General features: G+C 69.5%; 888 protein-coding genes, 13 tRNA genes, 1 other RNA gene, 5 pseudogenes, 3 riboswitches and 1 other annotated feature (2 of these 911 cut by a window edge). Of the genes and pseudogenes, 331 read left to right on the forward strand and 576 right to left on the reverse strand.

The genetic code is table 11. The annotated features are described in order from the left end of the window. A protein-coding gene (locus JOF40_RS14795) for an MBL fold metallo-hydrolase (protein WP_188111841.1) crosses the window boundary here: on the reverse strand, window positions 1-45 show its start. Its footprint begins 609 nt before the window's first position; only the first 45 of its 654 coding nucleotides appear in the window; its start codon is at window positions 43-45; its stop codon lies off the left edge, out of view. A gap of 55 nt (window positions 46-100) precedes the next feature. Between JOF40_RS14795 and JOF40_RS14800 the strand changes: the two genes are divergently transcribed. Both JOF40_RS14800 and JOF40_RS14805 read left to right on the forward strand, forming a co-directional pair. Further along, window positions 101-985, forward strand: a complete 885-nt coding sequence (locus JOF40_RS14800) for an alpha/beta hydrolase (RefSeq protein ID WP_188111840.1) — start codon at window positions 101-103, stop codon at window positions 983-985. A 77-nt stretch (window positions 986-1,062) separates the two neighbouring features. After that, window positions 1,063-1,350, forward strand: a complete 288-nt coding sequence (locus tag JOF40_RS14805; protein WP_129184147.1) for a hypothetical protein — start codon at window positions 1,063-1,065, stop codon at window positions 1,348-1,350. 8 nt (window positions 1,351-1,358) lie between these two features. Here JOF40_RS14805 and JOF40_RS14810 read toward each other — a convergent pair whose 3' ends face one another. Next, window positions 1,359-1,745 carry a low affinity iron permease family protein gene (locus JOF40_RS14810; RefSeq protein WP_129184145.1) on the reverse strand — a complete coding sequence of 129 codons (387 nt, stop codon included), beginning with the start codon at window positions 1,743-1,745 and terminating at the stop codon, window positions 1,359-1,361. An 86-nt stretch (window positions 1,746-1,831) separates the two neighbouring features. Between JOF40_RS14810 and JOF40_RS14815 the strand changes: the two genes are divergently transcribed. The 8 genes from JOF40_RS14815 (at window position 1,832) to JOF40_RS14855 (ending at window position 9,379) form a co-directional block, all read left to right on the forward strand. Then, window positions 1,832-2,080, forward strand: a complete 249-nt coding sequence (locus JOF40_RS14815) for a DUF3072 domain-containing protein (protein WP_129184143.1) — start codon at window positions 1,832-1,834, stop codon at window positions 2,078-2,080. A 252-nt stretch (window positions 2,081-2,332) separates the two neighbouring features. Further along, window positions 2,333-2,806 (forward strand): type 2 periplasmic-binding domain-containing protein, encoded by a 474-nt coding sequence (locus JOF40_RS14825; RefSeq protein WP_307800774.1) that lies wholly within the window; start codon window positions 2,333-2,335, stop codon window positions 2,804-2,806. A gap of 311 nt (window positions 2,807-3,117) precedes the next feature. Beyond that, window positions 3,118-4,380, forward strand: a complete 1,263-nt coding sequence (locus tag JOF40_RS14830) for a DUF418 domain-containing protein (RefSeq protein WP_129184139.1) — start codon at window positions 3,118-3,120, stop codon at window positions 4,378-4,380. 236 nt (window positions 4,381-4,616) lie between these two features. After that, complete coding sequence (locus JOF40_RS14835) at window positions 4,617-5,480, forward strand: SGNH hydrolase domain-containing protein (RefSeq protein ID WP_129184137.1); 864 nt, start codon at window positions 4,617-4,619, stop codon at window positions 5,478-5,480. A 32-nt stretch (window positions 5,481-5,512) separates the two neighbouring features. Beyond that, window positions 5,513-6,691, forward strand: a complete 1,179-nt coding sequence (locus tag JOF40_RS14840) for an acyltransferase family protein (RefSeq protein WP_188111837.1) — start codon at window positions 5,513-5,515, stop codon at window positions 6,689-6,691. Next, window positions 6,688-7,248: a GerMN domain-containing protein gene (locus JOF40_RS14845; RefSeq protein ID WP_209674628.1), complete on the forward strand. Its 561-nt coding sequence runs from the start codon at window positions 6,688-6,690 to the stop codon at window positions 7,246-7,248. The genes JOF40_RS14840 and JOF40_RS14845 overlap by 4 nt, the downstream gene beginning before the upstream one ends. Beyond that, the gene (locus JOF40_RS14850; RefSeq protein WP_129184131.1) at window positions 7,245-7,934 is read left to right on the forward strand and encodes a response regulator transcription factor; all 690 of its coding nucleotides are present in this window, start codon (window positions 7,245-7,247) and stop codon (window positions 7,932-7,934) included. Before JOF40_RS14845 ends, JOF40_RS14850 begins: the two co-directional genes overlap by 4 nt. Then, window positions 7,931-9,379: a sensor histidine kinase gene (locus JOF40_RS14855; protein WP_129184129.1), complete on the forward strand. Its 1,449-nt coding sequence runs from the start codon at window positions 7,931-7,933 to the stop codon at window positions 9,377-9,379. The genes JOF40_RS14850 and JOF40_RS14855 overlap by 4 nt, the downstream gene beginning before the upstream one ends. Before the next feature lie 33 nt (window positions 9,380-9,412). Here JOF40_RS14855 and JOF40_RS14860 read toward each other — a convergent pair whose 3' ends face one another. Continuing rightward, window positions 9,413-10,684, reverse strand: coding sequence for a carboxypeptidase regulatory-like domain-containing protein (locus tag JOF40_RS14860; RefSeq protein ID WP_129184127.1), 1,272 nt, complete (start codon window positions 10,682-10,684; stop codon window positions 9,413-9,415). Between the two features lie 168 nt (window positions 10,685-10,852). Here JOF40_RS14860 and JOF40_RS14865 point away from each other — a divergent pair, with 168 nt between their 5' ends. Genes JOF40_RS14865 through JOF40_RS14875 form a run of 3 tightly spaced genes read left to right on the forward strand, consistent with a single transcriptional unit; the run spans window position 10,853 to window position 12,061 of the window. Continuing rightward, the gene (locus tag JOF40_RS14865; protein WP_129184125.1) at window positions 10,853-11,179 is read left to right on the forward strand and encodes a hypothetical protein; all 327 of its coding nucleotides are present in this window, start codon (window positions 10,853-10,855) and stop codon (window positions 11,177-11,179) included. A 23-nt stretch (window positions 11,180-11,202) separates the two neighbouring features. After that, on the forward strand, window positions 11,203-11,649 hold the full coding sequence (locus tag JOF40_RS14870; RefSeq protein WP_188111836.1) for a GNAT family N-acetyltransferase: 447 nt from the start codon (window positions 11,203-11,205) through the stop codon (window positions 11,647-11,649). A gap of 49 nt (window positions 11,650-11,698) precedes the next feature. Beyond that, a complete protein-coding gene (locus JOF40_RS14875; protein ID WP_188111835.1) occupies window positions 11,699-12,061 on the forward strand; it encodes a VOC family protein in 363 nt (120 codons plus the stop codon). A gap of 12 nt (window positions 12,062-12,073) precedes the next feature. On the opposite strand, the gene JOF40_RS14880 is transcribed toward JOF40_RS14875, so the two are convergent. The 4 genes from JOF40_RS14880 to JOF40_RS14895 form a co-directional block, all read right to left on the reverse strand. After that, window positions 12,074-12,646 (reverse strand): nitroreductase family protein, encoded by a 573-nt coding sequence (locus JOF40_RS14880; RefSeq protein WP_129184121.1) that lies wholly within the window; start codon window positions 12,644-12,646, stop codon window positions 12,074-12,076. After that, the gene (locus tag JOF40_RS14885) at window positions 12,639-13,322 is read right to left on the reverse strand and encodes a hypothetical protein (protein ID WP_129184119.1); all 684 of its coding nucleotides are present in this window, start codon (window positions 13,320-13,322) and stop codon (window positions 12,639-12,641) included. The genes JOF40_RS14880 and JOF40_RS14885 overlap by 8 nt, the downstream gene beginning before the upstream one ends. Window positions 13,323-13,541: 219 nt before the next feature. Then, entirely contained in the window at window positions 13,542-14,303 is a 762-nt protein-coding gene (locus JOF40_RS14890; RefSeq protein ID WP_129184117.1) for an EAL domain-containing protein, read from the reverse strand. 37 nt (window positions 14,304-14,340) lie between these two features. Next, window positions 14,341-14,811 carry a GNAT family N-acetyltransferase gene (locus JOF40_RS14895; protein ID WP_129184115.1) on the reverse strand — a complete coding sequence of 157 codons (471 nt, stop codon included), beginning with the start codon at window positions 14,809-14,811 and terminating at the stop codon, window positions 14,341-14,343. Between the two features lie 54 nt (window positions 14,812-14,865). Here JOF40_RS14895 and JOF40_RS14900 point away from each other — a divergent pair, with 54 nt between their 5' ends. Genes JOF40_RS14900 through JOF40_RS14915 form a run of 4 tightly spaced genes read left to right on the forward strand, consistent with a single transcriptional unit; the run spans window position 14,866 to window position 18,151 of the window. Continuing rightward, the gene (locus JOF40_RS14900; protein WP_129184113.1) at window positions 14,866-15,486 is read left to right on the forward strand and encodes a DnaJ family domain-containing protein; all 621 of its coding nucleotides are present in this window, start codon (window positions 14,866-14,868) and stop codon (window positions 15,484-15,486) included. Window positions 15,487-15,536: 50 nt separating this feature from the next. Next, complete coding sequence (locus tag JOF40_RS14905) at window positions 15,537-16,406, forward strand: DNA-3-methyladenine glycosylase family protein (RefSeq protein ID WP_245343143.1); 870 nt, start codon at window positions 15,537-15,539, stop codon at window positions 16,404-16,406. Window positions 16,407-16,448: 42 nt separating this feature from the next. Further along, window positions 16,449-16,991 carry a GNAT family N-acetyltransferase gene (locus JOF40_RS14910; protein ID WP_188111834.1) on the forward strand — a complete coding sequence of 181 codons (543 nt, stop codon included), beginning with the start codon at window positions 16,449-16,451 and terminating at the stop codon, window positions 16,989-16,991. Then, on the forward strand, window positions 16,988-18,151 hold the full coding sequence (locus JOF40_RS14915; protein WP_129184107.1) for an MFS transporter: 1,164 nt from the start codon (window positions 16,988-16,990) through the stop codon (window positions 18,149-18,151). The genes JOF40_RS14910 and JOF40_RS14915 overlap by 4 nt, the downstream gene beginning before the upstream one ends. On the opposite strand, the gene JOF40_RS14920 is transcribed toward JOF40_RS14915, so the two are convergent. Then, on the reverse strand, window positions 18,135-18,758 hold the full coding sequence (locus JOF40_RS14920; RefSeq protein ID WP_129184105.1) for an L-threonylcarbamoyladenylate synthase: 624 nt from the start codon (window positions 18,756-18,758) through the stop codon (window positions 18,135-18,137). The genes JOF40_RS14915 and JOF40_RS14920 overlap by 17 nt on opposite strands. Before the next feature lie 71 nt (window positions 18,759-18,829). Further along, a complete protein-coding gene (locus JOF40_RS14925) occupies window positions 18,830-18,973 on the reverse strand; it encodes a GPGG-motif small membrane protein (RefSeq protein WP_188111833.1) in 144 nt (47 codons plus the stop codon). 208 nt (window positions 18,974-19,181) lie between these two features. Here JOF40_RS14925 and JOF40_RS14930 point away from each other — a divergent pair, with 208 nt between their 5' ends. From JOF40_RS14930 to JOF40_RS14950, 5 genes are all read left to right on the forward strand, one after another. Continuing rightward, window positions 19,182-19,979 carry a phosphoadenylyl-sulfate reductase gene (locus JOF40_RS14930; RefSeq protein ID WP_129184103.1) on the forward strand — a complete coding sequence of 266 codons (798 nt, stop codon included), beginning with the start codon at window positions 19,182-19,184 and terminating at the stop codon, window positions 19,977-19,979. A 49-nt stretch (window positions 19,980-20,028) separates the two neighbouring features. Then, entirely contained in the window at window positions 20,029-20,940 is a 912-nt protein-coding gene (gene cysD, locus JOF40_RS14935; RefSeq protein ID WP_129184101.1) for a sulfate adenylyltransferase subunit CysD, read from the forward strand. After that, on the forward strand, window positions 20,940-22,241 hold the full coding sequence (locus JOF40_RS14940) for a sulfate adenylyltransferase subunit 1 (protein WP_129184099.1): 1,302 nt from the start codon (window positions 20,940-20,942) through the stop codon (window positions 22,239-22,241). The genes cysD and JOF40_RS14940 overlap by 1 nt, the downstream gene beginning before the upstream one ends. After that, window positions 22,238-23,431 (forward strand): uroporphyrinogen-III C-methyltransferase, encoded by a 1,194-nt coding sequence (gene cobA, locus JOF40_RS14945; RefSeq protein WP_129184097.1) that lies wholly within the window; start codon window positions 22,238-22,240, stop codon window positions 23,429-23,431. Before JOF40_RS14940 ends, cobA begins: the two co-directional genes overlap by 4 nt. A 68-nt stretch (window positions 23,432-23,499) precedes the next feature. Beyond that, window positions 23,500-23,832 (forward strand): hypothetical protein, encoded by a 333-nt coding sequence (locus JOF40_RS14950; RefSeq protein WP_129184095.1) that lies wholly within the window; start codon window positions 23,500-23,502, stop codon window positions 23,830-23,832. A 102-nt stretch (window positions 23,833-23,934) separates the two neighbouring features. Here the strand turns inward: JOF40_RS14950 and JOF40_RS14955 are convergent, their stop codons facing one another. Then, the gene (locus tag JOF40_RS14955) at window positions 23,935-25,230 is read right to left on the reverse strand and encodes an HNH endonuclease signature motif containing protein (protein ID WP_188111832.1); all 1,296 of its coding nucleotides are present in this window, start codon (window positions 25,228-25,230) and stop codon (window positions 23,935-23,937) included. 207 nt (window positions 25,231-25,437) lie between these two features. Between JOF40_RS14955 and JOF40_RS14960 the strand changes: the two genes are divergently transcribed. Further along, a complete protein-coding gene (locus JOF40_RS14960; RefSeq protein ID WP_129184091.1) occupies window positions 25,438-25,806 on the forward strand; it encodes a hypothetical protein in 369 nt (122 codons plus the stop codon). A gap of 36 nt (window positions 25,807-25,842) precedes the next feature. On the opposite strand, the gene JOF40_RS14965 is transcribed toward JOF40_RS14960, so the two are convergent. Continuing rightward, window positions 25,843-26,124: a hypothetical protein gene (locus tag JOF40_RS14965; RefSeq protein WP_129184089.1), complete on the reverse strand. Its 282-nt coding sequence runs from the start codon at window positions 26,122-26,124 to the stop codon at window positions 25,843-25,845. A 98-nt stretch (window positions 26,125-26,222) separates the two neighbouring features. Between JOF40_RS14965 and JOF40_RS14970 the strand changes: the two genes are divergently transcribed. Further along, a complete protein-coding gene (locus JOF40_RS14970; RefSeq protein WP_129184087.1) occupies window positions 26,223-27,095 on the forward strand; it encodes a hypothetical protein in 873 nt (290 codons plus the stop codon). On the opposite strand, the gene JOF40_RS14975 is transcribed toward JOF40_RS14970, so the two are convergent. From JOF40_RS14975 to JOF40_RS14985, 3 genes are all read right to left on the reverse strand, one after another. Beyond that, window positions 27,082-28,254, reverse strand: coding sequence for an RtcB family protein (locus tag JOF40_RS14975; protein WP_129184085.1), 1,173 nt, complete (start codon window positions 28,252-28,254; stop codon window positions 27,082-27,084). The two genes, JOF40_RS14970 and JOF40_RS14975, sit on opposite strands and share 14 nt — an antisense overlap. Before the next feature lie 266 nt (window positions 28,255-28,520). Continuing rightward, window positions 28,521-28,925 carry a hypothetical protein gene (locus tag JOF40_RS14980; protein WP_129184083.1) on the reverse strand — a complete coding sequence of 135 codons (405 nt, stop codon included), beginning with the start codon at window positions 28,923-28,925 and terminating at the stop codon, window positions 28,521-28,523. After that, the gene (locus JOF40_RS14985) at window positions 28,918-29,283 is read right to left on the reverse strand and encodes a hypothetical protein (protein WP_129184081.1); all 366 of its coding nucleotides are present in this window, start codon (window positions 29,281-29,283) and stop codon (window positions 28,918-28,920) included. The genes JOF40_RS14980 and JOF40_RS14985 overlap by 8 nt, the downstream gene beginning before the upstream one ends. Before the next feature lie 221 nt (window positions 29,284-29,504). Here JOF40_RS14985 and sigK point away from each other — a divergent pair, with 221 nt between their 5' ends. Further along, window positions 29,505-30,101: an ECF RNA polymerase sigma factor SigK gene (gene sigK / locus JOF40_RS14990; RefSeq protein WP_129184079.1), complete on the forward strand. Its 597-nt coding sequence runs from the start codon at window positions 29,505-29,507 to the stop codon at window positions 30,099-30,101. Beyond that, window positions 30,098-30,799: an anti-sigma factor gene (locus JOF40_RS14995; protein WP_129184077.1), complete on the forward strand. Its 702-nt coding sequence runs from the start codon at window positions 30,098-30,100 to the stop codon at window positions 30,797-30,799. Before sigK ends, JOF40_RS14995 begins: the two co-directional genes overlap by 4 nt. A gap of 19 nt (window positions 30,800-30,818) precedes the next feature. Here JOF40_RS14995 and JOF40_RS15000 read toward each other — a convergent pair whose 3' ends face one another. Next, window positions 30,819-31,745 carry an IS3 family transposase gene (locus JOF40_RS15000; RefSeq protein WP_129184075.1) on the reverse strand — a complete coding sequence of 309 codons (927 nt, stop codon included), beginning with the start codon at window positions 31,743-31,745 and terminating at the stop codon, window positions 30,819-30,821. Further along, window positions 31,661-31,786 (reverse strand) — a sequence feature (AL1L pseudoknot). Its footprint overlaps the gene before it by 85 nt. Then, on the reverse strand, window positions 31,742-31,873 hold the full coding sequence (locus JOF40_RS20035; RefSeq protein ID WP_281064706.1) for a hypothetical protein: 132 nt from the start codon (window positions 31,871-31,873) through the stop codon (window positions 31,742-31,744). It overlaps the preceding feature by 45 nt. Before JOF40_RS20035 ends, JOF40_RS15000 begins: the two co-directional genes overlap by 4 nt. A gap of 86 nt (window positions 31,874-31,959) precedes the next feature. On the opposite strand from JOF40_RS20035, the gene JOF40_RS15005 reads away from it, so the two are divergent. Beyond that, window positions 31,960-33,236 (forward strand): IS3 family transposase gene (locus JOF40_RS15005; RefSeq protein ID WP_129184073.1). Its coding sequence is split into 2 segments (ribosomal slippage): window positions 31,960-32,233 and window positions 32,233-33,236, totalling 1,278 coding nucleotides; the frame shifts between segments, so codons are not numbered across the junction. Between the two features lie 258 nt (window positions 33,237-33,494). After that, the gene (locus tag JOF40_RS20385) at window positions 33,495-33,707 is read left to right on the forward strand and encodes an integrase core domain-containing protein (protein WP_188111831.1); all 213 of its coding nucleotides are present in this window, start codon (window positions 33,495-33,497) and stop codon (window positions 33,705-33,707) included. A 10-nt stretch (window positions 33,708-33,717) separates the two neighbouring features. Here the strand turns inward: JOF40_RS20385 and JOF40_RS15015 are convergent, their stop codons facing one another. Further along, the gene (locus JOF40_RS15015) at window positions 33,718-34,134 is read right to left on the reverse strand and encodes a hypothetical protein (RefSeq protein WP_129184071.1); all 417 of its coding nucleotides are present in this window, start codon (window positions 34,132-34,134) and stop codon (window positions 33,718-33,720) included. A 126-nt stretch (window positions 34,135-34,260) separates the two neighbouring features. Between JOF40_RS15015 and JOF40_RS15020 the strand changes: the two genes are divergently transcribed. After that, window positions 34,261-35,010, forward strand: coding sequence for a serine aminopeptidase domain-containing protein (locus JOF40_RS15020; RefSeq protein WP_129184069.1), 750 nt, complete (start codon window positions 34,261-34,263; stop codon window positions 35,008-35,010). A 1-nt stretch (window position 35,011) separates the two neighbouring features. Here the strand turns inward: JOF40_RS15020 and gcvP are convergent, their stop codons facing one another. The 10 genes from gcvP to clsA form a co-directional block, all read right to left on the reverse strand. Further along, window positions 35,012-37,852, reverse strand: a complete 2,841-nt coding sequence (gene gcvP / locus JOF40_RS15025) for an aminomethyl-transferring glycine dehydrogenase (protein ID WP_129184067.1) — start codon at window positions 37,850-37,852, stop codon at window positions 35,012-35,014. A gap of 83 nt (window positions 37,853-37,935) precedes the next feature. Next, window positions 37,936-38,024: riboswitch (glycine riboswitch) on the reverse strand. 42 nt (window positions 38,025-38,066) lie between these two features. Continuing rightward, window positions 38,067-38,654 (reverse strand): MerR family transcriptional regulator, encoded by a 588-nt coding sequence (locus JOF40_RS15030; RefSeq protein ID WP_129184065.1) that lies wholly within the window; start codon window positions 38,652-38,654, stop codon window positions 38,067-38,069. Between the two features lie 163 nt (window positions 38,655-38,817). Beyond that, the gene (locus tag JOF40_RS15035; RefSeq protein WP_129184061.1) at window positions 38,818-39,294 is read right to left on the reverse strand and encodes a bifunctional nuclease family protein; all 477 of its coding nucleotides are present in this window, start codon (window positions 39,292-39,294) and stop codon (window positions 38,818-38,820) included. 4 nt (window positions 39,295-39,298) lie between these two features. Beyond that, the gene (gene ftsR, locus JOF40_RS15040; RefSeq protein WP_129184060.1) at window positions 39,299-40,018 is read right to left on the reverse strand and encodes a transcriptional regulator FtsR; all 720 of its coding nucleotides are present in this window, start codon (window positions 40,016-40,018) and stop codon (window positions 39,299-39,301) included. After that, entirely contained in the window at window positions 40,015-40,512 is a 498-nt protein-coding gene (locus JOF40_RS15045) for an FHA domain-containing protein (protein WP_129184058.1), read from the reverse strand. The genes ftsR and JOF40_RS15045 overlap by 4 nt, the downstream gene beginning before the upstream one ends. 117 nt (window positions 40,513-40,629) lie before the next feature. Continuing rightward, window positions 40,630-41,007, reverse strand: coding sequence for a glycine cleavage system protein GcvH (gcvH, locus tag JOF40_RS15050; protein WP_129184056.1), 378 nt, complete (start codon window positions 41,005-41,007; stop codon window positions 40,630-40,632). A 35-nt stretch (window positions 41,008-41,042) separates the two neighbouring features. After that, a complete protein-coding gene (locus tag JOF40_RS15055; RefSeq protein ID WP_129184054.1) occupies window positions 41,043-41,777 on the reverse strand; it encodes a DUF881 domain-containing protein in 735 nt (244 codons plus the stop codon). Continuing rightward, a complete protein-coding gene (locus JOF40_RS15060; RefSeq protein ID WP_129184052.1) occupies window positions 41,770-42,102 on the reverse strand; it encodes a small basic family protein in 333 nt (110 codons plus the stop codon). The genes JOF40_RS15055 and JOF40_RS15060 overlap by 8 nt, the downstream gene beginning before the upstream one ends. Next, the gene (locus tag JOF40_RS15065; RefSeq protein WP_129184050.1) at window positions 42,099-42,893 is read right to left on the reverse strand and encodes a DUF881 domain-containing protein; all 795 of its coding nucleotides are present in this window, start codon (window positions 42,891-42,893) and stop codon (window positions 42,099-42,101) included. Before JOF40_RS15065 ends, JOF40_RS15060 begins: the two co-directional genes overlap by 4 nt. Before the next feature lie 2 nt (window positions 42,894-42,895). Continuing rightward, window positions 42,896-43,528: a cardiolipin synthase ClsA gene (gene clsA / locus JOF40_RS15070; protein ID WP_281064829.1), complete on the reverse strand. Its 633-nt coding sequence runs from the start codon at window positions 43,526-43,528 to the stop codon at window positions 42,896-42,898. A 163-nt stretch (window positions 43,529-43,691) separates the two neighbouring features. Between clsA and JOF40_RS15075 the strand changes: the two genes are divergently transcribed. Then, window positions 43,692-44,309 (forward strand): superoxide dismutase, encoded by a 618-nt coding sequence (locus tag JOF40_RS15075; RefSeq protein ID WP_188111829.1) that lies wholly within the window; start codon window positions 43,692-43,694, stop codon window positions 44,307-44,309. Window positions 44,310-44,340: 31 nt separating this feature from the next. Here JOF40_RS15075 and JOF40_RS15080 read toward each other — a convergent pair whose 3' ends face one another. From JOF40_RS15080 to JOF40_RS15095, 4 genes are read right to left on the reverse strand one after another with little or no spacing between them, the layout of a single operon-like run. Further along, window positions 44,341-46,308: a bifunctional copper resistance protein CopD/cytochrome c oxidase assembly protein gene (locus tag JOF40_RS15080; protein ID WP_129184046.1), complete on the reverse strand. Its 1,968-nt coding sequence runs from the start codon at window positions 46,306-46,308 to the stop codon at window positions 44,341-44,343. After that, complete coding sequence (locus tag JOF40_RS15085) at window positions 46,289-46,804, reverse strand: copper resistance CopC family protein (RefSeq protein WP_188111828.1); 516 nt, start codon at window positions 46,802-46,804, stop codon at window positions 46,289-46,291. Before JOF40_RS15085 ends, JOF40_RS15080 begins: the two co-directional genes overlap by 20 nt. Continuing rightward, window positions 46,797-47,486: a YcnI family copper-binding membrane protein gene (locus JOF40_RS15090; RefSeq protein WP_129184041.1), complete on the reverse strand. Its 690-nt coding sequence runs from the start codon at window positions 47,484-47,486 to the stop codon at window positions 46,797-46,799. Before JOF40_RS15090 ends, JOF40_RS15085 begins: the two co-directional genes overlap by 8 nt. A 35-nt stretch (window positions 47,487-47,521) precedes the next feature. Then, window positions 47,522-48,052, reverse strand: coding sequence for a hypothetical protein (locus JOF40_RS15095; RefSeq protein WP_129184039.1), 531 nt, complete (start codon window positions 48,050-48,052; stop codon window positions 47,522-47,524). 36 nt (window positions 48,053-48,088) lie between these two features. On the opposite strand from JOF40_RS15095, the gene rocD reads away from it, so the two are divergent. Beyond that, window positions 48,089-49,294, forward strand: coding sequence for an ornithine--oxo-acid transaminase (rocD, locus tag JOF40_RS15100; protein WP_129184037.1), 1,206 nt, complete (start codon window positions 48,089-48,091; stop codon window positions 49,292-49,294). Between the two features lie 136 nt (window positions 49,295-49,430). Here rocD and JOF40_RS15105 read toward each other — a convergent pair whose 3' ends face one another. Next, the gene (locus tag JOF40_RS15105) at window positions 49,431-50,252 is read right to left on the reverse strand and encodes a spermidine synthase (protein WP_307800775.1); all 822 of its coding nucleotides are present in this window, start codon (window positions 50,250-50,252) and stop codon (window positions 49,431-49,433) included. Window positions 50,253-50,333: 81 nt separating this feature from the next. Between JOF40_RS15105 and JOF40_RS15110 the strand changes: the two genes are divergently transcribed. Beyond that, window positions 50,334-50,735, forward strand: coding sequence for a hypothetical protein (locus JOF40_RS15110; RefSeq protein ID WP_129184035.1), 402 nt, complete (start codon window positions 50,334-50,336; stop codon window positions 50,733-50,735). Between the two features lie 12 nt (window positions 50,736-50,747). Here the strand turns inward: JOF40_RS15110 and JOF40_RS15115 are convergent, their stop codons facing one another. The 4 genes from JOF40_RS15115 to JOF40_RS15130 are packed head-to-tail and all read right to left on the reverse strand — an operon-like array spanning window position 50,748 to window position 54,185. Then, window positions 50,748-51,158 carry a universal stress protein gene (locus JOF40_RS15115; protein ID WP_129184033.1) on the reverse strand — a complete coding sequence of 137 codons (411 nt, stop codon included), beginning with the start codon at window positions 51,156-51,158 and terminating at the stop codon, window positions 50,748-50,750. Next, window positions 51,155-52,669 carry a tripartite tricarboxylate transporter permease gene (locus tag JOF40_RS15120; RefSeq protein WP_129184031.1) on the reverse strand — a complete coding sequence of 505 codons (1,515 nt, stop codon included), beginning with the start codon at window positions 52,667-52,669 and terminating at the stop codon, window positions 51,155-51,157. Before JOF40_RS15120 ends, JOF40_RS15115 begins: the two co-directional genes overlap by 4 nt. Beyond that, a complete protein-coding gene (locus JOF40_RS15125) occupies window positions 52,669-53,196 on the reverse strand; it encodes a tripartite tricarboxylate transporter TctB family protein (protein ID WP_129184029.1) in 528 nt (175 codons plus the stop codon). Before JOF40_RS15125 ends, JOF40_RS15120 begins: the two co-directional genes overlap by 1 nt. Continuing rightward, a complete protein-coding gene (locus JOF40_RS15130; protein ID WP_129184027.1) occupies window positions 53,193-54,185 on the reverse strand; it encodes a Bug family tripartite tricarboxylate transporter substrate binding protein in 993 nt (330 codons plus the stop codon). Before JOF40_RS15130 ends, JOF40_RS15125 begins: the two co-directional genes overlap by 4 nt. Window positions 54,186-54,267: 82 nt before the next feature. Here JOF40_RS15130 and JOF40_RS15135 point away from each other — a divergent pair, with 82 nt between their 5' ends. Together JOF40_RS15135 and JOF40_RS15140 are read left to right on the forward strand one after the other, a co-directional pair. After that, window positions 54,268-55,851 (forward strand): sensor histidine kinase, encoded by a 1,584-nt coding sequence (locus tag JOF40_RS15135; RefSeq protein ID WP_209674630.1) that lies wholly within the window; start codon window positions 54,268-54,270, stop codon window positions 55,849-55,851. Window positions 55,852-55,862: 11 nt separating this feature from the next. Then, window positions 55,863-56,525 carry a response regulator gene (locus tag JOF40_RS15140; RefSeq protein ID WP_129184822.1) on the forward strand — a complete coding sequence of 221 codons (663 nt, stop codon included), beginning with the start codon at window positions 55,863-55,865 and terminating at the stop codon, window positions 56,523-56,525. Here JOF40_RS15140 and JOF40_RS15145 read toward each other — a convergent pair. Genes JOF40_RS15145 through argG form a run of 10 tightly spaced genes read right to left on the reverse strand, consistent with a single transcriptional unit; the run spans window position 56,507 to window position 66,527 of the window. Further along, window positions 56,507-57,106, reverse strand: coding sequence for a DNA-3-methyladenine glycosylase (locus JOF40_RS15145; RefSeq protein WP_129184023.1), 600 nt, complete (start codon window positions 57,104-57,106; stop codon window positions 56,507-56,509). The two genes, JOF40_RS15140 and JOF40_RS15145, sit on opposite strands and share 19 nt — an antisense overlap. A 4-nt stretch (window positions 57,107-57,110) precedes the next feature. After that, on the reverse strand, window positions 57,111-57,797 hold the full coding sequence (locus JOF40_RS15150; protein WP_129184021.1) for a peptidylprolyl isomerase: 687 nt from the start codon (window positions 57,795-57,797) through the stop codon (window positions 57,111-57,113). Between the two features lie 56 nt (window positions 57,798-57,853). Continuing rightward, complete coding sequence (gene argH, locus JOF40_RS15155) at window positions 57,854-59,293, reverse strand: argininosuccinate lyase (RefSeq protein WP_129184019.1); 1,440 nt, start codon at window positions 59,291-59,293, stop codon at window positions 57,854-57,856. After that, window positions 59,290-59,805 carry an arginine repressor gene (locus JOF40_RS15160; RefSeq protein WP_129184017.1) on the reverse strand — a complete coding sequence of 172 codons (516 nt, stop codon included), beginning with the start codon at window positions 59,803-59,805 and terminating at the stop codon, window positions 59,290-59,292. The genes argH and JOF40_RS15160 overlap by 4 nt, the downstream gene beginning before the upstream one ends. Window positions 59,806-59,818: 13 nt before the next feature. Beyond that, window positions 59,819-60,757 (reverse strand): ornithine carbamoyltransferase, encoded by a 939-nt coding sequence (gene argF / locus JOF40_RS15165; protein WP_129184015.1) that lies wholly within the window; start codon window positions 60,755-60,757, stop codon window positions 59,819-59,821. Beyond that, window positions 60,754-61,923, reverse strand: coding sequence for an acetylornithine transaminase (locus JOF40_RS15170; RefSeq protein ID WP_129184013.1), 1,170 nt, complete (start codon window positions 61,921-61,923; stop codon window positions 60,754-60,756). Before JOF40_RS15170 ends, argF begins: the two co-directional genes overlap by 4 nt. Beyond that, window positions 61,920-62,885: an acetylglutamate kinase gene (gene argB / locus JOF40_RS15175; protein WP_129184820.1), complete on the reverse strand. Its 966-nt coding sequence runs from the start codon at window positions 62,883-62,885 to the stop codon at window positions 61,920-61,922. Before argB ends, JOF40_RS15170 begins: the two co-directional genes overlap by 4 nt. 11 nt (window positions 62,886-62,896) lie before the next feature. Then, the gene (gene argJ, locus JOF40_RS15180) at window positions 62,897-64,048 is read right to left on the reverse strand and encodes a bifunctional glutamate N-acetyltransferase/amino-acid acetyltransferase ArgJ (protein WP_129184011.1); all 1,152 of its coding nucleotides are present in this window, start codon (window positions 64,046-64,048) and stop codon (window positions 62,897-62,899) included. Beyond that, a complete protein-coding gene (argC, locus tag JOF40_RS15185; RefSeq protein WP_129184009.1) occupies window positions 64,045-65,097 on the reverse strand; it encodes an N-acetyl-gamma-glutamyl-phosphate reductase in 1,053 nt (350 codons plus the stop codon). The genes argJ and argC overlap by 4 nt, the downstream gene beginning before the upstream one ends. Then, window positions 65,097-66,527, reverse strand: a complete 1,431-nt coding sequence (gene argG, locus JOF40_RS15190) for an argininosuccinate synthase (RefSeq protein ID WP_129184007.1) — start codon at window positions 66,525-66,527, stop codon at window positions 65,097-65,099. The genes argC and argG overlap by 1 nt, the downstream gene beginning before the upstream one ends. 93 nt (window positions 66,528-66,620) lie before the next feature. On the opposite strand from argG, the gene JOF40_RS15195 reads away from it, so the two are divergent. Then, a complete protein-coding gene (locus tag JOF40_RS15195; protein WP_129184005.1) occupies window positions 66,621-68,435 on the forward strand; it encodes a DUF2207 domain-containing protein in 1,815 nt (604 codons plus the stop codon). Window positions 68,436-68,506: 71 nt separating this feature from the next. Then, window positions 68,507-69,067, forward strand: a complete 561-nt coding sequence (locus JOF40_RS15200) for a LemA family protein (RefSeq protein WP_129184003.1) — start codon at window positions 68,507-68,509, stop codon at window positions 69,065-69,067. A gap of 85 nt (window positions 69,068-69,152) precedes the next feature. Here JOF40_RS15200 and pheT read toward each other — a convergent pair whose 3' ends face one another. From pheT to infC, 7 genes are all read right to left on the reverse strand, one after another. Beyond that, the gene (gene pheT / locus JOF40_RS15205; protein WP_129184001.1) at window positions 69,153-71,672 is read right to left on the reverse strand and encodes a phenylalanine--tRNA ligase subunit beta; all 2,520 of its coding nucleotides are present in this window, start codon (window positions 71,670-71,672) and stop codon (window positions 69,153-69,155) included. After that, window positions 71,669-72,772 (reverse strand): phenylalanine--tRNA ligase subunit alpha, encoded by a 1,104-nt coding sequence (gene pheS / locus JOF40_RS15210; RefSeq protein ID WP_129183999.1) that lies wholly within the window; start codon window positions 72,770-72,772, stop codon window positions 71,669-71,671. Before pheS ends, pheT begins: the two co-directional genes overlap by 4 nt. Window positions 72,773-72,826: 54 nt before the next feature. Beyond that, a complete protein-coding gene (locus JOF40_RS15215) occupies window positions 72,827-73,885 on the reverse strand; it encodes a sensor histidine kinase (protein ID WP_129183997.1) in 1,059 nt (352 codons plus the stop codon). Between the two features lie 25 nt (window positions 73,886-73,910). Beyond that, entirely contained in the window at window positions 73,911-74,678 is a 768-nt protein-coding gene (locus tag JOF40_RS15220) for a TrmH family RNA methyltransferase (protein WP_188111827.1), read from the reverse strand. Between the two features lie 88 nt (window positions 74,679-74,766). Next, complete coding sequence (gene rplT, locus JOF40_RS15225; RefSeq protein ID WP_056214223.1) at window positions 74,767-75,159, reverse strand: 50S ribosomal protein L20; 393 nt, start codon at window positions 75,157-75,159, stop codon at window positions 74,767-74,769. Between the two features lie 76 nt (window positions 75,160-75,235). Next, window positions 75,236-75,430, reverse strand: coding sequence for a 50S ribosomal protein L35 (gene rpmI, locus JOF40_RS15230; RefSeq protein ID WP_129183993.1), 195 nt, complete (start codon window positions 75,428-75,430; stop codon window positions 75,236-75,238). Continuing rightward, window positions 75,431-76,207 carry a translation initiation factor IF-3 gene (infC, locus tag JOF40_RS15235; RefSeq protein WP_223148476.1) on the reverse strand — a complete coding sequence of 259 codons (777 nt, stop codon included), beginning with the start codon at window positions 76,205-76,207 and terminating at the stop codon, window positions 75,431-75,433. A gap of 226 nt (window positions 76,208-76,433) precedes the next feature. On the opposite strand from infC, the gene JOF40_RS15240 reads away from it, so the two are divergent. Beyond that, the gene (locus tag JOF40_RS15240) at window positions 76,434-77,438 is read left to right on the forward strand and encodes a GNAT family N-acetyltransferase (protein ID WP_129183990.1); all 1,005 of its coding nucleotides are present in this window, start codon (window positions 76,434-76,436) and stop codon (window positions 77,436-77,438) included. A 3-nt stretch (window positions 77,439-77,441) separates the two neighbouring features. On the opposite strand, the gene JOF40_RS15245 is transcribed toward JOF40_RS15240, so the two are convergent. The 43 genes from JOF40_RS15245 to JOF40_RS15455 all read right to left on the reverse strand — a co-directional run bounded on the left by JOF40_RS15245 (window position 77,442) and on the right by JOF40_RS15455 (window position 119,331). Continuing rightward, a complete protein-coding gene (locus JOF40_RS15245; RefSeq protein WP_129183988.1) occupies window positions 77,442-77,915 on the reverse strand; it encodes an SseB family protein in 474 nt (157 codons plus the stop codon). Beyond that, entirely contained in the window at window positions 77,915-78,328 is a 414-nt protein-coding gene (locus JOF40_RS15250) for a PH domain-containing protein (protein ID WP_129183986.1), read from the reverse strand. Before JOF40_RS15250 ends, JOF40_RS15245 begins: the two co-directional genes overlap by 1 nt. Before the next feature lie 7 nt (window positions 78,329-78,335). Next, the gene (gene hisG / locus JOF40_RS15255; RefSeq protein ID WP_129183984.1) at window positions 78,336-79,181 is read right to left on the reverse strand and encodes an ATP phosphoribosyltransferase; all 846 of its coding nucleotides are present in this window, start codon (window positions 79,179-79,181) and stop codon (window positions 78,336-78,338) included. Window positions 79,182-79,227: 46 nt separating this feature from the next. Further along, complete coding sequence (locus JOF40_RS15260; protein ID WP_129183982.1) at window positions 79,228-79,491, reverse strand: phosphoribosyl-ATP diphosphatase; 264 nt, start codon at window positions 79,489-79,491, stop codon at window positions 79,228-79,230. A 22-nt stretch (window positions 79,492-79,513) separates the two neighbouring features. Beyond that, entirely contained in the window at window positions 79,514-79,984 is a 471-nt protein-coding gene (gene ribH / locus JOF40_RS15265) for a 6,7-dimethyl-8-ribityllumazine synthase (RefSeq protein ID WP_129183980.1), read from the reverse strand. Beyond that, window positions 79,984-81,216, reverse strand: a complete 1,233-nt coding sequence (locus JOF40_RS15270; RefSeq protein WP_129183978.1) for a bifunctional 3,4-dihydroxy-2-butanone-4-phosphate synthase/GTP cyclohydrolase II — start codon at window positions 81,214-81,216, stop codon at window positions 79,984-79,986. Before JOF40_RS15270 ends, ribH begins: the two co-directional genes overlap by 1 nt. After that, complete coding sequence (locus JOF40_RS15275; RefSeq protein WP_129183976.1) at window positions 81,213-81,872, reverse strand: riboflavin synthase; 660 nt, start codon at window positions 81,870-81,872, stop codon at window positions 81,213-81,215. Before JOF40_RS15275 ends, JOF40_RS15270 begins: the two co-directional genes overlap by 4 nt. Continuing rightward, window positions 81,872-82,909 (reverse strand): bifunctional diaminohydroxyphosphoribosylaminopyrimidine deaminase/5-amino-6-(5-phosphoribosylamino)uracil reductase RibD, encoded by a 1,038-nt coding sequence (gene ribD / locus JOF40_RS15280; protein WP_129183974.1) that lies wholly within the window; start codon window positions 82,907-82,909, stop codon window positions 81,872-81,874. Before ribD ends, JOF40_RS15275 begins: the two co-directional genes overlap by 1 nt. A gap of 92 nt (window positions 82,910-83,001) precedes the next feature. Beyond that, window positions 83,002-83,135: riboswitch (FMN riboswitch) on the reverse strand. A 43-nt stretch (window positions 83,136-83,178) separates the two neighbouring features. Next, on the reverse strand, window positions 83,179-83,865 hold the full coding sequence (gene rpe / locus JOF40_RS15285) for a ribulose-phosphate 3-epimerase (protein WP_129183972.1): 687 nt from the start codon (window positions 83,863-83,865) through the stop codon (window positions 83,179-83,181). A 25-nt stretch (window positions 83,866-83,890) separates the two neighbouring features. Further along, on the reverse strand, window positions 83,891-85,174 hold the full coding sequence (locus tag JOF40_RS15290; protein ID WP_129183970.1) for an RsmB/NOP family class I SAM-dependent RNA methyltransferase: 1,284 nt from the start codon (window positions 85,172-85,174) through the stop codon (window positions 83,891-83,893). Next, the gene (fmt, locus tag JOF40_RS15295) at window positions 85,171-86,094 is read right to left on the reverse strand and encodes a methionyl-tRNA formyltransferase (RefSeq protein WP_129183968.1); all 924 of its coding nucleotides are present in this window, start codon (window positions 86,092-86,094) and stop codon (window positions 85,171-85,173) included. The genes JOF40_RS15290 and fmt overlap by 4 nt, the downstream gene beginning before the upstream one ends. A 107-nt stretch (window positions 86,095-86,201) precedes the next feature. After that, window positions 86,202-88,205 carry a primosomal protein N' gene (locus JOF40_RS15300; RefSeq protein ID WP_209674632.1) on the reverse strand — a complete coding sequence of 668 codons (2,004 nt, stop codon included), beginning with the start codon at window positions 88,203-88,205 and terminating at the stop codon, window positions 86,202-86,204. A gap of 31 nt (window positions 88,206-88,236) precedes the next feature. Beyond that, the gene (gene metK, locus JOF40_RS15305) at window positions 88,237-89,430 is read right to left on the reverse strand and encodes a methionine adenosyltransferase (protein WP_129183966.1); all 1,194 of its coding nucleotides are present in this window, start codon (window positions 89,428-89,430) and stop codon (window positions 88,237-88,239) included. Between the two features lie 61 nt (window positions 89,431-89,491). Then, window positions 89,492-90,694 carry a bifunctional phosphopantothenoylcysteine decarboxylase/phosphopantothenate--cysteine ligase CoaBC gene (gene coaBC / locus JOF40_RS15310; protein WP_129183964.1) on the reverse strand — a complete coding sequence of 401 codons (1,203 nt, stop codon included), beginning with the start codon at window positions 90,692-90,694 and terminating at the stop codon, window positions 89,492-89,494. Between the two features lie 10 nt (window positions 90,695-90,704). Next, a complete protein-coding gene (gene rpoZ, locus JOF40_RS15315) occupies window positions 90,705-91,010 on the reverse strand; it encodes a DNA-directed RNA polymerase subunit omega (RefSeq protein WP_056608212.1) in 306 nt (101 codons plus the stop codon). A 48-nt stretch (window positions 91,011-91,058) separates the two neighbouring features. Then, window positions 91,059-91,652, reverse strand: coding sequence for a guanylate kinase (gene gmk, locus JOF40_RS15320; protein ID WP_129183962.1), 594 nt, complete (start codon window positions 91,650-91,652; stop codon window positions 91,059-91,061). Next, entirely contained in the window at window positions 91,645-91,965 is a 321-nt protein-coding gene (gene mihF, locus JOF40_RS15325; RefSeq protein ID WP_129183960.1) for an integration host factor, actinobacterial type, read from the reverse strand. The genes gmk and mihF overlap by 8 nt, the downstream gene beginning before the upstream one ends. A 34-nt stretch (window positions 91,966-91,999) precedes the next feature. Further along, window positions 92,000-92,431, reverse strand: a complete 432-nt coding sequence (locus JOF40_RS15330) for a hypothetical protein (RefSeq protein ID WP_129183958.1) — start codon at window positions 92,429-92,431, stop codon at window positions 92,000-92,002. Between the two features lie 3 nt (window positions 92,432-92,434). Then, on the reverse strand, window positions 92,435-93,265 hold the full coding sequence (gene pyrF / locus JOF40_RS15335) for an orotidine-5'-phosphate decarboxylase (protein ID WP_129183956.1): 831 nt from the start codon (window positions 93,263-93,265) through the stop codon (window positions 92,435-92,437). Further along, on the reverse strand, window positions 93,262-96,603 hold the full coding sequence (gene carB, locus JOF40_RS15340; RefSeq protein WP_129183954.1) for a carbamoyl-phosphate synthase large subunit: 3,342 nt from the start codon (window positions 96,601-96,603) through the stop codon (window positions 93,262-93,264). The genes pyrF and carB overlap by 4 nt, the downstream gene beginning before the upstream one ends. Then, entirely contained in the window at window positions 96,603-97,751 is a 1,149-nt protein-coding gene (carA, locus tag JOF40_RS15345; RefSeq protein WP_129183952.1) for a glutamine-hydrolyzing carbamoyl-phosphate synthase small subunit, read from the reverse strand. The genes carB and carA overlap by 1 nt, the downstream gene beginning before the upstream one ends. After that, entirely contained in the window at window positions 97,748-99,058 is a 1,311-nt protein-coding gene (locus JOF40_RS15350) for a dihydroorotase (RefSeq protein ID WP_129183950.1), read from the reverse strand. Before JOF40_RS15350 ends, carA begins: the two co-directional genes overlap by 4 nt. Then, window positions 99,055-100,023: an aspartate carbamoyltransferase catalytic subunit gene (locus tag JOF40_RS15355; RefSeq protein ID WP_129183948.1), complete on the reverse strand. Its 969-nt coding sequence runs from the start codon at window positions 100,021-100,023 to the stop codon at window positions 99,055-99,057. The genes JOF40_RS15350 and JOF40_RS15355 overlap by 4 nt, the downstream gene beginning before the upstream one ends. Further along, entirely contained in the window at window positions 100,020-100,628 is a 609-nt protein-coding gene (gene pyrR / locus JOF40_RS15360) for a bifunctional pyr operon transcriptional regulator/uracil phosphoribosyltransferase PyrR (protein ID WP_129183946.1), read from the reverse strand. The genes JOF40_RS15355 and pyrR overlap by 4 nt, the downstream gene beginning before the upstream one ends. 285 nt (window positions 100,629-100,913) lie before the next feature. Continuing rightward, window positions 100,914-101,543: a hypothetical protein gene (locus JOF40_RS15365; protein WP_129183944.1), complete on the reverse strand. Its 630-nt coding sequence runs from the start codon at window positions 101,541-101,543 to the stop codon at window positions 100,914-100,916. Between the two features lie 72 nt (window positions 101,544-101,615). After that, a complete protein-coding gene (locus JOF40_RS15370; protein WP_188111825.1) occupies window positions 101,616-102,395 on the reverse strand; it encodes a WecB/TagA/CpsF family glycosyltransferase in 780 nt (259 codons plus the stop codon). Between the two features lie 117 nt (window positions 102,396-102,512). Continuing rightward, the gene (nusB, locus tag JOF40_RS15375; RefSeq protein WP_129183940.1) at window positions 102,513-102,923 is read right to left on the reverse strand and encodes a transcription antitermination factor NusB; all 411 of its coding nucleotides are present in this window, start codon (window positions 102,921-102,923) and stop codon (window positions 102,513-102,515) included. Then, on the reverse strand, window positions 102,923-103,489 hold the full coding sequence (gene efp / locus JOF40_RS15380) for an elongation factor P (protein WP_188111864.1): 567 nt from the start codon (window positions 103,487-103,489) through the stop codon (window positions 102,923-102,925). Before efp ends, nusB begins: the two co-directional genes overlap by 1 nt. Continuing rightward, window positions 103,486-104,553, reverse strand: a complete 1,068-nt coding sequence (locus tag JOF40_RS15385) for a M24 family metallopeptidase (protein ID WP_129183936.1) — start codon at window positions 104,551-104,553, stop codon at window positions 103,486-103,488. The genes efp and JOF40_RS15385 overlap by 4 nt, the downstream gene beginning before the upstream one ends. Further along, a complete protein-coding gene (gene aroB, locus JOF40_RS15390; RefSeq protein ID WP_129183934.1) occupies window positions 104,550-105,653 on the reverse strand; it encodes a 3-dehydroquinate synthase in 1,104 nt (367 codons plus the stop codon). Before aroB ends, JOF40_RS15385 begins: the two co-directional genes overlap by 4 nt. Beyond that, the gene (locus tag JOF40_RS15395; protein ID WP_129183932.1) at window positions 105,650-106,159 is read right to left on the reverse strand and encodes a shikimate kinase; all 510 of its coding nucleotides are present in this window, start codon (window positions 106,157-106,159) and stop codon (window positions 105,650-105,652) included. The genes aroB and JOF40_RS15395 overlap by 4 nt, the downstream gene beginning before the upstream one ends. Further along, window positions 106,156-107,334 (reverse strand): chorismate synthase, encoded by a 1,179-nt coding sequence (gene aroC / locus JOF40_RS15400; protein ID WP_129183930.1) that lies wholly within the window; start codon window positions 107,332-107,334, stop codon window positions 106,156-106,158. The genes JOF40_RS15395 and aroC overlap by 4 nt, the downstream gene beginning before the upstream one ends. Before the next feature lie 68 nt (window positions 107,335-107,402). Next, the gene (locus JOF40_RS15405) at window positions 107,403-108,086 is read right to left on the reverse strand and encodes a prepilin peptidase (RefSeq protein ID WP_129183928.1); all 684 of its coding nucleotides are present in this window, start codon (window positions 108,084-108,086) and stop codon (window positions 107,403-107,405) included. Window positions 108,087-108,095: 9 nt separating this feature from the next. Further along, complete coding sequence (locus JOF40_RS15410; protein ID WP_188111824.1) at window positions 108,096-108,899, reverse strand: shikimate dehydrogenase; 804 nt, start codon at window positions 108,897-108,899, stop codon at window positions 108,096-108,098. 13 nt (window positions 108,900-108,912) lie between these two features. After that, on the reverse strand, window positions 108,913-110,070 hold the full coding sequence (mltG, locus tag JOF40_RS15415) for an endolytic transglycosylase MltG (protein WP_129183924.1): 1,158 nt from the start codon (window positions 110,068-110,070) through the stop codon (window positions 108,913-108,915). Beyond that, window positions 110,067-110,528 (reverse strand): Holliday junction resolvase RuvX, encoded by a 462-nt coding sequence (gene ruvX / locus JOF40_RS15420; RefSeq protein ID WP_129183922.1) that lies wholly within the window; start codon window positions 110,526-110,528, stop codon window positions 110,067-110,069. The genes mltG and ruvX overlap by 4 nt, the downstream gene beginning before the upstream one ends. Beyond that, complete coding sequence (alaS, locus tag JOF40_RS15425; protein ID WP_129183920.1) at window positions 110,525-113,182, reverse strand: alanine--tRNA ligase; 2,658 nt, start codon at window positions 113,180-113,182, stop codon at window positions 110,525-110,527. Before alaS ends, ruvX begins: the two co-directional genes overlap by 4 nt. Then, window positions 113,182-113,469, reverse strand: coding sequence for a DUF6167 family protein (locus tag JOF40_RS15430; protein ID WP_129183918.1), 288 nt, complete (start codon window positions 113,467-113,469; stop codon window positions 113,182-113,184). Before JOF40_RS15430 ends, alaS begins: the two co-directional genes overlap by 1 nt. Further along, entirely contained in the window at window positions 113,466-113,936 is a 471-nt protein-coding gene (locus tag JOF40_RS15435; RefSeq protein ID WP_129183916.1) for a hypothetical protein, read from the reverse strand. Before JOF40_RS15435 ends, JOF40_RS15430 begins: the two co-directional genes overlap by 4 nt. 51 nt (window positions 113,937-113,987) lie before the next feature. After that, window positions 113,988-115,352, reverse strand: coding sequence for a replication-associated recombination protein A (locus JOF40_RS15440; RefSeq protein ID WP_129183914.1), 1,365 nt, complete (start codon window positions 115,350-115,352; stop codon window positions 113,988-113,990). A 180-nt stretch (window positions 115,353-115,532) separates the two neighbouring features. Beyond that, window positions 115,533-117,341: an aspartate--tRNA ligase gene (gene aspS / locus JOF40_RS15445; RefSeq protein ID WP_129183912.1), complete on the reverse strand. Its 1,809-nt coding sequence runs from the start codon at window positions 117,339-117,341 to the stop codon at window positions 115,533-115,535. Continuing rightward, window positions 117,338-118,639, reverse strand: coding sequence for a histidine--tRNA ligase (gene hisS, locus JOF40_RS15450; protein ID WP_129183910.1), 1,302 nt, complete (start codon window positions 118,637-118,639; stop codon window positions 117,338-117,340). The genes aspS and hisS overlap by 4 nt, the downstream gene beginning before the upstream one ends. Beyond that, window positions 118,636-119,331 carry an MBL fold metallo-hydrolase gene (locus JOF40_RS15455; RefSeq protein WP_129183908.1) on the reverse strand — a complete coding sequence of 232 codons (696 nt, stop codon included), beginning with the start codon at window positions 119,329-119,331 and terminating at the stop codon, window positions 118,636-118,638. Before JOF40_RS15455 ends, hisS begins: the two co-directional genes overlap by 4 nt. A gap of 64 nt (window positions 119,332-119,395) precedes the next feature. Between JOF40_RS15455 and JOF40_RS15460 the strand changes: the two genes are divergently transcribed. Both JOF40_RS15460 and JOF40_RS15465 read left to right on the forward strand, forming a co-directional pair. Beyond that, entirely contained in the window at window positions 119,396-120,631 is a 1,236-nt protein-coding gene (locus JOF40_RS15460) for a DUF349 domain-containing protein (RefSeq protein ID WP_129183907.1), read from the forward strand. Window positions 120,632-120,741: 110 nt separating this feature from the next. Then, the gene (locus JOF40_RS15465; RefSeq protein WP_129183905.1) at window positions 120,742-121,668 is read left to right on the forward strand and encodes a type IV toxin-antitoxin system AbiEi family antitoxin; all 927 of its coding nucleotides are present in this window, start codon (window positions 120,742-120,744) and stop codon (window positions 121,666-121,668) included. 408 nt (window positions 121,669-122,076) lie between these two features. Here the strand turns inward: JOF40_RS15465 and JOF40_RS15470 are convergent, their stop codons facing one another. Further along, window positions 122,077-122,952, reverse strand: coding sequence for a GlxA family transcriptional regulator (locus JOF40_RS15470; protein WP_425458193.1), 876 nt, complete (start codon window positions 122,950-122,952; stop codon window positions 122,077-122,079). 173 nt (window positions 122,953-123,125) lie between these two features. On the opposite strand from JOF40_RS15470, the gene JOF40_RS15475 reads away from it, so the two are divergent. Together JOF40_RS15475 and JOF40_RS15480 are read left to right on the forward strand one after the other, a co-directional pair. Then, window positions 123,126-123,437, forward strand: a complete 312-nt coding sequence (locus JOF40_RS15475) for a putative quinol monooxygenase (protein ID WP_006247389.1) — start codon at window positions 123,126-123,128, stop codon at window positions 123,435-123,437. 981 nt (window positions 123,438-124,418) lie between these two features. Next, window positions 124,419-125,675: a transposase gene (locus JOF40_RS15480; RefSeq protein WP_129183901.1), complete on the forward strand. Its 1,257-nt coding sequence runs from the start codon at window positions 124,419-124,421 to the stop codon at window positions 125,673-125,675. Window positions 125,676-125,763: 88 nt separating this feature from the next. Here JOF40_RS15480 and JOF40_RS15485 read toward each other — a convergent pair whose 3' ends face one another. The 17 genes from JOF40_RS15485 to thrS form a co-directional block, all read right to left on the reverse strand. Beyond that, a complete protein-coding gene (locus tag JOF40_RS15485; RefSeq protein WP_188111863.1) occupies window positions 125,764-127,998 on the reverse strand; it encodes a RelA/SpoT family protein in 2,235 nt (744 codons plus the stop codon). Between the two features lie 267 nt (window positions 127,999-128,265). Next, the gene (locus JOF40_RS15490) at window positions 128,266-128,796 is read right to left on the reverse strand and encodes an adenine phosphoribosyltransferase (RefSeq protein WP_129183899.1); all 531 of its coding nucleotides are present in this window, start codon (window positions 128,794-128,796) and stop codon (window positions 128,266-128,268) included. 50 nt (window positions 128,797-128,846) lie between these two features. Further along, window positions 128,847-129,311: a hypothetical protein gene (locus JOF40_RS15495; protein WP_129183897.1), complete on the reverse strand. Its 465-nt coding sequence runs from the start codon at window positions 129,309-129,311 to the stop codon at window positions 128,847-128,849. 90 nt (window positions 129,312-129,401) lie between these two features. After that, window positions 129,402-130,502: a protein translocase subunit SecF gene (gene secF / locus JOF40_RS15500; RefSeq protein ID WP_188111823.1), complete on the reverse strand. Its 1,101-nt coding sequence runs from the start codon at window positions 130,500-130,502 to the stop codon at window positions 129,402-129,404. Then, the gene (secD, locus tag JOF40_RS15505; protein WP_188111822.1) at window positions 130,502-132,142 is read right to left on the reverse strand and encodes a protein translocase subunit SecD; all 1,641 of its coding nucleotides are present in this window, start codon (window positions 132,140-132,142) and stop codon (window positions 130,502-130,504) included. The genes secF and secD (JOF40_RS15505) overlap by 1 nt, the downstream gene beginning before the upstream one ends. Next, on the reverse strand, window positions 132,142-132,429 hold the full coding sequence (gene yajC / locus JOF40_RS15510) for a preprotein translocase subunit YajC (protein ID WP_188111821.1): 288 nt from the start codon (window positions 132,427-132,429) through the stop codon (window positions 132,142-132,144). Before yajC ends, secD (JOF40_RS15505) begins: the two co-directional genes overlap by 1 nt. A gap of 117 nt (window positions 132,430-132,546) precedes the next feature. Beyond that, on the reverse strand, window positions 132,547-133,587 hold the full coding sequence (gene ruvB / locus JOF40_RS15515; protein WP_245343144.1) for a Holliday junction branch migration DNA helicase RuvB: 1,041 nt from the start codon (window positions 133,585-133,587) through the stop codon (window positions 132,547-132,549). Then, window positions 133,587-134,177, reverse strand: coding sequence for a Holliday junction branch migration protein RuvA (gene ruvA / locus JOF40_RS15520; protein ID WP_129183891.1), 591 nt, complete (start codon window positions 134,175-134,177; stop codon window positions 133,587-133,589). Before ruvA ends, ruvB begins: the two co-directional genes overlap by 1 nt. Further along, on the reverse strand, window positions 134,174-134,671 hold the full coding sequence (locus JOF40_RS15525; protein ID WP_245343726.1) for a crossover junction endodeoxyribonuclease RuvC: 498 nt from the start codon (window positions 134,669-134,671) through the stop codon (window positions 134,174-134,176). Before JOF40_RS15525 ends, ruvA begins: the two co-directional genes overlap by 4 nt. 140 nt (window positions 134,672-134,811) lie before the next feature. After that, window positions 134,812-135,573: a YebC/PmpR family DNA-binding transcriptional regulator gene (locus tag JOF40_RS15530; RefSeq protein WP_129183887.1), complete on the reverse strand. Its 762-nt coding sequence runs from the start codon at window positions 135,571-135,573 to the stop codon at window positions 134,812-134,814. Window positions 135,574-135,631: 58 nt separating this feature from the next. Then, complete coding sequence (pdxT, locus tag JOF40_RS15535; protein WP_281286517.1) at window positions 135,632-136,261, reverse strand: pyridoxal 5'-phosphate synthase glutaminase subunit PdxT; 630 nt, start codon at window positions 136,259-136,261, stop codon at window positions 135,632-135,634. Between the two features lie 398 nt (window positions 136,262-136,659). Beyond that, window positions 136,660-137,571 carry a pyridoxal 5'-phosphate synthase lyase subunit PdxS gene (gene pdxS, locus JOF40_RS15540; RefSeq protein WP_129183885.1) on the reverse strand — a complete coding sequence of 304 codons (912 nt, stop codon included), beginning with the start codon at window positions 137,569-137,571 and terminating at the stop codon, window positions 136,660-136,662. 91 nt (window positions 137,572-137,662) lie between these two features. Further along, a complete protein-coding gene (locus tag JOF40_RS15545) occupies window positions 137,663-139,336 on the reverse strand; it encodes a 4Fe-4S binding protein (protein WP_129183883.1) in 1,674 nt (557 codons plus the stop codon). A 3-nt stretch (window positions 139,337-139,339) separates the two neighbouring features. Next, window positions 139,340-140,398, reverse strand: coding sequence for an AurF N-oxygenase family protein (locus JOF40_RS15550; protein ID WP_129183881.1), 1,059 nt, complete (start codon window positions 140,396-140,398; stop codon window positions 139,340-139,342). Between the two features lie 110 nt (window positions 140,399-140,508). Then, a complete protein-coding gene (gene pgsA, locus JOF40_RS15555) occupies window positions 140,509-141,141 on the reverse strand; it encodes a phosphatidylinositol phosphate synthase (protein ID WP_129183879.1) in 633 nt (210 codons plus the stop codon). A gap of 22 nt (window positions 141,142-141,163) precedes the next feature. Then, window positions 141,164-141,709: an HIT family protein gene (locus JOF40_RS15560; RefSeq protein WP_129183877.1), complete on the reverse strand. Its 546-nt coding sequence runs from the start codon at window positions 141,707-141,709 to the stop codon at window positions 141,164-141,166. After that, complete coding sequence (gene thrS / locus JOF40_RS15565; protein ID WP_129183875.1) at window positions 141,706-143,682, reverse strand: threonine--tRNA ligase; 1,977 nt, start codon at window positions 143,680-143,682, stop codon at window positions 141,706-141,708. Before thrS ends, JOF40_RS15560 begins: the two co-directional genes overlap by 4 nt. Window positions 143,683-143,878: 196 nt before the next feature. Here thrS and JOF40_RS15570 point away from each other — a divergent pair, with 196 nt between their 5' ends. Next, window positions 143,879-144,511: a hypothetical protein gene (locus tag JOF40_RS15570; RefSeq protein ID WP_129183873.1), complete on the forward strand. Its 633-nt coding sequence runs from the start codon at window positions 143,879-143,881 to the stop codon at window positions 144,509-144,511. Window positions 144,512-144,557: 46 nt separating this feature from the next. Further along, window positions 144,558-145,319 carry a thermonuclease family protein gene (locus JOF40_RS15575; RefSeq protein ID WP_209674634.1) on the forward strand — a complete coding sequence of 254 codons (762 nt, stop codon included), beginning with the start codon at window positions 144,558-144,560 and terminating at the stop codon, window positions 145,317-145,319. 6 nt (window positions 145,320-145,325) lie between these two features. Here JOF40_RS15575 and JOF40_RS15580 read toward each other — a convergent pair whose 3' ends face one another. Continuing rightward, window positions 145,326-147,086, reverse strand: coding sequence for an FAD-dependent oxidoreductase (locus JOF40_RS15580; protein ID WP_129183871.1), 1,761 nt, complete (start codon window positions 147,084-147,086; stop codon window positions 145,326-145,328). A gap of 55 nt (window positions 147,087-147,141) precedes the next feature. On the opposite strand from JOF40_RS15580, the gene JOF40_RS15585 reads away from it, so the two are divergent. The 5 genes from JOF40_RS15585 to JOF40_RS15605 all read left to right on the forward strand — a co-directional run bounded on the left by JOF40_RS15585 (window position 147,142) and on the right by JOF40_RS15605 (window position 152,176). After that, entirely contained in the window at window positions 147,142-147,741 is a 600-nt protein-coding gene (locus JOF40_RS15585; RefSeq protein WP_188111820.1) for a TetR/AcrR family transcriptional regulator, read from the forward strand. Continuing rightward, window positions 147,738-149,180 (forward strand): flavin-containing monooxygenase, encoded by a 1,443-nt coding sequence (locus tag JOF40_RS15590; protein WP_129183867.1) that lies wholly within the window; start codon window positions 147,738-147,740, stop codon window positions 149,178-149,180. Before JOF40_RS15585 ends, JOF40_RS15590 begins: the two co-directional genes overlap by 4 nt. Continuing rightward, a complete protein-coding gene (locus JOF40_RS15595; RefSeq protein ID WP_129183865.1) occupies window positions 149,177-149,806 on the forward strand; it encodes an acetoacetate decarboxylase family protein in 630 nt (209 codons plus the stop codon). The genes JOF40_RS15590 and JOF40_RS15595 overlap by 4 nt, the downstream gene beginning before the upstream one ends. Window positions 149,807-149,928: 122 nt before the next feature. Next, a complete protein-coding gene (locus tag JOF40_RS15600; RefSeq protein ID WP_188111819.1) occupies window positions 149,929-150,708 on the forward strand; it encodes a DsbA family protein in 780 nt (259 codons plus the stop codon). 136 nt (window positions 150,709-150,844) lie between these two features. After that, window positions 150,845-152,176 (forward strand): carboxypeptidase-like regulatory domain-containing protein, encoded by a 1,332-nt coding sequence (locus JOF40_RS15605; protein ID WP_188111818.1) that lies wholly within the window; start codon window positions 150,845-150,847, stop codon window positions 152,174-152,176. 83 nt (window positions 152,177-152,259) lie between these two features. Here JOF40_RS15605 and JOF40_RS15610 read toward each other — a convergent pair whose 3' ends face one another. From JOF40_RS15610 to JOF40_RS15620, 3 genes are all read right to left on the reverse strand, one after another. Then, entirely contained in the window at window positions 152,260-152,880 is a 621-nt protein-coding gene (locus tag JOF40_RS15610; RefSeq protein ID WP_129183859.1) for a hypothetical protein, read from the reverse strand. A 562-nt stretch (window positions 152,881-153,442) separates the two neighbouring features. Next, a complete protein-coding gene (locus JOF40_RS15615) occupies window positions 153,443-153,781 on the reverse strand; it encodes a hypothetical protein (RefSeq protein ID WP_129185992.1) in 339 nt (112 codons plus the stop codon). Continuing rightward, the gene (locus tag JOF40_RS15620) at window positions 153,781-154,662 is read right to left on the reverse strand and encodes a phage major capsid protein (protein ID WP_129183855.1); all 882 of its coding nucleotides are present in this window, start codon (window positions 154,660-154,662) and stop codon (window positions 153,781-153,783) included. The genes JOF40_RS15615 and JOF40_RS15620 overlap by 1 nt, the downstream gene beginning before the upstream one ends. A 135-nt stretch (window positions 154,663-154,797) precedes the next feature. On the opposite strand from JOF40_RS15620, the gene JOF40_RS15625 reads away from it, so the two are divergent. Next, a complete protein-coding gene (locus tag JOF40_RS15625; protein ID WP_129183853.1) occupies window positions 154,798-155,454 on the forward strand; it encodes a hypothetical protein in 657 nt (218 codons plus the stop codon). Here the strand turns inward: JOF40_RS15625 and JOF40_RS15630 are convergent. From JOF40_RS15630 to JOF40_RS15675, 10 genes are all read right to left on the reverse strand, one after another. Next, a complete protein-coding gene (locus tag JOF40_RS15630) occupies window positions 155,451-155,891 on the reverse strand; it encodes a hypothetical protein (RefSeq protein ID WP_129183851.1) in 441 nt (146 codons plus the stop codon). The two genes, JOF40_RS15625 and JOF40_RS15630, sit on opposite strands and share 4 nt — an antisense overlap. Window positions 155,892-156,526: 635 nt before the next feature. Further along, the gene (locus tag JOF40_RS15635) at window positions 156,527-156,955 is read right to left on the reverse strand and encodes a hypothetical protein (RefSeq protein ID WP_129183849.1); all 429 of its coding nucleotides are present in this window, start codon (window positions 156,953-156,955) and stop codon (window positions 156,527-156,529) included. Continuing rightward, a complete protein-coding gene (locus JOF40_RS15640) occupies window positions 156,939-157,610 on the reverse strand; it encodes a putative phage head morphogenesis protein (RefSeq protein WP_129183847.1) in 672 nt (223 codons plus the stop codon). Before JOF40_RS15640 ends, JOF40_RS15635 begins: the two co-directional genes overlap by 17 nt. Then, a complete protein-coding gene (locus tag JOF40_RS15645; RefSeq protein ID WP_129183845.1) occupies window positions 157,607-159,004 on the reverse strand; it encodes a phage portal protein in 1,398 nt (465 codons plus the stop codon). The genes JOF40_RS15640 and JOF40_RS15645 overlap by 4 nt, the downstream gene beginning before the upstream one ends. Then, a complete protein-coding gene (locus JOF40_RS15650; RefSeq protein ID WP_129183843.1) occupies window positions 158,905-160,365 on the reverse strand; it encodes a terminase large subunit domain-containing protein in 1,461 nt (486 codons plus the stop codon). The genes JOF40_RS15645 and JOF40_RS15650 overlap by 100 nt, the downstream gene beginning before the upstream one ends. A 78-nt stretch (window positions 160,366-160,443) precedes the next feature. Beyond that, a complete protein-coding gene (locus JOF40_RS15655) occupies window positions 160,444-160,809 on the reverse strand; it encodes a hypothetical protein (RefSeq protein ID WP_129183841.1) in 366 nt (121 codons plus the stop codon). 403 nt (window positions 160,810-161,212) lie between these two features. Beyond that, the gene (locus JOF40_RS15660; RefSeq protein ID WP_129183839.1) at window positions 161,213-161,473 is read right to left on the reverse strand and encodes a hypothetical protein; all 261 of its coding nucleotides are present in this window, start codon (window positions 161,471-161,473) and stop codon (window positions 161,213-161,215) included. After that, window positions 161,470-161,880, reverse strand: a complete 411-nt coding sequence (locus JOF40_RS15665; RefSeq protein WP_129183838.1) for a hypothetical protein — start codon at window positions 161,878-161,880, stop codon at window positions 161,470-161,472. The genes JOF40_RS15660 and JOF40_RS15665 overlap by 4 nt, the downstream gene beginning before the upstream one ends. A gap of 1 nt (window position 161,881) precedes the next feature. Further along, on the reverse strand, window positions 161,882-162,220 hold the full coding sequence (locus JOF40_RS15670; protein ID WP_129183836.1) for a hypothetical protein: 339 nt from the start codon (window positions 162,218-162,220) through the stop codon (window positions 161,882-161,884). A gap of 28 nt (window positions 162,221-162,248) precedes the next feature. Next, window positions 162,249-162,995: a hypothetical protein gene (locus JOF40_RS15675; RefSeq protein ID WP_129183834.1), complete on the reverse strand. Its 747-nt coding sequence runs from the start codon at window positions 162,993-162,995 to the stop codon at window positions 162,249-162,251. 61 nt (window positions 162,996-163,056) lie between these two features. Between JOF40_RS15675 and JOF40_RS15680 the strand changes: the two genes are divergently transcribed. Together JOF40_RS15680 and JOF40_RS15685 are read left to right on the forward strand one after the other, a co-directional pair. After that, on the forward strand, window positions 163,057-163,254 hold the full coding sequence (locus tag JOF40_RS15680) for a helix-turn-helix transcriptional regulator (RefSeq protein ID WP_129183832.1): 198 nt from the start codon (window positions 163,057-163,059) through the stop codon (window positions 163,252-163,254). A gap of 44 nt (window positions 163,255-163,298) precedes the next feature. Further along, complete coding sequence (locus JOF40_RS15685; protein ID WP_129183830.1) at window positions 163,299-164,450, forward strand: tyrosine-type recombinase/integrase; 1,152 nt, start codon at window positions 163,299-163,301, stop codon at window positions 164,448-164,450. A gap of 98 nt (window positions 164,451-164,548) precedes the next feature. Here JOF40_RS15685 and JOF40_RS15690 read toward each other — a convergent pair. Beyond that, window positions 164,549-164,620, reverse strand: a tRNA-Val gene (locus tag JOF40_RS15690). A gap of 56 nt (window positions 164,621-164,676) precedes the next feature. Next, window positions 164,677-165,510 (reverse strand): aminotransferase class IV, encoded by an 834-nt coding sequence (locus JOF40_RS15695; protein ID WP_129183828.1) that lies wholly within the window; start codon window positions 165,508-165,510, stop codon window positions 164,677-164,679. Window positions 165,511-165,593: 83 nt separating this feature from the next. Between JOF40_RS15695 and JOF40_RS15700 the strand changes: the two genes are divergently transcribed. From JOF40_RS15700 to JOF40_RS15715, 4 genes are all read left to right on the forward strand, one after another. Next, a tRNA-Gly gene (locus tag JOF40_RS15700) sits at window positions 165,594-165,665 on the forward strand. Window positions 165,666-165,692: 27 nt separating this feature from the next. Beyond that, window positions 165,693-165,763, forward strand: a tRNA-Cys gene (locus JOF40_RS15705). A gap of 42 nt (window positions 165,764-165,805) precedes the next feature. Then, a tRNA-Val gene (locus JOF40_RS15710) sits at window positions 165,806-165,877 on the forward strand. Between the two features lies 1 nt (window position 165,878). Beyond that, on the forward strand, window positions 165,879-166,715 hold the full coding sequence (locus tag JOF40_RS15715) for an exonuclease/endonuclease/phosphatase family protein (RefSeq protein ID WP_129183826.1): 837 nt from the start codon (window positions 165,879-165,881) through the stop codon (window positions 166,713-166,715). A 132-nt stretch (window positions 166,716-166,847) separates the two neighbouring features. On the opposite strand, the gene JOF40_RS15720 is transcribed toward JOF40_RS15715, so the two are convergent. After that, window positions 166,848-167,753 (reverse strand): YihY/virulence factor BrkB family protein, encoded by a 906-nt coding sequence (locus tag JOF40_RS15720; RefSeq protein ID WP_129183824.1) that lies wholly within the window; start codon window positions 167,751-167,753, stop codon window positions 166,848-166,850. Between the two features lie 79 nt (window positions 167,754-167,832). On the opposite strand from JOF40_RS15720, the gene JOF40_RS15725 reads away from it, so the two are divergent. The 4 genes from JOF40_RS15725 (at window position 167,833) to JOF40_RS15740 (ending at window position 171,516) form a co-directional block, all read left to right on the forward strand. After that, entirely contained in the window at window positions 167,833-168,459 is a 627-nt protein-coding gene (locus JOF40_RS15725; RefSeq protein WP_129183822.1) for a hypothetical protein, read from the forward strand. Between the two features lie 322 nt (window positions 168,460-168,781). Beyond that, window positions 168,782-170,467: a nitrite/sulfite reductase gene (locus JOF40_RS15730; protein WP_129183820.1), complete on the forward strand. Its 1,686-nt coding sequence runs from the start codon at window positions 168,782-168,784 to the stop codon at window positions 170,465-170,467. Between the two features lie 85 nt (window positions 170,468-170,552). Then, the gene (locus JOF40_RS15735) at window positions 170,553-170,714 is read left to right on the forward strand and encodes a hypothetical protein (RefSeq protein WP_188111816.1); all 162 of its coding nucleotides are present in this window, start codon (window positions 170,553-170,555) and stop codon (window positions 170,712-170,714) included. A 43-nt stretch (window positions 170,715-170,757) separates the two neighbouring features. Then, entirely contained in the window at window positions 170,758-171,516 is a 759-nt protein-coding gene (locus JOF40_RS15740) for a sirohydrochlorin chelatase (protein ID WP_129183818.1), read from the forward strand. 71 nt (window positions 171,517-171,587) lie between these two features. Here the strand turns inward: JOF40_RS15740 and JOF40_RS15745 are convergent, their stop codons facing one another. After that, window positions 171,588-172,049, reverse strand: coding sequence for a 6,7-dimethyl-8-ribityllumazine synthase (locus JOF40_RS15745; RefSeq protein WP_129183816.1), 462 nt, complete (start codon window positions 172,047-172,049; stop codon window positions 171,588-171,590). A gap of 120 nt (window positions 172,050-172,169) precedes the next feature. Between JOF40_RS15745 and JOF40_RS15750 the strand changes: the two genes are divergently transcribed. Continuing rightward, the gene (locus JOF40_RS15750; protein WP_209674637.1) at window positions 172,170-173,234 is read left to right on the forward strand and encodes an AbrB family transcriptional regulator; all 1,065 of its coding nucleotides are present in this window, start codon (window positions 172,170-172,172) and stop codon (window positions 173,232-173,234) included. 19 nt (window positions 173,235-173,253) lie between these two features. Here JOF40_RS15750 and JOF40_RS15755 read toward each other — a convergent pair whose 3' ends face one another. Further along, complete coding sequence (locus JOF40_RS15755; protein ID WP_129183814.1) at window positions 173,254-174,108, reverse strand: PPK2 family polyphosphate kinase; 855 nt, start codon at window positions 174,106-174,108, stop codon at window positions 173,254-173,256. Window positions 174,109-174,149: 41 nt separating this feature from the next. Between JOF40_RS15755 and JOF40_RS15760 the strand changes: the two genes are divergently transcribed. From JOF40_RS15760 to msrB, 3 genes are read left to right on the forward strand one after another with little or no spacing between them, the layout of a single operon-like run. Continuing rightward, complete coding sequence (locus JOF40_RS15760) at window positions 174,150-174,800, forward strand: dihydrofolate reductase family protein (RefSeq protein WP_188111815.1); 651 nt, start codon at window positions 174,150-174,152, stop codon at window positions 174,798-174,800. Between the two features lie 26 nt (window positions 174,801-174,826). Beyond that, entirely contained in the window at window positions 174,827-175,315 is a 489-nt protein-coding gene (locus JOF40_RS15765) for a putative universal stress family protein (protein ID WP_129183810.1), read from the forward strand. A 37-nt stretch (window positions 175,316-175,352) separates the two neighbouring features. Beyond that, window positions 175,353-175,775, forward strand: coding sequence for a peptide-methionine (R)-S-oxide reductase MsrB (msrB, locus tag JOF40_RS15770; RefSeq protein WP_129183808.1), 423 nt, complete (start codon window positions 175,353-175,355; stop codon window positions 175,773-175,775). 72 nt (window positions 175,776-175,847) lie between these two features. Here msrB and hemQ read toward each other — a convergent pair whose 3' ends face one another. From hemQ to hemE, 3 genes are read right to left on the reverse strand one after another with little or no spacing between them, the layout of a single operon-like run. Next, complete coding sequence (gene hemQ / locus JOF40_RS15775; protein WP_129183806.1) at window positions 175,848-176,573, reverse strand: hydrogen peroxide-dependent heme synthase; 726 nt, start codon at window positions 176,571-176,573, stop codon at window positions 175,848-175,850. Beyond that, window positions 176,570-177,901 carry a protoporphyrinogen oxidase gene (gene hemG, locus JOF40_RS15780; protein WP_129183805.1) on the reverse strand — a complete coding sequence of 444 codons (1,332 nt, stop codon included), beginning with the start codon at window positions 177,899-177,901 and terminating at the stop codon, window positions 176,570-176,572. The genes hemQ and hemG overlap by 4 nt, the downstream gene beginning before the upstream one ends. Next, complete coding sequence (gene hemE, locus JOF40_RS15785) at window positions 177,898-178,941, reverse strand: uroporphyrinogen decarboxylase (RefSeq protein ID WP_129183803.1); 1,044 nt, start codon at window positions 178,939-178,941, stop codon at window positions 177,898-177,900. Before hemE ends, hemG begins: the two co-directional genes overlap by 4 nt. A gap of 70 nt (window positions 178,942-179,011) precedes the next feature. Between hemE and JOF40_RS15790 the strand changes: the two genes are divergently transcribed. The 5 genes from JOF40_RS15790 (at window position 179,012) to JOF40_RS15810 (ending at window position 183,637) form a co-directional block, all read left to right on the forward strand. Further along, the gene (locus JOF40_RS15790; RefSeq protein ID WP_129183801.1) at window positions 179,012-179,611 is read left to right on the forward strand and encodes a DUF3000 domain-containing protein; all 600 of its coding nucleotides are present in this window, start codon (window positions 179,012-179,014) and stop codon (window positions 179,609-179,611) included. Further along, a complete protein-coding gene (locus tag JOF40_RS15795) occupies window positions 179,608-180,879 on the forward strand; it encodes an HRDC domain-containing protein (protein ID WP_245343145.1) in 1,272 nt (423 codons plus the stop codon). Before JOF40_RS15790 ends, JOF40_RS15795 begins: the two co-directional genes overlap by 4 nt. A gap of 82 nt (window positions 180,880-180,961) precedes the next feature. After that, entirely contained in the window at window positions 180,962-181,843 is an 882-nt protein-coding gene (gene efeU / locus JOF40_RS15800) for an iron uptake transporter permease EfeU (RefSeq protein ID WP_129183799.1), read from the forward strand. A gap of 26 nt (window positions 181,844-181,869) precedes the next feature. After that, entirely contained in the window at window positions 181,870-183,033 is a 1,164-nt protein-coding gene (locus JOF40_RS15805; protein ID WP_129183797.1) for a serine hydrolase domain-containing protein, read from the forward strand. A gap of 13 nt (window positions 183,034-183,046) precedes the next feature. After that, window positions 183,047-183,637, forward strand: coding sequence for a hypothetical protein (locus tag JOF40_RS15810; protein ID WP_129183795.1), 591 nt, complete (start codon window positions 183,047-183,049; stop codon window positions 183,635-183,637). Between the two features lie 363 nt (window positions 183,638-184,000). Here the strand turns inward: JOF40_RS15810 and JOF40_RS15815 are convergent, their stop codons facing one another. Continuing rightward, window positions 184,001-184,969 (reverse strand): aldo/keto reductase, encoded by a 969-nt coding sequence (locus tag JOF40_RS15815; RefSeq protein ID WP_129183793.1) that lies wholly within the window; start codon window positions 184,967-184,969, stop codon window positions 184,001-184,003. Window positions 184,970-185,037: 68 nt separating this feature from the next. Here JOF40_RS15815 and JOF40_RS15820 point away from each other — a divergent pair, with 68 nt between their 5' ends. The 7 genes from JOF40_RS15820 to JOF40_RS15850 all read left to right on the forward strand — a co-directional run bounded on the left by JOF40_RS15820 (window position 185,038) and on the right by JOF40_RS15850 (window position 192,405). Next, window positions 185,038-185,379, forward strand: a complete 342-nt coding sequence (locus JOF40_RS15820; protein ID WP_129183791.1) for a hypothetical protein — start codon at window positions 185,038-185,040, stop codon at window positions 185,377-185,379. A 53-nt stretch (window positions 185,380-185,432) separates the two neighbouring features. Next, a complete protein-coding gene (gene secD / locus JOF40_RS15825; RefSeq protein ID WP_129183789.1) occupies window positions 185,433-187,733 on the forward strand; it encodes a protein translocase subunit SecD in 2,301 nt (766 codons plus the stop codon). A 39-nt stretch (window positions 187,734-187,772) separates the two neighbouring features. Next, window positions 187,773-188,459, forward strand: a complete 687-nt coding sequence (locus JOF40_RS15830; RefSeq protein WP_209674639.1) for a DUF6318 family protein — start codon at window positions 187,773-187,775, stop codon at window positions 188,457-188,459. A 317-nt stretch (window positions 188,460-188,776) separates the two neighbouring features. Further along, the gene (locus JOF40_RS15835; protein WP_129183785.1) at window positions 188,777-189,199 is read left to right on the forward strand and encodes a hypothetical protein; all 423 of its coding nucleotides are present in this window, start codon (window positions 188,777-188,779) and stop codon (window positions 189,197-189,199) included. Window positions 189,200-189,215: 16 nt separating this feature from the next. Then, on the forward strand, window positions 189,216-190,589 hold the full coding sequence (locus JOF40_RS15840; RefSeq protein ID WP_129183783.1) for a cystathionine beta-synthase: 1,374 nt from the start codon (window positions 189,216-189,218) through the stop codon (window positions 190,587-190,589). Beyond that, a complete protein-coding gene (locus JOF40_RS15845) occupies window positions 190,586-191,746 on the forward strand; it encodes a cystathionine gamma-synthase (protein WP_129183781.1) in 1,161 nt (386 codons plus the stop codon). The genes JOF40_RS15840 and JOF40_RS15845 overlap by 4 nt, the downstream gene beginning before the upstream one ends. 65 nt (window positions 191,747-191,811) lie before the next feature. After that, entirely contained in the window at window positions 191,812-192,405 is a 594-nt protein-coding gene (locus JOF40_RS15850; RefSeq protein WP_188111814.1) for a DUF998 domain-containing protein, read from the forward strand. Here JOF40_RS15850 and JOF40_RS15855 read toward each other — a convergent pair. Together JOF40_RS15855 and JOF40_RS15860 are read right to left on the reverse strand one after the other, a co-directional pair. Next, window positions 192,355-192,771 (reverse strand): universal stress protein, encoded by a 417-nt coding sequence (locus JOF40_RS15855; RefSeq protein ID WP_129183779.1) that lies wholly within the window; start codon window positions 192,769-192,771, stop codon window positions 192,355-192,357. The two genes, JOF40_RS15850 and JOF40_RS15855, sit on opposite strands and share 51 nt — an antisense overlap. A 1-nt stretch (window position 192,772) precedes the next feature. After that, entirely contained in the window at window positions 192,773-194,272 is a 1,500-nt protein-coding gene (locus tag JOF40_RS15860) for an APC family permease (protein ID WP_209674641.1), read from the reverse strand. A 173-nt stretch (window positions 194,273-194,445) separates the two neighbouring features. Between JOF40_RS15860 and JOF40_RS15865 the strand changes: the two genes are divergently transcribed. From JOF40_RS15865 to tgt, 7 genes are all read left to right on the forward strand, one after another. After that, a complete protein-coding gene (locus JOF40_RS15865; RefSeq protein WP_129183776.1) occupies window positions 194,446-195,609 on the forward strand; it encodes an exonuclease SbcCD subunit D in 1,164 nt (387 codons plus the stop codon). Then, window positions 195,606-198,584: an AAA family ATPase gene (locus JOF40_RS20270; protein ID WP_129183774.1), complete on the forward strand. Its 2,979-nt coding sequence runs from the start codon at window positions 195,606-195,608 to the stop codon at window positions 198,582-198,584. Before JOF40_RS15865 ends, JOF40_RS20270 begins: the two co-directional genes overlap by 4 nt. Before the next feature lie 40 nt (window positions 198,585-198,624). Then, window positions 198,625-199,245 carry an NAD(P)H-dependent oxidoreductase gene (locus tag JOF40_RS15875; RefSeq protein WP_129183772.1) on the forward strand — a complete coding sequence of 207 codons (621 nt, stop codon included), beginning with the start codon at window positions 198,625-198,627 and terminating at the stop codon, window positions 199,243-199,245. Window positions 199,246-199,255: 10 nt separating this feature from the next. Further along, a complete protein-coding gene (locus tag JOF40_RS15880) occupies window positions 199,256-199,999 on the forward strand; it encodes a hypothetical protein (RefSeq protein ID WP_188111813.1) in 744 nt (247 codons plus the stop codon). A gap of 64 nt (window positions 200,000-200,063) precedes the next feature. After that, window positions 200,064-200,468, forward strand: coding sequence for a tetratricopeptide repeat protein (locus tag JOF40_RS15885; RefSeq protein ID WP_209674643.1), 405 nt, complete (start codon window positions 200,064-200,066; stop codon window positions 200,466-200,468). A gap of 3 nt (window positions 200,469-200,471) precedes the next feature. Continuing rightward, window positions 200,472-201,152: a M50 family metallopeptidase gene (locus tag JOF40_RS15890; protein ID WP_129183770.1), complete on the forward strand. Its 681-nt coding sequence runs from the start codon at window positions 200,472-200,474 to the stop codon at window positions 201,150-201,152. Window positions 201,153-201,165: 13 nt separating this feature from the next. Then, on the forward strand, window positions 201,166-202,356 hold the full coding sequence (tgt, locus tag JOF40_RS15895; RefSeq protein ID WP_209674845.1) for a tRNA guanosine(34) transglycosylase Tgt: 1,191 nt from the start codon (window positions 201,166-201,168) through the stop codon (window positions 202,354-202,356). Between the two features lie 20 nt (window positions 202,357-202,376). Here the strand turns inward: tgt and JOF40_RS15900 are convergent, their stop codons facing one another. Next, entirely contained in the window at window positions 202,377-203,105 is a 729-nt protein-coding gene (locus tag JOF40_RS15900) for a queuosine precursor transporter (protein ID WP_129183766.1), read from the reverse strand. A 60-nt stretch (window positions 203,106-203,165) separates the two neighbouring features. On the opposite strand from JOF40_RS15900, the gene JOF40_RS15905 reads away from it, so the two are divergent. Further along, a complete protein-coding gene (locus JOF40_RS15905) occupies window positions 203,166-204,419 on the forward strand; it encodes a geranylgeranyl reductase family protein (protein ID WP_129183764.1) in 1,254 nt (417 codons plus the stop codon). 85 nt (window positions 204,420-204,504) lie between these two features. Here the strand turns inward: JOF40_RS15905 and JOF40_RS15910 are convergent, their stop codons facing one another. After that, window positions 204,505-205,197, reverse strand: a complete 693-nt coding sequence (locus JOF40_RS15910) for a hypothetical protein (protein ID WP_188111812.1) — start codon at window positions 205,195-205,197, stop codon at window positions 204,505-204,507. 146 nt (window positions 205,198-205,343) lie between these two features. Between JOF40_RS15910 and JOF40_RS15915 the strand changes: the two genes are divergently transcribed. From JOF40_RS15915 to JOF40_RS15940, 6 genes are read left to right on the forward strand one after another with little or no spacing between them, the layout of a single operon-like run. Further along, window positions 205,344-206,996, forward strand: coding sequence for an FAD-binding dehydrogenase (locus JOF40_RS15915; protein ID WP_129183762.1), 1,653 nt, complete (start codon window positions 205,344-205,346; stop codon window positions 206,994-206,996). A gap of 17 nt (window positions 206,997-207,013) precedes the next feature. Beyond that, complete coding sequence (locus JOF40_RS15920; protein WP_129183760.1) at window positions 207,014-207,409, forward strand: DUF1304 domain-containing protein; 396 nt, start codon at window positions 207,014-207,016, stop codon at window positions 207,407-207,409. A gap of 30 nt (window positions 207,410-207,439) precedes the next feature. After that, window positions 207,440-208,255, forward strand: a complete 816-nt coding sequence (locus JOF40_RS15925) for an exodeoxyribonuclease III (RefSeq protein WP_209674645.1) — start codon at window positions 207,440-207,442, stop codon at window positions 208,253-208,255. A 2-nt stretch (window positions 208,256-208,257) separates the two neighbouring features. After that, window positions 208,258-209,475, forward strand: a complete 1,218-nt coding sequence (locus JOF40_RS15930) for an APC family permease (protein WP_129183756.1) — start codon at window positions 208,258-208,260, stop codon at window positions 209,473-209,475. A gap of 21 nt (window positions 209,476-209,496) precedes the next feature. Next, the gene (locus tag JOF40_RS15935) at window positions 209,497-209,919 is read left to right on the forward strand and encodes a MarR family winged helix-turn-helix transcriptional regulator (RefSeq protein WP_129183754.1); all 423 of its coding nucleotides are present in this window, start codon (window positions 209,497-209,499) and stop codon (window positions 209,917-209,919) included. Further along, window positions 209,912-211,213, forward strand: coding sequence for an MFS transporter (locus JOF40_RS15940; RefSeq protein ID WP_129183752.1), 1,302 nt, complete (start codon window positions 209,912-209,914; stop codon window positions 211,211-211,213). Before JOF40_RS15935 ends, JOF40_RS15940 begins: the two co-directional genes overlap by 8 nt. A gap of 114 nt (window positions 211,214-211,327) precedes the next feature. Here the strand turns inward: JOF40_RS15940 and JOF40_RS15945 are convergent, their stop codons facing one another. After that, a complete protein-coding gene (locus JOF40_RS15945; protein ID WP_129183750.1) occupies window positions 211,328-213,733 on the reverse strand; it encodes an immune inhibitor A domain-containing protein in 2,406 nt (801 codons plus the stop codon). Between the two features lie 245 nt (window positions 213,734-213,978). Here JOF40_RS15945 and JOF40_RS15950 point away from each other — a divergent pair, with 245 nt between their 5' ends. Beyond that, window positions 213,979-214,443 carry a CAP domain-containing protein gene (locus JOF40_RS15950; protein ID WP_129183748.1) on the forward strand — a complete coding sequence of 155 codons (465 nt, stop codon included), beginning with the start codon at window positions 213,979-213,981 and terminating at the stop codon, window positions 214,441-214,443. A gap of 231 nt (window positions 214,444-214,674) precedes the next feature. Then, on the forward strand, window positions 214,675-214,878 hold the full coding sequence (gene cspE, locus JOF40_RS15955; RefSeq protein WP_129183746.1) for a transcription antiterminator/RNA stability regulator CspE: 204 nt from the start codon (window positions 214,675-214,677) through the stop codon (window positions 214,876-214,878). 111 nt (window positions 214,879-214,989) lie between these two features. Here the strand turns inward: cspE and JOF40_RS15960 are convergent, their stop codons facing one another. From JOF40_RS15960 to JOF40_RS15970, 3 genes are all read right to left on the reverse strand, one after another. Further along, complete coding sequence (locus tag JOF40_RS15960) at window positions 214,990-215,166, reverse strand: hypothetical protein (protein ID WP_188111811.1); 177 nt, start codon at window positions 215,164-215,166, stop codon at window positions 214,990-214,992. An 85-nt stretch (window positions 215,167-215,251) separates the two neighbouring features. Further along, entirely contained in the window at window positions 215,252-216,376 is a 1,125-nt protein-coding gene (locus tag JOF40_RS15965) for a PQQ-dependent sugar dehydrogenase (protein WP_245343147.1), read from the reverse strand. A gap of 34 nt (window positions 216,377-216,410) precedes the next feature. Next, window positions 216,411-217,958 (reverse strand): DUF7669 domain-containing protein, encoded by a 1,548-nt coding sequence (locus JOF40_RS15970; RefSeq protein ID WP_129183742.1) that lies wholly within the window; start codon window positions 217,956-217,958, stop codon window positions 216,411-216,413. Window positions 217,959-218,170: 212 nt separating this feature from the next. On the opposite strand from JOF40_RS15970, the gene trxA reads away from it, so the two are divergent. After that, the gene (gene trxA / locus JOF40_RS15975) at window positions 218,171-218,551 is read left to right on the forward strand and encodes a thioredoxin (protein ID WP_129183740.1); all 381 of its coding nucleotides are present in this window, start codon (window positions 218,171-218,173) and stop codon (window positions 218,549-218,551) included. Window positions 218,552-218,570: 19 nt separating this feature from the next. Here the strand turns inward: trxA and bluB are convergent, their stop codons facing one another. The 7 genes from bluB to JOF40_RS16010 all read right to left on the reverse strand — a co-directional run bounded on the left by bluB (window position 218,571) and on the right by JOF40_RS16010 (window position 223,250). Beyond that, complete coding sequence (gene bluB, locus JOF40_RS15980) at window positions 218,571-219,212, reverse strand: 5,6-dimethylbenzimidazole synthase (protein ID WP_129183738.1); 642 nt, start codon at window positions 219,210-219,212, stop codon at window positions 218,571-218,573. Between the two features lie 12 nt (window positions 219,213-219,224). Continuing rightward, window positions 219,225-219,908, reverse strand: coding sequence for a lytic murein transglycosylase (locus tag JOF40_RS15985; RefSeq protein WP_209674647.1), 684 nt, complete (start codon window positions 219,906-219,908; stop codon window positions 219,225-219,227). Between the two features lie 43 nt (window positions 219,909-219,951). Continuing rightward, window positions 219,952-220,221, reverse strand: a complete 270-nt coding sequence (locus JOF40_RS15990; RefSeq protein ID WP_129183736.1) for an excalibur calcium-binding domain-containing protein — start codon at window positions 220,219-220,221, stop codon at window positions 219,952-219,954. Between the two features lie 101 nt (window positions 220,222-220,322). After that, window positions 220,323-221,141, reverse strand: coding sequence for a dioxygenase family protein (locus tag JOF40_RS15995; RefSeq protein ID WP_188111810.1), 819 nt, complete (start codon window positions 221,139-221,141; stop codon window positions 220,323-220,325). A gap of 34 nt (window positions 221,142-221,175) precedes the next feature. Next, window positions 221,176-221,679: a hypothetical protein gene (locus JOF40_RS16000; RefSeq protein WP_129183732.1), complete on the reverse strand. Its 504-nt coding sequence runs from the start codon at window positions 221,677-221,679 to the stop codon at window positions 221,176-221,178. A 42-nt stretch (window positions 221,680-221,721) separates the two neighbouring features. Then, entirely contained in the window at window positions 221,722-222,879 is a 1,158-nt protein-coding gene (locus tag JOF40_RS16005; protein WP_129183730.1) for a serine hydrolase domain-containing protein, read from the reverse strand. Next, window positions 222,876-223,250 carry a DUF2256 and DUF3253 domain-containing protein gene (locus JOF40_RS16010; RefSeq protein WP_129183728.1) on the reverse strand — a complete coding sequence of 125 codons (375 nt, stop codon included), beginning with the start codon at window positions 223,248-223,250 and terminating at the stop codon, window positions 222,876-222,878. The genes JOF40_RS16005 and JOF40_RS16010 overlap by 4 nt, the downstream gene beginning before the upstream one ends. 86 nt (window positions 223,251-223,336) lie before the next feature. Between JOF40_RS16010 and JOF40_RS16015 the strand changes: the two genes are divergently transcribed. Then, a complete protein-coding gene (locus JOF40_RS16015; RefSeq protein ID WP_129183726.1) occupies window positions 223,337-225,925 on the forward strand; it encodes a DEAD/DEAH box helicase in 2,589 nt (862 codons plus the stop codon). A gap of 26 nt (window positions 225,926-225,951) precedes the next feature. Here the strand turns inward: JOF40_RS16015 and JOF40_RS16020 are convergent, their stop codons facing one another. Both JOF40_RS16020 and JOF40_RS16025 read right to left on the reverse strand, forming a co-directional pair. Continuing rightward, the gene (locus JOF40_RS16020) at window positions 225,952-227,217 is read right to left on the reverse strand and encodes a histidine-type phosphatase (protein WP_129183724.1); all 1,266 of its coding nucleotides are present in this window, start codon (window positions 227,215-227,217) and stop codon (window positions 225,952-225,954) included. A gap of 25 nt (window positions 227,218-227,242) precedes the next feature. Next, a complete protein-coding gene (locus JOF40_RS16025; RefSeq protein ID WP_129183722.1) occupies window positions 227,243-228,490 on the reverse strand; it encodes a histidine-type phosphatase in 1,248 nt (415 codons plus the stop codon). Between the two features lie 120 nt (window positions 228,491-228,610). Between JOF40_RS16025 and JOF40_RS16030 the strand changes: the two genes are divergently transcribed. Continuing rightward, complete coding sequence (locus tag JOF40_RS16030; RefSeq protein ID WP_188111809.1) at window positions 228,611-229,567, forward strand: glycoside hydrolase family 6 protein; 957 nt, start codon at window positions 228,611-228,613, stop codon at window positions 229,565-229,567. An 8-nt stretch (window positions 229,568-229,575) separates the two neighbouring features. Beyond that, complete coding sequence (locus JOF40_RS16035) at window positions 229,576-230,169, forward strand: DUF2238 domain-containing protein (protein WP_129183718.1); 594 nt, start codon at window positions 229,576-229,578, stop codon at window positions 230,167-230,169. On the opposite strand, the gene JOF40_RS16040 is transcribed toward JOF40_RS16035, so the two are convergent. Genes JOF40_RS16040 through JOF40_RS16050 form a run of 3 tightly spaced genes read right to left on the reverse strand, consistent with a single transcriptional unit; the run spans window position 230,132 to window position 232,286 of the window. Further along, window positions 230,132-231,037, reverse strand: a complete 906-nt coding sequence (locus JOF40_RS16040) for a hypothetical protein (protein ID WP_209674649.1) — start codon at window positions 231,035-231,037, stop codon at window positions 230,132-230,134. The two genes, JOF40_RS16035 and JOF40_RS16040, sit on opposite strands and share 38 nt — an antisense overlap. A 5-nt stretch (window positions 231,038-231,042) precedes the next feature. Further along, window positions 231,043-231,675, reverse strand: coding sequence for a hypothetical protein (locus tag JOF40_RS16045; RefSeq protein ID WP_129185991.1), 633 nt, complete (start codon window positions 231,673-231,675; stop codon window positions 231,043-231,045). A gap of 56 nt (window positions 231,676-231,731) precedes the next feature. Further along, window positions 231,732-232,286, reverse strand: a complete 555-nt coding sequence (locus JOF40_RS16050) for an RNA polymerase sigma factor (RefSeq protein ID WP_129183712.1) — start codon at window positions 232,284-232,286, stop codon at window positions 231,732-231,734. 44 nt (window positions 232,287-232,330) lie between these two features. On the opposite strand from JOF40_RS16050, the gene JOF40_RS16055 reads away from it, so the two are divergent. Continuing rightward, a complete protein-coding gene (locus tag JOF40_RS16055; protein ID WP_129183711.1) occupies window positions 232,331-233,257 on the forward strand; it encodes a serine/threonine-protein kinase in 927 nt (308 codons plus the stop codon). A gap of 3 nt (window positions 233,258-233,260) precedes the next feature. Here the strand turns inward: JOF40_RS16055 and JOF40_RS16060 are convergent, their stop codons facing one another. From JOF40_RS16060 to JOF40_RS16075, 4 genes are all read right to left on the reverse strand, one after another. Next, window positions 233,261-234,160, reverse strand: a complete 900-nt coding sequence (locus tag JOF40_RS16060) for an SMP-30/gluconolactonase/LRE family protein (protein WP_129183709.1) — start codon at window positions 234,158-234,160, stop codon at window positions 233,261-233,263. Between the two features lie 83 nt (window positions 234,161-234,243). After that, window positions 234,244-234,609 carry a hypothetical protein gene (locus JOF40_RS16065; RefSeq protein WP_129183707.1) on the reverse strand — a complete coding sequence of 122 codons (366 nt, stop codon included), beginning with the start codon at window positions 234,607-234,609 and terminating at the stop codon, window positions 234,244-234,246. A 162-nt stretch (window positions 234,610-234,771) separates the two neighbouring features. Continuing rightward, complete coding sequence (locus tag JOF40_RS16070) at window positions 234,772-236,337, reverse strand: serine/threonine-protein kinase (RefSeq protein WP_188111808.1); 1,566 nt, start codon at window positions 236,335-236,337, stop codon at window positions 234,772-234,774. Window positions 236,338-236,404: 67 nt separating this feature from the next. Further along, entirely contained in the window at window positions 236,405-237,364 is a 960-nt protein-coding gene (locus JOF40_RS16075) for an FhaA domain-containing protein (protein ID WP_188111807.1), read from the reverse strand. A 101-nt stretch (window positions 237,365-237,465) separates the two neighbouring features. Between JOF40_RS16075 and JOF40_RS16080 the strand changes: the two genes are divergently transcribed. The 3 genes from JOF40_RS16080 (at window position 237,466) to JOF40_RS16090 (ending at window position 239,399) form a co-directional block, all read left to right on the forward strand. Next, window positions 237,466-238,200 carry a hypothetical protein gene (locus tag JOF40_RS16080; protein ID WP_129183700.1) on the forward strand — a complete coding sequence of 245 codons (735 nt, stop codon included), beginning with the start codon at window positions 237,466-237,468 and terminating at the stop codon, window positions 238,198-238,200. A 12-nt stretch (window positions 238,201-238,212) separates the two neighbouring features. Further along, on the forward strand, window positions 238,213-238,785 hold the full coding sequence (locus JOF40_RS16085) for a hypothetical protein (protein ID WP_129183698.1): 573 nt from the start codon (window positions 238,213-238,215) through the stop codon (window positions 238,783-238,785). 98 nt (window positions 238,786-238,883) lie between these two features. Then, window positions 238,884-239,399: an MmyB family transcriptional regulator gene (locus JOF40_RS16090; protein ID WP_209674651.1), complete on the forward strand. Its 516-nt coding sequence runs from the start codon at window positions 238,884-238,886 to the stop codon at window positions 239,397-239,399. A 24-nt stretch (window positions 239,400-239,423) separates the two neighbouring features. On the opposite strand, the gene JOF40_RS16095 is transcribed toward JOF40_RS16090, so the two are convergent. From JOF40_RS16095 to JOF40_RS16110, 4 genes are all read right to left on the reverse strand, one after another. After that, window positions 239,424-240,347, reverse strand: a complete 924-nt coding sequence (locus JOF40_RS16095) for an NADP-dependent oxidoreductase (protein ID WP_129183694.1) — start codon at window positions 240,345-240,347, stop codon at window positions 239,424-239,426. Then, complete coding sequence (locus tag JOF40_RS16100) at window positions 240,347-241,033, reverse strand: hypothetical protein (RefSeq protein WP_188111805.1); 687 nt, start codon at window positions 241,031-241,033, stop codon at window positions 240,347-240,349. The genes JOF40_RS16095 and JOF40_RS16100 overlap by 1 nt, the downstream gene beginning before the upstream one ends. Before the next feature lie 106 nt (window positions 241,034-241,139). After that, window positions 241,140-242,873: an alkaline phosphatase gene (locus tag JOF40_RS16105; RefSeq protein ID WP_129183692.1), complete on the reverse strand. Its 1,734-nt coding sequence runs from the start codon at window positions 242,871-242,873 to the stop codon at window positions 241,140-241,142. A 100-nt stretch (window positions 242,874-242,973) separates the two neighbouring features. Beyond that, entirely contained in the window at window positions 242,974-246,279 is a 3,306-nt protein-coding gene (locus JOF40_RS16110) for a DEAD/DEAH box helicase (RefSeq protein ID WP_188111804.1), read from the reverse strand. A 131-nt stretch (window positions 246,280-246,410) separates the two neighbouring features. Here JOF40_RS16110 and JOF40_RS16115 point away from each other — a divergent pair, with 131 nt between their 5' ends. Next, window positions 246,411-247,160: a ZIP family metal transporter gene (locus tag JOF40_RS16115; RefSeq protein WP_129183688.1), complete on the forward strand. Its 750-nt coding sequence runs from the start codon at window positions 246,411-246,413 to the stop codon at window positions 247,158-247,160. Window positions 247,161-247,187: 27 nt separating this feature from the next. On the opposite strand, the gene JOF40_RS16120 is transcribed toward JOF40_RS16115, so the two are convergent. Then, on the reverse strand, window positions 247,188-247,565 hold the full coding sequence (locus JOF40_RS16120; protein ID WP_209674653.1) for a DUF805 domain-containing protein: 378 nt from the start codon (window positions 247,563-247,565) through the stop codon (window positions 247,188-247,190). A gap of 129 nt (window positions 247,566-247,694) precedes the next feature. Here JOF40_RS16120 and JOF40_RS16125 point away from each other — a divergent pair, with 129 nt between their 5' ends. Then, on the forward strand, window positions 247,695-248,276 hold the full coding sequence (locus JOF40_RS16125; protein WP_129183684.1) for a hypothetical protein: 582 nt from the start codon (window positions 247,695-247,697) through the stop codon (window positions 248,274-248,276). Window positions 248,277-248,281: 5 nt separating this feature from the next. On the opposite strand, the gene JOF40_RS16130 is transcribed toward JOF40_RS16125, so the two are convergent. From JOF40_RS16130 to JOF40_RS16185, 12 genes are all read right to left on the reverse strand, one after another. Beyond that, window positions 248,282-249,529, reverse strand: a complete 1,248-nt coding sequence (locus tag JOF40_RS16130; protein ID WP_129183682.1) for a DUF222 domain-containing protein — start codon at window positions 249,527-249,529, stop codon at window positions 248,282-248,284. A gap of 122 nt (window positions 249,530-249,651) precedes the next feature. Continuing rightward, window positions 249,652-250,440, reverse strand: coding sequence for a lytic transglycosylase domain-containing protein (locus JOF40_RS16135; RefSeq protein WP_129183680.1), 789 nt, complete (start codon window positions 250,438-250,440; stop codon window positions 249,652-249,654). After that, window positions 250,433-251,281: a phosphate ABC transporter ATP-binding protein gene (locus JOF40_RS16140; protein ID WP_129183678.1), complete on the reverse strand. Its 849-nt coding sequence runs from the start codon at window positions 251,279-251,281 to the stop codon at window positions 250,433-250,435. The genes JOF40_RS16135 and JOF40_RS16140 overlap by 8 nt, the downstream gene beginning before the upstream one ends. A 122-nt stretch (window positions 251,282-251,403) precedes the next feature. Further along, the gene (locus tag JOF40_RS16145) at window positions 251,404-253,236 is read right to left on the reverse strand and encodes an Ig-like domain repeat protein (protein WP_209674655.1); all 1,833 of its coding nucleotides are present in this window, start codon (window positions 253,234-253,236) and stop codon (window positions 251,404-251,406) included. 169 nt (window positions 253,237-253,405) lie between these two features. Further along, on the reverse strand, window positions 253,406-254,332 hold the full coding sequence (locus tag JOF40_RS16150; protein ID WP_129183674.1) for a sortase domain-containing protein: 927 nt from the start codon (window positions 254,330-254,332) through the stop codon (window positions 253,406-253,408). Further along, window positions 254,329-256,968 (reverse strand): hypothetical protein, encoded by a 2,640-nt coding sequence (locus JOF40_RS16155; RefSeq protein ID WP_129183672.1) that lies wholly within the window; start codon window positions 256,966-256,968, stop codon window positions 254,329-254,331. Before JOF40_RS16155 ends, JOF40_RS16150 begins: the two co-directional genes overlap by 4 nt. Then, window positions 256,965-258,620 (reverse strand): substrate-binding domain-containing protein, encoded by a 1,656-nt coding sequence (locus tag JOF40_RS16160; protein WP_245343148.1) that lies wholly within the window; start codon window positions 258,618-258,620, stop codon window positions 256,965-256,967. The genes JOF40_RS16155 and JOF40_RS16160 overlap by 4 nt, the downstream gene beginning before the upstream one ends. After that, window positions 258,617-259,756 (reverse strand): phosphate ABC transporter permease PstA, encoded by a 1,140-nt coding sequence (pstA, locus tag JOF40_RS16165; protein WP_129183670.1) that lies wholly within the window; start codon window positions 259,754-259,756, stop codon window positions 258,617-258,619. The genes JOF40_RS16160 and pstA overlap by 4 nt, the downstream gene beginning before the upstream one ends. Continuing rightward, entirely contained in the window at window positions 259,756-260,769 is a 1,014-nt protein-coding gene (pstC, locus tag JOF40_RS16170) for a phosphate ABC transporter permease subunit PstC (RefSeq protein ID WP_246152851.1), read from the reverse strand. The genes pstA and pstC overlap by 1 nt, the downstream gene beginning before the upstream one ends. A gap of 179 nt (window positions 260,770-260,948) precedes the next feature. Next, on the reverse strand, window positions 260,949-262,052 hold the full coding sequence (locus JOF40_RS16175) for an SPFH domain-containing protein (RefSeq protein ID WP_129183668.1): 1,104 nt from the start codon (window positions 262,050-262,052) through the stop codon (window positions 260,949-260,951). After that, complete coding sequence (locus JOF40_RS16180; protein WP_129183666.1) at window positions 262,052-262,525, reverse strand: NfeD family protein; 474 nt, start codon at window positions 262,523-262,525, stop codon at window positions 262,052-262,054. Before JOF40_RS16180 ends, JOF40_RS16175 begins: the two co-directional genes overlap by 1 nt. Further along, the gene (locus JOF40_RS16185) at window positions 262,522-263,352 is read right to left on the reverse strand and encodes an ABC transporter ATP-binding protein (RefSeq protein WP_129183664.1); all 831 of its coding nucleotides are present in this window, start codon (window positions 263,350-263,352) and stop codon (window positions 262,522-262,524) included. The genes JOF40_RS16180 and JOF40_RS16185 overlap by 4 nt, the downstream gene beginning before the upstream one ends. 91 nt (window positions 263,353-263,443) lie before the next feature. Between JOF40_RS16185 and serB the strand changes: the two genes are divergently transcribed. Further along, complete coding sequence (serB, locus tag JOF40_RS16190; RefSeq protein WP_129183662.1) at window positions 263,444-264,661, forward strand: phosphoserine phosphatase SerB; 1,218 nt, start codon at window positions 263,444-263,446, stop codon at window positions 264,659-264,661. Here the strand turns inward: serB and JOF40_RS16195 are convergent. Beyond that, the gene (locus JOF40_RS16195; protein WP_129183660.1) at window positions 264,658-264,972 is read right to left on the reverse strand and encodes an ArsR/SmtB family transcription factor; all 315 of its coding nucleotides are present in this window, start codon (window positions 264,970-264,972) and stop codon (window positions 264,658-264,660) included. The two genes, serB and JOF40_RS16195, sit on opposite strands and share 4 nt — an antisense overlap. 92 nt (window positions 264,973-265,064) lie before the next feature. On the opposite strand from JOF40_RS16195, the gene JOF40_RS16200 reads away from it, so the two are divergent. Next, the gene (locus JOF40_RS16200) at window positions 265,065-266,270 is read left to right on the forward strand and encodes an MFS transporter (RefSeq protein ID WP_129183658.1); all 1,206 of its coding nucleotides are present in this window, start codon (window positions 265,065-265,067) and stop codon (window positions 266,268-266,270) included. Window positions 266,271-266,280: 10 nt separating this feature from the next. Here JOF40_RS16200 and JOF40_RS16205 read toward each other — a convergent pair whose 3' ends face one another. Next, the gene (locus tag JOF40_RS16205) at window positions 266,281-266,496 is read right to left on the reverse strand and encodes a dodecin (RefSeq protein ID WP_129183656.1); all 216 of its coding nucleotides are present in this window, start codon (window positions 266,494-266,496) and stop codon (window positions 266,281-266,283) included. Window positions 266,497-266,539: 43 nt separating this feature from the next. Here JOF40_RS16205 and JOF40_RS16210 point away from each other — a divergent pair, with 43 nt between their 5' ends. Beyond that, entirely contained in the window at window positions 266,540-266,878 is a 339-nt protein-coding gene (locus JOF40_RS16210) for a DUF3099 domain-containing protein (protein WP_209674657.1), read from the forward strand. Further along, window positions 266,871-267,077, forward strand: a complete 207-nt coding sequence (locus JOF40_RS16215; protein WP_129183652.1) for an acetone carboxylase — start codon at window positions 266,871-266,873, stop codon at window positions 267,075-267,077. The genes JOF40_RS16210 and JOF40_RS16215 overlap by 8 nt, the downstream gene beginning before the upstream one ends. A 4-nt stretch (window positions 267,078-267,081) precedes the next feature. Here the strand turns inward: JOF40_RS16215 and moaA are convergent, their stop codons facing one another. Next, on the reverse strand, window positions 267,082-268,068 hold the full coding sequence (gene moaA, locus JOF40_RS16220; protein WP_129183651.1) for a GTP 3',8-cyclase MoaA: 987 nt from the start codon (window positions 268,066-268,068) through the stop codon (window positions 267,082-267,084). Window positions 268,069-268,137: 69 nt separating this feature from the next. On the opposite strand from moaA, the gene JOF40_RS16225 reads away from it, so the two are divergent. Continuing rightward, complete coding sequence (locus tag JOF40_RS16225; protein WP_129183649.1) at window positions 268,138-268,938, forward strand: SURF1 family cytochrome oxidase biogenesis protein; 801 nt, start codon at window positions 268,138-268,140, stop codon at window positions 268,936-268,938. Window positions 268,939-268,951: 13 nt separating this feature from the next. Here the strand turns inward: JOF40_RS16225 and JOF40_RS16230 are convergent, their stop codons facing one another. From JOF40_RS16230 to JOF40_RS16280, 11 genes are all read right to left on the reverse strand, one after another. Continuing rightward, entirely contained in the window at window positions 268,952-270,550 is a 1,599-nt protein-coding gene (locus JOF40_RS16230; protein WP_129183647.1) for an ABC-F family ATP-binding cassette domain-containing protein, read from the reverse strand. Between the two features lie 159 nt (window positions 270,551-270,709). Then, window positions 270,710-271,504 (reverse strand): hypothetical protein, encoded by a 795-nt coding sequence (locus JOF40_RS16235; protein WP_129183645.1) that lies wholly within the window; start codon window positions 271,502-271,504, stop codon window positions 270,710-270,712. A 39-nt stretch (window positions 271,505-271,543) separates the two neighbouring features. Further along, entirely contained in the window at window positions 271,544-271,906 is a 363-nt protein-coding gene (locus JOF40_RS16240) for a metal-sulfur cluster assembly factor (protein WP_056608951.1), read from the reverse strand. Then, window positions 271,903-272,400, reverse strand: coding sequence for a Fe-S cluster assembly sulfur transfer protein SufU (gene sufU / locus JOF40_RS16245; protein ID WP_129183644.1), 498 nt, complete (start codon window positions 272,398-272,400; stop codon window positions 271,903-271,905). Before sufU ends, JOF40_RS16240 begins: the two co-directional genes overlap by 4 nt. A 25-nt stretch (window positions 272,401-272,425) precedes the next feature. Beyond that, window positions 272,426-273,691, reverse strand: coding sequence for a cysteine desulfurase (locus JOF40_RS16250; protein ID WP_129183642.1), 1,266 nt, complete (start codon window positions 273,689-273,691; stop codon window positions 272,426-272,428). Further along, the gene (gene sufC / locus JOF40_RS16255) at window positions 273,688-274,467 is read right to left on the reverse strand and encodes a Fe-S cluster assembly ATPase SufC (RefSeq protein ID WP_129183640.1); all 780 of its coding nucleotides are present in this window, start codon (window positions 274,465-274,467) and stop codon (window positions 273,688-273,690) included. Before sufC ends, JOF40_RS16250 begins: the two co-directional genes overlap by 4 nt. Window positions 274,468-274,469: 2 nt before the next feature. Beyond that, a complete protein-coding gene (locus tag JOF40_RS16260) occupies window positions 274,470-274,790 on the reverse strand; it encodes a non-heme iron oxygenase ferredoxin subunit (protein WP_129183638.1) in 321 nt (106 codons plus the stop codon). After that, entirely contained in the window at window positions 274,787-275,968 is a 1,182-nt protein-coding gene (gene sufD, locus JOF40_RS16265; RefSeq protein ID WP_129183636.1) for a Fe-S cluster assembly protein SufD, read from the reverse strand. Before sufD ends, JOF40_RS16260 begins: the two co-directional genes overlap by 4 nt. After that, window positions 275,965-277,413, reverse strand: a complete 1,449-nt coding sequence (gene sufB, locus JOF40_RS16270) for a Fe-S cluster assembly protein SufB (RefSeq protein ID WP_129183634.1) — start codon at window positions 277,411-277,413, stop codon at window positions 275,965-275,967. The genes sufD and sufB overlap by 4 nt, the downstream gene beginning before the upstream one ends. Continuing rightward, window positions 277,410-278,105 carry a helix-turn-helix transcriptional regulator gene (locus tag JOF40_RS16275; protein ID WP_246152870.1) on the reverse strand — a complete coding sequence of 232 codons (696 nt, stop codon included), beginning with the start codon at window positions 278,103-278,105 and terminating at the stop codon, window positions 277,410-277,412. Before JOF40_RS16275 ends, sufB begins: the two co-directional genes overlap by 4 nt. Before the next feature lie 87 nt (window positions 278,106-278,192). Beyond that, window positions 278,193-279,491, reverse strand: a complete 1,299-nt coding sequence (locus JOF40_RS16280; protein ID WP_129183632.1) for a DUF2786 domain-containing protein — start codon at window positions 279,489-279,491, stop codon at window positions 278,193-278,195. A gap of 76 nt (window positions 279,492-279,567) precedes the next feature. Here JOF40_RS16280 and JOF40_RS16285 point away from each other — a divergent pair, with 76 nt between their 5' ends. Continuing rightward, window positions 279,568-280,611, forward strand: a complete 1,044-nt coding sequence (locus tag JOF40_RS16285; RefSeq protein ID WP_129183630.1) for a DNA polymerase domain-containing protein — start codon at window positions 279,568-279,570, stop codon at window positions 280,609-280,611. Window positions 280,612-280,774: 163 nt separating this feature from the next. Here the strand turns inward: JOF40_RS16285 and JOF40_RS16290 are convergent, their stop codons facing one another. The 3 genes from JOF40_RS16290 to JOF40_RS16300 form a co-directional block, all read right to left on the reverse strand. Then, window positions 280,775-281,242, reverse strand: coding sequence for a hypothetical protein (locus JOF40_RS16290; protein WP_129183628.1), 468 nt, complete (start codon window positions 281,240-281,242; stop codon window positions 280,775-280,777). Window positions 281,243-281,365: 123 nt separating this feature from the next. Beyond that, a complete protein-coding gene (locus JOF40_RS16295) occupies window positions 281,366-281,527 on the reverse strand; it encodes a hypothetical protein (RefSeq protein WP_188111803.1) in 162 nt (53 codons plus the stop codon). Between the two features lie 53 nt (window positions 281,528-281,580). Next, window positions 281,581-281,802, reverse strand: coding sequence for a hypothetical protein (locus tag JOF40_RS16300; RefSeq protein WP_129183626.1), 222 nt, complete (start codon window positions 281,800-281,802; stop codon window positions 281,581-281,583). 70 nt (window positions 281,803-281,872) lie between these two features. On the opposite strand from JOF40_RS16300, the gene JOF40_RS16305 reads away from it, so the two are divergent. Beyond that, window positions 281,873-282,652, forward strand: a complete 780-nt coding sequence (locus tag JOF40_RS16305; RefSeq protein WP_246152850.1) for a GTP pyrophosphokinase — start codon at window positions 281,873-281,875, stop codon at window positions 282,650-282,652. A gap of 21 nt (window positions 282,653-282,673) precedes the next feature. On the opposite strand, the gene JOF40_RS16310 is transcribed toward JOF40_RS16305, so the two are convergent. Further along, window positions 282,674-283,759, reverse strand: a complete 1,086-nt coding sequence (locus tag JOF40_RS16310; RefSeq protein WP_129183622.1) for an ATP-dependent DNA ligase — start codon at window positions 283,757-283,759, stop codon at window positions 282,674-282,676. A gap of 50 nt (window positions 283,760-283,809) precedes the next feature. Between JOF40_RS16310 and JOF40_RS16315 the strand changes: the two genes are divergently transcribed. From JOF40_RS16315 to JOF40_RS16335, 5 genes are all read left to right on the forward strand, one after another. Then, a complete protein-coding gene (locus tag JOF40_RS16315; RefSeq protein ID WP_246152849.1) occupies window positions 283,810-284,745 on the forward strand; it encodes an ABC transporter ATP-binding protein in 936 nt (311 codons plus the stop codon). Further along, complete coding sequence (locus JOF40_RS16320) at window positions 284,742-285,533, forward strand: ABC transporter permease (protein WP_245343149.1); 792 nt, start codon at window positions 284,742-284,744, stop codon at window positions 285,531-285,533. The genes JOF40_RS16315 and JOF40_RS16320 overlap by 4 nt, the downstream gene beginning before the upstream one ends. Continuing rightward, a complete protein-coding gene (locus tag JOF40_RS16325; protein WP_246152848.1) occupies window positions 285,524-286,456 on the forward strand; it encodes a COX15/CtaA family protein in 933 nt (310 codons plus the stop codon). The genes JOF40_RS16320 and JOF40_RS16325 overlap by 10 nt, the downstream gene beginning before the upstream one ends. Window positions 286,457-286,487: 31 nt before the next feature. Then, window positions 286,488-287,189, forward strand: coding sequence for a DUF6989 domain-containing protein (locus tag JOF40_RS16330; protein ID WP_129183620.1), 702 nt, complete (start codon window positions 286,488-286,490; stop codon window positions 287,187-287,189). A gap of 142 nt (window positions 287,190-287,331) precedes the next feature. Continuing rightward, window positions 287,332-288,120 carry an inositol monophosphatase family protein gene (locus tag JOF40_RS16335; RefSeq protein WP_129183618.1) on the forward strand — a complete coding sequence of 263 codons (789 nt, stop codon included), beginning with the start codon at window positions 287,332-287,334 and terminating at the stop codon, window positions 288,118-288,120. A 42-nt stretch (window positions 288,121-288,162) separates the two neighbouring features. On the opposite strand, the gene JOF40_RS16340 is transcribed toward JOF40_RS16335, so the two are convergent. Then, a complete protein-coding gene (locus JOF40_RS16340; protein WP_129184788.1) occupies window positions 288,163-289,092 on the reverse strand; it encodes a heme o synthase in 930 nt (309 codons plus the stop codon). 102 nt (window positions 289,093-289,194) lie between these two features. Here JOF40_RS16340 and tkt point away from each other — a divergent pair, with 102 nt between their 5' ends. From tkt to JOF40_RS16375, 7 genes are read left to right on the forward strand one after another with little or no spacing between them, the layout of a single operon-like run. Next, on the forward strand, window positions 289,195-291,369 hold the full coding sequence (tkt, locus tag JOF40_RS16345; protein WP_129183616.1) for a transketolase: 2,175 nt from the start codon (window positions 289,195-289,197) through the stop codon (window positions 291,367-291,369). 44 nt (window positions 291,370-291,413) lie between these two features. Next, window positions 291,414-292,502, forward strand: coding sequence for a transaldolase (gene tal, locus JOF40_RS16350; RefSeq protein ID WP_129183614.1), 1,089 nt, complete (start codon window positions 291,414-291,416; stop codon window positions 292,500-292,502). A 3-nt stretch (window positions 292,503-292,505) separates the two neighbouring features. Next, complete coding sequence (locus tag JOF40_RS16355) at window positions 292,506-294,197, forward strand: phosphoglucose isomerase-related protein (protein WP_129183612.1); 1,692 nt, start codon at window positions 292,506-292,508, stop codon at window positions 294,195-294,197. Next, window positions 294,194-295,720 (forward strand): glucose-6-phosphate dehydrogenase, encoded by a 1,527-nt coding sequence (gene zwf, locus JOF40_RS16360; protein WP_129183610.1) that lies wholly within the window; start codon window positions 294,194-294,196, stop codon window positions 295,718-295,720. Before JOF40_RS16355 ends, zwf begins: the two co-directional genes overlap by 4 nt. 2 nt (window positions 295,721-295,722) lie before the next feature. Then, the gene (locus tag JOF40_RS16365) at window positions 295,723-296,628 is read left to right on the forward strand and encodes a glucose-6-phosphate dehydrogenase assembly protein OpcA (protein ID WP_129183608.1); all 906 of its coding nucleotides are present in this window, start codon (window positions 295,723-295,725) and stop codon (window positions 296,626-296,628) included. Then, entirely contained in the window at window positions 296,625-297,332 is a 708-nt protein-coding gene (pgl, locus tag JOF40_RS16370) for a 6-phosphogluconolactonase (RefSeq protein ID WP_129183607.1), read from the forward strand. Before JOF40_RS16365 ends, pgl begins: the two co-directional genes overlap by 4 nt. Beyond that, window positions 297,329-298,171 carry an alpha/beta fold hydrolase gene (locus JOF40_RS16375; protein ID WP_129183605.1) on the forward strand — a complete coding sequence of 281 codons (843 nt, stop codon included), beginning with the start codon at window positions 297,329-297,331 and terminating at the stop codon, window positions 298,169-298,171. The genes pgl and JOF40_RS16375 overlap by 4 nt, the downstream gene beginning before the upstream one ends. Before the next feature lie 2 nt (window positions 298,172-298,173). Here the strand turns inward: JOF40_RS16375 and JOF40_RS16380 are convergent, their stop codons facing one another. From JOF40_RS16380 to uvrA, 10 genes are all read right to left on the reverse strand, one after another. Beyond that, on the reverse strand, window positions 298,174-298,527 hold the full coding sequence (locus tag JOF40_RS16380) for an RNA polymerase-binding protein RbpA (RefSeq protein WP_129183603.1): 354 nt from the start codon (window positions 298,525-298,527) through the stop codon (window positions 298,174-298,176). Next, the gene (gene secG, locus JOF40_RS16385; RefSeq protein ID WP_129183601.1) at window positions 298,527-298,763 is read right to left on the reverse strand and encodes a preprotein translocase subunit SecG; all 237 of its coding nucleotides are present in this window, start codon (window positions 298,761-298,763) and stop codon (window positions 298,527-298,529) included. Before secG ends, JOF40_RS16380 begins: the two co-directional genes overlap by 1 nt. 66 nt (window positions 298,764-298,829) lie before the next feature. Further along, window positions 298,830-299,627 (reverse strand): triose-phosphate isomerase, encoded by a 798-nt coding sequence (gene tpiA / locus JOF40_RS16390; protein WP_129183599.1) that lies wholly within the window; start codon window positions 299,625-299,627, stop codon window positions 298,830-298,832. A 3-nt stretch (window positions 299,628-299,630) separates the two neighbouring features. Then, on the reverse strand, window positions 299,631-300,821 hold the full coding sequence (locus tag JOF40_RS16395; protein ID WP_129183597.1) for a phosphoglycerate kinase: 1,191 nt from the start codon (window positions 300,819-300,821) through the stop codon (window positions 299,631-299,633). 4 nt (window positions 300,822-300,825) lie between these two features. Next, a complete protein-coding gene (gene gap, locus JOF40_RS16400; protein WP_129183595.1) occupies window positions 300,826-301,830 on the reverse strand; it encodes a type I glyceraldehyde-3-phosphate dehydrogenase in 1,005 nt (334 codons plus the stop codon). Window positions 301,831-301,937: 107 nt separating this feature from the next. Continuing rightward, window positions 301,938-302,921, reverse strand: a complete 984-nt coding sequence (whiA, locus tag JOF40_RS16405) for a DNA-binding protein WhiA (protein ID WP_129183593.1) — start codon at window positions 302,919-302,921, stop codon at window positions 301,938-301,940. 75 nt (window positions 302,922-302,996) lie between these two features. After that, window positions 302,997-303,977, reverse strand: coding sequence for a gluconeogenesis factor YvcK family protein (locus JOF40_RS16410; protein WP_129183591.1), 981 nt, complete (start codon window positions 303,975-303,977; stop codon window positions 302,997-302,999). Continuing rightward, window positions 303,974-304,798, reverse strand: a complete 825-nt coding sequence (gene rapZ, locus JOF40_RS16415) for an RNase adapter RapZ (RefSeq protein ID WP_245343755.1) — start codon at window positions 304,796-304,798, stop codon at window positions 303,974-303,976. Before rapZ ends, JOF40_RS16410 begins: the two co-directional genes overlap by 4 nt. Before the next feature lie 36 nt (window positions 304,799-304,834). Further along, entirely contained in the window at window positions 304,835-306,787 is a 1,953-nt protein-coding gene (gene uvrC / locus JOF40_RS16420) for an excinuclease ABC subunit UvrC (protein ID WP_129183587.1), read from the reverse strand. 9 nt (window positions 306,788-306,796) lie between these two features. Beyond that, a complete protein-coding gene (gene uvrA, locus JOF40_RS16425) occupies window positions 306,797-309,676 on the reverse strand; it encodes an excinuclease ABC subunit UvrA (protein WP_129183585.1) in 2,880 nt (959 codons plus the stop codon). A 158-nt stretch (window positions 309,677-309,834) separates the two neighbouring features. Between uvrA and JOF40_RS16430 the strand changes: the two genes are divergently transcribed. Then, window positions 309,835-310,488: an MBL fold metallo-hydrolase gene (locus JOF40_RS16430; RefSeq protein ID WP_129183583.1), complete on the forward strand. Its 654-nt coding sequence runs from the start codon at window positions 309,835-309,837 to the stop codon at window positions 310,486-310,488. 161 nt (window positions 310,489-310,649) lie between these two features. Here JOF40_RS16430 and JOF40_RS16435 read toward each other — a convergent pair whose 3' ends face one another. From JOF40_RS16435 to JOF40_RS16455, 5 genes are all read right to left on the reverse strand, one after another. Beyond that, entirely contained in the window at window positions 310,650-311,432 is a 783-nt protein-coding gene (locus JOF40_RS16435; RefSeq protein ID WP_129183581.1) for an abortive infection family protein, read from the reverse strand. Between the two features lie 402 nt (window positions 311,433-311,834). Then, window positions 311,835-312,344: a hypothetical protein gene (locus JOF40_RS16440; RefSeq protein ID WP_129183579.1), complete on the reverse strand. Its 510-nt coding sequence runs from the start codon at window positions 312,342-312,344 to the stop codon at window positions 311,835-311,837. A 346-nt stretch (window positions 312,345-312,690) separates the two neighbouring features. Further along, the gene (locus JOF40_RS20390; RefSeq protein WP_188111802.1) at window positions 312,691-313,395 is read right to left on the reverse strand and encodes a restriction endonuclease; all 705 of its coding nucleotides are present in this window, start codon (window positions 313,393-313,395) and stop codon (window positions 312,691-312,693) included. A gap of 109 nt (window positions 313,396-313,504) precedes the next feature. Next, window positions 313,505-314,203 (reverse strand): restriction endonuclease, encoded by a 699-nt coding sequence (locus tag JOF40_RS16450; RefSeq protein ID WP_129183575.1) that lies wholly within the window; start codon window positions 314,201-314,203, stop codon window positions 313,505-313,507. A 206-nt stretch (window positions 314,204-314,409) separates the two neighbouring features. Then, window positions 314,410-314,565 carry a hypothetical protein gene (locus tag JOF40_RS16455; protein ID WP_188111801.1) on the reverse strand — a complete coding sequence of 52 codons (156 nt, stop codon included), beginning with the start codon at window positions 314,563-314,565 and terminating at the stop codon, window positions 314,410-314,412. A gap of 597 nt (window positions 314,566-315,162) precedes the next feature. Here JOF40_RS16455 and JOF40_RS16460 point away from each other — a divergent pair. Further along, window positions 315,163-316,137 (forward strand): hypothetical protein, encoded by a 975-nt coding sequence (locus JOF40_RS16460; RefSeq protein ID WP_129183573.1) that lies wholly within the window; start codon window positions 315,163-315,165, stop codon window positions 316,135-316,137. 144 nt (window positions 316,138-316,281) lie between these two features. Here JOF40_RS16460 and JOF40_RS16465 read toward each other — a convergent pair whose 3' ends face one another. From JOF40_RS16465 to JOF40_RS16510, 10 genes are all read right to left on the reverse strand, one after another. After that, window positions 316,282-317,670, reverse strand: coding sequence for a Fic family protein (locus tag JOF40_RS16465; RefSeq protein WP_188111800.1), 1,389 nt, complete (start codon window positions 317,668-317,670; stop codon window positions 316,282-316,284). Window positions 317,671-317,709: 39 nt separating this feature from the next. After that, window positions 317,710-320,784, reverse strand: a complete 3,075-nt coding sequence (locus tag JOF40_RS16470) for a type I restriction endonuclease subunit R (RefSeq protein ID WP_129183569.1) — start codon at window positions 320,782-320,784, stop codon at window positions 317,710-317,712. Beyond that, window positions 320,784-321,995 carry a restriction endonuclease subunit S gene (locus JOF40_RS16475; RefSeq protein ID WP_129183567.1) on the reverse strand — a complete coding sequence of 404 codons (1,212 nt, stop codon included), beginning with the start codon at window positions 321,993-321,995 and terminating at the stop codon, window positions 320,784-320,786. Before JOF40_RS16475 ends, JOF40_RS16470 begins: the two co-directional genes overlap by 1 nt. Further along, on the reverse strand, window positions 321,992-323,503 hold the full coding sequence (locus JOF40_RS16480; protein ID WP_188111862.1) for a type I restriction-modification system subunit M: 1,512 nt from the start codon (window positions 323,501-323,503) through the stop codon (window positions 321,992-321,994). The genes JOF40_RS16475 and JOF40_RS16480 overlap by 4 nt, the downstream gene beginning before the upstream one ends. A 421-nt stretch (window positions 323,504-323,924) precedes the next feature. Then, window positions 323,925-324,575 carry a hypothetical protein gene (locus tag JOF40_RS16485; protein ID WP_129183565.1) on the reverse strand — a complete coding sequence of 217 codons (651 nt, stop codon included), beginning with the start codon at window positions 324,573-324,575 and terminating at the stop codon, window positions 323,925-323,927. 87 nt (window positions 324,576-324,662) lie between these two features. After that, the gene (locus JOF40_RS16490; protein ID WP_129183563.1) at window positions 324,663-325,013 is read right to left on the reverse strand and encodes a hypothetical protein; all 351 of its coding nucleotides are present in this window, start codon (window positions 325,011-325,013) and stop codon (window positions 324,663-324,665) included. Then, the gene (locus tag JOF40_RS16495; protein ID WP_129183561.1) at window positions 325,010-326,467 is read right to left on the reverse strand and encodes a DUF433 domain-containing protein; all 1,458 of its coding nucleotides are present in this window, start codon (window positions 326,465-326,467) and stop codon (window positions 325,010-325,012) included. Before JOF40_RS16495 ends, JOF40_RS16490 begins: the two co-directional genes overlap by 4 nt. 20 nt (window positions 326,468-326,487) lie before the next feature. Continuing rightward, window positions 326,488-327,141 (reverse strand): hypothetical protein, encoded by a 654-nt coding sequence (locus JOF40_RS16500; RefSeq protein WP_129183559.1) that lies wholly within the window; start codon window positions 327,139-327,141, stop codon window positions 326,488-326,490. A gap of 87 nt (window positions 327,142-327,228) precedes the next feature. Continuing rightward, window positions 327,229-328,590, reverse strand: coding sequence for a hypothetical protein (locus tag JOF40_RS16505; protein ID WP_129183557.1), 1,362 nt, complete (start codon window positions 328,588-328,590; stop codon window positions 327,229-327,231). Between the two features lie 180 nt (window positions 328,591-328,770). Then, on the reverse strand, window positions 328,771-330,342 hold the full coding sequence (locus JOF40_RS16510; protein WP_129183555.1) for a recombinase family protein: 1,572 nt from the start codon (window positions 330,340-330,342) through the stop codon (window positions 328,771-328,773). 173 nt (window positions 330,343-330,515) lie between these two features. Between JOF40_RS16510 and JOF40_RS16515 the strand changes: the two genes are divergently transcribed. Then, the gene (locus JOF40_RS16515) at window positions 330,516-330,932 is read left to right on the forward strand and encodes a YkvA family protein (RefSeq protein ID WP_188111869.1); all 417 of its coding nucleotides are present in this window, start codon (window positions 330,516-330,518) and stop codon (window positions 330,930-330,932) included. A 75-nt stretch (window positions 330,933-331,007) separates the two neighbouring features. Here JOF40_RS16515 and JOF40_RS16520 read toward each other — a convergent pair whose 3' ends face one another. Both JOF40_RS16520 and JOF40_RS16525 read right to left on the reverse strand, forming a co-directional pair. Next, the gene (locus tag JOF40_RS16520; RefSeq protein WP_129183551.1) at window positions 331,008-331,289 is read right to left on the reverse strand and encodes a hypothetical protein; all 282 of its coding nucleotides are present in this window, start codon (window positions 331,287-331,289) and stop codon (window positions 331,008-331,010) included. Window positions 331,290-331,321: 32 nt separating this feature from the next. Further along, a complete protein-coding gene (locus JOF40_RS16525; RefSeq protein WP_129183549.1) occupies window positions 331,322-331,624 on the reverse strand; it encodes a hypothetical protein in 303 nt (100 codons plus the stop codon). A gap of 74 nt (window positions 331,625-331,698) precedes the next feature. Between JOF40_RS16525 and JOF40_RS16530 the strand changes: the two genes are divergently transcribed. Further along, window positions 331,699-332,115 (forward strand): hypothetical protein, encoded by a 417-nt coding sequence (locus JOF40_RS16530; protein WP_129183547.1) that lies wholly within the window; start codon window positions 331,699-331,701, stop codon window positions 332,113-332,115. 3 nt (window positions 332,116-332,118) lie between these two features. On the opposite strand, the gene JOF40_RS16535 is transcribed toward JOF40_RS16530, so the two are convergent. After that, window positions 332,119-333,105, reverse strand: coding sequence for a hypothetical protein (locus tag JOF40_RS16535; protein WP_129183545.1), 987 nt, complete (start codon window positions 333,103-333,105; stop codon window positions 332,119-332,121). A gap of 2 nt (window positions 333,106-333,107) precedes the next feature. After that, window positions 333,108-334,346: a cytochrome P450 gene (locus JOF40_RS16540; protein ID WP_188111861.1), complete on the reverse strand. Its 1,239-nt coding sequence runs from the start codon at window positions 334,344-334,346 to the stop codon at window positions 333,108-333,110. Between the two features lie 138 nt (window positions 334,347-334,484). Between JOF40_RS16540 and JOF40_RS16545 the strand changes: the two genes are divergently transcribed. After that, window positions 334,485-335,936, forward strand: a complete 1,452-nt coding sequence (locus JOF40_RS16545; RefSeq protein ID WP_129183541.1) for an APC family permease — start codon at window positions 334,485-334,487, stop codon at window positions 335,934-335,936. A gap of 117 nt (window positions 335,937-336,053) precedes the next feature. On the opposite strand, the gene JOF40_RS16550 is transcribed toward JOF40_RS16545, so the two are convergent. The 3 genes from JOF40_RS16550 to uvrB form a co-directional block, all read right to left on the reverse strand. Beyond that, window positions 336,054-337,097 carry a TerC family protein gene (locus JOF40_RS16550; protein ID WP_129183539.1) on the reverse strand — a complete coding sequence of 348 codons (1,044 nt, stop codon included), beginning with the start codon at window positions 337,095-337,097 and terminating at the stop codon, window positions 336,054-336,056. Between the two features lie 251 nt (window positions 337,098-337,348). Further along, on the reverse strand, window positions 337,349-337,915 hold the full coding sequence (locus JOF40_RS16555; protein ID WP_129183537.1) for a pyridoxamine 5'-phosphate oxidase family protein: 567 nt from the start codon (window positions 337,913-337,915) through the stop codon (window positions 337,349-337,351). An 18-nt stretch (window positions 337,916-337,933) separates the two neighbouring features. Then, window positions 337,934-340,018 carry an excinuclease ABC subunit UvrB gene (uvrB, locus tag JOF40_RS16560; protein ID WP_129183535.1) on the reverse strand — a complete coding sequence of 695 codons (2,085 nt, stop codon included), beginning with the start codon at window positions 340,016-340,018 and terminating at the stop codon, window positions 337,934-337,936. Window positions 340,019-340,068: 50 nt separating this feature from the next. Here uvrB and JOF40_RS16565 point away from each other — a divergent pair, with 50 nt between their 5' ends. Continuing rightward, complete coding sequence (locus JOF40_RS16565; protein ID WP_129183533.1) at window positions 340,069-340,725, forward strand: TetR/AcrR family transcriptional regulator; 657 nt, start codon at window positions 340,069-340,071, stop codon at window positions 340,723-340,725. Window positions 340,726-340,730: 5 nt separating this feature from the next. After that, window positions 340,731-341,393, forward strand: a complete 663-nt coding sequence (locus tag JOF40_RS16570) for an SDR family oxidoreductase (RefSeq protein WP_129183531.1) — start codon at window positions 340,731-340,733, stop codon at window positions 341,391-341,393. 15 nt (window positions 341,394-341,408) lie between these two features. Here the strand turns inward: JOF40_RS16570 and JOF40_RS16575 are convergent, their stop codons facing one another. Together JOF40_RS16575 and JOF40_RS16580 are read right to left on the reverse strand one after the other, a co-directional pair. After that, window positions 341,409-342,368, reverse strand: coding sequence for an SDR family NAD(P)-dependent oxidoreductase (locus tag JOF40_RS16575; protein WP_129183529.1), 960 nt, complete (start codon window positions 342,366-342,368; stop codon window positions 341,409-341,411). A 172-nt stretch (window positions 342,369-342,540) separates the two neighbouring features. Continuing rightward, entirely contained in the window at window positions 342,541-343,899 is a 1,359-nt protein-coding gene (locus JOF40_RS16580) for an acetyl-CoA C-acetyltransferase (RefSeq protein WP_209674660.1), read from the reverse strand. Between the two features lie 152 nt (window positions 343,900-344,051). Here JOF40_RS16580 and JOF40_RS16585 point away from each other — a divergent pair, with 152 nt between their 5' ends. After that, on the forward strand, window positions 344,052-345,401 hold the full coding sequence (locus JOF40_RS16585) for a 3-oxoacyl-ACP reductase (RefSeq protein WP_129183525.1): 1,350 nt from the start codon (window positions 344,052-344,054) through the stop codon (window positions 345,399-345,401). A gap of 1 nt (window position 345,402) precedes the next feature. Further along, window positions 345,403-346,284 carry a MaoC family dehydratase gene (locus tag JOF40_RS20275; RefSeq protein WP_209674669.1) on the forward strand — a complete coding sequence of 294 codons (882 nt, stop codon included), beginning with the start codon at window positions 345,403-345,405 and terminating at the stop codon, window positions 346,282-346,284. 100 nt (window positions 346,285-346,384) lie between these two features. Here JOF40_RS20275 and JOF40_RS16595 read toward each other — a convergent pair whose 3' ends face one another. The 7 genes from JOF40_RS16595 to JOF40_RS16625 all read right to left on the reverse strand — a co-directional run bounded on the left by JOF40_RS16595 (window position 346,385) and on the right by JOF40_RS16625 (window position 354,023). Next, window positions 346,385-347,257, reverse strand: a complete 873-nt coding sequence (locus JOF40_RS16595) for an acyl-CoA thioesterase (protein ID WP_129183523.1) — start codon at window positions 347,255-347,257, stop codon at window positions 346,385-346,387. A 51-nt stretch (window positions 347,258-347,308) separates the two neighbouring features. After that, a complete protein-coding gene (locus JOF40_RS16600) occupies window positions 347,309-347,824 on the reverse strand; it encodes a hypothetical protein (protein ID WP_129183521.1) in 516 nt (171 codons plus the stop codon). 83 nt (window positions 347,825-347,907) lie between these two features. Continuing rightward, complete coding sequence (locus JOF40_RS16605; RefSeq protein WP_246152847.1) at window positions 347,908-348,810, reverse strand: PAC2 family protein; 903 nt, start codon at window positions 348,808-348,810, stop codon at window positions 347,908-347,910. Between the two features lie 15 nt (window positions 348,811-348,825). After that, window positions 348,826-350,733: a 1-deoxy-D-xylulose-5-phosphate synthase gene (gene dxs / locus JOF40_RS16610; protein ID WP_209674670.1), complete on the reverse strand. Its 1,908-nt coding sequence runs from the start codon at window positions 350,731-350,733 to the stop codon at window positions 348,826-348,828. 84 nt (window positions 350,734-350,817) lie between these two features. Further along, the gene (locus JOF40_RS16615) at window positions 350,818-351,804 is read right to left on the reverse strand and encodes an SMP-30/gluconolactonase/LRE family protein (RefSeq protein ID WP_129183519.1); all 987 of its coding nucleotides are present in this window, start codon (window positions 351,802-351,804) and stop codon (window positions 350,818-350,820) included. Between the two features lie 9 nt (window positions 351,805-351,813). Beyond that, window positions 351,814-352,332, reverse strand: coding sequence for a flavin reductase family protein (locus JOF40_RS16620; RefSeq protein ID WP_129183517.1), 519 nt, complete (start codon window positions 352,330-352,332; stop codon window positions 351,814-351,816). Window positions 352,333-352,361: 29 nt separating this feature from the next. Beyond that, window positions 352,362-354,023 carry an alkaline phosphatase D family protein gene (locus tag JOF40_RS16625; RefSeq protein WP_129183515.1) on the reverse strand — a complete coding sequence of 554 codons (1,662 nt, stop codon included), beginning with the start codon at window positions 354,021-354,023 and terminating at the stop codon, window positions 352,362-352,364. Window positions 354,024-354,130: 107 nt separating this feature from the next. On the opposite strand from JOF40_RS16625, the gene xylB reads away from it, so the two are divergent. From xylB to JOF40_RS16640, 3 genes are all read left to right on the forward strand, one after another. After that, a complete protein-coding gene (gene xylB, locus JOF40_RS16630) occupies window positions 354,131-355,516 on the forward strand; it encodes a xylulokinase (RefSeq protein ID WP_129183513.1) in 1,386 nt (461 codons plus the stop codon). 43 nt (window positions 355,517-355,559) lie between these two features. Further along, complete coding sequence (gene xylA / locus JOF40_RS16635; RefSeq protein ID WP_129183511.1) at window positions 355,560-356,720, forward strand: xylose isomerase; 1,161 nt, start codon at window positions 355,560-355,562, stop codon at window positions 356,718-356,720. Window positions 356,721-356,782: 62 nt separating this feature from the next. Continuing rightward, window positions 356,783-357,946 (forward strand): ROK family transcriptional regulator, encoded by a 1,164-nt coding sequence (locus tag JOF40_RS16640; protein ID WP_188111799.1) that lies wholly within the window; start codon window positions 356,783-356,785, stop codon window positions 357,944-357,946. 16 nt (window positions 357,947-357,962) lie between these two features. Here JOF40_RS16640 and JOF40_RS16645 read toward each other — a convergent pair whose 3' ends face one another. The 12 genes from JOF40_RS16645 to JOF40_RS16700 form a co-directional block, all read right to left on the reverse strand. Beyond that, window positions 357,963-358,802, reverse strand: a complete 840-nt coding sequence (locus JOF40_RS16645; RefSeq protein WP_245343151.1) for an MBL fold metallo-hydrolase — start codon at window positions 358,800-358,802, stop codon at window positions 357,963-357,965. Between the two features lie 36 nt (window positions 358,803-358,838). After that, the gene (locus JOF40_RS16650) at window positions 358,839-359,393 is read right to left on the reverse strand and encodes an AAA family ATPase (RefSeq protein ID WP_129183507.1); all 555 of its coding nucleotides are present in this window, start codon (window positions 359,391-359,393) and stop codon (window positions 358,839-358,841) included. After that, window positions 359,383-360,009, reverse strand: coding sequence for a methyltransferase domain-containing protein (locus JOF40_RS16655; RefSeq protein WP_209674672.1), 627 nt, complete (start codon window positions 360,007-360,009; stop codon window positions 359,383-359,385). The genes JOF40_RS16650 and JOF40_RS16655 overlap by 11 nt, the downstream gene beginning before the upstream one ends. Continuing rightward, a complete protein-coding gene (locus JOF40_RS20280) occupies window positions 360,002-361,114 on the reverse strand; it encodes a phosphotransferase (protein ID WP_129183503.1) in 1,113 nt (370 codons plus the stop codon). Before JOF40_RS20280 ends, JOF40_RS16655 begins: the two co-directional genes overlap by 8 nt. Next, a complete protein-coding gene (locus JOF40_RS16665; RefSeq protein WP_129183501.1) occupies window positions 361,111-362,502 on the reverse strand; it encodes a ribonucleotide reductase barrel domain-containing protein in 1,392 nt (463 codons plus the stop codon). Before JOF40_RS16665 ends, JOF40_RS20280 begins: the two co-directional genes overlap by 4 nt. A gap of 41 nt (window positions 362,503-362,543) precedes the next feature. Next, window positions 362,544-363,767, reverse strand: a complete 1,224-nt coding sequence (locus JOF40_RS16670; RefSeq protein WP_129183499.1) for an ROK family transcriptional regulator — start codon at window positions 363,765-363,767, stop codon at window positions 362,544-362,546. A 2-nt stretch (window positions 363,768-363,769) separates the two neighbouring features. Next, window positions 363,770-365,032: a sugar ABC transporter permease gene (locus JOF40_RS16675; protein ID WP_129183497.1), complete on the reverse strand. Its 1,263-nt coding sequence runs from the start codon at window positions 365,030-365,032 to the stop codon at window positions 363,770-363,772. A gap of 16 nt (window positions 365,033-365,048) precedes the next feature. Beyond that, a complete protein-coding gene (locus JOF40_RS16680; RefSeq protein ID WP_129183495.1) occupies window positions 365,049-365,828 on the reverse strand; it encodes an ATP-binding cassette domain-containing protein in 780 nt (259 codons plus the stop codon). A gap of 136 nt (window positions 365,829-365,964) precedes the next feature. Beyond that, window positions 365,965-367,074, reverse strand: coding sequence for a sugar ABC transporter substrate-binding protein (locus JOF40_RS16685; protein WP_129183493.1), 1,110 nt, complete (start codon window positions 367,072-367,074; stop codon window positions 365,965-365,967). A 233-nt stretch (window positions 367,075-367,307) separates the two neighbouring features. Next, complete coding sequence (gene acnA, locus JOF40_RS16690; RefSeq protein WP_129183491.1) at window positions 367,308-369,986, reverse strand: aconitate hydratase AcnA; 2,679 nt, start codon at window positions 369,984-369,986, stop codon at window positions 367,308-367,310. Between the two features lie 141 nt (window positions 369,987-370,127). Then, window positions 370,128-370,835, reverse strand: a complete 708-nt coding sequence (locus tag JOF40_RS16695; RefSeq protein WP_129183489.1) for a hypothetical protein — start codon at window positions 370,833-370,835, stop codon at window positions 370,128-370,130. A gap of 9 nt (window positions 370,836-370,844) precedes the next feature. After that, on the reverse strand, window positions 370,845-373,490 hold the full coding sequence (locus JOF40_RS16700) for an SCO7613 C-terminal domain-containing membrane protein (RefSeq protein WP_129183487.1): 2,646 nt from the start codon (window positions 373,488-373,490) through the stop codon (window positions 370,845-370,847). 75 nt (window positions 373,491-373,565) lie between these two features. On the opposite strand from JOF40_RS16700, the gene JOF40_RS16705 reads away from it, so the two are divergent. Together JOF40_RS16705 and JOF40_RS16710 are read left to right on the forward strand one after the other, a co-directional pair. After that, on the forward strand, window positions 373,566-374,213 hold the full coding sequence (locus JOF40_RS16705; protein WP_129183485.1) for an ABC transporter ATP-binding protein: 648 nt from the start codon (window positions 373,566-373,568) through the stop codon (window positions 374,211-374,213). Continuing rightward, window positions 374,210-375,721 carry a DUF6297 family protein gene (locus JOF40_RS16710; protein ID WP_129183483.1) on the forward strand — a complete coding sequence of 504 codons (1,512 nt, stop codon included), beginning with the start codon at window positions 374,210-374,212 and terminating at the stop codon, window positions 375,719-375,721. The genes JOF40_RS16705 and JOF40_RS16710 overlap by 4 nt, the downstream gene beginning before the upstream one ends. 36 nt (window positions 375,722-375,757) lie before the next feature. On the opposite strand, the gene JOF40_RS16715 is transcribed toward JOF40_RS16710, so the two are convergent. The 5 genes and pseudogenes from JOF40_RS16715 to JOF40_RS16730 form a co-directional block, all read right to left on the reverse strand. Continuing rightward, window positions 375,758-376,486 carry a hypothetical protein gene (locus JOF40_RS16715; RefSeq protein ID WP_129183481.1) on the reverse strand — a complete coding sequence of 243 codons (729 nt, stop codon included), beginning with the start codon at window positions 376,484-376,486 and terminating at the stop codon, window positions 375,758-375,760. A 2-nt stretch (window positions 376,487-376,488) separates the two neighbouring features. Further along, entirely contained in the window at window positions 376,489-376,881 is a 393-nt protein-coding gene (locus tag JOF40_RS19795; protein WP_245343152.1) for a hypothetical protein, read from the reverse strand. Window positions 376,882-377,076: 195 nt separating this feature from the next. Next, window positions 377,077-377,211 (reverse strand): annotated as a pseudogene (locus JOF40_RS20395) (helix-turn-helix domain-containing protein); the annotation flags it as partial. Between the two features lie 110 nt (window positions 377,212-377,321). Further along, entirely contained in the window at window positions 377,322-378,581 is a 1,260-nt protein-coding gene (locus tag JOF40_RS16725; protein ID WP_245343153.1) for a class I SAM-dependent RNA methyltransferase, read from the reverse strand. Further along, on the reverse strand, window positions 378,581-380,596 hold the full coding sequence (locus tag JOF40_RS16730) for an APC family permease (protein WP_246152846.1): 2,016 nt from the start codon (window positions 380,594-380,596) through the stop codon (window positions 378,581-378,583). Before JOF40_RS16730 ends, JOF40_RS16725 begins: the two co-directional genes overlap by 1 nt. A 70-nt stretch (window positions 380,597-380,666) precedes the next feature. On the opposite strand from JOF40_RS16730, the gene JOF40_RS16735 reads away from it, so the two are divergent. Together JOF40_RS16735 and JOF40_RS16740 are read left to right on the forward strand one after the other, a co-directional pair. Then, window positions 380,667-381,329 carry a potassium channel family protein gene (locus JOF40_RS16735; RefSeq protein WP_129183477.1) on the forward strand — a complete coding sequence of 221 codons (663 nt, stop codon included), beginning with the start codon at window positions 380,667-380,669 and terminating at the stop codon, window positions 381,327-381,329. Further along, window positions 381,329-382,000, forward strand: coding sequence for a potassium channel family protein (locus JOF40_RS16740; protein WP_129183475.1), 672 nt, complete (start codon window positions 381,329-381,331; stop codon window positions 381,998-382,000). Before JOF40_RS16735 ends, JOF40_RS16740 begins: the two co-directional genes overlap by 1 nt. Before the next feature lie 76 nt (window positions 382,001-382,076). Here the strand turns inward: JOF40_RS16740 and JOF40_RS16745 are convergent, their stop codons facing one another. The 4 genes from JOF40_RS16745 to dut are packed head-to-tail and all read right to left on the reverse strand — an operon-like array spanning window position 382,077 to window position 384,213. After that, on the reverse strand, window positions 382,077-382,748 hold the full coding sequence (locus tag JOF40_RS16745; protein ID WP_129183473.1) for a DUF3159 domain-containing protein: 672 nt from the start codon (window positions 382,746-382,748) through the stop codon (window positions 382,077-382,079). Window positions 382,749-382,752: 4 nt separating this feature from the next. Continuing rightward, the gene (locus tag JOF40_RS16750; protein ID WP_129183471.1) at window positions 382,753-383,103 is read right to left on the reverse strand and encodes an OB-fold nucleic acid binding domain-containing protein; all 351 of its coding nucleotides are present in this window, start codon (window positions 383,101-383,103) and stop codon (window positions 382,753-382,755) included. A 10-nt stretch (window positions 383,104-383,113) separates the two neighbouring features. Continuing rightward, window positions 383,114-383,746 (reverse strand): DUF3710 domain-containing protein, encoded by a 633-nt coding sequence (locus JOF40_RS16755; protein WP_129183469.1) that lies wholly within the window; start codon window positions 383,744-383,746, stop codon window positions 383,114-383,116. After that, entirely contained in the window at window positions 383,746-384,213 is a 468-nt protein-coding gene (gene dut / locus JOF40_RS16760; protein ID WP_129183467.1) for a dUTP diphosphatase, read from the reverse strand. The genes JOF40_RS16755 and dut overlap by 1 nt, the downstream gene beginning before the upstream one ends. 64 nt (window positions 384,214-384,277) lie before the next feature. Here dut and JOF40_RS16765 point away from each other — a divergent pair, with 64 nt between their 5' ends. Next, on the forward strand, window positions 384,278-384,775 hold the full coding sequence (locus JOF40_RS16765) for a DUF3093 domain-containing protein (RefSeq protein ID WP_129183465.1): 498 nt from the start codon (window positions 384,278-384,280) through the stop codon (window positions 384,773-384,775). Then, window positions 384,759-385,244 carry a DUF4235 domain-containing protein gene (locus JOF40_RS16770; RefSeq protein WP_129183463.1) on the forward strand — a complete coding sequence of 162 codons (486 nt, stop codon included), beginning with the start codon at window positions 384,759-384,761 and terminating at the stop codon, window positions 385,242-385,244. Before JOF40_RS16765 ends, JOF40_RS16770 begins: the two co-directional genes overlap by 17 nt. On the opposite strand, the gene JOF40_RS16775 is transcribed toward JOF40_RS16770, so the two are convergent. The 3 genes from JOF40_RS16775 to JOF40_RS16785 all read right to left on the reverse strand — a co-directional run bounded on the left by JOF40_RS16775 (window position 385,219) and on the right by JOF40_RS16785 (window position 387,443). Further along, window positions 385,219-385,518, reverse strand: coding sequence for a DUF4193 domain-containing protein (locus tag JOF40_RS16775; protein ID WP_129183462.1), 300 nt, complete (start codon window positions 385,516-385,518; stop codon window positions 385,219-385,221). The genes JOF40_RS16770 and JOF40_RS16775 overlap by 26 nt on opposite strands. 63 nt (window positions 385,519-385,581) lie before the next feature. Then, complete coding sequence (locus JOF40_RS16780; protein ID WP_129183460.1) at window positions 385,582-386,388, reverse strand: inositol monophosphatase family protein; 807 nt, start codon at window positions 386,386-386,388, stop codon at window positions 385,582-385,584. Next, the gene (locus tag JOF40_RS16785; protein WP_129183458.1) at window positions 386,385-387,443 is read right to left on the reverse strand and encodes a ferrochelatase; all 1,059 of its coding nucleotides are present in this window, start codon (window positions 387,441-387,443) and stop codon (window positions 386,385-386,387) included. The genes JOF40_RS16780 and JOF40_RS16785 overlap by 4 nt, the downstream gene beginning before the upstream one ends. A gap of 64 nt (window positions 387,444-387,507) precedes the next feature. Here JOF40_RS16785 and JOF40_RS16790 point away from each other — a divergent pair, with 64 nt between their 5' ends. The 6 genes from JOF40_RS16790 to JOF40_RS16815 all read left to right on the forward strand — a co-directional run bounded on the left by JOF40_RS16790 (window position 387,508) and on the right by JOF40_RS16815 (window position 396,413). Further along, window positions 387,508-388,716 carry an MFS transporter gene (locus JOF40_RS16790; protein WP_129183456.1) on the forward strand — a complete coding sequence of 403 codons (1,209 nt, stop codon included), beginning with the start codon at window positions 387,508-387,510 and terminating at the stop codon, window positions 388,714-388,716. A 12-nt stretch (window positions 388,717-388,728) separates the two neighbouring features. Continuing rightward, window positions 388,729-392,118: a bifunctional proline dehydrogenase/L-glutamate gamma-semialdehyde dehydrogenase gene (locus JOF40_RS16795; protein WP_129183454.1), complete on the forward strand. Its 3,390-nt coding sequence runs from the start codon at window positions 388,729-388,731 to the stop codon at window positions 392,116-392,118. A gap of 111 nt (window positions 392,119-392,229) precedes the next feature. After that, window positions 392,230-393,225, forward strand: a complete 996-nt coding sequence (gene sepH / locus JOF40_RS16800) for a septation protein SepH (RefSeq protein ID WP_129183452.1) — start codon at window positions 392,230-392,232, stop codon at window positions 393,223-393,225. 135 nt (window positions 393,226-393,360) lie between these two features. Continuing rightward, the gene (locus tag JOF40_RS16805) at window positions 393,361-394,026 is read left to right on the forward strand and encodes a thymidine kinase (protein WP_129183450.1); all 666 of its coding nucleotides are present in this window, start codon (window positions 393,361-393,363) and stop codon (window positions 394,024-394,026) included. A gap of 185 nt (window positions 394,027-394,211) precedes the next feature. Then, complete coding sequence (locus JOF40_RS16810; protein WP_129185988.1) at window positions 394,212-395,507, forward strand: HNH endonuclease signature motif containing protein; 1,296 nt, start codon at window positions 394,212-394,214, stop codon at window positions 395,505-395,507. A 33-nt stretch (window positions 395,508-395,540) separates the two neighbouring features. After that, entirely contained in the window at window positions 395,541-396,413 is an 873-nt protein-coding gene (locus tag JOF40_RS16815) for a hypothetical protein (RefSeq protein ID WP_129182014.1), read from the forward strand. 20 nt (window positions 396,414-396,433) lie between these two features. On the opposite strand, the gene JOF40_RS16820 is transcribed toward JOF40_RS16815, so the two are convergent. From JOF40_RS16820 to JOF40_RS16830, 3 genes are read right to left on the reverse strand one after another with little or no spacing between them, the layout of a single operon-like run. Continuing rightward, window positions 396,434-397,549, reverse strand: coding sequence for an alkaline phosphatase family protein (locus tag JOF40_RS16820; RefSeq protein WP_246152844.1), 1,116 nt, complete (start codon window positions 397,547-397,549; stop codon window positions 396,434-396,436). After that, window positions 397,546-398,109, reverse strand: coding sequence for a DUF5998 family protein (locus tag JOF40_RS16825; protein WP_129182016.1), 564 nt, complete (start codon window positions 398,107-398,109; stop codon window positions 397,546-397,548). Before JOF40_RS16825 ends, JOF40_RS16820 begins: the two co-directional genes overlap by 4 nt. Further along, window positions 398,109-400,802: a bifunctional acetate--CoA ligase family protein/GNAT family N-acetyltransferase gene (locus JOF40_RS16830; protein ID WP_129182018.1), complete on the reverse strand. Its 2,694-nt coding sequence runs from the start codon at window positions 400,800-400,802 to the stop codon at window positions 398,109-398,111. Before JOF40_RS16830 ends, JOF40_RS16825 begins: the two co-directional genes overlap by 1 nt. Window positions 400,803-400,912: 110 nt before the next feature. Here JOF40_RS16830 and JOF40_RS16835 point away from each other — a divergent pair, with 110 nt between their 5' ends. Genes JOF40_RS16835 through JOF40_RS16855 form a run of 5 tightly spaced genes read left to right on the forward strand, consistent with a single transcriptional unit; the run spans window position 400,913 to window position 408,567 of the window. Continuing rightward, the gene (locus tag JOF40_RS16835; protein WP_129182020.1) at window positions 400,913-403,393 is read left to right on the forward strand and encodes a DNA gyrase/topoisomerase IV subunit A; all 2,481 of its coding nucleotides are present in this window, start codon (window positions 400,913-400,915) and stop codon (window positions 403,391-403,393) included. A gap of 4 nt (window positions 403,394-403,397) precedes the next feature. Then, window positions 403,398-404,114, forward strand: coding sequence for an LppX_LprAFG lipoprotein (locus JOF40_RS16840; RefSeq protein WP_129182022.1), 717 nt, complete (start codon window positions 403,398-403,400; stop codon window positions 404,112-404,114). 7 nt (window positions 404,115-404,121) lie between these two features. Beyond that, window positions 404,122-405,906 carry an MFS transporter gene (locus JOF40_RS16845; RefSeq protein ID WP_188111793.1) on the forward strand — a complete coding sequence of 595 codons (1,785 nt, stop codon included), beginning with the start codon at window positions 404,122-404,124 and terminating at the stop codon, window positions 405,904-405,906. A gap of 31 nt (window positions 405,907-405,937) precedes the next feature. Further along, window positions 405,938-406,432 carry a beta-class carbonic anhydrase gene (locus tag JOF40_RS16850; protein ID WP_129182024.1) on the forward strand — a complete coding sequence of 165 codons (495 nt, stop codon included), beginning with the start codon at window positions 405,938-405,940 and terminating at the stop codon, window positions 406,430-406,432. Next, window positions 406,432-408,567, forward strand: coding sequence for an acyltransferase family protein (locus tag JOF40_RS16855; protein ID WP_129182026.1), 2,136 nt, complete (start codon window positions 406,432-406,434; stop codon window positions 408,565-408,567). Before JOF40_RS16850 ends, JOF40_RS16855 begins: the two co-directional genes overlap by 1 nt. 89 nt (window positions 408,568-408,656) lie before the next feature. Here the strand turns inward: JOF40_RS16855 and JOF40_RS16860 are convergent, their stop codons facing one another. The 5 genes from JOF40_RS16860 to JOF40_RS16880 form a co-directional block, all read right to left on the reverse strand. Next, complete coding sequence (locus JOF40_RS16860; RefSeq protein WP_129182028.1) at window positions 408,657-409,409, reverse strand: hypothetical protein; 753 nt, start codon at window positions 409,407-409,409, stop codon at window positions 408,657-408,659. 43 nt (window positions 409,410-409,452) lie between these two features. Continuing rightward, entirely contained in the window at window positions 409,453-410,058 is a 606-nt protein-coding gene (locus JOF40_RS16865; RefSeq protein WP_129182030.1) for a hypothetical protein, read from the reverse strand. Window positions 410,059-410,123: 65 nt separating this feature from the next. Then, on the reverse strand, window positions 410,124-410,774 hold the full coding sequence (locus JOF40_RS16870) for a hypothetical protein (protein WP_129182032.1): 651 nt from the start codon (window positions 410,772-410,774) through the stop codon (window positions 410,124-410,126). Window positions 410,775-410,922: 148 nt separating this feature from the next. Further along, window positions 410,923-411,630, reverse strand: a complete 708-nt coding sequence (locus tag JOF40_RS16875; RefSeq protein ID WP_129182034.1) for a hypothetical protein — start codon at window positions 411,628-411,630, stop codon at window positions 410,923-410,925. 3 nt (window positions 411,631-411,633) lie between these two features. After that, window positions 411,634-413,715 carry a DNA gyrase/topoisomerase IV subunit B gene (locus tag JOF40_RS16880; protein WP_129182036.1) on the reverse strand — a complete coding sequence of 694 codons (2,082 nt, stop codon included), beginning with the start codon at window positions 413,713-413,715 and terminating at the stop codon, window positions 411,634-411,636. Window positions 413,716-413,853: 138 nt separating this feature from the next. Between JOF40_RS16880 and JOF40_RS16885 the strand changes: the two genes are divergently transcribed. Continuing rightward, a complete protein-coding gene (locus tag JOF40_RS16885; protein WP_129182038.1) occupies window positions 413,854-414,132 on the forward strand; it encodes a DUF7455 domain-containing protein in 279 nt (92 codons plus the stop codon). A gap of 106 nt (window positions 414,133-414,238) precedes the next feature. On the opposite strand, the gene JOF40_RS16890 is transcribed toward JOF40_RS16885, so the two are convergent. From JOF40_RS16890 to JOF40_RS16905, 4 genes are all read right to left on the reverse strand, one after another. Then, window positions 414,239-415,705: a phospholipase D-like domain-containing protein gene (locus tag JOF40_RS16890; RefSeq protein ID WP_129182040.1), complete on the reverse strand. Its 1,467-nt coding sequence runs from the start codon at window positions 415,703-415,705 to the stop codon at window positions 414,239-414,241. A 173-nt stretch (window positions 415,706-415,878) separates the two neighbouring features. Then, complete coding sequence (locus tag JOF40_RS16895) at window positions 415,879-417,264, reverse strand: RNA polymerase sigma factor (protein WP_372440761.1); 1,386 nt, start codon at window positions 417,262-417,264, stop codon at window positions 415,879-415,881. A 102-nt stretch (window positions 417,265-417,366) separates the two neighbouring features. Next, the gene (locus JOF40_RS16900) at window positions 417,367-418,845 is read right to left on the reverse strand and encodes a glutamate-cysteine ligase family protein (protein ID WP_129182043.1); all 1,479 of its coding nucleotides are present in this window, start codon (window positions 418,843-418,845) and stop codon (window positions 417,367-417,369) included. Between the two features lie 63 nt (window positions 418,846-418,908). After that, on the reverse strand, window positions 418,909-419,913 hold the full coding sequence (locus tag JOF40_RS16905) for a DUF4192 domain-containing protein (RefSeq protein ID WP_129182044.1): 1,005 nt from the start codon (window positions 419,911-419,913) through the stop codon (window positions 418,909-418,911). Window positions 419,914-420,047: 134 nt separating this feature from the next. Here JOF40_RS16905 and JOF40_RS16910 point away from each other — a divergent pair, with 134 nt between their 5' ends. Further along, window positions 420,048-421,370: a DNA polymerase IV gene (locus JOF40_RS16910; RefSeq protein ID WP_129182045.1), complete on the forward strand. Its 1,323-nt coding sequence runs from the start codon at window positions 420,048-420,050 to the stop codon at window positions 421,368-421,370. Next, window positions 421,367-423,532, forward strand: a complete 2,166-nt coding sequence (locus JOF40_RS16915; protein ID WP_129182046.1) for a S9 family peptidase — start codon at window positions 421,367-421,369, stop codon at window positions 423,530-423,532. The genes JOF40_RS16910 and JOF40_RS16915 overlap by 4 nt, the downstream gene beginning before the upstream one ends. A gap of 30 nt (window positions 423,533-423,562) precedes the next feature. Here the strand turns inward: JOF40_RS16915 and JOF40_RS16920 are convergent, their stop codons facing one another. Beyond that, a complete protein-coding gene (locus JOF40_RS16920) occupies window positions 423,563-423,982 on the reverse strand; it encodes a DUF6578 domain-containing protein (RefSeq protein ID WP_129182047.1) in 420 nt (139 codons plus the stop codon). Further along, on the reverse strand, window positions 423,979-424,182 hold the full coding sequence (locus tag JOF40_RS16925) for a hypothetical protein (RefSeq protein WP_129182048.1): 204 nt from the start codon (window positions 424,180-424,182) through the stop codon (window positions 423,979-423,981). Before JOF40_RS16925 ends, JOF40_RS16920 begins: the two co-directional genes overlap by 4 nt. A 53-nt stretch (window positions 424,183-424,235) precedes the next feature. Between JOF40_RS16925 and JOF40_RS16930 the strand changes: the two genes are divergently transcribed. Next, window positions 424,236-425,969, forward strand: coding sequence for a pyridoxal phosphate-dependent aminotransferase (locus JOF40_RS16930; protein ID WP_209674678.1), 1,734 nt, complete (start codon window positions 424,236-424,238; stop codon window positions 425,967-425,969). 125 nt (window positions 425,970-426,094) lie between these two features. Then, window positions 426,095-426,991, forward strand: coding sequence for a sigma-70 family RNA polymerase sigma factor (locus JOF40_RS16935; RefSeq protein ID WP_129183341.1), 897 nt, complete (start codon window positions 426,095-426,097; stop codon window positions 426,989-426,991). Between the two features lies 1 nt (window position 426,992). Here the strand turns inward: JOF40_RS16935 and coaE are convergent, their stop codons facing one another. Both coaE and JOF40_RS16945 read right to left on the reverse strand, forming a co-directional pair. Next, complete coding sequence (gene coaE / locus JOF40_RS16940) at window positions 426,993-427,613, reverse strand: dephospho-CoA kinase (RefSeq protein WP_129182049.1); 621 nt, start codon at window positions 427,611-427,613, stop codon at window positions 426,993-426,995. An 8-nt stretch (window positions 427,614-427,621) separates the two neighbouring features. Next, window positions 427,622-428,476 (reverse strand): SH3 domain-containing protein, encoded by an 855-nt coding sequence (locus tag JOF40_RS16945; RefSeq protein ID WP_129182050.1) that lies wholly within the window; start codon window positions 428,474-428,476, stop codon window positions 427,622-427,624. A gap of 134 nt (window positions 428,477-428,610) precedes the next feature. Between JOF40_RS16945 and JOF40_RS16950 the strand changes: the two genes are divergently transcribed. Then, window positions 428,611-429,924: a class I adenylate-forming enzyme family protein gene (locus tag JOF40_RS16950; protein ID WP_246152842.1), complete on the forward strand. Its 1,314-nt coding sequence runs from the start codon at window positions 428,611-428,613 to the stop codon at window positions 429,922-429,924. A gap of 73 nt (window positions 429,925-429,997) precedes the next feature. Here the strand turns inward: JOF40_RS16950 and rpsA are convergent, their stop codons facing one another. From rpsA to JOF40_RS16975, 5 genes are all read right to left on the reverse strand, one after another. Next, complete coding sequence (gene rpsA, locus JOF40_RS16955; protein ID WP_129182052.1) at window positions 429,998-431,461, reverse strand: 30S ribosomal protein S1; 1,464 nt, start codon at window positions 431,459-431,461, stop codon at window positions 429,998-430,000. A 201-nt stretch (window positions 431,462-431,662) separates the two neighbouring features. Next, window positions 431,663-432,913, reverse strand: a complete 1,251-nt coding sequence (locus JOF40_RS16960) for a M18 family aminopeptidase (protein ID WP_129182053.1) — start codon at window positions 432,911-432,913, stop codon at window positions 431,663-431,665. Between the two features lie 30 nt (window positions 432,914-432,943). Next, window positions 432,944-433,837: a cell envelope lipid trafficking protein PgfA gene (gene pgfA / locus JOF40_RS16965; protein ID WP_129182054.1), complete on the reverse strand. Its 894-nt coding sequence runs from the start codon at window positions 433,835-433,837 to the stop codon at window positions 432,944-432,946. A 65-nt stretch (window positions 433,838-433,902) separates the two neighbouring features. After that, window positions 433,903-435,057, reverse strand: coding sequence for a hypothetical protein (locus JOF40_RS16970; RefSeq protein ID WP_129182055.1), 1,155 nt, complete (start codon window positions 435,055-435,057; stop codon window positions 433,903-433,905). Then, window positions 435,054-436,205 (reverse strand): acyltransferase family protein, encoded by a 1,152-nt coding sequence (locus JOF40_RS16975; protein WP_129182056.1) that lies wholly within the window; start codon window positions 436,203-436,205, stop codon window positions 435,054-435,056. Before JOF40_RS16975 ends, JOF40_RS16970 begins: the two co-directional genes overlap by 4 nt. Window positions 436,206-436,307: 102 nt before the next feature. On the opposite strand from JOF40_RS16975, the gene JOF40_RS16980 reads away from it, so the two are divergent. Then, window positions 436,308-437,480: an acyltransferase family protein gene (locus tag JOF40_RS16980; RefSeq protein WP_188111790.1), complete on the forward strand. Its 1,173-nt coding sequence runs from the start codon at window positions 436,308-436,310 to the stop codon at window positions 437,478-437,480. A 51-nt stretch (window positions 437,481-437,531) separates the two neighbouring features. Here the strand turns inward: JOF40_RS16980 and JOF40_RS16985 are convergent, their stop codons facing one another. After that, the gene (locus tag JOF40_RS16985) at window positions 437,532-438,374 is read right to left on the reverse strand and encodes a 2OG-Fe(II) oxygenase (protein ID WP_188111789.1); all 843 of its coding nucleotides are present in this window, start codon (window positions 438,372-438,374) and stop codon (window positions 437,532-437,534) included. A 136-nt stretch (window positions 438,375-438,510) separates the two neighbouring features. Between JOF40_RS16985 and JOF40_RS16990 the strand changes: the two genes are divergently transcribed. The 3 genes from JOF40_RS16990 to JOF40_RS17000 are packed head-to-tail and all read left to right on the forward strand — an operon-like array spanning window position 438,511 to window position 443,050. After that, the gene (locus JOF40_RS16990) at window positions 438,511-439,947 is read left to right on the forward strand and encodes a bifunctional glycosyltransferase/class I SAM-dependent methyltransferase (RefSeq protein ID WP_209674682.1); all 1,437 of its coding nucleotides are present in this window, start codon (window positions 438,511-438,513) and stop codon (window positions 439,945-439,947) included. Next, entirely contained in the window at window positions 439,944-441,968 is a 2,025-nt protein-coding gene (locus JOF40_RS16995; protein WP_129182059.1) for a hypothetical protein, read from the forward strand. The genes JOF40_RS16990 and JOF40_RS16995 overlap by 4 nt, the downstream gene beginning before the upstream one ends. Next, window positions 441,968-443,050 (forward strand): glycosyltransferase family 4 protein, encoded by a 1,083-nt coding sequence (locus JOF40_RS17000; RefSeq protein ID WP_129185987.1) that lies wholly within the window; start codon window positions 441,968-441,970, stop codon window positions 443,048-443,050. Before JOF40_RS16995 ends, JOF40_RS17000 begins: the two co-directional genes overlap by 1 nt. Here JOF40_RS17000 and JOF40_RS17005 read toward each other — a convergent pair. Together JOF40_RS17005 and JOF40_RS17010 are read right to left on the reverse strand one after the other, a co-directional pair. Then, on the reverse strand, window positions 443,035-443,217 hold the full coding sequence (locus JOF40_RS17005) for a hypothetical protein (protein ID WP_129182063.1): 183 nt from the start codon (window positions 443,215-443,217) through the stop codon (window positions 443,035-443,037). The two genes, JOF40_RS17000 and JOF40_RS17005, sit on opposite strands and share 16 nt — an antisense overlap. A 25-nt stretch (window positions 443,218-443,242) precedes the next feature. Next, window positions 443,243-444,997 (reverse strand): MmpA family trehalose lipid delivery protein, encoded by a 1,755-nt coding sequence (locus tag JOF40_RS17010; RefSeq protein ID WP_129182065.1) that lies wholly within the window; start codon window positions 444,995-444,997, stop codon window positions 443,243-443,245. Here JOF40_RS17010 and JOF40_RS17015 point away from each other — a divergent pair. Both JOF40_RS17015 and JOF40_RS17020 read left to right on the forward strand, forming a co-directional pair. Continuing rightward, a complete protein-coding gene (locus tag JOF40_RS17015) occupies window positions 444,996-445,718 on the forward strand; it encodes a class I SAM-dependent methyltransferase (RefSeq protein WP_129182067.1) in 723 nt (240 codons plus the stop codon). The genes JOF40_RS17010 and JOF40_RS17015 overlap by 2 nt on opposite strands. 38 nt (window positions 445,719-445,756) lie before the next feature. After that, a complete protein-coding gene (locus tag JOF40_RS17020) occupies window positions 445,757-446,971 on the forward strand; it encodes an MATE family efflux transporter (protein ID WP_129182069.1) in 1,215 nt (404 codons plus the stop codon). Here JOF40_RS17020 and polA read toward each other — a convergent pair. Beyond that, window positions 446,965-449,634, reverse strand: a complete 2,670-nt coding sequence (gene polA / locus JOF40_RS17025; RefSeq protein WP_129182071.1) for a DNA polymerase I — start codon at window positions 449,632-449,634, stop codon at window positions 446,965-446,967. The two genes, JOF40_RS17020 and polA, sit on opposite strands and share 7 nt — an antisense overlap. A gap of 56 nt (window positions 449,635-449,690) precedes the next feature. Further along, the gene (locus tag JOF40_RS17030; RefSeq protein ID WP_188111788.1) at window positions 449,691-450,308 is read right to left on the reverse strand and encodes a GNAT family N-acetyltransferase; all 618 of its coding nucleotides are present in this window, start codon (window positions 450,306-450,308) and stop codon (window positions 449,691-449,693) included. A 119-nt stretch (window positions 450,309-450,427) separates the two neighbouring features. Here JOF40_RS17030 and JOF40_RS17035 point away from each other — a divergent pair, with 119 nt between their 5' ends. From JOF40_RS17035 to JOF40_RS17055, 5 genes are all read left to right on the forward strand, one after another. Then, window positions 450,428-451,171 (forward strand): DUF554 domain-containing protein, encoded by a 744-nt coding sequence (locus JOF40_RS17035; RefSeq protein WP_129182075.1) that lies wholly within the window; start codon window positions 450,428-450,430, stop codon window positions 451,169-451,171. A 180-nt stretch (window positions 451,172-451,351) separates the two neighbouring features. Continuing rightward, a complete protein-coding gene (locus JOF40_RS17040; protein ID WP_209674684.1) occupies window positions 451,352-452,653 on the forward strand; it encodes a branched-chain amino acid ABC transporter permease in 1,302 nt (433 codons plus the stop codon). Between the two features lie 10 nt (window positions 452,654-452,663). After that, complete coding sequence (locus tag JOF40_RS17045; protein ID WP_129182079.1) at window positions 452,664-453,659, forward strand: branched-chain amino acid ABC transporter permease; 996 nt, start codon at window positions 452,664-452,666, stop codon at window positions 453,657-453,659. Further along, a complete protein-coding gene (locus JOF40_RS17050) occupies window positions 453,649-454,566 on the forward strand; it encodes an ABC transporter ATP-binding protein (protein ID WP_129182080.1) in 918 nt (305 codons plus the stop codon). The genes JOF40_RS17045 and JOF40_RS17050 overlap by 11 nt, the downstream gene beginning before the upstream one ends. Next, the gene (locus JOF40_RS17055) at window positions 454,563-455,345 is read left to right on the forward strand and encodes an ABC transporter ATP-binding protein (protein WP_129182081.1); all 783 of its coding nucleotides are present in this window, start codon (window positions 454,563-454,565) and stop codon (window positions 455,343-455,345) included. Before JOF40_RS17050 ends, JOF40_RS17055 begins: the two co-directional genes overlap by 4 nt. A 459-nt stretch (window positions 455,346-455,804) precedes the next feature. Here the strand turns inward: JOF40_RS17055 and JOF40_RS17060 are convergent, their stop codons facing one another. Together JOF40_RS17060 and JOF40_RS17065 are read right to left on the reverse strand one after the other, a co-directional pair. Next, window positions 455,805-457,064, reverse strand: coding sequence for an ABC transporter substrate-binding protein (locus JOF40_RS17060; RefSeq protein WP_246152840.1), 1,260 nt, complete (start codon window positions 457,062-457,064; stop codon window positions 455,805-455,807). 195 nt (window positions 457,065-457,259) lie between these two features. Further along, the gene (locus JOF40_RS17065; protein WP_246152839.1) at window positions 457,260-457,883 is read right to left on the reverse strand and encodes an ANTAR domain-containing response regulator; all 624 of its coding nucleotides are present in this window, start codon (window positions 457,881-457,883) and stop codon (window positions 457,260-457,262) included. A gap of 32 nt (window positions 457,884-457,915) precedes the next feature. Here JOF40_RS17065 and JOF40_RS17070 point away from each other — a divergent pair. Together JOF40_RS17070 and JOF40_RS17075 are read left to right on the forward strand one after the other, a co-directional pair. Next, window positions 457,916-457,998: transfer RNA gene (locus JOF40_RS17070), tRNA-Leu, on the forward strand. A 181-nt stretch (window positions 457,999-458,179) separates the two neighbouring features. Further along, window positions 458,180-458,485 (forward strand): hypothetical protein, encoded by a 306-nt coding sequence (locus tag JOF40_RS17075; protein WP_129182083.1) that lies wholly within the window; start codon window positions 458,180-458,182, stop codon window positions 458,483-458,485. Between the two features lie 6 nt (window positions 458,486-458,491). On the opposite strand, the gene pyk is transcribed toward JOF40_RS17075, so the two are convergent. From pyk to JOF40_RS17105, 6 genes are all read right to left on the reverse strand, one after another. Continuing rightward, window positions 458,492-459,946: a pyruvate kinase gene (gene pyk, locus JOF40_RS17080; protein WP_129182084.1), complete on the reverse strand. Its 1,455-nt coding sequence runs from the start codon at window positions 459,944-459,946 to the stop codon at window positions 458,492-458,494. 175 nt (window positions 459,947-460,121) lie between these two features. Then, on the reverse strand, window positions 460,122-461,600 hold the full coding sequence (locus tag JOF40_RS17085) for a glutamate synthase subunit beta (protein ID WP_129182085.1): 1,479 nt from the start codon (window positions 461,598-461,600) through the stop codon (window positions 460,122-460,124). Beyond that, on the reverse strand, window positions 461,593-466,149 hold the full coding sequence (gene gltB, locus JOF40_RS17090) for a glutamate synthase large subunit (RefSeq protein WP_129183345.1): 4,557 nt from the start codon (window positions 466,147-466,149) through the stop codon (window positions 461,593-461,595). Before gltB ends, JOF40_RS17085 begins: the two co-directional genes overlap by 8 nt. A 223-nt stretch (window positions 466,150-466,372) precedes the next feature. Beyond that, entirely contained in the window at window positions 466,373-466,807 is a 435-nt protein-coding gene (locus tag JOF40_RS17095) for a universal stress protein (protein WP_129182086.1), read from the reverse strand. 46 nt (window positions 466,808-466,853) lie between these two features. Further along, window positions 466,854-467,288 (reverse strand): universal stress protein, encoded by a 435-nt coding sequence (locus tag JOF40_RS17100; protein ID WP_129182088.1) that lies wholly within the window; start codon window positions 467,286-467,288, stop codon window positions 466,854-466,856. 74 nt (window positions 467,289-467,362) lie between these two features. Further along, window positions 467,363-468,094, reverse strand: a complete 732-nt coding sequence (locus tag JOF40_RS17105) for a VIT1/CCC1 transporter family protein (protein WP_129182090.1) — start codon at window positions 468,092-468,094, stop codon at window positions 467,363-467,365. Window positions 468,095-468,180: 86 nt separating this feature from the next. On the opposite strand from JOF40_RS17105, the gene JOF40_RS17110 reads away from it, so the two are divergent. Continuing rightward, a complete protein-coding gene (locus JOF40_RS17110; RefSeq protein ID WP_129182092.1) occupies window positions 468,181-469,242 on the forward strand; it encodes a threonine aldolase family protein in 1,062 nt (353 codons plus the stop codon). Between the two features lie 19 nt (window positions 469,243-469,261). On the opposite strand, the gene lgt is transcribed toward JOF40_RS17110, so the two are convergent. The 4 genes from lgt to trpC all read right to left on the reverse strand — a co-directional run bounded on the left by lgt (window position 469,262) and on the right by trpC (window position 473,135). Beyond that, window positions 469,262-470,191: a prolipoprotein diacylglyceryl transferase gene (gene lgt / locus JOF40_RS17115; RefSeq protein WP_129182094.1), complete on the reverse strand. Its 930-nt coding sequence runs from the start codon at window positions 470,189-470,191 to the stop codon at window positions 469,262-469,264. A 2-nt stretch (window positions 470,192-470,193) separates the two neighbouring features. Beyond that, on the reverse strand, window positions 470,194-471,009 hold the full coding sequence (gene trpA, locus JOF40_RS17120; protein WP_129182096.1) for a tryptophan synthase subunit alpha: 816 nt from the start codon (window positions 471,007-471,009) through the stop codon (window positions 470,194-470,196). Further along, window positions 471,006-472,247 carry a tryptophan synthase subunit beta gene (gene trpB, locus JOF40_RS17125; protein ID WP_129182098.1) on the reverse strand — a complete coding sequence of 414 codons (1,242 nt, stop codon included), beginning with the start codon at window positions 472,245-472,247 and terminating at the stop codon, window positions 471,006-471,008. The genes trpA and trpB overlap by 4 nt, the downstream gene beginning before the upstream one ends. An 81-nt stretch (window positions 472,248-472,328) precedes the next feature. Next, entirely contained in the window at window positions 472,329-473,135 is an 807-nt protein-coding gene (gene trpC / locus JOF40_RS17130) for an indole-3-glycerol phosphate synthase TrpC (RefSeq protein WP_129182100.1), read from the reverse strand. A gap of 100 nt (window positions 473,136-473,235) precedes the next feature. Here trpC and JOF40_RS17135 point away from each other — a divergent pair, with 100 nt between their 5' ends. Further along, window positions 473,236-473,535: a hypothetical protein gene (locus tag JOF40_RS17135; RefSeq protein ID WP_129182102.1), complete on the forward strand. Its 300-nt coding sequence runs from the start codon at window positions 473,236-473,238 to the stop codon at window positions 473,533-473,535. 30 nt (window positions 473,536-473,565) lie between these two features. Here the strand turns inward: JOF40_RS17135 and JOF40_RS19800 are convergent, their stop codons facing one another. From JOF40_RS19800 to priA, 13 genes and pseudogenes are all read right to left on the reverse strand, one after another. Beyond that, a complete protein-coding gene (locus JOF40_RS19800) occupies window positions 473,566-473,994 on the reverse strand; it encodes a DUF2752 domain-containing protein (protein WP_129182104.1) in 429 nt (142 codons plus the stop codon). Next, window positions 473,991-474,524, reverse strand: coding sequence for a DUF4190 domain-containing protein (locus tag JOF40_RS20285; protein ID WP_129182106.1), 534 nt, complete (start codon window positions 474,522-474,524; stop codon window positions 473,991-473,993). Before JOF40_RS20285 ends, JOF40_RS19800 begins: the two co-directional genes overlap by 4 nt. Window positions 474,525-474,534: 10 nt before the next feature. Beyond that, window positions 474,535-474,729, reverse strand: a complete 195-nt coding sequence (locus JOF40_RS17150) for an HGxxPAAW family protein (protein ID WP_129182108.1) — start codon at window positions 474,727-474,729, stop codon at window positions 474,535-474,537. 92 nt (window positions 474,730-474,821) lie between these two features. Further along, the gene (locus JOF40_RS17155) at window positions 474,822-475,547 is read right to left on the reverse strand and encodes a sugar transferase (protein WP_129182110.1); all 726 of its coding nucleotides are present in this window, start codon (window positions 475,545-475,547) and stop codon (window positions 474,822-474,824) included. Next, complete coding sequence (locus JOF40_RS17160; RefSeq protein WP_129182112.1) at window positions 475,544-476,263, reverse strand: hypothetical protein; 720 nt, start codon at window positions 476,261-476,263, stop codon at window positions 475,544-475,546. The genes JOF40_RS17155 and JOF40_RS17160 overlap by 4 nt, the downstream gene beginning before the upstream one ends. Next, window positions 476,260-477,459 carry a glycosyltransferase family 4 protein gene (locus JOF40_RS17165; RefSeq protein WP_129182114.1) on the reverse strand — a complete coding sequence of 400 codons (1,200 nt, stop codon included), beginning with the start codon at window positions 477,457-477,459 and terminating at the stop codon, window positions 476,260-476,262. The genes JOF40_RS17160 and JOF40_RS17165 overlap by 4 nt, the downstream gene beginning before the upstream one ends. Window positions 477,460-477,601: 142 nt before the next feature. After that, window positions 477,602-478,183, reverse strand: a complete 582-nt coding sequence (locus JOF40_RS17170; protein WP_129182116.1) for a Trp biosynthesis-associated membrane protein — start codon at window positions 478,181-478,183, stop codon at window positions 477,602-477,604. Next, window positions 478,180-478,539 (reverse strand): phosphoribosyl-AMP cyclohydrolase, encoded by a 360-nt coding sequence (hisI, locus tag JOF40_RS17175; protein WP_129182118.1) that lies wholly within the window; start codon window positions 478,537-478,539, stop codon window positions 478,180-478,182. Before hisI ends, JOF40_RS17170 begins: the two co-directional genes overlap by 4 nt. Further along, the gene (locus JOF40_RS17180) at window positions 478,532-480,394 is read right to left on the reverse strand and encodes an ABC transporter ATP-binding protein (protein ID WP_129182120.1); all 1,863 of its coding nucleotides are present in this window, start codon (window positions 480,392-480,394) and stop codon (window positions 478,532-478,534) included. Before JOF40_RS17180 ends, hisI begins: the two co-directional genes overlap by 8 nt. Next, window positions 480,391-481,176 (reverse strand): ABC transporter ATP-binding protein, encoded by a 786-nt coding sequence (locus JOF40_RS20400; RefSeq protein ID WP_372440775.1) that lies wholly within the window; start codon window positions 481,174-481,176, stop codon window positions 480,391-480,393. The genes JOF40_RS17180 and JOF40_RS20400 overlap by 4 nt, the downstream gene beginning before the upstream one ends. A gap of 150 nt (window positions 481,177-481,326) precedes the next feature. Further along, window positions 481,327-482,055 (reverse strand): annotated as a pseudogene (locus tag JOF40_RS20405) (ABC transporter transmembrane domain-containing protein); the annotation flags it as partial. 121 nt (window positions 482,056-482,176) lie between these two features. Then, a complete protein-coding gene (gene hisF, locus JOF40_RS17190; RefSeq protein ID WP_129182124.1) occupies window positions 482,177-482,938 on the reverse strand; it encodes an imidazole glycerol phosphate synthase subunit HisF in 762 nt (253 codons plus the stop codon). Between the two features lie 115 nt (window positions 482,939-483,053). Then, window positions 483,054-483,779: a bifunctional 1-(5-phosphoribosyl)-5-((5-phosphoribosylamino)methylideneamino)imidazole-4-carboxamide isomerase/phosphoribosylanthranilate isomerase PriA gene (gene priA, locus JOF40_RS17195; protein WP_129182127.1), complete on the reverse strand. Its 726-nt coding sequence runs from the start codon at window positions 483,777-483,779 to the stop codon at window positions 483,054-483,056. 138 nt (window positions 483,780-483,917) lie between these two features. On the opposite strand from priA, the gene JOF40_RS17200 reads away from it, so the two are divergent. Further along, on the forward strand, window positions 483,918-484,499 hold the full coding sequence (locus JOF40_RS17200) for a hypothetical protein (protein WP_129182129.1): 582 nt from the start codon (window positions 483,918-483,920) through the stop codon (window positions 484,497-484,499). Next, window positions 484,496-485,089, forward strand: a complete 594-nt coding sequence (locus tag JOF40_RS17205; protein WP_129182131.1) for a hypothetical protein — start codon at window positions 484,496-484,498, stop codon at window positions 485,087-485,089. The genes JOF40_RS17200 and JOF40_RS17205 overlap by 4 nt, the downstream gene beginning before the upstream one ends. 86 nt (window positions 485,090-485,175) lie before the next feature. Here the strand turns inward: JOF40_RS17205 and hisH are convergent, their stop codons facing one another. The 4 genes from hisH to hisD are packed head-to-tail and all read right to left on the reverse strand — an operon-like array spanning window position 485,176 to window position 488,817. Continuing rightward, window positions 485,176-485,817 carry an imidazole glycerol phosphate synthase subunit HisH gene (gene hisH / locus JOF40_RS17210; protein ID WP_129182133.1) on the reverse strand — a complete coding sequence of 214 codons (642 nt, stop codon included), beginning with the start codon at window positions 485,815-485,817 and terminating at the stop codon, window positions 485,176-485,178. Beyond that, window positions 485,814-486,413 (reverse strand): imidazoleglycerol-phosphate dehydratase HisB, encoded by a 600-nt coding sequence (hisB, locus tag JOF40_RS17215; RefSeq protein WP_129182135.1) that lies wholly within the window; start codon window positions 486,411-486,413, stop codon window positions 485,814-485,816. The genes hisH and hisB overlap by 4 nt, the downstream gene beginning before the upstream one ends. Beyond that, a complete protein-coding gene (locus JOF40_RS17220; protein ID WP_129182137.1) occupies window positions 486,410-487,486 on the reverse strand; it encodes a histidinol-phosphate transaminase in 1,077 nt (358 codons plus the stop codon). The genes hisB and JOF40_RS17220 overlap by 4 nt, the downstream gene beginning before the upstream one ends. Beyond that, the gene (gene hisD / locus JOF40_RS17225; protein WP_307800777.1) at window positions 487,486-488,817 is read right to left on the reverse strand and encodes a histidinol dehydrogenase; all 1,332 of its coding nucleotides are present in this window, start codon (window positions 488,815-488,817) and stop codon (window positions 487,486-487,488) included. Before hisD ends, JOF40_RS17220 begins: the two co-directional genes overlap by 1 nt. Window positions 488,818-488,851: 34 nt before the next feature. On the opposite strand from hisD, the gene ybaK reads away from it, so the two are divergent. Beyond that, window positions 488,852-489,343, forward strand: a complete 492-nt coding sequence (gene ybaK / locus JOF40_RS17230) for a Cys-tRNA(Pro) deacylase (RefSeq protein ID WP_129182139.1) — start codon at window positions 488,852-488,854, stop codon at window positions 489,341-489,343. Here the strand turns inward: ybaK and JOF40_RS17235 are convergent, their stop codons facing one another. Further along, on the reverse strand, window positions 489,344-489,865 hold the full coding sequence (locus tag JOF40_RS17235; protein WP_129182141.1) for a hypothetical protein: 522 nt from the start codon (window positions 489,863-489,865) through the stop codon (window positions 489,344-489,346). Continuing rightward, a complete protein-coding gene (dnaE, locus tag JOF40_RS17240) occupies window positions 489,853-493,386 on the reverse strand; it encodes a DNA polymerase III subunit alpha (protein WP_129182143.1) in 3,534 nt (1,177 codons plus the stop codon). Before dnaE ends, JOF40_RS17235 begins: the two co-directional genes overlap by 13 nt. Window positions 493,387-493,574: 188 nt before the next feature. Between dnaE and JOF40_RS17245 the strand changes: the two genes are divergently transcribed. Further along, window positions 493,575-493,982, forward strand: coding sequence for an iron chaperone (locus tag JOF40_RS17245; protein WP_129182145.1), 408 nt, complete (start codon window positions 493,575-493,577; stop codon window positions 493,980-493,982). Between the two features lie 3 nt (window positions 493,983-493,985). Here JOF40_RS17245 and JOF40_RS17250 read toward each other — a convergent pair whose 3' ends face one another. From JOF40_RS17250 to JOF40_RS17285, 8 genes are all read right to left on the reverse strand, one after another. Further along, window positions 493,986-494,792, reverse strand: coding sequence for an ABC transporter permease (locus JOF40_RS17250; RefSeq protein WP_129182147.1), 807 nt, complete (start codon window positions 494,790-494,792; stop codon window positions 493,986-493,988). Then, window positions 494,789-495,775, reverse strand: a complete 987-nt coding sequence (locus tag JOF40_RS17255; protein WP_129182149.1) for an ATP-binding cassette domain-containing protein — start codon at window positions 495,773-495,775, stop codon at window positions 494,789-494,791. Before JOF40_RS17255 ends, JOF40_RS17250 begins: the two co-directional genes overlap by 4 nt. 93 nt (window positions 495,776-495,868) lie before the next feature. Then, a complete protein-coding gene (locus tag JOF40_RS17260; RefSeq protein ID WP_129182151.1) occupies window positions 495,869-497,200 on the reverse strand; it encodes a hypothetical protein in 1,332 nt (443 codons plus the stop codon). A 9-nt stretch (window positions 497,201-497,209) separates the two neighbouring features. Further along, entirely contained in the window at window positions 497,210-498,721 is a 1,512-nt protein-coding gene (locus JOF40_RS17265) for a YncE family protein (protein WP_188111786.1), read from the reverse strand. A gap of 60 nt (window positions 498,722-498,781) precedes the next feature. Continuing rightward, window positions 498,782-500,005: a pyridoxal phosphate-dependent aminotransferase gene (locus JOF40_RS17270; RefSeq protein ID WP_129182155.1), complete on the reverse strand. Its 1,224-nt coding sequence runs from the start codon at window positions 500,003-500,005 to the stop codon at window positions 498,782-498,784. Window positions 500,006-500,134: 129 nt separating this feature from the next. Beyond that, window positions 500,135-501,106, reverse strand: a complete 972-nt coding sequence (locus tag JOF40_RS17275; protein ID WP_129182157.1) for an RluA family pseudouridine synthase — start codon at window positions 501,104-501,106, stop codon at window positions 500,135-500,137. Beyond that, window positions 501,103-501,642 carry a signal peptidase II gene (locus JOF40_RS17280; protein ID WP_129182159.1) on the reverse strand — a complete coding sequence of 180 codons (540 nt, stop codon included), beginning with the start codon at window positions 501,640-501,642 and terminating at the stop codon, window positions 501,103-501,105. The genes JOF40_RS17275 and JOF40_RS17280 overlap by 4 nt, the downstream gene beginning before the upstream one ends. After that, window positions 501,615-502,016 carry a TraR/DksA family transcriptional regulator gene (locus JOF40_RS17285; protein WP_129182161.1) on the reverse strand — a complete coding sequence of 134 codons (402 nt, stop codon included), beginning with the start codon at window positions 502,014-502,016 and terminating at the stop codon, window positions 501,615-501,617. Before JOF40_RS17285 ends, JOF40_RS17280 begins: the two co-directional genes overlap by 28 nt. 92 nt (window positions 502,017-502,108) lie before the next feature. On the opposite strand from JOF40_RS17285, the gene ileS reads away from it, so the two are divergent. Continuing rightward, a complete protein-coding gene (ileS, locus tag JOF40_RS17290) occupies window positions 502,109-505,288 on the forward strand; it encodes an isoleucine--tRNA ligase (RefSeq protein ID WP_129182163.1) in 3,180 nt (1,059 codons plus the stop codon). A gap of 204 nt (window positions 505,289-505,492) precedes the next feature. On the opposite strand, the gene JOF40_RS17295 is transcribed toward ileS, so the two are convergent. The 22 genes and pseudogenes from JOF40_RS17295 to JOF40_RS17395 all read right to left on the reverse strand — a co-directional run bounded on the left by JOF40_RS17295 (window position 505,493) and on the right by JOF40_RS17395 (window position 526,793). After that, window positions 505,493-506,293, reverse strand: coding sequence for a DivIVA domain-containing protein (locus tag JOF40_RS17295; protein WP_129182165.1), 801 nt, complete (start codon window positions 506,291-506,293; stop codon window positions 505,493-505,495). Window positions 506,294-506,391: 98 nt separating this feature from the next. Beyond that, complete coding sequence (locus JOF40_RS17300; RefSeq protein ID WP_129182167.1) at window positions 506,392-506,682, reverse strand: YggT family protein; 291 nt, start codon at window positions 506,680-506,682, stop codon at window positions 506,392-506,394. A 5-nt stretch (window positions 506,683-506,687) separates the two neighbouring features. Further along, window positions 506,688-507,194, reverse strand: a complete 507-nt coding sequence (locus tag JOF40_RS17305; RefSeq protein WP_129182169.1) for a cell division protein SepF — start codon at window positions 507,192-507,194, stop codon at window positions 506,688-506,690. Between the two features lie 39 nt (window positions 507,195-507,233). Continuing rightward, window positions 507,234-507,938 carry a YggS family pyridoxal phosphate-dependent enzyme gene (locus JOF40_RS17310; RefSeq protein ID WP_129182171.1) on the reverse strand — a complete coding sequence of 235 codons (705 nt, stop codon included), beginning with the start codon at window positions 507,936-507,938 and terminating at the stop codon, window positions 507,234-507,236. Further along, window positions 507,935-508,654: a purine nucleoside phosphorylase YfiH/LACC1 family protein gene (locus JOF40_RS17315; protein ID WP_129182173.1), complete on the reverse strand. Its 720-nt coding sequence runs from the start codon at window positions 508,652-508,654 to the stop codon at window positions 507,935-507,937. The genes JOF40_RS17310 and JOF40_RS17315 overlap by 4 nt, the downstream gene beginning before the upstream one ends. A gap of 248 nt (window positions 508,655-508,902) precedes the next feature. Continuing rightward, window positions 508,903-509,844 (reverse strand): annotated as a pseudogene (gene ftsZ, locus JOF40_RS17320) (cell division protein FtsZ); the annotation flags it as partial. Window positions 509,845-510,013: 169 nt separating this feature from the next. Continuing rightward, on the reverse strand, window positions 510,014-510,739 hold the full coding sequence (locus JOF40_RS17325; RefSeq protein ID WP_129182177.1) for a cell division protein FtsQ/DivIB: 726 nt from the start codon (window positions 510,737-510,739) through the stop codon (window positions 510,014-510,016). Further along, window positions 510,736-512,130: a UDP-N-acetylmuramate--L-alanine ligase gene (murC, locus tag JOF40_RS17330; protein ID WP_129182179.1), complete on the reverse strand. Its 1,395-nt coding sequence runs from the start codon at window positions 512,128-512,130 to the stop codon at window positions 510,736-510,738. Before murC ends, JOF40_RS17325 begins: the two co-directional genes overlap by 4 nt. Next, window positions 512,127-513,212, reverse strand: coding sequence for an undecaprenyldiphospho-muramoylpentapeptide beta-N-acetylglucosaminyltransferase (gene murG, locus JOF40_RS17335; protein WP_129182181.1), 1,086 nt, complete (start codon window positions 513,210-513,212; stop codon window positions 512,127-512,129). Before murG ends, murC begins: the two co-directional genes overlap by 4 nt. Before the next feature lie 3 nt (window positions 513,213-513,215). Then, entirely contained in the window at window positions 513,216-514,427 is a 1,212-nt protein-coding gene (ftsW, locus tag JOF40_RS17340) for a putative lipid II flippase FtsW (protein ID WP_245343155.1), read from the reverse strand. A gap of 35 nt (window positions 514,428-514,462) precedes the next feature. Then, window positions 514,463-515,947 carry a UDP-N-acetylmuramoyl-L-alanine--D-glutamate ligase gene (gene murD / locus JOF40_RS17345; RefSeq protein ID WP_129182185.1) on the reverse strand — a complete coding sequence of 495 codons (1,485 nt, stop codon included), beginning with the start codon at window positions 515,945-515,947 and terminating at the stop codon, window positions 514,463-514,465. Window positions 515,948-516,026: 79 nt separating this feature from the next. Continuing rightward, window positions 516,027-517,115 (reverse strand): phospho-N-acetylmuramoyl-pentapeptide-transferase, encoded by a 1,089-nt coding sequence (gene mraY / locus JOF40_RS17350; RefSeq protein ID WP_129182187.1) that lies wholly within the window; start codon window positions 517,113-517,115, stop codon window positions 516,027-516,029. A gap of 72 nt (window positions 517,116-517,187) precedes the next feature. Then, complete coding sequence (locus tag JOF40_RS17355) at window positions 517,188-518,534, reverse strand: UDP-N-acetylmuramoyl-tripeptide--D-alanyl-D-alanine ligase (protein ID WP_129182189.1); 1,347 nt, start codon at window positions 518,532-518,534, stop codon at window positions 517,188-517,190. Beyond that, window positions 518,531-520,024 carry a UDP-N-acetylmuramoyl-L-alanyl-D-glutamate--2,6-diaminopimelate ligase gene (locus tag JOF40_RS17360; RefSeq protein ID WP_246152838.1) on the reverse strand — a complete coding sequence of 498 codons (1,494 nt, stop codon included), beginning with the start codon at window positions 520,022-520,024 and terminating at the stop codon, window positions 518,531-518,533. Before JOF40_RS17360 ends, JOF40_RS17355 begins: the two co-directional genes overlap by 4 nt. 88 nt (window positions 520,025-520,112) lie before the next feature. Further along, window positions 520,113-521,330 (reverse strand): endonuclease/exonuclease/phosphatase family protein, encoded by a 1,218-nt coding sequence (locus JOF40_RS17365; protein WP_129182191.1) that lies wholly within the window; start codon window positions 521,328-521,330, stop codon window positions 520,113-520,115. A 209-nt stretch (window positions 521,331-521,539) separates the two neighbouring features. Further along, a complete protein-coding gene (locus JOF40_RS17370; RefSeq protein ID WP_129182193.1) occupies window positions 521,540-523,288 on the reverse strand; it encodes a peptidoglycan D,D-transpeptidase FtsI family protein in 1,749 nt (582 codons plus the stop codon). Further along, window positions 523,285-523,710 (reverse strand): cell division protein FtsL, encoded by a 426-nt coding sequence (gene ftsL, locus JOF40_RS17375; protein WP_129182195.1) that lies wholly within the window; start codon window positions 523,708-523,710, stop codon window positions 523,285-523,287. Before ftsL ends, JOF40_RS17370 begins: the two co-directional genes overlap by 4 nt. 13 nt (window positions 523,711-523,723) lie before the next feature. Beyond that, the gene (gene rsmH / locus JOF40_RS17380) at window positions 523,724-524,686 is read right to left on the reverse strand and encodes a 16S rRNA (cytosine(1402)-N(4))-methyltransferase RsmH (protein WP_246152837.1); all 963 of its coding nucleotides are present in this window, start codon (window positions 524,684-524,686) and stop codon (window positions 523,724-523,726) included. Next, window positions 524,683-524,811 carry a hypothetical protein gene (locus JOF40_RS20055; protein WP_281064708.1) on the reverse strand — a complete coding sequence of 43 codons (129 nt, stop codon included), beginning with the start codon at window positions 524,809-524,811 and terminating at the stop codon, window positions 524,683-524,685. Before JOF40_RS20055 ends, rsmH begins: the two co-directional genes overlap by 4 nt. A 143-nt stretch (window positions 524,812-524,954) precedes the next feature. Further along, the gene (mraZ, locus tag JOF40_RS17385) at window positions 524,955-525,404 is read right to left on the reverse strand and encodes a division/cell wall cluster transcriptional repressor MraZ (RefSeq protein ID WP_129182199.1); all 450 of its coding nucleotides are present in this window, start codon (window positions 525,402-525,404) and stop codon (window positions 524,955-524,957) included. Between the two features lie 236 nt (window positions 525,405-525,640). Further along, window positions 525,641-526,036, reverse strand: a complete 396-nt coding sequence (locus tag JOF40_RS17390; RefSeq protein ID WP_188111784.1) for an SCO2097 family morphological protein — start codon at window positions 526,034-526,036, stop codon at window positions 525,641-525,643. Further along, window positions 526,023-526,793 (reverse strand): class I SAM-dependent methyltransferase, encoded by a 771-nt coding sequence (locus JOF40_RS17395; RefSeq protein ID WP_129182203.1) that lies wholly within the window; start codon window positions 526,791-526,793, stop codon window positions 526,023-526,025. The genes JOF40_RS17390 and JOF40_RS17395 overlap by 14 nt, the downstream gene beginning before the upstream one ends. 69 nt (window positions 526,794-526,862) lie before the next feature. On the opposite strand from JOF40_RS17395, the gene JOF40_RS17400 reads away from it, so the two are divergent. After that, on the forward strand, window positions 526,863-528,119 hold the full coding sequence (locus JOF40_RS17400; protein ID WP_129182205.1) for a phytoene desaturase family protein: 1,257 nt from the start codon (window positions 526,863-526,865) through the stop codon (window positions 528,117-528,119). Window positions 528,120-528,136: 17 nt separating this feature from the next. On the opposite strand, the gene metF is transcribed toward JOF40_RS17400, so the two are convergent. After that, complete coding sequence (gene metF, locus JOF40_RS17405) at window positions 528,137-529,030, reverse strand: methylenetetrahydrofolate reductase [NAD(P)H] (RefSeq protein ID WP_129182207.1); 894 nt, start codon at window positions 529,028-529,030, stop codon at window positions 528,137-528,139. Between the two features lie 23 nt (window positions 529,031-529,053). Between metF and JOF40_RS17410 the strand changes: the two genes are divergently transcribed. The 3 genes from JOF40_RS17410 to JOF40_RS17420 all read left to right on the forward strand — a co-directional run bounded on the left by JOF40_RS17410 (window position 529,054) and on the right by JOF40_RS17420 (window position 532,833). Then, window positions 529,054-530,097: a polyprenyl synthetase family protein gene (locus JOF40_RS17410; RefSeq protein WP_246152836.1), complete on the forward strand. Its 1,044-nt coding sequence runs from the start codon at window positions 529,054-529,056 to the stop codon at window positions 530,095-530,097. Window positions 530,098-530,233: 136 nt separating this feature from the next. Further along, window positions 530,234-532,273, forward strand: coding sequence for a Stk1 family PASTA domain-containing Ser/Thr kinase (pknB, locus tag JOF40_RS17415; RefSeq protein WP_246152835.1), 2,040 nt, complete (start codon window positions 530,234-530,236; stop codon window positions 532,271-532,273). Between the two features lie 32 nt (window positions 532,274-532,305). After that, on the forward strand, window positions 532,306-532,833 hold the full coding sequence (locus JOF40_RS17420) for a carboxymuconolactone decarboxylase family protein (protein ID WP_129182209.1): 528 nt from the start codon (window positions 532,306-532,308) through the stop codon (window positions 532,831-532,833). Window positions 532,834-532,921: 88 nt separating this feature from the next. Here JOF40_RS17420 and JOF40_RS17425 read toward each other — a convergent pair. From JOF40_RS17425 to JOF40_RS17445, 5 genes and pseudogenes are all read right to left on the reverse strand, one after another. Further along, window positions 532,922-533,326, reverse strand: a pseudogene (locus tag JOF40_RS17425) (DUF1990 domain-containing protein); the annotation flags it as partial. A gap of 3 nt (window positions 533,327-533,329) precedes the next feature. Then, window positions 533,330-534,667 (reverse strand): class II 3-deoxy-7-phosphoheptulonate synthase, encoded by a 1,338-nt coding sequence (locus JOF40_RS17430; RefSeq protein WP_129182213.1) that lies wholly within the window; start codon window positions 534,665-534,667, stop codon window positions 533,330-533,332. A gap of 191 nt (window positions 534,668-534,858) precedes the next feature. After that, entirely contained in the window at window positions 534,859-535,338 is a 480-nt protein-coding gene (locus tag JOF40_RS17435) for a DUF427 domain-containing protein (protein ID WP_129182215.1), read from the reverse strand. A 166-nt stretch (window positions 535,339-535,504) separates the two neighbouring features. Further along, entirely contained in the window at window positions 535,505-536,533 is a 1,029-nt protein-coding gene (locus JOF40_RS17440) for a 6-phosphofructokinase (RefSeq protein WP_129182217.1), read from the reverse strand. Window positions 536,534-536,592: 59 nt separating this feature from the next. Further along, entirely contained in the window at window positions 536,593-537,345 is a 753-nt protein-coding gene (locus JOF40_RS17445) for a lysophospholipid acyltransferase family protein (protein ID WP_129182219.1), read from the reverse strand. Window positions 537,346-537,435: 90 nt separating this feature from the next. Between JOF40_RS17445 and JOF40_RS17450 the strand changes: the two genes are divergently transcribed. Further along, the gene (locus JOF40_RS17450) at window positions 537,436-538,197 is read left to right on the forward strand and encodes an alpha/beta hydrolase (protein WP_129182221.1); all 762 of its coding nucleotides are present in this window, start codon (window positions 537,436-537,438) and stop codon (window positions 538,195-538,197) included. Beyond that, on the forward strand, window positions 538,194-538,577 hold the full coding sequence (locus tag JOF40_RS17455; protein WP_129182223.1) for a hypothetical protein: 384 nt from the start codon (window positions 538,194-538,196) through the stop codon (window positions 538,575-538,577). Before JOF40_RS17450 ends, JOF40_RS17455 begins: the two co-directional genes overlap by 4 nt. Here the strand turns inward: JOF40_RS17455 and JOF40_RS17460 are convergent. From JOF40_RS17460 to JOF40_RS17475, 4 genes are read right to left on the reverse strand one after another with little or no spacing between them, the layout of a single operon-like run. Beyond that, entirely contained in the window at window positions 538,483-539,520 is a 1,038-nt protein-coding gene (locus tag JOF40_RS17460; RefSeq protein ID WP_129182225.1) for an ROK family glucokinase, read from the reverse strand. The two genes, JOF40_RS17455 and JOF40_RS17460, sit on opposite strands and share 95 nt — an antisense overlap. Next, a complete protein-coding gene (locus tag JOF40_RS17465) occupies window positions 539,520-540,485 on the reverse strand; it encodes an ROK family glucokinase (protein WP_129182227.1) in 966 nt (321 codons plus the stop codon). Before JOF40_RS17465 ends, JOF40_RS17460 begins: the two co-directional genes overlap by 1 nt. After that, window positions 540,482-540,832, reverse strand: a complete 351-nt coding sequence (locus tag JOF40_RS17470) for a hypothetical protein (protein WP_129182229.1) — start codon at window positions 540,830-540,832, stop codon at window positions 540,482-540,484. The genes JOF40_RS17465 and JOF40_RS17470 overlap by 4 nt, the downstream gene beginning before the upstream one ends. Further along, entirely contained in the window at window positions 540,829-541,266 is a 438-nt protein-coding gene (locus tag JOF40_RS17475) for an SRPBCC family protein (protein ID WP_209674686.1), read from the reverse strand. The genes JOF40_RS17470 and JOF40_RS17475 overlap by 4 nt, the downstream gene beginning before the upstream one ends. A 104-nt stretch (window positions 541,267-541,370) precedes the next feature. Between JOF40_RS17475 and JOF40_RS17480 the strand changes: the two genes are divergently transcribed. Next, window positions 541,371-543,110 carry an AMP-dependent synthetase/ligase gene (locus JOF40_RS17480; protein ID WP_129182233.1) on the forward strand — a complete coding sequence of 580 codons (1,740 nt, stop codon included), beginning with the start codon at window positions 541,371-541,373 and terminating at the stop codon, window positions 543,108-543,110. Here the strand turns inward: JOF40_RS17480 and JOF40_RS17485 are convergent. The 3 genes from JOF40_RS17485 to JOF40_RS17495 form a co-directional block, all read right to left on the reverse strand. Beyond that, a complete protein-coding gene (locus JOF40_RS17485; RefSeq protein WP_129182235.1) occupies window positions 543,077-544,327 on the reverse strand; it encodes a hypothetical protein in 1,251 nt (416 codons plus the stop codon). The two genes, JOF40_RS17480 and JOF40_RS17485, sit on opposite strands and share 34 nt — an antisense overlap. Continuing rightward, window positions 544,320-545,273 (reverse strand): C40 family peptidase, encoded by a 954-nt coding sequence (locus JOF40_RS17490; protein WP_129183354.1) that lies wholly within the window; start codon window positions 545,271-545,273, stop codon window positions 544,320-544,322. The genes JOF40_RS17485 and JOF40_RS17490 overlap by 8 nt, the downstream gene beginning before the upstream one ends. 21 nt (window positions 545,274-545,294) lie before the next feature. After that, window positions 545,295-545,447, reverse strand: a riboswitch (cyclic di-AMP (ydaO/yuaA leader). A gap of 119 nt (window positions 545,448-545,566) precedes the next feature. Beyond that, entirely contained in the window at window positions 545,567-545,836 is a 270-nt protein-coding gene (locus tag JOF40_RS17495) for a hypothetical protein (RefSeq protein WP_245343156.1), read from the reverse strand. 142 nt (window positions 545,837-545,978) lie between these two features. On the opposite strand from JOF40_RS17495, the gene JOF40_RS17500 reads away from it, so the two are divergent. Beyond that, window positions 545,979-547,682 (forward strand): DEDD exonuclease domain-containing protein, encoded by a 1,704-nt coding sequence (locus tag JOF40_RS17500; protein WP_246152834.1) that lies wholly within the window; start codon window positions 545,979-545,981, stop codon window positions 547,680-547,682. A 39-nt stretch (window positions 547,683-547,721) separates the two neighbouring features. Further along, a complete protein-coding gene (locus JOF40_RS17505; protein WP_129182237.1) occupies window positions 547,722-547,997 on the forward strand; it encodes an Lrp/AsnC family transcriptional regulator in 276 nt (91 codons plus the stop codon). 122 nt (window positions 547,998-548,119) lie between these two features. On the opposite strand, the gene trpD is transcribed toward JOF40_RS17505, so the two are convergent. Together trpD and JOF40_RS17515 are read right to left on the reverse strand one after the other, a co-directional pair. Beyond that, on the reverse strand, window positions 548,120-549,157 hold the full coding sequence (gene trpD / locus JOF40_RS17510) for an anthranilate phosphoribosyltransferase (protein ID WP_129182238.1): 1,038 nt from the start codon (window positions 549,155-549,157) through the stop codon (window positions 548,120-548,122). A gap of 10 nt (window positions 549,158-549,167) precedes the next feature. Further along, the gene (locus JOF40_RS17515; RefSeq protein ID WP_129182240.1) at window positions 549,168-549,572 is read right to left on the reverse strand and encodes an Rv3143 family two-component system response regulator; all 405 of its coding nucleotides are present in this window, start codon (window positions 549,570-549,572) and stop codon (window positions 549,168-549,170) included. 39 nt (window positions 549,573-549,611) lie between these two features. Here JOF40_RS17515 and ctaE point away from each other — a divergent pair, with 39 nt between their 5' ends. The 4 genes from ctaE (at window position 549,612) to qcrB (ending at window position 553,908) form a co-directional block, all read left to right on the forward strand. Beyond that, window positions 549,612-550,235: an aa3-type cytochrome oxidase subunit III gene (gene ctaE, locus JOF40_RS17520; protein WP_443597893.1), complete on the forward strand. Its 624-nt coding sequence runs from the start codon at window positions 549,612-549,614 to the stop codon at window positions 550,233-550,235. 93 nt (window positions 550,236-550,328) lie between these two features. After that, window positions 550,329-551,159, forward strand: a complete 831-nt coding sequence (gene qcrC / locus JOF40_RS17525; protein ID WP_129182242.1) for a cytochrome bc1 complex diheme cytochrome c subunit — start codon at window positions 550,329-550,331, stop codon at window positions 551,157-551,159. Beyond that, on the forward strand, window positions 551,156-552,205 hold the full coding sequence (qcrA, locus tag JOF40_RS17530) for a cytochrome bc1 complex Rieske iron-sulfur subunit (RefSeq protein WP_129182244.1): 1,050 nt from the start codon (window positions 551,156-551,158) through the stop codon (window positions 552,203-552,205). Before qcrC ends, qcrA begins: the two co-directional genes overlap by 4 nt. Further along, a complete protein-coding gene (qcrB, locus tag JOF40_RS17535) occupies window positions 552,202-553,908 on the forward strand; it encodes a cytochrome bc1 complex cytochrome b subunit (RefSeq protein ID WP_129182246.1) in 1,707 nt (568 codons plus the stop codon). Before qcrA ends, qcrB begins: the two co-directional genes overlap by 4 nt. A gap of 249 nt (window positions 553,909-554,157) precedes the next feature. On the opposite strand, the gene JOF40_RS17540 is transcribed toward qcrB, so the two are convergent. The 11 genes from JOF40_RS17540 to JOF40_RS17590 all read right to left on the reverse strand — a co-directional run bounded on the left by JOF40_RS17540 (window position 554,158) and on the right by JOF40_RS17590 (window position 564,860). Beyond that, window positions 554,158-555,384 (reverse strand): L,D-transpeptidase, encoded by a 1,227-nt coding sequence (locus JOF40_RS17540; protein WP_129182248.1) that lies wholly within the window; start codon window positions 555,382-555,384, stop codon window positions 554,158-554,160. A gap of 113 nt (window positions 555,385-555,497) precedes the next feature. Continuing rightward, a complete protein-coding gene (locus tag JOF40_RS17545; protein WP_129182250.1) occupies window positions 555,498-555,893 on the reverse strand; it encodes a cytochrome c oxidase subunit 4 in 396 nt (131 codons plus the stop codon). A 3-nt stretch (window positions 555,894-555,896) separates the two neighbouring features. After that, window positions 555,897-557,651, reverse strand: coding sequence for an aa3-type cytochrome oxidase subunit I (gene ctaD / locus JOF40_RS17550; RefSeq protein ID WP_129182252.1), 1,755 nt, complete (start codon window positions 557,649-557,651; stop codon window positions 555,897-555,899). Then, window positions 557,651-558,508, reverse strand: a complete 858-nt coding sequence (gene ctaC, locus JOF40_RS17555) for an aa3-type cytochrome oxidase subunit II (protein ID WP_129182254.1) — start codon at window positions 558,506-558,508, stop codon at window positions 557,651-557,653. The genes ctaD and ctaC overlap by 1 nt, the downstream gene beginning before the upstream one ends. 150 nt (window positions 558,509-558,658) lie before the next feature. Further along, window positions 558,659-559,633 (reverse strand): carbohydrate kinase family protein, encoded by a 975-nt coding sequence (locus tag JOF40_RS17560; protein ID WP_129182256.1) that lies wholly within the window; start codon window positions 559,631-559,633, stop codon window positions 558,659-558,661. 155 nt (window positions 559,634-559,788) lie between these two features. Next, the gene (locus tag JOF40_RS17565) at window positions 559,789-560,148 is read right to left on the reverse strand and encodes a HesB/IscA family protein (RefSeq protein WP_129182258.1); all 360 of its coding nucleotides are present in this window, start codon (window positions 560,146-560,148) and stop codon (window positions 559,789-559,791) included. A 78-nt stretch (window positions 560,149-560,226) separates the two neighbouring features. Next, a complete protein-coding gene (locus JOF40_RS17570) occupies window positions 560,227-561,342 on the reverse strand; it encodes a glycerate kinase family protein (protein WP_129182260.1) in 1,116 nt (371 codons plus the stop codon). An 11-nt stretch (window positions 561,343-561,353) separates the two neighbouring features. Continuing rightward, the gene (locus tag JOF40_RS17575; protein WP_129182262.1) at window positions 561,354-562,625 is read right to left on the reverse strand and encodes an aspartate aminotransferase type Ic; all 1,272 of its coding nucleotides are present in this window, start codon (window positions 562,623-562,625) and stop codon (window positions 561,354-561,356) included. 37 nt (window positions 562,626-562,662) lie between these two features. Beyond that, window positions 562,663-563,232: a PspA-associated protein PspAB gene (gene pspAB, locus JOF40_RS17580; RefSeq protein WP_129182264.1), complete on the reverse strand. Its 570-nt coding sequence runs from the start codon at window positions 563,230-563,232 to the stop codon at window positions 562,663-562,665. Between the two features lie 7 nt (window positions 563,233-563,239). Next, window positions 563,240-564,148 (reverse strand): zinc metalloprotease HtpX, encoded by a 909-nt coding sequence (gene htpX / locus JOF40_RS17585; protein WP_129182266.1) that lies wholly within the window; start codon window positions 564,146-564,148, stop codon window positions 563,240-563,242. Next, window positions 564,129-564,860 carry a PspA/IM30 family protein gene (locus JOF40_RS17590; protein ID WP_129182269.1) on the reverse strand — a complete coding sequence of 244 codons (732 nt, stop codon included), beginning with the start codon at window positions 564,858-564,860 and terminating at the stop codon, window positions 564,129-564,131. Before JOF40_RS17590 ends, htpX begins: the two co-directional genes overlap by 20 nt. Before the next feature lie 30 nt (window positions 564,861-564,890). Here JOF40_RS17590 and JOF40_RS17595 point away from each other — a divergent pair, with 30 nt between their 5' ends. Then, window positions 564,891-565,448 carry a DUF3043 domain-containing protein gene (locus JOF40_RS17595; RefSeq protein WP_246152833.1) on the forward strand — a complete coding sequence of 186 codons (558 nt, stop codon included), beginning with the start codon at window positions 564,891-564,893 and terminating at the stop codon, window positions 565,446-565,448. Between the two features lie 112 nt (window positions 565,449-565,560). On the opposite strand, the gene JOF40_RS17600 is transcribed toward JOF40_RS17595, so the two are convergent. Both JOF40_RS17600 and gcvT read right to left on the reverse strand, forming a co-directional pair. Beyond that, window positions 565,561-565,758, reverse strand: coding sequence for a hypothetical protein (locus JOF40_RS17600; protein ID WP_209674690.1), 198 nt, complete (start codon window positions 565,756-565,758; stop codon window positions 565,561-565,563). Window positions 565,759-565,760: 2 nt separating this feature from the next. Next, window positions 565,761-566,861, reverse strand: a complete 1,101-nt coding sequence (gcvT, locus tag JOF40_RS17605) for a glycine cleavage system aminomethyltransferase GcvT (RefSeq protein ID WP_245343157.1) — start codon at window positions 566,859-566,861, stop codon at window positions 565,761-565,763. A gap of 58 nt (window positions 566,862-566,919) precedes the next feature. On the opposite strand from gcvT, the gene JOF40_RS17610 reads away from it, so the two are divergent. Beyond that, complete coding sequence (locus tag JOF40_RS17610) at window positions 566,920-568,383, forward strand: leucyl aminopeptidase (RefSeq protein ID WP_129182277.1); 1,464 nt, start codon at window positions 566,920-566,922, stop codon at window positions 568,381-568,383. Then, the gene (locus tag JOF40_RS17615; RefSeq protein ID WP_129182278.1) at window positions 568,380-569,732 is read left to right on the forward strand and encodes a serine hydrolase domain-containing protein; all 1,353 of its coding nucleotides are present in this window, start codon (window positions 568,380-568,382) and stop codon (window positions 569,730-569,732) included. Before JOF40_RS17610 ends, JOF40_RS17615 begins: the two co-directional genes overlap by 4 nt. 61 nt (window positions 569,733-569,793) lie before the next feature. Here the strand turns inward: JOF40_RS17615 and JOF40_RS17620 are convergent, their stop codons facing one another. Then, complete coding sequence (locus JOF40_RS17620) at window positions 569,794-570,420, reverse strand: hypothetical protein (protein ID WP_188111781.1); 627 nt, start codon at window positions 570,418-570,420, stop codon at window positions 569,794-569,796. Between the two features lie 105 nt (window positions 570,421-570,525). Between JOF40_RS17620 and lpdA the strand changes: the two genes are divergently transcribed. From lpdA to JOF40_RS17655, 7 genes are all read left to right on the forward strand, one after another. After that, window positions 570,526-571,908, forward strand: coding sequence for a dihydrolipoyl dehydrogenase (lpdA, locus tag JOF40_RS17625; protein ID WP_209674692.1), 1,383 nt, complete (start codon window positions 570,526-570,528; stop codon window positions 571,906-571,908). A gap of 14 nt (window positions 571,909-571,922) precedes the next feature. After that, complete coding sequence (gene sucB, locus JOF40_RS17630) at window positions 571,923-573,749, forward strand: 2-oxoglutarate dehydrogenase, E2 component, dihydrolipoamide succinyltransferase (RefSeq protein ID WP_129182282.1); 1,827 nt, start codon at window positions 571,923-571,925, stop codon at window positions 573,747-573,749. 2 nt (window positions 573,750-573,751) lie between these two features. After that, window positions 573,752-574,642, forward strand: a complete 891-nt coding sequence (locus JOF40_RS17635; protein WP_129182284.1) for a TIGR01777 family oxidoreductase — start codon at window positions 573,752-573,754, stop codon at window positions 574,640-574,642. Between the two features lie 85 nt (window positions 574,643-574,727). Next, a complete protein-coding gene (locus JOF40_RS17640; RefSeq protein WP_129182286.1) occupies window positions 574,728-575,507 on the forward strand; it encodes a prolipoprotein diacylglyceryl transferase in 780 nt (259 codons plus the stop codon). Further along, a complete protein-coding gene (locus JOF40_RS17645; protein WP_129182288.1) occupies window positions 575,504-575,848 on the forward strand; it encodes a hypothetical protein in 345 nt (114 codons plus the stop codon). Before JOF40_RS17640 ends, JOF40_RS17645 begins: the two co-directional genes overlap by 4 nt. After that, window positions 575,845-577,422 (forward strand): radical SAM protein, encoded by a 1,578-nt coding sequence (locus JOF40_RS17650; RefSeq protein WP_209674694.1) that lies wholly within the window; start codon window positions 575,845-575,847, stop codon window positions 577,420-577,422. The genes JOF40_RS17645 and JOF40_RS17650 overlap by 4 nt, the downstream gene beginning before the upstream one ends. Next, window positions 577,419-577,679, forward strand: coding sequence for a hypothetical protein (locus tag JOF40_RS17655; protein ID WP_129182291.1), 261 nt, complete (start codon window positions 577,419-577,421; stop codon window positions 577,677-577,679). The genes JOF40_RS17650 and JOF40_RS17655 overlap by 4 nt, the downstream gene beginning before the upstream one ends. Here JOF40_RS17655 and JOF40_RS17660 read toward each other — a convergent pair. Continuing rightward, window positions 577,672-578,103: a hypothetical protein gene (locus JOF40_RS17660; protein ID WP_129182293.1), complete on the reverse strand. Its 432-nt coding sequence runs from the start codon at window positions 578,101-578,103 to the stop codon at window positions 577,672-577,674. The two genes, JOF40_RS17655 and JOF40_RS17660, sit on opposite strands and share 8 nt — an antisense overlap. Before the next feature lie 82 nt (window positions 578,104-578,185). Between JOF40_RS17660 and lipB the strand changes: the two genes are divergently transcribed. Next, a complete protein-coding gene (gene lipB, locus JOF40_RS17665; protein ID WP_246152832.1) occupies window positions 578,186-578,908 on the forward strand; it encodes a lipoyl(octanoyl) transferase LipB in 723 nt (240 codons plus the stop codon). A 23-nt stretch (window positions 578,909-578,931) separates the two neighbouring features. On the opposite strand, the gene JOF40_RS17670 is transcribed toward lipB, so the two are convergent. The 4 genes from JOF40_RS17670 to JOF40_RS17685 form a co-directional block, all read right to left on the reverse strand. After that, entirely contained in the window at window positions 578,932-580,152 is a 1,221-nt protein-coding gene (locus tag JOF40_RS17670) for an ABC transporter permease (RefSeq protein ID WP_129182298.1), read from the reverse strand. After that, window positions 580,149-581,027, reverse strand: a complete 879-nt coding sequence (locus JOF40_RS17675) for an ABC transporter ATP-binding protein (protein ID WP_129182300.1) — start codon at window positions 581,025-581,027, stop codon at window positions 580,149-580,151. The genes JOF40_RS17670 and JOF40_RS17675 overlap by 4 nt, the downstream gene beginning before the upstream one ends. Before the next feature lie 87 nt (window positions 581,028-581,114). Further along, on the reverse strand, window positions 581,115-581,777 hold the full coding sequence (locus JOF40_RS17680; RefSeq protein ID WP_129182302.1) for a response regulator transcription factor: 663 nt from the start codon (window positions 581,775-581,777) through the stop codon (window positions 581,115-581,117). Further along, window positions 581,774-583,036, reverse strand: coding sequence for a sensor histidine kinase (locus tag JOF40_RS17685; protein WP_129182304.1), 1,263 nt, complete (start codon window positions 583,034-583,036; stop codon window positions 581,774-581,776). The genes JOF40_RS17680 and JOF40_RS17685 overlap by 4 nt, the downstream gene beginning before the upstream one ends. A 73-nt stretch (window positions 583,037-583,109) precedes the next feature. Here JOF40_RS17685 and lipA point away from each other — a divergent pair, with 73 nt between their 5' ends. Together lipA and JOF40_RS17695 are read left to right on the forward strand one after the other, a co-directional pair. Further along, window positions 583,110-584,033: a lipoyl synthase gene (gene lipA / locus JOF40_RS17690; protein ID WP_209674857.1), complete on the forward strand. Its 924-nt coding sequence runs from the start codon at window positions 583,110-583,112 to the stop codon at window positions 584,031-584,033. Between the two features lie 10 nt (window positions 584,034-584,043). After that, window positions 584,044-584,751, forward strand: a complete 708-nt coding sequence (locus tag JOF40_RS17695) for a DUF4191 domain-containing protein (RefSeq protein WP_129182308.1) — start codon at window positions 584,044-584,046, stop codon at window positions 584,749-584,751. A gap of 99 nt (window positions 584,752-584,850) precedes the next feature. On the opposite strand, the gene JOF40_RS17700 is transcribed toward JOF40_RS17695, so the two are convergent. Further along, complete coding sequence (locus JOF40_RS17700; RefSeq protein WP_129182310.1) at window positions 584,851-585,222, reverse strand: RDD family protein; 372 nt, start codon at window positions 585,220-585,222, stop codon at window positions 584,851-584,853. 176 nt (window positions 585,223-585,398) lie between these two features. Between JOF40_RS17700 and glnA (JOF40_RS17705) the strand changes: the two genes are divergently transcribed. From glnA (JOF40_RS17705) to JOF40_RS17730, 6 genes are all read left to right on the forward strand, one after another. Beyond that, window positions 585,399-586,820 (forward strand): type I glutamate--ammonia ligase, encoded by a 1,422-nt coding sequence (gene glnA / locus JOF40_RS17705; protein ID WP_129182312.1) that lies wholly within the window; start codon window positions 585,399-585,401, stop codon window positions 586,818-586,820. Window positions 586,821-587,081: 261 nt separating this feature from the next. Continuing rightward, entirely contained in the window at window positions 587,082-587,564 is a 483-nt protein-coding gene (locus tag JOF40_RS17710) for a DUF2231 domain-containing protein (RefSeq protein WP_129182315.1), read from the forward strand. Between the two features lie 19 nt (window positions 587,565-587,583). Continuing rightward, complete coding sequence (locus JOF40_RS17715) at window positions 587,584-588,255, forward strand: response regulator transcription factor (protein ID WP_245343158.1); 672 nt, start codon at window positions 587,584-587,586, stop codon at window positions 588,253-588,255. A 65-nt stretch (window positions 588,256-588,320) separates the two neighbouring features. After that, window positions 588,321-589,574, forward strand: coding sequence for a sensor histidine kinase (locus JOF40_RS17720; protein ID WP_209674696.1), 1,254 nt, complete (start codon window positions 588,321-588,323; stop codon window positions 589,572-589,574). Window positions 589,575-589,619: 45 nt separating this feature from the next. Then, window positions 589,620-590,462, forward strand: coding sequence for a COG4705 family protein (locus JOF40_RS17725; protein WP_129182321.1), 843 nt, complete (start codon window positions 589,620-589,622; stop codon window positions 590,460-590,462). 20 nt (window positions 590,463-590,482) lie between these two features. Next, the gene (locus JOF40_RS17730) at window positions 590,483-591,313 is read left to right on the forward strand and encodes a COG4705 family protein (protein WP_188111779.1); all 831 of its coding nucleotides are present in this window, start codon (window positions 590,483-590,485) and stop codon (window positions 591,311-591,313) included. On the opposite strand, the gene JOF40_RS17735 is transcribed toward JOF40_RS17730, so the two are convergent. Then, on the reverse strand, window positions 591,306-591,896 hold the full coding sequence (locus JOF40_RS17735; RefSeq protein ID WP_129182325.1) for a hypothetical protein: 591 nt from the start codon (window positions 591,894-591,896) through the stop codon (window positions 591,306-591,308). The genes JOF40_RS17730 and JOF40_RS17735 overlap by 8 nt on opposite strands. Before the next feature lie 102 nt (window positions 591,897-591,998). Between JOF40_RS17735 and JOF40_RS17740 the strand changes: the two genes are divergently transcribed. The 7 genes from JOF40_RS17740 to JOF40_RS17770 all read left to right on the forward strand — a co-directional run bounded on the left by JOF40_RS17740 (window position 591,999) and on the right by JOF40_RS17770 (window position 598,858). Then, a complete protein-coding gene (locus tag JOF40_RS17740; RefSeq protein WP_129182327.1) occupies window positions 591,999-592,643 on the forward strand; it encodes a TetR/AcrR family transcriptional regulator in 645 nt (214 codons plus the stop codon). A 75-nt stretch (window positions 592,644-592,718) separates the two neighbouring features. Next, on the forward strand, window positions 592,719-593,861 hold the full coding sequence (locus tag JOF40_RS17745) for a VOC family protein (protein ID WP_129182329.1): 1,143 nt from the start codon (window positions 592,719-592,721) through the stop codon (window positions 593,859-593,861). Further along, window positions 593,858-594,796, forward strand: a complete 939-nt coding sequence (locus JOF40_RS17750; RefSeq protein ID WP_129182331.1) for a fumarylacetoacetate hydrolase family protein — start codon at window positions 593,858-593,860, stop codon at window positions 594,794-594,796. The genes JOF40_RS17745 and JOF40_RS17750 overlap by 4 nt, the downstream gene beginning before the upstream one ends. A 4-nt stretch (window positions 594,797-594,800) precedes the next feature. After that, on the forward strand, window positions 594,801-596,354 hold the full coding sequence (gene mhpA / locus JOF40_RS17755; protein ID WP_129182333.1) for a bifunctional 3-(3-hydroxy-phenyl)propionate/3-hydroxycinnamic acid hydroxylase MhpA: 1,554 nt from the start codon (window positions 594,801-594,803) through the stop codon (window positions 596,352-596,354). Beyond that, on the forward strand, window positions 596,351-597,532 hold the full coding sequence (locus tag JOF40_RS17760) for a cytochrome P450 (RefSeq protein WP_129182335.1): 1,182 nt from the start codon (window positions 596,351-596,353) through the stop codon (window positions 597,530-597,532). The genes mhpA and JOF40_RS17760 overlap by 4 nt, the downstream gene beginning before the upstream one ends. Window positions 597,533-597,545: 13 nt before the next feature. After that, window positions 597,546-597,740, forward strand: a complete 195-nt coding sequence (locus tag JOF40_RS17765; protein ID WP_129182337.1) for a ferredoxin — start codon at window positions 597,546-597,548, stop codon at window positions 597,738-597,740. 2 nt (window positions 597,741-597,742) lie between these two features. Next, window positions 597,743-598,858, forward strand: a complete 1,116-nt coding sequence (locus JOF40_RS17770) for an NAD(P)/FAD-dependent oxidoreductase (protein WP_209674697.1) — start codon at window positions 597,743-597,745, stop codon at window positions 598,856-598,858. Between the two features lie 10 nt (window positions 598,859-598,868). Here JOF40_RS17770 and JOF40_RS17775 read toward each other — a convergent pair whose 3' ends face one another. Beyond that, window positions 598,869-600,032, reverse strand: coding sequence for a PQQ-dependent sugar dehydrogenase (locus JOF40_RS17775; RefSeq protein WP_129182339.1), 1,164 nt, complete (start codon window positions 600,030-600,032; stop codon window positions 598,869-598,871). 144 nt (window positions 600,033-600,176) lie between these two features. On the opposite strand from JOF40_RS17775, the gene JOF40_RS17780 reads away from it, so the two are divergent. The 3 genes from JOF40_RS17780 to JOF40_RS17790 are packed head-to-tail and all read left to right on the forward strand — an operon-like array spanning window position 600,177 to window position 603,256. After that, complete coding sequence (locus JOF40_RS17780; protein WP_129182341.1) at window positions 600,177-600,635, forward strand: NUDIX domain-containing protein; 459 nt, start codon at window positions 600,177-600,179, stop codon at window positions 600,633-600,635. A gap of 32 nt (window positions 600,636-600,667) precedes the next feature. Beyond that, window positions 600,668-601,681, forward strand: a complete 1,014-nt coding sequence (locus JOF40_RS17785) for a 5'-3' exonuclease (protein ID WP_245343159.1) — start codon at window positions 600,668-600,670, stop codon at window positions 601,679-601,681. A 9-nt stretch (window positions 601,682-601,690) separates the two neighbouring features. Next, a complete protein-coding gene (locus JOF40_RS17790; RefSeq protein WP_129182343.1) occupies window positions 601,691-603,256 on the forward strand; it encodes a peptide chain release factor 3 in 1,566 nt (521 codons plus the stop codon). Between the two features lie 16 nt (window positions 603,257-603,272). Here the strand turns inward: JOF40_RS17790 and JOF40_RS20290 are convergent, their stop codons facing one another. Next, window positions 603,273-604,193, reverse strand: coding sequence for an AEC family transporter (locus JOF40_RS20290; RefSeq protein ID WP_129182345.1), 921 nt, complete (start codon window positions 604,191-604,193; stop codon window positions 603,273-603,275). A 52-nt stretch (window positions 604,194-604,245) separates the two neighbouring features. Here JOF40_RS20290 and JOF40_RS17800 point away from each other — a divergent pair, with 52 nt between their 5' ends. Together JOF40_RS17800 and JOF40_RS17805 are read left to right on the forward strand one after the other, a co-directional pair. Continuing rightward, window positions 604,246-604,395, forward strand: coding sequence for a hypothetical protein (locus JOF40_RS17800; RefSeq protein WP_188111778.1), 150 nt, complete (start codon window positions 604,246-604,248; stop codon window positions 604,393-604,395). A 58-nt stretch (window positions 604,396-604,453) separates the two neighbouring features. Continuing rightward, a complete protein-coding gene (locus tag JOF40_RS17805) occupies window positions 604,454-605,698 on the forward strand; it encodes a lyase family protein (RefSeq protein WP_129182347.1) in 1,245 nt (414 codons plus the stop codon). A gap of 7 nt (window positions 605,699-605,705) precedes the next feature. Here the strand turns inward: JOF40_RS17805 and JOF40_RS17810 are convergent, their stop codons facing one another. The 3 genes from JOF40_RS17810 to JOF40_RS17820 form a co-directional block, all read right to left on the reverse strand. Further along, window positions 605,706-606,467, reverse strand: coding sequence for an RNA polymerase sigma factor (locus JOF40_RS17810; protein ID WP_129182349.1), 762 nt, complete (start codon window positions 606,465-606,467; stop codon window positions 605,706-605,708). Between the two features lie 113 nt (window positions 606,468-606,580). After that, window positions 606,581-607,228: an NADPH-dependent F420 reductase gene (locus tag JOF40_RS17815; RefSeq protein WP_129182352.1), complete on the reverse strand. Its 648-nt coding sequence runs from the start codon at window positions 607,226-607,228 to the stop codon at window positions 606,581-606,583. A 185-nt stretch (window positions 607,229-607,413) separates the two neighbouring features. Beyond that, a complete protein-coding gene (locus JOF40_RS17820; RefSeq protein WP_129182354.1) occupies window positions 607,414-607,776 on the reverse strand; it encodes an STAS domain-containing protein in 363 nt (120 codons plus the stop codon). A 113-nt stretch (window positions 607,777-607,889) separates the two neighbouring features. Here JOF40_RS17820 and JOF40_RS17825 point away from each other — a divergent pair, with 113 nt between their 5' ends. Further along, the gene (locus JOF40_RS17825) at window positions 607,890-608,534 is read left to right on the forward strand and encodes a GNAT family N-acetyltransferase (RefSeq protein WP_129182356.1); all 645 of its coding nucleotides are present in this window, start codon (window positions 607,890-607,892) and stop codon (window positions 608,532-608,534) included. A 9-nt stretch (window positions 608,535-608,543) separates the two neighbouring features. Here JOF40_RS17825 and JOF40_RS17830 read toward each other — a convergent pair whose 3' ends face one another. Beyond that, complete coding sequence (locus tag JOF40_RS17830; protein WP_129182358.1) at window positions 608,544-609,464, reverse strand: NAD-dependent epimerase/dehydratase family protein; 921 nt, start codon at window positions 609,462-609,464, stop codon at window positions 608,544-608,546. 123 nt (window positions 609,465-609,587) lie between these two features. On the opposite strand from JOF40_RS17830, the gene JOF40_RS17835 reads away from it, so the two are divergent. Further along, on the forward strand, window positions 609,588-610,307 hold the full coding sequence (locus JOF40_RS17835) for a TetR/AcrR family transcriptional regulator (protein WP_129182360.1): 720 nt from the start codon (window positions 609,588-609,590) through the stop codon (window positions 610,305-610,307). 102 nt (window positions 610,308-610,409) lie between these two features. Then, window positions 610,410-610,826 carry an SRPBCC family protein gene (locus tag JOF40_RS17840; protein ID WP_129182361.1) on the forward strand — a complete coding sequence of 139 codons (417 nt, stop codon included), beginning with the start codon at window positions 610,410-610,412 and terminating at the stop codon, window positions 610,824-610,826. A 39-nt stretch (window positions 610,827-610,865) separates the two neighbouring features. Here the strand turns inward: JOF40_RS17840 and JOF40_RS17845 are convergent, their stop codons facing one another. After that, a complete protein-coding gene (locus tag JOF40_RS17845; RefSeq protein WP_129182363.1) occupies window positions 610,866-611,498 on the reverse strand; it encodes a TetR family transcriptional regulator in 633 nt (210 codons plus the stop codon). Between the two features lie 100 nt (window positions 611,499-611,598). On the opposite strand from JOF40_RS17845, the gene JOF40_RS17850 reads away from it, so the two are divergent. From JOF40_RS17850 to JOF40_RS17870, 5 genes are read left to right on the forward strand one after another with little or no spacing between them, the layout of a single operon-like run. Then, a complete protein-coding gene (locus JOF40_RS17850; RefSeq protein WP_129182365.1) occupies window positions 611,599-611,814 on the forward strand; it encodes a hypothetical protein in 216 nt (71 codons plus the stop codon). A 15-nt stretch (window positions 611,815-611,829) separates the two neighbouring features. Next, complete coding sequence (locus tag JOF40_RS17855; protein WP_129182367.1) at window positions 611,830-613,128, forward strand: NAD(P)/FAD-dependent oxidoreductase; 1,299 nt, start codon at window positions 611,830-611,832, stop codon at window positions 613,126-613,128. Next, window positions 613,125-613,868 (forward strand): DUF1365 domain-containing protein, encoded by a 744-nt coding sequence (locus JOF40_RS17860; RefSeq protein WP_246152831.1) that lies wholly within the window; start codon window positions 613,125-613,127, stop codon window positions 613,866-613,868. The genes JOF40_RS17855 and JOF40_RS17860 overlap by 4 nt, the downstream gene beginning before the upstream one ends. Beyond that, window positions 613,865-615,109: an SAM-dependent methyltransferase gene (locus JOF40_RS17865; RefSeq protein ID WP_129182371.1), complete on the forward strand. Its 1,245-nt coding sequence runs from the start codon at window positions 613,865-613,867 to the stop codon at window positions 615,107-615,109. Before JOF40_RS17860 ends, JOF40_RS17865 begins: the two co-directional genes overlap by 4 nt. A gap of 2 nt (window positions 615,110-615,111) precedes the next feature. Then, complete coding sequence (locus JOF40_RS17870) at window positions 615,112-615,390, forward strand: WhiB family transcriptional regulator (protein WP_129182373.1); 279 nt, start codon at window positions 615,112-615,114, stop codon at window positions 615,388-615,390. 24 nt (window positions 615,391-615,414) lie between these two features. On the opposite strand, the gene JOF40_RS20295 is transcribed toward JOF40_RS17870, so the two are convergent. From JOF40_RS20295 to glnA (JOF40_RS17885), 3 genes are read right to left on the reverse strand one after another with little or no spacing between them, the layout of a single operon-like run. Next, window positions 615,415-616,626 carry a DUF3152 domain-containing protein gene (locus JOF40_RS20295; RefSeq protein WP_129182375.1) on the reverse strand — a complete coding sequence of 404 codons (1,212 nt, stop codon included), beginning with the start codon at window positions 616,624-616,626 and terminating at the stop codon, window positions 615,415-615,417. 1 nt (window position 616,627) lies between these two features. Beyond that, a complete protein-coding gene (locus JOF40_RS17880) occupies window positions 616,628-619,549 on the reverse strand; it encodes a bifunctional [glutamine synthetase] adenylyltransferase/[glutamine synthetase]-adenylyl-L-tyrosine phosphorylase (protein WP_129182377.1) in 2,922 nt (973 codons plus the stop codon). Between the two features lie 39 nt (window positions 619,550-619,588). Further along, window positions 619,589-620,926, reverse strand: a complete 1,338-nt coding sequence (gene glnA / locus JOF40_RS17885) for a type I glutamate--ammonia ligase (protein ID WP_129182379.1) — start codon at window positions 620,924-620,926, stop codon at window positions 619,589-619,591. A 77-nt stretch (window positions 620,927-621,003) separates the two neighbouring features. Between glnA (JOF40_RS17885) and JOF40_RS17890 the strand changes: the two genes are divergently transcribed. Continuing rightward, window positions 621,004-622,755 (forward strand): NAD+ synthase, encoded by a 1,752-nt coding sequence (locus JOF40_RS17890; protein ID WP_129182381.1) that lies wholly within the window; start codon window positions 621,004-621,006, stop codon window positions 622,753-622,755. Here JOF40_RS17890 and JOF40_RS17895 read toward each other — a convergent pair. After that, window positions 622,752-623,324: a helix-turn-helix domain-containing protein gene (locus JOF40_RS17895; RefSeq protein WP_129182383.1), complete on the reverse strand. Its 573-nt coding sequence runs from the start codon at window positions 623,322-623,324 to the stop codon at window positions 622,752-622,754. The two genes, JOF40_RS17890 and JOF40_RS17895, sit on opposite strands and share 4 nt — an antisense overlap. A gap of 47 nt (window positions 623,325-623,371) precedes the next feature. Between JOF40_RS17895 and JOF40_RS17900 the strand changes: the two genes are divergently transcribed. Next, window positions 623,372-624,205, forward strand: a complete 834-nt coding sequence (locus JOF40_RS17900; RefSeq protein WP_129182385.1) for a class I SAM-dependent methyltransferase — start codon at window positions 623,372-623,374, stop codon at window positions 624,203-624,205. A 114-nt stretch (window positions 624,206-624,319) separates the two neighbouring features. Continuing rightward, entirely contained in the window at window positions 624,320-625,186 is an 867-nt protein-coding gene (gene panB / locus JOF40_RS17905; protein WP_129182387.1) for a 3-methyl-2-oxobutanoate hydroxymethyltransferase, read from the forward strand. 86 nt (window positions 625,187-625,272) lie between these two features. Here the strand turns inward: panB and JOF40_RS17910 are convergent, their stop codons facing one another. Together JOF40_RS17910 and JOF40_RS17915 are read right to left on the reverse strand one after the other, a co-directional pair. Then, entirely contained in the window at window positions 625,273-625,581 is a 309-nt protein-coding gene (locus tag JOF40_RS17910; RefSeq protein ID WP_129182389.1) for a hypothetical protein, read from the reverse strand. Further along, window positions 625,578-625,772, reverse strand: coding sequence for a hypothetical protein (locus JOF40_RS17915; RefSeq protein WP_209674698.1), 195 nt, complete (start codon window positions 625,770-625,772; stop codon window positions 625,578-625,580). Before JOF40_RS17915 ends, JOF40_RS17910 begins: the two co-directional genes overlap by 4 nt. Before the next feature lie 52 nt (window positions 625,773-625,824). Here JOF40_RS17915 and map point away from each other — a divergent pair, with 52 nt between their 5' ends. Next, entirely contained in the window at window positions 625,825-626,676 is an 852-nt protein-coding gene (gene map, locus JOF40_RS17920) for a type I methionyl aminopeptidase (RefSeq protein WP_129182393.1), read from the forward strand. Window positions 626,677-626,691: 15 nt separating this feature from the next. On the opposite strand, the gene JOF40_RS17925 is transcribed toward map, so the two are convergent. Next, window positions 626,692-627,528 (reverse strand): aldo/keto reductase, encoded by an 837-nt coding sequence (locus JOF40_RS17925; RefSeq protein ID WP_129182395.1) that lies wholly within the window; start codon window positions 627,526-627,528, stop codon window positions 626,692-626,694. A gap of 417 nt (window positions 627,529-627,945) precedes the next feature. On the opposite strand from JOF40_RS17925, the gene JOF40_RS17930 reads away from it, so the two are divergent. The 10 genes and pseudogenes from JOF40_RS17930 to JOF40_RS17975 all read left to right on the forward strand — a co-directional run bounded on the left by JOF40_RS17930 (window position 627,946) and on the right by JOF40_RS17975 (window position 634,302). Beyond that, a complete protein-coding gene (locus JOF40_RS17930; protein ID WP_129182397.1) occupies window positions 627,946-628,536 on the forward strand; it encodes a sigma-70 family RNA polymerase sigma factor in 591 nt (196 codons plus the stop codon). A gap of 4 nt (window positions 628,537-628,540) precedes the next feature. Next, window positions 628,541-629,221, forward strand: a complete 681-nt coding sequence (locus tag JOF40_RS17935; protein ID WP_129182398.1) for a hypothetical protein — start codon at window positions 628,541-628,543, stop codon at window positions 629,219-629,221. Between the two features lie 10 nt (window positions 629,222-629,231). After that, window positions 629,232-630,245: an ImmA/IrrE family metallo-endopeptidase gene (locus JOF40_RS17940; protein ID WP_188111777.1), complete on the forward strand. Its 1,014-nt coding sequence runs from the start codon at window positions 629,232-629,234 to the stop codon at window positions 630,243-630,245. 82 nt (window positions 630,246-630,327) lie between these two features. Further along, the gene (locus JOF40_RS17945) at window positions 630,328-630,483 is read left to right on the forward strand and encodes a hypothetical protein (RefSeq protein WP_188111776.1); all 156 of its coding nucleotides are present in this window, start codon (window positions 630,328-630,330) and stop codon (window positions 630,481-630,483) included. A 77-nt stretch (window positions 630,484-630,560) separates the two neighbouring features. Then, window positions 630,561-630,770 carry a KTSC domain-containing protein gene (locus JOF40_RS17950; RefSeq protein ID WP_188111775.1) on the forward strand — a complete coding sequence of 70 codons (210 nt, stop codon included), beginning with the start codon at window positions 630,561-630,563 and terminating at the stop codon, window positions 630,768-630,770. 175 nt (window positions 630,771-630,945) lie between these two features. Beyond that, window positions 630,946-631,176, forward strand: coding sequence for a DUF2188 domain-containing protein (locus tag JOF40_RS17955; RefSeq protein WP_129182404.1), 231 nt, complete (start codon window positions 630,946-630,948; stop codon window positions 631,174-631,176). Window positions 631,177-631,182: 6 nt separating this feature from the next. Beyond that, window positions 631,183-631,395 (forward strand): hypothetical protein, encoded by a 213-nt coding sequence (locus JOF40_RS17960; RefSeq protein WP_129182406.1) that lies wholly within the window; start codon window positions 631,183-631,185, stop codon window positions 631,393-631,395. A 38-nt stretch (window positions 631,396-631,433) separates the two neighbouring features. Next, window positions 631,434-632,620, forward strand: a pseudogene (locus tag JOF40_RS17965) (IS3 family transposase). 95 nt (window positions 632,621-632,715) lie between these two features. Continuing rightward, window positions 632,716-633,831 carry an HNH endonuclease signature motif containing protein gene (locus JOF40_RS17970; protein WP_129182408.1) on the forward strand — a complete coding sequence of 372 codons (1,116 nt, stop codon included), beginning with the start codon at window positions 632,716-632,718 and terminating at the stop codon, window positions 633,829-633,831. Between the two features lie 30 nt (window positions 633,832-633,861). After that, window positions 633,862-634,302, forward strand: a complete 441-nt coding sequence (locus JOF40_RS17975; RefSeq protein ID WP_129182410.1) for a VOC family protein — start codon at window positions 633,862-633,864, stop codon at window positions 634,300-634,302. Here JOF40_RS17975 and rnpB read toward each other — a convergent pair. Beyond that, an RNA gene (gene rnpB / locus JOF40_RS17980) (RNase P RNA component class A) lies at window positions 634,296-634,692 on the reverse strand. The two genes, JOF40_RS17975 and rnpB, sit on opposite strands and share 7 nt — an antisense overlap. Window positions 634,693-634,738: 46 nt before the next feature. Here rnpB and JOF40_RS17985 point away from each other — a divergent pair. Beyond that, the gene (locus JOF40_RS17985) at window positions 634,739-635,800 is read left to right on the forward strand and encodes an SLC13 family permease (RefSeq protein WP_129182412.1); all 1,062 of its coding nucleotides are present in this window, start codon (window positions 634,739-634,741) and stop codon (window positions 635,798-635,800) included. A 25-nt stretch (window positions 635,801-635,825) separates the two neighbouring features. After that, window positions 635,826-636,599 carry a YaaA family protein gene (locus JOF40_RS17990; RefSeq protein WP_129182414.1) on the forward strand — a complete coding sequence of 258 codons (774 nt, stop codon included), beginning with the start codon at window positions 635,826-635,828 and terminating at the stop codon, window positions 636,597-636,599. Window positions 636,600-636,609: 10 nt separating this feature from the next. Here the strand turns inward: JOF40_RS17990 and JOF40_RS17995 are convergent, their stop codons facing one another. The 8 genes from JOF40_RS17995 to JOF40_RS18030 form a co-directional block, all read right to left on the reverse strand. Beyond that, complete coding sequence (locus JOF40_RS17995; RefSeq protein WP_129182416.1) at window positions 636,610-637,722, reverse strand: bifunctional RNase H/acid phosphatase; 1,113 nt, start codon at window positions 637,720-637,722, stop codon at window positions 636,610-636,612. Then, the gene (locus JOF40_RS18000) at window positions 637,719-638,459 is read right to left on the reverse strand and encodes a zinc ribbon domain-containing protein (RefSeq protein WP_129182418.1); all 741 of its coding nucleotides are present in this window, start codon (window positions 638,457-638,459) and stop codon (window positions 637,719-637,721) included. The genes JOF40_RS17995 and JOF40_RS18000 overlap by 4 nt, the downstream gene beginning before the upstream one ends. Further along, window positions 638,456-639,274 carry a Nif3-like dinuclear metal center hexameric protein gene (locus JOF40_RS18005; protein ID WP_129182420.1) on the reverse strand — a complete coding sequence of 273 codons (819 nt, stop codon included), beginning with the start codon at window positions 639,272-639,274 and terminating at the stop codon, window positions 638,456-638,458. Before JOF40_RS18005 ends, JOF40_RS18000 begins: the two co-directional genes overlap by 4 nt. Beyond that, window positions 639,271-640,281, reverse strand: a complete 1,011-nt coding sequence (locus JOF40_RS18010) for an aldo/keto reductase family protein (protein ID WP_129182422.1) — start codon at window positions 640,279-640,281, stop codon at window positions 639,271-639,273. Before JOF40_RS18010 ends, JOF40_RS18005 begins: the two co-directional genes overlap by 4 nt. Before the next feature lie 18 nt (window positions 640,282-640,299). Next, window positions 640,300-642,411, reverse strand: a complete 2,112-nt coding sequence (locus JOF40_RS18015) for a RecQ family ATP-dependent DNA helicase (RefSeq protein ID WP_129182424.1) — start codon at window positions 642,409-642,411, stop codon at window positions 640,300-640,302. A 12-nt stretch (window positions 642,412-642,423) separates the two neighbouring features. Next, complete coding sequence (locus tag JOF40_RS18020) at window positions 642,424-643,191, reverse strand: putative protein N(5)-glutamine methyltransferase (RefSeq protein WP_129182426.1); 768 nt, start codon at window positions 643,189-643,191, stop codon at window positions 642,424-642,426. 8 nt (window positions 643,192-643,199) lie between these two features. Next, window positions 643,200-644,519 (reverse strand): carboxypeptidase regulatory-like domain-containing protein, encoded by a 1,320-nt coding sequence (locus tag JOF40_RS18025; protein WP_129182428.1) that lies wholly within the window; start codon window positions 644,517-644,519, stop codon window positions 643,200-643,202. Window positions 644,520-644,621: 102 nt separating this feature from the next. After that, on the reverse strand, window positions 644,622-645,932 hold the full coding sequence (locus JOF40_RS18030; RefSeq protein WP_188111774.1) for a carboxypeptidase regulatory-like domain-containing protein: 1,311 nt from the start codon (window positions 645,930-645,932) through the stop codon (window positions 644,622-644,624). Window positions 645,933-646,053: 121 nt separating this feature from the next. On the opposite strand from JOF40_RS18030, the gene JOF40_RS18035 reads away from it, so the two are divergent. Then, window positions 646,054-646,530, forward strand: coding sequence for a hypothetical protein (locus tag JOF40_RS18035; RefSeq protein WP_129182432.1), 477 nt, complete (start codon window positions 646,054-646,056; stop codon window positions 646,528-646,530). A 617-nt stretch (window positions 646,531-647,147) separates the two neighbouring features. Here the strand turns inward: JOF40_RS18035 and JOF40_RS18040 are convergent. The 3 genes from JOF40_RS18040 to JOF40_RS18050 all read right to left on the reverse strand — a co-directional run bounded on the left by JOF40_RS18040 (window position 647,148) and on the right by JOF40_RS18050 (window position 648,404). After that, window positions 647,148-647,534, reverse strand: a complete 387-nt coding sequence (locus tag JOF40_RS18040) for a hypothetical protein (protein ID WP_129182434.1) — start codon at window positions 647,532-647,534, stop codon at window positions 647,148-647,150. 74 nt (window positions 647,535-647,608) lie between these two features. Then, window positions 647,609-648,067 carry a hypothetical protein gene (locus tag JOF40_RS18045; RefSeq protein ID WP_129182436.1) on the reverse strand — a complete coding sequence of 153 codons (459 nt, stop codon included), beginning with the start codon at window positions 648,065-648,067 and terminating at the stop codon, window positions 647,609-647,611. 1 nt (window position 648,068) lies between these two features. Beyond that, window positions 648,069-648,404 carry a hypothetical protein gene (locus JOF40_RS18050; RefSeq protein WP_129182438.1) on the reverse strand — a complete coding sequence of 112 codons (336 nt, stop codon included), beginning with the start codon at window positions 648,402-648,404 and terminating at the stop codon, window positions 648,069-648,071. A gap of 421 nt (window positions 648,405-648,825) precedes the next feature. Between JOF40_RS18050 and JOF40_RS18060 the strand changes: the two genes are divergently transcribed. The 6 genes from JOF40_RS18060 (at window position 648,826) to JOF40_RS18085 (ending at window position 653,326) form a co-directional block, all read left to right on the forward strand. Next, entirely contained in the window at window positions 648,826-649,026 is a 201-nt protein-coding gene (locus JOF40_RS18060; RefSeq protein WP_129182442.1) for a hypothetical protein, read from the forward strand. A gap of 701 nt (window positions 649,027-649,727) precedes the next feature. Beyond that, entirely contained in the window at window positions 649,728-650,126 is a 399-nt protein-coding gene (locus tag JOF40_RS18065) for a hypothetical protein (RefSeq protein ID WP_129182444.1), read from the forward strand. 87 nt (window positions 650,127-650,213) lie between these two features. Next, the gene (locus JOF40_RS18070) at window positions 650,214-650,567 is read left to right on the forward strand and encodes an ArsR/SmtB family transcription factor (RefSeq protein WP_129183369.1); all 354 of its coding nucleotides are present in this window, start codon (window positions 650,214-650,216) and stop codon (window positions 650,565-650,567) included. Next, entirely contained in the window at window positions 650,564-651,238 is a 675-nt protein-coding gene (locus JOF40_RS18075; RefSeq protein WP_129182446.1) for a cation diffusion facilitator family transporter, read from the forward strand. Before JOF40_RS18070 ends, JOF40_RS18075 begins: the two co-directional genes overlap by 4 nt. 299 nt (window positions 651,239-651,537) lie before the next feature. Beyond that, window positions 651,538-652,410, forward strand: coding sequence for a hypothetical protein (locus tag JOF40_RS18080; RefSeq protein ID WP_129182448.1), 873 nt, complete (start codon window positions 651,538-651,540; stop codon window positions 652,408-652,410). Continuing rightward, the gene (locus tag JOF40_RS18085) at window positions 652,388-653,326 is read left to right on the forward strand and encodes a hypothetical protein (protein WP_129182450.1); all 939 of its coding nucleotides are present in this window, start codon (window positions 652,388-652,390) and stop codon (window positions 653,324-653,326) included. The genes JOF40_RS18080 and JOF40_RS18085 overlap by 23 nt, the downstream gene beginning before the upstream one ends. Here JOF40_RS18085 and JOF40_RS18090 read toward each other — a convergent pair. The 7 genes from JOF40_RS18090 to JOF40_RS18120 all read right to left on the reverse strand — a co-directional run bounded on the left by JOF40_RS18090 (window position 653,323) and on the right by JOF40_RS18120 (window position 659,669). Continuing rightward, window positions 653,323-654,531, reverse strand: a complete 1,209-nt coding sequence (locus JOF40_RS18090) for a tyrosine-type recombinase/integrase (protein WP_129182452.1) — start codon at window positions 654,529-654,531, stop codon at window positions 653,323-653,325. The genes JOF40_RS18085 and JOF40_RS18090 overlap by 4 nt on opposite strands. Before the next feature lie 301 nt (window positions 654,532-654,832). Continuing rightward, a complete protein-coding gene (locus JOF40_RS18095) occupies window positions 654,833-655,345 on the reverse strand; it encodes an HGGxSTG domain-containing protein (protein WP_129182454.1) in 513 nt (170 codons plus the stop codon). Window positions 655,346-655,612: 267 nt separating this feature from the next. Beyond that, complete coding sequence (locus tag JOF40_RS18100) at window positions 655,613-657,814, reverse strand: DUF3854 domain-containing protein (protein ID WP_129182456.1); 2,202 nt, start codon at window positions 657,812-657,814, stop codon at window positions 655,613-655,615. Between the two features lie 32 nt (window positions 657,815-657,846). After that, window positions 657,847-658,038 (reverse strand): excisionase family DNA-binding protein, encoded by a 192-nt coding sequence (locus JOF40_RS20415; protein ID WP_129182458.1) that lies wholly within the window; start codon window positions 658,036-658,038, stop codon window positions 657,847-657,849. Between the two features lie 409 nt (window positions 658,039-658,447). Then, window positions 658,448-658,521 (reverse strand) — tRNA-Val (locus JOF40_RS18110). Between the two features lie 177 nt (window positions 658,522-658,698). Beyond that, on the reverse strand, window positions 658,699-659,160 hold the full coding sequence (locus JOF40_RS18115) for a peroxiredoxin (protein WP_129182460.1): 462 nt from the start codon (window positions 659,158-659,160) through the stop codon (window positions 658,699-658,701). A gap of 122 nt (window positions 659,161-659,282) precedes the next feature. Then, on the reverse strand, window positions 659,283-659,669 hold the full coding sequence (locus JOF40_RS18120; RefSeq protein WP_129182462.1) for a DUF3052 domain-containing protein: 387 nt from the start codon (window positions 659,667-659,669) through the stop codon (window positions 659,283-659,285). 127 nt (window positions 659,670-659,796) lie between these two features. Between JOF40_RS18120 and aceE the strand changes: the two genes are divergently transcribed. Continuing rightward, window positions 659,797-662,553, forward strand: a complete 2,757-nt coding sequence (gene aceE, locus JOF40_RS18125) for a pyruvate dehydrogenase (acetyl-transferring), homodimeric type (protein ID WP_129182464.1) — start codon at window positions 659,797-659,799, stop codon at window positions 662,551-662,553. Between the two features lie 48 nt (window positions 662,554-662,601). Continuing rightward, the gene (locus JOF40_RS18130) at window positions 662,602-663,648 is read left to right on the forward strand and encodes a phosphatase PAP2 family protein (protein ID WP_188111772.1); all 1,047 of its coding nucleotides are present in this window, start codon (window positions 662,602-662,604) and stop codon (window positions 663,646-663,648) included. Here JOF40_RS18130 and JOF40_RS18135 read toward each other — a convergent pair. Then, window positions 663,641-664,606, reverse strand: a complete 966-nt coding sequence (locus tag JOF40_RS18135) for an alpha/beta fold hydrolase (protein WP_129182468.1) — start codon at window positions 664,604-664,606, stop codon at window positions 663,641-663,643. The genes JOF40_RS18130 and JOF40_RS18135 overlap by 8 nt on opposite strands. Before the next feature lie 49 nt (window positions 664,607-664,655). Between JOF40_RS18135 and JOF40_RS18140 the strand changes: the two genes are divergently transcribed. Next, window positions 664,656-665,480 carry an acyl carrier protein gene (locus tag JOF40_RS18140; protein ID WP_129182470.1) on the forward strand — a complete coding sequence of 275 codons (825 nt, stop codon included), beginning with the start codon at window positions 664,656-664,658 and terminating at the stop codon, window positions 665,478-665,480. A 3-nt stretch (window positions 665,481-665,483) separates the two neighbouring features. On the opposite strand, the gene JOF40_RS18145 is transcribed toward JOF40_RS18140, so the two are convergent. Continuing rightward, window positions 665,484-666,014, reverse strand: a complete 531-nt coding sequence (locus JOF40_RS18145; RefSeq protein WP_245343160.1) for a DUF3145 domain-containing protein — start codon at window positions 666,012-666,014, stop codon at window positions 665,484-665,486. A 104-nt stretch (window positions 666,015-666,118) separates the two neighbouring features. Here JOF40_RS18145 and JOF40_RS18150 point away from each other — a divergent pair, with 104 nt between their 5' ends. Further along, the gene (locus JOF40_RS18150) at window positions 666,119-666,427 is read left to right on the forward strand and encodes a GNAT family N-acetyltransferase (protein ID WP_129182472.1); all 309 of its coding nucleotides are present in this window, start codon (window positions 666,119-666,121) and stop codon (window positions 666,425-666,427) included. A gap of 1 nt (window position 666,428) precedes the next feature. On the opposite strand, the gene JOF40_RS18155 is transcribed toward JOF40_RS18150, so the two are convergent. The 5 genes from JOF40_RS18155 to JOF40_RS18175 form a co-directional block, all read right to left on the reverse strand. After that, window positions 666,429-666,857, reverse strand: coding sequence for a phosphatase domain-containing protein (locus JOF40_RS18155; RefSeq protein ID WP_129182474.1), 429 nt, complete (start codon window positions 666,855-666,857; stop codon window positions 666,429-666,431). Between the two features lie 32 nt (window positions 666,858-666,889). Beyond that, window positions 666,890-666,963: transfer RNA gene (locus JOF40_RS18160), tRNA-Met, on the reverse strand. 22 nt (window positions 666,964-666,985) lie between these two features. Continuing rightward, window positions 666,986-667,405, reverse strand: a complete 420-nt coding sequence (locus JOF40_RS18165; protein ID WP_129182476.1) for a hypothetical protein — start codon at window positions 667,403-667,405, stop codon at window positions 666,986-666,988. Beyond that, window positions 667,398-667,802 carry a hypothetical protein gene (locus JOF40_RS18170; protein ID WP_129185983.1) on the reverse strand — a complete coding sequence of 135 codons (405 nt, stop codon included), beginning with the start codon at window positions 667,800-667,802 and terminating at the stop codon, window positions 667,398-667,400. Before JOF40_RS18170 ends, JOF40_RS18165 begins: the two co-directional genes overlap by 8 nt. Further along, window positions 667,775-668,041: a hypothetical protein gene (locus tag JOF40_RS18175; RefSeq protein ID WP_129182480.1), complete on the reverse strand. Its 267-nt coding sequence runs from the start codon at window positions 668,039-668,041 to the stop codon at window positions 667,775-667,777. Before JOF40_RS18175 ends, JOF40_RS18170 begins: the two co-directional genes overlap by 28 nt. Before the next feature lie 136 nt (window positions 668,042-668,177). Between JOF40_RS18175 and JOF40_RS18180 the strand changes: the two genes are divergently transcribed. Continuing rightward, entirely contained in the window at window positions 668,178-668,318 is a 141-nt protein-coding gene (locus JOF40_RS18180) for a hypothetical protein (protein ID WP_209674699.1), read from the forward strand. 110 nt (window positions 668,319-668,428) lie between these two features. Here the strand turns inward: JOF40_RS18180 and JOF40_RS18185 are convergent, their stop codons facing one another. Genes JOF40_RS18185 through JOF40_RS18200 form a run of 4 tightly spaced genes read right to left on the reverse strand, consistent with a single transcriptional unit; the run spans window position 668,429 to window position 671,886 of the window. Continuing rightward, window positions 668,429-669,049 (reverse strand): TetR/AcrR family transcriptional regulator, encoded by a 621-nt coding sequence (locus JOF40_RS18185; protein ID WP_129182484.1) that lies wholly within the window; start codon window positions 669,047-669,049, stop codon window positions 668,429-668,431. A 37-nt stretch (window positions 669,050-669,086) separates the two neighbouring features. Next, window positions 669,087-670,313 carry an NAD(P)/FAD-dependent oxidoreductase gene (locus tag JOF40_RS18190; RefSeq protein WP_188111771.1) on the reverse strand — a complete coding sequence of 409 codons (1,227 nt, stop codon included), beginning with the start codon at window positions 670,311-670,313 and terminating at the stop codon, window positions 669,087-669,089. Continuing rightward, window positions 670,310-670,633: a 2Fe-2S iron-sulfur cluster-binding protein gene (locus JOF40_RS18195; protein ID WP_129182488.1), complete on the reverse strand. Its 324-nt coding sequence runs from the start codon at window positions 670,631-670,633 to the stop codon at window positions 670,310-670,312. Before JOF40_RS18195 ends, JOF40_RS18190 begins: the two co-directional genes overlap by 4 nt. After that, entirely contained in the window at window positions 670,630-671,886 is a 1,257-nt protein-coding gene (locus tag JOF40_RS18200) for an alpha/beta fold hydrolase (RefSeq protein WP_129182490.1), read from the reverse strand. The genes JOF40_RS18195 and JOF40_RS18200 overlap by 4 nt, the downstream gene beginning before the upstream one ends. 129 nt (window positions 671,887-672,015) lie before the next feature. On the opposite strand from JOF40_RS18200, the gene JOF40_RS18205 reads away from it, so the two are divergent. From JOF40_RS18205 to JOF40_RS18215, 3 genes are read left to right on the forward strand one after another with little or no spacing between them, the layout of a single operon-like run. Next, entirely contained in the window at window positions 672,016-673,104 is a 1,089-nt protein-coding gene (locus JOF40_RS18205) for a hypothetical protein (protein WP_129182492.1), read from the forward strand. After that, complete coding sequence (locus JOF40_RS18210; RefSeq protein ID WP_129182494.1) at window positions 673,101-674,441, forward strand: cytochrome P450; 1,341 nt, start codon at window positions 673,101-673,103, stop codon at window positions 674,439-674,441. The genes JOF40_RS18205 and JOF40_RS18210 overlap by 4 nt, the downstream gene beginning before the upstream one ends. Then, window positions 674,438-675,274, forward strand: coding sequence for an SDR family oxidoreductase (locus JOF40_RS18215; protein WP_129182496.1), 837 nt, complete (start codon window positions 674,438-674,440; stop codon window positions 675,272-675,274). Before JOF40_RS18210 ends, JOF40_RS18215 begins: the two co-directional genes overlap by 4 nt. A 124-nt stretch (window positions 675,275-675,398) precedes the next feature. On the opposite strand, the gene JOF40_RS18220 is transcribed toward JOF40_RS18215, so the two are convergent. From JOF40_RS18220 to JOF40_RS18265, 10 genes are all read right to left on the reverse strand, one after another. Beyond that, on the reverse strand, window positions 675,399-675,740 hold the full coding sequence (locus JOF40_RS18220) for a hypothetical protein (protein ID WP_209674700.1): 342 nt from the start codon (window positions 675,738-675,740) through the stop codon (window positions 675,399-675,401). A 283-nt stretch (window positions 675,741-676,023) separates the two neighbouring features. Continuing rightward, window positions 676,024-676,096: transfer RNA gene (locus tag JOF40_RS18225), tRNA-Asn, on the reverse strand. Between the two features lie 8 nt (window positions 676,097-676,104). Then, window positions 676,105-676,689: a sigma factor gene (locus JOF40_RS18230; protein WP_129182501.1), complete on the reverse strand. Its 585-nt coding sequence runs from the start codon at window positions 676,687-676,689 to the stop codon at window positions 676,105-676,107. Window positions 676,690-676,776: 87 nt separating this feature from the next. After that, on the reverse strand, window positions 676,777-678,690 hold the full coding sequence (dnaG, locus tag JOF40_RS18235) for a DNA primase (RefSeq protein ID WP_129182503.1): 1,914 nt from the start codon (window positions 678,688-678,690) through the stop codon (window positions 676,777-676,779). Window positions 678,691-678,858: 168 nt separating this feature from the next. Beyond that, the gene (locus JOF40_RS18240; protein ID WP_129182505.1) at window positions 678,859-680,088 is read right to left on the reverse strand and encodes a deoxyguanosinetriphosphate triphosphohydrolase; all 1,230 of its coding nucleotides are present in this window, start codon (window positions 680,086-680,088) and stop codon (window positions 678,859-678,861) included. Next, on the reverse strand, window positions 680,085-680,555 hold the full coding sequence (locus tag JOF40_RS18245; RefSeq protein ID WP_129182507.1) for a GNAT family N-acetyltransferase: 471 nt from the start codon (window positions 680,553-680,555) through the stop codon (window positions 680,085-680,087). Before JOF40_RS18245 ends, JOF40_RS18240 begins: the two co-directional genes overlap by 4 nt. A 19-nt stretch (window positions 680,556-680,574) precedes the next feature. Next, window positions 680,575-681,426, reverse strand: a complete 852-nt coding sequence (gene mutM, locus JOF40_RS18250) for a bifunctional DNA-formamidopyrimidine glycosylase/DNA-(apurinic or apyrimidinic site) lyase (RefSeq protein WP_129182509.1) — start codon at window positions 681,424-681,426, stop codon at window positions 680,575-680,577. Window positions 681,427-681,428: 2 nt separating this feature from the next. Continuing rightward, on the reverse strand, window positions 681,429-682,193 hold the full coding sequence (rnc, locus tag JOF40_RS18255) for a ribonuclease III (RefSeq protein WP_378018771.1): 765 nt from the start codon (window positions 682,191-682,193) through the stop codon (window positions 681,429-681,431). After that, window positions 682,139-682,324: a 50S ribosomal protein L32 gene (rpmF, locus tag JOF40_RS18260; protein ID WP_129182513.1), complete on the reverse strand. Its 186-nt coding sequence runs from the start codon at window positions 682,322-682,324 to the stop codon at window positions 682,139-682,141. Before rpmF ends, rnc begins: the two co-directional genes overlap by 55 nt. A 3-nt stretch (window positions 682,325-682,327) precedes the next feature. Beyond that, window positions 682,328-682,918 carry a YceD family protein gene (locus JOF40_RS18265; RefSeq protein ID WP_307800778.1) on the reverse strand — a complete coding sequence of 197 codons (591 nt, stop codon included), beginning with the start codon at window positions 682,916-682,918 and terminating at the stop codon, window positions 682,328-682,330. Between the two features lie 149 nt (window positions 682,919-683,067). Between JOF40_RS18265 and dinB the strand changes: the two genes are divergently transcribed. After that, window positions 683,068-684,252 (forward strand): DNA polymerase IV, encoded by a 1,185-nt coding sequence (gene dinB, locus JOF40_RS18270; RefSeq protein ID WP_129182515.1) that lies wholly within the window; start codon window positions 683,068-683,070, stop codon window positions 684,250-684,252. A 17-nt stretch (window positions 684,253-684,269) separates the two neighbouring features. Here dinB and coaD read toward each other — a convergent pair whose 3' ends face one another. The 4 genes from coaD to JOF40_RS18290 are packed head-to-tail and all read right to left on the reverse strand — an operon-like array spanning window position 684,270 to window position 689,030. Then, complete coding sequence (coaD, locus tag JOF40_RS18275) at window positions 684,270-684,743, reverse strand: pantetheine-phosphate adenylyltransferase (RefSeq protein WP_129182517.1); 474 nt, start codon at window positions 684,741-684,743, stop codon at window positions 684,270-684,272. Further along, window positions 684,740-685,306: a 16S rRNA (guanine(966)-N(2))-methyltransferase RsmD gene (rsmD, locus tag JOF40_RS18280; RefSeq protein WP_129182519.1), complete on the reverse strand. Its 567-nt coding sequence runs from the start codon at window positions 685,304-685,306 to the stop codon at window positions 684,740-684,742. The genes coaD and rsmD overlap by 4 nt, the downstream gene beginning before the upstream one ends. Continuing rightward, the gene (gene recG, locus JOF40_RS18285) at window positions 685,303-687,444 is read right to left on the reverse strand and encodes an ATP-dependent DNA helicase RecG (RefSeq protein WP_129182521.1); all 2,142 of its coding nucleotides are present in this window, start codon (window positions 687,442-687,444) and stop codon (window positions 685,303-685,305) included. Before recG ends, rsmD begins: the two co-directional genes overlap by 4 nt. Continuing rightward, window positions 687,444-689,030, reverse strand: a complete 1,587-nt coding sequence (locus JOF40_RS18290; RefSeq protein WP_129182523.1) for a DAK2 domain-containing protein — start codon at window positions 689,028-689,030, stop codon at window positions 687,444-687,446. Before JOF40_RS18290 ends, recG begins: the two co-directional genes overlap by 1 nt. 171 nt (window positions 689,031-689,201) lie before the next feature. On the opposite strand from JOF40_RS18290, the gene rpmB reads away from it, so the two are divergent. Genes rpmB through JOF40_RS18305 form a run of 3 tightly spaced genes read left to right on the forward strand, consistent with a single transcriptional unit; the run spans window position 689,202 to window position 691,369 of the window. Continuing rightward, a complete protein-coding gene (gene rpmB / locus JOF40_RS18295; RefSeq protein WP_056607517.1) occupies window positions 689,202-689,387 on the forward strand; it encodes a 50S ribosomal protein L28 in 186 nt (61 codons plus the stop codon). Window positions 689,388-689,431: 44 nt separating this feature from the next. Continuing rightward, window positions 689,432-690,856 carry an amidase gene (locus JOF40_RS18300; protein WP_246152830.1) on the forward strand — a complete coding sequence of 475 codons (1,425 nt, stop codon included), beginning with the start codon at window positions 689,432-689,434 and terminating at the stop codon, window positions 690,854-690,856. 9 nt (window positions 690,857-690,865) lie between these two features. Beyond that, complete coding sequence (locus tag JOF40_RS18305; protein WP_209674701.1) at window positions 690,866-691,369, forward strand: GNAT family N-acetyltransferase; 504 nt, start codon at window positions 690,866-690,868, stop codon at window positions 691,367-691,369. A gap of 27 nt (window positions 691,370-691,396) precedes the next feature. On the opposite strand, the gene JOF40_RS18310 is transcribed toward JOF40_RS18305, so the two are convergent. Next, the gene (locus tag JOF40_RS18310) at window positions 691,397-692,353 is read right to left on the reverse strand and encodes a thiamine-phosphate kinase (protein ID WP_129182525.1); all 957 of its coding nucleotides are present in this window, start codon (window positions 692,351-692,353) and stop codon (window positions 691,397-691,399) included. 89 nt (window positions 692,354-692,442) lie between these two features. On the opposite strand from JOF40_RS18310, the gene JOF40_RS18315 reads away from it, so the two are divergent. Further along, window positions 692,443-692,679: an Lrp/AsnC ligand binding domain-containing protein gene (locus JOF40_RS18315; RefSeq protein WP_129182527.1), complete on the forward strand. Its 237-nt coding sequence runs from the start codon at window positions 692,443-692,445 to the stop codon at window positions 692,677-692,679. 13 nt (window positions 692,680-692,692) lie between these two features. Beyond that, window positions 692,693-693,133: a DUF3515 family protein gene (locus JOF40_RS18320; protein WP_129182529.1), complete on the forward strand. Its 441-nt coding sequence runs from the start codon at window positions 692,693-692,695 to the stop codon at window positions 693,131-693,133. Window positions 693,134-693,148: 15 nt separating this feature from the next. Here JOF40_RS18320 and JOF40_RS18325 read toward each other — a convergent pair whose 3' ends face one another. After that, window positions 693,149-694,216 (reverse strand): D-alanine--D-alanine ligase family protein, encoded by a 1,068-nt coding sequence (locus JOF40_RS18325; protein WP_129182531.1) that lies wholly within the window; start codon window positions 694,214-694,216, stop codon window positions 693,149-693,151. Between the two features lie 36 nt (window positions 694,217-694,252). Here JOF40_RS18325 and JOF40_RS18330 point away from each other — a divergent pair, with 36 nt between their 5' ends. Beyond that, a complete protein-coding gene (locus JOF40_RS18330) occupies window positions 694,253-695,320 on the forward strand; it encodes a trans-sulfuration enzyme family protein (protein ID WP_129182533.1) in 1,068 nt (355 codons plus the stop codon). A 122-nt stretch (window positions 695,321-695,442) separates the two neighbouring features. On the opposite strand, the gene JOF40_RS18335 is transcribed toward JOF40_RS18330, so the two are convergent. Together JOF40_RS18335 and JOF40_RS18340 are read right to left on the reverse strand one after the other, a co-directional pair. Further along, complete coding sequence (locus JOF40_RS18335; RefSeq protein ID WP_129182535.1) at window positions 695,443-696,444, reverse strand: NAD(P)H-dependent glycerol-3-phosphate dehydrogenase; 1,002 nt, start codon at window positions 696,442-696,444, stop codon at window positions 695,443-695,445. Between the two features lie 61 nt (window positions 696,445-696,505). After that, window positions 696,506-697,234, reverse strand: coding sequence for a lysophospholipid acyltransferase family protein (locus tag JOF40_RS18340; RefSeq protein WP_129182537.1), 729 nt, complete (start codon window positions 697,232-697,234; stop codon window positions 696,506-696,508). Window positions 697,235-697,278: 44 nt separating this feature from the next. Here JOF40_RS18340 and JOF40_RS18345 point away from each other — a divergent pair, with 44 nt between their 5' ends. Beyond that, window positions 697,279-697,476, forward strand: a complete 198-nt coding sequence (locus tag JOF40_RS18345) for a cold-shock protein (protein ID WP_129182539.1) — start codon at window positions 697,279-697,281, stop codon at window positions 697,474-697,476. 166 nt (window positions 697,477-697,642) lie between these two features. Here the strand turns inward: JOF40_RS18345 and leuD are convergent, their stop codons facing one another. Together leuD and leuC are read right to left on the reverse strand one after the other, a co-directional pair. Further along, on the reverse strand, window positions 697,643-698,242 hold the full coding sequence (gene leuD, locus JOF40_RS18350) for a 3-isopropylmalate dehydratase small subunit (protein ID WP_129182541.1): 600 nt from the start codon (window positions 698,240-698,242) through the stop codon (window positions 697,643-697,645). Window positions 698,243-698,333: 91 nt separating this feature from the next. Beyond that, window positions 698,334-699,755 (reverse strand): 3-isopropylmalate dehydratase large subunit, encoded by a 1,422-nt coding sequence (gene leuC / locus JOF40_RS18355; protein ID WP_129182543.1) that lies wholly within the window; start codon window positions 699,753-699,755, stop codon window positions 698,334-698,336. Between the two features lie 79 nt (window positions 699,756-699,834). Here leuC and JOF40_RS18360 point away from each other — a divergent pair, with 79 nt between their 5' ends. Continuing rightward, entirely contained in the window at window positions 699,835-700,551 is a 717-nt protein-coding gene (locus tag JOF40_RS18360) for an IclR family transcriptional regulator (protein WP_056607493.1), read from the forward strand. Between the two features lie 16 nt (window positions 700,552-700,567). Here JOF40_RS18360 and JOF40_RS18365 read toward each other — a convergent pair whose 3' ends face one another. From JOF40_RS18365 to JOF40_RS18385, 5 genes are all read right to left on the reverse strand, one after another. After that, the gene (locus tag JOF40_RS18365) at window positions 700,568-701,011 is read right to left on the reverse strand and encodes a hypothetical protein (protein WP_129182545.1); all 444 of its coding nucleotides are present in this window, start codon (window positions 701,009-701,011) and stop codon (window positions 700,568-700,570) included. Window positions 701,012-701,120: 109 nt separating this feature from the next. Next, window positions 701,121-701,702 carry a Rho termination factor N-terminal domain-containing protein gene (locus JOF40_RS18370; protein ID WP_129182547.1) on the reverse strand — a complete coding sequence of 194 codons (582 nt, stop codon included), beginning with the start codon at window positions 701,700-701,702 and terminating at the stop codon, window positions 701,121-701,123. A gap of 60 nt (window positions 701,703-701,762) precedes the next feature. Further along, window positions 701,763-702,218, reverse strand: coding sequence for a hypothetical protein (locus tag JOF40_RS18375; protein ID WP_129182549.1), 456 nt, complete (start codon window positions 702,216-702,218; stop codon window positions 701,763-701,765). An 82-nt stretch (window positions 702,219-702,300) separates the two neighbouring features. Then, window positions 702,301-702,765: a methylated-DNA--[protein]-cysteine S-methyltransferase gene (locus JOF40_RS18380; RefSeq protein ID WP_129182551.1), complete on the reverse strand. Its 465-nt coding sequence runs from the start codon at window positions 702,763-702,765 to the stop codon at window positions 702,301-702,303. Next, window positions 702,762-704,207, reverse strand: coding sequence for an AlkA N-terminal domain-containing protein (locus tag JOF40_RS18385; protein WP_129182553.1), 1,446 nt, complete (start codon window positions 704,205-704,207; stop codon window positions 702,762-702,764). The genes JOF40_RS18380 and JOF40_RS18385 overlap by 4 nt, the downstream gene beginning before the upstream one ends. Before the next feature lie 93 nt (window positions 704,208-704,300). On the opposite strand from JOF40_RS18385, the gene JOF40_RS18390 reads away from it, so the two are divergent. Next, a complete protein-coding gene (locus JOF40_RS18390) occupies window positions 704,301-704,789 on the forward strand; it encodes a 4'-phosphopantetheinyl transferase family protein (RefSeq protein ID WP_129182555.1) in 489 nt (162 codons plus the stop codon). Here JOF40_RS18390 and JOF40_RS18395 read toward each other — a convergent pair. Together JOF40_RS18395 and JOF40_RS18400 are read right to left on the reverse strand one after the other, a co-directional pair. Further along, window positions 704,776-706,098: a M1 family metallopeptidase gene (locus tag JOF40_RS18395; RefSeq protein ID WP_246152829.1), complete on the reverse strand. Its 1,323-nt coding sequence runs from the start codon at window positions 706,096-706,098 to the stop codon at window positions 704,776-704,778. The two genes, JOF40_RS18390 and JOF40_RS18395, sit on opposite strands and share 14 nt — an antisense overlap. Continuing rightward, a complete protein-coding gene (locus tag JOF40_RS18400) occupies window positions 706,095-710,009 on the reverse strand; it encodes a Pls/PosA family non-ribosomal peptide synthetase (RefSeq protein WP_129182559.1) in 3,915 nt (1,304 codons plus the stop codon). The genes JOF40_RS18395 and JOF40_RS18400 overlap by 4 nt, the downstream gene beginning before the upstream one ends. A 166-nt stretch (window positions 710,010-710,175) precedes the next feature. Between JOF40_RS18400 and arr the strand changes: the two genes are divergently transcribed. Further along, on the forward strand, window positions 710,176-710,610 hold the full coding sequence (gene arr / locus JOF40_RS18405; protein ID WP_129182561.1) for an NAD(+)--rifampin ADP-ribosyltransferase: 435 nt from the start codon (window positions 710,176-710,178) through the stop codon (window positions 710,608-710,610). 17 nt (window positions 710,611-710,627) lie between these two features. Here arr and JOF40_RS18410 read toward each other — a convergent pair whose 3' ends face one another. Beyond that, a complete protein-coding gene (locus JOF40_RS18410; protein WP_129182563.1) occupies window positions 710,628-713,096 on the reverse strand; it encodes a M1 family metallopeptidase in 2,469 nt (822 codons plus the stop codon). Window positions 713,097-713,436: 340 nt separating this feature from the next. Between JOF40_RS18410 and JOF40_RS18415 the strand changes: the two genes are divergently transcribed. After that, the gene (locus tag JOF40_RS18415) at window positions 713,437-716,694 is read left to right on the forward strand and encodes a M14 family metallopeptidase (protein WP_129185982.1); all 3,258 of its coding nucleotides are present in this window, start codon (window positions 713,437-713,439) and stop codon (window positions 716,692-716,694) included. 123 nt (window positions 716,695-716,817) lie between these two features. Here the strand turns inward: JOF40_RS18415 and JOF40_RS18420 are convergent. The 5 genes from JOF40_RS18420 to JOF40_RS18440 all read right to left on the reverse strand — a co-directional run bounded on the left by JOF40_RS18420 (window position 716,818) and on the right by JOF40_RS18440 (window position 720,342). Continuing rightward, window positions 716,818-716,893 (reverse strand) — tRNA-Glu (locus JOF40_RS18420). Window positions 716,894-716,959: 66 nt separating this feature from the next. Then, window positions 716,960-717,031, reverse strand: a tRNA-Gln gene (locus JOF40_RS18425). A gap of 68 nt (window positions 717,032-717,099) precedes the next feature. Then, on the reverse strand, window positions 717,100-718,641 hold the full coding sequence (gene gltX / locus JOF40_RS18430) for a glutamate--tRNA ligase (RefSeq protein ID WP_129182564.1): 1,542 nt from the start codon (window positions 718,639-718,641) through the stop codon (window positions 717,100-717,102). After that, window positions 718,634-719,416: a fumarylacetoacetate hydrolase family protein gene (locus JOF40_RS18435; protein WP_129182566.1), complete on the reverse strand. Its 783-nt coding sequence runs from the start codon at window positions 719,414-719,416 to the stop codon at window positions 718,634-718,636. Before JOF40_RS18435 ends, gltX begins: the two co-directional genes overlap by 8 nt. 41 nt (window positions 719,417-719,457) lie before the next feature. Continuing rightward, window positions 719,458-720,342 carry an NAD(P)/FAD-dependent oxidoreductase gene (locus JOF40_RS18440; protein WP_129182568.1) on the reverse strand — a complete coding sequence of 295 codons (885 nt, stop codon included), beginning with the start codon at window positions 720,340-720,342 and terminating at the stop codon, window positions 719,458-719,460. Window positions 720,343-720,395: 53 nt separating this feature from the next. On the opposite strand from JOF40_RS18440, the gene JOF40_RS18445 reads away from it, so the two are divergent. Beyond that, entirely contained in the window at window positions 720,396-720,830 is a 435-nt protein-coding gene (locus tag JOF40_RS18445; protein ID WP_129182570.1) for a MerR family transcriptional regulator, read from the forward strand. Between the two features lie 210 nt (window positions 720,831-721,040). Here JOF40_RS18445 and JOF40_RS18450 read toward each other — a convergent pair whose 3' ends face one another. The 4 genes from JOF40_RS18450 to JOF40_RS18465 are packed head-to-tail and all read right to left on the reverse strand — an operon-like array spanning window position 721,041 to window position 723,443. After that, entirely contained in the window at window positions 721,041-721,805 is a 765-nt protein-coding gene (locus JOF40_RS18450; RefSeq protein WP_129182573.1) for an isoprenyl transferase, read from the reverse strand. A 27-nt stretch (window positions 721,806-721,832) separates the two neighbouring features. Then, a complete protein-coding gene (recO, locus tag JOF40_RS18455) occupies window positions 721,833-722,561 on the reverse strand; it encodes a DNA repair protein RecO (protein WP_129182575.1) in 729 nt (242 codons plus the stop codon). A 54-nt stretch (window positions 722,562-722,615) separates the two neighbouring features. After that, window positions 722,616-722,987, reverse strand: a complete 372-nt coding sequence (locus tag JOF40_RS18460) for a hypothetical protein (RefSeq protein ID WP_129182576.1) — start codon at window positions 722,985-722,987, stop codon at window positions 722,616-722,618. Window positions 722,988-723,011: 24 nt separating this feature from the next. Beyond that, entirely contained in the window at window positions 723,012-723,443 is a 432-nt protein-coding gene (locus JOF40_RS18465) for a VOC family protein (RefSeq protein WP_129182578.1), read from the reverse strand. 69 nt (window positions 723,444-723,512) lie between these two features. Between JOF40_RS18465 and JOF40_RS18470 the strand changes: the two genes are divergently transcribed. Beyond that, the gene (locus JOF40_RS18470; RefSeq protein WP_188111770.1) at window positions 723,513-724,178 is read left to right on the forward strand and encodes a DUF429 domain-containing protein; all 666 of its coding nucleotides are present in this window, start codon (window positions 723,513-723,515) and stop codon (window positions 724,176-724,178) included. A gap of 107 nt (window positions 724,179-724,285) precedes the next feature. Here JOF40_RS18470 and JOF40_RS18475 read toward each other — a convergent pair whose 3' ends face one another. Continuing rightward, window positions 724,286-725,368 (reverse strand): saccharopine dehydrogenase family protein, encoded by a 1,083-nt coding sequence (locus JOF40_RS18475; protein WP_129182582.1) that lies wholly within the window; start codon window positions 725,366-725,368, stop codon window positions 724,286-724,288. A gap of 220 nt (window positions 725,369-725,588) precedes the next feature. Here JOF40_RS18475 and JOF40_RS18480 point away from each other — a divergent pair, with 220 nt between their 5' ends. Further along, a complete protein-coding gene (locus JOF40_RS18480; RefSeq protein ID WP_129182584.1) occupies window positions 725,589-726,770 on the forward strand; it encodes an MFS transporter in 1,182 nt (393 codons plus the stop codon). Window positions 726,771-726,797: 27 nt separating this feature from the next. On the opposite strand, the gene JOF40_RS18485 is transcribed toward JOF40_RS18480, so the two are convergent. Continuing rightward, entirely contained in the window at window positions 726,798-728,378 is a 1,581-nt protein-coding gene (locus JOF40_RS18485) for a PucR family transcriptional regulator (protein ID WP_129182586.1), read from the reverse strand. Window positions 728,379-728,482: 104 nt separating this feature from the next. Here JOF40_RS18485 and JOF40_RS18490 point away from each other — a divergent pair, with 104 nt between their 5' ends. From JOF40_RS18490 to JOF40_RS18525, 8 genes are read left to right on the forward strand one after another with little or no spacing between them, the layout of a single operon-like run. Beyond that, on the forward strand, window positions 728,483-729,229 hold the full coding sequence (locus JOF40_RS18490; RefSeq protein ID WP_129182588.1) for a hypothetical protein: 747 nt from the start codon (window positions 728,483-728,485) through the stop codon (window positions 729,227-729,229). Next, window positions 729,226-730,341 carry an o-succinylbenzoate synthase gene (gene menC / locus JOF40_RS18495; protein ID WP_129182590.1) on the forward strand — a complete coding sequence of 372 codons (1,116 nt, stop codon included), beginning with the start codon at window positions 729,226-729,228 and terminating at the stop codon, window positions 730,339-730,341. Before JOF40_RS18490 ends, menC begins: the two co-directional genes overlap by 4 nt. Next, window positions 730,338-731,921 (forward strand): N-acyl-D-amino-acid deacylase family protein, encoded by a 1,584-nt coding sequence (locus JOF40_RS18500; protein ID WP_129182591.1) that lies wholly within the window; start codon window positions 730,338-730,340, stop codon window positions 731,919-731,921. Before menC ends, JOF40_RS18500 begins: the two co-directional genes overlap by 4 nt. A 38-nt stretch (window positions 731,922-731,959) precedes the next feature. Next, window positions 731,960-732,847: an ABC transporter substrate-binding protein gene (locus JOF40_RS18505; RefSeq protein ID WP_129182593.1), complete on the forward strand. Its 888-nt coding sequence runs from the start codon at window positions 731,960-731,962 to the stop codon at window positions 732,845-732,847. After that, the gene (locus tag JOF40_RS18510) at window positions 732,828-733,763 is read left to right on the forward strand and encodes an amino acid ABC transporter permease (protein WP_129182595.1); all 936 of its coding nucleotides are present in this window, start codon (window positions 732,828-732,830) and stop codon (window positions 733,761-733,763) included. The genes JOF40_RS18505 and JOF40_RS18510 overlap by 20 nt, the downstream gene beginning before the upstream one ends. Then, window positions 733,760-734,557 (forward strand): amino acid ABC transporter ATP-binding protein, encoded by a 798-nt coding sequence (locus JOF40_RS18515; protein WP_129182597.1) that lies wholly within the window; start codon window positions 733,760-733,762, stop codon window positions 734,555-734,557. The genes JOF40_RS18510 and JOF40_RS18515 overlap by 4 nt, the downstream gene beginning before the upstream one ends. A 5-nt stretch (window positions 734,558-734,562) precedes the next feature. After that, window positions 734,563-735,885 carry a M20/M25/M40 family metallo-hydrolase gene (locus JOF40_RS18520; RefSeq protein ID WP_129182599.1) on the forward strand — a complete coding sequence of 441 codons (1,323 nt, stop codon included), beginning with the start codon at window positions 734,563-734,565 and terminating at the stop codon, window positions 735,883-735,885. Between the two features lie 16 nt (window positions 735,886-735,901). Continuing rightward, window positions 735,902-736,819 carry a LysR family transcriptional regulator gene (locus tag JOF40_RS18525; protein WP_129182601.1) on the forward strand — a complete coding sequence of 306 codons (918 nt, stop codon included), beginning with the start codon at window positions 735,902-735,904 and terminating at the stop codon, window positions 736,817-736,819. Window positions 736,820-736,828: 9 nt separating this feature from the next. On the opposite strand, the gene JOF40_RS18530 is transcribed toward JOF40_RS18525, so the two are convergent. Continuing rightward, complete coding sequence (locus JOF40_RS18530) at window positions 736,829-737,998, reverse strand: Glu/Leu/Phe/Val family dehydrogenase (protein ID WP_129182603.1); 1,170 nt, start codon at window positions 737,996-737,998, stop codon at window positions 736,829-736,831. Window positions 737,999-738,081: 83 nt separating this feature from the next. Continuing rightward, complete coding sequence (locus JOF40_RS18535) at window positions 738,082-738,768, reverse strand: TetR/AcrR family transcriptional regulator (RefSeq protein WP_129182604.1); 687 nt, start codon at window positions 738,766-738,768, stop codon at window positions 738,082-738,084. A 93-nt stretch (window positions 738,769-738,861) separates the two neighbouring features. Here JOF40_RS18535 and JOF40_RS18540 point away from each other — a divergent pair, with 93 nt between their 5' ends. Together JOF40_RS18540 and JOF40_RS18545 are read left to right on the forward strand one after the other, a co-directional pair. After that, window positions 738,862-740,427: a M28 family peptidase gene (locus tag JOF40_RS18540; protein WP_209674703.1), complete on the forward strand. Its 1,566-nt coding sequence runs from the start codon at window positions 738,862-738,864 to the stop codon at window positions 740,425-740,427. After that, window positions 740,424-741,617, forward strand: a complete 1,194-nt coding sequence (locus tag JOF40_RS18545) for a lipase family protein (protein WP_149712868.1) — start codon at window positions 740,424-740,426, stop codon at window positions 741,615-741,617. Before JOF40_RS18540 ends, JOF40_RS18545 begins: the two co-directional genes overlap by 4 nt. 120 nt (window positions 741,618-741,737) lie before the next feature. On the opposite strand, the gene leuA is transcribed toward JOF40_RS18545, so the two are convergent. Next, a complete protein-coding gene (leuA, locus tag JOF40_RS18550) occupies window positions 741,738-743,468 on the reverse strand; it encodes a 2-isopropylmalate synthase (protein ID WP_129182608.1) in 1,731 nt (576 codons plus the stop codon). 137 nt (window positions 743,469-743,605) lie between these two features. On the opposite strand from leuA, the gene JOF40_RS18555 reads away from it, so the two are divergent. After that, entirely contained in the window at window positions 743,606-744,631 is a 1,026-nt protein-coding gene (locus JOF40_RS18555) for a glutathione S-transferase C-terminal domain-containing protein (RefSeq protein ID WP_129182610.1), read from the forward strand. An 85-nt stretch (window positions 744,632-744,716) separates the two neighbouring features. On the opposite strand, the gene JOF40_RS18560 is transcribed toward JOF40_RS18555, so the two are convergent. The 4 genes from JOF40_RS18560 to JOF40_RS18575 are packed head-to-tail and all read right to left on the reverse strand — an operon-like array spanning window position 744,717 to window position 749,682. Then, a complete protein-coding gene (locus tag JOF40_RS18560; protein ID WP_129182612.1) occupies window positions 744,717-745,271 on the reverse strand; it encodes a GrpB family protein in 555 nt (184 codons plus the stop codon). Next, the gene (locus tag JOF40_RS18565) at window positions 745,268-747,496 is read right to left on the reverse strand and encodes a transglutaminase TgpA family protein (RefSeq protein WP_129182614.1); all 2,229 of its coding nucleotides are present in this window, start codon (window positions 747,494-747,496) and stop codon (window positions 745,268-745,270) included. The genes JOF40_RS18560 and JOF40_RS18565 overlap by 4 nt, the downstream gene beginning before the upstream one ends. Further along, a complete protein-coding gene (locus tag JOF40_RS18570; RefSeq protein WP_129182616.1) occupies window positions 747,483-748,742 on the reverse strand; it encodes a DUF58 domain-containing protein in 1,260 nt (419 codons plus the stop codon). Before JOF40_RS18570 ends, JOF40_RS18565 begins: the two co-directional genes overlap by 14 nt. Window position 748,743: 1 nt before the next feature. After that, window positions 748,744-749,682 (reverse strand): AAA family ATPase, encoded by a 939-nt coding sequence (locus JOF40_RS18575; protein ID WP_129182617.1) that lies wholly within the window; start codon window positions 749,680-749,682, stop codon window positions 748,744-748,746. A gap of 101 nt (window positions 749,683-749,783) precedes the next feature. Between JOF40_RS18575 and JOF40_RS18580 the strand changes: the two genes are divergently transcribed. From JOF40_RS18580 to JOF40_RS18595, 4 genes are read left to right on the forward strand one after another with little or no spacing between them, the layout of a single operon-like run. Then, window positions 749,784-750,236 carry a flavodoxin family protein gene (locus tag JOF40_RS18580; protein ID WP_129182619.1) on the forward strand — a complete coding sequence of 151 codons (453 nt, stop codon included), beginning with the start codon at window positions 749,784-749,786 and terminating at the stop codon, window positions 750,234-750,236. A gap of 21 nt (window positions 750,237-750,257) precedes the next feature. Further along, the gene (locus JOF40_RS18585) at window positions 750,258-750,647 is read left to right on the forward strand and encodes an Imm51 family immunity protein (protein ID WP_129182621.1); all 390 of its coding nucleotides are present in this window, start codon (window positions 750,258-750,260) and stop codon (window positions 750,645-750,647) included. Next, the gene (locus JOF40_RS18590) at window positions 750,640-751,098 is read left to right on the forward strand and encodes a hypothetical protein (protein WP_129182623.1); all 459 of its coding nucleotides are present in this window, start codon (window positions 750,640-750,642) and stop codon (window positions 751,096-751,098) included. The genes JOF40_RS18585 and JOF40_RS18590 overlap by 8 nt, the downstream gene beginning before the upstream one ends. A gap of 22 nt (window positions 751,099-751,120) precedes the next feature. Continuing rightward, on the forward strand, window positions 751,121-751,837 hold the full coding sequence (locus JOF40_RS18595; protein ID WP_129182625.1) for a hypothetical protein: 717 nt from the start codon (window positions 751,121-751,123) through the stop codon (window positions 751,835-751,837). Window positions 751,838-751,846: 9 nt separating this feature from the next. Here the strand turns inward: JOF40_RS18595 and JOF40_RS18600 are convergent, their stop codons facing one another. Then, window positions 751,847-752,875, reverse strand: coding sequence for a PHP domain-containing protein (locus JOF40_RS18600; protein ID WP_129182627.1), 1,029 nt, complete (start codon window positions 752,873-752,875; stop codon window positions 751,847-751,849). 9 nt (window positions 752,876-752,884) lie between these two features. After that, window positions 752,885-753,691 (reverse strand): pentapeptide repeat-containing protein, encoded by an 807-nt coding sequence (locus JOF40_RS18605; protein WP_129182629.1) that lies wholly within the window; start codon window positions 753,689-753,691, stop codon window positions 752,885-752,887. A gap of 25 nt (window positions 753,692-753,716) precedes the next feature. Between JOF40_RS18605 and JOF40_RS18610 the strand changes: the two genes are divergently transcribed. After that, window positions 753,717-753,983 (forward strand): acylphosphatase, encoded by a 267-nt coding sequence (locus JOF40_RS18610; protein ID WP_129182631.1) that lies wholly within the window; start codon window positions 753,717-753,719, stop codon window positions 753,981-753,983. A 131-nt stretch (window positions 753,984-754,114) separates the two neighbouring features. After that, entirely contained in the window at window positions 754,115-755,410 is a 1,296-nt protein-coding gene (locus JOF40_RS18615; protein WP_129182633.1) for an HNH endonuclease signature motif containing protein, read from the forward strand. 42 nt (window positions 755,411-755,452) lie between these two features. On the opposite strand, the gene JOF40_RS18620 is transcribed toward JOF40_RS18615, so the two are convergent. From JOF40_RS18620 to hrcA, 9 genes are all read right to left on the reverse strand, one after another. Beyond that, the gene (locus tag JOF40_RS18620) at window positions 755,453-755,974 is read right to left on the reverse strand and encodes a GNAT family N-acetyltransferase (protein ID WP_129182635.1); all 522 of its coding nucleotides are present in this window, start codon (window positions 755,972-755,974) and stop codon (window positions 755,453-755,455) included. Window positions 755,975-755,986: 12 nt separating this feature from the next. Continuing rightward, window positions 755,987-756,937 (reverse strand): GTPase Era, encoded by a 951-nt coding sequence (gene era / locus JOF40_RS18625; protein WP_129182637.1) that lies wholly within the window; start codon window positions 756,935-756,937, stop codon window positions 755,987-755,989. Then, entirely contained in the window at window positions 756,934-757,272 is a 339-nt protein-coding gene (locus JOF40_RS18630) for a cytidine deaminase-like protein (protein ID WP_129182639.1), read from the reverse strand. Before JOF40_RS18630 ends, era begins: the two co-directional genes overlap by 4 nt. Next, window positions 757,256-758,593 carry a hemolysin family protein gene (locus JOF40_RS18635; protein ID WP_129182641.1) on the reverse strand — a complete coding sequence of 446 codons (1,338 nt, stop codon included), beginning with the start codon at window positions 758,591-758,593 and terminating at the stop codon, window positions 757,256-757,258. The genes JOF40_RS18630 and JOF40_RS18635 overlap by 17 nt, the downstream gene beginning before the upstream one ends. Before the next feature lie 10 nt (window positions 758,594-758,603). Then, window positions 758,604-759,080: an rRNA maturation RNase YbeY gene (ybeY, locus tag JOF40_RS18640; RefSeq protein WP_129182643.1), complete on the reverse strand. Its 477-nt coding sequence runs from the start codon at window positions 759,078-759,080 to the stop codon at window positions 758,604-758,606. Continuing rightward, complete coding sequence (locus JOF40_RS18645) at window positions 759,058-760,068, reverse strand: PhoH family protein (RefSeq protein ID WP_129182645.1); 1,011 nt, start codon at window positions 760,066-760,068, stop codon at window positions 759,058-759,060. The genes ybeY and JOF40_RS18645 overlap by 23 nt, the downstream gene beginning before the upstream one ends. 65 nt (window positions 760,069-760,133) lie before the next feature. Then, window positions 760,134-760,499 (reverse strand): HIT domain-containing protein, encoded by a 366-nt coding sequence (locus JOF40_RS18650; RefSeq protein WP_246152828.1) that lies wholly within the window; start codon window positions 760,497-760,499, stop codon window positions 760,134-760,136. A 28-nt stretch (window positions 760,500-760,527) separates the two neighbouring features. Continuing rightward, window positions 760,528-761,685 carry a molecular chaperone DnaJ gene (gene dnaJ, locus JOF40_RS18655; RefSeq protein ID WP_129182649.1) on the reverse strand — a complete coding sequence of 386 codons (1,158 nt, stop codon included), beginning with the start codon at window positions 761,683-761,685 and terminating at the stop codon, window positions 760,528-760,530. Between the two features lie 36 nt (window positions 761,686-761,721). After that, window positions 761,722-762,738 (reverse strand): heat-inducible transcriptional repressor HrcA, encoded by a 1,017-nt coding sequence (hrcA, locus tag JOF40_RS18660; protein ID WP_129182651.1) that lies wholly within the window; start codon window positions 762,736-762,738, stop codon window positions 761,722-761,724. A 92-nt stretch (window positions 762,739-762,830) separates the two neighbouring features. Between hrcA and JOF40_RS18665 the strand changes: the two genes are divergently transcribed. Both JOF40_RS18665 and JOF40_RS18670 read left to right on the forward strand, forming a co-directional pair. Continuing rightward, window positions 762,831-763,292 carry a hypothetical protein gene (locus tag JOF40_RS18665; protein WP_188111769.1) on the forward strand — a complete coding sequence of 154 codons (462 nt, stop codon included), beginning with the start codon at window positions 762,831-762,833 and terminating at the stop codon, window positions 763,290-763,292. Continuing rightward, the gene (locus JOF40_RS18670; RefSeq protein WP_129182655.1) at window positions 763,285-764,139 is read left to right on the forward strand and encodes a DUF3097 domain-containing protein; all 855 of its coding nucleotides are present in this window, start codon (window positions 763,285-763,287) and stop codon (window positions 764,137-764,139) included. Before JOF40_RS18665 ends, JOF40_RS18670 begins: the two co-directional genes overlap by 8 nt. 25 nt (window positions 764,140-764,164) lie before the next feature. Here JOF40_RS18670 and JOF40_RS18675 read toward each other — a convergent pair whose 3' ends face one another. From JOF40_RS18675 to JOF40_RS18705, 7 genes are all read right to left on the reverse strand, one after another. Continuing rightward, on the reverse strand, window positions 764,165-765,016 hold the full coding sequence (locus JOF40_RS18675; RefSeq protein WP_129185981.1) for a CHAP domain-containing protein: 852 nt from the start codon (window positions 765,014-765,016) through the stop codon (window positions 764,165-764,167). Between the two features lie 96 nt (window positions 765,017-765,112). Next, complete coding sequence (hemW, locus tag JOF40_RS18680; protein ID WP_129182659.1) at window positions 765,113-766,276, reverse strand: radical SAM family heme chaperone HemW; 1,164 nt, start codon at window positions 766,274-766,276, stop codon at window positions 765,113-765,115. Window positions 766,277-766,279: 3 nt separating this feature from the next. Continuing rightward, on the reverse strand, window positions 766,280-768,115 hold the full coding sequence (locus JOF40_RS18685; protein WP_129182661.1) for an AMP-dependent synthetase/ligase: 1,836 nt from the start codon (window positions 768,113-768,115) through the stop codon (window positions 766,280-766,282). 65 nt (window positions 768,116-768,180) lie between these two features. Further along, window positions 768,181-768,819 carry an MOSC domain-containing protein gene (locus JOF40_RS18690; RefSeq protein WP_129182663.1) on the reverse strand — a complete coding sequence of 213 codons (639 nt, stop codon included), beginning with the start codon at window positions 768,817-768,819 and terminating at the stop codon, window positions 768,181-768,183. A 204-nt stretch (window positions 768,820-769,023) separates the two neighbouring features. Next, complete coding sequence (locus JOF40_RS18695) at window positions 769,024-771,615, reverse strand: FtsX-like permease family protein (protein ID WP_188111768.1); 2,592 nt, start codon at window positions 771,613-771,615, stop codon at window positions 769,024-769,026. Then, a complete protein-coding gene (locus tag JOF40_RS18700) occupies window positions 771,612-772,310 on the reverse strand; it encodes an ABC transporter ATP-binding protein (RefSeq protein ID WP_129182667.1) in 699 nt (232 codons plus the stop codon). The genes JOF40_RS18695 and JOF40_RS18700 overlap by 4 nt, the downstream gene beginning before the upstream one ends. Further along, the gene (locus tag JOF40_RS18705; RefSeq protein ID WP_129182669.1) at window positions 772,307-772,855 is read right to left on the reverse strand and encodes a PadR family transcriptional regulator; all 549 of its coding nucleotides are present in this window, start codon (window positions 772,853-772,855) and stop codon (window positions 772,307-772,309) included. The genes JOF40_RS18700 and JOF40_RS18705 overlap by 4 nt, the downstream gene beginning before the upstream one ends. Window positions 772,856-772,983: 128 nt before the next feature. Between JOF40_RS18705 and JOF40_RS18710 the strand changes: the two genes are divergently transcribed. Continuing rightward, window positions 772,984-774,222, forward strand: coding sequence for an NAD(P)/FAD-dependent oxidoreductase (locus JOF40_RS18710; protein ID WP_129182671.1), 1,239 nt, complete (start codon window positions 772,984-772,986; stop codon window positions 774,220-774,222). Window positions 774,223-774,308: 86 nt separating this feature from the next. On the opposite strand, the gene lepA is transcribed toward JOF40_RS18710, so the two are convergent. Then, window positions 774,309-776,165 carry a translation elongation factor 4 gene (lepA, locus tag JOF40_RS18715; RefSeq protein WP_129182673.1) on the reverse strand — a complete coding sequence of 619 codons (1,857 nt, stop codon included), beginning with the start codon at window positions 776,163-776,165 and terminating at the stop codon, window positions 774,309-774,311. Between the two features lie 178 nt (window positions 776,166-776,343). On the opposite strand from lepA, the gene rpsT reads away from it, so the two are divergent. Then, window positions 776,344-776,604 carry a 30S ribosomal protein S20 gene (rpsT, locus tag JOF40_RS18720; protein ID WP_129182675.1) on the forward strand — a complete coding sequence of 87 codons (261 nt, stop codon included), beginning with the start codon at window positions 776,344-776,346 and terminating at the stop codon, window positions 776,602-776,604. A 44-nt stretch (window positions 776,605-776,648) separates the two neighbouring features. Here the strand turns inward: rpsT and JOF40_RS18725 are convergent, their stop codons facing one another. The 8 genes from JOF40_RS18725 to JOF40_RS18760 form a co-directional block, all read right to left on the reverse strand. Beyond that, window positions 776,649-777,830: a heparan-alpha-glucosaminide N-acetyltransferase domain-containing protein gene (locus tag JOF40_RS18725; protein WP_129182677.1), complete on the reverse strand. Its 1,182-nt coding sequence runs from the start codon at window positions 777,828-777,830 to the stop codon at window positions 776,649-776,651. Next, on the reverse strand, window positions 777,831-778,802 hold the full coding sequence (gene holA / locus JOF40_RS18730; RefSeq protein ID WP_129182679.1) for a DNA polymerase III subunit delta: 972 nt from the start codon (window positions 778,800-778,802) through the stop codon (window positions 777,831-777,833). 73 nt (window positions 778,803-778,875) lie between these two features. After that, window positions 778,876-781,074 (reverse strand): ComEC/Rec2 family competence protein, encoded by a 2,199-nt coding sequence (locus JOF40_RS18735; RefSeq protein WP_209674704.1) that lies wholly within the window; start codon window positions 781,072-781,074, stop codon window positions 778,876-778,878. Window positions 781,075-781,088: 14 nt separating this feature from the next. After that, entirely contained in the window at window positions 781,089-781,841 is a 753-nt protein-coding gene (locus tag JOF40_RS18740) for a ComEA family DNA-binding protein (RefSeq protein ID WP_129182683.1), read from the reverse strand. A gap of 170 nt (window positions 781,842-782,011) precedes the next feature. Beyond that, window positions 782,012-782,851, reverse strand: a complete 840-nt coding sequence (locus tag JOF40_RS18745) for a DegV family protein (protein WP_129182685.1) — start codon at window positions 782,849-782,851, stop codon at window positions 782,012-782,014. A gap of 65 nt (window positions 782,852-782,916) precedes the next feature. Further along, window positions 782,917-785,772, reverse strand: coding sequence for a leucine--tRNA ligase (gene leuS / locus JOF40_RS18750; RefSeq protein WP_209674706.1), 2,856 nt, complete (start codon window positions 785,770-785,772; stop codon window positions 782,917-782,919). 26 nt (window positions 785,773-785,798) lie between these two features. After that, complete coding sequence (locus JOF40_RS18755; protein ID WP_129182687.1) at window positions 785,799-786,047, reverse strand: hypothetical protein; 249 nt, start codon at window positions 786,045-786,047, stop codon at window positions 785,799-785,801. 9 nt (window positions 786,048-786,056) lie between these two features. After that, a complete protein-coding gene (locus tag JOF40_RS18760) occupies window positions 786,057-787,754 on the reverse strand; it encodes a sodium:solute symporter family protein (protein ID WP_129182689.1) in 1,698 nt (565 codons plus the stop codon). 128 nt (window positions 787,755-787,882) lie between these two features. On the opposite strand from JOF40_RS18760, the gene JOF40_RS18765 reads away from it, so the two are divergent. After that, the gene (locus tag JOF40_RS18765; protein WP_129182691.1) at window positions 787,883-788,950 is read left to right on the forward strand and encodes a M4 family metallopeptidase; all 1,068 of its coding nucleotides are present in this window, start codon (window positions 787,883-787,885) and stop codon (window positions 788,948-788,950) included. A gap of 22 nt (window positions 788,951-788,972) precedes the next feature. Further along, a complete protein-coding gene (locus JOF40_RS18770) occupies window positions 788,973-789,257 on the forward strand; it encodes a protealysin inhibitor emfourin (protein WP_129182694.1) in 285 nt (94 codons plus the stop codon). A 15-nt stretch (window positions 789,258-789,272) separates the two neighbouring features. On the opposite strand, the gene JOF40_RS18775 is transcribed toward JOF40_RS18770, so the two are convergent. The 4 genes from JOF40_RS18775 to JOF40_RS18790 form a co-directional block, all read right to left on the reverse strand. Next, window positions 789,273-789,632: an SIP domain-containing protein gene (locus JOF40_RS18775; RefSeq protein WP_129182695.1), complete on the reverse strand. Its 360-nt coding sequence runs from the start codon at window positions 789,630-789,632 to the stop codon at window positions 789,273-789,275. A 208-nt stretch (window positions 789,633-789,840) separates the two neighbouring features. Further along, entirely contained in the window at window positions 789,841-790,332 is a 492-nt protein-coding gene (locus JOF40_RS18780; protein WP_129182697.1) for a Dps family protein, read from the reverse strand. Between the two features lie 92 nt (window positions 790,333-790,424). Continuing rightward, the gene (locus JOF40_RS18785) at window positions 790,425-791,099 is read right to left on the reverse strand and encodes a potassium channel family protein (RefSeq protein WP_245343161.1); all 675 of its coding nucleotides are present in this window, start codon (window positions 791,097-791,099) and stop codon (window positions 790,425-790,427) included. Continuing rightward, window positions 791,092-792,447, reverse strand: a complete 1,356-nt coding sequence (locus JOF40_RS18790) for a TrkH family potassium uptake protein (RefSeq protein WP_246152827.1) — start codon at window positions 792,445-792,447, stop codon at window positions 791,092-791,094. The genes JOF40_RS18785 and JOF40_RS18790 overlap by 8 nt, the downstream gene beginning before the upstream one ends. Before the next feature lie 53 nt (window positions 792,448-792,500). Here JOF40_RS18790 and JOF40_RS18795 point away from each other — a divergent pair, with 53 nt between their 5' ends. Genes JOF40_RS18795 through JOF40_RS18820 form a run of 6 tightly spaced genes read left to right on the forward strand, consistent with a single transcriptional unit; the run spans window position 792,501 to window position 800,203 of the window. Next, entirely contained in the window at window positions 792,501-794,321 is a 1,821-nt protein-coding gene (locus JOF40_RS18795) for a CDP-glycerol glycerophosphotransferase family protein (RefSeq protein ID WP_129182699.1), read from the forward strand. A 55-nt stretch (window positions 794,322-794,376) separates the two neighbouring features. Continuing rightward, the gene (locus tag JOF40_RS18800) at window positions 794,377-795,375 is read left to right on the forward strand and encodes a glycosyltransferase (RefSeq protein WP_129182701.1); all 999 of its coding nucleotides are present in this window, start codon (window positions 794,377-794,379) and stop codon (window positions 795,373-795,375) included. Next, the gene (gene glf / locus JOF40_RS18805; RefSeq protein ID WP_129182703.1) at window positions 795,372-796,580 is read left to right on the forward strand and encodes a UDP-galactopyranose mutase; all 1,209 of its coding nucleotides are present in this window, start codon (window positions 795,372-795,374) and stop codon (window positions 796,578-796,580) included. The genes JOF40_RS18800 and glf overlap by 4 nt, the downstream gene beginning before the upstream one ends. Then, window positions 796,570-797,778 carry a CDP-glycerol glycerophosphotransferase family protein gene (locus JOF40_RS18810; RefSeq protein ID WP_129182705.1) on the forward strand — a complete coding sequence of 403 codons (1,209 nt, stop codon included), beginning with the start codon at window positions 796,570-796,572 and terminating at the stop codon, window positions 797,776-797,778. The genes glf and JOF40_RS18810 overlap by 11 nt, the downstream gene beginning before the upstream one ends. Then, window positions 797,778-799,247, forward strand: a complete 1,470-nt coding sequence (locus JOF40_RS18815) for an ArnT family glycosyltransferase (protein ID WP_129182707.1) — start codon at window positions 797,778-797,780, stop codon at window positions 799,245-799,247. Before JOF40_RS18810 ends, JOF40_RS18815 begins: the two co-directional genes overlap by 1 nt. After that, entirely contained in the window at window positions 799,244-800,203 is a 960-nt protein-coding gene (locus JOF40_RS18820; RefSeq protein WP_129182709.1) for a phosphatase PAP2 family protein, read from the forward strand. The genes JOF40_RS18815 and JOF40_RS18820 overlap by 4 nt, the downstream gene beginning before the upstream one ends. On the opposite strand, the gene JOF40_RS18825 is transcribed toward JOF40_RS18820, so the two are convergent. Genes JOF40_RS18825 through JOF40_RS18835 form a run of 3 tightly spaced genes read right to left on the reverse strand, consistent with a single transcriptional unit; the run spans window position 800,127 to window position 803,624 of the window. Continuing rightward, window positions 800,127-801,446 (reverse strand): DUF6716 putative glycosyltransferase, encoded by a 1,320-nt coding sequence (locus JOF40_RS18825; protein WP_129182711.1) that lies wholly within the window; start codon window positions 801,444-801,446, stop codon window positions 800,127-800,129. The genes JOF40_RS18820 and JOF40_RS18825 overlap by 77 nt on opposite strands. Before the next feature lie 29 nt (window positions 801,447-801,475). Next, complete coding sequence (locus JOF40_RS18830; RefSeq protein ID WP_129182713.1) at window positions 801,476-802,366, reverse strand: N-acetylneuraminate synthase family protein; 891 nt, start codon at window positions 802,364-802,366, stop codon at window positions 801,476-801,478. Beyond that, complete coding sequence (locus JOF40_RS18835; RefSeq protein ID WP_129182715.1) at window positions 802,359-803,624, reverse strand: acylneuraminate cytidylyltransferase; 1,266 nt, start codon at window positions 803,622-803,624, stop codon at window positions 802,359-802,361. The genes JOF40_RS18830 and JOF40_RS18835 overlap by 8 nt, the downstream gene beginning before the upstream one ends. A 263-nt stretch (window positions 803,625-803,887) precedes the next feature. Between JOF40_RS18835 and JOF40_RS18840 the strand changes: the two genes are divergently transcribed. Together JOF40_RS18840 and JOF40_RS18845 are read left to right on the forward strand one after the other, a co-directional pair. Next, window positions 803,888-805,201 carry a DUF6716 putative glycosyltransferase gene (locus JOF40_RS18840; RefSeq protein WP_209674708.1) on the forward strand — a complete coding sequence of 438 codons (1,314 nt, stop codon included), beginning with the start codon at window positions 803,888-803,890 and terminating at the stop codon, window positions 805,199-805,201. Between the two features lie 76 nt (window positions 805,202-805,277). After that, window positions 805,278-806,426: a variant leucine-rich repeat-containing protein gene (locus JOF40_RS18845; RefSeq protein ID WP_188111767.1), complete on the forward strand. Its 1,149-nt coding sequence runs from the start codon at window positions 805,278-805,280 to the stop codon at window positions 806,424-806,426. 46 nt (window positions 806,427-806,472) lie between these two features. On the opposite strand, the gene JOF40_RS18850 is transcribed toward JOF40_RS18845, so the two are convergent. Beyond that, a complete protein-coding gene (locus JOF40_RS18850; protein ID WP_129182719.1) occupies window positions 806,473-806,868 on the reverse strand; it encodes a hypothetical protein in 396 nt (131 codons plus the stop codon). An 84-nt stretch (window positions 806,869-806,952) separates the two neighbouring features. Here JOF40_RS18850 and JOF40_RS18855 point away from each other — a divergent pair, with 84 nt between their 5' ends. Next, the gene (locus JOF40_RS18855) at window positions 806,953-807,375 is read left to right on the forward strand and encodes a LapA family protein (RefSeq protein ID WP_209674710.1); all 423 of its coding nucleotides are present in this window, start codon (window positions 806,953-806,955) and stop codon (window positions 807,373-807,375) included. Between the two features lie 4 nt (window positions 807,376-807,379). Here JOF40_RS18855 and JOF40_RS18860 read toward each other — a convergent pair whose 3' ends face one another. Then, window positions 807,380-808,801: a bifunctional cytidylyltransferase/SDR family oxidoreductase gene (locus JOF40_RS18860; protein WP_129182721.1), complete on the reverse strand. Its 1,422-nt coding sequence runs from the start codon at window positions 808,799-808,801 to the stop codon at window positions 807,380-807,382. 148 nt (window positions 808,802-808,949) lie between these two features. After that, window positions 808,950-809,789: a siderophore-interacting protein gene (locus JOF40_RS18865; RefSeq protein ID WP_129182723.1), complete on the reverse strand. Its 840-nt coding sequence runs from the start codon at window positions 809,787-809,789 to the stop codon at window positions 808,950-808,952. A 49-nt stretch (window positions 809,790-809,838) separates the two neighbouring features. On the opposite strand from JOF40_RS18865, the gene JOF40_RS18870 reads away from it, so the two are divergent. After that, window positions 809,839-811,767, forward strand: coding sequence for a M13 family metallopeptidase (locus JOF40_RS18870; RefSeq protein WP_129183390.1), 1,929 nt, complete (start codon window positions 809,839-809,841; stop codon window positions 811,765-811,767). Between the two features lie 144 nt (window positions 811,768-811,911). Beyond that, entirely contained in the window at window positions 811,912-813,090 is a 1,179-nt protein-coding gene (locus JOF40_RS18875; protein ID WP_246152826.1) for an MFS transporter, read from the forward strand. Here the strand turns inward: JOF40_RS18875 and JOF40_RS18880 are convergent. From JOF40_RS18880 to JOF40_RS18900, 5 genes are all read right to left on the reverse strand, one after another. Beyond that, window positions 813,087-814,175, reverse strand: a complete 1,089-nt coding sequence (locus JOF40_RS18880) for an HTTM domain-containing protein (protein ID WP_188111766.1) — start codon at window positions 814,173-814,175, stop codon at window positions 813,087-813,089. The genes JOF40_RS18875 and JOF40_RS18880 overlap by 4 nt on opposite strands. A gap of 2 nt (window positions 814,176-814,177) precedes the next feature. Continuing rightward, the gene (locus JOF40_RS18885) at window positions 814,178-814,933 is read right to left on the reverse strand and encodes a DUF5819 family protein (protein ID WP_129182729.1); all 756 of its coding nucleotides are present in this window, start codon (window positions 814,931-814,933) and stop codon (window positions 814,178-814,180) included. A gap of 88 nt (window positions 814,934-815,021) precedes the next feature. Then, complete coding sequence (locus tag JOF40_RS18890; protein ID WP_188111765.1) at window positions 815,022-816,776, reverse strand: choice-of-anchor G family protein; 1,755 nt, start codon at window positions 816,774-816,776, stop codon at window positions 815,022-815,024. 191 nt (window positions 816,777-816,967) lie between these two features. Beyond that, window positions 816,968-818,002 carry an HTTM domain-containing protein gene (locus tag JOF40_RS18895; RefSeq protein WP_129182732.1) on the reverse strand — a complete coding sequence of 345 codons (1,035 nt, stop codon included), beginning with the start codon at window positions 818,000-818,002 and terminating at the stop codon, window positions 816,968-816,970. Then, window positions 817,999-818,745: a DUF5819 family protein gene (locus JOF40_RS18900; protein ID WP_129182734.1), complete on the reverse strand. Its 747-nt coding sequence runs from the start codon at window positions 818,743-818,745 to the stop codon at window positions 817,999-818,001. Before JOF40_RS18900 ends, JOF40_RS18895 begins: the two co-directional genes overlap by 4 nt. Before the next feature lie 122 nt (window positions 818,746-818,867). Here JOF40_RS18900 and JOF40_RS18905 point away from each other — a divergent pair, with 122 nt between their 5' ends. Next, a complete protein-coding gene (locus JOF40_RS18905) occupies window positions 818,868-820,235 on the forward strand; it encodes a GntP family permease (protein ID WP_129182736.1) in 1,368 nt (455 codons plus the stop codon). 71 nt (window positions 820,236-820,306) lie between these two features. Here the strand turns inward: JOF40_RS18905 and JOF40_RS18910 are convergent. The 13 genes from JOF40_RS18910 to JOF40_RS18970 all read right to left on the reverse strand — a co-directional run bounded on the left by JOF40_RS18910 (window position 820,307) and on the right by JOF40_RS18970 (window position 832,427). Further along, window positions 820,307-820,379 (reverse strand) — tRNA-Ala (locus tag JOF40_RS18910). 65 nt (window positions 820,380-820,444) lie between these two features. Continuing rightward, on the reverse strand, window positions 820,445-821,104 hold the full coding sequence (locus tag JOF40_RS18915) for a histidine phosphatase family protein (RefSeq protein ID WP_129182738.1): 660 nt from the start codon (window positions 821,102-821,104) through the stop codon (window positions 820,445-820,447). Beyond that, window positions 821,101-821,454: a ribosome silencing factor gene (rsfS, locus tag JOF40_RS18920; RefSeq protein WP_129182740.1), complete on the reverse strand. Its 354-nt coding sequence runs from the start codon at window positions 821,452-821,454 to the stop codon at window positions 821,101-821,103. Before rsfS ends, JOF40_RS18915 begins: the two co-directional genes overlap by 4 nt. Beyond that, window positions 821,451-822,095, reverse strand: coding sequence for a nicotinate-nucleotide adenylyltransferase (gene nadD / locus JOF40_RS18925; protein WP_281286509.1), 645 nt, complete (start codon window positions 822,093-822,095; stop codon window positions 821,451-821,453). The genes rsfS and nadD overlap by 4 nt, the downstream gene beginning before the upstream one ends. 5 nt (window positions 822,096-822,100) lie before the next feature. Beyond that, window positions 822,101-822,253 (reverse strand): hypothetical protein, encoded by a 153-nt coding sequence (locus JOF40_RS18930; protein WP_188111764.1) that lies wholly within the window; start codon window positions 822,251-822,253, stop codon window positions 822,101-822,103. Between the two features lie 126 nt (window positions 822,254-822,379). Further along, window positions 822,380-823,627, reverse strand: coding sequence for a glutamate-5-semialdehyde dehydrogenase (locus tag JOF40_RS18935; RefSeq protein WP_129182744.1), 1,248 nt, complete (start codon window positions 823,625-823,627; stop codon window positions 822,380-822,382). Window positions 823,628-823,646: 19 nt separating this feature from the next. Beyond that, the gene (locus JOF40_RS18940; protein WP_129182746.1) at window positions 823,647-825,236 is read right to left on the reverse strand and encodes a helix-turn-helix transcriptional regulator; all 1,590 of its coding nucleotides are present in this window, start codon (window positions 825,234-825,236) and stop codon (window positions 823,647-823,649) included. Window positions 825,237-825,289: 53 nt separating this feature from the next. Next, window positions 825,290-826,378 carry a glutamate 5-kinase gene (proB, locus tag JOF40_RS18945; RefSeq protein ID WP_129182748.1) on the reverse strand — a complete coding sequence of 363 codons (1,089 nt, stop codon included), beginning with the start codon at window positions 826,376-826,378 and terminating at the stop codon, window positions 825,290-825,292. Further along, on the reverse strand, window positions 826,378-827,940 hold the full coding sequence (gene obgE / locus JOF40_RS18950) for a GTPase ObgE (protein ID WP_129182750.1): 1,563 nt from the start codon (window positions 827,938-827,940) through the stop codon (window positions 826,378-826,380). Before obgE ends, proB begins: the two co-directional genes overlap by 1 nt. A gap of 161 nt (window positions 827,941-828,101) precedes the next feature. Next, window positions 828,102-828,365 (reverse strand): 50S ribosomal protein L27, encoded by a 264-nt coding sequence (gene rpmA / locus JOF40_RS18955; RefSeq protein WP_129182752.1) that lies wholly within the window; start codon window positions 828,363-828,365, stop codon window positions 828,102-828,104. A gap of 12 nt (window positions 828,366-828,377) precedes the next feature. After that, on the reverse strand, window positions 828,378-828,686 hold the full coding sequence (gene rplU / locus JOF40_RS18960; protein WP_129182754.1) for a 50S ribosomal protein L21: 309 nt from the start codon (window positions 828,684-828,686) through the stop codon (window positions 828,378-828,380). Window positions 828,687-828,778: 92 nt separating this feature from the next. Then, window positions 828,779-831,496 (reverse strand): Rne/Rng family ribonuclease, encoded by a 2,718-nt coding sequence (locus JOF40_RS18965; protein ID WP_129182756.1) that lies wholly within the window; start codon window positions 831,494-831,496, stop codon window positions 828,779-828,781. 166 nt (window positions 831,497-831,662) lie between these two features. Continuing rightward, complete coding sequence (locus JOF40_RS18970; RefSeq protein WP_209674712.1) at window positions 831,663-832,427, reverse strand: TIGR03936 family radical SAM-associated protein; 765 nt, start codon at window positions 832,425-832,427, stop codon at window positions 831,663-831,665. Between the two features lie 41 nt (window positions 832,428-832,468). Between JOF40_RS18970 and JOF40_RS18975 the strand changes: the two genes are divergently transcribed. Then, window positions 832,469-833,695 (forward strand): MFS transporter, encoded by a 1,227-nt coding sequence (locus JOF40_RS18975; protein ID WP_188111763.1) that lies wholly within the window; start codon window positions 832,469-832,471, stop codon window positions 833,693-833,695. Between the two features lie 12 nt (window positions 833,696-833,707). Here JOF40_RS18975 and JOF40_RS18980 read toward each other — a convergent pair whose 3' ends face one another. Both JOF40_RS18980 and JOF40_RS18985 read right to left on the reverse strand, forming a co-directional pair. Then, window positions 833,708-833,908, reverse strand: a complete 201-nt coding sequence (locus JOF40_RS18980) for a hypothetical protein (protein WP_129182760.1) — start codon at window positions 833,906-833,908, stop codon at window positions 833,708-833,710. Between the two features lie 225 nt (window positions 833,909-834,133). Next, window positions 834,134-836,065, reverse strand: a complete 1,932-nt coding sequence (locus tag JOF40_RS18985; protein ID WP_129182762.1) for a TIGR03960 family B12-binding radical SAM protein — start codon at window positions 836,063-836,065, stop codon at window positions 834,134-834,136. A gap of 71 nt (window positions 836,066-836,136) precedes the next feature. Here JOF40_RS18985 and JOF40_RS18990 point away from each other — a divergent pair, with 71 nt between their 5' ends. Then, on the forward strand, window positions 836,137-836,763 hold the full coding sequence (locus JOF40_RS18990; protein WP_129182764.1) for a hypothetical protein: 627 nt from the start codon (window positions 836,137-836,139) through the stop codon (window positions 836,761-836,763). A gap of 227 nt (window positions 836,764-836,990) precedes the next feature. Continuing rightward, the gene (locus tag JOF40_RS18995) at window positions 836,991-837,932 is read left to right on the forward strand and encodes a hypothetical protein (RefSeq protein ID WP_129182765.1); all 942 of its coding nucleotides are present in this window, start codon (window positions 836,991-836,993) and stop codon (window positions 837,930-837,932) included. A 57-nt stretch (window positions 837,933-837,989) separates the two neighbouring features. On the opposite strand, the gene ndk is transcribed toward JOF40_RS18995, so the two are convergent. Further along, window positions 837,990-838,397, reverse strand: a complete 408-nt coding sequence (gene ndk, locus JOF40_RS19000) for a nucleoside-diphosphate kinase (protein ID WP_129182767.1) — start codon at window positions 838,395-838,397, stop codon at window positions 837,990-837,992. Between the two features lie 25 nt (window positions 838,398-838,422). On the opposite strand from ndk, the gene JOF40_RS19005 reads away from it, so the two are divergent. From JOF40_RS19005 to JOF40_RS19025, 5 genes are all read left to right on the forward strand, one after another. Then, window positions 838,423-840,087: a glycoside hydrolase family 13 protein gene (locus JOF40_RS19005; RefSeq protein WP_129182769.1), complete on the forward strand. Its 1,665-nt coding sequence runs from the start codon at window positions 838,423-838,425 to the stop codon at window positions 840,085-840,087. Window positions 840,088-840,186: 99 nt separating this feature from the next. Next, complete coding sequence (locus JOF40_RS19010; RefSeq protein ID WP_129182771.1) at window positions 840,187-841,500, forward strand: extracellular solute-binding protein; 1,314 nt, start codon at window positions 840,187-840,189, stop codon at window positions 841,498-841,500. Continuing rightward, window positions 841,497-842,438 (forward strand): carbohydrate ABC transporter permease, encoded by a 942-nt coding sequence (locus tag JOF40_RS19015; RefSeq protein WP_129182773.1) that lies wholly within the window; start codon window positions 841,497-841,499, stop codon window positions 842,436-842,438. Before JOF40_RS19010 ends, JOF40_RS19015 begins: the two co-directional genes overlap by 4 nt. A gap of 1 nt (window position 842,439) precedes the next feature. Further along, on the forward strand, window positions 842,440-843,285 hold the full coding sequence (locus JOF40_RS19020; RefSeq protein WP_129182775.1) for a carbohydrate ABC transporter permease: 846 nt from the start codon (window positions 842,440-842,442) through the stop codon (window positions 843,283-843,285). 4 nt (window positions 843,286-843,289) lie between these two features. Continuing rightward, window positions 843,290-844,453, forward strand: a complete 1,164-nt coding sequence (locus JOF40_RS19025; protein WP_129182777.1) for an ABC transporter ATP-binding protein — start codon at window positions 843,290-843,292, stop codon at window positions 844,451-844,453. Window positions 844,454-844,526: 73 nt separating this feature from the next. Here the strand turns inward: JOF40_RS19025 and JOF40_RS19030 are convergent, their stop codons facing one another. From JOF40_RS19030 to JOF40_RS19045, 4 genes are read right to left on the reverse strand one after another with little or no spacing between them, the layout of a single operon-like run. Then, on the reverse strand, window positions 844,527-845,378 hold the full coding sequence (locus tag JOF40_RS19030) for a ParB N-terminal domain-containing protein (RefSeq protein WP_129182779.1): 852 nt from the start codon (window positions 845,376-845,378) through the stop codon (window positions 844,527-844,529). Window position 845,379: 1 nt separating this feature from the next. After that, a complete protein-coding gene (locus JOF40_RS19035; protein WP_129182781.1) occupies window positions 845,380-846,009 on the reverse strand; it encodes a metallophosphoesterase family protein in 630 nt (209 codons plus the stop codon). A 47-nt stretch (window positions 846,010-846,056) separates the two neighbouring features. Beyond that, window positions 846,057-846,437, reverse strand: coding sequence for a DUF4233 domain-containing protein (locus JOF40_RS19040; protein WP_245343163.1), 381 nt, complete (start codon window positions 846,435-846,437; stop codon window positions 846,057-846,059). Continuing rightward, window positions 846,434-847,771, reverse strand: coding sequence for a bifunctional folylpolyglutamate synthase/dihydrofolate synthase (locus tag JOF40_RS19045; protein WP_129182783.1), 1,338 nt, complete (start codon window positions 847,769-847,771; stop codon window positions 846,434-846,436). The genes JOF40_RS19040 and JOF40_RS19045 overlap by 4 nt, the downstream gene beginning before the upstream one ends. A 111-nt stretch (window positions 847,772-847,882) precedes the next feature. On the opposite strand from JOF40_RS19045, the gene JOF40_RS19050 reads away from it, so the two are divergent. Together JOF40_RS19050 and valS are read left to right on the forward strand one after the other, a co-directional pair. Next, window positions 847,883-850,024, forward strand: coding sequence for an MMPL family transporter (locus JOF40_RS19050; RefSeq protein ID WP_129182785.1), 2,142 nt, complete (start codon window positions 847,883-847,885; stop codon window positions 850,022-850,024). Between the two features lie 55 nt (window positions 850,025-850,079). Continuing rightward, window positions 850,080-852,668: a valine--tRNA ligase gene (gene valS / locus JOF40_RS19055; protein WP_129182787.1), complete on the forward strand. Its 2,589-nt coding sequence runs from the start codon at window positions 850,080-850,082 to the stop codon at window positions 852,666-852,668. 114 nt (window positions 852,669-852,782) lie between these two features. Here the strand turns inward: valS and JOF40_RS19060 are convergent, their stop codons facing one another. The 6 genes from JOF40_RS19060 to JOF40_RS19085 form a co-directional block, all read right to left on the reverse strand. After that, window positions 852,783-853,937 carry a saccharopine dehydrogenase family protein gene (locus JOF40_RS19060; protein ID WP_129182789.1) on the reverse strand — a complete coding sequence of 385 codons (1,155 nt, stop codon included), beginning with the start codon at window positions 853,935-853,937 and terminating at the stop codon, window positions 852,783-852,785. A 47-nt stretch (window positions 853,938-853,984) separates the two neighbouring features. Continuing rightward, a complete protein-coding gene (gene clpX / locus JOF40_RS19065) occupies window positions 853,985-855,256 on the reverse strand; it encodes an ATP-dependent Clp protease ATP-binding subunit ClpX (RefSeq protein ID WP_129182791.1) in 1,272 nt (423 codons plus the stop codon). Between the two features lie 153 nt (window positions 855,257-855,409). Beyond that, window positions 855,410-856,012 carry an ATP-dependent Clp protease proteolytic subunit gene (locus JOF40_RS19070; protein WP_129182793.1) on the reverse strand — a complete coding sequence of 201 codons (603 nt, stop codon included), beginning with the start codon at window positions 856,010-856,012 and terminating at the stop codon, window positions 855,410-855,412. A 79-nt stretch (window positions 856,013-856,091) separates the two neighbouring features. Next, on the reverse strand, window positions 856,092-856,670 hold the full coding sequence (locus JOF40_RS19075) for an ATP-dependent Clp protease proteolytic subunit (protein ID WP_129183396.1): 579 nt from the start codon (window positions 856,668-856,670) through the stop codon (window positions 856,092-856,094). Between the two features lie 124 nt (window positions 856,671-856,794). Next, window positions 856,795-857,568, reverse strand: coding sequence for an SDR family oxidoreductase (locus JOF40_RS19080; protein ID WP_129182795.1), 774 nt, complete (start codon window positions 857,566-857,568; stop codon window positions 856,795-856,797). Then, window positions 857,561-858,754 (reverse strand): phytanoyl-CoA dioxygenase family protein, encoded by a 1,194-nt coding sequence (locus JOF40_RS19085; protein WP_129182797.1) that lies wholly within the window; start codon window positions 858,752-858,754, stop codon window positions 857,561-857,563. Before JOF40_RS19085 ends, JOF40_RS19080 begins: the two co-directional genes overlap by 8 nt. Before the next feature lie 102 nt (window positions 858,755-858,856). On the opposite strand from JOF40_RS19085, the gene JOF40_RS19090 reads away from it, so the two are divergent. Next, window positions 858,857-859,900, forward strand: a complete 1,044-nt coding sequence (locus JOF40_RS19090; RefSeq protein WP_129182800.1) for a LacI family DNA-binding transcriptional regulator — start codon at window positions 858,857-858,859, stop codon at window positions 859,898-859,900. 75 nt (window positions 859,901-859,975) lie between these two features. Here the strand turns inward: JOF40_RS19090 and JOF40_RS19095 are convergent, their stop codons facing one another. Both JOF40_RS19095 and JOF40_RS19100 read right to left on the reverse strand, forming a co-directional pair. Beyond that, the gene (locus JOF40_RS19095) at window positions 859,976-860,791 is read right to left on the reverse strand and encodes a TIM barrel protein (RefSeq protein ID WP_129182802.1); all 816 of its coding nucleotides are present in this window, start codon (window positions 860,789-860,791) and stop codon (window positions 859,976-859,978) included. Then, complete coding sequence (locus tag JOF40_RS19100) at window positions 860,788-861,795, reverse strand: Gfo/Idh/MocA family oxidoreductase (protein ID WP_129182804.1); 1,008 nt, start codon at window positions 861,793-861,795, stop codon at window positions 860,788-860,790. The genes JOF40_RS19095 and JOF40_RS19100 overlap by 4 nt, the downstream gene beginning before the upstream one ends. Window positions 861,796-861,897: 102 nt before the next feature. Here JOF40_RS19100 and JOF40_RS19105 point away from each other — a divergent pair, with 102 nt between their 5' ends. After that, complete coding sequence (locus JOF40_RS19105; RefSeq protein WP_209674714.1) at window positions 861,898-862,905, forward strand: LacI family DNA-binding transcriptional regulator; 1,008 nt, start codon at window positions 861,898-861,900, stop codon at window positions 862,903-862,905. A 30-nt stretch (window positions 862,906-862,935) separates the two neighbouring features. Here the strand turns inward: JOF40_RS19105 and JOF40_RS20300 are convergent, their stop codons facing one another. The 11 genes from JOF40_RS20300 to JOF40_RS19160 all read right to left on the reverse strand — a co-directional run bounded on the left by JOF40_RS20300 (window position 862,936) and on the right by JOF40_RS19160 (window position 875,208). Beyond that, entirely contained in the window at window positions 862,936-863,925 is a 990-nt protein-coding gene (locus JOF40_RS20300) for a Gfo/Idh/MocA family oxidoreductase (protein ID WP_129182806.1), read from the reverse strand. Next, the gene (locus JOF40_RS20305) at window positions 863,922-865,109 is read right to left on the reverse strand and encodes a Gfo/Idh/MocA family protein (protein ID WP_246152825.1); all 1,188 of its coding nucleotides are present in this window, start codon (window positions 865,107-865,109) and stop codon (window positions 863,922-863,924) included. Before JOF40_RS20305 ends, JOF40_RS20300 begins: the two co-directional genes overlap by 4 nt. Further along, window positions 865,106-865,981: an ATP-binding cassette domain-containing protein gene (locus JOF40_RS19120; protein ID WP_129182808.1), complete on the reverse strand. Its 876-nt coding sequence runs from the start codon at window positions 865,979-865,981 to the stop codon at window positions 865,106-865,108. The genes JOF40_RS20305 and JOF40_RS19120 overlap by 4 nt, the downstream gene beginning before the upstream one ends. Beyond that, the gene (locus tag JOF40_RS19125) at window positions 865,978-867,012 is read right to left on the reverse strand and encodes an ABC transporter permease (RefSeq protein ID WP_129182810.1); all 1,035 of its coding nucleotides are present in this window, start codon (window positions 867,010-867,012) and stop codon (window positions 865,978-865,980) included. Before JOF40_RS19125 ends, JOF40_RS19120 begins: the two co-directional genes overlap by 4 nt. A gap of 128 nt (window positions 867,013-867,140) precedes the next feature. Continuing rightward, complete coding sequence (locus JOF40_RS19130; RefSeq protein ID WP_129182812.1) at window positions 867,141-868,103, reverse strand: sugar ABC transporter substrate-binding protein; 963 nt, start codon at window positions 868,101-868,103, stop codon at window positions 867,141-867,143. A gap of 48 nt (window positions 868,104-868,151) precedes the next feature. Next, window positions 868,152-869,648 carry a CoA-acylating methylmalonate-semialdehyde dehydrogenase gene (locus JOF40_RS19135; protein WP_129182814.1) on the reverse strand — a complete coding sequence of 499 codons (1,497 nt, stop codon included), beginning with the start codon at window positions 869,646-869,648 and terminating at the stop codon, window positions 868,152-868,154. Next, on the reverse strand, window positions 869,645-871,600 hold the full coding sequence (iolD, locus tag JOF40_RS19140) for a 3D-(3,5/4)-trihydroxycyclohexane-1,2-dione acylhydrolase (decyclizing) (protein WP_129182816.1): 1,956 nt from the start codon (window positions 871,598-871,600) through the stop codon (window positions 869,645-869,647). Before iolD ends, JOF40_RS19135 begins: the two co-directional genes overlap by 4 nt. Further along, a complete protein-coding gene (iolB, locus tag JOF40_RS19145) occupies window positions 871,597-872,466 on the reverse strand; it encodes a 5-deoxy-glucuronate isomerase (RefSeq protein ID WP_129182818.1) in 870 nt (289 codons plus the stop codon). The genes iolD and iolB overlap by 4 nt, the downstream gene beginning before the upstream one ends. Continuing rightward, entirely contained in the window at window positions 872,463-873,356 is an 894-nt protein-coding gene (locus tag JOF40_RS19150) for a Cgl0159 family (beta/alpha)8-fold protein (protein WP_129182820.1), read from the reverse strand. The genes iolB and JOF40_RS19150 overlap by 4 nt, the downstream gene beginning before the upstream one ends. Beyond that, complete coding sequence (gene iolC / locus JOF40_RS19155) at window positions 873,356-874,279, reverse strand: 5-dehydro-2-deoxygluconokinase (protein ID WP_129183400.1); 924 nt, start codon at window positions 874,277-874,279, stop codon at window positions 873,356-873,358. The genes JOF40_RS19150 and iolC overlap by 1 nt, the downstream gene beginning before the upstream one ends. Before the next feature lie 20 nt (window positions 874,280-874,299). Continuing rightward, on the reverse strand, window positions 874,300-875,208 hold the full coding sequence (locus JOF40_RS19160) for a TIM barrel protein (protein ID WP_246152824.1): 909 nt from the start codon (window positions 875,206-875,208) through the stop codon (window positions 874,300-874,302). A 139-nt stretch (window positions 875,209-875,347) separates the two neighbouring features. Between JOF40_RS19160 and JOF40_RS19165 the strand changes: the two genes are divergently transcribed. Then, window positions 875,348-876,085 carry a GntR family transcriptional regulator gene (locus JOF40_RS19165; RefSeq protein WP_129182822.1) on the forward strand — a complete coding sequence of 246 codons (738 nt, stop codon included), beginning with the start codon at window positions 875,348-875,350 and terminating at the stop codon, window positions 876,083-876,085. Between the two features lie 46 nt (window positions 876,086-876,131). On the opposite strand, the gene JOF40_RS19170 is transcribed toward JOF40_RS19165, so the two are convergent. From JOF40_RS19170 to JOF40_RS19195, 6 genes are all read right to left on the reverse strand, one after another. Then, complete coding sequence (locus tag JOF40_RS19170; RefSeq protein WP_129182824.1) at window positions 876,132-876,605, reverse strand: SRPBCC family protein; 474 nt, start codon at window positions 876,603-876,605, stop codon at window positions 876,132-876,134. Beyond that, a complete protein-coding gene (locus JOF40_RS19175; RefSeq protein ID WP_129182826.1) occupies window positions 876,605-877,066 on the reverse strand; it encodes an SRPBCC family protein in 462 nt (153 codons plus the stop codon). Before JOF40_RS19175 ends, JOF40_RS19170 begins: the two co-directional genes overlap by 1 nt. A 51-nt stretch (window positions 877,067-877,117) precedes the next feature. Further along, the gene (locus tag JOF40_RS19180; RefSeq protein ID WP_129182828.1) at window positions 877,118-878,374 is read right to left on the reverse strand and encodes an esterase/lipase family protein; all 1,257 of its coding nucleotides are present in this window, start codon (window positions 878,372-878,374) and stop codon (window positions 877,118-877,120) included. 78 nt (window positions 878,375-878,452) lie between these two features. Then, a complete protein-coding gene (gene tig / locus JOF40_RS19185; RefSeq protein WP_129182830.1) occupies window positions 878,453-879,829 on the reverse strand; it encodes a trigger factor in 1,377 nt (458 codons plus the stop codon). Between the two features lie 85 nt (window positions 879,830-879,914). Continuing rightward, on the reverse strand, window positions 879,915-881,390 hold the full coding sequence (locus tag JOF40_RS19190) for a HAMP domain-containing sensor histidine kinase (RefSeq protein WP_129182832.1): 1,476 nt from the start codon (window positions 881,388-881,390) through the stop codon (window positions 879,915-879,917). After that, window positions 881,387-882,061, reverse strand: a complete 675-nt coding sequence (locus tag JOF40_RS19195; RefSeq protein WP_129182834.1) for a response regulator transcription factor — start codon at window positions 882,059-882,061, stop codon at window positions 881,387-881,389. The genes JOF40_RS19190 and JOF40_RS19195 overlap by 4 nt, the downstream gene beginning before the upstream one ends. A 134-nt stretch (window positions 882,062-882,195) precedes the next feature. Here JOF40_RS19195 and JOF40_RS19200 point away from each other — a divergent pair, with 134 nt between their 5' ends. Continuing rightward, complete coding sequence (locus JOF40_RS19200; protein ID WP_129182836.1) at window positions 882,196-882,759, forward strand: hypothetical protein; 564 nt, start codon at window positions 882,196-882,198, stop codon at window positions 882,757-882,759. Between the two features lie 37 nt (window positions 882,760-882,796). Here the strand turns inward: JOF40_RS19200 and JOF40_RS19205 are convergent, their stop codons facing one another. The 3 genes from JOF40_RS19205 to JOF40_RS19215 form a co-directional block, all read right to left on the reverse strand. Further along, window positions 882,797-884,419: an alkaline phosphatase D family protein gene (locus JOF40_RS19205; protein WP_129183404.1), complete on the reverse strand. Its 1,623-nt coding sequence runs from the start codon at window positions 884,417-884,419 to the stop codon at window positions 882,797-882,799. A 164-nt stretch (window positions 884,420-884,583) separates the two neighbouring features. Continuing rightward, the gene (locus JOF40_RS19210) at window positions 884,584-885,258 is read right to left on the reverse strand and encodes a methyltransferase domain-containing protein (protein WP_188111762.1); all 675 of its coding nucleotides are present in this window, start codon (window positions 885,256-885,258) and stop codon (window positions 884,584-884,586) included. A 179-nt stretch (window positions 885,259-885,437) separates the two neighbouring features. Continuing rightward, window positions 885,438-885,511: transfer RNA gene (locus tag JOF40_RS19215), tRNA-Pro, on the reverse strand. 31 nt (window positions 885,512-885,542) lie between these two features. On the opposite strand from JOF40_RS19215, the gene JOF40_RS19220 reads away from it, so the two are divergent. The 3 genes from JOF40_RS19220 (at window position 885,543) to JOF40_RS19230 (ending at window position 887,600) form a co-directional block, all read left to right on the forward strand. Further along, the gene (locus tag JOF40_RS19220; RefSeq protein WP_129182840.1) at window positions 885,543-886,082 is read left to right on the forward strand and encodes a nucleoside/nucleotide kinase family protein; all 540 of its coding nucleotides are present in this window, start codon (window positions 885,543-885,545) and stop codon (window positions 886,080-886,082) included. Window positions 886,083-886,291: 209 nt separating this feature from the next. Next, window positions 886,292-886,365: transfer RNA gene (locus JOF40_RS19225), tRNA-Gly, on the forward strand. Window positions 886,366-886,601: 236 nt separating this feature from the next. After that, window positions 886,602-887,600, forward strand: coding sequence for a hypothetical protein (locus tag JOF40_RS19230; RefSeq protein ID WP_129182842.1), 999 nt, complete (start codon window positions 886,602-886,604; stop codon window positions 887,598-887,600). Between the two features lie 25 nt (window positions 887,601-887,625). Here JOF40_RS19230 and JOF40_RS20310 read toward each other — a convergent pair whose 3' ends face one another. The 7 genes from JOF40_RS20310 to JOF40_RS19265 are packed head-to-tail and all read right to left on the reverse strand — an operon-like array spanning window position 887,626 to window position 894,402. Further along, complete coding sequence (locus tag JOF40_RS20310; RefSeq protein ID WP_129182844.1) at window positions 887,626-888,819, reverse strand: PP2C family protein-serine/threonine phosphatase; 1,194 nt, start codon at window positions 888,817-888,819, stop codon at window positions 887,626-887,628. Between the two features lie 10 nt (window positions 888,820-888,829). Beyond that, the gene (locus JOF40_RS19240; RefSeq protein ID WP_129182846.1) at window positions 888,830-889,636 is read right to left on the reverse strand and encodes an Fpg/Nei family DNA glycosylase; all 807 of its coding nucleotides are present in this window, start codon (window positions 889,634-889,636) and stop codon (window positions 888,830-888,832) included. After that, the gene (locus JOF40_RS19245) at window positions 889,629-890,087 is read right to left on the reverse strand and encodes a ribose-5-phosphate isomerase (protein WP_129182848.1); all 459 of its coding nucleotides are present in this window, start codon (window positions 890,085-890,087) and stop codon (window positions 889,629-889,631) included. The genes JOF40_RS19240 and JOF40_RS19245 overlap by 8 nt, the downstream gene beginning before the upstream one ends. Window positions 890,088-890,112: 25 nt before the next feature. Next, window positions 890,113-891,705, reverse strand: a complete 1,593-nt coding sequence (locus JOF40_RS20315; RefSeq protein WP_129182850.1) for a CDP-glycerol glycerophosphotransferase family protein — start codon at window positions 891,703-891,705, stop codon at window positions 890,113-890,115. Between the two features lie 16 nt (window positions 891,706-891,721). Continuing rightward, the gene (locus JOF40_RS19255; protein ID WP_129182852.1) at window positions 891,722-892,612 is read right to left on the reverse strand and encodes an alpha/beta hydrolase; all 891 of its coding nucleotides are present in this window, start codon (window positions 892,610-892,612) and stop codon (window positions 891,722-891,724) included. Between the two features lie 30 nt (window positions 892,613-892,642). Next, window positions 892,643-893,254, reverse strand: coding sequence for a mycothiol-dependent nitroreductase Rv2466c family protein (locus tag JOF40_RS19260; protein ID WP_129182854.1), 612 nt, complete (start codon window positions 893,252-893,254; stop codon window positions 892,643-892,645). Then, window positions 893,251-894,402: a glutamate--cysteine ligase gene (locus JOF40_RS19265; RefSeq protein WP_129182856.1), complete on the reverse strand. Its 1,152-nt coding sequence runs from the start codon at window positions 894,400-894,402 to the stop codon at window positions 893,251-893,253. Before JOF40_RS19265 ends, JOF40_RS19260 begins: the two co-directional genes overlap by 4 nt. Window positions 894,403-894,475: 73 nt before the next feature. On the opposite strand from JOF40_RS19265, the gene pepN reads away from it, so the two are divergent. After that, a complete protein-coding gene (gene pepN, locus JOF40_RS19270) occupies window positions 894,476-896,995 on the forward strand; it encodes an aminopeptidase N (RefSeq protein ID WP_129182858.1) in 2,520 nt (839 codons plus the stop codon). A 54-nt stretch (window positions 896,996-897,049) separates the two neighbouring features. Here pepN and JOF40_RS19275 read toward each other — a convergent pair whose 3' ends face one another. Then, on the reverse strand, window positions 897,050-898,450 hold the full coding sequence (locus JOF40_RS19275; RefSeq protein ID WP_246152822.1) for a lipase family protein: 1,401 nt from the start codon (window positions 898,448-898,450) through the stop codon (window positions 897,050-897,052). A 330-nt stretch (window positions 898,451-898,780) separates the two neighbouring features. On the opposite strand from JOF40_RS19275, the gene folP reads away from it, so the two are divergent. Together folP and JOF40_RS19285 are read left to right on the forward strand one after the other, a co-directional pair. Further along, window positions 898,781-899,650 (forward strand): dihydropteroate synthase, encoded by an 870-nt coding sequence (folP, locus tag JOF40_RS19280; protein ID WP_129182860.1) that lies wholly within the window; start codon window positions 898,781-898,783, stop codon window positions 899,648-899,650. After that, window positions 899,643-900,590, forward strand: coding sequence for a glucosyl-3-phosphoglycerate synthase (locus JOF40_RS19285; protein WP_129182862.1), 948 nt, complete (start codon window positions 899,643-899,645; stop codon window positions 900,588-900,590). Before folP ends, JOF40_RS19285 begins: the two co-directional genes overlap by 8 nt. A gap of 166 nt (window positions 900,591-900,756) precedes the next feature. Here JOF40_RS19285 and JOF40_RS19290 read toward each other — a convergent pair whose 3' ends face one another. Both JOF40_RS19290 and JOF40_RS19295 read right to left on the reverse strand, forming a co-directional pair. Further along, window positions 900,757-901,731, reverse strand: coding sequence for an NAD(P)H-dependent flavin oxidoreductase (locus JOF40_RS19290; RefSeq protein ID WP_129182864.1), 975 nt, complete (start codon window positions 901,729-901,731; stop codon window positions 900,757-900,759). A 27-nt stretch (window positions 901,732-901,758) separates the two neighbouring features. Further along, complete coding sequence (locus JOF40_RS19295) at window positions 901,759-902,334, reverse strand: TetR/AcrR family transcriptional regulator (RefSeq protein ID WP_129182866.1); 576 nt, start codon at window positions 902,332-902,334, stop codon at window positions 901,759-901,761. A gap of 63 nt (window positions 902,335-902,397) precedes the next feature. Between JOF40_RS19295 and JOF40_RS19300 the strand changes: the two genes are divergently transcribed. After that, on the forward strand, window positions 902,398-903,540 hold the full coding sequence (locus tag JOF40_RS19300; protein WP_129182869.1) for an acyl-CoA dehydrogenase family protein: 1,143 nt from the start codon (window positions 902,398-902,400) through the stop codon (window positions 903,538-903,540). Between the two features lie 41 nt (window positions 903,541-903,581). Continuing rightward, entirely contained in the window at window positions 903,582-904,337 is a 756-nt protein-coding gene (locus tag JOF40_RS19305) for an SDR family NAD(P)-dependent oxidoreductase (protein WP_129182871.1), read from the forward strand. Window positions 904,338-904,429: 92 nt separating this feature from the next. Here JOF40_RS19305 and JOF40_RS19310 read toward each other — a convergent pair whose 3' ends face one another. Beyond that, window positions 904,430-904,714 carry a hypothetical protein gene (locus tag JOF40_RS19310; protein ID WP_129182873.1) on the reverse strand — a complete coding sequence of 95 codons (285 nt, stop codon included), beginning with the start codon at window positions 904,712-904,714 and terminating at the stop codon, window positions 904,430-904,432. A gap of 32 nt (window positions 904,715-904,746) precedes the next feature. On the opposite strand from JOF40_RS19310, the gene JOF40_RS19315 reads away from it, so the two are divergent. Continuing rightward, window positions 904,747-905,250, forward strand: the 5' portion of a protein-coding gene (locus tag JOF40_RS19315) for a mechanosensitive ion channel family protein (RefSeq protein ID WP_129182875.1). The gene runs 420 nt beyond the window's last position; the window shows 504 of its 924 coding nt (coding positions 1-504); it begins with the start codon at window positions 904,747-904,749; its stop codon lies off the right edge, out of view.

The raw sequence follows: 905,250 nt of genomic DNA on the forward strand, positions 1-905,250 counted from the left end.
GACCTCCACCAGCACGGCGGCGTGGCCGAATCGCGTGATGTCCATGCCCCCATCGTGCACCAGCAGCCAACCGGCGGCCCCGCTGCTACGAACACCGTGCATGGGACTGATCCACGACGCGTACGCGCTGATGTCCGGTGTGCTGGCCCCCGTGACGGTGAACTATGGCCGATCGCTGCAGTTCGCGGGCCGTGATCTTCCGCGTCCGGTCGGGCGCCGGGTGCTCACCCGGCACGGGCGCGTCAAGGTCGACGTCTACCTGCCGCCCGGGGTGACGTCACCGCCTGTGTACGTGCACTTCCACGGCGGCGCGTTCATCATGCGGTACCCGAAGATGGATGACTTCTTCTGCCGGTTCCTGGTGGCGGAGGCGGGTGTCGCCGTGGTGAACGTCGACTACCTGGTCGCTCCGCGCGTGCGGTACCCCGTGGCGCACGAGCAGGCGCACGACGTCCTCGCCTGGCTCGGCGAGCACGCAGGGGAGTGGGGTCTGGACGCCCGACGCATCACGGTGGGGGGCTTCAGCGGTGGCGGCAACCTCGCGGCGTCGGCCTGCCTGCAGGCCCGCGATCTCGGGACGGTCACGCCGCTGCTGCAGCTGCTCGCCGTCCCGTCGCTCGACGTCGCCGGCGACGTCCACGCCAAGCCGTCGACCATCGCGCACCCGATGATCGGTCCGGAGCTGCTGACGCTCGTGCGTGCGACGTACTTCAAGGACGCCGCGCGGCGCGCCGAGCCGTATGCGTCGCCGTTGCTGGCCGAGTCCGTGGCAGGGCTGCCACCTGCGGTCGTCTTCACGGCCGCCCACGACTCACTCCGGGCAGAGGGCGATGCGTATGCGGCACGCCTCGCGTCCGAAGGGCTGCTGGTCGAGCACCGGGTCGTCCCGGGGCGCGATCACTACTTCTTGGACGGCGACGACCCCGTGCAGGCTCGTGGGCTGCTCACCGACCTCGCGGCTCACGTGCGAGCGGCGACGTCCTGACGGCGCGCATTTGCCATCGAGCGCCGTGTCGGCAAGTGTGGATGTTTGGCCACGACACCGAAGAATGGGAGAACGACATGCTCACCCTGACCGACACAGCAGCCGACATCGTCAAGCAGATCGCTGACCAGGTGCCCGACGCGGACGCCTCCGGACTGCGGATCAGCACAACCGAGCAGGGGGCCGAGACCGGCCTCACGTTGACAGCCGCCGCTGTCCCCGAACCGGGTGACCAGGTGCTCGACGAGCACGGAGCACGGGTGTTCCTCGACGAGACCGCCGCGGCGATCCTCGACGACAAGGTGCTCGACGCCCAGGTGCAGCCCGACGGTGCCGTCGCCTTCGACGTCGCCCAGCAGAGTTGACGACCGCGTCAGTGACGCTCCTCCAGGCCGACGGCCTCGCGCAGCTTGCGCGCGGCCTCGGCCAGGTCGGGATCGTTCCGACCGCCTGAGACCATCAGGTCCGACAGGGCCTCGGCGATGACGTTGAGCTTCTCCTGCGAGGCCTCCTCGGCTCGCCTGCTGGCGTTCTCGAGCAGCACGAGCAGGAGCAGGGAGATGACCGAGGCAACCGTGTGGATCGCGACCTGCCACGCCTTCAGGTCGGGCCACAGCGGCACACTGACGAACCAGATGATGACGATGCCGGCGCACAGCCCGAAGAACGGCGCACGGCTGACCCGCTGGTAGGCGGCCTCGACGAACCGGTCGAACGGCGAGCGGTCGTCGCCGCGGGTCTGCACCTCGTGCGTCTTCATGGCGTGAAACCTAGTGCTGAACCGGGGCGTCCGCGAGTGATGAGCTCGAGATGCATCCGTCGGTCGTCCGACGTAGCGTGGGCGACATGACTGAATCGAACATGCATTCGACCAATGACAATGACGTGCTGGGAGCCGGAGAGCCGAGCTCGACCGAGAAGGATCCCGATGACTGGGTCACCGGCGACGAGCCGATGACCGGTGCTCAGCGCAGCTACCTCGACACGCTGGCTCGCGAGGCCGGCGAGACGCTCGACGCCGATCTCACCAAGGCGCAGGCGTCCGAGCACATCGAGCGACTGCAGGGCGTGACGGGCCGCGGCGCAGACAGCTGAATCGGCACGGCAGCACCCGCCCTTCAGGCTGATCACAGTTGTCCGATAATGCACATTATGTTAACTAACGGCACGTGTCACCGAAGTGATGAGGTGTCGGCCAGGCGGCCGAGCCGACGAATACATGACGTTGACCACGAGTAGGCCTGTGGCGCATCAACTGAGTCATCCGCGAGAATCGGGCCGTGAGATTTGCGTGGATTGATGAGCGTCCGTTCAACTACCTCGACGACGACGGCGTGCTGAATGGCTGTGACGTCTCGCTCGCCCGTGCAGCATTCGCCCGTCTCGGGGTTCATTTCGAGGCTGCCTGCTCGTCATGCGGAGACGATTGACGGCTACCGATCGTTCGCGGCCGCTGGCCTCACACTTGCTGTGCTGCGAGACCAGGTGCAGGCAGAGAATGCCGTGCGGAACGGCCTGCCCCGCGATCAACTGATCTACTTCGACGAGTACGACGATGCTCTTTCAGCCGTGCTCGACGGGCGCGCTGGAGGCTATGCGAGCGTCGCGCTCGCGCACCGGGAACACCTCGCCACCGATCCGTCCCTCGCCGACCTCGCGGTGGTCACCGTGCCCGACCAGGAGGTTCCGCCCGCCACAGGTGCTTTCGCGTGCGCCTCGCCCGCCACCCGTGACGCCCTCAACATCGCTCTGAACGACCTGCTCGGCGAAGCAACGCCCGACGAACCTTCACCCGACTCTGCCTCCTGGCCGAGTGCATAGTCCAGACGAATACGTCTGAGGATGGCGCGGCGGGGCGATGGCGACGAGCTCGAAGCCAGCCGAATGCAGACCGATCCAGAACGTGGTCCCGCTCCCCCGTGGATCACCCCCACCGACGTCATCGAGACCAGGCGCCTCAGATGAGCCGACTGTGCCGAGACGGCTGCATTTCGATGACAGCGGTGTGACAGCGGGGTCCTGGCGTCAGTTCGGCTGGTGGCATGGACGCGTCGCGGCGTGCGCGGTCGGTTCCGAGGTTTCGGTGAAGCACGTCGTGGCATCCGTCGTCCACCAGTAAGGAACGCACTGCCATGGCTCAACCAGCCGAGACATCAACGATCCAGAGATCGAACACTCCCCGCGGCCGCCTGCTCGGCATCGACGTGCTGCGGGCCCTGGCCATCATGGGCATGGTGTGGTCCCACTTCACCATCGGGTCGTGGGCACCCGTGCCGGCCAACGCCCCTGCGCCCGACATGTCGGCGGCCGGCGCGTTCGACACGACCGCGTGGCAATGGATCACCATCGTGCTCGGACTCCGGCCGCGAGACATCTTCTTCGTCCTCGCCGGACTCACCGTCGCCCTGGGAACCGGCGGCTTCCGTCGTTACCGCGGACGTGAGCTCTTCGGGAGCTGGCGCAAGCTCGGCATCAGGGCCGTCTTCCTGTTCGTCGTGGGTCTGTCGCTCGGGCAAGCAGGGTTCGGCGGCGTCGAGATCCTGACCTACTACACCCTGTGGATCATCATCCTCATGCCGTTCACAGTCCTCGGCGCTCGACCGCTGCTGTGGTGCGCGGGCGTCTTCAGCGTCGTCACCCCCGTCGTCAAGATCCTGCTGAACAACGCCGGCATGTTCGACCCCTCGATGCACGACATGCGGCTCATGGACGACGTGTCCGGGTTCGCTCTCCTGGTCCACCCGGAGGCGTGGGGACCCTTCTTCAAGGCTCTTGTCTTCGGCAGCGGCGGCGTCACGCAGGACACCATCGCGATCCTGCCGTTCCTCTTCCTGGGACTGGCTCTCGGCCGGCTCGACCTGAGGGACCACGCCACACGCGTGCGCATGGCGGTGTGGGGCGCAGCCGTCGGCGTCGGTGCTCTCGTGGTCGGCCTGGTGTCGCCCGCGCTCATCGGCTCAGACAAGGCCTTCGCCGCGAGCGAGAAGTCGGCCAGCCCCGACGTGCCCTGGCAGTCGCTCCTGTCGCACGCGGCTCCCGGACCGACCACCCCCTACTTCAGCATCGTGGACTGCGTCATGGTCGCCGGACTGATCACCGCGCTGCTCGGCGCCTTCCTGATGCTCATGGAGCGGACAGGCGCGAAGCGGTTCCTGTGGCCTGTCGCCGCCTTCGGCAGCATGTCGCTGACCTGGTACTGCGTGCACTTCCTCGTCACCGGCAACGGCACTCCCCTGGGGTTCATCCCCACCGGCAACGCGCGGAACTACCTCCTGTTCATCGCCGGCGCGCTCATCGTCTCCGTCGTGTGGAGACGATTCTTCACGAGAGGTCCGCTCGAATGGCTGCAGCACGTCGCCGTCACCCGCCTGTCTGGCCGGGTGGCGGCTCCGTGACGAGCTGTCGAATCGCTCAGGAGCGCTGCCTGCTCCGAGGGTGATCCATCGACCACGACACGGCCGATGGGAGTGGCGAATGCCGCGGGTGAGCCTGACTCACCCGCGGCATCCTGCGTTGCTCAGGCTCGTCGTGACAGCCCGACGCGCACCGGGATGTCGCAGTTTCGTGCGAGCTCTGTGACAGGTCTGTGACAAGCCCGGATTGGGCCTCGGGCCGCTGGTCTCCTAGAAGCATGACAACCACCTACACCCACCTGACCACCCCGCGCTCCTCCTCCGCGGCACGCCGCAGGCGACGCATCGGAGCCATGGTGGGCATGGCGACCATCTCCGCTGCCGTCCTCGGCGGCTGCAGCGCACAGGACAAGACCGACTCATCCCCCGCAGCGGCCGACGTCAAGACCCAGCCGAGCGCGACGACGACCAGCGCCCGCATCCTCTTCGCCGGCGACTCGATCGCCAAGGCGGAGGCACCCGCTCTCGAAGCCGCGTTCACGAGCGCCGGTGCCTCGTTCCGCAGCATCGCCACGCCCGGCGGTGGCAACGTCGTCGCCGCCGGCGATGACGACGACTCCAAGAAAATCGCAGAGGAGAGCCTGGCCGACGTCGCCAAGGCGGCCAAGGACATGAAGGCGACCACGATCGTCTACCAGATCACGGTCTACGACTGGGGCACCGAGGAGCAGCAGAAGCAGAGCTACGCCAAGCTCGCCACGGCGGCCGAGTCCGCCGGCGCGAAGCTCGTCATGGTCTCGGCTCCGCCGGTCGTCGACGGCGGCTTCTTCGGCAAGCACGCCAAGCAGATGGCGACCGCTCCGGTCGTGGCCAAGGACATCGCCGAGTCGAGCAAGGGCACGGTCACGTTCGTCGACTCGTCACAGCTCTGGGGCACCGACCCGAAGGCCGTTCAGGCGCTTCGCAGCGCCGATGGCACCCACAACTGCCAGCAGGGGGCCGCAGCGTTCGCGGCCTGGTTCACGCAGCAGGCCAAGAAAGCCACCGGCGTGGCACCCGCCGCTCCGGCGACCTGGGCGACCGGCGACTGGACCGACGCCAAGGAATTCGCCACGAACAAGTGCTCGACACCGGGTCGATGACACCACTCCCCTCTGCTCCGCGGACCCAGCCGGTGTCGGAGCTCGTCTCCGGCATCGGCAGGCTGCGCCAGCTCGACGGCCTGCGGGGCGTCGCGGTCGTCGCGGTCGTCTTGTTCCACACCGGTGTGCTCCGCGGCGGATTCTTCGGCGTCGACCTGTTCTTCGTGCTGTCGGGCTTCGTCATCACACGTGCGTTGATCAGCGAGGCCCGGCACAGCGGTCGTGTCGACCTGATGGCCTTCCTCGGACGCCGTGCCCGCCGTCTTCAGCCGGCGTTCCTCGTGCTCGTCCCCGTCGTGCTCGTCGCGACGTGGCTGGCTGGCACCGCGGACGTCCGCTTCTTCGCGATCGACGACTCGCCCTGGGCCATGGCCCAGCTGACGAACTGGTACTTCATCAGCGACCACATCGACTATGCAGGCAGCGACGGCCGCGTCTTCGCCCACCTGTGGAGCATCGCAGTCGAGTGGCAGTTCTACCTCGTCTGGCCCGTCGTGGTCATGGTGCTCTTCCGGCGTCGTCGCCAGGAAGCGGTGGCACTGGCCGCAATCGTCGCGATGGCCGCCGCCTCAGCCGCCGCGATGGTCCACTGGGGCACCCTCGACCAGACCCGTGCGTACGAGGGCACCGACACCCGCGCCTTCGCGCTGCTGCTCGGGGCTGCGGTCGCCACGCGGCCCGTCCAGCAGGTGGCCGCCTCCGTCGGCCGTCGCACCGCCGAGGCGCTGACCGTCCTGCTGGCCGCCGCGATGCTCGCGCTGTGGATCGCCGTGCCCGGCACCGATGCGGCGTGGCTCTACCGGGGCGGCCTGCTGATGCACTCGGCGCTCGCCGCGGGCCTCATCGCGATCCTCAGCACCCGAGCCGACACCGTTGTCGGACGTGCCGCCGGCACCCGCGTCCCGCGCGTGATCGGTGACGCCTCGTACAGTATCTACCTATGGCACTGGCCGATCGTCGTCCTGATGCCGGGCTCGCTGAAGACCGGCAGCCACTGGATCGAGGCGTTGTTGGTGATGTTCGCATCGGTCGCGGTCGGGTTGTTGTCGACCCGCTTCATCGAGGACCCGATCCGCTCGCGAGCACGGTGGGCTCGCGGACCGGCCGGCGCAGCAGCCCTGGTCGCCGCGATCGCCGCGATCACCCTGCTCTGGCTGGGCCTGCCCCAGCCCGACCTCGGCACCGGCACCGTCGACGTGAGCAGGCTGTGACGTCGATGCGCGGCCTCGTGGTGGTTGCCTCCGCGCTGCTCGCGGCATCGTGCGGCGTCGGCCTCGGCGCCAGCGACCCGGGACCGGGCGGATCGCCGGCCACCGTGGCCACGTCCCCCGCATCCTCTGCCAGAGGGACGAGCATCTACCTGACCACATCCCGGGGGCTGTGGACGGTGTGGAGGCAGCGCGTGCCCGCATCCGACGTGCAGACGTCGCTGGATCTCCTGCTCGAGGGACCGACCGGTGCCGAGCGCTCGCGGGGCATCACGACCGCCATTCCCCCAGACTTCGGCAGCCTGACCGCGACGGCACGAACCGGCCGCGTCGATGTCGCCCTGCCGTCGACGTTCTCCCGCATCGACTCCCAGGCCATCCTCCAGATCGCGTGCACGGTGGCGGCCTCCCCCGGCGTCCCCGGCAATGTCGCCCCCGACCAGGTCGTGGTCGACATGCACGAACCCGGCGACACGCAGGGCGCGCAGATGCGCTGCAACGACACCGGTGACGTCACGATGGTCGACCGCCCGTCCGACACCTCTGGAGGTTCGCAGTGAGCCGCGTGCTGCTGGTCGAGGACGACCTCGCCGTCAGGCGGGCCGTGACGATGGGGCTCAAGCGCCTGGGCCACGACGTCGAGGCGGTCGCCGACGGGCGAGACGCCCTCGACTCGATCATCGCGTCGCCGCCCGACATCGTCGTGCTGGACCTCATGATCCCCGGCATCAACGGCATCGAGGTCTGCAAGCTGATCCGCGCACGCGGGACGGTGCCGGTCGTCATCTTGTCGGCACGCGACCACGACATCGACATCGTCGCCGGCTTCGACGCCGGAGCCGACGACTACTGCGTCAAGCCGGCCAGCGCCGAGGTCATCGACGCGCGCATCCGTGCCGTGCTCCGCCGCTCCACCGGGCCGACGACGCTCGACCACGACGCCCATCCTGCCGAGGTCTTCGGCGACCTCGCCGTCGACCGCGCATCCTTGCGGGTCCGCAAGGGCGGCGCGGAGGTGTCGCTGACTCCCACCGAGCTCCGTCTGCTCCTGTTCCTGTCCTCACAGCTGGACCACGCCTTCAGCCGCCAGCAGCTGCTCGAGCACGTGTGGGAGCAGAGCTACTACGGCGAGGTGCGCATGGTCGACGCCTGCGTCACCCGTCTGCGGGCCAAGATCGAGACCGATCCGCGTCACCCCGTCCACCTGCAGACCGTGCGCGGCTTCGGCTATCGCTTCTCGGCATGAGGATCCGCCCACCCGCGACGACGCTGCGGGGCCGACTCCTGCTCTCGTTCGCACTCGTCTCGGTGCTCGCCGTCGCTGCCGCAACCGGCGTGACGACGCTCCAGGCGCGCGACGTCGTGCTGCGCGAGTCGCAGCAGGCAGCCGTCTCGGGGTTGAGGGCGTCGGTCCAGGCGGTCGGGCCTGACCTGAGGCTTCCGCTCGACAGAGCCGGGCTGCGACTGCTGGTCAGCCAGCTGGGGCCATCGGCCGGCGCAGAATCCTCGTCGTCGCAGGCGACCTACGCGGCGTCGTTCGGCGACGAGCTCGTCGCCCCGTCACGTGGGCCGTCGGTGCCGACATCGATCCGCCGGGAAGCCCGGACGGCCACCAGCACCCTGGTGCAGCGCGTCCGTGTGGACGGATCGACCTACCTCGCCGTCGCGGTGCCGGTCGTGACACGGACGGACGACTCGGCGACCGGCGTGGTCGTGTACTCCATGACGTCCCTGCGCTCCCAGGACACGGTGCTCGACGGGATCGTGAAGGCCTCGGCGACCGCTGCCGTCCCTGTCGTCGTCGCCGCGATGATCCTTGCGCTGCTCGTCTCGACGGGCCTGCTGCGCCCGGTTCGCAGGCTGCACGCCGCGGTCGAGGAGATGTCAAACGGCCGCCTGGGCATCCAGGTTCCTGCAGTCGACCGCGGCGAGCTGGGCGACCTCGCCCGCTCGTTCAACCAGATGTCGCGCGACCTGCACGACGAGCGAGAGACGCTGCGGCAGATGGAGGCGAAGGCCAGGCGGTTCGCCGCGGACGTGTCGCACGAGCTCCGCACCCCCCTGTCAGCCATGACGGCGGTCGCGGGGCTGCTGGCCGACGAGGCCGATCTGCTGCCCGACGACATCGCCGAGGCCGCCACGCTGGTCGCCGAGGAGACCCACCACCTCACACGCCTCGTCGAGGAGCTCATCGAGATCTCCCGCTTCGACGCCGGCACCGCAGTACTGCGACTGGACGAGATCAACCTCTCCGAGCTGGTCGGACGCTCTTTGACAGCCCGTGACTGGACGGCGCGGGTCGACCTCGACGTCCCCCACGAGCTGCGCATCTCGGTCGACCCCCGACGTATCGACGTCATCGTGGCCAACCTCGTCGGCAACGCGGTGCGCCACGCCGGCGAGGCAGCCACGATCCGGCTGAGTGCCCGGGCAACGGGGGCCGACCTCGTCATCGACGTCGTCGACGACGGTCCGGGCATCCCATCCGACGTGCGTCCATACATCTTCGACCGGTTCGTCAAGGGCGACCCGGCACGCGGCGGACGCAGCGAAGGCAGCGGGCTGGGCCTGTCGATCGCCCGCGAGAACGCCGAGCTCCACGGCGGCAGCCTCGACCTCGACGAGCACCACGATGGCGGGACGCGCTTCGTGCTGGGCCTCCCCGACGTCGTGGTCGTCCACGACGACTGACGTCGGCCGACGAGCTCGACGCCACCTTCCCGCCTACTTCACCGCGGCGCGGAACGTCTTGCTGGTCGCCGCGGTGGAGCTCGTGCCGGCGTAGGACACGGTGATCGTGCGTGTGCCCTTCGGCAGGCCCGACAGCTTGACCGTGGCCCTGCCCTTGACGACGTTGACCGTCTTCGCGACTGAGCCCCATCGGATGGTGACCTTGCCACCGGGCTTACTGCCGGTCGCCGAACGGGTGATGCCGGCGACGACCGTGACCGAGCCCTTGCCGGGAGTGAGCGTCGCCTTGATGCTCGCCCTGGACTTGAGCCTGATGGCGACGCCGCTGACGTCCACGCCCTTCACGTCGATCGCCGAGCTCACTGACTGCGGTGCCCATGGGCGGTGCGGAGCCACCGCGAGGCGGTAGCTCCCGTCGACGACAGGGCCGATCGTGAACGCACCGGACTTGGCCGAGTCGGCGGTCAGCTGGCCGGGCTGGCTGACTCCAGCTGCACTGACGCTGGCACCCCTGATCGGGCGTCCCGAGGTGTCGGTGACCGTGCCGGAGATCCGACGACCCTTCGTGGACATCGTCTGCGGCTTCACGGTGACCGTCTGCCCCGCACCGACGGTGATCTTGGTGCCGACGGGCTCTTCGTCGTCCGTGAAGGTGCCGTCGCACTCGGTTGTCGCGGCAGGCAGGCTGTCGTAGCACTGGGGGAAGTACGTCTTGCCGTCGTCGACGAACTGCAGGTAGTAGTCGCCGGCCGGCAGTCCCCCGAGCCTGAACGAGCCGTCCCTGGCAGCCTTCGCGCTCGGGTCGTAGGACATCGGCTCGTCACGGTCGTGGTCGATCGGGTCGCTCGGACCGAACACGTCGACCCGGAGCCGACTCGTGAGGATGCCATCGCCACGCGTCACCGAACCGACGATCGAGGCACCGGGCTTGACGCTGGCGTTGCGGGTGACCGTCCGGCCGGGGCGGTCCTTGAATCGGCGCGACGTGTTGACGATCCGCCCGGAAGGATCCTTGATGAGGATGGTGTGGCCCGTGTACTCAGGATCGGCGGTCGAGAACCTGAACGAGTAGGCACCCTTGCTGTTGGTGGTGTCGACGTCGAGCGTCTTGTAGTCGAACCCATCGTCGCCGGTGCGGTGGAGCTCGATGGTCACACCCTTCAGCGGCTTGCCGTCGAGCTTCACGACGCCCTTGACAGCGCCTGTCTTCGCGGCCGCCTGGGCCGGCGAGGTCAGCCCTGCGAGGACGAGGGCGGCCACCCCCAGGAGCAGCGACGGTGTGCGGACAGTACGTGCGACGTTCATGGATCCCCCCGAGGATTGTTCCTGACCCCTGTCACGGCCGAGGTCGACTCATCGACGTTCGCACGAGATGTCGTGCGATGTCCAGCGGCGGCCGAACACGTTCCACGACCGTGACCGCGGGGTTCCCGTCGAGTTCAGTTGCCCGCTGGCCACCCACATAATGAGTGCATGTCCCTACCGCGCCGCGTCGTTGTCGCCGTCATCCTGGTCGCGATCGCGGTGTGTGGCCTCGTCGTGGTCGCGAGCCAGATCGCCGTGACCTACTACCTGCCGCCCGGTGAGTCTGGCGTGGCAACGAAGCACGTATCCGCGTTCAAGCCGGCCATCGCTGGGACGGTCATCGCCTCACTCGCCGCGATCGCGCTGTTGGCGCACCTCGTCGTCGTTCTCCGGGGCCGGACAGCACGTTGGATGTGGTTCGTCGCGACTGCCTGCGCGCTCGTGTCTGTCGGCACGCCCATCATCGTCGCCACGATGGACCGACCGGTCTACTGATGTCGTCCGTGCGCCTCGCACCCATGTCAGCGGACCAGTACCGGGCCTACCGCGCCATCGCTGAACGAAGCTACGCGGACAACATGGTGAAGTCGGGGACGATGCCCGAGCCCGAGGCACTGCACAAGGCGGCAGAAGACTTCGAGAGGCTGCTCCCCCACGGCGTCGACACCGCCGGCCACGAGTTCTGGACGGCGTTCGACGACGGCGAGGAGGTTGGCATGCTCTGGCTCGGCTTCACCGAGAAATCTGACGGTCTGCACGCGTTCGGATACGACTTCCTCGTCACCTCAGAGCTGCGCCGTCAGGGCTACGGCCGAGCCATCATGGCGGCCGCTGAACACATGTGTCGCGAACGCGGAGTGGTCGAGGTCGGCCTGTCGGTCTTCGGATTCAACTCAGGCGCGCAGTCGCTGTACGAGCAGATGGGCTTCGAGGTCACCACCGTCCAGATGCGCAAGCGGGTGTGAGGCACGGGTCCGCGGTTCGTGCTGGGCGAACCCATGGCACGGTGAGCAGATGACCGCCTCACTGCGTGTCGAGATCTTTCCGTCTGATCTCGACAGGACGATTCGCGTCTACATGGGTCTGGGGTTCAGGGTCACCGGCCGCAGCGAAGGTCCGCCTGCGTACGCCTCGCAGAGACTGAGTGACGTGCGGATCGGTGCGTGCGAGGCCGGAGCGGTCGAGCCGGGGCTCCGAGCGATACCCGCCGGGACCGAGCTCGTCGTCGAAGTCGACGACATTCGCTCATTCCGTGACGATGCCGTGGAGGCACGAATCGTCTTGGATGAGGACCTCACGAGGCGCCCGTGGGGGCTGATCGATTTCCGGGTCTCTGATCCCGACGGATACTACCTGCGGTTCACGGCGCGACGATGACATTCAGCCCCGTCATGCCCGCAGCCAGGTGATCTCGGCGCGAGTGGCTCGCTCCCTGCTCGTCCCCGGGCAGGAAGTGTCATCCGAGACGTGCGCAGCGACACCGAAGGCGGTCATCGAAGTCACTTCCCAGTGCGGCGGCACGAAGAACTCGGTGGCCACGGCATCGCGGTCGAAGGCTCGGAACTGGTGGGCATCCAGACCCATGTGCAGACCCTGGATCGTCATGTGCGCGACCGCCTGACCAAGGTCGTAGCGCGAGAACTCGGAGTATGCCCACCTGTCCGTGCCCTCGACATAGACGTGAGCGAGATTGACCACGAGCAGCGAGGCAGCGCCAGCCCACATCGACGAACTCGTGGCGAGATGGCGCACGACACGCTCGTGGATGGCGTCGCCGCGCCGTCCGACGACGAACATCCACGGCTGGGAGTTCCCCGCCGAAGGGGCCATGCGCGCGGCCTCCAGCAGCGCGTCGATCTGTTCGGGCGTGACCGAGACGTCAGGGTCGAATGACATAGGACTGAACCGGCTCGCCAGTGCCGGGTGCATTTCAGGCCGATCTCGCACGTCGCCGTCAGACATGTCTGCAGTCTCCGCCCCAGGACTGAGGTTCGGCCGTCCTGCCTCGAACGGTCCAACCCGGCTCCCACCTGACGGTGCCGGCCTCGACAGCCTCTCCGAGAAGGCGGGCATGGGTGCGAACATCCCGATCGCCCGCGGGCGATGGCTGCAGGAGCACGTCGGCGGATGGAAATGCGGTGCCGTACTCGAGAGAACTGGCTTCGAGGAGCACCTGCCATGGCGGCCGGTCCGGAAGCTCCTGCGGGCTGACGAGCCCTGCCACGAACGCGCCGGCTCGATCGCGGGCGCGCTCGTCGTGACCCTTGGCTGCTTCGATCGCCTCCAGCGCCGCGTCCAGGTCTCCTTCGTGATCGCGAAGACGCGATCGGGCCTCGCCGATGCCCAGATCGGCGACAGCCCTCAGGCGGCGGATCTTGTCGATCTCCGTCATCTCCGCGCCTCCGGCACCGGGCGCGGTGGTCGGAGCGGGTTCGGGTGCTGGCCCGTCGAGGGCGTCGAGCGCCTCTGCGAGGGCTCGTGCCCAGGCGCGTGGATCGGGGTGCTCCCCCGCGATCTCGCCCACGTCGATCGTCACCCGAGCCGAGTCCAGAGCAGATCGCGACGCCGACACATGGGCGGCGATGGTGCCGGCCAGCAGGCTCGCGTGGTGCGAGACGTCGCCGTACGCGGCGAACATGTACCGAAGGTTCTGCAGATCGTTCAGTCGCCGGACAGCCGAATCAGCGCTCGTGGTGAACCTCGCTGTCCGGGCCGAGGTCAGGTCGGCGGACCGGAACATCGCCAGCCACGTCAGCGGCACCGCGGAGACGCAGCTGCCCAACGGTCGATGCCTCCGACCGTCGAACAGGCTCAATCGGGACTCGTTCGCCACACGACCACGGTGACATCCTGTCCACTACGGGTCAACCCCCGTGCAAGTACCGAACCGCAGCTCGGGTAGCGCCTCGAAGGCCGGACGGGCGAACCAGTAGCCCTGGAAGAGCCCGATGCCGAGTGCCTCGAGCGCGCGGTACTCCCCCTCGGTCTCGATGCCCTCGGCGAGCACACGGATGTCGAGGGCTGCCGCGATGTGCACGATGCCGGCGACGACCGCCTGCCTGGCGGGGTCGGTATCGATGCCTCGAACGATCAGCATGTCGATCTTGATGAGGTCGGGCTGGAACTCGGCCAGCAGGCTCAGCCCGGCGTGTCCGGCCCCGAAGTCGTCGATCGCCGTCGTGAACCCGCGTCTGCGGTACTCGGCGATGATGCCCGTCAGGTGTTCCGTGTCGGCGACCTTCTCGTCCTCGGTGAACTCGAAGACGATCGACGTCAACGGAAAGCCGTGCTGGTCGGCGGCGCGGAGCGTCGCTCGCAGGCATGCCGCCGGCTCGTAGACCGCGTTGGGCATGAAGTTGATCGACAGCTTGAGCGACTCCGACGGCGGGAACAACCGGGACGCCAGCTCGATGGCCTTGACCCGGCACTCCTGGTCGAAGCGGTAGCGCTGCTCGGGCTGCACCTGGGCGAGGATCGAGGCGGCTCCCTCGCCGTCCACTCCCCTGACCAGCGCCTCGTAGCCCCAGACGCCGTCGGCGACGGAGTCGTAGATCGGCTGGAATGCCATGCTGATGTCGACATCGAGCTCCGTGCCCGACGCGCAGCCGGTGCAGGTCATGACACCACCGTAGACGGGGCACACGCTGCCCGCCCGACTACGTGAACGTGTGTCGCATCAGGACTCCCTGTCCCCCGTCGAACGTCACGCCGTGGATCGAGGTGGCGCGGGCCACCTCGGTGAAGCCCAGCTTCTCGTGCAGTCGCAGAGACGCGTCGTTGGTGGCGTTGACGAAGCACCAGGCTGCGTCTGCGCGTTCGCGGATCCAGTCGAGCCGCGGGTGTGTCAGCTCCTGGGCCAGCCCCTGGCGCCTGTACGGGGGGAGCACCGTGACTCCTGTCAGGTAGTAGCCCTCCTGGCCGTGGTCGCCGTCGGAGTCGAGACGATGCGCCTGGCCGAAGCCGGCGATCACGCCATCGACGACGGCGACGTGCAACACACGGGAACCTTCTTCGCACAGCTGGATGGCGCGGAGCCAGTCGTCGGCGGTCCTGACCACCACCGTCATGCCGAAAGCCAGCAGCCCATCGACGTCCTCGACACGGGCCGGTCGCACGCAAAGCTCCACCTGTCGAACCTAGCCGTCGCTCGTAGACTGGACGACCAGGGAGGTGCGACACGGATGGGCGCGAGCGATCGCAAGCGGTTCGAGTACCGCCAGCGACTGGAGGCGGAGGCCGAGGCGGCCGCGGCCGAGGGTCAGGACGACCGGGCCGAGGCACCCGACGACGCCGCCCAGCGCGCCCTCCGCATCGAGCACCAGGCGCTGTGGGTCGACATGCAGATCCAGCAGGCGATGCGACGGGGCGAGTTCGACGACCTCCCCGGTGCCGGCAAGCCGATCCCGGGCATCGATCGTCCCCACGACCCCGACTGGTGGGTCAAGCGCCTCATCGAGCGTGAACGCATCACCGGAGCGCTCCCACCCGCCCTCGCGCTGCGCAAGGAGGACGCCGAGATGGACACGACGCTCGACCGCATCGCGACACCCGATGGCGTCCGCAGCGCCGTCGACGACTTCAACGCCCGCATCGTCGAGGCCCGCCGGCAGCTGCAGGGCGGCCCGCCCGTCATCACTCCCCTGCGCGATCCCGACGAGGAGGTCGAGGCGTGGTCGCAGCGTCGCACCCAGCGTGTGGCGGAGCAGAAGGCTCGGCTCGCCGAGCTGCGGGCAGCCGAGCTCGCCGCCACTCCCCTCCCCTGGTGGCGGCGACGCCTGCGTGGCGCGCGGCGGCAGGGGTGAGCGGGACCCTCGTCCGTGAGGTCGAGTCCCCCACAGTCGTCAATGTTGCGTTGACGTTGGCGTTGCTGCGGCGGGGCCCCGGCGACCCCACGTTCCGGCGAGCCGGTGCTCTGACCTGGCGCACGAGCCGCCAGGAGTCCGGACCTGTCACCTACGCGATCGAGCAGCTCACGCCGCACCGCGTCCGCGCGACGGCATGGGGTCCCGGCGGTCCTGAGCTGCTCGAGGGGCTCACCGCACTCGTGGGCATCGACGACGATCCGTCCGGCTTCGTGCCGTCACACCCCGTGCTGACCGATGGCGTCCGGCGCTTCCCGGGGCTGCGCGTGCCACGCACGGGACGGGTGCTGGAGGCGCTCGTCCCCGCCATCATCGAGCAGAAGGTGCTGGGCGTCGACGCCTTCGCAGCCCAGCGCCGTCTGCTGCACCGGTTCGGCGAGCCCGCACCCGGCCCGGCGCCCGACGGGATGCGGGTCTTCCCCACGGCAGAGCAGTGGGCGGCGATCCCGTCGTGGGAGTGGCACGTGGCCGGCGTCGACCCGAGCCGGGCGAGAGCGGCCCAGGCGGCAGCCCGCCTCGGGACGCAGCTCGAACGACTCGCCGTCCGTCACGCGTCCGATCCCACCTCGGTCTACCGGGGGCTCCGCAGCATCCCGGGAATCGGCGTGTGGACTGCCGCCGAGGTCGGGAGCCGCGCCCTCGGCGATGCGGATGCGGTGCCGTTCGGCGACTTCCATGTGGCCAAGGACGTCGGCATCGCCCTGCTGGGACGGCGCATCGACGACGCCGAGCTCGCCGAGCTGCTCGAGCCGTGGAGGGGTCACCGCTACCGCGTCGTGAGGCTGGTGCACCTGAGCCCGCTGGCACGCACCGAGCGGCGCGGACCCCGCATGGCACGAGTAGATCACCGACGAATCTGAGCCGGCGGGATGATTCGGGCCTGCCCTACGCTTGTGTCTGACATGACGACGACCGTGGAGACGCTCGGACCCCGCCAGATCGACGAGACGACGCGCGACGCCTTGGCTGCGGTCTACCTCGCCGCCTACGGCGACCCCGACCTGCCGGAGAGCCGTCTGGACGCCGACAACTTCGTCGACTCGACGCTGACCCGCCACGCGGGTCGGGCCGGCTTCAAGCTCGTCGTCGCCTCGACCGATGGCACGGTGTCGGGGTACGGCTACGGATTCACGGGCCGACGTGGACAGTTCTGGAGCGACTGGCTGGCCACGACCGTCCCGGCCGACATCGTCGAGACCTGGGTCGGCGACCACTTCGAGCTGGTCGACCTGGTCGTCGACCCGGCGCGGCGCGGCAACGGGATCGCTGGTGCTCTCCATGACCATCTGGTCGACGGACTCCCCCACGAGCGTGCCCTGCTGGCCACGGTGCCGAACGGCGGTCCTGCTCCGCGTCTCTACGAGGGGCGCGGCTGGCAGGTCGTCGCCGCGGCGATCGACGGCGACAAGGCCCTGTACGGCCTCGACCTGCGTACCGCTCGGTGAGCTCGCGCCTGCCGTCGTGGTTCCGCGTCGCGGCGGCGATGTTCGCCGTGGGCTGGGGTGCCAACCAGTTCGCCGCGATGCTGCTGGTCTACCGCGGTGAGGACGACTTCTCGTCCGAGGCCGTGACGGGCCTGTTCGGGGCGTACGCGCTGGGGCTCATCCCGGCCCTCCTGATCGTCGGACCGATCTCCGACCGTGTGGGACGTCGTCGCGTCATGCGGCCCGTGCTCGTGCTGTCGATCGTCGCCACCGTGATCCTCATCGCGGGCGGGCACAGCCTGGCCGTGCTGCTGATCGGACGCCTGTTGGCCGGCGTCGCGTCCGGTGCCGCCTTCGCGCCGGGCTCGGCCTGGATCAAGGAGCTGTCCGCTGATCGTCCCTCGGGGACGGGTGCCCGACGGGCGGCGCTGGCGCTGTCGGCGGGTTTCGGCTCCGGACCCCTCGTGGCCGGCATCTTCGCCGAGTGGCTCCCGGCACCGACCGTGCTGCCCTACGTGCCGCACCTCGTGCTCATGGTGTTCGTCGTCGCGATCGCCTGGTCGGCCCCCGAGCCCGTCGCCGCACCCCCCGATCGCGACCGCCATGGCCGCGAGGTCTGGAACGTCGTGCGCAGCCGGCCGTTCCTGCTCGGCATCCTGCTGACCGCGCCGTGGGTGTTCGGTGCGGCATCGACGAGCTTCGCGACGATCCCCGGCTTTGTCACGATCAGCCACGCACCTGTCGCGGTGACCGGGGCTCTGTGCGGCCTGACCCTCTGGACCGGCGTCCTGGTGCAGCCCTTCGGCAAGCGGCTGGGAGACGCGCGGCTGATCATCGCGGCGGGCCTTCTCGCTGCCGTGGCGGGGCTCCTGGCAGGCGTCGTCGTGGCGCACTCCGACCAGGCGCTGCTGCTCCCGTTCGTCGCCGTGCTGCTCGGCACCGGGTACGGGCTCGTGCTGGTCGGTGGGCTCACGACGATCGAGCAGATCGCTCACCGTGACGACCTCGCCACGCTCAACGCGGTCTTCTACAGCCTGACCTACCTCGGCTTCGCGGCTCCGCTGCTCAGCACGCTGGCCCTGCGCACGCTGTCGCCGACGGGTCTGATGTCGGTGGGCGCGGTCGTCGCGCTGCTGACGATCCCGCTGGTGCTGGCGTCGCGGGTCACTCGAACGGCGTAGGGTCGCCCGCGCCAACGCGCACGATCTCGGGGCTGCCATCGGAGAAGTCGATGACCGTCGTGGGCTCGGGGATGACGTCTACTCCCGACTCGATGACGGCCTCGATGCGACCGTCGAGCTCCTCGGCGATCTCCCAAGCGGTCGTCATCGCCTCGGTGCTGCCCGGCAGGATCAGCGTCGTCGACAGGATCGGCTCACCGAGTGTCGCCAGCAACGCCTGGACGACCTTGCTGTCGGGGATGCGCACCCCGACGGTCTTCTTCTTGTCGTGCAGCAGCCGGCGCGGCACCTCGCGCGTCGCGGGCAGGATGAACGTGTACGGCCCGGGGGTCGCGTTCTTGACGGCCCGGAAGATCGCATTGTCGACGTGCACGAACTGGCCGAGCTGGGAGAAGTCCTTGCACACCAGGGTGAAGTGGTGCTTGGCATCCAGTGCCCGGATCGACCGGATGCGGTCGAGGGCGTCCTTGTTGCCGATCTGGGCACCAAGGGCGTAGCCCGAGTCGGTCGGATACGCGATCAGGCCACCGTCGGCGATGATCGCGGTCGCCTGGTCGACGGCACGCTGCTGCGGGTTCTCGGGGTGGATGTCGATGAAACGGACCATGGGCCGAGACTACGCCCGGACATGACGAGGGGCCGCGCCCTCCCTCTCGTGGCACGGCCCCTCGTCACAGGTCACTTGAAGATGCTGTATCCGCCCGGTCCGACGGCTGCCGCGACGACCAGCAGGATGATGCCGATCAGGATGTCTCCGCGCACGAGGCGCAGGATGCCGTAGATCGCGATGGCGACGGCAATGATCCACAGGATGAAGGCCATGGTTGTTCCTCTCTCTCGGGCGACGGTGGCCGCCTCCGAGCCGCCGTACCCTGCGGGTCGGGCCCCAAACACGGCGAGTCATCCACGTTGTGACGCCCGTCACCTGTTTGCGTTCCGCCATCCGGACGCCGGTCCGAGGTCGGCCACTACGGAGGATCGGCGGCATACCCTGAGAGACGAAGAACTGGGCCCGGAAAGGTGTGACGACATGACCGAAGCCGTCCTGACGCTCGCCGAACGCCGGCAGCAGCAGATCGCGCACGACCAGGAGCGCACTGTGCACCTCGCGGAGCGTGAGGCATTGCTCGCGCCACGTCGCAGCAACGACGAGCTGCGGGCCATCGCCGAGGCCGCCCAGCTGCGTCTGGCCGACACCGACTGCGACACCGTCCTGGCCTGGGTGGCCGAGGAGTTCGGCTACCGCACGGCCGTGGCGTGCTCCATGGCGGACGCCGTCCTGCCCGATGTCGTCGCCAAGCACCTGCCCTGGGTCGACACGCTCTTCCTCGAGACGGGCTACCACTTCGCCGAGACGATCGGCACCCGCGACGCCGTCGAGGCGTCCATGAAGCTGTCCATCGTCGACGTCACGCCGCAGCGCACCGTGGCCGAGCAGGACGCTGAGTTCGGCGAGAACCTCTACGAGCGCGATCCGGCGCTGTGCTGCGAGATGCGCAAGGTCGAGCCCCTGCACCGCACGCTGCAGGGATACGAGGCGTGGATCACCGGCGTCCGCCGCGACGAGGGCCCCACCCGCGCGGACACGCCGTTCATCACGTGGGACGCCAAGAACGGCCTGGTCAAGATCAACCCACTGGCGGCCTGGACGTTCGACGAGCTGCTGGCCTACGCCGACGACCACGGCGTGATCGTCAACCCCCTGGTCAACGACGGCTACCCGTCGATCGGTTGCGCGACCTGCACCCGCCGCGTCGCCCCCGGCGAGGACCCCCGCGCCGGGCGCTGGGCCGGCCTCGACAAGACCGAGTGTGGCCTCCACACCTGATGACCGACGCCCCCACGACCCACGACCCACGAACGACGACAAGGCAGCGATGACCCTGACCGACGAACGCCGTCTCACCCAGCTGCAGTGGCTGGAGTCCGAGGCGATCCACATCATCCGCGAGGTCGCGGCCGAGTTCGAGCGCCCCGTGCTGTTGTTCTCGGGCGGCAAGGACTCGGTCGTCATGCTGCACCTGGCCACCAAGGCGTTCTGGCCCGCCCCCGTGCCGTTCCCGGTCATGCACGTCGACACGGGGCACAACTTCCCCGAGGTGCTGGCGTTCCGCGACGCCACGGTCGAGCGCCTGGGACTGCGGATCGAGATCGTCGAGGTCCAGGACTACATCGACGACGGACGTCTGCGTGAGCGCAGCGACGGCACCCGCAACCAGCTGCAGACGCAGCCCCTGCTCGACGGCATCACCGACAACAAGTTCGACGCGGTCTTCGGCGGCGGACGCCGTGACGAGGAGAAGGCCCGCGCCAAGGAGCGCGTCTTCAGCCTGCGCGACGAGTTCGGGCAGTGGGACCCGCGCAACCAGCGTCCCGAGCTGTGGAACCTCTACAACGGCCGGCACCGTCCGGGCGAGCACGTGCGGGTCTTCCCGCTCAGCAACTGGACCGAGCTCGACGTCTGGCAGTACATCGCCGCCGAGCAGATCGCCCTCCCCGAGCTGTACTACGCACACCAACGCGAGGTGTTCGAGCGCGACGGGATGCTGATCAGCGTCAGCGACGTCTCGCAGCCCCGCGACGGCGAGGTCGTCGAGAAGCGACAGGTGCGCTACCGGACGGTCGGCGACATGTCGTGCACCGGTGCCGTCGAGAGCGACGCCGTCACGGTCGACGACGTCGTCGTCGAGGTCGCGGCGACCCGCATCACCGAGCGTGGTGCCACCCGCGCCGACGACCGAGCCTCCGAGGCCGCCATGGAAGATCGCAAGAAAGAGGGCTACTTCTGATGCGGACGCTCCTTCGCCTCGCCACCGCCGGCTCGGTCGACGACGGCAAGTCGACCCTCGTCGGCCGGCTGCTGTACGACTCCAAGTCGGTTCTGGCCGACCAGTTCGACGCCGTCGAGCGCGTCAGCCGTGACCGCGGTCTGGCCTCGGCCGACCTGGCGCTGCTGACCGACGGCCTGCGGTCGGAGCGTGAGCAGGGCATCACGATCGACGTCGCCTACCGCTACTTCGCCACCGCGGAGCGCTCGTTCATCCTCGCCGACTGCCCCGGCCACGTGCAGTACACCCGCAACACCGTGACGGGCGCCAGCACGGCCGATGTCGTCGTGCTGCTGGTCGACGTGCGGCACGGCATCCAGGAGCAGACCCGCCGGCACCTTGCCGTCGCCTCGCTGCTGCGCGTGCCCCACGTCGTCGTGGTCGTCAACAAGATCGACCTGGTCGACTTCGACGAGGCCACCTACACCCGCGTCTCCGACGAGGTGCTCGCCTCGGCACGCAGCCTCGGGCTGTTCGACGTCGCGACGATTCCGGTCTCGGCGCTCGCCGGCGACAACGTGGTCGAGCGCTCCGAGCGGACGCCCTGGTACGACGGGCCGAGCCTGCTGTCGTTCCTCGAGCAGCTGTCACCGGTCGGCAGCCCGCACTCCGAGCCCCTGCGGTTCCCCGTGCAGCTGGTCATCCGTCCCCAGCAGGCCGCCGGTGACGAGTTCCGCGACTACCGCGGATACGCCGGCCAGATCACGTCCGGACTCGTCCGGGTGGGTGACTCCGTCACGGTGCAGCCGAGCGGCCGGTCGAGCACCGTCACTGGCATCGACTTCGCGGGCATCTCGCTCAACGAGGCGTTCGCGCCGCAGTCTGTGACGATCCGCCTCGCCGACGACATCGACATCTCGCGCGGCGACCTCATCGCGACGTCGCGCAGCGTCCCCGCGGTCACCCAGGACATCGACGGCACGATCGCCTGGCTCGCCGACCACACGCTCGTCCCCGGCACCAAGGTGCTGCTCAAGCACGGCACCAAGACGGTGCAGGCGATGGTCAAGGCGATCGGTGGCAAGCTCGACCTCGAGGACGCCCGACTGCTGCCGGCCGACTCCCTGGGGCTCAACGACATCGGCCACGTGACCCTCCGTCTGGCCTCGCCGATCCCCGCCGAGGAGTACCTGCACTCGCGCGACACCGGTGCGTTCCTGCTGGTCGACGCCCAGGACGGCGGCACGCTCGCGGCCGGCATGGTCGGTGACGCACTGCTCGACACCGTGGCCGAGGTCGGCGCCGTCACCGCTCCGGCATGACCACAGGAGGCAGCCTCCCTCTGACCCTGCGGGTAGCCGGCCGCAAGGTCGTGGTCGTCGGCGGAGGGCACGTCGCCACGCGCCGGACGCTGTCGCTCGTCGACGCCGGAGCGCGGGTCGTCGTGGTCTCCCCCGCCGTGTCCGACTCGCTCGCCTCGTCGATCGGGCGCGGAGACGTCGAGTGGGTGCGCCGCACGTATGCCTCCGGTGACCTCGCCGGTGCGTGGCTCGTGCAGACGGCGACCGACTCCCCCGTCGACGACCTGGTCGCCGCCGATGCGGAGTCGGCACAGATCTGGTGCCTCAAGGGGGGCGACCCCGACCACGCCACCGCGTGGGCCCCGGCCGTGGCCCAGGTCGACGACGTCATGGTCGCCGTCAGCGGAGGCGGCGACGCGGGCCGCGCGTCGGCGCTGCGCGACGGGGTGGCAGCCGCCCTGCAGGCCGGTGAGCTGCCGATGCGTCACCGCACCCACCATCCCGACGGATTCGTCGCTCTCGTCGGCGGCGGCCCGGGCGATCCGGGACTGCTGACCACCCGTGGACGCCGACTGCTCGCCGAGGCAGATGTCGTCGTCGTCGACCGCCTGGCCCCCCATGCCCTGCTGGCCGAGCTCGACGCCGACGTCGAGGTCATCGACGTCGGCAAGATGCCCGACCACCACCCGATCCCCCAGCACGAGATCAATGCGATCCTGGTCGACCGGGCACGCCAGGGCAAGATCGTCGTCCGGCTCAAGGGTGGCGACCCGTACGTGTTCGGCCGCGGCGGCGAAGAGCTCATCGCCTGCCGTGACGCCGGCATCCCGGTCGAGGTCGTGCCCGGTGTCACCAGCGCGATCGCCGTCGCCGCGGCGGCGGGCATCCCCGTGACCCACCGCGGCGTGTCTCGCGGCTTCACCGTCGTCACCGGGCACGAGGACATCGGCCAGGTGCCCCACACGGGCGCCCACACCCTGGTGATGCTGATGGGCGTCAAGCGGCTGGGCCAGACCTGCGACGAGCTGATCGCCGGAGGGCACACCCCGACGACGCCGGCGGCGATCATCGAGCGTGGGTGCACCCCCACGCAACGGGTGACCGTCGCGACGCTCGCCACCTTGGCCGAGGTCGCCACAGCAGTCGGTGCCGAGTCGCCGGCGATCACGGTGATCGGCGACGTCGTGACGCTCTCACCGGCCTGGGGCTAGCGGAGTCGTCCGTCATGGCAAGCCGCGTCCTCGTCGACGCGGAAGCGATCTCCACCTAGCATCGACCCATGCGTGAGCGGATCATGTATGTCCAGCAGAAGTCCGGCTACAACACCGACCAGGGACCGGCCTGGATCGCGAGAGTCAGATTCTCGAAGACTTGGCGCACCGCCTACGTCCACGGTCGAACCCTTCACCGCCTGACCGGAACCGCCTACGCCAACTTCGACTCCAACTTCTACGACCACGCGACAGGCGAGGAGTTCTGGATCTCCGGACCGAAGCGTGATCGAACAGACGCGCGCTACAGCAACTGCCAACCCTCCGTTGACGACGACGCGGCAGATGCCTACCACGCTTTCCTCCACGGTGCCCCCCTACCCGGCAGGGAGCAGGGGTAGACGTCGGAGCAGTGATTCGACTGCAGGTGGAACTCGACCTCGATTTCTCCAACCCAATCGCGGGCGGCACGAGCAGACTGGATGTCCCCGGAAGCGTTCTACTCAGCCGGCTCGGGGTTGCGGTGATGCGAAGCGGGAGTGGCGTTGTGGTCGTTGCTCGGGGTCGACATGCTTCGGGGGGATGATCTCGACGATCCCGTCGTCTCCCATGCGGGCCGCCCACTGCCCCTCGTGGACGAGGTGGTGGTGGTAGTGGCAGAGCAGGGCGGCGTTGTCGAGGTCGGTAGGGCCGTTCTCGGACCAGAAGTTCAGGTGGTGTGCTTCGCACCAGGAGGGTGGGCGGTCGCACGTGGGGAAGACGCAACCACGGTCGCGGGTGGCGAGGACGAGTCGTTGGTGGCGGTCGTAGAGGCGGCGGGTGGTGCCCAGATCGATGACGCGTTTGTCGCTGTCGAGGTACATCGCGACGAGGTTGGCGTTGCACGCCAGCCGTTGTGCTTTGGTCGCGGACATCGTGGTGCCCGAGGTGGTGGTCGCGGTGCCTTGCCCGGTGCGGAGGTCGTCGACGTCGACCATGACGGCGACGGTCGCGGCGAGCCCTCCGGCCACGGGCAGGGCGTCGGTCGGCAGGTGGTTGATGAGCTCGGCGAAGGCGTGGCCCATCTTCTGGTCGCGGGGCAGGCCGGCCCAGTCGTCGGCTCCCATGCCGAACGATTCGGCAGCCAACTGGTTGCGGCGTGGGGCGATGATCCCCTCGATCGCTGCTCTGAGGGTGTCGGCGTCGGTGTCGGGCACGACGAAGGACCCGTGGGTGGTGCCGTCACCACGCCGGCCCATCTGGAACCTGGTGCGGGCACGGGCGCGTTCTTCCTGCGCGCGGAGTTTTTCGCCGAGGTGCTCGTCGAATCCGTCGGGGTCGATGACCTCGAGCACCCGGTTCGCCAGACGCTGCAACCCATCCAGGTCATGCTCGGCGGCCAGGGCGATGAGGTGGGCTTCGGCGTCGCCACGCTCGGTGTCGCCGCACCAGTCGGGCAGGGCGGCGATGGCTTTCATGATGATCGAGGCCTGCTCGGTCGACAGGGCCCCGGTCGCCCACGCGGCACGGGTCGCCTCGGTGCGCTCGCCGGTGACCTTCGCCATGCCGACCAGCTTGGACGCGGCACCCTTGGTGATGTTCGCCGAGCTCGCCAGCCAGGCCGTCGTCGACGTCGCACCGTCGTCCTTCGGCAACCCCATGTCGTCCGCGCACCCGGCCAGTCGTGACATGACCGCGTCCAACGCGGTGCGAGTCGTCTGCACCGCCGCGATGACCTCACGAACCTCGGCCCCGGTCAGGGTCCATGGTTCGAGCGCAGCGACCTCATCAGTCAGGCTGGACAACTGCTCGATCAACATGCGACAAACCCCGGATGGACGACTAGAACGTATGTTCAACTCTACGCAAGAGTAGCGGCACATCCAAGGGACGAAGGTCCCGAATTCTCTGGCATTGCAGGGAACGATGACCTCAAGCCCCGACAGCGCCATGATGTCTCAGGACATCGGTGACGGTTCCGCCGCGTGGGCATCTGCCGCTCACACGGCCGCTAGTCTGAGGGCACCATGGAGTCGACCAGAGTTCTCGCCACGAGCTCGCGCGCCAAGCGATTCCGCAGATTCTGGCCAGAACTCACGCTGTTGGCGGGCGTGGTCCTCGCCGTCACTGCTCAAGCGCTCGGCAGAGCCATCGACGGACGGAACGTCACGGTCGGTTCGATGGACGCGGCTGTCATCGTGGTCGCCATGGCAGTTGCGGCTGTCTGGTGTCTTGCCGCGTTCGTCGTGGGCCAGCTCGCCAGGATCATGCGAGGCAGACGCGGCGAGGGATTCGTGATGTTGATGGCCGTGACCATCACGGCGCTTGGTGCGCTGCCTGTGTCGCTGTTCGTCGGCTGGGCGATCGGACTCTCGACAGCGTCCGCTCCGTTCTAGTCCCGACCCCGTCGTCGGCACGCAACGACACGACAGCTACGACACGGGTCGCGCGCTCTTCGTCGCCAACCGGCGAGCCTCGTCGATCAGCGCATTCATCGGCAGGTCGTGCACGTCGTTGCCCGTGATCGAGTGGTCACCGCTCGGGCGCACCGCGATCTCGAGAACGTCCCACTTGCGGTAGGAGTCACGCTGGTGGAGCCGCATGCCGACGTTGAAGTCGTCGGCGAGCCGCATCGTCACGAGCCGCTCACCCTCGCCCGCGACGTGCACGGCGGAGGGCTCGACGACGCTGTCCATGAGCTCTGCGAGATCCATGTCGACTCCACGGTGACGGGGAAATCGACCGTAGCACCGGGGCACGCCTGTTGTACTGGGTTCTCGGGCTCCACCGATCGCAGCACCATACTGTTCGCATGGCTTCATTCCGCCGCGCCGACCGCACGCGAGCAGCGCTCGGTGCGATCACGCTGGTGGCCCTCGCGGCGTGTCAGGGCACCGACGACCCGGATCCGGTCGAGGCACCCGTGCCGGACGGCGTCGTGATGCACGTCGACCAGTCACGGATGGAGCGCAAGGGACGCGAGGCGTTCGTGCGCATCGACAACGGCACCGACCGCAGCATGACGGTCGAGTCCCTGCGGTTGACCTCCCCTCGCCTGCCCGACGTCACGTGGAAAGGCCGCGAGGTCGTGGGCGCGACCTACCAGGGCGATGTCGAGATCGACCTGCCTCGAGGACGGTGCGGTACCGACGTCGACGCGACCGTGACCCTGCACTACCGCCTCGGCGACGGTCCCCTCACCGTCTCCACCGGCCCGGCCGACGACATCTACGGCGCGATCGGGCTGATCGCCGACCGCGACTGCGCCGAGACGACCCTGACGACGGCGGCCGACGTGACGGTGGGCGAGCCGACCGTCGACGGCGAGGGACTCGACTCCGTGCTCCGACTTCCGGTGACGATGTCACCGACCGGCCGGAGCACCGGGGTCGAGTTCGGGGGCTTCGAGTCGACGGTCCTGTTCCGCCAGACCGCCGACTCCCCCGCCGACGTCTCCGTGCCTCTCGGAGCCGGCGATCCGACGACGACCCAGGTGCTGTCGGTCGTCCCCACCCGGTGCGACCCGCACGCCCTCGCCGAGGACAAGGTCGGGACGCTGTTCGGCGTCCACGTGCGGGGCACCGGGCTCGGCGAGGACGCCGACTACTACCTGCCGTTGACGCGCAAGCAGCGGTCGGCGTTCCTCGCCTTCTTCGGCACCCACTGCGGGTTCAGTCGCCCTTGACGTTGACGATCTGCCGCAGCGTGTGCCGCACCTCGACGAGATCAGCAGCGTCCTGCATGATCACGTCGATGTCCTTGTACGCCGCCGGGATCTCGTCGACGAATGCCGCGGTGTCGCGGTACTCGATGTCACCCATCGCGACCCGGAGGTCGTCCTGGGTGAAGGCCTTCCGGGCCTTCGAGCGGCTGTACTCACGTCCTGCCCCGTGCGGGGAGGAGTTGAGCGAGACCGGGTTGCCCTTGCCGACCACGACGTACGACCGCGTGCCCATCGACCCCGGGATGAGGCCCATGGTGCCCTCGGACGCATCGATCGCGCCCTTGCGGGACAGCCACACGTCCTTGCCGAAGTGCCGCTCCTTGGTCGTGTAGTTGTGGTGGCAGTTGATCTCGACGACCCGCTCCACGGCGTCCACGCCCATCCAGTCGGCGAAGCACGTCACGACCCGGTCCATCATCTCGGCACGGTTGAGCAGCGCGTACTTCTGCGCCCACCGCAGCTCGCGGATGTAGGAGTCGAACTCCGGCGTGCCCTCCACCAGGTAGGCGAGGTCACGATCGGGAAGACCGATCCACCACTTCTCGCACAGTCGCTGCGCCACCGCGATGTGCCGCTGGGCGATCTTGTTGCCGACGCCCCGCGACCCCGAGTGCAGGAACAGCCACACCCGGTCCTCCTCGTCGAGGCTGACCTCGATGAAGTGGTTGCCCGAGCCGAGGGTGCCCAGCTGCAGCTCCCACCGGGACGCCCGGTCGGCCGGGTCGAAACCGGCCTTCTCGGCATCGGCCCGCAGCTCGTCGACGCGCTCCTGGGTGTGCCGGCGCGTGATGGCCTTGTTGGCCACACCCGCCGACAGCGGGATCGCCCGCTCGATCGCGACCCGCAGGGCGCGCCGGTCGGACGGCAGGTCCGTCACGACGTACGGCGTCTGCACCGCGATCATGCCGCAGCCGATGTCGACGCCGACCGCGGCCGGGATGATCGCCCCCAGCGTGGGGATGACCGAGCCGACCGTCGCCCCCTTGCCGAGGTGCGCATCGGGCATCAGCGCGAGGTGTGGGTAGATGAACGGCATCGTGCTCGCCGTCCGTGCCTGGTCGCGTGCGTTCTCGTCCAGGATGGAAGCCCAGCTGAACAGCCGCTGGGAGATCTTCTCCATGGGTCTCACCTTTCCGTGAGTGATGTGGTGGATACAGCAAAAAGCCCCGACCGCGGGTGCGGTCGAGGCTCGGTGTGCCGGAGCAGGTGGCGGGTCAGCCAGGCCTGGTTCCGGGGTTGAGCGCATCGACCGATGCCAGCTCTTCATTGCGGCTGGGCTGCTGCGACGAGGGCACGACGAGGTACGAACGGAACGATGCGTTGATCATCATCGGCGTCCTCTCGTCGTGGTCTGGTTGCGGTGTCGGTGCGATGCGTCGCAGGACGTTACAGCACTGAGGTGCGTCGAAGCCACCACAGCCCGACGAACGGCAGCACCAGGGGGATGAACACGTAGCCCATGCCGAAGTCGGACCACACGGTCTGGTCGGGGAACAGGCCCTGGTCGAGGAGGGACAGGATGCCGACGGTCAGGACGCCCGCGAGCTCGATCGCGATCGTCACGACCGCGAGGCGTCGGTGGTTGCGGGCCAGCGCGTACGTCGCTATGACGTAGACGATGCCGGCGAAGGCCGACAGCGCGTACGGCACGAGGGTGTCCGACTCGACCTCGGTGAGCAGCTGCACGATCGAGCGCGCGGACGCGGCCAGCGCGAACACGGCGTAGACGGCGACCAGCACCCGGCCGAAGCCGTGCGACGTGTCGGGGCGTGCGGAACCGGTGTCAGGCATAGGTGCCCTTCCAGATGCCGAGGAGACGGACGGAGAGTGCTGCCGTCGTGAGCATGGCGACCACGAGGACACCGGTGCCCCACCGGGACTTCTCGGCGATCCCCCACAGGACGGCGGCCGGCGGGATGACGACCATCGTCACGAGGTACGAGACGAACAGGACGCCATCGACGTCGCGGGACGTCCGACCGAGCGCGACCGAGCCAGCGACCAGCAGCACGACGAGGACGATCTCGAGCACGCACACCGCGTAGAAGAGCGGGTTGCCGACCTGTCTGTCGCGGAGCATGTGCCAGCCGGCGAACGCGGCGACGCCAAGGGCGAGGAACGCGATGCCGTAGGCGACGGGATCGGTCACGCGGTGCCTTTGCTCAGGGCCTCCTCGCGGGAGGAGGCGTCGTCGAAGTCCGACAGAGAGTGTCCCACGGTCGGGCTCGTCCGGTCAGCGCAGGCACCGGGGTCTTGCCAGACGGAATAGGCTGACGTCGAGACTCACCGGAAATTCTGGTGATGTTCACCCATCCTGACCGGAGGCTACGTCGAATGGCTCGTAGGAAGCTTCTCGGAAAGGAGAGTCACATGTCAGCATCCGCTGCGCAGCTCAAGCTCGCCGCCATGCCCGAGCACGATGCTGCACCTGACCTCAACGAGCTCCTGGTGCGCGTTGGCCGGGGCGACGAGAACGCGTTCGCCGAGGTGTACGACGCGCTCGGATCGGCGGTCTTCGGACTCGCCCGGCGCGTCATCCGCGATCCGGCCCGTGCCGAGGAGGTCGCCCAGGAGGTCTTCATCCAGGTGTGGCAGTCCGCGGCGCGCTTCGACCCGGCTCGCGGCAACGCCAAGAGCTGGTGCCTGACGCTGGCCCATCGCCGCGCCGTCGACGCCGTCCGCCACGACCAGGCGGCCACGAACCGCGAGAACAAGTACGACTGGTCGAGCGGGCCCGACTTCGACGAGGTCGAGGAGACCGTGACCATCACGCTCGAGCACGAGCAGGTCAAGCGCTGCCTGGACGGTCTGACCGAGCTGCAGCGCGAAGCAGTCAACCTGGCCTACTACCAGGGCTACACCTACGCCGAGGTCGCTGCCGCGCTCGACGCCAACACCGCCACGATCAAGACGCGCATGCGCGACGGGATCGTCCGCCTCCGAGACTGCATGGGAGTGACCGCATGAGCATCGACCTGCACTCACTGATGGCACCGTACGCCCTGGACGCCCTCGACCCCGATGAGCGCGATCGGTTCGAGGCGCACCTCGACCAGTGCGTCGACTGCCAGGTCGAGATCGCCGGGTTCATGGCCACGGCCGTCCGCCTCGGCGACGCCGTCAGCCACACCCCGCCCCCGGCACTGCGCGACCGACTGCTGGCCGAGATCAGCACGACGCCGCAGCAGCGCCCGATCGTGTCGTCGCTGGCCGAGCGCCGTTCGCTGCGCCGCACCCTGCCGCGCCTCGCCGTGGCAGCCGCCTTCCTGATCGGTGCCGTCGGTGCCGGTGGATATGTTGTCGAGCGCCAGAACGCCACGCAGGAGCACGACCAGAATGTCGCGATCTCGTCGGTGCTGTCGGCCGACGACGTCTCGACGCAGGCCAAGTCGTTCGACACCGGCGGCAGCGTCAAGCTCTACTCGTCCGCCACTGCCGACTCGGCCGTCATCATCGCCAAGGGTCTGCACTCGCCCGGTGCCGGCAAGGTCTACCAGGTCTGGATGATCGACAAGTCTGGTCCGACCTCACAGGGGACGTTCCACACCAACGGCCAGATGATCATGAAGGGCGTGGCCGGAGCCGACCGCGTCGCCGTCACTGTCGAGCCCGCGGGCGGATCGAAGCAGCCCACCTCGGCACCGGTCGCGACCATCGCGGTCTGATTCGGCCTGGGTTTAGTTCCTAGGTGGTTTCCTGTCCGGCGGTCGCCGGCAGGATCGGTTCTTGGGCAGCGTAGTACTCGGTCTCGACCTCGAACGGAGTGCGCATGCCGAGCTCGCCGTGGAGGCGGGCGTTGTTCCACCACCAGACGTATTCGAGGGTGGCGAGCTCGACCTGCTCAACGCTCCGCCAAGGCCCGCGTTGGCGGATCAGCTCGGTCTTGTAGAGCCCGTTGACGGCCTCGGCGAGGGCGTTGTCGTAGCTGTCACCGACGGTCCCGGTCGAGGGTTTCGCGCCGAGCTCAGCGATCCGATCGGTATAGACGACCGCCAGGTAGTTCGAGCCGTGGTCGGCGTGATGGACCAGCCGATCCAGGTCGCCGTCGGCTGCCCAGGCGGCCATGTTGAGCGCCTGCAGCGGCAGGATGTCGGCCCGCAAGGTCGCCGCGACGTTCCAGCCCACGATCCGCCGCGAGTAGACGTCGGTGACGAACGCGACGTAGGCGAACCCGGACCAGGTCGCGACGTAGGTGATGTCGGCGACCCAGAGCCGCCGTGGGGCGTCGGCGGTGAACCTGCGCTGGACCAGATCGGCCGGCAAGGGTGTTGCCGGGTCGCGCTTGGATGTGAAAGTCCTCTTCGACCGCTTCACACCGCGAACACCGGCGGCCCGCATCAGACGCTCGGTCTGATCGCGACCGATGTCCCAGCCTTGGCGACGCATCAGTGCGTGCATCTTGCGACGCCCGTAGACGCCGTAGTTCTCCGCATGAAGCCTCGCGACTTCGGGCACGAGCAGGTCATCGGACAACCGTCGCGCCGAGGGCGGCCTGGTCTTCGCGGCTCGGTAGCCACGGGAGGTGATGAAGCCACGCACCGCCGGACGCAAGGCCCGGCAGATGAGCTCGACCCCGAACTGATCACGGTGTTCGTCGATGAACCGGATCATCTCGTCGTGGGCCGGTCGAGCTCCTTGGCGAAAAATATGCTCGCAGCTTTGAGGACCTCGTTGGCCTTGCGCAGCTCGGCGACCTGCCGCCTCAACTGCCGGTTCTCCTCGATCACGTCGGTCTTCACGCCCGGCGTTCGGCCTTGATCAACCTCGATCCGGTGAAGCGCCCCAGGTTTGATGCCGCATCCTTTTGAGTTGAAAGGATGAGCACATGCCCAAGAAGATTGATCCCGAGGTTCAGGCCAGAGCCGTGCGGCTGGTCAGTGATCATCTCGGCGAGTATCCGTCGCTGACGGCGGCGTCAGCCGCGGTCGCTAAGCAGGTCGGTGTCGGCCGCGAGACCGTCCGCAGGTGGGTCGTGCAGGCCCAGATCGACGGCGGTCAGCGCGGCGGTGTCACGTCCGAAGAGCTGGCCGAGATCAAGAGGCTGAAGGCCGAGAATCGGCGGCTGCGTGAAGACGTCGCGATCCTGAAAGCAGCGACGTCTTTCTTCGCGGGGGGACTCGACCCCCGCAACCGATGATGGCCGGATTCATCGACACGATGAGGTCCGAAGGTCACGCGGTCGAGTCGATCTGCCGGGTCCTGCGTGAGCAGGGCTGCCAGATCGCCGCGAGAACCTATCGGTCGTGGTGCGTCAGCGGCCCGTCAGACCGCACTGTCAGCGACGCCCGTGTCGTCGACGCCGTCCGTGCTGCTGCGTGGAGCATCGACGTCCACGGCCGACGCAAACTGGCTCCCGAAGGTCTGTATGGGCGGCGCAAGATGACCGCCCATCTGCGCCGGACCACCGCTCCCGGTGCGAGCGCTGGGTCGGTCGATCGGGCGATGCGGACCCTGGGTTTGTCCGGTGTTCGCAGGGACAAAGGGATCCGGACCACGATCCCGTCCAAGGACGGCAAATGGGCTGGCGACCTGCTGGACCGTGACTTCACCGCGCCGGCCCCGAACCGCGTCTGGGTCACAGGCTTCACCTACTGCCGCACCTGGGCTGGGTGGGTCTATGTCGCGTTCATCGTGGACGTCTTCGCCCAACGGATCGTGGCGTGGCATGCCTCGACGTCCAAGGAGACCGAGCTGGTCATGGTTCCGCTGCGGATGGCGCTGTGGGAACGAGGCCGCGAAGGGCGACCAGCCGTCGCCGGCGAGTTGATTCACCACTCGGACGCCGGGTCGCAATACACATCGATTCTGCTGACCGAGCACCTCGCCCTGGAGGGCATCAGCCCCTCGATCGGGTCTGTCGGCGACGCATACGACAACGCCCTCATGGAGACCATCAACGGCCTCTACAAAGCCGAATGCATCCGCACCACGGTCTTCCACGAGGGCCCGTATCGGACGATCGGAGACGTCGAATTCGCGACCGCCGGCTGGGTCGACTGGTACAACAACCGACGCCTGCACAGCACCCTCGGTAACGTTCCACCCATCGAGTTCGAGCAAGCCCACTACGCGACCCTCAACCGAGAGCCGCAACCCGCATAGGAGCGGCAGAGAAGCTGGGGCGCTTCAATCCGGCGAGCCCAGGTCCGCAACGTCTCCGGGCTCATCCCCAACAGCCCAGCGACATGACGGACAGCCGCTGACTTGTTCTTGTGCTCCGGCATCGCCTCGGCAAGCATCCGCAACGCGCGCTCGCGCATCTCGGGTTCAAATTTCTTCGGCATCGTGGTCCCATCCTGACTTAAAAGTCGGAACTAAACCCAGGCCGAATCACTCGGAGCAATTCTCGCTCCAACGTTGGTGTCCGGGAAAGCCGGGGCAGGTCACGGCAAGATCGAACGGTTCAACCGCACGCTCGCTGCCCGCTGCGTCTTCAACCGTCACTGCAACAGCGAGTTAGCCAGCCGAGCAGCCCTGCCAGCCTGGATTCGTCGCTACGATGGCCGCCGGGTCCACACTGCGAAAGCCGCAGACATCAGCCGCTCAACCTGCCTGCGGCTGCAATACACCTAGTCAGGCAGGTTTAGCATTGGAAGATTTTACAGCCATTGGCATCCGAATCGTAGTAGGCCCTCACGACCTGCCTAAGAGCCTTGATCATGTAGTCGAGCTCAGCAATACCATCCGACCACCGCTGTCCAGAGTAGTAACTGTTGAATCGTTGCTGAGACGACCGGATAGCAGTTGCTCCGCCTCCAACGAAGCAATTTGCGACGTAGTAGGCCGAGTTGACTTCGGGCAAGTAGCGCTTCCAGCTGTAGGTGCTGCGGTGCGAACTCATGTAAGTGCGCGAGCGCTGAAAGTAGTTGGCATAGTCATCAACCGCACTGATCCGACAAGACAAGTCGCCCCCAGAGGCGACGGCCGACGTCGGTGTGGTCGCGACCACACCGAGCGAAACTAGCAATGCGGCAATAGCCGTGGTCAATTTGAGACGCATGTAAGACTCCTTTAGGTGTTCGCAGATGTCGACTGATGCTATTGCAACAGAAGCCGTTCACGGTAGGCGATGCGTCTGCCTGCGCCCCCGTCATGTCGATGATCGTAGTGGCGCCATGATGTCCGCATGGCCGAACCCGTCGTACTGATCGCGGCTGCGATGGCCGTCCCGTCGGGGTTCTATCGGCCCCTCGTCGCCGAGATCGAGTCGCGAGGCTGGCAGGCACGTGCCCTGCCCACCCGCGGCTTCGAGCGGGGCAAGCCGATCGCGTCACGCTCGGCCGACTGGAGCTACGGCTCCGAGATCCAGGCGATCGCGGACGCCGTCGCGGCCGCGCGCGCCGAGCAGCCCGACCGCCCCGTCATCCTGCTCGGCCACAGCCTCGGAGCCCAGCTCGTCGCGGGTCACCAGATCCACCACCCGCCGGCCGACGGGTTCATCACGGTCGGTGCGTCGGTGCCGCACTTCAGGTCGTACCCCTACGGCGGGCTGGGGGTGTTGGCCATGGGGGTGAGCGTCCCCGTCGTCACACGGCTGCGCGGCTACCTGCCGAAGCCGTTCTTCGGGGCACCGGGCGCGCAGACCCTGATGCGCGAGTGGGCCCGTTTCGTCCGGTCCGGACGTCCGCCGTTCGACGTGCCCCACCGCATCACGTCGCCGACGCTCGTCGTGCAGCTGCAGGGCGACGCCTACGCCGTGTCGGCCTCCAACAAGGTTTTCACCGAGATGATGATCGACCCTGCGGCGGTCACCCGGTGGGTCTACACCAGGGACGCAGCACCCGAGGGCGGCACGACCCACCACGTCCGGTGGGTCAAGACCCCCGGGCCCGTGGTGGATCGCATCGTCGAGTGGTGGGCCACCGCCGCGAGCTGAGTTATTCCGCGAACGCCTCGATCGGCGGGCACGAGCAGGACAGGTTGCGGTCGCCGTACGCCTGGTCGATGCGTCCGACCGGCGGCCAGTACTTGTCGTCGGTCGTGCCGGCGGGGAACGCGCCGGTGCCGATGTCGTAGGCGTGCTGCCAGTCGAGCAGGGTGCGCATCGTGTGGGGAGCGTGGACGAGAGGGTTGTCGCCGTCGGGCCACTCCCCTGCGACGACCTGGTCGATCTCGGAGCGGATCGCCAGCATCGCGTCGCAGAACCGGTCGAGCTCGGCGAGGTCCTCGGACTCCGTCGGCTCGACCATCAGCGTGCCCGGCACGGGGAAGCTCATAGTCGGGGCGTGGAAGCCGTAGTCGATGAGCCGCTTGGCGACGTCGTCGATGCTCAGCCCAGCGGCCTTGGTCAGCGGCCGCAGGTCGAGGATGCACTCGTGGGCCACGAGCTCGCCCTCGCCGCTGTAGAGCACGGGGAACGCGCTCTCGAGCCGCTTGGCGATGTAGTTGGCCGACAGGACGGCCACCGACGTGGCGTCGGTCAGTCCCTCGGCACCCATCATCGCGACGTACGCGTACGGGATGGGCAGGATGCCGGCCGATCCGTAGGGTGCTGCGCTGATCGCGCCGACGCCCTCGCGCTTGCTCTCGACGGGGTGTAGCGGGTGGGTCGGCAGGAACGGCACGAGGTGCTCGGCGACCGCGACCGGGCCGACGCCGGGTCCGCCACCGCCGTGCGGGATGCAGAACGTCTTGTGCAGGTTGAGGTGCGACACGTCGCCACCGAAGACGCCGGGCTGGGCGTGGCCCAGCAGGGCGTTGAGGTTGGCACCGTCGACGTACACCTGGCCGCCGTGCGCGTGCACGATGTCGCACAGCTCGGTGATGCCGTGCTCGTAGACGCCGTGCGTCGACGGGTACGTCACCATGATGGCGGCGAGGTCGTCGGCGTGCGCCTCGCACTGGGCGCGCAGGTCGTCGAGGTCGACCTCGCCCTGGTCGGTCGACGTGACGATGACGACCCGCATGCCGGCCATGACCGCTGAGGCGGCGTTCGTGCCGTGCGCCGAGCTGGGGATCAGGCACACCGTGCGGTGCTCGTCGCCGCGGCTGCGGTGGTAGCCGCGGATCGCCAGCAGTCCGGCGAACTCGCCCTGCGAGCCGGCATTCGGCTGGATCGAGACGCCGGCGTAGCCGGTCACCTCGGCGAGCCACCCCTCCAGCGTCTCGACGAGCTCGATCATGCCCGCGGCGTCGTCGGCCGGCACGAAGGGGTGCAGGTCGGCGAATCCGGGCCAGCTGATGGGCTCCATCTCGGCGGTCGCGTTGAGCTTCATGGTGCACGAGCCCAGCGGGATCATGCCCCGGTCGAGCGCGTAGTCGCGGTCGCTCAGCTTCTTGAGGTAGCGCAGCATCTGCGTCTCGCTGCGGTGCTCGTGGAACACCGGGTGCGTCAGGATCTCGCCGGAGCGCAGCAGGTCGGCCGGCAGCGACGTGTCGTCAGCCGTCCAGTCGGGGTCTGCGGCGTCGAACGCGCCCAGCACGGCCTCGACGTGCTCGGCCGTCGTGGCCTCGTTGGTCGAGACACCGACGTGGTCGGCGTCGACGAGACGCAGGTGGATGCCGATCTCCCGCGCCTTCGAGACGATGTCGACGGCGCGACCGGGGACGACGGCCACCAGAGTGTCGAAGAACGAGTCGGAGACCAGCTCGATGCCGGCACCGCGCAGCCCACCGGCCAGGGCGACGGCCTTGCGGTGCACGTCACCGGCGATGCCGCGCAGACCTGCCGGGCCGTGGTAGACCGCGTACATCGACGCCGCGACGGCCAGCAGCACCTGTGCCGTGCAGATGTTGGACGTCGCCTTCTCACGACGGATGTGCTGCTCGCGGGTCTGGAGCGCGAGCCGGTAGGCGGGACGTCCCGCGCTGTCGACCGAGACGCCCACGAGGCGTCCGGGCAGGTGACGCTCGAGGCCCGCGCGCACGGCCATGAAGCCAGCATGGGGTCCACCGTAGAACATCGGCACGCCGAACCGCTGGCTCGAGCCGACGACCACGTCGGCACCCAACGACCCGGGCGACTCCAGCAGTACCAGCGCGAGCGGATCGGCCACGACGACCGCGAGCCCACCGGCCGCGTGGGCCGCCTCGATGGCCGGACGCGGGTCGACGATGCCCCCGTCGGCGCGGGGGTAGGCCACGATGATGCCCGCAGCCTCGACGTCGGGGACGCCACCGGCCAGGTCGACCTCGAGCAGCTCGATGCCGAGCGCCTCGGCGCGCGTGTGCGTCACCGCCAGCGTCTGCGGAAGGAGCCCCGCGTCGATGACGATCGGCAGCGCGTCCTTGCCCTTGGTGGCGCGCCGGATCAGCGTCATGGCCTCGGCGACGGCAGTGCCCTCGTCGAGCAGCGACGAGTTGGCGGTCGGCAGGCCCGTCAGGTCGGAGATCAGCGTCTGGAAGTTGATCAGCGCCTCGAGGCGTCCTTGCGAGATCTCCGGCTGGTAGGGCGTGTAGGCCGTGTACCAGGAAGGGTCCTCCAGCACGTTGCGGCGGATCACCGCGGGCGTGACGGTCGGGTGGTAGCCGAGACCGATCATGGCCACACCGGGGTTGTTGCGATCGGCCAGGGCCCGCAGCGTCGCGAGCGCCTCGGTCTCGGTGCGAGCAGCCGGAAGGTTAAGGGGTGAGGTGCTGCGGATGCTCGAGGGCACGGCCGCCTGCATGAGTGCGTCGAGCGATTCGTAGCCGACCCGGCGCACCATGGCGTCCTGGTCGGACGCGGTCGGGCCGATGTGGCGGCCGACGAAAGCATGAGGCGCGGTCTGATCAGGCACGGGGAGCTCCGAGGGTAGAGGCGTGGTGGACGACGCCTCCCCTTCTGTCACGCGCCCGGTGAGGGACGGAGCTCCAGAATTGCCTCGAACGCGTGGTCCTTGGTGCCTGAGAGGTTCCGGGGAGGAATTGCCCCTTCGGCGTCGCCTGGGCGAGCTCTCCCACGCGCGATCGACAGCGACGTCAGCCTACCAAGGCCGACCGACGATCGTGCGGTCAGGACGACATGCGGGCGCGGCGGCGAGCGGCGAGCTCGTCGTCGGCCGTGGAGATCTCGACGGCACGCTCGCTGGGCAGCTCGTGCAGCGAGCCCTCGATCTCCTTCCAGACACCGCCGATGGCGATGCCGAAGACACCTTGGCCGCCCTGCAGCAGGTCGATGACCTCGTCGGCCGAGCGGCACTCGTAGACGCTGGCACCGTCGCTCATCAGCGTGACCTGGGTCAGGTCGTCGGTGCCCCGCACGCGCAGGTGGTCGATCGCGACACGGATCTGCTGCAGCGAGACGCCCGCGTCGAGCAGTCGCTTGATGATCTTGAGGAGCAGGATGTCCTTGAACGAGTACAGGCGCTGGGTGCCGGAGCCGGTGGCCGAGCGGACGGTCGGCTCGACGAGCTTGGTGCGTGCCCAGTAGTCGAGCTGGCGGTACGTGATGCCGGCGGCGCTGCACGCCGTGGGGCCGCGGAAGCCCTCGTCGACGGGGAGCGGCGACACGTCGTCGTTGAAGAGCAGACCCTGGTCACTCGCCTCGGCGGCTGCCTCGTGCCGGGTGGCGGTGGTGTCGTTGTCGTGCGACTCGATCATCCGGGATGCCTTCCAAAGCTGGTGTGGGGGAAGACTACCGCCACGGAACTACATCCGTGTACCTTCGGCAGCACTCTCAAGGTAGAGATGAGAGTTGGGCCGGTCAACGACCGAGGGCGTGTCGCGACGGACGGATTCTCAACCTTGACGTGAGGGTTGAGGGTTACTGGTCGAACTGCTCCGGCGTGACCTCGTCGAGGAACTCGCGGAACTTCTCGATCTCGTCGTCCTCGTCGGCAGTGTCGTCGTCGGACGAGACGATGCCCGCCTCGTCGAGCACGTCCTCGGCGCACACGATGCGCGCGCCCGACCGCAGCGCCAGGGCGATCGAGTCGGACGGCCGCGCCGAGACCTCGGCACCGGAGGCGAACACGAGCACGGCGTAGAACGTGCCCTCCTGCACGTCGACGATGCGCACCTCGTCGAGCTCGTCGCCGAGCGACTCGATGACGTGCTGCATCAGCTCGTGCGTCAACGGCCGCACCGTCGGGGTGCCCTGCTGCGCGTAGGCGATGGCGGACGCCTCGACCGCGCCGATCCAGATCGGCAGGTACCGGACGCCCTCGGCCTCGCGGAGCAGGACGAGCGGCTGGTTGGTCGGCTGCTCGACGCGGACGCCCACGACCTCGACCTCGCGCATGCGGTCAGCCGCGCAATCGACTTCTGACCAGGACCGACTGGAACCGCACCGACAGGGCGGCGAGGCTGGCGACGGTGCGCTCGGCGGCCTCCTTGTCGAGCTGACGCGACCGCGGCGAGACGACCTGGTCGAACAGCGCGACCTCGCGGTCGGCGGCCGCCCCGAACTGGCGCAGGTGGCGCGGCTCGAGACCCAGGTGGGAGAACTCCCCCACGATCGACGCGATCTGCAGCGCCGTCGCGTCGTAGTACGTCTGCGTGGGCCGGCGCGGGATCAGCCCGAACTCCTCGATCGCGTCGAGCGTGGCACCGTCGATGCCGGCCGCCTCGAGCAGCTCGGCACGCGACAGGCGCAGGGTGCCCGACTTCTCGAGGAACGTCTCGGCCGTCGGCAGCCCGTCGTCGGCCAGGCTCAGGTGCGGTACCCGCGCCGTCGGCCCCTGCGTGGTGTCGGGGACGACGCCACGGTCCATGTCGTCGAGCACCTGGCGGATGTGGCTGAGCGGCCAGAACTTGTCGCGCTGCTGCCGCAGGATGAACCGTAGACGCTCGACGTCGTCGAACGAGAACTTGCGGTAGCCCGACGGGGTGCGCTCGGGCTCGAGCAGGCCCTCGGACTCCAGGTAGCGGATCTTGGTGATCGTCAGGTCGGGGAACTCCGGCAGGAGCTCGTCGAGCACCTTGCCGATACCGAGCCGCGAGAGCTCCGGGAGCGGCTGGGTCATTCGGCGGCTTTCAGTGCTCCGGCGAAGTAGATCAGCCGGTACTTGCCGATCTGCACCTCGTCGCCACCCGACAGGGTGATCTCGCTGTCGATGCGGTCGCGATTGACGTACGTGCCGTTGAGGCTGCCGAGGTCGGTCACGGTGTAACCGCCCGCGCCGGCGGAGCTGCGGGTGAACGTGCCGTGGCGCCGCGAGACGCTGATGTCGTCGAGGAAGATGTCGCTGTCGGGATGACGACCCACCGAGACGCTGTCGCTGTCGAGCAGGAAGCGGGCACCCGAGTCAGGCCCGCGCTGCACCAGGAGCATCGCGCTTCCGGCCGGCAGGTTCTCGACCGCCGAGACGTCGGACGCCGTCATCTCCTCGGTGTCGGCGTCGAGGATCGGGATGTGGGTCGTGTGGTCGGAGACGGCATCGGTCTGATGAACGGGAGCGGACTCGGTCGTGCGCGGTTCGGACGGAACGGCGTCGGGCTCGTGGTCCGGCGTTGACATCGGCGTCACTCCTGTGTGCGGTCGACCTCGGTGGGGGCGGTACGTGATGTCCAACCTAGCACCCGGGCAGGGTCCGCCACCGAGGGTTTGCGGACCCTGCCCGGGGTCGGGAGACGATCAGCTGGACGTCAGCGCGGCGTAGGCCTCGGCCTCGAGCAGCGATGCGGCGGGATCGTCCTCGGAGGGGCGCAGCTTGATCAGCCAACCCTCGCCGTAGGGATCGGAGTTGATGACCTCGGGGCCGCCGTCGAGCGCGTCGTTGCGGGCCACGACCTCGCCGCTGAGCGGCGAGAAGATGTCGCTGACCGACTTGGTCGACTCGAGCTCGCCGACGACCGATCCGGCCTCGACGCGGTCGCCGACGGCGGGCAGCTCGACGTAGACGATGTCGCCGAGCTGGTCCTGCGCGAAGTCGGTGATGCCGACGGTGGCGATGTCGTCGTCGAGACGCACCCACTCGTGCTCTTCGCTGTAGTACAGGTCCTCAGGAATCACCGTGTGCTCCTCAGCAGTCACGAAAACGGGGCGGGTCAGGATGTTGGTCGAGCGTACTCGGGGCTCTTGACGTCGGCCAACGCGGTGATCGTGACCTTCTTCTGCTTGGTCACCGTGGCGGATCCACCGCGGGTGGCGACCCTGTCGACGAGTCCGCCGCGAAAGCCTACCGCCTCCGCGAGACCGTCGGCGTCGCCGATCGCCTCGATGCGGTAGGGCCGCTTGATCTCGCGTCCGCCCACCCGTACCTGGCCGTCGTCGTCGAGGAAGTAGGTCTGCGCCACGACGCGGGCGACGCCGTTGATCGCGATGGCCTCGGCCCCGGCGTCGCGCAGCTCCTCGATCGCGTCGAGCAGCGCAGGAGCGTCGATGTTCTTGTCGGGGTCACGGATGACCAGCTCGATGCCGGGGCCCGTGGCACCGGCCGTCCCGGCCAGGATCGCCAGCTGCTCGGCGCGGACCTTGGCCTGCGCCTCGGCCCGTTCCGAGCGGCGTGTGCTGCTGAGCAGGCCGTCGCGGGTCGTGGTGAGGTCGTCGATCTGCGCGCTGAGCCGCTCGTTGGCGACATCGAGCGACTTGAGCAGCTCGACCAGCTCGTCGCCGCGGACGCCTGCGTAGTCGTCGCTGTCGTCGTCGTTGACCTGCACCGTGATCGCGAACGCGAGGGCTCCGATCAGCACGGCCACGACGAGCTGCGTCGCTCGCGGGCGCAGCAGGTCGCGCCATCCCTGGGGGTGCTCGAGCGGGTCGGGGGCGTCGGTCTCAGGCATGGAAGATCCTGCGACGGATGGCGGCGGCGTTGGCGAAGATGCGGATGCCCAGGACGACCACGACACCGGTGGACAGCTGCGATCCGACGCCCAGCTGGTCGCCCAGGTAGACCATGAAGGCGGCGATCAGGACGTTGGAGATGAACGACACCACGAAGACGCGGTCGTTGAACCGTCGTTCGCCCAGCGCCCGCAGGGCACCCACGACGGCGTCGAGCGCCGCGACGATCGCGATCGGCAGGTAGGGCTGCAGCGCGGTCGGCACGGTCGGCTGCAGCAGCAGGCCAGCGGCGATGCCGACCACGAGGCCGATGACCGGGATCATGCGTCCCCCTCCTCGATCGCGGTGGCGTGCTTGATGGCGAGCCGTGCCTTCGGCGTGGCCTCGACCGTCAGGTCGTCCGATCCTGTCACGTCGAACAGCACGCCGGAGTTCTTCTCGCGCGTGAGCCAGTCGCGCCGCACGCCGGTCTGCTCGAACCGCTCCTCGAGGGCGTCGGAGTCACCCAGGACGACCAGCTCGAACGGTGGGCCGATCGGCTGGTAGTTGACCTTGATGACGCCGCCCGCCTCGTGGACGGAGGTCAGCGACCCGATGCGCTTGCCGTTGACCGAGACGGCCTCCGCCCCGGCGTACCAGAAGGTATTCACCAGGACCTGCAGGTCGCTGTCGGTCACGTCGCCCCGTGGGCCCGGACCGGGGCTCACCGTGACCCGCAGGCCCGGTCCCGTCGCCGGCCGGGCAGAGGCCAGCAGCCGCATCTCCTCGTACTCCGCGTCGAACCCCACGACGGACGACGTCAGCTCGTCGACCTGGGTGCGCAGTCGCGCGGCCGCGGACTCGCGGCCGGCCAGCAGCGCCTTGCGGGCGTCGATGTCGCTGATGAGCGTCGCCCGTTCGCGCTCCGTCGCGGGGCGGTCCGTGCGGGTCTGGATCGCGGCGATCGCCACGAGCAGCGCGAACACCGCCAGCACGACGCCCGTCAGCACGGTGTTGAACTCGCGCGACTGTTCGTACGGGCCCGACCGGACGACGTAGTAGTCGTCGTCGAGCGCGGTGTCGGCGATCTTCTCGAGCAGCCCGTCGACCTGCTCGGGCACCTGCGGTGCGGCCATCGTCAGGCCCGGACCACTCGGGGCGTCGTGGCGAGCAGGCGCCTGACCTGGAAGGCGTACAGGATGCCGCCCCACCAGTAGAGCGCGACGCCCCAGATCGTGAAGGCCCAGCCGAACACGTTCGCGAGGTCGGCCACGGTGCCGGTCGAGTCGCCGAGCAGCAGCAGCGGGAACGCGTAGAGCAGGCTCGCGGTGGCCGCCTTGCCCAGGAAGTGGACCGGCAGCGAGCTGTAGCCGCGCGTGCGCAGGAACGGCACGAGGCTGAACAGGAAGACGTCGCGCAGGGGCAGGACGACCGCGAGCCACCACGGGATGATGTCGCGGAAGCCCAGGCCGATGACGACCGCGAGGATGTAGAAGCGGTCGGCCACGGGATCGAGGATCGCGCCGATCTTGGACGCCTGGTTGAGCGAGCGGGCGAGCTTGCCGTCGAGGTAGTCGGTGACGCCGGAGATCATGAGGACGAGGAGTGCCAGGCCGTCCTTCTCGGGACCGAGCACGAGCCACAGGAACACGGGGACCAGCAGGAGACGGACGAAGCTGAGCGCGTTCGGCACGGTGAGGATGCGCTCGTCCACTCGCCGGTCTCCTCTCCGCTGTCGTCGGGAAGGTCGTCCCCGGTTGTCCACAGACAGCGTAGGACATCGGACCGGACCGGACGCTGGCGGACACGGCCGCGGTGACCACGGGCTGGGCACCGCCGTTGCACGAGGGAACAGGACTGACAGACTGAGAGTTGAAACTGACGACACAACCCATCACCCGGGGCACGACGTGCCCCACATCCCGAGGAGGATCGTGGCTGTCTACACACTTCCGGATCTGCCGTACGACTACGGCGCACTGGACCCGCACATCTCCGGCAAGATCATGGAGCTCCACCACTCGAAGCACCACGCCGCCTACGTGGCCGGCATCAACCAGGCCCTCGAGCAGCTCGAGGAGGCCCGCGACAAGAACTCCTTCGGCAACATCAACCTGCTGGAGAAGAACCTCGCGTTCCACCTCGGCGGTCACATCAACCACTCGATCTTCTGGAAGAACCTGTCGCCCGAGGGCGGCGACAAGCCGACCGGCGAGCTCGCCGCGGCGATCGACCAGGACTTCGGCTCGTTCGACGCCTTCCGCGCGCAGTTCGAGGCCACGGCGCTCGGTCTGCAGGGCTCCGGCTGGGCGATCCTGACCTGGGACACCCTGGGCCAGAAGCTCGTCGTCGTGCAGCTGTTCGACCAGCAGAACAACATCCCGGCGACGCTGATCCCGATCACGCAGCTCGACATGTGGGAGCACGCGTTCTACCTCGACTACCTCAACGTCAAGGGCGACTACGTCAAGGCGTGGTGGAACATCGTCAACTGGGCCGACGCCCAGGAGCGCTTCACCGCAGCGACCTCCGGCGGCCAGATCATCTTCTGATCCGGTCCACCGGCGACGGCGGGATCTCGACCTACTGGTCGGGGTCCCGCCGTTTTCCGTGAGCGGCCAGATCGCGCAGCCGTGCGTTGTAGGCCTCGAGGGCGGCGTCGTCGCTGCGGTCCTCGGCACGGTCGAACCGCTTGGCCTCGCGGGCGTCCGACCGGAACCACTGGAACAGGATCGCCACCATGACCAGCACGAGCGGGATCTCCCCCATCGCCCAGGCCATGCCGCCGCCGAGGTACTGGTCGGCCAGCAGGTCGGTGCGGTACGGACGGTCGAGCGACTTCCAGTAGTCGAGCGCGAAGACCGTGTTGGACGACATCACGGCGATCGCGAAGAAGGCGTGGAACGGCACCGTCACGAGCAGCGTGCCGAAGCGGGCGATCGGCGCGAGCGCGTGCGGCGACGGGTCGATGCCGATCAGCACGTAGTAGAACAGCAGGCCCACCGCGAGGAAGTGGATCTCCATGATCGCGTGGCCCCAGTGGCTGCCCATCAGCGCTTCGAAGATGCCCGTGAAGTACAGACCGTAGAGGCTGCCCACGAACAGGACAGGTCCGACGACGGGGTGCGTGACGATGCGCGAGAACCGCGACTGGAGGAACCCCAGCAGCATCGCTCGAGGTGAGACCTCGCCGGGCTGGCGTGGCCCCGGCAGGGTGCGCAGCGCGAGGGTCATCGGGGCGCCGAGGGCCAGGAAGATCGGCGCGACCATCGACAGCAGCATGTGCGACGCCATGTGGGCGCTGAACAGGACGTGCGAGTACTCCCCCAGGCCCCCGAACGTCGCCCAGGCGACCACGAGCATGCCGGCGAGCCACGACACCGTGCGACCGACGGGCCAGGCGTCACCGCGTCGTCGCATCGCCCAGACTCCGCGCAGGTAGAACGCGGTGCCGAGGGCGACGATGGCCAGGCCCACGCCGTTGCCCGACCAGCCCCAGAGCAGGCGCAGCACCGTCGGCGCGGCCGGCAGCGGCCCGCCCAGCAGCTCCTCGACGGGCGTGCGCAGCACCTCGTCACCGACAGGGGTCGGCGTGCGGGACAGTGCGACCGCCAGCCCGACGGCCGCGGCCATGACGAACACCTCGGTCGTGGCCAGGCGCAGGAATCCGCTGCCGGCCGCGACGATCCGGCGGCGCTGGGCCACGCCGAAGCAGCCGAGGGCCACCAGAGCCGTCAGCTTGGCGATCACGAGCAGGCCGTACGCGGTGCCGAAGACGTCGCTGAACGAGCGGAGTCTCACGGCGGCGTTGACCGCTCCCGACACCCCGACCACGACGAAGCCCCACAGGGCCAACGTCGAGTAGCGCGCCACGGCGGCGTCGAGACGCTTGCTGCCGCGCGTCGCGACCCAGGCCAGCGCCGTCAGGCCGCCCACCCACAGCGACACCCCGAGGATGTGCAGGTAGAGGCTCGTCGTGGCGAGGTCGTGCGAGCCCGACGACGCCGAGTGGCCCGTGAGGGCGATGGGTCCGAGCGTCGCCAGCGCGAGTCCCAGCGTCGCCGCGACGGACCGGGTGCTCAGCGTCAGGCGCGTCGCCACGGCGATGACCGCGGCACCCGCGGCCTGCAGCAGGATCGCCCGACCCTCCGCGAAGCCGAGGAATCCCGTGATGTCGGCCCAGGCCAGCTGGGTCAGCGGCTTGCCGAAGATGTCGCCCGCGACCTTGAGGAAGAAGTACGCGACGCTGGCGACGGCCCACACCGTCGCCCAGCGCGAGGCGAGGCGCACGGCCTGGACCGAGAGACCCTGCACCTCGGCCTGCGGCGACGGCAGCAGGAAGGCTGCGGCGACCAGGAAGCCGATGACGAGGACGGCCGAGAGGTCGTTGAGCAGCTTGGTGAACGGCAGCGCCCAGCCCACGAAGGCCCCGGGGTCGGCGATGCCGATGGGCGCCCGCTCGTACGATCCGCCGCCGAGCACCAGGAAGGCCGCGAGCGCGAGGCCCGCGACGATGAAGCCGACGAGGGTGTCACGCAGCGTCTGGGTCATTCCGCCTCCTCAGGGGTGCGAGCAGCAGGACGATCGCGACCACGGCTGCCAGGATGCCCCAGAACAGGTGTGAGCTGTGGCGGTGGATGAAGTCCTCCTGCTTCGGACCGGCGACCTGGGTCACGGTCCGTCCGGCGGAGACGTCGTAGGCGATGGTGCCCGTCACGGGGTGCCCGTCGGCGGACACGACCCGGTACGACGCGCTGTAGGTGCCACGCTGGCCGACGTCGGCGAGCTTCGCACTGACCGTGTTGTCGAGACCACGCACGCCCGTGACCTTGACCTGGCTGCCGTCGGGGGCGGCGACGGCCACCTGCGCTCGCCGCGACACGTTCTCGTTGAACGTGAAGGTGATCGAGGAGGGGGCCGCCGCCAGGGTCGACCCGTCCTCGGGGTCGGTGCCGACCAGCGCCGCGTGGGCGCTGGCCGGTCCGGCCCCGAGGACAAGTGCGGCCGTGACGAGCACGATGCCGCGCAGGAGCAGGTTGTTACGCACGACGCCGAGTCTGTCGCAGCGCCACAACCAGTGCCGCCAGCGCGACGACGAGGGCACCGCCACCGAGCCAGGTGCCGATGCGGTCCGTGCCGCTGTCCGTGGCGGACTCCGTGTCGGCCGAGGCCTTCGTCGTCGCTCCGTGGTCGTCGCCCGTGGGCTCACCGAGGGTCAGCGTCGGTGCCGGGTGCTCCGGCTCCTCGGCACCCTTGGCCTGCTTCTGGTCCCAGTCGACGACCTCGCCGTCGGCGTAGGTCTGCTGGGCGCTGAACGAGATCGAGTCGGCGTCGGGGAATGGGCCGCCCGAGATCGCGAACTCGTCGAACTGGCCGACGGGGATGCCGTCGCCCTCGGCCGTCCAGGTGATGGTGCTGACGGCCTCGGTCAGGTCGTAGTCGCCGACCGTCGTGGGCTTGGCGAGCGGCTTCTTGACCACGTCGACCTTCCAGCCGGGCTTGGTGCCCGCCGAGACGAAGGCGAACGGCGTGTCGGACGGCAGCGTGACGACCAGCTTGGTCGTCGCGGCGGTGTCGGACTCGTTGGGGACGCGGAACACGGCCTTGCCGAATCCCTCCTTGGCGGCGTCGGGCGACGAGACGCCGACGTGGGCCGAGGCCGGGCCTGCGATCGCCACGAGGGCGACCGTCGTGAGCGCAGCGGCGAGCCGCGCGGTGGTGCGTGTCATGAGAGTTCTTCCTGGTCGAGAGATGTGGGTGCGGGTCAGACGAGGCTGACCGGCGGCCCTCTCAACCAGAGCGAGTGCGCGAGACGGACGTCGTGGCGCGCGCGGAGTGCGACGACCGCGACCGGACGTGGACGGGTCGGTGGCACGAGCACGACGCGCAGGAGCGGGGTGACCCGCAGCGCGAGTCGCTCGGCGAGCTGCCAGACGAATGCCTCACCGCGCGACAAAACCAGCACGCTGGCGGCGGTCGCGGCGAGGTGGGCGCCGACCATGCCCGGGCCCATCGTCATCTCGTGGGCGGACGCCCCGAGGTGCACGACGACCTGGCACAGCACCAGCAGACCCAACAGCTGCGAGGACGTCACGCGCCGCGCCGACAGGAGCCACGCGACCGCGGCCGAGCCGACGAAGGCGGACACGACCGTGACGGCGGGCATCGTCCCACCGGCCGACACGTGACCGACGGCGGCGGCCGTCACGCAGGCGAGCGCTGCCGCGAGCGAGCGCGCGAGCCGCAACGGACGATCGGCCGGACGCCAGGCATCGGGACGGTCGGTGTGGCTCACCGTCCCACGATATCGGGGGGCCGTTACGGTGGGCACATGAGCCTCGACACCGCGTCCTACATCACGCTCGACGAGCAGTTCGGCGCCCACAACTACCACCCGCTGCCGGTCGTCATCGCCGAGGCGGAGGGGGCGTGGGTCACCGATGTCGAGGGCAAGCGCTACCTCGACTTCCTGTCGGGCTACTCCGCCCTCAACTTCGGTCACCGCCACCCGGCCCTCGTCGGTGCAGCGCGCGACCAGCTCGACCGCCTCACGCTGACGTCGAGGGCGTTCCACAACGACCAGTACGGCGCGTTCTGCCGCGAGCTGGCCGCTCTGACGCAGACCGAGATGGTCCTGACCATGAACACGGGCGCCGAGGCCGTCGAGTCGGCGATCAAGGTGGCCCGCAAATGGGCCTACGAGGTCAAGGGCGTCGCGTTCAACGGCGCGGAGATCATCGTGGCCTCGGGCAACTTCCACGGTCGCACCACGACGATCGTCTCGTTCTCCGACGATCCCGCGGCGCACGACAACTACGGCCCGTTCACGCCCGGTTTCGTCACGGTGCCGTACGGCGACCTCGCCGCGATCGAGGCGGCCATCACCCCCAACACCGCGGCGATCCTGCTCGAGCCCATCCAGGGCGAGGCCGGTGTTGTGGTCCCGCCGTCCGGCTACTTCCCGGGCATCCGGCGGCTCTGCGACGAGAACGACGTGCTGATGATCGCTGACGAGATCCAGTCGGGCCTGGCGCGCACGGGCCGGCTGTTCGCGCTCGACCACGACGACGTGCGCGCCGACCTCTACACGCTCGGCAAGGCACTCGGCGGCGGCATCATCCCCGTCTCGGCCGTCGTCGGACGGGCCGACGTGCTCGGGGTGCTCAAGCCCGGGCAGCACGGCTCGACGTTCGGCGGCTACCCCGTCGCGTGCGCGGTCGGGCGAGCCGTGGTGGGGCTGCTCGAGACGGGCGAGTTCCAGGCCAGGTCGCTCGAGCTGGGCCGCTACCTGCACGGGCGACTCGACGAGCTCGTCGGCAAGGGCGTCGCGACGGTGCGCGGACGCGGACTGTGGGCCGGCGTCGACATCGACCCGCTGGCCAAGACGGGCCGCGAGGTCTCGATGGCCCTGCGCGACCGCGGCGTGCTGTGCAAGGAGACGCACGAGCGCACGCTGCGCATCGCTCCCCCGCTGGTCATCACCAAGGACGAGATCGACCACGCGGTCGGCGCGCTGGCCGAGGCACTCGAGGCCTGAACCGCCACCCCGATCCGCTGGGGGCACCTCCCGCTTGGGGGCCAGTGGTGCGGTCTGGACATATCGGGACGGCGTGTCTGTCCACACCGCACCACCCGAGACTCCGAACGCACCACTCGGGGAGCGGGCCGGGGCCTCAGACGAAGTACGTGGTGTCGCCCGATCGTGACGGCGAGCGCTCGGAGTCGGCGTCGGTGAACGGCTCCTTGGCGGCGAACGTCGTGACGACCTCGCGGTACGGGATCACCCGGTAGGGGAACGGCGAGCTAGCGGCCTTGCGGGCCAGCGACTGCCACGGCAGCTGGGCCGGTGACGCCATGACGAGCACGTTGCCGAAGCGGCGACCCTTCAGCGTCGCGGGCTCGGCGCTGATCATGACCTGTGCGAAGGCGTCGCACACGCCGCGGACGGCCCGCCGCAGGTACGGGAACGGCGCGCGGTCGGCGAGGTTGAGCAGCACCAGCCCGTCAGGGGTCGTGACCCTCGCGAGATCGGCGTAGAACTCCCGCGTCGTGAGGTCGGCCGGCACTCGGTCGCCGTCGAAGGCGTCGACCACGACGACGTCCGCGAAGTCGTCGCGCATCGCCGCGACGCCCGAGCGTCCGTCGACGGGGCGGACCTTGATGCCGCTGTGGCGCGGCAGGGGCATCTGCTCACGCACCAGCGCCGTGACCTCCTCGTCGGGCTCCAGGACGATCTGCGGCGACCGCGGACGGGTGACGGCGACGTAGCGCGGCAACGTCATGCCCGCTCCCCCGACGTGCACGCACCGCAGCGGCTCGCCCTCGAGACCGTGTCCGTCGATCGCATCGGCCATGCGCTGCACGTAGTCGAACTCGAGCCGCATCGGGTCATCGAGGTCGACGTACGACTGGTCGGTCCCGTCGACCTTCAGCATGAACGCCGACGGGCGGTCGCGATCGGTCACGACCTGGATCTCGCGGCGGGGCTCGGTCACGCGCTCACTCTAGGCGGCTCGGTTCGCCGTCGGCCCCGGCGCTCGGTACCGTCATGACTCGACGTCTCGGAAAGGACGCACATGCTCCGGCGGCTCCTGCAGCTCGTGGCGCTGGCCGCGGCCGTCGCCGCCGCGATCGCCGTGGGCACGGCCGTGCGCCAGCACCGCGCCGGACCCGGTCCGGTCGCCGTCGCGAGGGAGGCGACGACCGCCTACGCGGCGGGCGACTGCCAGGCGCTGCGGAAGGTGTCGTTCGACCCCGGCCTCGTCGACTGCCGTGACGTGACGGGAGTGCGCGACGCGTACCGCTCGGAGGGACTGCGCCCCGACACCTTCCGGTACGAGCTCGTCGCCCGTGACGACCTCGTGGCGTCGGTGCGCATCGCCTACCGCCGCGACGGCGAGCGGGCCGAGGAGATCGTCCGACTGCAACGGCGTGACGACGACTGGTTGGTCGTCGCCACGCCGATCGGTGCGTCCTAGCCCTGCTGGCCCCTAGGCCAGCAGGTCCTCCGAGCCGTCCGGCTTGACCGAGAGCACGGGGCACTCGGCGTCGAGGATCAGCCGCTGCGCCACGCTGCCGAGCAACAGCTTGCCCACGGGCGTGCGTGGCCGGATGCCGACGACGATGAGCGATGCGCCCGTCGACGACGCCGCGTGCAGCACCGCCCCGGCGATGTCCGGGACGATGTCGTGCAGGATCTCCGACTCCACGTCGAGCCGGTCGAGCATCGCCCGGAGCTTCGTGAGCTCGTCGTCGCCGGCGAACTTGGCGTCGACGTAGGAATCGCCCTTGGTGGGGTTGACCACGACCAGCCGCTCCTCGCGGCGAGCCGCCTCGGTGGCACCGTAGGACAGCGCCGCCCGTCCGAACTCGTCGGGGCTGTACATCACGACGACCGTCATGCGTTGACCTCTTCCTTGTCGTTGACGGGTGACTCGGGCTTGGGCTTGCGCAGACCCGAGGCGACGATGGCGGCGAGCGCCAGCGCGATGAAGGCGTACACGATGACCGCGACGGGCTCGCTCCACAGGGTGCTGACGTCGCCCGACGAGATCTGCAGCGACGTCGTGAGCTGCTCCTCCAGCTTGGGGCCGAGGATCACGCCGATGATGAGCGGCAGGACCGGCAGGCCGAAGCGTCGCATCGCCAGGCCCAGGATGCCGATGACCAGCAGGATCGCCAGGTCGAAGGGCTGGAAGCTGACGCTGTACGCGCCGAGCGAGGCGAAGAACAGGATGCCCGCGTAGAGGTAGGGCCGCGGGATCTGCAGCAGCTTGGCCCACAGGGGTGCGAGCGGCAGGTTGAGCAGGAGCAGCAGCGTGTTGCCGATGAACAGGCTCGCGAGAAGTGCCCACACGAGGTCGGGCTCGGTGTCGAACAGCTGCGGACCCGTCTCGATGCCGTAGCTCTGGATGGCCAGCAGCATGATCGCGGCGGTCGCGGTCGTGGGCAGGCCGATCGCCAGCAGCGGCACCAGGGTGCCGGCCGCAGACGCGTTGTTGGCCGCCTCCGGTCCGGCGACACCCTCGATGGCGCCCTTGCCGAACTCCTCGGGGTGCTTGGAGAGCTTGCGCTCGGTGATGTACGACAGGAACGTCGGGATCTCGGCGCCGCCGGCCGGCAGGGCGCCGAACGGGAAGCCGAAGGCCGTGCCACGCAGCCACGGCTTCCAGGAGCGTCCCCAGTCGTCGCGGCTCATCCAGGGCTGGCCGACCGGGATGATGTCGAGCGGACGGCGGCGCAGGTGCGCCGCGACCCACAGGGCCTCGCCGATCGCGAAGATCGCGACCGCCACGACGACGATGTCGATGCCGTCGGCCAGCAGCGGACTGCCGAACGTCAGGCGTGCCTGACCCGTCTGACCGCCCACCAGGCCGATGGACAGGCCGAGGAACAGCGCGATGAAGCCGCGCAGCCGCGAGGTGCCGAGCACCGCCGTGACCGCGAACAGGGCCAGCAGGATCAGGGCGAAGTACGACGGGTTGCCGAGCTTGACGACCTGTCCGGCGATGGACGGCGCGAACAGGACCAGCAGCAGCGTGCCGATCGTGCCGGCGACGAACGAGCCGATCGCCGCGGTGGCCAGGGCCTGGGCGGCCCTGCCCTTCTTGGCCATCTTGTTGCCCTCGATCGCGGTGACGACCGATGACGACTCCCCCGGGGTGTTCAGCAGGATCGACGTCGTCGAGCCGCCGTACATGCCGCCGTAGTAGATGCCGGCGAACATGATGAGCGCGCTGTCGGGGCCGACGCTGTAGGTGATCGGCAGCAGGAGCGCCAGCGTCATGGCGGGCCCGATGCCGGGAAGCACGCCGACCGCGGTGCCGAGGAAGACGCCGAGCACGGCGTAGAAGAGGTTCTGGACGGTCAGCGCCTGGGCGAATCCGTCCATCAACAGGTTGAGGGTGTCCATCAGAGCACCCCGTCCAGGATGCCGGCCGGGATCGCGAGACCCAGGCCGGAGTAGAAGCCGTACCAGGTGCCGACCGACAGCGCGACGCCGACGGCGACGTCGCGGACCAGGGTGCGGCTGCCGAGCACGTAGGCCGTGCCGACGAACAGGATCGCGCCGGTGATGGCCCAGCCCAGCCAGTCGACCAGCAGGATGTTGGCCAGGAACACGACCAGCAGCTTGGCGACCGTGGCCCAGTCGCTGGGCTGCGTCAGGTCGACGTCCTCGCCCTCCTCGGCCTGCGGCACGTCGCCGCGCGCCGTCGCCAGCGCCAGCAGCGCCGCCAGGACGATCAGCACGCCACCGATGACGTACGGGAAGGCGTAGGGCTGCACCGGCTGATCGGCGAAGCCGTCGGAGAGCGTCGTCGCGTCGTACACGACGTACGCGCCGACGACGGCCAGGAACGCGGCCAGTCCGTACTGCGCCTTGTCGACGACCGTCGAGCCCGCACGGGTCTCGGTCGGGGTGTCTTCTCGGGTGCTCATACCAGCCCCAGCTCCTTCAGGGTCGTCTCGACCCGCTTGTCCTGCTCGAGCAGGAACGTCCTGAACTCCTCGCCGGTGGCGAACGAGTCGATCCAGCCGTTGCGCTTGACGGCGTCCTTCCATCCCTTCGTCTGGTGCATCTTGGTGAACATCGCCACGAGCCGGTCGCGCGACTCGTCCGAGATGCCGGGGGGCGCGAGGATGCCGCGCCAGTTGACGAACGTCATGTCGATGCCGGACTCCTTGAGCGTCGGCGCGTCGACGGTGTCGAGGCGCTCCTCGCCCGAGACGGCCAGCACCCGCAGGGAGCCGTCCTTCAGCTGGCCCTCGAACTCGCTGGGGCCGGACGTGCCGACGTCGATCTTCTTGCCGAGCAGCGCGCTCGTGAGCGGCCCGCCGCCGTCGTAGACGATGTACTTGACCTGCTTGGGCTCGATGCCGACGGTCTTGGCCAGCTGCATCGGGAACAGGAAGTCGGGTCCGCCGGGCGACGAGCCGCCGCCGATCGTCACGCTGGACGGATCGGCCTTCCACGCGTCGACGAGGTCCTGGACGGTCTTGAACGGCGAGTCCTTCGGGACGATCAGCGCCTCCTGATCCTCGATCAGGCGCGCGATGGGCGTCGCCTGCGAGACCCGGGCCTTCGAGTCGTTGGTGTAGGTCGCACCCACGACGCCGAGCCCCATCGACATGACCAGGTCGTCGACGCCCTTCTCGTTGAGCAGTCGCTGCATCGCGACGGTGCCGCCGGCACCGATGACGTTGGTGACCTCGAACCGTCCGGACAGGTCGGCGTCCTCGAGCACGCGGGCGGCAGCGCGACCCGTGAGGTCGTAGCCTCCGCCCGGGCTGTTGGGGATGTACATGCTGAGTCGACGGTTGGCCTCGCCCTCGCCGCCGCGGGTGACGCCGCAGGCCGAGAGGAGCAGGGCTGCGGCCACGACGACTAGGGTCGCGGTGAACCGGTGTGATCGCCTGGTCGGCGTCATGGGACCTCCTGTGATCGACCCCGATCATGACCCGTCACTGTGCTGTGGGTCACCATTGCGGAACCAAAGGAGGTTGTGGACGTTGTGGTCACGACGCAGACGGCTGACGCTGGCGGGGCAGTTCCTGGTGCTGCAGCTCGTCGTCGTGGCCGTCGTGCTGGTCATCGTCGGTGCCTTCTCGGTGCAGCAGGCGACGGCGTCGTTCGCCGACGACCGCGGCACGCAGATGCGGTCGGTCGCCGAGGACCTCGCCAACACCGCGGTCGTGCGCGACCGCATCGGCGAGCCGGACGCTGCCCAGTCGCTGGCGAGCCCCATCAACAGTGCCGTCAACCTCTCGGGTGCCACGGAGGCGATGATCGCCGACCCGACCGGGCGCATCCTGTCGTCGTCCGACCCCCGTGTGATCGGCACGCGGGCCGCCCTCGGCGACTCCGGCGTCCGTGAGGGACGGGCCTGGAAGGGCGACGTGCGCACCCGGAACGGCCACTTCGTCGCGGGGCATGCGCCGATCATCGACGACAACGGCGAGCTCGTGGGCCTCGCGATCGCCGAGGAGCGCTACCCGGCACTCTCGACCCGGCTGACCGAGTCGGCCGACGAGCTCGTGCTCTACCTCGGCTTCGGCGCCGGGCTCGGTGCCGCGGGGTCGTGGCTGCTCGCCCGGCTGGTCAAGCGCCGCACCCGCGGCCTCGAGCCCCACGAGTTCGCGATGCTCGCCGACCACCGCGAGGCTCTGCTCCACAGCATCCGCGAGGGCATCATCGCGGTCGACACCGATGCCCGCGTGACGATGGTCAACGACGGTGCCCGGACCCTGCTCGACCTCGACGGCGACGTCGTCGGCAGGCGCATCGGCGACCTGGGGCTCGATCCGCAGGTCGTCGACGTCATCGCCGCAGGAGGCGACAGCCAGGACGTCGTGCTGCTCGTCGGCGAGCGCGCCATCGTGTTCAACCAGCGCTCGGCGTCGAGCCACGGACGCGGCATCGGTGCGGTCACGACGATGCGCGATCGCACCGACCTCGTCGCGATGCAGGGCCAGCTCAGCTCGAATCTGTCGATCACCGACACCCTGCGCGCCCAGACCCACGAGTTCGCCAACCAGCTGCACACGATCTCGGGGCTCGTCCAGCTCGGCGAGTACGACGAGGTCACGTCGCTGGTGGGGGTGCTCACGCGGCGTCGCGCCGAGATCACCGACGCCGTCACGCAGCGCGTCGCCGATCCGGCGGTCGCGGCGCTGCTGATCGCGAAGACCAGCGGGGCCGCGGAGGCAGGAGTCACGCTCACGTTGAGCGACGGATCGCGCCTCGCCCCGACGACGCCCCGCACCTCGGCCGACCTGGCGACCGTGATCGGCAACCTGGTCGACAACGCCGTCGATGCGTGCAAGGGCGAGACCTCACCGGCTGTCACGGTCGAGCTGACAGAGACCGCCGACGAGATCGTGCTCGAGGTGCGCGACAACGGCCCGGGCGTGCCCGAGCAGCTGCGCGACGCGGTCTTCACCCGCGGCTTCTCGACCAAGCCCGACGTGCCGGGTGGGCGGGGCATCGGCCTGCCACTGGTGCGGCTGATCTGCACGCAGCGGGGCGGTACCGTGACGGTCGCGCACGACGGTGGAGCCGTCTTCGCGGTCCATCTGCCGAAGGCGTCCGCATGACAGGAGGCAGCATGATCACGGTCCTGGTCGTCGACGACGACTTCATGGTCGCGAGCATCCACGGCCGGTTCGTCGAGCGCACCCCCGGCTTCGCGGTCGCCGGCACCGCCCGCACGGGAGCCGAGGCGCTGCAGCTGCACGACGACCTCTCCCCCGACCTGTTGCTGCTCGACGTGCACCTGCCCGACATGAGTGGGCTCGAGGTCCTCCAGCAGCTGCGAACCAGGGGAAGCGCGGTCGGCGTCGTCATGGTGACGGCCGAGCGCGACGCGGAGGCGGTGCGCACGGCCCTGCACGGCGGCGCGCTGCAGTACCTCGTCAAGCCCTTCGAGTACGCCGACTTCGCGGCGCGCATGCAGCGCGTCCGCGAGGCGCTCGAGACCCTCGCCGACGGTGCTCCCGACCAGGCAGCGATCGACCGTGCCTTCGGCGCGCCGCCCGCAGCCGTGACGGCCCTGCCCAAGGGGCTCAGCGCCGAGTCTGCGCAGATCGTGGCCGAGGCGCTGGCGCGCGGCAGCGAGCTGTCGGCCGCCGACTGCGGCGAGCTCGTCGGACTGTCCCGGGTCAGCGCCCGGCGCTACCTGGAGCACTTCGTCGACAACGGCACGGCCGTCGTCCGGCTCAACTACGGCAATGCCGGTCGTCCGGAGCGCCGCTACCGCTCGGCACGCTGACCCGGTTCGGCGGACGGTGCCCGGGGGCTGCGGCGGTACGCCGAGACGGTCGGGTCACCGGCGACCCAGAACCGCCACGGCACGTCTGGGGCCTTCGAGACGCCGACCCGGGGCCCTGCGGTGATCTCGGGTGTCTGGCTCGGCGACGGCCCCAGACGCACGCCCTCACTCGCGAGCAGCTCGGTGCCGAGGTCGTCGAGGCTCAGACCGAGTGCCCGGGCGAGGTTGCCGGGGCCACGGGCCAGGGCGACGTCCTCGACGCCGACCCGCCGTGCACGTGCCGTCTCGAGCCCCTCGACGACCTCGCCTGCGCGCACCAGAACGGCCGCCGCGATCTCGCTCGGCCCCGTGACGACGTTGGCGCAGAAGTGCATCCCGTACGACCGGTAGACGTACAGCCGCCACGGCGGGCCGTACATGATCTCGCTGCGCGGCGTGCGCGTGAAGGCGTGCGAGGCCGGGTCGTGGATGCCGCCGTACGCCTCGACCTCGGTGATCCGCGCGACGACGCCGTGCCCGTGCAGCACGCGGCCCAGCAGGCCGCGCGCCCGGGCGACGACGTCGTCGGCGTCCGCCGTCATGCGGTCAGCTGACCGACTCGATGACGACGTCCTTGGCCGGTGCGACGCCGTCGGCCGCGTTGCCGTCGGCCTCGATCTTCTGGGCGACCTTCAGGCCGGCTGCGTCGACGCTGCCGAACACCGTGTAGTCGGGCGTGAGGTTGCCGCTGGCGTCGGCCAGGACGATGAAGAACTGCGATCCGTTGGTGTCGGGCCCGGCGTTGGCCATCGCCAGCGTGCCGGCCGGGTACTGCTCGGAGCCGCTGAGCTCGTCGGCGAAGCTGTAGCCGGGGCCGCCCGAGCCGCTCGCGGTCGGGTCGCCGCACTGCAGCACGAAGCCCGGCACCAGGCGGTGGCACTTGGTGCCGTCGAAGAAGCCCTGCTCGGCGAGCGACACGAACGAGTTGACGGTGCACGGCGCCGTGTCGGGCGTGAGCGCCAGCTTGATGTCACCGCGGTTGGTCTTGATCGTGAGGCTGTCGACGCTCTTGGGCTCCGACGGCGGCAGCGTGGCCTTCTTGCCGGCCTCGTCCTTCTTCTCGTACGTGCACGTGCCGTCGGCGGCCGGTGCCGACGCGCTCGACCCGGCGGTGCTGGACGCGTCCGCGGACGGCGTGGCGTCAGCGGACGGTGAGTCGTCCGAGCCACCGCAGGCGGCGAGGAAGGTGATCAGGACCGTGGACGCCGTGGCGGCGAGGAGGCGAGAACGCATGGGGCGAGCCTAGCGAGGGCTACTGAGCAATCAACGCAAGCCGTCAGCGCGGACCGTCAGCGCAGGCGGTCGCGCAGCTCAGCCAGCTGCTCGGCCACCCGCACCTGGGCCGTGCCGCCGCGGGAGTCACGTGAGGCGAGCGAGCCCTCGACCGTCAGCACGTCGCGGACGCGCGGGGTCAGCGCCGGCGAGATCGCCGCGAAGTCGTCGTCGCTGAGGTCCCAGAGCTCGATGCCGCGCTGCTCGCACACCTGCACGCAGGCGCCCGACAGCTCGTGGGCGACGCGGAACGGGACGCCCTCGCGCACGAGCCACTCCGCGATGTCGGTCGCGAGCGCGAAGCCCTGCGGCGCGAGCGCCTGCATCCGCTCAGTGTGGAACGTCAGTGTCGCGACCATGCCCGTGAAGGCCGGCAGCAGCACCTCGAGCGTGTCGATCGAGTCGAAGACCGGCTCCTTGTCCTCCTGGAGGTCGCGGTTGTAGGCCAGCGGCAGGCCCTTGAGCGTCGCCAGCAGACCCGTCAGGTTGCCGATGAGTCGCCCCGACTTGCCGCGCGCGAGCTCGGCGATGTCGGGGTTCTTCTTCTGCGGCATGATGCTCGACCCCGTCGAGTAGCCGTCGTGCAGCGTGACGAAGTCGAACTCCTTGGTGTTCCAGATGATGATCTCCTCGGCGAGCCGCGACACGTCGACGCCGATCTGGGCCGTCACGAAGGCGAACTCGGCCACGAAGTCGCGGGCCGCGGTGCCGTCGATCGAGTTGGCGGTCGACCCCGTGAATCCGAGGTCCGCGGCGACCTTCTCGGGATCGAGCCCGAGCGACGAACCGGCCAGAGCACCCGATCCGTAGGGCGAGTCGGCGGACACGCGGGCGTCCCAGTCGGCGAGGCGGTCGAGGTCGCGCACGAGCGGCCACGCGTGGGCCAGCAGGTGGTGCGACAGGAGCACGGGCTGCGCGTGCTGCAGGTGCGTGCGGCCCGGCATCGCCACGCCGAGGTGAGTCTCGGCCTGGGCCGCGAGGGCCTCGACGAGCTCGGTGACGAGCACCGAGATGCGTCGGCCGTGGTCGCGCAGGTACATCTTGAACAACGTCGCGATCTGGTCGTTGCGGGAGCGCCCGGCGCGCAGGCGTCCGCCGAGGTCCGCGCCGAGCCGCTCCAGCAGGCCGCGCTCGAGGGCGGTGTGGACGTCCTCGTCGTCGGGCTGGGCCGCGAACGCTCCCGAGGCGACCTCGGCCTCGAGCGCGTCGATGCCCGCGATCAGCGTCGTCAGGTCGTCGCGGCTCAGCAGACCGGCCGCCTGCAGCACGACGGCGTGCGCGCGCGAACCCGCGAGGTCGTAGGGCGCGAGTCGCCAGTCGAAGTGCGTCGACCGCGACAGCTCGACGAGCTCGGGCGAGGGCCCGGACGCGAAGCGTCCGCCCCAGAGGGCTGCACTGGTGGACCCTTCGACAGGCTCAGGGGGCGTGGCGACGGGCTCGGGGGGCGATGTGTTCACGGAGTCTCCTTGGTGGGCGGACCGGCGAGGTCCATGAAGCGGGCGGCGACGGCCTGCCCGCCGGCGGGGTCGCGGCAGATCATCATGACGGTGTCGTCGCCGGCGATCGTGCCGATCACATCAGTGGGTGCCGAGTGGTCGATCGCCGACGCGAGGTACTGCGCGGCGCCCGGCGGCGTGCGCAGGACGACGAGATTGGCCGAGGCCTCGGCCGTGACCAGCACCTCGCGGGCCACGCGTGTCAGGCGCGACTGTCCGGCCGAGCTGCCCGTCGCGGGACGCGGCGTGCGATCGCCGCCCTCAGCCGGCACGGCGTACACGAGTCCGCTGCCGGCGTGACGCACGCGGACGGCGTCGAGCTCGACGAGGTCGCGCGAGACGGTCGACGGGGTCGCGTTGACGCCCTGGTCGTGCAGCAGGTCGACGAGCTCCTGCTGCGAGCGAACGGGGTGCCGGGTCAGCAGGTCGATGATGAGCTGCTGCCGCGCGGTCTTGGTGTCGGCGGTGCTCATCGCCGTGCCGCCCTCACGATGAGCCCCGTTCCAGCAGCCACACCAGCAGAGCTTTCTGGGCGTGCAGGCGGTTCTCGGCCTCGTCCCACACGACGCTCTGCGGTCCGTCGAGCACCTCCGACGAGATCTCGAGCCCGCGATAGGCCGGCAGGCAGTGCAGCACGATCGCGTCGGGCGCGGCCAGGGCCAGGGTCTCGGCCGTGATGGAGTAGTCGCCGAAAAGGGCGAGCCGCGCCTTCTTCTCGGCCTCCTGGCCCATCGAGACCCACGTGTCGGTGATGACGACGTCGGCCCCGGCGAGGGCAGTCGCAGGATCGTCGGTGACGCTGACCGATCCCCCGGTCGTCGCCGCGATCTCCGCGGCCCGCGCCACGATCTGCTCGTCCGGCTGGTAGCCGACCGGCGACCCGATGCGCACGTGCAAGCCGGCCGTCGCTCCACCCAGCAGGTACGAGTGCCCCATGTTGTTGGCGCCGTCGCCGAGGTAGGCCACCGTGAGCCCCGCCAGGGTGCCCTTGTGCTCGATGACGGTCTGCCAGTCGGCCAGGATCTGGCACGGGTGGAACTCGTCGCTCAGGGCGTTGACGATCGGCACGCCCGCGTGGGCCGCCATCTCCTCCAGGCCGGACTGCGCGTAGGTGCGCCACACGATGGCGCTGGTCATCCGCCCCAGCACCTTGGCGGTGTCGGCCGGCGACTCGCCCCGGCCGCCCTGGGTGCCCGCCGTCTCGAGGATCAGCGGGTTGCCGCCCAGGTCGGCGATGCCGACGCCGAACGAGACGCGCGTGCGCGTGGAGGCCTTGTCGAAGATGACCGCCACGGTCTGCGGACCCGCCAGCGGCTTGCGGGCGTACGGATCGGCCTTGATCTCGGCAGCGAGCGCCAGCACCTCGGCCTGCTCGGCCGGGCTCAGGTCGTCGTCGCGCAGGAAGTGCCTGACGGTGCCGGTCATGCCGACACCTCGTCGAGGACGTCCCGCAGCACCGTCACGGCGTGAGCCGCCTCGGACTCGCTCAGGATCAGCGGGGGGGCCAGGCGAAGACGCTCGGGCGTCGCGTTGTTGAGGATCAGTCCGGCCGCCATCGCGGCCTTCTGCGCCTCGGCGGCGAGCGGCTGGTGCAGCACGACACCCACCAGCAGGCCGCGACCGGTGACGTCGGCGACCAAGGGGTGGTCGGCGAGTCCGCGGCGCAGCTGGTCGCCGATCGTCGTGACGTGGTCGAGCAGCTGCTGCGACTCGATCGTGGCGATGACCGCCAGCGCGGCGGCCGTCGCGACGGCGTTGCCGCCGAACGTCGTGCCGTGGTTGCCCGGCTGCAGCAGCGTGCCGGCGCCACCGATGGCCACGCAGGCACCGATCGGGATGCCACCGCCGAGGCCCTTGGCCAGCGTCACGAGGTCGGGCACGACGCCCGACTCCTCGTATGCGAACCACGCGCCCGTGCGGCCCATGCCCGTCTGCACCTCGTCGAGCCACAGCAGGGCACCGTGCCGCGTCGTGATCTCGCGTGCCGCGGGCAGGTAGTCTGCGGGGGGAACGACGACGCCGGCCTCGCCCTGGATCGGCTCGATCAGCACTGCCGCGACGGTGTCGTCGACCGCGGCCTCCAGGGCCGCGACGTCTCCGTACGGCACCCAGGTGACGTCGCCCGGCAACGGCTCGAACGGTGCCCGGTAGGCCTCCTTCGACGTCAGCGCGAGCGCGCCCATCGTGCGTCCGTGGAACGAGCCCTCGGCGACGACGATGCGGGTACGGCCCGTGCGACGGGTGGCCTTGAACGCCGCCTCGTTGGCCTCGGTGCCCGAGTTGGTGAAGAACACCCGGGCGTCGTGCCCGACGAGCTCGACGAGCTTCTCGGCGAGGCGCACCTGTGGCTCGGTCGCGAAGAAGTTGGACGTGTGGCCCAACGTCGTGAGCTGCGTCGTGACGGCCTCGACGATCGCGGGGTGCGCGTGCCCGAGGGCATTCACCGCGATGCCGGCCAGCAGGTCGAGGTACTGCTTGCCGTCGGCGTCCCACACGTGCGAGCCCTCGCCGCGCACCAGCACGGTCTGCGGCGGACCGAAGGTGTTCATGACAGCACCCTGGTAGCGCTCGGTCCACTCGGCGGTCGTCATGACGTCGCCCCCTTCTCGACGCTCGTCGAATACAGCGCCGTGCGGATGCGCGTCGCGGCTCCCGGCACTACCTGCGTGCCGACGCCCTCGTCGGTGAAGATCTCGAGCAGCACGGCGTGGGGCTCGCGGCCGTCGATCACGGTCGAGCGCTTGACGCCCTCCTGCACGGCCTTCAGGCAGGCCGTCATCTTGGGGATCATGCCCGTCGAAAGGGTCGGGATGAGCTCGGCGAGCGACTCGGGGCTGATCTCGCCGATCACGTCGGAGCTGTTGGGCCAGTCGGCGTACAACCCCTCCACGTCGGTGAGCACGAGCAGCTTCTCGGCACCCAGGGCAACGGCCAGCGCAGCGGCAGCCGTGTCGGCGTTGACGTTGTGCACCTGGCCGGACGCATCGGGCGCGACAGTCGAGACGACCGGGATGCGGCCGGCCTCGATGAGGTCCTGCACCGCCTCGGGGCGCACGCCGACGACCTCGCCGACCAGGCCGATGTCGGTCTCGACGCCGTCGATGACCGGCATGGTCTTCTGCGCCGTGAAGAGGCCGCCGTCCTCGCCGGAGAGGCCGACCGCGAGGTCGCCGTGCTGGTTGAGCAGACCCACCAGCTCACGTCCGACCTGGCCCGTCAGCACCATGCGGACGACCTCCATCGTCTCGGGCGTCGTGACGCGCAGCCCGCCGCGGAACTCCGACTCGATGCCGAGCCGGTCGAGCATCGAGCTGATCTGCGGCCCGCCGCCGTGGACGACGACGGGCTTGAAGCCGGCCAGCCGCAGGAACACGATGTCCTCGGCGAACGCCCGCTTGAGCGTCTCGTCGGTCATCGCGTTGCCGCCGTACTTCACGACGATGACCTTGCCGTGGTACTTCTTCAGCCACGGCAGGGCGTGCGCGAGCGTGGCGGCCTTGTCGGTCGCCTTCTTCCAGTCGGCCGGGTCCCAGTCGGTGATGCCGTCGGTCATGTCGTCCTCGCTCATGAGCTGTACGCCGAGTTCTCGTGCACGTAGGCCTGCGTCAGGTCGTTGGTCCAGATGGTGCCCGACGCGTCGCCGGACTTGAGGTCGATCGTCACCGTCACGGCGCGGTCGTCGAGGTCGATCGAGTCGGGCGACTCCCCCGGTCCGCTCGTGCGGCACACCCAGACGCCGTTGAGAGCCACGTCGAGGTCGGCCGGGTCGAACGCTGCCTGCGTCGTGCCCACCGAGGCCAGGATGCGTCCCCAGTTGGGGTCCTTGCCGAAGATCGCGCACTTGAACAGGTTGCTGCGGGCGACGGAGCGTCCGACCTCGAGGGCGTCGTCGACCGATGCGGCGTTCACGACCTCGATCGCGATCTCGTGGTCGGCGCCCTCGGCGTCGGCCAGCAGCTGCATCGCGAGATCGCGGCAGACCTCGGTCACGGCCGCCGTGAAGGCCTCGACGTCAGGCGTCGTGCCGGCGGCGCCGGAGGCCATCAGCAGCACCGTGTCGTTGGTCGACTGGCAGCCGTCGGAGTCGAGCCGGTCGAAGGTCTGCGCCGTGGCCGTCCGCAGCGCCCGGTCGGCGGTCGCGGCGTCGACGTCGGCGTCGGTCGTGATGACGACCAGCATCGTGGCCAGCGCAGGTGCCAGCATGCCGGCGCCCTTGGCCATGCCGCCGACCGTGAAGCCCTCGCCGTGCGCCACGGCCTCCTTGGCGACGGTGTCGGTCGTCATGATCGCGGTGGCCGCGGTGTGGCCGCCGTCGGCGCTCTGTCCCTCGACGGCCGCACGCACGCCCGACAGCAGGGCGTCACGGTCGTTGAGCAGGCCGATCAGGCCCGTCGAGGCCACCTGCACGTCGATCGCGCCGATGCCGAGCAGCTCGGCGACGGTCTCGGCCGTGCGGTGGGTCGTCGTGAAGCCCTCGGAGCCCGTGTAGCAGTTGGCCCCGCCGGAGTTGATCGCCACGGCAACGGCCGAGCCGGTCTTGATCGCCTCCTCGCTCCAGAGGACGGGATTGGCCTTGCAGCGGTTGCTCGTGAACACCGCAGCGGCTGCCGTGGACGGGCCATGGTTGACGACCACGGCGACATCGGGCGCTCCAGTCGACTTGAGGCCGGCGGCGACGCCGTGGGCGGTGAATCCCTGTGCTGCGGTGACGCTCATGGAGAGACTCCCACTGTCGAGAGGCCCGTGGTCTCCGGGAGACCCAGGGCGAGGTTCATGGACTGGATGGCACCGCCGGCGGTGCCCTTGACGAGGTTGTCGATCGCCGAGACGACGACCAGGCGTCGGGCGCGCTCGTCGACCGCGACCTGCAGCTGCGCGGTGTTGGCGCCGAGGGTCGCGGCCGTGGTGGGCCACTGGCCCTCGGGCAGCAGGTGGATGAACGGCTCGTCGTCGTAGGCGACCTCGTAGGCGGCGCGGACGATCGCGAGGTCGACGCCGTCAGCCAGCCGTGCCGTCGTGGTGGCGAGGATGCCGCGGGCCATCGGCACGAGCGTCGGGGTGAACGACACCGTGACCTCGGCGGCACCCGCGTGGCGCAGGTTCTGCATGATCTCGGGCACGTGGCGATGGGTGCCGCCGACGCCGTACGGCGACGCCGATCCGAGGGCCTCCGACGCGATGAGGTGCGCCTTGGGTGCCTTGCCGGCCCCGGAGTAGCCGTTGGCCAGCACCGCGACGATGTCGGTCGACTCGACGAGCTGGGCGGCGACGGCGGGCTGGATGCCGAGCGTGACCGCCGTGACGTTGCAGCCGGGCACCGCGATGCGCTTGACGCCGGCCAGGGCGTCGCGCTGCCGCGCCTCGCCCACGATCAGCTCGGGCATGCCGTACGGCCACGTGCCGGCATGGTCGCCGCCGTAGAACTCGAGCCAGTCGCCGGCGGACTCGAGCCGGAAGTCGGCACCGAGGTCGATCACGAGCGTGTCGTCGCCGAGCTGCGCTGCGACGGCACCCGACTCGCCGTGGGGCAGGCCCAGGAAGACGACGTCGTGGCCCGACAGCGTCTCGGTGGTCGTCGGCTGCAGCACGCGACCCGCCAGCGGGACGAGGTGCGGGTGGTGGGCACCCAGCGCGGTGCCGGCGCTCGACGCCGCGGTCAGCGCACCGATCTCGACATCGGGGTGCGACAGCAGCAGCCGCAGCACCTCGCCGCCGGCGTATCCGCTCGCGCCGGCGACGGCGACCGTGACCTTGTGCCCGGCCATCAGTCGGTGCCCAGCTCCATGGCCGCGGCGTCGAGGGCGTGCTCGTCCTCGGTGGCGGCTGCGGGATTGGCCTCGATGCGGGTCGCACCGCCGGCCGGGAGGGCCCCGAACAGCGTGCCGTTCTCGACGAGCACCTGGCCCTGGTCGAGCGGCTGCGCCGCGTACTGCTCGAGCTTGGCGCGCGAGTCGGCGATGTCGAGGTTGCGCATCGTGAGCTGGCCGATCCGGTCGGTGGGACCGAACACGGCGTTGTCGGTGCGCTCCATCGACAACTTGTCGGGGTGGTACGAGAAGTGCTCGCCCTGCGTGTCGAGGATCGAGTAGTCCTCGCCGCGCCGCAGCCGGATCGTGACGCTGCCCGTCACGAGCGAGGCGATCCAGCGCTCGATCGACTCACGCAGCATCATCGCCTGCGGGTCGAGCCAGCGTCCCTCGTACATCAGCCGGCCGAGACGACGTCCGTGCGCGTGGTAGTTGGCGATCGTGTCCTCGTTGTGCACCGCGTTGAGCAGCCGCTCGTACGCGATGTGCAGCAGCGCCATCGCGGGCGCCTCGTAGATGCCCCGGCTCTTGGCCTCGATGATGCGGTTCTCGATCTGGTCGGACATGCCGAGCCCGTGCCGTCCGCCGATGACGTTGGCCTCGTGCACCAGCGCGACCGGATCGTCGAACGTCGTGCCGTTGATCGCGACGGGACGGCCCTCGGCGAAGGTGATCGTGACGTCCTCGGTGTCGATGTCGACCGACGCGTCCCAGAACTTGACGCCCATGATCGGCTCGACGGTCTCGAGCGACACGTCGAGGTGCTCGAGGGTCTTGGCCTCGTGGGTCGCGCCCCAGATGTTGGCGTCGGTCGAGTAGGCCTTCTCCTGGCTGTCGCGGTACGGGAGCTCGTGCTCGACGAGCCACTGGCTCATCTCGGTGCGGCCGCCCAGCTCGGCGACGAAGGCGGCGTCGAGCCACGGCTTGTAGATGCGCAGCTCGGGGTTGGCCAGCAGGCCGTACCGGTAGAACCGCTCGATGTCGTTGCCCTTGAAGGTCGAGCCGTCGCCCCAGATGTTGACGTCGTCCTCCTTCATGGCGCGCACCAGCAGCGTGCCGGTCACGGCCCGGCCGAGCGGTGTCGTGTTGAAGTAGGTCTTGCCGGCCGAGCGGATGTGGAACGCGCCGCACGCCAGGGCGGCCAGGCCCTCGTCGACGAGCGGCCGCTTGCAGTCGATCATCCGTGCCAGCTCGGCGCCGTAGGCCATCGCGCGTCCGGGGACGCCGGCGATGTCGGGCTCGTCGTACTGGCCGATGTCGGCGGTGTAGGTGCACGGCACGGCACCCTTGTCGCGCATCCAGGCGACGGCAACGGAGGTGTCGAGCCCTCCGGAGAAGGCGATGCCGACACGTTCGCCGGACGGAAGACTGGTGAGGACCTTGGACATGCCTCACATTCTTGCACACCTCTGCAAGACCTTGCAGTAGGGGTCGAGGGCAAACGACCTCGGACGGTGTCGCCCGACCCCTAGGATGCAGCCATGAAGCGGATCCTGCTGCGCCTGGTCGTGCTCGTCGTCGCCGCGGTGATCCTGCTGCTCCCCCTGCTGGCGGCCATCGCGCCCGACACGACGGCGTCCGGGCCCGATCCCGTCCGCATCTCCGACTACCAGGCCGACTACGTCGTCACGGCCGACGGGACGCTCGTCGCCAAGGAGACGCTGACGACGGAGTTCCCGGTCGGCCGCCACGGCATCTTCAGGTTCTGGGACCTCTCCGACCCCAGCGACGACCACGTGCGGCTCGACCCGCAGCAGATCGACGTCGAGCTCGACGGGCGGTCGGTGCCGGTCGAGCTGTCGTGGCAGAAGGGGCGACAGCTGCGGGTCGCCAAGATCGGCGACCCCGACTCGACGGTCTCCCCCGGCACGCACACCTACACGGTCAGCTATCGCATCGACGGCGCGCTCTCGCCGACGACGGTCGGCAACGACTCCGCCTCGTCGTCGAGCTGGGCCGACGACCGTCCGTCCGAGTCGGTCTTCTACTGGAACGTCGTCGCCCAGGGCTGGCAGATGGACATCGACCAGGCCACGATCCGCATGACGCTGCCCGCGGCGGCCGGCCAGGTGCAGTGCACGACGGGCTTCGGGGACGCGGGGCTCGGCCCGTGCACGGTCGCCGGAGACGGCACCGACACCGTGACCGTCACGACGGGTGCCCTGCCGGCGCGCACACCCGTGACGGTGCGCATCGCCCTGCCCGTGCCAGCGCCCGACCGGGTCACGGCACCGTGGGGCATCGAGGCGGACGGGACTCTTGGCCAGTCCCGTACCGCCCTGGTCGTCGTCCTGTTCGTCGCGGTGGTCCTGGCCGGACTCGGGTACGTCCTCGACCGCAGGTCCCGCGAGGACGAGCCGGGACTCCCGGTGACGTACGAGCCGCCGACGGGGCTCGGGCCGGTGCAGACGGCGTACTTGACGACCGAGGAGGTGCCCGAGCGAGCCCTCGTGGCGACCCTGCTCCACCAGGCCGAGCGTGGCCTGACGACCCTGTCGCACGACGACGGGGCGTGGACCATCACGGGCATGGGCGACGCCGAGGCATGGGCTGGCACCGACGACGTGACCCGCCACGTGGGCGAGTCGCTCGGCGTGACGCAGCCGGGCAAGACGTTCAGGGCCGGCAAGAAGACCGTCAAGGCCGGCGAGAAGCTGCAGTCGACGCGGGACGAGCTGCCCGCTGTCGTCGATCGCTGGGCCGAGGGCATCGGCGCGCAGACGGCTGCCCCGGCCGAGATCGCGGCCCGCGTCGCGGTCGTGATGTCGTTCATCGCCATGGTCGTCGTCGGGATCGTGGCGTTCGTCAGCCCGGTGCCTGCGGTCTACGCGCTCCCGTTCGCGGGCTTCGCACTCGGTGGTGCCGGGCTGCTCACGGCCGGCGTCGGCAAGCGTCGCACGGCACTCGGCCGCGACCTGTGGTCGCGATCGGGTGGCTTCGAGCGGATGCTGTCGACCAGCTCGGCCAAGGACCGCTTCGACTTCAGCGGCAAGCAGGAGCTCTACACCGCCTTCATCCCCTACGCCGTCGCCTTCGACTGCGCCGACCGGTGGGCCCGCAAGTACGAGACCACCACGGGCGCGCCGGCACCGTCACCCGTGTGGCTCGCCGGCGGCACCGGCTCGGTCGGCGGAGGCTTCGGCGGAGGCGGTGACTTCTCGGGCTTCGAGAGCTCGCTCGCCGGTGCCATCAGCGCCTACTCCGCCACGCAGTCGTCGTCCTCGTCGGGCGGCGGAGGCGGGGGCGGCTTCAGCGGCGGTGGCGGAGGCGGGGGCGGCGGAGGCGGCTCCTGGTAGACCCGCACGGCGACTCCCCCGTCCACGCACCAACTGCTTCCCGTCCTTCTGAACCGCACCTGGAGACATCCATGACCGTCCTGCTCACCATCATCGCCATCCTCGTCGTCGTGGGGCTGTTCGCGGCCTACGCCTTCAACAAGCTGCGCCGCCTCGACATCGGCGCGCAGGAGGCCCTCGGCGGCATCGACGTCCAGCTGACCCGCCGCGCCGACCTGATCCCCAACCTCGTCAACACCGTCAAGGGATACGCCCAGCACGAGAAGGGCGTCTTCGAGGAGGTCACCCGCGCCCGCACCGCGGCCAAGGCCGCGGCCAGCGACGGCACCGTGGCCGAGAAGTCGGCCGCCAACGCCCAGCTGGACAAGGCGATCGTCGACGTCCTCGCAGTCGCCGAGGCCTACCCCGACCTGAAGGCGTCGACCAACTTCCTGGAGCTGCAGAAGGAGCTCTCGGACACCGAGAACAAGATCTCGTTCGCCCGCCAGTACTACAACGACGCCGTCGCGAGCCTCAACAACATCGTCAAGACGATTCCGTGGCTGCTGTTCACCGGCATCGCCGGCGTCCAGGCCCGCGAGTTCTACAACGCCCCCGACGGCCAGGACACCGCCCCCTCCGTCACCTTCTGACGCTGACGCGTGGGTTGCGCACCGCTGACGCGTGGGTTGCGCAACCCGCGCCTCACGGGGTCGCAACCCACGCGTCAACAGCGGGCTAGGTGCGGAGGGTGGCTCCTGCGGCCCGGTTCGCTGCGCTCACCGCGGCCTCGCGGGCTCCGCGGATGTCGTCGTCGGTGAGGGTGCGGTCGGGGGCCCTCAACCGCAGGGCGTAGGCCAGCGACTTCTTGCCCTCGGGCACTTGGTCTCCCGTGTACGCGTCGAACAGCCGCGCCGACTCGATGAGTGGGCTGGCCGCCGCGAGGGCCTGGCCGAGCGGTCCGGCCGCCACCGAGGCGTCGACCACGAGGGCCAGATCCTCCTTGGCGACGGGGTACGACGAGAACTCCGGGCGCGGGCCGATCGCCGGCGACGCCGCGATCAGCGCGTCGAGGTCGATCTCGGCCGCCACCACGCGAGGCGGCAGGCCGTACGCCTTGAGCACCCGCGGGTGCAGCTCACCGGCGTGGCCGACGACCTCGCCATCGACCAGCACCGCCGCACAGCGTCCGGGATGCCACGGCGCGAGCGACGCCGCCTCGACCGTCACCTCGACGTGCAGCGACGCCGCCAGGTGCTGGACGACCGCCACGGCATCGGCCCACGTCGCGGCCCGGCCTGGACCGGCCCAGCCCGACCGCACGCGCTCGCCGCTCATGACGAGTCCGACGTGGAAGGGCTGGTCGGGCAGCGCGGACGTCAACGCCGCCAGCTCGTCGGCCGTCGGGCGACGAGCGACGCCGTAGATGGGTGCCTCGGCGGCACCGGGGCGCGGCAGGAAGACCCGCCCCGTCTCGGTGATGTGAACATCGGCGTGACCGCGCCCGATGTTGAGCACGAGGCTGCGCAGCAGACCCGACAGCAGCGTCGTCGTCATGCCGGGATCTTCGGCCGACAGCGGGTTCTCGAGCAGCACCTGCCGGCGACGGATGTCGTCGGCGTCGAGCCCCATGCGGTCCCAGTCGGCGGGTCCGGCGAAGGGGAACGTCTTGACCTCGACGAGCCCCTCGCCGGCCAGCACGGTGCCGACACGGCGGCGCAGCTTCTGGGCGACGGTCAGACCACGACCAGCGGGGGCCACGGGGATGACGGACGGCACCTGGTCGTAGCCGACGACGCGCAGCACGTCCTCGACGATGTCGTAGGGGTCGGTCAGGTCGGGCCGCCACGGCGGCGGGGTCACGGTCAGCCACTCGTGGTCGACCTCGACCGTGCAGCCATTGGCCTCGAGGGCCTCGACCGCCGTGACGGTGTCGATGTCGACCCCCGTGATGCGGGCCGGCAGCGACGTCGACAGCTCGATCGATGCCATCGCGGGCGACTCGCCGACAACCGTCATGACCTCGGCCACGGCCCCCCCGCCGAGCTCGACCATCAGCTCGGCGACACGCGACGCGGCACGCGCTTGGAGCGTCGAGTCGATGCCCCGCTCGTTGCGCTTGGACGCCTCGGAGCCGATGCGGTGGCGGCGCGCCGACCGGAAGATCGTCGCGGGGTCGAAGTACGCCGACTCGATCACGATGTCGGTCGTGGAGTCGTCGATCTCGACGGACGCCGCACCCATGACGCCCGCGATGCCCACGGGGCCGCGGTCGTCGGTGATCACCAGGTCGTCGACGTCGAGCTCACGCACGACGTCGTCGAGGGTCGTGATCTTCTCGCCGACGGTGGCCCGGCGCACGACGATGTCGCCCTGCAGCTTGGCGCGGTCGTACGCGTGATTCGGCTGGCCGAGCTCGAGCATGACGTAGTTGCTGATGTCGACGGCCAGCGAGATCGAGCGCATGCCGCACTGCTCGAGTCGCTGCGCCATCCAGGCCGGGGACGGCCGGGTCGGGTCGAAGCCGGTGACCTCGAGCGCTACGAAGACGGGGGCCGCGGCAGGGTCATCGACCCGGACCGGCCAGCCGTCGCCGGCGGGCGGTGACTGGACGTCCGCCGGGTCGTGGAAGGACACGCCGAAGGCGATCGCCGCGTCGCGGGCCACGCCACGCAGTGACAGGGCGTAGGCACGGTCGGGGTTGACCTCGAGGTCGAGGACCTCCTCCCCCAGGCCGAGCAGCGCGATCGCGTCGTCTCCGGGCTGCGCCGAGCCGGGCTCGAGCACGATGATGCCGCTGGCGTCGCCGGGCAGGTCGAGCTCGGCCGACGAGCAGATCATCCCGTCGGACACGTGGCCGTAGGTCTTGCGCGCGCTGATCTCACCACCCGGGATGAAATTGGCGAGAGCCGGCAGCACCGTGCCAGGCAGCGAGACGACGACCAGGTCGCCCTCGACGAAGTTGTGCGCACCGCAGATGATGCCGCGGGACGGCACGTCGTCGCCCGGGGCGTCCGGCACCGACGGATCGTTGTGCGCGCCGACGTCGACGCGGCACCAGTTGATCGTCTTGCCGTTCTTCTGCTCCTCCTTGACGAGGCACAGCACGCGTCCGACCACCAGCGGGCCGCTGATGCCCGACGACACGATCTCCTCGAGCTTGAGGTCGAAGGCGGTCAGACGCGCGGCGAGGGCCTCGGTGGTCAGCTCGTCGGGCAGGTCGACGTAGTCGCGCAGCCAGCTGACAGGAACCTTCACAGCTCTACTCCGAACGGCTCGGTGAAACGGATGTCGCCGTCGAACAGATCGCGCAGGTCGGCGATGTCGTAGCGCGACGTGATGGTGCGGTCGATGCCGATGCCGAAGGCGAATCCCGAGTACACCTCGGGATCGACGCCGCAGGCGACCAGCACGCGGGGGTTGACGACCCCGCATCCGCCCCACTCGACCCAGCCCTCGCCCTTGCAGGTGCGGCACGCCGCGACGGCGTCGGGCTCGTTGTGGCACACGTAGCAGAGCAGGTCCATCTCGGCGCTCGGCTCGGTGAACGGGAAGTAGGACGGACGGAAGCGCGTCGTCATGCCGTCGCCGTAGATCGCCTGCGCGAAGTGGTCGAGCGTGCCCTTGAGGTGCGCCATCGACAGGCCCTTGTCGATCGCGAGCCCCTCGACCTGGTGGAACACCGGCGAGTGGGTCGCGTCGAGCTCGTCGGTGCGGAAGACCCGTCCGGGGCACGCGACGTAGATGGGGGGTTCGCGCGTCAGCATCGTGCGCGCCTGCACCGGCGACGTGTGCGTGCGCAGCACCATCGCGGCCTTCTCGGGCGTGACCCAGAAGGTGTCCTGCATCGTGCGGGCCGGGTGGTCGGGGCCCAGGTTGAGCGCGTCGAAGTTGAGCCACTCGGCCTCGACCTCGGGCCCCTCGGCGATCTCCCAGCCCATTGCGACGAAGATGTCGGCGATGTGCTCGGACAGCGTCGTGACGGGGTGACGGGCTCCGACGGGCGCGACGTCCCACGGCAGCGTCACGTCGACCGCCTCGGCCACCAACGCGGTCTCCTCCTCGGCCGCCTCGAGCTCGGCCGTGCGGGCGGCCAGTGCCTGGTTGACGGCGCCGCGGGCCTGGCCGATGCGCTGACCGGCCTCCTTGCGGGCCTGCGGCTGCAGCGCCCCGATCTCGCGGTTCGCCAGCGCGATCGGCGAGCGGTCACCGGCGTGGTCGATGCGGACCTGCTTGAGGTCGTCGAGCGAGGTGGCGGCGGCGACGGCGGCCAAGGCCTCGTCGCGCATGCGCTCGACCTCGTCGGATCGCAGAGGGGTGACCTCGACCGGGTCGTACGAGGAGTTGGGCGCGGACACTGCGGACCTGACTTTCGCGGAGACGACGAACGATCCCGCCCAGTCTAGTGACCGTCAGTCGGACATCGACTCGGGCTCGTTGATCGGGAACCACACGCGGATCTGGGCCCCGCCGCCCTCCGCGTCCTGGATGTCGATGGCTCCACCGTGCTCCTCCACGATGCCGCGCACGATGTACATGCCGAGGCCGCTGCCCGCGCCGGGGCCGGAGCGCCAGAACCGGCTGAACACGCGCTGGCGCATCTCGACGGGGATGCCCGGGCCGTTGTCGTGCACCTGCAGCGACACACCGCCCAGGTAGTCGGGGTGCACGGTGTTCTGCACGACGATCTCGCGCAGGCCGAAGCCGTGACGCATCGCGTTCTCGACCAGGTTGGTGACGACCTGGTGGATGCGGTCGCTGTCGCCCCAGATGAGGTCGAGGTCGTCGCCGATGCTGATCTCGAACGGGTCGGTGGCCCCACCTGAGACATTGGTCAGCACATGGCGCACGACCTCGTCGAGCTTGACCGGACCGCGCTTGAGGGTCAGCCGGCCCGCGTCGATGCGCGCCGCGTCGAGCAGCTCGGTGATGAGCCGGCTCAGCCGGTCGGCGTCGGAGTCGACGGTCTCGAGCATCAGCTGGCGCTGCTGCTCGGAGAACTTGTCCCACTTGGTCAGCAGGGTCGAGGTGAATCCCTTGATGCCGGTCAGCGGCGAGCGCAGCTCGTGCGCCACCGTCGCGACCAGGTCGGACCGCTCACGGTCGGCCTGGTTGCGGATGCGGGCGTTGCGGACGCTCACGACGACCCGCTGCACGGGACCGCCCCGGCGCTCGCGGACCAGTGTGGCCGTGATGAGGTACTCGCTGCCCTTGGGCGACCACCACGACGACTCCGAGATGCGGGAGCGGATGTTGAGACCGTCGTACGGCCGGGTGCTGTCGTACCAGGAGTTGCCGTTGAGGTCGTCGAACGGGACGGCGACCGACAGGTGCATGCCCAGCATCTCGTCGCCCTGGGCCCGCGCCATCGCGACGATGCGCGGATTGACGTACTCGACCAGGCCCTCGGGGCCGGCGATGATCACGCCGTCCGGGTAGTGGTCGAAGTCTGAGCGGTGGGCGGACTCCATGACGGGTGAATCTAGTACCAAAGGACTAGTTGTGCCGAACGCGCGCCGTCGCGTAGAGGCACACGGCTGCCGCGGTGGCGAGGTTGAGGCTCTCGGCGCGGCCGAAGATCGGCACCGCGACGACGTGGTCGGCCAGTGCGCGGACGTCGTCCGGCAGGCCCCACGCCTCGTTGCCCATGAGCCAGGCCACGGGCACCGACAGGTCGAGGTCGGCGTCGAAGAGCCCGACGTCGCCGTTGCCGTCGGCGGCCAGCACCGTGAGTCCTGCGGACTGCAACGACGCGAGCGACGTCTCGACGTCGCGCTCGATCGCGATGGGCAGGTGGAAGATGCTGCCGACCGTCGCCCGGACCGACTTGGGGTTGTACGGGTCGACGCTGTCGCCCACGAAGACGACGCCGTCGGCCCCGGCCGCGTCGGCGCACCGGATGACGGCACCGGCGTTGCCGGGGTCGCGGATGTCGGCGCACACCACGACGAATCCGGGCGAGCGGTCGAGCATTGCCGCGAGCGGACGATCGAGCATCGCGCAGCGTGCGACGACGCCCTGCGGCTGCACCGTGTCGGCGATCGCCTCGACGACGTCGTCGGTGACGACGTGCCACGCGATCTCAGCACGACGGGCGGCCTCGACGAGGTCGACGTGCTGCTCGGTGGCAGCCACCGTCGCGAACACCTCGAGCGTCGCGTGCTCGGTGGCCAGTGCCTCGCGCACCGCCTGCGGGCCCTCTGCGACGAACTCTCGCTGATCGGCCCTGAACGCACGAGTGGCGAGCCTCCTGGTGTGCTTCACACGTCCGGATCGGACGGTGAGCTCACTCGGCCCGGGACCGGGTGGAGGACTCGCCACTGCGTAGGTGCTGCTGGGAGGGCAACCGCGGTCAGGCCGCGGCGCCGTCCTTCGGAGCGTTGACGTCGGCCGGAAGGTTGTCCTTCGCGGTCTGCACGAGTGCCGAGAACGCTGCGGGCTCGTGGACGGCCAGCTCGGCCAGGATCTTGCGGTCGACCTCGACACCCGCGGCCTTGAGGCCCTGGATGAAGCGGTTGTAGGTCATGCCCTCGGCGCGGACCGCAGCGTTGATGCGCTGGATCCAGAGACGACGGAAGTCGCCCTTCTTGGCCTTCCGGTCGCGGTAGCTGTAGACCAGGGAGTGGGTGACCTGCTCCTTGGCCTTGCGGTACAGGCGCGAGCGCTGACCGCGGTAGCCCGCAGCCCGCTCGAGTGTCTGACGACGCTTCTTCTGTGCATTGACTGAGCGCTTGACGCGTGCCATCTCAGTTCTCCTTCAAATCAGTGGACTCGCTGGTCCTGGGACCAGCCGGTCCGGGAAAGGGTGGGGTGGAACGCGGTCAGAGACCGAGCATCTTCTTCACGCGGGGGACGTCGTTCTTCGAGACGGCCGTGGAGCCCTCGAGACGACGCTTGCGTGCCGACGACTTGACCTCGAGCAGGTGACGACGGTTGGTCTGCTCACGACGGAGCTTTCCGCTGCCGGTGACCTTGACGCGCTTCTTCATCCCCGAGTGGGGCTTGAACTTCGGCATTTATGCCTCCATGTCTGGGTCGAGGTTCTCTGAACGACGACGTGGCTTCTTGGGTGTGGCGACCGCCTGGGCGGCCTCGCGATACGCCTTGACCTCGGCCTCTTCGGCTTCCTTCTCGGCGGCCTTCGCGTCCATGCTCTTGACCTTCTCGGCCTTGACCTCGGCCTGCGCCTCGGACTTCTTCTTGTGCGGACCGAGGACCATCGTCATGTTGCGACCGTCCTGGCGGGCGTTCGACTCGATGAACCCGAGGTCCTCGACGTCGGCAGCCAGACGCTGCAGCAGCCGGTATCCCAGCTCGGGACGGTGCTGCTCACGACCACGGAACATGATCGTGATCTTGACCTTGTCGCCGGCCTTCAGGAATCGGACGACGTGACCCTTCTTGGTGTCGTAGTCGTGCTGGTCGATCTTGGGGCGCAGCTTCATCTCTTTGATGATGGTGTTCGTCTGGTTGCGACGGGACTCGCGAGCCTTCTGTGCGGTCTCGTACTTGAACTTGCCGTAGTCCATGAGACGGCAGACGGGCGGACGAGCTGTGGGCGCCACCTCGACGAGATCGAGATCGGCTTCCGCCGCCAGTCGCAGGGCATCTTCGATACGAACGATGCCGACCTGTTCACCGCCAGGACCGACGAGGCGTACTTCGGGCACTCGGATTCGGTCGTTGACGCGCAGCTCTGTGGTGATGGATCCTCCTGGGGTCGTGTGGAGGGCCACGGACTGAGAAACAAAAAAAGTGGCCCCCGTGTGAAACGGACGCCACCGACCACGCATTCCCGCCTAGGCAGGGATGTACGTAACCACAGTCCTCTTGAACCAGGTCTGCACCGCAGACAAAAGAACTGCCAAACCTCGTGATCAGGAACCACGTAGGTGGGAGGTGACCTCCACTTCAGCGTCCAGACTATCAGCGGGACACCGATATCGACAAAACCGACACGTTCCCTGCACGAAACATCGTGGAATCGGTTCCGCAAACTGCTCGCTGCACGATGATCGCATGCTGTGGCGCGTACGGACGACTCTTGCGGACAGGCCGGGGATCCTGGCCGAGATCGCGCTGGCGTGCGGGCGCGCCGGCGTCAACATCCTGGGGCTCCAGGTCTTCCCGACGACGCCGCTCGTCACCGACGAGCTGGTCGTGAGCGGCCCGGACGGGTGGACCGACGTCATGATCGCCGCGCTGTTCGCCGACGCCGGAGGCTCGGACGTCTCGGCGACTCGGGTCAGCGACGCCTCTCTGACCGACGCGCCGACCCGCTACCTGCGCGGCGTGCACGAGGTGCTCGAGGAGGGACGCGACGTCGTCGAGGTGCTGCACGAGCTGCTCGAGACGGAGCCGCCCGACGTCGCCGACTATGCCGGGCACGACGTGCTCGCGCTGACCCGCCGCGACGGGTCGGAGCTGACGGTGAGTCGCGCGGTCCCCTTCACGGCGGTCGAGCGCGCCCGCGCGCAGGCGCTGCTCTCGCTCGTGAGCGACGCCGGCGTCGACGTTCCGCTGATCACGCCCTCGACGCGCGGGGCGGTGCCGGTCGTCCGCGAGGCGGGCCTCGCCGACATCGAGGCCGTGTCCGCGCTGCACGAGCGCTGCAGCGTCGACACGCTGTACGACCGTTACCAGGTGCCGCTCAAGATGCCGATGACGACGCGCATGGCGCGACGCCTGGTCGTGCCCGACCACGGGATGGCCCTCGTGGTGCAGGTCGGCACCGACGTCGTCGGGCACGGCGTGCTCGAGCTCGTCGACGACGCGTGGACGTTCCAGCTCATCGTCGAGGACGCGTGGCAGCAGCAGGGCCTCGGCACCCGGCTCATGAGGTATGCCGCGGGGCGCGCCAAGCAGGCCGGCGCCGCCCGCCTGACGTTCGTGACCGCCGGGTCCAACGACCGGCTGCTGCGTGCTGTCGGCCGTGCCGGCTTCGTCGCCCGCGTCGAGCGTCACGACGGCAACGTGCACATCACGGTGCCGCTACGCGACGTCCGGGCCGTCGCGGCCGGCTGAACGCTACGGGCCCGTGCCGCTGACCCAGGCCGCGCCGACCTCGCTGAGCACCAAGCGGTGGCCGGCGGCGAGGTGCTGCACGTCGTCGTGCTCGACGACCGAGAACGACGGGCTCCCGAGGTCGAGCAGGATCGCCGTCGCTCCCTCGTCGAGCGCTGCCAGCGCGGCGTCACGGCCGAGCACCGGCACCGGTCGGGCCTGCGCGTCCCATGCCGCCATCGTCGCGATGCTGCTGAACGCGAGCAGTGCCTGGCGGCCGTCGGCACCCGTCATGAGCACGGCCGCCATGTCGGCGTTCTTGTCGCCCTCGACGGGCGCGTCGCCCAGCAGCGGGACGATCGGCACGAACACCCGCACACCGGGCAGGGCCTGCAGCACCGCGATGTCGTCGCCCAGCGCCTCGGCCAGGACGGGAGCGACGCTGCCGTCGTCGCCCGGGAACTGCGGGCTGGCCAGGGACCTCTCGTGTCCTGCCATCAGCCGACCCTGCCGCGCAGGTAGGCCAGCGCCTCGCGGGCGTACGCACCGCCGTCGCTGCCCTGGATCGCGAACAGCATGATGCGTTCGTCGTCCTTGGTCACGAGCGTCGGCCACGGGGCGCCGTTGCTCATCCCGAACCCCTCGATCTCGTGCCACGACACGTCGTGCCGGCGGTAGCCGTTGACGACCTCGATGCCCTCGTCGCCCGCGCGCACGACGCTGCGCCCGATGCCGTGCAGCAGCGCCAGCACCGCGACGATGATGATCCACAGCGTGATCGTCTCGGCCGTCGTGAAGTAGATCTCGTCGGGCAGCGCGAAGGCGATGACGCCCGTCAGCACGAGCATGATGACGGCGACGGCGTACGCGACGATGCGCGCACCCGCGGGCCGGAACGTCCTCAGATCCACGGCGTCCTCAGATCCGACAGGCGAGGATGTCCGTCACGAGGATGCCCCGTGCGCCGAGGCCGTACAGCTCGTCCATGATCTTCTGGGCGGCGTCCCGGGGCACCATGGAGCGCACCGCTACCCACCCCTCGCGATGCAGGGGCGACACCGTCGGCGACTCGATGCCGGGTGTCAGCTCGACGGCCCGCTCGACCTGGTCGACGCTGATGTCGTAGTCCATCATGATGTAGGTGCGCGCCACGATGACGCTGTCGAGCCGTCGCTTGAACACCTCGAAGCCGGCCGACTCCTCGGCGTTCGCCGAGGTGATCATGACCGCCTCCGACGACAGGATCGGCTCGCCGAACACCTCGAGATCAGCCTGCCGCAGCGTGCTGCCGGTCTCGACGACGTCGGCGATCGCGTCGGCGACGCCCAAGCGGATCGACGACTCGACGGCACCGTCGAGCCGCACGACGTCGGCGGTGATGCCGCGCTCGGCCAGGTAGCCGCCGACGATCCCCTCGTACGAGGTCGCGATGCGCAGGCCCTGCAGGTCGTCGACGGTCTTCAGGGCACCGATCGGCCCGGCGAACCGGAAGGTCGACGCCCCGAAGCCCAGCGTCATGCTCTCGGCGGCGTCGGCACCGGAGTCGAGCAGCAGGTCGCGGCCCGTGATGCCGACGTCGAGGGTGCCCTCCCCCACGTAGATCGCGATGTCGCGGGGACGCAGGTAGAAGAACTCGACGTCGTTCTCGGGATCGAGGATCACGAGGTCCTTGGAGTTGCGGCGCTGGCGGTAGCCGGCCTCGGTCAGCATCAGCGACGCCGCCTCGGCGAGCGCGCCCTTGTTGGGCACGGCGATCTTGAGCATGGTGTCTCTCTTCAGGGGTGCTGTGACAGGCGATGGAGGCGCTGCGTCACAGATACGCGTAGACGTCGTCGAGCGAGATGCCGGCGGCGATCATCATGACCTGCGCGTGGTAGAGCAGCTGGCTGATCTCCTCGGCCGTGCGCTCGGGGCCCTCGTGCTCGGCGGCCATCCACGACTCGGCGGCCTCCTCGACCAGCTTCTTGCCGATCGAGTGCACGCCGGAATCGAGCTCGGCGACGGTGCGCGAGCCCTCGGGGCGCCGGGCTGCCTTGTCGGTCAGCTCGGCGAAGAGGTCGTCGAAGGTCTTCATCGCAGATGAGTCTATCGGTGCGTCAGCCGAGGGTGCGCAGCACGTTCCAGGTCGACAGCGCCGCCTCGACCGCCTCGCGTCCCTTGTCCTCAGGGCTGTCGGCCAGACCTGCCCGGTCGAGGGCCTGCTGCTCGTCGTCGGTGGTCAGCAGCCCGAAGCCGACCGGCACGCCGGTGTCGAGCGCGACGCGGCTCAGCCCGTCGGTCGCGGCCGCCGAGACGTACTCGAAGTGCGGGGTGCTGCCGCGGATGATGACGCCCAGCGCGATGACGGCGTCGTACCCCTGCCGGGCGTAGGCCTGGCAGATGATCGGCAGCTCGAACGAGCCCGGTGCCCGCACGACCGTCACGTCGGTGACCTTGGCCTCGGCCAGCGCGGCCTGCGCACCGGCGATCAGTCCATCCATGACCTCGGTGTGCCAGCGCGACGCCACGATGACGACGCGTGCGCCCTCGCCGTCGACGAAGATCGTGGGTGCTCCCTGTCCTGACATCAGTTGCTCTCCTCGAGTCCGGGAAGGTCGTGGCCCATGCGCTCGGCCTTGGTCTGCAGGTATCGGATGCTGTCCTCGGTCGGCGCGATGAGCAGCGGGAGGCGCTCGCTGACCTTGACGCCGTACGCCTCGAGCGCCGTCGTCTTGTCGGGGTTGTTGGTCAGCAGGCGGGTGGACGTCACCCCGAGGTCGCGCAGGATCTGCGCTCCGGCGGCGTAGTCGCGCTCGTCCTCGCCGAAGCCGAGCTGGACGTTGGCGTCGACGGTGTCGCTGCCGGTGTCCTGCAGCGCATAGGCCTGCAGCTTGTGCAGCAGCCCGATGCCGCGGCCCTCGTGGCCCCGCAGGTAGACGACGATGCCGGCACCGGCCGCCGTGATCTCGGTCATCGACAGCTCGAGCTGGGGGCCGCAGTCGCACCGTCGCGAGCCGAACACGTCCCCCGTGAGGCACTCGGAGTGGATGCGGACCAGGACGTCCTCGGTGCCGGGGTCGCCGTGCACCAGCGCGACGTGCTCCGAGCCCTCGATGCGGTCGCGGTAGCCGTGCGCCGTGAACTCACCGAACTCGGTGGGCAGCCGGGTCGTGGCGAGGCGGTCGACCTGCGACTCGTGCAGTCGCAGGTGCACCTGGAGGTCCTCGATCGAGACCAGCGCGATGCCGTGCTCGTCGGCGAACGCGCGCAGCTCGGGGGCGCGCATCAGGGTGCCGTCGTCATTCAGCACCTCGCCGATGACCCCGGCGGGCGTCAGGCCCGCGAGCCGGGCGAGATCGACGGCTGCCTCGGTGTGGCCGGCCCGCTCGAGCACTCCCCCGGGCTTGGCCCGCAGCGGGATGATGTGGCCCGGCTGGTTGAGCTCGAACGGCTCGGTCGCGGAGTCGGCCAGTACCCGGCAGGTGCGCGCGCGGTCGGCGGCCGAGATGCCGGTCGTGATGCCGTCGCGCGCGTCGATCGAGACGGTGTACGCCGTGCGCATCTTCTCGCGGTTGTGGGGCGTCATGAGCGGGATCGCGAGCCGGTCGAGGATCTCGCCCGTGATGGGGGCGCACACCAACCCGCTGGAGTAGCGCACCAGGAACGCCATGAGCTCGGGCGTCGCCTTGCTCGCGGCGAAGATGATGTCGCCCTCGTTCTCGCGGCCCTCGTCGTCGACGACGACGATCGCCTTGCCCTCGCGGAAGTCCGCGATGGCGCGCTCGATGCTGTCGAGCCTCACTCCGGCGTGCTCGGTCATGCCTGGCCCTCCTGGGCGGGATCGTGCGGGTTCTGGGTGCCGAGCAGCCGCTCGACGTACTTGGCGAGGATGTCGACCTCGAGGTTGACCCGGTCGCCGGGACCCTTCGTGCCGAGGGTCGTGTCGGCCAGGGTCGTGGGGATCAGGGAGACCGAGAACCACGGGCCGTCGGGCCCGTCGTCGACGACCTCGACGACGGTCAGCGACGTGCCGTCGACCGTGACGGAGCCCTTGTCGACCAGGTAGCGCGCCAGCTCGGCCGGCAGCGCGACCCGCACGACCTCCCAGACCACGACGCCACCGTGCTCGCTGGGCGTGCGGTCGAGGATGCGTCCGGTGCCGTCGACGTGACCCTGGACGATGTGACCGCCCAGGCGCGCACCGGCCTGCGTGGCTCGCTCCAGGTTGACCTCGGAGCCGACCGTGAGGTCGCCGAGCGAGGTCTTGTCGAGCGACTCCTGCATGACGTCGGCACCGAACGTGTCATCGTGCTGGTCGAGTGTCATGACCGTCAGGCAGCAACCGTTGACGGCGATCGAGTCGCCGTGGCCGGCGTCGGAGGTCACGACTGGGCCACGGATCGTCAGGCGCACGGAGTCGCCGAGCTGCTCGACGGCGGTGATCGTGCCCTTCTCCTCCACGAGTCCGGTGAACATCAGTCGAAGTCCTCTCGTTGCATGCGGCCGGGGGTGCCGATGATGCGGATGTCGGGACCGATCATCGTCAGGTCCTCGATCTGGATGGGCCGCAGGTCGGCCAACGTGGTCGCCTCGCCCTCGAGCGCGGCGCGGCCCGAACCGAGCATCGCGGGTGCCATGTAGCCGATGATGCGGTCGATCACGCCGGCGTTCCAGAACGCCCCCGCCAGTCGCGGTCCGCCCTCCAGCCAGATGTGGCGCACCCCGTTGTCGACGAGCTTGGCCAGGACGGTCGCGGGATCGCGCGACTGGATCAGCAAGGTCGGGGCGACGCGGTCGAAGACGCGGAAGTAGTTGGGGATCGTCGTCTCGCCGACCACGACCCGCAGGGGTTGACGGTCGAACGGCAGCGGCATGTCGCGCTCGTCCCTCACCGTCAGGCGGGGGTCGTCGGCCAGCACGGCACCCGTGCCCGCGACGATCGCATCGGCCTCGGCGCGGAACCGCTGGACGTCGCGACGGGCCTCCTCGCTCGTGATCCACTTGCTGGTTCCGTCGGGCGCGGCGCTCAGGCCGTCGAGGGTCGCCGCGTACTTCCAGGTGACGAACGGACGTCCGGCGGTCACCGCGAACGTCCACTCGACGTTGAGGTCGGTGGCCTCCTCGGCCATGACACCGGCCTCGACGTCGACGCCGGCGGCACGCAGGGTCGATGCCCCGCCCGACGCCGTGCGGTCGGGGTCGATCTGCGCGAACACGACGCGGGCCACGCCGGCCTCGATCAGCGCCTGGGCGCACGGACCGGTGCGTCCGGTGTGGTTGCACGGCTCGAGGGTCACGACCGCGGTGGCACCGCGGGCCGCCTCACCTGCCTGGGTCAAGGCGTCGACCTCGGCGTGCGCTGTGCCCGCGCCGTGGTGCGCACCGACGGCGATCTCGGAGCCGTCAGGGGCGAGCAGGACGCAACCGACCCGGGGGTTGGGCAGGGTGCGCCGGGTCGCCGCGGCGGCGTCGAGCGCGCGTCGCATCGCCGCGACTTCGACGTCTGATGCCATGTGGTCCTCCGGGTCGTGGTGTCGTCTCCACACGCCCGGGGTCATCGTGGCGAGCAGGTGCCCTCCACGGTCGAGAGGGTTCACCCCTCGACTCAATGCTCCTCCTATCCGGACTTTGACCGTCGGTGCCGGAATTCCACCGGCTCAACCGGGCCCCACCGAGATGGGACCGCGGGTCGCGGACTGTGACCGCCGGCTCGGAATTTCACCGACCCCGGAGCATGCGAGCAAGCTTCTGCTCACCGAGAACTCTAGCGCGGCCGATCCAGTCAGTGGACGTGACGTCCGGCATGTGAGCCCGCCGCCGCCGAACCCAGCGCACGCAGCTGCTCGACCATGTCGGCGGGGTCGTCGGCACCGAACACGGCCGAGCCGGCCACGAACGTGTCGGCACCGGCCTCGGCGCACCGCTCGATCGTCTCGACCGACACGCCGCCGTCGACCTGCAACCAGATGTCGCCGCCGTGCTTGTCGACCAGCGCTCGGGCACGGCGGATCTTGGGCAGGCACAGATCGAGGAACTTCTGACCGCCGAAGCCGGGCTCGACCGTCATGATCAGCACCATGTCGAGCTCGGGCAGCAGGTCCTCGTACGGCTCGATCGGGGTGGCGGGCTTGAGCGCCATCGACGCCCGCGCACCTTGCGCCCGGATCTCGCGTGCGAGACGCACCGGGGCTGCCGCGGCCTCGACGTGGAACGTGATGCTGCCGGCGCCTGCCTCGGCGTACGCCGGGGCCCAGCGGTCGGGGTCGGCGATCATGAGGTGGGCGTCGATGGGCTGCTGGGCGACCTTCGAGAGCGCCTCGATGACGGGCATGCCGAGCGTCAGGTTGGGCACGAAGTGGTTGTCCATGACGTCCATGTGCAGCCAGTCGGCGTTGCTGATGCGCGCGGCCTCCGACTCGAGGTTGGCGAAGTCGGCCGACAGCATGCTCGGGGTGATCTGGATGCCCATGTGGGCGACCCTATCGGCGTCGGACTCAGCGCCGACGGATCAGGGCACAGAACATCGCATCGGTGCCGTCGATGTGCGGCCACCACTGGTGCGTCGACTCCAGATCGAGATCGTCGCGCGAAGCCAGCACCGCGTCGACGACGCCCCGCGTCTCGCGCACGTGGGGCGAGCAGGTCGCGTAGACCACGACTCCTCCGGGCCGGACGAGCTCGAGCGCCCGGGTCAGCAGCGCCTCCTGCAGGGGCACGAGGCCGTCGAGATCGGATGGCGTCCTTCGCCAGCGCGACTCCGGGCGTCGACGCAGCGCACCGAGACCCGTGCACGGCGCGTCGACGAGCACGCGGTCGAACGATCCGTCCGCCCAGGGTCCCTCTCGTCCGTCGTGCACCGTGACCTCGACGTTGCGCAGGCGGCGCACGCCATGACGCACGAGCTCGGCCCGGTGCTCCTGCAGCTCGTTGGCGACGAGCGACGCACCCGTGCCGGCGGCCAGCGCACCCAGCAGGGCGGCCTTGCCACCGGGTCCGGCGCACAGGTCGAGCCAGCGGTCGTCCTGCCCCTCGACGACGGCATCGGCCAGGGCGATCGCGACGAGCTGCGAGCCCTCGTCCTGCACGCCGGCCCGGCCGTCGCGCACCTCGGCGATCTCGCCGGGGTCACCGCCCTCGTCGAGGATGCGGGCGTACGGCGAGAGCTTGCCGGGAGTGCCCGGCAGGCTCTCGGGCGCACTCAGGCCCGGACGGGCCACCAGCGTGACGCGCGGCGGGACGTTGTCGGCCGCGAGCAGCTTGTCGATCTGTGCGCCGTGCCCGCCCAGTGCCTGGTGCAGGGCCTGCACGATCCACAGCGGGTGGGACGTGCGCACGGACCGGGCGGCGTGCCCCTCGAGCCCCTCGGTCACGATCGTGAGCCAGCCGGCCAGGTCCTTCTGGCCGATCTTGCGCAGCAGCGCGTTGGCGAAGTGGACGGGCTTGTGGCCGATCTCGCGGCGCACGACGTCGACCGTGGTCGACACGGCTGCGTGGGCCGGCACCCGCATGCTCAGCAGCTGGTGCGACCCGAGACGCAGGGCGTCCAGGACCGGGGCGTCGATCGACCCGATGCCCTTGCTGGCGACGTGGTCGATGATCGCGTCGTAGGTGCCGCGGCGGCGCAGCGTGCCGTGCACGAGCTCGGTGGCGAACGCGGCGTCGCGGCCCTCGATGTGGAACTCGTCGAGCATCGCGGGCAGCACGAGGTTGACGTAGGCGTCGTCTTGGCTGACCTTGCGCAGTGCGTGGAAGGCGACGGAGCGCACGGGATCGGTCATGCGAAGGTGGCCCCGTCCTCGAACGTCGTGCCCCGGCCCCAGTCGGCGGCGGCCATGCGCTTCTTGCCGACCGCCTGCACCTCACCGAGCACCAGGTCGGTCGTCGCGGTGCCGACGCGCACCTCGCGCTTGCCGACCTCGATGCGTCCGGGCGCGAGCGTGCTGTCGTCGGCGATCGTCGCGGGCCCGATCTTGACCCGCTCGCCGGCGAGGGTCGTCCACGCCCCGGGCGCCGGCGTGCAGCCGCGGATGTGCCGGTCGATCGCGAAGGCCGGCCGGTCCCAGTCGATGCGGGCCTCGTCGGTCGAGAGCTTGGGGGCGAACGAGATGTTGTCGGCGGGCTGCGGCACGGCGGCGATGTCGCCGTCCTCGATGTGGTCGACGACGTCGACGAGCAGCTTGCTGCCCCAGTCGGCGAGGCGTTCGAGCAGCTCGGCCGTCGTGTCGTCGGCGCGGATGAGCTCGGTGATGGTGCCCAGCACGGGGCCGGCGTCGAGCTCCTCGACGAGGCTGAACACCGTCGCCCCGGTGACCTCGTCGCCGGCCATGATGGCCCGCTGCACGGGAGCGGCACCGCGCCACGCAGGCAGCACCGAGAAGTGCAGGTTGATCCAGCCGTACGGGGGGATGTCGAGCGCCTCGCGCCTGATCAGCGCGCCGTAGGCGACGATCGGGACGCAGTCGGGTGCCAGCTCACGCAGCCGCGCCATGAAGTCGGGGTCGGACGGCTTGGCCGGCTTGAGCACCTCGATGCCGTGCGCCTCGGCGGCCAGCGCGACGGGCGACGGCGTGAGGGTGCGGCCGCGGCCGGCCGGGGCGTCGGGGCGCGTGACCACGGCGACCACGTCGTGGCGACTGGCGACGAGCGCCTGAAAGGACGGGAGCGCCGTCTCGGGGGTTCCTGCGAAGACGATTCTCACCCCCCGAGTCTAGGGCGCTGGCGTCCTGTCCCGATCCCGGGCGGTGCGCTGGCGTCCACCCGGGCCGGCCCCCTGGACGCCAGCGCACCGCCACATGGGCACGTGATCTAGAAGGTGAGGGGGTCGATCTGGATGCGGAGACCGGGCAGCTTGGCGGCGCTGCGCTCGGCGGCGACGGCTGCCAGCAGGGTCGCGAGCTCGGCACCCTCGCGGCGGGGGGTGCGCAGGATGAGACGCTGCGCCGCGTCGGGTGCGCGCTGGTCGACGGGCACTGGGCCCAGCACCTCGGTGTGGGCGGTCCACGCGCGGCCGGCGAGGTCGGCGAGCACGTCGTCGGGTCCGTCGACCGTCGCGAGTCGCGCGGTCGGCGGCAGATGAGTCTCGGCGCGCGCGGCGAGCTCGCGGGCGGCGAACCCTGCCGGATCGGCTCGGACGACGGCCTGCAGCGTCTGCGCGTCGCCCACCGCGACGGCCTTGCCGCCGGGTCGTGCCAGGGCGAGGGCGTTGAACCAACGCCGGTGCGACTCCTCGTCGACCCGCACGTCCTCTCGTCCCAGCATCAGCCAGGTGTCGAGCAGGATCACGGCGTCGTAGCCGCCGTCGACGTGCGGCTCGGCCCCCGGGGTGGCCAGCACGATGCGTCGTCCGGCCGGCAGGTCGTCGAGCACCGTCGAGCCGCCTGACGTCACGACCTCACGGTCGGGGAAGGCCCGGCCGAACTCCTCGGCCGTCCTCAGCGCTCCCACCACCGGCGACCTCAGCGTCGTGCCGTGGCAGTGCGGGCACGACCACGGCACGGCCTCCTGCCCGCACCAGCGGCACGCGACCGGCGCCGAGGCCGACGGCTGTCCCAGCGGACCCTGGCACGCCTGGCAGCGAGCCGGTTCGCGGCACGTCTGGCACGTCAGCGAGTCGCGGTAGCCGCGCCGCGGCACCTGGATGAGCACGGAGCCCTCGGAGGCGCGGATGGCCCGGAACGCCTGCTGCGGCAGCCTGACGGGTGCCGCGCCGGCGATCGAGCCGTCGGTGACCTCGACCTGCGGCCACGCCCGCCGACGCGTGCGCTGCTCGGCCGCGAGCTCGATGCACCAGCCGCTCTCGATCAGCGACTGGCCCTCGGCGGTGCGGGCGTAGCCGCCGACCAGCAGGGCCGTGTCGTGGCGCGCGGCACGCAGCAGCAGCACCTCCCGCGCGTGTGGATAGGGAGCCCGGGGCTCGGCGAACAGGTCGTCGCCGTCGTCCCACATCGCCACGAGGCCGAGGTCTGGGATCGGCGCGAAGGCTGCCGCGCGCGTGCCCAGCACGACCTGCACGTCGCCCCGCGCTGCGGCCAGGAACGACCGGTAGCGCCGCTCGGCCGGCTGGGCAGCAGTCAGCGCGACGTGACGGCCCTCCCCCAGCACCTGCGTGAACACCGCGTCCCACCGGGCCACGTCGCGCGCATCGGGGACGCACACGACCGCACCCCTGCCGGAGGAGAGCGTCGCCAGGACCGCCTCGGCGACCAGCTGGGCCGGATCGTGCCCGGGGACCGCGGTCCACCAGGCCCGTGGCCGCTCGCCCGCCTGCAGCGAGGTCACGAAGCCCAGCCCGTGCACGTAGGTCTGCCACCCCTCGAGGCTCTGGACGGCTGGGGCCCCCTTCGGTGCCTCCGTGCGAGGGGCCTTCTCGGCGCGCGCGTGCCGTGGGGGGATCGCGAGACGCAGGACGTCACCGAGCACGCCCGCGTATCGGTCGGCGACGACCCGGGCCAGGCTCAGCACCTCCGGCGTGAGCACGACCTCGGACGACACGACCTTGGCCAGGAAGGCGAGGTGTCCCCCGTGCTCGCTGTGCTCGACGCGTTCGACGACGAACCCGTCGACCAGCCGGCCGGCGAAGCGCACCTTGACGCGGCAGCCCGGCACCGCCGCGAGCTCGAGGTCGGCGGGCACGAGGTAGTCGAACGGACGGTCGAGATGGGCCAGTCCGGAGTCGACGACGACTCGGGCGACGGGCCGTGCCGCCGCAGCTGTCGGCATCGGCTTCGACGACGGCTTCTGCGGTGGCGGAGACGCCGCTGACGACGAAGGGACCAGAGCGAGCTGCTCTGGTCCCTTCTCGTTGGTCACGGTGCTGTTCTACCAGCCCGTGCCGACACGACTACTTCGACGCGGCAGCCTTGAGCGCCTCGGCGCGGTCGGTGGTCTCCCACACGACGCCCGGCAGCTCACGACCGAAGTGGCCGTAGGCGGCCGTCTGGGCGTAGATCGGCTTGAGCAGGTCGAGATCGCGGATGATCGCGGCCGGACGCAGGTCGAAGACCTCGAGGACGGCCTCGCGGATCGTGTCGACCGGCACGGTCTCGGTGCCGAAGGCCTCGACGTAGAAGCCCACGGGGTGCGCCTTGCCGATCGCGTAGGCGACCTGCACCTCGACCTTGCTGGCCAGGCCGGCAGCCACGATGTTCTTGGCGACCCAGCGCATCGCGTAGGCGGCCGAGCGGTCGACCTTGCTCGGGTCCTTGCCGGAGAAGGCACCGCCGCCGTGACGGGCGTAGCCGCCGTAGGTGTCGACGATGATCTTGCGACCCGTCAGGCCGACGTCGCCCATGGGTCCGCCGATGACGAACTTGCCGGTCGGGTTGACCAGCAGGCGGTAGTCGGAGGTGTCGACGTCGAAGTTCGCCAGGACGACGTCGACGACGTGCTTCTTGATGTCGACCGCGAGGGTGGCGTCGAGGTCGATGCCGTCCTCGTGCTGCGTCGACAGCACGACGGTGTCGACGCGGACGGGCTTGTCGTCGTCGTCGTACTCGACCGTGACCTGGGTCTTGCCGTCGGGACGCAGGTACGGCAGCGTGCCGTCCTTGCGCACGGCGGTCAGCTGCTCGGCCAGACGGTGCGCGATCGTGATCGGCAGCGGCATCAGCTCGGGCGTCTCGTCGCACGCGAAGCCGAACATGAGGCCCTGGTCGCCGGCACCCTGCAGGTCGAGCGGATCGGCCGAGCCCTCCGTGCGGCCCTCGAACGCCGTGTCGACGCCCTGCGCGATGTCGGGCGACTGGGCGTCGAGGGTGATCTGCACGCCGCAGGAGCCGCCGTCGAAGCCCTTGACCGACGAGTCGTAGCCGATCTCGAGCACCCGGTCGCGGGCGATCTTGGCGATGTCGGCGTAGGCCTCGGTGGTGACCTCACCACCGACCACGATGAGTCCCGTGGTGATGAACGTCTCGCACGCCACCCGGCTCTTGGGGTCCTGGGCAAGCAGCGCGTCCAGGACGCTGTCGCTGATCTGGTCGGCGATCTTGTCCGGGTGACCTTCGGTCACGGACTCGGACGTGAAGAAGCGGCTCACATTTTCTCCTGGGTTGAGGTCTGTTCGACAGTCTAACGAGCGAGGTGCTCGGGAGTCTCGGTCAGTCCAGGCGCTGGACGACGGCGTCCCACACGGCGTGCGCGAGGGCGGTCTTCGGCCCGAGCGGGACCTCGACGACGCTGCCGTCGGCTCCCAGCAGCACGGCCTCGTTGTCGTCGCGCCCGAACGCCTTGCCATCGCTGACGTCGTTGACGACCAGCAGGTCGCAGCCCTTGCGGGCGAGCTTGGCCCGCGCGTGCTCGATGACCGTCGCCGTGGCGTCACCGGTCTCGGCCGCGAATCCGACGATGACGGGTGCCGCACCCGCACGGGCACCGACCAACTCGACGAGGATGTCGGGGTTCTCGACCAGGCGGATCTCGGGCGTCGCGCCGTCAGGGGTCTTCTTGATCTTGGCGTCGACGAACTGGGCGGGACGGAAGTCGGCGGGTGCCGCGGCCATGACGACGGCGTCGGCACCCTCAGCGGCCAGCAGCACCTGCTGGCGCAGCTGCTCGGTGCTGACGACGCGGACGACGTCGACCCCGGCCGGGGCCGGCAGCTCGACATTGGCGGCCACAACCGTGACGCGCGCTCCGCGGGCCACCGCCGCCGCGGCCAGCGCGAAGCCCTGGCGGCCCGACGAGCGGTTGCCGAGAAAACGCACGGGGTCGAGGAACTCCCTCGTGCCGCCCGCGGAGACCACGACGTGGCGCCCCGCGAGGTCGAGGGGACGGCCCTCGAGGACGTCGAGCGCCGCACGGAAGATGTCGGCCGGGTCGGGCAGACGTCCCTTGCCGGTGTCGGCACCGGTCAGGCGTCCGACCGCAGGCTCGAGCACGACGTGCCCGCGAGAGCGGAGCGTCGCGACATTGGCCTGCGTGGCGGAGTTCTCCCACATCTCGGTGTGCATCGCCGGGGCGAACATCACGGGGCACGTGGCCGTCAGCAGCGTGTTGGTCAGCAGGTCGTCGGCCAGGCCGTGCGCGGCCTTGGCCAGGAGGTTGGCGGTGGCGGGTGCCACGAGCACCAGGTCGGCGCTGCGTCCGATGCGCACGTGCGCGACCTCGTCGACGTGCTCGAACACGCCGACCTGCACCGGCTTGCCGCTCAGCGCCTCCCACGTGGCAGTCCCCACGAAGTTCAGGGACGACTCCGTGGGGACGACGCGGACGCTGTGGCCCGACTCGGTGAACAGTCGCAGCAGCTCGGCGGCCTTGTAGGACGCGATGCCGCCGGCGACACCGAGGACGACCTCAGTCATCGCGGGTGATTCAGGCCTTCTCGGCGGCGGCCGCCGCTGCGGCAGCCTCGGCCTCGGGGTCGATGTCCTCGACGGTCAGCAGGTCGGCGTTGATCTCGCGCAGCGCGATCGACAGAGGCTTCTCCTGCACGCCCGTCTCGAGCAGCGGACCGACGTACTCGAGCAGGCCCTCGCCGAGCTGGGAGTAGTACGCGTTGATCTGCCGGGCGCGCTTGGCGCTGTAGAGGACGAGCTTGTACTTGCTGTCGGCCTTCTCGAGCAGGTCGTCGAGCGGCGGGTTGGTGATGCCGATGGCAGTCGAACGTGTCGTGGACACAGAGCCTCACAGAAAGGAAACGAAGGTGGGAAGGCTGACGAAGATGGGTCAGCCCGGGGGCCGGCTGATGCCGGACCGGAACAAGTCTACCAATTCCTCGCAGGCGGTCTCGACATCGGTGTTCACGATCGTCACGTCGAACTCCGACTCGGCCGCCAGCTCAGTGCGGGCCGTGCGCAGTCTGCGCTCCCGCTCCTCGGGCCCTTCGGTGCCGCGGCCGACCAGACGACGCTCGAGCTCCTCGAAGCTCGGCGGCTTCAGGAAGCACATGAGCGCGTCCGGCATGCTCTGGCGCACCTGACGGGCACCCTGCAGGTCGATCTCCAGCAGCGCGGGGGTGCCGGCCGCGAGACGCTCCTCGACCTGGGCCCGCGGCGTGCCGTAGCGCGCCGCGCTGTGCACGACGGCCCACTCGAGCAGGCCGTCCGCGGCGACGAGGCGGTCGAACTCCGCGTCGGAGATGAAGTGGTAGTGCACGCCGTCGATCTCGCCGGGCCGCGCCGGGCGTGTCGTGACCGAGACGGAGATCCAGATGTCGGGGTGCTGCTCGCGCACGCACGCCGCGACCGTCCCCTTGCCGACCGCGGTCGGGCCGGCCAGCACCACGAGACGCGACCGCTGCGGGCCCCCGCCGTCAGCCACGGTCTGCGAACTCGGCGAGGAGCGCCGACACCTGCTTGGCGCCCAGGCCACGGAGCCGCCGGCTGTCGGCGATGCCGATGCGCTGCATGATCTCCTGCGCGCGCACCTTGCCGACGCCGGGCATGGCCTGGAGCAGGTCGACGACCCGCAGCTTGGCGACGACCTCGTTGACCTTCGACTCCTGGATGACCTCGGCGAGGCTCGCGCTCGACGACTTGAGACGCACCTTGATGTCGGCGCGTACCTGCCGGGCGGCGGCCGCCTTCTCGAGCGCGGCTCTGCGCTGCTCGGGGGTGAGAATCGGGAGTGCCACTCGTGTCACCTCTCGGATGGGTGCGGTCGGTCGGTCATTTCAGGGTGATGTCGCACGTGGTCTTGACGTCCTTGACGACGGCTGTCCGCTGCTTGACCGTGTCGTTGAAAGCGGAGTAGGCCTTGTCGACCGTCTCGACGTCGTCTGCGTCGGCCGCGGCCCGCTTCTCGGGATCGGCGAGCTCGGCGAAGGTCAGGCCGGTCTTCTTCTGGGCGGCCTGCACGCCCCGCATCGCCCGGTCGATCGCGGTCCAGTCCTTGACGACGTTCTCGGGCTTGGTCGCGGCGATCGCGCGCACGGCCCTGGCCTCCTTGGTGAAGGCGGCATCGGTCGCGGCCTTGCCGAACGAGCCCAGGGTCGACTGGTTCTCCTTGACCGCGGCGCAGTACGGGCTGTCGCCCCCGCACCCGGCGAGCACGGACCCCGACACCGCGAGGGTGACCAGCGTGACGGCGATCCTGTTCATGGTCTACGACCCTACAAGTTCGGCGTTGACGCGCGCGGCCGCATCGCGGAGCGCCGACACGTCGGGCCCGGCCGAGAGCACGCCTCGCGACGTCGACGGGATGACCAGGTCCATGACGTCGCCGAACACACGGCGGATGTCGTCGACCGTGCCGCCCTGCGCGCCGAAGCCCGGCACGAGCAGCGGACCGTTGATCGCCAGGCCCGCACCCGACAGCGACGCCGCGGCGTCACCGATCGTCGCGCCGACGACGGCCCCGAACGATCCCATCGGGGTGGCACCGGCGTTGAGCTCTGCCAGCTGGGACAGCACGGTGTCGGCGACGGTGCGACCGTCCTTGACGGCGTGCTGCACCTCGGGACCCTCGGGGTTGGAGGTCAGCGCGAGCACGAAGACCCCCGCATCGTTGTTCTGCGCCACCTCGAAGAACGGTGCGAGCGAGCCGAAGCCGAGGTACGGGCTCACCGTGATCGCGTCGGCGGCCATCGGCGCGTCGTCGTCGAGGTAGGCGTCGGCGTAGGCCTGCGCGGTCGAGCCGATGTCGCCACGCTTGACGTCCAGCACGACGAGCGAGCCGGTGTGCCGCAGGTCCTCGATCGTCCGCTCGAGCACCACGACTCCCCTGGCCCCGAACCGCTCGAAGAACGCCGACTGCGGCTTGACGAACGCGACCTGGCCGGCGAACGCCTCGACACATGTCGACGCGAACCGGTCGAGCCCCTCGATGTCGTCCTCCAGACCCCACTGCTCGAGCAGCGACGGGTGCGGGTCGATGCCGATGCAGGCCGGGCCGTAGGCCTGCATCGCGACGTGAGCGCGACTCCCGAAGCTCATGCGCGCGACTCAGTGACGAGCTTGCCCCAGTCCTGCAGCGACGTGACGCCGATGCTGCCCTCGATCAGCGCCTCGATGCCCTGGACCGCGGCGGCCAGGCCCTGCACCGTCGTGATGCACGGGATGCCCTCGGCGACCGCCGCGGTCCGGATCTCGTACCCGTCGATGCGGGGGCTGCCGCCGGACGTCACGCCGTGCGGCGTGTTGATGATCAGCTGGACGTCCTGGTCGTGGATCTTCTCCACGATCGTGCTGCGCGCCTGGCCATCGAGCGGCTCCTCGTTGAGCTTGCGGATGACGGTGGCCTTGACGCCGTTGCGGGCCAGGACGACCGCCGTGCCGCTCGTGGCGAGGATCTCGAAGCCGAGGTCGGCGAGGCGCTTGACCGGGAAGATCATGTGCCGCTTGTCGCGGTTGGCGACCGACACGAAGACCTTGCCCGAGGTCGGCAGACCGTTCTGGGCACCGGCCTGCGACTTGGCGAACGCCTGGCCGAACCCGGCGTCGAAGCCCATGACCTCGCCCGTCGAGCGCATCTCGGGGCCCAGCAGCGTGTCGACGTAGGTGCCCTCGTACGTGCGGAAGCGGTTGAACGGCATGACCGCCTCCTTGACCGCGATCGGCGCATTGTCGGGCAGGCGTCCGCCGTCGCCGGTCGCCGGCAGCGCCCCGGCCGTGCGCAGCTCGGCGATCGACTCGCCCAGCATGAGCCGGGCGGCGGCCTTGGCGAGCTGCGTCGCCGTGGCCTTGGAGACGAACGGGACGGTCCGCGACGCCCGGGGGTTGGCCTCGATGACGTAGAGGATGTCGGACGACAGGGCGAACTGGATGTTGACCAGGCCGCGCACGCCGACACCCTTCGCGATGGCCTCGGTGGCCTCCCGGATGCGCTGGATCTCGAGGTCGCCCAGCGTGATGGGCGGCAGGGCGCACGCCGAGTCACCGGAGTGCACGCCGGCCTCCTCGATGTGCTCCATGACGCCGCCGAGGAACAGCTCATGTCCGTCGTAGAGGGCGTCGACGTCGATCTCGATCGCGTCGTCGAGGAAGCGGTCGACCAGCACGGGCCGATCGGGCGAGATCTCGGTCGCGCGACCGATGTAGTCGCCGAGCGTCTCCTCGTCGTACACGATCTCCATGCCGCGGCCGCCCAGGACGTACGAGGGACGCACGAGCACCGGGTAGCCGATCTCGTCGGCGATCTCCTTGGCGTTCGCGAACGTCGTGGCCATGCCGTTCTTGGGTGCCACGAGCCCGGCGTCGGCCAGCACGCGCGCGAACGCGCCCCGCTCCTCGGCCAGCTCGATCGCGGCGGGCTGGGTGCCGACGATCGTCACCCCGGCCGCCTCGAGGCCTGCGGCGAGGCCCAGGGGCGTCTGGCCGCCCAGCTGGACGATGACGCCCGCGACGGGGCCGGCCTGCTCCTCGGCGTGCACGATCTCGAGCACGTCCTCGAGCGTCAGCGGCTCGAAGTACAGCCGGTCAGCGGTGTCGTAGTCGGTCGAGACGGTCTCGGGGTTGCAGTTGACCATGATCGTCTCGTAGCCGACCTCGGACAGCGCCATCGCCGCGTGCACGCACGAGTAGTCGAACTCGATGCCCTGGCCGATGCGGTTGGGTCCGCTTCCGAGGATCAGGACTGCTGGCTTGGTGCGCGGCACGACCTCGGTCTCCTCGTCGTACGACGAGTAGTGATACGGCGTGACGGCGGCGAACTCGGCGGCGCACGTGTCGACGGTCTTGTAGACCGGCCGCACGCCCAGCGCGTGGCGGACGCCGCGCACGACGTCCTCGGTCAGGCCGCGGATGCGCCCGAGCTGGACGTCCGAGAAGCCGTGCCGCTTGGCGCGACGCAGCAGCGCCGGCGACAGCTCGGGGGCCTCGATGAGGTCGACCGCGATCTCATTGATCAGCGCGAGCTGGTCGAGGAACCACGGGTCGATCTTGGTCGCCGCGAACACCTCGTCGGGGGTCGCGCCGGCGCGGATCGCGTCCATGACCTTCTTGATGCGGCCGTCGTGCGGGGTCGCGATCTGCTCGAGCAGGACGTCCTTGTCGAGCTCGACCCATTTCTTGCTCCAGTCGAACACCGCCTCGGGACGTTCGAGCGAGCGGAGCGCCTTCTGCAGCGCCTCGGTGAAGTTGCGGCCGATCGCCATGGCCTCTCCGACCGACTTCATGTGCGTGGTCAGCGTGGGATCGGCCGCCGGGAACTTCTCGAACGCGAACCGCGGCACCTTCACGACGACGTAGTCGAGCGTCGGCTCGAACGCGGCCGGTGTGCCGAAGCCGCCGGGCACCGTCGTGATGTCGTTGGGGATCTCGTCGAGCGTGTAGCCGATCGCGACCTTCGCGGCGATCTTGGCGATCGGGAAGCCCGTCGCCTTCGAGGCCAGGGCCGACGAGCGCGACACCCGCGGGTTCATCTCGATGACGACGATGCGGCCGTCCTCGGGGTTGACCGCGAACTGGATGTTGCAGCCGCCCGTGTCGACGCCGACCTCGCGGATGATGCCGATCGAGATGTCGCGCAGCCGCTGGTACTCCACGTCGGTCAACGTCATCGCCGGCGCGACCGTGATGGAGTCGCCCGTGTGGACGCCCATGGGATCGAAGTTCTCGATCGAGCAGACGATCACGACGTTGTCGGCCGTGTCGCGCATGACCTCGAGCTCGTACTCCTTCCAGCCGAGGATCGACTCCTCGAGGAGCACCTCGGTGGTGGGGCTCAGCGCGAGTCCCGAGCCGGCGATGCGGTGCAGGTCCTTCTCGTCGTACGCGAGGCCGGAGCCCGAGCCGCCCATCGTGAAGCTGGGACGGACGACGACGGGATAGCCGCCGAGTCCCTCGACGCCGTCGAGGCACTCCTGCATCGTGTGGCAGATGACCGAGTTGGCCGACTCCGCGCCCCACTCGGGAGGCAGCGTCGCCACGACCTCCTTGAAGGTCTCGCGGTTCTCGCCCTTCTGGATCGCGTCGATCGAGGCGCCGATGAGCTCGACGCCGTACTTCTCCAGCACCCCCGCGTCGTGCATCTGGATGGCCGCGTTCAGGGCCGTCTGACCGCCCAGCGTCGCGAGCAGGGCGTCGGGGCGCTCCTTGGCGATGACCTTCTCGACGAACTCCGGCGTGATCGGCTCGATGTAGGTCGCATCGGCGAACTCCGGATCGGTCATGATCGTGGCCGGGTTGGAGTTGATCAGGATGACGCGGATGCCCTCCTCCTGGAGGACGCGGCAGGCCTGGGTGCCCGAGTAGTCGAACTCGCACGCCTGACCGATCACGATCGGGCCGGAGCCGATGACCAGGACGCTCTTGATGTCAGTGCGCTTCGGCATCAGGCACCTCCGCCGGTTGAGCCTGTCGAAACCTCTGAGCCGGTCTGGTCTGTCTGCATGAGCTCCACGAATCTGTCGAAGAGGTAGGCCGCGTCGTGCGGGCCGGCCGCGGCCTCGGGGTGGTACTGGACGCTGAACGCGGGCTGGTCGAGCAGCGCGAGCCCCTCGACGACGTCGTCGTTGAGGCACACGTGGGTGACGCGTCCGGGTCCGAAGGGCGTCGCGAACTCGCCCTCCAGCGGCGCGTCGACCGCGAAGCCGTGGTTGTGCGCGGTGATCTCGACCTTGCCGGTCGTGAGGTCCTGCACGGGCTGGTTGATGCCGCGGTGGCCGTAGACCAGCTTGTAGGTGCCGCGGTCGAGCGCGCGGCCGAAGATCTGGTTGCCCAGGCAGATGCCGAAGTAGGGGATCTTGGCCGACAGCACCTGCTTGAGCACCGAGACGGCGTGCTCGGCGGCCGCCGGGTCGCCGGGACCGTTCGACATGAAGACCCCGTCGGCGCCGACCGCGGCGATCTCGTCGAACGTTGACGTCGCCGGCATGACGTGCACCTCGATGCCGCGCTCGGCCATGCGGCGCGGGGTCATGCCCTTGATGCCGAGGTCGATCGCGGCCACCGTGAAGCGCTTCTCGCCGACCGCCGGCACGACGTAGACCTCGTCGGTCGTGACATCGGCCAGGAAGTTGGCACCCTTCATCGACGGCGCCGCCGTGACACGCGCCAGCAGCGAATCGACATCGGTCGTGACCGAGCTGATGGCCCCGCGCATCGCGCCGCGCTCGCGCAGGTGACGGGTCAGGGCGCGGGTGTCGATGCCGGAGATGCCGACGACGCCCTGAGCTGCCAGCTCGTCGGCGAGCGACCGGTTGGACCGCCAGCTGCTCCGCACCCGGGCGGGGTCGCGGACGACGTAGCCGTCGACCCAGATGCGACGGGACTCGAAGTCCTCGTCGTTGACTCCCGTGTTGCCGATGTGCGGGGCCGTCATCGTCACGATCTGACCCTTGTAGGACGGATCGGTGAGCGTCTCCTGGTATCCGGTCATGCCGGTGGAGAACACGATCTCGCCGATCGTCTCGCCGACCGCTCCGTACGCCTCGCCGCGGAACACGCGGCCGTCCTCCAGGACGAGAACTGCTTCGGTCATGCGCTGGCACCTTCTGTAGACAAGGGAGTGACGAGGACGCGGTCACGGACGGTCGGTCTGCCGCGCAGGAAGGTCGCGACGACCTCACCGGGCAGCGTCAGGCCTGCATACGGGTTGTTGCGCGACAGCGAGGCCGTGTCGCGGGCGTCGATCGTGCGCGTCGCGGCGGGGTCGACCAGCACGATGTTGGCGGGCTCACCGACTGCGAGCGGACGTCCCTGGTTCGCGACGCGCCCGATCTCCGCCGGGGTGGCCGACATCTTCTGGGCGACCTGCTCCCACGTGAGGCGGCCGGTGTCGACCATGGTCTGCTGCACGACCGAGAGCGCGGTCTCGAGACCCAGCATGCCGAAGGCCGCGGCGGACCACTCGCACTCCTTGTCCTCCATGGGGTGCGGGGCGTGATCGGTCGCGACGATGTCGATCGTCCCGTCGGCCAGCCCGTCGCGCACGGCCTCGACGTCGTCGTTGGAGCGCAGTGGTGGGTTGACCTTGTAGATGGGGTCGTAGCTGCGCACGAGGTCGTCGCTCAGCAGCAGGTGGTGGGGGGTGACCTCGGCGGTGACGTCGATGCCCCGGCTCTTGGCCCAGCGGATGATCTCGACCGATCCGCGGGTCGAGAGGTGGCAGACGTGCAGGCGCGAGCCCACGTGCTCGGCCAGCAGCACGTCGCGGGCGATGATCGCCTCCTCGGCGACGGCCGGCCAGCCGACCAGCCCGAGCTCGCCGGAGAGCGGCCCCTCGTTCATCTGGGCACCCTCGGTCAGTCGCGGCTCCTGCGCGTGCTGCGCGATGACGCCGTCGAACGCCTTGACGTACTCCAGCGCGCGGCGCATCAGCACCGCGTCCGAGACGCACTTGCCGTCGTCGGAGAACACCTTGACGCCCGCGGCGGAGTCGGCCATCGCGCCGAGCTCGGCCAGCTGGGTGCCCTGCAGGCCCACCGTGACCGCGCCGACGGGCTGCACATCGCAGTAGCCGCCCTCGCGGCCGAGTCGCCACACCTGCTCGACAACGCCGGCGGTGTCGGCGACCGGCGACGTGTTGGCCATCGCGTGCACGCAGGTGAAGCCTCCGCGGGCGGCGGCCTGCGAGCCGGTGAGCACCGTCTCGGCGTCCTCGCGACCCGGCTCGCGCACGTGGGTGTGCAGGTCGACCAGGCCGGGCAGGGTCACGAGACCGGTGCCGTCGATGACCTCGTCCCCATCGAGACCCGTGCCGATCCCCGTGATGACACCGTCGGCGAAGGCGATGTCGACCGGATCGTTGCCGAGGAGCCGTGCTCCCCGGATGACGTAGCTGCTCATGACAGTCCTTCTTCGCTGGCTTCGGTCTCGCCGGCCGCGCCGCCGAGGAGGAGGTAGAGCACGGCCATGCGCACCGCGACGCCGTTGGTGACCTGCTCGACGATGACCGACCGGACGTGGTCGGCGACGTCGGCGGTGATCTCCATGCCGCGGTTCATGGGTCCGGGATGCATCACGATCGCGTGGTCGGGCAGCCGGTTCAGGCGTGCCGTGTCGAGCCCGTAGCGGCGCGAGTATTCGCGGGCGCTCGGGAAGTACGACGCGTTCATCCGCTCGGCCTGCACGCGCAGCATCATGACGGCGTCAGCGTCCTCGAGCGAGGCGTCGAGGTCGTACGACGTCTCGACGGGCCAGTGGTCGACTCCCACCGGCAGCAGCGTCGGCGGAGCGACGAGCGTGACGTGCGCGCCGAGCGTGTGCAGCAGCAGGGCGTTGGACCGTGCGACGCGGCTGTGCAGCACGTCGCCGACGATCGTGATCTTCTTGCCTGCCAGGTCCGAGCCCGTCGAGCCGACGAGGTGCCGGCGCATCGTGAACGCGTCGAGCAGGGCCTGCGTGGGGTGCTCGTGCGTGCCGTCGCCGGCGTTGATGACGGCACCCTTGGTCCAGCGCGCCTGGGCGAGTCGGTGCGGGGCGCCGGACGAGTGGTGCCGGATGATCACGGCGTCGGCGCCCATGGCCTGCAGCGTCAGCGCGGTGTCCTTGAGGCTCTCGCCCTTGGAGACGCTCGAGCCCTTGGCCGAGAAGTTGATGACGTCGGCGCTGAGCCGCTTGGCCGCGGCCTCGAACGAGATGCGCGTGCGGGTGGAGTCCTCGAAGAACAGGTTGACGACGGTGCGACCGCGCAGCGTCGGGAGCTTCTTGATGGGCCGGCTGGCGACGCCCAGCAGCTCCTCGGCGGTGTCGAGGATGCGGATCGCGTCGGTGCGGTCGAGGTCGCCGGCACTCAGGAGGTTCTTGATCATGCGCCGGCTCCTCCCGTCGAGGCAGGACCCGTGATCGAGACCGAGTCGATCTCGTCGGACTCGGTGAGCCGGACCTTGACCTTCTCGACCAGCGAGGTCGGCAGGTTCTTGCCCACGAAGTCGGCACGGATCGGCAGCTCGCGGTGGCCGCGGTCGATCAGCACCGCGAGCTGGACGGCCTTGGGGCGTCCCAGCTCGGTCAGCGCGTCGAGGGCCGCGCGGATCGTGCGGCCGGAGAACAGCACGTCGTCGATCAGCACGACGACCTTGCCGTCGATGTCGTCGGGGATCTCGGTGTGCTCGAGCGCCCGCGCCGGCTTGAGGCGCAGGTCGTCGCGGTACATCGTGATGTCGAGGGCACCGGCGGTGATGGTGCGCTGCTCGACCTCCGACATCCGCTGCGCGATGCGACGGGCCAGATGCACGCCACGGGTCGGGATGCCCAGCAGGACAAGGCCCGCGGAGTCGCGGTTGCGCTCGAGGATCTCGTGGGTGATGCGGGTCAGTGCACGAGAGATGTCGTGCTGGTCGAGCACGGTGCGACCGTCGTCGGGGGCCTGGTGGTGGGCAGTGCCAGCACGCTCGGCGTCATCGGACGCAGACATGTCTGACCTCCTTCTCCGCCTCTCGGGACGGCCGTTAAAGGATGTCGATCTAACGGGTCCGAGAGTACCAGCGGCACGCGGCTCATCCGGACGCGGTTGGGCCCACCGCCGGCGGATCCGGACGAACGATGAGGGTTCCGGGTAGTCGCAGCTGCCGAAAACCCTCATCGTCCGTCCCCGCCCGGACTCATCAGGACGGAGAATGAGGGCTATCGGTAGCCGCCGCTGCCCGAAACCCTCATCGCCGGTCCCCGAGGCGGCGTCACCGCCGGCGGGTCCCGGGACCTACCCGACGAGGACGACCTTCGAGGTGTCACCCGAGATGCTGATCGTCCGCGGCCCCATCAGCACTGCCCGGTCCTCGCCGTCAGAGCCCTCCAGCCCGACTCGCACGTCGTACGACCCGCGGGCAGGCACGTCCATGACGATCCGCGCCTCGCAGGCTCCGTCGGGCGACCGCAGCGCGCGGACGGGAATCGACGTGGAGACCGTCTCCTCGCCGCCCGGAGCCTCCGCCTCGATCCATCCGGCACTGCCGCGCGGCGAGATCACGCACCGCGCGACGTGGTCCGTGGGGCTGGGCACGTAGACGTCCAACGGCATCTCGTCCCGGACCGTGACGATCAGGCGCACGGATCCCGGTGCCAGAGGATCGACTGGCACCGCTGTGGGACCGAACGATCCTTCACGGGCCTCGATCTCATCGGCCAGGCGCGCTTGTTGCTCGGCGTCGGCCCGCGCCTGCTCATCGGCGCTCAGCCTCGCTGTCACCGTCGCCGCTGGGCTCGGTGCCGTCGGTGCCGTCGTCGGGTCAGGGCTCACGTCGCCGGTGAACCGTTGTCCGACCTGCACGATCGCGAACAGGCCCACCACCAGCGCTGCCACGATGAGGTACCTGCTCGGCGACCTGTTCATGGCCGGAATCCTGTCAGGCCGATGACACCCCGAACACACCTGTACCGGGCTGACTGGTGGTTCAGTCGTGCGTCAACGCCCCTGATGGACGACTGTCGCACCGCCGATGCGGGGCTGCGTGCGAGAGCGCGACCGCTGCCAGTAGTGCGGGAGGATGTACTTCACGAAGACCGGCAGGCACTCGATGATGTAGCGGCGGAACAGCCGGGTGGGCTCCTGCGCGAGGCGGTAGAACCACTCGATCTTGGCCGCCCGCACCCATCCCGGAGCCATCGTCGCGTTGCCGGTCACCATGTTGACGGCACCGCCGACGTTGACGACGACACCGCGGAAGCCCGCTTTGCGGACCTCCTCGCCGATCATGTCGCCGAAGGGCGGGGTGACCGCGACGATCAGCAGGTCGACGCCGTACTTCTGCAGCTTCTTGGCGACGCGCTTGGGCTTCCAGTCGCGACGGTTGCCGTGATCCCTGAACACGACCTCGAGGCCGGAGCCGTGCAGCTGGCCGCGGAAGTCGAAGCCCGCAGCGCGGTCGGCACCCAGGATGGCGGCCTTGGTGCCCTGGAACTGACGGCCTGCGAGCATCCGCTCGAGGAACTCCGATCCGGTGACCCTGGCCGGATCGATGCCGCGCGACCGCATGAGCGACACGATGGGCCAGCCGTCGGCGGTGATGAAGTCGGCGCGGTCGATCGTGCGGGCGAACTCGTCGGAGCGCGCGGCCAGGGCCAGGTGGTGCAGGTTGACGGTCTGGATGCGCTTGGAGCCGTGATCGAGCACGACGGCGTCGAAGTCCTCGTCGTTGAGGAGGCACTTCTGTGCCATCCGGTCGATCAGCTCTTCGGTGATCACTGCGCAGCCCGCTCTCTCGTCCAGGAAACCTCGCGGCCTCATGGATGGAGAGTGGCTGGGTGCGTCATCATGACGCGGCTACGTGCACCCTCCCGGACGTCGGGAGGGTCACACGGGTCAGACGCTCAGCGACGGCTTGAGCTCGACGATGCGGCTGAGCAGCCCGTTGACGAACGACGGCGACTCGTCGGTCGACAGATCGCTGGCCAGGCCGACCGCCTCGCTGACCGCGACGGCGTCGGGGACGTCGTCGACGTACAGGATCTCGAAGGCCCCGATGCGCAGCAGGTTGCGATCGACCGCCGGCATGCGGTCGAGCGTCCAGTCGTTGGCGTTCTCGGCGATGATCTCGTCGAGCCGGTCACGGTGCGCGACGACGCCCTCGATCAGGAGCACGGCGTACTCGTTGACGGGGTAGTCGCCCTCGGCCTGCCGATCGGCGAGCGTTCCGCCGGTCGGCAGGCTCTGCGCCTCGGACTCGAAGAGGATGTCGAGCGCGCGCTTGCGTGACTTGGTGCGGGCTGACATCAGGACGACACGCGACCGAGGTAGCTGCCGTCGCGCGTGTCGACCTTGATCTTCTCGCCGTTGACGATGAAGAGCGGGACCTGGATCTCCTTGCCGGTCTCGAGACGCGCGGGCTTGGTGCCACCGCTCGAGCGGTCGCCCTGCAGGCCCGGCTCGGTGTACTCGACCAGCAGCTCGACCGAGGCCGGCAGCTCGATGTAGAGCGGCACACCCTCGTGCAGGGCGAGCATCGCGTCCTGGTTGTCGAGCATGTAGTCCTTGGCGTCGCCGACGACGGCCTCCGACACGTTGAGCTGGTCGTACGTCGACTTGTCCATGAAGACGTACGAGTCGCCGTCGTGGTACAGGTACTGGAAGTCGCGCTTGTCGACGTTGGCGGTCTCGATCTTGAGGCCCGCGTTGAACGTCTTGTCGACGGTCTTGCCGCTCATGATGTTCTTGAGCGTGGTCTTGACCATCGCGCCGCCCTTGCCGGGCTTGTGGTGCTGGAACCAGACCACGGACCAGAGCTGCCCGTCGAGGTCGAGGACCATGCCGTTCTTGATGTCGTTCGTGGTGGCCATCAGCCGATCTCCAGGAGGTCTTTGGTCATCGTGGTGAGCACCTCGGGGGCACCCGCGGTCACGAGGACGGTGTCTTCGATGCGCACTCCCCCACGACCCGGCACGTAGATGCCCGGTTCCATCGTGAGGACGGTGCGACTGGACAGTTTACCTGCGTGCGAGGACGCGATGAACGGGTCCTCGTGTATCTCGAGCCCGACGCCGTGCCCGAGGCCCGTCGTGAAGGCGTCGAGCCACCCGGATGCCTCGAGCGACGCCCGTGCCGCGGCGTCGGACGCGCTGACGTCGACGCCGTCGCGGAGCAGGTCGAGGCCTGCCGCCTGGGACGCACGCACCGCGGCGTGCACCTCGCGCTGCCAGTCGTCGGCGCGACCGAGGACGACCGTGCGGGTGCAGTCGGCGTGGTAGCCGTCGACCCGCGCGCCGAAGTCGATCTTGAGCAGGTCGCCGGTCGCGAGCACCCGGTCGGTCGGGTGGTGGTGCGGGACGGCCGTGTGGTCGCCGGTCGCCAGGATCGTCTCGAACGCGATCGCCTCGGCACCCAGCGCGAACATGCGGTTCTCGAGATCGCGCGCGACGTCGCGCTCGGTGCGCCCGACGAGCGGGCCCTCCAGCAGCTGCTCGAGCGCCCGGGTCGAGATGTCGCAGGCGCGGGTCAGCGCGTCGATCTCGTCGGCGTCCTTGACCTCACGGAGACGCTCGACGAGTCGGTCGGTGCCCATCAGGTCGACGTCACCGACCTTGTCGGCGAGCTGGTCGTACCCGTCAACGCTCAGGGTGTGGGTCTCGAGGCCCCAGGCACCGGACGTCATGCGGGTGGCCGCCGTACCGATGAGGTCGCGGCCGATGAGGTGGTCGACGTCGGGCAGCTCGGCGGCGGCCTGGTCGCGGTAGCGGCCGTCGGTCAGGAACACCGGATCGCCCTCGACCGGGACGACCAGTGCGCCGTTGGAGCCCGTGAACCCCGTCAGGTAGCGGACGTTGACGAGGGTCGTGACGAACAGCCCCTCGAGCCCCTCCGCGACGAGGGCCTCGACCAGCGCGGCACGCCGCGTCGCGGCGGTCATGCCGACACGGCCCGGTACGCGTCGTGCAGCAGCGACTCGTCGGGACCCGCCATGATCACGGGCTGCGCGAGCGACTCGAGCACCACGAACCGCAGCTGGTCGCCGCGGGTCTTCTTGTCGAGGCGCATCGTGGTGGCCAGCGCCTCCCACACGCCCGGACGCACGTAGGCGGTCGGCAGGCCCACGAGCTGCAGGATCGAGCGGTGCCGGTCGAGCAGGTCGCGGTCGATCATGCCCGTGCGGTGCGCGAGCTCGGCGACGAAGACCATGCCGACGGAGATCGCCTCGCCGTGACGCACGCGGTAGTGCTCGAAGCGCTCGATCGCGTGGCCGAAGGTGTGGCCGTAGTTGAGCGCCTCGCGGCCGATCGACCCATCGGCTCCCGAGCCGCCCTCGCGCAGGTCGCCGGCGACGGTGCGGGCCTTGACCGCGATGCCCTTGGTGATGAGCTCGGCGACGATCGATGACGTGGGGTCGGCGATCGCCGCCGGAGCGGCCTCGACGAGGTCGAGGATCGACGGATCGGCGATGAACCCGCACTTGACGACCTCGGCCATGCCGCTGCGCAGCTCGCGGGCGGGCAGGCCCTGCAGCACGTCGAGGTCGCACAGCACGCCGACCGGCTCGTGGAACGCGCCGACGAGGTTCTTGCCCTCGGCGGTGTTGATGCCGGTCTTGCCGCCGACGGCCGCGTCGACCATGCCGAGCACCGTGGTGGGCACGTTGACGAACCGCACGCCGCGCAGCCAGCTCGCGGCGACGAAGCCGGCCAGGTCGGTCGTCGCTCCCCCGCCGAGCCCCACGATGACGTCCGACCGCGTGAAGCCCGCCTCGCCCAGGATCTTCCAGCAGAACGTCAGCACGTCGGCGGTCTTGGCCTGCTCGCTGTCGGGCACCTCGATCAGGTGCACCTCGAGGTGGTCCGAGACCAGGGGCTCGCGCAGCCGTGCCGCCTGGGCGGCCATGGACGGCGCGTGGATGATCGCCACTCGCATGACACCCATCCCGAAGCCGACGAGGCCGCGCAGCTGCTCGTGCACGCCGTTGCCGATCACGACGTCGTACGGGCGGTCGGTCGGGACGGTCAGGCGGGTGGTCATGCGGGGTCCTTGATCAGCTGGGCCGCTCGATCGGCCACGGCGGAGGCGTCGAGCGCATCGGTGAGGATCGTGTACGTGGCGACCTCCTCGTAGAGGGGACGTCGCTGGTCCATCAGGATCTTCATGCGGCCGCGGATGTTGCCGAGGAGCAGGGGGCGGTTGCCGTTGACGCCGGCGCGCTGCACGCCTGCGGCGAGACCCACGTCGAGGAACAGCACGCGGTGGTCGGCCAGCAGGGCACGCGTGCGCTCGCTCATGACGGCGCCGCCGCCGACCGCCAGCACCCCGTCGTGCTCGGAGAGGGCCGCGGCGACGGCCTTCTCCTCGAGCTCGCGGAAGTGCGGCTCGCCATGGTCGACGAACAGCTCCTGGATCGTGACGCCCTTGGCCTTCTCGATGTCCTGGTCGGTGTCGCGGAAGTCGACGCCCCAGCGCTCCGCCAGCTCGAGGGCGACGGTCGTCTTGCCAGCGCCCGGCGGCCCGACCAGGACGACGACAGGACTCAACGCAGCCTCAGGTTGGCGAGGTAGGTCTCGACGTTGCGACGGGTCTCCTCGACCGAGTCGCCGCCGAACTTCTCGACCAGGCTGTCGGCCACGACGAGCGCGACCATGGCCTCGGCGACGATGCCGGCGGCCGGCACCGCGCAGACGTCGGAGCGCTGGTGGTGGGCACGCGCCTCCTCACCGGTCTGGACGTCGATCGTGCGCAGGGCACGCGGCACGGTGGCGATGGGCTTCATGGCTGCGCGGACGCGCAGGATCTCGCCGGTCGTCATGCCGCCCTCGGTGCCACCGGCACGGCCGGAGACGCGACGGATGCCGTCGGCGGTCGGCACGATCTCGTCGTGGGCCAGCGACCCACGGGTGCGGGCCAGCTCGAAGCCGTCGCCGATCTCGACGCCCTTGATGGCCTGGATGCCCATCAGCGCCTGTGCGAGGCGGCCGTCGAGGCGCTTGTCCCAGTGCGTGTAGGAGCCGAGGCCCGGCGGCAGGCCCTCGACGACGACCTCGACGACCCCGCCGAGCGTGTCGCCGTCCTTGTGCGCGAGGTCGATCTCGGCGACCATCGCGGCGCTCGTGTCGGCGTCGAAGCAGCGGACCGGATCGGCGTCGAGCGCCTCGACGTCGCCGTGCGACGGGATGACACCGGCCGGCGCGCGGACCGTGCCGAGCTCGACGACGTGCGACACGATCGTCGCGCCCGTGACCTGCTCGATGAACTGCGCCGCGATCTCGCCGAGCGCGACCCGGGCCGCGGTCTCGCGGGCGCTGGCGCGCTCGAGCACCGGGCGTGCCTCCTCGAAGCCGTACTTCTGCATGCCCGCGAGGTCGGCGTGACCCGGACGGGGACGCGTGAGGGGCGCGTTGCGCTTGAGGCCGTCGAGGATCTCGGGGTCGACGGGGTCGGCCGCCATGACCTGGTCCCACTTGGGCCACTCGCTGTTGCCGATGCGCAGGGCGATGGGGCTGCCCATCGTCGTGCCGTGACGCAGCCCGCCCACGATCTCGAGCTCATCGGCCTCGAAGGCCATGCGGGCACCGCGCCCGTAGCCGAGGCGACGCCGCGCGAGGGCCGCCTGGATCTCCTTGCTGGTCACCTGCACGCCAGCCGGCAGCCCTTCGAGGACGGCTACGAGAGCGGGGCCATGGGACTCACCAGCGGTCAACCAACGAAGCATGGGGACGATTCTCCCATGCCACTGCGCTCACGCCGTCACGCGTCCGGGCAGCGCACCCCGGGTGCCGGTCAGCCGTAGAGCGACGGCCCGAACGCAGCCCCGATGACGGCCCCGACGACCATGTAGGGACCGAAGGCGTAGCCGCCGGCGTCGACGATCCTCAACCTCGACAGCACGACGCCGAACACCGCCCCGAGGATGAACCCGCCGTACATCCCGACGAACACCTCGCTCGGCCCGAGCGCGCCCAGCGCGAGGGCCAGGACGCCCGAGAGGCGCACGTCGCCGTAGCCGAACGCGCCGCCGAAGAAGCGGTGGCCGACCCAGTACACGAGCCGGAACACCCCGTAGACCACGACATTGGCGATCAGTGCGCGCCACACCACGCCGACGTCGTCGAGGAGCAGCGCACCCAGCGCCACCAGGACGAGCGTGACGACGTACAGCGGCGCGACGATCCGGTACGGCAGCAGGCGCGTGTGCCAGTCGACGAAGGCCAGCCACGACCCGACACCGGCGAGCACGACCCAGACCGGCACCAGCTCGACGTCGTCGACGCGCCACGCGACGAGACCGGCCATCGCGGCTGCGGCCAGGGCCAGCCCCGCGCGCACGAACCTGAGCTCGGCCAGCACCGCATAGGGCAGCTTGTCGGGATCGGCCATGGGCGGCTCGGGCACCCGCCGCAGCGCCTCGGGGCCGAGGGCACCGACGAGCGCAGCGAGGACAGCGGCGGCGATGACGATGGTCACGGGCCGACCCTAGCGAGTCGGGAGGGCACCGAGGGCCGCGTCGCGCAGCAGCTGTGGAGAGACCTGCTGGCCCGTCATGAGCTCGACCTGCAGCGCCGCCTGGTGGGCGAGGAGGTCGAGCCCCGACACGACCGGCACCCCTGCCTCCTCGGCGGCGTGGCCCAGCGGCGTCGGCCAGGGGTCGTAGACGACGTCGAACACGGCCCGCGCGGCGTCGACCAGCTCGTACGACCTGGCTCCGACTGCGTCGCCCGGCACGGTCGACACGAGCAGGTCGACCCGGTCGATCAGCGGCTCGTCGAACAGGCGGATCGTCACGCCGATGCCCCGGCCCCGCACGACGGCCTCCGCCTCGGCCGCCCGAGTGGCGTCGCGGACGATGAACTCGATCTGCTCGGCGCCCGCCCGAGCGAGGGTCAACGCCATCGAGGCCGCCGTCGCGCCGCCACCCAGGATGCGTGCCGTCACGGGACTGCCGACACCTCGCTCGTGGAGCGCCGCCTCGCCGCCCGGCACGTCGGTGTTGTGGGCAGAGATCATCCCGTCCTCGACGATCAGGGTGTTGGCGACGCCGAGCGTCTCGACGTCGCCGCTGCGCTGGTGGGCGACCGACGCGGCCTCCCGCTTGAGCGGCGCCGTGACCGACAGCCCGCGCACGTCGTCGCCGAGGGCACCGACGAACTGCGCCAGCTCGCCGGCCCGCACCTCGACGGGCTCGTACGACCAGTCGAGCCCCAGGTGCGCGTAGGCGGCGCGGTGCATCGCCGGCGACAAGGAGTGGCTGATCGGAGAGCCGAGGACCGCGCAGATCATCGGCGGGACCGGTTCATCCGCAGACACCATCCGGCGCGGTCTTGCAATACTCCTGCAGCTGGGCGACCGCGCGGTTGTGCTCGGCGAACGTGTCGGAGAAGACCGTCTTGCCCGTCTCGAGGTTGACCGCGACGAAGTAGAGCCAACTGCCGTCGGCCGGGTTGAGCGCCGCCTCGATCGTCTTCTCGCCCGGCGACCCGATCGGACCCGGAGGCAGGCCCTGGTTCTGGTACGTGTTGTACGCCGACTCGGCGTTGCGCTCCTCGGGCGTCGTGAACACGTCGCCCTTGCGGCCGCTGACGTACGACACGGTCGAGTCGAGCTGCAGCGGCATGCCGGCGTCGAGGCGGTTGTAGAGCACGCGGGCGACCTTCGGGTAGTCGTCGTCGTTGTTGGCCTCGTACTCGAGGATGCTGGCCACCGTGAGGATCTGCTCGCCCGTGTAGCCCAGCGCCTTGGCACGGGTGCTGATGTCGAGATCGGTCGCGACGGCGACGGTCTTGGCCGTCATCTGCTGGAGCAGCTGGACCGCCGTCGTGCCCGGCGGCACCTCGTAGGTCGCCGGGAACAGATAGCCCTCCGGGTTGCCCTGTGCCACGGCGGGCAGGTCGAGCTCGGCGGGATCCTTGAGCACCGCCTCCAGGTCGGCCTTGGAGATCTCGGTGTTGGCGGCGATGATGTCGACGACCTGGTCGACGCGCGCCCCCTCGGGGATCGTGACCTTGCCCTCGACGCGATTGCCCTTGTCGATCAACGCCCCGAGCGCCGCGTCGGACGACATCTCCTTGCGCAGCGAGAAGTAGCCGGCCTGGACGCTCATGAAGCGGTTGTCGCTGAGGCTCAGCTGGTAGAAGGCCTCGGCACTCTTGACGACACCGGCCTCCTTCAGGATGGTGGCGATCTGCTGGCCACCGGCGCCGTCGGGGATCTGCACCGTGACCGAGCCGGAGCCCTGGCCCGCGTAGTCCTCGGCGGTCGAGAAGAACCGGTCCTTGACCTTTCCGCCCACCCACACGACGGCGAGCACCAGCACCACCACGACGACCAGGGCCACGATGCGGCGTCCCCACGGCTTGCGCGGCGGCGTCTCGGCGCGTCGACGTCCCGGCCCGGTGGGGCCTGCAGGTTCGTCGGGGCCACCTGTCACCAGGTCGAGTCCGCTGTTGCTCATGCGTTCGTCCCCTCCATGCTTTCGCCGGGGGCTGACCCGCGCGTTCGTTCGGCGTCCAGTGCCGTCTGCAGGATCACGGTAGCGGCAGCCTGGTCGATGATGCTGCGTTTGCCCCGCGCGGAGCGCCCGCTGTGTCGGAGCATCGAGTCGGCCGTGATGGTCGACATGCGCTCGTCGAACAGCCGGATCGGCACGGGATCGATCGCGGTCAGCAGCTCGGCGCAGAACGCGCGGACCTTGCCGGCGGCCGGTCCCTCGCGTCCCGAGAGCCCCATCGGCAGGCCCACGACGCACTCGATCGCCTCGTGCTCCCGCACCAGGTCGGCGAGCCGGGCGATGGCCCTCGGCCCCGCCGGGACGGTCTCGACCGGGGTGGCCAGGATGCCGTCGGGGTCGCTGACCGCGACCCCGATGCGGGCATCGCCGACGTCGACGCCGAGCCGTCGCCCGCGCCTCATCCGGCCAGGACCGCCTCGACGGCCGCGAGAGCCGCGGGAATGCCCGCCACGTCGGTGCCGCCGCCCTGGGCGACATCGGCCTTGCCGCCGCCCTTGCCGCCGATCTGCGCACCGACGACCTTGATCAGGTCGTTGGCCGACAGGCCGCGGTCCTGCGCGGCCTCGTTGAGCGCCACGACGGCGGCCGGCTTGTCGCCGGCGTCTCCGATCACGACCACGACGGCCGGCCGGTCGGCCAGGCGCTTGCGGATGTCGAGCGCGATCGTGCGCACGTCTCCCCCGCCGGCACCCGCCGCGTGGTGGCCGACGTACGCGATGCCGCCGATGTCCTTGGCACTGTTGGCGACGTCTCCTGCCGCACCCAGCAGCTGGGAGGCCTTGATCTTCTCGGCCGCCTTCTCGGCGGCCTTCAGCCGCTCCATCAGGTCGTTGACGCGCGCAGGCACGTCCTCGGGCTGGGTCTTCAGCAGATCGGTCAGCTGGCGGACGACGTCGCGCTCCTTGGCGAGGTACTGGAAGCCCTCGATGCCGACGAGCGCCTCGACGCGGCGGTTGCCGGCGCCGACCGAGCCGTCCGACGTGATGACGACCGTGCCGATCTGGGACGACCGGTCGACGTGCGTGCCGCCGCACAGCTCGCGCGACCAGGGGCCGCCGATCTCGACGACGCGCACGTCCTCGCCATACGTCTCGCCGAACAGCGCCAGCGCACCCCACTCGCGTGCCTCCGCGAGCGACATGGTCTGGGCCGTGACGGGCAGGTCGGCGCGCAGGGCGCGGTTGGACGCCTCCTCGACCCCGTGCAGCTGGTCGGGCGACAGTCCGCCGCTCCAGCCGTAGTCGAGCCGCAGGTAGCCCGGACGGTTGTAGGAGCCGGCCTGCAGGGCCGTGGGTCCGAGCACCTCGCGCAGCGCAGCGTGGACGACGTGCGTGCCCGAGTGCGCCTGGCGGGCACCGAGGCGCCACTCGGGATCGACGGCAGCCTCGACGGTCTCGTCGAGAGTCAGCTCGCCGTCGAGCACGCGCACCTGGTGGACGACCAGCCCACGCACGGGGCGCTGGACGTCGAGCACCTCGGCCCGGCCGCCGTCCCAGACCAGGTGGCCGGCATCGGCGTTCTGACCGCCCGACTCGGCGTAGAACGGCGTGCGGTCGAGCACGACCTCGCCGATCGAGCCGGCCGCAATGGTCGGGACGGCTCCGCCGCCGCCGATCAGCGCGAGCACGCGGGACTCGGTCGTCAGGGTCGTGTAGGCCTGCCAGTCGGTCGGGCCATTGGCGTCGAGCGCCGCACGGTAGACCGTCGTGTCGGCGTGGTTGCCCTTCTTGGACTTGGCGTCCGCCTTGGCGCGCGAGCGCTGCTCGGCCATGAGAGCCCGGAACCCGTCCTCGTCGACGCTGAGCCCCTGCTCGGCCGCCATCTCGAGGGTGATGTCGATCGGGAAGCCGTACGTGTCGTGCAGGGTGAAGGCGGCCTCGCCCGACAGGCCCGAACCGCCCTGCTCCTTGACCTTGACCGCGGCGCTCTCGAAGATCTGCGTGCCCTTGCCGAGGGTCTGGCGGAACGCCTCCTCCTCGGCGTAGGCGATCTGCTCGATCCGCGGGAAGTCGGCCTCGAGCTCGGGGTAGGACGCCTTCATGCGCTCGAGGCTGACCGGCAGCAGCAGCGGCAGCGCCGGGTCGTCGAAGCCCAGCAGTCGCATCGACCGCACGGCACGGCGCAGCAGGCGGCGCAGGACGTAGCCGCGGGCCTCGTTGCCCGGCGTGACGCCGTCGCCCATCAGCATCAGGCCGCTGCGGACGTGGTCGGCGATGACGCGGAACCGCACGTCGTCGGTGTGGTCCTTGCCGTAGACGCGGCCCGAGACCTCGGACGCCTTCTCGATGACCGGGAAGACCTCGTCGATCTCGTAGAGGTTGCCCTTGCCCTGCAGCAGGTACGCGACGCGCTCGAGGCCCATACCGGTGTCGATGTTCTTGTTCGGCAGCTCGCCGATGACGTCGAACTGGTCCTTGGCGCGGACGTTGGCGATCTCCTCCTGCATGAACACGAGGTTCCAGATCTCCAGGAAGCGGTCCTCGTCGACGACCGGGCCGCCGTCGGGGCCGAACTCGGGGCCGCGGTCGACGTAGATCTCGCTGCAGGGGCCGCCTGGGCCCGGCACGCCCATGTGCCAGTAGTTGTCGAGCAGTCCGCGGTCCTGGATGCGCTCGTCGGGCAGGCCCGCGACGCGCTTCCAGATCGCGCGTGACTCCTGGTCGCTGTGCAGCACCGTGACCCAGATCTTGTCGGCGTCGATGCCGAGGCCGCCGTCAGCGACCGAGCCCGTGATGAGCGACCAGGCGTGGCTGATCGCGCCTTCCTTGAAGTAGTCGCCGAACGAGAAGTTGCCGTTCATCTGGAAGAACGTGCCGTGCCGCGTGGTCTTGCCGACCTCCTCGATGTCGAGGGTGCGCACACACTTCTGGACGCTCGTCGCGGTGTGCCACGGCGGCGTCTCCTGGCCGAGGAAGTAGGGCTTGAACGGCACCATGCCGGCGTTGACGAACAACAGGTTGGGATCGTCGAACAGCAGCGGTGCCGAAGGCACCACGGTGTGGCCCGCCTGCTCGAAGTGGTCGAGGAATCGGCGGCGGATCTCCGCAGTGTGCATCAGTGGTCCCTCATGTCAGGTGGTGTCAGCTCTGGTGGATCGGTGTGGTCGGTGAGGTCGAGGTGGGCCGGGCCGGCGTCGGACACGAGCCTGCGGGCGATCTCGCGCTCGCGGGTCTGCATGCCGTCGCGGATCTCGGCGTTGAGCTCGCGCCAGCCGACGCCGAGGGCCGAGGCCTGGTCGACGACGCCCGGTGCGGACAGACGGTAGGCCGCCCGGCGTGCCTTGACGGTCGTGTAGACACCCGCCGCCGAGCCGGCGACGAACCAGACGATGCGCGACCTCACGAGCCCAGCCACTGGTCGGACGGTGCGGTGGGCCTGGCGGCGCGCACCGCTCGACGTCCGGCCTGCAGCCGCTCGCGGCGACGGCGACGGTACTCGCGCCGCATCAGCGCGGAGATGCGGTCGCGGCTCTCGGCGCGCAGCGCGTGGGCCACGCCGTGGGCGACGATCGACAGACGGACTCCCGGACGCCCGAGCACGGTCTGGACGACCTGCTGCTGGGTGGGAGGGACGACGAGACGTCCCTCGACGACCCGCGGCTCGAGCTCGGGTGGCATCGGGCGCGGCGCGGGTGCCGCGTCGCGCAGCACGACGTCGGCACGGGGACGCGGATCGGCCGACGCGATCGCCGTGTCGTCCTGCTCCTGCCGCGGGAGGCGGCGCACGGCGCTGACGGCGACGACGGCAGCACCGATGGCCACCACGGCCAGCACCGCGGTCGCCACGAGCATCCAGACCTCCGCCGACATGACGTCGAGCCTATCGCGGCGACGGGCACGGGGACCGGTTGGCCGGGCGGCTCAGCGGTCGCGCAGGATCGAGCGGATCATCGCCAGTCGCTCACCGACGCGCGCCTCGAAGCCGTGCTCGCTCGGCTCGTAGTAGATCGTGCCGTCGACGTCGTCAGGCGCGTACTGCTGGCCCACGACGCCGCGGACGTCATTGTGCGGGTAGCGGTAGTCGTGCCCGTGACCGAGCTTCTTGGCACCCGCGTAGTGGGCGTCGCGCAGGGCCGGCGGCACCGTGCCGACCTTGCCGGCCCGCACATCGGCCATCGCGGCGTCGATCGCGGTGATGACCGCGTTCGACTTGGGCGCGGCCGCGAGGTGGATGACGGCCTGCGCCAGCGGGATGCGCGCCTCGGGGAACCCGATCATCGCGACCGCCTGGGCCGTCGCGGTGGCCAGCGGCAGCGCCGTCGGATCGGCCATGCCGATGTCCTCGCTCGCGTGGATCATGAGGCGGCGGGCAATGAAGCGGGGGTCCTCCCCCGCCTCGATCATCCGGGCCAGGTAGTGCAGGGCCGCGTCGACGTCCGATCCGCGGATCGACTTGATGAAGGCGCTGATGACGTCGTAGTGCTGGTCGCCCTGCCGGTCGTAGCGGACGGCGGCCTTGTCGACGGCCAGCGCGGCGTCCTCGACGTCGATCTCGGCCTTGCCCTGCGTCGTCGCCGCGCCCGCGGCGGCCTCGAGATAGGTCAGCACCCGACGTCCGTCGCCCCCGGCGAGCCGCACGAGGTGGCTCCTGGCCTCGTCCGTCAGCGTGACGACGCCTGCGAGACCGCGCTCGTCGGTGAGCGCCCGGTCGACCAGCACGCCGATGTCGTCATCGGTGAGGCTCTCGAGCGTCAGGAGCAGGCTGCGGCTCAGCAACGGGGAGATCACGCTGAAGTGAGGGTTCTCGGTGGTCGCCGCGACCAGCGAGACCCACCGGTTCTCGACGCCGGGCAGCAGGGCGTCCTGCTGCGACTTGCTGAACCGGTGCACCTCGTCGACGAACAGGACCGTCTCGACGCCCGTCTGGGCCAGCGCGCGCCGCGCACCCGCGATGGTCTCGCGGACCTCCTTGACGCCGGCCGACACCGCGGACACCTCGACGAAGCGGCGATCGGTGTGCGAGCTCAGCAGGCTCGCGATCGTGGTCTTGCCGGTGCCCGGCGGACCCCACAGCAGGATCGTCAGGGGCTGGTTGCCGTCGATCATCTGCCGCAGGGGCGAGCCCGGGGCCAGCAGGTGCTGCTGGCCGACGAGCTCGTCGAGGCTGCGCGGACGCATCCGCACCGCCAGGGGTGCCGACGAATGCGTGTTTCCGCTGAGGCTGCCCGACCCCGATCCGGTCGACGCGACGGGATCGGGGATGTCGAACAACCCGTCAGAGCTCATGCCCCGACCCTATCCGTCCCGCCCTCCGCGGTTTCCCAGGTGAACCCCGGAAGCTTCCGGGGTTCGGGCGCCGTTTTCGGGGTGACGCAGAAAACTGGCACCGCACCCCGGATGCAACCGGGGTGCGGTGCCAGTTCCCCAGGTTCACCTGGGAACCCGCGGGCGGCGGACCGACGGCACTCAGCCGTCGGCGCTGACGCTCCCGTCCGGCGACTCGACCGTCGCGGGCTTCGGCTTGGCGTCGACGCCCGCGTCGCGGCGCTGCTCGGGCGTGATCGGCGCGGGCGCGGCCGTCAGCGGGTCGTAGCCGCCGCCCGACTTCGGGAACGCGATGACCTCGCGGATCGAGTCGGCACCTGCGAGCATCGCGCAGATGCGGTCCATGCCGACAGCGATGCCGCCGTGCGGGGGCGCGCCGAACGTGAAGGCGTCGAGCAGGAAGCCGAACTTCTCCTGCGCCTCCTCCTCGCCGATGCCCATCAACGCGAACACGCGCTTCTGCACGTCCTCGCGGTGGATACGGATCGACCCGCCGCCGAGCTCGCTGCCGTTGCAGACGATGTCGTACGCCCACGCCAAGGCGTTGCCGGGATCGGCGTCGAAGCCGTCGATGTCCTGGGGCGAGGTGAACGCGTGGTGCACGGCCGTCCAGGCACCGGCACCGACAGCCACGTCACCGGAGGCCACGGCGTCGCCGGACGGCTCGAGCAACGGTGCGTCGACGACCCACACGAACTCCCAGGCGTCCTGGTCGATCAGACCGCAGCGCTCGCCGATCTCGAGGCGGGCGGCACCCAGCAGGCCACGGGTCGACTTGGTCGCGCCGGCACCGAAGAAGATGCAGTCGCCGGGCTTGGCGCCGACGTGGTCGGCCAGGCCCTCACGCTCGGCGTCGGTGAGGTTCTTGGCGACAGGACCGCCGAGCTCGCCGTCGTCGCTGATCGTGACGTACGCCAGGCCCTTCGCACCGCGCTGCTTGGCCCACTCCTGCCACGCGTCGAACTGGCGACGCGGCTGCGACGCCCCACCGGGCATGACCACGGCACCGACGTACTCGGCCTGGAAGACCCGGAACGTCGTGTCCTTGAAGTAGTCGGTGCACTCGACGAGCTCCTGGCCCATCCGCAGGTCGGGCTTGTCGGACCCGAACCGGCGCATCGCCTCGGCGTACGTCATGTGCGGGATCGGCGTCGGGATGTCGTAGCCGACGAGGGCCCACATCCGCTTCAGGATGTCCTCCATCAGCGCGAGCACGTCGGCCTGGTCGACGAAGCTCATCTCGATGTCGAGCTGCGTGAACTCGGGCTGGCGGTCGGCGCGGAAGTCTTCGTCGCGGTAGCAGCGCGCGATCTGGTAGTACCGCTCCATGCCACCGACCATCAAGAGCTGCTTGAACAGCTGGGGGCTCTGGGGCAGGGCGTACCAGCTGCCCGGACGCAGGCGCGCCGGCACCAGGAAGTCACGGGCGCCCTCGGGCGTCGAGCGGGTCAGCGTCGGCGTCTCGATCTCGACGAAGTCGCGGTCCTCCAGCACCGAGCGGGCCGCGGCGTTGACCTTGCTGCGCAGGCGGATCGCGGCGGCGGGACCGCTGCGACGCAGGTCGAGGTAGCGGTACTTGAGGCGGGCCTCCTCGCCGACGGAGCCGGCCGAGGACGAACCGGCGTCGTCGATGGGGAACGGCAGCGGAGCCGCGGCGCTGAGGATCTCGACGTCGTCCGCGACGACCTCGATGTCGCCCGTGGGGATGCCGGCGTTCTCGTTGCCGGCGGGACGCTGCTGCACCGTGCCGACGATCTTGAGGCAGTACTCGGCACGCAGCTGGTGGGCCACGTCCTCGCGCACGACGACCTGGACGACACCGGAGGCCTCGCGCAGGTCGATGAAGGCGACGCCACCGTGGTCTCGACGGCGCGCGACCCATCCGGCGAGCGTCACCTGCTGACCGATGTGCTCGGTGCGCAGGCTTCCGGCGTCATGGGTGCGGATCACGAGAGTTGCTCCTTGGGGAGGATCGTCGGGGTGAGGTCGGAGGTGGGAGGCGACCACGTGTCGGGGCTGGCCTCGACCTGGTCGCCGGAGCGGATGTCCTTGACCGAGGTCGGCGGGAACCAGACGTACGGTATGCCACGCTTCTCGGCGTACTGGATCTGCTTGCCGAAGCGGTCGGCCTTGGCGGCGACCTCGGTGGGGATGCCGCGGGCGCGCAGCTGCTGGGCGATCGCGGTGCTGTCGGCGCGGGAGTCCTCGTCGTCGACCGCGACCAGCACGGCGGACGGCACCGACCGGGACGCTGACAGGGCCAGCGGGACGAGCAGGCGCGAGACGCCCAGCGAGATGCCGACGCCGGGATACGTCGAGCGACGGTCCTTGGCCAGCTCGTCGTAGCGTCCGCCCGAGCAGATCGAGCCGAGGTGCTCCCAGCCCTCGAGGCGAGTCTCGAACACCGTGCCGGTGTAGTAGTCGAGCCCGCGCGCGATGCGCAGGTCGGCGGTGACGACGACGCCGTCGACGCCCGAGGCACCATCGACGACCTGGGCGAGCTCGGCAACGCCCTCTGCCAGCAGCTCGTGCTCGACGCCCAGTGCCTCGACGCGCCCGACGAACGACGTGTCGGTCGTGACGATCTCGGCCAGGGCGAGGACGCGGTCGGCCTGCGAGGCGTCGAGACCCTGCTCGACCAGCAGCTCGTGGATGCGCTCGGCCGGCACCTTGTCGAGCTTGTCGACGACCTGCATGACCGCGACCGGATCGGTGATGCCGAGACCCAGGTAGAAGCCCTCGAGGATCTTGCGGTTGCTGATCTGCAGCGTCGCCGTGGGGATCGGCAGGCCGGCCAGCGCCTCGGCCATGACCCGGGCGACCTCGACGTCGAAGTGGAAGGGCAGGACGTCGCGGGCCACGATGTCGATGTCGGCCTGCGTGAACTCGCGGAACCGTCCCTGCTGGGGACGTTCGCCGCGCCACACCTTCTGGATCTGCCAGCGGCGGAACGGGAAGTCGAGCTTGCCGGCGTTCTCGAGCACGTAGCGGGCGAACGGGACCGTCAGGTCGTAGTGCAGCGCCAGCTCGGCCGGCTCGTCGTCCGCGGCGGCCAGCCGCTTGACGGCGTAGACCTCCTTGTCGATCTCGCCCTTGCGCAGCAGGACGTCCAGCGGCTCGACGGCCCGCGTCTCGATGTTGGCGAAGCCGTGCAGCTCGAACGTGCGGCGCAGGTGGTCGAGCACCTGCTGCTCGACGATGCGCTCGCTCGGGAGGAACTCCGGGAACCCGGAGAGCTTCTTGCTCATGACGCGACCTCGGCCAGGAACGGGTTGGTCGCGCGCTCGCGGCCGATCGACGTCTGGCCGCCGTGTCCGGGCAGCACCACGACGTCGTCGGCGAGCGGGAGGACGCGATCGCGCAGGCTCTGCTGCATCTCGGCGTGGGAGCCGCCCGTGAGGTCGGTGCGGCCGATCGAGCCGGCGAACAGGAAGTCGCCCGAGAACATGACCTGCGAGACGTCCTCGGGTCCGTCGTAGTCGACGCGATAGAACACGGTGCCGGGCGTGTGTCCGGGCACGTGGTCGACCGTGAACGTCAGGCCGTCGACCTCGATCTCGGCCCCGTCGACGGCGTCGCGCACGTCGGCGGGCTCGGTGAAGTCGGGCAGGTCGGTCATGCCGAGCTGGGAGCGCAGCATCGCGGCCGACTGGCCGGAGATCGCCGCCATCGGATCGCTCAGCAGGTGACGGTCGGCGGGGTGGATCCAGACGGGGCACCCGAACTCGGCTGCGACGTCCTGCGCGTTCCACATGTGGTCGAAGTGGCCGTGGGTGATGAGCACCGCGACGGGCCGCAGGTTGTGCTCGGCGACGACCTGTCGGATGCCCTCGATCGAGTCCATCCCGGGGTCGACGATCGCGCATCCGGCACCCGGGCCGCGTGACACGAAATAGCAGTTCGCCTGCAGCGGACCGGCCGGAAAAGACGTGAGAAGCACGTCCGACAGGGTACGCGAGGCGGGCGGGCGCACTCCACGCAGTCGTCGCCCTAGACTGTCGCCCATGAGTTCTGCGCCCACGAACCCCTGGGGTCGTGTAGATGACGACGGCAACGTCTACGTCAAGACCACCGACGGCGAACGACTGATAGGCCAGTGGCCCGGGGGCGACCCCGCCGAGGCGATGGCGTTGTACGTACGTCGCTTCGAGGGTCTCGAGACCGAGGTGGGGCTGCTCGAGGCGCGGCTCAAGGGCGGCACGGTCTCCCCCGACGACGCCGCGAAGGCCATGACGAAGGTACGCGCCCAGCTCGTCGACGCCCAGGCGATGGGCGATCTCGACTCGCTGGTCACGCGACTCGACGCTCTGCAGCCCGCGATCGACGAGCAGCGCGAGCAGCGCAAGATCGAGCGCGCGGCCAAGGTTGCCGAGGCACAGACCGAGAAGACCCGCATCGCCGGCGAGGCCGAGAAGATCGCCGCCGGATCCGACTGGAAGAGCGGCGCCGACAAGCTGCGCGCCCTGCTCGACGAGTGGAAGGCGCTGCCGCGGCTCAGCAAGTCGGCCGACGACGAGCTGTGGCACCGGTTCAGCTCGGCGCGCACGACGTACACCCGTCGCCGCAAGAGCCACTTCGGTGAGCAGTCGACGCTCCGTGACGCCGCGAAGGTCGTCAAGGAGAAGCTCATCGCCGAGGCCGAGGCGCTCTCGACGTCCACCGAGTGGGGTCCGACGGCCGGCAAGTACCGCGATCTCATGACGGAGTGGAAGAAGGCCGGCTCGGCCCCCCGCAACGTCGAGGACAAGCTCTGGAAGCGGTTCCGCGCCGCGCAGGACGTGTTCTTCGAGGCGCGCGACGAGGCCAACACGGCTCTCGACGCCGAGTACGAGGTCAACGCCGACAAGAAGCTCGAGATCCTGGCCGACGCCGAGAAGCTCCTGCCGATCACGAACGTCGACGCCGCCCGCAAGGCGTGGCTCGACATCGCCGACCGCTGGGAGGCTGCCGGCAAGGTGCCCCGGGCCAAGATCGCCGAGTTCGAGGCGCGCATCCGCAAGGTCGAGCAGGCCGTCAAGGACGCGACCGACAGCGTCTGGAAGAAGACCGACCCCGAGAAGTCGGCCCGCGCCGACGACATGATCGGCAAGCTCCAGCGCGCGATCGACGAGGTGCAGGCCAAGCTCACCGCCGCCGAGGCCAAGGGCGACGCCAAGAAGGCCAAGGACCTGCAGAAGGACCTCGAGTCCAAGCAAGCCTTCCTGGAGATGGCCAAGAAGGCCCAAGCCGACTTCTCCTGACGCTGACGCGTGGGTTCCGCCCCGCTGACGCGTGGGTTGCGCCCCGCTGACGCGTGGCCTGTGGACGGACGGTTCGACGCCGGCTCCGGGCAGGCACTTGGATCGGTGGCGTGACTGAGCTCGTCAACGACGGATATCCGTTCACCGTGCCGCAGGGTCGCGATCTCGGGCTCGACCCGAAGCGCCTGCGATCCATGTACGCGCTCGGCACCCTCCGCCGAGAGTTTCGCGGCGTGTACGTCGACGCGCGCGTCCCCGACTCCCGCCGGGGCCGCATGCGCGCCTTGCGCCTCGTGACTCCCGCGAACGCGGTCGTCTGCGACGAGACCGCCGCGTGGGTCATGGGCCTGGACGTCTTCGCGCCCGGCGACCGCCACGACTTCACCCCCGCCATGGTGCTCCAGCACGGCGGCTCGCGCATCGTCCGACCTGGGAGCCGCGGCAGGCAGGCCATCCTGCGCTCCGAGGACGTCGACTTCGTCGAAGGCATCCACCTGACCACGCCGCTGCGGACGGTCTCGGACCTTCTCCGCTCGATGTACCGACCGTACGCACTCGCCGCGGCGGACGCCTTCGCCGCGGCCGGGCTCGTTCGCCCGCCCGAGGTCGTCGACTACGTCGCCCGTCTCAACGGATATCGCGGCATCGTGCAGGCCCGGAGCCTGGCGGCTGTCATCGAGCCCAAGACCCAGTCCCCCGGCGAGTCGTGGCAGCGGCTTCGGATGATCGACGCGGGCTTCCCCCTGCCCGAGGCGCAGCACGAGGTGGTCGACGACTTCGGGCGAACCTTCTTCATCGACCTGTCGTACCCGGAGCGCCTCATCGGCAGCGAGTTCGACGGTCGGGAGTTCCACACCGATGCCGGCCACCGGCAGCACGACGACGACCGGCGCGGGTACCTCACCGACGTGTACGGATGGCGATGGATCAATGGCACGCGAAGTCGGATCTTCGGAACAGACACCTCGTTCGAGGACGAGCTGGGCACGGCGCTCGGCATGACGCCCTTGGCCCGCCGCTGGGGACATCGCGGCTGAGCGGGGCGCAAACAGGCTCTTCCCAGATGAGGGTGTAGGTCGGCCGGGCGCGTCGGTCCGCAGATAGACGTCGAGGTCTCCCGACGATGGAGGTTCCTACGCCATCCATCCGAAAGACCTCGACGTGACCGACGCTACCCCGCCGGCCGGCCTCGGCCGCCCTGACCTGACCGCCTTCGCGTCTCATCCCAATCGACCCTGATCGGGTCTGCTGACCCCCTCGACGAGAACGCAGCGACATCACAGCCACCCAACCCCGACCGGCCGGGAAGCCGGGGCACGTCACATGCCCTGTGCTGCGGGCGTGTCGAGTGGGTCGTCCAGGGGCGACGCAGGAGCGTCGACGCGACGTGCTGAGAGGTGGTTCCAACCGGGCGCTAGGACACCGGCTACAGGCATGGCGATAGGTCAGGAACGGCGTCGCTCCCTGCGCAGGAGGGAGCGCAGGGTCTCGGCGTTCGCGTAGCCGACCCGTAGCGCGATCTCGGCGGAGGTGAGGTCCGTGGTTGCTGAGAGGTGCCGAGCTCGTTCGATGCGAAGCCGTTGGACGAAGCCGAGCGGAGTGAGGTTGAGCGCCGCACGGACTCGTCGTTCGAGGGTGCGCCGGCTGGTGCCGAGCGACTGCGCGACGAAGGCGACGTTGAACGGTTCGTCCAGGCGGGCGCGCACGAAGCGTTCGAACTCGACGACGATCGGGTCCTCGTGCCGGAGATGTTCGTAGGCGACGAAGGCCGCCTGCGACGGACGCTCGTCGATGATGAGGAGCTTGGCGACATGTTGGGCCAGGTCGGGGCTGATCGATCGCACGAGTGAGAGCGCGAGGTCGATGTGGGCGAACGCGGCGCCGGCGGTGACGAGGTTCCCGTCCACGACGACCATGGTGTCGAGATCGAGGGCGACGGTCGGATAGCGCTTCAGGAACTCCGGCCCCAGGAACCAGCTGGTCGTCGCCCGCCGATGATGCATCCGTCCGGTCTCGGCGACGGCGAACACGCCGGTGCACGCCGCGGCGATCCGGGTGGTCGCGTCGTCGAGGCGCCCGAGCGAGGCGATGACCGAACGAGCATCTCGGCTCTGGAGGGCGTCGTTGGTAGCGGCGGCCGTGAGGGTTCCAAGCGCAGGGACGACGACCACGTCGAACTCTCCGGACTCCGACAGCGGGTGGTCAACCGACAGGGTCATCGATGCCGTCGTGGTCACTCGCCGTTTCGGTCCGAGGATGGCGAGTTCGATCGGGTCGATCCGCGGGTCGATATCGCCGCGGGCTCCGTCGGCCACCCGCACGATGTCGATGACCGACGCGACAGCCGAACCGAAGCAGCCGTCGATCGCGATCAGTCCGATACGCATGGCGCGAACAATAGCAATACTGTCGTATACGCCACTCCCCATCGGCCCTCGCTCGTCATACGCTGAACTCGCCCCACGAAGAACCCCGACTTCAAGGAGAACCCCTCATGTCCACACCCGCATCACTTCCGTATGCCTTCGTCGCCAAGATCGTCGCGGCCGATGGACAGCACGACGCGCTCGCCGATCTGCTCGCCGGCGCTGTCGCACTCGCCAACGAAGAAGTGGGAACGATTGTCTGGTTCGCGGCTAGAACCCACGCCGACACCTTTTGGATCTTCGATGCATTCCCCGACGAGGCCGCTCGCGACGCCCACGCCAACGGCGCCATCGTCGCAGCCCTGATGGCCAACCAGCACCTCCTCGGCGCAGCACCCGAGATCCTGGCGGCCGACGTCCTCGCGTCCAAGCTCCCGTAGTCCGCCAACGCACGAGACGATCGCGCCCCGCCGAGCCGTCGGACCCGACCGCCTCGACACCCGCACCACGTTGACGATCCCCGACGGGCCGATCACGAGGGGGCCAGGCAACACCAGGCGCAAGCCTGGAGCGGCACTGGTTCACCGGTGGTCATCGAGAGAGCCAGCGCGGTTCCGTGGCAGCGCAACTGTGTCAACTTGCCCTCCGTCCCGCTAGGCGCCGTGGGCGGGTCTTGGTTGCGATCCGTTGCCGTGACGGGAGACGCGTTGCGCGTCGCAGCGATGACGGGTCGTTGGCGTTGCGTTCGTGCGCGTCGCCCGTGCGGCATGGAACATCTCGCTGCGCACACACCGGTCGCTGCGCCGACGCACCGTTGACACCTCGCACGTCCAGGTCGCGACACAACGCCACGCCGCGTTGCCGAGCGGAGCGAGGCCTATCAGCACACGGACAGGATGCCGGCCGCGAGCGCTCAGCCGGCGAGGGGTCCGTCGCAGAGGAGAGCGACGTCGGTGTCGGGCAGAGCCGTGAGGCCAGCGCATCGCGCGACCACCAGAACCGAACCGCCCCTGCCCTGCGTTTCCGGAGGTCAGGGGCTGTTCGCCAGAGCCGCCTGCCGGAATCGAACCGACGACCTAATCACGTCGGCTTTGCGTCTATCGCTTGATGCGCCCACTGGGCGAACGAGCCGCTGACCTGCGCACACGCCGAGAGTGGGGGGCGCTGCCATCCGGCGGTGACCGACGACGACCGACCAGTACCGACCGTTTCACCGGAGCTTGCGGCGGCGGCGAAGCCGAGCAAGCTCCATTCTTTTAGCTCACCGCGCCCTCCTCCTAGCCGGTCCCGTCGTCGTCGAAGACGTTTCAGGGGTCTTCCCAGATGACGGTGTAGGTCGGCCGGGCGCGTCGGTCCGCAGATAGACGTCGAGGTCTCCCGACGACGGAGGTTCCTACGCCATCCATCCGAAAGACCTCGACGTGTCCGACGCTACCCCGCCGGCCGGCCTCGGCCGCCCTGACCTGACCGCCTTCGCTCGACTCGACGGCCTCGGTCTGAGCGTGACCGGGCAACGACTTGAACCGGATCGTGCGGTCCTCGCGTGCCGCGTGGTGGAACCAGATCACTGGTGCCGACGGTGCGGCAGCGAAGGCGCTGCTCGTGACACCGTGATCCGGCGGTTGGCCCACGAGCCGCTGGGCTGGCGACCGACCGTGCTGGAAGTTGTAGTGCGCCGCTACCGCTGTGCCGACTGCGGACACGTGTGGCGCCAAGACACCAGCGCCGCGGCGGAGCCACGCGCGAAGCTCTCGCGCACCGGGCTGCGGTGGGCGCTGGAAGGGATCGTGGTCGCACACCTCACCGTCGCCCGTGTCGCCGAGGGACTCGGGGTCGCGTGGGACACCGCCAACAACGCGGTCCTGGCCGAAGGCAAGCGGCTGCTGATCAACGACCCCACGCGGTTCGAGGGCGTGAAGGTCATTGGCGTCGATGAGCACGTCTGGCGCCACACCAGGCGTGGCGACAAGTACGTCACCGTGATCATCGACCTCACCCCGGTCCGCGATGGCGCCGGCCCAGCAAGGCTGCTGGACATGGTCGAGGGCCGGTCGAAGGCGGCGTTCAAGACCTGGCTCGCCGACCGCGACGACGCCTTCCGTGACGCGGTCACGGTGATGGATCCCTTCCACGTCGTGCGCTTGGCCGGTGACGCCCTCGACAGGTGCCGGCGCCGGGTCCAACTCGCGATCCACGGGCACCGTGGGTTCAGGGACGACCCGCTCTACAAGTCGCGGCGCACGCTGCACACCGGCGCGGACCTGCTCACCGACAAGCAGAGCGACAGGCTACGCGCGCTGTTCGTTGATGACGCTCACGTCGAGGTCGAGGCGAACTGGGGTGTCTACCAGCGCATGATCGCCGCCTATCGCCACGAGGACCGGCAACGTGGCCGCGAGCTCGTGGAGAAGCTGAGCACCGACCTCAGCGCCGGCGTCCCCAAGGTGCTCACCGAGCTCACCACCCTGGGCCGGACCCTGAAGAAGCGAGCCGCTGACGTGCTCGCCTACTTCGAACGACCCGGCACCAGCAACGGGCCGACCGAGGCGCTCAACGGACGGCTCGAACACCTGCGCGGCTCCGCACTCGGGTTTCGCAACCTGACCAACTACATCGCCCGAAGCCTGCTCGAGACCGGCGGCTTCAGACCCCAACTTCTACACCCCCGATTGGGATGAGCCCGCAAACCACGTGTCAGCGGGGCGCAAACCACGCGTCAGCGGGGCGGAACCCACGCGTCAGCGGGGCGGAACCCACGCGTCAGCGTTATTGGGTGAGGCGGTAGACGTCGAAGACGCCCTCGACGGTGCGGACGGCCGACAGCACGTGGCCCAGGTGCTTGGGATCGGCCATCTCGAAGGTGAACTTCGACTTGGCGACGCGGTCGCGTCCGGTCGACAGCGACGCCGACAGGATGTTGACGTGCTGGTCGGAGATGACCCGGGTGATGTCGCTGAGCAGCCGCGGACGATCGAGGCCCTCGACCTGCACCGCCACCAGGAACGTGCTCTTGCCGGTCGGTGCCCACCGCACCTGCACGAGGCGCTCCGGCTGACTCCGCAGGGCGAGCAGGTTGACGCAGTCGGTGCGGTGCACCGAGACCCCGGCACCGCGCGTGACGAAGCCCTCGATGTCATCGCCCGGCACCGGGGTGCAGCATCGCGCGAGCTTGATCATGACGTCGCCGTCGAGGCCCTCGACGATGACGCCGGCGTCGCGGTTCTCGGAGCGGGGACGCTGCCGGCCGATGCCCGGGAGCGTCGTGGCCTCGGCGAGGTCCTCCTGCGCGCCCTCACGTCCGCCTGCGAGGTCGATGACGCGCTCGACGACGCTCTGGGGCCCGACGTTGCCCTCGCCGACGGCCGCGTACAGCATCGAGACGTCGGGCAGGTGCAGCTCCTGCGCGACGGTGGACAGCGTCTCGTGCTTGAAGAGCCGGTGCAGCGGCAGGCCCTCCTTACGCATCTGCTTGGCGATGAGGTCCTTGCCTCGCTCGATGGCCTCCTCGCGCCGCTCCTTGGTGAACCACTGGCGGATCTTGTTGCGTGCCCGGGGGCTGGCGACGAACTCGAGCCAGTCGCGGCTCGGGCCGGCGTCGGCAGACTTGGAGGTGAACACCTCGACGACGTCGCCGCTCTCGAGCGTCGACTCCAGCGAGACCAGGCGCCCGTTGACGCGGGCCCCGATGCACGCGTGGCCCACCTCGGTGTGCACGGCGTAGGCGAAGTCGACGGGCGTCGCGTCGGCCGGCAGCTGGATGAGGTCGCCGCGAGGCGTGTAGGCGTAGACGCCCGCGTTGTTGATCTCGAAGCGCAGAGAGTCGAGGAAGTCGACCGAGTCCTCGGTCTCGGACTGCCAGTCGAGCACCTCGCGCAGCCACAGCATGTCGTTGCCGTCGGAGCTCTGGCCGTCCTTCGCGCCGGCGGACGCGTCCTCCTTGTACTTCCAGTGCGCCGCGACACCGTACTCGGCACGACGGTGCATCGCGTACGTGCGGATCTGCAGCTCGACGGGCTTGCCCTGCGGGCCTATGACTGTCGTGTGCAACGACTGGTACATGTTGAACTTCGGGACGGAGATGTAGTCCTTGAAGCGTCCGGGGATCGGGTTCCAGCGGGCGTGCAGGACGCCCAGGACGCCATAGCAGTCGGCCACCGAGTCGACGAGGATGCGCACGCCGACCAGGTCGAAGATCTCGGAGAACTCTCGGCCCCCGAGCAGCATCTTCTGGTAGATCGAGTAGTAGTGCTTGGGACGACTCGACACCGTGGCCTTGAGCTTGACGTGCCGCAAGTCGGACTCGACCTCGCTCGTGACGCGCTCGAGGAACTGCCCCCGCGACGGCGCGCGATCGGCCACGAGTCGCACGATCTCGTCGTAGACCTTGGGGTGCAGGGTCGCGAACGCGAGATCCTCGAGCTCCCACTTGATCGTGTTCATGCCCAAGCGGTGGGCCAGTGGCGCGAAGATCTCGATGGTCTCGCGCGCGATGCGCTCCTGCTTGTCCTGCCGCAGGTAGCGCAGGGTGCGCATGTTGTGGAGGCGGTCGGCGAGCTTGATCACGAGGACGCGGATGTCGCGGCTCATCGCCACGACCATCTTGCGGATCGTCTCGGACTGGGCCGAGTCGCCGTACTTGACCTTGTCGAGCTTGGTCACGCCGTCGACGAGGTGCCTGACCTCGTCGCCGAAGTCGGCCGTCAGCTGATCGAGCGTGTAGGACGTGTCCTCGACGGTGTCGTGCAGCAGCGCCGCGCACAGCGTCGGCGTGGTCATCCCGAGCTCGGCCAGGATCGTGGCCACGGCGAGCGGGTGCGTGATGTACGGGTCGCCGCTCTTGCGCTTCTGACCGTCGTGCATCCGCTCGGCGATCTCGTAGGCCTTCTGGATCGCGGCGATCTCACCCTTGGGGTGGGTCGCGCGGTAGACCTTGATCAGCGGGTCGAGGACGTCGACGCTGCCAGCCCGGCTCCCGCCGATGCGGGCCAGGCGGTTGCGCACGCGCGCGGAAGCGGGCACCGAGTCGGTGTTCTTCGACTCGATCGACGGGGTCTCGATGCGATCAGCCACGCGCTCTCCTCACTGTGTGTCCAGTCTAGTCGGCAGGGGGTCGCCCGCCGGCCGGGTCAGGCGAGCTGGCCGAGCAGGGTCGCCGCCGTGCCGAGCACGAGGATCGCCACGAGCACGAGAGCGACGATGCGGACCTGTCGGGGATTCATGGGGTCTCCGTTCGTTCGGGGTGTTCGGGGTGGTGTGGCAGCTGGGCCGTCAGTACGTGCGCAGGGTGCCGCAACCAGTGTCGCCGAGGCGAGCGCGCCCGCCGAGGGCGAGCAGCTCGATCAGCACGAGGTTGCCGGCCACCGTCGCGCCGGCCTGCGACACCAGGTCGGCCGCCGCCAGCAGGGTGCCCCCGGTGGCCAGCACGTCGTCGACGACGAGCACCCGTGAACCGGCGGTCACGGCGTCGACGTGCATCTCCATCGTCGCCGAGCCGTACTCGAGGTCGTAGGACGTCGACAGCGACTCCGACGGCAGCTTGCCGGCCTTGCGGACGGGCACGAAGCCCACGCCGAGGCGCAGCGCGATCGACGGCCCGAACAAGAAGCCGCGTGCCTCGATGCCGAGCACCGCGTCGACGGGTCCCGCCGCCTGCGCGAGCGTGACGAGGCCGTCGATCACGGCGTCGTAGGCAACCGGATCGCCCAGCAGCGGGGTGATGTCGCGGAACGTCACCCCCGGCTCGGGCCAGTCGGCGATGGGGCGCACCAGTCGGTCGATGATGGGGTCGAGCTCGGTCACGAAGGTCCTTCGGGGTGAGGTGGTGGGCCGGATCGAGCTGTCGGCACGGGTCAGCTGGTACCGAGGTCGACCTTGCACGTGTCCTTCGCCTGCTGGGCGATGTCGGCACGCGCGTCGGTGAACTTCTTGCTGTTGAGCTTCTGCAGGTCGGCCGCGAACGACGTCACCTTGGTCAGGTCGACGCCCTCGGGCACCTGACCGGCCTGGATCTTCGGCAGGTCGTCGAACGACAACCCGGCGTCCTTCAGGGCGTCCTCGACCGACGATGCTGCGTCGTCGAGGACCTTCCACTGGTCCTTGAGGTCGTCGGGTGCCGCGTCGGCCAGCCGGTGGAACGTGGCAAAGCCCTTCTCGAGCTCGCTCAGGTCACCGGCCGACAACGTGTCGAACGTGGTCTTGGCCGACTTCAGCTCGTCGCAGTAGCTGCCGCTCGCACCGTCTGCCCCGTCGCCGCCGCTGCACGCGGTGAGGGACGCCGCCAGGACGGCACCGGCCAGTGCCAGGGTGATCTTCACGTGTGCTCCTCCTCGCGACAGGTGCAGGACCGTCCCGCGCCGCTGATCAGGTGTGGTCAGCATGATGGCACGAGACGGTGACACCGTCGGTCAGGAACCCCCCTTACCGCGCTGCGAGCGGGGCTTGCGGGAGGGCTGGGCACGCTTGGCCGCGCCGGACGACTGCACGGCACGTGCCGGGGACGCCGCGGCGACCGCGACGGGAGCGGACTCCTCCTTGGCGCGTCGTGCGAGCACCCGTGCCGCCTGCGCCTTCATCGCGGGCTCGTGCTCCTTGAGCTGCGCCACGAGCGGCGTGGCGATGAAGATCGACGAGTAGGTGCCGGCAGCCATGCCGACGAACAGCGCGAGAGCCAGGTCCTTGAGCGGACCTGTGCCCAGGACGCCAGCGCCCACGATGAGCAGCGCCGCGACCGGGAGCAGCGCCGTGATGGAGGTGTTGATCGAGCGCACCAACGTCTGGTTGACGGCGAGGTTGGCCTGCTCGGAGTACGTCTTGGTCGTCGACGTCAGGATGCCCTTGGTGTTCTCGCGCACCTTGTCGAACACGACGACGGTGTCGTACAACGAGTAGCCGAGGATCGTCAGCAGGCCCGTCACGGTCGCCGGCGTCACCTCGAAGCCCGACAGCGCGTAGACACCACCGGTGATCACGAGGTCGTGCGCCAGGGCCACGATGCCGGCGACCGACATCCGCCACTCGCGGAAGTAGCCCCAGATGAAGATCACGATGATCACCAAGAACACGATCAGGCCGGTCAGCGCCTTGGTGGCGACCTGCTTGCCGTACGTGGGGCCGATCAGGTTCTGGCTGACCTCGGTGGCACCGGCCTTCTCGAGCGAGGCCGAGACCTGCGTCGCCTGGTCCTGGGTCAGGGCCCGGGTCTGGATGCGGATCGTGTCGGCACCTGCGGTCTGCACCGTCGGGTCACCGGCCTCCGGCACTCCCGAGTCCTCGACCGCCGCGACCATGTCGTCGGCGGTGGCGGAGTTGGCGACCTTGACCTGCGCAGTGAACTCGACGCCGCCCTTGAACTCGACCCCGTAGTTGAAGCCGCGCACCATGAACGCCAGGGCCGCCAGGACGACGATGGCCGCCGAGATGGAGTACCAGAGCTTGCGCCGTCCGACGAAGTCGAAGGAGACGCGGCCCTCGTAGAGGTGCTGTCCGAACGTGCTGATGCGACCCATCAGGAGACCTTTCCAGCGGTGCCGGCGGGGCGTGAGGTGCGGGCGATCTCGGAGACCTTGCGGCCCTTGATGCCCAAGTGGGACGCGTCGAGGCCGGAGAGCTTGTGCCCCTGGCCGAAGAACTTCGTGCGGGCCAGCAGCGACACCAGCGGCTTGGTGAAGAAGAACACGACGAACACGTCGATCAGCGTCGTCAGGCCGAGCGCGAAGGCGAACCCTCGCACGACGCCGATCGCGAAGATGAACAGCGTCAGCGCCGCGATGATCGACACCGCGTCGGCCGCCAGGATCGTGCCACGGGCACGCACCCAGCCGGCCTCGACCGCGAGCCTCAACGACTTGCCGTCGCGCACCTCGTCGCGGATGCGTTCGAAGAACACGATGAACGAGTCGGCCGTGATGCCGATCGCGACGATGAGTCCGGCGATGCCCGGCAGGGTCAGCGTGAAGCCCACGCCCTTGCCGAGCAGCAGCACCATGACGTAGGTCAGGGCGGCGGCGACCAGCAGCGAGCCGATGATCACCAGTCCGAGACCGCGGTAGTAGAACAGGCAGTAGACGATGACGAGCAGCAGCCCGATGGCACCGGCCACGAGCCCGGCCTTGAGCTGCGTGCCGGCCAGCGAGGGTCCGATCTCCTCGCTGCCGTTGACGCTGAACGTCAGGGGCAGCGCGCCGAACTTGAGCTGGTTGGACAGCTCCTTGGCGGTCGTCGCCGTGAAGCCGCCCGTGATCGAGGAGACTCCGTTGGTGATCGCGGCCTGCGATGCGGGGGCGGTGATGACCTCGCCGTCGAGCACCACGGCGAACGGGCTCTGCGCGGGGGTCAGGGCCGTCGTGATGGTCTTGAACACGACCTTGCTCTCACCCTTGAGCTTGAGCTGGACGCTCCACTCGGCGCGCTGCGAGTCGTACATCGGCTCGGCACTCGAGATGTCGGAGCCCGGGATGACCGTGGGGCTGAGGATCAGCACCTGGCCCGTCGAGGCGTCGCACGTCACGAGGGGCTTGCCGGCCGTGTCGTCGACCTCGACGCCGTTGGGGTCGCAGACGAATCCGGCGGCTTCCTGCTGCAGCGCCGTGATGGCCGGCTGCACGTCGGCCGGCAGGGACGTGACGCCCTGGGTCTCGGCGGCGATCATCTGGTCGAGCGTCAGCTTCGACCAGTCGACCTTGTCGATGACGGCCTGCTGGGCCGTGACGTCGGCGGGGGCCGTCGCGCTGGGCAGACCGCCGGCCCACACGAGCCGGAAGCGCAGCTGTGCGGTCTTGCCGACCTCGTCGACGATGTTGGCGCGCTTCTCGCCCGGGATCTCGACGATGATCTGGTCGCCGCCCTGGGTCGTGACCTCGGCCTCGGCGACGCCCGAGGCGTTGACGCGCTGGTCGATGATGTTGCGCGCCTGCTCGAGCTTCTCGGTGTCGACCTTGCCGCTGTCGGCCTTGGCCTCGAACGTGATGCGGGTGCCGCCCTCGAGGTCGAGACCGAGCTTGGGGTGCCACGCGCTGTCGTCGCCCTTCGAGGCCGTGGCACCGATGAGGGCGACCAGGCCGTAGAGGGCGATGATCGTCGCGAGGAACACGATGAGCGTGCGATGCGGACGAGCGCGGTTGGCGCTGCGCTGGGGCTTGGTGGCCATCAGATGTCGGTGCCTGTCTGGTCAGGTGCGGGCTCCACGACGCGGGACACCGCGTGACGGTTGACGGTCACGACGGTCTCGGGCGCGATGCGCAGCTGGACGGTCTCGTCGTCGATGCCGTCGATCCGGCCGAAGATGCCGCTCGCGATCATGACCTGCTGGCCGACGGTGAGCTGGCTCTGCAGCTGCTGGAACTGGCGACGGTTCGCGCGTGCGGGTCGGATGACCAGCAGCAGGAACGCGACGACCAGGATGACGAGGGGGAGAACAGACGCCCAGTCGTTCACGGTGGAGACTCCGTTGTGCGTGTGAGGAGACCCGCGCAGCGCGGGCCATGGCCGGTGGGCCGCCGGTTAGTTTAACCCGGCAACCGTCCCATGGTGCTCCCCCGCACGGCGTGGCGGTCAGCCAGGGTCGTCGGGCAGGGCCAGCTGCTCGGTCGAGGCGGGCACTGCCATGCCCAAGTGTCGCCACGCTGCGGCTGTCGCGACGCGCCCCCGGGGCGTGCGCGCCAGGAAGCCCAGCCGGACGAGGAACGGCTCGGCCAGCTCCTCGACCGTCTCGCGCTCCTCGGCCACGGCGACCGCGAGCGTGGAGATGCCGACCGGTCCCCCGCCGAAGCTGCGGCACAGGGCGGTCAGCACGGCACGGTCGAGTCGGTCGAGGCCCAGCTCGTCGACCTCGTAGAGCGCCAACGCCTTGCGGGACACCTCGTGGTCGACGACTCCCCCGGCTCGCACCTCGGCGTAGTCGCGCACGCGACGCAGCAGCCGATTGGCGATGCGCGGCGTTCCTCGCGAGCGCGACGCGATCTCGCGTCCACCGTCGTCGGAGACCTCGAGGTTGAGCAGACCCGCCGACCGGACGACGATGCGGTGCAGCTCGGCGGCGTCGTAGTAGTCGAGCTGCGCCGTGAACCCGAACCGGTCGCGCAGCGGGCTCGGCAGCAGACCTGCCCGCGTCGTCGCGCCCACGACCGTGAACGGCGGGATCTCGAGCGGGATGGCCGTGGCACCGGGACCCTTGCCGACGATGACGTCGACCCGGAAGTCCTCCATCGCCATGTAGAGCAGCTCTTCGGCAGGGCGTGACATGCGGTGGATCTCGTCGATGAACAGCACGTCGCCCTCGTTGACGCCCGACAGGATCGCTGCGAGGTCGCCCGCGTGCTGGATCGCCGGACCGCTGGTGATGCGCAGCGGGGCACCGAGCTGGTTGGCGATGATCATGGCGAGCGTCGTCTTTCCGAGACCGGGAGGACCCGAGAGCAGGACGTGATCGGGCGTGCGGCCGCGAGCCACGGCCGCCTCGAGCACCAGTGACAGCTGCTCGCGGACGCGCTCCTGGCCGACGAGCTCGTCGAGCGTGCGGGGACGCAGCGCGGCTTCGAAGGCGCGGTCCTCGGGGCCGGCCTCGGCCACGATCGCCTCGAAGCCGTCGTCCATCATCGGGTCTTCGCCAGCGAGCGCAGGGCGTCACGCAGGATCGTGGACACGTCGGGCGTCTCGCCGGGTGACAGGTCTGCGGCGACGGCGTCGAGCGCGGCGTCGGCATCGCGAGTGGACCAGCCGAGGCCGAGCAGCGCCTCGTGCACCTGCCCGCGCCACGAAGTCGCCCCCGCGGCTACGGTCGTCGTGACGCCGACCCGGTCCTTGAGCTCGACCACGATGCGCTCGGCGCCCTTGCGTCCGATGCCGGGAACGGTCGTGAGCGTCGCCAGATCGCCTTGGCCGATCGCCTGTCGGAGCCGGTCCGGATCGAGCACCGCGAGCATCGCCTGGGCGACCTTGGGACCGACACCGCTGGCCGTCTGGACGAGCTCGAACATGTCGCGCTCGTCGGGGGTCGCGAAGCCGAAGATCGTCAGCGAGTCCTCGCGCACGACCATCGAGGTCGACAGCTGCACCTCACGGCCGATGCGCAGCGTCGCGATCGTGCCCGGCGTGCACATGACCTGCAGGCCGACGCCGCCGACGTCGAGCACGGCGGAGGTGAGCGTGACGGCGGCGACGGGGCCGCGGACGTGGGCGATCATCGGACGGCTGCCTTTCGGGTGGCCTGCTCGGCCTTGGCGATGGCCTCCTGCAGGCGGTTCTGCGCTCCCCCGCGCCAGATGTGGCAGATCGCGAGGGCCAGCGCGTCGGCGGCGTCGGCCGGCCTGGGTGCCTCGGTGAGGCGCAGCAGCCGCGTGACCATGGCGGTGACCTGGGCCTTGTCGGCTCGTCCGCTGCCGGTGACGGCGGCCTTGACCTCGCTGGGCGTGTGGAGGTGGACGGGGATGCCGTGGCGTGCGGCGACGAGCATCGCGATGCCGCTGGCCTGGGCCGTGCCCATCACGGTGCTGACGTTGTGCTGGCTGAACACGCGCTCGACCGCGACGACGTCGGGGCGGTGCGCCACCACGCTGGCCTCGATCTGCTGCTCGAGCTGGTGGAGGCGACGGGCGGTGTCGAGCTCCGCAGGTGTGCGGAACACCCCCACGTCGACCATCGTCAGCGTGCGGCCCACCGTGCCGTCGACGACGCCCATGCCGCAGCGGGTGAGGCCGGGGTCGATGCCGAGCACCCTCACGCGGGTGCCACGCAGGTAGAACGCATGTTCGACAGCGTAGTCGGCGCGACTGCCGCCTGTCCCCCGACGCGCCGAGGCGTCGCCGGCGGGCCGGGCAGCTACTGCACCTGGGCCATGACCTCGTCTGAGGCGTCGAAGTTGGCGAAGACGTTCTGCACGTCGTCGCTGTCCTCGAGGGCGTCGATGAGCCGCATGATCTTGGTGGCAGCGTCGACGTCGACGTCGACGGTCATGGTGGGCACGAACGACGCATCGGCGGAGTCGTAGTCGAGCCCGGCATCCTGCAGCGCGGTGCGGACGGCCACCAGGTCGGTGGCCTCGCAGACGATCTCGAAGGTGCCGTCGAGGTCGTTGACCTCCTCGGCACCGGCGTCGAGGACGGCCATCAGCACGTCGTCCTCGTTGGTCGGGCCGCCCTCCTGCTCCTGCGGCACCATGATGACGCCCTTGCGGTGGAACATGTACGACACCGAGCCGGGATCGGCCATCGTGCCGTTGTTGCGGGTCATCGCGGTGCGAACCTCCATCGCGGCCCGGTTCTTGTTGTCGGTCAGGCACTCGACCAGCAGCGCGACGCCGCCGGGGGCGTAGCCCTCGTACATGATCGTCGTGTAGTCGACGGCGTCCGCGCCGACACCGCCGCCGCGCTTGACGGCGCGGTCGATGTGGTCCTTCGGCACGGACGACTTGCGGGCCTTCTGGATCGCGTCGTAGAGCGTCGGGTTGCCGTCGGGGTCGGGGCCGCCGATGCGGGCCGCGACCTCGATGTTCTTGACCATCTTGGCGAACATCTTGCCGCGCTTGGCGTCGACGATGGCCTTCTTGTGCTTCGTGGTCGCCCACTTGGAATGGCCTGACATGGCGCTGCTCCTGACTCTGACGGTCCAGCCTGACGACTGGGTGGTCGTGACGACCGGTCTACGACTGCTTCACGAGGTCGACGAAGTAGCGGTGAATGCGATCGTCGTCGCCCACTTCGGGGTGGAACGAGGTCGCCATCAGGCTGCCCTGTCGGACCGCGACGATTCTACCGGCTGCCTCGCCGGCGGGGATGGTGGCAAGCACCTCGACCGACTCGCCGACCTGCTCGACCCATGGCGCGCGGATGAACACGGCGTGCACGGGGTCACCCAGACCCGCGACGTCGATGTCGCCCTCGAACGAGTCGACCTGGCGGCCGAACGCGTTGCGGCGCACCGTGATGTCGAGGCCGCCGAGCGTCTCCTGGCCGTCGATGCCGTCCTCGATGCGGTCGGCCAGCATGATCATGCCCGCGCACGTGCCGAAGGTCGGCATGCCGCCACGGATGCGCTCCACCAATGGCTCGAACAGGTCGAACGTGCGGGCCAGCTTGTACATCGTGGTCGACTCGCCGCCCGGGAGCACCAGCGCGTCGCACCGTGCCAGCTCGTCGGGACGTCGCACCGTGAAGGCGTCGACACCGAGGCGCTGGAGGGTGTGCACGTGCTCGCGGACGTCACCCTGCAGGGCGAAGACGCCGATGGAGGGCACGGAGTCGGACGAGGCGTTGACGGACGGCACGGGCACCGCATCACCCTACTGAAGGGCACCGGACATGAGACGACGGCGGTGGCGTGAGAGGACCGAGGTCCTCCAGGGGATACGCCACCGCCGTCGAGCCCTCCAGATGTCCCTCCAGAGGGGTACCTCACAAGGGAGTAGTCGTCGTCCGGCGCAAGCGCCAGACGGGCTGTGCTCCCTCTTGCCGGTCCGCGATGTGAGGCACTCCCATACCTCGCACGGACCAGTAGCCGAAGCATACCCACCCCGCCCCCACCCCGGATACCACCGTGGCGCAGCGACCGAACGCCAGGCCGGTACGTCACCATGGCGCGGAGCGAGCGCAGCGAGCGAACGCCAGGCGGCCGCGACGAAGTCGCGGAGAGCGCCGACGAAGGAGGCGCGAGACGGCGAAGCCGTCCCGCCTACCAACCGCGCTCGGCCAACCGGTGGGGCTCGGGGATCTCGTCGACGTTGATGCCGACCATGGCCTCGCCGAGTCCACGCGAGACCTTGGCGATGACGTCGGGGTCGTCGAAGAACGTCGTGGCCTTGACGACCGCGGCGGCCCGCTCGGCGGGGTTGCCCGACTTGAAGATGCCGGAGCCGACGAACACGCCCTCGGCACCCAGCTGCATCATCATCGCGGCGTCAGCGGGCGTGGCGATGCCGCCGGCGGTGAACAGCACGACGGGCAGCTTGCCGGCCTGGGCGACTTCCTTGACCAGGTCGAACGGCGCCTGCAGCTCCTTGGCCGCGACGTACAGCTCGTCCTCGCTCAGCGACTGCAGGCGGCGGATCTCGCCGCCGATCTTGCGCATGTGCATCGTGGCGTTGGAGACGTCGCCCGTGCCGGCCTCGCCCTTGGAGCGGATCATCGCCGCACCCTCGGTGATGCGCCGCAGCGCCTCTCCGAGGTTGGTCGCGCCGCACACGAACGGGACGGTGTAGTTCCACTTGTCGATGTGGTTGGCGTAGTCGGCCGGGGTCAGCACCTCGGACTCGTCGATGTAGTCGACGCCGAGGCTCTGCAGCACCTGCGCCTCGACGAAGTGACCGATGCGCGCCTTGGCCATGACGGGGATCGAGACCTGCTCGATGATGCCGTCGATCAGGTCGGGGTCGCTCATGCGCGCGACGCCACCCTGCGAGCGGATGTCGGCCGGCACGCGCTCGAGGGCCATGACCGCGACGGCACCGGCGTCCTCGGCGATCTTGGCCTGTTCGGCGTTGACCACGTCCATGATCACGCCACCCTTCAGCATCTCAGCCATGCCGCGCTTGACCCGCACGGTGCCGCTGACTGCTGGACCGACCGACGTTGCTTCGTTGCTCACTGAGGTGTCCTTTGTTGTGCTGGAGTTCGTCACTCCATTCTACTCCCGGAACGGCGGGCACCTTCAGGCGGACACATCGCGGACCGGCCGCTCAGCGGCGGACGCGGCGGCGTCCCCGGCCACGGGCCGGAGGCTCCGGCACGGCGGCATCCAGCAGGGCCTCGCGGCTCACGAGCTTGCGTCGTGGACGGCCGTCGTCGCGGCCGAGCTGCCGCTCGCGCCGGTCGATCGCGCGCCAGCCCCGGAGGTCGATCGCGTCGGCGACGCGCGCCGCCACGAGATCGGTGAACGCCCGGGACGATCCGATGGGGCTCGCCAGCATCCCTGCGTTGGCGTCGGCGACGAGCAGGTCGACGGTCTCCTGCGCGCACGACCGGTTGGTGCCGATGAACCCGTTGGGCCCCCGCTTGATCCACCCGGCGACGTAGGCACCGGGGCGACCGACGACCCGGCCGCTCTCGTGGGGCACCGTGGCCGTGACGTCGTCGAACGGCAGACCGTAGACAGGCAGGCCGCGGTAGCCGATCGACCGCAGCACGACGCCCGTGGGCAGCACCTCGACGTCGGCGGTGGGGACGGCCCGCACCACCCCGGACTCGTCGGCGACGAGGTCGTTGCGGCACACCCGCACGCCGTCGACCCGGTCGGTGCCGATGATCTCGAGCGGCGACGCGGCGAAGCGGAACACGATCGTCCGGGTGCCCGGACGGCGCGGCCGGTAGGCGGCCTCCCGCAGCACGTCGAGCTTGAGGTCGGCCATCGCGTCGGTTCCGGACGGCAGCAGGTCGTCGCCCTCCACACGGATGTCGATGTCGCCGCGCTGCACCAGACCGACGAGCTCGGGCAGCGTGAACGCCGCATGGGCCGCACCGCGCCTGCCGACCAGGACGATCTCCCGGACGGCGCTGTCGCGCAGTGCCGAGAGCGCGTGGTCGGCGATGTCGGTCGTCGCCAGGCGATCGGGGTCGGTCGCGAGGATGCGGGCGACGTCGAGGGCGACGTTGCCGTTGCCGATGATGACGGTGCGCTCGGTGGAGAGGTCGAACGTCCGACCCGCGTGGTCGGGGTGGCCGTTGTACCAGGCCACGAACGCGGTCGCGGTCTCACTGCCGGCGAGGTCCTCGCCTGCGATGCCGAGGCGACGGTCCTGCGACGCACCCGTCGCGTAGAGCACCGCGTGGTGGTGGGCCAGAAGCTCGTCGTGGGACACATCGGCGTCCACACCCACGTCGACGCCGAGCAGGTACGAGAACCCGTCCTGGTCCTCGATCTGGCCGAAGAGGCCTTCGACGGTCTTGGTCGTGGGGTGGTCGGGGGCGACGCCCGCCCGCACCAGTCCGTGCGGGGTCGGCAGCCGGTCGATCACGGTGACGCTCACGCGGGGCCTCTTGAGCAGCTCGTCGGCGGCGAACAGTGCCGCCGGTCCGGCGCCGACGATCGCGACGCGCAGCTCGTCGCGCGACGACCGCGCCGTCACCGGCGAGACCGGGGCCTGCGGCGGGTACGACCGCTGCGGCGAGTGGAACATCGCGTTGACCTCGACGAACGGCAGCTGCGCGTCGGTCAGCTTGTCGTGGGCGCTGATCGCCCCGACGGGGCACGCCGTCACGCACGCCCCGCAGTCGACGCACGAGACGGGGTCGATGTAGAGCATCTCGGCCAGGCCGAAGTCGGCCTCGTCGGGCGTCGGGTGGATCGCGTTGACGGGACAGGCGAAGACGCACGAGGCGTCGCCGCAGCACGCCTGGGTGACGACGTGGGGCACGGATCAGTCCTGTGCGGCGGAGGCAGGGGCGGACGCGAACGCGACGGGCGGCTCGCTGCGGTAGCGCGACGGGCGACCGTCGATGCGGCACAGCCGCCACATGAAACGTGCGGCCCGGCTCTGCCGCAGACCCGCCTGGTCGGCGAGCATCCGCACGTCGCCGAACAGCTCCTGGAGGCGCTCGCGCGACTCGGGGGCACGCCAGTAGATCTCCTTCATGACCGACTTCGGGATGTCGAACTCCTTGCGGAACGACTTCGACGGCACCATGATGACGTCGCACAGCACCCGCATGATGACGGGGAACAGCATCGAGATGACGATCTTCTCGACGCGACCCAGGCGCGGCGCGTTGCGCCGGATGTAGTGGTGCGCGAAGGAGATGTGCCGCGCCTCCTCGGCCACATGGATCTCCATGATCCGCGAGAGCACAGGCGGCAGGTCCTTGCCGCTGCGCAAGATGGCCTTCTGCGTGTGGTCGACGGGCTCCTCCCCCGCCAGCACGCCGATGAAGAAGCCGTACCGGAACCGGGAGGCGGCCAGCGGCACCAGCCACGCCAGGCGGCGGACGAGCCACGGCATGCCCTCGACCGGCAGCCCGATGCGGTTGACGGTCTCCTGGAACATCTGCGTGTGGTGGCACTCCTCGGTCGCCTCGTGCGTGAGGTAGCGGTACTCCGCCGAGCCATTCGGCAGCGTGAAGACGTACTGCATGATGCCGCGGATCAGCATGTTCTCGAACTGGAGCCCGACCTTCAGGATGTTGGCCTGGCGCCACTGGCCGATCGCGATCTGACGCTCGAGCGACTGCGCCTGGTACCAGGGGTGAGCGCCCAGCGGGTCGACGTCGGCGGGCAGCACCCACCGCGGGTCGTCGGCGCGGACCTGGAAGTCGGGGTGGTCCCACGGCACGTCGACGAAGGCGTCGAAGTGACGGTCGACCGAGGCCTGCGACAGCGCGCGCAGGATGTCGGCGTACTGCTCGGGCGTGACGTCGACGGGGATGTCGGGAAGGTCGACGGTGTCGTTCTCGGCGGTGCGGTGGTCCAGGGTCTGCGACATGTGACGCTCCTCGGGGTGGCGGTCTTCACAGCATGTGGGATACCGAAGGTATGTGTCAATGCCAATGTCACATAGGTTCTGTTACATCGTCGCTGTCACGACTGTTCGAGCTACAGTGCCGGGTCGTCGACGGTCTGCAGGTAGACGATGCGCATGCGCTGGAAGACCGTGATCAGGCTCGCGAGCGCGAGCGCCCACAGCGTGATCTCGCGCAGGAAGGGCAGGTCGAGCAGGCCCGCGAACCCCGTCATCACCAGGATCGCGACGAGACGGTCCGACCGCTCGGCGATGCCACCCTTGGCCGTCATGCCGAGGCTCTCGGCCCGCGCCCGGGCGTACGACGTCAGGTTGCCGAGCACGAGGCACGCGAGGCTGAGGTACAGGTAGATCCGCGGGTCACCGAGATCGGCCTGCGCGTCGGACGTCGTGTAGTAGAGCATGATGCCGCCGAAGACCGCGGCATCGCCGACCCGGTCGAGCGTCGAGTCGAGGAACGCTCCCCACTTGGACGCCTTGCCGAGCTTGCGGGCCATGTAGCCGTCGATCAGGTCGCTGAACACGAAGGCCGTCACGACCATGACACCGATGAAGAACTGTCCGCGCGGGAAGAACCACAGGGCACCGGCGCTGACGCCCAACGTGCCGACCACGGTCACCTGGTTGGGCGTGATGCCCAGCTTCAGGAACAGGTCGCCGAGCGGTGCCCAGATCTTGGTCCAGAACTGGCGGAAGCGTTCGAGCACGGGTTGGTTCCTTCGGTTGAGGTCAGTCCTGGGGCCAGGCGGCCGCGAGCATCTCGCGGGTGTCGCCCAGCAGCTGCGGCATGGTCTTGGTCTGCCCGATGACGGGCAGGAAGTTGGCGTCGCCACCCCACCGCGGCACGACGTGCTGGTGCAGGTGCGCGGCGATGCCGGCCCCGGCCACACCGCCCTGGTTCATGCCCAGGTTGAAGCCGTGGGGGCTCGTCACGGTGCGCATGACCCGCATCGCGGTCTTGGTCATGGCCGCGACCTCGACCGTCTCGTCGTCGTCGAGCTCGGTGTAGTCGGCGACGTGCCGGTACGGGCAGACGAGCAGGTGCCCCGCGTTGTACGGGTAGAGGTTGAGCACGGCGTACGCGTACGTGCCGCGGTGGACGATCAGGCCCTCGGCGTCGTCCATCGAAGGGATGCGGCAGAACGGGCAGTCGACCGCGTCAGACGTCGACGGCTTGCCCTCCCCCTTGATGTAGAGGATGCGATGGGGGGCCCACAGGCGCTCGAAGGCGTCGGGCTCCCCCACACCGTCCTGCTCGTCCCGCCCGTCGCTCATACCTGCACCCGCGAGCGGATCGCCTCGACGATCCGCTCGACGGCGTCGTCGACGGGCACGCCGTTCTCCTGCTCACCGCTGCGGTAGCGGAACGAGACGGCATCGCCCTCGATGTCGTTGTCGCCGGCGATGAGCATGAACGGCACCTTCTGCAGCTGCGCGTTGCGGATCTTCTTCTGCATGCGTTCGTCGGAGTCGTCGACCTCGACGCGGATGCCCATGCCCTTGAGCCGGCGGGCCAGCTCGTACAGGTAGTCGGCGTGCCGCTCGGCGACCGGGATGCCGACGACCTGCACGGGGGCGAGCCACGGGGGGAACGCCCCGGCGTAGTGCTCGACCAGGACGCCCATGAACCGCTCGATCGAGCCGAACTTGGCCGAGTGGATCATGACCGGCTTCTGGCGCGACCCGTCGGCGGCCACGTACTCGAGGTCGAACCGCTCGGCCGACGGCATGTTGAAGTCGTACTGGATCGTCGACATCTGCCAGGTGCGACCGATCGCGTCGCGGGCCTGCACCGACACCTTGGGACCGTAGTACGCGGCGCCGCCCGGATCGGGCACGAGCTCCAGGCCGGTCTCGAGGCACACGTCCTCGAGCACCTTGGTGGCCACGGCCCAGTCGTCGTCCGAGCCGATGAACTTGTCGGGCTTGGAGTCGTCGCGGGTCGACAGCTCGAGGTAGAAGTCGTCCATGCCGAAGTCGCGCAGCAGGCTCAGGACGAACTTGAGCAGGTGGCGGATCTCGTCGGGTGCCTGCTCGGGCGTGACGTACGAGTGCGAGTCGTCCTGCGCGAAGCCGCGCACACGGGTCAGGCCGTGGATCACGCCCGACTTCTCGTTGCGGTACACGTGCCCGAACTCGAACAGGCGCAAGGGCAGCTCGCGGTAGGAGCGCTGACGCGACCGGAAGATCAGGTTGTGCATGGGGCAGTTCATCGCCTTGAGGCGGTAAGGCTGCCCGTCGAGATCGAGCGCCGGGAACATTCCCTCGCCGTAGTACGGCAGGTGTCCCGAGGTGTAGAACAGCTCTTCGCGCGAGATGTGCGGGGTGCCGACGTACTCGAAGCCTTCCTCGATGTGGCGACGACGGACGTAGTCCTCCATCTCGCGCTTGATGACGCCACCCTTGGGGTGGAACACCGGCAGGCCCGACCCGATCTCGTCGGGGAAGCTGTAGAGGTCGAGCTCGGTGCCGAGGCGACGGTGGTCGCGCCGCTGCGCCTCCTCGATGCGATGCAGGTGGGCGTCCAACGCCTCCTTGGTCTCCCAGGCGGTGCCGTAGATGCGCTGGAGCTGCTTGTTCTTCTCGTCGCCGCGCCAGTAGGCCGCTGCGCTGCGCATCAGCGTGAACGCCGGGATGCGCTTGGTCGTCGGCAGGTGCGGGCCACGGCAGAGGTCGCCCCAGGCGACCGAGCCGTCGCGCTTGAGGTTGTCGTAGATCGTCAGGCCGCCCTCGCCGACCTCGACGCTCGCTCCTTCAGCTGCGTCTCCGGCCGTCGACTTGAGGCCGATGAGCTCGAGCTTGTACGGCTCGTCGGCCAGCTCGGCGCGGGCCGCGTCGTCGCTGATCTCGCGACGGTCGAACTTCTGGCCCTCCTTGATGATCTTCTTCATCCGCGACTCGATCTTGACCAGGTCGTCGGGCACGAAGGGCTCAGGCACGTCGAAGTCGTAGTAGAAGCCGTCGGTGATCGGCGGACCGATACCGAGCTTCGCCTCGGGGAACAGCTCCTGCACGGCCTGCGCCATGACGTGGGCCGTCGAGTGGCGCAGGATGTCGCGCCCGTCATTCGAGTCGATCGCCACGCCCTCGACGACATCGCCGTCGGCCAGCTCGCGCGCGAGATCCCTCAGCTCACCGCCGATGCGTGCGGCGATGATCTCGGGCGACTCGGCGAACAGCTGCCAGGCCTTCGTGCCCGCCTCGACCGTCCTGGACTCTGAGTCGACGGTGATCTGGATGTCGGACACGGTGGAGCTCCTCGTTCGATGTGACGCGCCCTACGGATGGCGCGTGCTGCTTGGCACCACCCTAGTGCCCTGTCGGCGGCCCGGGTCGACCCCTCGTCGGCGGCCGGCCCGCCCGGACAACCGGGATACAGTGACGCGACGCCGAAGAGGGGGGTGGCCGATGTACCTGCGCCGCGCTGCGACGACAGGCTTGACCATGGCACTGATGCTGACGATCGGCGCGTGCGGGGGCGGCGGCGACGAGGACGATCAGGCGACCACGCCGACACGGACCAGCTCGCCGACACCGACCGTCGACCCGGCTCCCGAGTCCTCCACGGTGCCCGACGAGGTCGACCCGGACGAGCTGGGCGGGATCGTCGCCGGCGCACCCACGGACGTCACGTGGCGCGTCCCGACCGTGCCGCCGTCGTGGAAGAAGCTGAAGACCGAGTCCGGCGTGCTGCAGTGGCAGATCGACGACACCCCGTGCGCCGTCACCCTGTCGCAGCCGGCCGGTCTCGGCACGGCTACCGCCCCGACGCAGGACCAGGTGCTCGACGAGTTCGCCACCCGCACGGGCAAGGCCGCCGGATCGACGCTGGACGTGGGCTCGCGCGGCACCACGATGCTCCCGCTGATCACCGGCTCCACCGGCATGACGGCGTCGACGAAGGTGTCGCGAGCGACGCTGGCCGGAGGCGACGTGCAGGGTGTCATCTACGCCTACCGCAGCGGCGACTTCGCTCTCGTCATGACCGCGGTCTGCGGCAAGGGCGCGTACGACGGCGTCGAGACGTCCGACATCCAGCCGTTCGTCCGCCAGCTCGCCGTCAAGGCCGAGTACTAGGCGCGATCACCGGACAGACCGCCTGGTGCGCCCCTATCCTCCAGGAATGCTGAGACGCGGCGACGCAGGTCGCACCCTCCCCCGCTGGTCCGTCGTGACGGTGCTGACCGGTGCCGTGACGGTCGCCGTGACGATCGCACTCGGCACGGTCCCGGCCGACGCCGGCCCGGGGCTCGGCCCGTCGTACCGCGTCACGGGCGTGTCGGACGGAGACACCGTCAAGGTCATGGTCAAGGGCCGCATCGAGCGGGTGCGACTGATCGGCATCGACACCCCCGAGCTGGGCCGCGACGGTGCCGCCGACCAGTGCCACGCCCGCGAGGCCACCCGTCAGATGAGTCGGCTCGTGAAGGGCAGCCGCGTGCAGCTCCAGCGCGACCGCACGCAGGCCAACCGGGACGCGTACGGGCGACTCCTGCGATACGTCTACGCGGGCGGCAACCGACGCGACGTGGGCAGGACACTCGTCGCGAACGGACATGGTCGCGAGTACACGTTCAAGGGACGCGCCTACAGGCACCGCTCAGCACATCTGAAGGCACAGCGATCGGCGCAGAAGGCCCGCCGGGGTCTCTGGGGCGGGTGCGCCGCACCCACCGCGCCCCCACCGGTGCCGGCTCCCCCCGCTCCCGTGGGACAGGACGGCTGCCTCATCAAGGGGAACATCGCCAGCGACGGCGAGAAGATCTACCACGTGCCCGGTCAGCAGAACTACGACGAGACGAGGATCGACACGGCCAGGGGTGAACGCTGGTTCTGCACGGAGGACGACGCGGTCGCGGCAGGCTGGCGCAGGGCCGCGCGGTAGCGGTTGCTACGTCAGCTCGGGCTCCGGCACCCGTGCCGCAGCGCGCGGCGGCACCTCGGGGACGGGGATCAGCAGCGCCGCAGGAGCGCCCTCGGGCACGGCCGGGGCGACGGGGGGCACGACCGGCACGCGGACGTACGGCTCCCCCAACGGCGGGCGGGCGTCCGTCTCACCCTTGTTGGGCCACAGGGCCACGGCGCGCTCGGCCTGCGCCGTGATGGTCAACGACGGGTTGACGCCGAGGTTGGCGGTGATGGCCGAGCCGTCGGTGATGTGCAGGCCCTCATGCCCGAAGACCCGCTGGTAGGGGTCGATGACACCCGTGGCCGGTGTGTCGCCGATGACGCAGCCACCGATGAAGTGCGCCGTCATGGGGATGCCGGCCAGGTCGGCCGTCGAGCTGCCCGCGTTGCCGCCGACCTCCTTGGCCAGGTCTCGTGCGACCCTGTTGGCCATCGGGATCCACTTCGGGTTGGGATCGCCGACGCCCTGCTTGCTCGTCATGCGCCGACCGAACAGCCCCTTCTTGACGTAGGTCGTGATCGAGTTGTCGAGCGTCTGCATCACGAGAACGACGATCGACTGCTCGGCCCACCGCTTGGGGTTGTGGATCGCCAGCGCTCGTCGCAGTCCCAGCAGGCGGTAGGCCTTGACGACGGCTCCGAGCTGCGAGCCGCCGTGGCCGCCGTCGACCAACGGCGCGTTGATGAGCCCCAGGGCGCTGGAGCCGACGCCGTACCGGCAGACCTCGACATGGGTGTGCTCGTCGGGGTGGAACGACGACGTGATCGCGACGCCCGGCGTGTAGTCAGCTTCCTTGCGCATCGACCGGGCCGTGAGGACGGCCTCGGAGTTGGTGCGACTCAGCTCGCCGATGCGCGGCGACAGGTGCGGCAAGGACGTCTCCTTGAGCTGGTGCAGCAGGCGCTGCGTGCTCAGCGCGTTGCCGGCGAACACGACCTGCTCGGCCGTGAACGTCCGGCGGCGCAGCGGGTTGCCCGTACGCCGGGTCCTCACGGCATACCCGCCTGTCTTCCCGCCCCTTGAGCCTGTCGAAAGGGGCTTGACGTCCACGACCGTCGTCATCGGGTGCACCTCGGCTCCCGCTCCCTCGGCCAGGTGCAGATAGTTCTTGACCAAGGTGTTCTTGGCGTTGTGACGGCAGCCCGTCATGCACGCACCGCAGTCGATGCACGCCTTGCGGGTGGGGCCGGCGCCGCCGAAGAACGGATCGGCGACGGTCTCGCCGGGCTCCACGCCGTGATCGGCCCCGAACAGCACGCCGACGTCGGTCGCGTGGAAGGTGTCCTCGACGCCGTAGTCCTTCGCGAGGGCACGCAGGTGCTCGTCGGCGGGGCTGCTGCCGGGATACGTCGTGACGCCGAGCATCTTCTTGGCCTGGACGTAGTGGGGTGCCAGCTCGTCCTTCCAGTCGGCGAGGTGCGCCCACTGGCGGTCACGGTAGAACGCGTCGAGCGGTTCGTACAGCGTGTTGGCGTACACCAGCGAACCGCCGCCGACCCCGGTGCCACTGGCGATCAGCACGTCGCGCAGCAAGGTGATGCGCATGATGCCGAAGCACCGCGCCCACGGCGCCCACAGATAGCTCGGCGCGCTCCAGCTGGTCTTCGGCAGCTCTTCGTCGGCGAAGCGCCGCCCGGCCTCCATGACGCCGACGCGGTAGCCCTTCTCGGTCAGCCGCAGCGCAGCGACGCTGCCTCCGAAGCCGGAACCCACCACCAGGACGTCGTAGTCGAACTCGCTCATGCACCGAGCATACGGTCTTGTTGACACTCTGCCAATAGGAGGCGAAACTGAGCGCATGGCCACCCCCCGACTCCGGCTCGCACCGGCCGAGCGACGTCGACAGATCGTCGACGCGGCACGGACGCTGTACTCGGACCGTCCGTACGACGCGGTGTCGACGGCCGAGCTTGCCGAGGCCGCCGGCGTGGCGCGCGGCCTGATCAACCACTACTTCGGCGACAAGCGCGAGCTGTTCCTCGTCGTCATGCGCGAGTCGATCATGATGCCCGAGCAGGCGCTGCCCGATCTCGAGGGCCGGACCCTCGACGAGCGGGCGCGCCTGACGATGGACTGGATCCTCGAGGCGGCCGAGACGTACGGGCAGGCTTGGGTCGCCGCGAGCGGCGCCGCCAACCTGCACGGCAGCTCCGACATCCAGGCCGTCGTCGACGAGGCCGACGACCGCGCGGCCCGGCTCGTGCTCGACGCCCTCGGCCTGCCCGACACCCCCCGTCTGCGGGCGCGTCTGCGGCCCACCGCCTCTCTGGTCAAGGCCGTGTGCCGAGAGTGGCTGCAACGCGGCACGTACACCCGTGACGCGGCCCTCGACCTGCTGACCGACAACCTCCTGCTCTTCGTCCGATACGACCACCACACGACAGGTGACGACTCATGACCTCCATCGGCATCATCGGATCCGGCTTCGGCGCACTCGCCGTCGCGATCGAGCTGCAACGGGCCGGCCATACCGACCTGCGCCTCTGGGAGAGATCGGACGCCATCGGCGGCGTGTGGCGCGACAACACCTACCCGGGTGCCGCCTGCGACGTCCCGTCGCCGCTCTACTCGTTCTCGTTCGAGCCCTCGGCCGACTGGCGGTCGCGGTACGGCGGGCAGCCGGAGATCCTGACGTACATCCGGGCGACCGCCGACAAGTACGGCATCACGCCGCTCGTCCAGCTCGGCACCGAGGTCGTGGGGGCGGCCTACGACGAAGAGGCGGCGGCGTGGACCGTCCGGTTCGGCGACGGCTCGCAGCAGACCGTCGACGTCCTCGTGACGGCCGTCGGTCAGCTCTCGCAACCCGTCCTCCCCCGCATCCCCGGCGTCGACACGTTCGAGGGCACGGCGTTCCACTCGGCGCGCTGGGACCACGACGTCGATCTGCGCGGCAAGAAGGTCGCGGTGGTCGGCACCGGTGCGAGCGCGATCCAGTTCATCCCGCACGTCGCCGAGCAGGCGTCCGAGCTCGTGGTGTTCCAGCGCACGCCGTCATACATCCTGCCCAAGCCCGACCAGCGGTTCGGGCCGGTCTACCGGCGCATGCTCAAGCACGCCCCGGGAGCGCTGAAGGCCGAGCGTGCCGGGTCGTGGGGGCTGGCCGAGCAGTTCTCGCGCGGCCTCGACGACGACTCGCTGGTGGGCAAGGGCATCAGCGCCCTCGCCCACCAGCACCTGCGAGCGCGCATCAAGGACCCGCTGCTGCGCGCCAAGCTGACCCCCGACTACCCCGTCGGGTGCAAGCGCATCCTGTTCGCCAACAGCTACTACCCGGCGATCGCGCAGGCGCACGTCGACCTCGTCACCGAGCCGATCAGCGAGATCACGCCCACCGGGGTCGTCACGGGCGACGGCACGACCCACGACGTCGACGTCATCATCTACGCGACCGGCTTCGACGCGCAGGAGTTCCTCGAGTCGATCGACATCACGGGACCCGGTGGGCAGAAGCTCGCGGCCCAGTGGGCCGATGGCGCGCGGGCCTATCTCGGCATCTACGTGCCGAACTTCCCGAACCTGCTGGTCACCTACGGGCCCAACACCAACCTCGGCGGCGGGTCGATCATCTACATGCTCGAGGCGCAGGCGCGACACATGCGCCAGGCGGTCGACCGGCTCGTGGCCGGCTCCTACCGCTCCGTCGAGGTCACCGCGGAGGCCGACGAGGCCTACGACCGCGACGTCCAGCAGAGGCTCTCGCACTCCGTGTGGGCGCACTGCGACAGCTGGTACCGGCACGCCTCGGGGCGCATCACGTCCAACTGGCCCGGCTCGACCCATCCGTACGCCCAGCGCACCAAGGTGCTCGACCCGAAAGCGTTCCACTGGTCATGACGTCCTCTTCTGCACAGCCCTCTTCTTCGCACTCCTACCCCCCTGAGCCGTGGGACCTCCACGGGCACGCGTACGTCGCGGCGTGGCTCGTCCCGGTGGCCGACCTCCCCGCTCCGCACTCCCCCGCTACGAAGGCCATTACGCTGTTCGGTCGCGGCATCGTCGGCACGGCGTTCTTCGTCTACGAAGAGCCGAGCCCATTGACGTACGACGAGATCATGTCGACGGTGCTCGTGCGCGACGGCTGGCGCATCCGCGTGTCGATCACGCACATCTGGGTCAACAGCGAGGCCTCCCGTGACGGTGGACGCGACCTGTGGGCCATCCCCAAGCAGCTGGCCGACTTCGACGTCACGCCGCACGTCTCGTACAGCGCGCACGGCATCGGATCGTTGGTGCTGCGTCGCGTGCGCCGGCTGCCCCGCATGCTTCCTGCGGGTTTCAGGATCGCCCAGGACCAGGGCGGGCACCTGCTGGTGTCGCCCGTGACCGGGCGGATGCGGTTCGGCACCGCCTCCGGGCGTTGGACGTTCGACGCGGACGGCCAGCTGGGCTTCCTGCACGGACGCAAGCCGTTGCTGACGTTGGCCGCCAGCCCGTTCCGGCTCCTGTTCGGCCGCCGCTGAGCGAGCCGGGCTCGGGTGAGAATTGCCCGAGAACATCGCGTCGACCTGTCTCGTAAGCCCCGGCGCGCCCTATGTTGGGCGAACCCGTCGGCCACCGTGGCCGGCAGTCGTCAGGAGCCGCAGTGAGCAACGACCGCCAGCAACGAGCCGCCCGTGCCGAGCAGATGCGCCGCGACCGCGAGAAGGCCGACCGCAGGCAGCGCAACGTCATCACTGTCGCGATCGTCGCGGTGGTCGCCGTCCTGATCGGCGTCGGCAGCTACGCGGTCACGTCCGCGTCCGGCGGCAAGAGCTCGCCCGTCGTTCAGCCTGCGAACGCCACGAAGGACCACGGGATCGTCTACGACGCCGCGGCGGCGGGTGCGACTCCCCCGGCCGGCGCCAAGCCCGTCACAGTGGAGATCTACGAGGACTTCCAGTGCCCCGTCTGCAAGTCCTTCGAGGCCGCCACCGGCGACTTCCTGGACGCCCAGGTGGCGTCGGGGGCCGTCACGATCGCCTACAAGCCGTTCTCGTTCCTCGACGACAACGGCGGCAGCCCCAATCGCTACTCCCACCGCGCCACCAACGCCGCCCTGTGCGTGCTCGCCGATGGCGGAGCGTCCGCGTACAAGAAGATGCACGACGCCCTCTACGCGAACCAGCCCGAGGAGCGCACGGACGGGCCAGAGGACGACGAGCTCATCGACCGCGCGAAGCAGATCGGTGTCACCGGCATCGACTCGTGCATCCGCGACGAGAAGTACGAGGGCTGGATCGACGAGGCACGTGCGGCCGGCGAGAAGGCCGGCGTCGATCAGACCCCGACCGTCGTCGTCGACGGCAAGGCCGTGTCGAACTCAGCTGGCGGCGCACCGGGCGTCGAGGACCTGCAGGCCGCGATCGCCGCGGCTCAGGCCTGAGCCGCGGGGCCGCGCGCATGTGCGGTCCGCGATGTCATGCAGTGCCGCCGCGCATGTCGTTGCCTTCACTTCAGCCCCAGAGGTAACGTGCCGAGACGAGGTGTCGCACTGGCGCGCCAACGCACGAGGGAACCCCATGACCACGAGAAGTACCCGCCGCACGTGGGCGGCCGCCCTGCTCACCGCCTCGGCGATGCTGACTGCCGGACTCGCCTCGCCCGCAACAGCAGCGACGAGCACCGGCGCATCGAAGGGTGCCGTGACGCTCGACGGCCGGCCCGTGGTCGCCGCGAAGGTCCAGATCTACCGTCTCGTCTACCAGGAGACCAACCAAGAGCTCGAGGTCGCGGACAACCCCCTGAAGACCGACTACACCGACAGCAAGGGGCGCTACTCGTTCGCCGGCCTGTCCGCGAAGTCCGCCACCAGCAACAGGTACGTCGTGCTCGTCACCGACCGCACGGGGCGGATCGTCAAGACCTTCCGCACCATCGTTGCGAAGAAGGGCAAGACGGTCACGAAGAACATCCATGCGCGGGCGGCGGCCTCTCTCACCGGCACGCTGGCAACGAGTGACGGCCGCTCGCCGGCGGGACTGAGGGTCGGGCCCGACCACGGGCTGTACAACGATCAAGGGCCGTCGTACGACAAGCTGTACCCCGACTGGGACACGGTCGTGAAGGCCGATGGAACGTTCTCGCTGCGCGGCATCCCCGCCGACAACTACAGCGGCGTCGTGGTCTCCGACGGTCGGTACGGCTCGCAGTGCTACGACTTCACGCGCGTCGCGCTGGTCGACTGCGCCACCGGGACCGACAGCGCCGCATACGCCCCCCAGGGCATCTCGCTGACCGCCGGAGAGCAGCGAACCCTCCCCACCGTGACGATGACGAAGTTCGGCCCGGCTTCCACCAAGCTGGCCGGCACCGCCACGGACGCCTCTGGCAAGCCACTGAAGGGCATCGAGGTCACCGTGTCGAGCAGCGCGGCGGCGGGCACGAAGGGTGCGACTCGATCCAGCGGGCGTTTCACCGTCCAGGACCGCCTCCCGGCGGGCCCCTACACGGTCAGGTTCGACGACCCGAAGAAGGTGTGGGCGTCGCAGTACCTCGGTGGTGGGCCGGACAAGTCGGCACGGCAGGTAGTCACGATCACCCCGGGGCAGCCCATCAGCGGACTGGACACCGCCCTGAAGTCGAGGTCGTCGGCCAAGTTCGCCACCAAGGTCACCGGCCGCACGGCCAAGGTCGCCGTCAGCATCAAGCGCACTGCGACGGGCAGCGCCCCAGGCGGGACGTTCTGGCTGTCATTCAACGGCCTCAGCACCGCGGCAGACCAGGTCAAGAAGGGGAAGGCGAGTGTCACCTTCATCGGCCTCCCGAAGGGCACGCTCTCGCTCGTCGCCCACTACTCGGGCACCAGCAGCACGGCCGAGTTCTCGAAGGTCGTCAAGGTCACGGTCGAGTAGCCAGGAGCAGCAGATCGGGGCAGCCCTCGTCATCCCGGCGGGGGCTGCTTCATGCGCGGCAGACATCAAGGCGTGACGCGCCGTCAGGGCAACAGCACATTCGCTTCCGTGCCGTCGTGCAGCCGGTACGTCAGGCGCAGGCGGCCGTCCGCACCTGTCACCACCCGGTAGGAGTCCGTGGACTTCGCTCGAACGTCCGGCGCGGATAGAAGCGTGTCGACCCGCTCGAAGACGACTCCGTTGCCTCGATACAGAGTCAGGGTCGTCTCACCGAAGGTGAAAGGTACGAGGATGTAGCCGGGCGACCCCTCCGGCACGTCCAGGCGGACTTGCGGGGACTCCCCGACGGCGAGAAGAAGTAAGAAGTTCGCGAAGACCGTCGCGGCAAGCGCAGCCAGCACAGTCGCTGGCACCAGGACAGCCAGATGCAGAAACTCAGCGACTCGCCCTGTCGCGGCCGACGCCGTCGCGCCCATGAAGGATGCCGCTACACACCAGATGGATGCGGTGGCGAGCAGCGCAGCGATCCACACGGCATCGAGCGGACCTACCCGAACGATCCGTTCCATCAGAAAGAGGACCGAGCCGTATGAGGCACCTGCTGACAGCAGACCGGCCAGGAACACAGGAAGGGGCCAGCGACGACCACCAGCCGTCGCATGGGGCTCTGAAGCTTCGATCGCTTCCATCTCGCTCGTGTCCACGGTGCGACGACGCTAACACCCTGTCTCGCCCGGACAACTGCTGATCTGCTGAACAGGTGGCGGGGCGACACGTGTAGACAATGAAGAACGCCCTCCAGATGGAGGGCGTCCTCAGTGTGGGCGATACTGGGTTCGAACCAGTGACCTCTTCGGTGTGAACCATGTGATGCACGTTTCTCGCTGTTTCACACTGCACAGTTCTAGCCGGGATTGCAGCGAATGTGTACCAACTGAAACAGCGGGAAACCGAGGGAAATCTGACCCAATGGCTGTCAGGTTGGCTGTCAAAATGTGAAGGCCCCCGCACCCCACGAGCGAGGGCCTTCGGTCCCCCGGAGCGAACCGACTAAGGAAACTCCGGAAGTCAGGGCTTGAGGGACGACGAGCGAGAGGCCAGTCTCAGCGCCGTCCCTCCCAGCGGAGACAAGTCGATCCGCCGTTGCCTGCCCCGGCTCGTGGCCGGGGAGTTGGTCCCTCGGTGAGGGGTGAAACGTAGCGCACGGAAACCGACCCCATGTTGCTAGTGGGTTGGACCCTCACCGAGGAAGTTCGATAGTTCGATCTAGCCCGCCCGTCGCCGGTAGTTGTTCAGCACGAGCGTCTCGACGAGCGAGAACGACCACGGTGAGCCGGGGCTCTCCTTGAACGCTCCAGCCTCGATCTCACGGGCGCTCGTCGGGTTGCTAAGGCTGCGAGCGCCGTAGGTGACGATCACCCCGGCGATGCCGTCGGAGACGGTCACGGTGCCGTCTGACGCGGTCTGGAAGCCCTTCCCACGGGTGTACTCACGGACGAGCAGCACGGCTCCAGCAGCGTGCTCGTCAGCTTGCGCCGTGAGGGTCTCGTCAGCGGCCCAGCCTAGGTAGCCGAGCAGTGTCGAGCCCGTGGGAAGGGCAGCCATCATGCAGCCGGGATCGTGATGCCGGTGATCTTGACCACGGCGCTCGGGTTCACAGGCGCGACGTCGTAACGGGCCTGCACGCGGATGCCGACCTCGCCGGTTCCTGCGTACAGCTCGTTGAGAATCTTCACCGAGGGCGCGAGGTCGCGGGCGACCGCCACCTGCGAGAAGTCCACCAGCGCGGCCCGCCCCGTCGGCGTGCCTCCGGTCGTGTCGGGGATGCGCGGCGTCACCACGATCGGGATGCCGAACGCCCGGTACACACTGTCCAGCGTGGGGTCCGGCTGCGCGAGGTAGCGCCCGTCCCCGTCCTTCAGGCCCTTGAGGGTGACGAACTCGCGCGGGGTCACGACGAACTTGAGCGAGCCCATGTTGACGTTGGCGCTGAGGGCCTTGCTCCACGCTGCGAGCAGCACGTCATACGTCAGCCCACCGGCGGCGGCGACCGTCTGCGTCCCGAGCCACGAGAAGAGGCCACGAGGCGTCTCCACGCCGTCTCCGGAGGCTCCGAAGAACTGCGTGTCGATTTTGCTCGCGACGTCGGTCACGAGGCGCTGACGGACGGCGGTCTCCAGCGACACCACGGCCTGTCGGACGATCTCCTCCGACATCTTCGTGATGACCTTGACGCTCTTCATCGTCGAGGGCAGCAGCGAGACGTCGCCGAAGTCGACATCACGAGTCGGAATCGTCTCGCCTTCGCCGGTCCAGCCGGGATCGGTGATCGGGCCACCGAGGCTCGGGAGCCGAAGCGGTCCGGCGGTGTCGTAGATGACCGGGCCGGATGCGAGGAAGACGCTCTGCGCCTCCAGCGGCTTCGTCAGGACCTTGGCGACCTGCGTCTGCAGCAGCTCGGTGGCGTTGCCGGTGTTGATTGCCATGAGGGTTCTCCGAAAGTAGGAATCGAGTGATTCGCTTTCGGGCCTCTAGCCCTCATGCCTTACATCGGTCGGGCCTCTAGCCCTTCCGGTGCGTCTGCCGTAAGTATCGGCAGCTCGTGCGCCAGACTGTCCGGCATGTCAGTCCCCGTCGCCTTCTACGAGGCCGCTGCTCAAGTCATCCCGGTCTTGCTGCTCACTGAGGGCGTGCGGGCTGGCCTTCTACTGCGTGACATCCGAGACGTCCGCAGGATTGAGGACGAGAACGACGCTGCCAACAACGCACTGACTGAGTTGGAAGAGGAACTCGCGGAGCTTGAGTCCCAGAAGGCGGAGATGGTTCTAGAGGCTGCAGTTTCATCGATACCCGACAGCCAAAGGGACCACCTCAAGCGCATCTTGGAGAAGTCCGATGCGGTGATAGCGAAGGCGAAGAAGACGCGAGAGGCGCGCGACAAAGACGACGCGCGGGCGCGTCGCATCGCGAACCAAGCACGGGCTCTAGAAACCTCGACAGTGGCTCTTATCGGCCTGACGGTCCTTGCCGAGGTACTCGGGATTGCCGTCGCGATGTCCGTCATCGCGAGCCCAAGCCTGCGCGGCGACGGCACGTTCCTTCTCGTGTATGCAGCAATCTGTTTCGGCGTCGCTGGCGTCATGCAGCAGTTGTTTCACCCGCTGACCATCGACAAGCCGAAAGGTCGAGCCCAAAAGGCAGTCAACTTCGCTTTGCGCTGGTCTCCGTTCCTCCCTCAAGCGGTCCTAGTGGCGGGCGGCGTTTGGGTGGTGAACTAGTCCGCTGGCTGTTCTCGCAGCACCCGGCTGACAGCCTTCCACCCGCCCGCGACGTGCTCGCCGTCCACCCGCCAAAAGTAGCGGCTTGAGTGCTGCAGGTGCCCGCCGTTGGTCCACAGCCGGTGCGGCAGGTCGATCGTCCGCCACTTCTCCCGCGCGGCCCAGAGGTATCGCGCCGCTCCCGGCGCATGACCCACCCGCCGGACCTCGGCGACTGCTCCGAAGCCTGCCCGCTGCGCTACGTCACTCAGCACGTGCTCGGGTGGGATCGAGCCGTGCGCCAGCGCATGAACGTGGTGCGCGTGCCGTCCGTCTCGGCGCTCGTTGCACTCCACGACCCACGCCCACTCCAGCGGGAAGCCTCGGCGCTGCAGGTTGCGCCTGACGTTCCGCATCCACGCTGCCGTCTCGGCGATGCCCTCAGGTGCTCGCGTCATGGTCAGCATGGCCTCGGGGTCCGATGCGCCTACGGCGCGGGCGACCGCTCGCCTTTTACCCCGGACGCAGTACGTGCACGTCAGCGCTCCACACCCATGCGGGCTCAGCTCGCCGGTCTCTCTGTTGATCGCCTCTCCCGGCTCGTCCAGTCTGTTCATGCAGTGGGGAGGGAGATACTGCTGCAGGAACGGTGTCGAGAGATGTTGGTCAAAAAGGGTCGCCCCTAGAACAAGAGGGAGGGCCCTCGTTTCAGGCGCTATTAGAGTGGTGTCCATCGGAACTCGCATTTCCGGTCATGATCCCGAGCGCTGGCAGGCGCTGCGGGATCGTTACTTTCCTCGTCGAAGTCGTCGGCGCGACGCCCTCGCTTGTAGACACTCGCGAACCTCAGGTATGCGACCTCGCTGAGCCTCTTGAGGGGCTACGGTTCGGTAATGAGTGCATGGATGAATCAAATCTTCGCCGCAGGACAAGCGAACCGAGGCAATGTCGTTCGACGCGCACGGCGCGATGTTGACCAGTACGTCGGTATGAGTGCCCTCATCGCTGAGTGTCAGCGTCGCGGCTTCCATGTGGTTGAGTCTGGTGAGCAGGTCATCATCCTGTGCAACACCGGAGGCGTTGACATCCGCTGTTAACCCTGCAGCAGGCCGACCAGGCTGACCTCTTCGGCGTCTGACTCGTTGCCCCTGAAGCCCTGCTGCGTCGGTCCCCCGACCTTGCTGAGGTGCGGCTTCTCCTTGGCGAGTGAGTCGGCTGCAGCTCGGATGAGCTCGGGGCTCGGCATCCCGCTCTCGGGGTCGTTGAACTCGTCGGACCACGGCAGGTTGCTCGCGTCCTGCAGGACCCGGCCTGCGGTGTGCTCGATTGCTGCGGACTGCAGCGCTGCGAGGTAGTCGTCTGCCTTCTTGGCCTTCAGCCGGTTCTCGGCGCTCTCGGCTCGGAGGGTCTCCACGTACTCGCGGCTGAACGTCTCCGGCTCCGTACGGGCATCCTCGGGCGGCTCTGTGCTCTCCGGGGGTGTCTCCACGGACTCGGGCGGGGTCTCAAGCGGCTGTGTCATGTCGGTTCTCCTCCTTGGTGGCAGCGATGCGCCGTTTGCGCAGGCTGGTCTCGATCTCTTGGGGTGTCGCGGGCTCCAGCGAGCACTCGCACTGCGGGTGATCCCGGAACTTCACGTCGATGGCGTAGACGCGTCCGTGCCTCTTGCGGCACTCGTCGCACGCGTCCGGTTGGGCGACCCACCGCCAGTGCGTCACCCCTGCGCGCTCCATGCGGTCCTGAGTCGTCTCCTTGCCGCTCTCGCGAGCTGCGTCGGCTGCCACGCGCTCGCTGCGCTGGACGATCTCCACACCGGAGCCGAACGCCACAGCTCCTCGGCTGATCTCGCTGATAGTTCGAGCTTGGAACTCGTCGGCGTCGAGCCCCGGCTGCGCTCCCTCGTCCTCGGCGATGGTCTCCACGGCCTCCCGGAGCGAGTCCATGACGTCCGGGTCCGGCACGATCCCGAGCGGCTCGATGGGTTCCGGCCAGCTCGTCAAGCTCCAGCGCCACAGAGCCACCTCAGCGATGCGCGCTGCGCTCACCTTGGCTGCGTAGACCACGAGCGCGAACGACTCCACGAACGCCTCGCGGGTGAGCACACCGGCGGCGTACATGGCTGCCAGCGTGCCGACCTTGCTCGCGACGGTCTCGGCGTTTTGCTGTTGATCGGTCACAGCCCAGCCGCCATCCGCAGCGCCTGCTCACGCATCCGCAGTAAGCGGTCGTCCTCGATCTGCTCGGGACTCCAGCCCATCCGGCTGAGAGCGGCCTCGGTCGAGATGAGGCCCTCGGCGTGCATCTTCGTGTAGCCGTCGGCGTCCTGAGCGATGGTGCGCGTTGCCGGGTCGGCCCACACGGTCTCGGCGTTGATGCTGCGCACGGGGCGCTGATCCCGGATGGCGACCATGAGGCGCGCGACGTCGGCGAACGGGCGCGAGAACGTCGTGATGCGGCTCTCGGCCTTCGCGGTGAGGCTCGTCTCCTTGGCCTTCACCTCTTCGCCGCTCGTGGGCGCTGAGTCCGGGAACACGTAGTGAGCGGGAAGACTGCCTAGCGATGCGATCTGGCTTAGCAGCGTGCGGCTGAGGGTGTCGTACGCGGCGAGATCGGACGTCGGGAACTGGCCGAACTTGGCTTCGATGGCCTCGGCGAGCCACGTCCGGTCGGAGTTCGCGAACGGGTCGATGGCGACCTCTTCGCCGTCGTCGTTGGTCTCGGTCTCCACTTCGATGCCGGTGCCCCATCGGCGCGGGCGAGCGTAGTACTCGCTGGTCACCATCGCGTCGATCATGACTTTGGTGAGCGCGTCCACGAGGTCCCGGACAGCGTCCATCTCGGAGATGCCGAACACGTCAGCGGTGCGGCCTCGGTTCGTCAGTTGGACGAGAGGCGGGATGCCCAGCGGGTGCGGTCGCGAGTCCACGAGGTTCCACCCGTCAGACGGCAGGCTCGCGCCTTCAGCGGCTCCGGCGGTGCTCGTGTAGTAGTCCACGCTCCACGGTCGGTAGACGGTCGCGTGACCCTTGCCAGCGTCGATCCACCGGCGCATCCCGATGGTGATCTCGCGGGTGATCGGGTCCCGCAGCGCGATGCACTGGCCGGGGTCCTCCGGGGTCACGGTCGGCTGTCCGTCGTCGCCCCACACGCTGATGAATCCGCGCCCGGTCGCGAGCGCGTCAGTGATGGCCTGCACGGCCCCGTCCTGCATCGACTGAGCCCGCCAGCGCTCCCACAGCGCGTCGTCGTGCTTGCCGTCGATCATGAAGCCCACGACCTTGAGTCGCTCGGCGAGAGCATCCACGACGAGCCGCGAATAGTTCACGCTGAGCACCTTCAACTGCTGGTCGAGAGCGTCGCGAGCCTTCGGGCTCAGGAACGCGATAGGGACCTCGCCCCGGTAGCGCTGTTCGTGTGCGCGGACCTTGCTCTCCTGCACGTCGAGCAACTTGCTGAGTTCTGCGATCTCGCTCACCTGAACGACACCACCTTTCGTCGTTTGGGCTTCGTCGTCGCGTGGGTCCGGGCTCGCGAGTGCGCCATGATCGAGCAGACGCTGAGGTCGATCCACTGGCGTGACGAGCGGCTGACCTTGTGCACCCGGACGCCTCGGCTGTCCTCGGTCACGCGGCAGTTGGTCATGTGTTCGGCGAGCGCCGGGTGCCCGCTCTGGGTCACCTGCTGGTTGGCGATGGCCTCGCCGAGACTCTGGGTCGCGGGGGTCATGCGCTGCGCGCTCTGCGGGTGCTCCAAGACCGTGATGCCCTCGCGGTCGAGCACCTGAAGCGAGCGCTGCCAGCGGTACGGGTCGGCCACGACCTCGCGCACCCTCCAGCGCCTGCAGGCGGCTCGCACAGCGTCTTCCACGTCGAGGATGTCCACCCGCCACTCGTCGTCGCCGGGGTTGCTCCAGTAGCCCGCCACGTCGAGATGCGGGCGGGTGCCGATGCTGCAGACCACGAGCCCGGTCGAGTCGCCGGAGAACGATCCGTCGAGCCCGAGGATGACGTCTGAGCCGTCCGGAACTCCGCCGGGCTGCTCGATGGCCTTCCACTGACCGGGCTGCAGCCACGAGTTGTCGGCCCCCTCGATCCACTGCCCCAGCCGGGCACGTCGGAACGTCGCCTCTCGCGTCTTGGGAGGCAGCAGCGCGCGCATGGCGTCGGGCCACAAAAAGTCGTTCAACGCCGGATTTGCGACCGCCCACGCCTCCTCGTCGTCGATCTCGCAGCCCAGCGGAGCGGCGTACTCCTTGAAGTAGAACGACGCGTCTTCGGGGTGCTCCAGCCCCCACTTCCGGAGTTCGTACATGACGCTGTCAGCGCCCTCAGGGCTCGGCGTGCCGATGCACAGCGTCAACGACGTCTCACGCTTGCCGGAGGCCAGCGCCGCCACTTCGTAGGTGCGCCGGTCGGTCACCCCGATCTCGTCGATGAGCATGAGGCTGGGGTCCAGCCCTTCGAGGTTCGCAGGGGTCGCCGAGAGCACTTGGAAGAGCGAGCCCGTACGCGGGTACGCGATGCGGTTCTGGAACATCTGCACGCGCTTGCTCAGCGACTCGTTGAGTTCGACCATGCGCACCGCAGCCTCGAACGTGAGACGCGCCTGACGCTCGTCCACGGCCACGACGTAGATGCGTGCGCCCTCCTCGCCACTGAAGAGCGCGTAGAGGCCCAGCGCGGCGCACAGCGTCGTCTTGCCCTGACCTCTCGGCAGGCTCCACAGCGCCAGACGTGGACGAGTCTCAGCGAACGCCCCACGGATGAGTTCGCGCTGCCACTCCCGCAGGATCATCGGGCCTCGTGCGCCCGTTCCCTTCGGCGTGCGGATGAACTTCTCGATCCACGCGATGATCCGCTCGGGACCGCTCTCCGGGAGGTCGCCCTCCACCAGCCCACGGGCGCTCGGCGCTGCCTTCGGCCCGGCCTTCATCGGGTCACCCAGAGGTGTGTAACGGGCTCTCCTTCAGAACACACCGGAGCGACCTCTTCGGGTGTGCCCGAGACCCCCCTACCCATGACGGATGATCTGGTCGATGGCGTCGGCGTAGCGGCCCTCTTGTGCGTGGAACGCGGGGTCGTCGTCGAACGGGTGGTGACCTTCTCGGCTGAACTCCCACTGACTCCAATAGGCCTCGGCTCCGCCGTACTGGATGTGTCCTGTCCACGTGCGCTCGTGCTCGAACGACCGCACTCGACCGGAGGCCTTGAGCCGTCCTGTCTTGACGTGCACGAACGCCTGCGTCACTGCGAACGATCCACCGAGGACACTGTCCAGTTCGGCGATGGCTCGCTCGGTCGGGAGGTCGGCGAACCTGTCGAGCTCGTCGAGCAGCGGCTGCAGGTTCCACGTGCTGCGCACACGGATGCCGGTCATGCGGGCACGCTCTGCTCTGCGAGCCATGCCTCATAGCGAGGTGAGCCCGGTCGTGCACTGCCTCGTCGCACGTTGCAGCGACCGCAGACGACATCGACCATCGCCAGCGTGATGAACCTGCGCAGCACGAGGCGGGTGTGCCATGCCTCGGGGGTGTGGTCTGTCTCTAGCTTGCTCGGGTCCGTCTCGCCGCAATCCGAGCAGTACGCCTGCATCCGGCGAGCCCTGACACTGAGGCGCTTCCACGCCCCGTCGAGCCCTCGCTCCTTCGTGCTGGCCCGCACGCGGGTGCGCTCGTTCGCTGCCTTCATTCGAGCTGTCACCTCGGCCTCGTGCTCATCGCAGCGTGAAGCGTTGCGGGTCGGCACTCCGCACGTCAGGCATGGCTTCAGTAGTCCGTGACTCATCGGTCCACCGGGCTCTCAGCGAGGATGCGCGAGCGCCAGTGCTGCGCCTGCAGCAGAGCGTTCTCGCCCATCGTGTGGTGCATGAGCTGGCAGAGGGACTCCACGAGCGCGGGCAGTACGCCGGGCTGGTCCTTCGCGTCGCTGAAGAGCACGCTGAGGGCTTCGGCGTCGCTGCGCAGCCCAGCCTCGACGAGTGCCATCGCGAGCAGTGAGCCGTCGATCTCGGCTGCTGTCAGTCCCTGCGGCTGGTCGCTCATACGGACACCTCGTATCGGCCTGAGAGCAGCACGGAGTACTCCGCGCCGGGGATGTCGATCTCGCTCGGCTCGTCGCTGCGCAAGCTGCTGCACACTGCGATCCATCCGTGATTCAGGTCGTGCAGCTCGCGGTCGATGCCCGCCCACGCGGCCCACGCGCGCACGGCTGCGTCGTCCTCCGCCGGGTGGTTGAACTCGTCACGCTCACAGTCGGCGTACAGGTCCACCCGCACGACGCGCTTGAGCCGCGTGTGGTGCTGGCTCGTGCCCCACGGTCCGGCGTCCTTGACCACGACGTACAGCCCGCCGGTGCCGTCGATCTTGTGCGGCTCCTTGCGGGCGTAGACGGGCATCCCCACGAGTTCGGAGGCCTGCAGCCGCTCGACTGTCATCGTGACGATGTCCATGTCATCGCTCCTGCTTCACGAGGAACTCGCGGTGACTGAGCCCGTGGAACGTCGAGCGCTCATCGGGGTCAGGCTGGACGACGTAGGTGCCGACGGCTCCGCGCGTCATCGTGATGCGGTCCCCCGGCAGGATGTCGGCGCGAGGTCCGGTCAACAGTTGGCCCTTGCGGTCGGCCCGCTCGAACTCCACCGGCTGGCCCTCGTCGGGCTTGTGCGCGTCGAGCAGACACGGCAGGTCGGTGCTGACCTCGGCCCACTCGAATGAGGCCCTGCCGTCGCTGAAGCTGCGGAACGAACGGGAGACCGTTGCCCGGTGCTGGAGTGCCGAGAAGATAGCCATTTCGACTGAAGTATCGGCAGGTCCGATTTCAGCCGGTTTCAGCTCGCCGGTGCCTCTGAGCGTTGAGCACGTGGGAGCGCGTGACCCCGAGCCGAGCCATGATCTCGGCGGGCTTCAGGCCCTCGTCGAGCAACGGCAAGATGGCAGCCGTTCGGGCCTTCGACGCGTCTGCAGTGTTGTACTCAAGGCCCTGTCGAATCCATGAGGTCCGCACTTTGGTCTGACTGCACTCCAGCCGACTTGAGGCCTCTCGCAAGCTGAGCCCGGTCAGCGCACGGGTGAGGCTGTCGAACCTGTCGCGCTCTTCATCTCGACGGTGGACGGATGCTTGCGCTTCGGCTGCTCGCTCCTCAGCCAACAGTTCGGCTTGAGCGACACGCGCTGCCTTCTCACGGGCTCGCCTCCTCGCAGCCGTCCGCCTGTTGCTCTCGCGCTTGCGTGCGAGACGCTCCTCAGCGTCGCTCGCAGTCGGCACCGGCTTGGGACGGTCGGAGACTCGCAGGCCCATCTGCGCCCATCGGTAATGAACTGCTCCAGCCGAGAGCCCCACGACCTCGCCCGCCTCACGGAGGCTGAGCCCGTCCTCGAACGCCTGACGTAGTGCTGAGCGCTGCTGAGCGCGCTCCTGCACGCCCGGCGCGGTGGCTGACTCGGCGACGTCCACGAGCAGCCACGGGTCGCGCTTGAACGCCTCTACGCCCTGCCGCAGCAGCGGTCCGAATCGGTGCCGAATCTCCTCGGCTGAGAGTTCATGGTCCGCTGTAGGCATCCGCACGGAGGAAGTATCGGACGGTCGCTAAATACCGGGTTTCGGCTCCAGACCCGTACTCCTATACATGGACATTCAGAAACCAGAGGAAACAACCCTCGTCACTCAGGCTGAAGCAGCACGGCTGCTCAGCATCTCGCGCACGACCCTGCACCGACTCGTCAAGGCCGGAGAACTCCAACAGGTCCACCTAGGGCGGCGGGCGCTCGTGGTGCGCACAAGCATCGACGCGCTCATCGCTCGAAAGTCCGCAGTGACCTCTTAAGTACGGCAGACTCCTCCTAAGGCTAATAGTAAAGAGGTCATGGCATGGCAGCACGGATGACGAAGCGGGCGGATGGTCGCTACCAATACGCGATCCGCTACACCGACCCGGTGACGGGCGAGAAGAGGCGTCAGTACTTCACCGGCAAGACTCAGGCAGAGGTCCGAGCCAAGGTGAAGGCAGCCCAAGAGCGGCTAGACGCGGGCGCTCCCGTTAGAGACTCTTCACGCACGCTCGCCGAGTGGTCCACGCAATGGCGAGCAACGTCGTTAGAGGCGTCCGACCGACGACCCACGAGCAAGGCCACGTGCGTCTCCTTGCTGACGAACCACGTCGAGACGGAGACCATCGGAACCGTGCGTCTCGACCGTCTCGGATTGGCTGACGTCGAGCGGCTCATCGTCGATCTGCGTGCCAAGACGACGAAGCGTGGGGCCCGGCAACTCAGCGAGTCCTCCATCTCACGCGTGCTGCAGGTTCTCAAGGTCGCGCTGGATGACGCTGTGGCCCACGGGCTCATTGTCAAGAATCCGGTGAGCGCCCTCAAGCGCAAGCCCAAGGCGGACGGGGAGGAACAGCGGTTCCTCTCACTCGCTGAGGTCGCCCAGCTCATCCGAGCTGCGGAGGGCACCCGATACCACCGACCCCTCCAGTTCATCGCGGCCACGGGCCTGCGCAAGGGCGAGTTGATCGGACTCCGGTGGTCAGACTTCGACCTCGAATCGGACACCCCCCGATTCACGGTCAATCGCACGATCTCGCGCCTGAACGGCTCACTGAACGTCGGGCCGGTGAAGACGGGTGCGGGGCACCGGACCCTCGACCTCTCAGCCGGTCTCGTTGGGGTGCTGAAGGCCCAGCGAAAGGCTCAGGTGGCTGAGCGCCTCAGGGCAGGATCGGCGTGGACGGAGGGCGACTACGTGTTCACCACTGAGACCGGCCAGCCGATGGACCCACGCAACGTCCTGCGGGCTGTCACCACCGCCGGGAAGAAGGCGGGCGTGGCCGACGTGGACGTGCACGCCCTGCGCCACAGCGCCGCGACAGCGATGCTCGATCTTGGCGAGAACTTGAAGACCGTGAGCGTCATGCTCGGGCACTCCAACATCGCGACGACAGCGAAAATCTACGCTCACGTGTCCGACCACACGGCACGATCCGCGATGGCCTCGCTCAGCGCTGCGATGGGCATCTGACTCAGGTGGCTGTCACCGTGGCTGTCATCTGCCGTTCTCGGCTCTGATCCACTCCGGCAGAAACAAGAAATGCCCTCCGATTGGAGGGCAATCTCGGGTGGGCGATACTGGGTTCGAACCAGTGACCTCTTCGGTGTGAACGAAGCGCGCTACCACTGCGCCAATCGCCCGCTGACGTGCGACAGAAACACTAACCTACGCCGCCGGGGTCATGACAGCGAGGTCGTCACGGGTCGATGCCACGGGCGGCCTCACGGGCCCAGATCTGCTGCGCGAGCTGCGTGACAGGGCCGGGTGCCTCGATCTCGCGATCGTCCACGCGGCTGATGGCCTGCACGTCACGCGTGGTGCCCACGAGGATGACCTCGTCGGCGGTCTGCAGCACCTCGATCGGCGCGTCCTGCTCGACGACGTCGATCTCGCCGGCGCACCACTCGAGCACCAGCGCCCTGGTGACGCCGGCGAGGGGCCCGGCCTCGAGCGTCGGCGTGATGAGCCTGCCGTCGACGACGTACATGATGTTGGAACCCGTGCCCTCGCACAGCTGGCCGCGGGTGTTGGGCAGGATCGCCTCCGAGGCTCCCCGCGCCGTGGCGTGCTCGATCATGAGCGCGTTCTCGGCGTAGGACGTCGTCTTGAGCCCTGAGAGCGCGCCACGCTCATTGCGGGGCCACGGGACCGTGACGACCTGCGCGACGGACGGAGGACGCTTCGAGGGCTCCGAGACGACGGTGTGCGTCATCGCCCCGCTCCCCCGCGGCGAGCCCAGCGGACCGGGGCCCGACGTGACGGTCACCCGAATGCGACCGAACGAGATCTGCTGGCCGTCCATCGTCGCCGCGATGCCCTCGCGGATCGCGCCGACGTCGGGCGTGCCGATGCCGAGGCCGGTCGCCGACCGCACCAGCCGATCGAGGTGACGGGTCAGCGCGAACGGCCGATCGTTGCTGATCTGGACCGTCTCGAAGACCCCGTCGCCCACGATCATCCCGTGATCGAGGGCGCTGATCGACAGTTCGTCCGGTGATTGCAGGAGACGTCCGTTCACCCATGCGCGCATGCCCCCACGCTACGCCGACCCCGGTTTGGGACTCACGAGAAGCATCCGCTAATGTTTCATCTCGGCCCGGTAACCGGGCCGGTGCGGACATAGCTCAGTGGTAGAGCATCACCTTGCCAAGGTGAGGGTCGCGAGTTCGAATCTCGTTGTCCGCTCGGAGAGGGTCTCCATACCCATCCAGCGGTGGGTTGGCCGAGAGGCGAGGCAACGGACTGCAAATCCGTTTACACGGGTTCAAATCCCGTACCCACCTCGACACAACACCAGTAAAGTCACAAGTGAATAACCACCCATTGGGCGATTGGCGCAGCGGTAGCGCGCTTCCCTGACACGGAAGAGGTCACTGGTTCAAACCCAGTATCGCCCACATGTTGAAGCCCCCGAGACCTCACGAGGTTGCGGGGGCTTCGTCGTCGGACGGCCCGAAGGTCCCGACGCCGCTCGTGCGTCCTGTCGACGTGGTCTCGCACACCGAGTGGAACCTCGCAGGGTTCGACGTCGTGGGCGGAGGTGCCGACACGTTCGCCGACCGGATCGGTGCCATCACGGCCGAGATCGCCGACATCGGCTCGGACGTCCTGAGCCTGCTCGAGGTGCCGAAGCGCCATCTCGCGGCATTCGAGAAGGCGTTGGCGGAGGCCGGGTACTCGATCGGCAGGCACGGACGAGGTCGCGCCGTGGTGGTCCGCACGGGCATGCGGACGAGGCGGTGGGCGGTCTACAAGCTGCCGACGCGGGGACCGTCGAAGGACGCCCGGCACGTGGTCTACTCCGAGGTCTACGTGGGCACCGAGCGCTGGCTGTTCACGGCGGGGCACTTCGAGCACCGCATCGGTTCGGCGTACGACCGGACGCGCGTGCAGCAGGCCACGGAAGCCTTCGCGAAGGGCGATCGTCTGCGGTCCAACTGGGGCATCGACGTCAGCTGCGTGTCGTTCGCCGACGACGAGAACTCGCGCGTGGCCGTCCTGGAGCAGGTGTACGAGCCGCACGGCTACTTCGACGTGTTCGAGGGCGCGTGGCAGGCCGACAACGAGTCCGTGGCCACCCTCAGCGGCTGGTCGGGCACGATCCGCGACGGCGAGCGCATCGACAAGATCAAGGCGCACCGGTCGCGTCCCCGTCGACGGGCGCACGTCCGCAAGACCGCGGCCGGCATCAGCGACCACCTGCCGACGACCGTCGTCTACGGCGCGCCGGCCTGACGTCGGAGACACGCGAGATCGAGACGGTCCGGGACCTCGCGCGGCAGCTTGTCTTCCCCGTACCCTGAGTACGCCGTCCCTGCCTCCCTCCCCTGGAGGGCAGGGGCGGCCCCGCGTCCCGGTGGTGCCGACTCAGTCCGACAGCGGCGCAGTCGGTGCGTCGTGTCCCCATCGGGCGTCCTCGATGCACTGCTCGACCGCTGCATTGATCGCGGCTCCGATGAGCACCGAGATCGACAGGACGTACAACCACAGCAGCACCGCGATGGGTGCAGCGAGCGGACCGTAGATCGACATGCCGCCGGTCGAGAACCCGAGCGCCCAGCGCACGAAGTAGCTGCCGACGATCCACAGCAGCAGCGTGAAGGCCGCGCCCGGCAGGCCTGCGCGCCACGGCTTCCGCGCCGGGACGGCCAGGTGGTACAGCGTCGTCAGGAAGCCGATCGACAGCACCAGCACGGCCGGCCAGTAGAACATCCGCAGGAAGGACCACCGGTCGGACAGGATGTCGGCGGCCAGCTCGGGGCCCGTCAGCACGAGCGGCACGAGCACGATGCCGACCATCAGCGCGACGATGTAGAGCGTGAACGACAGCGCGCGGGTCTTGACGATGCCCCGGTGCCCGCCCATGCCGTAGATGATCGAGATCGTGTCGAGGAAGACGTTGAGCGCCCGCGACCCCGACCACAGCGCCAGCACGAAGCCGATCGAGATGACGTCGATGCGCCCTGACCCCAGCACCTCGTCGAGCGTCGGGGCGATGACCTTGTCGACCGTGCTGTCGGTCAGCGCCTGGGACGCCAGCTCGATGATGCGGTCCTTCAGCACGTCGACCTGGGCGACGTCGTAGCGCTCGGCGATGAACCCGATCGTGCCGGCGAGCCCGAACACCAGAGGTGGCAGCGACAGGATCGCGAAGAAGGCCGCCTCGGCCGCCAGGCCCGTCACGCGGTAGCGGAAGCAGCTGGCGACCGTGCGGGCGACGAGCCTGCTCATCGCCTCGGGCACGGCCGGTCGGCCTACCGGTTGCGCCACCATGGCTCTACCGTAGCGACATGCATCCCCTCCAGCCGGCACCTCACGACCGGGCGCGCACGACACCTCCCCGCGAGTCCTGATGGGACGCCAGCTGACCGCCGCCACCTTGATGTCGGCAGTGACGACCTTGGTGGCCGCGATGGCGCTGCGCGCAGCCGATGCGACCCTGGCCATCGCCGCCGTCGCAGCGCTTGCGGTGCTGCTCGGCTGGTATGCCCAGCTGCACTCGTCGGACGAGCAGTCGGGGCTCGGTCTGGCCAACCCTGCGGCCGTGGCGACCCTGGCCGTCGTCGGCCGCCGCCCGTGGTCCACCGTGCTGCCGGTCGTCGCCGCACATGTGGTCGGTGCCGTGCTGGCCGGTCTCGCCGCCCTCGCTCTGGAGGACCGACTCGGCGACACGCTGGTCTTCGGCACGCCCGGCCTCGTGCTGGCCGGCCTGGGAGCCGCCCTGGTGGGTCTCGTCGGAGCCTGGGCGACGCTCGCGACCGACGCAGGCGGGTCCGAGGCACTCACCGGGGTACCGGTGCTGGTGGGTGGCGCGCTGCTGCCCCTGGGTCTGCTCGTCGCCTTCCAGCCCGCCGCCGTGCTGGGCCTGGCGACCGCCGGCATCCTGCCGTGGGACGTCGCCCTGACAGCTGCCGGTGGCACCGTGCTGGGGTCCATGGTGGGGGCTTTCGCCGTGTCGGTGCTCGTCTCGAACGAGTGACACGGCCCACAACTCGTACATGTTTTCGCCGGTATCCCCGACCGCGCGTTCACTATGTGGACGGACGTCCCACATGGCAAGACGGATGCTTGTCGCGAGACGTCCCCGTCAGCAGACTGTTCACATGCTTTCGGCGCAGACCCTCTGGCTCGTGGGACGACTCCACGTGGACCTCGGTCGCGCCCGCAACATGATGTGTCGCTGATTCACGCGCGACCTCTGCACCGATCACCGACATCTCCTGTCGAATCACCGTAGGCGCGCGGCGACCACCGTGACGAACCTGTCGGGATTGCCGTGTGCCCTGCTCCAAGGGAATCTCATGGCATCAGCACCCGGCACCGACACACCCAGCCGTCGACCGCGCCCCAAGCGCGGCGAGGGTCAGTGGGCGCTGGGCTACCGCGAGCCGCTGAACGCGAACGAGCAGTCCAAGAAGGACGACAACCCGCTCAACGTCCGCGCCCGCATCGAGAACATCTACGCGCACCGCGGATTCGAGTCGATCGACGGCGGCGACCTGCGCGGCCGCTTCCGCTGGTGGGGCCTCTACACGCAGCGCAAGGCGGGCATCGACGGCGGCAAGACCGCGACCCTCGAGCCCGAGGAGCTGGACGCCGACCGGTTCATGATGCGCGTGCGCATCGACGGCGGCCAGCTCAACCTCGAGCAGCTGCGCGCCGTCGCCGACGTCTCGGTCGACTTCGCCCGCGACACCGCCGACCTGACCGACCGCCAGAACGTCCAGTACCACTGGATCGACGTGCGCGACGTCCCGACGATCTGGGACCGCCTCGAGTCGGTCGGCCTGTCGACGCAGGAGGCGTGCGGCGACTGCCCCCGCATCATCCTCGGCTCCCCCGTTGCCGGCGTCTCCCACGACGAGATCATCGACGGCACGTCGGCGATCGAGGCGATCGAGCGCCAGTTCATCGGCGACCGCGAGTTCAGCAACCTGCCCCGCAAGTTCAAGTCGGCGATCAGCGGGCACCCGGGGCACGACGTCGTGCCGCAGATCAACGACATCGCGTTCATCGGGGCCGTCCACCCCGAGCACGGCCCCGGCTTCGACCTGTGGGTCGGCGGCGGGCTCTCGACCAACCCGATGCTGGCCCAGCGCCTCGGCACCTGGGTGTCCCTCGAGGACGTCCCGGACGTGTGGAAGGGCGTCGTCAGCATCTTCCGCGACTACGGCTACCGCCGCCTGCGGACGCGCGCCCGGCTGAAGTTCCTCGTCGCCGACTGGGGCGTCGAGAAGTTTCGCGAGGTGCTCGAGACCGAGTACCTCGGACGCACGCTGGCCGATCTCGACGCCCCCGAGGTGCCGGAGACGCCGCTCGACCACGTCGGCGTGTTCCCGCAGAAGGACGGCCGGTTCTACGTCGGCGTCGCCGCGACCGTCGGGCGCATCTCCGGCACGCTGCTCAACCAGGTCGCCGACATCGTCGAGGCCCACGGCAGCGACCGCGTCCGCACGACCCCGATGCAGAAGCTCGTCGTGCTCGACGTCGCCGAGGACCGGGTCGAGTCGCTCGTCGCGGCCCTCGACGAGATCGGGCTGCACGCCCGTCCCTCGCAGTGGCGCCGCAACACCATGGCGTGCACGGGCATCGAGTACTGCAAGCTCGCGATCGTCAACACCAAGGACACCGCGCGCACGCTGATCGACGAGCTCGAGCAGCGCGTGCCGGAGCTCGACACGCCGATCACGGTCAACGTCAACGGCTGCCCCAACTCGTGCGCACGCATCCAGACCGCCGACATCGGGCTCAAGGGCATGCTCGTGCTCGACGAGAACGGCGAGACGGTCGAGGGCTTCCAGGTGCACCTCGGCGGTGCGCTCGGGCTGGAGGCCGGCTTCGGTCGCAAGCTGCGCCAGCACAAGGTCACCGGCGAGCAGCTGCCCGAGTACGTCGAGAAGCTCTCCAAGACCTACCTGAAGGAGCGCGACGGCGACGAGTCGTTCGCCCGCTGGGTCGCCCGCGCCGACGAGGCGGTCCTTCGATGAAGGACCCGCAGTCCAAGACCGTTCTTGCCGGCGTGCACAGCCTGATGGTGCCTTCGCCCCGGTCACGACGAGGCAGAGTGGCGTCATGAGTGGGCGCGCCGTCCCTTTCCACTGCCCCTACTGCGCCGACGACTCCCTCCGACCCCACGGGGAGAAGCACGGCGAGTGGGAGTGTCGCTCGTGCCTCCGGGCCTTCCGGCTCGGCTTCATCGGTCAGCTCTCCCCCGGCGACCTGACCACCCACTGATCCCCACCCATCACAGCACCGCCCCTGGAAGGAGGCACGCATCATGACCGCACCAGCACTCATCGCTCTTGCGCACGGCAGCACGGATCCCCGTTCCGCCGCCACCATCACAGCCCTCACGGAGATGGTCGCGTGCATGCGTCCCGACCTCCGGGTGGCTCCGGCGTTCCTCGACCACGTCGGGCCGACGTTCGACGAGACCGTCGACCAGCTGGTCGCCGAGGGACACCAGGAAATCGTCGTCGTCCCGCTGCTGCTGAGCGAGGCGTACCACGCCAACGTCGACGTCCCGCACGTCGTGGCCGCAGCCGTCCAGCGCCACGACGGCATCAAGGTGCACGCGACCGGGGTCCTCGGCATCGAGGCCGCGTTCTTCCACGTGCTCGACAAGCGACTGCGCGAGGCGCTCTCGAAGCACCGCGTGCGCGAGCTCGACGCGCTCGTGCTGGCCGGGGCCGGCTCGTCCGACCCCATCGCCAACGCGGCGATCTCCCGGGCGGCCCGCGCCTGGGGTGCCCACCACAAGCTGCCGACGATCGCGGCGTTCGCGTCGAGCGTCCCGCCGGCGGCCGGTGAGGCCGTCCGTCAGCACCGCGCCGACGGACGTCGTCACATCGCGGTCGGCCAGCTGTTCCTCGCGCCGGGCGTCCTGCCCGACCGCGTGGCCGAGCTGGCGTACGAGGCCGGCGCAGTCGCCGTCGCCGAGCCCCTGGGTGTCGACGTCGAGGTGGCGCGGGTCGTCCTGGCCCGCTACGCCGTCGGAGCTGTCGACCTGGTGCCGCTCGAGGCGCTGTTCGCCTGACCCCACCGCCTGACCGTCCCGCCCGAGCCCATCGGCGGGACGGTCAGGTGTGGACGGTCAGGTGTGGACGGTCAGGCGAGCCGCGACGACAGCGAGTCGAGACCGTCGAGCGTCGAGACGACGGCTCCGGCCAGCTCGCCGCCCTTGACGGCGAAGTGCCGGCCGAAGTAGTCGAGGTGCTCGGCGTGCTCGTGGAAGTGGTGCGGGGTCAGGACGGCTGAGAACACCGGCACGTCGGTCTCCAGCTGGATGCGCATCAGGGCGTCGACGACGCTGGCGGCCACGAACTCGTGCCGGTAGATGCCGCCGTCCACGACGAGGGCACAGGCCGCGATCGCGTCGTGCTGACCGGCCATCGCCAGGCGGCGGGCGTGCAGCGGGATCTCGAAGGCACCCGGCACCTCGAAGACGTCGACGCCGTCGATGCCGCGCTCGGTGAGTCCGTCCCGGGCTGCCTCGACCGCCCGGTCGACGATCTCGGAGTGCCAGCGAGCCGCCACGATGGCGACCCGGCGGGTGGTTGTCGTGCTCATGTCTTCCTCCTGGTCGACGGCGCGAACCGGCCGGCGGACGGCGGACGCGCCGGCCGAACGTACCACCGCGCGCACGGACCACGTGCTGCACGCCACCCACCGGACACCTACCGTGGCCGGGTGACCTCCCGGCCCCGCGACATCGACTGGACGGCGTGGGCACTGTTCGTCGCTGCGGTCGCGGTGACCTCCACAGTGCTCAGCATCGGGGGGTTCCCGTCACCCCTGCTGTTCGGCGGGCTGCTCGGTGCACTGGTGTTCGCGCTAGGGTCGCCGCGCGAGGTGTCGCTGCCTCGCTGGTCGTTCGTGGCGGGGCAGGCGATCATCGGCGTCACGATCGGTGCCATGGTCGACGTCGGGACCCTCGTCGACCTCGGCGGCGACTGGCCCGCTGTCATCGTCATCTCCGTGGTGACCCTGGTGCTCAGCGTGGTCGCGGGTCAGGCGCTGCGGCTGCACGGCGGGGTCAGCGCCGTGACGGCATCGTTCTCGTCGGTGGCCGGTGGCGCGTCGGGCATGACCGCGATCGCCCACGACCTCGGTGCGGACGACCGCGTCGTCACGGTCATCCAGTACCTGCGCGTGCTGATCGTGCTGCTCGCGATGCCAGCGGCCGTCTCGGTCGTGTTCCATCCCGACGGCGGTGCCGGGCTCGCGACCGCCGTGGCGGCCCCGCGCTGGTCCGTCGACGCGCTGGCCTACACCGCGCTCGCCGTCGTGGGGGGCGTGCTCGTGGGACGCCTGTTGCGGCTGCCCTCACCCGCCCTGCTCGGAGCACTGCTCGTGGCCGCGGCCCTCGCCGCGCTGCCCGTCTTCGGCGACGTCCAGGTGCCCGCCTGGCTGCAGGGCGTCGGCTACGTGCTGATCGGCGCGCAGGTGGGCCTGAGGTTCACGGTGGCCAGCCTGCGGGCCATCGGGCGGATGCTGCCGACGGCCCTGCTGGTCATCGTCTTCATCATCGGCTCGTGCGCCGCGTTCGGCGTGCTGCTGGCCGACCTGACCGGCGTCTCCCGGCTCGACGCCTACCTCGCGACGACGCCGGGCGGTCTCTACGCCGTCCTGGCCACCGCGGCCGACACCGGCGGCAACGTGACCTTCGTGACCGCGGTGCAGCTCATCCGGCTCCTGCTGGTGCTGATCGCCGCTCCGTTGCTCGCGCGGTGGCTGACCCGTCGGCACAGCTGAGCATCGGCCGACCGACGGTCTACATCGCCGCGAGCCGCGCCTTCTCGGCCTCGACGTCGAAGTCGGCCGCCGGCCACTGCAGGTCGAGCGCCCGCAGCTGCTCGAGCAGCAGCGTCGCGACGGCCCAGTTGCGGTACCACTTGCGCCCGCTCGGCACGACGTGCCAGGCGCCGTTGCCCGTCGAGCAGCGCTCGAGCGCCACGGCGTAGGCGTCCTGGTAGTCGTCCCACAGCGCCCTCTCGTCGAGATCGCCGGCGTTGTACTTCCAGTACTTGGTCGGATCGTCGAGCCGGGCGGCGAGGCGCTCCTTCTGGTCGTCGGGCGTGATGTGCAGGAAGCACTTCACGATGACCCCGCCGGATGCCCTGAACGACCGCTCGAAGTCGTTGATCGCGATGTAGCGCCGGGAGATCTCGTCGTCGTCCACGAGGTGGCGCACCTTGCCGATTAGGACGTCCTCGTAGTGCGAGCGGTCGAAGATGCCGATCATGCCCGGCTCCGGCAACGCGTTCTCGATGCGCCACAGGAAGTCGTGCTCGAGCTCGGTGGCCGTCGGCTTCTTGAACGACGTGATCGACAGGCCCTGCGGGTCGACGAGACCCGCGACGTGACGCACGATCCCCCCCTTGCCGGAGGTGTCCATGCCCTGGAGAACCAGCAGCACCTTGGTCGGGCTCGCCCCCGACCGTCCGCCGGCGAACAGCTTCTCCTGCAGGCCGTCGAGCTCTTCGCCGATCGCGGCGAGCGCCTTCGCGGCATCGGCCTTCTTGCCGTCGAAGCCCGTCGTGGCCCGCGAGTCGAAGGTCGTGAGATCGACGTGCCCCGACACGGCCAGCTGCGACGACAGGGACGGTGCGGGCGATGACTTCGACATGTCGAAAGTATGGCGGACGAGGCCCCCGTACGCTTCGTGACATGGACCTGGACGACGCCGAGATCGCACGCCTCTACGCCTATCCGGAGAGCGAACGGCCCTGGATCCGGACGAACTTCGTCACGACGATCGACGGTGCCGCGCACGGCTCGGACGGCGTCTCCGGCACGCTCGGAGGCGACGCGGACAAGCGGGTCTTCGACGTCCTGCGGTCCCTCGCCGACGTCGTGCTGGTGGGAGCCGGGACGGCCCGCGACGAGGGGTACGGCCCGGCCGACGTCCCGATCGCCCTGGTCAGTCGCAGCCTCGACGTCCCTGACCGCCTCGTCGTGCCCGGCACGGTCGTGATCACCTCGGCACACGCTCCCGCCGGGCGCATCGCCGAGCTGCGCGCGACGGTCGACGTGATCGCCGTGGGTGAGGGCAGCATCGACTGGCCGGCCGTCCTCGACGAGCTGTCGTCCCGGGGCTGGAACCATGTGCTGTGCGAGGGAGGCCCGTCGCTGCACGGCGAGCTGATCGGTCTCGACCTCGTCGACGAGATCTGCCTGACCGTCGCCCCCGTGCTCGCCGCCGGACCGGCGCCCCGCATCGCCCACGGCGACGCAGGTGTCGACCGGCCGATGACGCTGGGTCACGCGGTCGCAGCCCGCGACGTCCTGCTGACGAGGTGGGTCCGCACCCGCGCGTAGGCTGGAGGCGACGAAGGGACACGCACATGTTCGACGTTTCACTGCTCATCGAGCGTCAGCTCAACGACCTCGACGCAGACCAGGTCATCGCCCTGCACGAGGGGCTCGACGACACCGTCCGCTACCACCTGCTGCTGCCGGTCGACAGCTCCTCGGCGATGCTGGTGTCGTCGATGGGATCACTGGGCGGCCAGGTCGTCCCGATCACCGACCCGACGACGATCGACGAGGTCCAGGACAGCATCGACAGCGTCGGTCAGTCCGAGCTCGACGCCAGCGCGGCGCTGCTGACCGAGCGCGGACAGCAGGTCACGGCCACGATCACGGAGGGCGATCCCGTCGAGGCGCTGGTCGAGCTGGTCAAGAGCACTGCCTCGTCCGAGGTCATCATCCTGACCGAGCCCCACGTCGTGAAGGAGTTCCTCCAGATCGACTGGACGTCGCGTGCCCAGCGCAAGCTCGACGTGCCCAGCGTCCACCTGCTCGAGCACGTGCCGTTCGACGCCCAGCGGTGAACCGGCCCGTCCTGGCGCACCGACGTAGGCTTGACGCATGAGCAAGCCGAGCGAGAAGACCTACCCGGTCGACAAGACCGATGCCGAGTGGAAGGCCGAGCTCAGCCCGGCCGAGTACCAGGTGCTGCGCAAGGCGGGCACCGAGCGTCCGTTCAGCTCGTCGTACGAGACCGACCCGACGGTCGGGGTGTACGAGTGCCGCGCGTGCGGTGCCGAGCTGTTCCGCAGCGAGACCAAATTCGACGCCCACTGCGGCTGGCCGGCGTTCTACGCGCCGCTGGCCGAGGACCGGGTCGAGTACATCGAGGACCGCTCGATGTTCGGGGGCGTGCGCACCGAGGTGCGCTGCGCGACGTGCGGATCCCACCTGGGGCACGTGTTCGAGGGCGAGGGCTTCGGCACTCCCACCGACCAGCGCTACTGCATCAACGGCGTCGCCCTCAAGCTCGCCGCCGACTGATCCCCGCTGGGCCTGACGTTTCTGCGGACACGCCGTCGGCGTGTCGTTGAAAACGTCAGGCCCAGCGTGTTTTTACGGCCAGAGGTCGGCGAGCTCGCCGACGCTGAGCGCCCGTCCGGTGTAGAACGGGATCTCCTCACGCACGTGGCGACGCGCCTCGGTGGCGCGCAGCTCGCGCATCAGGTCGACGATGCGGTAGAGCTCCTTGGCCTCGAACGCCAGGATCCACTCGTAGTCGCCGAGCGCGAACGAGGCGACGGTGTTGGCCCGCACGTCGGGGTAGTCGCGCGCCGCCATGCCGTGCTCCTTCAGGATGGCGCGGCGCTCGTCGTCGGGCAGCAGGTACCAGTCGTACGACCGCACGAACGGGTAGACGCAGACGTACGGCTGCACCTCCTCGTCGGCCATGAACGCCGGGATGTGAGAGCGGTTGAACTCGGCCGGACGGTGCAGGGCCATCTGCGACCACACGGGGGCCAGCCGCGATCCGAGCGCCGTGCGCCGGAACGCGTTGTAGGCGATCTGCAGCGCGTCGCTCGTCGGCGCGTGCCACCAGATCATCAGGTCGGCGTCGGCACGCAGGCCGCTGACGTCGTACGTGCCGCGCACGATCGTGTCGTCGGCCGCGAGCTTCGCGAACAGCGCGTCGACCTCGTCGGCTTCAGCCTGTCGGTCGGCGTCGCCGAGCACTCGGTCGAGCCGGAACACCGACCACATCGTGTATCGGATGGTCTCGTTGATCTCCTTGGCCAGCTTGCCAGCGTTGGGGATGCGTCCGGAGTCGGTCGGCGAAGTCATGCCTCGATTGTCCCAGCGTCGAGCAACCGGCGGGCAGCCGCCCGTCCCGAGGCGATGACGGCCGGGATGCCGACGCCGCGGTAGGCAGCGCCGCAGACCTCCAGACCCGGCACCGCCGCGACGGATCGCTCGACGGTCTCGACCCGGTCGAGGTGACCCACGTCGTACTGGGGCAGGCCGCCGCCCCACCGCTGCACGACCTGGTCGACCGGATCGGGCAGCGTGCCGAAGGCCGACCGCAGATCGGCCAGCGCCCGCGACGCCAGCTCGCCGTCGTCGTGCTGCAGCAGCGTGGCGTCACCCGCCCGTCCCACGGACGTGCGGATGACGGTGCGCCCGCTGTCGCCGACCCAGCCCCACTTGTTGGACGAGACCGTGGCCGCCTTGATGAACGTGCCGTCGACCGGCGGCACGAGGAACCCGGATCCCTCGGGCACGACGGCGTCGTCGAGGACGAAGGTGATGATCGCCATGCTGGCGTAGTCGATCGCTGCCAGCGCGAACGCCGCATCGGGCGCCTCCTCGGCGAGCAGCCGGGCCGCTGCAGGGGCTGGTGCGGCCACGATGACGGCGTCGACGTCGACCGTCTCGACGTCCGTGGTCGGGCCGACGGTCAGCCGCCAGCCCTCCGCCGTGCGGGTCGCGGTGCGCACCGTCGAGGACAGGCGCACCTCGATGCCGTCGGTGTCGGCGACCGCGGCGGGCAGCTGTCCCACTCCCCCGACCAGGCCCGCGAACACGGGGCCCGACGCCGTCGCGGCGGCACGGTGCTCGGCTGCGGCGGTCACGAGGTCGTCGCCCAGCGCGGCGATCTGCGGGGTCGTCGCGCGCAGCGACAACTGGTCGGTGTGGCCGGCGTAGACACCGCCGAGCAGCGGCTCGACGAGCCGGTCGAGCACGTCGCGCCCCAGCCGCTCCGTGACGAAGTCGGCCACTGACACGTCGTGCTCCGGGGCCGGCAGGATGCGAGGCTCCGGCATCACGGCGATGCCGGACGCCGCCAGCGCCTCCGGGTCGGCCGGGATGCCCATCACGGTGGGCGGCATCGCGCGCAGCGCTCCATGCGTCCAGATCGAGGCGGTGATGGTCTCGGGGTGGACGACACGGTCGTCGAGACCGACCGCGGAGATGAGGTCGAGGCCCTCGGGCCGACGGGCCAGGACCGACTCGGCACCCAGGTCGAGCGTCAGGCCGCCGACCTGGCCGAGCCTCAGTTTGCCGCCGAGGCGGTCGGACCCCTCGAGCACCAGCACGTCGACGCCCGCCGTCGCGAGCTCGTGGGCCGCGGCCAGGCCTGCCATGCCGCCACCGACGACGGCGACCCTCACGCGTCGGCCGGCTCGTAGGAGTGCACGAAGTCGACGAGCCGCGTCAGCGAGTCGGGATCGGTCGCCGGCAGCACGCCGTGGCCGAGGTTGAACACGTGTCCCTCGGCCGCGCGGCCCGCCTCGATGACCTCGGCGGCCCGGGCGTGGACGAACTCGGTGGGGGCGAACAGCGTCGTCGGGTCGAGGTTGCCCTGGACGGCCTTGCCGGGGCCGATGCGCTTGACGGCCTCGTCGAGCGGCACCCGCCAGTCGACGCCGACGACGTCGGCACCCGCGTCGCCCATCGCGTGCAGCAGCTCGCCCGTGCCGACACCGAAGTGGATGCGTGGCACGCCCAGGTCGGCGACCGACTCGAGCACGGCGGTGGAGTGCGGCTTGACGTAGGTCTCGTAGTCGGCGAGCGACAGGTGCCCCGCCCATGAGTCGAACAGCTGGATCGCCGACGCGCCGGCCTCGACCTGCATCCGCAGGAACTGACCGGCGATGACCGCCATGCGTCCGAGCAGCGCGTGCCACAGCTCGGGGTCGGAGTACATGAGCTGCTTGGTGAGCCGGTGGTCGCGCGACGGACCACCCTCGACCAGGTAGGACGCGAGCGTGAACGGCGCGCCGGCGAAGCCGATCAGCGGCGTGGACCCGAGCTCGCCGACCAGTGCCGTCACGGCGTCGGTGATGGTGCGGACGTCATCGGGCTCGACGTCGCGGAACTGGGCCAGCTGGTCGGCCGACCGGATCGGCTCGGCGACGACGGGGCCCGTGCCGGGGACGATGTCGAGGTCGACGCCGATCGCCTTGAGCGGCACGACGATGTCGGAGAAGAAGATCGCCGCGTCGACGCCGTGCCGGCGGACGGGCTGCATCGTGATCTCGACGACCATGTCGGTGCGGAAGCACGAGTCGAGCATCGCGGTTCCCTCGCGGATCTTGAGGTACTCCGGGAGCGACCGACCCGCCTGCCGCATGAACCACACCGGCGTGTGAGCCGGTCGTTCACCCCGGCAGGCCTGCAGGAACGCGCTGTCAGTCAGTGTCGAAGTCACCGGTTCAGTCTCTCAGGTCGTGCGGAGTGTCGCTCCCGGGACCTGACCCCGGCGCACCTACCATCACAGGGTGGCAGTCCGCAGTGAGATCGATCGCACACCTGCTCGGTTCACCGAGGCCGTCGAGCAGGTGCGGCAGGCCGTGCTGCGCCCCGAGGTCGTGGTCGACGACATGCCGGCGCCCCAGCGCATCGCGCCGCACGCCTTCGCGATGAGCGGCGACGTGGTGGTCGACGACGACGACCTGGCGACGGGCCGCTTCATCCTGCTGCACGACCCGGCCGGCAACGACGCGTGGGGCGGGACGTTCCGCTGCGTCACGTTCGCGCGGGCCGACATCGAGGCCGACATGGCCGCCGACCCCTCGCTGCCCGCCGTCGGCTGGAGCTGGCTGACCGAGGCGCTCGACGCCCACGGCAGCGAATACTCCGCGGCCAGTGGCAGCGTGACGGTCGTCCGCTCCGAGGGATTCGGCGAGATGGAGGACGACGGCACCGACGCGCAGATCGAGGTGCGCGCGTCGTGGACGCCGCACATGGACGTGCCCGACGGCTCGTCCGGCGCGGGCGGTCACGCCGCGGCGTGGTCCAACCTGCTGTGCGCCATCGCCGGCCTGCCGCCACTGGCTCCCGGGGTCATCCCGCTGCAGCGCAGGAGAGGTGTGCGTTGACCTCGGCCGACCTGCCGGACGGAGCAGACGTCGTCGCGACCGACGACGTGGCGACCGAGCCGGTCACCCCCGACGCGCCCCGGCTCGAGCTGCGCGACCCGCTGCCCCCCGTCGTCGACACCGTCGCCGCGCTCGACGACACGTGCGCGCGCATCCTCGCCGGCACGGGCCCCATCGCGCTCGACGCCGAGCGGGCATCGGGCTACCGCTACTCGCAGCGCGCCTACCTGATCCAGGTGCGCCGCGAGGGATCCGGCACGCACCTGATCGACCCCACGGCGTTCGACGGCCTCGTGCCGCTCGACACCGCCTTCGACGGCAACGAGTGGATCCTGCACGCCGCGACGCAGGACCTGATGTGCTTGGCCGAGGTGGGCCTCTACCCCGAGCACCTGTTCGACACCGAGCTCGCCGGCCGCCTGCTCAACCTGCCGCGTGTCGGCCTCGCGGCGCTGGTCGAGCACTACCTGGGCCTCAGCCTGGCCAAGGAGTTCTCCGCCGCCGACTGGTCGACCCGGCCCCTGCCCGAGCCGTGGCTCGTCTACGCGGCACTCGACGTCGAGGTGCTCGTCGAGCTGCGCAACCTGATCGACGCCGACCTGCAGCAGGCCGGCAAGCGCGAGTGGGCAGCCGAGGAGTTCGAGTCGCTGCTGCTGTTCCAGGGACCGCCCGAGCGCAAGGAGCCGTGGCGTCGCACGTCCGGCCTGCACAAGGCACGGGGACGCCGAGCACTCGGCATCGTCCGCGAGCTGTGGCAGGCGCGCGACGCGATCGCCGAGGAGCGTGACATCACGCCCGGACGCATCCTGGCCGACGCGTCGATCCTCGAGATCGCCACCTCGCCGCCGCACGACCTCAACGGGCTCAAGGGCATGCGCATCATGCGCAACCGCGGACCACGCCGGTTCGTCGGCGAGTGGTTCGACGCCCTCGAGCGCGGACTCGCCCTCGACGAGCAGCTGCTGCCCACGACCAACCAGCGGGTCGACGGTCCCCCGCCGCCGCGGGCCTGGGCCGACAAGAATCCTGTCGCCGCTGAGCGGCTCGCGCGCTGCCGTGAGGTCGTCACGTCGATCGCCGAGGCCAACGACCTGCCGACCGAGAACCTCATCAGCCCGCAGCTCGTGCGCAACCTCGCGTGGGAGCCGCCGACCGAGGTCACCCTCGAGAGCGTCTCGGCCGCGCTGACGGGTCAGGGTGCCCGCCGCTGGCAGGTCGGTCTCGTCGCCGCGCAGCTGACCGACGCGCTCGGGACCGCTTCCTCCTGACCGACCTCTGCCGCTGCCATTCTGGGCAAGATCACAGGCTGCTCGCGCGCCGGTGAGCATTGCCTTGCCTTACGCTTCGTAGGTGCTCGCCAACTTCCTGATCGGACTGCGTGAGGGCCTCGAGGCCAGCCTCGTCGTCAGCATCCTGATCGCCTACCTGGTCAAGACCGACCGTCGCCACGACATCCGCTACATCTGGGGCGGCATCGCCGCGGCCGTGCTGCTCGTCGTCGCCACGTTCACCGCGATCAACATCGCGATCGGCTCGCTGCCGTTCCGCACCCAGGAGCTGGTCGGCGGCACCCTGTCGATCCTCGCGGCGGGCCTCGTGACGTGGATGATCTTCTGGATGCGTCGCACCGCTCGAGGGCTCAAGAAGGAGCTCGAGAGCGAGATGGCGACGGCCGTGACGCTCGGCCCGATCGCCGTCGCCGTCGTCGCGTTCCTGACGGTCGGCCGCGAGGGGCTCGAGACCGCGGCCATCATGTATGGCACCGTCGCCGACGCCTACACGCCGCGGCCGTTCCTGGGTGCGGCAGGCGGGCTGCTGATCGCGGTCGTGCTGGGCTACCTGATCTACCGGGGCGCGATCACGGTCAACCTGGGCAAGTTCTTCACCATCACGGGCTACCTGCTGATCGTCGTGGCCGCCGGCGTACTGGCCTACGGAATCTACGACCTCCAGGAGGCCGGCTTCCTGCCCCGCCTCACCGGAGACGTCGGAGCCATCTCCAACCTCGGCAACGCCGTCTTCGACATCTCCTCCACGATCCCGCCCGACAGCTGGTATGGCACGCTGCTCAAGGGCACCGTCAACTTCCAGCCCAACCCGTCGTGGCTCCAGCTGCTGGGCTGGGCCTGTTACCTGCTGCCCGTCCTGTGGCTCTACTCGCGCAAGCCCCGCACGGCCGTCGCCCCCGCAGCCCCCGCGACTCCTGCGACTCCGGTGGACGCGTCCCGCTGATTGACCACCCGGACTACCGTGATCGCATGACGACGGCAGCCGGGACGTTCGACGCCCGCTTCGCTCCCCTGGCCGACCTGCTGCACCAGAACGTGCGCGACGGCGTGGAGCGCGGCGCGAGCCTGTGCATCGTCCGGGACGGTGAGGTGCTGGTCGACATCTGGGACGGCTGGTCCGACCTGGAGTCGACCGTGCCGTGGGAGCGCGACACGCTCGTGCCGGTGTGGTCGATCACGAAGGTCATGACCAACCTCGCCGCGCTCGTCGCGGTCGACCGCGGCCTGATCGACCTCGACGAACCGGTCGCGGCTTACTGGCCCGAGTTCGCCGCCGCCGACAAGCAGGACGTCACGGTCGGTCAGCTGCTGGGTCACACCTCGGGCGTCTCGGGCTGGGCCCAGCCCGTGACGATCGACGATCTCTACGACTGGGACGTCGCGACCGCCAAGCTCGCCGCCCAGCCGCCGTGGTGGACGCCGGGCACGGCCTCGGGCTACCACCTGCTGAACCAGGGGCATCTCGTCGGCGAGGTCGTCCGACGCGCCACCGGGTCGTCGTTGGGCACGTGGTTCGCCACCGAGGTCGCCGCTCCCCTCGGGGCCGACTTCCACATCGGCCTCGACGCGTCCGACGACCACCGGGTCTCTCCGCTGACGTCGCCCCGCCCGCCTCAGGTCGAGCCGTTCGACGACCCCGACGACGTCGCGCTGCGCACGCTGACCGGCCCCTTCCTGCGGGCGTCCGAGTGCAACACCGAGCGGTGGCGGCGCGCTGAGATCCCTGCGGCCAACGGCCACGGGAACGCCCGATCGATCGCCCGTGTCCAGTCGGTCGTGTCGCACGGCGGCGAGCTCGACGGCGTGCGGCTGCTGTCGCCGGAGACGCTCGAGCGCATCTTCGAGGTGCGCGCGAGCGGGGTTGATCGTGTCCTCGGCCTTCCGCTGACGTTCGGCACGGGCTGGGCGCTGCCCGACGAGCACTCGATGCCGTCGGTGCGCGCCGGGCGTCGGTGCTTCTGGGGCGGGCTCGGCGGCTCCGTCGTCGTCAACGACGTCGAGCAGCGCCTCACGATCGCGTACGCCATGAACCGGATGGTCATGGAGCACTCGCCCGGCACCCGCACGATCCGCCCGTGCGGCGACTCCCGCTTCGACGGGTACGCCGCCGTGATCGACGAGGTCCTCTCATGACGGAGGTGACCGCATGACCGAGTTCAAGAAGCCGTCGCTGCCGGGATCGGCGCTGTTCGAGGCGCAGGCCTCGGGCGACGACCCGGCCGAGCTGACTGCCGCTGGGCACCGCATCGCCACCTTGCTCGTGCGCGGTCCCCGCAACGACGACGACCAAGGCCTCATCGACCGCGTGCTGCACCTGGCCGACGACGAGGGGCTCGGGGCGATCGCCGACCTGTGGTCGCGTGCACCCGCCGACAGCCTGCCCGGTGCGCTGTGGCGGCTCTACCTGCTGCGCACCTGGGTGCACCGCCAGCCCGACCAGGCGGCGCGCGAGTTCGCGGCGGGCAAGATCCACGCCCCCGTGCACGAGGTGCTGGCGGGCGTCGTCGACCCACCGGGCCCGGCCGAGGTCATCGCCCTGGTCGACACCGTGGTCCGGGGCATCGTGGCCCCCGACTTCGACGTCACGCTGGACCGCGCAGCGGCGTTCGCGCACATCGTCGGCGTGGGTCGCTCCCAGCTCGACAGCGGCGATCCGCGCAGTGCTGCCAGGCTCGTCGACACCGCGGTGCACCTGCGTCGCGCGGCCGAGCTGGAGCGACTGTCCGAGCTGCAGTGAGGCTCGTCGACGTCCTGCCTTGTGTGGGCCGGATGCTCGGTTAGGCTGGAGGACGCGTCGGGCTGCGGTAGCCCCGGGTCCCACAATTAGCCGCTACGAGCGGCCATGCGCCGTGAGGCGCTTCCCAGCCCGACGCGACCCCTCCCGTTCGGTGTGCGCCGGATCCTCATGGACCATGCCGGATGGTCCGATTGGGTCATATGTCCAAGAACACCCGATGAACTCTGCCGATCCGCCACTTCTGGGCATCAGGGTCGTCTAGCGTGATGTCATCGGCCACGCGCCGACACCTCCGACCGGCGGACGATCCAGGGGCGCTCGCCGGTCGGCCCCTCCCTCAGGGAGGGCACCAGCGCCAGCCGCTCAGCGGGGCGCGAAGGTCGTGTACGACTGCGTCGGCGCGCCGATCGCGGCCAGGGCCGCGAGGTCGTCGGCCGAGGGCGTCCACGCGGCGGCAGCGACGTTCGCCTCGACCTGCTCGGGTCGGGTGACGCCCGCGATGACGCTGGCGACCGCCGGCTGGGCCGCGAGGCCGCCCATTGCGACGTCGAGCAGCGACGCCCCGCGCTCGTCCGCGAAGGCCTGCAGGGCCTCGATCCGGTCCCAGTCGGCACCGGCGAGGCGGGCCTGCTGCACCGACAGCCGCGTGCCCGCGGGTGCGGCCTCGCCGCGGCGGTACTTGCCCGTGAGCAGCCCGTAGGCCAGCGGGAAGTACGGCAGGATGCCGATGCCCAGCTCGAGGCAGGCCGGCACGAGCTCGACCTCGGCCAACCGGTTGTAGAGGCTGTACTCGTTCTGCGCCGTCACGAACGCGGCGTGCCCGCCCGTCCGCGAGCGCCAGTCGGCGTCCACGACCTGCCACGCCTGCAGATTGGACGAGCCGATGGCCCGGACCTTGCCCTCGACGACCAGCTCGGTCAGTGCACCGAGGGTCTCCTCGATCGGCGTCGAGGGATCAGGGGTGTGCAGCTGGTAGAGGTCGATGTGGTCGGTGCCGAGACGGCGCAGGCTCGCCTCGACGGCAGTGCGGACGTACGCGGCCGTCCCCCGCCGTCCGCCGTCGTCGCCGTTGACGCCCTCCATGTCCATGCCGAACTTGGTGGCGATCACGACCTGGTCGCGGCGATCGCCGAGCGCCCGGCCGAGCAGCTCCTCGCTGCTGCCCTTGCCGTAGGTGTCGGCCGTGTCGAAGAACGTCACCCCGTGCTCGATCGCGGCGTCGACCACCGCCTTCGTCTGCTCGAGGTCGATGCGGCTGCCGAAGGCGTTGCAGCCGACGCCGACGGTGGGGACCTGGATGTCGCTGGATCCGAGCGTGCGAGGCGATGTCATGACCTCAGCCTAGGCAGCGCGGACAGGCAGGCGAGCCCTGTGTCGCCGATCTCGCGTAGACTCCCCGGATGCTCACGAGGACCGCGACGCGCAGATCTGCCGCCGTCCTGATGATGGCCCTGGTGGCCATGCTCCTCGTGGCCACGGGCGGCTCGGCCCGCGCCGCGCAGCCCCGCACCAGCGCCGGCACCGGGCAGGCCACCGCCGCGCCGCTGCACGGTCGCCAGGTCGCCGCCATCGCGCCCGCCGCCCACGAGCACGTCCAGATCCACGTCGACCTGGCGTCGACGCCTCCTGTCGACGGCGCTCCCGCGCCGGTCCGGGCCGTCGAGCGGACGACGGCTGCAAGCGTCTCCCACGTCGCGGCCGTCGAGATCACGGTCGACGGACGGGCACCGCCGGCGCGCTGAGCCCGCGCCCGCCCGTCCTTCCACGCCCACCGGCGTCACCCGAAAGATCTCCCATGTCATCCCGTGCACCCATGTGGCGCGCGCTCGCCGCCTTCGCGGTCATCGCCGTGTCCCTCCTGTTCGCCCTCACCAGTCCCGCCAAGCTCGGCCTCGACCTCAAGGGCGGCACCCAGATCGTCCTCGAGACCAAGGACTCCCCCCGCGTCAAGGCCGATGCCGAGGCCACCGACCGCGCCCTCACGGTCATCCGCGGACGCGTCGACGCTCTCGGCGTCTCCGAGCCGACCCTGGCCCGTTCGGGCTCCAACCGCATCATCGTCGAGCTCCCGGGCGTGCAGGACCCCCGCGAGGCCGCCGAGGTCATCGGCCAGACCGCCCAGCTGTCGTTCCACGAGGTGCAGGCGATCCCCGCCGACGCCACGCCCCCCGCCGAGGGACAGCAGCTCATCGACGACGAGGACGGCAACCCCGTCATCCTCGGCCCCCAGCTGCTCGACGGCAACGGCGTCAGCGACGCCTCCTCGGGCATCCCCGAGGGCGGCATCGGACAGTGGGTCGTCAACGTCGAGTTCAACAAGACGGGCCGTGGCGGGTGGGGCGACCTCGTGTCGGCCGCCTGCGCCAATCCGGCCGCCGGCCAGCGTGTCGCGATCGTGCTCGACGACAAGGTCATCTCCTCCCCCGCCGTGCAGCCCAGCCTGTGCCAGTCGGGCGGCGGAGCGTCCACGCAGATCACGGGTGACTTCACCCAGGCGACCGCCGACGACCTCGCGATCCTGATCAAGGGCGGCGCCCTGCCGGTGCCCGTCGAGACCGTCGAGCAGAGGACCGTCGGGCCCACGCTCGGCAAGGTCGCGATCGACGCCTCGATCGAGGCCGCCATCATCGGCATCGCCCTCACGGGCATCTTCATCGTCATCGTCTACCGCCTCGTCGGATTCCTCGCCACGATCGCGCTGGGCACCTACGCACTGATCTCGTACGGACTCCTCGTGTGGCTCGGCGCGACGCTCACCCTGCCCGGACTCGCCGGCTTCGTGCTGGCCATCGGGTTGGCGATCGACGCCAACGTGCTGGTGTTCGAGCGAGCCCGTGAGGAGTACGCCGAACGGACGTCCGCGGGACTGCCTCCCGCGTTGACGACGGGCTTCAACAAGGCCTGGTCGGCGATCATCGACTCCAACGTCACGACGCTGCTCGCCGCGGCGCTGCTGTTCTTCTTCGCGTCCGGACCCGTCAAGGGCTTCGGCGTGACGCTGTCGATCGGCGTCGTGGCCTCCATGGTCTCGGCGCTCGTCGTCGCCCGGGTGCTGTGCGAGTGGGCGGTCAAGCGGTCGTTCGTCAAGGGACGTCCCGCCATCTCGGGTCTCGCCGGCACGGGCCGCATCCGCCAGTGGCTCACCGAGAGCGGCCCTGACCTCATGAAGCGCAGCGGCACGTGGATCGTCATCACGCTGGTCGTCGCGGTCGTCTCCATCGGAGGCATCGCGCTGCGGGGGCTCAACCTGGGCGTGGAGTTCACCGGCGGGCGACTGCTCGAGTACTCGACCGCCAAGAGCGTCGACGCCGAGGACGCCCGCGTGGCCGTCAGCGACGCCGGGTTCACCCAGGCCGTCGTCCAGTCGTCCTCGGGCGAGGACGGTCGCGAGAACATCAGCGTCCGCCTCGACGACATCACCAACGACGAGGCCGTCCAGATCGAGGAGGCGCTCGCCACGGTCGCCGGATCGGTCGACAAGGAGCGCGACGAGCTGATCGGACCGAGCCTCGGCAAGGAGCTGCGCGACAAGGCGCTCATCGCGTTCGCGATCGCGATCGCCGCGCAGATGCTGTACCTGGCCTGGCGGTTCCGGTGGACGTACGCGGCTGCCGCGGTGCTGTCGATGGCCTCGGTGGTGCTGACGGTCGTCGGTGTGTTCGCGTGGTGGGGCAAGCCCATCGACGGGGTGTTCCTGGCGGCCGTCCTGTCGATCATCGGCCTGGCGGTCAACGACACGATCGTCGTGTTCGACCGCATCCGCGAGTACACCGCGGCCAACCGCAAGCGTCCGCTGCGCGAGGTCGTCAACGACGCGATCCTGCAGACGATCCCCCGCACGATCAACACGGGTCTCGGCGCGATGTTCATCCTGGCGGCCTTGGCCGTCCTGGGCGGCGACTCGCTGACGGACTTCGCGATCGCGCTGCTGATCGGGCTCTCGGTCGGTATCCTGTCGACGATCTTCACGGCCTCGGCGCTGGCGATCCTGTTCGAGGAGCGGTGGCCGTTCAACCCGGACGACGCGCCTCGCAAGGTCATCGACCCGTACGCCGACGTCGACGACGGCCGCACCACGACCGGCGCGATCCTCTAGCCATCCCCCGCGAGGACGTCATCACATCAGTACCTGCAGATGCGCGACGGTGATGGCGTCCCCGCTGGCGCGTCAGGGACGTCATCACGTCAGTACCTGCAGATGCGCGGTGGGGATGACGTCCCCGGTTGTCCACAGGATGGGCGGCGGGGGCTGACAGAACTGCTGCTGTTTCGGTACTTTCTGGTCATGCGATTCGGGGGAATTGTTCTGGCTGCTGCATTGACCCTGGGTGCCTGCTCCTCGGACCCGGCACCCAGGGAGCCCGAGCCGAGCGCGTCGACCACCACCGCCACGCCCGCCGTCGCGGTACCGACGATGCCGCCCCAGGCGTCCGAGGACTCGCCCGAAGGTGCCGCGGCCTTCGTCAAGCACTACGTCGACGTCTTCAACTACGCGGCCGCGACCGGAGACGTCGAGGAGCTCCGCCGGCTCTCCGCCCCGAGCTGCGAGGGGTGCGAGCGATACATCTCGCTGTACGAGGACACCTACAAGGCCGGCGGCTACTTCAAGGGCGGCGACTGGAAGATCGGGGACCTCAAGCTGCAAGAGGATCCGAACGAAACCTTCGCGACGACGGACGTCGAGGTTGCCCCGACGACGTATCTCAGGAACTCCACAAGTAGCCCGACGGATGGTCCGACCACCCGCACAACGATCACGTTCGGAGTCGTCGGCAGCAGCGATTCGAAATCGATCTCGCAACTCGCTCTGGGGGAAGCCTGATGCGCCTCCCCACATTAGCCGCACTCAGTGCCGCATTTGTTTGCGGCCTGCTTGTGCCCGCCGCTGCCGACGTCAAGGTCGACCCTCTGCCGAATCTCCCTCAACTACGGCTTGACGGAACCAAAATCGACCGAGGTTCAGTACCACCGACAAGGCCGGTCCGGGCGGATGGTGGACGCCCCATCCCCGCCCGTCCCACCCCCACGTACCAACCCATCAAGCAGTGCAAAGTCGATCCGGAAGCTGGAACCTACGGGTGCCGCACCGATGATCCTGCCGCCCCCGATGCTGATGATCCCGAGCTCACCCCAGGTGACGTGCTGCGGGCGGTCAAGGAGATCGGGCTGCCGAGCCTGCAGGTCAAGGTGCAGCCGGGCGACCAGACGCTCGTCAACGTCGACACCATCTTCTACGCCGAGCCGCAGCCGTTCGAGCGCACCGTGAGGCTGCTCGACTTCGACGTCGACCTCGTCGCGGAGCCCGAGAGCTACCAGTGGGTGCACGGCGACGGGACGACCGCGACGACGACTCGACCGGGTCGCCCCTACCCCGCGACCGATGTCGTGCACCGGTACGACGAGCCTGCCGACGACCTCCAGGCCCGCGTCGACGTGACGTACCGCGTGCGGTTCCGGGTCGACGGCGGACCGTGGCAGACGATCGGGCAGACGCTGCTCGCGCCGGGTCCCGCGGCGGTCCTGGACGTCGACGAAGCGGCCCCGGTGCTGACCAGACCGTGAGTGCAAGAATGGCGACATGCCCATTGCAGACCACATCGTCGACCTGATCGGCAACACCCCGCTGGTCAGGTTGAACTCGGTGACCACCGCTGGATCAGCCACCGTCGCCGCCAAGATCGAGTACCTCAACCCGGGCGGCAGCGCCAAGGACCGCATCGCCGTCAAGATGGTCGACGCCGCCGAAGCCTCCGGTGCCCTCAAGCCCGGCGGGACGATCGTCGAGCCGACGTCCGGCAACACCGGTGTCGGCCTCGCGCTGGTCGCCCAGCAGCGCGGCTACAAGTGCATCTTCGTCGTCCCCGACAAGGTCAGCGGCGACAAGGTCAACACCATGAAGGCGTACGGCGCCCAGGTCGTCGTGTGCCCGACCGCCGTGCCGCCCGAGCACCCCGACAGCTACTACAACGTCTCCGACCGCCTCGTGCGCGAGACCGAAGGTGCCTGGAAGCCCGACCAGTACTCCAACCCCGCCGGCCCCGAGAGCCACTACGAGACCACCGGTCCCGAGATCTGGGAGGCCACCGACGGCAAGGTCACGCACTTCGTGGCCGGCGTCGGTACCGGCGGCACGATCACGGGTGTCGGGCGCTACCTCAAGGAGATGAACCCGAACGTCAAGGTCATCGGCGCCGACCCCGAGGGCTCCGTGTACTCCGGCGGCACCGGCCGTCCCTACCTCGTGGAAGGCGTCGGCGAGGACTTCTGGCCCAGCGCCTACGACCCGTCGATCCCCGACCAGATCATCGCCGTGTCCGACGCCGACTCGTTCGACATGACCCGTCGCCTGGCCCGCGAGGAGGGACTGCTCGTCGGCGGATCGTGCGGCATGGCTGCCGTCGCCGCCCTTCAGGTCGCCGCCGAGGCAGGCCCCGACGCGCTCGTGGTCGTGCTGCTGCCGGACGGCGGGCGCGGCTACCTCTCCAAGATCTTCAACGACGACTGGATGTCGTCCTACGGCTTCTTGCGCCAGCCCCTCGACGGCACGCCGCACGAGATGACGGTCGGCGACCTGCTGCACTCCAAGACCGGCGGCATGCCGGCGCTGGTGCACACCCACCCGTCGGAGACGATCCGCGACGCGATCGAGATCCTGCGCGAGTACAACGTCTCGCAGATGCCCGTCGTCGGTGCCGAGCCTCCGGTCGTCATCGGCGAGGTCGCGGGCAGCGTCAACGAGCGCGCGCTCATCAGCGCCGTGTTCGAGGGACGCGCGCAGCTGACCGATCCGGTCTCGCAGCACATGGAGCCCGCGCTGCCCCTGCTCGGCTCGGGCGAGACGCTCGACGACGCGCTGGCGGCACTCAGCGCCAGCGATGCCGTCATGGTCGTCGAGGACGGCAAGCCGCTCGGTGTCCTGACCCGTCACGACCTGCTGGGAGTCCACGTATGAGCACGCCTTTCGACAAGCTCAAGGGGCATGGCTTCGCCACCCGCGCGATCCACGCCGGCTACGAGCCGAATGCCGAGAACGGCGCCGTCAACGTGCCGATCTACGCGAGCTCGACGTTCGCCCAGGACGGCGTGGGCGGCATGCGCGGCGGCTTCGAGTACGCCCGCACCGGCAACCCCACGCGCGCGGCGCTCGAGGCCAACCTCGCGGCGCTCGAGCACGGCACGTACGGACGGGCGTTCAGCTCGGGCATGGCCGCCACCGACTGCGCGCTGCGGTCGCTGCTGCGTCCCGGCGACCACCTGGTCATCCCCGACGACGCCTACGGCGGCACGTTCCGGCTGATCGACAAGGTCTTCAGCCAGTGGGGCATCACGTACACCGTGGCCGCGGTCAACGACCTCGACGCGATCCGCGCCGCCGTCACCGACCGCACCAAGGCGATCTGGATCGAGACACCCACCAACCCGCTGCTCAACGTCGGCGACATCCCGGCCATCGCCGAGATCGCGTCGGCAGCCGGCGCGACGTTCGTCGTCGACAACACCTTCGCCTCGCCCTACCTGCAGCAGCCGCTGACCCTGGGAGCCGACGTCGTCCTGCACTCGACGACCAAGTACATCGGCGGTCACTCCGACGTCGTCGGCGGCGTGCTGGTGACAGACGACGAAGAGCTCGACTCCGCGTTCGCGTTCCTGCAGAACGGCTCGGGCGGCGTGCCCGGACCGTTCGACGCGTACCTCACGATGAGGGGTGCCAAGACCTTGGCCGTCCGCATGAAGCAGCACTGCGACAACGCCGAGGCGGTCGTCGACTTCCTGGTGGGCCACCCGGCGATCGAGTCGGTGCTCTACCCGGGCCTGCCCGAGCACCCCGGCCACAAGGTCGCGGCACGTCAGATGAGCCGCTTCGGCGGCATGGTGTCGGTGCGGCTCAAGGACCAGCAGTCGGCACTCGACTTCTGCGCCCGCACCGAGCTGTTCACCCTGGCCGAGAGCCTCGGCGGCATCGAGTCGCTGATCGAGCACCCCGGCGCCATGACGCACGCCTCGACCGCCGGCTCGCAGCTCGAGGTGCCGGACGACCTCGTGCGCCTGTCGGTCGGCATCGAGGACGTCGCCGATCTCATCGGCGACCTCGAGCAGGCGCTGGGCTGATCCACCCCCTCCGACGGCTCGGGCTCGCTGCCTGGGGCCTGCAGCCGCTTTACATCCTCACCGAGGTGATCGTGGGGCTGCGGGCCTCGGCCGACTACTCGTTCGCCGGCAGCACCGTCAGCGACCTCGGCAACACCGCCTGCCGGCAGGTGCGCGGCGACGTGCTCTGCTCGCCCTGGCACGCCGGGATGAACGTCGCCTTCATCTGGTTCGGCTGCACCCTGATCGCCGGCGCGCTGATGCTGGGCCTCCGGCACCTGCCCGGCCGGCTGGGCACGGCATCGGTGGCCATGTGGTGCGTGTCCGGCGCGGGGTCGATCGGCGTCGGTCTGTTCCCGGTCAACGCCGAGCCCGGCGTGCACGGCGTCGTCGCGCTGCCGATCTTCGTCGCCCAGCCGCTCGCGGTCCTGCTGGGCGGGCTGGCCCTGCGAGCCACCCGTCCTGGGCTGGCCCGATCCGCCTACGTCGTCACGGCGCTGTCGGCGGTCGGGGCGATCGGCTTCGGTGCCGTCGTCGGCTCCGACGCCGCGACGATCGGTGCCCTCGAGCGGCTGGCGCTGTGGCCGGGGTACGTCTGGGTGAGCGTCGTGGCCGTGTCGGTGGCCGTGTCAGTCGTCCGCGGGGACGCAGAGCACAGGACGCGTCGACAGGTGCAGTAGCTTGTGCGGCGTCGACCCGAGCATCGCTCCCCGCAGCGGGCTCTCGCCCCACGTGCCGACCACGATGACCCGGGCGTCGTGCTGATCGGCCACCCGCAGGAGCGCGTCGTGCGGCTTGGCGTCGACGAGCTCGACCGTCGTCGGCACGCCGGCGTCGTCCGCGGCCTCGACGGCCGACGCCAGGGCCGTGCGGCCAGCGGTCTCGAGCGCCTGCCGGTGGCTCGTGTACTCCTCGCCCAGCCCTCCGGGCGCACCGACGCCGTGCACCAGCACGAGACGCTCGCCGAAGGCCGCAGCCACCTCGATCGCCGCCGCGAGGGCGCGCGCCGCTCCGGGCGACTCGTCGTATCCGAGCACCACTGCCATGTCAGGACTCCTTGCCGTGGACGAGATCGGGATCGGCGACCCCGGGACGTTCGAGCCAGAACCGCGGCGACACGAACCGCCACCACACCATGAGCACCACTCCGGCCACGGCGATCCCGATGCCGATGACCAGCGGCGGGCCGAGGCCGAACCAGGACGTCTCGCTGTACGAGTTGGCCGGGTCGGACAGGTCGCGCACCGCGGCGACCAGCAGCCAGATCAGCAGCAGCGCTCCCACGACCGGCCCGAGCCCGATCAGCAGGAAGTTGCGGACGCTCTCGGTGAGGTGCCGGCGGTAGTAGACCGCGCACGCGATGCCGGTGAGGGCGTAGTAGAACGCGATGAGCAGCGACAGCGCCGACAGCGAGTCGAACAGCGCGTTCTCGCTGAGCTGGTTGACCACGAGGTACCAGGCGATCGCGATGCCGGCGACCCACCACGTGCTGACGTCCGGCGTGCGGAAGCGCGGGTGGATGTGCCCGAAGGTGCTCGGCAGCGCCGCGCGTCGCGCCATCGACAGGGCCGTGCGGGACGCCGGGATGATCGTGGTCTGCGTAGACGCAATGGCGGACGTCGCGACCGCGAAGTAGACGATCCAGTCCCACTGGCCCAGCACCTCGGTCGCCAGCAGCGGGAAGATGAACTCCTCCTCATCGGCGTTGTCGACCAGGAACTGCGTGCCTGCGTAGGCGACGACCGCGAAGGCGACGGCGAGGTACGTGACGAGCAGGATGACGGTCGACCAGATGCCGGCGAGCCCGGGGGCCGACGCCGACCCGCTGGTCTCCTCGGTGAGGTTGACCGCCGACTCCCAGCCCCAGTAGATGAACACGCCGAGGAGCAGGCCCGAGGTGAGCGCTGAGCCGCCGACCGAGAACGGGTTGAGCCAGTCGAGGCTCGGCCGGATCGACTCGAGCGAGCTCTGATCGGCGTAGACCTGGTAGAACGCCGCCACCGCGAAGACCAGCAGGAACACGACCTGCGCCAGGATCAGGACGTTCTGCAGCTTGGCGGAGCCCTCCGTGCCCGCGACGCAGATGGCCGTCATGACCAGGATCAGGACGACCGCCAGACCCTGGCGGAGCCACGCTGTGTCGGCGTCGTCGTCGAGCCCGAAGCCCCGCAGCGTGAAGCTGACCCCCACGTCGGCCAGTGACCCGACCACGAGCACGCCCGTCATGGTGATGGCCCAGCCGCCGAGCCAGCCGGCCCACGGCCCCATCGCGCGGGTGACCCAGCTGAACGTCGTCCCGCAGTCGCTGTCGACCTTGTTGAGGTAGAAGAAGGCCGACGCGATCAACAGCATCGGCACGAACGAGGCCAGCATGATGCCCGGCGCGTGCACGCCGGCGATGACGACCAGCGGACCGATGACCGCGGCGATCGAGTAGGCGGGCGACGTCGCGTTGAGCCCGATCACGAGGGCGTCGACGAAGCCGATCGCATCGGCCTTGAGCTCTTCGCGAGTCTCGTCATGCGGTTCGCCGCCCACCTGTGCCACGGGCCACTCCCTCATCGTCGGACGACACCGAGCCTGAGCGCCTGAGCGCCTGAGCGCCTGGGTGCCTGGGTGCCCGGGTCGCAGATGTCGTGGTGACACCCCACCGCACCGGAGCCCATCTGTCCAGACGAGCGCCGGGTGGGCGTGTCGGTGCGGCCCTCTAGGCTCCCCCCATGCGCATCCTGCACACCTCCGACTGGCACGTCGGACGCACGTTCCACGGCCACGCGACGCTCGCGGCCCTCGACGAGGTGGCAACCGCGCTGGTCGAGGTCGTGCGCGAGCAGCACGTCGACGTCGTCCTGGTGGCGGGCGACGTCTACGACTCGTCGACCCCGTCGGCCGAGGCCGTCGACCTGCTCAACTCGATCCTGCTGCGGGTGCGCGAGGCCGGTGCCGTCGTCGTCATCACGAGCGGCAACCACGACTCCCCCGCCCGCCTCGGCTCGATGTCGGCCTTCGCAGCCGCGGCCGGCGTCCACGTCGTGACCACCCCGGCGCAGATCACCCGACCCGTCACGCTGACCGACGAGCACGGGCCCGTCCACGTCTACGGCATCCCGTTCCTCGAGCCGGCCCGCCTGCGGCACGTGTGGTCCGACGCCCCCATGCGCACGCAGAAGGACGTCGTCGGCCGCGCCATGCAGCTCGTGCGCGACGACCTGGCGGCCCGCGGCGGACGCTCGGTGGTGCTGGCGCACACCTTCGTCCAGGGCGTCGAGGGCGAGTCGTGCGACTCCGAGCGCGACATCGTCGGCACCACGGTCGGCGGCGTCGACAAGGTGCCGGTGCCGACCTTCGACGGCGTCGACTACGCGGCGCTCGGCCACATCCACGGGCGGGCCCGGCTGTCCGAGCACGTCCGCTACTGCGGGGCACCGCTGCACTACTCGTTCTCCGAGGCCGGCAAGCCGCGCGGAGGGTGGCTCGTCGACCTCGACGCGGATGGTCTGGCCGACGTCACCTGGGTCGACCTGCCGGTGCCTCGTCCCCTCTCGGTCGTCACCGGCACGCTCGACGATCTGCTGGCCGACACGTCGCTCGACGGCGTGGTCGACCATTGGATCAGCGCGGTGCTGACCGACTCCACGCGACCGATGGACGCGATGCGCAGGCTGCAGTCGCGGTTCCCCCACTGCGCACACCTGGAGTTCAGGCCCGGTCGCGTGCACGACGACGGCGGGCGCAGCTATGCCGAGCTGGTGCGGGGCAAGACCGACGACGCGCTGGTCGACACCTTCTTGACCAAGGTCCGCAACGGCGAGGGCTCCACCGACCTCGAGATCGAGCTGGTGCGCGACGTCATCGCCGAGCGAGAGGCGAGTGCGTCGGCGTGAAGATCCACCAGGTCACCATGACGGGCTTCGGGCCCTACCGCGACACCGAGACGGTCGACTTCGACGCCTTCGACGACGACGGCATCTTCCTCATCACGGGTCGCACCGGTGCCGGCAAGACGTCGATCCTCGACGCCGTCACGTACGCCCTGTTCGGCAGCATCCCGCGCTACGAGGGCGGAGCGGGCGAGAAGGTGCGCAGCGACCACATCGGCCCCACCGACCCGTGCCGTGTCACGGTCGACCTCAGCACCGCCGACGGACGGTTTCGGGTCACCCGCAGCCCGGCGTACCTGCGGCCCAAGCAGCGCGGCACCGGCACGACCACGGCACCGCCGACCTTCGAGCTGGCCCGCCTGGTCGGCGACGCCTGGGAGGTCGTCGAGTCCAAGACCGGCAACGCCGAGGTGCGCATCGAGGAGATCGTACGGCTGTCGGCCAAGCAGTTCCAGCAGGTCATCCTGCTCGCGCAGGGGCAGTTCCAGGAGTTCCTGGTCGCCACGAGCGACAAGCGCCGCGAGCTGCTGCGCATGCTGTTCGACACGCGCCGCTTCGCCGACTACAGCGAGGCGCTCGACGCCCGTGCCCGCCTGCTCGGTGACCGGCTGGCCGCGTCGTCGACGGCCGTCACGACCTACAGCACCTCACTGGCCGGCGAGACCCAGCACGAGCTGCCCGACACGGTCGACACGGCCACCGGCGACGGGGTCGAGGAGTGGGTCGACGCGATCGCGCACCAGCACCTCGACGTCCTCGAGCAGGCCGTCTCGCGACGTGAGGCCGCCGGCACCGTGCTCGAGGCCGCGCGAGCAGCCTTCGACGCAGCGCGCACGACCCGCGAGCGTCAGGACCGGCGGGGCCAGGTGCTGCGCCGTCAGGCCGATCTCGAGCTCGTCCGCCCCGAGATCGACGAGCTGCGCCTGCGGCTGGGCGAGGCCCGGCGCGCCGCACAGGTGTGGCCCCGCATCGAGGCGGCTCGCGAGGCACGACGTGCCCACGACGACGCCCAGCACCGGCACCGCGCCGCCGACGAGGCCTTCCGCCGGCTGATGCCCGACGAGGCGACCGACCCTGAATCACTGGCCGCCTCGGTCCAGCAGTGGTCCGAGCTGCTCGGCTCGCTGCGCGACAGTGCCGATCGCGAGAGGTCTCTCGTGGGGCTGGCCGACGCGGTTCGCGCCGCCACCGCCGCACTGACGACATTCGATGAGCAGGTCGAGCTCGACGCCCGGGCACGGGTCTACCTGCGCGCCGAGCGCGAGACGCTCACGACGACGCTGCCGGCCCTCGACGAGCGTGCCGCCGTCCTGCGCGACGTCGAACAGACCGTCGCGACCCTGCGCACGCGTCTCGCAGCCGCCGAGGCGGCCGACCGCACCGCCGTCGAGATCGACGAGGCCCGTCAGCGTCAGCTCGACGCCGGACGCGAGGTCACGCAGGCCTCCCTGCGCCGCGACGACCTCCGGGCCCGTCAGCGAGCCGGTTTCGCGGGCGTCCTGGCCCAGGGCCTCGAGCCCGACGAGCCGTGTCCCGTCTGCGGGTCAGCGGCACACCCCGCGCCGGCGGTGCTGGCCGAGGGGCACGTCGACGACGGCGACGTCGAGCAGGCCGAGGCCGACTACGTCGCGGCCGTCCGCCGATCGCAGAAGCGCGACGGCGAGGTCGAGGCGCTGAACCAGCGGATCGTCGCCGAGCGGGAGGCCGCCGGCGACGAGACATCCGTCGCGCTGCAGGCGATGGTCGACGGGGCCGAAGCCGCCGTGGCCGACGCCACGACCGCTGTGGCCGAGCGGGCCCTCGCCCAGCAGACGCTCGACCGGCTGGCGGCCGACATCGACGCCGCCTCCGAACGCATCGACTCGGCCCAGCAGCGTCGCACGGCGCTCGTCGCCGCCCAGGCCGGTGCCGCTGCGACCCACGACGATGCCGTGCGATCGCTCGAGACAGCACGCGGCGACCACGACTCCGTGGCCGACCGGCTCGCGGCCGTCACCTCGCACGTCCGAGCCGGGCGCGCGCTGCTCGAGACCACCGCCACACTGACCGAGTCGGCCGAGCATGTCGACGCGGCCCGCCAGCTGCTCGCGGCCGCGCTCGTCGAGCACGAGCTCGCCGACGCTGCAGCGGCCGAGGCCGCCCGCCTGCCGCCTCGCGAGCAGACGGCGCTCGAGACCCGGATCGCCGATCACGACGCCGAGACCCACTCGGTCGCGTCGATCCTCGCGTCCGGCGACCTGCACGACCTGCCGGCCGATCTCGTCGAGCTCGACGGCCCCCACGATGCCTTCACGGCCGCCGACGCCGCCGACAAGGAGGCCCTCGCCGCCGAGTCGACCGCTCGGCAGAAGCAGTCGACCGTCGACCGGCTGGCCACCCAGATCCGCGAGGCGCTGTCGGCGGCCGGTGCGCTGCGCGACGAGCACGCTGTTGTCCACCGTCTCGCCAGCACGGTGCGTGGGCAGACCCCCAACACCATGAAGATGGCGCTCGAGACCTTCGCCCTGGCCGCCGAGCTCGAGGAGATCGTGCGGGCGGCCAACGCGCGTCTGGTGCACATGACGGGCGGTCGCTACGAGTTCCTGCACTCCGACGCCCTTGCCGGCCGCGGCGCGCAGTCGGGGCTGGCCCTCGACGTGCTCGACGCGTTCACCGGCGAGACCCGTCCGCCGCAGTCGCTGTCGGGCGGCGAGAAGTTCCAGGCCTCGCTGGCGCTGGCACTCGGCCTGGCCGAGGTGCTCACCAACCGTGCCGGCGGCATCCGGCTCGACACCCTGTTCATCGACGAGGGCTTCGGATCGCTCGACGCCGACACCCTCGAGACCACGATGGCCACGCTCGACGACCTGCGCGAGGGCGGCCGCACGATCGGCCTGATCAGCCACGTCGAGGCCATGAAGGAGTCGATCCCCGCGCAGCTGTTCGTCGACCGCACCGATGGCGGGTGGAGCACCATCAGGACGTCCCGCCCCGCGTGAGAGTGCCCCACATGGCCCCGGCGACTGCCACGATGAGCACATGAGCCACCTCGTGCTGCTGCTCGCCCACCCACGGGCCGACAGCTACTGCCACGCCATCGCCCAGCGCATCGGCGAGCGGCTGGTCGACCAGGGGCACGAGGTGCGGTCGCACGACCTCTACGCCGAGCTGTTCGACCCCATCATGCCGGCGTTCGAGGCCCACACCAGCGGTGCCGAGATCGAGTCGACCCTCGCCCGAGAGGACGACCCACTCGTCGCGCTGCATCGCGAAGAGCTGCGCCAGGCCGAGGGGCTCGTCGTCGTGCACCCCAACTGGTGGGGCATGCCGCCGGCGATCCTGACCGGCTGGATCAACCGCGTCGTGGTGCCCGGGGTCGCGTACCGACTGGCCGAGGCCACCGGGCATCCCGAGCCTCTGGCACCCGTGCAGCACCTGTTCGTGGTCAACACCTCCGACACGACCGACGAGCGCGAGGAGACCCTCTACGGCGACCCGCTGGCCTCGATCTGGGGACGGTGCGTCGCGCCCTACCTGGGCGGTCCGCAGGTGACCCGGCGGGTGCTGCGTCCCGTCTCCGGCGCATCGAACGAGCAGCGGGCGGTGTGGCTCGACGACGTCGAGGCACTCACGACCACGACGTTCGGAGCGACCTCCTAGTCTGGGCGTCATGCCCTCGCGTCCCCGATTCCTCGCCGACGTCTCCTGGTTCCAGGTCGTCGCGAGTGCCCTGGCCGCCGTCACGGCAGCCTGGATCGCGTCGAGCCTCGGCGTCGCCGGCACCCTGATCGGTGCTGCGCTCGGCAGCTTCGTCGTGACGATCAGCTCGGCGTTCTACGGCCGCACGCTCGACCAGGGCAAGACGCTGATCGTGCAGACGGCCAGCGGCACCGTCGTCCAGAAGCAGGTCGACGAGGGCGAGATCGCCGAGGCCTTCGAAGAGGTCGAGGAGGCCGAGGGGTCCCCCGTCGCGCGCGCCGAGGTCGTCGGGGACGACACCGCTGCGCCGCGTCGCCTGCACTGGAAGACCATCACCGCCACGACGGTCGTCGTCCTCGCGATCGCCCTCGCGGCGATGGGCGCGTACGAGGTCGTGACGCAGAGATCGTTCGGTGCCGATCCCGACAACGCCCGCATCGGAAACCCCTTCGGCGGTTCGAGCAGGCCATCGGACGACGACCGCGGTCCCAAGCCGACGGAGTCCACGCCCACCCCCACCTCGACCCAGACGCCCGAGGCCCCCGCGGCGACGACGCCTGCCCCTGCCGCGACCACACCGGCCCCCGTGCCGACGGCCTCCGAGCCGGCACCGACGGCCACGCCGACCCCGAGCGTCCCGACGCCGACCCCCACCGCGACGCCCACGACCAGCCCGAGGCCGACGACGCCCACCCCCACCAGGCCGGCGGAATGATCACGCCTGCGGCGGCGTTGAGGCGGGCAACGACAACGGGTCACCATCCCGGGAGGAGCGCACCATGACCATCCGTTTCACCCCCAGCATCTCGGACGCCATGATCGAGTCGATGGACGTGTTCGACGCCTTCCGCACGGGCGAGGAGCTGCTCGCCGACCGCTTCCCGCGTGACGCGGTCCGCGTGCTGCGCAAGGTCGTCGACGCTGAGCCGGGCAACGCCGCCGGCTGGGAGCTGCTCGGCCGGGCGCACTTCGCCGCGGCCCAGCTGTCGCCGGCCGAGGACGCCTTCCGCCGTCTGGTCGAGATCGAGCCGACGAGCGCCTGGGCGCAGACCGCTCTCGGGCTGTCGCTCGACCGGCAGAGCCGTCACCGCGAGGGCGCCGTCCACCACCGGCTGGCCGCCGCGATGGGCGCCTCGCCGCACGACGCCACCCGGGTCGAGCTCGTCGACCGACAGGCGGGCTGACCCCTGCCGACGGCCGGATCGCTCGACAACACGTGGGCGGCCGCAGCGACCGCGGCCCTGCTGGTCGTGCTGCCGCCCGCGTGGTCGGTGACCCGTCACCTGGTGACGCTGGTGCACGAGGCCGGCCACGCCTCGGTGGCCGTGCTGACCGGACGTCGGCTCAACGGCATCCGGCTGCACACCGACACCTCCGGCCTGACGGTGTCGAGCGGCCGCCCCCGCGGTCCGGGCATGATCGCCACGGCCGCCGCGGGCTATCCCGCGCCAGCCGCTCTGGGACTCGTGTCGATGGTCCTGGTCGAGAACGACCTCACGCCGTGGGCCCTCTACACGGGCCTCGTCACGATGGCGCTGATGCTGGCGTTCATCCGCAACTGGTTCGGCCTGCTGGTCGTCGTCGTGGTCGCTGCCGCCGTCGCGCTGCTGATCTGGCGCGCGCCCATCGACGTGCAGGACTTCGCGGCGCTGACGTTCGCGTGGTTCCTGCTCGCCGCCGCACCGCGGGCCTGCGTCGACCTGTGGTCGCACCGGCGTCGCACCCGCACCCGCACCTCGGACGCCGACGTGCTGGCCCGGCTGACGGTCCTGCCCGCGGCGGTCTGGAACCTCGTCTTCATCGCCCTGACCGGTGCGGCGCTCGCGGCAGCGGTGTGGCTGGTCGGCCTGCCCGGGTCGGCACCCTGATCTAATGGGCCAGATGTTCTCCCTCGGCCGTGAGCTGCCCGGTGCCCTCGGACGCACAGGGACGATCTCGACGCCGCACGGCGAGATCCGTACGCCGGCCTTCATCCCTGTCGGCACCCGGGCGACCGTCAAGGCGGTCCTGCCCGAGCAGATGGCCGAGCTGGGTGCCCAGGCGCTGCTGGCCAATGCCTATCACCTGTACCTGCAGCCCGGTGCCGACATCGTCGACGAGGCCGGTGGTCTCGGGGCGTTCATGAACTGGCCCGGGCCGACGTTCACCGATTCGGGCGGCTTCCAGGTGCTGTCGCTGGGTGCCGGCTTCCAGAAGACGCTGTCGATGGCGTCGAAGGGCGTCGAGGCCGACGACGTCATCGCCGAGGGCAAGAACCGGCTCGCGACGGTCGACGACGACGGGGTGACCTTCAAGTCGCACCTCGACGGGTCGAAGCACCGGTTCACGCCCGAGGTGTCGATGCAGATCCAGCACCAGCTCGGGGCCGACATCATGTTCGCCTTCGACGAGCTGACGACGCTGATGAACACCTACGGCTACCAGGTCGAGTCGCTCGCGCGCACGCAGGACTGGGCCCGTCGGTGCGTCGACGAGCACCGCCGGCTCTCCGCGACACGGGCCGACAAGCCCGCGCAGGCGCTGTTCGGCGTCGTGCAGGGCGCGCAGCACGAAGACCTGCGCCGCCAGGCGGCCCGGGGTCTCGTGCCACTCGGCTTCGACGGCTACGGCATCGGCGGGGCGATCGAGAAGGACAACCTCGGCACGATCGTGCGGTGGGTGTGCGAAGAGCTGGAGCCGCACAAGCCGCGGCACCTGCTGGGCATCAGCGAGCCCGACGACCTGTTCACCGCCGTCGAGAACGGCTGCGACACCTTCGACTGCGTTTCGCCGTCGCGCGTCGCCCGGTCGTCACGCGTCTACGCCATGACGGGGCGGTACAACCTGCTGGTTGCGGCGTCCCGGCGCGACTTCGGGCCGATCGACCCCGCGTGCGACTGCTACACGTGCGCCCACTACTCCAAGGCGTACCTGCACCACCTGTTCAAGACCAAGGAGTACGTCGCCGCGACGCTGTGCACGATCCACAACGAGCGGTTCACCGTCCGCCTCGTCGACGACATGCGCGCCCACCTCGAGGCCGGGACGTTCGCCGACTTCCGCGACGACTTCCTGGCCCGGTTCTACGGCTGATACCGGTCCCCGGGCCTGGGTCAGGCCCAGTAGGTCGGCTCGCGCTGCTTGAGCACGCGGATGACGACCATCGTGACGGGCATGACGAGCAGCTCGACGGCGCACTTGAACACGAAGCCGACGACGAAGTAGTTGACGAACTGGCCGCCGGTCGTGATACCGATGGCCGAGGCGGCGACGGCGCAGAAGATGAAGGTGTCGGCCGCCTCCCCCACCCCGGTCGAGCCGGCGAGCCGCCGCCACAGCCCGGGCTCGGCCGACCGCGCCTTCATCTTCACGAGCACGTACGAGTTGAGCAGCTGACCCGTCAGGTAGGCCAGCATCGAGGCACCGACGATCTGCACGCCCGACCACACGACGCTCTCGAAGGCGTCCTGGTTCTCGTAGAAGCTCGCGCCCGGCAGCTGCATCGCGATCAGGAACGTCGCGAACGCCAGGACGGCGGTGCCGAAGCCGACCAGGATCGCGCGCCGGGCCGCCCGGAAGCCGTACACCTCGGAGATGACGTCGCCGAGGATGTAGGCCAGCGGAAAGAGGATCGCGCCGCCGTCGGAGATGATCGGCAGCACCTGCACCGGCCCGATCGAGACGTCGTGGCCCGACAGGAACTCCGTCGACTTGGTCGCGGCGATGTTGGAGACGACCAGCACGACGCAGAACACCGCCAGCAGGACGTCGAAGAACGACGAGCCGCGCGAGGCGTAGTGGACCTCGGCCTCGGGGTGCGGAGACGTGGCCTGTGAGCTCATGGGGCACATCCTTCCACTCGCCCCGGTGGACAGTGCACGGCGTGGTGGGAGAATCGACGCATGACTGCCGCGCCCCCGACCCAGACCGACGTCCTGGTGGTCGGGGCTGGCCCCGCAGGAGCCGCCGCCGCAGCGTGGACGGCCCGCCTGGGCATGGACACCGTGCTCGCCGACGCCGCGACGTTCCCGCGCGACAAGACCTGCGGTGACGGCCTGACACCCCGCGCCATCGCCGAGCTCGACCTGCTGGGTCTGGGCGAGTGGGTGCGCAGCCACGGCACCAATCGGGGCCTGCGGGCCGCGGGGTTCGGCCAGGAGCTGCTGCTCCCCTGGCCCGGCGGCTCCCTGCCCGACCACGGTTCAGCGGTCCCCCGCACCGAGCTCGACGACCGCATCTTCCGCGCCGCGACCTCGGCCGGCGCGGTCCCGTTCGAGGGCGCCCGCGCGGTCGACGCCGTCCGCGACGGCGCGGGGCGGGTCACAGGGGTCGTGTTCCACCTCGGCAAGGACCGCACCCCGCACACCATCATGTGCCGCCGCCTCGTGATCGCCGACGGCGTGCGATCGCCCCTCGGGCGGGTGCTCGGTCGGGAGTGGCACCGCGACACCGCCTACGGCGTGGCCGGACGCTCGTACGTGAAGTCGGGCCGCAGCGACGACCCGTGGATCTCGTCGCACCTCGAGCTGCGCGGCGAGGACGACGAGCTGCTGCCCGGCTACGGCTGGATCTTCCCGCTCGGCAACGGCGAGGTCAACCTCGGCGTGGGTGCCCTCGCCACGGCGAAGCGTCCCGCCGACCTGCAGATCCGTCCGCTCATGGAGTACTACGCGACGCTGCGGCGCGAGGAGTGGGATCTCACGAGCGAGCTGCGCGCCCCGACCAGCGCCCTGCTGCCCATGGGCGGCGCGGTGTCGGGTGTCGCCGGACCCAACTGGGTCGTCATCGGCGACGCGGCCGGCTGCGTCAACCCGCTCAACGGCGAGGGCATCGACTACGGCATGGAGACGGGTCGCGAGGCCGCCGAGCTGCTGCGCACCCGCACCGACCTGGCCGAGGCCTGGCCGCAGCTGCTCACCCACCGGTACGGCGAGGCGTTCTCGATCGCACGCCGCCTGGCCGGGCTCATCACGGTGCCGCGCCTGCTGCCGACGGCCGGGCCCGTGGGCATGCGGTCGCACACGCTCATGACGTTCGCGCTGCGGGTCATGGGAAACCTCGTCACCGACGAGGACCGCGACCTGACGGCGCGGCTGTGGCGCTGGGCCGGACGTCAGTCGGTGCGGCTCGACGACCGCCCGCCGTTCACGTCCTGACGCGCGACACGACAGCGCGACACGACGAAGGGCCCGGCCGAGGCCGGGCCCTTCGTCGTGCAGATGATGCAGGTCGTGCGGCGACTCAGCTCGCCGGCGGTGCCGGGGGCGGGGTCGGACCGCCGGCCGGGGGTGCCGGAGGCGCGGTCGGCGGTGCCGGGGGCGCAGCCGGGGGTGCCGGGGGCGCAGCCGGGGGTGCCGTCGGCGGTACGGGCGGGGTCGCCGTACCCGTGGCCGGAGGCGTCGCCGAGCCGTAGGACGGCGGCGTCGCGCCACCGGCGCGGTTGATCTCGGGGATCTTCTCGCCGGACTCCTTGAACGCCAGGAACGAGAACGCCGTGAACACGAGCGCAGCAACGATCAGCAACCACCCCGACCAGCCCGGACCCTTGCCGATGTCGACGGAGTCCGACACGATCGCCGGCACGTCAGGACCGAAGGTGAACGGGTAGATGACCAGGATCAGCGTGCCGAGGCCAGCGGCTCCGGCTGTGACGAGGTTCCAGGGGACTCCGGCCGGCAAGACGTTGCCGACGACGACCCGCAAGACGACGATGACGAGGGCTGCGACCAGCAGCAGCACGCCGAACAGCGCCCACTCGTGCCAGGCGTTGATGGATTCAGAGCCGCCGATGCTGCCGAAGGCGCTGCCGTCATTGTTCTTCGCCTTGGCGCTGAAGGTCGCGTACCAGGGGAACAGAGTGAGGAGAACCGTTGCCGCGCCCGCCACGAGGGCGATCTGGTCGTTCCTTCCGACTGTCTTGATGTCAAATGCCATGTCTCTATCTTCTCCCGACGATGATGGGTGTCGGCACGAACCTAGTGCTGATGAGCCATGAAGACCAGTTGTTTCGAGCCGTGTTCGCAGTCGATCTGGGAACGGCGGCATGTGGTATGACCGCCCCGTGCGACACAATCGGGACCATGAACGCTGATGTGATCGTCGTCGGGGCGGGCCTCGCGGGCCTCGTCGCCACCGCTGAGCTGGTCGAGGCGGGCCGCTCGGTCGTCCTGGTCGACCAAGAGGGTGAGCAGGGCATCGGCGGTCAGGCCTTCTGGTCGTTCGGCGGCCTGTTCTTCGTCGACTCGCCGCAGCAGCGCCGCATGGGCATCAAGGACTCGGTCGACCTCGCGCTGCAGGACTGGGCCGGCAGCGCCCAGTTCGACCGCACGGAGGATCACTGGCCGCGCCGCTGGGCCGAGGCCTACGTGCACTTCGCCGCCGGCGAGAAGCAGAGCTGGCTCCGGCACCGCGGCCACCGCGTCTTCCCCGTCGTGGGCTGGGCCGAGCGCGGAGGCGGGCTGGCCGGCGGGCACGGCAACTCGGTGCCCCGCTTCCACATCACGTGGGGCACGGGCCCCGGTCTGGTCGAGCCGTTCGAGCGGATCGTGCGCGGCGGGGTCGAGCGCGGCCTCGTCACCTTCGCGTTCCGCCACCAGGTCGACGAGCTCGTCGTCGCCGACGGTGCCGTCACCGGCGTGCGGGGCACGGTGCTCGAGCCCACCGACGCCGAGCGGGCCGCGCCCACGTCGCGCACCGCCGTCGGCGAGTTCGAGCTGACGGCGCAGGCCGTGATCGTCACGACGGGCGGCATCGGCGGCAACCACGACCTCGTGCGCGCCAGCTGGCCCGACCGGCTCGGCACTCCCCCGGCGCACATGATCTCCGGGGTGCCCCAGCACGTCGACGGCCGGATGCTCGCGATCGCCGAGAAGGCCGGTGCCAGCCACATCAACCGCGACCGCATGTGGCACTACGTCGAGGGCATCAAGAACTGGGACCCCATCTGGCCCCTGCACGGCATCCGCATCCTGCCCGGCCCGTCGTCGCTGTGGCTCGACGGGTCCGGCCGCCGTTTGCCGGTGCCGGGGCTGCCGGGCTTCGACACGCTCGGGACGCTCAAGCTGCTGCGGCAGAGCGGGCACGACCACTCGTGGTTCGTGTTGACGCAGGCGATCATCGAGAAGGAGTTCGCGCTGTCGGGGCAGGAGCAGAACCCCGACCTGACGGGCCGGAGCGTGCGCACCCTGCTGAAGGAGCGTCTGTCCAAGGGGGCGACGACGCCCGTCGAGGCGTTCAAGACGCACGGCGAGGACTTCGTCGTGGCCGACACGATCGAGGAGCTCGTCGCCGGCATGAACGTCCTGACGCCCGACGCTCCGGTCGATGCGGCCGAGGTACGTCGTCAGGTCGAGGAGCGCGACCGCGAGCTCGACAACGACTTCACCAAGGACCTGCAGATCGCCGCGCTCCGCCAGGCCCGGTCGTACCGCGGCGACAAGCTCATCCGCGTCGCGACGCCGCACAAGATCCTCGACCCGGCCAAGGGCCCGCTGATCGCGGTGCGCCTGCACGTGCTGACGCGCAAGTCGCTCGGCGGTCTCGAGACCGATCTGCAGTCACGGGTGCTGGGGCACGACGGCGAGCCGGTCGAGGGGCTCTACGCGGCCGGCGAGGTCGCGGGCTTCGGCGGCGGTGGCGTGCACGGCTACAACTCGCTCGAGGGGACCTTCCTGGGTGGCTGCCTGTTCTCGGGCCGTGCGGCGGGACGGGCGGCGGCCACGCAGGTGGGGTGAGCCGCTAGTCTCCCGGCATGACTGCTGTCGCCCTCGTCCTCGCCGCTGTCGCCGGGCTGCTCCATGTGTTCATCTTCGTCCTGGAGTCGCTGCGCTGGCGCGAGCCGAAGACCTGGAAGACGTTCGGCGTCGCCTCGCAGGCCGATGCCGAGACGACGGCCGGCATGGCCTACAACCAGGGCTTCTACAACCTGTTCCTGGCGGTCGGCACGCTGGCGGGCATCGTCGTCGTGGCGCTCTCCGACACGCACGACGTGATCGGCTGGACGCTCATCGTCTTCGCCTGCGGCAGCATGCTGGCCGCCGCGCTCGTGCTGATCACGACGGGTCTGTCGTACGCCCGGGCGGCGACGATCCAGGGCCTCCCGGCGCTGCTGGCGGTCGTCACGGCGCTGGTCGCCGCGAACGCCTGAGCGTCCGACCCGCCCGTTAGGGTGAAGCACGTGCTCCGTATCGCGACCGTCAACGTCAACGGCATCCGTGCCGCCCACAACAAGACCCGCGGCCAGTCCTCGGGGCTCAGCGAGTGGCTCGCGGCCCGCGACGCCGACGTCGTGACGTTGCAGGAGGTGCGCGCGCCCGATGAGATCGTGCGCCAGATCCTCGAGGGCACCGGCTACCACGTCGCCCACACCGAGGCGGCTGCCAAGGGACGCGCCGGGGTGGCCGTCCTCAGCCGCATCGAGCCGACGGGCCACCGCGTCGGCAACGGCGATCCCTACTTCCACGACTCCGGGCGGTGGATCGAGTCCGACATCCCGCTGCCCGACGGATCGACGCTGACGGCTGTCTCGGCCTACGTGCACTCCGGCGAGGCCGGCACCCCGCGGCAGGACGACAAGTACCGCTTCCTCGAGCAGATGGCCACGCGGCTGGCCGAGATCCGTGCCACGGGCCACCACGCCGTCGTCACCGGCGACCTCAACGTCGGCCACACCTCCCGTGACATCAAGAACTGGAAGGCCAACCAGAAGAAGGCCGGCTTCCTGCCCGAGGAGCGCGCCTACTTCGACCGCTTCTTCGGCGAGCTGGGCTGGGTCGACGTGCACCGGCAGGTCGCCGGCGACGTGCCCGGCCCCTACACGTGGTGGTCGATGCGCGGTCAGGCGTTCGACACCGACACCGGCTGGCGTATCGACTACCAGATCGCGACGCCCGAGCTCGCCGCGACGGCCGTGACGGCCGTCGTCGATCGCGCCGACAGCTGGGCCGAGCGCTGGTCCGACCACGCTCCCCTGGTCGTCGACTACGACCTCTGAGCATGGACGGCACCCTCGATCGCCGTCTCGGCCTGCTGGGCTCGGCGGCGATCGGGGCCGGTGCCATGATCGGTGCCGGGCTGTTCGTGGTGTTCGCACCCGCGGTGGACGCGGCCGGCGACGGCGTGCTGGTGGCGCTGGCCGTCGCGGCGGTCATCGCCGGATGCAACGCTCACTCGTCCGCCCGGCTGGCGGCCCTGCACCCCGTCGCAGGTGGCACGTACGTCTACGGACGCGAGCGGCTCGGCCCGTTCTGGGGCCACCTGGCCGGCTGGGGCTTCATCGTCGGCAAGATCTCGTCGTGCGCCGTGATGGCCCTGGCCGTCGGCAGCTACGCGTGGCCACAGCACCATCGCATCGTCGCCCTCGCGGTCGTCGTGCTGGTCGCGGCGGTCAACCTGCGCGGCATCGAGAAGTCGGCCATCGCGAGCATCGCGATCGTCACGGTGGTGCTGCTGGTCATGACCGTCGTGCTCGTCGTGCTCCTGGCCTCACCCGGAGCGCACGCCCCGGCCGGCGCCTCGAGCCGCGGCGGGGTGCTCGAGGCCGCCGGACTGCTGTTCTTCGCGTTTGCCGGCTACGCCCGGCTGGCCACGCTCGGCGAGGAGGTGCGCGATCCGGCCCGCACGATCCCGCGGGCCATCCTGGTGTCCGTCGTCGTGGTCATGGCGGTCTACCTCGCCGTGGGCATCGCCCTCGTGCACGTGCTCGGCACCGAACGTCTCGCCGCGTCGTCGCGCCCCTTCGTCACGGCGGTCGAGGCTGCAGGTGCCGAAGCGCTCGTGCCCGTCGTCATCGGCGTCGCCGCCCTGGCCGCCGCCGGCGCGCTGCTGTCCCTCGTGCTCGGCGTCTCCCGCACGGTGCTCGCGATGGCGCGCGACGGACACCTGCCCGCCGGTCTGGCCGTCGTCGATCCGCGTCGGCGCGTGCCACAGCACGCCGAGATCGCCGTCGTGGTGGTCGTCGGCGCACTCGTCCTGGTCGGCGACGTCGCCACGAGCGTGGCGTTCTCCTCGTTCTGCGTGCTGGTCTACTACGCCATCACCAACGCCTCGGCCCTCACGCTGCCGTCGACGCCGATGCCTCGTGCCGTGGCCTCCCTCGGCCTGCTCGGCTGCGTCGTCCTCGCGGCATCGCTGCCAGCGACCACGGTGCTCAGCGGCCTGGCCGTGCTGCTCGTCGGTGTTGCCTCATACGGCGTCCGACGAGCAACTGCATAACACCCTGATACAGTTGGTTGCATGTTGCAACCACATCTGACGGAGCTCGCACCTGTCCTCCGCGAGTTCGCCCTCTCCCTGGTGCGCGACGCCCCGCAGGACTCGCTGAGTCGTACGGCCGCCGCCATCTTGTCGGTGCTCGAGCGCAGCGGACCCCAGCGCGTCACGGCGCTCGCGACGCACGAGTCGATCTCGCAGCCGGCGATGACGGGGCTCGCCCAGCGGATGGAGTCCGCCGGGCTCGTCTCGAGGCAGCCCGATCCCGTCGACGGTCGCGCGATGCTCATCGACATCACCCCCGCGGGCTCCCGCGAGCTCGCAGCACGGCGGCGGGGCCACGAGGACGCCATCACCGCGCGTCTGGCCCTGCTGTCCCCCTACGACCGCGCGATGCTCGCCGCGGCCACCCCCGCCCTCGTCCACCTCACGGAGTCCCATGTCTGACACCACCGCCGCACACCACGGTGCCTCGTCCCTGTTCCAGCAGCCCAAGGCCGTGTACGCCGTCGCCTTCGCCTGCGTCATCTCCTTCATGGGGATCGGTCTCGTCGACCCGATCCTGCCCGCGCTCAAGACCCAGCTCGACGCCACCGAGAGCCAGGTGACGCTGCTGTTCACGAGCTACCTCGTCGTGACGGCCGTCGCGATGCTGGTGACCAACTGGGTGTCGAGCCGACTCGGCGCCAAGCGCACCCTGCTGACCGGGCTGCTCATCATCGTGGTCTTCGCGGCCCTCGCGGGATCGACCGACACGATCTCGGGCATCGTGGCCTTCCGCGCCGGCTGGGGTCTCGGCAACGCCCTGTTCATCGCGACGTCGCTGGCCGCCATCGTGTCGAGCGCCCGCGGCGGCTTCGCGGGCGCGATCATCCTGTACGAGGCGGCCCTCGGGCTCGGCATCGCCGCCGGCCCGCTGGTCGGCAGCGTGCTCGGCAACATCAGCTGGCGCGGGCCGTTCTTCGGCGTGGCAGCCCTCATGGCGATCGCCCTCGTGGCCACCGCCTTCCTACTGCCCGCGACGCCCAAGCCCGATCACCCGACCGCACTCAGTGCGCCGCTGCGGGCGCTGACCCACCGCGGGCTGCTCACGATGAGCATCACGGCGCTGCTCTACAACTGGGGCTTCTTCACGATGCTGGGCTACGCGCCCTTCCCGATGGCCCTGTCGATCACGGCGTTGGGCTGGGTCTTCTTCTGCTGGGGCATCCTCGTCGCCTTCTTCTCGGTCATCGGCGCCCCGTGGCTGCAGAGCCGCTTCGGCACCGCCGCGTCGCTCTACGGATCGCTCGCGCTGTTCGCCGTCGACCTCGCGGTCATGGCGATCAGCCCCACCAACCAGACGCTCATGGTCGGTGCCGTCATCGCCGCCGGCATCTTCATCGGCATCAACAACACGCTGATGACGCAGGCCGTGATGATCGTCTCCCCCGTCGAGCGTCCGGTCGCCTCGGCCGCCTACGGCTTCGTGCGGTTCATCGGCGGCGGGCTCGCGCCCTTCGCGGCCGGCAAGCTCGTCGAGCACCTCAACGTGCACGTGCCCTTCGCCCTCGCCGCCGGCACCGTCGTCGTCGCGATCGCGGTGCTGGCCAGCGGACACCGCCTGCTGGCCCAGGCCGATGCCGGCCTCGACGAGGACGGTCACGCGGTCGACGACGCCGATGTGGTCACCGGCGAGGTCGCCGACGAGTTCGGCGGAGCCTCCGGTGCCGTCGACGAAGTGCTCAACGCACGCCACTGACAGATCGCCACTGAAACATGACCAGGGGCGGCACACACCCCCCGGTGCGCGCCGCCCCTGGCCACGGGCAGGACGCCCACCCCCTGATGGACGCCCTGCCGCTCGTGGAGAAGGCTAGTTGAACTTGACCTTCAGCGAGGTGCCGCTCTCCTTCTGCACCTTGATCTTGACACCGGCGGCCGGCAGCTTGACCCCGTGGTTGGGGAGCTCCTTGAACCAGTACTTCTTGGTGTCGTCGAACAACGGCTTGGCTGCCTGGCCACGGATGTAGCTGGGCTTGCCGTTGGTGTGCAGCGTGAACGAGTCGGCCTTGTGCAGCGAGAACGGAGCGTCGTACATCTGCACGCGGGCCCGCCACGGCGCTCCGGTCACGATGTTGGTGATCGGCGACGGGTTGGCGTCGACGATCAGGTTGCGACCCGTGCCCGGGTGGGCACTGGTGTTGTTGTCCTGCTGGGAGGTGTCCCAGTAGGAGATCAGCAGGCCGTGACCGTAGGAGTAGTGCTCGGCGTAGTCGGGCTTGGTGTTGAGGAAGCCGAAGTTGTACGGCCCCGTCTGCAGGTACTTGTCGTACGAGACGTACGAGCGGTGGCCTGCGATGTAGTAGTTGTCGAACAGCTCGGTCGAGGTGGCACCGACGATCGAGAACCCGTCATAGGTCCATGCCGGGCCACCGGACTCCGCACCGTCGGTCAGCAGCGTCTCGCTGCCGGCCTTGACCGCGATGTCGTCGACGAACAGACCCGCCTCGGCGACGCCACCGTCGGTCTTGTAGAGGAACCGCAGCTTGACCTTCTTGCCGTCGTAGGCACCGAGCGGCACCTTGAGCGCGGCCCACGTGGCCTGCTCGCCGTCGATCGCGGGGTTGCCCGAGGCGTCGTCGGTGATCGCCGTGCCGCCGATCGTCCCGTCGAGCGACGTCCACGTCGATCCGCCGTCGGTCGAGGCCTGGACGTACGCGTAGTCGTAGCCCGCCTCGATCGAGTAGCGCACCTTGGCCTCGAGGACCCCGCCGGTCTTGCCGGTGAGGTCGACATCGGTCGTCATGGTGTTGCTGAGGTCGTCACCCGATCCGGAGAAGAACTGCTGGGAGCCACTGGCCGGCGCTCCGAGGTCCTTCGTGACCTCCTTCTTGGGCAGCACCACGACGGCGGCCTGCGCCTTCTTGGTGTTGTACTCCTGGGGACCGAGCTCGAGGGTCTTCTTCTGCTTGGTCGTGAGGGCCTCGTAGTCGAGCCAGCCGAGCTGCAGCTTGTTCCAGGCACCGAGGTCGCCCGGACGGGTGCCGAGCGCCTCACCCTTGGCGTTGAGGCGGCTCTGCGCCATCAGCGTCCAGTACTCGCTGCTGTTGTCGCCGGCGCCCGTGGTGTCGTAGTCGTCGGGCAGGCCGAGATCGTGGCCGTACTCGTGCACGAAGACCGACAGTCCGCCGTTCTCGGGCTGTGCGGTGTAGTCGCCGACCCAGACGCCGGTGTTGCCGACCTGCGTGCCGCCGAGCTTGTTCTGCGCCGGGCCGGTCAGGCCCGCGTCGGTGCCGAAGGCGTACCAGCGGTGCGACCAGATGGCGTCCTCGCCCTGCTGCGGATCACCGTCGGCCTCGTCGCCACCGGCGTGGACGATCTGGAAGTGGTCGATGTAGCCGTCGGGCTCGTTGAAGTCGCCGTCACCGTCGAAGTCGTAGCGGTCGTACTTGTCGTACGACGCGATCGTGGCCTTGATCTGCGCATCGGTCTGGCCGGCCTTCTTCTGGTCGGCGACCCACGCGGTGAGGGAGTCCTGGATCAGATTCCACACCGTGCGGTACGACTCGTCGCGACCGTACCGGGCCTCGTTGTACGGCACCTTGACCCAGTCCTGCACCTGGCCGTCGACCGTGTAGCGGCCCGACGACTGGGTCTCGTAGTAGGTCTTGACCGACTCCTTGCCCTGGCCCGTGCCGAAGTAGAGATCCTGGTAGTGCTGGCGGTCGTAGTTCTTCTGCCAGATCGTCGAGTTGTCCTTGGCGCGATCCGGCTCGGGGATCTGGTTGCGCAGCGGGCCGTTGAAGGTCGTGGGGCCGGGGACGGCCGGGTCTGTGTCCTGGTCGGGGAAGTCGGGGTGACGCTTGTCGCCGAACTCGGCCAGGATCACGAAGATCTTGTCGGCCCGCTCCTGCTCGAGCTCGACGTACTGGTCCTTCGTGGCCTTGCCCTGGACGGCCTTGAGCCGCTTGGCCGTCGACTGCTTGTTGGCCAGCGCCGCGGCGTCGGCCGGGCTGTAGCCCTTGCCGACCTTGACGACGGACGCGCCGTTCTTCTCGACGGGCGTCGCATCGCCGTTGATGACCGACGTGAGCGCACTCTCGCGCAGGGCGCGGCGCTTGTCCTCGAGCGGGTTCGGCAGCTCGTCCTTGCCGACCTTGGTCGGCTGGTCCTTGACGTTGGTCGGTGGTGCGGGTGCTGCCGTGCTCGGTGACGCGTACGCCAGACCGAGCGAGGCTGCGAGTGTGAGGCCGACGAGGCCTGGGATCACACGCTTCACTGTTCCCCCTAGTACGTGCTTCGACAAGGTGACGGGACGGTCGCCCCGACACGGCCGGGCGCTCCCTCATGAGCAACGTCCGGCACAGTGCCGACCAACTTAGGTAACTTTCAGGAAGAACGGCAGTCTTGACTTTGGCCCACACGGACTATAAGCACCTAGTCCTTTATGACTACTCGGTGTCGGCGAGATGCCAGTTCATTGACGCCCCGGCAGGACCTCCCAACCTCCCGTACGCTCATGACATGTCCCTCGCTCCTTCCCGTGTCGCTCGCGCCCTCGCGCTCGCGGCACTCCTCTCACTGGTCACGATCGGGCCCGCCTCCGCGCTCGACGCGGGCAGGTTCGAGAAGCAGGTCGTCGCCTCCACCAACGACTACCGCGCCGCACAGGGCAAGAAGGCCGTCAAGCTGCAGCGCTGCGTGGATCGCTGGGCCAATGGGCAGGCGGCCTGGATGGCCCGCACCAAGAAGTTCGAGCACCGCGCAGGACGCCTCGGCAAGGTCATGCGCTCGTGCCGGCTGAACGGCGCGGCCGAGAACATCGCGTGGAACTACTCCTCCGGCTCCAAGACCGTCCGCGCCTGGGCCGCCTCGCCCGGACATGCGACCAACATGCGCGGCGGTGCGTACCGCTACATCGGGGTGGGGGTCGCCCGCGCGAGCAACGGTGAGATCTATGTGGCACAGGTGTTCGGCGACCCCCGCTAGTGCGCCGACGCGCCGAATCGTTCATCCAGAATTTTCATTCGGAGTACCTCAGCACTTGCCAGAACGGTGGCCGGTTGTTCTAGGGTTGTCGCAGTTGCACGACGTTGGCCGCACGAATGAATGAGTTTCCTCTCTCGGGGTTGTCTAGTTCTTCTCGAAGGTTGGATGTACGTCGCGACGGCCGCTCGCGAAGGTCGTGGGCGGCATCTCGCCCCACGGAGGAGCAGAAGAATGGCAACAGGAACCGTCAAGTGGTTCAACGCTGACAAGGGCTTCGGATTCATCGCCCCCGACGACGGCAGCGAGGACGTGTTCGCGCACTTCTCGGCCATCCAGACCAGCGGATACCGCTCGCTGGACGAGAACCAGAAGGTCGAGTTCGACGTCGAGCAGGGACAGAAGGGCCTCCAGGCCGCGAACATCCGTCCCCTCTGATCGAGCACAAACTCGGATGAGCCGGGGACGGCTTGCCGCCCCCTCTGATCACGACGAAGCCCCCGGAGCATCGCTCCGGGGGCTTCGTCGTGCCGTGCGGGACGGCCAGGCCTAGAGGCGTCCGCCCTCGTCCCACGCGTGGCGACCGAACTCCGCGCCGGGCGCGGCATGCAGGTAGCTGACGTCGCTGACGGGATGCGGCTCAGCGTGGGTGAGCCTCTGGGCGGGGAATCGGCGTGATGTCTCGGCGACGTGCGCGGAGTCGAACTCGAACGCGGACTCTTCCATGATGTGCTCCCTACGACGACGGCTTTTCATGAGGATATCCTCATGTTCTGTCGTCCGGCACCCCTACCGGCAGGTAGTTTCACCGTCAGATCGTCACGCGGAGGATGCGGTCGTCGTCGGTGCCCGGGTCGCCCCGTCCGTCGGTGTTGCTGGTCGTGACCCACAGGGCACCGTCAGGGGCAACGGCAATGCTGCGGATGCGTCCGTGGTCGCCCGCGAAGTGCGCCGTGGGCGCGCCGGCCCGTTCGCCGTCGAGCGGCACGGCGAACAGGCACTCGCCCTGCAGCGCCCCGATGTAGGCGGTCGAACGGGTGATGGCCAGCCCCGCCGGAGATGCCTCGTCGGTGCCCCAGGTGACGAGCGGGTCGACCAGTCCCTTGCCACCGCCCTTGCCCTCCACTCCCGGCCAGCCGTAGTTGCCTCCGCGCTCGATCAGGTTGAGCTCATCGGCGGATTTGTCACCGAACTCGGTCGCCCACAGCCGTCCGTCGGCATCGAACGCCAGGCCCTCGATGTTGCGGTGCCCGTACGACCAGGTGCGGTTGCCGAAGGGGTTGCCGTCGGCTGCGGCGCCATCGCGGTCGATGCGCAGGATCTTGCCCGCGAGGGAGTCCCGGTCCAGCGCGAGCGAGCCGTCGCCGGCATCGCCCGTGGAGACGAACAACGTGCCATCGGGCCCGAAGACCAGCCGGCCACCGTGGTGGCGCGCGCCGACCGGGATGCCGGTGAGGATGTCGCGGGGCCTGCCGAGCGTGTCGCCGTCCAGGCTCATGCGGACGACCCGGTCGTCTGTCGCGGTCGTGACGTACGCGAACAGGACACTCTGGTCGTCGGGATCGACCGCGAGGCCGAGCAGACCGCCCTCTCCCCCGGCGCGACCGGCCGACCCCGGCACCTCGCCGAGCTCGGTCACTGAGCCGTCCGTCGCGACGCGCACGATCGTGCCAGCATCGCGCTGTGACACCAGGGCGTCACCGCCGGCCAGGAACGCGATGCCCCACGGGACGTTGAGGCCTGTCGCCACCGTGCCGGCGATCGTCGGGGTGCCGGCGGTCGGCGTCGCCGTCGGGCTCGGCACGTCGGTCGCCGGGGGCGGGGTCGACGAGCTGGTGGCGACGCGGCCGTCGCCACCCTTGCTCCCTCCGCTGCAGCCGACCAGGGTCGCGGCACCGATGACGGCCACACCGGAGAGCAGGGTTCGACGGTCCATGTCCTCGATCATGCCCGCGCGGGGCAAGGACCGCTCAGGCCAGCTCGCCGCGCATCTGCAGGAGTCGGGCGCGGTACTCGGCCGAGGCGAGGTGGTCGACGTTGAGCGGCGGGTCGAGCTGGTCGATCACGTGGCGGGCCAGCTCGCGCAGGTTGTCACCGTCGTCGACGGGCCAGGTGGTGACCGACAGGTGCTCGGTCATCCACTCGGTCAGCCGTGGGTCGTCGAGCGACGTCAGGCCGAGGTGGTCTCCCAGCACCGTCGCGAGGGTCATGCGGAACGTCGAGGCACGGGTGCGTCCGTTCAGCTGGACGCCCGAGACGTGGTCGCGCAGGTTGACCACCGGGTCGATCAGCGCGTGCCACGTCGACCCGCCGACCTCCCCGACGAACACGACACCCGTGCGGACCGGCAGACGCAGACAGCGGTTGAGCACCCTGGCACCGATCGGGTCGACGATCCAGGCGTACAGACCCGGCGATGTCGGCAGCGAGTCGGCCTCGTCAGCGGGGACGGCGTGCCGGACGTCGGCCAGGTGGTGACCGGCCGACTGCAGCCGGCCGATGTCGGACACCGTGGCGAGATCGGGGTCGACGACCGGGGCCGGCACCTCGCCGTCGCGCGGCGGCTCGATTTCGTGCACCGACAGCCGGTCGGCCGCCGCCTCGACCAGCTCGTCGTGCCGGACCGGGACGGGTGCGTCCTGCTCGGCGGCAGCGGCGACCTCGTCTGCGCCGTCGACCTCGTCGACCTCGTCGACCTCCTCCGCGACGATCGAGCCCGACGAGACCGCCGCACCGACGTCTTGAAGCTCGGCGAACAGCGGGCCGACAAAGGCATCGGGCGCATCGACCCGCACGATCATCCCGTCGAGCGAGCCCACGAGCGACTGCAGGCGGGCCACGACCCACGACGCCCAGACCACGCGGTAGCCCGGGTCCATGTCGGCGAGCGTGCGCGAGTCGGGAGACATCCACTCGTTGGGGGCGAGGAGCCCGTGCTCGGCCGACAGGATGAACCACTCGCTGCCGCTCAGCTCGGCGTCGAGACGGCTCAGCTGGAACGAGACCTCGCGGTAGACCTCCTTGGCGGGGGCCGGGACGTTGACGCGCTCGCCGACGCTGCCCAGCAGGATGATGTCGGGCATGGGCGGGGCGTCGTCGAACGTCGAGGCCGCGGGACCGACGCTGCCGGTGACGTCATCGGTCTCTGCAGCCGGAGGCGGCGGGACGGCCGGGGTGGCCGAGGCAGTCGGGGGGGCGTGGTGGTGCCCGTTGCCGGACATCTTGAGCCGGCTGGCCGAAGGGCCCGGCGGGTTGGGGTCCTCGCCGCGCTCGGCTGCCGGGATCGGCGAGTACTCGCCACGCGCGACGCGGCGGAACACCGGCGAGCGTGGCGCGAACTGCACGTGCTTGGCGCGTCCACCCTCGGTCAGGCCGATCAGGTGAGCGCGGATCGTCGCCTCGTTGACGTCCGGGTAGTGCTCGACGAACCAGCCGCGGACGTCGTCGTAGCGGAAGACCTCGGGCATGGCGTCCGCACACTCGTGCATGATCTGCCACACCGGCCTGTCGTACTTCACGCCGCTCTCCGTCCCCGCGGTCGACCGTTCACGACCTGGTGCTGTCTGCCCCCGATGGGCCCTCAGGGGTACAGAGGCGGACACCGTCTCTCCATGACGGCCGCGGACGACTCATTTTTCGGCGGCGATCGGTCGGCCCATGACGACGGGAATGCCACCAGCGCCGCGACGGTTGAACTGGGGGTACCTGTTCTTCACACGAGAGGCCGAGCATGAGCACCGTCACCCTGACCCAGGAATCGATCGACGACGTCATCGGCGCCGACGGCATCACGCTGGTCGACTGGTGGGCGTCGTGGTGCGGTCCGTGCCGCCAGTTCGCGCCCGTGTTCGAGGCCGCCAGCGAGAAGCACGACGACGTCGTGTTCGGCAAGATCGACACCGAGGACCAGCAGCAGCTGGCCGCCGCCGCGCAGATCACGTCGATCCCGACCCTGATGGCCTTCCGCGACGGCGTCCTCGTGTTCTCCCAGCCCGGCGCACTGCCGGCGGCCGGGCTCGAGCAGGTCATCCAGGCCGTCCGCGACCTCGACATGGATGACGTCAAGCGTCAGCTGGCCGAGCAGGAAGCTGCCGAGTCCGCGGCCGAGTGAGCCGCAGCCCCGGTGACCCTCAGGCCCACCCGTCGACCGACAGCAGCTCGGACAACGGGCGGGCCGTCGCCCATCCCTGCTCCTCGAGCATGGGCCGGTCGTAGAACGACTCGACCGGCCCGAGACACAGCACCGCGACCGGATCGGCGTCGTCTGGCATGGTCAGCAGCGACCTGAGCTCGTCGGGCTCGAACAGAGACACCCAGCCCATGCCGAGGCCCTCGGCGCGGGCCGCCAGCCAGAGGTTCTGGATGGCGCAGGCTGCCGAGGCGAGGTCCATCCGGGGCATCGTGCGGCGGCCGAACACGTGCCGCTCACGGTCGTCGCCGAGCGCCACGACCAGCAGCTCGGCGCAGTCGAGGACACCCTCGACCTTGAGCCGCATGAAGTCGTCGGACCGCTCCCCCAGCGCCTCCGCGGTGCGGACGCGCTCGGCCTCGACGATCGCATGGATGGCCGTCCGCAGCCGCGGGTCCAGCACGCGGATGAAGCGCCACGGCTGCATGAGGCCCACGCTGGGCGCGGCGTGCGCTGCCGCGAGCAGCCGCGCCAGCGTCTCGTCGGGCACGGTCCCTCCGCTGAAGTGCCGCATGTCGCGCCGTTCGGCGATGGCCCGGTAGACGGCCTCGCGCTCGGCTCCGGAGAAGGCGTGCTGGTTCACCCGGCCAATCTCTCAGACGGCCTCGGCGTACTCCGTGGCGGTGCTCGCGACCTTGCGCGCGTACGCGCCGCTGTTGTTGTAGGTGAGCACGGCCCGCGACCACCCGGCGGAGGCGCTGAGGTCGCGACCGGCGTCGCACAGGTAGCGCGCGGCGGCGAGGGCTGCGTCGTCGATGTCGTGCGGGTCGTTGCGGCCGTCGCCATCGCCGTCCGCTCCCCACGCGGCCCAGGTGGTGGGGATGAACTGCATCGGTCCGACGGCACGGTCCCACTGCTGGTCGCCGTCGAGACCGCCGCCGTCGGTGTCGCGGATGGCGCGGTTGCCGCCTGACCCGTCAAGCGGGACGCCGATGATCAGTGGCCTGGCGACCCCTGCCTCGTCGAGGCGCGCACCGCCGAAGGCACCGTGGCTGCTCTCGGACGAGCCGATGCCGGCAAGCGTGTTCCAGGCGATGCCGCACGCCCGGTCGTCACGGCCGACCGTCCGCGCCGCGGCCACGTAAGCCGACAGAGCACGGCGCGGGATGCCGGTGGCCCTCGAGACCTGCCGCAGCTCGCCGTCGGTCGGCGTGGCCGCGACGGGAGGGACGCTCGCGGCAGGGGCGGACGACGGCCCGCGGTCGACCGTCGTCGCGACGACGAGGCCGGCCATGAGCAGCACGGCGGCAGCAGCGATCAGCACGGGAAGACGTCTCACCAGCCCAGTGTCCGGGCCGGCGCCAACTCCGCCGGCGTCGCGCCTACTTCTTCTCGCAGGCGATGCCGTCCTTGTCGCGGTCGCTCTTGGTGTTCGCGTTGTAGGTCGCCTTGTCGACCTTGAAGTTCTTGACCGGCGAGCCGGACGTCCTGTCCCTCGCGCCCGGACGACCCACGCCGTGCGGGTAGGTCTTGTTGAGAGCGGTGCAGTTCTTGAACGTCTTGCCCGGCGCGGCGTCCGCCGATGAGGCGGTCGCGGCGAGCCCCAGCGACAGGGTCAGACCGGTGACGGCGGCGAGGACGGTGGTACGCATGAGCACTCCTGGATCGTGGGGACGATCCATGGTGCGTGACCCGTGGCGTTCGTGACAGTCGTTCGCGACACAATGGCTCGGAAGGACCAGGCCGGGCTGGCTCAGACCGTGACGAACGACCGCATGCCGATCGATCCCATGTCGATCGAGTCGTTGAAGAAGCTGATCTGCTCATTGTCCTCGAGCAGGCTCAGCGCGGCGACCATCGGGCGATAGTGGTCGTCAGTCGGCACGGCGATGCGCGCCTCGGCCCAGGTGCCGTACGGATCGAGCAGCTTTCCGACCTGGCGCTCCTGCAGCGCGGCGGCCGTGTCGGCGTCGAACTGCTGCGCCCAGTCCCACGCCCCGCCGCCGTGCCACTTGGCGCGTCCGAGTGCGTGGACGATGTTGCCGCTGCCGATGAAGATCACGCCACGACGTCGCATCGCGCGAAGCCGGCCGTAGAGCTCGTAGAGCTTGGGCAACGGCATCGAGTAGTCGATGCTGATCTGGAGCACCGGCACCTCGGGCGCCGGGGCCAGGAACTTCAGGATGCTCCACGTGCCGTGGTCGAGGCCCCACTGCTTGTCGAGCTCGGCCTCGTACTCGACCAGCTGGCGGGCGAGCAGGCGGGCGACGTCGGTGTCGCCGACCGAGTCGTACCGCACACGCGACAGCTCGTCGGGAAAGCCACCGAAGTCGTAGATGATCGGGTTCTTGGGCGCATCGGTGATGTGGGTGGCACCGGGGGTCAGCCAGTGGGCGCTGACCACGACGATCGTCTGGGCGACCGGCAGCTGCTGGCCGAGCCGCGTCCAGGTGCGGGTGTAGTCGTTGTCGGAGATCGCGTGCATCGGGTTGCCGTGCCCGACGAACATGACCGGCATCAGCTCGCTGGGCGTGAGGCGGTTGTCGAGATCGGCGATCGAGTAGCTGGTCATGCGGCATCCTGACTTAGTTGATACTTCAATCATATCACCAGACGTCGCCCGGCGGCTGCAGGAACCTGTCAGGCATGCGCGGCTGCTCGGCCGGACCTTCCGCGCGGCGACCCAGAGCGCGCCGCGCCCGCGCGACCGCATCCTGCGCCTCGTACATCGCGCACGAGACGGCCTGCCGGTCGAGCTCGGGCCGCTGCCCGAGGTGGGTGAGCAGCCGGCCCGCCAGGCTGACCTGCGCGCGAGCGTCGGCCAGCCCCGACGGCAGCCACGTCTCGTGCACGAAGCTCGGCAGGCAGCACACCAGCTCGTCGGGCCCGAACAACGTCCAGAACGCGCCCGAGGTGTGGAACTGGCGCTCGGCCTCGAGCAGGTCGGCCGGATGCGTCCCGAGACCGAGGGTCATGTCGGCGGTGTCGAGGAATGCGTACAGCCTGAGGCGCACCGCCGCATAGCGACGCACCGTGGCCGCGGCACGACCCTCGGCCTCGGTGCGGAAGAAGTCGTCGATGATCGGCCAGCCCGGCTCGTCTGCGTCCATGCGCCGACTCAAGCAGCCGGGTCGGACATTCACCCTCCGGCGTCACCCTCCGGCGTCACCCAGGCCGTCGAGCACCCCGGCGGTGAAGGTGTCGAAGGTGATGCGGTCGGGCGACGACGGTCGCGCGCCCAGCCGCACCGCCACCAGGTTCTCGCCGGGCACCACCGCGATGTACTGGTTGCCGTAGCCGAGCGCCCAGAAGGCGTCCTCCGGCACGCTGGGTGCCAGCCGTCCCTCGTACGGCGGGAGGTCGTCGGCGAAGCCCGCCTGGCGGCGGATCTCGACCACGCGGCCTGCAGCATTGGTCCACCACAGCAGCCCGTAGGCGGCGTTGAGCTCCGACGACGGCGACGTCAGCTGCTCGACGAGGTCGGCCGACAGCAGCTGCCGCCCGTCCCAGCGGCCCCGGTTGAGCATCAGGTGCCCGACCCGCGCGAGGTCGAGGCAGGTCGACTCCGCCCCCGAGTACGTCAGCGCGTTGCCCGCGGCGTCACGGGCCCACGTCGTGTCGCGCATGCCCAGGGGGTCGAGCAGGCGGTCGGTCGCGAGCTCGACGACGTCGTCGCTGTCGGCCAGGTCGTCGAGCACCGACTCCAGCGTCTGCGCGGCGGCGTTGTCGTAGACCCACGCCTGTCCCGGCGGGCGCTGCTGATCGATTCCCACGGCGAAGTTGGTCTGGTCGGCCGTCGCACGGATCATCTGACGGTCGGACGCCTCGCTCCAGCGGCGGCCCGACGTCATCGAGAGCAGGTCGCGCACCGTGACGGCCTCGGCGTCCGTGCCCCGCCACTCGTCGACCGGCTCGGACGCGGTGTCGTCGAGATCGAGCGTGCCGTCGTCGGCCTGCATGCCGACCAGCAGCGCGGTGAGCGACTTGGTGATCGAGTAGATGCGCTGACCGGAGCCCGGGGCACCGCCGTTCCAGTAGGCGTCGTGCACCAGGACTCCGTCCTTGACCACCGCCACGCAGGTCGACCCCTCCGCCGACAGCTCGGCATCGAGGTTCGACCAGTCGCCCGCGTCGGCCCGCTGCCACGTCTCGCCCGGGAAGACCGCCGCCGGGGTCGGGGGCGCGGACGGGGTGGACGGCGCGGACGTGGATGCCGCAGGACGGGACGGGGGTGCCTGCGGACCGGCCTCCTGCGCTCCCGAGCAGCCTGCGACGGCGAGCACCGCCGACGCCACGACGACCCGCCTCATCGTGGCAGCCGGATGCGGATCGGCCCCTTGGCGGTGGACGGATCGACGACCGAGCCGCCCTGGGTGATCTCGACCTCGCCGCGGTCGACGAGCCGTCTGGCGGCCCGGCGCACGGGCTCCATCAAGGGCCGCCAGTCGTCCGCCGACACGTCGCGGGCGACGTCGGACGGACAGATCGTCGAGGTGCGCGCCCGGCCCGCCAGCATCGCCAGGATGCGGCGCTCGAGGTCGACGTCCTGGTCGCTGGCGCCCCGCCGGCGGCACGCAGCGCTGCACCACCGGACGTCGTCCCAGTCGCGAGCCCACTTCTTGCGCCACTCGATCGTGCGACCGCACCCGGCACAGGTCTTGGCGGCGGGGACGGAGGTCACCCGCCCATCGTGCAGGACGGACGGGAGTGACGCTCACCACCCGACCTCGACGAGTGCTGCTTGGGAGCGTGCGCGACAATGGAGGGATGCCCACCGCGACGGATCTGCGCCTGTTGCTGCGCCATCCGGTCGAGTTCGTCGCCGGCGGCACCCCGGCCGAGTCGCGCTTCGTGTTCCACACCCCCGACGGCGACCGGACGGCCACCGCCAACGAGGCCATCGGCGCGCTCAGCCAGGGCATCCGGGTCATGTCGGCCGACAAGTCGGTGCGCGCCTGGGCCACCCCGGCGATCCTCGCGCTGCGCATCATGGCGCGCGGTGCCCTCGGCTCCCCCGACGCCACCGAGCTCAACCAGCTGCAGAACGCGGGTGCCGCGATCGGCCCCAACGCCGGAGCCGGCCAGGCGTCGATCGCCGCCTTCCTGCGCGCGCTCGAGGTCGACGCGCCGCCGGCGGCCTCGACCCCGCAGCGCCAGGCCTACGTGTCCCCCAAGGCCGCGCCGCAGCGCACCCGCGAGGTCACGTTCTCGTGGTCGCTCATCATCAGCTTCCTGGAGCAGCCGACGCCCGACCAGGCGGCCGTCGTGCGGCTGCGGGTGCACCCCCGCGCCGGGTCGTGGGGCGCGTTCGACGCCGGCGACCTGTTCAACGGCTCGTCGCACCCCATGGCTGAGGACGCCAAGGAGCCCACCGCCGCGATGCTGCGCCGCCTCGAGGTGTGGTGGCCGTCGGCCGAACGGCTGCGCGACGAGCACTCCCGTGGCGCAGTGACGGTCGGGCCCGCCGAGCTCGCGCGCCTCGGCGACCGCAGCCTGGCACCGACGCTGATGGCCAACCGCGTCGAGGTCCGCTGGCCGCCCGAGCTGGTCCGCGAGCTGTCGACGACGGCCGTGGTGGGCCGACGCGAGACCCCGGGCTCCGACCGTCCGTCGGCGTTCACGCACGGGCAGCTGTTCACGTTCGACTGGCAGGTCGCACTCGGCGACGACGTGCTCTCGGCGGCCGAGCTCGACCAGCTGGCCCAGTCGCAGACCGGTCTGCTGAGGCTCCGCGACACGTGGGTCTTCGTCGACAAGACGAGCCTCAACCGGGTGCTCGAGAACCGCACGCACGAGATCACGGCGATCGAGGCGCTGCGTGCCGCCGTGACCGGTCAGCTCGACATCGACGGCCACACCACCGAGGTCGACACGGTCGGCTGGCTCGAGGACGTCCGCCGTCGTCTCGCCGTCCAGGACCGCGACATCGCGCCCGCCACGCAGCCGAGCGAGCTCGACGGCCACCTGCGCGACTACCAGCTGCAGGGCCTGCGCTGGATGACGCAGCTCGTCGACCTCGGGCTCGGCGGCATCCTCGCCGACGACATGGGTCTCGGCAAGACCGTCATGCTGATCGCCCTGCACCTGCAGCGTGCTGCCGACACGACGGCACCCACGCTGGTCGTGTGCCCCGCGTCGGTGCTGGGCAACTGGGAGCGCGAGATCAAGCGGTTCGCCCCCGGCGTGCCCGTGCGTCGCTATCACGGCCCCGGACGCAGCCTCGACGACGTCAAGGAGGGCTTCCTGGTCACGACGTACGGCACGATGCGCGCCGACGTCATCGAGCTGTCCGAGCACGAGCCCGGCTGGGGCCTGGTCGTCGCCGACGAGGCACAGAACATCAAGAACCCGCACGCCCGCACGGCCAAGGCCCTGCGCGACGTCCCCGCCGTCGCCCGGCTGGCCCTGACCGGCACACCGGTCGAGAACAACCTGTCCGAGCTGTGGGCGATCCTCGACTGGACGACGCCGGGCCTGCTCGGCACGTACGAGCAGTTCCGGCGCACGTGGTCGCGCGACATCGAGGCGCGCCGCGACCCCGAGAAGGCCAACGGCCTGTCGCAGCTGATCCGGCCCTTCGTGCTGCGCCGGCGCAAGTCCGACCCGGGCATCGCCCCCGAGCTGCCGCCCAAGATCGAGACCGATCACCGCATCAACCTCACCCGCGAGCAGGTGGGGCTCTACGAGGCGGTCGTCCGCAGCACGATGGCGCAGATCGAGCAGGCGCAGGGCATCCAGCGTCGCGGGCTCGTGGTCAAGCTGCTGACCCAGCTCAAGCAGATCTGCAACCACCCCGCCCAGTTCCTGCGCGAGCCCGACTCGAAGCTCACCGGCCGGTCGGGCAAGCTCGGGGTCTTCGACGAGCTGGTCGCGGAGATCGTGGCCGAGGAGGGCGCGACGCTCGTCTTCACGCAGTACGCGCAGATGGGACGGCTGCTGACCCGTCACCTCGACGACAAGAAGATCCCCAACCAGTTCCTGCACGGCGGCACGACGGTGCGCGGCCGCGAGAAGATGGTGCACGAGTTCCAGGGCGGCCAGGTGCCGGTGTTCGTGCTGTCGCTCAAGGCCGCGGGCGTCGGCCTCAACCTCACCCGCGCCGACCACGTCATCCACTACGACCGGTGGTGGAACCCCGCGGTCGAGGACCAGGCCACCGACCGTGCGCACCGCATCGGGCAGACCAAGAACGTGCACGTGCACCGACTCATCAGCGAGGGCACGATCGAGGAGTCGATCGCCGAGCTCATCCGGTCGAAGAGGTCACTCGCCGACGCCGTGGTCAACGGCGGCGAGGGAGCGCTCACCGAGCTGTCCGACGCGGCCCTGGCCGACCTGGTCCGCCTCAAGCACTGAGGCTCCTGGGGCCGACCAGGCAGCGATCAGCCCAGGCAGCGCTTCAGCTCGGCCACCCGGTAGAAGTACGGGCTCTGCGCCGAGGGCGTGCAGGACGCGTTGAACTGCACCGGCTGCTCGTTGTACCGCATCGTCACGAGCGCCTCTCCCGTCGCGTTGCGATAGGCGGCCCACTCGATGTTGCCGGCGAGTCGGCCCGCGACGAAGCCGCGCCACGGGTTGCTGCCGTACGACCAGTAGCCGGGCGACTGCTGCTGACTGCCCGGTGCCTTGATCAACGCCGCGAACGGCATCGTGACCTCGCCGTGGGCGAGGCGGAAGACAGCGGCCGTGCTGCCTCCGGCGATGCGCTTGTCGAGCGCCGAGAAGAAGTCCTTCAGGACGGGGCGGGCCTGCTTGTACGAGCTGGTCTGCCCCGTCACACCGGGACCGAACCGGTAGAAGTTGCTGACGTCGGTGGCCTCGGCCAGGTACCGCGCGGCGGAGACCGGCACGTACTCGGCGAACGTCACCGAGGTGTCGCCGGCCATGCCCGGGGCGGTCGAGTAGAGCAGGTAGATGTCCAGCGCCTTGCCGACCGGGTCCTTGAGCCGCTTGACGTACGACTTCTTGTAGACCCTCAGCAGCACGTCCTTGGCCGCGGCGCGCACGGCGATGCGGGTCCTGACCTGCGCGATCTGGGCACGCCCGGCCTTGGTCGAACCCTCCTCGATGAGGAGATCCTGGTTGACCGTCCGCGGCGAGGTCGCGAGGCTCGGGACGACCTCCTGCAGCCCGAGGCGGAAGTAGTTCGCACTCTGCTTGGTGCGGTACACCGGGCTGGTCTGCATCGCGACCTTCTCGCCCCGGGCCGATGCCGCGGCGAGGAATCCGCCGTACGTCGTCGCCGTTCGGCGTCCGATGCCGCGCCACTCCGCCTTGCCGACGGTGCTGAGATTGCCGTAGCCGACCTTCTTCTCCGCGCGCTGGAACGCCCGGACCTGGTCGTCGAGCCTCTTGCCACGAGAGGTCAGTGCGCCCTTGCGGGACGCAGCCTTCCAGACCGCGAGGACCCGCTTCTCCGTGCCGGCGCTCACCATGGACCGCGCACCGTGGCGGCCGACGTTCTCCACGAAGAAGAGCTCGTACCCGGCCGGCGGGGCGACGATCGACGTGCTCGCCGGATCGCCGTACGGCGTCTGGTTGGCGTAGTACCTGTCATTGCTCACGTCGTCGGCACGGGCACCCGACACCGAGAGCGACAGTGCCGCCACGAAGACGGTGAGGAGGGTGGCTGAACGCTGGGATCGCATGGGGCCACTGTATGTGTGAGGGACGTCAGCCGAGGCACCGCTTGAGCTCGGCGGGTCGATAGAAGTACCGGACGGTCGGGGTGCACCGCGACGACAGCTCGACCGGTTGCTCGTCGTACCGCACCGTCACGAGCGCCTGACCGGAGTCGTCCTGGTAGGCGGCCCACTCGACGGAGCCGCCGAGGCGTCCGGCGACCGAGCCGCGCCACGGATTGGTGGCGTACGAGAAGGTGCTGCTCGCCTGCACCTCGCTGCCGGGCAGCTTCATGAGCGCCGCGAACGGCATGGTCGTCTCGCCGTGCGCGAGACGAAACACCGCCGCGGTCGAGCCACCCGCCAGTCGCTCGTCGAGCGAGGTGAAGAAGTCGTCGAGCAGCGGCCGTGCCGCCCGGTACGAGCTGACCTCTCCCGCGACACCCGGACCGAACTGGTAGAAGTTCTCGCCATCGACGGCCTCCGCGAGGACCTTCGCATCGGCCAGCGGGACGTAGCGCCGAAAGGTGACGCGGGTGTCCGCGGCCATCCCGGGTGCCGTCGAGTAGAGCAGGTAGAGGTCGAGGGCCGCCGCGACGGGATCGTCGATCTCGCGCACGAAGGCGGCGGAGTAGAGCCGCTCGAGCACGCGGGTCGCGGCGGCGACCACCGACGGCCGGGTCAGCACCTCCTGAGTCGCCCGGTTGCCCGCGCTCGATGCGCCGTTGCCGATCAGCAGGCGGGGTCCGTCCGTGACGTAGTCGGGCACCGTCAGCCCGGGCACGACCGATTCGAGGCCCTCGCGCATCGCGTCGGCGCTCTCGACGGTGCGTTGGACGGGCGACGTCGTGAAGACGACCTGGTCACCGGCAGCCGTGGCCTCGGTGAGAAAGGAGCCGTAGACCTCGGCCGTGCGGCGTCCGATGCCCTGCCACTCGGCCGTGCCGATCGCGCTGAGATTGCCGTAGCCGATGCGTCGCTCGGGCACCTGGAAGGCCTCGATGTCGGTGGCCAGCCTGCGTCCGGTCGGGGTCAGCGCTCCGGCCTTGCGGGCCCGCTGCCAGATCGCGAGGCTGCGGCGCTCGCGGGCCGAGCTGGTCAGCGTCCGGGAGCCGTGGCGCCCGACCGTCTCGACGAACCGCAGCCGGTATCCCTCGGGCGGTTGCCGGATCGTCGAGCTCGCGGCATTGCCATACGGAGTCTGGTTGGCGTAGTCGGCATCGGCTGCCGGCTGGGTCTGCGCCGTCGACACGATGGTCGCCAGCACCGCCACGAGATGCGTGACGAAGGTCGTGAACATGGTGCTTCCAGCGTAGGACCGTCGTGGCCCCGATCCGCACGGGAACGGCAGTCACCGCGGAGTGTTCATGCAGGGTTCACGAGCCGTGCCGGTGACCCCGTCGCCGCCTACGATGACTCGGTGCTCCGACCCGCTCCCGCCCGCGCCCGTGCCACCCACGTCATCGCGCTGATCGCGGCGTGCGTCATGGTCGCGGTGGCCTTCGCGCCGGTCGAGGCGTCGGCCAAGACCGATCCGCGGCTCACCCGCGCGTTCTTCACCGACCCGAAGTCGACGGCCGCCGTCGCCGCACGTGCTGACGGTCGGTTCACCTCGCTGGCCCGCACGCCCCAGGCGTTCTGGGCCACCGACCACCTGTCGCCGTCGCGGGTCAAGAAGGTCGTCCGCGCCTACGCGAAGCGTGCCGCCGCGAAGAAGCGGACGCCGGTCGTCTCGGTCTACGCGATCCCCGCGCGTGACTGCGGCAACCACTCGGCCGGCTCGTTCGACGCCACCACCTACAAGCGGTGGGTCGCCCAGCTGGCCGCGGGCCTCAAGGGCACCAAGGCCATCGCCGTGCTCGAGCCCGACGCCCTCGCGATGCTGGGCGAGTGCCCCGCGCAGGGCGACCGCACGGGACTGCTCCGCTACGCCACGGCCAAGCTCAAGCGCGCCGGCGTGTGGGTCTACGTCGACGCCGGGCACTCCGCCTGGACGGCACCTGACGTCATGGCCGCGCGTCTGAAGGCCGCCGGCATCTCCTCGGCCCGTGGGTTCTCGACCAACGTGGCCAACTTCCGTCCCACGGCCGACGAGATCGCGTACGGCGACCAGGTCGTCGCAGCGCTCGCCGCCCTGGGCATCAGGGGCAAGAAGTTCGTCGTCGAGACCGCCCGCAACGGCGCGGTCACGGCGGCCGGCGACTTCTGCAACCCGGTCTCGGCGCGGGTCGGGGCACGTCCCCGCATGGTGCGGCGGGGCAACCTCGACGCCTTCATGTGGGTCAAGCACCCCGGTGAGTCAGACGGACCCTGCAACGGTGGACCGGCCGCCGGCTCCTGGTGGCCTGGCGGTGCGTTGACACTGCTCGGCCGGTAGCCGCGGCCGTGCGCACCCCGCCCGCCGCCTTCTGGACCGCGGCGACCGTCCTCGCGCTCACCGTCGCGCAGCTCGCGGTCGGCACGTTCGGCGGGCTGGAGCAGTACGACGGCAAGGGCTTCGGCTACCGGCTCGCGGTCTACCCGCTGCTGATGCTGCTGATCCCGGCCGTGTGGTGGTGGCGCACCCGGGACGTGGACGCGATGCCATGGGGCGCGTTCGCCCTGGTCATGGCTCCGTTCCTGATCGACGTCACAGGCAACACGTTCGACCTGTACGACTCGATCGACGCCTGGGACAACATCAACCACTTCGTCAACTGGCTGCTCCTGCTCTGGGGTCTGGGCCTGCTGCTCGCCCGCGCCGACGTGCGGCCGCGCTGGCTGCTGGTCGTCGGCATCACGGGTCTCGGCGCGATCCTGGCCGTCGGGTGGGAGCTCGGCGAGTGGTACACGTTCATCCGGCGCGGCACCGAGCTGGACGGTGCCTACGAGGACACCCTGAGCGACGAGCTGCTCGGCACACTCGGTGCCTTCGTCGCCGCTCTCATCGTCGAGCGGACGACTAGATCGTCCCGTCGGACCGACCCTGCACGACCTTGAACTTCGTCACGACATCGCCGGACGGGAACCGCATCGTGACGGTGATCGTCTCGCCGACTTCGACATCGCTGGCGAGGACGTAGTCGGCGTCGCCGCTCGGTTCGGTGTCCAGGTAAGGAGGCAGGTTGAGGTTCGTCCGTTTCCCTGCTTGGGCACCGACCCCCGACGGTCCACCCGTCGCGGTCTGGTGGCGGTACTCGACAGGCCGCCCTGCTCGACCGACGGCCGTGGGTCGCAGTTCGGTCGAGTCGTCGATGGTCGACGAGATCCATCCGGTCACGTAGGCCTTCTCCTGTCCTGGGACGACGACGATGCGGGCGTCGTTGACCGCGATCTCGGTGTTGGGCCCGTTGTTGGCCACCGCGCCGTGAGCCGCATCTCGCGCGACGACCGGCGCGAACAAGGTCGCGGTCGGGCCGCTCTCCACGACGTCCGATGCCGCGAAATAGAGGGTGATCGGCAGGGTCGACCCGATCTGGACGCGATCGGTGAAACGAAGCCGGTACGGGTCCCCCACCCCGCCGGTCCTCATCGCCTCGCCCGGTCCGATGGTGACTCTTGCCCGAGTGCCGTGCACGAGCATGAACGGAGGATCGTCGGCGTCCTCCGTCCCGCCGACCGCCCGGTCGATGCGAAGCGCATCGTCCGTGTGATTGACCAAGGTCACCGAGAGCGTCGCTCCCCCGTCGTCGTTCGCTACCAGCACGGGGTCCTTGACCTCGACACCCTTCGCGACCGCGGCGGGAACAGCGATCGTCGGCCAGCCAGCTGCCGAGACCTCTTCGGTCAGCGAGCTCGCGCCCACCCCCGCTGCCACCCCAGTGACGATGCTGGCACCCAGCAGCACTGCCGCCGTCCTCCTACGCATCACGCTCAGCACCCGTCGCGCATGAGGCTCGGCTCGGCACCCTTGGTGACCTCGACGAAGGTCACGGGGTCCGGTCCGGCGATGGCGTCGACCGAGGAGTCGAACAAGAAACCGATCCACCCGCCGTCCTGACGGTCGAAGACCTTGACGCCCGACTGGCCGTATCCGGCCTCGAGAAGCGTGTCGTCTGGGTAGGCCGCCTTGACCTCGTCGTACGAGCTGCCGACGCCGATGCCGTCGGCGGTCGTGACACCGCGGCCGTGCACACCGATCGAGGAGATCTCGCCGTTGCCGAGCGTGTAGACGTCGTACGTGTTGACGTACTCGTCCTTCCACGCGAGCGGGATGACGGGGCAGCCCTCCACGGGTGCAGGCTTGTCGGCGACGAAGTAGCCGGTGGACAGGGCCTGGGCCTTGGTCATGCCTGCTCGGACGGGTCCGACCCGGCCGGGCGCGAGCTCGAGCTCGTCCGGTGCGGCCATGCCGCTCTCGCCACCCTCGCTGGAGGGCGTCGTGCGGCTGGGGGCGGGCGAGGCCGCGACGGGCTCCTCGCGCGTGGCCGCGTGCACGAGCACTCCTGCCCCGATGCCGCCGACGACGCTCGCGGCCAGGACCAGGGCGGCGATCTTCTTGTTCATCATGGCCATTCTCGCGTTCTGTCGGTGTCTGTCACCCACCTAGATGCGCGCGGGGCTCACAAAGTTGTCGCCGAAGCCGACAATTTCTCGCGGACGTACGCGCGGGCGGTGTGGATGCGGGCCTTCACCGTGCCGATCGGCGCGTCGGTCAGCTGCGCGATGTCGTCGTAGGCGAGCGACCCCAGGTCACGCAGCACGAACGCCTCGACCGTCGCCGGGTGGTCGCGCTGCAGCTGCTCGAGAGCGTCGAGCAGGTCGAGCCGCGTGCCGGCGATGACGCTCGTGGTGCGGGGATCGGGACGGTCGCCGACCGCTTCGGTCGTCGTGTCGCCGAATTTCCGCTTCATCGACCGGTACGTCTGCAGGGCCTGGCGCGACGCGATGACCGTGACCCATCCGGCGAACGACCCACGGCCCGTGAAGTCGCCCAACCGGGTCGCGATGGTCAGCAGCGCCTCCTGCGCCGCCTCCTCCGCGTCGTCGCGATACGGCAGGAACCTGGCGCACCGACGCAGCACGACGGGGCGCACCGCCGCGAGCAGGTCGTCCATCGCGTGCGCCTCGCCGGACCGTGCACGCTCCACGAGGCCGTCCCACTCGTCCACGCCCATGCCCCTCCTCACGTCGAGCCGTTCAACCCCCATACTGTCTCGTCATGAGGCAGATCGGACGCTACCGGCTCGACGAGGTGCACGGGTCCGGGGCCTTCGCGACGGTCTGGCGCGGCTTCGACACCGAGCTCGAGATCCCGGTCGCGGTCAAGGTGCTCGCCGAGAACTGGTCGCACCATGCCGACGTCCGTGAGCGGTTCCTGGCCGAGGCCCGGCTGCTGCGGCGCATCGCGAGCGACCGCGTCGTTCGGGTCTACGACGTGGGCACGCACGACGACCAGCCCTACTTCGTCATGGACTTCGTGGCGGGCGGGACGCTCGACGACGTGGCCGACGGATCGCTCGATCCCGCCGACGCTCTGGCCCTCGCAGAGCAGTCGGCGCGCGCCGTCGCCGAGCTGCACGCCGCCGGCGTGGTCCACCGCGACGTCAAGCCGAGCAACCTGCTCGTCGACCGCGTCGCCGGAGGCCCGGGTCGCGTGCTCGTGGCCGATCTCGGCAGCGCCAAACGGCTCGCGGAGGCCTCCGGCATCACGGTCACCACCGGCACCCCGTCGTACATGGCCCCCGAGCAGGCGCTCGGGCGGACGATCGACGAGCGCTGCGACGTGTACTCGCTCGGCGTCGTGACCTACGTGCTGCTGACCGGCCAACTGCCCTTCGACGTCTCCGACCCCGTCAGCCTCGTCACCCGTACCGCGGCGCACCGACCCGACCGCATCGCGGCACCGCGCCACCTGCCGGCACCAGTCGACCAGACGTCGGTGGACGATCTGCTGGTGCGGTCGATGGCCCTCGACCCGGAGGCACGCCCGCGCACCGCCGAGGCCTTCGCGGACGCCCTGGCGCATGTGTCCGCGGGTGGGCGGACCGGCAGCGCGTCCCGGGGCTGGAGCGCGCGGGTCGTCGTGGCGATCGCGGCCGCGCTGTTCACCGCGTCTGCCGTCGCGTCGTTCGTGCTGGTGCGCTGACCGCTACGGGCGTCCCGCGTGCGGGACGTCGACCCGCATCGTCAGCAGCACGGCCTCCTCGGCGTTCGCCCGGTTGTGCTCGAAGAAGTCGGGAGCCGCGCAGATCAGCAGCGTGCGACCGTCGCTGCCGCCGAGCTGGCACGCGAAGGCACCCAGCCCCTCAGGCATCGGCACCGACTCGGCGATCTCGCCGCCCGGGGCGACGCGGGCCACGCGGGCGCCGATCGCGTCTGCGAACCAGATGTGTCCCTCGGCGTCCAGCGTGCATCCGTCGGGCGCGGGCAGACCGGCACCCAATGCCTCCATCACGTCCGTCGTCTCCGGCACCTCGCCCATCGAGCCCCACACGCGCCGGTCCACCAGCGAGCCGTCGTCGGCGATCGTGAACGCCACGAACCCGGCACCCGTCGTCTCGGCCACGACGAGGGTCGTCCCGTCGGGGGTGATGACCGAGCCGTTGGGGAAGTTGAGGCCCTCGGCCACGACGGTCACGGTCCCGTCGGGGTCGACGCGCGCGAGGCTCGCCGTGGCCATGCCGTCCCCGCCCATGAGGTCGAAGCCGAAGTTGCCGACGTACACACGGCCTCGGTCGTCGACGACCATGTCGTTGAGGTGCCCGCCGGCCACGGCCGACAGATCGGCGTAGTGCTCGACGACGCCGTCCGGCCCCCGACGCAGCAGGTGGCGGTCCTTCATCGAGACCACGACGAGCGATCCGTCCGGCAGCCAGCCCATGCCGGACGGCTGCTCCTCGACGTCGAACTGGTGGGTCTCGACGCCTTCGGGGGTCACGGTGTAGACGGCCCGGCGGTAGAAGTCGGACACCCACCACTGACCGTCGTGCCACCGGGGACCTTCGTAGAACCTGCCGCCGGTGACCAGGGTGGTGAGCTCGCGTGCCATGGGTGACTCCCGTCTCGCCGGACGGACGCCCGCACGGCCTGTGAGGTGATGCGAGTCACACTAGCGTCGCGGGTACGCCGCGCTCAGCGTCGCCCTCGGTCGGCGAGGACGGCTGCGACGTTGAGGCTGGCCCACGTGAGCGTCGCGCCCAGCACCTTGGCCTTGGCGGTCTTCGTCCGCGCCTCGGGCGTCAGCATCGCCGCGTCGGAGAGGTCGAGCACGACTCGCGCGATCATCGCGTGCTCACGCGCCTGCGGCGACGGTGCCAGCAGCGCCAGCGCGCTGAGTGCCAGGTCGCGCGGCCCGAACATGCGCGCCACCAGGTCGTACTCCGGCTGCTTGAGCGGGCTCCTGGTCAGCGCGTTGCCGAGGTGGCGCGGCTTGGCGAGGGCGTACACCGCGTAGCCGGCGGTCGCTGCGGACATGAGGTGGCTGTAGCTGGGCGTCATGGCTCGACGCTATGGCCGCGCGCGCCACCGCGCACGTCCGGTGGGTGCGTCGATGCCGAGCGCAGGACCGGCGATGAGGATTTGCGGCTGCCAGCACTACCCGAAGCCCTCATCGCCGGTCGCGGATCCGCTCGGTCAAGCCCACGGCCTCGCAAGGTGACCTCACGCCACGAGCGGGTACGCCACGAACAGCACCGCGGCACCGGCGGCACCCAGCGCGTACGTCGTCGACTTGAGCACCGCTCCGAACCGCATGCGCAGCTTGGTGACGCTCTGCAGCGCGAGGAACGCGCATGCCAGCGGCATCAGCAGCCAGCACACGCCCCAGGCGGAGAAGACGTCATCGGGCCACGTCAGGTCGGCGGCGGCCGCGAGCCCTGCCACGACCGCGACGTACGCCGGGAACAGCATCGGGACGGACCCGCGCAGCGCGGCCCCGCCGGCACGCCGGACGCCCCGGCGCATGTCGGCGTCGACGAGTCGCGCGGGGCGCGGCTCCCCCACGGCCGGCCCGCTGAGCGCGCCCAGGAACGACACCCGCCGCAGCAGCAGGATCACCACGGCCAGCACGACGGCCAGCATCCACCACGCCGCGGCATCGGCGTCCTGCATCGCCGGTGGCCGGTACTCGAACGGCACGAACGAGGTGGTCAGCCACACGAGCGCCGGCACGAGCGCGACGACGAACGCGCTGAGACTCAGCCCGACGGCGAAGGTCTGCAGCTTGCTGACCCGCGTGACGACGTCCGTGCGGGCGGCGGGAGCGGCTGGGCCGTGACCCGTCGAGTCGACCGACAACGGACGCGGGAAGGACGGCTCCCGCGCCACCTCGGCGCCGCGAGCCGCCGAGGTGATCGGGACGTCGGGCACGGTGCCGAGCGCGGCCAGCGCCGCGAGCATCTCGTGCACGGTCTGGAATCGGTCGGCTGGCTCGACGGCCATGGCCCTGGCGACGACCGCCGCGAGCGCAGCCGGAACCTCGGGCGTGATGGCCCGTGGATCGGGACGCGGGTGGTTGCGGTGGGCCAGCAGCTGGGCGGCCATCGTCCCCTCGAACGGCGGGCGCCCGGTCAGGCACTCGTACAGCAGGCAGCCGACCGAGTAGATGTCGCTGCGCTCGTCGGCACGACCGTCGAACTGCTCGGGTGCCATGTAGTGCGGCGTCCCGGCGACCGTCGCGGTGGCGTCGGAGGCCGCGCGGGCGATGCCGAAGTCGACGATCTTGACCGCACCGCCACCCGTCACCAGCACGTTGGCGGGCTTGATGTCGAGGTGCAGGATGCCGGCCTCGTGGCAGGCGGCGAGGCCCTCCAGCACGCCACGCACGACGATGACCGACCGCAGGCTGGGCCCCTTCAGCGCGAGCAGGTCCTTGAGCGACGTGCCCTCGACCAGCTCCATGACGAGGTGCGGGGTGATCTCCCCGTCACCGTCGGCCATGTGGACGAGGTCGTGCACCGTGACGACGTGCGGGTGCGACACCCGCGCGAGGGTCGCCACCTCACGGGTGATGCGACGCATCGCGCGCGGGTCGTCGGCCAGGAAGTGCGAGAACCGCTTGATCGCGACCTCGCGGTGCAGCTGGCTGTCACGGGCGCGGAAGACGACGCCGTGGTTGCCGGCACCGATACGGCCCAGCAGCTCGAAGCGCTGGTCGACGGGTACCGTGCCCGCGGCCGACGGCGAGGAGGAGCCGACGGGACGGGTCGCGAGAGGGTCTGGCGTCACGCGCATCCTCCTGCTCCGGCTCGTCGATCGGGACACCTCGACGGTACGGCGTCCGGGTCCATTGTCCCTAGTGACTGGTGAGTCCCTGCAGATGCACGGTGCCGGCCGTGTCGAACGCCGCGACGACCGTGACGCCGGCCAGCTTGATGACCGCGCCGCCGTTCAGCGTCGTCCAGTCGTCGCCGTCGATGCGGTGACCGTCGACGACCGTGCCGTTGGTGCTGCCGAGGTCCTTGATCTGCCACTGCATGCCGCTGCGCCGGATCGCCGCGTGGCGGTGCGACACCTCGGGCTCCTCGAACGTCACGGGGCTCTCGGCGAGACGGCCGAGCACGGCACCGTCGGGACCGATCGCGACCGAGTGGCCGTTGCGCTCCAGGCGCAGCAGGCCTGCGACGTTCATGGTGGGCGAGCTGTCGGCGAGGTCGGGCACCAGCGCCGGAAATCCCATCGTCGCGTCGGGGTCGATCGTCGGACGACGCGGTGCGTCCGAGACGACGTCCCACCCGACCGGGCCGCCTGTCGTGCTGGTCGCTGCGACGGGCTCCGGGACCCGGCGAGCGGCCTCGGCGCGGCCGCTGCCCCGTGCGGGCGGCACCCAGCCCGACCGCAGGCCGGGATCGACCTCGACGACGACACGGACGTGCGACGGAACCGCCCATCCGGCGCGCTCAGCGTGATCGGCGTAGAGGCGCGCACCGTCCTCGCCGAGGCGTTCGAGGTCACCGTCGGGATCGAGCCGATCGAGGTCCTCGGGGGCGACCCGCACAACGAGCTCGCTGAACGCGAGGCGCTCCCCGCTGGGCATGATGACGTGCTGCCCCGTGAGGGCTCGGACGAAGCGGCGACGCAGTACCGCCGCCGAGCCGGTGGGGTACGACACGAGCTTCGCGGCGACCTCGGTGGCGGCGGCCTTCTTCGACCCCGTACCGAACACGCTCTGGGCGACGCGCAGCGCGATCCACACGACCGCCACGAAGACGACGAGGATCAGCAGGTTCATCGTGAGAGTCGAGAGTGTGCCCATGGCATCATCGTCAGGGTCCGACCCGCTGATGGCCCAGCCGGCACGGAACATGTTCCAGCCCGGCCGGCACCCCACTGGCCCTCACCCGACGGAGAAACCTCGTGCTGCACATCGCCTGGACCATCGACGGTCACGCGACCGGCGAGGCGACGATCGCCCAGGGGGCGACGTTCATCCTGGCCCGTCGCATGAACCTGCCGCCGCAGCAGGCCGTCGTCGCCGAGACGATCGACGGATCGAGCTACGTGTTCGTCCGGCTGCCCCACGTCAGCGATCCTGCGCTCGTCGTCACCGCGACGGCGTCCCACCCCGTGGTCCACCGGGGCCAGCGCGACAACGGCGCGATCGTCGAGGTCACGACCCCGACCGGCGGCTCCACGACACCTGCTCCGGGCCAGAAGCTCTCGCTGACCGACAGCGGCAGCCGGATCGAGCTGCGCTTCCCCGATCTGGCGTTCGCCGCGACCGTCACCTTCACGCTGCCCGACCTGCCCGATGGCTCCGGCACGGTCCAGCTGGGAGTCGACTCCCTGCAGCACGACGACACGTGGCTCATCGGCGCGATCGCGGTGGCGCTGTCGCCCGACGGCGGAGTGGTCGCCCACGGTGACCTCAAGCGGGCCTTCGCGCTGTGGCGCGGCACGGACGAGCACAGCGACGGCGCGTTCGACCGCAACGTGCTGCGCCCGGCACTCGCGGCCCGTGGTCTCGAAGCCGGACCGCGGATGAACAAGATCGTGCTGCTGGTCGAGCGCTGCCGCCGTACCGCCGAGTTCCCGTCACGCGTGCTCGACGACGTCCGCGACCGCCTCACGGCGCTCGACGGCGACGCCTGACAGACTCGACGCATGGACTGGGACGAGCTGGGCGACACGCTGGCCGACATCGCGAGCCTTCCGAACCGGGCGGCCCGTCTGACGGAGTACGACCAGTTGCTGGCGACGTTCGCGCCTGGCGACGAGGGACGCGCCGAGGTGCTGATGTGCCGGGCCGACGAGCTCGTCGACGACGATCTGCTCGATGAGGCCGAGGCCGCCTACGGGGCCGCCGTCGAGGACGGCGGTCGCACCGTGCTCGACCCGCACGTCGGGCTGCTCGTCGTCGCCCTCCAGCGCGAGGACGAGGCTCGGGTCGACGAGCTGCTCACCCGGCTGATCGCGCTGAGCCGCGCCGACGAGCTCGTGCTCGGCGACTACGAGTGGATCGCCGAGTCGCTCGAGGACGCCGGTCGCCTGCGCGCGGCCCTGCGCTGGTTCACGATCCCGCTGCGCGACATCCAACCCGGCGACCTCGACCTGATGCCGCCCTTGTGCCTCGACGGACGCTTTCGCGTCCGCCGGGCGCTCGGCCTGCCGGTCGACGCCTACGACGAGGCCCACGACGTGTGGCACGAGGTCAACGCGGCGCAGCCCCAAAGCTGACTCAGCCCCACGTCGTCTCGCCGTGCCGGTCGACGAACCGTCCCGAGGCGTGACCGGGACCCTCGGTGGCCAGCTGCACGATCGCGTCGGTTCCCTCCGTGACGGTCTGCGGGCCGCTGTGCCCGTGGTGGAACCGCGGGTGGGCGGCCCTGCTCGGCGATCCGTCGGGCGTCCCCCACACCCGGCGCAACTTCGCCCGCGACACCTTTGCGGCCGACTCTGGCGACGGCGTCGCACAGCTCGCCCACTGGCCGGTCGTGTCGTCCGATGCGGACGAGATCGGTGCGGCCGTCGTGTCCGACCTGCGCCGGGCGACGGGACGCTTCCCGGACGACCGCCACCTCGCTGCACTGGTGCGTGACCTGCGGACGACCAGCGCACGGTTCGACGAGCTGTGGGGCTCCGGCGCGGTGGGGGCCCATCGCGAGGCCCACAAGACCATCCACCATCCCGCCGTCGGACCGGTCACGGTCGACTGCGACGTGCTGAGCGACGGCGACGCAGAGCTCAAGATCGTCGTGCTCACCACCGTGCCGGGCAGCGAGGACGACTCGAAGTTCCGGCTCGCCCTGCTCGCGGGCGTCCACGACACCCGCGAGCACGCTCGAGGCTGATCGGACGACGTGCCGGACGTCGCGTCAGTCGACGGTGATGACGATCTTGCCGCGCGTGTGACCCTCCTGGCTGAGATCCCAAGCCTTCTGCGCATCCGCGAGCGCGAACGTCGCGGCGATCTCGACAGTCAGCTTGCCGTCGTCGGCCAGCGCCGCGAGGGCGTCGAGGTCGTCGGCGTCAGGAGTGACGAACACGTAGTGACCGCCCATGTCCTTGACCACAGGGTCGATGACCGATGCGATGCGCCCGGGCGACGAATCGGCGAGCAGGCCCGGGCTGATCGCCAGGTCGCTGCCGTTGAGGTCGAGCACCGCGTCGACACCGTCGGGGAACTCGGCGCGCACCCGCTCGACCAGCCCGTCGCCGTACGTGAACGGGACGACGTCGAGCGCTCGCAGGTAGTCGTGGTTGACCTCGGAGGCCGTACCCAGCACCCGCAATCCCAACGCTCGCGCGATCTGCACCGCGAACAGGCCCACTCCCCCGGACGCCGCGTGGATCAGCACGGTCTCGCCGGCCTTCACATCGAGGTGGTGGACGAGCGACTGGTAGGCCGTCAGACCCGCCAACGGGACGGCCGCCGCCTCGGCGAAGCTCAGCGACTGAGGCTTCTTGGTGACCGTGCGGATCGGGGCGGACACCTTCTGCGCGTACGTGCCACCGTGCACGGCGTCCTTGCGCACGTAGCCGAACACTTCGTCGCCGGGTGCCAGTGTCGTGACGGCCGGACCCACCGCCTCCACGACGCCGGCAACGTCCCAGCCCGGTGTCACCGGGAAGAACGTGTCGAGGGCACCGTCGAGGCCGCCGGACCCGATCTTCCAGTCGACCGGGTTGACCGAGGACGCCTTGACGGCGACCTTGACCCAGTCGGGACCGATCTTGGGCTCGTCGACCTCGGTCAGCTCGAGCGGGTTGCCGTAGGCGCTGTAGGTGATCGCCTTCATCAGGAGCGTCGGTGGTCGTCGGCGTCCTGCCCGGTCACGAGCTCGTCGACGGTCTCCTCGATGTCGGGACCGCTGGTGTAGACCACCTGCTCGTCGGCGACGACGTGCTCATCGGCCAGCAGCGGCGAGAGCGGCTTGTCGTCGGCCTTGGCCTTGACGTCCTTGGCGGCGTCCTTGGCGTCGTCGACGACTTCGGCCGCCTTGTCCTTCACGTCGTCGACCAGACCCTTGGCCTTGTCAGCGAGATCGTCGTCGGCAGCAACGTCCTCGGCCTTGGCCTTGACGTCCTTCGCGGCATCCTTGGCGTCGTCGGCGACATCGGCCGCCTTGTCCTTCACGTCGTCGACCAGACCCTTGGCCTTGTCAGCGAGGTCGTCGTCCTTCACGGCGTCTTCGACGTCCGACGCGAGGTGCTTGGCCTTGCTGGCAGCGTCGTTCACGATGCCCTCGGCGCGCGACACGATGTCGTCGACCCGGGGGTCGTCCTTGACCTTGGCGGCGGTCTCGCGGACGAAGTCCTCGGCCTGGGTCGTCGCCTGCTGGACGCGCGGATCGTCCTTGACCTGCTGCGCGGTGTGCTTGATCTGCTCGTAGCGCTCACGACCGGCCTTGGCGCCGAGCGTGTAGCCGATGCCGAAGGCCGCAGCGAGGGTCAGCTTCTTGATGGGGTGGCTGAAGAGGCTCATGGATCGAACCTACCCAGCAACCCGCTGGCCGACCAGTCGAGTTGTGACGTACGACGAACGGGTGCGCCCGGAGCCCCGGACGCACCCGCTCGCTGTCGTTCGTGTGTCAGCGCGTGACGGTGACGCTGCGCGCCTTGGTCGCCGTGCCGCCGGGGCCCGTCGCCGTCACGACGACCTTGAGCGCACCCTTGACGCGGGTCTTGACCCGGATCTCGGCCGTGCCACCGCGGGCACCGAGGGTCTTGGTCGCGAGCGTCCGGCCGCCCTTGACCACCGTGATCCTGACGGACGTCGCACCGCCCGCGCTCGTCGAGACGCGCAGGCCCTTCTTGGTCAGCGTCTTCGCCGAGATCTTCTTGTCGGTCACGACCGCCACGACGGGAGCGCCTGCCGGAGCGGGCTGCTGCGGCGTGGGCTGTGCCGTCGGCGGCGTGGTCGTCGGCAGCTTGCTCGGCGTGCGACCCAGCATCGTCGAGAACAGATCGGTCTGGTCGATCGTGCCGGTGACGTTGGCGGCCTGCGGCCCTGAGGCTGCGACGCGGATCTGGCTGCCGGTGTGGCTCTGCGACGAGCCGGGGGCCGCCGTGGAGTAGGCGACCGTCATGGGGTCACCGTCGAACGTCTTGACGGTGGCCGTGGCCTTGCCGCCCGTCGCACCCGTGGCGTCCGTCGTCGTCCCGCCGTTGCCGACGATCTGCGTGGAGTGCGCGTGGTCACCCGTCACGATGATCAGCGTGTCCGGGTGCTTCGCCTGGTAGGCCTGAGCGACCTTCAGCGCGTTGTCGAGCTCGAGGACGTCGCCGATGGCCCCGCAGATGTCGGATGCGTGCTCCTGCTTGTCGACCATCGCACTCTCGACCTGCAGGAAGAATCCCTTGTCGTTGTCGAGCAGCTTGATGGCCTTGTCGGTCATGTCGGCCAGCGACGGCTGCGTGCCGCGGTCTGCCGTCTTGCAGGTCGTCGTCGGTCCGCCCGCACCGGCCGGCGTCGCGGTCAGCGGCTCGTAACGCGGCGTCATGTTGGCCGAGGCGAACAGGCCGAGGATCGGGCCCTTGTCGAGCGACGTCACGCCGTCGAGGGCCGTCTTGGTGTCGACGGCCTGGTAGCTGTACGTGCTCTTCGCGTAGTCGAGCACGGACGGGCCGGCGTCGGTGGCCTGCGCATAGCGGGCCGCGCCGCCGCCGAGGAGGACGTCGATCTTGTTGTCGACGAGCTGCTCAGCGATGGATCCCTTGCCGGCGGGCACGGCGGACTTCTTGGCGTAGCCGCACTTGGCCATGTTGGCGGGTCCCTGGCACTCGCGCAGGTTGATGTGCGAACCGGCGGCGGCCGGCGTCGCGTCCGTGATCTCGGCGGTCGAGACGTTGCCGGTGCGCTTGCCTGCGGCCTTGTACTTCTCGAGGACGGTGTCGTAGTCGGTGCCGGGCGCGGTGTCGGACGCGCTCGGGCCCTGCGAGATGCGGCTGTCGACGGTCTTCTTGCCGGTCGACCAGCCGCTGGCCGTCGGGGCCGAGTCGGAGACGTAGTTGATCGGGTAGTCGTTGGGGTCAGTGCCCGTCTTGAGGCCGAACGTCGTCATCGCGCCGGTGAACGGCAGCTCGTCGAGGGCGAAGCGGCCCTTCGCGCCGAGCTCGTAGTTGCGGGCGGCGGTGATGATCGAGTCGTCGGTGCCGTCGCCGATCAAGAGGATGACGTTGCGGGGCTTCTCCGGGCTGATGGCCTTGGCCAGCGTGGCCGAGCGGTCATCGGTGAAGCCGGGCGAGACCGCCTGCACCGCGCTGCCGATGGCGAGCCCGCCCAGTGCCAGGGCACCCGCGGCCACCAGTGTTTTCCTACGCATCAGATGTCGTCCTTGTCTCGTCGTCAGAAGATGACGCCAGACTGTCGACGCCGTCCGACCTGACGGCCAACACGAGAGCACCGGACGGTGAACGGTCGATTCAGACTCCGAGCAGCCCGCGGATGTCGGCGGACGTCAGCGCGCCCGACAGCGCCGCCCCGTCGTCGATGACGGCGTCGAACAGGGCCGACTTGCGGGCCTTCAGCTCCATGACCTTCTGCTCGATCGTGTCGACGGAGACGAGACGGTAGACCATGACGGGCCTGGTCTGGCCGATGCGGTGGGCACGGTCGACGGCCTGGGCCTCAGCCGCGGGGTTCCACCAGGGGTCGAGCACGTAGACGTAGTCAGCCTCGACCAGGTTGAGCCCCACGCCGCCGGCCTTGAGGCTGATGAGGAACACCGAGGTGTCGCCGGAGGTGAAGGAGTCGACGGCGGCGGTGCGGTGGCGCGTGCGCCCGTCGAGGTAGGAGTACGCGATGCCGTCGTCGTCGAGCCGCGACCTCACCCGCGCGAGATAGCTCGTGAACTGGCTGAACACCAGCACCCGGTGCCCCTCGGCCGTGACCTCGTGCAGGTGCTCGAGCAGCACGTCGATCTTGGCCGACCCGACCCCGTCGTGCTCGTCGTCGACCAGGCCGGGGTCGAGGCTCAGCAGTCTCAGCTTGGTGAGGGACGCCAGCACCTCGAACCGGTGGTCGGACGAGTCGTCGGCCAGCAGCCCCATGACCTTCTGGCGCTCGCGCTGCAGGTGGGTCTGGTAGATGCGGGCGTGCTTGGGGCTGAGGGCGACCTCGAGCACCTGCTCGGTCTTGGGCGGCAGATCGGCGGCGACCTCCTCCTTGGTGCGGCGTCTCATCAGCGGACGGACGCGGCGCTGCAGCAGGGCGAGCTTGTCCTTGCCGTGCCCGGTCTCGATCGGCTTCTGGTAGCCGGCAGCGAACCGCTGGGGGTCGGGATAGAGGCCGGGCGCGACGATCGACAGCATCGACCACAGGTCCATGAGCGAGTTCTCGAGCGGCGTGCCGGTGATTGCCAGCTTGAACGGGGCGTCGAGGCGGCGCGCGCACTGATACGTCTTGCCGTGGTGGTTCTTGACGAACTGCGCCTCGTCGAGCAGCAACCCCGCCCACGTCCGCTCGCGGTAGGCGTCGTTCTCGATGCGGAACAGCGCGTACGACGTGACGACCAGATCAGCTCCCGCGACCTCGTCGGCGAGCTCGGTGCGGCGCCTGGCCTTGGTGCCGTGGATCGTCGCGACCTTCAGGCCAGGGGCGAACCGTTGCGCCTCGCGGGCCCAGTTGCCGACCACGCTGGTGGGTGCCACGACGAGGAACGGCCCACTGCCGCGTTCGACCTGTCGCACGATCATCGCCAGCGCCTGCACGGTCTTGCCGAGTCCCATGTCGTCGGCCAGGATGCCGCCGAGCGAGTGGTCGGCCAGGAAGCTGAGCCAGGCGTAGCCGTCGAGCTGGTAGGGACGCAGCTCGGCGTCGAGGCCGGGCGGCAGCTCGGGCACCGGGATCTCGTCGAGCGACCGGATGGCGTCGACCTGCTTGGTCCACGACCGGGCCTGCTTGTCGATCGTGCCGAGCGCGACGAGCTCGTCCCACAGCCCAGCCTGGAACCGGCTGACCCGCAGCTGCTCGTCGTCGCCGCGCCGGTCGGTGAGCTCACGGGCCTCCTGGATCAGCTCGCGCAGCTGCACCAGCTCGGGCCGGTCGATCGACAGGTAGGTGCCGCTCAGCAGGACGAGGTGGGACTCCCCCGCCGCCAGCGCCGCGAACAACGGCCCGAAGTGCACCCGTTCGCCGTCGATCGTCACCGTGACGGCGAGGTCGTACCAGTCGCTGCGGGGATCCTTGCCGTCCTCGAGCGAGATGTGGACGACGGGTGCCGTGCCCGCGAGGCGGTAGTCGGGGCGATCGCCGACCGTGGACACGTCGACACCGGCCGCGGTGAGGGCAGGCACGACGTCCTCGCTGAGGACGACCGCCGGGTAGCCGTCGAGCTTGGCCTGCGGGACGACCTTCGCGCGTCCCCCTGCGTCGGTCGTGACGGGCAGGCCCGGCGGGGGGACGAAGGCCTCGACGAGATCGTGCTCGGCAGCACGGTCTCGGAACGGTTCGTGGCCGCCGGCCCAGCCGACCCGTCTGGGCTCGCCGTCGACCTCGTACGTGAATCCCCACTCGATCGACGCGGCCAGGCCGTCGTGCGTGACCGTGGCCGACAGCTGCGGCGGGACGACCTCGGGCACGTCGATGCTGGGGTCGACCCGCACCGTGCCGAGCGCCCGCTGCATGCGCGGGTAGAAGTCGCGGAGGAATTCGTGGGCATCGTGCTCGGGGATCTGCACACCCTGACGGTTCTGGACGAGCATGCGCAGGGACTGGTCGAGCGGGCCGTCGAAGGGTGCCAGCCACAACCGCCGGGGACTGTCGTGGTCCCATGCGGCGATGCCGTGGGCGGGCTGGCCGATCAGCATGACGCGGTCGTCTGCCTGGGCTTCGGCGATGTCGCCGTCGGACAGACTGGCCGACACCTGCAGCCCGCCGGCCTCGCCGGGCGTGATGTCGACGCCCACCGTGAGGGGCTCTGCGAGGATCGTGATCTCGGCGTTGTTGGGGCCGATCAGCGTGACGCCTGCGTCGAGCAATGTGCCGAAGACCCGCCACGCGTCGCGGGTGAGGCCGCCGAGGTCGATCGAGCCGTCTGAGCGGCGGACGTGCGAGTAGTGGCTGCGCACCGCGACCTGCAGCTCGGCGAGGGCGTCGACCTGCGGGTTGCCGCCGCTGAAGCCGCGCGTGGACGCCTCGACGTCGGGCCACGTGGCACCGGTCTTGATCCACCGACCCGTGGCACCCCGCTTGAGCGGCCGAGCCGACAACAGCGCCTCGCCGCGGTAGTAGGACGGGGCGAGGTCGATGCTCAGGGCCCACTCGGTGCGCCGCGCCGGTGAGGACCCGCCAGCCAGTGGCGCGAGCGTCGATCGCCACTGCGGCTGGGACGGTCGTGCCTGCTTGCGCTGCCACGACGCGTGCGACGCGACGGCCGTGGTGGACGGCGCGACCTCCGGCACCGGCTCGGGCTCGGGCTCTGACGGGTCGATGGCCCCGCGGACCGCGATGATCAGCGCCACGGCGTGCTTGCAGCCGAACCCGACGGGGCACGTGCAGGTGGCCGAGACGTGGGTGCTGCCCGCCTTCGTGACCCGCACCTCGACCGTCGTGGAGTACACCTGCGGGTCGGTGCCCCGCACGTCGGCACTGGCCGCGGACCCGTCGTCGTCGAGGCTGCGGACGCTCACCCGTCCGGCATGCGCATAGACCTTGCCCCGCGAGATCGAGCCCGAGTCGAACAGACGCCGCAGGTCAGCATCGGTGAGGGAGCTGATGGACGGTGTCACGTCTGTGAGGCTAGTCGGCGGCACCGACACCGGTCGGCGGGCGTCCACCGAGGGGCGTGCCGTGCGTGGACCACCCTTCGACGGGGTAAGCACGCCTGGGCCGTCCGGCCCACCCATCACCAGGAGCTCACATGCCGATCTGGCTCGAGGCAGGCGCGTGGGGCCTGCTCGCGGGTGCCGCGCTGGTGATCGGCGCGCTCGTCGCGTGGTTCGTGCAGGTGCCGCGGAGTGTCGTCGCGTCGGTCATGGCCTTCGGCTCGGGCGTGCTGATCTCGGCGCTGTCGTTCGACCTGATCGACGAGGCCGAGCGGACCGGCGGTCTGCTGCCGACCGTCGCAGGGGCCCTGGGTGGTGCGGTGGTCTACGTCGCGGCCAACGTCGTCCTGGCCCGACACGGTGCCCGCCACCGCAAGCGGTCGCAGGACCAGCAGCCCTCCGAGGACGAGCACGGCGGAAGCGGGACGGCGATCGCGATCGGTGCCCTGTTGGACGGCATCCCGGAGTCCGTCGTCCTCGGGGTGTCGCTGCTCGGTGGGGGCGGCGTGGGCGTGTCCGTCCTCGCGGCGATCTTCATCTCGAACCTGCCGGAGGGGCTCTCCAGCGCGGCCGGCATGAAGCGCGGCGGACGCAGCGCCCGCTACGTCTTCGGCGTGTGGATCGGCATCGCCCTGGCGTCAGGCGTGGCGGCCCTCGTGGGGTCGCTGCTGCTGCAGGACGCTGCACCCGAGGCGATCGCCGCCATCACCGCCGTCGCCGCTGGAGCGATCCTGGCGATGGTGGCCGACACCATGATCCCCGAGGCGTTCGAGAAGACCCACCTGTACGCGGGTCTGCTCGCGACGATCGGGTTCCTCGCAGCGTTCGTCGTCGGCCGGGCCTGAGGCTCCGGCCCGACCGACGACGTCGACTCAGACGACAGGCGGCGTGCCGTACCCGCCGAGCTGCGCTCCCTTGGGGTTGGGGCCGTACTTGTTGTCGGGCGTGCTGTCCATCGCGTAGAACACGATCAGGACGATGGCTCCGATGAGCGGGATGATGCCGATCAGCTGCAGCCAACCACTCTTGTCGGTGTCGTGCAGGCGGCGCGCACCGACGGAGAGGCTGGGGACGATCGTCGCGATGATGACGACCCACTGCAGGATCATCACGCCGAGGATCGCGTCGATGATCGCAGCGATGACCGAGACGATGACGACCGCGAGGGTGTAGAACCAGTACTCCGAACGCCGCGCACGACCGTTGAAGTTGGCGTACTGCGACAGGACGCTGGTGACAGCTTCTTGCATGTTCATGCTTACTCCGGGAGCTCGTAGGGCAGGTGCGAGACAACCTATCGTTGTCGGGCGGCCAGCACGGTGCGCCGAGCCCACCGTGCGTCCACCGGTTGATGCGGCGCTCCTGCCAGACTCGAGCCCATGGAGCTTGAGGACTTTGCCGACGAGATCGAGGTCATCTGCATGACCGGCACGCCGTCGGAGCGGGTCGAGGTGCTGCGACGGAGGTTGGACGACTTCACGCCCGGCGAGATCGGGCGGGCGGAGTTCCTCACCGCGCTGGCCGGTGAGCTGAACCTGGTGGAGGACCACGACGGAGCCCGGCAGGCCAGCCTCGCTGCGATCGAGGACGGCGGCCCGACCGAGCTCGATCCGCGGTGCGGGCTGTTGATGAACGATCTCGACGCCGGCGAGCACGAGCGTGCCGACGAGGTGCTGAAGGATCTGCTGGGCCGTGCCCGCACCGGTGCCCTCGGCTCGGTCGAGTGCGAATGGATCGCAGGCTCTCTCGAGAAGGCCGGACGTCTGCGACAGGCCCTGCGCTGGTTCACCCTGCCCCTCCTCGACGTCCATCCCGCTGACGTCGAGGACGTCGACCTGCCCGCGCTGCACGGTCGCTACCGGGTGCGACGTGAGCTCGGTCTGCCGCTCGACATGTACGACCACGCCCGCGACGAGTGGCTGGCTCTGGAGAAGGAGCTCGAGGAGAACCCCGATCTCTGAGGCTGTCAGGCAGCCGTGAGCGCCTCGAGCATCTCGGCGAACTCATCGGCCCAGGGGTCGACAGGTAGCTCTGCCGCTTCGTGGTCCCAGTCCGCGATGGGTAGGGGTTCTGGGGTGCGTGTGTAGGTGTGCCCGGTGCTGGTGGTCCATTCGAAGACCCCGGGCGCGGGTTGTCGCAACCTCAGGTGCCCTTCGGTCTTGAGGTTGTGGGCACGCCGGTTGAGGGGTCCGGTGTTCGCGGCGGACGTCTCGGCGGGCCATGGATCACTGTGGTCGGTGTCGCAGGCCCGGGCTGGGACGGTGCTCGTCGGGAACACTGATGTGCCGTCGCGGAATTCCAGCACCTGCGCCAGCCGGGTGGGTGCGAACCTTCCGAGCCAGGTGACGGTCATGAGGTTGCCGACGTCATCGGTGACCAGGCGATACAAGAGGCTGTGTTCGTCGGCCATGGCGGCGCGGACGATGTGCGCCGGGATCGTGGCGGACCGGTCCGTCAGCTCACCCGGCATGTCGCTGAAGCCCATCAGTGACGAGAGCGGGACGGTGATGCCGATGACCGCCCGGAACCCGAGCCCACCGGACTCACGGCCCAGCAGGGCGTCAACGAGCAGGTCGGCTCTGGCTTGGTCGATGGTCCGGCCGTCATCAGCGGGAAGCCCGTGCGCGGCGCCGGTCAGTGACTGCATCACCGCGGCCGCATCCGTGGCGGTGACGTCGGCGGTCAGGCGGGTCATGCCGTCGCCCAGCGGCCGCGAGGAGACCTTGCGCTCGGCGTGAGCGCGTTCGTGGCGGCGGGCCGATTCGGTGGCTTCGGTGCGTTCGACCCACCGGTCCAACCACCGGGTCGCCTGACCCGGCGTCAACCGACCCACCCGCTCGACAGCGATGTCATCGAGCGCGGTCACAGACTCGGCATGCACCAGACGGGTCGCGGCACGGTCGATGGCTGTGACGTGGGTGGTGCTGATGCGTCCGTCGAGCCACGCCTGCCACACGTCGGGCATCCTTGACCGCAACCGCCGGGCCCGGGCCACACGGCGTTCGACCGTCGGGACCGGGAGCCGCATCGCGAGCGACAGCTCGTGCACCGCAGCATCGACCCGCCGACGTCCCTGCGCCTCACTCACGGCCTCACCAGCGGCACGGGCCCGATCGACGAAGTCGAGCATGTCGACGGCTTCGGCGGCCTCGAGCGCGGCCAGCGCCTCACGACGCACCACCACCTGCTCGATGACCTGCCGATCGTCCAACACCCGAAAACCCCCGCCGTCTCAACCTTTCCTCCACTCTAGAGACAGGGTCCGACAACACTTCTGGGCGACGAATCAGCCTGTGAACAACGGCCGAGAATCAGCCTGTGAACAACGGCCGAGAATCAGCGCGCAGCGTACGCATTGGCGTAGGCCAGCACGCTGCGCACGTAGGCGTCGGAGTGGTTGTACGAGAAGATCGCGGCGGTCCAGCCCGCCGCGGTGGTGAGATTGCCTCCGGAGGCACACAGGTACCGGCTGGCCGCGTAGGCCGCGTCGAAGATGTTGCCGGGGTCGGCCACCCCGTCGTCGTTGCCGTCCGACTGCCAGCGCTCCCACGTCGACGGAATGAACTGCAGGGGGCCGACGGCATGGTCCCACCGCATGTCGCCGTGCCAGGGCACCGTCTCGTCGGTGGAGCGGATGGCCGCGGTGCCGTTGGTGCCGTCGAGCGCCGGCCCGATGATCGGCAGCGAGGTGCGCCCGTCGGGCAGGACGGAGGCGCCGCCGTCCGTGCCGTGCAGCGACTCGATGCCGCCGATGCCGGCGAGCGTCGTCCAGCCCAGGCGGCAGGCCGGTTGCTCGGTCGCGATGCGCAGTGTCGCCGAGCCGTAGGCCCGCACCGCCACCGCGCCGATGCCCGTGCGTCGCGAGATGTCGCCGACCCACTGCGCCGAGGCCTGCCGTCCCGCGGCTACCGGGACTGTCGCGTCGACCACGGGGGCCGCCGGCTGGAGCGCCGCCGAAGGAGTCGCGGGAGCAGCGGACGCCGTCGGATCAGCAGGCGACTGCGTGAACGCCGACGCCGCGGCCATGCCGAACGCGACCATGACGCACAGCGCGACGCCGATCAGCAGCCACTCCCCCACGCCGAACCCACGACGCACCTCGACGGGTGCGTCGTCGCTATCCAAAACGTCCGTTCACGTAGTCGGACGTGCGACGGTCCTGCGGGCTGCCGAACATGGCATCAGTATCCCCGTGCTCCACGATGACGCCGGGGGTGCCCTGCGCGGCGAGGAAGAACGCGCACTGCGACGACACCCGCGCGGCCTGCTGCATGTTGTGCGTGACGATCACGATCGTCACCTCCTGCGCAAGCTCGAGCATCGTCTCCTCGATGACGCGTGTCGAGGTCGGGTCGAGCGCCGAGCACGGTTCGTCCATCAGCAGCACCTTGGGCTTGATCGCGAGGGAACGCGCGATGCACAGCCGCTGCTGCTGTCCGCCCGACAGGCCCCCACCGGGGGCGTCGAGGCGGTCCTTGACCTCGTTCCAGAGTCCGCCCTTGACCAGGCACGACTCGACCAGCTCCTCGCGGGCGTCCTTGTCGATGCGCGTGCCGGTCAGCTTCAGGCCCGCGAGGACGTTCTCCTCGATCGACATGGCCGGGAAGGGGTTGGGCTTCTGGAACACCATCCCGATCGACCGGCGGGCATCGGTCAGCTTGCGGGACGGGTCGTAGATGTCCTCGCCGTCGAGCTCGACCGATCCGGCCAGGGACGCGGACGGGATGAGCTCGTGCATCCGGTTGAGGATGCGCAGGAACGTCGACTTGCCGCAGCCGGACGGTCCGATCAGCGACGTGACCTTGCCGGCCGGCATCGTCAGCGACACACGGTCGAGCACCTGGTGGTCACCGAACCACGCCGAGACCTCGTTGGCGCGGATCTCGGCCAGTCCTGCGGTCGGCGCGGCGGGAACGACCTGGGTGGAGTCGACGTCGACCCGTCCCTCATCGGTGGTCACGGTCATGGGGTCTGTCCTTCGGGTTCGTGCGGATGATGCGGGGCGGGGATCGGACGGGGGCCGCACACAGCCGGCCCCTCGTCGGTGACGACGAGGAGCCGGCTGCTGCGTACGGGGACGTGCATGCGCTACTTGGTGACCTTGAGCTTGACGGTCTTGGCCGTCGACGAGCTGTAGTTCGCGTTTCCGGCGAAGGTGGCCTTGATCTTGTAGGAGCCCTTCTTGAGCTTCTTGAGCTTGATCGTGGCCTTGCCGTTCTTGACGGTGCCGGTGCCGATGGTCTTCGAGCCGACCTTGAGCGTCACCTTGCCGTTGGCCTTGAGCGCCGAGCCGGCGATCGTGACCGTGACCTTCGCGGTGCCACGCTTGCTGGACTTGAGGCTCTTCTTGGCCAGCGCGATCTTCGTGGCGGTCGACGCCTTGGTGATCGACAGCGATCCCGTGGCGGACGACCCGAACGTCGAAGCGTTGCCCGCGAAGGTGGCAGTGACAGTCTTGCCACCGACCGACGCAGTGGCGGGGACGGGAACCGTCGCCGAGCCGTTGACCAGCTGCACCGAGGTCGCGACGACGCCGGGCACCGAGACGCTGACGGCACCGTTGACGGCACCGCCCGTGCCCGTGACCTTGATGACGCGTGCGACACCGTAGGAGCCACCGACGGCCGAGACCGACAGACCGGACGACGTCAGGACGTTGGCCGTGACAGGAGCCGTCGAGGAGGGACCGAAGTCGTTGACGTTCGCCGGGACGAACGTCGCGGTGTAGGTGTACGAACCGACAGCGACGGACGGCAGCGTGAGGACGGCCTGGCCACCGGCGACGTTGACGGTCGACAGCACGGTGCTGCCCTGCTTGAACTGCACCTTGCCCTGAGGGTTCTGGCCCGAGGCCGACACATCGGCCGTCAGACGGACGCTTCCACCATTGGCTGCGGCGGCCGACAGAGTTGTCGTCGTGGCCGCAGCACCCTCGCCGCTCGTGCGGAACTTGGACGTCGCGGTCGTGACGGGCTCACCGCACACACCGTTCTTGGTGACGCTGGCGAGCTGCTGGAAGCCCGCGGCCTCGATCAGCGGACGTGCTTCCGGGCTGCACACGAAGCCGGTCGGCCCGAACGCGGCCTTGAGGAGCGCCGACTTGTCGCCCGAGGTGTAGTCCTTCAGGCGCACGACGTTGTACAGGGCGCGGTCAGCGGAGAAGCCGCCGACCAGCTTGATCGACGGGGCGCTGGCGGCCCGGCCGGTGGAGAAGGGCGCGACGGCGTTGGGGTCGTTCTCGATCGCGGCGACGCTGTGCTCCTGCACCTCGGCGACCTTGGTCGGGTCGGGAGTGAACGCAGCGCCGGCCGCGGCGTTCAGCTGTGCCTGGAAGAAAGTGCGAGTGCCCGATCCCGAGAACGGAATCAGCGGCTTGATCGTGCCGTTGCCGCCACCGAGCTGGTTCCAGTTGGTGACCTGGCCCTTGTAGATCTTGACCATGTCGGCTGCGGAGATCGAGGCCGGCGCGTTCGACGGCACGTTACTCGAGACGGCCAGCTTCAGGCCGTCGACGGCGAACGGCAGCTGACGAAGGTCAGCGACCTCAGTGTCGGCCAGGGTCGAGGATGACCGTGCGAAGTCGAAGGCGGTGTTGTTGCCGGTGCCCCACAGAGTGGCGCGACCCGTACCGGAGTTGTTGGGCCGCTTGAGCGAGGTTCCGTCGCGCAGCGAGAGCTCTGCTGGATCACCCGTCGCCGCGTACGACGCGATGCGACCTGTGGTCTTGGTGCCGTTGAAGCCGGCGATGCCGTTGTGCCCCTTGGCGAGGTAGTCGATCGCGATCTCGCTGGTGTCCGACCCGGCACCGACGAGGTCGCCGGTCGTCGGCGTGAAGGTGGGGTCGTACGGGGAGGTGGCGGCGCTGGCGGGTGCGACCACACCGAGCGTGAAGGCCGTGCTGGCGACGAAGGCGCCAGCCACGACCAGGGAGACTCGCTGACGAATCATGTGCGGGGGTGTCCTTTTCTTGAACGTCTCGGGGCAGCCGGGGTGCTGTCCCACGAGCACGTTAGGGGCGGTCGCCGGTACCCCGTGGCCTTTGAGATGAACGGTGGGTGTCCATCGCACACACAGTTGGTTCTGGCTGCAATCACAGCAGATTCGGCAGCAGATAGGTCGCCAGGTCAGCCGTCAGCCACGCCAGCGCCAGCAGGATCGGAGCACCGATCACCCACGTGCGCACGAGACCGAACCGGCGTCGCACGACCAGCGCTCCAGCGGTCACCGCCGCGAGCGCACCGAGGCTCAGCGCGAGCGACGCCATGACGCTGGTGTCGGCCGCCATCGCCACCTCGGAGGGCCCGATCGCGTTGAGCCTGCCCGGAGGGACGGCGAAGCCCTCGCCGGTCGAGGTGGCGTCGATGTAGACGACGTCGCCGGGAGTCAGCGCTGAGAGCCGGCCCGATCCCTCGGCAGTGACGAAGGTGATGCGCGACGCCGCGCCGGTCGGGGCCGGAGGCATCGGGTCACCGGCCCGGCGCACCCGGCCGAGCCTGTACTTCATGGTGCCCTGGCCCGTCACGACGGTCATCGCGGTGCCTGGGCCCTCGGACAGCAGCGTGGCGAACGGACGTCCGAAGGTGCTGGACCGGCCGTGGATCAGTGACACGCCGGCCTGGCCGGGCAGCACAGTGTCGCGGCGATGCCCGGGGCCGTGGATCAAGGTGCCCGACGACGTCCCCTCGGTCACGACCTGCTCCCAACCGAGCGACGGGATGCTCATGACAGCGACCGGTGCGCCAGGCGCGATGATGCCGCCGATCGGGGCTGTCCCTGCGGCGAGCTGGCCGCGGAGCTCGTCGTACAGCCGGTCCTGCGCCCTGTCCTGCTCGAAACCGCCCAGCACCATGAGCTGCGCGAGGAACCACGCGACGACGACCGCCAGCACCGTGAGGCTCGTGCTGACGACCGCAGCGGTGTCGGACAGCGGACGGCTGGGGGCCGCAGGTGCCTTCACGAGAGGCCACATCTGCGCCGGCCGCGGAATGCGGCGACGTCCGGTGAGCACCGCGGTCATCGACGTCGCCTCCACTCGGCTGCGAGCCGCACACCCGGACCACCGAGACCTGCGACGAGCAGGAGCGCGACCAGCACCGGGAGCAAGGACTGCGCCTGGCCCGACGTCTGCGCCGCCGTCGCGATGGTGTCGGTCGTTGTCGTGGCCGGTGCTGCGGCGACTGCCTGGTCGGCCGGAGCGTCCGCTGCCGGGGCAGCTGCGGCTGGCACCGCCTCTGCAGGCGTTGCAGGCTTCGGCGCACCCTTCGTGGGTGCGGCGGCCGGCTCCTTCTGCGCCTTGACCAGCTTGGCCACGGCCTGGGCCGATGCCCACAACTTGGCTGTCACGCCGGTCTTGACGATCGGGAGGTAGCCGGCCGGCAAGGTGCCGTTGCCGGATCCCTCGACCTGTCCCTCGGTCGTCGCGATGCGGATGAACGACGACACGTTCGTCGCGTCCGCCTTCTCCATTCCTGTCAGGCGCGCCGCCGTGTAGACGATCATCGTCCCGGGGTACGCACCCTCGGTGGCACGGATGCCCTTCTGCGTGAAGTCGAACGGCTGGCCGGTCTTGCCGGGCTTGGCCGTCTTGATCGCCGCCGCCATCGTGCCCTCGGTGGGCGCCACGAACGCACCGCCTGCTGAGCGCAGTGAGGCGGTACGCAGCCCGAAACGCTCTGCGTCGCCCAAGCTGACGATGCCCAGCATGAAGCGGGTGCCGACGCCCTGGCGGTCAACCCTGCCGACCTTGTACGGGTCAGACGTCGATGCACGATCGCAGCGGGTCTGCGTGTTGGGCCAAGCATCGAGGACGGCCTCCGCGACCTTGCGCAAGCTGGACACCGGAGCGGCCAGCTGGCCGAAGTACGGTGCGGGGTTGAGCGTGTAGCACTCCTGGGCGCTGGGCGGGACGTAGGTGTCACGCAGCGGGAAGTCGCTGACCGGCAGCTTGAGCTTGCGGTACGACGGGTTCACCGCCATGCCCCACGGATCCTTCGTCCCGGCGATGAAGGCCTTGGCCTCAGGATCGCTGACGACATAGTCAGTGAGCGTCTTGATGACATCAGACGACTCCGACAGCGACAGCACAGCGGCCGCCGACTCGCGGGTGATGGTGTCGAGCCCGGGGTTCAGCGCGATGAACTCGGGGTCGACATTGAGCGACTGCGGATTGGCCTCCATGCCGGGGTGACCCTGACCTCGGGCTGATCCGGTGTACGACTGGGTCAGGAGCTTCGCAAGGAGTCGCGGGGTCAGCTTCAGCTCGGCGCGCTCTCCAGCGTTGTCGGGCTCGTCGATGATGTACGAGACCGCGAATCCTGTGATGGCGGTGGGCGCGTAGCCCACGGGGTCCTTGGTCGACCGCTCTCGTTTGCCGGAGACGAAGGCGGCAGGCGCGCCGCCCTTCTCCAGCAGCGCGAAGGCCGGATCGTCTCCCAGCCGGTTGTGCTGGAACTTGAAGCGGTCCTGACGCAGGCAGTAGGCCGGCGCCCACTGCAGTGCGGCCTGGCTCATCAGCTCGGAGCCGTAGAAGGCAGTCGGCGCGCGGCTGTCGAGCACGGTGCAGGCGTCCGGCGGCAGGCCGAACGTCAGCGGTACCGCGATGCGGTTCTTCCAGTTCGACGCGCTCCACCAGTAGAGCGGCGAGACGGCGGCGTCGACACCCTCGCCGGCGAAGTTGTTGGAGCCGGCGCGCAGTCGGCCAGACTCACGACACGGCGCGTCTGTGTCGCAGCTCAACCCCATGATGGGGATGGCCACGAGTGAGCACGGCGTGGTGTCGGAGCAGCCCAGCGACTCGTTCTCGACCGCCGAGCGCACCTCGAAGTTGACCTGCCCGGTGCCATCGGCGCCCGTGAACCCGGCAACCTCCGCGGGTGGGAACGACGCGCCGACCGCGGCTTCCGGGGGCATGGTCGCCGAGCTGCAGGCGGAGTACGTCTTGCCGTTCGCCGCGACGAACGGCGTGAGGTGCACGGAGTCGTCGCCGATGTCGGGGCATCCCTCGGGCACAGTGTCGACGCCGGACACTTCGTCGCGATCCGCCGTCGCGGCCTCCGTGTCGTGCCGCCAGATCGCGAGCCGTCCACCCGTCGTCTGCGACCGCTGCTGCAGGGTCGACGTCCAGCACGTCTTCGGCGAGAGCTGCTGCGCCGCCGGCAGCGAGGCGTCGTCCAGCCCTCGGCACTGGAGGATGACCATGGGGTACTCCTGTGCCATCCCCTTCTCGCCGTAGGGGTTCGCTGCACGTCCTGCTGTTGGACGCGCACCCGTCCAGCTGACCTTGACCCGCTCCCTTCCTCGCAGGTTCAGGGTGTGGTCGACGTTCAGCGTGACGTCGCGGGAGTCGACGACCTCGGCTGTCTCCGGGGTGTCGGTCGGGGACGGCGCGTCGTCCGTGGGAGTCGGCGACGCGCCTGTGGGCGAAGGGCTCGCGTCCGTGGGGGTCGGCGTCGCGCCGGTGGGCGTCGGCTCCGGATCGGCCTCGACCGACGCATCGCCGGTGAAGGTACGAGTGACGGTCTTGGTCTTGGTGAACGCCCCCTCACCGGTCGACGCGGCGCTCGCGGGCGCACCACCCGTCACCACCATGCTGACCATCAGGCCCGCGGCGAGCAGCAGCGCGACGATCTCACGCGGTCGGATGTACGTGGTCATGCTGCCGCTCCCTGCCGGCGACGCTGGCGTCGCTTGAAGTAGACCGCTCCCACGCCGGGAGCGAGGATGATCGCGAGCAGCTCGGCGACCGCGAGGGCACCGAACACCTTGGTGTCGCCGGCACGTCCCGATACCAGCTCGGTCGGCACCGCGATCGATGTGTCGGCTGCGGCAGCTGTCGTGGTGTCGGTCGACGCGACCTCTCCCGTCCCCGGATCGACGGCAGCGGCCGGAGCATCACCGCCCGGTGCGGCCGCGACCGGCGCACCACCCGCTGCCGCGGTTGGCTTGCCCGCTGCCGCGGCCGGCGTCGTCGGGGCTGTGCCCGTCTCGGTGCCGCACGGCCCTGCGCCCTGCTTGTCGCACGCCGGCGGCTGGGGGGCGATCTCGGCGAGCTTGTTCTTCGACAGGTCGCCGGCGACGAACGTAGGGTTGTTGCACTTCGTGACGTCACGGTCGGTGAAGTCGACCGCCGGGTCCGCCGTCGAGAGCTTCTTGAGCTGATCGAAGCCGGCCTGCACCAGGTTGAGCGGCAGCGGTGAGTAGCCGTACGGACCGGCCTTGCTCTGCCCCTGGCACAGCGAGTAGAACATGAAGTCCGTCAGCGTCTGGCGCTTGGCAGTCGTCATGCGCTGGTCCTTGGCCCCCGTCGGCAGCAGCATGTAGGAGTACGACGACAGCGGGTAGGCGCGAGGGTCCGTCGACGTGTACACCCCGTCGAGGATCGACGTGAGGTACGCCTGGGACGTCGTGTCGGTGTTGATCTTGGCCGTGGTCAGCGCCACCGCGACGTTGTACTGCGTGGGCTCGACGAAGTAGCCGGCCTTGTTGAGCAGCTTGACGACGGGGTACTTCTTGTTGACCGGGTACGAGTACTCGACATAGCCGATCGTGCCGTTGCCCTGTGAGCTCGAGATCGTGTTCATGACCTGGTCTGAGCCCGCCGCGCTGATCGTCTTCGTGCCGGACTTCTTGGGGTAGTAGGACGTCAGGCCGGTCCGGCCGAAGTACGGCTGCCAGATCGACGGGAACTGCTGGTCGAGCCAGGCCGTGAACTGGGCTGTCGTGCCGGAGCCGTCGGCGCGGACGACGGGGACGATCGTCAGGCTCGGCAGCTTGCGGCCGTTGTTGTCTGCCGAGATCGCCGGATCGTTCCAGTTGGTGATCTTGTTGGTGAAGATCTTGGCGATCGTGTCGCCCGACAGGCGAAGGTCCTTGACGAGCTTGCCGCCGACCTTGACCTGATACGTGAAGGCCGTGCCGCCGGCGACGATCGGCATGTACGCGAACTCGCGGTCCCCCGCGGTGTCGACGGCACCGAACTCGTCCTTGCCCTGGTACGGGATCTCGGTGATGCCGAAGTCCGTCACGTTCTGGGCGAAGTCCTTGCGGCCCTGCGAGGAGCCAGCACCGTTGTAGGTGATCTTGATGCCGTTGGCGTCAACGTCGGAGATCCATTGGGCGACGATGCCCTGCGACCACGTCGACCCGGATCCCTCGATCTGGGCGTACGCAGCCTGTGCCGGGTTCGCAGTGGCGATCAACAGGGACGACGACAGCAGCCCGACGAGGACCGCCAGCAGCGCCCGAGCGCGCCTCGACGTGAGACGCCGTCCGAGCGGGACGGGGAGGGTGGTGGCGTGGGTGTTCAACGGGATCCCTTTCGGGGACGGGCCAGCAGACGAGCGCCGACGAACAGGATGAGGACGACGGCGAGGAGGATCGCAGCGGCACCGTAGGCGCGCTCGATGTAGACGGGCTCGCCGCTGCGCACGGTCGAGAAGATGAACAGGGGCAGCGAGTTCATGACGCCCGTGGTGGGGTTCGTCACCATGAACGAGGCGGCGCCTGAGGTCAGCAGCACGGGCGAGGTCTCGCCGATGCCGCGGGCCACGCCGAGGATCACGGCCGTGGCAAGGCCGGGGCGCGCCGTCGGCAGGACGATGTGCCACACCGTGCGCCACCGGGATGCTCCCAGCGCAAGGCTCGCCTCGCGCAGCCCGCCGGGCACGACGCGCAGCACGACGTCGGACGCGCGGGCGATGATCGGCAGCATCATGACGCCCAAGGCCATGGCGGCGGCGAGGCCGGACCGTGGCAACCCCAGCCCGACGATCAGGGTCGTGTAGATGAACAGACCGGCCACGATCGACGGCAGCGCCGTCATGGCCTCGACGATCGTCCGCACGAGCCGCGCGAACCGTCCGCCGATCTCGGTCATGTAGATCGCCGTGCCGATACCCAGCGGGATCGCCACGATGATCGCGATGCCCACCTCGATCAGCGAGCCGACGATCGCGTGCGCGACCCCGCCACGGTCGAGCGGGTCGCGGGGACCGACGCCTGCCATGTCGTCGAAGAAGGTGTTGAGGTGCAGGAGGGGCTTGTAGCCCTTGGCGAAGATGAACAACACGGTCGAGACCAGCGCCAGACCGACCAGCCCAGCCGCCAAGGTGATGACGATCGTCACGATGCGGTCGACGACCTCGGGCCAGCCGTTGTCGATCGCGGTGACGACGGCGATCAGCGCGATGCCGAGCACCACCGTGACGGCCACGAAGACGAGCGGACCGTCCCACGGCATGAGCCGCCCGCACACCAGCCACGCCAGCGCCAGAGCCGCGACCCAGCAACCGATCAGCTCGAAGCGCTGCTCGGCGGTCGTGCGGCTCAGGGCACGACGCGCATGGGGCGGCACGACGGTCGTCGACGAGGGCTCGAGGCGCACGGAGGTGCTTCCGAGCGACGTCACCACGTCGGCGGGCCGGTCGTCCAGGTCGATGCTCATCAGGCGTCAGCTCCCTGTCCGGAACGGCTGCGGGCCACGATCGTGGCCGCGAGGGTGTTGATGGCCAGGGTGATCAGGAACAGCACGAAGCCCGCCGTCAGCAGAGCCTGCAGCTGCAGCGAGGTCGCCTCGCCGAACCGTCCGGCGATCAGCGCCGAGATCGAGTTGGTGCCCACCTCGAGCGGCTTGATCTTGAGGTCGAACGACGGCGAGATGATCAGCACGACGGCAATGGTCTCGCCGAGCGCGCGTCCGAGCCCCAGCATCGTGCCGCCGATGATGCCGCCCTTGCCGAACGGCAGCACGACGGTGCGGACGACACCCCAGTGCGTGGATCCCAGGGCGAACGCCGCCTCGCGCTCCCCCGCCGGTGCTTGCGAGAACACCTGCTGCATCACGGCGCACGCCATGGGGATGACCATCATGGCCACCGCGATGCCCGCCACGAACGCCGATGCGGTGTAGCGGGTCTGCTCCCAGACAGCCGCGTTCGGGTCGGCGTCGACCCGGAAGAACGGGATGAAGCCCAGGTGCTGGTGCAGCCACAGCGCGAATGCGCTGGCGTGAGGTTGGATGAGCGTGAACCCCCACAGCCCGTAGATGATGCTGGGCACCGCGGCCATCAGGTCGATGAGCGAGACCAGCGTCGACTTGATCCGGGCCGGGGCGTACTCGGCGATGTAGAGCGCCGTGAGCAACGACAGTGGAAAAGCGATCATCAGTGCGACCGCGGCGATCGTGAACGTCCCGACCAGTACCGCGCCGATGCCGAGCACATCGGCCTCGGGCTGCCACTGCGTCTCGGTCAGGAAGCTGAAACCGTATCGCCCGAACGTCGGCAGCGCAGACCACGCCAGGAACAGGCCGATGCCGGCGGTGATCGCCAGCACGGTCGCCGCGATGGCGCGCGTGCCGAGGACGAAGGCCCGGTCGGATCCGGACTCGTCGATCCACAGGTCACGCGGCTCGTCGGGCTCCACGTCGATCGACGCAGAACGCAGGGTCGTGCTCACAGGGGGGACTCATTTCGCGGTGGATCGGTACGTGCCGCGAGAAACCTAGGTCACCGAGAGCGTGTCCCGGACCGTGTGCGATGAACGACGAATGAACGCAGGACGTACCTTCGCCGCAGACGCCCGAAGGGGCTCGTCGACAGGTTGTCGACGAGCCCCTTCGGGGTGGTGCGGAGGAGTCAGCCCTGCGGCGGGGCCACCGGCGGAGCCGCCGGAGGTGCCGGCGGAACATCCGCGGCCGACGTGGCGGGGTTCTCAGCTGCCTTGGCGGCGTCGAGCGCCTCCTGCACGGCCTCGGTGGTGGCGGCGTCCTGTTCGGCGACGTCGTCCTCGATCTCGGAGTCGTAGTCGACCCGGGTCTTGCTGCCGCCGCCGTCCATCGGGATCGAGCCGATCGTGCCGCCGAGCGTCCCGAGCGCCTTGGTGAGCTCGGCCGGGATGATCCACGTCGTGGCGTTGTCGCCCTCGGCGATCTTCGGCAGCATCTGCAGGTACTGGTACGACAGCAGCTTCTGGTCGGGGTTGCCGTCGTGGATCGCCTGGAAGACCGTCTGGATGGCCTGCGCCTCGCCCTGCGCGCGCAGGATCTGCGCCTGGCGGTCGGCCTGGGCGGTCAGGATCTGCGCCTGGCGCTCACCTTCGGCCGTGAGGATCGCCGACTGCTTCTGGCCCTCGGCCGTCAGGATGGCCGACTGGCGCTCGCCCTCGGCGGTGAGGATCGCCGCACGCTTGTTGCGCTCGGCGCGCATCTGCTGCTCCATCGCGTCGATGATCGACGGCGGCGGGTCGATGCCCTTGAGCTCGACACGGTTGACGCGGATGCCCCACTTGCCGGTGGCCGAGTCGAGCTCGCCGCGCAGGCCGGAGTTGATCTGGTCACGACTGGTCAGCGCGTGCTCGAGCGTCATGCCACCGGTGATGTTGCGCAGCGTCGTCATGGTCAGCTGCTCGATCGCCTGGATGTAGTTGGCGATCTCGTACGTCGCGGCGACGGGGTCGGTCACCTGGAAGTAGATGACGGTGTCGATCGAGACGACGAGGTTGTCCTCGGTGATGACGGGCTGCGGCGGGAACGAGACGACCTGCTCGCGCAGGTCGATGACGTAGCGCACCTTGTCGATGAACGGCATGACGATGTTGAGGCCGGCCGACAGGGTCGTGCGGTACTTGCCGAAGCGCTCGACGATGCCCGACCGGGCCTGGGGGACGATCTTGACCGTCATCGAGACGACGACGATCGCCAGGACGGCGAGCAGGACGAGCACGATCAGTGCTGCGGACATCAGGACTCCTTGGAGAGGGGCGATGCAGTGGTGGCTGAGGTGACGACGGCGGTGGCACCGTCGATCTGGGTGACCAGCACCTCGGTGCCGGTGTCGAAGGCGAGGTCGTGGGTCGTGCGTGCCGACCACAGCTCGCCGCGCAGCTGGATGCGTCCGTTGCGCTCGTCGACCGGCTCGACCACGACGGCGGTCGCACCGACGAGGTTGACGTGACCGGTCTGCAGGGTCGGCCCGGCGTGCAGCTTCGCGACGATCGACGGACGCACGAGGAACAGCAGGAGCAGCGAGACGATCGCGAACAGCGGGACGGTGACGAACACCGGTGCGCCGAGGCCTGCGGCAGCAGCCGCGGCCAGCGCACCGATCGCGAACATCAGCAGCACGAGGTCGAGGCTCAGCATCTCGACGACGGCCAGCACGACGGCGACCCCCAGCCAGGTGGCCCAGGCGTTCTCGCGGATCCAGTCGGTCATGCGTTCCCCCCCGTGTCGGCGGGCCGCATGGCCCGCCGTCCGTATCCTGCCCGACGTGCGGCATAGCGTCCATGGTCGTGATCGAGCTGGATCGGCTGGGCGAACGTCGTCGACAGGTGCTCGGCCGTCAGTGTCTGGGCTATCGGTCCCTGCGCGACGGCCCTGCCGTCCCGCAGCATCAGCACGTGCGTGAAGCCGACCGGGATCTCCTCGACGTGGTGAGACACCATGACGAGCGCGGGTGAACCCGCAGAGCTGGCGAGCGCCTCGAGGCTGGCCAGCAGGTCCTCGCGGGCACCCAGGTCGAGGCCCGCCCCGGGCTCGTCGAGCAGCAGCAGCTCGGGATCGGTCATGAGGGCACGGGCGATCAGCACCCGCTTGCGCTCGCCCTCCGACAGCGTGCCGAACGTGCGCCCGGCGAGTGCGGCGATGCCCCACTCCCCCAGCGTCTGGTCGGTGCGGACCTCGTCCTCGTCGTCGTACTCCTCTCGCCAGCGACCCGTCACGCCGTAGGCCGCCGACAGGACGACGTCGCGGACGGACTCGGCCGGCGGGATGCGCTCGGCAACCTTGGTGCTGGTGTGGCCGATGCGGGTGCGCAGCTCGGCGACCGCGACCTGCCCGAGGCGGTCGCCCAGGATGTCGACGGTGCCGGAGGTCGGGTGCAGTGCGGCACCGACGATCTGCAGGAGCGTCGTCTTGCCGGCACCGTTGGGCCCGAGGACGACCCAGCGCTCGTCGTCACCGACGGTCCAGCTGATGTCGTCGAGAAGAGTCTTGCCGGGGCGCACCACGCTGACCTTCGAGAGCTCGAAAGCGGCAGGCATGCAACCTCCTGGTCGTCGCGCGGTGGGAGGAATGATCGGTGGTGCCAACCTATCGCGACCGTGTTAGCCGTCAGCGATAGCCTCGGGTGCGATGACCGAGCCCGTGCCCACCGTGCACTTCACCGATCCGACCGTCCTGGTGACCCTCATGGGTCCCGACCAGAGCGGTGTCACGACGCGCCTGTTCGGCGATCTCGCGCCCACGGGCGTCGAGGTCATCGACGTCGAGCAGCTCGTGGTGCGCGGGCGGCTCATCCTCAGCGCCCTCGTGACGCATCCCGACGACCTCGACCTGCTGGAGCGCACGGTCCACGCCGTCGGCGAGCACTTCGGCCTCGAGGTGACGGTCGAGCACGGCACGGGCGACAACCGCGCGCGGCGGGTCGGACGCGCCCAGGTCGTCGTCCTCGGCTCTCCCCTGCGACCCGCGGCGATGGCCGCCCTAGCCCAGGGCATCAAGGACGACGGCGGCAACATCGACCGCATCGTGCGCATGGCCCGCTACCCCGTCACGGCGATCCGCATGGAGGTCTCGGGGGCCGACCCCGACCGGCTGCAGGCCGATCTCGCGGCCATCGCGCACGAGCAGGGCGTCGACGTCGCGGTGCAGGAGAACGGCATCCTGCGGCACGCGCAGCGCCTGGTCGTCATGGACGTCGACTCGACCCTCATCCAGGGCGAGGTCATCGAGATGATCGCGGCCCACGCCGGCTGCGAGGCCGAGGTCGCGCGCATCACGGAGTCGGCGATGCGCGGCGAGCTCGACTTCGGCGAGTCGCTGACCGCCCGCGTCGCGCTGCTCGAGGGCGTCGATGCGTCCGCGCTCGACGCCGTCTACGAGTCGCTGCAGTACGCCAAGGGCGCGCGCACCATGATCCGCACGCTCAAGCGCCTGGGCTACCGGTTCGCGCTGGTCAGCGGCGGGTTCACCCACATCATCGAGAAGATCGCCGCCGAGCTCGACATCGACTACTTCGCGGCCAACGAGCTCGAGGTCGTCGACGGACGCCTCACGGGCCGTGTCGTCGGGCCCGTCGTCGACCGTGCCGGCAAGGCCGAGGCGCTGCGACGGTTCGCCGCCGAGGCGCGCATCCCCGTCAAGAACACCGTCGCGATCGGCGACGGCGCCAACGACCTCGACATGCTCGCGGCCTCCGGGCTCGGCATCGCGTTCAACGCCAAGCCCCTGGTGCGCGACCAGGCGCAGACCTCGGTCAACGTGCCCTACCTCGACACGATCGTCTACCTGCTCGGCATCACCCGCGAGGAGGTCGAGGCGGCCGACGAGGCCGACCTCACCGACATCTAGTCCGTCCCCAGCACCGAGTCGAGCAGCCCCGGGAACCGCGAGTCGAGCTCGTCCCTGCGCAGGCTCACGACGCGTCGCCGCCCGTCGGGCTCGTTGCGCACGACGCCGGCCTCCCGCAGCACCTTCATGAGGTGCGACTTGGTCGACTTCGGCAGGTCGGGATTCGTCACCCCGCACTCAGCCATCGTCAGCGGGCCGGCGGCCAGCTCGCGGACGATCTGCAGTCGCGCCGGGTCGCTGAGCGCGAACAGCACATCGGTGAGGGCCACGTCAGCCACCTCGGGGTGCGGGAGCCGTGTGATCGTCGTCATGGTTCGAGAATACTTGAACTTTCCAAGCACCGGCGTACGGTGAGAAGGTTCCATTTCGTTCGAACCAATTGACCCCGGCACCTGGAGAACCCATGACCGTCACCGCGCCACCGACGACGTCCCCGACGACCGCGCGCGCGTCCGGGTTCGGGCTTGCCGTCACCGCAGTCGTCGTGATGATGGTCTGCGCCAGCGCCCCGTCGCCCTTCTACCCCGTGCTGCAGCAGCAAATCGGGTTCTCGGCGACGACCATGACCGCGATCTTCGCGGTGTACGCCGTCACGCTGCTGCTGACGTTGCTGGTCGCCGGTTCGCTCTCCGACCATGTCGGACGACGCCCCGTCATCTCGGCAGGATTCATCGTGCTGGCCGGCAGCATGCTCGCGTTCTGGCACGCCGACAGCGTCGCGGTGCTGATCGGCGCACGCTTCGTGCAAGGCGTCGCGGCCGGGCTCCTGATGTCGTCGCTGTCGGCCGCCGTCGTCGACAGCGAGCCGGCGAGCCGGCCGGGCTCGGCGGCGACGCTCAACAGCGTCAGTCCACTGGGCGGCCTGGCACTGGGCGCCATCGTGGCCGGTGCCCTGCTGGACGGCACCTCGTCTGCCACGGCGATCGTGTTCGGCACCCTGACTGCCCTGTCCGTGATCGTCGCGGGTGCCATCTGGCTGGTGCCCGAGACGTCGCCGCGCCGCGAGGGCCTGCTGCACTCACTGATCCCCCGTGCCGGCCTGCCTCCTGCCGCCCGGGTCCCGTTCCTGCGCAGCGCCCCTGCCTTGTTCGCGGGCTGGGCGACCGGCGGGCTCTACCTGTCCTTGGGTGCGCCTCTGGCGGGCCGTGAGCTGGGTGCCGAGCGGCACGTCGAGCAGGGTCTCGTCGTCGCCGTGCTGACGGGCGTCGGAGCGCTGACCTGCTACCTGGCGCGACGCCGTACCCCGCGCGAGCTCACGATCGGCGGCACCACCGCCCTGGCGACCGGCACCGCGTTGACCCTCGTCGCTCTCGCGGCAGGCTCCTACTGGGGCTTCATCGCGGCGGCCGTCGTGGCCGGCGTGGGCTTCGGCGCGTCGTTCATGGGCATCATGCGATCCATCACCCCGCTCGCAGCGCCCCATGAGCGAGGCGAGCTGTTCGCCGCGGTGTTCGTCGTGAGCTACCTGGCCTTCGGCATCCCGGCCGTCGTGGCCGGTATCGCGTCGAGCCACATCGGACTGGCCGAGACGACGTACGTCTACGGAGGTGCCGTCGTCGTCCTGTCAGCCACTGCGGCTGTGCTGCGGAGATTCACGACGCGTGACTGAGACTGACGAGCTACTCGTCGTCCTCCAGGCGGAAGCCGATCTTCATCGTGACCTGGTAGTGGCCGACCTCGGAGTCGGTGATCTGCCCACGGATGCCCGTGACCTCGAACCAGTCGAGGTGACGCAGGGTCTGCGAGGCGCGCTTGATCCCGTTGTCGACGGCCTGCGTGACGCCGTCCGGAGAGGTGCCGACGATCTCGGTGATGCGGTATGTGCGGTCAGTCATGTGCCCATCATGCAGCGTCGCCGCACCGGCGTACGCTGAAGGGGTGCCCGAGTCCCGCGAACCACGCAAGCAGCAGGTCTTCTCGATCACCACGGCGGCCGAGTCGCAGACCGACGACCGCATGCGGCGCGAGAAGCGTTATGCCGTCTCGATGCTCATCCGGACGCTGTGCTTCCTTGGCGGTGTCGTGCTCGTGATGCAGCCCATGCCGTGGGCCGTCGCGGGCTGGCTCATGTTCGTCGGCGCCGTGTTCCTGCCCTACGCAGCGGTCATCTTCGCCAACGCCGGCGTGCGCAAGAAGGGCGACGGGCCCTCGCCGTTCGGTCCCGAGCCCGGCAGGCAGATCGAGGCGACGCGCACCAGCGGGCTCGACCGTGGCTGAGGCTGAGGCTGAGCCCCTGATCTGCTCGTCCAAGGGCTGCACCGACGCCGCTGTCCATCAGGTCGTCTGGAACAACCCCAAGCTGCACACGCCCGACCGGCGCAAGATCTGGTTGGCGTGCGGCGACCACGAGGAGACGCTGCGTCGTTTCTTGGACGCGCGCGACTTCTACCGCGAGACGGTCCCGCTCGACGCGTGAGGCACTAGCCGCCGATGGCCGACATGGGCCGGTCGGACTGCAGGAACGTCGGGTCGTCGATGCCGTGGCCGGGCAGCTTGGTCATCATCGCCGCGATCCAGCGATCGGCGATCTCCTCGTCAGTGGCGCCGGCACGCATCGGCGTTCGGAGATCGGACTCCTCACGGGCGAACAGGCAGTTCATGATCTGCCCGTCGGCCGTCAGCCGCACCCGGTTGCAATCACCGCAGAACGGCTTGGTGACCGAGCCGATGATGCCGACGGTGTGCGGACCGCCATCGATCCGGAACTTCTCGGCCGGGGCCGACCCGCGTCCGTCGAGACCTGTGAGGTCGAAGTGCTCGCCCAGCAGCGCCAGCGTCTCGTCGGCGGTGACCATGGCCTCGCGGTTCCAGCCGTGCTGCGCGTCGAGCGGCATCTGCTCGATGAACCGCAGCTCGTAGCCGCGCGCCATGCACCAGCGCAGCAGGTCGGGTGCCTCGCCGTCGTTGATGCCGCGCAGCAGCACCGCATTGACCTTGACGGGGCGCAGGCCTGCGTCGTGGGCGGCGGCCAGGCCGTCGATGACGTCGTGCAGGCGGTTGCGGCGGGTGATCTTCTCGAACGTCGCCGGATCGGTGGTGTCGAGGCTGATGTTGACCCGGTCGAGGCCGGCCTCGGCCAGCGCCCTCGCGGTGTGCTTGAGCCCCAGCCCGTTGGACGTCATCGCGGTGCGCGGACCCGACGGAAGCGCCTTCGTGGCCGCGACCAGCGCCGGCAGGCTGCGCCGCAGCAGCGGCTCCCCACCCGTGAACCTGACGTCGCGGATGCCCAGCATCTCGACGCCGATGCGGATCAGCCGGTTGAGCTCGTCGTCGGTGAGCGTCGCCTCGGTGGGCAGCCAGTCGAGGCCCTCGGCGGGCATGCAGTACTGGCAGCGCAGGTTGCACCGGTCGGTCAGCGAGACCCGGAGATCCGTGGCCACACGGCCGTGCCGATCGATGAGGTCCATCCCACCATCCTAGGCTGCTCGGCCCAACCCGGCTGCCTCGTCCTTGGTGCCGACAACTACCGTCAAGGTGTGTATCGCTTCATGCTGAGCGCGCGGTGGATCGGCTTCGCGATCTTCGTGATCGTCCTCGCCGCCCTCTGCACCCGCCTCGGGTTCTGGCAGATGCACAAGCTCGAGCTGCGGCTCGACCGCAACGACATCATCACCCAGCACTTCTCCACCGATCCGGTCGACATCGACACGGCCATGCCGCCCGGTTCCGCGGTCGACAAGACCAACGAGTGGACGCGCGTCTCAGCGACCGGCACCTACGACGTCGACCAGCAGCTGACGGTCAAGTTCACGACCCGCGACGGGGCTCCCGGCGTCGACGTCGTGACGCCGCTGGTGCTCCCCTCCGGCGATGCGCTTCTCGTCGACCGCGGCTGGATGGAGACGCAGAACACCGTCAAGCGTCCCAAGGTGCCCGCCCCGCCGACCGGCGAGGTGACGGTCGAGGGATGGCTGCGTCAGAACAACGGTGCCGGCGGAGCCGCGGTGCGTCCGTCCGAGGGGCAGATCCGGGCCATCTCGAGCGACGCCCTGGGGCAGGTCATGCCGTACGACCTCGTCGACGGCTACGTCAACCTGCAGGCCGAGAAGCCCGCACCCGCGACGGCCCTCGCGGCAGAGCCGAAGCCCGAGCTGGGGCAGGGGCCGCACTTCTTCTACGCGCTGCAGTGGTGGTTCTTCGCCCTGCTGGCCACGGTCGGCTACTTCTGGTTCGCACGGGCCGAGGCCAAGGAGCGCCGCAACCCGACCCGCCTCGACGGATTCGCCGACCAGCCTGGCAAGAAGCCGCGGCAGTCGAACTTTCCGACGCCTGCCTGACGGACCCGCGGGTTCAGGCCAGGGTCACGAGGTCGAGATAGTCCTCGGACCACAGGTCCTCGTCGCCGTCGGGCAGCAGCAGCACCCGGTCGGGCTCGAGCGCGCGCACGGCACCCTCGTCGTGCGAGACGAGCACGATCGCGCCCTCGTAGTTGCGGATGGCGCGCAGCACCTCCTCGCGGGAGGCAGGGTCGAGGTTGTTGGTGGGCTCGTCGAGCAGCAGCACGTTGGCGCTCGAGACGATGAGGCTGGCCAGGGCGAGCCGGGTCTTCTCACCACCGGAGAGCACGCCGGCCGGCTTCGACGTGTCGTCACCGCTGAACAGGAACGAGCCCAGGACGCTGCGTGCCTCGGTGTCGGTCAGCTGGGGTGCCTGCGCCTGCATGTTCTCGAGGACGGTGCGCGAGGTGTCGAGCGTCTCGTGCTCCTGGGCGAAGTAGCCGATCTTGAGGCCGTGCCCCGGGATGACCTCGCCGCTGTCCTGCTTGAGCGTGCCGGCCAGCATCCGCAGCAGCGTCGTCTTGCCCGCGCCGTTGAGGCCCAGGATCACGACGCGGCTGCCCTTGTCGATCGCCAGGTCGACGTCGAGGAAGATCTCGAGCGAACCGTACGACTTGGACAGGCCCTCCGCCATGAGCGGCGTCTTGCCACAGGGCGCCGGCTTCGGGAACTTGATGTTGGCGACCTTGTCCTGCACCCGCTCACCCTCGAGACCCGAGACGAGCTGCTCGGCGCGGCGCAGCATCTGCTGGGCGGTCGAGGCCTTCGAGGCCTTCGCGCGGAACTTGTTGGCCTGCGACGTCAGCGCATCGGCCTTCTTGACGGCCAGAGCGCGTTCGCGCTTGCGGCGTGCCTCGTCGGCCTCACGCTGCTTGACGTACGACGCCCAGCCCATGTTGTAGATGTCGATCGTGGCGCGGTTGGCGTCGAGGTAGAGGACCTTGTTGACGGTCTCCTCGATCAGGTCGACGTCGTGGCTGATGATCACGATGCCGCCGCTGAACGACTTCAGGAAGCCGCGCAGCCACGTCACCGAGTCGGCGTCGAGGTGGTTGGTGGGCTCGTCGAGCAGCAGCGTGTCGGCGTCCGAGAACAGGATGCGTGCCAGCTCGATGCGACGGCGCTGACCACCCGACAGCGTCGACAGCGGCTGCTCGAGCACGCGGTCGGGCAGGCCGAGCGCGTGCGAGATCGTCGCGGCCTCAGACTCGGCCGCGTAGCCGCCGCCTGCACCGAACAGCGTGTCGGCGCGGGTGTACGCCTTCATGGCCTTCTCGGCGATCGCCGGATCGGGCGAGCCCATGTCGATCTCGGCCTTGCGCATCGCGGTGAGCGCCTCGTCGAGACCGCGTGCGCCGAGGATGCGGTCACGGGCCGTCGTCGCGAGGTCGCCCGACTTGGGGTCCTGCGGCAGGTAGCCGATCTTGCCGGTCGACGTGATCGAGCCCTGCGCGGGCTGACCGTCACCCGACAGCATGCGGGTGAGCGTCGTCTTGCCGGCACCGTTGCGGCCGACGAGACCGACCTTGTCGCCCTTGTCGACGCGGAACGAGACATCGGACATCAGGACGCGCGCGCCGAAGCGCAGCTCCACATTGGAGACGGTGAGCATGAGAAACCTTCGATATGGGGTGTGAGGGGGTCGACGGAGCGCAGATCGCGCTCGACGTCATTCCCGCTGGTAGAAGCTCACCCGCCCAGTCTACGTCCCCGCTGGGGAGAGGATTACCGCCCCGCAGGGACGGTGGTGGTGCCCTTGGTCACAGGTGAGTCAGCCCGCCAGCAGGATGTCGCGTCCACGGCAGGACGCCGGCAGGTCAGGTGCATATGCCTCGAGATCGATCGCCATCGTGATCGGCGCACCGCCTCGCACCGCCACGAAGTCTTCCAGCCGGTAGGAACGGCCCTCATAGCTCAGCACGTACGGCGCGGACGAGGCTGTCGTGCCCTGCGGCCATGCCACGACGTACTCGTGACGTCCTGCGGTCCTGTCGACGATCCCGAGGCATCCCCCGATCTGCGCGAGGTCGCCCAGGACCGCCGCGCCCTCCTTCGACCGCTCCTGCGGATCGATCACGACGGCAGGTGCGTCCGGCACCGAGATGACGTCGAGCAGAGGGAGGTCGGGCGGATCGCTACGGGTCAGTCCGTAACACGCTGACGCAGCTCCGGTGAGCGCCAGCGCCACCGCCGCCGACACGGCCCACTGTCCGGGCAGTCGTCGGCGTGCCCCGCGGGCGACGGCAGCTCCCAGCACGCATCCGACGACCACCATGCCCACCGGAATCATGTACATCACGGTCACGAACGCGACCGCCATGTTCACGGCCGCCGCGACGACGGTGGTCCGGGTCCCGAACGCCACCGCTTGGACAACGCCCAGGATCAGACCGGCGAGCACCGGGACGGCCACAGATCCCTCGGGCGGGGTGTCGTCGAAGAATCCCAACGTTCCGAAGGGCGACTCCAGCACGGCGTAGGCAACAGCCCCGTCAACGAGCACGCAGAGCATGACGGGGAGTAGGACGGACCGGGCAGCCATGTCCATGTCGCCCGCTGTGCTCATGGGACACGATCCCACGCGAGGGGCGCAGTCGCCCTCGGTTCAGCCGATGTTGAAGCCGAGGGCTCGCAGCATCTCGCGGCCGTCGTCGGTGATCTTGTCGGGGCCCCACGGCGGCATCCAGACCCACTCGATCCGGAAGTCGTTGACGATGCCGTCGAGCGCCGCGCGGGTCTGGTCCTCGATGACGTCGGTCAGCGGGCAGGCCGCGGAGGTCAGCGTCATGGAGAGCACCGTGTTGCTGTGCTCATCGACGTCGGCGCCGTAGACCAGGCCGAGGTCGACGACGTTGATGCCGAGCTCGGGGTCGACGACGTCCTTCATGGCCTCGATGACGTCTTCCTTGGTCGTCGCGCCGGCCGGTGCCGTGCTGACCTCGGGGAGGTCAGAGTGATCGGTGGTCATGCGGTGTCTCCCGTGCTCGTTGAGTCGGTGGATGAGGTCGTGGTGTCGGTGGTGACGAGCGCCTGCGAGACGGCGTCCTTCCAGGCCATCCAGCCCAGCAGCGCGCACTTGATGCGTGCCGGGAACTGGGCGACGCCGGCGAAGGCGATGCCGTCCTCGAGAACGTCCTCGTCGGGCTCGACCTTGCCCTTGCCCTGCATCAGCTCGGTGAAGCTGTCGAGCACGGCCATGCCCTCGGTGACGCTCTTGCCGATGATGAGGTCGTTGAGCACCGAGGTGGAGGCCTGGCTGATCGAGCAGCCCTGGGCGTCGTACGACACGTCGCTGACGGTCTCGCCGTCGAGGTGGACGCGCAGCGTGACCTCGTCGCCGCACGTCGGGTTGACGTGGTGCACCTCGGCCTCGAACGGCTCGCGCAGTCCGGCACCGTGCGGGTGCTTGTAGTGGTCGAGGATGATCTCCTGGTAGAGCGCATCCATGGCCGCGGTGTTCATCGCGCCTCCCTGATGTCGAGCCGCCTCATGCGAAGTAGGCCTTCGTGAAGTGCAACGCCTCGACCAGCGCATCGATTTCCTGCTCGGTCGTGTAGAGGTAGAACGACGCGCGGGTCGTCGACTGCACGCCGAAGCGCAGGTGCGCCGGCTTGGCGCAGTGGTGTCCGGCGCGCACCGCGATGCCGCGCGAGTCGAGCAGCTGCGAGACGTCGTGCGGGTGGACGCCGTCGAGCGTGAAGCTCACCGCTCCCCCGCGCATGACGGCGTCCTTCGGCCCGACGATCGTGAGACCGTCGATCTCCTGCATCGCGCCGAGCGCGTAGGCCGTGATGGCCTGCTCGTGCGCGGCCACGTTCTCCATGCCGACGGCGCTGAGGTAGTCGACCGCCGCGCCGAGACCGACCGACTGCGCGATCGGCGGCGTGCCGGCCTCGAAGCGCGCCGGCGGAGGAGCGTACGTCGAGCCCTGCATCGTGACGGTCTCGATCATCTCGCCACCACCCAGGAACGGGGGCAGCTCGGCCAGCAGGTCGTAGCGACCCCACAGCACGCCGATGCCGGTGGGCCCGACGACCTTGTGGCCCGTGAACGCGACGAAGTCGGCACCGAGCGCCGCGACGTCGACCGGGAACTGCGGCACGGCCTGCGAGGCGTCGATGACGACCAGCGCGCCGACCGAGTGCGCCTTGGCGATGACGGTCTCGACCGGGTTGATCGTGCCCAGCATGTTGGACACCCAGGTCAGCGAGACGACCTTGGTGCGCTCGGTGATCAGCGTGTCGATGTCGTCGAGGTCGAGCCGGCCCTCGTCCGTGACGCCGAACCAGCGCAGGCTCGCGCCGGAGCGCTGGGCCAGCTGCTGCCACGGGACGATGTTGGAGTGGTGCTCCATCTCGGTGATGACGATCTCGTCGCCGGCCCCGACCCGTCCCGCGTCACCCAGCACGCGGGCCACGAGGTTGAGCGCCTCGGAGGCGTTCTTGGTGTACACCACCTCGTCGCGGCTGGGCGCGTTGATGAACGCGGCGACCTTGTCGCGTCCCAGCTCGAACGCGGCGCTGGCCTCGGCACCCAGGAAGTGCATGGCACGGGCCACGTTGGCGTTGTGCAGCCGGTAGTGCTCGTCGATCGCCTCGATGACCTGCCGCAGCTTCTGCGAGGTGTTGGCGCTGTCGAGGTAGACCAGCGGCAGGTCACCGGGCAGACGGCGGCCCAGGATCGGGAAGTCCTCCCTGATCCGTGCCACGTCGAACGACGCGGAGTCGGTCGTGGTCCCCTCGACAACGGTCACGCGGAGGTCACAGCCTCGCTCGCGGCAGCCTTGACGTACTTGTCGTAGCCGTTGGCCTCGAGCTCGTCGGCCAGCTCGGGTCCGCCCTGGTCGGCGACGCGACCCGCGACGAACACATGCACGAAGTCGGGCTTGATGTAGCGCAGGATGCGCGTGTAGTGCGTGATCAGGAGCACGCCGCGGTCACCTTGATCGCTGTAGCGGTTGACACCGTCGGAGACGACCCGCAGGGCGTCGATGTCGAGGCCGGAGTCGGTCTCGTCGAGCACCGCGAACTTGGGGTTGAGCAGCTCGAGCTGGGCGATCTCGTGGCGCTTCTTCTCGCCGCCGGAGAAGCCCTCGTTGACGCTGCGCTGCGCGAAGTCCTTGTCGAGAGTGACGCGCTCGAGGGCGGCGTTGACGTCCTTGACCCACGTGCGCAGCTTGGGAGCCTCGCCGTCGATCGCGGTCTTGGCGGTGCGCAGGAAGTTCGCGACCGAGACGCCCGGCACCTCGACGGGGTACTGCATGGCCAGGAACAGGCCTGCGCGGGCGCGCTCGTCGACCGACATCGAGAGGATGTCGACGCCGTCGAGCGTCACGGTTCCACTGGTGATGTTGTACTTCGGGTGACCGGCGATGGAGTAGGCCAGCGTCGACTTGCCGGAGCCGTTGGGCCCCATGATGGCGTGCACCTCGCCGGTCTTGACGGTCAGGTCGACGCCCTTGAGGATCTCCTTCTCGCCCTCCTCGGTGGTGACCGAGACGTGCAGGTCCTTGATCTCGAGTGTTGCCATGTTCAGCTCCTGGGGGTGGAGAGATCGACCATCACGGTGTCTCCCTCGATCTGGGTGGGGTAGGTCGGTACGGCCTCGGTGGCCGGAAGGTTGAGCGGCTTGCCGGTGCGGACGTCGAAGCGCGACCCGTGCAGCCAGCACTCGATCTCACATCCCTCGACGTCGCCTTCGGACAGCGGGATCGATGCGTGCGAGCACTCGTCGCGGATGGCGTGGACGTCGTCGCCGTCGCGCACGAGAGCGATCTCCTGGCCGTCGACCTCGACAGCCAGCACTCCCCCGTCCGGGACGTCGGCGAGCGTCGCCGCCTTCACGTAGCTCATGCGTCGAGGCGTCCCACGTGCTCGGCGAGCCCGAGATGTCCGGCAAGCTCAGTCTCGATCGAGGCGATGAGACGCTCCTGCAACGACGGGACGCCGATGCGACGGATGATGTCGTGGAAGAAGCCGTGCACGACGAGTCGACGCGCCTCTTCCTCGGGGATTCCGCGACTCTGCAGGTAGAACAGGTGCTGGTCGTCGAAGCGGCCAGTCGTCGAGGCGTGGCCGGCACCCTCGATGTCGCCGGTCTCGATCTCGAGGTTCGGCACCGAGTCGGCCTTGGCGCCATCGGTGAGCACGAGGTTGTCGTTGCTCTCGTACGTCAGGATGCCCTCGGCCTCCTTGCGGATCAGCACGTTGCCGATCCAGACCGTGTGGGCGTCCTGCCCCTGCAGCGCGCCCTTGTACTCGACATTGCTCTTGGTCTTGGGCGCCGTGTGGTCGGCGAACAGCCGGTGCTCGATGTGCTGGCCCGCGTCGGCGAAGTAGACGCCGAGCATGTCGACGCTGCCGCCGGTGCCGCGGTAGTCGGCCGACGTGCTGGCGCGGACGACGTCGCCGCCCAGCGAGACCGCGACGTGCTTGAACGTCGCGTCCCGGCCGACCGTCGCGTGCTGGGTGACCACGTGCACGCTGTCGTCGTTCCAGTCCTGGACCGTCACGAACGTGAGCTCGGCACCGTCCTCGACGACGACCTCGATGTTCTCGGCCCAGGTGGCCGAGCCGTTGTAGTCGACGATGACGACGGCCTTGCTGAACCTGCCGGCGCGCACCAGCAGGTGACCCGCGGCAGCCTTCTCGATGCCGCTGCCGGTCAAGCGCAGGGTCGTGGGCTGCTCGACCACGGCGTCGGCCGGGATCGTGACCTCGAAGACGGACCGGGCCGCGGCCCAGGCACGAGCCGACACACGGTCGACCGGCACGTAGCCCGAGACACCGCGCGCCGAGTCGGCAGCGGGCACCGACACAGCTGTCACTCCGGGGGCGGCGTCGACGTCGATGGAGTAGTCGTCACCGTCGAGCGGCGCGTCCTTGTGCAGGTCGCGGAGGCGCTTGAGCGGCGTGAACCGCCAGATCTCCTCGAGGCCAGTCGGGACGTCGTGATCTGCGAGGTCGAACGATCCCTCGGGGTGCAGGTGGCTCTCGACGGGCTTGAGCTCGAGTGCTTCGGCGAGGCTCAACCGACCGCTCCTTCCATCTGGAGCTCGATCAGGCGGTTGAGCTCGAGGGCGTACTCCATCGGCAGCTCGCGCGCGATCGGCTCGACGAAGCCGCGCACGATCATCGCCATCGCCTCGTCCTCCTCCATGCCGCGTGACATGAAGTAGAAGAGCTGGTCGTCGCTGAGCTTGGAGACGGTCGCCTCGTGGCCCAGGGTGACGTCGTCCTCACGGACGTCGACATAGGGGTACGTGTCGGAACGGCTGATCTGGTCGACCAGCAGCGCATCGCACTTGACCGTGCTGGCCGAGCCCTCGGCGCCCTCGAGCACCTGCAGCAGGCCGCGGTACGACGTGCGTCCACCGCCACGGGCGACCGACTTGCTCAGGATCGAGCTGGACGTGTTGGGGGCCGCGTGCACCATCTTGGCCCCGGCGTCCTGGTGCTGTCCCTCGCCGGCGAAGGCGATCGACAGCGTCTCGCCACGGGCGTGCTCGCCCATGAGGTAGACCGCGGGGTACTTCATCGTGACCTTGGAGCCGATGTTGCCGTCGACCCACTCCATCGTCGCGCCCTCTTCGCAGACGGCGCGTTTGGTGACGAGGTTGTAGACGTTGTTCGACCAGTTCTGGATCGTCGTGTAACGGACGCGGGCGCCCTTCTTGACGACGATCTCGACGACGGCCGAGTGCAGCGAGTCGCTGGAGTAGATGGGCGCAGTGCAGCCCTCGACGTAGTGGACGTAGGAGTCCTCGTCGGCGATGATCAGCGTCCGCTCGAACTGGCCCATGTTCTCGGTGTTGATGCGGAAGTAGGCCTGCAGCGGGATGTCGACGTGGACGCCCTTGGGCACGTAGATGAACGAGCCGCCCGACCACACCGCGGAGTTGAGCGCGGAGAACTTGTTGTCGCCGACCGGGATGATCGTCGCGAAGTACTCACGGAACAGCTCGGGGTGCTCCTTGAGCGCCGTGTCGGTGTCGAGGAACAGGACGCCCTGGGCCTCGAGGTCCTCACGGATCGAGTGGTAGACGACCTCGGACTCGTACTGTGCCGCGACGCCCGAGACGAGGCGCTGCTTCTCGGCCTCGGGGATGCCGAGCCGGTCGTACGTGTTCTTGATGTCCTCGGGCAGGTCGTCCCACGTGGCGGCCTGCTTCTCGGTCGACCGCACGAAGTACTTGATGTTGTCGAAGTCGATGCCGCCGAGGTCAGAGCCCCAGGTCGGCATGGGCTTGCGACCGAACAGCTTGAGGCCCTTGAGGCGCAGGTCGAGCATCCACTCGGGCTCGCTCTTGAGCGCCGAGATGTTGCGGACGACGGCCTCGCTGAGGCCACGCTGGACGTTCGCGCCGGCGTCGTTGCCGTCGGACCAGCCGAACTCGTAGCGGCCGACATCCTTGAGGCCCGGGTTGGCCTCTTCGATGGCATTGGGTGTTGCTGTCGTCTCTGACGTGGTCGTCATGAGGGCAACCTCTCTGCGGTGGGGGTTCGGGTGGTCTCGGTGGAGTGGGGCAGGTGGGTCGTGCAGACGCCGTCGCCGTGGGCGATCGTGGCGAGCCGCTGCACGTGGGAGCCGAGGAGGCGGGAGAACATCTCCGCCTCGGCCTCGCACATCTGGGGGAACTCCTCGGCCACGTGGGCGACCGGGCAGTGGTGCTGGCAGATCTGGGCACCCGCAGGCGTCGTGCTGACCGACGCGGCGAAGCCGTCGTTGCTCAGCGCCTCGGCGAGCACACGAGGCCGCTGGGCGACGTCGGCGAGCTGCAGCATGGGTCGGTAGCGGTCCTCGAGATCCACGAGGCGGTGGCGCGCGAAGGCCATGACCGCGGCGTCTCCCCCGGTCTCGGCGAGGTAGCGCAGGGCTCCGGCGGCGAGCTCGTCGTAGGCGTGCTCGAAGCCGTCGCGGCCGGCGTCGGTGATCGCGAACACCTTGGCCGGACGGCCACGGCCGCGCTGACCCGTGATGCGCTGATCGCGCGCCTCGACGACGCCCTCGTCGATCAGGTGGTCGAGGTGGCGGCGCACTGCGGCGGCCGTCAGGCCGAGCTGCTCGGCCAGGTCGGCGGCCGTGGACGGGCCGTTCTCGAGAATCGTCTGCGAGACGCGTGTGCGCGTGGGAGCGTCGTCGACCGACACCTTCTCCATGGGCTGCACGTATTTCACAACACCAGTGTGCCGTTATTGATTCCGGTCCTTCAAGGAAGGACTGCCTTAGTGAGCCGAGGGCCCGTTCGTGCGGTCTCAGGCCTCGAGGCGTCCGGCCGGCAGCACCGCGGCATCGGCGGCCCGCGTGCCGGCGTCCCAACCGCGTCGATCGAGCTGGCGGCTGCGACGTGAGCCGGATAGGACGTGTGGGAAGAGTCGCTCGAACTCCTCGGTGACGGCCTCGGCCTGGCGTTCGAGCACCGGGACGAGGCTCGAGCCGTAGCTGGCGACAGCCTCCTCCGACGACGTCGTGAGCCGCTCGCCGATGCGGACGGCGAAGGCGTGGAGGAACGCCCGGCGGAACGGTGCCGACGACAGGTCGGCCTGGGTCATCGCGCGCGTCGCCTGCACCAGCGTCGAGGTGAACAGCAGGTCGACCTGCTCGACGTCGGTGGGCAGCCCGACCAGCGTCACGTGCGCCGCGAAGCTGTTCCAGATCGTGCGCACACGGTTGGCGTCGGCGACGACGTGCAGCAAGGTGGCCTTCTCGAGCGCATACGGCTGGTCGATCAGCACGCGGCGTCCGTGCACGTCGAACGACGACCCCGCATCGGCGGCGAGCAGCGTCTCGTCGATCGAGTGCCGGGTCATGAGGTCCTGCGCCTTGGCCGTGAACGCCTCGGCCTCGGCGGCGAAGTCGGTCGACTCGGCCTTGGCCAGCAGCGCCCGGATCTTGGCGAGGGTCTTGGCCCGGTCGCCGCCCGCTGGTGCCGCGGCGGTGGACGCCTGACGGGGTGGGGAGTTCGTGCCCCAGCGCGACGGCGGCGGCACGAGAGCCTCGAGCCGAGGGATGCGGTGCAGGAGATCGAGAGCGACGAGTGCGGCGACCCACTGCTGGCTGGTGGCCCGTCCGTGCAGGGGCAGCAGCGCGTCGTCCTGCCCGTGCCGGGACGACAACGCCGTGAGCTGATCGCGCCACGGCTGGGGCGCGCACACCATGGCGCCGCTCGAGCTCGCCTCGATCAGGACGACACGTGCGAGCCATTCGGCGGCGGGCTTGGAGGTCTGCCGCCGTGCGGCGTGCACGAGGTCGAGCGGCTGCCAGCCGTGCTCGAAGGCCGCGGCGACCCTCGTGAGCGCCTCGTCGACGACGAGTGCAGCGGGGTCGTACGAGTCCGACTCGGCCACGGCACCGAGCTCGTTGAGCACCGCGACGTGTGGCCCGACGGACCGTGGCGCGTCGACGGCGAACCGCACGGCCCGGTCGATCAGGGCGATGATCTCGCTCTGCTGCAGGCCGGACGCGACGTCGTCCGACGGCTGCGGCGTCACCCGCGTCGTGCGTCGTTGTGCCCGCCGTCTGGCCTCGCGCCGCTGGCGGCTCTCCCTGCTCATGCACCCATCCTCGCAAGGACGACCGACATGCCGCCGGACCCGTCCACAGGGGCTCCCGCCGCCCTAGAGTGTCGGCATGGCGAGCGATGCGGTCGAGATCGAGGCAGGCGACCGGACGGTGCGGGTCTCGAGCCCCACCAGGGTCATCTACGAGGCGACCGAGTTCTCCGCCGAGGTCACCAAGGTCATGGTCGCCGAGTACTACGTCGCCGTCGCGGACGGGTTGATGCGCGCGCTGCACGACCGACCGGTTGCGTTGGAACGCTGGCCCAAGGGCGTCCGCGAGGGCATGGCGATGTCGACCCGGGCCGATTCGCACGGCGACGCTTTCTACCAGAAGCGGATGATGCGGGGCGCGCCGTCGTACGTCGAGAGCACGCGGGTGCTGTTCCCGTCCGGCCGTCCAGCCGACGAGATGTGCGTGACGGAGATCGCCGTCGCGGCGTGGGCGGCGCACATGGGCGCGATCACGTTTCACCCCTGGCCGACTCGGCGCACCGACAACGACCGGCCCGACGAGCTGCGCATCGACCTCGATCCCTTCGGCACGGCCACGTTCGCCGACGCCGTTCGCGTCGCCGCCGTCGCGCGCGACCTGTTCGCCGAGCTGGGCATCCGCGCGTTCGCCAAGACCAGCGGCAAGCGCGGCATCCACGTCTACGTGCGCGTCGCCCCGAGGTGGACGTTCACCGACGTACGGCACGCCGCGATCGCGGTGGCCCGTGAGCTCGAGCGCCGCGCCGACGGGGTCACCACCGCCTGGTGGAAGGAGGAGCGGGGCGACAACATCTTCGTCGACTACAACCAGAACGCGCGCGACCGCACGATCGCCTCGGCGTACAGCCTGCGCCCCGCGCCGGGAGCCACGGTCTCGATGCCGGTGACGTGGGACGAGCTGGCCGCGCTGACCGATCCCCGCGACTTCACGCTGCACACGGTGCCCGGCAAGCTCGCGGCCGACCGAGACGCGTGGGCCGAGATCGACGACGTCGCCCACGACCTCACGCCGCTGCTCGACCTCTGGGACGCCGACCCGACCGAGATGCCCTACCCGCCGGAGTACCCGAAGATGCCGGGCGAGCCCAAGCGCGTGCAGCCGAGCAAGGCCAAGAAGGCCTGAGTACCCCGCCGGGACGTCATCCCCGTTGCGGTGACACAGGTACCGATGTAATGACGTCCCAACACCTGGCGAGCGGACGTCATCGCGGCGGTACCTGGGATGGCCCGTTCGTGATGACGTCCTGGGGCAGCCGCACGCGTCCACCCCAGTCACAACGATGGACTCAGCGCCTGAAGCCGCTGGTCATGAGGGCGTTGATGAAGCCGAGCTTGGTGTTCATGACGAACAAGAACTTGCCCGGCGACGCCGAGAACGTCTTGTTGACGGTGTACCAAGACGTGCACGAGCCCGACTTGACGTAGGTCGTCTGGGACGCCTCCCATGCGATGGCTCCTCCGCCGCCCTTCTCTATACGGGGCAGCACCCAGGCCCCGCTGACCGCGGTGTTGCTGAAGCAGAGCCTGAATCGCGTGAGCTTCACTGACGACGACTTGTGGTTGGAGAACTCGGCAACGGTCCGCAACACGGTCTTGGCGCCGGAGAGCTCTTGGTAGGAGGCAGACGCACTGACACTCGTCGACGAGCCGACTGTCGCGTAGCCGACGTCGGCCGACGCGACCCCAGGCAGGGCGACGATCAAGCCAGCAGCGCCGGCGACGACTGCTGAACGAATTTTCCACGAGTGACGCATGTGTACCCCCGATATATGTGACAGTTTGACATCTCAAAGGTATCCCGGCGCTGTGCCGAAGTCACCACCTCACGGCCCGTGTTTTCGTGGCACGGCTCAGCCCGATCACATCGGGCCGCGAACCTATCGCTTGCGTCCGCGGTCGAGGTAGCTCGGCATGGCCAGGAACGAGAGGCCGACCGCCACGAAGGCGATCGCGATCGTGGTGTTGCCGCCGATCAGACTCGCGATGGCGGAGACGACGAACAGCATCCCGGCGATGGTCCACAGCTGCTTCTGGGTCATGACCCGAGCCTAGGATCGGCGCTTCCGGCCCGCATCCCGGGCGACAGGATGTCTCAGGGCAGCGTGAGCTCGTAGTCGGCGCGGTCGGAGATGTGCTGCGCCCACTCGCGGACCGTCGACGCGGGCAGGTCGATGCCGAGCTCGGTCAGCGACCGCTCGACCTCTACGACGACATCATCGACGGGCAGGGCGGCGAAGCTCTTGCGGAGCGACTCGTCGGCTGCCCGAACCCGGTCGGCCAGCTGTGCGTCGTCCGTCGTCACGGTGGTGTGCATGCAGCGACGGTACGACACGGACGCGCTCGGCACCCGGCGACGACGGACATCGTCTGTCTACAGTGGGCCTGTGGACCACAAGCCGGCGCAGCTCGACCTCGGTCGACTCATCGACCGCCCCGACGGCGACTTCTCGCACGACGGTGTCCAGCAGCTGCGGCAGGACTTCACGCGGTTCATGATGCGCTACAAGTTCGGCATGGAGGAGATCGTCACCAAGCTGTCGATCCTGCGCGACGAGTTCGAGCACCTCCACGAGACCAACCCCATCGAGAACATCTCGTCGCGGCTCAAGAACCCCGACAGCATCCTCGAGAAGATGGGCCGCAAGGAGTGCGACTCGACGTTCGAGTCGATCGCCGAGAAGATCACCGACGTCGCAGGCGTGCGGGTCACGTGCAGCTTCGTGTCCGACGTCTATCACGTGTTCGACCTGCTCACGAGCCAGTCGGACGTCGTGATCGTCGAGGTGCGCGACTACATCACCGACCCGAAGCCCAACGGTTACCGCAGCCTCCACGCGCTGATCGAGGTGCCGGTCTACCTCAGCGACGGCGAGGTGCCGGTGCTCGTCGAGGTGCAGCTGCGCACCATCGCGATGGACTTCTGGGCCAGCCTCGAGCACAAGATCCACTACAAGTACCGCGAGGACGTCCCCCAGTCGCTCCTCGACGGGCTCAAGGACGCCGCCGACACCGCCACCGAGCTCGACGCCACGATGGAACGACTGCACGCGGAGGTCAAGACCGCCGGCCAGCTGTCGGCCGGGCTCAAGGACGAGCTGTCCCGCGGCACCGTCGCCCTGCCCGATGACGCCTTCGTCGAGCGCCTCAAGCGACTCGGCTCCTGACGGACGCCCCCGACCTCCCGGCTAAGCCAGGACGTCGCCCAGGTCGTACTTCGCGATCTCCTCGAGCTGCTCGTACGTGCAGCTCTCCGGCTCACGGTCGGGCCGCCAGCGCTTGAACTGCGCGGTGTGCCTGAACCGGTCGCCCTCCATGTGCTCGTAGCCGACCTCGGCGACCAGGTCGGGCGACAACGTCACGAACGACAGGTCCTTCGTGCCGGTCCAGCGGCTCTGCCCGCCGGGCAGTCGCGACGACGCCTGCGCGTCGGCGTCCTGCCACTGGCCCCACGGGTGGTCGGAGCTGTCGATGACCAGGGGCTGCAGCAGCTCGACGAGCTCGGCCCGGCGGGTGTCGGTGAACGACGCGGCGACGCCGACGTGCTGCAGCCTGCCGTCGTCGGCGTACAGCCCCAGCAGCAGCGAGCCCAGCAGCGGACGGTCCATGGTCGACGTCTTGTGGAGGCGGTACCCCGCGACGACGACGTCGGCGGTGCGGGCGTGCTTGATCTTGAGCATCTGACGCCCGTTGGGGGCGTACGGCTTGCCCAGCGGCTTGGCGACGACGCCATCGAGCCCCGCGCCCTCGAAGATGCCGAACCACTCCTGCGCGACGGCGGCGTCGGTGGTCGTGCGCGTGAGGTGGATGGGTGCCTGCGCCGCCGACAGCGCCTCCTCCAGCCGTGCCCGTCGCACCGAGAACGGCTCGTCCATCAGCGACTCGTCGCCGATCGCCAGCAGGTCGAAGGCCACGAACGAGGCGGGTGTCTGCTCGGCCAGGGTCTTCACGCGGGACGCGGCGGGGTGGATGCGCTGCGACAGCGCATCGAACTCGAGGCGTCCGTCGATCGCGAGGAAGATCTCGCCGTCCAGCACGCACCGGTCGGGGGTGTTCGCCAGGACCGCCTCGACGACCTCCGGGAAGTACCGCGTCAGCTCCTTGGTCGACCGGCTCGCGAGCGCCACCTCGTCGCCGTCGCGGAACACGATGCACCGGAACCCGTCCCACTTGGGCTCGAACGACAGCCCGCCGTCGACCGAGTCGGCGGCCGGGACGCCCTTGACGGACTTGGCGAGCATCGGCTTGACCGGTGGCATGACGGGCAGATCCATGCAGCACAGCCTAAGGTCGTCGTCCACCGTGCGACACCTACACTGTGGGGGTGTCTGAGCAGGGTCGAGCGGTGTGCGCAGTGGAGGTCGTCGACCTCGAGATGCACTACGGCGACGTCACCGCGGTCGACGGGCTCAGCCTCACGGTCGAGCACGGCACCGTCACCGCGATCCTCGGCCCCAACGGCGCCGGCAAGACCACGACGATCGAGACGTGCGAGGGGTTCCGCACCCCGCAGGCCGGCTCGGTGCGCGTCCTGGGGCTAGACCCCGTCGCGGAGGCACACCTGCTGCGTCCCCGGGTCGGCGTCATGCTGCAGTCCGGTGGCGCGTGGTCGGGTGCCCGGTCGCACGAGATGCTCCGGCACATGGCGTCGCTGCACGCCCACCCCCTCGACGTCGACCTGCTGATCGAGCGTCTCGGCATGGGGTCGTACGGCTCGACGCCCTACCGCCGGCTGTCGGGTGGCCAGCAGCAGCGGCTCAGCCTCGCGATGGCGATCGTCGGACGCCCCGAGCTGCTCTTCCTCGACGAGCCGACGGCCGGGCTCGACCCTGCCGCCCGCCGCTCGACGTGGGAGCTCATCGCCGAGCTGCGCACCAGCGGCGTCACCACGGTGCTCACGACGCACTTCATGGACGAGGCCGAGGCCCTGTCCGACCAGATCCACATCGTCGACGGCGGACGGGTCATCGCCTCCGGCACCCCGCAGCTGCTCGCCGCCTCGGGCTCGGAGAACACCGTGCGCTTCACCGCCAGCCCCGGACTCGACGTCGTCGACCTGATGCTGGCGCTCCCCCACGACACCAAGGTCGACGAGGTCACCCCCGGCGCATACGTCGTCGCCGGAGCGGTCGACCCGCAGCTGCTCGCGACGCTGGCCACGTGGTGCGCCGGCCAGGGTGTGCTCACCGAGTCGCTGCTCGTCGAGCGGCAGACCCTCGAGGACAGGTTCCTCGAGCTCACCGGGAAGGTCCTGCGTTGACCACCGCGCCCCCGAAGGCCCTCGACCTCTCGCCCAAGCCCGGTGCAGCTCCGCGATCGGCGATGCTGCGGGCGCAGACCGTCATGGAGCTGCGGCTGCAGACCCGCAACGCCGAGCAGGTGCTGATCACGATGGTGATCCCGCTCGTGCTGCTGGTGCTCGGGTCGCAGGCGACGTCCGTCGTCGACCTCGGACCCGGTCGCACGATCGACATCATCACCCCCGGCATCCTCGCGCTCGCGGTGCTGTCGACATCGTTCACGTCGCTCGCGATCGCGACGGGCTTCGAGCGGCGCTACGGCATCATCAAGCGGCTCGGCGCGTCACCCCTGCCCCGGTGGGGTCTGCTGTTCGGCAAGATCGGCGCCGTCGTCGTCATCGAGGTCATCCAGCTGGCCGTCCTCTCGGGAGTCGGGCTCGCGCTCGGCTGGGAGCCGCGCGGCGGCCTCACGGCACTCGCGCAGATGCTCCTGCTGATCGTGCTCGGCACGGCGGCCTTCGGCTCGCTCGGCCTGCTCATCGCCGGCACGCTGCGGGCCGAGGCGACCCTCGCGGTCGCCAACCTCGTCTACGTCCTGCTGCTGGTGGGCGGTGGGCTGCTGGTGCCGCTGAGCCGCTACCCCGAGTCAGCCCGCCACGTGCTCGAGCTGCTCCCGTCGGGGGCCCTCGGGCAGGGCCTGCGCGACACGTTCGCCGGCCAGGGCATCAGCGCCTACGCCACCGTCGTCCTGCTGATCTGGACGGTGTGCGCCAGCCTTCTCGTCTCCAGGAGCTTCAAGTGGGAGTGACCGAGCACCGCGCCGGACTGGGTCTTCGCCGGCCCACCGACACCTCCGTCGAGCGCTGGGCCTGGGCCGCCGTCGTCGCCAACACCGTCATCATCCTGACCGGCGGGCTCGTGCGGCTGACCGGATCGGGGCTCGGCTGCCCGACGTGGCCCAAGTGCACCGACCAGTCGTTCGTGCCGCACCGCGAGCTCGGCGTCCACGGCGTCATCGAGTTCGGCAACCGGATGCTGACGTACGTGCTGATCGCGGTCGTCGTCGCGGTGTTCGTCGCGGTCTGGCGCTGGTCGCGCACGTCCCGAGACCTGCGCCGCCTCGCGGCACTCATCGCGCTGGGCGTGCCGTTCCAGGGCGTCATCGGCGGCATCACGGTGCTGACCGATCTCAACCCGTGGATCGTCTCGCTGCACCTGCTGCTGTCGCTGGCGCTGGTCGCCGCATCGGTACTGCTGGTCGTCCGGGTGCGTGGCGGGTCATCGGTCAAGGTCTTCCCACGCACCCGTGCCCTGGTCGTCTCGACGTACGCGGTCCTGTGGGTCGTCGTCTACCTCGGCACCGTCGTGACGGGCAGCGGCCCGCACGCGGGCGACGACCAGGCACCGCGCAACATGCTCGACCCGCAGGTCATGAGCCACGTGCACGCCGCCGCGGTGTACGTGCTCGTCGCCCTGACCGTCGCCTGCTGCCTGCTGCTGCGTGGCACGCCGCTCCTGCGCCTCGCCGTGTGCCTGCTCGTCGCCGAGCTCGCGCAGGGCACGATCGGCTTCGTGCAGTACTTCACCGATCTGCCGATCGCGCTCGTCGCGGTTCACCTCGTCGGTGCCGCGGCGCTCGTCGCGGTGGCCACGCGCCTGCTGGTCGAGACCGTCGCCGCGCGGTTCTTGGTGGGCCAGCAGCCCGCGACGGTCGAGTCGTCGTCCCGTTGACCTGAGACCCAGGTCACCCTACGGTGACCTGATGTCCTCACGGTCGGTCACCGACTCCCCCACGTCCACCGACCACGGCACCGACCTGGTGCCCCTCGCCGTGGTGCACGCCGGCCTGCTGGTCGCCGGCGGTGCCGCACTGTCGCTCGACCGCCCGGCCCAGGGGTGGGGCGTGCTGCTCACGGTCATCGCCTACGTCGCGGCGCTGCAGGTCGCCGCGCGGCGGTCGGGTCGTCCGGACCTCGCCGCGCTGGCCGCCTTCCTGGTGCCGGTGTCGGTGTTCCAGGTGCTGCCCGACTGGGTGCTGGCGGGTCTCGTCGGCACCCTGCGCTTTCCCGACACGGGCGGGCTGCGGGTCGACGACGTCATCCCGGTCGCGATGGCCGGGATGTGGGTCGCGCCGCTGTTCATCGCCGTCGCCCTCGCTGCCGGTCGTCCGGGCCGCGCGGCGGTGCTGGCGGTCGTCGTATTCCTGGCTGCCGAGATCGCTGCTCCGATGCTCGGCCTGTGGGAGCCCACCGGCGACACCACTCGGTGGGCCGGCGTCGCGATCTACGTCCTGCCCGCCGAGGCGGCGCTGGGCTGGGCCACCGCCCACGCCTTCCGCGCCACCCGGACGTCGTCCGTGCCGACCCGCATCGGGGCAGCGCTCGCGGTGTCGACGTTCTACCTCGGAGCGCTCGTCCTGTCGTTCTTCCTGATCGACGTCGCGGGGTGGAGCATCACCGCCTGACCGTGCCCGCGAGTGGCGCATTCCGGTCCCCGAGTGGCGCATTCCGGTCCCCGAGTGGCGCATTTTCGCGGGAAACGCCGTCTCGAAATCGCAGAACTGCGCCACTCGCGGGGCGGGGGGTGGGGATCCCTAGACTGACGGCATGCCTGCCGCCTGGGACCTCGATGCCTCGCTCTCCGACGCCGACTTGGCGGTGGCCCTCGTCCGGTCAGCCGGTGCCCTCGCTGCCCAGATGCGGGCCGAGGGGCTGACCACCGACGTCAAGACCTCGATCTCGGACGTCGTCACGGCCGCCGACAGGGCCGCCGAGGAGCACGTCATGAACACGCTCCGGGTCACGCGTCCGGACGACGGGATCCTCGGCGAGGAGGGCGCGGCGCACACCGGCACGAGCGGACGCACGTGGGTCATCGACCCCGTCGACGGCACGTACAACTTCGTGTCAGGCCTGGCCTACTGGTGCAGCGCACTGGCGCTGCAGGACGACGACGGCGCCGTCCTGGGTGCAGTGCACCAGCCGAGCAGCGGCGAGACGTGGGTGGGCGGTCGCGGCCTGCCCACGACGCTCGACGGCACGCCGCTGGCTCCCCTCGCCGATCGACCGCTGGACGAGTGCAGCCTCGCGACCTACATCCACCCGTCGACGCTCAGCGATCCCGACGTGCTGCAGAGCTGGCTGGCCGTCGTGGCGGGAGTCGCCACACCTCGACTCCTGGGCTCGGGGTCGATGGACCTGTCGAACGTCGCCACGGGCCGGGTCGGCGCGTGGGCGCAGCACTCCACCCCCGCGTGGGACTGGCTCCCCGGCCAGGCACTCGTCGAGGCCGCCGGCGGACGCACCGCGGTCGTCGAGCACCGCGGGCACCGGTGGCACCTCGCCGCCAACCCGCAGGCCCTGGACGAGCTGGTCGAGCGCCTCACGGCGTCGTAGCGGCCGTCAGCGCAGACCCTGCCGTCAGCGCAGACCCCGCCGTCAGCGCAGGAAGGGATCGACCGCGGCAGCCACGAACAGCAGGGCCAGGTAGGCGTTGCTGAAGTGGAACAGCCGCATCGGCTTGAGCACCGAGAGCTCCTCGGTGTCCTGCGCGCGCGACTTGAGGTCGTAGGCCTCGATCAGGAACACGATGCCGAGCACGATCGCGACGGCCGGGTAGAACCAGCCCGTCGGCGTCAGCGGCCACAGCAGCAGCGACGTGCCGACCATGACCCACGTGTAGATGACGATCTGGCGGGCGACCTCGGCCGAGCCGACGACCGACGGCAGCATCGGGACGCTCGCCGCGGCGTAGTCCTCGCGGTAGCGCATCGCGAGCGACCAGAAGTGCGGAGGCGTCCAGAAGAACACCACGAGGAACAGCACGACGGGGGCCAACGCGAGCTCGTTCGTGACAGCCGTCCAGCCGATCATCGCCGGGAAGCAGCCAGCGGCCCCGCCCCACACGATGTTCTGCGTCGTGCGGCGCTTGAGGATCATCGTGTAGCCGATGACGTAGAAGACGTTGGCGACCAGCGCGAGGCCGGCCGAGAGCCAGTTGACCCAGACACCCAGCACGGCGGTCGACACGACGCCGAGCACGAGGCCGAAGATCAGCGCGTTGCGGGTCGGGATCTGGTGCCGAGCCAGCGGACGGCGCGACGTGCGGCGCATCAGCTGGTCGATGTCGGCGTCGACGACGCAGTTGAGGGCGTTGGCGCTGCCTGCTGACAGCGCGCCGCCCACGAACGTGGCGATGACCAGCCAGAACGGGGGCACGCCCTGCTGGGCGAGGAACATGACCGGGACGGTCGTGAGCAGGAGCAGCTCGATGATGCGCGGCTTCGTCAGCGCGACATACGACTTGACCACGTCGGTGAACGAAGGAGAAGTGGGTACGTCGGCATGGCTGGTGGTGTTCACATCCATGGCGGTCACGTGCAGCAGTCTAAGCGACGCGAGTAGGCTCGACACGACGGCCTTCACCACCCGTCATCATCGACTCTCGTACGACGATCAGGAGCCACCGCTGTGACGTCCGGAACCCCCTCCCTGGAGTGGACAGACCTCGACAAGAAGGCCGTGGACACCGTTCGTCTCCTGGCCGCCGATGCCGTGCAGAAGGTCGGCAACGGCCACCCCGGCACCGCCATCAGCCTGGCCCCCGTGGCCTACCTGCACTACCAGAAGCTGATGCGCCACGACCCGAGCGATCCGCACTGGGCGGGTCGCGACCGGTTCGTGCTCTCGTGCGGCCACTCGAGCCTCACGCAGTACATCCAGCTCTACCTCGCGGGCTACCCCATGACGCTCGACGACCTCAAGAGCCTGCGCACGTGGGGCAGCCAGACGCCCGGTCACCCCGAGTACAACCACACGCCCGGCGTCGAGGTCACCACCGGCCCGCTCGGCCAGGGCGTCGCCAACGCCGTCGGCTTCGCGATGGCCGCCCGCCGCGAGCGCGGCCTGCTCGACCCGTCGGCCGCCGCCGGCGAGAGCCCGTTCGACCACCACGTCTACGTCATCGCCTCCGACGGCGACCTCCAGGAAGGCGTCTCGGCCGAGGCGTCGTCGCTCGCCGGAACCCAGCAGCTCGGCAACCTCACGGTGCTGTGGGACGACAACCGCATCTCGATCGAGGACGACACCAACATCGCCTTCACCGAGGACGTCGCGGCGCGCTACGAGGCCTACGGCTGGCACGTCCAGACCGTCGACTGGACCAACGGCGGCACCGAGTACGTCGAGGACGTCCAGGCCCTCTGGGACGCCTACCAAGCCGCCGAGGCCGTCACGGACCGTCCGAGCTTCATCCAGCTGCGCACGATCATCGCCTGGCCCACCCCCAACGCCCAGGGCACGGGCGGCTCGCACGGCTCCGCGCTCGGCGACGACGAGATCCGCGCGACCAAGGAGCTACTCGGCTTCGACCCCGAGAAGACCTTCATCGTCGACGACGACGTCATCGCCCACACGCAGGCCGTCCGCGACCGCGCGGCCGCCGAGCGTGAGACCTGGCAGACGTCGTTCGACGCGTGGGCCTCGGCCCACCCCGACAACGCGGCTCTGCTCGAGCGGCTCAAGAACCGCGAGCTGCCCGCCGGCTGGGACGCCGACCTGCCCGTCTACGAGGCCGACGCCAAGGGCGTCGCGACCCGTGTGGCGTCGGGCGACTTCCTGTCGGCCGCCGTCGCCGGCCTGCCCGAGCTGTGGGGCGGCTCCGCCGACCTCGCGGGCTCCAACAACACGACACCCAAGGGCGAGCCGTCGTTCCTTCCGCCCGAGCGCTCCAGCGCGAAGTTCACGGGCGACTGGTACGGCCGGGTGCTGCACTTCGGCATCCGCGAGCACGCCATGGGCGCGATCATGAACGGCATCGTGCAGCACGGCCTCACGCGTCCGTACGGCGGCACGTTCCTCACGTTCAGCGACTACATGCGCGGGGCCGTGCGACTCGCGGCACTGCAGGAGCTGCCCGTCACCTACGTGTGGACGCACGACTCGATCGGCCTCGGCGAGGATGGACCCACGCACCAGCCGGTCGAGCACCTCGCCTCGCTGCGGGCCATCCCCGGCCTCGACGTCGTCCGACCGGCCGACGCCAACGAGACGATCGCCGCCTGGAAGACCATCATGGGGCTGACCGACCGGCCCGCCGCCCTGATCCTGAGCCGCCAGAACCTGCCGACGTTCCCGCGCGACGCCGACGGCTACGCGTCGGCAGAGCTGACGTCCAAGGGCGCCTACGTCCTCCTCGACACGGACGGCACGCCCGACGTCATCCTGTTCGGCACGGGCTCGGAGGTGCAGATCGCGGTCAAGGCTCGCGAGCTGCTGGCTGCCGAGGGTGTCCAGGCGCGCGTCGTCTCGATGCCGAGCCGTGAGTGGTTCGAGCAGCAGCACGCGTCGTACCGCGACGAGGTCATCCCGCCGTCGCTGCGCGCCCGCGTGTCGGTCGAGGCCGGCGTGGCCCTGGGCTGGCGCGACGTGGTCGGCGATGCCGGCCGGGTCGTCAGTCTCGAGCACTACGGCGCGTCGGCCGACTACCAGACGCTCTACGACAAGTTCGGCATCACCGCCGAGGCCGTCGCCGCCGCCGCCAAGGACTCCATCGCGGCTGCCGCGGGCGAGCCCGCCGCACCGTTCCACGCCCGGCCGTCAGGACCTGTCGGCCCGGGTGACAACGCGGACGCCCCGTCCCACTGACGCTGCGCCCGTCCACGCATGACCTCTCATACCAAGGAGCACTCATGAACGAACGTCTCAAGGCCCTGGCTGACGCCGGGGTGTCCATCTGGCTCGACGACCTGTCCCGCGAGCGCATCGAGACCGGCAACCTCGCCGAGCTCGTGTCCGACGGCGGCGTCGTCGGCGTCACGACCAATCCCTCGATCTTCGCCTCGGCGCTGGCCAAGGGCGAGAAGTACGAGCCCCAGGTCAAGGAGCTCAAGGCGTCCGGTGCGGACGTCGCCACGACGGTCTTCGAGCTCACGACGACCGACGTGCAGAACGGCTGCGACATCCTGAAGCCGGTCTACGACGCCAGCGGCGGCGCCGACGGTCGTGTGTCGATCGAGGTCGACCCCGATCTGGCCCGTGACACCGAAGGCACGATCAAGCTGGCCCACCGCCTGTGGGAGCGGGTCAGCCGTCCCAACCTGCTCATCAAGATCCCCGCGACGCTCGAGGGTCTCCCGGCGATCACCTCGGTCATCGCCGAGGGCATCAGCGTCAACGTGACGCTGATCTTCTCGCTCGAGCGCTACCGCGGCGTCATGGACGCCTACCTCGAGGGTCTCGAGCAGGCCGACGCCGCAGGTCGCGACCTGTCGACGATCCACTCGGTCGCGTCGTTCTTCGTCAGCCGCGTCGACACCGAGGTCGACAAGCGGCTCGGTGAGGGCCACCCGCTGCGCGGCACCGCCGCGCTGGCCAACGCCCGCCTCGCGTACGAGGCCTACGAGGACGTCTTCGGCTCCGACCGGTTCACGGCGCTCAAGGCCAAGGGAGCCAACGCGCAGCGTCCGCTCTGGGCTTCGACCGGCGTCAAGGACCCCAACCTGCCCGACACGCTCTACGTCACCGAGCTCGTCGTCGACAACACCGTCAACACGATGCCCGAGAAGACGCTGCAGGCCGTCGCCGACCACGGCGAGATCCTCGGCGACCGCGTCCACGGCACCTACGAGGAGTCGCGCGACGCCATCGCCGCGCTCGAGCGGGAGGGCATCTCGTACGACGAGGTCGTCAAGCTGCTCGAGGACGAGGGTCTCGAGAAGTTCGAGGCCTCCTGGAACGAGCTGCTCGAGACCGTCGCCGCCGAGCTCGACAAGGCCTGATCGGTGCCCGCACACCACGGCGTCGACGTCGCGCTCACCGTCCCGTCCACCGACGAGCTCGACGAGGCGCTGAACGGCGTCGTCGCCGACCGCGTCGCGTCGCGGATCGCCGCGCAGGACCCCACCCTGTGGGGGCCTGACGCGGAGTCCGAGGCGAGCATCCGGCTCAGCTGGACCCAGCTCGCGGAGTCGTCCCGCCCGCTGGTCGCCGAGATCGAGGCCCTGCGCGCCGAGCTCCACGACCAGGGCATCGACCACGTCGTGCTGTGCGGCATGGGCGGATCGTCCCTGGCCCCCGAGGTCATCTGCCACACCGCGGGCGTCGACCTGACGGTGCTCGACTCCTCGCAGCCCGACATGGTGCGCTCCGCCCTGGCCGACCGGCTCGACCGCACGGTCGTCGTCGTGTCGAGCAAGTCGGGCGGCACCGTCGAGACCGACAGCCAGCGCCGCGCCTACGAGCAGGCCTTCACCGAGGCCGGCATCGACCCGGTGCAGCGCATCGTGGTCGTCACCGACCCCGGCTCGCCGCTCGACGAGCAGGCCAGCGAGGCCGGCTACCGCGTGTTCCGTGCCGATCCGCACGTCGGCGGCCGCTACTCGGCGCTCACGGCGTTCGGGCTCGTCCCGAGCGGTCTCGCCGGCGCCGACATCGGCGAGCTGCTCGACAGCGCCGAGCAGGCCCAGGCCGCGCTCTTCGCCGACGACGTCGACAACCCGGCGCTGCGGCTCGGCGTGCTGCTGGGCGTCGCCAACCGGCACGGCGTCGACAAGCTCGTGCTGGCCGACCGTTCGGGTCACGGCATCGGCGACTGGATCGAGCAGCTCGTCGCGGAGTCGACGGGCAAGCAGGGCCGGGGCATCCTCCCGGTCGTCGTGCCCGACGAGGACGCGCCCAACTTCGTGCCGTCCACGACCGACTCGATCATCACGGTCATCGGCCAGAGCCAGGTCGGCGTCATCGAGCGCACGGCTCGTCTCGCCGGCAACCTGGCCCATGCGACTCTCGCCGCGACGCTGGGCGACAACCCGCCGGTCGACGACAGTGCCGTGCCCACGGCCCTGTCGGGCTACGCCGCCGTCGTCGACGGCCCCCTCGGCGCGCAGATGCTGCTGTGGGAGGTCGCCGTCGCAGTCGCCGGACGCCTGATCGGCATCGACCCCTTCGACCAGCCCGATGTCGAGAGCGCCAAGAAGGCCGCTCGCGAGCTGCTCGACGGTGCCGGCGACGTGCCGACGCCTGACTTCAGCGAGGACGGCATCGACGTCTACGGTGCCGGCTCCTCGCTGGCCGACGCCCTCGACCGGCTGCTCGACCAGATCGACGTCGAGCGCGGCTACCTGGCCGTGCAGGTCTACCTCGACCGCATCGCCCACGCCGACTTCGCCGAGGTGCGCGAGACGCTGGCCGAGCAGCTGACACGGCCCGTGACCTTCGGGTGGGGCCCGCGCTTCCTGCACTCCACGGGGCAGTTCCACAAGGGCGGCACCCCCACGGGGGTGTTCCTGCAGATCACCGGCACGCCTCACGACGACCTGGCGATCTCGGGCCGCGATTTCACATTCGGCTCGTTCATCGACTCCCAGGCCGCGGGCGACGCCGCCGTGCTGCGCGACCACGGTCGTCCGGTGCTGCGCCTGCACCTCACCGACGTCGAGGCAGGACTGGCCCGCATCCGCGAGCTGCTCGCATGACCGAACAGCTCACCAACCCGCTCAGGGATCCCCGCGACCGCCGCCTCCCCCGCATCGCGGGCCCCTGCAGCCTGATCATGTTCGGCGTCACGGGCGACCTGGCCAAGAAGAAGCTCATCCCCGCGGTCTACGACCTCGCCAACCGGGGGCTGCTGCCGCCCGGTTTCGCGCTGGTCGGCTTCGCCCGCCAGGACTTCGGCACCGAGTCGTTCGCCAAGGTCATCAAGCAGGCCGCCAAGGACGGTGCCCGCACCCCGTGGAGCGAGACCGTCTGGAAGCAGCTCGCGGCGGGCATCCGGTTCGTCCCGGGCGAGTTCGACGACGACGCGGCCTGGGAGCGGCTCGCCGACACGATGGCCGAGCTCGACGAGCAGCAGGGCACCGGCGGCAACCACGCGTTCTACCTGTCGATCCCGCCGGGACTGTTCCCCGTCGTCGTCTCGCAGATCAAGAAGCACGGCCTCGCCGAGTCGTCGCAGGGCTGGCGACGCGTCGTCATCGAGAAGCCCTTCGGGCACGATCTCGCCTCGGCCGAGGAGCTCAACCGCATCGTCGCCGACGTCTTCGCGAGCGAGTCGGTGTTCCGCATCGACCACTACCTCGGCAAGGAGACCGTCCAGAACATCCTGGCATTCCGCTTCGCCAACGGGATGTTCGAGCCGATCTGGAACAACCACTACGTCGACCACGTGCAGATCACGATGGCCGAGGACATCGGGATCGGCTCGCGGGCGGGCTACTACGACGGCATCGGCGCGGCACGCGACGTCATCCAGAACCACCTGCTGCAGCTCATGGCCCTCATCGCGATGGAGGAGCCCGTCTCGTTCAACGCGTCGTCGCTGCGGCTCGAGAAGCAGAAGATACTGGCCAACGCCCGGCCCCCGGCCCGCATGGACCTGCACACCGCCCAGGCGCAGTACCTGGCCGGCTGGGCGGGCGGCGAGAAGGTGCGCGGCTACCTGGAGGAGGACGGCGTCCCCGACGGCTCACGGGCCGAGACGTACGCCGCGATCCGTGTCGACGTCTCGACCCGCCGCTGGGCGGGCGTGCCGTTCTACCTGCGCACCGGCAAGCGGCTCGGCCGCCGAGTCACCGAGGTCGCGGTCATCTTCAAGCGCGCCCCCCACCAGCCGTTCAGCAAGAACGACATCGAGGAGCTCGGCCAGAACGCGCTGGTCATGCGCATCCAGCCCGACGAGGGCGTGACGCTGCGCTTCGGCGCCAAGGTGCCCGGCACGACGATGGAGATCCGCGACGTCAACATGGACTTCGCCTACGGCGGTGCGTTCGTCGAGAGCAGTCCCGAGGCGTACGAGCGGCTCATCCTCGACGTCCTGCTGGGCGACCCGCCGCTGTTCCCGCAGCACGAGGAGGTCGAGCTGGCCTGGAAGATCCTCGATCCGGTCATCGACCACTGGAAGTCGTGCACGACCATCGACAGCTACCCGTCCGGCACGTGGGGTCCTGCCTCGGCTGACGAGATGATGGCCCGCGACGGCCGTACCTGGAGGCGTCCGTAGCCATGGAGATCGCACTCGAGAAGACCAACTCGGCCCGCATCGCGCGGGCCCTGGTCAAGGCACGCTCCGCGGCCGGCAGCCCGGCGATGGACATGGTTCTGACGCTGCTGGTGGTCACCGACGACGAGAACGTCAGCGAGGCCCTGCGCACCGCCACGACCCTGTCGCGCGAGCACCCCTCGCGCGTCATCGGCGTCATCCTCGGCGACGGACGCGGCGCTGCCCAGCTCAACGCCAAGGTGAGGGTCGGCGAGAACTCGTCGGGCGAGTCGATCCTGCTGCGCATCTCCGGCGAGCTGACCCGCCACGCCGAGTCGGTCGTCCTGCCACTGCTGCTGCCCGACTCCCCCGTCGTCGTCTGGTGGCCGGGCAAGCCGCCCGCCGATCCGTCCGAGGACGCGATCGGCCAGCTCGCCCGGCGCCGACTCACCGATGCCGAGGCGACGTCATCGCCCGTGCGCTCGCTCAAGGCCGTCGCCCGGTCGTACTCCCCCGGCGACACCGACCTGTCGTGGACCCGTCTCACGCCCTGGCGGGCGCTGCTCGCCGCCGCGCTCGACCAGTCGCCGGGCACCGTCACCGGTGGCACGGTGGTCGCGGGATCGGGCAATCCCGCCGCGACCCTGCTGGTCGCGTGGCTCGAGAGCCGTCTCGGCATCGACGTCACGACGCGCCGCAGCGACTCCGAGCAGATCGCCTCGGTCGTGCTCAACACGTCGGCGGGCGATGTGGTGATCGAGCGCATCGACGCGACGTCGTGCCACTTCAGCGTGCCGGGCTCCTCGCCGCGCGAGGTGCCGCTGGGTGCGCGGACGCTGGCCGAGCTGCTGGCCGAGGACCTGCGCCGGCTCGACGCCGACGACATCTACGCGGAGACCATCGCGCACATGCTGAAGGGCACCTCATGAGCACCGTCCTGACCTCGCCCGACGCCGAGACCCTCGCCGCGGTGATCGCGCAGCGGATGGTCGACCTCCTGGCCGACGTGCAGCGTGCCGGCCGCACACCGTCGGTCGTGCTGACCGGCGGCACGATCGCCATCGCGGCCTACCGTCACGTAGAAGGTGACACGGTCGACTGGACCGATGTCGACTTCTACTGGGGCGACGAGCGCTTCGTGCCCGCCGGGCACGCCGACCGCAACGACCAGCAGGCCCGCGACGCCTTCTTGACCCGGCTCGGCGTCCCGGCGCACCGCCAGCACGCCATGCCGGCGTCCGACGAGGGGTTCCCGAGCATCGGTGCGGCTGCTGACGCCCACGCGGAGGTCCTGCCCGAGGCCCCGTTCGACCTGGTCCTGCACGGGATGGGCCCCGACGGCCACATCGCCTCGCTGTTCCCGGGGTTCCCCCAGCTGCACGAGACCGAGCGCCGCGTCGTCGATGTCACCGACTCCCCCAAGCCGCCGCCGCAGCGCCTCTCCCTGACGCTGCCCGTGCTCAACAACGCCCGCAGCGTGTGGCTCGTCGTCGCCGGCGAGGGCAAGGCCGACGCCGTGGCGCGTGCGCTCGGCGACGGAACCGTCGACGACACGCCGGCCTCCGGCGCGCACGGCACTGCCGAGACGGTGTGGCTGATCGACGCGGCAGCGGCCTCCGGCCTGTCCGTGTGACCTCCGAGCTCGTCACGTTCGCCGGGCGAGCCGGCACGATCGCCGGTGAGCGATGGCACACGTCCAGCTCGCGAGGCACGCTGCTGCTCCTGCACGGCGGCGCACAGACCCGCCACTCGTGGAGCCGCAGCGGGGTGCGCTTCTCCGACGGCGGATGGACGACGATCGCGCTCGACGCTCGTGGCCACGGTGACAGCCAGTGGGACCCCGCCGGCGACTACGGCATGAGCGCGCTCGTCGACGACCTCGTCGGGGTCGTCGACCAGCTCGGTGAGTCACCCGTGCTGGTCGGTGCGTCGATGGGCGGCATGACGGCGCTCGTCGCCGAGGGTGAGCACGCTCCCCTGGCACGTGCGCTCGTGCTGGTCGACATCGCGACGCGCGCCGAGCCGGCCGGGGTGGCCCGCATCTTCGAGTTCATGCGGTCGGCGCCCGACGGATTCGCATCCCTCGAGGACGTCGCCGACGCCATCTCTGCCTACAACCCGCACCGCGAACGCCCCAAGAGCCTCGACGGTCTGCGCAAGAACGTGCGGCAGGGCGCGGACGGTCGGTGGCGGTGGCACTGGGACCCCGCCTTCCTGCGGGTGCCGGACGAGCCGCGGCGCGAGGCCCACGAAGCCCGGCTGGACGACGCGGCCCAGGGGGTCACCGTCCCGACGATGCTCGTGCGCGGCAAGGACTCCGACGTCGTGTCACCCGAGGGCGCAGAACATCTGCAGCGGCTCATCCCCCACGCCGTGGTGCGTGAGGCACGGGCCGGCCACATGGTCGCCGGTGACGACAACGACGTGTTCGTCAGCCAGGTCGTCGACTTCCTCGACGACACCCTGCCCTGACGTCAGAAGATGACTTCGCCGGACTTGCGCTTGGCGCGCAGGCCCTCGACGGCTTCCTTGAGGATCTCGTCGGCCTCGGTCTCGGAGCGACGCTCCTTGACGTAGGCGAGATGCGTCTTGTACGGCTCGATCTTCTTGGCCGTCGGACGGTTGTCGGAGTCGACGCTCGCCGGCATGCCGCACCGCGGGCAGTCCCACGACTCCGGCACCTCGGCCTCGATCGCGAACTGCAGCTCGGTCGTGTGGTTGTTGATGCAGAAGAACGTGACGAACTGGCGGGGGGCCGCCTCGCCGCGTTCTGCCTCACCCATGGGACCGGAGCCGATACGGCTGCCCCGGATAGCACCTGCTGCCACTAGTTACTCACCTTCAGGAGCAGGCCGAGTGCGATGATGCACACGACCCAGACGACTGCGATACCGACCGTGATCCGGTCGAGGTTGCGCTCTGCGACGGAGGAACCGCCGAGCGAGCTGGACACGCCACCACCGAACATGTCCGAGAGACCGCCCCCGCGTCCCTTGTGCATGAGGACCAGCACGATCATCAGCACGCTGCTGATCGTGAGGATGATGGAGAAAGTCAGAATCACTACGGGCCTTCGTTCGTGGTCGGTGCGGGGCAGGTGTGCCGAGCGACGACCGTCACCGGGTGGATGTCAGCTGCCGGACAGGTCTGGCATGGCGTAGAACCGGGCGATGCCGGCGAACTCCTCCGGTTGGAGGCTTGCTCCGCCGACCAGGGCGCCGTCGACGTCCGACTTCGCCATGATGGCGGCGATGTTCGCCGCTTTGACCGATCCGCCGTAAAGGATACGCAATGCCGCCGCGGCCTCGGGCGACCAGGTCTGCCCGACCCGCTCGCGGATCGCGGCGCAGACCTCCTGGGCGTCCTCGGGAGTCGCGACCTCGCCGGTGCCGATGGCCCAGACGGGCTCGTACGCGATGACGACGTCGGCGAGCTGCTCGGACGTCAGGCCCGCAAGTGAGCCGTCGACCTGGGCCAGCGTGTGAGCCACGTGCTCGCCCGCCTGCCGTACCTCGAGGCCCTCGCCCACGCACACGATGGGGCTGATGCCCGCGGCGAGTGCCTTGGTGGCTTTGACGTTGACCACCGCATCGCTCTCACCGTGGTGCTCGCGACGCTCGGAGTGGCCGACGACGACGTACGAGCAGCCCAGCTTGGCCAGCATGGCCGCCGAGATCTCGCCCGTGAAGGCACCGCCGTCGTGCTCCGACACGTCCTGCGCGCCGTAGCCGATGGCCAGGTGGTCGCCGTCGACCAGCGTCTGCACGCTGCGGATGTCGGTGAACGGCGGGATGACCACGACCTCGGCCTTGTCGAAGTCGTGCTTCTTGTCCTGCAGCGTCCAGGCGAGCTTCTGCACCAGGACGACTGCCTCCTGGTGGTTGAGGTTGGACTTCCAGTTGCCGGCCATCAGTGGCTTGCGGGACATGGGTCAGTTGCCTTCCAGGATGGACAGACCCGGGAGCGTCTTGCCCTCGAGGTACTCCAGCGACGCGCCGCCGCCGGTCGAGATGTGGCCGAACTGGTCGTCGGAGAAGCCGAGCTGGCGGACGGCCGCGGCGGAGTCTCCCCCGCCGACGACCGAGAGGCCGTCGACCTCGGTGAGCGCCTGCGCGACCGACCGGGTGCCCTCGGCGAAGCTCGCCATCTCGAACACGCCCATGGGGCCGTTCCAGAACACCGTCTTGGAGCCGCGGATGATCTCGGCGAACGCCGCCGCCGAGTCGGAGCCGATGTCGAGCCCGAGCTGGTCGGACGGGATCGCGTCGGCCGCGACGACCTGCGCATCGGCGTCGGCGAACGCCGGTGCCACGACGATGTCGGTCGGCAGCACGAGGCGGACGCCCTGTGCCTCAGCCTGCTGGATGTAGCCGCGGGCGATGTCGAGCTGATCGTCCTCGAGCAGCGACTTGCCGACCTCGTGGCCCTGGGCCTTGAGGAACGTGAAGACCATCCCGCCGCCGATCAGCAGGTTGTCGGCCTTGGCCAGCAGGTTGTCGATGACACCCAGCTTGTCGGAGACCTTCGATCCGCCCAGCACGACGGTGTACGGGCGCTCGGGGCTCTCGGTCAGGCGCTTGAGCACCGTGACCTCGGCCTCGACCAGCTCGCCGACCGCGGCTGGCAACCGGGTCGCGACGTCGTAGACGCTGGCCTGCTTGCGGTGCACGACGCCGAACCCGTCCGAGACGAACACATCGGCCAGGGCCGCGAGCTCGTCGGCGAACGCGCCGCGCACGGCGTCGTCCTTGCTGGTCTCGCCCTCGTTGAACCGGACGTTCTCGAGCACCGCGACCTGACCGTCCTGCAGGGCAGCGCTGATGCGGTGCGCCTGCGGGCCGACCGTGTCGCCCGCGAACAGCACGGGCGTGCCGAGCAGCTCGGCGAGCCGCTCGGCGACCGGCTCGAGCGAGTAGTCGGGGTTGGGGACGCCATCGGGACGGCCGAGGTGCGCCGTCACGAGCACACGGGCACCCGCGTCGGCGAGCCGCTTGATGGTCGGCACGCTGGCGCGTACGCGTCCGTCGTCCGCGATCGTCTTGCCGTCGAGCGGCACGTTGAGATCGCTGCGGACGAGGACGCGCTTGCCGCGCAGGTCGCCGAGGTCCGAGACCGTGAGCACGCGCTTAGAGCGTCGAGCCGACGTGGACGACGAGGTCGGCGAGGCGGTTGGAGTAGCCCCACTCGTTGTCGTACCAGCCGACGACCTTGACCTGGTCGCCGATGACCTTGGTCAGGCCCGAGTCGAAGATGCACGACGACGGGTCGGTGACGATGTCGGCCGAGACGATCTCGTCCTCGGTGTAGACCAGGAAGCCCTTCATGGCACCCTCGGCGGCGGCCTTGACGATTGCGTTGACCTCCTCGACCGTGGTCTCGCGCGAGGCGGTGAACGTCAGGTCGGTGGCCGAGCCGGTCGGCACGGGCACGCGCAGCGCGTAGCCATCGAGCTTGCCCTTGAGCTCGGGCAGCACGAGGCTGACGGCCTTGGCGGCACCCGTCGACGTGGGGATGATGCTCAGGTTGGCGGCGCGGGCGCGACGCAGGTCGCTGTGCGGCGCGTCCTGCAGGTTCTGGTCCTGCGTGTACGCGTGGATCGTCGTCATCAGGCCCTTCTCGATGCCGAGGCCGTCGTTGAGCGCCTTGGCCATCGGTGCGAGGCAGTTGGTCGTGCACGACGCGTTGGAGATGACGGTGTGCGCGGCCGGGTCGTAGAGCTCGTGGTTGACGCCCATCACGACCGTGATGTCCTCGTTCTTGGCGGGCGCGGAGATGATGACCTTCTTGGCACCGCCGTCGACGTGGGCCTTGGCCTTGGTCGCGTCGGTGAAGAAGCCGGTCGACTCGATGACGATGTCGACACCGACGCTGGCCCAGTCGAGCTTGGCGGGGTCGCGCTCGGCGAAGGCGGCGATCTTCTGGTCGCCGACGTAGATGTTGGCGTCGTCGTACGTGACGTCGGCGTCGAGGCGGCCCAGGATCGAGTCGTACTTGAGCAGGTGGGCGAGCGTCTTGTTGTCGGTCAGGTCGTTGACGGCGACGATCTCGATGTCAGCGCCGGCGGCACGCGCCGCGCGGAAGAAGTTGCGGCCGATGCGGCCAAATCCATTGATGCCTACGCGTACGGTCACGGCTAACAACACTCCTGCGGGATCGGGTGGGTAACGGCCCCACCCTACCGAGGTCGAACACGTACCGGCGAGTCACCTCGCCCACCGGACGGTGACGGCTCGAAGGATCAGTCGTCGACGAGGGCGTCGTCACCGAGGCTGGACTCGGTGTCGGGGATGCCGAGGTCCTCGGCGCGCTTGTCGGCCATGGCCAGCAGGCGCCGGATGCGGCCCGCGATGGCGTCCTTGGTGAGGGCGGGCTCGTGCAGCTGGCCGAGCTCCTCGAGGCTGGCCTGGCGGTGCTCGACGCGCAGCGTGCCGGCCATCTTGAGGTGGTCGGGCACCTCGTCGCCGAGGATCTCGAGCGCTCGCTGCGCGCGGGCCCCGGCTGCGACGGCGGCACGGGCCGAGCGGCGCAGGTTGGCGTCGTCGAAGTTGGCCAGGCGGTTGGCTGTCGCCCGCACCTCGCGGCGCATGCGGCGCTCCTCCCACGCGAGCAGCGACTCGTGTGCGCCGAGACGGGTCAGGAGCGCGCCGATGGCCTCGCCGTCGCGGATGACGACGCGGTCGATGCCACGCACCTCGCGGGCCTTGGCGCTGATGCCGACCCGGCGAGCCGCGCCGACCAGGGCCAGCGCGGCCTCGGGGCTCGGGCAGCTGACCTCGAGGGCCGACGAGCGTCCGGGCTCGGTGAGCGAGCCGTGCGCCAGGAACGACCCGCGCCAGGCGGCGACGGCATCGCACGACGAGCCCGACACGACCTGCGGCGGAAGCCCCCGGATGGGGCGACCGCTGCCGTCGATCAGGCCGGTCTGGCGAGCCAGCGCCTCACCGTCCTTGGAGACGCGGACGACGTAGTGGGTGTCCTTGCGGATGCCGGCGTTCTGCATCACGACGATCTCGCTGTCGTGGCCGTAGATCTCGGCGATGTCCTTGCGGAGGCGACGGGCGGCGGCCCCGGTGTCGAGCTCGGCCTCGACGACGATGCGTCCGGACACGATGTGCAGGCCCCCGGAGAAGCGCAGGATCGACGACACCTCGGCCTTGCGGCAGCACGACTTCGTGATGGTGGTGCTGGACAGCTCTGCCTTGACCTGGGCCGTCATCGCCATGCAGAAGATCCCCTACCGAGTCGTCGTCGCGCCGGCGTGTCGCGGAGCGACGACACCGAACAGAACGTGGACACACTACGCCTGTCTCATGACGTGGCCGAACGCGGCCGCGAGACGCGCGGGGTCGTGCTGGTCGGACGCGGGCCCCTGCGACAGGTCGGACACGTAGAGCCGCGCACCCAGGCTCTGCGCGGTCGACTCGAGGGTGCCGCGGGCGTCGACGAGGCTCGTGTCGGCGATGACCGCGTCGAGGCGCAGCTCGGGCGCGTGGGCGGCCAGCACCTCGAGGTGGTCGGTGGGGCTGAGTCCCTCGGTCTCGCCGGTCTGCTCGGCCAGGTTGAGCACCAGCGCACGCTTGGCCGGCGTCGAGATCAGGACGTCGCGCAGCCCCGGCACGAGCAGCGTCGGCATGACGCTCGTGAACCACGACCCGGGCCCAACCACGACCCAGTCGGCGTCCTCGACGGCCCGGACGGCCTCGGGGCACGCCGGCGGGTCGCTGGGGTCGAGGCGCACGCTGATGACCTGCCCGTCGGTCGAGGCGACCTCGACCTGCCCGCGGACGACCGTCAGGCGGTCGGGCGCCGAGCGCAGGTGCACGTCTGCCTCGATGTCGAGCGGGACGGCCGCCATCGGCAGGACCCTGCCCTGGGCGCCCAGCAGGTCACCCACCAGGTCGAGGCCGGCGACCTCGTCGCCGAACTGATCCCAGATCGCCGCGATCAGCAGGTTGCCGACGGCGTGCCCGTCGAGGGGGCCGCCGCTGGAGAACCGGTGCTGCAGGATGCTCGCCCATGTGCGTCCCCACTCGTCGTCTCCGCACAGCGCGGCCAGCGCCATGCGCAGGTCGCCCGGCGGCAACCCGCCCAGCTCCTGACGCAGCCGTCCGGACGACCCGCCGTTGTCGGCGACCGTCACGACTCCCGTGAGCTCGGTGGTGAGCCGGCGCAACGCCGACAGGCTCGCCGCGAGACCGTGCCCGCCGCCGAGCGAGACGACCTTCAGGTCTCCGTCGAACCGCTCGGGCCGCTCGGGCCGGGTCGGACGCGTGATCACTCCCGCCCCAGGTCTCGGTGGACCACGAGGGTGCGGACCCCCCTGGCGCGCAGGCGTTCGGCGAAGGCCTCCGACATCGCGACGCTGCGGTGGCGACCGCCGGTGCAGCCGATCGCGATCGTCAGGAAGTGCTTGTCCTCGTTGAGGTAGCCACCTGTCAGCAGGGCCACGAGCTTCTCGTACTGCTCGAGGAACTCCTCGGCGCGCGGCTGCCCGAGCACGTAGTCGCTGACCGGCTGGTCGAGGCCGCTGAGCGGGCGCAGGCCGTCGACCCAGAACGGGTTGGGCAGGAACCGCAGGTCGGCCACCATGTCGGCGTCGATCGGGATGCCGTACTTGAAGCCGAACGACATGACGGACGCCCGCAGGCCGGAGTCGGCGTCCTCGAACGCCGCGTGCACCCGCTGGCCGAGCTGGTGGACGTTGAGGTTGGTGGTGTCGACGACGATGTCGGCCCGGCCCCGGATGCGCCGCAGCAGCTGGCGCTCGCGCACGAAGCCGTCCATCAGGCGTCCCTCGTGGCTGAGCGGGTGCGGACGACGGGCGGCCTCCTGGCGACGCACCAGCACCTCGTCGGACGCCTCGAGGTAGAGGATGCGCGACGTGACGCCGAGGTCTCGCAGCGACTCCAGCGCCTCGACCAGGCCGCCGAAGAACTCGCGCGACCTGGCGTCGACGACGATCGCGAGCTTGTCGATGTCGTCGGATGCCCCGACGGTCTCGACGGCGCCGACGATCAGCTCGGGCGGGATGTTGTCGATGACGTAGTAGCCGAGCTTCTCGAGCACCTTCGCGGCCGAGCCGCGGCCGGCACCCGTCATGCCCGTCACGAGCACGAACTGGCTGAGCTGGGTCACTTAGTCCTCCATGATCTCGCCGGTCGCGGTGTTGACCGCGGGTGCGGCCTCACCGGCGGCGAGCGCCTGCACGATGGATTGTGCCGTAGCCGCGCCGATGCCGGGCACGGTGGCAATCTCCTCGGCTGTCGCGGCCCGCAGCTTCTTGACCGATCCGAAGGTCTTGAGCAGCGCCTTGCGCCGGGTGGGGCCGAGGCCCGCGACGGGGTCGAGCACGCTCTCGATCATGGTCTTGCTGCGACGTCCGCGGTGGTGGCCGATCGCGAAGCGGTGCGCCTCGTCGCGCAGCCGCTGCAGCAGGTAGAGGCCCTCGCTGGTGCGCGGCAGGATGACGGGGTCGTCGTCATCGGGCAGCCAGACCTCCTCGAGGCGCTTGGCCAGGCCCACGAGGGCGACGTCGGCGATGCCGAGGGCCTGCATCGCGGCGTGGGCGGCGGCGACCTGCGGCGGTCCACCGTCGACCACGACGAGCGCCGGCGTGTAGGCGAAGCGCTTGGGCTTGCCGGTCTCGGGGTCGATGCCCCGTCCGTCGTCGCCCGAGCCGTCGCCGAGCTCTTCGCGGGACTTCAGCAGGGCCGTGAACCGCCGGGTGATGACCTCGTGCATCGCGGCGACGTCGCTCTGCCCCTCGTTGCGGATCGTGAACCGGCGGTACTCGGACTTGCGGGGCAAGCCGTCCTCGAACACGACCATCGACGCGACGGTCTCGGTGGCACCCAGGTTGGAGATGTCATAGCACTCGATGCGCAGCGGGGCCGTCTCGAGATCGAGAGCCGCCTGGATCTCCTCGAGCGCGAGGCTGCGGGCCGTGAGGTCGGAGCTGCGCTTCATCTTGTGACGCATCAGCGACTGCTTGGCGTTCTGCTCGACGGTCTGCATCAGCGCCCGCTTGTCGCCGCGCTGCGGGACGCGGATCGTGACCGGACCCCCGCGGCGCTCGCTGAGCAGCTCGGTGACGGTCGCGGCGTCGGCGGGCATCGTGGGCACGAGCACCTCGCGCGGGACGGCCGAGGCATTGGCGTCCTGGTAGAGGGTCATGAGCGCTCGCTGCACGAGCTCGGGGAACTCGGCCTCGTCGGCCTTCTCGGCGACCCAGCCGCGTTGACCTCGGATGCGTCCGCCGCGCACCGAGAAGATCTGCACGGCGATCTCGAGGGGGTCGTCGACGAAGCCCAGCACATCGGCGTCGGTGCCGTCGCCCAGCACGACGGTCTGCTTCTCGAGCACCCGCTGCAGGGCACCGAGGTCGTCGCGCAGCTTGGCAGCGAGCTCGTACTCCTCGCGCTCCGACGCCTCGAGCATCTTGGCCTCGATGCGCTTGGTGAACCCGGCCGTCTGGCCACCCATGAACGCCAGGAAGTCGTTGACGATCGCGCGGTGCTGGTCGGGGCTGACCCGGCCGACGCACGGTGCCGCGCACTTCCCGATGTCGCCGAGCAGGCACGGACGTCCGATCGCCGCGGAGCGACGGAACACGCCGGCCGAGCACGAGCGCATCGGAAAGACCCGCAGCAGGGTGTCGACGGTGTCGCGGATGGCCCACGCGTGGCCGTAGGGGCCGAAGTAGCGGACGCCCTTGCGCTGCGCCCCGCGCATCACGGTGACCCGGGGGAACTCCTCGCCGACCGTGACCGCGAGCCACGGGTACGACTTGTCGTCGCGGTACTTGACGTTGAACCTCGGGTCGAACTCCTTGATCCAGGAGTACTCGAGCGCCAGGGCCTCGACCTCGGTGCCGACGACCGTCCACTCGACCGAGCTGGCGGTCGTCACCATCTGCTGCGTGCGGGGGTGCAGATTGGAGATGTCCTGGAAGTACGAGCTCAGGCGCGGCCGCAGCGACTTGGCCTTGCCGACGTAGACGACGCGCCGCTCGGCGTCGCGGAACCGGTAGACGCCGGGATCGGTCGGGATCTCCCCCGGTGCCGGTCGGTAGGTCGCTGGATCTGCCACCGAAGCAGCCTACGAGCCCGCGAGAGCGGAGGCCGCCAACATGGGCTTGAGGAACGATCCGGTGTAGCTCGCCTCGACCTCGGCGACCTGCTCAGGGGTGCCCTCGGCCACCAGCGTGCCGCCGCCGCTGCCGCCCTCGGGACCCATGTCGATGACCCAGTCGGCGGTCTTGATGACGTCGAGGTTGTGCTCGATGACGATGACCGAGTTGCCGGTGTCGACGATGCGCTGCAGCACGAGCAGCAGCTTGCGGATGTCCTCGAAGTGCAGGCCCGTCGTGGGCTCGTCGAGCACGTAGACCGTGCGTCCGGTCGACCGCTTCTGCAGCTCGGCCGAGAGCTTGACGCGCTGCGACTCACCACCCGACAGGGTCGTGGCGGGCTGCCCCAGGCGGACGTAGCCGAGACCCACCTCGACGAGCGTCCGCAGGTGACGCGCGATGACCGGGATGGCCTCGAAGAACTCGACGGCCTCCTCGATCGGCATGTCGAGGACGTCGGCGATCGACTTGCCCTTGTAGTGCACCTCGAGCGTCTCGCGGTTGTAGCGCGCGCCGTGGCAGACCTCGCACGGCACGTAGACGTCGGGCAAGAAGTTCATCTCGATCTTGATCGTGCCGTCGCCGGAGCACGCCTCGCAGCGTCCGCCCTTGACGTTGAACGAGAAGCGTCCTTGCAGGTAGCCCCGCATCTTGGCCTCGGGCGTCTGCGCGAACAGCTTGCGGACGTGGTCGAAGACGCCGGTGTAGGTCGCCGGGTTGGAGCGCGGTGTGCGCCCGATCGGCGACTGGTCGACGTGGATGACCTTGTCGACCTCGTCGAGGCCCGTGATGGTGCGGTGACGTCCGGGGATCGTGCGCGCACCGTAGATCGACCGGGCCAGCTGCGTGTAGAGGATGTCGTTGACCAGGCTCGACTTGCCCGATCCGGACACGCCCGTGACGGCGACGAACATGCCGAGCGGGAAGCCGACGTCGATGTTCTGGAGGTTGTTCTCCTTGGCTCCGAGCACCTTGAGCTCGCGGCCCTTGACCTTCTTGCGGCGCTTGTCGGGGACGGGGATCGACTTGCGGCCCGACAGGTACTGCCCCGTGAGCGAGTGCTCGCTCTCGTAGAGCTCCTTGACCGGACCGGAGACGATGACCTGTCCGCCGTGCTCGCCGGCACCGGGGCCGATGTCGACGGCCCAGTCGGCGGCGCGGATCGTGTCCTCGTCGTGCTCGACGACGATCAGCGTGTTGCCGAGGTCACGCAGGCGCACGAGCGTCTCGATGAGCCGCTGGTTGTCACGCTGGTGCAGGCCGATCGAGGGCTCGTCGAGGACGTAGAGGACGCCGACCAGACCCGCGCCGATCTGCGTCGCGAGGCGGATGCGCTGGGCCTCGCCGCCCGACAGGGAGCCGGCGGCGCGGTCGAGCGCCAGGTAGTGCAGGCCGACGTCGAGCAGGAAGCGGAGGCGCTCGTTGATCTCCTTGAGCACCCGCTCGCCGATCTGGCGCTCACGGTCGCTCATCTCGAGCGTCGCGAGGTAGTCGCTGGCCTCGCGGATCGACATGGCCGACACCTCGGCGATGTTCTTGGGGCCGTGCTCGACGGAGTTGAGGGTCACCGCGAGGATGACCGGTCGCAGCCTCGTGCCGTTGCACACCCGGCACGGGACCTCGCGCATGAAGCCCTCGAGCCGCTCCTTGCTGGTCTCGGACTCGGTCTCGGCGTGACGCCGCTCGATGTAGGTGATCGCGCCCTCGAACTCGGTGTAGTACGAGCGGACGCGGCCGTAGCGGTTCTTGTAGCGGACGTGCACCTGGGTGGGGTGCCCGTGCAGGATCGCGTCCTGCACCTCGGAGGACAGATCGCCCCACGGGGTGTCGGCGCTGAAGCCGAGCTCGTCGGCGAGTGCCCCGACCAGGCGCGAGTAGTAGTCGGCCACGTGGGCCGACGCCCACGGGACGACGGCGCCGTCGTTGAGCGACTTGGCGTCGTCGGGGACGACGAGCTCGGCGTCGACCTCCATGCGCGTGCCGAGGCCGTGGCACTCGGGGCACGCGCCGAACGGGGCGTTGAACGAGAACGACCGCGGCTCGAGCTCGTCGACCTCGAGCGGGTGGTCGTTGGGGCACGCGAGCTTCTCGGAGAATCGTCGCGTGCGGTTCTCGTCCTTCTCGTCGAGGTCGACGTAGTCGATGATGACCAGGCCGTCGGCGAGGTTGAGCGCGGTCTCGATCGACTCGGTGAGGCGCTGCTGCGAGCTGGCCTTGACCTGCAGGCGGTCGACGACGACGTCGATCGTGTGCTTCTTCTGCTTGGCCAGCTTGGGCGGCTCGTCGGACAGCATGTGCACCTCGCCGTCGACGACCGTACGGCTGAAGCCCTGCGTCTGCAGCTGGCGGAACAGCTCGAGGTACTCGCCCTTGCGGCCGCGGATGACCGGGGCGAGCACCTGGAACCGGGTGCCCTCGTCGCCGGTCATGATGCGGTCGACGATCTGCTGCGGCGTCTGGCGCGCGATGGGCTCGCCGCACGTGGGGCAGTGCGCGCGTCCGGCGCGGGCGTAGAGCAGGCGCAGGTAGTCGTAGACCTCGGTGATCGTGCCGACGGTCGAGCGCGGGTTGCGGCTCGTGGACTTCTGGTCGATCGAGACCGCGGGCGACAGGCCCTCGATGAAGTCGACGTCGGGCTTGTCCATCTGGCCGAGGAACTGGCGCGCGTAGGCTGACAGCGACTCGACGTAGCGGCGCTGGCCCTCGGCGAAGATCGTGTCGAACGCGAGGGACGACTTGCCCGAGCCCGACAGCCCCGTGAAGACGATCAGGGAGTCTCGCGGCAGGTCGAGCGAGACGTCCTTGAGGTTGTGCTCGCGTGCGCCGCGGATGACGAGGCGATCGGTCACTGGCTCCCCTGAGAGGTAGTAGATGGGGGCAGAGCTCTGCCCTCCACGATGGTAACGACGGGGTCCGACAGTTTCTTTCCGGCGACCACGCTCTGTGCCCCGCATCACCCCTCGGGCGGCGGCCGGCGGCGGCCCACCGGCTCTGGCAGGCTGACCCCATGACGTACACCGGAGAAGTCGAGGTCGGCGGCCCCGCCGACGTCCAGACCGCGGGCGACCTGCTCATCACCAAGATCGCCGTGGGCGAGATGAACAACAACGCCTACCTGCTGCGCTGCGTGCTGACCGGCGAGCAGGCGCTCATCGACGCGGCCAACGAGTACGAGCGACTGCTCGAGCTGATCGGCACCGACGGCCTCGCCCGCGTCGTCACGACCCACCGCCACGGCGACCACTGGCAGGCGCTCGCCACGATCGTCGAGCGCACGGGTGCCGAGACCGTCGCCGGCGAGCGCGACGCCGACGAGCTGCCCGTCCCCGTCGACCTCCGCGTGCAGACCGGGGCCCGCGTGCGGGTCGGTTCGTGCGAGCTCGAGGTCATCGAGATCGCCGGCCACACCCCCGGCTCGATCGCGCTGGCCTACGACGACCCCGACGGCATCGTGCACCTGTTCACCGGCGACTCGCTGTTCCCGGGCGGTGTCGGCAAGACCTGGTCGCCCGAGGACTTCACGACCCTGGTCGACGAGGTCGAGACCAAGATCTTCGGGGCCTACCCCGACGACACCCGCGTCTACCCCGGCCACGGGAAAGATACAACACTGGGTGTCGAGCGCCCTCACCTCGCGGAGTGGCGCGAGCGCGGCTGGTGAGATCAACAGCAGGCCCTGGTCCCTTGCCAACTCTGACCCCTTGCGCTTGAGGTCCACGACGGTCTTCGATCGGCCCATCATGTTGAACGACTTCGGGACGTTCTCGTCCGGCTCGTCGGTTCCTTTGCCCCGTATCCGATGCAACGGCCCGCGTTGTGCCACTACTCGTTGCGCTTCGGCTTCTCGACGTGGCTGTCGATCAGAAATCCCGCGATGGCGAAGCCCGCGTTGGCAGCGAGTTTCGCGTGACGCGGTGCGGGCCGCGAGGACACCTTGCCGCGCCCGTGGGCGTCGCTCAGTCGGTTCCTCATACCTGCCAGCCCGTCGACCACCGTTACTACACCGCTGAGAATCTGCTTGATGATCTGTTCGCTGTGCTGGTCTGGCGCAATGTCCATCGAGCGTGCAGCGGCCTTGTAGAGGCGAGAAAGATCCCAGCCATCTTCGTAGGGCTCTGAGCGCTCCTCACAGATGTGTTTGCAGACGCTCTCCAAAGTCGTGCGAGTCGCAGTAATCGCTCCCTCGGGGTCGCTGACGACCTTGTCGAGGGCGGCAGTCCAACTGCGGGCCACCGCCTCCCAGTCTTCTAACTCGTCAAGGCGGTCGGATACCGACATCGCGCCGGGCGTAGTGCCGGAGAGCAACATGCCACGCAACTTCGCGATGTCCTCGTCGCTTGGCATCGAGTACTTCGAGTAGCCGTCGTAAGTACACATGTCGAGCAGGAACCGACGCTGATCATCCAGCGTCATGGACAGGAGTCCCTGCTCGAACAATTGCCGGCGCGAGGCCCCTCCCCCGCCCCACCCGGCGTAGGGTCCGAGTTCGTCCGTGTAGTCAGCGAAAATGTCATGGATCTCGGGACCGCTGAAGCCGGTGTCACGAGCGAACATGTTCGTCGCCAGTTTGACGATCCGCTGAGGCAACTTCTCTGAATCCGACATCCGGCAATTCTCCAACAACAGCAGGTTCGGGCGGGGCGGCACGCTGTGCGCCTACTCGAGAGCCGGGCAGCATTCCGGGCTACTCAATCCCGTGAGTGTCGGGGCCGCCCCGACAGTTCCTCGGGAAGCGCTTCGCCTCCTCGGCGTCAGCGTCGTAGCGGTAGTCATCGGAGCGGCGGCTATCCGCTCACGAAGTGTTCCTGTATGAGTGAACGCTCCGGCCCTGACCGGTACCGGTTGACAGGCGTCGCCGGGGGGCCCGCCGGGCAACGCGGGGTGCACCGCGCTCACCGCCTATGACTACTCGTGCGTCAGATCGCCTGACAGGCGCTGCGCAAGCACCGACCTGCCGATGCCCGGCGCCTCTGCACAGTGGTCCGCATCGGTGTCAACCGACGAGGTTCATGGCTCAGACGGCAAGATCATTTCGGCGCTTGGTTCATCGGTCCACCACGGCGTGTCCGGGTGCTGGTCGATCTCGTCCTTGAACCACTGGGTCTTCTGAACCTTGCGCCAGTCGGCTCGGAGCCGAACCTTCTCGATGGCGTTCAGGGTCGTATCCATTCGGGTCACGAGAATGAAGAGATTGCGGCACTTGTTCACCGCACCGTGTTCATCAGGTGGGACTTCCATGCCATGAGCAACCTTCGCCACAGCGCGACTGCCGATGATCTGGACAAGTGCCGCTTGTCGATAGACCTCGTTCATGATCTCTAACGTGCGCTGAGATTCTTCCGGAGACCGCGTATTCGGATCGGCCTCGCTCAGGAGGTCATCGCCGAAGATGTTGAAAATCTTCGAGAATTCCGAGTACACGTTCATCCGCTCTACCCGATGGTTCCAACCTCGCTGCACGACAAGACCGATGAGCACGCCAACGAGGGCAATTGCTGCCGGGAGGTAGTCCTTCACCACAGCAACCCTAGGTGACTGCGGACGGCGTCGGCCGCCAGCGCAATCCGAGCATGCGTTTTTCCCGCGCCTCGAACGCAAGATCAAGCGCGCTCGAGGACCACGGCCTGCACTCCGCCACCAGCCTGATCTCACCAGTTCTGCGGCCGGGCGTAATTGACGAATTGCGGATCGAGACATACTCCCCAGCGCCTAAGGTGGAGTTCGTGGATCAGGCGGCACCAGGTGGAGGCGGATCGGCACCGCACCCACGAGGTTAGACATCGTCGCTTCTGGCGAAGCCCCAAAGTATGCGCTTGATAATCGCTTGATAGAGACTTGTGAGGCCGATGCAGTTCGATGAGAACTACTTATCCTCGACAGGTTCTAGCCCGTTTGCGACGCTCTCGAGCACTTCGATGGTCGCTCGCGCAAGGACAACGAAAGATTTACGGTCTGCACGCAAGACTGAGCCGTCAGATGCGAACCCGTAAGTGGCCGGGAAGTGCCGAGCGCGAGCGCCTGTCATTCCTGATTCGAGGATGCTCAAGTGGCCGAGGAGCCCGATCGCCCCACCCTTGTCCCAGTCCGATGGGGTCGTCGGAAGTCTGCCCGAACCCCCTCGCGGGTGCCGCGTGTATTTCGACAATGAGTACAAGAGACCTCTAGCCGCCCGCACTCGAGTCTCGATCTCGTTGATGGCCACGTCGAGAATCTCGTCATCAGCAGTTGCGCGGAGTTCTGCCAGAGACGCCAAGGAAATGTTGCTAAATCGTGCCGCCTCATAGGCCCCACTCTGGTAGCCACCTTCAGCAAGAAGAATCCCTTTGTCCCCACCCACATCGTCGACAATTTGTCTCAGCAGAAGTGGGCGATCCTTCGATATGGGTCGAGCGTGATGCTTGCATTCGACAATCCACAAGTGCTCCAAGCCAGCCCTTTCGAAGCGGACTACAACATCGAGGTCATGGGATGTTCGCGCACCCTCGAGAGTTACGTCCGTCTCTGAAGCCAAACCGAGTTCTCGGAAGTACGCGGCGGCCTCCTCCTGGTACTGACGCCAAGGCTTCACGGAGTCCTCCAAAGTTCGGGCCGGAAAACGATGATGTGCGGGGAGTTACGGGCGCAGGTCGGCTGGCGGGGTTAGTCGTCATCTTCACTTGGCGCTCCGGACCGCGCCATCACCGAGCACCCGTTTGGCTGGAAGCACCTCGCCAATTCCGGTATGCGCGTGTGCCGACAAGCACACTAGCCAGCAGGCAGAAGATAACCGCGAGTATCAAGCCCGCAAGGTCAGCCCGGTCCTTGGTTTCTGAAAGCGTTCCGAGGCCGGTGATCGCGCTACAGAACAGGATGAAAGCAAGGACGGCCTGAATCGTGCCTCTGTTGAAACGTCGGCGATCGTAGATCTTCATGCCAGCGAACGAGTCCACCTTTCGAAGCCGTGCTCCCGCTGCCACCGGCCGGTGTCGCGTTTGCATTGGCTGCTGGTCCATCGCCGCTCGCCTCGCCACTACACCGTGTGCCGCTCGATTGATGGCGGTGATCGCTCCGATGATGTCGTAGGTATAAAGCGCGATGCCGATCTCGTCGGCTACTTCGATCGCCTTCTTGGAGTAGGACGAGCCTGAGAAAAAGATCAATTGCGAACCGGGGTGCTTGTAACTCGCGCCGTAAAGCCGCTGGATGTCTGGTGCTCCGGTCTGCGACGACTTGAACTTCACCTGTGCCACAACTCCCCTGCCGATGACATCGATGCCGCCGTCCGGACCGGTCTCGGTGACACGTGCGTCCGTCCATCCCCAATGCCTGACCCAGGCAGCGGCGTTCTCCTCAGCCTGCTGCCACGTCGAGACGTAGGAAGGCTGCGCGTTAGTCACATTACGACCCTAATGCGACGACCGGACACTAGTCGGTTCTTCGGGGCATCGCGCCTCACCCACCCGAGCGTCGCGCCCTTGCCCCACTTGCAGGTGTCGCGGAGAAGTCGCGGGTTACGTAAGGTTCGGGCTACCGCCCGACGCTTCACGCTGCCCGAGGTCCCGTCCGTTCGGGCCGAGGCCAGTCCCCCGGAGTCCGGGTCGATCTACGGGACGTAAACGTCCGGAGCGCCAGGACCTTCCATTCCAATCTCTGTCTCGATCTCCGCCCGAATTGCTTTGACGAACTCGTTGATCGACGCGACATGCGGTTCGATCAGCCGCCCGCGCTTGGCAGCCAGGAACTCGGCGTTCTTGTGCATCTTCGGACTGTCCCTGAACCTCGACGGCAAGGCGAACTCGTAAGACATTGTCGTCGTTTCAAAAGCCCGCGTACTTGCCGTCGGATAGTCCCCGACGATGCGGTGCCCTTTTTCCTCGGCAATGCCGACATGCCGGCAATGGGAGCACTAATCTACGCGGCACTGAAATGGCCGCGCGGTCACCGCGACGCTGCCCGCTCCGCACTCCGCTCAGTTCGATCCGATATTGAGAAACACAACCTGAGATGTCGCGAACTGTTGTCTGAGCACGAGCGTCTGGAAGGTCGCCGACGATTCCGTAGGCACTAGGCGTGGTGAACGAGAACTTCTGACCTCAAAAACTGCCGAGACCGCCAGACCGGACCGGCGAGACTGTCCAGGTTCAGACCCGAAGTACGGCAAACTGCGGACTGTGAATGCCACGATCTATGAAGTTCTGACCGAACTACGCAATCGATCGCTGAATGAGGGCGACAAGGTTCGAGGGTCTGGCCGGGCATACCTGCTCAATGACCCCGAGTGGACGGCGCGCTTCAACCAGTTTTGGCCATGGATCGAGAGGCCGGGTCGTGACGACCGCCCCCGCACTGGCACACAGTGACTGACGATCTTCGTAAGTATGGGAAGCCGGTACCGAGTGTCTTTGACCTCTTGGGCCGTGGCGAGGTTGACCTGACCGCAGCGCTCGCTTGGACGCTTCGGCAGTCCCCTGCTCTACTCGCGGCGTTCTGGGATCGAGTAGACGCTCCGGGTTCTGCGACTGACGCCGTCATCGACCTCGAAGTTGCAGATGACCAAGGACGGACCGATCTCGAGATCGCAAACGAACACGCGACTGTGGTCGTCGAGGCGAAGAAGGGTTGGCTAGTTCCAGGAGAAGCCCAACTGTCAAAGTACGTCCCTCGCCTCAAAGACTCGCCGCATCCCTTACTCGTTTCCCTGTCAGACTCATCCGCTGAATGGGCAGCGACTCAACTGGGCGCAAGCATCGGCGGCATTCCCGTTCGGCACATCCCCTGGGACGCTGTCCGAACTGACCTTCGAGCAATCAGTAAATCGGCTCGCGGGATCGAGCGGCATTGGGTCACTGAGTTAATCAACTACCTAGCAGGAGCGACAGCGATGAGAGACCCGTCGGAACAGTGGGTGTACTGCGTTGTTGCCAGCAAAGGCACAATGGGCGGCCCGCGAACCTTCCGTGACTACGTGACCACTGAACGGTCCTACTTCCACCCATTCGGCGGTCGCAACGGCTGGCCCAAACGCCCGCCAACATTTCTCGCATTTCGGTGGGAAGGGCGGGTCCGGCAGATCAACCGAGTCCTCGACAGCAAGGTTGTGGATCGGCTCCAGGATGAGTGGCCCGACATTCCCACAGGAGCACACGCGGACACGGAATCGCCGCACATCATCTACCGCCTCGGACAGGACATTCCGATCGGCGAAATTCCTACGAAGGGCGTCTACGCCAACGCACGAGTCTGGGCGCTACTCGATCAGATTCTGACCCAGCCAGGGCTCGCAGAGGCTGTGAGATCAAGCAAGAACCTCGTCAGAGCGCCGACCGACTAAGCCCTCCGCCGATTCAAGACGTACCGGCTAACGGTCAACTGAACGGGTCGCGAAAGTCCCCGATGTCGTCGTCAGTCCTGAGATAGTCCGCCGGTCATCGACAGGAGTCACCGAAGAGCGGTTTGGCGTATGCCAGATTTCGTACTAGGGGCTATTAATGGACCGCAGATGATTACCCAGTAGCGACGCGTAAGCCTCCGCAGCGTCGGAGGGACGTAGCGGTCTCACCACTCCCCCGCGATTGAAGAGGACCCTGTTCTCGTCGACAATCACAGATACCTCGTCGTGTCTCGCCGGCAGTCCACGCACCTGAGGAAGAAAGGGCTTGTCTGGGCGGGTTCCCTTCGCTCGCTCGGCCAGATAGAGAGACGGGAAGATCTGATCTGGATGCAGGTCCCGCGACACGTTAGCGCTGGCAAATCCGACCCAGATGAGGATGTCACCGTTAGTCCCTGGAGTTCCCACCTTCGCGAGCCACGTATTCCCGCTAGCGTTCCGCTCGCGCAGCAACTCAAACTCCTCAACGCCCACGGACCCAACTCGATTTACGCGGAATCCATCTATCAAAAGACGTGTCTCAACCTCGTCGAGAAACTGGTCGATCGCTGCAGACCAGCGCATGAACAGCGGTTGCTGTCGCACCTGGAGTTCCTTCTCGAACATCTTCCAGGCGTAGTCAGGGTTCTCCATCTTGATCACCCGCCGATTCAGGGCAGTCATGAAGACTCGGACCAATTGGCTAATGTCGCCCGCCTCGTCGCTATGTGCCAGCGCATCGATGTAACGCCCCCTGTCGGAGGTCGATCGAACGATGAGAGGTGGGAACCCGCCTCTCGCCAAGACGAAGTTGGCGAGAAGCCGAGCGATACGCCCATTGCCGTCATCGAACGGGTGGATATGCGTTAGCCATGCGTGAACCGTCGCAGCCTTCCAGACGAGCGGCGCGTCACAATCGCGGAGCCACATCGTCATCGAGTTCATAGCGTCAGGTACGTCCGACGGCGGAATCGGAACATGTGATGAGCCTTGAATCTCGTTGATCCATTGCTTGTAAGACCCAGCACTGTGATGCCCTGCCAGCACCAGTTCGTGCATCTCCCGGATGTCTGCTTCCGTGACTGGCCGCTCGTGGTCTTCAGCCAGTTGCGATGCCAAGACCCTTGCCGCACCCAATCCAACAACGTCACGCACCTTTGGCTCATCTCGAAGGGCCTCGGCCAACGAGTACTCAGCGAGAGGCGCCTTGCTGTCTAGGAGATCCCGCTGACCGAGCACCTCGTAGGTCTCGGGGAGAGTCGCCAACTTGCCCTCGATGGCGTTGCTTTCGAAGACCTCGATCGTTCGGTTCGCCTTGTGGAGCCGCTCGTCTAGTTGCTTCGACACCATTGCCGATAGTTGAATGCATCGCTGTTCCAAGGATTCAACACGCTCGGCAAGTCCAGCCATCACTTCGAGCCGATCGCCAGATGCATCGATTCCGTAGATCGAGTGCTCTAGACCGGCTTGGACACGTTCGAGTGCCGACTCAGACATGCGCTTGGCTCCTTGAATCGACATTCTGGCTTGGCACCATCAGTAGTTCTCCCGGACGTACTCGTACGTCTTGTCGAACAGGACACCCGCCGCAGGCAGACCGAACTTCCTGAGCGCAGTGCGCAGTTCGCGGCGGACTTTCTTGTCGCCGGCGTCGCTGGTGGTCCATCCGCTGTAGGCGACCTCGTCGACGATCTGGTCGATGCTGGACACGACCTCGGGGATCACGTTGTGGAGGTCAGCCGGAGCGTTCTCCTCCACGATCTGCGTCAGCGCACCACGCTTCGGATCAACCAGGACAGGTGCCGGCGCGTCCCCAGCCCCATTGCTGGCGGCTCGTTCAGCGGCGACGACGTCCTGGGCAATCTTCAGGACTTTTTCTAGGAAGGCGAGTGAGTCCTCGACGCTGCTGATGGCCTGGTCGCGCAACTTCTCGATCCGCTCCGCCAGGCTCTTGTAGACGGCCTCGTCGGGCCCGGCGGCCAGTCGACGCAGCCGGTCCTCGATGGTGTCGAGCACCTGGCCCAGCACGTCGCCGGGGTTCTTGGCGTCTGGCTCGGGCAGCGGCTGACGCAGCGCTTCGGCGATCTCCTTGACCTTCTCGATGCCCTTGGCGTCCAGGGTGACGTTGCGTGAGTAGTTCGCCCGGACGCGGACGTTGCTCATGTGGCTGTGGACGAGGGCGAGTGTCTTGGCACCGAACCGCTCCCACAGGAACGTGTTCGACTCGGTCTTGGGCCGGACAGACTCGTACAACTTGGCGTACCAACGGTAGGACGGCTTAGCCATCTGAAGGGTCGGGTGCGGGTCGAGGAACTCCCAGATGGTCTGGAGACCGACGAAAGCGTCGATGAAGTCGCTACGGGCGTCGGAGTCCTCCGGGATTCGCTCATGGGCCAGCGCGAGCGCCTGGTAGCCGGTGTCGGACTTGTCGATGCCTTCGAACATCGCATCAAGGGTCACCATGTCGGTGAGGAACGTGACCGCCAGTGCTTGAATGTCGGTCGGGTGCACCGCCTCGGGCTCGTTCTCCCCGACCTGCGGACCCAGCAGCGCCTCGCCGATGGCCTTGGCGAGCCCGATGTAGTCGACAACGCGGCCGTACTCCTTGCGCTGCCCGGTCAGCGGGTTCTTCCATGGACGGTTCGGTCGGGTGATCGTCTGGAACAGGTTCGCCGCCTTGAGGGGCTTGTCCAGGTACAGGACACCCTCGATGGGGGCGTTGAAGCCGGTCATCCACTTGGCGGTGACCACTACGAACGACAACGGGTCCTCGACGTTCTTGAACCGCCGCTTGAGTGCCTCCTCCTGCTCGTCGGTCAGCAGGTACTTCTTAAAGTCCTGGGTCTCGCCCTTGGCGTCGTTGACGTGCATGATCACGGCGACCTCACGGGCCTGACCGACCTGCGCGAGCCGGGCCTCGATGGCGTGTGCGTACGCGACGACAAGGTTGCGGTTGTAGGCCACCACCTGTGCCTTCTGACCCAGCGGTGCGACGTGCAGCATGAAGTGCTCGACGATGTCCGCGCAGACGGCCTGGATGCGGTCGGGGTTCGACAGCACCGTCTCCACGTGGGAGGCACGATTGGACAGGAAGACCTTCTTGTCCTCGTCGAGGTCTTCGGTCTCGGCCAGTTCGTCGAACGCGACGTCCAGGTCGTCCTTATTCAAGTCGAAGCCGACCGAGCGACCTTCGACGATCACCGGCTTGGTGAACCCGTCCGCCATCGACTGTTCGGGCGTGTACCGGCTCATGATGAAATCCGGGTCGTCCGGGTCGCCAAACAGGCGGAAAGTGGACCGCTTGCCGTCCTCGATCGCGGTGCCGGTCGCTCCGAAGAACTTCGCGTTCGGAACCGCTGCCCGCCACGCCTTGCCGAAGGTGCCTTCCTGCGAGCGGTGAGCCTCGTCGACGAGCACGATGATGTTGGCGCGGTCGCTGAGGTGGCCAGCGTCAGCGAACTTGTGAACCGTCGTGATGACCACACACGGCTGGTTGCTCTTCAGGATCTTCCACAGTTCACGCGAAGACCCGGGAACCTCCAGCCGGGGCATACCAGCGGTCTCGAACATCTCCGCGGTCTGACGGACCAGGTCCTTGCGGTCGGCGATCACGATGACCGTCGGCGGTGACCCGAACTGCTCGACCACCTTCGGGTCGTTGAGGATTCGTGCTGAGGCGAATGCCATCAGTTCGGTTTTGCCTGATCCCTGGTGGTGCCAAATGAGACCACCTGGTCGACCGTCGAGGACCTTGTCGTGAATCGCCAGTGCGGCCTCGAACTGCGGGTAGCGGGGCAGCAACTTGATGTCGGTCTCGGACGCGTCGCGGGCGTGCCGGTACATGGCGAAGTCCCGCAGGATCGGAAGGATCACCTCAGGACGCAGCAGGAGTCGGGCGGCGCGCTCCACGCGGGCGAACTCGGTCACGCTCTTAGGGTTGTCCTCCAAGGAGCCCCACGGCGCCCAGATTTCCGACTCCGGGTCCGGCACCGCCCGCACCGGCGCCATGCGGAAATCGCGGCCGTCCGTGGCGACGTTGAAGACGTTCGGAGCGAAGAACTGCGGATACTCGACCTCGTAGGTGCCGTAGATGTCGTCGGCCGCGTTGCACCACGACACCTGGTGCTTGACGGGCGTCTTCGTCTCGGCGACCACCAACGGGAACCCGTTGACGTAGTAGACGACATCGAACCGACGCGGTTTCGTGTTGCCACGGATCGTAACCTCGTCAGAGACGACCAGCCGGTTGTTGGCTGGGTCCTCGAAGTCGAAGAACCGCCGCGGCACATGCTGGCCATCGACGGTAGTGAACGAATGATCCCCGCGAAGCATCACCGTGAGTCGCTCGTTAGCCGCGATCAGCCCGTTCTGCGCACCCAGAATCGCCTGATTCAACTGATGAATCACCGCATCCAGATTGGCTTCTGAATCGGGTGCCTGGTTCGGATCGAGTTCCGGGTTGAGGTCGATCAGCGCATCGCGAACCCACGACTCAACGAGCACGTCATGCTCGTCGCGTGGCAGGTCATCGCGGGGAACGTGCTCCCAGCCGGCTTCCTCGGCCCACTCGATCAGCGCGGCCTGAATCGTCGACGACTCAGTGAATCCCATCAGGATGCCTCTTCCAGCAGCGAGTCGTACGACTCGGGAATCTCGATGTCCTGATTCAGAAGCGAGGACAACAGAGCGGACCGGAAAGTACGCAGGTGAGCCAGTTCACCGAGGCCGGCCTCGCCCTTGGCTCGAATACTCAGCACCGTAGACGCGATGTCGCGCTGCTCGCCGGAGTCTGGAAGCGGAATCGGCGTCTGCCGGATCTTTTCTTGACCGATGTTGAACATCGAGGCGCTCGTCCCTGTGGCTGCTCCAGTCAGGTGGTAGCGGGATGCGTTCAGGCCCATCGCCACGACAAGGAAGTCAGGGTCAAGTCCTGCAGCGGGTGTCATTCGGAGCGTCTTATCGCACAGGTATAGACCTGGCCGCACTGTCTCCGGCACCCGACACACGGCGCCCACTCTGTCAGGCGTGTTGGCGCGAGTGATGAGTACGTCTCCGGGCCGCACGCGAGCGGCTTCCGGCATCTGAGTCTCCGGAAAGAGCGCTTTGGATTCCGCAGCCACGAATCGGAAGGGCGTGACGGCACTAACCTTCAGCACACCTCGCTGGTCGACGCTTGGAACTTCCCCTGTCGTCATAGGGCTCCGTCCGCCCGAGATCTCGACCAAGTGGTCGCCGAGGGCAACGGTTGCGTGGCCGCTCAATAGTCTTTCCGCAGTGACCCAAGCCGTTCTGTCGAGTCGCGCCGTCTCGTCCCCCAGGGCCTCGATCTGGGCATCGACGGCGGCCATGACGTCCACGATGCGACGCTGCTCCTCCAGCGAGGGCAGAGCCACAGGTATCCCGCTGAATCGCGAGAACGGCAGGCTTCGTCGGCGATTGACCGTCCCTTGGGCTCTCGCGCCGTACTCAGCCAGCATTCGAGGCTGCTTCACGAGCAATTCGGCATACTCGGGAAGACATACCTCGCTCACGAAGTGCATCGTGGTGTACATCGGACTGATGACGCCGGGTTCTGCCGAGTTATTCCGGGCAATAGACCCTTCGTCGATGTGGATCGTCGAGAAGGCCCACGCCCCGGGCTCGACGATCTTGTAACCATCCAGTTTCGATGACGCGATTCGCTTGTCGAAGTAGTCACTCGCACGCACAAACCCTTCGTACTTCGACAGGCTCATCACGGTCGGCTCCTCGGAGTGAGGTCCAAGTTTTGAGTTGTCGACAGCGAACAGGTCGCCGAGCGTCACTTCGGTCCATGCGGTCACTCGGTCACTCCGAATGCGCTGAGGTCGATGCCGGCAGCAGCGAGGCGCTCGAACATAGTCGACTCGGCTTCGATGCGGTTCTGTCGGGCGTCCGCGTACGCAACCAGGGTGGCGCCCAGGTCGGCGGTCTCCTCGGCGGCGACCTGGATGTACCGGCCCATGTTGAGGTCGAACTGGTTTGCGGCGATCTCGTCTACCGGGACCAGCCGGACGTTGGCGCCCCCGTCGCCGTCCGGGTCCTCACCAGTGCGGTAGGCCTCGATGAGCGTGTCGACGTCGTCGGGGCTCATCAGGTTCTGGTTCTTGCCCGTCACGAACCGGGCGGAGCCGTCGACGAACAAGACGTGGTCCTTGCGCTCGCCGGGCTTCTGGTCTCGGAACACCAGGATGCAGGCCGGAATGGACGTGGAGTAAAAGAGGTTCGGCGGCAGACCGATGACCGCTTCGAGCATGTCCCTCTCGACCAGGCACTCGCGGATCTTCGCCTCAGCGCCACCGCGGAACAAGACACCGTGCGGCATGACGACGCCGACGCGGCCGGTATCGGGCTTCATGGAGGAGATCATGTGCTGGATGAACGCGTAGTCTCCGTTCTTCGCAGGCGGCACACCGCAGAAGGCGCGAGGATCAGCCGGCCAGCGGTCTGCGCCCCAGTCCCGGAGCGAGAAGGGCGGGTTGGCGATCGTCACGTCGAACTGGCGCATCGCACCGTTCGACTCCTTGAACGCCGGTGCGCGCAGGGTATCGCCACGCTTGATGTCGAAGTCCTCGATCTCGTGCAGGAACAGGTTCATCCGCGCGATCGAAGAGGTCGTGAGGTTGACCTCCTGACCGTAGACGCGCAGCGTGCGGTGGTCCTTGCCGTGGTCGCGAACCCGGTTGATCGTCGAGACAAGCATGCCGCCTGAACCGCAGGTCGGGTCGTAGACGGACTCGCCAGGCTCGGGTTCGAGGATGCCGACGATCAGATTGACGACCTCGCGAGGGGTGAAGAACTCCCCAGCCTTCTTGCCGGACTCGTCGGCGAAGTTTTTGAGCAGGTACTCGTAGCCGGCGCCGAGCAGGTCGTGAGACACGGTCGAGGGGTCGAGTTGAATCTCGTTGAACGCCTTAATGAGTCCCAGCAGGGCCGACTCTGGGATGCGCTCCTTGTTGCCCCAGGCGGCGTCGCCGAACACTCCGGCCAGCGAGCGTGGGTTGGCCTTCTCGATTGCCTGAAAGGTCTTGGCGATCTCGGCGCCGAGGTTGTTGATCTTGGTCGTGACGTCTGGCCAGAGCGCCCCGGTCGGCATCTCGAAGCGGTGGAAGTCGGCTTCGATCTCGTCGGTCAGTTCGTCGCCGTACTCGTCGGCGGCTTCGGCGTGCTCGTACAGCCAGGAGTCGCTGATCCACTTCCAGAACAGCATCGGAAAGACGTAGTTCTTAAAGTCGGCGGGATCAACTGGGCCGCGCAGTGCGTTGGCAGCGCTCCAGAGCCGCTTCTCCAAATCGGCTTGGGAGATAGTCACGTTCTTCCTTCGCGCAGTCACAGTTTTGTCCTGTTGCTCCCAGTACCGACAGCAACTCACGTCGGCTCGAACCTATCGCGACTGACGGCACCGACGCGTCGAACAGACGGAATGTCTCAGTCTGAGCGGGCCTCGCGGTAACGGTTCACGAGCGTGGATCGATCGGCTTGCCCCGCGAAGTGGCGCTTCTCCATTGGCAATCCTGTAAAGGCTGGACCGTGCGTATACATAGTGGGCTGGCCGCGATTGGCAATTGCGACATCCCCAGCCTTGTACGCCGGACTTCTCAGGATCAATCTCGACTCTCGCAAGAGCGAACGTCCGCTCATCAGCGACTCACTTCGGCCGCCTTTCGTTCGACACGGCTCGGCGACTGTACTTCTGCTCGCCATCGAAATCGGCCGGGACCCAGTAACTGTTTCTATCGCTTCCTTCGCGTCCACGTGACCGGCATGCTCCCCAAGAACGGAAGAGGCAGTTCGACCCGCATCTCAAAATCGGCAGGTCTGTCGCCCCGAAGTTCTTGCACACGAAAGGAGGCCAAGCGGTGCTCAGTTTCGAAACTCGGTTGCCCCGCGATGATTACGGCCACGGACGCAGTCTCATCGACCTTCAGCAGGAACGGCTCCACCACTATTGCGACGGACGGTCGCCCGCCATTCTGGCTCGCTAGGTAGTCGATACTCGCGGGGGTGGTGCTGCTAACGATCGACAAGGTCTTGAGGCTCATCGCGAGAAGGGCCCCTTCCAGGACTGGCGGAGGGGAAACAAAGCGGAGGTGTCCCCCATCAAAGGATGCCGGTCCAAGGTCATCTGGCCCGAGATTCGTGATGTCGAATCGCACAAGATACGGGTCGGGCATCAGGTGCTTGCCAAGCATCACCTGCAGTTGATCGCGGGAATCGCTGACTTCGACATCTTTCAACAATGCCGACTCAGATAGGCGGCAAACCAGTCGCGACCGCTTGGGATGGTTCCGCTCGTACACCCCCCAGCCGATGCCTACTACACCCAGAACTGTCCCTAGAGCGCCAATCCAGAAGCCCCATGTCGTGTACCAATCGCCATCCATGGCGTGAACGATAGTGCCGTTCGGCCGAGGTCCGCGCTCATATTGGGCGTCGGTGTGGCGCGAATACCCGATCCAATCGAACTAGTGTCAGTCCTCGAGCGGTCGGACTTCCCGCGCGTAGATGAGGTGAACATCGCCGGACTTCACGCTTCGTTCGATTGCCCCGATGTTGTTCGAGATCGATCTCATCGCTTCGAACGGATTCGTGGTGACTGTTCCGGCCAGCCAGAGTCTTCTGTTCGCGGCGTCGTCCCGCAAAGATGATGAAAGTAGCGAACGTGTGCCTAGGAAAACCACACCGCTCCAAGCCTGAAGTTGGGCTTCTTTTAGCAACTCTTCGTCGCTGATTGCAGCGGTGTTCCAACGCAGAAGTTCGACATTCATCGACCCGGACTGCGCGATAGAAGCGGGGAAGCCCTGATCAACCAGCAGCCTCATGATCGGACGGCGAGGATCTGATTCCCCAGCCGCAAGCCTTCACCAATTTCGGTCGGGTCAAGTTCGGGGTAGGCAGAGCGCAGGACATCAATCCCGTGCAAGTTGATCTCGGCAATCGATCGTGCCGACACCCGACGTTCCCGAATTGTTGGCGTTCCAGCCAAGACCGACGGATCAACAGCGGTGCGGGGACTCGGTCGCAACAGGTCAGGTACCACGATGCCGCCACCGATCTTGAAGGACTTTAACGCCTCATCGACGAGGAGGACCCCGTCTAGAGCACGCTGACCGGAAACTAGGCTCTCAAAGCCATCTCCCTTGTCGGTGTACATCTGACCGTGAACGTCGATTGCCACCTGCGTCACCTCCGAGGCTGCCGCAATGTCGTGGAGCCTCCTTGTCAGGTCCTGAGCGGGGCCGCGGAAGTGCTTGTTGCGCGACTTGAACACCTGAATCAGACGCAACGTAATGAGTTGATCAAATGCCCAGTGGTGTTGCGCGCGATCACCTGCAGGCTGCAGTGCCTCTTTCGCAAGCCTCTGCAGGATCGAGCGGGAAGCCCCACCAAGGAAGATCATTTCGGCGGAATCAAAGGCTCCCTCCCCTAAAAGTTCAGGAGAAAAGACATCCGTCGAGGAGAAAGAAGCCGCCCTGCGGGAGTCAAGCAGAACACCTGAAGGCATCGCGGCAGCGACGTCGTTTACAAGCCGCGCGAGTGCGAGTGTCTGCCTAAGATCGGGCGGCACTTGCACCGCAGGAAAGTTCTCAAACCCCGTCAACTTCCGCCAGTGGGCACGGCCGGACCCTCCCCAAACCACAACGGGAAAATTCGCGGAAGCCCACGCTTGGTCGCGGAGAGAACTGAGATCGCTCGAGACGCGCCGGATACGCGCACCGGAGTCGACAAGCGCCGCGGCAACTTTCCAGTACTGGTCTGGCGGAGCGTCCACGTCGCTGAGGTACACGACAGGCGCCACGGCCGAGAAGGTCTGGGGTCGATACTTCCCAGGCCACGACTGAGCGTCGAGTGTTCTCTCCAAATCGCTAGCCGGCTCCAACTCTTTGAGTCGAATCCGAACTATCCGCGTCATTGCGTCCTGAAAACCCCCGGCGTCAACCATCTGAGAAACGTGACTACGGAGTTCAAGAGACGCGTTCGGATTCGACGTCAGGGTGGCAAGCGTGGCCAGTTGGTGCGGATCTTGCCATCGCTTGAAGCCAGCCAGCAGTGAGGCAGCCACCTCGTAGATGTCGAATTGGACGGCAAGTTCTCCCAGCGCCCTCCAGCGGTTGATGTCGACAGCCAGTGGCTGCGAAGCGTAAGCCAAGGCTTGGGGGACGAAAGGTGCTTCCACATCGTCCAACTCGATGAGTAGAGCAGCGAACTCACGCGTAAGATCAGGCGACTCGTAAATGTCTTCGGCAACGAACAAGTCCATGAAGGCCTTCGTCAAGGCCAATTCTGGGGTGATCACTATGCCCTCCATTCCAAGTCTGCCAAGGCTTCAACGGGTACGTCGCCGTCAACAAACTCTTGGATACCGCTGACCAGGCCAGTGGGTCGCCACTGCAAGTTAGGTCCCAGCACACTATCCAGACTGCACGGCCGCCGAACCAGGACCCCGTTATCGACCATCCCTTGCACCTCGAAGTGGAAGATGACGAAGGGCGGATCCTTCTCGAGTTCCAACGCCTGCGACACGGCCGCACCATCTAAACCATTCAGTTTGTGGGCTTCAGCAAGCCAACTGCGCTGCCAAGGGAAAAGAACCGAGTCATCGCGAAGAAAATCTCTCAGGGTTCCAGCCTTATCTCCCTGCGACTCTACGTACCTGACAAAGTCGGAGGACGTCAGGAACGCCTCCTTCACCTCGGGTTTTGCGTGGTAAGTGCGGAAAGCAGCGGCTGTCACGGCTCGGCAGAGGCTGGTCGCAGGCAGCCGCCGATCAAGGGTAGGGAGTACCTCGATGGCCTGGCGCTGCAGTCGCTCAAGAACAATCTCAGGATTGGTCGAAGCGGTGCGCAGTTGGCGCGCGCGACGCCGCTGGGACGGCGCCAGCGAACTGTCGGCCTGCACCTTCTCCAGGAGCAGGCGCGCCTGCCCCGGATCCAGTGTGGGTCTCACCATATCTCGACAGTAAGGGACGGCGACGAGTCCGTCTGCCGGACTCGCACGAAAGAAGGCGGCGATTGGGGGCGCGGCCAAGCACGACGGTCACGGCCCGTACGGCGACCAATCGCGCGGCATGACTGGCGCGAGTTCTGCCGCGGTGAACTCCCGCTCAGCGGGCAACCTCAGCGTGCCACTCAGTGGTTCAAGGCGCGCGCGGTAGTTTCGGGCCCACTCAAGCCAGGCTTCGACATCTGACCTCTCCTGGTCAGACCTGTCGGCCACTCGATCTGTCATGGCAGCGAGGTACTCGTCGATCTGCTTCGCCTGCTCCCACCGGTCGATCTGATCGCGCAAGACCTTGCCGAGTTCGTCGTCGCGCACTGCTTGCTTCGCCTTCTCAACGACTCGCTCCCATTGGGCCCGTCGTTCGGCTGCTCGGCGCTCTTGCTCTATCCGTCGCAGTTCAGCATTGTGCGCACGTAGTTCTATCTCCTGCAGTACGTGAGGTAGGCGGTCGACTAGATCGATGGTCTTGGTGTCGGAGAACGCGTCCTGTCTAACAGCCCATCCGTTGAGAACCCGGATACGGAGCCTCCCCGAGGGCACCAGATCATGTGTAGGGATTCTCTTCCACGAGTAGCGCTCGGCATCGCGAAGTTCCGTCGCAGTCGCAACGTGGGGCACACGATCGTCGAGTTCATCGATGTCCAGATACCCCTCGTGCCCGACTATCTCAATAGTAAGAACGCCCTTCGAGCGACGCTCTCCGCCCTGCCAAACACTCGCTTTTACGCGGTAACCGCGTCGCTCCGCCTCTCTGGCGACTGCATCAAGTATTCGAAAGGTCCGAGATCGAACATCTGATCTGGGCTTGAACCCGCTGTCCCTGAGGTCACTTATGGCCGGGTGGGGCTTACTCAACTTCTCCGCCACTCGTATCGGTTGGAGCACAGCGGTCATCCACTCCGGCTTGTCTGTCAGCCTGACGAACTGCTCTTCCCAACGCCGCCCCGACTCGACCTTGAGCAACTTGCCCTCCGGCACCTTCCCGAACCTCGTCGCAGAAGACACCAACGACTTGTACCTAGCGGCTTCCCGGCCGCTGATCTGCAGTTCGCCACCGGCGGCTACGACATCCGAAATGAGTTGGTCGACCGGCCTGACTGCTGTGACACGACGTTCGGGGCGCGCTTTCGGTGGTGCCGTCGGGCGAGCGGGGCGCGGCGGTCCGTACGTCGGCCAATGCCCCTCTGGGTACGCCCCGTGCTCAAGAAAGTACGTTCCTGCGTCCGTGAGTGTGGCGCCCCACGAGTCGCGGGTCTTCTCGATCTGGATCAAGCGGCGACCCTTCAGCGCCACGGCGGTCGTCTTATGCGAGTAGCCCTCCATTACGCCGTCGGGGCACCCCTGGGCAATCCATTCCAGTACTTCGACCTGCCGGTTGTTGAGAGTTCGCTCTGCCATGTGCCCAGTGTTCCGCTAGTCCAGGGCCGTTCCAGATAAGTCCCCTCAGTTGAGGGTAAAACCTCACAAGTACGGACTAGGCGATCCTGCAATGCCAGACAGGTTCCGAGTTTTGCTTGAACGCAGCAAAGCCCGTCTCGATGATGTCTTTGAGGCGAGCTTTGCTCTATAGCGGCTAGTTCATGAGGCGCTGGCTGCAGGTTGAAGGGCAGAGCGCTCATTAAGTCCATCATGGTTCTCCGCGCTGAGGTCGTGCGCGACCTTGTGCACGATCTTCACCCTTCCCCGACCTCTGCCGTTCTCCACGGTGACCGTAAGGAGGGCGGCCACGAGCGAGCGCCGTTGGTCGAGTGAGAGGGCTGCGAAGCGGGCCCGGAGTCCGGCCTTGACCTCGGCAGCCTCCTCGAAGATCGAAGCCCCAGCCATGAAGTCGGCAGTACGCCTTTGGCGGCTCCAGAGAGCGTGCTGGGCGTCCGTGATTAGGGCGGCGCGGGCGTTACGCGCCTGCACGTCGAGGATTGTCTGCTGCAGGTCGTCAGCCTCGGCTTTGAGGTCTCGGCGCTTGGTGCGGATGTCAGCCACGTCTTCGTCGTCCTCCATGAGGTCTAGCAGGCGAGCCCGCTGCTCGCTGATCTTGCTCAGCCGCTGGTACGCGTTGCGGAGGACCTTGATGTCGGGGTCTGGAACGGCACCCTCCGGGCTCAGCATCACGGCGCTGACGACCGACTCGACCACTGGGGCGTCGAGGTCGTGGGTGACGATGCTGACGTGCCGGACGCCCTCCTCCTTGATGCCCTGCCCATCGTGGACGGCGCACCGATAGGCGCTCTCCTTCGTGCGTTGGAATCCGCGCATCGGTCCCCCGCATGCTCCGCACGTCGCGAGGCCGGACATCAGCCACTTGGGCACGTGCTGCCGGGTCAGGCGTCGGCTCGGGCTGTCGAGTTTGGCTTGGACGGCGTTGTAGGTCTTGATGTCGATGAGTGACTTCCACTGCCCGATGACGAACCTTCCGTCATCCCGCTTCAACAGTTCGCCCCTGCTGACCACGCGCCGGATGTTGCGGGGCCTGCGGAGCACCTTCTCGACCTTCGCGATGTCCCACGGCTTGCCTCGGGTTGTCAGCACGCCGTCGTTATTCCAGTCCGTGCGGATGCGCGAGAGGGTCTTCTCCCCGCTGAGGTAATCGATGTATGCCTGACGAACGAGGTTGGCCTCAGCAGGCCTACGGTTGACCTTGTCGGCCTCGTAGCCGAAGGGACGGTCGCCGCCCGCCAGCGGCCTGCCCTTGGCCCGTACGGCGTCGTTGGCCTGCCGCTGGCGCTCGCTCTTGCGACGGGTCTCGTAGTTCGCCAGCAGCGTGCTGAGGCCCGAGCGGAGACCGCCCTCAGCGGTGGACGGGTTGATGAGCCCCTCGTTGACGGTGTGCCAGTCCACGGCCGCCGAGACACATGTGAGGGCCAGCATCTCCTTCTCCATCGTCTGGCGAGTGAAGCGGTCGTCACTCTGCGCCATGAGGACGTCGAACTTCCCCGCCTGTGCGTCCGCGAGCATCTGGTTCCAACCGGGCCGGTTGAGGCCCTTCGATGCGCTAATGCCGTCGTCCACGTAGACCACGACGACGTCGTACCCTGCTGCCTTCGCGGTTTTCCGGCAGAGTGCCTCTTGCTCCTCCACCTTGGGTACGCGGTCGTTGTGCTTGCTGATGCGGCAGTAGATGGCCGCCCGCCTGTTTCTGATGTTGCTCTTCATGCCTGCCTCGTATCCGTTTGGGTGTCGCGCTAGGTGCGCTCTTCTACCTATTCAGTACGTCTGACGAGCCATAGGTAGTGATTCGTCTTGCTCTCACGGGCATGACACCACGCTGGGTGCCGAGCGGCCGCACCTCGCGGAGTGGCGCGCGCGGGGATGGTGACAGGACCCTCGTGAGCCCCGTGTGGCAGGTGGTCGTCGGCGCGATCGTGGCGGTCGGGGTGCTGTGGATCGTGCTGGTGGTGACGTTCTACCTGCTCGGCAGGCGTCACGACGACCCGGCGCGGCTGCGCGACGCCCTGCGTCTTCTGCCCGATCTCGTGCGGCTGCTGCGTCGTCTCGCGGCTGACAGGTCCCTGCCCGCAGGGGTTCGCGCCCGGGTGGTCCTGCTCGTGGCCTACCTGGCGCTGCCCGTTGACCTCGTGCCGGACTTCATCCCCGTGGTCGGCTACGCCGACGACGTCGTGGTGGTGATCTGGGTGCTGCGGTCGGTGACCCGGCGGGCCGGACCCGATGCGCTCGACCGCCACTGGCCCGGGACGCCCGATGGCCTGCGGACGCTGCGAACCCTGGCCGGCCTCAGCACCTGACCCGTCACCCGAGATGTCGGCACTTGTTGCTGTGTTTCCGACCCAAAAGGGTCGACAAGTGCCGACATCTCGGGGTCAGGTGCGGGGCTTGAGCTTGGTGGCCGGGAGCCACGCGATCTGCGAGGCGTCGCTGTGGCGCTGCGTGCGGCTCGGGATGACGTAGACGACCTGCGCCTCGTAGCCGTCGGACGTGCGACGCCACCCCAGCACGAGGCCCGGGTACTCCTGGGACGCCTGGGTCGCGAGATTCGAGAGGTTGACCCAGACGTGATAGACGGGCGGCGCTTGCGGCGTCTGCACCGCATACGGATCGGCCGGGGCCAGCGGCCGCCCGTTGATCGAGCCGTTCGGATTCACCCCCGCAGGATACGCCCGATCGAACAGGTGTTCTAGTGGGGTATCGGGGTCAGGGGCGTCGCGGTCAGGGGCGTCGCGCAGGCGGTGCACCGCTCCACGAATCCGTCCGGCACGACTGGCAGGGCGGACCGCGGCACGATGCCCGGCGTCTCGTCCTTCCAGGGCCCCTCGAGGATCGACATCTCCGGGACGGGCAGTGGCTTGGTCGTGCGCGGGAACGGTGCCACGTCGGCGACCCGGCGGGCGTCCCCGGGCTCGCCGTCCGACGCGATCTGGACTGCCGCCCCGACGGTGACGGCGACGGCCAGCACGGCAAGGAGGACGAGACGCTTCATGGCACGCATTCTGCCCCACGACGACCCGCTCCGTCTCGAGTAGCGGATCGTCGCCCAGCCCATACCGTGGTGGCATGAAGCTCATCGCGGGGGTCGTAGCGACTCTCGCCCTGTCGCTGTCCGCGTGCACCGGAGGAGATGGCGAGTCGGACGCGCCCGACGCCAAGACGTCGAGTCTCTCGGCCGCCGAGGCCTTCCAGGCCACCTGCGTCGAGGTGCGCGCCGGCATCGCGGAGTTCAACGACCAGGACTACGCAGGAACGGTCGAGCACTTCGAGAAGGCCAAGATCCCCGCGAAGGTCTACGCCAAGGTCAACACCGAGCCCGAGGCAGACGCCCTGCTCGACGCCGTCGAGTACTACGCCGACCTCTCCCCCGCCGACTATCCCGAGGCCGCGCTCAGCTCGAAGAACTTCGCACGCAACAAGGAGATCACGCTGACGCAGTGCGCGTCCGATCCTGACGACCAGTCCCCCGGCACGCCGGTCTGACATCTAGGACGACTCGCGGTTCAGCGACACGTACACCGCGTTGACGGCGACGGCCTGCTCGAGCTCGGTCGAGACCCCCGCGAAGAACTGCGAGCGGTACGTCTCGTCTGTGACGGCGTAGACCGTGAAGTAGAGCCCAGCGAACGCCGACAGGAACACCGACACCTGCCACAGGTCGTTCGTGACCGGCACGAGCCGGCCGAGCGACGACGGCAGATCGCTGACGGGCTGCCCCGTCCATGCCTCGACGGTCGAGTCGGGGATGGTGAGCGAGCCGAACACGACGAAGAACGCGAACAGCCCGAGGCTCAGCAGCAGCACCTGGATCGCCTGGTTGAACAGCAGCACCAGCACGAGATTGGCCCGGGCGAAGCGCGGCAGGTCGGGCGGCACGGCCGTCACCTGTCGTGCGGCGTCCTCGGCCGGCGTGCCCGCGCAGCACTCCGCGACGCGCGGTCCGACGACGTCGCGCTCGACCTCGCGCACCTCCTCGGGCAGGCGCACCAGCAGGAACACCGCCGCGATGGCGGCGAAGAACGCGACCGCGATCCACAGGACGTGACGCGGCATGAGCGCCGCGACCTGCCACACCTCGGCGTTGATGAACAGGAACGTCACGGCGAGCAGCAGCAGCGGCAGCGCCCGCGTGAGCAGCGGGAACATCAGGCCGAGCGAGCTGAACGTGCGCCGCACGGCCCAGCGCAGCATCGTCCCCATGCGCAGGAGCCTGCCGGCGAACAGGCCCAGCAGGGCCAAGAACACCAGCACGCCCACAGCCGTCCCGAGCGATCCGCGATCGGACCACGCGGCACCGACCGCGAAGCCCGCAGCGACCGAGACGCCCACGATCAGCACGATGACGGCCACGATCCGCTTGCTCGACAGCCAGCCCTCGACGGTGTCGGCCCGGTCACCCGTGAAGTACGGCAGACCGTGGTCGTCGAACCACGCCTCGATCTGCTCGGTCGTGCCGGCGGGCGGGGTCGCCACGGTCAGAAGCTGACCGGGAGCTCGTCGACGCCGTAGACGAACGACAGCTGGCGGAACGTGAGCTCCTCCTGCGGCTTGGCCAGCGCCAGGTCGGGGAACCGCTGGAACAGCTTCGGCAGCGCGATGCGCAGCTCCATGCGGGCCAGCTCGGCACCGATGCAGCGGTGGATGCCGTGGCCGAAGGCGAGGTGACCCGACGACGGGACGCGCAGCGGGTCGAACTCGTCGGGCCGGTCGCCGGCCGTCTCCGGGTCGCGGTTGGCACCCGAGAGCGAGGCCAGGATGACGTCGCCGGCCTTGATCTGCTGGCCGAACAGCTCCATGTCGGCCCGGGCGAACCGTGGGAACGCGACCTGCACGACCGACAGGTAGCGCAGCAGCTCCTCGACGACCCGGTCGACGTCCTCGGGCGTCCCGTTGCGGACGAGGTCGGCATAGGCCGGGTCGCGAAGCAGGACGATCGTGCCCAGCGCGATCATGCCCGCGGTGGTCTCGAACCCACCCGTGAAGATCCCGTCGGCCAGGCCAGCGAGGTCGAAGTCGCTGATCGTGTCGCCCTCGTCGCGGATGATCTGGCCCAGCAGCCCCGGGCCGGGCTCCTTGCGCTGACGGGCGACGGCCTCGAACAGGAACTTGCGCTGGTCGGAGACCGCGCCGAAAGCAGCGGCACCGCCGTTGGTCGCGTCGAAGCGGTCGCTGCCGAGCTTGGCGAACGCCTGGCTGTCGGCGTAGTCGAGGCCCAGCAGCGCGCAGATCGTCTGGAACGGGATCGGGAAGGCGACCGCCGTGCAGAGATCTGCCCCCGGTCCCTCGGCCTCGAGGGCGTCGAGCTGTGCGTCGACGAACTCGGTGATCATGGGCTCGAGACGGGCGAGCCGGCGCATCGTGAACTCAGGGGTGACGATCTTGCGCAGGCGCGTGTGCAGCGGCGGGTCGGTGAACCCGAGGCCGCCGATGTCGTCGGCCGTGGCCGGACCGTCGCCGTGGAACAGGTGGCGGATGTCGTTGCTGTAGCTGTCGCGATCGGTCAGGATCGTGCGCGCCTCGTCATGGCCCGTCACGAGGTAGGCCGTGAACGTGAACGGCAGCTCGAGCTTGCGCATCGGCTCGGTGGCGCGCCAGTCTGCGATCTGCGGGAGGGTGTCCATCCCCTCGCGTTGCAAGGGGACCTTCGTCTCCTCGGGGATGAACGACAGGGCGCTGAGGTCGATGCCGTTCTTCTGGATGCGCTTGACGAGCATCCGCCCGACCCAACGGCGCACTCTTCCCTTGACGTCGACCACGTGAAGAAACTACACGGCACGCTTGCAGGTTGACGCCAGCCGGTACAGGGTGTGACGAAAGCGTCGCCCACCGGCGCGCACTTTCGAGGGGGCTGAATGAGCAACGACGGAGCACGACCAGAGCAGCCGGCCGAGCTGAAGCGGGTCATGGGGCCGAGGCTCCTCCTGCTGTTCATCGTCGGCGACATCCTGGGTGCCGGTGTCTACGCCGTCACGGGACAGATGGCCGGAGGCGTCGGCGGCATCGTCTGGCTGCCGTTCCTCGTGGCCTTCATCGTCGCCACCATCACGGCGTTGTCGTACCTCGAGCTCGTCACGAAGTACCCGCAGGCAGCCGGCGCGGCGCTGTACGCCCACAAGGCCTTCGGTGTGCACTTCATCACGTTCATCGTCGCCTTCGCCGTCGTCTGCTCCGGCATCACGAGCGCCTCGACGGCGTCCGCGACGCTCGCGGGATTCTTCACCGATGGCCTGGCGATCAACGGCTGGATCGACGAGGGCGGCGTCAGTGACGGCACCATCACCGCGATCGCGATGGGCTTCATGATCCTGCTCGCCGTGGTCAACCTGCGCGGCGTCGGCGAGAGCGTCAAGTTCAACGTCGTCCTCACGATCGTCGAGGTCTCGGCGCTCGCGATCGTCATCGGCGTCGGCTTCTATGTCATCGCCAACGGCAACGGCGACCTCAGCCGCATCACGGTCTTCGAGGACGCCAACGACAAGGGCTTGTTCCTGGCCGTGACAGCCGCGACGTCGATCGCGTTCTTCGCGATGGTCGGCTTCGAGGACGCCGTCAACATGGTCGAGGAGGTCGAGGAGCCGCAGAAGATCTTCCCGCGCACGATGCTGACGGGCCTCGGCATCGCGGTGATCCTCTACATGCTGGTGGCCGTGTCGGTGGTCAGCGTGCTGACGTCCGACCAGATCAAGACGATCAACGAGGAGGAGGGACGTGCCCTGCTGTCGGTCGTGTCGGTCGGCGCGCCCGACTTCCCGATCGACAAGATCTTCCCGTTCCTCGCGGTGTTCGCGGTGGCCAACACGGCCCTGATCAACATGCTGATGGCGAGCCGCCTGATCTACGGCATGGCTCGCCAGGACGTGCTCCCCCGTCAGCTCGGGGCGGTGCTGCCGGGACGCCGGACGCCGTGGGCGGCCATCGTGTTCACGACCGCCATGGCGCTGGGCCTCATCTTCTACGTCCGTCAGGATCCCGACAGCGACATCGTCGTCAACCTGGCCAGCGTGACGTCGTTGCTGCTGCTGTGCGTCTTCGCGGTCGTCAACATCGCGTGCATGGTGCTGCGCGGCAAGAAGCACGACCACGTCAAGTCGTTCTTCACGTCGCCCGGCCCGCTGCCCTACGTGGGCGCGTTCCTGTGCCTGTTCCTCGTCGGCCCGTGGGTCGACCGCGACTCGATCGTGTACGAGATCGCCGGCGGCCTGATGGTCATCGGCGTGGCGCTGTGGGCCATCACGTTCGCGATCAACAAGGCGACCGGGCAGGGCGACAGCAGCTTCGAGGACGTCACTCGACTCAATGAGTGATGCGCTCGCCGACTGAGGTGTTCGCCGACTGAGGTGTTCGCCGACTGAGCATGTCCCTGCACGAACGACGGCCCGCCTCCCCTCTCGGGGTGGCGGGCCGTCGTCGTGGGGCGGGTGTCAGGCGTTGTCGTCCTGGACGCCGCTGTCGACCTTGGGCGTGCCGTCGGGGTTGAGACCGGCCTTCTCGCGCCGGCTCGACACCGTCAGGCTGACGATCGCGGTGATGCTGAGGATGCCGACGATGACGCCGAGGCTCAGCAGCGTCGGGATCTCGTAGACCTTGACGTGCTCGCCGCCGTTGATGAACGGCAGCTCGTTCTCGTGCAGCGCGTGCAGGATCAGCTTGACGCCGATGAAGCCCAGCAGGATCGCGAGGCCCTGCGACAGGTAGATGAGCTTCTTGAGCAGACCACCCAGCAGGAAGTACAGCTGACGCAGACCCATCAGGGCGAACACATTGGCCGTGAAGACCAGGTAGGGCTCCTTGGTGAGGCCGTAGATCGCGGGGATCGAGTCGAGCGCGAACAGCAGGTCGGTCGTGCCGAGCGCGATGATCACGAGGAACATCGGCGTGATGGCGCGCTTGCCGTTCTCGTGGACGAAGAGCTTGAGGCCGTCCCACTGCTCCGACACCGTGAAGCGCTTGCGCGCCATGCGCACGACCGCGTTCTCGCCGTCGTCGTCGTGATCGGTGTCCTTCATGAGGTTGTAGCCCGTGTAGAGCAGGAACGCTCCGAAGATGTAGAAGATCCACGAGACCTGCTCGATGGCCACGGCACCCAGCGCGATGAAGATCCCGCGGAAGATGAGGGCGATGACGATGCCCACCATCAGGGCTTCCTGCTGGTACTTACGCGGCACCTTGAAGCTGGCCATGATGATGATGAAGATGAACAGGTTGTCGATCGACAGGCTGTACTCCGTCAACCATCCGGCGAAGAACTGCAGACCGAAGTCGCCGTCCTTGATCGTCGAGTCGTTGTGGTAGACCGAGACCCAGATGCCGAAGGCGATCGCGAGACCGACGTAGACGCTCAGGTAGGTCGCGCACTCCTTCATCGACGGCTCGTGCGGACGACGAGCGACGATCAGGATGTCGAACAGCAGCACCGCGAGCGTCACGCCGATGGTGATCGCCCATTCGGTGGTGGATACGTTCAAGAGAGTTCCTCCGGTCTTCGATAGGCCGGAGGTCTCTTCCGCCGCGTCGACTGATGTGTCGAGCGGCCCGCAAGACCGGGTGACTGCTGGGAGTCACCGTGATGACGGCGTTGCGATCAGGGAATACTCCCCTCCGTCGCACATTCTTGCAGGCAGAGCGCGAAACTGCCTCATCGAAGGCCGCCCGCTCGACGTGAGTGGCGCCTCACGGCCGCCGACGGGTGCCGGCAGATGTCTCGTCGTGGCCGGCCCTACGCCGCAGGCCCGTCGTCATCGAAGGCCGGCAGCCCGTCGATGCTGGTGCGGTTCTTGGCCCGCCGGTAGTCGGCGATGCCCTCGGGCCCGCGTCGCTGCATGTTGGGCGACAACAGGTCACGCTCGTCGTCGAGCGTCATCAGCGGCAGCGCATAGCCGCACGAGTCGGACACCCGCTCGACGTCGACCACGATGACTGCGCGGGCGGCCGGGTTGTCGGGGAACCTGGCAGCCCATGCGGCGAACCCGTCGTCGTACCTGCTGACGACCCGCCCCGTCCCGTGGAGCCGCACGACGTTGGGCGTGCGGTCGAACGAGCAGAACATGATCGTGATGCGGCCGTTGCCCGGCTCCCGCACGTGGGCGATCGTCTCGGCACCGCTCGCCGTCAGGTCGAGGTAGGCCACGGTGCGGTCGTCGACGACGACGAACGTGTCGGCCAGCCCCTTGGGCGACACGTTGACGTGACCACCGGCCAGTGGCGCGGTGGCGACGAAGAAGACCGCCTGCCGCTCGATGAACTCGCGCAGCCGGTCGTCGATCGAGGAGTGGACCTTGCCCATGCGTCGGAGCGTAGCGCCTCAGGCACCGGCCTCCAGCATGCTGCGCAGCTCCTTCTTGAGGTCACCGATCTCGTCGCGCAACCGGGCCGCCACCTCGAACTGCAGCTCGGCCGCCGCGGCACGCATCTGCTCGCTGAGCTGCTCGATGAGATCAGCCAGCTCGCCCGACGGCAGGTCGGCCAGGTTCTTGGTGTGCTGGCCGAGCGGGACGGGGGCACCCTTGCGGCGCTTGTCACCGGTCGCCGCCAGCAGCGAGGCCGTGTCGGCGTCCTCGCGGGCCAGCATGTCGGTGATGTCGCCGATCTTGCGGCGCAGCGGCGTCGGGTCGATGCCGTGCTCGGTGTTGTAGGCGACCTGCTTGGCACGGCGCCGGTTGGTCTCGTCGATCGCGTACGCCATCGAGTCGGTGATGCGGTCGGCGTACATGATGACCTGGCCCGACACATTGCGTGCCGCGCGGCCGATCGTCTGGATGAGCGAGCGCTCCGAGCGCAGGAAGCCCTCCTTGTCGGCGTCGAGGATCGCCACGAGGCTGACCTCGGGCAGGTCGAGGCCCTCGCGCAGCAGGTTGATGCCCACCAAGACGTCGTACTCCCCCATGCGCAGCTCGCGCAGCAGCTCGACGCGCCGCAGGGTGTCGACCTCGGAGTGCAGGTAGCGCGTGCGGATGCCGGCCTCGAGCAGGTAGTCGGTGAGGTCCTCGGACATCTTCTTGGTCAGCGTCGTGACCAGCACGCGCTCGTTCTTGTCGGTGCGGGTGCGGATCTGGGTGATCAGATCGTCGATCTGCCCCTTGGTGGGCTTGACCACGACCTCGGGGTCGATCAGGCCCGTGGGACGGATGATCTGCTCGACGACATCGCCCTGCACCTTGTCCATCTCGTAGTTGCCGGGGGTGGCCGACAGGTAGACCGTCTGGCCGATGCGCTCGAGGAACTCGGCCCACTTGAGCGGACGGTTGTCCATCGCGCTGGGCAGTCGGAAGCCGAAGTCGACGAGGTTGCGCTTGCGCGACATGTCGCCCTCGTACATCGCGCCGATCTGAGGGATCGTCACGTGCGACTCGTCGACCACCAGCACGAAGTCGTCGGGGAAGTAGTCGAGCAGGCAGTGACCCGGGGTGCCCGGACCGCGCTGGTCCATGTGGCGCGAGTAGTTCTCGATGCCCGCACAGGTGCCGACCTGCTCCATCATCTCGATGTCGTAGGTCGTGCGCATGCGCAGACGCTGCGCCTCGAGCAGCTTGCCCTGCCCCTCGAGCTCGGCCAGGCGCTCCTCGAGCTCGACCTTGATCGTCTCGATCGCCCGGCGCATCGTCGCGGGGCCCGCCGCGTAGTGCGTGGCGGAGCCGACGAAGAGCTCCTGGTCGTCGCTCAGCACCTCGCCGGTGACGGGGTGCAGCGTCATGAGCCGCTCGATCTCGTCGCCGAAGAACTCGACCCGGACGGCATGCTCCTGGTAGACGGGGAAGATCTCGACGGTGTCTCCCTTGACCCGGAACGTGCCGCGGGTCGTGGCGACGTCGTTGCGGACGTACTGGGCCTCGACGAGCGTGCGCAGCAGCTGCTCGCGGGCCATCTCCTCGCCCACCTTGAAGCCGATCATGCGCTCGAGGTACTCCTGCGCCGAGCCGAGGCCGTAGATGCACGAGACCGTCGCGACGACGATGACGTCGCGACGCGTCAGCAGCGACCACGTGGCCGAGTGCCGCAGCCGCTCGACCTCCTCGTTGATCGAGGAGTCCTTCTCGATGTAGGTGTCGCTCTGCGCGATGTAGGCCTCGGGCTGGTAGTAGTCGTAGTACGAGACGAAGTACTCGACGGCGTTGTTCGGCAGCAGCTCGCGCAGCTCGTTGGCGAACTGGGCAGCCAGCAGCTTGTTGGGCATCATGACCAGCATCGGACGCTGCAGGCGCTCGGCCAGCCAGGCGGTCGTCGCGGTCTTGCCGGTGCCCGTGGCGCCCAGCAGGACGTTGTCCATCGCACCGGCCTTGATGCGCTTCTCGAGCTCGGCGATCGCCGCGGGCTGGTCGCCCGCCGGGACGTAGTCGGACACGACCTCGATGGGGGCGACCTGGCGCTTAAGCTCTGAAACGGACCTCATGCGTCGAGCCTACGACCAGCCACCGACAGAGCACCTCTAAAGTGAGACCCATGGTCGTTTCGGAACGCCGCGCAGAGCGCAAGAGGGAGATCCTGGAGGCGACGCGGACCCTGTTCGACGAGCGCGGAGTGAGGGACGCCCAGATCGAGGACATCGCCCGGGCCGTCGGCATCAACCGCGCGATCATCTACCGCCACTTCTCCGGCAAGGAGGAGCTGTTCGCCGAGACCCTCGTCGGATACCTGCAGGAGCTCGATCGCACGCTGGCCGCCGTCGACGACCCCACGGTCGACCCCGAGCAGCGCCTGCGCACCATCACCGCGACGTTCCTCGACTTCGGCGCGGCACTCCCGGCATTCGTCGACTGCGCGCAGGCGCTGCTGCGCCGACGCGGCGAGGAGCTCATGGAGGAGGTCAGCCAGAAGGTCATGATCGACCTCGGCCTGGCCATGGCAGGTTGCCTCAACCACGCCGTCGAGATCCTGCAGGCCGGCGTCGCGTCCGGGCAGTTCCACGTCCGCGACCCCAACCTGATGGCCAACATCTTCTACACGCAGGCGCTCGGCGTCCTCAACCTCGCGACCCTGCAGCTGTCGGTGCGCGAGGAGAACCCGGGCCTGCCCGCGGTCGACGCCGTGCCGTTCGACGAGGTCAAGTCGCTCGTGCTGATCGCAGCCGTCGCGATGGCCCGCGGCACCGAGTCCTGACGCCCGTGCCCCGCGGGCTGGTCACGGGCGTCGCCCTCACCGGCGGCATCGCCGCGGGCATCGTGACGCGGCTGGAGTCGGACGGCTGGGACGTCGTGACGTCCGACCTCTCCGGCAGCCACCTCGACTGCGACCTCTCCGAGCCGGACGCACCTGGCGAGCTCGTCGCACGGGCCCTGCGCGAGCACGGCCCCCTCGACGCCCTGGTGCTGAGCCACTCCCATGACGTCGAGACGGGGATCCTCGACACGACGGCGGAGAGCTTCGACCGGCACGTCGCGGTCAACGCGCGGGCCGCCCTGCTCATGATCGCGGCGTTCGCGCGCCAGGTCGTCGACGGCGGCGCGGTCGTGGCCCTCACGAGCGACGCCACGACCGGCAACCTCCCCTACGGTGCCTCCAAGGGTGCCCTCGACCGCATCGTGATCTCCGCCGCGAGGGAGCTCGGGCCCCTCGGCATCTCCGCCAACGTGCTCAACCCCGGGCCGATCGACACGGGCTGGATGGACGACGACGTCCGCGCGGGCCTGCTGCCGCACCACCCCCTTGGGCGGCTCGGCGAGCCCCGCGACGTCGCGGACGTCGTCGCTTTCTTGGTCTCGCCGGCCGGCCGCTGGATCTCCGGCCAGCTGCTGCACGCCGACGGCGGGTTCAGCTCGAGGTTCTAGCGGGGCGCAACGGGGCTACGCGAAAGCGTCGACGCCAGTGCGCTCGGCCGACAGCGCCCACAGGCGGGCAGCCTGCTCCGGATCGGTCGCATGGGCCGCGACACCACGCCGCGGACCGTCCGGCACGTTCGGTGCCGCGACGTCGCAGTCCTCGAGGTAGAGACCGCCCAGGCCGTCGAGCTGCGGTGAGGTCGCCGCCCACACCTGCGTCGCGGCCCCCTGCTCGGGCGACTTGAACGCCGAGGCGTTCTTCGGGGACCCGTCGGCGTTGACCCAGCCCATCGCCACCTGCTCCTCGAGGGGCAGGTGCCGCTGCAGCGGGGTCAGGATGCCGCCAGGGTGCAGGGAGAACGCCCGCAGGCCCGACTCGCGGCCGAGGGCGTCGAGGTGCACGGCGAACAGGGCGTTGGCGGTCTTGGCCTGACCGTAGGCGTCCCACTTGTCGTAGTCGCCGCTCGTGAAGTCGATGTCGTCCCAGCGGATGCCGGAGCGCAGGTGGCCGGTGGACGAGACCGACACGACGCGGGCCCCGTCGGCGAGGGCCGGGCGCAACCGGTTGACGAGGGCGAAGTGGCCGAGGTGGTTGGTGGCGAACTGGGCCTCCCACCCCGGACCGACACGGGTCTCGGGCGTCGCCATGATGCCGGCGCTGTCGATCACGGCGTCGAGCGTGCGGCCGCTGTCGACGAAGCGGGCTGCGAAGGAGGCGACGCTGTCGAGGTCGCCGAGGTCGAGCTCGTCGACGTCGACGCGGTCGATGCCCGCGAGCTGCTCGCGGGCACTGTCGGGGCGGCGGGCTGGCACCACGACATCGGCACCTGCCTTCACGAGGGCGCGGGTCGTCTCGATGCCGATGCCGGAGTAGCCGCCGGTCACGAGGATGGTCCGGCCGGTCAGGTCGATGCCCGCGAGCACGTCGTCGGCGGTTGACTGGGCTCCGAAGCCGGAGCCGATGGGCTGCTGCGTGGTGGTCATGACGTCGACGCTAGGTGCTGGAGTGCGCTCCAACGCAAGCCGGGCGGACCGATCTTTCTACGTTCAGGTCGTCCCGGCAGCGCAAACGCAGAGACATCGGTCCCTGAGTGGACCGATGTCTCTGCGTTGCTGCTGCTCTGACTGCCGAAAGGCAGCAAGATGCGTCCCTGGGTCAGGCCTCGAGGATCGCGACGACGCCCTGGCCGCCGGCCGCGCAGATCGAGATCAGGCCGCGGCCCGAGCCCTTCTCGTGCAGCAGCTTGGCCAAGTTGGCGACGATGCGGCCGCCGGTCGCGGCGAAGGGGTGCGCCGCGGCGAGCGACGATCCCTTGACGTTGAGCTTGCTGCGGTCGATCGAGCCGAGGGGGACGTCGAGGCCGAGCTTCTCCTTGCAGAACGCGGGATCCTCCCATGCCGCGAGCGTCGTCAGCACCTGGCCGGCGAACGCTTCGTGGATCTCGTAGAAGTCGAAGTCCTGCAGCGTCAGGCCCTGACGGGCGAGCATGCGCGGGACGGCGTAGACGGGCGCCATCAACAGGCCCTCGGCACCCGACACGTAGTCGACGGCGGCGGTCTCGTAGTCGACGAAGTAGGCCTCCGGCGTCCAGCCGCGCTTCTTCGCCTCGTCCTCGGACGCCAGCAGCACGACGGACGCACCGTCGGACAGTGGCGTCGAGTTCGCGGCCGTCATGGTTGCCTCCTCGCCGAACGACTTGCCGAAGACCGGCTTGAGCTTGGCGAGCTTCTCGAGGCTCGAGTCGGCCCGCAGGTTGTTGTCCTTCGTGACGCCCTGGAACGGCGTGACGAGGTCGTCCTGCCAGCCCTCGTCGTACGAGGCGGCGAGGTTCTGGTGCGACGCGACGGTCAGCTCGTCCTGCGCCTCGCGGGTGATGCCCCACTCCTTGGTCGTGATGGCCTGGCTGTCGCCCATCGACAGGCCCGTGCGGGGCTCGGCGTTGCGGGGCTGGTCGGGGGCCAGGAAGGCGGGCCGGATCTTGGCGAGGGCCTTGACACGTCCCTTGTTGTCCTTGGCGCGGTTGGCCTCGAGCAGGATCTTGCGCAGCTTGTCGCCGATCGCGAGCGGGGCGTCGGACGTCGTGTCGGAGCCGCCGGCGACGCCGGTCTCGATCTTGCCGAGCGCGATCTTGTTGGCGACGAGGATCGCGGCCTGGATGCCGGTATCGCAGGCCTGCTGCACGTCGAAGGCCGGGGTGTCGGGCGAGAGCTTGGAGCCCAGAACCGTCTCGCGAGCCAGGTTGAAGTCGCGGCTGTGCTTGAGGACGGCACCGGCGGCGAACTCGCCGACCCGCTCGCCCTCGAGGCCGAAGCGGTCGACGAGACCGTCGAGCGCGGCCGTCAGCATCTCCTGGTTGGAGACGTTGGTGTAGACGGTGTTGGACCGCGCGAACGGGATGCGGTTGCCGCCGATGACCGCGACGCGGCGCACCTCCTGGGCCGAGCCGGCATCGGCTGTCGTGGGCGCGGCCGCCTTCTTGGCGGGGGCCTTCTTCGCGGGGGTCGTGTCCGCCATGGCGGTCTCCTCGATCGTGGTGAACAGTGGCAGTGATGGAACGTGATGAGCGCCGCAGCCACGGGTGGTGGACTGGCGTCGAACCATGACGTTACAGTTTCAGCATCATTCCAGATACCGATGGTATCCGAGAGATAGGACACACCCTCCTCATGACTGATCGCTACCAGTCGCTCGCGCACAACCCGATCGGCAAGTTCATCGTCACGAACCTGGGTCTGCCCAACCCGCCCGTCCTGGAGCGCTGGACCGAGGGTGCTCCCCTGGTCAAGGGCACCGTCCTGATCGGCGCGGCTCCGCAGAGCACGATCGGCACGACGCTCAACGCGACGCTGAAGTCGAGCGGCATCGAGGCCGTCGGCGTCCGTGCGGACGGCAAGAAGTACAAGGCGCTGGTGTTCGACGCGACCGGCATCTCCGACACCGCAGGCCTCGCCGCGATGCAGCAGTTCTTCACCCCCGCGCTGCGCAGCCTCGCCGGATCGGGACGTCTCGTCGTCATCGGCGCCCTGCCCGAGCAGGCCGAGACCGAGACCGCCGCGATCGCGCAGCGCGCCCTCGAGGGCTTCGTCCGCTCGGCCGGCAAGGAGGTCGGCGGCAACGGCAGCACGGCCAACCTGGTCTACGTCGGCACCGGCAGCGAGGGCGCCCTGGCGTCGACGCTGGAGTTCCTGCTGTCCCCCAAGTCGGCCTTCGTCTCCGGCCAGGTCATCCGCCTGGGCCTGACCGAGCTGGTCTCCCCCGACACCGTCGCCGACCCCACCAAGCCGCTGGCCGGCAAGGTCGCGCTCATCACGGGTGCCTCGCGCGGCCTCGGTGCCGCCATGGCCCGCACCCTGCACCGTGACGGCGCGGCGATCGTCGGCCTCGACGTGCCCGCCCTCAAGGACGAGCTCGACGTCGTCATGGCCGAGCTCGGTGGCACCTCGATCGCCGAGGACATCACGGCACCCGAGGCGCCCCAGGTCATCGCCCAGGCGCTCAAGGACGCTCACGGCGGCGTCGACATCGTCGTCCACAACGCGGGCATCACGCGCGACAAGCGGCTCAAGAACATGAAGACCGAGAACTGGAACCTGGTCATCGACATCAGCGTCGGTGCCCCCCAGCGCATCACGGCCGAGCTGCTCGACCAGAAGCTGCTGCGCAAGGGCGGCCGTGTCATCGGCATCTCCTCGATCGCCGGCATCGCGGGCAACAACGGCCAGACCAGCTACGGCACCGCCAAGGCCGGCGTCATCGGCTTCGTCGGCGACCTGTCGAAGCGCGTCGCCAGGGACGGCATCACGGTCAACGCGATCGCGCCGGGCTTCATCGAGACCGACATGGTCAAGACCATGCCGCTGGGCATCCGCGAGGCCGGACGCCGGCTCAGCTCGCTGTCGCAGGGCGGACTGCCGATCGACGTCGCCGAGGCCATCGCCTGGTACGCCCACCCCGGGTCGTCCGCGATCTCCGGCAACGTCGTCCGCGTGTGCGGCCAGGCCCTGATCGGTGCCTGACGTGACCACGCGCGTCTTCACCAAGGCCCCGGCGACCCTGCCGCTGATGCTCAAGGCGGCCCTGCCGGCGATCCCCGTCGTCGGCGGGCTACCGGGCGTCAAGCACGCCAAGGGCTCGGTGCCCGACGTCGTGCTCGAGCGCCGCGGGGTCGTCACGGACCCCCGTCACCTCGACGCCTACAACGAGGTCTGCGGGTTCCCGCGCTCCGACACGCTGCCGGCCACGTACCCGCACATGGCGGCGTTCGGCCTCCACATGACGCTCATGACCGACACGTCGTTCCCGTTCGCGCCCATGGGCCTGGTGCACCTGCGCAACAGCATCAGGCAGCACCGTCCGATCGGCGTGACCGAGGTGCTCGACGTGTCGGTGCGCGCCGCCGACCTGCGTCCCCACCCCAAGGGCTCGCTGATCGACATCAACACGACGGTCTCCGTCGGCGACGAGATCGTGTGGGACGAGACCATGACGCTGTTCTCGCGGCACAAGGGCGGTTCGCCCGAGCAGACCTCGGCCCCCCTGGCCGGCGTCGAGGTGCCCGACGGCGTCGTGCACTGGAAGCTCGCCGGTGACCTCGGTCGCCGGTACGCCGCCATCTCTGGCGACCGCAACCCCATCCACCTCTACCCGTTGACGGCCAAGGCGTTCGGGTTCCCGAGCAACATCGCCCACGGCATGTGGACGCTCGCGCGGGGACTCGCGGCGGTCGACAACAGGCTGCCGGACGCGTTCACGAACGTCGCGGAGTTCCGCAAGCCGATCCTGCTGCCGACCACGGTCGTGCTCGGCTCGTCCGTCGACGGCGACGTGCTGACGTTCGGGGTCAAGGGCGCACGCAAGCCCGTCCCGCACCTGGTCGGACAGGTCGCCCCGCTCACCTGAGCACCCGAGCACCCGACCCAACGAGATGTCGGCACTTATCGACCTGAAACGGGTCCCCGCCGGTCGATAAGTGCCGACATCTCGCGGGCTATGTCGCGGCCTACGCCTTCGGCGTGATGTGGCGGATCAGGCCCTCCTGGGCCACCGTCGCGACGAGCGTGCCGTCCTCGGTGAACACGTGGGCGGTGCTGAGTCCGCGTGCGCCCGATGCCGACGGCGACGTCTGGTCGTAGAGCAGCCACTCGTCCGCGCGGAACGGCCGGTGGAACCAGATCGTGTGGTCGAGCGATGCCGGCTGGACGACCTCGGAGCCGATGAACTGCCCGTGCGGCACGAGGCTCGCCCCGAGCAGGCTGAGATCGCTGATGTACGTGAACGCCGCGTTGTGGACGATGCGGGAGTCGGGCAGCGTGCCGTTGGCCTTGAACCACAGACGCTGCACCGCGGGGGTCAGCTGCCGCTGCGGGTCGTCCTCGGGGCGGTTGTCGCCGATGTAGCGCATGTCGAACGACGACCACTCCTGCTCCCAGTGGGCCACTGCCTCGGGGCCGCGCAGCCGGACGATCTCGAGCAGCGGCGTCGCGTCGTCGGGGCCCGGCACCTCGGGCATCCGGTCCTGGTGGTCCCAGCCGCCCTCCTCGACCTGGAACGAGGCGGTCATGTAGAAGATGATCTCGCCGTGCTGACGTGCCGCCACGCGCCTCGTCACGAACGACCGGCCGTCGCGGACGTTCTCGACGTCGTACACGATCGGGATGCTCGGATCGCCGCCCAGGATGAAGTACAGGTGAAGCGAGTGCACGAACCGGTCGTCGGGAACCGTGAGCTGCGCCGCCATCAGGGCCTGCGCGGCGACCTGCCCGCCGAAGACCCGCTTGAGCGACGACGCCTCGGGCTGGGAGCCGCGGTAGAGGCCGACCTCCAGTCGTTCGAGGTCGAGCAGGCCGATGACTTCGTCAAGAGATGCGGGCACCCCAGCACCCTATCGGGAGGCAGCGCCGGTGCCACGAAGCCCGAACGATGATCAGCCTCGGCCGTAGGCGTCGGCGGCCTGCCAGAACTCCTCCGACGGCGTCTTGAGGGTCTGCTCGTCGAAGAAGGACCCGTCGGCGAAGCCCAGCCGGATGTGACCGCGTACCGTCCGCTTGCCGGTGTCGGCGATGGAGGCGACCTGCTCACGCGGGATGCGGGCCACCAGGTCGGGGTCGGTCTTGCGCCCGCTGGGTCCGAACGACCACAGGCTGATGGTCTTCTCGGCGAGGGCGAGAACCAGGATGTCGGTGGTGTTGGGGAGCGATCGAGCGATGCTCCCCTCGTCGCCGCCGATGTGCTTGTCGGCGATGTACGCGTCCTTCAACCGGTTGGCTGCCTTGCCCGCCAGGTCTCCGAGGTCGCGCGGCCGCTTGTTGTCGGCGACGGCCGACCCCGAGGCCATCACCGGGACGAATGCCAGGAGCGTGTCGTCGCCCAGCACCCTGCGCAGGGTCTGGGCCGGATCGGGGCCGGCCAGTGCGCTCTTGATCGTGTCGAACATGCCCATGGTGCGCCTCCCGCAGAGAAGTTGTCTCCAACGACACTATCGCGATGCCGAGCGGTGGGCCGAGGCAGGTCTTGGAGCGCGCGTCAACCCTGGTCGTTCTTGCGCTGGCGCGCAAGGAACTGCTCGAACTGGTCGGCCAGCTCGTCGCCGCTCGGGAGCTCCTCGTCGCTGGCCAGCAGCGACTGCGCCGCCCCGCGCGTGAAGGCGTCGTACTGCTCCTCGAGGCCGCTGAGCAGACCGGCACCGCCCTGCTCCTCGATCTGCTCCTCGATCTCCTTGAGCGCATCGCTCTGTCGCGCCCGCAGCCGCTCGACGTCGATGACCAGACCGGTGCGATCGGTCAACGCGTCGATCAGCGCGAGTGCCGCAGGCGGGTAGTCGATCTGCGCGAGGTAGTGGGGCACGTGCACGACGTAGCCGGCGGCGTCGAGCCCCCACTGGCCCAGGCGGTACTCCAGCAGCGACTGGGCCGACGACGGCACCGTGACCTGGGCCGACCACATGTTCTGCCGGTCAACGAGCTCGGGACGGGTGCCGTGGGCCGTGATCATGGCCGGGCGGGTGTGCGGGACGCCCATGGGGACGGCACCGAGGCCCAGCGTCAGGGGCACGTCGTGCTCCTCGATGACCTCGTGCACCTCGCCGACGAACCGCTCCCACAGGAAGTCGGGCTCGGGTCCGGTGAGCAGCAGGTAGGGCTCGCCGTTGCCGTCGTGCTCGAGGACGACCTGCAGCGTGGGCTCGGCGTAGTCGGCGTAGTGATTCTCGCGGAACGCCATCATGGGTCGACGCGCGCGGTAGTCGAACATCTCGTCGAGGTCGAACTCGTGCACGACCTCGCCCTGGCCCGAGCTGAGCTGCTCGGCGGCCAGACGCGCGGCCGATCCGGCACCCAGGAAGCCGTCGAGCGCATGGATCAGCACGGGTCCGGAGCCGTCGCCGGTGGACGGGGTGTCGCGCAGCCGTCGTGGTCGCCAGTTCTTCACGATGTCGTCAACCTCCTAGCCGTTCGCGCTATTCCGACCCAGAGCAGCCAGGGTGTCGTCGGCCACGGCCTGTGCCGTGAGGCCCAGCCTGCCCAGGATCACGTCGCGTTTGGCGTGGTCGAGGAACTCCTGCTCGACGCCGTGGACGTGGACGGGCGTGTCGATGCCGGCGTCGCGCACCGCGAGGGCGATCGCGGCACCGACGCCGCCCTGTCGTCCGTTGTCCTCGACCGTGACGACGACGGTGTGGTCGGCGGCGAGCCGGACGATGGCCGGGTCGACGGGCTTGACCCACCGCGGGTCGACGAGCGTGACGCCGAGCCCCTGCGCGCGCAGCAGCGTGGCGACCTCGACACCGAGGTGCCCGAAGGCACCCACCGCCACGAGCAGGACGTCTGTGGCGTCGTCGCGCGACAGGACGTCGGCGGTGCCGAGACGCTCGATCGCCGGCAGGTCTTCGCAGACGGGGCCCTTGGCGAAGCGCACGACCGTGGGCGCGTCGTCGACGTCGACGGCCTCGCGCAGCAGCTCGCGCAGCTGGGAGCCGTCACGGGGTGCCGCGATGCGCAGGCGGGGGACGATCTGCAGGAGCGACATGTCCCACATGCCGTTGTGGCTGGCACCGTCGTCGCCCGTGACGCCCGCGCGGTCGAGCACGAACGTGACGCCGCAGCGGTGCAGCGCGACGTCGAGCAGCACCTGGTCGAACGCCCGGTTGATGAACGTCGCGTACACCGCGACGACGGGGTGGAGCCCGCCCATCGCTAGGCCGGCGGCGCTGGTGACGGCGTGCTGCTCGGCGATGCCGACGTCGAACACCCGGTCGGGGAACTTGTCGGCGAAGGCGTCGAGGCCCACGGGGTAGAGCATCGCGGCGGTGATGCCCACGACGTCGGGACGCTCGTCGGCGATGCGGACGATCTCGTCGCGGAACACCGACGTCCAGCCGGCCGGGGCGATGCTGAGCGCGTCGCCGGTCGCGCGGTCGAACGGATTGGCCTGGTGCATCTGGTCGTTCTCGTTGGCGACCGCGATGTCGTAGCCGTGGCCCTTGGTTGTCAGCACGTGCACGAGCACGGGGCCGCCGAACGTGCGAGCGCGATCGAGGGCGTGCTCGACCGATGCGCGGTCGTGGCCGTCGACGGGGCCGATGTACTTGAGGCCGAGGTCCTCGAACATGCCCTGCGGCGCGAGGGCGTCCTTGACGCCCTTCTTGATGGCGTGCAGCGCCTCGTAGGCCTGGGTACCGCCGAACCGGCTGCGGGTGAGGCGCTCCTTGATGGCGCTGAGCGTCGGCTCGTAGCGGGGGTTGGTGCGGATCTCGGTGAGCCGGTTCGCCAGTCCGCCGACCGTCGGGGTGTAGGAGCGGCCGTTGTCGTTGACGATCGCGATGAGGCGGCGGTCGCTGTCGGCGGCGATGTTGTTGAGCGCCTCCCAGGCCATGCCGCCCGTGAGCGCACCGTCGCCGATGACCGCGACGACGTAGTCGTCGTTGCCCAGCAGGTGGTTGGCCTTGGCCATGCCGTCGGCGTACGACAGGCTCGTCGAGGCGTGCGAGTTCTCGACCCAGTCGTGCTCGGACTCCGCACGGCTCGGATAGCCCGACAGCCCGCCCTCACGGCGCAGCGTGGCGAACTCGCCGGCGCGCCCCGTCAGCATCTTGTGCACGTACGACTGGTGGCCGGTGTCCCAGACGATGCGGTCGGACGGGGAGTCGAACACCCGGTGGATCGCGATGCCGAGCTCGACGACGCCGAGGTTGGGGCCGAGGTGGCCGCCGTTGGAGGCGACCGTCGCGATCAGCAGCTCGCGGATCTCGGCGGCCAGCTCGGTCAGCTGCGCGTCGTCCATGGCGCGGAGGTCAGCCGGTCCCGACAGGTTCGCGAGGATGCTCACGTCGGTGTCCTCCCGGTGTTCGGCCATAGGGGTCAGTCTATCGAGGTCGACCGAGCGCGCTGCCCGATGGGCATGTGACGGGCCACGTCACGGCCGGTGTGGCGACCCGGCTCACGGCAGGTCGAACGCGGCGACCGTCGACGACTCGAGGCTGCCGAGCCAGACGACGTCACCGACCTGCCGCACACCCGTGGGCATCCCGAAGCCGGGGTGATCCCCCGCGACGTCGTGCACCAGGGTCTCGTCGGGCGCGTAGGCCTGCACCCGGATGAGCTTCTTCGGCTGGGGCTGCAGGCGCTGGGGCAGCGCCCACACCAGCCGGCGCAACAGCGGCACACGTGGCAGCAACAGGTCGAGGGCGGCGTCGCGCGGCGACGCGATCGCGACCCAGACGTTGCCGTCGTCGCCCGTCGAGATGTTGTCGGGAAAGCCCGGCAGGACGTCGCCGAACGACTCCCAGTCGCCGGCGCGGTCGCCCGTCACCCACAACCGCCTCAGCCCGTACGCGCCCGTCTCGGCCACGACGACGAACGACTCGTCGGGTGCCAGGGCGACGCCGTTGGCGAAGGCCAGCTCGTCGAGCAGCACCGTCAGGGTGCCGTCGGGGTCGCGGCGGAACAGCCGTCCGGTCGGGCGGTGCTCGATGAGGTCGCCGCGCCAGTGGTCGATGCCGAACTTGATGGAGCTGTCGGTGAACCAGATCGTGCCGTCGCGGCCGACCGCGGCGTTGTTGCAGAACATGAAAGGCGTGCCCTCGAAGGAGTCTGCCAGGACCGTGACGGCACCGGCGTCGTCGACGTGCAGCAGACCGCGGTGGGCGTCGCAGACCACCAGTCCGCCGTCCGGATGCACCTCGATGCCGAGCGGTCGCCCGCCGGTGTCGCCGATCACGGTCTCGTCACCCGTTGCCGGGTCGATCGCGAGCAGCCTGCCGTCGACGACCCCGGTCACGACGGTACCGTCGGCGAGGACGACGACGTCCTCGGTCCCGTGGCCGGACGTCTCGACGACCCGCAGGCCCGCCGGGGGCACGGGTCGTCCCGGCGGCGCGGAGGCAGGAGGGGTCCAGCGGGCGGGATCGACGGACGGCTTGGTCATCCCCCGACCCTAGGACGTGGGGCTGACCCCGCGATAGCGTCCGCGCACGTGGACCATCGCCTCGGCAGGTCCGATCTCGGCCCGTTCGACGACGCCCTCGACCAGCAGCCCCCAGCCCACCTGGCGGGGCTCGGTGTCAGCGCGCCGGACGCCCAGCCAGCCGACCGAGCCGTCGAGCACGGGCCCCCACTCGCCGTCGGACCACGTGCCGAGCGTGAACGGGCCACCGGGCGCGGGGGCAGTGCCGGCGAAGGCATCGGCCAGGAAGCGGTGATCCGCGCCGAGGACGTTGACGACCCAGGTCGACGGGTCCTCGTCCCAGAAGTCGGAGTCGGCGTCGACGAGGCCCAGCACCCGGGCGGGATCGCCGTCGGCCACCAGCAGGGACGAGATCGTGAGTCCCGCGCGATCGCGACCGCTGCCGGTCGTCCACACCGACACCGGCGACGGCAGTCGCCCCCGAAGCCGTCGCAGGGGGTCGCGCTCGCCCTCGGGCGGGACGAACGGGTGGTCGCTGTGGATCGTCACGCCCCAACCCTACGGACGTCCCGCCGCGCCTACGGCCGCTGAGTCTCCAGCTCGACGGTCTCGCGGGAGACGTCCTGGGCGCTCCGGCGGGAGAACGTGCTGACGGGTGCGCGGTCGTACGTCAGGTTGAGTGCCGGTACACGGTCCTCGACGACGAACGTGGCCCGGGTGAACGCCTCGGCCCCCGGGGTGCGCACCTGGTCGACGCAGCGGAAGTCGGCCGTGAGGTCGTCCGGCGTGATCGTGGTGTTGACGTAGCCGCGCAGGTTGTTCTGGAACTTGAGGTGTGGGTTCCAGGCGAGCCACGGATGGGCCGTGGCAGCCGAGTCCGAGCCGTTGCCGCCCGAGGTGATCGACGAGCACACCAGCTCGGTGCCGACCGACGGCCCCGTCGGGTCGTCGTAGTCGAGCTTGAGCTCGCTGGCCCAGTGGGCGTGCACGTCGCCGGTCAGCACCACGGGATTGCGCACCCCGGCGTCGACCCAGCCCCGCGTGATGCGGTCGCGCGATGCCGCGTAGCCGTCCCAGGCGTCCATCGACACGGTCGTCAGCGGCCCCTGGTCGTTGTCGCGCTGGGCGAAGAACACCTGCTGGCCCAGCACGTCCCACCGCGCCCGCGAGTGCCGAAAGCCGTCGATCAGCCACTCCTCCTGCGCCTGGCCCGTGATCGACCGCGCGGGGTCGGCGGCGGCCGGGCAGTCCGTCCGGTAGCCGTCTCCGCAGCCCTGGTCGTCGCGGAACTGCCGTGTGTCGAGCATGTGGAACGTCGCGAGCCGGCCCCAGTGGAGGCGGCGGTAGATCTGCATGTTCGCCCCCCGCGGCACCGACGTCCGGCGCAGCGGCATGTTCTCGTAGTACGCGCGGAACGCGGCCTTGCGCCGGGCGAGGAAGCCGGGCGTCTCGGCGGGCTTCTCGGGGATGTCGCCGGCCCAGTTGTTGTCGACCTCGTGGTCGTCGAACACGACGGCCCAGGCGGTCGCCGCGTGCGCCTCCTGCAGGTCGAGATCGGTCTTGTACTGCGCGTGACGCTGCCGGTAGCCCTCGAGCGTCGTGGTCTCGGGGCCGTCGTGGTCGCGCACGTTGCCGCCCGGAGCCACGTAGGCACCGGCGGTGTACTCGTACTGGTAGTCGCCCAGGTGCAGCACGAGATCGGGCCGGTCCTCGGCCAGCCGCCGGTAGGCCGTGAACAGGCCGTGCTCGAGCTGCGCGCACGAGACGAACGACATCGCCAGCGCCGAGGGCATCACTCCGCGGGGCGGGGCCGTGACGGCACGTCCGGTGCGCGACAGGAAGGGGCCGACCGAGAAGCGGTACCAGTACTCGCGCGACGGCTCGAGGTCGTCGACCTCGACGTGCACCGCGTACCCACGGTCGCGGTCGGTGCGGGTGACCCCTCGCCGGACGATCCTGCGGAACCGCTCGTCGGTCGCGACCTGCCAGGCCACGGGGACGCGCAGCGACGGCATGCCGCCCAACCCGTCGCCGGCCAACGGGTCGACCGCGAGCCGGGTCCAGATCACGAATCCGTCGGGGTCGGGATCGCCGGCGGCTACGCCGAGCGTGAACGGGTCGCGTCGCAGGTTGAGGGCGTGAGTGCGCGCATCGGCCGGGCCGGTGGCGAGCACCGGGGTCACGGCGCCGGCGCCGATGACGGCGCCGTAGGTCAGGAAGTCTCGTCGCGTGGTGGGCATGCATCCAGTCCTCGCCCGCTCAGGTGAACGGCCGACGACACCGACCCGACGTCTCGGAGAAGATGTTGGTGGTTGACTTAGTTCAAGAGTCATACTAAACATGGGTCATGGCAACTGACCTGGTGCTCGGCATCGACTCGTCGACCCAGTCGACCAAGGCCGTCCTCGTCGACGCAGCGACCGGCGAGGTCGTGGCGCACGCGTCGGCCCCCCATCCGACCGGCACCGCGGTCGACCCGCGGGCGTGGCTCACGGCGTTCGACTCCGCGACCGACGGCCTGATCGAGCGCGCGTCCGCGATCTCCGTCGGCGGTCAGCAGCACGGCATGGTGGCTCTGGACTCCGCGGGGGCACCGGTGCACGACGCGCTGCTCTGGAACGACACCCGGTCCGCACCGCAGGCCGTCGACCTCGTCGCCGAGCTCGGTGGCCCCCAGCAGTGCGCCGAGGCGATCGGCAGCGTGCTCGTCGCGTCGTTCACGTCGACCAAGCTGCGCTGGCTGCGCGACCACCAGCCCGATGCCGCCGCACGCACCCGCGACGTGCTGCTCCCCCACGACTACGTGTCGCGCCACGTCTCCGGCGGCGATGTGTTCACCGACCGCGGCGACGCATCGGGCACAGGCTACTTCTCAACCGCCGATGACGTCTGGCGGCCCGATCTCGCCGAGGCGGCGATCGGGCACGCCATCGCGCTCCCCCGCATCGTGGGTCCCGCCGAGATCGCCGGCGTGACCGCATCGGGTCTGGTGATCGGTGCAGGGACGGGCGACAACATGGCCGCTGCGCTCGCGCTCGACCTCGAGCCCGGCGATGTCGTCGTGTCGATCGGCACGTCGGGCGTCGCATCGACCATCAGCACGACGCGCGTGGCCGACGGCACGGGGTCGGTGACGGGCTTCGCCGACGCGACCGGCAACTTCCTGCCGATGGGCACCACGATGAACGCCGCGCGCATCCTTGACCTGCAGTGCGCACTGCTCGGCGTCGACCACGACGAGCTCGGCCGGCTCGCGCTCGCCGCCCCCGCCGGTGCCAACGGGCTCACGATCTCGCCCTACTACGCCGGCGAGCGCACGCCCAACCGTCCCGACGCGACCGGCACGTGGGCGGGGCTGACCGTCTCGACGTCCCGCGAGGACGTCGCCCGCGCCGCCTTCGAGGCGCTGCTGTGCTCGCTGGCCGATGCCGTCGACCTCGTCACGTCGATGACCGGCCAGCCCGCCCGACGCATCCTGATGGTCGGCGGCGCTGCCCAGAACGCGGCGGTCCACGCCCTCGCCCCGGCGATCTTCGGTGCGCCCGTCACGGTGCCGGCCCCCGGTGAGTACGTCGCGCTCGGCGCGGCGCGGCAGGCGGCCTGGGCGCTCTCGGGATCGTCGACGCTCCCCGCGTGGACGCCGCCGCCGTCCGAGACGTACGACGCCGAGGCGACGCCCGACGTGCGGCAGGCCTATGCCGCGCTGCGCGACCGCACGGCCACCTGGCACTGACGCCCGACAGACAACCAGCACCACCGACACAGATTGGCTGACCATGACCATCCCCACCCCTGCCCCGTCCGACAAGTTCTCCTTCGGGCTCTGGACCGTCGCGTACGGCGGCCGCGACCCGTTCGGCGAGGCCACGCGCGCCGACATGGACCCCATCTACGCGCTCGAGAACCTGGCCCGCATCGGCGCGTACGGCGTCAACTTCCACGATGACGACCTGATCCCCTTCGGCTCGGACGACGCGAAGCGCGATGGCATCATCGCGCGCTGGAAGAAGGGCCTGGACGACACCGGCCTGGTCGTCACGACCGCCACGACCAACCTGTTCACGCACCCCGTGTTCAAGGACGGCGGCTTCACGTCCAACGACCGCGACGTCCGCCGCTTCGCGATCCGCAAGGTCATGCGCAACATCGACCTCGCCGCCGAGCTGGGCGCCAAGGTCTACGTCTGCTGGGGCGGACGCGAGGGCGCCGAGTCGGGCGCTGCCAAGGACGTCGCGGCGGCACTCGACCGCTACCGCGAGGCCTTCAACGTCCTGGGCGAGTTCGTCCACGACAAGGGCTACGACATGAAGTTCGCGATCGAACCCAAGCCCAACGAGCCCCGCGGCGACATCCTGCTGCCGACGATCGGCCACGCGCTGGCGTTCATCAACACCCTCGACCGCTCCGAGATGGTCGGCGTCAACCCCGAGATCGGGCACGAGGAGATGGCCGGCCTCAACGCGGCGCACGGCTACGCGCAGGCGCTGTGGCAGGGCAAGCTCTTCCACATCGACCTCAACGGCCAGAGCGGTCCGCGCTACGACCAGGACTTCCGGTTCGGTGCCGGCAACGTGCGCGGCGCGTTCTGGGTCGTCGACACGATCCTGGCCGGTGGCTACGACGGCCCCGTCCACTTCGACTTCAAGACGCCCCGCACCGAGGACGACAAGGGCGTCTGGGCGTCGGCCGCGGGCTGCATGACCAACTACCTCGTCCTGCGCGACAAGGTGCAGGCGTTCCGCGCCGATCCGGAGGTGCAGGCCGCGCTCGAGGCCGCCAAGCTGCCCGAGCTCGCCGTCCCGACGCTCGACGACGGCGAGGGCTGGGCCGAGCTCGAGAAGGCCGAGCTGCGCGATCCCGACGAGCTGGCTGCCCGCGGAGCGGCGTTCGAGCACCTCGACCAGCTGGCGCTCGAGCACCTGTACGGGGTGCGCTGAGCGTGGCCCCCCGGGTCGGCTCGGGCGGACGGCCGACCGGAGCACCGGTCGGCACGGAGCAGGTGAGGCGCCAGAACACGGGCCTCGTCCTGCGCTCGCTGCGGGCCGAGGGCCCCGCGAGCCGCACCGAGCTGGCCCGTCGCACGGGTCTGGCCAAGGCCACGGTCGGCACGATCGTGGCCGAGCTCGAGCTCGGCCGGGCGGTCACCGAGGACGGCGTCGCGTCGTCCTCGGCAGTGCCGGCCGGCCGGGGTCGTCCCGGCCGGCCGGTGACCCTCACGGGTGAGTCGATCATCGGGCTCGGCCTCGAGGTCAACGTCGACTACGTGGCGGCGGTCGCGCTCGACCTGTCGGGCAACGTCGTGGCGGTCGAAACGCGCCCCGTCTCCACGGCCGGGCGACCGCCCAGCGCCCGCGAGCTCGTCGAGCTCGCGACCGACGTGCGGGCAGACCTCGTGGCCGGCGGCAGGCGGGTCGTCAGCGCGACCGTCGCGGTGCCCGGTCTCGTCGCGCATGACAACCGCACGGTGTCGTGGGCACCCAACCTCGGCTGGGACGGCCGCGAGCTGGCCGCCGAGCTCGAGCACGCCTTCGACGGCGACTGCCCCACCACGGTCGACAACGACGCCAACTGTGCAGCCCTCGCGGAGGCGTCCCACGGCGTCGCGACCGACGTCGTCGACTCGCTCTACCTCACCGGCACGATCGGCATCGGTGCCGGCATCGTCCGTGACGGGACGCTGCTGCGCGGCGGTTCGGGCTTCGCCGGCGAGGTCGGCCACATGCCGGTCGGCGACCCGGCCGCCCAGTGCGGATGCGGCCGGATGGGGTGCTGGGAGGCGTCCGTCGGACTGCGCGCGATGCTCACGGCCGTGGGCATGGATGAGCAGTCCACCCCCCTGCAGACCGCCACCGCGGTCGCCGAGCGGGCCGTCGACGACGAGCGGGTGCGTGCGGCGCTCGAGGTGCTGGGGCTCGACCTCGGCCGCGGGCTCGCGACCCTGGCGGCAGTGCTCGACCCGTCGGCGATCGTCCTCGGCGGCTACTTCGTGCCGCTGGGACAGTTCGTCGTCCCGGCGGCCCAGGCCGTGCTCGCCGAGCGCCTGCCGACTGCCCAACTGCACCTGCCGGAGATCCGGCTCAGCTCGCTCGGCATCCACGCCGCCGCCCTGGGTGCCGCCGAGCACGCGCTCGTCGACGTGTTCACGGGCTCGCTCGCGCTGTAGGCCGGCCCAAGCGTCATCAGGTCAGGTGGTCGTTGCTGCCACTGACCCACGCGACGTAGCGATCGGCCGACCGCTGCACCGTCAGGTCCGCACCCGGCCCGATACCGGCCCCGAAGTTGTTGAACAGGTGGTCGTACTCCCAGCCGCCGACGTGATCGGCGATGCGCCGCACGACGCCGGCCGACAGCGGGATGCGGTTGGGGTAGCTGCGCAGGAACGTCACTCCCCCGTCGGCCACCGGGAAGATCGCGTCGCCGGCGAGCAGCACACCACGGCCCAGCGACGGCGGGTCCGACCACAGCGCCACGGTGCTGCCCTTGAAGTGGCCACCGACCTGGTGGAGCCAGATGCCCGGAAGCACCTCGAACGGCTCGCTCCACGTCCGCATCGCCGGCACCCACCGACCGACCCACTGCCGGTCGGTCTCGGCGATCCACACCGGGGCGTCGTCGAAGGCCGCGCTCCACGCGGACTGCGCTCCGTACATGTGCGGGTGGCTCGCGACGACCGCTGCGACACCGCCGAGCTCACGCACCCGCTCGACCGATGCGTCGTCGATCAGGCCGGGCGGGTCGAACAGCAGGTTGCCGTCGGCGGTCTGCACCAGGACGGCCTGCTGGCCGATGCCGACGTCGTCGGCCCCGACGAACCACATCCGCTCGACCACCGGCGACACCTGCACGGAGCGTCCCTCGGCCTCCAGGCCCGCGAGCGTCGCCCACGCCTGACCCGAGGTCGGGACGTACTGCCGCTCGTCCTCGCAGATGTCGCACCGCTCGGGCTCGGTGTCCGACGGTCCCCGCTCCACGCCGCACGCGCGGCACAGCCAGATGGTCGACGACGTCGAAAGGTCCATGCGACCGATCATGCCCGTGAAAGGCCACAGCGCAAACTAAGTGCTGAGTCCTCGCGTTCGGGCGAAGTTCCCTACGTTCTCAAGAAGTATCTCGCGAGTAGTGTCGTTCTCGACGCGCACGTCTGCGGCGCCTGCCAGCTTCTCTGCCTCCACGTCATATTGCCCGTAGAGTTCGAGTTGTCGCTGTCGGTCAGGCTCAGCCAACTCTGAGAATCTGTCCGCCAAGCGAGCCAGGCGATGAGTCCTCGATGCACTGACATGCAGCAGCGTCAGCGCGGGGAAGGTCTGGCGGAGCTGGTCGATCGAGGTAGCAAATCGGATGGCGTCTACGACCGCTCGAGGTTCCCTGCCTGCTTCTACGGAGCGGGACACAATGGTGTCCGTCACCAGATTTGCGATCCGCTCCACGTCGTGACGCTCGAGGAACGCCCGGCCTATCTCGGCCCTCGGCAGGGAAGCCATCCTCAGATCCTGAGCCAGGAGTGCGCCCACGTCTATCAAATCTAGATGCGCCAAGGCCGAGAGATATCGTGCAACCGTGGACTTGCCGGAACCTGGAAGCCCGACCAGAACAACCACGTCAGCGGACACGTGCGATAAACCAGGCTGACGAGTGGGTGTGCCGACCGACGACAGGCTCGTGGCTTTCGGTGATGGTGCCGGTCTCCCAATAGGCGACATCGAAATTGCGCGTCAGTGCTTGCCGGTATGAGTTAGCACTCCGCAGGTAGAGATCGACCGTTCCATGCCCGTTGGGGATGGGAAGTTCCGACGTCAGCGCCGAGCCGGCGAACACAGTTCCCGGAGCCTGCTTGCCGCAGAACACCAACAGGTCATCTAGCTCAGCATCGTCCAGACAGTGAAGGAGACCGTAAGCCAGGACGATCTGGAAATGGGTCATCCCATAGACGACGGAGCTCTTCGAGCACATCGAGACCACTGAATCCGATCGAACCAAATCGGTTCGCCGTTGGTCCAGCCGTTGAATAGCCACGGGATCGCAGTCGACGGCGAGCACCGTGAAACCTTGCGCGACCATAGCGAAAGTGTTGCGTCCCTCTCCGCAGCCAAGATCGACAGCATGCCCCTTCATCGACAAGCCGAGCACGCCGGACATCAACCGTCCCGGCGTCGAACCCCACACATCATCGATGCGGTCGTAGAGCTCGCCATAAGGGCGCGAAGTCGCGATCTGCCAATCAGCCAAGGCGCGCCACCTGGTGAGCCGTGCTTGCAAGCACGAGGCTCGCATTGATCTTTGGAGGCATCGACGACAGTCCTGCTCCAAGAAGCGCAAGGCCCTTCGTATACGTCTCACCATCGCCGACGGCGCCGCTGGCAATCGCATGACGACGCGTTTCGATCACAGCCCCAACAACGCGCGACATGAGACGCCCAAACAAGCGCTCGTCCGCCCACTTCTGGATTCTACCGACGTCGGCAGGCTCGCCGAACTCATGACCCGAGATCAGATCGTCCATTGCCAACAGGTCGGTCATCCGCGCACTACGGGGAGCGACCAGGAACTTTAGCGAGCATTCCATCATCAGGAAGTCGACCGCGCGCCAGCGCTCGGCCGTCCATCCAAAATCTATGAGGAAAGTCTTGCCCGCCTCGTCGAGGAGCACGTTCTGCGTATGCAGGTCACCATGGACGACGCCCAGCCGAATCGGAACGACTTCGTTGCTCAACTCCTCGACGCGGTCGCTCAACGAGAGAACCGATGAAACGCCCGATGCACCAACCAGCGCCTCGGCACCCGCTCTACCAAGACGATCTGCTGATCCAACGAGGTCGCGCCGGTCGACCCACCAGTCGAGTGCCTCGTGCAACGGCTGACTTTCTGTCACGGTCTCCGACTGGTCGTAGTGCCAGACCTTCATGCGGTCGCCGAACAACGAATTCATGCATGCGACGGCGGCATCGGCAGACTCCAGCCCACGAAGGTGGTCACGCAAGCTGCTGACAGGTGAGTCTGAGACGAACTCGCTCCTAAGCAGAGCTGTTGCACCGTCGCCCGACTTGGATCGCACCAAAAACGCCTTGGGCGTATCGGCATCGATGGCGTAGGCGTAGTTCACGATCGCGTCATACTCGCGCTGTAGTTTTGCAGCGCTTCCGATCTTGAAAACATGCAGCCGCGACATGACATTGGCACGAGGTGTCCGCCATCGGGCCTGCCACACCGAGGCCCCGCTCAAGCCCTTGTCCAACGCGTCCAGGTAGACGATCGGTGCTCCGCTCGAGGCCTGTCCGATCAGCTCGCGATGCACGTCGGCGCCAAGCAAACCCAAGTGATCGAGAACGGTCACGCATCAACCTTCATAGGGGCGGCAACCTGGCCACCTGCTGGTCGGCATCCGTCACGATAGAACGAAACTCCCTTGCAGCCCGACTGCCACGCCAGGACCAGTGCCGCTCTAATCTCGTCAGGCTGCGCTGAACTTGGCAGCAAAACCGTGGTGGACACGGCGTTGTCAACCTCCCGCTGAGCGGCGGCGAGAACAGCGATGTGGTCTCGCCAGGATGTGGCAGGACCGAGCGGCTCTATCCCCGGACTAACGCCCATCAGTCGAGAAATGCCCCCAGTGGGGGCGATGCTGGTGACGTAGGGACGATTACCGACCTCATCACGAGCGACTCGATTCATAACACTCAGCGACTCGGCCAAGAACTCAGTCGAGGCCTGCCCTCCATAGCGCAAACCCTGACGTTCGAGTGACGTTGCGAACCCCATGACTCCCATACCGATCCGTCGAACCGTGGTGTTGATGACCCGGTGCGCAACCGACGGATATGAAGTCGCGTCGACGGCTGCGTCAAGCAACCGCGCCAAGGATCTGACCGCCGCTCTGAAGCCGTCCCAATCCTCTCCATCCTCGTTGAAGTAAGCGGCGAGATTGATACTTCCGAGATTGCAAGCATGGCCCGGCGGTAGGTATTGCTCGCCGCAGGGGTTGCATCCGTCGATGATGTCTGGCCACGGATCAAGGCGGTTGACGGAATCGATGAACGTCACGCATGGCAGCCCCGTACGCCAGATGGCCTCAACGAGGACATCCAATGCAGCGGATTGCGTTTCTTTCACCAAGCTGCGCATCTCACCATCGTGGATGTTCACCACGAGGTTGAAGTGACGTAAGTGCGACTCGGAACTGCATCGATCTGCCAGCAAGCCAATCTCAGCGTCAAGCGACAGCGACACTGCTGAAGCGGTCCGCTTCGTTCCCGTCCTCCGTGACAAATCATCCAGCGCGTACCCGACTTCGCTCACAATCGACGCGACATCGACTGCACCTCCAGCACGCTTGGACGACCTTCCGAGGTTCATCCCCAGACCCGCCCCGGCTGCGACCCTCGCTTGATAAACGCCTGCGATCTGCGTTCCCTCGTCACTGACGCCGTGTTCATCGGGCGCTTCGACGTAGCAGCTCATCAGGTTGGCGTCGGCGATTCCCGCGGAGCGATAGATCTGTCCTGATGTCGACATCCGACCCGAGTCGATCAGGCTTCGGGCTTCGTCGCGAAAAGGAGCCTCCGTCAGACTGACTACACGGTCGAGAATGGTCGCCCACGGCTCGCCTGGGAAAGACTGGAACCTACCCAGTTCTGATGATCGGACCGGCGACAAGAGCACATCGGCAGCATAACGGCACCAGCGATGCATCCCGTCGGATTCCGCAGACTCCAACCGGACCACGCTTTGCGGCTCCAACTACCTAAGGGTGGAAAGTCAGTGACTCAGCTGGCGAGGGCGGCGTCCGCGTCGTGGCACGCCGAGGCGAGGCGCTCGACCGGATCGGCCAGCAGCGGCTCGAAGGCCAGCTCTGCGGCACCGTGCAGCACGGAGTCGCCGCCGAGGCCCGGCAGGGCCACGCGCACGAGCTCGCGGGGGGCCGTGAGGGCGTGCACCTCGAGCTGCGCCTCGACATCGTCCTGCACGAGCGGGAAGAGCGGTCGCAGGTAGCCGCCCAGCACGATGACGCGGGGGTTGAGCATGTTCACGATGCCGGCGATGCCGCGGCCGAGGTGTGAACCGACGAGTCGCAGCTCTGGAGACGCCCCGTGCACGCCCTCGAGGAACTCCCCCAGCGCGCCGACCCGCTCGGGCGGGCAGCCGATCGCCGCGGCGATCGCGTCCGCTCCGATCTCGGTCTCCCAGCATCCGCGCGCGCCGCAGTGGCACAGCTTGCCCTCCGGGTGGAACGGCATGTGGCCGATCTCGCCCGCGTAGCCGCCGGCCCCTTCGAGCTTGTGGCCGCTGACGATGACGCCGGCACCCACGCCGACCTCGCCCGACAGGTAGACGAGGTCCTCGACGCCGACCCCGGCACCGCGCAGGTGCTCCGCGAGCGCGCCGAGGTCTGCGTCGTTGCCCAGCACCGGGGTGCCGATGGCACCGAGCCGGTCGCCCAGGATCTGCGCGAACGGCACGTCGTGCCAGTCGAGGTTGGGCGCGAGCCGCACCAGTCCGTCCTCGGCCCGAATGATGCCGGGCACTCCCACGCCGACGCCCACGAGCACCGAGTCGGGCTCGACGTCCTTGACCACGAGCCGCATGAGCTCGACGACCGAGTCGCTGATGGCGTGCGGGTCGTGGGCGACCGGCACAGGGCCCGTTGCCCGCGACTGGATGACCCCGCCGAGGCCCACGCGGGCGACCGTGAGGCCGTCGACCCGCAGGTCGACCGCCAGCACGTACGCACCGCTGCGGGCCTTGACGTCGACCGAGGGCCGGCCGGCGCCGAGCCGGGCGCCCGTCGGGGCGGCCTGCTCGGCCAGCCCCAACGACTCCAGCTCGGCGACCAGCCCCGCGATGGTGCTGCGGTTGAGACCCATCCGCGTCGTGAGCTCGGCCCTCGACAGGCGGCCGGCGCGGTGCACGTGCCCGAGAACCGTCCCGAGGTTGTGCCGCCGGATGTCCTCCTGGTTCGTCCCGACGCCTGCGCGCCCGGCGGAGGCCATGGTTACAGGCCTGAAGCGGAACGCCGCCTGCGCGAGATGGCATCGACGCTGGCCGCGAGGAGCAGCACGCCACCCGTGACGACGTAGTTGATCCACGACGCCTGCGCGAGCAGACCCAGACCGTTGGCGATCGTCGCGATCACGAGACCTCCGACGACGGCGTTGGACGCCTTGCCCTTGCCGCCGAAGAGGCTCGTGCCACCGATGACGGCTGCGCCGACCGCGTACAGCAGCGTGTTGCCGCCACCCGAGGCGGTCGACACCTTGCCACCGTAGGAGGCCAGGACGATGCCGCTGACGACCGCCATGGTCGTGCACATCATGAACACCGAGATGCGGATGCGATCGACGTTGATGCCGGCACGACGAGCGGCCTCGGCGTTGCCACCGACGGCGTAGACGTGACGTCCCCACGTGGTGCGGCCGAGCGCGAACGTCCAGGCGATCAGCAGGACGACGACCAGCGGGATGACGTACGGGATGCCCTTGATCGGGAAGTTCGCGTTGACGCTGCGGTTCTGGTTGAGCACGAGCGTGATGCCCAGCAGGACGACCGCGAGCGCCACGATCTGCAGGGCGACGACGGCCATCGGCTGGTGCTGCAGGTTCTGGGCGACTTTGCGACGGTGCTGCAGCAGGCGCAGCGCGGCGAACACGGCGATGATGACGATGGCCGCGATCCAGCCGGCCGCGACACTCATGTTGTTGTTGGCGATGCCGCTGATGACCGGCTGGTTGATGCGGACGGACCCGCCCTCGCCGATCAGCTTGAGCAGGACGCCCTGCAGACCCAGGAAGAACGCCAGGGTCACGACGAACGACGGGATGCCGAGCTTCGCCACGAGCACGCCCGTGACGATGCCGATGACGGCACCCGTCAGCAGGCCGGCGATGACGGCGACGCCCCAGCCCTGGCCGTGGTCGACGATGAGCAGGCCCATGACGGCGGCACCGGTGCTGCCCGCGACGCCGGCGGACAGGTCGATGTCGCCCAGCAGCAGCACCGGGACGAGCGCCATGGCCAGGATGATGATCGAGCCGGCCTGCGTCGCCAGGTTGGCCATGTTGAGGTTCGACAGGAACCGGTCGTTGGCGATGCCGAAGACGATGAACAGCACGACGAGGCCGAGGATCGAGGGAAGCGCCCCCATGTCGCCGCCGCGCACGCGCTGGACGTAGGCCCTGGCGGAGTCGCCGAGGGTGTTCGACTGCGTGAGGTCGTTGGCGAAGCCCGCCTGCTCGGCGTCGGTGATGATGTCGGTCATGAGTGTCTCCCCGCGGTCAGACGGTGGTGGACGGGGCTGCGGCCACGTCGAGGTCGGATGAGGTGCCGGTCGTGATGAGCTCGACGACCTGACGGGACGTGACGTCCTTCGTCGCGACGTCGGCGGCCACGCGACCGAGGTAGAGGGCCGTGATGCGGTCGGCGACCTCGAAGACGTCGGTGAGGTTGTGCGAGATCAGCAGCACGCCCACGCCGGAGTCGGCGAGACGTCGCACGAGGTCGAGCACCTGACGGGTCTGGGCCACGCCGAGTGCGGCGGTCGGCTCGTCGAGCAGGACGACCTTGGAGTTCCACAGCACCGACTTCGCGATCGCGACGGTCTGGCGCTGACCTCCCGAGAGGCTCGAGACGCTCTGGCGCACGGACTTGACGGTGCGCACCGAGAGCGACTTCAGCGCCTCACGGGCCTGCGACTCCATCGTGGTCTCGTCGAGGACGATGCCGTTCTTCTTCTCACGGCCGAGGAACATGTTCTCGACGATGTCGAGGTTCTCGCACAGGGCGAGATCCTGGTAGACGACCTCGATGCCGAGGGCAGAGGCGTCCTTGGGGCCGTGCACCGTGACGGGCTTGCCCTCGAAGAGGTACTCACCGTTGTCGGCCGCGTACGTGCCGGAGATGGTCTTGACGAGCGTCGACTTGCCCGCGCCGTTGTCGCCGACGAGGGCGGTGACCTGCCCGGGGTAGATGGCCAGGTCGACGTCGTGCAGGACGTGGACGACGCCGAAGCTCTTGTTGACTCCGCGCAGCTGCAGGAGTGGGGTCGTGTCGCTCATGGTGAGCCTTCCGGGTGCGGTTCCGAGATGGGGCTTGGTGCTGGGTTGGTGCTGGGTCGTGCTGGGGTCGTACGAGGTGGTGCGGACAGCAGCGGGTGCGGCCCACCGAGGTCGTCGGTGGGCCGCACCCCTTGTGCTACTTGACGCCGTTCTCCTCGCAGAGCTTCGCGAAGTCGGCCGTGCAGATGTCGGAGGCCTTCAGGTCTCCGGCGTCCACGACAGCCTGGATGTTGCTCTTGTCGATCGACACGGGGTCGAGCAGGATGGCCGGGACCTCACGCTTGCCGGTCTCGTCCTCGACCGTGCCGGTGGTCTCGGGCTTGTCGCCCTTGACCATCGCGATGGCGGCCTCGGCGAGTGCCTTGGCCTGGCCCGTGGCCGACTTCTGGATCGTCATGCACTGGTCACCCGTGAGGATGTTCTGCAGACCCTCGATCGAGGCGTCCTGACCCGTGACCGGAACCTTGCCGTTCTGGCCGTTCTTCTTCAGGATCGAGATGACACCGCCCGCGAGGCCGTCGTTGGCCGCGTACACGCCGTCGACCTTGCCGCTGACCTTCGTGTACAGCTGCTCGAAGATCGTGACGGCCTTGTCGTTGTCCCAGTCGGGGACGGCCTGCTCGGCGACGTTCTTGTAGGTCGAGACCTTGTCGAGGACGCTGTGCGCACCCTGGCTGAACAGCGTCGCGTTGTTGTCGGTCGGCGAGCCGTTCAAGTAGATGAGGTTGGCGTCGGTCTTCTTGTCGGCCTCGAGGCACTTCTGGAGACCCTCGCCCTGCAGGGCCCCGACCTTGCTGTTGTCGTACGAGATGTAGACGTCGGCCGAGCCACCGAGGGTCAGACGGTCGTAGTCGATCGTCTTGACGCCCTGCTTGGCCGCCTTGGCCTCGATGGCCGCACCCGAGTCGGAGTCGAGGTTGACGATCGCGAGGACCGTGACACCGTCGGTGATCATGCCGTCGGCGATGGTCGCCATCTTGTCCGCGTCGCCCTCGGCGTTCTGAATGTCCGACTCGACGCCGGCGGCGTCGAAGGCGGCCTTGAGCGCCGGCTTGTCGGCGCTCTCCCAGCGGACGGACGACTTGGTGTCCGGGAGGATGACGCCGATCTTGCCCTCGACCTTGCTGCCACCGCCGCCGTTGCCGCCGTCGCTGCCAGCGCTGTCGCTGCTGCTGCCGCCGCACGCGCTGAGCGCGAGCGTCGCACCCATGACCGTGGCCAGCACGAGATTGCGTGTCCGCTTCACACAGACCGCCTCCAATTCATCCGGTAGTGCGTTCTGGTCGAGGATGTTTCGCCCACGTAACGCGTTTGTTGTTTGGGACAACGTATAGCGTGTCGGGGGTCACGTCCAGCAACTCGGACAACAAATTCACGTCGGTCCTGATTTTTTGTCGGGAGCGGACGCCCCGACGGGGGCACCGCCGTGTCGGCGATGCCCCCGTCGGGTCTGTGACCTGCGCAGATGCAGGTGCGATGTCAGTCGAGCAGGCTGCGCAGCACGTACGGCATGATGCCGCCGTTGCGGTAGTAGTTGGCCTCGCCCGGCGTGTCGATGCGGACGACAGCGTCGAACTCGACGACCGAACCGTCGGCCGCGGTGGCCGCGACGTGGACCGTCTTGGGCGTACGACCCTCGTTGAGCTCGGTGATGCCCGTGAAGTCGAACGTCTCCTCGCCCGTCAGGCCCAGCGACTCGGCGTTCTCGCCTGCGGGGTACTGCAGCGGGAGGACGCCCATGCCGATCAGGTTCGAGCGGTGGATGCGCTCGTACGACTCGGCGATGACGACCTTGACGCCGAGCAGCGCCGTGCCCTTGGCCGCCCAGTCGCGCGACGAGCCCGAGCCGTACTCCTTGCCCGTCAGAACGACCAGCGGCACGCCTGCGGCCGCATACGACTCGGACGCCTCGAAGATGCTCGTGACCGGCGTGTCCTCGGCGAGGAGGTCACGCGTGAAGCCGCCCTCCGTGCCGGGAGCCATCTGGTTGCGCAGGCGGATGTTGGCGAACGTGCCGCGGATCATGATCTCGTGGTTGCCACGGCGCGAGCCGTACGAGTTGAAGTCGCGGGCCTCGATGCCGTGCTCGGTCAGGTACTTGCCGGCCGGGCTGTCCTTCTTGATCGCGCCGGCGGGGCTGATGTGATCGGTCGTGACCGAGTCGCCCAGCTTGAGCAGCACCCGTGCGCCCGAGACCTCGGTAACCGGCGAGGGCTCTCGCTGCATGCCGTCGAAGTACGGCGCCTTGCGCACGTAGGTCGAGTCAGGATCCCACTCGAAGACGTCGCCGTCGGGCGTCGGCAGGTTCTGCCAGCGCTCGTCACCGGCGAAGACGTCGGCGTACTCGCGCGTGAACGTGTCGGAGTCGATCGAGGCCGCGATGACGTCCTCGACCTCCTGCGGCGACGGCCAGATGTCGGCCATGAAGACGTCGTTGCCGTCCTCGTCCTGGCCCAGCGGGTCGTTGAACAGGTCGACAGCCATCGAGCCGGCCAGCGCGTAGGCGATGACCAGCGGCGGGGACGCCAGGTAGTTCATCTTGATGTCGGGGTTGATGCGGCCCTCGAAGTTGCGGTTGCCGGAGAGGACCGCGGTGACGGCGAGGTCGCCGTCGTTGACGGCCTTGCTGACCTCGGGGATCAGCGGCCCGGAGTTGCCGATGCACGTCGTGCAGCCGTAGCCGACGAGGTTGAAGCCGAGCTTGTCGAGGTAGACGTTGAGGCCCGACTTCTCGTAGTAGTCGGTGACGACCTTCGAGCCCGGTGCCAGCGTGGTCTTGACCCACGGCTTGCGCTGCAGGCCCTTCTCGACGGCCTTCTTGGCCAGCAGGCCCGCGCCGATCATGACCGACGGGTTGGAGGTGTTGGTGCACGACGTGATCGCGGCGATCGTGACGGCACCGTGGTCGATGTCGAACGACGTGCCGTCGTCGAGCGTGACGGACTGGACGTTGGAGGCGTCGGACGAACCCGCGTAGTCGGCCAGTGCGGTCTGGAACGACGACGCCGACTCGGTCAGCGACACGCGGTCCTGCGGACGCTTGGGACCGGCGATCGACGGGACGACGTCGCCGAGGTCGAGCTCGAGGTACTCGCTGAAGCGGGGCTCGTGGTCGGGGTCGTGCCACAGGCCCTGGGCCTTGGCGTAGGCCTCGACGAGGGCGATCTCGTCCTCGGTGCGACCCGTGAGGCGCAGGTACTTGGTGGTCTCGTCGTCGATCGGGAAGACCGCGATGGTCGAGCCGTACTCGGGGCTCATGTTGCCGATCGTGGCGCGGTTGGCCAGCGGCACCGCGCCGACGCCCGAGCCGTAGAACTCGACGAACTTGCCGACCACGCCGTGCTTGCGCAGCTGCTCGGTGATGACCAGCACGAGGTCGGTGGCGGTCGCGCCCTGCGGCAGCTCGCCCGACAGCTTGAAGCCCACGACGCGCGGGATCAACATGCTGATCGGCTGGCCCAGCATCGCGGCCTCGGCCTCGATGCCGCCGACACCCCAGCCGACGACGCCCAGGCCGTTGACCATCGTGGTGTGCGAGTCGGTGCCGACGCAGGAGTCGGGGTAGACCGTTCCACTCTTGTCGAAGACGACGCGCGCGAGCTTCTCGATGTTGACCTGGTGCACGATGCCGGTTCCGGGCGGGACGACCTTGAAGTCGTCGAACGCGCCCTGTCCCCAGCGCAGGAACTGGTAGCGCTCGCGGTTGCGCTCGTACTCGATCTCGACGTTGCGCTCGAAGGCCTCGGGTGTGCCGAAGACGTCGGCGATGACCGAGTGGTCGATGACCATCTCGGCCGGAGCGAGCGGGTTGATCTTGGTGGCGTCGCCGCCGAGGTCGGCCATCGCCTCGCGCATCGTGGCGAGGTCGACGACGCAGGGCACGCCGGTGAAGTCCTGCATGATCACGCGCGCCGGCGTGAACTGGATCTCCTTGGAGGGCTCGGCGTCGGCGTCCCAGCCGGCGAGCGCCTCGATGTCGGCCTTGGTGATGTCGGCGCCGTCCTCGGTGCGCAGCAGCGACTCGAGCAGCACCTTGAGGCTGAACGGCAGCGACGAGACGTCGAGCCCCTCACCGGTCACCGCGCCGAGGCGGTAGTAGTCGTAGGAGGCGTCCCCGACTGAGAGCGAGTCCTTGGAATTGAAGCTGTCGACGGCCATCGTCATTCTCCTTCGCGAGGTCTGTTCCATCCTGCCCAGCGGCGCCTCACGGCGCACGGTCAGGCTCACCTAACCCCGGGTCCACGATGTATCTTGATATCAAGATACATGATGTCGAGACGATTCACACGTCGCGGCGGGTCAGAACAGGTCGGGGAACCGCAGGACCTGGGCGAAGAACGCGATGTACGTCAGCGCGACCGTCAGCAGGCCCACGACCCCCAGCACCTCGATGACGGTCAGCAGGCGGCTGCGTCGCTCGGACGTCACGGCGGTCTCCCCCACACCGAGCACGACACGGGTGCGCGTGAGGCGGTCGGCGAGGCCCCTGTCGGTCGACAGCAGGATCGGGACGACCAGCACCAGCAGCGCGACGTAGGCCGCTCCCCCGACGTGCCACGCATCGGGCGTCAGGCGCCGCAGCACGGTCGGCAGACCGATCGGGATCGCCGCCGCGGCCAGGTCGAGCAGCACCGCCATGACGAGTCCGCGCAGCAGGCCGCGCGCCGCGCCGGTGGGCGCACCCGTGACGGTGTCGACCACGGCGATGCCGACGCGGTGCTTGCCGACGCTGTGACCCCGGATGCCTTGGCGCAGACCGTTGTTGACGATCACGAACAGCTCGCCCACGATGAGCCCCGCGAGGATCAGGTGGTCCGACAGGGTGACCGACCAGAAGTCGCGGGTCGAGCTGTCGTCGACCGCGAGCTGCACGATCTCGACCGCGAAGTAGATCAGCGCACCGGTCGAGAAGGCGGCGCTGAACAGCAGCGCGTCCTGCCCGAGCGCCTCGCGACGCAGCTGCTTGACGGCACGTCGGTCGGTCGAGATGTCGGTCGATTCGGTCATGGCAGGTTCCTAACGCATGGACCGCACGTACGTCACGAGCCTGCGCCCGTCCCGCACGCGGTCCTCCCAGGTGATGCCGACGGCCAGCAGCACGGCGCTGACGACGGCGATGAGCACGACCCGTGGAGCGGCGTTCGCGTAGGGGCCGATGTTGAACAGCACGAGCAGCGCGAGGACCGTGACGCCCGCGACGAACGGTGCCTGCCACCCGAGCCGGACGCCGATCGCGAGCACGGCCGCTGCACCGGCCCCCAGCAGCAGCGCCCTCAGCTCTGTCGGCTCGGCCAGCGCCTGGGGCACGCTCGGCAGCAGCGCGACCGCGAGTCCGGGCCCCAGCAAGGCCCACGTGCTCGTGTCGGGGCGGCGGGTCGTGGCCCAGGTGCCCGCAGCGAGCCCGGCCGCCCCGAGCGGCAGCGTGTAGGCCTCGACGAACGAGAACCCGCTGTCGACGATCAGCGCCACATAGGCGACGACGAGTGCGGCGATGCCCGGCCACACCAGCCACCGACGACGTGCGACGACGAAGCTGAGCGAGATCAGGGCCACGCCGGCGATCGTCCAGCGCACCGCGATCTCGCCGGAGGCGCCCGGCCAGAGCAGCGCGACGGCCAGGCCGGCGGCGGCGGTCGCCTCGACGGCGTCCGCGACGCCACGCACCGGTGGCCACAGCTGGGCGACGGCCAGGAGCAACAGCGCCACGACGACCCCGAGCAGGGGCACGACCGCGTCGTCGACGTCGAGCAGCCCGACGGTCGCCGCGGTGCCAGCCAGGACGCCGCCGACACCGACGACTGCGTGCAGCTGGCGCACCGGACCCACGGCGCTGACCAGCGCCAGACCGAGCAGCAGGAGCCCGCCGCCGAGCCACGTGGCCGCCGACACCCCGTGCGACGCCGCGGCCAGCGTCGACGCCGACACGAGCAGCGCCAGGGCCACGACCGTTGGGACCGCGGCGACCTTGCGCACCCTGACGACGGCGAACGCCACCGCGAGAACGACGAGCGATGCCGCGACGAGCCAAACTGGCCAGCGCAACGCGACGACCGAGGTGACGGCTCCACCCGCCAGGACGGTGCCGATCACTGCGGCAGCGTGCGGGCGCAACCCCGTGACCTCCGGCCAGCGGGTCACGGCCCACGTCGTGGCCACCAACCCGAGCAGGAGGATCGGCACGGCCCACGCGGCGCGGTCGTCGACCGAGGCGGCGTCGAGCCTCACGTGCCACGGCACCTGCCACGGATCCGTGAGGATCCTGCTGCCCGTGTCGAGCGCATCACCCACGAGCACGAGCTGCACGACCGCGGCACCGACCACTGCGGGCACCGCGCCGAGTCTCACTCCACGCATCCAGGTGTTCTCGCCGGCCAGCGCCGCGGCAGCCAGCGCCGCAGCCAGCACGGTCACGACCGCCCAGGCCCGCTCGTCCGCCCCGGAGTCGACGACAGGCGCGGCAACGAGCGCACAGGCCGCGAGGACGGCCAGGGCGACCCCGGGGATGCGCACGACCGGCACGACCCACGCGATCACGAGCGATGCGACGCCCATGAGCAGCAGCGGCAGCCCGTGACCGCCGCCGGCGAGGTCGTCGAGCGAGGGGTTCTCGACCAGCTCGACCACGGCCGCGCCGTACGCGAACACGAAGAAGCCCGCGATCACGATGCGTGCCGCCAACGTCATGGGTGCCAGGCCGGCCGGGCGGGTTGCGAGGGCGAGCAGTCCAGCCACGACGAGGGCGAGCAGGCTGCGCCACGCGAAGTCCCAGTCGTCGCCGACCGCTCCTGCACCGATGCCCGCGATCGAGATCGCGACACCGCCCGCGACGGCCGGGGCGACGAGGGCCACCGAGACGTGCCGGCGGGCCCACACAGCGATGCCGACGCTCAGGGCCAGCGCCACGACGCCCCACACGATCCATCCGGCCGCGACGTCGAGGGCACCGAGCCCGGCGAGGTCCTCATGACGGGCGGCGAAGAAGTCGAGCGTCAACAGCGCCAGGAAGACCGTCCACACGGCCTCGGCCGAGGCCCGCAGCGGCCGGCGGGTGACCCAGACGCCGAGACCGCCGATGACGGCGCTGACCCCCAGCAGGATCAGCGTGCGCCCGGCCAGACCGATGTCCTCCCACGAGCGGGTCACGAAGATCAGGCCGGCGACGACCAGGCCGAAGGCACCGAGCACCAGCAGGATCGTGCCGACCGACCACGAGCGTGCCGGGGCCGCGGGCTGGCCCGCGGCCGCGGACGGTGCCGGGTACGGCTGGATAGGCGGGGGCGGCTGGGGCTGCGTGCGCTGCGTGGGCTGTGGCTGCCGCGGCGGCTGGGCCGGGTAGGGCTGCCACTGCGGAGGTGCCGCGACGAAGGGGTCGGATGGCGCAGCCGGCGCGGCGGGGGCAGGGGCAGGGGCGGAGCTCTGCTCGGCGGGTCGTGCAGGGGCCGGCTCCGGCGCGGACTCCGCCGCCGGAGCGGGCGACGGTGTCGCCGGCGTCGCCCGCGGACGCCGAGCGGCGCGGTCGAGCAGCTCGTCTGCCTGCAGCAGCACCTGCCACAGCTGACGCACCTCGAGCGAGGTCAGGTCGAGGCCGCACTGCGGACACGCCGGTTGGCCCGCGATGGCACCCCGACACTCCGGACAGGTTGTCGGATCAGCGAAGCGCATGGCCACACTCTGTCGTCCGTGCCGGGCCGGCACAAGCACCGGCCCCCGTGCGGCGGTGCCGACTACGGTGGCACCATGCCCAAGGCTCCCCCCGCCGCACCTCTCCTGCGCGTCCGCGACCTGCACCGCAGCTTCGGCGACCTGCACGTGCTCGCGGGGCTCGACCTCGAGCTCGCGAGCGGCGAAGCCCTGGCCCTGATCGGGCCCAACGGTGCCGGCAAGTCGACAGCGCTGCGCTGCATCGCCGGGGCCGACCAGGCCACGAGCGGCACCGTGGAGCTCGACGGTGCCCCGCTCGACGAGCGGTCCCCGGCGACGCGCCGCGACCTCGCGGTCGTGATGGACGATCTCGACTTCTTCCCCGACCTCAGCGTCGTCGAGCACCTCAACCTGCTGGCCCGCGCCCACCAGGTCGCCGAACCCGACGACCTCGTCGACGCCGTGCTCGCCGACGTCGGGCTGCAGCGGCAGGCCGCCCAGCTGCCGGGCACCCTGTCGTCCGGCCAGCGGCGCCGCCTCGCACTCGCCAGCGCATTCGTCCGTCCCCGCCGGCTGCTGATCCTCGACGAGCCCGAGCAGCGGCTCGACGCGGCCGGGCTGGCCTGGCTCGCCGACCGCCTCAACGCCGAGAAGGCCGACGGCCTCGGCATCCTGCTGGTCAGCCACGACACCGACCTGGTCGACGCGGTGGCCGACTGGGTTCTCGACCTCGGCGAGCTGTGACGACCTCCTCAGGTGCCGGGCCTGCGGGCGTCCCCGCCATCGGTGCCCGCTCGCTGCGCCGGCAGATGCGCGCCTGGCGCCGCGACCGCGCCGACACGACGCTGTACGAGCAGCTCTCCGAGGCCTATGTCTGGGTGTTCAGCCTCGTCCTGCTCGGTGCCATGGCCATCAGCGCGATGGTGCAGACCCGGGTGAACATCGCCGCGGGCTGCACGACCTCGACGTGCGACGACGCCCGCACGTCGCTGGTCTGGGCCACCGTCGCGGCGACGACCGCGTTCTCCCTGGCTGCCGCGGCAGCCATCGGACCGGTCATGGTGACCCCGGCGACCGCCGCCTGGCTGCTGACGTCCCCCATCGACCGCGGCCCCCTGCTGCGGTCGCGCCTGTTCGTCGCGAGCGGCGCGACGGCGCTCGGCTGCACCGTCGTGGTCGCTGTCACGGGCCTGCTCGCGGGCATCCCCTACGGGGCCATCGCGGTGCTGGCGGTCGCGTCGGGCCTCACGGGTGCGGCCGGCACCGCAGCGGCAGCCGTGTGGCAGGCCCGGGGCGGTCGTGCCACGCAACGGGTGGCGCTGATCCTGGGCGTCCTGACCGCCGGCTGGCTCCTGCTCGTCGCGGTCGACGCCGAGCCCGGCACCGAGGCGGGGTGGCTCACCGGTCCGGCCGGTTGGGCAGCGATCGCTGCTGCCCTGCTGGCCGTGGTCGTACTGCTGATCCGGGCGACGTCACGGCTGTCCGCCCTGCTGAGAGCTCAGCTCGTGCCCGGCGGATCGCTGCTCTCCAGCCTCTCGGGCGCGCTGGCGGGTCTCGACCTCGCCTTGGCGTACGACGTGCTGGTCGCTCGACGCTGGCGCACCGCCGCGACCGTTCGGCCCGTGCGGGGTGGACCCGCCGGTGCCTGGGCGCTCGTGTGGCGCGACGTCGTCCGACTGCGACGGTCGCCGGGGCCGTTGGCCGCACTCGCCGGCGCGCTGCTCGTGCCCTACGTCGTCCTGCGTCTCGACCTCGACGACACCGTCGTGCTCGCCAGCGCCCTCGCGGCCTTCCTCGGCGGGCTCTGGTCGTTCACGGCGCTGCGCACGACGGGCCGCAACCCCGGGCTCGTGCGGTGCTTCCCGATGTCGTCGGCAGCCGTGCGGTCGGCGACCGCCGCGGTGCCCGGCGGCCTGCTGCTGCTCTGGTCGTTGGCCGCGGCACCCGCGATCGGGCACTCCCTCGACGACCCGACGGTCATCGACACCCTGCTGGTCGCCGTGGCGACGGGTGCGACGGCGCTGGGGGCCATCGCCCGCTGGATGCTCGCCCCTCCCCCCGACTACTCGATGCCGCTGGTCGCCTCGCCGACCGGTGCCATCCCCACGGGGCTCATCATCAGCGCCCTGCGCGGCTTCGACGTCCTCGCGCTCGGCGTCGTCCCGCTGCTCGTCGCTCCGGACACCAACGGTGCCCTGGTGTCGCTGGGCCTGACCGGGTCGGTCGTGAGCTACCTCGTCAGTCGCCGCTGACGCCTCCGCCGGAACACACGACACGACAGCGACGACTCAGCCGTGAAGTACGCCGTAGGCGATCTGCCCGGCGCTCCTGATCGCGTCCGGCACGAGCGCCCACGCCGGGTGGGAGTCATCCAGAAGCTTGCTCGCACGGCGCATCCGTTGCCGGTCCTTGCGGGTCAGCTGCTCGACCAGCTCGAATGGATCCGGGACAAGTGCGCAGAGCAACGCGAGATCCCGGTAGTGACGGTCTGGACCCGGCAGAGCCGTGGCGGCAGCCTTGCCGACGATCGCTGCCAGGAGCGTGGGCCGCGGGATCGCACCCCGATGCCCTTGGTGCACCACCGTGACGTGCTCGGCCCGGCCCAGCGCTTGGGTGCCGCCGGGCACTTCGATGGTGCGTCCCGGAGGTGTCGTCGTCAGATCGGCCCGCTCCCCCAGTCCTTCCGGTGCGAGCACGTCTATGACGACGGGACGCGGCACTGCGGGCCGGGTGTAGCGGTGCGCGAGCCCGTCGGTGCTGATGGACTGGAGCGCGAAGCCCATGCGCTCGAGATCGGCCACGAGGTGTTTCAAGGCACCCGGGACGGCCCGGATGTCCGCGATCACGTCCCCGTCCTGGCTGATCTGCGGCGGCTCCTGGCCGTGCTCGAGCGCGTGCAGCAGCACCATCTGTCCTCCGATGAGAGCCCACGGCACGTCCAGCCTGTCGCCGAGCTCGAGGAGGGCGTGCCACAACTCGTCAACCGGGGGCGGCAGGACGGGCAGCTCGATCACCACGCTCATGCGCAGCCTCGCCGGTCCTGCCAGCGGGCCAGCAGTTCTCCCAGACACGCAGCACCCGCGGCGACGGCACGCGGCTCTGCCGACTCCAGCAGATCCGCTGCCAGCAGCGCGTCTCCGATCAGACCCTGTCCACGGCCTTCAACGACAGCGAATGGCCAGACCTCCTTCGGAAGTCGGACTCTGAGATTGGGCTCCGGCCCATCGCGCAGTGCCAGCGAGCACGATAGATCGTGCCACTGCTCTTCCTCTACGTAGAGCTCCGGCATCGGGTCTGCCAGAGCGACGAGGTCGAACCCCCGGCTCGCCGCCGCGGACAACCCTGCGGCGTGGACGCCGTGCACCCGACGCAGACGCTCGATGGCTGCCGGGTGCGCAACGATGCCGAGCACGCTGCTACGCCCACGCAGAGCGGCACGCCATCCGTCCGGTCCCGGATCGATCAGGTCGGCCAGGTACCGACGCACCTGCGACCGCGCGGAGTCCGACAGCCAGAGGGCGCGACCCCCATCGAGGAGGTCGAGGACGGCCCAGGCCCGCTTTGGTGCCAGCGGTCGGCCTGCAGGTCTTCCCTGATGCTGAAGCCGAGCCACGTCCTCTGCCGAGATCAACCAGGAGCTGCCCAGTCGGCGACCACGTAGATCTCCTGCACGGAGTAGTTGGCGCACACGGGAGACACTGAGGCCGAGGCGACGAGATGCCTCGCTGACGTCAATCTCCATCTTCACCACCACCTTGCGACAATACTACCGCAAACAGCATATTTCTCGAAAGGTGCGGCATCTATCGGTCGAGGGATACCGCGATCGACTGCGAGACACCGGGCGTCGAGCTAGCCCTGTCTGGAGGCCGCCGGCTCGAGCACCGCGACACACTCCACGTGATGGGTCATCGGGAACAGCGCGAACGCCCGCAGGCTCGTCAGCTCGTAGCCGCGCGCCGCGAACGACGCGAGGTCTCGGGCCAGTGCCGCGGGATCGCAGGCCACGTAGACGATGCGTCGCGGCGCGAGATCGACGATGCCCTGGACGGCCTTCTTGGCCCCCGTGCGGGGCGGGTCGAGCACCACGACATCGGCCGTGCCGCCCAGCAGCCGCTGCCGCAGCGCGCGCTCGACCGTCTCGGCGACGAGTCGCACCTGCGGCAGGTCGTGCAGGTTGCGGCGGGCGTCGCGCGACCCACCCGGGTCGGACTCGACGCTCAGGACGGTGCCGTGGTCGCCCACCTCGTCGGCGAGGAAGGCCGTGAACAGCCCGACGCCCGCGTAGAGGTCGAGGACGGTCTGACCGGGGCTGACGGCCGCACCCTCCAGCACGGCGGCGACGAGCGTCGATGCGGCGGCGGGGTGCACCTGCCAGAATCCCGATCCCGACACGCGGAAGTCGGTCGCCCCGACCCGCTCGGTCACCGCGCCCCGTCCGCCGCGGACGGTGCCGTCGCGGGCCACGACGCCGTCGACCCGCGCCTCGACCTCGTCCGAGATGCTCGCATCGGTCACGAGCAGGCGGTCGCCCGTCGACGACACGATGGCCTCGACCGCGTCGTCGTCCCACGACGTGTCGAGCACGCGGGGCAGGTCGGGGTGCGCGATGAGGCAGCGGTCGACGGGGATGATCTCGTGCGAACGGTGGCGGCGCAGGCCCGGGCGTCCGTCGGGGTCGACCGCGAACTGCACGCGGGTGCGCCAGCCCAGCGCGTCGGGCGAGACCGCCTCGACCTCGAGGTCCCACGTGATGCCGGCGAGCCGGCGCAGCTGCTCCAGCACGACGTCGCGCAGCAGCTCTCGCTGCACGGCGGGATCGACGTGCTGGAAGTCGCAGCCGCCGCAGCGTCCCGGCCCGGCATACGCGCACGGTGCCTCGACCCGACCGGGGGCTGCCTCGAGCACCTCGACCGCGTCTGCGCGCAGAAAGCTCTTGGTGCGCTCGGTGATCGCGATGCGCACGCGCTCGCCCGGCAGCGCGTGGCGCACGAACACGACCTGCCCGTCGAGCCGGGCGACGCAGTGCCCGCCGTGGGCGACGGGGCCGACGTCGACGACGGCCTCGCCGGTGAGGTCGTCGGTCATGGGGTCGGAGATCTGGTCGGCCATCAGCGGTCGCGGAACCCGCGACGGACGTCACCGGGTGCGGGTCGCGGCTTGGCGAGCTTCTTCTTGGCCCGTCCGGCCGAGCTCAGCTGGTAGGGCACGCTCGTGACCATGACGCCGGGCATGAACAGCAGGCGGCCCTTCAGGCGCAGCGCGGTCTGGTTGTGGAGCAGCTGCTCCCACCAGCGCCCGACGACGTACTCGGGGATGTAGACCGTGATGATGTCGCGCGGCCCCTGCTTGCGCAGCTCCTTGACGTACCGGATGACGGGTCGCAGCAGCTCGCGGTACGGCGAGTTGACGACCTTCAGCGGGATCGGGATCGCGAGCTCCTCCCACTGCTTCATGAGCTTCGCGGTCTCGGCCGGGTCGAACTCGACCGTCAGCGCCTCGAGCGAGTTGGGGCGGGAGACGCGTGCGTAGGCCAGCGCCCGCATCGTCGGCTTGTGCAGCTTGCTGACCAGGACGATCGCGTGCACCCGGGAGGGCAGGGTCACGTCGGAGTCGTCGATCTCGAGCTCCTGCGACACACGGTCGTAGTGACGTCCGATACCGCGCATCAGCAGGAACACGCAGATCATCGCGACGATCGCGATCCAGGCGCCCGCGAGGAACTTGGTCAGCAGCACGATCACGAGCACCGTCGCCGTCATCGCGAGGCCGATCGTGTTGACCGCGCGCGAGCGCTTCATCCGCGAGCGCTCGGCCGGGTCGGTCTCGGCCCTCAGCAGCCGGTTCCAGTGCTTGATCATGCCGAGCTGGCTGAGGTTGAACGACACGAACACGCCGACGATGTACAGCTGGATGAGCTTGGTGACCTCGGCGTCGAAGGCTTGGATCAGGACGATCGCGGCCAGGGCCAGGACGATGATGCCGTTGCTGAACGTGAGGCGGTCGCCTCGGGTGTCGAGCTGGCGTGGCAGGAAGCCGTCGCGCGCCAGGATCGAGCCGAGCACCGGGAACCCGTTGAAAGCGGTGTTGGCCGCCAGCACGAGGATGATGCCGGTGCACGCGATCGTGAAGTAGAACAGCGGCGTGAAGTCGCTGTAGAGCGTCTTGGCGAGCTGGCCGATGACGGTGTCCTGCTGGTACGCGTCGCCCGCCAGCACCCCGTCGCTCACTCGCTTCAGCTGCGTGGCCGGGTCCTCGACGTAGCGCAGCTTCATCAGGTCTGCGAGCACGATGATGCTCATGAGCATCGTGATGGCGAGCGTGCCGAGCAGCAGCAGCGTCGTGGCGGCGTTCTTGCTCTTGGGCTTCTTGAACGCGGGCACGCCGTTGCTGATCGCCTCGACACCGGTCAGCGCGGCACAGCCGGACGAGAACGCGCGGGCGAGCAGGAACACCATCGCGACACCCGTGATGCCCTGCTCGAACTGGCTCTCAGGGACGATGTCGTACTGCGCGCTCGGCACGGTCGGCAGATCGCCGAAGAGGTAGCGGGCGTAACCCCACAGGCCCATCAGCAGGATCGCGACCATGAACAGGTACGTCGGGATCGCGAACGCAGAGCCCGACTCCTTGGTGCCACGCAGGTTGATCGCCATCAGCAGGATCACCAGCACGGACGCCGCCGTGGCCTCGTGCCCCTCGAGCCACGGCAGCGCCGAGGCGGCGTTCTGCACCCCCGACGAGATCGACACCGCGACGGTGAGCACGTAGTCGACCAGCAGTGCGCTGCCGACCGTCAGGCCCGCCGTGGGTCCCAGGTTGACCGTCGCGACCTCGTAGTCGCCGCCGCCGCTGGGGTAGGCGTGGACGTTCTGCCGGTACGACGCGACGACCGTGATCAGCACGAGGGTGACCGCGATGCCGATCTTCCAGTTGAACGCGTACGCCGACAGCCCGCCGATCGACAGGGTCAGGAAGATCTCGTCGGGCGCGTACGCCACCGACGACAGTGCGTCGCTGGCGAAGACCGGCAACGCGATGCGCTTCGGCAGGAGCGTCTCACCGAGCTGTTCGCTCCGGAGCTTCCGCCCGACCAATGCACGCTTGGCGACCTCGGTGACTCCCACGAGAGATGATGCTAGACCTGCGGGTGGCTCTCGTCCGCACGAGCGGTCGCGTCGGTGTAGCGTCGCCTCCGTGCACATCGTCATCATGGGCTGCGGACGCGTCGGTTCGACCCTCACGCGCAGCCTCGAGGCCCGCGGCCACACGACCGCCGTGATCGACATCAATCCCGACGCGTTCCGCCGTCTCGGCCCGGGCTTCGACGGCATCACCGTGACCGGCATGGGCTTCGACCGCGAGGTGCTCGTCAAGGCCGGCATCGAGCGCGCCGACGCCTTCGCGGCCGTCTCCAGCGGAGACAACTCCAACATCATCTCCGCGCGGGTCGCCCGCGAACAGTTCAAGATCGAGAACGTCGTCGCCCGCATCTACGACCCGGGCCGCGCCGAGGTCTACGAGCGCCTGGGCGTCCCCACGGTCGCGACGGTCCCCTGGGCCGCCGACCAGGTGCTGCGCCGCCTCGTCCCCGCCGGCTCCGAGCCCGCATGGCGCGACCAGTCGGGCGATGTCCGGCTCGATCTCGTCTACGCGCCGTTCAGCTGGATCGGGCACCGCATCGCCGAGCTCGAGGCCAGTGCCAGCGTGCGCGTGGCCTACCTGACGCGACTGGGCACCGGGCTCATCGCGACGCCCGACACCGTGATCCAGGAGGGCGACTACTTGAGCCTGTTCATGCTCGAGTCGACCGCTGAGGCGTCGCACGCCGCCCTCGACGCCGGACCGGAGGACAGCTGATGCGCGTCGTCATCGCGGGAGCGGGCGCCGTCGGGCGCTCGGTCGCCCAGGAGCTCATCGGCAACGGCCACTCGATCCTGCTGATCGACAAGTCCCCCGCCTCGATCCGCGCCGAGCTGGTGCCCGAGGCCCAGTGGCTGCTCGCCGACGCGTGCGAGCTCTCCTCGCTCGAGGAGGCCCAGCTCGAGTCGTGCGACGTCGTGATCTCGGCGACGGGCGACGACAAGGCCAACCTGGTCATCTCGCTGCTGGCCAAGACCGAGTTCGCCGTGCCCCGCACGGTCGGACGCGTCAACCATCCCAGCAACGAGTGGCTGTTCAGCGAGTCGTGGGGCGTCGACGTGTCGGTCTCCACGCCACGCCTGATGTCGGCGCTGGTCGAGGAGGCCGTGACGGTCGGCGACCTCGTGCGGCTGTTCACGTTCCGGCAGAGCAACGCCAACCTCGTCGAGCTCACGATGCCGGCCGACTCGCCGTTCATCGGCAAGCGGGTCAGCGAGGTGCCGTGGCCGGTCGACGTCGTCCTCGTGGCGATCCTGCGCGACAGCTCGATCGAGACGCCCGACGCCGACCGCTCGCTCGAGGCAGGCGACGAGCTGCTGTTCGTCACCCCCGAGGACGCCGAGGACAACCTCGGCGAGCTCCTCTCCCCGAAGCCCCCGAAGCACTAGGCGCGAAGCGCCGCCGCCCCTTGCGTCATGTCTTCCGTGGGTCCTGACCCTCAGAAGCTATGACGCAAGGAACGGTCTAGACCGGCTCGTCGTCCAGCTCGATCGGGGTGCGGTTGCGGCTCAGCAGCCAGCCCATGACGGCGAACGAGGCCAGCTGCAGGGGCCAGCCGAGCGCGATCTTGGACGCGCCGAGCAGACCGATCTGGTGGTCGAGCCACAGGGGCAGCTGCACAGCCACGCGGATGACGCACGGGATGGCGAGCACCCACGTCAGCTGGGAGCACAGCCGCACCATGGCCTTGTCGGAGTGCCAGGCCGTCGGGTCGCCCATGACCGAGCCGACCATGAAGCCCACGATGGGCCAGCCGACCACGATCGTCAGGACGATGACCGCGGCGTAGACCCCGTTGTAGATCAGGCCCGGCGTGAACACGGCACGCGCGACGTCCTCCTCGGAGCCGCCCGACTGCGAGGCCCGGTAGGCGAAGAACGCGCCGATGCCGATGCCGAACAGGGCGTTGAGCACGAACTGCGTCGTCGACCGCTGCACGAGCCGCACGAGCAGCAGGACGGCCGTCACGGCGATGCTGACGATCAGCGACAGGCGGATCTGGTCGGTGACGAGGAACAGGATCGTGAACAGGGCCGTCGGGACGGCGCTCTCGACGATGCCGCGTGGGCCGCCGAGGGCCTTGGACAGCTGCGCGCGGACAACCTGCTCGACCGTCGCCTGGGCGGACGAGGTCACCGGCTCACGCGTCGAGCTCGTAGCGCGGGTTGTAGATGATGCGGGTCGTGCCGCGCATGCCGATCCGGCCGAAGGCCTTGAGCTGGCGACCGGCCGTGATGCCCTCGATCTTGCGGCGACCCAGCCACACCAGCGTGACGGTGTCGGACCCGTCGTACAGCTCTGCCTCGAGCGCCGTGACGCCGTCGACGGGCCGCAGCGTCACCGAGCGCAGGACCCCGTGGATCGTGGCCATGCACCGATCGGCCTGCGACGAGATGAGCTGGCACCCGGCCTTGGCTGCGTCGTCCTTGAGCTCGCCGGCCTCCTGGTTGTCGGTCGACAGCCGCTCGAGCGTCCTGCTGAAACGTCCCATGAATTCGAGCCTACTCTTCGTCCGGGACCATCGTGGCGTTCGGCGGGAGCGTCAGCAGCAACGACTCGCGCGGGATGCGCGGCTCGGATCCACGGTCGACGATGACGTCGCGCAGGGCGTCCATCAGCAGTCCCTCGTCGGACGGCTCGAGACCCGCCGCGCCCAGGAACGTCGCCCGCAGCAGCCACCGCGGTCCCTCGATGCCGACGATGCGGCTGGGCTGGAACCCCTTCTCGCCGTCCGGCAGGTCGACCGGCACCCGCACGTGCAGCTCGGGGCCGAACAGGCCGTCGACCTGGTCGCACTCGCCACCGAGCCGCTCGACCTCGATGATCAGGTCGTCGCGCACCTCGTCCCACAGACCACCGGAGCGGGTCGCCGCGAACGCCCGCAGCTCGAGCGCGGCGTCGTCGGCCACCAGCACGACCGAGCCGATCTCGCCGCCGTCGCCGTCGGTGGGCAGCTGGATGTCGAGCCCGACGCGCACGCGGACCTTGAGCGGTCCGAGGTCGACGAAGGTGCCGTCGTCGCCGGGCGACCGCTCCGAGGAGTCCCACGGACCGTCGTGGCGCACGCCCTCGACGACCGGTGGCGCGGCCGCTGCCGCGTCGTCGGACTGCTGCTTGTTGCGTCGCCGTGCCATCAGCTGCTCTCCTCGTGGACGTCGGTGGCCGCATGACCACCCGTTGAACCGTAACCCCCCGTTCCGCGAGCCGTCCCGGGCAGCACCCCCGACTCGACGAACGTCACGTGCTCGACCCGCTGGACGACCAGCTGCGCGATGCGGTCGCCGCGAACCAGTGAGATGCGCTCACGCGCGTCGTGGTTGACCAGCAGCACCTTGATCTCGCCGCGGTAGCCCGCATCGATCGTGCCAGGGGTGTTGACGATCGAGAGACCGTGCCGCAGGGCCAGGCCCGACCGGGGGTGGACGAAGGCCGCATAGCCCTCCGGCAGCGCGATCGCCAGGCCGGTCGGCACGAGCACCCGCTCGCCGGGCCCGAGGTCGACGTCGACGGTCGTGACGAGGTCGGCACCGGCGTCCCCGGGGTGTGCGTAGGACGGAAGGGGGACGTCGGGATCGAGCCGCGTCACGGTCACGTCGAGCATGGCGACGACCCTAGACCATGCCACCTGCGTCGCACGGCGCGAGCGCATGAGGCAAGGTTGAACCGTGACGACCTATCGAGAGCGCTTGTCGGCCCCGGTGTCCTGGTGGATCGCGGCCCTCGGGTTCGCCGTGGTGTGGGGCTGGGTGTTCCTCATCGCGACGACGTGGGCGGCGGCGATCGTCGTGACGGTCGCGCTGGCCCTGGCGGGCTGCTACGCGGTCTGGCGCTACGGATCGATGGTCGTCTCGGTCGATCCGGACGGCCTGCGGGTCGGACGCGCGTTCGTCGAGGCCCACCACGTCGGCACCGCCAGGTCGCTCGACCGCCAGGCGTACCGCACGCAGCTCGGCACGGGTGCCGACGCGCGGGCCTACCTGGTGACGCGGCCCTATCTCGACCACGGCGTCGTCGTCACGATCGACGACCCCGACGACCCCGCCCCCTACTGGCTGCTCTCGAGCCGCCACCCCGACGACCTCGCGGCGGCCCTGGCACCCTCAGTGGCGTCGACGACGACGCACGAGACGAACGGAGACACCGACCGTGGCGAAGAGGCGTAACCAGAAGGCGTCCCGCACCCAGGCGTCACTCCTCACCGAGGAGGCGGCGTCCGTCCCTCCGAAGAAGGGGTCGAGGGGCAGCGCGAAGGCTCCCAGCCGCGCCACCTGGAAGGTCATGGACCGCGGCTCGTCGGTCGCGGCCGGCCTGCTGGCCACGCGGGCCTCGGCCGTCGCGTGGCGCGTCGTCACGGGCAAGAAGCCGCCGACCAGCGGGCGGCACCCCGACGTCACGACCCGCGAGGCCGTCGTCTGGGCCGTCGTCGGCGGGTCGATCGTCGAGCTCGTGCGGGTCGGCGTGCGACGCAGCGCCGCGACCTACTGGGTGCGGTCGACGGGGCAGCTGCCACCGGGCATGAAGCCGCTCGGCCCGAAGGGTCTCACGACCCCGGGAACGACAAAGGAGCCGGTCGTCGAACCGGCTCCCCACACATCGTCCAAGAAGGTCAGTCGGCGCAGTCGCGGCAGATGAGCGTGCCGTTCTTCTCCGATGCCAGCTGGCTGCGGTGGTGCACCAGGAAGCACGACGAGCACGTGAACTCGTCGAGCTGCTTGGGCACGACCTGGACGGCCAGCTCCTCGTGGGAGAGGTCGGCACCGGGCAGCTCGAACGACTCCGCAGCCTCGGTCTCGTCCTCGTCGACCTTGCCGGAGTTCTTCTCGTGCCGACGCGCCTTCAGCTCTTCAATGCTGTCCTCGGACTGCTCTTCCTCTGTCTTGCGCGGTGCGTCGTAATCGGTAGCCATCAAATCTCCCTCTGTGCGGAACAACCGGCGTGATTGTGCCACACGGATCTGTGGCCTTCACACTCAGAACCCACAAGCACGGACCAGCGCGAAATATTCCTCGGCGATCGCCGGGTGCGCCCCCATGACGAGCCGCTCGTCGGGCCCGCCGTCGAGCCCGCTCAGCACGATGCCGGCCTCGCGGGCGACGAGTCCGCCAGCTGCCAGGTCCCACGGCTTCAGACCCTGCTCGACGTAGGCGTCGAACTGCCCCTCGGCGAGCGCGCACAGGTCGAGCGCGGCCGACCCGATGCGACGGATGTCACGCACCTGCGGGATGAACCGGGCCATCGCCGCAGCCTGCTTCGCGCGGACCTCGGGGACGTAGTTGAACCCCGTCGCGACGAGGGCGTGGGACAGCCGCGCGACGGTCGGAGCGGCCAGCACCCGCCGGTCGTCGCCCTCGTGGCACCACGCGCCCTCCCCCGCGACCGCACCCCACTCGGCACCCGAGGCGATGTTCACGACGTGGCCGACGACGATCTCGCCGTCGTGGCGGGCGGCGATCGAGACCGCGTACATGGGGATGCCGTAGACGAAGTTGACGGTGCCGTCGATCGGGTCGACGACCCAATCGACGCCCGTCGAGCCGATGACGTCGTCGCCCTCCTCGCCGACGAACCCGTCGTCGGGGCGGGCGGCGAAGATGCGCTCGCGGATCAGCCGCTCGCAGGCCTCGTCGATCTCGGTGACGACATCGGTGTCGCTCGACTTGGTCGAGGCGACGTCGACGCGGCCGGCGGGCCTGGCCGACCGGACGTAGGCCGCGGCCTCCAGGCCCACCCGCCGGGCCAGGTCGTACAGCTCGCGGGTCGGGACCTGCTCGGTCATGCCGGCGTCGCGGCGGAGCCGACGACCGGCAGCGACGAGCGCGGGTTGAGGCAGCAGTCGATCGGGCAGAGGTCGTGCGACGGGGGCAGCTCGCCCAGCGAGGGGCGGTCGGTCGTCTCGCCCCGCTCGACCGCGGCCCGCTCGACCAGCAGCTCGCGCACCATCGCGACGAAGTCGGGGTGGGCCCCCGGGGTGTCGGCGCGGACGTAGCGCAGGCCCAGCTCGTCGGCGGTCTGCTTGCCCTCGGTGTCGAGGTCGTAGATGACCTCCATGTGGTCGGAGACGAAGCCGATCGGCACCACGACGACCGACTCGACCCCGGACGCCTTGAGCTCGGCCAGGTGGTCGTTGATGTCGGGCTCGAGCCACGGGATGCGCGGCGATCCCGAGCGCGAGCAGTAGGCCAGCGAGTGGGACTCGGCACCGGCACCGGCGGCCACGAGGTCGGCGACGCTCTGGTGCTGGCGCACGTAGGCCTCGCGGCCGGGGCCGCCGCTGGCCTCGTTCATCGAGGTAGGGATGGAGTGGGTCACGAAGACGACGTGGGTGCCGGCGGGGGCGTCGTCGACGGCAGCCTTGGTCGCCTCGGTGAACGGTCCCACGAAGCCGGGGTGGTTGAAGTAGTGGCGCAGGCGGCTGAGCTCGATCGCGACCCCGTCCGTCGCGGCGTACAGGTCCTCGCGGTACTGACGGCAGCCGGAGTACGACGAGTAGGCGCTGGTCACGAAGCACGCTGCGCGCCGCACGCCGTCGGCGGCCATCTGCTCGGCAGCCTCGCGCAGGTAGGGGTCCCAGTTGCGGTTGCCCCAGTAGATCGGCAGATCGATGCCGTTCTCGGCGAAGTCTCGTCGCAGGGCCGCCAGCAGCTCGCGGTTGAGGTCGTTGATCGGCGACTTGCCGCCGAACAGGAAGTAGTGCTCGCCGACCTCCTCGAGCCGCTCGCGCGGGATGCCGCGACCTGCCGTCACGTTCTCGAGGAACGGCACGACGTCGTCGGGCTTCTCGGGCCCTCCGAACGAGACGAGAAGGAGCGCGTCGAAGGGGCGAAGATCCATGCGTCCATCCTCCCACCGGGACGGATAGGGTGCTCGGGCCGGCTCGAGGTCGAGGGAGGGACGCATGCTGAAGACCTACGCGAACGTCCTGTCCCACCCCGGATCGGCGCTGTTCTCGTTCACGGCCCTGTGGTCGCGGCTCCCCCTGTCGATGGCGGGCCTCGGCATCGTCCTGCTCATCAACGAGCGCACCGGGTCGTTCACCCAGGCGGGCGTGCTGTCCGCGGCGTACGTGCTCTCGGCGGCGGCGTTCGGCCCCTGGCAGGGACGTCTGGCCGACCGGTTCGGGCAGGCCCCGGTGCTGTGGGTCGTCGGTGCGACGTACGCGCTGGGCGTCGCCGCGTTCCTGCTCGTGGTCGACGCCGGATGGTCGGCCCCCTGGCCGCAGCTCTGCGCCGTCCTCGCTGGCCTGTCGACGCCGCAGACGGGCAGCATGGTGCGGGCCAGGTGGAGCCACGCGATCCACGATCGCGCCGAGCTCAACACGGCCTTCTCGATCGAGGCGGTCATCGACGAGGTCGTCTTCATCGTCGGACCGGTGCTGGTGACGTTCCTCACCTTCCAGGTCGCCGACGTCTCGGGCCTCGTCTTCGCCGGCGCGGCCGCGATGCTGGGCAGCTGGGCCCTGGCCCTTCAGCGCGGCACCGCGCCACCGGCCGGCGGGCAACGCGCCAGCTCGGGACCGACCATCAACTGGCCCGGGCTGTGGCCACTCGTCGCGGTGTCGGTCGCTCTCGGCGTCATCTTCGGATCGGCCGAGGTCATCATCGCGGCGTTCACCGAGGAGCAGGGCCGCAAGGGTGCCGCCGGCATCGTGCTGGCGGTGTGGGCCGCGGGCAGCCTCGTGGCCGGCGTGGCGGTCGGCGCCCTGCCGCAGGCCGCCGATCCGCTGCGCCGCGTGCGCGCATCGATCCTCGTGCTGGGCGTGCTGTTCGCCCCCATGGCGCTGCTGTCGAGCATCCCGCTGCTCGCGATCGCGATGTTCCTGGGCGGCTTCATGATCTCGCCGACGCTCATCGCGCTGGTGCAGCTCGTCGAGCGCACGGTGCCCCCGTCGCGCCTCACCGAAGCCCTCACGTGGACGACGACCGGCATGGCGGTGGGCGTCGCCCCGGGGGCAGCCGTCGTCGGCGCGGTCATCGACGGGCACGGCGCGTCAGCCGGGTTCCTGGTGCCGCTCGCGGCCGGGCTCATGGGCGCGATCGTGGCGTGGACCGCCCCGGCAGCGGACACTTCCGGCGGGATGGTCACGGCACCTCCCCAGAGTCATTAAGGTTGGGGCACGATGACCGAACTCACACTGGCCGAACGCAGCGTTGAGCTCGTCCGCGCATGGACCGAGGCCAAGCGCCCGCGACGCCGCACCGCCGCCGCCGCGACCCGACTGGCCACCCTGCTCAAAGACCCCCAGGGGCTGGAGTTCACGATCGGCTTCGTCGACCGCGTCGTCCGTCCTGACGATCACCAGGTCGCCGCTCGCAACCTGCGCCGGCTCGCGGGCGACCTGCCCGCCTTCCTGCCGCTGACCCAGAAGCTGCTGCTCCGTCTGGGCGCTCTCGTGTCGTTCCTGCTGCCCGCGCTCGTCGTGGGCGTCGCCCGGGCCACGCTGCGCCGCATGGTCGGGCACCTCGTCGTCGACGCCCGGCCGCAGCAGCTGGGTCGCGCGATCTCCAAGCTGCGCTCGCGCGGCGACCGGCTCAACCTCAACCTGCTCGGCGAGGCCGTGCTGGGCGACGGCGAGGCCGAGCGTCGCCGCGATGGCACCTTGGCGCTGATCGAGCGCGACGACGTCGACTACGTGTCGGTCAAGGTCTCCTCGGTCGCCAGCCAGCTGTCGATGTGGGCCTTCGACGAGTCGGTCGAACGGGTCGTCAAGCAGCTGACGCCGCTGTACGAGCGCGCCGCCAGCGGTGAGCCGACCTTCATCAACCTCGACATGGAGGAGTACAAGGATCTCGACCTGACGGTCGCGGTCTTCACGACGATCCTCGAGTCGTTCCCCGATCTCGAGGCCGGCATCGTCCTGCAGGCCTACCTGCCCGACGCCCTGGGCGCCATGCAGGAGCTGCAGGCGTGGGCGACCGATCGACGCGCTGCCGGCGGAGCCCCCGTCAAGGTGCGTCTCGTCAAGGGAGCCAATCTGGCGATGGAGCGGGTCGACGCCACGATGCACGGCTGGCCGCTCGCGACGTGGGGCACCAAGCGTGAGACCGACACCAACTACAAGCGTGTCCTGCAGTGGGCGCTGACCCCCGAGCGCGTCGACGCCGTGCGCATCGGTGTCGCGGGCCAGAACCTCTTCGACGTCGCGTACGCGTGGCTCCTGGCCGGCGACCGCGACGTCCGCCACGCGGTCGACTTCGAGATGCTCCTCGGGATGGACACCGGCCCCGTCGACGCCGTGCGGGGCGACATCGGGCAGCTGTTGCTCTACACGCCGGTCGTGAGCCCTGCAGAGTTCGACGTGGCCATCTCGTACCTCGTGCGCCGGCTCGAGGAGAACGCCAGCAGCGACAACTTCATGTCGGCGGCGTTCGAGCTGTCGACCGATCCGTCCCTGCACAGCCGCGAGACCCAGCGCTTCCTCGAGTCGGTCGCCGCGCTCGACACGTCGGTTCCCGTCCCGCACCGCCGTCAGGACCGCCTGACCGAGGTGTCGACCCCCTCGACGGGCACGTTCGCCAACACCCCCGACACCGATCCGTCCACCGAGGCCAACCGCGAGTGGGCTCGGCTCGCGCTCGCCCGCGCGTCGTACACCCAGGTGGGTGCCGAGACCGTCCGCATCGGCTCGGTGCCGGGCCCCGCATCCCTCGAGACGATCATCCACGACACACGCGACGCAGCGGCGCTGTGGCAGGCGCGGGGTTCGGACGTCCGCGCCTGGATCCTGCACCAGGCCGCCAGCGCCCTGGGTGCCCGCCGCGGCGACCTCGTGTCCGTCATGGCGGCCGAGGCCGGCAAGACCGTCGCGGAGGCCGATGTCGAGGTCAGCGAGGCCGTCGACTTCGCCAACTACTACGCCGAGGCCGCACGCCGACTCGACGCCGTCGACGGCGCCACGTTCGTCCCCGACCGGCTGACGGTCGTGACTCCCCCGTGGAACTTCCCGGTCGCGATCCCCGCCGGATCGGTGCTCGCGGCCCTCGCGGTCGGCAGCGGTGTCATCATCAAGGCGGCGCCGCAGACGCGGCGCTGCGCCGCGGTCATGGTCGAGGCCCTCTGGCAGGCCGGCGTGCCGCGCGACGTGCTCCGGTTCGTCACGATCGACGAGGGACCGCTCAGCAAGGCCCTCATCGCCCACTCGGCGGTCGACCGGGTCATCCTCACCGGCGGCTGGGAGACGGCGCAGCTGTTCCGCTCGTGGCGTCCCGACCTGCCACTGCTGGCCGAGACGAGCGGCAAGAACGCCATCGTCATCACGCCCAGCGCCGACATCGACCTCGCCGTCGCCGACCTGGTCAAGAGCGCGTTCGGCCACGCGGGGCAGAAGTGCTCCGCGGCGAGCCTGGCCATCGTCGTCGGGTCGGTCGCCGACTCCGAGCGGTTCCACCGCCAGCTCGTCGACGCCGTGGCGTCGCTCAAGGTCGGGCACCCCGACGACCCGCAGGTGTCGATGGGACCGGTCATCGAACCGCCCCGCGGCAAGCTGCTGCAGGGCCTCACCGAGCTCGGCACCGGCGAGACGTGGCTGCTCGAGCCACGACAGCTCGGGGCCGACAGCCGGGTGTGGACGCCCGGCATCCGCGCAGGTGTCATGCCGGGCAGCACGTTCCACACGACCGAGTACTTCGGACCCGTGCTGGGCATCATGCACGCCAGCGACCTCGCCGAGGCCATCGCGTGGCAGAACGCGACCGACTACGGTCTCACGGCGGGCATCCACTCGCTCGACGCCGACGAGGTCAACACCTGGCTCGACACGGTCGAGGCCGGCAACCTCTACGTCAACCGCGGCATCACGGGGGCCATCGTGCAGCGGCAGCCGTTCGGCGGCTGGAAGCGCTCGTCGGTGGGCACGACCGCCAAGGCCGGCGGCCCCAACTACCTGACGCACCTCGGCACGTGGCAGCCCCGACCGCTGCGTGCGACGAGCGATTCCCCGACGTTGTCGGCCGCGGTCACCGCGATCCTCGACGCCGCCGCACCGCATCTCACCCCCGTCGAGAACAAGCGCCTGCTCGCCGCGGCCCAGTCCGACCACGTCGCGTGGACCCGCGAGTACGGCGTCGCCAAGGACGTGTCCGGCCTCGGCGTCGAGCGCAACGTGTTCCGCTACGTCCCCGTGCCGGTCACGATCCGCTCCGACGGCTTCCTGGCCGAGCTGGTCCGCGTCCTGCTGGCCGCCGCGCGCACCGGGGCACCGGTCACCGTCAGCAGCCCCTCTCCCCTGCCCGTGGGCCTCGTGGCCCACGCCCGGGTCGAGACGCACCAGCAGTGGACGGCCCACGTCACCGAGGCCCGGCCCCCGCGGGTGCGACTCCTCGGCGGCGACGCCCGCGCGCTGGCCGTCGCGGTCGACGGCGATCCCGATGTCGCGATCTACGCAGGTGCCGTCACGCCATCCGGCCGGGTCGAGGCGCTGCCGTTCCTGCAGGAGCAGTCGATCTCCATCACGAACCACCGGTTCGGCAACCACGACGTCGAGTTCGACCGTGTCCTGCCCCGGCGCTGAGCGTCCGCGGACGTCGGCGCGCCGCCCAGACCTGGCAGTCGACGCGCCTACGATGGAAGGACGGTCCAGGTGAACGCCCACCCGGAGCCGCCACACGTCGGAGGCGATGGCATGCGCGATCTCAGTCTCGTGGGATTGAGCGAGGACGGACGGTTCCTCGTCGCGCGCGACGTCACCACCGGCCAGACGTACCGCGTACCCGCTGATCACCGCCTCTCTTCCCTGATCGGCACGCCGTCCCGCACGTCCACGCGCGACGGGAGCACCTCCGGCCAGATGGAGATCCGCATGCCCAGCTCACTCAGCCCCCGCGACATCCAGTCCCGCATCCGCCGCGGCGAGTCGCCGCAGTCGGTCGCCGACTCGGCCGGCGTGCCGGTCGCCCAGATCGACGGTTTCGCCGGACCCGTCCTCGCCGAGCGCGAGTTCATGTGCGAGCAGGCGCGCAAGACCACGATCCGTCGCAAGCACATCGGCGGTGCCGGCGTGCAGCTCGGCCTGCTCGTCTCCGAGAACATCGCCGCGAGCGGCGGGGTTCCCGAGGACGCCGTCTGGGACTCCTGGCGGCGCGAGGACGGTCGCTGGACCGTGCTCGTCACACCGCACGACGCCGACGCCCCGGCGACGTTCCTGTTCGACGTCAAGAGCCGCTACGTGCTGCCGGCCGACGAGATGGCCCACGAGCTGGTCGGCGACGTCGCGCTGCCCGACTCGACCGACATGGCGATCGCCGACGCGGTGCGCTCGGGCGAACGTCCGGTCGACCTCGAGGACGAGGTCGTGGTCGAGGTCGCGGCTCCGTCCGTCCCCGAGGACGCCGCTTCGTCGGTCGAGATCCCCGACCCGATCGAGCCCATCGAGGAGGCGCTCCTCACGGGTGTGTCGTCGCTCAAGGCGGCACGCGACCGCCGCGCCATGGGACAGCTCGCCCTCGGCGACGCCGAGCAGGCCGACGCCGAGCCCGTGGCCGAGGTCGAGCAGGACGACTTCGAGGACGGTCTCGAGACCAACGTCGCCGTCCCCGACACGATGGGTCCCCGCAAGAAGCGTCACGAGCGTCGTCGCGTCCCCAGCTGGGACGAGATCATGTTCGGCAAGGACGAGTGAGCGCAGCGAGCGAGCTCCTTTCCAGGCTAGCGAAGCGTGAGCGTTCCGCGGCGAAGCCGCCGGCCTGCGAAGCCTGGTGAGGTGGCCGCCCAGCCTGGCCCACGGCCCACTTCAGACGATGACAAGATGTAGCCCGTGGCAGCACTGACGTTCTGGACCGGCACGATGGACGCCGGCAAGTCGACCCTCGCGCTGCAGACCAACCACAACCACGCCGCCCGTGGTCGCGCCGGCATCATCTTCGTCAGCAACGACCGCACCGGCACGGCCGTGCTGACAAGCCGGCTGGGCCTGTCGCACACGGCCGTCGAGGTCGACGACGACTTCGACTTCTGGACGTACGTCGTCGACAGCCTGACCCACGGCTCGAAGGTCGACTACCTGATCTGCGACGAGGCCCAGTTCTACTCCCCCGTGCAGGTCGAGCAGCTCGCGAAGATCGTCGACGAGCTGAGCATCGACGTCTTCTGCTTCGGCATCCTGACGGACTTCCGCACGCGACTGTTCCCGGGGGCGGCGCGCCTGGTCGAGCTGGCCGACCGTACCGAGGTGCTGCAGGTGCAGGCCCTGTGCTGGTGCGGTCAGCGGGCGACCCACAACGCCCGCACCGAGAACGGCGTCATGGTCACCGAGGGCGAGGTCGTCGTGGTCGGCGACGTCGAGGAGGCCGACTCCCCCGACGACCCGCCCGAGGTCGCCTACGAGGTGCTGTGCCGTCGGCACCACCGACAGGCGCTGACCGCTGCGCGGGCGCGGGCCACCGGCCGACTGGCCGAGCCCGAGCTGCTCCCGTTCGACTGAGCCCAGCCCGCCTGGGCGGTGCGCTGGCGTCCACCGCCGCCGTCCGCGTGGACGCCAGCGCACCGCCCAAGCGGGCGGAGTTGGTGCTGCAATGCCAGAGATTTCGGGACTTTGTTCCCTGTTCGCGCTCGCTACTCTTGGGTAGAGTCGAACATACGTTCTAGTCGTCCATCCGGGGTTCGCGCATGTTGATCGAGCAGTTGTCCAGCCTGACCGATGAGGTCGCTGCGCTCGAACCATGGACGTTGACCGGTGCTGAGGTCCGTGAGGTGATCGCGGCGGTGCAGACGACTCGCACCGCGTTGGACGCTGTCATGTCGCGCCTGGCCGGGTGTGCCGATGACATGGGGCTGCCGAAGGACGACGGTGCGACGTCGACGACAGCGTGGCTGGCGAGCTCGGCGAACATCACCAAGGGTGCTGCGTCCAAGCTGGTCGGGATGGCGAAGGTCACCGGCGAGCGTACTGAGGCCACCCGTGCCGCGTGGGCGTCCGGTCAGCTCAGCACTGAGCAGGCCTCGATCATCATGAAAGCCATCACCGCCTTGCCGGACTGGTGCGGCGACGTCGAGCGTGGTGACGCTGAAGCCCACCTCATCCAGCTCGCCTCAGAGCATGACTTGGATGGGTTGCAGCGACTGGCGAACCGGGTGCTCGAAGTCATCGACCCCGACGGGTTCGACGAACACCTCGGCGAACAACTCCGCGCGCAGGAAGAACGGGCCCGTGCCCGCACCAGGTTCCAGATGGGCCGGCGTGGTGACGGCACCACCCACGGGTCCTTCGTCGTGCCCGACACCGACGCCGACACCCTCAGAGCAGCGATCGAGGGGATCATCGCCCCACGCCGCAACCAGTTGGCTGCCGAATCGTTCGGGATGGGAGCCGACGACTGGGCCGGCCTGCCCCGCGACCAGAAGATGGGCCACGCCTTCACCGAGCTCATCAACCACCTACCCACCGACGCGCTACCTCTGGCCGGGGGTCTCGCGGCGACCGTCGCGGTGATGGTCGACGTCGACGACCTCCGCACCGGGCAAGGCACCGCGACCACCACGTCCGGCACCACGATGTCAGCGACCAAAGCACAGAGGCTGGCCTGCAACGCCAACCTCGTCGCGATGTACCTCGACAGCGACAAACGAGTCATCGACCTCGGCACCACCCGCCGCCTCTACGACCGCCACCAGAGGCTCGTCCTGGCCACCCGCGACGGTGGTTGCGTCTTCCCCACGTGCGACCGCCCACCCTCTTGGTGCGAAGCACACCACCTCAACTACTGGTCCGAGAACGGCCCCACCGACCTCGACAACGCCGCCCTCCTCTGCCACTACCACCACCACCTCGTCCACGAAGGCCAATGGACAGCACACATGGCCCCTGACGGCATCGTCGAACTCATCCCCCCAACCCGCATCGACCCCCACCAAAGACCACAACGCCACTCCCGCTTCACCACCCAACAACCCCGCGCCGGATAGTTGCCGAGGAGCTCGCACTGCCATCATCGGTACATGTCACGCACCGTGGAGGACTACGCACGGGCAGTGCCGTTGGGTCCTGTCCTGGAGCCCGCACACCTCCGGCGCGTCGTGCATGTCGATATCCGAGATGTCACCAGCCGCGGGCCGCAGGTCGTCGCCACCATGCAGTGGAACCGATATCCGCACGAGGTGTCCCACGCGGTGCTGCCTGACGACGTGGCCGTGCAGGGCGGACACGTCCCGAACGAGGAGGCCACACTCGCTGAATGGGCCGCGGAAGTCGTCACTGACTTCGCGTGGGGTGCCGATCTGTCACTCACGTCGTCCCGCAGGACGAAAAACGGTCGGACGATCGAGCTGACCGCAACTGAGCCGGTCGACCCGCGATACGTGGGCAAGCACCTGCTGGGCTCAGCAGCACCGAGCGAGTGGCATGAAGTTGCCCGGTACGCCAACCCAGTCGTGCCGCCCCTGGTCGTCGACCGCTGGAGGTCCGAGGGAACCCTTGTGTCCTGGCACTATGTGACCCTGCAGAACACACGCGTCCTCCCGGCCTACGGGCACGGTGCAAGCAGATGGGTGTCGGACGGTGTGGCCTCTGTCGATCTCATCAGCCTCCACCCCGACCTCCCCGAGACGTTCGGAGTCCTGACGGTCGCCGACCTCGTCCACAGAGCAGCGGCTGAAGGTGCCCACACGATCATGTGCACGGTTGACGTACCCGGCCTCGAGCTGCTCGGGTTCCGTCGGGACGGTGCAACCATGCAGATCGACAACCGGTTCCTCGACATCGACTACGACGCACTGTCGGCGTTCGTCCTTCGGACAGACACCTGGGTCCCGCCCACCCGTATCCGACAGGACATCATGCGCGCCAACAGAGCCACCTACTGTGCGGGCTAGGTGCACTCGGACACTGAGGCTCAGGTGCCGACGAGCACCGGGATGCGCAGCTCGGCCTCGGTGATGGACCCGTGGAAGCCCGTCATCTTGAGCTCGACGTTGAACTCGCGCGACGAGAAGACCGCGAAGTCGCGGAGCGACGCCACGACGACGTCGCCGATGCGGCCGCGCACCTGTGGAGCGATCGGTCCGAACCAGTCCTCGATGCCGTCCTGCGTGCGGACGACGACCTGGTCGCCGAGCACCGAGCGCCACCGGGCGGCGACGTCCTCCGCAGCACCCGGATGCGTGTAGAGGTGGCGGAAGCGGGCCTCGCCGGCGAGCAGCTCGACGTCGTCGAGCAGGCGCGGCACCGTGTCGACGTCGAAGCGGTGCTCGAACGGCAGGTCGATCATGCCGTGGTCGGCGGTGACGACCAGCACGGCGTCGCGCGGCAGCTCGTCGCGTAGCTCGGCCAGCTCGGTGTCAATCGTCGTGAGCATCTCGCGCCACTCCGGCGACGTGCATCCCTTGCCGTGACCCGTGTGGTCGAGGCGCGACTCGTAGGCGTAGGCGACCGAACGAGGAGCCGACTCGATGACGTCGACGACCACGTCGAGGCGCTCGTAGACCGAGCTGATGCCGTGGAAGGGGACGCCGCGCTGGCTGCAGACCGTCAGGCCCGTGCCCTCGAATTTCGCGTCATTGACCGACGACGCCGAGACGCCCGCAGCGAGCAGCTGCTGCAGCACGGTCGGGTGCGGCTGCCACACCGTCGGGTCGATCGGCTGGTCCCACTTGAGCGAGTTGAGCCGCCGGCCGGTCTCGGGCACCCGCGAGGTGTACCCGACCATCCCGTGCTCGCCGCCGCGCACGCCGGTGCCGAGCGAGGTGAGGCTCGTGACGGTCGTGGACGGCACGCCGCACACGACGTCATCGACGTTGTGCAGCGATGACAGGAACGGCGCGGCGTCGGCGTGCTCGCGCAGCAGCTCGAGCCCGAGGCCGTCGACGAGGAACACGACGTAGCGCGGTGCCTCCGGCAGATCGAGGGTGTTGGTGAACCCTTCGACGCCGAGTGCGGCACCGACCGACGGCATGATGTGGTCGATCGTGCGGCGTCCGGCCAGCCCCGGCGGGAGCGAGAGGCCGCTCACACGCGTCCGCTCGTCGCGGCCGACAGGGTGCGGGCGAAGGTCAGGAGCCGCTCGACCGCGGCACCGCCGTCACCGGCTGCGGCGAGCCGCAGCGAGAAGTCGTCGCCGGTGACGCTGCCCGAGTAGCCGTGGTCGGCCTCGCACTCGGGGTCGGCGCACCGTGCGGGCTCGAGCTCGACGCGTGACACCGCGCCCCACCCGATCGTCAGCAGCGCCTCCTCGAGGTTCTTGGACGACGAGCTGACCATGCGGGTCACGACGACTGAGCGCACCTGGTCGAGGGCCACAGCCTCCGACGTCGTTGACGTGTACGGGTCGGGCAGCAGGTCGTCGCCGGGGTGCTCGTCGGTGTGGACGAGGATCAGGCGGCTCGGCGTGAGCGCCAGCACCGTCATGTGCCGGCGGATCTCGTCGCGGTCGAACGTGGGCTCGTGGTGCAGGACGAATCCGCCGACGACCTCGTCGGCGAGGGCGTCGCGCAGGCCCGCGGCCACGATCTCGGGATAGTAGCCACTGCGGGAGACCTCTTCGAACAGCGAGGCCGTGTGGTCGGCAGTCATCACGCGAGCGTATCGCCCTGGGCAGCCGGCTGGCTGAGCCGGCGCACGTACCACTCGCCGCGACGGTCGGCGGACGGCATGACCTTGGCGCGCGCGCTCAGCACCGTGAAGCCGTCGGCGTGCACCGACACGGGCTCGAGGTCGAGCTCGGCGATCTCCGGGAGGTCGTCCTTCATGGCCGCCAGGCGCACGATGATGTCCTGCAGAGCGTCGACGTCGACCCGCTCGGAGCCGCGGTAGCCGTACAGCAACGGGGCCGAGCGGAGGTTCTTGATCATGGCCTCGGCGTCGAGGTCGGTCAGGGGCGGGATGCCGTACGAGCGGTCGTCGAGCAGCTCGCTGGGCGCACCGGCCAGGCCGAACGACACCAGGGGCCCGAACAACGGGTCCTCGCTGACGCTGAACGACACGTGGATGCCCTCGGGCGCGGCCCGCTGGACGAAGAACTTGGTGTCCTTGCGCATGCCGGTCCAGCCCGTGAGCTGGTCCCAGGCGCTGGCCATCTCGTCGGCGTTGCGGATGCCACGCCACACGTGGGCCAGGTCGGGCCGGCTGCGCAGGTGCTCGCTGCCGGCCTTGAGCACGACGTCCCAGCCGAGGCTCTCGCCCGCGGCGACGGCCTCCTCACGACTGTGGACGTTGATCCACGTCCAGATGTCGATGCCGTAGCAGGCCAGCAGGGCGTGCACCTGCTCGGTCGACAGGATCGCACCCCGGGGTGCCTGGCGCAGCACCTCGCGGACCATTGCGCGGGCGTCGCCCGTGCGGTGGTCGAGCGCGAGGTGGAACTCGCCGTGGTCGCGCGCGGCCCACTCCGAGTAGTTGACGACCCTGGCCAGAGCGCGGACGGCCGACTCCGGTGCCGCGTACGAGGGCACCGAGCCGCGACCGGCGGAGCCGCCGAGCAGATCGGGCACGCGCAGCAGCACCGGGACGCCCTCGCTGCCGAGGAACGTCGACACGATCGGCTTGTCGGACTGCTCGCCGATCGCGGCCAGCACGTTGGCGACGTCCTCGCCGGACGTGTTGAGCGGCGGGATGTAGACCGCGACGAGTGCATCGGTGTCGGGGTTGGCGATGGCAGCCTCGATCGCCACCTCGAAGTCGTCGGCGTTGGCATTGGCGCCCAGCGAGACCGGCTCGGTCACCTGCAGCCCGGCCGCCGAGGCCGCGTCGGCGACGATCAGCGCGACGGCGTCGGAGTTGCCGACGATCGCGATGCGGTTGCCGCGCGGCAGCGGCTGGTGCGCGAGCAGCTGGGCGACGTCGAACATCTCGTCGAGGGTGTCGACCTGGATGACGCCGGCCTGCCGGAACATCGCGTCGACGGCCGACTGCGGTGCCGAGGTACGAGCCACGGTGTGCCCGACGGGGACGCCCTGCGTCGATCGTCCCGACTTGACCGCGACGATGGGCTTGGTGGCCGACACGCGACGGGCGATGCGCGAGAACTTGCGCGGGTTACCGATCGACTCCAGGTACAGCAGGATGACCTCGGTCGAGTCGTCCTCCTGCCAGTACTGCAGCAGGTCGTTGCCCGAGACGTCGGCGCGGTTGCCCGCCGACACGAACGTCGAGAGGCCGAGGCCTCGGCGGGAGACCGACTCGAGGATCGCGGTGCCGAGCGCGCCGGACTGGCAGAAGAAGCCGACACGTCCCTGCGGCGGCATCGAGGGCGACAGCGAGGCGTTGAGCTGCAGATCGGGTGCCGTGTTGATGATGCCGAGACAGTTGGGGCCGATGAGGCGCAGACCGTACGAGCGGCTCAGTCCCAGCAGCGCCCGCTGGCGCTGGCGGCCCTCCGGCCCCTCCTCCGCGAAGCCCGCCGAGATCACGACGAGACCGTGGACGCCCTTGGCTGCGCAGTCGAGCACGACGTCGTTGACCGACTCGGCCGGCACCACGACGATCGCGACGTCGACCTCGCCGGGGATGTCCTGCACGCGCTTGTAGGCCGGGAGGCCCGACACCGCCTCGGCCTGCGAGTTGACGGCGTAGACACTGCCACCGAAATCGCCCAGCACGAGGTTGCGCACCATGGCCTGACCGATGGAGTCCTGCCGCCGGCTGGCGCCGATCACGGCGATGCTGCGGGCCTTGAAGATGCGCTCGATCGACGCCGCCTCGGCCCGCTGCTCGCGCGCCTGCATGACGCCGATCGCGACGTCGGTCGACTCGATGTGGAACGTCAGGCGCTGCACGCCGTCCTCGATCGCACCCTCGATCTGGTAGCCCATCTCGCGGAAGACCTGCTGCATGCGGGCATTCGACGGCAGGACGTCGGCGACGAACCGGCGGATGCCCCGCTCGCGGCCTGCCTGCGCGAGGTGCTCGAGCAGCAGCTGACCGACGCCGCGCCCCTGCTGGGCGTCCTCGACGAGGAAGGCGACCTCGGCCTCGTCGTCGCTGACGGCGTCATAGCGACCCACGCCGATGATCGTGGAGTGCAGCGTGACGACGAACGCGACGCGGCGGTCGTGGTCGACGGTCGTGAAGCGCTTGACGTCGCGCTCGGACAGTGTCGGGTAGGGGGCGAAGAACCGAAAGTACTTCGACTCGTCGGAGACGCGTGCGTAGAACTCGATGAACCGGTCGGCGTCGTCCTCGTGGATCGGACGGAGCTGGGCGACCCGGCCGTCCTTCAGCAGGACGTCGGCCTCCCAGTGCTCGAAGGGGAAGGCCTCACTGGTCACGTCACCAACCTATCGGGTCCGGCCCCGGCGTGGCGGTGGTGCCCGGCACGGACCGACACGCCAAAATGGTCCGCGACAGTCGCCCACCCCTGGCGTCTCGAGAGGACGGTATGGCCCGCAGCAGCAAGCCGGCACCCGAGGAGGAGTTCGAGGAGCACATCCTCGACACCGACGTCGGCGACGAGATGCGCACGAGCTTCCTCGAGTACGCCTACTCGGTCATCTACTCGCGCGCCCTGCCCGACGCCCGCGACGGGCTCAAGCCCGTGCAGCGCCGCCTGCTCTACACGATGGACGACATGGGGCTGCGCTCCGACCGCGGCCACGTCAAGAGCGCGCGACCCGTCGGCGAGAGCATGGGCCGGTTCCACCCGCACGGCGACAGCTCGATCTACGACGCGCTCGTCCGCCTCGTGCAGCCCTGGTCGCTGCGGCTGCCGCTGGCCGACGGGCACGGCAACTTCGGCTCGCAGGACGATCCACCCGCCGCGATGCGCTACACCGAGATCCGGATGGACGCCGCTGCGGAGGCCATGACGGCCTCGATCGCCGAGGACACCGTCGACTTCCGGCCCAACTACGACGGCCGCGAGCTCGAGCCGACAGTCCTGCCGGCAGCACTGCCCAACCTGCTGGTCAACGGTGCGAGCGGCATCGCGGTCGGCATGGCCACCAACATCGCGCCGCACAACCTCATCGAGGTCGTGCAGGCGCTGCGTCACCTGATCAAGAGCCCCCGGGCCGATCTCGACGACCTGATGCGCTTCATCCCCGGGCCCGACCTGCCGACCGGCGGCAAGATCGTGGGTCTCGAGGGCATTCGCGACGCGTACGCCACGGGCAACGGCTCGTTCCGCATGCGCGCGTCGACCCGCATCGAGAACGTCACGCCCCGCAAGAAGGGCATCGTCGTCACCGAGCTGCCCTACAACGTCGGCCCCGAGAAGGTCATCGAGGCGATCAAGAAGCTCGTGCAGGCCAAGAAGCTGCAGGGCATCTCCGACATCACCAACCTCACCGACCGGCACAAGGGCCTGCACCTCGTGATCGAGGTCAAGAACGGCTTCATCCCCGAGTCGATCCTCGAGCAGCTGTTCAAGAGCACGCCCATGGAGAGCTCGTTCGGCATCAACGCCGTCGCTCTGGTCGACGGCCAGCCGCGCACCCTGGGTCTCAAGCAGATGCTCGAGGTCTACCTCGAGCACCGCATCGACGTGGTCCGTCGCCGCACGACGTTCCGCCGCGGCAAGGCCGCCGACCGTCTTCACCTGCTCGACGGGCTGATGCTGGCGCTGGTCGACATCGACGAGGTCATCCAGCTCATCCGGGGCAGCGACAACCGCACCGAGGCCCGCGAGCGCCTCATGAACGTCTTCGACCTGTCAGAGATCCAGGCGACCTACATCCTCGACCTGACCCTCGGACGGCTCACCAAGTACGACCGGATCGAGGTCGAGAAGGAGATCGCCGAGCTGCGCCGCACGATCGAGGAGCTCGACGCGATCCTGGGCGACGAGCAGGTGCTGCGCACCGTCGTCGGCGACGAGCTGGCCGAGATGGCGCAGACGTTCGGCACGCCCCGCCGCACCGTGCTGCTGGAGTCGTCGGGCCAGACCGCGACGTCCGCGACGCCCCTCGAGGTCGCCGACGACCCGTGCTGGGCACTGCTGTCGGCGACGGGCCTGCTCGCCCGCACGACCGACGACTCCCCCATGGGCGACGTCGACCGCCGGGTCAAGCACGACACGATCGTCTCGGCCGTCCGCACGACGGCTCGCGGCGAGATCGGCGTCGTCACGGCGTCCGGACGGGTCCGGCGCATCAGCGTGCTCGACCTGCCGGCGCTGCCGCCCACGGCCCAGTCGCCCAACCTGCAGGGCGGCGTGCCCCTGGCGGAGATCGTCGACCTCGACTCGCCTGCGCGCGCACTCATGACCTTCGACGAGACGGGTCCCGGCATCGCGCTCGGCACCCGCCAAGGCGTCGTCAAGCGGGTCAAGCCCGATCACCTCGGCCGTGACGAGTGGGAGCTCATCTCCCTGGCCGACGGCGACTCGGTCGTCGGTGCCACGGCCCTCGTGACCGGTGAGGAGCAACTCGTCTTCGTCACGACCGACGCGCAGCTGCTGTACTTCTCCGCGTCGCTGGTCCGACCTCAAGGACGTTCGGGCGGCGGTGTCGCCGGCATCAAGCTCGCCGCGGGCCAGTCGGCGGTGTCGTTCGGTGCCGTCACCGACGTCGACGGGGCGTACGTCGTGACGGTCGCCGGGTCGAGCAGCGCCCTGCCCGGCACGCAGACCGGGGCGGTCAAGGTCAGCCCGCTGTCGATCTACCCGCCCAAGGGACGTGCCACGGGCGGCGTCCGCTGCCAGCGGCTGCTCAAGGGCGAGGACGGACTGCTGCTCGCGTGGGTCGGTGACGGCCAGCCGATGGCGTGCGCGACCAGCGGCACCGCGGTCGACCTGCCCGCGCCCACGGATCGGCGGGACGGTTCAGGAGTGCCCGCGGCACAGCCCATCGCCGCGATCGCCGGGCCGCCCGCCGCACACCTCGGTGTCGCGGGTGTCGCAGCCGAGCCCGTGGGAGACTGATCGCGTGCGCACCCGACTCCTGATCCCCGCCCTGCTCACCGCCGGCCTCCTGCTCGGCGGCTGCACCGGCTCGTCCAGCGGCTCCGACGGCGGCGGCGAGGCCAAGGGCGACGACGCCAGTGCCCTGGCCGCCCGCCTGAGCAAGGCCAAGACCACGCTCGACACAGCCGAGACGATCTCGATCTCACTGTCGACCAAGAGCCTGCCCGACGGCGTGACGGGTCTCCTCTCGGCCACCGGCAAGGGCAACCACAGCCCCGCCTTCGAGGGCAAGGTCTCCGTCGTCACCGGTGGCGCGAGCCTCGGTGCCGATGTCATCGCGACGGGGGGCAAGGTCTACGCCAAGACCGGCTTCCTGCCCGACTTCACCGCCATCGACCCCGCGACGCTCAAGGCCCCCGACCCGGCCACGCTGCTCAAGGCCGACGGCGGCATCACCGAGATCCTGACCAAGACCGACGGTCTCGCGGAGGACGGTCAGTCGCGCGACGGCAAGGACGTCCTGACGTCCATCAAGGGAACGCTGCCCGGCACCGTCGTGCAGACCATCATCCCGTCGGCCGCGGCCGACCAGACCTTCACCGTGGTCTACCGGCTCGACGATGACGACAACCTGCGCGACGCGACCCTCACGGGCCAGTTCTACGCCCCCGCGGCCAAGGTCACGTACACCGTCGCGCTCACGACGTCCGACACTCCGGTGACGATCGAAGCACCCTGACCGCGGCATGACCGCGCACGAGGACAGCACCTCCATCTCCCCTGCGTCGAGGGTCCTGCTGACGCTCGCGGCGATCGCCGTGGCGTTCGCGGCAGCCGACACGTACGTCGTCGTCCTGGCCCTGCCCGACATGATGACCTCGGTCGGACTCGAGACCGAGGAGCTGCAGCGGGCAGCCCCCATCGTCTCGGGCTTCCTGCTCGGGTACGTCGCGATCCTGCCGCTGGTCGGTCGCATCTCCGACCTGCGCGGACGGGTGCCGGTGCTGCTGGCGTCCCTCGCGGTGTTCGCCGTCGGCTCGCTCGTGACGGCCGCGGCCTACGACCTCGAGACGATCGTCGCCGGACGACTCATCCAGGGCATCGGCGGGGGCGGCCTCATCCCGCCGACCCTGGCCCTCGTCGCCGATCTGTGGCCGCCGCAGCGACGAGGACTGCCCCTCGGCATCGTCGGCGCGGTGCAGGAGCTCGGCAGCGTGCTCGGTCCGCTCTACGGGGCGGCCGTTCTCGCGGTCGGCGACTGGCGGGCGATCTTCTGGCTCAACTGCGCCATCGGACTCGTGCTCGCCGCCGCGATGCTCCCCCTGCGCCCCAGCCGCCCCTTGAGGCTGTCGAAAGGGCCTTTCGACAAGCTCAAGGGGCAGGGGCGGGGCCGGTTCGACTGGCCCGGCGCCACGCTCGCAGTGCTGTCCCTCGCTGCCCTGTCGCTCGTGATGCTCGCCCCCACGCGGCTCGTCCAGGACGTCGAGATCGGTCGCGCCTACCTGCCGGTCACCGGCGACTCCCGCTGGCTCACGCCCCTGGCGCTGGCCACGTTCGCCCTCGCGGCTCTGTTCGTGCTGCGCCTGGCCACGGCACGGCGTCCCCTCGTCGACTGGCGCGCCTGGCCCGCCCTGGCACGCGAGACCGACCTGTGGGGCGCGCTGCTGCTGACCGTCGCCCTCGGAGCCGTCATCGTGACGTTCGCCTCCGCGGAGCCCGAGAGCGGCGGCATCTCCCCCGCCGCCCCGTGGCTCGTGCCCGTGGCGGTCGTCGCCGCGATCGGCTTCGTGGTCCGGCAGCGCCGCGCCGCTCGTCCGCTGATCCCCCGCGGAGCGCTGTCGTCCCGCCCGGCGTGGGGTGCCATCGTCGTGTCGTTCTTCATCGGATCGGCACTCATCGCGGCGCTCGTCGACATCCCGTTCTTCGCTCGCCTCACGGTCTACCGCGATTCCCAGCTCGACGCCGCGCTGGTGCTGGTCAGGTTCCTCGTGGCCCTGCCGGTCGGGGCGCTGCTCGGCGGGCTGCTGCTGCGCAGGTTCCCGGCGCACGTGCTGACGGCCGTCGCGATGCTGCTGAGCGCCGTGGCCTTCTGGCACATGGCCACGTGGGACGCGACGTCGCTCGACCACCCGGTCGAGACGTGGTCGCTGGTGCTCGGCGGCCTCGGCTTCGGCCTGGCGATCGCGCCGGTCAACGCAGTCCTGCTGGCACACACCGCCGACGACGTCCACGGCGTCTCGTCCGCGCTGCTCATCGTGGCCCGCATGGTCGGCATGCTCTTGGGCATCTCGGCCCTCACCACGATCGGCCTGCAGGCGTTCTACGCCGCGTCCGACAAGATCGCGCCGGTCGCCGAGATCTGCGGTGCCGGGGCCACCCTGTGCGACGACTACAAGGACGCGGTCCGCGACGCCGGCATCGCCCAGCTGCACGCGGTGTTCGTGGGGGCGGCGATCTGCGCCGTGATCGCCGCGGTGCTGGCACTGCTCCTGCTGCGTCCGAGCACCGACACGACCCGGGCTGAGGCCTGATCGCGCGACACGTCTCGTTACGCTGGTGACCATGCCTGACTTCGACGACCTGCTCGCTGCCAACCGGTCCTTCGCCGACTCGTTCGACCTCGCCGGCTTCGACGGTATCGCCCGCGCCGGCGTGGCCATGGTGACGTGCATGGACTCCCGCATCGACCCGCTCAACATGATCGGGCTCAAGGCCGGCGACGCCAAGATCCTGCGCAACCCCGGCGGACGCGTCACCGACCAGGCGCTCGTTGCCCTCGTGCTGGGAGTCAACCTGCTCAACGTCGAGCGCATCCTCGTCGTCGAGCACACCCGCTGCGCCATGGCGAACTCCACCGAGGACGAGCTCAAGCAGCGGCTGACCCACGAGTCGGGCCGCGACGCCGACTGGATGACGCTCGGCGCGATCACCGACCAGCGGCGCACGATCGAGGCCGACGTCATCCGCGTCAAGACCCACCCGCTGATCAGCGACTCCGTCGCGGTCGGCGGATTCCTGTACGACGTCGACAGCGGTCTGCTCGAGCCCGTCGTCTGATGTCGGCGACGCCCCACCCACCGACACCCTCCGGCGGCAGCACCGCAGCCGCACCGTCGCGCGGCCCACGGCCCCTCCGTCCCGAGATCCAGGCGCTCCGGGCCGGTGCCGCGCTGCTCGTCGTGCTCTATCACCTGTGGCCCGGCCGGCTGCCCGGTGGCTTCATGGGCGTCGACGTCTTCTTCGTGATCTCCGGCTTCCTGATCACGTCGCACCTCGCCCGCGAGGCCACCGCCACGGGTCGCGTACGGCTCGGACGGTTCTGGGCCCGCCGCGCCCGGCGTCTGCTGCCGGCGGCCTATCTCGTGCTCGCGACCTCGGCCATCGCGGTCTTCGTGTGGATGCCGAAGCTCAGCTGGGCGCAGAACTTCCGCGAGATCATGTCGTCGGCCCTGTACTTCCAGAACTGGCGGCTGGCCGCCGACGCCGTCGACTACTTGGCGGCCGAGAACGCGCCCAGCGTCGCCCAGCACTACTGGACCCTGTCGGTCGAGGAGCAGTTCTACGTCGCGTGGCCGCTCCTGGTCCTCGCGGCCGTGCTGCTCGCGGCGCGTCTTCGCCTGCGCCAGCTGCCGACCGTCACCCTCGTGGTCGCGGTCGCCACCGTGGTCAGCTTCGGCTACTCGTGGTGGCTGACCTACGACAACGTCTCCTACGCCTACTTCTCGACCTTCACCCGCGCCTGGGAGTTCGGTGCCGGGGCACTCCTGGCGCTGCTGACGCTCCGGGCGTCCGAGAACCCCCGCCGGGCCGCCGTCCTGCCCCCACTCGTCGGTGCCGCGCTGTCGTGGGCCGGCCTGCTCGTGCTGCTCGGCTGCGGGCTGTTCCTCAAGGGCACGATCCCGTTCCCCGGGCTGGCCGCGTTACTGCCCGTCCTGGCCACCGTGGCCGTCATCGCCGTCGGGATGCCCGCCTCGCGCTTCTCCCCGCGTCGTCTCATCGAGCTGCGCTTCGTGCAGTGGACGGGCGACATCTCCTACCCCCTCTACCTGTGGCACTGGCCACCGATCGTGCTGCTGCCGGTCGTCCTCGGCCACGACCTCGGCTTCGCCCCTCGCGTCGCGATCCTCGTGGCCACATTCGCCGCTGCGGCCGCGACCAAGCGATTCGTCGAGGATCCTGTCCGCACGGGCCGGCGGCTCGGCATCCAGCGCAGCACCGTGACGTTCGCCTTCACGGCCGTCGGTGCCGCCGCCATCGCGATGGCCTGCCTGGGCGGCATCCGGTCGGCCGATGCAGCCGCCGACCGGGCCCAGAAGCTCACCGCGCAGGTCGCCTCCGACGCTCCTCGGTGCTTCGGTGCCGCCTCCATGGCGCCCGGCCCCGCGTGCGACAACCCGGAGCTCGACGGCCTGCTGGTGCCCGACACGACCGCCATCAAGCGCGACAACGCCAACTACCCGGGCTGCGAGTCGACCAACCAGGCCAAGGACTCCTGCACGTTCGGCGACGAGGACGACCCGTCGATCCCCCACGTCCTGGTCATCGGCGACTCGCACGCGCGCGCCGTCCTGCCACCCTTCGTGAAGATGGCGCAGGAGGGCAAGATCTTCTTGACCGCCCAGGTCAAGGGCGGGTGCACCTGGTCGACCAACCCGCACCCCAACGGCGACCGGGCGATCTCCGAGGACTGCTACCAGTGGCGCGACAGCATCAAGACCTGGCTGGCCGACCACGCCGATGACATCGACCTCATCGTCACCGGCGCTCTCGCCCACCCGCGGCCCGCGACAGGCCACGAGCAGCAGGTCGCCGGCTTCGCCGAGTCGTGGCGCACCATGACCGAGCGCGGCATCCCGGTCGTCGCGATCCGCGACAACCCGTACCAGCCGGCCGACACCAACGACTGCCTCGCCCGTCAGGCCGAGATCACGGATGCGAGCTGCGCTCTCCCCCGCGACAAGGCCTTCCCGAATTACGACCCGCTCATCGCGGCGACCAAGCAGGTCAAGGGCAGCAGGCTCTACGACTTCACGAGCTTCTACTGCACCGACACGTCATGCCCGGCCGTCATCGGCGGCGTCAACGTCTACCGCGACCGCAGCCACATCAGCAAGACCTACATCACGACCATGACGCCCTACTTCGAGGCCCGCCTCGAGAAGGACGGGCTGCTCAGGCCGCGCAAGCGCTGAGCAGTCCGTCCGCTCAGGCGTCGATCTTGTCGGCGTCGATCTCGTAGGCGCAGCACCAGAACAGCCCCAGCCGGGATGGTTGGGGCTGTTTACTCTGGGGCTAGGGGCTCCTCGGGGTTTGCAACTCCGCTCTCAGGAGGATTCGTGATCGCGGCATTCACGGCAGGCGACGTCCGCATGACTGTCTTAAACCAGTCTTCCGACCTCATGTCACGAACGATTCGCTTCAACTGGAACCGTTCGTACTTTGATCTGACAATCTCGATGCGAACTGAGAGCGTGAGGTAATGCATCATGGTCGAACGGTGCTCTTTGAAGTCGTCAGAGATTAGGGCCCACGCAACGTTTGCAATCCTGAGCGGCGCAATCACGACAAATTCGTTGGCAAGATTGGACATTTCGCGATTTGACGCAACTAGGAGGCTCTTGGCATTGATCACGTCGTTAGTCGCCTCAATCACCCTCGTCAGACGTGCAGCGCGATCATTGCGTTCGTCTTCCGAAAGTTCTTGGACGACGGCCCTGAACGCCTCCAGGTCCAGAGATGGCTCAGGCATTTCCACGTTCTCAAACTGCTGAACCGACGCCCGCTGCGTCACAGCCGCATCGTGCTCGCGATTCACAATGTCCCAAGCCGCCAACCGTTCGACAAACTTGGCGTAGTGACCCCGGAGTTCTTGCCGATACGAGCGCTTCTCGTTGTTCAACGTCTGCAACCAGACACCGAGAAAACCGATCAGCGCACCAACGAGCGCTCCGCCCAGACCTACAAGCGCGATACGAAAGTCAGAAGTGCCGGACACCTTTTCAGCGGTGGCCGCGGCGGCGTGCAGCAAGATCATGACCGGCACCCTACTTGCGGATCATGACAAGGCGGACTTTTGTCTAGATCCGGGTTGTCTTCTCCACCGGGTCGCCTCCGCTGCGAGACCAGCGGACACCGGTCGAGTCGGTGAAGCGAACTTCGACGTCCGGGTCATGGTTGCCGTCGTCCTTCGCCACAATGAAAAAAGTCTCCGGCGACGTACGCGGCCCTACGAGGCGGCCCCCGCGCGAGAGGCTGTCGATGACAACGCCATCGCAGACCACTCTGGTGACAACCTTGCTGATCAGTTCTTCCGAGTTGTTTACTGTGCGCGTTCTGTAAACCCAGACCGGCACGTTGGCCGTGAAACCCTGCGAGCCACCCAACTGTGGATGGACGATGACGGGATCTACTCCGTCCCGCGAAGACTGAAAAATCTTCGGCTTGCCCTCGATACTGAAAACAGAGGTGCTACCAACGTTATTTATGGCTCGCACCTCCATGAGTTCGGCGTACACCAGCCGCGCCTGTGAGTACTCCCGCGTCCGGACGTCCTCTCGGAAGGACTTCTGAGACAGTCCATATCCGCGCACGGAGAAGAACGCCGCCACTGCCGCTACCGCGATGGCGATGTACTGCGGAAGGCTCCCGTAGTCCACGTCGCGGCACCAATTGATGTCAGGCATGGCGGCGAGCCTACTTGCGAGTCAGGACCACACGCTCCAGCCGACACGGGTGGGGTTGTTTGCTCTCAGGATTTGGTGAATGCCTTGTGGTCGACCATCGCTAGTCTGAAGTCTGCATCCCTCTTGATGTCGCGGACGCTCTTTCCTGTCCGGACACGATCCAGCCCTGAAGCGAGGTCACGACGGGCGAACACGACGAGAGCATTATTTAAGACTTCGGCCCAAGCGGACTTTCTACTAGCGTCGATTCTCGCTTGCACTACTAGCGCGGTGTCCGCTGGCGCGAGAAGGCGGGCTTGATACTTCAGATGCTCAAGTTTGTTGATCGCTTGAAGCAGTGCCCGGCTGGTGTCCTTCTGCGATGCCTGAAGAGCGCTGAACTTCTCCACGTTGTCGCCGCCTAGGGCCTCAATCTCAGCACGAGTTGGGTTGTCATTGCCGACTTCGTCATAGAACTTCTGGAGTAGTTCGTCAATGATCTTGTCTTCCAAACGATACGTCGCGGCGGCACCCAACGTTTCGAAGAGATCGGCGTACAGCCGCCGCAGTTCCGCTTGCTTCGTCAGCCGCGCGTTCTGTCGAGTCGTGATCCACGTACCCAAGAGCCCGAACAGCGCACCGGCAATTACTCCCCCGATACCAACCCAAGCAATCTGGAGGTCCGAGGCTCCGGACGACTTCTCAGCGGTGTCAGCAGCGGCTTGCAGCGGAGTCATGAACGCCCCCTACTGGCGCTCAGATCCGATCGGTCTTCTCGACCGGCTCTCCTCCAGTCCTCGACCAGCGGACTACTCTTTGGAGTCGCTGGAGAGTCGGACCTTCGAAGCGAAAACCTTCTCCCTCATCCCTGACTCGGAGCATCGCTCAGGCCGCGTCCCCAATAGGTTCTACCGGCTCGCTCCCCACTCGACGCCACATCTGGCCTGAGGAATCTTGGAACTCGATCGTCGCCACGGGCTGGTACCGCAACAACTGATCAGTCGCACAGACTAAGTAGGCGGTGTCTCTAGGACGCAGCGCACCGGAGAGGTTCATCTGCTTGTAGCCGAAGGTAACCCCGTCCTCCGTCTGCAAGACGATGTTCTTCATCGAGATCATCTCTTCCGAGTTATTCGCAAACTCGAATAGGAACACGACAATGCGGGAGGTACTTGCGGCTCGCCACTTGATCGTGTTCCCATCGCGCCAGTACCTCGGCTGGTTCACCGTCTTTGCAATAAACCTTCGAGAAACGAAGTTGTCTCGCGGGACCACGATGGTGCGTTCCAGATTTGGTTCAATCACGGTGAACTGTGAGATGCCCGCGTGAACTAGTCGCGCTTGCGCGTACTTTCGGGCTCGCCCGTCGTCAAGGTAAGCACGTCGCGCTGTCAAAATGCCCCAGATGGTGAACCCCGCCACGACCGCACCGACGACCAACGCGAGCCATTGCGGAAGGTTGCCGTAGTCGATGTCACGGCACCAATCCACTTCCCCGCTGATCGGACCTCGAAGCAACATACCGGCGAGAAAGCCGAGGGCCGTAACGACGGCCGTGATCCAGGTACAACGCTTCTTCAGCAGGGCGCTCACAAGTCAGAAGTCAATGTCGCTCATATGAGGTTGAGTCGCCACGAGGAACTCCTTGCGGGGCGGCACCTCGTTGCCCATCAGCAGCTCGAACACCTCGGCCGCTGCCTCGCCGTCGTCGACGGTCAGGCGGCGCAGCGTGCGGTGGCGGGGGTCCATCGTGGTCTCGGCCAGCTGCGACGCGTCCATCTCGCCGAGGCCCTTGTAGCGCTGCACCGGCTCCTTCCAGCGGACGCCCTTGCGCTTGAGCTCGGCCATCGTGCGCTGCAGCTCGGGGTCGGAGTACGTGTACATGTACTTGTCCTGACCCTTCTTGGGGTTGGTCAGCTCGATGCGGTGCAGCGGCGGCACCGCCGTGTACACCCGGCCGGCGTCGACGAGATCGCGCATGTAGCGGAAGAACAGGGTCGCCAGCAGGCACCGGATGTGCGCGCCGTCGGAGTCGGCGTCGGCCATGAAGATGATGCGTCCGTAGCGCGCGGCGTCGACGTCGAACGTACGGCCCGAGCCGGCACCGACGACCTGGATGATCGACGAGCACTCGGCATTCTTGAGCATGTCGCCGATGCTGGCCTTCTGGACGTTGAGGATCTTGCCGCGGATCGGCAGCAGCGCCTGGAACTCGGAGTCGCGGGCCGACTTGGCCGTGCCGAGCGCGGAGTCGCCCTCGACGATGAACAGCTCGGAGCGCTCGACGTCGTTGCTGCGGCAGTCGGCGAGCTTGGCTGGCAGGGCGCTCGACTCGAGGGCGTTCTTGCGTCGCTGCGTGTCGCGCTGCTGACGGGCGGCCAGACGCGTGCGGGACGCGTCGACGACCTTCTGCATCACGATGCGTGCCTTGGCCTTCTCGGCGGCCTTGCCGGAGGTCAGGAACGCCTTGAGCTCGCGCGATACGACCTGGTTGACGATCTTGGTCACCGCCGGAGTGCCCAGCACCTCCTTGGTCTGCCCCTCGAACTGCGGCTCGGCCAGGCGCACCGTGACGACCGCGGTGACGCCCTCGAGCACGTCGTCCTTGATGACGTCGGGATCGCCCGCCTTGAGCAGGCGCGTGGTCTTGAGGGTGTCGTTGAACGTGCGTGTCAGCGCGCGCTCGAAGCCGTTGACGTGCGTGCCGCCCTTGGGCGTGGCGATGATGTTGACGAACGACTTGAGCTCGGTGTCGTAGCCCGTGCCCCAGCGCAGCGCGACGTCGACGCCGAGGTTGCGCTCGATGTCCTGCGGCGTCATCTGGCCCTTGGCGTCCAGCAGCGGGACGGTCTCGGTGAAGACGTCCTCACCTTGCAGGCGCAGCACGTCGGACACGGCCTCGTCGGGGGCGAGGAACTCGCAGAACTCCGCGATGCCACCGTCGTGGCGGAACGTCTCCTCGTGGGGCTCCTCGCCGCGCTCGTCGCGGATGACGAGCTCGAGCCCCGGCACCAGGAACGACGTCTGACGCGCTCGCGCGACCAGCTCGTCGTACGCGAAGTGGGCACCCTTGATGAAGATCTGCGGATCGGCCCAGTAACGCACGCGAGTGCCGGTGCGGGCCTTGGCGACCTTGCCGATCCTGCGCAGCTCGTTGCCGGGCGTGAAGCCCGCGTCGGGGCCGTCGCCGTCGAACACCCCGGGCTCACCGCGCCGGAACGACATCGCCCACGTGGCCCCGCCCTTGTCGACCTCGACGTCGAGACGGGACGACAGCGCGTTGACGACCGAGGCACCGACTCCGTGCAGGCCGCCGGTCGCGACGTACGAGCCGCCGCCGAACTTTCCGCCGGCGTGCAGCTTGGTGTAGACGACCTCGACGCCTGTCAGGCCCGTCTTCTTCTCGATGTCGACCGGGACGCCGCGCCCCTGGTCGTGCACCTCGACCGAGCCGTCGCCGTGCAGCGCCACCAGGATGTGCGAGCCGTGACCGCCGAGAGCCTCGTCGACCGAGTTGTCGATGATCTCCCACAGGCAGTGCATGAGACCGCGGGTGTCGGTCGAGCCGACGTACATGCCGGGACGCTTGCGGACCGCTTCGAGCCCCTCGAGGACCAGGAGGTTGCGGGCGTCGTACGTGCTGTCGATGATGGCTTCCTTCGTGCGGTGTTGGGCCACGTCACAGCCTAGTCAGCGCCTCCGACGTGATGGGGTCTGACACGCGTCGCGCCGCGCGCCTGCCCGCGTTTGTGCTGGCCAGGGAGTATCTATGTCATAGGTCACCAACGACCGCGAGGAATACCGCCCCGTGATTGGATGTTGATCCAGGCAACACGGAACCACCACCCCCGACGGCTCAGAGAGAAGGTCACCGTGACAACACTGACAGCCCCCATGCTGAGCTCCCTCGACCGCTGCGACCGCTGCGGCGCCCAGGCCTACGTCCGCGTGACCCTCGGCGGAGGTGGCGAGCTGCTCTTCTGCGCCCACCACGCCCGTCAGCACGAGGAGAAGCTGCGCGAGATGTCTGCCCTCATCCACGACGAGAGCGAGCGCCTCTCGGGTTCGGCGTCGCTCGTCGACGACGACGCCTGACCACGGGGCACCATCTGAGCACAGCGCACGACGCGCACCACCCGCACAGACAGAAGAGCCGGCCAGATCATCTGGCCGGCTCTTCTGTCTGTGCGGGTGGTGTTGATCAGTACGGGTAGGCCTTGTACTCGTGCGACTTGAGGATGGCCTTCCAGTGCTCGAGGTAGTCCTCGTAGATCGACGGATCGGTCGTCTCGGTCGTGATCTCGTCGCTGACGACGAGGTTGGATCCGGTGAGCGAGGCCGAGCCGGCCTGGACGAACTTGGTGCGCACGCCGTCGGCCGGCCAGTTGAGCGTGCCGTCCGGCTGCGCCTCTTCGGGGTTGAGGACGTTGCGACGCATCTTGGCGTCGATCAGCATCGTCTTGTCGTGCGGCTTGGCCCACGCGACGTCGATGCGCTGGTTGGACGTCTTCAGCACGTCGAGGATCGGCCGGCAGATGCGGATCAGCTGCTGGCAGTGCAGCTTCTGGTTGACCTTGAGGTTGTCCTCGTAGGCCACGGCGCTGATCTTGCAACCGCCGTCGGACAGCTCGACGAGCTTCTCGGCCACCGCGATGCGCCGGTACTTGAACCGGTTGTGCTGCAGGCGGATGCGGCACTGGTCGTCGGGGACGACGCGGTTCAGCGCGTTGAGGATCGGGTCCTTGCCGTTGGTCGGCGTCGCGCGGATCGGCGTCGGGTAGATCGTGACGTTGGCCAGGTTGGAGTAGAACATCCCGTACTTGGCATAGCCCTCGGTGTAGCCGGCCGCCTTGGCGTCGGCATCGGGGTAGCCGTAGCGACCCGAGTTCTTCTTGACGTAGCCCAGGTAGTCGTTGCCGATGTTGCGCTCGGCCGACATGTCCTTCCAGAGCTGGCTGGCCTGCGCCCACATCTTGGCGTCGTTGTAGACCGTCAGGCCGTTGTTGTACGTCTGCTCGGCGCTGCGGCCACCGAGGTTGGCCGAGCCCGTCCAGATGGCGCCCTTGGCCGGCTTGTTGTCACGCGTGAACGTGTTGTTGACCATGACGATCTTGGAGTGCATGATCGCGCCGTTGAGGCCCGACAGGCACGCCAGGCTCTTGCCCTTCGCGCAGATCTTGAAGTGCGAGTCGCGCAGGCCCTTCTTGTTGAGGGCTCGCTGGAGGGCACGCGACGACGACGACTGCGTGGCGCGGCCGTGGATGAAGCGCACCTGCACGCCGGCCTTGGCGGCCTTGACCAGCTCGCGGCCCACGCGCTTGGAGCCGGGCATCTGCGAGGTCGCGACGAAGACCGTGTTGCCGTAGCGGACGGCCTTCGACAGCATCTTGCCCGTGTTGGGGTCCTTGTAGGAGCCGCGGATGAGGCGCTCGAGGTCGTCGAGCAGCGTGAAGTCGCCGTTGGCCGAGCTCGTCACCGCACGGTAGGGACGCGAGAAGTTGGCCTCGAGCGTCACGGGGTACTCCGGGCCGTACGGCGCGGCGGCAGCCTTGACCGAGGCCTCGGGAGTGCCGGAAGTGATCGAGGAGTCGCCGGGAGCGGCCGTCGGGGTCGTCTCGGTGGGGACGTCCTCGGCGCTGGAGGCTACAGACGCCAGTCCGAGCACCACGCTCGCCGCCAGGCCAGCCACCCCGATGGCGCGAGCGACGCGCCGTGATCTGCCGGTTGTAAGCACAGGTGATGTCTCCGAGACGTTCGTCGATGGGTCGCGACAGTCTAACTCAACCGAGAGGGGCGCACCGGCACCCTGACAGGTGCCGGTGCGCCCTCGGTGAACGGCTGTCAGTCGAGGTAGTCGCGCAGGACCTGCGAGCGCGAGGGGTGACGCAGCTTGCTCATGGTCTTGGACTCGATCTGACGGATGCGCTCGCGCGTCACGCCGTAGACCTTGCCGATCTCGTCGAGCGTCTTGGGCTGTCCGTCGGTGAGGCCGAAGCGCATCGAGACGACGCCCGACTCACGCTCGGAGAGCGTGTCGAGGACGGCGTGCAGCTGCTCCTGCAGGAGCGTGAACGACACGGCATCGGCCGGGACGATCGCCTCGGAGTCCTCGATGAGGTCGCCGAACTCCGAGTCGCCGTCCTCGCCGAGGGGCGTGTGGAGGCTGATCGGCTCGCGGCCGTACTTCTGCACCTCGACGACCTTCTCAGGCGTCATGTCGAGCTCGATCGCGAGCTCCTCGGGCGTGGGCTCGCGGCCGAGGTCCTGCAGCATCTGGCGCTGGACGCGGGCGAGCTTGTTGATGACCTCGACCATGTGCACGGGGATGCGGATCGTGCGGGCCTGGTCGGCCATCGCGCGGGTGATCGCCTGGCGGATCCACCACGTCGCGTAGGTCGAGAACTTGAAGCCCTTGGTGTAGTCGAACTTCTCGACCGCGCGGATCAGGCCGAGGTTGCCCTCCTGGATCAGGTCGAGGAACAGCATGCCGCGACCCGTGTAGCGCTTGGCCAGCGAGACGACGAGGCGCAGGTTGGCCTCGAGCAGGTGGTTCTTGGCGCGGCGGCCGTCGATGACGATCCACTCGAGCTCTTCACGCATCTTCTCCGAGATGCGACCTCCCTTGCCGAGCTTCTCCTCGGAGAACAGGCCAGCCTCGATGCGCTTGGCGAGCTCGACCTCCTGACCTGCCGTCAGGAGGGAGACCTTGCCGATCTGCTTCAGGTAGTCCTTGACCGGGTCGGCGGTCGCGCCGGCGACCATGACCTGCTGGACGGGCTCGTCGGACTCGTCGGCCGCCGAGAGCGTGTAGGACGACTTCTCGTCCTCCTTGAGCGTCGGATCGGTCGCGAGGTCCTTCTCGAACTCCTCGTCGGGGATGTCGGGCAGGATCTTCTTGCCCTGCGCGTCGAACTTGTCGCCCACGGCCGGTACCTCGAGAGCCTGGGCGAGGTCGACGGCTGCGGGGACGCTGCCCTCCTCCTCGGTGCCGGCGGGCTTCTTGGCCGCGGCCTTCTTGGCGGGTGCCTTCTTGGCCGGGGCCTTCTTGGCAGCTGACGTCTTGGCTGTGCTCGCGGAAGTCTTCGTCACGGTCGTTTCTGTTTTCGCAGGGGCTGGGACGTTGGCTGCGTCGTTCTCAGGCGTTTCTGAGGATGTGTCTCCACCGGCTCCGGGGAGAAGCTTCGTGACGGCCCGGAGTCGCGATCCTGCAGCGGGATTCACCGGCACGTCAACCTCACAAACGGTAGAAGGGCGCAACAATGAGGCCTGTGGTCAACCTCTGCGTCCAGTGTGTCACGCGCCCACAAGGCCGTTCATCTCAGGGTGTTCTCAGGACCGGGTCGGCCACTCGTGCACCGGCGCTCCTCCGTGCATGTGCCGCTCGTACTCCACGGTCGTCGTGCGCATCGCGTCGGCCCGGCTGCCGGCCGACGCGTTGTGGTGCCTGAACTCGTCGATCAGCCAGGTGGCCCCGTTGCGGCCCGTGATGCATCGCTGCTCGATGACGCCGAGCAGGCGCTCGCGCACCGCGTCGTCGACGCCCAGCTGCGTCAGGCCCTCGTGCGCCAGCGGCAGCAGCTGTCGCAATGCGAGCTCGCGGACCGCGACCGTGCCGACCCCGGGCCAGTAGATGTCGGCGTCGATGCCGGCTCGTGCCGCCTGGTGGAAGTTGTCCTCGGCTGCCCGGAACGACAGCTGCGACCAGACGGGACGCTCGCTCGAGCCCAGCACCTTGACGAGACCGTAGAACAGCGCGGCGTTGGCCATCGTGTCGACGACCGTCGGCCCCGCCGGCAGCAGCCGGTTCTCGATGCGCAGGTGGGGACGTCCGTCGGCGACGTCGTAGATCGGCCGGTTCCAGCGGTAGACCGTGCCGTTGTGCAGGCGCAGCTCGCCGAGGTTGGGAACCCGGCCGGCCTCCAGCTCCTCCAGGGGGTCCTCGTCGTCGACGATCGGCAGCAGCGCCGGAAAGTAGCGGACGTTCTCCTCGAACAGGTCGAACACCGAGGTGATCCACCGCTCGCCGAAGAACACCCGGGGACGCACGCCCTGCGCCTTGAGCTCCTCGCTGCGGGTGTCGGTGGCCTGCTCGAACAGTGCGATGCGCGTCTCGTGCCACAGGTGCCGGCCCAGCAGGAACGGCGAGTTGGCACCGATCGCGACCTGCACGGCGGCGATCGCCTGCGCGGCGTTCCACATCGGCGCGAAGTCGTCCGGCTCGACCTGCAGGTGCAGCTGGGTGCTGGTGCAGGCGGCTTCGGGGATGATCGTGTCGGCCGTCGTGTCGAGGCGGTCGACCCCGTCGATGACGATCTCGATGTCCTCGCCCCGCGCGGCGAGGATCTGCTCCGAGAGCAGGTGGTAGCGCGGGTTGGCCGAGATCGCGTCGCGGCTGAAGTGGCCTTCCTGCAGCGTCGGCAGGATGCCGATCATCAGCAGGTGCGTGTCGACGCCCGCAGCCTTGGCCTGCGCGGCGTTGAGGTCGTCGCGCAGCGCCGCCTGGAGAGTCTCGAGACCTGAGCCGTCGATGCGGGCGGGCGGCACGTTGATCTCGATGTTGAACAGGCCCAGCTCGGTCTGGAAGTCGGGATCGGCGATCGCCTCGAGCGCCTCGGCGTTCTTGAGGGCGGGGTCGCCGTTGCCGTCGACGAGGTTGAACTCGATCTCGATGCCGACCTGCGTGTGCTCGACCCCGAAGTCGCGCTCGCCCAGCATGCGGGCGAACACGTCGAGGCACCGGCGCACCTTGGCGCGGTAGAGGGTGCGGTCCTCACGACTGAACTCACGTGCGTCGACGTCCTGTCCCATGACGACAGCCTAGGGCTGAGGGGACCACGTCGCCCGCGACGACCACTGCGTCGCCGGGACCGCCTACCCGTCGTCCGACGGCCTGTCGTGGCCACCGTCGACGAAGTCGGTCCAGTGCGACGGCGACATGCCGTGCTCGAGGACGTCGAGGACCAGCCGGGCCATCGAGTAGTCCGGATCGGCACGCAGGGCTCGCTCGACCGCGATGAGCGCCTGTGTGCCGTCGCCGGTCAACCACGCCGCGAAGGCCGTCAGGCTCAGCACCGCGGGCTCGAACGGCGGCACGACCGACCCGGAGACCAGGGTGAGCACCCGCAGCATGTCGCCGGCAGTGTCACGGTCGATGCGTGCCCACACCGCGTCGCGGACCTTGACGCTGGAGACCCAGACGGCGATGCGCAGCAGGTCGGCGTCGAGCACCCGGCCTCCGGCGACCAGGCGGTCGAGGATCGGGCCGACGACCGACATCCCCGTCTCGCCGAGGCGATCGGGGTCGCTGCGCGCGATGACGGGCACGACCTCGTCGATGATCGTGCCCGTGGCATGTTCGAGCCAGATGCGCCGGTCGCCCGCCACGGCCGCGAACCGGTCGACGAGCGTCTCGCGACCCGGCAGGATCTGCTGCCCTGCGGCGACCGCCTGGACGATCGAGAGATGGTGGTCGGACGGCGTGTAGGAGACGCCCTCGGCTGGTGCGCCCAGTGCGTCGGTCCAGTAGCGCCGGCCGTCGGCCCTGACCCGGACGACCACCTCGATGCCGGCCTCGTCGAGCTCGACGTGCACCGCGTCGAGCAGGTCGAGGGCGACCTCCTGGTCGTTCGTCAGGACGACCAGGACGACGCCGTCGGCCTCGTGCTGCTCGAGGTACGACGCGATGCGGCCCGCCTCGAGGTCGACCGCCTCGGGCGGCGGGAGGTCGATGCGCAGGCGGAACCCGAAGCGCCGTCGGTCGCCGTAGGTGGCGACCGCGACGATCGACTCCTCGACGTGGAAGCCGAAGAGCGTGGGCAGCGACTGCAGGATGTCGTGGGCGTCGTGGGCGACGAAGGTCGAGGGTGTCGAGGTCATGCCCACCACGCTGGTGCCCGGGCACCCCGCACCGACAGCCTCGGCCGGGTGCCTGTGGAGTCGCGGCGACTGCGTCGACCCTGTGGACGACGGCGTCCTCGGTGCCCGTCGGTGGCCCGCGCGACAATGGATGCATGCGGTCCACGGCGTCGATCATGCACCTCGACCTCGATGCGTTCTTCGCCTCGGTCGAGCAGCGCGACAAGCCGTCCCTGCGCGGCAGGCCGGTCATCGTCGGCGGCATCGGCCCTCGGGGCGTCGTGGCGACGGCGTCGTACGAGGCGCGCGTGCACGGTGTCCGGTCGGCGATGCGCACCGCTGAAGCGCGAGCCCGATGTCCGCACGCGGCCTTCCTCGGCGGTCGCTTCGACGCCTACCGGGAGGCCAGCCGGCTCGTCATGGACCGGCTGCGGCAGGAGTCCGAGCTGATCGAGCCGCTGTCGCTCGACGAGGCCTTCGTCGACCTCGCGGCGGGCGCGTCGCCCACCACCGGGTTCGACCCCGGCCGGGTCGAGCACCTCGTCGATCGCCTGCGCGCCGACATCACCGAGATCACCGGCGGGCTGACCGCCTCGGTCGGCGTCGCGTCGTCCAAGCTCATGGCCAAGATCGCGAGCGAGGTCAACAAGCCCGACGGGGTGTACGTCATCGCGCCGGGCACCGAGGTCGACGTGCTCGGACCCATGCAGGTCACCGCGATACCCGGCGTCGGCCCGGCGACCGCCGAGCGTCTGCGGCGCATGGGCGTCCTGACGGTCGACGACCTGCGTCGCCAGAGCGAGGACGAGCTCGTGCGGCTGCTCGGGCAGGCGTCCGGACGGTCGCTGCACCGCCTGGCCGTGGCCGACGACGACCGGCCCGTGGTCGCCTCCCGCGAGGCCAAGTCGGTCAGTGTCGAGGACACCTTCGAGCAGGACATCTCCGACCGGCTCCAGCTCGAGACGATCATCGAGCGCATGGCGCGCACGGTGTCGGCGCGGCTGCGCAAGAACGGGCTGTCGGGTCGCACCGTGACGCTCAAGATGCGCCACCACGACTTCGAGACCCACACCCGGTCGTCCACCCTCGCCCATCCGACCGACAACGCGCGCGTGCTCGCCGACAAGGCCCGCGGTCTCCTGGCCGGCGAGGACATCAGCAATGGTCTGCGGCTGCTCGGCGTGGGGGTCAGCGGGCTCGCCGACTGGGTGCAGGACGACCTGTTCGCCGACGACGACCCCGACCCGATCGACGACGGCGAGGCCGACGACGAGGCCACCTCCTCCCGGCCGGTGCGGTGGTACCCCGGCATGGACGTCCACCACGACCACCACGGCGACGGATGGGTGTGGGGCTCGGGTCTCGGCCGGGTCACGGTGCGGTTCGAGACCCGGTGGACGCCGCCCGGACCGGTGCACACGTTCCGCGCCGACGACCTCGCGCTCGGCGCGGGCCACACCGGTACGTTGCAGTCATGACCGCGTCCGCCACGCCCGACTCCCCCGCACCGACCACGACTGCGCCGATCGCGGAGCGTCGTCCCGTCACCCGCACCCACCACGGCGACGTCTTCGTCGACGACTACGAGTGGCTGCGCGACAAGGACGACCCGGCGACGCTGGCCTACCTCGAGGCCGAGAACGCCCACACCGATGCGGCCACGGCTCACCTCGAGCCGCTGCGCCAGCAGATCTTCGACGAGATCAAGTCGCGCACCCTCGAGACCGATCTGTCGGTCCCCACCCGTCACGGCTCGTGGTGGTACTACGCGCGCACCGTCGAGGGCCAGCAGTACGCCGTGCGGTGCCGGTGCGCCGTCACCGATCCCGACGACTGGACGCCGCCGGTGCTCGACGCCGACAGTGCGATCGACGGCGAGCAGGTGCTGCTCGACTCCAACGTCGAGGCCGAGGGGCACGAGTTCTTCTCGCTCGGCGCGTTCAGCGTCAGCGACGACGAGAACTTCTTGGCCTGGTCGGTCGACACCGAGGGCGACGAGCGCTACACGATCCGGGTCAAGGACCTGCGCACGGGCGACGTGCTGCCCGACGAGATCACGGGCGCCAGCGGCGGGGCCACGTGGTCGGCCGGCGGCACGCACCTGTTCTACACGACCGTCGACGACGCGTGGCGGCCGTTCCGCGTGTGGAGGCACGCCCTCGGGTCGACCGCCGACACCCATCCGTCCGGAGACGTGCTCGTGCACGAGGAGACCGACGAGCGCTACTTCATCGGCGTCGGCCGCACCCACTCCGAGAAGTACCTCGTGATCGGCATGTCGTCCAAGATCACCAGCGAGTACCGCGTGCTCGAGGCCGACGACCCCGAGGGCGACTTCCGGGTCGTCATCCCCCGGCGCGACGGCGTCGAGTACTCCCTCGAGCACGCCGTCATCGGCGGCGACGACGTCTTCGTCGTTCTCCACAACGAGGACGCCCTCAACTTCGAGCTCGTCACGGTGCCGGTCGACGCTGCGCCCATGGCCGATCTGTCGGGGTGCACCGTCGTGGTGCCCGGCAGCGACACCACCCGGCTCGAGGACATCGACGTGTTCGCCCGCCACATCGTGCTGTCGTACCGGCGCGACGCCCTCTCGCGCATCGGGTTGCTGCCGATCACCGACGCCGGTCTGGGCGACCTCGAGGAGATCGACTTCGGCGAGGAGCTCTTCACGAGCGGCGTCGGCGCCAACGCCGAGTGGGACCCGCCGCTGATCCGCGTCGGGGTCGGCTCGTTCATCACCCCCTCGTCGGTCTACGACCTCGACCCGGCGACCCACGAGCTCATCCTGCGCAAGCAGGCTCCCGTGCTGGGCGGGTACGACCCCGACGAGTACGAGCAGCACCGCAGCTGGGCCGTTGCCGACGACGGCACCCGGGTGCCCGTGTCGATCGTGTGCCGCAAGGACACGCCCCGCGACGGAACCGCGCCGGCGCTGATCTACGGCTACGGCTCCTACGAGGCCAGCATGGACCCGGGCTTCTCGGTCATGCGGCTGTCGCTGCTCGACCGAGGGTTCGTCTACGCGATCGCCCACGTCCGCGGAGGCGGCGAACTGGGCCGTCACTGGTACGACGACGGCAAGCAGCTGCACAAGAAGAACACGTTCACCGACTTCGTCGCCGCCGCACGGCACCTCGTCGACGACGGGTGGACGTCCGCCGACCGCCTCATCGCCGAGGGAGGCAGCGCAGGCGGCCTGCTGATGGGTGCCGTGGCCAACCTGGCCCCCGACGCCTTCGCCGGCATCGTGGCTGCCGTCCCGTTCGTCGACGCCCTCACGACGATCCTCGACCCGTCGCTGCCGCTGACCGTCATCGAGTGGGACGAGTGGGGCAACCCGCTGCACGACCCCGAGGTGTACGCCTACATGAAGTCGTACACGCCCTACGAGAACGTCGGGGCCCACGACTACCCCGCGATCCTCGCCGTCACGAGCCTCAACGACACCCGGGTCATGTACGTCGAGCCGGCCAAGTGGGTGGCTCGCCTGCGCGCGACCGCCACCGGCGATGCGCCCGTCCTACTCAAGACCGAGATGCACGCCGGCCACGGCGGCGTCAGCGGGCGCTACGCGTCCTGGAAGGAGCGGGCCTGGGAGCTCGCCTGGATCGTCGACACCGTCGGCGCGAAGGGCTGAGCCCGGGTCGGCGACTCGGCGCTCGGCCGGTCAGCCGACGACGACCCCGACGAGATACCCCGACGCGCCACCGTGCGGTGGGACCTGGGACTCGGCGTGGGTCCGCTGGGCGACGCTCCACGTGCGCGTGCCGGGGGTCGCTACCCAAGCCCGATCCTCGCCCTCGTGCCATCTGTCGTGAGCGACCCGGATCGTGACGACGCGGCCAGTCACCTCGACGAAGACGTCGTCGTGGCCGGTCATGTAGTCGGCGTCCTCCACCAGCAGCGTGTGTCGCGAGACGTCCGCAGGCAGCTCGACATCCACGTCCGTGTCGTCGCGACAGCTCCACTCGACCACGTCACCGACCGCGAACGAGTCGAGTGCGACGACCTCTGCGCTCGTCCAGATCCAGACCCAGACGACGTCGGTCGAGCTCGGCAGCACCGAAGGAACGGGAGGCGTCGTCACGTCGGCACGTCGCCGTTGCGGCGCCTGGCCTCGATCTCGAACGTGGCGTCGACGACGCCGCGTGCCACGCACCCGACCAGCAGCACGGCGACGCCGAGCAGCAGCACAGCGGCACCGGCGACGACGGACACGTACAGCAGCGCACCGCCGACGGCGGTGACGAACAGACCTGTCAGGATGCGAAACGTCGATTCGTACACAGACACAGTCTCTCGCATCGCGGTGTCGCCCCGCCGTGGGGCAGGATGACGGCGTGACCACCGCGCACCCCCGTCCCAGCACCGTCGTCTGCGAGGCGGACGCCGTGCAGCGCGAGGCCATCTACCGCATCCGGCACGACGTGTACGCCGTCGAGCTCGGCCAGCACCCCGTCAATACGGCAGGGCGACTGACCGATCGGCTCGACGACGTCAACCGCTATCTCGTGGCCACGCGGGACGGGTCGCTCGCCGCCTTCGTCAGCATCACGCCGCCGAACGTGCTCGGCTACTCGGTCGACAAGTACTTCACGCGTGCCGAGATGCCCTTCGACGTCGACGACGACACCTACGAGATCCGCCTTCTGACCGTCCTGCCCGGACACCGCGACACCGATCTCGCAGCACTGCTGATGGTCGCTGCCTACCGGTGGATCGAGTCCCGCGGCGGACGCACCGTCGTCGCGATCGGCAGGGACGACGTGGTGCCGATGTACGTCCGCGGCGGCATGCGACCCACGGGTCTGACCACGACGTCAGGAGCCGTGACCTTCGAGCTGATGCACGCCGACGTGGCCGAGGTGCGGGATGCGTTCGACGCGCTCGAGCCCGTCGTCGCGGCCATCGAGCAGGCCGTGGAATGGCGGTTGCACGTGCCGCTCCGCAAACCGGCGGCCTGCTTCCACGGCGGCGAGTCGTTCGGGGCGGTCGGGGTCGGCTTCGACGACCTCTCGCGCCGGCACGACGTCATCAACGCGGACGTGCTGGACGCGTGGTTCGAGCCGGCACCGGCGGTGCTGGCCGAGCTGGAGCGGCACCTGGCCTGGCTCGTGCGCACCTCTCCGCCGGTCGACTGCGCCGGACTGGTCGCCGCCATCGCGGCCGCACGCGACCTCGACCCTCGCTCGGTGCTGGTGGGCGCGGGATCGTCCGACCTCATCTTCCGCGCCCTGCCCCGCTGGCTGACACGTGCTTCCCGGGTCGTGTTGCTCGACCCGACCTATGGCGAGTACGCCCACGTGCTCGAGAAGGTCGTCGGGTGCACCGTCGAGCGTCTGCGGCTCGACCGTGACCGCGACTACCGGCCCGACCTCGCGGCACTGGTCGAGCTGGCGGCGTCCGGCCCCGACCTCATCGTGCTGGTCAACCCCAACAGTCCCACCGGCCAGCACCTGACGGTCGACGAGATCGGCACCCTGCTCGACGCGGCACCGCCGTCGACCCGCATCTGGGTCGACGAGACCTACGCGGCCTACGTGGGCCAGAGCGTCGAGGAGCTCATCACCCGCCACGACCAGCTGATCGTGTGCACCTCGCTGTCGAAGGCATACGCATTGAGCGGCGCACGGGTCGCCTACCTGGCGGCAGCGCCCCACCAGCTCGAGGAGCTGCGGTCGCTGACCCCGCCCTGGGTCGTCGGGTTGCCGTCGCAGGTCGCGGCCACCCGTGCCCTCGAGTCGCTCGACTACTACCAGGGCTGCTGGGACCGAACGCACGTCCTGCGTGAGGAGCTGGCGACCGGACTGACCGGGCTCGGATGGGACGTGGTCCCCGGACAAGTCGCCAACTTCCTGCTCGCGCACCTGCCCGCGGCTGGTCCCACAGCCGCCGAGCTCGTCGCCGCGGCCCAGCGGCACGGGCTGTTCCTGCGCGACGCCGGTGCGATGGGCACCGCGCTCGGCGACCGCGCCGTGCGAGTCGCCGTCAAGGACGCTGCCACGAACGACAGGATCATGGCCGTGCTCGGTGCCGTGGCCGCACCCCTCAACGCAGTAGCACAGGGTTCCTAAGACTCCACTGAGAGCGGAATCCTCGGGTGTGCTCGCGCGTTGCAGTCAGTACAGACACTGATGGGAGTCGCACCGTGAGCACCAGAACCAGCAGCACCACCGCGGAGGGCAAGGACAGCGTCGGCATGTACCTCGCCGAGATCGCCCGTACTCCCCTGCTCGACGCCGCCCGCGAGGTCGAGCTGAGCAAGACCGTCGAGGCCGGGCTCTACGCCCGTCACCTGCTCGAGGAGGGCCGCGTCGGCCGCAAGAAGGGTGGAGCGCCCAAGTGGGCCACCGAGGAGGAGCTGACCTGGCTCGCCGAGGAGGGTGACCGCGCGATCCAGGAGTTCATCCAGGCCAACCTGCGCCTCGTCGTCTCGATCGCCCGCAAGTACGGACGCTCGGCGATGCCGATGCTCGACCTCGTGCAGGAGGGCAACACGGGCCTCATCCGCGCCGTCGAGAAGTTCGACTACGCCAAGGGCTTCAAGTTCTCGACCTACGCCACGTGGTGGGTCCGCCAGGCCATCACCCGCGGCATCGCGCAGCAGGCCCGTGTCGTCCGCCTGCCCGTCCACGTCGTCGAGGAGCTCAACCAGGTCACGGCCGCGCGCCGCAACCTCGAGCGTCAGCTCGGCTACGACCCCGAGCCCGCCGAGATCGCCCTCGAGCTCGGCATGGACGTCGACCGGGTCATCGACCTGATGTCGTGGGGACGCGACCACGTCAGCCTCGACTCCCCCGTCGACGACGACGGCGACACCTCGCTCGGCGACCTGATCGCGCGCGAGACCGCGCCGGGCCCCGACTTCGCGGTGCTCGACGACGAGTCGCGTCACCTCGTGGCCAGCCTCGTCGACAACCTGGGCGAGCGCGAGGCCGACATCGTCCGCGCCCGCTACGGCCTGCTCGACGGACGACAGCAGAAGCTCGCCGACATCGGCAAGCGGCACGGCATCTCGGCCGAGCGCGTGCGCCAGCTCGAGCGCGAGGCCCTCGCGACGCTGCGCCGGATCGCGGATCCCGACCTGGCCGCGTAGGTCAGACGGTGCCCGGCTCCGGCCGGGCCGCCGCCCTGGACACGAGCTCGTCCCACGTACCCCCGACGATGTGGACGAGCTCGTCCTGAGGACCGGTGTTGTCGATCACCAGATCGGCGGCACCGGTCCTCTGCTCTCTCGACGCCTGTGCGGCGATGCGGGCACGCGCCTCGTCCTCGCTCATGCCGCGATGGGTCGTCAGCCGCTGGACCTGCACCTCGACCGGCACGTCGACGACCACCACGACGTCGCACCGCGCGGCGGCACCCATCTCGACCAGGAGCGGGTTGTCGTGCACGACCACGGCGTCCGGCCCTGCCTCGGCCTCGCGCCGCTCGCCCAGCTCGCGGATCGCGGGATGGGTGATGCCGTTCAGGTCGGCGAGCGCCGCGGCGTCGCCGAAGACGATCGCCCCGAGGGCAGGACGGTCGAGCGTCCCGTCAGCCGTGATGACGTCGGCACCGAACCGAGAGGCGATCTCGTCGAGCGCCGGGCTGCCCGGTGCCACGACGTCGCGCGCGAGCAGGTCGTAGTCGATCACGACGGCACCGTGGCCCGCGAGCAGCGCACTGACGGTGCTCTTGCCCGACCCGATGCCACCGGTGAGGCCGACCCTCAACATCCGGTCACCTAGCGGGTGGCGGAGTTGCCGTAGGTCGTGACGTGCACGTGGTCCATGTGGTTGGCCGTGGCACCGCCGCGGTCGCTCATGCCACGCCACGAGTTGGACGTCGCCGGACGCCAGATGCGCTGGCGCCAGATGAGGTACTCGACGCCGAGCTCGGCACGGTGCTCCTGCAGGTAGGCGGCCACCTCGTTGCCGAGATCGCTGGAGATCATGATGTCGATCGCGTGGCCCGTGGCGTGCTCACCGCGTCCCGCGATGCCGCCGTAACTGACGATCGACGGGAACTTCGCGCAGATCGCGCGGTGCACCTTGATGGTGTCGGGCTGCAGCCCCTTCTCCATGCCCGAGCCCGTGGCGCACGGCGCGGTGCCCAGCGGCTCCTCGGCGGAGATGCTCGCGGCCTCGACCCAACGGGGCAGGTCGTTGTGCATGATCTGCGCCCACTTGCCGTTGGTCTCGCCCGTGATGTCGACGGACTCGCCGTAGGGGACGGTCGCCAGCACCGGTGAGCCCGACTTGGCGTCGGCGTGCACCTGGATGTCGGTGGTCGCGTAGCGCAGACCCTCGATCTTCTCCTCGACGGCGGCGACGTTGGGGACGGGAGGCCGCTCGGCGCTGCGGCTGACTGCCGCCGGTGCCTGGCCGCGGCTGGCGGAGGCGGCGAAGAGGTCCTTCTGCTGGGACGCGCCCGCTGCCGCTGCCTTGATCGGGTGGCTGTCGTGGAAGACAGCCGCTCCGGCAGCGCCCGCGACGGTCAGCATGCCGACGGTCGGAAGAACGGCCCACGTGGAGACGGTGCGGCGCTTACGACGGATGGTGCGTGGTGCAGCGTGCTTGCTGTGGCGTTGGTCTGCCACGAAGTACCACCTAGTGCATCGACGACAATCGGCTCAGCGTCCGAGTCAACCATACTGAGACGAATCGTTCACCCCGAATGCCGTCCCCGCCGCGGGACGATGTGACCCATCTCCCACCATCGCGAGGATCCAGCGTGCCCGACGTCCTGACAGCAGCCCGCAGCGAGCAGCAGCAGCGACGCGTCGCCGGCACCCTGACGGCTCACGGACTCGTCGCCGGCGACCGGCTCGTCCTCGCCGTGCCCGGCAGCCCCACCTACGTCAGCGTCGTGCTCGGTGCCCTGCGCAGCGGCATCGTCCCGGTGCCGCTCGACCCCCGGCTGACGGCCCACGAGCGCGACGCGATCATCGCCGACGTCGCGCCCAGCCTCGTCGTCGACGACGATGCGGACCTGGAGTCGTTGCTGAGCGGCCCGGACGCCGTGCTGTCGCCGCACCCTCGCTGCCGCCCCATGCACTTCACGTCGGGTACGACGGGTCGCCCCAAGGGCGTCTGGTCGGGGATGCTGTCCCCGGAGCACGCCGCGGCGCTCGTCGCCGAGGAGCGCGACCTGTGGGGCTTCGCGTCCGACGACCTCGACCTGGTCGTGTCGCCGATCTACCACTCCGCTCCCCTGCGGTTCGCGATGGGCACGATCCTGGCCGGCGGATCCGTCGCGGTGCTCCCGCGGTTCGAGCCGGACGCCTTCCTGTCCGCGGTCGCCGATCTTCGTCCCACCTCGATGTTCTGCGTGCCGGCGCACCTGCAGCGGCTGTTCGCGCACCTCGACGAGCGCGGGCTGACCCCTGACGTGTCGTCGTTCCGGCTGGTCGCGCACGCCGGCGCGCCATGCCCCGAACCCGTGCGGCTCCGTGCCCATGCCCTGTTCGGGACCGACGTCGTCTGGGAGTTCTACGGGTCGACCGAGGGGCAGTTCACCGCCTGCTCGGCGCCTGAGTGGGCCGAGCGTCCGGGCACCCTCGGACTGGCTCGTCCCGGACGAGTCGTGACGACGGACGACGAGGGACAGCTGTGGTGCTCGGTGCCCGCCTGGGCACGGTTCACGTACTGGAACGCACCAGAGAAGACCGCGCAGACCTGGCGCACCACGCCCGACGGCCCTGCGTTCACCGTCGGAGACCTCGGCCGGGTCGACGACGACGGCTACGTCTTCCTCGACTCGCGCCGCGAGGACCTCATCATCACCGGCGGCGTCAACGTCTACCCCGCGGAGGTCGAGGCGGCACTGCAGACCGTCGACGGCGTCGACGACGTGGCGGTCTACGGACGCGACGACGAGAGGTGGGGGCAGCGGGTGTGCGCGGCGTACGTCGGGGACGTCGACGAGGCGGTGCTGCGCGCTGTCGCCGAGGAGCGCCTCGCGCCCCCGAAGCGTCCCAAGACGTACGTCCGGCACGCGGAGCTGCCTCGCACCGCGACCGGCAAGGTCAGGCGCACACAGCTCTGACCGGTGGCGGTGCCTGCAGACGACAGCACCCCCGGTCCGCGAGGACCGGGGGTGCTGAGGTGGAGCGGGAGACTTACGCCTCGCCGCCCGTGAGCTTCTCGCGCAGAGCCTGCAGCGCCTCGTCGGAGGCCAGCGAGCCCTCCTGGACGGGAGCGTCGGCACCGGCGGACGAGTCCGACGAGTAGTTGGACGCCTCGGCAGCCTCGATGCCAGCCTTCTCGGCCTCTTCGATCTGCTTCTTGTGGGCTTCCCAGCGCTCGTGAGCCTCGGCGTACTGCTTCTCCCACGTGGCGCGGGCCTCGTCGAAGCCCTCCTGCCACTCGCCGGTCTCGGGGTCGAAACCTTCGGGGTAGATGTAGTTGCCCTGCTCGTCGTACGAGGAGGTCATGCCGTACAGCGTCGGGTCGAAGTCGTCGCTGACGGCGGCCTCGGTCTCGTTGGCCTGCTTGAGCGACAGCGAGATGCGACGACGCTCGAGGTCGATGTCGATGATCTTGACCATGACCGAGTCGCCGATCTGGACGACCTGCTCGGGGATCTCGACGTGACGCTCGGCGAGCTCGGAGATGTGCACCAGGCCCTCGATGCCCTCCTCGACGCGGACGAACGCACCGAAGGGGACCAGCTTGGTCGCCTTGCCGGGCACGATCTGCCCGATCTGGTGCGTACGGGCGAAGTGCTGCCAGGGGTCTTCCTGCGTGGCCTTGAGCGACAGCGAGACGCGCTCGCGGTCCATGTCGACGTCGAGCACCTCGACGGTGACCTCGTCGCCGACCTGGACGACCTCGTTCGGGTGGTCGATGTGCTTCCAGGACAGCTCGGAGACGTGGACGAGTCCGTCGACGCCGCCGAGGTCGACGAACGCACCGAAGTTGACGATCGACGAGATGACGCCCTTGCGCACCTGCCCCTTCTGGAGCTCGGTGAGGAAGTTCTGGCGGACGGCGGACTGCGTCTGCTCGAGCCAGGCACGGCGCGACAGGACCACGTTGTTGCGGTTCTTGTCGAGCTCGATGATCTTGGCCTCGATCTTCTGACCGATGTACGGGTCGAGGTCGCGCACGCGGCGCATCTCGACCAGCGACGCGGGCAGGAAGCCGCGCAGACCGATGTCCATGATCAGGCCGCCCTTGACGACCTCGATGACGGTGCCCTCGACGACGCCGTCCTCGGCCTTGATCTTCTCGATGTCGCCCCACGCGCGCTCGTACTGCGCACGCTTCTTGGACAGGATCAGACGGCCTTCCTTGTCCTCCTTCTGGAGGACGAGGGCTTCGACGCTGTCGCCGACGGAAACGACCTCGTTGGGGTCGACGTCGTGCTTGATGGACAGCTCGCGCGAGGGGATGACGCCTTCGGTCTTGTAACCGATGTCGAGGAGGACCTCGTCGCGGTCGACCTTGACGATGATGCCCTCGACGATGTCGCCGTCGTTGAAGTACTTGATGGTGAGGTCGATCGCGGCGAGGAAGTCTGCCTCAGAGCCGATGTCGTTGACCGCTACCTGGGGTGCCACGTGGGCGATGCTGCTAGTCATAAAGGAGTTGCTCCGATGGATGGGTGGAATTGTCGGGCACGCATGAAAGCCCTTTTATCGTGAGGACGCCGGCGATATCCGCCGGCCGGGCACGAGTACGAGCCTGCTCTGTCCGAGGTGCATACAGGCGTTCTGCGCAGAATCAAGCGTACGCGACAGGTCCGTCAGCGAGACAGGTGGGTCGCACAGGCCGCGCGGGCGTCAGGACAGAGGAGACAGGAAGGCTGCGAGGGCCCGCGCGTACGGATCGACGTCGGCCGCGCCCATCGTCTCGCGCGCGGAGTGCATCGCCAGCTGGGGCGCTCCGACGTCGACGGTCAGCATGCCGGTCCGAGCGGCGCTGAGCGGCCCGATCGTCGAGCCGCATGGCAGGTCGGCGCGGTGCTCGTAGCGCTGGAGCGGGACACCGGCCTGCTCACACGCGCGGACGAAATGGGCCGTGCCCGGGGCGTCGCTGGCGTACCGGAGGTTGGGGTGCAGCTTGAGCACGGGTCCCCCGCCGATCGCGATGTGGTGCAGCGGCTCGTGACGCTCTGCGTGGTTGGGGTGGGTCGCGTGCGCCATGTCGCCCGACGCGCACACCGAGGCCGCGACGGCGCGGTGGTAGTCGTCGCGCGTGCCCCCGGCGGCGATGACGATGCGCTCGAGCACCGTGGCGAGCAGATCGGACTGCGCGCCCCGCTCGGACGTGCTGCCCACCTCCTCGTGGTCGAACAGCGCCAGGACGGGGCGGATGCCAGGGGTCGGTGTGGCGGCGAGCAGGGCGCGTGTGCCGGCGAAGCACGTGACCTGGTTGTCGAGGCGCGGCGCGCTGACCAGCTCGGCATCGACGCCGATGAGACGACTCGGCTGGGCGTCGTGCGTCATGAGCTCGAAGCCCAGGACGTCGGCGGCGTCGACGCCGGCACGCTCGGCCACGACGTCGAGGAACGTGCCCCGCGACGTCGACCAGAGCCCGTTGAGATGGCGCTGCGGGTCGACCTCCAGCGGCTTGCGGTCGGACAGGTGGATCGCGAGCTGCGGCACCCGGATCACCGGCTCGGCGACGTGCACCAGCACCTCGCGGCCGTCGCGCAGCGCCAGGCGTCCGGCGATGCCGAGGTCGCGATCGAGCCAGGAGTGCAGCCACGCTCCCCCGTAGGGCTCCAGCGCGACGACGCCGAGACCCTCCGGCGACAGGTCGTGGTGCTGCTTGAGCCGCAGGTTGGGGCTGTCGGTGTGCCCGCCCACGACCCGGAACGCGTCGTGCGGAGCCGTGCTGGACTCCGACGACCACGCCACGAGGGACCCGCCACGCACGACGTAGAAGCGTCCCGGCTCGGACGGCCACGCGTCCTGCTCGGCCACGCGGCGGAACCCGACCGAGTCGAGCTCGGCCGCGACCGTCTCGCAGACGTGGAACGGGGTCGGTGACCGGTCGATGAACGCGCAGAGGTCGGCGGCTGAGGACATGCCCGACACCCTACGAGACGGGCACCCGCGTCACTTCTGCGCGTGCTGCGCGTCCTTGGTCCTGCGTCCGGAGGCCTGGAGCAGGATGCCGGCGATGAGCGCGATGAGGCCGACGATGAGGCCGCCGATCGGGATCGTCGTCGACACCAGGTCGAGGCTCTTGATGTTGTCCTTGGTGTCGGCGACGTTGGCGGCGACCTGGCCGTCGGTCATGCCGAAGTCGAGCGCGAGCACGGGCGCACCGGCATCGGTGACACGCTCCTGCTTCTCGTTCTGCTTGATGATCGCCCCGGTGCGGGGATCGACGAAGATCGTCTTGGAGCTGGAGTAGAGACCCGGGACGCCCGCGGCGATCTCGATCGGCGCATCGGCCACGTCGACCGTGTACTCGTACGTCTCCAGCCCGTCGATCGTCTTGGTTCCGACGTACTTGGCGTTGATCTGCTTGCTCGCCAGCTCGTCCCAGTACTTGTAGTCGCGCTTCTCGGTGCCGAAGGGCCACTTGTTGACCAGACCGCGCTTCTCGACGGCGTCGGGCGGCAGGATCTTCGGGTCGTTGACACCGACGCCGGTGTGGCGGTCCGTCGCGAAGATCTCCGAGCTCGCCGACAGGAGACGCCCCTCGGGATCGGACGCCTCGACGCAGGGCGGGGTGTCGCCCTTGACGATCACGAGGCACGACGAGCTGTTGAAGACCACCACGTCCGAGGTGGACTTGGCCGAGTCGGCACGGGTCAGCTGGATGGCCTTGACCGGGACCGGGGCCGCGCCGCTCAGCGACGCCGTGCCCGACGCCAGCGTGGTGCTGTCGGTGTCGAGGGGGGTCTTCTGGACCTGATTGCTGGTCCAGAAGGCGGCCACTCCTGCCACCACCAACGCCGTCACACCGAAGAAAACCAAAACTGCACCAGCAAACTTACGCATCGCGGCGATCCACTCTCTCCCATGATTGAAAAACCCCAGTGACCCGAGTCACAGGCAGGACCGTATCAGTTGGGTCGGTCACCGGAGATTGCGTCGCCGTCGGCGCTGGTGAGGTCGGCCTGTCGAGCTGACCACTGCTGCCTCAGCCAGCCCGGACCGCGCGCCAGGAGCCACCACGTCGCCCCTGCTGCGGCGAGGCTCGCGACCGCGACGAGGACCGCGACCATGGTCGCCGGGTAGGTCCCCTCGTGCCGCGTCGCGGTGGCTGCCACGAACGGCGCCCACACCAGCAGAGGTGCGGCGATCCCCCCGGTGGCGACGACCTCGGGCCGCAGGAGTGCCTGTGTCGCGAGTCCGCGCGGGTCGGGATCTGCTCCCGACGCCCACAGCGACAGAGCGGTGAGCGCAGCGCCCAGGGGCAGGACCACCGTGAAGATGCCGTCGATGTCGACGAACGAGGTCGCGATGAGCCCCGCGAGCAGGATCGTCGTGGCTGCGCCGACGATCTGGCCCGCCACCTCGCGCCCCACCGCCGGAACGCCGACGAGGCATGCAGCCAAGACTCCCATCGCGAAGGCGTCGCAGCGTCCGAGCGAGTCGAGCGCGGCCTGGACCCAGCCCTCGGTCGACAGCACGTGGGCCCGCCACGCGATCGATGCCACGACGCAGCCCGCCGCCAGGACGGCCACGGTCGGGCCGGTCCAGCGACGACGCCCCAGCAGGGCGACGACGACTCCCAGCACGAGGGCGTACTGCACCATCAGGCTGACGATCCACAGCGACGACACGTCGGAGCGCACGAGAAGGAGGTGGTCGAGGATCCACTGGTTCTGCACGAACGACCAGGCATGCAGCAACGACGTCCGGGTGACCTCGTCCGACGCCGTGTCGGTGTCGTCGTAGCGGGTCACGGCCAGCACCGCGACGGTCACCAGGAGCATCGCCACGACGACCGGCAGCACGACCCGCACCCACGCCACGAGCATCTCGACGAGCGAGATCGACCGGGCGGCGCGCAACCGGACCGCCAGCAGGTAGCCGAACGCCGCGAAGAAGACCGCCAGGGCGAGATTGCCCGAGCGGAAGACGCCGTTGAGCGGGCGCATGCTCTCGAGGTCTTCCAGCGGCAGCACCGACCCGATGCTCGACAGCAGGTAGACCACGGCGGCCGCGCCCTGCAACGACCAGGCGATGCGCATGTCGACGACGGCCTTCCTCACGGCAACTGCTCCCGTGACATGCGGAACACGGATCGGGTGGCGAGCAGGCGTCGGATCGGCTCGTCGATCCAGCGCTCGCTGGCCCACACCACGACGATCAGGATGACCACGCTCACGAAGGTGCGCTCGATCCAGCTCCAGCTCTCGGTGTGCCGCGAGACGATCACGAAGATCGGCAGATGCCACACGAAGATCGCCAGCGAGGCCCTGCCCAGGCGTCGCAGCGGTGCCCACTCGAGAGCGCGGGACACCCGCGTCGGCGCGGGCAGCAGCCACACCGCGACGACCACGATGCCGGCGACGAGCGTGAACGGGATCGACCACGAGCGCAGGTAGGCGTACGTCGACAGCTCGGGCAGCGCGAGCTTGAGGGCCAGCAGCACGAGCGCAGAGATCCACAGGACGTGGCCCCACGCGCGCCACCGGGACAGCCACGGCAGCGCCACGGCAAGGGCCACCCCCCACAGGAGCCCGTCGGACCGGGTGGTGGTCAGCGACGAGGCGACAACCCAGCCGCGCTCGTCGAGCACGTCCTGGCGGTGGATGTAGACGGCGACCATGAGCGCCACGAGCAGCGCGACCAGCACCGGCCGCCATCGACCCAGCACCACGAGGAGCAGGGGCAGGATCAGGTAGCACTGCTGCTGCACGCCGAGGTACCACAGGTGCCCGAACTCGGGCTGGACCGCGAAGGGATCAGTCGACACGAGGAGGTTGAACGTGTAGGTCAGGGCGTGCAGCACATTGGTCGGGATGTCCGCGCCGTCCGGCACCTCGGGGTCGAGCCGCAGCGCGATCCCGACGACGACGCAGACCGCGACCACCTGCCCGCCGACCCGCACCAGACGACGCAGGTAGAAGCGCCACGGATCGAACGTCCCGCGTTCGCGCTCGCGCAGGAGTCCGTCGGTGACGATGAAACCGCCGACGACGAAGAACACGATGACCGCTCCGCCGCCGAGCAGTCCGTTGACGATCGGGACGTCGTAGATCGGCCCTCGGGTCCACAGGACGCCGACGGCGTGGTTGACGACGACCGACACGATGACGAGACCGCGCAGCCCGTCGAGAGCCGCGACCCGCCTGCTCGTCGACGGGACGGCAGCGCGATCGCGCCGGATCACGTCACCGGCACCCTTACCGCCCACGGCGTGCTCCCTCCACGACGACGTCGTCGTCGACGCATGCTCCGGGCGACGGTATCAGCGATCTGGACCGACGTGACCTCTGAATGCGATTACCCTGAGCAGATGCCCGACGAGAAGAAGCAGACCCTCGCCTCTCGCATCGTGGTGATCGACGGACTGCGCGGTCTGCTGGTGATCCTGGTGGTCCTCCACCACGGCTGGACCCTGTGGCCGACCGGCGGGATCGAGGACACGTGGCCGGTCTACCGGTGGTTCGTCGCCGGCAACTTCGCGGTGTCGGTGTTCTTCGTGCTCGGCGCGTTCCTCGCGACCCGCAGCCTCCTGCGCCAGGCCGAGGCTGGCTCCCTGCGCCCCAGCAGCGCGCTGGTCCGGCGGGCGGTACGCCTCGGCGGCCAGATGTACCTGCTGCTGATCGTCCTGCTGATCGTGTCGGTCTTCGACGAGACCGACACGTATCCCAAGGCCGCCACGACCGACTCCGTCCTGCACGCCGCGACGTTCACGTTCAACTGGTTCGTGCAGAACCCGCTCGTCGAGTCACGGCCCGACATCGGTCACCTGTGGTACCTGTCGGTCGACATGCAGGTGTTCGTCGTCGTGCTGGCCATCGTCTGGCTGCTGCGGCGGCGAGCCGTGTGGCTCGTCGTCGCCCTGGCGACGCTGTTCTTCCTGCTGGCGCTGTGGCGCAGCCAGATCTATCACGACGACGGGGCGTACCGGGCCCTGCTGCGCACGGCCGGCCGGGCCGACGCTCCCATCGCCGGTGCGCTGGCAGCTGCGCTCCTGCCCTTCGTCAAGCTCGATCAGCAACGCGCCCGGCTGCTGGCGCTCGTCGCGGCACTCTCGCTGCTGCCACTCATGTACGTCACGGGCGACCTCGACTACTTCTTCGGGGTCCCCGGCGTGCTGGTCGACATCGCCGTCGGCTCGATGCTGATCGGGCTGAGCCTGGCACCTGCCCACCCGGCACTGACAGCCGTGTTCGCGCGGCGTCCGCTCCGGTTCCTCGGGCGCTACTCGCTGGGCATCTACCTCTGGCACTACCCGGTGTTCTGGTTCGTCGCGCGTCACGGCATCGAGTGGAACTGGGGCGTGCGAGTCGTCGTCGGCTTCGCCATCACCGCCGTCATGGTCACGATCGGACAGCTCGTGGCCGAACGACGCGTGACCCAGATCGTCGACTCGCCGCGCTGGCGGGCGATGGACGATGGCCTCCCGGCCTTCGTCATCCGGCAGGCGCGATCGCGCTGGAAGGTCGGCCAGCGGTCCGAATGATCGGCCCAGGCCACGCGACACCCGGCCACGCCATCGTCCGCCCCGTGGGCCTCAGCGCTGGCGGCGGAAGCGGTCGAGCTTGGCCAGGGCGTTGCTGGCGAAGTCGTCGGACAGGCCCAGCCGGCGCTTGACGCGGTCATAGCCGTCGAGCAGGCCCCGCTCGGCATGGATCACGAGCTTGCGACCGGCGCTCTCGTGGGGACGCGGCTGGTAGTTGGTGGAGCGCCGGACGGCCTGCTCCTCCTCGGTGAAGTAGTACAGCGCCATCGACCGGCGCGCCATGTCGGGCGGGCACGTGAGCCCGTCGGGGTGGCCGTGGAAGCTGTCTGCCGTCGTGGTGAACACCAGCATCCGGTTGCCGGCCGGTGTGACACGGCCGCGCACCTCGGTCATCTGGGGGTCCCACAGCTCGAGCTGACCGCCCCACTCGGGCTGCCACTCCTCGTTGAGGTACAGCAGGATGTTGACCCGCCGGGCCCAGGTCTCGTGCGTGTGGTGCGAGGTGAAGTCCGCGTGGATGTTGAGGTGGCCGCCGCGCAGGGTCTGGTGCAGTCCTCCACCGTCCATCGACCAGTCGGCAAGCAGGCCGCTGATGCCCGTGAGCTCCTCGAGGTACGTCACGAACCGCTCGGAGCAGAACTCCTGGGCGACTCCCCGCAGGGTGTCTCCCCAGGTGTCGGGTGCCTTGTTGGCGTACTTGGTCTCGTTGACGTGCAGGTATCCCTGCCAGAACTCGTCGCGGATGCCGGGGAACTCGGCGACGACCGCAGCGAACGTCTCGGCCTTCAGCACGCCGTCGAGGACGATGTGCGGATAGGGATCGCCAGCCGCGTACGCGGCCCGCTTGCCCGCGAGGTCGTTGGTCAGCGCATCGAAGTCGATCAGATCCGTCATGCCACCCACTGTGCCAGAGCAGCGGTGCCACCGGCCTGGGCCGGTGTGACCCCGCAGGTCGCCTATCATCGAAGGCGGGCCGTGACGTCCCTCACAGGAGGGTTCGCCGCAGGGAGAACGGAACTGAGGGAGAGCTGTGCAGGACGAGAAGATGCCGCGCGTCGGCGTGCTGGTCGTGGCGTACAACGCCGAGGCGACTCTGGAGAAGACCCTCGATCGCCTTCCCCCCTCCTTCGTGACCAAGGTCGACCACGTGCTGGTCAGCGACGACGCCAGCACCGACGCCACCTACGAGGTCAGTCTGCGCTACCAGCAGAACACGACCATCCCGATCACGGTCATGAAGCACGAGAAGAACCTCGGGTACGGCGGCAACCAGAAGGTCGGCTACCGCTGGGCCATCGACCGAGGGCTCGACGTCGTGGTGCTCCTGCACGGCGACGGCCAGTACGCACCCGAGGTCATCGAGTCGCTGATCGAGCCGGCAGCGCGCGGTGAGGCCGATGCCGTCTTCGGCACCCGCATGATGGTGCCCGGCGACGCCCGATCGGGTGGCATGCCGCTGTACAAGTACGTCGGCAACCGTGTGCTCACGCGCTTCCAGAACACGCTCTCCGGCATGTCGTTGACAGAGTGGCACAGCGGCTACCGCGTGTACCGCACCGACGCCCTCGCCAACATCGACTTCGAGAGCTACAGCGACGGCTTCGACTTCGACACCCAGATCATCCTGGGGCTGCACGGGGCCGGGATGTCGGTGGTCGAGGTCCCCATCCCCACCTATTACGGTGACGAGATCTGCTATGTCAACGGCATGAAGTACGCCCGCCAGGTGTCGACCGAGGTCGTCAAGTACCGCCTGGGTGGCATCGGACTGGGCGGTGGACGCACCGGTGTCGATCACGATGCGTACGAGCTCAAGTACTCCGATCACTCGTCGCACGGCGTGCTGCTGTCATGGCTGGCCGAGCAGCCCGCGGCCCGCGTGCTCGACATCGGGTGCTCCGACGGGCAGTTCGGTGCCCTCGTCGGCAGACTCGGCCACGAGGTCGTCGGCGTCGACCTCGTCAAGCATCCTGACGTCGGCGATCGCCTCGACGGCTTCGTCGAGGCCGACCTGAACCAGGGCCTGCCCGCCGAGGTCGGCAGCGACTACGACGTCATCGTGGCGGCCGACGTCCTGGAGCACGTCATCGACCCGGCCCAGCTGCTCGAGCAGATGATCGCGCGGCTCGGCCCCGACGGCCGTCTCATGGTGTCGGTGCCCAACGTCTCCCACTGGTACCCGCGACTGCGCATCGCCAGCGGCAACTTCGGCTACGACCAGCGCGGACCGCTCGATCAGGGGCACGTGCGGTTCTTCACCCGCCGCACCCTGCGTCGCATGCTGCGCGAGGCGGGTCTTCGTCCCGTCCGCACCCGCGTGGTCGGCACCCCCGTCGACACGATCGCCGTGCGGGGCCGGCTACCGCGTCTGCTGCTGCGGTGGGCAGCGGCCGTCGACCGGCGGGCGACCCGGGTGTGGCCGACGATGTTCGGATACCAGTTCCTCCAGGAGCTGGAACGCGCTTGAGCACTGCCGACACCGCACGCCGGCGCCTCTGGGCCTCGGCGACGGGGGTTGCCTCGGGCGTCCTCGTGCACCTACTGGTCCTGTCCGACCTGTCGTTCGACCTGTTCCGCACGGCGACCACGCAGGGCTTTGCCTCGAACTTCTTCGACATCCAGGCCAATGCCTTCCTCGACGGCCGCATCTCGGTCCCGGCCGGCAGCCTGGGGATCGAAGGCTTCGTCATGGGCGATCGCACCTACATGTACTTCCCGCCGTTCCCCGCACTGCTGCGACTACCGGTGCTGTGGGCCACAGGGCGCCCGGGCGGCAACCTGACGCTGCTGTCGATGGCCCTGGCCTCGATCGTGTTCGTCGTGATGGTCGTCAAGCTGTTCTGGCTCGTGCGCGACGTGCTGCGCGGTCACGGCACCCCCGTCGGACGCGGCGAGGCGTGGCTCGTCGGCCTGTACCTCGCGGCCGTCATCGGCGGCACGACGTTCACGTTCGACGTGTCCCTGCCGTGGGTCTATCACGAGGTGTACGTGTGGGCTGTTGCCCTGGCCGTCGGCACGCTCTACTGGCTGGTGCGCGCGTGCCTCGAGACCACCCCTCGCAACCTCACCTGGCTCGGTGCCTTCGCCCTGGCCACGATCATGACGCGCTCGACCGGCGGGATCGCCCTGTGCATCGCGATCGCGCTCGCCGTGCTGTGGCTCCGGCGCTGCCGTCCGGACGTCCCCGTCGTCCTTCGACGCTGGATGCTGGCGTGCGCGGCGACGCCCCTCGGGGTCTCGATCGTCTACAACATGGCCAAGTTCGGCACGCCCGTGCTGTTCCCCCTGCAGAACCAGGTCTGGACCGAGGTCAACGAGCAGCGGCGCATCGCGCTGGCCGCCAACGGCGGCAAGCTCAGCGGACCACAGTTCTTCACCTCCGACGCCGATGCGTACCTCAACCCCGCAGGCATCCGCTTCGTCGACCAGTTCCCGTGGGTGACGTTGCCGGCAGAGCCGGCCCGCTCCCTGAACGGCGCCGTGCTCGACCAGACGTATCGCACCGGCAGCATCACCGCCTTCATGCCGTTGCTGTGCCTGCTGAGCATCCTGGCGATGGTGTTCCTGTGGCGACGACGCGCCGCCTCCGAGACGTGGCTGCTGGCGATCGCGGTGCTCGGCGGCGTGCTCGTGACCTCGGGCGTCATGTCCTACGGGTACATCGCCAACAGGTACACGAGCGAGTTCGTGCCAGCACTCGTGATCGGTGGGGCGGTCGGAACCGTGGCCCTGTCGCGGGTGCTCGCCAGGATCCCACCGATCGGGCGCGTCGCCGTCACGGGCGGCTGTGCCGTGCTCGTCGTCTTCTCGCTCTACGCGCAGTGGGCCGTCAGCTTCGCCATGGTCGCGACGGTCTCGCGCGGCGACGACCTGTACCGGTACGTCTCCCTGCAGCACCGCCTCACCCCCGCGGCACAGGCCGCCCGGGTCCTGACGACGCAGTCCGTCGTCCCGTCCGGTGGCCGCACCGACGATCTGATGATCCGGGGCAACTGCGACGAGCTGTACCTCCACACCGGCGACGTCTACGATCCGTGGGTCACGGTCGAGCAGCGCGATCTCGTGCTCGACCTGCGTCCGACCGAGATCGTGCGCCGCGGCAGCATCGAGCTGTTCACGATCCACTCCCCCCGTGACGACCACCGGGTCAGCCTCGAGACCGACGGACGAGGACAGGCCCGGCTCGTCCTGTCCGACTCCGAGGACGAGCTGAGCTCGCGCGGCTACTGGTTCACCTTCATCGACGGCACCCGGGTCACGCTCGGTGCCCGCACCCTGACCGAGCTGGGCGTCGTCACGGTGCAGAGCACACCGGGCGGCTTCGCCGGCGCGGTGCCCGCCTACGGCTGGAGCCAGGACTGGCAGGGCTCACCGTCCTGGACCGAGCTGAGCCCGGCGATCGGCGACACCACCCGCACGGGCGTCGACGTGACGCGGCGGGACACCCCCGCACCTGCGCTGTGCGCGAGCATCCGCGCTGCGATGTGATGGACGTCTGCTTCGTCGCGTGGCGGGACATCGGCCACCCCGAGGCAGGCGGCTCCGAGCTCTACGTGCACCGAGTCGCGCAGGAGCTGGCACGCAGTGGGCACCGCGTCACGGTCGTGTGCTCGCGGTGGCCCGGCTCGGCCCGCCGAGACGTCGTCGACGGGGTCGAGATCATCCGGCGCGGTGGACGCCTGGGCGTCTACCCGTGGGCTGCCGTCCACCTGCTCGGCCGTCGCGGCCGTGCGCACGACGCCGTGGTCGACGTCGTCAACGGCATGCCCTTCGCGGCGGTCCTGCTGCGTCCACGTTCCTCGTCAGCCCTGATCCACCACGTGCACCAGGCGCAGTGGCACCTGCTCTACCCCGGCCTGGTCGGCCGCATCGGGTGGGCCGTCGAGTCGCGCCTCGTCCCGTGGCTGTACCGGCACCGCACGGTCGTCACGGTGTCCGAGCAGAGCCGCATCGACCTGCAGCGCCTCGGGCACCGCCGGGTCATCGTGATCCGCAACGGGATCGACGCCTCTCAGGCCGTCCGAGCACGAGACGGCGACCGGCTCTGCGTCCTGGCGCGACTGGTGCCGCACAAGCAGGTCGACTGGGCCATCGACGCCATCGCCGAGCTCGCCCCCGGCCGACCTGCCGTGCACCTCGACGTCGTGGGCGACGGCTATCTCGCGGACGAGCTCCGCCGATACGCCTTGGCTCGGGGCGTCGCCGACCGCGTGACCTTCCACGGGCACCTGCCGGACGCTGAGCGCGACCGGGTGCTCGCCGCGGCAGCCGCGGTCGTCCTGCCCTCGATCAAAGAGGGGTGGGGGCTGGCGCTCGTCGAGGGAGCCGTGATCGGGGTGCCGGGCGTGGCCCTGCGCGAGGCCGGGGGCGTGACCGAGGCCGTCATCGACGGGGTGACGGGGCTCATCGCCGACGACTTCGACGGCCTGGTGCGTGCGTGCGCGCGCCTGCTCGACGATCCAGAGCTCAACGCACGTCTCGGTGCCGCAGCACAGCACAAAGCCGCGTCACTCACGTGGAGTGACGCGGCCTCGCAGCTCGAGGAGAGCCTGGGTCAGCGCTCGCCGTAGACGATGATCGACTGGCTCGCCGGGTTGTCCGATCCGGACGGTGCACCCGTGGTGCTGTTGACGAGCGCCACGTTAGTGACGCCGGCGATGATCACGCCGGCGACCGCCGGGATCGCGATACCGGTCAGAACGCTGGACAAGGACCAGCCCGTGAAGAACGACAGCATAGTTTTCTCTCCCTTGAAGACGTCGTCACTGTAACAGGTCCGAGGGGTCAGCACCGGTGCGATCGCGGCGGCGGCGAGGCACCGCGACCGCCACGGCCGAGCCCAGCACCAGAAGCGCCGCGAGAGCGAATCCTGACGCCATCACGACGACCTTCGCGACCCCCGGCCCCGGAACCTTCGCGGCGTCACCAAGGGAGTACAGGACGACATCGGCTCGGCCTGCCACGGGCGTCAGCCCGGCCAGGTCGAGCTCACCGGCGACCGGGTCGTCGGCGTACACCAGCACCCATCCGACGCCGGTGTCCCGCAGCGCCTCGCGGTCGCTGGCGTCGAGCCTGCCGTCGTCGACCCATGCCGCCACCGACCGAGCCCGACGGCTCTCGCCGGAGACCGCCAGCCCTCCGACCTGGAGGGTGTCGTCGCGGATCACCTCGCGGTCGAACCACCGGCTGGCCGGATCGAAGACGCTCTGGTCGCTCCCCCACGTGAACGCCCGGTACGACCGCCACGGCAGGACCACGACGGCCCCTGCGTGGCCGTTCTGCAGGGCCGTCCGGACGGCGGCGAAGTCGGACGGGTACTGCACCGGCCGTACCGTGCTCGACACCGTGCTCGCCCCGTCGGGAAGCATGAGGAACGGGACGCACATCGCCGCCACGACCCAGACCGCCGGCCAGGCACCCAGACGGAGGGCGCGAGCGCCCAGCGCGAACACCAGCGCGATGGAGCCGAGTGCCAGCGGGGCGAGCAGGAGGATCCACTTCTGGGCGTCTCGGAGCAGCGGGACCCCGGGGACGGACATGAGGGCCGAAACGGCGTCGCGCCCGATCGGGGTCGAGGTGGCACCGGCCATGAGCAGGCCCAGCACGCCCAGCACCATCGCCTCACGCCACATCGGCAGCTCCCGCCGGGCACGAGGCATCAGGGCGAGCACCAGCACACCGCCCACGACCAGTGCTGCGACGACGACCGGCGTGACGCCCTCGCGCGAGACCGGGACGCTCGACCCGTCCCAGATGCCGCCGAGCCCCAGGAGCGAGACCAGGACGCCGGCCCCCGACTCGGCCCGGGCGGCGAACGCGGTCAGGCCATCGGGATCGGCGGACCGGGCCGAGGCCCCGAGGAAGCCCGCCAGGACCCACGGCAGCTGGAGCCCGAGGACCGCCGCCAGCAGGACCGCGCCGATCCGCTCCCGGCCACGCACCAGCACGACGGCGAGCACCACGAGCAGCGCCACCACCCCGCCGGTCGGGGTGACCGAGGCGATCGCCGCCCACAGGACGACCCGGGCCGTGCTGCGCGCGTCGCGGCGCTGCAGCGCGACGCCGACCGCGGGCAGCAGCCACCACGTCGCGGCATAGCCGAGCAGGAGCGCCCACTGGCCCAGGGCGAGGCGCTCGACCGTGAACGGGTTCCAGACCGCGATGCCTGCCATGAGCAGACGCGCCGCGAACGGGCCGCTCGGCAGCATCCGGTGCGCGCCCCACCCCGCGAGCAGCAGCGCCGCGAGCAGGGCGACGCGCGCGAGCACCGCACCGCCGACGAACCACGAGCCGAGCCACACCACGGCGTCGAGGGGCACCGCGCGCGGCGGTTCGGCCCCCAGCCCCAGGGTGTCGAGCGTGAAGGGCGGCTGCGGCGTGAACACGAGGTCCTTCGCCAGGGGGTATCCGCCGGAGGTCAGCAGCGGCCACAGGAGGATGGCCGACGGCACGAGCACCCACACGTCGAGCAGCACGGAGCGGGCCCGCGCCGGCCCTATGCTGAACCGACTGCTCATGGAGGACCCCTTGGACGACGACGACTTCGGTCACATCTTCGCATCCAGCGATCTCGTGCCCGGATGGCTGACCCGCGACCAGGCCCGCGTCCTCCACGACGAGGCCAGACGCCTGGGCCGGGGGTCGACGATCGTCGAGATCGGTTCGCACCAGGGCCGATCGACCACCGTCCTCGCCGCGGGCGCCCGGGCCGCTGCCAGCACCGTGGTCGCGATCGATCCCTTCGTCACGACGACGCGGTACGCCGGTCCGTCGGTCCAGGCACTGCTCGAGGAGAACCTCGCCAGCCGGGGCCTGGACGACCGGGTGCGGGTCGTCGCCGACTACAGCCGAGCCGTGCGCGACGCCTGGACCGGCCCCATCGATCTGTTGTTCGTCGACGGCAAGCACGACATGGGCAGCTGCATCGACGACCTCCGGTGGCGTCGCCATCTCTCGCCGGGCGACCGGGTGCTGGTGCACGACGCCTTCTCCTCGCTCGGCGTCACGCTCGCCCTCCTCGCCGCAGCGCTGCCCTCGAACGACCTCGTCTTCCTCGACCGCACCGGCTCCCTCGCCCGCTTCGAGATCGGCCGGCCCACGACCCGCTCCCGGCTCCGGATGCTCGGTCAGACCGGCTGGTGGATCCGCAACCTGGTCATCAAGGTGCTGCTGCGCCTGCGGCTGCACCGGGCGGCCGGGCTGCTCGGGCACGACCAGCCGGGCAACGATCCGTTCTGACACGGCCGCCTGATCGGGTGTCGAGATATCGTGGCGAGGTGAACCGACTGAGCGGGACGGGTGCGCCCGCCGTCGAGGCGAAGCCCGGGCTGACCGTCGCGATCGGCATGGTGGGCATGAACGCCGCGATGTACGGCTTCACGGTCGCTGCCAACCGCACCCTGGTGCCCTCCGACTTCGGAGCCGTGACCGCACTGCTGGGCATCCTGCTGATCGGCACGGTCGTCGCGCTCGCCGTGCAGGCCGTGACAGCTCGGCGGCTCGCGGTCGCCGAGCCCGACGACCTGCCCGAGGTGATCGCGCAGACGCTGAGGGTCTCCGCGTGGATGTCTGCTGCCGTCGGCGTCGCCGTGGCTGCGTCGACGGTCGTGCTGACCCCCCTCCTCAGGCTGCCCTCTCCCCTGCTGGTGGTGCTCGCGGGCGCGACTCTCGTCCCGCTGACCATGATGGGCGCACAGGCCGGCATCGCCCAGGGACTGCGTCGCTGGAACCTGCTCATGGCGATCTACCTGTCGAGCGGTCTGGGGCGCCTGGTCATCGGCAGCATCGCGCTGCTCGTGAGTCCGACGCAGACCGCCGCGATGATCGGTATCGCGATCGGTGGCTGGCTGCCGGTCATCGTGGGCGTCTCGGTGCTGCGCATGGGCCGCACGACCCCGCAGCCCCTGAGGCCACTGGTCCGCGAGATCGCCCTCTCGTCACATGTGCTGCTCGCCTACTTCGTGCTGAGCAATCTCGACGCCCTCGTGGCGCGCAACTCCCTCGACGCCCACGACAGCGGCCTGTACGCCTCAGGCCTGATCCTCGCGAAGGCCGCGTTGTTCCTGCCGCAGTTCGTCAGCGTCGTCGTGTTCGGCGACCTGGCTCGCGCCACCACGACGTCGGCCCGCCTCCGGGCCGCCGCGATGGTCGCCGCGCTCGGCGGCGTCGCGGTCCTCGCGACCGCGGTGCTGCCACACGTGGCCCTGATCCTGGTCGGCGGCGACCGCTATGAGGAGATCGCCGACGAGCTGTGGCTGTTCGCCCTGGCGGGTTCGATCCTGGCGCTGGTGCACCTGCTCGTGTTCGACGCCCTCGCCCGCCACGCGCATGGGGTCGCCCCTCTGCTGTGGGTCGCGGTCGTCGCCGTCGTCACGATCGCCTACGGACTCGACGTGCACATCACCGGACTGGTGCTGACGGTCGCGGGCGTGGCCGGCACCTTGGCGGTCGCCCTGCTCACGCTGCCGAACGGCACCCGCAAGGCTCAGTGACCGGCGTCGTGCCAGGTGCGGCCCACCCCCACCGACACGTCGAGGTCGACCGACAGCTCGGCCGCCGACGCCATCTGCTCGCGCACCAGCGCCTCGACCTGCTCGCGCTCGGCGTCGGTGACCTCGAGCACGAGCTCGTCGTGCACCTGCAGCAGCATGCGCGAGGTCAGTCCGGCGTCGGCGAGGGCCTTCTCGACCCCCAGCATCGCGACCTTGATGATGTCGGCGGCCGATCCCTGGATGGGGGCGTTGAGCGCCATGCGCTCGGCCATCTCCCGGCGCTGCCGGTTGTCGCTCTGCAGATCGGGAAGATAGCGCCGGCGGCCCATGATCGTCTCGGTGTAACCGGTCTGCCTGGCCTCGTCGACCAGGCCGCGCAGGTAGTCGCGCACGCCGCCGAAGGTCTCGAAGTAGTCGTCCATCAGGCGCTGTGCCTCGCCGGTCGTGATGCTGAGCTGCTGGCTGAGCCCGTAGGACGACAGGCCGTAGGCCAACCCGTAGTTCATCGCCTTGATGCGCGCGCGCAGCCCCCCGTCGATGTCGGCCGGATCGCGCTCGAAGACCTTGGCGGCCATGACGGTGTGGAAGTCGTGGCCCGACCGGAACGCCTCGATCAGGTCGGCGTCCTCTGACAGGTGCGCCATGATGCGCATCTCGATCTGGCTGTAGTCGGCGGTCAGCAGGGTGTCGTAGCCCTCGCGGACGCAGAAGGCCTCGCGGATGCGCCGGCCCGACTCGGTGCGGATCGGGATGTTCTGCAGGTTGGGATCGGCCGAGCTCAACCGGCCCGTCGCCGCGATAGTCTGGGCGTACGTCGTGTGGATGCGACCGTCGTCCTGCACGGTCTTCTGCAGCCCCTCGACGGTCTGCCGCAGCCGTGTGACGTCGCGGTGCGCCAACAACGCGGCGAGGAAGGGGTGCTCGGTCTTGACGAACAGCTGCTGCAGCGCGTCGGCGTCGGTCGTGTAGCCCGTCTTGGTCTTCTTGGTCTTGGGCATCTCGAGCTGCTCGAACAGCACCTCCTGCAGCTGCTTCGGGGAGCCGAGGTTGACCTCGCGACCGATCGCGGCGTACGCGTCCTGGGCCGCGGCGAGCATCCGCTCGGTGAACTCCGCGTGCAGCGTGTCGAGGTGATCGGTGTCGACGCCGATGCCGCGCGACTCCATGCGGGCCAGCACGTCGATGAGCGGCTGCTCGAGGTCGCGCAGCAGCGTCAACGACTCCTGCTGCTCGAGCTCGGTCTCGAGCACGGCCCACAGGTCGAGGGCCGCCCGGGCGCGCTGTGCGGCGGTCTCGGCACCCGCCGAGTCGTCGTCGAACGCGAGCTGCCCCGAGTCGCCGCCGGTGCCGAGCTCGCGCTTGAGGTAGCGCAGCGACAGGTCGGCGAGGTCGTACGAGCGCTGGTCGGGCTTGACGAGGTAGGTCGCCAGCGCCGTGTCGGCCCGCACGCCCGCCAACGTCCAGCCTTGGGCCTGCAGCGCGTGCAGCTGGCCCTTGGCGTCGTGCAGCACCTTGGGCCGTGCCGGGTCGGCCAGCCACGTGCCGAGCGCCGCGTCGTCGGCCGGGTCGAGCGTCGTGGTGTCGACCCAGGCCGCGGCACCGCCGGCCGCCGCCAGGGCGATCGCGTCGGCCCGCGCTCCGACGGGGCGCAGCACGCCCGCGACGTCGAGGCCGACGGCGTCGGCCTGGTCAGCCGCGTGCTCGTCGAGCCACGGCTGCACCTGACCGGCACCCAGCACGGAGACGTCGATCGCGACGGCCGCATCGCCCGCGACGTGCTCGTCTCCTCCGCCGAGGTAGTCGAACAGGCGGGTGCGCAGCGCGGCGAACTCGAGCGCGTCGAACACCGTGTGGATCGCGTCGCGGTCCCACTCGGTCGTGAAGGCGAGGTCGAGCGGACCGGCCGGCAGGTCGAGGTCGCGGATCAGCGCGTTGATGCTGCGGTTGCGGATGACGTCGTCGAGGTGCGCACGCATCGACTCGCCGGCCTTGCCGGGGATCTGGTCGACCTTGGCGATGATCTCGTCGAGCGAGCCGAACTGTCCCAGCCACTTGGCGGCCGTCTTGGGCCCGACCCCGGGCACGCCCGGCAGGTTGTCGCTGGTCTCGCCGACCATCGCGGCGATGTCGGGGTAGTTGACCGGCATGACGCCGTACTTCTCCTCGACCGCCGCGGGCGTCATGCGGGCCAGGTCGGAGACGCCCTTGCGGGGGTAGAGCACCGTGGTCTTGTCGGTCACGAGCTGCAGCGCATCGCGGTCGCCCGTGCAGATCAGCACGTCCATGCCGGCGGCCTCGGCCTGCGTCGCGAGCGTGCCGATGATGTCGTCGGCCTCGAAGCCGTCCTTCTCGAACGTCTGGATGTGCAGCGCGTCGAGCACCTGCTTGATCAGCGGGATCTGCCCCGTGAACTCCTCGGGCGACTTGGAGCGGTTGCCCTTGTACTCGGGGTACTGCTCGAGCCGGAACGTCTTGCGCGAGACGTCGAAGGCCACGGCGACGTGCGTCGGGGCCTCGTCGCGCAGCACGTTGATCAGCATCGACGTGAAGCCGAACACGGCGTTGGTGTGCTGCCCGGTCGTCGTCGCGAAGTTGTCGACGGGCAGGGCGAAGAAGGCGCGGTAGGCGACCGAATGGCCGTCGATCAGAAGGAGGCGGTCCACTCGAGCGACTCTAGTCGTCGCCACCGACGTGATCGGCTGCGCATGGGTCGTCTGCGTCAGGGACGGGGCTTGGCGCTGCGCGGCTGGCCCTGCCTGCGGCGCAGGGTGCGACGCACCGCGATGAGCTTGCCCGTGTCGCGGGAGTTGGTCGCCCGGGTCGTCAGGCGCGAGCGCAGCTTGCTGGCCTGGATGGCTCGCACCACCGCGATCTGGTTGAAGCCGATCTTGGTGAGGTAGCGATGCGGCTCGCGCGAGTGCACGGGGATCGCGGCGACGACGATCTCGCAGTTGTGGTCCTCGCCGTGGCTGGCGGCCGCCGACAGCAACGTCGAGGCGACCGACCTGCGACGAAAGCGCGGCGACACCTGGATCTCGGTGACGATCAGGATGCGGGTCAGCGTGATGGGCGTCAGCGTGCTGATGTCGCAGACCGTGGCACCGATGATCTCGCCGTCGATCAAGGCGACGATGATGCGCTTGTCGGGCCGGCTCAGGGCGAGCTCGAGGGCGGAGGCCGCCTCGGCGACGCCGGGCTCGCGCCACAGCGACTGCTGCGTGAACGCCTCGGAACCCTCGTCGTGGCTGGCCTCGAGGCACTCGGTCCACAGCGCGACGAGCGCAGCGGCGTCCTCGCGATCGGCGTCCCGGAGGACGATGTGCGGTCGGGCCGACATGCCGTTGCTGCCTCTCGTCCTGGGCTCGTGCACGAAGGTGGCCGAGCTGGAATGACACACTACGCGCTGCACCGGGTCGACCGACCCGGTTGAACCATCAACTTCGAGGGAGACCATACATGTTCGTCGGCTTCGGCACCGTCGCGAACGTGGCGACCGTCGTCGTGGGCTCCGGGCTCGGCCTGCTGGTCGGGCACCGGCTGGGCCCCCACGTGCGCACGACCGTGACGTCCGCTCTCGGCCTCGTGACGCTGCTCATCGCCGGCCAGGCGGCGGTCGCGGTGTCCGACCCGGCGTTCACCGACGCCGTCGGCAGCAGCGCGCCCATGCTGATCGTCCTCGGTTCGCTGGTGGTGGGAGGCGTCGTCGGGTCCGCGCTGCGGCTCGAGGACAGGGTCGAGAGCCTCGGCGGGTGGCTGCAGGGGCGACTCTCCCGCGGGGACGGTGACGGACGAGACCGGTTCGTGGAGGGATTCGTGATCAGCTCCCTCGTGTTCTGCATCGGCCCCCTGACGATCCTCGGCTCGATCAACGAGGGGCTCGGCAACGGTGCCGACCAGCTGCTGCTCAAGGCGACGCTCGACGGGTTCGCCGCCTTGGCCTTCGCGGCGTCCTTCGGCATCGGCGTCATGGCCTCGGCGATCTCCGTCGGCGTCATCCAGGGCGCGCTCACGCTGCTCGGCGCGCTGCTCGGATCGTTCCTGCCCGATGCGCACCTCGCAGCGCTCACGACGACCGGCGGACTCATCCTCGTCGGCGTCGCCCTGCGGCTGCTCGACCTGCGCACCTTCGCCGTCGCCGACTTGTTGCCCGCCCTCGTCGTGGCGCCGATCCTGTGCCAGATCGTCATCGCGACCCGCTGAATCCTGACCACAACGACCGAAACCCAACTGTTACCTGATTCGGTTCGTTGCACGCGCCGATGACTCCTGCATGTGGTTATAGTCCGAGGACCACATATGCACTGCCCCTTGCAAGCCGACAGGAGTACACGCGTGCGATTGCGACTCGCGGCCCTACTCGCAGCGGTGGCAGGAGTCCTCATGCTCCTCGCCCCCAGCCCTGCGCTCGCCCAGGCAACGCCCAGCCCGACCCCCGCCGCAGGCTCGGGCACCGGAGCTGACAACCCGATCGTCCCGGGTGCCAACATCACCGTCACGCTGCTCGACCTGAAGGGCGGCGAGGGCAAGCCCGCGCCCGTCCCGGGCGTCAGCCTCACGGTCCTCAAGGACAGCCGCAGCGGCACCGAGGTCGGCACGCAGACCACCGACTCCAAGGGTCGCGTCAGCATCGGGATCGAGGGCAACGGCACCTACGTCGTCGAGCTCGACCCCAAGACGCTGCCCGACGGGGTCAAGCTGAGCGGCAACGGAGAGACCGTCAAGACCGTCCAGGTGAAGCTGGCCTCCTCCAACTTCGTGCAGTTCCAGATCGGCGCGGTCGTCGTCCAGGAGGCATCGCTCGGCAGCAAGATCGTCGACGGCACACGGTCGGGCATCATCGCCGGCCTGCTGATCGCGCTCGCCGCCCTCGGCCTGTCACTGATCTTCGGCACGACGGGGCTGACCAACTTCGCCCACGGCGAGCTCATCACCTTCGGCGCCATCTCGACCTACGTGTTCAACCGCGGCTTCGGGCTCCCCGTCGTCGCGGCCGGCGTCCTGGCCGTCATCGCGTCGGCGGCCTTCGGGTTCCTGCAGGACCGCGGCCTCTGGCGGCCGCTGCGCAACCGCGGCACGGGCCTCATCGCGATGATGATCGTGTCGATCGGCCTCGCCCTGCTGATGCGCAGCATCTTCCAGTACAGCTTCGGCGGGTCGACCCGCACGCTCTCGCAGTACGTCGTGCAGGGACGTGACAGCTACGGCCCGATCGACCTGTCGCACAAGGAGATCGCGATCGTCCTCATCTCGGTCGTGACCCTGCTCGTGACGTGCTTCGCCCTGATGCGCACCCGCCTCGGCAAGGCCATGCGGGCCGTGTCCGACAACCCGGCGCTCTCGGCGTCGTCCGGCATGCGCGTCGACGGCGTCATCTCGGCCGTGTGGGTGCTCGGCACGGCGCTGACCGGACTCGCGGGCGTCCTGCTCGCGGTCCAGCAGCAGGTCAACTTCCAGATGGGCTTCAACCTGCTGCTGCTCGTGTTCGCGGGCGTCACGCTGGGAGGCCTCGGCACGATCTGGGGCGCACTCATCGGCTCACTGGTCATCGGCCTGATGGTCGAGCTCGGACCGGTCTTCGGCGTCCCCGCATCGATCAAGGAGGTCGGCGCCCTCGTGGTGCTGATCCTGATCCTCCTCGTCAGGCCGCAAGGCATCCTCGGCAAAGCCCAGCGAATCGGATAGGGCGAGCATCATGAACTTCAACGACATCATCGACGCCGCGTTGTCAGCGGCTCTCGGTCCACAGGCCATCGTGTTCGCGCTCGCCGCCATCGGTGTCAACGTGCACTTCGGCTACACCGGTCTGCTCAACTTCGGCCAGGCCGGCTTCATGTCGATCGCGGCGTTCGGCCTGGCGGTCTCGGTCGTCACGTGGGACCTCCCGTTCTGGCTCGGCATCATCGTCGGCATGCTCGGCGCGGTCATCCTCGCGCTCGTCCTCGGCGTCCCGACGCTGCGGCTGAGGGCCGACTACCTGGCCATCGTCACGATCGCGACGTCCGAGATCCTTCGACTCGTGTTCGGCGCGGTCGAGTTCAAGGGCACCTTCGGCGGCTCCAACGGCCTCACGGGCTTCGTCGGCACCTACCAGCGCCTCAACCCCTATGGTGACGGCATCGACCTCGGCATCGTCTCGTTCAGCCGCAACGACCTCTGGTCGATCACGGTCGGATGGGTCCTGGTCGCGATCAGCTGCCTGGTCGTCTTCGCCCTCATGCGCAGCCCCTGGGGACGCGTGCTCAAGTCGATCCGCGAGGACGAGGACGCCGTGCGGTCGCTCGGCAAGAACGTCTTCGCCTACAAGATGCAGGCGCTGGTCCTCGGTGGCGTGTTCGGCGGCATCGCCGGCATATTCCACATCCTGAAGCAGGGCTCGGCCGTCCCGACCGACTTCAACACGACGTTCACGTTCTACGCCTACGCGGCGCTGCTGGTCGGCGGTGCGGCCCGCGTCCTCGGACCCGTGGTCGGATCGATGATCTTCTGGTTCCTCATCGCCGGCATCGGATCGTTCTTCAGCCAGGCCACCAGCGGAGCAGACCCGCTGCTGCCCGAGTGGCTGATGACCAACACCCAGGCCAGCCTCATCCGGTTCATCCTTCTGGGACTGGGCCTCATGCTCCTGATGATCTTCCGACCACAGGGGATCTTCGGAGACCGAAGGGAGATTGCAATCGATGGCCGCTGAACTCAGTGAGGCACGCGCCGCTCTGGCCGGTGTCTCGAACGAACCCGGAGCCCCCAAGCCCGACCCGATCGTCAAGGGCAGCAACATCACCCGCACCTTCGGAGGCCTCAAGGCCGTCGACGTCGAGCACATCGAGATCCAGCGCGGTGTCATCACGGCGCTGATCGGCCCCAACGGTGCCGGCAAGACGACCCTGTTCAACCTGCTGACCGGCTTCGACGAGCCCGACGAGGGCGACTGGTCGTTCAACGGCAAGTCGCTGGCGAACGTCCCCGCCTACAAGGTGGCCCGCCGCGGCATGGTGCGCACGTTCCAGCTGACCAAGGTGCTGTCCAAGCTCACGGTCATCGAGAACATGCGTCTGGGTGCCACGGGTCAGCGCGGTGAGAAGTTCTTCTCCGCCGCGTTCAAGTCGCTGTGGAGCGCTCAGGAGGACGCCAACACCGTCCGTGCCGACGACCTGCTCGCGCGGTTCAAGCTCGACGCCAAGCGCGAGGACTTCGCAGGATCGCTCTCCGGCGGTCAGCGCAAGCTGCTCGAGATGGCCCGTGCCCTCATGGTCGATCCCGAGCTGATCATGCTCGACGAGCCCATGGCCGGCGTCAACCCGGCGCTCAAGCAGTCGCTGCTCGGACACGTCAAGTCGTTGCGCGACGAGGGTCGCACGGTGCTGTTCGTCGAGCACGACATGGACATGGTGCGCGACATCTCCGACTGGGTCATCGTCATGGCGCAGGGCCAGATCGTCGCCGAGGGCACGCCCCAGTCGGTCATGGCCGACCAGCGGGTCATCGACGCCTACCTGGGCGCGCACCACGACACCGACATCACCGAGATCGACGCCGCCGACCTCGAGGCCGAGGCCGAGGCCGAGCTCGACGCCGAGGCGGAGGAGAACAAGTCATGACCGAGTCACCCACCACGACGTCCGAGCGCGACAAGCACGTCGCCAACGCCGAGGGTGCCGTCCTGCGGGCCGACAGCCTCATCGCGGGATACCTGCCGGGCGTCAACATCCTCAACGGCGCCGATCTGTACTGCCAGCCCGGTGAGCTGGTCGGCATCATCGGCCCCAACGGTGCCGGCAAGTCGACGCTGCTCAAGGCGCTGTTCGGCCTGGTCAAGATCCACGAGGGCAGCGTGACCCTCAAGGGCGGCGACATCACCAACCAGCGTGCCGACCAGCTCGTCACCAAGGGCATCGGCTTCGTGCCGCAGACCGAGAACGTGTTCCCGAGCCTGACGATCGAGGAGAACCTCGAGATGGGCTGCTACCAGGAGCCCAAGAAGTTCGCGGAGCGGTTCGAGTTCGTCACCGACCTCTTCCCCCGGCTCGGTGAGCGGCGCAAGCAGCGAGCCGGCCAGCTGTCGGGCGGCGAGCGCCAGATGGTGGCGATGGGCCGCGCGCTCATGATGGACCCGTCGGTGCTGCTGCTCGACGAGCCGTCCGCGGGCCTGTCCCCCGTGCTGCAGGACGAGGTCTTCGTGCAGACCCGCAACATCAACAAGGCCGGCGTCTCGGTCATCATGGTCGAGCAGAACGCCCGCCGCTGCCTGCAGATCTGCGACCGGGGCTACGTCCTCGACCACGGCACGACGGCGTACTCCGGCACCGGCAAGTCGCTGTCGAACGACCCCCGCGTCATCGAGCTGTACCTGGGCACCCTGGGGCAGGACAAGGACTGACCCCTCACCACATCGAATGCCCGGCACCGTGACGGTGCCGGGCATTCGTCTGTCCCCCGCCGCCGCGGACGGCGCCGGGCAGACCGATCTTTCGACGTTGCGGTAGCCCCGGCAACACCAACCCAGAGACATCCGTCTCCGCCGGCCAGAGCCCGACCGATCTTTCGACGTTGCGGTAGCCCCGGCAACACCAACGCAGAGACATCCGTCCCCGCCGGCCAGAGCCCGACCGATCTTTCGACGTTGCGGTAGCCCCGGCAACACAAACGCAGAGACATCCGTCTCCGCTGGCCAGGGCCCGACCGATCTTTCGACGTTCACGTAGCCCCAGCAACCTCAACGCAGAGACATCCGTTCCCCGCGGGAGCGGGCGGCGGGGCGCGGGCACGCAGAAGGCCCCGGTGCCGAAGCACCGGGGCCCTTGCGAGTCAGCTGATCTGCATCAGCATGATCGGTCGATCAGATGTTGCCGGCGATGTACTTGACCGGGCTGATCTTGTTCTTGCCGTCGTACTCGTAGATGCCGATCGAGGCGGCCGTCGGGCTGCCCGTCTTGCCAAGCTCGATCGGACCCGAGACACCGTCGTAGTCGATGTCGGTCTTCGGGTCGTCCTTGAGCAGCGCGGCGCACTTCTCGAACGAGTCGCACTTCTCGCCGCCCTCGGTGACGCCCGGCAGCTCCTTGGCGATGGCCTCGCCGGCGTCGCTGTCGGCCACGATGGCAGCCAGCGCCGACGTGATGACGGCGTCGTAGGACTCGGCCGAGTAGGAGTAGTCCTTCAGGTCGGGGTTGACCGTGGCCAGCCGCTCCTTGAAGTCGGACGTCGCCTCAGCACCGGGGATCGTGCCCTTCGTGCCCTTCAGCGTGCCGTCGGGCAGCGTCGCCGCGTCGCCCTCACCGTAGTTGGCCGTGTTGCCGTCGACGAAGTACGTCGGGACGTCCTGCGGGCCAGCGCCGGCCTGGATGAGCTTCGGGACGATCGTCGTGGTCTCCTCGAACGCGACGAGCACGATGGCATCCGGCTTGGAGTCGGCGATCTCGGTGATCTGGCTGTCACCGGGGCCGGTCTTCTCGCTGTAGAGGACGTTGGCGGCGACGGTCGAGCCGGCGGCCTCAAGGTTCTTGGAGATCTCCTTGGCCAGCGTCTCGCCGTAGGCATCCTGACGCGCCAGGATGGCCACGTTCTGGCGGCCGTCCTCGACGAGGAGGTTGGCCAGCACGGCACCCTGGAGGATGTCGGACGGCGCGGTGCGGAAGTACAGGTCGGGCTTGGAGAAGTCGCCGTTGTCGAAGTCGGTCGACGTGTTGGCCGGCGAGTACTCGATGACGCCAGCCGACATGATCTTGTCGACGACGGTCTTCGAGACGCCCGACGACGCGGCACCGATGATGACGTCGGACTTGGCCTTGAGCAGCTTGTCGGTCTCGGCCGGGGCGATGCCCGAGTCGGTGTCGCCGGAGTCGGCCTTGACGCCCACGACGTCCTTGCCGAGCACGCCGCCAGCGGCGTTGATGTCCTTGATCGCGAGGTCGACGCCTGCGAACTCCGGCGGGCCGAGGAAGGCCCGGCTGCCGGTCTGCGGGAGGAGCGAACCGATGGTCAGGGTGCCATCGCCCTTGGCGGCGGGAGCGGCGGCCGTTGCGTCGTCCGAGCCACCCTCGCTGTCACTGCTGCTGCCACCACAGGCTGCGAGCACGAGCGCGCTGGCAGCTGCCACAGCAGCGAGGCGAATCGTTGTGGTACTGCGTTTCATCAATCCTCCGGATGGGTAGAAAGCCCGTGGCCGCGCCAGGGTGCCTGTACGTATCCCCGAACCTAGTTGTTCACCGGGTCGTTTGGGTCAAGGTTGTGTGAGCCAGCCGTTAAGTAGCCGATTTGTAACCAAGCCCGACCGTGGTCGGCGACGAGGGGCTCAGTCGGCCGACGTGCCGAGGGTCGGACCGTGGTCGACGACGCCCTGTGCCACCTGCAGCATCGTGAGCCTCAGGTCCATCGCGGTGCGCTGGATCCAGCGGAACGCCTCGGGCTCGGTGATGTCGAGAGCCTCCTGCAGCAGGCCCTTAGCCCGTTCGACCACCTTGCGGGTGGCGAGCTGCTCGGTCAGGTCACCGACCTCACGCTCGAGGGTCGCGATCTCGGCGAACCGGCTACGCGCCATCTCGATCGCGGGCACGAGATCGGACTTGGTGAACGGCTTGACCAGGTAGGCCATGGCCCCTGACTGGCGCGCCCGCTCGACCAGGTCGCGCTGGCTGAACGCCGTCAGCATGACGACCGGCGCGATCCGCTCCTGCGCGATCTGGGCCGCCGCGGCGATGCCGTCGAGCTTGGGCATCTTGACGTCCATCACGACGAGATCGGGGCGCAGCTGCATGACGAGGGCGACGGCGGCCTCTCCGTCGCCGGCCTGGCCGACGACGTCGTAGCCCTCCTCGGCCAGCATCTCGGCGAGGTCGAGCCGGATGAGGGCCTCGTCCTCGGCGATCACGACGCGTGGGGCTGTCGGCGATGCCGATGACTGGTTCGCGTCGTTCACATGAGAAGGTTATACGGCCGCCTGACGGGCGCGCCGAGTTGGCGGAATGGTAGACGCGACGGTCTCAAAAACCGTTGTCCGCAAGGGCGTGCGGGTTCGAGTCCCGCACTCGGCACCCGTGACGTCACGACAGGTTCGGGCAGGCATGACGACCAAGGTCTCGGAGCACCGGCGCCGTCCTCGGAGTCGCCGTACCGACTCGTGGGCACGGGCACGCAACTTCGTCCGCCCCAGCACTGTCGCAATCGGCTCCCATCCCGCACAATCGACGTGGGTGGGAGAGCCCGGGAGCATCCATGTCACGGCGGTCATCTCGTCAACGAGCGACGCGCTACTTCGTCCTCCGCGCGTCCGACCAGGAGACCGAGGTCGCCCGTGTCTCCCCGCGGGGCGCTCCCGCGGTGTGGGACTCGTCGACCGGCACCTGGGTGCACGACCCGCTGCTGGGGGTCGAGATCCGGCTGTCGGACGAGTGGGTGCGGGCGGACGTCACTGACCTGCCCGACCACGTCGACGTCCCACGTGACGCCGTGGCGACCGACGAGGACGACCGGCCCGCACGCGGCCGACGAGGACGGCACGCACGGGCCGACCGCGACTGAGCCGTCTCAGTCGGGCTGCACGTCGGTGTAGGCGGGGACGACACCGTTGATGGCATCGCCCATGTTGTGGATGCGCAGGGCATTGGTCGAGCCGGGGATGCCCGGGGGGCTCCCGGCCACGATGACGACCTGCTGGCCCTCGGTGCAGCGCTCGATCTCGAGCAGCGCGCGGTCGACTTGGAGCACCATGTCGTCGGTGTGCTTGACCTCGGGCACCGTGAACGTCTCGATGCCCCAGCTCAGCGCGAGCTGGTTGCGCACCAGCGGATCGGGCGTGAACGCGATGACCGGGACGCGCGAGCGGTAGCGCGTCATGCGGCGGGCGGAGTCGCCGCTGGTCGTGAAGGCGACGACGTAGCGGGCGTCGACCGCCTCGGCGACGTCGGAGGCCGCGCGGCAGATGATGCCGCTCTTGGTCTTGGCCTTCCAGGTGAACGCGGCCATGCGGGGCAGGCCGTGGTCCTCGGTCGACTCCACGATGCGGGCCATCGTGTGGACCGTGTGGATCGGGTACTCCCCCACGCTCGTCTCGCCCGACAGCATCACGGCGTCGGCACCGTCGAGCACGGCGTTGGCGACGTCGGAGGCCTCGGCGCGGGTCGGACGCGGTGCGGAGATCATTGACTCGAGCATCTGCGTGGCCACGATGACGGGCTTGGCGTTGCGGCGCGCCTTCTCGACGATGAGCTTCTGGACGATCGGGACGTCCTCGAGCGGCAGCTCGACGCCGAGATCGCCGCGGGCGACCATGACGCCGTCGAAGGCGTCCATGATGCCGTCGAGGTTCTCGACGGCCTGCGGCTTCTCGATCTTGGCGATGACGGGGCGGACGATGCCCTCCTCGTCCATGATCTTGCGGACGTCGTCGTAGTCGTCGGCCGACCGCACGAACGACAGCGCGATGAAGTCGACGCCGAGGTGCAGCGCGAACCGCAGGTCGTCGATGTCCTTCTCGCTCATGGCCGGGACGCTGACCATGACGCCGGGCAGGTTGATGCCCTTGTTGTTGCTGATCGTGCCGCTGGTCTCGACCAGGCACGTGACGTCGGTGGCGGTGACCTCGGTGGCGCGGAAGCGCATGCGGCCGTCGTCGATCAGGATCTCGTCGCCGGGGGTGACGTCGCCGGGCAGGCCCTTGTAGGTCGTCGAGCAGCGGTGCTGGTCGCCCTGGATGTCGTCGATCGTGATGGTGAACGTCGCGCCGGCCTCGAGGTGGACCGGGCCGTCGGCGAACCGGCCGAGACGGATCTTGGGGCCCTGCAGGTCGGCGAGGGTCGCGATGGCCTTGCCCGTCGTCGCGGCAGCCTCCCGCACCCAGGCGTAGTTCTGCTCGTGGTCGGACTGGTCGCCGTGGCTCATGTTGAGCCTCGCGACGTCCATGCCGGCCTCGGCCAGCTTGAGGATCTTGTAGGCGTTGCCGACGGCGGGACCCAGGGTGCAGACGATCTTGGCTCTTCTCACTCCTCCACCCTAGGCGGCAGGCGTGGTTACCCGCGAGTCATTTTTGTCGTTTCACACAACAAATTCAGGTGGCGGCGCTGAACACCACGTTCTCGTGGGATTCCGGCACTCCCCCAGGGTTGCAACCCGAGGTAGGTGCGGGAGTCCCACGAGAACGTGGTAATCCGGCTACTGGTCAGACGGTCAGCGGGCGTGCCGTCGGCGGGATGGGCGCCGGCAGCGTCGTGGAGCCCGACAGGTACGCGTCGACGCCGGCCGCCGCGGAGCGTCCCTCGGCGATCGCCCAGACGATCAGCGACTGGCCACGTCCCGCGTCGCCCGCGACGAAGACCCCGTCGACGCTCGACATGTACTTCTTGTCGCGGGCGATGTTGCCCCGCTCGTCGAGCTCGACGCCGAGCTGGTCGACCAGGCCCTCGGTCTGCGGACCCGTGAAGCCCATCGCGAACAGCACGAGCTGCGCCGGCAGGTCCTTCTCGGTGCCGGGCACCTCGGTCAGCTTGCCGTCGACGAACTCGACCTCGACGAGGCGCAGGGCACTGACGTGTCCGTCGTCGTCGCCGATGAACTCCTTGGTCGACACCGAGTACACGCGGTCGCCGGCCTCCTCGTGCGCCGACGAGACGCGGTACGTCATGGGGTAGGTCGGCCACGGCTGGTGCCCGGGACGATCCGTGCCCGGGTTGGGCATGATCTCCAGCTGCGTGATCGAGCGGGCGCCCTGGCGCACCGACGTGCCGAGGCAGTCGGCACCCGTGTCGCCGCCACCGATGATGACGACGTCCTTGCCGGTCGCGACGATCTGGTCGGAGCCGTCGGTCGTGGCCGGCTCCCCCAGCGCGACCCGGTTGGCCTGCGGCAGGAACTCCATCGCCTGGTGGATGCCGGAGAACTCGCGTCCCGGCACCGGCAGGTCACGGCGCACCGTCGAGCCGATGGCCAGCACCACCGCGTCGTAGCGGTCGCGCAGCTGCGAACCGGTCAGCGTGTCGCCGATCTGGACGCCGGTGCGGAACACCGTGCCCTCGCGCTCCATCTGCTCGATGCGTCGCTCGACCTGCTTCTTCTCCATCTTGAACTCGGGGATGCCGTAGCGCAGCAGTCCGCCGGGCTGGTCGTCGCGCTCGTAGACCGCGACGGTGTGACCCGCACGCGTCAGCTGCTGCGCGGCGGCCAGGCCTGCCGGCCCGGAGCCGACGACCGCGACGGTCTTGCCGGTCAGCCACTCGGGCGGCTCGGGACGGACACGTCGGTCGTCCCACGCCTTGTCGATGATCGACACCTCGACGTTCTTGATCGTCACGGCGTCGCGGTTGATGCCGACGACGCAGGCCGTCTCGCACGGGGCGGGGCACAGACGACCCGTGAACTCCGGGAAGTTGTTGGTCGCGTGCAGACGGTCGAGCGCCTCGTCCCAGTCGTCGCGCCACACCAGGTCGTTCCACTCCGGGATCAGGTTGCCCAACGGGCAGCCGTTGTGGCAGAACGGGATGCCGCAGTCCATGCAGCGTCCGGCCTGCTCGGTGATGATCGGCAGCAGCGCCCGGCCGGGTCCACCGGGGTAGACCTCGTTCCAGTCGTTGACGCGCTCCTCGACGGGACGCCGCTCGGCGACCTGGCGGGGCGTGTTGATGAAACCTCTGGGATCAGCCACGTGCGGCCACCTCCATCATGCGTGCTGTGGTGTCTTCTTCGGACAGGCCTTCGGCCTCTGCGGCGTCGCGCGCCTCGAGCACCAGCCGGTAGTTGACCGGCATGATCTCGGTGAAACGGGCCAGCGACTGCTCCCAGTGGGCGAGCAGCTGCTCGGCCACGGCGGAGCCGGTCTCCTCCATGTGTTGACGGACCAGCGCCTGCAGCTCGTCGGCGGTCGCCTCGGGGACCGGCCTCAGCTCGACCATGTCCTTGTTGACCAAGGTCTCGTCGAGGTCGAGGATGTACGCCGATCCGCCGCTCATGCCGGCCGCGACGTTGCGTCCGGTCGGGCCGAGGATCACGACCTTGCCGCCGGTCATGTACTCGAGCGCGTGGTCTCCCACGCCCTCGACGACGGCGCTGGCACCGGAGTTGCGGACGCAGAAGCGCTCGCCGACGCGTCCGCGCAGGAAGATTTGCCCGGTGGTCGCGCCGAAGCCGATGACGTTGCCGGCGACGATCTGCGCCTCGGCGGTGAACTGGGCGTCCCGCGGCGGCCGGACGACGATGCGTCCGCCCGACAGCCCCTTGCCGACGTAGTCGTTGCCGTCGCCCTCGAGCCGCAGGGTGATGCCCTTCGGGATGAAGGCCCCGAACGACTGACCGGCCGAGCCCGTGAACGTCAGGTCGATCGTGTTCTCGGGCAGGCCCTCGCCGCGGTAGCGCTTGGTCAGCTCGTGACCCAGCATCGTGCCGACGGTGCGGTTGACGTTGCGGATCGGCAGCTGGGCACGCACCGGCTCGCCCCGCTCGAGCGCATCGGCGCTGAGCTCGATGAGCTCGTTGTCGAGCGCCTTGTCGAGGCTGTGGTCCTGGGTCGTCGTGTTGTGCAGCGACGCCCCCTCGGGCAGCTCGGGCACGTGCAGGATGGGCGACAGGTCGAGCCCGTCGGCCTTCCAGTGGTCGACGGCCTTGGCGATGTCGATGACCTCGGCGTGACCGACGGCCTCCTCGATCGACCGGAAGCCCAGGCTCGCGAGGTACTCGCGGACCTCCTCGGCGATGTAGGTGAAGAAGTTGACGACGTACTCGGCCTTGCCGGAGTACTTCTCGCGCAGCGTCTTGTTCTGCGTCGCGACGCCCACGGGGCACGTGTCGAGGTGGCACACGCGCATCATGATGCAGCCGCTGACGACCAGCGGGGCCGTCGCGAAGCCGAACTCCTCGGCACCCAGCAGCGCCGCGATGATGACGTCGCGGCCGGTCTTGAGCTGACCGTCGGCCTGCACCACGATGCGGTCGCGCAGGCCGTTGAGCAGCAGCGTCTGCTGCGTCTCGGCCAGGCCGAGCTCCCACGGACCACCCGCGTGCTTGAGCGACGTCAGGGGCGACGCGCCCGTGCCGCCGTCGTGACCGGAGATCAGGACGACATCGGCCTTGGCCTTCGACACGCCTGCCGCGACCGTGCCGACGCCGACCTCGGACACGAGCTTGACGTGCACGCGCGCGGACGGGTTGGCGTTCTTCAGGTCGTGGATCAGCTGCTTGAGGTCCTCGATCGAGTAGATGTCGTGGTGCGGCGGCGGCGAGATGAGGCCGACGCCAGGCGTCGAGTGACGCGTCTTGGCCACCCACGGGTAGACCTTGGGGCCGGGCAGCTGGCCACCCTCACCGGGCTTGGCACCCTGCGCCATCTTGATCTGGATGTCGTCGGCGTTGGTCAGGTACTCCGACGTCACGCCGAAGCGTCCCGACGCGACCTGCTTGATCGACGAGCGACGCTCGGGGTCGTACAGCCGCTCGGGATCCTCGCCGCCCTCGCCGGTGTTGGACTTGCCGCCGAGGCGGTTCATCGCGATCGCGAGGGTCTCGTGCGCCTCCTGGCTGATCGAGCCGTACGACATCGCACCGGTGCTGAAGCGCTTGACGATCTCCGAGACCGGCTCGACCTCGTCGATCGAGATGGCCGGACGCAGCCCCTCGGTGCCGTTCGTGCCCTTGAGGCCGAACAGGCCACGCAGGGTCATGAGCCGCTCGGACTGGTCGTCGATGCGCGACGTGTACTGCTTGAAGATCTCGTACGAGCCCGTGCGGGTGGAGTGCTGCAGGCGGAAGACCGTCTCGGGGTCGAACAGGTGCTCCGGGCCCTCGCGGCGCCACTGGTACTCGCCGCCGACCTCGAGGTGGCGACGCGGTCCGGCGATGCCACGGGTCGGGTAGGCCCGCTCGTGGCGCGACCGCACCTCCGCGGCCAGCACGTCGAGGCCGACGCCACCGAGCTTCGACGACGTGCCGGTGAAGTAGGCGTCGACGACCTCGTGCGACAACCCGACCGCCTCGAAGATCTGCGCGCCGGTGTAGGACGCGACGGTCGAGACGCCGATCTTGCTCATGACCTTCAGGACGCCCTTGCCGAGCCCGTAGCGGACGTTGCGCAGCGCCTGGGCGGGCTTGACGCCCTCGACGAAGATCTTCTCGCGGGCGAGGTCCTCGGCCGACTCCAGCACGAGGTACGGGTTGACGGCAGTCGCGCCGTAGCCGATCAGCAGGGCGACGTGGTGCACCTCGCGGACGTCGCCGGCCTCGACGATCAGACCGGCCTGGGTGCGCAGCTTCTCGCGCACCATGTGGTGGTGCACGGCACCCGTCAGCAGCAGCGACGGGATCGGTGCCAGGTCGGCGTTGGAGTGCCGGTCCGACAGCACGATGATGCGGGCACCGTCGGCGATGGCCTGCGACACCTCGGCGCAGATCGCGTCGAGCTTGGCGCGCAGCGCGTCCCCGCCGCCGTCGACCTCGTAGAGGCCGCGGACGACGTGCACCGAGAAGCCCGGCATGTCGCCGTCCTTGTTCATGTGCCGGATCTTGGCGAGCTCGTCGCTGTCGAGCACGGGGAACGGCAGCTGGAGCATGCGGCACGACGCGGGGCTGGGCGCGAGCAGGTTGCGCTCGGGTCCGATCGTGCCGGCCAGCGACGTGACGACCTCCTCGCGGATCGCGTCGAGCGGCGGGGTGGTGACCTGCGCGAACAGCTGCGAGAAGTAGTCGAACAGCTGACGGGGACGGTCCGACAGCGCCGCGATGGGGGTGTCGGTGCCCATCGAGCCGATCGCCTCGGCGCCCGACCGCGCGATGGGCGCGATCAGGATGCGCAGCTCCTCCTCGGTGTAGCCGAAGACCTGCTGGCGACGCGTCACCGACGCGTGGGTGTGGACGATGTGCTCGAGGTCGGGCAGGTCCTCGAAGCGCACGAGACCGGAGTAGAGCCACTCGTCGTAGGGCTGCTCGGAGGCGAGGGTGTTCTTGATCTCGTGGTCCTCGACGATGCGGTGCTCGTCGAGGTCGAGCAGGAACATCTTGCCGGGCTCGACCCGTCCCTTGCGGATGATCGTCTGCGGGTCGATGTCGAGCACGCCCGACTCCGACGCCAGCACGACGAGGCCGTCGTCGGTGACCCAGTAGCGGCCGGGACGCAGGCCGTTGCGGTCGAGGACCGCACCGATCTGGGTGCCGTCGGTGAAGCAGACCGCAGCGGGCCCGTCCCACGGCTCCATGACCGATGAGTGGAACTCGTAGAACGCCCGGCGGGCCGGGTCCATGTCGCCGTTGTTCTCCCACGCCTCGGGGATCATCATCATGACGGCGTGCGGCAGCGTGCGACCGCCGAGGTGCAGCAGCTCGAGCACCTCGTCGAACGAGGCCGTGTCGCTGCCGTGGGGGTCGCAGATCGGGAACAGCCGCTGCATGTCGCCCGGGATGAGATCGCTCTCGAGCAGCGCCTCGCGGGCGCGCATCCAGTTGCGGTTGCCGCGCGCGGTGTTGATCTCGCCGTTGTGCGCCACGAACCGGAAGGGGTGCGCCAGCGGCCAGCTCGGGAACGTGTTGGTCGAGAAGCGGCTGTGGACGATCGCGAGCGCCGACTCCATCCGCTCGTCGCTCAGGTCGGGGAAGAAGCCCTCGAGCTGCTCGGTCGTCAGCATGCCCTTGTAGACCAGGGTGCGGCTCGACAGCGACGGGAAGTAGACCTCGAGCTCGTGCTCGGCTCGCTTGCGCAGCGCGAACGCGACCCGGTCGAGCTCGATGCCCGTGCGCGGCCGTCCCTCGTGACGTGCCGTGACGTACATCAGGGCGAACGACGGCATCGCGCCTCGCGACATCGATCCGAGGATCTCGGGGTTGACCGGGACGTCGCGCCAGCCGAGGACCTCGAGGCCCTCCTCGGTCGCCATCGCCTCGATCGAGGTGCGGGCCTCGACGGCCGCGTCGGGATCGATCGGCAGGAACGCCATGCCGCATGCATACGCGCCGACCTCGGGCAGCTCGAAGTCGGCCACACCGCGCAGGAACGCGTCGGGGATCTGGATCAGGATGCCCGCGCCGTCGCCCGTGTCGGGCTCGCCGCCGACGGCACCGCGGTGGTCGAGGTTGCGCAGGGCCGTGAGGCCCTTGACGACGATGTCGTTGCTGGCCACTCCCGTGAGGGTCGCCACGAAGGCGACACCGCAGGCGTCGTGCTCGTTGGCCGGGTCGTACAGGCCCTGGGCAGAAGGTGCCGTCGAGAACGGCATCGGCTTCGGGGACCTGGCCGTCCGGGGCTGGGCCTTCGGGGACTGAGCCTGGGGGGACTGGGCGCGCATGCTGGAGCCCTTTCTCACGTCATCGGTGGTCACGACATTCTCGTGCCGGGGACGACGTTGGCCTCGGACAGCATCACAAGATTACACGCCGGTGGCGGGATCGGCCGGTGAGGCACGCCTCACCTGCACCGGACGACCCGGACGGGGCTCCCGGTCAGACGGTCTTGACGATGTAGACGTCGCACGGCGCGTGCTGGGCGACGTCGGCGGCGACGCTGCCGAGCAGCCGTCCGAGGCCCTGCACCCGGCGGTTGCCGACCACGATCAGGTCGGCTCCCAGGCGCGTGGCCTCCGCGACGAGCGCGTCGGCCGGCTTGCCCTGGATGGGGCTGCTCTCGATGTGCGGCACGACGGAGTCGAGCGAGCCGGCGATCTCGGCAGCGATCGCCTCGGCGGCCTCGCCCGGCGTCAGGAGGCGGGCGTCGCCGAGCGGGCGGCCCGGCTCGCTCTGACCGCCCTGGCTGCGCGGGTCGACGGCGGTGAGGACGTGCAGGGTCGCACCTGTGCTGGCGGCCAGCTCGGCTGCGACGGTCGCGGCCTTGCGCGAGCTGGCGCTGCCGTCGACCCCGACGAGGATGGTCTTGATCATGTCGTTCTCCTGACGATCGACCCTCAGCGTATCGACGGGCGGGACGTCAGACGGTCTTGACGATGTAGACGTCGCACGGCGCGTGGTGCGCGATGTCGGTCGCGACGCTGCCGAGGATGCGTCCGATGCCCTGCACCCGCCGGTTGCCGACCACGATCAGGTCGGCACGGATGTCCTGGGCCACCGTCACGATGGCGTCGGCCGGCTTGCCGCGAGCCGGACTCGTCTGGATGTCGGCGACGATCCCCTTCAGGGAGCCGGCCACGTCGCGGGCGATGGCCTCGGCCTGGTCGCCCGGCGTCGTCTGCAGCCGCACGTCGCCGACGTAGCGGTCCTCGCCGAGGTTCTCGCGCACCTTCTCGTCGATGGCCGTCATGATGTGGAGCCTCGCGCCGGTCGCGGCCGCCAGCTCGGCAGCTACCTGCGCCGCCTTGCGCGAGGTGTCACTGCCGTCTACGCCGACCAGGATGGTCTGGAACATGGTGGTCTCCATTCAGTCGAACGACAGCGTAACTGCCAGTTACGTCTTCGTCACCCATCCGGGCGGGAGACGGCTCAGCCCAGCGACGCGCCCACGGCCTCGCCCACCAGGTAGGTGAGCCCGGCGGCCGCTCCGCCCAGCACCAGCTGGCGGGTCCCGCCGAACCACCAGGAGCGTGCCGTCACCCGGGTGACGACGGCCCCGCACGCGAACAGGCCGACGAGCGACAGGACGATCGCCGGCCACGCCGACTCGACGCCCACGAGGTAGGACGCCAGCGGGATCAGGGCACCCAGCGCGAAGGAGAAGAACGACGACACGGCCGCCAGCATCGGCGAGGCCAGGTCGTCGGTGTCGACGCCGAACTCCTCGCGGGCGTGCACCTTGACCGCGTTCTCCGGGTCGAGGTGCACCTCCCGCGCCATCTCGCGGGCGGTGTCCTCGTCGATGCCCTTCTCGACGAACATCGCGGCCAGCTCGGCCTCCTCGGCCGGCTCGTTGGACAGGATCTCGCGGCGCTCGATGTCGACCTGCTGCAGGGCGAACTCGCTCTGGCTCGCGACCGACGTGTACTCCCCCGCCGCCATCGAGAACGCGCCGGCGGCCAACCCGGCCAGACCGGCCAGCACGACCGGCTTGGTGTCGGACGCCTGGCTGCCGCCGACGACACCCATCATCAGCGCGAAGTTGGACACCAGGCCGTCCATCGCGCCGAACACGGCCGGTCGGAGCCAGCCTCCCGTGACGTCGGGGTGCTCGTGGTCGATGCTCGACGGGTCCGGCAGCGGTTCGTGCGTCTCGGTCATGGGCTGAACGTACGACGATCCGGCCCGTCCGTCACCGAAGGTCAGGCTGACCTGAGGCCCGCGGACACCAGTGGCAGGCTGGTGCAGTGAGCGTCTTCGAGCAGCCCCGCAGCTTCGCCAGCGACAACTACGCGGGGGCGCACCCCGAGGTGCTGGCGGCGATCGCCGAGGCCAATGTCGGCCACCAGGTGGCCTACGGCGGCGATGCGTGGACGTCGCGCCTGACCGAGGTCGTGCGCGGTCTCCTCGGGGCACAGACCGAGGTGTTCCCCGTCTTCAATGGCACGGGGGCCAACGTCACGGCACTGACGAGCCTCATGCCGCGCTGGGGCGCCGTCGTCGCTGCCGCGACCTCTCACATCAACTCCGACGAGGGCGGTGCGCCCGAGCGCGTCAGCGGCCTGAAGCTGCTGACAGTCGACACCCCGGACGGCAAGCTCACCCCCGAGCTGGTCGACCGGCAGGCCTGGGGATGGGGCAACGAGCATCGCGTCCAGCCGCTGGCGGTCAGCATCACCCAGACCACCGAGCTCGGGACGCTCTACACGGTCGACGAGATCCGCGCGATAGCCGACCACGCCCACGGGCTCGGCATGGCCGTGCACATGGACGGGGCCCGCATCTCCAACGCCGCGGCGGCCCTCGGGGTGCCGCTGCGCGACATCACGACCGATGCCGGCGTCGACGTCCTCAGCTTCGGCGCGACCAAGAACGGCGCGCTGTACGGCGAGGCGGTCATGGTGCTCGACCCGGCTGCCGCCGAGGGCCTGGTCTACCTCCGCAAGCTGTCGATGCAGCTCGCGTCCAAGATGCGCTTCGTGAGCGCCCAGCTGCTGGCGCTGCTGCAGGACGACCTCCACCTCCGCTCGGCGGGCCACGCCAATGCCATGGCTGCCAGGCTGCGGGGCTCGCTCGAGGCGTCGATCGCCGCCGGCGAGGTCTCGGGGCTCCGCTTCAGCCAGCCGACGCAGGCCAATGCGGTGTTCGCCGTGCTCGACCACGCCGTCGCCGACCGCATCCGCGAACGGGTGCGGTTCTACGACTGGGGCCGCGCGGCCGGCGAGGTGCGGTGGATGACCGCCTTCGACACCACCGCGGACGACGTCGACGCGTTCGTCGCCGTCATCCGCGAGGAGCTGACGCGCTGAGCGGCTGCTCAGCCATCGTTCACGGTCGGTCGGAAGAACCTGCCGCGGGCTCGTCGGAGGTCTCGGTCGTCCGCTCGGCGACGTCGTCGGACTCGTCGGCTGCGTCGATGTCCTCGTCTGCGACGACGGCGTCGGTCTCAGGCACCGGATCGGGCTTCGGCACCCGGTTGCGGGTCGCCACGAAGTAGGTCAGCGCCAGCACGAAGACGATGATCGACGTCCACACGTTGAGCCGGAACGGCCCGATGTGGTTGGCCTCGTCGATGCGCAGCTGCTCGATCCAGAACCGTCCAGCGGTGTAGAACATCGCGTACAGCGCGAACGCCCGTCCGCCCGTGAGCTTCACCCTGCGGTCGATCGCGATGATCAGCGCCGCGGCCGCGAGGTTCCAGAGCAGCTCGTAGAGGAACGTCGGGTGGAACGTCTCGAACTCGACGTATCCGGGCGGACGCTTGTCGGGCGCGATCTCGAGCCCCCACGGGAGCGTCGTGGGCTTGCCGAACAGCTCCTGGTTGAAGTAGTTGCCGATGCGGCCGATCGCCTGCGCGACGAGCAGACCGGGTGCGAGGGAGTCGGCGACCTTCGAGAACGAGACGCCGTAACGGCGGCACCCGATGTAGGCACCCAGCGCGCCGCCGAGCACGGCACCCCAGATGCCGAGGCCGCCCTTCCAGATCAGGAAAACGTCGCCGACGTGGCGTCCGTCGCCGAAGTACAGCTCGGGATCGGTGATGACGTGGTAGATGCGCGCCCCGACGATGCCGAAGGGGATGGCCCAGATCGCGATGTCGCCGATGACGCCCGCCCGGCCGCCCCGCGCCTGGAAGCGTCGCTCGCCGATCCAGATCGCCACGAGGGCACCGATGATGATGCCGAGCGCGTACGCCCTCAGTGGCAGTGGTCCGAGGTGCCAGACGCCCTGGGACGGGCTGGGGATGTACGCGAGCATGATCAGTTCCTCTCGACGCCGGCCCGCAGGTCGCGGGCCAGGGCGCGGACGGCCTCGATCCCGGCGGTCTCGTCGGGTGCGTCCAGCAGACAGCGTACGAGGGCGGACCCCACGATCACGGCATCGGCATAGGCCGCGATCTCGTGGGCCTGCGCTCCGTTGGAGACGCCGAGGCCGACGCCCACCGGCTTGTCACTGACGGCGCGCACCCGGGCCACGAGCTCCTCGCCCAGCGAGCTGGTCTGCTCCCGCGCGCCGGTGACTCCCATGACGGCCGTGGCGTAGACGAACCCGCTCGCCGCGTCGACCGTCATGGCCAGCCGCTCGTCGGTCGACGACGGCGCGACCAGGAAGATGCGGTCGAGGTCGTGGGTGCCCGACGCCTCGATCCACGGGCCCGCCTCGTCGGGGATGAGGTCGGGGGTGATGAGCCCCGAACCGCCGGCACCGGCGAGATCGGCGGCGAACCGCTCGACGCCGTACCGCTCGACGGGGTTCCAGTACGTCATGACGACGGTCGGGACGCCCGTGGCCGCCGTGGCCCGCACGACGTCGAACACGTCGGTCGTGCGCGAGCCGGCCGCCAGCGCCTGCTCGGCGGCGGCCTGGATGACAGGGCCGTCCATGACCGGATCGCTGTAGGGCAGCCCGATCTCGACGAGGTCGACGCCGCCCTCGACCATCGCCTCGATCGCGCGGATCGAGGTCTCCTTGGTCGGGAAACCCGCCGGCAGGTAGCCGACGAGAGCCGCACGCCCTTGGCTGCGGGTCCGCTCGAAGAGCTCGTCGACGGGGCTCGCCGGGGAGGCGGAGGTCATTCCTCGACCCCCTGCTCGAGCACGACCGGCTCGTCGATCAGGCCGAAGTACTCCGCGGCGGTGTGGACGTCCTTGTCGCCGCGACCCGACAGGTTGACCAGGATCGTGGCGTCGGGGCCGAGCTCCTTGGCCAGGTCGAGCGCTCCGGCCAGGGCGTGGGCCGACTCGATCGCGGGGATGATGCCCTCGGTCTTGCAGAGCAGGTCGAAGGCCGACATCGCCTCGGCGTCGGTGGCCGGCACGTACGACGCACGTCCGGTGTCGGCGAGGAACGAGTGCTCCGGTCCGACGCCCGGGTAGTCGAGGCCTGCGGAGATCGAGTGCGAGTCGAGCGTCTGACCGTCCTCGTCCTGCAGCAGGAACGAGCGGGCGCCGTGCAGCACGCCGACGTCGCCGCCGGTGATCGTCGCGGCGTGACGTCCGCTCGCGACCCCGTCTCCCCCGGCCTCGATGCCGACCAGGCGCACGTCTGCGTCGTCGATGAAGGCCGTGAACAGGCCGATCGCGTTGGACCCGCCGCCGACACAGGCGACCGCGGCGTCGGGAAGGCGTCCGTCGAGCTCGAGCACCTGCCGGCGCGCCTCGTCGCCGATGCCCCGGGTCAGGTCGCGGACCATGCTCGGGAATGGGTGCGGTCCGGCGGCGGTGCCGAACAGGTACGACGTCGTGTCGACGCTGGCGACCCAGTCGCGCAGCGCCTCGTTGATCGCGTCCTTGAGGGTGCGGCTGCCGCTCGTGACGGAGACGACCTCGGCACCCAGCATCTTCATGCGCGCGACGTTGAGGGCCTGCCGCTCGGTGTCGACCTCGCCCATGTAGACGGTGCACTCGAGGTCGAGGTAGGCGCACGCCGTCGCCGATGCGACCCCGTGCTGTCCGGCACCCGTCTCGGCGATCGCGCGCGGCTTGCCGATGCGCTTGGCCAGCAGGGCCTGCCCGATGACGTTGCGGATCTTGTGCGCGCCCGTGTGGTTGAGGTCCTCGCGCTTGAGCAGGATGCGGGCGCCGGCGGCCTCGGAGAAGCGGTGCGCCTCGTAGAGGGGGCTGGGGACGTTGGCGTACTCGCGCAGCATCCGGTCGAGCTCGGCCGTGAAGGCGGGATCGGCCTTGGCCTCGGTCCAGGCGCGGGCCAGCTCGTCGAGCGGCGCGACGAGCGCCTCGGGCATGAAGCGTCCGCCGAACTGGCCGAAGTGGCCGGTGGCGTCGGGCTGGGAGTAGATGGGCTGTGCCTGGGTCATGGCTTCCTCAATGATCTGATCGGTGGCCCGTGAGGGCAGGAGTGCAGGCGAGGGCGCGCCACCGCGTCAGCGGTGACGCCACTACCACCGATGCTGCAGAGCGGGGTGCGCGCCGGCGGCGACCAGATCGGCGACCGAGGCCCGGGGGTCGTCGCCGCGCACCAGGGTCTCGCCGACCAGCACGACGTGCGCGCCGGCCTTGGCGTAGTCGATGACGTCGCGGGGGCCGCGGACGCCGGAGGCGGCGACCTTGACGGCGGTGCCGGGGATGAGCGGCGAGAGGCGCTCGAAGGTCGTGCGGTCGACCTCGAGGGTCTTGAGGTTGCGGGCGTTGACGCCGATCAGGTCGGCACCGGCGTCGGCGGCGCGCTTGACCTCCTCGGCGTCGTTGACCTCGACCAGCGGGGTCAGGCCGATCGACCGGGCCCGCTCGATGAGGCTCTCGAGCGCGATCTGCTCGAGGGCGGCGACGATGAGCAGCGCCATGTCGGCACCGGCGGCCCGCGCTTCCCAGAGCTGGTAGGAGGTCGTGATGAAGTCCTTGCGCAGCACCGGGACGTCGACCGTGCCGCGCACCGCGCGGAGGTCGGCCAGCGTGCCGCCGAAGCGGCGCTCCTCGGTGAGGACGCTGATGGCCGCCGCACCGCCGGCCGCGTAGTCGGCCGCGAGCGCCGCGGGGTCCTTGATCGTGGCGAGCTTGCCCTCGCTCGGGCTGGACCGCTTGACCTCGGCGATGACCGACACGCCGTCGGAGCGGAACGCGGGCATCGGGTCGAGCGCCGGGTGCTGGCGCGAGGCGCGTTCCTTGAGGTCGTCCAGCGAGGTGACCGCCATGCGGGCCTCGAGATCTTCGGCCACGCCGACGAGGATGTCGTCCAGCACTGACATGACTCCTCCTCCGCAGCAGACGTTGGGCTCGTGGTCAAGAGTATCCCGAACCGGCTGTGGATCGTCCCGGGGTTGCCGACTGCCTCACTATGCTCGGTGCATGTCGACCCCCGAGCGTCCCGAGGCGGGTCCCAGCGACCCGGTCACCCTCAACCGCAAGGCGGTCTTCAGCATCGTGTGCGGCATCTGCGCCTTCGCGCTGATCTACGTCGAGCCCGTCGGAGGGCTGCTGGTGGCTGTCCCGTCGATCACCAGCGGTCTGCACGCCCGCCGCGAGATCGTCGCTGCGCAGGGCCTCCAGACCGGTGACTCGATCGCCGTCATCGGTTTGATGGTCGGCGGCGGTGCGGTCGTGACCGTCGTGCTGTCGTGGCTGCTGCCCGTCGTGACGGGCCGCTGAGCCTCGCCGGACGCCGACGCACGTCACGATTCAGGGCGCGAGCCACGCGCCCCACGGGGTGATGCGAAACAGTCCGAAGACGCCGAACGCCAGCAGCACCGCGGCTCCGGAGGTCGTGCTGAGCGACACCATCCGAGCCGTGGTGTCGCCCGACGCGCGGCGTACGGCCCACACGCACCACAGCACGACCGCCGCAGCCACCAGGAGCACGGCGAGGGCGTTGCTGCTGAGCGCTGCGACGACGTCGCCGCGGGTCAGGTCGTTGACGGCCCGCAGCCCTCCGCAACCGGGGCACGGCAGGCCGGTCAGCGACAGGAACGGGCAGAAGCCGTACGAACCCGAGCCGTGCGGATCGTGGACGTGCAGCAGGGCCGCTGCCCCCAGCCCCAGGCCCGCGGCCAGCGCCGGTGCCGCGAGGGCACGACCGGCCGACGCCGCGGGGGCGTCGGCGTGGCTCACGCGAGGGACGTGATCACGACGATGGCGATGAATCCGGCCCAGATGACCGTGCCGATGATGCCGGTGACCAAGCCGGCGATCGCCATGCCGCGGCCCTCGTACGCGCCCTTGGGCGCGGCGTCGATCTCCTTGCGCGCGAGGACCGACAGGATGATCGCCGCGGGGCCGATCAGCACGCCGACGTAGCAGAACACGATCGAGACGATGCCGAGGACCATCCCGAGGACGGCCTTGGTCGAGTTCTGCGGACGCGGCGGGTAGCCGTAACCCTGAGGGGCCTGGCCATAGCCCGGAGGGGGCCCGTAGCCGGGCGGGGGGCCGTAGCCGGAAGGCGGCTGGCCGTAGCCCGCAGGGGGCTGGTCGTATCCGGGAGGCGCCTGGCCGTGCGTCGGCGGCGCCTGGCCGTATGACGGCGGCACCTGTCCGTAGGTGGGAGGAGCCTGGCCGTACGACGGTGGCGGAGCTGCTGCGGGCTCGGACGGCTGGTCGTCGTCACCGGGATAGGTGGGGTACTGCGGCTGATCGCTCACGACGGGCCGGTCAGTGCTCGGCGCGGTCGGCACCCATGCCGGCAGCCGACATGATGCGCGCGACGACGCCGGCGGCCAGGGCGATCACGGTGCCGATCGTGAACAGGATCCAGTTGGGGTCGGGGACCAGGGCGATGCCACCGATCGTGATGCCGACCAGGCACATGATTACTCCGGTCCAAGCGGCGGGCGACGATCCGTGCATGGGTGAGACTCTCCTCGTGGTGGCTGAACTGGCCTCAGACTACTGGGTCGCGGCACCCCGCACGCACGCGCCCGACCGGTGTCGGGCACCGGTCAGATCGCCTCGGTCGCCATCGCGTCGTCGGCCTCGGCGATGACCCTGACCAGCGTGGGGCGACGCGAGCGGGTGCGTCGGTCGATCATGTCGAGCACGCCCTGGTACGTGTAGGCCCTCTTGAAGCCGATCACGATCATGACGGTCGCGAGCAGGATCGACAGGTCGAGCCAGATCGAGTAGCGCTGCACGCAGGCCCGGCAGTACGCGCCCTCGAGCGTCAGACGCTCCAGGTCGGTCAGCTCGGCGCGACCGACCAGCTGGGCCGGACCCGTCAGGCCCGACTTGGTCAGGAACCGGTCGTCGGCCGTCGGGTACTCGGCGCGCAGGGCGGCGACGACGTTCTCCGGCAGCGGTCGGTTGCCGACGATGCTCATCTGGCCCCGCAGGACGTGCATCAGCTGCGGGATCTCGGTCAGGCCGCAGCGCTCGAGGAGGCGGCCGACCCGGGTGTAGAGCGGCGAGTCGGGCGAGATGTTGAGGAAGCGGACCTCGTTCTCGATCGGGACGGTCGTGCGGTTGACGAGAGCCTCGGCGTTCTTGACCATCGTCCGGAACTTGACGATCCGCAGCACCTCGTCGTTCGAGACGCGGCGCATCGAGCGGTACAGCACCGGCCGACCCGTGAACACGAGGACCGCCAGACCGGCGACGAGGAGGACAGGGACCCAGATCAGGGCGGCGAGGCCTGTGATCACGACATCGAGTGCGCGCTTGGTGTTCATGGACGGCTGTTCCTCTCGGAGGGGGACATACGGAGCTCGAGCGACGTGCTGGGAGTGTGTGCTCGTGGAGGAAGAATCGTGGTGGTGACCAGGCGGGCGGCGTTGACGACGAGCCAGAGCCGGGCGTCGAGGCCGCTGATGCGCGACGACGACGTGCCGGCGACCGACTCGGCCGTGACGGCGAGGCGCTGGAAGCTGGTGTGCAGGGCGAGGCGCGAGTGCGACGGCCGGTCGACCAGGCGGCCGGGGTAGACGACCGCGAGAGCCGCGCCGGCGCGGGCGGCGACCTCGCCCAGACGCTGCTCGACCAGGCACTTGAAGCCGCCGTAGTAGCGGCGGTCGGCTCCCGGTGCCAGCGCGATGATCGAGGAGATCAGCACGACGCCGGTCGGACGCCCCGCCGTCGCGAGGAGCAGCCGCTCGACGACGTCGAGGTCACGGGCGAAGGCGGCGTGGTCGTCGTCGCTCGAGACCTCGTCGGGGTGGATGGGGCCCAGCGCGCACACGATGATGCGCACCGGGCCGTCTCCGACACCCAGCAGGTCGAGCCGCTGGTCGATGCGCAGGACAGTCGCGTCGCCTCCCGAGAGAGCGGCGGAGTCTCCTGCGTGCCGGGCGACGACATAGGTCCGGTCGCCGCGCTCGGTGGCGCGGGCCGTGACGGCCTGGCCGGCCCGCGTGAGGGGTCCGACGACGATCGTGGTGAGCGGGCTCATGCGCGATCACCGACGCTGGAACGCAGGACCGTCTCGAATCGGTCGGCGCACGTCGACATCGCGAACTCGCTCTCGGCGAGCTCTCGGGCCGCCGCGCCGATGTCGTCGCGGCGGTCGGGGTCACCCAGCAGCTCGGCGACCCACCGGGCAGCTGCCGGGAGATCGTCGGCGGAGGGCGCGAAGACGGCACCGCCCGTGCGGGTCACGAGATCGGCGGCGGCGTTCTCGGCGGGCATGAGCCCGACGATCGGACGACCCGCGCACAGGTACGACAGCGTCTTGGACGGCACCGAGAAGGCACCGGCCTGCTGGTCGAGCAGGACGACCAGCACGTCGCCGGTCGCCAGCACCTCCGACAGCTGCTCGTAGGGCTGGAAGGGCAGCAGCGTGATCGGCACCAGCAGGCGGTCGGCCTCGCGCTGGAGCAGCTCGACGGCAGGACCCTCGTTGACCACGACCAACCGCACGTCGCGGCCCGCGCGGCGCACCTGGTCGGCCAGCGACACCATCAGCGCGGGATCGTGCTTGAGGCCCAACGTGCCGGAGTAGAGCAGCGTGAGGGTGTCGTCGAGCTCGTGCTCGACGGCCCAGTCGTTCTTGCGGGGGCACGGGACGATCTCGTCGAGCGGGGCCCAGTTGGGGATGACGGTGACCTTGTCGGCCGTCCCCCACGACTCGTGCACCGGCACGAAGGAATCGGCGATCACGACGACGGCCGACGACCGGCGCGAGCACCAGCGCTCGGCGACCTCGAAGGCGCTGGCGACGACGCCGAAGGCCCGGGAGAGCTTGGCACCGGCGAACGACCGGATGGCCACGGAGTAGACGTCTTGGTGCCACAGCACCCACGGCGTGCGCGTGACCATCATCGCGAGGGCGAAGACCACGAGCGTGGGCACCTGCACGTTCGACATCAGGGCGACATCGGGGCGGACCGCCCGCACGTGACGCACGAGCTCGACGCCGAGGCGGAGCTCCTGGAACAGCCGCCGCACGAAGCTCGACTTGTCGAAGACGATGTCGTCGCCGATGGTCTGGAAGGCCAGGGTCTCGCCCGGGCCGGCCGTGAGGCGTCCCTTGCCCGAGACGTAGGCACCGCAGGACGAGTACACGACGTCCTGGCCCCGGCGGGACAGCTCGCGGCTCAACTGCACCTGGAACGGGTGGCCGCTGAAGTCGTGGACGAGAATCCTCATCGACCGGCCCCCTTGGGTGTGATGCACTGCACTGACACCTAGGAGAACGAGCGTCCGAGCAGGGTGTTACGCATGGGCCACGGCCGTTGGTCCATCGTTCATGTCGGACCTCGGCAGGGGGCGCGGCCGGCGGGGCGGCAGGCTAGGCGGTGGGGTCGTCCCCGCGGTCCATCGCCTTCCACATGTCGCTGCTGCTGGCATCGGGCGGCAGCTGCTTGGCTGCGCCCGGGGCGTCGTAGCGACTGCTCATGGTCGGCCACGCGCCGGCCAGCCGCACCGTGACGGCACCCAGGACGATCGCCAGCACGAACGCCGCGATCGCCACGAAGGGCCACGGCGAGTACGAGATGTCGCCGATCGACGACGGGCTCGTGTACGCGGGGGACTTCTCGGCCGCCGCCCGAACCGCGTCGACGAGGCCGCCGCCGCCAGGACGCGGCACCAGCACGATCGCGGCGACGGAGACCACGACCGTCAGCACGCCGACGACGCGGCGCATGCGGTGCCCGGCTGCCAGGATCGCCAGCGCCGCCGTGACGACGACGACCGCCAGGGCGGACACGAGGGGCTGGGCGTCGGCACCGGTCACCCGGACCGTCGCGGAGGCGAGACCCTCGGCCCGCACCTCGGCCTCGGCCCACGTGCGGCCGGCCGCGAAGAACGCGAGCCCTCCGGTGGCCAGCATCGCCAGGACGACGGGGCCGTAGAGCCGGCGGGGACTCACAACAGCCGGTCCGCGTCGAAGCACGTCGTGTCGCCGGTGTGGCAGGCCGGTCCGGTCTGGTCGACGAGCACCAGCAGCGTGTCGCCGTCGCAGTCGAGGCGCACCTCGCGCACGGCCTGGACGTGTCCGGACGTCTCGCCCTTGACCCAGTAGCTCTGGCGGCTGCGGCTCCAGTAGGTGCCGCGGCCCGTGGTCAGCGTGCGGTGCAGCGCCTCGTCGTCCATCCAGCCGACCATGAGCACGTCGCGCGACGATGCGTCCTGGACGACGGCCGGCACGAGGCCGCCGGCGTCCCGCTTGAGACGTGCGGCGATGGCGGGATCGAGGGAGGTCACGGGACCCAGTGTCTCAGGCATCGTCACGCGACCCGCCCGGACCGGTCGTGGTGGCGGTGAGCGACGCCTGGGCGACCCAGCTGGCGTGGAGCCGCTGGTAGACACCACCGCCGTCGACGAGCTCGGCGTGCGAGCCGTCCTCGACGAGCTGCCCCGCGTCGAAGACCAGGATGCGGTCGGCGTTCTCGGCCGTCGACAGTCGATGGGCGATCGTGACGCTCGACCGGCCGTCGAGCAGCTTGTCGAGGGCACGGGTCGCCCGCAGCTCGGTCTGGGGATCGACCGCGCTCGTGGCCTCGTCGAGCACGATGAGGTCGGGATCGGCCAGGGCCGAGCGCACCAGGGCGACGAGCTGCCGCTCCCCCGCCGACAGCGACTCGCCCCGCTGGCCGACCTGCGAGTCGAGCCCGCGCGGCAGGTGCGCGAACCAGTCGTCGAGCTCGAGCTCGGCGACGACCGCCAGCAGCTGCTCGTCGGTCGCGTCCTGCCGCCCGTAGAGCAGGTTGTCACGCAGCGTCGCGTCGAACAGGAAGCCCTCCTGCGGCACCATCAGGACGTGCTGCCGAAGGTCGGCGAACGAGATGGTCGAGATGTCGGCGGCCGACTCCGGATCGGTGCCGAGCCGGACCGTGCCCGACGTGGGATCCATGAGCCGGGTCAGCAGCTTGGCGAACGTCGTCTTGCCCGACCCCGTCTCGCCCACGACGGCGATGCGCTGGCGCGGCTCGAGCACGACGTCGACGTCCTTCAGCACCGGCGGCCCGCCGGGGTACGCGAACGTCACGCCGTCGAAGCGAGCACCGAGCGAGCCCGGCGGCAGTGACGTTCCCCCCGCGCCCGGATCGACGACGTCGGCGGGCGTGTCGAGCAGGTCGATGACGCGCCGCCACGAGGCGATCGCGTTCTGGGCGTCGGTCAGCACCTGCGTCGCGGTCTGGACCGGCCCGACGAACAACCCCACCAGGAAGGCGAAGGCGATCACGGTGCCCATCGACAGGTCGCCCTTGACGCCCAGCACCACGCCGAACGCCAGCACCGCACCGTTGGCCAGGCCGCCGGCCACCCCGGACGAGGCGAACGTGACGGCGACGAGCTTCTGCGCCGAGACGTTGGCGTCGAGGTTGCGCTTGATGCCGTCGTCGACCCGCTGCTGCGTGCGACGCTCGATCGCGTGGGCCCGCACGACCGAGGCACCGACGACGGGCTCGGCGATCACGGCGATCATCTCGCCGACCGTGCGGCGGACGATGTCGTACGCGTCGCTCAGCCGGGTGGCGAACCACTTGAGGCTGATCGCGAGCGGCAGGAAGCAGACGATCACGACGATCGTCAGCTGCCACGAGTAATAGGCCATGATGATCGTCGCGACCACGATCTGCCCGAGGCTCACGACGATCTGGATGCCGGTGAACTGCAGGAACTGCGACACCTGGTCGATGTCGGACGTCACGCGCGAGACGAGCACCCCGCGGCGCTCGGAGTTCTGGGTCAGCATCGACAGGTCGTGCACGTGCCGGAAGGCGTCGACGCGCATCTGCGCCAGGCCAGTCTCGCTGGCCACGAACAGCCGGATGCGCATCCAGTAGGCGATGCCGGCGGTGACGAGGATCAGCACCGACGCGATCGCGAGGAACCCGCCGACGTCGCTCAGGCGGGTGTCGCCGCCGTCGCCGAGGCCCGCGTCGACGGTGCGCTGGATCAGCACCGGCACGACCGAGCCGCCGACCGTGCTGAGCACGGCCAGCAGGATCGTCAGGCCCAGTCCGTCCTTGATCGCGGGCGACAGGGCGAGGCCCCGACGGATGATCTGGGTGCCGCTCTCACGGCTCTGCGCGATCTCCGGAAGGTCGTTGTCGGTATCGGTGGCGGTGCTCATGACAGCTCCTCCCGTGCCTGGTCGTACGCGTTGACGAGGTTGCGGTAGTCGGGCGACTGCTCGACGAGCTCGTCGTGGGTTCCGCGTGCCGCGATGGCCCCCTGATCCAGGAACACGACCTCGTCGGCCAGCGCGATCGTGGCCTTGCGGTAGGCCACGACCAGGACGGTCGGGCCGTCCCCGTCGGACGTGCTGGCCGCCAGCGCCTTGAGGATGCGCTGCTCGACCTCGGGGTCGACGGCACTCGTGGCGTCGTCCATGACCAGCAGCCGCGGACGCCGCACGAGCGCGCGGGCCAGCGACAGCCGCTGCCGCTGGCCGCCTGACAGGGTCGTGCCGCGCTCGCCCAGCTGGGAGTCGAGACCGCGCGGGAGCTCCTGCACGAAGTCGGCGGCCTGCACCGTCCGCAGCGCGCCCCAGACCTGCTCGTCGGTGAAGTCGCCGCCCAGCGTGACGTTCTCGCGGACGCTGTCGTCGAACAGGAAGGTGCCCTGGGGCACGACCGCGATCGCGCGGGCGAGCTCGTCGTGCGTCAGGTCGCGGATGTCGGCGCCGTCCACCGCGATCGAGCCGGACTGCGGGTCGACCAGGCGGGTCAGCAGCGACGTCAGCGTGCTCTTGCCGCTGCCCGTGGCACCGACGACCGCGACGACCTGGCCCGGGGCGACGTCGAGGTCGATGTGGCGCAGGACGTCCGTCCCCTCGCCGAAGCGGAAGGTCACGTCGCGCACCGCGAGCGCGACCGCACCCGTGCCGGCCAGCGTCTGCGGGCCGTAGGGCATCGAGCCCCGCTCCTGCAGCACGGCGTCGACGCGCTCCCAGCTGACGACGCTGCGGGGCAGCTCGCCGAGCACCCAGCCGATGGCTCGCACCGGGAACGCGACGACCGTGAACAGGTAGGCGACCGACACGACGTCGCCCGGGTCGGCGGCACCACTGGCGACCCGGCCCACCCCGAGGACGATGACCATGAGGATGCCGATGTTGGGCAAGGCCTCGAGCAGCGGGTCGAAGATGCTGCGGATGCGTCCCACTGCGATGTTGGCGTCGCGCAGCTCCTGCGAGACGTCGCGGAAGCGGTCGGTCTCGTCGGCCTCGCGGCCCAGCGACTTGACGACCAGTGCCCCGTCGAACGACTCGTGGGCGACGGCGCTGACCGAACCGCGCAGCGACTGGGCGTGCGCGACCCGGGGCGACAGCCACCGCTGGTAGAAGACGTTGATGACGAACAGCGCCGGGAAGACGACGAGCCCCACGAGCGTCAGCACGAGGTCGGCGCGCACCATCTCGACGATCGCCGCGACGAGCATCGCGATGACCCCGATCGCCATCGGCAGCGGCATGAACACCGCCCAGGCACCCTCGACGTCGGCGTTGGCGTTGGACAGCAGCTGGCCCGTCGGGTGCCGGTGGTGCCACGACATCGGCAGCGTCAGGTACTGGCGCGTGACGCGGCGGCGATACTCGGCGACCAGTCGGTAGTAGACGATGCCGCCGATCAGCCGCCGGGCCACGATGCCGAGCGCGCGCAGCACCGCCACGGCCATGAACAGCGCGATGGCCCCGGCCAACGCACCCTCGGTGACGTCCCCGCGCTCGAACGACGGACGGATGACGTGGTCGGTCGCCCAGCCCAGCACGCGGGCATCGGCGACCGTCATGAAGCCGAACAGCACGCTGCCGACGACCGACACCCAGAACAGCAGACGCTGCTCCTTGATGCCGCGTCCGAGCAGGCTGAAGCCGCGTCCGGTGATGTGGTCCGTGCGTGCGTCGCCGAGGTCAGCGGACACGATGTCCAGCAGCTTGCAAGGTCTCTTTCACCTGTCCGATGGTCATGTCGCCGAAGTGGAACACGCTCGCGGCGAGCACTGCGTCGGCACCGGCATCGACGGCCTGCGGGAAGTGCTCCAGCCGTCCGGCACCACCACTCGCGATGAGTGGCACCTGTGTAACGTCACGGACCGCCCGAATCATTTCCAGGTCGAAGCCGTCGCGCGTGCCGTCGGCATCCATCGAGTTGAGCAGGATCTCCCCCGCACCGAGCTCGGTGGCGCGGCGGGCCCACTCGACGGCGTCGATCCCGGCCGATGTGCGGCCGCCGTGCGTCGTGACCTCGAAGCCGCTGGGCTGGTCTGGGCTCCGACGAGCGTCGACGCTGAGCACGAGCACCTGGTTGCCGAAGCGCTGGGCGATCTCCGCGATGACCTCGGGACGGTTGATGGCGGCGGTGTTGATGCCGACCTTGTCGGCACCGGCCCGCAGCAGCCGGTCGACGTCCTCGGGGGTGCGCACTCCTCCGCCGACCGTCAGGGGGATGAACACCTGGTCCGCGGTGCGACCGACCACGTCGAACGTCGTGCTGCGGCTGTCGGAGGACGCCGTGATGTCGAGGAACGTCAGCTCGTCGGCACCCTCGGCGTCGTAGACCGTCGCCATCTCGACGGGGTCTCCCGCATCACGCAGGTTGACGAAGTTGACGCCCTTGACGACGCGACCGTTGTCGACGTCCAGGCACGGGATGACACGGACGGCAAGGCTCACCGGACGAGCCTACCGGCCGACAGCATGGAGACCTTGGGCGGTGGACGCGCCACCGTACGAGCGCGAACTTGGCCGCTTTCGGTGGCAGGTCGACCGCTCCCCCACGGTCGGCGACTCAGACCTCGGCGACGGCCGAGAGCGCCTCGGGCAGCGTGAAGGCACCCGCATACAGGGCCTTGCCGACGATCGCGCCCTCGACGCCGATCGACGTCAGGCTCGCGATGTCCCGAAGGTCCTGCAGGCTCGAGACACCGCCGGAGGCCACGACGGGCTTGTCGGTGTGCTCGCACACGCGACGCAGCAGATCGAGGTTGGGGCCGGTGAGCGTGCCGTCCTTGGCGACGTCGGTCACGACGTAGCGCGAGCACCCGTCGCGCTCGAGACGGGCCAGCACCTCGAACAGGTCGCCGCCCTCCTCGGTCCAGCCGCGAGCGGCGAGCGTCGTGCCGCGGACGTCGAGGCCCACGGCGATCTGGTCGCCGTGCTGCGCGACCACCTTGGCGCACCACTCGGGGTTCTCGAGAGCCGCCGTGCCGAGGTTGACGCGGGTGCAGCCCGTGGCGAGAGCGGCCGCCAGCGAGGCGTCGTCGCGGATGCCGCCCGACAGCTCGACCTTGACGTCGAGTCGTCCGACGACCTCGGCCAGCAGCTCACGGTTGGAGCCCTTGCCGAAGGCCGCGTCGAGATCGACGAGGTGGATCCACTCGGCGCCGTCGGTCTGCCACTGCAGGGCCGCGTCGAGGGGAGAGCCGTAGGACGTCTCGCTGCCGAGGGCACCCTGGACGAGGCGCACGGCCTGTCCATCGGCGACGTCGACGGCGGGGAGGAGTTCGAGGGTCACGCGGCGATGATATCGGCCGACGGCACCCGCTCGACCTGCCGGTGCGCGGCACGGTGTCGATCCGGTGAAGGTGGCGGCGCACCCCCGTTCGACGGGTTACCGTTCGGGGCCCGCTTCACGACCGACAGGATCTTCCCCATGCGCTCCAGCGCCCGTATCGCCGCAGCTCTCGTGTCCACCGCCTTCGCCGTCTCCGCGACCGCCACCGGCGCGTTCGCCCAGTCGACCACCGTCAAGGACAAGGCCAGCGACGTCATCGCCTACGCCGATGACAACGACCAGAACGGCACGGTGCTGGGCTACGCCGAGAGCATCGCGTCGGGTGCCGACCTGCGCAGCGTCACGGTCGATCACGGCAAGACGAACGTCACGCTGACGATCAAGTTCGCCGATCTCCAGAACACCACCGCGGTGTCTGTCGCGTTCCGACCCGATGCCAAGAAGCGGCCGAACCGCGTGCTCGCCAACACCGGCCGCGCATCAGGAGTCGTCTTCGACACCGACGGGGAGGCACGCTGCACCGTCAAGCTGAAGACGCGGCCCGGACGGTCCGGCTCGATCAAGGCGACCGTCAAGCGTTCGTGCCTGGGCTCCCCCGACAAGATCCGCGTCAGCGTCGCCGCCGTCAGCCTCGGCGACGACGGCCGCCTGCGCGTCGACTCCCTGTCGAAGGGCGATCCGCGTCGTCCCGTCTACACCAAGGCGCTCAAGGCCTCGTGACGCGCACCTTCTCGCGCCTCGCCGCGTCCACCGCCGTCGCCGCCGGGCTCGTCCTGTCGGCCGGCGCGACGGCCCACGCCGAGGGCACCCACGTCAAGGACAAGGCCAGCGACGTCGGATTGGTCCCGGACATCAGAAGTGACGCCTACGACGTCCTCGGGTACCAGGCCAGCATCGACTCCGGCATCGACCTGCGGGGCATGCGCGTCAACCATGGCAGCACGACCGTCACGCTTCGTCTGAAGTTCGCTCAGCTCGGCCCCGAGACGAACGTCTCGATGCAGTTCCGCAGCAACGGACGGCGCGAGGTCACGCACTACCTGCTCAGCGTGTCGAAGCGGCGCGCGATCGTGCTCGACCCTGAGGCTTCTGACACGTGCTCGGTCCCGCTGAAGACCCGCACGGGCCGCAAGGGGATCCTGAGGGCCACGATCAAGCGTTCGTGCCTGGGCAACCCCGACCGCATCAAGGTCCAGGGTGGAGTGTTCTCCGGCGATCTCGCCTCGGAGCAAGGGGCGCTCCACGTGGACCCCATCTCGAACACCCAGGTCCGGGCACCGTCCTGGACGAGGTGGCTGACGTCGGGCTGATCCCCCCCGGCCCGCCTCGAGGAGGTGGATCTGCAACCGATTTCGAGCTGAGAAGGTTGCACATCCACCTCCTCGTGCGTCACCGACTACAGCGTCGCGAGCCAGTTCTGCAGCAGGTGCATGCCGGCGTCGCCGGACTTCTCGGGGTGGAACTGCGTCGCCCACAACGGACCGTCCTCGACGGCGGCGACGAACCGGTCGCCGCCGTACTCGGTCCAGGTGACATCGGCCTGCAGGAGCGCCGGCGGACGCGTCAGCACCCAGTCGCGCAGGCCGTAGGAGTGCACGAAGTAGAAGCGTTCGTCGGCCAGCCCGGCGAACATGCGCGAGCCGGCGTCGGGCTCGACGGTGTTCCAGCCCATGTGCGGCACGATCGGTGCCTGCAGGCGCTCGATCACGCCGGGCCATTCCGCGCACCCCTCGGTGCGCACGCCGTGCTCGATGCCCTCGGCGAACAGGATCTGCATGCCGACGCAGATGCCGAGCACCGGACGACCCGCGATGAGCCGCCGCTCGATGATCCGCACGCCGTCGACCTCGCGCAGGCCCTTCATGCAGGCCTCGAAGGCCCCGACCCCGGGCACGAGCAAACCGTCGGCCTCGGCAGCGACCCCGGCGTCGTTCGTGAGGACGACGTCGGCACCGGCGCGCTCGACCGCGCGCACCGCCGACCGCAGGTTGCCCGAGCCGTAGTCGAGCACCGCGACGCTGGGACGCGGCTGCGTCACAAGGCACCCTTGGTGCTCGGGATTCCCGTCTCGCGCGGATCGAGGGCGATCGCCTGGCGCAGGGCGCGGGCGACGGCCTTGAACTGCGCCTCGGCGATGTGGTGCGGATCGCGGCCGTCAATCAGCCGCACGTGCATCGTCATCGCGGCGTGGTGCGCGATCGACTCGAGCACGTGCGCCGTCAGCGAGCCGGAGTACTGCCCGCCGATGATCGCGGTGATCTGCCGCTCGGGCTCGCCGGAGTGCACGAAGTACGGGCGTCCGGAGACGTCGACGACGGCCTGGGCGATCGACTCGTCGAGCGGCACGATCGCGTCGCCGTAGCGGGTGATGCCGACCTTGTCGCCGAGCGCCTCGCGCAGGGCCTGGCCCAGGCAGATGGCCGTGTCCTCGACCGTGTGGTGCGCGTCGATGTGCAGATCGCCCTCGGTGCGGACCGTGAGGTCGATCAGCGAGTGCCGCGAGAACGCCGTCAGCATGTGGTCGTAGAAGCCGACGCCCGTCGAGATGTCGTTGGCACCCGTGCCGTCGAGGTCGATCTCGACCACGACGTGCGACTCGGAGGTGCGTCGCTCGATGCGGGACGTACGGGTCATCGGGTCACCTCGTGGAGAGCGGTTCGGAAGGCCAGCATCTCGTCGGGGGTGCCGATCGAGACGCGCAGCCATCCTAGGGGTCCGACCTCCCTGATCAGGACGCCCCGGTCGAGCACGCCCTGCCACACCGCGTGCCGGTCGTCGAAGCGGCCGAACAGGACGAAGTTGGCATCGGACTCGGCGACCTCGAACCCCTGCTCGCGCAGCCAGGCGGACGTCTCGTCGCGGGTCGTGCGCAGGGCGTCGACCTGGGCCAGCAGCTCCGGCTCGTGCCGCAGCGCCGCGACCGCTGCGGCCTGGCTCACCGCCGACAGGTGGTAGGGCAGGCGCACGATGCGCAGAGCGTCGATGATCGCGGCGTCGGCGGCGACGTAGCCGAGGCGTCCGCCGGCCAGGGCGAAGGCCTTGCTCATCGTGCGGGTGACCAGCAGACGCGGGAACTCCTCGAGCAGCTCGAGCGCGCTGGGCGTGCCGTCTCGGCGGAACTCGGCATAGGCCTCGTCGACCACGACGACTCCCGGCGCGGCCTCGAGGATCGCGCGTGTGTGGGCGGGGTCGAGCGCCGTGCCGGTGGGGTTGTTGGGCGACGTCAGGATCACGACGTCGGGACGCTCCGCCGCGATCAGCGCGAGCGCCGCGTCGACGTCGAGCCCGAAGTCGTCGCGTCGTCGTCCGGCCACCCACCGGGTGTGGGTGTTGCGGGCGTACTCGGGATACATCGAGTAGGTCGGCGCGAACGACACCGCGGTGCGTCCCGGCCCTCCGAAGGCCTGCAGCACCTGCTGCATGACCTCGTTGGAGCCGTTGGCGGCCCAGACCCGTTCTGCCGTCAGTCCGTGCCCGAGGTACGACGCGAGCGACGTCCGCAGCTCGACCGCCTCACGATCGGGATAGCGGTTGAGCGTCAGCGCGGCTCGGTAGACCGACTCCGCGATGTCGCGCGCGGTCTCCTCACTCGGCCCGTAGGGGTTCTCATTGGTGTTGAGCTGCACCGGCACGTCGAGCTGCGGCGCGCCGTACGGCTCGTCGTCCCGCAGCTCGTCGCGGATCGGGACCCATTCGGGCACCGGCATCAGCGGGACGTCCGGATCGAGACCGCCGCACCGTGCGACGGCAGGTTCTCGGCCTCGGCGAGCGTCACGACGTGGTCGCCCACCTCGCGCAGGGCTGCCTCGGAGTAGGTCACGACGTGCATGTTCTTGCAGAACGCGCGCACCGACAGACCTGACGAGTGGCAGGCGCACCCGGCGGTGGGCAGCACGTGGTTGGACCCCGCCGCGTAGTCGCCGAGCGAGACGGGCGTGAACGAGCCGACGAAGATCGCACCGGCGTTGACGATGCGGCCCGCGACGCCGGCGGAGTCGGCGGTCTGCACCTCGAGGTGCTCGGCGGCGTAGCCGTTGGCGACGGCGACCGCCTGGTCGAGGTCACGGACGATCACGGTCGCCGACTGGGTGCCGTCCAGAGCCGTCCGGACGCGCTCGGCGTGCCGGGCCGACGGCACGAGCCGCTCCAGCTCGACGTCGACCGCACCGGCGAGGGCCTCGCTGTCGGTGATCAGGACGCTCGCGGCCATCGGGTCGTGCTCGGCCTGGCTGATCAGGTCGGCCGCGACGAAGGCGGCATCGGCGGTGTCGTCGGCGATGATCGCGATCTCGGTCGGCCCGGCCTCGGAGTCGATGCTCACCGTCCCCTGCAGGTGCCGCTTGGCGGCGGCGACGTAGATGTTGCCGGGCCCGGTGATCAGGTTGACGGGGCGGCAGTCGATCGTGCCGTCGTCCGAGGCCGCTCCGTAGGCGAACATCGCGAGCGCCTGGGCACCGCCGGCCGCGTAGACCTCGTCGATGCCGAGCAGCGCGCACGCCGCGAGGATCGACGGGTGGGGCAGGCCGCCGAACTCGGCCTGCGGCGGGCTCGCCAGCGCGATGCCGGGCACGCCGGCGACCTGCGCGGGCACGGCGTTCATGACGACGGTGCTGACGAGCGGCGCGAGGCCGCCGGGCACGTAGAGGCCGACCCGCTGCATCGGGACGATCCGGCGCTCGACCGTGGCGCCGGGGGCGACGTCGGACGTCAGGCTGTGCTCCAGCTCGGCCTCGCACGTCATGCGCAGGCGACGGACCGACTCATCGAGCGCCGACCGGATGGCCGGGTCGAGGGCGGCGAGCGCATCGGCGAGCGCCTCCTCCGGGACGCGCAGCTGCGCGGGGCGCACGCCGTCGAACTTCTCGCCGGCATCCAGCACCGCGACCGAGCCCCGCTCGCGCACGTCGTCGCAGATGGGGCGGACCGCCGCCAGCGCGTGCTCGACGTCGACCTCGGCACGCGGCACCGCGGCGGTGTAGACCGCGGCGGCCTCGTCGGCGGAGGGGTCGAGCGAACGAAGATCGAGTCGTCTCATCACGACGACAAGTCTACGGACGCACTACGGTGGACCCGTGGCCGCCAACCAGAAGCCCACCGAGTCGACCCCGGCGTTCGTCGCTCTGCACCGCGCCGACGTCCGCTTCGCCTCGCACTCCTACGTCCACGACCCTCGCGCCGAGTCGTTCGGCATGGAGGCCGCCACCGCGCTCGGCGTCGAGCCGGGGCGCGTGTTCAAGACGCTGATGGCCCTCATCGACGACGAGCTGTGCGTCGGCGTCGTCCCCGTCATGGGGTCGCTCGACCTCAAGGCACTCGCCGAGGCAGTCGGTGGCAAGCGCGCCCAGATGGCCGACGCCGCGCAGGCCCAGCGGGCCACGGGCTACGTCATCGGCGGCATCTCGCCGATCGGCCAGAAGAAGGCTCACCGAACCGTGATCGACCGCAGCTCGTCGCAGTGGCCGACGATCTTCGTGTCGGGCGGGCGGCGCGGTCTCGAGGCCGAGCTCGCGCCCGCTGACCTGGTGCGCGTCACCCGGGCCGTCGTGGCCCGCATCGCGCGCTGACTACACCTGGTCGTCGGCCCCTCGGTCGCCCGCCCACGAGGCGACGATGACGCCGAGCACGCCGAAGATCGGCCACACCAGGAACGGCGCGACGCCGTCGACCGCGAGCTGGGACGGGACCTTGTCGCCGACCCCGACGCCGGCGACGGTGCCCGGAGGCGGCGGCCCCAGCTCGACGCCGACCCGCCACGCGACGAGACCCGCCACCGTCACGAGGGCCGCGGCGACCGGGACGGCCAGCCACCCGAGATCGGGCACGAGGCGGGCCGTGACGACGCCGCTCACGAGCGACGCCACGGCACCGACTGCCACGAACACCACGATGACCGAGAACTGACCGCGGGACGCCGCCTCGGTCAGCACGATGCCGCCATCGCGACCCAGCCACTCGGCGGGCTGGGCCAGCCAGACCCACACGAGCCCGGCCACGACTCCGGCCAGCAGGGTCACGAGGGTCGCGATGGCCAGGCGGCGGGGCGCGACGGCGGGACGGACGGACGGGGTGGTGCTCAGGTCAGGCAATGGGGTCCCAGCAGCTCTTTGAGATCGGCGATGAGTGAGGACGACTGTGCCACACGCAGGCTGCTGTCGAGGCGCATGACCTTGGTCGTGCCGTTGCCGATGAGCCGCAGGTGCACCTCCGACATGCCGGGATGGGCCGACAGCACCTGCTTGAAGGTGCCGATCGTGTCGCTCGTGCATCGGGCGACCGGCAGGCTCACGACGAGCGGACGGTCGGGGCCACCCGAGCCCATCGCTGGCATCGTGACCTCCAGCGCGTTGAGCTCGACGCCGTCGTCCTTGCGTCGCACGCGACCCTTGACCACGACGATCGTGTCGGGCACCAGCACCGGCATCGCCAGTTGGTAGGCCCCCGGGAACACCATGACCTCGATGCCGCCCTCGAGATCCTCGATCGTGACCGAGGCCCAGCTGTCACCCTTCTTGCTCATGCGTCGCTGCACGCCGGTGATGAGCCCGCAGATGCGCACCGTGCTGCCGTCGGGCAGGTCGGTGTTGGTGAGCAGCTCGCCGACCGTGCAGTCGCTGCTGGCCCGCAGCACGTGCTCGAGCCCCTGCAGCGGGTGGTCGGAGACGTACAGGCCCAGCATGTCGCGCTCGAACGCCAGCAGCTGTGTCTTCTCCCACTCCGGCATCGAGTCGGGCACCTCGACGCGTCCGCCGCTGAACACCTCGTCGCCGAGGCCGCCGAACAGCGAGTCCTGTCCGATCGCGGCCTGTCGCTTGAGGTCGATGTAGAGGTCGACGCCCTCCTCGGCGACGGTCGTGAGCGCCCGCCGACGGTGACCCATCGAGTCGAAGGCTCCGGCCTTGATCAGCGAGTCGAGGACCCGCTTGTTGCACACCAGCGTCGGCACCTTGTCGAGGAAGTCGTTGAAGTCGGTGTAGGCACCGCCGGCGCGTCCCTCGACGATGCCCGCGACCACGTTCTCGCCGATGTTGCGGATCGCGCCCAGGCCGAAGCGGATGTCGGCGCCCACCGAGGCGAAGTTGGACACCGACTCATTGACGTCGGGCGGCAGCACCTTGATGCCCATGCGGCGGCACTCGTTGAGGTAGATCGCCGACTTGTCCTTGTCGACACGGGTGCTGGTCAGCAGCGCCGCCATGTACTCGGCCGGGAAGTTGGCCTTGAGATAGGCCGTCCAGTACGAGATGACGCCGTAGGCCGCCGAGTGCGCCTTGTTGAAGGCGTAGTCGGAGAACGGCAGCAGGATGTCCCACAGCGTCGTGATGGCCTTCTGCGAGTAGCCCCGCGACAGCATGCCCTCCTGGAAGCCCGCGTACTGCTTGTCGAGCTCGGACTTCTTCTTCTTGCCCATCGCGCGCCGCAGGTTGTCGGCCTGGCCCAGGCTGAACCCCGCCAGCACCTGGGCGATCTCCATGACCTGCTCCTGATAGACGATCAGGCCGTAGGTCTCGCCGAGCACCGTCTCGAGCGGCTTCTCGAGCTCGGGGTGGATGGGGTCGATCGGCTCGCGACCGTTCTTGCGCCGTGCGTACTTGTTGTGGGAGTCGGCACCCATGGGGCCCGGACGGTAGAGCGCGCCGACGGCCGAGATGTCCTCGAACTTGTCGGGCTTCATGCTGCGCAGCAGCGCCCGCATGGGGCCACCGTCGAGCTGGAAGACGCCGAGCGTCTCGCCGCGCGCCAGCAGGTCGTAGGTCGCGGGGTCGTCGAAGGTCAGGTCTTCGAGCACCAGGTCGATGTCGCGGTTGCGCTTGATGTTGACCAGGGCGTCGTCGAGCACCGTGAGGTTGCGCAGGCCCAGGAAGTCCATCTTGACCAGCCCGAGCGCCTCGCACATCGGGTAGTCGAACTGGGTGATGATCGCGCCGTCCTGCTCGCGCTTCATGATCGGCACGATGTCGATCAGCGGATCGCTCGACATGATGACGCCGGCGGCGTGCACGCCCCACTGGCGGATCTGGCCCTCGAGCCCCAGCGCCGTCTGGTAGATCTTGCGGACGTCGGCGTCCTCGTCGTGCAGCTTGCGGAAGTCGCCGCCGTCGCCGTAGCGCTTGTCGTCGGTGTCGAACAGGCCCTTGAGCGTGACGCCCTTGCCCATGATGTCGGCCGGCAGCGCCTTGGTGATGCGCTCGCCGTGCGAGAACGGGTAGTCCATGACGCGTGCGGCGTCCTTGATCGCGGCCTTGGACTTGAGCCGTCCGAAGGTCGCGATCATCGCGACCCGCTCCTCGCCGTACTTGTTGCTGACGTAGCGGATGACCTCGCCGCGACGACGCTCGTCGAAGTCGATGTCGAAGTCGGGCATCGAGGGGCGTTCGGGGTTGAGGAACCGCTCGAAGATCAGGCCGTGCGTCAGGGGGCACAGGTCGGTGATGCGCAGCGCGTAGGCCGCGATCGAGCCGGCACCCGATCCGCGACCCGGTCCGACGCGGATGCCGTTGTCCTTGGCCCAGTTGATGAAGTCGGCGACCACGAGGTAGTAGCCGCAATAGCCCTTGGTGCGGACGACGTCGAGCTCCATCTCGGTGCGCGCGCGCACCTCGTCGGTGATGCCGTCGGGGTAGCGGCTCTCGATGCCCTTCCAGACCTCCTTGGTGAACCAGGAGTCCTCGGTCTCACCCTCGGGGACGTCGAAGCGCGCCATGTAGCCACCGTTGGACTCGGTGAACTCGACATTGCAGCGCTCGGCGATCAGCAGGGTGTTGTCGCACGCCTCCTTGAGGTCGAAGCGGTCCTCCCACAGGTCGCGCATCTCGGCCGCCGACTTGATGTAGAAGTCGTTGGAGTCGAACTTGAACCGGTTGGGATCGGTCAGCGTGCTGCCCGACTGGACGCACAGCAGGGCCGAGTGCGCCTCGGCGTCCTCGGGGCTCGTGTAGTGCGAGTCGTTCGTCGCGATGGCCGGCAGGCCGAGGTCGGCCTTGAGCCGCAGCAGCCCGTCGCGCACGACCCGCTCGATCTCGAGGCCGTGGTCCATCAGCTCGAGGAAGAAGTTCTCCTTGCCGAAGATGTCCTGGAACTCCGCGGCCGAGGCGCGGGCCTTCTCGTAGTTGCCGATGCGCAGCCAGGTCTGGATCTCACCCGACGGGCACCCCGTCGTCGCGATGAGGCCCTTGCCGTAGCGCTGCAGCAGGTCGCGGTCGGCGCGCGGCTTGCGGTACTGCCCCTCGAGGCTCGCGTACGAGCCGATGCGGAACAGGTTGTGCATGCCCTCGGTGGTCTCCGACAGCAGCGTCATGTGCGTGTAGGCACCGCGACCCGCGACATCGGCGTCCTTGGCTCCCTTGTTCCACTGCACGGCCTTCTTCTCGGTGCGTGGGATGTTGGGCGTCAGGTACGCCTCCATGCCGATGATCGGCTTGACCCCGTGCGCCTTGGCCTTGCTGTAGAAGTCGTAGGCGCCGTGCAGGTTGCCGTGGTCGGTCATCGCGATCGCCGGCATCTCGAGCTCGGCGGTGCGTTCGAACAGGCCGTCGAGCAGGGCGGCACCGTCGAGCATCGAGTACTCGGTGTGGACGTGCAGGTGCACGAATGACGAGTCGCTCGACATCGAGTGCTGGCCTCCGGGGCTGAGATCTGTCCAGACGTCGTGCAGTCTGGCGGGACGGTCTGCGGGACGGCCTGGACGGCCCTCCGGGGAAGGTCTCCAGAGTAGTCGAGCGGTCCGACGAGAATCAGCACCGCGCCGCATCCGTCCCGGCCTCCGAGCCAAAAGATCACCGCACCCATACTGGAGGCATGACTGGGCACCCGGACCGCGAGAAGCAGACCTACCTGAGCGTCGACGACTACCTCGCCGCGGCGACGTACGACGTCGAGCCGCGCCTGGTCGAGATGCGCCGGGTCGTCACGGAGGCGTTGCCGGACGCCGAGGAGACCATCAGCCACAACATCCCGGCGTACGAGCAGCACGGGGTCGTCGTGGTGCAGTTCGCCGCGACCGGCGAGCACACCTCGCTCAACTTCTTTCCGACCGCCGGCGTCCGGGTCCGGTTCGACGCCGAGCTCACGCCCTACAAGGTGACCAAGTCGGGCGTCCGGTTCCCGCACGAGGACCCGCTGCCCGTCGACCTCATCGCCGACATCGCGGCGTTCAGGCTCTCCGAGGCCGCCGAGTTCGCGGCCCGGCGGCGCTCGGGTCAGTAATCGTCAGCGGCTGCTCGCGATGCGGTACTGACGGATCGACAGCGGGACGAAGACCGCGACGATGATGACGACCCAGATCAGCGTGTACAGCACGGGGTTCTGCAGCGACCAGGCATCGGATGCCGCCGGCCGGCCGTTGGTGTTGCCGAACAGCTCCCGAGAGGCCTGCGTGACGGTCGACACCGGGTTCCACTCGGCGAACACCTGCAGGGCCTTCGGGAACCCGTCGAGCGGCACGAACGCGTTGGACACGAACGTCAACGGCATGATGACGATGAACGAGGCGTTGTTGATGACCTCGACGCTCGGCACCAGCAGGCCGATGTAGGCCATGATCCAGCTGATCGCGTAGGCGAACACCAGGAGCAGCAGGAACCCGCCGACCGCGTCGACGACTCCCTCGCGCATGCGCCAGCCGACCAGCAGGCCCGTCAGCGCCATGATGACCAGCGACAGCACGTTGTAGACGATGTCGGACGTCGTGCGGCCCACCAGCACCGCGGAGCGTGACATCGGCAGCGACCGGAACCGGTCGATGATGCCCTTCTGCATGTCCTCGGCGAGGCCGGCACCCGTGAACGTCGCGCCGAACACGACGGTCTGGGCGAAGATGCCGCCGATCAGGAACTCCCGGTAGTTGACGCCGTCGCCCGGGTCGATCGCGCCGCCGAAGACGTAGGCGAACAGCAGCACGAACATGATCGGCGAGATCAGGACGAACACCAGGATCTCGGGGACGCGGATGATCTTGATGAGGTTGCGCTTGGCGACGACCCATCCGTCGGTCGCGTGGCGGGTCAGGGTCGTCATGCCGGCACCTCCGTGCTCTCGTCGGAATCGTCGGTCGGTGCCGTCTCGGCGGCCCGCCCGGTCAGCGTCAGGAAGACGTCGTCGAGCGTCGGTCGACGCAGGCCGACGTCGAGCACGTCGATGCCCCGGTCGTCGAGCTCGGACAGCACCGTGCGCAGCTGCGGCACTCCCCCGACGACGGCTGCCGTGAGCTCGCGTCCGTTGTCGCCGACCTGCACCTCGCCGACCGCGACGGCGGCCAGGATGCGGGCGGCGTCGTCACGCTGGGCCGCGTCGCCCAGCAGCACCTCGATGCGCTCGCCGCCGGTCTGCGACTTGAGCTCGTCGGCCGTGCCCCGTGCGATGGCCTTGCCGTGGTCGATCACGACGATGTCGTCGGCCAGCAGGTCTGCCTCCTCGAGGTACTGCGTCGTGAGCAGCAGCGTCGACCCCGACGAGACGAGATCGCGGATGACGGTCCACATCTGCTGACGACTGCGTACGTCGAGTCCCGTCGTGGGCTCGTCGAGGATCAGCACGGGCGGGGCGGCGACCAGCGCGCCTGCGAGGTCGAGACGCCGCCGCATGCCGCCCGAGTACGTCTTGGACGGTCGGTCGCCCGCGTCGTCAAGACCGAACCGCTCGAGCAGCTCACGGGCCCGTGCGGACGCCTTGGCCTTGGGCATGCCGTAGAGCCGCCCGACCATCTGCAGGTTCTCGAAACCCGTGAGGTGCTCGTCGACCGCCGCGTACTGGCCCGACAGGCCGATGCGCGCGCGGACGCCGTCCGGGTCCTTCGCGACGTCGATGCCGGCGATCTCGGCCGTGCCGGACGTCGCCTTGAGCAGTGTCGCGAGGATGCGCACCGCAGTGGTCTTGCCGGCGCCGTTGGGTCCGAGCAGGCCCAGCACCTTGCCCTCGGGCACATTCAGGTCGAGCCCCGAGAGGGCCTCGACCCCCTTGTACGTCTTCACCAGCCCGGTCGCCCGGATCATGTCGGCCATGCGTCAGACACCTCTCAGTATTCCTATCAGGAACATCAGAGGTCATCATGCCGCACACCACCGACAGAACGCGAGACCCGACGTCACGGCCCGTCAGGCACGCAGCCACTTCTGCGTCGCGGCGAACAATCCGTCCTCGTCGACGCCGAGAACTGAGGCCACCGTGTCGGCGTCGTCGTTGCCGTAGAAGGTGCTCGCCACCTCGATGACCCGCTCGCGGCCTTCGGTGCGGGCCAGGTGCTCGAACACCGCTGCCCCGCACTCGTAGTTCAGACCGTCGGGATCGTCCGTGTAGAACTCCTCGACCGCGGACCTGGGCATCCGCCGCCGGAACCCCGGGAAGGAACGGGCGATGGCATCACGCTGCTGCTGGAACGCGCCGGCGTCGGCTTGGTTCTCGACCCACCGAGCCAGTCCTTCGACCACCCAGCGCGGGGCGTCACGACCCCACTGGTTGGCCAGCGCGTGCACTGCCTCGTGACACGCCACGTCGCCGACCGAACCGGACTCGAAGGCGCTGGGATTGACGGCGATGCGCGCCGTGGCCACCGGCTGCCCGTCACCGACGACGGCGACGGTCTGCCCCTGGGCGAGCTCGGCCGGATCGACGTAGAGGTGCGAATAGGCCACCCCTTGGGCCTCGATGAGGTTCGAGCCACCCCACAGCGTGTCGCGAACCTCGTCCCACGCCACCGCGATGAACACCTTCTCGACCCCCGCCGGCCTGGGCATGAGGTCGAACGCCCGCGCGACACCCGCGTCGAACTCCGTCACGGACCGCCGCACCACGTCACGGTCCTGGGACCTGAAGGCAAGGACCGCATGGTCGGTGACGGCGATGTCGACCTTCGCGACGTCCCAGATCGCTGGAGCGAATCCCTCTGGTGTCTCGCTCACCCGGTCGATCACGAGGGGTGCCGTCGCCGAGTCCTTGACGAAGGTGGCGTCGAAGACCTCCACGACGTCTCTGGAGTCACAGTCACGGATGCGGTGACCGAACACCACGTTGCTGCGGTACTCGAGCGGTCCACCCGAGGAGTTGCGGGCTCGCCCCTCGGGCAGCCCCACGAAGAACTCGCCGGAGACGATGTCGTTGCGCTCGAAGTTGTCCAGGCGATAGGCCCAGCGCTCACGGAGATCCTTGTCGCCTGGCGTCACGGTCGTCGCCCCGACCAGCTCGAGCAGGCGGTCGAGGTCTCGGCCCTCGAACGCGGCGTTGAGCGCTGCCACCAGCACCGCGACGTCCTTGGGGGTGACGGCGTTGCCGGCGTCCTGCTCGTTGATGACCGGCCCGTCGTCCTGCTTCGCGGTCGGCACGATCTTCGTGCCGTCGGACCCGCCACCGCAGGCAGACAGGAACATCAGTCCCGCAGAACCCATGAGGAGGGTCCGGCGGTGGACGTGCACGGTTTCTTGGTCAGTCACGTCCGACTCCTACCTCTGCTTGGGCCAGCTGAACAGGCCGATGTCGTAGACGTCTGCGCCATCGGCACCGGGGGCTTCACCGACGAGTTCTGCGCCGAGGTCGTCGACGAAGTTGCGCGTGAGCGCGATACCTCCGGGGAAGGGCACCACGACCGGGTCGAGGGTCAGACCGGTCCGGTACTTCTCGGGCACCGGCCACCGCCCGACCACGGCACCGGTCTTGGCGTCGAGCGCGAAGACCTCGACCGAGCTCTGTCCCGAAGCCGTCGCGATGACGTACCGGCCATCCGAGGTCAGCGACTTGGGCCGGACAACGACCCGATACCGGTCGCCGTCAGGCACCCCGTCGACCAGTAGCTCTGCAGCGTCGAACCGCCAGACGAGCTTGCCGCTGGTCATCGAGTACCGCGCGATGCTGCGCACCTGTGGCATGACGAGGTCGCCGTCGACCGCCAGCGTCTGGTCATTCTCGAGCGCGTACAGACTGGGTTGATCCGCGGGCACCTCCTGATCGACCCCGTCGGCCTGGGTGACGCTGCCGATGACCTTGCCCGTCGTGGCGTCCAGCTGAGCGATGCTGTTCCTCACACCGTCCTCGGCGTAGATCCATGTGCCGTCGTGAGGTGACAGCGACATCAGACAGTCGCTGGACGACCTTCCCGGGAACACCGAGCTGAAGCGGGTCGTCCAGGACTTCTCGAACGCCGGCAAGGCAAAGCCGCTGATCGTGCAGGCGCTGTCGCCGTCGGCATCATCACCGGTCGCGACGACGAGTACAGGGGCCGCGGCAGCCGGGCTGACGCTCTTGACGTCCGTCCCGAGTACCGCCTTGAGGACCGGCTTGCCGTCGTCTACCGCATACATGCCGACGTCCTCGGAACGCCCGACCTGGCCCAGAAGATGGTCGGTCTTGCCGATCGTCACGATGTCGTCGTCAGCCGAGTACAGCGCCTGCTCGGTGTCGTCCTCGGCGGCCAGCTGGCCGAGATCGACGTCCGTCAGCACTTTCCCATCGGCCACTGACACCGTCGCAAGCCCTTCACAGCCGGCTCCGTCGGTGTCGTACAGCACGGTGAACGTCTTGACGTCCGCGGTCTCTGGTTGGGACAGCGAGCAGGTGGTCCCCGTGCCCATGTCGAGCTTGGCGGTCCAGAGCGTCTTGCCGGTCTTGGGGTCGTAGCCGGACACGTTGGCGACCGAGTAGGCCACGACGACGTCGTCGGTCACCAAGGCACCGGAGCGGCCCTCGGCCGCCAGCGCCTGGACGCTCTGGCCCACTTGGTCGTCCAGCTGGTCCGATGCCTTCACCAGGCCCACAGGCTCGAGGGCGGGACCGGTGGCAAGCCCTCGTGCCGACGGGGGCGTGCTCGGGAGAATGATCGACGAGGCCGTGTCGTCCTTCTTGTCGCGCGCTTCGCTCCCGTCATCACCGCCGCCGCTGCAGCCGGCCAGCACGAGCGCGGCACCCGTCAGGACGACCCACCACCGCGCGCGCGATGTCGATGACGCTTGTGCCAACATGCCCATGTCTTCCCCCGACGCTCGACACCTGTCTGGTGGAAGACTAGCTGTCTTCGGCTGTCACACCTGGCGGTAGCTGCTCAGGAAGTTGCCGAGGCGCTGGATGGCCTCGGCGAGGTCGCGGGCCCACGGCAGCGTCACGATGCGCAGGTGGTCGGGATCGGGCCAGTTGAAGCCCGTGCCCTGCGTCAGCAGGATCTTCTCCTGCAGCAGCAGGTCGAGCACGAGCTGCTGGTCGTCCTTGACCGGGTGGACCTCGGGGTCCAGCCGCGGGAAGGCGTACAGCGCACCCTTGGGGGTGACGACGCTGACGCCGGGGATCTTGCGCAGCTCGTCGACCGCGGTGTCGCGCTGCTCGAGCAGGCGTCCGCCGGGCAGGATCAGCTCCTTGATCGACTGGTATCCGCCGAGCGCCACCTGGATCGCGTTCTGCGCCGGCACGTTGGGGCACAGCCGCATCGAGCACAGCAGCGTGATGCCCTCGAGGTAGTCCTGCGCCCGCTGCAGCGGACCCGTGACGACGAGCCACCCCGCGCGGTAGCCGCACACCCGGTACGCCTTCGACAGGCCGTTGAACGTCAGGGTCAGCACGTCGGGGGCGACGCTCGCCAGCGGGATGTGCACCGCGTCGTCGTAGAGGATCTTGTCGTAGATCTCGTCGGCCATCAGCACGAGGTCGTGGCGGCGGGCCAGGTCGGCGATGCCGGCCAGCGTCTCGCGCGAGTAGACCGCACCCGTCGGGTTGTTGGGGTTGATCACGACGATGACCTTGGTGCGGTCGGTGATCTTGGACTCGAGGTCGGCCAGGTCGGGGTTCCAGTCGTCCTGCTCGTCGCAGCGGTAGTGCACCGGCACGCCGCCCGCGAGGTTGGTGACCGCGGTCCACAGCGGGTAGTCGGGGACGGGGATCAGCACCTCGTCGCCGTTGTCGAGCAGCGCCTGCAGCGCGATCTGGATCAGCTCGGAGACCCCGTTGCCGATCCACACGTCGTCGACGTCGATCTCCGGGAAGCCGTCCTGCAGCTGGTAGTGGTGCACGACCGCGCGACGGGCCGACTGGATGCCGCGCGAGTCGGAGTATCCGGCCGAGCCGGGCAGTGCCGCGATGACGTCCTGCAGGATCTCGGCGGGCGCGTCGAAGCCGAACGGCTGCGGGTTGCCGATGTTGAGCTTGAGGATGCGGTGGCCCTCGGCCTCCAGCTGGGCGGCTCGCGTGCTGACGGGTCCGCGGATGTCGTAGAGGACATCCCTGAGCTTCTCGGACTGGCGCACGATGGAGGACATGGCGACATTCTTCCATCCGGCGAACTGCCGCCACGCGCGAGTGGTGCGTTCACGTCCCCGAATGGTGCGTCGTGGACCGACACGCCGTCTCAGAGTGTCCAGGCCGCACCACTCGGGGACAGGGGTGGGTCAGCGAGGCAGGGGGTTGTCGTCGATCGTGCGGACGATCTCGAGGGCGTGCACGAGATCGGCCGGATAGGGCGACTCGAACTCGACGTACTCGCCCGTGCGCGGGTGGATGAAGCCCAGCTTGTGGGCATGCAGCCACTGCCGGTCGAGGTCGACGCGCTTGGCCAGCGTGGGGTCGGCCCCGTACATCAGGTCGCCGACGCAGGGGTGGTGGACAGCGCTCATGTGGACGCGGATCTGGTGCGTGCGGCCCGTCTCGAGCTTGATCGTGAGCAGGCTCGCGAAGCGGTGCGCCTCGAGGGTGTCGTAGTGCGTGATGCTGTCGCGGCCGCCGTCCTTGACCGTGAACTTGAAGTCGTGGCGGGGGTGCCGCGCGATGGGGGCGTCGATCGTGCCGGTGTGCGGGTCGGGGTGGCCCTGCACCAGCGCGTGGTACGTCTTGTCGACGACCCGGTCGCGGAACGCCTGCTTGAGCACGGTGTAGGCGTGCTCGGACTTGGCCACGGCCATGAGTCCGCTGGTGCCGACGTCGAGACGGTGGACGATGCCCTGACGCTCGGGTGCCCCGGACGTCGAGATGCGGATGCCGACACCGGCCAGGTGGTCGAGCACGGTCGGGCCGCTCCAGCCGACGGACGGGTGCGCTGCGACGCCGACCGGCTTGTCGACGACGACGATGTCGTCGTCCTGGAACACGATGCGCATGCCCTCGACCTCGGTGGCGACGACGACAGCGCGGCGCGGGGCCGGGATCGACGCCTCGAGCACCGAGCCGGCCATGACGCGGTCGGACTTGGCGGGCGTGTCGCCATCGAGCGTCACGTGCCCCTCGGCCACGAGTTCGCTGGCGCGGGTGCGCGACAACCCCAGCAAGCGGGCCAAGGCGCTGTCGACCCGCTCGCCCTCGAGGCCCTCGGGCACCTGGATGACCCGGTGCTCGAGCTGCGTGTCGGTGCCGTGGTCGGCCGTCATGACTTCTCCTCGCGAGTGCCGTCGATGCGCACGCCACGCCACGCACGCCAGACGATGATGAGTGCGGCCAGCGTCAGCGCGATGTCGGCGACGTTGCCCACGAAGACCCCGTAGTCGATGAAGTCGACTACGTGTCCCTTGAGCGGCGACGGCTCGCGGAAGATGCGGTCCATGAGGTTGCCGAGCGCGCCGGCCAGCAGCAGGCCGAGGCCCACGGCCCAACCGCGGTCGCGCAGGCGTGGGGCGATGCGGATGACGCCGATGCAGACCGCGATCGCGATGAGGCTGAGCACCAGCGTGAACCCGGCACCCGTGCTGAGCGCGGCACCCGGGTTGCGCAGAAAGCTCAGCGACAGCAGACCCGGGATGAGCTCGATCGAGTCGCGACCCTGGAGCTTCTCGACGGCCAGGACCTTGGTGACCTGGTCGAGGACGAGTGCCACGAGCGCGACGGCCGCGAACAGCCGTACGTGTGTCCTCGTGGTCGCACCCTGGTCGTCGCCAGGGTTCAGCGACGCTCCTCGCGCTGCTTGCATGTCATGCACAGTGTGGCACGCGGGAACGCCATCAGACGATTCTTGCCGATCGGCTCACCGCAGAACTCGCACTGGCCGTAGGTGCCCTTCTCGAGCCGGTCGAGGGCCTTCTCGGTCTGCAGCAGCAGCTCGCTCTGGTTGGCGCGCAACGACATCTCGGCATCGCGCTCGAGGCCCTTGGACCCCACGTCGGCCTGGTCGTTGCCGGCTCCGTCGACGCCGTCGCGGAGCAGGTCCTGCAGCTCACGCGCGGACTGGTCGAGCTCGACCTTGAGGCGCACGAGGTCACCCTCCAGCTCGCTGCGGACCTCCTTGGTCTCGGCTGCGGTCCAGGGGGTCTCGTCCGCTCGCACGGCGAGCTTGGTGTTTGGCATGCACGAAGGTTAGACCCCTGTCAGGACAAAGCCAACTCGAACGACGTCGCACCGCCGAGGGCGACGGCAGTGACACCCGTAGAATTGGACGGGTGACTTCGCCCGCGTCTGAGCGCCCCTCGTACAAGCCGGTTCCCGCCCACGTCGATCTGCCGGTGCTGGAACGCGAGATCCTCGATCTGTGGTCCGAGCAGGGCACGTTCGCGGCGAGTCTCGACACCCCCGCCGACGCCCCCCGCTGGACGTTCTACGAGGGCCCGCCGACGGCCAACGGCACGCCCGGCACGCACCATGTCGAGGCCCGGGTGTTCAAGGACGTCTTCCCGCGGTTCAAGACCATGCAGGGCTACCACGTCGACCGCAAGGCCGGTTGGGACTGCCACGGCCTGCCCGTCGAGATCGCGGTCGAGAAGGAGCTGGGCTTCAACGGCAAGCCCGACATCGAGGCCTACGGCATCGCCGAGTTCAACGCCAAGTGTCGCGAGGCCGTGGTCCGCAACGTCGATCTCTTCGAGGAGATGACCGACCGGATGGGCTACTGGGTCGACATGGAGCACCCGTACCGCACGATGGAGCCGTCGTACGTCGAGAGCGTCTGGTGGGCGCTGTCGACGATCTTCAAGAAGGGCCTGCTGACCGAGGACTACCGGGTCGCGCCCTACTGCCCCCGGTGCGGCACGACGCTGTCCGACCACGAGCTGGCGCAGGGCTACGAGACCATCACCGACCCCTCGGTGTACGTCCGGTTCCCGCTGACGTCGGGGCCGCTCGCTGGCCGCGCCTCGATGCTGGTGTGGACCACGACGCCCTGGACCCTGGTCTCCAACACCGCCGTCGCGGTCAATCCCGAGTTCACCTACGTCCTGGCGACCAACGGCGACGAGACGCTGCTGGTCGCCGAGTCGCTGGTCGGCAAGGCGCTCGGCGAGGGCTGGACCACGACCGGCGAGACCTTCGCCGGCCGCGACATGGAGCGCTGGACGTACCAGCGTCCGTTTGAGCTGATCGCCTTCCCGGCAGGGAATGATGGGCAGGGGCCCGTGCCGGCCCACTTCGTCGTGCTGGCCGACTACGTGACGGCCGAGGACGGCACGGGGCTCGTCCACCAGTCGCCCGCCTTCGGTGCCGACGACATGGCGGTCTGCAAGGCGTACGACCTGCCGGTCGTCAACCCGATCCGCGCCGACGGCCACTTCGAGGACGACGTGCCGCTCGTCGGCGGTCAGTTCTTCAAGGCCGCCGACCGTGTCCTGGCCGACGACCTCGCGTCCCGCGGCCTGATGTTCAACGAGCTGGCCTACGAGCACGCCTACCCGCACTGCTGGCGCTGCCACACGCCGCTGATGTACTACGCGCTGCCCGCCTGGTACATCCGCACCACCGCGGTCAAGGACCGCCTGCTGGCCGAGAACGCCGACACCAACTGGTTCCCCGGCACGATCAAGAACGGCCGCTACGGCGACTGGCTGACCAACAACATCGACTGGTCCCTGTCGCGCAGCCGCTACTGGGGCACTCCCCTGCCGATCTGGCGCAACGACGCCGATCCGTCCCGGCTCGTGTGCATCGAGTCGCTGGCCGAGCTGTCGAGCCTCACGGGCCGCGACCTGTCCGACCTCGACCCCCACCGCCCCTACATCGACGACGTCACGTTCGAGGTGGACGGCGAGGCCGGCACCTACCGCCGCGTCCCCGACGTCATCGACGCCTGGTTCGACTCCGGCTCGATGCCGTTCGCGCAGTGGGGCTACCCGCACGCGCCCGGCTCCAAGGAGAAGTTCGAGCAGGCCTACCCCGCGCAGTACATCGCCGAGGCGATCGACCAGACCCGGGGCTGGTTCTACTCGCTGATGGCCGTCGGCACCCTGGTGTTCGACCAGAGCTCGTACGAGAACGTCGTCTGCCTGGGCCACATCCTGGCCGAGGACGGCAAGAAGATGAGCAAGCACCTGGGCAACATCCTGCTGCCCATGCCCCTCATGGACGAGCACGGCGCCGACGCGCTCCGCTGGTTCATGGCGTGCTCCGGATCACCGTGGGCACCGCGCCGCATCGGCAACACCGCGCTGTCCGAGATCGTCCGCAAGGTGCTGCTGACCTACTGGAACACCACGGCGTTCCACGTGCTCTACGCCCGCACGGAGGGCTGGACGCCCACGGCCGGCGACGTGCCCCCCGTCGCCGAGCGCGAGGTGCTCGACCAGTGGCTGCTGTCCGAGCTGCACACGCTGACGCGCGACGTCACGGTCGCACTCGAGCAGTTCGACACCCAGGCCGCGGGCACGCGCATCGCGGGCTTCGTCGACGACATGTCCAACTGGTACGTCCGTCGCTCGCGCCGGCGCTTCTGGCGCGGTGACACCGCGGCCTTCGCGACGCTGCACGAGACGCTCGACGTGCTGACCCGCCTCATGGCACCCCTGACGCCGTTCATCGCCGAGCGGGTCTGGCAGGACGTCATCGTGCCCGTCACGCCCGATGCTCCGGCGTCCGTGCACCTGGCCACCTGGCCGGTCGCCGACGAGTCGCTGATCGTCGACGGCCTCGGGGCACGGGTCGACCTGGCCCGCCGCGTCACCGAGCTCGGACGCGCCGCCCGCGCCGAGGCCAAGGTGCGCACCCGCCAGCCCCTGCGGCGGGCCCTCGTGGCGTCGGGTGCGTGGCAGCAGCTCGGCGACGACCTGCGCGCCCAGGTGTGCGAGGAGCTCAACGTCGGCACCCTGGAGTCGCTCGCCGACGCCGGTGGCGAGCTCGTCGACCACTCCGCCAAGGGCAACTTCCGCAACCTCGGCAAGCGGTTCGGCAAGCAGACCCCGCAGGTCGCGACGGCCATCGCCGCAGCCGACGCGGGTGCGCTCGCCGCCGCCCTGGGCTCCGCCGGCGTCGCGACGGTCGACCTCGACGGCACCCCGATCGAGGTCGGGCCCGATGACGTCATCATCTCCGAGCGTCCGCGCGAGGGCTGGTCGGTCGTCAACGACCAGGGCGAGACCGTCGCCCTCGACCTCGAGCTCGACGAGGCGCTGCGGCTGGCCGGCTCGGCCCGCGAGGCCATCCGGGTCGTGCAGGAGGCCCGCAAGTCGTCGGGTCTCGACATCAGCGACCGCATCGTCGTCACCTGGACGGCCGAGGGGGCCATGGCCGAGGCCCTGCGCGCCCACAGCGGCCTGATCGCCGACGAGGTGCTCGCCACCTCGATCACCGAGACGTCCGACGCTTCGGCGTTCCGCGACGACGACCTGGGCTTCGCCTTCACCATCACCAAGGCCTGAAACCCGCCCGCGGGGGACCGATATCGCTGCGTTTCGGTAGCCCTGACACCGCATACGCAGCAACATCGGTCCCCCACCGTCCCGGGGCGACCGATGTCGCTGCGTTTCGGTAGCACCGGCACCGCAAACGCAGCAAGATCGGTCCCCCGCAACACGAACGGCCCGCCTCCGAGGAGGCGGGCCGTTCGGGTGAAGCAGGTGTGGCTAGAGGTTCTCGTCGTCGCCGAGCAGCGAGCGGAGACGGCGCGGGGCCGCGTCTGCCGGTGCCTGGACGGGCGTCGATGCCGTCGTGCTCTCGTTGGCCGCGAGCTGGTCCAGCTGGCTCTGGAAGTAGTTCTTGAGCCGTGCGCGGTACTCACGCTCGTAGGCCCGCAGGTGCTCGACCTCGCGCTGGATCTCGTACCGATCGCGCTCGATCGTCGCGACAGCAGCGGTGCGACGCTCGTTGGTCTCCTCGTCGAGCTTCTGCGCGCGGATGCGGGCATCGGTCTCGAGCCGGTCGGCCTTGCCACGCGCCTCGTTGGTGATGCGCTCAGCCTTGGCACGAGCCTCTCCGACCATGCGGTCGGCCTCTTCCTTGGCCGCGTCCATGAGCTGGTCGGCGTTGGTGGAGGCGATCTCGAGCAGACGCGCAGCGGCGGACGAGGCATCGCCCATCGACGGACGCGGGGCCGCGACGGGCGCAGGAGCCGCGGCGACCGGCACGGGGGCCGGCTCGGGCTCGGGCGCCGGCGTCGGCTCGACCTTGACCGGCTCCTGCACGGCAGGGGTCGGCGCGGCCTGGGCGGCGGGGGCGGGTGACGAGAGAGCCGGGATGAGACCGGTCGGCTCGCCGGTCGATGCGGCAGCTACCTTGGCGCGAAGTTCTTCGTTCTCGACCGTCAGACGCTCGAGCTCGGCCTCGACCTCGTCGAGGAACTGGTCAACTTCGCCCATGTCATAGCCCTCGCGAAGACGGACTGGCGTAAAACGCTTGTTACGCACGTCCTCTGGCGTCAGTGGCATGAGTGCACCTCGGGTTTCGGGGTAGTCGTGGGACTCGGAGTATCCACCGTACTCGGTGGTCGATCACTTCTGCCACAGGCGTACCGAGATCGGTCGACCTACAGCAGCACGTTCCGGTTGATGGCCTGCAGGATGTAGATGCCGATGATCAGGACCATCGGCGAGAGGTCGAGCATCACCGAGCCGAGTCGCAGCGGCGGGATGACCCGACGCACGGCGCGCAGTGGCGGATCGGTCACGGAGTACAGGCCCTCGCAGAGGACGGCGACGAGGCCCCGTGGACGCCAGTTGCGTGCCAGCATCTGCACCCAGTCGAGGACGAACCGGGCGATCAGGAGCAGGAACGCGATCCACAGGACCAGGTCGATGACTTGGCCCACAGTTTGCATGTCGCTCAGTTCTGGTTGAAGAATCCGCCGGCAGCGATGCGCTGCTTGTCCTCGTCGGTGACCGAGATGTTCTCGGGCGACAACAGGAAGACCTTGGCGGTGACGCGGTTGATCGATCCGTGCACCGCGAACACGAGCCCTGCGGCGAAGTCGACGAGCCGCTTGGCGTCGTCGTCATCGATCTCGGACAGGTTCATGATGACAGGCACCCCCGAACGGTAGTGCTCGCCGACGGTGCGGGCGTCGTTGTAGGTCAGCGGGGTGACCGTCTCGATGCGAGCCAGGTCGGACGCCGTGGAGGCGCGTCGCTCGGGGCGCTCGGCACGCTCGGGACGGCGGCGCTCATCGATGCTGGACACCGCGGACGGGCGCACGACGGGGGCAGGTGCCTGACGGCTCACGACCTGTCGCTGGGGAGCCTCGTCGGGCTCGAGCTCGTCGAACTCGTCGTCGAAGTCGGCCTGTTCGACCAGGCCGAGGTACTCGCCGACCTTACGCATTGCGCCAGCCATGGTTACTCCGTTGTCCGAGGCGGTGTTGACATCTTGAGATTACCCGTTGGAAGGGCGCTCGCCGAGCACCGAACGCCCGATCCGCAGGTGTGTCGCGCCGGCGATCACCGCGGCCTCCAGGTCGCCGCTCATGCCGGCCGACACGATCGTCGCGTCGGGGTGGTCCCGGCGCAGGTCGATCGAGAGGCGGACGAGGTGGTCGAAGTGCGGGGCGGGGTCGTCGCCGAGCGGCGCGACGGTCATGAGACCACCGAGCACGAGCCCAGGTGCCTGCGCGATCGCGTCGGCCACGATGCCGACATCGGCCGGAACGACGCCCGCGCGGCCCGGGTTGGTGGCGTCGAAGTCGACCTGCACGAGGCACGTCAACGAGCGGTCGGCAGCCTCGGCACCGCGAGACAGCGAGTTGACCAGCTTGACCCGGTCGACACTGTGCACCATGTCGGCGTAGCGCGCGACGGCACCGGCCTTGTTGGTCTGAAGACCGCCCAGGAAGTGCCACTGCATCGCGGCCCCGACGGCGTCGGCCTTGTCACCGGCCTCGGGGTGGCGGTTCTCGCCCACGTCGACGACCCCGAGCTCGGCGAGGATCTCGACGTCGGATGCCGGGTAGGTCTTGGTCACGACGACGAGCGTGATCTCGTCGCGCGAGCGTCCGGCCGCGTCGCACGCCTCGACGATGCGCCGCTCGGTGTCGGCCAGGTTGGCTGCCAGCTCGGCTCGCCGGTCGAGGACGCCGCTCATCGGACCACCGCCACGGCACCGAAGCGCCCTGAGCGCTGCCCCTGACGACGGTACGAGAACCAGCGCTCGTGCTCGATCGTGCACTCGTCGGCCCCCAGGTCGACGGTCTCGACGCCGGCGGACGCGAGCTGGGCCAGCACACCGGCCCCCACGTCGACCGCGGGAGTGCCCCACGACGTCGTGGATCGGGCCGCGGGGACGACGTCGGCGACCGCGTCGGCGAGACCGGCGGGCAGCTCGTAGCAGCGCCCGCAGGCGCGGGGCCCGACCCAGGCGTGGATGGTGGTGGCACCGCGCCGGCGCAGGGCGTCGACGGCGGCGGGGACGACACCCCGCACGAGCCCCTCACGGCCGCTGTGCACCACGCCGGCCAGCGACTCGCCAGGTGCAGCCAGGACGACGGGCGTGCAGTCGGCGACCCGCACCATGACCGCGACGCCCGGGACGCTCGTGAGCAGGGCGTCGGCGACCGGGACGTCGTCGTCAGCCACCGCCTCGGCCCACACCACGTCGCGTCCGTGCACCTGCGTCATGCGCACCAGGCGGTCGGCCGCGACGGCCTCGCCGACCGCTGCGATGTTGCGCTCGACGACCGACGGGTCGTCGCCGTTGGACGTCCCGAGGTTGAGCGAGCCCCACGGCCCCTCACTGGCACCGCCGAGACGATCCGTGAACGCGAACGCGACCGGTCCGTCCGTGCCCTCGTACCAGATCACTCGGTTCGTCGCGCCGGTCAGCGCAGGAAGTCGGGCACGTCGAGGTCGTCGCCGTAGTCGGCCGGCATCGGCTCGGGCGGCACGGTCTTGTTGCCAGCACCGTCACGCGGCGGCAGCGGGCGTGCGTCGAGGTACGGGTCGGGCGGCAGGTAGCTCTCGGCGGTGGGCGGAGCGACCGGTGCGACGGGCGGGTCGGCCGGGGTCTCGCGCAGCAGCGCGGGCTTGGTCGCGTCGCGCAGCATCGGCTCTCCCCCGTCGAAGCCGGCGGCGATGACCGTCACGCGCACCTCGTCGCCGAGTGCGTCGTCGATCACGGCACCGAAGATGATGTTGGCGTCGGGGTGCACCGCGTCGGCGACCAGGCCGGCGGCCTCGTTGATCTCGAACAGACCGAGGTCGGAGCCACCCGCGATCGACAGCAGCACGCCGCGCGCGCCCTCGATGGACGCCTCGAGGAGCGGGCTGGACACTGCGCTCTCGGCCGCCACAGCGGCGCGGTGCTCACCGCGCGCCGAGCCGATGCCCATGAGGGCCGATCCGGCGTCGGACATGACCGACTTGACGTCGGCGAAGTCGAGGTTGATCAGGCCCGGTGTCGTGATGAGGTCGGTGATGCCCGAGACGCCCTGGTGCAGCACCTGGTCGGCCTGACGGAACGAGTCGAGCAGGCTGACGTTGGGATCGCTGATCGAGAGCAGCCGGTCGTTGGGGATCACGATGAGGGTGTCGACCTCGTCGCGCAACGCCTGGATGCCGGCATCGGCTTGGCCCGAGCGGTTGCGACCCTCGAACTTGAACGGCCGGGTCACGACACCGATCGTCAGTGCGCCGAGCGACCGCGCGATGCGGGCCACGACGGGGGCTCCGCCGGTGCCGGTGCCGCCGCCCTCGCCTGCCGTCACGAACACCATGTCGGCACCCTTGATGGCAGCCTCGATCTCCTCGGCGTGGTCCTCCGCGGCCTGCTTGCCGATCTCGGGGTTGGCCCCGGCACCGAGGCCACGGGTGGAGTCGCGGCCGACGTCGAGCTTGACGTCGGCGTCGCTCATGAGCAGCGCCTGCGCGTCGGTGTTGATCGCGATGAACTCGACACCCTTGAGTCCGACCTCGATCATCCGGTTGACGGCGTTGACGCCGCCACCTCCGATGCCGACGACCTTGATCACGGCGAGGTAGTTCTGGACCGCCATCGTGTGTCCCTTCCGAGGATCTTGCACTGCGTGGACGAGTCTCGTTGACGAGCTCGTGAATGAAGTCTTGAACTGTAACCCTGAGGTGAAGAGTTATAGTTATGTCAACCTGCGACCTATCCAGAACGGTACGCGGGCGCGCACCGCCAGTCGGGACGACACGCCGCGCCTACGGCGTCGTGGTGGGCTGGTCGGGCGCGCTGACGTCGTAGCGCGTCGCCTCGATCCGCAGCAACGCCTCGAGCACCTGCAGCTTGCGTCGGCCGTCGGCGCTGCTCCCCCACACGACGGTGCGGCCCTTGGTGAGCCTCAGCTCGATCGAGTCCTTCGTCGCGGCGGTGACCGACTCGATCTCCCGGCGCAGCGCGGCGTCGCGCTCCCCGATCTCGACGACGACCGCGGCGAGGGCCTCCGACGTCTGCAGGCGGTCGCGTGCGTCGGGGATGTCGATTGCCGCCTCCAGGAGGCCGTCGGGAGGCGACGCGTACGACCTGTAGGCGATGCCGTTGCGGTCGATGCCGCGCACCTGCCCGTTGAGCCGTGCCCACATGACCGCCTTGCGCTCGACCACGGTGATCGACAGCGTGTGCGGCCACGATCGCGACACCTCGACCGTGTCGACGCGGTTGAGGGCCGAGACACGGCCCTCGATCGCGTCGACGTCGACCCGCGCCAACGGGCGTCCCTTCGGCACCTGGGCGGCCCGCAGCACCTGCGACTCCTTGAGGGTCGTGCGGCCGGCGACCTCGACGTCGCGCACCGTCAGGACGCTCGAGAACCACACGAGCCACACGAGACCGCCCACCGCAGCCACCGCCAGCACGCCCAGTGCGATGCGCAGCCAGCGGCGGCGCTTCTCCGAGCGGCTCCGCTCGAAGAAGCGGTCAGCCGTCATCGCAGCGCCTCGAGCACCGCCGGGCCGACCGTCGTGATGTCACCCGCCCCCAGGGTCAGCAGGAGATCGCCGGCACGCAGCTCGGGCAGCAGGACGTCTGCCAGCCCCGACACCGGCCCGCCGAGCGTAGCGACGGGGCCGTCGACCGCGTCGACGACCAGCGCGGAGGTGACCGACGGATCTGCCTCCTCGCGCGCGAGGTAGATGTCGGCGACCACGACCAGGTCGGCCGCCGAGAGGGCACGACCCATGTCGGCGCCGTAGACACGGGTGCGGCTCACGAGGTGCGGCTGGTAGACCACGACGAGACGGTCGCTGCCGGCGACGGCCCGTGCGGCCGCGAGGTCGGCGCTGATCTCGGTGGGGTGGTGCGCGTAGGAGTCGTAGACGCGCACGCCACCGGCCTCCCCCAGCGCCTGCATGCGCCGGTTGGCTCCCGTGTAGGCGCCGAGACCGGCGATCAGCAGGTCGATGTTGTGGTCGAGCAGGATGCCCGTGCCCAGCGCGAGGAGGGCGTCGAGCGCGTAGTGCGCGCCCGGCACCGCGAGCGTGACCGGGCCGAGATCGACGCCTCGCAGGGACGCCGTGAACGTCGTGGTCGTGCCCTCGACCCGCAGGTGGCTGCCGATCAGGTCGGCGTCGTCGGCGAAGCCCGCCGTCATGACCTCGAGCCCAGCGGAGCGCGCGGCGACGGCCAGGGCCTGGGTGCCGGGATCGTCGGCACTCAGCACGACGAAGCGCCCGATGTGGCCGATGAACTCCTCGAAGGCCGCGGCATAGGCCTCGACCGTGCCGTAGTTGTCGAGGTGGTCGGCGTCGACGTTGGTGACGACGGCCCCCTCGGGCTCGTAGACCAGGAAGGCACCGTCGCTCTCGTCGGCCTCGGCCACCAGCAGGTCACCCGAGCCCAGCCGGGCGTTCGCACCCAGGCTCGCGACCTCGGCACCGATCGCGAACGACGGCTCGGCACCGGCGGCGATCAGCGCGCACGTCAGCATCGCGGTCGTCGTCGTCTTGCCGTGCGTGCCGGCGACGGCGATCGTGCGGCGGCCGTCCATGACCGAGCGCAGGCCCGCCGACCGCGGCCACAGGCGCAGTCCTCGGCGCTGGGCCTCGACGACCTCGGGGTTGTCGTCACGCACTGCGGTCGACGCGATGACGGTGTCGACGCCGTCGAGGTGCGCCGCGTCGTGACCGACGAAGCACGTGATGCCCTCGGCACGCAGCGCCGTGACCACCGCCGAGTCGAAGGCGTCGCTGCCGCTGACGACGACGCCCTGCTGCGCCATCAGGCGGGCGATCGCCGACAGGCCCGCTCCCCCGATGCCGATGAAGTGCACGTGGCCCAGCTCGCTGACCGGCGGGACGTGCGCCGGCACCTCGATCTTCACGACGTGCTCCCGGTCGACGCGACGTCGAGGATGATCGCCGCGAGCTTCTCGTCGGCGTCGCGGGCCACGATGCCCGACGCGGCAGCCGACATCGCCGCGAGGCGTCCCTCGTGCGACACCAGCGGGATCACGACGTTGTCGATCCAGGCGGGGGTCAGGGCCGCGTCGTCGATCAGCAGCGCTCCCCCGGCCCGCACGACCGGGTGGGCGTTGTGCGCCTGCTCGCCGTTGCCGATCGGCAGCGGCACGAACGCGGCCGGCAGGCCCACCGCGGCGACCTCGGTGACGGTGTTGGCGCCCGCACGGCAGACGATCAGGTCGGCCGCGGCGTAGGCGAGGTCGATGCGGTCGATGAAGGGCACCACGACGTACGGAGGGTCGCCGGGACGCGGGTTGAGCGTGACCTCGTCGGGCCGTCCGGCGGCGTGGAGCACCTGCACGCCGGCATCGGCCAGGTCGCGGGCCGCCGCCGACACCGCGTGGTTGATGCGTCGGGCACCCTGCGATCCGCCCGTGACCAGCAGGGTCGGCCGGTCGGCGTCGAGCCCGAAGAACGCCCTGGCCTCGGCGCGGAGCGCCGCCCGGTCGAGCCGGGAGATCTCCCGGCGGATCGGCAGTCCGATCAGCTGGGCGTGGCGCAGGTCGGTGTCGGGGAAGCTCGTCGCGACGTGCCGGGTGAAGCGGGCTCCCAGCTTGTTGGCGATGCCGGGCACGGCGTTGCCCTCGTGGACGACCAGCGGGATGCCGCGTCGCCGCGCGACCAGGTAGGCCGGCACCGACACGTAGCCACCGAAGCCGACGATGACGTCGGGGCGCACGCGGTCGACGACCTCACCCGTCGCCCGCACCGCGGCACGCAACCTGGCCGGGACCTGCACCATGGCCTTGCCGGGACGCCGCGGCAGCGGCACCGGCGGCACGAGCTCGAGCGGGTAGCCGGCCTGCGGCACCAGCGTCACCTCGAGCCCGCGGGGCGTGCCGAGGCAGGTGATCTCGACCCCGGCATCGGCCAGGACAGCGGCGGTCGCGAGCAGGGGTGATGTGTGGCCGGCGGTTCCTCCACCGGCGAGCAGGACGCGCACGCGTCATCGCCTCCCTGCGACGCGCACGCGGGCGGGAGCCGGGGCAGCCGCGCGCTTGCGGCTGGTGCGACCCGCGGCCAGTGCACGCTTGGCACCCGGCTCGGTCGTCGCGAAGTTGAGCAGGACGCCGAGCGACACCAGCGTGACCAGCAGGCTCGACCCGCCGTACGAGATCAGGGGCAGCGGGATGCCGATGACGGGCAGCATCCCGAGCACCATGCCGATGTTGATGACGGCCTGGATCAGCAGCCAGATCGTGATGCCGGCGGCGCCGTAGCGGACGAACGGGTCGCGGGTACGCATCGCGATGCGGATGCCGGCGAAGCCCAGCACGATGAACAGGGCCAGCACGACGAGCGTGCCGAGCAGGCCGAGCTCCTCGCCGATGACCGCGAGGATGAAGTCGGTGTGCGCCTCGGGCAGCGAGCCCCACTTCTGCCTGCTGCCACCCAGGCCCACGCCCCAGAAGCCGCCGCGGGCCAGCGCCATCATGCCGTGGATGGCCTGGAAGCCGGCGCTGTCGGGATCGGCCTGCGGGTTGGTGAAGTTGAGCATGCGCGCGACGCGGTGGGGCGAGTTGGCGACCGCGACGACGAGGCCGACGAACAGCACCGCCAGGATGCCGCCCATGTGACGCCGCGGGAGGCCCGCGATCCAGAGCATCCCGACGATGACCGCGAAGATCACGACAGCGGTGCCGAGGTCGTGCTGCAGGACGACGAGCATCGCGACGGAACCGGCCACGGGGACCATCGGCGTCAGGACGTAGCGCGGCGTGCCGAGGTACTTCTGCCGCCGTGCGTAGAGATCGGCGATCCACAGCACGAGAGCCAGCTTGGCGAACTCCGACGGCTGCAGCTGGAAGCCGCCGAACAGCGGGAGCCAGTTGCGGTTGCCGTTGACCGTGATGCCGACCCCGGGGATGAAGGTGGCACCGATGAGCGCGACCGAGACCAGGAGGGCCGGCCGGATCAGCCGGCGCATGAGCGGCAGCGGCATGCGGGACGCGATGACCGCGCCCGTCACGCCGATCACCGCGAAGATCAGCTGGCGGATGACGATCGAGAACGAGCTGCCGTAGTTGACCAGGGCGAAGATCGAGCTGGCACTGAGCACCATGACCAGTCCGATGCCGAGCAGCAGCGCCGAGGTGCCGAGCACCAGCTGGTAGGACGCCAGCGGACGCTCGAGCGTCCGGCGTACCGCCTCGCTCATGCTCCGCATGTGATCGTCCTCTGCGTCGGGGAAGGTCAGGACCTGTCGCGCAACCGGTGCACCGCCGCGGCGAAGCTGTCGCCCCGGGCGGAGTAGTTGCGGAACTGGTCCATGGACGCGCATCCCGGGGCCAGCAGCACGGTGTCACCCTCACGGGCGAGCGATGCCGCGACCTCGACGACGCGATCCATGGGATCAGTCTCGCCGGTGTCGACCTCCACGACCGGCACATCAGGCGCGTGTCGCCTCAGCGCGTCGGCGACGACGTCGCGGTCGGCACCGATCAGCACGACGGCGCGCAGCCGGTCGCGCGCAGCGGCCACGAGATCGTCGAACGTCGCCCCCTTGGCGAGACCTCCGGCGACCCACACGACGTTCTCGAAGGCCTGCAGCGAGGCCTGCGCGGCATGGGCGTTGGTGGCCTTGGAGTCGTCGACCCACCGCACACCGCCGATGTCGGCGACGTCGGCGATGCGGTGCGCGTCGGGAGTGAAGCCACGGAGGCCGTCGCGGACGGCTCGCGGATCGACGCCGTGCGCTCGGGCGAGCGCCGCGGCGGCCAGCGCGTTGGCGACGACGTGGGGGGCGGGCACGCGGTCGGCGTCGCCTCCGGCTGCGACCCGGGCGGTCAGACCGATGTCGTGGACGCTGCCGAGCTCGGCGGCGTTCGAGATGCGTCCAGCGATGTACGCGCGGTCGGCGATCGCGTCGTCGACCAGGCCGATCATGCCGGCGGCCGGCACCCCGAGGGTGAAGCCGATCGCCCGGCACCCCTCGACGACGTCGGCCTCCTCGACCATGTGCTCGGTGACGGGGTCCTGCACGTTGTAGACGCACGCGACCCGGGTGCGCGCGTAGATGCGGGCCTTGTCGGCGGTGTAGGCGTCGAGACCGCCGTGCCAGTCGATGTGATCGGGTGCCAGGTTGAGCACGGCGCTGGCCTGCGCGGAGATCGACTGGCTCCAGTGCAGCTGGTAGCTCGAGAGCTCGACCGCGAGCACGTCGAACGGCTCGGGGTTCATGACGGCCTCGAGCACCGGGGTGCCGACGTTGCCGACGGCCAGCGCGTTGAGCCCCTGCGCCCGCAGGATCGACTCGAGCATCTGCACCGTCGTGGTCTTGCCGTTGGTGCCGGTGACGGTGAGCCACGGCGCGGCGTCCTCGCCCCGCAGTCGCCAGGCCAGCTCGACCTCGCCCCACACGGGGACGGCGCGGGCGGCGGCCTCGGCCAGCAGCGGGGTCGTGGGCGACCAGCCGGGCGACGTCACGAACAGGTCGACGCCCTCGGGGAACGTCGCGGTCGAGCCGGGTCCGATGCGCACGTCGACGCCGAGGATCTCGAGCAGCGTCGCCTTCTCGCGCAACGCCTCGTCGTCGCCGTCATCGAGCACGACGACGTCGGCACCGAGGTGCTGCAGCGTGTCGGCCGCGGCGAATCCGCTGACCCCCAGGCCCCCGACGGCCGCGCGAACGCCCTCCCAGGACGACTCGCGTCCCAGGGTGGAGATGTCGATCGTCATGCGCCAGCCGTCCTGAGAAGGGCACGGTAGGACGACCGGCGCACGAACACGTGCACATGATTCACTCGCTCGCGCTCGCTCATGCGCCGGTGACCCACTCGCTGTAGAAGATGCCCAGGCCCGTCGCGACGCACAGGCCGCTGATGATCCAGAACCGCACCACGATCGTGATCTCGGCCCACCCCAGCAGCTCGAAGTGATGTTGCAGGGGTGCCATGCGGAAGATGCGCTTGCCGCCGGAGATCTTGAACCAGCCGACCTGCAGGATCACCGACATCGTGATCGCCACGAACAGTCCGCCGATGATGACCAGGAGCAGCTCGGTGCGCGTCATGAGCGCGAAGCCGGCCATCGCGCCGCCGAGCGAGAGCGAGCCCGTGTCACCCATGAAGATCTTGGCGGGCGAGGCGTTCCACCACAGGAATCCGAAGCAGGCACCCGTCAACGCCGAGGCGACGACAGCGAGGTCGAGCGGGTCGCGCACCTCGTAGCACTTCATGCCGGGGTTGAACGAGCAGTTCTGGCCGCTCTGCCAGATGTTGATGAAGACGTAGGCGCCGAACACCATCATCGCCGCGCCGGTCGCGAGGCCGTCGAGCCCGTCGGTCAGGTTGACACCGTTGCTGGTGCCCGCCACGAGCAGCAGCACCCACACGACCAGCAGGGCGGTCGGCAGCTTCCAGCCGTCGATGTCGCGGGTGAACGAGATGGCGTGCGTGATCGGGGTGCGGCCCGTGTCGTCCTCCCAGCCGATCGCGAGCCACGCGAACACCAGGCCGATGACGGTCTGGCCGATCAGCTTGGCCTTGCTGCGGAGCCCGAGGTTGCGCTGCTTGGACACCTTGATGAAGTCGTCGAGGAAGCCGATCGCGCCGAGACCCACGAACAGGAACAGCAGCAGCAGGGCCGATGCGCTGGGTGCCCAGCCGGGCTCGAAGTCGGTCGAGATGCCGGTCACCAGCTTGGCCGAGAAGTAGCCGACGAGGACCGCCACGATGATGACGAGGCCGCCCATCGTGGGGGTGCCGCGCTTGGTGTGGTGGGACGTCGGTCCGTCGTCGCGGATCAGCTGGCCGTAGTTCTGCTTGACCAGCACCGAGATCGCGAACCGCGTGCCGATCAGGGTGACCAACAACGACAGCGCTCCTGCGATCAGGATGGCCTTCATCGCGTCGTGGTCCTCTCGGGGGGCTCGGGTCGGTGTGCGTCGGGTCGGCGTCGAATGCGCCTCAGTATGGTCTCAGGCCTCGAGCAGCGCCTCGGCGACGCGCTCCAGCCGGACGCCTCTCGATGCTTTCACAAGCACGACGTCGTCCCCGGTCAGGCTCGCGGGGAGTGTGCGGCTTGCCACACCGACGTCGTCGACGACCTCGGCGATCGCACCGGCACCGTCGGCGATGGCTCGGGCGTCCTGGCCGACGACGACGACCCGCGCGTAGCCCAGCTCGGCCGCCAGCTCACCGACGTGCCGGTGCGCGGCCTCGGACTCGGCACCCAGCTCGAGCATCGCGCCCAGCACCGCGACCCCCCTGCCGTGCGCGATCGCGGCCACGGCGCGCAGCGCAGCCTCGACCGACTCGGGGTTGGCGTTGTAGGCGTCGTTGACGACGACCAGCCCGTCGGCGCGCACGTGCCGCTCCATCCGCATGGGCGTCACGACTCCCGCGCCGGCGAGTCGCTCGACGACCGTCGGCAGGTCGACGTTGAGGGCGAGCGCGACGGAGGCCGCGGCGGCGGCGTTCATGGCGTGGTAGGCGCCGATCAGCGGGACGTGCGCCGGCACCTGACGGCGGTCGTGACCGAGCACGAACCGGGGCGTTCCGTCGGCGTCGAGGGCGACGTCGCTCACCTCGACGTCGCCCTGCAGGCCGAACGTCATGACGGACGCCTGCGTGCGGCTCGCCATCGCCGCGACGCGGGGGTCGTCGGCGTTGAGGACGACGACCCCGTCGGGGGCGACCGCCTCGGCGAGCTCGCCCTTGGCGACGGCGATGGCGTCGGCGGAGCCGAACTCCCCCACGTGCGCGTGCCCGACGTTGAGGACCACGCCGATCTCGGGCGGGGCAATGTCGCACAGCGCGCGGATGTCGCCGATGGCCCGAGCACCCATCTCGACGACGAGGTAGCGGGTGAGCTCGTCGACGCGCAGCACCGTCAGCGGCACGCCGAGCTCGTTGTTGAGGTTGCCGCGGGTCGCGACGGTGGCCCCCTCGGGCTCGAGGAGGCGCGCGATGAGGTCCTTGACGCTGGTCTTGCCGCTCGAGCCGGTCAGTGCGACGACGTGGACGTCCTCGCGCACGTCGAGCACGTGTCGCGCCAGCCGGCCGAGCGCGCGCGTCACGTCGAGCACGACGATGCCGGGCAGGTCGGTGCTCCGCGAGCCCAGCACTGCCGCAGCCCCGTTGCCGATCGCCTGGGCCGCGAAGTCGTGACCGTCGACGTGGTCGCCGGCGATGGCCACGAACAGGCCGCCGGCCTCGACGGCCCGGGAGTCGAGCGTCGCGGGAGCGTCGACGACGATCGTGGGGTCGCCGACGACGACGCCGTCGGTGACGACCGCGATCTCGGCCAGCGTCAGCGGGATCACGAGGTGGCCCCGATCAGCTCGACCAGCACCTCGCGGTCGTCGAACGGGTGCACGACGCCGTCGACGTCCTGTCCACGCTCGTGTCCCTTGCCCGCGACCACGACCGTGTCGCCCAGGTGCGCCATCGCGACGGCGTGGGCGATGGCCTCCCGGCGGTCGCCGATCTCGACGACGACGCCCGGGCCCGCGGCGGCACCCTCGATGACGGCGGCCCGGATCGCTCCGGGTCGCTCCGATCGCGGGTTGTCGTCGGTGACGATGACGACGTCGGCATGACGCGCCGCGGCCTCGCCCATCAGCGGCCGCTTGCCGTGGTCACGGTCGCCGCCGGCGCCGATCACGACGATGAGCCGTCCGGCGGTGACGGGTCGCAGCGCGGAGAGCACCGCCGTCACGGCGTCGGGCTTGTGGGCGTAGTCGACGATCGCCGTGAACGGCTGGCCCGCGTCGACGCGCTCCATGCGTCCCGGCACGCCCGTGCTGGCGGCGATGCCGGCCGCCAGGGACGCCGGGTCGTGTCCGGCCGCCGCGAGACCGGCGATGACGGCCAGCGCGTTGGAGACGTTGAAGACGCCCGGCAGCGGCACGGACAGGTCGATCGCGAGGCCGTCGGGGCCGAGCACCTCCAGATCGGTGCCGAGACGGTGCGGCCGGATGTTGGCGGCGCGCCAGTCGGCAGCGTTGCCGTCGGTCGAGAACGTCGTGACCGGGAGCGGGGTGAGCTGCTGCAGGCGCCTGCCGTGGGCGTCGTCGACGTTGATGACGGCGTGGCGGGCGCGGTCTGCGGTGAACAGCGCGGCCTTGGCCAGGAAGTACTCCTCGAGGTCGTGGTGGAAGTCGAGGTGGTCGCGGCCGAGGTTGAGGAACACGGCAACGTCGAACGTGAAGCCGTCGACCCGTCCCTGCACGAGGGCGTGGCTCGATACCTCCATGGCGCAGAGCTCGACCTGCTCCTCGCGCATGACGGCGAACAGCGCCTGCAGCTGGGGAGCTTCCGGCGTGGTCAGCGTCGAGGCCGCCGGCACCTTGCCGATCCGGGTGCCGATCGTGCCGACGACCGCCGAGACCTTGTCGCCCAGAGCAGCCTCGGCCAGGTAGGTCGTGGTCGTCTTGCCCTGCGTGCCGGTGACGCCCAGGGTCGTGAGCGACTCGGCCGGGTGCCCGTAGAACGCGGCGCTGAGACCGGCCAGGCGGTGGCGGGGCTCGTCGACCACGACGGTCGGCAGTCGTCCGTCGACCAGCGCGGCCCCGGCCTCGTCGGTCAGGACGGCGACGGCACCGCGATCGGCTGCGTCGCCCACGAACGACGCCCCGTGCGTCCGGATGCCCGGCAGAGCGGCGTACAGGTCGCCCGGCTGGACGTGCGCGGTGTTGAGCGAGATGCCCGTGACGACGACGTCGTCTGCGGCTGTCGCACCGACCAGGTCGGCGAGCTCTGCCAGCTGCCACCGAGGGGTCTGCCGGGGTCGCACCCGCATCGCATCCGTCACCCAGCAACCCTACCGACCCCGACCCGCTGGACGTGGTCACCGGTGAAACGTGTTCCACGCGGACACCGCGCGCCCCGCCGCACAGCCGTCAGGGCAGCCAGATCGTGGCGCGCACCGGGTGGTGGTCCGAGGCAAGGGGGCGAACGTTCTTGCCGCGACGCAACGGAGCGACGACCTCCCAGCCGGACACGCCGAGCGAAGCGGGAACGAGGATGCGGTCGATGTGGTCGCCGTATCGAAGCTCACGTCGCGGACGTGCCGCGAAACCGTTCGAGCTACTGACCCACGCCTTCGTGTGGGACACCGATTGTTGATAGGCGTCGACGTAGCCCGCCCGGCGGAACACGCGACCGACACCGTCGCCGCGACGCGCCCGGCTCGAGTTGAAGTCGCCCGAGTAGAGCACCGGCCCCTCGGCGCGTGTGCCGGGCATGAGCGCGAGCAGTCTCGCCGCTTCCCGCTTCCGCTGACGGTCGGCCGCGAGCGACCGTCCAGCCGTGAAGTGCGTCGACACCACGGTGAACCTCTTGCCCGTACCGAGGAGCTCGAACGTGGTCCAGCCTGCGGTCGTCGCCGGCCCAGGCACCACCGTCCCCCACGGGAGCTGGATCGAGGCGACACGCCCTGCCGGACTGACCGTCGCCATCCGGTAGAGGACCATCTCGTTCTGGGTGTCATGGGCCAGCCGGTAGCCCTGACGACGGAGAGCGCCGAGCAGCTTGGTGTCACGCCCACGACGGGTCGTCTCCTGCAGCGCGACGACGTCGGCCCCGGAGTCCAGGATGCGCCGCACGACTGCCGGCCGGCGGCCGGCCCAGCCCTCGCACACGTGACCACAGATGTTGAACGTGACCACGGTGACGGGAGTCGCTCCGGCTGCCGGAACCACTGAGGGCGTGGAGTGGCAGTACACACCCGAACGCCCGGACCGGTTGGCGCGAGCGACCTGGAAGCAGTACTCGGTGCCGGGTCGTAGACCCGTCACGGCGAGGCGCGACGTCGCCGGTCGCGTCCGCTGCGCCTGCGTCGCGCGACGCACCTCAGAGGGAGTTCGTCCGTGCACGACGCGGTAGCGGCCGGCCTCGCCGGCGGCGGGCCAGTCGAGAGTCATGGATGTCGGTGATGCGGCGACTACCCATGGGACACCGACGGCCCCAGATGCGACCGCTGATGCCGGCAGCGACGCGGTCGCCGCGGCTCCGATGACAGCCAGAACCACGAGCTTCGATGTCAGACGCATGAACAGCACAGTAGACACCAGGTCGATGCCACGCTCGTGATCCGTGACGCCCGACATCCCGGCCATGCCCCACGAAGGGCGGGGTCCAGACGACCACCTGTCGAGGTGTCATCTCCGAGAAACCCCGCGACCCACCGCGACTCGAGCGCAGCGAGACAGGACCCACCCCAAGTCCGAGCGAGCGCAGCGAGCGAAGGACAGGCGGCCGGATCCGAGCGCAGCGAGGAGCCGGATGAGTGCGAGGAACGAGCACGGGCCGGCGAAGCCGGCACCGCCTACCAGGTCTGCTCGACCTTGGGGCTCTTCGATCCGCTGGGCGCGACGCCGAACCGCTCGAGCGCCATCGACATGATGTCGTGGAACACGGGTGCCGCGGTCGAGCCGCCACCGGCGTTGCTGTACGGCTTGTCGAGCACGATGTAGGTCAGGAAGCGCGGGTTGTCGGCCGGGGCGAACCCCATGAACGAGACGGTGTTCTGGCCGCGGATGTAGCGGCCCGTGGCGGGATCGACGCGCCAGGCGGTGCCGGTCTTGCCGGCGACACGATAGCCCTCGATCTGGGCGGCGGGCGCAGTTCCGTCGTCGGCCGTGACGGCCTCCATCATGCGGGTGACGGTCGCGGCGGCGTCCTTGGAGACGACGCGGCGGCCGGGCGTCGACGCGACGGGGCTCTCCTTGCCGTCGTGGTCGATCGTGCTGCTGACGACGGTCGGCTCGCACATCGTGCCGGCGTTGGCGATGGCACCGACGGCGCGCATCATCTGCATCGCGGTGACCGAGATTCCCTGGCCGAACGAGATCGTCGCGTGGTTGGCCTTGGTCCACGACTTGCCGTCCGTCAGGATGCCGTTCGACTCGCCGGGCAGGTCGACGCCCGACTTCTGGCCGAAGCCGAACTTGCTGAAGTAGTCGTACATCGTCTGGTCGCTCATCTGCTGCGAGGCGACGATCGTGCCGAGGTTGGACGACAGCGCGATGACGCCGGCCGCCGTGAGCTTGATGTTGCCGTGCTCCCAGTAGTCGCCGATGCGGAACTTGTCGATCGTCAGGCTCGACGGCACCGAGATGGGGGTGTCTGCGGCGATCTTGCCCTGGTCGGCGAGAGCAGCCATCGTGACGGTCTTCATGACGCTGCCGGGCTCGTAGACGTTCTGCACCGCGCGCGAGACGGTGTTGGAGTCGTCCATGCCGGTGCGGGTGTCGGCGTCGAAGGTCGGGGCCTGCGACATCTGCACGATCTGGCAGGTCTTGACGTCCATCGTGATCGCGAGACCCCAGTCGGAGCTCGACGAGCGCACCGCGTCGGTGAGTCGCTGGTCGGCGTACCACTGCAGGTCGCGGTCGATCGTGGTCTTGACGTCCTCGCCCGGCACCATCTTGGTGATGCGGCTGTCGGCCATCGGGATGCGCTGTCCCGTCGGGGAGACCTCGTAGGTGCTCGAGCCGTCGGTACCGGTCAGGGTCTTGTCGTACTGCTGCTCGAGGCCCGCGACGCCCTTGCCGGCGCCGTTGACGTAGCCGAGCAGGTTGGCCGCGAGCGAGCCGCCCGGGTAGGTGCGGATGTTGCCCTTCTGGGCGAAGACGCCGGTGAGCTTGGCGTCCGACAACGCGTCGAGCGCCTTGTCGGCCGTCCACTTGGGCACGTCGCGCACGAGGTAGACGAAGCGCGAGTCGGGCGTCCGCAGCTTGTCGATCGTGTCGAAGTAGTCGACATCGTCACCGAGCTTCTCGCGCAGGATGCGTGCGATCTGCGGAGCGTTCTCGGCCGTCATGCTGGGATCGGCCGTGATCGTGAGCCCCGCGACGCTGGTGGCGAGCTGCGCCCCGTTGCGGTCGAGGATGTTGCCGCGCGGTGCCGGCTCGGTCTTGGGCTGCGTGCCGGCGGCGATCGAGGCCGCGGCATAAGCGCTGGAGTCGATGCCCTGGATCTGGAACAGCCGAGCCCCGAAGACGCCGAACACGACGAACACGAAGATCGTGCACAGCCGCAGCCGGCGACGGGTCAGGATCACGCGTTCTGTCATCGGGTCACGCTCCTGATGTTGCTGCCGCGCTCGGCCGCCTGGGGCTTGCCGAGCAGCTTGCCGTCCGACAGGCGGAGGAAGGCCGGGTTGGCGGGGGGCACCATGCCGATCGCGATCGCGCGGCTCGCCACGTTCGCGGGGCTCTGCAGCCGGTCGACCTCGCGGGCGATGGACTGCTGACGTGTCTCGAGGGCTGCCGCCTCACGGTCGAGGCGCGCCGACTCGAACGACTGGGCCTGCAGCACCGTGCTCATCAGCACCAGGCCGACGAGCCCCGCTCCGAGGACGCTCATGACGACCACGACGAAGGGTGCCTTGCGAGCCCGGCTCCGCACGGGGCGGACGAGTCGAAGACCCGCCGCCTTGGCCTCGTCGAGGGTTCTGGGTGCGGGAGAGAGCGCCCGCGCGACCATCGAGCTCATGCCGCCACCTGTGTCATGCCGCTGTCCTCTCGACCACGCGGAGTCGGACTGACCGCGCCCGGGGGTTCTCATCGACCTCGTCATCGGTCGCCATCTCGGCACCACGCGTCACGAGGGCGAACTTGGCCTCGTGGCCTGCCGGGACGAACGGCATGTCGCGCGGCACGTCGGTCGTGGTGACCTCGGCGAAGGCGCGCTTGGTGATGCGGTCCTCGAGCGAGTGGTACGCCAGCACCGCGACGCGGCCGCCTGGCGCCAGCACCTCCAGCGAAGCCGGCAGCGCCCGCCGGTAGACACCGAGCTCGTCGTTGACCTCGATGCGCAGCGCCTGGAACGTCCGCTTGGCGGGGTTGCCTCCCGTGCGACGTGCGGCCTGCGGGATCGAGTCGCGGATCAGGTCGACCAGACGAGCGCTGGTCGTGAAGGGCTCCTCGGCACGGGCCGCCACCACGTTGTCGGCGATCCGCTTGGCGAACTTCTCCTCGCCGTACTCGCGCAGGACCCGTGACAGATCGCGCGCGCTGTAGGTGTTGAGGATGTCGGCGGCCGTGAGCTCGTCGTCGCCGTTCATCCGCATGTCGAGCGGCGCGTCCTGCGCATAGGCGAAGCCGCGGTCGGCGAGGTCGAGCTGCATCGACGACACCCCGAGATCGAACAGCACGCCCGACACGGTCGGGAACCCCGCGTCGCGGACGACGTCGGCGATCTCGTCGTACACCGCGTGGGCGAACGTCACTCGACCCTCGTACGGCGCCAGACGCGCACCGGCCCGGGCCAGCGCCTCGGGATCGCGATCGATGCCGATGACGTGGACGTCCGGGAAGCGCTGCAGCATCGCCTCGGTGTGACCGCCGAGACCCAGCGTCGCATCGACGACGACGGGACGCTCAGCGGTGAGCGAGGGAGCGAGCACGTCGAGCACGCGCTCCAGCAGGACGGGGACGTGGCTCGCGTCGGAACCCGTCGACGAGGTCACAGGCGACCCAGGCCGATCGAGATCAGCACCGCGAGGACGACCGACGAGCCCAGCGAAAAGGCCATCAGACGCACGCCGTCGGCGAGCTCGTGCCGCACGCGGCGGTGATCGGTGCTGGTCGTCATGTCCCTCCCCCTGTCGTCCATGTGGTTCGCGTGTGTGTGGTCTGTGTGCCCGGTGTTCCATGTGGCCAGATCCACGACCGCTGGGTCTGACACCGGGGAAGTGATGTCAGAACCATGCGGGCGCAGATCTCGCCGCACGGAGGTCAGAAGATCCCGGGCATCACTTCTTCCGACATGTCCGCGAACGGACCCTGCTGCGAGGCCTCGAACTCGGCCCATCGGCCCGAGTCCCAGATCTCGATCCGGTCCATGGCTCCGACGACCGTGCACTCCTTGTCGAGCTGCGCCCAGGTGCGGAGCACGGCCGGCACGGAGATGCGGCCCTGCTTGTCGGGCACCTCGGACGACGCGCCGGAGAAGAACATGCGGCTGAAGTTGCGGGCCGCCTGGTTGGTGAAGGGCGTGTTGCGGATGCGATCGGTGAACTCGTTGAACGCCTCGGTCGTCCACCCGTAGATGCAGTTCTCCTGACCGCGGGTGAGGACGATGCCCGTCTCGAGCCGCGGACGGAACTTGGCCGGCAGGAACAGGCGTCCCTTGTCGTCGAGGCGCGGGGTGTACGTGCCGAAGAAGTTCGAGACATCCGGGTTCACCTCGCTCCTCCTCGTCGACGGCCATGCGCTCCATTTCACACCACTGTACTCCACATTGCCCCACTCAGGCACCTTTCAGGGCCAGTTTTCGGGCATGTCGGCATGAGTCCCCCACGGCGGCAGGACGCGTGAAAGAGCTGCCGTGACAACGAAAAAACCGCCCCCGAGGGGGCGGTTCACGTGGTGGTGGAGTGAAGTGGAGGGATTTGGCCTCGAAGGCCGTCTCCCGTCAGGGGCTAGAGGCCGTCCTCGTCACGGCGACGCTGCCAGCGCTCCTCCATGCGATCGACGAACGATCCCGACGCCTTGGGCTGTCCGCCGCCGCGACCCGACGGGGCTGCCGGCGTCTCGTCACGGTTGCCAATACCGCGCTTCCAGGCCTGGCTGAACAAGAAGGCCGTGCCGACCATCGCGAGGAAGCCGATCACGCCGATCCAGGTCATCTTGGTGACGGCACCGGAGAACATCACCACGAGCCCGGCGACGAAGCCGAGGCCCGACAGCACGGCGACCCGTCGGTTGCGGGCCATGAACTTCGAGCCGCGCAGCGTCGAGGCGAAGTCGGGGTCTTCGGCCGCCAGCGACTGCTCGAGCTGCTGGAGCAGCCTGGCCTCTTCGTCAGAGAGTGGCACTGTTGCCTCCTGGATCGGGTGATGCTGATGTCAAGTCTAGGCGGGCTATCGTGTGCAAGCCAGCGGAAAGACCTGTGAAGTCGGGCGACGTCCTCAGGATCCGCTCGAGGTCGAACAAGGCCTCGCGCGCACCGGGCTCGGTGTCGACGATCGCGCTGGGCACCAGATCGGCGAAGACCCGCAGCCCCTGGCTCTGGATCGACTCGAAGCCGCGCGCCGTCAGCAGCTCGTCGACCTCGTCGCGGACGAACCGGCGCGGACCCATCGACCGGATGTCCCACGCGGCGGCCGTGCGCGCCAGCAGGGTCTGCGCCGTGACGAAGTCTCCGGCCAGGGCCCGTGCGGCGACGGCAGCATGCCGACCCGCGACCACGACGCTGACGTGCCCGCCGGGGCGCAGCGCCGTCGCGACCGCCGAGAGCGCCTGCCCCGGGTCGTCGACGTGCTCGAGGACCCCGTGGCAGACCAACAGGTCGAAGGACGCGGGCGCGACGTGGTCGAGCAGATCGGCCGAGTCGCCCAGCACCCCGGTGACAGGTGCGTCGAGTCCGGCCTCGACCCCGCGACGGTGCAACGACGCGAGGGCGTCGGGACTCGGGTCGACCACCGTGACCCGGTGACCCAGCTGCGCGAGGCGCACCGCATCTCCCCCGGTTCCGCCACCCAGGTCAAGCACGTCGAGCAGTGCTCCACCGCCCGCGATCTGGACCGCGTCGGCGACGGCCTGCCACATCAGCTCGGAGCGCACCGGACCCATGACGGACACTGTAGCCACAGCACCAACGCACCCTGATGGCCGCGCCGTCCGACCCCGTAGTCTGCGCGCATGGCGAACGTCGTGGTGGTCGGTGGCGGCTTCGCCGGACTCTCGGCAGCCGCGCGCCTGGCCAAGCTCCGGCACCGGGTGACCGTCGTCGAGTCCGGTGATCGGCTCGGCGGACGCCTCCACGGACATGTCGTTGACGGCAGCAGTTGGCCCCTCGAGCTCGACACCGTGACGTTGCCGGGTGTGTTCCGCGATCTCTTCCGCAAGTCCGGCCGTCCGATCGACAAGGCGATCGGGTTCGAGAAGACCGTCGGCCGTCGTCATCTCTTCACGGACGGGTCGAGCCTCGACCTGCCACTCGGCAACCGGGGCGACCAGCACGAGGCGATCACGGACGTCTTCGGCGAGGACGAGTGGTCGCCATGGGTCGACCGGTTCGCCGAGCCGTGGAACGTCGTCCGCCTCATGGCGCTCGACGAGGTGTTCGCGGGACGCAAGGACGTCGACCGCTCGGTGCGCAAGATGCTGCGGCCCCGCCGCACGATCGGGTCGATCGACCGCGAGTTCGCCGACGAGCGCCTCGCCAAGGTCGTCCTCGACCCCGTGCGGCTGGCCGGTCACGACCGACGGTCGACGCCGGCCTTCCTGGCGGTCAGCCACTACCTCGAACGGTCGTTCGGACGGTGGCGGTTCGAGGGCGGCCTGCCGGGCCTCGCCGCGGCGCTCGAGCAGCGGCTCGTCGAGCGACGCGTGACCGTCGAGCTGGGCGAGGCCGCCCACGACGTCACCCGCTCGGGCCCCCAGGTCACCGGCGTGGTGACCAATCGCCGCACCCTGCCGGCCGATGTCGTGGTGTGGTGCGCGCCCACGCTGCCGGCCTCGCTGCCACGCCCCCGGATGCTCCCGGTCATCCCGGCGTCACGCACGTTCGTGACGCTCGGCCCGGGCGCGCCCGACATCGCCGACGACACCCTGGTGCACGGCAACCCGCCCGTGCGCCTCTACACCGCGGGCGACTCACGCTGGACGATCGAGCACCACAGCGGCGAGGACCCGCTCGTGGCACTGGCCCGACTCGGTCTCGACCTGCGGGCCCACGTCGAGACGCGGTCGACAATGACACCGGGCGAGCTCGTCACGCGAGGCCACTTCGGCTGGACGTGGAGCACCTGGACCACGGCGTTCGACCTGCCCGGAGTCGCCCCCAGGGGCGGGCTCTACCTCGCCGGGGCACACGCGCACCCGGGCGGCACGCTCGAGGGCATCGGCATGGCGACCTCGGCGATCGCCGCCGACGTCGGCGCGGCGTCGCGCTGACGTCGGTCGCCGCTGCGTCAGACCAGGCCGTCGGCCCGCAGCTGCTCGAAGATCTCGCGCGTCGCCTTCGACCGGTTGAGCGTGATGAAGTGCAGGCCCGGCGCGCCCCCTGCGAGCAGATCGCGGCACAGCTGAGTCGCGAGCTCGATGCCCTTGACCCGGACCGCGGCCTTGTCGTCGGCGATGGGCTCGATCTGAGCCAGCACCTCGGCCGGCATCTCGGCCCCCGACAGCTCGGCCATGCGGGCGACCTGCGCGAAGTTGAGGATCGGCATGATGCCCGGGACGATCGGGATGTCGCTGCCGAGTGCCCGCACGCGCTCGACCAGCCCGAAGTAGTCGGAGGCGCGGAAGAACAGCTGCGTGATGGCGTAGTCAGCGCCCGCACGCGCCTTGGCCACGAGCACCTCGGCGTCGTGGTCGAGGCTCGCCGCATCGGGGTGTCCCTCGGGGAATGCCGCGACGCCGATCTCGAAGCCGCCCAGCTGCCTGGCCAGCTCGACGAGGTCGACGGCGTACGTCATGCCGTCGGGGTGCGGCTCCCACGGGGCCCGCGGTCCGCCCTTGGGATCGCCCCGCAGCGCGAGGACGTTGTCGACGCCGGCGGCGGCGTACTGCTTGAGGACCGACTCGATCTCGCCCCTGGTCTGCGCCACGAGGGTCAGGTGCCCGACAGGACGCATCGCCGTCTGCTCAGCGATGCGCGCCGTGATGCGCACGGTGCGCTCCTGGCTGGTTCCCCCGGCCCCGTACGTCACCGACACGAACGTCGGGTCGAGCGGCTCGAGGTCGGCGATGGTCTGCCACAGCAGGTCCTCGCCGTCGTCGTCCTTGGGCGGGAAGAACTCGAAGGAATAGCTCGGTGCGGGCGCCCGGAGGGCAGCCACGAGGGAGTGGTCATCGAAAGCCATGCCGCAACGGTACCGTTCAGGACGTGACCTCAGGCGCGGTTGACCCCGACTTCAGAGCCCGGATCGATCACACCCTGGTCGAGTTCGTGGAGCGGCAGCGCGGGCTGTTCGCCGCGATGGGACCCGATCTCGACGAGCTCGCCGACGCGGCCGTCTCGTTCGTCGCGGGCGGCAAGCGCCTGCGCCCGCAGTTCTGCTTCGCCGGCTGGCTCGTCGCCGGCGGCCGTGCCGACGACCCGGCGATCGTCCCAGCCGCGGCGGCACTGGAGTGGCTGCAGGGCAGCGCTCTGGTGCACGACGACCTCATGGACGGTTCCGACACGCGTCGCGGCAGGCCGAGCGTCCACCGCGAGTTCGAGGCACGGCACCGTGACGGACGTCGTGAGGGTGACTCCGCCGGGTTCGGCGAGTCGGTCGCAGTCCTGCTGGGCGACCTGATGCTGTCGTGGTGCGACGAGATGTTCCGTGCCAGCGCGCTGCCCACCGTGCCAGCGGCCTTGGCCTTCCTCGACCTGTGCAAGACCGAGGTCGTGGCCGGACAGTTCCTCGACGTCGTCGGCCAGACCCGCGCGACGCTCTCGGTCGCCGAGGCGATGCGGGTCGTGCGCTTCAAGTCGGCCAAGTACACCGTCGAACGTCCCCTCCACATGGGCGCGGCACTGGCCGGGGCGGGCGACGGCCTCATCGCGTCCCTGAGCGACGTGGCCCTCCCCCTCGGCGAGGCCTTCCAGCTGCGCGACGACGTGCTCGGCGTCTTCGGCGACCCGGCCGTCACGGGCAAGCCCGCGGGCGACGACCTCCGCGAGGGCAAGCGCACCGTGCTCGTCGCCCGCACCCACGAGCTCACCGACGATGCCGGCCGTGCCCTCCTGGCCGAGGGGCTCGGCACCGCCGACGCCGTCGCGGCGCTCACCGATCTCATCCGCACCTCGGGGGCGTGGGACGCCGTCGAGGCCGACATCGCGCGTCTCGAGGCCGAGGCCGACGCGGCGATCGACCGCATCGGCGGCACGGCACCGGAGGTGCTCGGCCCCCTGGCCCTGATCGCGACCCGCCGGAGCCGCTGAGCGCCGTCCGCCGGTGCGGGCGAGATCACAGCGGCCGCGCAACACGCATCGATGCTGGTCACGGACCTGTGTGGCAGAGTCATTAGAATGCGTCCAGGGCCTGCCGGGGTCCACTGCGCGACGAGGAAGGGCTGACGTGGCAATCACAGGCGACGACGCTCTCGTCGGCACGGTGCTCAACGAGCGCTACCTCATGGGCGAACGCATTGCCCGTGGCGGCATGGCGAGCGTCTTCAAGGCGACCGACCAGCGGCTCGACCGCGAGGTCGCGATCAAGGTCATGCACCGCGGACTCGGCGACGACCAGCAGTTCACGCAGCGCTTCGTGCGCGAGGCCAAGTCGGCGGCCAAGCTCAACCACCGCAACGTCGTGTCGGTGTTCGACCAGGGCACCGACGGCGAGGTCACGTACCTCGTGATGGAGTACGTGCCCGGCAACACGCTCCGCGACCTGATGCGCGCCGAGGCACCCATGCCCCCCTACCGCGCGCTCGAGCTGCTCGAGCAGGTGCTCATCGCCCTGTCCGCGGCCCACGCCGCGCGCATCATCCACCGGGACGTCAAGCCCGAGAACGTCCTGATCACCCCCGACGGCGACGTCAAGGTCGCCGACTTCGGCCTTGCGCGGGCCGTCAGCGCCGCGACCACCGCGACCGGCGGCACCCTGATCGGCACCGTCTCGTACCTGGCACCCGAAATCGTCACCAACGACGGGGTCGACGCCCGCTCCGACGTCTACGCGTGCGGCGCGATGCTCTACGAGATGCTGACGGGCTTCAAGCCGCACTCCGGCGAGTCGCCGATCCAGGTGGCCTACAAGCACGTCCACGAGGACATCGGCAAGCCGTCCGCCGTGCAGCGCGGCATCCCGCCCTACGTCGACGCACTCGTCGCGCGGGCCACGGTGCGCGACCGCGACCAGCGCTCGACCGACGCACGGGTGCTGCTGCAGCAGGTGCGGTCGGTCCAGCGGGCCCTGGCCGCCGGCCTCGAGGACGATCCCGAGCTCGTGGCCGACCTCCTCCCCGGCGGACGTGTCGACGTCGACGCGCAGGCCCCGACCGTCGCCGTCCCGCGCGCTGCCCTCGGCACCCCGGTCGCATCGCCGGCGTCGGCCTCGGCCGTCACCACGGCGACCGTCGCCGGGCCCGAGCACACGATGCAGTGGAGTGCCGGCGGCCCGACTCCCCCGCCGCCCCCCGCGCCGATCGAGGGCGCGGCCAAGCCGGCCGGCCTCCACCCGCCGATGTCGCGCGAGGAGTACGGCCAGGTCGCCAGCAAGAAGCACTCGCGTCGCGGACGCAACCTGCTCGTCGCCGCGGTCGTCGTGGCCCTGCTCGCCGGGCTGCTGACGTGGTACGTCACCGACCTGCGCTACGACGAGACGCCGTTCCTGGTCAACAACGCCGAGACCGTCGCCAAGGAGAACGCCGAGCAGGCGGGCTTCGACTTCAAGGTCAGCAAGCGATCCTTCTCCGAGACGGTGCTCGCCGGCACGATCATCAGCACCGATCCGGCACCCGGCGAGAAGATCCTGCCCGGCAGCACGATCGACGCCGTCGTCTCCAAGGGTCCCGACCGGGTCTCGATCCCCGAGGGCGATCTCAAGGGCATGACGATCGAGGACGCCACAGCGGCTCTCGAGGCGCAAGACCTCAAGCTGGGCGAGCAGAAGCCCACCTACAGCGAGTCGATCGCCGAGGGCCTGGTCATCCGCGCCGACGGCGTCACCTCCGCCGATCAGCTCAAGCGGGGCGACACCGTCAACGTCCGGGTCAGCCGCGGCCGCCGCCCGATCGACATCCCCAACGTCGAGGGCGATCCGCTCGATGCCGCGCGCAAGGCCCTCGAAGAGGCCGGCTTCACGGTCGACAGCGGCGAGGACTTCAGCGACACCGTGCCGCAGGGCGCGGTCATCTCGCAGTCGCCGGCCGGCGGCCAGGCATTCAAGAACGACCAGATCTCGCTGACCGTGTCGAAGGGTCCCGAAGCCATCCCGATCCCGTCGGTCGTCGGCATGAAGAAGTCCGACGGTCGCGCGACGCTCGAGGCCGCGGGCTTCAAGGTGCGGGCGTTCTCGTTCCCGGGTGCCGGCAACTACGTCATCCAGCGGCAGGTTCCGGGAGCCGGTGACACCGCCAAGCGCGGTGCCACGATCACGATCTCGCCGCTCTGAGACAGGCGTACGACTCCGCGTACGCTGACGGCATGGACCAGCCCCGTATCGCCCCCGGCGGACTCCGCGAGCTCGGCGTCGTCAACTACGCGTTCTGCACCATCGCCGGCCGCGTCATCGGCGGCGAGCGTCCCCATGTCTTCACCACGCTGGGGCGTCAGCGACGGCTCTTCAGGGGCTGGCTGCACTTCAGCGGCCGGCTGATGCCCGGCGGCCTGCTGCCGCGTCGCGAGTCCGAGCTCGTGATCCTGCGCATCGCGACGCTGCGCGACTGCGAGTACGAGCGCCGGCACCACGTGCGCATCGGACGTCGAGCGGGCGTCACGCAGCAGCAGATCGACCACCTCGACGACCTCACGTGGTCGGGGTGGACGTCCCGTGAGCTGGCGCTGCTGCAGGCGACGACCCAGGTCGTCGAGACCAAGGGCATCGACGACGCCGCCTGGGCCGAGCTGGCCGCCCATCTCGACGAGCCCCGGCTCATCGAGCTGCTGCTGCTGTGCGGTCAGTACGACTCACTGGCCACGACCCTGCTGACGCTGCGGGTGCAGCCGGAGTAGTCGGAGCCCCAGCTCGTCAGCGTGCCAGCGCCGCGAGGTAGCGGCGCGCCATCCAGGTCTGCACCACGACGCCCAGGGGCCCGAGCAGTCGCGCGATCGGCGTGCCCGGACGGGAGAAGGCCGTGATCGTGGCGGTCACGACACCCGTCGCGGGGTCACGCTGCAGCTCGAACCGTTCCTCGCCGCACTCGGGATGGCCCGGCAGCGTGCCGTACGTGAAGCCCTGGCGGTCAGCCTCGTCGACGACCGACACGACGCGGCACGGGATCGTCCGACCCGCGAACCTGAACGTGACGTCCTGCCCTGGCGTGGCCCGAGGGACGTCACCGAGCGGCTTGACCCCGGCGCGGCGGTGCATCTGCCACGTCATCAGCACCGTGGCCGCCGCCTCGAGGTCGACGGCCCCGAGCACCTGCCGCTCGTGGAGGTGGTGGTAGCCGGCAGGCAGCTCGTCGCGCCCCGTCGCACCCACCTCGGGATACGTCAGGTCCATGCGTCAGTCGCGGCCCGCGAGCATCTCGGCGACGAGGAACGCCAGCTCGAGCGACTGGGCCCGGTTGAGGCGGGGGTCGCACAGCGTCTCGTAGCGGTGCGTGAGGTCCTCGGCCGACAGCTTCGCGCCGCCGCCGACGCACTCCGTGACGTCGTCGCCCGTGAGCTCGACGTGGACGCCGCCGGGCCACGTGCCGAGCGCGCGGTGCACCTCGAAGAAGCCGCGCACCTCGTCGATGACGTCGTCGAACTCACGCGTCTTGTAGCCGTTGGACGTCTCGAAGGTGTTGCCGTGCATGGGATCGCAGATCCAGGCGACCTCGATGCCCGCAGCGGTGACCTTCTCGACCAGGTTGGGCAGCCCATCGCGGATCTTGCCGGCACCGAACCGGGTGATGAAGCTGACCTTGCCCGGGATGCGGTCGGGGTTGAGCTTCTCGTAGAGGGCGATCGCGTCGTCGGCCGTCGTGGTGGGCCCGAGCTTGACGCCGATCGGGTTGGCGATGCGGCTCAGCAGCTCGACGTGGGCACCGTCCAGCTGACGGGTGCGCTCACCGATCCACACGAAGTGGCTCGACACGTCGTACGGCTGCTCGGTGCGCGAGTCGATGCGCGTCAGCGCGTGCTCGTACTCCATGATGAGCGCCTCGTGCGACGAGAAGAAGTCGACGGTGTGGAACTCGTCGGGATCGACGCCGATCGCGTCCATGAACGCCAGGGCGCGGTCGATCTCGGCACCGATGCGCTCGTAGCGCTGACCGACGGGGCTGGTCTTGACGAAGTCGGTGTTCCACGCGTGCATCTGGCGCAGATCGGCGTAACCACCGGTCGTGAAGGCGCGCGCCAGGTTGAGCGTCGCGGCCGAGGCGTTGTAGACGTCGACGAGCCTCTGCGGGTCGTGCGCGCGCGATTCGGGGGTGAAGTCGAAGCCGTTGACCGCGTCACCGCGGTAGGCCGGCAGCGTCACGCCGTCGCGGGTCTCGGTGTCGCTGGAGCGCGGCTTGGCGTACTGACCGGCCAGTCGGCCGACCTTGACGACGGGGACGCTGGCCGCGTAGGTCAGCACGACGGCCATCGACAGCAGCACTCGCAGCTTGTTGCGGACGTTCTCGGCGGTGACGCCCTCGAAGGTCTCGGCGCAGTCGCCGCCCTGCAGCAGGAACGCCTCGCCGCGGGCCACGTCGGCCAGACGGTCGCGCAGCGCGTCGCACTCCCCCGCAAAGACCAGTGGCGGCATCTTGCGCAGGGTCTGCACCGCGGCGTCGCGGGCGGACTGGTCGACGTACGTGGGCTGCTGGGCAGCGCCGATCGCACGAAGTTCGTCAAGACTCGGAATGCTCACCCGAGAATTCTACGCCGAGCCGGCACCCGCCCCGTCCCCGCCATATGGCGTGGACCGACGATGAGCGTTTGTGGCTGCCGAAGCGACACGAAACCCTCATCCTCGGTCCCGCTGGGGACTGACGATGAGCGTTTGTGGCTGCCGGAGCTACCCGAAACCCTCATCTTCGGTCCCCGGCGGAGCCGCCGCGCTCACCAGCCGAGGGTGCCCGGCGCTCCCTTGAACGGGCCGGTGACCCGTGACGTGATCCAGCCGCCGTAGAAGTCGCCCTCCTGTGCCTGCACCTGCTCGTCGTCGATCCAGCAGGAGTCGACCTTGCCGGGATAGATCGCGACGTGCCCCTCGAGGTCGCGGTAGCCACCGCTGGGTGCCTCGTACGTCCAGGCCCCGGCGGGGATCGTGCGCTCGGGCGTCACGACGTCGAAGTACGACGCGGCACCCTTCCACTCGCACCACGTCGAGCCGTCGATCGGGCGGAGGACGCCCTCGGCGAACGCGGAGACGGGAAGGTAGTACGTCGGCGGGTGGCTGGTCTCGCAGATCCGGTACGACGTCGTGGTGTCGGCGATCGTCACGCCACCGACCACGACGACGAGGTGCTCGTCACTGGGCTCGATCGACGGCGGCCGCGGGTAGTCCCACACGTTCTCAACAGGCCGGGAGGAAGTCATGCAAGTCACGCTACCGACACCACGTCGTCACCACAGGCCGAGCGAGCCCTGCTGGGGGTCCCCCCACGAGCGAAGCGAGTAGGGGGCGCGAGGCACGCGCCCGGGCGAAGCCCGGCAGCGGCGAGGCACGAGCCGCTGGAGCGGCGACGAAGGAGCCGCGCGCGGCTTAGCCGAAGAACACCTCGGCCTCCTCGTAGAGGTCGGCGCGGACAGTCTTGAGCTTCTCGGTGCCGTCGGCCAGTGGGACGCGCGCGATCTCCGTGCCGCGCAGCGACATCATCGTGCCGAAGTCGCCCTCGTGGACCGCCGTGATGGCGTGCAGGCCGAACCGGGTGGCCAGCCACCGGTCGAACGCCGTGGGCGACCCTCCGCGCTGCACATGACCCAGCACCACGGCGCGTGCCTCCTTGCCGGTGCGGTGCTCGATCTCGGACGCGAGCCGGTCGCCGATGCCACCGAGCCGGACGTGCCCGAAGGCGTCCTTCTGCCCGCTCACGAGCGACATGTCGCCGCCCTCGGCCGGCACGGCACCCTCCGAGACGACGATGATCGGTGCGTAGTGGGTCGCGAACCGGCTCTCGACCTGGGCGCAGACCTGCTCGATGTCGAAGGGGCGCTCGGGGATCAGGATGATGTTGGCCCCGCCGGCCAGGCCGCTGTGCAGCGCAATCCAGCCGGCGTGACGCCCCATGACCTCCACGACGAGCACGCGGTGGTGCGACTCGGCTGTCGTGTGCAGCCGGTCGATCGCCTCCGTCGCGATGTTGACGGCCGTGTCGAAGCCGAAGGTGAAGTCGGTGCCCGACAGATCGTTGTCGATCGTCTTCGGCACGCCCACGACCGCGACGCCGAGATCGGCGAGCTTCGTCGCGACGCCGAGGGTGTCCTCACCGCCGATCGCGATGAGGGCGTCGCAGCCGTTCCTGTCGAGATTGTCCTTGATGCGCTGCACACCGTCGTCGATCGCGAACGGGTTGGTGCGCGACGACCCCAGGATCGTGCCGCCGCGGGGCAGTATGCCTCGCACCTCGTCGACGCCGAGCGTCATGGTGTCGTCCTCGAGCGGCCCCCGCCAGCCGTCGCGGAAGCCGATGAACTCGTGCCGGTACTGCTGGACGCCCTTGCGGACAGCGGCCCGGATCACGGCGTTCAGACCGGGGCAGTCACCTCCCCCGGTCAGCATGCCGACGCGCATCGAGCCTCCTGAGTGTCGTGTGACCTACGACACTAACGCGCCGTTCGGCGCGAGCTCGGTCAGACCGGCTTGATCTCGTCCCAGACCTCGTCGGACTCGGCGGCGGCGGCGGCCTTGGCGGCCTCCTTCTCGCGCGCCTGGTCGCGCTTCTTGGCCTCCTGCGCGTACAGGTCGACGTACTCCTGGTCGGACAGCCGCATGATCTCGTACATGATCTCGTCGGTGATGGCACGCAGGATGTAGCGGTCGTCCTGCATGCCCTCGTAGCGGCTGAAGTCGAGCGGCTTGCCGAAGCGGACGCCGGGGCGCGCGAACGTGCCGAAGATCTTGCCCGGAGGGGCGACGACGTTGGTGCCGATGACGGCCAGCGGGATGACGGGCACGCCGGCCTCGAGCGCGAGCCGCGCGACGCCCGTGCGTCCGCGGTAGAGCTTGCCGTCATGTGACCGCGTGCCCTCGGGGTAGATGCCGCACACCTCGCCGTCGGCGAGCAGCCGCAGCTGGGTCTTGATCGCACCGGCGGCGGCCGAGCCGCTCGTGCGGTCGATCGGCACCTGGCCGGCACCGGAGAAGAATGTCTTCTGCAGCCAGCCCTTGATGCCGACGCCCTCGAAGTACTCGGCCTTGGCCACGAACGTCACGCGGCGCGGGATGACGAGCGGCATGAACAGCCAGTCGCTGTACGACAGGTGGTTGCTGGCCAGGATGACCGGGCCCTCCTTGGGCACGTTCTCGGTGCCTTCTGCCCATGGCCTGAAGATCAGCTTGAGCAACGGACCCAGCGCGAGGAACTTCAGGAACCAATAGAACACGCACAGGAGACTACTCCGTGCCGGTGGTGCCGCGCACGACCAGACGCGCGGCACATTCCGAGGTCGCCGCAGATGATGGATGATGGACGCATGACGTCGCAGCCGAAGCCCGGAGCAGAGCCCTTCGCCGCCGAGGGCGGACGCACCGGTGTGCTGCTCAGCCACGGCTTCACGGGCTCCCCCGCGTCGATGACGCCATGGGCCCGGCACCTGGCCGGCCGTGGCCACACCGTGCGCGTCCCGCTGCTGCCGGGACACGGCACGACGTGGCAGCACATGAACCGCACCCGCTGGGACGACTGGTACGGCGAGCTCGACGCAGTCCTCACCGACCTGCGTTCTCGGTGCGACCGGGTGGTCGTCGCGGGCCTGTCGATGGGTGGGTGCCTCGCGCTGCGCCTGGCCGAGCAGCGTCCGGACGACGTCGACGCGATCGTGCTGGTCAACCCGGCGGTCAACGTCCGACGACTCGACATCAAGCTCGTGCCCGCGCTGCAGTGGATCGTGCCGTCGATGCCCGGCATCGGCAACGACATCAAGATGCCCGGCCAGGACGAGGTCGGCTACGACCGCACCCCCCTGAAGGCGCTGGCGTCTCAGCTCGTGATGTGGAAGGACGTGCGAGCGCACCTCCCGAGCGTCACCCAGCCGCTGCTGATGTTCCGCTCGGACGACGACCACGTCGTCGACGCGTCGTCGCAGTCGATCATCCTCGACGGGGTCTCCTCTGCCGTGGCCGAGCTGGTGCCCCTCGCCGACAGCTTCCACGTCGCGACACTCGACCACGACGCCGAGCTGATCTTCGAGCGCACCGACGCCTTCATCGCCGAGCACGTGAGCGAGCCGGCATGACCGAGCGCGACGACTTCGACCGCATCGTCGAGGGGCTCGACCTCGACCTGTCGTTCCCGGACGACCCCCTCGACCCGGTTCCCGAGCGACCCGCCGAGGTGCGCCGCGACGCCGACGCGGAGCAGGACGAGCCGTTCTACCGTCGCGTCGACTCGTCGCCGCTCGTGCCTCGCCGACGCGGCATCATCCTGGCCTGGGCCGGTGTGGTCGGCGCGCCGATGGTGCTCGTGCTCGCGACGCTTGCGCACGTGTTCCTCGACCGGCCGATCGTGGCCGGTGCCGTGCTCACCTTCGTGGCTTCGGCGATCTACCTGTTCTTGCAGCTGCCCGAACACGGGCCCGCGCGCCCGGACTGGCCGGACGACGGCGCCGTGCTGTGATGCGAGCCATGTCGGCGGCACCGATCAGGCCTGCCTCGGGTCCGAGGTGCGCCCGCACGATACGGGCCTCGGCGCGGTAGCCCCGCCCGGTCAGGGTGCGGGAGAACGCCGCACGCGCCGGGTCGATCAGCAGGCGGTCGGCGTCGCTGACGCCGCCGCCGATCACGAACATGCCGGGATCGAGCGCCGCCGCGAGGTTGGCGATGCCGACCCCGAGCCAGTCGCCGACGTCGGCGATCCACTCCGTCGCCTCGGCATGACCCGCCTTGGCGTGTGCCGTGACGAGGTGACCCTCGATGCGGTCGACCGTGCCGCCGGCGTCGGCCAGCAGCTGCTTGCCGAACTCCGTGCCGTCGGTGGCGGCCGCCCGTGCGCGCCGGGTCAGCACGCGTCCGCTGGCGTACTGCTCCCAGCAGCCATGGTTGCCGCACTCGCACTTGTTGCCGTTGGGCACGACCTGCATGTGGCCGAACTCGCCGGCGATGCCGAACTGGCCGCGGTAGGGCTGGCCGTCGATCACGATGGCGCCGCCGATGCCGGTGCCGAGGGTGATGAGCACCAGATCGGCCTCGTTCTGCGCCGCACCGAAGCGCCACTCGGCCCAGCCGGCGGCGTTCGCGTCGTTGTCGACCAGCACGGGCAGTCCGGTGCGGCGGGCGACGGAGTCACGCAAGGGCTCGTGTCGCCACGCCAGGTGTGGGGCGAACAGCACCGTCGACTGCGTCGCGTCGACGAAGCCGGCCGCGCCGACACCGATCGCGCGGATGTGGTGCTCGCGACGGAACTCCTCGGTGATCGAGGCGATCGCGTCGATGACCTCGAGGGGCTCGGTGGTGGGCGTCTCGCGCTTGAGGCGCGCCAGCACGTGCCCGTCCTCGTCGACGACGCCGGCAGCGATCTTGGTGCCGCCGATGTCGATGCCCACGGCCAGCTTGTCGGCCATCAGGCCACGCCCCTCGAGGTCGTCGGTTCGGTGCGCGCGAGATCGGCGGCACCGATGATGCCGGCCTCGTTGCCGAGGGCGGCGATGCGCAGTGCTGCCTGGGGCCGGTGCGCGCGGGCCGGCAGGTGCGTCTCGAACGCCTCGATGACGTGCGGCAGCAGCAGGTCGCGCGCGGCGGCCACTCCTCCACCGATCGCGATGACGCTGGGGTCGAGGATCGTGGCCAGCACGGCCGCGCCCTCCCCGATCCACCGGCCGAGATCGCCCAGCAGGTCGATCGACATGGGGTCGCCGTCCTGGGCCAGCTGGGTGACGCCCGGCCCCGTGATGCGACTGAGGTCGCCGTCCGCGAGAGCCGCGATCGCCTCGGAGCCGGGGTCGCGGTTGGTGACGCGCTCGCGGGCGTCGCGCACGAGGGCGCTGCCGCTGCCGTACTGCTCGTAGCAACCGCGCTGACCGCATCCGCACAGGATGCCGTCGGGGACGATGCGCATGTGGCCGATCTCGGCCGCGACGCCGAAGCCCCCGCGGAACAGCCGGCCGCGGTGCACGATCCCGCCGCCGATGCCGGTGCCGACCGTGATGAGCAGCAGGTCGTCGGTGTCCTCGCCAGCGCCGAAGCGAAACTCGCCCCACGCCGCCGCGTTGGCGTCGTTCTCGACGACGACGGTCAGGTCGACCAGGGCCGCGACCTGCTGGCCGAGCGGCTCCTCGCGCCAGTCGATGTTGGGCGCGAAACGCACCGTGGAACGGTCCTCGCCGACGAAGCCGGCGGCACCGATGCCGATGCCGGCCGCCTTCTCCTCGCCCGTGAGCCGGTCGACCAGGTCGGCGACGACGGCCGGGATCTTGGTCGCGTCGGACGGCGTGGGCTCGGCCACGGAATCGAGGATCTCCCCCGCCTCCGAGACGAGGCCCGCCGCGATCTTGGTGCCGCCGATGTCGACGCCGATGGCCAGGGTCACTTCTTCTCCTCCGGGGCGAGGGCCGTGTCGACGAGGTCGCGCAGCGAGCGCGCCAGGTCGGTGGCCGACCGCTTCACCGACGCGATGGCGTCGGGGTTGTCGCGCACGAATCCGACGACCTGGCACACGGGGCACCACGTCGTCGAGCACACGTGGTCGTGGGCTGCGTGGTCCTGCGCTGCCTGGTCGTGCGAGGGGCGGTCGTCGCCGGTCGACGCTCCGACACCCTGGGCCGTCACGGCGCGCAGCAGCTTGAACGCCTCCTGAGCGACGGAGCCGACGGGCTCCGACTCGTGGGGCGTCGAGGGGGTGTCGACGTCCGGGGCGGCCGAGTCCGGCCCGCTCACCGGGCCTCGACCTGTTTCTTCAACCCCTTGAGAGCGGTGTCGATGATGACCTTCTCGGCCTTGCGCTTGAGCATGCCGAGCAGCGGGATCGAGACGTCGACCGCCAGCTGGTAGGTGACGCGGGTCGTGCCGTCGCCTGCCGGGTCGAGCGTGTAGGCGCCGTCCATCGACTTGAGCATCGAACCCGGCTCGACCAGGCTCCACGACACGGAGCGGTCGCCGTCCCAGACGTAGCCGAGGTCGTACTCGTCGCGGATGGGCGTCGCATCGAGCACGAAGTGCACCTGCTCGGCGCGTCCGTGGTCGCCGGTCGCGACGACGTCGGCGGTCTTCATGCCCGTGGCCCACGAGGGATAGGACGCGAAGTCGGCGATGACGTCCATGATCTCGTCAGCCGATGCCTCGATGACGATGTCGCTGGTGGTCCGCGCCATCACCCCTCCTCGTGCCGCACCCAGTGTGAGACTCCATGCTAGTGGCTCTCCCGCCCCCGCAGCCCGTCGGCTCGCCCCTCCCGACAGCGAGTAGCGTTCCGTAGGTGACCGAGCACCTGACGCCCAGCGTGGGCAACCTCAGCGACGACATCCTGGACCGTCTTCCCGAGCACGCCGACGACGTCGCGCTCGCCCGCGCCGGCGACGACGGCTCCTCCTGGGTCGACGTGACGCTGGCCGAGTTCCACCGCGACGTCATCGCCGTCGCCAAGGGCCTGCTCGGGTCGGGCGTCGCCGCCGGCGACCGCGTGGCGCTGCTGTCGAAGACCCGCTACGAATGGACCGTCGCCGACTACGCGATCTGGTGGACCGGTGCCGTGACGGTCCCGATCTACGAGACGTCGTCGGCAGCGCAGATCGCGTGGATCCTGTCCGACTCCGGCACGGTCGCGGCGATCGTCGAGAACGACGGCCACCTCACCAAGGTCGAGCAGGCGCGAGACGAGGCACCCGAGCTGCGGCACGTGTGGACGATCGACGCGGGCGGGCTGGACGACCTGAGGGCTGCGGGCTCCGACGTCTCGGAGGACGCCGTCGAGCAGCGTCGCTCCACCCTCACCAGCGAGAGCCTCGCGACGCTGATCTACACGTCGGGCACCACGGGGCGTCCCAAGGGCTGCCGCCTCACGCACGGCAACTTCCGCTACGAGCTGGACGCCGCCACCGAGCAGCTCAGCGACCTGTTCGCCAAGGACGACGCGTCGACGCTGCTGTTCCTGCCCCTGGCCCACGTCTTCGCCCGCATCATCCAGGTCGGTGCCATCCGTTCGGGTGCCAAGCTCGGCCACACCGCCGACGTCAAGGACCTCGTGACGCACCTCGGCACCTTCCACCCGTCGTTCGTGCTGGCCGTGCCGCGCGTGTTCGAGAAGGTCTTCAACTCCGCCAGCGGCAAGGCGTACGCCGACGGCAAGGGCAAGATCTTCGACCGCGCGGTGCAGACCGCGATCGGCTACAGCCGCGCCCTCGACGACGGCAAGCCGGGCATCGCACTGCGCGCCCGTCACGCCCTGTTCGACCGGCTCGTCTACGGCAAGCTGCGTGACGCCCTCGGCGGCGAGGCCGAGTGGGCGATCTCCGGTGGCGCGCCGCTCGGCGACCGGCTCGCGCACTTCTACCGCGGTATCGGGGTGACGGTGCTCGAGGGCTACGGGCTCACCGAGACGACGGCGGCCCTGTGCGTCAACACGCCGGACGACCAGCGCATCGGCTCGGTCGGTCGTCCGCTGCCCGGCACCGAGGTGCGGGTCGGCGATGACGGCGAGCTGAGCTTCCGGGGCCCGCAGGTGTTCGATGGCTACTGGCACAACGACGAGGCCACCGCCGAGGCGGTCGACCCCGACGGCTGGTTCGCGACGGGCGACCTCGGCGAGGTCGACGACGACGGGTTCGTCCGCATCACGGGCCGCAAGAAGGAGATCATCGTCACCGCCGGCGGCAAGAACGTGGCCCCGGCGGTGCTCGAGGACCGCGTGCGCGCCCACCCGCTGGTCAGCCAGTGCCTCGTGGTCGGCGACGGCAAGCCGTTCGTGGCCGCGCTCGTCACAATCGACGACGAGGCGTGGACGGGACGCCTCGACGACCCCGAGCTCAAGATCGAGGTGCAGAAGGCAGTCGACGACGCCAACTCGCAGGTCTCGCAGGCCGAGTCGATCCGCAAGTTCGAGATCCTGTCCGAGGACTGGACCGAGGAGAACGGCTACCTGACCCCGTCGTTCAAGGTCAAGCGCAACGCCGTCCTGCGCGACTTTCACGACACCGTCGAGGCACTCTTCGTCAGGTAGGCGCGCCACTGGGCCGTGAGCTCGTCGACCGTGAGGCCGAAGGACTCCTCGAGGGCGCGCTCGACCGGGGCACCGTCGATGACGGCACGGTAGAACGCCACGACGTCGGTGTCGGGGTGCTGCTCGCCGAGCATCCGGAAGATCATCCACGCCGACTCGTACACGGCACCGAGGCCGTGCTGCGTGGAGCCGAAGTCGGCGTCGGTGGGCAGCGCACGGGGGGCACCGTCGGCGCGGACGCGGGCCAGCGCCTGTCCCGCGCTGACCGACAGCGGCGCGGTGTCGTCCCGCAGGGCCACGTAGTCGGCGAAGCCCTCGACGACCCAATTGACCGCACTCGTGCCGACGGCCGAGGTCAGGGCGTGGGTGGCCTCGTGGCTCAGCACCACCTGCGCGGCGCGCCGGTCCATCGTGGCGAACACCGCGGGGTTGAGCACCACGACGGGGTCGACGCCGGCGGAGTCACCGTCGACGCCCGTCGTGACGGCAGCGATCTGGGCGACCGCGGCCTGGTCCTGGCCCACGATCGCGGCCATCTGCTGCTGGGTGCGTGGCGAGATGATCGTCAGCCGCCCCGCGACGCCCGGGACGGTCCGCTCGACGGCAGCCCGTGCCGTGGTGGCCAGCTGGTCGACCGGCTCGGAGTCGTCGCCGCCGTCGATGCTGATGACCGATCGTCCATCGGCGCTGTCGACCGTCACGGCACCCAGCAGCCAGATCGGGACGGCTCCGTCGGCGGGAGCGGCGTCGACGATCGAGAAGCCGCCGGCGCGCTCGGGAGCCACCCGCAGGGCGACCGTCGACCGGTGCGTCACCTCGGGGTCGAGCCCCGACGCGTCGGCAGGACGCCATGACACCTCGGCGGTCATCGTGGCCGAGCCGTCGGCGCGGTCGGCGACCTCTCCGCCGCTGATGTAGCGCAGCGACGCTCCGGGCTGCGCCACCGCCCGCAGCGCCTGCCACGTGCGTCGACCGAAGTCTCGTCCGGCCGGCAGATCGCCGGCGGCGGCGACGAAGGCGTCCCGCGACTGCGCCTCCGACAGCTCACGCAGCTGCGCAGTGAGCTGGGACGAGGCGTCGGCCGGGATCGGCACGACGCGCTCGTCCGGAGCGTCCGTGTGCCATGGCTGCTGCCACAGCAGCAGGGCAGCCCCGAGCACGGCCAGAACGAGGGCTGCCGCCAGGTTGGGCGACAGCCGCAGTCGTCGCTCAGCCAACCCGCGCCGCGCGGGTGAAGCCGCCCAGACCCGTGATCTCGACGCTCTTGCCGGGGCGCGGCGCGTGGACCACGCGGCCGTTGCCGAGGTAGAGGCCGTCGTGCGACATGTCGCCGTAGGCCACGATGTCGCCCGGCTGCAGCTGGTCCATGGGGACCGCCGTGCCGGCCGCGATCTGCGGACCGACGACGCGCGGGATGGAGACGCCCGCCGCGGCCCACGACTTCATGACCAGGCCGGAGCAGTCCCAGCTGTTGGGCCCCGTGCCGCCGTACACGTACGGGTCGCCGATCTGCGCCAGCGCGAAGTCGAGAGCGGCCTTGGCCCGGCCGGAGGCCTTGAGCTCGAAGTCGATGTCGAGGTTGCTCTTGTTGAACGCGGCCTGCTGCTCGGCGGTCAGTCGTGCGAGCTCGGCCTTCGCCGCCTCGTACTTGGTGCGGATCTCCGCCCGACGCGCATCGGCGTCGCGGGTGGCCTCGGTGAGCGCCTGCTTGCGGTCCTTGAGCTGGGCGCGACGGTTCTGGAGCTGCTTGCTCGTGCGGCCGAACTGCTCGAGCGCGTCGGCGCGGGTGTTGTTGAGGGCACGGACGGCACCGAGCCCGGCCAGGAACTGGTCGGGGTCGTCGCTGCTCAGCAGGTTGGCGGTCGGCCCGAGCGGGGCGTCAAGCTGCTGCTGGACGATCGCGCCGCTCAGCTCGTCCTTCTGCGCCGTGTAGACCGCGAGTCCGCTCGCGATGTCGGAGGAGATGTCGTCGATCTCGGCCTGCGTCTGCTTGACCTGCTCGCCGAGCGCGTTGACCTGCTCGTTGGCGGCCTCGACCTGGCTGAACGCGGCCTCGACGTCCTTGACCGTGACCTTGGGGGCGGCTTCGGCCGACGGCAGCGCCATCAGCCCGCCTGCGAGCGCGAGGCTCGCCATCATCGCGAGACCGCGACGTCGTGGCATGCGCACGTAGTTCTCCTGGGATCCTCGACGTCTACCGGGTGAGCTGACGGGTTCGGGCCTCGGATTGCCCTACGTGCTGAGCGCCCATGACGGCGTGCGCGACACGATTCACCCCACTTGCGTGGTTCCCCGGTTCGCCTCAGACATCTTCCCCATGGCTGCGACGACTCGACGGTGCGTCCGCCACCGTCCTGGGAGGACGGCGTTCACCGGACGCACAAGAACTCATTCTAGGCCTCGCCACGGGTCAGTTCAACCTCATCAACCCGATGTCAGGAGATGTTCAGCAACCGTCACACGGCCTGGGTCTCGGGGCCTGCGACCGGTGTGACCAGCCGTAGCGGCGGCGTGAGGCCCGCCTCGGACAGGACGCCCAGCGCAGCCATCTCGTCGGCGTCGATCTCGATGCCGGCCGGCGGCGCTCCGAGCAGGAAGGTGACGACGCAGTCGCCGCAGGCGCTCGGACCACGGACCAGGCAGCGGTCGCAGTCGACCACCACCGAGTCGGCGGGATGTGAGTCGTGCTCTCCGTGAGCCGTGCTGTTCATGCCTGTGTTGTTCATGCATGTGCTCCTGGTGCGGGGGAAGACCCCGTCGTTCGGGGACATCCATGACGCTAGGAGCCGCCCCCGACAGAAACGCCGCGAACGCCGGGAGCACCCGCGACGTCCCGCTCTGTCGGTGGCGGTGCCTACCGTGTGGGACGTGGAAGCCGTGCAGGGAACGTTCGACGAGCTGGGCCGTCATCTGGCCGATGTCACGTTCTGCGTCGTCGACCTCGAGACGACCGGCGGATCAGCGACCAAGGGGTCCAAGATCACCGAGTTCGGCGCGGTCAAGGTGCACGGCGGCGAGGTGCTCGGCGAGTTCCAGAGCCTCGTCAACCCTGACGAGGCGATCCCGGCCTACATCACGGTGCTGACGGGCATCACGAACCAGATGGTCGTCCACGCCCCCCGCATCGCCGAGGTGCTGCCGAGCTTCCTGGAGTTCGCGCGCGGCAGCGTGCTCGTGGCCCACAACGCCCCGTTCGACATCGGCTTCCTCAAGCACTTCGCCCGTGAGCTCGACATCCCCTGGCCCGGGTTCGAGACCCTCGACACGGCGGTGCTGGCGCGTCGCGTCCTGAGCCGCGAGGAGGTGCCCAACTGCAAGCTCTCGACGCTGGCCGCAGCGTTCTCGGCCACCACGACGCCCAACCACCGGGCCCTGTCCGACGCGCGGGCCACGGTCGACGTCCTGCACGCGCTGTTCGAGCGGCTGGGGCCCCTGGGGGTCACGACGCTCGAGGAAGTGTCGACGTACACGGCCAAGGTCAAGCCCGAGCAGCGCAAGAAGCGGCACCTCGCCGAGCACCTGCCCGAGTCCCCCGGGGTCTACCTGTTCCGCGACGCCAACGACGCGATCCTCTACGTCGGCACGTCCCGCAACCTGCGCAGCCGCACCCGGTCCTACTTCACCAAGGCCGAGACGCGCACGCGCATGGGCGAGATGGTCATGCTGACCCAGCGCATCGAGGGCATCGTGTGCGCCACGTCGCTCGAGGCCCACGTGCGCGAGCTCCGTCTGATCGGCCACCACCGCCCGCCGTACAACCGCCGGTCGAAATTTCCCGACCGGCTCACGTGGCTCAAGCTCACGCGGGAGCCCTGGCCACGGCTGTCGATCGTCCGCGCGATCCTCGACGACGACGCCGACTACATCGGCCCCTTCCGCGGACGTGCTGCCGCCGATGCCGCCCTCACCGCGCTGCACGACTCGTTCCGCATCCGCCAGTGCACTCCGCGGCTGGCCAAGAAGTCGCGGTCGTCCCCCTGCGCCCTGGCCGAGATGGGTCACTGCCTGTCCCCGTGCGACGGCTCGGCCGATGCCGACGAGTACGCCGCCGAGGTGCAGCGCGTCCGACAAGCCATGACCGGCGACCCCGAGCCGCTCGTGACGTCCGTGCGTCAGCACATGCTCGACCTCGCCCGGTCCGAGCGCTTCGAGGACGCCGCGGTGTGGCGCGACCGGCTCACCTCGTTCCTGCGTGCCGCCGTGCGCACGCAGCGGCTGCGCGAGCTCACGAGCGTCGACGAGCTCGTCGCGGCAGCTCCCCACCCCGGCGGCTACGAGATCCACGTCATCCGCTTCGGCCGGCTCGCAGCGTCCGGGGTGCTCCCGCGAGGCGTGCACCCCACCGGCTGGGTCGACGCCCTACTGGCCACGGCCGAGACCGTCGAGGGAGGATTCGGCCCCATCCCGTCCGCGACGGCCGAGGAGACCGAGACGCTGCTGCGCTGGCTCGACACCCCGGGCCTGCGCATGGTGCGCGGCTCCTGGCACGTGCCGCTCGAGAGCGCCGCGCGGCACCTCACCCCGTTCGAGCAGGCCACCGCCACGTGGAACGACCTCCAGCGACCAGGCTGAGCCCCGCCCCGGCGCCGCCGGCATCGGTACGCTCGAGACATGATCACCGCCATCGTCTTCATCCAGGCCGAGGTCGCACGGCTGTCCGACATCGCCGAGCAGATCGCCGACATCGACGGCGTCAGCGAGGTCTACTCCGTCACGGGCGAGCTCGACCTGGTCGCGATGGTGCGCGTCCGCGAGATCGACGACGTCGCCGCGGTCGTCGCCGACCGGCTCAACAAGGTCGACGGCGTCGTGTCGACGCAGACCCAGATCGCCTACCGGGCCTACAGCCAGCACGACCTCGAGGACGCCTTCAGCATCGGCCTCTGACCCACCTCGCGAGTCGCTGCCGCACCGCCCGCGAGCCACTGACGCACGCGTCGCGAGTCATCCCGCGGTTCGCGAGCCGTGACCCGGCGACTCGTCGCACGTACGCGAGCGACTCGCGAGGATCAGCCCGCGAGCTCCTGGGTGGCAGCAGCCCACCGCTCGAGCGACGTCGCCGCCGCGCCTGAATCGATCGAGGTGCGGGCGCGCTCGACCCCCGCGGCGAGACGCTCCACGAGCGTGCCATCGCCACCGGCATGGGCGGCGATCGCGGCTCCCGCATTGAGCAGCACCGCGTCGCGCACCGGCGAGACCTCTCCCCCGACGACGCGGCGGAACACGTCGGCGTTGAACGCCGGATCGGCACCCACGAGGCTCTCGGGCGGGGCCAGCTCGAAGCCGAGCTCGGTGGGGTCGAGGACGCTCGCGACGACGGTGCCGTCCGACACCTCCCACACCTGGGTCGTGGTCGTGATCGTGATCTCGTCGAGGCCGTCGTCGCCGCGGAAGACGAAGGCGTCACGTCCGCGCGACGCCAGCACCTCGGCCATCAACGGTGCCATCCGCACGTCGGCGCAGCCGATCGCCGACGCCGCCGGCTGGGCGGGGTTGGTCAGCGGGCCGAGGAAGTTGAACGGCGTCGCGATGCCGAGCTCGCGCCGTGGCACCGCGGTGTGCCGGAACGAGGGATGGAACACGGGGGCGAAGCAGAACGTGATGCCGCTGCGCGCGAAGACGTCGGGGATGCGCGCCGCCGGCACGTCGAGGCGGATGCCCAGCACCTCGAACACGTCGGCCGTGCCGCTCGAGCTGGACGCCGCACGGTTGCCGTGCTTGACGACGCCCACGCCGGCACCCGCGGCGACCACGGCCGACATCGACGAGATGTTGACCGTCATCGACCGGTCTCCGCCCGTGCCGACGATGTCGACGAACCGGCCGGGGATGTCGAGGCGCGTCGCGCGGGCCAGCATCGCATCGGCCAGACCACCCAGCTCGGCGGCCGTCGGTCCCTTGGCATGCAGCGCGACGGCGAACCCGGCGATCTGCGAATCGGTCGCCGAGCCGGCCAGGATCTGGTCCATGGCCCACACGGTCGTGGACGCGTCGAGGTCGTGACCGGCCACGAGTGCGGTCAGCACATCGGGCCACGTCTGTGGCATGACCCCCGCCTCAGCCGGGCTGCAGCACGCCGCGCGCGAGCGCGATGACGGCCTCGGCGAGCCGGATCGGCTCGATGGGGTGCGAGACCGCGGCCTCGGCGCGCGACCACGTGGCCAGCCAGGCGTCCTGAGGACGTCCGGTGATGACGAGCACGGGAGGAGCTTGGAAGATCTCGTCCTTGACCTGGCGGGCGATGCCCATGCCGCCGACCGGCACGGCCTCGCCGTCGAGGATCACGAGGTCGATGCCGCCGGCGTCGAGGTGCTGGAAGACCACCGGCTCAGTCGCGACCTCGACGTACTCGAAGGGCGGAAGATCGGGGTGGGGACGGGCCCCGAGAGCCGAAAGCACCGCGGAACGGACGTCTCGATCATCGCTGTAGACCAGGACACGTAGGGGCTTGTCTGCGCTCACGAGTTGATCGTACATAATGAACTCGTGACGACTACCTCGGTGATTCCCGCTTCCCGCCTCCACGGCCAGGAAGGCCGTCCCTCGATGGTCACGGTGGGAACCATCGTCTGGCTGTCCAGCGAGCTCATGTTCTTCGCCGGACTGTTCGCGGCGTACTTCACGATCCGCAACATCTCCCCCGAGCTGTGGGCCCAGGAGACGGAGGTGCTCAACGTCCCCTTCGCGACGGCGAACACCACGATCCTCGTGCTCTCGTCGGTGACCTGCCAGTTCGGCGTGTTCGCCGCCGAGCGCGGCAAGGCCGGGCGCTCCGGCAAGCTGTTCCAGATCAGCCTGTGGGGCATGCGTGAGTGGTTCGTCCTCACATACCTGATGGGCGCGATCTTCATCGGCGGCCAGGCCACCGAGTACGCCGAGCTCGTCCGCGAGGGCATCACGATCCCCAGCTCGCCCTACGGCAGCCTCTTCTACCTCGCCACCGGGTTCCACGGCATCCACGTGATCGGCGGCCTGCTCGCCTTCCTGCTCGTGATCGGCCGCACCTTCGCGGCCCGCAAGTTCACGCACGAGCAGGCGATCTCGGCGATCGTCGTGTCGTACTACTGGCACTTCGTCGACATCGTGTGGGTCGGGCTCTTCGCCACGATCTACCTCATCAAGTAGCCACCCCCGGGCGGGCCCCTAAGGCTTGCCTGACTCCAGAACTTCGGCGTGCCGAAAGGTACGCTGGCTCCACTTCCAGGAATGAGGTCCGCGGTGCGGAAACTGTCCACCAGACGCCGGCATCCACTCGCCGGATTCGTCGCGCTCTTGCTCGGGCTCGTGATCGCCGGCGGCGCTTACTACGCGTTCGCCCCCAAGCCCGCGGAGGCGCAGGAGGTCACGGCCAACGACGTCGAGGCCGGGCAGAAGCTGTTCCAGATCGGATGCGCGAGCTGCCACGGCAAGAACGCCACCGGCATCGAGACGCAGCGCGGCAAGAACTACGGCCCGTCCCTGATCGGCGTGGGCGCTGCCTCCGTCGACTTCCAGGTCGGCACCGGCCGCATGCCGATGGCGCAGACCGCGCCTCAGGCCCCGGCCAAGACGCCTGAGTACTCCGCCGAGGAGACCCGCCAGCTGGCGGCCTACATCGCGTCGCTGGCCCCCGGACCGGCCATCCCCGACGGTGAGTACACCGACATCGACAAGGCCAACGTCGACGACGTCCGCGAGGGCGGCGAGCTGTTCCGTGCCAACTGCACGGCGTGCCACAACTCGGTGGGTGCCGGCGGCGCCATGCCGGGCGGCAAGTACGCCCCGTCCCTCAAGGGCGTCAGCGAGAAGCACATCGCCGAGGCCATGATCACCGGCCCGCAGCAGATGCCCGTGTTCTCCGACGACGTCATCACGCCTGAGGACAAGCGCAACATCATCGCGTACGTCAAGCAGGTCCAGGGCCAGCCCAACTACGGCGGTCTCGGCGGCGGTGGCCTCGGCCCCGTGGTCGACGGCATGTTCACCTGGATCATCGGCATCGGCGGCCTGGTCATCGCATCCATCTGGATCGGTGCGCACGGGGCGAGAGTGAAGAAGAGGAAGTCATGAGCGACGAGCTGCAGCCGATCCCCGACACCGAGCCCATCAAGGACCCGGGTCTGGCCGAGCACCAGTTCCGCCCGCAGGACGTCGACGAGTCGCAGGCCAAGCGCACCGAGCGTCAGATCGCCTGGATGTTCCGCGTCGCCGGTCTGCTCTTCCTGGGATTCTGCTTCGCCTACTTCCTGATCGACATCGACGACACCTTCCTCGGCTGGTCCGCGCAGAACTTCGCGTTCGGCATGACCCTGGGCGGCGGACTGCTGCTCGTCGGCGTCGGCATCATCCAGTGGGCCAAGAAGCTCATGGGCGATCACGAGATGGTCGAGATGCGGCACCCCTCGGCCTCGTCCGAGGAGGACCGCGTCGCGGTCATGAAGGACATCAACGCAGGCATCGAGGAGTCGGGCTTCGGACGGCGTCCCATGATCCGCAACAGCCTGCTGGGCTCGATGGCCCTGCTGGGCCTGCCGGCCGTCGTGCTGCTGCGCGACCTCGGACCGCTCCCCCACTCCCAGCGCGAGACGGTCTGGAAGAAGGGCATGCGCTTGGTCAACGACGTCACCGGCACCCCGATCAAGCCCTCCGACATGCAGGTCGGCCAGCTGGTCAACGGCCAGCCCGCGATCGTCTACGAGACCGACGCCGACGGCGAGGCCGTCCTGCACGGCACCGAGCTGCTGCAGGTCAAGTCGAAGGCGTCGATCATCGTCGTCCGCATGCGCCCCGAGGACGTCACACCGTCCAAGGGCCGCGAGAACTGGGGCGTCGACGGCATCCTGTGCTTCTCCAAGATCTGCACGCACGTCGGCTGCCCGATCAGCCTGTGGGAGCAGCAGACGCACCACCTGCTGTGCCCCTGCCACCAGTCGACCTTCGACCTCGGCGACAACGGCAAGGTCATCTTCGGGCCTGCCCACCGTCCGCTCCCGCAGCTGCCGCTGGGCGTCGACGACGAGGGCTACCTCATCGCCATGAGCGACTTCCCCGAGATCGTCGCGCCGAGCTATCCAGAACTCGCGCGTGACCAGAAGAAGTTGGACAATAAGTCATGAGCACCACTGAGCAGTACACACCGATCGAGCAGACAGGTGTTGGCAAGAAGGCAGCCGGTCCGGTGGGCTGGCTCGATGACCGCCTCGGCCTCGCCGGAGTGGCCAAGAAGAACCTCCGCAAGGTGTTCCCCGAGCACTGGTCGTTCATGCTCGGTGAGATCGCGCTGTGGAGCTTCGTCGTCCTGCTGCTGACGGGCGTCTTCCTGACGTTCTGGTTCCAGCCCAGCATGACCGAGGTCGAGTACCACGGCTCCTACCTGCCGTTCAACGGCCTCGAGATGTCCCAGGCGTACAAGTCGACGCTCGACATCTCGTTCGACATCCGCGGCGGCCTGCTGATCCGGCAGATCCACCACTGGGCGGCAGCCCTGTTCATCGCCGCGATGATCGCCCACATGCTCCGCGTGTTCTTCACGGGCGCCTACCGCAAGCCGCGCGAGATCAACTGGCTGATCGGTGTCGGGCTCTTCTCGCTGGGTCTGGTCGAAGGCTTCGCCGGGTACTCCCTTCCCGACGACCTCCTGTCCGGAACGGGCCTGCGGTTCGTCGACGGCCTGATCCGTTCGATCCCGCTGGTCGGCTCGTACCTCGAGTTCTTCATCTTCGGCGGCGAGTTCCCCGGCGACGAGATCATTCCCCGCCTCTACATGGCGCACATCCTGCTCATCCCGGCGATTCTCCTGGGACTGATCGGCGCCCACATGCTGCTGCTCGTCTACCACAAGCACACGCAGTGGCCTGGGCCCGGACGCACCGAGCAGAACGTGGTCGGCTACCCCATGCTCCCCGTCTATGCGGCCAAGGCCGGCGGCTTCTTCTTCGTCGTCTTCGGCTTCACGGCGCTCATGGGTGCCCTGCTGCAGATCAACCCGGTGTGGGTCTACGGGCCGTACAACCCGTCCGAGGTCACCGCCGGTTCGCAGCCCGACTGGTACATGGGCTTCTCCGAGGGCCTGGTCCGCCTGATGCCGGGCTGGGAGAGCACGTTCTTCAACTACACCTGGAGCTGGAACGTCTTCATCCCCGCCGTGGGTGGCCTGACTGGGCTGTTCGTGGTGCTGGGTGCCTGGCCGTTCATCGAGCAGTGGATCACCGGCGACAAGCGTGACCACCACCTGCTGCAGCGTCCGCGCAACGCCCCGTTCCGCACTGCCATCGGCGTCGCCGGAATGACGGCGTACGGCGTGGCCTGGGCCGCGGGCGGCAACGACATCATCGCCACCAAGTTCCACATGGACATCTACACGCTGACGAACATCTTCCGGGTCGGCTTCTTCGTCTTCCCGGTCATCGCGTTCATGATCACCAAGCGGATCTGCATCGGACTGCAGCGTGCGGACGCCAACCGCATCCTGCACGGCTACGAGACCGGCGTCATCGAGCGGTCGCCCGACGGTGGCTTCTCGGAGCGCCACGCTCCCCTGCCGGCTGGTCAGCAGTACACCCTGACTGCCCATGATCGCGTGCCCGTTCTCGAGGCTCCGGCCGAGACGGACGAGAACGGCGTCGCTGCCCCTCACTCCCGCAAGGAGAAGGTGCGGTCCTGGTTGCAGACGAAGTACTACCGCGACACGCTCGACAAGCCGACGGTCGAGGACGTCCACCACGCCGAGGAGCACCTCGGTGAGATCGACGGTCACCCCGTCGAGCTGGGTGACGAGTTCCAGGGCGTCTCGGAGACGGGTGTCCCCCGGGTCCACTGATCGACCTGCACCGCCTCAGCGCCCCCGTCAGCCTCGGCTGACGGGGGCGCTGTCATGTGTGTGGCGCAGTCTCGATCGACGGGGATCCCGCAGGCGACACCGTCGGAGGGGACGTCATCACATCAGTACCTACGTCAGCACCACTGTGATGACGTCCCAAGTAGCGACCGGGGACGTCATCACATCGGTACCTAGGACAGCACCACCGTGATGACGTCCCCGGTGGGACCTCGGACGAGACCAGGAGCGTCAGTCGACGACGCCGGCGTCGGTAGCGGGCTGCTCGGCGGCGGAGGCCGCTGCGGCCTGGAGGGCGGAACCGGCCGTCCACGTCGACCACGGGACGTTCCAGTCGGTCCAGCCGTTGCGGTCCTCGAGCGGACGCGGGCTGTCGACGTACTCGACGACGTCACCCCGGCGAGAGCGGTCGTACAGCCACTTGGCGTCGGCCGTGCTCATGCCGGTGCAGCCGTGGCTGACGTTGTCGCGGCCTTGCGAGCCGACTGACCACGGAGCGGCGTGGATGAACTCCCCCGAGTTGGTCAGGCGCATCGCCCACCGCACGTCGGAGATGTTGTAGTAGCCGGGGTCCTCGGAGTCGACGCCGGTCGTCGCGGCGTCCATGTCGACCGAGGAGAACTTCTCCATGATGACCTTGACGCCTTCGCGCGTGCGGTGCTGGTCGTCGCCGGTGGTCACCGGCATCGTCCGCTCAGGCTTGTCGTTGACCGTGTAGGTCAACTCGTGCTTGCCGACGTCGACCTTGGTGACGACCTTCTGGCCGACCTGGAAGCTGATGTCCTGGTCCTGCTGTCCGTACACGCCGTTGCCGGCGGGCAGGCTGTTGAGGTTGAGGCGCACGTTGACCTTGGTGTTGGCAGGCCAGTACTGCTCAGGCCTGAAGTGCGCCTCGTTGTCGCTGAACCACGTCCAGGATCCCGTGACGCCGTTGTCGGTCGTGACCTTCATGTACTTCTCGTACAGGGCACGGTTCTTGACCGGCAGATCGAACGTCACGATGACAGGCATGCCGACGCCGACGGTCTCGCCCTGCAGCGGAGCCACGGCCGGGTAGGTCTGCTGGTCGAGAGTCAGCGCCTGGGTCGTGAACGCGCGGGTCACGGTGGCCGCCTTGCCGTCCTCGCCCGTGCCGGTCACCGAGAGCTGGTACGCGGTGCCGGGCTCGAGCCGGCTGTTGGCACGCCAGCCGTTGTCGGTGACCTTGCCCTCGATCGCGCCGCTGCCATCGGCCGTGGTGAGCATCGCCGACGACACCGTGCCGTCCTCGGCCAGCACCTTGACGAAGGTGCTGACCTTCACGTCGGATGCTCCGTCGGCGACGTTGGGCGTCAGGCTGATGCTGTCGAGACCGCCGTCATCGGGCGTCACGGCGTCCTTGGCGTCCTTGATCGAGCAGGACGACAGGGCGATCATCGTGGCGCAGATCAGCGCGACGGGGAGACGAAGGTGCTTCACTCCGACAGTTTACGTGGCGGGTCCATCTGCATCGCGCACGTTAGCGACACGACGAAGCGGGCGGCACGATCCCGGAGGATGCGTGCCGCCCGCTGGCGTGTGTCAGGTGCAGCTCAGTGCGCGTGGATGCCGCGGTAGTACTCGAAGATCCAGCCGCACACCATCACGGCACCTATGCCGCAGCCGATGATGAACAGCCACCAGCCGATGACGACACCGAGAACGCAGACCGCGAGGGCCGCGGCGCAGAACAGCGGCCACCAGCTGTAGGGCGGGAAGAAGCCCTGCTCACCGGCACCGTCGGCGATCTCGCCGTCGCTGCGATCCTCGGGACGATCGGGAATCTGCTTGGCGACGACGCCGAGGTAGAACCCCAGCAGCACGCACAGCAGGGTCGTCATGACCAGTGCGGTGGTGCCGGTCGGGTCCTTGGTCAGCACCCAGTAGACGGGCGCGATCAGTGCGAAGAAGATTCCGCACGACAAGATGGTCCAGGTCTCGGCCTTCATGGATCAGTGGTCACCCTTCGCATCTTTGATGGCTTCGCCCTTGCCGCTCACATCGGGAGCATCGGCGAAGATCGAGTCCTCACCGGGGTTGTGCGCCAGCTCGAGCGCCGCGATCTCGGGGTGGTGCAGGTCGAAAGCTGGGCTCTCGGACCGGATGCGCGGCAGCGAGGTGAAGTTGTGGCGCGGCGGAGGCGAGGAGGTCGCCCACTCCAGCGAGCGTCCCCAGCCCCACGGGTCGTCGAGTCCGACCAGCGGAGCCTTGCGGGACTTCCAGACGTTGAAGAAGAACGGCAGGGTCGACGCGCCCAGCAGGAACGCACCGATCGACGAGATCTCGTTGAGCGTCGTGAAGCCGTCACCCGGGCCGTAGTCGGCGTAGCGACGCGGGAAGCCCTCGACGCCGAGCCAGTGCTGCACGAGGAACGTCAGGTGGAAGCCGATGAACAGCAGCCAGAAGTGGATCTTGCCGAGCTTCTCGTCGAGCATGCGACCCGTGAGCTTGGGCCACCAGAAATAGAAGCCCGCGAACATCGCGAACACGACGGTGCCGAACACGACGTAGTGGAAGTGCGCGACCACGAAGTAGCTGTCGGACAGCTGGAAGTCGAGCGTCGGCGAGGCCAGGATGACGCCCGTCAGACCACCGAAGAGGAAGGTCGTCAAGAAGCCCAGCGAGAAGATCAGCGGGGTGTCGAAGGACAGGGATCCGCCCCACAACGTGCCGATCCAGTTGAAGAACTTGACTCCTGTCGGCACCGCGATCAGGAACGTCATGAACGAGAAGAACGCGAGGTCGACCGAACCCGTCACGAACATGTGGTGGGCCCACACCGCGACCGACAGCGCCGCGATCATCAGGGTCGCGCCGACCAGGCCGACGTAGCCGAAGATCGGCTTGCGGCTGAAGACGGGCAGGATCTCGGTGATGATGCCGAAGAACGGCAGCGCGATGATGTAGACCTCGGGGTGCCCGAAGAACCAGAACAGGTGCTGCCACAGGATCGGTCCGCCGTTGGCGGCGTCGAACACGTGGGCACCCAGTCGGCGATCGGCCTCGAGCGACAGCAGCGCCGCGGCGAAGATCGGGAACGCGATCAGCACGAGCATGCTCGTGACCAGCGTGTTCCAGACGAAGATCGGCATGCGGAACATCGTCATGCCGGGGGCGCGCATCGTGAAGATCGTGGTGATGAAGTTGACGCCACCGAGGATCGTGCCGAGGCCCGACATCCACAGGCCCATGACCCACAGGTCACCGCCGATGCCCGGTGAGTTGACCGCATCGCTGAGCGGCGCGTAGGCGAACCAGCCGAAGCTCGCGGCACCACCGGGCACGAAGAAGCCGGAGACGACGATCGTGCTGCCGAACAGGTACAGCCAGTAGCTGAACATGTTGAGGCGCGGGAACGCGACGTCGGGCGCACCGATCTGCAGAGGCATGATCGCGTTGCCGAAGCCGAAGAACAGCGGAGTCGCGAACATCAGCAGCATGATCGTGCCGTGCATCGTGAACAGCTGGTTGTAGGTCTCGTCGTCGACGAACTGCGTGCCCGGCTGAGCCAGCTCGGCACGGATCATCAGGGCGAGGATGCCGCCGATGATGAAGAAGGCGAACGACGTGACCAGGTACATGTTGCCGATGACCTTGTGGTCGGTCGTCGTGAGGACCGTGACGACCTTCTGTCCCAGGGTCCGCTCGCGGACTCCTGCACGGACATTGGTCGACCCGTCGTCGAATGCTGCTGTTGCGTCAACCATCAGCTCTTGCCTGACCCGTCTCCCTGGACACCGGCGACGTCGCCGCTCTTGTCTTCACCGCGGAGACCTGCGATCTCGTTGGCTTCCTTGGCACCCTGGGGTGCTCCGATCTGCCCGGCCTTCTCGAGATCGTCGAGGTGCGCGGCGTACTTCTCCGGCGACACGACGTTGACCTTGAAGATCATGCGGGAGTGATAGAGACCGCACAGCTCTGCGCAGCGGCCCGTGAAGGTGCCCTCACGCGTCGGCGACAGGTCGAACGTGTTGACCTTGCCGGGCACGACGTCCATCTTGAAGTAGAACTCGGGGATCCAGAACGAGTGGATGACGTCGGGCGACTTCAGCTTGAACCGGACCGACTCGCCCACCGGGAGCCACAGCTCGGCCGGCTCCTGGGGCGTGCCGTAGTCGTAGACGTCCTGACCCTGGGTCGCGTCCTCGTCCATGTAGTTGAAGGCCCACTGCCACTTGCTGCCGACGACCTCGATCGTGTGATCGGGGTTGTCGACGCGCTCGAGCACGTTGTTCTGCGACGTGACGGTGTGGAAGAAGAACACCGCGACGATGATGACGGGCGCGAAGGTGTACAGCGCCTCGATCGGCAGGTTGTAGCGGACCTGCGCCGGGATCTCGTCGTCGCTGCGGCGGCGGTAGCGGATCATCGCGTACACGATGAGGCCGAAGACGAGCAGGAAGATCACGAGGACCGCGATCCATGCGCCGAGCCACAGCTCCCAGATGTCCTGGGTGCGGTCGGTGCTGCCGACCGGCAGCGCGAGACGCGCCAGATCCGAGTCAGCATCCGGTGCGCACCCACTCAAAGCGAGGGCGGCAACGAACAGAACCGCCAATTTCATCCGACCCACGGGGCGCCTTTCTGAACCATGACTGTCACGAGATGACACGTCCACACCTTACTTCAGGCGCGCGTGCGTGGAGCGGTGAGGGCTGCCTGACCGGGGGGCGAGTCGTCGACCGGCCCGCCACCCCGACGGTCAACCCAGGGATCAGCCCAGCGAGAGCGCTGCGTCGACCTCGGCACGGGCCTCGTCGCCGTAGGCAGCGCCCAGCCGCGCGAGGAAGGCCTTGCGCTCCAGGACGTACTCCTGCGTGCCCGTCGTCTCGACGACGCTGGCCGCGATCGTGCAGCCGATCTGCGCGGAGCGCTCGAAGCCGAGGTCGGCTGCGATGCCGGCCAGGAAGCCCGCCCGGAAGCTGTCGCCGACGCCGGTGGGGTCGACCGCGACGACGCCCTGGATCGCCTTGACCTCGACCGGGGCACCGTCGGCCGGCAGCACCGTGACGCCGTCCTTGCCGCGCGTGATGACCTGGGTGCCGACGTGCGAGCGGACGTCGTCGGCGCTCCAGCCGGTCTTCTGCTGGATCAGCGACGCCTCGTAGTCGTTGCTGAACAGGTAGGTGGCGCCGTCGATGAGCTCGCGGATGACATCGCCCTCGGCCCACGCGAGCTGCTGCGAGGGATCGGCCGCGAACGGAATGCCCTGGTCGCGGCAGGTGCTGGTGTGACGGAGCATGCCCTCGGGGTCGTCGGGGCCGATCAGCACGAGGTCGTAGTCGGAGCCGACTGCGAGCAGGTCGATGTCGCGGGACTCGGCCATGGCACCGGCGTAGAACGTCGCGAACTGGGCGAGCTCGGTGTCGGTCGTGCACACGAAGCGCGCCGTGTGGCGGGTCTCGGAGACCAGCACGCCGCTGGTGTCGACACCGGCGGCGTCGAGCCAGCCGCGGTACTCGGTCTCGAAGTCGCGGCCGACGGCACCGACCAGCAGGGCGCGGTGGCCGAGCTTGGCGAGGGCGAAGGCGATGTTGGCACCGCACCCGCCGCGCCGGACGTCGAGATCATCGACGAGGAATGACAGCGAGATCTTGTCGAGCTGGTCGGGGACCAACGAGTCGACGAACTTGCCCGGGAAGGTCATGAGGTGATCGGTGGCGATCGAACCGGTGATGGCGAGGTGCACCCACACACCATAGACAACGCCCTCCTGCTGTGCAGGAGGGCGTCGTGTGAGGAATCTCTGGGCGTCAGGCCGTAACCCGACCGGCGGCCTTCACTATCCCGCCGGTCTTCGACCGACGCAGGACAGGAGCCGGCGGAGCCGGCAGCCGTGAAGGTCTAGTGGAACGAGTCGCCGCAGGCGCAGGAGCCGGTGGCCGCCGGGTTGTCGATCGTGAAGCCCTGCTTCTCGATCGTGTCGACGAAGTCGATCGTCGCGCCGCCGAGGTACGGCAGGCTCATGCGGTCGACGACGACGTTGACGCCGCCGAAGCCGAACGTCTGGTCGCCGTCGAGCGAGCGCTCGTCGAAGAACAGCTGGTAGCGGAGGCCGGAGCAGCCGCCGGGCTGGACGGCGATGCGCAGCGCGAGATCGTCGCGTCCCTCCTGGGCCAGCAGGCTCGCGACCTTCTCGGCAGCTCCGTCGCTGAGGCTGACACCGGTGGGTGCCTCGGTGGTGGTCTCGGTCTCGACTGTCATGTGAACTCCCGAAGGTCTGGTCTGGACTCGTCGCTCAGGTCAACGTGCGCCGCGACGATTCCATTCCATCGTACGCCGTCAGCCCAGTCGTCGCGGCGACCACGTGCGGGCGACGCGCTCGGCCAGGTCGGCGAGGTGCCGAGCCGGCTCGGCCATGGACGCGTCGACGTCGACCCGCTCGGTGACGCCGTAGGCCGACTCGACCCCCATGGCGCGCATCTCCCGCGAGCCGACGAGCACCTGCCCGGCCAGGACGATGCACGGCCGCGCGGCCGCAGCAGCCACCGCCGCCACCCCGTGGACGACCTTGCCGGCCCGTGACGAGAAGTCGTAGGTGCCCTCGCCGGTCACGACGAGGTCGTGGTCGCCGGCGCGAGCCGTGAGGCCGACGGTCTCGGCGACCAGCTCGATGCCGGATACGACGGTGCCGCCGAGCAGCATCAGCGCGAAGCCCAGCCCTCCGGCGGCTCCGGCCCCCGGAGCGTCGGCCGGTCGGCGGTCGGCAGGCGTGGACCCGCACACGGCGACGACGAAGCGGTCGAGCCAGCCGTCGACCTGGATGATCTGGTCGTCGGTGAGGCCCTTCTGCGGGCCGAACGTCTTGGTGGCCCCGAACATGCCGAGCAGGGTCACGTCGACGTCTGCGGCGATCACGAGCTCGACGCCGTCGAGGCGTGCCAAGGCTCCGGACAGGTCGACGCGCGTGACGTCCGCGAGGGCCGCGGGCCCGGCGTCGAGGGCGACGTCGGCGGTCGCTCCGAGCGCTGCGAGCAGCCCCGCTCCCCCGTCGTTGGTCGCGCTGCCGCCGAGCCCCACGACCACGCGGCGAGCTCCCGCGTCGATGGCGGCGGCGACGGCCTGCCCCACCCCGAACGTCGAGGCGTTGAGCGGGTCGCGTGGATCGGCCAGGTGGAGACCGCACGCCTGGGCGCTCTCGACGTAGGCCGTGCCGTCGAGGTGCAGCACCGTGACCGGCACGGCGTCGCCCAGCGGCCCGCGCACCGTGACGACCGCGAGCTCACCGCCGGTCGCGGCGTGCAGGACGTCGACGAAGCCCGGACCGCCGTCGGCCATCGCCGCGGCGGTCAGCACGTCGTCGGGGGCGTGCCTGCCCCAGCCCTCGATGATCGCGGCAGCCGCTGCCGGCGCCGTCAACGTCCCCCCGAACGAGTCGGGGGCGACGAGGATCTTCACGCCGGGCCGACCTAGCCCGCCAGGACCTGCTCGGCCGCGGCGATCAGGACGCTCGTGGCGAGCACGTCGATCGCGACCGCGAGCTCGTCGGGCGAGGGGTACGACGGGGCGATGCGGATGTTGCGGTCGCGCGGGTCGTCGCCGTACGGGAACGCCGCCCCTGCCGGGGTCATGGCGACGCCGGCCTCGCGGGTCAGCTCGATGACGCGCGACGCCGTGCCGTCGACGACGTCGAGACTGACGAAGTAGCCGCCCTTCGGCTCGGTCCAGCTCGCGACGCCGTAGGGCGCGAGCCGGTCGTGCAGGATCGAGACGACGGCCTCGAACTTGGGGGCCAGGATGTCGCGGTGGCCAGCCATGAGGGCGTGGACGCCGTCGACGTCCTTGAGGTAGCGGGCGTGCCGCAGCTGGTTGACCTTGTCGGGTCCGATCGTCCGCTTGCCCAGGTGCGAGAGGTACCAGGCGATGTTGTCGGCCGAGCTGCCGAGGAAGCAGACGCCCGAGCCGGCGAACGTGATCTTCGACGTCGAGGCGAAGATCACGGGACGGTCGGGGTGGCCCGAGGCAGAGCACAGGCCGAGAATGTCGGCGGTCTTGGTCTGCTGCTCGGTGAGGTGGTGCACCGCGTATGCGTTGTCCCAGAAGATCCGGAAGTCGGGTGCCGCGGTCTCGAGGGCGGCGAGCTCGGCGGCGACCGCCTCGCTGACGACGGAGCCGGTGGGGTTGCTGTACGTCGGGACGAGCCACATGCCCTTGACCGACGGGTCCTTGACGGCCTCGCGGACGGCGTCGACGTCGGGGCCGTCGTCATTGAGCGGCACCGTCACCATCTCGATGCCGTACTCCTCGAGCAGCGCGAAGTGGCGGTCGTACCCCGGTGCCGGGCAGATGAACTTGACCGACTCCTCGACGCCCCACGGCTGCTCGGAGCCCGGGACGCCGTGGAACAGGGCGAACACGAGGTTGTCGTGCATCATGGCCAGGCTCGCGTTGTCGCCGGCGACGACCTGCTCGACCGGCACCTGCATGATCGGCGCGAAGATCTCGCGGATCTCCGTCAGACCGGTCAGCCCGCCGTAGTTGCGCGTGTCGACGCCACCTGCGTCGCGGAAGTCGTCGCCGGGCAGCGTCAGGAGCTCGTTGGAGAGATCCAGCTGCTCGGGCGATGGCTTGCCGCGGGTGAGATCGAGCTTGAGGCCCCGCTGCTTCAGGGCGCTGTGCGCGGCCGTCTGCTCGTCGAGGAGGGACTGCACCTGGTCACGGGAGAGATCGTCGAGGCTCACGTCACCAACCTATCCCCCGACCGGCGACGACAGCGGCTCAGGCCAGGCCGGGCGCGCCCCAGATCGCGAGCCACTTGGTGAGGTCGGGCTCGACCGGCACGTCGCCCGCGATGACCCCGCGCAGCTGCAGCTCGAGGGCGTTGTCGCGGCGCTCGTCAGTCTCGGGTGCGAACGGGTAGAACGTGCCCCGCTTGTAGAGGTAGACCAGCCCCACGGGCCGACCGGCGGGGCTCGTGAATCCGAACGTCGAGCACAACAGCGCGGTGCCGAAGCCGGCATCGGCGAGCGAGCTGTTGACCGCGTGGAGATCGGTCACGAGCCCCGACACGTCGGCGTCGGTGCGGGTCACGGTGAGCCAGTGGAAGCCGAACCGGTCGTCGCTGCGGGCGACGGTCGAGCCCGGGGAGGACGTGATGATCTGCTCGGCGTCGGCCATCACGGCGTCGTCGGCCTGGCCCTCCATGTCGCGGAAGCACACCGATCCCGACCCGGTCGGGACGAATCCCTCGAGCTGCATCGAGATGACCGCTTGCGGCACCGAGAACAGCACGTCGAGATCGGCCTGCGGCGGCTTGGAGCGCCCGAGGATGCCGTCGAAGAAGCCCATCTCGGCCTCAGCCCTGCTCGGACAGCTCGGCGCTGACCTTGGCCAGCTGGTCGAGGCGCTGCTGCAGCGGCGGGTGCGTCGAGAACAGAGCGCCGATCGACTCGCGGCTGATCGCGGGCGCGAAGAAGAACGCGCTCATGGCCTGGCTCTCGCGCAGGTCGCTGTTGGGGATGCGCGACATGTCGCCGGAGATCTTGACGAGCGCCGACGACAGCTTGGACGGACGGCCGGTCATGTAGGCACCGCTGCGATCAGCGCTGAGCTCGCGGTAGCGCGAGAGGCCCCTGATGAGCACGAAGCTGATGGCGTAGACCACGAGGCTGACGAGGAACACCACGATGAACGCCGGCCCACCGTTGTTGTTGTTGCGGTCGCGTCCTCCGCTGAACATCCCGCCGAAGTACATGCCGTAGCGCGTGATGAAGCCCGCGAGCAGGCCGATCGACGAGGCGACCGTCATGACCGTGACGTCGCGGTTGGCGACGTGCGAGAGCTCGTGGGCCAGGACGCCCTCCAGCTCGTCGGCGTCGAGGCGCTGCATGATGCCGGTCGTGACGCAGACGGCCGAGTGGCTGGGAGTGCGTCCAGTCGCGAATGCGTTGGGCATGTCGGTGACGGCGATCGCCACCCGGGGCTTGGGCATGTCGGCCAGGACGCAGAGACGGTCGATCATGGCGTGCAGCTCTGGGGCCTGGTGCGGCTCGACCACCTGGGCCCGCATCGACTTCAAGGCCAACGAGTCGGAGAAGTACCACTGTCCCCACGCCATGGCGAGGACCACGATGAAGCCGATGGCTCCCAGAGGTGTCTGGTAAAGAACCGCCGCGAACAGGAGGTAGAGCGCGCCGAGTCCGAGGCTCACGCCACCCATGCGCAGCGACAGGCCGCGGTCGGTCTTAAACCTGCTTCGGGCCATCGGGGTCCTCCTGGGTGGTCTGCTGGTCGTGCGTGATCTGCTCGAGCTGGCGGTCGACCTCGGTGCCGTCGAGCGCCGCGTCGAACTGTCGGGCCAGCGCGGCGTCGGCCGACTCCCCCGCCGTGCCGACGACGCCCTCGGCCACGAGCTCGTCGACGGCGTCTGCCTTGGCCTCCATCTCGCGGGTGCGACGGTCGGCGGCCTCCATGGCCTGCCCGACCTCGCTGACAGTGGAGTTGATGCCGTTCGTCGCGCTGCTGATCTCGGCACGCGCCGATGCCGCGGTGTGACGGGCCGACAGGGTGTCCTTGCGGACGCGGAAGCTCTCGACGTCCTGGCGAATGCGGTCGGCCGACAGCTCAAGCTTGCGCTCCTCGGCCAGCAGGTCGTCGCGCTGCGCCTGCAGGTCGGACGCCGTCGCCTCGAGCGTCACCTTGCGGGTCAGCACGGCCCGCGCGTCGTCGTCACGACCCGCCGCGACGGCGTCCTTGGCCTGCTGGTCGAGCTGGGCCGTCTGCTGGGCCAGCTGGGCGAGCTGCAGGTCGACGCGCTTGCGACTCGTGGAGACGTCGGCTACCCCGCGCAGGACCTGCTGCAGGAGCCCGGTCTGGGTGCGATACGTCTGGTCGAGACGATCCTTGAGCGCACCTGCGTCGTCGCCCCCGGACCGCCGCGATCCCCACCACTTCGAGACGCGATCACCGATGCTCATGGTCTCAAGCCTACGGGTAGGGTGTCGCGGGTGGCTGATGAGACAGAAGCAGGCAAGGGTCGTCCGACACCCAGTCGCAAGGAGGCCGAAGCTGCACGCAAGAAGCAGATGAAGACCCCCATGACCCGCAAGGAGCAGGCCAAGCGCGACCGGGCCGTCCGCGAGGAGATCCGGGTCAAGCAGCGCGACGCCCTCAAGACCGGAGACGAGCGCTACCTGCCGGCCCGCGAGCAGGGCCCCGTGCGCCGTTTCGTGCGCGACTACGTCGACCGGCGCCGCAACTTCGCCGAGTACCTGCTGCCGTTCCTCGTCATCCTGCTCGTGCTGTTCGCCGTCGCCGGCAACATCAGCGACCAGGCGACCACGGTGCTCACGGCCTTCGTCTACCCGTTCCTGATCGTCGGCACGATCCTCGACGAGGTCATCCTGGTGCGCGGCCTCAAGCGCGAGCTCAGGGAGCGCTTCGGCCCCGACAACGTCAAGGGCTCGACCTCGTACGCCGTGCTGCGCAGCACGCAGCTGCGCCGCTTCCGGCTGCCGAAGCCGCAGGTCAAGCGCGGCGAGACGCTCGGCACGCACTACCGCTGACGCGCTAACGCCCTTTGACGCCCACAGCCCCTTGAGGTCTACAGCCCCTTGAGCTGTCGAAAGGGCCTTTCGACGAGCTCAAAGGGCGTTGCTGGCTGAAGGGGTGGTGCCCCTACGAGTCGGGATGCAGCGACATCGGGCCGTAGATCTCGGACTCGCCGTCGAACAGGCGCACCTGGTCGATGCCCTGCTCGAGCAGGTCGCCGAAGGCCTCGCCGACCCACGACTCCGCGTCGCCGCGGCTCTCGAAGGTCTCCGAGCGGCCGGTCACGTCGCCAGAGGATGTCTCGAAGGTCCAGGTCCAGGTCACGGTCATGACTCCTTGGTCGACGGTTGCACGAACGGCGGCTTGGTCACCGTGAACGACTCGGAACGGCCGCGCACGTCCACGACGACGGTGGCGCCATCCTCGACGCCCTGGTCGAGCAGCGCAAGCGCAATGCCCTGGCGCAGGGTCGGCGAGAACGTGCCCGAGGTGATCTCGCCCAGGACGTCGCCGTCGGCGTCCGCGACCGTCATGCCGGGCCGCGGGATGCCGCGTCCCTGCGCCAGCAGACCGCGCAGCGTGCGCACCGTCTTCTCGGCGCGCTGCGTCTCGAGCGCCTCCTTGCCCCAGAACGCCGGCTTCTTCCAGCCGACGGCCCATCCCGCGCGGGCCATGACCGGGCTGATCTCGGCCGAGAGCTCGTGCCCGTGCAGCGGGTAGCCCATCTCGGTGCGCAGGGTGTCGCGGGCACCGAGGCCACAGGCACGGATGCCGAACGGCTCGCCCGCGGCCAGCACCGCGTCCCACACCTCGCCCGCGGACGCGGCCGGCACGACGAGCTCGTAGCCCCGCTCACCGGTGTAGCCGGTGCGGCACACCGTGATGGACGCTCCGGCGATCGTCGCGTCGGCGAACGACATGTACTCGTGGTCGACCGGCAGGTCGAGCGCCTGCAGCACCTCGTCGCTCGACGGACCCTGGATCGCCAGCACGGCGAAGTCGCGGTGCTGGTCGACGACCTCGACACCCTCGGGCGCGGCGGCCTGGAGCCGTTCCACGACCGCGGCGGTGTTGGCGGCGTTGGGGATCAGGAAGACCTCGAAGTCGCTGCGCAGGTAGGCGATGAGGTCGTCGACCGTGCCACCGTCCTCGTCGCAGCACAGCGTGTACTGGGCCTTGCCCGGCTCGATGCGAGCGAGGTCGTTGGTGAACGAGGCGTTGACGAGCGCGGCCGCGCCGGTGCCACGAACCAGTGCCTTGCCGAGGTGGCTGACGTCGAACAGGCCCACGCCGTCGCGGACGGCCTTGTGCTCGGCCAGCACTCCCCCGCCGGCATACTCCAGCGGCATCTCCCAGCCCCCGAACTCGGCGAGCTTGGCCCCGAGGGCCACGTGACGGTCGTGCAGCGGGGAATGAAGCAGATCCATGACGCCCAACCTAGGGGACGCTGGCCGGGCGCGGCCGGGCAACCTTAGAGTGGCAGACATGCCGTCCGTCACCTTGAGCACGTCCAAGCCGACCACCGCCAGCGCCGACGTCCTGATCCTCGGGATCCGGGGCGATGACGACAAGGGAGAGCTCGCCGCCACCCTCGACCTGCTCGGCTTCACGGGCGAGAAGGGACAGAGCGTCCGATTCCCGTCCGCGGGACTCACCAAGGCCCCCGTCGTGATCGCGATCGCCCTGCCCGCCGAGCCCACGGCCGAGGACCTCCGTCGTGCCGCCGCCAACGGCGTCCGCGCGGCCAAGAACGCGACGAGCGTCGCGATCGCGCTGCATCCCGCGGGCGTCGACGAGGTCGAGGCCATCGCCGAGGGCGTCGGCCTCGGCACGTATCGCTACGACGTCTACAAGACCAGCAAGAAGGACGCCAAGGACACCAAGCCCGAGCTGACGAGTGCCGTCATTCTGACGCCGTTCGCCCGCCAGGGCACCGCCACCAAGGCCGTCGAGCGCGCCGCCACCGTCGCGACCGCCGTCAACACCGCGCGTGACTGGGTCAACACACCTCCCGGCGACAAGCGCCCCGCCGAGCTCGCGGACGCCATCGCGGCGCACGTGGCCGAGGCTGCGGGCCAGTCGGTCAAGGTCTCGGTGTGGGACGAGAAGCGCCTCGCGAAGGAGAGCTGCGGCGGCATCCTCGGCGTGGGCCAGGGATCGGACAGCCCCCCGCGACTCGTGACGCTGTCGTACGAACCGGCAGGTGCCGTCACGCATCTCGCCCTCGTCGGCAAGGGCATCACCTTCGACTCGGGTGGCCTGTCAATCAAGCCGGGTGCGTCGATGCAGACCATGAAGCTCGACATGGCCGGTGCCGCGGCGGTCGTCGCCGCGACGGTCGCCATCGCGCGTCTCGGGCTCCCCATCCGGGTGACGGCCTACGCGTGCCTCGCCGAGAACATGCCCAGCGGACGGGCCACTCGTCCCGGCGACGTCCTGCGCATGCGCAGCGGCGCGACGGTCGAGGTGCACAACACCGACGCCGAGGGACGGCTCGTGCTCGCCGACGGACTGGCGCTGGCGGCCGAGGCCGGTCCCGATCACATCGTCGACGTCGCGACCCTCACGGGCGCGTGCGTCGTCGCCCTCGGCTCGCACACCAGCGGCATCCTCGGCAACGACGACACGTTCGGCGACACCGTGCACGCCGCCTCGCGCGCTGCCGGCGAGTCGATGTGGAAGTTGCCGATCACCGAGGAGATGAAGGGCATCGTCACCTCGTCGAGCATCGCCGACCTGCGCCAGCACAACCCCAAGCCCTACGGCGGCGCGCTGTTCGCCGCGGCGTTCCTGCGCGAGTTCGTGGGCGAGGTGCCGTGGGCGCACCTCGACATCGCCGGCCCGTCGTTCAACGAGGGATCGGCGTTCGACTACACCCCGGTCGGCGGCACGGGTGCCGGCGTCCGCACCCTGGTGCGGCTCGCGACGGAGCTGGCCGAGGGACGATGACGCTCGACACCGGCACAGCCCTGGCCCTCGACCGGCGGCTCGCGACCGAGCAGTCCAAGCAGCGGCTGCCGTCGGTCGTGGCCGGGGTCGTGCGCGGCGGTGAGCTCGTCTGGTCAGGCGTCGCCGGGACGCTCGACGGACGCCGCGAAGGTGCCGCGCCCACCGCGGACACGCAGTACCGCATCGGCTCGATCTCCAAGACGTTCGTGGCCGTCGAGGTCATGCGGATGCGCGACGACGGCCTGCTCGACCTCGCCGACACGATCGGCACGCACCTGCCGGAGGTGGCGTTCGGCCACGTCACGATCGCCCAGCTGCTGACCCACACGTCCGGGCTGCAGGCCGAGACCGACGGCGACTGGTGGGAGCGCACCCCGGGCGACGACTTCGCGGGGCTGCTCGCCTCGGGCGTCGCGCTGCGGTCGACCCCCGGGACGTCGTTCCACTACTCCAACGTCGGCTACGGGGTGCTCGGCGAGCTCATCGCCCGGCTGCGCGGCATGCCGTGGCACGAGGCGGTGCAGACGGGCATCCTCGACCCGCTCGGCATGACCCGCACCACGCGACGTCCGATGGACCCCGCCGCCCCGGGTCTGGCCGTCCATCCGCTGGCCGACCTCGTGCACGTCGAGCCGGAGCACGACCACGTCTCGATGGCACCGGCCGGACAGCTCTGGTCGACGACGAACGACCTCGCACGCTGGGCCGCGTTCCTCGCGGGACGGTGCGACGGCGTGCTCGCGGCCGACACGCTCACCGAGATGCTGCGTCCTGTCGCGGTCAACGACGTGCCGGGCATCCCCTGGGCCGGTGCGCACGCGCTGGGCTGGCAGATGTGGAACGTCGCCGGACGCCGGTTCGCGGGCCACGGCGGGTCGATGCCGGGCTTCCTCGCGGGACTGCGCGTCGACGTGGCATCCGGCGACGGTGTCGTCGTGATGGCCAACGCCACCAGCGGGATGGGTGCGGTCGCGACCGAGCTGCTCGACCTCGTGCGTCAGCACGACCCCGTCGTGCCGACCCCGTGGAGCGTCGACGCCGGCCAGGCCGACCGGCTCGACCTCGTCGGTCCGTGGTTCTGGGGCACGTACTCGTTCACCGTCGCGCTCGACTCCACCGGCGGGTTTCGGCTCGGCGAGCCGGGCCAGGGCCGCGGCGCACGGTTCGTGCCCGACGGCGACGGCTGGATGGGGCTGGACGGCTACTACCGCGGCGAGCCCCTGCGGGTCGAGCGCGACGCGTCAGGACGTCCGGTGCGGCTCGTGCTGGCGAGCTTCGTCTTCACCCGCACGCCGTACGACCCGGGGGCCGAGGTGCCCGGCGGCATCGACGACCGCGGCTGGCACTGACGTTCGTGCAGACACGCCGGCGGCGTGTCTGCACAAACGTCAGGCTCAGCGGGGCTGGGCGTCAGTCGGGGAGGCCGAGGGCGCGGGCCGCGTCCTCGACGGTGTCCCACTTCTCGCGAGCGCCGCCGAGCCGATCGGGATGGGCCTGCTTGCGCGCCTTGCGGTACACCTTCATCAGCTCGTCGAACGACGGGGAGTCGGGCAGCGGGTCGGTGCCGGCGATCGTCTCGAGGGTCATGATGGCCCTCAGCTCGCGGGGCGACCGGTAGGCCGGTGTCGGTGCGGCAGGCGTCGTCGACGACGGCTGCGAGGCGGACGGCCTGGACGCGGACGGGCCGGACGTCGTGCGTCCGTTCGGGATCGCCCCCGCGCGACGCAGGTCGTAGTCGCGCTTGCGCGAGGCGATGGGCACGAGGTTGGAGTCGTAGACCGGGACCTTGAGCTTCTTGCGGGCGAAGTCGTGGCCTGCCTGCGCCGACGAGACGCGACGCCGCAGCGACTCCCCGTCATACGCGACGAGCAGGAGCGTCGTGTGGGTCACGGAGGTCTGCGGCTCGATCCAGGCCTCGACGCCCTGTCGGGTCTCGGCGAACTGCCTCAGCGCTTCTAGGTCGGCACGGCTCGAGTTACGGTCCGAGACGACGGCACCACCGTCTGTCCTGGCCTTGCGGCCTCCGAAGATTCCCATGACACCAGTGTGCCCGATCGGGGGTCGGCACCGGCTCACCCCGGTGGCAGGCCGATTGGGCTGAGTGACAAGATGAAGAAGCACACACTTCTCTGGGAGGAAACCGTGGCGGACGGCGCCGGCAACACCTTTGACATCGTGATTCTCGGCGGCGGCAGCGGTGGCTACGCCTGCGCGTTGCGCGCCGTCCAGCTGGGCAAGTCGGTCGCACTGATCGAGAAGTCCAAGCTCGGCGGCACCTGCCTGCACTGGGGCTGCATCCCGACCAAGGCCCTGCTGCACTCCGCGGAGGTCGCCGACCTCGCGCGTGAGGGCGAGGCCTTCGGCATCAAGTCGACCTTCGACGGCATCGACATGGCCCAGGTCAACAAGTACAAGGACGGCGTCATCGACCGCCTGTACAAGGGCCTGCAGGGACTCATCAAGTCCGGCGGCATCACGGTCGTCGAGGGCGAGGGCAAGCTCGTCTCCAAGGACACCGTCGAGGTCAACGGCCAGCGCTACACCGGCACCAACGTCGTGCTGGCCACCGGCTCGGTGTCCCGCACGCTGGGGCTCGAGATCGGCGGACGCGTCATCACGTCCACCGAGGCCCTCACCATGACCGAGGTCCCCGAGAAGGTCGTCATCATCGGCGGCAGCGTCATCGGTGTCGAGTTCGCATCGGTCTGGAAGTCGTTCGGTGCCGACGTCACGATCATCGAGGGCCTGCCCACGCTCGTCCCGCTCGAGGACCCTGCCCTCAGCAAGGGACTCGAGCGCGCCTTCCGCAAGCGCAAGATCAACTTCAAGACCGGCGTCAAGTTCGACTCGGTCAAGCAGACCGACAACGGCGTCACCGTGACCCTCGAGAACGGCGACACGATCGAGACCGACCTGGTGCTCGTGGCCGTCGGTCGCGGACCCAACTCCGCCGGCATGGGCTACGAGGAGGTCGGCGTCACGGTCGACCGTGGCTGGGTGCCGACCAACGAGCGCCTCGCGACCAACGTCGAGGGCGTCTTCGCCGTCGGCGACCTGGTCCCCGGCCTGCAGCTGGCCCACCGCGGCTTCGCGCACGGCATCTTCGTCGCCGAGGAGATCGCGGGTCTCAACCCGCAGGTCGTCGTCGACTCCGGCATCCCCCGCGTGACGTACTGCGAGCCCGAGATCGCCTCGGTCGGCATCACCGAGCCGCAGGCGCGCGAGAAGTACGGCGACGACAACGTCGAGACCGTCGAGTACAACCTCGGCGGCAACGGCAAGAGCCAGATCCTCGGCACCGCCGGCACCGTCAAGCTCGTCCGCGAGAAGGACGGCCCCATCGTGGGCGTCCACATGCTCGGCTCCCGCTTCGGCGAGCAGGTCGGCGAGGCATCGCTGATGGTCAACTGGGAGGCCTACCCCGAGGACGTCGCGCAGTTCATCCACGCGCACCCCACCCAGAACGAAGCACTCGGTGAAGCCGCCCTGGCCCTCGCCGGCAAGCCCCTTCACTCGCACGCCTGACCCGGAGATCACTCATGGCCACTGAAGTCACCCTTCCCGCTCTCGGCGAAAGCGTCACCGAGGGCACCGTCACCCAATGGCTCAAGGCCGTCGGCGACACCGTCGCCGTCGACGAGCCGCTGCTCGAGATCTCGACCGACAAGGTCGACACCGAGATCCCGTCGCCCGTGGCCGGCGTGCTGCTGGAGATCAAGGCCGAGGAGGACGAGACCGTCGAGGTCGGCGCGATCCTGGCCGTGATCGGCGAGGAGGGTGAGACGACCGACGACTCGGCCGCCGCCCCCGTCTCCGACGAGAACCTGGTCGAGGAGAAGCGTCCCGCGTCCGACGAGGCCGCGGCCGCCGAGCCCGAGCCGCAGCAGGTCGCCGAGGAGCGCTCCAACCAGCCCGACGACAGCGCCGAGGAGCAGCACGACGCCGCGGAGACGGCTCCGGCCCCGCAGGCCGAGACGTCCCCCGCCTCCGGTGGCGGTACCGAGGTCACGCTGCCCGCACTGGGCGAGAGCGTCACCGAGGGCACCGTGACCCAGTGGCTCAAGCAGGTCGGCGACGACGTCGCGGTCGACGAGCCGCTGCTCGAGATCTCGACCGACAAGGTCGACACCGAGATCCCGTCGCCCGTCGCGGGCAAGCTGCTCGAGATCCGCGCCGAGGAGGACGAGACCGTCGAGGTCGGTGCCGTGCTCGCCGTGATCGGTGCCGAGGGCGCGGCCCCGGCCGCCGAGAAGGCACCCGAGCCGGAGCCCGAGAAGGCACCCGAGCCCGAGCCGGAGCCCGCCAAGGCCTCTGAGCCCGTGAAGGCACCTGAGCCCGTCCCGGCCCAGCCCGAGACCCAGGCTGCTCCCGCCCCGGCACCCGCGCCGGCGACGCCGTCCGACACCGGCACCGGCACCGGTTCGGGCGACGGAGACACCTACGTGACCCCGATCGTCCGCAAGCTCGCCCGCCAGCACGGCGTCGAGCTGTCCGCTGTCACCGGCACGGGCGTGGGTGGGCGCATCCGCAAGCAGGACGTCCTCGACGCGGCCGCCCAGCAGTCCGCGCCGGAGCCTGAGGCCGCGGCACCCGCTGCTTCAGCCCCGGCAGCGGCGAAGGCCGCAACGCCCGAGCCGTCCGCCCTGCGCGGCAAGACCGAGAAGGTCACCCGCCTGCGCAAGGTCATCGCCTCGCGCATGGTCGAGTCGCTGCAGGTCTCGGCCCAGCTCACGCAGGTGCACGAGGTCGACGTCACGGAGGTCGCACGTCTGCGCGCCCGCCACAAGGACGCCTTCCTCGAGCGCGAGGGCGTCAAGCTGACGTTCCTGCCGTTCTTCGCCAAGGCCGCGATCGAGGCGCTCAAGTCGTACCCGCAGCTCAACTCGGCGCTCGACCTCGAGGCGGGCACGATCACGTACCCGGCCGGCGAGCACCTGGGCATCGCGGTCGACACCGAGCGCGGTCTGCTCGTGCCGACGATCAAGGACGCCGGCGACCTGTCGATCGCGGGCCTGGCCCGCAAGATCGCCGACGCCGCCGAGCGCACCCGCACCAACAAGATCACGCCGGACGAGCTGTCGGGCGCGACCTTCACGATCACCAACCTGGGCAGCAACGGGGCTCTGTTCGACACGCCGATCATCAACCAGCCCCAGGTCGCGATCCTCGGCACGGGTGCGGTCGTCAAGCGTCCGGTCGTCACGACCGACGAGCACGGCAACGACAGCATCTCGGTGCGCAGCATGGTGTACCTCGCGCTGACGTACGACCACCGGATCGTCGACGGTGCCGACGCGGGTCGCTTCCTGACCGCGGTCAAGCAGCGCCTGCAGGCCGGTTCGTTCGAGGCAGAGCTCGGGTCCTGACGATGCACGTCGTGGTGGGAGGGGCCTCCGGCTTCCTCGGAACAGCCCTGACCACCCACCTGCGCGCCCGCGGGCACCAGGTGACCCGGCTCGTCCGTTCGGGCGAGCCGGGCGACGACGCCTCTCTGTGGGACCCGTACGCCGGTGCCGTCGACCACGAGCTCATCGAGCGGGCCGACGCCGTCGTCAACCTGACGGGGTCGCCCATCTCGAAGTGGCCTCGCACGGGCAAGCGCAAGGACGAGATCTTGTCGTCCCGGCTCGCCGCGACCAGCACCCTGGCCCGGGCGGTGGCCGCCTCGTCGACCCCGACGGTGTTCATCTCCGGCTCCGGCATGTCGTGGTACGGCACCGACCGTGGCTCCGAGGAGCTCACGGAGGCCGGCACCCCGGGCTCGGGGTTCCTGGCCGACGTCTCCCAGCAGTGGGAGGCCGCGGCGGCCCCGGCTGTCGACGCCGGCGCGCGCACGTGCTTTGTGCGCACCTCGCTCGTCCTGAGCAAGGACGGTGGCGTTCTGGGGCTCATGCTGCCGGCGTGGAAGCTCGGCGGTGGCGCCCGGCTCGGCTCGGGCCGCCAGCACATGTCGTTGATCTCGCGCCACGACTGGGTGCGCGGCGTCGAGTTCCTCCTCGAGCACGACGACGCGAGCGGGCCGTTCAACTTCGCGATGCCCGATGCCGTGACGAACGCCGAGTTCACCGACGCCCTCGGTGACGCGGTGCACCGGCCGACCTTCCTCGCCGTGCCGGGCTTCGCCGTCAAGGCAGCCCTCGGCGGCATCTCGGACGACCTCCTCGGCTCGCTGCGGGTCTCCCCCGCTGCCCTCACGGCGGCCGGCTTTACCTTCGCCGACCCCGACCTCGAGTCGGCGCTGCGGTCAGCACTGACCTGATCATCGGCGAGCACTGAGGCAACCACCTGGGCGACACAGCCCGATGCCGGGTGCGATCGGCACCTCGCGCTGACATGCTGACTCCGTGCTGCCGACGATCGATCTGGCCGGGCTGGCGATCCCGACCCATGGGCTCTTCGTGGGCCTCGGCGTGCTCGTGGCCAGCCTCGTCTTCGTCGTCGAGGCGCGCCGTCGCGGGCAGACCGACGACCGCATCTGGTACATCGTCCTCGGTGCCCTGGTCGGCGGCGCGATCTTCATGCGGCTCGGACCGTGGTTCCAGCACCTCGACCTGCGCGAGAACGCCTCGCTCCCCGAGCAGTGGCTGTACGGCAACCGCAGCATCCTCGGCGGGCTGTTCGGTGCCTGGATCGGCGTCCACGTGGCCAAGCGCCTCGTGGGCTACACCTCGCGCACCGGCGACCTGTTCGCGCCTGCGGTCGCGCTCGGGATGGCGGTCGGACGGATCGGCTGCTTCCTGACCGAGCTGCCCGGCACGCCGACCGGAACGTCGTTCGGCATCCGGCTGGACGCCGAGGACGCCGCCCGCCTCGGAGCCCCCGCCGGCGTGCCGCTGCATCCCTCGTTCGCCTACGAGATCGCGTTCCAGGCAGCAGCGTTCGCCATCATCTGGTTCTGGCTGCGCCACCGGCTGGCCTCGCCCGGCGAGACGTTGACCTTCTACCTCCTCGGCTACGGAGTGTTCCGCTTCCTGGTCGAGTTCACCCGCGGCAACGAGATCGCCTGGCACGGCCTCACCCGGCCCCAGCTGTTCCTGCTCGCGACCATGCCGCTCGTGCTCGCCCGCATCGCCGTCCAGGCCCGCAAGGGCGTCTACCGACTCGAGCCAGTGGAGGCCCGATGACCATGCCGCCCGGCGGCCCACCGCAGCCGCCTCCCCCGTGGGGCAACTACCCCGCACCTCCCCCGCAGCCACAACCGCCGAACGACGGCTGGAAGATCTTCGCGGGTGCCGTCGTCGGCGTCTTCGCGACGATCGCGGTGCCGTTCCTCGCGCTGGGCGTGGCTCAGTCGGTCGGCTTCAGCGCCTTCCTGCTCTCGTTCATCGTCGTGCCCACGACGAGCATCGGCCTGATCATCGCGCCGGTCACCCGCAAGTGGGGCATCGGACTGCTGATCGGCTGGACGCTCTCGCTGATCATCGGCGCCGGCGCCTGCGTCGCACTCTTCGCCGGTATGGCATGAGCACCGGGATGCCGTTGCGCGACTACCGCGTGCACCGCTACGTCAACGCCTTCTGCCCGCTGTGCCACGACGAACGGCCCGACCGTCCGCTCGAGGAGGTGCGTCGCCTCTCGGGTTGGCTCGCCGTGAGGGACAACCGGGTGTGGCTCGAGCGGGGCTGCCCCGACCACGGCCTGGTCACGACGCTGTACGACGAGTCTCCGGAGATCCTGTCGTACCTCGAGGAGTGGACGGCGCCGACCAAGGTGCACCAGCCCGACGTCGCCGGCAACTTCAAGCCCGTCCCGTCCGCGTACGCAGACGGGCTACCGGAGATGCAGACGCAGCACACGTGCATCCTGCTCGCCGACATCACCGACCACTGCAACCTGCGCTGCCCGACGTGCTTCGCCGAGTCGGCACCGGCGATGTCGTCGGTCGCGCCGCTCGAGCAGGTGCTGGCCTCGATCGACACGCGGCTGTCGCGCGAGAACGGACGCATCGACGTCCTGATGCTGTCGGGCGGCGAGCCGACCCTGTACCCCCAGCTCGCCGAGCTGCTGGACGCCGTGGCGGCGCGTCCGATCGTCCGGGTGCTCGTCAACACCAACGGCCTGCGCATCGCCCAGGACGACGAGCTGCTCGCCCTGCTGACGCGTCACCGCGAGCGCGTCGAGATCTACCTGCAGTTCGACGGGGAGTCGGCCGAGGCGTCGACGCACCACCGCGGGGCGGACATCCGGCGGTTCAAGGACCGTGCCCTCGACCGGCTGTCGGCGGCCGGCATCTTCACGACGCTCACGATGACGGCGGCCCTCGGCGTCAATGACGACGAGATCGGCTACGTCGTCAAGCGCGGCCTCGACACGCCCTACGTCGGCGGCGTCACGATCCAGCCGGTGTTCGGCTCTGGGCGGTCCGCCGGGATCGACCGCATGAACCGGTTGACCCACACGGGCGTGCTCGCCCGCCTCGACGAGCAGACCGGCGGGCAGGTCACGTGGCGCGATCTCACCGCGCTCCCCTGCTCGCACCCGCACTGCTGCTCGGTGGGCTACCTGCTGCGGGACGACTCGGGGTCGTGGAAGTCGCTGACGTCGCTGATCGGCCACGACAAGCTCAAGCAGTGGCTCGACCTCGATCCCGACATGCTCGCCAACCGCATCGCCGACGACTCGATCCCGGCGACCATGAAGCGCGTCGTCAAGGACTCCCTGCTCGACCTGCTGAGCGAGCAGTCGTCGCTGTCGCACCCCAACATCGGCACCATCTGGAAGGACATCTGCGAGAACTGCGACCTCGGCATCGGCACCCTCACGACGCTCGCGTCGTCCGCCCTGCCGGGCCAGAAGAAGCGCCTGCGCAAGATGCTCGGCGAGCGGGTCGTGCGCATCACGGTCAAGCCCTTCATGGACATGTCGACCATGATCGAGGAGCGCCTGACACAGTGCTGCGTGCACGTCGCGACCGTGAACGACGAGACATCCGCCCACCAGTGCGCCCCGTTCTGCGCCGTGCAGGCCTGGGCACCCCTGGCACGCACCCGCCTGTCGACCGCCACCGGCCGGCCCAACCTCCTGGAGACGCTGCCATGAGCCAGACGACCGAGACAGAGACGACGTACGACCCCCTGCGTCTGTGCGTCTTCGCGACCATCGCCGCCTTGGGCTGGCTGCTCGGACCTGTCGCGCTGCTGGGCTTCGCTGCCCTCGGCTTCGCGGGGTACTGGAAGGCGTGGCGCGGCGGCCTCGCACGCTCTCGGTGCGTGCTGCGCGACACCCGACTGGTGCTGACCTACCTGGCAGCCCTAGCCGTGGCCGGTGCGGTCGGTACGTGGTTCTGGCTCACCTGAGCCGGGTCTCGGCGATGCGCCAGCCGTGCTCCGTGCGCACCAGGGCGACCTCGCGGCGCGACGGCAGGTCGCGCGGCAGCGGGGTCGCCGTGCCGTCGTCCCACTCGACCCGGGCAGCGTCCAGCTGGTCGACGACCTCGAGCCGCACGCGGGCGGGCGACGAGCTGACGACCCGGCACCGCAGGGTCATGAGCTCCGCCCCTACGACCCGGCCTCCTCGCGCCGCGTAGGCATCGATCGTCGCGGCGTCGGCACGGCGGGCCGGGCTGCCGGGTGCGTACACCTCACGGAGCAGCGTCGGATCGGCGGACGAGAAGGCCCGTCCGCGGGCGTGGTCCAGCTCGGCGAGACGCGTGGCCCACTGGTCGTCCGGAGCCGGGGACACGGCCCGGACCGCGACCATCAGCACCCACAACCAGTCCATGACCCCACTGTGGTGCGGCCGGCCGGGTCGCGCCTCGCGCCGTCCACAGGCCGGCTCCCGCGGCGGGGATACGCTGGGAGACGTGACGCTTGAGATCATCGACGACTGGTACGGCTCCTCCGCGATCGAATTCACCACCGCGTGGGACCTGCAGCGCGACTACCACGCACGGCGCGTCGCCGACCAGATCGGCGACACCGCCCTGTTCCTCGAGCACCCGCCCGTCTACACCGCGGGGCGTCGCACCGAGCCCCACGAGCGTCCGTTCGACGGCACCCCCGTGGTCGACGTCGACCGCGGCGGCAAGATCACGTTCCACGGCCCCGGTCAGCTCGTCGGCTACCCCATCACCAAGCTGCCGTCGCACGTGCTGGTCGTCGACTTCGTGCGACGCGTCGAGGAGGCGATGATCCGGGCGGCCACCGACCTCGGTGTCGCCACCGGCCGCGTGCCCGGACGCTCGGGAGTCTGGCTCGCCGCCACGGCAGGCCGGGCCGAGCGCAAGGTCGGGGCGATCGGCATCCGCGTGGCCCGCGGCGTCACGATGCACGGCTTCTCGCTCAACGCCGACGTCGACCTGTCGTCCTACGAGCGCTTCGTGCCTTGCGGCATCGCCGACGCCGGCGTGACCTCGCTGTCGGCAGAGCTGGGGCGCGACGTCACGGTGCGCGAGACCGCCGCCGCGATCGCGCCGCACCTGCGCGAGCTGCTGGAGTGGCACCCGTACGTGCCGGGGCCCGACCTCGTCGAGCGGGACGAGATCGGGCCCGGGCCGACCGTGCCGGTGCTCGGCCTCAGCCGCTGAGCCGGCTCACTCGCTGAGCCGCATCATTCACTCAGCCGCAGCGCCTCGCCGAAGCCGATCTTGCGCTCGGTGCGCATCAGCGTCCTCTCGTAGAGCCGAGCCGCGAGCCGGACGATGAGGATCGCGCCGACGATGTTGACCACGACGGCCACCGCGATCTGCCACACCGGCACGCCGCCCTCGGCCATCCGCGACGGCATCAGCATCGCCGACATGATCGGCAGCATCGAGACGACGGTCTTGACGCCGGCCCCCGCTGAGAAGGCGATGATGTACGGCGCGAACAGCAGCACCTGACCGGGCATCGTCGTCGACTGCAGGTCCTCCTGGCGCGATGCGAGCGAGCCGGCGACGGCCCACAGACCGGCGAGTGCCACGAATCCCAGGACGAAGAACACGACGTACATGCCGACGGCCGGTCCGAGCGCCGACAGCAGATCGGTCTGCCCGACCGCGGCCAGCGAGGCGATGCCGGCCACCGCCAGGAGCAGGATCTGGGCGAAGGCGAGCAGCGTGTTGCCCGCGATCTTGCCCCACAGCATCGCCCGGATCGGGACGGCGGCGGCCAGGATCTCGACGACCCGGCTCTCCTTCTCCTGGACGACGCTCTGGGCGATCGACATGCCGAAGGTGATGGCCGTGATGTAGAAGAGGATCAGGAAGACGTAGGCGGCCAGCTGGCGTCCGCCGTCGTCACTGGCCTTCGGGTCGAGCAGTCGCTCCGAGACCGTCGTCCCGCTCTGCAGCTGCTGCAGGTCGACGCCCTGCTCCTGTGCGTTCGACTGCAGAGCCTGCGTCGTCGCGACCGAGCTCAGTGCCGCCGACAGGGTCGAGTCGACCTCGTCGTCACCCACGACCTCGTAGCCCTTGTCGGTCGCGATGAGAGCCGCGTCGACGTCTCCGTCCTTGACCGCCTTCTCGGCCGCCGCGGTCGAGGCGAGCTCCTTGGCCCTGGCGGTGGAGCCGTCGTCGGAGCGGTCGACCACCGCGGAGGCCTGCGACACGATCCCCGCGGACGTCTGGTCGGTCACGCCGACCGTGTAGTCGGTGGGCCGGCCACCCAGGATCGACGTGAGCACGACGATCGCGATGACGCCGACGACCATGAACAGCGCGCTGTAGAGATAGGTCTTCTCGCGGACGCGCGTCGTGATCTCGCGCTCGGCGACGACGCGCCAGGCCCCGCGCACCTCGTCGTCGGTCGATGCCGGGGTGGGCGTGGTGGTGCTGGTGACCGTGCTCATCGGTTGACCTCCCGGAAGATGGCGGACAGGGGTTGGCGGACGCGGCTGAACTCGACGACGGGCTCACGGGCGACGACCTGCGAGAGCAGGTCGGACGGCGTCGTGCCGTCGAGGTCGACCAGCGCCGTGCTGCCGTCGACGTCCCGCACCTCGATGCCCCGCAAGCCGCGGACCCAGGCGGCGTCCGTGCCGTCGAGGACGATGCGATAGCGCTCCGGACCGGTACCGCGCAGCTCGTCGACCGAGCCGTGTGCGACCACCTTGCCGTGCGACAGCACGACGAGGTCGTCGCACAGCCGCTCGACGAGGTCGAGCTGGTGGCTCGAGAACAGCAGCGGCTTGTCGCCGGCCTCCTTGGCCAGCAGCGACGCCATGGCGTCGACCGCGACGGGGTCGAGGCCGCTGAACGGCTCGTCGAGCACGAGGGCGTCGGGGCGGTGGATCAGCGACGCCGCGATCTGGACGCGCTGCTGGTTGCCGAGCGAGAGCGTGTCGAGCACGTCGTCGGCGCGGTCGCCGAGATCGAAGTGGTCGAGCAGCTCACCGGCGCGTCGAGCGGCATCGGCACGGTCGATGCCGTGCAGCCGGGCCAGGAAGACCAGCTGCTCCCTGACCCGCATGCGGGGGTACAGGCCGCGTTCCTCCGGCATGTAGCCGATGCGGCGGCGCTGACCCGTCGTGATGGGGCTGCCGTTCCAGAGCACCTCCCCCGCGGTGGGTGCCAGGACGCCGAGGATCATCCGCATCGTGGTGGTCTTGCCGGCACCGTTGGCACCGACGAAGCCCGTCATGCGGCCCGGACGCACCCGGAAGGTGACGTCGTCGACGACGAGCGTGTCGCCGTACGACCTGCTGAGTGAGGAGATGTCCAACATGTCTCCACGCTATGAGCCCCGCGCCCCCGGCACATCGGCCACGAGGATGAACATGGCCTCATCCCTTGGGCGGACGGCCGACGTCGGTCAGTCGGACTGGCGGCCGTCCATGAGGCCCGACTCGTGCGCCGCGATGACGGCCTGCACCCGATCGCGGACGCCCAGCTTGGTGAGCACCTTCGAGACGTGCGACTTGACCGTCGCCTCGCTGACGAACAGCTCGCGGGAGATCTCGCCGTTGCTGAGTCCGCGGCCCATCGCCACCAGGACGTCGTGCTCGCGCTCGGTGAGCTCGTCGAGGCCCGGTGCACGCTCGCCCCGCGGACGCCCCGTGGAGCGGGCGATGACCCGCTGGGTGACCTCGGGTGCGAGCAGCGAGTGCCCTTGGGCGACGACCCGGATCGCCGCGACGAGATCGGCCGGCGGGCAGTTCTTGAGCATGAACCCGCTGGCCCCGGCCTGCAGGGCGGCGAACAGGTAGTCGTCATCGTCGAACGTCGTCAGGATCAGCACCGTGCAGCCCGGCACCGCCGCGATGGCCTGGCGGGTCGCCTCGATGCCGTCCATGCGGGGCATCTGCACGTCCATCAGCACGACGTCGGGGCGCAGCTCGATGACGCGGCGCACCGCGACGTCACCGTCGTCGGCCTCGCCCACGACCTCGATGTCGTCCTCGGCGCTCAGGATCATGCCGAAGCCCGTGCGGACCAGCGCCTGGTCATCGGCCACGAGCACCCTGATCGTCGTCATGTCGCCACCGGGATGCGGACCCGCACCCTGAACCCGCCGTCGGGCCGGGAGCCGATCTCGGCCTCACCGCCGTGCATCGCCGCCCGCTCGCGGATGCCCGTGAGACCGAAGCCCCCGGACGACGACGTCGGTGCGGGGCCTGACACGGGAGCCGAGCCGTCGTCGATGACCTCGACCTCGACGGTCGCCGGCTCCGACTCCCCCGCCTCGACGAAGCGCAGGACGATCTCGCCAGAACACGCACCCGCGTGACGACGCAGGTTGGCGACTGCCTCCTGCGCGATGCGGAACATCGACAGGGCCACGGTGGGTGCCACGTCGAACGGCTCGCCGACCTGACGGAATGCCACGGACGGCCGGTCGTCCGGCGACGCGAGCGTCGCGATCTCGGGCAGGCCCGGCTGCGGCACGCGGTCACCGCGCTCGTCGTCGGCCCGCAGGAGCCCGACCAGCTGGTGCATCTGCTGCACCGCCTGCCGCGACGACGTCTCGATGACCGACAGCGCCTCACGGGCGACCTCGGGCCGGGCGTCGAGCACCCGTCCGGCACCGGCGGCCTGCACGCCGATGCCGCTGACGTGGTGGGCGACGACGTCGTGCAGGTCGCGGGCGATGCGCACCCGCTCGGCCTGCACCGCGCTCTCACGGTCGCGGTCCTGGGCGTGGCGCTCGGCGACGACGCGCTCGGCGATCTCGGCCCGCTGTCGCGCGCTGCGCCACGCACCGTGCCCCCAGGCCATCGCGCCGAAGAAGTAGATGACGTTGATCGCGAGCGAGTAGGCGATCATGGCGCCGTACGGCGGCAGCAGCCCGACACTCGGGGTCGTGGGCGGGTCTTCACGGACGAACTGCCAGACGAGCCAGCCGAACATCGCGACGACCACGACAGCACTGGTCACCAACAAGGCGCGCGGACGCCGCGACCACGCCCACGCGGAGTAGAGCGCGACGAACAGGACGATCTGGAGCGTGAAGACGACACCCAGCTGGGCCTGGTGCTCGCCGATGACGATGAAGACGATCGACTCCAGCAGCAGGGTCGTGAGTGGGAAGCGCCGACGTCCGGCGAACAGCAGGCCCGCCACCGCGAACAGGGCATAGACCAGGACGGGATCGCTGATCGTGATGCCTGCCCCGCTGCGCCACACCTCGACCGAGACCACTGAGGCGATCGCGGCGACGACGCCACCGATGACGTCAGCCCGCACCTGTCCCGCGTCGGGAGCGGGGCGAGCCCACGGACGGTCCAGATCCAGCACGCGACCGAGCCTAGGTCACCTTTCGGACAGGCGTACCCTTGAGGGCGTGACCATCGCACCTGAGGGACGCAAGATGCTTCGGCTCGAAGTCCGCAACGCCGAGACTCCCATCGAGAAGAAGCCCGCCTGGATCAAGACCCGCGCGAAGATGGGTCCTGAGTACAACGAGCTCATGAAGCTCGTGAAGGGCGAGGGCCTGCACACGGTCTGCCAGGAGGCCGGCTGCCCCAACATCTTCGAGTGCTGGGAAGACCGCGAGGCCACGTTCCTCATCGGCGGCGAGCAATGCACGCGCCGGTGCGACTTCTGCCAGATCGACACCGGCAAGCCCGACCCGATCGACCGCGACGAGCCCCGCCGCGTCGCCGAGTCCGTCCAGAAGATGGAGCTGCGCTACGCGACCATCACGGGCGTCGCTCGCGACGACGTGCCCGACGGCGGCGCGTGGCTCTATGCCGAGACCGTCCGCAAGATCCACGAGCTCAACCCCGGCACGGGCGTCGAGAACCTGATCCCCGACTTCAACGGCATCCCCGAGCTGCTGACGCAGGTCTTCGAGTCGCGTCCCGAGGTGCTGGCGCACAACGTCGAGACCGTGCCGCGCATCTTCAAGCGCATTCGTCCGGCGTTCCGCTACGAGCGCTCGCTCGACGTCATCACGCAGGCCCGCGACTTCGGCCTGGTCACCAAGTCGAACCTGATCCTCGGCATGGGCGAGACGCGCGAGGAGGTCTCGCAGGCGCTGAACGACCTGCACGAGGCCGGCTGCGACCTCATCACGATCACGCAGTACCTGCGTCCGTCGGTGCGTCACCACCCCGTCGAGCGCTGGGTCAAGCCCGAGGAGTTCGTCGAGCTCAAGACCGAGGCCGACGAGATCGGCTTCGCCGGCGTCATGTCAGGTCCCCTCGTCCGCTCGTCGTACCGCGCCGGATCGCTGTACCAGCAGGCCCGGGAGTCCGGACGCGGCATGGGCGCGGCACCCACCGCGCCGTAGACTGCACCGCATGTCCAACTCCGTCCCCACCCCGGCCACGGGCCGCCTCGGCCAGATGCGCCAGGCGTACCAGATCACCAAGCGCAGCGACCGCAACATCGGGCTCATCCTGCTGCTGACGTTCCTCGTGGTCGGCGGGGCCTTCGCTGCACTCGGCTACTTCCTGTTCGGCACCGGCTGGATCGGCCTGACGGTCACGATCGTCTTCGGCCTGCTGACCGGCCTGCTCGGCATGCTGATCGTGTTCGGCCGCCGCGCCGAGAAGGCCGCCTACGCCCAGGTCGAGGGCCAGCGCGGCGCCGCCGCGGGTGCGCTGCAGATGCTGCGCCGTGGCTGGGAGGTCAAGCCGGCCGTTGCGTTCAACAAGAACCAGGACGTCATCCACCGGGTCGTCGGTCGTCCCGGCATCATCCTGGTCGGCGAGGGCAGTCCCAACGCCGTCCGCGGCCTGCTGGCCACGGAGGTCAAGAAGCACGTGCGTGTCGGCGGCGAGTCGGTGCCGGTCACCGGCATCATCGTCGGCAAGGACGAGGGCCAGGTCCCGCTGACCAAGCTCGTCAAGCACGTCAACAAGCTGCCGAAGAAGATCAAGCCGGCCCAGATGGCCGATCTGGTCTACAAGCTCAAGGCCCTCGACGCGATGCGTCCGGCCGCCCCCATGCCCCGCGGCCCCGTGCCGACCAGCATGAAGGGCAACCGCAAGGCGATGCGCGGCTAGGGAGCCCGTCGAGCTGGTCGAAACGCCCCGCCCGTTGAGCTTGTCGAAACACCCTTTCGACGAGCTCAACGGGCGGTGTGGCTCAAGGGGCGGTGTGGCTCAGGCGCGGACGACGCGGGATCCGGCGGCGAGGTCGTGGATGCCGCGCTTGTCGTCGGTCATGACGATCGCCGGCAGGACCAAGGTCAGCAGCAGCGTCCGCAGCAATGCGCGCGGGACGCCGATGGGGCGTCCGTCGGGGTTTTCGATGCGCATGCCCAGCACCCGCTTGCCGATCGAGCGTCCGACGAGCCCCGTCAGGATGCCGACCTCGGCGACGAAGAAGCCGATGATGATGAACGTCTGGCTGGGGTCCTCGTCGAGCGGTGCCGGCGGGTAGCTGACCCCGGCGAGCGTCACGGCGCTGAGCGCCGCCACGATCCAGTCGATCAGCAGGGCACCGAGACGCCGGACGAGCGAGGGGATCTCCACGCCGCGAGCCTATCGACCGGCGGCACAGTCGGCCCGAAGGGGCACACGTAACACGTCTGAAACAATTCCGACTCCACCGGGTAACTGCATCCTCCTAGCCTCAGGGATACGGTGCAGTGACGCACTTCCCTGCCGGTTCGACAATGAAGGCCGCCCTCAGCGGTCTAGGAGGCCACATGTTCGGCAATGCCGACGAGCTGTTCAAGTTCATCAAGGACGAGGGTGTCGAGTACCTCGACGTCCGCTTCACCGATCTCCCGGGCATCCAGCAGCAGGTCACGCTGCCCGCCTCGACGTTCGACGCCGACATGGTCGAGAGCGGCGTGGCCTTCGACGGTTCGTCGATCCGCGGCTTCCAGACCATCGACCAGTCCGACATGGTGCTGTTCCCCGACATCAAGACCGCCTACGTCGACCCGTTCAAGGCGCGCAAGACCATCGCGATGGACTTCTTCGTCCACGACCCGATCACGGGTGAGGCGTACTCGCGCGACCCGCGCAACATCGCCCGCAAGGCCGAGGCGTACCTCGCGACCACCGGCATCGGCGACACCGCGTTCTTCGCGCCCGAAGCCGAGTTCTACATCTTCGACCGGGTCAACTACGGCACGGCCGCCAACAAGTCGTTCTACGAGATCCAGTCGTCCGAGGCCGCCTGGTCGACCGGCGACAGCATCGACGACAACCGCGGCTACCAGGTGCGTTACAAGGGCGGCTACTTCCCCGTCGCGCCGACCGACAAGACCGCCGACCTGCGCAACGACATGATGACGAACCTGACCAACGCCGGGCTCACGCTCGAGCGTGGTCACCACGAGGTCGGCACGTCGGGCCAGGCCGAGATCAACTACAAGTTCGACACGCTGCTCAAGGCTGCCGACGACGTCATGAAGTTCAAGTACATCGTCCGCAACACGGCGTGGGCCAACGACAAGACCGTGACGTTCATGCCGAAGCCGATCTTCGGCGACAACGGCTCGGGCATGCACGTGCACCAGTCGATCTGGAACGACGGCAAGCCGCTGTTCTACGACGAGTCGGGCTACGGCGGACTCTCGGACCTCGCGCGTCACTACATCGGCGGCATCCTGAAGCACGCGCCGTCGCTGCTGGCCTTCACCAACCCGTCGGTCAACTCGTACCGTCGTCTGGTGCCGGGCTTCGAGGCCCCCATCGCGCTGGTCTACTCGGCGCGCAACCGCTCGGCATGCGTCCGTATCCCGATCACGGGCTCGAACCCCAAGGCCAAGCGCATCGAGTTCCGCTGCCCCGACCCGTCGGCCAACCCGTACCTCGCCTTCTCGGCGCTGCTCATGGCCGGCCTCGACGGCATCAAGAACAAGATCGAGCCGGCTGCTCCGATCGACAAGAACATCTACGAGCTGCCGCCGGAGGAGTACGACGCCATCGACATGGTGCCGACCTCGCTCAACGCCGTCCTCGACTCCCTCGAGGCCGACCACGAGTTCCTCACCGCTGGTGACGTGTTCACGCCCGACCTGATCGAGACGTGGATCGACTACAAGCGCACCGAGGAGATCCTGCCCGTGCAGCTGCGGCCGCACCCGCACGAGTTCGAGCTGTACTACGACATCTGACCGGACCCAGCGACGTGGTCGGCTCACGACGAGGCGCAAGCCCACCGTCCCCTGAGCCGCCCACCCGCTGACGTACCGGGCACGACGCCGTTGCCAGGACGCCCCCGATCGACCGATCGGGGGCGTTCTGCGTGTGCGTCGGGTGGCCGATGCGCGGTGGCGCAGTCAGGTTCTGGTCAGGTTCCGTGCACGAGGCTTCTGGAAGATGCCGGAGTCGACTCGCCCGGCACACCTCGACCACCACCTAGCGGAAGGCATCCGATGCCGAACGACTTCTACGGCCTCCCGCTCCATCCGCTGATCGTCCACGCCACCGTGGTGATGATCCCGCTGGCCGCCCTCACGGTGCTGCTGTCCGCCCTGTGGCCCCGGTTCCGCGCCTGGGCCGGTCCCCTGCCGGCCGGCATCAGCCTCATCGGCCTGGTCCTGGTCCCCCTGTCGACATCGACCGGTGAGACGCTCGAGAAGCACGTGGCCCGCTCGGCGCTGCTCGAGGAGCACACGAGACTCGCCGACGGCCTGCTGCCGTGGATGATCGGCCTGTTCGCGGTGTCCGTCATCGGATACGCGATCCACTGGCGCTCGACACACGGCCACTCGATGCACAGGGCCATCGCGGTCGTCGTGGCGGTGCTGGCGGTCGTGGCGGTGGTCGGGACGACCGTGCAGGTCGCTCGCATCGGACACAGCGGCGCGAAGGCAGCGTGGGCCGACACCGACATGAGCTCGACCAGCCGGCCATGAGGTCTTGCCAGGGTGCACGATGGGGTCCGTGACCCGCGTCGGCATCTGTGAGGACGACCCCGCCGTCCGACGCGTGCTCACCGAAGCCCTCAAGCTCCACGGCCACGACGTGGTCATCGCCCGCAACGGACGCGAGGCGATGGCCAACCTCGCAGCGTCCTCCGGCGTGGCGGTGCTGATCATCGACATCGGGCTGCCCGACGCCGACGGCCGCGACGTCTGCCAGGCGCTCCGCGCCGATGGGCAGCAGGCACCCGTGCTGTTCCTCACCGCCCTCGACGCCGTCCACGATCGAGTTGCCGGCTTCAACGCCGGCGGGGACGACTACGTGGCCAAGCCCTTCGCGATCGCGGAGGTGCTGGTCCGCATCGATGCCCTCACCCGTCGCCGCAGGCCCCTTCCCCAGACGGGCAACGGCCTCGAGCTGGACCCGTCCCGTCATGCGGTGCGACACGGCGACCTCGAGGAACGCCTCACGCCGACCGAGTTCCGGTTCCTTGCGACGCTGGCCGCGGAGCCGGGGGTGGTCGTCCGACGGCGAGCAGCGGTCGCCGCAGCCTGGCCCGACGGCGCGATGGTCAGCGAGAACACGATCGACTCCTACGTCCGGCGCCTGCGGGTCAAGCTCGCCGCGATCGACTCCCCTCGTGCGCTGGAGACGGTCCGCGGCGTCGGGTTCGTCCTGCGATGAGGCCGCGCAACCCGAGCTTGAGACGCCGGATCGTGTGGTCCACCGCGATCGTGACTGCCGTAGCGATGGCAGCCGTCACGGGCACGGTCGTCCTGATCCTCGCGGCGCTGACCCGCAACAGCGTCGACTCGGCGCTGGCCGACCGCCTGACCCTCGTCGCCTCGGCGGTCGAGAGTGGTCCGGACGGCTCGATCCGCACGCTCCGGGTGCCCGACGACTCCGTCGACGGCTCCACGTGGATCTTCGACATCGACGGCAAGCAGCTCCAGGGCCCGGACGCCGGACGTCGGGTGCAGGCCGTGGCCGAGTCGCTCTCACGCGTCACCGAGAGGACCGACATCGAGCGCCGCGAACGCGTCTATCTCGCCGAGCCGGTCAGTGCGAGCGGAGCCCGGGCACCCAACGCCGTCGTCGTGGTCAGTGAGTCGCTGGAACCCTACGAGACCACCCGCACGCAGGTCATCGCGGTTCTCGGCGTGCTCGGCCTGGTCGTCACCGCCGGCTCGACCGCCATCGCCGCGTGGACGGTCCGTCGCGCTCTCGCCCCCGTCGAGTCGATGGCCGCGCGTGCCGAGGAGTGGAGCGAGCACGACCTGGAGTCACGTTTCGCCGCAGGCCCACCGGGCACCGACGAGATCGGCACCCTCGGTCACACCCTCAACCACCTGCTCGATCGCGTCGCAGGAGCGCTGCGCAACGAACAGCGTCTGACGGCCGAGCTGGCCCACGAGCTGCGGACACCGCTGACCGCCATCCGGGGCGAGGCGGAGCTCGGCCTGATGACGACGTCCGACGAGGCGGTGAAGGGACGTCTGACCGAGGTCGTGGAGCTGGTGGAGCGGATGAACGCGACCATCACGACGCTGCTGGCCGTGGCGCGCGGCGATGCCGAGCGCGGCTCCTCCAGCAGGCCGGAGGCCATCATCGCGGCCGTGCTGGCCGACCACGCTGTCGACGAAACGGCCAGCTGCGCGGTCAGGGTCGTCGACGATCCCGACGTCGGGGCCCCCTTGTCCCTCGGTGCACGCGCACTCGCGCCCTTGGTCGACAACGCGTTCGCCCACGCTCGATCCGCCGTCACGATCACCGCGACAGCGCACGCCCGGACCGTCGAGATCGCTGTCTCCGACGACGGCCCGGGACTGCGGGGTGCCGATGCCGATGCCATCTTCGCCGCGGGTCGACGCAGCGACTCGAGCACCGGTGCCGGTCTCGGGCTGTCACTGTCGCGCCGGGTGGCGAGGAGCCTGGGCGGCGACGTGGCCGTCACATCAGATCAATCGCCCACGACCTTCACCCTGACGCTGCCACGTCTCTGACCACGATCAGGTGGTGTGCAGGTGGCCGGCATCACAGTTGTCCGCATGACCCCACCGACACCGCAGCACCAGATCGGGAACGCTTCGACGCAAGCGGCCCATCGGGTCCAGGACAGCGCCTGGACGAAGACCCTGCTCACCAAGGTCCCCGAGATCACGATCCTGTTCTGGATCATCAAGATCATGTCGACCACGGTCGGCGAGACCGCCGCAGACTTCCTCTCCGAGAACCTCGGGCTCGGACTGCCGGCGACGACGGCGATCATGAGCGTCCTGCTCGCTGCGGTACTGATCGCGCAGTTCTCCGTGCGCCGCTACATCCCGTCGGTCTACTGGCTCGCAGTCGTGCTCATCAGCGTCGTCGGCACCCTGTTCTCCGACAACCTGGTCGACAACCTGGGAGTGAGTCTCTGGACCACCACCGCGATCTTCGGCGCGGGCCTCGTGGTGTCGTTCCTCGCCTGGTACCGCAGCGAACGGACTCTCTCGATCCACTCGATCGTCACCCGCCGACGCGAGGCGTTCTACTGGCTCGCCATCCTCTTCACGTTCGCTCTCGGCACATCGGCCGGCGACCTCATCGCCGAGACGCTCGCCTTCGGCTACGTCCCGTCCGCCCTCATGTTCGGCGGCATCATCGCGCTGATCTTCGCCGCCCACACGAAGCTCGGGCTCAACGCGGTCGTCGCCTTCTGGGCGGCGTACATCCTGACCCGGCCGTTCGGTGCCTCGATGGGCGACTTCCTCACCGCGACGCCCAAGGACGGCGGGCTCGGCCTCGGGACCAACGGCACCAGCGCGATCTTCCTGGCCGTCATCGTCGGTGTCGTCGGCTGGTTCACCGTCCAGGGCCGCAGGGCCGAAGCCAGTCAGGTTCCGGTCAGATGATCGTTCGTAGCGTCCCTGCCATGCCCACGCGAACCTTCCGCGTGTCCAAGGTCCCCGAGGTCTTCGTCCTGTTCTGGATTATCAAGCTGCTCACGACGGGCGAGGGTGAGGCCGGGGCCGACTTCCTCGGCACCGTCAGCATCCCGCTGGCAGCAGCGATCGGCATCGGCGGATTCTTGGTCGTCCTGTGGCTGCAGCTGCGAGCCGATAGCTACCACCCGGTCCGCTACTGGCTCACCGTCCTGAGCGTGGCGCTGTTCGGCACGATGATCGCCGACGGACCGCACGTCGTCCTCGGCACGCCGTACGCCGTCGACTCGGGCATCTACCTGCTCCTGCTGTGCGGGCTGCTCGCCTGGTGGCGACGCAGCGAGGGAACCCTGTCGGTGCACTCGATCACGACCGCACGCCGCGAGCGCTTCTACTGGGGCACCGTGCTGCTGACGTTCGGACTCGGCACGGCGGTCGGCGATGCCACCGCGATCGAGATGGGCCTCGGCTTCGCCTGGTCGATCGTGCTGTTCGGCGTCCTCATCCTCGTGCCTCTCGGGTTGTGGCGCGCGGGCGTCGACGCGACCCTCACGTTCTGGGCCGCATACGTCCTGACCCGACCGCTGGGTGCATCAGTCGCCGACTGGCTCGGTGCCTCGCACCGCGCAGGCGGACTGGGCTGGGGTAGCGGGGTCGTCACCGGTCTCGGCCTCGTCCTCTTCGCCGCGGCAGTCACCTACCTCGCGCGGACCCACCGCGACGTCCACACGTCCGCGTCGACCACCAGCGTTCGCTCCGGGCCCGCCACGGGATCGTCTGCGACGGACTCCGCGAACGCGCGGGGTCGAGCCGTCAGGTGAAGGCGACGGCGAACAGGGCCGCAGAGCCGAAGAAGGCAACAGCGACCACGACGATCCGTGTCGCGCGACGGCTCGACGTGGACGCGCCGAGGGTCACGAAGGCTGTCACGATCATGGTCCACGTGGCAGCCATCACCAGGTCGGACGCCTCGTAGGAGAACTCCTCGTAGCGCTCGACGAGCGGCGTGTGGCCGCCGGAGCGCGATGGGTCGAACGCGAACGACATGACGCCGATCGTGTAGAGGACGGCGAACCCGACGAGGGCGTAGTTGGCTCCCCGTGCGATGACGCCCTTCGGCACGTCCCAGAACGGTGAGAAGCAGGCGACGACAAGAGCGGGCAGGGCGTACACGAGGGCCAGGATCCAGTACGCGCCGATTCCGATCAGATGGTCCCGCGTGCGGCCGGAGTAGTACGCGTCGACGTCGAGTCGCCCAGCCGCTCCGAGGAGCGCGGAGGTGCACTCACCCGCGGCCCACCGGACGGCGAACACGCCACCGAACAGGCCGACGATCGCGAGCAGGGCACCGATGCCGCCGAGCACGCTGGGCCTGGTGCGCTCGGTCTTCTCACCACGACTCATGCGACCCCCTGGACGTCTGCGGCTCCCGGACCCTACCGGCCATCGACCTGCGCCAGCACTCTAGGCGCTCTCCGCGGATCCGACGACTCGTAGGCTGAGCCCATGACGAGCGATCCGGCCCAGGCCAACAGGTTCGACCGGCGACGCGCGAAGACCCGGGCAGCCCTCGTGGAGGCGGCGCAGGCCTTCCTGGCCGAGGGCCAGACGGGCGTACCGATCCAGAAGGTCACCGAGCGCGCGGACGTCGGCATCGGCACGTTCTACAACCACTTCGCATCGAAGGAGGAGCTGTTCGAGGTCGCCGTGCGCGAGGCCGTGGAGACGTACGCCGTGGTCCTCGACTCGCTCGCAGACGACACCTCCGACGCTGCCGCCAACTTCGCTCGCAGCTTCCGGCTGACCGGACGCCTCCAGCGCGTGCACCCGCAGACCAGCCGGGTGCTGCTGGCCCATGCGGACGAGATCTCACACTCGTCGTCGGGCATCGCCGCCCGTGCACGCCGAGACATCGCTGCGGCTCACGACGCCGGACAGTTCACGGCCGCCGACGTCGACCTCGCGATGGTCGTCGTGACCGGCGCGATGATCGAGCTCGGCCGCCTGCTGCTCGACGAACCCGACCGAGACGCCGAGGCCACGACCGACGGCGTGACGAGACACGTGCTGCGGTCTCTCGGGATGACGCACGACGAGGCCTCGACCCTGTGCGAGCAACCCCTTCCGGACGTGCCCTCTCTGCCCATCTGACGCTCGTGCATCGCTGCCCTTGACAGCGCCCTCCTGGTAACTGAAGATATCTTCAGTTATAGATGAGGTGTTCACATGAGTTCGGACGTCCTGGACGACAGCCACCGCGACCTGCACAGCGAGCAGGGCGCTCTGCCCGGCGAGCACGTCGGACGAGCCTCCGACCCCGTGATCAAGGTGCACGACATCGCGTGGCTCGAGTTCGAGAAGCCCGACCTCGCCGCGGCCGAGGTGTTCGCCCACGCCTTCGGCTTCTCGACGGTCCATCGCAGCGCCGGCGAGCTCGTCCTCCGCGGCACGCTGGCCGGCCCTCCGTGCGTCATCGTCCGCAAGGGAGTTCGGTCGCGCTTCCTCGGACCCGCGTTCCGTGCCGCGGACGCCCACGACCTGCTGCGCCTCTCGTCCGCCACGGGCACCAATGTGCGCGCACTGCCCGAGCACCTCGGAGGTGTCGTCGTGGACGTCCGCGAGCCCGCCGGAGCGCTCGTGCGGGTCGTCGCCGACGTCATCGACCACCCCGAGCTGCCCAGCCAGCCCGCACACACCTACAACTTCGGCGCGGCTGAACATCCACGCATCAACGCGACCCAGCGTCCGCCCCGCGAACCCGCGCGCGTCGAACGGCTCGGGCACGTCGTGCTGCAGACCGACCGCTACCGCGCCTCCCTCGACTGGTACCTCAAGCACCTCGGGATGATCGTGAGCGACTTCCTGTTCTTCCCCGGACAGCGCGAGCGCGGACCCGCCATGAGCTTCATCCGCTGCGACCGCGGCGACACGCCCGCCGACCACCACACGCTGGCGATGACGCTGGGGCCGAGGAACCGGTACGTCCACTCGGCCTACCAGGTGGCCGACCTCGACGCCCTGGCCGCCGGCGGCGAGCACCTCAAGGAGCTCGGCTACCAGCACTCGTGGGGCATCGGCCGGCACATCCAGGGCAGCCAGATCTTCGACTACTGGCGCGACCCCGACGGCTTCCTGGTCGAGCACTTCAGCGACGGCGACCTGTTCGACGCCTCGCTCGAGCCGGGCTGGGCGCCCATGACGGCCTCGGGTCTCAACCAGTGGGGCCCGCCCGCGACCCCCGACTTCCTCGGCATCGCGCCGGGCAAGGAGCCGGCACGCGAGGCGCTCGCGATGGCGTCGTCGCTGCGTTCCGACAACGAGTTCGACCTCCACCGCCTCCTCGGCCTGCTGAAAGTTGCCCGCTCATGACCCTCTCCGTCCTCCGCACCGACGACGCCTGGTGGCTACAGCGCGCCGACGGTGCCGTGCGCATCGACACCACCGCCGCGACGACCCGTGAGCTGCTCGCCGACCGTGCCGCTGTCGAGGCTGCTCGCGACGGCGGCGATCCCGTGCCTGTGGCGGATCTCGCGCTGGTCTCCCCCGTCACGACCCCGTGCCGGGTCGTGGCTCAGATGACGAACTTCGCCTCGCACGCCAAGGACGCCAACATGGACCCGAAGGCCGTCCCGCTGACGTTCTTCCGCAAGGCGTCCGGCTCGGTCGTCGGGCCGCACGACGACATCGTGCGCCCGGCCCACGTCACGCTGCTCGACTACGAGGTCGAGATCGGCGTCGTGCTCGGCCGCGAGCTGGCCGTCGGTACGTCCGTGACCGCCGCGGACCTGCCCGAGCTGATCGCCGCGCTCGTCGTCACGAACGACATCTCGGCGCGCGACGTGCAGCTGCCCAAGACGCAGTTCTACGAGGGCAAGTCGTACCCCACGTTCACCCCCGTCGGCCCGGCCCTCGTCATCCTGGAGCCCGGTGAGCTCGACCGCTTCGCCGACCTGCGGCTGCAGCTGTGGGTCAACGGCGAGCTGCGCCAGGACCAGACCGCCGACGACATCATCTACGGGCCGCTCGAGGCACTGCAGGCACTCAGCCGCTTCCAGCACCTCGAGGCCGGCGACCTGCTGCTGACCGGCACGCCCATCGGCACCGCCCTCAGCGCACCGCCCAAGGCGATCGAGATCATCGGCTCGCTGCTCCCCGCAGCGACCAAGTGGAAGATCTTCTTCGGCAAGCAGGCCAAGAACCCGAGGTACCTGCAGGACGGCGACCTGGTGGAGACGCGCATCGCGACGGACGACGGCGCGATCGACCTGGGCCAGCAGCGCGCGTCGGTGCGCTGGACCCGGTGACGGCATGAGTCCGGACGTCTCGACCGTCCCGGTCGTCGTCGTCGGAGCCGGGCCCACCGGGACGTCAGCCGCGATCGAGCTGGGCCTGCGCGGCATCGAGTGCCTCGTGCTCGACCGCTGGGAGGACGTCTACCCCAAGCCGCGCGCGGTGCACCTCGACGACGAGGTGTACCGCATCGTCGACCGGCTCGGGGTCGGAGAGCAGTTCGCCGCCATCTCGCGACCCGGCGGCGGGCTGCGTCTCGTCGACCGGACGATGCGCATGCTCGGCGAGTTCGCCCGGGTCGGCGTGTCCGAGACGAACGGGCACCACCGCGCCAACATGTTCGACCAGCCGGACCTCGAGCGGTTGCTGCGAGCCCGGATGCACGAGCAGGCGAGCGTCTCGTTCCGCGGCGGTGTCGTCGTCGACGGCGTCGACCAGGTGTCGCCCGACCTGGTACGGGTCAGGTTCCACGATGCCGAGACCCTGACTGCGCACGCGGTCGAGACGCAGTTCGTGCTCGGGTGCGACGGTGCCAACAGCGCCGTACGCGCGGCCATCGGCTCGTCGATGATCGATCTCGGCTTCGAGCAGCGCTGGCTCGTCGTCGACGTCGCGACCACCGCCGACCTGCGACAGTGGGAGGGCGTGCACCAGGTGTGCGACACGACCCGCGCGGCCACCTACATGCGGATCGGCGAGACGCGGTACCGCTGGGAGTTCCAGCTGCACGACGACGAGACCGCCGCCGACTTCACCGACGCCCACCTCCTGGAGCCGCTGCTGCGTCCCTGGCTCGGCGACATCGGCGTCCGCGAGCTGCAGGTGCTGCGCACGGCCGAGTACACCTTCAGGGCCGCGATCGCCGACCGCTGGCGATCGGGGCGCATCTTCCTGCTCGGCGACGCGGCCCACCTCACCCCGCCGTTCATCGGTCAGGGCATGGGTGCCGGTCTCCGGGACGCCGCCAACCTGGCGTGGAAGATCGCCGGATTCCTCACCGGACGGCTCCGGGCCGACGTCCTCGACTCGTACGAGCCCGAGCGCGCCGCCCACGCGCGGGCCATGATCGTCATGGCGCGGCGCGTGGGCGTCGTCATGACCCGCGGCGGCCGGCTGGGAGACGTGCTGCGTCGGACCGTGGTGCCACTGCTCGGCGGCATACCCGTCGTCGGACAACAGGTCACCGACAGCACCACCCCTGCGCTGACTCGCTCGCCGCTCATCGACGCCGCGCGCACGGACCGACTGGCCGGGCAGCTGTGCCCCAACCCGTTGCTCGACGGCCGACGCCTCGACGACGTCCTCGACGCCGGATGGGCCCTGGTCACGACGCAGGCCGTGGCTCCCAGTGCGAGGTCGGCGCTCGACACGCTCGACTGCGTCGTCGTCGAGACCACTCCCGGCGACGAGCTGGCGACCTGGCTGGGCCGGGGCCGCGCCCTGGCCGCACTGGTGCGCCCCGACCGCACGGTGCTCGCCGCCGGGACCGATGTCACCCGGCTGTGCGCGCTCCTCGCCGCCCTCGTCTCACCCGCCCTCCTCTCCCCCGCCCACGCAGAGGCCACGTCATGACCGAGACCATCCCCACGTACGCGCAGGACGTCTACTCACGTGCCGCGATCCTCGACCCGTACCCGCACTACGAGCGGCTGCGCGAGCTCGGTCCGGTCGTGCGGCTCGCGAAGCAGAAGGCTCTCGCGGTGACCAGGTACGCCGGCTGCAAGCAGGTGCTGCTCGACGACTCGACCTTCATCTCGGGCAAGGGCGTGTCGCTCAACCCCGTCGTCAACCGGTTGAGCCGCGGCACCACGTTGAACAGCGACGGCGACGAGCACGACCGTCGACGGCGAGCGCTCGCCCACCGCCTGACGCCCAAGGCCCTGCGCTCGATGCGTGCCGAGGTCGAGCAACGGGCAGACGACGTCGTGGCGGCGGCGGTCGATCGTGGCGAGGTCGACGGCGTCGTGGACGTCGCCGAGGCCCTGCCCACCTCGTTCGTGCCCGATCTCATCGGCTGGCCGCAGGAAGGCCGCGAGAATCTGCTGCGGTGGGCCGGGGCGACGTTCGACGCGCTCGGGCCCCTCAACGCCCAAAGCGCCCGCTCGACACCGTCCGCCCTGGGCATGATGCTGTTCGCCCGATCGGTCGTGCGTCGCGGGCAGATGCTGCCCGGCTCGATGGGTGCCGACCTCATGGAGATGGTCCACAGCGGCGAGATGCGGCAGTCCGAGTGCCCTGCACTCATGATCGACTACCTCGCGCCGTCGCTCGACACGACGATCAGCGCGATCGCCAGCTCGCTGATGCTCTTCGCCCAGCACCCGGACCAGTGGGAGATGCTCAGGGCCGACCCGTCGCTGATCCCCCAGGCGGTCAACGAGGTGGTGCGCCTCGAGTCACCGCTCCGCGCGTTCTCGCGCCACGTCGCCGCCGACGTCGAGATCGACGGCGTGCCCGTCGGTGCCGGACAGCGGGTCGTCGTCTTGTACGCGTCCGCGAACCGCGACGCTCGCCGGTGGGACGAGCCGGATCGCTTCGACGTCACGCGCGATGCGACGGGGCAGCTCGGCTTCGGACAGGGCACCCACGGGTGCGCCGGCCAGGGACTCGCCCGTCTCGAGACCCAGTCGATCCTCACGGCGCTGCTGGCCCGGGTCGAACGCATCGAGCTCGCCGGCACCCCCGAGTGGGGCGTCAACAACATCATCCACAAGCTCGACCGGCTGCCCGTGCGGCTCGTCGCGGCCTGACCGAGAGGACATCATGAGGATCGTCGCCGACTACGACCGCTGCGAGGGGCACGGGCTGTGTGCCGAGCAGGCCCCCGTCGTCTTCGACCTGGACGACGAGGGCGACCTCGTGCACCACTTCGAGGGCCAGGAGCTGCCGGACGAGCTGGAGGCCGAGGGGCAGCGGGCGATCGACTCCTGCCCGGTAGCCGCGCTGCGGAAAGCGTGAGCGTGCGCAGGGTGGTGGTCGTCGGCGGGTCCACCGCCGGCTCCACCGCGATGCGCGAGCTGCGGCGGCGCGGCTTCGACGGCGAGCTCGTGCTCGTCGACCCCGCCCGCGGCACCAACCGTCCGCCGCTGTCCAAGGCCGTGCTGGCGGCCGACATGCCGGACGAGTCCGTCCTGATCGACCACTCGTCGATCGACGCGCAGCACGTGCTCGCCGCGGCCGTCGGCCTGGACACCTGCGCACGGGTCCTCACCACGGCAGACGGCGCCGAGCACCCGTACGACGCCCTCGTGATCGCCTCGGGGTCGACGGCCCGCCGCATCGCCGCTGCGGGCCAGCGCGGCGAGCTCGTCCTGCGGACGCTCGACGACGCGCGGACCCTGCGCCACCGCCTGACGTCCTCGTCGTCGGTCGTGGTCGTCGGCGGGGGCTTCCTCGGCATGGAGGTCGCGACCGCCGCTGCCACGGCCGGTGCCACGGTGACGGTCGTCGATGTCGAGCCCCCACTGCGACGGGTGCTCGGAGCGCACCTGGCCGCTGACCTCCTCGCCCGGGCCGAGGCCACGGGCGTCCGGTTCGTGCAGTCGACGGCGGTGCTCGTCGGTGAGCCCGTGACCGGCGTCGAGCTCGCCGACGGCAGCACCCTCACGGCTGACGCCGTCGTCAGCTGCGTCGGAGACATCCCGGCGACTGCATGGCTCGACGGCACCGGACTACCCACCGCCCACGGCATCGAGATCGACATGAGCGCCCGCACGTCCGTCGCCGACGTCTACGCGATCGGCGACGTCGCCGCCGTCAGGTCGGGCCACGACGTGCGACGAGCGCCCTACTGGGCCAATGCCGTCACCCAGGCGCGGGTCGCGGCCGCGGCGATCCTGGGCCAGGACGTCGAGGACCCGATCGTCGACCACTACTTCTGGACCGAGATCGCCGGCGTCTCCGTCAAGGCAGTCGGTCCGCTGCCCGTGGCGGGTGTCCCGACGACCTTCGAGGACGCGGGCGACGGGCACGGCATCTTGACCTGGGACGGCCCGACCGTGGTGGCCTACGGCGTTCGACGGTCCGTGCCGAAGTTGCGCGCGACGGCAAGGGGTCTGACCGAGGCGTCGGTGTGACGCGCTGATCTCAGGCCGGCGTCAGCCGCAGCAGTCGCCCCGACCCCGCGTCCTCGAGCAGCCAGATGGCCCCGTCGGGACCCTGCTCGACGGCGCGGATGCGCTCGCCCATCTCGAAGATCTCGTCGTCGCCCGCGGTCGTCCCGTCGAGGTCGACGTGCACGAGACCCTCTCCCGAGAGCGCGCCGAGGAAGGCGTCGCCCGTCCAGTCGGCGAACAGGTCACCGGTGTAGATCATGAGGCTGCCCGGTGAGATCGACGGCGTCCACGACGCCGTGGGAGCGACGAAGCCGTCACCGTCGGTGTGGTCGGGGATCTCGCCTCCGCCGTAGTCGCTGCCGTTGGAGGCCTCGGGCCAGCCGTAGTTGCTGCCGGCCTCCACCAGGTTGAGCTCGTCGCCGCCCTCGGGACCCATCTCGCTGGCCCACAGCGTGCCGTCCGCGGCGTGCTCGAGACCGAGGACGTTGCGGTGGCCCCAGCTCCAGATATCCGCCGCGTCGCCGCCCTCGTCGGCCAACGGGTTGCCGGGGGCGGGCTCGCCGTCGAGCGTCAAGCGGACGATCTTGCCGAGCGTCGTCGAGGTGTCCTGCGCGGGCGACTTCTTCTGGCGATCGCCCGACGAGACGAACAGATGCTCACCATCAGGGGCGACGGCGAGGCGGTGCGAGAAGTGCCCGTTGCCGGACACCTTGGGCTGTCGCCAGACGACCTCGAGGCCCTGGAGCGAGGCGCTGCCTGCCTCCGTCTCGAGGCGAGCGCGTCCCACGACGGCACCGGACACTCCCCCGTCGGCCTCGACCCAGCTCAGGTAGACCGTGCCGTCGTCCTCGAACGTCGGCCCCGTCACGATGTCGCCCAAGCCGCCCTGTCCGGCGACTGCGACGTCCGGCACGCCGTCGACCTCGACGCTGTCGCCGGAGTCGGCGTCGCGCAGGTACAGCGTGCCGCTGCGCTCGGTCACGAGCAGGTCGCCGCTGCCAGGGAGGAACGTCATGGCCCACGGGTCGTCGAAGGTGGCGACCTCCTCGATCTCGAACGGTCGGGCGTCGTCGGCGACCTGGGCCGGCACGGACGTCGACGACCCGGCGTCGTTGCGTTCGGCCTCGTCGCGTTCGGTGTCTGCGGAGCATCCCGCGAGGAGCGCTGCGGCCAGTCCCAGTCCGATGAGCCTCATGCGTCGAGTCTGGCCGGTCGGGCCAAGGCCCGCGAGTGGTGCAAACCCGGGCCCGAGCGATGCGGACTGGACAGACACGCCGTCTCACAACGTCCACAGGACAGCACTCGCGGGTTCTGGCGTGACGGCGGCTAGCCTCGAGCCATGGACGCGGACGGCTGGACCCACTGCTCGCTGGGCCACCGCCACTGGGGTCTCGTGGGCGCGGCCGGCCTGCTGGTCGTCCACGACGGTCCCGACGGGCGGCGGTTCCTGCTGCAGCACCGATCGGTCGACGTGCACCACGGAGACACCTGGGCCCTGCCCGGCGGTGCCCTCGGACACGACGAGTCCGCCGAGGACGGTGCACTCCGCGAGGCCACCGAGGAGCTCGCCGACCTGCCTGCCGGGCTCGTGCACCTGACGACGTTCGTCGACGACCATGGCGGCTGGGCCTACAGCACCGTCGTCGTCAGGTCGCCCCGCCTGTTCGCGGCCGACGACCACGGCTGGGAGACCGGCCCCGAGGGCTTCGCGTGGCTGACGGCCGACGAGATCGCGGCCGTCCCCCTCCACGCGGGGTTCGCGGCCACATGGCCCGCGGTGCTGGAGACGATCGCGTAGCCCGCTCGGCACCGCCGTAGGGTGGGCGTGCCATGCCCGACATCGACGACCGTCCCCGCCGCCTGCTGCTCGTCGTCGACGCCCCGTCGCTGTTGCACCGCAACCACCACGCCCGCGCGCACACCGGCATGACCGACCGGGCGGGACGACCGTCGTGGGCCCTGCACGGGATGCTGCGGCAGATCCTGGAGGCGATCGACGGGTTCGCGCCCGACGCCGTGATCTTCGGCCTCGACGACCGGCTCGCGTCCGAGCGGGCCGCCTTCTACCCCGCCTACAAGGCAGGCCGCGCCGAGAAGGACGCCGACCTGGTCGAGCAGCTCGATCGCGCAGGCGCCCTGCTCGACGCCCTCGGCCTCGCGACCCTCACTCCCCCGGGGCTCGAGGCGGACGACGTCAGCGCCTCGGGTGCCCGCTGGGCCGTCGACCACGGCTGGAGCTGCGTCATCATCACGTCCGACCGCGACGCGTTCGCGCACATCAGCGACCACACGCAGGTGCTCCGGCTCATCAACGGCGGCATCAGCGGCTCGCCGCTGCTGACCCCCGCACGCCTGCTTGCGATGTACGGCGTCGCAGCCGAGCACTACCTCGACTTCGCGGCGCTGCGCGGCGACGCCAGCGACAACCTGCCGGGCGTCAAGGGCCTCGGCGAGAAGACCGCCGCGACGTTGCTGACCCAGGTGGGTCCCATGCGGTCGGTGTGGGCCGACATCGACCAGAACGAGGGACGCGGTGTCGCCGCCACGCTCGACTCGTGGGCAGCCGAGACGGGTGCCCGCAGGCTCGGGGCCACGGTCGTCCGCCGCCTCACCGAACCCGAAGCTCGCGAGCGCTTCGACTTCAACGTGCGCATCATGTCGGGCCGCGACGACCTCGACCTGGGGCTGACGCCCGACGTGCCGGGGACGCCCGGCCTGCTGCCGCTCGACGCCGAGCGGATCAACCGGGTCGTGGGCTATCTCGACGTCGAGGCGACGACCTCGCTCGCCGTCCGCGTGCTCAGCACCGACCCGGCCTCGTCCGCATCGCGCCACAGCCGGTAAATTCACCCGGTGACCGACAACCGTCCCCGCCGCACCTTCGCCGTCATCAGCCACCCCGACGCCGGCAAGTCCACGTTGACCGAGGCGCTCGCGCTGCACGCCCGGGTGCTGACCGAGGCCGGCGCCGTCCACGGCAAGGGCAACCGCCGGGCCACGGTCTCCGACTGGATGGCGATGGAGAAGTCGCGCGGCATCTCGATCACGTCGGCGGCCCTGCAGTTCGACTACCGCGACCACGTCGTCAACCTCGTCGACACCCCGGGCCACAGCGACTTCTCGGAGGACACCTACCGCGTGCTGTCGGCGGTCGACTCCGCGGTGATGCTGGTCGACGCGGGCAAGGGGCTCGAGCCGCAGACGCTCAAGCTGTTCCGGGTGTGCGCCCTGCGCGGCATCCCCGTCATCACCGTCATCAACAAGTGGGACCGCCCCGGCCTGTCTCCGCTCGGCCTGATGGACGAGATCGAGCAGCAGATCAAGCTGCGTCCCACTCCCCTGACCTGGCCCGTCGGCGAGGCCGGCGACTTCCGCGGCGTCCTCGACCGCCGGTCGGGTGAGTTCGTCAAGTACACCCGCACGGCAGGCGGCGCGACCCGCGCGCCCGAGCGGCGCATGTCGGCCGCCGAGGTCGAGGACGTCGATGCGGCAGCGTGGTCGGCGGCCAGCGACGAGCACGAGCTGCTGACGCTCGACGACGCCGATCACGACCAGGAGCGGTTCCTCGCCGGCGAGACGACGCCGGTCATGTTCGCCTCGGCGCTGCAGAACTTCGGCGTCGCGCAGCTGCTCGACCTGCTGCTCGAGCTGGCCCCCGGACCGTCCGCGACCGCCGGGGTCGACGGCACCGTGCGCAGCGTCGACGACGACTTCAGCGCCTTCGTCTTCAAGGTGCAGTCGGGCATGAACAGCTCGCACCGCGACCGCATGGCCTACGCCCGCGTCGTGTCGGGGACGTTCGAACGCGGCATGGTCGTCACGCACGCCTCGACCGGCCGCCCGTTCGCGACGAAGTACGCCCAGGCCCTGTTCGGCCGCGAGACCACGTCGGTCGAGACCGCTGCCCCCGGCGACATCATCGGCTTCGTGAACGCCCAGGCCCTGCGGGTCGGCGACACGGTCTACGACGGCCCGCCGATCGACTACCCGCCCGTGCCGAGCTTCGCCCCCGAGCACTTCATGGCCGTCAGCGCGCGCGACATCGGCCGCTACAAGCAGTTCCGCCGCGGCATCGAGCAGCTCGACCAGGAAGGTGTCGTGCAGGTGCTCCGCTCGGAGCTGCGCGGCGACCAGGCCCCCGTGCTGGCCGCGGTCGGTCCGCTGCAGTTCGAGGTCGTCGAGGAGCGGATGACCAACGAGTTCACCTCGCCCATCCGCCTGACCCGGCTCGACTACCAGCTGGCCCGCCGCACTGACGCCGAGGGCGCGCAGCAGCTGAGCGGCCTGCGCGGCGTCGAGGTGCTGCAGCGCACCGACGGCACGTACATGGCGCTGTTCACCGACAAGTGGCGCGCCAAGAACGTGGCACGCGAGCTGCCGGACGTCCGCCTCGACGAGCTGCCCGCCGGCGGCGACTGACCCTCGGCACTCCGGCTCAGACGATGAGGGCCGTGATGACCATGACGGCCGGCACCGAGGCCAGGGTGCTGACGAAGATCGCGTCCCGGGCGAGCAGCGACGCTCGGTCGTAGCGCGAGGCGATGACGAAGACGTTCTGTGCCGTCGGCAGTGCCGACAGCACCGTCACGGCGAGCAGGGCCGGGGTGTCGAGGTCGAGCGCGAAGCGGCCGACCAGGTAGGCGACGAGCGGCTGGACGACCAGCTTGAGGCCCACGACGAGACCCAGCTGTCCCGGCGGGACACCTCGCCCGGGCAGTGGCCCGAGCCGCAGCGCCACGCCGTACGCCAGCAGCATCGACGGGACCGCCATGCCGCCGACCAGCTCCAACGGGTCGTGCACCACACGGGGCAGGTTGGTGCCGGTCAGCGCCAGGACGAGCCCGACGAACGAGCCGATCGTGATGGGGTTCTTGACCGGACGCATCACGATGCTGCCCCACGAGAGTCGCGTCTGGCTGGTGTCGACGTCGAGCAGCACGAGCGCCAACGGCTGCAGCACGAGCAGCTGCATCAGGATCACCGGCGCGACCAGTGCCGGATCGCCCAGCACGTAGGCGGCGATCGGCAGGCCGAGGTTGCCGGCGTTGACGTAGGCCGCGCACATCGTCCCGACGACCGTCGACCCCAGGGGCTCGTGCCGGATCACGGCGACCACCACGAACACCAAGCCAGTGACGACCACGCCCGCCACCGTCGCGAGCAGCGCGCCCGAGAAGATCTCGCCCACGTCGCTGTCCTCCAGCACCGTGACGAGCAGGGCCGGGCTGGCGACGAAGAACGCGAGCGTGGACAGCGTCCGCTGGCCGGCGAGGTCGATGACGCCGAGGTGGGCCAGCAGGATGCCGAGCACGATGAGGGTGCCGATCGTGGCGAACCCCTCGAACACCCCGGTCACGGCGACCACCCTAGTTCGGCACCGACGAGCGGCACCTGGCTAGGGTGCCTGGATGCTGCTCGCACTCCTCGGTGCCCTCCTCGTCGGTGCCGCCGTCGTCGTGCTGCTGCCCACCGACCGCCTGCCTCCGTGGCTCAGGCTCTACCTCGGGGTCTCCCTGGTCTGCGCAACGCTGGCTGCGGCGGTCTTCCTGCTGTTCTGAGCGCAGCCGACCGGCATCCTCGTGGCACGGCGCCGACCGCGGACGGCAGACTGCACCCATGACCGATCTGTTCTGGCCCGGTGACGAACGCGCCGGCGAGCTCATGTCCGAGGCCGCCCTGCTGGAGGCGATGGTGCGGGTCGAGGCCGCCTGGCTCGACGCCCTCGTCGACGCCGGTCTCGCTCCCGCGGCCGGCGACAGCGACCTCACCGCGGTCGTGACCGCCGCCGACGTCGACGTCCTGGCCCGGGCGGCCGAGAGCGGAGGCAACCCGGTCATCCCGCTCGTGCAGATGCTGCGGTCCCGGGTCGGCATCGACGCCGCCCGCTGGCTGCACCGCGGCCTGACGAGCCAGGACGTGCTCGACACGGCGCTGGTGCTGGCGGTGCGCGACGTGCTCGACCGACTGCTGGACGAGCTGCGATCCCAGGTAATCGCCCTGTCGATCCTCGCCGAACGGCACGCCGCCACGCCGATGGTCGGCCGCACCCTCACCCAGCACGCCGTGCCGACGACGTTCGGCGCCGTTGCTGCGGCCTGGCTCGACGGCATCATCGACGCCGCCGAGCTCGTCGTCGACGCGCGCACCCTGCTGCCGGCGCAGCTGGGCGGTGCGGTCGGCACCTTGGCGGCGACGACCGAGCTGGCGGCCCTGCGGGAGCTGCCCGATCCGGCGTTCGTGGCCTCGGAGGTCGCGACGATCGCGGGCGAGACCCTCGGTCTGCGCGTGCACCGCCCGTGGCACACCGCGCGGGTGCCCCTCACCCGCACGGCCGACGCGCTCGTGACCTGCACCGACGCGTGGGGCCACGTCGCCACCGACGTCGCGACGCTGTCGCGCACCGAGATCGCCGAGCTGGCCGAGCCCGCGGGCACCGGACGTGGCGGCTCGTCGACGATGCCCCACAAGCACAATCCCGTGCTGTCGGTGCTCGTGCGCCGGGCAGCGCTCGCCGCTCCGGCCCTGGGCTCGACGATGCACCTGGCCTCGGCCCTGACCGGCGACCAACGCCCCGACGGTGCCTGGCACACCGAGTGGTCGACGCTGCGCACGCTGGGCCGGCGTGCCGTGGTGGCGGCGTCGCAGACCACCGAGCTGCTGCAGGGCCTGCACGTCGACGCCGAGCGCATGGCCGCGACCCTCGCCTCATCCGCGGAGGACGTGGTTGCTGAGCGGCTAGGCGTCGCGGAGCTGCTCGACGCCCCGTTCGACCCCGATCCGGCGACCTACCTCGGCATCACGATCGATCTCGTCGCCGGTGCCGTCGAGCGCGGGCACACCTTCCTGGAGGAGAACGCCTGACCACGCATCAGCCGATCGCGGAGGCGTCCTCGGCCAGCTCGAGGTAGACCGACATGCACGGGCTGCACGTCGCGAGGTGCGAGTGGACGCGCTCCTGGTCACGGACGCTCGCGGTGCGTCGCAGCACCGCCACGAACAGGGATCGGACCTCGGCGTGCGCGGTGCCCTCAGCGGCGTCATCGGTCTTGACGTGCTGCCGCAGGTAGGCGTCGCGAAGGCCCGCACGGGCGCGGTAGACGAGGGCCGAGACGCTGTTGGGGCTCAGCTCGAGCGAGGTGGCCACGTCCTGCGGCTTGTAGCCGTCGACGTCGAGCGCCCACAGCACGTCACGCCAGCGTTCGGGCAGCGACTCGTAGGCCGCACGGACGGTCTCGCGCTCGAAGGCGTCGAGCCGGCCGGCCCCGAACGCGACGGGTGAGTCGATCTGCGCGTCGTCGTCGGTGGGCCGGGTCCGCTTCTCCTGCTTGGCCCGGGCACCCGACTCGTGGCGGATCGTCGTGAACAGGTAGGCACGGAACGACTCCGACGGTCCCTTGCCCCGCTGGAGCAGGTCGAGGACCCTCGCAAAGGCCTCGTTCACGACGTCCTCGGCCTCCTCACGCCGTCCCAGGTGCCTGGCCAGACGGAACGCGCTGTACTCGTAGCGCCGGTAGAGCTCGGCATAGGCCTCGTCGCTGCCGGCCCTGGTGCGCAGGATGAGCGCGGCGTCGTCGTCCTCGGGTCGCTTCGCATCGTCGTGGGTGGGCAGGTGGGCGGCGTTGCCGTGCATGCGTCCTTCTCCTGGTGGTCCGTCCCCCGACGGTGATCGAAGTGTAACTTTCAACTACCTTACGGGTTCGACGCCACCGCTGCCCGCGACGGGTCGTGACCGCGTGACGCTGCTCACATGTCGCTGTAGCGGACAGATTCGGACGCCTTCTTCCGCAGCTCGTCGGCCGTCAGGTGGTCGACGTAGGCCGCGGTGTCGCGCTGGGTGCGCCATCCCTCCGACAGCGGCCCGAGGTCGACCGCGTCGAAGCCGATCGCGTCGATGAACGCCGTGACCGTCGCCTTCGCCACAGCGTCGTCACCGGCGATCGCGAGCCCCTTGCGCCCGGCGCTCCCGGCCGGCTGCGCGTACTCGGCGATGTGCTCGAAGTAGATGTGGTTGAACGCCTTGACGACCGACGACGTCGGCAGGTGCGCCTGCAGCAGCTCCGAGACCGTCGTCGACTCGTCGTCGAGCACGGCGATCTGACCGTCGCGCTGCGGGTAGTAGTTGTTGGTGTCGATCACGGTCTTGCCGGCCAGCTGCTCGACCGGGATCGTCGGGATCGCGGCCAGCGGCACCGTCACGACGGCGAGGTCGGCCGCTTCGGCCGCCTCGGCGGGTGTCGCGGCGCGCGCCCGCGGCCCCAGCTCGGCCACGAGGTCTGCCAGCGTCTCGGGACCGCGCGAGTTGCTCAGCACGACGTCCCAGCCCTGCTTGATCGCTGCCCGCGCCAACGAGCTGCCGATGTTGCCTGCTCCGATGAGTCCCAGTGTGGTCATGCCCGGTGTCGTCATGAAGAGGGCAACCTCGCCCCCTGACGGCCTATTCCTGCACCCGTCACGGACGGCTGCCGGTGGCGCTAGGATGGGCTCAGCTCGTGGCCGCCCTATCTAGCGGTCGCGGACTCGACGTCCCCGGCCGCACCAACGGCGCGGGGACACCTTGCTTCTCGGCTCTGCCGCGCCTAAGCCGGCTCGGCAGGATCGGCACCCGCGAACACTGCGGCGAGCGACGAGCGGATGCTGAAGATCTCGTCGAGCCCGGCGATCGTGAAGATCGCGACGACGCGGCGTGTGGGTGCGACGATGTCGACCGTGCCCTGCCGCAGCTTCATCTTCTTGCGCGCAAGGACGAAGACCCCGAGGCCGATCGAGTCGACGAAGCCCACGTGGGTCAGGTCGAACACGAGGCGGTCGGCACCCGCGTCGGTCACCTCGGTCACGGCGTCGCGCAGCTGCCCGGCCGTGTCGATGTCGACCTCGCCGGACACCTCGATGATCGTGAACGGCTCGTCCTCACGGACGTCGACGGTCAGCCCCTGTGCCATGTCCCACTCCCGATGACGTCGTTGCGGTGGAGCGACGCAGACGGATCGCGCTCCGACCGGCTCCTTCACAACCGATCAGGATTCTATCCATGGTCGCCTGCGAGGATCGTCCCATGGTCCTCGACACGTCCCAGCAGATCATCGACCAGTGGGTTGCCACCTGGGTGCACCTGCGCGGCATCACGACGTCGGAGGTCGAGGGCCACCGGCTCGTGCACGTCGCCGGACCGAGCCGCGAGACCGAGCTGGTCTGTATCGACCCGGGCGTGGCCGAGCTCGCCCGCCTGGCCCGGCACGTCGCCGGCGATCCCCGGGCGATGCTGACCGTCGTCGCCGACGACGTCGGCCCCTACCTCACGAGCCACCTGCCCCCGGGCGTCCGCATCGACCGCGACGACGAGACGCTGATGTCGACCCGGCTCGTCGGTCAGCCCATCCCGGCCCTGCCCGACGACCTGACGTTCCGGTGGGACGTCGTCGGGAACGGCACGACCTACACGCTGGAGTCGGGCCGGTCCATCGCAGCCGTGGGGACGGTGGGGGTGCTCGGGTCGGTCGCGACGTTCGACCGGGTCGAGACGATGCCGGCCTTCCAGCGGCGCGGGCTCGGGAGACACGTCATGGCCGCGCTCACGGTGCAGGCCATGGGCCGCGGCGCGACGCACGGTGTGTTGGCGGCCACAGCCCAGGGCAGCCAGCTGTACTCGTCGCTCGGCTGGCACGGCCGGCTCGAGATGCTGTCGCTCATGGGCACCTGAGCCACGCCGTCAGACCACCGCGGTGCGGCGGCAGACCTCGCCCCACGGCGTCGGCTCCATCGCGAAGTGCGCGCGGGCGGCGGTGTCGTCGAGGACGTACGGCCGCGTCCACTGGTAGTCGATCTCTCGCAGCTCGCGCATCATCGGCATGGCGAGCGCCAGCGCCGCGAACACGGGCCGCGGCATCGTGGACACCTTCGGTGCCGGACGTCCGACCGACGCCATGACGTCGGTGAGCGCCTGCTCCTGCGTACGGGCCGGGTTCGACGGGACGTGCCAGGTGCGACCGTGCGACGTGTCGTCCCCCGCGGCCGCCACCAGCAGACGGGCGGAGTCGAGCACGTCGGTGAAGGTGTGCGGCTGGTCCTTGCGCCCGATCACGATCGCCCGCTTGCCGGCCAGGAGTCCCGGCACCTGACGTGAGACGTGCCCGTTCTCGCCGACTCCGGTGCCGACGTAGTCGGAGCCGCGGATCTCGACGGCCCGGATGCGGCCGGCGTCGTGCATCGCCTTCGCATCGGCCCACATCCTGGCGCGCAGCACCCCCTTGTGATCGGTCGCCGCGTCGGGCAGGCCCTCGTGCATCGGGCCGTCGACCGGACCGTACGGGTAGAGCGCCCCGGTCATCGCGTAGACGGCTCCCGAGCGCTCGGCAGCGGCCAGGAAGGCCGCGGCCACGGGCGGCCACACGGTCTCCCACTGGGTGTAGTCGGCGGGGTTGACGCAGTTGTAGAGCACCGCACTGCCCTCCGCGGCGGCGGACAGCGCATCCGCGTCGGACGCGTCGAGGCGCAGGTGGGTGACGCCGTCGATGCCGGTGTCGGTGCCGGAGCGGGTGGCCACGACGACCTCCGACCCGCGGGCGGCGAGCAGCTGGGCGGTGTGGCGGCCGACGGGTCCGGCTCCGACGACGAGGTGACGATCGTTCATGGTGATGCCTCTCGGTATGGGAGAGCGGTGCTCTCGGTTCGAGCATGGCACCCGTTCCCTTGAGAAGCAAGAGCATTGCTCTCGTTTGTTGCGAGCGCTCTCTGAATGGGGCACTCTGGGCACATGGAATCCGTCACACGCACCGCACGACAGCGGGCCCGCGAGGAGATCACCGCCGAGATCCTGCAGGCCGGCCGCGCCGCCCTCGCCGAGTCAGGCCCGGGCGAGCTGTCGCTGCGGGCCGTGGCGCGCAGCGTCGGGATGGTGTCGTCCGCGGTGTACCGCTACTTCCCGAGCCGGGACGACCTGCTGACGGCACTCATCGTCATCGCGTACGACGAGCTCGGCACCGCTGCCGAGACCGCCGACGACGGCATCGCCGACCGGTCCGACGCCCGTGCCCGCTGGCTCGCGACGTGCCGGGCCGTGCGTTCCTGGGCGCTGGCCCATCCCCACGACTACGCCCTGCTGTACGGCTCACCCGTGCGCGACTACGCCGCTCCCGCCACCACGGTCGTCCCCGCGATGCGCGTCGTCCGCCGGCTCGTCGACGCCGTGGTCACCGAGCGCGCCACCGGTTCGGCCGACCCGACGGCTCCGACCGGCGTACCGGACGGCTTCGACACCTCGGTGTCAGGTGCCGTGGAGGCGATGACCGATCTGTTCGGTCTCGACGGCGCACTGCCGGCCGAGCTCGTGGGTCGCACGTTGATGGCCTGGTCGACGGTCTTCGGCACGATCTCGTTCGAGCTGTGGGGCCACCTGGTCGGGTCGGTCACCGACCACGACGCCTACTTCGACGGAGTCGTCACGCGGCTGTGGCACGACCTCGGCGGACGGTGAGCGTCGGGCCGAGTGAGGTATCCCTCACCGTAGAATGAGGCGGCCGTCGCTCCCGCACGGTTGAATGTCTGGACACCCGTACCACTGCAGCAGAGGACATCCATGCCCCGCATCTCCCGTCGCACCTTCGTCGCAGCCCCCGCCGATGTCGTCTGGTCACTGGCCGGAGACTTCGCCCAGTGGCACCCCAAGCTGCGCATCTACACCAACGGCCCCGAGGCATCGGCCGAGCTGGTCGTGACGATCGTGGACAAGGACGACGAGGCCAAGACGCTGTCGTACTCGATGCCCGACCCGCCGTTCGCGATCAAGGACCACCGCGCCACGATCCTGGTCGAGCAGGCAGCGCACGAGGGCACCTCGTACGTCACCTGGTACGCGGAGTTCACCGCCGACGAGACGCTGCTCCAAGAGCTCGAGGACTCGCTGGGCGACGATGTCTTCGCCCAGGCGCTCGACCAGCTCGCGACCGCTGCGCAGGACTCCTACGGAGCCCAGCAGGTCGCCAACGCCGGCTGAGCCCACCGCCCCTTGAGCCTGTCGTGAGACAGTCGTCGCTCAGCTGCGCCAGTCGGCGAAGCCGACGACGATGAGCCTCATCTGGCGACGCGCACCCTCCTTGATGCGCGCCTCGAGATCGGGCCGGCCGTCCGGCATCTCGACGATCTCCTCGGCGTTCGACACCATGTTGCGCACGAACAGGCGCGACACCATCTGGACGTCGTCGGTCGACCACGACTCGATGTAGGGCATGCGGGCCAGCACCGCGGCCAGCTCGCTGACGAACAGGTCGAGCTCGTGCCGGATCGCCCCCCGCACCGCGGCGGAACCGCCGACCCGCTCGCGCGCCACGAAGCCGAAGTGCGCCTTGCTCTCCTTGACCGACTCGACCAGCACGTCGGTGGAGGCGTCGATGATGTTCAGCCGCATCGTCGGGTCGCGCTGCGCCTCGCGCACCATCTGTCGCAGCGTCGTGAACGACTCCTCCACCAGCGCCAGCCCCAGCTCGTCCATGGAGTCGAAGTGCCGGTAGAACGCCGTCGGCACGATGCCGGCCCCACGGGTGACCTGTCGCAGGCTGATCTGCGCGAATCCCTGGGTCTGCGCCAGCTCGAGCGCCGCGGCGAGGATGGCCTGCCGGGTGCGCCCCTTCTGCTCCTGACGCGACGCCGTCGGCAGGGTCTCGGTCATGCGCCCCAGCCTATCGTCGGCTCGTCGGGGGCAGACGTCGCCGAACCCGGACATGTGCGTCACACTTGACGTCTAGTCGACCGCGAGTGGAGGAGGCCTCATGGCGCTGAGCCGCCGGGAGATCGTCAAGGACGTCGTGCAGCAGTCGACCGAGGCAGCCATCGCCAGCACGGGACACGTCGTGGCGATCATGTTCGAGACAGCGCGCAAGGTCACGACCGAGGTCGGCGCGTTCGGCACCGAGATCTTCGAGATCGCCGAGTCCGCCCGACGGGCCAGCAGCGACCTCGACGACACCAATCCGTCCCAGTCCTAGCGGCGAACCACCCACATGCACAACGACAGCTCCAGGCGCAGCGTCGCCATCGTCGGCTCGGGCGTCTCCGGGCTGACCGCCGCGTACGTCCTCCGCAACGACTGGGACGTCACGGTGTTCGAGTCGGACGACCGGGTCGGCGGGCACGCCCACACCCACACGGTCGCCGACCCGGGTGCGACGCACCGCGTCGACACGGGCTTCATCGTGCACAACGACCGCACCTACCCGATGCTGCGTCGTCTGTTCCGCGAGCTCGACGTCGACGTGCACCCCACCGAGATGAGCATGAGCATCCACTGCGACGGCTGCGGCCTGGAGTACGCCGGTGGTCGCGGCGGCAAGGGCGTCTTCGCGCAGCGCCGTCGCCTGCTCGATCCCCGCTACATCGCGATGCTCCTCGGCGTGAAGAGGTTCGGCCGTCTCGCGCACGCGCTGCTCGACTCCCCCGAGTCGCCGACCGATCCCGTCACGTACGGCGACTTCCTCCGGGCCCACGGCTTCTCCGACTACTTCATCTCGCACTACGCGATCCCCGTCGTGTCGTGCGTGTGGTCGTCGGGGCACGAGACCGCACTGGAGTACCCCGCCCGCTACCTCTTCGAGTTCCTCAAGCACCACGGCTTCCTGTCCATCAAGGGCTCACCGCAGTGGTACACGGTCGTCGGAGGATCGGGCACGTACGTCGACAAGGTGCGTGCCGCGATCGATGCGAGCGAAGGCAACGCCAGCAGCGTGCAGACGTCCAACGCGATCCGATCGATCAGCCGCGCACCCGACGGGGTCGAGCTGACCGATGCCCACGGCACCGTGCACCGCGCCGACGCCGTCGTGATCGCGACCCACGCGAACGACGCGCTGGCGATGCTGGCCGATCCGAGCGACGACGAGCGACGCATCCTCGGCGCCTTCGAGTACTCCGACAACGAGGTGCAGCTGCACCGCGACCCGTCGCTGCTGCCCGAGGCAGCAGCCGCCCGGTCTGCTTGGAACTACCGCATGGACGGGTGCGCCGACCGCAGCGACCACTCAGCCGTCACGTACTGGATGAACCGGTTGCAGGGCATCGAGAGCGAGCGCCCGTTCCTGGTCACGCTCAACGCCGCGGAGCAGGTCGACCCTGCCTCCGTCATCGCGACGATGGCGTACACGCACCCCATCTACACGCCGGCGTCCGTCGCGGCGCAGGGCGAGCTCAAGCGCCTGTTCAGCGATCGCACGGTGTTCGCCGGCGCTTACCACGGATGGGGCTTCCACGAGGACGGCTGCCGCTCGGGTGTCGCCGCGGCAGAGGCCCTGGGCACTGCGTGGTGACGAGCTCGCTCCCGGTCCTGCCGGCGCTCGTCGAGGGCACCGTCTCCCACACGCGCCGTGCGCCCCTGCGCCACCGCTTCTCGTACCGGGTCTACCAGTGGCTCGTCGACGTCGACGACCTGCCGCGCATGCCCAGGGTGCTGCGGCCGTTCTCGACGTTCAGGGCGTCCGACCACATCGGCGACCCGCACGACACGATCCATGCCAACATCGAGCGCTTCTGCGCCGCGCAGGGCGTCGACATCGCCGGCCACCGCCTGCTGATGCTCGCCAACGCGCGCGTGCTGGGCCACACCTTCGACCCGCTGAGCGTCTTCTGGGCCATCGCGCCCGACGAGTCGCTCACCTGCATCGTGGCCGAGGTGCACAACACGTACGGCGAGCGTCATGCCTACCTGCTCCGGCCCGACGAGGCCGGGCGCACCGAGGTCGACAAGGCCTTCTACGTGTCGCCCTTCTTCACCGTCGAGGGCAAGTACGACCTGCAGTTCGTCCTGACGCCCGACAGGGTGTCGTCGAGCATCATCCTGCGCCAGGGCGGCGACGCGGTCTTCAGCGCGACGTTCCGCGGCACCCCCCGACCGGCCACCAACGGCCGTCTCGCACGACTTCTCATCAAAATGCCGCTCATGACCCATCGCACCAGCGCCCTGATCCGAATACAGGGTGTGTGGCTCTGGTTGAAGAGGCTTCCGGTCGTCCCGCGACCCGCACACCACCCGCAGGAGGGAACACGATGACGCAGCTCGCAACGGCCCGTTGGCCCGGCATAGCGAACACGCCGCGCACCCCGCTGAAGGCACGGATCGCCAAGTCGATCCTGCAGCCGACGGTCAACCGCGTGCCGGTGCGCCTCACGTTCGCCGACGGGACGTCCTGGGGCGCCGGCAGTCCGGGCTCCCCCGAGATGCGCGTCGTCCGTCCCAAGGCGTTCTTCGCCCGGCTCGGCGCCGACACCAAGATCGGCTTCGGCGAGGCCTACATGGCCGGCGACTGGACCACGGGCGAGGGCACCGACCTCGCCGACCTGCTGACGCCCTTCGCAGAGCGGATGAGCACGATCGTCCCGGTGCCGCTGCAGAAGTTCCGGGTGTTCGTCGACAAGAAGCTGCCGCACGCGCAGCGCAACTCCGTCGAGGGCTCCAAGAAGAACATCGAGGCCCACTACGACCTCAGCAACGACCTGTTCGCGCAGTTCCTCGACCCCACCATGAGCTACTCCGCAGCGTGGTTCGAGAGCGCCGAGCAAGATCTCGAGTCGGCGCAGCTGCGCAAGATCGACGGCATCCTCGACCAGGCCGGCGTCACCGAGGGCACCCGCGTGCTCGAGATCGGCAGCGGCTGGGGTGCCTTGGCCATCCGGGCCGCCCAGCGCGGTGCCACGGTCACCACCATCACGATCTCGACCGAGCAGGCCGCCCTGGCCAAGGAGCGCTTCGCCGAGGCCGGCGTCGACGTCGACCTGCAGCTCGTCGACTACCGCGACGTCACGGGCGAGTACGACGCGATCGTCAGCGTCGAGATGATCGAGGCCGTCGGCGAGGAGTACTGGCCGACCTACTTCGCCACGATCGACCGCCTGCTCGCCCCCGGCGGCAAGGTGTCGATCCAGGCCATCACGATGGAGCACCACCGCTACCTGCAGACCCGCAACTCGTACGGCTGGATCCAGAAGTACATCTTCCCGGGCGGGCTCATCCCGTCGCTCGACGCGATCGACCACACGCTGGCCGAGCACACGTCGCTGGCCGTCACCGACCGCCGCTCGCTGGGTCAGGACTACGCCCGCACGCTGCGCGAGTGGCGCGAGGCGTTCAACGCCCACTGGGAGACCATCCACGCCCAGGGCTTCGACGAGACGTTCCGGCGCATGTGGGAGTTCTACCTCGCGTACTGCGAGGCCGGCTTCGGCGTCGGCTACATCGACGTCTTCCAGATCCAGATCCAGCGCCCCGACGCGCACACCTCCAAGGAGGCATGACCATGGCCGCCATCTCCCGCCTGCCCATGCCGATCCAGGAGACGTACGAGTGGCAGTACCTCGGTGCCTGCCGCGGCACCGACCCCGAGACGTTCTTCTCCCCCGACGCCGAGCGCGGTCCGCGCCGACGTGCCCGCGAGGCGGCGGCCAAGGCCCTGTGCGCCGTGTGCCCCGTCGTGCAGGAGTGCCGCGACCACGCGCTGACCGTCCGTGAGCCGTACGGCGTCTGGGGCGGGCTGACGATCAACGAGCGCGACCAGCTGCTCCGCGAGACCGCCTGACCCGAGCCCGTCCACACCCACAGGTCAGAAGCGGTAGCGGGGCGCGTGCAGCTCGCTCTTCTTGGGCCACGGGTTGATCCGGCACCCGGCGAGGCCCTTCGACTGCTGCTGCATGACGGGGGCCAGCTGGCCCTTGCCGCCGCAGCGCGCGTGACCGCGTCCGAACCAGTGCCCGGTCTCGTGGTTCACGACCATGTGCCGGTAGTCGCGCAGCGTGCCCCGCTTGGCGTCCCAGGTCGGCGTCGCCCGCTGCCAGCGCGTCTCGTTGATGACGACGTTGCGCCCGACGCGGCAGCTGTAGGTCGAGCTGCACGCCGACGAGAAGCTCGGCACCTTCGAGGCTTGGCTCAGCCACAGGGTGAAGTCGCCGCCCGACCGCACACGCTTGAACCGGACTCCCATGGCCCGCCAGCCGCGCGGGTCGTCATAGGTCTGCTGCGCGAGCCGCTTGAACGTCGAGAGGCTGGCCTTGACCGTGCCACGCGTGCGCACGGAGTACGTGACCGTCTTGCGGACGCTCCGCAGGTGGGTGGCGACGCGGGGCCTCGACGTCGCGACGACCGTGGCGTAGCCCGCCCGCCGGGCCGTCGCCGAGAACGTCATCTCGGCACCGACATCGGCCGAGCGCACGCGGTAGGTGCGGCCGGTCGCGCCCGAGACGGGGCGGCCGTCGCGCAGCCACCGGTACGTCACGGAGTCGACCGCGCCGGAAAACGTCCCCGGACGTCCCCGCAGCGTCGTGCCGTACCTGCCGCTGCCCGAGATCGTGGGTCGCCGGGTCGCCGTGAAGGTCGCCAGCGCGACGGGGCCGGTCGGGGCGCTGACGACCGACACCGGCGCGGCCCCGGGACGCGAGCCGGTCACCCGCACGGCGAACGTCCTGCCGAGGTCGTCGAGGCTCGACAGGCGCCGGGTCGTGTTGACCGGGGAGTCGTCGCCGACCGGCACGCCGTCGCGGAGCCACTGGTACGACAACGTCACGTCGGCGGGCGTCCACGCTCCGGGCACCGCCGTCAGCGTCTGGTCGAACTGGGCGGAGCCGGCCACCGAGGGCGGCACCTGGTTGACGACCGGCTGGTCGGCGGCGAGCGCCGGTGAGGTCATGAGCGACGATGCGACGGCGCATCCCACGACGAGGGCCACGAGGGCCCGGATGACGATGCGCACGAAGCTCACTCCCGAGATGTCGACGACCCCCTGACGATACCTGTCGGACGGATCGCCGACGGGCGGCACGTCACTCGTAGAAGATGCGCTCCACGACCTGCCGCGCGTGCCGGGTCGTGCGGAGGTAGTCGTCCATCAGCTGCTCGCTGTGCTCCATGCCGTAGCCCAGAAGGTGGGCCACGCCGGCCCGCTCGCCGGCCTGCTCGACCATCGACTCGGCCGGCTTCCCGCGCATCAGGACGACAGCGTTGCGGATGCGGCTCACGAGCCGCCACGCCGCCTCGAGCGTCTGCGCGTCGTCGTCCGTGACGAGATCGGCCTCGACCGCGGCGTGCAGGGCGTCGAGCGTGCGCGTCGTGCGCATGCCGGGCACCGCGTGGGCGTGCTGCATCTGCAGCAGCTGCACGGTCCACTCGACATCGGCGAGTCCGCCCCGGCCGAGCTTGAGGTGCGTCTTGGCGTTGGCGCCGCGCGGCAGACGCTCGGAGTCGACACGGGCCTTGATGCGCCGGATCTCCCGCACCTCGGCAGCCGTCGCGCCGCCCTCGGGCCACCGCAGCGGGTCGATCAGCGCCGTGAAGCGGGCGTTGAGGTCGGGGTCGCCGACCGTCGCGCTGGCCCGCAGCAGGGCCTGCGCCTCCCACACCGCCGACCACTTCTCGTAGTAGGCCCGGTACGACGCGAAGGTGCGCACGAGCGGGCCGTTCCTGCCCTCGGGACGCAGCTCGGCGTCGACCTCGAGCGCGGGGTCGTCGCCCGGGGCGGCGAGCATCTTGCGCAGCCCCTGCGCGACGGCGGACGCAGCGTTGGCCGCCTCGCTCTCGTCGGCGCCCTCGACGGGGTCGTGGACGAACATGACGTCGGCGTCGGAGCCGTAGCCTGCCTCACCGCCGCCGAGCCTGCCCATCAGGATGATCGACAGCCGGGTCGGCAGCTCGCCGCGCTCGGCCTCGACCGCCGCGGTCGAGGCCTTCAGCGCCCCGGCCAGCGTCGCAGTCGAGATGTCGGTGAGGGCCTCGCCGACCTCGGTGATGTCGAGCCGTCCCAGCACGTCGGCGATGCCGACACGCGACAGCTCGCGACGGCGGACCCGGCGCACGGCGCGGATCGCGTCGGCGGGGTCGGAGTGGCGGTCGGCCGCCAGGTTGATCTCGGTGCGGAGCCGCTCGCGCTCGAGCGGACGCAGCTCGGCGTCGTCGCCGAGCAGCGCCACGGAGTCGGGTGCGCGCAGGATCAGGTCGGTCACGTAGCGGCTCGACGACAGCACGTGGGCGAGCTGCTCGGCCCCGGCTCCCTCGTCGCGCAGCTTGCGGAGGTACCAGTGCGTCTCGCCGAGCCCCTCGGAGATCTTGCGGAACGCCAGCAGTCCGGCGTCGGGGTCGGGCGATCCCGCGAACCACGCCAGCATCGCCGGCAGGAGCGACTTCTGGATCGACGCGCGCCGCGACAGCCCCGACGTCAGGGCCTGGATGTGGGTCAGTGCCCCCTTGGGATCGCTGAAGCCGAGGGCCGTGAGTCGCTGCTCCGCTGCGAGCGGGGTGAGCCGCAGACCGTCGGTCGGCAACGACGCCACGGCCTCGAGCAGCGGCTGGTAGAACAGCTTCTCGTGCAGCCGACGGACGATGCGCCGGTGCGCCTGCCACTCCTTGACCAGGCTGTCGGCCGGGTTGGTGCGAAATCCCATGCTGCGACCGATGCGCCGCAGGTCCTCCATGTCGTCGGGGACGATGTGGCTGCGACGGAGCCGGTAGAGCTGGATGCGGTGCTCGAGGGTGCGGAGGAACTCGTAGGCCTCCTCCATCGCGGCACCGTCGCGGCGTCCGACGTAGCCACCGTCGATCAGGGCCTGCAACGCCGTCAGCGTCGTCGGACTGCGCAGGGTCTCGTCGGCGCGGCCGTGCACGAGCTGCAGCAGCTGCACCGCGAACTCGACGTCGCGCAGGCCGCCGGCCCCCAGCTTGAGCTGGCGCTCGCGGTGGGCTGCTGGGATGTGCTCGATGACCCGCTTGCGCATCGCCCGCACGTCGCCGACGAAGTTGTCGCGGGTGCTGGCGAACCAGATCATCGGCGACAGCGCGTCGAGGTAGGCCTGGCCCAGGGCCTCGTCACCCGCGGCGAAGCGCGCCTTCAGCAGAGCCTGGAACTCCCAGGTGCTGGCCCACTTCTCGTAGTACGCGACGTGGCTGCCGAGCGACCGCACCAGCGGGCCGTTCTTGCCCTCGGGACGCAGGTCGGCGTCGACCTCCCAGATCGTGCCCTCCCCCGTGTGCTCGCGGCACAGCTTCATGACACCGGACGCGAGCCGGGTCGCGGCCGTCGCCGCCGCGTGGTCGTCGGCACCCTCGACGGGCTCGAAGACGAAGATGACGTCGACGTCGCTGAGGTAGTTGAGCTCGTGGCCGCCGGTCTTGCCCATCGCCATGATCGTCAGACGGCACAGATCAGCCGACGGCTCGTCGGCCCGGGCGATCGCCAGCGCAGCGCCCAGCGTCGCGACGGCCAGGTCGGACAGCTCGGCCGACGACTGCTCGAACGTCGTCAGCGCGGTCAGGTCGCGGGCCGCGATGTGCAGCAGCTTGCGGTAGTAGGCGATCCGCAGCTCGTCGGCGGTCGTCGCCTCCTCCATCTGCCGGCGGCGCTGCTCGAGCGTGATCGGCACCGGGGAGAGCTCACCGGTCGCGAGATCGACGACGTGCTCGGGGTGACGGACCAGGAAGTCGCCGAGGGCCTCGCTGGTGCCGAGCACGACGAGCAGCCGCTGACGCAGCTCGGCGTCAGCGGCCAGCGTCGCCAACAGCTCGGAGGGGCCCAGTCGTTCGGCGATGCCGACCAGCGACGACAGGGCCGTGTCGGGGCTGGCGACCGCCGCGATCTGGTCGACCAGCTCGCCCGGCACCTCGCCGAGCGACGTGAGCAGGTTCAGCGCTCCGTCGCCGTCCCGGAAGCCCTTGCGGGCGAGTGCGACAGCGAGTTCACGTGCATCGGTGGCCACCGGGTCAGGTTACCGTCCGGCGATCCAGCATCGACCGGCTCACACCATCGGCATGAGGCGGTCGATCTCGAACTGCGTGACCTGCGACCGGTAGTCCTGCCACTCGGCGCGCTTGTTGCGCAGGAAGAAGTCGAAGACGTGCTCGCCGAGGGTCTCGGCGACCAGCTCACTGGCCTCCATCGTCCGGATCGCCTCGTCGAGGTTGCGCGGCAGCGGCGCGATGCCCATGGCCTTGCGCTCGTTCTCGGTGAGCGACCAGACGTCGTCCTCGGCCTCGGGCGGCAGCTCGTAGTTCTCCTCGATGCCCTTGAGCCCTGCGGCCAGCACCAGCGCGAACGCGAGGTAGGGGTTGCAGGCCGCGTCGATCGCGCGGTTCTCGACGCGCGCCGAGTTGCCCTTGTGCGGCTTGTACATCGGCACGCGGATCAACGCGGAACGGTTGTTGTGGCCCCAGCACACGTAGTTGGGGGCCTCGCCGCCGCCGGCCAGCCGCTTGTAGGAGTTGACCCACTGGTTGGTGACCGCGGTGATCTCGGGCGTGTGGTGCAGGACGCCGGCGATGAACGCGCGACCCGTCTTCGACAGCTGGTACTCGGCACCCGCCTCGTAGAACGCGTTCTCGTCGCCCTCGAACAGCGAGACGTGCGTGTGCATGCCCGATCCGGGGTGCTCGGTGAACGGCTTGGGCATGAACGAGGCCCACTTGCCCTGGCTCAGGGCGACCTCGCGCACGACGGTGCGGAACGTCATGATGTTGTCGGCGGTCGACAGGGCGTCGGCATAGCGCAGGTCGATCTCCTGCTGGCCCGGGCCGCCCTCGTGGTGGCTGAACTCGACCGAGATGCCCATGTTCTCGAGCATCGTGATGACCTCGCGGCGGAAGTCCTGGCCGCCGCCCTGGGCCGTGTGGTCGAAGTAGCCGCTGTCGTCGACGGGCACGGGACGATCGCCCTTGTCGGGCTTGCCCTTGAACAGGAAGAACTCGATCTCGGGGTGCGTGTAGAACGTGAACCCGGCCTCGGCGGCCTTCTGCAGCGCCCGCTTGAGGACGTGGCGCGGATCGGCGTACGACGGGGTGCCGTCGGGCAGCAGGATGTCGCAGAACATGCGCGCCGTCGCAGGGGTCTCGCCACGCCACGGGAGGATCTGGAACGTCGAGGGATCAGGCATCGCCAGCATGTCGGCCTCGTGCACACGCGCGAAGCCCTCGATCGCCGAGCCGTCGAATCCGATGCCCTCGGCGAAGGCACCCTCCAGCTCGGCCGGCGCGATGGCCACGGACTTCAGCGATCCGAGCACGTCGGTGAACCACAGACGCACGAATCGGACGTCGCGCTCCTCGAGCGCGCGCAGCACGAAGTCTTCCTGTTTTCCCATGGCGCAAGTCTCGCACGCATCGTGTTACGGGAGTGTTTCCGCGGTGGGGCCGAATCGGCGGCCGCTAGGGTCGTGACATGCCTCAGCTACGCCTCGCCCTGGCCCAGGTCAACGCCACCGTCGGCGATCTCGCCGGCAACGCCGACCTCGTCGTCGAGCACTGCCGGCAGGCAGCCTCGCAGGACGTCCACCTCGTCGTGTTCCCCGAGATGATGCTGACCGGCTACCCCATCGAGGACCTCGCGATGCGGGCGTCGCTCATCAAGGCCTCGCAGGAGGCGATCGAGACGCTCGCGAGCCGGCTGCAGGCCGAGGGATACGGCGACGTGGTCGCGGTCGTCGGCTACCTCGACCAGGCCGAGGGACTGCCCGAGGGCCTCGGCATCCCCAAGAACGCACCGACCAACTGCGTCGCCGTCATCCACGGCGGACGGGTCGTGGCCCGCCAGGCCAAGCACCACCTCTGGAACTACGGTGTCGGCGACGAGATCCGCAACTTCGTGCCCGGCCACACGATCAACATCGTCCAGATCGGCGGCATCGACGTCGCTCTGGCGATCTGCGAGGACCTGTGGCGCGACGGGCCGTCGGCGGCGGCCAAGGCGGCCGAAGCGGCTCTGCTCGTCGTCCCCAACGGTTCCCCCTACGAGGCCGACAAGGACGACGTCCGGCTCGAGCTGTGCTCACGTCGTGCTGCCGAGGGCGACTGCGTGCTGGCCTACGTCAACCTGGTCGGCGGACAGGACGAGCTGGTCTTCGACGGCGACTCGATCGTGGTCGACGCGGCCGGCACGGTGCTCGGGCGGTCGGGTCAGTTCGATCCCGAGCTGCTGGTCGTCGACCTCGACCTGCCGGCCGCGACGCCGTCGATGCCGGGAGCCGACGAGACGTTCGGCGGGCTGACGATCAAGCGCACCATCATCACGTCCGAGCCGTTCGCCGCCTACGATCCGCTGCCGACCGTGCAGAAGGAGCGACTGCCGCGTCATCAGGAGATCTGGACCGCGCTCGTGACGGGCCTGCGCGACTACGTGCAGAAGAACGGGTTCTCGTCGGTGCTGTTCGGCATGTCCGGCGGCATCGACTCGACCCTCGTCGCCGCGCTCGCGGTCGACGCCCTCGGCCCCGACAAGGTGTTCGGCGTCTCCAACCCCAGCGCCTGGTCGACGGGGCACTCGACGTCCGACGCCGCCGAGCAGGCGCGCCGCACGGGGCTGTCGCTGCAGACCGTGCCGATCGCGCCGATCTTCGACCAGTACCAGGAGGCCCTGCACCTCGACGGCCTCGCCGAGGAGAACCTGCAGGCCCGCATCCGCGCCGTCATCTGGATGGGACTGTCCAACCAGCACGGGCACCTCGTGCTGGCATGCGGCAACAAGTCCGAGCTCGCCACGGGCTACTCGACGATCTACGGCGACGCGGTCGGCGGCTACGCGCCCATCAAGGACGTCCCCAAGACACTGGTGTGGGAGCTCGCGACGTGGCGCAACGCGTATGCCGCCGAGCGGGGCGAGACTCCCCCGATCCCCGAGAACACGATCAGCAAGCCGCCGTCGGCCGAGCTGCGTCCCGGCCAGCTCGACTCCGACTCGCTGCCCCCGTATCCCCTGCTCGACGCGGTGCTCGACGCGTACGTCGAGCGCGACCTCGGATCGGCCGACGTCATCGCCGAGGGCTTCGACCCCGCGCTCGTCGAGCGGGTCATCGGTCTGGTCGACCGCGCCGAGTACAAGCGCCGGCAGTACCCGCCGGGGCCCAAGGTCTCGCGCCGCAACTTCGGCCGCGACCGTCGCGTGCCGATCACCCACCGCTGGCGCGAGAAGCTCTAGCGCGCTCGGTGGGTCCGCTCGCCCTCCGGGTCGAGCATCATGATGACCTCGGCCGGACCGCCCTCGGCACCGAAGGAGTGCGGCACCATCGTCGAGAACTCGGCCGCCTGACCCGCCTCGATGCGGATCGTCCGGTCGCCCAGCACGAGCAGCAGGGTACCCGACAGCACGGTGAGCCAATCGCGTCCCGGGTGAACCGGCAGGTCGCCGTCCTCGGCACGCGCCGGCGGCTGGGTGAGCCGCATCCGCAGCACCTTCACGCCGTGCGGTCCCTGGTCGCGGGTCAACGACCACACCGTCCGGCCCCGGGACTCGTCGCGGACGGGTCTGATCACGACGTCCTCGTCGTCCTCGGGCTCCACGAGCTGGTCGATCGACGTGCCGAGCTCTCGCGCCAGCACCATCAGCTGGTCGAGCCCGATGCGACGGTGCCCCGTCTCCATCCGGCTCAGCGTCGATGCGCTGAAGAAGCACCGATCCGCCAGATCGTCGAGCGACCAGCCGCGGGCGACGCGGAGGGCGCGGATGCGCTGCCGCACGAGGGTCTCGATCTCACTTGTTTGCGTCATACGCAAGATTCTATGCTTCTAGCGCATCCTCTGCCTAGGCTGACTCCATGCCCCACGACCACGCGCACCACACCCAGCCCACCTACCTCGCCGAGATGCTCGACCTCGACGCCGAGATCTTCGCCGCAGCCCTGCAGGGTGTCTACGCCGATATCGAAGGCCTCGCCGACGGGCCCGTCAGGTCGATAGCCGACCTCGGTGCCGGCACGGGAACCGGGACCTTCGGACTGCTCGGCCACTTCGGGGACGCCCACGCCGTCGCGGTCGACGCCTCCGACGAGATGTTGGCTCACCTGCGACGACGAGCGGAGCAGATGGGGCTGTCAGGACGCGTCACGACCCTCTCGGCCGACCTCGACGCGTCCGTCCCCGATGTCGACGCCGTCGACCTGGCCTGGGCATCGGCGTCGTTGCACCACCTCGCCGACCCCGATCGCACCTTGGCCGCCCTCGTGCCGACCATCCGCCCCGGGGGGCTGCTGACCGTCATGGAGCTCGACGGCTTCCCGCGGTTCGTGCCCGACGGGACGCCCGGCGGAGCGGCCGAAGCTCGCGCCCATCAGCTGCTGGCCGCCGACCGCGCCCACGACATGCCCGCGATGGGCAGCGACTGGGGTGCCCGGCTGACGACAGCGGGCCTGATCGTCGAGCAGCACCGAGCCGTCACGGTCGACCTCACCTCCCCCGTCCCGGAGGCCGCACGGCGTCTCGCCGTCCTGGGCCTCGCCCGCATCCGAGGAGCCGTCGTGGATCGTCTCGCGGCCGGCGAGCTGCGGGCCTACGACGCCCTGCTCGACGGCGGAGCCGACGACGTCCGTCATCGGCCCGATCTCCGGGTCAGCGCCGAGCGCCAGCTCTGGATCGCCCGGCGTCCCGCCTGAAGGCGAGCGCCGCCGTGAAGTGCTTCACACTCGGTGGCCTGCGCGCCGTGATGTGCCACGCTGGAGGCATCCATGGACCCGCACCCGGGCTGTGAGACGAACAGGAGAACCACCATGGCTGACGCCACCCCCGAAGAGACCGCGCCCTACGGCGGCGGACCCGCCGCTGCCGCGACACCACGCAAGCGCATCCGCACCCACACGCTGCAGCAGATGAAGGACCGCAGCGAGAAGTGGACGATGCTCACGGCGTACGAGCAGTTCACCGCCGGCATCTTCGACGAGGCCGGGGTCGAGGTGCTGCTGGTCGGCGACTCGGCGTCCAACAACGTGTTCGGCAACGAGACGTCGCTGCCCGTCACGGTCGACGAGCTCATCCCGCTCGTGCGCGCCGTGTCGCGATCGGCGAAGCACGCACTCGTGCTGGCCGACCTGCCGTTCGGGTCGTACCAGGGCTCCCCCGAGCAGGCGTTCCACACCGCCGTCCGGTTCATGAAGGAGGCCGGAGCCCACGCGGTCAAGCTCGAGGGCGGCATCGCGATGGCCCCGCAGGTCAAGCTGCTGACCGACGCCGGCATCCCCGTGTGCGCGCACATCGGCTTCACGCCGCAGGCCGAGCACAACCTCGGCGGCTACCGCGTGCAGGGACGCGGGGACGGCGCCGCCCGGCTGATCGAGGAGGCTCAGGCGCTCGAGGCCGCGGGAGCGTTCGCGATCGTCATGGAGATGGTGCCAGCGCCGGCCGCGAAGGCCGTCACCGAGGCGCTGCGCATCCCGACCGTCGGCATCGGCGCGGGCGTCGACTGCGACGCCCAGGTGCTGGTGTGGACCGACATGCTCGGCATCAACACCGGCCGCGTGCCGCGGTTCGTCAAGAAGTACGCCGACCTGCACTCCGTCATGCTCGGCGCCGCCCAGGAGTACGTGTCGGACGTCAAGGGTGGCGCGTTCCCGGCGGCGGAGCACTCGTTCGAGAGCTGAGCCCCTCCGCGTCCCGTCCGCGCGATGTGTGACGGGTTGCACCGGTCTGGAGACAGCATCGGTGCAAGCCGTCACACATCGCGGGGTCAGGCGCTCCAGCCGCCGAGGCCGACGCCGAGGGCCGTGACGATCGCCAGGGCGGGCAGCCCGGCCAGCGGCACGAACGTCGACGCCGCCGGACGGCTGCGCGCCCACCGCGTCGTCCAGACGGCGACCGGCACCAGCACGAGCACGTGGAGGACGACGCCCCACCACGGCGCGTAGACCATCGTCGAGAAGGCCAGCCACAGCAGCACCAAGAGGCCGACGACGCCGATCCACGGGCCTGATCGCTCGAGCTGGAGGCCGCCCCTGCGGCTCCTGCGACGGCGTCGGGCCCGGAGCGTCCCGCTCACGCGTCCTTCGGGGGCTCGTCGTTCCAGTCGGGATCGTTGTCCCACGACTTGGTGCGCTCGGCGGCGATCTCCAGCGCGTGGGCGGCCTCCTCGGCGGTGTCGTAGGGGCCCAGACGATCGGCGGCGCGACAGCCCTCTTCGCCCTCGACGGTCTTGTGCTTCGTGCAGTAGTAGAACTTGCCTTCGCTCATGCCGTCCATCCTGCACCAGGATGGTCTGGGTCGCTGCCACTAAACTCGCCCGGTGACCCTCCTGACCGCCGGCCGGGTATCCCCCGAACGCGCCGTGCCCTCCTCGATCGACCGCCCCGAGTACGTCGGGCAGGTCGCGCCGCTGCCCTATCGAGGGCCGTCGGTCCGCTCCCCTGAGATCATCGCCGCGATGCGCGTCGCGGGTCGCATCGCCGCCCAGGCGCTCGACGCCGTCGAGGCCGCGATCGCACCCGGTGTCACGACCGACGAGCTCGACCGCGTCGGCCATGAGTTCCTGCTCGACCACGGCGCGTACCCGTCGACGCTGGGCTACCGCGGCTACCCCAAGTCCCTGTGCAGCAGCGTCAACGAGGTCATCTGTCACGGCATCCCCGACGACCGTCCGCTCGAGGACGGCGACATCGTCAACATCGACATCACGGCCTACATCGACGACGTGCACGGCGACACCAACAAGACCTATCTCGTCGGCGACGTCGACCAGGAGTCGCGACTGCTGGTCGAGCGCACGCACGAGGCGACGATGCGGGCCATCCGGGCGGTCAAGCCGGGCCGCGAGATCAACGTCATCGGGCGCGTCATCGAGACCTACGCCAAGCGCTTCGGCTACGGCGTCGTGCGTGACTTCACGGGCCATGGCGTCGGACCGGCGTTCCACGACGGGCTCGTCATCCCGCACTACGACGACCCGTCGTACGACACGGTCATCCAGCCGGGGATGACGTTCACGATCGAGCCGATGCTGACGCTCGGCGGCATCGACTACGACCTCTGGGACGACGGCTGGACCGCCACGACCCGTGACGGGTCGCGGACGGCCCAGTTCGAGCACACCCTGCTCGTCACCGGCGAGGGCGCGGAGATCCTGACCCTCGCCGGTTGACGCTCACCGGCTGGATCAGTCGGGGATGTAGTTGAACTCGTCGGGGTTGGGACCCGTGCGCTCGTCCTTGTTGAGCGCCGTGATGAAGCCGACCTCGGAGTCGGACAGCTCGAAGTCGAAGATCTCGAAGTTCTCCTCGATGCGGCCGCGCGTCACCGACTTCGGGAACACGATGTCGCCGCGCTGCACGTGCCAGCGCAGCACGACCTGAGCCGGCGTCTTGCCGTGCTCGGTGGCGATGCCGCCGATGACGGGGTTGTCGAGCACGAGGCCCTGGGCGATGGGCGACCAGGCCTCGGTGGCGATGTTGTGCTCGGTGTTGACCGCGCGCAGCTCGTCCTGCACCAGGAACGGGTGCACCTCGATCTGGTTGACGGCGGGGACGACGTTCGTCTCCTGCACCAGGCGACGGATGTGCTTGGGCTGGAAGTTCGAGACGCCGATCGAACGGGCGCGACCCGAGGCGTAGATCTCCTCGAAGGCCTTCCAGGTCTCGACGAAGTCGACGTCGATGCCGGGCAGCGGCCAGTGGATCAGGAACAGGTCGATCTGGTCGAGGCCGAGCTTCTCGAGCGTCCCGTCGAACGCCTTGAGGGCGTCGTCGTGCGCGTGGAAGCCGTTGTTGAGCTTGCTCGTCACGAAGATCTCGTCACGCGCGATGCCCGACTCGGCGATGGCCTCGCCGACGCCCTTCTCGTTGCCGTACATCTGCGCGGTGTCAATGTGGCGGTAGCCGACCTCGAACGCCTGCAGCGTCGCGTCCTTGGTCTCGTCGGGGTCGATCTGGAAGACGCCGAATCCGAGCTGCGGGATCTCGACACCGTTGTTGAGGGCGATGGTGGGCACGCTCATGAAGCCTCCTGGCTTGACGATCAGTGGGGTGGCCTCACCTCTGCACGAGGGGCCTCTAGTGACATTACCCATGGGACGAGCACGGCAAACTCTGATGCGGGGTCGCGCCGCTCGGGATGAGTTTGGGCGATGCACAGACCCGGTGGTCGTCGATCGGTCGCCGTGGGCCTGCAGGATGAATCCATTGGTCATTCCGCCCAGAATGATGCTTGGCCTCGGCCGCGGTACGGCATGCAGCGAGGGCGACGGCGTTCAGGCCGAAAGCCCCTGCTGGTGCGATCGGTCCGTCGCACTCGCAGGGAGATCTTCGTAGGCAAGAATGATGTAACTAAACACTTCTGACCCTGCCTCGACAACGGCACAGAGGTACCTCGTTGTGGCGTGCGCGGCGAGGCGGGACGACAGCCGGGGTGAGAAGTGGCTTCGAGTACCAGCAGTGGTGACGATCCGGACGACGGTCCGGACGACGACGCTCGGTGGGCGAAGGCCCCTGGTCTTCGCGCCGCGTATCTGGAAAACCGGGACATGTTGCACCGGATAGCAGCGACCACGCTCCGTAGTGCTGGGCTTGAGAGCCAGGCGCAAGATGTGGTGCAGAGCTCGGTTTTTGCGTTGTGGCGCACACCGCCGAACGGGGTGAAGAGCTGGGCGGCTCTGTTGGTCACGACGGTGAAGCGTCGTGCGATCGACGTCATCAAGTCGGCCGAGGTGAAGCACACCGGGTTTGACCTCGACGACGTGGTCGGTCGCTTCGAGGCGGCGTCGCAAGTCGATGTCGAGAGTGAGTTCGTCGCTGCGACCGAACGGTCCGAAATCATCACGGAAGTGCGGGACGCGGTTGGCGATCTTCCCGCCGACCACCGTGAAGTTCTGAACCGGATGTTCTACCTGGAACAGACTCAGGCCCAGATTGCTGACGCGCTCGGCCTGACGCCGGGCCGAATCAGCCAAATCAAAAAGGCTGCCTTTGCCCAACTAGCAGCCAAACTTGAACACAGAAGGGGGTGAATCCATGACCCAAAACAACGAGTACGAACCTCTCGAGCGGCTCCTTCAGTTGCCGCCAGGAGAGGAGCGCGAACGAGCGCTCAACGCATTGCCGGAGATTGACCGAGCAGATGCGGTGAGGGCGCTCGCCGTAGCGGACCTGTTGTGGGAAGACGCCCACGGTGCCCCGGCACTTCGTGATGACCCGATTGCTGCGGCACTAGGCCTGGTTCCCGACGCCGGTTACCAAATGGACTCAACGGCACTCAAGCGCGCGCGAGCGAAGGCAGGTCAAAAGCCGACAACGCTCGCTGCAGCCTTGGTTCGCGAAGGTTGGAACGTCACCGCAGGCGATGTCTTTGGGTGGGAAACACGGACCGCGGCGAATGTGCCGCCAGCACTCGTCAGGGCAGTTGCCGAGATTCTGCGTACTGACCCTGACCTACTTGCCGGGGCGTCGCACGGGCGTGACGAAGGCCGTGGCGTCGGCGACATTGCCGTATCGACCGCCGCCACGGTTGCTAGCTCCTCGGCTTTCCAGGGTTTGGTTGAACGCTTTGCCCGAGCTCAAGGGATGACGGTCAGGATGGCTGCGTCTGCGCTTGAGTCCCGGATGCTCGTCACAGTTCACCGTGGTGACCAGCCGAATGCCGAGCAGATGCTTGCCTCGGTTGAGGCGCTGGTCGAAGCTCTCGAGTCCGATTGAGGAGCCGGGCGTGACGAACTTGGACACATGCGTCGAGGAGGCCCTCGCAGGCCTGGATGCTTCGATGCGCACCGAGTTCGCTTCCGCTCCGCTCCATACTCTGACCCAACGGCTCGGCATCAAGGTCAAGGCTGTGGACCACCTGCAACGACGTGACGACGGCGGCACATGCGACGGCGTTTCGTTCCTTCAGGATGACGTCATCTTGTACGCGGCGACCGGAAACCGGCGAGAGAACTTCACCCTCGCGCACGAGCTTGGTCACCGGCTCGTCGTCGACAACGACAACGTCCTTGATTGGCTCGCCGACCAGGACGAAACCGCAGCCGTCCTCGAGACCCTCTGCGACCGGATTGCCGCACGACTGTTGGTGCCCGGTGACGTCATCGACAACGTCATCGGCTCTGGCCCCCTCCGAGCACACCACGTGACCGACCTCGTAACTGCAACGAATGCAAGTCTCCCCGTCTGTGTCATCGCGCTCGCCACCCGACTCCCTGGAGTTGGCGCTATCGTCGTCACCGACCGAGTTTCAGAGACGGTCACGTACGCAAGCGTTCAACCACACCCAGTACAGGGTTGGCCCGTCGTACATCCGTGGCCCAACCAACGTGTTCCGGCCGGCCACCCGCTTCAGAACCTTGGCCCGGACGCAACGACAACCCGGAAGTCGTTCTGGGCAACACCGTGGGGCACGCGTGCCGACTTCTACCTCGATGCGCGCGCCGATGCCCGCCGCACGATCGCGATCCTCGCCGACACCGACCTCTGGGACGCCGAGGTGTTCCACCCGGCTACTACGCGTGATTTTGACCAACGTCCTGAACGCGAACTCAACTGCTGTGGACGCACCCAGAACGTCCGCGGCTACCCCTGCCAGACCTGCGACGGCCCGTACTGCCCCGAATGCGGTCTCTGCCCGTGTCAACGCCGCGCGAAGAATGAGAACCGCTGCGCAGGCCCCTGCGGCCTCCAATACCTACCGCACCTCCTCGAGGACGGCAAGTGCGACGAATGTCGCTAAACATCGCCAGACCTGCCTCGACTACCTACTGAGAGGGCACCGCGAACCTCGGCGGTGGCTCTCAGAATGGAGGTGAATCGGGATGGCGAAGAACACGGGACGCGGCCACCGCGTCGGGGCGGTCAAGGGCCGCAGCGAGTTCAAGTCCGGCACGACGTGGGTCAAGCGCGACACCGCGACGGGTCGAATCATGAACGTCAGCAACAACCAGCACAAGGGCGTCCGCAACGAGAAGTGACGCTCGGGGCGGCTGGTCACATCACGCAGTGACCAGCCGCCCCACCCACAACAGCAATGCATAAGGAAGGAGGAAAGATGGACATGGAAACGGTCATCTCAACCAACGTCGCCGCGGTCGGGTACGACCCCGCAACCCGCACGATGCGCGTCGCGTTCCAGAGCGGCGGCCTGTACGACTACTACAACGTCGAACCGGCTCTGTTCGAGCAGATGCTCTTGCCGTACCCGTGGCGACGCATCGGGTTCCGCGTCAAGCGCCACAAGCACAAGCGCCTCGCCGCCTGAGGCGCCGGGCGCGGAAACGCAAGCACCGACAGGTCTCGTGACCGCTCACGAGATGTGTCGGTGCTTGCGGGCACCCTGAAGCCAGGAACCTCACCACCTCGCTTTGCGACCACCGGTCGCCGAGCGCCAGAAGGCGTTCGAACCCAGATGGGTTGATCAAAAGGAGAAGAACAGTATGGCGAAGAACAAGGGCGTGCACATCACGCGACGAGACGACGGCCGCTGGAACGTGATCCGGGACAACGCCGAACGGGCGTCCTCGGTCCACGACACCCAGGCCGACGCCACCACGGCCGGCCGCGAGACCGCTCGCCGGGAGAGCACTGAGCTGTACGTCCACGGCCGTGACGGGCAGATCCGCGACCGCGACTCGTACGGCAACGACCCCTACCCGCCGAGGGGCTGAGGGCCCGTGGCGAACCCGAGCGCGAGCCAGATCAACGCGCAGATCAGGGCGGCGCAGCGGCGCGCCGAGCAGAAGTTCAAGCAGGAAGTCGACCGTGTCAACCGCGCGAACAAGAAGGCGGTCGACGACTACAATCGGAAGGTCACGGCCCAGAACAAGCGGGTCGTGGACGACTACAATCGCAAGGTCGGGACTGCCCAGAGTTCGGTTGACATCTGACTTGTGAGGATTTCGATCCTTGCTGGAAGGATGTTCACGTGCCGAAAGCATTTCCCATCGAGTTCCGCAATGACGTGGTCGCGGTCGCCCGCAAGGGCGAGGCGTCAATCGCTCAGGTCGCGAAGGACTTCGGTGTCTCCGAGTCGTGTCTTCAACGGTGGCTGAAGCTGGCCGATATCGAGGACGGCAAGCGTCCTGGTGTCCCTGCCGCTGAGGGCGTCGAGCTGCGGGAGGCGCGCAAGCGGATCCGGCTGCTTGAGCAGGAGAACGAGGTCCTGCGCCGGGCGGCGGCGTATCTGTCCCAGGCCAATCTGCCGGGAAAATAGTCTTCCCACTCGTTCGCGAGATGGCCGCGACCGGCGCCCCGATCAGGGTGCCGGTCGCGGTGGCGTGTGGGGTTCTCAAGTTGAGCCGGCAAGGCTATTACCAGTGGCTGGCTGAGCCGTTCTGTCAGCGTGACTGGGACGACGCGCACCTGATCAACGCCGTGTTCGATGCTCATGCCGAGGACCCGGGGTTCGGGTATCGCTTCATCGCCGACTAGCTCGCAGACCAGGGTTTTACCGCGTCTGAGAACCGTGTGTGGCGGCTGTGCTCGATGCAGGGGATCTTCTCGATCCACTCCAAGAAGCGTGGCCTGAACCGCAAAGCCGGGCCGCCCGTTCACGACGACCTGCTCGCAACCGTCGACCACCACGGCCGCCCGAGGCGCGACTTCACCGCGAGCAGGCCGAACGAGAAGTGGCTCACCGACATCACCGAGCACCACACGGGCGAGGGCAAGCTCTACTTGTGCGCGATCAAGGACTGCTACTCGGGGCGGATCGTCGGGTACTCGATCGACTCGCGGATGATGGCGTCGCTGGCGGTCTCGGCGCTGCGTAACGCGATCGCTCTGCGAGACCCGGCCGGCACGATCGTTCACTCTGACCGCGGCAGTCAATTTCGTTCCGAGAAGTTCGTCCGTGTCCTCAAGTCTCACGGCCTGGTCGGGTCGATGGGCCGGGTCGGAGCGTGCGGGGACAACGCCGCGATGGAGAGCTTTTTCTCGCTGCTGCAGAAGAACGTGCTGAACACTCAGCGGTGGCAGACCCGCGAGGAGCTGCGTCTGGCGATGGTGACCTGGATCGAGACGAAGTACCACCGAAAGCGTCGCCAGCGAGGCCTCGGGAAGCTCACGCCGATCGAGTTTGAGACCACTCATATGGCCGCTGACGCGGCCTGAAAACTGTCAACCATTGGTGTCAACCAAAGGCTGGGCAGTCCCGGCTGCTATCGCAGCCAAAAGGACGTGTCGGTGGTGGCGTCTAGGTTGGATGTATGGCCACCAACGCAGCTGTTCCGATCGACGTCTTGACCGACGTCGTGCGTGAGCAGGCACGTGCCGAGGCGCGTTCGGTGGTGGCGATGCTGGAGTTCCGTGACGCGGAGATGGAGCGGATCGCGCTGGTGGAGTCGCCGATGCGGCGGCTGGTCGAGCGTGGTGCGATCGCCCTGGCCATTGGTGAGGCGACGGGACTATCCGAGGGGCAGGTGCAGCACCGGCTGTCGTTCTCCGACACCGTCCGCGACCACTCACCCACCACCTGGAACGCCTTCACCGACGGGCGTATCGACCTGGCCAGGGTGCGGGAGATCGGGCACACGATCAGTCAGCTCAAGCGGGCCGAGTCCGTCCACCGCCTCGACGCCCGGGTTGTCGAGTACGCCGAGACTCACACCGTCGCTGAGCTGCGGGCCTGGTTGAAGCGGTTCGTCCGACGCGTTGAGGCCGACCTGGCTGTCGAACGTGCCGAGGATGAGCGGGCCAAGCGGCACGTGTCGGTCCAGCACGGGGACGACTCGATGGGATGGCTCGGTGCTTACCTGGCCTCGCACGAGCTCGCCGCCATCGCCGACCGGCTCCGCAAAGAAGCACGCCGACCCGCCGACCCGGACGATGAGCGGACCGTGGCGCAGCGCGAAGCAGACCTCGTGGTCGCGTGGCTCCTGGGATCAGACGCCGCCGAAGGTGTCATCGACGCGAACATCGGCGTGACCATCGACGCCGACGTCCTGGCCGGCGCGAATCCCGGGTTCGCGGAATCCACCGACGGCACCTGGGGGGTGCCGGCTGCGTGGATCGCAGCGGTGATCGCGTCCGGGTCCACGTTCTGGCACCGCATCATCGTCGACCCGGTCGGCGACGACGTCCTCGCTCACGAATACGTGGGCCGGTTCGCGCCCGACGTCCTCAACATCGCCCTCAGATTCCTCTACGGAACCTGCCAAGGGCCCGGCTGCATGGTCCCGGCCGAACGATGCGACATGGATCATCGAGAACCCTGGCCTGAAGGACCCACCCGGGGTGACAACCTCGGGCCACTGTGTCGAAGACACCACACCTACAAGGGCCACGGCCTCCTGCACTGGACCACCAGACCCAAAGCCGCCTGACGATGGCCGCGGTCGCGCTACCGTGCCTCCATGCCCATCAAGCTGGAGAACGTCGGGATCGCCGTGCGCGACCTCGAGGCAACGATCGCCTTCTTCACCGACCTCGGCCTGTCCGTCCTCGGCCGCGACACGGTCGGTGGCGAGTGGACCGACACCGCCGTCGGTCTCGACGGCAACCACGCGAACATCGCGATGCTGCAGACACCCGACGGCAACGGCGTCATCGAGCTCTTCGAGTACATCCACCCCGTCGCGATCGAGACCGAGCCCACCCAGCCGAACCAGATCGGCATGCACCGCGTGGCCTTCTCGGTCGACGACATCGACGAGGCACTGGCGATCGCTGCCCGACACGGCTGCCATCCGCTGCGCGGGGTGGCGACCTACCAGGACATCTACAAGCTCACCTACGTGCGCGGCCCCAGCGGCATCATCGTCATGCTGGCCGAGGAGCTCAAGAAGGGCGAATGAGCCGGCCTGTAAGCCGGATCCTGTCGTGGGCGACCATCCATCTGGGACGCCCATTGCTGGACGCCTCGTGCAACCTACCCGCTGACATCGGACGAGCAGCCCGTCAGCGCAAGCCGTGCACCGCCGAAGCGCCACGCGACTCTCTTGGTCTTGCTCCCGGTGGGGTTTACCTAGCCGCCCCGGTCACCCGGAGCGCTGGTGAGCTCTTACCTCACCGTTTCACCCTTACCCGCACCGCTGCTCCGAGGAGCGGCGGCCGCTGGCGGTCTGATTTCTGTGGCACTGTCCCGCACGTCGCCGTGGGTGGCCGTTAGCCACCACCGTTGCTCTGTGGAGTCCGGACTTTCCTCGACACCCCTTGCAGGATGCCGCGGCCGCCCGGCCGACTCATTCGCGTCGCCGATCCTACCTCCCACCCGTCCGGTAGGTTCTGCCCGTGACGCACGACCTCGGCTCCCTCGCGGAGATCATCGGATTCCTCGTGGCGATGACCGTCCTGGCGCAGGCCTGTGCGGACGAAGGACTGTTCACCTCGTTGGGCGGCCGGGTCGCCCGCGGTGCCCGCGGATCGAGCCGGCGGCTGCTGGTCTACGCCGTCGGCGTGGCAGCCCTCGTCACCGCGGCGCTGAGCCTCGACGCCACCGTGGTGCTGCTCACGCCGGTGCTGATCGCCGCGTCAGCACGCCGCTCGTACGCCTTCGCGTCCGTCCGCCTCGCCAACTCCGGCTCCACGCTGCTGCCGGTCTCCAACCTCACCAACCTGCTGGCCTTCAGCGCGACCGGGCTCACGTTCGTGGGGTTCACCTGGGCGATGCTGCCGGTGTGGGTCGTGGCGGTCGTCGCCGAGCTGGTCGTACTGCGCCTGTGGTTCAGGTCCGAGCTGCGCGATCCATCGCCCGTCCCGGACGCCGTCGAGCCCGTGCCGCTCGTCCCCGTCGTGGTGGTCGTGGCGGTGCTCATCGGCCTGGGCAGCGGGCTGACGCCGTGGATGCCCGCGACGGTCGGTGCGATCGTCCTCGCCAGCCGGGCGCTCGCACGTCGGCAGTCGACGTGGCGCGAGCTCCTGGAGGCCGCCAACCTGCCCCTGGCCGCCGTGATCCTCGCGTGGGCGTTCGCGGTGTCGTTCATCGGCACCACTCCCCTCGGCGACCGGCTCACCGACGCGCTCCCCTCCGGGGTCGGGGTGTGGTCGCTGCTCGCCGTGGCCCTGATCGCCATGGTCGTGGCCAACCTGGTCAACAACCTGCCCGCGACGCTGCTGCTGCTGCCTGCTGCCGAGGCCGCCGGTCCCGCCGCCGTGCTGGCCCTGCTGGTCGGCGTCAACGTCGGCGCCAACCTCACCCTCATCGGCTCGCTCGCCAACATCCTGTGGCGCAAGTCGGGCGGACGGACCGTCTCGACGCTGCGCGAGTTCCACCTCCTCGGCATCGCCACGACACCCGCACTGGTCGTGGTGTGCACACTCGTGCTGTGGGCATGGACGTCCGTCATCTGGTGACGGACACCCCGGATAGGGTCGTCGGGTGCTGATCCTGCTCCCCCCGTCCGAAGGCAAGACCCGGCCGGTCGACGGAGCCCCGCTCGACCTCGACGCGCTCTCGTTCGACCGGCTCACCCCGGTGCGCGAGCAGCTCGTCCGCACGCTCGTCAAGCTCTGCAACGGCAACCCGGGCCGCGCGGCCGACGTGCTGGGCCTCGGCCCCACCCAGGCGGACGCCGTCGCGACCAATGCGGTGCTGATGGACGAGCCGACGGCCCGCGCCGACGAGGTCTACACCGGCGTGCTGTTCGGCGCGCTCGACCTCGGCAGCCTCGACCCGGAATCGCGGCAGCGCGCCGACGAGTCCCTGGCGATCGCCAGCGCACTGTTCGGGTTGCTGCGTCCCAGTGACCTGATCCCCGCCTACCGGCTCTCGGGAACCGTGACGCTCCCCCGCCTTGGCACCGTCGCCGGACGCTGGCGCACTCCTCTGCCCCGCGCGCTCGCCGAGGCCACCGGCGACGGCCTGCTGGTCGACCTGCGCTCAGGCACCTACGCAGCGCTCGGCAAGCCGCCCGTCCAGCTCGCCGATCGCACGGCCACGATGCGGGTGCTGCACGAGCACAACGGCCAGCGCAAGGTCGTCAGCCACTTCAACAAGGCCACGAAGGGACGCATCGTGCGCGGGCTGCTCGAGGCCGGTGCCGATCTGCGCACCGTCGACGAGCTGCAGCAGGCGCTGGCCCATCTCGGGTGGACGGTTGAGCGTGCCGGTACCCGCCTCGACGTCATCGTCGACGAGGTCGCCCACACCTGAGGGTCGGGGTTCAGGGGACGACGTTGAAGTTGCGCAGCGACGCAGGTCCGTCGGGCCACCAGGTGATCGTGGTGATCGAGGCGGGCGACAGCTCCATCTTGTAGATGACGTTCATGGGCGCTTCGAGCGCCAGGCGTACGAGCATCTTGATCGGCGTCACGTGGCTGACCACCAGCACCGTCTGACCGGCGTACGTCTCCAGCAACCGGTCGCGCGCCTCGGAGACCCGCTCGTAGACCGTGTCCATCGCCTCTCCGCCCGGCGGTGCGACGTCACTCGACGCCAGCCAGGCCGTCAGCTCGTCGCCCCAGCGCTCCTGGATCTCGGCGAAGGTGTAGCCGTCCCAGTCACCGAACGCCGTCTCGATGACGCCATGCTCGATCTCGACCGGCAGGTCGAGGGCGTCGGCGACGACCGCCGCAGTCTCGCGCGTGCGCCGCATCGGCGAGGCGACGACAGCGTCGATGTCGCCGTGCTCGACCAGCCAGGCTGCGGCACGTCGAGCCTGCTCCTGCCCCGCCTCGGTGAGCTCGGGATCGTTGGCCGACCCGCTGCCGCTGAACGCCTTGCGCTCGGTCGCTGTCGTGACGCCGTGGCGCAGCAGGACGAACGTCGTGGCGGCACCGGCCTGGGCACCGCCCCAGCCAGACGCAGCAGGCTTCGGAGCAGCAGGCGTCGCCACAGCCCTCCCGCCCGTCACGAGTCCCGACCCTCCGTCGCGCTGGCTGTCGAGGGCGGCGTTGGCGAGAGCGTCGGCGTCACGGTTGCGCTCACGCGGCACCCACGTCCACGTCGTCCCGGCCGGTGCCAGCTCACGGGCCTGCTGCGCGAGAGGGATCATGCTCGGGTGCTTGATCTTCCAGCGTCCGGCCATCTGCTCGACGACGAGCTTGGAGTCCATCCGCACCTCGAGCTGCGCACCCGGCGTGTGCTCGGCGTACAGCTTGAGGCCCGCGATCAGGCCGCCGTACTCGGCGACGTTGTTGGTCGCGACGCCGATCGTCTCGCCGCGCTCCGCGATGACCTCGCCGGTGTCGGCGTCACGGATCAGGGCACCGTACGACGCGGGCCCGGGGTTGCCCCGTGACCCACCGTCCGCCTCGAGGATGACCCGAGAGGTCACAGCCCCGACTCGGGCGTGCGCACCAGGATGCGGCTGCACTCGGGGCACCGCAGCACCTCGTCCTCGGGCAGGGCCGCGAGCTCGCGCAGGTCGGCGCCGTTGATCTCGAGCCGGCACCCCTCGCAACGGCGGGCGCGCAGTGCTGCTGCGCCGGTGCCGTACTGGCTGCGGAGCTTGTCGTACAGAGCGATCAGGTCGGCGGGGACGCCGACGACGACGGTGCCGCGCTCGGCCTGTGCCTCGGCGGCCTGCTGGTCGAGCACCGCGATCGCGGCATCACGCGCGTCGATCTTCTGGTCGAGCTCGGACCTCACCGCGGTGAGGTCGCCCTGCACGTTGGCGAGCCGTGCCTGCGCCTCCTCGAGGGCCTCCATGATCTCGAGCTCGTCGTCCTCGAGCGTGCCGATGCGGCGCTCGAGCGCCACCAGCTCGTGCTGCAGGCTCGCGAGGTCCTTCGGGTTGCTGACGGCACCGGAGTTGAGCCGCTCCTCGTCGCGCGCGCGACGGGTCTTGACCAGCTCGACCTCGGCATCGGCCTTCTTCTGCGCGCGGGACAGGTCGGACGCCGCGGTGTCGTGCTCGATGCGCTGGCCGTCGAGCTCCTTGGCCCGGGCCTCGAGCGTCGCGATCTCGGCGAGCTCGGGGAGCGTGTTCCTGCGGTGCTGCAGCTGGGCGAGGAGGGCGTCCTGGGCCTGCAGCTCGAGCAGCGTGGCCTGGGCGGTGGGGTCGGCTTTCACACTGACACCGTACCGGGCAGGTGCGCGGTCCACGGATCGGTCACGATCGTCGACACCTTCGTCTCGATGCCGGGCAGGGCCGACGTCAGGGCAGCCGCCGCGACGGGCAGCCACGTCCACTCCGCCGACCAGTGCGGCACGTCGATCACGGCGCACGGATCGGGCTGCTCGAGGTGCTCGCTGACGGGGTGGTGACGTAGGTCGGACGTCACGTAGACGTCCGCTCCGGCAGCCTGCGCGGTTGCCAGCAGGAAGTCGCCCGAGCCTCCGCACAGGGCGACGGTCTGGATCATCCGGTCGGGGTCGCCGGCGATGCGGACGGCGCTGTGGTGCGAGGGCAGGCTACTGGCGACCCGCCGCGCGAACGCGTCGAGCGTGACGGGCGACGACAGCGTGCCGATGCGTCCGCTGCCGCGGTCGGGCGCGTCGTCGGGCTCGAGCGGACGGACGTCCTCGACGCCCAGCGCGAACGCCATCGACTCCGAGACGCCGAGCGGTGGACAGTCGGCGTTGGTGTGACACGTGTGCAGGGCGATGCCGTGGCTGATGAGCGTGTGCACGACCCGGCCCTTGGGCGTGTCGGCCGCGACGGAGGTGACGCCCTTCAGCCAGAGTGGGTGGTGCACGACGACGAGGTCGGCACCCCACGCGACCGCCTCGTCGACGACAGCCGCCACGGGGTCGACCGCGAGCAGCACCTTGGTCACGGGCTGGTCGGGGTCGCCCGCGACGGTGCCGACGGAGTCCCAGTCGTCGGCCCAGCGGGGGTCGTAGAGACCGTCGAGAACGGCGACGACGTCGCTCAGGACGGTCACGTCGGCCGGGTCTCGGGCGTCTGCTGGGCGGTCCGCGACGCATCGCGCACCACCACGTCGCCGAGCGCATCGTCGATCGCCGCCATGACGTCGGCGTCGAGCGTGACGCCGGACGCCTTGACGTTGTCGGTGACCTGCTCGGGGCGCGAGGCACCGATGATCGCGGCCGAGATGTTGGGCCGGTTGAGCACCCAGGCGACCGCGAGCTGGGCCATCGAGAGACCCGCGTCGGCCGCGACCGGCTCGAGCCGGGCGACGGCCTCGAGCACGTCGTCGCGCAGCCAGCGGCTGATGTTCTGCGAGCCACCCGACTCGTCGGTCGCACGCGACCCCTCGGGGGCGGCCTGGCCCGGCTTGTACTTGCCGGTGAGGACGCCCTGGGCGATGGGCGACCAGACAATCTGGCCGAGGCCCAGCTCCTGGCTCGCGGGGACGACCTCGTCCTCGATGACACGCCACAGCATCGAGTACTGCGGCTGGCTGGAGATGAGCGAGAAGCCCAGCTGGTGGGCGAGCTGCTGGCCCTGGCGGATCTGGTCGGCGGTCCACTCCGAGACGCCGATGTAGAGCGCCTTGCCCGACCGGACGACGTCGGCGAAGGCCTGCATCGTCTCCTCGAGCGGCGTCTCGACGTCGAAGCGGTGCGCCTGGTAGAGGTCGACGTAGTCGGTCTGCAGGCGGGTCAAGGAACCGTTGATCGACTCCATGATGTGCTTGCGAGACAGGCCGGAGTCGTTGGGACCGCCGGGTCCGGTCGGCCAATAGACCTTGGTGAAGATCTCGAGCGACTCCCGACGCTCACCGGCGAGCGCCCGTCCCAGCACCGACTCGGCTCGCGTGTTGGCGTAGACGTCGGCGGTGTCGAACGTCGTGATGCCCTCGTCGAGCGCCTGCCGCACGCAGGCCGTCGCGGCGTCCTCCTCGACCTGCGAACCGTGGGTCAGCCAGTTGCCGTACGCGATCTCCGAGATCTTGAGACCGCTGTTGCCGAGGTATCTGTGCTCCATGCCTTCAACGTACCGACGTCACCCGACCTGGGCGAGCACGAGGGGCAGCACCGCCCCGGCTCCGCTGCGGCGCAGCTCACGCGCGGCCACCGTGAGCGTCCAGCGGCTGTCGACCCGGTCGTCGATCAGCAGGACGGGCTTGCCGCCCAGGGACGGGAGCCGCTCGGCCAGAGCAGGACCCACGGCCAGCTGTCCCCAGACGTCTGCGAGCCGGTAGGCGCTGTTGCCGCCGGGACCGCCGCGAGCGCCCTCGCCGACGAGGTCGAGCGACCCCAGGTCGGTCAGCCGGCCGATGCGGGCGATGCCCCTCGCCATGGAGTCGACGAGCTGCGGCCGCGACCGTGACGGCACGCTGACGACCGCGACCGGACGCTCGGCCCAGCCCCAGTCCTTCAGCACCCGCACGCAGGCACCCAGCAGCTCGTCGCTGATCGGCCCGTCGGGGGCACCGGCCGCGAACAGCTCGCGCAGCACGCCTCCCCAGCCGAGATCGGTGAGACGTGCGACCGCGCGGCCCGCCTCGGCCCGGTCGTCGGCCGGGATCTTGCCCTTGGCCTCGACCCCGAGGCGCTCGGCACCCGTGGGCCACTGGGCGCGAGGCTCGATCTCTACCCCGACCTTGTCGAGCGTGCCGGAGGCGACCTGCGTGGCGGCGGAGTCGACCCCGGTCGGAAACCACGGCCCGGCGCAGTTGTCGCACCGGCCGCAGGGCGCTGCCGTGGTGTCGTCGAGATCGCGCTGCAGCATCTCCATGCGGCACGTGGAATCGTGCTGGTAGGTCAGCATCGAGCGCTGCTCCGCGTCGCGGGCGGCTGCGATGCGCTCGTAGCGCTCGCGGTCGTAGACCCACGGCTGACCGGTCGCGATCCATCCACCCTGCACGCGGCGCACCGCACCGTCGACGTCGAGCACCTTGAGCAGCAGCTCGAGCGGGGTGCGCCGCAGGTTGACCCGCGCCTCGAGTGCCGGGGTCGACAGCGCCACGTCGCTCAGCTCGCCGATGACCGCCGCGGCGCGCTCCTCGCTGGGCATCGACGAGGTCGCGAAGTACGTCCAGATGTCCTTGTCCTCGCGGCCCGGCAGCAGCAGGACGTCGGCGTTGTCGGTGGCACGGCCGGCGCGTCCCACCTGCTGGTAGTAGGCCACCGGAGACGACGGCGCACCGAGGTGGATGACGAAGCCGAGGTCGGGCTTGTCGAAGCCCATCCCGAGCGCGCTCGTGGCGACCAGCGCCTTGAGCTCGTTGGCCTTGAGCTGGCCCTCGAGCTGCTCGCGCTCCTCGGGATCGGTGCGCCCCGTGTAGGCGCGCACGGCATGGCCACCCTCGCGCAACAGGCGGGCGGTGTCCTCGGCCGCCGACACCGTCAGCGCGTAGATGATGCCGCTGCCCGGCAGCTCGGCCAGGTGGCTCAGCAGCCAGCCGAGGCGGTCGCGGGCACCGGGCAGCTCGAGGACGCCGAGGCGCAGCGAGGTGCGGGCCAGCGAGCCGCGGATCGTCAGCACGTCGCCTGCGGCACCGAGCTGCTCGGCGACGTCGGTGACTACCCGCGCGTTGGCCGTCGCGGTCGTGGCGAGCACCGGCAGATCGGCCGGCAGCTGGGCGATGAGCTCGGCCAGCCGCCGGTAGTCGGGCCGGAAGTCGTGGCCCCAGTCGGAGATGCAGTGCGCCTCGTCGACCACGAGCATGCCCATGCGCTCGATCAGCGCGGGCAGCTGCTCGTCGCGGAAGCGCGGGTTGTTGAGGCGCTCGGGCGAGACCAGCAGGATGTCGATCTCGTCGGCCGCCAGCTTGGCGCGCGTCTCGTCCCACTCGTGCGGATTGGCCGAGTTGATCGCGACGGCCCGCACGCCAGCACGGGCTGCGGCGGCGACCTGGTCGCGCATCAGGGCGAGCAGCGGCGAGACCAGCAGCGTCGGACCGGCACCGCGCTGGCGCAGCAGCAGGGTCGAGATGAAGTAGACCGCCGACTTGCCCCACCCCGTGCGCTGCACGACCAGGGCCCGGCGGTGGCCGTCGACGAGCGCCTCGATCGCCTCGAGCTGTCCGTCGTGGAAGACCGCGTCGTCGCGGCTCGTCAGGCGGCGCAGCGCGGCGGTGGCGTCGGACGCGGTGTCGGTCGTCGAAGGCATACGTGCATCGTGTCAGGAGCCCACGACAGCGGTGCCGTCCACGTCGTCCGACGTCACGGTGCGCGCGACCAGCCCGGCGCGCTCGAAGGCCGCCACGGTCGTCGACGACTGCCGTCGACTCGTCTCGACGACGAGGTGCCCGCCGGTCCGCAGCCAGTCACGTGAACCGTCCGCGACACGGCGGTGGACGTCCACGCCGTCCGCTCCCCCGTCGAGCGCGACCCGGGGCTCGTGGTCACGTGCCTCCGGTGGCATCGACGCGATGGCGTCCGTCGGCACGTACGGGGCGTTGACGACGAGCAGGTCGACGTGTCCCCGCAGCTCGGCCGGGAGCGCGTCGAACAGGTCACCCTCGTGCACGCGTCCGCCGACAGGCTCGACGTTGCGGCGGGCGCACGCGACCGCGGCAGGCTCGATGTCGGCGGCGTGCAGGACGAGCCCGGGCACCCGGTGCAGCAGGGCGACGCCGACCGCTCCCGTCCCGCAGCACAGGTCGACGACGACGTGCCCGGGGCGTACCAGACCTGCACCGTGCTCGACCAGGACGGCCGTCCTCGCCCTCGGGACGAAGACGCCCGGGTCGACCTCGATGCGGAGCCCGCAGAACTCCGCCCACCCGACGACCACCTCGAGCGGCTCTCCCGTGACCCGCCGCCGGACCATCTCCTCGAGATGGTCCGGCGAGGTCGTGGAGCCCAGCAGCACGTCTGCCTCGTCCTCGGCGAACACGCTGCCCGCAGCACGCAGCCGCGCGACGAGCTGCGTGCGGCTATTCGTCATGGGCGGAGCTACTTCACCGTGACCTTGACGACCTTGGAGAAACCGGCGGTGCTCGAGGTGCCGGAGTAGTCGGCCACGAACGACCGCGTGCCGGCGGGGATGCCGCTCAGCGTCACCGTCGCGCGTCCCTTGACCACCGTGACGGTCTTCGAGACGCCGCCGAACGACAGCTTGACCGTGCCGCTGGGTGCCGATCCGCTGACCTTGCGCTTGATCTGGAACGCGACCTTGGCCGTCCCGTCACCGCCCTTGGAGGCGACCTTCGCGGTCGCGAGCGACTTCAGACGGGTGTCGAGGCCGGCGATCGGCTGGCCCGGCGTGACCGTGATGGTCTGGCGCACCGACTTGTCGGGGCCGCCGCCGAGGTACTGCGACGCCCACAGGTTCTCCGGGTCGTCGAACCGCACCTTGTAGGTGCCGGCCGGCAGCTCGTCGGCGAGCGTGAAGCGTCCGCTCGAACGCGTCGTCGCCTTGTCGTCGACGTAGGCGTCGGGGTCGTCAGCGAAGATCCGGACCGCGATGCCCTTGAGCGCGGTGCCGGAGGTGTCGGTGACCTTGCCCTTGACGGTGGTCACGGGCGGGGCGAACTTCGTGACCGTGACGGTCGGCAGCGTGCGGACCTCGCCGGCGACGAGCGAGACCTGCTGACGTTGCACGTCGTCGGCGTTGCGCTGCCGGCAGTCGACCAGCGTGCTGGCGACGAAGTCGTAGCACTGCTTGACGCGGGGTCCGTCGGCCACGAACGCTTCGTTGTAGTCGGGGTTGACCGGAAGGTTCGCCAGCTCGAACGTGCCGTCGGCCGCGATCGTCGTCGTCGTGGCCGGGTGGAGGAATGCGTAGTCGGGGAGCACCTCGGACGAGGCGTCGTAGACCCCGAACGTGAGGCCCGCCGGTGAGCGTCCGTCGGCCGTCGTGACCTTGCCTCGCAGCGTCGCCCCGATCGCCATGTGGACGTTCTTGGTGGTCGTGCGGCCGGCCTTGAGGTAGACCGTCCTGGACGTCTTGACGGTCCGTCCCGTGCGGTCGGTGACCAGGATCGTGTAGTTGTAGCCCTTCGCCTTCAGACCGGAGAACGAGTAGCGGCCCTGGCTGTCGGTGTTGTCGGTCTTGATCCGTTGCGGGACCGCGTCGTCTGCGCCGTCCTCGTCCTGAGGGGCGCGGAACAGCTGCACCCTGGCGAAGCCGATCGGCTCACCCGACAGCGTCACGACGCCCTTGAGCTTCGCGGCGCTGGTCGCGGCGGTCGCCGGTGCCATCAGGCCCGCGACGACGAGCGCCACGACGGCGACCATCAAGGGCACAGCGCGCACGTGGACAGATCGGTTCATGGTTCCCCCTCTATCAGGGCACCCACCTGCGAGCGCCGTGATCGAACGGTACGCCCGGGGTGAAGGTGCCGACAACGTGTCACGGAACGAGTTCCACGGCGTCTACTCGACTGCGACTCGGGCCTTCTTGGCGAACCCTGCCGTGCTCGCGGTGCCGGAGTAGACGACGTCCAGCGACGCGGTACCTGCCGGCAGACCGGTCAGCGTGACGGTCGCCCGGCCCTTCGTGACCGTGACGGTGCGGGACTTCTCCCCGAACGAGACCGTCAGGGTGCCGCCGGGTGCGCTGCCCGATGCCTTGCGGGTGATCATGACCGCGATCTTGGCCGTGCCCCGGCCGCCCTTCTTGCCGGTCTTGACCGTCGCGACCGACTTGAGCGCGACGTCCAGGCCGCCGATCGGCTGCCCGGGAACGACGACGACCGGTCGTCCGGTGGCCGCGGCCCAGACGTTCTTGGGGTCGTAGAAGCGGACGCCGTAGGGCCCCGCCGGGAGGCCCGAGGCGATCGTGAAGCGACCGCTCGACCGAGACACCCCTTGGTCGTCGGCCGGCCCCGAGTTGACATCGACAGCGATGCCCTTCAGGGGACGGCCCGACGTGTCGGTGACCTTGCCGGTCAGCCTCGTCGTCGGCGGCGCGAACACCGTCATCTGCACGCTCGGGAGCGCGCGGACCTCGCCCGCGCCGATCGCCAGGCGCTGCTGCTGGCGGAGGGTCGGGTCTGCGGGAGCGCAATCGGCCAGCTTCGTGGTCACGAAGTCGTAGCACTGCTTGGCGTACCGTCCGTCCGCCACGTAGACGCCGTCGTAGAAGGACGACGCCGGCAGTCCCGCCAGGACGAATCGGCCGTCGCTGCGGACAGTCGTCGTGCTCTCCGGGTAGAACATGCTGAAGTCCGACCCGTCCTGGTTGAGGTCGAGGGGCACGCCCATCGTCAGACCTGCGGGCGAACGCCCATCGGCGGTCGTGACCACTCCGGTGAGGATCGCCGCGGCCTTGACGTGCAAGTTCTTGGTGACCGTGCGTCCCTTTTTCTGATCGATGGCGCGCCCCGTGCGGACGATCGTCCCGGACCGGTCGCTGACCGCGATCGAGTAGTCGTAGATCTCCTCGCCGTACTTCGGGTCCTTCTTCGACTTCAGGCCCGCGAACGAGTAGCGGCCGTCGCTGTCGGTGTTGACCGTGCGGATGCGCGTGAACGTTCCCTCGATGTCGCCGCCCGGGTCGGGATCGACACGCTCGTAGAGCTGCACCCGTGCGCTGTCGACCGGCGTGCCATTGAGGGAGACGACGCCCTGCACCTTGCCCGTGCTGGTCGCCGCCTCGGCGGGCAGGGCGAGCCCGGACGCGACCAGGGCGAGGGTCGCCATCGACAGGGCAGGGAGTGCGCGCACGCGGATGAAGCTGTTCATGGGGGATCCCTCGAGGCGGGGCACCCCCGGTCGGGTGCCACCGCAAAAGTTACGCGTGGGACAGGAGTGACTCAACGACCGACCGGTCGAAGGCATCCGTGTCGCGGGCTACGGTCGTCACATGGGGTGGTTCCAAAGACGCGCAGCAGCGACGCATGACGAGCATCACTTCTCGTTCGACGGAGCGCCCACCCACCGTGAGACGACGTGCGCCAGCTGCGCCGAAGTGCACGAGGGCACGACCGGTTTTGTGCTCGACCACGGTGATGCCCACGCGATCTACTGGGCGGACTGGTTTCCGCACGGACGCGAGATGATCCTCAACATCGTCGTGGGCGACTTCGGGGACGACGCGGACTACACCGACAACGTCATCTTCGGGATCCGGTACGGCTACGTCGCGCAACAGACACAGATGGCCGCTTCATTGATCGCTCCCACCGTCGTGGACACAGCAACCGGTGCCCATCCACTCGACCGAGAGCGGGCGCTGCAGCATTGGCGACTGCCTGATCTGTGGCACGTCTCCGACTGGCTCGTCGAGAATGACCCACTCCTGCACGAGCACGTCTTTCATGCGCCAAGGCACGCGGGCTGACGCCAGAGCAGGTCGCGATGGAAGGATTAGTCCTGGCCCATTTGAAGCCCGACGGATGCTCGCACTCCTCGTCGATCGCGCAGTGAGTGACTACTTCCTCATCACCTACTCACACTGCCCGATGTCCACGCACATCCACCGCGCCGAGGCGACGGGGCCGTAGGTGCCTCGAGATTGCGACACGCGATCGCCCTCAAACACCGAATGGCTAGCGGCGGCTCCCACAGCACGTCAGCACCATCGAACGGTGGGCGAAGAGGGGCTCGAACCCCCGACCTTCCGGGTGTAAAAACCCGGCTCTACCGCAGCAAGTTTGCTACACAGAACCCCGAAACTCGCTCTGTTTGCAGTAATTTTCGACGGCTTGCGACGCGACGTCTGCGAGGTCGAGTGCACAGGCTGACAGCCCGTGAATACGGTCGACCACACCTGACCTGTGGTCGAAGTTTGGTCTGTACTGCCCTCTGGGCAGGGTGGGCGCTCCGTATGCTGCACGTGTTTCCTTCTTCCCGGTCGGGACAACTCGGCCCCACGTCGTCAAGCGCGTGGGGTCGAGCCGTTGGGGTGGAGAGCCGACAGGCACACGGCGCTCGTTTCACCGAGTGCCTGTCGGCGGATCATGAGGCGAGCTGCGTCGATCGCTTAGGGACGATGCCAAGTCCGCTGTTCGGCTGGTTGAGCGCCGAGACAAGGGTTTGGTGCGCAGCCCAAGCCGCGTCCGGGTTCGGCGTTCTAGGGCCGACGTAGCGCCCGTGGGTCAGCCAGTCGTGGAGCCAGTACAGCGGGATCGCGTGGCCGTGGTGGGTCAGCAGGTCGAAGTGACGGAGCCACGCCCGGATTGCTCGGCGGAGGATGACGACGTCAGGGTGGTTCCACGAGCCGTGACCCTTGGCTGTCTCATCGATGCGGACTGCGTGGGTGTCGAGCAGTGCCTGGATGTCGGTGTGTAGATAGGGAGCCGGGATCGCGGTGATGCGGGTGTTGGGCTCCGTAGTGTTCTTCATGGCTGATAGGCCCTTCCTGGTGGCGACCCTCGGCGTGACGGAGCCCAACTCCCCCACGCCGGGGGTCTCTGCGGTTAGCGGGACAGTCCTCGCTCAGCGAGGTACACGCGCAGGTTCAAACGGCGGTCTCGAAGACCCGGGTAGGTGCTGTAGAACTGGTCGAAGTACGCGACCGGGTCCGCCTCGATGGCCTGGTACTGGGCCTCGGAGTTCTCCAGTGCGGCGTGCTGGCGTTGTGCCGCGCGAAGCCGCGACTCGATCTTCTGCACCTCGTCGATGACCGATGCCGAAGTCTTCTTGCCCGACTCGACCAGCGCGGACAGTTCTTCCAGTCGGCGGTGGTCCTGGTCGACTGCCTGCGACGCCTTGGTCAGCCTCTCGCGGTCAACGGCACGGCGGTTAGCGATGCGCTCCTGCGCCTTGGACTTCTCGATCTGTTTGACGTGCTCGGGGAACTGCTTCGCGGCTTCGATCACGTTTGCGGGGATGTTGGCGAAGGTCATGAGTTCTGCGACCTGGTCGTCGGCGTACATGTCAGCCTCCGATCCGGTTGTTGCTGAGGCGGGCGGCGCGCATCTCGTCCTTGGCGGCTGCGAGTTCGCGCTCGCGGCGGCGCTCGGCCAGAGCCTTGTCTTGGGCGTGGCGGGTGGCTGCCAGCGCTGCCTGGATCTGGTCACCCAGCCCGCTGATGGTGTTGGTCATCGGTCGTCGTCTCCTTGCTTCGGTGTGAAGAGCTTCCTGCTGTCGTTGCTGCTCGATGTCGTGCTCGCGCTGACGGTGCTTCTCGTGGACCGCGTAGGAGCGCATGAACAGATCCCTGATTTCCTCGGCACTCAGGACCTCGCGAATGGGGCGGCTACCGTTCGGCATCGAGCTCGGCCAACCCCTGATCCACGGTCCCGGCCAGCCGCTCCCGGAAGAACCCATGGACTACATCGGAGTTCAACATTTCGCGGATGATGTCCGACTTGCTGAGCCCGGTCCACTCGCTCAGAACCTCTAGCGAGGCCTCCTGAGTTCTTGTGATCCGAACCTTCAATGTCACGTCGAATGCCTTTGGTCGCCCCATGCCGTGCACCGCCTTTCGCTTGTGGCCCTGTTTGCGTTTCGGGCCTACGACTAAGCCTGGGGAAGACAGCGCCGGGTCTGGCAGATCGGCCTGAACTTTCTAGGCTGAGAGCTTGGCGACTCGCGGCGTCCGGCAAGCACGAGACGAGGGCAGCCACGCACATCGCCCTGAGCGCCTCGCCGGTTCTGTGTACTGGTCAGCCACCGAGGAAAGGAACGGCCCATGGCAAAGCGCACAGGGTTCCCGTCGCACCAATACACGAACGGCGTCGGCATCGGCCAGTTGGAGATGCAGACCGGCTGGCCCGCCTCATCGATCAAGCAATGGATCGAAGACGGCGTGCTCGTCACCAACGACAACGGCACCATCTCCAACGCCGAGGTCACGCGGTTTAGGCGCGAGCACGCGAACCTGCTCCCCTGACCACCTCGACCCCGACCAGCACCGCCAGTCGGGGTCGAGTTAGATGCCATCGCTTTCGTACGCCGAGGGTCTAGCCACAACTTCACCGCTCGGACGCGCGCCGCCTCGTCGGTTCGACCACGGTATCGACCAAAGCGGGGCGGGCTCACGTGCGCAGCCCGCCCCAACTTTGCCTCTACGCTTCGCGCCAGCGCTTACCTCGCGCGCGCGTGGGCTTCAACAGACGGGGACGCGAGAAGGTGGTCCCACACGATGGGTAGATGAGTGGTCAACTCGTACTGCAACCGTGCAGCGCGGCAGGCGCTCGTGAGCAGTCGCTTCACCTCCCGTAGATCATTCTTGGACCATCCGCCCTCCTTAATGCCTTCGAGCATCCTGATTGCCTCATCGGTCAATCGTTCACTGAGGTCAACTTGTTTGGCTGCCATGAGTCCTCCTAGATCCGACCCGATTGGGTCTCCGTTCCTTCACACTCGACCACCGCCCAAGTCCCATCAACTCCGCCGCAAACTCCCTCAGATCACGGCCCAATTGATCCCCGCCGACCTGTCAGGCGTCGTCAGAGATGTGCTCACGCAGCGCGACTTCGAGGCAGGTTTCCGAATGGCGAGACAGATTTCTTCTGAACATTCGCAGGGATCCTCTGCAGGGTGGCTCACGTCGAGCAGGGAGCCCGACTCTCAGACGCCGGGAGGCACACCATGACCGCGACCACGAAGACCAAGCCCACCGAGGCCACCAGCACCAAGACCGAGAAGGCTGCACCCGTCGCGCCACAGCCGAAGACTCTTACGGAGGCCGCGTCGCTCGGAGTCGTGAAGCTCGTGCGCAAGCGCAAGAACGGCACCCTGCGGAGCCTGCCGTATCTCGCCCCCGGCACCCCTCAGCGCAAGGATGCGGAGGCCGTAGTCGCTCGCCGCGTCAAGGGCGAGACGATCAACGCCATTGCCGAAGACCTCAATACGTCCATCGCCACCGTGCGCCGCATGGAAACGAACCTAAAACTGGCTCAGGAGATCGAAGCCGGCGAGCACAGGGACAAGTGGACCGTGGGCGAGAAGCAGGTCATCATCAGCGTGGTCGAGGGCAAACTGCCCTGACGCGCCACATCAACGACCGGGTGAGCCAGTTGGCTGCCCGGTCGATTGACGACGCATCGAGAATCTCGATAACATCGAGAAGTGACGATGTTAGACACGGCTGAGGAAGCCACAGCAAAGTCGGCTGCATCCTGCCTATTCCGAGGACTCGCGGACCCTTCACGGCTCGCCATCCTTGAACTTCTTGCCTCTCAGGAACGTCGCGTTGTCGACGTCACGAAGCACCTAGGCCTAGCGCAGTCCACGGTGTCAACACATCTGGCCTGCCTGCGCGACTGCGGACTGGTGTCGTCGCGCTCTGAGGGGCGCGCCACCGTCTACTCGCTGACCGAACCGAACCTGACGCGCGCGGTACTCGCTGCTGCGGACGGACTACTTCAAGCAACCGGCGAAGCCGTATCAAGTTGCGTCAACTTTGGAACTAGGAGCACGAACCCATGAGCGAAAACAAAGACAACCTGCCGGGAGCGCCCGAACTCTCCAACGAGGAGCGCCGGGCGCTCACCGTTCGCGGGCTCCGACTGGCTCAGTTCACGGTGGCATACAACGTCATCGAGGGAGCAGTGGCAATCACTGTCGGCCTTCTGGCGGGCCTCGTGTCGCTCGTCGGATTCGGACTGGACTCGGGCATCGAGTCTGCCGCTTCAGTTCTGGTGGGCCTACGTCTCGCGGCTCGTCTGAGGTCGGGTCAGACCGACGAAGCCAAAGAGCGTCGCACTCTCAAGTTCGTTGCGGTGACCTTCTTCATCCTGGCCGCCTACGTCACGATCGAAGGAATCAGGAACCTTGTGTCTGGCGAGACACCTGAGAACTCGGTTGTCGGAATCATCTTGCTCGTCGCCTCAGTCATTGTCATGCCCGTGCTTGCTGCCGCGAAGATGCGGGTGGGCCGCCGCCTTAACGATTCGCTCATCCTCGCTGACGCGGCCGAGACGCGCATCTGCGTCCTTCTGAGTGTGTCAACGCTCATCGGCCTGGGGCTGTTTGCGCTCACAGGTGCGGCCTGGCTCGACCCGGTCGCCGGATTCGTCATCGCCCTCTTCGCCATCAACGAGGGCCGCGAGGCCTGGGAAGGCGAGCTCGATGAGGACGACGACGATGACGACGACTAGATCGGCCCGCTAACGGCTGAAGAGTTGTGGCAGGCGCGCTGGCCCGACCGCCATGCTGCTCAGCGTTCTACACCGAGGTAGCGGCGGCGTGGCATGTGGTGGCGCGCACCAGCAGCCTGCCCACAGGCGCAGTTTGGTCGCGACACTGGTCGAATGGGCCAGCAATCTGCATCCGTGCAGGTCAGCGACCGACCGACCTTCGCTTACTCAGAGCGAAGCTCTGGTGTGTCCTCGCGTTCTGTCTGAACTTGGGAGTACGATCTAACCTTGAGAGTTCATTTCGAACCAAGGAGATCAGAATGCCGGTTGGGCCGAAGGGCAAGGTTGCCGAGGCGACCGCAGAAGAGACCGCCGCAAAAGTCTCTGGCGACAAGAAGAAGCGAAGCAAGAGCTTTCCCACGCTGCCGCTTCCCGACGCCATCACGATCATCAAGTCGGCGGGTGAGCATGGCATGGAGCACAGCCTTGGAGCGTTTGCGAAGTACTGCGGCCACACTTCCGCAAACAGCGGACCTTTCAAGCAGAAGTTGTCATCGTTCAAGGACTGGAAACTGGTCTCCGTGAATGGTGACCGCGTGACGATCACCGATTCGAGCCGACCGTTGATCCTTGAGAAGGACGCTGCCAGCATCGCTGCGGCCACGCGTTCCGCGTTCACGAGCTGCGACATCATGGAGCGGTTCTATCAGGAGATGGCGAAGGGCGTCGTCTACTCCCCTGCCGACCTCAGGAAGCACGCTGTGGTCGAGTTCGAGGTTTCGTCTGAGAGTTCAGGAATGTTCGCCAAGTCGATCGCCTCTAGCGCTGTCGCCGCAGGCCTGGCCACTGCATCCGATGACGCGGGAAGCGTCACGTTCAAGGTGCCAGGTGAGGTCGAGGGAGCCGAGGTCGAGCCGGAGGTTGAGGATTCAGAGGACGATTCCTTGCAAACCCGAGGGCGAGGAGCAGGAAGTGGGCAGGGCGCAGTACCCCCATCCGCGCCCGGACAGGCACCCGTCGTCGTCCGACAGACCTGGTTGACCACACATGGCGAGGTCACGTTTGAGATTCGTTCGCGTGAGCCTCTCACCGCTGGAGCGTTCGGCGCTGTCGCAAAGATCGTTACCGAGGCAGGGCTGCTCGCCGCCGACCTCGGGGAGCCGGAGGCCGGTGACGATCTTGGCTCTGCCTGATCGCGGCTGGCCCGCTTACGAAGACGCGCTTCTACGACTCGCTGAACGGCGTGCGAAGCCGGGCGATGCCAAGCAATTGCGCTTCTTGCGAGATCTGCAGTTAGTTACCAGCGATCTCTCAGATGTCACGGACGCCGGGCAGCAGTATTTTCACGCTCGGTTCATCAAGGAAGACTTCGCGACGGCCACAGCGGTGCTCCACGCTGCGCTCCTTGACTATCCGCCTGCGGCTGCAGTTGCCCAACTGCTGTTCGGGCTCGACCGCGCGGATCGCGACAAGGCAGATTCGATTCTGCGTCACCATGGTCTGGGTGAGGGACTGACTGACAGAACCCTTGGCGCGATGCTCACACTGATGCACACCGCCGACGTGATCGAATACACGCCCAAGTCTGGTGCGATCAAGGTGCTGGATTCCGCGGTGGGTGCAGCGCTTCCGCCGCGGAGCATCTTCATCGCCCCCGAGACGCCGTACGGCAACAAGGCGTGGTTGAGACGGCTTCTTGGGGAAGCCACCGGACACGTTCACTGGCTCGACAAGCACTTTATGCCGGTCGCTTTCGATGCGATCTGGGAGGCGGTGGACGGCACGCTGGTCAAGGAAGTGCACGTTCTGTCGCTTCGCCTCGCAGATCACGAGGGCCGCCGTCCCATACGCAACTATCGCGACCTCGTCCGAGAACTCTCTGGCCGAGGGGTCGATCTGCGCTGGCATACGATCGACAGCTCACTCATGAAGGGCACGCATGATCGTTGGATCCTGGCCGAGAACTCCGCTCGTAATGTCCCCAACGTCAATGCGATCTACACGGGTCAACACTCAGAGATGAGCCTTAGTAGCAACCTCGCCGAACTCGAGGGTGTGTTCGCTTCCTACTGGGATATGAGCAAGCCTTTCGACGACCAGCAGATTTAGCCTGCCTGCACCTCAACTAGTCGCAGTTCCGGCTTGATCACCTCGCGCCGCTCGGCGCTGAAGATGCGCTCGGCAACACCGTGATCGTTCGGGTCGTCCTCGAAGACGTGCGTGTAGATCATCGTCGTTGAGATGTTGCTGTGCCCTGCCCACGCCATGAGCAAGTGGACCGGCACACCCTCACGAGCCCGCAGGGTGATGAACGTGTGGCGCAGCGTGTGGAAGCGCGTGCCGGCTAGACCGGCCTCAGCGCAGGCAGGCTGCCACTGGCGGTCGTAAAAGTTCGCGTGGCTGAACAACTTCCCAGGGACCGCAAACACGTAGTCGTCGCCGGCGAGTCCAGCACCTTCGATGAACTCGGCAATCTCGACGATGATCGCGCTGGGCACGGGGATGCGGCGACCCTTGGACTTCCGCGTCTTCGTCGTGCCAGGACGCAAGTGCCCCTTCACGTCCTCGACGGTCTCGTCTACCTGAATCGTGAGCTTGTCGAAGTTGATGTTGCGCACCCGTAGGCCTGCCAACTCCCCCGCTCGCATACCCGTCCAGAGACCGACGAGTCCGTACATTCGAAAACGTCCCTCAGGCAGAGCCGCCACGATCGCTTCGGCCTGCTCGATCGTGAGCGCCTGTCCTACGTAGTCCTTCTCTGCTGTCCCGCGCAGGTCCTCGCGCACCGTGGCCGCAGGGTTCTTCTTGATGTACCCGTCGCGCACCGCGAACTTCAGGACACCGTTCAACGTGTCGTAGACGTGATGCTCGGTCCCGACGGCGCGGCCAGCAGCGCGCACCTTCCGGATGATCGCGCGTACGTCACGCGTGGTGATGCTGCCGATGGTCTTGTCGTCCCACTCCGACAGCCAGTTCTTGAGGACGTTCTCGTAGCCGCTGATCGTGCGTGCCCGCAGTTTGACCCGGCGAACGTCGAGCCATTCGTCCGCAACCTCGCGCCACTTGGTCTTGAGTCGGTCAGCGTCGACGTAGTCACCGTCGAGGATTTCAACGGAGTTCCTGAGTTGCCATTCTCGGGCTTCGGCCAATGTGGGCAGCACCTTGCCGCGCACAGCCGGGTAACCGCGCGAGTCTCGTTTCAGTGGATCTCGGTAGCGCACCTCATAGCCACGGATTGATCCATCGGCACGTGTGCGGACGCGGATGTTCTTGACGTTCTTCGGGACGTGCGCCCCGCGCTCGCTCTTGGTCATGAGATGCCTCGCTTCTGGTTCGTTTGGTCGAGCGAGCAACACCTACAGAGCCCAACGTCTGGAGCGTTAGATCCGAGGCGCTCCATCTCGACATCGCTCGTGCGCACGGAAGGTCGCAGGCCGCCTACCTGCACAAACGCCGCGCCTTCTCGTGTTTGACCAAAGGCGCGACCAAACTCGCCTTCCTCCGGCACCCGGCAAGGCCGTGCAGGGGCGAAGACCGTGCCGCTGGCGCAACGGGTTGCCCGACACCTATTCCGCGTTCTACGGCCCGATTCTGCGAGCCGGGCCGGTGGACGGGTCATGGCACTGGCGGGGTGTAGAGCGGCGGGCTGTGCTTGGCCGTGGGGAAAGGCGTTGGCCGCTCACCAATTAGAGGCTTGGCCTTGGAGGTTGGGTAGTTCGCGTTCTCGTATTCATCCACCACTTCGCCGTCAATGATGTCGGGGTTGTACTCCGCGAAGATGTCATCAAGAGCCTCCTGCCACTTCGGCGTCGTGAGTAGCAGCTCGTGCTTGTCGGCCTCGCCGATGCCCGCACGGTCCAACCAATCCCGAACAGCAGCCAGTCGGACGTTGGCAGGAATGGTCTCGTCGGTCGCGAGACGCTTCAACTCCGTCAGCATCTTTGGCACACCCTGTAGCAGTCGCTCGTTGGCCTTGCGCCGGACCTGTGGGGCAGCGCCGCCATGGCTCATGCAGACGTTCCCGCCCTTGATAGGTGGACGCTTGCATGGGGTGCCGTCCTTCTTCTTCGCCGTGCACCTTCGCTTCTCAACTTCGCCGTCAAGAGCACGGCGTTGACGCTTACCCATCTCAAACCCTCACTTCTGTACGTGTCTGTACATGGTTTTGGCACCTACAGACCTGATGCTCACTGCAATTCCGGTCATTTCTGTACTTCTGTACTTGATGTAGTAGTTGCCGTGCTTTAACGCGTAAGAAGCAGTCACTCCCCGCAGCGGGAGGGCGAATCTGGCAGCAGGCTAAACGCGGTACATGACGTACATCGGCTACAGAATCCCTCCAATAGCAGGCCGCACACGGCGTGCACCTAAGTGCAGGTCTGTACATGAGTGGGGTCATCGGTTGACGTCCGCTCTTGAGAAGCGCCACATGAACCCTCGGCTTCGGCGGACTTCGCCTTTCTCAAGTCGATACCCGGAGACGATCTGGCCGCGACGTGTCCGCAGGAAGCTCCCAAGTACCGAGGCCAGTTCTGACGAATCTCGGTACCTACGACCGAAGTCGAGCTCCACATCGGCCAGAAACATGTGCTCCGCCAAGTCGCCGGCGAACCACGGCTGCCCGTCGCCGTACTTGTTGACCGCATGTGCGCAGATCAGTTCAAACGCTTCGGCATCAAGCGGCTTGTCCGCTGTCTTGGAGTCAAGGTTGCCGAGGAAGCCCGGCAGCCCGACGTGCTCAACGATGCCGCCCATCACGCGCCGCCACGCTCCAAACGAGCCGATGACCGCCGTGTCGGCGTCAGGCTTTGGTTTGCCAGCAGCCACCCAGGACGCGATCAGCGTGCAGGCCGACCACACGAGTTCCCCGCGACGCTCCAATGCCCAGGCAGGCAGGCTCAGAGTGAAGTTCTCCCGACGGCTCGGATCCTCGACGCGCGCATCTAGGCGGATGGGCACCGCCCGACGCTTGATGTCCTCCGAGAACTGCGGATTGTTGGCGGTCAGGACGAACGTGCATTGGATGGGCATCGTCACCGTGGCCGACTTCCCCAGCACCCGGCCCGACCAGGTGGCTTTAGTCAACGCCGACGCAAGCGACGGATAGTGGATCTTCCGGTCAATGTTGTCGAAGAAGACGACGGGTGCCGCCTCACGAATTACCGAAGTGAGCCGCTTCTCCATCTCCTCGTCGCCGTGTGGCTCGGCATACGAATCCACCACGCCCGCGGACGGCGCTAGGGCCGACTGAACGAGAAGCGTCTTGCCAGTGCCTTGCTTTGGAGCCTGCACGCTGTACAGCGGCGTGACCCCACGGATCAACTCTCGGGCAAATGGCTGCAAGAGCAAGGCCCATGCGTGGACGCGATCGGCGTCGTCAACGAAGGCAAAGTCCTGAAACAGTTCGTGGATCAGGGCTTTCGCTTCGCGCACCTCTCTCTTCTTCGGCGCGGTGCTGACGCGAGGAATCTCTAGACCCTCTGGCGGCAGGTAGTACGACCGACTCGGCGCGTGGTAGCCCGGCTCCGTCCGAAGAGTGCCATCCGCCGCGAACACGGGAGTCGTGACAATTCGGTCCAGGAGATCGAATGCCCAGTACTCCTGCCCAGCGGCAAGGACGTTCGCCGTGACGTACGGAGGCGGAGGAACCGGCTTTCGGCCCTTCTCGGTAGCGCGATGCCAGTTGGCCGACTCACCCAAAAGAAACGTCAGACGATCCTTGACGACCTCCTGCAAGCCGGTAGCACGAGCCTCGACCAGCAGGTCATCACGGGAGAACAGTCGCTTCGGCTCGTTGTTCACGTGAAGTGCCGCTATTGCCTGGCGCGTGATGACAGGCAGCGGCACATCATTCACTCTGATGTTGCTCTCAGGGCGGCGGACGAACTGACCGAGCCCAGCAGGGTCCATGTCGTTGTCGACCAGCCAGTCGTCGAGGCCGACCTTCGCGTTCTCGCCAGCCAGACTCGGCCGATCGGGCAGCACCACCCACGCAACCCGCGCGCCTTTCTCGGTGAGGAAAGCCGTCAGGGCGTCCAGGGCGCTCTGAACCTCTGCCTTCTTCATGACGTCGCTGTCGTAGGCGATGAACACTTCGCGGGCATTGAGCTTGATGTGGTCCCAATCCCGGAGCGGTTCCCCGTTGCTTCTCCAGTTCCACACGCCCAAGACCGAGATGCAGCAGAGACCTGCCGTCACCCCTGCGTCAGCCTTCTTCGCACCCTCGGTGATAAAGAGTGGCACCGATGCATCGCCCAACCCCGCAGCGGCACCGACAGGGACGTCCAAACGGACGCGAGAGCCCATGGGGTTGTCGTACTTCAACGACTTGGTCTTCGTGACCTTTCCGTCGCCGTCAGTGACGTCATGAACTCGCGGCTCGTCGGCCTTCCACTGACTTCCGACAACCCGCCCGTCTGCGTCCTTGATCGGGATAAGTAGGCCGGGGCCAGTCCATTGAAATGACTCGTACTCGAACTCGAGGAACCGTGCCTTTTCCCTGACTGTCTCGTAGCCACGAGCGTCAATGACGTCAGTGCTGATGCCGCTGCCCTCGACCAGTTCTCGACTGTGACGCTTGCTGAGTTTCCTAGCCACGACGACCACCAACCCTGGACGCGGTGGTCGCGTTACTCACCGGACAGCAGCCAAGCGTCCATCGCGGACTTACGAATGCGGATGGAGCCTCGCACTTTGAGTGCCTGAAGCTCGCCGTCTCGGATAGCGCGACGAATCGTGCTTTCGCTGAAGTTGGAGCGCTCAGCGGCGCTACGGACGGAGTAAAAAATCTCGTCCTTCGAAATGCTTGGTGTACGTGACATTGCGGTGTCCTCCCGGGCGGAGGGTTCCCGAAACGACAAAGGCGTCGAGCCGAGAACCCGTGATGGGTTCCGCTCAACGCCACGTCAGCGTCTACGAGTCTTCCTGGACCGACCTCTTCTGACGTCGTCGGTGCAGCAGGGGTAGCGGTGGCACGATGCTTTGTCTCTAGTCTGGTTCGTCCGGATGTCCGGCCCTGGTGTGGTGCACAGCCCGCAAGCAGATGTTGTGGGACCAGTGTAACCCCGAATACCGCAGCGATGGGCGGCATACCGGTGACAACATTTGGCTGCCATTCCAGGCAGTAAATCGACCGAGTTTGGTCGTTTTGTCTGGTCGCGGCTCCGAGACTGGGCCTGCACGCCGAACCACATCGGCGGGACTCGCCGGCATGCCAGCGATTTGTAGCGGTGGGCGAAGAGGGGCTCGAACCCCCGACCTTCCGGGTGTAAACCGGATGCTCTGACCAGCTGAGCTATTCGCCCTCAGGATCAGCGGCACACTACCGCAACGGCCGGGTGCCGACCGCATCCACGAACCCACGAAAAACGCCGCGGCTGCCAAGGTCTCGGGTCCCTGGCAGCCGCAGCACCCTCATCAAAGCGCATGGCCGGGCTCAGCCGCAGCCATTTCAGGAAGATTTAGGGAAAGCAGTTCGGGTGTCAGGCCAGATCGGCCAGAGCAGCCCGATAATCCGCGAGATTGCGGGCGTCTCCGATGCCGTTGACGACCTGCCAGCGCAGCGTTCCCTCGCGGTCGATGACGAACGCTCCGCGGTTGGGGGCACCGGCACCGTCGTTGAACGTGCCGTACGCGCGGGACACGTCGCCGTGCGGCCAGAAGTCGCTGAGGATCGAGAACGTGTAGCCGTCGCGATCGGCGAACGCCCGGTTGGAGAAGAAGTGGTCGCACGAGATGGCGAGCACCTCGGCGTGCTCGGTCTCGAAGTCGCCGAGGTTGTCGCGGATCTCGCACAGCTCGCCCGTGCAGATGCCGCTGAACGCGAACGGGAAGAACACCAGCACGACGTTCTTGTCGCCGCGGAACGATGACAGGGTCACGTCCTCACCGTGCTGGTTCTTGAGGGTGAAGTCGGGTGCGGCATCGCCGATGGAGAGAGTCATGCGACGAGCGTAGTGCCGTCTCCGTCGTTGGGCTGCGGACGTCATCACCGACGTGCCAACTCAGGTACTGATGTGATGACGTCCCGGGCGGGACGACGCTCGGGCGCGGAGCGCCCTCGGTCTCAGCGCTTCTGGGCGGTGAGGCGAGTGGCGGCCCAGTCGGCGGTGGCCGAGGACGTCGTGGTGACCGACAGTCCGGCGACCTCCGCGGCCTCGACGACATCGGCACCCGGGACGTAGTTGTCGCGGCCCACCTTCGGCGTGAGGAGCCACACGGAACCGCCGTCGACGAGATCGGTCAGGGAGTCGACCAGTGCATCGGTCAGGTCTCCGTCGCCGTCGCGCCACCAGAGGATGACGCCATCGACGTCGTCGCCGATGTCGCCGTCGACCAGATTGTTGCCGGTGTGACGCTCGACGTCGACACGCAGCTCCTCGTCGACGTCCTCATCCCAGCCCAGCTCCTGGATGACGGTGTCAGGACCGAAGCCCAGCTTGCCCGCGTCCACCGGTATGTCTCCTCGCGTTGGTCAAAAACCTACTCAAAAGTAGGTTCATCGGCATGGGTTGCCGGTATCACAGTAGCGAACCGGAGGTGGAATGATGGACACGTCCACAAGACAACTGGGAGTGAACATGCCGCAATCCGGCCAGGAACGTCCGCCCGTCATCCACGAGGGTCTCCCGACCCAACTGCCTGACATCGACCCCGACGAGACAGCTGAGTGGCTCAGCTCCCTCGACGAGATGGTCGACAGCCGCGGACGCAGTCGTGCTCGTTACGTCATGCTCAAGCTCCTCGAGCGGGCCCGCGAGCAGAACGTCGGCGTGCCGGCTCTGCGCAGCACCGACTTCATCAACACCATCCCGCCGGAGCGCGAGCCGTGGTTCCCCGGCAACGAGGCGATCGAGCGCCGCATCCGCTCCTACATCCGCTGGAACGCCGCCGTCATGGTGTCGCGCGCCAACCGTCCCGGGCTGGGCGTCGGCGGCCACATCGCGTCGTACCAGTCGGCGGCGAGCCTCTACGAGGTCGGCTTCAATCATTTCTTCCGCGGCAAGGACCACCCCGGCGGTGGCGACCACATCTACTTCCAGGGCCACGCGGCACCCGGCATCTACGCCCGCTCGTTCCTCGAGGGCGGATTCGACGAGCAGCAGATGGACCGCTTCCGTCAGGAGCACTCGCACGGTGCCGGCAACGGCCTCTCGTCGTACCCGCACCCGCGCCTCATGCAGGACTACTGGGAGTTCCCGACGGTCTCGATGGGCCTCGGCGGCATCAACTCGATCTACCAGGCGCGCTTCAACCGCTACCTGCACAACCGTGGCATCAAGGACACCAGCCAGCAGCACGTCTGGACGTTCCTCGGCGACGGCGAGATGGGCGAGGTCGAGTCGCTCGGCGCGATCGGCGTCGCTGCACGCGAAGAGCTCGACAACCTGACCTGGGTCGTCAACTGCAACCTGCAGCAGCTCGACGGTCCCGTGCGCGGCAACGGCAAGATCATCCAGGAGCTCGAGTCCACGTTCCGTGGCGCGGGCTGGAACGTCATCAAGGTCGTGTGGGGACGTGAGTGGGACGATCTGCTCGCCCGCGACACCGACGGCACGCTGGTCAACCAGATGAACCGGACGCCCGACGGCGAGTTCCAGACCCTCTCGGTCGAGACGGGTGCCTACAACCGCGAGAAGTTCTTCGGTCCCGACCCGCGTCTGCAGAAGATGGTCGAGCACCTCACCGACGGCGACATCGAGCGTCTCCCCCGCGGCGGTCACGACTACCGCAAGGTCTACGCCGCGTTCGAGGCCGCCCAGAAGCACACGGGCCAGCCGACCGTCATCCTGGCGCACACCGTCAAGGGCTGGCTGCTGGAGTCGTTCGCCGGTCGCAACGCGACGCACCAGATGAAGAAGCTCACCAAGGACGACCTCAAGGGCTTCCGCGACCGCCTCAACATCCCGGTCACCGACGAGCAGATCGACGGCAGCGACATCGCGCCGTTCTACCACCCGGGCCCCGACAGCGAAGAGATCCAGTACATGAAGGCGCGCCGCGAGGCGCTCGGTGGGTCGCTGCCCAAGCGCGTCGTCGACCCGACGCCGGTCAAGCTGCCCGACCCGAAGGTCTACGAAGAGCTCAAGAAGGGCTCGGGCAAGCAGCAGATCGCCACGACCATGGCGTTCGTCCGTCTGCTCCGCGACCTCATGAAGGATCCCGAGATCGGACGTCGCATCGTCCCGATCGCGCCCGACGAGTACCGCACGTTCGGCATGGACTCGATGTTCCCGTCGGCCAAGATCTACAACCCGGCCGGCCAGACGTACGAGTCGGTCGACCGCAAGCTGCTGCTGGCCTACAAGGAGTCGGCGCAGGGCCAGCTCCTGCACGAGGGCATCAGCGAGGCCGGTGCCATGGCGTCGGCGATCGCGGCCGGCAGCTCGTACGCGACGCACGGCGAGCCGATGATCCCGGTCTACATGTTCTACTCGATGTTCGGCTTCCAGCGGACGGCCGACTCAATCTGGGCCATGGCCGACCAGCTCGCCCGCGGCTTCCTGATCGGCGCGACCGCCGGACGCACGACGCTGACGGGCGAGGGCCTGCAGCACGCCGACGGCCACTCGCCGCTCATCGCGCAGACCAACCCCGCGGTCGTGCACTACGACCCCGCGTTCAGCTTCGAGATCAGCCACATCGTCAAGCAGGGCCTCGAGCGGATGTACGGCACGACCGACACCCACCCGCACGGCGAGGACGTCATCTACTACCTGACGGTCTACAACGAGGCCTTCAACCAGCCGGCCGAGCCCGAGGACGTCGACGTCGAGGGACTGCTCAAGGGCGCGTACATCTACCGCAAGGCGTCCGGCGACGGCGTGCCGGCGCGCATCATGGCGTCCGGCGTGGCCGTGCCGTGGGCGCTGCGTGCCCAACAGATCCTGGCGGACGATTACGGCGTAGCCGCCGACGTCTGGTCGGTCACGTCGTGGAACGAGCTGGCGCGCGACGCGATCGCCGCCGAGAAGTGGAACCTCAACAACCCCGGTGAGTACAGCAAGATGCCGTACATCACGTCGCGGCTCATGGACAGCAGTGCCGTCACGGTCGCCGTCAGCGACTACATGCGCGCCGTGCCCGACCAGATCGCCCGCTGGGTGCCCGGACCGTGGCAGTCGCTCGGTGCCGACGGATTCGGCTTCGCCGACACGCGCGCGGCAGCTCGCCGGGTGTTCCAGATCGACGCCGAGTCGATCGTGGTGTCGGTGCTGCAGACGCTGGCCCAGCGCGGCTCGGTGCCGCCTGAGAAGGCCCGTGAGGCGTTCACCCGCTTCCGCATCGACGACCCGACTGCCGTTGCAGGCGTCGAGCAGGTGGGCGGCGACGCTTGACAGACGCCTCGTCGCAGGGGTTGGGCATGGACGCCTAAGATGGCGTCCATGCCCCGTTGGTTCCGCGCCTTCCTCTCCTGGCCGTACGCGTTCGCGTTCTGCCTGTCGGTGGGCGTCGGAGCCACCGCAATCTACTTCTCGCAGCACCTCGACGTCGGCCTGAAGGATCCCGAGGGGTTCCTCGGCCCGGCCTACATCCGTCTGCCGATGCTGGGCGTGCTGCTGTTCGCCGCGGGCCTCGCGCCCCAGGCCATCCAGCGCTACGGCATCAAGCACGTCTTCTCAGGCATGCGCAACATCGTGCGCGACGAGTGGACGCTCAAGCGCGTCGGCTACGCCGCGACCGGCATGGTGTCGTTCTACGTCTGCTACGTGAGCTACCGCAACCTCAAGAGCTACCTGCCCGAGCTCACCAACACGCTGCACGACCGTGCGTTGCTGCAGCTCGACCACGTCCTGTTCTTCGGCAACAACCCCGCCGAGGTGCTGCACTCGGTGCTCGGCACGACGATCGCCGCCCAGGTGCTGGCCGTCCTCTACGTGCTCTACCTGCCGGTCGTGCCGATCACGGTCGCCGCCGTCCTGGTGCTGCACCGCGACGTCACGGTGGGTGCCTGGTACGCCACGGCGGTGAGCCTCAACTGGGTGCTCGGCGTCGTCAGCTACTACAGCCTGCCGACCCTCGGCCCGGCCTTCTACGAGCCGCAGCGGTTCGCCGATCTGCCCGACAACGGTGCGACCCAGCTGCAGATGTCACTGCTGCGCGGTGCGTTCGGCTACAAGGAGGATCCGCAGGGCGACAAGATCTTCGGCATCGCCGGCTTCGCGTCGCTGCACGTGTCGGTCGTCTTCACCCTCGCGCTGTTCCTGCACTACGCCGGCATCGCCCGCGCGATCCGCTACGTCGCGTGGATCTACCTCGCGTTCACGATCACGGCGACGCTGTACCTCGGCTGGCACTACGTCGCCGACGACCTCGGTGGCCTGCTGATCGGATGGGTCGCCGTCGCGGTGGGTGCCTGGGCCACGGGCAACACCCGATGGCAGAAGCGTCGACGGCTCGAGGCCGCCGACCAGGTCGAGCCCGTCAGCTGATCGCGGGCTCGCTGGCCGCCACCGGCGCGGCGGCGGACGGGTCGACGCTCTCGAGCTGGTACTGGTCGCCGCGGCGCAGCAGCGCCCTCCACCGTCCCCGGTGGTACGACGCCGGGGCATTGGCCTCGATGAACTCCACGACGATGCGCGAGAAGTCCTCGGCATGGTCGCGGTGCGGGAAGTGCCCCGAGTTCTCGAACACGTGGACGTCCTGCACCTGCGTGGGTGCCGAGTCGGCGTGCGAAGCCGGGATGACCATGTCGTTGCGTCCCCAGACGACCATCACCGGCATGAGCCGCGCGAGATAGCTGCGATCGGTCATCGTGACGTACTGGCCGCGCCAGTTGAGGACGTGGCTCGTGACGCGCTGCACCGCGGTGCGCTGGGCCGGGTCGGCGAGCGACTCGTAGATGCGGGCGACCTCACCCAGGTCGCGCGTGGCGCTGAGGGGAAGCCTCGACAGGGACGTCAGCGCGCCACTCACGAGCGGACGCCACGGACGGAGGGTCGCAGCGGCGATCATCAGTCCGCTACCGGGCACGGTCAGGAACCGGATGAGCGGCGTGACCTCCCTGCCCAGCCCACCGGTCGAGACCAGCACGACGCGCTCCGTGCGGTCGGGGAACTGGTAGGCGAACTGCATCGCCACCCCTCCCCCGAAGCTGTGGCCGATCACCGTGACCTTGTCGATGCCGAGCACCGTCAGGAGGTCGCGCATGCCGTTGGCGTAGCCGCCGAGCGAGTAGTCGGCATCGGGCTTGTCGGACTCGCCATGACCCAGCAGGTCGGGCGCGATGACCGTGTAGTGCTCGGCCAGCGACGGCATGACGTCGACCCACGTCGAGGAGTCGCACGCGAGGCCGTGCAGCAGGAGCAGCGCCGGACCGGAGCCTGCGATGCGAAAAGCCCTGCGATAGCCGTGAACGACGACGTACTGGACGTCCTCGATGCTTTCCATCGCCTCAGTGTAGGGGCGGGACGTGTCGCCACGTCGGTAGACTGCGAAGGTGCCTTCCTCTTCCTCGGTCCAGGAGCAGCTGACCGACATCCTCGTCCGGGTCGTCAGCTGCCCGGCCGATGCGGTCGTCCCCACTGCGGTCCTGGCTGAGCTGGGCACCGACTCGCTCACGATCGTCGAGGTCGGCGAAGAGCTCGGCCGCCGGTTCGGCGTCCGCCTGTCCGACGCCGCGATCGACTCCATGGTGACGGTGCAGGACGCGGTCGACGCGGTGCTGGCCGAGACGCGCCGTCGCGCCGAGGAGTCCGCTCCGGCCGCAGCCGCCGTCGCGGCGTCCCGCCCCGCTGCCCCTGCCGCTGCGCGACCGGCCGCGCCGGTTCGTCGCCGCCGCAAGAGCAGCTTCGCCGCCATCTTCGTGTTCTTCGGCCTGGTCATCGGCGGTGTGCTGGGCCTCGGCGGTGCTGCGCTCGTCAGCGCCACTGGCATCGGCGACGTCGACCTGCCCGCGATCGGGGCCTCCCCGACGACGGCGACGCCGACCGCGGAGCCCACCGAGGAGACGACCCCCGCGCCGACGAGCCCGACCGAGGACCCCAAGCCGACCATCAACACGTCCAGCGAACGGGTGTCGCCGGGTGAGCGGTTCCTGCTGAGCGGCGCGTTCCCGGGCAGCCCCGACGGTCAGCCGCTGCAGGTCGAGGTCAAGGACGGTCCGGGGGCGGGCTGGGACGACTTCCCGATCCAGACCACGGTGCGCGACGGAGGCATCTTCCGCACCGAGCTCTACACGTCGCGCACGGGTGAGCGCCAGTTCCGCGTCACCAACACCACGACGGGCGAGTCGACCCCGACCGTCAAGGTCACGATCGGCTGACGGTCAGATCACCTGGTGCAGCCAGCGCACCGGGGCACCGTCGCCGGCGTGCCGGAACGGCTCGAGCTCGGCGTCCCACGCGAGTCCCAGCAGGCCGTCGAGCGCCGTGTCGAGATCGACCTCGCCGAGCGCGGCCTTGACCCGGAACGCCTTGATGCGGTCCTCGGGGATGAGAATGTCGCCGTGCAGGCCCGTCATGGCGTGGAAGATGCCGAGCGCCGGCGTGTAGGAGTAGCGCGCACCCTCGGTGGACGCCGTCGGCTCCTCCGTGACCTCGAAGCGCAGCTGCTCCCATCCGCGGAGCGCCGATGCGATCGCTGCCGCGGTGCCTGCAGCGGCCTGCCACGACAACTCGGCGCGGTAGGTGCCGGGCTCGGCCGACTGGGGCACCCAGGCGAGATCGGGCGTGCCACCGAGAACGCCGGCCACTGCCCACTCCACGTGGGGGCACAGCGCAGACACGGAGGAGTGCACGAAGAGCACTCCCCGCGTCGGGGTCGTCGGCATGGACATGCCGTTGTTCGATACAGCCATGGTGCCTCCCTAGTTCGCCTTCCCCAGCGTCACGGGAGCACCTGCGACCTATTGTGACGTACGTTGGCCCGTGCGGACAACACCCACCCGTCAAGGAGTGTCAGATGACGACCACCGTGCACGACAACGCCCCGGAGTCACGATTCGAGATCACGATCGACGGCCGTCTCGCCGGCTTCGTCGACTACCGCAGGGATGGTGACGAGTACGCGCTGCCGCACACCCGCGTCTACCCCGAGTTCGGGGGCCGCGGGGTCGGCAGCCAGCTGATCGTCGGCACCCTGCAGGAGATCGCGGCGCGGGGCGGGACGGTGCTGCCGTACTGCCCGTTCGTGCCCAAGGTCATCCTCGACAACCCCGAGTACCTCGACCTCGTGCCCGAGGGGCAACGGGCGACGTTCGGCCTCGACTGAGTCAGCCGACCGCGTGGGCGACGATGCCGTTGTCGCGCCAGAGCTCGAGCACCGACTCCTTGTCGTCCCACGCCTCCAGCGGCGTGAAGCCGTCGTCGGCGATCTGCTGCAGGATCTCCTTCTTGATCACGACATCCTTGCGGTAGTCGCCGACGATGCGCATGTAGAGCGCGTCGTACGGGACGTCGTGGGCCACGAGCCAGTCGAGCGACAGGTCGCGCCACACGAACTCACGCGACGTCACGACGATGACGGCGCGCCCCTTCTCGTGCTGCTCCCGCGCAGCCTCGACGACGTCCTCGTGCGCGGGGCACGTCGCCGAGGCAGCGTGGAAGGCGGCGAAGTCCTTGTCGTCGCCCTCGATGAGGTGGACGATCTCGCTGGTGTCGCACAGCGTCCCGTCGAGGTCGAAGATCACGGCGTCGCGCATGCGGGCTCCATCGGTCGGCGGAGTGTCGTCGGTAGGGAGGGTGGGGCTCGAACCCACGACCCAGGGATTATGAGTCCCCTGCTCTAACCGGCTGAGCTACCTCCCCGCGGTGGGTGCCAACCTACCGGTCACGGCCCTCTCCCGTTGGTGGGGTTCACCGCCGGCGGCAGGTCGTCGCCGTCGTACTCCGACGCGACAAGTGCAACCAGGGCGTCGCGTGCCTCGGCCACGACGACGGTCGACCGCTCGACGACCAGCGTGCCGCCGTTGAGCAGCAGGCTCTCGAGGGAGTCGTCGCTCGCGACGTCGACCAGGGCCGGCACGACGACGCTCCGCAGCTCGGCGACCGAGATCCTCGCCTCGGGCGGCAGGAGCACGAGTCCGGTGACACCGGCGACGAGGCCCACGACCAGCCCCAGGACGCCTGCGGTCCGCCGGGCCCTGCGCGACGTGGCCTCGGCCGCGGACCGCCAGGCGTCCCACCGGTAGGCGGCGACCGCGACCTCGTCCACGCGGATCGGCTCGATCGCGCCGTCGGGATCAGTCATGGCGCGCCCTTCGCTCCGGCGTCCCATTGATCATCATCAGCGCGATGCCCGCGAGGACGAAGAGCACTGGCGGCAGCATGACCGGTGTGAAGTCCATGCCGTCGAAGTCCGGGTCGGGCAACCGCGCGAACGTCATCAGTGCGGCGACGGCGATCGTGATGATCAAGGGGACGGCGGCCCCTCGGGATCGAGGTAGGGCGAGCACCGCACAGACCGCGGCCACCACACCGCTGCCTCCGACGACGACATCGAACACGTCGCCGCCGTAGCGGCCCGCCAGACCCCACCCGACGGCCCAGGCGACGACGGCGGCGCAGAGGATCCCGCGGCACAGGACGACGTGCCGGGCGCGCTGCGTCATGCGGGCCGTCACGTCGTCGCCCGGTGCTTCCACCATGCCCGGGCGACAGCTCCCGACCCGAGGAGCACGTAGGCGAGCAACAGGAGCGCGGCCTTCGGCCAGTGGTTCGTGACGAGGCCGAGCCCGACACGCAGGTCCAGACCTGCGCCGCCGTCGAACCAGGAAGAACCGACGACGTGAGCAGCCAGAGTGATGAGCACCCCCGCCGCCGCCCACCGGCGGACCAGCTGCAGGCGCGGGCTCAGCTCGATGGGCGGCGGGGTCTGGCTAGTCACGCGGCCCATCATCGCACCGGACAGACTCGGTTACTGAACCCGTGGACCGTCGACGTCGTACGCTCGCCGCGTGATCCAGCCAGCGTCGTCAGCCACGCCCGCGCCGCGACCGAGACAGCTGCTCTACTACGTCCTCATGACGCTGTGGTTCGGCACAGGGGTGTTCCGGGCCGACCGACCGTGGCAGTTCTGGCTGGCGTTCGCATTGACCTGCCTGGGGGTCTCGTGCGTGCACGCCTGGGTTCAGGAATGGCGGCGACACCGGATGACCGTGTGAGCAGGGTCCCGTCCGATCTTGTCGTCGTCCCTGCCGGGACAGACGAGGACGGCCATCTCGACGGGTGACGCCGGACGCGGGACGGCCGAGGAAGACGACCGGCCACTCGCTCAGCTCGGACCCGGCCCCAGCAGCGTCGTCGCGGCGTCGAAGGCTTCGTCGAGGCGGCTCGCCAGCTGGTCGAGCGCGTGGTCACCCGCGTCGCGCCAGCGCTCGAAGGCGACCCGCAGGGCGCTCAGCGCCCAAGCAGCCAACAGCTCGGCGTCTCGAGGAGATCGGGGCTCGGGCAACCGTTCGAGGATCACCTCTGACATCAGCACCTCCCAGTCGAACACCCGATCCCTCACCCGCTTCATCAGAGCCGGGGACGACTCGGCCATCTCGGCGCTGATCCACATCTGCTCGGCGAAGCGGCTGCCGGGCTCGTGCACGGGGTCGAAGGCCCGGCGCAGAGCCGTCCAGATGGGCTCGTCGGCCGGTCGATCCTGCAGCGCGGAACGGAACGCCGGGCCGGGGTCGTCGAGCCAGGCCATCGCCAAGCCCTCCTTGGACTCGAAGTGCCGGTAGAACGTGCGACTCGCCACGCCCGCGGCTGACGCGATCATGTCGACGCTCGTGGCCTCGATACCGTGCTGCTCGAACAGCTCGCGCGCCGCGTCCGACAGGCTGGCACGCACGGCCTCGCGGGCGATCGCTCGGCCACCCACGGGGCGATCGGCGGGGTCCGGCATCGGGGCGGCTCCTGTCAGACGGGGGTGGATCAGCGCCTCACGGGCGGGCGAATAGCTGGCGGATGGAGTACGACTCGTCCGCCAAGCGATCGATGACCGACGGGATGGGCCGGTCGAGCCAGGACTTCGTCTGCGCGAACTCGGCCGGACGATCGACTGCCTCGATCCTCACGATCCGATCCTCGACGATACCAAAGGTCAGGAACGAGCCCCCTGCCATGTCGCCGCGCGTCACCCACCGGGAGACACGCGCGGAGGGGTCGCCGGCCATCTGGATCTTGACCTCGAACTGGTGCGACCAGAACCACGGGGCGGCATCCGGCGGGGTCTCGCGGCCGAGGATCACCGCGGCCACACGGCGGGCGCTGGACGCGGCGTGCGGTGCCGACTCCAGGCGCAGCGTCGACCCGTCAGGGCGAAGCACCCGGGCACAGTCGCCGATCGCGAACACGTCGGGTGCGGACGTCCGGTAGTCGGCGTCGACGAGGATGCCGTCGTCCACCGCCAGCCCCGCCTGCTCCGCCGGCCCCGTCTCGGGCGTCATGCCGATGCCGACCACGACCTCGTCGACCTCGACGATCCCCTGGTCGGTGGCGACGCGGGCAATGCGTCCGTCGTCGCCGGTCACCAGGTGCAGACCGGTCACGCCGGTGCGGACGTCCACCCCGCGCGCCCCGTGCAAGGACGCGACGTGCTCGGCGACGACCTCGCTGCACACCCGGCCCAGGAGGCGGGGTGCGAGCTCGAGCACCGTGACCTCCGCGCCTCGCTTGCGGGCGCTCGCCGCGACCTCGAGCCCGACGAAGCCTCCCCCGACGACGCCGACCCGTGTGCCCGGTGCCAGCCGGTCCCGCAGCCGCTCGACATCGGCGTGCGTCTTGACCTGGTGCAGGTTGTCGGCCTTCGCGGCGGCAGGGTCGGCCAGCATCCTGGGGCGGCCACCGAGAGCCAGCACCAGGACGTCGTAGGGCACCGACTCGTCGCCGACCTGCACGGTCCTGGCCGTCGTGTCGACGTGGTCGACCCGTCGCCCCAGCACCAGGTCGACCTGCTGCTGCTCGTAGAACGACCGGGGCCGGGCCAGCAGCTCGTCGGCGGGCGACGCTCCCAGCAGGAACGACTTCGACAGCGGCGGACGCTGGTAGGGCGGTGTCGCCTCGTCGCCGACGAGGGTCAGGGGGCCGTCGAACCCACCGGCCCGCAGTGCCGCGACGACCTCCCCTCCCCCGTGCCCCGCCCCGAGGACGACGACGCGCCGACTCACCACTGGCTGGCCGGGACCCGCACCCTGACGCCGTCGAGCACCGGGCTCACGACGACCTGGCACGACAGCCTGCTGCCGGGCTCGCGCTCCTCCGACGTCGCGTCGAGCATCTCGTCCTCGAACCCGCTCGGCGGCCCGGCGATGCCGACCCACGCGTCGGACACGATGACGTGACACGTCGCGCACGACAGCTCGCCGCCGCAGTCGGCGACGATCCCCGGCACCAGGTTGCTCAAGGCGGTGCGCATGATCGACTCCCCGTCGGCGGCTTCGACCGTCGTCACGGACCCGTCGGGCTGCTCGAACTCGACCGTGGTCATGAGGCCGCGATGCGGTCGAGGGCCGCGGTCAGGTGGGGTCGGAACCCTTCCGGGTCGTCCGACGGGGTGAAGTGCGACAGCCCAGGCATGACGATGAACTCGGCACCCGGGATGTTGGCGGCGAGCGCCGATCCGTTGTCGTCGGGGGTCAGCATGCTGATGTCGTACTCACCGGTGAGGATGATCAGCGGCGTCTTCGCGGTGTCGATGAGGTGCCCGTCCACGCGCAGGTCGTGGCCGAACATGAAGTAGTCGTTGTCGGCGGGATACACGTCGCGGTGGTTCGTGGTGTAGATCCACTCCACCTCGCGACGGAAGTCCTCGGGCGCGTCCATGCCGGTGACGTCGAACATCGTCGAGCCGACGGCTCCGGCCGCCACCCGCGGGTCGCGGAAGCGGTCGTTGTCGAAGCCCTGCCACGACTCCATGTGATAGAGCCCGTTGACGCCGACGGCTCCGCGGATGGCCTCGGGGTGGTGGGCGCACAGGTCGGAGGCGAGCTGACCGCCCACCGAGCAGCCGACGAAGATCGGGCGGTCCAGCTCGGTCGCCGCGATGAAGCCCGTGATCCACGCCATGAGCTGGGCCTTGTCGAACTTCAGGTCCTTCTCCCACCAGCGCGAGCCGAGCGGGGGCAGCGACTTGCCGTGGTACGGCAGGTCGATCGCGATGAGCGTGTACTTCTCCTGCAGCGCGGGGTCGGCGAGCACGTGGCGGTACTGCCGGCCGTCCGCGCCCGCGGTGTGCATGAACAGCACCGGGACGGGGCCGCGCCCGGCCGTCTCGTAGTAGACGCGGTGCTCCAGGCCGTCGACGTCGAAGCGGACGTAGCGACCGACGGGGTCGTCGGAGTCGGCGAACGGATCGGCGTCGACGACGATCTCGTGGCGACCCGTGGCGGCGTCCACGCCGAGCCGGACGATGCGATTCCAGGCACCGAGGTAGGGGGCCACGAGCGTGGGCCAGTCGGCGTCGATCGTCGCGCCGAAGACCTGCGCCGACGTCATGCACTCGAGCCCGACCTGGGGCTTCTCGACGGCCATGAGGTCCCACAGCTCCGTGGGGATCGTGACGCCGACGGTGGGCTCGGCCTCGGCTGCATCCGACGAGCTCACGGCACCGTCGTCGACCACCAGGTCGAAGACCGTCGGACCCAGCGTGACGCGCACGATTCCTCGGAACGCCTTGAGCCGCACGGCCAGCTCGCGGTCTGCCTCCAGGGTCTTGCGCAGCTGTGCTCCATCGAGAGTCATGGGTGTCCTTCCTGACACGGGTGAGAAACATTGACGTCACATATTGACGAAGTGTCACACTATGACAGATAGTCAGTGTGTGCAAGATCATAAATCACCTGAGTTCGATCGACCGGCGACAGGAACACGATGACGACAGACCAGAACAGAACCGAGCTGCTGGCCGCGGCCAAGCGCGCACAGCAGGAGGCCATCGCCTGGATCGAGCAGCAGCTCGACGCCGGCCGGCCCCGCGACGCAGCGCAGAAGAACACGTGGTGGCGCGTCCCGTGGGCGCTCTCGGTCGCAGGAGCCGGCGACACCGCTGCCGCGGTGCTGCGGTGGGCCGAGCAGGAGGCGCTCGACGACGACGCCGACCTGCGCTCCGGCCCCGCGGAGTTCATGCAGGGCGCGAGCCCGGTGTACGAGCTCAGCGCCCTCGCGATCGCGGCGTGGCGGCTCGGCCGGTACGACCTCGCGAACGCGCTGCTCGACCGCTGCCAGCGCTTCCAGAGCCCTCGCACCGGCGGCGTGTACGACCAGCGCGAGCGTCCCGAGGGGTCCGCGACCATCCAGGACCTGCTCAAGACGTGCCAGCTCGGCATCGCGGCGATCGTCGCGGGCCGTCGCGACATCGCCGATCCGATCGCGACGTGGCTGCGCGAGCTGTGGACCCTCCAGCCCGAGCTGCCCCACGTCCTGTACGCCGGACGCAGCGACGATGACGACAGCCTGTTCATCCCCGCCGAGGACGACTTCTTCGGACGCTTCCTCCTGCGCGTCGACTTCCGGGAGCCGCTGCAGGCCTACTACAGCCCCGGCATCGCCGCGGCCTTCCTGCACGACTACCGCGCGCTGACCGGCTCGGACGACCGCGACCTGGCTCGCGCGTTCCTGCAGCTCAACGCCGACGGCAGCGACGTCCAGTTCACGGACCCGAACTCGGTGCAGATCTGCAAGTACGCCTGGGGCGTCGCCTGCGACGTCAAGCTCGACCCCGCATCGCCCTTCGCCGCCGATGCCGAGCGGATGACCGCGTGGTTCCTCGATCGCCAGAACGACGACGGCTCCTGGTCGCCCTCGAGCTTCGGGTCGACCGAGGTCCCACCCCCGGTCGACCGGCTCTGGAAGACCGCCGAGCACCTCATGGAGCTCTCGTTCCTGATCGAGGCGTTGACCGTCGCCGACCCCAGCATCCCCACTCCTGACACGACGACCCGTGAGGACACGACGCCATGACCGATGACACCACCATCGCGCCGCACCTGGAGCCCACCACCAGCCCCGACGGCAGGGTCGAGATCGACTTCGATCACCTCGACCCCGACTACTCCGACAACTGGAGCCCCCGGCTCAACCAGCTCTCGCGCTGCCCCGTGGCCCACTCGTCCCACCACGAGGGCTTCTGGATGATCACGGGGCACGAGGAGCTCAAGGCGGCAGCGACCGACTGGGAGCACTTCTCCTCGCTCCACGACGGCATCGACGGCGACGCCTTCGCCGAGCGCGACAAGACCGCGTACCCGGAGCCCCGCACCCCGCGCGGCGGGTCGACCATCCCGGACGCCTCGCTGGCCCGGATGGTGCCGAGCGAGGCCGACGGACCGATGCACACCGACATCCGCCGCCTCGAGGTCCCGTTCTTCACACCGAAGGCCGTGCGGTCGCACGAGGCGCAGATCCGCGCCTACGTCGACGAAGCGCTCGACAGTGTGATCGAGAGCGGGCGCATCGACTTCGCCGCCGACTTCGGTCGCGTCATCCCCACCAAGGTCACGATCTCGGTGATCGGCTTCGACCCCGACGAGTGGGCCGACTTCGCCGCCGTCGTGCACGCCATGAACCTGCACGGCATCTTCTCGCCCGAGTTCCCGTTCGATGCGTTGTTCGCCACGCAGGCCAAGGTGCTCGAGCTCGTCAAGCAGCGGCGCGAAGATCCCCGCGACGACGTCGCCTCCGCCCTGACCAAGGGCTCCGTGCTCGACTCCCCCGTGACCGACGAGGAGGCGGCGACGATCCTCAACGGGCTGACGTTCGCCGCCACCGACACGACGACCTCGGCGCTCCTGCACTCGCTGCGCTGGCTCTCGGCCCACCCCGAGGAGCGGGCGCTCCTGCAGCGCGAGCCCGACCGGATCCCCGCCGCGATCGAGGAGTTCCTGCGCTACTACAGCCCGTTCTTCGGCGTCGCCCGCACCGTGGCGGCTGACACCGAGCTCGGAGGGCAGGCGCTGGCCGAGGGCGACCGCGTCATGCTGACGTACGCGGCGGCCAACCGCGACGAGCGCGTGTTCGAGGATCCCGACCGGGTCGACCTCGAACGTGCCAACGCGACCGAGCACGTCGCCTTCGGCGCGGGACCCCACCGCTGCCTCGGCGCACCGCTGGCGCGCCTCGAGCTGCGGATCATGCTCGAGCGCGTGCTGGAACGACTCCCCGACTTCCACGTGCTGGAGGACCAGGTCGTCGAGTACCCCATCAAGTCGTCGATCAACGGCATCGACCAGCTGCCCGCGACGTTCACGCCGGGCGCACGCCTCGGGACCCTCACCCCCGCCGAAGAAGGAGCATCATGACCAAGGACCTGACCGGACGCGTCGTCGTCATCACCGGAGGGGCCCGCGGCATCGGGTTCACGACGGCCACCCAGCTGGCCGCGGCCGGTGCCACGGTGGTGCTGGGAGACCTCGACCTCGACCAGGTCACCGCTGCGGCGGCCGCCGTCGGCCACGGCGCGGTCGGGGCACGCCTCGACGTCACGAGCCGCGAGTCGTGGACCGAGTTCCTCGAGGAGACGGCCTCGGCCGGACCCATCGACGTGCTGGTCAACAACGCCGGGATCATGCCGATCGGCCGCTTCCTCGACGAGGACGACGCCATCTCGCGCGCCGTCATGGACGTCAACGTCCTGGGGTACGGCCTCGGCATGAAGCTCGTCGTCCCGGGGATGATCGCTCGCGGCGGAGGTCAGGTCGTCAACGTCGCCTCCGCCGTCGGACGCCTCCCGCTCGCCGAGGGGGCCAGCTACTCGGGCTCCAAGGCCGCCGTCATCGCGATGAGCGAGGCCATCCGTGACGAGCTCCAGCACGACGGCATCGACATCAGCGTCATCCTCCCGACCGCGGTCGAGACGGCCCTGGCGGCGGGAATCTCCCACGCCAAGGGCGTCAAGCACCTCGCCCCGGAGGACGTGGCGGAGGCCATCGTCGGCGTCATCCGTCGTCCGCGCGACGAGACGTGGGTGCCCCGATCCGGCGGACGCGCGGTGGCTGCCTCGGCACTGCTCCCCCGCGCCGTGCGCCTCGGCCTGCAGCGCCTGATCAGCGCCGACACGGTGCTCAGCAGCGCCGATCGGTCCGCCCGCGTGGCCTACGAGCAGGAGGTCCGGGAGAAGATCAGCAAGCCGTGAGCTGAGACAGCAGACGCCCGCCGGGATTCCGGCGGGCGTCTGCTGTGTGCGTGGGTCAGACGCGGTGCTGCTCCCCAACTTGGACTCGAACCAAGAGCCCTCCATGCGTCTGGCCCGCATTCACCTAGTTCGGCTGTTGCCCAGCCTCGTTCATACGCTTCCGTTCGATCGCTCGCACCGCCAGCCACCCAACTGCAAGGCCGACGGCGCTTCCGCCTGCTCCACGCAGCCATCTGCCAGCCGATGGGGAATCGCCCGCCACCGCGAGAATGATCGCTACAAGCAGGCACAGGACGGCAACAACAGGAATCACCCGCACGTAGATACGCAGCCAGTAGTAGACCATGCCGGGACAATAGGGCAGATTCGGCTCATCCACCTCTTCGCGAGGGCCGGCCTCGAAGTCCGCGACGACGAGACCATGTGATGGGCCCTCACGCTCCCGATCAACTGAGTCGCGCGCCACCGAGCCGAACCATTCTTGATGTGACTCCAACCACCGCCGCCTTCGTGCGACGTCGTGCGGAGCGGTCCGCCTCGCATCAGTATTTCCTGGCCCGCTCGGCTCGCCTTGCCTGCCCTTGGGGCGTGTCGTCGAGTGCCCGCAGTGGGTACGCCAGGCCCGCACCTCCATGACGCGGGCCTCACTCGTCCCGCCATCCCGAACCGATCAAGCGGTCAGAAAACAGCGAACGCCCGGTGGATGTCCACCGGGCGTTCGCTGTGTGCGTGGGTCAGACGCGGTCCTGCTCCCCAACTTGGACTCGAACCAAGAACCCTCCGATTAACAGTCGAATGCTCTGCCAATTGAGCTATTGGGGATCGGCTCCTCAATGAAGAGGAGCACGGTCGACAACTTTAGCAAGCCTCCCCCGGAGTTGTCGCATCGCCTTGCCCTCGATCGTCCGGACCTGCGAGATCGTGAGGCCGAGCCGCTCCGCAACGACATGTCGAGGCATGGATTCGGCACCGTGTGGGGCCAGTCCGAACCGCATGCGCAGCACCTCGGCCTCGGTGTCGGACAGCCCATCGAGCAGGCAGTCGTCCGGCAGGTCCGCGTCGGCCGCCACCTCGGCCCCGCAGTCGACGTCGTCGAGCGGGACGTCCCCGCAGTGCCGGCGACCCATCTCCGCGCCGATCCACCACCACGCATAGGTCGCCAGTCGCACGCCACGATCGGGGTCGAACCGGTCGACGGCACGGATGAGCCCGATGGCACCCGACTGCACAGCATCGCTCAGGTCGTCGCCGCGGATGCCGAGCATCCGCGCCCTCAGAGCGACCGAGCGCAGGCCGGACGTGATGAGCTCCGCTCGGGCGGCAGCGTCACCGGCACGGGCGAGTCGGGCGAGGGCGAGCTCGTCGGCGGCAGCGAGCGGGGGTGCGGACATCAGCGTCCGGACGAAGGAATCCATGTGCCAAGCCTCGGCACGACGGCACCCGGGCGCAGCCGCCGCCGGACGGCCTGTGGACCACGGGAGCCACCACGGACACCTGTGGGCTCAGCGCCCGTCGTCGCCGCTCAGCGCGCGGTCGCGCAGCTCGCGCAGCTGCTGCTCGAGCGCGATCAGCTCGCCGAACATCCGGTTGTAGGTCTCGGCCTCGTCGATGGGGTTGGTGCGCTGCAGCTTCGACTTGACCTCGGCGATGCGGCGCCCGAGCGTCAGCATCTGCAGGCGCAGGATGACCGAGGTGACGACGGCGGCGGTGTTGCCCTCGCGGGCGCGCAGCGGCTCGACCGCGGCGATCGACAGGATGCGCTTGGCGTCGTCGTCGGGCACCGAGTCGGCCAGCTGGGGCAGCCAGTTGCTGTCGGGTGCGGTCGGCCACGGCATGGCGTCGATGTGCTTCCAGAGCACCTTCGAGATGGGGTGCGTGAAGTCGTTGTCGCCGAGGTCGTCGGCGCGGGCCGCGGCCAGGTGGGGGTGCTGCACGATGGCCTTGAGCGCCTCGCGCTCGTCGGCGAACTGCGGCAGCCCGAAGTTGACCGCCGGTGACGGCATGGCCGCAGGCGCGGCGGACACCGATGCGGCACCGGCCGACGCCGCGCCGGAGGCGGCCGCCTTGGCGTCCTTGGCGTCGAACGCCAGGCGTCGCCGGTGCTCGCCGCGCACCTGGTCGACGTCGGTGCCGACGCGTCCGGCGATCTCGCGCAGCAGCTCGTCGACCTTGGAACGGTCGCGGATGGCCGAGGCCAGCCCCACGGCCTCGCGGACCGCGTCGACCCGCTGGTCGCCACGGTCGAGGTCGTACTTGCGCAGCATGTTCTCGAGCACGAAGCGGTAGAGCGGCACCCGAGACGCCACGAGGTCGCGCACCGCCGCGTCGCCGTCGGCCAGGCGCAGGTCGCACGGGTCCATGCCGCGGGGCTCGACCGCGACATAGGTCTGGGCGACGAACTGCTGGTCGCCGTTGAAGGTCTTGATCGCCGCCCGCTGGCCGGCCTCGTCGCCGTCGAACGTGAAGATGACCTCGCCATGGAAGGCCTGGTCGTCGAGCATCAGGCGGCGCATGACCCTGGCGTGATCCTCGCCGAAGGCCGTGCCGCACGTGGCCACGGCGGTCTTGACGCCGGCCTCGTGGCACGCCATGACATCGGTGTAGCCCTCCACGATGACGGCCTGCCCCGACGACGAGATCGACCGCCGCGCGAGGTCGAGGCCGTAGAGCACCTGGCTCTTCTTGTAGATAGGCGTCTCGGACGTGTTGAGGTACTTGGCCTCGACCCGGTCGTCGTCGAACATGCGGCGCGCGCCGAAGCCGATGATCTCGCCGGTCATCTCGCGGATGGGCCACAGCAGCCGTCCGCGGAACCGGTCGTACAGGCCTCGGCTGCCCCGGGAGGCGAGGCCGCCGACGACGAGCTCGTCGTCGGTGTACCCCTTGCCCTTGAGGTGGGCGACGAGCTGCTCTCCCCCACGCGGCGCGAAGCCCATGCCGAACGTCTCGGCAGCGGCCTGGTCGAAGCCGCGGTCCTTGACGAACTGCCGGCCGGCCTGCGCATCGGGCGACGACTGCAGCGTCGCGGCATAGAACTCGCCGGCTTCGCGATGGGCGGCGAGCAACCGGGGCCGCTGGTTGGGGTCGCGGCGTGGACCCGGCGTGCCACCGTCCTCGTAGCGCAGCGTGATGCCGCCCTTGGCAGCCAGGCGCTCGACGGTCTCGACGAAGCTGAGGCCCTCGATCTCCATCACGAACTTGAAGACGTCGCCGCCGGCCCCGCAGCCGAAGCAGTGGTAGGAGCCGACCGACGGACGGACGTTGAACGACGGGGACTTCTCGTCATGGAAGGGGCACAGGCCCTTGCGGGATCCGCCGCCGGCGTTCTTGAGCGTGACGTACTGCTCGATGACCTCGTCGATGCGGGTGCGCTCACGGACGAGCTGGATGTCCTCGTCCTTGATGCGCCCGGCCATGAGGTGAATCGTAGTCCGCCCCGCCCACGGCTCAGTCCACGACGGGTGCCGCGGTGCGCTGGCGTCCACCTCCACGCTCCGACGATCAAGAGCGGTGCGCTGGCGTCCAAGAACATCGACGGCCTGGACGCTGGCGCACCGCCCCGGCGAGCTGGTCCGGCGCCAGGCTCAGGTGAGCAGGCGGGCGCCCCAGGCACGCGCCGAGACGTCGGTGAGGCTCGCGACCTGGTCGATCACGACGCGGCGTCGACCGGCGTCGTCGCCGGCCGCGGCGAAGTCGGCCGCGAACTCCGTCTCGAGCTCACGTCCCTCTGACCGGTCGATCGCGTCGACCAGGTTCAGCAGCAGCTCGCGCTGGCGGTCGAGCAGGACGGCTCGATCGTCGGCGCGCATGACGTAGTGCGCGGCGATCGACTTGAGCACCGTGATCTCGTCGCGGGTGTCGACGGGAACCTCGAGATCAGCCCCGAACCGGGTCAGCGGACCGCTCCCCCACGCCTGCGTCGTCGCGCGCTCGGCAGCCCGCGCGAACCGGCCGATCAGGGCGCTCGTGAGGCTCTTGAGGACGGCCCTCTCGGCCCGGCTGCCGTCGAAGGGCGTCACGGGCCACTCGGGCATCTGCTGCAGGCGGTCGAGGGCTGCGTCGAGGCGGTCGTCGGCGGCGGTCTCGTCGTACCAGTCACGGGCGACGCCGTGGATCGAGGCGATGTCGAGCTCGCCGTCGCGCAGCCCGAACCATCCCCCCACGACACCGTCCTCGACGTCGTGCACGGAGTAGGCGATGTCGTCGGCCAGATCCATGACCTGCGCCTCGATGGGCCGCCGCAGTGCAGGGGCCTCGTCGCGCAGCCAGTCGAAGACGGGCAGGTCGTCGGCGTAGACGCCGAACTTGCCCGATCCGTCGGGGGCGTCGCCGCGCGCCCAGGGGTACTTGACGCACGCCGACAGGGTGGCCCGCGTGAGATTGAGGCCGACGCTGCGGCCGTCCGGGGCGAAGGTCTTCGACTCGAGCCGGCTGAGGATGCGCAGCGTCTGGGCGTTGCCCTCGAAGCCTCCGCACGCCTGCGCCGCCTGGTCGAGCGCGACCTCTCCGTTGTGCCCGAACGGCGGGTGCCCGAGATCGTGCGCGAGCGCCGCCGAGTCGACGATGTCGGGATCGCAGCCCAGCGCCTTGCCCAGCTCGCGCGCCACCTGGGCGACCTCGAGCGAATGGGTCAGCCGGTTGCGGACGAAGTCGTCGAAGCCCGGTCCCATGACCTGCGTCTTGGCCGAGAGCCTGCGCAGCGCTGCCGAGTGGACGATGCGTCCGCGGTCGCGCTCGAAGGGCGTCCGCCCCGACCGCTTCGGCGGCTCGTCGACGAACCGCTCACGGGCCTCGTCGCCGTAGGGATCGGTCATCGGATCTGCTTCGCCATCGTGATGTCGGTGGTCTCGAAACCGGACGACTCGTACAGGCTGATCGCGGTCTCGTTGTGACCGAACACGTGCAGCCGCAGGGTCGCGATGCTGTGATCGGCGCACCAACCCTCGGCCGCCTCCAGCAGCGCGCGCCCGAGGCCCTCGCCCCGGCGTCCCTCGACGATCTCGATGTCGTAGACGAACGAGTCCGGCGTCACCGCCTCGGGATCGGTGAACAGCCACAGGAAGCCGATCTCCTCGCCGTCCACCAGCGCGACGAAGAGGTCGTGCCCGGGCGTGGCCACGCCGTGCGGCAGCAGCACGGCGTTCTCGCGCGCCGAACGTTCGAGCGCGCCGTCGGCGGGCCAGCTTCCGGCGTCGATCTTGTCCTGGGCGAAGCTCGCGACCAGGTGCTCGTTCCAACCGATGAACCGGTCGGCGCTCATCGGCTCCAGCGTCAGGCTCATGCGCGGAACGCTACCGGGCTCAGAATCTGCCGTTGCGGGGACGGGGCTGGCAGACGGGGCACCAGAACGACGACCGGTTCATGAACGCGTCGCGGCGGATGGGCGTGCCGCACCGCTCGCACGGCCGCCCCTCCTGGCCGTACGCGTGCAGCGAGCGGTCGAAGTAGCCGCTGTTGCCGTTGACGTTGACGTAGAGCGCGTCGAAGGACGTGCCGCCCTGGGCCAGCGCCTCGACCATGACCTCGCCGATGTGGCAGAGCAGCGACTCGATCTCGCGGGTGCGGAGGTGCCGCGTGTTGCGGGCGTAGTGCAGGGGCGTGCGCCACAGCGACTCGTCGGCGTAGATGTTGCCGACGCCCGAGATCAGGGTCTGGTCGAGGATCGCCCGCTTGACGCCGGTCTGCCGCTTGCGGATGCGTGTCGCGAACTCGGACGGGTCGAACAAAGGGTCGAGCGGGTCGCGGGCGATGTGCGCGATCTCGGGCGGCAGCTCGGCACCGTCCTCGCTGAACGACATCCCGCCGAAGATCCGCTGGTCGACGAAGCGCAGCTCGTTGCCGTCGTCGAGCGTCAGCGTGATGCGCAGATGTCGCGGCGTGGGGGCGTCGGGGGCCGAGACCAGGAACTGCCCGCTCATGCCGAGGTGACACAGGACGGCATCTCCGTCGGCCAGCTGCATCCACAGGTACTTGCCGCGGCGCGCGGCTCCCGCGACCGTCTGGCCCTCGAGGCGGTGGACGAAGTCGGCGGGTCCGGCGAGGTGGCGTCGCAGCGAACGGACGTCGTGGACCGTCACGGCGGTGATCTGCCGGCCGACGACGTGGTCGACGATGCCGAGCCGGACGACCTCGACCTCGGGGAGCTCGGGCACCGTCAGGCGGTGGGGGTCTCGAGGCCGGCGCTGATCTGCCGCCAGGCGATCTCGGCGACCATCTGCTCGGCCTCCTTCTTGGAGCGACCGGTGCCACCGCCGTAGGTGTGCTCGCCGACGACGACCTCGGCCGTGAAGCTCTTGTCGTGGTCGGGCCCGGTGCCCACCAGGACGTAGTGCGGCACGCCCAGGCCATTGTTGGCCGAGATCTCCTGCAACGACGTCTTCCAGTCGAGGCCCGCGCCGAGCTCGGCCGCCACGGCGATCACCGGGTCGAACACGCGATGGATGACCTCGGCGGCACGCTCGATGCCGAACTGCACGTAGATCGCGCCCAAGATCGCCTCGACGGTGTCGGACAGGATCGAGGCCTTGTCGCGACCACCGGTCGACTCCTCGCCCCGTCCGAGACGCACGTGCTCGCCGATGCCGAGCGTGCGAGCGACCTCGGCCAGCGCCTTGGCGCTGACGACAGCCGCACGCAGCTTGGCCAGCTGGCCCTCGGGCAGGTCGGGGTGACCCGTGAAGAGCGTGTCGGTGACGACGAGCCCCAGCACGGAGTCGCCGAGGAACTCGAGGCGCTCGTTGTTGGGCACGCCGCCGTTCTCGTACGCGAACGAGCGATGTGTCAGGGCATGCTGAAGGAGCTGCGGATCGAGGTCCTGGACTCCCAGGACCTCCCGCAGCCCCTCAGCGTCTGCTGCCGCAGAGATCAGAGGACCTGGCGGCGCTCGCCGCGAGCTCCGTACTGACCGCACTTGGTGCACGCGTGGTGCGGCTGCACCTTGGAGTCGCACGCGGGGTTGGCGCACTCGACGATCGCCGTCGCGGTGGTCTTCCACTGCGAACGACGGTGCCGCGTGTTGCTGCGCGACATCTTCCTCTTCGGAACGGCCACGATCTACTCCTTGCTGTCGTCGGACGAGATGTCCGACTCTGACTGGTCGGCTGACGGGACCGGTTGCTCCGCCAGCTGGCTCAACGACGCCCACCTCGGGTCGATCGCCTCACCGTGTGTGTGCTCTGGATCATCCGCGAGTCGTGCCCCACACTCGGGGCACAGTCCCGGACAGTCCGGAGCGCACAACGGGTTGTGCGGCAGTGCGAGCACCACCGCGTCCCGCAGGACGGGCTCGAGGTCGAGCAGCTCGTCCTCGAGGACATGATCCTCTTCGTCCGCCTCCTCCGGGTTGGAGGGTGCGTCGTAGAGGTAGAGCTCCTGGAATCCCACCACGACAGCCTCGTCGATCGGGTCCAGGCACCGCACGCACTCGCCCACGGCCCGCGCCGAGAAGGTCCCTGTTGCCAAGATCCCCTCCATGATCGCCTCGAGCCGGAACTCGAGCTCGATCGTGGAGCCCTCGGGCACGGCGTTGACGTCGTAACCCATCTCTGCCGGCGCCTCGACCGTCCGCGTGAAGGTGCGTTCGGCACCCGGCTTGCGACCCATCTCGTGGGTGTCGAAGACCAGGGGTCCGGTAAGCACGCTCACGCATCCAATTCAAGAGCACGACAAGAGATCGACCTGCGAACAGGCCGAAGAGAATCGTAACCCGCCGCACGGTGCCGAGGCCAATCGGACCCCGTCCCGGGCGACGCGTGCGAGTCGCCGGTGTCGGTGGCGGGTGCGACAGTGGGCCCATGACCGAGGGCACCGTGCTGCACGCCGACCTCGATGCGTTCTACGCGTCGGTCGAGCAGCGCGACGACCCCTCACTGCGCGGACGCCCCGTGATCGTCGGCGGAGGCGTCGTGCTGGCCGCCAGCTACGAGGCCAAGGCCCGTGGCGTGCGCACCGCGATGGGCGGCGCGCAGGCGCTGCGGGCGTGCCCCGACGCGATCGTCGTCCCCGCCCGGTTCGAGGCCTACACCGAGGCCAGCCGGGCGGTGTTCGAGGTCTTCCACGACACGACTCCCCTGGTCGAGGGGCTCTCGATCGACGAGGCCTTTCTCGAGGTCGGCGGGCTCCGACGCATCCGCGGTCTCCCCTCGACGATCGCGACGCAGCTGCGCGTCGACGTGCGGGAGCGGGTCGGGCTGCCGATCTCGGTCGGGGTCGCCCGCACCAAGTACCTCGCCAAGGTCGCCTCGGCCGTCTCCAAGCCCGAGGGGATGCTCGTCGTGCCGGTCGAGGGCGAGCTGGAGTTCCTCCACGCCCTTCCGGTCGAACGACTCTGGGGCGTCGGCAAGGTCACGTCGGGCAAGCTGCGCGACGCCCGCATCCGCACGGTCGGCGACGTCGCCGAGATGTTCGAGAGCGAGCTCGTGCAGCTGCTCGGGTCGGGTGCCGGCCGCCACCTGTACGCGTTGGCGCACAACCGCGACCCCCGTCCCGTCCAGACCGAGAAGCGTCGCGGGTCGATGGGTGCCCAGCACGCGATGGGCCGCGGCGCGCACTCCCCCGCCGAGCTCGACCTCACGCTGCTGTCGCTGGTCGACCGCGTCACGCGGCGCATGCGGGCCGCAGGACGCACCGGCAGCACCGTCACGATCAGCCTGCGGTTCGGCGACTTCACCCGCTCGACGTCGTCCCACACGCTGTCGCGGCCGACGGCCCACACCGTCACGGTCCTCGACGTGGCCCGCCGCCTGCTCGCCTCGCGCGCCGGCGTCGTCGAGCAGAAGGGCATCACCCTGCTCGGGGTGTCGCTCGGCTCGCTCGACGACCAACCGGCGCAGCTCGCCCTGCCGCTCGACGTGACCAGCGGTGCCGAGCTCGACGACGTCATCGACGCCGTACGCAACAAGTTCGGCGGCAAGGCCGTGCGTCGCGCGGTGCAGCTGGGGTCGACCGACCACCTGGCCGCGCCCCACCTGCCCGACTGAAGCGGTGGATCAGCGGGTCAGGCGTACTTCTTCTTCAGCTCGTCGTTGACGAAGCCGGGGATGAGCGCCGAGACGTCGCCGCCGTGCTTGGCGACCTCCTTGACCAGGCTCGACGCCAGGAACGAGTACTCCGGCGAGGTCGGGATGAAGACGGTGTCGACCTCCGTGAGGCTGCCGTTCATCTGCGCCATCTGCAGCTCGTAGTCGAAGTCGGTGACGGCCCGCAGGCCCTTGACGATCGCGTCGACGTGGTGGACGGTGCAGAAGTCGACCAGGAGCCCCACGAACGAGGCGGTCGTGACGTTCGGCAGGTGCGCCGTGGCCCGGTCGAGCAGCTCGAGCCGCTCGTCGATCGTGAACAGGCCCTGCTTGTTCTGGTTGACCAGCACCGCGACGACGACCTCGTCGAACAGCCGTGCCGATCGTTCGATGATGTCGAGGTGACCGTTGGTCACGGGGTCAAAGGAGCCGGGGCACACGACCTTCGTCATGGCAGCGACCGTACCGCAGGGCGTCCGAACCACAGCGTCGTCTCGCCGTACTTCTTGCTGCGCATCGGCTCGACGTCGTCCGGCCAGACGAAGGGGTCACGGGTCGCGCGCTCGACGACGAACAGCGCGTCGGTCTCCGCGAGCGACTCCGCGACCGCCCCCACCAGATCGGTGACCGACGCGGTCGACATGGCGTACGGCGGGTCGACGAACACCAGGCCGAACAGGTCGCTGTCGCCGTCCTGCACCCAGCGCTCGACCTTGGTGCGCACGACGTTGCCGGACGCGCCCAGATCGGCGAGGTTGCGCTTGACGACTCCCGCTGCCGCGGCGTTGGCCTCGACGAAGACGGCGTGCTCGGCACCGCGTGACAGCGCCTCGAGCCCCAGGGCACCGGAGCCCGCGAACAGGTCGAGCACCCGCACGCCGTCGAAGCCGACCAGCTCGGACTCCAGCGACGAGAACAGCGCCTCGCGCACCCGGTCGGACGTCGGACGGGTGCCGTCGCCCTTGGGCGTCTGGATGCGACGGCCGCCGAACGCTCCGGCGATGATGCGGGTCATGTGCGCTCCAGGTAGTCGGCGTGCTCGGAGTGCTCGAGGTCGTGCACCGCGGCCGCGAGAGCCGGATGGGCGCTCAGCGCCGGATCGGCGGCGACGAGCTCGTCGGCGGCCGAGCGTGCGTCGTCGATGACGTCGCCGTCCTTGACCACCGACAGCAGCCGCAGGCTCGACCGGACGCCCGACTGCGCGGCACCCAGCACGTCGCCCTCACGTCGCAGCTCGACGTCGAGGCGCGACAGCTCGAAGCCGTCGGTGGTCGAGGCGACGGCGTCGAGCCGCTCGCGCGCCGGCGAGTCGGCCTCGCTGCCGGTGACGAGCAGGCACAGCCCGGCCTCGGATCCTCGACCCACGCGGCCCCGCAGCTGGTGCAGCTGCGACATGCCGAACCGGTCGGCGTCCATGATCACCATGGCGGTCGCGTTGGGGACGTCGACGCCCACCTCGACGACCGTCGTGGCCACGAGCACGTCGATCTGGCCTGCGGCGAAGGCGTTCATCGTGGCGTCCTTCTCGTCGGGCGTCATGCGGCCGTGCAGCGCCCCGACCCGCAGGCCGTGCAGCTGACCGCCGACGAGCTCCTCGTGCAGCTCGACCAGCGAGTGGGTCTCGTTGGTGCCGTCGTCGTCAGGGCCACCGATGCGCGACACGACGACGTAGGCCTGCCGCCCCTTGGCGACCTCCTCGCGCACGCGCTGCCAGCCCCGCTCGAGCCACGCCGGACGCTCGGCGGCCGGCACGACCGTCGTCTGGATGGGCTGGCGACCCGCGGGCAGCTCGCGCAGCGTCGAGACCTCGAGGTCGCCGAAGACCGTCATGGCGATCGTGCGCGGGATGGGGGTCGCGGTCATGACCAGCACGTGCGGCTTGACCTCGGCGCGGTCGACCAGCGCGGCTCGCTGCTCGACCCCGAAGCGGTGCTGCTCGTCGACGACCAGCAGTCCCAGCTCGGCGAACTGGACGTGGTCCTGGATCAGCGCGTGCGTGCCGATCACGATGCCGGCCTCGCCCGATGCGGCATCGAGCAGGGACGCGTTGCGGGCCTTGGCACCCATCGAGCCGGTCAGCAGCCGCACGCGGGTGGCGGCGTCGGCCGCGCCCAGCATGCCCCCCTTGGCGAGGTCGCCGAGCATCGCCGTGATGCCGCGGAAGTGCTGGGAGGCCAGCACCTCGGTGGGGGCCAGCAGCGCCGTCTGCGCCCCGGCGTCGACAACCTGAAGCATCGACATCAGGGCGACGATCGTCTTGCCCGATCCGACCTCGCCCTGCAGCAGCCGGTGCATCGGGCGCGTGCGGGCCAGATCGGTCGAGATCTCGTCGACGACGCTGCGCTGCCCGTCGGTCAGGGTGAAGGGCAGCTGCTGCTCGAAGCGGTCGCGCAGGCCGTGGGCGACGGGTGGGCGGGCCGAGGCCCGCTCCTGCTCGAGAGCGTGGCGGCGCTGGGCGAACACCGTCTGGACGACGAATGCCTCCTCGAACCTGAGTCGCTTCTGGGCGTTGACGGCCTCGCCCATGCCGTGCGGCCGGTGGATGCTCTCGAGCGCCGCGCGCAGATCGCTGAAGCCGCGAGCCGCGCGGACGTCTCCCGGCAGCGGGTCGTCGAGATCGTCGAGCGCGTCGAGGCACATGCCGACGAAGCTCTCGATCTTCCAGGTGGGCACCGCGCCCGTCGCCCGGTAGATCGGCACGACGCCGCGCGACAGCCGCGACGACGCCGAGTCGCCCTCGGCGTCGAACAGGTCGTAGTCGGGGTGCGTCAGCTGCAGCCTGCCGTTGAACGCGCCGACCTCGCCCGAGAACAGGCACATCTTGCCCGGCAGCATCTTGTCGGCGAGCCACCGCTGCTGGAAGAACGTGAGCGACAGCCGCGCGCCGGTGTCGTCGGTGACGACGACCTCGGTGCGCGTGCGCTTGCCGCCGGGCCCGAACGAGTAGTTCTTGGCCTCGACGACCTTCGCGAGCACCGTGACGTGCTGCCCCACCCGCAGGTCGGCGAGGTTGCTGGCCTTGCCGAGCTCGGCGTAGCGGCGGGGGTAGTGGCGCAGCAGGTCGCCGACGACGTGCATGTCGAAGTGCTTGGCCAGGGGCTTGGCCGTCTTGTCGCCGAGGACGTTGACGATCTTGGTCGTGAGGTCGGCCATCACTCGACCGCGATGAACAGCGGGTAGTTCTCCTGACCGCCGTCGTAGACGACCAGGTCGACGTCGGGCCGCACGGCGCGCAGGTGCGAGGCGATGGCCGCCTCGTAACCGGGCTCCGACCCCTCGCCGAGCACGACCGTCACCATCTCGCCGGCCGGTGACAGCACCCGGTCGATGATCTCGAGCGCGACCGTCAGCACGTCGTCGCCGATGACCGCGAAGTCGCCCGCGACGACGCCGAGGACGTCACCCGGACCGACTGCCCCGGCCATCGTCATGCCGGGCTCGGTCGCGAACGTGACGGCACCGTGCTGCGTGTGTGCCGCGGCGCTCGACATCGCGACGACGACCTCGTCGAAGCCAAGACCCGGGTCGTGCACGGCGAGCGCGGCCAGGCCCTGCACCTGAGCGTGCGTGGGGATGACCGCGACGCGCACCCCGTCCTGCCGCGCGGCCTGGGCGGCGGCGACGAACTGGCGGATGTAGCGGTTGTTGTTGGGCAGCACGATGATCTCGCCGGCGCCCACGTCCTGCAGCGAGGCGCTCATCTCGGCGACGGTCAGCGGACGGTCGCGGGTGAACTCGAGCGTCTGCGCGCCGGCCTCGCGGCACAGCGCCGTGAGGCCCTCGCCCGTCGTGGCGGCGATGATGACGCGCCCCTGGCGGGGACCGCGGGCCATCTGGTCGGCGAAGTGCGTCACGGCGATGCGATAGGGCCGGCCCGCCGCGATGCCCGCCTCGATCGCCGCCCCGACGTCGTCGACGTGCACGTGGACGTTCCAGAGCCGCTCGCCGCCCACCACGACGAGCGAGTCGCCGAGGCCCATGAGCCGACTGCGGAGCGCCGGGACCTGGTCGTCATCGGCCTCGAGGAGGTACATGACCTCATAGGAGGGACCGTCGGCGCTGAGGTCGTCGGCCGCGACCTGCACCGGCTGCGGCACGTGGGCGGCGACCTGCTCGGGGATGCGGCCGGTCAGTGCCTGCTCGGTCGCGTCGAGGACGACGACGAGCGCCCGGCCCCCGGCGTCGACGACGCCGGCGCGCATCAGCAGCTCCATCTGCTCGGGGGTGCGGGCCAGCGCCTCGCGTGCGGCCGCGGCGGCCCGACCGAAGACCGTGCGGCCGTCGACGCCCGCCTCGGCGGCCTCGGTGGCACCGGCCGCGGCGGCCTTCGCGACCGACAGGATCGTGCCCTCGACCGGCGCGCCGACCGCGGCCCATGCCGCGTCGGACGCCGCGACGAACGCCTGCGCGACATCGGCGGCGCTGACCTCGCGGTCGATCGACAGATCGCGGAAGCAGGCCCGCACGAGCTGGGACAAGATAACGCCGGTGTTGCCCTTCGCCCCCGTCAGCAGGCCGTCGACGTAGGTCTTGACGAGCTCGTCGAAGCCAGCCGTGCCGGGCTGCGACTCCACGGCGTCGGCCCCCGACATGAACGTCAGGTAGGCGTTGGTGCCGGTGTCGCTGTCGGGCACCGGGAAGACGTTGAGGGCGTCGATCTCGGACCGCGCGGCCGACAGGGCACCCGCGCACAGCTGCGTCCACGCTCGAAATGCCGCGGCGTTGAGGGTGAGGCCCATGGGGCGAGGCTATCGCCCGGGTCCGTCACCATGACGGACGTGGGCGGGCTGATTCGCGTCGGCGTCGGGTCGTCGGCTATTCTTGAGCGGTTGTCAGCAGGCCGGTCGGTCAGCAGGCACCCCCATCGTTCGGGCTCGCCCCGAGAAGTCTTCAAGTTTCAGGAGTTCGCCATGGCTGCGGTCTGTGATGTGTGTGCCAAGGGACCTGGTTTCGGCCACAACGTCTCCCACTCGCACCGACGCACGAAGCGTCGTTTCGATCCCAACATCCAGCGCGTGCGCGCCGTCGTCAACGGCACCCCGCAGCGCGTCAACGTGTGCACGTCGTGCCTCAAGGCCGGCAAGGTCTCGCGCTAGCAGCCTCTGGTCACGTCGCATGATGTGACCCTAGAGTCATTCTCGTGAACCACGAGATGACCACCCGCGTCCACGCCTTCTGCGACGACGCCCTCGGCGACCTCGACTCTGTCGGGGTCGCCGCTGCTGTTGCCGCAGGACACATCAGCGCGCGGGAGGCGGCCGAGGCCGCCGTGGCCCGTGCACGCCAGCTCAATCCGGCACTCAACGCGATCCAGACGCCCGACTTCGAGCGCGGCCTGGCTGCGTCCGACACCCCTGCGGCCGGCATCCTCAGCGGCGTCCCCTCGTTCGTGAAGGACAACACCGCCGTCGCGGGCCTGCCGACCGACCAGGGATCGCTGGCCGTGAGGTCACGCCCGGCTGCGGCCGACGCCCCGTTCACCGAGCAGTTCCGCTCGACGGGGCTCGGGGTGCTGGGCAAGACCACGATGCCCGAGTTCGGGTGGAACGCCTCGGCCGAGTGGGCGACGCTGCCGCCGACCCGCAACCCCTGGCACACCGACTACTCCCCCGGCGGGTCGTCGGGCGGAGCGGCCGCGCTCGTCGCGTCGGGCGTCGTCCCGATCGCCCACGCCAACGACGGCGGCGGCTCGATCCGCATCCCCGCGGCGGCGTGCGGGCTCGTGGGGCTCAAGCCGACCCGCGACCGGGTCGTGCCGGCCGCCGAGGCCTCGTCGATGCCGGTCGACGTCGTGTCCAACGGTGTCGTCACGCGCTCGGTGCGCGACACGGCGCACTTCATCGCCGGCACCCAGCAGTTCCGGCCTGCCGCGGGCATGAAGCCGCTCGGTCTGGTCGAGGGACCGTCCGACCGTCGGCTGCGCGTGGGCGTCGTGCTCGACTCGGTCACCGGGGCACCCACCGACGACGACACCCGCGCCGCGGTGCTCGCCACGGTCGACCGCCTCACGGCGCTGGGTCACGACGTCGTGACCGTCCCGATCCCCGGCGACGCCGTGCGGTTCATGGGGGCCTTCAAGCACTACTGGTCGCTGCTGGCGTTCAGCAGCCACCACTTCGGCAAGCAGGCCATGCACAGCCCCGACTTCGACAAGAGCCTCACCGATCCGCTGACCCGCGGCCTGGCCCGCAGCTTCGTGCGCAACGCGTGGCGCACGCCCGGTGCCGTGCGCACCCTCAAGCGCTCGGAGCAGGTCTACCGTGACGCGTTCACGGACGTCGACGTCATCCTGTCGCCCACGCTGGGCTACGTCACGCCGCTGCTGGGCCACCTCAACCCGTCCGTCGACTTCCCGGTCCTGTTCCAGCGGCTCGTCGAGTACGCGGCGTTCACCCCGCTCAACAACGCGTCCGGTAGCCCCGCGATCTCGCTGCCGCTGGAGCAGACCGCCGACGGACGTCCCATCGGCGTGCACTTCTCGGCCGTCCACGGCGACGAGCAGACCCTGCTCGAGATCGCGTACGAGCTCGAGGCCGACCGGCCGTTCGCCCGCATCCAGGACTGAGGCGCGTCAGTGCCCCTGGTCCTGCGTCGCATCGGTCCGGACGACGAGCACGCGCTCCGCGCCGCGGCGGACGCCACTGCCGCTGCGGGCGAGCGCTGGTCGTACCGCTGGCGACCCGACCTGCCGTGGGCCGACTACGTCGAGCTGGTGAGGCGGCGCGAGACACACGCCGAGCCCGACGATGTCGCCCACGCCGAGCTGATCGCCGACGTCGGCGGGACGATCGTGGGACGCAGCACGATCCGGCTCGAGCTCGACGACTTCTTCCGCACCCTGGGCGGCCAGATCGGCTACCTCGTCGTGCCCGAGCACCGCGGGCGCGGCCACGCCACCGAGATCCTGCGGCAGTCGCTGGTGTTCCTGCGCGACGAAGGCGTCGATGGCTCCGTGCTCGTCACCTGTGATGACGACAACCTCGCCTCGGCCGCCGTCATCGAGAAGAACGGCGGCGTGCTGGAATCGGTCGTGCCGGGCGTCGCGGACGTTCCCAAGCGGCGGTACTGGATCGGCTGACCCGCAAGATGTCTCGGTGCGGCGGGGTCAGCGGAAGTGCTGGTGTCCCTCCGGGCCGTCGTAGGGCTGGCCGTCGACCGTGACGCCCTCGCCGTCGGAGACCCTGCCGACGGCCGTCCACCCGGACGGCAGGTTCGTCTCCGAGCTGAACGTCGCCACCAGGGCGTAGGAGTCGCCTCCCGTCAGGACGAAGTCGAGTGCCTTGCGGCCCAGCGCCTCGCCGACCGTCGCCACCGCCTCGGGGATGACGAACGCGGTCGAGTCGAGGTCGATCGCCACGCCGCTCGCCTCGGCGATGTGTCCGAGATCGGCGAGCAGACCGTCGCTGATGTCGGTCATGGCGGTCGCCCCGGCACCGGCGGCCTGGGGCCCCGCCGCGTACGGCGGGTGCGGAACCTTGTGCGCCTCGACGGCCGCCTTCGGCGAACGGAATCCCCGGCTCAGGGTCGCGAACCCCGCAGCAGCCAGCCCGAGGTCGCCCGCATAGGCCACGACGTCGCCGGGCAGGGCTCCCGAGCGGCGCACCGGACGCGGGGCGTCGCCCATCGCCGTCACCGCGATGATGATCGCGTCTGACGCCGTCACGTCGCCACCGACGATGTGCGCCCCCACATGGGAGCACTCCAGCTCGAAGCCCCGCACCATCTCGAGCGCCCACTCCGCCGGCAGATCGGCCGGCGCGCCGAACCCGAGCGTCAGCGCCGTCGCGACCCCGCCCATCGCGTTGATGTCCGACAGGTTGGAGGCCGCCGCCTTGCGCCCGACCTCGTGGGCCGACGACCAGTCGCGGCGGAAGTGCCGTCCCTCGACCAGCAGATCGGTCGAGACCACGAACGTTCCGTCATTGGTCGAGACGTGGGCGGCGTCGTCGCCCGGACCCAGCAGCACGTGCCGGTTGCCGCCGATCTGGGCCTGCACCTGCGCTATCAGCCCGAACTCGCCGAGCTCGCCGATCGTGGGTCCGTCCGAGGCCTGGGAAGTCATGGACCCATCCTGTCGCAGCCCGGGGCGGGCCGGGCGCCGGGATCCGGTAACCTCACACAGTCCCGTCAGTACTCGAAGGAGCTCAGCAGATGGCCGTTCAGGCTTACATCCTCGTCCAGACCGAGGTCGGCAAGGCCGCCGACGTCGCCCGGGCGATCGCTGCCATCGACGGCGTGACCCTCGCCGAGGACGTCACCGGACCCTATGACGTCATCGTGCGGGCAGAGGGCCCCAGCATGGACGAGCTCGGAACCCTGGTCGTGTCCCGCATCCAGGCGGTCGCCGGCATCACCCGCACGCTGACCTGCCCCGTCGTCCGCATCTGACGGTGATGCTGACGTGAAGCGGCTTGCGCTGCTCGCGGTCGTCCTCGTCGCGGGCTGCAGTCCCGGCCTCGGGGTCGACGCATACCCGACGACCGCCGGCAGCGAGGTCGACTGCAAGGCGCTGTACGCCGACGCCCCGCCGAAGGTCGCCGGCGAGGACAGCATCCTGGTCAAGGACGACACCGCGATCGCGTGGGGCGCGCCCCCGATCATCCTGCGCTGCGGGGTCGAGAAGCCCGCTGGCCTCGACCCGACCACAGTGCAGTGCAACTTCGTCGACGGCGTCGACTGGTACTCCGAGACGACCGCCGACGGCTTCGTGTTCACGACGATCGGCCGCTCGTTCTACGTCAGCCTCGAGGTGCCGAAGGAGTACGACCCCGCGTCCGACGCGCTCGCCGACGTCGCGGTCGCGGTCAAGAAGCACGACCCGTCGGTCACGCCCTGCGAGTAGCGCCCTCGCGCCGGTTCAGCGCAGGCCCGTGTCGCGCTGCAGCGCCAGCTGGATGAGCCGGTCGACGAGCTCGGCATAGGGGACGCCGCTGGCCTCCCACAGCACCGGGAACATCGAGTACGGCGTGAAGCCCGGCATCGTGTTGATCTCGTTGATGACCAGGCCGTCGTCGGTCGCGAAGAAGTCGACCCGCGCCAGGCCCTCGCAGCCGACAGCCTCGAAGGCCTGCACGGCGTAGGTGCGGATGCGCTCGCTCAGCGTGACGGGGATGTCGGCCGGCACGACGTTGAGGCTCGTGCCGTCGAGGTACTTGGCCTCGAAGTCGTAGAACTCGTGGTCGGACTCCTCGGCGACCGTGATCTCGCCGACGACGCTCGCGATCGGCTTGCCGTTCGGCTGCTGGATGACGGCGCACTCGAGCTCGCGCTTGCCCCGGGCGGCCGACTCGACCATGACCTTGGGATCGAAGTCGCGGGCCTTCTGGATCGCCGGGTCGAGATCGTCCCAGGCCTCGACCATCTGGACGCCTGAGCTGGAGCCGGCACGGGCAGGCTTGACGAACACCGGCAGGCCCAGGGCCCGGATGCGGTCCTCGACGCGCGAGCGGTCGTTCTTCCACTCCCAGGGCCGGATCGTGACGTACGGGATCTGCGGCAGCCCCGCGGCCGAGAACACCGTCTTGGTGAACGGCTTGTCCATGCTGACCGCGCTGGCGAGCACACCGGCACCGACGTAACGGATGTCGGCCATCTCGAGCAGCCCCTGGACGGTGCCGTCCTCGCCCCACGGGCCGTGCAGGAGCGGGAAGACGGCGTCGAAGTCGCGCAGCGACTCCCACACGAACGGCGGCAGGTCGTCGCGCACCGACGGGAGGGTTCCCGGCTCGAGCTCACCCCACTGGGCGGTCTCCTGCACCCAGTCACCGCCGCGCGTGATGCCCACGGGGTGGACGTCGTAGCGGTCGGTGTCGATCGCGGCGAGGACCTCGCGGGCGGTCAGGCACGACACGCCGTGCTCGCTGGAGCGCCCGCCGAAGACGACGGCGAGACGGGGCTTGTCGGAGGGCTGGGTGACGAGGCTCATTGCCGAGAACCTTATCGGTCAAGGCACAATGGTCGGATGCATGGACACGAACTGTCGCCCTCGACCATCGCGGTCGGTGCCGGGCGTCCGGACCGCGTCCCGGGGGGGCCGCTCAACGCACCGATCACGCTCGCCAGCGCACTCGTGCCGGGCGGCGGCTCGGAGTACGGGCGCCAGGGCAATCCCACCTGGGACTCCTTCGAGGCCGTCCTGGGCGCCCTCGAGGGCGGTCGGGCGCTGGCCTTCTCGTCGGGCGTCGCCGCGTCCGCAGCCCTGTTCGACCTCGTGCCGATCGGCGCGGCCGTCGTCGCGCCACGGCACGCCTACTACGGCACGATCGCCCAGCTCGTCGAGCGCGACCGCCGCGGGCAGGTCGAGCTGAGGCTCGTCGACATCGACGACACCGAGCAGGTCATCACAGCCTGCCAGGGTGCCGCGCTGGTCTGGATCGAGTCGCCGACCAACCCGGCGCTCGAGATCGCCGACATCGCCGCGATCGCGCGCGCCGCGACGCAGGCGGGCGCCGCCGTCGCGGTCGACAACACCTTCGCCACTCCCCTGCGCCAGAAGCCGCTCGAGCTCGGGGCCGACTTCGTCGTGCACTCGGCGTCCAAGCTGCTGTCGGGGCACAGCGACGTCATCCTCGGCGCGATCGTGACCGACGACGACCGGGCGTTCGCCGCGCTCGAGAAGCGGCGCACCGTCCTCGGTGCCATCCCCGGCGCGATGGAGACGTGGCTCGCCGTCCGCGGCATGCGCACCCTGCACGTGCGTCTCGACCGCGCCGAGGCCAATGCCGTCGAGCTGCACCGCCGGCTGTCGGCGTCCCGCCACGTCACGTACAGCCGCTACCCCGGCTTCGGGACGATCATCGCGTTCGAGGTGGCTGCCGGACCCGCAGCCGCGCAGAAGATGACCGAGCAGAGCGACGTCATCACGTACGCGACGAGCCTCGGCGGCGTCGAGTCGACGTGGGAGCGTCGCCGCCGTCACCCCGGTGAGCCCGAGTCCGTCCCCGAGGGCCTGATCCGGCTGTCGGTCGGCATCGAGGACGTCGAGGATCTCTGGATCGACATCCAGAACGTCCTCGCCGCCGTCAGCTGACCCCCCGCCCCCCGCGGTTCCGCGAGTGGCGCAGTTTCGCGAATTCGGGACGGCGTGTTCCGCAGATCTGCGCCACTCGCGACCCGGTTTGCGCCACTCGACAACCGAGCTGCGGCGGGACGTCAGACGGTCTCGGGCTTGGCCGTCCGTGAGATGAGCCGCTGCACGAGCTCGTCGGGACTCATCTCGCCGGCGATCAGCGCCGCGACGTGCTCGACGATCGGCATCTCGACACCGTTGAGCTTGGCCAGCTCGCTGACCGAGCGGCACGACTTGACCCCCTCGGCGACCTGACGCGTCTGCGCCGTGACCTCCTCGACCGTCATGCCCTCGCCGAGCTTCTCGCCGAACGTCCGGTTGCGCGACAGCGGCGACGAGCACGTCGCGACGAGATCGCCCATGCCGGCCAAGCCCATGAACGTCACCGGGTCGGCACCGATCGCGGCACCCAGACGGGCGGTCTCGGCCAGGCCACGCGTGATCACCGACGCCTTGGTGTTGTCGCCGAAGCCCAGCCCGACGCAGACACCGACCGCGAGGCCGATGATGTTCTTGGCCGTGCCCGCCAGCTCGCAGCCGATGACGTCCGTCATCGAGTAGGGACGGAACGCCGGCGAGTGGCACAGCTTCTGCAGACGCTCGGCGACGGCCTGGTCTTCACAGGCCACGACACTGGCCGCGGGCTCGCGGTTCGCGATCTCGCGGGCCAGGTTGGGCCCCGAGACCACCGCGATGCGATCGGGTGCTGCACCGGTCATCTCGGCGATGACCTCGCTCATGCGCAGGTGGGTGCCGAGCTCGATGCCCTTCATGAGGCTCACCATGACGGCGTCGGACGGGATGTGCGCGCCCCACGACTCGAGGTTGGTTCGCAGCTGCTGCGAGGGCACCGCGAGCACCACGACCTCGGCACCCGCGAGGGCATCGGCGGGGTCGGACGTCGCCGAGATCGCCGGCGGCAGCTCGATGCCGGGGAGGTACTCGGCGTTCTCGTGCGTCCGGTTGATCGTGTCGCACAGCTCGGGTCGACGTCCCCACAGACGCACCTCGTTGCCGGCGTCGGCCAGCACCAGCGCGAACGCCGTCCCCCACGACCCCGCACCCATCACGGTGATCTGCGCCATGTGCGACTTCCCCTCTGTCAGCCCTGCTCGTGTACGTGCTGTGTGTGCCGTGCTGGTGGCCTCAGGGCCGGTAGTTGGTCCTCGGCCTGCCGAGGGTGTGGACGTCGATGCGCGGTGTCGTCGGCAGCTCGCCCCGCACCTGGGACATCATCGCAGTCAGCGCGTCCATCAGCCGGTTGGTCGCCGTGTCGAGCAGCTCCTCGGTGAGCTCGCGACCGTCCAGGTCGGACAGGTCGATCGGCTCACCGACCCTCACGTGGATGGTCTTGCGCGGGAACAGCCTCAGCTTCTTGCTGTACGGCCACAGGACGTCCTGCGGGCCCCACTGCATCACCGGCACGAGCGGGCGACCCGTCGCGAGGGCGACCCGCACGGCTCCGGTGCGTCCCGTCATGGGCCAGGCGGCGGGATCGCGGGTGATGGTGCCCTCGGGGTAGATCGTGACGACGCTGCCCTCCTCGACCGCGGCGATCGCTGCCCGCAGCGACTCGGCTGCCCCGCTCGTGCTGCGGTAGACCGGGATCTGTTCGGCACCGCGCAGGATGCGGCCCGCGACCGGCAGGCTCATCAGCGTGTCCTTGGCCAGGAAGCGCGGCGGGATGCCCTGGTCGACCATGAAGTGCGAGATCAGGAAGGGGTCGAGGTGCGAGATGTGGTTGGGCGCTAGGACGTATCCGCCGGACGGCAGACGCTCCTGGCCCTGCCAGTCGCGCTTGGTGACCAGCATCAGCAGGGGGCGCAGGAAGAGCACGATCAGGCGCAGGGTCCGCGGGAAGTGGCGTCGCTCCATGGCAGCGAGCCTAATCCGTGCGGGGCGCGACTAGGGTGATGCCCATGCAGGGCACCGTCGCGAGCTTCGACCTGGGCACGCGGTCAGGTCACGTGCTGACCGACGACGGCGTGCGGCTCGACTTCGCCGCCTCGTCGCTGGCCGACCACGTCCGCCACCTGCGTGTGGGCCAACGCGTCTTCGTCGACCTCGTCCGCGACGCCGAGCCCCCCACCGTCACCTCGATCGCCCTCTGGCGCTGACGCTCGCGAGTCACTGCCGTACCGCCGGCGAGTCATCCGTTTACCGTCGGCGAGTCACTCGATGACCACGTCACGGCACGCAGCGACTCGCGACCGGTGACCCAGTGACTCGCGACCGGTGACGCAGTGACTCGCGACCGGTGACCCAGTGACTCGCGAGGTGGGGTCAGAGGGTGACGGGCTTGTAGGACGGGCGGGCGGCCTCGTAGGTCGCGATGTCCGCTTCGTGGCTGAGGGTGATGCCGACGTCGTCGAGGCCCTCGAGCAGCCGCCAGCGCGTGTAGTCGTCGATCGTGAACGAGTCCTCGATCGCGTCGACGCCATCGCCGGCACGCACCGTGCGGTTGACGAGGTCGAGCGAGACCGTGGCACCCGGGTTGGCATCGAGGTGATCCCACAGGCGCTGGACGACCTTGTCGTCGACCTGCGCCGCGAGCAGCCCGGACTTGCCCGAGTTGCCGCGGAAGATGTCGGCGAAGCGCGGCGAGATGACGACCTTGAAGCCGAAGTTCTGCAGCGCCCACACGGCGTGCTCGCGCGACGAACCGGTGCCGAAGTCGGGACCGGCCACCAGCACCGTCGCGTCGGCGTAGACCGGACGGTTGAGGACGAACTCGGGATCCTTGCGCCACGCCTCGAACAGGCCGTCCTCGAAGCCGTCGCGCGTGACCTTCTTGAGCCAGTGCGCGGGGATGATCTGGTCGGTGTCGACGTTGCTGCGACGCAGCGGCACGGCGACGCCTCTGTGTACTGAGAACTTCTCCATGCTCAGCGCCTCTCCATCAGGGCGACGGAAGTCGTCGCGATTGTTGAGCCATCTACGTGCAGGCGAGCTCGCCGCAGCCTTTGCGCCATGATCAGGCTCCTGCCCTCTCGAGCTGGGCGAGGTCGGCTGGGCCGGCCAGGTGACCGAGGATGCCGGTCGCGACCGCGACGTCGGGCGACACGAGGTGCGTGCGACCGCCCTTGCCCTGGCGTCCCTCAAAGTTGCGGTTGGACGTCGACGCGGCCCGCTCGCCGACCATCAGCTGGTCTGGGTTCATGCCGAGGCACATCGAGCAGCCGGCCCCGCGCCACTCGGCGCCGGCGTCCTTGAAGATGACGTCGAGACCCTCCTGCTCGGCCTGCAGGCGCACGCGCACCGAGCCGGGGACGACCAGGATGCGGGTGTCGTCGGCGACCTTGTGGCCCTTCATCAGCGAGGCGGCGACGCGCAGGTCCTCGATGCGTCCGTTGGTGCACGAGCCGATGAAGACCGTGTCGACCTTGATGTCCTTCATCGGGGTGCCGGCGGTCAGGCCCATGTAGGTCAGGGCGTTCTCGGCGGCGATGCGCTCGTTGTCGTCCTCGAACGAGGCCGGGTCGGGGACGTTGCCCGACAGCGGCACGCCCTGTCCGGGGTTGGTGCCCCACGTGACGAACGGCGTGATGGTCGACGCGTCGATCGTGATGACCTTGTCGAACTCGGCGTCGTCGTCGGTGACGAGGCTGTCCCAGTGGGCCACCGCGGCATCCCAGTCGGCACCGGTCGGCGCGGACGGGCGACCCTTGAGGTAGTCGTAGGTGACCTGGTCGGGCGCGATGAGACCGGCCTTGGCGCCCCACTCGATCGACATGTTGCAGATCGTCATGCGGGCCTCCATCGAGAGCGCCCGGATCGCGTCGCCGCGGTACTCCACGATGTAGCCCTGGCCGCCGCCCGTGGTCTCCTGCGTGATGAGGGCGAGGATGAGGTCCTTGGCGGTCGAGCCGGCGGGCAGGTCTCCGACGACCTCGACGGCCATCATCTTGGGCCGCGCCTGCGACAGCGACTGCGTCGCGAGCACGTGCTCGACCTCGGACGTGCCGATGCCGAAGGCGATCGAGCCGAAGGCACCGTGCGTGGCGGTGTGCGAGTCGCCGCACACGATCGTCATGCCGGGCTGTGTCAGGCCGAGCTGCGGGCCGACGACGTGCACGATGCCTTGGTCGATGTCGCCCATGGGGTGCAGGCGGACGCCGAACTCCTCGCAGTTGCGGCGCAGCGTCTCGACCTGCGTGCGAGACACGAGATCGGCGATCGGCTTGTCGAGATCGGTCGTCGGGATGTTGTGGTCCTCGGTCGCGATCGTGAGGTCGGGACGCCTGACCGGTCGGCCAGCGAGCCGGAGGCCGTCGAACGCCTGGGGGCTCGTGACCTCGTGGATGAGGTGGAGGTCGATGTAGAGAAGATCCGGTTCACCCTCGTGGCTCCGGACGATGTGCTCGTCCCAGACCTTCTCGGCAAGCGTCTTGCCCATGATGCTCTCCTCGTTCTCCTGCGTGGCCCCGTGGTTGCAGGCACTTGCGTCTCACAATGCGATACGGCAGTATCAAGTCATGGACAACTCTAGCGGAGTCGGGGTTCTCGACAAAGCCGCAATGGTGCTGGCAGCGCTCGAACCCGGACCGGCGACACTGGCCGGTCTGGTCGCCAGCACGGGCCTGGCCCGTCCGACGGCTCACCGCCTCGCGGTCGCACTCGAGCATCATCGGCTCGTCGCCCGCGACATGCAAGGACGCTTCATCCTCGGACCGCGCCTCGGCGAGCTCGCCGCGGCTGCCGGCGAGGACCGCCTGCTGGCCGCCGCCGGCCCCGTGCTGGCACGTCTGCGCGACATCACCGGCGAGTCCGCACAGCTGTTCCGCCGACAGGGCGACTTCAGGGTGTGCGTCGCGGCTGCCGATCGTCCGACCGGCCTGCGCGACTCGATCCCCGTCGGCGGGCAGCTGACCATGGCCGCCGGCTCCGCCGCCCAGATCCTGCTGTCGTGGGAAGACCCCGAGCGGATGAACAAGGGGCTGCTCAAGGCCACCTTCTCGGCCGCCGAGCTGTCGGCCGTGCGCCGTCGCGGCTGGGCCCAGAGCGTCGGCGAGCGTGAGAACGGCGTGGGCTCGGTGTCCGCCCCGGTGCGCTCCCCCTCAGGCAAGGTCGTGGCGGCGGTGTCGGTGTCGGGCCCCCTCGAGCGCCTGACCCGTCAGCCCGGACGCATGCACGCCCCCGCCGTGGTCGCCGCCGCCGAGCGCCTGTCGCAGAGCCTGCGCCGCTCGTCCTGACGGCACGTGTCCGCCGTCAGGCCGCGAGGTCGTCGGGCGCGGCGATGCGGGCGCGCTGGTCGTTGGCCAGGAACACGGGCCACGTGTCGATGCGCGAGGCGTGGCCCGCGCTCGTGAGCTGACGTGCCCACCTGCGGTCGACCTCGCTGAGCTCGTCGTCACCGGGTCGGGCGAACATCAGCGCCATCGATCCGCCCGGGACGTGGTCGTCGACGACATCGGTGATGACCGCGAACAGCCGCTCGACGACGGTGACGTCGGGCTCGTCGGGACACTGCTCGATCTTCAGGAAGATCGACGTCCACTCCCCCAGAGGTCCGAGGACGACGCACCACAGCTGCGGCTGCGAGAAGCCCCACGGCCCCTTGAGCGATCGCCAGAAGCGGTCGAGGTCGGACACCGACCGCACGGGCGGCATCAGGTGGGGTGGCAACAGCGGAGGCGGGGTCTCGTCGGTCATGGTCCGACCCTGCCCGCATCGGACTCGTGGGTCGAACCGTCGTCCACAGGCGACGGCTCGACCCACGTCAGGCGTGTCTGATCAGGCGTGCCGGATCAGGCAGGCCACATCAGGACAGGGCAGCGACGAGCTGCTCCTTGCGCATGCGCGAGTAGCCGGGCACGCCCTGCTGACGGGCGGCGGCGCGCAGCTGGGCGACCGTCATGCCGGCCGGGCCGTCGACGGCGACGACCTCGGCGGACGTCGAGTGCGCCGGCGCGGACTCCACGACGACCTCGGGCTCGGGCGTGACCTCGATCGGCGCAGCCGGGGTCTCCGAGGCGGTCGGCGCGGCGTCGGGGTGGACGACCGAGGCGACGGCCTTCTTGACCTTGGCGGTGCCGTCGGTGCGGGCCTTCTTGGCCTTCTTGACCGAGGAGGCGGCCGTGGCGCGCAGCTCCTTGGCCTCGGCCTTGAGCTCGGCGGCCTTCTTCTCGAGCTTGTCGACGTTCTTCTCGAGCTTGGCGACCGTGGCCTTCAGCGTCGCGATCGTGTCGCGGGCGACGGCCAGCTCGACGGCGTCGGCCGACTTCTTGGCCTTCGCGGGCTTGGCGGCCTTGGCGGCCTTGGCCTTGGGAGCCTTCGCGGGCTTGGCCGCCTTCGGCTTCTTGGGCGGCTTGATCTTCGCCGTGGTCGTGGTCTTGGTGGCCATGGGGCTCCTCAGGTGGGGACGGTAGGAGCAGATGGTGCCACTCCAAGATGAACAGAACGGTCAGATCAGCGCGTCGAGCAGCTGTTCCTTGCTCATGCGCGAGTAGCGCGGCACACCCTGCTCACGGGCCGCGGCACGCAGGCGGGTGACGTTCCACGAGGCCTCGGGCAGTGCGGGCGCGTCCTTGAGAGCCATCGGCTCGGCTCGCGGGTGGTCGTCGACGGCGTGGTCGGCGATGGCCTGACGGACCTTCTTCTCGGCCTTGACCTGGGCACGCTTCTTGGCGGCCTCGGTGGCGTCGGCGATGGCGCGTCCGGTGCCCTCCTTGAGCTTTTTGACCCGCGACTTGTGCTTGGCCGCACGCTTCTTCCACGTGTCGACCTGCCCCTCCAGCATCTCGACCCGGGCGCGCAGCGCCGTGACCTGGGCGGTCAGCTCGTCGATCGTCTGGGTCGCGGCGGCGAGCCGCCTGTCGACCTTGCTGGACGAGCCGGGGTGCGACTGGATGTCGGCCATCGTGTCCTCCGTGTGGTGTGCCGGTGACAGCATCATGGCGGATCGCCGTGAACGCCACCCGAACATCGAAGGCAACGGCGGATCAGAACAGTCCGGGACGCTCCAGGTCGAGCAGGATCTTCTTGCGCTCGAGCCCGCCCGCGTAGCCCGTCAGCGATCCGTCGGCCCCGATGACGCGGTGGCACGGCACGACGACCGGGATGGGGTTGGCACCGTTGGCCGCGCCGACGGCCCGCGAGATGCCGGGCTCGTAGCCGAGCCGCCGAGCGATGTCGCCGTAGCTGGCCGTCTCGCCGTACGGGATGCGCTGCAGCTCGGCCCACACCTTGCTCTGGAACTCCGTGCCGTCGCTGGCCAGCGGCAGGTCGAAGTCAGTGCGCTCGCCGGCGAAGTACTCCGTGAGCTGCTGCTCGGCCCGGTCGAGCACCGGATCGGACGTCCGGGTGCCGCGGGGCTCCGAGGCGTCGAAGCCGATCGCGGTGACGAGGCCCGCAGAGCTGTGGATGCGCAGTCCGCCGATGGGTGAGTCGATCCATCGAGTGGTCATGACGGGGTCCTTTCGAAGGCGGAGGTGGCACGCCACAGGTGCATGCCGGCGTACGAGCGCCACGGCCGCCACCGTTCGGTGTCGGCGGCCCTGATGCCGCGTCGGTCGAGCTCGCGCCGGAGCACGAGATCGGTCGTGAGAAGGACGTCGGGATGGGCGAGCGCGCGCATCACGACATAGTCGGCGGTCCACGGGCCGATGCCCCGCATCGCGAGCAGCTGCTGCCGGACGGCGTCGCGGTCGCCACCGGCGTCGAGCTCGAGCTCACCCGTGGCGACGGCACGGGCGAGGTCGACGATCGTGCGGGCCCGCGCGTGGGGCATGCCCATGTCGGTGTGGTCGGCACCGGCGAAGGCCTCGGGTGTCGGGAAGGCGTGCGTGAGCCCGAACGACGCCGCGAGCGCGAAGTCGACGGGGGTGCCCCGGGTCGGGACGTGTCGGCCGAGGACGGTGTTGGCCCCGGCGACCGAGACCTGCTGCCCGACGATCGTGCGCACCGCGACCTCGAAGCCGTCGACGTGGGACGGGACCCGCAGGCCCGGGGCGGCGGCGACGAGGTCGTGCAGCACCGGATCGGCAGCGAGAACGGTGTCGATCGCGACGGGATCGGCGTCGAGGTCGAGCATGCGCCTGGCCCGGCCGATCGCGACGGCGGTGTCACGCAGATCGGCCAGCTCGAGCTCGCAGTCGACGTGGTCGTCGTGCAGCGTCAGCGCCATGACACCGAGACCGTGCGGCAGCCGCAGCACGCGGGCGTACGTCGTGACGTCGACCGTCTCGACTCCCGGCAGGATGTGCGCGGCGAGGAAGTCGAGCAGTGCGGTGGCGTGGAACGGCTGCCTCACCGCCAGGCGCACCGTGACGCGCCCGGTCGGCGTGCCGCGTCGACGTCCGCGCATCTGCGTCGGTGTCAGCGCGTAGGTCTGCCGCACCGAGTCGTTGAACTGCCGAATCGAGGCGAACCCCGCGGCGAAGGTGATGTCGGACATCGGCATGTCGGTGGTCTCGATCAGTACGCGTGCGGCGTGCGCGCGATTGCTGCGCGCCAGCGCCAGGGGGCCGGCACCCAGCTCGTCGGTGAGCATGCGTGTCACGTGCCGGGCGCTGTAGCCCAGCCGACCGGCGAGGCCGTCGACGCCCTCGCGCTCGACGACGCCGTCGCCGATGAGTCGCATCGCGCGGCCCACGGCGTCGGCACGCACGTTCCACTCCGGCGAGCCGGGCGTCGTGTCGGGCCGGCACCGGCGGCAGGCCCTGTACCCGGCCTCCTGCGCGGAAGCCGCCGTGGCGTGGAAGGTGACATTGCCCGGCTTGGGCGTGACGGCCGGGCACGAGGGACGACAGTAGATGCCGGTCGTCCTGACCGCCGTGTAGAACACCCCGTCGAAGCGCGCATCGCGGGCCTGCACGGCCCGGAAGCACCGCTCGTGGTCGGAGAACATGCCTCCATCATGACCCGGCGCACCGACAGCCACTGGCGGGTATCGGACATGGACGCCGGGGTCTCGCGCCGGCCGCTGTGATAGACCGTCCTCGTGACCGACGACGAGCGCCTCCGCGTGCACGTCACGTGGCTGCCCGACGACGACGCGGAGGCCTCGGTCGTCCTGCAGCTCGTGAGGGCCGCATCGGGCGTGGACGACGCACGCCTGGCGCGGATGTGCCGGTCGTGCGGCAGCGATCGGCACGGCAAGCCGGAGGTGGTCGTACCGGCCGGAAGGTCGCCGGTGTTCGTCAGCCTGAGCCGGTCGGGCGGACGCACCGTCGTCGCCATCACCCGCAGCGGGCCGATCGGCGTCGACGTGGAGGCGTGCCCGCGTGCCGGCACCACCTCCAGCGAGCTGGTCGAGTGGGTGCGGACGGAGTCGCTGGTCAAGGCGACCGGCCACGGGCTGACGATCGACCCGGCAGAGATCGACGAGTCCCGCCACACGATCGACCTCGACGCCCCCGACGGCTTCGTCGCAGCCGTCACGATCCTGACGAACGGGCCGTCGCCGGTGCTCAGCGTCACGGAAGGCTAGGCAGCTCCGGCAGGGCGGTGTCTCGCAGCCACGCGTCGAACAGCTGGCCCACTGCGGCACCGCACAGCTCGGCCGCGACCGCCACGAACTCCTCGGTCACGACCGATCCCGTCGCGTAACGGGTCGTCCACGTGCGCAGCAGCGCGAAAAACGCGTCGTCGCCCACGGTCAGACGCAGCGCGTGGAGCAGCAGCGCCCCGCGCTTGTAGACCCGGTCGTCGAACATCAGATCGGGGCCGGGATCGCCCAGGACGAGATCCTGCGGCAGCTGCTCGAGCCGCTGCCACTGCTCCTCGGCCCGATCGTCGGCGCTCGGCCCGCCCGACTCCTCCGACCACAGCCACTCGGCGTAGCAGGCGAATCCCTCGTGCAGCCAGATGTCGCGCCAGTGCGTGAGCGTGAGGCTGTTGCCGAACCACTGGTGGGCCAGCTCGTGGGCGATGAGTCGCTGGTGCTCCCACTCGTCCGTCGTGAAGTTCGACCCGAACACCGAGAGACCCTGTGCCTCCAAGGGGATCTCGAGCTCGTCCTCGGTGATGACCGCGGTGTACGACGCGAACGGGTAGTCGCCGAACGACCGCACGAACAGCTCCATCATGTCGGGCTGACGGGCGAAGGACTCGACGCTGCGATCGCGGGTGCCCGCCGGGAAGACCGTGCGGATCGGCACCGCCCCGCCCGCCTCGACCGACTCGTAGCGGCCGATCTGCACCGTCGCGAGGTAGGTCGCCATGGGGGCGCTCTCGACGTGCTTCCACACCGTCCCCCCGGCCCGACGTCGCTGGCTCTCGAGCTCGCCGTTGGCCACGACGACGTAGCCGGCGGGCACCGTGGTCTCGATCTCGTACGTCGCCTTGTTGGACGGACGGTCGTTGCACGGGAACCACGATGGCGCTCCGTGCGGCTGCGACGCCACGATGACCCCGTCGGCGAGCTCCTCCCAGCCGGCGTCGCCGTCGAGCCCCGGCATGGGACGCGGCGAACCGGCGTACGCCACGACGACCGTGAAGCTCTGCCCCTCGCCGATCGCGGCTCGCGGACGGACGACGAGTCGGCTCTTGCGGTGCGAGTACTTGGTCGGTGCCGCGCCGTCGACCGTGACCTTCGAGACCCGCAGGTGGTAGAGATCGAGCTCGAAACGGTCGAGATCGGTCAGCGCCGTCGCGGTGATGACGGCGCGCCCCGTGAGGCTGTTGGACTCGACGCTGTAGCTCAGCTCGAGCGCGTAGTGGTCGACCTCGAACGAATGGTCGCCGTGACCCGGGACGTACGGGTCGGTCGTGGGGTCCGTCGCAGCACTCGACTTCACGAGGCGAAGTCGTCCTCGGCCCACGGGCCGATGGGGTTGCCGATCCATCGCGTCTTGCGCGGCACCGACTCCCCCCGCATGACCAGCGACACCGGTCCGATCGTCGCGTGCGAGCCGAGTGTGGCGGCCGGGAGGATGACCCCGTGCGGCCCGAGGGTCGACCCCTTCTCCAGCGTGACGGTGTCCATGCTGAGTATCCGATCATGGAACAGGTGCGTCTGCACCACGCAGCCCCTGTTGACGGTGCTGCCGTCGCCCAGCTCGATGAGGTCGGCCTCGGGCAGCCAGTACGTCTCGCACCACACCCCGCGGCCGATCGAGGCACCGAGCATCCGGAGCCACAGGGTCAGCACAGGCGTGCCGGACGCGCTGCGGGCCACCCACGGCGCACCGAGCAGCTCGACGAAGGCGTCGGCCAGCTCGTTGCGCCACACGAACGAGCTCCACAGCGGATGGTCGCCGGCCCGGATGCGTCCGACCAGCGCCCACTTGGCCGCCACCGTGACGACCGCCGCGACGGCACCCACCGCGATCATGACCGCACCTGACAGGAGCGCCGCCTGCCACCACCCGAGCCGGTCGGCGACCAGCAGGAGCCCCGTCACGGCGGCGAGCGCCAGGAGCCCGCCGACGATCATCGGGACGACCCGCGCCAGCTCGATGACGGCGCGGGCGACGCGCAGCCGCCGTGCCGGCTCGTGGGTGCGCGACACGTCGGCGTCGCCGGCCGTGCGGCGCAGCTTCTGCGGTGGGCTGCCGAGCCACGAGGTGCCGGCCTTGGCCTTGGCGCGCTGGGGTGCTGCCGACAGGACGGCGACGAGCCCTCCCTTCGGCACCTTGCGGCCGGGTGCCGTCATGCCGGAGTTGCCGACGAAGGCGTGCCGGCCGATCTTGACCTGCTCGACGCGCAGCCATCCGCCGCCCAGCTCGTACATGCCGAGCATCGTGTCGTCGGCCAGGAAGGCACCGTCGTTGACGGACGTGAGCGACGGCAGCATCAGCACCGTCGAGGCTTCGACCCCGTCGCCGATCCTCGCTCCCAGGAGCCTCAGCCAGGCCGGGGTCAGCGTGCTGGAGTAGAGCGGGAACAGCCACGTGCGGGCGTCGTCCATGACCCTGAAGACCGACCACGCCTGCCAGGCGGGGCGGCTGTGCACGGGGTGGGTTCCGCTCGTGAGCCCCACCGACTGCACGCGCACCACCGCGACGACCAGCAGCGCGAGCACCAGGTAGCCGACGACCACACCGGCGGGTGCCACCACCGTCAGACGGACGGCGGCGTCGCCCGGGCCGTCGATACCACCCAGCAGCGGGACGACGGCGAGCGCGCCGGCGACGACCGCCAGCGCGGGCAGGCTGGCCAGCACGAGGGCGACGACGCCGTACGCGATCGTCCACCGCACGTGCCGGTCGGCGCGCGTGCTGGTCTGCGGCCCCCGCGCCGGGCCGTTGCGCCGCGCGGGTGCGCCCGACCAGTACTCGCCGTCGGGCACCTCGCCGAAGACAGCCGATCCTGCCCCGATCTCGGCCCCGGCTCCGATGCGCGCGCCCGGACCCAGCAGGCTGCGGACGCCGATCCGGGCGTCCGCCCCGATGCGCACGGCACCGACGTGGAGCGTGTCGCCGTCGAGCCAGTGGCCCGTCAGGTCGACCTCGGGCTCGACCGAGGCACCCGACGCGACCGTCAGCATGCCAGTGACCGGCGGCAGCGAGTGCAGGTCGACGTCGCGGGCGACGTCGGCGCCCAGGGCACGCGCGTAGGCACCCAGCATGGACGCCCCCGAGAGCGATCCGGCCCGCAGCTCGTCGGCGATGTGCTCGGCGAGCCACAGGCGCAGGTGCACGCCCCCACCGCGCGGGTAGGTGCCCGGCACGAGACCGCGCAGCAGGACGCGCGCGGACGTCGCGGCGAGCAGCATGCGGCCGGGCGGGGTGACGAGCAGCAGCAGCCCGGCGACGATCCAGGCCCACGACACCTGCGGCAGCCACGTCCAGTCGAGCGCCGCGGCGGCGAGACGGCTGCCGGCTGCGGTCCAGGTGAGCCAGCGCAGTCCCGTGATGGTGCGCAGCGGCAGCGTCAGCAGCACCTGGGCGACCTGTGTCGCGAGACGCACCGGCCGCACCGACGCGTTGCGCGGTGCCTGCGCCGTCGACATCGCGTCGAGCGTCGCCGACAGCCCGGCGACGGACGGGTTTGCATAGACGTCGGCGACCGTGACGTCCGGGAACTGCTCGCGCAGCCGCCCGACCAGCTGGGCCGCACTGAGGCTCCCTCCGCCGAGCACGAAGAAGTCGTCGGCGGGACTCGTGACGACGGCGCCCAGCAGGCCGAGCCACAGATCGCGGAGCCAGGCGCTGGTGCCGGTCAGCTCGGCGGCGGCTCCGGTCGACCCGATGCTCGGCAGCGGCCACGGGAGGGCGTCGCGGTCGATCTTGCCCGACGTCCGCGTGGGCATCGAGTCGAGCCGGCCGAGCCGGGGCACGAGCGCCTCGGGCATCTGCCGGCGCAGGATGTCGAGCGAGGCCGACTGGTCGAAGGTCTCGTCGGTCGCGACGTATCCGACGAGGATCTTGTTGCCGGCGTCGGTCGTGCGGATCGCGGCGGCCGCGGCGACGACGCCGGGCAGCCCCAGGAGGGCGTTGTCGATCTCGCCGAGCTCGATGCGCCGTCCGCCGATCTTGATCTGCTCGTCGGCGCGCCCCCCGAACACGAGCCCCTCGGGGTGGTTCACGACCAGGTCGCCGCTGCGATAGGCCCGATCCCAGCCGATCGTCGGCATCGGAGCGTACTTCTCGGCGTCCTTCACGGGGTCGAGGTAGCGGGCCAGGCCCACCCCGCCGATGATCAGCTCGCCGGTCTCGCCCGCGGCGACGTGCATCCCCGAAGCGTCGACGACCGCGAGGTCCCAGCCGGCCAGCGGCAGGCCGATGCGCACCGGCTCCCCCGGGGCCAGCCGGGCGGCGCACGCGACGACCGTCGCCTCGGTCGGACCGTACGTGTTCCAGACCTCGCGGTCGGGTCCGGCCAGTCGGTCGCCGATCTCGGGCGGGCACGCCTCGCCGCCGACGATCAGCAGCCGGACGTCGTCGAGCACGCCCGCCGGCCACAGCGACACCAGGGTCGGGACCGTCGACACGACCGTGATGCCGTTGGCGATCATCCACGGCCCCAGGTCGCTGCCGCTCTTGACCAGCGACCGCGGTGCCGGCACGAGACAGGCCCCGTGACGCCACGCCAGCCACATCTCCTCGCACGAGGCGTCGAACGCGACCGACAGTCCCGCCATGACCCGGTCGCGGGGGCCCAGCGGGGCGTCCTGCAGGAACAGCGCCGCCTCGGCGTCGACGAACGCGGCGGCCGAGCGGTGCGTCACCGCGACGCCCTTGGGCTTGCCGGTCGAGCCCGACGTGAAGATGACCCAGGCGTCGTCGGCCGGCGAGGGTGCCTGGTCGTCGGTCACCTGTCCGCCCGAACGCCGGACCGAGATCACCAGCTCGTTGCCGACGACGGCCGCGACATCGGCCTCCTCGAACACCGTGCGCGCCCTCGAGTCGGGGTCGTCGACGTCGACCGGCACGTAGGCGGCACCCGCAACGAGGATGCCCACGATCGCGACGTAGAGGTCGAGCGTGCCGGAGTCGACGCGCACGCCGACCTTGTCGCCGCGGCCGACACCGCGCTCGTGCAGCTCGGCGGCGAACGTCTCGGCCGCCTCGCAGAACTCGACGTACGTCAGCACCGCCGAGCCGTTGTCGAGCGCCGGCGCGTCGGGCACCTCGAGGGCGGTCTGGCGCACGATGTCGACGAGGGTGCGGACGGCCGGTGCAGCGTCCGACCGCAGCAGCGGTGAGGGGTCGACATGAACAGAAGAGCTCGCGTCCGGTGCCTGCACCCGGTCAGCATGGCGCATGAGCGTGAACGTCGGGTGAACGGAGACGGCGCGCCGGGACGGTCAGATCCTCGTCCCTTTCCAAGGTATAGCCCAGTGGGGGGCTTGCCACAAGCCCCCTGGCAAGCCCCAGAATCGTCCGCCGGAGCCGCGCGCCGCCGGCATCCACCGACGAAGGAGCGCCTGCATGACCGCCGCCCGCACGCCCGTCCCGTTCGAGGTCCACGAGTCCGGAGCCATGCTCCACGGCACCCGGGCCCAGCTCGAGGTCGGCGACCTCCTGGTGCCCGGCCGCCCCTCCAATTACGAGGCAGGCCGCATCATGAACCACGTCTACATGACCGAGACCCTCGATGCCGCCGCGTGGGGTGCCGAGCTGGCCCCCGGCGACGACCGTCCGCGCATCTACGTGGTCGAGCCGCTGGGCGAGATCGAGGACGATCCCAACGTCACCGACAAGAAGCTGCCCGGCAACCCGACCCGGTCGTTCCGGTCGCGCGAGCCGATCCGGATCGTCGGTGAGCTGGACGACTGGGTCGGCCACTCCCCCGAGCAGATCCAGCAGATGCGCGACGGGCTGGCTGAGCTGCGTCGCAATGGGGCGGACGTCATCTACGACTGATGCCGTCGCGTTCACGGCTAGTGCACCCTGGCCGTCCTGCCGCTCCTTCTGGTCCACGTCTCGTAGCCGGTCTTGCGCACCGACACCCGCACCGTGATGCGCTTGCCCCGGTAGGCCTTCGCGATCCTGAGCGTCGCCCTCGTGCCACCGACACGGTGTCCGTCGGCGTACCACCGGTACCTCAGCGACACACCGGGATCGTAGGTCGCCCGCTGCACGGTCAGCCGGCGGCCGACCTTCGGCGTCCCCGAGATCGCGGGCTTCGGGCGGAGCGTGAGCAGCCCGACACGGACGCTCGTCGGCGCAGTGGTGCGACTGACCGATTCGTGATCGGGCTTCGCGCCCGTGACCACGACCGAGATGCGCTGGCGCCAGTCAGTCGGTGTCAGGACGCGAACCGGCCCGGTCGCGCCGGGGATCGGCACACCGTTGCGCAGCCACTGGTACGACAGCGTCGCGCCCTCGTCCCACGTGCCCGGCACGACCGTCACCGACGCTCCGACACGCGTCGTGCCGCTGATCGTCGGGACAGGCGTCGTGGCGAGCGGACGACCCTTCACGACGAGGTCCGCGGTGCAGCCGGAGCAGGTCGATCCCAGCGTGTCGGCCCTGGCGACGACCCGCCCCGCTGCACCCACGGTGCCGGCGCGAACTGTGAACGGGATCGCCACCTTCGACGTCCCGCCGACCGCCGTCGACGGGACGGTCCACGTCAGGGTCGTGCCGTCGACCCCGACCCCGTCCGGCAGGTCTCCCAGCGCCACGGTGGACAGGATCGTCGACAGGTCGAGCATGACGACGCTTCCGGTCTGCTCGACCCTGCCGGTGTTGGTGGTCGACAGCGAGAACGCAGATGTCTCACCAGGCACCAGCGCCCCGCCGGGACCGTCGAGCGTCAGGTCGAACTTCGCCGGCCAGGCGGGCTTGCCGGTCGTGTAGATCCACGTCTCGAAGAACGCGTCGAGGTCGCGGCCCGAGACCTCCTCGGCCAGGGCGATGAAGTCAATCGTGCGCCTGCTCGTGCCGCCGTGACGTGACTGCCACTGGCGCATCAGCTCGGCGAAGGGCACCGCGCCGATCGAGGTGCGCAGCGCCTCCAGCGCCATCGCCCCACGGTCGTAGACCTGTGCACCGAAGAGTTGGGACGCCTCGGACATGTCCGCGGTCGGCACGGTCCACAGCTCGTCGTCGGCCGGGGTCTCGTCCCACGTGTCGAAGATCGCCTGCTCGGTGCTGGTGTCCGTCGTGCCGAGTCCCTCGAACGGCACCTGGTACTCCGCATAGGTGGCGGGGCCCTCGTTGAGCCAGATGTCGTTCCAGTCGACGGGCGAGACGTTGTCGCCGAACCACTGGTGCATGACCTCGTGGATCGTGGTGCCCAGGCTGGCCCTGGTCGGGAAGAACGAGCGGTCCTGCGTCTCGAGGGCGTAGCTGATCGAGCTCGGCACGACGTCGGTGACCAGGCCGATGCTGTTGCCCGGGTACGGTCCGTAGCGCTCCTCCAGGAAGTCGACGACGTCCTTCAGCCGGGCACGGGTGGCCTGCGTCGTCGCCTGGCTGTTGGTCGAGATCGACGGATCGATGAACGACCACTCGGGGATCGTCCGGCCGCTCGCGAGGGCGATGTCGGACTCGTAGACGTCATAGCGACCGATCGAGATGAGCGTCAGCTCACTGGCCATCTGCCTGTTCTGGTCCCACACCCACGTGGTGCGCGTGCCGTCCTCGCTCGGCGTCCTCGACGTCAGCTCACCGTTGCTGACCACCGCGGCGTCGCGCAGGCCGGGGTTGACCGACGACGACGTCGTGAGCTGGGTCGGCGCGTCGACGCTGATCGAGTAGGTGGCCTTGTCGCGCGGCGTGTTGTTGTTGGGGAACACGGTCATCGATCCGACCGGCTGGTTGAGGAACGTCCCGCCGTCCTGCGTGTTGTTCCATCCCTCCGACGAGCCGTCCGTATCGGTGTGTGCGACGGGCGTGCCGTGATAGGTCACGACCGTGGTGAACTCGCCGTCGACGGGGGCCACCGGCGTCACGACGATCTTGTGGACGTCGGTCGTGGCGTCGGACGTCGTGGTCTCCTCGATGCGCTCGAAGGTTGCCGCGACGCCGTCGACCGTGACCCCGTCGACGACCAGCGCGCTCTCCTCCAGCGTCCCGGTCGAGCCCTGGAAGTCGAAGGCGTACGACGACAGCGGTGCCCCGGTCGTCCTGGCGGTCACGGCAGTCCTCGCGGCGGTGAACGTCGTGGTCGCCACGGCACCGGCCGTGCTCGACACCGCGACGTCGGCCGTCACGTCGATGTCGTAGTGCACCGCGTCGTAGCCGCTGTTGCCCTGGTTCGGGAAGAGGGTGTCGCCGGCGCTGAGACCACCCGCGACGGCCTCGACGGCCTGGGCCGTCCCGGCACCGGCCGTGGCGACGAGTGTCCCGCTGACCAGTGCCAGCGATACGAGTCGTGCGAGGTGTCGTGCTGCGTGCGCCATGCGCCCCTCCTGGAGGTCGTGCCGCCCCAGGACTGGCCCGAGGACGAACGGATGCACCGAACGTAGTGCTCGCGACGACACCGGACGTTACGCCGACGTTGCCGCCGGAGCCCACGTGCGGGCCGGGAGTGCCGAGGCGGGATCGTGCCGTGTTTCGACCACGTGTCGGCTGACCGTGGGCGTTGTCGGTTCTGCTCTGGCATCGCGGGTCTTCGTCCAAACGACACATTAATGCTCGGTTAACCGAGGCTGAAGGCCTGATTCGTCAGGGCAGGCTGTCCTCACCATCGTGCCGTCCCACCGGGCGGCACTTATCCGCACCCACAGGAACGAGCCCATCGTGAGGAACTCTCGCGCTCTCATCGGCGTGACCGGGATGGCGCTCGCCGCGACCTGCGTGCTCTCGAGCACCAGCATCGCGGCGTCCGCTGTCGAGCCGTCGTCCAGCACATCCACCCCGGCCCCAGCACCCGGCCGTGGTCCCTCGACCGCGTCGACGGTCGAGCCGCTCAGCAAGGCGCAGGTCGTCAAGCGCGCTGCCGAGTCGTCCGTCGCCGGCGACCCGATCACCATGCCGACGTCATACCCCTACCAGCCGCAGCTCAAGATCTACCGTCCCAACGCCGACGACGCGGCGCACTCCGCCGAGCTCATCGGGCACCCCGAGATCGCCCCGAAGCTGCTCGACCTCATGGAGGAGAGCGACCGGGTCTCGGCGCAGGTCGTCGGCCAGTCGACCGAAGGGCGCGACCTGTACCTGGTCACGGTGACGGCACCGGAGTCCGAGGCCGAGACGGAGCAGCAGACCGCTTGGAAGACCGAGATCAAGTCCGATCCCGACGCCGCCGCGAAGGACACCGCCCTGCTGCGCGACTACAAGACGCCCGTGTGGATCAGCAACAACATCCACGGCAACGAGTGGGAGGGCACCGATGCGGCGATGAAGTACATCGAGTACCTCGCGACCGCGCCGATCGCCGAGGTGCGCAGCATCCTCGACAACAACCGGCTCTACTTCTCGCCGTCGTTGAACCCTGACGGCCGCAGCAACGCGACCCGCGCCACGGCGCTCGGGCTCGACCCCAACCGCGACATGATCACCAACACGACGCCTGAGACGAAGTCGTTCATCCGTCAGGCGCAGGCGATCCAGCCGATCTACGCTGCCGACTTCCATGGCTACACCAACGTGCTGCAGATGGAGCCCACCGGACCGCCGCACGGCTCGAACTACGAGTACGACCTCGTGATGCCGCACAACTACGCTCTGGCCCTCAAGGTCGAGAAGGACGTCGTCGACGCTGCCATCCCGGGCAACACGTACCGCAACATCCAGACCGGCGCCATCGTCTCGGAGAACACGTCGGCCGACACGGCGCACATCAAGATCCCCTACCGCGACACTCCTGACGGCTGGGACGACTTCCCACCGATCTTCACAGCGCAGTATGCGTCGTTCTTCGGTGCCGCCGCGGCCACGGTCGAGCTGCCCAAGACCCGCAACGGCAGCCCGTCGGGACGCCAGTCGCCGGCCAACGCCGTCATCAACTCGGCCGTCGCCTACAAGACGATGACCAGCATCGTCGACTACATGAACACGGCCGCCACCGCGAAGGACATGATCACGAACCAGATCGAGGCCTTCCGCCGCGGTGTCGCAGGCGAGCCCAAGGACAACCTGACGGTCAGCAAGGTCACCAGCGTCCCCGGACCGACCCAGTGGCGCGCCCTCTGGGACGTCGTGGACGACCAGGAGAAGATCGAGCTTCCCCGCGCGTACGTCATCCCCGTGGGCGACGGCCAGCGCTCGGCAAGCGACGCGAGCCGTCTGGTCCAGCAGCTGCTGACCCACGACGTCGAGGTGGGCACGCTGTCGGCCGACGCAACGGTGGACGGCACGACCTACCCCAAGGGTTCGTACGTCGTCGACATGCACCAGCCCCTGCGCGGCCTGGCCAACGCCCTGCTCGACCTGGGCGAGGACATCTCGGCCAAGGTCCCGTCGATGTACGACATCTCCGCCTGGAGCTACTCGTACACGTGGGGCGCGACGGTCGCCAAGGTCGGCCTGACCACCGACGCACCGTTCGGCACCGCCACCCCGGTCTCGGCACCCGCCTCGAACGTCTCGACGCCGGCCAAGGCCGACTACCTGACGTTCGACGTCGCGGGCGTCGCCGACTACCGGGCGCTCAACGCGCTGTTGGAGGACGAGCAGTCGGTCTCGATGCTCGCGGACGGCTCGGCCGTCATCGGCCCCGAGTCGTACGACGCCGCGAAGCAGGTCGCGTCGACGTTCGACATCGACCTCGACGTCGCGACGAAGGCCGATCTGGACGCCCTCGACGACGCCGGCACCAAGGCGCTGACCGACCTGACGGTCGGGTACGTCGGCACGCAGGACGACAAGCTCTCGCTCCAGGAGCTCGGCTTCGACGATCTCGTGCCGCTGACGGCCGCGACACTCACCGCCGACCCGACGCTGCTCAAGGGCGTCGACGTGCTGTGGGTCGGATCGACGTTCAACCCGACGTCGGACCAGACGGCAGCGCGCACCGCGGCGCAGCAGTTCGTCGACGCGGGTGGCTCGATCGTGGGCCGGTCGAGCGCGGGCTTCAACGCCGCAGCGTCATTCGGTCTCATGAAGGGAACCGTCGTCAACGGCAACGGCTCAGGCAACGGCATCGTCGACGTCGACACACCGGCGGACTCGGTGCTCGCTCCGTTCGCGCAGGACAGCGCGTTCATCTACCCGGCGTACTCGTTCACGGGGCTCGGTGAGGGCGTGAAGGTCGAGCAGACCTATGCGGCCAAGCCGTTCCTGGCGGGCCACTGGCGGGGCACGACCGAGACGAACGGTCCGGACGCCGCGGCAGGCAAGGCCTCGGTCGTGTCGTACGAGAAGCCCACGACAGGTGCCAAGTCAATGGTGTTCGGCACGTCGGTGTTCTTCCGCACCCTCCCCAAGGGCGGGATGAGTCAGGCTGCTCGCGGTCTGTTCTGGGCCGGACCGACGGGTGACGCGGTCGTGGCACCCGGAGGTTCGGGCGTGTCGATCACGTCGGTCGCACCGGTCACCTATCCGGCGTCCGCGTCGGTGACGGTCGCCGCCTCCGACGCGTCGGGTGCAGCACTCGACGGAACCGTCGAGCTCACGGCAGGCGGCAAGGTCGTCGCCTCCGGCACCACGATCGGCGGCAAGGCCACCCTGGCGGTGCCGGGTCTCGCACCAGGAACCACCTCGGTCGTCGCGACGTTCGCGCCCTCGTCGACGCGCTACACGGCGTCGACCAGCGTTCCGGCCGCGATCACGGTGGCCAAGGCAGTCTCGAGGCTGACGCTCACGGCCAAGAAGGTGCGCGGTGCCAAGAAGGCCAGGGCGACGGTCACCCTGACCGTGCCGGGCGTCCCGACCGCGGGCTCGGTCGTGGTGACCGACAAGGGCAAGAAGGTCAAGACGGTCTGGGTCAAGACCGGATCGTCCCGGACACTCACGCTCAAGCTGTCGAAGGGCACGCACCGCCTGCGGGCGACCTTCGCAGGCAGCGGCGTGGCGGCTTCCGGCACGACCAAGCAGGTGACGATCAGGATCCGCTGATCCGCTGCGCCTTCGCCACCACCGCGGCCGGCCCCTCGGGGAGCCGGCCGCGGTGCTGCGTGGGTCCGGCAACCACAAGACCCCCTGACCTTGCGTTTCCGCAGGTCAGGGGGTCTGTGTCCATGGTAGCCCCGACGGGATTCGAACCCGCGCTACCGCCTTGAGAGGGCGACGTGCTAGGCCGCTACACAACGGGGCCATGGGGTGGTCTTGCGACCTCCAGAACCCTACCAAAAGGCCTTCGCAGGCCGCTCAGAGGGTTTCGCTGGGATACTAGGACTCGAACCTAGAATGGCGGTACCAGAAACCGCTGTGTTGCCAATTACACCATATCCCAATGGCTGCGGACGCTGTCCGAACCGAGGTCAAACTTTACCCGACGGTGCACCCGCAGCCCAAACCGGGTTACCCCTGAGCGATCTGCCCGAGAGCTGCGTCGAGGCGCAGGATCGTCTTGCGGTGCCCCAGCAGCTCGAGCGACTCGAACAGCGGCGGCGAGATGCGGCTGCCCGTCACCGCCACGCGGACGGGTCCGAACGCCAGGCGCGGCTTGAGCCCCATGCCGTCGATCAGGGCCACGCGCAGCGCACCCTCGATCGTGCTGGTCGTCCACTCCGCCGTGCCGGGGATCGCATCGAGGGCCTCCCGCGCGGCCCGGACGACCTCGAGCCCCTTCTCGTCGAGATTCTTGGCCGCGTCGGCCTCGTCGACCGTGAACTCCTCGTCGGAGACGAACAGGAAGCGCAGCATGTCGACGGCCTCGGTGAGCAGCGTCATGCGCTCGTGCACCAGCGGCGTCGCGGCGGCCAGGATGCCGAGCTGCGTGCCGGTGGGCGTGGGGTCGATCAGACCCGCGTCCTGGAAGTAGGGCACGAGCCGGTCGCTCAGCTCGGCCTCGCTCAGCAGGCGCACGTGCGAGCCGTTGATGGCCTCGGCCTTCTTGATGTCGAACCGGGCCGGACTGGCGTTGACGCTGCCGATCTCGAACGCCTCGACCATCTCGGGGATGCTGAACACGTCGCGGTCGTCGGCGATGGACCAGCCCAGCAGCGCCATGTAGTTGAGCAGGCCCTCGGGCAGGAAGCCCTTGGGCTTGTAGTCGAGCAGGTTGGACTCCGGGTCGCGCTTCGACAGCTTGCGGTTGCCCTCGCCCATCACGAACGGCAGGTGCCCGAACTCAGGCGTGAACCCTCCCCCGATGCCGATCTCGGCGAACGCCTCGTAGAGGGCGATCTGACGGGGCGTCGAGCTGAGCAGGTCCTCGCCGCGCAGCACGTGGGTCACGCCCATCATGGCGTCGTCGGTGGGGTTGGTCAGCGTGTAGAGCGACTGGCCGTTGGCGCGGACGATGACGAAGTCCTGCACGTTCTCCGAGCCGAACGTGATCTCGCCGCGGACGAGGTCGGTGAACGTCCAGTCCTTGTGCGGCATCTTGAATCGGATGACGGGCTCGCGGCCCTCCGCCTCATAGGCGGCCCGCTGCCCGTCGGTGAGGTCGCGGTGCAGGCCGTCGTAGCCGCTCGGCTTGCCCGCGGCACGGGCCGCGTTGCGCCGGGCCTCGAGCTCTTCGGCGGTGTCGTACGCCTTGTAGGCGAAGCCCGCGTCGAGCAGCTGCTGGGCAACGTCGGCGTAGATGTCCATGCGCTCGGACTGGCGGTAGGGGCCGTGGGGGCCGCCGACCTCGGGACCCTCGTCCCAGTCGAGGCCGAGCCAGCGCATCACCTCGACGAGGAGCGTGTACGACTCCTCGTTGTCGCGCGACGTGTCGGTGTCCTCGATGCGGAAGACGAACGTCCCGCCGTGGTGGCGGGCGAAGGCCCAGCTGAACAGGGCCGTGCGCGCCATGCCGACGTGCGGGTTGCCGGTCGGCGACGGGCAGAACCGCGCGACGACGGGGCGAGCGCCCGTTGAGCCTGTCGAAGCGGCCGTCGTGGGAGCGTCAGTCATTGCGGGAGACCACCTGGTTCGTGAGGGTGCCGATGCCCTCGACCGTCACGCTGACCGAGTCACCGACCTGCATGGGACCGACGCCGTCGGGCGTTCCGGTCAGGATGACGTCGCCGGGCAGCAGCGTCATGAAGGACGAGACGTACGCGATGACGTCGGGGACCGTGAAGACCATGTCGGACGTGCGACCGTCCTGCTTCAGCTCGTCGCCGAGGCGGGTCGTGACCTGCACGTCGGACGGGTCGAAGTCGGTCTCGATCCACGGCCCAAGGGGGCAGAACGTGTCGAAGCCCTTGGCGCGGGCCCACTGACCGTCCTTGGCCTGCAGATCGCGCGCCGTGACGTCGTTGGCGACGGTGTAGCCGAAGATGACCTTCTTGGCGTCGTCGACGGGCACGTCGCGGCAGATGCGTCCGATGACGACCGCGAGCTCGCCCTCGAAGTGCACGTTGCTGCTCTGCTCGGGGTAGAAGATCGGCTCCCCGGGCCCGATGACGCTGGTGTTGGGCTTGAGGAAGATCAGCGGCTCCTCGGGCACCTCGCCGCCCATCTCGGCGGCGTGCTTGGCGTAGTTCTTGCCGACGCACACGACCTTGCTGCGCGGGATGACCGGCGCCAGCAGACGCACGTCCGCGAGCGGGATCTTCTGGCCGCTGAGGTTGAGCCCCGCATAGAGCGGGTCTCCGTTCAGCACGGCGATGGTGGGGACACCGTTGTCGTCCCCGATGACTCCGAAACGAGGATCGTCGTCCCCGGCAAACCTGGCGATACGCATAGGGCCCCAGCCTATCGGTCGTGGCCGGGACCCCTCGACGCCTAGCCGACCTGGGTCGCCTCGCGGGCCAGCAGGTGGTGGACGGCCGCCGCGCCCGCGACCATGCCCGCGGCCTGGGAGGTGACGATCGACGACATCGGCATCGGCAGCTCGGGGTGGTGCGCCGCGTCACCTGCCGCGAACACGCCTGGCACCGAGGTCGCCTGGAGGGCGTTGACCCGGACGCATCCCGACTCGTTCAGCTCGAGGCCCAGCTGCTCTGCGAAGGCGGCCGACTGGCTGAAGGTCGGCGCGATGAACATCCCGTCGACGTGCACGATCGATCCGTCGTCCATCGCGAGGTCGAGGCCGCCGCCGGCACGGGCGATCGTCCGGACGCGTCCGTGGACGTCGACCAGCTCGGAGCCCAGACGGCCCAGCATGGCCGAGAGCCGATCGAAGTGCGCCCCATCGACGTCCAGCGCGATGGTCCGCCCGGCGAGCTCGTGCCCGTGGCAGAACGGGCAGGCAGCGATCTCCTTGCCCCACGCCTCGGCGAGGCCCGGCACGTCGGGCAGGGCGTCGCGGACGCCGGTGGCGAGCACCAGGGCGGCCGCACGCTCAGTCGTCCCTCCCTCCAGGTGGATGACGAAGTCGTCGCGATCCTGCTCGACACGGCTCGCCGGCTCCGGGCGCACCTCCACGGTGTCGTAGGCCGCAAGGTCGATGCGAGCCAGACGACGGAACTCTGCCGGGGCGATGCCGTCGTGGGTCGCGTAGTTGTGGGCGTGCTCGACCGTGGCGTTGCGGTACTCGCCGGAGTCGAGCATCAGCACCGAGCGGTGCATGCGTCCGAGGGTGAGGGCGGCCTGCAGACCCGCGGGTCCGCCGCCGATGACGATGACGTCGTGGGTGGCGTGGGCGGTTGAAGAGGTGAGGTGATCCATGGTGAGACCTTTCGATGCTTGCGTGAAGCTCCAGCATGTGAGTTCATGTCGACATGAAGTCAAGTCCCGAGTCCGCATCACTCCGGTCGATCGGCGACACCGCCGCCCGCTTCGGCCTCGACACCCATGTGCTGCGCCACTGGGAGGACAAGGGACTGCTGTCGCCGGCTCGCGACGGTGCCGACCGGCGGCTCTACGGCGACGACGACGTCGTGCGGATCGCGGTCATCCTGCGGGCGAAGGCCGCTGGCATGACGCTCGACCAGGTCGCGGTGCTGCTCGACGACGATCACGGGCCGAAGCGGCACGCCGTGCTGCAGGAGCACATCGCCGACCTCGACCGGCGGATGCGCGAGATGGAGCTCTCGCGGGCGATGGCCGTGCACGCCTTCGAGTGCGAGGCGCACGACATGACCCGGTGCCCGGGCTTCAGGTCGACGATCCAGGACGTGCTGGCGGGGGCTCCGTGGCCTGTGGCACCTTCCTGACCTCGTCGGCCACGGTCGGCCGTTGGCCGTCCGGCACGTGACGGTGGTTTCCCAGGTGCACCCCGGAAGTTTTGGAGGTGCACCCCGAAGACCGACACCTCACACCGGATGCAACCGGGGTGCGGTGACCGCTTTCGGGGTCACCCCGACATCGACAGGCGGAGACCGTCGAATCCGGGGTGGACCTGGGAAACTGCGGACCGGCAGGGCTCAGGCGCTGCCGTAGCGACGGTTGCGCGCCGCGTACTCCTCGATGGCCGCCCACAGCGCACGGCGGTCGACGTCGGGCCAGGCGATGTCGCTGAACACCATCTCGGCGTAGGCCGACTGCCACAACAGGAAGTTGCTGGTGCGCTGCTCACCCGAGGTGCGCCAGAACAGGTCGACGTCCTCCATGTCGGGCTCGTCGAGGTAGCGGGCGAAGGTCTTCTCGGTGACCTTGTCGGGGTTGACCCGCCCGGCAGCGACGTCGCGAGCCAGCGCTGCGGCGGCGTCGGCGATCTCGGCCCGGCCGCCGTAGTTGACGCACATCGTCAGGGTGAGGACGTCGTTGTCGCGGGTGAGCTCCTCGGCGGTCTCGAGCTCCTTGATGACGCTGCGCCACAGCCGCGGACGCCGGCCGGCCCAGCGCACTCGCACGCCCAGCTCGTGCATCTCGTCGCGGCGGCGACGGATGACATCTCGGTTGAAGCCCATCAGGAACCGCACCTCGTCGGGCGACCGCTTCCAGTTCTCGGTGGAGAAGGCATAGGCCGAGACGGCCTTGACGCCGATCTCGATGGCCCCCTCGACGACGTCGAACAGCGCCGCCTCGCCCATCTCGTGCCCCGCGGTGCGCGGCAGGCCCCGCTGCTTGGCCCAGCGGCCGTTGCCGTCCATGACGATCGCGACGTGCCGGGGCACCTGCGCGAGCGGGATGCTGGGCACTGTCGCCCCTGAGGGGTGCGGCACGGGCCGGCGGACCTGGCGCTTCATCGGTCACTCGTCTCGTTCATCGATCTCTCACCTGTCGACGTGGCTGAGCGAGCGCAGCCCCCGCTCGAGGTGCCACGACAGGTAGGCGCTGACGATGCTGCTGGCCTCGCGACGCGACCTGTCGTCGGACGCCCCGACCGTGGGCCAGTCGCCGCTGAGCAGCCCGGCCAGGAGCGTCACCGTGAACGGCGAGGGTGCGGCCGACCCGGCGACGCGGCAGTCGTTGCACAGCATGCCGCCCGAGGCCGCGTGGAAGCTGCGGTGCGGGCCCTCCTCGCCGCAGCGCGCGCATCCGTCGAACGTCGGCGCGTAGCCCGCGATCGACAGGGCCCGCAGCTGGTAGGAGTCGAGGATCAGGCCAGGAGTCATGTGTCGCTCCCGCAGAGCACGCAGGGCGCCCACGAGCAGCTGGAACTGGGCGACGGCCGGCTCGCCGTCCTCCTGCACGAGCCGTTCGGCGGTCTCGAGCATCGCGGTGCCAGCGGTGTAGGCCTCGTAGTCGAGGCCGAGGTCCTTCGCGAAGGCGTTGACGGTCTCGACCTGCGTGATGACGTCGAGCGACCGGCCCTCGGCGAGCTGCACGTCGACGTGCATGAACGGCTCGAGCCGTCCACCGAACCGCGACGTGGTCTTGCGGACGCCCTTGCCCACGGCCCGCACGATGCCGCGCTGCCGGGTCAGCAGCGTGATGATGCGATCGGCTTCACCCAGCTTGTGGACCCGCAGCACGATGCCGGTGTCGCGGTAGAGACTCACCCGTCCATTGTGCCGTGCGGCACCGACGTTCGCGGTGCGCGGCGCGCTGAGGGGTCAGCCCGCACCCTGCTGCACGCCGCACTCGGACCCCAGCGCGCGACCGAGCTCGTCGAAGGCTTCGCGGTCGCTCTGGGTGAACGCGTAGTCGTCGGGATCGACGTAGCCGGGGTTGCCCTCGCCGACGTAGCGGCCGATGGCTTCGTCGGACATGTCGGAGTCGACGACGAGCTTCGCCGCGCAGTCGGCCTGGGTGGGCGAGGCCCCGAGCCCTGACACGCCGTCCTCGATCGCGGACGCGATGGCGTCGGCGCTGGGGCGTCCGCCCAGGCCGGCATCCGCGGCTCCCCCGCCGTCGCCGCCGGCGCACCCGGCGAGCAGGACGATCGCGGCCAACACCATGGTCAATCGGCTCGCAGCTGTCATCATGCTCGACAGCGTAGGAGACGCCGATCAGTCGAGACAGAACTCGTTGCCCTCGGGATCGTGCATCGTGATGAAGCCGTGCTCCATGCCGCCATCAGGCTCGACCCGGTAGGCACGCCCAGCGCCCAGCGCCTCCAGCCGGGACGCCTCTGCCTCCAGCGCCTGCATGCGCTCGTCGCCGACCAGACCGGGTGCGACGCGGAGGTCGAGGTGCACCCGGTTCTTGGCGGTCTTGCCCTCGGGCACCCGCTGGAAGAACACGCGCGGAGCACCATCGGCCACGATCGCCGACCGTGAGTTCCACTGGCTCTCCGGCACGCCGAAGGCGCGCAGGGCGTCGTCCCACGACTCGAACCCCTCGGGCGGCGGTTGCACCTCGTAGCCCAGCGCCTCGGCCCAGAAGGCCGCGAGCGCTGCGGGGTCTGCACAGTCGAACGTCACCTGGAACTCTCTGCTCATGGCTTCACCCTCCCGCAGGCCACCGACACTTCCCGGCCGCGGGATCGGACCGGTGGCAGGATGCGGGTCATGGGAGCCGTACTGGGGGTCGACGGGTGCAAGGACGGCTGGGTCGGCGTCGTCTGGGGTGATGGCGACGACACCGAGGTCCTGGTGCGCCCGACGATCGCCGAGCTGGTCGCCGCTGCCGGCGCCGTCGACGCGATCGCGATAGACACCCCCATCGACCTGCCGGCCGACGTGCCGCGCGAAGCCGAGCGCCTGGCGCGCGGACGCCTGCCGGGGCGCGCCTCGACGGTGTTCAACGCTCCCGCTGCGGCGGTGCTCGAGGTGTCCGACTATCCCGCGGCCAATGCCGCCAACCGGGCGGCTCTCGGGCTGGGGCTCAGCAAGCAGGCCTGGTACCTGGTGCCCAAGATCCGTGACGTGCACGACTGGCTCACGACGACCCCGGATGTCCCGGTCGTCGAGGCGCACCCCGAGGTCTGCTTCGCGGCGATGAACGGCGGGGTGCTGGTCGACGGCAAGAAGACGTCGGCCGGCGAGTCGCTACGGCGGGCGCTGCTCGCGGCGCACGGGCTCCGCGTCATGACCGAGCGGCAACGCGGGGTCGCCGTCGACGACGTCCTCGACGCCGCGGCGACGGCCTGGACCGCCCGCCGGTTCGCCGACGGCCTGGCAGAGCGCCTCCCCCCGGAGCCGCGCGGCGAGCTGCATCCCGCGATCTGGGTCTGACCCACGAGGCCGCCGAGTGCTGGGTTCCGGGCCTCGAGTGCCGCGTCCTGGACAGACACGCCGTCCCAGACTGTCCAGAACCCAGCACTCGCGGTCACGGCGCTGGGTCAGACGGTGCCCTGCTCGGCGAAGTGGCGACCGGCCTGGGTCGAGAAGAGGGCCTCGAGGGTGATGTCCTCCTGCTTGACGAACCCGGTCGCGGGCAGCACGCCGTCGGCGACGAGCTCGACGACGCTGACGGCCGAGGCCGCCGTGGTCCACGAGATCGCGCGCCACGTGCGTCCGGAGATGTCGAGCGGCTTGTACGCGCGCACGTGGTTCTCGCGGAAGGGCTGACCGTTCTTGCGTCCCTCGACCGCGGCGTGGATGTAGACCACGTCGTCGTTCACCGGCGGCTTGGAGTCGACCAGCATCTGCCCCACGAGATCGCGCTGCTCGCGCAGGTTGAGCTCGTCGAACAGGAAGTGCATCTGGTCGAAGTGCCCGGGGTAGCGCAGCGTCTTGTAGTCGAGGCGGTGCACCGACCCCTCGTACGTCTCGCACATCGTGCCGAGCCCGCCGGACGTCAGCGCCGCCTCGAGCTCGATGCCGCCGATGAACACGCGCTCCTTCTCGGTCATGGCCGGCACCATCTGCCGGTGCCCCTGACGCAGCACCTCGCAGTCGTTGAGGTACTCGTTGACGACACCCTCGGGCGACCAGTTGATCGCGTAGCCCAGAAGTCCCGTGGGGTTCTGCGGGAGGGCACCGACCTTGAGCTCGATCGAGCGGATCTCGTCGAAGGTCTTGGCGATCGAGGCACCGATGATGCCGATCAGGCCGGGCGCCAGGCCGCACTGCGGCACGAACGCGGCCGCGGGACTGTCGGAGGCCAGCTCGATGACGCGGTTGGTCGTGGGGACGTCCTCGGTGAGGTCGAAGTAGTGCACCCGTGCGTCGTACGCCGCCTCGGCGACCGCGATGTTGAGGTTGAACGGCAGGCACGACACGACGGCGTCGACGCCGCGCAGCGACTCCCGCAGGCCGTCGGCGTCCTGCACGTCGAGCAGCTTGGTCTCGAAGACGAGATCGGGACGTGCGGCGGCGTCGTAGCCGACGACCTTGAAGCCCGACTCCCCCAGCAGGTCGGCGACGAGCTCGCCGACCTTGCCGAGCCCGAACACCGCGACCTGGTTGATGATGCGCGACATGTGACTCCTCCTTCGTCGGGCCGTGGCGAATCGCGTCACGGCCGCTCCAACGCGCCGACCTGTGGCCGACGTCACGGGGAGCGTACCGCGAAATCACCTCTTTGGTGTACCGGCTGGCCGGTACACCAAAGTGACACCTTCCCGCCACCGGCAGGCCCCCGGGATGGATCCGCGGGCCGGCCGCGTTGTCCCCGACGTCCGACCCACCACAAGGAGCGACATGTCCCGCCTGACCGGAGGCCGCGCGTTCACGGTGATCGTGCTCGCCTTCCTCGTGACGATGATCGGCACGACGCTCCCCACCCCGATGTACGGCCTCTACCAGCAGCGACTGGGCTTCTCGCTCACCACGATCACGATCGTGTTCGCGACCTATGCGTTCGGCGTCCTCGCAGCCTTGCTGCTGTTCGGTCGCTGGTCGGACGCCCTCGGGCGCAGGCCGCTGCTCGTCGCAGGTCTCACGACGTCGCTCGCGAGCGATCTGGTCTTCCTCGTCGCCGATGCCACGTGGGTGCTGTTGGTCGCCCGAGCCGTGTCCGGCGTCTCGGCCGGCATCTACGTGGGCACCGCGACCGCAGCGGTCATCGAGTCGGCACCAGAGCGGTGGCGATCGCGGGCCCCGCTCGTCGCGACCGCCGCCAACATCGGCGGGCTCGGGCTCGGCCCGGTCATCGCGGCCGTTCTGGTCGAGGCGTTCCCGTGGCCCGTGCACCTGACGTTCGTCGTGCACGCCGTGGCCGCGGCCCTCGTGCTGCTGCTCCTGACGCAGGTGGCCGAGACGGTCGACGTCGTGCCCGGCGCGCGCCCCAGCCTGCAACGCCCGCGGGTGCCGGCAGCGGCTAGGACGACGTTCATCGGTGCCGGTATCGCGGGGTTCGCCGGATTCGCGGTGTGTGGTCTGTTCACGGCCGTGTCGCCGCGGTTCGTCGGCGAGGCCGTCGACCAACCGCACGCGGTGGTGTCGGTGTCGGTGGTCTTCGCCCTGTTCGCCGCGTCCGTCATCGCCCAGGTCGTGCTGCACCGGATCTCGAGCGACATCGGCGCGACCCTCGGCTGCGCGCTGCTGGCGGTCGGCATGCTGTTGTTCACGGTGTCCCTGGCCACCCAGAGCCTGTGGCTGATGCTCGTCGCGGCCGTCGTCGCGGGTGCCGGGCAGGGCATCTCGTTCAGCAAGGGACTCGCCGCCGTGCTGGTGCGCGTGCAGCCGCACGAGCGCGCCGGGACGACGTCGGCGTTCTTCGTGGTCGCCTACGTGGCGATCTCGGTGCCCGTCATCGGCAGCGGCATCGCGTCCGACCGGTGGGGCCTCGACCCGACCGGCATCGCGTTCTCGATCGGTGCCGCAGTGCTCGCGGTGCTGGCGCTGGTCACCCTGCTGGTCGACCAACGCCGGACCGCCTGATCGCTGGACCCCGTCTGCACGAGACGGTCATGTCCGCGGCGATCCGGCCGGGTCGTAGCGCGACCGCAGCGTCAACCACGCCAGCAGCAGATCGTCTGCCTCGTCGCGCAGCCCGCTGATGTCGCGGGCTCGGCCCAGCCGATAGCGCAGTGTGTTGGGATGCACCGACAACGCCTCGGCGGTGCGCTTGGTGTCCATGCGGTGGCGGAACCAGGTCGCGACGGTGTGCACGAAATCAGTGCCCCGCTGCTCGTCGTGCGCCTCGAGCCTGCTGATCGGCTCAGAGGCGACGACAGGCTGCTCCGCCAGCACCTGGGCGAGCGACCACAGGGCGACACGGCTCTGGCATGACAGCGCTGTCAGGACGGACGGATCGTCCTCGGTACCGAGGATAGTGGCCAGTAGTTCGGCCTCTCGGCGCGAGGAGCTGATCTCGTCGACCGACATCACGACCGATCCGACGCCGGCCCGCACGACGATGCCCGTCGCTGCCGCCCTCTCCACCAGGATCGCGGCATTGGCTGCCACACGCTCGACATCCGTGGCCACGACACCAGGAACGAGGATGTAGATCGTGCCGCCGAGCACGCACACCCCCGCGGTCGGTTGCCAGGCCGAGACGAAGACGTTGACCATCGTCACCAGACGGTTCCACCGCGGATGGGTCTCGACGTCAGCGCCACCTCCGGCAGATGCCACGAAGTCGACCGCGAGCGCCGCCACGACGAACGGGCCTCGAGCTGGCATGCCCAGGCGGGACACGGCAGGTCGCGCGGTCCGCCGCCCCTCCAGAACAGCCTGCACCAGGCTCGCGCGTTGCTCCCGCTCGAAGGTCGACACGCTGCGGTTCTGAACGATCTGCACCGCGACCAGGTCGGCTGCGCGCTCCAGCAGGTAGTCCGCGTCGCGAGGTAGCAGGCCTCCCTCGTCGACGACCCACATCGAACCCAGCACATCGGTGCCCAGGCGAACCGCGATGGCCAGACGGTCCAGTGCATGTCCCACGCCGGTGATCCGCACGACCCCGGACGATGCGAACACCGCGGCGTACTGCTCGTCGTTCTCCGGAAGGGTGGGAACGTGGCGTCCGAGGATAGACCGACGGCGGTCCTCGTCGATCACCTGGCCGTCGACGGTCGAGTAGGCCAAGACGGTCTGGTCGAGGTTCTCGATCGTGACGGCACCACCGAGCAGTGAGGCCGTGGTGTTGGCGGTGTCGAACAGGTCGCCGCCGTGCCGGTTCGACTCCATCGTCAAGATGCCCGACACCAGACGTTCGACCTGCGACCAGGTGAGGGTGGCACCCAGGTCGAGGACGCCCAGCCCCGTCTCGGGCAGCTGCTCGGCCGTCTCAGCGGCACCGCGGGCCACGACGGCGTCGAAGCCTGCCGCTTCCGCCGACCTGACCAGCTCCGGCAGATCGGCGGCAGCGACACCGACTGCCAGAAGAACTCCTGCGCCTCCCGCGTCCATGGGCACGAGCGGGTCGTGGATCGTGCACATCGCGGATCGCACGACTCGAGTGACGTCACCGCACGCCACGGTCAGATCAGCCAGCCCACATCGGCCGATCAGCTCGTCCACCGACAGGTCATCGCGACTAGACATGCGACGACCCTACCGGCCCTCCAGTGCAGAACCACTAAGTTCTACCCCAAGACACTGTGCATCTCACCAAAGACAGCACGGTGCCGGAACGGAAGGATGTGCGCATGCCCATCAATGACGTGACGGACATCAGCCGACTTCGCGAGGTCGAGCAGGTGCTGAGCAGCATCTGGGGAAGCGAATCGTCGCCTGTTCCCCTCGACATCCTGCGCGCCGTGACCCATGCCGGCGGCCATGTGGCGGGCTGCTGGGAGGACGAGACCCTGGTGGCGGCCTCAGTCGCGACACCAGCCGACCAGGTCACCCTGTACTCGATCGTGGTGGGCGTGACGTCCGGGCAGACGGGTCGCGGCCTCGGCCAGATGATGAAGCAGCACCAGCGCGCCTGGGCGCTGTCGGCTGGGTTCAGCAACATCCGCTGGACCGTGGATCCGCTGCTGCGACTCAACGCCCACTTCAACCTGCTGCGGCTCGGGGCCCACACGAGCGGGTACGAAGAGGACTTCTTCGGTGCTGTACACGACGCCTTCAACGACGGCGGCCCCAGCGACCGACTGGTGGTCGACTGGCCGTTGGATGCCGATCCGCGCCGCCCGTCGCCGGGCTGGTCCGCCGGAGCCGTCACGATCGAGCAGGGCCCCGACCGCCTGCCCGCTGTCATCCGCGACGGGCCTCTCACGTGGCTGCGGATCCCCGACGACATCGTGTTCCTGCGAGCCACTGACGCGGAGGCGAGCGATGCATGGACGCAGATCTATCGGACCCACATGTCCGCCCCGATGCGCTCGCGGCACGTGACGGTCGCCGGTCTGACGACCGCGGGATGGTACGTCCTGGAGCAGCGCGCATGAGGATTCGTTCCGTGCGGATGTATCGCCTCCGCCTTCCGCTGGTTCGGCCGTTCCGGACCTCGTTCGGCACCTCCACCGCGCGCGAGGCACTCGTGCTGAGGATCGAGACGGACGACGCGATCGGGTGGGCCGAGTGCGCCGCCGATCCCGAGCCGCTGTACAGCGAGGAGTTTCTGGACAGCGCGTCGATCGTGATCACGGACCACCTCCTCCCACGACTGCTGGCTGCCGGCGACACGCTGACGGCAGCCGACGTCGCCCGCACGCTCGCCCCGGTGAGCGGACACCCGATGGCCAAGCACGTGCTCGAGACGGCGGTGCTCGATGCCGAGCTGAGGGCGGCCGGAGTCAGCTTCGCTCACCGTCTGGGTGCCGTCCGACCCCACGTGCGGGCCGGCGTCTCGGTCGGGATCGCCGAGTCGATCCCGGTGCTGCTCGACGAAGTCGGCGCTGCAGTCGAACAGGGCTATCCACGCATCAAGCTGAAGATCGAACCGGGCTGGGACGTCGAACCGGTGAGAGCCGTTCGCGAAGCCTTCGGCGACATCGACCTCCAGGTGGATGCCAACGCTGCCTACGACGGCCGCGACATCGAGCACCTGGCCCGTCTCGATGCCTTCGATCTGGTGCTGATCGAGCAGCCTTTCGCCGAGAACGATCTGCTGACCCACGCGGCAGCCACACGCCGCTGGGCCACCCCGGTGTGCCTCGACGAGTCGATCCGCGACGTCACGACAGCTCGCACAGCACTGCACCTGGGTGCCTGCAGCATCATCAACATCAAGCCGGCCCGCGTGGGCGGCTATCTCCACGCCGTAGCCGTGCACGATCTGGCTGTGGCTCAGGGCGTCCCGGTCTGGTGCGGCGGCATGCTCGAGACCGGCATCGGCCGGGCCGGCAACGTCGCGCTCGCCGCACTGGCCGGTTTCACCCTGCCCGGTGACGTCTCCGCGAGCCAGCGGTACTACGCCGAGGACATCACCGAGCCGTTCGTCCTGCGCGATGGCGGACTGGACGTGCCCTCCGGCCCAGGCTTGGGCGTCGAGGTCGACCCCTCGGTCGTCGCACACTGGTCAGTCGAGACGCGCGAGCTGATCGGATCGAGACGATGAGCGAACGCACCACCGTGACGGGTGGCTGGCTGATCGACGGCACCGGCTCGCCGGCACGTCGCGCCGACCTGCTCATCGAGGACGACCGCATCAGCGCCGTCACCCAGCCGGGCGATCTCGCATCGACCGATGCCCGGACGATCGATGTCGGCGGTCTGACGATCACCCCAGGGATCATCGACGTCCACTCGCACGCCGACATCGCCTTCGCCCTGGCCGGTGACGACGTCTCGAAGATCCTCCAGGGCGTGACCACCGAGGTGGTGGGCAACTGCGGCACCTCGCTGGCACCCTTGGGCGTCGCGCACCGAGAGGTCGCCACCCGGATCGCCGGGCCGGACGCCGACCTCTCGTGGACGGGCTTCGGGGACTACCTGGACGCCGTCGACGGTGGAACCCAGGTGACGAACTCCTGCCACCTGGTCGGACACAGCAGTCTGCGTGAGGCCGTTCTCGGACACGATGATCGTGCGCCCGATCCGGACGAGCTGTCGACGATGGTGCGGTTGCTTCACGACGCCCTCGAGGCTGGTGCCTTCGGCCTGTCGACGGGTCTGATCTACCCGCCAGGTGCCTTCGCCGAAGCGAACGAGGTGGCGACGCTGGTCAGCTCTCTGTCCGCCCACCACGTCTACGCGACGCACATGCGCAATGAATCCGACCATCTGATCGCCGCCCTCGACGAGGCCATCGGGTCCCTCCGCGACGCCAGCTGCCGCTTGCAGGTCTCCCACCTGAAGGCGACCGGTCGACGGAACCACGGAACCATGGGCATCGCCCTCGAGAGGCTCGACCGAGCTCGCCGCCGGGGCCTGGACGTCCACCACGACGTCTATCCCTACACGGCCGCGTCCACCGGACTCACGGCCTGCCTGCCCCCGTGGTCGCTCGTGGGCGGCACCGCCGAGATGCTGAGCCGACTCACGAGCGCCTCCGTGCGGGACCGCATACGGCACGACGTGCTCTCACCCTCGCCACACGACTGGGACAACCCTGTGGCCGCGGCCGGCTGGGAAGGCCTCGTGATCGCCGGGACGGGCTCAGGCAGTCACGAGGGCGTGTCGTTGGCTGCCCTGGCCGACGAGTGGGACTGCGACCCGTTCGGTGCGATGGTCGACCTGCTGGTTCGCGAGCTGGGTCAGGTCACCATGGTCGAGCACTCCATGGATCAGGCCGACGTCGATCTCGCCGTGACGGACCGTCACGCGATCATCGCCTCCGACGGGTTGCCGCCGGGATCCGGGGGCTCCAGCCACCCGCGCGGCCACGGAACATTTCCTCGAGCGCTCGGCCACCTGAGTCGCGACCGCGGCCTGCTCGACCTGCCGACGGCTGTGCACAAGATGACCGGGCTGCCCGCCGAGGTCTTCGGCATCGCCGACCGTGGCGTCGTGCGGACGGGTTCGATCGCGGACCTCGTCTGCTTCGATCCTCTCGCCATTGCCGACCATGCCACCTACGAGCACCCCCACCGCGAACCCACCGGCATCCGCTGGGTCATGCAGGCCGGCCAGCTCACCGTCCATCACGGGGCGTGGCTCGGGCGACGTCTCGGCCGCCGGCTCACTCGCTCTCCCTGACACCCCCGATCCCCCGATCCCCCGAAGGAAGGTTCACCATGAAGATTCCCACCCGGTTCGCCGCAGCAGTCGCTGCCGTGAGCATGGTCGCCGTCACGGCCGCCTGCGGCTCGTCCACCGAGACCGCGAAGCCCGAGACCAGCAAGGCAGACGCCAAGATCCGCGCCATGCTCCCTGCTGATGTCCGGGACAAGGGCGTGCTCAACGTCGCCTCGGACGTCCCCTACCCGCCGTTCGAGTTCTACGACACCGACGGCAAGACGGTGATCGGCATGGATCCCGATCTGGGCAAGGCCATCGGCGACGTGCTCGGCCTCACCCTGACGTTCAACGCCGTGTCGTTCGAGTCGATGATCCCGAGCCTGAAGTCGGGCAAGTACGACGTCCTGTTCACGGGTATGAGCGACACCCCCGAGCGCCAGAAGGAGGTCACCTTCGTGGACTACCTGCAGACCGGCGGCTCGCTGATGATCAAGGACGGCTCCACGACCCGGCCCGGATCGCTGGAAGAGCTGTGCGGCCTCACCGTCGGCGCTCAGTCCGCGACCATCATCGTGGACTACCTCGAGGGCGTCATCGCTCCCGAGTGCGCGAAGGATGCGCAGCTCAAGCTGTCGCAGTTCACGGGCCAGGACGATCTGGTGCAGGCACTGCGCAGCGGACGTGTCGACGTGGCAGTCATCCCCTCCCCCTCGGCCGGCTACATCGTCAAGACCACCAAGAACGAGTTCGAGCTGACGTTCACGCTCCCGTTCGGGATCCTGGGCATCGCCGTGCCGAAGGGCTCCGACAAGCTGGCCGCGGCCTTCGAGGCGGCCCTGCAGAAGCTGATCGACGACGGCACGTACACCAAGACGCTGACCAAGTACGGTCTCGAGAAGCTCGCGCTCGACAAGGCGACCACCAATGCCGGCACCGCTTCCTGAGCGGACCCGTCACGCCGATCCCGTCCCGGTGCGCCCCCTGCGGCGCCCGGGGCGTTGGATCGCGGTGGCGGTCGTGATCGTGCTGGCTGTCTCCGTCGCGCACTCGGTTGCAACGAACCACCGGTTCGAATGGGACGTCGTCTGGGAGTACTTCACCTCTCGGCAGCTGATCGACGGGATGCTCACGACACTGAAGCTGACCGTGCTGTCGATGGCGATCGGCGTGACGCTCGGGGTCATCCTGGCCGTCATGCGCCAGTCGGACGTCTGGATCATCCGTACCGTCGCCAGCGTCTACATCTGGTTCTTTCGTGGCACACCGGTCCTGGTGCAGATCATCTTCTGGTTCAACCTGGCCGCTGTCTATCCGACCATCCAGCTCGGTCTGCCAGGACTCGATCCGTGGATCAGCATGGACTCCAACCAGGCCATCACCCCCATCGCTGCCGCACTGCTCGCCTTGGGCCTGAATGAGGCTGCCTACATGTCGGAGATCGTCCGCGCCGGGCTGGTGTCGGTCGATGACGGACAGATGGAGGCGGCCACGTCGCTGGGCATGTCACGTTCTCGTGCGATGCGCAAGATCGTCCTCCCTCAGGCCATGCGTGTCATCATCCCGCCGACCGGCAACGAGACGATCGGCATGCTCAAGGTGACCGCGCTCGTCTCCGTGGTGGCCGTCGCAGACCTTCTGTATGCCGCCCAGGTCGTGTACTCGACGACCTTCCAGACCGTTCCGCTGCTGATCGCCGCAAGCCTCTGGTACATCGTGATGACCTCGGTGCTGTCCGTGGGCCAGGTCCAGCTCGAGCGGCACTTCTCGCGCGGCTCGACCTCGACGCAGCACGAGTCCTTCGCCCAGCGGTTCCGTGCTGCTGCATCCCGGTTCCACGCCTCCGACAGGAGAACCTCATGACGACCGAACAGCGTCGCGACACCCCGGACCCGTCGAACCCCGTCGTCCGCATCGAGGGGGTCCACAAGAGCTTCGGCCGCACTAAAGTGCTGCACGGTGTGAGCCTCGACGTGGCTTCCGGAGAGGTCAGCTGCCTGATCGGACCGTCCGGTTCGGGCAAGTCGACCATGCTCCGGTGCATCAACCACCTGGAGAAGGTCGACGCAGGACGCATCTGGGTCAATGGCGAGATGGTGGGATACGCCGATCACGGAACCTACCTGCAGGAGCTGCACGACCGTGAGGTGCAGAGGCGCCGGGCAAGGATCGGGATGGTATTCCAACGCTTCAACCTGTTCCCGCACATGACTGCTCTGCAGAACATCACCGCCGCACCGATCGGGGTGGCCGGCGAGCCGCGCAAGGAGGCCGAGGAGAACGCCCGGTCGCTGCTCGATCGGGTCGGGCTGGCGCACAAGGCCGCCGCCTATCCTCGGCACCTGTCTGGCGGTCAGCAGCAGCGGGTGGCCATCGCGCGGGCACTGGCCATGCGGCCGCAGGTGATGCTGTTCGACGAGCCGACCAGTGCGCTGGATCCTGAGCTGGTCGGCGAGGTGCTCGAGGTCATGCGCGACCTCGCCGCCAACGGGATGACCATGATCGTGGTCACCCATGAGATCGCCTTCGCCCGCGAGGTGGCAGACACCGTGGCATTCATGGACGACGGCCACATCGTGGAGCACGGGTCGGCCAGAGCCCTGATCGAGACCCCTCAGCACGAGCGGACCCGCAGCTTCCTGGCGCGCGTCACGTGAGCTCCATGACTGCGCTGGGCGACACTTCTGGAGTCGCCCAGCACCTGTCCGCGCTGATCACGTGTCGCACGATCTCAGAACCGGACCACCACGACCCGCAGGAGTTCGCCCGGCTTCGCGGACTGCTGCGCGACATGTATCCGGCCACGCATCGCGCCACCGAGCGGATCGAGCTGCCCGGCGGTTCCCTGTTGCACATCTGGCGTGGCAGGCGAGCTGAACGCCCCCTGCTCCTGATGGCACATCACGACGTGGTGCCGGCCGAGGCTTCCCGATGGGCCCACGATCCCTTTGGCGGCGACATCAGCGAGTCATCCGTGCACGGGCGTGGAGCCCTCGACGACAAGGGGGCGCTGGTCTGCCTCCTCGAGGCGGTCGAGGCCCTGGCCGTCCAGGACTTCGTGCCCGATCACGACATCTACGTGTTCTCAGGAGCTGACGAGGAGACGGACGGCAACGGGGCGAGACTCGCTGCGAAGGTGCTGCACGACTGCGGAGTGCGCCCGTGGCTCGTCAGCGACGAGGGCGGAGCAGTCGTCCCGCCGGGTCTCATCCCCGGACAGGACGCCCCGATCGCCATGGTTGCGCTCGCGGAGAAGGGAACCGTCGATGTCGATGTCGTCGCCCGGTCCGAAGGCGGTCACTCGTCCGTGCCCCTGCGGGGTGGGGCGACCGAGAGACTCGCCGAGGCCGTGCTCCGGATCAGTCGTCACGAGCCACAGACGCGGGTGTCAGCCCCCGTCCGAGCCATGCTGGCTGCTGTTGCCGAGCACTTTCCTCCCACCTTCGCGGGGCTGGCCACGGCGCCCGAGGCCACCATCTCATCAGCCTTGTCCGACGGCGGCCCGGAACTGGCGGCGCTGATCCGATCCACCATGGTCGTGACCCGCATGACAGGCAGCCCCGCTGACAACGTGCTGGCCACCCGCGCATCGGCCAACGTCAACGCACGGCTGGCTCCCGGGGACGACAAGGTCCAGCTGGAGTCGCGGCTGTCCACCTTGCTCGATGGGCTGGACATCAGCATCGACGACGTCCGCGGGGACGATCCGTCGCCCACCGCCGCCGGCACGGGCGCGCAGTGGGACCTGCTCACCGCGGCCATCACACACCTCGACCCGGACGTACGCGTGGTGCCGTACCTGCAGTCGGGAGCCACTGACAGCAGGCACTTCACCAGCATCAGCGATGCGGTCCACCGTTTCTCGCCGTTGACGATGGACAGCTCCCAGCGAGCAGCCATCCACTCTCACGACGAGCACGTCACCGTCGAGTCGTTGGCACGAGGCGCGTCGTTCTATCACGCACTGATGACGCTGCCGCACTGACAGATCGCTGACCGCCATGATCAATCCGATCCACCTGCGCACTCTCACCACGGTCGTCGAACGGGGATCCTTCGCAGCGGCTGGCCGCGATCTGGGATACACCAGCTCTGCGGTGTCCCAACAGGTGGCGCACCTGGAGCGCATCACCGGCCTGACCCTGTTCGAGCGCGACTCTCGCCGCGCCCGTCCGACCGAGGCCGCGGTCTCGCTGGTCCGGCACAGCGCCGAGGCGCTTCTGGCCCTCGACACCTTGGAGGCCCAGCTGCCGCGGCTACGCACCGGGCACACATCGACCCTGCGACTCGGCACCTTCCCCACCGCCAGCGCCGCGGTGATGCCTCTTGCGCTTGCCCACCTGGCCGCATCGCATCCCGACGCCAGGGTCGAGCTGGACGAGGACGAACCGGTCGCTCTGGTCTCGCGTCTGATGACGTCGCAGCTCGACCTCGCCCTGATCTACGAGTACGACCTCGTCCCGCAGCGCTGGCCTCCAGGGATGGACTGCATCCCTGTGCTGGTCGAGGACATGGTGATGGCGCGGTCGCCGGGCCAGGTGACTCACGCACTCAGCGGGATGTCCGATGCCCGGTGGATCAGCACGCTCGACGGGTCGGCTGGAGACCTTTTTCTTCACCGCCAGTGCGCGCTGGCGGGGTTCGAGCCACAGGTGCCTTGGCGGAGCAATGACTACGACGTGGTGCGGGGCCTGGTCGCCGCTGGCCTCGGGACAGCCCTGGTACCAGCCCTGGCCACGATCGGATGGAACGACGCCGCCGATCTGGACCAGCCTGAGGATGTGCGGGGACACCGCCGCGTGTGGATCGTGCGGCGACGCGCCGCGTGCCATCCGCTCGCCGCGACCGTCATCGACTCGTTGCACTCCGCGGCTCGTGCCCTGACGCGTCGTCATCGTCGCGTGCATCGGCCGCGCTGACGGCCCAGCTCACCGCGTGCCGACGCCCCAATCCGGTCGAGGAACGTGGCCACGCTGAAGCATCGCTTCGCGTACCCGCGACCGGGCCAGGGCAAGAGCGACCTCGCGTGGGTCGCCATCGTGATCGTGGGCATGGCGCAAGACGTGCGCGGCATTCGTCCTGAGCTTGGCCGAGACCGTCTCGAGCACACTCGTCGGATCGACCACGAAGGCCGAGTGCCGCATGTCCATCGCGTGGGCAGCGGCCACGGCACCTCCTGCATTGGCGATGAAGTCCGGGATCACCGTGATGCCGCGCCGACGCAGGACGGCCCTGGCCCCGGACGTGGTCGGCATGTTGGCACCCTCGACCACCAGTCTCGCCGTGATCCGGTGCGCCATCGCCTCATCGATCGTGTCCTCGCGAGCTGCCGGCACGAGCACGTCGGCCTCGACCTGCGCCAGTGCCCCAGTCGCCAGCAACGGACGTCCCACGTGCTTGACGAAGTCATCGCCTGCCTCGGCGCTGGCGTGCACCAGCTCATCGACGGCCAGACCGTTCGGATCGTGCACCGCACCGTGCACGGTCGAGACGGCGACGATCACTGCACCCAGTTCGACCAGCCGCTGAGCAGCTGCCTGGCCCACCGCACCGAAGCCCTCGATCGCGACCCGCCCGCCCTTCAGCTCGATACCGAGGTGATCGGTGGCCGCATCCACGACTTCAGCGACACCGAACCCCGTGATCCCGAGCTCGTCGTAGGGCAGACCTCCCAGCGCACTCGGTAGTCCGACCGCAGCATCGCGGCCCCCGATCTCATCGGCCAGGATTGCCGCATCCGCCTCGGTCAACCCCATGTCGAGCCCGAAGACGTACTCAGCAGGCACTTCGTTGCTCAATGCCCGCGCGAACGACCGCAGCATCGCTTCCTTGTCGTGTCCGCGCGGATCACCGACGATGCCCGCCTTGGCACCGCCGAAGAACAGATCGACCGCGGCCCACTTCCAGGTCATCGATCGAGCCAGTCGCGAGATCTCGCCGACCGACACGTGCGGACCCATGCGGGTGCCACCCTTTCCCATGCCGCGGGAGGTGTTGTCGATGACGAGGACACCCCGCATTCCGGTGCGCCGATCCGCCACGCAGACGATCTTCTCGGGTCCCCAGTCATCCATCGCGGCCAGCGCGTCTGCAGTCATGCCGACAGCCTTGCCATGGACCGATCAGGGGGCAACGGCCGAACCCACAGATCTCCTGTTGCTCACCCCAGAGCTGCGTTCGCTCAGACGACGTCTCCGACCAGCCTGAGGACCCAGTCGACGGCTCCGACACGGATCTGTTCGAGATCAGACCTGATGGCGTCGTCGGTGCCGTGCTCGGAGTCCAGGGCGTCGGAGGCCAGCTGCCTGGCCGCGTAGACCCCGACGAGGTAGGCAGTCTCGGGAACACGATCGCCCGCGGACGCATCCCACTCGCGATGCTTGTCACGGAGCAGCTGCGCCATTCCGACCAAGGCCTCGCGCCGCCTCGCTCGAGCCGCCTTGCCCATCGCATCCATCTCGACCTGGAAGGCCTTGGCAACCACCAGATCATCGGACAGTGTTCCGAAGTAGGCGGCCAGGACCGCCTCGACGTACTCGCGCCAAGTGCGGCCTTCGCTGCTGACGGAGATGAGCCGACCGAGCAGGACGTCGATGAAGCCTTGATAGGCGGCGGACACGGCCTCGTCCCGATCCGCGAAGTTGTCGTAGAAGGCAGTGAGGGAGACCCCGGCGCGCAGGCAGACCTCGCGGGCGCCGATGGCTCGATGTCCCCCGTCCGCCAGCAGCTCGACAATGGCGATCACGATGCGGTCGCGTTGGATGCGGCCGACCTCGTCGCGGGCCAGGTCGTGCTTTCCCCGCGGCAAGGACCGTGGCCGGGTGAAGAAGACACCGTCGCAGATCGTGGCGATCTCTGTGGCGGTCATGACGCCATTATGCCCAGCGATGCGGGGTCTGGCGCGTCGGCCTCACTTAAAGTACGCTTTGTTACTTAATTGATCCAGCGTCAGGACCCACTCATGAACCGCAGCATTCTGTCTCGTGCACGATCCACCCGGACGGCGGCCGTCGCCGCCCTCTCGGTCGCGGTGGCACTCCCCGCGCTCGCGATGCCGAGTGAAGCGACCTCCACCGGCCCCGAGTCGCCCAAACGTCCCGGTCTGGCATCGACCGACGAGTTCATGAACACGATTCGCGACATCGTCGGCTTCGCGCCGCGGACCACCGGGTCCGTCGGCGGCCGCAGGACAGCCAACTACGTGGCTGATCGGTTCCGCCGAGCCGGGCTGGAAGACGTGCACTTCGAGACCGCGACCTCCTACAAGTGGACGGCGCGCGACTCCTCGCTGGTCGTCGGCGGCGAAGCCATCGACTCGTTCCCCATCTCGCACTCGCTCATCAATGACGCGACCACACCCAGCGCCCGGACGCTCGGACCGCAAGGACAGACCGGGGAGATCGTCGACATCGGGTCCGGCACCATCGGCACGTCGGACGTGAAGGGCAAGTGGGTGCTGTTCGACCTCAAGTTCGAGCTCCCTCTCATCGCGATGCTGCCCTTCACGAACTTCCTCTGGGATCCGTATCTTCGCCTGATCAACCCGTCCAAGCTCTTCGGCGCCAACCCCTACGTCACGTCTCAGACGAAGATCGTCGACGAGGCGCAGCAGGCAGGTGCCCTCGGTGTGATCGGTGTGCTCAGCGACTACTTCGACTCCAACCGCTATCACAACGAATACCACCGACGCTCCCCCATGACGGCCCCCGGCGTCTGGATCACCAAGAAGGAGGGCGCTCGACTCCGTTCCCTGCTGCCGAGCGCGCCGAAGGCCACGATGAAGCTGACGACCGAACGCAAGGCCGTCACAGCACGCACGGTCGTCGGCTTCCTGCCCGGCACCACCAAGGACACCGTGATGGTCCAGTCGCATCACGACTCGCAGGGGCCAGGTGCCGTCGAGGACGCGACCGGCACCTCCGAGGTCATCGCCCTGGCCGACTACTACGGGGCCGAGGCGAAGAAGCCCGGGTACAAGAAGCGTCAGAAGACCATGATGTTCACGACGTTCGACACCCACTTCACGGGCTATCAGCAGCACCAGGCGTTCGTGAAGAAATACATCACCGACCAGGAGACGCCTTACCGCATCGTCGCAAATGCCACGATCGAGCACGTCGGCAAGCACGCGACCGTCTCCCAGGACGGCAGCTTGAAGGTGCGCGACGAGCACGAGCCTCGCGGGATCTTCGAGAACCTGAGTCTTGCCCTGAAGATCAAGCTCGACTCCGCGATCGTCCGCAACAACCTGCACACCACCGCCGTGCTCAACTCCACCCTGCCGTCGGCGCTCCTCGGTGGCATCCCTACCGACGCGTCCTTCGTCCTGCAGGCGGGTGTGCCCACGATCAGCCTGATCGCCGGTCCTCTCTACATGTACGACGACGCCGACACGATCGACAAGATCGACCAGTCTCAGCTGCGTCCCGTCGCCACGTTCTTCGCGGACATGCTCGACGCCCTCGAGAAGACGCCCGCCGATCGCATCGGGCAGAGCTCGCTCCTGTCGCGCCTGGGCACCAGATGAGACGCGCTCGTCGGATCTGGGCCGTCCTCGTCCTGTCGGTCCTCCTGGCCCAGTCCGTCTCCCCGAACATGTCGGTCGCCAGTGCGAGCACCGTCGACCCGCGTTCCACCCCGCGCCAGCTCCTCGGCACCAGCGGAGCTGGACAGACCAGCCAGCTCGCCGGGGCAGGACGATCCCTCAACGTCAGGTACACGACCACCAACCATGCGGGCTCGGTGGTCGAGGCGACCGGGCTGGTGCTGGTGCCCTCGGGCCCCACCCCGGACGGCGGTTGGCCCCTGGTCGTCTACGGGCACATGACGACCGGCGCAGCCGACCGATGCGCCCCGACGCGCGGGACACCGGGACACCCGGAGCTCCGCCGAATGCAGCAGGGCGACGATCTCGCACGCCGCCTGCTTTCCGCCGGAGTCGCTGTGGCGCGGCCCGACTACGAAGGTCTGGGGTCTGCCGGTGGCCATCCGTACCTGCGCGGCGAGTCACTGGGCAGGTCGATGATCGACATGGTTGCCGCCACCCGCCAGCTGATCCCCCTGAACGGCGACTGGGTGGCGTCCGGCCACTCCGAAGGCGCGGTGGCAGCACTCAACGTCGCCGACAGACGACAGAAGCTCATCCCCGGCATGCATCTGAGAGGTGTGCACGCCATCACGCCGGTCACGCAGATGGACGCGCTGATCCGACTGCTGCGGCCTCTCCCCGTCGCCGCGCAGCCGCTCACCGGACCGCTGGTCGCGCTCGCCGCACTCATCATCAAGGGTCAGGCTGTCGAAGATCCCGCGATCGAGGAGCTAGCGCTCGGCGGCGGGTTGGCACCGCGGGCCGCGGCGCTGTGGGACCACCTGGAAACGCGCTGCCTCGAAGAACTCGGCAAGTCGGACTCCTGGGGCGGGCTCGCACCCTCGCAGCTGTTGGGATCACGAGGAGAACAGCTGATGGGTGCCGTCGTCGACAAGCTCGTCGCGGACGACGTGCGCCGTCTGTCGCTGCGGCACGTACCCGTCAGGATCGATGAGGGTCTCGTCGACGCAGTCGCACCCCTGGTCTTCACCGAACAGCTCGTCCGCACCTACCGATCGCAGGGCATCACAGTCACCCATCGCCGATGGGTCGCAGGGCACTCGGCAACCAACTCCGATGCCCACTCCGTGCCGTCGGCATCTCAGTGGATCGTGGCACGGCTCCGGTGAGCGAACAGCGCCGCACGACCTGCGCCCCTTGAGCTGGTCGAGACACCTCGCCCCTTGAGCTGGTCGAAAGAGCCTCTCGACCAGCTCAAGGGGCGGGACAGCTCAAGGGGCGGGTCTGGTTCAGGCGGGGATCGTCTGGGCGACGGCGCGGTTGGCCGCCGACACCACCGCGCGCAGCGACGCCGTCACGATGTTCTCGTGGATGCCGACGCCCCACACCGTCTCGCCCGCGACCTCGCACTCGATGTACGACGCGGCGAACGCGTCGCCGCCGGACGACAGCGCGTGCTCGGAGTAGTCGAGCAGGCGGATGTCGGCACCGGCCTGGCGCATGCCGTCGATGAACGCCGCCACCGGGCCGTTGCCCTCGCCCTTGAACTCCTGCACGTCGCCGCGCACCCGCAGCTCGACGACCTGCTGGTCGCTGCCGTCGGTCGCGGTGATCGAGCTGAAGCTCTCGAGGCGGTAGGGCTCCTCGCGCTCGAGGTACTCGCGCTGGAACGCCGCCCAGATCGATGCCGGCTCGATCTCGCCGGCCTCCCCCTCGGTCAGCTGCTGCACGATCTGGCTGAACTCGATCTGCAGGCGACGCGGCAGGTCGAGCTGGTGGTCGTTCTTGAGGATGTACGCGACACCCCCCTTGCCCGACTGGCTGTTGACCCGGATGACGGCCTCGTAGGAGCGTCCGACGTCCTTGGGGTCGATCGGCAGGTACGGGACGGCCCACGGTGCGTCGTCGACCTCGACTCCGGCGGCGGCCGCGTCGACGGCCATGTGCTCGAAGCCCTTCTTGATGGCGTCCTGGTGCGAGCCGCTGAACGCGGTGTAGACCAGGTCGCCGCCGTAGGGGTGGCGCTCGGGCACGGGCAGCTCGTTGCAGTACTCGACCGTGCGGCGGATCTCGTCGATGTCGTGGAAGTCGATCTGCGGGTCGATGCCCTGGCTGAACATGTTGAGGCCCAGCGTCACCAGGCACACGTTGCCGGTGCGCTCGCCGTTGCCGAACAGGCATCCCTCGATGCGGTCGGCACCGGCCATGTAGCCCAGCTCTGCGGCGGCGACGCCCGTGCCACGGTCGTTGTGCGGGTGCAGCGACAGCACGATGCTGTCGCGACGCGGCAGGTTGCGGTGCATCCACTCGATCGAGTCGGCGTAGACGTTGGGCACGGCCATCTCGACCGTGGCCGGCAGGTTGATGATCAGCGGCCAGTCGGGCGTCGGGTCGATCACGTCGATGACCCGGCTGCAGACCTCCAGCGCGTAGTCGAGCTCGGTGCCCGTGTACGACTCGGGCGAGTACTCGTAGAAGATCTTGGTGTCCGGCGTGTGGATCTCGGCGTACTTCATGCACAGCCGGGCACCCTGCGTCGCGATGTCGGTGATGCCGTCCTTGTCGAGGCCGAACACCACGCGCCGCTGCAGCGTCGAGGTCGAGTTGTAGAAGTGGACGATCGCCTGCTTGGCACCGACCAGCGACTCGAAGGTGCGGTCGATCAGCGGCTCGCGGCACTGCGTCAGCACCTGGATCACGACGTCGTCGGGGATGTGACCGCCCTCGATGAGCTGGCGGACGAAGTCGAAGTCGGTCTGGCTCGCGCTCGGGAAGCCGACCTCGATCTCCTTGTAGCCCATGCGCACGAGCAGCTGGAACATCGCCAGCTTGCGCGGCGCGGTCATGGGGTCGATCAGGGCCTGGTTGCCGTCACGCAGGTCGACGGCGCACCAGCGCGGTGCCTGGGTGATGGTCTTCGCTGGCCAGGTGCGATCGGGCAGGTCGATCGGCGCGAAGGGCTGGTAGCGCTGGAACGGCATGCCGCTCGGACGCTGGGGGCTGTTGGCGTAGCTGGTCATCGAACTCTCCGGGGTGTTTGTCGGGGCTGCTGGTGGCCGGGACGTGACAAACTCCGCGCCGAGGGGTCCGACCTAGAGGACCTCGACGCGGCAGAGAAGAAGCGAGCGGATCTGCAGCACCCGAATAGGCTAGCAGCATGCCTTCCCACGACACCGCGGACTCCGATCAGTCGACCACCGGCGCGTACGTCCACGCCGGCCAGGAGTTCGACCGCGACATGAACTACATCCCCGATCGCATCGTGCGTTCGGGCACCGACACCGGCGACCGTCCGGCGTGGCCCGTCGAGGCCGGTCGCTACCGACTGATCGTCGCCCGCGCGTGCCCGTGGGCCAACCGGGCGATCATCGTGCGCCGTCTGCTGGGACTCGAGGACGCCATCTCGATCGGCTACTGCGGCCCCACGCACGACAAGCGCAGCTGGACGTTCGACCTCGACCCGGGCGGCGTCGATCCTGTGCTCGGCATCGAGCGCATCCAGGAGGCCTACCTCAAGCGCTACCCCGACTACCCCCGCGGCATCACGGTGCCCGCGATGGTCGAGATCGCCTCGGGCGAGGTGGTCACGAACGACTTCCCGTGGATCACGCACGACTTCGCGACCGAGTGGGTCGAGCACCACCGCGAGGGTGCACCCGACCTGTGGCCGGCGGACGTCCGCGACGAGATGGAGACCGTCATGAAGCGGATCTTCACCGAGGTCAACAACGGCGTCTACCGCTGCGGCTTCGCCGGCTCGCAGGAGACCTACGAGGCCGCCTACGACCGGCTGTGGACGGCACTCGACTGGCTCGAGGAGCGTCTCGCCGACCGGCGCTTCCTGATGGGCGACACGATCACCGAGGCAGACGTCCGGCTGTTCACGACGCTGACGCGCTTCGACGCGGTCTACCACTCGCACTTCAAGACGAGCCGCCAGAAGCTCACCGAGATGCCGGTGCTGTGGGCCTACGCCCGCGACCTGTTCCAGACGGCCGGTTTCGGCGAGACGACCGACTTCGAGCAGATCAAGAAGCACTACTACATCGTCCAGACCGACATCAACCCGACGCAGATCGTGCCGGTCGGACCCGATCCGTCCGTCTGGCTGACCCCGCACGGCCGCGAGTCGCTCGGCGGGCGTCCGTTCGGCGACGGCACCCCGCCCGACCCCGAGGTGTGAGTCACCCGCCCCTCGAGCTCGTCGAAAGGACGCCCCTTGAGCTTGTCGAAAGGCCCTTTCGACAAGCTCAAGGGGCAGGCGGGGCTCAAGGGGCGTTGGTGGCGCGGGACATGATGTCGGCGACGGTCTCGCTCTTGGCGTCGGCGTAGTCGTTCGTGTCGTCCCACTCGCGCCGCGACAGCTCGCGCTTGACGTCCTCGTAGCGCTGCCGGTCGTCGGGGTGCGTGCGCAGCCAGTCGCGGAAGACGAGGTGCCGCTGCTCCCAGTCGCTGCCGACCTCGCAGACGTGCAGGTGGACGTCTTTCTCCGGCGTCCGCAGCATGCGGTGCCCCGGCTCGCGCACGCGCAGCACGTAGCCGGCCGCGACCAGGTCGGGCACGAACGCCTCCTCGTCCTCGACGTCGGCCACGCTCAGGTCGATGTCGACGATGGGCTTGGCAGCCAGGCCGGGGACACTGGTCGAGCCGATGTGCTCGAGCGCCAGCACCCGCTCCCCCAGCGCGGCGACGATGCGCGAGCGCTCGTGCTCGTACCGCTCGGCCCACGCCGGGTCGTGGTCGACGATGACGATGTCGCGCTTCTCACGGCCGCCGATCAGGACGTCGGCGAGGGGGTCCGGGACGGGGTCGTGGGGGCTCACGTCGCCAGTCTGCCGGAGTCGGCGACCCCGGTCACGGGCGTCCGCCCGGTGAGCGACTGGGGCAGCAGCGTCGCCAGCACGCGGCGACGTGTCGTCGCCCCGTCTCGGAGCGACCTCTCGACCGCGACGAGATCGGAGACGCCGTCGCCGGCGGGCTGCTCTCCCCGCGAGAACCGCACCTGCTCGACCCGGCGCAGGAGCGCCTCCAGCGAGGCCTGGTCGACGCCCGGCTGCCTGGCCAGCCGTGCGGCGAAGCCCCGGGGCGTGTCGGCAGCCGAGGCGGGCACCTTGAAGTCGCGCGCAACGTCCTCCAGCTCGCGCCACAGCGGCTCGACGTCGTCACGACCGCGGCTGAGCCTCCAGCGTCGACGCAGCGACCTGACGAGCCACGGCAACGCGCCGACCACGAGGAGCGCCGCCAGCGTCACGATCGCGGAACGAGGAGCCGTCGCGCTGTCGTCGGTCACCGGCGCGGCTGTCGTGTCGTCGAGCCGGTCGGCCCCGCGCTGGGGCGCCGGCGCCTGGGTCGTCGGGGCGTCCGAGGGCTCCGGCTCGGGGGTGTCCCGCACGGGCTCGACGAACGACGTCGCGTCGCCGATCGTCGTCGTCGGGTCGAACCTGACCCAGCCCACGCCCGCGAAGTGGATCTCGGTCCAGGCGTGCAGGTCGTCGGACGTGTTGGTGTAGACCGTGCGTCCCTCGTCGTCGACGGCGCCGGCCGACCCGGGCGCGTAGCCGACCGCGATGCGCGACGGGATGCCCAGCGTGCGGGCCATGACCGCCATCGCCGACGAGAAGTGCACGCAGTAGCCGGCCTTCTTCTGCAGGAACTCCGCGATGACGTCGACCCCGTTGCCGTCGTAGTCGTCGGCCACGGGGGCCGTCTCGGAGTAGCGGAAGTCGCCGTCGCGGAAGAACGTCTGGAGGGCCAGGACGCGGTCGTAGTCGTTGTCCGCGTCGGCCGTGACCTGCCTCGCGGTGTTGGCGATGATCGACGGCATCGATCTCGGCAGCTCGAGGTAGGAGTCGAGCGACGGGTCGGAGTACGTGGGGGCGGCGCGCATCTGCTCGGCCGTCGGCTGCACGTCGATGCTGGGTACCGAGTAGGTCTGTCCGCGTGAGTCGCCGTCGCGCGACGTCAGCGTCATGCCGACACGGCTGAACCGCCAGTCGCCGTCGAGGCCCGACACCGTGTTCAGCGACGGGTACGGCACCGGCAGCATCGAGCTGCGCAGCTGGTCGATCGAGATCCTCGTGGTGCCACCCTCGACCTTGATGGCGCTGGCCACGGTGTCCCGACCCTCGGTCGGGTCGCCGGGTCGCTGCCCCGTCGGCCGCCAGCTGCGTCCGGAGAAGTCGCGCAGCGTCGCGACCTTGAGGTACTGGGCCTCGTCGAACGTCGTCGTGTAGGTCAGGGCCGTGGCCGTGCTGTTGCGGCGCAGGTTCTGGCCCAGCTCGATCATGGGGTTGATGCCCCGGCCGAACACCGTGGGCGGCGGCTTGCCCCACGACGCCGCCACCGCACTGACGTCGGGTGCCACCAGCGGGAAGGCGACCGCGGCGGCCAGCGCGGCACCGCCGAGGACCAGGGCCGGTCCGGACCCGGTGCGGGTCGCGCCGGGGGTCGTGGTGCGCGACCGCAGCAGCACCAGCCACAGACCGGCGACCGCGACGAACAGCCACACCGGCGGGGTCTCGCCCGAGATGAGGGCGGGGGTCGCGAACACCGCCAGGAGCAGGGCGCCGACCAGCGGTGCCGCGCGTCGGCGCTGCAGCAGCAGGTCGGCGACGACGACGATCAGGCCGAACGACGCCGCGACGACCAGCACGATGGGCCGTGCCGCAGCGACGGGTGCCTTCTCCTCGACGATGATCTCCTGGGCCGCGGAGACCAGGTCGACGAGCCCCCGCACGGTGCCGGGGGTCGGGACGATCGACAGCAACGTGTCGGGGACGAAGATCCAGGCGATCGCGACCAGCTCGACGAGGATCGCGACGGGTGCCACGAACCGCACGCCCAGGACGCGCGCGATCGCGCAGGTCAGGCCCGTCATGGTGGCGACGAGGATCGTCGTGATCCACCAGTCGCGGCCCTCGACGATCGTCGAGTAGCCCGACAGCAGGAGCAGCAGGGCCGCGGCGATGATCCCGTGGTCGAACCAGGTCTGCCGGGTGCTGCGCGTCGGCACGGTGCCGCCGTCCGGGCCGGGCTCAGCGCGCGACATGGGCCGTCTCCCCGTCGAACAGCGTCCATGCGTCGGCGTGGTCGTCACCCGGCGACCACGCGACGACGTTCCAGCGAGCACCGTCGAGCACGTCGAGCGCAGCCGCCGACGTGCCGCGCGAGACCAGCGCGAGGATCGCCCGCGACGTCGACAGCGTCGCGACCCAGTGCTCGGCGCGCTCGACGGTGAGGCGTCCGAGCACCACGAACGTCGCTCCCTCGGCGTCGTGGCGGCCGATGCGGTCGAGCGGGTCGGGGTCGGTCGTGGCGAGGTCGACCATCGCGTCCTCGAGCGTGTCCTGATCCTCCGCGACGACGCGGTCGAGGGACGTGCCGTTCGACTGCAGGGCGACGACGTAGCCGGCGCGCACCAGGTGAGCCGTGATGGACGCTGCGGCGACCACGGCCCACTCGAACGCCGGCGAGTACTCCCATGCGTCCTTGCGGTCGCGGGCCGTCCCCTGGCTGGCCGGCTCGGTGTCGAGCACCACGGCCGCGCGGGGCGTCACCTGCTGCTCCTCCTGCCTCACCATCAGCTCGGCCCTGCGCGCCGTGGCCTTCCAGTGGATGCGCTTGAGCGCGTCGCCCGGCAGGTAGGAGCGGGCGATGACGTCGTCGTCGCCGAGCCCGGCGTTCTGCGGCGACGGACGGGTGGCGCCGTCGTCGCTGGCCCCACGGGGGGTGATCGGCGGCAGCTCGACGCGGCGAGGCAGGACGGTCAGCGGCTCGGCCGTGCCGAAGGTGTGCCGCCGGTAGACCAGCCCGAAGGGGTCGTGCACGTCGACCTGCAGCGGGCCGACGTCGTGGCGTCCACGGCGCACACCCTGCAGCTCGTACGAGAACGTCGCCCTCGACTCGGGTCCGCGCCCGCCGCCCAGCGCCGGCAGGATGCCCGTGTGCACGCCCGAGACCCCGGGCGGCAGGTGATCGTCCCAGCGCGCCTCGAGGCACGGCAGCACCGACAGGTTGGTGACGCGCACCGTCGCACGTGACGTGGTCCCTGGAGCGACGACCTGCGGCGTGAACGATCGCTCGATGCGCACCTGCGAGTGCCCGACCAGCACGAACACCGTCGACAGCACGACCATCGCCAGCAGGAGGCCCGTGACATAGAGCAGCACCGGGAGCGAGAGCAGCGGCGCTCCGGCGAACGTCACTACTGCCGCGGCGACGAACCCGATGCCGCGTCGGGTGATGACGACCGACCGCACGACACGTCGGACGGCCCCCCTGCGCTGGTCAGCCATGTCAGCGGTGCTGGACGGCCCCGGCAGGCACCGGGGTCTCGGCCACGATGCGGGCCACGACGTCGTCGACCGACGAGACGCCACGCATCGGGATGAGCCGGTGCGGCAGCACGACCTGCACCAGCGCGTCGACGTCGTCGGGCAGCACGAAGTCGCGCCCGTGCACCGCGGCACGTGCCTTGGCGGCACGGATGAGCTGCAGTGTCGCTCGGGGACTCGCGCCGAGCCTCAGCTCGGAGTCGGTGCGCGTGGCCTGCACGATGTCGACGACGTACTGCTCGACCGCCGACGACACGTGGATGGCGCGCGCCATCGCGATCATCGCGGAGATGTCGTCGATCGTGGCGACCGCCGACAGCCCGTCGAACGGGTTGTGCGCCTCGCGCTGCTGCACCATGGCCAGCTCGGCGGCGGCATCGGGGTAGCCCATCGAGATGCGGGCCATGAAGCGGTCGCGCTGCGCCTCGGGGAGGGCGTACGTGCCCTCCATCTCGAAGGGATTCTGCGTCGCGACGACCGAGAACGGCATCGCGAGCGGGTAGGTGGTGCCGTCGACCGTGACCTGCCGCTCCTCCATCGCCTCGAGCAGCGCGGACTGGGTCTTGGGCGAGGCGCGGTTGATCTCGTCGCCGATCACGATGTTGGCGAAGACGGCCCCCGGCTTGAACTCGAACTCGCGGGCGACCTGGTCGTAGACCGACACGCCCGTGATGTCGGACGGCAGGAGGTCGGGGGTGAACTGGATGCGGCGCACGGAGCAGCTGACCGACCGGGCGAGCGCCTTGGCCAGCACGGTCTTGCCGACGCCGGGGACGTCCTCGATCAGCAGGTGCCCCTCGGCGAGGAGGACGACCAGCGCTGCCTCGGCGGCCTCGGGCTTGCCGTCGATGACCTTCTCGATGTTGTCGAGGATGGCCCGCGCTACGGTCTCGAACTCCATACGAGATGTTAGGCACATCGCGGCAAACGCGCAGGGTCGTTCGGGAGAACTCGTGCGGTGTGCGGCGGGTTCGCCGGGACGGCGATCGCTACGGTGTGGTCATGGCACGTCTGCTGGTCGTCCACCACTCCCCCACCCCGAACCTGCGGGCGATCCTCGACGCCGTCGTCGCCGGAGCCCGTCACGAGGACATCGAGGACGTTGATGTGGTCGTCACGGAGGCGCTGTCGACCACTCTGGACGACGTGCTGGCGGCCGACGGCTACGTCATCGGCACGTCGGCGAACATCGGATATCTCAGTGGCGCGGTCAAGCACTTCTTCGACGTCACGTTCGACACGGCCAGCGAGGCGACCCGCGGACGTCCGTTCTCCTACTGGGTGCACGGCCGCAGCGACACGAGCGGTGCTGAGCGGGCCATGGAGTCGATCACGACGGGCCTCGGGTGGCACAAGGTCGTCGACCCGTTGTGCTTCCTCGGCCCGCCGGACGACGCTCACCTCGCTGCCGCATCCGAGCTGGGTGCGACGGTCGCCGCCACGCTGATGTCGTGACGGTGCTGAGACACTGGCGCCATGACTGATCGTGACCTCTTTCGCCTGAGCACGGGTGACGAGCCGTCCCTGACGCTCGACTGCGGCTCCACACCGGTCGATGACCTCGTGTTGATCCGCGACACCGAGCCCAACGGCTACTTCTGGGAAGGGGTGTTGACCTTCATCGACCCAAAGCTCGCGAACAGTCTCGAGCTCGACTCCGAGGCAGGCGTGTTCTGTGCCTACGGCGACCGGCCCTTGCTGAGTCAGGCCCAGCTGTCGCTCGAGCCGTACGTGATGGACACGGAGCGGATGTCGGCGCTGCTCGACCGTGCCGACGCCGAGGGAATCCACCTCGAGGGACTGGCCGACCCGACTCCGGCCGAACGTCCCGGCCTTCTCTCGCGACTGTTCCGGCGCCATGACTGATCACGATCTCGCCGGGTCAGCGCGCCGTCGTCGCCTCGTCGGCGGAGCGCTCGTCGCCGCATTCGCCGTCGTGCTCATCGCGATCGTCGTGGTGCGCAGCAACGGCGAGAAGGTGCTCAACGAGAACGGCGAGACGCTGGTGCTGGTGGGCAAGGACTCGGCCACTGACGAGGTCGGGCTCGACGGCCAGCTGACCGATGTCGGCGGATGCCTCGGCATCAGCGCCGACGGGAAGGGCCGAGGCGGGATGGTCGTGATCTGGCCGCACGGCACAACGGTCAAGACACCCGACCCGTTGCGGATCACGGTCGCCGGCACGACCTACGGCATCGGCGACACCATCGAGATCGGCGGCGGCGGGATCGGCCCACTGGAGCCGTCCAGCCACTTCTACGACAAAGTCCCCGACGGCTGCCGGACGGCGAAGGTGTTCGTGGCGAGCAACGGTTGACCCCGCACGCGACAATGGAGTCATGACCGCGCCCGACTTCCTCCCCACCCTGTCCGCCGGCTCGCACGACGCCGAGCACGGCGAGGCTTGCGTCATGGAGTACGTCTCGCTGCTGGCCGGCGAGGAGTGGAGCGACCGTCCCGAGTGCACCCACCCGTTGCTGGCCCACGAGGCACGCACCACCAACGACCTGCTCCGCGACAGCGACCGCTCGCGGCTCGTGCCCCTGATCGGACGGCTGTTCGGCACGACCGACGACTCCCCCGAGCTGCGGGCGCGGCTGCGCATCGCCCAAGCACGCCAGCTCGTCGCGCTGATCGAGCCCACCGCACGCGGGAGCGTCCTCGCGGCGATCGAACGGGCCGAGTCATGGATCGGCCGCGACGGCACCGACGACGACGTCCGCGAGGCGTTCGCCGCCGCGATGAGCGTCCCGACCGCCACGGGCGACCTCGATCACGACCACGTCGAGCTCCATGTCGGCATGGCACGGATGTTCCCGTTCGCGCTCTCCCCCGAGCTCGAGGCAGCCGAGGCCTACGCACTGACCGCGCTCGTCACGGCGCACCGCGTGGCCGCAGGCGAGTGCCGGGCCGACTGCGGCAACGGCCCGGCCCGGGCACGCCGCATGGTCAAGGACCTGGAGGGCCTCATCGACGTCTACGACGCCGTCACTCGGCGACAGGTGCGCGAGGTCACCGCCGACGAGGTGCGCGAGCTCGCCGAGAGCATCGCCTGACGCGGCGCCTCACCGCTTGGCGTGTGACCACTCCAGCAGACGGTCGACGGGCCACGTCGTGACGATGCGGTCGGCCGGCACGCCCGCGGCGTCGGCGCGCTCGGCCCCGAGGTCGAGGAAGTCGAGCTGACCCGGGGCGTGCGCGTCGGTGTCGATCGCGAACAGGCAGCCCGCGTCGAGCGCGAGCTGGATCAGCGGGTCGGGCGGGTCCTGCCGCTCGGGCCGCGAGTTGATCTCGACGGCGACGTCGAACTCGGCGCACGCCGCGAACACGGCCTTGGCGTTGAACTCCGACTGCGGACGCTTGCCGCGTCCGCCCTCCACGAGACGACCCGTGCAGTGACCGAGGACGTTGGTGTGCGGGTCGGCGACGGCCGTCATCATCCGGCGGGTCATGGCCGTGCGATCCATCCTCAGCTTGGAGTGCACGCTGGCCACGACGACGTCGAGACGGTCGAGCATCTCGTCGGTCTGGTCGAGGCTGCCGTCGTCGTGGATGTCGACCTCGATGCCGCTCAGCAGCCGGAAGTCGTCGTGCTCCGCGTCGACCTCGGCGACGACGTCGAGCTGCTCGGCCAATCGCTCGGCGGTCAGCCCGTGCGCGATCGTCAGACGCGGCGAGTGGTCGGTCAGCACCTGGTACTCGCGTCCTCGCCACCGGGCCACGCGCGCCATCTCGGCGATCGACGATCCGCCGTCGGACCAGTCGGAGTGGCTGTGCAGGTCGCCCCTCAGCCGGGCGCGGAGGTCGGCCCCGCCGGAGGCCAGCGGGGACGCTCCCTCGTCCCTCAGCTCGGCGAGGTAGTCGGGGACGACGCCGTCGACGACCTGGCGGATCACCCCGAACGTCCGGTCGCCGACGCCCTTGAGTCGCTTGAGCGCACCGTTGCGCGTCCGAGTGGCGATCTCGTCGTCGGACAGGTGCTCGATCGCGGCGGCCGCGTTGCGGAAGGCCTCGACCCGGTAGGACGACGAGCGTGACCGCTCGAGCCAGAACGCGATCTCCTTCAGAGCGTCGACGGCGCCGAGGTCCTCCATGCTTCGACCCTACGGCGACGCGACCCAGTGCGCCGGACGCCGCAGTGCCGGCGGTATGCGCGTCGCCGCATCGCCCTGCGCCGACGACACCTGCGTCTGGGTGAGGAAGAGGCAGTCCGTCAGGTCAGCACCATCGAGCCGGGCGTCACGCAGGTCGGCACCCAGCAGGTCGGACGACCTGAGGTCGGCGTCGCGCAGATCGGCGGCGATCAGCAACGCGCCACGGAAGTCCGCGCCGCGCAGCCGGGCACCCCGCCGCTTCGCACCGAGCATGGCCGCACCACGGTGGTCGGGGCCGTCGTGCGGTTCTCGAACCAGGGCACTGGCTTGCTGCAGCACCGGGGACACCCGATCGCGGTGCGCCGGCAGGTCGATCCCGTCGAGGACGTCGGCATCGGCCTGTGTCAGCTCGACGGTGCTCTCGCGGAGGCGTGCGATCTTGTCGCGCAGCGTCGCCGCCTCCGGCCGCGCGGCGGCCTCGGCGAGGTACCAGAGCATCTCGTGCAGCTGCCGCATGATCGGCAGCGCAGCGAACATCGCCGCCGAGGTTTCGGGGGCCTCGCGCCAGCTCATGCCGCCGAAGGTCACCTGCGAGACCTGTTGACCGGCACCGAAGCAGTCGTACACGGTGCACCCGCGGTAGCCGACGTCGCGCAGCGTCGCGTGGATCGAGCAGCCGAAGCCGTCGTCGAGGTTGACGCAGGGCTCACCGGCGTCCTTGTCGACCGGGAAGTCGGCCGACCGCTCGAACGCGAGGGCGACGCAGCACAGCCCGAAGCAGCTGCCGCAGTCGGCGACGAGCTCGAGTCGATCCACCGGGCGAGCCTAATACGGTGGTCCCATGACTCGTCGTCACGTCTTCGTCCGCGGGACCGTGCAGGGCGTCTTCTTCCGCGCATCCTGCCAGCAGGAGGCGGCTCGCATCGGCGTCGCCGGCTGGGTCGCGAACCGTCCGGACGGATCCGTCGAGGCAGTGTTCGAGGGCGCGGACGAGGCGGTCAACCGCATGGTGTCGTGGTGCCGCTCGGGTCCTCCCCGAGCCGCTGTCGACGACGTCGAGGTGGTCGACGAGGAGCCTCGAGGCGACTCCGGCTTCGAGGTGCGCTGATCACACCTGCCGACGGCGAGAAGCACTTTCCGCCGCCCTTGCAGGCAATTCGGGACCTTCGTCCCTTGGATGCGCCGCTACTCTTGGGTAGAGTCGAACATACGTTCTAGTCGTCTATCCGGGGTCCGCGCATGTTGATCGAGCAGCTGTCCAGCCTGACCGATGAGGTCGCTGCGCTCGAACCGTGGACGTTGACCGGCGCGGAGGTGCGTGAGGTGATCGCTGCGGTGCAGACGACTCGCACCGCGTTGGACGCTGTCATGTCACGCCTGGCCGGGTGTGCCGATGACATGGGGTTGCCGAAGGACGACGGTGCGTCGTCGACCACAGCGTGGTTGGCGAATTCGGCGAACATCACGAAGGGTGCTGCGTCCAAGCTGGTCGGGATGGCGAAGGTCACCGGCGAGCGTACTGAGTCGACCCGTGCCGCGTGGGCGTCCGGTCAGCTCAGCACTGAGCAGGCCTCGATCATCATGAAAGCCATCGCCGCGTTGCCGGACTGGTGCGGCGACGTCGAGCGTGGTGACGCCGAAGCCCACCTCATCGCGTTGGCCGCCGAGCATGACCTCGATGGGTTGCAGCGTCTGGCGAACCGGGTGCTCGAAGTCATCGACCCCGACGGATTCGACGAACACCTCGGCGAACAACTCCGCGCGCAGGAAGAACGGGCCCGTGCCCGCACCAGGTTCCAGATGGGCCGGCGTGGTGACGGCACCACCCACGGGTCCTTCGTCGTGCCCGACACCGACGCCGACACCCTCAGAGCAGCGATCGAAGGAATCATCGCCCCACGCCGCAACCAGTTGGCTGCCGAATCGTTCGGCATGGGAGCCGACGACTGGGCCGGCCTGCCCCGCGATCAGAAGATGGGCCACGCCTTCACCGAGCTCATCAACCACCTACCCACCGACGCGCTACCTCTGGCCGGGGGTCTCGCGGCGACCGTCGCGGTGATGGTCGACGTCGACGACCTCCGCACAGGTCAAGGCACCGCGACCACCACCTCGGGCACCACGATGTCCGCGACCAAAGCCCAGAGGCTGGCCTGCAACGCCAACCTCGTCGCGATGTACCTCGACAGCGACAAACGCGTCATCGATCTGGGCACCACCCGCCGCCTCTACGACCGCCACCAACGACTCGTCCTGGCCACCCGCGACGGCGGCTGCGTCTTCCCCAAGTGCGACCGCCCACCGTCCTGGTGCGAAGCACACCACCTGAACTTCTGGTCCGAGAACGGACCCACCGACCTCGACAACGCCGCCCTGCTCTGCCACTTTCATCACCACCTCGTGCATGAAGGCCAATGGTCCGCACACATGGGAGACGACGGCATCGTCGAACTCATCCCACCGGCCAACATCGACCCCGAGCAACGACCACAACGCCACTCACGCTTCGCATCACAGCAACCCCGCGCCGGATGAGAAACCGGGCCTGATCGCGCTGCCCACGCGCAGTGTGGGCCTTCAGGCGATCAGCGAGTACATCCACATGTCGCGGCGTACACCCGCCACGGTCTCCCACGACCTGAGCAGCCCCTCACGCTCGAAGCCAGCTCGCTCTGCCGTGCGGATCGACGCGACGTTCCGCGGCTCGACGTACAGCTCGAGCCGTGGGATCTCCAGCACACAGCTCGCCCACTGAGCGAGACCCGTCAGCGCCTGGGCCGCGTATCCGTGTCCACGGTGGTCTTGGCCCACCCAGTACCCGAGCGAGGCACGTCCACGATCGACATTCCGCAGGTTCAGGCCGACGTAGCCGACAGCCACGTCGTCGCCGGCACGGGCGACGCAGTAGGCGTAGCTGCGGCCCGACGACAACCGTCCCTGCTGCCGTTCGATGTACTCGAGGGCTTCAGCGACGCCGGCCGTGCTCGGCACCGTGGTCGTGTCGGGGATCGAGGTCGTCGAGGCTGACTGCACCAGAGCGACGTCACCTCGCGTGAAGTCGCGCAGCACCAACTCGTCCAGCTCGATCACCGGCTGCACGCGAGGATCCCGTCAGAAACCGAGCTTGCGCAGCTGCTTGGGGTCGCGCTGCCACTCCTTGGCGACCTTGACGTGCAGGTCGAGGAAGACTGGCGTGCCGAGGATGTTCTCGATCTGGGCGCGGGAGTCGCTGCCGATCTGGCGCAGCCGGGCACCCTGCTTGCCGATGATGATGCCCTTCTGGCTGTCGCGCTCGACGTAGACGTTGACGCGGACGTCGACCAGTGGCTTGTCGGCCGGCCGGTCGGGGCGCGGCACCATCTCGTCGACGACGACGGCGATCGAGTGCGGCATCTCGTCGCGCACGCCCTCGAGCGCCGCCTCCCGGATGATCTCGGCGATCAGCGTCTCCTCGGGCTCGTCGGTGAGCTGACCTTCGGGGTAGAGCGCGGGACCGTCGGGCAGCGTGCCGACCAGCAGATCGGCCAGCAGGTCGACCTGGTCGTCGGAGACGGCTGACACCGGGATGATCTCCTGGAACTGCAGGCCCAGATCGGCGCTGGCCTGCTGGATCGACAGCAGGTGGTCGCGCAGGCGATCGGGCTTGACGAGGTCGATCTTGGTCGAGATCGCGAAGATCGGCTTCTTGCGCCCCTGGCCCGACTTCTGCAGCTGGGCCAGCTCACGCATCAGGAACTTGTCGCCCTCGCCGACGCTCTCGTTGGCCGGCAGGCACATGCCGATCGTGTCGACCTCCGACCACGTCGACCGGACGAGCGCGTTGAGCCGCTCTCCGAGCAGCGTGTGCGGCTTGTGCAGGCCGGGCGTGTCGACCAGCACGAGCTGGGCGTCGGGTCGGTTGACCAGGCCGCGGATCGCGTGCCGCGTGGTCTGCGGCTTCGACGACGTGATCGCGATCTTGCCGCCCACCAGGGCGTTGGTGAGAGTCGACTTGCCGGCATTGGGCCGGCCCACGAAGCAGGCGAAGCCCGAGCGGTGCGCTGTCGTGCCCTCGCCGCTCATGTGGTCTTGACCTTCACGACCGCGCCCTGCGGATCGGCGAGGAACACGCTGATGCCGTGACCCGACACGTCGCGCACGGCCGTGCCGTTCACGACGGGCTCGGGCACCATCTCGCCCACGAGGGCGGCGGCCTCGATGCCGGTCGCACCCGACGACACCGCCATCGCGACCGCGAGGTCGAGAGCGTCGACGCGGATCGACGGCAGGGCGACGGTCGACGCGACGTACGTGCGACCGTCCTGGTCGCGCACCGCGGCTCCGTGCTCGGCCTGGGTGCGGGCGCGCGAGGCACGGGCCAGCGTCACGAGCTTGGCGTCCTCAGGACTGAGATCCATGGTCGGAACCCTTCTTTGGCGATGGGGAGAGCGAACGTCGCTCGGGCTGGTGCTCGTCGTCGGGCGGTGCCAGTCGGCTGACCACGACGTGGCCGATCCGGTTGCGGCGACCGGACGGACCCTCGGCCTCGAAACGTAGTCCCTCGACCTCGACGACACTCCCCCGGATCGGCACCTTGCCCAGGTGCTTCGCCATCAGGCCGCCGACCGAGTCGACGTCCTCGTCCTCGATCGGGATGTCGAAGAGGTCCTCGAGGTCGTCGACCTCGAAGCGCGAGCTGACCCGCCACGAGCCGTCCGACAGCTCTTGGCTCGCATCGGGCTCGGTGTCGTACTCATCGGTGATCTCGCCGACGATCTCCTCGAGGATGTCCTCGATCGTGATCATGCCGGCGGTCCCGCCGAACTCGTCGACGACGATCGCGACGTGCGTGCGCTGCGCCTGCATCTCCTTGAGGAGGTCGTCGGCCGGCTTGGTGTCGGGCACGAACAGGCACGGACGCGCGATCGACTCGATGCGTTCGGTCGTCTCGGCCGTGTGATTGTCGAAGACCCGCTTGGTGACGTCCTTGAGGTACGCCATGCCGACGACGTCGTCGAGGTTCTCACCGACCACCGGCATGCGCGAGTAGCCGCTGCGCAGGGCCAGCGACATCGCCTGGCGCAGGGTCTTCTGCCGCTCGACGAACACCAGGTCGGTGCGCGGCACCATGACCTCGCGGACGATCGTGTCGCCCAGCTCGAAGACCGACTGCAGCATGCGGCCCTCGTCGGTCTCGATGATCGAGCTGGCGGCGGCCAGGTCGACCAGCTCACGCACCTCGACCTCGGACGCGAACGGTCCCTCGCGGAAGCCCTTGCCGGGGGTGACGGCGTTGCCCAGCAGGATCAGCAGCTGCGGGACGGGGCCGAGCAACCGGGTGATGGCGAGCACCGGGGCCGTGGACGCCAAGGCGATCGACTCGGCGTGCTGACGTCCCAGCGTGCGGGGTCCGACCCCGATCAGGACGAAGCTGACCACGACCATGATCGCGACCGCGACGCCGAACCGCGGCCAGAGACCGTCGAGCTCGTCGGCCACGACCAGTGCGACCAGCACGATGCTGGCGGTCTCGGTGAGCACCCGCATCAGCAGCACCGAGTTGAGGTAGGGCGCGGGGTCGTCGAGGATGCGCACGAGCCGGCCGGCGCCCGAGCGTCCCTCGTCGTCGAGCTCCTCGGCGCGGGCCTTGGAGAACGCCGAGATGGCCGCGTCGACGCTCGCGAGCATGCCTGCCACGACCGCGAGCACGACCGACAGCACGATCGGCAACCACGTCATCGGATCGCCCTCACGCGTCTTCGGGGTCGACGCCGGCGGCGGCGCGCTGCCACTCGAGCAGCAGTCGACCCTGGATGCCGAACATCTCCTGGTGCTCCTCCGGCTCGGCGTGGTCGTAGCCGAGCAGGTGCAGGATGCCGTGGACCGTCAGCAGGTCGACCTCGTCCTGCATCGTGTGGCCGGCGGCCGGGGCCTGCTGGTCGGCGACCTGCGGGCACAGCGCGATGTCGCCGAGGTAGCCTTCGGGGCTCACCTCGGTGTCGGTGCCGGGCGTCAGCTCGTCCATCGGGAACGACAGCACGTCGGTCGGGCCCTTCTTGCCCATCCACTGCTCGTTGAGCACCGCGATGGTCTCGGGGTCGACCAGTCGCAGGGTCAACTCGGTGGCGGGGTGCAGCCGCATGCGACGCATCGCGAAACGGCACAGCCGGGTGAGGCCGACGACGTCGACGTCGACCCCAGACTCATTGAGTACGTCGACGTTCATGGGAGCCAGCACCTGCCTCGTGCGCCTCTGCCTCGAACTCGCCGTAGGCGGCGACGATCTGGCCGACCAGCTTGTGGCGGACGACGTCGGTGGCCGACAGGTGGGCGAAGTGGATGTCGCCGACGTCGTCGAGGATGTCCTGGACGACCCGCAGACCGCTCTTGTTGCCGCTCGGCAGGTCGACCTGGGTCACGTCGCCCGTGACGACCATCTTGGAGCCGAAGCCCAGACGGGTCAGGAACATCTTCATCTGCTCGGGCGTCGTGTTCTGCGCCTCGTCGAGGATGATGAACGCGTCGTTGAGCGAGCGTCCGCGCATGTAGGCCAGCGGGGCCACCTCGATGACGCCACCGGTCAGCAGCTTGGGGATCGTCTCGGGGTCGACCATGTCGTGCAGCGCGTCGTACAGCGGCCGCAGGTACGGGTCGATCTTCTCGCTGAGCGAGCCGGGCAGGAAGCCGAGCCGCTCACCGGCCTCGACCGCGGGCCGCGTCAAGATGATGCGGTTGACCTGCTTGGCCTGCAGCGCCTGGACGGCCTTGGCCACGGCGAGGTAAGTCTTGCCGGTGCCGGCGGGCCCGATGCCGAAGACGATCGTGTGCTTGTCGATCGCGTCGACGTAGCGCTTCTGGTTGACCGTCTTGGGCCGGATCGTGCGACCGCGGTTGGACAGGATGTTGAGGCTCAGCACCTCGGCCGGCTTCTCGCGGGTCTCGGTGCGCAGCATCGACACACTGCGCTCGACGGTCTCGCGGCTCAGGTTCTGCCCCGTGCGCAGGATCGTCACGAGCTCGTCGAGCAGACGCTCCACGAGGGCGGCCTCTGAGGGCGGCCCGGTGACCGTGATGGTGTTGCCGCGCGCGTGGATGCGCGACGAGAAGGAGCCCTCGATCAGGCGGAGGAACTCGTCGGCCGGCCCCAGCAGGGCGACGGCCGGGACGCTCGACGGGATGGTGAACGTGTGCGCAGGTTGGATGTCGTCAGTCATGTGCTGTCAATCGTACGCAATCCCCGCGACAGCGTGCGAATCAGCGAGACGTCGAGAGCGGTGGCTCAGCCCGGGGGCCAGTCGAGGCCGCGGCCGGCGAGGACGTGGCCGTGCGCGTGGAAGACCGTCTGACCCGCATCGGCACCCGTGTTGAACACCAGGCGGTAGGAGTCGTGGCCCTCCCCCATCGCGATGCGGCGGGTCTCGACCAGCAGGGCCGCGGCGGCCTCGGGCGAGGCGAGCGCGAGGCTCGCTACGTCGGGCGCGTGCAGGCGGGGGATGACCAGGACGTGCGTGGGTGCCTGCGGGTTGATGTCGCGGAACGCCACGGTGTACTCGGTGGTCGACACGATCTCGGCCGGGATGTCGCCGGCCACGATCTTGCAGAACAGGCAGTCGGGCACGGCGTCGAGGCCCTCGCCGTCGCTCACTTGCATCTCCTTCGTTCAGTTCGCAAGCTCACTTGAAAGCGTCCTTGATCTTGTGGAAGACACCCTTGTGGTGGGTGCCCATGAGCGCCTCGGGACGCTCCTCGTCGCGCAGCTTCGCGAGCTGCTCGAGCAGGACGCGCTGCTCGTCGTCGATGCGCGAGGGCGTCTCGACGACGACCTGCACCTTGAGGTCTCCGCGACCCGAGCCACGCAGCCGGGGCACGCCCACGCCCTTGATCGTCATCGTCTCGCCCGACTGGGTGCCGGCGGGGACGTCGAGCCCGACGGTGCGGTCGGCCTCGGCCGTGCCGGCCACATCGGCCTCGAGCGTCGGGATGTCGAGGTGCGTGCCGAGCGCCGCGGCGGTCATCGGCACGGCGACCTGGCAGAACAGCTGGTCGCCCTTGCGCTGGAAGACGGGGTGACGGGCCACGTTGATCTCGAGGTAGAGGTCTCCGGCAGGTCCCCCACCGGGGCCGACCTCGCCCTCGCCGCCGAGCTGGATGCGGGTTCCCTGGTCGACGCCGGCCGGGATCGTGACCGAGATCGAGCGACGCGACCGCACACGGCCCTCGCCGGCGCACTCGGGGCACGGATCGGGGATGACGGTGCCGAAGCCGTGGCACGTGGGGCACGGGCGGGACGTGCGGATGTCGCCGAGCAGCGAGCGCTGGACGTGCTGGACGTCGCCGTGGCCGTGGCACGTGCGGCACGTCTCGGGCTGCGACCCATTGGCCGCGCCGCTGCCCTCGCACGTCGTGCAGGTCACCGCGGTGTCGACCTTGATGTCGTGCGTGACGCCGAAGGCCGCCTCGGCCAGGTCGACGTCGAGACGCAGCAGGGCGTCCTGGCCCCGCTGCTGGCGTGGACGCGGACCCCGCTGGCCGTTCTGGCCGAAGAAGGCATCCATGATGTCGTCGAAGTTGAAGCCCTGACCGCCGCCGCCGAAGCCAGCTCCCCCTCCGCCGCCCCTCATGGGATCGCCGCCGCGGTCGAAGACCGACCGCTTCTGCGGATCGGACAGCACCTCGTACGCGATCGTCAGCTCCTTGAACTTGTCGGAGGCGTCGGGCGCGTCGTTGACGTCGGGGTGGTACTGACGTGCGAGCTTGCGATAGGCCTTCTTGACCTCTTCGGGGGTCGCCTCGCGGGCGACGCCCAGCGTTGCGTAGTAGTCCTGTGCCATGGGTGCTCGATAGCCCTTACGTGAGGCGGTCAGATGTCAGTTGTCGGCCAGCGTGCGGCCGACGTAGCGGGCGACGGCGCCGACGGCGGCCATCGTCGCGGGATAGTCCATGCGGGTGGGTCCGACGGTGCCGAGCGTCGCGAGCGCCAGGTCGTCCGCCCCGTAGGCGGACGACACGACGGCCGTGCTCGACAGTCCCTCGTGCCCCGTCTCGGTGCCGATGCGGACGGACAGGCCGCTCGTGGCCTCGCCCAGCAGCTTGAGCAGCACGACCTGCTCCTCCATCGCCTCGAGCACCGGCTTGATCGCGGTGTCGAAGTCGCTGCCGAAGCGGGCGAGGTTGGCGGTGCCGCCGACGGCGATGCGCTCGTCGGACCGCTCGTTGCTGAACGTGTGGGTCAGGGTCGTCACGATCGACGTGACGACCGGACGGTCGTTGGCCGCGAAGGTCTCGATCATGTCGGCCAGCCGCAGGGACGCCTCGGGAAGCCGCTCGCCCACCGTCGCCCGCGCGATGCGGGTGCGCATCTCGGCGACGAGCTCGGTGTCGGGGGTCTCGACCAGCTCGATGATGCGCTGCTCGACGCGTCCGCTGCTCGTGATGACGACCAGCAGCACACGCGAGCCCTCGAGCGCCACGAGCTCGATGTGGCGGACCGTGGACCGGGTCAGCGACGGGTACTGCACGATCGCGACCTGGTTGGTCAGCTGCGCCAGCACCTTGACGCTGCGCTGCACGACGTCGTCGACGTCGACCGCCCCGGTGAGGAAGGTCTCGATGGCCCGCCGCTCGGCCGGCGACAGCGCCTTGACGGTCGAGAGCCGGTCGACGAACAGCCGGTAGCCCTTGTCGGTGGGGATGCGGCCGGCACTGGTGTGGGGCTGCGTGATGTAGCCCTCGTCCTCGAGCGCCGCCATGTCGTTGCGGATCGTGGCGGGCGAGACGCCCAGCTGGTGGCGGTCGAGCAGCGACCGGGAGCCGACCGGCTCCTGGGTGGCGACGTAGTCCTCGACGATGGCGCGCAGCACGTCGAGCCTGCGGTCGTCTGACATGTGTCTTCTCCTTCGTGGCCTCGTCGTGATCGTCACCGGATGTTCAGCGCGTCGTCCTGGCACTCGCACCGGCCAAGTGCCAGTCTAACGACGTGGAGGGAATCAGCGAGACCCCTGACGGCCACGTGCGCGTGGTCGGCGATGAGCGATCCCTCACATTCGAGCCACGCCGCGTCGTCCTCGATGACGGCACCGCCGTCGCGCACGAGTCGCAGGGCGGCGAGATGTCGTCCGTGTGGGCGGCCGACCTGGGTGGCGGCGTGTTCGTCGAGGTCGCCCACCTGGGCGACGGACCCGTGGGCGGCGAGCTGGTCATGACCGTCACCCGGCTGGGCGGCGACGGCGGGGCACGACGCCACGTCGCGTTCGGCGAGCTCTGGGCGGCGGACCTGCCAGCGGTGGTGCCACCGTCGTGGCCCGTCGCGGTCGACCTCGCGCTGGGCCTGCTCGACGGTGACGTGCAGGTGCTCGGCACGTCGCGCGACGGGGTCCCGCTCACCAAGGACGATCTAGAGGACCTGCACCAACGACTCCTGGGGGCCCTGCATGGCTGATCGTGGCAGCATCGACCGTTACGGCAGCGACGTGCTGTCCGGCGACTGGAAGAAACCGCCGAGAGGACGCTCCGAGGAGATGGTCGTCGAGCGCGGCATGATCGTGGAGGACGCCACGAGCGGCTTCTGCGGCGAGGTCATGGCCGTCGAGAAGGACCTCGGCATGATGATCCTCGAGGACCGCAGGCTCAAGCGCCGCTCGTTCCCCCTCGGCCCGGGCTACCTCGTGGAGGGCAAGCCCGTCGTGCTGCGCCCCCCGTCGGCCGGCACGCAGCACCTGGCCACTCGCACCGCCTCGGGCTCGCGCGCCGTCAAGGGCGCGAAGGCACGTGTCGCCCTGCCCAGCCGCATCTTCGTGGAGGGCCGGCACGATGCCGAGCTGGTCGAGCGCGTGTGGGGCGACGACCTGCGCATCGAGGGCGTCGCGGTGGAGTACCTCGGCGGCATCGACGACCTGTCGGCGATCGTCGACGAGTTCGCGCCGACGCACGAGCGACGTCTCGGTGTGCTGGTCGACCATCTCGTGCCGGGCTCCAAGGAGACCCGCATCGCCGAGCAGGTGTCGGGACGCCCGCACGTCCTCGTGGTCGGGCACCCGTACGTCGACGTCTGGCAGTCGATCAAGCCCGCCCGGCTCGGCATCGAGCAGTGGCCCGTCATCCCGCGCGGCCAGGACTGGAAGCACGGCATCTGCCGTGAGCTCGGCTGGCCGCACACCGACCAGGCCGACATCGCCCGCGCCTGGAAGCACATCCTCAGTCGCGTCGACTCCTACGCCGATCTCGAGCCGGAGTTCCTCGGCCGGGTCGAGGAGCTCATCGACTTCGTGACGGTGCCCTCGACCTGACCGCTCAGCGCTCTCACGGGCCGACCTAGCCGATCGTCACCGGTGCACTGCCGAGCAGGACGTCCCCGCCTGCCGTGCCCGGCGTGTTGAGCGCGTAGACGAACACCGACGTCGCACCGCGTGAGCGCAGCGTCGCCAGGCGCTCGAACCGGAAGAACTCCGTGCTGAAGCGGACGGTCTCGACCCCGGGGGTCTCCCGCGGCCCGCCCACCGTCACGAGGTACTCGCGGGCACCGGCCTTCGTGTCCGGCTCGCTGGCCGTGGCCGAGAGCCTGATCTTTCCCGCTCCCTCCGAGCGCGCCCACAGCATCTTGCCCTGTGGCGACCCGTCGCCTTCTCTGAAGTGGATGAAGCCGGACGGCCAGGCTGCGCCGTTGCGGCGGAGCACCCGCCACATGAAGGTGCCGCCCAGGTGATCCTCCGAGATGACGATCGATCCGTCGGGACGCACCGCCTCGACGTAGGCGACGTGGCCTCCCGGCGACGCGCCGTGGTAGCCCGGCTTCCACCACGCCACCGACCCGACCCTGGGCTTGCCGGAGACGGGGATGCCCGCACTCCGGGCGGCAGCGCCCCACGTGCCTGATCCGTTGGCACCGGGTGGACGCGCGACCGTCCGGCCGTTCGTCAGGCGGTAGCCGACGTAGTTGGTGCAGTTGTGCCCCGCCCGCATGTTCCAGAACGAGCCGCGATACACCGGGGCGTAGCCGGCGTGGCTGCGCCCCTGCTTGGCACACGCCGTGAATCCCTTGCACAGCGTCGTCGAGCTGGCCGACGCCGCCTCTGCCGGTGCCGCCGAGACGACACCCACCATCACCAGTGCTGTGGCCGTGGCGAGTGCTCCCAGCACCCGGACGAGCCGACACGTGTACGACATCTCCCTCACCCGCTCCCCTGTTACATCGGGTCCACTCCCATAGACCCGCTCCCTGGGGACGACGGTATGACGTAAATCACGGTTACGAGACTTGATTTACTCAATAAATTTTCGGACGACCGCGTCCGCGAGCAGACGGCCCGTAAGTGTCAGGACCAGATGCTCGTCGACGATCGTCACGAGAGCGCTGTCCACCAGCTCCGCGACCTCGCTGCGGGCGCCCGGACCGAGTGCCGAGAGCGCCAGTCCCGACCGCAGCCGGGTCTCGAGCATGATGCGCTCCGTGCGGGCCGTCGGCGCATCGATCGTCTCGCCGTCGTGGCGCGGGCTCTCCCCCGCGGCGAGTCGCTGTGCGTAGGCGGCGGGGTGCTTGACGTTCCACCACCGCTCGCCGGCCAGGTGCGAGTGCGCCCCCGGGCCGATGCCGAACCAGTCGTCGCTGTGCCAGTAGAGGACGTTGTGACGGCACTGCGCCGCCGCGTCGCGCGCCCAGTTGGACAGCTCGTACCAGCCGAGGCCGGCACCTGTGAGCAGCTCGTCGGCCAGCAGGTACTTGTCGGCGGTCTCGTCGTCGTCGGGCATGACGACCTCGCCGCGCCGCACCTTGCGTGCGAAGGCCGTCCCCTGCTCGACGATCAGCGCGTAGGCGCTGACGTGGTCGGGCCCCAGGGCAACGGCCTGCTCGAGGCTGGTGCGCCAGTCGTCCATCGACTCCCCCGGCGTGCCGTAGATCAGGTCGACGCTGACCTGCTCGAAGCCGGCCTCCCGCGCCCATCGCACCGCCTGGGGGACGTTGGCGGGGTCGTGCGTGCGCTCGAGCGTCGCCAGCACGTGCGGGACGGCCGACTGGACGCCGAACGAGATGCGGTTGAACCCGCCGCGGCGCAGCGTCGCCAGCGACTCGGGGGTCACGGAGTCGGGATTGGCCTCGGTCGTCACCTCGACGCCGTCGGCCAGACCTATCGTGTCGTCGATCGCGGCGAGCATCCGCACCAGGTCGTCGGCCGGCAGCTGCGTCGGCGTGCCGCCCCCGAAGAACACCGTCTCGGCGCTGCGGCCGCCGGCACCCGGTGCCGACCGGACGATCTCGGCGATCGCGGTGTCGGCGTACGACGCCCTCGTCGCACCCTCTCCGAGCTCGTCGGCGGTGTAGGTGTTGAAGTCGCAGTAGCCGCACCGCACCGAGCAGAACGGCACGTGCACGTAGACGCCGAGAGCCCGATCCCGCGTGGACGGGGTCGGGCTCTCGGCGTATGGCACCCGCTAAGCGTAGAAGCCGTCGAGGATGGCCTGGTTGTTGGCTTCGACGACGTTGCGCTTGACCTTCATGCTGGGCGTGATCTCACCGGACTCGATCGACAGGTCGTGGTCGAGGATCGCGAACTTCTTGATCGTCTCCCAGCGGTTGACCTTGCTGTTGAGCTCGTCGATCTGGGCCTGCACGACCTCACGCATCTGCGGCGAGCTGACGACCTCGGTGTAGGACTTGCCCTCCATGCCGTGGTGGGTGGCCCACTCGGCGACCGCGTCGGGGTCGAGGGTGATGAGCGCGGAGCAGAAGTTGCGCTCGTTGCCGTGCACCAGGATCTGGCTCGTGAGGGCGCTGATGCCCTTGAACATGCCCTCGATGTGCGGCGGCGCCACGTACTTGCCGCCGGAGGTCTTGAACAGCTCCTTCTTGCGTCCGGTGATGAACAAGAAGCCGTCCTCGTCGATGCGCCCCTCGTCGCCGGTGTGGAGCCACCCCTCGTCGGTCAGCGTGGACGCGCTCTCGGTGTCGAGGTTGTGGTATCCGCGCATGACGTGCGGACCCTTGATGAGGACTTCGCCATCCTCGGCGATCTTGGCCTCGCTGCCCGGGAACGCCATGCCGACCGACCCGATCTTGAAGTTGTCGGGCTGGTTGACGAAGGCACCGGCGGAGTTCTCGGTGAGTCCGTAGCCCTCCAGGATCAGGACCCCGGCGGCGTGGAACCACTCGGCAATGTCGGGCGACAGGGCCGCCGCACCGGAGATGAAGAACCGGACGCGTCCGCCGAAGCGGGCCCGGACCTTGGAGAAGACGAGCTTGTCGGCGACCGCGAACTGCGCCTTGAGCACCGGCGAGACCGGCTTGCCAGAACGGACCGCTCGTGAGTGCGCGATACCGACCTTCTCGGCCCACTTGAAGATCTTGAGCTTCGCGCCACCCTCGGCCTCGGTCATGCCGACGATGCGGCCGTAGGCCTTCTCGAAGATGCGGGGGGCGGCGCCCATGAACGTCGGCCGGACCACGGCCAGGTTGTCGACGATCCGTGGGACGCGACCGTCGATCGCCGTCGCGAAGCCGATCGCGAGCTGCGTCGACAGCAGGACCTTGCCGAACGAGTGGGCCATCGGCAGCCACAGGAACTGCAGATCGTCCTCGGAGAGGATGTCCGCGGCGACCATGACGTAGCCCTCGTAGACCCATCCGTCGTGGGCCAGGCGCACGCCCTTGGGACGGCCGGTCGTGCCTGACGTGTAGATCAGCGTCGCGAGCGAGTCGCCGGTCGTGGCCGCGACGCGGTCCTCGACGACGGTCGGGTGATCGGCCAGGTGCTTCTCGCCCAAGGCCTCGAGATCGTCGAAGCTGATGACCCAGTCGCCATCCGCGGTGCCGTCGAACACGACGACCTTGGAGACCGAGGGCAGCTCGGAGTGCTTCTCGCGCAGCTTGGCGACCTGCTCGTCGTCCTCGGCGAACACGACCTTGCTGTCGGAGTCGGCCAGGATGTAGGCGACGTCGGCGGCCATCGTGGTCGGGTAGACGGTCGTCGTCGCGGCGCCGGCGGCGTTGGTGGCCAGGTCCGACAGGATCCACTCCAGGCGAGTGCCGGACGCGATCGCGACACGCTCCTCGGGCTGGATGCCGAGCGACACCAGACCTGCAGCCAGTCGGGTCACGCGCTCGCCCGTCTGGGCCCAGGTCAGCGACTGCCAGTTCTCGTTCTCGTCGGGGTAGCGGTACGCCTCCCGGGGCCCGCTCTTCTTGACGCGGTCGAAGAACATCGACGAGACGCTGGTGGGCCGGTCTTCGATGATTTTCAGCTGTTCGGGAGTGACGACTGCTGCTGGCATCTGGTGATCCTTCACACTGACGTACTGCGGGAATGTGGTGCCGATCACGATAACCTACCGGCCGGTCACTTCGGGCGGTCGTTGCGTCGTTCACCCAACCGCCGGGCCACGAACGAGTCGATGCGCGGCTCGGCGGCGAGTGACGCGATGAGGGCCCGCTCCGTCGTGAGGGCCCGGAACAGCAGCTCGACCGTGATGTCGTGGTCACGGCGCTCGACAACCTCGATCGCGTCGCCCGTCATGACCTCGCCCGGCTCCAGCACCCGCAGGTACGGGCCGGGCATGTGCCCGAGCGTGAAGCGCCTGACCCACTGCGGCTCGTCGAGGAAGCCCTGGAACACCGAGCACGGGATGCGGACGCCGGCGATCTCGAGCAGCGCGCCGCCGACGCGCCACCGGTCACCGGCGCGCGCCTGCGTCAGGTCGATGCCGCTCGTCGTGAGGTTCTCGCCGAACTGGCCGGGGACGAGGGTCCGGCCCAGCTCGTGCGACCAGGTCTGCAGGTCTTCTGCGGAGTACGCGTAGACCGCCTGGTCGGGACCGCCGTGGAAGACCTGGTCGGCGATCTCGTCGCCCGCGAGGCCCGCCGGACCGATGTGCACCGGGCCGGCGACCGGACGTTTGTCGATCGCGCTGCGCCCGAGCTTGCCCCACGGCACGTCGACCGTCCTGCCGACGTTGACCGACTCGACCTGGGCTGACATGGCTCGAGCCTAGCGACGCCCCGACCCGCGACGTGTGACGCTCACGGCCCTTGCGCGACCCGTTGGTGCCGTCTGCGTCACACGTCGGGGCTCATGCCCTGGTCGTGGGTGCCGACACCGCCCGTTGCGCCTGCCGGATCGCGACGAGCCGGGCGATGCGGCGGCGGACGGCAGCCCGGCGCAGGCGCTGATCCCGATGGGTGCTCATGCGGTCCGCCGATCGACGTGGGGGCGGCTGCGGGTCACGGCCGCCGTCACCGCCGCGACGACGACGGGCACCACGACGACCAGGATGACCAGCAACGACCACGGCACGTCGACGACGAGGCCACGCGAGGTGTGGCCGGTCAGGGACCGTGCGGCCGCGATGCCGGGGACGAACCCGACAACGACCCCCAGCGCCGCCCCGACGAAGGAGAGCACACCGGCCTGCGAGGCCGCCACCAGCCGACGGATGCTCGGCGACGCACCGACGGCACTCAGCGTGGCGAGATCTGGCCGCGCGTCGCTGAGCGCCAACCCCGTGGCGCTGAAGGTGCCGATGCAGATCGCGATGGCGCCCATGACGGCCAGGAGGATGAACACCGTGCGGAACTCCGAGCTGGGCGGCCCCACGACGTCGACGGCACCGGCGACAGGATCTGCCGCGATGACCGCTGCGCGGACCGCCGAGACCGGCAGGTCGTCGACGGGTCTGCTGGACCGGGCCGAGTTCGTCGACGTGGGCAGTCCGAGCCTGTCGGCCGTCGCCTGCGAGACCACCGCGCCGGCGACGACCGGCTCCGGTCCCTGCGGGACGGACCCGCTGCCGAGGTCGGCGGCGACGGCCGACACCCGGACAATCTTTTCCGGCCGCGACACGGTGCTCGTGACGATCTCGGTGGTGTGACCACTGATCATCTGCCGATCGGCCACGAGCGCCCCGCCCCGGTCGAGCACCGCCTGTTGCGCGGCGGTGATCGGCACGTTCCATGCCCGCAGGGTCGCAGCGTCGGCCACGGCGACATCACGGCTGTTGGACGCGCCAGGGTAGGCCGGATTCGGCACCAGCACGTGCGCCTGCACATCGTCGCCGCTCACCGCGTCGTCGCCGGCGGCCGACGGATCGTAGAGTCCCGCGCCGAGCGTTGTGAGCGGTGTGAACGTGGCACCGCCGGCCTTCTCGGCGGCGGTAACCGCGGCCTGCATGCTCGACGTCGTCGCCGTAAGCGTGACCGTGCCGAGCGGGGCGGCGTACTCGTAGTCGCGCGAGCGCTCCGCGGCGTCGCTCGACGAGGCGACCGCCAGCGCCGTCACCGCCGACACGGAGGCCATGATGGCAGCGATCGCCGGGGCGCTGCGCGACCGGTGCCGGTCGGTGTCGCGCAGGGCGATGCGCACAGGCAGGGGCATGTGCCGCGCGATACGGGCGATGACGCTGATGATCCACGGCGTCATGAACGTCGCACCGACGACCGCCACGATAGTGCGGATGGCAATCGTGAACTCGCCGTTGAAGGCCGCGTTGCGCGCCTTCGCCGCGCCGACCAGGCCGAACAGCAGCAGGGCCAGGCCGAACAGCGGCCAGCCGCGTGACACCTTGGGCTCTGCGGACCGTCCCGACAGGGCCGCGATCACGTCGCTCCGCGCGGCCTGTCGCGCCGGCGCGAGAGCTGCCACGACCGAGGCGAAGACGCCCAGTGCGGCCGCGGCGGCGATGGCCGGCCAGATCACCTGGAAGGGCCCGAAACCGGTGTCGAAGACCGTGACGGCGAACCGCACGGCCCCCCAGGCGATCGGGACGGAGGCCAGGGCGGCGATGGCGCTGGTCACGACGCCCAGCACGAGCGCCTGCGCGAGCACGATGCGGCGCAGGTCGCCGGGACTTCCGCCGGCGGCGGCCAGCGTGGCGAGCTCCTGCCTCTGCCGCCGGACCCCGACGGCGAACGCCGGCCCCGCCAGCAGGACGACCTCGATCACGAGCGCGATCACCACGATGGCGATGAGCTGCCTGACGAGCTCGTCCTGCGTCGATGACATGTCGGCGTACTGCTGGGCGGCAGGCGGCGGATCGAGCACCACCTGCCGCGAGATCACGATGAACCCCTCGGCGTTCCAGCGCATGGTGTCGGACCAGGTGACCGGCCGATCGCGATCCAGCAGGATCTCCAGCGTCTCGGTCTGCACTGCCGACGACGGCGACACCGCGACCGCTCGGTCGCGGGGATGCTCCCCGACCGTGCCGACCGAGCCGATGCCGACGACCTTCAGGCGCAGGCCACCGACGATCACGGTCCGGCCGATGCGGGCACCGTCCTGGGCGAGCGCAGGTGTGACGACCACGTCATCGGCCGTGCGCGGCTGACGCCCTGACTCGAGCACCGTCAGCCCGCGGGTGGCCGGCGCGTCGAAGTCGGTCTTGAGCACGTCGACGTCCCATCCGCGCGAACCGATGACGAGTCGTCCGTAGCCCCGGTGGACGGGCGTGAGCCGCCCACCGCTGAGGGCGGCGAGGCTCGGCGCGACGTCGTCGAACGCACGGGGCTCGCCGGTGCCCTCATAACTCTGCGAATCGGCGTCAGGACTCTGTGTCGCCGCCCCGTCGACCGGCAGGACGATCGCCTCGGCAGCGCCGAGGCGGGCAGGCAGGGACTCGGCCGGAGACACGTCGTGCGTGGCGATCATCGTGGCAGCGAGCGCCGACAACAGCACCGGGATACCGACGAGCGCCATGGCCAGGGCGCTGCGGGCCGGGTGCCGCAGGAGCTCGCGCATCGCCATGCGCAGGGCCGGGCGCCACCGGTTCACGATCGTCATGCGGTGACCGCTCCCGCGCTGTCGACGACCCGGCCGTCGCGCACGAAGACGATCCGGTCGGCCCATGCCGCGTGTCGGGAGTCGTGGGTCACCAGCACCCCGGCGGCACCCGCATCGATCCGCTCACGCAGGACCCGCAGGACCCCCTCGCCCGTCCGCGAGTCGAGCGCCCCGGTCGGCTCGTCGGCCAGGAGGAGCCGGCGCGGTCCGACGAGAGCTCTTGCGATCGCGATGCGCTGACGCTGGCCACCGGAGAGAGAGTCGGGAAAGCGTCCGGCTGCCGCCTCGAGGCCGACTCCGGCCAAGGCGACGAGTGCCGCCTCCCGAGACTCGGTCTGGCCGGTCCCGGCGAGCTCGAGAGGCAGGGAGACGTTCTCGGCGGCGGTCAGGGTCGGGATGAGGTTGAGCTCCTGGAAGACGTAGCCCACCGATCCGCGGCGCAGCGCCGCCAGAGCACGCTGGTTCATCCCGCCGAGCTGACGCCCTTCGATCATCACCTCACCCGACGTGGGGGTGTCGAGGCCCCCGGCGAGGTGCAGCAGCGTCGACTTGCCCGAGCCCGACGGCCCCATGACCGCGACGAGCTCCCCTGCGGACACGTCGAGATCGACACCGGCCAGGGCATGCACTGCCGTCTCGCCGCTGCCGTGCGTACGCGTCACCTGACGCATCGACAGGATCGGGTCGGGTGTCATGCGTTCTCCTGGGGTATGAGGGGGTGGTCCGAGGGCGCGGACTGGGACAGGCGTCCCTCGACGTGGTCGAGCCAGCGCACGAGCGCCTCGGCGTCGAAGATGCGGCGTTCGAGGACGAGCTCGGAGGCGAGGTCGCGAGGCCCGCGTCGCTTCTCGGCAGTCAGCTCCTGCAGGCGCTGCATGCCGGCGGCGCGCTGGCGCTGCACGACGTCGGCGACGTCGACGCCCGGCATCGTGACGCCGAGGGCCAGCTTGATCGTCAGCTCGTCGCGCGGATCGGACGTGGGCGGGGCCGCGCTCGACCACCAGGCGGCGACCTCGGCGCGGCCGGCGTCGGTCAGCGCGTACTCCTTGCGCCCCTCGTCGTCGGGCTCGACGTCGTCCTCGACGAGTCCGTCGCGCTGGAGGCGGGCGATCGTCGTGTAGACCTGTCCGATGTTGAGCGGCCAGGTGCCACCTGTGCGGTCCTCGAACTCCGAGCGCAGCTGGGCGCCGTACATCGGTCGCTGCGACAGCAACGCCAGAATTCCCTGTCGGACCGACACGACCCACCTCCCTGCATACTCAGTATGTAACGATGAACATACTGAGTATGCGTGATCGCGTCAACCCCAGACGCTCCCTCCAGTCCGTGCGGGATGCCGTGGTGCCCGGTCGGTGCGATGGTGACCCCATGACGGATCAGGTGGACGTGGTCGTGGTGGGCGCGGGACTAGCGGGACTGGCCTGCGCGGGACGACTGCAGGGCGGCGGCATCGACGCACGGGTCCTCGAGGCGGCCGACAAGGTGGGCGGCCGCGTGCGCACCGAGGTCGTCGACGGGCATCTGTGCGACGTCGGCTTCCAGCTGCTCAACCCGGCCTACCCCGCCGTCAAGGAGCTCGTCGACGTAGAGGCCCTGCAGCTCCAACCGTTCGCGGCCGGGGTGCGCGTGCGCAGCGGCGACACCGCCCTGACGCTCGGCGACCCCCGGCGCGAGCCGCGACTGCTGGCGTCGACCCTGCGCAGCGGGCTGCTGCGACCCAGGGAGCTCGCCGGCCTGGCGCGCTGGGCGGCACCGGTGCTGGGCGGCGAGCGGCGCATCATGCGGGGCGACGACGCCACCCTGGCGGAGTCGCTCGACGCCGCCGGCGTGCACGGGCCCTTGCGCGTGCAGGTGCTGGAGCCGTTCTTGGCCGGCGTCCTGGCCGAGGGCACCGGTGCCACGTCGGCCCGCTACGCCCGCCTGCTGATCCGGTGGTTCCTGCTCGGCACGCCGGCCCTGCCCCGCGACGGCATGCGGGCCCTGCCCGCCCAGCTCGCCACGTCGCTGACGCGGCCGGCCGAGACCGGCGTGCGGGTCGTGGGCATCGACCGGACCTCGTCAGGCGTCACGGTGCGCACCACGACGGGGTCGATCGACGCCCGGGCCGTCGTCGTCGCCACCGACGTCGACGACGCCACCGGACTGGGCGTGGAGCCCGGTGCCCCGCCGGTCGGCGGTCTGGTGACGTGGTGGTTCAGCACGCCGGCCGGGATGTCGCAGGACCGGCTGCTCGTCCTGGACGGCGACCGTGGGCCGGTCGTCAACTCGGCGGTCGTCTCGGCCGCGGCTCCCAGCTACGCCCCGCCCGGACGCGATCTCGTGCAGGTCACGACGCTGGCAGGTGCAGGGCTGACCGACGCGGGAGCACTGGCCGAGGCGGCCCGGCTGTGGCGCACCGACGTCGCCGGCTGGGACCTCCTGGTGCGACACGACGTCGTCAGGGCGCTGCCGAGGGCCGTTCCGCCTCTCGACCTGCGGCGGCCCTCCGACCTCGGTGGTGGCGTCTTCGTCTGCGGCGACCACCGCGACACCCCGTCGATCCAGGGTGCGCTGGCGTCAGGGCAGCGCACGGCCGGCGACGTGGCCACGGCCCTCGGCGCGCGCTGACGTCCACCCTCGTCCGCGCTGTGTGACGCTGACGGCATCATCGAGGCGCGACAACGCCGTCAGCGTCACAGATCGCGGTGTGAGCGCTACTTCTTGTCGACGTCGCCGGTCGAGAGCGCGGCGATGAACGCCTCCTGGGGGACCTCGACGCGGCCGACCATCTTCATGCGCTTCTTGCCCTCCTTCTGCTTCTCGAGCAGCTTGCGCTTGCGGCTGATGTCGCCGCCGTAGCACTTGGCGAGCACGTCCTTGCGGATCGCGCGGATGTTCTCGCGGGCGATGACGCGCGCGCCGATCGCGGCCTGGATCGGCACCTCGAACTGCTGGCGCGGGATGAGCTCCTTGAGCTTGCCCGCCAGCGAGACGCCGTAGCCGTAGGCGTTGTCGCGGTGCACGATCGCGCTGAAGGCGTCGACGACCTCGCCCTGCAGCAGCACGTCGACCTTGACCAGGTCGGCCGCCTGCTCGCCGGTGGGCTCGTAGTCGAGCGAGGCGTAGCCCTTGGTGCGACTCTTGAGGGCGTCGAAGAAGTCGAACATGATCTCGCCCATGGGCAGCGTGTACTTGATCTCGACGCGATCCTCGGACAGGTAGTCCATGCCGATGAGCACACCGCGCCGAGCCTGGCACAGCTCCATGATGACGCCGATGTAGTCGCTGGGGCTGAGCACCGTGGCACGCACGACCGGCTCGAAGACCTTGTCGATCTTGCCGTCCGACGGGTACTCGGACGGGTTGGTAACGACGATCTCCTTGCCGTCCTCCATTTCGACGCGGTACACGACGTTGGGGGCGGTCGAGATGAGCTCGAGGTTGAACTCGCGCTCGAGGCGCTCGCGGACGATCTCCAGGTGCAGCAGGCCCAGGAAGCCGATGCGGAAGCCGAAGCCCAGCGCGCCGGACGACTCGGGCTCGTAGACCAGGGCAGCGTCGTTGAGCTGCAGCTTCTCGAGCGCGTCGCGCAGCGTCGGGTAGTCGTCGCCGTCGAGCGGGTAGAGACCTGAGTAGACCATCGGGTTGGGGGTCTTGTAGCCGCCGAGCGGCTCGGTGGCACCGCGGATGTTGGACGTCACGGTGTCGCCGACGCGCGACTGCCGCACCTCCTTCACCCCCGTGATGAGATAGCCGACCTCGCCGACGCCGAGATCCGGTGCCTTGACCGGCTCGGGCGAGATGACGCCGACCTCGAGCATCTCGTGCACGGCTCCGGTCGACATCATCTTGATCTTGTCGCGGTGGCTGAGCTTGCCGTCGACGACGCGGACGTACGTGACGACGCCGCGGTACGTGTCGTAGACCGAGTCGAAGATCAGCGCGCGCGGCGGGGCGTCGGGATCACCCTTCGGCGGCGGGATCTCGTCGACGATGAGGTTGAGCAGCTCCTCGACGCCCTGGCCGGTCTTGGCCGAGACCCGCAGGACGTCGTCGGGGTTGCCGCCGATGATGCCGGCGATCTCCTCGGCGTACTTCTCGGGCTGCGCGCCGGGCAGGTCGATCTTGTTGAGCACCGGGATGATGTCGAGATCGGCGTCGATCGCGAGATACAGGTTGGCCAGCGTCTGCGCCTCGATGCCCTGCGCGGCGTCGACCAGCAGGACGGCGCCCTCGCACGCCTCGAGGCTGCGGCTGACCTCGTACGTGAAGTCGACGTGGCCGGGGGTGTCGATCATGTTGAGCACGTAGACCGTGCCGGCGTCGTCGCCGCTCGACTTCACGAACGGCATGCGGACGGCCTGGCTCTTGATCGTGATGCCGCGCTCGCGCTCGATGTCCATGCGGTCGAGGTACTGCGCCTTCATGTCACGACCGTCGACGACTCCGGTGTGCTGCAGCATGCGATCGGCCAACGTCGACTTGCCGTGGTCGATGTGCGCGATGATGCAGAAGTTGCGCAGGACCTGCGGGTCGGTGGCCCCGGGCTGGGGTACGGGGCGGGTGCTCATGATGAGCCATTCTCCCATCACCGGGCCCGAGCACCCGCCACGCCATCGATTTGAGGCTGCGGGCCGCCGACTGCTAGAGTTGGCGGTCGCGTGCTCCGGCACGTCCTCACACCTCTGGGCACGGTCTGCGTGCCGCCCGATCGTCGGAACATCACACCAAGAGAAGTAGGTCTACCCCGTGGCGAACATCAAGTCGCAGATCAAGCGCAACCGCCAGAACGAGCTGGCTCGCGAGCGCAACAAGTCCGTGCGCTCCGCGCTCAAGACGGCCGTCCGTCGCTTCGAGGAGGCCATCGCCTCCGGCAACGCCGACGACGCCAAGAAGCTCGCCAGCGTCGCCACGCAGAAGCTCGACAAGGCCGCCTCCAAGAAGGTCATCCACAAGAACCAGGCTGCCAACCGCAAGTCGGCCATCGCCAAGAAGGCCGCCGCGCTCTGACGCACGGCCCGCTGTGCCTCACAGCATGAAACAACGCCCCGGCCTCAGGCCGGGGCGTTGTTTCGTTGCTGACGCACTCGGCCCGGCCGTCCCGGTCGCCACGTCGAGACGAGCCTGACGACAGACTCCAGCGGCCCGCGAGGACAGAACGCCAGCCACACCGTGGCGACCGCGCACAGGACGATGGCCTGGATTGCCCAGTCGCCGTAGCTGCCGGTCGACCCGAACGGGTCGTCGCTCGCCCGGCGGTGCACCACGATCCGCCATGTCCAGAGGACGTGCACCGTGTAGAGCGACAGGGTCATCGCACCGGCGGCCCTCACCGGCAGCAGGACCCATCGCGACCATGGCAGCCGGACCACCAGGGCGCACAGGCCGATCACGACCAGCGCCGAGCCGATCGCGCCGATGACGTTGAGCGGTCGTGAGGTGTGCTCCCCCACGAACCACAGCTCGCGCCACTGCGCCGGCTCGAACGGATACGAGGCGCGCACGAACAGCTGCTGCCACCCCTGGACGTACCAGTCGTCGAACACGCCCCGGGCGATCGCGACGGCCCCGGTCCCGAGCGAGACCCCCAGCAGCACGACGCCGCCGAGCAGGACGGCGACCGCGATCTTCGCCCGACCCAGATCGAGGCGACCGACACCGAGGCCCACCAGCACGTACGCGAACCACACCCCCGCGGGATACGCACCCCAGACGATCAGCTCGGTGAGCAGCGACCACGGTGGCAGGGCGTCGCTCAGCTCGGCCTGGTCGGACATCACCGCGCCGTGCTCGATCTGCAGCCACAGCAGCAGCACGGGTGCCACGACGGCCCAGGCCAGGCCCAGGGCGATCAGGGCGCGAGCAGGCAGGCCACGGAACGGCAGCGCCACGACGATCATCAGGCCGTAGAACGCGAGGATGACGTAGACCGGCATCTGGTCGAGCGAGCCGAGCGACAGCCCCATCGCGATCAGGATCACGGCCCGGATGCAGGTGGCCCGCACCGATCCCGCGCCCTGCGGATCGCGTCGGTGCACCAGCGACAGCGCGACCCCGGCCAGCATCGCGAACAGCGGTGCGGCCCGTCCGCTCGCGATGATCTGCCCCACGGGCGGGCTGGCACCCGTCCACATCGGACCGAGGTGCACGAACATCATGCCGAGCAGCGCGACGCCCCGCGCGAGGTCGACCGCGTCGACGCGGCTGCGCCGGGGCCGGGGCCGGGTGCCGAGCATCTAGCGCCGTCGCTGGGCTGCGACGGCCAGGACCATCCGCTCGACCGCGAACGCTGGATCGGCCGCGCCGCCCTTGACGTCGAGATCGGCCTGGGCGACCGCGGAGATCGCTGCCGCCAGGCCCGGCGCGTCCCAGCTGCGCAGCTGCTGCCGCATCGACCGGATCTTGAACGGCGGTGCCCCGATGTGGGCGGCCAGCTCGTTGTCGCGCAGCCCCTCGGGGGCACCCGAGAGCTTGGCCAGCGACCGCAGGCCCGTCGCGAGGGCGCTCGTGATGAGGACGGGCGCGACCTTGGCCGACTCCGCCCACCGGGCCTGCTCGAGCGCGATGTCGATGCGGCCGTCGATCGTGGCGTCGGCGATCTCGTAGCCACGGACGTCGGCGCGTCCACCGAAGTACTGCTGCACCAGCGAGGTGCTGATGTCGGTGCCCTTCTCGAGGTTGGCCACGAGCTGGTCGGCCGCGCCCGCGAGCGCCCGCAGATCCTGTCCGACGGCGGCCACGAGGTAGGCCGCGGCCTGCTCGTCGATGCGGGCCCCGAGGTCGCGCACCTCGGTGACGACCCAGCGGGCGTAGTCGCGCTCGTACTTGGGCTGCTCGAGCTTGACCTCGCTGACGACGGCGGCCTTGCGCAGCTTGTCGAGCAGACCCTTGCCCTTCTGCCCACCGCTGTGGACGAGCACGACCGCGATGTCGGGCGACGGCTCGGCGACATAGGCCAGCAGCTCGGACTGCGCGACGTCGGGCAGGTCCTGCAGCTCGGTCAGCACGAGGGCCGTGGCATCGCTGAACAGCGACGGGCTGGTGAGGCCGGCGAGCTCGCCGGGCTGCAGGCCCGATGCCGTCGTGGTGGCCACCTCGCACTCGGGCTGCTCGGCGGTGACGAAGGCGATCGCCTTGGCCCGGGTGCGATCGGCGAGGAACTCGGCGTTGCCGGTGATGAGCAGGATCTTGCCGAATGCCGAGGCCACGGCAGCAGCCTATCCGCGACCCACGTCAGCCCCGACGGACGCTAGTCCCGACTCACGCTAGCCCCGACTGACGCTAGCCCCGACTGACCACGTGGAGCCGACCCTCGCGGAGCACGACCGCGATGTCGCCGTCGAGGTCGGTGCGCCACCACTGCGTGCCGCGCGCCCGCAGCAGCGCGAGCAGGGCCGCCGTGGGATGCCCGTAGTCGTTGTCCTCCCCGGCGCTGATCGTGGCGATGCGGGCACCGACCGCGTCGATGAACCGCGGTTCCTGGTCGGCGCTGCCGTGGTGCGGCACCTTGAGCACGTCGGCCGTGACGTCGACGCCCGACCGAAGGATGCGCTGCTGGGCCTCCTCGCCGACGTCGCCGGTCAGCATCAGGTGGACGCCACGGACCGTCGCCCGCAGCACGACGCTGACGCCGTTGCGGTCGCCTGCAGGCGGCTCGTCGGCCGGCGGCCAGAGCACGTCGGCGGACGTCTCGCCGACGGCGAAGGCCTCCCCCGCCGCTGCCGTGTGCGTCGGCACCCCGGGCACGTCGGGCCCACCCGACGTGCCGACGACGACCTGGTCGACCCGGCGACCGTGCACGGCACCGCGCCAGCCGTCGACGTGGTCGGCGTCGCCGTGGGTCAGCACGAGCAGGCGAAGGGTGTGGACCCCCAACCCGTCGAGGCACCGGTCGACGGGCGCGTCGTCCTCCCCGACGTCGATGACGACGGCCTCCCCCGGCGCGACGGGCAGCACCGTGGCGTCGCCCTGCCCGACGTCGCAGCTGACCATGACCCATCCGGGTGGGGGCCAACCCGTCTCGGGCGGCCGCCACACCCCGACCGCAAAGCCCAGCACGACGCCCACGAACAGCACCGGGCGCGACGACAGCCGCACGGCCAGCCACGTCACGACCGGCACCAGCACGATCAGCACCTGCCACGGCGCGTGCCACTCGAACGACGCAGCGTCGAGGCCCGCCGCGGTGTGCCCCACCGTGAGGATCCAGCTCGCGCACGCCCCCGCGACCAAGCCGCACGCATGTCCCGCAGGCACCCACACGAGGGACAGGAGTCCGCCCACCAGCCCTGCCACGGTCGCCGGCGCGACCGCCGGTGCGGCGACCAGGTTGGCGAACACGGCCACCAGCGACACCTCGCCCGACAAGGCCGCGATCGTCGGCGTGCACACCAGCTGGGCCGCCACCGGCACCCCGATCGCCAGCGCGCACCACCGCGGCATCCAGGTCTCGAGCCGGCGCGCGAACACGGGTGCCAGCACCAGGATGCCGGCGGTCGCGCTGACCGAGAGGACGAACCCGGGCGACCGCGACAGCCACGGGTCGACGAACAGCAGCACGACGACGGCCCAGCAGAGCGCCCGCAGGCCCCCGCGTGACCCGAAGCCCAGTGCGGCGACGCCGACCGCGCCCATCGCTGCCGCACGGACGACGCTGGGCTCGGGCCTGGCCAGCAGCACGAATGCCGCGATCGACAGCGCCCCGACGACGACCAGCCCGCGACGACGGGCTCCGGCGGCGCGGGCTACGGCCATCGTGACCGCCAGCACGATCGTCAGGTTGGTGCCGGAGACGGCCATGAGGTGCGTCAGGCCGCTGCGGCGGAAGTCCTCCTCGATGCCGTCGGTGACACCTCCCTCGTCGCCGTCGACGAGAGCGGGGACGAGGCCGCGCGGCTCGTCGGACAACGGGGCCACGGCCTGCCGCACGCCCTCACGGACGTGCTCGGACGCCGCCCACCACCAGGCGACACCGCTCGACGTCCCCCGGCGCACGACGTCGATCGTGACGCTCTCGTCGGAGCGGTCGGACGGTGCGAGTCGCCCCTGCACGACGAGCCGTTGCCCGACGACCAGGTCGGTGGCCCGGCCGTCGACGAAGGCCGTCGCGCTGTCGCGCAGCCGCAGGTCGAGACCGTTCGCAGCGACCCGCCGGACGACGACCCCGACCACGGTCGACTCGCGGCCGCGCTGGGTGAACACCCGCGCATCGCGGTTGACCTGCACCTCGAGGGTCACGAGGCGTCCGCTCTGCGCCAGGTCGACCAACGGCGACTGCTCGATCGTCGCGAGCCGCCACCCGCACGAGGCTGCGACCGCCGCGACGCACACCGCGGCCAGCAGCAGGGGGACGGCGCGGCGTCGATGCCACAGCACCGCCGCCACGACCACCGCGCCGGCCGAGATGCCGGCGGCAACGGCCGATCCCGTGGTGACGAGCCAGGCCGCGAGGCACCACGACAGGACAGCGCCCGGGGCCATCCGCCCGTCGTGGGTCACACCACGACGAGATCGCGGAGCTCGGCCAGGGTCGCGTCGCCGATGCCCTTGACGTCGAGCAGGTCGTCGACCGACCCGAACCGTCCGTTGGTGTCGCGCCACGCGAGGATCGCCTGCGCCGTGACGGGGCCGACGCCGGGCAACGCGTCGAGCTGTTCGGCCGTGGCGGTGTTGAGGTTGACCTTGGTGCCGGCCGGGGCGGCTCCCGTCGTCCCGGGTGAACCGGGTGCACCGGCCACACCCGGGTCGACGGGATCGATCCCGACCAGCACCTGCTCGCCGTCGGTCAGCTCGCGGGCCATGTTGAGCGCCGTGGTGTCGACCCGGCCGTCGAGCCCGCCGGCCGCCTCGATCGCCTCGTAGACCCGCGATCCCTTCGGCAGCGTCACGATGCCCGGCTTCTTGACGTCGCCCACGACGTCGATGATCAGGGGCTGCGCCTGCGCCGCTGCCTGCCCCTGGACCGCTGGCGAGCCAGTGCCTGCCGACGAGAGCGACAGCGGGGCGACGGGCGGGCTGCTGTCGGGACGGCCAGCGAGCAGCCACCACACCAGCAGCACCGATGCCGCGACCGCGATCGTCGCCAGGGCACGCGCGTGCGGGATCTCGACCCGGCGGCGCTGGGGTGCCTCGGGCTCCTCGGCGGGCGGCAGCTCGGCGTCGAACGAGGCAGCCAGCTGCGCGAGCCGTCGCCGGGCGATGTCGGCACGGGTCTCGTCGAGCGGGTCGTCTCGGTGCAGCGGCTTCACACCTCGACGGTATGCACCAGGCGACGTCCGCGGGAGCCGTCAGCCGTCCGCTGTGGACAACCCCGCGCGTCGACGGGCCGGTGGGACGGCCGCGAGACGGGCGAGCGGTGCGCTGGCGTCCAGGCTCGGCCGCCAGGTGGACGCCAGTGCACCGCCGCCCCCCGGACGAGTCAGCGGGGGGTGATGGTTACCGAGATCATGCCGGGCCCCACGTGTGCGCCGATCGCGGCACCGACCTCGTCGACCGGGATCGACTCGCGCTCGAGCGCCGTGGCCAGCCGCTCGGCCACCGCCGTCGCCGTGGTCAGGCTGGCCAAGTGCTGAACGCCGATGTCGAACCCGTCGTCACAGGCCGCCGCCTTCTCGACGGCCAGCGCCTCGAGCCTGGCCAGTGCCTTGGCCTGGGTGCGGACGCGCTCGAGCGGCACGACGACGCCGTCGGTGATCGTCAGGATCGGCTTGACCGCGAGCGCCGAGCCGATCAGCGCCGCAGCGGCCCCGACACGTCCACCCCGCCTGAGGTACTCCAGGGTGTCGACGTACATCAGCACGACCGAGCTCTCGCCGGCCCCGCGGGCCGCATCCGCAACGCCGGCCGCATCGGCTCCGGCATCGCGGGCCTGCGCGGCACGGCCGGCGGCGAAGCCTGTCGCGACACCCACCTGGGTCGAGTCGATGCAGACGACGGGCACGCTGGCCTGCTTGGACGCCAGCTGAGCCGACTCGAGCGTGCCCGACATGCGGGCGCTGAGGTGCACCGAGACGATCGACTCGGCACCCTCGGCGGCCAGCCGCTCGTACACCGCCAGGAAGTCGTCGGGGGTGGGACGCGAGGTGCTGACGGGCACGAACGCGGCCAGCGCCTCGGCGATCATGTCGGCCGTGACGTCGTCGCCCTCGGTGTAGACGTCGGCCCCGATGATGACCTGCAGCGGCACGACCACGATGTGCTCGCGCTCCGCATCGTCGGGGTCGAGCGAGGACGTCGAGTCCGTGACGATGCCGATCATGCCCGAAGCCTAGCGGGATGTGCGCCAGGTCACGTCGTCAACCATGGGCCAAGCGGCCCTGAGGCTCACACGACGATGCTGACCAGCTTGGGAGCCTTGACGATGACCTTGCGGATCTCTCGGCCGTCGATCGACGTGATGACGTTGGGCTCGGCCAGCGCCAGGGCGGTCAGCTCGTCGTCGGAGATGTCGGGGCTGACCTCGATCTTGCCGCGCACCTTGCCGAGCACCTGCACGACGCACGTCACCGACGACGAGGCGAGGTGCGCCGGGTCGGCGACGGGGAACGCCGCGTGGGTCAGCGACTCCTCGTGGCCGAGACGCGACCAGAGCTCCTCGGCGAGGTGGGGGGCCAGCGGCGCGAGCATCAGCACGAGCGGCTCGACCGCGGCCCGACTCGTGACGCCGGCCTTCGTCAGGTGGTTGGTCAGCTCGATGAGCTTGGCCACCGCGGTGTTGAACCGCATGTGCTCCATGTCGCCGCGCACGCCGTCGATCGTGGTGTGCAGGACGTGCAGCGTCTCGGTGTCGAGCTCGGCCTCGTCGACGCGCGACCCGCCGGTCTCCTCGTCGACCAGCAGTCGCCACACCCGCTGCAGGAAGCGCTGCGAGCCGACGACGGCGCGGGTCTCCCAGGGCCGGGACACGTCGAGCGGACCCATGGACATCTCGTAGACCCGGAACGTGTCGGCACCGTAGGCCTCGTACATCTCGTCGGGCGTCACGACGTTCTTGAGGCTCTTGCCCATCTTGCCGTACTCGCGGGTGACCGGCCGCCCCTCGAAGAAGTGGCCGCCGTCGTGCTCCTCGACCTGCGTGGCGTCGACGTAGACGCCGCGCTCGTCGACGTACGCATACGCCTGGATGTAGCCCTGGTTGAACAGCCGGTGGAACGGCTCCTCGCTCGACACGTGGCCGAGGTCGAACATCACCTTGTGCCAGAAGCGCGCGTACAACAGGTGCAGCACGGCGTGCTCGACGCCGCCGACGTACAGGTCGACGCCGCCCGTGCCACCCGGCGTCTTCGGGCCCAGCCAGTAGCGCTCGTTGGCGGGGTCTGTGACCGCATCGGGGTTGTGGGGGTCGGTGTAGCGCAGCTCGTACCAGGACGATCCGGCCCAGTTGGGCATCGTGTTGGTCTCGCGACGGTAGGGACGCGGACCGTCGCCGAGGTCGAGCGTCACGTGCACCCAGTCGTCGGCGCGTGCCAACGGCGGCTCGGGCGTGCTGTCGGCGTCGCCCGGCTCGTATGTCTTGGGCGAGTAGTCGGGCACCTCGGGCAGCTCGACCGGCAGCAGGTGGTCGGGCACCGCGATGGGCTGGTCGGACTCGTCGTAGACGATCGGGAACGGCTCGCCCCAGTAGCGCTGGCGGCTGAACAGCCAGTCGCGCAAGCGGTACGTCGTCGTGCCCTCGCCGGCCCCGTGGGCCTGCAGCCACTCGACCACGGCGGTCTTGGCCTCCGCGACGCCCAGACCGTTGATGTCGAGCCCGTTGACGTCGAGGCCCGCGTCGTCACCGGTCTGCGCGGAGTTGATCGCCGGGCCCTCGCCCGGGTAGGCACCCTCGTGCCCCTCGGGCGGCTGGACCGTGTGGATGATCGGCAGCCCGTACGCCTCGGCGAACTCGAAGTCGCGCTGGTCGCCGCCTGGGACGGCCATGATCGCGCCGGTGCCGTAGCCCGTGAGGACGTAGTCGGCGATGAAGACGGGGATCTGCTCGCCGTTGACGGGGTTGGTCGCGTAGGAGCCCGTGAAGACGCCGGTCTTCTCCTTGTTCTCCTGGCGCTCGACGTCGGTCTTCGCCGCAGCCATGGCGCGGTACGCGGCGACGGCCTCGGCGGGCGTCTCCACCCCGTTGGTCCAGCTACGGGGCGTGCCGGCGGGCCACTCGTCCGCGACCAGCGTCTCGACGAGCTCGTGCTCGGGGGCCAGCACGGCGTACGTCGCGCCGAACAGCGTGTCGGGCCGGGTCGTGAACACGTCGAAGGACGTCGCGGCGGTCTCGACCTGGAACCGCACGCGCGCACCGTGCGAGCGTCCGATCCAGTTGCGCTGCATGTTCTTGACCGACTCGGGCCAGTCGACGCGCTCGAGGTCGTCGATGAGGCGGTCGGAGTAGGCCGTGATGCGCATCTTCCACTGGCGCAGGTTGCGGGTGAACACCGGGAAGTTGCCGCGCTCGCTGCGACCGTCGGCGGTCACCTCCTCGTTGGCCAGCACCGTGCCCAGGCCGGGGCACCAGTTGACCGGCGACTCGTCGACGTACGCCAGGCGGCGCGAGTCGATCAGCAGGCGACGCTCGAGCGGCTCGAGATCGGCCCAGCCGGCGCCGTCGGGGGCCGTGCGCTCGCCCGACTCGTACTCGGCCCGCAGCTCGCTGATGGGGCGGGCGCGCTGCTGCTCCTCGTCGTACCACGACTCGAAGATCTGGATGAAGATCCACTGCGTCCAGCGGACGAAGTCGGGGTCGATCGTCGCGAAGCTGCGACGCGGGTCGTGCGCCAGGCCCAGGCGGCGCAGCTGGCGGCGCATGTTCGTGATGTTGGCCAGGGTGTTCGTGCGAGGGTGCTCGCCCGTCTGCACAGCGTGGATCTCGGCGGGCAGGCCGAAGGCGTCGTAACCCAGGGCGTGCAGGACGTTGTCGCCCTGCATGCGGCGGTAGCGGCCGACCACGTCGGTCGCGATGTAGCCCAAGGGGTGGCCGACGTGCAGCCCCGCGCCCGACGGGTACGGGAACATGTCCATGATGAAGAACTTGTCGCCGAGCTCGGACGCGTCGCCGCCCGCGAGATCGCCGACGGGGTTGGGTGCCTCGAACGTCCCCTCGGCGTCCCACCGGTCCTGCCAGCGGCGCTCGATCTCACCGGCCAGGTCACTGGTGTAGCGGTGGGTCGCGGTGGTCTCGTCAGGCGTGCTCACTGACCGGATGTTACCGGCTGCGCGTCCTACTCCACGTCGTCGGGCACGACCACCGGACGGAGCCTGGCCCACACCCCGAAGCCGATCGCGACCACGAGCATCCCGACACCACCCCACAGGTTGATGTTGAGCCCGTCGCCCCGGGCCAGCTCCTCGTCGGTGGCGTTGAACAGCCCCAGCAGGATCAGGATGACGCCGTAGACGCCCAGGAGCCCGCCGATCACGAACCGGATGTCGAAGACGCCGGCCTTCTTCTTGGTCGTCTGCTCACTCATGACGGTCTCCTAGCGGAACAGCAGGTTGAGGACGATGACGATGACCAGGCCGAGGCCGGCCAGCCTCGTCGGGGACTGGTACCACGGCAGCGAGCCGGCGTCGGGGTCGACGAGCGACTCCTTGGGCGTCAGCGAGTACACGAGGCCCTCGAGCTCCTTGGGGTCACGTGGCCTCGTCATGAAGGTGACGACGACGCTCACCACGATGTCGACGACGAACGCCGCGCCCGCCGCCGCGAAGCTCGCGCCCTGGCCCGACAGCGCCAGCACGCCGGTCGACGCGCCACCGAAGGCGTCCTCGCTCAGGAAGGCGACGGCGATCGCGGCGCCCGTGCCCGCGACGAGGCCCGTCCAGCCGGCCGTCGCCGACATGCGCTTCCAGAACATGCCGAGGATGAACGTCGCGAACAGCGGGGCGTTGAAGAAGCCGAACAGCGTTTGCAGGTAGTTCATGAGGTTGTCGTAGTTGGACGCGAAGTACGCCGTGCCGATCGCGATGACGGTCGCCGCGACGGTCGCGATGCGCCCCACGCCCGTGTAGTAGCCGTCGGGCTTGTCCTTCTGCACGTACTGCTGCCACAGGTCGTACGAGAAGACCGTGTTGAACGCCGAGATGTTGGCGGCCATGCCGGCCATGAACGAGGCGAGCAGGCCGGCGATCGCGACGCCGAGCATGCCGTTGGGCAGCAGGTCGCGCATCAGCAGCAGGATCGCGTCGTTGTAGGTCGCGCCACCCGAGCTGCCCTCCCCCGACTTGAGGTTGGCGATCTCGGGGATGATGATCGCCGCCGCCATGCCGGGGATGATCACGATGAACGGGATGAACATCTTCGGGAACGCGCCGATGATCGGGGCCCGTCGCGCCGACGACAGCGAGTCGGACGCCATGGCCCGCTGCACCTCGACGAAGTTGGTCGTCCAGTAGCCGAACGACAGCACGAAGCCGAGGCCGAACACGATGCCGATCGTCGACAGCACGGGGTTGTCGATGCCGGTCAGGTCGGTGCCGGGCCACGACGACAGCTGCTCGGGGCCGGGCTGCACCTTGTCCTTGATGCCCTGCCAACCGCCGACCTTGTGCAGCGCGATGATCGTCAGCGGCGTCAGCGCGGCGACGATCACGAAGAACTGCAGCACCTCGTTGTAGATCGCCGCTGAGAGTCCTCCGAGCGTGATGTAGCTGAGCACCACGATCGCGGCGACGATCAGCGACACCCACAGCGGCCACCCCAGCAGGCGGTTGACGATCGTCGCGAGCAGGTAGAGATTGATGCCCGCGATCAGCAGCTGGGCGACCGAGAAGCTCAGCGCATTGACCAGGTGGGCACCGGTGCCGAAGCGCCGACGCATGAACTCCGGGACGCTCCGCACCCCGGAGCCGTAGTAGAACGGCATCATCACGATGCCGAGGAACAGCATCGCCGGCACCGCGCCGATCCAGAAGTAGTGGAACGTCGCGACGCCGAACTCGGCGCCGTTGGCCGACATGCCCATGATCTCGACCGCGCCGAGATTGGCCGAGATGAACGCGAGCCCCGTGACCCAGGCGGGCAGCGAGCGTCCCGACAAGAAGAAGTCGAGGCTCGACGACACCTGCCGCCTCGCCAGCACCCCGATCCCGAGCACGACCGCGAAGTACAGCGCGATGATCGTGTAGTCGAAGAAGTCGGCGTTGAGTCTGAACGTGTCGTCTGCTGCCCGGAGCATCGGGACCCCCGTCTCTGCGGGTCACGACCCCCCGGCCGGCCCCATCGGGGGACGTTACTCCCGCCGGTTCGGCTGCGCACGCCAGCGGATGCCTCGCGCGTGTCGGTGCCCGCGCCTACCGTGGAGGCATGGCTCACGGCATCGTCCCGCCCTACCTGCTGAGGCACCTATCCGAGCTCGACCGCGACGACCTGCGGGCGGCCACCGAGGCGGCGCACCGCACGCTGCTGGCGCCGTCGCCGCCGCGTCCGGCCCCTCGCACCGCCCTGCCAGAGTCGCCCCGGACGGTCGCCCCGACGTCGCCCGACCGCACGATCAGCGACGCGGCCGGTGCCGAGACGCTGCCCGGCGACGTCGTCCGGCGCGAGGGCGACGAGCCCACGGGCGACCTCGCGGCCGACGAGGCCTACGACGGCCTGGGCGCGACGTACGCGCTGCTCGCCGAGGTCTTCGGCCGAGCGTCGATCGACGGTGCCGGCCTGCCCCTGCTCGCGACGGTGCACTACGGGCAGCAGTACGACAACGCCTTCTGGGACGGCGAGCAGATGGTGTTCGGCGACGGCGACGGCCAGGTGTTCGGCCGGTTCACGGCGTCGTTGTCGGTCATCGGGCACGAGCTGGCGCACGGTGTCACCCAGCACACCGCCGCGCTCGTCTACGAGGGGCAGTCGGGCGCGCTGAACGAGTCGATCTCGGACGTGTTCGGTGCACTGGTCGAGCAGCACTCCCGCGGTCAGAGTGCCGCGGAGGCCTCGTGGCTGATCGGCGAGGGGCTGTTCACCGACCAGGTCGAGGGCAGCGCGCTGCGCTCGATGAAGGCACCCGGCACGGCGTACGACGACGACGTCCTCGGCAAGGACCCGCAGCCGGCCACGATGGCCGACTACGTCGACACCACCGACGACAACGGCGGCGTGCACCTCAACTCGGGCATCCCCAACCACGCGTTCTACCTCGTCGCGACGGCGCTCGGCGGCCACGCCTGGGACGCGGCCGGACCGATCTGGTACGACACGATCAGCGGCGACCTGCCGGCGACCGCGACGTTCGAGCAGTTCGGTGCCGCGACGGCAGCCGCCGCAACAGCGCGGTTCGGCGACGGCTCGCGCGAGCACCGAGCTGTCCGCGAGGCGTGGTCGACGGTGGGCCTGTCGATCGGCGACACTGACACCGACCCCGCGGGCCCCGCCCGCTGACCACGACGCTCAGGAGACCTCGATGGACGAGCTGCCCTTCGTCATCACGGTCGCGCGGACGGGAGGCTTCGCCGGACTGCGTCGCGAGTGGTCGATCGAGGTCGCGGTGCCGCAGGACGCCGATCGCTGGCGTCCCATCGTCGAGGCCTGCCCGTGGGATGACCTCGACGGCGACCGCGATGTCACGGCCGACGGGTTCGTCTACGCCGTGAGCGTGGCCGACCACGCGGCCGTCGTCCCGGAGCGCGAGCTCGACGGGCCGTGGCGCCAGCTGGTCGACGAGGTCAGACGATCCGCCGAGGCGTGATCGCCCGCGCTGACGTCAGAGCCGCTCGACCAGCGCGCTGATGTGCGGGCAGCCGGGCTCGACCCGCTGGCCGACCCAGATGCTGACGAGGCGACGCTCGTCGGGCTCGTCGGGCATCCATTCCTCGACCCACGCGGCCACCGCGCGACCGGCGGCGACACCGTGCCCCTCGGCGGAGCGGCGGATGCGGTGCACCGTGACGCGCAGCGGCGCACGGAACAGCGGCAGCGCGTCGTCCGCTCCGGCCTCGACCAGCACCTGGCCGTACGCATCGGCCGGCAGCCACGCGAGCGCGGCCTCGATCGCGACCACATCGCCGAGGTCGCCGGCCAGCAGCACGTGCTCGGTCGGCAGGCGGCGTCGATGGGATCTCACTCCCCGAGAGTAGAGGTAAGCCTCACCTCACTTCAAGAGGGGTGACCCATCACACGCGAGCCCGAGGGGACCGGCGATGAGGGTTACCGGCAATTCCAGCAACCACCAACCCTCATCGCCGATCGGCGCTGCAACCCACGATGAGGGTTACCGGCAGCCGTGGCAACCGATAACCCTCATCGTGGGTCCCCCGCGTGGCGGGGAGGGGTCAGGCGGCGAGGTGCGCCTGGAGGAACCAGCGGTCCTTGGTCAGGCCCCGCTCGATCTCGATCGCGACGTCCTGGCTGCTCAGGTCGATGTCGTCGAGACCCGTGACGGCCGCGCGCACCGTGACGAGGGCGGCGTCGATCTGGCGCACGACGGCGGCTGCGGTGTCCTGCCACGACTGGAAGCCGTCGGCCAGCTGGGGCAGCGTCGACTGGGCGGCGACGGTGTGCAGGCGGGCGTCGACGGGCAGGCCCAGGGCGACGACGCGCTCGGCGGCGGTGTCGGCGTAGTCCTGCGCGTGCGCGACGACCTGGTCGAGGGTCTCGTGGACGCCGACGAAGCTGCCGCCGCGGACGTGCCAGTGCGCCTGCTTGCCGTTGACGACGAGGGCCTCGAGGTCACGGACGACGGGGCTGAGGAACTGGGCGACACCCGCGGCGATCTCGGACGTCGTGGCGAGGTCGGACGGGATCTGCGTGTCAAGTGAAGTCATGCCTCCACCCTGCCCAGATCTGCTTGCCATTTCAACGAAGAGCAGGCTGACCTAAGGGTTGAGAGGCGAGGCTGGCCTACTCCGGACGCCCCTCAGGACAGCGCGCAGAACGCCTCGACCTTGGTCGTGGGACCCGACACGATGAGCTCGTCTCCCTCGAAGACCTGCGTCGTGGCCTGCGCGTACGTGAAGTCGCTGCCCCGCGACTTGATCGCGACGATCGTGACACCGTAGTCGGCGCGCAGCTTGGCGTCCTGCAGCGTCTTGCCGCAGGCGCGGGAGGGTGCGCGGGTGCGGGCGATCGCGAAGCCCTCGTCGAACTCGATGAAGTCGGTCATGGTGCCCGTGACCATGTGGGCGACCCGCTTGCCCATCTGCGACTCGGGGCGGATGACGTGGGTGGCGCCCACGCGCTCGAGGATCGCCGCGTGCTTGCCGCTGATGGCCTTGGCCCAGACCTCCTTGACGCCGAGGTCGAGCAGGCCCAGCACCGTCAGGACGCTCGCCTCGATGTCGGTGCCGATGCCGACGACCGCGACCTGGAACTGCTCGGCGCCGATCTGGCGCAGCGCCTCGGTGTCGGTCGTGTCGGCGGCGACGACGTGCGTGAAGTCGCTGGCGTACTTCTGCACGATGTCGGCCCGCTCGTCGACCGCGAGCACGTCGTGGCCCAGCTGCACCAACGAACGCGCCACGGCCGTGCCGAAGCGACCGAGCCCGAGCACGATGACCGGGGCGGTCGGAGAGGTGTTGCGGTCCTTAGCCAATGATCGGTTGCTCCTCGGGAAGTTGGTACCGCGGCATCCTACGCCGCAGCACCAGGGCCCCCGCCGCGGCGATCGTGCCGACGCGTCCGAGGAACATCAGCACGATGATGACGCACTGGGCGTCCACCGGCAGATCAGGCGTGATGCCGGTGCTGAGCCCGACCGTCGCGAAGGCCGAGGTGCACTCGAACAGCACCTGGTCGAAGTCGTAGTCGGTCATGAGCATCACGAGGAACGTCGTCGTGGTCACGAGCATCACCGCGAGCAGCGCGATCGTGAGAGCCGTGCGGACGACGCGGGCGCTGATGCGTCGCGCCCCCACGGCGACATCGGGGTCACCGCGCAGCTCGGCCCAGATGACGTACGCGAGCAGCAGGAAGGTCGTGATCTTGATGCCGCCGGCCGTGCTGGCGCTACCACCGCCGATGAACATCATGATGATGCCGATGTTGAGCGTCTCGGGCCGGACCGATCCCCAGTCGAAGCTGTTGAGGCCGCCCGATCGCGGCATGATGCCGCCCTCGACGCCGGTCACGACCTTGTGCCAGAAGCCCGCACCGCCGAGGGTGTCGGGGTTGTTCCACTCCAGCAGCAGGAACGTCAGCGCCGCGAAGATCAGCAGGCCGATCGATCCCCAGACCGTGAGCCTGGTGTGGATCGTCCATCGCGACGGGGTGCGCCAGCCGCTGAACAGCTCGGCCAGCACCGGGAACCCGATCGCCCCGATGAACACCGCCATCGAGATCGGGATGATGATCAGCCCGTCGCCCGCATACCCGACGAGACTGTCGCTGTTGAGCGAGAACCCGGCGTTGTTGAACGCCATGACGGCGTCGAACACGCCGTGCCACAGCGCCGTCGGCAGGTCGTCGAAGTACGCCGCGCGGTAGCGGATCGTCAGCACGAGCGCCGTCACGAACTGGAAGAAGACCATCGTGATCGCCACCCGCTTGAACAGGGGGCGCACCTCGCCGATGTTGACGACGTGCATGTCGGCCTGGGCGACCAGTCGGGTGCGGAGCCCGAGGCGTCCGCCGATGAACAGCCCCAGCACCGTCGCGAGGGCCACGATGCCGAGCCCGCCGATCTCGACCAGCGCGAGGATGATGCCCTGCCCGGCGGGAGACCAGTAGGTCGAGGTGTCGACCGTCGCGAGGCCCGTCACCGTGACGGCCGACGTCGACGTGAAGAACGCCGGCATGAAGCCGGGGGCCTGCCCACCCGACCGGGCCACGGGCAGCAGGAGCAGCAGGGTGCCGACCAGGATCAGGGCGAAGAACGTCAGGGGCAGCAGCCGCACGGGGTGGGCGATCGCAGCAGGCAGAGACAGCCTCCGGGGTCGCAGCACGGCACGACGTTACCGCAGGATCGGGCCGCTCCCCCCGTGATAATTTCGTCGATATGGTCTCGCCCGTCCGCACCGTCCAAGCGGCACTCTCCCGGCTGGGCAGGTCTGACGAGCTTCCCGCCTTCGCAGCGACCGTCGGCGGTCTCGTGCTCGCGACGCTGTGTGCCGCCGCGGGCCTGGAGATCGCCGCCCTCGTGCTGCTGCTCGTCTCGGTCGTCGGCGAGCTGTTCTTCGAGCGGCGCTCGACGCCGCCGGCGATCCTGCTGGGACAGGCGTCCTTCGGCATCCCGATGCGGTTCGTGCTGCGCCTCGTCGTGGCGCTCGTCGTGAGCGAGCACATCGACTCGGTCGAGGCATGGCGCGCCGTCGCCGTGATGGGCGTCGTGGAGGTCGTGGTGCTGTGCGCCCGCGCGCTGCACGACACCTACCGCGAGGTCGGCCCGCTCAAGCCCATGCAGACCCGCAACATCCCCGGCGCCACCCGCATCCACGAGACGCCGCCGCGTCGCATCGCCGAGGTCGTGGCGAGCCAGCTGCTCGTGCTCGCCCCGGCCCTGCTGGGTGCCCCGTGGTGGCTCGTCGTGGTGCTCGCCGCGGTGGGCGTCGCCGTGGTCGTGCGCGTGTCGGTCCCCGACATGCGGGCGTCGTGGACGATGCGCCAGCAGAAGCGCGCGACGGGGTTCACCGGTCCCCTGCGCCAGATCCAGGACTTCCTCGACGACTACCGCCCCGAGGTCGTCGTTCACCTCAGCGGGCCCGACACGGCGGCGTACCAGATCAACACGTGGCTCGAGGCGCTCGAGTCGCTCGACCGCCGGGTCTTCATCGTCCTGCGCGATCCGCCGCTGTTCGGGCGCATGGCCGCCACGGCGATCCCGACGCTCGAGCTGCGCGATCCCGGCGAGCTCCTGATGCTCGACTTCAGCGCAGCCCGCATCGCGCTCTACCCGTCCAACACCGGCAACAACATCCACCTGCTGCGCCTGCCGACGCTGATGAGCGCGTTCATCGGCCACGGCGACAGCGACAAGAGCGCGTCGAACAACCCGTTCTCCCGCGCGTACGACGAGCTGTGGGTCGCGGGCGAGGCCGGTGCCGACCGCTACCGTCGCTCAGGGCTCGGCATCCACGAGGGCCAGTACCGCTACGTCGGACGTCCGCAGGTGCACGCCATCTCGCGCGAGCCGGCGCTCGGTGCCGACGAGGTGCCGACCGTGCTGTACGCGCCGACGTGGGAGGGGGTCAACCTCGACCAGGAGTACTCCTCGGTGTCGGCAGTCGGCGTGCGGGTCGTCGAGGCGCTGCTCGCCGCGGAGCCGCCCGTGCGCGTCGTGTTCAAATCGCACCCGTTCACGGGACAGCGCGACGCCAAGTACCGCTTCGTCCTGGCCCGGATCGCCGGACTCATCGATGACGCCGCGGCGCGCACCGGCATCGACCACCGGGTCGTCAAGGGCGGCTCGATCAACGAGTGGTTCAACCGGGCCACGGCGCTCGTGACCGACATCTCGAGCGTCGTCAGCGACTTCCTCGCCAGCGAGAAGCCGTATGCGGTGTTCAACCACACCGATCTCGACGACGAGGCGTTCCGGGCGGAGTTCCCGTCGACGGGGGCCGGCACGACGATCGGCCGCGACGGGCGGGGCATCGCGGAGTTCATCGACGTCGTCACGCAGGTTGCCCCCGACCAGCACGCGGAGCGCCGCGCCGAGCTGGCCACATACCTGCTCGGGCCGCAGGAGCACCGGTCGCTGGAGTCGTTCCAGGCGGCGATCGACGCCATGATCGCCCGCTCGGAGGCCGATCGCGCCGCGTACCGCGACGGCACGCCCACCAGCGAGATCCCCGTGACCGACGAGCCCGGTCTGCTCTGAGTCGGGTGCGGCGCGCATGGCTGGGCCGGAGTGCACGACCAGATAAGGTGATCCGGTGACTTCGGCTGCCGGCAACATCGCCATCGCGATCGTGACGTACAACCGGTCGACCTTCCTCAAGGAGCTGCTGGCCAGCGCCGCGGCGATGGACACCCCGCCGTTCCGCATCGTCGTGGTCGACAACGCCAGCACCGACGACACGCAGGACGTCATCGCCGCAGCGACGACCGACTTCGCCGACGGCGTGCTCGTCAACCACCGGCTCGCGACCAACACCGGCGGATCGGGCGGCTTCAGCGAGGGCACCCGCGTCGCCCTCGAGCTGGGTGCCGACTGGGTCTGGCTGATGGACGACGACGTCGAGATCCTCCCCGACGCGATCGAGCAGTTCGCCCCGTGGATGCAGCGGTTCCAGGTCATCCACGGTCGCCGCTACGACTTCGACGGCACACCGTTCTACTGGCAGGCCAAGTTCAACGAGTTCCTCGGCGTGCCTCTGCCCTACAGCGGCAAGCAGTTCGGCCGTGAGGGCTACGCGATCACCAACTCCGGCACGTTCGAGGGCATGCTGATCCACGCCGACGTCGTCCGCGTGATCGGCCTGCCCGATCCGCGCTTCTTCATCTCGTGGGACGACGCCGCGTACGCGTGGCTCGCCGCGCAGCACACCGACGTGGTCTACGTCGACGCCTTCGTGCTCAAGCGCAAGCGCGAGCAGAAGCAGGTCAACCTCGGCATCCGGCACCTCAACGACGGCAGCCCGCTGTTCCGCTTCCACGTCATCCGCAACCGCGCCTACGTCGGCAAGTACTTCGCCGAGCACGGCAAGCTCAACCGGTTCGGCTTCGGTCTCGGCACGGCGCTGACGCTGGCCAAGGAGGTCTTCCGGCTCCTCGTCGTCCAGCACACCCTGAAGGGCCTTGGCGACCTCGTCCGCGGATTCCGCGCCAACCGGGCGCTGTGGCGCGACGACACGTGGCGTCCCATGGACCCCGCCGACGTCCCCGCACCGCTGACACCCGGCACCGGCACCGGCACCGGCGGCCCGTCGTGACCGCAGCGACCGGAGCACCCGACCTGCTGGTCGTCGGGTCCGGCTTCTTCGGCCTGACGATCGCCGAGCGCTGCGCGACCGAGCTGGGGCTCACGGTGCAGGTCATCGACCGTCGACCGCACATCGGGGGCAACGCCTACAGCGAGGCCGATCCCGAGACGGGCATCGAGGTGCACCGCTACGGCGCCCACCTGTTCCACACCTCCAACCGCCGGGTGTGGGAGTACGTCAACCGGTTCACCGACTTCACGCCCTACCAGCACCGCGTCTACACGACGTTCCGTGGCGAGGTCTTCCCGATGCCGATCAACCTCGGCACGATCAACCAGTTCCAGCGCGCCGCCTACTCCCCCGACGAGGCACGCGCCTGGGTCACCGAGCAGGCCGCCCAGATCACGCACGCCCCGACCAACCTCGAGGAGAAGGCAATCTCGCTGATCGGCCGCCCCCTGTACGAGGCGTTCATCCAGGGCTACACCGCCAAGCAGTGGCAGACCGACCCGCGTGAGCTGGGCGCCGACATCATCAGCCGGCTCCCCGTGCGCTACACGTACGACAACCGCTACTTCTCCGACACCTACGAGGGCCTGCCGGTCGACGGCTACACCGCGTGGATCGAGCGGATGGCCGACCACCCGAACATCACGGTGACCCTCGACACCGACTTCTTCGACGAGACCCAGCCCTTCAACAAGCTGGCATGCGTGGGCACCACTCCCGTCGTGTACACGGGCCCGGTCGACCGTTACTTCGACGGCGTCCACGGCGACCTCTCGTGGCGCACGCTCGACTTCGAGACCGAGGTGCTGCCGACGGGCGACTTCCAGGGCACGCCGGTCATGAACTACGCCGACACCGACGTCACCCACACCCGGGTGCACGAGTTCCGGCACTTCCACCCCGAGCGCGACCACCCCGCCGACCAGACCGTCATCATGCGCGAGTTCAGCCGCGCCGCCGAGGCCGACGACGAGCCGTACTACCCCGTCAACACCCCGCAGGACCGCGAACGGCTGCTGGCCTACCGCGAGCTCGCCAAGGGCGAGACCGACGTGCTGTTCGGCGGACGCCTCGGCACGTACCAGTACCTCGACATGCACATGGCGATCGGCTCGGCGCTCAGCATGTTCGACAACCTCATCGCGCCCCACTTCACCGACGGCGTACCCCTCACCGGGCCCGCCCTCGACGACCATGGCATCTGAGGCGCGGGTCGGGCTCGTCCACCGACTGCGCATCTGGGCGATCGGCCGGCTGCGCCGTTCACGGTTCCTGCCGTCCGGCATGCCCGACAAGCTGACCGACGAGCCGCGCCTCGGACGTCCGTTCGCCCAGCAGGTCATGCTCTACTTCCCGACGACGCTCGACAGCCTCTACCAGCTGCGGCCGTGGTTCCACGCGTTGAACGCCGTCGACGCCGCCCACGGTCTCGTGTGCGTGTTCAAGGACTCGCGCACGGCACGCGTCGTGCGCGACGAGACAGGCCTCGACTGCGTCACGCTGGCCCGCTACGGCCAGCTCGACGAGATCCTGTCGCTGTCGGACGTCAAGCTCGCCCTCTACGTCAACCACGACCCGATCAACTTCGAGAGCCTGCGCTTCACGTCGATGGTCCACGTCTACCTCGGGCACGGTGACAGCGACAAGGGCGTCTCGGTGTCCAACCAGGTCAAGGCGTACGACCTGTGCTTCCTGGCCGGGCAGGCCGCCCTCGACCGCACGGCGTCGGCCGTCATGCTCTACGACGCGGCGGCCCGCAGCGTGCTGATCGGGCAGCCGCAGCTCGACGCCGCGCCCTCGGTCGTCCCGCAGCCCGACCCGTCCCGTCCGACGGTGCTGTACGCGCCGACGTGGGAGGCCTCGCAGCCGTCGGTGTCGTACGGCTCCCTCGAGACCCACGGTGTCGCCCTGGTCCGCGCGCTGTCGGGCCGCTATCGCGTCGTCTACCGGCCTCACCCGCTCAACGGCGTGATCCGGGCGTCGTACGCCGCGGCCGACGCAGTCGTCCGCGAGCTCGTCGACCGCGTCGACACCGACGTGCCGATCGAGCAGTCGTTCGCCGATGCCGACCTGCTCGTGACCGACGTGTCCGCGGTGACCTTGAGCTGGCTACCCACGGGCCGGCCGCTGCTGGTGACGACGCCCACGGTGCCGTACCCGCCCAGTGCCCTGATGGACGTCGTGCCGCAGCTGGCACCCGACGCAGCCTTCGCCGAGGTCGTCTCCGCCCACCTCGCGTCCGACCCTGCCGGCCCGGCCCGAGCGGCGCTCGTCGAGCACTACCTCGGCGACCCCACGCCCGGCGTCGCGACCGCACGGTTCGTCGCCGCGTGCGGCGACGCGATCGACCTGCGCGACCGCGAGTGGGCCGCCCGCCGTGCCGCCGGGGCCACCGGGCCCTGATGGCGGCATCGCGCAACCGCCGGCACCTCGTCCCCCTGCCGGTGCACCTGGCGGGAGTGCTCGCGGCCATGGTCGTGATCCGCCTGCTGTACCTCGGCGAGGCCGCGGGCAGCGACGAGGCCGGCTTCCTGCTGGTCGGTGCCGGCTGGCACCACGGCGACTCCCTCTACGGGGCCTACTGGGTCGATCGTCCGCCGTTGCTGATCTGGATCATGCAGCTGGCCGGGTCGGTGTCGTCGCTGCGCCTGTGGGGCCTGGGTGCCTCGGTGCTGATGGTGCTGGGCGTGGGGCGCGCCGCGTACGTCGCCTCGGGCGACCGTGCCGCGCGGTGGGCGACCTCCGCCGCCGCGCTGTTCAGCGCGGCCCACTGGTTCGGCGTGCCCCGCACGAACGGTGAGATGCTCGCGGGTGCGTTCGTGGCCTGGGGCCTCGCGTTCACGGTGCAGGCGCTGCTGCGTCCCGGCAGGCTGTCCTGGGCGTGGGGCGCGGGAGCCGGCGTGCTGGCCGGGTGCGCGCTCCTGGTCAAGCAGACCGTGGCCGACGGCCTCGTGTTCGCACTGGTCATGGCGATCGCCGTCGGGTGGAAGCCACGACACAGGCCGATCGCCGTGAGGGTCCTGGCCGCCGGTGTCGCGGGGACACTGCTCACCGTCGGCCTCGGCGTCGCCGCCGCAGCCACCCGCGGCACCTCCCCCGCCGACCTGTTCGACGCCCTGGTGACCTTCCGGGCCGACGCGGGCGAGGTCATCCGCACGTCGGCGTCCGACGCGACGACCGACCGGCTCGTGGTGCTGCTCGCGACCTGGGTCGCCGGCGGCCTCGCCTTCGTGGCCGTGGCCGCGATCTGGCACGCGCTGCGGCGACGGGAGCCCGTGCTGCTCGCGACCGCCACGACGATCGGCTTCGTGTCGGCGGCGGCGATGCTCGGGGGAAGCTACTGGGCGCACTACCTGCTGCAGCTCGTGCCGGCGTCCGCGCTGGCCGTGGGCCTGGTCGCCGAACGCATGGCACCCCGCCTGCGGTTCGCCCTGGTCGGTGTCGTGCTCGTCGCGACGACGAGCAACGTCTTCTGGTCGTTCGTCGCGCCGCCGGAGCACGGCGAGCAGGCGAGGGTCGTCGGTCGCTGGCTCAAGGCATCGGCCGTGCCCGGCGACACCGTGGTCGTCGCGTACGGACAGCCCAACGTCGTGGCCCAGGCCGGCATGGACAGCCCCTACCCGTACCTGTGGAGCCTGCCGGTGCGCACGCTCGATCCCGACCTGTCCGTCATGTCGTCCGTGCTCGACGGCGATACCCGTCCCACCTGGGTCGTCGACTGGTCAGGTCTTGACTCGTGGGCCATCGACCCCGCTGCGCTGCGTCCCGTGCTCGAGCGCCGCTACCGGCAGGTGTCGGACGTCTGCGGCCGCAAGATCTGGCTCGAGCGCACCCGGCCGCGCTCGCTCGCGACACCCGGAGCGTGCCCGTGACCGCCGAGACCCCGGGGCCCGGCGAGCGCCCCACCCCGTGGGCGTGGCGCGCCCCGGCCCTGGCCGTGTTCGCCATCGCCCTCGGCACCGGTGTCGCGCTCGTCGGCGTGCCGACCGACCCGTTCCAGCTGTTCTTCTGGCTGTGGATGGCCACGATCGCCTTCAACGTCAGAGCACCGTGGCGGGCCCACCTGGCGTTCCCCCGCGACTGGTGGCCGGCCTTCGCGCTGCTCGTGCTCTACCTGTACAGCCGCGGGCTCTCCGACGAGATCGTCTCGATGCCGGTTCACTGGACGATGCCCATCCACGTCGACGAGTGGATCGGCGGCGGCCGACTGCCCACAGCCCGCCTACAGGATGCCTTGTGCGCCTCGCCGTGCAGCGCCGACAGCCCACCCCGGTGGTACGACGAGCTGTTCACGACGGTCTACTTCACGCACTTCGTCGCGGGGCTGACGATCGCAGTCGTGCTGTGGCTGCGCGACCGCGCGACGTGGCTGCCGTGGATGCGTCGCTACGTCGTGATCAACTTCGCGGCCCTGGTCGTCTACGTGCTCTACCCCATGGCACCGCCCTGGCTCGCCTCGAAGGAGGGCTACGTCGGCGAGACCCTGCCGAGGCTCACCGGCCGGGGCTGGGACGACCTGGGGCTCGGCGGGTTCCACGTCGTGCTCGCGAAGGTCGGCAACCCCGTCGCCGCGATGCCCTCCCTGCACGCCGGGATGGCGATGCTGATCGCCCTGTACGGCATGGCCCGTCTGCGCGGCGCCTGGCGCTGGCTGCTGCTCGTCTATCCGATGCTCATGGCCACGGCGCTGGTCTACTACGCCGAGCACTACGTCGTCGACATCCTGGCGGGCTGGTTGCTGGCAGCAGCGGTCATGATCGGCTGCCGCTGGTGGGAGACACGTCGCGCGGCCCGACACCCTGCGGCACCGGCAGCCCCTCGTCCCTGACCGCCCACCGGCGGCGGTGCTCCCAGAACCCCACGACCAGGAAGGCCCGGTGCAGGCCGGACGCCCGCTCGCGGGGCGGGACGAACGAGAGCCGTTCGAGCACCGCGGCGCGGGTGCGACGCAGCGGTGACCGCGGACGCCCCGGCAGGGGCGGCAGGCGTCCCGCACGGGCCTGCTCGAGCAGCTCCTCGACCGCTGCGACCCAGGTGTTGTCGCGCGGGTCGTGCAGGTAGTTGTCGTCGAGCCACTCGGGTGCCGGGTGGCGGAAGTCGGCGGCCACGAGGCGGGCGCTCGAGCCCAGGAGTCCGCTGCCCACCAGCACCGTGTTGATCTGTCGCTCGCCCACGCCGAAGTCGTCGATCGCGAGGCACGGCACGCCGGCCGCCGCCGCCTCGAGCAGCGCCGTCGAGCTGACGGTCACGAGGCCGACGGCCCGGCGCAGGTGCCAGTCCATCGGACCGCTTTCGACCACGAGGTTGTCCGGCAGGCGTGTCCCCGCCCCGTCGAGCTCGACCATCAGGTCCTCGTACGGGAACTGCTCGACGTGGGTCTGCGGCTCCCCGTCGCGCGATCGCACCTTGACCACGACCAGCAGGTCGGGGTGGGCCGTGGCGGTCTCGATGAGCCGCTCGAGCAGGTGCACCCGGTCGCGGCGCGACGCCGGGACCATCGCCTGGGCCGCGAACACGATCCGGTCACGGACCGGTTCGGTACCACCCGGCACCGGCTCGTCCTGGTCGGCGACGCGCAGGTACGGGATCGTCGTCAGCTCGAAGCGGTGATGGTCGTCCACCGCCGCGAACTCGCGCAGCTCGCGGCGGCTCTGCAGCACGAAGACGTCGGCGCACTGCCTGTAGCGCAGCCCCGGCGTCAGCACGGGGATCGAGATGCCCGCCAGCCCGCTCACGACGACAGGACGTCGCCGGGCCCCGGCCAGCAGCATCCCCAGCGCCTCGACCGCCATCCCCCGGGCCGCCGCGACGACGACCTCAGGACACCAGGCGTCCAGCACGGCAGCGAGCTCTGACCGGCCGACGTGCTCGACGTCGTCCGCGGCGAACCGCGTGCCGTCGAGCGCCTCCACGACCTGGCGCGAACTGGGCTCGGCATTGCCCCGCAGGATCACCAGCCGCACCGACCACGACGCCGGCACCTGTCCGGCCAGCGCCGCCCCCCACTTGACGTACGAGTCGGAGTCGGTGACGAACAGCGCCCGGACCGGGTGCGACGAGGGCCGGGGCATGGCCGACGACACCGGCCCGGGCGCCCGCGTCACACCGCTGCCGCGGCGACGTCGACGCGGCGCAGGCGCTTGAGCTGGGAGTGCTCCCCGGGCATGACCCGCTTGACGCCGTCGCCCAGTGCCTTCTCGACGATGCGGATGTCGCGCACGAGGTCCATGAAGGCGTGCGGCTCGAGGCTCGACGCCTGGTCCGATCCCCACATCGCGCGGTCCAGCGTGATGTGCCGCTCGACGGCCGTGGCACCGAGGGCCACCGCGGCGACCGAGATCTGCTGGCCGCGCTCGTGTCCCGAGTAGCCGATCGGCACCCGGTAGCGGGCCGACAGCACGGGGATCATGTGCAGGTTGGCCTCCTCGGGCGGCAGCGGGTACGTCGACGTCGCGTGCAGCATCACGAGACGCTCGGTGCCGAGGATCTCGACGGCGGTGTCGATCTGCTCGATCGTGCTCATGCCGGTCGACAGGATGATCGGCTTGCCGGTCTCGGCGAGCGCCCTCAGGAGGGGCAGGTCGGTCACCGACGCGGAGGCCACCTTGTGCGTCGACACGCCCATCTGCTCGAGGAACTCGACCGACGGCACGTCCCACGGCGAGGCGAACCAGTCGACGCCCTGCGCGAGGGCGTGCGCCGCGATCTCGGCGTACTGCTCGCGCTCGAGCTCGACCCGGTAGCGGTAGTCGAGATAGCTCATCTCGCCCCACGGCGTCTCGCGGCGGACGGCCTTCATGTCGGCGGGCGTCGAGATGTCCGGCGTCCGCTTCTGGAACTTGACCGCCTGCGCCCCGGCGAGCGCCGCGACGTCGATGAGCTTCTTGGCGACGGCGACATCACCGTTGTGGTTGATGCCGATCTCGCCGATCACGTACGTGGGACGGCCGTGCCCGACGATCTGGTCGCCGATCTGAACCCATTCAGTCATCGTGATGCCCTTCTGTGGAGGTGGCCGGGCCGCGTCGCGACCCCGCCTCGTGACCGGCGAGCACGCGATCGGCGAGCTCCCGGACCGCTCCGTCGCCACCGTGGCGGCGGAGCACGATGTGGGACGCCGCGCGGGCGTCGGGGTGGGCGTCGGCGACGACGACGGGCCAGCCCACGGATCGCAGGCACGCGGTGTCGTTGACGTCGTTGCCGAGGAACGCGATGTCGGCGAGGTCGAGCCCGTGCTGATCGGCCCACTCGGTCAGCACCCGCAGCTTGTCGTCGCAGCCCGTGACGGCGTCGACGCCCAGCTTGGCGGCCCGTGCCGTGACGACCGGATTGGTCTCGGACGACAGGATCAGGAACGGGATGCCGGCCCGGCGCAGGCGTGCGACGCCCATCCCGTCGGACCGGTTGACCTCGACCGACTCGGTGCCGAACTGGTCGACGACGACGCGGTCGGCGGTGTGCACGCCGTCGAAGTCGGTGACGACACCGCGGGCCGGGATCGCGGACGGACGGGGGTTGAGCACGCTTTCGCGCCGTGCGTGAACCAGCTCGGCCAGCGCGAGGTCGTGCTCGGTGTCGATCTCGATCGCGTCGCCGGGGTCCACCTCGACGAGGCGCAGCCGTCCGAAGAATCGGTGGCCGTGCTCGCGGAAGCCGCTGGTACGCATGACGTAGAAAGCACCGGTCTCGGCGTGCTCGGGCTCGCGGTCCTGCCGACGCTGGCGCACCGACGACCGGTGGTTGACGCCCTCGGGCCCGTCGGGGCCGTGCCGCCAGAGGTGCAGGTCGGCGCGCACGACGCTGAAGGCCACGTCGCACTCGCCCGAGCGCACCAGCGCAACGGCGCGATCGACGTCCGACGCCCGGATGAACGGGCTCGTCGCCTGCACGAACACCGTCACGTCGGGCACCACGCCGTGCGATGCCAGGTGGTCGAGGGCGTGCTCGAGTGCCGACTCCGACGACGCCTCGTCGCCCGACAGCCCGGCCGGACGCTCGACGACCCGCGCGCCGGCCCGGCTCGCGACAGCCGCGATCTCGGCGTCGTCGGTCGAGACGAACACCGAGCCCACCGACGTGCACGCCTGCAGCGTGCGCACCGCCCGGGCCACGAGCGGCTCACCTCCGAGCATCCGCAGGTTCTTGCGCGGGACGCCCTTGGAGCCGCCGCGTGCCGGGATGACGGCGCAGACGCCGCCCGACGACGCGACGGACTGCGTGGTGCGCGTGGTGGCCAGCTCGTGGCTCATGCGGTCTCCTGCCGTTCGGTCGGGGCTGCTCGGTCTGGCTGCTCGGTCTGGTCGGCTGCTGCTGTGTCTCGTCGTGACGCTAGGAAGGACCGGCGACCGGCGGGTGAACGCGACCACTCCGTGCCGCGAACGTCAGCGGTCGTGCGCACGTGCATCGCCGTCCGGGGTCCCCGCGCCGACGACACGGACAACCGCCGCCCAACAGTCGGTGAACCGTTCCGGACGTGCCCTCCGAGGGTGTTCCGCCCGGTTACCGTGCGGGAGTGGCACTCCCCGCGCATCCCGGCCGACCGACCGATCCCGCCGCCCGCACGGCGCTGCTCGTCGCCGCCTTCGACTCCCAGCTCAAGTGGTGCGCCGGCATCCGCGACGAGCTGCAGCGGCGTGGCTTCTCATCTCGGGTCGTCGTGCCCGACACCCGCTCGGCGCTCTCGCCGCAGCAGGTCCGCGACGCCGGCTTCGCCCGGGTCGACCGGCTGCCGTGGGACGAGCTCGTGGGTGCCTGCCTGTCGAGCGACGTCGTCGTCAGCTCGCTGGCAGGGCCGTCGACGCACCGCCTGTCGCGGGCCGTCGCGACCGCGCTCGACGCCCGTGGCACCGGACCGGGGCCGGGGCCCGTGCTCGTGTCGGGCTGGGTCGGGATCATCATCGAGAAGATCACGGCCGGCTACCTCGACCGCTCGGGCACCGATGTCGTCGCGGTCAACTCGACGGGCGACCTGGAGCACTTCGTCAGCACCGGCAGCACCCTCGGCATCCCCACCGACAACCTGGTGCTCTCGGGACTGCCCTTCCTGTCGGCCGATCCGCTGCCGGCTCGAGGCGGTCCCGTCACGACCGTCCTGTACGCCGACCAGCCCACGGTTCCCGCCTCGGCGGCGGAGCGCTCGTACGTCTACCGGCGGCTGGTCGAGCACGCCCGGCTGCACCCCGACCGCGAGGTGCTGCTCAAGCCCCGCCATCGCCCCGGCGAGGACACCTTCCACCGCATGTCGCACCACCCCGTCGACCTGCTCCCAGCCGGTGAGCTGCCCGCCAACTTCCGCATCGTCCACACCCCCATCACCGAGCTGCTCCCCCGCGTCGACCTGCTGGTCACGATGTCGTCGACGGCGTGCCTGGAGGCCCTCGACCACGGCACGCGGGTGGCGCTGGTGCTCGACCTGGGTGTGCACGAGCGTCACGGCAACCATGTCTTCGTCGACAGCGGTCTGCTGCGGACGTTCGACCAGATCGACACCGGCGACCTCGGCGAGCCGTCGCCCCGGTTCGTCGAGAGCTGGTTCGGCCGTCGCCACAGCCCCGCACCCGTCGTGATCGCCGATCGCGTGGAGGCGCTGCTCGCGTCGGGGCACCGACCAGCCCGCGACGTGTGGCGCAGCGCCTACTTCCGCAGCGCGGTCGACCTGCACGACCCGCCCGTCGAGCACGGGCCGCGCTGGATGACGCGGGCGTGGGCACGTCGCATCGAGGCGCACGGCGCGCTGTGGGGGACGGTCGCCTACGGTGCCACGGTGCTCCTGCCACCCGCCGTGGTCATCCCCGTGCGCCGGCTCGCCGCGTCACGGCGGGGTTGACGCGCGCCGACCCTCCGGAGACAGATAGTCTGCCAGCGTCCCCGCCAGCGGTGGCGGGCCTCGGGAAGGAACTCACATGTCATCTGAAGATCTCGTCCGCGAGGCGCAGGACCCGGCCACGCCGGCTGCCCGCCTCGCCGAGCTCGCGCAGGCCGATCGCGCCACGTGGCCGGCCATCGTGTTCCACCCCAACGCCTACGACGGCCTGCTGCAGTGGCTCGGCGAGCGCGGCGACCCCACGATCAGTGCGGCCCTGGCGGCTCGCACGTCCCACGCGGCCACGTTGCAGTCCGCCGCGCCGGCAGCTGCTGCCCCGGTCGAGCCCACGCCCGCGGCACCCGTCGCCGCGACGCCGGTCGAGCCCGAGCCCGTCGCCCCCGCCTCGCCCGTCGCTGAGCCCGTGGTCCCCGTCGCCGGACAGACCGACGGACAGGCGGCTGAGCCCACGTCCCCGGTCGCCGAGCCGACCGTCGTCATCCCGGCCGAGGAGCCGGCACCGGCTCAGGCCGCCGCGTCCGAGCCGACGTCGGTCTTCTCGGCCCAGCCCGCCCAGCCTGCCTACCCCGCTGCGCAGCCCGCCTACCCGGCTGCGCAGCCCTTGTACGCCGAGGCACAGCCCGCGCAGACTGCGGCATTCGGTGCCGTCCCGCCCGGTGGCGACGGACAGCCTCCCGCCGGCACCCCCGGTGGCGGAGCCAAGAAGAGCCTCCCCGTCGCGGCGGTGATCGCCCTGACCGTGTTGGTCGTGCTCCTGATCGGCGGTGCCGCCTTCGGTGCCACCAAGATCTTCGGCGGCGACGACGACGATCCCCCGGTCTCGGCAGGCGACAACAAGACCACCGACGCCCCCGACGCCGACGACGAGACGGACGAGCCGTCCGACCCGACGCCCACGCCGAGCGCCACGACCGACGCTCCGGGCGGCACGGGATCGTCGAGCGAGTTCTGCACCGAGCTGGGCAACATCCAGACCAAGAGCCTCGAGGCGTTCAGCGGCGGCAGCACGCCCGACCTGAGCAAGATCCAGGACACCGCCCGCGAGCTCGTCGAGGCCTACGACGACCTCGGCGACATCGCTCCCCCCGAGATCAAGAGCGACATCGAGGTCATGTCGAAGTTCCTGAACTCGATGATGAACCCGTCCGGCGGGGCTCCGACCGGCATGGACGAGTACATCGGTGCGGCACAGCGCATCGGCACGTACTACGCGCAGAACTGCCTCTGACCGGCATCAGCTGAGCCGGGCCCCGCGTCCGCCGCCCCTGTCGGGGCTAGGGCGCGGGGGTCGGGCTGGGCGTGGGCGTGCGCAGCTCGTCGGACGTCGACGTCCACGTGAAGTCGCCGTCGGGACCGTCGATCGTGACGGTCGCGAGGGCGATCTTCTCCTCGCCCGTCGCGCGGCGCACGCTGCACCGGAACCGGGTGCCGACCTTGGAGTCGACCTTCTTGGGGCACTTGATGCGCAGATCGGTGCCCGCGCGGCGCTCGAGCCGGCGCTCGATGTTCTCGACGACCCCGTTGGTCGACATGTAGACGATCGCATCGGGCGTGGCCACGGCCTCGGGCTCGTCGTCACCACCGCCGGCGGAGGTCTTGATCATGAGGTAGACCGCGGCGACCAGGGCGATGGCCACGACGCCGAGCATGATGTTGATGAACGTCTTCACCGTCCGCATCCTATCCGCGCCCCGTGAGTGCCGCGCACCTGATCACGACGGGCGAGGCAGCCGGCATGCTGGCACGATGGGCGCATGACGAGCCCCCTTGCCGACGGACCCGACCGCACTCCCGCCGATCCCACGATCGACGCCCCCGCCGCGACCGCTCGCCCCGACTCCGGTCCCGCCGCCGTCCCGACCGCTGACCGTCCCGCCACCCCGTCCGCCGGTCTCGACCGCAAGGGCCGCGTCAAGCGCACCCGCGCCAGCGGTCTGTGGATCGGACTCATCAGCGCCGCCGTGCTGGCCGTCGGCTTCCTGGTGTTCATCGCGCAGAACTCCGAGAAGGTGTCGATCAAGTTCCTCGGGTTCGAGGGTCAGCTCTCGCTCGCGATCGCGCTGCTGCTGTCGGCCGTCATCGGCGCCCTCGTCGTGGCGGTGCCCGGCATCGTCCGCATCGGTCAGCTGCGCCGGGCGCTCCGCAAGAACGCGAAGCACCAGGACGCAGGCAGCTGACCTCTCAGCTGCCGCCGCCGATCGCGGCAGGACCGTCCTCGCGGCGGATGTCGATGATGTGGCCGGTCTGCTGCGACAGCAGCACGTCCAGCGACTGCAGCGCCACGACCTTCGAGCTCAGCAGGGTGCCCTCGGGCTCCTCGCCGAAGGCCTTGGTGCGCATGGGGGTGCCGGTGCGCTCGGGGTTGACGCAGTTGACCCGCACCTCGCCGGCCCACTCGTCGGCGAGCGCCTGCGTCAGGTTGACGACGGCGGCCTTGGCCGAGGAGTAGAGCGAGTAGCCGCCGCGACCGCGCGTGTACGACGACGACGTGAACAACAGCAGAGAGCCTCCTGCTGCGGCCAGGTGGGGGTAGAACTCCTGGGCGATGAAGATGGGCGCGAGGTAGTTGATCTCGGTCGCGGCGAAGATCGTCTCCTCCGACGTGTCGGCGAGGTCCTCGATGACCAGCACGCCTGCGGTGTTGACGACGAAGTCGATCGTGTCGGCGGTCTCGAGCACGGTCTTGGCCGCGGCGGCGAGGTCCTCGCGCCGGTCGACGTGCGTGTTGGTGGACGACCGCGAGAACGTGTGGACCGTGGCGCCGAAACCGCGCGCGAGCTCGGCGATGTCGCCGCCGATGCCGTACGAGCCGCCGAAGACGACCATGGTCTTGCCGGCGAGAGCCGCACGGTACTGCTCGTCGGTCAGCTGGTCGGGCACGTCGGCCGAGTGCAGCTGGAAGAGCTTGTCGGCGATGTAGACGTCGATCGGCTCGGTGACCTTCATGTTGCGGTCGTGACCCGTGACGACGGCGATCGGCACCTCCGGCAGGTAGCGCAGCACCACGGTGCAGTCGTCGGTCGCGGTGAAGTCGGGGTCCTGCCAGGCCAGCTCGTAGGCGCGGCGGATGACCGACAGCCGGAAGGCCTGCGGGGTCTGGCCGCGGCGCAGCAGCGAGCGCTGCAGGACGTCCTCGATCGTCTCGGTCTCGCCGGCCGGGGTGTCGTGCACCTGCACGATCGTGTCGGCCGACGGGATCGCGGTGTCGACGGCTTGGTGCGTCGCCAGCGCGGCCACGACGTCGCCGATGATGGTCTGCGACACCAGCGGCCGGACGGCGTCGTGGAACAGGACGTTACACTCGTCGCTGCCCAGCGCCTCGAGCGCGCGGCTGGTCGACTCGTTGCGCGTCTGGCCGCCCTCGACGATCTGGGTGACCTTGCCGTAGCCGCCGTTCTGCACGATCGCCCGGACGGGATCGAGGTGACCCGGCGTCATCAGGATCACGATCTCGTCGATCAGCGGCGACGCCTCGAAGGCGGCGATCGTGTGCTCGATGATCGTCTTGCCGGCGATCTTGATGAGCTGTTTGGGGATCGAGAGGCCGACCCTCGTACCGGTGCCACCCGCGAGGATGACGGCCACGTTGCGCAGTTCAGTCACCCGACGAGGCTACCGGTCCCCGCTCCCCCAGCCCGCACCCCAGCACCGCGAGTGGCGCAGTTTCGCGCTTCTGAGACGGCGATTCCCGCCGATCTGCGCCACTCGCGCACCGGATTGCGCCACTCGCGAGGACGTGGCGCGGGTCGGATCAGGTCGACGGTCGGATGACGGCGTCGGTCTGCTGCGACTTCCAGGCCCGGAAGCCCTCCTCGGTCGTGCCGCGACGCCAGTAGGCCGACACCGAGACGTCACGCCGATCGACGCCTCGATCTCGCAGCACGTACGGCCGCACGCTCTTGAGCAACGCCGACTCCCCGTGGACGAACGCCTGCACCCGACCCTCGCGCCACGGCATCGCCCGGACGGCGTCGTCGAGCAGCGTCGTGGTGCCGGCCGCGGCGTCGCCCCGGTGCAGCCAGTGCAGCTCGAGGCCCGCGGGGCCGTCCAGGTCGAGCTCGTCGGCGGGGCCGTCGACCTCGATGAACGCGACGGCGGTCGCATCGTCATCGAGCGCACCGATCGACGCCGCGATGGCCGGGAGACCTGCCTCGTCACCGACGAACAGGTGCCAGTCGGCAGCGGGATCGGGCGCGTAGCCGCCGTTGGGACCGCGCAGGTGGATCGTGTCGCCGGGCTGAGCGCCGGCTGCCCACGGGCCGGCGACCCCCTCGTCACCATGGACGACGAAGTCGATCGTCACGAGGCGCTGCTGCTCGTCGACCCCGCTGATCGTGTAGGTGCGCAGCGTGGGCCACGCCTCCTGCGGCATCGTCTGCTTGACGACATCGAGGTCGAGCGGCTCGGGGTAGTCGAAGCCGTCGGCCAGGAACACGAGCTTGACGTAGAGATCGGTGTAGCGCTGCGGGAGCGCCTCGACCCGGGCGGCGAAGACATCGAAGTCGTCACCCCCGAGGACGATCCGGCGCATCGACGGCGCGAGCTGCTCGGTGCGGACGACGGTCAGTCGAACAGGACGATTTGCGCTCATCTGGCTGGCCTCACCTGTGTAGCCTACTGGCGTGAACCACGGCATCGACATGACCCAGTTCGACCCCTCCGTCCGCGTTCAGGACGACCTCTTCCGGCACGTCAACGGCCCGTGGCTCGAGCACACCGAGATCAAGCCCGACCGTGCGACGGCCGGCTCGTTCGTGACACTCGTCGACGAGGCCGAGGCCACGGTCCGGCAGATCATCGAGACCGCGAGCGAAGCCCCCGCCGACGACGAGCAGCGCAAGATCGGCGATCTCTACGCCAGCTTCATGGACGAGGAGCGCATCGAGCGGCTCGGTGCCGAGCCCCTGGCAGCCGAGCTCGCCCAGGTCGACGCGATCACCGACATCGCCACGTTCGTGACGGTGCTGGGCGAGCTCGACCGGCAGGGCGTCGGCAGCGTGTTCGGCATGTACATCGGCCCCGACCGCGGCAACCCCGACCGCTACGTGACCCACCTCGGCCAGGGCGGCATCGGCCTGCCCGACGAGTCGTACTACCGCGACGACGAGTCCGCCGACATCCGCTCGGCGTACGTCACGCACCTGACGACGCTGCTGGGCCTGGCCGGCCTCGACGACGCCGCAGGCCGTGCCGCTCGCATCATGGATCTCGAGACCCGGCTCGCCGCGCACCACTGGGACAGGGTTGCCTGCCGCGACGCGCAGAAGACCTACAACCTGCTCGACGTCGAGGGCCTGCAGGCCCTCTCGCCCTCGTTCGATTGGTCCGCCTGGTCGACCGGTGCCGAGGTGCCCGCCGCGGTCATCGCCGAGGTCGTCGTCTCGCAGCCGTCGTTCCTCGAGGGTCTCGAGACCCTGCTGGTCGCCGACGAGCTCGAGGCCTGGAAGGACTGGCTGCGCTGGCAGGTCGTCCACAGCGCGTCCCCCTATCTGTCATCGGACTTCGTCGCCGCCAACTTCGAGTTCTACGGACGCACGCTCAGCGGCACCGACGAGCTGCGTCCCCGCTGGAAGCGGGGCGTGGGCTTCGTCGAGGGCGCGATGGGCGAGGCCGTGGGCAAGATCTACGTCCGCACCGAGTTCCCGCCCGCCTCGAAGGCGCGCATGACCGAGCTCATCGACAACCTGCTCGAGGCCTACCGCCAGAGCATCACGGCACTCACGTGGATGAGCGAGGACACCAAGAAGCGCGCCCACGACAAGCTCGACTCGTTCAACCCCAAGATCGGCCACCCTGACGAGTTCCGCGACTACTCGGCGCTCGAGACCGCACCCGACGACCTCCTCGGCAACGTGCGACGCGCGATCGCCGTGGCCACCGACCGCGAGCTCGCCAAGATCGGCTCCCCGATCGACCGCGACGAGTGGTACATGACGCCGCAGACCGTCAACGCCTACTACAACCCCACGATGAACGAGATCGTGTTCCCGGCAGCGATCCTGCAGCCGCCGTTCTTCCACGCCGACGCCGACGACGCCGTCAACTACGGCGCGATCGGTGCCGTCATCGGCCACGAGATCGGCCACGGCTTCGACGACCAGGGATCGCAATACGACGGCACCGGCGCGCTCAGCAACTGGTGGACCGACGACGACCGGGCAGCCTTCGAGAAGCTCACCTCCGCCCTCGTGGCGCAGTACGACGAGCTGAGCCCCGCTGGAGCCGACGGCAAGACCGTCAACGGCTCGCTGACGATCGGCGAGAACATCGGCGACCTCGGCGGACTCGGCATCGCCCACCAGGCGTTCCGACTCACCGAGCCCTCCGCCGAGCCGATCGACGGCCTCACGCCCGACCAGCGGTTCTTCATCTCCTGGGCCCAGGCCTGGCAGTCCAAGGTCCGTCCCGCCGAGACGCTGCGCCGACTGACGCTCGACCCGCACTCCCCGCCGGAGTTCCGCTGCAACCAGGTCGTGCGCAACATCGACGCGTTCTACGCCGCCTTCGACGTCACCCCCGACGACGGACTCTGGCTCGACCCCGCCGCACGCATCACGATCTGGTCGTGACTGGGTGCGCCCCGTCGTGACCATGGGCCGAGCGCAGCGAGGCAGGCGCCCGGGCGGAGCCCGGCAGCGGTGAGGGACGAACCGCTGGAACGGCGAGGAACGAGCCGTGCGCCCCAGAGGCGGATCGTTTCTGTTCTGGTCGTCGTGCAAGTGGTCGGCGGGATCGGCAACGGGGCAGGGCTCGCCGTCGGGGCGCTGCTGCTCAAGGACATCACGGGCTCGTCCGGGTGGGCGGGCATGGCCGTCGTGATGATGACGCTCGGGGCCGCGGCCTTCACGATCCCGCTCTCGTCCCTCGCCGCCCGGCACGGGCGGCGTCCGGCGCTGACGGCGGGTTGGCTCTTCGGGTCACTGGGTGCCGTCGTCACCGTCGTCGGGGCACAGACCCGCCTGCTGCCCGTCGCCCTGCTGGGGCTCCTGCTGTTCGGCGGCAGCACGGCCGCCAACCTCCAGTCTCGGTTCGCCGCGGTCGACCGGGCCGCCCTCTCGCAGGTCGGTCGGTCATTGTCGATCGTCGTGTGGTCGACCACCGTCGGCGCGGTCATCGGGCCCAACCTCACCGGCCCCGGCGCGTCGGTCGCCGCAGCACTGGGCCTGCCAGACCTCGCCGGACCCGTACTGTTCTCGGCCGCGGGATTCGCCGTCGCGGGACTGCTGACCGTCGCCCTGCTGAGACCCGATCCGCTGGTCCACCGCCCCGGCGCTGCCCCCGCACCGCGCGGGGTGCGCGCCGCGCTCCCCCACGTCCGCGGACGCACGTTCACAGCGATGTGGTCGATTGCCTCGTCGCACGCCGTCATGGTGTCGGTCATGGCGCTGACACCCGTGCACATGGAGGACCACGGTGCCTCGCTGGAGATCATCGGACTGACGATCAGCCTGCACATCGCCGGCATGTACGCCCTGTCGCCCGTCATGGGCTGGCTCGCGGACGGGTGGGGCCACGACCGCACGATCCTGCTCGGGCAGTCGATCCTGCTGGTCGCGACGGCCGTCGCCGGCACGGCGGGCAGCTCGCAGGTGCAGATCACCGTAGGGCTCTTCCTGCTGGGCCTCGGCTGGTCGGCGTCCGTCATCGCCGGCGCTGCAGCCCTCACGACCTCGATCGCGCCCGAGAACCGTCCCGTCGTGCAAGGACTTTCCGACCTCGTGATGAACCTGGCAGGAGCGCTCGGCGGGCTGCTCGCCGGTCTCGTCGTCGCGCTCAGCGGCTTCGGGACGCTCAACGCCGCCGCGGCGGTGCTGACGGTGCCGGTCGCGTTCCTCGTGCTGTCGGGTCGACGCGTCGCCGCCGAGGCCGCCACCACGTCCACACCGGTCTAGCGGCGCAGGATCGTGAACCTGACCCAGTCGACGACCGGGAACACCAAGCGGTAGCGCGCGGCGTCGAGCAGGTCCAGCACGTCGTAGCCGCGTTCGAACATCCAGTCGGTGACCGGCTGGACGCGGATCAGGACGACGTCCTCGACGAGCTCCCAGGTGTCGTCGGAGACGAACAGCGCCGTCGCCGCGATCGTGGCGAGCGCGCTCCACGGCTGGGCGAAGACAACGGCCACCACGAGGTTGACCACGACGGCCAGCACGATGACGAAACGGCGGGTGGCCGTGTTGAGCAGCAACGGCCCGAAGAACAGCTGCGACAGCAGCACGCCGTACGTCACGAGCGCCAGCAGCACGGTGCTCTGGCTCAGCAGGTCGGACAGCGCCGGGAACGGACGCGACTCCGGCAGCTGCATCGTGGAGTAGAGCGCCGTGCCGTGCTGCCACGACCGCTCTGCGACCTTGTCGAGGCCACCGGCCATCGCGGTCAGCACGGTCTGCGCGCACAGGGCCACCAGCCCGACGTTGTGCAGGCCCGTCGACAGCCAGGCGGGAAGGGCGTCCTCTTCGCGCGAGGCCTGCTTGCCCGCGGCCTGACGCCGTTCGCGGCGGGCCGCGTCGAGCGACCAGTGCTCCGACGAGCGCATCAGCAGCAGCCACAGCAGCGTCAACCGGATGAAGTTGTCGCCCGGCGACCCGACCACGGGGTTCTGACCCACGATCGCGATGAAGCCGATGAAGGTCACGACGTTGGCACCCTTGGCGTGCCAGCCCAGCGTGAACGCCAGCGCCGCGAGCATCGTGACGGCGTAGATCACGAAGAGGATGTCGGAGCTGACCCCGTCGAGCAGCGTCAGCTCGGGGAACTGGCTGATGGCGCGCGCAGGCTCTGCCCACACCGATGCCTGACCGACCCACATGTCGCGGGTCGAGAAGTTCGAGAGCAGCAGCCCGAGCACGGCCAGCCCGGTGCCGATGCGGCACACCGCGGCCGCGCGCACGGCGTGCTTGTCGAGCACCAGCCAGTCGTCGACCCGTCCGCGCAGGTCGCCCACGGGCCCAGCGATGCTCCGCCACAAGGTCTTCATCATCACTTCTTCACGTAGGAGTCGAAGGTCTCGCGGGCGTCGAGCGAGCCGCGATAGGTCGCGCGCCAACCGAAGGAGAACTCGAGGAACGGGACGTCGCCGAGCGTCGTCGTGGCACGGCCGGCGTAGGGCGGAACCGTGCGACGACCGACCTTGAACTGCACCTGCACCACTTGGCCCTCGCTCCAGCGCGACTGTGCGTACAGCGAGGCGAACTGCGTGGCCATCTGGTCGTACGCCTGGAAGAACCGCACGGCTTCACTGTCAGGACCGGCCGCCTCCAGCCGGGCCTTGACGACACTCGGCAGGTCCTCGGCCGCGAGGTCTCGGACGATCTTGCGCTGCGGCTCGTTGAGGCTGAACATCGCGAGGTTGAGGTTGGTCGCCAGGCGCCGCGCGATGAGGTGCACCCGTTCGGGAGCGATGTCGCGGCGGTCGGCGCGCACGTCGCCGCGGGTCAGGTCGACCCACGGCGTGGCTGCACCCTTGCCGCCGCTCTCGGGCAGCACGAACGCCCGGACGCTGAACGACTCGTCGACCCGCTGGGTACCGATGCCGGCGGTGTCGCGCCCCTGCTGGAAGTACGGATCGACATAGCTCGCGAGTCGCTGGTCACCAACGGCCTCTCGCAGGGGGCTGGACGGTGCCAGCCACAACGTGAGGGCGACCGAGTGGGCCAGGACGACCGCCAGCAGCACCTCGACGACCCACCGGTGCCGGGGGCGCGCGGCGGCGTCGTCCCCTGGCGTTGGCGGCATGGTGATCATCCTAGGTGGTGGGAAGGGCAGTGCCCGGACGCACGACTGCCGGTGACCCGTCGGGTCACCGGCAGTCGCGTGGTCGTGACTAGACCTGGTTCAGGCGACGCTTCTCGTTGAGGAGCACCGCGCCACCGAACAGCAGCAGGGCGATGCCCAGCAGCCAGAACGGGAGCAGGTTCGGCGCACCCGTGGAGGGCAGCGTCGTCGTCACGTCGGCGTCGGCCTGCGCGTCGGCGTCGGCCACGGCGTCGGAGTCGCCATTGTCGGCGTCGGCGTTCGCGTCGGAGTCACCCGCGTTGGCGTTGTCGGACGGAGCGTCGTCGTTGGCGACAGCGGCGGCCTGACCCGGTCCGGCGTCGTCCGGCGTGTTGGGGCCGGCCAGCGTCGCAGCCTCGGAGGCAGCGATGTCGAGGTTGAGGACGTTGGTGAGGACGTCGATCTTCAGGGCCGAGGTGCGGTAGTAGTCGCCCACGGCGGCCGCGCCGAAGCTGCCGGCCTTGACCGTTCCGGTTCCCAGCGTCGGCGTCTTCGACGTCGACTGGTTGTTGCCGGTCAGCGACACGATCTGCTTGAGGCTCGGCGCGAGCTGTCCCAGCAGGTCGTCGATCGGCTTGCCGATGGCAGCGATGGCGGCGGTGACCTGCGTGAGCAGCGTGTTGAGCGGCGTGGTGACCTCGGTCAGGCTGAGCGTCGGGATGGCCGTGCCGGCCAGCGTGACGTCGACCTTGACCTTGCCGATATTGGTCGTGATGTTGGCGATCGCCGAGTTCAGGACCGACGTGATCTTGCCGGAGATGAGATCGGAGGTCAGGTACTTCACGATGTCGGTGTTCGGCGGCAGGTTGTTGAGGTCGGCGCCAGCAGCCTTGAGGATCTTGGCCAGGTCGAGCGTGATCGTTCCCGTGTTGAGGTCGACATCGACCCCGCCGTCGGAGAAGTTCGAGATGCCCGTGAACAAGTCGCCCAGACCCGTGACCTGGATCTTGATCAGGTCGTCGAGTGCAGCCGTCAGACCGGTCAGCTGACCGAGCAGGCCGGTGTCACACAGGTTGACCAGGTCGGTCGGGCCGAGCTGCAGCGTGGTGAGGATGGGCTCGAGGGCAGTGACCAGACCACCCAGGCCGAGCGTGGTCAGCTGCGCGTTGAGCGTGTTGACCGTGACGTTGAGCGTGTCGCTGACCAGGGGGCAGATGCGCGAGGCCGACAGCTGGATGTTGTTGATGTCGGCGATGTCGGACGATCCGGCGGCCAACGGCGACAGCGCACCGTTGAGGTCGCTCACCAGGTCACCCAGCAGCGGGACACCGAGCTGCAGGTTGAGTCCGGCGATGTTGTAGCTGCGCGACGGCGTTCCGCCGTCGACCGTCGTGTTCGACGAGAGCGCACCCAGGCCGAGGTCGACGCTGGCCAGGTTGTCGCTGATGCCGGCCAGCGGGCCGCCCTTGAGCGAGATCTTGGCGTCGGTCGGGACGCCGCCGCTGGTCGTGAGCACAGCGCCGGAGTCGCTGATCGCACCCGAGGCACCGATGGCCTTCTTGGTCGACTCGGCCGAGGCGTACTGGCTGACGAGGCCGGCTGCGCCACTGGGGCCCAGCAGCTTGGCGACGTCGAGGTTGATCCCGCCGGGGACGTTGATCGGGATAGCCGACAGCAGCGTCAGGTCGAGGTTGTTCTTGTTGGGGCCTGCGTTGCCCGGGTTGGTGGCCGTGACGCCGCGCGCCTGCGCGAGGGCGTCGAGGTTCGTGCCGCCGATGGAGCCGCTCAGGAAGCGTCCCGTCGAGTACGAGGTCGTCGTGGCGGCGCCGTTGGCGGAGAACGAGATGCCGGCGGTGACGATCATCGTCGCCGTTCCTAGAGCCAAGGTATTCCTGGCGAGCTTGTTCATCTGGCGGGTGCTCCTTGATCAGCGGTTATCCGGTGTCATGCATGGGAGTCCGGGCCGCGCGGGATCACGCCGAGCCTCGGGACTTTCAGCGCAGTCTATCCACATTCATAGGGACCTTTTACCCTCTCCCAGAGTTCTGAGGAGATTCATGTCACAGGATTGACGTCCTGAGCCCCCTGCTTTTCGTCCCGGACGACCACATGTTCTCCATCCCGCGTGGAAACATGCTCTTCGTCCTGCAAATGCTCGGGCTCTAGGTCCCTGGGCCGAGCGCCCCGTCTGGCGCGCACCCAGGCGAGCGCCCGGACCCACGACGTGTCGCTCACGAGGATCATGTCGACAGCGATCATGACCAGCGAGAAGTACATGATTCCCATCAGCAGACCGATGCCCAGGTGCATCCCCGTGACGGCGATGAGGGCCAGGAACCGCGTCGGTCGGTAGAGCAGGAACACCGGGAAGAACATCTGCACCACGATCGCGGTGTACGTGGCTCCGGCGACGAAGGCCGAATTGGCATACAGCGGATGCAGCAGGTCGTTCCACGGCGAGTACGCGTCGGTCTGCAGCGGGTAGTAGACGGCCGTGCCGTCCTTCCACACCGTGCTCTGCACCTTGAAGAACGACGACGCGAGATAGACCATGACGACCTGGTGGACGATCAGGATGATCGCGAGGTTGTGCAGGATGTTGCTCATCCAAGCCGGCACGATGCTGCGCACCTCGCCGCGTCGACTGGCACGGCGCGCGTCGACGGACCAGTGCCGCCCCGCGTCGGTGAAGCACATGTAGAGCAGCACCACGCGCAGGATCGCGTCGCCGCCAGAGCCCACGAACGGATTGCTGACGTACAGCGACACCCACAGGAGCAACACCATGAACGACGACGCCCGTGTGTAGACGCCCAGCATCATCAGCACGCCGAAGGCGATCGTCGCGAGATAGGCCACGTCGAACCAGTGGCCCCCCACCTGGGAGAACAGACCGAGGAACGACGGCCAGCCGCGTCCGGCCAGCACCTGCTCGGTCCAGCGGGAGCCGTCGCCCCACGTGTAGTGCCGATCGGGCCAGTTGACGATCAGCTGGCTGGCGACGATGAAGCCCAGGATCATGCGGGTGACCGACAGGCCGTACGTGGAGTGCTTGTCGGCCGCGAGCCAGGCCGTGGCGCGGGCGATCATCGGTGTGCCCGATCGAAGTCACGGACGGAGGCTTGCTCGGCAGGTGATCCGGGAGTCGGCCGCCGCCATCCACCGACGTCGCGCACGGGTGCCGGACGGTTGGCGGCTCGCTCGGAGGCCGTGCCGCCGCGGGCCGCGTAGGGGACGACCGCGTGCTGGCGGATCGCATAGCGCACGGCGGTCAGCTCGAGACCCGGGTGGCGGGACTCGAGCACGTCGGTCGCGAGCTGGGTGGCTGCACGCTCGTAGCGCAGGAACCCGAGCCTCGCGCCGAGGGAGACGTCCGCTGCCTCGAGGTCGTCCGACAGGGCTGCCCACGTCGGCGGATCGGCCTGGCTGGTGCCGGTCACGATCTCGCGTTGGGCCTCGTCCAGCCCTGAGATACGGCTCTTCAGCGGCGTCACGAGCTTGTTGGTCACGTAGCCGGCGCGCCCTCCGACGAGCCTGTGACGGACGAGGTCGAGCTCGACGGCCGTCCAGTCGATCCAGGCCGTCACCGCCGGCTTGCCGTCGTCGTCGACGTAGGCGCCCTGGAACAGCAGGTTGCGGTCCTCGGCGATCGGATTGGGAGCGAACAGCCGCCAGTTCTGCGCGAAGTACGGCTCGAGATAGCTGGTCTGCGACTGTGCGGCGTCCGAGTAACGGTTGGGCGGCAGCGCCGCGAGGGTCACGGCCACGAGGTGGAGCCCCACGATCGTCACGACGACAGCGATGAAGCTGGATCGCAGGGACGGTCGGGGCACGGGCACACGCTACCAACGAGCGGGCCGGTCGACCGCGGCTCGACGTGACGCACGTCGCAGTAGAGTGCAGGACGACCGGCCGGCACTCGTCTCGGCATGTCGTCGTCTCAGGGGGTACGTCCGTGGAAGTCCTGCACACCGTGATCGCGATCGGCATCGCCGTCGGGCTCATCATCGCCGTCAAGGTCGATCCGGTGATCTCGTTGATCGTCGCCTCGCTCTACCTCGGCCTGGCGGCCGGCGTGGGCTTCGAGGACACCATCACCGCGATCACCACGGGCTTCGGATCGATCATGGCCGAGGTCGGGCTGCTGATCGGCTTCGGCGTGCTGATCGGGGCGCTGCTGCACTCGATGGGCACCTTCACCAGGCTGGTGCACGCGCTGCTGCGACTGGTCGGACCAGGACGTCTGCCGTACGCACTGGCCGGTGCCCTCTCCACGATCTTCCCGTCTATCTATGTCGACGTGCAGGTCGTGCTCGCCGCCCCGCTGGCCCGCTCGTCCGCGCCGCACATCGGCCGGCGAGGCCTGCCCCTGCTCGCCGGCGCCATCGGGACCGGCATCTTCGCGGGTTACGTCTTCGTCATCCCCGGGCTCGCGGCCGTGTCGATCGCCGGCCTGCTCAAGATCCCGCTGGGCACCTGGCTCGTCTACGGCATCGTGCTCGGCCCGCTGACAGCACTGGTCACGACGTTCCTGTTCTCGCTGCTGCTGCGTACCCGCTACTGGAAGCCCGAGCAGGATGAAGAGGACGGTGCCGCGGCCGAGCGCGAGACCGCATCTTCCGAGGCCGCCGACGAGCGCTCGCGCGCCTCGGCATCCGACGAGCGGGGCCTGCCCCTGGTCGTGCTGCTGCTGCCGATCCTCGTGCCGCTGGTGCTGATCGCGTTCGGGGCCTTCGCCGACCTGCTCGACTTCTCGACCCCGGCGATCGCGTTCATGGGCGACGCCAACATCGCGCTGTTCGTCGGCCTCGTCGGGGCCTACCTGCTGTCGCGCTGGACGGCGGGCCGCGAGTCGACCGACGGCGCACTTTCGTCCGGCTTCAGCACGACCGGTGAGATCCTGCTCATCACCGGCATCGGCGGCTCGCTGGGCGAGGTCATCACCTCGACCGGGCTCGACAAGACGCTGGCCGACCTGTTCTCGGCCGATGCCGGCGCGCCCATCATCGTCAGCGTCCTGCTGGCCTGGTTCATCGCCGCGCTGCTCCACCTGGCCATCGGCTCGGTCTCGGTCGCCGCCATCACCGCGGCAGGCATCATCGCGCCGGTCGTCGCCTCCACCGGCGTGGCACCCATCGCCATCGGCCTGGCGATTGCCTCGGGCTCGATGTTCGCGCTGCAGGTCAACAGCAACTTCTTCTGGATGTTCAAGTCGCTGCTCAACCTGACGACCCAGGGCGCGCTCAAGACCATGACGGTCGTGACCAGCATCGCGTCGATCGTGTCGCTGCCGATCGTGATCGCGATCGCCCTGGTGGTCTGAGCGCCGCACCGCAGGGAGAACGACGAAGGCCCCGCCGTGAGGCGGGGCCTTCGTCATCGTGGTGCTGAGAGTGGAGCATAGGAGATTCGAACTCCTGACCTCTTCCATGCCATGGAAGCGCGCTACCAACTGCGCCAATGCCCCGCGGTGAGCCCCTCAGCAGGGCCTCGCCAATCTTAGCGTGCCGCTTCTGGCTTGCCCAAACCGGGTCACTGCTCATCCGACAGGACGGGCTCCGGGAGGGTTCCGGCGTTCCACTCCGTGAGCCGCCACTTGGACCAGTCGCCCCTGCGATTCTCCTCCAGGACGGACCACGAGCAGTTGCTGAGGGCACCCAGCGACGACCAGTGCGACTCGGGGATCTGCAGGAATGAGCACGCGCCGGTGCGCAGCACGGCACCATGTGCCACGACGACGAGCGTCCCGCCGGCGCGCAGCCGCGAGACGTGGTCGTGGAGTGCGGCGGCGAAGCGGTCTCCGGCTCCGCGATGCGTCTCGCTGCCGGGGATCTGGGTCTCGTCACCGTCGACCCACGCCCGCATGCCGTCGGGAAAGGCCGCCCACGCCTCGCGCCACGTCATGCCCTCACGGCCGCCGAAGTTCATCTCGCGCAGGCGCTCGTCGAGCCCGACGTCGAGGCCGGTCGCCTCGGCGAGCTGTTGGGCCGTGTCGCGGGCGCGCACGAGGTCGGAGCTCACGATGCGATCGGGCGCCAGGGCGGCGAGTCTCACCGCCGCGCTGCGCGCCTGCTCTCGGCCGACCTCGTCGAGCTGGGTGTCGGTCTGGCCCTGCACGCGTCCGGCCACGTTCCACTCGGTGCGGCCGTGGCGCCACAGCACGACCCGCCGCTGGTGGGACTCCAGCGTCATGACACCGGGACGACGGGGCAGTCGCTCCAGAGCCGCTCGAGCGCGTAGAACACCCGCTCCTCCTGGTGCTGCACGTGGACGACGATGTCCTGGAAGTCGAGCAGGACCCAACGTCCCTCGCGCTCTCCCTCTCGGCGCACGGCCTTGACGCCCAGGGCGATCATGCGCTCCTCGATCGCGTCCTGGACGGCCTTGACCTGGCGCTGGCTGGAAGCCGAGCAGAGCAGGAAGACATCGGTCAGCGCGAGCTGGTCGGAGACGTCGAAGGCGATGATGTCGGTCGCGAGCTTGTCGTCGGCCGCATCGGCTGCGGCGCGGGTCAGCTCGACGGCGCGGTCGGTGGCTGTCATGTGGTGGTGCCTTCTGTCGGTGTGATGGCTGTGTCGGTGTCCGCACGGTAGAGCTCGTGCTTGCCGATGTACTGGACGACGCCGTCGGGCACGAGATACCAGACGGGTTCGCCCCGCTCAACGCGGTGGCGGCAGTCGGTCGACGAGATCGCCAGGGCGGGGATCTCGACGATCGTGATGCGATCGGCCGGCAGGCCCTCCAGCGTCGACTCGTCCATCTCGTGCCCCGGGCGGGTGACGCCGACGAACTGGGCCAGCTCGAACAGCTCGTCGTGGTCGCGCCACGTGAGCAGCGCGGCCATCGCGTCGGCGCCCGTGATGAAGTACAGGTCGGCGTCGGGGTGCAGCGCTGCGAGATCCCGCAGGGTGTCGATCGTGTAGGTCGGCCCGCGCCGGTCGATGTCGACGCGGCTGACGTTGAACCGCGGGTTGGCGGCCGTCGCGATGACCGTCATGAGATAGCGGTCCTCGGCGGGCGAGACGTCGCGGTCGGCCTTCTGCCACGGCTGTCCCGTGGGGACGAACACGACCTCATCGAGGTCGAACCACGACTGGACCTCGCTCGCGGCCACGAGGTGGCCGTGGTGGATGGGATCGAACGTGCCGCCCATGACGCCGACGCGCCGCCGGGCGGTGTCCACGCGGATCAGGAGTGCTCGCGGCCCTTGCCGAACGCCAGCAGTGCCAGGACCAGGACCACGAGGATCGTCAGAGCGATGGCGCCGACTCCGTACGGGTTGATCCCGATGTCACGCAGCTGGTGCTCGGACTCTTCGGCGGCGACGAGGAACGAATGCATGTGCACAATCTAGCCGATGCGCCGCGAGTCCTTCACCTCACCACGCCTCGCAGCCGGCGGCTGCGCCGCGAGGCGCTCACGCTTCGCTGGCGCGCCTCGACGCGCGGGCGCTGCGCGCCCTCGGTCTCAGCGCACGTGGCCGTCGCCCGTGACGACGAAGGTCGTCGTGGTCATCTCCGTCAGGCCCATGGGCCCACGGGCGTGCAGCTTCTGGGTCGAGATGCCGATCTCGGCACCGAAGCCCAGCTCTCCCCCGTCGGTGAACCGGGTCGAGGCGTTGACCATGACCGCTGCGGAGTCGACGCCGGTCGTGAAGCGGGCCGACGCGGCCAGCGACGACGTCACGATCGCCTCGGTGTGACCCGACGAGAACGTCCGGATGTGCGCGATCGCCTCGTCGATCGACTCCACCACGCGCGCCGAGATGTCTAGCGAGAGGTACTCGGCGGCGTGGTCGTCGTCGGTGGCCTCGACGACGGCCGCGTCGGTCGCGCAGAACGCGGGGTCGCCGTGCACCGTCACGCCGGCCTCGTGCAGCGCCGCCACGACGCGGGGCACGAAGACGTCGGCGACCGCCCGGTGCACCAGCAGCGACTCGGCGGCGTTGCAGACGCTCGTCCGGTGCGTCTTGGCGTTGAGGACGATGTCGAGCGCCATGTCGAGGTCGGCGTCGGCATCGACGTAGACGTGGCAGTTGCCCACGCCGGTCTCGATGACGGGGACGGTCGACTGCTCGACGACGGCCTGGATCAGACCGGCGCCGCCCCGCGGGATGACCAGGTCGACGAGTCCGCGGGCCTGCATGAGGTGCGTGGCCGACGAGCGGTCGTCGGCGGGGATCTGCTGCACCGCGTCGGCCGGCAGGCCCGCCCCGACCAGCGCCTCGCGCATGATGTCGATGATCGCGGCGTTCGAGCGCGCCGCCGACGACGAACCGCGCAGCAGCACCGCGCTGCCGGCCTTGAGGCAGATCGCGGCGGCGTCGGCCGTGACGTTGGGACGCCCCTCGTAGATCATGCCGATGACGCCCATCGGCACCCGCACCTGCTGCATGCGCAGGCCGTTGGGCAGCGTCGACCCGCGGACGACCTCGCCGACGGGGTCGGGCAGCGCCGCGACGTCGCGCAGCCCCTGGGCGAAGGCGGCCACCCGGCCGGCGTCGAGCCGCAGCCGGTCGACGACGTTCTCGCCCGTGCCCGCGGCCCGTGCCGCCTCGACGTCACGGTCGTTGGCGGACACGATCGCCGCAGTGCCCGCCACGAGCGCGTCGGCCATGGCGTGGAGCGCGGCGTCCTTGTCGGCACGGTGCGTCACGGCCAGCGTGGCGGCGGCGGTGCGGGCTCGGCGGGCGGCGGCGTGGACCTGGTCCTTCATGGGTCGAGCCTATCGGCCGTCACCCCGGCTCCGGCCCCCGCACGGTAGCCCCGATCGCGGCCCGGGTGCGCACGCCGAGACGCTCGAACAGCGCGGCGACGTGCTTCTCGACGGTCTTCTCGCTGACCCCGAGGAGGGTCGAGATCTGCCGGTTCGAGCAGCCGCGGGCGACCAGCACGGCGACCTCGCGCTGCCGGGTCGTCAGGCCCGCACCGAACGACGGCGCGACGGCGGCCCCACCCAGCTCCCGGCCGATGCCCACGCGGTTCGTGGTCCCGAGTGCCTCGAGCACCGCGGCGACGTGGTGCTCGACGGTCTTCTCGGCGATCCACAGCGTGGCCGCGATCTCCCGGTTGCGCAGGCCCGCCGCAGCGAGCCGGGCGACCGACTGCTGGGTCTCGGTGAGCGTCTCCCAGCCGTGACCGGGGACGTTGCGCAGACGACGCCCGTGCACGCCGAGCTCACGCTCTGCCCATCGACGCAGCGCTGCCGCCCCGGTCGCGCCGGCGCGCCGGGCGACGTCCTCCAGCTCCTCGATGCCACGCACCCGGTCGCCCGACGCCGTGCGCGCGGACGCCTCGATGACGCGCGCCCGGATGACCTCGAGCTCGCCGCCGGCCAGCGCTGCGAGCGCGCCGGAGTAGGCCGAGGCCTGCATGCCGGTGGCGACGTCGGACGTGGCGACGGCGAGGCGGGCGCGGATGCGTCCGAGCGCGGCACCGGCCATGGGGTGCTCCCCGATCGGCAGCCCGTCGGCGCGTTCGCACCACACGTGCGCCGCGCCGAGATCGTTCCTCGCGAGGGCCTCCTCGACGAGGATCTCGTAGCCGTACAGGCGGTCCACGACCTGGAGGCGCGGCAGGTGGTCGCCGCCACCGGCGCGCAGGATCAGCTGGGCGGCATCGTCGAGCATCCCGACCGCGCAGGCACCGAAGGCGGCGAGCGCATGGGCCCCGGCGAACACGTAGTCGGCGCGCGACGTCCCGGGTCGCGCCTCACGCAGCGCGGCCAGACCGCGGCGGACGGCGTCAGGACGGTCGAGGTGGGCGTCGACGAAGATGCGGACGCCGAGGCCCAAGAGGCTCATCTGCGGCCACCCGGCGATCTCGGGAGAGTCCAGCACCCGTCCGACGAGCGCGTCGGCCTCGACGAACCGGCCCTCGAAGCAGCGCGCCCTGGCCAGTGCGAGTGCACTCCACGCCCCGGCCGGGGTCTGCACCCCTCTGCCGACCACGCCCTCGGCGATACGTGCTGCTGCGCCGATCGATCCGGACGACATCGCGGCCTCCACCTCGAGCATCACGGTGATCTCCCCGAGGGCGCTGTCGTCGGGCGCATCCGCGGGACCGGGTGCCACGGATGCCGCGCACACCGCGACGGCGAGGTCGCAGGCCGCCGTGACGATCCTCGACGAGGGGCCGTCGGCCAGGAGCAGGTGCGCGGCGTCGAGCGCCTCGTCGAACCGGCACGACAGGATCTCGACGAACACGGCCGCCGCCCGGGCGGCTCGGTCGCCGTCGGCGACGGCAGGCGCGAGACGACACAGCGCCTCGGCAGCGTCATGGGTCATCGCCCGCGCCACGACTGCCGCGAGCTCGTCGCCGTCCATGAGCCGCACGCTACTCGTCCGCCGTCGCCGCGTGGGCAGATCCGGAGGATCGGTCAGAGCAGGATCAGGTCGTCGCGGTGCACGACCTCGCGCTCGTACTCCGCGCCCAGTGCGGCCGCCAGCTCGTGCGTCGACCGGCCCAGCAGCTCGGGCAGCTCGGCACTGTCGTAGTTGACGATGCCGCGGGCGATGACCACGTCGTCGGGGCCGATGAGGTCGATCGGGTCGCCCGCGGAGAAGTCGCCGCCGACCGCCGTGATGCCGGCGGGCAGAAGGGAGGCCTTGCGCTGCGTGAGGGCTCGGACGGCACCGGCGTCGAGGTGCACGCGTCCCTTGGTCGTGCTGGCGTGGGCCAGCCACAGCAGCCGCGTGGGGCGTCGCCGGCCCGTCGCGTGGAACGTCGTGCCGATCTGCCCGCCCGACAGCGCCACGTCGGCGTGCGCCGCCGACGTCAGGAGCACCGGGATGCCGGCTCCCGTGGCAATGCGGGCGGCCTCGACCTTCGTGACCATGCCGCCCGTGCCGATCGCCGACGCGCTGGGCCGCACGATGTCGAGCGCCTCGAGATCGGCCTCGTCCCGCACGTCGGTGACGAGCTGCGACCCCGCGACGGCCGGGTCGCCGTCGTAGAGGCCGTCGACGTCCGACAGCAGCACCAGACGGTCGGCGTGCACCAGGTGGGACACGAGTGCCGCGAGACGGTCGTTGTCGCCGAACCGGATTTCGCTCGTCGCGACGGTGTCGTTCTCGTTGACGATCGGCACGACGCCGAGGTCGATCAGGCGCGCGAAGGTCTGGAAGGCATTGCGGTAGTGGCTGCGACGGGTGACGTCGTCGGCGGTCAGGAGCACCTGGCCGACCACGAGGCCGTGGCTGGAGAAGCGCTCCGCGTAGCGGGCGATCAGCGCGCCCTGCCCGATGCTGGCTGCCGCCTGCTGCGTCGCGAGGTCGCGGGGACGGCGCGCGAGCCCGAGGGGCGCGAGCCCGGCCGCGATGGCACCCGAGCTGACCAGGACGATCTCGTCGCCGCGCGCCCGTGCCGCCGCCAGGGCGTCGACCAGGGCGTCGACCCGCTCACCGTCGAGCCCACCGCCGGCCGAGCTCAGCGACGACGAGCCGACCTTGACGACGATGCGCGCCACTAGCGGACGTCCTCGCCCTCGCCGCCGTCCAGCATGCCGGGGACGTCGCCGCTCTCGAGGTCGTCCTCGTCCTCAGGGAAGCTCCAGTCGGGCTCGCGGCTGTCGGTGCGGGCCTCGCGCTTCTCGGCCTCCCACGCACGTCGTGCCGCCAGCTCCTCGCGGCGCTGCACGTTGGTGCGGCGGTCGGACTGGTCGATGCGGAGGTCTTCGCCGCGGCGACCCAGAACCTCGGCGCCCGCCGGGATCTGCGGATCGAAGTCGAACACGACCGCGTTGTCCTCGTCGCCGATGACGACGTCGTCGCCGGGCGAGGCACCCAGCTTGAGCAGCTCGTCCTCGACGCCCAGCCGGTTGAGCCGGTCGGCCAGGAAGCCCACCGCCTCGTCGTTGGCGAAGTCGGTCTGGCGCACCCAGCGCTTGGGCTTCTCGCCGCGCACGACCCACTGGTCGTTGATCTGGGTGATCGTGAACTCGCGACCGACACCAGCCTCGGCCTTGGGGCGCAGGACGATGCGGGTGACCTCGACGACGGGGGCCGCGGCACGACGCGACGCCACGATCTCGGCCATCGCGAACGACAGCTCGCGCAGACCCGCGTGGCTGGCGGCCGAAACGTCGAACACGTCGAGGCCGCGCGCCTCGAGTTCGTCGCGCACGAAGCCGGCGATCTCCTTGGCGTCGGGCACGTCGGTCTTGTTGAGCGCGACGAGGCGCGGACGGTCGAGCAGATCGCTGCCCGTGGCGTCGGAGTAGGCCTTGAGCTCGGCCTCGATGACGTCGAGGTCGGTCAGCGGGTCACGACCGGGGTCGACGGTCGCGCAGTCGATGACGTGCACGAGGGCGGCGCAGCGTTCGACGTGGCGCAGGAAGTCGTGGCCCAGGCCACGGCCCTCGCTGGCACCCTCGATGAGGCCGGGGACGTCGGCGACCGTGAACGTCGTCGAGCCGGCTGTGACGACACCGAGGTTGGGCGCCAGCGTCGTGAACGGGTAGTCGGCGATCTTGGGCCTGGCACGCGACACCGCGGCGATGAGGCTCGACTTGCCGGCGCTCGGGAAGCCGATCAGCCCGATGTCGGCGACGACCTTGAGCTCGAGGGTGATGGTCAGCTCGTCGCCCGGCTCGCCCTTGAGCGCGAAGCCGGGGGCCTTGCGCTTGGACGAGGCCAGCGCGGAGTTGCCGAGGCCGCCGCGGCCGCCCTGCGCGATGACCAGCTCGGTGCCGGGGCCGGTCATGTCGGCCAGCACCTCGCCGGTCTGGTCCTTGACGACGGTGCCCTCGGGGACCCGCAGCACCAGGTCGTCGCCGTTGCTGCCGCTGCGGTTGTTGCCGGCGCCGGGAGCACCGTTGGTGCCGCGGCGGTGCGGCTCGTGGTGGAAGTCGATCAGGGTCGTGACGTCGGCGCCGACCACGAGGATCACGCTGCCGCCGTTGCCACCGTTGCCGCCGTCGGGACCACCGAGGGGCTTGAACTTCTCGCGGTGGACCGAGGCCACACCGTCGCCACCGGACCCGCCCGCGACGTGGAGCGTCACCTTGTCGACGAAGCTGGGGACAGCCATCGGCCGCTCCTTCCGTACGGGCCCGACCAGAGGATCCGGTGAGGGCGTGAGGGTCGTGCAGGGACAGCAGTCACGTCACAAACGCGTTGGGGCGGTCCGCAGCTGCGGACCGCCCCAACGAACTGGTGCTACGTGATGCAGGTGGTGCTGATGATCTGGCGTCAGGCAGCCGGAGCGGCCGGGACGATGTTGACGACCTTGCGTCCCCGACGACGGCCGAACTCGACCGCACCCGCCGACAGCGCGAAGAGCGTGTCGTCGCCGCCGCGGCCCACGTTGGTGCCGGGGTGGAAGTGGGTGCCACGCTGGCGGACGATGATCTCGCCGGCGTTGACCTGCTGGCCGCCGAAGCGCTTCACGCCGAGGCGCTGTGAGTTGGAGTCGCGGCCGTTCTTGGTAGAAGCTGCGCCCTTCTTGTGTGCCATGTGCTCAGTCCTCTACTTCTTGATCTCGGTGATCTTGACCTGGGTGTACTTCTGACGGTGACCCTGGCGCTTCTTGTAACCCGTCTTGTTCTTGTACTTCTGGATCACGATCTTGGGGCCCTTCGTCAGGCCGAGGACCTCGGCCGTGACGGTGATCTTGGCCAGCGAGTCGGCATCAGCCGTCACTGTCTCGCCGTCGACGAAGAGAACGGCGGGAAGCGACACCGTCTCGCCCTCGGCCTGGACGACCTTGTCGATCTCGATGACGTCGCCGACAGCAACCTTCTGCTGGTTGCCGCCACTGCGCACGATTGCGTACACCACGGAATCCTCACTCATTTCAACGCTGGGGCGCGCCCACATGGAAGCAGGACGCGCGAAAGACGGGGCGCTGAGCGCACCGAAGGACTAGTTTACGTAGCCGGACCCTCGCGGGTCAAAACGGGGTCATCTCCCCCGTCGCGGCCACCACCGAAAGGGAGCGGCTCGGCAGGTGCCGGCGGACCGGCAGGCTTGGTCGCAGACCCCCGCTTGCGCGGGGCTCGGCGGGTCACGGCGGGCTTCTCGGCCACGTCGGGAGCGGGGGGCGCGGCAGCGTCGACCTGAGGCGTCTCAGCCGCAGGCACGGCAGCTGCCGGCGTCTTCGGCGCGGACGACTCCGTGACGGAGGTCTCGGGCACGGACGACTCGGATGCCGCGGCCTCGACGACGGGGGCGGGTGCCGCCGCGGCCGGTTCGGGAGCCGCCGTGGGCTGGGCGGGCTTGGGCTCCGCCGGCCTGGGCTCCGCGGGCTTGGGCTCCGCCGGCTTGGGTGCTCCGCCACGGTTGCCGCCACCGGCGTTGTTGTTGCCGTTGCCGTTGCGGCCGCCCTGGTTGCTGGTGCCACTGTTGCCGCCACCATTGCCATTGCCACCGCCGCCGTTGCCACGACCGCCACGCTGACCGCGTCGCGGCTCGTCGCGCTTGGGCTCGACGGGCGCGTCCTGGATCAGGACGCCACGACCGTGGCAGTGGTCGCACTCGTGGCTGAACGACTCCAGCAGGCCCGTGCCGATGCGCTTGCGCGTCATCTGCACGAGACCCAGCGACGTGACCTCGGCGACCTGGTGGCGCGTGCGGTCACGGCCGAGGCACTCGACGAGTCGTCGCAGCACCAGGTCGCGGTTGCTCTCGAGCACCATGTCGATGAAGTCGACGACGATGATGCCGCCGATGTCGCGCAGGCGCAGCTGGCGCACGACCTCCTCGGCCGCCTCCAGGTTGTTCTTGGTGACGGTCTCCTCGAGGTTGCCCCCCGAGCCGGTGTACTTGCCGGTGTTGACGTCGACGACCGTCATCGCCTCGGTGCGGTCGATGACCAGCGAGCCGCCCGACGGCAGGAAGACCTTGCGGTCGAGCGCCTTGTGGATCTGCTCGTCGAGCCGGTACGACGTGAACGCGTCGACCTCGGTGTTGTCCCAGCGCTTGACGCGATCGGTGAGGTCAGGAGCGACGTGGTCGATGTAGCCCTTGATCATGTCCCAGGCGTCGTCGCCCTCGACGACGAGTCCGTGGAAGTCCTCGTTGAACAGGTCGCGGACGACCTTGATCATGAGGTCGGGCTCGGAGTAGAGCAGCTCGGGTGCCTTGCCGGCCGCCACCTTGCCCTCGATGACCTCCCACCGTGCCGACAGTGCCGTCACGTCGCGGGTCAGCTGGTCCTCGGTCGCGCCCTCGGCGGCCGTGCGCACGATGACACCCGTGTTCTCGGGCAGGACCTCCTTGAGCAGCGTCTTGAGACGGGCCCGCTCGTTCTCGGGCAGCTTGCGCGAGATGCCGCTGGTCTGGCCACCGGGGACCAGCACCAGGAAGCGTCCGGGCAGGCTGACCTGGCTCGTCAGGCGGGCGCCCTTCTGGCCGATGGGGTCCTTCGAGACCTGCACCAGGATCGTCTGGCCGGGCGTCAGGGCGTCCTCGATCTTGCGGGCCTTGCCGTTGCCCAGCGTCGTCCAGTCGACCTCGCCGGCGTACAGCACGGCGTTGCGGCCGGCACCGATGTCGACGAAGGCCGCCTCCATGCTCGGCAGGACGTTCTGCACCTTGCCGAGGTAGACGTTGCCGATGATCGAGACCTGCGACTCGCGGGCCACGTAGTGCTCGACCAGGACGTTGTCCTCGATGACGGCGATCTGCGTGTAGTCATCGCGCTGGCGCACGACCATCTCGCGCTTGACCGACTCGCGGCGGGCCAGGAACTCGGCCTCCGACACGATCGGGGCCCGACGGCGTCCGGCCTCGCGGCCCTCGCGGCGGCGCTGCTTCTTGGCCTCGAGGCGGGTCGAGCCCTGGACTCCCGTGATCTCGTCCTCGGCGCTGCGGCCGCTGCGGACGCGCACCACGGTGTTCTCGGGATCGTCGGGCTGGACGTCGGCACCCTCGCCGGCGCGGGCCCGGCGACGGCGGCGGCGCGTGCCGCCGTTCCCGTCGTCCTCGGTCTCCTCGTCGTCGTCTGAGTCGGCCTGGTCGTCGGTGTCGCTGTCGCCCTTGCGACGACGACGTCCGCCACGGCTGCGACGACGTCTGCGCGGCGCGTCCGGGTCGTCGTCGTCGGAGTCGGTCGACTCGTCGGTGTCGGAGTCGGTGGCGTCGGCAGGGTCGTCAGCATCCGGCTCGACGCGCGCGGGACGTGCCGGGGCGAGGCCGGGCTCGGGTGCCTGGAACATCGCCGCGGTGGCGGCGCGGCGCACCTTCGGGGTGACGTCGGGCTCGACCTCGTCGGTGGAGGCGGTCTTGTCCGTGGCGGCCGCCGCGTCGCTGGACGCTGCCTCGTCGACGTCGTCCGCCGTGTCGGTGGCGACCTCGGGCTGCGGCGCGGCGGCCTTCTTGGCCGGGCGACGGCGGGCGGCCTTCTTGGCCGGGGGCGGCGCGTCGTCGGCACCGCTCGCGACGGGAGCTGCGTCCTTGGCCGGCTCGGCAGGCGTCTCGGGAGCGGCGGCCTTCTTGGCCGGCTTGGCGGGCGCGGCCTGTGCTGCGGGCGCGGCAGGTGCCGAGAAACTCACGGCCGCCGGCGGACCGGCGGGGCGTCCGGCCGATCGGCGCCGGGTCTGCGGAGCGGGAGTGGTGTCGGTAGGGGTGTCGTTCTCGTCGAGCATGCGCTCTCCTTCGCCCTGCGCCGATCTGGGATCGGCCCCGGGCTCGTCTGCGGTCCGGCCTGCGGACCTGAAGTTCGGTCAACCCCTGCGCCACGCGCCTGGGTGCGACGGCGCGCCCCGGTCTGTCACATCGACTCCCGCACCTGCCGCCGCGGTCGGCACCCGGTCAGGGCGCGTCGCGGTCGAAGGCAAGTGGATCGCCTACCGTGCCTTCGTCCGTGTCGAGGGGACCTTGGGCCAAGCGAGTCGCGATGGGCGTCTGCTCGAGCTCGAGGCCCCCGCTGGAACGGAGTCCGGCAAGAACGTCGTCTGGTCGTATCGACGGTGTGTCGTGTCGCACGACCACGTCCAGTATCGCACACGGTGCCGCCGAGGTGTCGTCCAAACGCACCGCGAGGCGCTGCACGGCCGACCGACAGTCGAGCGTGCGCAGGCCGCGTTTCATCATTCGCTCGACGAGAACCTCGTCGGCTGCGAGGAATCCGGCGACCGCCGAGCTGGCGTGTTCGACCGTCACGCCGGGCAGCGCGATCTGCCACTCGCTGCCCTGCAGCCTGTCGGCCAACGCACCCGGCCTCGCCACCACGACGTCGACGATGTCGAGCCCGGCGGGCAGCGCCGCGTCGAGCGCCTCGCGCACCTGCGCGGCGTCGCACGCCCGGGTCATGCCGATCTCGAGGTACTCGGCCTCGCTCGCCGCACCCGTCGGCGAGGCGTTCGCGTACGAGATCTTGGGATGGGGCGTGAAGCCCGACGAGAAGGCGATCGGGATGCCGGCCCGGCGCACCGCGCGCTCGAACGCCCGGGCGAAGTCGCGGTGGCTCGTGAACCGCAGACGTCCGCGCTTGGCGTAGCGGATGCGCAGCTTCTGCACGATCGGCAGCTGCGGGTTCGGCGCTTCGGGATTGGGGGTCCCCTCGAGGGTCGTCACCCGTCGAGGCTACCCGCGCGGGTCCCGTGGACGATGGAGCGGTGACGTCACCAGCCCCTTCCCCCACCCCCGTCCCGACCTCCGGCGGCCGATGGCTCGTCGGGGTGGCGATCATCCTGCTCGCCGTCAACCTGCGCGTCGCCGTCGGCAGCATCGGTGTCGTGCTGGGCAGCGTCCGCGACGACCTGTCCATGAGCGCGACGGTCGCGGGCGTCCTGACCACCCTGCCCGTCGTGTGCTTCGCGGTGTTCGGCGTCGGGACGGCCGGTCTGGTGCGCCGCGCCGGACTGCACAGGGCAGCCGCGACCGTGTTGGTGCTCGCGGCGACCGGCATCGTGACGCGGTCGCTCGTCGACGACCGGATCGTGTTCCTGCTGTGCAGCGTCGTCGCCCTGGCCGGTGCAGCCGTCGGCAACGTGATCCTGCCGCCGCTGGTCAAGGCCCACTTCCCCGACCGCATCGCCCTCGTCAGCTCGCTCTACGGTGCGGCGTTGATGGCCGGAGCGGCCACGGCATCGGTCACGACGGTCCCGCTGTCGGACGCCCTGGGCGGCTGGCGCGAAGGACTGGCGGCCTGGGCGGTGCTGGCGTGCGTCGCCCTCGTCCCGTGGGTGCTGATGCTGCGGCGAGACGTGCACCACTCCCCCGTCGCCACCGAACGGTTGCCGCTGCGTGCGCTCGTCCGGTCGCGGCTCGTGTGGGCCATGGTGCTCCTGTTCGCCGCGCAGTCTGCCGGGGCGTACGCGCAGTTCGGCTGGTTCGCCGAGATCCTGACCGACGCCGGCGTCTCCGACGGGTCGGCGGGTGCCCTGCTCGCGGTCATCAGCGCCGTCGGCATCCCGCTGACGTTGAGCCTGCCCTCGCTGATGCGGCTGACGGGCGACACGCCGTACCTGCCGTGGGCGTTCGCGGTCCTGACGGTCGCCGGCTGGCTCGGCGTGCTGATCGCTCCGGCGACCACGCCATGGGTGTGGGCCGTCCTGCTCGGGCTCGGCGGCGGCGCGTTCACGTGGACCCTCACGATGATCGCGCGCCGCACCCGCACGACGGCCGGCACCGGTGCCCTCTCGGTCGTCACGCAGGGCGCCGGCTACCTGATCGCCGGGGCGGGTCCGTTCGGCGTCGGAGCACTCCACGACCTGACGGGCTCGTGGACGGCACCGCTGATCTGCCTCATGGCGCTCGGCGGGGTCATCGCGGTGTGCGGCACGATCGTCGCGCGTCCGGTGATGCTCGAGGACACGGTGGGGCTCGACCACCGGTACTGACGCTCGACCTGTTCAGCCCGCCAGGTGCAGGTGCCCCGCCACCGTCGCCCCGGCCTTGCGGCTCTCGCGCGCCAGGTGGGCGATCAGGGCGAGACGCTCTCCCCCGTGCTGGTTGACGGCGCGCTCGGCGGCGAGACGACGACGCTCGAGCGTCCGGACGAGCTCGTGCTCCTCGTGCTGGGCGATGGACTGGGCGGTGAAATCGGTGAACATGATGTCTCCTTCTCGACATCACCCACACTCGTCGCTGAGGCACCTCGCCCACATCGGACGAACTCCGGGACCTGCACGCGTCGGCGCTACCTCAGACGCCCCACCCCTACCTCAGACGGTGTGCCGGAACACCACGAGAACGTGGGAATCCGGCACCTAGCCAGGGTTGCAACCCTCGGTAGGTGCCAGGACACCACGAGAACGTGGGATCCCAGCGCGATGGCTTCAGACGACCGTCAGCGGCAGCAGGTTCTTGCCCGTGGGGCCGATCTGGATCTCGAGATCCATCTGCGGGCACACGCCGCAGTCGAAGCACGGCGTCCAGCGGCAGTCCTCGACCTCGAGGGCACCCGACGGGTCGATCGCGTCCTGCCAGTCCTCCCAGAGCCAGTCGCGGTCGAGTCCAGCGTCGAGGTGGTCCCAGGGCAGCACCTCGGCGTACTCGCGCTCGCGGACCGTGTACCAGTCGAGGTCGACGGGCTCGTCGGCCAGCACCTCCTCGGCCATGCCGGCCCAGCGGTCGTACGAGAAGTGCTCGCTCCAGCCGTCGAAGCGTCCACCGTCACGCCACACCGCCTCGATGATGCGGCCGACGCGGCGATCGCCGCGCGACAGGAGTCCTTCGACGATGCCGGGCTTGCCGTCGTGATAGCGGAAGCCGATGGCCTTGCCGTACTTCTTGTCGGCGCGGACGAAGTCGCGCAGCTTCTGCAGGCGGGCGTCGGTCGTCTCGTGGTCGAGCTGCGACGCCCACTGGAACGGGGTGTGCGGCTTGGGCACGAAGCCGCCGATCGACACGGTGCAGCGGATGTCGTGCCGCCCCGAGACCTCACGACCGGTCTGGATGACCCGCTTGGCGAGCTCGCCGATCTGCATGACGTCCTCGTCGGTCTCGGTCGGCAGACCGCACATGAAGTAGAGCTTGACCTGCCGCCAGCCGTGCGAGTACGCCGCGGCGACGGTCGAGATGAGGTCGTCCTCCGACACCATCTTGTTGATGACCTTGCGCAGCCGGTCGCTGCCGCCCTCGGGCGCGAACGTCAGGCCCGAGCGGCGTCCGTTGCGGCTGAACTCGTTGGCGAGCGTGATGTTGAAGGCGTCGACGCGGGTCGACGGCAGCGACAGCGACGTGTTGGTGCCCTCGTAGCGGTCGCCGAGCTGCTTGGCGACCTCTCCGATCTCGGTGTGGTCGGCGCTGCTCAGCGACAGCAGGCCGACCTCCTCGAAGCCGGTCTTGTCGAGGCCGTTCTGCACCATCTGACCGATGCCCTCGATCGAGCGCTCGCGTACCGGACGCGTGATCATCCCGGCCTGGCAGAAGCGGCAGCCGCGCGTGCATCCGCGGAAGATCTCGACGCTGAACCGCTCGTGAACCGTCTCGGCCAGCGGCACGAGGGGGTTCTTGGGGTACGGCCACGCGTCGAGGTCCATCAGCGTGTGCTTCGCGATGCGCCACGGGACGCCGGGACGGTTGGGCACGACGCGCTGGATGCGTCCGTCGGGCAGGTAGGTGACGTCGTAGAACTTGGGCACGTAGACGCCGCCCGACATCGCGAGGCGCAGCAGCACCTCGTCGCGGCCGCCGGGACGTCCCTCGGCCTTCCACTCCCGCACGACGGCACTGATCGCCAGGACGATCTCCTCGCCGTCGCCCAGCACCGCGGCGTCGATGAAGTCGGCGATGGGCTCGGGGTTGAACGCCGAGTGCCCGCCTGCGATCACGATGGGGTCGTCGTCGCCGCGGTCGACGGCGTGCAGCGGCATGCCGGCCAGGTCGATCGCGGTGAGAAAGTTGGTGTAGCCGAGCTCGGTCGAGAACGAGATGCCCATGAGGTCGAAGGCCCGGACGGGACGGTGCGCGTCGACCGTGAACTGCGGGATGTCGTTGTCGCGCATGACCTTCTCCATGTCGGAGAAGACCGCGTACGTGCGTTCGGCGAGGATCCAGTCGCGCTCGTTGAGCACCTCGTACAGGATCTGGACGCCCTGGTTGGGCAGGCCGACCTCGTAGGCGTCGGGGTACATCAGCGCCCACCGCACCTCGGCCGACTCCCAGTCCTTGCTCGTGGCGTTGAGCTCTCCACCCACGTACTGGATGGGCTTGCCGACGGACGGCAGGAGGGGCTCCAGGCGGGGGAACAGCGACTCGACAGTCATGTCCTCAAGGGTAGGCGGTCGCCGCACCTCGACGAAAACCGTGGCACCCCGGCATCGCTAGGGTGGTCGACGTGAGACGACGCCAGCGCAAGCAACAGCCGTTCACGGTCCGCTACACGCCGGTCTCGACCGACGGATCGCTCGACCAGCTGCTCACGATCACCAACCACACCGAGGTGTCCGTTCAGCCGACGCTGAGGTTCACCCCGCGCAGCATGTACGGGCTGGAGCTCCCGCACGTCACGACCACCGCGGTCAACGGATCGCACCTCGGCCGGGCCGTCCTGCCCGCCGGGGGGACGTTGACCGACGTGCTGCGGTTCGACGGTCAGGGGTCGCGGCAGGTGCGGGGCGTCGACATCGAGGTGTCCGGGGTCGAGGAGATCGACCATCCGGCGCTCGAGCAGCCCCTCAAGACCGTCATGATCGACCTCGAGCAGAAGGCGACCGACGACCCCGTCGACTTCTGGGGCATCGGCGTCGTCAACCCCAATCCGTTCGGGGTCACGATGCGCATCTCGCTGGTGCAGCTGGAGGAACGCGACCGCGACAACCCCCGCCAGGTCGTCGACGTCGTGACCCTTCAGGAGGACGTCGACATGGCATCGGTGTCGAACCACGTCATCTGGCTGCCTGACGAGGTGCGGGGCCAGTTCCACGAGGTCGTGCACTGCCTCGTGCCGACGACCTACACCTGAGTCCTGCGGACACCGGTCGGACCGATCTTTCGACGTTTCGGCAGTCCTGACGTCGTGAACGTCGACAGGTCTGCCCCGGGGGCGACCGATCTTTCTGCGTTCAGGTAGCTCCGACTACCTGTGTGCCGAAAGATCAGTCCCTCCACAGGCCCGGTCCGTGCGTCGCGGCGTCCACAGCCGCCCGGTGCAGGCAGACCCGTCGGGATCCCGGCACGCACCGTGGGGCGATGGACGACGTGCTGCGGATGTCAGAAGCGATCGAACGATTCGGACTGGGACGTGTGCGCAACCACGTCGACCGGGGCCGATGGCAGAAGCCGTGCCGGGGCGTCGTCGTCCTGCACAACGGTCCGCTCCCGCCGCGGCAACAGCTCGAGGTCGCTCTCGCCTCGGCGTCTCCGGGTGCTGCGCTCGGCGGCCTCACGTCCCTGGCGGTCGACGGATTCGAGGGCTTCACCCCCGTGGCACCCCAGATCGTCCTGCCATCGGGCGCGCGCTCCCCCTCCAAGGACGGTCTGGAGGTGCACTGGAGCACGCAGCTCGACGGGCGCGACGTCCACCCGCTCGCCGAGCCACGCCGCACCCGACCGGCACGGAGCCTCGTCGACGCGGCGAGCTGGACCGACAACGAGAGGCTGGCCCGGGCCATCGTCATTGCCGGGGTGCAGCAGGGCCTCACCAGCACGAGGCACCTCCGCGACGCGTTGACCCGGCGCGGGCCGTGCCGCCACCGAGGTCTCGTGATCGAGTCGATCCTCGACGCCGCCGGCGGCATCCAGTCGCTGCCGGAGCGCGACTTCGACGAGGTGTGCCGTTTCGCCGGGCTGCCGCGCCCGAACCGTCAACGAGCCGTGCGGGGGCCAGACGGCCGCTACCACCTCGACGCGTCATGGGACGACCTCGGCATGGCGGCCGAGGTGCACGGTCTCCCCCATCACGGCGTCGGGCGATGGAGCGCCGACCTGGTGCGAGCCAACGAGGTCGTCATCAGCGGCGAACGGCTGCTGATCTTCTCGTCCTACACCGTCAGGCGCGAGCAGCGCGCGGTCGCCGATCAGCTGGTGCGGATGGCCAGGGCGCTGGGGTGGACCGGCCACGGGCCCGATCTCTCGACGTTGACGCCGTCAGAGTGGCGCAAACGTCGAAAGATCAGTCGACGGACTGCGTGAACTCTCGGCGTACCGGCTGCCTGAGCTACCGAATCGCCGAAAGATCGGTCGAACTGGTCAGAGGTGGGGGAACCAGAGGGCGATCTCGCGGGCCGACGACTCCTCGGAGTCCGAAGCGTGAACGAGGTTCTCGCGGTTCGACAGCGACAGGTCTCCCCGGATCGTGCCGGGCGCTGCGGCCCGTCCGTCGGTCGAGCCGTTGAGCAGGCGGACGACCGAGATGGCCTCGTCACCCTCCAGCACCAGCGCGACGAGCGGTCCGGAGATCGCGAACTCGCGCAGCGGCGGGTACCAGGGCTGCTCGACGTGCTCGGCGTAGTGGGCGTCGGCCTGTGCCGCGTCGATGGTGCGCTGCTCGAGCGCCACCAGGGTCAGGCCCTTGGACTCGAACCGGGAGAGGATCTGCCCGACCAGGCCACGACGCACGGCATCGGGCTTGATCAGGACGAGGGTGCGTTGCGACATGCTCAGTAACGTAGCGTGACCGACCATGACCATCACGCCCTGGTGGCGAGACGCCGTGATCTACCAGATCTACCCGCGTTCGTGGGCCGACTCGGACGGCGACGGCATCGGCGACCTGCCGGGCATCACTGAGCGTCTCCCCCACCTCGCCGAGCTGGGCGTCGACGCCGTGTGGCTGTCGCCGTTCTACACCTCGCCCCAGAACGACGCGGGCTACGACGTCGCCGACTATCGCGACGTCGATCCCGTGTTCGGCACGCTCGACGACTTCGACCGACTCACCGTGGCAGCCCACGAGCTGGGTCTGCGGGTCATCGTCGACATCGTCCCCAACCACACCTCCAGCGAGCACCCGTGGTTCCGCGCGGCACTGGCCGCAGCACCCGGCCGCCCCGAGCGCGCCCGCTACCTGTTCCGCGACGGCACGGGCGACTCCGGGGAGCTGCCGCCCAACAACTGGCAGAGCAAGTTCGGCGGACGCGCCTGGACCCGGCTCACCGAGCCCGACGGACGTCCGGGCCAGTGGTACCTGCACATGTTCGACACCAGCCAGCCCGATCTCGACTGGACCAACCAGGAGATCCGCGACGAGATGCAGGACGTCCTCCGGTTCTGGCTCGACCGCGGCGTCGACGGCTTCCGCATCGACGTCGCGCACGGGATGGTCAAGGCCGAGGGCCTGCCCGACACCGACGTCGAGGGCGACGACTCCGTCAGCCCGACGTCCCGCCTGCCCATGTGGGACCAGCCGGGTGTCCACGACATCTACCGCGAGTGGCGGCGCATCGCCGACTCGTACGCCAAGGAGGGCGAGGACGCCGACCGCATCCTGTGCGCCGAGGCCTGGGTGCTCCCTGGCGAGGCGCTCGCACGGTACGTCCGGCCGGACGAGCTGCACCAGTCGTTCAACTTCGAGTACCTCATGACGCCGTGGCTGGCCGCCGACCTCCGCGAGACCATCTCGCACTCGCTGGCGCAGGCCGCGGCGGTGGGAGCACCGCAGACGTGGGTGCTGTCGAACCACGACGTCGTCCGGCACGCGTCGCGGCTCGGATACCCGCAGCTGCCGGGCCTGCAGAAGATCGCCGGCATCGGCCCCGACAGCCCGCAGCCCGACGCGGTCATCGGCCTCAGACGCGCTCGCGCCGCCACCACCGTCATGCTCGCGCTGCCCGGATCGGCGTACGTCTTCCAGGGCGAGGAGCTGGGCCTGCCCGAGGCGACGCACCTGCCCGACGACGCCCGGCAGGACCCGACCTTCGCCCGCACCGGCGGCGCGTCGATCGGACGCGACGGCTGCCGCGTGCCCGTCCCGTGGGAGGCCGGCGAGCCGTCGTTCGGGTTCGGCCCGTCCGACCGGTCGTGGCTCCCCCAGCCTGCTGAGTACGGCGACCTGGCTCCCGACCGTCAGCGCGGCGTGGCCGGCTCGACGCTCGAGCTGTACCGGACGCTGCTGCGACAGCGCCGCGAGCGTCGCCTCGGCCGCGGCGATCTCACCTGGCTCGACGGCTATCCCGTCGACGTCCTGGCGTTCACGGTCACGTCGCCCGAGGGCGCGGTCACGGTGCTGGCCAACCTCGGCACCACGGCGGTCGAGCTGCCCGCCGGATGCACGATCGTCGCGTCCAGCAGCGACATCGAGCCGGTGCGCCTGCTGGGGGCCGACGAGGCCGTGTGGCTCGAGGGCTGACCCCCGCGGTTGCGACGCCCGACGGCCGCAGATAGGTTCGATCTGACCTTGTGACCCGCGTCACTCGCGCGGGATGCGCCAAGGTTGGTAGGGGGAGAGATGACTGCACGACGTACCCGCAGGGTCGCCGCCGGGCTGGCCGCAGCCGCGCTGTCGATGAGCGTCCTGGCCGCATGTGGCGGGGGCGGTGGCAAGCCCACGCTCAACTGGTACATCAACCCGGACGGGCAGGACACGCTCAACGCCCTGGCCAAGAGCTGCAGCACCGACGACTACACGATCAAGATCCAGCTGCTCCCGTCCAGTGCCACCGACCAGCGCACACAGCTCGCGCGACGCCTGGCCGCGAAGGACAGCTCGACCGACCTGATGAGCCTCGACCCGGTCTTCGTCCCGGAGTTCGCCAACGCCGAGTGGCTGCTGCCGTTCGAGGGCGAGCTCAAGGACACGGTGCTCGACGACGACGTGCTGAAGGGAGCCGGCGAGACCGTCACGTGGGACGACCAGGTCGTCGCCGCGCCGCAATGGGCCAACACGCAGGTGCTCTGGTACCGCAAGTCGCTCGCCGAGGCTGCCGGGCTCGACATGACCCAGCCCGTCACGTGGGACCAGGTCATCGACGCCGCGGCCGACAACGACGGCACGGTCGGCGTGCAGGCCAACAAGTACGAGGCCTACGTCGTGTGGATCAACGCGCTGATCCAGGGTGCCGGCGGCAACATCCTCGACCCCAAGACCGTCGAGGCCGGCCGTGACGCCAAGGTCACGATCGACTCCAAGGCCGGTGAGGACGCTGCCGCGGTCATCGAGAAGCTGGCGAGGTCGAAGGCCGCTCAACCCGACTTCTCGACGTCCAACGAGGGCACGAGCCTCGGGCAGATGTTCCCCAAGAGCGGTGCCGGCGAGTTCATGACCAACTGGACCTTCGTCTACAAGAACTACGACGGGCTGATCGGCAAGCCCGGCGGTCCCGCCGACAAGGCGGGCCTCGACGACCTCGGTTGGGCGCGCTACCCCCAGACCGTGCAGGGCGAGGAGTCCAAGCCCCCCATCGGCGGCATCGACATCGGCGTCGGCGCGTACTCCAAGCACCCCGAGTTCGCCCAGCAGGCCGCAGTCTGTGTGACCAGCGCGAAGGCTCAGACCGAGCTGGCCGTCAACGAGGGACTCATGCCGTCCAGGCAGTCGGTCTACCAGTCCGATGAGCTCAAGGAGGCGTACCCGGCCGATCTGCTGGCCCTGTGGAGCGAGAGCGTCGACTCCGGCGGACCGCGCCCCAAGAGCGCCTACTACAGCCAGATCTCCAGCGCCGTGCAGGCCCGGTGGCACTCGCCCACCGCCGTCGGTCCCTCGACGCCCGGCAAGTCGGCCGCCTTCCTCAAGGCCATCCTGAGCGGAAAGGCGCTGCTATGACCTCCGTGATCGCCAACGAGGCCAAGGCCGGCAAGACGCCCAAGGCCCCCACGTCCGACCGGTCCCGCGCCGAGAACCGGCTGGCACTCAAGCTCGTCGCCCCGGCCTTGGCGCTGATGCTGGTCGTCACCGCCTTCCCGATGCTCCGGGCCCTGTACCTCTCGCTGTTCGACTACTCGCTCACCGCCCCCGACGACCGCACGTTCATCGGGCTCACCAACTACTGGACGGCGCTGAGCGACGGTCTCTTCTGGCGTGACACCGTCACGACCGTCGCGATCATGATCATCACCGTCGCGTTCGAGCTGGTCATCGGCTTCGCGTTCGCGATGGTCATGCACAAGGTCATCTTCGCCCGGGGCGTCATCCGCACCTCGATCCTGATCCCCTACGGCGTCATCACGGTCGTGTCGGGCTTCGCGTGGCAGTTCGCGTTCTCGTACCAGAACGGCTTCGTCAACAGCTGGCTGCCGTTCATCGGCGACGACTTCAACTGGTTCGCCGAGCGCAACTCATCGCTGATCGCGATCATGGCCTCGGAGATCTGGAAGACCACGCCGTTCATGTCATTGCTGCTGCTGGCCGGTCTGGCACAGGTGTCCGAGGACATGCTCGAGGCGGCCAAGGTCGACGGTGCGACGTGGTGGCAGCGGCTCTACAAGGTCATCCTGCCCAACATGCGTGCGGCGATCATGGTCGCGGTGCTGTTCCGCGCGCTCGATGCCTACCGCATCTTCGACAACATCTTCGTCATGACCGCCGGAGCCAACAGCACCGAGTCGATCTCGTTCCTGACGTACAGACAGGTCATCGAGCAGTTCCAGCTGGGCATCGGCTCGGCGCTGTCGGTGCTCCTGTTCCTGTCAGTGCTCGTGGTGGCGTTCATCATCGTCAAGCTGTTCAAGGTCAATCTGGCCGATGCACGGCAGGAGGGCTGACATGAAGACCGACCTGAAGAGCAAGATCGGCACCGGCATCGGCATCGCGGTGATCCTCGCCTGGTGCCTGCTGCCTGTCGCCTGGATCATCTCGCTGTCGTTCAAGTCGCAGGACGCGGTCACCAACGGCTCCCCCGGCTTCTTCCCGTCCAGCGGCGGCGGTGCCGGATGGTCCAACTACGCCGACGTCCTGCAGGACCCGCAGTTCCGGCGCGCGATCATCAACTCGATCGGCATCTCGCTCATCGCGACGGTGCTCTCGGTCATCCTCGCGACGCTCACGGCCTACGCCATCGCGCGGCTCGAGTTCAAGGGCAAGAAGTTCGTCCTGACGACAGCGCTGGTGATCGCGATGTTCCCGGTCGTCTCGCTGGTGGGACCGCTGTTCGACATGTGGCGCACGCTGGGCATCTACGACACGTGGCCCGGCCTGATCATCCCCTACATGTCGTTCACGCTCCCGCTCGCGATCTGGACCCTCTCGGCGTTCTTCCGCGAGATCCCGTGGGAGATGGAGCAAGCGGCCCAGGTCGACGGTGCGACGTCGTGGCAGGCCTTCCGCAAGGTCATCGTCCCGCTGGCGGCTCCCGGCGTCTTCACCGCGGCGATCCTGACGTTCTTCTTCGCATGGAACGACTTCGTCTTCGGCATCTCCCTGACGTCCACCGAGAACGCTCGTCCCATCCCGGCGGCGCTGTCGTTCTTCGTCGGCGCCGACCCGTTCAACCGTCCGGCGTCCCTCCTGGCGGCGGGAGCCGTCGTCGCGACGATCCCCATCGTCGTCCTCGTCCTGTTCTTCCAGCGCAAGATCGTCGCCGGCCTGACCGCCGGTGCAGTGAAGGGTTGATCACATGGCCACCATCGAGATGAAGAACATCGTCAAGAAGTACGGCGACGGGTTCCCGGCCGTCAACGACGTCAGCATCGACGTCGCCGACGGGGAGTTCCTGATCCTCGTCGGCCCCTCCGGCTGCGGCAAGTCCACGCTCCTGCGCATGATCGTCGGTCTTGAGGACATCACGTCGGGCGACATGCTGATCGGCGGCGACCGGGTCAACGACCTGGCCCCCCGCGACCGCAACCTGTCGATGGTCTTCCAGAACTACGCGCTCTACCCCCACCTGACGGTCTACGAGAACATCGCGTTCCCGCTGCGCCTGGCCAAGTGGAAGGACGCCGACATCGACGCCAAGGTGCGCGAGGCGAGCAAGACGCTCGACCTCGACGAGCACCTCGAGCGCAAGCCCGCCAACCTCTCGGGCGGCCAGCGCCAGCGCGTCGCGATGGGACGCGCGATCGTCCGCGACGCCCAGGCCTTCTTGTTCGACGAGCCGCTGTCCAACCTCGACGCCAAGCTGCGCGGCCAGATGCGCACCGAGATCGCCCGCCTGCAGAAGAAGCTCGGCATCACGACGGTCTACGTCACGCACGACCAGACCGAGGCCATGACGCTGGGCGACCGCGTGGCCGTCATGAAGCGCGGCATCCTGCAGCAGCTCGCCACCCCGCGCGAGCTGTACGAGCAGCCGGTCAACCTGTTCGTCGCGGGGTTCATCGGCTCGCCGCCCATGAACTTCCTGCCCGCGACGGTCGAGAACGGCGAGGTCACGCTGCCGTTCGGCACGTTCCCGCTGCCCGCCGACAAGGCCGCCAAGACCGAGGGCAAGGGACTGCTGATGGCCGGCATCCGTCCCGAGCACTTCGAGGACGTCTCGGTCATCGAGGAGGGCAAGGTCGACTCGGCCCGCACGTTCGCGGCACACATCGACGTCCGCGAGTGGCTCGGCGACCAGCAGTACGCCTACGTCCCGTACGAGGCCGAGGCGAAGGTGCAGGACCAGCTCAAGGAGCTTGCCCGCGAGTCCGACAGCGACTCGCTGCGCACACAGCTGGTCGTCTCCCTCGACGCCGCGAGCTCGGCGGCCGAGGACAGCGACACGACGCTGTTCATCGACACCGACAAGATGCACCTGTTCGACCCGGCCACGGGCGACAACCTGACGGTCGGCCTGTAGGCGCGTCCGCTGGGCCTGACGTTTCTGCAGACACGCCGACGGCGTGTTCGTCAGAACGTCAGGCCCAGCGGGTTCAGCGCTTCTTCTTGCCCTTCTTGACGGCTTCGAGCACCTCTTCGTTCCACTCGTGCTCGCGGATCAGGCGGTACCGCTCGCAGGCGACCCGCACGTAGGCCTCGGCAGGACGCTCGTCGTCGCCGCGGACGCCGGCCTCCTCGATCATGTCGACCACGGGTCGGAACTCCTCGGCGTACCAGCGTGCCGCCATCGTCTCGGGGTCCATGTAGGCATCCTCGGCGTGCATCGTGCGTGCCGCCCAGGCCTCGGCCGCCTCAGCGATCTCGCCGTACATCGCTGGCACGTCGACCGCGACCGCGGCCCGCGCCTCGCCGGTGAACGGGACGCGCTGCAGCATCAGTCGCCGCCAGAACTTGAGCTCGAGGTCGACCCGCGCCTCGATGCCGACAGGGGCCAGGAAGGTCTCGATCGCCGTGATGCGGGCCTCGATCAGGGTGACCCCGAGGCTGCGCGCCACCGACACCCGGTGGTGTCCGTCGCGCACGAAGTAGTAGTCGCCGATCTGGTAGACGTCGATCGGCGGGATCTCCTCGCCGACGCGGCTGGCGCGGGCCAGCCGCTCCCAGCGCTGCCGGCTGACGGTCGACGTGGGCCTGAACCGCCGGTCGAAGTCGCGCACCTTGTCGACCGAGCCGACGATCGCATCGAGCGGGATGACCTTGGTACCGACATAGTGCTCCGCCCTGCGGCCGAGGGCGTCGACGACCTCGTCGAACGACATCGACTGCACGACGTCCTCGGTGTCGTTGCGCAGCCGTGCCGCCAGGGCGGACAGCACCTGGTGCCGCCGGGCGCGCATGAAGTCGCTCTCGGCGTCGACGCGCGGTGATCCTGAGCTGCCGACCATGTCAGGCTCCTCTCCGGGTGGCATCGGACGCCGACCGGGCGGCGCGGGGCTCGATGTCGACGACGTGCCACGGGATGACGTTGCGGATCGTCGTCCGACCGACGTGCCGGTCGTCCTTGTGCATCCCGAACGGGTGGATGTGGCCGTGCAGGTGCCAGGTGGGGCGCAGGGTCTCGAGCACCCCGTGCAGGGCGTCGATGCCTAGGTGGCTCGGGTCGTCGTCGTCGCCCAGACCGAGCGGCGGGGCGTGGGTCAGCAGGATGTCGACGGGCTCGCCGCCGGCCCGCCTGAGCAGCGTCCGCGCCCGCCGGTCGTACTGCTTCTGCGTGTACTGGTGGTCGCCGCCGTTGTAGCGGACGCAGCCGCCGAGGCCGGCGACCCGCAGGCCGCCGACGGTGACGGCGTGCTCGTCGGCCGCGACGAACCCTCGTGGGCCGGTGGACGTCCGCGAGATGCGCGGATCGTGGTTGCCGGGCACGAAGGCGGCCGGCGCGTCGATCAGTGAGCCGAGCCGCTCGAGGTAGTCCCACGGGAGGTCGCCGGCGGCGAGCACCAGGTCGACCTCGAGGCCTCTGGCGCGGGCGGGCATCGCAGCGACCTCCTCGTCGGCGACAGCCAGCACCCGGACCATGCCTTCGACACTACCGCCGCGCGCGGCCGGTGCCACCCCCTCGGGGATCAGGCCGGGGCGGTGCCCGTGGCGTCGTCGCCGCGCTGCTCGGCCTCGGCGGCCTCGCGCGCCCAGCGCGCCTTGTCGTCCTCGATCCGGCGACCGAGGAAGAAGGCTCCGAACCACAGCGCCGCGAACATCAGGCCGACGAAGAACATGATCGGCACGAGGAAACCGAGACCGATCGTGGCCGCCTGGATCGCGTGGCCCACCCAGTAGGCCTGAGGACGGCGCAGCGACCCGGCGACCAGGACACACAGCACCGCGAGCCCGAGCCCGAGCACCAGAGCCGGGGTCTTGCTGACGTCCTCGACCGAGATCATGACCGGCACCGACAGGCCCAGGATGATGGCCTGCAGCGTCAGCATCGCCGCGCACATGCCCCTCATGCGATCGAGCCGCCGAGCAGCACACGTGCTTCGCCGACCGTCACGACCGAGCCGGTGACCAGGACGCCGCCGCTGCCGATCGCGTCGTCGCCGCCCTCGCCGCCGTCGGCCATCGCGACGGCCCGCTCGAGGGCCTCGTCGAGGCGAGGGGCCACCACGACCCGCTCGTCGCCGAAGATGTCGCCGGCGATCTCGGCCAGCTCGCCGGCGGGCATGGCCCGGTCGGTGCTGTTCTCGGTGACGACGATCTCGGCCAGCACGGGCTCCAGCAGGCGCAGCATCTCCTCGACGTCCTTGTCGGCCATGACCCCGACGACGCCGATCAGCGGGCTGAAGCTGAACGCGTCCTGCACCGCGTCGATCGTCGCCTGCACGCCGTGCGGGTTGTGGGCGGCGTCGAGCAGCACCGTGGGGCTGCGGCGCACGACCTCGAGCCGTCCCGGCGACGTGACCTGGGCGAAGGCACCGCGCACCAGGTCGGGGTCGAGCTGCTTGCTGCCCGTGAACGCCTCGACCGCCGCGAGCGCGTAGGCGGCGTTGTGCGCCTGGTGCGCGCCGTGCAGGGGCAGGAAGATCTCGTCGTAGCCGCCCGACAGGCCCTGCAGGCTGATCTGCTGCCCGCCGAGGGCCGTGACCCGGTCGTTGACGCCGAAGTCGACGCCCTCGCGCAGCGCCACCGCGCCGACGTCGAGCACGCGACGCATCAGCACGTCCATGACCTCGGGCGACTGCTCGGCCAGCACGGCGTGCGAACCCGGCTTGATGATGCCGGACTTCTCGACCGCGATGAGCTCGGGACGATCGCCGAGGTACGCCGCGTGGTCGACGCCGATGGGCGTCACGACGGCGACCTGCCCGGTGGCGACGTTCGTCGCGTCCCACGAACCGCCCATGCCGACCTCGACGACCGCGACGTCGACCGGCGCGTCGGCGAAGGCCGCGAACGCCATCGCGACGACCGTCTCGAAGAACGAGAGCGGGTGCTGCGAGGAGTCGTCGACGATCTGGGCGTAGGCCGCGACGTCGGCGAAGGCATCGACGAACTGGTCCTGCGTCAGCGGGACGCCGTCGAGCGAGATGCGCTCGGTCATCGACTGCAGGTGCGGACTCGTGAACCGTCCCGTGCGCAGGTCGAGGGCGCGGAGCAGGACGTCGATCATGCGGCTCGTCGACGTCTTGCCGTTGGTGCCCGTCAAGTGGATCACGGCGTAGGCGTCCTGGGGATCGCCCATGAGCCGGCAGATCGCGGCGATGCGGTCGAGGGAGGGCTCGAGACGGGACTCGGGCCAGCGGCCGAGAAGTGCGCGCTCGACCTCCGCGTAGGTGGGTGTCATCCCCTCCAGTATCGCAGCAGGTCAGGGACATCTCAGGGTGGCCACCCAGTTCCCAAATGTCAGCGGGTTCCGCCATAGTGTTCCTAACTAGAACACCCCTCAGGAGACCTCGTGAACCGCAGCATCACCGGATGGATCACTCATCGTTGGGCCAAGTGGGTCGTGCTGGCCCTGTCGCTGGTGTTCCTGGCCGGCATGGGCAGCTTCGGCAGCAAGCTGACCTCGGTCGTCGACAACGACATCGCGTCGTGGTTGCCGGGCGACGCGGAGTCGACCAAGGTCATCCAGAAGGCCGCGGCCTTCTCGAACCCCGACGACATCCCGGCGATCGTGCTCTACGTGCGCGACGGCGGCACCACGCCCGACGATCTCGCCAAAGCCACCGCCGACGTCGCGGCGCTCAAGGGCGTCGACGACGTCTCGGGCGTCGTCGGACCGATCCCCTCGCAGGACGGCAAGGCGCTGCAGGTCATCGCCACGATCACGCTCAGCGACGACGGCTGGGAGATGCTGCCCGACCGCGTCGACGACATCGCCAAGATCACCGAGCGCGGTGGCAGCGACGGCCTCGACGTGCGACTCGCCGGGCCGGCGGCGCTCGGTGCCGACCAGGCGGAGGCCTTCTCCGGCATCGACGGCATCCTGCTGTTCTCGGCGGTCGGCATCGTCTTCGTCATCCTCCTGATCACCTACCGCAGCCTGCAGCTCGCGTTCGTGTTCCTGTTCTGCGGCGTCGGGGCCGTCGGCATCGCGCAGGGCGTCGTCTACCTGCTGGCCAAGAACCTCGACCTGACGGTCAACGGTCAGAGCCAAGGCATCCTGAGCGTCCTGGTGCTGGGTGCCGGCGTCGACTACGCGCTGCTGCTGGTGGCCCGCTACCGCGAGGAGCTGCACAACTACGAGGACCGCCACGAGGCCATGGCCCACGCACTGCACCGTGCCGCTCCCGCGATCCTGGCCAGCGGTGCCACGGTCATCATCGGCCTGCTGTGCCTGACGCTCGCGCAGATGAACTCGACGGCGAGCCTCGGCCCGGTCGGTGCCGCCGGCATCGCCTGCGCCCTGCTGGTCATGCTCGTGATGCTGCCCGCGCTGCTGGTCGTGGTCGGCCGGTGGATCTTCTGGCCGTTCGTGCCCCGCTTCGGAGCGCCTCTCAAGAGCGACACGGGCATCTGGGCCAAGGTCGGGCAGCGCATCAAGCGCGCCCCCCGCACGGTGTGGGTCGTCACCACGCTGGTGCTGGTGGGCCTGTCGTTCGGCATCGTGCAGCTCGACGCCAACGGCCTGACCAACGAGCAGAGCTTCACCAAGCAGCAGCCATCGGTCGCGGCCGAGAAGAAGCTCGCCGAGCACTTCCCGGGCGGGGCGGGCTCGCCCGTCGCGGTCATCGCCAAGGGCGATCATGCCGAGGCCGTCGCCGAGGCGCTGAGCGGCGTCAAGGGCATCGATCCGGCGAGCGTCGCGGTCAAGAGCCCTGCAGGCAGCCCCGTCGCGTACGTCGAGGGCACGCTGACGTCCGCTCCCGACTCCGCGGCCGCCTTCAGCACGATCGACCGTGCCCGCGACGCCGTGCACGCCGTCGACGGTGCGGACGCGCTGCTGGGCGGCAACACCGCGGTCAACAAGGACGTCCAGGAGGCGTCGGGGGCCGACAACCGGCTGATCATCCCGGTGATCCTGGTCGTCGTGCTGCTGATCCTCGGCCTGCTGCTGCGGTCGATCGCAGCACCGCTGATCCTGCTCGTCACGGTCGTGGTGTCGTTCGCCGCGGCGGTCGGCATCAGCGCCCTGGTGTTCCGGCACGTGTTCGGCTTCGAGGGGGCCGACTCGTCGTTCCCGCTGTTCGCCTTCGTGTTCCTGGTGGCGTTGGGCATCGACTACAACATCTTCCTGATGACCAGGGTGCGCGAGGAGTCGCTCAAGCACGGCACGCGCAAGGGTGCGCTGATCGGACTTGCTGCCACAGGTGGCGTCATCACCTCGGCCGGCTTCGTGCTCGCGGGCACGTTCACGGCGCTGGCCACCCTGCCGATCGTGTTCTTGGCCGAGCTCGGCTTCGTCGTGGCGGTCGGCGTGCTGCTCGACACGATCATCGTGCGGTCGGTGCTCGTGACGGCGCTCAACCTCGACATCGGCCGGCACATCTGGTGGCCCAGCGCGCTGTGGAAGACCGACGGACCCGGCCACCTCGCCGACGAGGCCCACCCGGCCGATCCCGTGGCACCGGGCAGCGAGCCCGTGCACAAGGCCTGACGGGCGTCGAGGGCTATGGGGGCGACCGCGCGTCGCCCCCATAGACTCAACTGTCGTGAGCAACGAACTGCACGGCGTCCCCGAGAAGCCCGTCCTCGAAGGTCTCGAAGCGACCTGGTCGGCCCGCTGGGCCGAGCAGGGCACGTATGCCTTCGACCGTTCCAAGACCCGGGAGCAGATCTACTCAATCGACACTCCCCCGCCGACGGTCTCGGGCTCCCTGCACGTCGGGCACGTCTTCTCGTACACCCACACCGACCTCATCGCGCGCTACCAGCGGATGAGCGGCAAAGAGGTGTTCTACCCGATGGGCTGGGACGACAACGGCCTGCCCACGGAGCGCCGGGTGCAGAACTTCTTCGGCGTCCGCTGCGACCCGACCCTGCCGTACGAGCCTGACTTCGTCCGGCCGGAGAAGCCGGACCCCAAGAAGCAGGTGCCGATCAGCCGCCGCAATTTCATCGAGCTGTGCAACGAGCTCGTCCTGCAGGACGAGAAGGTCTTCGAGGAGCTGTGGCGCACCCTCGGCCTGAGCGTCGACTGGGACCAGACCTACACGACGATCGGCGACAACGCCCAGGTCGTGTCGCAGCGCGCGTTCCTGCGCAACGTCGCACGCGGCGAGGCGTACACCCAGGACGCGCCGACGCTGTGGGACGTGACGTTCCAGACCGCGGTGGCCCAGGCCGAGCTCGAGGCGCGCGACTACCCCGGCGCCTACTACCGCGTCGCCTACCACTTCTCCGACGGCTCGACCCACCACGTCGAGACGACGCGCCCCGAGCTCACGCCGGCCGCCGTCGCGATCATCGCCCACCCCGACGACGAGCGCTACAAGCACCTGTTCGGCACCACCGCCACGTCGCCGATCTTCGGCGTCGAGGTGCCGGTGGTGGCCAGCACGCTGGCCGATCCCGAGAAGGGCTCGGGCATCGTGCACTGCTGCACGTTCGGCGACCTGACCGACGTGCAGTGGTGGCGCGAGTTCCAGCTGCCCAACCGCACCGTGATCGGACGTGACGGACGCATCCTGCGCGAGGTGCCGGAGTGGATCGCGACCGACGCCGGGCGTGAGCTGTTCGCCGAGCTGGCGGGCAAGACCACGTTCTCGGCCCGCGAGCTCGTCGCCGCGGCGCTGCTCGCGAGCGGCGACCTCGACGGAGAGCCCACGTCGACGCAGCGCGTCGCCAACTTCTACGAGAAGGGCGACAAGCCGCTCGAGATCGTCTCGACCCGGCAGTGGTACATCCGCAACGGTGGACGCGACGCCGACCTGCGCGCAGCCCTCGTGGCGCGCGGCGACGAGATCGAGTGGGTCCCGGCATACATGCAGTCGCGTCTCACCAACTGGATCGAGGGCCTCAACGGCGACTGGCTCGTGAGCCGTCAGCGATTCTTCGGCATCCCGTTCCCGGTCTGGTACCGACTCGACGCCGACGGCCAGCCCGACTACGACGACCCGATCTTCGCCGCCGAGGAGACCCTGCCCGTCGACCCGGCCTCGCAGACGCCTCCGGGCTTCGACGAGTCGCAGCGCGGGCAGGCCGGGGGCTTCGTGGCCGATCCCGACGTGCTCGACACCTGGGCGACGTCCTCGCTGACCCCTCAGCTCGCCTGCGGGTGGGAGCGCGACCCCGAGCTGTTCGCCAAGACGTTCCCGATGGACCTGCGGCCCCAGGCCCACGACATCATCCGCACCTGGCTGTTCTCGTCGGTCGTGCGGTCTCACCAGGAGTTCGGCACCGCACCGTGGAGCCACGCGTCGATCTCCGGCTTCGTGGTCGACCCCGACCGCAAGAAGATGAGCAAGTCGGTCGGCAACGTCGTCGTGCCCGACGCGATCCTCGCGACGTACGGCGCGGACGCCGTGCGGTGGCGCGCGGCCGGCGCCCGTCCGGGTGCCGACTCGCCGTTCGACGAGGCGCAGATGAAGGTCGGCCGGCGTCTGGCCATGAAGGTGCTCAACGCCAGCAAGTTCGTCCTGGCTCCTGAGGCGCAGTACGGGCTGGGAGCCGATGCATCTCACCTCGACCCGGCCCGCGTCACCGAGGCGATCGACCTCGCGCTGCTGACCCGCCTGCGTGGCGTGGTCGACGAGGCCACGACGGCGTTCGAGGCCTACGACTATGCGACGGCCCTCGAGGTCACCGAGAAGTTCTTCTGGGACTTCTGCGACGACTACCTCGAGCTGGTCAAGGAGCGCGCCCGCCGCGACGACGCAGGCGGCACCTCGGCGAAGGCCACGTTCGTGCTCGCGCTCTCGGTGCAGCTGCGGCTGCTCGCGCCGTTCCTGCCCTACGTGACCGAGGAGGTCTGGTCGTGGTGGCAGGAGGGATCGATCCACCGCGCCGAGTGGCCCGTCGCGTCGCGCGACCTCACGACGGCCGAGCAGGACCCTGGTGTGCTGTCGGCTGCCGCGACGGTGCTCGCCGACATCCGTGGTGCCAAGTCGGTCGCCAAGGTCAGCCAGAAGACCGAGATCGGCACGTTGTCGGTCACGGGCACGGCGGCAGCCCTCGAGCTGCTGGCGCTGGCGTTCGACGACGTCCGCGCGGCGGGTCGGGTCACCGCCGACCCGACCCTCACCGTCGACGACTCCGCGACAGGCTTCACCGTCGAGGCGACCCCCGCCCCCACGGAGTAGCCCAGGTCCGCGAGTGGCGCAGTTCTGCGAAAACGGACGGCGTGTCCCGCGAGATTGCGCCACTCGCGGACCAGATTGCGCCACTCGCGAGTCGGGCGGATGTGCGCCGGCGCACTACAGGGTGCGGAAGGTGATGCCTGCCGCCTGCAGCCGCGTGATCAGGGCGTCGCCCATCGCCACGGCCGTCGTGGTCTGGCCCGACACCTCGGGCAGGGCGTCGTCGAAGGCCAGGCAGAGCGCCGACTCGCTGAGCATCTTGGCGGTCTCGGTGTAGCCGGGGTCTCCACCCGCCACCTCGGTCGTGACGGCCGTGCCGCCGCCCGTCGCGATGATCCGCAGCGAGAACCACGACTTCGCCCGCTTCTGCTCGTCCGGGCCGTCGCCCTGGGCCTTGAGCTTGAGCAGGAGCGAACGGGTCGGACGCAGCTGAGCACCGGCCATCAGCACAGCCCCGCCGGCGATCGTGCCGGCGAGCATCGGCAGCTTCTTGAACTGCGCGAAGTGCGAGTACGTGAAGTCGGGACCGTAGCGGTCGAGCGAGCGCGCCGACCGCAGGACGATCTGCGGGTCGATGGTGGGCAGTGGCAGCGCCCATCCCCGGCCCGCTGCACCGCGCCCGATCGATCCGCCGCCGCGCACGCGACGGTCGTCGGGGCGGCCCTCGAGCTTCTTGCGCTCCGCTGCGGTGCGGGCCGACTGGCGCAGACGAGCGAAGGCTCCCACCGCTGAGTGGTAGGTGCCACCCGACGCCGTCCCCCCGGCCCGGATGTAGCCCTTGACGTCGAGCGGGACGCCCTCGGGCATCTGCTCGACCGTGAACAGCACGCCCAGGTCGTAGGGGATGGAGTCGAAGCCGCAGGCGTGGATCAGGCGAGCACCCGTGCGGCGCGCGGTCTCGTGGTACTTCAGCCACATCGCGTCGACGAACTCCGGCTCACCGGTCAGGTCGACGTAGGCGATGCCGGCCTCTGCGGCGGCCTTCACCGCGGGCTCCCCCAGCTGCACGTACGGGCCGACCGTGGTGATCAGCACGCGGGTGCTGCCGGCGAGGGCCGCCATCGAGTCGGCGTTGTCGGTGGAGGCCGAGATGATCTCGGGGCGCACCCCACCGAGGGTCTCGATGCGATCGGCGACCGCTTCGAGCTTGGCCTGGTTGCGTCCTGCGATGGCCCATGACGCACCGGACGGCAGGTGCGTGCTGAGGTAGTCGGCGGTCAGGCCGCCGGTGAATCCGGTGGCTCCGAGCAGGGCGATGTCGACAGAGGTCATGCGCCCAACGTAGCGACCCGTCGGGTGGGCTGCACCCGACGGGAGGGCTACGAAGCCTTCTTGGCTGCCTCGTCGTGCGTCAGGATCTGCGGACCCTCGTCGCCGGCGACGGTGGCCGCGTTGACGATGACCTTGGCGACGTCGTCACGGCTCGGGATCTCGTACATCACGGGCTCGAGCACGGCCTCGATGATCGAGCGGAGACCACGCGCACCCGTGCCGCGGGCCAGGGCCAGGTCGGCCATCGCCTCGCTGGCCTCGGCGCTGAACTCCAGCTCGACACCGTCGATCTCGAACAGGCGGACGTACTGCTTGGTGAGCGCGTTGCGGGGCTGCGTCAGGATCGCCACGAGGGCGTCCTTGTCGAGGTTGTCGACCGCGGCGATGACCGGCAGGCGACCGATGAACTCGGGGATCAGACCGAACTTGAGCAGGTCTTCGGGCAGCACCTTGGAGTAGAGCTTGTGCGGCTCGGCCTTGGTGCCGATGTCCTGCTGCGCCGCGCTGAAGCCCAGCGCCATCTTGCCGCTGCGCTGCTCGATGATCTGGTCGAGACCCGCGAACGCACCGCCGACGATGAACAGCACGTTGGTCGTGTCGATCTGAATGAACTCCTGGTGCGGGTGCTTGCGCCCGCCCTGCGGCGGCACCGAGGCCGTGGTGCCCTCGAGGATCTTCAGCAGCGCCTGCTGGACGCCCTCGCCCGACACGTCACGCGTGATCGAGGGGTTCTCGCTCTTGCGGGAGATCTTGTCGACCTCGTCGATGTAGATGATGCCCGTCTCGGCCTTCTTGACGTCGTAGTCGGCGGCCTGGATCAGCTTGAGCAGGATGTTCTCGACGTCCTCGCCGACGTAGCCGGCTTCCGTCAGCGCCGTCGCATCGGCGATCGCGAACGGGACGTTGAGCATGCGCGCCAGCGTCTGCGCCAGATAGGTCTTGCCGCAGCCCGTGGGCCCGACCATCAGGATGTTGGACTTGGCCAGCTCGACCTGGTCGTCCTTGCCGCGTCCGCTGGACGCCTGCGCCTGGACACGCTTGTAGTGGTTGTAGACCGCGACGGCCAGCGACTTCTTGGCACCGTCCTGGCCGATGACGTAGCCGTTGAGGAAGTCGTAGATCTCCTGCGGCTTGGGCAGCTCGCCCAGGCTCAGCTCGGCACCCTCGGCGAGCTCTTCTTCGATGATCTCGTTGCAGAGGTCGATGCACTCGTCGCAGATGTAGACCCCGGGACCGGCGATGAGCTTCTTGACCTGCTTCTGGCTCTTGCCGCAGAAGGAGCACTTGAGCAGATCGGCCGTTTCACCAATGCGTGCCATGGGGGGTCCCTTTCGTGCCGGTGGCTGTGACCGGAGTGCTGTGGTGACGGGCCCGGAGTGACCGAGACGACGTGGTTTCCACCGTAGCGGCGAATCGCCTCGTCGTCTCGGTCACAGGCCGGATGTCGGGGTGCAACTTCGTGGACCGGACCGTCAGATGGCGGGGGTCTTCAGCGTGTCGAGGACCTCGTCGACCAGGCCGTACTCGACGGCCTGCTGCGCCGTCAGGATCTTGTCGCGGTCGACGTCCTTGCTGACCTCCTCGATCGACTTGCCGGTGGCGTCGGCGATCATCTTCTCCATCAGCTCGCGCATGCGGAAGATCTCGTTGGCCTGGATCTCGAGGTCGGAGATCTGTCCGCCGGTGCCCTCGGTGTAGGGCTGGTGGATCAGGATGCGGCTGTTGGGCAGCGCCAGGCGCTTGCCCGGCGTGCCGGCGGCCAGCAGGATCGCTGCGGCCGAGGCGGCCTGGCCCAGGCACAGGGTCTGCACGTCGGGCTTGATGTAGCGGATCGTGTCGTAGATCGCCGTCAACGCGGTGAACGAGCCACCGGGGCTGTTGATGTAGATGCTGATGTCACGATCGGGGTCCATCGCCTGCAGGCTCATGAGCTGGGCCATGACCGCGTTGGCGACGTCGTCGCTGATCGGGGTGCCCAGCATGATGATGCGGTCCTCGAAGAGCTTGGTGTAGGGGTCGATGCGACGGAAGCCGTAGCTCGTGCGCTCTTCCCACTGCGGGATGTAATAGCTCATGCTGACGCCTCCGTCGAAAGACCAATGTACGAATGCGTCAGCACGACTGCTGCCACATGATTCACCCGCTGGCGCTCGTTCATCGGACAACCTCTCCTGCGCTGCGGACGACGTGGTCGATCAGGCCGTACTCCTTGGCCTGGTCGGGCGTGAACCAGCGGTCGCGGTCGGAGTCGAGCTCGATCTGCTCGACGGTCTGGCCGCTGTGGAACGACTGCAGCTGGTTGAGCTGCTTCTTGAGCAGGATGCTCTGCTCGGCCTGGATCTTGATGTCGGAGGCAGAGCCGCCGATGCCGCCGGACGGCTGGTGCATCATGATGCGCGCGTGCGGCAGGGCGTACCGCTTGCCGGCGGTGCCGGCAGCGAGCAGGAACTGCCCCATCGAGGCCGCGAGGCCCATGCCGAACGTCGCGACATCGTTGGAGATGAACTGCATCGTGTCGTAGATGGCCATGCCGGCGTCGACCGAGCCACCCGGCGAGTTGATGTACAAGAAGATGTCGGCCTGCGGATCCTCTGCGTTGAGCAGGAGCATCTGCGCGGCGATCGCGTTGGAGTTGGAGTCGCGGACCTCGGACCCGAGGAACACGATGCGCTCCTTGAGCAGGCGCTGGTAGATGTGGCCGTCGAGATCCGAGGGGCCGGCCTCGCCGGCCATCCTCGGCGACAGTGGGCTGGAGCTGTCAGATGTGTTCACGTCCACAAACCTAGACGGCACCGGGGACGAACACACGCGAAAACACGGCTGTTCGCTGATGGCATACGTGTCGGTCGCCGACTGGTCAGTCGGAGGCGCCGACGACGTGCTGGTCCCAGTCGATGACCGATCCCGTCACGACGCCGCTGCGGTCGGACAGCAGGAGGACGGCCAGCGCGGCCATGTCGTCGACCTGCCCGAGCCGTCCCATGGGCTGCGACGCCGAGGCCTTCTCGAGCCACGTGTCGTCGGCGTCGTGGAACTCGCGCTGCACGGCGTCCTCGCCCTCGGTCTGGGTCCAGCCGATGTTGATGCCGTTGACGCGGATGCGGTCCCACCGGTGGGCGTGCGCCGCATTGCGGGTCAGGCCCGCCAGCCCGGCCTTGCTGGCGACGTAGGGCGCGAGGTACGGCTGTCCGCCGTGCGACGACATCGTCAGGACGTTGACGATCGTGCCGCCCTCGCCCCGCCGCACCATGTCGGCGACAGCCGCCTGCATCAGGAAGAACGGGCCCTTGAGGTTGACCGCGACGTGGGCGTCGAACAGCTCGGGCGTCGTGTCGAGCAGCGTGCCGCGGCTCGTCAGCCCGGCCGCGTTGACGAGGCAGTCGATGCGTCCGTGGCGGTCGATCGTCGTGGCGACGGACGCACGGGCCTGCTCGACGTCGGCGACGTCGCACGGCACGAAGCTCGCCGCGGTGCCGAGGCTGCTCGCGAACGACTCCCCCACGTCGGCGCGTCGTCCCGTCACGACGACGGTGCCACCCTCGGCGACGGCCGCCCGGGCGATGCCTGCCCCGACGCCCTGGGTTCCGCCGCTGACGAGCACGACCTTGTCGGTCAGCAACGGCTCAGCCATCGGTACGACGCCGATCCGTGCCGGCGTCGATCGCGTCGTCGAGCTCGGCGGGCGTCCAGCCCTCGGCCAGCGCCCGCTGGACGATCTCGGCCTGCGAGAGCGGCGTCAGGCCGTTGACGTTGGCGTCGAGGTCGAGGTTCGTCGGGAACGGGTAGCCCTCGGCGGACGCCGCCACGGCGTTCGCGACGAGACCGCTCCCGGCTCCGGCGGCGAGGCGCTCGAGCAGGGCCGGGTAGACCGCCTTCGAGACCCGCGCACGGTCGACCGACTCCATCGCGCGTCCGAAGGCCGACGACACCTGCAGCAGGTTGGCCATGCGCTGGACGTCGGTCGACACGTTGGTGCCCGCACCGTGGAACACCGCGGGGTTGAAGAAGGCCGCGTCGCCCTTGGCGAGCGGGAGCTGCACGTGGTGCTCGGCGAAGTACTCGCGGAACTCCGGCAGCCGCCAGGCGAGGTACCCGGGGGCGTACTGGTGCGAGTGCGGCAGGTACATCGTCGGCCCGCTCTCGACCGGCATGTCGGAGTGCGCCACCGCTCCCTGAAGGGTGAGCACCGGCGACAGGACGTGGACGTGCGCCGGGTAGCGCTCGACGACCTCGTTCGACAGGAAGCCGAGGTGGTAGTCGCGGTGCGGGTCCTGGGCGACGCCGCCGGGCCGCACGACGTTGACCTGGGACGTCACCTGGTACGCCGGGCCGAGCCAGGCTCGGGAGATCAACGCGAGGACGTCGTTGGCGTAGTAGTCGACGAAGGCCCCGGGATCGCGCACCGCGAGCTTCTCCAGCGCGTTCCAGACGCGGCTGTTGGCACCGGGCTTCGCGAAGTGGTCACCGGGGGCGGTGCCCGCAGCACGCTCGTCGACGATGATCTCGTCGAAGACGGCCGTCACGCGATCGATCACCGAGGGGTCGGTGAAGGCGCCCTTGAGGGCCACGACGCCGGGCCCGTCGCTCAGGGCGCGCACCAGCTCGCCCTCGACCTCTGCAGAGCCGGCTTCTGTGCTCGTCGCGGCGCGCAGGACGGCCGACTCGTAGACCAGCACGCCCTGCTCGACGCGGTCGGCGTGCGGGTAGTCGGCGACGTCGGTCGTGGCGCGGACGACGGCGTCGAAGTCGTCGACGCTGCAGTCCGACTCGTGCAGGCGCGGCGAGCGTCCGGTCGTGCCGTGGATCGTGGCTGTCATGCGTTCTCCTCGTGACTGGGTACGACCCGACGCTAGTGGCCGCCTATGCTCGGCGGGACGCCGAAACACCTCAAGAACACCTCAGAGAGACGTGGAGCACTGATGGGCCACCCGTTCCGGATGCGCGAGATCGCCCAGCAGTCCGGCCTGAGCCTCGCCACGATCGATCGCGTGCTCAACCGGCGCGCCGGGGTGCGTGCCAGCACCGTCGCCGAGGTCGAGCAGGCGATCGCCGAGCTCGACCGACAGGCGTCCCAGGTGCGGGTGGCCGGACACACCTTCCTGGTCGACCTCGTGATGCAGGCACCCGCTCGGTTCTCGGCCGCCGTGAGGGCCGCGCTCGAGGGTGAGCTGCCGCACCTGCGGCCCGCCGTGATCCGCGCGCGGTTCCACCTGCAGGAGAACAGCTCGCCCGCCGAGGTCGTCCGCACCCTGCACGTGATCGCCCGACGGGGGTCGCAGGGCGTCATCCTCAAGGCTCCCGACGATCCCCTGGTCGTGGAAGCGGTCGACGAGCTCGTCGCGGCCGGCATCCCTGTCGTCACTCTCGTGACCGACGTGCCGGACAGTCGCCGGATCGCGTACGTCGGCATCGACAACCGTGCCGCCGGGGCGACCGCCGCGTACCTGCTGTCGCAGTGGACACCGGGCGGCGAGGGCGCGGCGCTGACGACGTTGAGCAGTGCGGCGTTCCGCGGCGAGGACGCCCGCGGTGCCGGCTTCCGTGCCGCCTGGGCGGATCTCGCGCCCGGACGTCGCGTGCACGAGGTCGCCGAGACCGACGGGCTGGACGCCACGATGCTCGACGCGGTGACGGCGGCGCTCGAGGCCGACCCCGCGATCGACACGGTCTACTCGATCGGTGGCGGCAACGTCGCGACGCTCGAGGCGTTCCGGCAGGCCGGACGGACCTGCCGGGCGTTCGTCGCGCACGACCTCGACGCCGACAACGCTGGCCTGCTGCGCTCGCGCCGCCTGTCGGCCGTGCTGCACCACGACCTGCGCGACGACATGCGGCGCGCCTGCCGGGTCGTGATGCAGGCCCACGGGGCGCTGCCGGGGCCCGTTGTCTCCCTGCCGTCGCACATCCAGGTCGTCACGCCCTACAACGAGCCCGGCGCCTTCCTCCCCCTCGCGAGTCACTGAATGCCCCCTCGCGAGTCACTGCGTCATGCGACGGAGTGACTCGCGACCGGTGACGGAGTGACTCGCGAGCGGGGGTCAGAGGGTGAAGGCGGCGCGGAAGGCCTCGAGGGCCCGGTCGCTGCCCTCGACCGACGGGTCGATCGCGAAGGCCTCCATCGCCACGACCCCGTCGTAGCCCGCATCGGCCAGCGCCTGGGCCACGAACGGCCACCTGACCTCGCCCGTGCCGGGCTCGCAGCGTCCCGGGACGTCCGCGACCTGCACCTCGCCGATGTGCGGAGCGGCCCGCCAGATCAGGTCGACGAGATTCCCCTCGCCGATCTGCGCGTGGTAGAGGTCGAGGTTCATCTTCAGGTGCGGGCTGTCGACCGCCGCGACCAGCGCGAGCGTGTCGGCGGCCCGCGCGAACGGCGTGCCGGGATGGTCGACCTCGGTGTTGAGGTTCTCGAGCACGAACGTCACGCCGTGCCGGGCACCCAGCTCGGCGATGCGCGACAGGGTGCGCGCCGCGGCGAGCCACATCTCGCCCGTCACGACCTCGACCGGACGGACGGGGATGCCGCCCTCCCCCAGTCCCGTGCCGTGCAGGTTGAGCGACGGGCACCCGATCGCCTGCGCGAACGGGATCGACTGCTCGGCCGTCCGCAGCAGCTCATCGGCACCGTCGTCCGTGATGAGGTCACCGCTGACGTAACCCGTCATCGACGTGAACCGGGCACCGGTCGCGACGAGCGCGGCGGCGTCCTTGCCCGTCCAGTCCCAGATCTCGGCTGCGAATCCCGCCGCGTGGATGCGTTCGACCCGCTCGAGATGCGGCAGGTCGGTGTAGACCATCTCGGAGCAGACGGCCAGATAGAAGCTGCCGGGAAGGGGCCCGAGGTCGACGGTCATCGTGCGACCCCCGCCCGAGCGCCTGACGTCATCGAGTCGATGCAGGCCTGGGCGATCGCGAACGCCGCGAAGGCGTCGTCGCCCGTGACCGACGGCGCGCGCCCCTGCTGCACCGCGAGCGCGAACTCGGCGAGCTCGCCCGTGTAGGCGTCGATCAGCAGCTCGGTGTCGCTGTGCGACGTCGCGGCCACGCGACCCGCGGCGTCGTGCACGCGCAGGGACGACCGGGCGCCCTCGCCCATCGTGACCATGCCCTCGGATCCCAGCACCTCGCCACGCACGTCGTAGCCGTACGTCGCCGCGAAGCTCGCCTCGGCCGTCGCGATGGCCCCGTTGTCGTAGCGGATGACGACGGTGGCGTGGTCGAGCAGCGTCGGGTGGCCCGGCGACGTCAGCGAGTCGGCCGTCGCGACGACGTCGATGGCCTGCGCTCCGGGGTTGAGCCAGTTGAGCGTGTCGAAGTCGTGGATCAGGGTCTGCGTGAAGATCGTCCACGGCGGCACGACGTCGGGGTCGGACGGCCCGCGGCCCGGGTCGCGCGTCAGCGAGCGCAGCTGGCGGACCGCGCCGAGCCGGCCCGCGACGATCGCCTCGTGCGCCTCGACGAACTCGCGGGCGAAGCGGCGGTTGAACCCGACCTGCAATGCCACGCCCGCCGCGGCCGCCGCTGACCGGGCAGCGGAGATCTCGGCCAGGCTCATGCCAGCCGGCTTCTCGCTGAAGACGTGCTTGCCGGCCTCGGCGGCAGCGGTGATCAGCTCGGCGTGGGCGACCGACGACGCGGCGATCACGACGGCGTCGACGTCGTCGGACGCGAGCAGCGCCTCGACGGACGTCTCACCCCGCGCACCGAGCGGCTCCGCGAGCTCGGACGCCGCGCCCGGACGGGGGTCGGCGACGACCGTGAGCGTGGCCTCGGGCACCCTGCGGGCGATGACGGTGGCGTGCGAGGCACCGATGCGGCCGGCACCGATCAGGCCGATGCGGACAGGTGGGACGGGCATGGAGATCCTTCGGGACTAGAACGTTCTAGAAAGAAGACGATAGAGTGCCGCACGAGCGCCGTCAACACGCCGGCCCGACACCGACCGCGAAGGGGGCCCTGCGTGACCGAGCGCATCCGACGGCCCCCGGCGTCGCGCCCCACGCTCGCCGACGTCGCCCGCGAGGCCGGGGTCTCGACCGCGCTCGTCTCGATCGTCATGCGCGGGGTGCCCGGTGCCAGCGACGCGACCCGCGAGCGCGTGCGAGCGATCGCCGACGACATGGGCTACGTCCGGGACGAGCGTGCGCGCAAGCTGCGCCAGTCGAGCTCGAGGCTCATCGGTGTCACCTTCGACCTCCAGCAGGCCTTCCACGGCGACCTCGTCGAGCACCTGTACACCGCGGCCGCCGCGCGCGGGTACGACCTGGCGATCAGCGCCGTGGCACCCAGCCGGGGCGAGGACGTCGCCCTGCAGGCGCTGCTGCGGGAGCGGTGTGAGGTCGCCGTCCTGCTCGGCTCGACGCTCGCCGACGACACTCTCGCCGCGACGGCCCACCGCGTCCCCCTGCTGCTGGTCGCGCGCCGCAGCAGCGCCGACGGGGTCTCGTCGGTGCACAGCGACGACGCCGCCGGCGTCGGACTCGCCGTCGACCACCTGGTGTCGCTGGGCCACCGCAGCCTCGCGCACGTCGACGGTGGGACGGCACCCGGAGCCGACGACCGCCGGCACGGCTTCACCGTCGCGGTCGAGCGCCACGGGGTCGAGGGGCGCGTCGTCGCCGGCGGACCCACCGAGCACGACGGTGCCCGCTGCATGGCCGCGCTGCTCGACTCCCCCGGGCCGCCCACGGGGGTCGTCGCGTTCAACGACCGCAGCGCGGCCGGGGCGATCGACCTGCTGGTGCGGCGACGCCTCGACGTCCCCGACGACGTCTCGGTCATCGGCTACGACGACTCGCGGCTCGCGATCGGACCACACGCGCAGATGTCGACGATCTCGCAGAACGCCACCGAGATGGCCGAGACGGCCGTCGACGGCGCGCTCGACCTGCTGGCCGGCGGCGACGCACGCGAGGTCGTGCTGGCACCGCACCTCGTGGCCCGCAGCACGACCGGCCCCGCCCGCTGATCATCCAGGGGGACGGGACCGGGGCATGGCTCAGGCGTAGAGCGACGGCCGCTCGCGCAGCGTGACGGGCTCGCGCGCGCCGGAGGCCAGCGAGGCCACTCCCGCCTCGGCGACGGCGTTGGCGACGTAGCCGTCCCACGCCGACGGACCCGTCGTGGCACCCGCGAGGGCCTCGTCGGCCCACGTCGACAGCTCGATGCGATAGGCGTCGGCGAAGTGGGCCACGAAGTCGTCGCGCACAGGGACGCCGTCGACCCCGGCCACCCGGGTGCTGACGGCCTCGGCCGGTGCCAGCGAGGCGGTGCCCCGCGAGCCGACGACCTCGCAGCGGACGTCGTAGCCGTAGCCGGCGTTGACGAAGACCTCCGCCATGACCATGACACCGCCCTTCGTCCAGATCGTCGCGAGCTGCGGGTCGCGGAATCCGTCGACGACCGGCGACTCGACCCGGATGCCGGTGATCTCGTCGTCGAGCAGCCACGGGATCGTGTCGAGCTCGTGGATCATCGATCCCGTGATGAGCCCGGCGTCGTCGGTGCTGGTGCTGCTGGACGCATTGCGGTGGATCGCGTGGACGAGCCGCACGTCGCCGACCGTTCCGTCCGTGATCGTGCGCTTGAGCGCCACGAAGCCCGGGTCGTACCGGCGCATGAAGCCGACCTGCAGCAGCCGGCGTCCGCCGACCACCTCGGCCTCGACGACCCCGTAGGCCTCGTCGGCCGTGACGGCCAAGGGCTTCTCGCACAGGACCTGCTTGCCCGCCGCGAGGCACGCGCGCACCAGGTCGGCGTGCGTGCGGTCGGGCGAGGCGATGATGACCGCGTCGACCGACGTCGAGTCGATGAGCTGCTCGGCCGAGCTGACGACGTCGGCACCCACCGGCGAGGCTGCCGCCCGGGCCGTGTCGGTGTTGAAGTCGTACACCGCCGAGACGCGGGCCGACGGCACGCTCCTCGAGATGGTCCGGATGTGATCGGCACCCATGGCACCCGCACCGATGACACCTACGCGAAGGCTCACAGCGTGACCCACTTTCGTTCGTTGGAGGACTCGATCATGGCGTCCAGCACCGTGGCTGCCGCCAGCGCGTCGTGGATCGTCGCACCGACGGGCTTGCCGCCCGTGATCGACTCGACGAGGCGGAGCGCCTCGACGACCTTGAGGTCGTCGAAGCCGATCGGGTTGTTGGTGCCGGGCTGGAAGGCAGCGAGCTCGCCGTCTCCCGGACCGGCGTACTCGGTCGTGTAGAAGCTGTTCAGGTAGGGCTGGCCCGCCGAGGCGTCGACGCTCGAGACGCGCAGCTCGTTCATGCGCCTGAAGTCCCACTGCACGGCGCCGGCCGTGCCGTGCACCTCGAAGCCGTACGTGTTCTGCTCGCCCACGGCCGTCCGGCTCGACTCGAGGATGCCCCGCGAGCCGTCGGCCAGGCGGAGCAGCGCGTTGACGTAGTCCTCGTTCTCGACGTCGCCGAGCTCGCCGGCCCCCTTCTCGTAGTGCATCGCGCCGGGCAGGGCAGCACGCCGCTGCGGGATGAACGTCGCGCGGTCGACGACCAGCTCGGTGATCGGGGCGACGACGTGCTGGACGAGGTCGGCCGCGTGGCTGACCAGGTCGCCGAGCACGCCCGAGCCCGAGAACTCGTTCCGGAAGCGCCACGACAGGGCGGCGTCCGGATCGGCCGAGTAGTCGGCCAAGAAGCGGACGACGGTGTGCTCGACCATGCCGATGCGTCCCGAGGCGACGATCTCGCGGGCACGCTCCACGGCGGGCACGTTGCGGTAGTTGAAGCCCGTCGCCGCCTGCACGCCCGCCGCCTCGACGGCTGCGACGATCTCGGCGGTCTCAGCGGCGTTGCGTCCGGCGGGCTTCTCGACCCACAGGTGCTTGCCCGCCTCGGCCGCCGCGACGGCGACGTCGCGGTGGATGAAGTTGGGGCCGGTCACGCACACCAGGTCGACCTCGTCGTGCGTGACGAGCTCGCGCCAGTCGCTCACGACGTGCTCGAACCCGTACGCGGCAGCCGCCCGCTGCGTGCGGTCGTCCGGGGCGTTGTCGGCCACCGCGACCAGCCGCGGCGCGAGCGGCGCGTCGGGGTAGTGCTGCACCAGACGGGACAGGGCACGGGCGTGCACCTGTCCCATCCAGCCGAAGCCGACGATCCCGACGCGGAGCGCGGGAGCGCCAGTCCCAGTGCGGGAGCTCACGTGACGTCGGCCTTCAACGTCTGCGCGATCTCGGAGTCGGCACCCATGGTCTTCTCCAGCTCGTGCGCGAGCGACTCCAGCTCGGCGCCGCCGGCCATCATCGACGTCAGCTCCTCGAGGGTCATCTCGGCCTTCGGGAAGTCACCCATGCTCTTGCCGCGACGCAGCAGCATGAACCGGTCTCCCACGGGATACGCGTGGTGCGGGTTGTGGGTGATGAACACGACGCCGAGACCGCGGTCGCGGGCCTTGGCGATGTACTTGAGCACGACGCCGGACTGCTTGACGCCGAGGGCCGCGGTGGGCTCGTCGAGGATCAGCACGCGGGCACCGAAGTAGACCGCCCGCGCGATCGCGACGCACTGCCGCTCACCGCCCGAGAGCGTCCCGATGGGCTGCTCGACGTCGCGCAGGTCGATGCCCATCGCCGCGAGCTCGTCCTTGGTGATGCGCTTCATCTCGTCGACGTCGAGCTTCTTGAACGGGCCGAAGCCCTTCGTGATCTCACTGCCGAGGAAGAAGTTGCGCCACACCGGCATGAGCGGGACGACCGCGAGGTCCTGGTAGACCGTCGCGATGCCCAGCTCGAGCGCCGCACGCGGGCTCGAGAGGGTCGTGGCCTCGCCGTCGATCAGCAGCTGACCGTCGCTGTGCTCGTGGGCACCCGCGAGGATCTTGATGAACGTCGACTTGCCGGCACCGTTGTCGCCCAGCACGCAGGTGACCTCACCCGCGCGCACCGACGTCGACACGTCGCTCAGGGCGATGATGTTGCCGTAGCGCTTGCCGATGTCCCTGACCTCGATCACGGCCGTGCCGGCCGCGGCGGGGGCCGCGACGTTGGTCGCCGAGTCTGTCGTCTTGTCGCTCATCGTGCCGTCTCCGCTCGCTTGCGAACCCACTCGTTGAGGAGCACCGCGCCCAGGAGCATGACTCCCAGGAAGGCCTTGAGCCAGTTGTTGTCCCAGCCCGAGTAGACGATGCCCTGGTTGACCATGCCGTAGATCAGCGCGCCGAGGGCGGCACCGATCGCCGAGCCGTAGCCGCCGGTCATGAGGCAGCCTCCGACGACGGCGCAGATGATGTAGATGAACTCCTGGCCGACGCCCGTGTTGCTCTGGACTGTCGACGTCGTGAACAGCAGCAGCATGCCGACGAGCCAGCCGGCTCCTGCGGTCGTCATGAACAGGCCGACCTTGGTCTTGAAGACCGGGACGCCGATCTGCCGGGCAGCGGTCTGCTGGCCGCCGACCGAGAAGATCCAGTTGCCGGTGCGCGTGCGCAGCAGGATCCAGGTGGCGAGGACCGTGACGGCGAGCCACCAGAAGACCGAGGCGTACACGAGCCCGCCACCGATGTCGGCCGCGGAGCCGAAGACCTTCTTGGCCGAGTCGTAGTAGGGGACGCTCGACATGCCCTGGATCGCGACCTGGCCGATCAGCGCCTTGGTGCCCGCGAGGTCGATGCCCTGCAGGACGAAGAACGTGCCCAGGGTGACGATGAAGCTCGGTAGCCCCGTCTTCATGACGAGCACCCCGTTGATGAACCCGACCAGCAGCGCCAGTGCGAGTGACACGAGGATCGCGGCCCAGATGTTGAGGCCGTACTCGGTCGTCAGCACGCCGACGACGAGGCCCGTGAAGCCCGTCATGGCACCGGCCGAGAGATCGAACTCTCCACCGATCATGAGCAGCGCGACGGCGACGGCCATGATGCCGATCGTCGAGGCACCGCGGAGCCACGTGCTGGCTCCGGGAGCGGTCGCGAACACGCTCGTGGTGGCGGCAAAGAACACGAAGATCACGATGGCTGCGACGAGCGCGCCGATCTCCGGTCGTTTCAAGAGCTTGGTGACGGTCGACGTGCGCGCGATGCGCTCGTCCGTCACGGTTGCTGTGGTCATGGTGGGTGCTCCCTGGGTGGGCTGAAGAGCTGTGGGATGAGGTGCTGTGCAGAAGAGGTGCTGTGTGGATCGAGCTGCGGACGGTGAGCCCCGGGGGCCCGGATCGCTCCGGGCCCCCGCGGATCAGGTCAGCGGGTGCCGTTCGCGGCGTACTTCAGGACGGCGTCGGCGTTCTCCTTGGTGATGAAGGCGGGGCCGGAGTTGATGGGCTGCCCTCCACCGATGTCGTTGCCGTTGATCGACTTGAGGTACAGACCCGTCACGCCGAGGAATCCCTGGACGTAGGGCTGCTGGTCGACGGCGAACAGGATCGTGCCGGCCTGGATGTCCTTGATGACGTCCTCGGACAGGTCGAACGTGGCGACCTTGGCCTTGCTGCCGGAGTCCTTGACCGCCGAGACGGCGTCGATCGCGTACTGGCCGCCCAGCGTCACGACGGTGTCGATGCTGGTGTCAGCCTGCAGCTTCGAGGTGATCGTGGCCGAGACGGCGTTGTCGTCCGTGCCGTCGACCTGCAGGTTCTCGACCTTGCCGCCCATCGTCTCGGCGACGGCCTTGCAGCGCTCCTCGAGACCCACGTTGCCAGCCTCCTGGATGACGCAGATGGCGTTCTTGGAGCCGGCGGCCTTGAGCTTCTCGCCCACGGCCTGTCCGGCGATCGTCTCGGTCTGACCGATGTGCGTGATGGCGCCGAAGTCCTTGAACTTGTCGACACCGGAGTTGATCGTGATGACCGGGACGCCGGCCGCGACGGCCTTCTTGACGCTGGCCTCGATGCCGTCGGGGTTGGCCATCGAGACGACGATGCCGTCGACCTTGTCGGCGACCGCGCCGTCGATGAGCTGGGACTGCTTGGCCGGGTCGGCGTCCGAGCTGTACTCGACCTTGACGCCGTAGTCGTCGCCAGCCTGCTCGGCACCGGACTTGACCCGGTCCCAGAACGCGTCGCCGGGCGCGCCGTGCGTGATGACGGCGTAGGTGTAGTCCTTCTTGGCCGTGTCGGCCGTGCCGCTGTCGCTGCCCGTGCCGCTGCATGCGGCGAGCAGGGTGCCGGCGGCGAGGATCGCACCGACGATCTTGATCTTCTTCATGTGGAGTGTTCCTGTTCTCGTGGGTTTGTTCTCGACGAAACGGTAGGGCTAGTGAGCCGTCGGGAAGTTGAGCTGAGCGAGCGATTCCTCGCTGACGTGGGGCCACCGGGTGGTGACGACCTTCGCCTGCGTGTAGAACCTCACGCCTTCGGGACCATGGATGTGGTGGTCGCCGAACAGTGAGTCCTTCCAGCCCCCGAAGGAGTGGAACGCCATGGGGACGGGGACCGGCACGTTGATGCCGATCATGCCCACATGGACCTTCCGCTGGAAAGTCCGTGCCACCTCACCCGAGGAAGTGAACACTGCTGTGCCGTTGCCGTACGGGTTCGAGTTGATGAGCTCGATCGCGGCATCCAGCGTCGGAACCCGCAGCACGGTGAGCACGGGTCCGAAGATCTCGTCGGTGTAGACCGACATGTCAGGGGTGACCTGGTCGAGCAACGAGGGGCCCACGAAGAAGCCCTCCTCGTAGTCGTCGACCACCAGGTCGCGGCCGTCGACGACGACCGTGGCACCGGCCGCCTCGCCCTGGCCGATGTAGTCGACGATCCGGTCACGCGACGCCTGGGTCACGACCGGGCCCATCTCGGCGTCCGGATCGGTGCCGACGCTGACCGTGAGGTCGGTCGACCGCTCGCGGATCTTCTCGACGAGGGTGTCGGCGGTCGGGCCGACGGCGACGACGGCCGAGATGGCCATGCAGCGCTGGCCAGCAGAGCCGTAGCCAGCGGCCACGATGTGGTCGGCGGCGAAGTCGAGGTCGGCGTCGGGCATCACGACGGCGTGGTTCTTGGCACCGCCGAGGGCCTGCACGCGCTTGCCGGTGCGGCTCGCGTTCTCGTGCACGTACTTGGCGATCGGGGTCGAGCCGACGAACGAGACGCCGGCGACGTCGGGGTGCTCGAGGATCGCGTCGACCGCGACCTTGTCGCCGTGCACGACGTTGAAGACGCCGTCGGGCAACCCGGCCTTGGTGTAGAGGCGGGCGACCAGGTCGGACGCACCGGGGACGCGCTCGGACGGCTTGAGCACGAAGGTGTTGCCGCACGCGATCGCGACGGGGTGCATCCACAGCGGCACCATGATCGGGAAGTTGAAGGGCGTGATGCCGGCGACCACGCCGATGGGCTGGCGGAACGTGTGCGAGTCGACGCTGCCCGAGACGCTGTCGGAGTACTCGCCCTTGAGCAGCTGCGGGATGCCCGCGGCGAACTCGACGACCTCGCGGCCCCGGACGACCTCTCCCTTGGCGTCGTCGATCGTCTTGCCGTGCTCGGAGCTGATGATCGCGGCGAGCTCGTCCTCGTGCTCGACGAGCAGCTGGCGGAAGTCGAACATGATGCGCGAGCGCGCCGTCACCGACGTCTCGCTCCAGGTCTCGAAGGCCTTGGCCGACGAGGCCACGACGGCGTCGACGTCGGCGGCCGTCGCGAGACGCACCTGCGACTTCGCGATGCCGCGGGCCGGGTCGTAGACGTCGCCGAAGCGGTCGCTCTCGCCGGTGAACGGCGAGCCGTCGACGTAGTGGTCGTACTGGGTCATGAGTGGTCCTTTGGCAGTGCAGTCGTGTGGGAGGCCGGCGTCAGGTACGGACGCTGGCGGGTCTTGTGGTCGTCGTAGGCGAGGCGGGCCTGTTGTGTGGACTCGAGGACGGACACCTCGGAGACCGGCACGTCCCACCAGGCGGGGCTGTCGGGCGCCGGCACCAGCGGATCGGTCTCGACGTGGATGACGGTCGTGCGCGTCGACGCCTTGGCCTTGAGCACCGCGGCCCGGAACTCCTCGATGCCAGCGACGGCCAGCACGTCGGCCCCGAGGCTCGCGGCGTTGGCCGCCAGGTCGACCGGCAGCTTGTCGCCGTCGAGCCGGCCGTCGGCGGAGCGGTAGCGGTATGCGGTGCCGAACCGCTGCGAGCCGAGCGACTGCGACAGCGCGCCGATCGAGGCGTAGCCGTGGTTCTGCACCAGCACGACGATGACCTTGACGCCCTCGGCCACGGCCGTGACGAGCTCGGTGTTCATCATCAGGTAGGAGCCGTCGCCGACCATCACGAAGACGTCGCGGTCGGCGTCGTCACCGGCCTCGGCCTGGTCGAGCGCCGCCATCTTGACGCCGAGACCGCCGGCGATCTCGTATCCCATGCAGCTGAAGCCGTACTCGACGTGGTAGCCCTTGCGGTCGCGGGTGCGCCACAGCTTGTGCAGGTCTCCGGGCATCGAGCCCGCCGCGCACAGCACGACGTCGCGGGGGTCGGAGAGCTCGTTGACGGCCCCGATGACCTGCGACTGGATCGCGAGCCCCTCGGCGACGACGGGAGCGCCCTCGCCGTCGTAGGCCCGCTGGACGATCGCGTCCCATTCGGCGGCCAGGGCCGTCGCTCGCTCGGTGTGCGCGGGGTCGGCGGTCCAGCCGTCGAGCGCGGCGGTGAGCGCCGTCAGCCCCTCGCGGGCGTCGGCGACGAGGCCCGTCGCGGAGTGCTTGTGGGTGTCGAACGCCGAGACGTTGAGGTTGACGAACCGGACGTCAGCGTCCGCAAACACCGTGCGCGACGCCGTCGTGAAGTCGCTGTAGCGCGTGCCGATGCCGATCACGACGTCCGCCTCGGCGGCCAGCGCGTTGGCGGCGGTCGTGCCGGTGGCACCGATCGCGCCGACCGACTGCGGGTGGTCGTAGGGCAGCGCGCCCTTGCCGGCCTGCGACTCCCCCACGGGGATGCCGGTCGCCTCGACGAAGGCCAGCAGCGCGTCGTTGGCCCCGGAGTAGGTGACACCGCCGCCGGCCACGATGAGCGGCTTGCGGGCGGAGCGGATCGCTGCGACCGCACGGGCCAGCGCCGCCGGCTCGGGGACGGGACGTGCGACGTGCCAGACGCGGCGGGCGAACAGCCCGTCGGGGAAGTCGTACGACTCGGCCTGGACGTCCTGCGGCAGCGCCAGGGTGACGGCACCGGTCTCGGCCGGATCGGTCAGGATGCGGGTCGCGTGCAGCAGCGCCGAGGCCAGCTGCTCGGGCCGGTTGACGCGGTCGAAGTGGACCGAGACGGGCCGGAAGATGTCGTTGACCGAGATGTCGCCCTGCTGGGTGTTCTCGAGCTCCTGCAGCACGGGGCTCGCGACCCGGGTGGCGAAGGTGTCGCCGGGCAGCAGCAGCACCGGCAGGCGGTTGATCGTGGCCAGCGCGGCACCCGTGACCATGTTGGTGGCACCGGGGCCGACCGACGCCGTGACGGCCATCGCGGCGAGGCGGTCACGCTGACGGGCGTAGGCGACGGCGGCGTGCACCATCGACTGCTCGTTGCGGCCGTGGAAGAAGCGCAGGTGCGACGGATCATCGGAGAGCTCGCGCTCGAGCAGCGCCTGGCCGACGCCGGCGACGTTGCCGTGGCCGAAGATGCCCCAGCAGCCGGCGAAGAACGGACGCGCGACGCCGTCCCGCTCGGTGTACTGGGCCTCGAGGAAGCGGACGGTCGCCTGGGCGACGGTGAGGACGGTCATGCGTGCCCTCCGAACGGGAGTCGTGGATCCACGGCTTGGTCGGCCCATGTCTCGCGGATCCAGGTGTGGGTGGGGTCGTCGCAGATCAGCCAGGCGCGCTCGTCGCCCGGACCGGCCATGACGTTGAGGTAGTAGAGGTCGTAGCCCGGTGCCGCGATCGACGGTCCGTGCCAGCCGTGCGGGATGAGCACGGCGTCGCCGGTGCGCACCTCCGCCGCGACGTCGATGTCGGCGTCGTCGTGACCGTACACCCGCTGGAAGCCGATCCCCGAGCCCGCGGGCCCGTCGGCCACCTCGAAGTAGTAGATCTCCTCGAGGCGGGTCTCCCCCTCGCGCTCCTCGTCGTGCTTGTGCGGCGGGTACGACGACCAGTTGCCGCCGGGCGTCAGCACCTCGCACGCGATGATGCGGTCGGCCTCGAGCACCCCCGGGATGCCGAAGTTGTTGACCTGCCGGCTCGACTGGCCCGCGCCCCGCATCTCGACCGGCACGTCGGCGTGCGGGAGGTAGGCGGGCTCGAGGCGGTTGGCGCACTTCGCCGACGCCAGCGCGAACCGTCCACCGTCAGCGCTCGTGACCGTCAGTGTCGCGTCGCGCGGCGCGTAGACGACGTCGCTGGGGCCGGCGAAGACGTTGGCGCGTCCGCCGAGCGTGAAGGTGTGGCCGTCGACGGCCACCTCGGCGGACCCGCTCAACGACAGCACCACGACCTCGGTGTCGCCGGTGTGGATCTGCTCGGACCGACCCGGTGCGAGCACCAGGACGCGCAGGCCGCTGTAGCCCCAGCCGGCGCTGTCCGGGGTGATCTCGAGCGCGAACGGCCCTGAGGCCCCCTCGCCCGACCGGATGACGTACTTCGAGCTCACGCGGTCATCATCTCCACGGTCGCGTCGACGGCCGCCTCGACGTCGCCGCCGGGCGGGAACAGCAGCGAGCGTCCGACGACCATGCCGCGCACCGACGGGCCGGCCAGAGCCTTCGACCACGCGGCGAACTGCGCGTCCTGGTCGGCGGCGACCTCGCCACCCAGCAGGAGCACCGGCAGCGCCGTGGCGGCCAGGACCGGCTCCATGTCGTCGATGACCGGCAGCTTGAGCCACGTGTGCGCCGAGGTGGGCGCCAGGCCCGCGGCGACGGTCGCCGAGCGCACGACGGCCTCGGTCGACAGATCGTTGCGGATGCGCCCCGACTCGTCGCGGTAGGAGATGAACGGCTCGACCATCGACATCAGGCCGTGATCGGCGAGATCGGCCGTGGCGTCGGCGCAGGCCTGCATCGTGTCGACCGTCGAGCGGTCCTGCGGGTCGATGCGGAACAGCATCTTGCCGCCCTGGTAGCCGGCGTCGGCGATCGACTCGGCGTCGTAGCCCGTGAACCGGTCGTCCATCTCGAAGGCCGTGCCGGCGAGGCCGCCGCGGTTCATCGAGCCGATGACAACCTTGCCCTCGAGGGCACCGAGGATCAGGAGGTCCTCGATGATGTCGGCCGTGCCAAGCACGCCGTCGACGCCGGGACGTGCCAGCGCCCGCACCATGCGGTCGAGCACCTGCCGGCGATCGCCCATCGCGAGGGCGTCGTCGCCGGCGCGGAGCGCGCCGCGGGCGGGGTGGTCGCACGCGATCAGCATCAGGCGTCCGGTCTGACCGACCAGGCCCGTCGGCTGCGTGCGCGACGCGGCGAGCTCGGCGATGCGCTCGGGGTGCTCGACGCGGGTCGCGACGATCGAGGCGATGTCGCTGGACGTGACGGTGGTCATCAGACCCTGCCTTCTGCGAGAACGGTGTCGAGCTGGTCGACGGTGGGCATCGCGTCGGCGCACGACAGCTGACCGGCCACGAAGGCACCGGCAGCGTTGGAGAACGAGAGCATGCGGGTGAGGTCCCAGCCGCTCAGCAGGCCGTGCACGAGCGAGCCGCCGAAGGCGTCCCCCGCCCCGAGGCCGTTGACGACGTCGACCGGCACGGGCGGGACGACGACGGACTCGTCGCCGCGCACGCCCAGCACGCCGGCCGGGCCCTGCTTGACGATCGCGAGCTCGATGCCGGCGGCCTGCAGCGCCTTGGCGGCGGCCTGCGGATCGGTCTCGCCGATCGCGACCTGGCACTCCTCGCGGTTGCCGACCGCAACGGTCGCGAACGGCAGCGCCTTCGCGATCTCGGCGGTCGCGGCCTCGGGCGACTCCCAGAACATCGGGCGGTAGTCGAGGTCGATGACGGTCGTGCCATGGCCACGACGGGCCTCGAGCGCCGCGAGGTGCGCCTCGCGGCTGGGCTCCTGCGACAGGCCCGTCACGGTGACCCAGAAGACGTCGGCCGCACGGATCGCGTCGTAGTCGAGCTCGTCGGGGCTGATGTGCAGATCGGGGGCCTTCGGGCCGCGGTAGAAGTACAGCGGGAAGTCGTCGGGAGGGTAGATCTCGCAGAACACGACGGGGGTCGGCACACCGGGCACCGACGTGACGTACTGGTCGTCGACGCCGAAGCCCGTCAGCTCGGCGTGGATGAAGCGTCCGAACGGGTCGTCGCCCGTCCGGGTGATGACCGCCGAACGGCGGCCCAGGCGGGCGGCCGCGACGGCGACGTTGGTCGCGCTGCCGCCGAGGAACTTGCCGAACGACGAGACGTCCTCGAGACCGACACCGATCTGCTCGGGGTAGATGTCGACGCCGACACGTCCCATCGTGATGAGCTCGTGGTGAGTCACGCCGTGGCCTCCAGGGCATCCTTCACGAAGTCGAGGCACGAGCGTACGTCGGCGACGGGTCCGATGCCCTCGGGCGCGCCGTGCTTGAACATGACGTCCTGCTCCAGGACGTACCAGCCGTCGTAGCCGTGGCTGCGCAGAGCGTCGATCATGGCGCGGATGTCGACGTCGCCCTGGCCCAGCACCTGCCACATCCCGGCGGCCACGGCGTCGGCGAAGGCGACCTCGCCGGAGACGACCCGGGCAGCAGCGGCGGCGTCGACGTCCTTGAGGTGCACGTGCTTGACGCGGTCGAGGTTGGCGAGCGTGATCGCGACCGGGTCGGCACCCGCGGCGGCGAGGTGACCCGTGTCGATGCACAGGCCGACGTGCGAGCCGTCGAGGACGCGCTGGGTGTCGTCGGCGTTCTCGACGAGCGTCCCGATGTGCGGGTGGATCGCGGCGACGACGCCACGCGACGCGGCGTGATCGGCGATGCGGTCGAGGTTGGCGAGCAGCGTCTTCCACTGCAGCTCGTCGAGCACGGGGCGGGCGTCGTAGCCGTCGAGGCCCGTGGACGCGGCGAGCACGACGACACCGGCGCCGGACGCGAGGCACGCGTCGATGAACGGGTCGACGTCGACCATCGGGTCGTGCGCGGGGTCGTGCAGCACGACGGGCAGGAAGCCGCCGACGGCCTGGAGGCCGTAGCCCTCGAGGAAGGCGGCCTTCTCGGCCGGGTCGGTGGGCAGGAATCCGTCCGGGCCGAACTCCGTGGCGCCGAGGCCGAGCGACTGCATCTCGGTCAGGACGCGGTCGGCCGGCATCTGGTAGCCCCAGCCGGGGACCTCGCACACGCCCCACGAGATGGGGGCGCCGGCGATGCGGAGGGGGGTCTGGCCCTGGGGCTCAAGGGTCGTCGACACGGGGTCCTCATGTTTCTGTGTGAGCTGGAGTGTTTGTCGTGACAAAGTCGGTCAGCCGAGTGTGTCTCACGACACAGCCGGGTGTCAAGCCTTTGTCATGACATATGGACATAGCGCCCGAACCGGCTACATTGTCGCCATGCCAGGCCCCGCCTTCACCCTCGACCGCTCGAGTCCCGTGCCCCTGTACTTCCAGGTGGCCGAGCAGTTCGAGCGGGCCATCCTGGACGGGTCCATCGCGCCGGGCGAGCGCATCGACAACGAGGTCGCACTGGCGCAGAAGCTCGGGCTGTCACGGCCCACGATGCGTCAGGCCATCCAGGTGCTGGTCGACAAGGGCATGCTGGTGCGCAAGCGGGGGGTCGGCACGCAGGTCGTGCACGGCAAGATCCGGCGCTCGGTCGAGCTGACGAGCCTGTTCGACGACCTCAGCGCCGCGGGCCAGAAGCCGCGCACCGAGGTCATCGCGGTGGGCAAGGTCGCCGCCGACGAGGACGTCGCCCGCGAGCTGCAGCTCAGCAAGGGTGCCGATGTGTGGTCGCTCGAGCGGCTGCGCTTCGTCGACCGACAGCCGTTGGCCCACATGCACAACTACATCCCGATCGACGTCGTCGACCTCGAGGCGATCGACCTGTCCGAGACGGGGCTGTACGCGCACCTGCGCTCGTCCGGCATCGTGATGCGGGTCGCCCGCCAGCGCATCGGGGCCCGTGGGGCGGCCGTCGACGAGGCTCGGCTGCTGGGCGAGCGCAAGGGCGCTCCCCTGCTGACGATGCAGCGCACGGCCTACGACAACGCCGGCCGCGCCGTCGAGTACGGCCGCCACGCCTACCGCCCCGATCTCTACGCCTTCGAGCTCACCCTCGTCGACCGCTGACGCGCGGGTTCCGCAACCCACACCTCAGCAGGGCGCAACCCACGCGTCAGCGTTGGGTGTCGGCGGCGAGGGCCGCGAGGGTGCGGTGCATGCCGTCGAGCAGCTCGACGTCGTGGCTGTCGGCACCGCCCATGGCGTACTTCGCCACGACTCGGATCAGCAGGGAAGGACGTGGCAGGGCCGTGCGGCGCTCGGTCACCAGCGTCCCAGTGCCGGACGGCTCGAGCTCGTACGACCACTCCACGTCGGTCGGCCAGACGTAGAACGCCAGCGCCCCGCGGCCACCGTCGTGCGCAGGGTCCTTCCAGCGGGTCAGCCGGCTCAACGTGGGCCACACGACGGCCCTGCGCCGGTTGAGGTGCAGCGCCCACCGGCCCACCCGCGGCGCCCCGAACATCCACGTGCCCACGAGCTCAGGGCTGCGGCGGCTCATCGACCGCAGGTCGGACAGCACGGCCCACACACCCGCAGGCGGCACGGCGATCTCGATCGAGGCCTCGAGCGGCGGCTGACCGGCCATCAGGCGCGCTCCGCCGCCGCCTTGACGCGCTGCAGCGTCTGGCGGATGCCCTCGGCCAGCGAGGCCTCGAAGGGGTCGACACCGCCGAGCCCCACCGCGACGGCGAGGTCCGAGACCTTCGAGGTGCCGTTCGGCGTGCGGCGGCTCTCGGTCAGCAGGGTTCCGGTGGCCGTCGGCTCGAGCTCGTACGTCCAGACCGACCGGTTGAGCGGGACGCGGAACGCCAACGTCTGCTCGGGCTCGAACACCACGACCCGGGCCGTCGTGGGCCAGCGCTTCCAGCCCGATCGGTTGAGGTTGACCGTGCGGGTGCCCACGCCGACCTCACGGCCCAGCACGGCCATGCGGACGCACTGCGGGCTCCACTCCCCCATGCGACGCAGGTCGGACACGAGGTCCCACACCCGGGCCGGCGGCGCGTCGATCTCGATGCTGTCCTGGATGAGGGGCTGGTTCGACATGGTGCTCCTGGCTCTCGGGTGGCCTGAGCCTACCGACGGGACGAGGTGGTGTCAGGCGCGGCGAGGAGCGGGGATGGCGAGCGGGTCGCGGGTGCGCGCGTTGATCCACTCGACGATCCAGTCGCCGACCTGCGGGTGGTTGAGCAGCGCGAAGTGGTGGGCGCTCGGGAGGTACTCGAACCGGGCCCCGTCGACGATGGGTCCGTTGCGACCGACACCGGTCGCCGACGAGAAGTGCACCAGCAGGTCGCCGAGCACCGAGCTCAGCGGATGCTTCTGCGACGCCCCGAGGGTCGCCGCGACGAAGTGGTACTCCGCGTGCGGGAGCGGCGCGGCGGCGATGCGGTCGAGGCCCCACTGCCCCGTGAGGTCCTGCCCCTCCCACTCGTCGCGCGTGATGTAGCCGTGCCGCAGGTCGACGATGCCGGCCGACCGGGAGTCGAGGATCGTGCCGAACGGCGTCGACTCCGGCCAGAACCGCAGCAGCCGGGAGCCGAGGTGCGCGACCTTCTCGAGGTTGGCGCCCGCGTGCGGCGTGCCGAGGCAGATGACGTCGCGCACGAGGTGCTGCCACGTCTCGCCGGCGGCCGTCGCGTGGTTGGTCGCGGCCCTCGCCACGAGGCCGCCCATGGAGTGACCGACCAGCGTGATGCGGCTGACCGCGACGGGCCAGTGCTCGACGACCTGCTGGATCAGGGCGTCGAGGTGCTTGCCGTTCTCGGAGATGTGCAGGCCCGTGTTGTAGCGGACCATGACGGGCGTGCCGTCGGTCTCGGCGGCGATGCGCTCGGCATAGGTCGTGCCGACCGTCCTGGCACCGTTGGCCCACGACTCGTCGTTCTCGCACAGGCCGTGCAGGAAGATCACGGGGTGGCTGGTCGCGTCGCGGAAGACCTCGGCCAGGGGCCAGCCCGTCGCGGGGACGTCGGCACCCTCGTGGCGCACCGCCATCGTGATGGCCTGGGGGTCGTCGAGCATCCGCAGCTCGTCGCCGATCAGGCCGTTGATCGCGGCGACGACGAGACGTCCGCGGGGGCCCGACTCGATCGGACGTCCGACACCCCGCGTGGCCATCGCGCGCACGGAGCCGCTCGAGACCCTCAGGACGCCGGAGATCGCGCCGTAGACCGAGGTGACGACGGCGTCGTGCAGCGACTCCGGCACCCGGCCGCCGACCATGCGCGTGGCGCGGAAGACCCGGTTCGCCACGGCCTGGTGCATCTCACGGGCCGTGCCGACGATGAGCCGGTCGCCGTAGTCGAGCGCCAGCGCCGCGACGTCGGTGGTGCGGGCGGGCTCGGCGGACATGTTCTACATACTGCCGGTATCCGGCCGGGATGTGAACCTCCCCGAGGGGAGGCGTCTGTCACCCCGGCCGGACGACGGTCAGCTGTCGGTGTCGTCGCCCTCGGCGTCGTCAGCGTCGTCGTCGGACCCGAAGGTGCCGTCGGCCCGCAGCTTGGACAGCTCGATGACGTTGCCGGACTTGTCGGTGACCTTGGCACCCTCGACCAGCGATGCGAGCGCCTTGCCGCGCAGCACCTCGCTCACCATCTCGGGCACGTGGTTGTGCTCCATGATGTGCTGGATGTACGAGTTCGGGTCCTCGCCCGACTGCTGCGCGCGGCGCATGATGTGCTGCGACAGCTCGTTGTCGTCGATGCCGAACTCCTGGTCGGCCACGATCTGGTCGAGGACGAACTGGGCGACCAGCGAGTCGCGGACGCGCTTCTCGAGCTCGGCCTCGAACTCGTCGACGGTCTGCTCCTCGTCGTCGAGGTACTGCTGGAACGGCACGCCGGCCATCGCGAGCTGCTGCTCGATCTGCTGACGGCGGCTCGTGATCTCCTCGGCGACGAGGGTCTCGGGCAGCGGCGCGTCGATCTTGCTGACGATCTCGTCGAGGACGAGGTCGCGGGCCTCGTTGGCCTGCTCCATGCGCTTGCCGCGGGTGACCCGCTCGGTCAGGTCGGCCTTGAGCTCGTCGATCGTGTCGAACTCCGACGCGGTCTGGGCGAACTCCTCGTCGAGCTCGGGCAGCTGCTGCTCCTTGACGTCGCCGACCGTGACGGTCACGTCGACGTCCTGGCCTGCGAGCTCGCCGCCGACCAGCTGGGTCGTGAAGGTCTTGGTCTCGCCGGCCGACAGGCCGATGACGGCCTCGTCGAGGCCCTCGAGCATCGTGGCCTTGCCGACCGTGTAGGGCATGCCCTTGGCCTGGGCCTCGGGGATCTCCTCACCGTTCTGCGCGGCGGACAGGTCGATCGTCAGGAAGTCGCCCTCGGCGACGGCGCGGTCGACCTCGGCGAACGTCGCGAAGCGCTCCTGCAGGGCCGTCAGCTGCTCGGTGACGTCGTCGTCGGACACCTCGGCGTCCTCGACCGTGACCTCGATCGTGGAGATGTCGGGCAGCGTCAGCTCGGGGCGGACGTCGAGCTCGGCGGTGATCTCGATCGGCTCGCCGTCCTCGAACTTCGACAGGTCGATCTCGGGCTGGCTCAGCGGCTGCAGGTTGGTGTCCTGCAGGGCCTGGCTGTACCAGCCGGGGAGGGCGGCGTTGATGGCCTCGTCGAGGACCGGGCCGCGGCCGACGCGCTGGTCGACGATCGCCGCGGGGACCTTGCCCTTGCGGAAGCCGGGGATCGTGATCTGCGAGCCGATGGTCTTGTAGGCGGCGTCAAGACTGGGCTTGAACTCCTCGAACGGCACCTCGATGGTGAGCTTGACCCGTGTCGGGCTCAGTGTCTCGGTGGTGCTTTTCACGTGGGTGACTCCTGCATGATCTCGGTGGGGGGTCGGCTTGACCCGCTGCGGCCGTGGTCGGCCGTCAAAGCGTCCCTCCAGTCTCTCATGCGAGCGAATTGACGCCGAATGCACCTGCTGGTGCGACGTGAGTCGGAGGCAGCGCCGGGAGGACGAGCCGGAAGCACGCACCGACGGCCGCGGGCTCGCACGTGAGCGTCCCGCCGTGGGCCTCGGCGATGCCGCGGGCGACCGGCAGTCCCAGCCCGACCCCGCCGGCGTGGCGGTCGCGTCCCTCGTCGAGCCGCACCATCCGCTCGAAGATGCGCTCACGGTCCGCGGCGGGGACTCCTGGCCCGTCGTCGGTGACCTCGAGGACGACGCGGTCGCCATCTGCCCGGACGTCGATGTGCACCGTGTCGGCGACCCGGCACGCGTTGGCCAGCAGGTTGCCCAGCACCTGGGCGATGCGATCGGCGTCGGCCAGCACCCACGTCTCGGGGGCCGTGACGTGCACCGTGGCACCCTCGCGGGTCAGCGGCCGGTCGGCGGCCGTGCGCGCGGCCTCGGCGAGGTCGAGGGGCCGGCGGACGAGGTCGAGCCCCTGGTCGACCCGCGACATCAGCAGCATGTCGTCGACGAGCCGGGCCGCATGCCGCGCCTCCCGGATGACCTGCACCGCGAGCTCCTCCCGGCTGGCCCGGGTGGTCTGGTTGCGCAGCAGGCTCTCGGCAGCGGCCTGCATGCCGGCGACCGGGGTGCGGAGCTCGTGGGCGGCGTCGGACAGGAAGTCGCGCAGCCGCTGCTCGGACTGCATCGCCGACCGCTCGGCACCCTCGACCTCGTCGAGCATCGCGTCGAAGGCCGTGGCCGTTCGACCGATGTCGGTGCGGGGCCGGTCGGGGCGCAGCCGTCGTCCCCGGTCACCGGACGTGATCGAGCGGGCGACCTGCGTCATGTCGGCCAGCGGCGACAGCGAGCGTCGCACCACGACCATCAGCACCGCGGCGGCCAGCAGCAACGTGACGAGCGAGGCCACGACGAGCACCGTGCGGAGCTGCGCCAGCGTCGCCTCGACCTGGCTGGAGTCGGCGGAGACCCGCACGATCGAGCCGTCGGTCAGCTCGGCGTCGAGCGTCAGCACCGACCCGAGCTCGGTGATCCTGCCGCTGGCGGCGGTCGGTACGGGCGGTCGCGGCGCGGGTCGCCTCCCTCCCGGATCGGGGCGCGCCTCGGTCACGGCCCCGTCGGACGGCGCGGCCGCCGACGCCGAGAGCTCCTCCGGCGAGGGCCCGGACACACTCACCGTGCCGTCGGCCGACCGCAGGTACGCCGAGACGCCCTGCCCCGACAGCCGTTTGACCAGGACGTCGTCGCTCACCGATCCGCTGAGGGCCTGCGCCGTCTCGACCCGGTCCTGCAGACGCTGCTCGATCTCGCCCCGCAGCCGCGAGCCGAGGGCCGTGTCGACGCTGACGCCCAGCACGAGCAGCAGGCCCGTGAGCACGACCAGCACCGACACGACCGTGCGGACCAGCAGCGATCGCGTGCGCACGCCCTCGGGCCTGCGACGCCACCTCATGCGGCCCTCAGCACGTAGCCGATGCCGCGCACGGTCTGGATGAGCCGCGTCCCGCCGCGCTCCTCGAGCTTGCGACGCAGGGAGCTGACGTGCACTTCGACCAGGTTGGGGTCGTAGCTGTCGTAGCCCCACACCTGGGTGAGGATCTGCGTCTTCGACAGCGTCCGTCCGCGCTCCCCCGCCAGGAACGCCAGGAGGCGCAGCTCGGTGCCGGTCAGCACGATGCTCTCCCGCGCCCGCACGACCGCCCCGGCGTCGAGGTCGACCAGCAGGTCGCCGATCTCGAGAACCCCGGGCGCGCGACCACGGCGGCGCAGGATCGCCGTCATGCGGGCGACCAGCTCGGCCATCACGAACGGCTTGGCCAGGTAGTCGTCCACCCCGACGTCGAAGCCGCGCAGCTTGTCGTCGACGCCGTCGCGGGCCGTCAGCAGGATCATGCCGGCGTCGCCGGCGGCGGAGACCACCCGCGCGAGCTCGATGCCCGAGCGACCCGGCAGCATCCAGTCGAGGATCACGAGGTCGGGACGGAAGGTGTCGAGCTGCTGCTCGAGCTCTCCGCCGTCGACGGCACCAAGCGCCACCCAACCGCGCGACTCCACCGCCGCGACGAGGGCGGTGCGGATCGTGTCGTCGTCCTCGACCACGAGGACGCGTGCGGGGTTGGTCATGTCATCCATTGTGCGCAGGTCGGGCTGAAGCGTCGCTGAAGATGACCTGTCACGGGTCGTGCTTCAGGTGGGCTTCAGCCTGGCTCCACATCGTGGAGTCCGAGGCACCACCGCGGTGCCGACGAGAGGACACCATGAACGAGTTCGACGACACAGCACCCCTCGAGCCCACCCCTGCCGCATCGCCCGCCCCGAAGCAGCCCACCCGCCGCCGCAACCTCGCGCTGGTCGGTGCCGCAGCAGTGCTGGGCGTCACGGCCCTCGGGATCGGCGCGGCCGTGGCCTCGTCCGACGCACCCGCCCCGGCGTCGACTCGCTCCTCGGCCGAGGGCGGCTCGGCTGCCGGCAGCGCGACGCCGGAGCCTGCGAGCGGCGACAGCGACAGCGGCAGCGGCAGCGGCAAGAGCTCGACCGGCTGCGATGACGCGGACGGCCCCCGCACCGAGGGTGCTGCGCCGATGCCGGCCCCGCCGAAGGATGGCGAGCAGCCGCCTGCGCTGCCCGCGCCGCCCGAGGCGAAGGACGGCGCGACCCGTCCCGCGCTTCCGGCGGCACCTGAGGGAGACGGTCCCCGGCCCGTGCCGGCGGCTCCCGAGGACGGTGCCACCCGTCCCGCACCGCCCGAGGCTGGCAAGGCGGGCAAGCACGGTGTCCGTCCCGCGCCCGTCACGACGCCCGCTCCCGCGCCGGCGAAGTAGCCGCGGACGGGGTCGTGGCCTCCCACGACCCCGTCGGTCAGGCCGGCACCGGGTCGCGCACCGGCACGACGCGGGCGACGCCCGCGGCCACGGTCCACGACGACAGCACACGCGACGTCGCGTCGGGATCGCGACGGTCGCTGATCGCGTGCCAGTCCATCTGCAGCCGCTCCGGCGTCACGCTCAGCACCGCGTAGCCGTGGTCGTCGAGGTTGACCCACTTGACGTGCGGGTTCTCCTGCTGGATCGCGGCCTCCAGCGTCAGCGACGTCGTGCGCGGACGGGTGCCCATGAAGTCGTCGACGTTGTTGCTGGTCAGCGAGTTGCACACCAGCTCGACGGCGATCGGGCGGCCCGTCGACGGCGACGGGACCTCCGTGGCCCACGCCGTGTGCACGTCGCCGGTGAGGAACACCGCGCCGGCGATGCCGTCGTCCTCGAGGCGTCGCAGCAGCCGGTCGCGGTCGGACGTGTAGCCGTTCCACGTGTCGGTGTTGGGCTCGGACGTGCGCCGGCTCGTGGTCGCGACGTGCTGGCTGAGGGCGTCCTGCTCACGCTGCGGACGCGGCGGCATCAGAACCGGCGCGACCATCACGGGGTTGCCGACGAGCTTCCACCGGCACGGCGAGGTGCTGAGGTTGTCGCAGAGCCAGGCCAGCTGGGATCCGCCGGCGATCGTGCGCTGCACGTCGTCGACCGCGGGGTCACCCGGCTGCACGCGCTCGCTGCGATAGCTGCGCAGGTCGAGCATCGAGAGGTCGGCGAGCTGTCCGAACTGCAGGCGGCGGTAGATCTTCTCGCCGTCGCCGGCCACCGCGGTGCCCGAGATCCGCACCGGCATCCATTCGTCGTACGCCCGGTGCGCGGCCCGCACCCTCTTCTTCCACGGGCCTTCGGTGTCGGGCTGGTGCTCGAACGCGCCGCCCTTCCAGTTGCCGTCGGCGACCTCGTGGTCGTCCCACGTGACGATGAACGGAACGGCGGCGTGCAGCTCCTGCAGGTCGGGATCGGTCTTGTACTGCGCGTGCCGGCGTCGGTAGTCGCGCAGACTGACGATCTCGCGCTGCGGGTCGTGCAGCCGGATGTCGATCTGCTCGTGCCCGTAGGAGTACTTGCCGGGCTGGTACTCGTACAGGTAGTCGCCGAGGTGGATCACGGCGTCGAGGTCACCGCGCTCGGCCAGCAGCCGGTAGGACGTGAACCAGCCGGCCTGCCAGTTGGCGCACGACACGACGCCGAACCGCAGCTGCGACGGCGAGCTGCCGGGCGACGGCGCTGTGCGGGTGCGCCCGCTGCGCGACGTGTGCTCCCCCAGCACGAAGCGGTAGCGGTAGTCGGTGCCGGGCTCCAGCCCCGTCGCGTCGACCTTGACCGTGTGGTCGGCGGCGGGTCCGGTGCGGACGACTCCGCGACGGACGACGTCGGAGAAGTCGTCGTCGGTCGCGACCTCCCACGTCACGTCGACCTCGGGTCCGCGGCCCGCTCCGGGCAGGCACTCGGGCGTCGGCGTCACGCGGGTCCACAGCACGACGGCGTCGGGCAGCGGGTCTCCAGAGGCGACGCCGTGCGCGAACACCGGCGGCGGGGCGGACGACGCGGACGTCGAGAACGCTGCCGGACCGAGGACGCCCAGCCCCGCGGCGACGCCGACACCACTCATCAGGAACTTCCGGCGACCGAGGTCGTCAGCCGATGCTCTGCTCACGTACCTCAGTGACGCAGTTCAGCGCGTCCGTACCGGCGGTACGGGGTGAACGTCGAGCGTCGACTCGACGTACGTTGCGTACGTGCGGGCCGTTCCTGGAGGTCGGTGACGCCCCGGTGTCAGCTGCTGTTCTTGGCGTCGCTCAGCGTCAAGGAGCGGCGACGATCGACCAGACCGGTGCCGAGTCCTGCCATGTACGCCAGCTTGGGCGTCCTGACCAGGGCGGCGGTGCGGGAGCTCACCTGACCGCGGTGGAACAGGTGCACCAGAGATCCGGAGACCACGGACGTGAACCCGAGCGACGTGGCCAGCTCCTGGATCGACTTCTCCGTGTAGAACGTGATGTGCTGGCCGGTCTCCGTGGCGTAGTACTCCCACTCGCCGGGGCGGGGCGTCGGCTCGGGCATCAGTTGCGTCGTGGCGAGCAGCAGATCGGTGCTGTCGGCGACGGGCTGCAGCTCCGTGCGCGGATCGGTCAGGTGCTCGAGCACCTCGATCGCGGTGACGAGATCGTAGTGCGTGCCTTCGAGGCTGCCCTCGAATCCCCGGGCGAAGATGTTGGTCGCCATCGGGTCGTGGTGCCGGAAGTCGAGCCCCCGGTCCCGCATGAGCCGCGTCAGGGTCCCGTAGCCGCCAGCCCAGTCGAGGAAGGCTCCGTCTCGCAGGCGCTCGGACCGGATGACCGACGAGGCCACGTTCCCGAGGTCGAGGCACCGGCCGAGCAGGCCGACGTCGGTGGCCGCGATGGCGTCCGAGTAGCTGCGGTCCAGCCAGGTCGGGTTCTCTGCTGCCACGAGACCGCACCGTGTGCATCGCTGATATTCGACAGGTTGGTCACCCAGCACCTCGCCGCGGGCGAAATGCTCCATGTCACCGGGACAGACGAGACAATGCATCCTGAAACGATACTGGTCGTCCGTGCCCATGACCTCGGTGGGCCGGGACGGTGCAGAGATCTCGGACGTCACATGTGTCGGGATGACAGGATTCGAACCTGCGACCTCACCGCCCCAAACGGCGCGCGCTACCAAGCTGCGCTACATCCCGTAGCCGCGTCAGTCTAGTGGACACTGGGGCCGTGTCCTTCCACCGGTACGAACCCGTCGTCGAGCAGATCGCCGCCCGGCAGCCCGCGTGCGGATCGACGACGGTCGTGGCGGTCGACGGCCCGAGCGGTGCCGGCAAGACGAGCTTCGTGGCAGGGCTTGCGGAGGCCACCGGCGGGCAGGTGCTCCACCTCGAGGACCTCTACCCCGGGTGGCACGGTCTTGCCGCCACGCCGCCGATCGTCGCCGGGGTCCTCGCGTCGGTCGCGGTCGACGCGATCGGCACCGCCCCACGCTGGGACTGGGTGAACGACCGACCCGGACCCCTGCTGAGTGTGCGGCCCGGCGGCCTGCTGCTCCTCGACGGCGTCGGCAGCGGCGCGACGGTCGTCCGCCCCTTCGTGAGCCTGCTGGTCTGGGTGGATGCCGATCCTGCCGTCCGCAAGGCCCGGGCGCTGGCGCGTGACGGCGGCACCTACGCGCCGTTCTGGGACGTCTGGGCCGCCCAGGAGGCCGTGCACTTCGCCGCCGAGGGCACCCGTCACCACGCCGACCTGCAGGTGACGACCTGACGGGAGACCGATCTTTCGACATTGCGGTCGCCCCAACAACCCGAACGTCGAGAGATCGGTGGTTGGTCGTCCGGAACTCTCGACGTTTCGGTCGTCCCAGCAGCCCGAACGTCGAGAGATCGGTGGTCGGCGGTCCGGAGCCGGCACGACCGGTGGCACGGCCCGCGACGGCGATGTGGCATCATGGACGCGCTGCTTCGGCGGCACCTGCGGACGTAACTCAATTGGCTAGAGTCTCTGCCTTCCAAGCAGAATGTTGCGAGTTCGAGTCTCGTCGTCCGCTCCCCTGAAAGGCCCCTCACCGAGGGGCCTTTCGTCATTCAAACGAACGTCCACCCAAACGAACGTCCACCGCAGCGACGAGCGGACGACGAGGCTCATGGGCCCCTGCCCCGCGCCGCAGGCGCCCCGACAGGGATCGTCGTCCGCTCCCCTGAAAGGCCCCTCACCGAGGGGCCTTTCGTCATTCGAGAACATTCGCGGCGGCACCGTGAGCCTCGCCTCCGCCAGACTGTGCCCATGTCAGCGGTGGACCCGGCCAGGATGGATCCGGTCGTGCGGGCCCGCCACGCCGTCCTGACGGTCGTGGCCGCCGAGCACGCGGCCGTGGCACCGGAGGTCGAGGCCCGGCTGTGCGAGCACGCGACCCCCGGGGTGGCCGCGCGCCTCGACCCGGCCGACGTCCGCCTCGCGATCGACGACCTCGAGGCGTCAGGTCAGCTGCGCCGACTGCGGTCGAGGTCGTCGCTGCCGGGCCGCGAGGTGCCGGTGCTGATCCTGGCCGAGCCGGCCGACCGCGAGAGGGCGCAGGCCGTCGCCGAGCACAAGCGCGACCTGTTCGCCCGCTACCTGACGTGGACCGACGGGCCCGGCGCCCCGGCGACGGTCGCCGCCGACCACGTCGTCCACGCCTCGCTGCAGGTCGCCGCCCGGTCGGGCTACCGCGTGGGGGCGACCCCACCGAGTGACGTCGTCGTCTACGTGCCGCCTGCAGCACCGGACCAGCCGATCCTCATGCCGATCGCGGTGCGCAACACCCGCGAGTGGCTGATGCCGCACTCCCGCGGGCTCTACCGGCTGCTGCTGACGTCGACGCGCATCCAGGTCACCGAACGAGCGGTGCCGATGGTGCCGATGATCGTCTGCCGCCGCGCGCACCCGCAGCTCGTCGCGATGGGCCGCGACCTCGGCTTCGTCGTGGTCGAGTCGCGCCGTGAGCACGTCCTGCCCAGCGTCGCCGAGACGGCCGTGGCCGAGGTGCGGACGGGGCTGGGCCTGACCGACCTCGCCCGGGCGGACGGGCCCGATCCCGCCCTGATCAGCCGGTTCGAGCAGATCGTCCCGGTCATGGCGGTGCCGTTGGTCGCCCGATGGCGTCGCACCGCGATGACCACGATCCCCCTGCGCTTCGACGACCTGCTGGCCGAGAACTCGCTGACCGGACGACGCCGCGTGCTGCGCGACATCCGCCAGATCGCCGAGCAGAGCGGGCTCGTGGCCGCACGAGGCAGCTGGTGAGGTCGCCCGGCTGCTCGGCCTCAGGTCACAGGCGGTCGGCCCGGTCGCGGGCCGGTGAGACCTCGTCGGTCGACGCGACCTCGCTCGGCACCGCCGTGCGGTTGAGGATCAGCACCGCCCGGTCGTCGTCGCCCGACGCGACCTGCTTGATGATCTTGCGGGACGCCTGGTCGAAGCCGCTCGACACGATCGCGCCGGCCGTCGTGCGCAGCCACTCGATGCCGCTCGTGAAGTCCTGCGTGCGGGTCTCGACGACGCCGTCGGTGTAGAACATCAGGGCGTCGCCGACGCCGAGCCGCCCGACGGTCTGGTGGAAGTCGGGACGCTGGGTGATGCCCAGCGCCGTGCCGCGCGCGCCGTCGATGACCCACTCCCGCTGCGCGTCGTCCCAGCGCAGCGCCGGCGGGTGCCCCGCGTTGATGATCGAGTAGTCGCCGGTCGGCAGGTCGATCAGGACGTGCACGGCCGTGGCGAACCCGTCGTCCCAGTTCTGGCGCAGCAGGAAGTCGTTGCCGGCGGCGAACAGGCCCAGCGGAGGGAGCGCGCCGATCAGGCCGCCCAGCGCGCCCGCGAAGTGCAGCGACTGGGTGCCGGCGGCGACGCCCTTGCCGCACACGTCGACCAGCACCATCTCGAGCTTCGTCTCGTCGTCGGACAACCGCGCCACCAAGAAGTCGCCGGCGAACTTGGTGCCCCCTGACGAGACCATCGCCGACTGCGACGCCCATCCCTCGGGCAGCGTCGGGACGACACCCTGCGCCTGCAGCCGGTCGCGGAGGTCGACCAACATCGCCTCGCCCAGCGGACCGGGCAGGCCGCTGCGGTGCCGGCTCGACTCGAACAGCACGAGCGTCGCGGCGACCGCCATCGTCACGAGGGTGCTGACCCTTCCGGGGGTGAACCCGGCGAGTCCCGCGTCGACCGCCCGCACGTACTCCTTCGTGACGGTCACGGCGACGCACACCACGATGAACAGCACGAGCGTCAGCAGCGGGCGGTAGCGCAGCAGCATCGTGCCCAGCAGCAGCGGGATGACGAACGTGGGCGCCGGGAACGTCGAGTAGGTCAGGAGCGATCCGACGAGGATCAACGTCGACATCGCCAGCAGCGCCACGAGCACCGCGACCTGCCCCTCGCTCGTGCCGGTACGCCACCGGACGATGCGCTGGTCGAGGTATCCCGCCACGGTCGGCAGGGCTCGGCGCAGGGGGGACGTCACCTGTCCGAGCCTATCGGCGTTGCTGGCACGTGGGACACCAAAAGAGGTTTCTGCCGCCCAGCACCGTCGCGGCGACCGGGGTGCCGCAGACGAGGCACGGCAGGTCGGTGCGGCGATAGACGTACGACTCGGTGCGGCGACGTCCTCGACGTCCTGCGGGCCCCTGCGAGTCATCGGGACGGACGGTCAGGATGCGGCCCTTGCTGACCCCGATCTTCATGAGCTCGACGATGTCGTCCCACATCGCGTTCCAGACAGCCTCGTCGAGCTCGCGCCCCGGCGTGGCGGGGTCGACGCCGTGCCGGAACAGCAGCTCGGCGCGGTAGACGTTGCCGATGCCGGCGATGACCGCCTGGTCCATCAGCAGCGTCGCGACCGGCGCCCGCGAGGCGTGGATGCGTCGCCAGGCACGGCCGGGGTCGGCGTCCTTGCGCAGCGGGTCGGGGCCGAGCCGCGCGAGCAGGGCGTCGACGGCGGGCGGGGCGAGCACCTCGCACGCCGTGGGTCCGCGCAGGTCGGCCGTGGCACCGTGACGGGTCAGCCGCCAACGCACCTGACCCGTCACCGGGACGTCGTCGGCCCGCGTGACCGCGAACGATCCGTAGAGCCCGAGGTGGACGTGCACGGTCGCCTCGGACGACTCGACGGGGACGAGCAGGTGCTTGCCCCACGCCTCGGCGCGGCCGAACGTCGTGCCGTCGACGAGGGCCGCGCCGGCCGTGAAACGTCCCTGCGGGCTCGACGAGCCCACGACCTGCCCACGGAAGGTGCGGTTGAGCGTGCGGGCGAGGCGGTGGAGCGTGTGGCCCTCAGGCAAACCGGCCGGTCTCCTCGTAGGACAGCAGCATGTCGATGCGGCGCTGGTGCCGTGCCGCCTCGCTCCAGGGCGTCGTGATGAAGGCCTCGAGGATCGCGACGGCCTCGTCGGCGGTGTGCATGCGCGCCCCGATCGACACGATCTGGGCGTTGTTGTGCTGACGCGCCAGGGAGGCGGTCTCGGTGCTCCACGCGAGCGCCGCCCGGGCCCCCTTGACCTTGTTGGCGGCGATCTGCTCGCCGTTGCCGGACCCGCCGATCACGACGGCCAGCGACTCGGGGTCGGCGACGGCAGCAGCCGCGGCGTCGACGCAGAAGGGCGGGTAGTCGTCCTCGGCGTCGTAGGCGTGGGCGCCGTGGTCGACGGGCTCGTGGCCGTTCTCGGACAGCCAGGCGATCAGGTGGGTCTTGAGCTCGAAGCCGGCGTGGTCGGCGGCGATGTGGATGCGCATGGGACCAGTGTCCCAGCCCCCACCGTCAGCTCGTCACCCCGGCGAACCGCTCGTGGAAGTAGGCCGCGAACGCCTCGGCCGACTCGTGCCCGACGAAGCCGCCGAGCACGCGGACGCGCAGCTCGTCGCGGCGCTGCTTCATCGAGTCGGGCCCGAGCATGTCGGCGATGACCTCGTCGGCATCCGCCAGGTCGCGCGTCAGGACGTACGCTCCGCGGGCCACCGGGAAGCGCTCGCGGAACTCGTCGGCGGACCACTTGGTGCTGACCATCGCGTAGGGCTTGCCCGACTGCAGCCAGTCGGAGACCACGCTCGAGACGTCGGAGACCAGCGCATCGGCCCGGTTCATGCACTCGTTGAGCGACCAGGTCTGATTGGGCAGGTCGCCGATGTGGTGGTGGCCCGGCGTGTCGGTCCTGGCTGTGTCATGGGCCAGCACGAACTCGGTGCGCCGCACGAAGTGCTCCAGACGCGGGTGCCGCTTCGACAGCGGGTGCGGCCGGAAGATGACGTCGGCACCGGCCTCGATCAGCGCCTCGACGATCTCGGCCCCGACCCGCAGCGACGAGAAGTTGACCCGCATGCGCTTGCCCTGCCACGTCGGCGCGTAGAGCACGACGGGACGCTCGACGTCGGCGATGCTCCGCGTGGCCGCCTCGATGCCCTGCACCTGCGGACGCCCGAGCACGACGAACTTCTCGCGCGGGATGTGCACGCCGCTCGTCTCGTAGCGGTCGATCGCCGCCGTGCCGGAGACCACGAGGAGGTCGTAGTCGGCGTGCCGCCCGAAGACGCTGGCCGGCTTGTCGGAGTCGCCGTGCCCCAGCCACACGTGCGTGACCTGCTTCATCGCCATGTACCGGTAGTTCGACTTGGCGTTGTGCAGGTAGAAGAACCACTTGAGCGTCGGGACGATCAGGGTCTTCAGGTCGCGGATGGCGTCGGTGCTGAGCTGCACGAACGGCGAGGTCAGGTCGGTGTTCTCGCGCAGGTACTCGCAGTACTGCTCGCGGTAGTTGAACACGACGCCCGGGAAGCCGGCGCTCAGCAGTGGGTCCTCCCACATCGTCAGGTGCGTCGGACCACCGCCGTAGCCCGCGTACGCGATCGCGAACCGAGGTTGATGAGCGGCCAGCGCGCGGGCGATCGCCCTGGTGCGTCGGCGCACCGCGACCAGGTAGACCGCGACGCGTCCGGCCAGCAGCACGACGGCCACGAGCGGGACGGCCACGACCCCGGAGGGAGCCGCCGCCGCGACGGCGACCAGCGTGAGGGGGCCGGCGACCCGGCTGCCGATGACCCAGGGGCCCAGGTCGGGGTGGTCCGCCGGGCAGGGGCCGTGGGCGTCGCCGGGCACGCCCGGGAGGCCGTGCGCGTGCGGGGCCGGTGCGGGACGCCTCAGCGCGACGACCGTCAGCACCGTCGCGACGAGCACCGCGACGACGTCGAACCACGACGGCAGGCCGTCGACGATCGCGTGGACCGCGATCGCGACCAGCAGCAGCGCCGTGGCGACGCCCCACACGAGGACGTCGGCTCCTCGCCGGAACCGCAGGCTGATGCGGTGCCGGTGGATGAAGTCCTGCCGTTGGCGCTCGAAGTAGGAGTCGTCTGGCACGCCGACAGTATGCCAGTCAGCGCCGCCGCGACCGGTGCGCGTCGAGCAGCGCGCCGACGATCGTCACGGTCGAGCGGGACGCGTCGAACCCCTCGGGCTGTCGCCAGAACGAGTGCACCATGCCGAGCGCCCGGTGCGCGAGGACGTCGACGCCCGCCTCGGCGAGCTGCGCCGCGTACGCCTCGGCCTGATCGCGGAGCACGTCGTGCTCGTTGGTGACGACGTACGCGGCAGGGTGCGACGCGAGGTTGGTCGCCAGCGCGGGTGACACCTCGGGATGGTCGCCGAGATCTCCGGGAGCGTATGCCTCCCAGAACCAGTGCATGCCCGCATCGCCGAGCGCCGCGTTCGACAGCGCGCGGGGCAGCGCGGCACGACGGTCGACCGGCGGGTAGAGCAGTGCCTGGAAGTCGACCGCCCGCGGGTCGCGCACGCACAGGCCGGCGATCAGGTTGGCCCCTGCCGAGTCGCCGATCGCAGGCAGGAACGAAGCGTCGACCCGATGCTCGCGGTCGTGCTGCCGCAGCCAGGAGGCCGCCGTCTGCACGTCGTCGAGCGGTGCAGGGAACGGGTGCTCCGGCGCGCGCCGGTAGTCGACGGCCAGCAGCGCCCACCCGGTTGCGTGCGCGAGATATCGGCAGAACGGGTCGTGCGTCTCGAGGTCGTGCAGCACCCAGCCGCCGCCGTGCACGTACAGCGCGACCGGGGCACCCGCGCGCGGCCGGTAGAGCCGGCAGGGCACGCCGTCCGCGTCGACGTCGATCACGTGGTCGAGGCCGATGCGGTCCGCTGCCAGGGCGGCTTCCCTGGCAGCGGACCGGATGCTCGCGACTCGTTCGGGCGTCATCGGCGCGGTGTCGTCGCCCATCGCCTCGAGCAGGGCGCGCGACTGGGGGTGCAGCGTCATGCGATCCAGCCTAAGCCGGGCACGACGTCCTCAGCTGAAGTCGAGGTCGCCCTTGCGGGTGCGCTTGAGCTCGAAGAAGTCGGGGTAGCCGGCGAGCAGGCGCGCGCCGTCGAAGACCGACCCGGCCGCCTCGCCCTTGGGGATGCTCTGCAGCACGGGGCCGAAGAAGGCGATGCCGCCGATCTCGATGACGGGCGTGCCAACGTCCTCGCCGACCTTGTCGATGCCGACCTGGTGCGAGGCGCGCACGGCGTCGTCGAGCGACGTGTCGTCGGCTGCTGCTGCGAGCTCGGCCGGCAGGCCGATCTCCTCGAGCACCGCGCCGAAGAGCTCGGGGCTGAACTCCTGCCCCTCGTTGTGCCGCTTGGTGCCGATCGCGGTGTAGTAGTCGCGCAGCGCCTGCTGGCCGTGCTGCTGCTCGATCGCGATCGCGAGCCGGACGGGTCCCCAACCGCGCTTCATCATGTCCTGGTACTCGTCGGGCAGGTCGCGCCCGTCGTTAAGCACCGACAGGCTCATGACGTGGAACTCGGTCTTGACGTCGCGCACCTTCTCGACCTCGAGCATCCAGCGGGAGGTGATCCAGGCGAACGGGCACAGGGGGTCGAACCAGAAGTCGACGGTCTCGGTGGAAGAAGTCATGACGGGTGCAACACCGGACGACCCGCGCGCATTTCCTCCACGAGCGATCCGACGACGGCGTCGAGCTCTCCGGCGTTGAGCGCCGCGACCCGGCGCTGCCGCTGGTAGGACGCTCCCCCGGCCACGATGTCGTGGATGCCGCCGAGCTCGTCGGTGCAGCCGAGCCGCTCGGCGACGGGTGCCAGCGTCTCGAGCAGGCGGTGGAGGTCGGTCGTGATGAGGTCCTCGTGGCCGTCCTTGTCGAGGATCAGGATCGCGTCCATGCCGTACCGGGCGGAGCGCCACTTGTTCTCCTGCGCGAACCACGGCGGGATGGTCGGCAGCTCGCGGCCCGCGTCGAGCTCGGACGAGAAGTGCTCGACGAGGCAGTGCGTCAGCGCCGAGACGCTCATGAGCTCGGCCATCGTCGGGATGCCGTCGCACACCCGCACCTCGAGCGTGCCGAACTTGGGCGACGGCCTCAGGTCCCACCGGATCTCGTCGAAGACGTCGATGACCCCGGTGTGGAGCATGTCGTCGACGTACCCCTCGAGCTGGCTCCACTGCTCGAACTGGAACGGCAGTCCCGCTGTCGGCAGCTGCTGGAACATCAGGGCCCGATTGGACGCATAACCCGTCTCCTTGCCGCCCCAGAACGGCGACGAGGCGCTGAGCGCCTGCAGGTGGCCGTAGTAGGCCAGCATCGCGCGGCTGATCGGCAGCACCTTGTCGCGGTCCTCGATGCCGACGTGCACGTGGACGCCGTAGATGAGCATCTGCCGCCCCCACCACTGGGTGCGGTCGATCAGCGTCGCGTAGCGCTCCTTGTCGGTGACCTTCTGGTGCGTCCAGTTGGCGAACGGGTGGGTGCCCGCGCACATCAGCTCGACGCGCAGCGGATCGGTGACCTCGCGGATCTCGTCGATCGCCCGCTGCAGGTCGGCACCGGCCTGACCCACGGTCTTGCAGACGCCGGAGACGACCTCGACGGTGTTGAGCAGCAGCTCCTGGCGGATGTGAGGGTGCTGCTCGAGCCCCTCGGGCTGCACCGCGTCGAGGACGGTCTGGGCCACCTGACGCAGGTCGCCGGAGTCGGAGTCGACCAGGGCCAGCTCCCACTCGATGCCGACGGTCGAGCGCTCAGACGTCGCGAACGGGATGGCGGTCATGCGTCCATCCTGCCCGAGATCGACGGAGTCACCCGCCTCGCCCGTGTCGTGGGCACATGACAGCATGGCGAGCATGCCTGGTACCAATCTCACCCGCGAAGAAGCCAGCGAGCGCGCCTCGATCGTCTCCACCCAGACGTACGACGTCCAGCTCGACCTCACGCTCGACTCCGAGACACATTTCGGATCGGTCACCACGATCGTCTTCGGGGCCACCCCGGGGTCGTCGACGTTCGTCGACCTCGTCGACGGTGACATCTCGTCCATCACGCTCAACGGGTCTGCCGTCGACACCGTTGCCTACGCCGACAGCCGCATCGCGTTGGCGGGCCTCGCCGAGCGCAACGAGCTCGTCGTCGCCGCGACACTGCCCTACTCGCACTCCGGCGAGGGCCTCCACCGGTTCGTCGACCCCGTCGACGGCAAGGTCTACCTCTACACGCAGTTCGAGGTGCCCGACGCCCGCCGCGTCTTCGCGACGTTCGAGCAGCCCGACCTCAAGGCGACGTTCGTCTTCCACGTGACCGCGCCGTCGCACTGGGCCGTCGTCTCGAACTCCCCCACCCCCGAGCCCGTGGCCGCCGCGGAGGGCACCAGCACCTGGCACTTCGCCGAGACCAAGACGATGTCGACCTACATCACGGCCCTGGTCGCGGGCGAGTACGTGTCGGTCACCGACTCCTACCGCGGCGCGTACGACGAGATCCCGCTGGGCGTCTTCTGCCGCCAGTCGGTGCGTGAGCACCTCGACGCCGACGACATCTTCCTGATCACCAAGCAGGGCTTCGAGTTCTTCGAGAACGCCTTCGAGATGGCCTACCCGTTCGGCAAGTACGACCAGCTGTTCGTGCCCGAGTACAACATGGGTGCCATGGAGAACGCCGGCGCGGTGACGTTCCGCGACGAGATGATCTTCCGCAGCCGGCAGACCGTCGCGGCCTACGAGAGCCGCGCCAACACGATCCTGCACGAGATGGCCCACATGTGGTTCGGCGACCTCGTCACGATGAAGTGGTGGGACGACCTGTGGCTCAACGAGTCGTTCGCCGAGTTCGCGGCGTCGCACGCCTCGACCAACGCGACTCGCTTCACCGACGCCTGGACGAGCTTCACCAACGCCCGCAAGAACTGGGCCTACCGCCAGGACCAGCTGCCGTCGACGCACCCCATCGCCGCCGACAACTACGACCTGCACGCGGTCGAGGCCAACTTCGACGGCATCACCTACGCCAAGGGCGCGTCGGCGCTCAAGCAGCTCGTCGCCTGGGTCGGCGAGGAGGACTTCTTCGCCGGTCTGCGGGCCTACTTCGGCAAGCACGCCTACGGCAACACGCAGCTGTCCGACCTGCTCGTCGAGCTCGAGGCCGCCTCGGGCCGTGAGTTGGGCGACTGGGCGGCCGAGTGGCTGCAGACGTCCGGCGTCAACACGCTGCGCGCCGACTTCGAGACAGATGCGTCAGGTGCCTTCACGTCGTTCTCGGTCGAGCAGACCGCGATCGAGGCCTACCCGACGCTGCGCCGCCACCGCATCGCGATCGGCCTGTACAACCGCGTCGATGGCAAGCTCGTCCGCACCGAGCGCGTCGAGACCGACATCCGGGGCGCGTCGACGTCGATCGACGAGCTGGTCGGCAAGGTCCAGCCCGATCTGATCCTGCTCAACGACGACGACCTGACCTACGCCAAGATCCGCCTCGACGAGCGCTCGTTCACGACGCTGACCGAGAGCATCGCGACGTTCGAGCAGTCCCTCCCCCGCGCGCTCAGCTGGGGATCGGCCTGGGACATGACGCGCGACGCCGAGCTGTCGGGGTCCGACTTCGTGACCCTCGTGCTGGCCGGCGTGGGGTCCGAGACCGACCTCACGGCAGTCAGCTCGCTGCTGCGCCAGGGCAACAGCGCCGTCAACCTCTACACCGCCCCCGACGCCCGTCAGGCGCTCAAGGCGCGCTGGGAGGCCGGACTGAACGACCTGGTCGACGCGGCCGAGCCCGGCAGCGACCACCAGCTCGCGCTGGTGCGCGCGCTCGCCTCGGCGACGTCTACCCCCGACCGGCTGCGGTCGATCCTGGCCGGCGAGCTCGACGGGCTCACGCTCGACACCGATCTGCGCTGGACGCTCGTCACGGCGCTGGCCCGCATCGGCGACGCCGACGAGGCCGAGATCGCGGCAGAGCTCGAGCGCGACAACACGATCTCCGGCCAGGAGAACGCGTCGGCCGCCCGCGCCATCCGTCCCTCGACCGAGGCCAAGGAGGCGGCGTGGCAGATCGCTGCCGTCGACCCGTCGACGCCCAACGAGACGCGGCGCTCGACGGCGGGGGCGTTCCAGGTCTCGGGCCAGGGCGACATCCTCGAGCCCTACGTCGACCGCTACCTCGAGCTGGCCAGCACGGTCGTCGACGACATGGGCGTCTGGATCGGGCAGGTCGCGCTGGTCTACCTGTTCCCGCTGGCCAACCCGTCGCAGGCCACGCTCGACAAGGTCGACGCGTGGCTCGCCTCGACGACGGCCAATGCGGCCGCCCAGCGCTACGTCTCGGAGGGTCGCGACGATCTCGCGCGCGCACTGCGCGCCCAGGCCGCCTCCTGACCCAGCACGACGCCGAAGGCCACCTCCGCGATCGCGGAGGTGGCCTTCGGTCGTTCAGGGCAGGATCGGCAGAGCGGCGCAGTTGGACGTCGCCGGTCGACCGTCGAGCCGCGCCCGGATCCACGAGATCGCCGCGGTCTGGTCGGTGATCAACGGGATGAAGTGGTTGGTCAGCACGACCTTCTGGCCGAGGTCCGGGATCAGGATCGGCTCGTAGGTCACGGCGGCACCTGCCCGGCACCAGTCGACGGCCAGCTGCCGCACCTGCCCGTGCGGCACCGTGTCGTCGGAGATGCCGGTCGCGATGCGCACCGGGGTGGTCGGCTTCGACAGGCCGATGCGCTGTTCCTGCACGATCTGCTTCAGCGCGGGCTCGCGATCGAGCACCTGCGACAGCGAGATGCCGAGCTTGGTCAACGACGTCGTGCGGGTGAAGGCGTACGCGAGGATGCCGTCGCCCACGCACTGCGTCGCGGCACCCTTCAGCATCGCCTGCCCCTTGGCGTTGAGGTACTTGTCGAGGGCGGGCTTGATGCTCGGCCGGGTCTCGGCCATCCCGTTGATCGTCCACCCCAGGGCGACTGCCAGGGCGCTCCCGTCGATGCCGTCGATGACCTTCAGGAGGTCGGCCGGCGGGGCACCGACGTAGGCCCCCGCGATGGTCAGCTCGGGGGCGTACGTCGGGGCCAGCTCGGCCGCCGAGGCAGCGGCCCCGCCGCCCTGGCTGTAGCCGTACAGGCCGACCTTCGAGGTCGGCGACACCGAGGCGCCCGGCACCGCGCGAGCGGCACGCACGGCGTCGAGGACGGCGTGTCCCTGGTCGAGGCGGCTCACGTACGTGTGCAGCCGGTCGGTCGTGCCGAGGCCCACGTAGTCGGTCGCCATGACCGCGATGCCCTGCGACAGCAGGCGGTAGGTCGCGATGTTCTCGTAGCCCACGGACGCCGAGATCGTGCTGTCTCGCAGGTTGAGCGACAGCGGGTTCTCCAGCGCCAGCGACGGGGCGCACTGGTCGCCCTGACCCATCGTGCCGGACGCCTGGACGACGAGGGGGCGCGGACCGGGGCCGCTCCAGCGGGCGGCCGGTTCGATGTAGGCACCCGTCACGGCAACGGGTGCGCCGTTGGCGTCGGTCGACCTGAACATGACACGGGTGGCCGTGCCCGGCAGTGGTCCGGCCAGGCCCGGGAGGCTGATCCCCAGTCGCATCGGCTCGGTACGCACCAGGGCTCCGTTGGTCGCCGGCAGGCTCTGCGGCGGGTCGTAGAACGCCGGCACTGCGACGCCCCGCGAGACGGTCGCGGTGCCGTCATCGGCCACGGCGGTGCCCGCGGACGAGATGGACGCGGTCACCGCGACGGCGATGCACGCGGCCACGGCACCGAGCCGCCTGATCGGGCGGCTGCCCCTGGCAGGCCCGGACGCCGCGTCCTGCTGGATCGAGCTGATGTTCACTGGTGCTCCCTCGTCGACGTGGCCGGCTGCGCACTCGATGCGCGCAGTCGGGGATCCGACCGGCAGGCGCGGCGCGGAGATGGGGCACGCGGTGCTGGGCGGTGGGTGCCGACCCTCCTCGGCACCCGGTGACGACCGATCGATGATGGCGATCAGTTGTTACCTATCGGTAACATGATCCTAGTCACTTCCACGACCGCGCGGCAAGACCCGGCCGGGCCCGACATCCGGCGTGCCGGCGCCAGCACCCCGCCCTGCCCGGCGGACTGACCACGGCCGTAGGAGAATCGACACGGCGCGCTTCGCGCCCATCCCTCTGGAAGGTGCTCGATGACGATCGACCTGACGTTCCGTGGGCGACGCGTGCAGCGCGACCGGGCACTCGTCATGGCGATCGTCAACCGCACGCCCGACTCGTTCTACGACCGGGGTGCCACGTTCACCGACAGCGCCGCGCACGAGGCCGTGCGGGCGGCCATCGCAGCCGGTGCCGACATCATCGACGTGGGAGGCGTCAAGGCGGGGCCCGGCGACGACGTCGACGTCGCCGAGGAGATCCGGCGGACCGTGCCGTTCGTGGCCGCGATCCGCGCCGAGTTCCCCGATGCCGTGCTCAGCATCGACACGTGGCGGGCCGAGGTCGGACGGCACTGCGCCGAGGCCGGCGCCGACATCATCAACGACACGTGGGCCGGCAGCGACCGTGCGCTCGGCGACGTCGCGGCGGAGTTCGGCTGCGGCTACGTGTGCTCGCACACCGGCGGCGCCGTCCCCCGCACCCGCCCCCACCGCGTGCACTACGCCGACGTCGTGCGAGACGTCATCGACCAGACGACCAGGGCGGCGGACGACCTCGTGGCGCGCGGCGTCCCCCGCGCCGGCATCCTGATCGACCCCACGCACGACTTCGGCAAGAACACGTGGCACGGCCTCGAGCTGCTGCGCCGCGTCGACGAGCTGGTCGACACGGGGTGGCCCGTCCTGATGGCCCTGTCCAACAAGGACTTCATCGGCGAGACCCTGGGCCTGCCCGTCGACCAGCGGCACGAGGGGACGCTCGCGGCCACGACCGTCGCGGCAGCAGCGGGTGCCGCGGTGTTCCGGTCCCACGACGTCGAGGCGACCCGCCGGGTGCTCGAGATGACCGCCAGCATCCGCGGCGACCGCGCTCCCGCGAGGGTGGTGCGCGGCCTTGCCTGAGACCTCCGACGTGCGGGGCTGGTTCGACACGCACACGCACCGCGCGCAGCAGTTCGACGCAGCCGCCCTCGTCCCACTGAAGGGCGACCGGCGGATCAGCGTCCTGATCCCCGCCCGCGACGAGGAGGCGACGGTGGGGGCCATCGTCACGACGCTGCGCACCCAGCTGGTCGAGCGCGTGCCGCTCGTCGACGAGATCATCGTGATCGACTCGCACTCCACCGACGCGACGTCCGACGTCGCCCGGGCCGCAGGGGCCAAGGTCTTCCACGTCGACGAGATCGTGCCCGAGGTCGGCAGCCGCACGGGCAAGGGCGAGGCGATGTGGAAGGCGCTCGCCGTCATGACGGGCGACATCGGCATCTACCTCGACGCCGACGTGCAGGAGTTCACGGCCGACTTCGTCGTGGGCCTGCTCGGACCGCTGCTGACCGACGACGGCCTCGTGTTCGTCAAGGCGTTCTACGACCGTCCGTGGTCGACCGGCGCGGCGCGCTCGTCGGGTGGCGGCCGGGTCACCGAGCTCGTCGCCCGACCGCTCATCCTCGAGCGGTCACCGGCCCTGTCGGGCTTCGTCCAGCCCCTCGCCGGTGAGTGCGCCTTCCGCGCCGAGGCGCTGCGGGCCGTCCCGTTCGTGTCCGACTACGGCGTCGACATCGGTCTCATGATCGACGTGCTGCGCGACCACGGCCTGTCGGCGATGGCGCAGGTCGATCTGGGCCTGCGCCTGCACCGCCACCAGGACCTCGCGGCGCTCAGCGCCATGACGCAGCACGTGCGCGCCGCGTTCGACCTGCGCGCCGATCCCGGCGGCCCCGACGAGGTCGAGAGCACCGCCACGCTGTTCCGCCGCGAGGGCGAGACGATGCAGCTGGTCGAGCGCACCACGACGACGGTGCAGCGTCCCCCGATGGACCAGGTGCTGTCCCACCGTCGCTGATTCCCAGGCGCACCCCGGAATCTGCGCGGCCCGTCCGCCGGTTCCGGGGTGCACCTGGAAAGCCGACGCCGGACCCCTGATACATCCGGGGCGAGGTGCCAGTAATCAGGGTCCACCCGGAAAACTTCCGGGGCGAACCTGGGAACCACCGAACCGAGAAACCGGCTCAGCGCACCAGCGTCGGCAGCCGTCCGATGATCTCCTCGGCGTCGGCGATGACCTGGTCGATGACCTGCTGGACCGTGCCGATGTCGTGGATGAGGCCCTGCGTCTGGCCGGCCCACCACATGCCGTCCTCCATCGCTCCCTCGGCGAGGACGTTCTTGCGGCCCCGCATGCCCGACGCCAGCTCGGCGATGTCGTCGAACGTGGCACCGTCGCGCTGGGAGATCTCGACGATCCGCTCGGAGATCGTGTTGCGGACGACGCGGGCGGTGTTGTGGAACTGGCGGAACACGAGGACGGTGGAGCGCTCGTCGTTGGCGACGATCTGCTGCTTGACGTTGTCGTGGATGGGGGCCTCGGTCGTGGCCATGAACCGGGTGCCCATGTTGACCGCGACCGCGCCGAGGGCGAGTGCCGCGGCGAGCCCCTGGCCCGACGCGATGCCGCCCGAGGCGATGACGGGGATCGACAGCTGGCGCACGGCGGCGGGGATCAGGATCAGGCCGGGGACGTCGTCCTCGCCGGGGTGGCCGGCGCACTCGAAGCCGTCGATGCTGATCGCGTCGACGCCCTTGCGCTCGGCCGACAGGGCGTGGCGGACGCTGGTGGCCTTGTGGATGACCTTGACGCCGGCGCCGTGGAAGTCGGGCAGGTGCGGCTCGGGGCTCGAGCCGGCGGTCTCGACGACCGTGATGCCGGCCTCGATGATCGCGGCGCGGTACTCGTCGTAGGGGACGGGGTCGATCGTGGGCAGGATCGTGAGGTTGACCCCGAACGGCTTGTCGGTCAGGTCGCGGGTGCGGGCGATCTCCTTCGACAGCGCCTCGGGGGTCGGCTGGGTCAGCGCAGTGAGGAAGCCCAGGGCACCGGCGTTGGCGACCGGCGCGATCAGGTCGGCGGTGCCGAGGCCCGTCATGCCGCCGCACAGGATGGGGTGGTCGACGCCGAACTGCTCGGTGAACGTCGTGCTGATCATCTGGATGTTCCCTTCATCGTGCGGTGGTCAGTCGCCGGTGTGACCGCCGGAGACACCGGCGAGTATCAGGTCAGCGAGCGCACGGTATGCCGCCGAGTCGTCGAGGCCCGTCGCGCGCGACACGTCGCCGCGGTGGATCGACTCCATCATGAGCCGCGCCACGGTGCCGAGGAACTGCGGGTCGATGCCCGGAGCGGCCTCGAGCACCAGCTCCTGCACACGGGTGGCCGCGATCTGCGTGTTCTGCCGGTAGATGTCGCCGGCCGGGGCGAAGCGCTCCAGGTCGGCGAAGAATTGCGGCGAGGCGGGAGCGAGCTCGACCGCGACGGCGTTGAGGTAGGCCCCGATGCGGTCGACGGCCGGAGCGCTCGGGTCGACCGCCGCCTCGACCCGCTCGGTCGCGCGGCGGAAGAACGTGCGGACGATTGACGTCAGCAGCTGCTCCTTGCTGGGTGCGATGCCGTAGAGCGTCGACTTGGAGCAGTTGAGCCGGGCGGCGAGGTCGGACAGCTGGAGGTCGAGGAATCCCTCGGCCAGCACGATGTCGATGATGCCGTCGCGCAGGGCAGCGGTCCGTCCGCTCATCTCGACGCGCTGCACCATGCGGCGACTGTACCAGAACGGAGCCTGCAGTACAGTGACAAGTACACGCGACCAGGAGGACCCATGCCGGCCCAACGACTCATGCCCACCGAGGAGTCACACGACCTCATCGAGCTCACGCGCGACATCGTCGCCAAGGAGCTGCGACCCGTCATCGCCGACCTCGATGCACGCGCCGAGTTCCCGCGGGACGTGTTCCGCACGCTGGGCCGCGCGGGGCTGCTGAGCCTGCCCTACCCCGAGGAGGTGGGCGGCGGCGGGCAGTCGTACGAGGTCTACCTGCAGGCCCTCGAGGAGATCGCCTCGGCGTCGGCCAGCGTCGGCGTGGGGGTCAGCGTGCACGCGCTGTCGTGCTTCGGCCTGTTCACGGCAGGCAGCGACGAGCAGCGCGCCGCCTGGCTGCCCGAGATGCTGTCGGGCAGCCAGCTCGGCGCGTACTGCCTCTCGGAGGCGCACGCCGGCTCCGATCCGGCCGCGATGCGCACCCGTGCCGTCCGCGACGGCGACGAGTACGTCATCGACGGCGCCAAGGCCTGGACGACGCACGGCGGCAAGGCCGACTTCTACAAGGTCATGGCGCGGACCAGCGACGACGGCGGGCGCGGCATCTCGTGCTTCCTCGTCCCGGCGGACACACCGGGCCTGACGGCCGACAACCCCGAGCAGAAGATGGGCCTGATGAGCTCGACGACGGCCACGATGCTGTTCGACGGCGTCCGCGTCCCGGCGTCCCGGCGTCTCGGGGCCGAGGGCCAGGGACTGTCGATCGCGCTGGCAGGCCTCGACGCGGGACGGCTCGGCATCGCCGCCGTCGCGACCGGTCTGGCCCAGGAGGCCCTCGACGTCGCCCTCGCCTACGCCAAGGAGCGCGAGGCGTTCGGCAAGCCCGTCATCGACCACCAGGGCCTCGCCTTCGTCCTGGCCGACATGTCGGCTGCCGTCGAGTCGGCCCGAGCGACCTACCTCGCCGCAGCGAGGCTCAAGGACGCCGGCCGGCCCTACGCGCGCCAGGCCTCGATCGCCAAGCTCGTCTGCACCGACAACGCCATGAAGGTCACGACCGACGCCGTGCAGGTGCTCGGCGGGGCCGGCTACACCAAGGACTTCCCGGTCGAGCGCTTCATGCGCGAGGCCAAGGTCATGCAGATCTTCGAGGGCACCAACCAGATCCAGCGACTCGTCATCAGCCGCAACCTCGCGCGCTGACACCCACCCAGCACCCATCTGACACCCACACAAGGAGAACCATGCAGCTCAACGACACCGCCGCGATCGTCACGGGAGGCGCATCCGGCCTCGGTGCCGCGACCGCCGCCCACCTCGCCTCGCTGGGTGCCAGCGTCTACGCGATCGACCTGCAGGGCTCGATCGACCAGGCCCCAGCCGTCGACGGCGTCACCTACCTCGCCGCCGACGTGACCGACGAGCAGCAGGTGCGTGCCGCGGTCGCGACGGCGTCCGAGACGCTTCCGCTGCGCACCGTGGTCAACTGCGCCGGCATCGGGCCGTCCGCCCGCATCCTCGGCCGCAAGGGCGTCCACGATCTCGCCCTCTACGCCAAGATCGTCCACATCAACCTGGTCGGCAGCTTCACGGTGCTGGCGCTCGCCGCCGAGGCGATCGCGCGGACCGAGGCCGACGAGAACGGCCAGCGCGGGGTCATCGTCAACACCGCCTCGATCGCCGCCTACGACGGCCAGATCGGTCAGGTCGCCTACGCCTCGTCGAAGGGCGGCATCGTCGGCATGACCCTGCCCGCGGCGCGCGACCTCGCCCAGCACGGTATCCGCGTGTGCACGATCGCGCCGGGCATCGTCAACACGCCGATGCTGGCGACCGTCAGCGAGGAGTTCCGGGCAGGACTGGCCGCGGGCGTCCCGTTCCCGCAGCGGCTCTGCGAGCCGGCCGAGTACGCCAAGCTCGTGGCCATGATCGTCGACCACGACTACCTCAACGGCGAGACGATCCGCATGGACGGCGCGCTGCGGATGGCTCCCCGCTAGACCATTCCCCGCTGGGCCTGACGAATCAGCAGACACGCCGCCGGCGTGTCTGCGCGAACGTCAGGCCCAGCGAGATCGTCCGGGCTGGACGATCAGTGGTGCGCGGGGCTGTTGTCGTGCGAGGTGGTCTCGAGCTCGGTGCTGGGCGACGGCGGCACGTAGTTGTTACGGGCGGTCAGCAGGCCGAACAGGGCCACGAGGACGAACAGTCCGGCCGTGCCGCCACCGAACAGGATGATCGTGTCGAGGACGCTGCGTCCCTGGCCCTCCGGCCAGGCCCCGCCCACGGGGGCGTCTGCGAAGGCCGCGCCCGAGCCGGCGATGAACGTCACGACGGTGGCGAGCACGAGTCCGAGCACGCGAGCAGGAGTCTTCATGACTCCATCGTATCCACCCGTAGGCTGGGGAGATGCCTCACCTCGACATCAACTGGAAGCTGCCGGAGGGCAAGGCCTACGACTGGTTCGTCGCCACGCCCGGCGGCATCGCCCTCATCATCGTCCTGGGCCTGGCGCTCCGCTGGTTCATCAACCGTGCCGTCGACCGTCTGGTCGGCCGCGCGGCGACGGGCAACATGCCTGGATTCATCGCCGACAGCCGCGCCGGGGAGTTCCTCGACACACTGAAGCCGGCCAACCACGCCCGGCGTCAGCAGCGCACCGAGACCATGGGATCGCTGCTCAAGAGCGTCTCGACCGGCCTGATCCTCGCGGTCGTCATCGTCATGGTGCTGTCGAAGCTCAGCATCGACATCGCCCCGATCATCGCGAGCGCCGGCATCGTCGGCGTGGCGCTGGGCTTCGGCGCGCAAAACCTGGTCAAGGACTTCCTGTCGGGCATCTTCATGATCCTGGAGGACCAGTACGGCGTCGGCGACACCGTCGACCTCGGCGAGGCCACCGGCACGGTCGAG

Source organism: Aeromicrobium fastidiosum, from assembly GCF_017876595.1.
In the GTDB taxonomy this organism is placed as follows: Bacteria; Actinomycetota; Actinomycetes; order Propionibacteriales; family Nocardioidaceae; genus Aeromicrobium; species Aeromicrobium fastidiosum.

Coding starts and splice junctions, on each gene's coding strand:
- JOF40_RS14800 (WP_188111840.1), top strand. CDS start 101: ATGGGACTGATCCACGACGCGTACGCGCTGATGTCCGGTGTGCTGGCC.
- JOF40_RS14805 (WP_129184147.1), top strand. CDS start 1,063: ATGCTCACCCTGACCGACACAGCAGCCGACATCGTCAAGCAGATCGCT.
- JOF40_RS14810 (WP_129184145.1), bottom strand. CDS start 1,745: ATGAAGACGCACGAGGTGCAGACCCGCGGCGACGACCGCTCGCCGTTC.
- JOF40_RS14815 (WP_129184143.1), top strand. CDS start 1,832: ATGACTGAATCGAACATGCATTCGACCAATGACAATGACGTGCTGGGA.
- JOF40_RS14830 (WP_129184139.1), top strand. CDS start 3,118: ATGGCTCAACCAGCCGAGACATCAACGATCCAGAGATCGAACACTCCC.
- JOF40_RS14835 (WP_129184137.1), top strand. CDS start 4,617: ATGACAACCACCTACACCCACCTGACCACCCCGCGCTCCTCCTCCGCG.
- JOF40_RS14855 (WP_129184129.1), top strand. CDS start 7,931: ATGAGGATCCGCCCACCCGCGACGACGCTGCGGGGCCGACTCCTGCTC.
- JOF40_RS14860 (WP_129184127.1), bottom strand. CDS start 10,684: ATGAACGTCGCACGTACTGTCCGCACACCGTCGCTGCTCCTGGGGGTG.
- JOF40_RS14865 (WP_129184125.1), top strand. CDS start 10,853: ATGTCCCTACCGCGCCGCGTCGTTGTCGCCGTCATCCTGGTCGCGATC.
- JOF40_RS14870 (WP_188111836.1), top strand. CDS start 11,203: ATGTCAGCGGACCAGTACCGGGCCTACCGCGCCATCGCTGAACGAAGC.
- JOF40_RS14875 (WP_188111835.1), top strand. CDS start 11,699: ATGACCGCCTCACTGCGTGTCGAGATCTTTCCGTCTGATCTCGACAGG.
- JOF40_RS14880 (WP_129184121.1), bottom strand. CDS start 12,646: ATGTCTGACGGCGACGTGCGAGATCGGCCTGAAATGCACCCGGCACTG.
- JOF40_RS14885 (WP_129184119.1), bottom strand. CDS start 13,322: ATGTTCGCCGCGTACGGCGACGTCTCGCACCACGCGAGCCTGCTGGCC.
- JOF40_RS14890 (WP_129184117.1), bottom strand. CDS start 14,303: ATGACCTGCACCGGCTGCGCGTCGGGCACGGAGCTCGATGTCGACATC.
- JOF40_RS14900 (WP_129184113.1), top strand. CDS start 14,866: ATGGGCGCGAGCGATCGCAAGCGGTTCGAGTACCGCCAGCGACTGGAG.
- JOF40_RS14910 (WP_188111834.1), top strand. CDS start 16,449: ATGACGACGACCGTGGAGACGCTCGGACCCCGCCAGATCGACGAGACG.
- JOF40_RS14920 (WP_129184105.1), bottom strand. CDS start 18,758: ATGGTCCGTTTCATCGACATCCACCCCGAGAACCCGCAGCAGCGTGCC.
- JOF40_RS14925 (WP_188111833.1), bottom strand. CDS start 18,973: ATGGCCTTCATCCTGTGGATCATTGCCGTCGCCATCGCGATCTACGGC.
- JOF40_RS14930 (WP_129184103.1), top strand. CDS start 19,182: ATGACCGAAGCCGTCCTGACGCTCGCCGAACGCCGGCAGCAGCAGATC.
- cysD (WP_129184101.1), top strand. CDS start 20,029: ATGACCCTGACCGACGAACGCCGTCTCACCCAGCTGCAGTGGCTGGAG.
- JOF40_RS14940 (WP_129184099.1), top strand. CDS start 20,940: ATGCGGACGCTCCTTCGCCTCGCCACCGCCGGCTCGGTCGACGACGGC.
- cobA (WP_129184097.1), top strand. CDS start 22,238: ATGACCACAGGAGGCAGCCTCCCTCTGACCCTGCGGGTAGCCGGCCGC.
- JOF40_RS14950 (WP_129184095.1), top strand. CDS start 23,500: ATGCGTGAGCGGATCATGTATGTCCAGCAGAAGTCCGGCTACAACACC.
- JOF40_RS14955 (WP_188111832.1), bottom strand. CDS start 25,230: ATGTTGATCGAGCAGTTGTCCAGCCTGACTGATGAGGTCGCTGCGCTC.
- JOF40_RS14960 (WP_129184091.1), top strand. CDS start 25,438: ATGGAGTCGACCAGAGTTCTCGCCACGAGCTCGCGCGCCAAGCGATTC.
- JOF40_RS14965 (WP_129184089.1), bottom strand. CDS start 26,124: ATGGATCTCGCAGAGCTCATGGACAGCGTCGTCGAGCCCTCCGCCGTG.
- JOF40_RS14970 (WP_129184087.1), top strand. CDS start 26,223: ATGGCTTCATTCCGCCGCGCCGACCGCACGCGAGCAGCGCTCGGTGCG.
- JOF40_RS14975 (WP_129184085.1), bottom strand. CDS start 28,254: ATGGAGAAGATCTCCCAGCGGCTGTTCAGCTGGGCTTCCATCCTGGAC.
- JOF40_RS14980 (WP_129184083.1), bottom strand. CDS start 28,925: ATGCCTGACACCGGTTCCGCACGCCCCGACACGTCGCACGGCTTCGGC.
- sigK (WP_129184079.1), top strand. CDS start 29,505: ATGTCAGCATCCGCTGCGCAGCTCAAGCTCGCCGCCATGCCCGAGCAC.
- JOF40_RS14995 (WP_129184077.1), top strand. CDS start 30,098: ATGAGCATCGACCTGCACTCACTGATGGCACCGTACGCCCTGGACGCC.
- JOF40_RS15000 (WP_129184075.1), bottom strand. CDS start 31,745: ATGATCCGGTTCATCGACGAACACCGTGATCAGTTCGGGGTCGAGCTC.
- JOF40_RS15015 (WP_129184071.1), bottom strand. CDS start 34,134: ATGCGTCTCAAATTGACCACGGCTATTGCCGCATTGCTAGTTTCGCTC.
- JOF40_RS15020 (WP_129184069.1), top strand. CDS start 34,261: ATGGCCGAACCCGTCGTACTGATCGCGGCTGCGATGGCCGTCCCGTCG.
- JOF40_RS15030 (WP_129184065.1), bottom strand. CDS start 38,654: ATGATCGAGTCGCACGACAACGACACCACCGCCACCCGGCACGAGGCA.
- JOF40_RS15035 (WP_129184061.1), bottom strand. CDS start 39,294: ATGCGCGAGGTCGAGGTCGTGGGCGTCCGCGTCGAGCAGCCGACCAAC.
- ftsR (WP_129184060.1), bottom strand. CDS start 40,018: ATGACCCAGCCGCTCCCGGAGCTCTCGCGGCTCGGTATCGGCAAGGTG.
- JOF40_RS15045 (WP_129184058.1), bottom strand. CDS start 40,512: ATGTCAACGCCGGACCACGAGCCCGACGCCGTTCCGTCCGAACCGCGC.
- JOF40_RS15055 (WP_129184054.1), bottom strand. CDS start 41,777: ATGCCTGAGACCGACGCCCCCGACCCGCTCGAGCACCCCCAGGGATGG.
- JOF40_RS15060 (WP_129184052.1), bottom strand. CDS start 42,102: ATGATCCCGGTCATCGGCCTCGTGGTCGGCATCGCCGCTGGCCTGCTG.
- JOF40_RS15065 (WP_129184050.1), bottom strand. CDS start 42,893: ATGGCCGCACCGCAGGTGCCCGAGCAGGTCGACGGGCTGCTCGAGAAG.
- JOF40_RS15080 (WP_129184046.1), bottom strand. CDS start 46,308: ATGACCCAGACGCTGCGTGACACCCTCGTCGGCTTCATCGTCGCGGGC.
- JOF40_RS15090 (WP_129184041.1), bottom strand. CDS start 47,486: ATGACACGCACCACCGCGCGGCTCGCCGCTGCGCTCACGACGGTCGCC.
- rocD (WP_129184037.1), top strand. CDS start 48,089: ATGAGCCTCGACACCGCGTCCTACATCACGCTCGACGAGCAGTTCGGC.
- JOF40_RS15110 (WP_129184035.1), top strand. CDS start 50,334: ATGCTCCGGCGGCTCCTGCAGCTCGTGGCGCTGGCCGCGGCCGTCGCC.
- JOF40_RS15115 (WP_129184033.1), bottom strand. CDS start 51,158: ATGACGGTCGTCGTGATGTACAGCCCCGACGAGTTCGGACGGGCGGCG.
- JOF40_RS15120 (WP_129184031.1), bottom strand. CDS start 52,669: ATGGACACCCTCAACCTGTTGATGGACGGATTCGCCCAGGCGCTGACC.
- JOF40_RS15125 (WP_129184029.1), bottom strand. CDS start 53,196: ATGAGCACCCGAGAAGACACCCCGACCGAGACCCGTGCGGGCTCGACG.
- JOF40_RS15130 (WP_129184027.1), bottom strand. CDS start 54,185: ATGACGCCGACCAGGCGATCACACCGGTTCACCGCGACCCTAGTCGTC.
- JOF40_RS15140 (WP_129184822.1), top strand. CDS start 55,863: ATGATCACGGTCCTGGTCGTCGACGACGACTTCATGGTCGCGAGCATC.
- JOF40_RS15145 (WP_129184023.1), bottom strand. CDS start 57,106: ATGACGGCGGACGCCGACGACGTCGTCGCCCGGGCGCGCGGCCTGCTG.
- JOF40_RS15150 (WP_129184021.1), bottom strand. CDS start 57,797: ATGCGTTCTCGCCTCCTCGCCGCCACGGCGTCCACGGTCCTGATCACC.
- JOF40_RS15160 (WP_129184017.1), bottom strand. CDS start 59,805: ATGAGCACCGCCGACACCAAGACCGCGCGGCAGCAGCTCATCATCGAC.
- argF (WP_129184015.1), bottom strand. CDS start 60,757: ATGACCGGCACCGTCAGGCACTTCCTGCGCGACGACGACCTGAGCCCG.
- JOF40_RS15170 (WP_129184013.1), bottom strand. CDS start 61,923: ATGACGACCGCCGAGTGGACCGAGCGCTACCAGGGTGCTGTCATGAAC.
- argB (WP_129184820.1), bottom strand. CDS start 62,885: ATGACCGACGGCATCACCGACTGGGACCCGGCCGACTGGAAGAAGGCG.
- argJ (WP_129184011.1), bottom strand. CDS start 64,048: ATGAGCGTCACCGCAGCACAGGGATTCACCGCCCACGGCGTCGCCGCC.
- argC (WP_129184009.1), bottom strand. CDS start 65,097: ATGGCCGGGCACAAGGTCACGGTCGCCGTCGCCGGCGCGAGCGGATAC.
- argG (WP_129184007.1), bottom strand. CDS start 66,527: ATGTCCAAGGTCCTCACCAGTCTTCCGTCCGGCGAACGTGTCGGCATC.
- JOF40_RS15195 (WP_129184005.1), top strand. CDS start 66,621: ATGAAGCGGATCCTGCTGCGCCTGGTCGTGCTCGTCGTCGCCGCGGTG.
- JOF40_RS15200 (WP_129184003.1), top strand. CDS start 68,507: ATGACCGTCCTGCTCACCATCATCGCCATCCTCGTCGTCGTGGGGCTG.
- JOF40_RS15215 (WP_129183997.1), bottom strand. CDS start 73,885: ATGGAGTCCGCCCACCGCTCAGACTTCGACCACTACCCGGACGGCGTG.
- rplT (WP_056214223.1), bottom strand. CDS start 75,159: ATGGCACGCGTCAAGCGCTCAGTCAATGCACAGAAGAAGCGTCGTCAG.
- rpmI (WP_129183993.1), bottom strand. CDS start 75,430: ATGCCGAAGTTCAAGCCCCACTCGGGGATGAAGAAGCGCGTCAAGGTC.
- infC (WP_223148476.1), bottom strand. CDS start 76,207: ATGCGTGGTCGGTGGCGTCCGTTTCACACGGGGGCCACTTTTTTTGTT.
- JOF40_RS15240 (WP_129183990.1), top strand. CDS start 76,434: ATGCTGTGGCGCGTACGGACGACTCTTGCGGACAGGCCGGGGATCCTG.
- JOF40_RS15245 (WP_129183988.1), bottom strand. CDS start 77,915: ATGGCAGGACACGAGAGGTCCCTGGCCAGCCCGCAGTTCCCGGGCGAC.
- hisG (WP_129183984.1), bottom strand. CDS start 79,181: ATGCTCAAGATCGCCGTGCCCAACAAGGGCGCGCTCGCCGAGGCGGCG.
- JOF40_RS15260 (WP_129183982.1), bottom strand. CDS start 79,491: ATGAAGACCTTCGACGACCTCTTCGCCGAGCTGACCGACAAGGCAGCC.
- ribH (WP_129183980.1), bottom strand. CDS start 79,984: ATGTCAGGACAGGGAGCACCCACGATCTTCGTCGACGGCGAGGGCGCA.
- JOF40_RS15270 (WP_129183978.1), bottom strand. CDS start 81,216: ATGACCGAGCACGCCGGAGTGAGGCTCGACAGCATCGAGCGCGCCATC.
- JOF40_RS15275 (WP_129183976.1), bottom strand. CDS start 81,872: ATGTTCACCGGACTCGTGGAGGAGAAGGGCACGATCACCGCCGTCGAG.
- ribD (WP_129183974.1), bottom strand. CDS start 82,909: ATGGCATCAGACGTCGAAGTCGCGGCGATGCGACGCGCGCTCGACGCC.
- rpe (WP_129183972.1), bottom strand. CDS start 83,865: ATGGGCATCCAGATCACCCCGAGCATGCTGTCGGCCGACTTCGCCAAC.
- JOF40_RS15290 (WP_129183970.1), bottom strand. CDS start 85,174: ATGACCGATCCCGTGCGCTCCGTCGCCTTCCACGCACTGCGCAAGGTC.
- coaBC (WP_129183964.1), bottom strand. CDS start 90,694: ATGACTGAGGTCGTCCTCGGTGTCGCCGGCGGCATCGCGTCCTACAAG.
- JOF40_RS15330 (WP_129183958.1), bottom strand. CDS start 92,431: ATGAACAGGATCGCCGTCACGCTGGTCACCCTCGCGGTGTCGGGGTCC.
- pyrF (WP_129183956.1), bottom strand. CDS start 93,265: ATGAGCTTCGGGAGTCGCGCTCACGTCGCGATGCAGGCCTACGGCCCG.
- carB (WP_129183954.1), bottom strand. CDS start 96,603: ATGCCGAAGCGCACTGACATCAAGAGCGTCCTGGTCATCGGCTCCGGC.
- carA (WP_129183952.1), bottom strand. CDS start 97,751: ATGACCGAAGCAGTTCTCGTCCTGGAGGACGGCCGCGTGTTCCGCGGC.
- JOF40_RS15350 (WP_129183950.1), bottom strand. CDS start 99,058: ATGAGCAGCTACGTCATCCGGGGAGCACGGCTCCTCGGCAACGATCCG.
- JOF40_RS15355 (WP_129183948.1), bottom strand. CDS start 100,023: ATGATCAAGAACCTCCTGAGTGCCGGCGACCTCGACCGCACCGACGCG.
- pyrR (WP_129183946.1), bottom strand. CDS start 100,628: ATGTCTGCGTCCGATGACGCCGAGCGTGCTGGCACTGCCCACCACCAG.
- JOF40_RS15365 (WP_129183944.1), bottom strand. CDS start 101,543: ATGAACAGGTCGCCGAGCAGGTACCTCATCGTGGCAGCGCTGGTGGTG.
- nusB (WP_129183940.1), bottom strand. CDS start 102,923: ATGTCAGCCCGCACCAAGTCACGCAAGCGCGCGCTCGACATCCTCTTC.
- JOF40_RS15385 (WP_129183936.1), bottom strand. CDS start 104,553: ATGACCGCCGCGACGCGGCGTGCCGCGCTGGTCGAGGCCCTCGTCGCG.
- aroB (WP_129183934.1), bottom strand. CDS start 105,653: ATGACCACCCGCCTGACCGTCCCGACCGACCGCCCGTACGACGTCGTG.
- aroC (WP_129183930.1), bottom strand. CDS start 107,334: ATGCTTCGTTGGTTGACCGCTGGTGAGTCCCATGGCCCCGCTCTCGTA.
- JOF40_RS15410 (WP_188111824.1), bottom strand. CDS start 108,899: ATGATCTGCGCGGTCCTCGGCTCTCCGATCAGCCACTCCTTGTCGCCG.
- mltG (WP_129183924.1), bottom strand. CDS start 110,070: ATGAGCAACAGCGGACTCGACCTGGTGACAGGTGGCCCCGACGAACCT.
- ruvX (WP_129183922.1), bottom strand. CDS start 110,528: ATGAGGCGCGGGCGACGGCTCGGCGTCGACGTCGGCGATGCCCGCATC.
- alaS (WP_129183920.1), bottom strand. CDS start 113,182: ATGCACACTGCGGAGATCCGCCGCCGATTCCTCGACCACTTCGAGCAG.
- JOF40_RS15435 (WP_129183916.1), bottom strand. CDS start 113,936: ATGTCGGCGGAGGTCTGGATGCTCGTGGCGACCGCGGTGCTGGCCGTG.
- JOF40_RS15440 (WP_129183914.1), bottom strand. CDS start 115,352: ATGAGCTCTGACGGGTTGTTCGACATCCCCGATCCCGTCGCGTCGACC.
- hisS (WP_129183910.1), bottom strand. CDS start 118,639: ATGAGCAAGAAGCTCTCCGGGTTCCCGGAGTTCCTCCCGAGCGAGCGC.
- JOF40_RS15460 (WP_129183907.1), top strand. CDS start 119,396: ATGAGTTCTGCGCCCACGAACCCCTGGGGTCGTGTAGATGACGACGGC.
- JOF40_RS15475 (WP_006247389.1), top strand. CDS start 123,126: ATGTCCACACCCGCATCACTTCCGTATGCCTTCGTCGCCAAGATCGTC.
- secF (WP_188111823.1), bottom strand. CDS start 130,502: ATGGGTCGCATCAGCACGTTCGGACAGCACCTCTACGAGGGCCGCGTC.
- secD (WP_188111822.1), bottom strand. CDS start 132,142: ATGGCCACCAAGCCCCAGCGCAGCGCCAACCGCGCTCGTCCGCATCGC.
- ruvB (WP_245343144.1), bottom strand. CDS start 133,587: ATGGACGACGGCTTCGAGGCGATCGTGGCCGAGGCCGGCCCCGAGGAC.
- ruvA (WP_129183891.1), bottom strand. CDS start 134,177: ATGATCGCCCACGTCCGCGGCCCCGTCGCCGCCGTCACGCTCACCTCC.
- JOF40_RS15525 (WP_245343726.1), bottom strand. CDS start 134,671: ATGGGCGTCGTCGACGGCACGGTGGGCCGCACGCTGACGATGGTCGAC.
- JOF40_RS15530 (WP_129183887.1), bottom strand. CDS start 135,573: ATGTCAGGCCATTCCAAGTGGGCGACCACGAAGCACAAGAAGGCCATC.
- JOF40_RS15550 (WP_129183881.1), bottom strand. CDS start 140,398: ATGTCGCAGACCCTGGACCACCGCACCGCCGAGAACGACACCGTCGAC.
- JOF40_RS15560 (WP_129183877.1), bottom strand. CDS start 141,709: ATGAGCGACGGGCGGGACGAGCAGGACGGTGTGGGGGAGCCCGACGCC.
- JOF40_RS15570 (WP_129183873.1), top strand. CDS start 143,879: ATGGCACTGATGCTGACGATCGGCGCGTGCGGGGGCGGCGGCGACGAG.
- JOF40_RS15575 (WP_209674634.1), top strand. CDS start 144,558: ATGCTGAGACGCGGCGACGCAGGTCGCACCCTCCCCCGCTGGTCCGTC.
- JOF40_RS15580 (WP_129183871.1), bottom strand. CDS start 147,086: ATGAGCGAGTTCGACTACGACGTCCTGGTGGTGGGTTCCGGCTTCGGA.
- JOF40_RS15585 (WP_188111820.1), top strand. CDS start 147,142: ATGGCCACCCCCCGACTCCGGCTCGCACCGGCCGAGCGACGTCGACAG.
- JOF40_RS15590 (WP_129183867.1), top strand. CDS start 147,738: ATGACCTCCATCGGCATCATCGGATCCGGCTTCGGCGCACTCGCCGTC.
- JOF40_RS15595 (WP_129183865.1), top strand. CDS start 149,177: ATGACGTCCTCTTCTGCACAGCCCTCTTCTTCGCACTCCTACCCCCCT.
- JOF40_RS15605 (WP_188111818.1), top strand. CDS start 150,845: ATGACCACGAGAAGTACCCGCCGCACGTGGGCGGCCGCCCTGCTCACC.
- JOF40_RS15615 (WP_129185992.1), bottom strand. CDS start 153,781: ATGGCTGCCCTTCCCACGGGCTCGACACTGCTCGGCTACCTAGGCTGG.
- JOF40_RS15620 (WP_129183855.1), bottom strand. CDS start 154,662: ATGGCAATCAACACCGGCAACGCCACCGAGCTGCTGCAGACGCAGGTC.
- JOF40_RS15625 (WP_129183853.1), top strand. CDS start 154,798: ATGTCAGTCCCCGTCGCCTTCTACGAGGCCGCTGCTCAAGTCATCCCG.
- JOF40_RS15630 (WP_129183851.1), bottom strand. CDS start 155,891: ATGACGCGAGCACCTGAGGGCATCGCCGAGACGGCAGCGTGGATGCGG.
- JOF40_RS15635 (WP_129183849.1), bottom strand. CDS start 156,955: ATGACACAGCCGCTTGAGACCCCGCCCGAGTCCGTGGAGACACCCCCG.
- JOF40_RS15650 (WP_129183843.1), bottom strand. CDS start 160,365: ATGAAGGCCGGGCCGAAGGCAGCGCCGAGCGCCCGTGGGCTGGTGGAG.
- JOF40_RS15655 (WP_129183841.1), bottom strand. CDS start 160,809: ATGACCGGCATCCGTGTGCGCAGCACGTGGAACCTGCAGCCGCTGCTC.
- JOF40_RS15660 (WP_129183839.1), bottom strand. CDS start 161,473: ATGAGCGACCAGCCGCAGGGACTGACAGCAGCCGAGATCGACGGCTCA.
- JOF40_RS15665 (WP_129183838.1), bottom strand. CDS start 161,880: ATGGACATCGTCACGATGACAGTCGAGCGGCTGCAGGCCTCCGAACTC.
- JOF40_RS15670 (WP_129183836.1), bottom strand. CDS start 162,220: ATGGCTATCTTCTCGGCACTCCAGCACCGGGCAACGGTCTCCCGTTCG.
- JOF40_RS15680 (WP_129183832.1), top strand. CDS start 163,057: ATGGACATTCAGAAACCAGAGGAAACAACCCTCGTCACTCAGGCTGAA.
- JOF40_RS15685 (WP_129183830.1), top strand. CDS start 163,299: ATGGCAGCACGGATGACGAAGCGGGCGGATGGTCGCTACCAATACGCG.
- JOF40_RS15695 (WP_129183828.1), bottom strand. CDS start 165,510: ATGCGCGCATGGGTGAACGGACGTCTCCTGCAATCACCGGACGAACTG.
- JOF40_RS15715 (WP_129183826.1), top strand. CDS start 165,879: ATGTTGAAGCCCCCGAGACCTCACGAGGTTGCGGGGGCTTCGTCGTCG.
- JOF40_RS15720 (WP_129183824.1), bottom strand. CDS start 167,753: ATGGTGGCGCAACCGGTAGGCCGACCGGCCGTGCCCGAGGCGATGAGC.
- JOF40_RS15725 (WP_129183822.1), top strand. CDS start 167,833: ATGGGACGCCAGCTGACCGCCGCCACCTTGATGTCGGCAGTGACGACC.
- JOF40_RS15730 (WP_129183820.1), top strand. CDS start 168,782: ATGGCATCAGCACCCGGCACCGACACACCCAGCCGTCGACCGCGCCCC.
- JOF40_RS15735 (WP_188111816.1), top strand. CDS start 170,553: ATGAGTGGGCGCGCCGTCCCTTTCCACTGCCCCTACTGCGCCGACGAC.
- JOF40_RS15740 (WP_129183818.1), top strand. CDS start 170,758: ATGACCGCACCAGCACTCATCGCTCTTGCGCACGGCAGCACGGATCCC.
- JOF40_RS15745 (WP_129183816.1), bottom strand. CDS start 172,049: ATGAGCACGACAACCACCCGCCGGGTCGCCATCGTGGCGGCTCGCTGG.
- JOF40_RS15755 (WP_129183814.1), bottom strand. CDS start 174,108: ATGTCGAAGTCATCGCCCGCACCGTCCCTGTCGTCGCAGCTGGCCGTG.
- JOF40_RS15760 (WP_188111815.1), top strand. CDS start 174,150: ATGGACCTGGACGACGCCGAGATCGCACGCCTCTACGCCTATCCGGAG.
- JOF40_RS15765 (WP_129183810.1), top strand. CDS start 174,827: ATGTTCGACGTTTCACTGCTCATCGAGCGTCAGCTCAACGACCTCGAC.
- msrB (WP_129183808.1), top strand. CDS start 175,353: ATGAGCAAGCCGAGCGAGAAGACCTACCCGGTCGACAAGACCGATGCC.
- hemQ (WP_129183806.1), bottom strand. CDS start 176,573: ATGACTTCGCCGACCGACTCCGGACGCATCCCCAACGCTGGCAAGCTG.
- JOF40_RS15805 (WP_129183797.1), top strand. CDS start 181,870: ATGACGACGGCAGCCGGGACGTTCGACGCCCGCTTCGCTCCCCTGGCC.
- JOF40_RS15810 (WP_129183795.1), top strand. CDS start 183,047: ATGACCGAGTTCAAGAAGCCGTCGCTGCCGGGATCGGCGCTGTTCGAG.
- JOF40_RS15815 (WP_129183793.1), bottom strand. CDS start 184,969: ATGACATCGCCTCGCACGCTCGGATCCAGCGACATCCAGGTCCCCACC.
- JOF40_RS15820 (WP_129183791.1), top strand. CDS start 185,038: ATGCTCACGAGGACCGCGACGCGCAGATCTGCCGCCGTCCTGATGATG.
- secD (WP_129183789.1), top strand. CDS start 185,433: ATGTCATCCCGTGCACCCATGTGGCGCGCGCTCGCCGCCTTCGCGGTC.
- JOF40_RS15830 (WP_209674639.1), top strand. CDS start 187,773: ATGCGCGACGGTGATGGCGTCCCCGCTGGCGCGTCAGGGACGTCATCA.
- JOF40_RS15840 (WP_129183783.1), top strand. CDS start 189,216: ATGCCCATTGCAGACCACATCGTCGACCTGATCGGCAACACCCCGCTG.
- JOF40_RS15845 (WP_129183781.1), top strand. CDS start 190,586: ATGAGCACGCCTTTCGACAAGCTCAAGGGGCATGGCTTCGCCACCCGC.
- JOF40_RS15855 (WP_129183779.1), bottom strand. CDS start 192,771: ATGGCAGTGGTGCTCGGATACGACGAGTCGCCCGGAGCGGCGCGCGCC.
- JOF40_RS15865 (WP_129183776.1), top strand. CDS start 194,446: ATGCGCATCCTGCACACCTCCGACTGGCACGTCGGACGCACGTTCCAC.
- JOF40_RS15875 (WP_129183772.1), top strand. CDS start 198,625: ATGAGCCACCTCGTGCTGCTGCTCGCCCACCCACGGGCCGACAGCTAC.
- JOF40_RS15880 (WP_188111813.1), top strand. CDS start 199,256: ATGCCCTCGCGTCCCCGATTCCTCGCCGACGTCTCCTGGTTCCAGGTC.
- JOF40_RS15885 (WP_209674643.1), top strand. CDS start 200,064: ATGACCATCCGTTTCACCCCCAGCATCTCGGACGCCATGATCGAGTCG.
- tgt (WP_209674845.1), top strand. CDS start 201,166: ATGTTCTCCCTCGGCCGTGAGCTGCCCGGTGCCCTCGGACGCACAGGG.
- JOF40_RS15900 (WP_129183766.1), bottom strand. CDS start 203,105: ATGAGCTCACAGGCCACGTCTCCGCACCCCGAGGCCGAGGTCCACTAC.
- JOF40_RS15905 (WP_129183764.1), top strand. CDS start 203,166: ATGACTGCCGCGCCCCCGACCCAGACCGACGTCCTGGTGGTCGGGGCT.
- JOF40_RS15910 (WP_188111812.1), bottom strand. CDS start 205,197: ATGGCATTTGACATCAAGACAGTCGGAAGGAACGACCAGATCGCCCTC.
- JOF40_RS15915 (WP_129183762.1), top strand. CDS start 205,344: ATGAACGCTGATGTGATCGTCGTCGGGGCGGGCCTCGCGGGCCTCGTC.
- JOF40_RS15920 (WP_129183760.1), top strand. CDS start 207,014: ATGACTGCTGTCGCCCTCGTCCTCGCCGCTGTCGCCGGGCTGCTCCAT.
- JOF40_RS15930 (WP_129183756.1), top strand. CDS start 208,258: ATGGACGGCACCCTCGATCGCCGTCTCGGCCTGCTGGGCTCGGCGGCG.
- JOF40_RS15935 (WP_129183754.1), top strand. CDS start 209,497: ATGTTGCAACCACATCTGACGGAGCTCGCACCTGTCCTCCGCGAGTTC.
- JOF40_RS15940 (WP_129183752.1), top strand. CDS start 209,912: ATGTCTGACACCACCGCCGCACACCACGGTGCCTCGTCCCTGTTCCAG.
- JOF40_RS15950 (WP_129183748.1), top strand. CDS start 213,979: ATGTCCCTCGCTCCTTCCCGTGTCGCTCGCGCCCTCGCGCTCGCGGCA.
- cspE (WP_129183746.1), top strand. CDS start 214,675: ATGGCAACAGGAACCGTCAAGTGGTTCAACGCTGACAAGGGCTTCGGA.
- JOF40_RS15960 (WP_188111811.1), bottom strand. CDS start 215,166: ATGGAAGAGTCCGCGTTCGAGTTCGACTCCGCGCACGTCGCCGAGACA.
- JOF40_RS15965 (WP_245343147.1), bottom strand. CDS start 216,376: ATGGACCGTCGAACCCTGCTCTCCGGTGTGGCCGTCATCGGTGCCGCG.
- trxA (WP_129183740.1), top strand. CDS start 218,171: ATGAGCACCGTCACCCTGACCCAGGAATCGATCGACGACGTCATCGGC.
- JOF40_RS15990 (WP_129183736.1), bottom strand. CDS start 220,221: ATGCGTACCACCGTCCTCGCCGCCGTCACCGGTCTGACCCTGTCGCTG.
- JOF40_RS15995 (WP_188111810.1), bottom strand. CDS start 221,141: ATGACCAGCTACTCGATCGCCGATCTCGACAACCGCCTCACGCCCAGC.
- JOF40_RS16000 (WP_129183732.1), bottom strand. CDS start 221,679: ATGGACGCAGACGAGCCGGGCTGGCCGATCATCGACGACTTCTTCCGC.
- JOF40_RS16005 (WP_129183730.1), bottom strand. CDS start 222,879: ATGAGGCGGGTCGTCGTGGCGTCGGCGGTGCTCGCCGTCGCAGGCTGC.
- JOF40_RS16015 (WP_129183726.1), top strand. CDS start 223,337: ATGCCCACCGCGACGGATCTGCGCCTGTTGCTGCGCCATCCGGTCGAG.
- JOF40_RS16020 (WP_129183724.1), bottom strand. CDS start 227,217: ATGCGATCCCAGCGTTCAGCCACCCTCCTCACCGTCTTCGTGGCGGCA.
- JOF40_RS16025 (WP_129183722.1), bottom strand. CDS start 228,490: ATGTTCACGACCTTCGTCACGCATCTCGTGGCGGTGCTGGCGACCATC.
- JOF40_RS16040 (WP_209674649.1), bottom strand. CDS start 231,037: ATGCGTAGGAGGACGGCGGCAGTGCTGCTGGGTGCCAGCATCGTCACT.
- JOF40_RS16045 (WP_129185991.1), bottom strand. CDS start 231,675: ATGAACAAGAAGATCGCCGCCCTGGTCCTGGCCGCGAGCGTCGTCGGC.
- JOF40_RS16050 (WP_129183712.1), bottom strand. CDS start 232,286: ATGGGCGTGGACGAGTGGGACGGCCTCGTGGAGCGTGCACGGTCCGGC.
- JOF40_RS16055 (WP_129183711.1), top strand. CDS start 232,331: ATGAGGCAGATCGGACGCTACCGGCTCGACGAGGTGCACGGGTCCGGG.
- JOF40_RS16060 (WP_129183709.1), bottom strand. CDS start 234,160: ATGGCACGCGAGCTCACCACCCTGGTCACCGGCGGCAGGTTCTACGAA.
- JOF40_RS16065 (WP_129183707.1), bottom strand. CDS start 234,609: ATGACGCCCAGCTACAGCCACCTCATGTCCGCAGCGACCGCCGGCTAC.
- JOF40_RS16075 (WP_188111807.1), bottom strand. CDS start 237,364: ATGGGCACACTCTCGACTCTCACGATGAACCTGCTGATCCTCGTCGTC.
- JOF40_RS16085 (WP_129183698.1), top strand. CDS start 238,213: ATGGACTGGGACGAGCTGGGCGACACGCTGGCCGACATCGCGAGCCTT.
- JOF40_RS16095 (WP_129183694.1), bottom strand. CDS start 240,347: ATGAAGGCGATCACCTACAGCGCCTACGGCAACCCGCTCGAGCTGACC.
- JOF40_RS16100 (WP_188111805.1), bottom strand. CDS start 241,033: ATGAGCCTCTTCAGCCACCCCATCAAGAAGCTGACCCTCGCTGCGGCC.
- JOF40_RS16105 (WP_129183692.1), bottom strand. CDS start 242,873: ATGCGTAGGAAAACACTGGTGGCCGCGGGTGCCCTGGCACTGGGCGGG.
- JOF40_RS16115 (WP_129183688.1), top strand. CDS start 246,411: ATGCCGATCTGGCTCGAGGCAGGCGCGTGGGGCCTGCTCGCGGGTGCC.
- JOF40_RS16120 (WP_209674653.1), bottom strand. CDS start 247,565: ATGCAAGAAGCTGTCACCAGCGTCCTGTCGCAGTACGCCAACTTCAAC.
- JOF40_RS16125 (WP_129183684.1), top strand. CDS start 247,695: ATGGAGCTTGAGGACTTTGCCGACGAGATCGAGGTCATCTGCATGACC.
- JOF40_RS16140 (WP_129183678.1), bottom strand. CDS start 251,281: ATGACCGTGACCACCGATGAGGGACGGGTCGACGTCGACTCCACCCAG.
- JOF40_RS16150 (WP_129183674.1), bottom strand. CDS start 254,332: ATGACCGCGGTGCTCACCGGACGTCGCCGCATTCCGCGGCCGGCGCAG.
- JOF40_RS16155 (WP_129183672.1), bottom strand. CDS start 256,968: ATGACCACGTACATCCGACCGCGTGAGATCGTCGCGCTGCTGCTCGCC.
- pstA (WP_129183670.1), bottom strand. CDS start 259,756: ATGAGCATCGACCTGGACGACCGGCCCGCCGACGTGGTGACGTCGCTC.
- JOF40_RS16175 (WP_129183668.1), bottom strand. CDS start 262,052: ATGTCCGCAGCACTGATCGTGCTCGTCCTGCTCGCCGTCCTGGCGATC.
- JOF40_RS16180 (WP_129183666.1), bottom strand. CDS start 262,525: ATGACCGACTGGATCCGCGAGAACGCCTGGGCCACCTGGCTGGGGGTC.
- JOF40_RS16185 (WP_129183664.1), bottom strand. CDS start 263,352: ATGCCTGCCGCTTTCGAGCTCTCGAAGGTCAGCGTGGTGCGCCCCGGC.
- serB (WP_129183662.1), top strand. CDS start 263,444: ATGACCGAGCCCGTGCCCACCGTGCACTTCACCGATCCGACCGTCCTG.
- JOF40_RS16195 (WP_129183660.1), bottom strand. CDS start 264,972: ATGACGACGATCACACGGCTCCCGCACCCCGAGGTGGCTGACGTGGCC.
- JOF40_RS16200 (WP_129183658.1), top strand. CDS start 265,065: ATGACCGTCACCGCGCCACCGACGACGTCCCCGACGACCGCGCGCGCG.
- JOF40_RS16205 (WP_129183656.1), bottom strand. CDS start 266,496: ATGACTGACCGCACATACCGCATCACCGAGATCGTCGGCACCTCTCCG.
- moaA (WP_129183651.1), bottom strand. CDS start 268,068: ATGGACCTCATCGATCGGCACGGCCGTGTGGCCACGGATCTCCGGGTC.
- JOF40_RS16230 (WP_129183647.1), bottom strand. CDS start 270,550: ATGCTCACCGTCTCCAATGTGGAGCTGCGCTTCGGCGCGCGCGTCCTG.
- JOF40_RS16235 (WP_129183645.1), bottom strand. CDS start 271,504: ATGAGCACAGCGGGCGACATGGACATGGCTGCCCGGTCCGTCCTACTC.
- JOF40_RS16240 (WP_056608951.1), bottom strand. CDS start 271,906: ATGACCACCGATCACTCTGACCTCCCCGAGGTCAGCACGGCACCGGCC.
- sufU (WP_129183644.1), bottom strand. CDS start 272,400: ATGAACACCGCGGCCATGGATGCGCTCTACCAGGAGATCATCCTCGAC.
- sufC (WP_129183640.1), bottom strand. CDS start 274,467: ATGGCAACACTCGAGATCAAGGACCTGCACGTCTCGGTCACCACCGAG.
- JOF40_RS16260 (WP_129183638.1), bottom strand. CDS start 274,790: ATGAGCTACGTGAAGGCGGCGACGCTCGCCGACGTCCCGGACGGGGGA.
- sufB (WP_129183634.1), bottom strand. CDS start 277,413: ATGACGACCACGTCAGAGACGACAGCAACACCCAATGCCATCGAAGAG.
- JOF40_RS16280 (WP_129183632.1), bottom strand. CDS start 279,491: ATGAGCAGGGAGAGCCGCCAGCGGCGCGAGGCCAGACGGCGGGCACAA.
- JOF40_RS16285 (WP_129183630.1), top strand. CDS start 279,568: ATGGCGAGCGATGCGGTCGAGATCGAGGCAGGCGACCGGACGGTGCGG.
- JOF40_RS16290 (WP_129183628.1), bottom strand. CDS start 281,242: ATGCGTCACTCGTGGAAAATTCGTTCAGCAGTCGTCGCCGGCGCTGCT.
- JOF40_RS16295 (WP_188111803.1), bottom strand. CDS start 281,527: ATGACCCAGAAGCAGCTGTGGACCATCGCCGGGATGCTGTTCGTCGTC.
- JOF40_RS16300 (WP_129183626.1), bottom strand. CDS start 281,802: ATGCACACCACCGTGACGACGGACGACGCACAGCTGGCCGACCGGGTT.
- JOF40_RS16310 (WP_129183622.1), bottom strand. CDS start 283,759: ATGGATCTGCCCGTCATGCCACCGGTCAAGCCGATGCTCGCCAAGTCC.
- JOF40_RS16330 (WP_129183620.1), top strand. CDS start 286,488: ATGTCCTCACGGTCGGTCACCGACTCCCCCACGTCCACCGACCACGGC.
- JOF40_RS16335 (WP_129183618.1), top strand. CDS start 287,332: ATGCCTGCCGCCTGGGACCTCGATGCCTCGCTCTCCGACGCCGACTTG.
- JOF40_RS16340 (WP_129184788.1), bottom strand. CDS start 289,092: ATGGATGTGAACACCACCAGCCATGCCGACGTACCCACTTCTCCTTCG.
- tal (WP_129183614.1), top strand. CDS start 291,414: ATGAACGAACGTCTCAAGGCCCTGGCTGACGCCGGGGTGTCCATCTGG.
- zwf (WP_129183610.1), top strand. CDS start 294,194: ATGACCGAACAGCTCACCAACCCGCTCAGGGATCCCCGCGACCGCCGC.
- JOF40_RS16365 (WP_129183608.1), top strand. CDS start 295,723: ATGGAGATCGCACTCGAGAAGACCAACTCGGCCCGCATCGCGCGGGCC.
- pgl (WP_129183607.1), top strand. CDS start 296,625: ATGAGCACCGTCCTGACCTCGCCCGACGCCGAGACCCTCGCCGCGGTG.
- tpiA (WP_129183599.1), bottom strand. CDS start 299,627: ATGTCCCGCAAGCCACTGATGGCCGGCAACTGGAAGTCCAACCTCAAC.
- whiA (WP_129183593.1), bottom strand. CDS start 302,921: ATGGCGATGACGGCCCAGGTCAAGGCAGAGCTGTCCAGCACCACCATC.
- rapZ (WP_245343755.1), bottom strand. CDS start 304,798: ATGACGGGTGCCGGCCGCGGCTCGGCCGCGAAGGTGCTCGAGAAGCTC.
- JOF40_RS16430 (WP_129183583.1), top strand. CDS start 309,835: ATGACGTACACCGGAGAAGTCGAGGTCGGCGGCCCCGCCGACGTCCAG.
- JOF40_RS16435 (WP_129183581.1), bottom strand. CDS start 311,432: ATGTCGGATTCAGAGAAGTTGCCTCAGCGGATCGTCAAACTGGCGACG.
- JOF40_RS16455 (WP_188111801.1), bottom strand. CDS start 314,565: ATGCACAAGAACGCCGAGTTCCTGGCTGCCAAGCGCGGGCGGCTGATC.
- JOF40_RS16465 (WP_188111800.1), bottom strand. CDS start 317,670: ATGTCTGAGTCGGCACTCGAACGTGTCCAAGCCGGTCTAGAGCACTCG.
- JOF40_RS16470 (WP_129183569.1), bottom strand. CDS start 320,784: ATGGGATTCACTGAGTCGTCGACGATTCAGGCCGCGCTGATCGAGTGG.
- JOF40_RS16485 (WP_129183565.1), bottom strand. CDS start 324,575: ATGGATGGCGATTGGTACACGACATGGGGCTTCTGGATTGGCGCTCTA.
- JOF40_RS16490 (WP_129183563.1), bottom strand. CDS start 325,013: ATGAGGCTGCTGGTTGATCAGGGCTTCCCCGCTTCTATCGCGCAGTCC.
- JOF40_RS16500 (WP_129183559.1), bottom strand. CDS start 327,141: ATGGTGAGACCCACACTGGATCCGGGGCAGGCGCGCCTGCTCCTGGAG.
- JOF40_RS16505 (WP_129183557.1), bottom strand. CDS start 328,590: ATGGCAGAGCGAACTCTCAACAACCGGCAGGTCGAAGTACTGGAATGG.
- JOF40_RS16510 (WP_129183555.1), bottom strand. CDS start 330,342: ATGAAGAGCAACATCAGAAACAGGCGGGCGGCCATCTACTGCCGCATC.
- JOF40_RS16525 (WP_129183549.1), bottom strand. CDS start 331,624: ATGAAGCGTCTCGTCCTCCTTGCCGTGCTGGCCGTCGCCGTCACCGTC.
- JOF40_RS16530 (WP_129183547.1), top strand. CDS start 331,699: ATGAAGCTCATCGCGGGGGTCGTAGCGACTCTCGCCCTGTCGCTGTCC.
- JOF40_RS16540 (WP_188111861.1), bottom strand. CDS start 334,346: ATGCTCGTCAAGCGCATCCAGAAGAACGGCATCGACCTCAGCGCCCTG.
- JOF40_RS16545 (WP_129183541.1), top strand. CDS start 334,485: ATGAGCAACGACGGAGCACGACCAGAGCAGCCGGCCGAGCTGAAGCGG.
- JOF40_RS16555 (WP_129183537.1), bottom strand. CDS start 337,915: ATGGGCAAGGTCCACTCCTCGATCGACGACCGGCTGCGCGAGTTCATC.
- uvrB (WP_129183535.1), bottom strand. CDS start 340,018: ATGAGGTCCGTTTCAGAGCTTAAGCGCCAGGTCGCCCCCATCGAGGTC.
- JOF40_RS16565 (WP_129183533.1), top strand. CDS start 340,069: ATGGTCGTTTCGGAACGCCGCGCAGAGCGCAAGAGGGAGATCCTGGAG.
- JOF40_RS16575 (WP_129183529.1), bottom strand. CDS start 342,368: ATGACCACCACGCAGCAGCCCATCGGCTCCGGCTTCGGAGCCCAGTCA.
- JOF40_RS16580 (WP_209674660.1), bottom strand. CDS start 343,899: ATGGCGGACACGACCCCCGCGAAGAAGGCCCCCGCCAAGAAGGCGGCC.
- JOF40_RS16585 (WP_129183525.1), top strand. CDS start 344,052: ATGACTGATCGCTACCAGTCGCTCGCGCACAACCCGATCGGCAAGTTC.
- JOF40_RS16600 (WP_129183521.1), bottom strand. CDS start 347,824: ATGGGCATGTTCGACACGATCAAGAGCGCACTGGCCGGCCCCGATCCG.
- dxs (WP_209674670.1), bottom strand. CDS start 350,733: ATGGCCGAACACCGGGAGGACACCGACGTGAGCATCCTCGCGAACCTG.
- JOF40_RS16615 (WP_129183519.1), bottom strand. CDS start 351,804: ATGACCAAGCCGTCCGTCGATCCCGCCCGCTGGACCCCTCCTGCCTCC.
- JOF40_RS16625 (WP_129183515.1), bottom strand. CDS start 354,023: ATGCCCACCACGCGACGAGACTTCCTGACCTACGGCGCCGTCATCGGC.
- xylB (WP_129183513.1), top strand. CDS start 354,131: ATGGCAACTGACCTGGTGCTCGGCATCGACTCGTCGACCCAGTCGACC.
- xylA (WP_129183511.1), top strand. CDS start 355,560: ATGACCATCCCCACCCCTGCCCCGTCCGACAAGTTCTCCTTCGGGCTC.
- JOF40_RS16645 (WP_245343151.1), bottom strand. CDS start 358,802: ATGGACCTTTCGACGTCGTCGACCATCTGGCTGTGCCGCGCGTGCGGC.
- JOF40_RS16670 (WP_129183499.1), bottom strand. CDS start 363,767: ATGGCCTCCGCCGGGCGCGCAGGCGTCGGGACGAACCAGGAGGACATC.
- JOF40_RS16675 (WP_129183497.1), bottom strand. CDS start 365,032: ATGACCGACATCATCACCGACGCCGAGCAGGCGGGCTTCGCCAACGAC.
- JOF40_RS16680 (WP_129183495.1), bottom strand. CDS start 365,828: ATGAGCGACACGACCCCACTCCTGCAGCTGCGCGGAGTCAACAAGAGC.
- acnA (WP_129183491.1), bottom strand. CDS start 369,986: ATGGCCGTCGACAGCTTCAATTCCAAGGACTCGCTCTCAGTCGGGGAC.
- JOF40_RS16695 (WP_129183489.1), bottom strand. CDS start 370,835: ATGACCGAATCGACCGACATCTCGACCGACCGACGTGCCGTCAAGCAG.
- JOF40_RS16700 (WP_129183487.1), bottom strand. CDS start 373,490: ATGCGCTTCGCTGATCCGACAACCTGTCCGGAGTGTCGGGGTGCCATC.
- JOF40_RS16705 (WP_129183485.1), top strand. CDS start 373,566: ATGCCCAAGGCTCCCCCCGCCGCACCTCTCCTGCGCGTCCGCGACCTG.
- JOF40_RS16725 (WP_245343153.1), bottom strand. CDS start 378,581: ATGGCCGACCAGATCTCCGACCCCATGACCGACGACCTCACCGGCGAG.
- JOF40_RS16740 (WP_129183475.1), top strand. CDS start 381,329: ATGCGCGTCGTCATCGCGGGAGCGGGCGCCGTCGGGCGCTCGGTCGCC.
- JOF40_RS16750 (WP_129183471.1), bottom strand. CDS start 383,103: ATGGGACGTTTCAGCAGGACGCTCGAGCGGCTGTCGACCGACAACCAG.
- JOF40_RS16755 (WP_129183469.1), bottom strand. CDS start 383,746: ATGGCACGGCGACGCAACAAGCAGCAGTCCGACGACGCGGCAGCGGCC.
- dut (WP_129183467.1), bottom strand. CDS start 384,213: ATGCTCGACGTGACCGTGACGCGGCTCGATCCCGACGTCCCCCTTCCG.
- JOF40_RS16775 (WP_129183462.1), bottom strand. CDS start 385,518: ATGGCTACCGATTACGACGCACCGCGCAAGACAGAGGAAGAGCAGTCC.
- JOF40_RS16780 (WP_129183460.1), bottom strand. CDS start 386,388: ATGACCGAGCAGGTCCCGACCCGCGAGCTGTACGACCTGGCCCGGCGG.
- JOF40_RS16785 (WP_129183458.1), bottom strand. CDS start 387,443: ATGGATCTTCGCCCCTTCGACGCGCTCCTTCTCGTCTCGTTCGGAGGG.
- JOF40_RS16790 (WP_129183456.1), top strand. CDS start 387,508: ATGCTGAAGACCTACGCGAACGTCCTGTCCCACCCCGGATCGGCGCTG.
- JOF40_RS16795 (WP_129183454.1), top strand. CDS start 388,729: ATGACCGAACTCACACTGGCCGAACGCAGCGTTGAGCTCGTCCGCGCA.
- sepH (WP_129183452.1), top strand. CDS start 392,230: ATGCGCGATCTCAGTCTCGTGGGATTGAGCGAGGACGGACGGTTCCTC.
- JOF40_RS16810 (WP_129185988.1), top strand. CDS start 394,212: ATGTTGATCGAGCAGTTGTCCAGCCTGACCGATGAGGTCGCTGCGCTC.
- JOF40_RS16815 (WP_129182014.1), top strand. CDS start 395,541: ATGTCACGCACCGTGGAGGACTACGCACGGGCAGTGCCGTTGGGTCCT.
- JOF40_RS16825 (WP_129182016.1), bottom strand. CDS start 398,109: ATGACTGCCGACCACACGGCCTCGCTGTTCGAAGAGGTCTCCCGCAGT.
- JOF40_RS16835 (WP_129182020.1), top strand. CDS start 400,913: ATGGCCCGCAGCAGCAAGCCGGCACCCGAGGAGGAGTTCGAGGAGCAC.
- JOF40_RS16845 (WP_188111793.1), top strand. CDS start 404,122: ATGACCGCGCACGAGGACAGCACCTCCATCTCCCCTGCGTCGAGGGTC.
- JOF40_RS16850 (WP_129182024.1), top strand. CDS start 405,938: ATGCCTGACTTCGACGACCTGCTCGCTGCCAACCGGTCCTTCGCCGAC.
- JOF40_RS16855 (WP_129182026.1), top strand. CDS start 406,432: ATGTCGGCGACGCCCCACCCACCGACACCCTCCGGCGGCAGCACCGCA.
- JOF40_RS16860 (WP_129182028.1), bottom strand. CDS start 409,409: ATGATCTTGCTGCACGCCGCCGCGGCCACCGCTGAAAAGGTGTCCGGC.
- JOF40_RS16865 (WP_129182030.1), bottom strand. CDS start 410,058: ATGCCTGACATCAATTGGTGCCGCGACGTGGACTACGGGAGCCTTCCG.
- JOF40_RS16870 (WP_129182032.1), bottom strand. CDS start 410,774: ATGACTCCGCTGCAAGCCGCTGCTGACACCGCTGAGAAGTCGTCCGGA.
- JOF40_RS16885 (WP_129182038.1), top strand. CDS start 413,854: ATGTTGATCCAGGCAACACGGAACCACCACCCCCGACGGCTCAGAGAG.
- JOF40_RS16900 (WP_129182043.1), bottom strand. CDS start 418,845: ATGGGACAGGACGTCGACGCACGTGAGTTCAGTCGTGAGGACCGCACC.
- JOF40_RS16905 (WP_129182044.1), bottom strand. CDS start 419,913: ATGACCTCGACACCCTCGACCTTCGTCGCCCACGACGCCCACGACATC.
- JOF40_RS16910 (WP_129182045.1), top strand. CDS start 420,048: ATGCGGTCCACGGCGTCGATCATGCACCTCGACCTCGATGCGTTCTTC.
- JOF40_RS16915 (WP_129182046.1), top strand. CDS start 421,367: ATGACCGCGTCCGCCACGCCCGACTCCCCCGCACCGACCACGACTGCG.
- JOF40_RS16935 (WP_129183341.1), top strand. CDS start 426,095: ATGTACCTCGCCGAGATCGCCCGTACTCCCCTGCTCGACGCCGCCCGC.
- coaE (WP_129182049.1), bottom strand. CDS start 427,613: ATGTTGAGGGTCGGCCTCACCGGTGGCATCGGGTCGGGCAAGAGCACC.
- rpsA (WP_129182052.1), bottom strand. CDS start 431,461: ATGACTAGCAGCATCGCCCACGTGGCACCCCAGGTAGCGGTCAACGAC.
- JOF40_RS16960 (WP_129182053.1), bottom strand. CDS start 432,913: ATGTCCTCAGCCGCCGACCTCTGCGCGTTCATCGACCGGTCACCGACC.
- pgfA (WP_129182054.1), bottom strand. CDS start 433,837: ATGCGTAAGTTTGCTGGTGCAGTTTTGGTTTTCTTCGGTGTGACGGCG.
- JOF40_RS16980 (WP_188111790.1), top strand. CDS start 436,308: ATGCCCGACGAGAAGAAGCAGACCCTCGCCTCTCGCATCGTGGTGATC.
- JOF40_RS16985 (WP_188111789.1), bottom strand. CDS start 438,374: ATGACGGATCTGATCGACTTCGATGCGCTGACCAACGACCTCGCGGGC.
- JOF40_RS17000 (WP_129185987.1), top strand. CDS start 441,968: ATGGACGTCTGCTTCGTCGCGTGGCGGGACATCGGCCACCCCGAGGCA.
- JOF40_RS17005 (WP_129182063.1), bottom strand. CDS start 443,217: ATGCTGTCGTTCTTCACGGGCTGGTCCTTGTCCAGCGTTCTGACCGGT.
- JOF40_RS17015 (WP_129182067.1), top strand. CDS start 444,996: ATGGAGGACCCCTTGGACGACGACGACTTCGGTCACATCTTCGCATCC.
- JOF40_RS17010 (WP_129182065.1), bottom strand. CDS start 444,997: ATGAGCAGTCGGTTCAGCATAGGGCCGGCGCGGGCCCGCTCCGTGCTG.
- JOF40_RS17030 (WP_188111788.1), bottom strand. CDS start 450,308: ATGTCGGCCCGACCGCACATCGTCCTCCGGGACGCCGATCGCGAGGAC.
- JOF40_RS17035 (WP_129182075.1), top strand. CDS start 450,428: ATGTTCGTCGGCTTCGGCACCGTCGCGAACGTGGCGACCGTCGTCGTG.
- JOF40_RS17040 (WP_209674684.1), top strand. CDS start 451,352: ATGCTCCTCGCCCCCAGCCCTGCGCTCGCCCAGGCAACGCCCAGCCCG.
- JOF40_RS17045 (WP_129182079.1), top strand. CDS start 452,664: ATGAACTTCAACGACATCATCGACGCCGCGTTGTCAGCGGCTCTCGGT.
- JOF40_RS17050 (WP_129182080.1), top strand. CDS start 453,649: ATGGCCGCTGAACTCAGTGAGGCACGCGCCGCTCTGGCCGGTGTCTCG.
- JOF40_RS17055 (WP_129182081.1), top strand. CDS start 454,563: ATGACCGAGTCACCCACCACGACGTCCGAGCGCGACAAGCACGTCGCC.
- JOF40_RS17075 (WP_129182083.1), top strand. CDS start 458,180: ATGTCACGGCGGTCATCTCGTCAACGAGCGACGCGCTACTTCGTCCTC.
- gltB (WP_129183345.1), bottom strand. CDS start 466,149: ATGCCGTTCTCGACGGCACCTTCTGCCCAGGGCCTGTACGACCCGGCC.
- JOF40_RS17095 (WP_129182086.1), bottom strand. CDS start 466,807: ATGATCAAGACCATCCTCGTCGGGGTCGACGGCAGCGCCAGCTCGCGC.
- JOF40_RS17100 (WP_129182088.1), bottom strand. CDS start 467,288: ATGTTCCAGACCATCCTGGTCGGCGTAGACGGCAGTGACACCTCGCGC.
- JOF40_RS17105 (WP_129182090.1), bottom strand. CDS start 468,094: ATGACCGAGACGCACGAACCGCTGCCGGACCCGTCGAGCATCGACCAC.
- lgt (WP_129182094.1), bottom strand. CDS start 470,191: ATGCTCGCGTACATCCCCAGCCCGTCCCAGGGCGTCTGGCACCTCGGA.
- trpA (WP_129182096.1), bottom strand. CDS start 471,009: ATGACCTCCGCCTCCCCGGCGAGCCCCGTCGACGAGCTCTTCGAGCGG.
- trpB (WP_129182098.1), bottom strand. CDS start 472,247: ATGACCCAGGCACAGCCCATCTACTCCCAGCCCGACGCCACCGGCCAC.
- trpC (WP_129182100.1), bottom strand. CDS start 473,135: ATGTCAGTGCTGGACGACATCCTCGTCGGCGTGGCCGAAGATCTCGAG.
- JOF40_RS17135 (WP_129182102.1), top strand. CDS start 473,236: ATGTCGACCCCCGAGCGTCCCGAGGCGGGTCCCAGCGACCCGGTCACC.
- JOF40_RS17150 (WP_129182108.1), bottom strand. CDS start 474,729: ATGCACGGATCGTCGCCCGCCGCTTGGACCGGAGTAATCATGTGCCTG.
- JOF40_RS17155 (WP_129182110.1), bottom strand. CDS start 475,547: ATGAACACCAAGCGCGCACTCGATGTCGTGATCACAGGCCTCGCCGCC.
- JOF40_RS17160 (WP_129182112.1), bottom strand. CDS start 476,263: ATGAGCCCGCTCACCACGATCGTCGTCGGACCCCTCACGCGGGCCGGC.
- JOF40_RS17165 (WP_129182114.1), bottom strand. CDS start 477,459: ATGAGGATTCTCGTCCACGACTTCAGCGGCCACCCGTTCCAGGTGCAG.
- hisI (WP_129182118.1), bottom strand. CDS start 478,539: ATGCCTGAGACACTGGGTCCCGTGACCTCCCTCGATCCCGCCATCGCC.
- JOF40_RS17180 (WP_129182120.1), bottom strand. CDS start 480,394: ATGAGCACCGCCACCGATACCGACAACGACCTTCCGGAGATCGCGCAG.
- JOF40_RS20400 (WP_372440775.1), bottom strand. CDS start 481,176: ATGCCCTACGGCCCGCAGACGCTGGCCGGCACGGGTGCGGTCGCGCTC.
- JOF40_RS17200 (WP_129182129.1), top strand. CDS start 483,918: ATGCGCTCCAGCGCCCGTATCGCCGCAGCTCTCGTGTCCACCGCCTTC.
- hisB (WP_129182135.1), bottom strand. CDS start 486,413: ATGACCCGTACGTCCCGCATCGAGCGACGCACCTCCGAGTCGCACGTC.
- JOF40_RS17220 (WP_129182137.1), bottom strand. CDS start 487,486: ATGCCGGTGCCCGAATGGGTCCCGATCCGCGACGAGCTGCGGGACGAC.
- dnaE (WP_129182143.1), bottom strand. CDS start 493,386: ATGTCGAGCGACTCGTCATTCGTGCACCTGCACGTCCACACCGAGTAC.
- JOF40_RS17245 (WP_129182145.1), top strand. CDS start 493,575: ATGACTGGGCACCCGGACCGCGAGAAGCAGACCTACCTGAGCGTCGAC.
- JOF40_RS17250 (WP_129182147.1), bottom strand. CDS start 494,792: ATGACGACCCTGACCCGCCACGCGACCGACGGATGGGTCGTCGCCAAG.
- JOF40_RS17255 (WP_129182149.1), bottom strand. CDS start 495,775: ATGGCCGACATGATCCGGGCGACCGGGCTGGTGAAGACGTACAAGGGG.
- JOF40_RS17265 (WP_188111786.1), bottom strand. CDS start 498,721: ATGTTGGCACAAGCGTCATCGACATCGCGCGCGCGGTGGTGGGTCGTC.
- JOF40_RS17270 (WP_129182155.1), bottom strand. CDS start 500,005: ATGTCCTCCATCGTGCGCCAGTCCGAGAAGCTCAGGGATGTCCTCTAC.
- JOF40_RS17275 (WP_129182157.1), bottom strand. CDS start 501,106: ATGACGGCCGACCACGGCACCGACACGCAGCTCGAGCACCGGGTCATC.
- JOF40_RS17280 (WP_129182159.1), bottom strand. CDS start 501,642: ATGCAAGCAGCGCGAGGAGCGTCGCTGAACCCTGGCGACGACCAGGGT.
- JOF40_RS17285 (WP_129182161.1), bottom strand. CDS start 502,016: ATGCCAAACACCAAGCTCGCCGTGCGAGCGGACGAGACCCCCTGGACC.
- JOF40_RS17295 (WP_129182165.1), bottom strand. CDS start 506,293: ATGCCACTGACGCCAGAGGACGTGCGTAACAAGCGTTTTACGCCAGTC.
- JOF40_RS17300 (WP_129182167.1), bottom strand. CDS start 506,682: ATGCAAACTGTGGGCCAAGTCATCGACCTGGTCCTGTGGATCGCGTTC.
- JOF40_RS17305 (WP_129182169.1), bottom strand. CDS start 507,194: ATGGCTGGCGCAATGCGTAAGGTCGGCGAGTACCTCGGCCTGGTCGAA.
- JOF40_RS17310 (WP_129182171.1), bottom strand. CDS start 507,938: ATGAGCGGCGTCCTCGACCGGCGAGCCGAGCTGGCAGCCAACCTGGCC.
- JOF40_RS17325 (WP_129182177.1), bottom strand. CDS start 510,739: ATGACGGCTGACCGCTTCTTCGAGCGGAGCCGCTCGGAGAAGCGCCGC.
- ftsW (WP_245343155.1), bottom strand. CDS start 514,427: ATGAGCGAGGCGGTACGCCGGACGCTCGAGCGTCCGCTGGCGTCCTAC.
- murD (WP_129182185.1), bottom strand. CDS start 515,947: ATGACGATCGACATCTCCACCCTGGGACGCGAGTCGTCCTGGGAGGGC.
- mraY (WP_129182187.1), bottom strand. CDS start 517,115: ATGAAGGCCATCCTGATCGCAGGAGCGCTGTCGTTGTTGGTCACCCTG.
- JOF40_RS17365 (WP_129182191.1), bottom strand. CDS start 521,330: ATGGCCGGGATGTCGGGCGTCACGGATCACGAGCGTGGCATCGACCTG.
- JOF40_RS17370 (WP_129182193.1), bottom strand. CDS start 523,288: ATGACAGAACGCGTGATCCTGACCCGTCGCCGGCTGCGGCTGTGCACG.
- ftsL (WP_129182195.1), bottom strand. CDS start 523,710: ATGAGCTCGATGGTCGCGCGGGCGCTCTCTCCCGCACCCAGAACCCTC.
- JOF40_RS20055 (WP_281064708.1), bottom strand. CDS start 524,811: ATGACGACCAGCACCGATCACCGCCGCGTGCGGCACGAGCTCGCCGAC.
- JOF40_RS17395 (WP_129182203.1), bottom strand. CDS start 526,793: ATGGGTCCGGTGCGCTCCGAGCTGATGTGGCAGGCCGTCGCCGACGCG.
- JOF40_RS17400 (WP_129182205.1), top strand. CDS start 526,863: ATGGCGAACGTCGTGGTGGTCGGTGGCGGCTTCGCCGGACTCTCGGCA.
- metF (WP_129182207.1), bottom strand. CDS start 529,030: ATGGCTTTCGATGACCACTCCCTCGTGGCTGCCCTCCGGGCGCCCGCA.
- JOF40_RS17420 (WP_129182209.1), top strand. CDS start 532,306: ATGGACCAGCCCCGTATCGCCCCCGGCGGACTCCGCGAGCTCGGCGTC.
- JOF40_RS17435 (WP_129182215.1), bottom strand. CDS start 535,338: ATGACTTCCTCCCGGCCTGTTGAGAACGTGTGGGACTACCCGCGGCCG.
- JOF40_RS17440 (WP_129182217.1), bottom strand. CDS start 536,533: ATGCGCGTCGGCATGCTGACCGGGGGAGGTGACTGCCCCGGTCTGAAC.
- JOF40_RS17450 (WP_129182221.1), top strand. CDS start 537,436: ATGACGTCGCAGCCGAAGCCCGGAGCAGAGCCCTTCGCCGCCGAGGGC.
- JOF40_RS17455 (WP_129182223.1), top strand. CDS start 538,194: ATGACCGAGCGCGACGACTTCGACCGCATCGTCGAGGGGCTCGACCTC.
- JOF40_RS17460 (WP_129182225.1), bottom strand. CDS start 539,520: ATGGCCGACAAGCTGGCCGTGGGCATCGACATCGGCGGCACCAAGATC.
- JOF40_RS17475 (WP_209674686.1), bottom strand. CDS start 541,266: ATGGCGCGGACCACCAGCGACATCGTCATCGAGGCATCGGCTGACGAG.
- JOF40_RS17490 (WP_129183354.1), bottom strand. CDS start 545,273: ATGCCACGACGTCGCGGTCTCGCGATGATGGCGAGCCTCGCGCTCGCA.
- JOF40_RS17495 (WP_245343156.1), bottom strand. CDS start 545,836: ATGAACAACACAGGCATGAACAGCACGGCTCACGGAGAGCACGACTCA.
- JOF40_RS17505 (WP_129182237.1), top strand. CDS start 547,722: ATGATCACCGCCATCGTCTTCATCCAGGCCGAGGTCGCACGGCTGTCC.
- trpD (WP_129182238.1), bottom strand. CDS start 549,157: ATGCCACAGACGTGGCCCGATGTGCTGACCGCACTCGTGGCCGGTCAC.
- qcrA (WP_129182244.1), top strand. CDS start 551,156: ATGAGCGACGAGCTGCAGCCGATCCCCGACACCGAGCCCATCAAGGAC.
- qcrB (WP_129182246.1), top strand. CDS start 552,202: ATGAGCACCACTGAGCAGTACACACCGATCGAGCAGACAGGTGTTGGC.
- JOF40_RS17545 (WP_129182250.1), bottom strand. CDS start 555,893: ATGAAGGCCGAGACCTGGACCATCTTGTCGTGCGGAATCTTCTTCGCA.
- ctaD (WP_129182252.1), bottom strand. CDS start 557,651: ATGGTTGACGCAACAGCAGCATTCGACGACGGGTCGACCAATGTCCGT.
- ctaC (WP_129182254.1), bottom strand. CDS start 558,508: ATGAAATTGGCGGTTCTGTTCGTTGCCGCCCTCGCTTTGAGTGGGTGC.
- JOF40_RS17565 (WP_129182258.1), bottom strand. CDS start 560,148: ATGACAGTCGAGACCGAGACCACCACCGAGGCACCCACCGGTGTCAGC.
- pspAB (WP_129182264.1), bottom strand. CDS start 563,232: ATGGGCTTCTTCGACGGCATCCTCGGGCGCTCCAAGCCGCCGCAGGCC.
- htpX (WP_129182266.1), bottom strand. CDS start 564,148: ATGGCCCGAAGCAGGTTTAAGACCGACCGCGGCCTGTCGCTGCGCATG.
- JOF40_RS17590 (WP_129182269.1), bottom strand. CDS start 564,860: ATGAGCATCGGTGATCGCGTCTCGAAGTGGTGGGGATCGCGGCGGTCC.
- gcvT (WP_245343157.1), bottom strand. CDS start 566,861: ATGGATCTGCTTCATTCCCCGCTGCACGACCGTCACGTGGCCCTCGGG.
- JOF40_RS17610 (WP_129182277.1), top strand. CDS start 566,920: ATGCCGTCCGTCACCTTGAGCACGTCCAAGCCGACCACCGCCAGCGCC.
- JOF40_RS17615 (WP_129182278.1), top strand. CDS start 568,380: ATGACGCTCGACACCGGCACAGCCCTGGCCCTCGACCGGCGGCTCGCG.
- JOF40_RS17620 (WP_188111781.1), bottom strand. CDS start 570,420: ATGGGAATCTTCGGAGGCCGCAAGGCCAGGACAGACGGTGGTGCCGTC.
- sucB (WP_129182282.1), top strand. CDS start 571,923: ATGGCCACTGAAGTCACCCTTCCCGCTCTCGGCGAAAGCGTCACCGAG.
- JOF40_RS17635 (WP_129182284.1), top strand. CDS start 573,752: ATGCACGTCGTGGTGGGAGGGGCCTCCGGCTTCCTCGGAACAGCCCTG.
- JOF40_RS17645 (WP_129182288.1), top strand. CDS start 575,504: ATGACCATGCCGCCCGGCGGCCCACCGCAGCCGCCTCCCCCGTGGGGC.
- JOF40_RS17650 (WP_209674694.1), top strand. CDS start 575,845: ATGAGCACCGGGATGCCGTTGCGCGACTACCGCGTGCACCGCTACGTC.
- JOF40_RS17655 (WP_129182291.1), top strand. CDS start 577,419: ATGAGCCAGACGACCGAGACAGAGACGACGTACGACCCCCTGCGTCTG.
- JOF40_RS17660 (WP_129182293.1), bottom strand. CDS start 578,103: ATGGACTGGTTGTGGGTGCTGATGGTCGCGGTCCGGGCCGTGTCCCCG.
- JOF40_RS17670 (WP_129182298.1), bottom strand. CDS start 580,152: ATGAGCACGGTCACCAGCACCACCACGCCCACCCCGGCATCGACCGAC.
- JOF40_RS17675 (WP_129182300.1), bottom strand. CDS start 581,027: ATGTTGGACATCTCCTCACTCAGCAGGTCGTACGGCGACACGCTCGTC.
- JOF40_RS17680 (WP_129182302.1), bottom strand. CDS start 581,777: ATGACGACGATCAGGGTGCTCGTGGCCGATGACCAGGCGCTGGTCCGC.
- lipA (WP_209674857.1), top strand. CDS start 583,110: ATGCTTCGGCTCGAAGTCCGCAACGCCGAGACTCCCATCGAGAAGAAG.
- JOF40_RS17695 (WP_129182308.1), top strand. CDS start 584,044: ATGTCCAACTCCGTCCCCACCCCGGCCACGGGCCGCCTCGGCCAGATG.
- glnA (WP_129182312.1), top strand. CDS start 585,399: ATGTTCGGCAATGCCGACGAGCTGTTCAAGTTCATCAAGGACGAGGGT.
- JOF40_RS17710 (WP_129182315.1), top strand. CDS start 587,082: ATGCCGAACGACTTCTACGGCCTCCCGCTCCATCCGCTGATCGTCCAC.
- JOF40_RS17715 (WP_245343158.1), top strand. CDS start 587,584: ATGGGGTCCGTGACCCGCGTCGGCATCTGTGAGGACGACCCCGCCGTC.
- JOF40_RS17720 (WP_209674696.1), top strand. CDS start 588,321: ATGGCAGCCGTCACGGGCACGGTCGTCCTGATCCTCGCGGCGCTGACC.
- JOF40_RS17725 (WP_129182321.1), top strand. CDS start 589,620: ATGACCCCACCGACACCGCAGCACCAGATCGGGAACGCTTCGACGCAA.
- JOF40_RS17730 (WP_188111779.1), top strand. CDS start 590,483: ATGCCCACGCGAACCTTCCGCGTGTCCAAGGTCCCCGAGGTCTTCGTC.
- JOF40_RS17735 (WP_129182325.1), bottom strand. CDS start 591,896: ATGAGTCGTGGTGAGAAGACCGAGCGCACCAGGCCCAGCGTGCTCGGC.
- JOF40_RS17740 (WP_129182327.1), top strand. CDS start 591,999: ATGACGAGCGATCCGGCCCAGGCCAACAGGTTCGACCGGCGACGCGCG.
- JOF40_RS17745 (WP_129182329.1), top strand. CDS start 592,719: ATGAGTTCGGACGTCCTGGACGACAGCCACCGCGACCTGCACAGCGAG.
- JOF40_RS17750 (WP_129182331.1), top strand. CDS start 593,858: ATGACCCTCTCCGTCCTCCGCACCGACGACGCCTGGTGGCTACAGCGC.
- mhpA (WP_129182333.1), top strand. CDS start 594,801: ATGAGTCCGGACGTCTCGACCGTCCCGGTCGTCGTCGTCGGAGCCGGG.
- JOF40_RS17760 (WP_129182335.1), top strand. CDS start 596,351: ATGACCGAGACCATCCCCACGTACGCGCAGGACGTCTACTCACGTGCC.
- JOF40_RS17765 (WP_129182337.1), top strand. CDS start 597,546: ATGAGGATCGTCGCCGACTACGACCGCTGCGAGGGGCACGGGCTGTGT.
- JOF40_RS17775 (WP_129182339.1), bottom strand. CDS start 600,032: ATGAGGCTCATCGGACTGGGACTGGCCGCAGCGCTCCTCGCGGGATGC.
- JOF40_RS17780 (WP_129182341.1), top strand. CDS start 600,177: ATGGACGCGGACGGCTGGACCCACTGCTCGCTGGGCCACCGCCACTGG.
- JOF40_RS17785 (WP_245343159.1), top strand. CDS start 600,668: ATGCCCGACATCGACGACCGTCCCCGCCGCCTGCTGCTCGTCGTCGAC.
- JOF40_RS17800 (WP_188111778.1), top strand. CDS start 604,246: ATGCTGCTCGCACTCCTCGGTGCCCTCCTCGTCGGTGCCGCCGTCGTC.
- JOF40_RS17805 (WP_129182347.1), top strand. CDS start 604,454: ATGACCGATCTGTTCTGGCCCGGTGACGAACGCGCCGGCGAGCTCATG.
- JOF40_RS17810 (WP_129182349.1), bottom strand. CDS start 606,467: ATGCACGGCAACGCCGCCCACCTGCCCACCCACGACGATGCGAAGCGA.
- JOF40_RS17815 (WP_129182352.1), bottom strand. CDS start 607,228: ATGACCACACTGGGACTCATCGGAGCAGGCAACATCGGCAGCTCGTTG.
- JOF40_RS17820 (WP_129182354.1), bottom strand. CDS start 607,776: ATGGCACAGGGGCTGACCGTCGACGTCCGTGAGGACGAGCCGTTCACG.
- JOF40_RS17825 (WP_129182356.1), top strand. CDS start 607,890: ATGGTCCTCGACACGTCCCAGCAGATCATCGACCAGTGGGTTGCCACC.
- JOF40_RS17830 (WP_129182358.1), bottom strand. CDS start 609,464: ATGAACGATCGTCACCTCGTCGTCGGAGCCGGACCCGTCGGCCGCCAC.
- JOF40_RS17835 (WP_129182360.1), top strand. CDS start 609,588: ATGGAATCCGTCACACGCACCGCACGACAGCGGGCCCGCGAGGAGATC.
- JOF40_RS17840 (WP_129182361.1), top strand. CDS start 610,410: ATGCCCCGCATCTCCCGTCGCACCTTCGTCGCAGCCCCCGCCGATGTC.
- JOF40_RS17845 (WP_129182363.1), bottom strand. CDS start 611,498: ATGACCGAGACCCTGCCGACGGCGTCGCGTCAGGAGCAGAAGGGGCGC.
- JOF40_RS17850 (WP_129182365.1), top strand. CDS start 611,599: ATGGCGCTGAGCCGCCGGGAGATCGTCAAGGACGTCGTGCAGCAGTCG.
- JOF40_RS17855 (WP_129182367.1), top strand. CDS start 611,830: ATGCACAACGACAGCTCCAGGCGCAGCGTCGCCATCGTCGGCTCGGGC.
- JOF40_RS17865 (WP_129182371.1), top strand. CDS start 613,865: ATGACGCAGCTCGCAACGGCCCGTTGGCCCGGCATAGCGAACACGCCG.
- JOF40_RS17870 (WP_129182373.1), top strand. CDS start 615,112: ATGGCCGCCATCTCCCGCCTGCCCATGCCGATCCAGGAGACGTACGAG.
- glnA (WP_129182379.1), bottom strand. CDS start 620,926: ATGGGAAAACAGGAAGACTTCGTGCTGCGCGCGCTCGAGGAGCGCGAC.
- JOF40_RS17890 (WP_129182381.1), top strand. CDS start 621,004: ATGCCTCAGCTACGCCTCGCCCTGGCCCAGGTCAACGCCACCGTCGGC.
- JOF40_RS17895 (WP_129182383.1), bottom strand. CDS start 623,324: ATGACGCAAACAAGTGAGATCGAGACCCTCGTGCGGCAGCGCATCCGC.
- JOF40_RS17900 (WP_129182385.1), top strand. CDS start 623,372: ATGCCCCACGACCACGCGCACCACACCCAGCCCACCTACCTCGCCGAG.
- panB (WP_129182387.1), top strand. CDS start 624,320: ATGGCTGACGCCACCCCCGAAGAGACCGCGCCCTACGGCGGCGGACCC.
- JOF40_RS17915 (WP_209674698.1), bottom strand. CDS start 625,772: ATGAGCGAAGGCAAGTTCTACTACTGCACGAAGCACAAGACCGTCGAG.
- JOF40_RS17925 (WP_129182395.1), bottom strand. CDS start 627,528: ATGAGCGTGCCCACCATCGCCCTCAACAACGGTGTCGAGATCCCGCAG.
- JOF40_RS17935 (WP_129182398.1), top strand. CDS start 628,541: ATGACCCAAAACAACGAGTACGAACCTCTCGAGCGGCTCCTTCAGTTG.
- JOF40_RS17945 (WP_188111776.1), top strand. CDS start 630,328: ATGGCGAAGAACACGGGACGCGGCCACCGCGTCGGGGCGGTCAAGGGC.
- JOF40_RS17950 (WP_188111775.1), top strand. CDS start 630,561: ATGGACATGGAAACGGTCATCTCAACCAACGTCGCCGCGGTCGGGTAC.
- JOF40_RS17955 (WP_129182404.1), top strand. CDS start 630,946: ATGGCGAAGAACAAGGGCGTGCACATCACGCGACGAGACGACGGCCGC.
- JOF40_RS17970 (WP_129182408.1), top strand. CDS start 632,716: ATGGCCACCAACGCAGCTGTTCCGATCGACGTCTTGACCGACGTCGTG.
- JOF40_RS17975 (WP_129182410.1), top strand. CDS start 633,862: ATGCCCATCAAGCTGGAGAACGTCGGGATCGCCGTGCGCGACCTCGAG.
- JOF40_RS18010 (WP_129182422.1), bottom strand. CDS start 640,281: ATGGAGCACAGATACCTCGGCAACAGCGGTCTCAAGATCTCGGAGATC.
- JOF40_RS18015 (WP_129182424.1), bottom strand. CDS start 642,411: ATGCCTTCGACGACCGACACCGCGTCCGACGCCACCGCCGCGCTGCGC.
- JOF40_RS18020 (WP_129182426.1), bottom strand. CDS start 643,191: ATGACGAATAGCCGCACGCAGCTCGTCGCGCGGCTGCGTGCTGCGGGC.
- JOF40_RS18025 (WP_129182428.1), bottom strand. CDS start 644,519: ATGAACCGATCTGTCCACGTGCGCGCTGTGCCCTTGATGGTCGCCGTC.
- JOF40_RS18030 (WP_188111774.1), bottom strand. CDS start 645,932: ATGAACAGCTTCATCCGCGTGCGCGCACTCCCTGCCCTGTCGATGGCG.
- JOF40_RS18035 (WP_129182432.1), top strand. CDS start 646,054: ATGGGGTGGTTCCAAAGACGCGCAGCAGCGACGCATGACGAGCATCAC.
- JOF40_RS18040 (WP_129182434.1), bottom strand. CDS start 647,534: ATGAAGAACACTACGGAGCCCAACACCCGCATCACCGCGATCCCGGCT.
- JOF40_RS18045 (WP_129182436.1), bottom strand. CDS start 648,067: ATGTACGCCGACGACCAGGTCGCAGAACTCATGACCTTCGCCAACATC.
- JOF40_RS18050 (WP_129182438.1), bottom strand. CDS start 648,404: ATGCCGAACGGTAGCCGCCCCATTCGCGAGGTCCTGAGTGCCGAGGAA.
- JOF40_RS18060 (WP_129182442.1), top strand. CDS start 648,826: ATGGCAAAGCGCACAGGGTTCCCGTCGCACCAATACACGAACGGCGTC.
- JOF40_RS18065 (WP_129182444.1), top strand. CDS start 649,728: ATGACCGCGACCACGAAGACCAAGCCCACCGAGGCCACCAGCACCAAG.
- JOF40_RS18070 (WP_129183369.1), top strand. CDS start 650,214: ATGTTAGACACGGCTGAGGAAGCCACAGCAAAGTCGGCTGCATCCTGC.
- JOF40_RS18075 (WP_129182446.1), top strand. CDS start 650,564: ATGAGCGAAAACAAAGACAACCTGCCGGGAGCGCCCGAACTCTCCAAC.
- JOF40_RS18080 (WP_129182448.1), top strand. CDS start 651,538: ATGCCGGTTGGGCCGAAGGGCAAGGTTGCCGAGGCGACCGCAGAAGAG.
- JOF40_RS18090 (WP_129182452.1), bottom strand. CDS start 654,531: ATGACCAAGAGCGAGCGCGGGGCGCACGTCCCGAAGAACGTCAAGAAC.
- JOF40_RS18095 (WP_129182454.1), bottom strand. CDS start 655,345: ATGGGTAAGCGTCAACGCCGTGCTCTTGACGGCGAAGTTGAGAAGCGA.
- JOF40_RS20415 (WP_129182458.1), bottom strand. CDS start 658,038: ATGTCACGTACACCAAGCATTTCGAAGGACGAGATTTTTTACTCCGTC.
- JOF40_RS18115 (WP_129182460.1), bottom strand. CDS start 659,160: ATGACTCTCTCCATCGGCGATGCCGCACCCGACTTCACCCTCAAGAAC.
- aceE (WP_129182464.1), top strand. CDS start 659,797: ATGCCGCAATCCGGCCAGGAACGTCCGCCCGTCATCCACGAGGGTCTC.
- JOF40_RS18130 (WP_188111772.1), top strand. CDS start 662,602: ATGCCCCGTTGGTTCCGCGCCTTCCTCTCCTGGCCGTACGCGTTCGCG.
- JOF40_RS18135 (WP_129182468.1), bottom strand. CDS start 664,606: ATGGAAAGCATCGAGGACGTCCAGTACGTCGTCGTTCACGGCTATCGC.
- JOF40_RS18145 (WP_245343160.1), bottom strand. CDS start 666,014: ATGGCTGTATCGAACAACGGCATGTCCATGCCGACGACCCCGACGCGG.
- JOF40_RS18150 (WP_129182472.1), top strand. CDS start 666,119: ATGACGACCACCGTGCACGACAACGCCCCGGAGTCACGATTCGAGATC.
- JOF40_RS18155 (WP_129182474.1), bottom strand. CDS start 666,857: ATGCGCGACGCCGTGATCTTCGACCTCGACGGGACGCTGTGCGACACC.
- JOF40_RS18165 (WP_129182476.1), bottom strand. CDS start 667,405: ATGACTGATCCCGACGGCGCGATCGAGCCGATCCGCGTGGACGAGGTC.
- JOF40_RS18170 (WP_129185983.1), bottom strand. CDS start 667,802: ATGGTGGAAGCACCGGGCGACGACGTGACGGCCCGCATGACGCAGCGC.
- JOF40_RS18180 (WP_209674699.1), top strand. CDS start 668,178: ATGACGCTGTGGTTCGGCACAGGGGTGTTCCGGGCCGACCGACCGTGG.
- JOF40_RS18185 (WP_129182484.1), bottom strand. CDS start 669,049: ATGCCGGACCCCGCCGATCGCCCCGTGGGTGGCCGAGCGATCGCCCGC.
- JOF40_RS18195 (WP_129182488.1), bottom strand. CDS start 670,633: ATGACCACGGTCGAGTTCGAGCAGCCCGACGGGTCCGTGACGACGGTC.
- JOF40_RS18200 (WP_129182490.1), bottom strand. CDS start 671,886: ATGACTCTCGATGGAGCACAGCTGCGCAAGACCCTGGAGGCAGACCGC.
- JOF40_RS18205 (WP_129182492.1), top strand. CDS start 672,016: ATGACGACAGACCAGAACAGAACCGAGCTGCTGGCCGCGGCCAAGCGC.
- JOF40_RS18210 (WP_129182494.1), top strand. CDS start 673,101: ATGACCGATGACACCACCATCGCGCCGCACCTGGAGCCCACCACCAGC.
- JOF40_RS18215 (WP_129182496.1), top strand. CDS start 674,438: ATGACCAAGGACCTGACCGGACGCGTCGTCGTCATCACCGGAGGGGCC.
- JOF40_RS18230 (WP_129182501.1), bottom strand. CDS start 676,689: ATGGATTCCTTCGTCCGGACGCTGATGTCCGCACCCCCGCTCGCTGCC.
- dnaG (WP_129182503.1), bottom strand. CDS start 678,690: ATGGCCGGGCGCATCAAGGACGAGGACATCCAGCTCGTCCGTGAGCGC.
- JOF40_RS18240 (WP_129182505.1), bottom strand. CDS start 680,088: ATGACCGATCCCTACGGCGACGAGGCCCGTGAGCGGTTCGTCGACGAG.
- JOF40_RS18245 (WP_129182507.1), bottom strand. CDS start 680,555: ATGAGCCTGACGCTGGAGCCGATGAGCGCCGACCGGTTCATCGGTTGG.
- dinB (WP_129182515.1), top strand. CDS start 683,068: ATGACCGAGGGCACCGTGCTGCACGCCGACCTCGATGCGTTCTACGCG.
- coaD (WP_129182517.1), bottom strand. CDS start 684,743: ATGACGAAGGTCGTGTGCCCCGGCTCCTTTGACCCCGTGACCAACGGT.
- rsmD (WP_129182519.1), bottom strand. CDS start 685,306: ATGACCCGCATCATCGCCGGAGCGTTCGGCGGCCGTCGCATCCAGACG.
- recG (WP_129182521.1), bottom strand. CDS start 687,444: ATGGCCGACCTCACGACCAAGATCGTCAACGTCCTCGGCGACAAGACG.
- JOF40_RS18290 (WP_129182523.1), bottom strand. CDS start 689,030: ATGGGCCTCACCCTCAACGCCGCGGCATTTCGAGCGTGGACGCAGCTG.
- rpmB (WP_056607517.1), top strand. CDS start 689,202: ATGGCTGCGGTCTGTGATGTGTGTGCCAAGGGACCTGGTTTCGGCCAC.
- JOF40_RS18310 (WP_129182525.1), bottom strand. CDS start 692,353: ATGACTTCCCAGGCCTCGGACGGACCCACGATCGGCGAGCTCGGCGAG.
- JOF40_RS18315 (WP_129182527.1), top strand. CDS start 692,443: ATGGCCGTTCAGGCTTACATCCTCGTCCAGACCGAGGTCGGCAAGGCC.
- JOF40_RS18325 (WP_129182531.1), bottom strand. CDS start 694,216: ATGAGCCTCGTCACCCAGCCCTCCGACAAGCCCCGTCTCGCCGTCGTC.
- JOF40_RS18330 (WP_129182533.1), top strand. CDS start 694,253: ATGCATGGACACGAACTGTCGCCCTCGACCATCGCGGTCGGTGCCGGG.
- JOF40_RS18335 (WP_129182535.1), bottom strand. CDS start 696,444: ATGGCGCAGATCACCGTGATGGGTGCGGGGTCGTGGGGGACGGCGTTC.
- JOF40_RS18340 (WP_129182537.1), bottom strand. CDS start 697,234: ATGGAGCGACGCCACTTCCCGCGGACCCTGCGCCTGATCGTGCTCTTC.
- JOF40_RS18345 (WP_129182539.1), top strand. CDS start 697,279: ATGCAGGGCACCGTCGCGAGCTTCGACCTGGGCACGCGGTCAGGTCAC.
- leuD (WP_129182541.1), bottom strand. CDS start 698,242: ATGGAGAAGTTCTCAGTACACAGAGGCGTCGCCGTGCCGCTGCGTCGC.
- leuC (WP_129182543.1), bottom strand. CDS start 699,755: ATGGGCAAGACGCTTGCCGAGAAGGTCTGGGACGAGCACATCGTCCGG.
- JOF40_RS18360 (WP_056607493.1), top strand. CDS start 699,835: ATGGACAACTCTAGCGGAGTCGGGGTTCTCGACAAAGCCGCAATGGTG.
- JOF40_RS18365 (WP_129182545.1), bottom strand. CDS start 701,011: ATGACCGACGAGACCCCGCCTCCGCTGTTGCCACCCCACCTGATGCCG.
- JOF40_RS18370 (WP_129182547.1), bottom strand. CDS start 701,702: ATGGCCACCAAGACCACGACCACGGCGAAGATCAAGCCGCCCAAGAAG.
- JOF40_RS18375 (WP_129182549.1), bottom strand. CDS start 702,218: ATGGCCGACATCCAGTCGCACCCCGGCTCGTCCAGCAAGGTCGACAGG.
- JOF40_RS18380 (WP_129182551.1), bottom strand. CDS start 702,765: ATGACCACTCGATGGATCGACTCACCCATCGGCGGACTGCGCATCCAC.
- JOF40_RS18385 (WP_129182553.1), bottom strand. CDS start 704,207: ATGTTCTCCGACCACGAGCGGTGCTTCCGGGCCGTGCAGGCCCGCGAT.
- JOF40_RS18400 (WP_129182559.1), bottom strand. CDS start 710,009: ATGCGCCATGCTGACCGGGTGCAGGCACCGGACGCGAGCTCTTCTGTT.
- arr (WP_129182561.1), top strand. CDS start 710,176: ATGACCGCCGCCCGCACGCCCGTCCCGTTCGAGGTCCACGAGTCCGGA.
- JOF40_RS18410 (WP_129182563.1), bottom strand. CDS start 713,096: ATGGCGCACGCAGCACGACACCTCGCACGACTCGTATCGCTGGCACTG.
- gltX (WP_129182564.1), bottom strand. CDS start 718,641: ATGACTGACGCTCCCACGACGGCCGCTTCGACAGGCTCAACGGGCGCT.
- JOF40_RS18435 (WP_129182566.1), bottom strand. CDS start 719,416: ATGCGTATCGCCAGGTTTGCCGGGGACGACGATCCTCGTTTCGGAGTC.
- JOF40_RS18440 (WP_129182568.1), bottom strand. CDS start 720,342: ATGGATCACCTCACCTCTTCAACCGCCCACGCCACCCACGACGTCATC.
- JOF40_RS18445 (WP_129182570.1), top strand. CDS start 720,396: ATGAAGTCAAGTCCCGAGTCCGCATCACTCCGGTCGATCGGCGACACC.
- JOF40_RS18450 (WP_129182573.1), bottom strand. CDS start 721,805: ATGAAGCGCCAGGTCCGCCGGCCCGTGCCGCACCCCTCAGGGGCGACA.
- JOF40_RS18460 (WP_129182576.1), bottom strand. CDS start 722,987: ATGATGACAGCTGCGAGCCGATTGACCATGGTGTTGGCCGCGATCGTC.
- JOF40_RS18465 (WP_129182578.1), bottom strand. CDS start 723,443: ATGAGCAGAGAGTTCCAGGTGACGTTCGACTGTGCAGACCCCGCAGCG.
- JOF40_RS18470 (WP_188111770.1), top strand. CDS start 723,513: ATGGGAGCCGTACTGGGGGTCGACGGGTGCAAGGACGGCTGGGTCGGC.
- JOF40_RS18475 (WP_129182582.1), bottom strand. CDS start 725,368: ATGTCGCGCATCATCAACCAGGTCGCGGTGTTCGGGCTCGGCAAGGTC.
- JOF40_RS18480 (WP_129182584.1), top strand. CDS start 725,589: ATGTCCCGCCTGACCGGAGGCCGCGCGTTCACGGTGATCGTGCTCGCC.
- JOF40_RS18485 (WP_129182586.1), bottom strand. CDS start 728,378: ATGTCTAGTCGCGATGACCTGTCGGTGGACGAGCTGATCGGCCGATGT.
- JOF40_RS18490 (WP_129182588.1), top strand. CDS start 728,483: ATGCCCATCAATGACGTGACGGACATCAGCCGACTTCGCGAGGTCGAG.
- menC (WP_129182590.1), top strand. CDS start 729,226: ATGAGGATTCGTTCCGTGCGGATGTATCGCCTCCGCCTTCCGCTGGTT.
- JOF40_RS18500 (WP_129182591.1), top strand. CDS start 730,338: ATGAGCGAACGCACCACCGTGACGGGTGGCTGGCTGATCGACGGCACC.
- JOF40_RS18505 (WP_129182593.1), top strand. CDS start 731,960: ATGAAGATTCCCACCCGGTTCGCCGCAGCAGTCGCTGCCGTGAGCATG.
- JOF40_RS18510 (WP_129182595.1), top strand. CDS start 732,828: ATGCCGGCACCGCTTCCTGAGCGGACCCGTCACGCCGATCCCGTCCCG.
- JOF40_RS18515 (WP_129182597.1), top strand. CDS start 733,760: ATGACGACCGAACAGCGTCGCGACACCCCGGACCCGTCGAACCCCGTC.
- JOF40_RS18520 (WP_129182599.1), top strand. CDS start 734,563: ATGACTGCGCTGGGCGACACTTCTGGAGTCGCCCAGCACCTGTCCGCG.
- JOF40_RS18525 (WP_129182601.1), top strand. CDS start 735,902: ATGATCAATCCGATCCACCTGCGCACTCTCACCACGGTCGTCGAACGG.
- JOF40_RS18530 (WP_129182603.1), bottom strand. CDS start 737,998: ATGACTGCAGACGCGCTGGCCGCGATGGATGACTGGGGACCCGAGAAG.
- JOF40_RS18535 (WP_129182604.1), bottom strand. CDS start 738,768: ATGACCGCCACAGAGATCGCCACGATCTGCGACGGTGTCTTCTTCACC.
- JOF40_RS18540 (WP_209674703.1), top strand. CDS start 738,862: ATGAACCGCAGCATTCTGTCTCGTGCACGATCCACCCGGACGGCGGCC.
- JOF40_RS18545 (WP_149712868.1), top strand. CDS start 740,424: ATGAGACGCGCTCGTCGGATCTGGGCCGTCCTCGTCCTGTCGGTCCTC.
- leuA (WP_129182608.1), bottom strand. CDS start 743,468: ATGACCAGCTACGCCAACAGCCCCCAGCGTCCGAGCGGCATGCCGTTC.
- JOF40_RS18555 (WP_129182610.1), top strand. CDS start 743,606: ATGCCTTCCCACGACACCGCGGACTCCGATCAGTCGACCACCGGCGCG.
- JOF40_RS18565 (WP_129182614.1), bottom strand. CDS start 747,496: ATGTCGCGCGCTGAGCCCGGCCCGGACGGCGGCACCGTGCCGACGCGC.
- JOF40_RS18570 (WP_129182616.1), bottom strand. CDS start 748,742: ATGGCTGACCAGCGCAGGGGGGCCGTCCGACGTGTCGTGCGGTCGGTC.
- JOF40_RS18575 (WP_129182617.1), bottom strand. CDS start 749,682: ATGGAGTTCGAGACCGTAGCGCGGGCCATCCTCGACAACATCGAGAAG.
- JOF40_RS18580 (WP_129182619.1), top strand. CDS start 749,784: ATGGCACGTCTGCTGGTCGTCCACCACTCCCCCACCCCGAACCTGCGG.
- JOF40_RS18585 (WP_129182621.1), top strand. CDS start 750,258: ATGACTGATCGTGACCTCTTTCGCCTGAGCACGGGTGACGAGCCGTCC.
- JOF40_RS18590 (WP_129182623.1), top strand. CDS start 750,640: ATGACTGATCACGATCTCGCCGGGTCAGCGCGCCGTCGTCGCCTCGTC.
- JOF40_RS18595 (WP_129182625.1), top strand. CDS start 751,121: ATGACCGCGCCCGACTTCCTCCCCACCCTGTCCGCCGGCTCGCACGAC.
- JOF40_RS18600 (WP_129182627.1), bottom strand. CDS start 752,875: ATGGAGGACCTCGGCGCCGTCGACGCTCTGAAGGAGATCGCGTTCTGG.
- JOF40_RS18610 (WP_129182631.1), top strand. CDS start 753,717: ATGACTCGTCGTCACGTCTTCGTCCGCGGGACCGTGCAGGGCGTCTTC.
- JOF40_RS18615 (WP_129182633.1), top strand. CDS start 754,115: ATGTTGATCGAGCAGCTGTCCAGCCTGACCGATGAGGTCGCTGCGCTC.
- era (WP_129182637.1), bottom strand. CDS start 756,937: ATGAGCGGCGAGGGCACGACAGCGCACCGCTCGGGCTTCGCCTGCTTC.
- JOF40_RS18630 (WP_129182639.1), bottom strand. CDS start 757,272: ATGGATCTCAGTCCTGAGGACGCCAAGCTCGTGACGCTGGCCCGTGCC.
- JOF40_RS18635 (WP_129182641.1), bottom strand. CDS start 758,593: ATGACGTGGTTGCCGATCGTGCTGTCGGTCGTGCTCGCGGTCGTGGCA.
- ybeY (WP_129182643.1), bottom strand. CDS start 759,080: ATGAACGTCGACGTACTCAATGAGTCTGGGGTCGACGTCGACGTCGTC.
- JOF40_RS18645 (WP_129182645.1), bottom strand. CDS start 760,068: ATGACTGACGACATCCAACCTGCGCACACGTTCACCATCCCGTCGAGC.
- dnaJ (WP_129182649.1), bottom strand. CDS start 761,685: ATGGCACAGGACTACTACGCAACGCTGGGCGTCGCCCGCGAGGCGACC.
- hrcA (WP_129182651.1), bottom strand. CDS start 762,738: ATGTCAGACGACCGCAGGCTCGACGTGCTGCGCGCCATCGTCGAGGAC.
- JOF40_RS18670 (WP_129182655.1), top strand. CDS start 763,285: ATGGCTGATCGTGGCAGCATCGACCGTTACGGCAGCGACGTGCTGTCC.
- JOF40_RS18675 (WP_129185981.1), bottom strand. CDS start 765,016: ATGTCGTACACGTGTCGGCTCGTCCGGGTGCTGGGAGCACTCGCCACG.
- JOF40_RS18685 (WP_129182661.1), bottom strand. CDS start 768,115: ATGCCAGCAGCAGTCGTCACTCCCGAACAGCTGAAAATCATCGAAGAC.
- JOF40_RS18690 (WP_129182663.1), bottom strand. CDS start 768,819: ATGTCAGCCCAGGTCGAGTCGGTCAACGTCGGCAGGACGGTCGACGTG.
- JOF40_RS18695 (WP_188111768.1), bottom strand. CDS start 771,615: ATGACGATCGTGAACCGGTGGCGCCCGGCCCTGCGCATGGCGATGCGC.
- JOF40_RS18700 (WP_129182667.1), bottom strand. CDS start 772,310: ATGACACCCGACCCGATCCTGTCGATGCGTCAGGTGACGCGTACGCAC.
- JOF40_RS18710 (WP_129182671.1), top strand. CDS start 772,984: ATGACGGATCAGGTGGACGTGGTCGTGGTGGGCGCGGGACTAGCGGGA.
- lepA (WP_129182673.1), bottom strand. CDS start 776,165: ATGAGCACCCGCCCCGTACCCCAGCCCGGGGCCACCGACCCGCAGGTC.
- JOF40_RS18725 (WP_129182677.1), bottom strand. CDS start 777,830: ATGCTCGGCACCCGGCCCCGGCCCCGGCGCAGCCGCGTCGACGCGGTC.
- JOF40_RS18735 (WP_209674704.1), bottom strand. CDS start 781,074: ATGGCCCCGGGCGCTGTCCTGTCGTGGTGCCTCGCGGCCTGGCTCGTC.
- JOF40_RS18745 (WP_129182685.1), bottom strand. CDS start 782,851: ATGATCGGCATCGTCACGGACTCGACGTCCTCGCTCGACCCCGACGAT.
- JOF40_RS18755 (WP_129182687.1), bottom strand. CDS start 786,047: ATGAGTGAGCAGACGACCAAGAAGAAGGCCGGCGTCTTCGACATCCGG.
- JOF40_RS18760 (WP_129182689.1), bottom strand. CDS start 787,754: ATGCTCCGGGCAGCAGACGACACGTTCAGACTCAACGCCGACTTCTTC.
- JOF40_RS18765 (WP_129182691.1), top strand. CDS start 787,883: ATGGCTCACGGCATCGTCCCGCCCTACCTGCTGAGGCACCTATCCGAG.
- JOF40_RS18770 (WP_129182694.1), top strand. CDS start 788,973: ATGGACGAGCTGCCCTTCGTCATCACGGTCGCGCGGACGGGAGGCTTC.
- JOF40_RS18780 (WP_129182697.1), bottom strand. CDS start 790,332: ATGACTTCACTTGACACGCAGATCCCGTCCGACCTCGCCACGACGTCC.
- JOF40_RS18795 (WP_129182699.1), top strand. CDS start 792,501: ATGGTCTCGCCCGTCCGCACCGTCCAAGCGGCACTCTCCCGGCTGGGC.
- JOF40_RS18810 (WP_129182705.1), top strand. CDS start 796,570: ATGGCATCTGAGGCGCGGGTCGGGCTCGTCCACCGACTGCGCATCTGG.
- JOF40_RS18815 (WP_129182707.1), top strand. CDS start 797,778: ATGGCGGCATCGCGCAACCGCCGGCACCTCGTCCCCCTGCCGGTGCAC.
- JOF40_RS18825 (WP_129182711.1), bottom strand. CDS start 801,446: ATGCCCCGGCCCTCGTCGCACCCGGTCCGGGCGCTGTTCGTCACCGAC.
- JOF40_RS18830 (WP_129182713.1), bottom strand. CDS start 802,366: ATGACTGAATGGGTTCAGATCGGCGACCAGATCGTCGGGCACGGCCGT.
- JOF40_RS18835 (WP_129182715.1), bottom strand. CDS start 803,624: ATGAGCCACGAGCTGGCCACCACGCGCACCACGCAGTCCGTCGCGTCG.
- JOF40_RS18845 (WP_188111767.1), top strand. CDS start 805,278: ATGTCATCTGAAGATCTCGTCCGCGAGGCGCAGGACCCGGCCACGCCG.
- JOF40_RS18855 (WP_209674710.1), top strand. CDS start 806,953: ATGACGAGCCCCCTTGCCGACGGACCCGACCGCACTCCCGCCGATCCC.
- JOF40_RS18865 (WP_129182723.1), bottom strand. CDS start 809,789: ATGAGCGCAAATCGTCCTGTTCGACTGACCGTCGTCCGCACCGAGCAG.
- JOF40_RS18870 (WP_129183390.1), top strand. CDS start 809,839: ATGACCCAGTTCGACCCCTCCGTCCGCGTTCAGGACGACCTCTTCCGG.
- JOF40_RS18880 (WP_188111766.1), bottom strand. CDS start 814,175: ATGAAGACCTTGTGGCGGAGCATCGCTGGGCCCGTGGGCGACCTGCGC.
- JOF40_RS18885 (WP_129182729.1), bottom strand. CDS start 814,933: ATGCCGCCAACGCCAGGGGACGACGCCGCCGCGCGCCCCCGGCACCGG.
- JOF40_RS18890 (WP_188111765.1), bottom strand. CDS start 816,776: ATGATCGTCACCGCCGGCATCTCGTTCTCCGCCAACGGCGCCGCCACG.
- JOF40_RS18895 (WP_129182732.1), bottom strand. CDS start 818,002: ATGATCGCCCGCGCCACGGCCTGGCTCGCGGCCGACAAGCACTCCACG.
- JOF40_RS18915 (WP_129182738.1), bottom strand. CDS start 821,104: ATGACGCTGGAGTCCCACCAGCGGCGGGTCGTGCTGTGGCGCCACGGC.
- rsfS (WP_129182740.1), bottom strand. CDS start 821,454: ATGACAGCCACCGACCGCGCCGTCGAGCTGACCCGCGCCGCAGCCGAT.
- JOF40_RS18930 (WP_188111764.1), bottom strand. CDS start 822,253: ATGCATTCGTTCCTCGTCGCCGCCGAAGAGTCCGAGCACCAGCTGCGT.
- JOF40_RS18935 (WP_129182744.1), bottom strand. CDS start 823,627: ATGAAGGACCAGGTCCACGCCGCCGCCCGCCGAGCCCGCACCGCCGCC.
- JOF40_RS18940 (WP_129182746.1), bottom strand. CDS start 825,236: ATGGACGGCGACGAGCTCGCGGCAGTCGTGGCGCGGGCGATGACCCAT.
- obgE (WP_129182750.1), bottom strand. CDS start 827,940: ATGGCTGTCCCCAGCTTCGTCGACAAGGTGACGCTCCACGTCGCGGGC.
- rpmA (WP_129182752.1), bottom strand. CDS start 828,365: ATGGCACACAAGAAGGGCGCAGCTTCTACCAAGAACGGCCGCGACTCC.
- JOF40_RS18965 (WP_129182756.1), bottom strand. CDS start 831,496: ATGCTCGACGAGAACGACACCCCTACCGACACCACTCCCGCTCCGCAG.
- JOF40_RS18980 (WP_129182760.1), bottom strand. CDS start 833,908: ATGTTCACCGATTTCACCGCCCAGTCCATCGCCCAGCACGAGGAGCAC.
- JOF40_RS18985 (WP_129182762.1), bottom strand. CDS start 836,065: ATGACTGTCGAGTCGCTGTTCCCCCGCCTGGAGCCCCTCCTGCCGTCC.
- JOF40_RS18995 (WP_129182765.1), top strand. CDS start 836,991: ATGGACGACGTGCTGCGGATGTCAGAAGCGATCGAACGATTCGGACTG.
- ndk (WP_129182767.1), bottom strand. CDS start 838,397: ATGTCGCAACGCACCCTCGTCCTGATCAAGCCCGATGCCGTGCGTCGT.
- JOF40_RS19005 (WP_129182769.1), top strand. CDS start 838,423: ATGACCATCACGCCCTGGTGGCGAGACGCCGTGATCTACCAGATCTAC.
- JOF40_RS19010 (WP_129182771.1), top strand. CDS start 840,187: ATGACTGCACGACGTACCCGCAGGGTCGCCGCCGGGCTGGCCGCAGCC.
- JOF40_RS19015 (WP_129182773.1), top strand. CDS start 841,497: ATGACCTCCGTGATCGCCAACGAGGCCAAGGCCGGCAAGACGCCCAAG.
- JOF40_RS19020 (WP_129182775.1), top strand. CDS start 842,440: ATGAAGACCGACCTGAAGAGCAAGATCGGCACCGGCATCGGCATCGCG.
- JOF40_RS19025 (WP_129182777.1), top strand. CDS start 843,290: ATGGCCACCATCGAGATGAAGAACATCGTCAAGAAGTACGGCGACGGG.
- JOF40_RS19030 (WP_129182779.1), bottom strand. CDS start 845,378: ATGGTCGGCAGCTCAGGATCACCGCGCGTCGACGCCGAGAGCGACTTC.
- JOF40_RS19035 (WP_129182781.1), bottom strand. CDS start 846,009: ATGGTCCGGGTGCTGGCTGTCGCCGACGAGGAGGTCGCTGCGATGCCC.
- JOF40_RS19040 (WP_245343163.1), bottom strand. CDS start 846,437: ATGAGGGGCATGTGCGCGGCGATGCTGACGCTGCAGGCCATCATCCTG.
- JOF40_RS19045 (WP_129182783.1), bottom strand. CDS start 847,771: ATGACACCCACCTACGCGGAGGTCGAGCGCGCACTTCTCGGCCGCTGG.
- JOF40_RS19060 (WP_129182789.1), bottom strand. CDS start 853,937: ATGACCTCTGTCGACATCGCCCTGCTCGGAGCCACCGGATTCACCGGC.
- clpX (WP_129182791.1), bottom strand. CDS start 855,256: ATGGCACGCATTGGTGAAACGGCCGATCTGCTCAAGTGCTCCTTCTGC.
- JOF40_RS19070 (WP_129182793.1), bottom strand. CDS start 856,012: ATGAGCTATTACATCCCGCAGTGGGAAGAGCGCACGAGCTACGGCTTC.
- JOF40_RS19075 (WP_129183396.1), bottom strand. CDS start 856,670: ATGGCCGGCGAGGCCGGCCCCTCGGATCTCGACGGCCACATCTACCAG.
- JOF40_RS19080 (WP_129182795.1), bottom strand. CDS start 857,568: ATGGCTGAGCCGTTGCTGACCGACAAGGTCGTGCTCGTCAGCGGCGGA.
- JOF40_RS19085 (WP_129182797.1), bottom strand. CDS start 858,754: ATGACAGCCACGATCCACGGCACGACCGGACGCTCGCCGCGCCTGCAC.
- JOF40_RS19090 (WP_129182800.1), top strand. CDS start 858,857: ATGGGCCACCCGTTCCGGATGCGCGAGATCGCCCAGCAGTCCGGCCTG.
- JOF40_RS19095 (WP_129182802.1), bottom strand. CDS start 860,791: ATGACCGTCGACCTCGGGCCCCTTCCCGGCAGCTTCTATCTGGCCGTC.
- JOF40_RS19100 (WP_129182804.1), bottom strand. CDS start 861,795: ATGCCCGTCCCACCTGTCCGCATCGGCCTGATCGGTGCCGGCCGCATC.
- JOF40_RS19120 (WP_129182808.1), bottom strand. CDS start 865,981: ATGAGCGACAAGACGACAGACTCGGCGACCAACGTCGCGGCCCCCGCC.
- JOF40_RS19125 (WP_129182810.1), bottom strand. CDS start 867,012: ATGACCACAGCAACCGTGACGGACGAGCGCATCGCGCGCACGTCGACC.
- JOF40_RS19130 (WP_129182812.1), bottom strand. CDS start 868,103: ATGAAGAAGATCAAGATCGTCGGTGCGATCCTCGCCGCCGGCACCCTG.
- JOF40_RS19135 (WP_129182814.1), bottom strand. CDS start 869,648: ATGACCCAGTACGACCACTACGTCGACGGCTCGCCGTTCACCGGCGAG.
- iolD (WP_129182816.1), bottom strand. CDS start 871,600: ATGACCGTCCTCACCGTCGCCCAGGCGACCGTCCGCTTCCTCGAGGCC.
- JOF40_RS19150 (WP_129182820.1), bottom strand. CDS start 873,356: ATGACCACCGTCACGTCCAGCGACATCGCCTCGATCGTCGCGACCCGC.
- iolC (WP_129183400.1), bottom strand. CDS start 874,279: ATGGGACGTGTCGGCGTCGACATCTACCCCGAGCAGATCGGTGTCGGT.
- JOF40_RS19165 (WP_129182822.1), top strand. CDS start 875,348: ATGCCAGGCCCCGCCTTCACCCTCGACCGCTCGAGTCCCGTGCCCCTG.
- JOF40_RS19170 (WP_129182824.1), bottom strand. CDS start 876,605: ATGGCCGGTCAGCCGCCGCTCGAGGCCTCGATCGAGATCGCCGTGCCG.
- JOF40_RS19175 (WP_129182826.1), bottom strand. CDS start 877,066: ATGTCGAACCAGCCCCTCATCCAGGACAGCATCGAGATCGACGCGCCG.
- JOF40_RS19180 (WP_129182828.1), bottom strand. CDS start 878,374: ATGTCCGCCGAGCCCGCCCGCACCACCGACGTCGCGGCGCTGGCGCTC.
- JOF40_RS19190 (WP_129182832.1), bottom strand. CDS start 881,390: ATGAGGTGGCGTCGCAGGCCCGAGGGCGTGCGCACGCGATCGCTGCTG.
- JOF40_RS19195 (WP_129182834.1), bottom strand. CDS start 882,061: ATGACCAACCCCGCACGCGTCCTCGTGGTCGAGGACGACGACACGATC.
- JOF40_RS19200 (WP_129182836.1), top strand. CDS start 882,196: ATGAACGAGTTCGACGACACAGCACCCCTCGAGCCCACCCCTGCCGCA.
- JOF40_RS19205 (WP_129183404.1), bottom strand. CDS start 884,419: ATGAGTGGTGTCGGCGTCGCCGCGGGGCTGGGCGTCCTCGGTCCGGCA.
- JOF40_RS19230 (WP_129182842.1), top strand. CDS start 886,602: ATGTCAGCGGTGGACCCGGCCAGGATGGATCCGGTCGTGCGGGCCCGC.
- JOF40_RS19245 (WP_129182848.1), bottom strand. CDS start 890,087: ATGCGCATCCACATCGCCGCCGACCACGCCGGCTTCGAGCTCAAGACC.
- JOF40_RS19255 (WP_129182852.1), bottom strand. CDS start 892,612: ATGACGCTGCACCCCCAGTCGCGCGCCCTGCTCGAGGCGATGGGCGAC.
- JOF40_RS19260 (WP_129182854.1), bottom strand. CDS start 893,254: ATGACTTCTTCCACCGAGACCGTCGACTTCTGGTTCGACCCCCTGTGC.
- JOF40_RS19265 (WP_129182856.1), bottom strand. CDS start 894,402: ATGACCGCCATCCCGTTCGCGACGTCTGAGCGCTCGACCGTCGGCATC.
- pepN (WP_129182858.1), top strand. CDS start 894,476: ATGCCTGGTACCAATCTCACCCGCGAAGAAGCCAGCGAGCGCGCCTCG.
- folP (WP_129182860.1), top strand. CDS start 898,781: ATGACGATCGACCTGACGTTCCGTGGGCGACGCGTGCAGCGCGACCGG.
- JOF40_RS19290 (WP_129182864.1), bottom strand. CDS start 901,731: ATGATCAGCACGACGTTCACCGAGCAGTTCGGCGTCGACCACCCCATC.
- JOF40_RS19295 (WP_129182866.1), bottom strand. CDS start 902,334: ATGGTGCAGCGCGTCGAGATGAGCGGACGGACCGCTGCCCTGCGCGAC.
- JOF40_RS19300 (WP_129182869.1), top strand. CDS start 902,398: ATGCCGGCCCAACGACTCATGCCCACCGAGGAGTCACACGACCTCATC.
- JOF40_RS19305 (WP_129182871.1), top strand. CDS start 903,582: ATGCAGCTCAACGACACCGCCGCGATCGTCACGGGAGGCGCATCCGGC.
- JOF40_RS19310 (WP_129182873.1), bottom strand. CDS start 904,714: ATGAAGACTCCTGCTCGCGTGCTCGGACTCGTGCTCGCCACCGTCGTG.